Origin of the sequence: Faecalibacterium duncaniae (assembly GCF_010509575.1) — a bacterium.
GTDB classification, from domain to species: domain Bacteria; phylum Bacillota; class Clostridia; order Oscillospirales; family Ruminococcaceae; genus Faecalibacterium; species Faecalibacterium duncaniae.
Genome location: NZ_CP048437.1, coordinates 230,218 through 1,152,963, shown reverse-complemented (window position 1 = coordinate 1,152,963; position 922,746 = coordinate 230,218). Strand labels below are relative to the sequence as shown.

General features: G+C 56.5%; 842 protein-coding genes, 24 tRNA genes, 9 rRNA genes, 1 other RNA gene, 16 pseudogenes, 6 riboswitches and 3 other annotated features (2 of these 901 cut by a window edge). Of the genes and pseudogenes, 257 read left to right on the top strand and 635 right to left on the bottom strand.

Features of this window, described 5'->3' with window-relative positions; genetic code table 11:
• Positions 1–1,477, top strand: the 3' portion of a protein-coding gene (locus GXM22_RS05505) for a recombinase family protein (protein ID WP_005932397.1). It extends 467 nt beyond the left edge of the window; 1,477 of the gene's 1,944 nt are visible here — the last part of the coding sequence; the start codon falls outside the window, past its left edge; it ends in the stop codon at positions 1,475–1,477.
• On the opposite strand, the pseudogene GXM22_RS15225 reads toward GXM22_RS05505, so the two are convergent.
• A pseudogene (locus GXM22_RS15225) lies at positions 1,427–1,711 on the bottom strand (sigma factor); the annotation flags it as partial. The gene GXM22_RS05505 and the pseudogene GXM22_RS15225 sit on opposite strands and share 51 nt — an antisense overlap.
• A gap of 156 nt (positions 1,712–1,867) precedes the next feature.
• Between GXM22_RS15225 and GXM22_RS05495 the strand changes: the two are divergent.
• On the top strand, positions 1,868–2,215 hold the full coding sequence (locus GXM22_RS05495) for a DUF6054 family protein (protein ID WP_005932394.1): 348 nt from the start codon (positions 1,868–1,870) through the stop codon (positions 2,213–2,215).
• A 1-nt stretch (position 2,216) separates the two neighbouring features.
• Complete coding sequence (locus GXM22_RS05490) at positions 2,217–2,576, top strand: DUF2500 domain-containing protein (protein WP_005932392.1); 360 nt, start codon at positions 2,217–2,219, stop codon at positions 2,574–2,576.
• 148 nt (positions 2,577–2,724) lie between these two features.
• On the opposite strand, the gene GXM22_RS05485 is transcribed toward GXM22_RS05490, so the two are convergent.
• The 4 genes from GXM22_RS05485 to GXM22_RS05470 form a co-directional block, all read right to left on the bottom strand.
• Entirely contained in the window at positions 2,725–3,201 is a 477-nt protein-coding gene (locus GXM22_RS05485; protein WP_005932387.1) for a hypothetical protein, read from the bottom strand.
• A gap of 351 nt (positions 3,202–3,552) precedes the next feature.
• Positions 3,553–5,478: a bilirubin reductase, long form gene (gene bilR / locus GXM22_RS05480; RefSeq protein ID WP_005932382.1), complete on the bottom strand. Its 1,926-nt coding sequence runs from the start codon at positions 5,476–5,478 to the stop codon at positions 3,553–3,555.
• Positions 5,479–5,490: 12 nt separating this feature from the next.
• Positions 5,491–6,246 carry an alpha/beta hydrolase family protein gene (locus tag GXM22_RS05475; RefSeq protein ID WP_005932380.1) on the bottom strand — a complete coding sequence of 252 codons (756 nt, stop codon included), beginning with the start codon at positions 6,244–6,246 and terminating at the stop codon, positions 5,491–5,493.
• A 3-nt stretch (positions 6,247–6,249) separates the two neighbouring features.
• Positions 6,250–7,638: an MFS transporter gene (locus tag GXM22_RS05470; protein WP_005932378.1), complete on the bottom strand. Its 1,389-nt coding sequence runs from the start codon at positions 7,636–7,638 to the stop codon at positions 6,250–6,252.
• Positions 7,639–7,854: 216 nt separating this feature from the next.
• Between GXM22_RS05470 and GXM22_RS05465 the strand changes: the two genes are divergently transcribed.
• The 4 genes from GXM22_RS05465 to GXM22_RS05450 all read left to right on the top strand — a co-directional run bounded on the left by GXM22_RS05465 (position 7,855) and on the right by GXM22_RS05450 (position 11,102).
• A complete protein-coding gene (locus GXM22_RS05465; protein WP_242651620.1) occupies positions 7,855–8,685 on the top strand; it encodes an AraC family transcriptional regulator in 831 nt (276 codons plus the stop codon).
• A gap of 117 nt (positions 8,686–8,802) precedes the next feature.
• On the top strand, positions 8,803–9,594 hold the full coding sequence (locus tag GXM22_RS05460; RefSeq protein WP_005932373.1) for a DUF975 family protein: 792 nt from the start codon (positions 8,803–8,805) through the stop codon (positions 9,592–9,594).
• A gap of 2 nt (positions 9,595–9,596) precedes the next feature.
• The gene (locus GXM22_RS05455; RefSeq protein WP_005932372.1) at positions 9,597–10,493 is read left to right on the top strand and encodes a hypothetical protein; all 897 of its coding nucleotides are present in this window, start codon (positions 9,597–9,599) and stop codon (positions 10,491–10,493) included.
• Between the two features lie 96 nt (positions 10,494–10,589).
• Positions 10,590–11,102, top strand: a complete 513-nt coding sequence (locus GXM22_RS05450) for a nitroreductase family protein (protein ID WP_005932370.1) — start codon at positions 10,590–10,592, stop codon at positions 11,100–11,102.
• Positions 11,103–11,179: 77 nt separating this feature from the next.
• On the opposite strand, the gene mgsA is transcribed toward GXM22_RS05450, so the two are convergent.
• From mgsA to GXM22_RS05405, 9 genes are all read right to left on the bottom strand, one after another.
• The gene (mgsA, locus tag GXM22_RS05445) at positions 11,180–11,584 is read right to left on the bottom strand and encodes a methylglyoxal synthase (RefSeq protein WP_005932368.1); all 405 of its coding nucleotides are present in this window, start codon (positions 11,582–11,584) and stop codon (positions 11,180–11,182) included.
• Between the two features lie 162 nt (positions 11,585–11,746).
• Positions 11,747–13,972 carry a peptidoglycan D,D-transpeptidase FtsI family protein gene (locus GXM22_RS05440; protein WP_005932362.1) on the bottom strand — a complete coding sequence of 742 codons (2,226 nt, stop codon included), beginning with the start codon at positions 13,970–13,972 and terminating at the stop codon, positions 11,747–11,749.
• A gap of 26 nt (positions 13,973–13,998) precedes the next feature.
• Positions 13,999–14,532, bottom strand: coding sequence for a rod shape-determining protein MreD (mreD, locus tag GXM22_RS05435; RefSeq protein WP_005932359.1), 534 nt, complete (start codon positions 14,530–14,532; stop codon positions 13,999–14,001).
• A 12-nt stretch (positions 14,533–14,544) separates the two neighbouring features.
• Positions 14,545–15,375, bottom strand: coding sequence for a rod shape-determining protein MreC (gene mreC, locus GXM22_RS05430; protein WP_099357213.1), 831 nt, complete (start codon positions 15,373–15,375; stop codon positions 14,545–14,547).
• A 66-nt stretch (positions 15,376–15,441) separates the two neighbouring features.
• Positions 15,442–16,464, bottom strand: coding sequence for a rod shape-determining protein (gene mreB / locus GXM22_RS05425; protein ID WP_005932353.1), 1,023 nt, complete (start codon positions 16,462–16,464; stop codon positions 15,442–15,444).
• A gap of 184 nt (positions 16,465–16,648) precedes the next feature.
• On the bottom strand, positions 16,649–17,203 hold the full coding sequence (locus tag GXM22_RS05420) for a Maf family protein (protein WP_005932346.1): 555 nt from the start codon (positions 17,201–17,203) through the stop codon (positions 16,649–16,651).
• Between the two features lie 5 nt (positions 17,204–17,208).
• Entirely contained in the window at positions 17,209–17,655 is a 447-nt protein-coding gene (gene dut, locus GXM22_RS05415) for a dUTP diphosphatase (RefSeq protein ID WP_035394001.1), read from the bottom strand.
• A gap of 256 nt (positions 17,656–17,911) precedes the next feature.
• Entirely contained in the window at positions 17,912–19,981 is a 2,070-nt protein-coding gene (locus GXM22_RS05410; RefSeq protein WP_005932337.1) for a U32 family peptidase, read from the bottom strand.
• 40 nt (positions 19,982–20,021) lie between these two features.
• Positions 20,022–20,411 carry a cell division protein ZapA gene (locus tag GXM22_RS05405; protein ID WP_005932333.1) on the bottom strand — a complete coding sequence of 130 codons (390 nt, stop codon included), beginning with the start codon at positions 20,409–20,411 and terminating at the stop codon, positions 20,022–20,024.
• A 330-nt stretch (positions 20,412–20,741) separates the two neighbouring features.
• Here GXM22_RS05405 and GXM22_RS05400 point away from each other — a divergent pair, with 330 nt between their 5' ends.
• The 6 genes from GXM22_RS05400 to GXM22_RS15400 all read left to right on the top strand — a co-directional run bounded on the left by GXM22_RS05400 (position 20,742) and on the right by GXM22_RS15400 (position 28,595).
• The gene (locus GXM22_RS05400; RefSeq protein WP_005932328.1) at positions 20,742–23,138 is read left to right on the top strand and encodes a glycogen/starch/alpha-glucan phosphorylase; all 2,397 of its coding nucleotides are present in this window, start codon (positions 20,742–20,744) and stop codon (positions 23,136–23,138) included.
• 238 nt (positions 23,139–23,376) lie between these two features.
• Positions 23,377–25,233 carry a glycoside hydrolase family 13 protein gene (locus tag GXM22_RS05395; protein WP_005932326.1) on the top strand — a complete coding sequence of 619 codons (1,857 nt, stop codon included), beginning with the start codon at positions 23,377–23,379 and terminating at the stop codon, positions 25,231–25,233.
• 94 nt (positions 25,234–25,327) lie between these two features.
• Complete coding sequence (locus tag GXM22_RS05390) at positions 25,328–25,777, top strand: NfeD family protein (RefSeq protein ID WP_005932324.1); 450 nt, start codon at positions 25,328–25,330, stop codon at positions 25,775–25,777.
• A gap of 15 nt (positions 25,778–25,792) precedes the next feature.
• Entirely contained in the window at positions 25,793–26,698 is a 906-nt protein-coding gene (locus GXM22_RS05385) for an SPFH domain-containing protein (RefSeq protein WP_005932322.1), read from the top strand.
• A 3-nt stretch (positions 26,699–26,701) separates the two neighbouring features.
• On the top strand, positions 26,702–27,184 hold the full coding sequence (locus GXM22_RS05380; RefSeq protein WP_005932320.1) for a NanQ anomerase/TabA/YiaL family protein: 483 nt from the start codon (positions 26,702–26,704) through the stop codon (positions 27,182–27,184).
• A gap of 265 nt (positions 27,185–27,449) precedes the next feature.
• Positions 27,450–28,595 (top strand): GNAT family N-acetyltransferase, encoded by a 1,146-nt coding sequence (locus tag GXM22_RS15400; protein ID WP_005932317.1) that lies wholly within the window; start codon positions 27,450–27,452, stop codon positions 28,593–28,595.
• Between the two features lie 164 nt (positions 28,596–28,759).
• On the opposite strand, the gene mgtE is transcribed toward GXM22_RS15400, so the two are convergent.
• From mgtE to acpP, 6 genes are all read right to left on the bottom strand, one after another.
• Positions 28,760–30,139 carry a magnesium transporter gene (gene mgtE, locus GXM22_RS05370; RefSeq protein WP_242651569.1) on the bottom strand — a complete coding sequence of 460 codons (1,380 nt, stop codon included), beginning with the start codon at positions 30,137–30,139 and terminating at the stop codon, positions 28,760–28,762.
• A gap of 299 nt (positions 30,140–30,438) precedes the next feature.
• Positions 30,439–31,065 carry an ABC-2 transporter permease gene (locus GXM22_RS05365; RefSeq protein WP_005932310.1) on the bottom strand — a complete coding sequence of 209 codons (627 nt, stop codon included), beginning with the start codon at positions 31,063–31,065 and terminating at the stop codon, positions 30,439–30,441.
• Positions 31,062–31,904, bottom strand: a complete 843-nt coding sequence (locus GXM22_RS05360) for an ABC transporter ATP-binding protein (protein WP_005932308.1) — start codon at positions 31,902–31,904, stop codon at positions 31,062–31,064. The genes GXM22_RS05365 and GXM22_RS05360 overlap by 4 nt, the downstream gene beginning before the upstream one ends.
• A 3-nt stretch (positions 31,905–31,907) precedes the next feature.
• The gene (locus GXM22_RS05355; protein WP_005932304.1) at positions 31,908–32,279 is read right to left on the bottom strand and encodes a GntR family transcriptional regulator; all 372 of its coding nucleotides are present in this window, start codon (positions 32,277–32,279) and stop codon (positions 31,908–31,910) included.
• A gap of 143 nt (positions 32,280–32,422) precedes the next feature.
• Complete coding sequence (proS, locus tag GXM22_RS05350; RefSeq protein ID WP_005932298.1) at positions 32,423–33,862, bottom strand: proline--tRNA ligase; 1,440 nt, start codon at positions 33,860–33,862, stop codon at positions 32,423–32,425.
• A gap of 133 nt (positions 33,863–33,995) precedes the next feature.
• The gene (gene acpP / locus GXM22_RS05345) at positions 33,996–34,229 is read right to left on the bottom strand and encodes an acyl carrier protein (RefSeq protein WP_005932296.1); all 234 of its coding nucleotides are present in this window, start codon (positions 34,227–34,229) and stop codon (positions 33,996–33,998) included.
• Positions 34,230–34,516: 287 nt separating this feature from the next.
• On the opposite strand from acpP, the gene dapF reads away from it, so the two are divergent.
• Both dapF and GXM22_RS05335 read left to right on the top strand, forming a co-directional pair.
• On the top strand, positions 34,517–35,356 hold the full coding sequence (dapF, locus tag GXM22_RS05340; RefSeq protein ID WP_005932291.1) for a diaminopimelate epimerase: 840 nt from the start codon (positions 34,517–34,519) through the stop codon (positions 35,354–35,356).
• 176 nt (positions 35,357–35,532) lie between these two features.
• Complete coding sequence (locus GXM22_RS05335; protein ID WP_035393999.1) at positions 35,533–36,720, top strand: LL-diaminopimelate aminotransferase; 1,188 nt, start codon at positions 35,533–35,535, stop codon at positions 36,718–36,720.
• Between the two features lie 55 nt (positions 36,721–36,775).
• Here the strand turns inward: GXM22_RS05335 and GXM22_RS05330 are convergent, their stop codons facing one another.
• The 8 genes from GXM22_RS05330 to GXM22_RS05295 all read right to left on the bottom strand — a co-directional run bounded on the left by GXM22_RS05330 (position 36,776) and on the right by GXM22_RS05295 (position 45,087).
• The gene (locus GXM22_RS05330; RefSeq protein ID WP_005932286.1) at positions 36,776–36,904 is read right to left on the bottom strand and encodes a hypothetical protein; all 129 of its coding nucleotides are present in this window, start codon (positions 36,902–36,904) and stop codon (positions 36,776–36,778) included.
• 13 nt (positions 36,905–36,917) lie between these two features.
• On the bottom strand, positions 36,918–38,048 hold the full coding sequence (locus GXM22_RS05325) for a sodium ion-translocating decarboxylase subunit beta (protein ID WP_005932282.1): 1,131 nt from the start codon (positions 38,046–38,048) through the stop codon (positions 36,918–36,920).
• A 245-nt stretch (positions 38,049–38,293) separates the two neighbouring features.
• Positions 38,294–39,181 carry an aldose 1-epimerase family protein gene (locus GXM22_RS05320; protein WP_005932279.1) on the bottom strand — a complete coding sequence of 296 codons (888 nt, stop codon included), beginning with the start codon at positions 39,179–39,181 and terminating at the stop codon, positions 38,294–38,296.
• 16 nt (positions 39,182–39,197) lie between these two features.
• Positions 39,198–40,160 (bottom strand): D-2-hydroxyacid dehydrogenase, encoded by a 963-nt coding sequence (locus tag GXM22_RS05315; protein ID WP_005932271.1) that lies wholly within the window; start codon positions 40,158–40,160, stop codon positions 39,198–39,200.
• A 1-nt stretch (position 40,161) separates the two neighbouring features.
• Positions 40,162–40,887: an NAD-dependent protein deacylase gene (locus tag GXM22_RS05310; RefSeq protein WP_005932267.1), complete on the bottom strand. Its 726-nt coding sequence runs from the start codon at positions 40,885–40,887 to the stop codon at positions 40,162–40,164.
• Between the two features lie 109 nt (positions 40,888–40,996).
• Complete coding sequence (locus GXM22_RS05305) at positions 40,997–41,890, bottom strand: NAD(P)H-hydrate dehydratase (RefSeq protein ID WP_005932263.1); 894 nt, start codon at positions 41,888–41,890, stop codon at positions 40,997–40,999.
• 164 nt (positions 41,891–42,054) lie between these two features.
• A complete protein-coding gene (locus GXM22_RS05300; protein WP_005932260.1) occupies positions 42,055–44,652 on the bottom strand; it encodes a translation factor GTPase family protein in 2,598 nt (865 codons plus the stop codon).
• Between the two features lie 12 nt (positions 44,653–44,664).
• Positions 44,665–45,087: a hypothetical protein gene (locus tag GXM22_RS05295; RefSeq protein WP_099357215.1), complete on the bottom strand. Its 423-nt coding sequence runs from the start codon at positions 45,085–45,087 to the stop codon at positions 44,665–44,667.
• Between the two features lie 359 nt (positions 45,088–45,446).
• On the opposite strand from GXM22_RS05295, the gene GXM22_RS05290 reads away from it, so the two are divergent.
• Complete coding sequence (locus GXM22_RS05290) at positions 45,447–47,462, top strand: peptide ABC transporter substrate-binding protein (RefSeq protein WP_005932253.1); 2,016 nt, start codon at positions 45,447–45,449, stop codon at positions 47,460–47,462.
• 147 nt (positions 47,463–47,609) lie between these two features.
• Here the strand turns inward: GXM22_RS05290 and GXM22_RS05285 are convergent, their stop codons facing one another.
• The 22 genes from GXM22_RS05285 to ybaK all read right to left on the bottom strand — a co-directional run bounded on the left by GXM22_RS05285 (position 47,610) and on the right by ybaK (position 75,354).
• Positions 47,610–48,551 carry an ATP-binding cassette domain-containing protein gene (locus tag GXM22_RS05285; protein WP_005932252.1) on the bottom strand — a complete coding sequence of 314 codons (942 nt, stop codon included), beginning with the start codon at positions 48,549–48,551 and terminating at the stop codon, positions 47,610–47,612.
• Positions 48,544–49,599 carry an ABC transporter ATP-binding protein gene (locus GXM22_RS05280; protein ID WP_005932249.1) on the bottom strand — a complete coding sequence of 352 codons (1,056 nt, stop codon included), beginning with the start codon at positions 49,597–49,599 and terminating at the stop codon, positions 48,544–48,546. The genes GXM22_RS05285 and GXM22_RS05280 overlap by 8 nt, the downstream gene beginning before the upstream one ends.
• Positions 49,600–49,621: 22 nt before the next feature.
• Positions 49,622–50,563 carry an ABC transporter permease gene (locus GXM22_RS05275; protein WP_005932247.1) on the bottom strand — a complete coding sequence of 314 codons (942 nt, stop codon included), beginning with the start codon at positions 50,561–50,563 and terminating at the stop codon, positions 49,622–49,624.
• Positions 50,563–51,513 carry an ABC transporter permease gene (locus tag GXM22_RS05270; RefSeq protein WP_099357217.1) on the bottom strand — a complete coding sequence of 317 codons (951 nt, stop codon included), beginning with the start codon at positions 51,511–51,513 and terminating at the stop codon, positions 50,563–50,565. Before GXM22_RS05270 ends, GXM22_RS05275 begins: the two co-directional genes overlap by 1 nt.
• A gap of 54 nt (positions 51,514–51,567) precedes the next feature.
• Complete coding sequence (locus GXM22_RS05265; protein WP_005932243.1) at positions 51,568–53,598, bottom strand: peptide ABC transporter substrate-binding protein; 2,031 nt, start codon at positions 53,596–53,598, stop codon at positions 51,568–51,570.
• A gap of 452 nt (positions 53,599–54,050) precedes the next feature.
• Complete coding sequence (gene rsmA, locus GXM22_RS05260; protein ID WP_035393996.1) at positions 54,051–54,905, bottom strand: 16S rRNA (adenine(1518)-N(6)/adenine(1519)-N(6))-dimethyltransferase RsmA; 855 nt, start codon at positions 54,903–54,905, stop codon at positions 54,051–54,053.
• A gap of 166 nt (positions 54,906–55,071) precedes the next feature.
• Positions 55,072–56,457, bottom strand: a complete 1,386-nt coding sequence (locus GXM22_RS05255; RefSeq protein ID WP_097770603.1) for a S41 family peptidase — start codon at positions 56,455–56,457, stop codon at positions 55,072–55,074.
• 157 nt (positions 56,458–56,614) lie between these two features.
• On the bottom strand, positions 56,615–57,922 hold the full coding sequence (locus GXM22_RS05250; protein ID WP_099357218.1) for a murein hydrolase activator EnvC family protein: 1,308 nt from the start codon (positions 57,920–57,922) through the stop codon (positions 56,615–56,617).
• Positions 57,923–57,940: 18 nt separating this feature from the next.
• Complete coding sequence (locus tag GXM22_RS05245) at positions 57,941–58,849, bottom strand: cell division protein FtsX (protein WP_005932223.1); 909 nt, start codon at positions 58,847–58,849, stop codon at positions 57,941–57,943.
• Complete coding sequence (gene ftsE, locus GXM22_RS05240; protein WP_082210781.1) at positions 58,846–59,577, bottom strand: cell division ATP-binding protein FtsE; 732 nt, start codon at positions 59,575–59,577, stop codon at positions 58,846–58,848. The genes GXM22_RS05245 and ftsE overlap by 4 nt, the downstream gene beginning before the upstream one ends.
• Before the next feature lie 103 nt (positions 59,578–59,680).
• Positions 59,681–60,766, bottom strand: a complete 1,086-nt coding sequence (locus GXM22_RS05235; protein ID WP_005932217.1) for a PucR family transcriptional regulator — start codon at positions 60,764–60,766, stop codon at positions 59,681–59,683.
• A 258-nt stretch (positions 60,767–61,024) separates the two neighbouring features.
• Positions 61,025–61,732, bottom strand: a complete 708-nt coding sequence (locus GXM22_RS05230; protein ID WP_005932211.1) for a pseudouridine synthase — start codon at positions 61,730–61,732, stop codon at positions 61,025–61,027.
• A gap of 195 nt (positions 61,733–61,927) precedes the next feature.
• Positions 61,928–63,373, bottom strand: a complete 1,446-nt coding sequence (purB, locus tag GXM22_RS05225) for an adenylosuccinate lyase (RefSeq protein ID WP_035393994.1) — start codon at positions 63,371–63,373, stop codon at positions 61,928–61,930.
• A 140-nt stretch (positions 63,374–63,513) separates the two neighbouring features.
• The gene (locus GXM22_RS05220) at positions 63,514–67,206 is read right to left on the bottom strand and encodes a phosphoribosylformylglycinamidine synthase (RefSeq protein WP_147585100.1); all 3,693 of its coding nucleotides are present in this window, start codon (positions 67,204–67,206) and stop codon (positions 63,514–63,516) included.
• A gap of 19 nt (positions 67,207–67,225) precedes the next feature.
• Complete coding sequence (purD, locus tag GXM22_RS05215) at positions 67,226–68,527, bottom strand: phosphoribosylamine--glycine ligase (RefSeq protein ID WP_005932200.1); 1,302 nt, start codon at positions 68,525–68,527, stop codon at positions 67,226–67,228.
• A gap of 115 nt (positions 68,528–68,642) precedes the next feature.
• Complete coding sequence (locus GXM22_RS05210) at positions 68,643–69,824, bottom strand: phosphoribosylaminoimidazolecarboxamide formyltransferase (protein ID WP_005932199.1); 1,182 nt, start codon at positions 69,822–69,824, stop codon at positions 68,643–68,645.
• Between the two features lie 24 nt (positions 69,825–69,848).
• Positions 69,849–70,649, bottom strand: a complete 801-nt coding sequence (locus GXM22_RS05205) for an IMP cyclohydrolase (RefSeq protein ID WP_035393990.1) — start codon at positions 70,647–70,649, stop codon at positions 69,849–69,851.
• 122 nt (positions 70,650–70,771) lie between these two features.
• Entirely contained in the window at positions 70,772–71,368 is a 597-nt protein-coding gene (gene purN, locus GXM22_RS05200; protein ID WP_005932195.1) for a phosphoribosylglycinamide formyltransferase, read from the bottom strand.
• Positions 71,362–72,408 carry a phosphoribosylformylglycinamidine cyclo-ligase gene (gene purM, locus GXM22_RS05195; RefSeq protein ID WP_005932193.1) on the bottom strand — a complete coding sequence of 349 codons (1,047 nt, stop codon included), beginning with the start codon at positions 72,406–72,408 and terminating at the stop codon, positions 71,362–71,364. Before purM ends, purN begins: the two co-directional genes overlap by 7 nt.
• A gap of 4 nt (positions 72,409–72,412) precedes the next feature.
• Positions 72,413–73,891, bottom strand: a complete 1,479-nt coding sequence (gene purF, locus GXM22_RS05190) for an amidophosphoribosyltransferase (RefSeq protein WP_097770595.1) — start codon at positions 73,889–73,891, stop codon at positions 72,413–72,415.
• 9 nt (positions 73,892–73,900) lie between these two features.
• Positions 73,901–74,401 (bottom strand): 5-(carboxyamino)imidazole ribonucleotide mutase, encoded by a 501-nt coding sequence (gene purE / locus GXM22_RS05185; protein ID WP_005932189.1) that lies wholly within the window; start codon positions 74,399–74,401, stop codon positions 73,901–73,903.
• Between the two features lie 470 nt (positions 74,402–74,871).
• Entirely contained in the window at positions 74,872–75,354 is a 483-nt protein-coding gene (gene ybaK / locus GXM22_RS05180; RefSeq protein WP_005932182.1) for a Cys-tRNA(Pro) deacylase, read from the bottom strand.
• A gap of 211 nt (positions 75,355–75,565) precedes the next feature.
• Between ybaK and aroF the strand changes: the two genes are divergently transcribed.
• The 3 genes from aroF (at position 75,566) to GXM22_RS05165 (ending at position 78,212) form a co-directional block, all read left to right on the top strand.
• Entirely contained in the window at positions 75,566–76,579 is a 1,014-nt protein-coding gene (gene aroF, locus GXM22_RS05175) for a 3-deoxy-7-phosphoheptulonate synthase (RefSeq protein WP_035393988.1), read from the top strand.
• A 116-nt stretch (positions 76,580–76,695) separates the two neighbouring features.
• A complete protein-coding gene (locus GXM22_RS05170; RefSeq protein WP_005932176.1) occupies positions 76,696–77,118 on the top strand; it encodes a DUF3783 domain-containing protein in 423 nt (140 codons plus the stop codon).
• Positions 77,115–78,212, top strand: a complete 1,098-nt coding sequence (locus GXM22_RS05165) for an FAD:protein FMN transferase (protein ID WP_099357219.1) — start codon at positions 77,115–77,117, stop codon at positions 78,210–78,212. The genes GXM22_RS05170 and GXM22_RS05165 overlap by 4 nt, the downstream gene beginning before the upstream one ends.
• A gap of 134 nt (positions 78,213–78,346) precedes the next feature.
• Here GXM22_RS05165 and GXM22_RS05160 read toward each other — a convergent pair whose 3' ends face one another.
• The 9 genes from GXM22_RS05160 to GXM22_RS05120 all read right to left on the bottom strand — a co-directional run bounded on the left by GXM22_RS05160 (position 78,347) and on the right by GXM22_RS05120 (position 87,180).
• The gene (locus GXM22_RS05160) at positions 78,347–78,547 is read right to left on the bottom strand and encodes a type II toxin-antitoxin system antitoxin (RefSeq protein ID WP_005932170.1); all 201 of its coding nucleotides are present in this window, start codon (positions 78,545–78,547) and stop codon (positions 78,347–78,349) included.
• Positions 78,547–79,542 carry an SPFH domain-containing protein gene (locus GXM22_RS05155; RefSeq protein ID WP_005932167.1) on the bottom strand — a complete coding sequence of 332 codons (996 nt, stop codon included), beginning with the start codon at positions 79,540–79,542 and terminating at the stop codon, positions 78,547–78,549. Before GXM22_RS05155 ends, GXM22_RS05160 begins: the two co-directional genes overlap by 1 nt.
• 143 nt (positions 79,543–79,685) lie before the next feature.
• Positions 79,686–81,188: an Ig-like domain-containing protein gene (locus tag GXM22_RS05150; RefSeq protein ID WP_005932164.1), complete on the bottom strand. Its 1,503-nt coding sequence runs from the start codon at positions 81,186–81,188 to the stop codon at positions 79,686–79,688.
• Positions 81,189–81,224: 36 nt separating this feature from the next.
• Entirely contained in the window at positions 81,225–82,337 is a 1,113-nt protein-coding gene (locus tag GXM22_RS05145) for an HlyD family secretion protein (RefSeq protein ID WP_005932162.1), read from the bottom strand.
• Position 82,338: 1 nt separating this feature from the next.
• Positions 82,339–82,794, bottom strand: a complete 456-nt coding sequence (locus GXM22_RS05140) for a GyrI-like domain-containing protein (RefSeq protein WP_035393983.1) — start codon at positions 82,792–82,794, stop codon at positions 82,339–82,341.
• Between the two features lie 247 nt (positions 82,795–83,041).
• Positions 83,042–83,434 (bottom strand): endonuclease domain-containing protein, encoded by a 393-nt coding sequence (locus tag GXM22_RS05135; protein ID WP_005932154.1) that lies wholly within the window; start codon positions 83,432–83,434, stop codon positions 83,042–83,044.
• 321 nt (positions 83,435–83,755) lie between these two features.
• Positions 83,756–84,163 (bottom strand): microbial anti-inflammatory protein, encoded by a 408-nt coding sequence (locus tag GXM22_RS05130; RefSeq protein WP_005932151.1) that lies wholly within the window; start codon positions 84,161–84,163, stop codon positions 83,756–83,758.
• 110 nt (positions 84,164–84,273) lie between these two features.
• On the bottom strand, positions 84,274–86,631 hold the full coding sequence (locus tag GXM22_RS05125) for a peptidase domain-containing ABC transporter (RefSeq protein ID WP_005932148.1): 2,358 nt from the start codon (positions 86,629–86,631) through the stop codon (positions 84,274–84,276).
• Between the two features lie 472 nt (positions 86,632–87,103).
• A tRNA-Asn gene (locus GXM22_RS05120) sits at positions 87,104–87,180 on the bottom strand.
• Positions 87,181–87,671: 491 nt separating this feature from the next.
• Here GXM22_RS05120 and GXM22_RS05115 point away from each other — a divergent pair.
• From GXM22_RS05115 to sigG, 3 genes are all read left to right on the top strand, one after another.
• Positions 87,672–88,538, top strand: a complete 867-nt coding sequence (locus GXM22_RS05115) for a sigma-E processing peptidase SpoIIGA (RefSeq protein ID WP_005932139.1) — start codon at positions 87,672–87,674, stop codon at positions 88,536–88,538.
• A gap of 330 nt (positions 88,539–88,868) precedes the next feature.
• Positions 88,869–89,561, top strand: a complete 693-nt coding sequence (locus GXM22_RS05110; RefSeq protein ID WP_187115630.1) for a sigma-70 family RNA polymerase sigma factor — start codon at positions 88,869–88,871, stop codon at positions 89,559–89,561.
• A gap of 210 nt (positions 89,562–89,771) precedes the next feature.
• Positions 89,772–90,536 carry an RNA polymerase sporulation sigma factor SigG gene (gene sigG, locus GXM22_RS05105; protein ID WP_005932133.1) on the top strand — a complete coding sequence of 255 codons (765 nt, stop codon included), beginning with the start codon at positions 89,772–89,774 and terminating at the stop codon, positions 90,534–90,536.
• 36 nt (positions 90,537–90,572) lie between these two features.
• On the opposite strand, the gene GXM22_RS05100 is transcribed toward sigG, so the two are convergent.
• Entirely contained in the window at positions 90,573–90,818 is a 246-nt protein-coding gene (locus GXM22_RS05100) for a sporulation transcriptional regulator SpoIIID (protein WP_005932131.1), read from the bottom strand.
• A 110-nt stretch (positions 90,819–90,928) separates the two neighbouring features.
• Positions 90,929–91,031: riboswitch (TPP riboswitch) on the top strand.
• 88 nt (positions 91,032–91,119) lie between these two features.
• On the opposite strand from GXM22_RS05100, the gene thiT reads away from it, so the two are divergent.
• Positions 91,120–91,692 carry an energy-coupled thiamine transporter ThiT gene (gene thiT, locus GXM22_RS05095; RefSeq protein WP_005932129.1) on the top strand — a complete coding sequence of 191 codons (573 nt, stop codon included), beginning with the start codon at positions 91,120–91,122 and terminating at the stop codon, positions 91,690–91,692.
• Positions 91,693–91,837: 145 nt separating this feature from the next.
• A tRNA-Ala gene (locus GXM22_RS05090) sits at positions 91,838–91,913 on the top strand.
• Positions 91,914–92,021: 108 nt separating this feature from the next.
• Here the strand turns inward: GXM22_RS05090 and GXM22_RS05085 are convergent.
• From GXM22_RS05085 to GXM22_RS04955, 27 genes are all read right to left on the bottom strand, one after another.
• Positions 92,022–92,360, bottom strand: coding sequence for a hypothetical protein (locus GXM22_RS05085; RefSeq protein ID WP_147585098.1), 339 nt, complete (start codon positions 92,358–92,360; stop codon positions 92,022–92,024).
• A 721-nt stretch (positions 92,361–93,081) separates the two neighbouring features.
• Positions 93,082–93,167 (bottom strand) — tRNA-Tyr (locus GXM22_RS05080).
• 185 nt (positions 93,168–93,352) lie between these two features.
• Positions 93,353–93,427 (bottom strand) — tRNA-Thr (locus tag GXM22_RS05075).
• Positions 93,428–93,493: 66 nt separating this feature from the next.
• A complete protein-coding gene (glmS, locus tag GXM22_RS05070) occupies positions 93,494–95,314 on the bottom strand; it encodes a glutamine--fructose-6-phosphate transaminase (isomerizing) (protein WP_187115627.1) in 1,821 nt (606 codons plus the stop codon).
• Between the two features lie 467 nt (positions 95,315–95,781).
• On the bottom strand, positions 95,782–96,333 hold the full coding sequence (locus GXM22_RS05065) for a hypothetical protein (protein WP_005932121.1): 552 nt from the start codon (positions 96,331–96,333) through the stop codon (positions 95,782–95,784).
• A complete protein-coding gene (locus tag GXM22_RS05060; RefSeq protein WP_005932119.1) occupies positions 96,330–97,199 on the bottom strand; it encodes a DUF5685 family protein in 870 nt (289 codons plus the stop codon). Before GXM22_RS05060 ends, GXM22_RS05065 begins: the two co-directional genes overlap by 4 nt.
• 18 nt (positions 97,200–97,217) lie before the next feature.
• A complete protein-coding gene (locus GXM22_RS05055) occupies positions 97,218–98,417 on the bottom strand; it encodes a THUMP domain-containing class I SAM-dependent RNA methyltransferase (RefSeq protein ID WP_005932117.1) in 1,200 nt (399 codons plus the stop codon).
• 86 nt (positions 98,418–98,503) lie between these two features.
• A complete protein-coding gene (locus tag GXM22_RS05050; RefSeq protein ID WP_099357220.1) occupies positions 98,504–99,055 on the bottom strand; it encodes a S1 RNA-binding domain-containing protein in 552 nt (183 codons plus the stop codon).
• Positions 99,056–99,128: 73 nt separating this feature from the next.
• Positions 99,129–99,434, bottom strand: coding sequence for a septum formation initiator family protein (locus GXM22_RS05045; RefSeq protein ID WP_035393978.1), 306 nt, complete (start codon positions 99,432–99,434; stop codon positions 99,129–99,131).
• A gap of 45 nt (positions 99,435–99,479) precedes the next feature.
• Complete coding sequence (locus GXM22_RS05040; protein WP_099357221.1) at positions 99,480–99,950, bottom strand: hypothetical protein; 471 nt, start codon at positions 99,948–99,950, stop codon at positions 99,480–99,482.
• Positions 99,950–100,216, bottom strand: a complete 267-nt coding sequence (locus GXM22_RS05035) for a YabP/YqfC family sporulation protein (protein ID WP_005933464.1) — start codon at positions 100,214–100,216, stop codon at positions 99,950–99,952. Before GXM22_RS05035 ends, GXM22_RS05040 begins: the two co-directional genes overlap by 1 nt.
• Before the next feature lie 161 nt (positions 100,217–100,377).
• Positions 100,378–100,623 (bottom strand): RNA-binding S4 domain-containing protein, encoded by a 246-nt coding sequence (locus GXM22_RS05030; RefSeq protein WP_005933461.1) that lies wholly within the window; start codon positions 100,621–100,623, stop codon positions 100,378–100,380.
• Positions 100,624–100,777: 154 nt separating this feature from the next.
• On the bottom strand, positions 100,778–101,047 hold the full coding sequence (locus GXM22_RS05025) for an HU family DNA-binding protein (protein ID WP_005933459.1): 270 nt from the start codon (positions 101,045–101,047) through the stop codon (positions 100,778–100,780).
• A 39-nt stretch (positions 101,048–101,086) separates the two neighbouring features.
• Positions 101,087–101,818 carry a MazG family protein gene (locus GXM22_RS05020; RefSeq protein ID WP_099357222.1) on the bottom strand — a complete coding sequence of 244 codons (732 nt, stop codon included), beginning with the start codon at positions 101,816–101,818 and terminating at the stop codon, positions 101,087–101,089.
• 193 nt (positions 101,819–102,011) lie between these two features.
• Positions 102,012–102,458: a zinc ribbon domain-containing protein gene (locus tag GXM22_RS05015; protein WP_005933450.1), complete on the bottom strand. Its 447-nt coding sequence runs from the start codon at positions 102,456–102,458 to the stop codon at positions 102,012–102,014.
• Between the two features lie 181 nt (positions 102,459–102,639).
• Positions 102,640–103,578, bottom strand: coding sequence for a uridine kinase family protein (locus GXM22_RS05010; protein WP_005933447.1), 939 nt, complete (start codon positions 103,576–103,578; stop codon positions 102,640–102,642).
• Positions 103,544–105,013 carry a coproporphyrinogen dehydrogenase HemZ gene (gene hemZ / locus GXM22_RS05005; protein WP_005933443.1) on the bottom strand — a complete coding sequence of 490 codons (1,470 nt, stop codon included), beginning with the start codon at positions 105,011–105,013 and terminating at the stop codon, positions 103,544–103,546. The genes GXM22_RS05010 and hemZ overlap by 35 nt, the downstream gene beginning before the upstream one ends.
• Positions 105,014–105,031: 18 nt before the next feature.
• Positions 105,032–105,649, bottom strand: a complete 618-nt coding sequence (locus GXM22_RS05000; protein ID WP_005933440.1) for an MBL fold metallo-hydrolase — start codon at positions 105,647–105,649, stop codon at positions 105,032–105,034.
• Positions 105,650–105,702: 53 nt separating this feature from the next.
• Positions 105,703–106,164 carry a D-aminoacyl-tRNA deacylase gene (gene dtd, locus GXM22_RS04995; RefSeq protein WP_005933436.1) on the bottom strand — a complete coding sequence of 154 codons (462 nt, stop codon included), beginning with the start codon at positions 106,162–106,164 and terminating at the stop codon, positions 105,703–105,705.
• Between the two features lie 3 nt (positions 106,165–106,167).
• Positions 106,168–108,471: a RelA/SpoT family protein gene (locus GXM22_RS04990; protein WP_005933432.1), complete on the bottom strand. Its 2,304-nt coding sequence runs from the start codon at positions 108,469–108,471 to the stop codon at positions 106,168–106,170.
• A gap of 4 nt (positions 108,472–108,475) precedes the next feature.
• Entirely contained in the window at positions 108,476–110,617 is a 2,142-nt protein-coding gene (gene recJ / locus GXM22_RS04985) for a single-stranded-DNA-specific exonuclease RecJ (RefSeq protein WP_005933430.1), read from the bottom strand.
• The gene (locus GXM22_RS04980) at positions 110,614–111,969 is read right to left on the bottom strand and encodes a 5-bromo-4-chloroindolyl phosphate hydrolysis family protein (protein ID WP_099357223.1); all 1,356 of its coding nucleotides are present in this window, start codon (positions 111,967–111,969) and stop codon (positions 110,614–110,616) included. The genes recJ and GXM22_RS04980 overlap by 4 nt, the downstream gene beginning before the upstream one ends.
• A gap of 9 nt (positions 111,970–111,978) precedes the next feature.
• Positions 111,979–113,574, bottom strand: a complete 1,596-nt coding sequence (locus tag GXM22_RS04975) for an NAD(P)/FAD-dependent oxidoreductase (RefSeq protein ID WP_005933423.1) — start codon at positions 113,572–113,574, stop codon at positions 111,979–111,981.
• Positions 113,575–113,749: 175 nt separating this feature from the next.
• Positions 113,750–115,048, bottom strand: coding sequence for a CdaR family protein (locus GXM22_RS04970; protein WP_005933420.1), 1,299 nt, complete (start codon positions 115,046–115,048; stop codon positions 113,750–113,752).
• Positions 115,045–115,947 carry a diadenylate cyclase CdaA gene (cdaA, locus tag GXM22_RS04965; RefSeq protein WP_005933418.1) on the bottom strand — a complete coding sequence of 301 codons (903 nt, stop codon included), beginning with the start codon at positions 115,945–115,947 and terminating at the stop codon, positions 115,045–115,047. The genes GXM22_RS04970 and cdaA overlap by 4 nt, the downstream gene beginning before the upstream one ends.
• A 16-nt stretch (positions 115,948–115,963) precedes the next feature.
• The gene (ispF, locus tag GXM22_RS04960) at positions 115,964–117,130 is read right to left on the bottom strand and encodes a 2-C-methyl-D-erythritol 2,4-cyclodiphosphate synthase (RefSeq protein WP_097786443.1); all 1,167 of its coding nucleotides are present in this window, start codon (positions 117,128–117,130) and stop codon (positions 115,964–115,966) included.
• Between the two features lie 172 nt (positions 117,131–117,302).
• The gene (locus tag GXM22_RS04955; protein ID WP_005933408.1) at positions 117,303–118,985 is read right to left on the bottom strand and encodes a phospho-sugar mutase; all 1,683 of its coding nucleotides are present in this window, start codon (positions 118,983–118,985) and stop codon (positions 117,303–117,305) included.
• A gap of 322 nt (positions 118,986–119,307) precedes the next feature.
• On the opposite strand from GXM22_RS04955, the gene GXM22_RS04950 reads away from it, so the two are divergent.
• The 4 genes from GXM22_RS04950 to GXM22_RS04935 all read left to right on the top strand — a co-directional run bounded on the left by GXM22_RS04950 (position 119,308) and on the right by GXM22_RS04935 (position 123,190).
• Positions 119,308–120,849 carry a YifB family Mg chelatase-like AAA ATPase gene (locus GXM22_RS04950; protein WP_005933402.1) on the top strand — a complete coding sequence of 514 codons (1,542 nt, stop codon included), beginning with the start codon at positions 119,308–119,310 and terminating at the stop codon, positions 120,847–120,849.
• A gap of 110 nt (positions 120,850–120,959) precedes the next feature.
• Positions 120,960–121,232, top strand: coding sequence for a helix-turn-helix domain-containing protein (locus tag GXM22_RS04945; protein WP_005933400.1), 273 nt, complete (start codon positions 120,960–120,962; stop codon positions 121,230–121,232).
• Between the two features lie 172 nt (positions 121,233–121,404).
• The gene (locus GXM22_RS04940; protein WP_005933396.1) at positions 121,405–121,857 is read left to right on the top strand and encodes a MarR family winged helix-turn-helix transcriptional regulator; all 453 of its coding nucleotides are present in this window, start codon (positions 121,405–121,407) and stop codon (positions 121,855–121,857) included.
• Positions 121,847–123,190 (top strand): MATE family efflux transporter, encoded by a 1,344-nt coding sequence (locus GXM22_RS04935; RefSeq protein WP_005933394.1) that lies wholly within the window; start codon positions 121,847–121,849, stop codon positions 123,188–123,190. The genes GXM22_RS04940 and GXM22_RS04935 overlap by 11 nt, the downstream gene beginning before the upstream one ends.
• 56 nt (positions 123,191–123,246) lie before the next feature.
• On the opposite strand, the gene GXM22_RS04930 is transcribed toward GXM22_RS04935, so the two are convergent.
• The 6 genes from GXM22_RS04930 to GXM22_RS04905 form a co-directional block, all read right to left on the bottom strand.
• Positions 123,247–124,179, bottom strand: coding sequence for a carbohydrate kinase family protein (locus tag GXM22_RS04930; protein ID WP_005933392.1), 933 nt, complete (start codon positions 124,177–124,179; stop codon positions 123,247–123,249).
• An 88-nt stretch (positions 124,180–124,267) separates the two neighbouring features.
• Positions 124,268–126,313 carry a ComEC/Rec2 family competence protein gene (locus GXM22_RS04925; protein WP_242651613.1) on the bottom strand — a complete coding sequence of 682 codons (2,046 nt, stop codon included), beginning with the start codon at positions 126,311–126,313 and terminating at the stop codon, positions 124,268–124,270.
• Positions 126,314–126,381: 68 nt separating this feature from the next.
• A complete protein-coding gene (locus GXM22_RS04920; RefSeq protein ID WP_005933386.1) occupies positions 126,382–126,921 on the bottom strand; it encodes a phosphoribosyltransferase family protein in 540 nt (179 codons plus the stop codon).
• Between the two features lie 45 nt (positions 126,922–126,966).
• Entirely contained in the window at positions 126,967–127,299 is a 333-nt protein-coding gene (locus tag GXM22_RS04915; RefSeq protein ID WP_005933383.1) for a histidine triad nucleotide-binding protein, read from the bottom strand.
• A gap of 98 nt (positions 127,300–127,397) precedes the next feature.
• Positions 127,398–130,058, bottom strand: a complete 2,661-nt coding sequence (gene alaS / locus GXM22_RS04910; protein WP_005933380.1) for an alanine--tRNA ligase — start codon at positions 130,056–130,058, stop codon at positions 127,398–127,400.
• 468 nt (positions 130,059–130,526) lie between these two features.
• Positions 130,527–131,240 carry a hypothetical protein gene (locus tag GXM22_RS04905; RefSeq protein ID WP_005933375.1) on the bottom strand — a complete coding sequence of 238 codons (714 nt, stop codon included), beginning with the start codon at positions 131,238–131,240 and terminating at the stop codon, positions 130,527–130,529.
• 95 nt (positions 131,241–131,335) lie between these two features.
• Between GXM22_RS04905 and GXM22_RS04900 the strand changes: the two genes are divergently transcribed.
• Positions 131,336–132,286 carry an RluA family pseudouridine synthase gene (locus GXM22_RS04900; protein WP_005933373.1) on the top strand — a complete coding sequence of 317 codons (951 nt, stop codon included), beginning with the start codon at positions 131,336–131,338 and terminating at the stop codon, positions 132,284–132,286.
• A gap of 62 nt (positions 132,287–132,348) precedes the next feature.
• On the opposite strand, the gene GXM22_RS04895 is transcribed toward GXM22_RS04900, so the two are convergent.
• The 6 genes from GXM22_RS04895 to GXM22_RS04875 form a co-directional block, all read right to left on the bottom strand.
• Positions 132,349–132,975 (bottom strand): hypothetical protein, encoded by a 627-nt coding sequence (locus tag GXM22_RS04895; protein WP_050762791.1) that lies wholly within the window; start codon positions 132,973–132,975, stop codon positions 132,349–132,351.
• Between the two features lie 147 nt (positions 132,976–133,122).
• Positions 133,123–134,142, bottom strand: coding sequence for an alpha-hydroxy-acid oxidizing protein (locus tag GXM22_RS04890; RefSeq protein ID WP_005933369.1), 1,020 nt, complete (start codon positions 134,140–134,142; stop codon positions 133,123–133,125).
• 221 nt (positions 134,143–134,363) lie between these two features.
• The gene (locus GXM22_RS04885) at positions 134,364–135,407 is read right to left on the bottom strand and encodes an IS30 family transposase (RefSeq protein WP_005933364.1); all 1,044 of its coding nucleotides are present in this window, start codon (positions 135,405–135,407) and stop codon (positions 134,364–134,366) included.
• A gap of 62 nt (positions 135,408–135,469) precedes the next feature.
• Positions 135,470–135,730 carry a helix-turn-helix domain-containing protein gene (locus GXM22_RS04880; RefSeq protein WP_005933361.1) on the bottom strand — a complete coding sequence of 87 codons (261 nt, stop codon included), beginning with the start codon at positions 135,728–135,730 and terminating at the stop codon, positions 135,470–135,472.
• A gap of 81 nt (positions 135,731–135,811) precedes the next feature.
• Positions 135,812–135,937 carry a hypothetical protein gene (locus GXM22_RS15340; protein WP_004220727.1) on the bottom strand — a complete coding sequence of 42 codons (126 nt, stop codon included), beginning with the start codon at positions 135,935–135,937 and terminating at the stop codon, positions 135,812–135,814.
• 159 nt (positions 135,938–136,096) lie between these two features.
• Positions 136,097–136,345, bottom strand: coding sequence for a helix-turn-helix domain-containing protein (locus GXM22_RS04875; protein WP_226814961.1), 249 nt, complete (start codon positions 136,343–136,345; stop codon positions 136,097–136,099).
• Between the two features lie 126 nt (positions 136,346–136,471).
• On the opposite strand from GXM22_RS04875, the gene GXM22_RS04870 reads away from it, so the two are divergent.
• Positions 136,472–137,110, top strand: a complete 639-nt coding sequence (locus GXM22_RS04870; protein ID WP_005933354.1) for a hypothetical protein — start codon at positions 136,472–136,474, stop codon at positions 137,108–137,110.
• A 65-nt stretch (positions 137,111–137,175) separates the two neighbouring features.
• On the opposite strand, the gene GXM22_RS04865 is transcribed toward GXM22_RS04870, so the two are convergent.
• The 58 genes from GXM22_RS04865 to GXM22_RS04575 all read right to left on the bottom strand — a co-directional run bounded on the left by GXM22_RS04865 (position 137,176) and on the right by GXM22_RS04575 (position 182,512).
• Positions 137,176–137,703, bottom strand: a complete 528-nt coding sequence (locus GXM22_RS04865) for a hypothetical protein (protein WP_005933351.1) — start codon at positions 137,701–137,703, stop codon at positions 137,176–137,178.
• A gap of 156 nt (positions 137,704–137,859) precedes the next feature.
• A complete protein-coding gene (locus GXM22_RS04860; protein WP_005933346.1) occupies positions 137,860–139,443 on the bottom strand; it encodes a phage tail tip lysozyme in 1,584 nt (527 codons plus the stop codon).
• Between the two features lie 11 nt (positions 139,444–139,454).
• Positions 139,455–139,835 carry a hypothetical protein gene (locus GXM22_RS04855; RefSeq protein WP_005933344.1) on the bottom strand — a complete coding sequence of 127 codons (381 nt, stop codon included), beginning with the start codon at positions 139,833–139,835 and terminating at the stop codon, positions 139,455–139,457.
• 12 nt (positions 139,836–139,847) lie between these two features.
• Positions 139,848–140,204 (bottom strand): hypothetical protein, encoded by a 357-nt coding sequence (locus GXM22_RS04850; protein ID WP_005933341.1) that lies wholly within the window; start codon positions 140,202–140,204, stop codon positions 139,848–139,850.
• Positions 140,183–141,328 (bottom strand): reverse transcriptase domain-containing protein, encoded by a 1,146-nt coding sequence (locus GXM22_RS04845; protein WP_242651611.1) that lies wholly within the window; start codon positions 141,326–141,328, stop codon positions 140,183–140,185. The genes GXM22_RS04850 and GXM22_RS04845 overlap by 22 nt, the downstream gene beginning before the upstream one ends.
• 427 nt (positions 141,329–141,755) lie before the next feature.
• On the bottom strand, positions 141,756–142,100 hold the full coding sequence (avd, locus tag GXM22_RS04840; protein WP_005933335.1) for a diversity-generating retroelement protein Avd: 345 nt from the start codon (positions 142,098–142,100) through the stop codon (positions 141,756–141,758).
• 71 nt (positions 142,101–142,171) lie between these two features.
• Positions 142,172–143,269 (bottom strand): SUMF1/EgtB/PvdO family nonheme iron enzyme, encoded by a 1,098-nt coding sequence (locus GXM22_RS04835; protein WP_005933332.1) that lies wholly within the window; start codon positions 143,267–143,269, stop codon positions 142,172–142,174.
• A 20-nt stretch (positions 143,270–143,289) separates the two neighbouring features.
• A complete protein-coding gene (locus tag GXM22_RS04830; RefSeq protein ID WP_004220703.1) occupies positions 143,290–143,658 on the bottom strand; it encodes a hypothetical protein in 369 nt (122 codons plus the stop codon).
• A 3-nt stretch (positions 143,659–143,661) separates the two neighbouring features.
• Positions 143,662–144,087, bottom strand: a complete 426-nt coding sequence (locus GXM22_RS04825) for a hypothetical protein (protein ID WP_004220701.1) — start codon at positions 144,085–144,087, stop codon at positions 143,662–143,664.
• 20 nt (positions 144,088–144,107) lie between these two features.
• Positions 144,108–144,419 (bottom strand): hypothetical protein, encoded by a 312-nt coding sequence (locus GXM22_RS04820; protein ID WP_004220698.1) that lies wholly within the window; start codon positions 144,417–144,419, stop codon positions 144,108–144,110.
• A gap of 19 nt (positions 144,420–144,438) precedes the next feature.
• Positions 144,439–145,344, bottom strand: a complete 906-nt coding sequence (locus GXM22_RS04815) for a phage tail protein (protein WP_004220696.1) — start codon at positions 145,342–145,344, stop codon at positions 144,439–144,441.
• Positions 145,345–145,358: 14 nt separating this feature from the next.
• Positions 145,359–146,705 carry a baseplate J/gp47 family protein gene (locus GXM22_RS04810; protein ID WP_005933326.1) on the bottom strand — a complete coding sequence of 449 codons (1,347 nt, stop codon included), beginning with the start codon at positions 146,703–146,705 and terminating at the stop codon, positions 145,359–145,361.
• Positions 146,702–146,983 carry a hypothetical protein gene (locus GXM22_RS04805; protein WP_004220685.1) on the bottom strand — a complete coding sequence of 94 codons (282 nt, stop codon included), beginning with the start codon at positions 146,981–146,983 and terminating at the stop codon, positions 146,702–146,704. The genes GXM22_RS04810 and GXM22_RS04805 overlap by 4 nt, the downstream gene beginning before the upstream one ends.
• A 12-nt stretch (positions 146,984–146,995) precedes the next feature.
• Positions 146,996–147,682, bottom strand: coding sequence for a hypothetical protein (locus tag GXM22_RS04800; protein ID WP_242651609.1), 687 nt, complete (start codon positions 147,680–147,682; stop codon positions 146,996–146,998).
• Between the two features lie 12 nt (positions 147,683–147,694).
• Entirely contained in the window at positions 147,695–148,045 is a 351-nt protein-coding gene (locus tag GXM22_RS04795; protein ID WP_005933317.1) for a hypothetical protein, read from the bottom strand.
• Positions 148,045–148,962, bottom strand: a complete 918-nt coding sequence (locus GXM22_RS04790) for a phage late control D family protein (RefSeq protein ID WP_005933314.1) — start codon at positions 148,960–148,962, stop codon at positions 148,045–148,047. The genes GXM22_RS04795 and GXM22_RS04790 overlap by 1 nt, the downstream gene beginning before the upstream one ends.
• A complete protein-coding gene (locus tag GXM22_RS04785; RefSeq protein ID WP_005933311.1) occupies positions 148,959–149,207 on the bottom strand; it encodes a tail protein X in 249 nt (82 codons plus the stop codon). Before GXM22_RS04785 ends, GXM22_RS04790 begins: the two co-directional genes overlap by 4 nt.
• Positions 149,200–152,991 carry a phage tail tape measure protein gene (locus tag GXM22_RS04780; protein ID WP_005933306.1) on the bottom strand — a complete coding sequence of 1,264 codons (3,792 nt, stop codon included), beginning with the start codon at positions 152,989–152,991 and terminating at the stop codon, positions 149,200–149,202. Before GXM22_RS04780 ends, GXM22_RS04785 begins: the two co-directional genes overlap by 8 nt.
• Before the next feature lie 117 nt (positions 152,992–153,108).
• The gene (locus tag GXM22_RS04775) at positions 153,109–153,516 is read right to left on the bottom strand and encodes a hypothetical protein (RefSeq protein ID WP_005933302.1); all 408 of its coding nucleotides are present in this window, start codon (positions 153,514–153,516) and stop codon (positions 153,109–153,111) included.
• A gap of 75 nt (positions 153,517–153,591) precedes the next feature.
• The gene (locus GXM22_RS04770; RefSeq protein WP_099357224.1) at positions 153,592–154,101 is read right to left on the bottom strand and encodes a phage major tail tube protein; all 510 of its coding nucleotides are present in this window, start codon (positions 154,099–154,101) and stop codon (positions 153,592–153,594) included.
• A gap of 14 nt (positions 154,102–154,115) precedes the next feature.
• Positions 154,116–155,585 (bottom strand): phage tail sheath family protein, encoded by a 1,470-nt coding sequence (locus tag GXM22_RS04765; RefSeq protein WP_005933293.1) that lies wholly within the window; start codon positions 155,583–155,585, stop codon positions 154,116–154,118.
• A gap of 13 nt (positions 155,586–155,598) precedes the next feature.
• Positions 155,599–156,228 (bottom strand): hypothetical protein, encoded by a 630-nt coding sequence (locus GXM22_RS04760; RefSeq protein ID WP_005933290.1) that lies wholly within the window; start codon positions 156,226–156,228, stop codon positions 155,599–155,601.
• Positions 156,229–156,243: 15 nt separating this feature from the next.
• Positions 156,244–156,570 carry a hypothetical protein gene (locus tag GXM22_RS04755; protein WP_005933288.1) on the bottom strand — a complete coding sequence of 109 codons (327 nt, stop codon included), beginning with the start codon at positions 156,568–156,570 and terminating at the stop codon, positions 156,244–156,246.
• A 4-nt stretch (positions 156,571–156,574) separates the two neighbouring features.
• The gene (locus GXM22_RS04750; protein WP_005933285.1) at positions 156,575–156,901 is read right to left on the bottom strand and encodes a hypothetical protein; all 327 of its coding nucleotides are present in this window, start codon (positions 156,899–156,901) and stop codon (positions 156,575–156,577) included.
• Positions 156,902–156,914: 13 nt separating this feature from the next.
• Positions 156,915–157,319 carry a hypothetical protein gene (locus tag GXM22_RS04745; RefSeq protein ID WP_004220650.1) on the bottom strand — a complete coding sequence of 135 codons (405 nt, stop codon included), beginning with the start codon at positions 157,317–157,319 and terminating at the stop codon, positions 156,915–156,917.
• Between the two features lie 27 nt (positions 157,320–157,346).
• Positions 157,347–158,423, bottom strand: coding sequence for a major capsid protein (locus GXM22_RS04740; protein ID WP_005933282.1), 1,077 nt, complete (start codon positions 158,421–158,423; stop codon positions 157,347–157,349).
• 20 nt (positions 158,424–158,443) lie between these two features.
• Entirely contained in the window at positions 158,444–158,851 is a 408-nt protein-coding gene (locus GXM22_RS04735; protein WP_005933280.1) for a head decoration protein, read from the bottom strand.
• Positions 158,851–160,101 (bottom strand): head maturation protease, ClpP-related, encoded by a 1,251-nt coding sequence (locus tag GXM22_RS04730; RefSeq protein WP_005933278.1) that lies wholly within the window; start codon positions 160,099–160,101, stop codon positions 158,851–158,853. Before GXM22_RS04730 ends, GXM22_RS04735 begins: the two co-directional genes overlap by 1 nt.
• 4 nt (positions 160,102–160,105) lie before the next feature.
• A complete protein-coding gene (locus tag GXM22_RS04725; protein ID WP_242651606.1) occupies positions 160,106–161,692 on the bottom strand; it encodes a phage portal protein in 1,587 nt (528 codons plus the stop codon).
• 216 nt (positions 161,693–161,908) lie between these two features.
• A complete protein-coding gene (locus tag GXM22_RS04720) occupies positions 161,909–162,175 on the bottom strand; it encodes a hypothetical protein (protein WP_004220635.1) in 267 nt (88 codons plus the stop codon).
• Positions 162,176–162,187: 12 nt separating this feature from the next.
• Positions 162,188–164,110, bottom strand: coding sequence for a phage terminase large subunit family protein (locus GXM22_RS04715; protein WP_005933268.1), 1,923 nt, complete (start codon positions 164,108–164,110; stop codon positions 162,188–162,190).
• The gene (locus GXM22_RS04710; RefSeq protein WP_005933262.1) at positions 164,094–164,672 is read right to left on the bottom strand and encodes a protoporphyrinogen oxidase; all 579 of its coding nucleotides are present in this window, start codon (positions 164,670–164,672) and stop codon (positions 164,094–164,096) included. Before GXM22_RS04710 ends, GXM22_RS04715 begins: the two co-directional genes overlap by 17 nt.
• A 324-nt stretch (positions 164,673–164,996) precedes the next feature.
• Positions 164,997–165,689 (bottom strand): hypothetical protein, encoded by a 693-nt coding sequence (locus GXM22_RS04705; RefSeq protein WP_005933258.1) that lies wholly within the window; start codon positions 165,687–165,689, stop codon positions 164,997–164,999.
• Positions 165,690–165,970: 281 nt separating this feature from the next.
• Positions 165,971–166,474, bottom strand: coding sequence for a DUF1492 domain-containing protein (locus tag GXM22_RS04700; protein WP_005933255.1), 504 nt, complete (start codon positions 166,472–166,474; stop codon positions 165,971–165,973).
• Between the two features lie 23 nt (positions 166,475–166,497).
• Positions 166,498–167,835 carry a site-specific DNA-methyltransferase gene (locus GXM22_RS04695; protein ID WP_005933251.1) on the bottom strand — a complete coding sequence of 446 codons (1,338 nt, stop codon included), beginning with the start codon at positions 167,833–167,835 and terminating at the stop codon, positions 166,498–166,500.
• Between the two features lie 147 nt (positions 167,836–167,982).
• Positions 167,983–168,546: a hypothetical protein gene (locus tag GXM22_RS04690; protein WP_005933245.1), complete on the bottom strand. Its 564-nt coding sequence runs from the start codon at positions 168,544–168,546 to the stop codon at positions 167,983–167,985.
• Positions 168,536–168,898, bottom strand: a complete 363-nt coding sequence (locus GXM22_RS04685; RefSeq protein ID WP_005933242.1) for a hypothetical protein — start codon at positions 168,896–168,898, stop codon at positions 168,536–168,538. Before GXM22_RS04685 ends, GXM22_RS04690 begins: the two co-directional genes overlap by 11 nt.
• Positions 168,882–169,523 (bottom strand): hypothetical protein, encoded by a 642-nt coding sequence (locus GXM22_RS04680; protein ID WP_005933240.1) that lies wholly within the window; start codon positions 169,521–169,523, stop codon positions 168,882–168,884. Before GXM22_RS04680 ends, GXM22_RS04685 begins: the two co-directional genes overlap by 17 nt.
• A gap of 13 nt (positions 169,524–169,536) precedes the next feature.
• Positions 169,537–169,686 carry a hypothetical protein gene (locus GXM22_RS15205; RefSeq protein WP_242651598.1) on the bottom strand — a complete coding sequence of 50 codons (150 nt, stop codon included), beginning with the start codon at positions 169,684–169,686 and terminating at the stop codon, positions 169,537–169,539.
• Between the two features lie 73 nt (positions 169,687–169,759).
• On the bottom strand, positions 169,760–170,503 hold the full coding sequence (locus GXM22_RS04670; protein ID WP_005933234.1) for a hypothetical protein: 744 nt from the start codon (positions 170,501–170,503) through the stop codon (positions 169,760–169,762).
• A 13-nt stretch (positions 170,504–170,516) separates the two neighbouring features.
• Positions 170,517–171,119 (bottom strand): hypothetical protein, encoded by a 603-nt coding sequence (locus tag GXM22_RS04665; RefSeq protein WP_005933231.1) that lies wholly within the window; start codon positions 171,117–171,119, stop codon positions 170,517–170,519.
• A gap of 4 nt (positions 171,120–171,123) precedes the next feature.
• Complete coding sequence (locus GXM22_RS04660; RefSeq protein WP_004220597.1) at positions 171,124–171,411, bottom strand: hypothetical protein; 288 nt, start codon at positions 171,409–171,411, stop codon at positions 171,124–171,126.
• Between the two features lie 54 nt (positions 171,412–171,465).
• Positions 171,466–171,942 carry a DNA N-6-adenine-methyltransferase gene (locus GXM22_RS04655; RefSeq protein ID WP_005933228.1) on the bottom strand — a complete coding sequence of 159 codons (477 nt, stop codon included), beginning with the start codon at positions 171,940–171,942 and terminating at the stop codon, positions 171,466–171,468.
• A gap of 198 nt (positions 171,943–172,140) precedes the next feature.
• On the bottom strand, positions 172,141–172,749 hold the full coding sequence (locus GXM22_RS04645; protein WP_005933224.1) for a Holliday junction resolvase RecU: 609 nt from the start codon (positions 172,747–172,749) through the stop codon (positions 172,141–172,143).
• Entirely contained in the window at positions 172,746–173,285 is a 540-nt protein-coding gene (locus GXM22_RS04640; RefSeq protein ID WP_004220587.1) for a DUF7768 domain-containing protein, read from the bottom strand. Before GXM22_RS04640 ends, GXM22_RS04645 begins: the two co-directional genes overlap by 4 nt.
• Positions 173,282–173,791, bottom strand: a complete 510-nt coding sequence (locus GXM22_RS04635; RefSeq protein ID WP_005933220.1) for a type II toxin-antitoxin system PemK/MazF family toxin — start codon at positions 173,789–173,791, stop codon at positions 173,282–173,284. The genes GXM22_RS04640 and GXM22_RS04635 overlap by 4 nt, the downstream gene beginning before the upstream one ends.
• A complete protein-coding gene (locus GXM22_RS04630) occupies positions 173,788–174,678 on the bottom strand; it encodes a DNA-methyltransferase (protein WP_005933219.1) in 891 nt (296 codons plus the stop codon). The genes GXM22_RS04635 and GXM22_RS04630 overlap by 4 nt, the downstream gene beginning before the upstream one ends.
• Positions 174,675–175,358 carry a replicative helicase loader/inhibitor gene (locus tag GXM22_RS04625; RefSeq protein ID WP_005933218.1) on the bottom strand — a complete coding sequence of 228 codons (684 nt, stop codon included), beginning with the start codon at positions 175,356–175,358 and terminating at the stop codon, positions 174,675–174,677. Before GXM22_RS04625 ends, GXM22_RS04630 begins: the two co-directional genes overlap by 4 nt.
• A complete protein-coding gene (locus GXM22_RS04620; protein ID WP_005933215.1) occupies positions 175,355–176,221 on the bottom strand; it encodes a hypothetical protein in 867 nt (288 codons plus the stop codon). Before GXM22_RS04620 ends, GXM22_RS04625 begins: the two co-directional genes overlap by 4 nt.
• Before the next feature lie 86 nt (positions 176,222–176,307).
• Complete coding sequence (locus tag GXM22_RS04615; RefSeq protein ID WP_005933212.1) at positions 176,308–176,709, bottom strand: single-stranded DNA-binding protein; 402 nt, start codon at positions 176,707–176,709, stop codon at positions 176,308–176,310.
• Positions 176,702–177,532 (bottom strand): ERF family protein, encoded by an 831-nt coding sequence (locus GXM22_RS04610; RefSeq protein WP_005933208.1) that lies wholly within the window; start codon positions 177,530–177,532, stop codon positions 176,702–176,704. Before GXM22_RS04610 ends, GXM22_RS04615 begins: the two co-directional genes overlap by 8 nt.
• An 11-nt stretch (positions 177,533–177,543) precedes the next feature.
• A complete protein-coding gene (locus tag GXM22_RS04605) occupies positions 177,544–178,200 on the bottom strand; it encodes a host-nuclease inhibitor Gam family protein (protein ID WP_035394178.1) in 657 nt (218 codons plus the stop codon).
• A complete protein-coding gene (locus GXM22_RS04600; protein ID WP_005933201.1) occupies positions 178,172–178,423 on the bottom strand; it encodes a hypothetical protein in 252 nt (83 codons plus the stop codon). The genes GXM22_RS04605 and GXM22_RS04600 overlap by 29 nt, the downstream gene beginning before the upstream one ends.
• A complete protein-coding gene (locus GXM22_RS04595) occupies positions 178,420–179,175 on the bottom strand; it encodes a hypothetical protein (protein WP_005933198.1) in 756 nt (251 codons plus the stop codon). Before GXM22_RS04595 ends, GXM22_RS04600 begins: the two co-directional genes overlap by 4 nt.
• A 5-nt stretch (positions 179,176–179,180) precedes the next feature.
• Positions 179,181–179,915: a 3'-5' exonuclease gene (locus GXM22_RS04590; protein WP_005933195.1), complete on the bottom strand. Its 735-nt coding sequence runs from the start codon at positions 179,913–179,915 to the stop codon at positions 179,181–179,183.
• Positions 179,908–181,170: an SUMF1/EgtB/PvdO family nonheme iron enzyme gene (locus GXM22_RS04585; protein ID WP_242651596.1), complete on the bottom strand. Its 1,263-nt coding sequence runs from the start codon at positions 181,168–181,170 to the stop codon at positions 179,908–179,910. The genes GXM22_RS04590 and GXM22_RS04585 overlap by 8 nt, the downstream gene beginning before the upstream one ends.
• A 186-nt stretch (positions 181,171–181,356) precedes the next feature.
• The gene (locus GXM22_RS04580; protein WP_005933192.1) at positions 181,357–182,172 is read right to left on the bottom strand and encodes a hypothetical protein; all 816 of its coding nucleotides are present in this window, start codon (positions 182,170–182,172) and stop codon (positions 181,357–181,359) included.
• 19 nt (positions 182,173–182,191) lie between these two features.
• Positions 182,192–182,512: a helix-turn-helix domain-containing protein gene (locus tag GXM22_RS04575; protein WP_005933190.1), complete on the bottom strand. Its 321-nt coding sequence runs from the start codon at positions 182,510–182,512 to the stop codon at positions 182,192–182,194.
• Between the two features lie 121 nt (positions 182,513–182,633).
• Here GXM22_RS04575 and GXM22_RS04570 point away from each other — a divergent pair.
• The 3 genes from GXM22_RS04570 to GXM22_RS04560 all read left to right on the top strand — a co-directional run bounded on the left by GXM22_RS04570 (position 182,634) and on the right by GXM22_RS04560 (position 184,424).
• Positions 182,634–182,725, top strand: a tRNA-Ser gene (locus GXM22_RS04570).
• A 58-nt stretch (positions 182,726–182,783) separates the two neighbouring features.
• A complete protein-coding gene (locus GXM22_RS04565) occupies positions 182,784–183,470 on the top strand; it encodes a gamma-glutamyl-gamma-aminobutyrate hydrolase family protein (RefSeq protein ID WP_005933185.1) in 687 nt (228 codons plus the stop codon).
• Positions 183,471–183,551: 81 nt separating this feature from the next.
• Complete coding sequence (locus GXM22_RS04560) at positions 183,552–184,424, top strand: hypothetical protein (RefSeq protein WP_099357225.1); 873 nt, start codon at positions 183,552–183,554, stop codon at positions 184,422–184,424.
• A gap of 49 nt (positions 184,425–184,473) precedes the next feature.
• On the opposite strand, the gene GXM22_RS04555 is transcribed toward GXM22_RS04560, so the two are convergent.
• The 11 genes from GXM22_RS04555 to GXM22_RS04505 form a co-directional block, all read right to left on the bottom strand.
• Positions 184,474–185,349: a hypothetical protein gene (locus GXM22_RS04555; protein ID WP_005933177.1), complete on the bottom strand. Its 876-nt coding sequence runs from the start codon at positions 185,347–185,349 to the stop codon at positions 184,474–184,476.
• 173 nt (positions 185,350–185,522) lie between these two features.
• Positions 185,523–187,622 carry an S-layer homology domain-containing protein gene (locus GXM22_RS04550; RefSeq protein WP_099357226.1) on the bottom strand — a complete coding sequence of 700 codons (2,100 nt, stop codon included), beginning with the start codon at positions 187,620–187,622 and terminating at the stop codon, positions 185,523–185,525.
• A gap of 99 nt (positions 187,623–187,721) precedes the next feature.
• On the bottom strand, positions 187,722–188,918 hold the full coding sequence (locus GXM22_RS04545; RefSeq protein ID WP_005933168.1) for an ABC transporter permease: 1,197 nt from the start codon (positions 188,916–188,918) through the stop codon (positions 187,722–187,724).
• A complete protein-coding gene (locus GXM22_RS04540; RefSeq protein WP_099357227.1) occupies positions 188,915–189,664 on the bottom strand; it encodes an ABC transporter ATP-binding protein in 750 nt (249 codons plus the stop codon). Before GXM22_RS04540 ends, GXM22_RS04545 begins: the two co-directional genes overlap by 4 nt.
• Positions 189,661–191,394: an RND family efflux transporter gene (locus GXM22_RS04535; protein WP_005933163.1), complete on the bottom strand. Its 1,734-nt coding sequence runs from the start codon at positions 191,392–191,394 to the stop codon at positions 189,661–189,663. The genes GXM22_RS04540 and GXM22_RS04535 overlap by 4 nt, the downstream gene beginning before the upstream one ends.
• 273 nt (positions 191,395–191,667) lie before the next feature.
• Positions 191,668–192,978: a sensor histidine kinase gene (locus GXM22_RS04530; protein WP_005933161.1), complete on the bottom strand. Its 1,311-nt coding sequence runs from the start codon at positions 192,976–192,978 to the stop codon at positions 191,668–191,670.
• Positions 192,971–193,699, bottom strand: coding sequence for a response regulator transcription factor (locus GXM22_RS04525; protein WP_005933159.1), 729 nt, complete (start codon positions 193,697–193,699; stop codon positions 192,971–192,973). The genes GXM22_RS04530 and GXM22_RS04525 overlap by 8 nt, the downstream gene beginning before the upstream one ends.
• A 228-nt stretch (positions 193,700–193,927) precedes the next feature.
• Positions 193,928–194,893 (bottom strand): calcium/sodium antiporter, encoded by a 966-nt coding sequence (locus GXM22_RS04520; protein WP_005933156.1) that lies wholly within the window; start codon positions 194,891–194,893, stop codon positions 193,928–193,930.
• Between the two features lie 75 nt (positions 194,894–194,968).
• Positions 194,969–196,267 carry a putative ABC transporter permease gene (locus tag GXM22_RS04515; protein ID WP_035394176.1) on the bottom strand — a complete coding sequence of 433 codons (1,299 nt, stop codon included), beginning with the start codon at positions 196,265–196,267 and terminating at the stop codon, positions 194,969–194,971.
• Between the two features lie 70 nt (positions 196,268–196,337).
• Entirely contained in the window at positions 196,338–197,486 is a 1,149-nt protein-coding gene (gene fucO / locus GXM22_RS04510; RefSeq protein ID WP_035394173.1) for a lactaldehyde reductase, read from the bottom strand.
• Positions 197,487–197,778: 292 nt separating this feature from the next.
• Positions 197,779–198,438 carry a GntR family transcriptional regulator gene (locus GXM22_RS04505; RefSeq protein ID WP_005933151.1) on the bottom strand — a complete coding sequence of 220 codons (660 nt, stop codon included), beginning with the start codon at positions 198,436–198,438 and terminating at the stop codon, positions 197,779–197,781.
• 293 nt (positions 198,439–198,731) lie between these two features.
• Here GXM22_RS04505 and GXM22_RS04500 point away from each other — a divergent pair, with 293 nt between their 5' ends.
• On the top strand, positions 198,732–199,208 hold the full coding sequence (locus GXM22_RS04500; RefSeq protein ID WP_005933149.1) for a Fur family transcriptional regulator: 477 nt from the start codon (positions 198,732–198,734) through the stop codon (positions 199,206–199,208).
• Positions 199,209–199,221: 13 nt separating this feature from the next.
• Positions 199,222–199,484, top strand: a binding site (T-box leader).
• Between the two features lie 147 nt (positions 199,485–199,631).
• Positions 199,632–201,206 carry an asparagine synthase B gene (gene asnB, locus GXM22_RS04495; protein WP_005933147.1) on the top strand — a complete coding sequence of 525 codons (1,575 nt, stop codon included), beginning with the start codon at positions 199,632–199,634 and terminating at the stop codon, positions 201,204–201,206.
• A 57-nt stretch (positions 201,207–201,263) separates the two neighbouring features.
• On the opposite strand, the gene GXM22_RS04490 is transcribed toward asnB, so the two are convergent.
• The 19 genes from GXM22_RS04490 to GXM22_RS04400 all read right to left on the bottom strand — a co-directional run bounded on the left by GXM22_RS04490 (position 201,264) and on the right by GXM22_RS04400 (position 222,980).
• Positions 201,264–202,133 carry a hypothetical protein gene (locus GXM22_RS04490; protein ID WP_005933145.1) on the bottom strand — a complete coding sequence of 290 codons (870 nt, stop codon included), beginning with the start codon at positions 202,131–202,133 and terminating at the stop codon, positions 201,264–201,266.
• The gene (locus tag GXM22_RS04485) at positions 202,127–202,855 is read right to left on the bottom strand and encodes an ABC transporter ATP-binding protein (RefSeq protein WP_005933144.1); all 729 of its coding nucleotides are present in this window, start codon (positions 202,853–202,855) and stop codon (positions 202,127–202,129) included. The genes GXM22_RS04490 and GXM22_RS04485 overlap by 7 nt, the downstream gene beginning before the upstream one ends.
• A complete protein-coding gene (locus tag GXM22_RS04480; RefSeq protein ID WP_005933142.1) occupies positions 202,848–203,228 on the bottom strand; it encodes a GntR family transcriptional regulator in 381 nt (126 codons plus the stop codon). Before GXM22_RS04480 ends, GXM22_RS04485 begins: the two co-directional genes overlap by 8 nt.
• 153 nt (positions 203,229–203,381) lie before the next feature.
• Positions 203,382–205,526 carry a polyribonucleotide nucleotidyltransferase gene (locus GXM22_RS04475; protein WP_005933140.1) on the bottom strand — a complete coding sequence of 715 codons (2,145 nt, stop codon included), beginning with the start codon at positions 205,524–205,526 and terminating at the stop codon, positions 203,382–203,384.
• 208 nt (positions 205,527–205,734) lie between these two features.
• A complete protein-coding gene (rpsO, locus tag GXM22_RS04470; protein ID WP_005933138.1) occupies positions 205,735–205,989 on the bottom strand; it encodes a 30S ribosomal protein S15 in 255 nt (84 codons plus the stop codon).
• Positions 205,990–206,136: 147 nt separating this feature from the next.
• Entirely contained in the window at positions 206,137–207,057 is a 921-nt protein-coding gene (gene ribF / locus GXM22_RS04465; RefSeq protein ID WP_005933136.1) for a riboflavin biosynthesis protein RibF, read from the bottom strand.
• Between the two features lie 6 nt (positions 207,058–207,063).
• A complete protein-coding gene (gene truB, locus GXM22_RS04460; RefSeq protein WP_035394168.1) occupies positions 207,064–207,948 on the bottom strand; it encodes a tRNA pseudouridine(55) synthase TruB in 885 nt (294 codons plus the stop codon).
• The gene (locus tag GXM22_RS04455; protein WP_005933132.1) at positions 207,948–208,937 is read right to left on the bottom strand and encodes a DHH family phosphoesterase; all 990 of its coding nucleotides are present in this window, start codon (positions 208,935–208,937) and stop codon (positions 207,948–207,950) included. Before GXM22_RS04455 ends, truB begins: the two co-directional genes overlap by 1 nt.
• Positions 208,938–208,954: 17 nt before the next feature.
• On the bottom strand, positions 208,955–209,344 hold the full coding sequence (gene rbfA, locus GXM22_RS04450; RefSeq protein WP_097772525.1) for a 30S ribosome-binding factor RbfA: 390 nt from the start codon (positions 209,342–209,344) through the stop codon (positions 208,955–208,957).
• 163 nt (positions 209,345–209,507) lie between these two features.
• The gene (infB, locus tag GXM22_RS04445; protein ID WP_005933130.1) at positions 209,508–211,985 is read right to left on the bottom strand and encodes a translation initiation factor IF-2; all 2,478 of its coding nucleotides are present in this window, start codon (positions 211,983–211,985) and stop codon (positions 209,508–209,510) included.
• Positions 211,982–212,359 carry a L7Ae/L30e/S12e/Gadd45 family ribosomal protein gene (locus GXM22_RS04440; RefSeq protein ID WP_005933129.1) on the bottom strand — a complete coding sequence of 126 codons (378 nt, stop codon included), beginning with the start codon at positions 212,357–212,359 and terminating at the stop codon, positions 211,982–211,984. The genes infB and GXM22_RS04440 overlap by 4 nt, the downstream gene beginning before the upstream one ends.
• Positions 212,346–212,642 (bottom strand): RNase P modulator RnpM, encoded by a 297-nt coding sequence (gene rnpM, locus GXM22_RS04435; protein ID WP_005933128.1) that lies wholly within the window; start codon positions 212,640–212,642, stop codon positions 212,346–212,348. The genes GXM22_RS04440 and rnpM overlap by 14 nt, the downstream gene beginning before the upstream one ends.
• A gap of 36 nt (positions 212,643–212,678) precedes the next feature.
• Positions 212,679–213,794 carry a transcription termination factor NusA gene (gene nusA / locus GXM22_RS04430; protein ID WP_097770979.1) on the bottom strand — a complete coding sequence of 372 codons (1,116 nt, stop codon included), beginning with the start codon at positions 213,792–213,794 and terminating at the stop codon, positions 212,679–212,681.
• A gap of 35 nt (positions 213,795–213,829) precedes the next feature.
• Positions 213,830–214,321 carry a ribosome maturation factor RimP gene (locus tag GXM22_RS04425; protein ID WP_005933125.1) on the bottom strand — a complete coding sequence of 164 codons (492 nt, stop codon included), beginning with the start codon at positions 214,319–214,321 and terminating at the stop codon, positions 213,830–213,832.
• A gap of 124 nt (positions 214,322–214,445) precedes the next feature.
• A complete protein-coding gene (locus GXM22_RS04420) occupies positions 214,446–215,687 on the bottom strand; it encodes an aminopeptidase (protein ID WP_005933122.1) in 1,242 nt (413 codons plus the stop codon).
• A gap of 498 nt (positions 215,688–216,185) precedes the next feature.
• Entirely contained in the window at positions 216,186–217,607 is a 1,422-nt protein-coding gene (locus tag GXM22_RS04415; RefSeq protein WP_097772530.1) for a glycine--tRNA ligase, read from the bottom strand.
• A gap of 238 nt (positions 217,608–217,845) precedes the next feature.
• Positions 217,846–218,331: a 23S rRNA (pseudouridine(1915)-N(3))-methyltransferase RlmH gene (gene rlmH, locus GXM22_RS04410; RefSeq protein WP_005933115.1), complete on the bottom strand. Its 486-nt coding sequence runs from the start codon at positions 218,329–218,331 to the stop codon at positions 217,846–217,848.
• A 211-nt stretch (positions 218,332–218,542) separates the two neighbouring features.
• The gene (locus tag GXM22_RS04405; protein ID WP_005933113.1) at positions 218,543–220,792 is read right to left on the bottom strand and encodes a DNA gyrase subunit A; all 2,250 of its coding nucleotides are present in this window, start codon (positions 220,790–220,792) and stop codon (positions 218,543–218,545) included.
• A gap of 196 nt (positions 220,793–220,988) precedes the next feature.
• Positions 220,989–222,980, bottom strand: a complete 1,992-nt coding sequence (locus tag GXM22_RS04400) for a DNA gyrase/topoisomerase IV subunit B (protein ID WP_005933111.1) — start codon at positions 222,978–222,980, stop codon at positions 220,989–220,991.
• Positions 222,981–223,306: 326 nt separating this feature from the next.
• Here GXM22_RS04400 and GXM22_RS04395 point away from each other — a divergent pair.
• The 7 genes from GXM22_RS04395 to recG all read left to right on the top strand — a co-directional run bounded on the left by GXM22_RS04395 (position 223,307) and on the right by recG (position 227,053).
• Positions 223,307–223,382 (top strand) — tRNA-Phe (locus GXM22_RS04395).
• Between the two features lie 40 nt (positions 223,383–223,422).
• A tRNA-Gly gene (locus GXM22_RS04390) sits at positions 223,423–223,498 on the top strand.
• 30 nt (positions 223,499–223,528) lie between these two features.
• Positions 223,529–223,602, top strand: a tRNA-Asp gene (locus tag GXM22_RS04385).
• 36 nt (positions 223,603–223,638) lie between these two features.
• Positions 223,639–223,714, top strand: a tRNA-Gly gene (locus GXM22_RS04380).
• Between the two features lie 29 nt (positions 223,715–223,743).
• A tRNA-Cys gene (locus tag GXM22_RS04375) sits at positions 223,744–223,818 on the top strand.
• A 104-nt stretch (positions 223,819–223,922) separates the two neighbouring features.
• Positions 223,923–224,927 (top strand): PDDEXK nuclease domain-containing protein, encoded by a 1,005-nt coding sequence (locus GXM22_RS04370; RefSeq protein ID WP_335341489.1) that lies wholly within the window; start codon positions 223,923–223,925, stop codon positions 224,925–224,927.
• Between the two features lie 65 nt (positions 224,928–224,992).
• Positions 224,993–227,053 carry an ATP-dependent DNA helicase RecG gene (gene recG / locus GXM22_RS04365; protein ID WP_035394160.1) on the top strand — a complete coding sequence of 687 codons (2,061 nt, stop codon included), beginning with the start codon at positions 224,993–224,995 and terminating at the stop codon, positions 227,051–227,053.
• 85 nt (positions 227,054–227,138) lie between these two features.
• Here the strand turns inward: recG and GXM22_RS04360 are convergent, their stop codons facing one another.
• The 3 genes from GXM22_RS04360 to GXM22_RS04350 form a co-directional block, all read right to left on the bottom strand.
• A complete protein-coding gene (locus tag GXM22_RS04360; RefSeq protein WP_005933107.1) occupies positions 227,139–227,675 on the bottom strand; it encodes a TetR/AcrR family transcriptional regulator in 537 nt (178 codons plus the stop codon).
• A gap of 88 nt (positions 227,676–227,763) precedes the next feature.
• Positions 227,764–228,273, bottom strand: a complete 510-nt coding sequence (locus tag GXM22_RS04355) for a transcription repressor NadR (RefSeq protein ID WP_005933106.1) — start codon at positions 228,271–228,273, stop codon at positions 227,764–227,766.
• Between the two features lie 57 nt (positions 228,274–228,330).
• Positions 228,331–229,689, bottom strand: coding sequence for an alpha-amylase family glycosyl hydrolase (locus GXM22_RS04350; RefSeq protein WP_035394158.1), 1,359 nt, complete (start codon positions 229,687–229,689; stop codon positions 228,331–228,333).
• Between the two features lie 196 nt (positions 229,690–229,885).
• On the opposite strand from GXM22_RS04350, the gene glgB (GXM22_RS04345) reads away from it, so the two are divergent.
• The 5 genes from glgB (GXM22_RS04345) to GXM22_RS04325 all read left to right on the top strand — a co-directional run bounded on the left by glgB (GXM22_RS04345) (position 229,886) and on the right by GXM22_RS04325 (position 238,462).
• Positions 229,886–231,829: a 1,4-alpha-glucan branching protein GlgB gene (glgB, locus tag GXM22_RS04345; RefSeq protein ID WP_005933102.1), complete on the top strand. Its 1,944-nt coding sequence runs from the start codon at positions 229,886–229,888 to the stop codon at positions 231,827–231,829.
• Between the two features lie 140 nt (positions 231,830–231,969).
• The gene (locus GXM22_RS04340) at positions 231,970–233,892 is read left to right on the top strand and encodes a hypothetical protein (protein ID WP_005933100.1); all 1,923 of its coding nucleotides are present in this window, start codon (positions 231,970–231,972) and stop codon (positions 233,890–233,892) included.
• Between the two features lie 17 nt (positions 233,893–233,909).
• On the top strand, positions 233,910–234,890 hold the full coding sequence (gene tig / locus GXM22_RS04335; protein ID WP_005933098.1) for a trigger factor: 981 nt from the start codon (positions 233,910–233,912) through the stop codon (positions 234,888–234,890).
• Positions 234,891–234,894: 4 nt separating this feature from the next.
• Positions 234,895–236,154, top strand: a complete 1,260-nt coding sequence (locus tag GXM22_RS04330; RefSeq protein WP_005933096.1) for a 4Fe-4S dicluster domain-containing protein — start codon at positions 234,895–234,897, stop codon at positions 236,152–236,154.
• 274 nt (positions 236,155–236,428) lie between these two features.
• Positions 236,429–238,462 carry an ABC transporter substrate-binding protein gene (locus tag GXM22_RS04325; RefSeq protein WP_035394155.1) on the top strand — a complete coding sequence of 678 codons (2,034 nt, stop codon included), beginning with the start codon at positions 236,429–236,431 and terminating at the stop codon, positions 238,460–238,462.
• 93 nt (positions 238,463–238,555) lie between these two features.
• On the opposite strand, the gene GXM22_RS04320 is transcribed toward GXM22_RS04325, so the two are convergent.
• Positions 238,556–238,858 (bottom strand): Dabb family protein, encoded by a 303-nt coding sequence (locus tag GXM22_RS04320; RefSeq protein ID WP_035394152.1) that lies wholly within the window; start codon positions 238,856–238,858, stop codon positions 238,556–238,558.
• A gap of 85 nt (positions 238,859–238,943) precedes the next feature.
• On the bottom strand, positions 238,944–239,258 hold the full coding sequence (locus tag GXM22_RS04315) for a hypothetical protein (protein WP_005933091.1): 315 nt from the start codon (positions 239,256–239,258) through the stop codon (positions 238,944–238,946).
• Between the two features lie 1,252 nt (positions 239,259–240,510).
• Between GXM22_RS04315 and GXM22_RS04310 the strand changes: the two genes are divergently transcribed.
• The 8 genes from GXM22_RS04310 to pepT all read left to right on the top strand — a co-directional run bounded on the left by GXM22_RS04310 (position 240,511) and on the right by pepT (position 247,840).
• Complete coding sequence (locus GXM22_RS04310; RefSeq protein ID WP_005933086.1) at positions 240,511–241,194, top strand: F0F1 ATP synthase subunit A; 684 nt, start codon at positions 240,511–240,513, stop codon at positions 241,192–241,194.
• Between the two features lie 37 nt (positions 241,195–241,231).
• Positions 241,232–241,456, top strand: coding sequence for an ATP synthase F0 subunit C (gene atpE / locus GXM22_RS04305; protein ID WP_005933085.1), 225 nt, complete (start codon positions 241,232–241,234; stop codon positions 241,454–241,456).
• Between the two features lie 17 nt (positions 241,457–241,473).
• Positions 241,474–241,965 carry a F0F1 ATP synthase subunit B gene (atpF, locus tag GXM22_RS04300; protein ID WP_005933084.1) on the top strand — a complete coding sequence of 164 codons (492 nt, stop codon included), beginning with the start codon at positions 241,474–241,476 and terminating at the stop codon, positions 241,963–241,965.
• Positions 241,955–243,709, top strand: a complete 1,755-nt coding sequence (gene atpA, locus GXM22_RS04295) for a F0F1 ATP synthase subunit alpha (RefSeq protein WP_005933083.1) — start codon at positions 241,955–241,957, stop codon at positions 243,707–243,709. The genes atpF (GXM22_RS04300) and atpA (GXM22_RS04295) overlap by 11 nt, the downstream gene beginning before the upstream one ends.
• Positions 243,696–244,574, top strand: a complete 879-nt coding sequence (gene atpG / locus GXM22_RS04290) for an ATP synthase F1 subunit gamma (RefSeq protein ID WP_005933082.1) — start codon at positions 243,696–243,698, stop codon at positions 244,572–244,574. The genes atpA (GXM22_RS04295) and atpG (GXM22_RS04290) overlap by 14 nt, the downstream gene beginning before the upstream one ends.
• A 69-nt stretch (positions 244,575–244,643) precedes the next feature.
• Positions 244,644–246,056, top strand: a complete 1,413-nt coding sequence (gene atpD / locus GXM22_RS04285) for a F0F1 ATP synthase subunit beta (protein WP_005933079.1) — start codon at positions 244,644–244,646, stop codon at positions 246,054–246,056.
• Positions 246,056–246,463 carry an ATP synthase F1 subunit epsilon gene (gene atpC, locus GXM22_RS04280; RefSeq protein WP_097770960.1) on the top strand — a complete coding sequence of 136 codons (408 nt, stop codon included), beginning with the start codon at positions 246,056–246,058 and terminating at the stop codon, positions 246,461–246,463. Before atpD (GXM22_RS04285) ends, atpC (GXM22_RS04280) begins: the two co-directional genes overlap by 1 nt.
• Before the next feature lie 159 nt (positions 246,464–246,622).
• The gene (gene pepT, locus GXM22_RS04275) at positions 246,623–247,840 is read left to right on the top strand and encodes a peptidase T (RefSeq protein WP_005933076.1); all 1,218 of its coding nucleotides are present in this window, start codon (positions 246,623–246,625) and stop codon (positions 247,838–247,840) included.
• A 77-nt stretch (positions 247,841–247,917) separates the two neighbouring features.
• Here the strand turns inward: pepT and GXM22_RS04270 are convergent, their stop codons facing one another.
• A complete protein-coding gene (locus GXM22_RS04270; protein WP_035394270.1) occupies positions 247,918–249,297 on the bottom strand; it encodes a TrkH family potassium uptake protein in 1,380 nt (459 codons plus the stop codon).
• Positions 249,298–250,200: 903 nt separating this feature from the next.
• Here GXM22_RS04270 and GXM22_RS04265 point away from each other — a divergent pair.
• Both GXM22_RS04265 and GXM22_RS04260 read left to right on the top strand, forming a co-directional pair.
• Positions 250,201–250,274: transfer RNA gene (locus GXM22_RS04265), tRNA-Arg, on the top strand.
• A gap of 397 nt (positions 250,275–250,671) precedes the next feature.
• Positions 250,672–250,827: a hypothetical protein gene (locus GXM22_RS04260; protein ID WP_005933062.1), complete on the top strand. Its 156-nt coding sequence runs from the start codon at positions 250,672–250,674 to the stop codon at positions 250,825–250,827.
• Between the two features lie 225 nt (positions 250,828–251,052).
• Here GXM22_RS04260 and GXM22_RS04255 read toward each other — a convergent pair whose 3' ends face one another.
• The gene (locus GXM22_RS04255; RefSeq protein WP_035394147.1) at positions 251,053–251,988 is read right to left on the bottom strand and encodes a helix-turn-helix domain-containing protein; all 936 of its coding nucleotides are present in this window, start codon (positions 251,986–251,988) and stop codon (positions 251,053–251,055) included.
• 406 nt (positions 251,989–252,394) lie between these two features.
• Here GXM22_RS04255 and GXM22_RS04250 point away from each other — a divergent pair, with 406 nt between their 5' ends.
• From GXM22_RS04250 to GXM22_RS04235, 4 genes are read left to right on the top strand one after another with little or no spacing between them, the layout of a single operon-like run.
• Positions 252,395–253,690 (top strand): SLC13 family permease, encoded by a 1,296-nt coding sequence (locus GXM22_RS04250; RefSeq protein ID WP_005933058.1) that lies wholly within the window; start codon positions 252,395–252,397, stop codon positions 253,688–253,690.
• Positions 253,691–253,711: 21 nt separating this feature from the next.
• Positions 253,712–254,608 carry an alpha/beta hydrolase gene (locus tag GXM22_RS04245; RefSeq protein ID WP_097772544.1) on the top strand — a complete coding sequence of 299 codons (897 nt, stop codon included), beginning with the start codon at positions 253,712–253,714 and terminating at the stop codon, positions 254,606–254,608.
• A 26-nt stretch (positions 254,609–254,634) separates the two neighbouring features.
• Positions 254,635–255,780: a mandelate racemase/muconate lactonizing enzyme family protein gene (locus tag GXM22_RS04240; protein ID WP_005933056.1), complete on the top strand. Its 1,146-nt coding sequence runs from the start codon at positions 254,635–254,637 to the stop codon at positions 255,778–255,780.
• A gap of 25 nt (positions 255,781–255,805) precedes the next feature.
• Positions 255,806–256,501 carry a DUF554 domain-containing protein gene (locus tag GXM22_RS04235; protein ID WP_005933055.1) on the top strand — a complete coding sequence of 232 codons (696 nt, stop codon included), beginning with the start codon at positions 255,806–255,808 and terminating at the stop codon, positions 256,499–256,501.
• Between the two features lie 477 nt (positions 256,502–256,978).
• On the opposite strand, the gene msrB is transcribed toward GXM22_RS04235, so the two are convergent.
• From msrB to GXM22_RS15020, 4 genes are read right to left on the bottom strand one after another with little or no spacing between them, the layout of a single operon-like run.
• Positions 256,979–257,719, bottom strand: coding sequence for a peptide-methionine (R)-S-oxide reductase MsrB (gene msrB, locus GXM22_RS04230; RefSeq protein ID WP_279231053.1), 741 nt, complete (start codon positions 257,717–257,719; stop codon positions 256,979–256,981).
• A gap of 36 nt (positions 257,720–257,755) precedes the next feature.
• A complete protein-coding gene (locus tag GXM22_RS04225; RefSeq protein WP_005933052.1) occupies positions 257,756–258,715 on the bottom strand; it encodes a TlpA disulfide reductase family protein in 960 nt (319 codons plus the stop codon).
• 12 nt (positions 258,716–258,727) lie between these two features.
• Complete coding sequence (locus tag GXM22_RS04220) at positions 258,728–259,612, bottom strand: 4Fe-4S binding protein (protein ID WP_005933050.1); 885 nt, start codon at positions 259,610–259,612, stop codon at positions 258,728–258,730.
• A gap of 25 nt (positions 259,613–259,637) precedes the next feature.
• Entirely contained in the window at positions 259,638–259,784 is a 147-nt protein-coding gene (locus tag GXM22_RS15020; protein ID WP_005933048.1) for a CD1871A family CXXC motif-containing protein, read from the bottom strand.
• A 147-nt stretch (positions 259,785–259,931) separates the two neighbouring features.
• Between GXM22_RS15020 and GXM22_RS04215 the strand changes: the two genes are divergently transcribed.
• Both GXM22_RS04215 and GXM22_RS04210 read left to right on the top strand, forming a co-directional pair.
• Entirely contained in the window at positions 259,932–260,609 is a 678-nt protein-coding gene (locus GXM22_RS04215; RefSeq protein ID WP_005933046.1) for a response regulator transcription factor, read from the top strand.
• On the top strand, positions 260,606–261,823 hold the full coding sequence (locus GXM22_RS04210) for a sensor histidine kinase (RefSeq protein WP_005933044.1): 1,218 nt from the start codon (positions 260,606–260,608) through the stop codon (positions 261,821–261,823). The genes GXM22_RS04215 and GXM22_RS04210 overlap by 4 nt, the downstream gene beginning before the upstream one ends.
• Here GXM22_RS04210 and GXM22_RS04205 read toward each other — a convergent pair.
• Positions 261,796–262,047 (bottom strand): annotated as a pseudogene (locus GXM22_RS04205) (hypothetical protein); the annotation flags it as partial. The gene GXM22_RS04210 and the pseudogene GXM22_RS04205 sit on opposite strands and share 28 nt — an antisense overlap.
• Before the next feature lie 659 nt (positions 262,048–262,706).
• On the opposite strand from GXM22_RS04205, the gene GXM22_RS04195 reads away from it, so the two are divergent.
• The 10 genes from GXM22_RS04195 to GXM22_RS04150 all read left to right on the top strand — a co-directional run bounded on the left by GXM22_RS04195 (position 262,707) and on the right by GXM22_RS04150 (position 271,759).
• A complete protein-coding gene (locus tag GXM22_RS04195; protein ID WP_035394143.1) occupies positions 262,707–264,704 on the top strand; it encodes a BglG family transcription antiterminator in 1,998 nt (665 codons plus the stop codon).
• Between the two features lie 192 nt (positions 264,705–264,896).
• Positions 264,897–265,316 (top strand): PTS sugar transporter subunit IIA, encoded by a 420-nt coding sequence (locus GXM22_RS04190; RefSeq protein WP_099357231.1) that lies wholly within the window; start codon positions 264,897–264,899, stop codon positions 265,314–265,316.
• 23 nt (positions 265,317–265,339) lie between these two features.
• A complete protein-coding gene (locus GXM22_RS04185; protein ID WP_005933031.1) occupies positions 265,340–265,831 on the top strand; it encodes a PTS sugar transporter subunit IIB in 492 nt (163 codons plus the stop codon).
• Positions 265,832–265,882: 51 nt separating this feature from the next.
• Positions 265,883–266,701 (top strand): PTS mannose/fructose/sorbose/N-acetylgalactosamine transporter subunit IIC, encoded by an 819-nt coding sequence (locus tag GXM22_RS04180; protein WP_005933029.1) that lies wholly within the window; start codon positions 265,883–265,885, stop codon positions 266,699–266,701.
• On the top strand, positions 266,701–267,516 hold the full coding sequence (locus GXM22_RS04175; RefSeq protein ID WP_005933027.1) for a PTS system mannose/fructose/sorbose family transporter subunit IID: 816 nt from the start codon (positions 266,701–266,703) through the stop codon (positions 267,514–267,516). Before GXM22_RS04180 ends, GXM22_RS04175 begins: the two co-directional genes overlap by 1 nt.
• Positions 267,517–267,607: 91 nt before the next feature.
• The gene (locus GXM22_RS04170) at positions 267,608–268,549 is read left to right on the top strand and encodes a hypothetical protein (protein ID WP_005933025.1); all 942 of its coding nucleotides are present in this window, start codon (positions 267,608–267,610) and stop codon (positions 268,547–268,549) included.
• A gap of 3 nt (positions 268,550–268,552) precedes the next feature.
• Positions 268,553–269,740: an N-acetylglucosamine-6-phosphate deacetylase gene (locus GXM22_RS04165; RefSeq protein WP_005933024.1), complete on the top strand. Its 1,188-nt coding sequence runs from the start codon at positions 268,553–268,555 to the stop codon at positions 269,738–269,740.
• 17 nt (positions 269,741–269,757) lie between these two features.
• On the top strand, positions 269,758–270,564 hold the full coding sequence (locus GXM22_RS04160; protein ID WP_005933023.1) for a ChbG/HpnK family deacetylase: 807 nt from the start codon (positions 269,758–269,760) through the stop codon (positions 270,562–270,564).
• Between the two features lie 260 nt (positions 270,565–270,824).
• Positions 270,825–270,899, top strand: a riboswitch (cyclic di-GMP riboswitch).
• A 118-nt stretch (positions 270,900–271,017) separates the two neighbouring features.
• Positions 271,018–271,374 carry a hypothetical protein gene (locus GXM22_RS04155; RefSeq protein WP_035394141.1) on the top strand — a complete coding sequence of 119 codons (357 nt, stop codon included), beginning with the start codon at positions 271,018–271,020 and terminating at the stop codon, positions 271,372–271,374.
• A 97-nt stretch (positions 271,375–271,471) separates the two neighbouring features.
• Positions 271,472–271,759 (top strand): helix-turn-helix domain-containing protein, encoded by a 288-nt coding sequence (locus tag GXM22_RS04150; RefSeq protein WP_005933020.1) that lies wholly within the window; start codon positions 271,472–271,474, stop codon positions 271,757–271,759.
• A gap of 56 nt (positions 271,760–271,815) precedes the next feature.
• Here the strand turns inward: GXM22_RS04150 and GXM22_RS04145 are convergent, their stop codons facing one another.
• On the bottom strand, positions 271,816–273,213 hold the full coding sequence (locus GXM22_RS04145) for an ATP-binding protein (protein ID WP_035394138.1): 1,398 nt from the start codon (positions 273,211–273,213) through the stop codon (positions 271,816–271,818).
• 651 nt (positions 273,214–273,864) lie between these two features.
• Here GXM22_RS04145 and GXM22_RS04140 point away from each other — a divergent pair.
• The 4 genes from GXM22_RS04140 (at position 273,865) to GXM22_RS04125 (ending at position 277,595) form a co-directional block, all read left to right on the top strand.
• Positions 273,865–274,947 (top strand): type II toxin-antitoxin system PemK/MazF family toxin, encoded by a 1,083-nt coding sequence (locus GXM22_RS04140; RefSeq protein WP_242651584.1) that lies wholly within the window; start codon positions 273,865–273,867, stop codon positions 274,945–274,947.
• A gap of 30 nt (positions 274,948–274,977) precedes the next feature.
• Positions 274,978–275,223, top strand: a complete 246-nt coding sequence (locus tag GXM22_RS15335) for a helix-turn-helix domain-containing protein (RefSeq protein WP_005933015.1) — start codon at positions 274,978–274,980, stop codon at positions 275,221–275,223.
• Between the two features lie 90 nt (positions 275,224–275,313).
• Positions 275,314–276,204 carry a helix-turn-helix domain-containing protein gene (locus tag GXM22_RS04130; protein ID WP_005928318.1) on the top strand — a complete coding sequence of 297 codons (891 nt, stop codon included), beginning with the start codon at positions 275,314–275,316 and terminating at the stop codon, positions 276,202–276,204.
• Positions 276,204–277,595: a tyrosine-type recombinase/integrase gene (locus GXM22_RS04125; RefSeq protein WP_005933013.1), complete on the top strand. Its 1,392-nt coding sequence runs from the start codon at positions 276,204–276,206 to the stop codon at positions 277,593–277,595. The genes GXM22_RS04130 and GXM22_RS04125 overlap by 1 nt, the downstream gene beginning before the upstream one ends.
• 87 nt (positions 277,596–277,682) lie before the next feature.
• Here GXM22_RS04125 and GXM22_RS04120 read toward each other — a convergent pair whose 3' ends face one another.
• A complete protein-coding gene (locus tag GXM22_RS04120) occupies positions 277,683–278,498 on the bottom strand; it encodes an Rpn family recombination-promoting nuclease/putative transposase (protein ID WP_005933011.1) in 816 nt (271 codons plus the stop codon).
• Between the two features lie 539 nt (positions 278,499–279,037).
• On the opposite strand from GXM22_RS04120, the gene GXM22_RS15330 reads away from it, so the two are divergent.
• The 5 genes from GXM22_RS15330 to GXM22_RS04100 all read left to right on the top strand — a co-directional run bounded on the left by GXM22_RS15330 (position 279,038) and on the right by GXM22_RS04100 (position 283,509).
• Positions 279,038–279,169, top strand: a complete 132-nt coding sequence (locus GXM22_RS15330; protein WP_275539379.1) for a hypothetical protein — start codon at positions 279,038–279,040, stop codon at positions 279,167–279,169.
• A gap of 205 nt (positions 279,170–279,374) precedes the next feature.
• Complete coding sequence (gene metG / locus GXM22_RS04115; RefSeq protein ID WP_005933006.1) at positions 279,375–281,375, top strand: methionine--tRNA ligase; 2,001 nt, start codon at positions 279,375–279,377, stop codon at positions 281,373–281,375.
• A 3-nt stretch (positions 281,376–281,378) separates the two neighbouring features.
• The gene (locus GXM22_RS04110) at positions 281,379–282,338 is read left to right on the top strand and encodes a DMT family transporter (protein ID WP_005933005.1); all 960 of its coding nucleotides are present in this window, start codon (positions 281,379–281,381) and stop codon (positions 282,336–282,338) included.
• Between the two features lies 1 nt (position 282,339).
• A complete protein-coding gene (locus GXM22_RS04105; protein WP_005933003.1) occupies positions 282,340–283,161 on the top strand; it encodes a TatD family hydrolase in 822 nt (273 codons plus the stop codon).
• A gap of 114 nt (positions 283,162–283,275) precedes the next feature.
• Entirely contained in the window at positions 283,276–283,509 is a 234-nt protein-coding gene (locus tag GXM22_RS04100) for a hypothetical protein (protein WP_005933001.1), read from the top strand.
• An 80-nt stretch (positions 283,510–283,589) separates the two neighbouring features.
• On the opposite strand, the gene GXM22_RS04095 is transcribed toward GXM22_RS04100, so the two are convergent.
• The 4 genes from GXM22_RS04095 to GXM22_RS04080 form a co-directional block, all read right to left on the bottom strand.
• Entirely contained in the window at positions 283,590–284,051 is a 462-nt protein-coding gene (locus tag GXM22_RS04095) for a GNAT family N-acetyltransferase (protein WP_005932999.1), read from the bottom strand.
• 78 nt (positions 284,052–284,129) lie between these two features.
• Complete coding sequence (locus tag GXM22_RS04090) at positions 284,130–284,948, bottom strand: ABC transporter ATP-binding protein (RefSeq protein ID WP_035394259.1); 819 nt, start codon at positions 284,946–284,948, stop codon at positions 284,130–284,132.
• A gap of 7 nt (positions 284,949–284,955) precedes the next feature.
• Positions 284,956–285,879, bottom strand: a complete 924-nt coding sequence (locus tag GXM22_RS04085; protein ID WP_005932996.1) for an ABC transporter permease — start codon at positions 285,877–285,879, stop codon at positions 284,956–284,958.
• 17 nt (positions 285,880–285,896) lie between these two features.
• Positions 285,897–286,994 (bottom strand): ABC transporter substrate-binding protein, encoded by a 1,098-nt coding sequence (locus GXM22_RS04080; RefSeq protein ID WP_035394134.1) that lies wholly within the window; start codon positions 286,992–286,994, stop codon positions 285,897–285,899.
• Between the two features lie 752 nt (positions 286,995–287,746).
• Between GXM22_RS04080 and GXM22_RS04075 the strand changes: the two genes are divergently transcribed.
• A complete protein-coding gene (locus tag GXM22_RS04075) occupies positions 287,747–290,518 on the top strand; it encodes a Helicase associated domain protein (protein WP_163397092.1) in 2,772 nt (923 codons plus the stop codon).
• Positions 290,519–290,563: 45 nt separating this feature from the next.
• On the opposite strand, the gene GXM22_RS04070 is transcribed toward GXM22_RS04075, so the two are convergent.
• A complete protein-coding gene (locus GXM22_RS04070; protein ID WP_099357233.1) occupies positions 290,564–291,715 on the bottom strand; it encodes an aldo/keto reductase in 1,152 nt (383 codons plus the stop codon).
• A gap of 182 nt (positions 291,716–291,897) precedes the next feature.
• On the opposite strand from GXM22_RS04070, the gene dusB reads away from it, so the two are divergent.
• The 3 genes from dusB to GXM22_RS04055 all read left to right on the top strand — a co-directional run bounded on the left by dusB (position 291,898) and on the right by GXM22_RS04055 (position 295,579).
• Positions 291,898–292,929 carry a tRNA dihydrouridine synthase DusB gene (dusB, locus tag GXM22_RS04065; protein WP_097770875.1) on the top strand — a complete coding sequence of 344 codons (1,032 nt, stop codon included), beginning with the start codon at positions 291,898–291,900 and terminating at the stop codon, positions 292,927–292,929.
• Positions 292,930–292,965: 36 nt separating this feature from the next.
• Positions 292,966–295,344: a YfhO family protein gene (locus tag GXM22_RS04060; protein WP_050762787.1), complete on the top strand. Its 2,379-nt coding sequence runs from the start codon at positions 292,966–292,968 to the stop codon at positions 295,342–295,344.
• Positions 295,345–295,405: 61 nt separating this feature from the next.
• On the top strand, positions 295,406–295,579 hold the full coding sequence (locus GXM22_RS04055) for a C2 domain-containing protein (RefSeq protein ID WP_005932980.1): 174 nt from the start codon (positions 295,406–295,408) through the stop codon (positions 295,577–295,579).
• Between the two features lie 60 nt (positions 295,580–295,639).
• Here GXM22_RS04055 and GXM22_RS04050 read toward each other — a convergent pair whose 3' ends face one another.
• Entirely contained in the window at positions 295,640–296,959 is a 1,320-nt protein-coding gene (locus GXM22_RS04050; RefSeq protein ID WP_005932978.1) for an MATE family efflux transporter, read from the bottom strand.
• Positions 296,960–297,035: 76 nt separating this feature from the next.
• Positions 297,036–297,106, bottom strand: a tRNA-Gln gene (locus GXM22_RS04045).
• 598 nt (positions 297,107–297,704) lie between these two features.
• Between GXM22_RS04045 and GXM22_RS04040 the strand changes: the two genes are divergently transcribed.
• The 5 genes from GXM22_RS04040 to GXM22_RS04020 are packed head-to-tail and all read left to right on the top strand — an operon-like array spanning position 297,705 to position 303,440.
• A complete protein-coding gene (locus GXM22_RS04040; protein ID WP_005932972.1) occupies positions 297,705–299,171 on the top strand; it encodes an aminotransferase class I/II-fold pyridoxal phosphate-dependent enzyme in 1,467 nt (488 codons plus the stop codon).
• Between the two features lie 13 nt (positions 299,172–299,184).
• Positions 299,185–300,042 carry a polyamine aminopropyltransferase gene (gene speE, locus GXM22_RS04035; protein ID WP_005932970.1) on the top strand — a complete coding sequence of 286 codons (858 nt, stop codon included), beginning with the start codon at positions 299,185–299,187 and terminating at the stop codon, positions 300,040–300,042.
• The gene (gene speB / locus GXM22_RS04030; protein WP_005932969.1) at positions 300,042–300,920 is read left to right on the top strand and encodes an agmatinase; all 879 of its coding nucleotides are present in this window, start codon (positions 300,042–300,044) and stop codon (positions 300,918–300,920) included. The genes speE and speB overlap by 1 nt, the downstream gene beginning before the upstream one ends.
• Positions 300,921–300,966: 46 nt before the next feature.
• Positions 300,967–302,226 carry a saccharopine dehydrogenase family protein gene (locus GXM22_RS04025; protein ID WP_005932968.1) on the top strand — a complete coding sequence of 420 codons (1,260 nt, stop codon included), beginning with the start codon at positions 300,967–300,969 and terminating at the stop codon, positions 302,224–302,226.
• A complete protein-coding gene (locus tag GXM22_RS04020) occupies positions 302,226–303,440 on the top strand; it encodes a carboxynorspermidine decarboxylase (RefSeq protein WP_005932967.1) in 1,215 nt (404 codons plus the stop codon). The genes GXM22_RS04025 and GXM22_RS04020 overlap by 1 nt, the downstream gene beginning before the upstream one ends.
• Positions 303,441–303,515: 75 nt before the next feature.
• Here GXM22_RS04020 and gnpA read toward each other — a convergent pair whose 3' ends face one another.
• The 6 genes from gnpA to GXM22_RS03990 form a co-directional block, all read right to left on the bottom strand.
• A complete protein-coding gene (gnpA, locus tag GXM22_RS04015; protein ID WP_005932966.1) occupies positions 303,516–305,675 on the bottom strand; it encodes a 1,3-beta-galactosyl-N-acetylhexosamine phosphorylase in 2,160 nt (719 codons plus the stop codon).
• A gap of 27 nt (positions 305,676–305,702) precedes the next feature.
• Entirely contained in the window at positions 305,703–305,894 is a 192-nt protein-coding gene (locus GXM22_RS04010; RefSeq protein ID WP_005932965.1) for a DUF6903 family protein, read from the bottom strand.
• Between the two features lie 11 nt (positions 305,895–305,905).
• Positions 305,906–306,802 (bottom strand): carbohydrate ABC transporter permease, encoded by an 897-nt coding sequence (locus tag GXM22_RS04005; RefSeq protein ID WP_005932964.1) that lies wholly within the window; start codon positions 306,800–306,802, stop codon positions 305,906–305,908.
• A gap of 12 nt (positions 306,803–306,814) precedes the next feature.
• On the bottom strand, positions 306,815–307,699 hold the full coding sequence (locus GXM22_RS04000; protein ID WP_005932963.1) for a carbohydrate ABC transporter permease: 885 nt from the start codon (positions 307,697–307,699) through the stop codon (positions 306,815–306,817).
• An 83-nt stretch (positions 307,700–307,782) separates the two neighbouring features.
• Complete coding sequence (locus GXM22_RS03995) at positions 307,783–309,153, bottom strand: carbohydrate ABC transporter substrate-binding protein (protein ID WP_005932961.1); 1,371 nt, start codon at positions 309,151–309,153, stop codon at positions 307,783–307,785.
• Complete coding sequence (locus GXM22_RS03990) at positions 309,150–309,356, bottom strand: hypothetical protein (protein ID WP_147585097.1); 207 nt, start codon at positions 309,354–309,356, stop codon at positions 309,150–309,152. The genes GXM22_RS03995 and GXM22_RS03990 overlap by 4 nt, the downstream gene beginning before the upstream one ends.
• A gap of 209 nt (positions 309,357–309,565) precedes the next feature.
• On the opposite strand from GXM22_RS03990, the gene GXM22_RS03985 reads away from it, so the two are divergent.
• Both GXM22_RS03985 and GXM22_RS03980 read left to right on the top strand, forming a co-directional pair.
• Positions 309,566–310,432, top strand: coding sequence for a helix-turn-helix domain-containing protein (locus tag GXM22_RS03985; RefSeq protein ID WP_035394130.1), 867 nt, complete (start codon positions 309,566–309,568; stop codon positions 310,430–310,432).
• A 17-nt stretch (positions 310,433–310,449) separates the two neighbouring features.
• Entirely contained in the window at positions 310,450–311,547 is a 1,098-nt protein-coding gene (locus GXM22_RS03980) for a phosphotransferase enzyme family protein (protein ID WP_005932955.1), read from the top strand.
• 160 nt (positions 311,548–311,707) lie between these two features.
• On the opposite strand, the gene GXM22_RS03975 is transcribed toward GXM22_RS03980, so the two are convergent.
• The 9 genes from GXM22_RS03975 to GXM22_RS03935 form a co-directional block, all read right to left on the bottom strand.
• Positions 311,708–311,783: transfer RNA gene (locus GXM22_RS03975), tRNA-Ala, on the bottom strand.
• A 192-nt stretch (positions 311,784–311,975) separates the two neighbouring features.
• Positions 311,976–312,635, bottom strand: coding sequence for a glycerol-3-phosphate 1-O-acyltransferase PlsY (plsY, locus tag GXM22_RS03970; RefSeq protein WP_005932953.1), 660 nt, complete (start codon positions 312,633–312,635; stop codon positions 311,976–311,978).
• Positions 312,636–312,653: 18 nt separating this feature from the next.
• On the bottom strand, positions 312,654–313,997 hold the full coding sequence (gene der, locus GXM22_RS03965) for a ribosome biogenesis GTPase Der (protein WP_005932951.1): 1,344 nt from the start codon (positions 313,995–313,997) through the stop codon (positions 312,654–312,656).
• Between the two features lie 18 nt (positions 313,998–314,015).
• Positions 314,016–315,344, bottom strand: a complete 1,329-nt coding sequence (locus GXM22_RS03960) for a DUF512 domain-containing protein (protein WP_005932948.1) — start codon at positions 315,342–315,344, stop codon at positions 314,016–314,018.
• A 91-nt stretch (positions 315,345–315,435) separates the two neighbouring features.
• Positions 315,436–315,615, bottom strand: coding sequence for a 50S ribosomal protein L32 (rpmF, locus tag GXM22_RS03955; RefSeq protein ID WP_005920250.1), 180 nt, complete (start codon positions 315,613–315,615; stop codon positions 315,436–315,438).
• A gap of 26 nt (positions 315,616–315,641) precedes the next feature.
• Positions 315,642–316,142 carry a YceD family protein gene (locus GXM22_RS03950; protein ID WP_005932946.1) on the bottom strand — a complete coding sequence of 167 codons (501 nt, stop codon included), beginning with the start codon at positions 316,140–316,142 and terminating at the stop codon, positions 315,642–315,644.
• Positions 316,143–316,276: 134 nt separating this feature from the next.
• Positions 316,277–316,681: a hypothetical protein gene (locus GXM22_RS03945; protein ID WP_035394124.1), complete on the bottom strand. Its 405-nt coding sequence runs from the start codon at positions 316,679–316,681 to the stop codon at positions 316,277–316,279.
• 58 nt (positions 316,682–316,739) lie between these two features.
• The gene (locus GXM22_RS03940) at positions 316,740–318,071 is read right to left on the bottom strand and encodes a glucose-6-phosphate isomerase (RefSeq protein WP_005932941.1); all 1,332 of its coding nucleotides are present in this window, start codon (positions 318,069–318,071) and stop codon (positions 316,740–316,742) included.
• A gap of 220 nt (positions 318,072–318,291) precedes the next feature.
• Complete coding sequence (locus GXM22_RS03935) at positions 318,292–319,530, bottom strand: D-alanyl-D-alanine carboxypeptidase family protein (protein WP_005932940.1); 1,239 nt, start codon at positions 319,528–319,530, stop codon at positions 318,292–318,294.
• Positions 319,531–319,811: 281 nt separating this feature from the next.
• On the opposite strand from GXM22_RS03935, the gene mtaB reads away from it, so the two are divergent.
• From mtaB to GXM22_RS03920, 3 genes are all read left to right on the top strand, one after another.
• Positions 319,812–321,107: a tRNA (N(6)-L-threonylcarbamoyladenosine(37)-C(2))-methylthiotransferase MtaB gene (gene mtaB / locus GXM22_RS03930; RefSeq protein WP_099357234.1), complete on the top strand. Its 1,296-nt coding sequence runs from the start codon at positions 319,812–319,814 to the stop codon at positions 321,105–321,107.
• Between the two features lie 230 nt (positions 321,108–321,337).
• Positions 321,338–322,891 (top strand): 4Fe-4S dicluster domain-containing protein, encoded by a 1,554-nt coding sequence (locus GXM22_RS03925; RefSeq protein ID WP_035394122.1) that lies wholly within the window; start codon positions 321,338–321,340, stop codon positions 322,889–322,891.
• A gap of 267 nt (positions 322,892–323,158) precedes the next feature.
• Positions 323,159–323,635 (top strand): hypothetical protein, encoded by a 477-nt coding sequence (locus tag GXM22_RS03920; RefSeq protein ID WP_005932934.1) that lies wholly within the window; start codon positions 323,159–323,161, stop codon positions 323,633–323,635.
• 49 nt (positions 323,636–323,684) lie between these two features.
• Here GXM22_RS03920 and GXM22_RS03915 read toward each other — a convergent pair whose 3' ends face one another.
• The gene (locus GXM22_RS03915) at positions 323,685–323,897 is read right to left on the bottom strand and encodes a hypothetical protein (protein WP_005932932.1); all 213 of its coding nucleotides are present in this window, start codon (positions 323,895–323,897) and stop codon (positions 323,685–323,687) included.
• A 165-nt stretch (positions 323,898–324,062) separates the two neighbouring features.
• On the opposite strand from GXM22_RS03915, the gene GXM22_RS03910 reads away from it, so the two are divergent.
• The 4 genes from GXM22_RS03910 (at position 324,063) to GXM22_RS03895 (ending at position 327,044) form a co-directional block, all read left to right on the top strand.
• The gene (locus GXM22_RS03910) at positions 324,063–324,899 is read left to right on the top strand and encodes a bifunctional hydroxymethylpyrimidine kinase/phosphomethylpyrimidine kinase (RefSeq protein WP_099357235.1); all 837 of its coding nucleotides are present in this window, start codon (positions 324,063–324,065) and stop codon (positions 324,897–324,899) included.
• Between the two features lie 10 nt (positions 324,900–324,909).
• Positions 324,910–325,416: a tRNA (cytidine(34)-2'-O)-methyltransferase gene (locus GXM22_RS03905; protein WP_035394116.1), complete on the top strand. Its 507-nt coding sequence runs from the start codon at positions 324,910–324,912 to the stop codon at positions 325,414–325,416.
• The gene (locus tag GXM22_RS03900; protein WP_005932926.1) at positions 325,407–326,294 is read left to right on the top strand and encodes a DegV family protein; all 888 of its coding nucleotides are present in this window, start codon (positions 325,407–325,409) and stop codon (positions 326,292–326,294) included. The genes GXM22_RS03905 and GXM22_RS03900 overlap by 10 nt, the downstream gene beginning before the upstream one ends.
• Before the next feature lie 114 nt (positions 326,295–326,408).
• Positions 326,409–326,509, top strand: a riboswitch (PreQ1-III riboswitch).
• Between the two features lie 7 nt (positions 326,510–326,516).
• Positions 326,517–327,044: a QueT transporter family protein gene (locus tag GXM22_RS03895; protein ID WP_035394114.1), complete on the top strand. Its 528-nt coding sequence runs from the start codon at positions 326,517–326,519 to the stop codon at positions 327,042–327,044.
• A gap of 122 nt (positions 327,045–327,166) precedes the next feature.
• On the opposite strand, the gene GXM22_RS03890 is transcribed toward GXM22_RS03895, so the two are convergent.
• The 7 genes from GXM22_RS03890 to GXM22_RS03860 all read right to left on the bottom strand — a co-directional run bounded on the left by GXM22_RS03890 (position 327,167) and on the right by GXM22_RS03860 (position 336,700).
• Positions 327,167–328,387, bottom strand: coding sequence for a M20 metallopeptidase family protein (locus tag GXM22_RS03890; protein ID WP_035394253.1), 1,221 nt, complete (start codon positions 328,385–328,387; stop codon positions 327,167–327,169).
• A 28-nt stretch (positions 328,388–328,415) separates the two neighbouring features.
• Positions 328,416–328,754 carry a type II toxin-antitoxin system HicB family antitoxin gene (locus tag GXM22_RS03885; RefSeq protein WP_035394111.1) on the bottom strand — a complete coding sequence of 113 codons (339 nt, stop codon included), beginning with the start codon at positions 328,752–328,754 and terminating at the stop codon, positions 328,416–328,418.
• Between the two features lie 133 nt (positions 328,755–328,887).
• Positions 328,888–331,728 carry a preprotein translocase subunit SecA gene (gene secA / locus GXM22_RS03880; protein ID WP_005932916.1) on the bottom strand — a complete coding sequence of 947 codons (2,841 nt, stop codon included), beginning with the start codon at positions 331,726–331,728 and terminating at the stop codon, positions 328,888–328,890.
• A 201-nt stretch (positions 331,729–331,929) separates the two neighbouring features.
• A complete protein-coding gene (locus GXM22_RS03875; protein WP_005932915.1) occupies positions 331,930–332,829 on the bottom strand; it encodes a CinA family protein in 900 nt (299 codons plus the stop codon).
• A 19-nt stretch (positions 332,830–332,848) separates the two neighbouring features.
• Positions 332,849–334,168, bottom strand: a complete 1,320-nt coding sequence (locus GXM22_RS03870) for a competence/damage-inducible protein A (RefSeq protein ID WP_005932914.1) — start codon at positions 334,166–334,168, stop codon at positions 332,849–332,851.
• Positions 334,169–334,173: 5 nt separating this feature from the next.
• Complete coding sequence (thiI, locus tag GXM22_RS03865; protein ID WP_005932913.1) at positions 334,174–335,373, bottom strand: tRNA uracil 4-sulfurtransferase ThiI; 1,200 nt, start codon at positions 335,371–335,373, stop codon at positions 334,174–334,176.
• Between the two features lie 175 nt (positions 335,374–335,548).
• Positions 335,549–336,700 (bottom strand): cysteine desulfurase family protein, encoded by a 1,152-nt coding sequence (locus GXM22_RS03860; RefSeq protein WP_035394251.1) that lies wholly within the window; start codon positions 336,698–336,700, stop codon positions 335,549–335,551.
• Between the two features lie 182 nt (positions 336,701–336,882).
• Between GXM22_RS03860 and GXM22_RS03855 the strand changes: the two genes are divergently transcribed.
• Positions 336,883–337,785, top strand: coding sequence for a GDSL-type esterase/lipase family protein (locus tag GXM22_RS03855; RefSeq protein WP_005932911.1), 903 nt, complete (start codon positions 336,883–336,885; stop codon positions 337,783–337,785).
• A gap of 479 nt (positions 337,786–338,264) precedes the next feature.
• On the opposite strand, the gene GXM22_RS03850 is transcribed toward GXM22_RS03855, so the two are convergent.
• On the bottom strand, positions 338,265–338,849 hold the full coding sequence (locus GXM22_RS03850) for a hypothetical protein (protein ID WP_035394109.1): 585 nt from the start codon (positions 338,847–338,849) through the stop codon (positions 338,265–338,267).
• A gap of 90 nt (positions 338,850–338,939) precedes the next feature.
• Entirely contained in the window at positions 338,940–340,601 is a 1,662-nt protein-coding gene (locus GXM22_RS03845) for a formate--tetrahydrofolate ligase (protein ID WP_173016444.1), read from the bottom strand.
• A 51-nt stretch (positions 340,602–340,652) separates the two neighbouring features.
• Positions 340,653–340,740: riboswitch (ZMP/ZTP riboswitch) on the bottom strand.
• Between the two features lie 150 nt (positions 340,741–340,890).
• Here GXM22_RS03845 and GXM22_RS03840 point away from each other — a divergent pair.
• Complete coding sequence (locus GXM22_RS03840; protein ID WP_005932907.1) at positions 340,891–341,178, top strand: hypothetical protein; 288 nt, start codon at positions 340,891–340,893, stop codon at positions 341,176–341,178.
• Positions 341,179–341,232: 54 nt separating this feature from the next.
• On the opposite strand, the gene GXM22_RS03835 is transcribed toward GXM22_RS03840, so the two are convergent.
• From GXM22_RS03835 to GXM22_RS03715, 25 genes are all read right to left on the bottom strand, one after another.
• Positions 341,233–341,805: a CD1247 N-terminal domain-containing protein gene (locus tag GXM22_RS03835; RefSeq protein WP_005932905.1), complete on the bottom strand. Its 573-nt coding sequence runs from the start codon at positions 341,803–341,805 to the stop codon at positions 341,233–341,235.
• 68 nt (positions 341,806–341,873) lie between these two features.
• Positions 341,874–342,431: an elongation factor P gene (gene efp / locus GXM22_RS03830; protein ID WP_005932902.1), complete on the bottom strand. Its 558-nt coding sequence runs from the start codon at positions 342,429–342,431 to the stop codon at positions 341,874–341,876.
• Positions 342,432–342,552: 121 nt separating this feature from the next.
• The gene (locus GXM22_RS03825; protein ID WP_099357236.1) at positions 342,553–343,407 is read right to left on the bottom strand and encodes a TIM barrel protein; all 855 of its coding nucleotides are present in this window, start codon (positions 343,405–343,407) and stop codon (positions 342,553–342,555) included.
• A complete protein-coding gene (locus tag GXM22_RS03820; protein WP_035394104.1) occupies positions 343,404–343,907 on the bottom strand; it encodes a YqeG family HAD IIIA-type phosphatase in 504 nt (167 codons plus the stop codon). Before GXM22_RS03820 ends, GXM22_RS03825 begins: the two co-directional genes overlap by 4 nt.
• Positions 343,908–344,131: 224 nt before the next feature.
• Positions 344,132–344,308 carry a 30S ribosomal protein S21 gene (rpsU, locus tag GXM22_RS03815; protein WP_005928271.1) on the bottom strand — a complete coding sequence of 59 codons (177 nt, stop codon included), beginning with the start codon at positions 344,306–344,308 and terminating at the stop codon, positions 344,132–344,134.
• 247 nt (positions 344,309–344,555) lie between these two features.
• A complete protein-coding gene (gene leuS / locus GXM22_RS03810) occupies positions 344,556–347,102 on the bottom strand; it encodes a leucine--tRNA ligase (protein WP_005932892.1) in 2,547 nt (848 codons plus the stop codon).
• 51 nt (positions 347,103–347,153) lie between these two features.
• Positions 347,154–347,534, bottom strand: a complete 381-nt coding sequence (gene rsfS / locus GXM22_RS03805) for a ribosome silencing factor (protein ID WP_005932891.1) — start codon at positions 347,532–347,534, stop codon at positions 347,154–347,156.
• Positions 347,535–347,555: 21 nt separating this feature from the next.
• Positions 347,556–348,986 carry an LCP family protein gene (locus tag GXM22_RS03800; protein WP_242962832.1) on the bottom strand — a complete coding sequence of 477 codons (1,431 nt, stop codon included), beginning with the start codon at positions 348,984–348,986 and terminating at the stop codon, positions 347,556–347,558.
• Positions 348,987–349,112: 126 nt separating this feature from the next.
• Positions 349,113–349,700, bottom strand: a complete 588-nt coding sequence (gene yqeK, locus GXM22_RS03795) for a bis(5'-nucleosyl)-tetraphosphatase (symmetrical) YqeK (RefSeq protein WP_005932887.1) — start codon at positions 349,698–349,700, stop codon at positions 349,113–349,115.
• Positions 349,654–350,340 (bottom strand): nicotinate (nicotinamide) nucleotide adenylyltransferase, encoded by a 687-nt coding sequence (gene nadD / locus GXM22_RS03790; protein WP_005932886.1) that lies wholly within the window; start codon positions 350,338–350,340, stop codon positions 349,654–349,656. Before nadD ends, yqeK begins: the two co-directional genes overlap by 47 nt.
• The gene (locus GXM22_RS03785) at positions 350,337–350,633 is read right to left on the bottom strand and encodes a YhbY family RNA-binding protein (protein ID WP_005932885.1); all 297 of its coding nucleotides are present in this window, start codon (positions 350,631–350,633) and stop codon (positions 350,337–350,339) included. Before GXM22_RS03785 ends, nadD begins: the two co-directional genes overlap by 4 nt.
• A 14-nt stretch (positions 350,634–350,647) precedes the next feature.
• Positions 350,648–351,280: an RdgB/HAM1 family non-canonical purine NTP pyrophosphatase gene (gene rdgB / locus GXM22_RS03780; RefSeq protein ID WP_005932884.1), complete on the bottom strand. Its 633-nt coding sequence runs from the start codon at positions 351,278–351,280 to the stop codon at positions 350,648–350,650.
• A 143-nt stretch (positions 351,281–351,423) separates the two neighbouring features.
• The gene (gene ftsY, locus GXM22_RS03775; protein ID WP_005932883.1) at positions 351,424–352,362 is read right to left on the bottom strand and encodes a signal recognition particle-docking protein FtsY; all 939 of its coding nucleotides are present in this window, start codon (positions 352,360–352,362) and stop codon (positions 351,424–351,426) included.
• Positions 352,363–352,511: 149 nt separating this feature from the next.
• A complete protein-coding gene (gene smc / locus GXM22_RS03770) occupies positions 352,512–356,069 on the bottom strand; it encodes a chromosome segregation protein SMC (protein ID WP_099357237.1) in 3,558 nt (1,185 codons plus the stop codon).
• On the bottom strand, positions 356,070–356,744 hold the full coding sequence (rnc, locus tag GXM22_RS03765; RefSeq protein WP_005935533.1) for a ribonuclease III: 675 nt from the start codon (positions 356,742–356,744) through the stop codon (positions 356,070–356,072).
• A gap of 187 nt (positions 356,745–356,931) precedes the next feature.
• Complete coding sequence (gene plsX, locus GXM22_RS03760; protein ID WP_005935536.1) at positions 356,932–357,933, bottom strand: phosphate acyltransferase PlsX; 1,002 nt, start codon at positions 357,931–357,933, stop codon at positions 356,932–356,934.
• 15 nt (positions 357,934–357,948) lie between these two features.
• A complete protein-coding gene (gene trmFO, locus GXM22_RS03755; protein ID WP_005935539.1) occupies positions 357,949–359,325 on the bottom strand; it encodes a methylenetetrahydrofolate--tRNA-(uracil(54)-C(5))-methyltransferase (FADH(2)-oxidizing) TrmFO in 1,377 nt (458 codons plus the stop codon).
• A gap of 115 nt (positions 359,326–359,440) precedes the next feature.
• On the bottom strand, positions 359,441–361,525 hold the full coding sequence (gene topA, locus GXM22_RS03750) for a type I DNA topoisomerase (RefSeq protein ID WP_005935543.1): 2,085 nt from the start codon (positions 361,523–361,525) through the stop codon (positions 359,441–359,443).
• A gap of 138 nt (positions 361,526–361,663) precedes the next feature.
• Positions 361,664–362,809, bottom strand: a complete 1,146-nt coding sequence (gene dprA, locus GXM22_RS03745) for a DNA-processing protein DprA (RefSeq protein ID WP_005935546.1) — start codon at positions 362,807–362,809, stop codon at positions 361,664–361,666.
• Positions 362,806–363,585: a TrmH family RNA methyltransferase gene (locus tag GXM22_RS03740; protein ID WP_005935549.1), complete on the bottom strand. Its 780-nt coding sequence runs from the start codon at positions 363,583–363,585 to the stop codon at positions 362,806–362,808. The genes dprA and GXM22_RS03740 overlap by 4 nt, the downstream gene beginning before the upstream one ends.
• Before the next feature lie 80 nt (positions 363,586–363,665).
• A complete protein-coding gene (gene rplT, locus GXM22_RS03735; protein ID WP_005935552.1) occupies positions 363,666–364,016 on the bottom strand; it encodes a 50S ribosomal protein L20 in 351 nt (116 codons plus the stop codon).
• A 53-nt stretch (positions 364,017–364,069) separates the two neighbouring features.
• A complete protein-coding gene (rpmI, locus tag GXM22_RS03730) occupies positions 364,070–364,273 on the bottom strand; it encodes a 50S ribosomal protein L35 (RefSeq protein ID WP_005935556.1) in 204 nt (67 codons plus the stop codon).
• A gap of 18 nt (positions 364,274–364,291) precedes the next feature.
• Positions 364,292–364,843: a translation initiation factor IF-3 gene (infC, locus tag GXM22_RS03725; protein WP_005935558.1), complete on the bottom strand. Its 552-nt coding sequence runs from the start codon at positions 364,841–364,843 to the stop codon at positions 364,292–364,294.
• Positions 364,844–365,155: 312 nt separating this feature from the next.
• Positions 365,156–368,857: a UvrD-helicase domain-containing protein gene (locus GXM22_RS03720; RefSeq protein WP_005935561.1), complete on the bottom strand. Its 3,702-nt coding sequence runs from the start codon at positions 368,855–368,857 to the stop codon at positions 365,156–365,158.
• On the bottom strand, positions 368,854–372,207 hold the full coding sequence (locus GXM22_RS03715; protein WP_005935564.1) for a PD-(D/E)XK nuclease family protein: 3,354 nt from the start codon (positions 372,205–372,207) through the stop codon (positions 368,854–368,856). The genes GXM22_RS03720 and GXM22_RS03715 overlap by 4 nt, the downstream gene beginning before the upstream one ends.
• Before the next feature lie 202 nt (positions 372,208–372,409).
• Between GXM22_RS03715 and ruvX the strand changes: the two genes are divergently transcribed.
• Positions 372,410–372,841, top strand: a complete 432-nt coding sequence (gene ruvX / locus GXM22_RS03710; RefSeq protein ID WP_005935569.1) for a Holliday junction resolvase RuvX — start codon at positions 372,410–372,412, stop codon at positions 372,839–372,841.
• A gap of 42 nt (positions 372,842–372,883) precedes the next feature.
• Here the strand turns inward: ruvX and GXM22_RS03705 are convergent, their stop codons facing one another.
• Together GXM22_RS03705 and GXM22_RS03700 are read right to left on the bottom strand one after the other, a co-directional pair.
• A complete protein-coding gene (locus GXM22_RS03705) occupies positions 372,884–373,954 on the bottom strand; it encodes a HAMP domain-containing sensor histidine kinase (protein ID WP_005935573.1) in 1,071 nt (356 codons plus the stop codon).
• Between the two features lie 4 nt (positions 373,955–373,958).
• Complete coding sequence (locus GXM22_RS03700) at positions 373,959–374,633, bottom strand: response regulator transcription factor (RefSeq protein WP_005935576.1); 675 nt, start codon at positions 374,631–374,633, stop codon at positions 373,959–373,961.
• Between the two features lie 182 nt (positions 374,634–374,815).
• Here GXM22_RS03700 and GXM22_RS03695 point away from each other — a divergent pair, with 182 nt between their 5' ends.
• Genes GXM22_RS03695 through GXM22_RS03685 form a run of 3 tightly spaced genes read left to right on the top strand, consistent with a single transcriptional unit; the run spans position 374,816 to position 376,959 of the window.
• A complete protein-coding gene (locus tag GXM22_RS03695) occupies positions 374,816–375,058 on the top strand; it encodes a hypothetical protein (RefSeq protein WP_005935579.1) in 243 nt (80 codons plus the stop codon).
• 42 nt (positions 375,059–375,100) lie between these two features.
• Positions 375,101–376,123: an NAD-dependent epimerase/dehydratase family protein gene (locus GXM22_RS03690; protein ID WP_099357238.1), complete on the top strand. Its 1,023-nt coding sequence runs from the start codon at positions 375,101–375,103 to the stop codon at positions 376,121–376,123.
• An 11-nt stretch (positions 376,124–376,134) separates the two neighbouring features.
• Positions 376,135–376,959, top strand: coding sequence for an SDR family oxidoreductase (locus GXM22_RS03685; RefSeq protein ID WP_005935585.1), 825 nt, complete (start codon positions 376,135–376,137; stop codon positions 376,957–376,959).
• Positions 376,960–377,043: 84 nt separating this feature from the next.
• Here the strand turns inward: GXM22_RS03685 and GXM22_RS03680 are convergent, their stop codons facing one another.
• Positions 377,044–377,787, bottom strand: a complete 744-nt coding sequence (locus tag GXM22_RS03680; RefSeq protein WP_035394906.1) for a peptidylprolyl isomerase — start codon at positions 377,785–377,787, stop codon at positions 377,044–377,046.
• Between the two features lie 281 nt (positions 377,788–378,068).
• On the opposite strand from GXM22_RS03680, the gene GXM22_RS03675 reads away from it, so the two are divergent.
• The 3 genes from GXM22_RS03675 to GXM22_RS03665 all read left to right on the top strand — a co-directional run bounded on the left by GXM22_RS03675 (position 378,069) and on the right by GXM22_RS03665 (position 379,375).
• Positions 378,069–378,383, top strand: a complete 315-nt coding sequence (locus tag GXM22_RS03675) for a DUF1292 domain-containing protein (RefSeq protein ID WP_005935590.1) — start codon at positions 378,069–378,071, stop codon at positions 378,381–378,383.
• A 29-nt stretch (positions 378,384–378,412) separates the two neighbouring features.
• Positions 378,413–378,616, top strand: a non-coding RNA gene (ssrS, locus tag GXM22_RS03670) — 6S RNA.
• Between the two features lie 129 nt (positions 378,617–378,745).
• The gene (locus GXM22_RS03665; protein ID WP_005935595.1) at positions 378,746–379,375 is read left to right on the top strand and encodes a thioredoxin domain-containing protein; all 630 of its coding nucleotides are present in this window, start codon (positions 378,746–378,748) and stop codon (positions 379,373–379,375) included.
• Between the two features lie 49 nt (positions 379,376–379,424).
• On the opposite strand, the gene GXM22_RS03660 is transcribed toward GXM22_RS03665, so the two are convergent.
• From GXM22_RS03660 to GXM22_RS03645, 4 genes are read right to left on the bottom strand one after another with little or no spacing between them, the layout of a single operon-like run.
• The gene (locus GXM22_RS03660; RefSeq protein WP_227611521.1) at positions 379,425–379,628 is read right to left on the bottom strand and encodes a DUF378 domain-containing protein; all 204 of its coding nucleotides are present in this window, start codon (positions 379,626–379,628) and stop codon (positions 379,425–379,427) included.
• A gap of 56 nt (positions 379,629–379,684) precedes the next feature.
• A complete protein-coding gene (ispE, locus tag GXM22_RS03655) occupies positions 379,685–380,575 on the bottom strand; it encodes a 4-(cytidine 5'-diphospho)-2-C-methyl-D-erythritol kinase (RefSeq protein WP_005935600.1) in 891 nt (296 codons plus the stop codon).
• Between the two features lie 12 nt (positions 380,576–380,587).
• A complete protein-coding gene (locus GXM22_RS03650) occupies positions 380,588–381,775 on the bottom strand; it encodes a pyridoxal phosphate-dependent aminotransferase (RefSeq protein ID WP_005935603.1) in 1,188 nt (395 codons plus the stop codon).
• A complete protein-coding gene (locus tag GXM22_RS03645) occupies positions 381,775–382,254 on the bottom strand; it encodes an Lrp/AsnC family transcriptional regulator (protein ID WP_005935606.1) in 480 nt (159 codons plus the stop codon). The genes GXM22_RS03650 and GXM22_RS03645 overlap by 1 nt, the downstream gene beginning before the upstream one ends.
• A gap of 376 nt (positions 382,255–382,630) precedes the next feature.
• Here GXM22_RS03645 and GXM22_RS03640 point away from each other — a divergent pair, with 376 nt between their 5' ends.
• The 9 genes from GXM22_RS03640 to GXM22_RS03600 all read left to right on the top strand — a co-directional run bounded on the left by GXM22_RS03640 (position 382,631) and on the right by GXM22_RS03600 (position 391,485).
• A complete protein-coding gene (locus GXM22_RS03640; protein WP_035394907.1) occupies positions 382,631–382,900 on the top strand; it encodes an ACT domain-containing protein in 270 nt (89 codons plus the stop codon).
• Positions 382,901–382,991: 91 nt separating this feature from the next.
• Positions 382,992–384,359: a PFL family protein gene (locus tag GXM22_RS03635; RefSeq protein WP_082210803.1), complete on the top strand. Its 1,368-nt coding sequence runs from the start codon at positions 382,992–382,994 to the stop codon at positions 384,357–384,359.
• 277 nt (positions 384,360–384,636) lie between these two features.
• Positions 384,637–385,335, top strand: a complete 699-nt coding sequence (locus GXM22_RS03630) for a stage II sporulation protein R (protein WP_242651697.1) — start codon at positions 384,637–384,639, stop codon at positions 385,333–385,335.
• 152 nt (positions 385,336–385,487) lie between these two features.
• Positions 385,488–385,967, top strand: coding sequence for a peptidoglycan-binding domain-containing protein (locus GXM22_RS03625; protein WP_005935620.1), 480 nt, complete (start codon positions 385,488–385,490; stop codon positions 385,965–385,967).
• 236 nt (positions 385,968–386,203) lie between these two features.
• The gene (locus GXM22_RS03620) at positions 386,204–387,343 is read left to right on the top strand and encodes an exonuclease SbcCD subunit D (RefSeq protein WP_035394908.1); all 1,140 of its coding nucleotides are present in this window, start codon (positions 386,204–386,206) and stop codon (positions 387,341–387,343) included.
• Entirely contained in the window at positions 387,340–389,796 is a 2,457-nt protein-coding gene (locus GXM22_RS03615) for an AAA family ATPase (protein WP_005935624.1), read from the top strand. Before GXM22_RS03620 ends, GXM22_RS03615 begins: the two co-directional genes overlap by 4 nt.
• Before the next feature lie 349 nt (positions 389,797–390,145).
• A complete protein-coding gene (locus GXM22_RS03610; protein WP_005935628.1) occupies positions 390,146–390,487 on the top strand; it encodes a hypothetical protein in 342 nt (113 codons plus the stop codon).
• A 193-nt stretch (positions 390,488–390,680) separates the two neighbouring features.
• Positions 390,681–390,902 carry a YdbC family protein gene (locus GXM22_RS03605; RefSeq protein WP_005935630.1) on the top strand — a complete coding sequence of 74 codons (222 nt, stop codon included), beginning with the start codon at positions 390,681–390,683 and terminating at the stop codon, positions 390,900–390,902.
• 1 nt (position 390,903) lies between these two features.
• Positions 390,904–391,485 (top strand): hypothetical protein, encoded by a 582-nt coding sequence (locus GXM22_RS03600; RefSeq protein WP_005935632.1) that lies wholly within the window; start codon positions 390,904–390,906, stop codon positions 391,483–391,485.
• A 53-nt stretch (positions 391,486–391,538) separates the two neighbouring features.
• On the opposite strand, the gene GXM22_RS03595 is transcribed toward GXM22_RS03600, so the two are convergent.
• The 4 genes from GXM22_RS03595 to GXM22_RS03580 form a co-directional block, all read right to left on the bottom strand.
• Positions 391,539–392,153 (bottom strand): hypothetical protein, encoded by a 615-nt coding sequence (locus GXM22_RS03595; protein ID WP_005935634.1) that lies wholly within the window; start codon positions 392,151–392,153, stop codon positions 391,539–391,541.
• A 72-nt stretch (positions 392,154–392,225) separates the two neighbouring features.
• Positions 392,226–393,398, bottom strand: coding sequence for a cell division protein FtsZ (gene ftsZ, locus GXM22_RS03590; protein ID WP_005935636.1), 1,173 nt, complete (start codon positions 393,396–393,398; stop codon positions 392,226–392,228).
• Positions 393,367–394,818 (bottom strand): UDP-N-acetylglucosamine 1-carboxyvinyltransferase, encoded by a 1,452-nt coding sequence (locus tag GXM22_RS03585; protein ID WP_099357241.1) that lies wholly within the window; start codon positions 394,816–394,818, stop codon positions 393,367–393,369. Before GXM22_RS03585 ends, ftsZ begins: the two co-directional genes overlap by 32 nt.
• Positions 394,819–395,103: 285 nt before the next feature.
• On the bottom strand, positions 395,104–396,252 hold the full coding sequence (locus tag GXM22_RS03580) for an FtsW/RodA/SpoVE family cell cycle protein (RefSeq protein ID WP_005935646.1): 1,149 nt from the start codon (positions 396,250–396,252) through the stop codon (positions 395,104–395,106).
• A gap of 223 nt (positions 396,253–396,475) precedes the next feature.
• On the opposite strand from GXM22_RS03580, the gene GXM22_RS03575 reads away from it, so the two are divergent.
• Positions 396,476–398,347, top strand: coding sequence for a peptidoglycan D,D-transpeptidase FtsI family protein (locus GXM22_RS03575; protein ID WP_005935648.1), 1,872 nt, complete (start codon positions 396,476–396,478; stop codon positions 398,345–398,347).
• Between the two features lie 48 nt (positions 398,348–398,395).
• Here the strand turns inward: GXM22_RS03575 and GXM22_RS03570 are convergent, their stop codons facing one another.
• Complete coding sequence (locus GXM22_RS03570; protein WP_035394911.1) at positions 398,396–398,989, bottom strand: xanthine phosphoribosyltransferase; 594 nt, start codon at positions 398,987–398,989, stop codon at positions 398,396–398,398.
• 245 nt (positions 398,990–399,234) lie between these two features.
• Between GXM22_RS03570 and GXM22_RS03565 the strand changes: the two genes are divergently transcribed.
• The 3 genes from GXM22_RS03565 (at position 399,235) to GXM22_RS03555 (ending at position 402,476) form a co-directional block, all read left to right on the top strand.
• On the top strand, positions 399,235–400,104 hold the full coding sequence (locus tag GXM22_RS03565; RefSeq protein ID WP_005935655.1) for a patatin-like phospholipase family protein: 870 nt from the start codon (positions 399,235–399,237) through the stop codon (positions 400,102–400,104).
• A gap of 45 nt (positions 400,105–400,149) precedes the next feature.
• Positions 400,150–400,674 carry a nitroreductase family protein gene (locus tag GXM22_RS03560; protein ID WP_005935658.1) on the top strand — a complete coding sequence of 175 codons (525 nt, stop codon included), beginning with the start codon at positions 400,150–400,152 and terminating at the stop codon, positions 400,672–400,674.
• A gap of 347 nt (positions 400,675–401,021) precedes the next feature.
• Complete coding sequence (locus tag GXM22_RS03555) at positions 401,022–402,476, top strand: MATE family efflux transporter (protein ID WP_242699886.1); 1,455 nt, start codon at positions 401,022–401,024, stop codon at positions 402,474–402,476.
• Between the two features lie 352 nt (positions 402,477–402,828).
• Here GXM22_RS03555 and GXM22_RS03550 read toward each other — a convergent pair whose 3' ends face one another.
• Positions 402,829–403,689 carry an AraC family transcriptional regulator gene (locus GXM22_RS03550; RefSeq protein ID WP_005935676.1) on the bottom strand — a complete coding sequence of 287 codons (861 nt, stop codon included), beginning with the start codon at positions 403,687–403,689 and terminating at the stop codon, positions 402,829–402,831.
• Between the two features lie 141 nt (positions 403,690–403,830).
• Between GXM22_RS03550 and GXM22_RS03545 the strand changes: the two genes are divergently transcribed.
• The gene (locus GXM22_RS03545; protein WP_005935679.1) at positions 403,831–406,092 is read left to right on the top strand and encodes a glycogen/starch/alpha-glucan phosphorylase; all 2,262 of its coding nucleotides are present in this window, start codon (positions 403,831–403,833) and stop codon (positions 406,090–406,092) included.
• Positions 406,093–406,214: 122 nt separating this feature from the next.
• Here the strand turns inward: GXM22_RS03545 and GXM22_RS03540 are convergent, their stop codons facing one another.
• Complete coding sequence (locus GXM22_RS03540) at positions 406,215–408,305, bottom strand: heavy metal translocating P-type ATPase (protein WP_187115625.1); 2,091 nt, start codon at positions 408,303–408,305, stop codon at positions 406,215–406,217.
• A gap of 60 nt (positions 408,306–408,365) precedes the next feature.
• Positions 408,366–408,650 carry a DUF6110 family protein gene (locus GXM22_RS03535; protein ID WP_005935684.1) on the bottom strand — a complete coding sequence of 95 codons (285 nt, stop codon included), beginning with the start codon at positions 408,648–408,650 and terminating at the stop codon, positions 408,366–408,368.
• A 165-nt stretch (positions 408,651–408,815) separates the two neighbouring features.
• On the opposite strand from GXM22_RS03535, the gene GXM22_RS03530 reads away from it, so the two are divergent.
• The 4 genes and pseudogenes from GXM22_RS03530 (at position 408,816) to GXM22_RS03515 (ending at position 410,160) form a co-directional block, all read left to right on the top strand.
• A complete protein-coding gene (locus tag GXM22_RS03530; protein ID WP_157747407.1) occupies positions 408,816–408,992 on the top strand; it encodes a hypothetical protein in 177 nt (58 codons plus the stop codon).
• Positions 408,993–409,065: 73 nt separating this feature from the next.
• Positions 409,066–409,140: pseudogene (locus tag GXM22_RS15395) on the top strand (plasmid mobilization protein); the annotation flags it as partial.
• A gap of 113 nt (positions 409,141–409,253) precedes the next feature.
• On the top strand, positions 409,254–409,583 hold the full coding sequence (locus GXM22_RS03520) for a PadR family transcriptional regulator (protein WP_005935693.1): 330 nt from the start codon (positions 409,254–409,256) through the stop codon (positions 409,581–409,583).
• Positions 409,576–410,160, top strand: coding sequence for a DUF2812 domain-containing protein (locus GXM22_RS03515; RefSeq protein WP_005935696.1), 585 nt, complete (start codon positions 409,576–409,578; stop codon positions 410,158–410,160). The genes GXM22_RS03520 and GXM22_RS03515 overlap by 8 nt, the downstream gene beginning before the upstream one ends.
• A 73-nt stretch (positions 410,161–410,233) precedes the next feature.
• On the opposite strand, the gene GXM22_RS15195 is transcribed toward GXM22_RS03515, so the two are convergent.
• Positions 410,234–410,668, bottom strand: coding sequence for a hypothetical protein (locus GXM22_RS15195; protein ID WP_005935699.1), 435 nt, complete (start codon positions 410,666–410,668; stop codon positions 410,234–410,236).
• Positions 410,669–410,674: 6 nt separating this feature from the next.
• A complete protein-coding gene (locus GXM22_RS03505; RefSeq protein ID WP_005935702.1) occupies positions 410,675–412,921 on the bottom strand; it encodes an alpha-galactosidase in 2,247 nt (748 codons plus the stop codon).
• A 211-nt stretch (positions 412,922–413,132) separates the two neighbouring features.
• Here GXM22_RS03505 and GXM22_RS03500 point away from each other — a divergent pair, with 211 nt between their 5' ends.
• Complete coding sequence (locus GXM22_RS03500) at positions 413,133–413,450, top strand: helix-turn-helix transcriptional regulator (RefSeq protein WP_035394914.1); 318 nt, start codon at positions 413,133–413,135, stop codon at positions 413,448–413,450.
• Positions 413,451–413,576: 126 nt separating this feature from the next.
• Here GXM22_RS03500 and GXM22_RS03495 read toward each other — a convergent pair whose 3' ends face one another.
• The 29 genes and pseudogenes from GXM22_RS03495 to GXM22_RS03350 form a co-directional block, all read right to left on the bottom strand.
• Positions 413,577–414,287: a response regulator gene (locus GXM22_RS03495; RefSeq protein WP_005935712.1), complete on the bottom strand. Its 711-nt coding sequence runs from the start codon at positions 414,285–414,287 to the stop codon at positions 413,577–413,579.
• Positions 414,280–416,163: an ATP-binding protein gene (locus tag GXM22_RS03490; RefSeq protein WP_005935716.1), complete on the bottom strand. Its 1,884-nt coding sequence runs from the start codon at positions 416,161–416,163 to the stop codon at positions 414,280–414,282. Before GXM22_RS03490 ends, GXM22_RS03495 begins: the two co-directional genes overlap by 8 nt.
• 279 nt (positions 416,164–416,442) lie before the next feature.
• Complete coding sequence (locus GXM22_RS03485; protein WP_005935722.1) at positions 416,443–417,090, bottom strand: potassium channel family protein; 648 nt, start codon at positions 417,088–417,090, stop codon at positions 416,443–416,445.
• Between the two features lie 11 nt (positions 417,091–417,101).
• Complete coding sequence (locus GXM22_RS03480; RefSeq protein WP_005935725.1) at positions 417,102–418,439, bottom strand: TrkH family potassium uptake protein; 1,338 nt, start codon at positions 418,437–418,439, stop codon at positions 417,102–417,104.
• A 169-nt stretch (positions 418,440–418,608) separates the two neighbouring features.
• Positions 418,609–418,692, bottom strand: a pseudogene (locus tag GXM22_RS15190) (DUF6061 family protein); the annotation flags it as partial.
• 1 nt (position 418,693) lies between these two features.
• Positions 418,694–419,947: an ABC transporter permease subunit gene (locus GXM22_RS03475; RefSeq protein ID WP_005935729.1), complete on the bottom strand. Its 1,254-nt coding sequence runs from the start codon at positions 419,945–419,947 to the stop codon at positions 418,694–418,696.
• The gene (locus GXM22_RS03470; protein WP_005935731.1) at positions 419,944–420,825 is read right to left on the bottom strand and encodes an ABC transporter ATP-binding protein; all 882 of its coding nucleotides are present in this window, start codon (positions 420,823–420,825) and stop codon (positions 419,944–419,946) included. Before GXM22_RS03470 ends, GXM22_RS03475 begins: the two co-directional genes overlap by 4 nt.
• A 12-nt stretch (positions 420,826–420,837) precedes the next feature.
• Positions 420,838–421,569 (bottom strand): hypothetical protein, encoded by a 732-nt coding sequence (locus GXM22_RS03465; protein WP_005935733.1) that lies wholly within the window; start codon positions 421,567–421,569, stop codon positions 420,838–420,840.
• A complete protein-coding gene (locus GXM22_RS03460; protein ID WP_005935735.1) occupies positions 421,566–422,108 on the bottom strand; it encodes an RNA polymerase sigma factor in 543 nt (180 codons plus the stop codon). The genes GXM22_RS03465 and GXM22_RS03460 overlap by 4 nt, the downstream gene beginning before the upstream one ends.
• A gap of 372 nt (positions 422,109–422,480) precedes the next feature.
• Positions 422,481–423,413: a M14 family metallopeptidase gene (locus tag GXM22_RS03455; protein ID WP_005935739.1), complete on the bottom strand. Its 933-nt coding sequence runs from the start codon at positions 423,411–423,413 to the stop codon at positions 422,481–422,483.
• Positions 423,410–424,204: an ABC transporter ATP-binding protein gene (locus GXM22_RS03450; protein ID WP_005935741.1), complete on the bottom strand. Its 795-nt coding sequence runs from the start codon at positions 424,202–424,204 to the stop codon at positions 423,410–423,412. Before GXM22_RS03450 ends, GXM22_RS03455 begins: the two co-directional genes overlap by 4 nt.
• Positions 424,197–425,030 carry an ABC transporter ATP-binding protein gene (locus GXM22_RS03445; RefSeq protein WP_005935743.1) on the bottom strand — a complete coding sequence of 278 codons (834 nt, stop codon included), beginning with the start codon at positions 425,028–425,030 and terminating at the stop codon, positions 424,197–424,199. Before GXM22_RS03445 ends, GXM22_RS03450 begins: the two co-directional genes overlap by 8 nt.
• Positions 425,027–425,851 carry a nickel/cobalt ABC transporter permease gene (opp1C, locus tag GXM22_RS03440; RefSeq protein WP_005935744.1) on the bottom strand — a complete coding sequence of 275 codons (825 nt, stop codon included), beginning with the start codon at positions 425,849–425,851 and terminating at the stop codon, positions 425,027–425,029. Before opp1C ends, GXM22_RS03445 begins: the two co-directional genes overlap by 4 nt.
• A gap of 2 nt (positions 425,852–425,853) precedes the next feature.
• On the bottom strand, positions 425,854–426,810 hold the full coding sequence (opp1B, locus tag GXM22_RS03435; protein WP_335341490.1) for a nickel/cobalt ABC transporter permease: 957 nt from the start codon (positions 426,808–426,810) through the stop codon (positions 425,854–425,856).
• A 42-nt stretch (positions 426,811–426,852) separates the two neighbouring features.
• Positions 426,853–428,478 (bottom strand): nickel ABC transporter substrate-binding protein, encoded by a 1,626-nt coding sequence (gene nikA, locus GXM22_RS03430; protein WP_082210804.1) that lies wholly within the window; start codon positions 428,476–428,478, stop codon positions 426,853–426,855.
• A 166-nt stretch (positions 428,479–428,644) separates the two neighbouring features.
• Positions 428,645–429,547, bottom strand: coding sequence for a LysR family transcriptional regulator (locus GXM22_RS03425; RefSeq protein WP_005935754.1), 903 nt, complete (start codon positions 429,545–429,547; stop codon positions 428,645–428,647).
• A 161-nt stretch (positions 429,548–429,708) separates the two neighbouring features.
• Positions 429,709–431,410 (bottom strand): annotated as a pseudogene (locus tag GXM22_RS15445) (recombinase family protein).
• A 130-nt stretch (positions 431,411–431,540) separates the two neighbouring features.
• Entirely contained in the window at positions 431,541–433,268 is a 1,728-nt protein-coding gene (locus GXM22_RS03410; RefSeq protein ID WP_005935763.1) for an ABC transporter ATP-binding protein, read from the bottom strand.
• 3 nt (positions 433,269–433,271) lie between these two features.
• Positions 433,272–435,041, bottom strand: coding sequence for an ABC transporter ATP-binding protein (locus GXM22_RS03405; RefSeq protein WP_035394920.1), 1,770 nt, complete (start codon positions 435,039–435,041; stop codon positions 433,272–433,274).
• A gap of 68 nt (positions 435,042–435,109) precedes the next feature.
• Positions 435,110–435,865 (bottom strand): hypothetical protein, encoded by a 756-nt coding sequence (locus GXM22_RS03400; RefSeq protein WP_005935769.1) that lies wholly within the window; start codon positions 435,863–435,865, stop codon positions 435,110–435,112.
• A gap of 73 nt (positions 435,866–435,938) precedes the next feature.
• On the bottom strand, positions 435,939–436,916 hold the full coding sequence (locus GXM22_RS03395; protein ID WP_005935772.1) for a helix-turn-helix transcriptional regulator: 978 nt from the start codon (positions 436,914–436,916) through the stop codon (positions 435,939–435,941).
• Positions 436,917–437,051: 135 nt separating this feature from the next.
• A pseudogene (locus GXM22_RS03390) lies at positions 437,052–437,270 on the bottom strand (zinc transporter); the annotation flags it as partial.
• Between the two features lie 99 nt (positions 437,271–437,369).
• Positions 437,370–437,849, bottom strand: a complete 480-nt coding sequence (locus tag GXM22_RS03385) for a hypothetical protein (RefSeq protein ID WP_005935777.1) — start codon at positions 437,847–437,849, stop codon at positions 437,370–437,372.
• Positions 437,846–437,998 carry a hypothetical protein gene (locus GXM22_RS03380; protein ID WP_005935779.1) on the bottom strand — a complete coding sequence of 51 codons (153 nt, stop codon included), beginning with the start codon at positions 437,996–437,998 and terminating at the stop codon, positions 437,846–437,848. Before GXM22_RS03380 ends, GXM22_RS03385 begins: the two co-directional genes overlap by 4 nt.
• 44 nt (positions 437,999–438,042) lie before the next feature.
• Positions 438,043–438,534, bottom strand: coding sequence for a hypothetical protein (locus tag GXM22_RS03375; protein WP_005935781.1), 492 nt, complete (start codon positions 438,532–438,534; stop codon positions 438,043–438,045).
• A 110-nt stretch (positions 438,535–438,644) separates the two neighbouring features.
• Positions 438,645–439,139 carry a hypothetical protein gene (locus tag GXM22_RS03370; protein ID WP_005935784.1) on the bottom strand — a complete coding sequence of 165 codons (495 nt, stop codon included), beginning with the start codon at positions 439,137–439,139 and terminating at the stop codon, positions 438,645–438,647.
• Between the two features lie 62 nt (positions 439,140–439,201).
• Positions 439,202–439,999 carry an alpha/beta fold hydrolase gene (locus tag GXM22_RS03365; protein WP_005935787.1) on the bottom strand — a complete coding sequence of 266 codons (798 nt, stop codon included), beginning with the start codon at positions 439,997–439,999 and terminating at the stop codon, positions 439,202–439,204.
• A gap of 90 nt (positions 440,000–440,089) precedes the next feature.
• Complete coding sequence (locus GXM22_RS03360; RefSeq protein WP_005935791.1) at positions 440,090–440,953, bottom strand: MBL fold metallo-hydrolase; 864 nt, start codon at positions 440,951–440,953, stop codon at positions 440,090–440,092.
• A 101-nt stretch (positions 440,954–441,054) separates the two neighbouring features.
• Complete coding sequence (locus tag GXM22_RS03350) at positions 441,055–441,822, bottom strand: alpha/beta fold hydrolase (protein ID WP_005935795.1); 768 nt, start codon at positions 441,820–441,822, stop codon at positions 441,055–441,057.
• A 1,341-nt stretch (positions 441,823–443,163) separates the two neighbouring features.
• Here GXM22_RS03350 and GXM22_RS03345 point away from each other — a divergent pair.
• From GXM22_RS03345 to GXM22_RS03335, 3 genes are read left to right on the top strand one after another with little or no spacing between them, the layout of a single operon-like run.
• Complete coding sequence (locus GXM22_RS03345) at positions 443,164–443,598, top strand: plasmid mobilization protein (protein WP_005935806.1); 435 nt, start codon at positions 443,164–443,166, stop codon at positions 443,596–443,598.
• Entirely contained in the window at positions 443,570–445,105 is a 1,536-nt protein-coding gene (locus GXM22_RS03340; protein ID WP_099357243.1) for a relaxase/mobilization nuclease domain-containing protein, read from the top strand. Before GXM22_RS03345 ends, GXM22_RS03340 begins: the two co-directional genes overlap by 29 nt.
• Before the next feature lie 12 nt (positions 445,106–445,117).
• Positions 445,118–446,053, top strand: a complete 936-nt coding sequence (locus tag GXM22_RS03335; protein ID WP_005935816.1) for a ParB N-terminal domain-containing protein — start codon at positions 445,118–445,120, stop codon at positions 446,051–446,053.
• A gap of 409 nt (positions 446,054–446,462) precedes the next feature.
• On the opposite strand, the gene GXM22_RS03330 is transcribed toward GXM22_RS03335, so the two are convergent.
• Both GXM22_RS03330 and GXM22_RS03325 read right to left on the bottom strand, forming a co-directional pair.
• Positions 446,463–448,586, bottom strand: coding sequence for a heavy metal translocating P-type ATPase (locus GXM22_RS03330; RefSeq protein WP_005935822.1), 2,124 nt, complete (start codon positions 448,584–448,586; stop codon positions 446,463–446,465).
• A gap of 73 nt (positions 448,587–448,659) precedes the next feature.
• Positions 448,660–449,016 (bottom strand): ArsR/SmtB family transcription factor, encoded by a 357-nt coding sequence (locus tag GXM22_RS03325; protein ID WP_015536701.1) that lies wholly within the window; start codon positions 449,014–449,016, stop codon positions 448,660–448,662.
• Positions 449,017–449,248: 232 nt separating this feature from the next.
• On the opposite strand from GXM22_RS03325, the gene GXM22_RS03320 reads away from it, so the two are divergent.
• Genes GXM22_RS03320 through GXM22_RS03305 form a run of 4 tightly spaced genes read left to right on the top strand, consistent with a single transcriptional unit; the run spans position 449,249 to position 452,551 of the window.
• On the top strand, positions 449,249–449,776 hold the full coding sequence (locus GXM22_RS03320; RefSeq protein ID WP_005935827.1) for a DUF6921 family protein: 528 nt from the start codon (positions 449,249–449,251) through the stop codon (positions 449,774–449,776).
• Positions 449,764–450,303, top strand: coding sequence for a hypothetical protein (locus tag GXM22_RS03315; protein WP_005935830.1), 540 nt, complete (start codon positions 449,764–449,766; stop codon positions 450,301–450,303). Before GXM22_RS03320 ends, GXM22_RS03315 begins: the two co-directional genes overlap by 13 nt.
• Positions 450,300–451,853, top strand: coding sequence for an FAD-binding protein (locus GXM22_RS03310; protein WP_005935834.1), 1,554 nt, complete (start codon positions 450,300–450,302; stop codon positions 451,851–451,853). Before GXM22_RS03315 ends, GXM22_RS03310 begins: the two co-directional genes overlap by 4 nt.
• On the top strand, positions 451,850–452,551 hold the full coding sequence (locus tag GXM22_RS03305) for a succinate dehydrogenase/fumarate reductase iron-sulfur subunit (protein WP_005935837.1): 702 nt from the start codon (positions 451,850–451,852) through the stop codon (positions 452,549–452,551). Before GXM22_RS03310 ends, GXM22_RS03305 begins: the two co-directional genes overlap by 4 nt.
• A 44-nt stretch (positions 452,552–452,595) precedes the next feature.
• Here GXM22_RS03305 and GXM22_RS03300 read toward each other — a convergent pair whose 3' ends face one another.
• From GXM22_RS03300 to GXM22_RS03285, 4 genes are all read right to left on the bottom strand, one after another.
• Complete coding sequence (locus GXM22_RS03300) at positions 452,596–452,847, bottom strand: DUF6061 family protein (protein ID WP_005935841.1); 252 nt, start codon at positions 452,845–452,847, stop codon at positions 452,596–452,598.
• 479 nt (positions 452,848–453,326) lie between these two features.
• Positions 453,327–454,928 (bottom strand): ABC transporter ATP-binding protein, encoded by a 1,602-nt coding sequence (locus tag GXM22_RS03295; RefSeq protein ID WP_005935845.1) that lies wholly within the window; start codon positions 454,926–454,928, stop codon positions 453,327–453,329.
• A 55-nt stretch (positions 454,929–454,983) separates the two neighbouring features.
• Positions 454,984–456,243: a radical SAM protein gene (locus GXM22_RS03290; RefSeq protein ID WP_005935848.1), complete on the bottom strand. Its 1,260-nt coding sequence runs from the start codon at positions 456,241–456,243 to the stop codon at positions 454,984–454,986.
• A gap of 298 nt (positions 456,244–456,541) precedes the next feature.
• Positions 456,542–457,075 carry a DUF5626 family protein gene (locus GXM22_RS03285; RefSeq protein ID WP_005935851.1) on the bottom strand — a complete coding sequence of 178 codons (534 nt, stop codon included), beginning with the start codon at positions 457,073–457,075 and terminating at the stop codon, positions 456,542–456,544.
• 393 nt (positions 457,076–457,468) lie between these two features.
• On the opposite strand from GXM22_RS03285, the gene GXM22_RS03280 reads away from it, so the two are divergent.
• Positions 457,469–457,909, top strand: coding sequence for an ATP-binding protein (locus tag GXM22_RS03280; RefSeq protein WP_242651699.1), 441 nt, complete (start codon positions 457,469–457,471; stop codon positions 457,907–457,909).
• A gap of 94 nt (positions 457,910–458,003) precedes the next feature.
• Complete coding sequence (locus GXM22_RS03275) at positions 458,004–458,624, top strand: accessory gene regulator B family protein (RefSeq protein ID WP_005935860.1); 621 nt, start codon at positions 458,004–458,006, stop codon at positions 458,622–458,624.
• A gap of 339 nt (positions 458,625–458,963) precedes the next feature.
• Here GXM22_RS03275 and GXM22_RS03270 read toward each other — a convergent pair whose 3' ends face one another.
• The 3 genes from GXM22_RS03270 to GXM22_RS03260 form a co-directional block, all read right to left on the bottom strand.
• Positions 458,964–459,623, bottom strand: a complete 660-nt coding sequence (locus GXM22_RS03270) for a DUF2290 domain-containing protein (protein ID WP_005935864.1) — start codon at positions 459,621–459,623, stop codon at positions 458,964–458,966.
• A gap of 3 nt (positions 459,624–459,626) precedes the next feature.
• A complete protein-coding gene (locus tag GXM22_RS03265; protein WP_005935866.1) occupies positions 459,627–461,792 on the bottom strand; it encodes a DEAD/DEAH box helicase in 2,166 nt (721 codons plus the stop codon).
• A 215-nt stretch (positions 461,793–462,007) separates the two neighbouring features.
• Entirely contained in the window at positions 462,008–462,820 is an 813-nt protein-coding gene (locus tag GXM22_RS03260; RefSeq protein WP_005935873.1) for a PD-(D/E)XK nuclease family transposase, read from the bottom strand.
• Positions 462,821–464,179: 1,359 nt separating this feature from the next.
• On the opposite strand from GXM22_RS03260, the gene GXM22_RS03255 reads away from it, so the two are divergent.
• The 5 genes and pseudogenes from GXM22_RS03255 (at position 464,180) to GXM22_RS03235 (ending at position 467,950) form a co-directional block, all read left to right on the top strand.
• Positions 464,180–465,202 carry a ParB N-terminal domain-containing protein gene (locus GXM22_RS03255; protein WP_147585149.1) on the top strand — a complete coding sequence of 341 codons (1,023 nt, stop codon included), beginning with the start codon at positions 464,180–464,182 and terminating at the stop codon, positions 465,200–465,202.
• Between the two features lie 72 nt (positions 465,203–465,274).
• On the top strand, positions 465,275–465,712 hold the full coding sequence (locus GXM22_RS15440) for a replication initiator protein A (RefSeq protein WP_082210806.1): 438 nt from the start codon (positions 465,275–465,277) through the stop codon (positions 465,710–465,712).
• Positions 465,664–466,167: pseudogene (locus GXM22_RS03245) on the top strand (ATP-binding protein); the annotation flags it as partial. The gene GXM22_RS15440 and the pseudogene GXM22_RS03245, both read left to right, overlap by 49 nt.
• A gap of 72 nt (positions 466,168–466,239) precedes the next feature.
• A complete protein-coding gene (locus tag GXM22_RS03240; protein WP_005935888.1) occupies positions 466,240–466,554 on the top strand; it encodes a helix-turn-helix domain-containing protein in 315 nt (104 codons plus the stop codon).
• Positions 466,555–466,570: 16 nt separating this feature from the next.
• On the top strand, positions 466,571–467,950 hold the full coding sequence (locus GXM22_RS03235) for a site-specific integrase (RefSeq protein ID WP_035394929.1): 1,380 nt from the start codon (positions 466,571–466,573) through the stop codon (positions 467,948–467,950).
• Positions 467,951–467,981: 31 nt separating this feature from the next.
• On the opposite strand, the gene GXM22_RS03230 is transcribed toward GXM22_RS03235, so the two are convergent.
• From GXM22_RS03230 to GXM22_RS03170, 13 genes are all read right to left on the bottom strand, one after another.
• Positions 467,982–469,568, bottom strand: coding sequence for a recombinase family protein (locus GXM22_RS03230; protein WP_005935895.1), 1,587 nt, complete (start codon positions 469,566–469,568; stop codon positions 467,982–467,984).
• A gap of 413 nt (positions 469,569–469,981) precedes the next feature.
• Positions 469,982–470,230: a hypothetical protein gene (locus GXM22_RS03225; RefSeq protein ID WP_242651700.1), complete on the bottom strand. Its 249-nt coding sequence runs from the start codon at positions 470,228–470,230 to the stop codon at positions 469,982–469,984.
• A gap of 27 nt (positions 470,231–470,257) precedes the next feature.
• Positions 470,258–471,307, bottom strand: a complete 1,050-nt coding sequence (locus tag GXM22_RS03220; RefSeq protein ID WP_005922661.1) for a hypothetical protein — start codon at positions 471,305–471,307, stop codon at positions 470,258–470,260.
• A gap of 13 nt (positions 471,308–471,320) precedes the next feature.
• Positions 471,321–475,949, bottom strand: coding sequence for an FtsK/SpoIIIE domain-containing protein (locus tag GXM22_RS03215; protein WP_005935899.1), 4,629 nt, complete (start codon positions 475,947–475,949; stop codon positions 471,321–471,323).
• A gap of 26 nt (positions 475,950–475,975) precedes the next feature.
• Positions 475,976–477,124 carry a ThiF family adenylyltransferase gene (locus GXM22_RS03210; protein WP_005922666.1) on the bottom strand — a complete coding sequence of 383 codons (1,149 nt, stop codon included), beginning with the start codon at positions 477,122–477,124 and terminating at the stop codon, positions 475,976–475,978.
• Position 477,125: 1 nt separating this feature from the next.
• Positions 477,126–478,100 (bottom strand): Mov34/MPN/PAD-1 family protein, encoded by a 975-nt coding sequence (locus GXM22_RS03205; RefSeq protein WP_242651701.1) that lies wholly within the window; start codon positions 478,098–478,100, stop codon positions 477,126–477,128.
• Between the two features lie 70 nt (positions 478,101–478,170).
• The gene (locus tag GXM22_RS03200) at positions 478,171–478,719 is read right to left on the bottom strand and encodes a hypothetical protein (protein ID WP_005922670.1); all 549 of its coding nucleotides are present in this window, start codon (positions 478,717–478,719) and stop codon (positions 478,171–478,173) included.
• A gap of 17 nt (positions 478,720–478,736) precedes the next feature.
• Positions 478,737–478,901 (bottom strand): hypothetical protein, encoded by a 165-nt coding sequence (locus GXM22_RS03195; RefSeq protein ID WP_005935912.1) that lies wholly within the window; start codon positions 478,899–478,901, stop codon positions 478,737–478,739.
• A gap of 66 nt (positions 478,902–478,967) precedes the next feature.
• Complete coding sequence (locus tag GXM22_RS03190) at positions 478,968–479,888, bottom strand: hypothetical protein (protein ID WP_240143126.1); 921 nt, start codon at positions 479,886–479,888, stop codon at positions 478,968–478,970.
• A gap of 27 nt (positions 479,889–479,915) precedes the next feature.
• The gene (locus tag GXM22_RS03185; protein WP_005922676.1) at positions 479,916–480,191 is read right to left on the bottom strand and encodes a hypothetical protein; all 276 of its coding nucleotides are present in this window, start codon (positions 480,189–480,191) and stop codon (positions 479,916–479,918) included.
• A 30-nt stretch (positions 480,192–480,221) separates the two neighbouring features.
• Positions 480,222–480,497 (bottom strand): hypothetical protein, encoded by a 276-nt coding sequence (locus tag GXM22_RS03180; RefSeq protein ID WP_005922678.1) that lies wholly within the window; start codon positions 480,495–480,497, stop codon positions 480,222–480,224.
• A 27-nt stretch (positions 480,498–480,524) separates the two neighbouring features.
• Entirely contained in the window at positions 480,525–481,262 is a 738-nt protein-coding gene (locus GXM22_RS03175) for a hypothetical protein (protein WP_005922680.1), read from the bottom strand.
• A 22-nt stretch (positions 481,263–481,284) separates the two neighbouring features.
• Entirely contained in the window at positions 481,285–481,521 is a 237-nt protein-coding gene (locus tag GXM22_RS03170) for a hypothetical protein (RefSeq protein ID WP_005922682.1), read from the bottom strand.
• 221 nt (positions 481,522–481,742) lie between these two features.
• Between GXM22_RS03170 and GXM22_RS03165 the strand changes: the two genes are divergently transcribed.
• The 5 genes from GXM22_RS03165 to GXM22_RS03145 all read left to right on the top strand — a co-directional run bounded on the left by GXM22_RS03165 (position 481,743) and on the right by GXM22_RS03145 (position 486,027).
• Positions 481,743–482,057, top strand: a complete 315-nt coding sequence (locus GXM22_RS03165) for a helix-turn-helix domain-containing protein (protein WP_035394935.1) — start codon at positions 481,743–481,745, stop codon at positions 482,055–482,057.
• 699 nt (positions 482,058–482,756) lie between these two features.
• The gene (locus tag GXM22_RS03160) at positions 482,757–483,191 is read left to right on the top strand and encodes a plasmid mobilization protein (protein WP_005935924.1); all 435 of its coding nucleotides are present in this window, start codon (positions 482,757–482,759) and stop codon (positions 483,189–483,191) included.
• On the top strand, positions 483,163–484,698 hold the full coding sequence (locus GXM22_RS03155; protein WP_099357245.1) for a relaxase/mobilization nuclease domain-containing protein: 1,536 nt from the start codon (positions 483,163–483,165) through the stop codon (positions 484,696–484,698). Before GXM22_RS03160 ends, GXM22_RS03155 begins: the two co-directional genes overlap by 29 nt.
• 12 nt (positions 484,699–484,710) lie before the next feature.
• Positions 484,711–485,595: a ParB N-terminal domain-containing protein gene (locus GXM22_RS03150; RefSeq protein WP_005935932.1), complete on the top strand. Its 885-nt coding sequence runs from the start codon at positions 484,711–484,713 to the stop codon at positions 485,593–485,595.
• A 138-nt stretch (positions 485,596–485,733) separates the two neighbouring features.
• Positions 485,734–486,027 (top strand): hypothetical protein, encoded by a 294-nt coding sequence (locus GXM22_RS03145; RefSeq protein WP_035394936.1) that lies wholly within the window; start codon positions 485,734–485,736, stop codon positions 486,025–486,027.
• Here GXM22_RS03145 and GXM22_RS03140 read toward each other — a convergent pair.
• The 15 genes from GXM22_RS03140 to GXM22_RS03070 form a co-directional block, all read right to left on the bottom strand.
• Positions 486,016–486,267, bottom strand: coding sequence for a DUF6061 family protein (locus GXM22_RS03140; RefSeq protein WP_005935938.1), 252 nt, complete (start codon positions 486,265–486,267; stop codon positions 486,016–486,018). The genes GXM22_RS03145 and GXM22_RS03140 overlap by 12 nt on opposite strands.
• Before the next feature lie 168 nt (positions 486,268–486,435).
• Positions 486,436–486,511, bottom strand: a tRNA-Lys gene (locus tag GXM22_RS03135).
• Between the two features lie 3 nt (positions 486,512–486,514).
• Positions 486,515–486,589 (bottom strand) — tRNA-Glu (locus tag GXM22_RS03130).
• A gap of 7 nt (positions 486,590–486,596) precedes the next feature.
• Positions 486,597–486,713: ribosomal RNA gene (gene rrf, locus GXM22_RS03125) — 5S ribosomal RNA — on the bottom strand.
• A 124-nt stretch (positions 486,714–486,837) separates the two neighbouring features.
• Positions 486,838–489,672, bottom strand: a 23S ribosomal RNA gene (locus tag GXM22_RS03120).
• A gap of 206 nt (positions 489,673–489,878) precedes the next feature.
• Positions 489,879–489,955, bottom strand: a tRNA-Ile gene (locus GXM22_RS03115).
• Between the two features lie 3 nt (positions 489,956–489,958).
• Positions 489,959–490,034 (bottom strand) — tRNA-Ala (locus GXM22_RS03110).
• 127 nt (positions 490,035–490,161) lie between these two features.
• Positions 490,162–491,672 (bottom strand): 16S ribosomal RNA (locus GXM22_RS03105).
• Together the 16S, 23S and 5S rRNA genes with 4 tRNA genes alongside form the textbook arrangement of a ribosomal RNA operon.
• A gap of 412 nt (positions 491,673–492,084) precedes the next feature.
• Positions 492,085–492,753: a sigma-70 family RNA polymerase sigma factor gene (locus tag GXM22_RS03100; protein ID WP_005936552.1), complete on the bottom strand. Its 669-nt coding sequence runs from the start codon at positions 492,751–492,753 to the stop codon at positions 492,085–492,087.
• Between the two features lie 19 nt (positions 492,754–492,772).
• Positions 492,773–493,213, bottom strand: coding sequence for an anti-sigma F factor (spoIIAB, locus tag GXM22_RS03095; RefSeq protein ID WP_035395071.1), 441 nt, complete (start codon positions 493,211–493,213; stop codon positions 492,773–492,775).
• A gap of 2 nt (positions 493,214–493,215) precedes the next feature.
• Positions 493,216–493,530, bottom strand: a complete 315-nt coding sequence (locus GXM22_RS03090) for an anti-sigma factor antagonist (RefSeq protein WP_005936547.1) — start codon at positions 493,528–493,530, stop codon at positions 493,216–493,218.
• Between the two features lie 180 nt (positions 493,531–493,710).
• Positions 493,711–494,976, bottom strand: coding sequence for a folylpolyglutamate synthase/dihydrofolate synthase family protein (locus GXM22_RS03085; RefSeq protein ID WP_005936545.1), 1,266 nt, complete (start codon positions 494,974–494,976; stop codon positions 493,711–493,713).
• A gap of 4 nt (positions 494,977–494,980) precedes the next feature.
• A complete protein-coding gene (locus GXM22_RS03080) occupies positions 494,981–495,490 on the bottom strand; it encodes a VanZ family protein (protein WP_005936544.1) in 510 nt (169 codons plus the stop codon).
• Positions 495,491–495,494: 4 nt separating this feature from the next.
• Complete coding sequence (locus tag GXM22_RS03075) at positions 495,495–498,200, bottom strand: valine--tRNA ligase (protein ID WP_005936542.1); 2,706 nt, start codon at positions 498,198–498,200, stop codon at positions 495,495–495,497.
• 56 nt (positions 498,201–498,256) lie between these two features.
• Positions 498,257–498,488 (bottom strand) — a binding site (T-box leader).
• Positions 498,489–498,519: 31 nt separating this feature from the next.
• The gene (locus GXM22_RS03070) at positions 498,520–500,310 is read right to left on the bottom strand and encodes a bifunctional homocysteine S-methyltransferase/methylenetetrahydrofolate reductase (protein ID WP_005936540.1); all 1,791 of its coding nucleotides are present in this window, start codon (positions 500,308–500,310) and stop codon (positions 498,520–498,522) included.
• An 85-nt stretch (positions 500,311–500,395) separates the two neighbouring features.
• Between GXM22_RS03070 and GXM22_RS03065 the strand changes: the two genes are divergently transcribed.
• The 6 genes from GXM22_RS03065 (at position 500,396) to GXM22_RS03040 (ending at position 504,772) form a co-directional block, all read left to right on the top strand.
• Entirely contained in the window at positions 500,396–500,662 is a 267-nt protein-coding gene (locus tag GXM22_RS03065) for a type II toxin-antitoxin system prevent-host-death family antitoxin (protein ID WP_035395070.1), read from the top strand.
• The gene (locus GXM22_RS03060; protein WP_005936536.1) at positions 500,659–500,991 is read left to right on the top strand and encodes a type II toxin-antitoxin system RelE/ParE family toxin; all 333 of its coding nucleotides are present in this window, start codon (positions 500,659–500,661) and stop codon (positions 500,989–500,991) included. The genes GXM22_RS03065 and GXM22_RS03060 overlap by 4 nt, the downstream gene beginning before the upstream one ends.
• A 159-nt stretch (positions 500,992–501,150) precedes the next feature.
• The gene (locus GXM22_RS03055; RefSeq protein WP_005936533.1) at positions 501,151–501,756 is read left to right on the top strand and encodes a GNAT family N-acetyltransferase; all 606 of its coding nucleotides are present in this window, start codon (positions 501,151–501,153) and stop codon (positions 501,754–501,756) included.
• Positions 501,753–503,018 carry a GTPase HflX gene (gene hflX / locus GXM22_RS03050; protein ID WP_005936530.1) on the top strand — a complete coding sequence of 422 codons (1,266 nt, stop codon included), beginning with the start codon at positions 501,753–501,755 and terminating at the stop codon, positions 503,016–503,018. The genes GXM22_RS03055 and hflX overlap by 4 nt, the downstream gene beginning before the upstream one ends.
• Positions 503,019–503,618: 600 nt before the next feature.
• Positions 503,619–504,059 (top strand): Lrp/AsnC family transcriptional regulator, encoded by a 441-nt coding sequence (locus tag GXM22_RS03045; protein ID WP_005936523.1) that lies wholly within the window; start codon positions 503,619–503,621, stop codon positions 504,057–504,059.
• A gap of 158 nt (positions 504,060–504,217) precedes the next feature.
• Positions 504,218–504,772, top strand: coding sequence for a DUF4358 domain-containing protein (locus tag GXM22_RS03040; RefSeq protein ID WP_005936519.1), 555 nt, complete (start codon positions 504,218–504,220; stop codon positions 504,770–504,772).
• 88 nt (positions 504,773–504,860) lie between these two features.
• On the opposite strand, the gene GXM22_RS03035 is transcribed toward GXM22_RS03040, so the two are convergent.
• Positions 504,861–506,345 carry a C69 family dipeptidase gene (locus tag GXM22_RS03035; RefSeq protein ID WP_035395069.1) on the bottom strand — a complete coding sequence of 495 codons (1,485 nt, stop codon included), beginning with the start codon at positions 506,343–506,345 and terminating at the stop codon, positions 504,861–504,863.
• Positions 506,346–506,431: 86 nt separating this feature from the next.
• A complete protein-coding gene (locus GXM22_RS03030) occupies positions 506,432–507,313 on the bottom strand; it encodes a CPBP family intramembrane glutamic endopeptidase (protein ID WP_005936512.1) in 882 nt (293 codons plus the stop codon).
• 177 nt (positions 507,314–507,490) lie between these two features.
• Here GXM22_RS03030 and GXM22_RS03025 point away from each other — a divergent pair.
• The 4 genes from GXM22_RS03025 (at position 507,491) to GXM22_RS03010 (ending at position 509,439) form a co-directional block, all read left to right on the top strand.
• Positions 507,491–507,564 (top strand) — tRNA-Gln (locus GXM22_RS03025).
• A gap of 34 nt (positions 507,565–507,598) precedes the next feature.
• Positions 507,599–507,671, top strand: a tRNA-Pro gene (locus tag GXM22_RS03020).
• 148 nt (positions 507,672–507,819) lie between these two features.
• Positions 507,820–508,896 carry a 6-phosphofructokinase gene (locus tag GXM22_RS03015; RefSeq protein WP_005936506.1) on the top strand — a complete coding sequence of 359 codons (1,077 nt, stop codon included), beginning with the start codon at positions 507,820–507,822 and terminating at the stop codon, positions 508,894–508,896.
• Positions 508,897–508,983: 87 nt separating this feature from the next.
• The gene (locus GXM22_RS03010; protein WP_005936503.1) at positions 508,984–509,439 is read left to right on the top strand and encodes a DUF3592 domain-containing protein; all 456 of its coding nucleotides are present in this window, start codon (positions 508,984–508,986) and stop codon (positions 509,437–509,439) included.
• A 197-nt stretch (positions 509,440–509,636) separates the two neighbouring features.
• On the opposite strand, the gene rfbB is transcribed toward GXM22_RS03010, so the two are convergent.
• From rfbB to GXM22_RS02965, 9 genes are all read right to left on the bottom strand, one after another.
• Complete coding sequence (gene rfbB, locus GXM22_RS03005) at positions 509,637–510,701, bottom strand: dTDP-glucose 4,6-dehydratase (RefSeq protein ID WP_005936500.1); 1,065 nt, start codon at positions 510,699–510,701, stop codon at positions 509,637–509,639.
• A 293-nt stretch (positions 510,702–510,994) separates the two neighbouring features.
• Positions 510,995–511,915, bottom strand: a complete 921-nt coding sequence (gene rfbD, locus GXM22_RS03000) for a dTDP-4-dehydrorhamnose reductase (RefSeq protein ID WP_005936494.1) — start codon at positions 511,913–511,915, stop codon at positions 510,995–510,997.
• A 19-nt stretch (positions 511,916–511,934) separates the two neighbouring features.
• On the bottom strand, positions 511,935–512,822 hold the full coding sequence (gene rfbA, locus GXM22_RS02995) for a glucose-1-phosphate thymidylyltransferase RfbA (protein WP_005936491.1): 888 nt from the start codon (positions 512,820–512,822) through the stop codon (positions 511,935–511,937).
• 287 nt (positions 512,823–513,109) lie between these two features.
• The gene (locus tag GXM22_RS02990) at positions 513,110–513,901 is read right to left on the bottom strand and encodes a glycosyltransferase (RefSeq protein WP_005936487.1); all 792 of its coding nucleotides are present in this window, start codon (positions 513,899–513,901) and stop codon (positions 513,110–513,112) included.
• Between the two features lie 4 nt (positions 513,902–513,905).
• Positions 513,906–516,335 carry a glycosyltransferase family 2 protein gene (locus GXM22_RS02985; RefSeq protein WP_005936485.1) on the bottom strand — a complete coding sequence of 810 codons (2,430 nt, stop codon included), beginning with the start codon at positions 516,333–516,335 and terminating at the stop codon, positions 513,906–513,908.
• 131 nt (positions 516,336–516,466) lie between these two features.
• The gene (locus GXM22_RS02980) at positions 516,467–517,537 is read right to left on the bottom strand and encodes a sporulation protein SpoIID (RefSeq protein WP_005936481.1); all 1,071 of its coding nucleotides are present in this window, start codon (positions 517,535–517,537) and stop codon (positions 516,467–516,469) included.
• 154 nt (positions 517,538–517,691) lie between these two features.
• On the bottom strand, positions 517,692–519,011 hold the full coding sequence (locus GXM22_RS02975; protein WP_005936477.1) for an HlyC/CorC family transporter: 1,320 nt from the start codon (positions 519,009–519,011) through the stop codon (positions 517,692–517,694).
• Between the two features lie 306 nt (positions 519,012–519,317).
• A complete protein-coding gene (gene clpB, locus GXM22_RS02970; RefSeq protein WP_035395067.1) occupies positions 519,318–521,930 on the bottom strand; it encodes an ATP-dependent chaperone ClpB in 2,613 nt (870 codons plus the stop codon).
• Positions 521,931–522,167: 237 nt separating this feature from the next.
• Positions 522,168–523,310: a trigger factor gene (locus GXM22_RS02965; protein WP_242651707.1), complete on the bottom strand. Its 1,143-nt coding sequence runs from the start codon at positions 523,308–523,310 to the stop codon at positions 522,168–522,170.
• A gap of 280 nt (positions 523,311–523,590) precedes the next feature.
• Between GXM22_RS02965 and GXM22_RS02960 the strand changes: the two genes are divergently transcribed.
• From GXM22_RS02960 to GXM22_RS02950, 3 genes are read left to right on the top strand one after another with little or no spacing between them, the layout of a single operon-like run.
• Positions 523,591–524,763 (top strand): NAD(P)-dependent malic enzyme, encoded by a 1,173-nt coding sequence (locus GXM22_RS02960; RefSeq protein ID WP_035395064.1) that lies wholly within the window; start codon positions 523,591–523,593, stop codon positions 524,761–524,763.
• Positions 524,764–524,778: 15 nt separating this feature from the next.
• A complete protein-coding gene (locus GXM22_RS02955) occupies positions 524,779–525,618 on the top strand; it encodes a fumarate hydratase (protein ID WP_005936465.1) in 840 nt (279 codons plus the stop codon).
• Positions 525,619–525,632: 14 nt separating this feature from the next.
• On the top strand, positions 525,633–526,184 hold the full coding sequence (locus GXM22_RS02950; RefSeq protein WP_005936462.1) for a Fe-S-containing hydro-lyase: 552 nt from the start codon (positions 525,633–525,635) through the stop codon (positions 526,182–526,184).
• A gap of 96 nt (positions 526,185–526,280) precedes the next feature.
• Here the strand turns inward: GXM22_RS02950 and GXM22_RS02945 are convergent, their stop codons facing one another.
• Positions 526,281–527,423: a ribose-phosphate pyrophosphokinase gene (locus tag GXM22_RS02945; protein ID WP_005936461.1), complete on the bottom strand. Its 1,143-nt coding sequence runs from the start codon at positions 527,421–527,423 to the stop codon at positions 526,281–526,283.
• 403 nt (positions 527,424–527,826) lie between these two features.
• On the opposite strand from GXM22_RS02945, the gene GXM22_RS02940 reads away from it, so the two are divergent.
• A complete protein-coding gene (locus GXM22_RS02940; RefSeq protein ID WP_035395062.1) occupies positions 527,827–528,213 on the top strand; it encodes a metal-dependent transcriptional regulator in 387 nt (128 codons plus the stop codon).
• A 53-nt stretch (positions 528,214–528,266) separates the two neighbouring features.
• Here the strand turns inward: GXM22_RS02940 and GXM22_RS02935 are convergent, their stop codons facing one another.
• On the bottom strand, positions 528,267–528,617 hold the full coding sequence (locus GXM22_RS02935) for a type II toxin-antitoxin system PemK/MazF family toxin (RefSeq protein WP_005936458.1): 351 nt from the start codon (positions 528,615–528,617) through the stop codon (positions 528,267–528,269).
• Positions 528,618–528,760: 143 nt separating this feature from the next.
• Entirely contained in the window at positions 528,761–529,177 is a 417-nt protein-coding gene (locus GXM22_RS02930; protein ID WP_005936455.1) for a holo-ACP synthase, read from the bottom strand.
• 187 nt (positions 529,178–529,364) lie between these two features.
• On the opposite strand from GXM22_RS02930, the gene GXM22_RS02925 reads away from it, so the two are divergent.
• Positions 529,365–529,610 (top strand): IreB family regulatory phosphoprotein, encoded by a 246-nt coding sequence (locus tag GXM22_RS02925; protein ID WP_005936452.1) that lies wholly within the window; start codon positions 529,365–529,367, stop codon positions 529,608–529,610.
• Positions 529,611–529,655: 45 nt separating this feature from the next.
• Here GXM22_RS02925 and GXM22_RS02920 read toward each other — a convergent pair whose 3' ends face one another.
• Together GXM22_RS02920 and cysK are read right to left on the bottom strand one after the other, a co-directional pair.
• Positions 529,656–530,597, bottom strand: a complete 942-nt coding sequence (locus GXM22_RS02920) for a tRNA dihydrouridine synthase (protein WP_005936449.1) — start codon at positions 530,595–530,597, stop codon at positions 529,656–529,658.
• A 92-nt stretch (positions 530,598–530,689) separates the two neighbouring features.
• On the bottom strand, positions 530,690–531,622 hold the full coding sequence (gene cysK / locus GXM22_RS02915) for a cysteine synthase A (RefSeq protein WP_005936447.1): 933 nt from the start codon (positions 531,620–531,622) through the stop codon (positions 530,690–530,692).
• A gap of 281 nt (positions 531,623–531,903) precedes the next feature.
• On the opposite strand from cysK, the gene GXM22_RS02910 reads away from it, so the two are divergent.
• Positions 531,904–532,335, top strand: a complete 432-nt coding sequence (locus GXM22_RS02910) for an RrF2 family transcriptional regulator (protein WP_005936443.1) — start codon at positions 531,904–531,906, stop codon at positions 532,333–532,335.
• A gap of 113 nt (positions 532,336–532,448) precedes the next feature.
• Here GXM22_RS02910 and GXM22_RS02905 read toward each other — a convergent pair.
• A tRNA-Pro gene (locus GXM22_RS02905) sits at positions 532,449–532,521 on the bottom strand.
• A 203-nt stretch (positions 532,522–532,724) separates the two neighbouring features.
• Between GXM22_RS02905 and GXM22_RS02900 the strand changes: the two genes are divergently transcribed.
• From GXM22_RS02900 to GXM22_RS02880, 5 genes are all read left to right on the top strand, one after another.
• A complete protein-coding gene (locus GXM22_RS02900) occupies positions 532,725–534,383 on the top strand; it encodes a glutamine--tRNA ligase/YqeY domain fusion protein (RefSeq protein WP_005936441.1) in 1,659 nt (552 codons plus the stop codon).
• Between the two features lie 24 nt (positions 534,384–534,407).
• Positions 534,408–534,560 carry a hypothetical protein gene (locus GXM22_RS02895; RefSeq protein ID WP_005936439.1) on the top strand — a complete coding sequence of 51 codons (153 nt, stop codon included), beginning with the start codon at positions 534,408–534,410 and terminating at the stop codon, positions 534,558–534,560.
• Between the two features lie 63 nt (positions 534,561–534,623).
• On the top strand, positions 534,624–535,700 hold the full coding sequence (locus GXM22_RS02890; RefSeq protein ID WP_005936437.1) for a leucine-rich repeat domain-containing protein: 1,077 nt from the start codon (positions 534,624–534,626) through the stop codon (positions 535,698–535,700).
• Positions 535,684–537,126, top strand: coding sequence for a vWA domain-containing protein (locus tag GXM22_RS02885; RefSeq protein WP_005936434.1), 1,443 nt, complete (start codon positions 535,684–535,686; stop codon positions 537,124–537,126). Before GXM22_RS02890 ends, GXM22_RS02885 begins: the two co-directional genes overlap by 17 nt.
• Positions 537,127–537,138: 12 nt before the next feature.
• Positions 537,139–538,677: an AAA family ATPase gene (locus GXM22_RS02880; protein WP_005936432.1), complete on the top strand. Its 1,539-nt coding sequence runs from the start codon at positions 537,139–537,141 to the stop codon at positions 538,675–538,677.
• A gap of 124 nt (positions 538,678–538,801) precedes the next feature.
• Here the strand turns inward: GXM22_RS02880 and GXM22_RS02875 are convergent, their stop codons facing one another.
• The 17 genes from GXM22_RS02875 to GXM22_RS02795 all read right to left on the bottom strand — a co-directional run bounded on the left by GXM22_RS02875 (position 538,802) and on the right by GXM22_RS02795 (position 558,363).
• Positions 538,802–539,470, bottom strand: coding sequence for a hypothetical protein (locus GXM22_RS02875; RefSeq protein WP_005936430.1), 669 nt, complete (start codon positions 539,468–539,470; stop codon positions 538,802–538,804).
• Complete coding sequence (locus GXM22_RS02870) at positions 539,467–539,796, bottom strand: PadR family transcriptional regulator (RefSeq protein ID WP_005936428.1); 330 nt, start codon at positions 539,794–539,796, stop codon at positions 539,467–539,469. The genes GXM22_RS02875 and GXM22_RS02870 overlap by 4 nt, the downstream gene beginning before the upstream one ends.
• A gap of 175 nt (positions 539,797–539,971) precedes the next feature.
• A 5S ribosomal RNA gene (gene rrf / locus GXM22_RS02865) occupies positions 539,972–540,088 on the bottom strand.
• Positions 540,089–540,306: 218 nt separating this feature from the next.
• Positions 540,307–543,141 (bottom strand): 23S ribosomal RNA (locus tag GXM22_RS02860).
• A gap of 272 nt (positions 543,142–543,413) precedes the next feature.
• Positions 543,414–544,924: ribosomal RNA gene (locus GXM22_RS02855) — 16S ribosomal RNA — on the bottom strand.
• Positions 544,925–545,466: 542 nt separating this feature from the next.
• On the bottom strand, positions 545,467–546,369 hold the full coding sequence (locus GXM22_RS02850) for a CPBP family intramembrane glutamic endopeptidase (RefSeq protein ID WP_005929257.1): 903 nt from the start codon (positions 546,367–546,369) through the stop codon (positions 545,467–545,469).
• On the bottom strand, positions 546,366–546,677 hold the full coding sequence (locus GXM22_RS02845) for a heavy metal-binding domain-containing protein (protein ID WP_005929259.1): 312 nt from the start codon (positions 546,675–546,677) through the stop codon (positions 546,366–546,368). The genes GXM22_RS02850 and GXM22_RS02845 overlap by 4 nt, the downstream gene beginning before the upstream one ends.
• Positions 546,658–547,311 (bottom strand): MerR family transcriptional regulator, encoded by a 654-nt coding sequence (locus GXM22_RS02840; protein ID WP_005929260.1) that lies wholly within the window; start codon positions 547,309–547,311, stop codon positions 546,658–546,660. Before GXM22_RS02840 ends, GXM22_RS02845 begins: the two co-directional genes overlap by 20 nt.
• A 191-nt stretch (positions 547,312–547,502) precedes the next feature.
• A complete protein-coding gene (locus GXM22_RS02835) occupies positions 547,503–548,690 on the bottom strand; it encodes a DEAD/DEAH box helicase (RefSeq protein ID WP_005929262.1) in 1,188 nt (395 codons plus the stop codon).
• Between the two features lie 129 nt (positions 548,691–548,819).
• Positions 548,820–549,131 (bottom strand): HU family DNA-binding protein, encoded by a 312-nt coding sequence (locus GXM22_RS02830; protein ID WP_005929264.1) that lies wholly within the window; start codon positions 549,129–549,131, stop codon positions 548,820–548,822.
• A 140-nt stretch (positions 549,132–549,271) separates the two neighbouring features.
• On the bottom strand, positions 549,272–552,523 hold the full coding sequence (carB, locus tag GXM22_RS02825; RefSeq protein ID WP_005929265.1) for a carbamoyl-phosphate synthase large subunit: 3,252 nt from the start codon (positions 552,521–552,523) through the stop codon (positions 549,272–549,274).
• A 1-nt stretch (position 552,524) separates the two neighbouring features.
• Positions 552,525–553,634, bottom strand: a complete 1,110-nt coding sequence (locus GXM22_RS02820; RefSeq protein ID WP_005929268.1) for a carbamoyl phosphate synthase small subunit — start codon at positions 553,632–553,634, stop codon at positions 552,525–552,527.
• A gap of 34 nt (positions 553,635–553,668) precedes the next feature.
• Positions 553,669–554,262 carry an orotate phosphoribosyltransferase gene (gene pyrE / locus GXM22_RS02815; RefSeq protein ID WP_035393285.1) on the bottom strand — a complete coding sequence of 198 codons (594 nt, stop codon included), beginning with the start codon at positions 554,260–554,262 and terminating at the stop codon, positions 553,669–553,671.
• 136 nt (positions 554,263–554,398) lie between these two features.
• On the bottom strand, positions 554,399–555,325 hold the full coding sequence (locus GXM22_RS02810; RefSeq protein WP_005929272.1) for a dihydroorotate dehydrogenase: 927 nt from the start codon (positions 555,323–555,325) through the stop codon (positions 554,399–554,401).
• A complete protein-coding gene (locus GXM22_RS02805; protein WP_005929274.1) occupies positions 555,325–556,098 on the bottom strand; it encodes a dihydroorotate dehydrogenase electron transfer subunit in 774 nt (257 codons plus the stop codon). The genes GXM22_RS02810 and GXM22_RS02805 overlap by 1 nt, the downstream gene beginning before the upstream one ends.
• Positions 556,079–556,945, bottom strand: coding sequence for an orotidine-5'-phosphate decarboxylase (gene pyrF, locus GXM22_RS02800; RefSeq protein WP_005929276.1), 867 nt, complete (start codon positions 556,943–556,945; stop codon positions 556,079–556,081). The genes GXM22_RS02805 and pyrF overlap by 20 nt, the downstream gene beginning before the upstream one ends.
• 227 nt (positions 556,946–557,172) lie before the next feature.
• On the bottom strand, positions 557,173–558,363 hold the full coding sequence (locus GXM22_RS02795; protein ID WP_005929278.1) for a dihydroorotase: 1,191 nt from the start codon (positions 558,361–558,363) through the stop codon (positions 557,173–557,175).
• Positions 558,364–558,846: 483 nt separating this feature from the next.
• Between GXM22_RS02795 and epsC the strand changes: the two genes are divergently transcribed.
• Complete coding sequence (epsC, locus tag GXM22_RS02790) at positions 558,847–559,518, top strand: serine O-acetyltransferase EpsC (RefSeq protein WP_005929282.1); 672 nt, start codon at positions 558,847–558,849, stop codon at positions 559,516–559,518.
• Positions 559,519–559,659: 141 nt separating this feature from the next.
• On the opposite strand, the gene GXM22_RS02785 is transcribed toward epsC, so the two are convergent.
• The 15 genes from GXM22_RS02785 to GXM22_RS02720 form a co-directional block, all read right to left on the bottom strand.
• Positions 559,660–560,079: a DUF3842 family protein gene (locus tag GXM22_RS02785; protein ID WP_005929283.1), complete on the bottom strand. Its 420-nt coding sequence runs from the start codon at positions 560,077–560,079 to the stop codon at positions 559,660–559,662.
• Positions 560,079–561,467 (bottom strand): Sapep family Mn(2+)-dependent dipeptidase, encoded by a 1,389-nt coding sequence (locus GXM22_RS02780; RefSeq protein ID WP_005929284.1) that lies wholly within the window; start codon positions 561,465–561,467, stop codon positions 560,079–560,081. Before GXM22_RS02780 ends, GXM22_RS02785 begins: the two co-directional genes overlap by 1 nt.
• 225 nt (positions 561,468–561,692) lie before the next feature.
• Positions 561,693–562,175 carry a COG2426 family protein gene (locus tag GXM22_RS02775; protein WP_005929285.1) on the bottom strand — a complete coding sequence of 161 codons (483 nt, stop codon included), beginning with the start codon at positions 562,173–562,175 and terminating at the stop codon, positions 561,693–561,695.
• 39 nt (positions 562,176–562,214) lie between these two features.
• Positions 562,215–562,967, bottom strand: a complete 753-nt coding sequence (locus GXM22_RS02770) for an exodeoxyribonuclease III (protein WP_035393287.1) — start codon at positions 562,965–562,967, stop codon at positions 562,215–562,217.
• A 14-nt stretch (positions 562,968–562,981) separates the two neighbouring features.
• Complete coding sequence (locus tag GXM22_RS02765; RefSeq protein WP_005929288.1) at positions 562,982–564,355, bottom strand: MATE family efflux transporter; 1,374 nt, start codon at positions 564,353–564,355, stop codon at positions 562,982–562,984.
• 522 nt (positions 564,356–564,877) lie between these two features.
• Positions 564,878–566,032: a methionine adenosyltransferase gene (gene metK / locus GXM22_RS02760; protein WP_035393289.1), complete on the bottom strand. Its 1,155-nt coding sequence runs from the start codon at positions 566,030–566,032 to the stop codon at positions 564,878–564,880.
• A 104-nt stretch (positions 566,033–566,136) separates the two neighbouring features.
• A riboswitch (SAM riboswitch) is annotated at positions 566,137–566,235 on the bottom strand.
• Between the two features lie 136 nt (positions 566,236–566,371).
• Entirely contained in the window at positions 566,372–567,037 is a 666-nt protein-coding gene (gene deoC, locus GXM22_RS02755; protein WP_005929296.1) for a deoxyribose-phosphate aldolase, read from the bottom strand.
• Positions 567,038–567,053: 16 nt separating this feature from the next.
• Positions 567,054–567,191 carry a hypothetical protein gene (locus tag GXM22_RS15015; RefSeq protein WP_005929299.1) on the bottom strand — a complete coding sequence of 46 codons (138 nt, stop codon included), beginning with the start codon at positions 567,189–567,191 and terminating at the stop codon, positions 567,054–567,056.
• 149 nt (positions 567,192–567,340) lie between these two features.
• Entirely contained in the window at positions 567,341–567,958 is a 618-nt protein-coding gene (locus GXM22_RS02750) for a GtrA family protein (protein ID WP_005929301.1), read from the bottom strand.
• Between the two features lie 90 nt (positions 567,959–568,048).
• Positions 568,049–569,959 carry a bifunctional 4-hydroxy-3-methylbut-2-enyl diphosphate reductase/30S ribosomal protein S1 gene (locus tag GXM22_RS02745; RefSeq protein WP_005929303.1) on the bottom strand — a complete coding sequence of 637 codons (1,911 nt, stop codon included), beginning with the start codon at positions 569,957–569,959 and terminating at the stop codon, positions 568,049–568,051.
• Positions 569,960–570,093: 134 nt separating this feature from the next.
• On the bottom strand, positions 570,094–570,705 hold the full coding sequence (locus GXM22_RS02740; RefSeq protein ID WP_005929305.1) for a lysophospholipid acyltransferase family protein: 612 nt from the start codon (positions 570,703–570,705) through the stop codon (positions 570,094–570,096).
• Positions 570,706–571,371 carry a (d)CMP kinase gene (gene cmk / locus GXM22_RS02735; protein ID WP_005929308.1) on the bottom strand — a complete coding sequence of 222 codons (666 nt, stop codon included), beginning with the start codon at positions 571,369–571,371 and terminating at the stop codon, positions 570,706–570,708.
• Between the two features lie 67 nt (positions 571,372–571,438).
• Entirely contained in the window at positions 571,439–572,731 is a 1,293-nt protein-coding gene (locus GXM22_RS02730) for a BaiN/RdsA family NAD(P)/FAD-dependent oxidoreductase (RefSeq protein ID WP_005929310.1), read from the bottom strand.
• 135 nt (positions 572,732–572,866) lie between these two features.
• Complete coding sequence (locus GXM22_RS02725; RefSeq protein WP_005929312.1) at positions 572,867–573,658, bottom strand: M23 family metallopeptidase; 792 nt, start codon at positions 573,656–573,658, stop codon at positions 572,867–572,869.
• A 145-nt stretch (positions 573,659–573,803) separates the two neighbouring features.
• Positions 573,804–574,505, bottom strand: a complete 702-nt coding sequence (locus tag GXM22_RS02720; RefSeq protein ID WP_005929314.1) for a Bax inhibitor-1/YccA family protein — start codon at positions 574,503–574,505, stop codon at positions 573,804–573,806.
• Between the two features lie 113 nt (positions 574,506–574,618).
• Here GXM22_RS02720 and hemW point away from each other — a divergent pair, with 113 nt between their 5' ends.
• Positions 574,619–575,701: a radical SAM family heme chaperone HemW gene (hemW, locus tag GXM22_RS02715; RefSeq protein ID WP_035393292.1), complete on the top strand. Its 1,083-nt coding sequence runs from the start codon at positions 574,619–574,621 to the stop codon at positions 575,699–575,701.
• Positions 575,702–576,148: 447 nt separating this feature from the next.
• Here the strand turns inward: hemW and GXM22_RS02710 are convergent, their stop codons facing one another.
• From GXM22_RS02710 to GXM22_RS02700, 3 genes are all read right to left on the bottom strand, one after another.
• Positions 576,149–576,727 carry an ATP-binding cassette domain-containing protein gene (locus GXM22_RS02710; RefSeq protein ID WP_005929319.1) on the bottom strand — a complete coding sequence of 193 codons (579 nt, stop codon included), beginning with the start codon at positions 576,725–576,727 and terminating at the stop codon, positions 576,149–576,151.
• On the bottom strand, positions 576,720–577,496 hold the full coding sequence (locus GXM22_RS02705) for an ABC transporter permease (RefSeq protein ID WP_005929321.1): 777 nt from the start codon (positions 577,494–577,496) through the stop codon (positions 576,720–576,722). The genes GXM22_RS02710 and GXM22_RS02705 overlap by 8 nt, the downstream gene beginning before the upstream one ends.
• A gap of 63 nt (positions 577,497–577,559) precedes the next feature.
• Positions 577,560–578,582 (bottom strand): ABC transporter substrate-binding protein, encoded by a 1,023-nt coding sequence (locus GXM22_RS02700; RefSeq protein WP_035393473.1) that lies wholly within the window; start codon positions 578,580–578,582, stop codon positions 577,560–577,562.
• Positions 578,583–578,760: 178 nt separating this feature from the next.
• Here GXM22_RS02700 and GXM22_RS02695 point away from each other — a divergent pair, with 178 nt between their 5' ends.
• The 3 genes from GXM22_RS02695 to GXM22_RS02685 are packed head-to-tail and all read left to right on the top strand — an operon-like array spanning position 578,761 to position 581,020.
• A complete protein-coding gene (locus GXM22_RS02695) occupies positions 578,761–579,441 on the top strand; it encodes a Crp/Fnr family transcriptional regulator (RefSeq protein WP_097769964.1) in 681 nt (226 codons plus the stop codon).
• 20 nt (positions 579,442–579,461) lie between these two features.
• Complete coding sequence (locus tag GXM22_RS02690; protein ID WP_005929329.1) at positions 579,462–580,439, top strand: glycosyltransferase family 2 protein; 978 nt, start codon at positions 579,462–579,464, stop codon at positions 580,437–580,439.
• Positions 580,436–581,020, top strand: coding sequence for a flavin reductase family protein (locus tag GXM22_RS02685; RefSeq protein ID WP_005929331.1), 585 nt, complete (start codon positions 580,436–580,438; stop codon positions 581,018–581,020). The genes GXM22_RS02690 and GXM22_RS02685 overlap by 4 nt, the downstream gene beginning before the upstream one ends.
• Positions 581,021–581,212: 192 nt before the next feature.
• On the opposite strand, the gene GXM22_RS02680 is transcribed toward GXM22_RS02685, so the two are convergent.
• A complete protein-coding gene (locus tag GXM22_RS02680; RefSeq protein WP_005929333.1) occupies positions 581,213–583,297 on the bottom strand; it encodes an elongation factor G in 2,085 nt (694 codons plus the stop codon).
• A gap of 243 nt (positions 583,298–583,540) precedes the next feature.
• Between GXM22_RS02680 and GXM22_RS02675 the strand changes: the two genes are divergently transcribed.
• The 6 genes from GXM22_RS02675 to GXM22_RS02650 all read left to right on the top strand — a co-directional run bounded on the left by GXM22_RS02675 (position 583,541) and on the right by GXM22_RS02650 (position 588,054).
• Positions 583,541–584,020, top strand: coding sequence for a deoxycytidylate deaminase (locus GXM22_RS02675; protein ID WP_035393303.1), 480 nt, complete (start codon positions 583,541–583,543; stop codon positions 584,018–584,020).
• A 329-nt stretch (positions 584,021–584,349) separates the two neighbouring features.
• Positions 584,350–585,348 carry an ornithine carbamoyltransferase gene (gene argF, locus GXM22_RS02670; RefSeq protein WP_005929339.1) on the top strand — a complete coding sequence of 333 codons (999 nt, stop codon included), beginning with the start codon at positions 584,350–584,352 and terminating at the stop codon, positions 585,346–585,348.
• Between the two features lie 219 nt (positions 585,349–585,567).
• Positions 585,568–586,140, top strand: coding sequence for a hypothetical protein (locus GXM22_RS02665; protein ID WP_035393305.1), 573 nt, complete (start codon positions 585,568–585,570; stop codon positions 586,138–586,140).
• 103 nt (positions 586,141–586,243) lie between these two features.
• Entirely contained in the window at positions 586,244–586,735 is a 492-nt protein-coding gene (locus GXM22_RS02660) for an RNA polymerase sigma factor (protein ID WP_005929342.1), read from the top strand.
• Positions 586,722–587,888 (top strand): DUF4349 domain-containing protein, encoded by a 1,167-nt coding sequence (locus GXM22_RS02655; protein ID WP_005929344.1) that lies wholly within the window; start codon positions 586,722–586,724, stop codon positions 587,886–587,888. Before GXM22_RS02660 ends, GXM22_RS02655 begins: the two co-directional genes overlap by 14 nt.
• Positions 587,889–587,977: 89 nt before the next feature.
• Positions 587,978–588,054, top strand: a tRNA-Met gene (locus tag GXM22_RS02650).
• Between the two features lie 128 nt (positions 588,055–588,182).
• On the opposite strand, the gene ilvD is transcribed toward GXM22_RS02650, so the two are convergent.
• The 4 genes from ilvD to ilvB form a co-directional block, all read right to left on the bottom strand.
• Positions 588,183–589,841 (bottom strand): dihydroxy-acid dehydratase, encoded by a 1,659-nt coding sequence (gene ilvD, locus GXM22_RS02645; RefSeq protein WP_005929346.1) that lies wholly within the window; start codon positions 589,839–589,841, stop codon positions 588,183–588,185.
• A gap of 203 nt (positions 589,842–590,044) precedes the next feature.
• Positions 590,045–591,064, bottom strand: coding sequence for a ketol-acid reductoisomerase (gene ilvC, locus GXM22_RS02640; protein ID WP_005929348.1), 1,020 nt, complete (start codon positions 591,062–591,064; stop codon positions 590,045–590,047).
• 75 nt (positions 591,065–591,139) lie between these two features.
• Positions 591,140–591,703: an acetolactate synthase small subunit gene (gene ilvN, locus GXM22_RS02635; RefSeq protein WP_005929350.1), complete on the bottom strand. Its 564-nt coding sequence runs from the start codon at positions 591,701–591,703 to the stop codon at positions 591,140–591,142.
• A 13-nt stretch (positions 591,704–591,716) separates the two neighbouring features.
• Positions 591,717–593,381, bottom strand: a complete 1,665-nt coding sequence (ilvB, locus tag GXM22_RS02630; protein ID WP_005929352.1) for a biosynthetic-type acetolactate synthase large subunit — start codon at positions 593,379–593,381, stop codon at positions 591,717–591,719.
• A 331-nt stretch (positions 593,382–593,712) separates the two neighbouring features.
• Between ilvB and GXM22_RS02625 the strand changes: the two genes are divergently transcribed.
• On the top strand, positions 593,713–594,921 hold the full coding sequence (locus tag GXM22_RS02625) for an ATP-binding protein (RefSeq protein ID WP_005929354.1): 1,209 nt from the start codon (positions 593,713–593,715) through the stop codon (positions 594,919–594,921).
• A gap of 121 nt (positions 594,922–595,042) precedes the next feature.
• On the opposite strand, the gene ilvA is transcribed toward GXM22_RS02625, so the two are convergent.
• The 5 genes from ilvA to GXM22_RS02600 form a co-directional block, all read right to left on the bottom strand.
• The gene (gene ilvA / locus GXM22_RS02620; RefSeq protein ID WP_005929355.1) at positions 595,043–596,248 is read right to left on the bottom strand and encodes a threonine ammonia-lyase; all 1,206 of its coding nucleotides are present in this window, start codon (positions 596,246–596,248) and stop codon (positions 595,043–595,045) included.
• A gap of 247 nt (positions 596,249–596,495) precedes the next feature.
• Positions 596,496–597,266, bottom strand: coding sequence for a tRNA threonylcarbamoyladenosine dehydratase (locus GXM22_RS02615; protein ID WP_035393308.1), 771 nt, complete (start codon positions 597,264–597,266; stop codon positions 596,496–596,498).
• 137 nt (positions 597,267–597,403) lie between these two features.
• Positions 597,404–598,507 carry a tRNA 2-thiouridine(34) synthase MnmA gene (gene mnmA / locus GXM22_RS02610; RefSeq protein ID WP_035393312.1) on the bottom strand — a complete coding sequence of 368 codons (1,104 nt, stop codon included), beginning with the start codon at positions 598,505–598,507 and terminating at the stop codon, positions 597,404–597,406.
• A gap of 64 nt (positions 598,508–598,571) precedes the next feature.
• Positions 598,572–599,966: a CCA tRNA nucleotidyltransferase gene (locus GXM22_RS02605; protein WP_005929359.1), complete on the bottom strand. Its 1,395-nt coding sequence runs from the start codon at positions 599,964–599,966 to the stop codon at positions 598,572–598,574.
• Entirely contained in the window at positions 599,963–600,901 is a 939-nt protein-coding gene (locus GXM22_RS02600; protein ID WP_005929361.1) for a ribonuclease Z, read from the bottom strand. The genes GXM22_RS02605 and GXM22_RS02600 overlap by 4 nt, the downstream gene beginning before the upstream one ends.
• Positions 600,902–601,014: 113 nt before the next feature.
• Here GXM22_RS02600 and GXM22_RS02595 point away from each other — a divergent pair, with 113 nt between their 5' ends.
• Together GXM22_RS02595 and GXM22_RS02590 are read left to right on the top strand one after the other, a co-directional pair.
• Positions 601,015–601,185, top strand: coding sequence for a hypothetical protein (locus GXM22_RS02595; RefSeq protein ID WP_154277582.1), 171 nt, complete (start codon positions 601,015–601,017; stop codon positions 601,183–601,185).
• Positions 601,186–601,258: 73 nt separating this feature from the next.
• A pseudogene (locus GXM22_RS02590) lies at positions 601,259–601,501 on the top strand (TrpB-like pyridoxal phosphate-dependent enzyme); the annotation flags it as partial.
• A 283-nt stretch (positions 601,502–601,784) separates the two neighbouring features.
• Here GXM22_RS02590 and GXM22_RS02585 read toward each other — a convergent pair.
• From GXM22_RS02585 to GXM22_RS02575, 3 genes are read right to left on the bottom strand one after another with little or no spacing between them, the layout of a single operon-like run.
• Positions 601,785–603,278, bottom strand: a complete 1,494-nt coding sequence (locus GXM22_RS02585; protein ID WP_005929368.1) for a recombinase family protein — start codon at positions 603,276–603,278, stop codon at positions 601,785–601,787.
• Between the two features lie 13 nt (positions 603,279–603,291).
• Positions 603,292–603,612, bottom strand: a complete 321-nt coding sequence (locus tag GXM22_RS02580; protein WP_005929370.1) for a type II toxin-antitoxin system RelE/ParE family toxin — start codon at positions 603,610–603,612, stop codon at positions 603,292–603,294.
• The gene (locus GXM22_RS02575; protein ID WP_120120645.1) at positions 603,609–603,902 is read right to left on the bottom strand and encodes a type II toxin-antitoxin system RelB/DinJ family antitoxin; all 294 of its coding nucleotides are present in this window, start codon (positions 603,900–603,902) and stop codon (positions 603,609–603,611) included. The genes GXM22_RS02580 and GXM22_RS02575 overlap by 4 nt, the downstream gene beginning before the upstream one ends.
• Before the next feature lie 157 nt (positions 603,903–604,059).
• Between GXM22_RS02575 and GXM22_RS15185 the strand changes: the two are divergent.
• Positions 604,060–604,152 (top strand): annotated as a pseudogene (locus GXM22_RS15185) (DUF6061 family protein); the annotation flags it as partial.
• A gap of 18 nt (positions 604,153–604,170) precedes the next feature.
• On the opposite strand, the gene GXM22_RS02570 reads toward GXM22_RS15185, so the two are convergent.
• The 7 genes from GXM22_RS02570 to GXM22_RS02535 all read right to left on the bottom strand — a co-directional run bounded on the left by GXM22_RS02570 (position 604,171) and on the right by GXM22_RS02535 (position 609,833).
• A complete protein-coding gene (locus tag GXM22_RS02570; RefSeq protein WP_035393316.1) occupies positions 604,171–604,509 on the bottom strand; it encodes a hypothetical protein in 339 nt (112 codons plus the stop codon).
• A 409-nt stretch (positions 604,510–604,918) separates the two neighbouring features.
• On the bottom strand, positions 604,919–605,359 hold the full coding sequence (locus tag GXM22_RS02565; protein WP_005929376.1) for a hypothetical protein: 441 nt from the start codon (positions 605,357–605,359) through the stop codon (positions 604,919–604,921).
• A gap of 633 nt (positions 605,360–605,992) precedes the next feature.
• On the bottom strand, positions 605,993–607,504 hold the full coding sequence (locus GXM22_RS02560) for a recombinase family protein (RefSeq protein WP_002575864.1): 1,512 nt from the start codon (positions 607,502–607,504) through the stop codon (positions 605,993–605,995).
• A gap of 94 nt (positions 607,505–607,598) precedes the next feature.
• Complete coding sequence (locus GXM22_RS02555) at positions 607,599–607,790, bottom strand: hypothetical protein (protein ID WP_321118048.1); 192 nt, start codon at positions 607,788–607,790, stop codon at positions 607,599–607,601.
• 4 nt (positions 607,791–607,794) lie between these two features.
• Entirely contained in the window at positions 607,795–608,739 is a 945-nt protein-coding gene (mobV, locus tag GXM22_RS02550; RefSeq protein WP_002575862.1) for a MobV family relaxase, read from the bottom strand.
• Positions 608,740–608,912: 173 nt separating this feature from the next.
• The gene (locus GXM22_RS02540) at positions 608,913–609,308 is read right to left on the bottom strand and encodes a replication initiator protein A (RefSeq protein ID WP_002575861.1); all 396 of its coding nucleotides are present in this window, start codon (positions 609,306–609,308) and stop codon (positions 608,913–608,915) included.
• 111 nt (positions 609,309–609,419) lie between these two features.
• Positions 609,420–609,833 (bottom strand): cysteine-rich VLP domain-containing protein, encoded by a 414-nt coding sequence (locus tag GXM22_RS02535; RefSeq protein ID WP_002575860.1) that lies wholly within the window; start codon positions 609,831–609,833, stop codon positions 609,420–609,422.
• Between the two features lie 228 nt (positions 609,834–610,061).
• Between GXM22_RS02535 and GXM22_RS02530 the strand changes: the two genes are divergently transcribed.
• Both GXM22_RS02530 and GXM22_RS02525 read left to right on the top strand, forming a co-directional pair.
• Positions 610,062–610,325 (top strand): hypothetical protein, encoded by a 264-nt coding sequence (locus tag GXM22_RS02530; protein WP_002575859.1) that lies wholly within the window; start codon positions 610,062–610,064, stop codon positions 610,323–610,325.
• A gap of 78 nt (positions 610,326–610,403) precedes the next feature.
• Positions 610,404–611,204, top strand: a complete 801-nt coding sequence (locus GXM22_RS02525) for a helix-turn-helix domain-containing protein (RefSeq protein ID WP_002575858.1) — start codon at positions 610,404–610,406, stop codon at positions 611,202–611,204.
• 80 nt (positions 611,205–611,284) lie between these two features.
• On the opposite strand, the gene GXM22_RS02520 is transcribed toward GXM22_RS02525, so the two are convergent.
• From GXM22_RS02520 to GXM22_RS02490, 7 genes are all read right to left on the bottom strand, one after another.
• A complete protein-coding gene (locus GXM22_RS02520; protein ID WP_002584949.1) occupies positions 611,285–612,505 on the bottom strand; it encodes an MFS transporter in 1,221 nt (406 codons plus the stop codon).
• A gap of 375 nt (positions 612,506–612,880) precedes the next feature.
• On the bottom strand, positions 612,881–613,117 hold the full coding sequence (locus GXM22_RS02515) for a hypothetical protein (protein WP_014080336.1): 237 nt from the start codon (positions 613,115–613,117) through the stop codon (positions 612,881–612,883).
• A 214-nt stretch (positions 613,118–613,331) separates the two neighbouring features.
• On the bottom strand, positions 613,332–613,832 hold the full coding sequence (locus GXM22_RS15180; RefSeq protein ID WP_005929418.1) for a hypothetical protein: 501 nt from the start codon (positions 613,830–613,832) through the stop codon (positions 613,332–613,334).
• Positions 613,833–614,020: 188 nt separating this feature from the next.
• Positions 614,021–614,410 carry a hypothetical protein gene (locus GXM22_RS02505; RefSeq protein ID WP_005923150.1) on the bottom strand — a complete coding sequence of 130 codons (390 nt, stop codon included), beginning with the start codon at positions 614,408–614,410 and terminating at the stop codon, positions 614,021–614,023.
• A gap of 281 nt (positions 614,411–614,691) precedes the next feature.
• On the bottom strand, positions 614,692–615,156 hold the full coding sequence (locus GXM22_RS02500; RefSeq protein ID WP_005929423.1) for a DUF3592 domain-containing protein: 465 nt from the start codon (positions 615,154–615,156) through the stop codon (positions 614,692–614,694).
• A gap of 179 nt (positions 615,157–615,335) precedes the next feature.
• Positions 615,336–616,001 carry a sigma-70 family RNA polymerase sigma factor gene (locus GXM22_RS02495; RefSeq protein ID WP_005929425.1) on the bottom strand — a complete coding sequence of 222 codons (666 nt, stop codon included), beginning with the start codon at positions 615,999–616,001 and terminating at the stop codon, positions 615,336–615,338.
• Positions 615,985–616,815: a helix-turn-helix transcriptional regulator gene (locus GXM22_RS02490; RefSeq protein WP_005929427.1), complete on the bottom strand. Its 831-nt coding sequence runs from the start codon at positions 616,813–616,815 to the stop codon at positions 615,985–615,987. The genes GXM22_RS02495 and GXM22_RS02490 overlap by 17 nt, the downstream gene beginning before the upstream one ends.
• Before the next feature lie 686 nt (positions 616,816–617,501).
• On the opposite strand from GXM22_RS02490, the gene GXM22_RS02485 reads away from it, so the two are divergent.
• Together GXM22_RS02485 and GXM22_RS02480 are read left to right on the top strand one after the other, a co-directional pair.
• Entirely contained in the window at positions 617,502–618,767 is a 1,266-nt protein-coding gene (locus tag GXM22_RS02485; protein WP_005929433.1) for a plasmid recombination protein, read from the top strand.
• A 17-nt stretch (positions 618,768–618,784) separates the two neighbouring features.
• Positions 618,785–618,961, top strand: coding sequence for a hypothetical protein (locus GXM22_RS02480; protein WP_227611579.1), 177 nt, complete (start codon positions 618,785–618,787; stop codon positions 618,959–618,961).
• 98 nt (positions 618,962–619,059) lie between these two features.
• On the opposite strand, the gene GXM22_RS02475 is transcribed toward GXM22_RS02480, so the two are convergent.
• From GXM22_RS02475 to GXM22_RS02460, 4 genes are all read right to left on the bottom strand, one after another.
• Positions 619,060–619,311, bottom strand: a complete 252-nt coding sequence (locus GXM22_RS02475) for a DUF6061 family protein (protein WP_035393319.1) — start codon at positions 619,309–619,311, stop codon at positions 619,060–619,062.
• Positions 619,312–619,463: 152 nt separating this feature from the next.
• A tRNA-Tyr gene (locus GXM22_RS02470) sits at positions 619,464–619,549 on the bottom strand.
• A gap of 114 nt (positions 619,550–619,663) precedes the next feature.
• Complete coding sequence (locus GXM22_RS02465; RefSeq protein ID WP_005929442.1) at positions 619,664–621,049, bottom strand: alanine/glycine:cation symporter family protein; 1,386 nt, start codon at positions 621,047–621,049, stop codon at positions 619,664–619,666.
• Positions 621,050–621,185: 136 nt separating this feature from the next.
• Positions 621,186–621,272: transfer RNA gene (locus tag GXM22_RS02460), tRNA-Leu, on the bottom strand.
• Between the two features lie 220 nt (positions 621,273–621,492).
• On the opposite strand from GXM22_RS02460, the gene GXM22_RS02455 reads away from it, so the two are divergent.
• Together GXM22_RS02455 and GXM22_RS02450 are read left to right on the top strand one after the other, a co-directional pair.
• Positions 621,493–621,867 (top strand): DUF3592 domain-containing protein, encoded by a 375-nt coding sequence (locus GXM22_RS02455; RefSeq protein WP_005929445.1) that lies wholly within the window; start codon positions 621,493–621,495, stop codon positions 621,865–621,867.
• A 15-nt stretch (positions 621,868–621,882) separates the two neighbouring features.
• Positions 621,883–622,818: a SurA N-terminal domain-containing protein gene (locus GXM22_RS02450; RefSeq protein ID WP_005929448.1), complete on the top strand. Its 936-nt coding sequence runs from the start codon at positions 621,883–621,885 to the stop codon at positions 622,816–622,818.
• Positions 622,819–622,861: 43 nt separating this feature from the next.
• Here GXM22_RS02450 and GXM22_RS02445 read toward each other — a convergent pair whose 3' ends face one another.
• The 5 genes from GXM22_RS02445 to GXM22_RS02425 form a co-directional block, all read right to left on the bottom strand.
• Positions 622,862–624,637: an ABC transporter ATP-binding protein gene (locus tag GXM22_RS02445; RefSeq protein WP_005929450.1), complete on the bottom strand. Its 1,776-nt coding sequence runs from the start codon at positions 624,635–624,637 to the stop codon at positions 622,862–622,864.
• The gene (locus GXM22_RS02440) at positions 624,634–626,373 is read right to left on the bottom strand and encodes an ABC transporter ATP-binding protein (RefSeq protein ID WP_166444377.1); all 1,740 of its coding nucleotides are present in this window, start codon (positions 626,371–626,373) and stop codon (positions 624,634–624,636) included. The genes GXM22_RS02445 and GXM22_RS02440 overlap by 4 nt, the downstream gene beginning before the upstream one ends.
• A 169-nt stretch (positions 626,374–626,542) precedes the next feature.
• Positions 626,543–627,652: a GGDEF domain-containing protein gene (locus GXM22_RS02435; protein WP_035393321.1), complete on the bottom strand. Its 1,110-nt coding sequence runs from the start codon at positions 627,650–627,652 to the stop codon at positions 626,543–626,545.
• An 11-nt stretch (positions 627,653–627,663) separates the two neighbouring features.
• Positions 627,664–628,830 (bottom strand): 23S rRNA (uracil(1939)-C(5))-methyltransferase RlmD, encoded by a 1,167-nt coding sequence (gene rlmD, locus GXM22_RS02430; RefSeq protein ID WP_035393323.1) that lies wholly within the window; start codon positions 628,828–628,830, stop codon positions 627,664–627,666.
• A 332-nt stretch (positions 628,831–629,162) separates the two neighbouring features.
• The gene (locus tag GXM22_RS02425) at positions 629,163–629,585 is read right to left on the bottom strand and encodes a BlaI/MecI/CopY family transcriptional regulator (protein ID WP_035393325.1); all 423 of its coding nucleotides are present in this window, start codon (positions 629,583–629,585) and stop codon (positions 629,163–629,165) included.
• A 316-nt stretch (positions 629,586–629,901) separates the two neighbouring features.
• Here GXM22_RS02425 and serC point away from each other — a divergent pair, with 316 nt between their 5' ends.
• The gene (gene serC / locus GXM22_RS02420; protein ID WP_035393327.1) at positions 629,902–630,984 is read left to right on the top strand and encodes a 3-phosphoserine/phosphohydroxythreonine transaminase; all 1,083 of its coding nucleotides are present in this window, start codon (positions 629,902–629,904) and stop codon (positions 630,982–630,984) included.
• Between the two features lie 24 nt (positions 630,985–631,008).
• Entirely contained in the window at positions 631,009–632,169 is a 1,161-nt protein-coding gene (locus tag GXM22_RS02415) for a phosphoglycerate dehydrogenase (RefSeq protein ID WP_005929471.1), read from the top strand.
• A gap of 152 nt (positions 632,170–632,321) precedes the next feature.
• Here the strand turns inward: GXM22_RS02415 and GXM22_RS02410 are convergent, their stop codons facing one another.
• Positions 632,322–633,191, bottom strand: a complete 870-nt coding sequence (locus GXM22_RS02410; protein ID WP_035393334.1) for a phosphoribosylaminoimidazolesuccinocarboxamide synthase — start codon at positions 633,189–633,191, stop codon at positions 632,322–632,324.
• Between the two features lie 311 nt (positions 633,192–633,502).
• Between GXM22_RS02410 and GXM22_RS02405 the strand changes: the two genes are divergently transcribed.
• Both GXM22_RS02405 and GXM22_RS02400 read left to right on the top strand, forming a co-directional pair.
• Positions 633,503–634,936, top strand: a complete 1,434-nt coding sequence (locus tag GXM22_RS02405) for a 6-phospho-beta-glucosidase (protein WP_005929477.1) — start codon at positions 633,503–633,505, stop codon at positions 634,934–634,936.
• A gap of 32 nt (positions 634,937–634,968) precedes the next feature.
• Positions 634,969–635,925 carry a glycerophosphodiester phosphodiesterase gene (locus GXM22_RS02400; RefSeq protein WP_005929481.1) on the top strand — a complete coding sequence of 319 codons (957 nt, stop codon included), beginning with the start codon at positions 634,969–634,971 and terminating at the stop codon, positions 635,923–635,925.
• Positions 635,926–636,287: 362 nt separating this feature from the next.
• Here the strand turns inward: GXM22_RS02400 and GXM22_RS02395 are convergent, their stop codons facing one another.
• A complete protein-coding gene (locus GXM22_RS02395; RefSeq protein ID WP_156066819.1) occupies positions 636,288–636,434 on the bottom strand; it encodes a hypothetical protein in 147 nt (48 codons plus the stop codon).
• 355 nt (positions 636,435–636,789) lie between these two features.
• Between GXM22_RS02395 and GXM22_RS02390 the strand changes: the two are divergent.
• Positions 636,790–636,942: pseudogene (locus GXM22_RS02390) on the top strand (IS66 family transposase); the annotation flags it as partial.
• Between the two features lie 581 nt (positions 636,943–637,523).
• On the opposite strand, the gene GXM22_RS02385 reads toward GXM22_RS02390, so the two are convergent.
• The gene (locus GXM22_RS02385) at positions 637,524–638,885 is read right to left on the bottom strand and encodes a sensor histidine kinase (protein WP_005929498.1); all 1,362 of its coding nucleotides are present in this window, start codon (positions 638,883–638,885) and stop codon (positions 637,524–637,526) included.
• A complete protein-coding gene (locus GXM22_RS02380) occupies positions 638,882–639,604 on the bottom strand; it encodes a LytR/AlgR family response regulator transcription factor (protein WP_005929501.1) in 723 nt (240 codons plus the stop codon). The genes GXM22_RS02385 and GXM22_RS02380 overlap by 4 nt, the downstream gene beginning before the upstream one ends.
• Positions 639,605–639,813: 209 nt before the next feature.
• Between GXM22_RS02380 and GXM22_RS02375 the strand changes: the two genes are divergently transcribed.
• On the top strand, positions 639,814–640,236 hold the full coding sequence (locus GXM22_RS02375) for a response regulator (RefSeq protein WP_005929507.1): 423 nt from the start codon (positions 639,814–639,816) through the stop codon (positions 640,234–640,236).
• The gene (locus GXM22_RS02370) at positions 640,233–642,335 is read left to right on the top strand and encodes a hypothetical protein (RefSeq protein WP_005929511.1); all 2,103 of its coding nucleotides are present in this window, start codon (positions 640,233–640,235) and stop codon (positions 642,333–642,335) included. Before GXM22_RS02375 ends, GXM22_RS02370 begins: the two co-directional genes overlap by 4 nt.
• A 399-nt stretch (positions 642,336–642,734) precedes the next feature.
• Here the strand turns inward: GXM22_RS02370 and GXM22_RS02360 are convergent, their stop codons facing one another.
• The 11 genes from GXM22_RS02360 to GXM22_RS02315 all read right to left on the bottom strand — a co-directional run bounded on the left by GXM22_RS02360 (position 642,735) and on the right by GXM22_RS02315 (position 655,140).
• On the bottom strand, positions 642,735–646,121 hold the full coding sequence (locus tag GXM22_RS02360; protein WP_005929521.1) for a DEAD/DEAH box helicase family protein: 3,387 nt from the start codon (positions 646,119–646,121) through the stop codon (positions 642,735–642,737).
• Positions 646,122–646,144: 23 nt separating this feature from the next.
• On the bottom strand, positions 646,145–647,155 hold the full coding sequence (locus tag GXM22_RS02355) for a DUF4062 domain-containing protein (protein ID WP_005929524.1): 1,011 nt from the start codon (positions 647,153–647,155) through the stop codon (positions 646,145–646,147).
• Between the two features lie 24 nt (positions 647,156–647,179).
• The gene (locus GXM22_RS02350) at positions 647,180–647,416 is read right to left on the bottom strand and encodes a hypothetical protein (RefSeq protein WP_005929527.1); all 237 of its coding nucleotides are present in this window, start codon (positions 647,414–647,416) and stop codon (positions 647,180–647,182) included.
• 250 nt (positions 647,417–647,666) lie between these two features.
• On the bottom strand, positions 647,667–648,056 hold the full coding sequence (locus GXM22_RS02345; protein ID WP_005929530.1) for an endonuclease domain-containing protein: 390 nt from the start codon (positions 648,054–648,056) through the stop codon (positions 647,667–647,669).
• A 531-nt stretch (positions 648,057–648,587) separates the two neighbouring features.
• A complete protein-coding gene (locus GXM22_RS02340) occupies positions 648,588–649,733 on the bottom strand; it encodes a restriction endonuclease subunit S (RefSeq protein WP_005929536.1) in 1,146 nt (381 codons plus the stop codon).
• Positions 649,733–651,265 (bottom strand): type I restriction-modification system subunit M, encoded by a 1,533-nt coding sequence (locus GXM22_RS02335; protein WP_005929539.1) that lies wholly within the window; start codon positions 651,263–651,265, stop codon positions 649,733–649,735. The genes GXM22_RS02340 and GXM22_RS02335 overlap by 1 nt, the downstream gene beginning before the upstream one ends.
• 221 nt (positions 651,266–651,486) lie before the next feature.
• A complete protein-coding gene (locus tag GXM22_RS02330; protein WP_005929542.1) occupies positions 651,487–651,852 on the bottom strand; it encodes a hypothetical protein in 366 nt (121 codons plus the stop codon).
• Positions 651,849–651,980: a hypothetical protein gene (locus GXM22_RS15325; protein WP_255569314.1), complete on the bottom strand. Its 132-nt coding sequence runs from the start codon at positions 651,978–651,980 to the stop codon at positions 651,849–651,851. Before GXM22_RS15325 ends, GXM22_RS02330 begins: the two co-directional genes overlap by 4 nt.
• A 397-nt stretch (positions 651,981–652,377) precedes the next feature.
• Positions 652,378–653,805 (bottom strand): site-specific integrase, encoded by a 1,428-nt coding sequence (locus GXM22_RS02325; protein ID WP_005929548.1) that lies wholly within the window; start codon positions 653,803–653,805, stop codon positions 652,378–652,380.
• Positions 653,806–653,839: 34 nt separating this feature from the next.
• Positions 653,840–654,499 carry an HI0074 family nucleotidyltransferase substrate-binding subunit gene (locus GXM22_RS02320; RefSeq protein ID WP_005929550.1) on the bottom strand — a complete coding sequence of 220 codons (660 nt, stop codon included), beginning with the start codon at positions 654,497–654,499 and terminating at the stop codon, positions 653,840–653,842.
• Positions 654,500–654,582: 83 nt separating this feature from the next.
• Complete coding sequence (locus GXM22_RS02315; protein WP_050762765.1) at positions 654,583–655,140, bottom strand: helix-turn-helix domain-containing protein; 558 nt, start codon at positions 655,138–655,140, stop codon at positions 654,583–654,585.
• Between the two features lie 135 nt (positions 655,141–655,275).
• Here GXM22_RS02315 and GXM22_RS02310 point away from each other — a divergent pair, with 135 nt between their 5' ends.
• The 9 genes from GXM22_RS02310 to GXM22_RS02270 all read left to right on the top strand — a co-directional run bounded on the left by GXM22_RS02310 (position 655,276) and on the right by GXM22_RS02270 (position 659,630).
• Positions 655,276–655,482, top strand: a complete 207-nt coding sequence (locus tag GXM22_RS02310) for a helix-turn-helix domain-containing protein (RefSeq protein ID WP_005929558.1) — start codon at positions 655,276–655,278, stop codon at positions 655,480–655,482.
• A gap of 2 nt (positions 655,483–655,484) precedes the next feature.
• On the top strand, positions 655,485–655,730 hold the full coding sequence (locus GXM22_RS02305; RefSeq protein WP_005929560.1) for a helix-turn-helix domain-containing protein: 246 nt from the start codon (positions 655,485–655,487) through the stop codon (positions 655,728–655,730).
• 18 nt (positions 655,731–655,748) lie between these two features.
• The gene (locus tag GXM22_RS02300) at positions 655,749–656,357 is read left to right on the top strand and encodes a DUF6291 domain-containing protein (protein ID WP_005929562.1); all 609 of its coding nucleotides are present in this window, start codon (positions 655,749–655,751) and stop codon (positions 656,355–656,357) included.
• Between the two features lie 58 nt (positions 656,358–656,415).
• Entirely contained in the window at positions 656,416–656,622 is a 207-nt protein-coding gene (locus GXM22_RS02295) for a hypothetical protein (protein ID WP_005929565.1), read from the top strand.
• 100 nt (positions 656,623–656,722) lie between these two features.
• On the top strand, positions 656,723–656,944 hold the full coding sequence (locus GXM22_RS02290; RefSeq protein WP_005929567.1) for a hypothetical protein: 222 nt from the start codon (positions 656,723–656,725) through the stop codon (positions 656,942–656,944).
• Positions 656,945–656,997: 53 nt separating this feature from the next.
• Positions 656,998–657,450: a hypothetical protein gene (locus tag GXM22_RS02285; RefSeq protein WP_005929570.1), complete on the top strand. Its 453-nt coding sequence runs from the start codon at positions 656,998–657,000 to the stop codon at positions 657,448–657,450.
• The gene (locus GXM22_RS02280) at positions 657,447–657,635 is read left to right on the top strand and encodes a hypothetical protein (RefSeq protein ID WP_005929571.1); all 189 of its coding nucleotides are present in this window, start codon (positions 657,447–657,449) and stop codon (positions 657,633–657,635) included. Before GXM22_RS02285 ends, GXM22_RS02280 begins: the two co-directional genes overlap by 4 nt.
• A 175-nt stretch (positions 657,636–657,810) precedes the next feature.
• Positions 657,811–658,155, top strand: coding sequence for a helix-turn-helix domain-containing protein (locus GXM22_RS02275; RefSeq protein WP_005929574.1), 345 nt, complete (start codon positions 657,811–657,813; stop codon positions 658,153–658,155).
• Positions 658,156–659,396: 1,241 nt separating this feature from the next.
• A complete protein-coding gene (locus GXM22_RS02270; RefSeq protein WP_035393342.1) occupies positions 659,397–659,630 on the top strand; it encodes a helix-turn-helix domain-containing protein in 234 nt (77 codons plus the stop codon).
• A gap of 432 nt (positions 659,631–660,062) precedes the next feature.
• Here the strand turns inward: GXM22_RS02270 and GXM22_RS02265 are convergent, their stop codons facing one another.
• Together GXM22_RS02265 and GXM22_RS02260 are read right to left on the bottom strand one after the other, a co-directional pair.
• Positions 660,063–660,299: a hypothetical protein gene (locus GXM22_RS02265; protein WP_005929587.1), complete on the bottom strand. Its 237-nt coding sequence runs from the start codon at positions 660,297–660,299 to the stop codon at positions 660,063–660,065.
• Between the two features lie 409 nt (positions 660,300–660,708).
• Positions 660,709–660,784 (bottom strand) — tRNA-Lys (locus GXM22_RS02260).
• A 245-nt stretch (positions 660,785–661,029) separates the two neighbouring features.
• Between GXM22_RS02260 and GXM22_RS02255 the strand changes: the two genes are divergently transcribed.
• On the top strand, positions 661,030–662,289 hold the full coding sequence (locus GXM22_RS02255) for a DUF3048 domain-containing protein (RefSeq protein ID WP_005929599.1): 1,260 nt from the start codon (positions 661,030–661,032) through the stop codon (positions 662,287–662,289).
• A 34-nt stretch (positions 662,290–662,323) separates the two neighbouring features.
• Positions 662,324–663,409 (top strand): DUF3048 domain-containing protein, encoded by a 1,086-nt coding sequence (locus tag GXM22_RS02250; protein ID WP_005929602.1) that lies wholly within the window; start codon positions 662,324–662,326, stop codon positions 663,407–663,409.
• A 57-nt stretch (positions 663,410–663,466) separates the two neighbouring features.
• Here GXM22_RS02250 and GXM22_RS02245 read toward each other — a convergent pair whose 3' ends face one another.
• Positions 663,467–664,072: a twin-arginine translocation signal domain-containing protein gene (locus GXM22_RS02245; protein WP_005929606.1), complete on the bottom strand. Its 606-nt coding sequence runs from the start codon at positions 664,070–664,072 to the stop codon at positions 663,467–663,469.
• A gap of 146 nt (positions 664,073–664,218) precedes the next feature.
• A complete protein-coding gene (locus GXM22_RS02240; RefSeq protein ID WP_005929611.1) occupies positions 664,219–664,893 on the bottom strand; it encodes a histidine phosphatase family protein in 675 nt (224 codons plus the stop codon).
• 282 nt (positions 664,894–665,175) lie between these two features.
• Here GXM22_RS02240 and GXM22_RS02235 point away from each other — a divergent pair, with 282 nt between their 5' ends.
• From GXM22_RS02235 to GXM22_RS02220, 4 genes are all read left to right on the top strand, one after another.
• On the top strand, positions 665,176–665,871 hold the full coding sequence (locus GXM22_RS02235) for a helix-turn-helix domain-containing protein (RefSeq protein WP_005929618.1): 696 nt from the start codon (positions 665,176–665,178) through the stop codon (positions 665,869–665,871).
• A gap of 119 nt (positions 665,872–665,990) precedes the next feature.
• Entirely contained in the window at positions 665,991–666,614 is a 624-nt protein-coding gene (locus GXM22_RS02230; RefSeq protein ID WP_035393344.1) for a twin-arginine translocation signal domain-containing protein, read from the top strand.
• A gap of 158 nt (positions 666,615–666,772) precedes the next feature.
• Entirely contained in the window at positions 666,773–667,330 is a 558-nt protein-coding gene (locus GXM22_RS02225; protein ID WP_005929625.1) for a twin-arginine translocation signal domain-containing protein, read from the top strand.
• 250 nt (positions 667,331–667,580) lie between these two features.
• Positions 667,581–668,216 (top strand): type I phosphoribosyltransferase, encoded by a 636-nt coding sequence (locus tag GXM22_RS02220; RefSeq protein ID WP_005929631.1) that lies wholly within the window; start codon positions 667,581–667,583, stop codon positions 668,214–668,216.
• A gap of 77 nt (positions 668,217–668,293) precedes the next feature.
• Here GXM22_RS02220 and GXM22_RS02215 read toward each other — a convergent pair whose 3' ends face one another.
• The 19 genes from GXM22_RS02215 to GXM22_RS02125 all read right to left on the bottom strand — a co-directional run bounded on the left by GXM22_RS02215 (position 668,294) and on the right by GXM22_RS02125 (position 684,999).
• A complete protein-coding gene (locus GXM22_RS02215; RefSeq protein ID WP_005929634.1) occupies positions 668,294–669,664 on the bottom strand; it encodes an MATE family efflux transporter in 1,371 nt (456 codons plus the stop codon).
• A gap of 81 nt (positions 669,665–669,745) precedes the next feature.
• A complete protein-coding gene (locus tag GXM22_RS02210; RefSeq protein ID WP_082210751.1) occupies positions 669,746–670,570 on the bottom strand; it encodes a histidinol-phosphatase HisJ family protein in 825 nt (274 codons plus the stop codon).
• Between the two features lie 7 nt (positions 670,571–670,577).
• On the bottom strand, positions 670,578–671,213 hold the full coding sequence (hisIE, locus tag GXM22_RS02205; RefSeq protein ID WP_005929638.1) for a bifunctional phosphoribosyl-AMP cyclohydrolase/phosphoribosyl-ATP diphosphatase HisIE: 636 nt from the start codon (positions 671,211–671,213) through the stop codon (positions 670,578–670,580).
• Positions 671,214–671,279: 66 nt separating this feature from the next.
• Positions 671,280–672,035, bottom strand: coding sequence for an imidazole glycerol phosphate synthase subunit HisF (gene hisF, locus GXM22_RS02200; RefSeq protein ID WP_005929641.1), 756 nt, complete (start codon positions 672,033–672,035; stop codon positions 671,280–671,282).
• A gap of 16 nt (positions 672,036–672,051) precedes the next feature.
• Complete coding sequence (hisA, locus tag GXM22_RS02195) at positions 672,052–672,771, bottom strand: 1-(5-phosphoribosyl)-5-[(5-phosphoribosylamino)methylideneamino]imidazole-4-carboxamide isomerase (protein WP_005929644.1); 720 nt, start codon at positions 672,769–672,771, stop codon at positions 672,052–672,054.
• 190 nt (positions 672,772–672,961) lie between these two features.
• Complete coding sequence (gene hisH / locus GXM22_RS02190; RefSeq protein WP_005929647.1) at positions 672,962–673,570, bottom strand: imidazole glycerol phosphate synthase subunit HisH; 609 nt, start codon at positions 673,568–673,570, stop codon at positions 672,962–672,964.
• On the bottom strand, positions 673,567–674,157 hold the full coding sequence (hisB, locus tag GXM22_RS02185) for an imidazoleglycerol-phosphate dehydratase HisB (RefSeq protein WP_005929650.1): 591 nt from the start codon (positions 674,155–674,157) through the stop codon (positions 673,567–673,569). The genes hisH and hisB overlap by 4 nt, the downstream gene beginning before the upstream one ends.
• Positions 674,158–674,160: 3 nt before the next feature.
• Positions 674,161–675,222, bottom strand: a complete 1,062-nt coding sequence (gene hisC / locus GXM22_RS02180) for a histidinol-phosphate transaminase (RefSeq protein ID WP_005929653.1) — start codon at positions 675,220–675,222, stop codon at positions 674,161–674,163.
• Positions 675,215–676,504, bottom strand: a complete 1,290-nt coding sequence (gene hisD / locus GXM22_RS02175; RefSeq protein ID WP_099357247.1) for a histidinol dehydrogenase — start codon at positions 676,502–676,504, stop codon at positions 675,215–675,217. The genes hisC and hisD overlap by 8 nt, the downstream gene beginning before the upstream one ends.
• Complete coding sequence (gene hisG, locus GXM22_RS02170) at positions 676,501–678,093, bottom strand: ATP phosphoribosyltransferase (RefSeq protein WP_035393346.1); 1,593 nt, start codon at positions 678,091–678,093, stop codon at positions 676,501–676,503. Before hisG ends, hisD begins: the two co-directional genes overlap by 4 nt.
• 244 nt (positions 678,094–678,337) lie before the next feature.
• The gene (locus GXM22_RS02165) at positions 678,338–678,643 is read right to left on the bottom strand and encodes a helix-turn-helix domain-containing protein (RefSeq protein WP_035393348.1); all 306 of its coding nucleotides are present in this window, start codon (positions 678,641–678,643) and stop codon (positions 678,338–678,340) included.
• Positions 678,615–678,998: a type II toxin-antitoxin system RelE/ParE family toxin gene (locus GXM22_RS02160; protein WP_005929667.1), complete on the bottom strand. Its 384-nt coding sequence runs from the start codon at positions 678,996–678,998 to the stop codon at positions 678,615–678,617. The genes GXM22_RS02165 and GXM22_RS02160 overlap by 29 nt, the downstream gene beginning before the upstream one ends.
• Positions 678,999–679,121: 123 nt before the next feature.
• Positions 679,122–679,430, bottom strand: a complete 309-nt coding sequence (trxA, locus tag GXM22_RS02155; protein ID WP_035393488.1) for a thioredoxin — start codon at positions 679,428–679,430, stop codon at positions 679,122–679,124.
• Between the two features lie 215 nt (positions 679,431–679,645).
• Positions 679,646–679,990, bottom strand: a complete 345-nt coding sequence (locus GXM22_RS02150) for a hypothetical protein (protein WP_005929673.1) — start codon at positions 679,988–679,990, stop codon at positions 679,646–679,648.
• Between the two features lie 89 nt (positions 679,991–680,079).
• Complete coding sequence (locus GXM22_RS02145; RefSeq protein ID WP_005929676.1) at positions 680,080–680,424, bottom strand: hypothetical protein; 345 nt, start codon at positions 680,422–680,424, stop codon at positions 680,080–680,082.
• A gap of 192 nt (positions 680,425–680,616) precedes the next feature.
• Positions 680,617–681,786, bottom strand: coding sequence for a DHHW family protein (locus GXM22_RS02140; RefSeq protein WP_005929682.1), 1,170 nt, complete (start codon positions 681,784–681,786; stop codon positions 680,617–680,619).
• 13 nt (positions 681,787–681,799) lie between these two features.
• A complete protein-coding gene (locus tag GXM22_RS02135) occupies positions 681,800–683,218 on the bottom strand; it encodes an MBOAT family O-acyltransferase (protein ID WP_005929685.1) in 1,419 nt (472 codons plus the stop codon).
• A gap of 139 nt (positions 683,219–683,357) precedes the next feature.
• Entirely contained in the window at positions 683,358–683,930 is a 573-nt protein-coding gene (locus GXM22_RS02130) for a DUF4358 domain-containing protein (protein WP_005929688.1), read from the bottom strand.
• Positions 683,931–684,078: 148 nt separating this feature from the next.
• The gene (locus tag GXM22_RS02125; protein WP_035393349.1) at positions 684,079–684,999 is read right to left on the bottom strand and encodes a M15 family metallopeptidase; all 921 of its coding nucleotides are present in this window, start codon (positions 684,997–684,999) and stop codon (positions 684,079–684,081) included.
• 75 nt (positions 685,000–685,074) lie between these two features.
• On the opposite strand from GXM22_RS02125, the gene GXM22_RS02120 reads away from it, so the two are divergent.
• The 4 genes from GXM22_RS02120 to GXM22_RS02105 all read left to right on the top strand — a co-directional run bounded on the left by GXM22_RS02120 (position 685,075) and on the right by GXM22_RS02105 (position 687,420).
• Entirely contained in the window at positions 685,075–685,515 is a 441-nt protein-coding gene (locus tag GXM22_RS02120; RefSeq protein ID WP_050762766.1) for a SpoVA/SpoVAEb family sporulation membrane protein, read from the top strand.
• Positions 685,516–685,650: 135 nt separating this feature from the next.
• The gene (locus GXM22_RS02115) at positions 685,651–686,679 is read left to right on the top strand and encodes a stage V sporulation protein AD (RefSeq protein WP_005929700.1); all 1,029 of its coding nucleotides are present in this window, start codon (positions 685,651–685,653) and stop codon (positions 686,677–686,679) included.
• Complete coding sequence (locus GXM22_RS02110; protein ID WP_005929703.1) at positions 686,676–687,032, top strand: SpoVA/SpoVAEb family sporulation membrane protein; 357 nt, start codon at positions 686,676–686,678, stop codon at positions 687,030–687,032. Before GXM22_RS02115 ends, GXM22_RS02110 begins: the two co-directional genes overlap by 4 nt.
• Positions 687,033–687,138: 106 nt before the next feature.
• Positions 687,139–687,420 carry a peptidoglycan synthetase gene (locus tag GXM22_RS02105; protein WP_187115640.1) on the top strand — a complete coding sequence of 94 codons (282 nt, stop codon included), beginning with the start codon at positions 687,139–687,141 and terminating at the stop codon, positions 687,418–687,420.
• Between the two features lies 1 nt (position 687,421).
• Here GXM22_RS02105 and rpsT read toward each other — a convergent pair whose 3' ends face one another.
• Positions 687,422–687,682: a 30S ribosomal protein S20 gene (gene rpsT / locus GXM22_RS02100; RefSeq protein ID WP_005929709.1), complete on the bottom strand. Its 261-nt coding sequence runs from the start codon at positions 687,680–687,682 to the stop codon at positions 687,422–687,424.
• A gap of 176 nt (positions 687,683–687,858) precedes the next feature.
• Here rpsT and gpr point away from each other — a divergent pair, with 176 nt between their 5' ends.
• Positions 687,859–688,644: a GPR endopeptidase gene (gene gpr / locus GXM22_RS02095; protein WP_035393352.1), complete on the top strand. Its 786-nt coding sequence runs from the start codon at positions 687,859–687,861 to the stop codon at positions 688,642–688,644.
• A gap of 155 nt (positions 688,645–688,799) precedes the next feature.
• Complete coding sequence (spoIIP, locus tag GXM22_RS02090) at positions 688,800–689,909, top strand: stage II sporulation protein P (RefSeq protein ID WP_035393355.1); 1,110 nt, start codon at positions 688,800–688,802, stop codon at positions 689,907–689,909.
• Between the two features lie 118 nt (positions 689,910–690,027).
• On the opposite strand, the gene GXM22_RS02085 is transcribed toward spoIIP, so the two are convergent.
• Positions 690,028–691,512, bottom strand: a complete 1,485-nt coding sequence (locus GXM22_RS02085; RefSeq protein WP_005929718.1) for a YveK family protein — start codon at positions 691,510–691,512, stop codon at positions 690,028–690,030.
• 163 nt (positions 691,513–691,675) lie between these two features.
• Positions 691,676–691,932, top strand: a binding site (T-box leader).
• 47 nt (positions 691,933–691,979) lie between these two features.
• On the opposite strand from GXM22_RS02085, the gene asnS reads away from it, so the two are divergent.
• From asnS to GXM22_RS02055, 6 genes are all read left to right on the top strand, one after another.
• Positions 691,980–693,368, top strand: coding sequence for an asparagine--tRNA ligase (gene asnS, locus GXM22_RS02080; RefSeq protein ID WP_005929728.1), 1,389 nt, complete (start codon positions 691,980–691,982; stop codon positions 693,366–693,368).
• Between the two features lie 168 nt (positions 693,369–693,536).
• The gene (locus GXM22_RS02075) at positions 693,537–694,592 is read left to right on the top strand and encodes an A/G-specific adenine glycosylase (protein ID WP_005929731.1); all 1,056 of its coding nucleotides are present in this window, start codon (positions 693,537–693,539) and stop codon (positions 694,590–694,592) included.
• A 127-nt stretch (positions 694,593–694,719) separates the two neighbouring features.
• Entirely contained in the window at positions 694,720–694,926 is a 207-nt protein-coding gene (locus GXM22_RS02070; protein ID WP_005929737.1) for a hypothetical protein, read from the top strand.
• Between the two features lie 168 nt (positions 694,927–695,094).
• The gene (locus tag GXM22_RS02065) at positions 695,095–696,399 is read left to right on the top strand and encodes a murein hydrolase activator EnvC family protein (RefSeq protein ID WP_005929740.1); all 1,305 of its coding nucleotides are present in this window, start codon (positions 695,095–695,097) and stop codon (positions 696,397–696,399) included.
• A gap of 89 nt (positions 696,400–696,488) precedes the next feature.
• Entirely contained in the window at positions 696,489–697,175 is a 687-nt protein-coding gene (locus GXM22_RS02060; protein ID WP_005929742.1) for an anti-sigma factor family protein, read from the top strand.
• Positions 697,176–697,179: 4 nt separating this feature from the next.
• Positions 697,180–697,665, top strand: a complete 486-nt coding sequence (locus GXM22_RS02055) for an RNA polymerase sigma factor (protein WP_005929744.1) — start codon at positions 697,180–697,182, stop codon at positions 697,663–697,665.
• A 282-nt stretch (positions 697,666–697,947) separates the two neighbouring features.
• Here GXM22_RS02055 and GXM22_RS02050 read toward each other — a convergent pair whose 3' ends face one another.
• From GXM22_RS02050 to GXM22_RS02010, 7 genes are all read right to left on the bottom strand, one after another.
• Positions 697,948–699,159 carry a tyrosine-type recombinase/integrase gene (locus tag GXM22_RS02050; RefSeq protein ID WP_035393358.1) on the bottom strand — a complete coding sequence of 404 codons (1,212 nt, stop codon included), beginning with the start codon at positions 699,157–699,159 and terminating at the stop codon, positions 697,948–697,950.
• A gap of 147 nt (positions 699,160–699,306) precedes the next feature.
• Positions 699,307–700,515 (bottom strand): tyrosine-type recombinase/integrase, encoded by a 1,209-nt coding sequence (locus GXM22_RS02040; protein WP_007890382.1) that lies wholly within the window; start codon positions 700,513–700,515, stop codon positions 699,307–699,309.
• A gap of 71 nt (positions 700,516–700,586) precedes the next feature.
• Entirely contained in the window at positions 700,587–700,817 is a 231-nt protein-coding gene (locus tag GXM22_RS02035; RefSeq protein WP_002576363.1) for a MerR family transcriptional regulator, read from the bottom strand.
• The gene (locus tag GXM22_RS02030) at positions 700,810–701,232 is read right to left on the bottom strand and encodes a type II toxin-antitoxin system PemK/MazF family toxin (RefSeq protein ID WP_002576364.1); all 423 of its coding nucleotides are present in this window, start codon (positions 701,230–701,232) and stop codon (positions 700,810–700,812) included. Before GXM22_RS02030 ends, GXM22_RS02035 begins: the two co-directional genes overlap by 8 nt.
• 561 nt (positions 701,233–701,793) lie before the next feature.
• Positions 701,794–702,303: a hypothetical protein gene (locus tag GXM22_RS02020; protein ID WP_005929767.1), complete on the bottom strand. Its 510-nt coding sequence runs from the start codon at positions 702,301–702,303 to the stop codon at positions 701,794–701,796.
• On the bottom strand, positions 702,293–703,396 hold the full coding sequence (locus GXM22_RS02015) for an AAA family ATPase (RefSeq protein WP_005929771.1): 1,104 nt from the start codon (positions 703,394–703,396) through the stop codon (positions 702,293–702,295). The genes GXM22_RS02020 and GXM22_RS02015 overlap by 11 nt, the downstream gene beginning before the upstream one ends.
• Before the next feature lie 159 nt (positions 703,397–703,555).
• The gene (locus GXM22_RS02010) at positions 703,556–704,707 is read right to left on the bottom strand and encodes an AAA family ATPase (protein WP_005929775.1); all 1,152 of its coding nucleotides are present in this window, start codon (positions 704,705–704,707) and stop codon (positions 703,556–703,558) included.
• 139 nt (positions 704,708–704,846) lie between these two features.
• Here GXM22_RS02010 and GXM22_RS15435 point away from each other — a divergent pair, with 139 nt between their 5' ends.
• A complete protein-coding gene (locus GXM22_RS15435) occupies positions 704,847–705,335 on the top strand; it encodes a hypothetical protein (protein WP_007890379.1) in 489 nt (162 codons plus the stop codon).
• On the opposite strand, the gene GXM22_RS02000 is transcribed toward GXM22_RS15435, so the two are convergent.
• From GXM22_RS02000 to GXM22_RS01980, 4 genes are all read right to left on the bottom strand, one after another.
• On the bottom strand, positions 705,313–705,603 hold the full coding sequence (locus GXM22_RS02000; RefSeq protein ID WP_005929781.1) for a helix-turn-helix domain-containing protein: 291 nt from the start codon (positions 705,601–705,603) through the stop codon (positions 705,313–705,315). The genes GXM22_RS15435 and GXM22_RS02000 overlap by 23 nt on opposite strands.
• Positions 705,604–706,078: 475 nt before the next feature.
• Entirely contained in the window at positions 706,079–706,810 is a 732-nt protein-coding gene (locus tag GXM22_RS01990; protein WP_005929788.1) for an ImmA/IrrE family metallo-endopeptidase, read from the bottom strand.
• Positions 706,807–707,067 (bottom strand): hypothetical protein, encoded by a 261-nt coding sequence (locus tag GXM22_RS01985; RefSeq protein ID WP_002576370.1) that lies wholly within the window; start codon positions 707,065–707,067, stop codon positions 706,807–706,809. The genes GXM22_RS01990 and GXM22_RS01985 overlap by 4 nt, the downstream gene beginning before the upstream one ends.
• An 81-nt stretch (positions 707,068–707,148) precedes the next feature.
• Positions 707,149–708,384, bottom strand: a complete 1,236-nt coding sequence (locus GXM22_RS01980) for a DNA polymerase Y family protein (RefSeq protein WP_005929791.1) — start codon at positions 708,382–708,384, stop codon at positions 707,149–707,151.
• A gap of 201 nt (positions 708,385–708,585) precedes the next feature.
• Here GXM22_RS01980 and GXM22_RS01975 point away from each other — a divergent pair, with 201 nt between their 5' ends.
• Complete coding sequence (locus GXM22_RS01975) at positions 708,586–709,002, top strand: helix-turn-helix domain-containing protein (protein ID WP_002576372.1); 417 nt, start codon at positions 708,586–708,588, stop codon at positions 709,000–709,002.
• Positions 709,003–709,047: 45 nt separating this feature from the next.
• A complete protein-coding gene (locus GXM22_RS01970; RefSeq protein WP_005929797.1) occupies positions 709,048–709,560 on the top strand; it encodes an ImmA/IrrE family metallo-endopeptidase in 513 nt (170 codons plus the stop codon).
• A 155-nt stretch (positions 709,561–709,715) separates the two neighbouring features.
• On the opposite strand, the gene bsh is transcribed toward GXM22_RS01970, so the two are convergent.
• From bsh to GXM22_RS01815, 32 genes and pseudogenes are all read right to left on the bottom strand, one after another.
• A complete protein-coding gene (gene bsh, locus GXM22_RS01965) occupies positions 709,716–710,705 on the bottom strand; it encodes a choloylglycine hydrolase (protein ID WP_007890377.1) in 990 nt (329 codons plus the stop codon).
• A gap of 21 nt (positions 710,706–710,726) precedes the next feature.
• Positions 710,727–710,909 (bottom strand): annotated as a pseudogene (locus GXM22_RS15385) (hypothetical protein); the annotation flags it as partial.
• A 154-nt stretch (positions 710,910–711,063) separates the two neighbouring features.
• Positions 711,064–711,381, bottom strand: a complete 318-nt coding sequence (locus GXM22_RS01955; protein WP_005929809.1) for a transposase — start codon at positions 711,379–711,381, stop codon at positions 711,064–711,066.
• 243 nt (positions 711,382–711,624) lie between these two features.
• Positions 711,625–712,497: a DegV family protein gene (locus GXM22_RS01950; protein WP_005929812.1), complete on the bottom strand. Its 873-nt coding sequence runs from the start codon at positions 712,495–712,497 to the stop codon at positions 711,625–711,627.
• An 80-nt stretch (positions 712,498–712,577) separates the two neighbouring features.
• Positions 712,578–713,774: an AI-2E family transporter gene (locus tag GXM22_RS01945; protein ID WP_005929815.1), complete on the bottom strand. Its 1,197-nt coding sequence runs from the start codon at positions 713,772–713,774 to the stop codon at positions 712,578–712,580.
• 20 nt (positions 713,775–713,794) lie between these two features.
• A complete protein-coding gene (locus tag GXM22_RS01940) occupies positions 713,795–714,400 on the bottom strand; it encodes a cation transporting ATPase C-terminal domain-containing protein (RefSeq protein WP_255466232.1) in 606 nt (201 codons plus the stop codon).
• 27 nt (positions 714,401–714,427) lie between these two features.
• Positions 714,428–714,999, bottom strand: a pseudogene (locus tag GXM22_RS01935) (CDP-alcohol phosphatidyltransferase family protein).
• Complete coding sequence (locus tag GXM22_RS01930) at positions 714,989–716,053, bottom strand: FUSC family protein (protein WP_005946426.1); 1,065 nt, start codon at positions 716,051–716,053, stop codon at positions 714,989–714,991. The pseudogene GXM22_RS01935 and the gene GXM22_RS01930 overlap by 11 nt, the downstream one beginning before the upstream one ends.
• 33 nt (positions 716,054–716,086) lie before the next feature.
• A complete protein-coding gene (locus GXM22_RS01925; RefSeq protein WP_005929825.1) occupies positions 716,087–717,130 on the bottom strand; it encodes a HAMP domain-containing sensor histidine kinase in 1,044 nt (347 codons plus the stop codon).
• The gene (locus GXM22_RS01920) at positions 717,130–717,840 is read right to left on the bottom strand and encodes a response regulator transcription factor (RefSeq protein ID WP_005929827.1); all 711 of its coding nucleotides are present in this window, start codon (positions 717,838–717,840) and stop codon (positions 717,130–717,132) included. The genes GXM22_RS01925 and GXM22_RS01920 overlap by 1 nt, the downstream gene beginning before the upstream one ends.
• The gene (locus GXM22_RS01915; protein ID WP_005929829.1) at positions 717,819–719,252 is read right to left on the bottom strand and encodes a phospholipase D family protein; all 1,434 of its coding nucleotides are present in this window, start codon (positions 719,250–719,252) and stop codon (positions 717,819–717,821) included. The genes GXM22_RS01920 and GXM22_RS01915 overlap by 22 nt, the downstream gene beginning before the upstream one ends.
• Positions 719,253–719,450: 198 nt before the next feature.
• Positions 719,451–721,010 (bottom strand): cardiolipin synthase, encoded by a 1,560-nt coding sequence (cls, locus tag GXM22_RS01910; protein ID WP_008396523.1) that lies wholly within the window; start codon positions 721,008–721,010, stop codon positions 719,451–719,453.
• A gap of 36 nt (positions 721,011–721,046) precedes the next feature.
• Positions 721,047–721,727 carry a GTP pyrophosphokinase gene (locus tag GXM22_RS01905; protein WP_005929834.1) on the bottom strand — a complete coding sequence of 227 codons (681 nt, stop codon included), beginning with the start codon at positions 721,725–721,727 and terminating at the stop codon, positions 721,047–721,049.
• A 58-nt stretch (positions 721,728–721,785) separates the two neighbouring features.
• The gene (gene brxL / locus GXM22_RS01900) at positions 721,786–723,900 is read right to left on the bottom strand and encodes a protease Lon-related BREX system protein BrxL (protein ID WP_425350682.1); all 2,115 of its coding nucleotides are present in this window, start codon (positions 723,898–723,900) and stop codon (positions 721,786–721,788) included.
• A 29-nt stretch (positions 723,901–723,929) separates the two neighbouring features.
• A complete protein-coding gene (pglZ, locus tag GXM22_RS01895; RefSeq protein WP_005929841.1) occupies positions 723,930–726,452 on the bottom strand; it encodes a BREX-1 system phosphatase PglZ type A in 2,523 nt (840 codons plus the stop codon).
• On the bottom strand, positions 726,440–726,811 hold the full coding sequence (locus GXM22_RS01890) for a chalcone synthase (RefSeq protein ID WP_227192419.1): 372 nt from the start codon (positions 726,809–726,811) through the stop codon (positions 726,440–726,442). Before GXM22_RS01890 ends, pglZ begins: the two co-directional genes overlap by 13 nt.
• A gap of 26 nt (positions 726,812–726,837) precedes the next feature.
• Positions 726,838–730,464, bottom strand: coding sequence for a BREX-1 system adenine-specific DNA-methyltransferase PglX (gene pglX / locus GXM22_RS01885; protein WP_005929847.1), 3,627 nt, complete (start codon positions 730,462–730,464; stop codon positions 726,838–726,840).
• A gap of 20 nt (positions 730,465–730,484) precedes the next feature.
• Positions 730,485–734,138 (bottom strand): BREX system P-loop protein BrxC, encoded by a 3,654-nt coding sequence (gene brxC / locus GXM22_RS01880; RefSeq protein ID WP_099045440.1) that lies wholly within the window; start codon positions 734,136–734,138, stop codon positions 730,485–730,487.
• A gap of 18 nt (positions 734,139–734,156) precedes the next feature.
• Complete coding sequence (locus GXM22_RS01875; RefSeq protein ID WP_005929853.1) at positions 734,157–734,732, bottom strand: DUF1788 domain-containing protein; 576 nt, start codon at positions 734,730–734,732, stop codon at positions 734,157–734,159.
• Position 734,733: 1 nt separating this feature from the next.
• Positions 734,734–735,342 carry a DUF1819 family protein gene (locus GXM22_RS01870; protein WP_007882141.1) on the bottom strand — a complete coding sequence of 203 codons (609 nt, stop codon included), beginning with the start codon at positions 735,340–735,342 and terminating at the stop codon, positions 734,734–734,736.
• The gene (locus tag GXM22_RS01865) at positions 735,323–735,550 is read right to left on the bottom strand and encodes a helix-turn-helix domain-containing protein (RefSeq protein ID WP_005929859.1); all 228 of its coding nucleotides are present in this window, start codon (positions 735,548–735,550) and stop codon (positions 735,323–735,325) included. Before GXM22_RS01865 ends, GXM22_RS01870 begins: the two co-directional genes overlap by 20 nt.
• A 323-nt stretch (positions 735,551–735,873) precedes the next feature.
• Positions 735,874–737,346, bottom strand: a complete 1,473-nt coding sequence (locus GXM22_RS01860; RefSeq protein ID WP_005929866.1) for a relaxase/mobilization nuclease domain-containing protein — start codon at positions 737,344–737,346, stop codon at positions 735,874–735,876.
• Between the two features lie 54 nt (positions 737,347–737,400).
• Complete coding sequence (locus GXM22_RS01855; protein WP_005929869.1) at positions 737,401–737,670, bottom strand: hypothetical protein; 270 nt, start codon at positions 737,668–737,670, stop codon at positions 737,401–737,403.
• A 16-nt stretch (positions 737,671–737,686) separates the two neighbouring features.
• Complete coding sequence (locus GXM22_RS01850; RefSeq protein ID WP_005929872.1) at positions 737,687–737,992, bottom strand: hypothetical protein; 306 nt, start codon at positions 737,990–737,992, stop codon at positions 737,687–737,689.
• Between the two features lie 154 nt (positions 737,993–738,146).
• The gene (locus GXM22_RS01845; protein WP_002576391.1) at positions 738,147–738,479 is read right to left on the bottom strand and encodes a plasmid mobilization protein; all 333 of its coding nucleotides are present in this window, start codon (positions 738,477–738,479) and stop codon (positions 738,147–738,149) included.
• Positions 738,476–743,311, bottom strand: a pseudogene (locus GXM22_RS01840) (SNF2-related protein); the annotation flags it as partial. The pseudogene GXM22_RS01840 and the gene GXM22_RS01845, both read right to left, overlap by 4 nt.
• Positions 743,312–744,714: 1,403 nt before the next feature.
• Positions 744,715–745,059 carry a TnpV protein gene (locus tag GXM22_RS15175; protein WP_227970575.1) on the bottom strand — a complete coding sequence of 115 codons (345 nt, stop codon included), beginning with the start codon at positions 745,057–745,059 and terminating at the stop codon, positions 744,715–744,717.
• An 802-nt stretch (positions 745,060–745,861) separates the two neighbouring features.
• Positions 745,862–746,068, bottom strand: a complete 207-nt coding sequence (locus GXM22_RS01835; RefSeq protein WP_005929883.1) for a transposon-transfer assisting family protein — start codon at positions 746,066–746,068, stop codon at positions 745,862–745,864.
• Positions 746,069–746,662: a YodL domain-containing protein gene (locus GXM22_RS01830; RefSeq protein WP_005929886.1), complete on the bottom strand. Its 594-nt coding sequence runs from the start codon at positions 746,660–746,662 to the stop codon at positions 746,069–746,071.
• Positions 746,649–746,957 (bottom strand): hypothetical protein, encoded by a 309-nt coding sequence (locus GXM22_RS01825; protein WP_005929890.1) that lies wholly within the window; start codon positions 746,955–746,957, stop codon positions 746,649–746,651. The genes GXM22_RS01830 and GXM22_RS01825 overlap by 14 nt, the downstream gene beginning before the upstream one ends.
• Entirely contained in the window at positions 746,954–747,841 is an 888-nt protein-coding gene (locus tag GXM22_RS01820) for an LPD16 domain-containing protein (protein WP_005929893.1), read from the bottom strand. Before GXM22_RS01820 ends, GXM22_RS01825 begins: the two co-directional genes overlap by 4 nt.
• Positions 747,838–749,916 carry a DNA topoisomerase 3 gene (locus tag GXM22_RS01815; RefSeq protein ID WP_035393366.1) on the bottom strand — a complete coding sequence of 693 codons (2,079 nt, stop codon included), beginning with the start codon at positions 749,914–749,916 and terminating at the stop codon, positions 747,838–747,840. The genes GXM22_RS01820 and GXM22_RS01815 overlap by 4 nt, the downstream gene beginning before the upstream one ends.
• A 241-nt stretch (positions 749,917–750,157) precedes the next feature.
• On the opposite strand from GXM22_RS01815, the gene GXM22_RS01810 reads away from it, so the two are divergent.
• Entirely contained in the window at positions 750,158–751,561 is a 1,404-nt protein-coding gene (locus GXM22_RS01810; RefSeq protein WP_007882151.1) for an IS1182 family transposase, read from the top strand.
• A gap of 309 nt (positions 751,562–751,870) precedes the next feature.
• Here GXM22_RS01810 and GXM22_RS01805 read toward each other — a convergent pair whose 3' ends face one another.
• The 17 genes and pseudogenes from GXM22_RS01805 to GXM22_RS01720 form a co-directional block, all read right to left on the bottom strand.
• A complete protein-coding gene (locus GXM22_RS01805) occupies positions 751,871–753,367 on the bottom strand; it encodes a glycosyltransferase (protein ID WP_242410986.1) in 1,497 nt (498 codons plus the stop codon).
• 527 nt (positions 753,368–753,894) lie between these two features.
• The gene (locus GXM22_RS01800; protein WP_005929902.1) at positions 753,895–755,058 is read right to left on the bottom strand and encodes a CD1107 family mobile element protein; all 1,164 of its coding nucleotides are present in this window, start codon (positions 755,056–755,058) and stop codon (positions 753,895–753,897) included.
• Positions 755,055–755,306 carry a DUF4315 family protein gene (locus GXM22_RS01795; RefSeq protein WP_005929904.1) on the bottom strand — a complete coding sequence of 84 codons (252 nt, stop codon included), beginning with the start codon at positions 755,304–755,306 and terminating at the stop codon, positions 755,055–755,057. The genes GXM22_RS01800 and GXM22_RS01795 overlap by 4 nt, the downstream gene beginning before the upstream one ends.
• Positions 755,307–755,341: 35 nt before the next feature.
• The gene (locus GXM22_RS01790; RefSeq protein WP_005929907.1) at positions 755,342–757,111 is read right to left on the bottom strand and encodes a CD1108 family mobile element protein; all 1,770 of its coding nucleotides are present in this window, start codon (positions 757,109–757,111) and stop codon (positions 755,342–755,344) included.
• A 3-nt stretch (positions 757,112–757,114) separates the two neighbouring features.
• Positions 757,115–759,502, bottom strand: a complete 2,388-nt coding sequence (locus GXM22_RS01785) for a VirB4-like conjugal transfer ATPase, CD1110 family (RefSeq protein WP_005929911.1) — start codon at positions 759,500–759,502, stop codon at positions 757,115–757,117.
• A gap of 19 nt (positions 759,503–759,521) precedes the next feature.
• On the bottom strand, positions 759,522–759,914 hold the full coding sequence (locus GXM22_RS01780; protein ID WP_002576402.1) for a PrgI family protein: 393 nt from the start codon (positions 759,912–759,914) through the stop codon (positions 759,522–759,524).
• Between the two features lie 17 nt (positions 759,915–759,931).
• Positions 759,932–760,798 carry a VirB6/TrbL-like conjugal transfer protein, CD1112 family gene (locus tag GXM22_RS01775; RefSeq protein WP_005929916.1) on the bottom strand — a complete coding sequence of 289 codons (867 nt, stop codon included), beginning with the start codon at positions 760,796–760,798 and terminating at the stop codon, positions 759,932–759,934.
• Between the two features lie 306 nt (positions 760,799–761,104).
• Positions 761,105–761,188 (bottom strand): annotated as a pseudogene (locus GXM22_RS01770) (Maff2 family mobile element protein); the annotation flags it as partial.
• A gap of 90 nt (positions 761,189–761,278) precedes the next feature.
• Positions 761,279–762,949 (bottom strand): recombinase family protein, encoded by a 1,671-nt coding sequence (locus GXM22_RS01765; protein ID WP_005929919.1) that lies wholly within the window; start codon positions 762,947–762,949, stop codon positions 761,279–761,281.
• Positions 762,950–763,147: a hypothetical protein gene (locus tag GXM22_RS01760; RefSeq protein WP_003020324.1), complete on the bottom strand. Its 198-nt coding sequence runs from the start codon at positions 763,145–763,147 to the stop codon at positions 762,950–762,952. It lies immediately after the preceding gene.
• 241 nt (positions 763,148–763,388) lie between these two features.
• Positions 763,389–764,726 (bottom strand): virulence-associated E family protein, encoded by a 1,338-nt coding sequence (locus GXM22_RS01750; RefSeq protein WP_005929926.1) that lies wholly within the window; start codon positions 764,724–764,726, stop codon positions 763,389–763,391.
• Entirely contained in the window at positions 764,695–765,339 is a 645-nt protein-coding gene (locus GXM22_RS01745; protein WP_035393369.1) for a CHC2 zinc finger domain-containing protein, read from the bottom strand. The genes GXM22_RS01750 and GXM22_RS01745 overlap by 32 nt, the downstream gene beginning before the upstream one ends.
• A gap of 65 nt (positions 765,340–765,404) precedes the next feature.
• A complete protein-coding gene (mobQ, locus tag GXM22_RS01740) occupies positions 765,405–766,985 on the bottom strand; it encodes a MobQ family relaxase (RefSeq protein WP_005929933.1) in 1,581 nt (526 codons plus the stop codon).
• Positions 766,986–767,155: 170 nt separating this feature from the next.
• Positions 767,156–767,680 carry a hypothetical protein gene (locus tag GXM22_RS01735; protein ID WP_002569224.1) on the bottom strand — a complete coding sequence of 175 codons (525 nt, stop codon included), beginning with the start codon at positions 767,678–767,680 and terminating at the stop codon, positions 767,156–767,158.
• A 301-nt stretch (positions 767,681–767,981) separates the two neighbouring features.
• Positions 767,982–768,278: a DUF3847 domain-containing protein gene (locus GXM22_RS01730; RefSeq protein ID WP_099357249.1), complete on the bottom strand. Its 297-nt coding sequence runs from the start codon at positions 768,276–768,278 to the stop codon at positions 767,982–767,984.
• Positions 768,271–768,612 (bottom strand): DeoR family transcriptional regulator, encoded by a 342-nt coding sequence (locus tag GXM22_RS01725; protein ID WP_005929943.1) that lies wholly within the window; start codon positions 768,610–768,612, stop codon positions 768,271–768,273. Before GXM22_RS01725 ends, GXM22_RS01730 begins: the two co-directional genes overlap by 8 nt.
• On the bottom strand, positions 768,609–768,797 hold the full coding sequence (locus GXM22_RS01720) for a hypothetical protein (RefSeq protein WP_005929946.1): 189 nt from the start codon (positions 768,795–768,797) through the stop codon (positions 768,609–768,611). The genes GXM22_RS01725 and GXM22_RS01720 overlap by 4 nt, the downstream gene beginning before the upstream one ends.
• A 483-nt stretch (positions 768,798–769,280) precedes the next feature.
• Between GXM22_RS01720 and GXM22_RS01715 the strand changes: the two genes are divergently transcribed.
• Positions 769,281–770,087, top strand: a complete 807-nt coding sequence (locus GXM22_RS01715; RefSeq protein WP_005929949.1) for a helix-turn-helix domain-containing protein — start codon at positions 769,281–769,283, stop codon at positions 770,085–770,087.
• 111 nt (positions 770,088–770,198) lie between these two features.
• On the opposite strand, the gene GXM22_RS01710 is transcribed toward GXM22_RS01715, so the two are convergent.
• The 16 genes and pseudogenes from GXM22_RS01710 to rplM all read right to left on the bottom strand — a co-directional run bounded on the left by GXM22_RS01710 (position 770,199) and on the right by rplM (position 780,998).
• The gene (locus GXM22_RS01710) at positions 770,199–770,816 is read right to left on the bottom strand and encodes a helix-turn-helix domain-containing protein (RefSeq protein WP_035393372.1); all 618 of its coding nucleotides are present in this window, start codon (positions 770,814–770,816) and stop codon (positions 770,199–770,201) included.
• 22 nt (positions 770,817–770,838) lie between these two features.
• The gene (locus tag GXM22_RS01705) at positions 770,839–771,498 is read right to left on the bottom strand and encodes a phosphatase PAP2 family protein (RefSeq protein ID WP_005929954.1); all 660 of its coding nucleotides are present in this window, start codon (positions 771,496–771,498) and stop codon (positions 770,839–770,841) included.
• A gap of 193 nt (positions 771,499–771,691) precedes the next feature.
• On the bottom strand, positions 771,692–772,069 hold the full coding sequence (locus GXM22_RS01700; protein ID WP_002595212.1) for a TnpV protein: 378 nt from the start codon (positions 772,067–772,069) through the stop codon (positions 771,692–771,694).
• On the bottom strand, positions 772,029–772,391 hold the full coding sequence (locus tag GXM22_RS01695) for a helix-turn-helix domain-containing protein (protein ID WP_307862865.1): 363 nt from the start codon (positions 772,389–772,391) through the stop codon (positions 772,029–772,031). The genes GXM22_RS01700 and GXM22_RS01695 overlap by 41 nt, the downstream gene beginning before the upstream one ends.
• 71 nt (positions 772,392–772,462) lie before the next feature.
• A pseudogene (locus tag GXM22_RS01690) lies at positions 772,463–772,615 on the bottom strand (Maff2 family mobile element protein); the annotation flags it as partial.
• A gap of 208 nt (positions 772,616–772,823) precedes the next feature.
• Positions 772,824–774,581, bottom strand: coding sequence for a VirD4-like conjugal transfer protein, CD1115 family (locus tag GXM22_RS01685; protein ID WP_005929977.1), 1,758 nt, complete (start codon positions 774,579–774,581; stop codon positions 772,824–772,826).
• Positions 774,578–775,060: a PcfB family protein gene (locus GXM22_RS01680; protein ID WP_005929980.1), complete on the bottom strand. Its 483-nt coding sequence runs from the start codon at positions 775,058–775,060 to the stop codon at positions 774,578–774,580. The genes GXM22_RS01685 and GXM22_RS01680 overlap by 4 nt, the downstream gene beginning before the upstream one ends.
• 18 nt (positions 775,061–775,078) lie before the next feature.
• Positions 775,079–775,714 carry a DUF3846 domain-containing protein gene (locus GXM22_RS01675; RefSeq protein WP_002576407.1) on the bottom strand — a complete coding sequence of 212 codons (636 nt, stop codon included), beginning with the start codon at positions 775,712–775,714 and terminating at the stop codon, positions 775,079–775,081.
• A gap of 10 nt (positions 775,715–775,724) precedes the next feature.
• Positions 775,725–776,231: a hypothetical protein gene (locus tag GXM22_RS01670; protein WP_005929984.1), complete on the bottom strand. Its 507-nt coding sequence runs from the start codon at positions 776,229–776,231 to the stop codon at positions 775,725–775,727.
• A gap of 13 nt (positions 776,232–776,244) precedes the next feature.
• Entirely contained in the window at positions 776,245–777,153 is a 909-nt protein-coding gene (locus GXM22_RS01665) for a ParB/RepB/Spo0J family partition protein (protein ID WP_005929988.1), read from the bottom strand.
• A 75-nt stretch (positions 777,154–777,228) separates the two neighbouring features.
• A complete protein-coding gene (locus GXM22_RS01660; protein WP_005929990.1) occupies positions 777,229–778,074 on the bottom strand; it encodes an ATP-binding protein in 846 nt (281 codons plus the stop codon).
• Positions 778,071–778,745 carry a helix-turn-helix domain-containing protein gene (locus tag GXM22_RS01655; protein WP_005929992.1) on the bottom strand — a complete coding sequence of 225 codons (675 nt, stop codon included), beginning with the start codon at positions 778,743–778,745 and terminating at the stop codon, positions 778,071–778,073. Before GXM22_RS01655 ends, GXM22_RS01660 begins: the two co-directional genes overlap by 4 nt.
• The gene (locus GXM22_RS15005) at positions 778,726–778,893 is read right to left on the bottom strand and encodes a hypothetical protein (RefSeq protein WP_002576412.1); all 168 of its coding nucleotides are present in this window, start codon (positions 778,891–778,893) and stop codon (positions 778,726–778,728) included. Before GXM22_RS15005 ends, GXM22_RS01655 begins: the two co-directional genes overlap by 20 nt.
• Entirely contained in the window at positions 778,890–779,720 is an 831-nt protein-coding gene (locus tag GXM22_RS01650; RefSeq protein WP_002576413.1) for a phage antirepressor Ant, read from the bottom strand. Before GXM22_RS01650 ends, GXM22_RS15005 begins: the two co-directional genes overlap by 4 nt.
• 433 nt (positions 779,721–780,153) lie before the next feature.
• Positions 780,154–780,552 carry a 30S ribosomal protein S9 gene (rpsI, locus tag GXM22_RS01645; RefSeq protein WP_005929995.1) on the bottom strand — a complete coding sequence of 133 codons (399 nt, stop codon included), beginning with the start codon at positions 780,550–780,552 and terminating at the stop codon, positions 780,154–780,156.
• Between the two features lie 17 nt (positions 780,553–780,569).
• Positions 780,570–780,998 carry a 50S ribosomal protein L13 gene (rplM, locus tag GXM22_RS01640; protein ID WP_005929998.1) on the bottom strand — a complete coding sequence of 143 codons (429 nt, stop codon included), beginning with the start codon at positions 780,996–780,998 and terminating at the stop codon, positions 780,570–780,572.
• 287 nt (positions 780,999–781,285) lie between these two features.
• Here rplM and GXM22_RS01635 point away from each other — a divergent pair, with 287 nt between their 5' ends.
• The 5 genes from GXM22_RS01635 (at position 781,286) to GXM22_RS01615 (ending at position 786,562) form a co-directional block, all read left to right on the top strand.
• The gene (locus tag GXM22_RS01635; RefSeq protein ID WP_005930001.1) at positions 781,286–781,855 is read left to right on the top strand and encodes a hypothetical protein; all 570 of its coding nucleotides are present in this window, start codon (positions 781,286–781,288) and stop codon (positions 781,853–781,855) included.
• Complete coding sequence (locus tag GXM22_RS01630; protein ID WP_005930004.1) at positions 781,852–782,652, top strand: tRNA 2-thiocytidine biosynthesis TtcA family protein; 801 nt, start codon at positions 781,852–781,854, stop codon at positions 782,650–782,652. The genes GXM22_RS01635 and GXM22_RS01630 overlap by 4 nt, the downstream gene beginning before the upstream one ends.
• Positions 782,633–783,838: an alanine racemase gene (gene alr, locus GXM22_RS01625; protein WP_005930007.1), complete on the top strand. Its 1,206-nt coding sequence runs from the start codon at positions 782,633–782,635 to the stop codon at positions 783,836–783,838. Before GXM22_RS01630 ends, alr begins: the two co-directional genes overlap by 20 nt.
• 22 nt (positions 783,839–783,860) lie before the next feature.
• The gene (gene lepA, locus GXM22_RS01620; protein WP_005930010.1) at positions 783,861–785,672 is read left to right on the top strand and encodes a translation elongation factor 4; all 1,812 of its coding nucleotides are present in this window, start codon (positions 783,861–783,863) and stop codon (positions 785,670–785,672) included.
• An 86-nt stretch (positions 785,673–785,758) separates the two neighbouring features.
• A complete protein-coding gene (locus GXM22_RS01615) occupies positions 785,759–786,562 on the top strand; it encodes a PD-(D/E)XK nuclease family transposase (protein ID WP_005930014.1) in 804 nt (267 codons plus the stop codon).
• 77 nt (positions 786,563–786,639) lie between these two features.
• On the opposite strand, the gene GXM22_RS01610 is transcribed toward GXM22_RS01615, so the two are convergent.
• Genes GXM22_RS01610 through glmM form a run of 3 tightly spaced genes read right to left on the bottom strand, consistent with a single transcriptional unit; the run spans position 786,640 to position 788,778 of the window.
• On the bottom strand, positions 786,640–786,921 hold the full coding sequence (locus tag GXM22_RS01610; protein ID WP_005930017.1) for a hypothetical protein: 282 nt from the start codon (positions 786,919–786,921) through the stop codon (positions 786,640–786,642).
• A gap of 11 nt (positions 786,922–786,932) precedes the next feature.
• Positions 786,933–787,367, bottom strand: coding sequence for an InlB B-repeat-containing protein (locus GXM22_RS01605; RefSeq protein ID WP_005930020.1), 435 nt, complete (start codon positions 787,365–787,367; stop codon positions 786,933–786,935).
• Positions 787,368–787,392: 25 nt separating this feature from the next.
• Positions 787,393–788,778: a phosphoglucosamine mutase gene (glmM, locus tag GXM22_RS01600; protein ID WP_005930023.1), complete on the bottom strand. Its 1,386-nt coding sequence runs from the start codon at positions 788,776–788,778 to the stop codon at positions 787,393–787,395.
• Positions 788,779–789,199: 421 nt separating this feature from the next.
• Between glmM and GXM22_RS01595 the strand changes: the two genes are divergently transcribed.
• The 4 genes from GXM22_RS01595 to GXM22_RS01580 all read left to right on the top strand — a co-directional run bounded on the left by GXM22_RS01595 (position 789,200) and on the right by GXM22_RS01580 (position 795,078).
• The gene (locus GXM22_RS01595; RefSeq protein WP_005930030.1) at positions 789,200–791,722 is read left to right on the top strand and encodes a hypothetical protein; all 2,523 of its coding nucleotides are present in this window, start codon (positions 789,200–789,202) and stop codon (positions 791,720–791,722) included.
• Positions 791,723–791,957: 235 nt separating this feature from the next.
• Entirely contained in the window at positions 791,958–793,034 is a 1,077-nt protein-coding gene (locus tag GXM22_RS01590) for a sensor histidine kinase (protein WP_005930036.1), read from the top strand.
• Entirely contained in the window at positions 793,024–793,749 is a 726-nt protein-coding gene (locus GXM22_RS01585; RefSeq protein WP_035393378.1) for a response regulator transcription factor, read from the top strand. The genes GXM22_RS01590 and GXM22_RS01585 overlap by 11 nt, the downstream gene beginning before the upstream one ends.
• 9 nt (positions 793,750–793,758) lie before the next feature.
• Entirely contained in the window at positions 793,759–795,078 is a 1,320-nt protein-coding gene (locus tag GXM22_RS01580; protein WP_005930045.1) for an ArsB/NhaD family transporter, read from the top strand.
• Between the two features lie 123 nt (positions 795,079–795,201).
• Here GXM22_RS01580 and GXM22_RS01575 read toward each other — a convergent pair whose 3' ends face one another.
• The 11 genes from GXM22_RS01575 to rsmD form a co-directional block, all read right to left on the bottom strand.
• On the bottom strand, positions 795,202–796,680 hold the full coding sequence (locus GXM22_RS01575; RefSeq protein ID WP_005930048.1) for a UDP-N-acetylmuramoyl-L-alanyl-D-glutamate--2,6-diaminopimelate ligase: 1,479 nt from the start codon (positions 796,678–796,680) through the stop codon (positions 795,202–795,204).
• Positions 796,681–796,695: 15 nt separating this feature from the next.
• Positions 796,696–798,345 (bottom strand): cell division protein FtsQ/DivIB, encoded by a 1,650-nt coding sequence (locus tag GXM22_RS01570; RefSeq protein ID WP_099357251.1) that lies wholly within the window; start codon positions 798,343–798,345, stop codon positions 796,696–796,698.
• 36 nt (positions 798,346–798,381) lie between these two features.
• A complete protein-coding gene (gene murG / locus GXM22_RS01565) occupies positions 798,382–799,509 on the bottom strand; it encodes an undecaprenyldiphospho-muramoylpentapeptide beta-N-acetylglucosaminyltransferase (RefSeq protein WP_005930056.1) in 1,128 nt (375 codons plus the stop codon).
• Between the two features lie 12 nt (positions 799,510–799,521).
• Positions 799,522–800,796: an FtsW/RodA/SpoVE family cell cycle protein gene (locus tag GXM22_RS01560; RefSeq protein WP_035393380.1), complete on the bottom strand. Its 1,275-nt coding sequence runs from the start codon at positions 800,794–800,796 to the stop codon at positions 799,522–799,524.
• 13 nt (positions 800,797–800,809) lie between these two features.
• A complete protein-coding gene (locus tag GXM22_RS01555; protein ID WP_005930060.1) occupies positions 800,810–801,853 on the bottom strand; it encodes a glycosyltransferase family 4 protein in 1,044 nt (347 codons plus the stop codon).
• Positions 801,854–801,862: 9 nt separating this feature from the next.
• Positions 801,863–803,227, bottom strand: coding sequence for a UDP-N-acetylmuramoyl-tripeptide--D-alanyl-D-alanine ligase (locus GXM22_RS01550; protein WP_005930062.1), 1,365 nt, complete (start codon positions 803,225–803,227; stop codon positions 801,863–801,865).
• A gap of 14 nt (positions 803,228–803,241) precedes the next feature.
• Entirely contained in the window at positions 803,242–805,797 is a 2,556-nt protein-coding gene (locus GXM22_RS01545; RefSeq protein ID WP_005930064.1) for a peptidoglycan D,D-transpeptidase FtsI family protein, read from the bottom strand.
• A 60-nt stretch (positions 805,798–805,857) separates the two neighbouring features.
• On the bottom strand, positions 805,858–806,346 hold the full coding sequence (locus tag GXM22_RS01540; protein ID WP_005930066.1) for a hypothetical protein: 489 nt from the start codon (positions 806,344–806,346) through the stop codon (positions 805,858–805,860).
• A gap of 38 nt (positions 806,347–806,384) precedes the next feature.
• Positions 806,385–807,353 carry a 16S rRNA (cytosine(1402)-N(4))-methyltransferase RsmH gene (gene rsmH / locus GXM22_RS01535; protein WP_005930069.1) on the bottom strand — a complete coding sequence of 323 codons (969 nt, stop codon included), beginning with the start codon at positions 807,351–807,353 and terminating at the stop codon, positions 806,385–806,387.
• Between the two features lie 274 nt (positions 807,354–807,627).
• Positions 807,628–808,089, bottom strand: coding sequence for an ATP synthase subunit B family protein (locus tag GXM22_RS01530; protein WP_005930075.1), 462 nt, complete (start codon positions 808,087–808,089; stop codon positions 807,628–807,630).
• Complete coding sequence (gene rsmD / locus GXM22_RS01525) at positions 808,086–808,655, bottom strand: 16S rRNA (guanine(966)-N(2))-methyltransferase RsmD (protein ID WP_005930078.1); 570 nt, start codon at positions 808,653–808,655, stop codon at positions 808,086–808,088. The genes GXM22_RS01530 and rsmD overlap by 4 nt, the downstream gene beginning before the upstream one ends.
• A 196-nt stretch (positions 808,656–808,851) precedes the next feature.
• Between rsmD and GXM22_RS01520 the strand changes: the two genes are divergently transcribed.
• The 5 genes from GXM22_RS01520 (at position 808,852) to GXM22_RS01500 (ending at position 814,285) form a co-directional block, all read left to right on the top strand.
• The gene (locus tag GXM22_RS01520; protein ID WP_035393384.1) at positions 808,852–809,472 is read left to right on the top strand and encodes a flavodoxin family protein; all 621 of its coding nucleotides are present in this window, start codon (positions 808,852–808,854) and stop codon (positions 809,470–809,472) included.
• 158 nt (positions 809,473–809,630) lie between these two features.
• Positions 809,631–812,036, top strand: a complete 2,406-nt coding sequence (locus tag GXM22_RS01515) for a glycoside hydrolase family 2 protein (RefSeq protein WP_005930084.1) — start codon at positions 809,631–809,633, stop codon at positions 812,034–812,036.
• A 150-nt stretch (positions 812,037–812,186) separates the two neighbouring features.
• Entirely contained in the window at positions 812,187–812,582 is a 396-nt protein-coding gene (locus tag GXM22_RS01510) for an RING finger protein (protein ID WP_005930086.1), read from the top strand.
• 3 nt (positions 812,583–812,585) lie between these two features.
• On the top strand, positions 812,586–813,425 hold the full coding sequence (locus GXM22_RS01505; RefSeq protein WP_005930089.1) for a DUF5685 family protein: 840 nt from the start codon (positions 812,586–812,588) through the stop codon (positions 813,423–813,425).
• 107 nt (positions 813,426–813,532) lie between these two features.
• On the top strand, positions 813,533–814,285 hold the full coding sequence (locus GXM22_RS01500) for a J domain-containing protein (protein ID WP_005930092.1): 753 nt from the start codon (positions 813,533–813,535) through the stop codon (positions 814,283–814,285).
• 75 nt (positions 814,286–814,360) lie between these two features.
• Here GXM22_RS01500 and GXM22_RS01495 read toward each other — a convergent pair whose 3' ends face one another.
• The 9 genes from GXM22_RS01495 to thiW form a co-directional block, all read right to left on the bottom strand.
• The gene (locus GXM22_RS01495) at positions 814,361–815,314 is read right to left on the bottom strand and encodes a hypothetical protein (RefSeq protein ID WP_005930096.1); all 954 of its coding nucleotides are present in this window, start codon (positions 815,312–815,314) and stop codon (positions 814,361–814,363) included.
• 130 nt (positions 815,315–815,444) lie between these two features.
• Complete coding sequence (cysS, locus tag GXM22_RS01490) at positions 815,445–816,842, bottom strand: cysteine--tRNA ligase (protein ID WP_005930099.1); 1,398 nt, start codon at positions 816,840–816,842, stop codon at positions 815,445–815,447.
• Between the two features lie 423 nt (positions 816,843–817,265).
• On the bottom strand, positions 817,266–817,868 hold the full coding sequence (locus GXM22_RS01485; RefSeq protein ID WP_005930106.1) for a TVP38/TMEM64 family protein: 603 nt from the start codon (positions 817,866–817,868) through the stop codon (positions 817,266–817,268).
• Positions 817,869–818,007: 139 nt separating this feature from the next.
• On the bottom strand, positions 818,008–819,012 hold the full coding sequence (locus GXM22_RS01480) for a 3'-5' exonuclease (RefSeq protein WP_099357252.1): 1,005 nt from the start codon (positions 819,010–819,012) through the stop codon (positions 818,008–818,010).
• A 17-nt stretch (positions 819,013–819,029) separates the two neighbouring features.
• On the bottom strand, positions 819,030–819,851 hold the full coding sequence (locus GXM22_RS01475; RefSeq protein ID WP_005930117.1) for a Cof-type HAD-IIB family hydrolase: 822 nt from the start codon (positions 819,849–819,851) through the stop codon (positions 819,030–819,032).
• Between the two features lie 178 nt (positions 819,852–820,029).
• Positions 820,030–821,340 carry a phosphomethylpyrimidine synthase ThiC gene (gene thiC, locus GXM22_RS01470; protein WP_005930119.1) on the bottom strand — a complete coding sequence of 437 codons (1,311 nt, stop codon included), beginning with the start codon at positions 821,338–821,340 and terminating at the stop codon, positions 820,030–820,032.
• A gap of 157 nt (positions 821,341–821,497) precedes the next feature.
• Positions 821,498–822,130 (bottom strand): thiamine phosphate synthase, encoded by a 633-nt coding sequence (gene thiE / locus GXM22_RS01465; protein WP_005930122.1) that lies wholly within the window; start codon positions 822,128–822,130, stop codon positions 821,498–821,500.
• Complete coding sequence (thiM, locus tag GXM22_RS01460; protein ID WP_005930125.1) at positions 822,117–822,938, bottom strand: hydroxyethylthiazole kinase; 822 nt, start codon at positions 822,936–822,938, stop codon at positions 822,117–822,119. The genes thiE and thiM overlap by 14 nt, the downstream gene beginning before the upstream one ends.
• Positions 822,939–822,950: 12 nt before the next feature.
• Positions 822,951–823,466, bottom strand: coding sequence for an energy coupling factor transporter S component ThiW (gene thiW / locus GXM22_RS01455; protein WP_005930128.1), 516 nt, complete (start codon positions 823,464–823,466; stop codon positions 822,951–822,953).
• Between the two features lie 180 nt (positions 823,467–823,646).
• Positions 823,647–823,753, bottom strand: a riboswitch (TPP riboswitch).
• Between the two features lie 181 nt (positions 823,754–823,934).
• Here thiW and GXM22_RS01450 point away from each other — a divergent pair.
• The 4 genes from GXM22_RS01450 to GXM22_RS01435 all read left to right on the top strand — a co-directional run bounded on the left by GXM22_RS01450 (position 823,935) and on the right by GXM22_RS01435 (position 828,283).
• Entirely contained in the window at positions 823,935–825,224 is a 1,290-nt protein-coding gene (locus GXM22_RS01450) for an SPFH domain-containing protein (RefSeq protein WP_005930131.1), read from the top strand.
• 14 nt (positions 825,225–825,238) lie between these two features.
• Positions 825,239–826,339, top strand: a complete 1,101-nt coding sequence (locus GXM22_RS01445) for a Trm112 family protein (protein WP_005930134.1) — start codon at positions 825,239–825,241, stop codon at positions 826,337–826,339.
• 13 nt (positions 826,340–826,352) lie between these two features.
• The gene (locus GXM22_RS01440) at positions 826,353–827,147 is read left to right on the top strand and encodes a TPM domain-containing protein (protein WP_005930139.1); all 795 of its coding nucleotides are present in this window, start codon (positions 826,353–826,355) and stop codon (positions 827,145–827,147) included.
• Between the two features lie 95 nt (positions 827,148–827,242).
• Entirely contained in the window at positions 827,243–828,283 is a 1,041-nt protein-coding gene (locus tag GXM22_RS01435) for a YeiH family protein (protein ID WP_005930142.1), read from the top strand.
• 212 nt (positions 828,284–828,495) lie between these two features.
• On the opposite strand, the gene GXM22_RS01430 is transcribed toward GXM22_RS01435, so the two are convergent.
• From GXM22_RS01430 to GXM22_RS01330, 21 genes and pseudogenes are all read right to left on the bottom strand, one after another.
• The gene (locus tag GXM22_RS01430) at positions 828,496–829,839 is read right to left on the bottom strand and encodes an MATE family efflux transporter (RefSeq protein WP_035393388.1); all 1,344 of its coding nucleotides are present in this window, start codon (positions 829,837–829,839) and stop codon (positions 828,496–828,498) included.
• A 186-nt stretch (positions 829,840–830,025) separates the two neighbouring features.
• Positions 830,026–831,372, bottom strand: a complete 1,347-nt coding sequence (locus tag GXM22_RS01425) for a dicarboxylate/amino acid:cation symporter (protein ID WP_005930148.1) — start codon at positions 831,370–831,372, stop codon at positions 830,026–830,028.
• 172 nt (positions 831,373–831,544) lie between these two features.
• Positions 831,545–832,060 carry a PTS sugar transporter subunit IIA gene (locus tag GXM22_RS01420; RefSeq protein ID WP_035393390.1) on the bottom strand — a complete coding sequence of 172 codons (516 nt, stop codon included), beginning with the start codon at positions 832,058–832,060 and terminating at the stop codon, positions 831,545–831,547.
• A gap of 126 nt (positions 832,061–832,186) precedes the next feature.
• A complete protein-coding gene (locus GXM22_RS01415) occupies positions 832,187–833,209 on the bottom strand; it encodes a threonine aldolase family protein (protein WP_005930152.1) in 1,023 nt (340 codons plus the stop codon).
• 518 nt (positions 833,210–833,727) lie between these two features.
• On the bottom strand, positions 833,728–835,311 hold the full coding sequence (locus GXM22_RS01410) for a C69 family dipeptidase (RefSeq protein ID WP_242962849.1): 1,584 nt from the start codon (positions 835,309–835,311) through the stop codon (positions 833,728–833,730).
• A gap of 437 nt (positions 835,312–835,748) precedes the next feature.
• Positions 835,749–837,209, bottom strand: a complete 1,461-nt coding sequence (locus GXM22_RS01405; protein ID WP_005936586.1) for an SIR2 family protein — start codon at positions 837,207–837,209, stop codon at positions 835,749–835,751.
• Positions 837,210–837,365: 156 nt separating this feature from the next.
• A complete protein-coding gene (locus tag GXM22_RS01400; RefSeq protein ID WP_005936589.1) occupies positions 837,366–838,328 on the bottom strand; it encodes a hypothetical protein in 963 nt (320 codons plus the stop codon).
• A gap of 14 nt (positions 838,329–838,342) precedes the next feature.
• Positions 838,343–838,780: a DUF4869 domain-containing protein gene (locus tag GXM22_RS01395; RefSeq protein WP_005920841.1), complete on the bottom strand. Its 438-nt coding sequence runs from the start codon at positions 838,778–838,780 to the stop codon at positions 838,343–838,345.
• A gap of 245 nt (positions 838,781–839,025) precedes the next feature.
• Positions 839,026–840,264, bottom strand: coding sequence for a Wadjet anti-phage system protein JetD domain-containing protein (locus GXM22_RS01390; protein WP_005936595.1), 1,239 nt, complete (start codon positions 840,262–840,264; stop codon positions 839,026–839,028).
• Complete coding sequence (locus GXM22_RS01385) at positions 840,224–843,607, bottom strand: ATP-binding protein (protein WP_005936598.1); 3,384 nt, start codon at positions 843,605–843,607, stop codon at positions 840,224–840,226. Before GXM22_RS01385 ends, GXM22_RS01390 begins: the two co-directional genes overlap by 41 nt.
• On the bottom strand, positions 843,558–844,205 hold the full coding sequence (locus GXM22_RS01380; protein WP_005936600.1) for a DUF4194 domain-containing protein: 648 nt from the start codon (positions 844,203–844,205) through the stop codon (positions 843,558–843,560). Before GXM22_RS01380 ends, GXM22_RS01385 begins: the two co-directional genes overlap by 50 nt.
• Positions 844,202–845,602 carry a Wadjet anti-phage system protein JetA family protein gene (locus GXM22_RS01375; RefSeq protein ID WP_005936604.1) on the bottom strand — a complete coding sequence of 467 codons (1,401 nt, stop codon included), beginning with the start codon at positions 845,600–845,602 and terminating at the stop codon, positions 844,202–844,204. Before GXM22_RS01375 ends, GXM22_RS01380 begins: the two co-directional genes overlap by 4 nt.
• Before the next feature lie 393 nt (positions 845,603–845,995).
• Positions 845,996–846,403, bottom strand: a complete 408-nt coding sequence (locus GXM22_RS01370) for a PTS sugar transporter subunit IIA (RefSeq protein WP_005936609.1) — start codon at positions 846,401–846,403, stop codon at positions 845,996–845,998.
• Positions 846,397–847,788: an MATE family efflux transporter gene (locus GXM22_RS01365; RefSeq protein ID WP_005936612.1), complete on the bottom strand. Its 1,392-nt coding sequence runs from the start codon at positions 847,786–847,788 to the stop codon at positions 846,397–846,399. The genes GXM22_RS01370 and GXM22_RS01365 overlap by 7 nt, the downstream gene beginning before the upstream one ends.
• A 74-nt stretch (positions 847,789–847,862) precedes the next feature.
• Positions 847,863–848,666, bottom strand: coding sequence for a ChbG/HpnK family deacetylase (locus tag GXM22_RS01360; protein ID WP_005936615.1), 804 nt, complete (start codon positions 848,664–848,666; stop codon positions 847,863–847,865).
• 14 nt (positions 848,667–848,680) lie between these two features.
• Positions 848,681–849,457 (bottom strand): ChbG/HpnK family deacetylase, encoded by a 777-nt coding sequence (locus tag GXM22_RS01355; RefSeq protein WP_005936618.1) that lies wholly within the window; start codon positions 849,455–849,457, stop codon positions 848,681–848,683.
• A gap of 74 nt (positions 849,458–849,531) precedes the next feature.
• The gene (locus tag GXM22_RS01350; RefSeq protein WP_255569329.1) at positions 849,532–850,311 is read right to left on the bottom strand and encodes a PTS system mannose/fructose/sorbose family transporter subunit IID; all 780 of its coding nucleotides are present in this window, start codon (positions 850,309–850,311) and stop codon (positions 849,532–849,534) included.
• 39 nt (positions 850,312–850,350) lie between these two features.
• Entirely contained in the window at positions 850,351–851,124 is a 774-nt protein-coding gene (locus GXM22_RS01345; protein WP_005936623.1) for a PTS mannose/fructose/sorbose/N-acetylgalactosamine transporter subunit IIC, read from the bottom strand.
• An 18-nt stretch (positions 851,125–851,142) separates the two neighbouring features.
• Positions 851,143–851,643, bottom strand: coding sequence for a PTS sugar transporter subunit IIB (locus tag GXM22_RS01340; RefSeq protein ID WP_005936626.1), 501 nt, complete (start codon positions 851,641–851,643; stop codon positions 851,143–851,145).
• Positions 851,644–851,896: 253 nt separating this feature from the next.
• Positions 851,897–853,834, bottom strand: coding sequence for a helix-turn-helix domain-containing protein (locus GXM22_RS01335; protein ID WP_005936630.1), 1,938 nt, complete (start codon positions 853,832–853,834; stop codon positions 851,897–851,899).
• Positions 853,835–854,188: 354 nt separating this feature from the next.
• Positions 854,189–854,404, bottom strand: a pseudogene (locus tag GXM22_RS01330) (SDR family oxidoreductase); the annotation flags it as partial.
• Positions 854,405–854,435: 31 nt separating this feature from the next.
• Between GXM22_RS01330 and GXM22_RS01325 the strand changes: the two are divergent.
• Together GXM22_RS01325 and GXM22_RS01320 are read left to right on the top strand one after the other, a co-directional pair.
• Positions 854,436–855,233, top strand: a complete 798-nt coding sequence (locus GXM22_RS01325; RefSeq protein ID WP_005936649.1) for a recombinase family protein — start codon at positions 854,436–854,438, stop codon at positions 855,231–855,233.
• 11 nt (positions 855,234–855,244) lie between these two features.
• Positions 855,245–855,688: a hypothetical protein gene (locus tag GXM22_RS01320; protein WP_005936652.1), complete on the top strand. Its 444-nt coding sequence runs from the start codon at positions 855,245–855,247 to the stop codon at positions 855,686–855,688.
• Between the two features lie 230 nt (positions 855,689–855,918).
• On the opposite strand, the gene GXM22_RS01315 is transcribed toward GXM22_RS01320, so the two are convergent.
• The 6 genes from GXM22_RS01315 to ppdK all read right to left on the bottom strand — a co-directional run bounded on the left by GXM22_RS01315 (position 855,919) and on the right by ppdK (position 863,547).
• Positions 855,919–856,875 (bottom strand): hypothetical protein, encoded by a 957-nt coding sequence (locus tag GXM22_RS01315; protein ID WP_005936655.1) that lies wholly within the window; start codon positions 856,873–856,875, stop codon positions 855,919–855,921.
• A gap of 9 nt (positions 856,876–856,884) precedes the next feature.
• Entirely contained in the window at positions 856,885–857,328 is a 444-nt protein-coding gene (locus tag GXM22_RS01310; protein WP_005936657.1) for a DUF4869 domain-containing protein, read from the bottom strand.
• A gap of 244 nt (positions 857,329–857,572) precedes the next feature.
• Positions 857,573–858,256, bottom strand: a complete 684-nt coding sequence (locus GXM22_RS01305) for an HAD family hydrolase (RefSeq protein WP_197036559.1) — start codon at positions 858,254–858,256, stop codon at positions 857,573–857,575.
• A 51-nt stretch (positions 858,257–858,307) separates the two neighbouring features.
• Complete coding sequence (locus GXM22_RS15105; protein WP_005936663.1) at positions 858,308–858,571, bottom strand: hypothetical protein; 264 nt, start codon at positions 858,569–858,571, stop codon at positions 858,308–858,310.
• 479 nt (positions 858,572–859,050) lie between these two features.
• Complete coding sequence (locus GXM22_RS01300; protein WP_242700132.1) at positions 859,051–860,634, bottom strand: C69 family dipeptidase; 1,584 nt, start codon at positions 860,632–860,634, stop codon at positions 859,051–859,053.
• A gap of 246 nt (positions 860,635–860,880) precedes the next feature.
• Positions 860,881–863,547, bottom strand: coding sequence for a pyruvate, phosphate dikinase (gene ppdK / locus GXM22_RS01295; RefSeq protein WP_005930157.1), 2,667 nt, complete (start codon positions 863,545–863,547; stop codon positions 860,881–860,883).
• 377 nt (positions 863,548–863,924) lie between these two features.
• On the opposite strand from ppdK, the gene GXM22_RS01290 reads away from it, so the two are divergent.
• The 5 genes from GXM22_RS01290 to GXM22_RS01275 all read left to right on the top strand — a co-directional run bounded on the left by GXM22_RS01290 (position 863,925) and on the right by GXM22_RS01275 (position 870,780).
• On the top strand, positions 863,925–864,680 hold the full coding sequence (locus GXM22_RS01290) for a UDP-N-acetylglucosamine diphosphorylase (protein ID WP_005930161.1): 756 nt from the start codon (positions 863,925–863,927) through the stop codon (positions 864,678–864,680).
• Between the two features lie 284 nt (positions 864,681–864,964).
• Positions 864,965–865,102: a hypothetical protein gene (locus GXM22_RS15000; RefSeq protein ID WP_005930165.1), complete on the top strand. Its 138-nt coding sequence runs from the start codon at positions 864,965–864,967 to the stop codon at positions 865,100–865,102.
• Positions 865,103–865,360: 258 nt separating this feature from the next.
• On the top strand, positions 865,361–865,939 hold the full coding sequence (pth, locus tag GXM22_RS01285; protein ID WP_035393394.1) for an aminoacyl-tRNA hydrolase: 579 nt from the start codon (positions 865,361–865,363) through the stop codon (positions 865,937–865,939).
• A gap of 174 nt (positions 865,940–866,113) precedes the next feature.
• Entirely contained in the window at positions 866,114–869,581 is a 3,468-nt protein-coding gene (gene mfd / locus GXM22_RS01280; protein WP_005930169.1) for a transcription-repair coupling factor, read from the top strand.
• 62 nt (positions 869,582–869,643) lie between these two features.
• Entirely contained in the window at positions 869,644–870,780 is a 1,137-nt protein-coding gene (locus GXM22_RS01275; RefSeq protein WP_005930172.1) for a hypothetical protein, read from the top strand.
• Positions 870,781–870,960: 180 nt separating this feature from the next.
• Here GXM22_RS01275 and GXM22_RS01270 read toward each other — a convergent pair whose 3' ends face one another.
• From GXM22_RS01270 to GXM22_RS01220, 11 genes are all read right to left on the bottom strand, one after another.
• Positions 870,961–872,736 (bottom strand): glycoside hydrolase family 2 protein, encoded by a 1,776-nt coding sequence (locus GXM22_RS01270; protein ID WP_099357258.1) that lies wholly within the window; start codon positions 872,734–872,736, stop codon positions 870,961–870,963.
• Positions 872,737–872,843: 107 nt separating this feature from the next.
• Positions 872,844–874,055: an NADP-dependent isocitrate dehydrogenase gene (locus tag GXM22_RS01265; protein WP_005930182.1), complete on the bottom strand. Its 1,212-nt coding sequence runs from the start codon at positions 874,053–874,055 to the stop codon at positions 872,844–872,846.
• Between the two features lie 80 nt (positions 874,056–874,135).
• Positions 874,136–875,320 (bottom strand): pyridoxal phosphate-dependent aminotransferase, encoded by a 1,185-nt coding sequence (locus GXM22_RS01260; protein ID WP_005930185.1) that lies wholly within the window; start codon positions 875,318–875,320, stop codon positions 874,136–874,138.
• 27 nt (positions 875,321–875,347) lie between these two features.
• Positions 875,348–876,535, bottom strand: coding sequence for a cation diffusion facilitator family transporter (locus GXM22_RS01255; protein WP_005930187.1), 1,188 nt, complete (start codon positions 876,533–876,535; stop codon positions 875,348–875,350).
• A gap of 231 nt (positions 876,536–876,766) precedes the next feature.
• The gene (ptsP, locus tag GXM22_RS01250) at positions 876,767–878,413 is read right to left on the bottom strand and encodes a phosphoenolpyruvate--protein phosphotransferase (protein ID WP_005930190.1); all 1,647 of its coding nucleotides are present in this window, start codon (positions 878,411–878,413) and stop codon (positions 876,767–876,769) included.
• An 84-nt stretch (positions 878,414–878,497) separates the two neighbouring features.
• The gene (locus GXM22_RS01245) at positions 878,498–878,761 is read right to left on the bottom strand and encodes an HPr family phosphocarrier protein (protein WP_005930193.1); all 264 of its coding nucleotides are present in this window, start codon (positions 878,759–878,761) and stop codon (positions 878,498–878,500) included.
• Between the two features lie 189 nt (positions 878,762–878,950).
• On the bottom strand, positions 878,951–879,619 hold the full coding sequence (locus GXM22_RS01240) for a DUF4830 domain-containing protein (protein WP_005930199.1): 669 nt from the start codon (positions 879,617–879,619) through the stop codon (positions 878,951–878,953).
• 133 nt (positions 879,620–879,752) lie between these two features.
• Positions 879,753–881,138, bottom strand: coding sequence for an RNA polymerase sigma factor (locus GXM22_RS01235; RefSeq protein ID WP_005930202.1), 1,386 nt, complete (start codon positions 881,136–881,138; stop codon positions 879,753–879,755).
• A 79-nt stretch (positions 881,139–881,217) separates the two neighbouring features.
• Positions 881,218–882,105 (bottom strand): elongation factor P 5-aminopentanone reductase, encoded by an 888-nt coding sequence (gene ymfI / locus GXM22_RS01230; RefSeq protein ID WP_005930205.1) that lies wholly within the window; start codon positions 882,103–882,105, stop codon positions 881,218–881,220.
• Between the two features lie 246 nt (positions 882,106–882,351).
• On the bottom strand, positions 882,352–882,840 hold the full coding sequence (locus GXM22_RS01225) for a nucleoside deaminase (RefSeq protein WP_005930211.1): 489 nt from the start codon (positions 882,838–882,840) through the stop codon (positions 882,352–882,354).
• Positions 882,837–883,250 (bottom strand): CPBP family intramembrane glutamic endopeptidase, encoded by a 414-nt coding sequence (locus GXM22_RS01220; protein WP_099357259.1) that lies wholly within the window; start codon positions 883,248–883,250, stop codon positions 882,837–882,839. The genes GXM22_RS01225 and GXM22_RS01220 overlap by 4 nt, the downstream gene beginning before the upstream one ends.
• Positions 883,251–883,505: 255 nt before the next feature.
• On the opposite strand from GXM22_RS01220, the gene GXM22_RS01215 reads away from it, so the two are divergent.
• Positions 883,506–884,360, top strand: coding sequence for a DegV family protein (locus GXM22_RS01215; protein ID WP_035393397.1), 855 nt, complete (start codon positions 883,506–883,508; stop codon positions 884,358–884,360).
• Between the two features lie 56 nt (positions 884,361–884,416).
• Here GXM22_RS01215 and GXM22_RS01210 read toward each other — a convergent pair whose 3' ends face one another.
• The 11 genes from GXM22_RS01210 to GXM22_RS01160 all read right to left on the bottom strand — a co-directional run bounded on the left by GXM22_RS01210 (position 884,417) and on the right by GXM22_RS01160 (position 900,732).
• Positions 884,417–884,632, bottom strand: coding sequence for a hypothetical protein (locus tag GXM22_RS01210; protein WP_005930220.1), 216 nt, complete (start codon positions 884,630–884,632; stop codon positions 884,417–884,419).
• 12 nt (positions 884,633–884,644) lie between these two features.
• Positions 884,645–884,962: a type II toxin-antitoxin system RelE family toxin gene (locus GXM22_RS01205; RefSeq protein ID WP_005930223.1), complete on the bottom strand. Its 318-nt coding sequence runs from the start codon at positions 884,960–884,962 to the stop codon at positions 884,645–884,647.
• 42 nt (positions 884,963–885,004) lie between these two features.
• The gene (locus tag GXM22_RS01200; RefSeq protein WP_035393400.1) at positions 885,005–885,778 is read right to left on the bottom strand and encodes a TSUP family transporter; all 774 of its coding nucleotides are present in this window, start codon (positions 885,776–885,778) and stop codon (positions 885,005–885,007) included.
• Positions 885,779–885,803: 25 nt separating this feature from the next.
• On the bottom strand, positions 885,804–886,655 hold the full coding sequence (locus tag GXM22_RS01195; protein WP_005930230.1) for a serine hydrolase: 852 nt from the start codon (positions 886,653–886,655) through the stop codon (positions 885,804–885,806).
• A 151-nt stretch (positions 886,656–886,806) separates the two neighbouring features.
• Positions 886,807–887,805: a dipeptidase gene (locus tag GXM22_RS01190; protein WP_005930233.1), complete on the bottom strand. Its 999-nt coding sequence runs from the start codon at positions 887,803–887,805 to the stop codon at positions 886,807–886,809.
• 213 nt (positions 887,806–888,018) lie between these two features.
• Positions 888,019–889,017 carry a C40 family peptidase gene (locus tag GXM22_RS01185; protein ID WP_005930236.1) on the bottom strand — a complete coding sequence of 333 codons (999 nt, stop codon included), beginning with the start codon at positions 889,015–889,017 and terminating at the stop codon, positions 888,019–888,021.
• Positions 889,014–892,373 (bottom strand): DEAD/DEAH box helicase, encoded by a 3,360-nt coding sequence (locus tag GXM22_RS01180; protein WP_005930240.1) that lies wholly within the window; start codon positions 892,371–892,373, stop codon positions 889,014–889,016. Before GXM22_RS01180 ends, GXM22_RS01185 begins: the two co-directional genes overlap by 4 nt.
• A 207-nt stretch (positions 892,374–892,580) precedes the next feature.
• On the bottom strand, positions 892,581–894,380 hold the full coding sequence (locus GXM22_RS01175) for a COG1361 family protein (RefSeq protein ID WP_035393404.1): 1,800 nt from the start codon (positions 894,378–894,380) through the stop codon (positions 892,581–892,583).
• A gap of 1,401 nt (positions 894,381–895,781) precedes the next feature.
• Positions 895,782–895,898: ribosomal RNA gene (rrf, locus tag GXM22_RS01170) — 5S ribosomal RNA — on the bottom strand.
• A gap of 218 nt (positions 895,899–896,116) precedes the next feature.
• Positions 896,117–898,951, bottom strand: a 23S ribosomal RNA gene (locus GXM22_RS01165).
• A 270-nt stretch (positions 898,952–899,221) separates the two neighbouring features.
• A 16S ribosomal RNA gene (locus tag GXM22_RS01160) occupies positions 899,222–900,732 on the bottom strand.
• A 551-nt stretch (positions 900,733–901,283) separates the two neighbouring features.
• Here GXM22_RS01160 and aroD point away from each other — a divergent pair.
• Positions 901,284–902,042, top strand: coding sequence for a type I 3-dehydroquinate dehydratase (gene aroD, locus GXM22_RS01155; RefSeq protein ID WP_005930251.1), 759 nt, complete (start codon positions 901,284–901,286; stop codon positions 902,040–902,042).
• Positions 902,043–902,099: 57 nt separating this feature from the next.
• Here the strand turns inward: aroD and GXM22_RS01150 are convergent, their stop codons facing one another.
• The 18 genes from GXM22_RS01150 to GXM22_RS01065 all read right to left on the bottom strand — a co-directional run bounded on the left by GXM22_RS01150 (position 902,100) and on the right by GXM22_RS01065 (position 921,161).
• Positions 902,100–903,440, bottom strand: coding sequence for an MATE family efflux transporter (locus tag GXM22_RS01150; protein ID WP_157774497.1), 1,341 nt, complete (start codon positions 903,438–903,440; stop codon positions 902,100–902,102).
• 164 nt (positions 903,441–903,604) lie between these two features.
• The gene (gene atpC, locus GXM22_RS01145) at positions 903,605–904,003 is read right to left on the bottom strand and encodes an ATP synthase F1 subunit epsilon (protein ID WP_005930258.1); all 399 of its coding nucleotides are present in this window, start codon (positions 904,001–904,003) and stop codon (positions 903,605–903,607) included.
• A gap of 3 nt (positions 904,004–904,006) precedes the next feature.
• Positions 904,007–905,401: a F0F1 ATP synthase subunit beta gene (gene atpD / locus GXM22_RS01140; RefSeq protein ID WP_005930261.1), complete on the bottom strand. Its 1,395-nt coding sequence runs from the start codon at positions 905,399–905,401 to the stop codon at positions 904,007–904,009.
• Between the two features lie 17 nt (positions 905,402–905,418).
• Positions 905,419–906,267, bottom strand: a complete 849-nt coding sequence (atpG, locus tag GXM22_RS01135; RefSeq protein WP_098923798.1) for an ATP synthase F1 subunit gamma — start codon at positions 906,265–906,267, stop codon at positions 905,419–905,421.
• Between the two features lie 18 nt (positions 906,268–906,285).
• A complete protein-coding gene (gene atpA, locus GXM22_RS01130; RefSeq protein WP_005930269.1) occupies positions 906,286–907,806 on the bottom strand; it encodes a F0F1 ATP synthase subunit alpha in 1,521 nt (506 codons plus the stop codon).
• Positions 907,807–907,860: 54 nt separating this feature from the next.
• Positions 907,861–908,400: an ATP synthase F1 subunit delta gene (gene atpH, locus GXM22_RS01125; RefSeq protein ID WP_005930273.1), complete on the bottom strand. Its 540-nt coding sequence runs from the start codon at positions 908,398–908,400 to the stop codon at positions 907,861–907,863.
• Positions 908,397–908,903 carry a F0F1 ATP synthase subunit B gene (gene atpF, locus GXM22_RS01120; protein ID WP_005930275.1) on the bottom strand — a complete coding sequence of 169 codons (507 nt, stop codon included), beginning with the start codon at positions 908,901–908,903 and terminating at the stop codon, positions 908,397–908,399. The genes atpH and atpF (GXM22_RS01120) overlap by 4 nt, the downstream gene beginning before the upstream one ends.
• A 36-nt stretch (positions 908,904–908,939) precedes the next feature.
• Positions 908,940–909,221 carry an ATP synthase F0 subunit C gene (gene atpE, locus GXM22_RS01115; RefSeq protein WP_005930278.1) on the bottom strand — a complete coding sequence of 94 codons (282 nt, stop codon included), beginning with the start codon at positions 909,219–909,221 and terminating at the stop codon, positions 908,940–908,942.
• A gap of 52 nt (positions 909,222–909,273) precedes the next feature.
• The gene (locus GXM22_RS01110) at positions 909,274–910,017 is read right to left on the bottom strand and encodes a F0F1 ATP synthase subunit A (protein WP_005930281.1); all 744 of its coding nucleotides are present in this window, start codon (positions 910,015–910,017) and stop codon (positions 909,274–909,276) included.
• Between the two features lie 3 nt (positions 910,018–910,020).
• A complete protein-coding gene (locus GXM22_RS01105) occupies positions 910,021–910,521 on the bottom strand; it encodes an ATP synthase subunit I (RefSeq protein WP_005930284.1) in 501 nt (166 codons plus the stop codon).
• Positions 910,522–910,543: 22 nt separating this feature from the next.
• A complete protein-coding gene (locus tag GXM22_RS01100) occupies positions 910,544–910,804 on the bottom strand; it encodes an AtpZ/AtpI family protein (RefSeq protein ID WP_005930287.1) in 261 nt (86 codons plus the stop codon).
• 314 nt (positions 910,805–911,118) lie between these two features.
• Positions 911,119–913,092, bottom strand: coding sequence for a hypothetical protein (locus GXM22_RS01095; protein ID WP_005930289.1), 1,974 nt, complete (start codon positions 913,090–913,092; stop codon positions 911,119–911,121).
• A 204-nt stretch (positions 913,093–913,296) separates the two neighbouring features.
• A complete protein-coding gene (locus tag GXM22_RS01090) occupies positions 913,297–914,715 on the bottom strand; it encodes a glycogen synthase (protein WP_005930296.1) in 1,419 nt (472 codons plus the stop codon).
• Between the two features lie 130 nt (positions 914,716–914,845).
• Positions 914,846–915,973, bottom strand: a complete 1,128-nt coding sequence (gene glgD, locus GXM22_RS01085; protein WP_005930299.1) for a glucose-1-phosphate adenylyltransferase subunit GlgD — start codon at positions 915,971–915,973, stop codon at positions 914,846–914,848.
• Positions 915,967–917,160, bottom strand: coding sequence for a glucose-1-phosphate adenylyltransferase (locus GXM22_RS01080; protein WP_005930302.1), 1,194 nt, complete (start codon positions 917,158–917,160; stop codon positions 915,967–915,969). Before GXM22_RS01080 ends, glgD begins: the two co-directional genes overlap by 7 nt.
• An 81-nt stretch (positions 917,161–917,241) precedes the next feature.
• Complete coding sequence (glgB, locus tag GXM22_RS01075) at positions 917,242–919,503, bottom strand: 1,4-alpha-glucan branching protein GlgB (protein ID WP_005930305.1); 2,262 nt, start codon at positions 919,501–919,503, stop codon at positions 917,242–917,244.
• A 276-nt stretch (positions 919,504–919,779) separates the two neighbouring features.
• The gene (locus GXM22_RS01070) at positions 919,780–920,838 is read right to left on the bottom strand and encodes a resuscitation-promoting factor (RefSeq protein WP_242651536.1); all 1,059 of its coding nucleotides are present in this window, start codon (positions 920,836–920,838) and stop codon (positions 919,780–919,782) included.
• 14 nt (positions 920,839–920,852) lie between these two features.
• Positions 920,853–921,161 (bottom strand): hypothetical protein, encoded by a 309-nt coding sequence (locus GXM22_RS01065; protein ID WP_147585114.1) that lies wholly within the window; start codon positions 921,159–921,161, stop codon positions 920,853–920,855.
• Positions 921,162–921,435: 274 nt separating this feature from the next.
• On the opposite strand from GXM22_RS01065, the gene GXM22_RS01060 reads away from it, so the two are divergent.
• On the top strand, positions 921,436–922,209 hold the full coding sequence (locus GXM22_RS01060) for a hypothetical protein (RefSeq protein WP_099357261.1): 774 nt from the start codon (positions 921,436–921,438) through the stop codon (positions 922,207–922,209).
• Positions 922,209–922,746, top strand: the 5' portion of a protein-coding gene (locus GXM22_RS01055; RefSeq protein WP_005928393.1) for a GH25 family lysozyme. It continues 86 nt past the right edge of the window; only the first 538 of its 624 coding nucleotides appear in the window; it begins with the start codon at positions 922,209–922,211; the stop codon falls past the right edge of the window. The genes GXM22_RS01060 and GXM22_RS01055 overlap by 1 nt, the downstream gene beginning before the upstream one ends.

The window sequence follows — 922,746 nt, the reverse complement described above, 5'->3', positions numbered from 1 at the left end:
GATGTACATCGCATCCGTGTTCAGTCAGCTGGAACGTGAGACCATCGCGGAGCGCATCCGGGACAACATGCACGAGCTGGCAAAGACCGGGCGCTGGCTGGGCGGCACGACCCCCACGGGCTATGCTTCCGAGAGCGTCAAGAGCATCACGGTGGACGGCAAGACCAAAAAGGCCTGCAAGCTCAAGCTGCTGCCGGACGAAGCAGAGATCATCTACAAAATTTTCGACCTCTACGAGCAGTACGATTCTCTGACCATGACCGAGACCGAGCTGCTGCGGCAGGGCATCAAAACAAAAACCGGGCGTTCGTTCACCCGGTTTTCCATCAAGTCGATTTTGCAGAATCCTGTCTACCTGATTGCAGACAAGGACGCCTATCAGTATTTTGTGGACAATGAGGCAGAACTGTTCGCCCCGGAGTCCGATTTCGACGGTGTGCGCGGCGTGCTGGCCTACAACCGCAGCGATCAGGAAAAAGGCCGTGCTACGGTCTACAATCCCATCAGCGAATGGATCGTTTCGGTGGGCGAGCACCCCGGCATCATCTCCTCGAACCGGTGGATTCGGGTGCAGGAGTCGCTGGAGCGGAACAAATCCAAATCCTACCACAAGTCCCGCGGCAACGAAGCCCTGCTCACCGGCCTGCTGTGGTGCTCCTGCGGCAGCCGGATGTACCCGAAGGTCACCGGGCGCAAAACTGCCGATGGGCAGGTGGTCTTTCCCTATATGTGCAAACTGAAGGAGCGCAGCCGGAGAGAGTTATGTAATGTCCGGAATGCCAACGGCAATTTGCTGGATGCTGCCATCTGCGAACAGGTCAAGCACCTTGCCGACCATTCCAGCGACTTTATGAAGCAGTTGGAAAAGGCAAAGTCCGCCCACGCAGGCAACCGCTCCGAGTTTGAGACCAAGCTTTCCACCCTGCGCAAAGAGCAGGCCGAGACGCAGCGGAAGATCAATGCACTGATCGATTCGCTGGCTGACTTCAGCGACAGCACCGCTGCTGTCCACCTGAAAAAGCGCATCGAGGAACTGAATGCACAGGATGCCACCCTGAGTTCCCGCATCCGGGAATTGGAAAGCCTCACCGACAGCGGTGTTCTGGGCGGCATCGAGTTTGACGTGATGCGGCAGCTGCTGACCGTGTTCCACGACAACATCGACGACATGACCGTGACGCAGAAGCGCGCTGCCATCCGCACGGTGGTGCGCAAGGTGGTGTGGGACGGCAAGGTGGCGCATGTGGTGCTCTTCGGTTCACCGGAGGATGAAATCGACTGGACCACCTTCCCGGTAGACCCGGAAGAGGACGACAACGACCCCGAGGGCGGTGGAGATGGTTCCGATTCTCAGTCCGGCGTTCGCTCGGGTGAGGATAGCATTCTCAATGCATCTGCTGGCATAGGTCGCAAACCGCGCCTTGCGGGTGATGTCAAAGGTATCCACGGCCTTCATCAGCCCAATGGTTCCAATTGAGATCAGGTCCTCCTGGTCGCCGGGCTGGGCGTAGTATTTCTTTGCCACATGGGCCACCAGCCGCAGGTTGTGCCGGATGATCTTCTCCCGCGCACTCCTGTCCCCCGCCCGCAGAGCCGCAAAGGTTTCGATTTCCTCCCGCGCACTGAGCGGCTTTGGGAAACTCCCCGCTTCCAGATGCAGCGCCAGCACCAGAAATTTTGTAGCGAAAAATTGCAGCAGCGTTAATAGCATACACAGCACCCCCCTGGTGCTACTGTATGCTGTTGGAAGATCACAAAGTATTCCTCCGAATCCGGAGCGCAGGGATGGCATTCTGCAATTTTCCTGCGGGTTCGTTCGTATTAAGGATAAGGGACCGAATTTTGTTGGTAAAACGGAGGAACCATTATGGCGATCTTTGAAAAGACCATTCAAAACAAGAAATTTGATCAGCTGCTCTGGAAGTTGGAAAACGAAATTCCGGCCAGCAGCTGGTCGGCAGAGCTGGAAGCCGGAAGTGATTTCAAAGAGGGCGATGCCCGGTGCAGCGTCCGCGTCTTTGAACGGTACAGCGTGATGGGCGGCAATCGCCTGAGTCTGACGCTGACCATGTTTCAGAACGGGGACAGCCCGATTCGGTTATCCGCCATCACCGCAGGCGGCAGTCAGGCGGTGTTCTTCAAGGTGAACACCCTTGGAGAGGAATCCTTTTTGGAGGACGTAAAGGGACTGCTGGAAGAAATTTTGGAGGAGTAAGATGTTTTTCGCTGGATTTGATCTGTTGTTCAGCATCCTGTTTCCCATCCTGTTCCTTGTGGTTCTGGGCATGATCCTGTATGCCATCATCGGAAATATCCGCACCTGGAATAAAAACAACCATTCGCCGCGGCTCACCGTTCCGGCAGCGGTGGTGGCAAAGCGCACGGAGGTCTCTCATCACCACACGGACAACACGATGATGCATACGTTTACCACCTATTATGTGACCTTTCAGGTGGAAAGCGGCGACCGCATGGAGCTTACCGTAAGTGGTTCGGACTACGGAATGCTTGTGGAGGGCGACATTGGAAAGCTGAGTTTTCAAGGCACCCGCTATCTTGGGTTCCAGCGGAACTGAGTGTTTCTGCACTGCTGCCCAACTGGATGAATCGTAAGTTGAACAAGGCAGGATTACACACAAAAAAACATCTGCTGCCCCTTTGCCGGACGTAACAGCCTCCGGCGCGGGACAGCAGATGTTTTCTTTTTTTACGATGCAGTCAGATTTACTCCGCAATGGGCATGGTCTGGTAGAACCAGTCCTCAATGGCCTTGCGGGTCCGGGCGAAGAACTGCTTCACCGGGCAGGCAGCGTCGCGGGCTTCCTGCTCCAGATCCGTACCTTCGGGGAAATTGCGGATGACGGTATAAGCCACCGACTGCGGCGGCAGCGACATCATCACGGCAGGGTCGTGCACCACACAGATCTGCTCCCCTACTGCAAGGGTAGCGGGATCGGAGGTGGTCTTTTCGTCATGGTCCTGCCACTGGGTGCGCTCAGTGATCACCATTTCATAGGTCTCCTGCCCCTCTGCGGTCACCAGTACAGACTCCACTGTACCGTCCGCAGCGCGGCTGATCTCTTCTACCGTACCATAGTAGTAGAGCCGCTCCGAAAACAGTGCCGAGGCAGCGGGCAGTGCACTGACACTGAGCAGCAGCACTGCAAGCAGGCAAAAGAACGAGCGATAGGTCTTTTTCATAAAAAGCCTCCATTTTTCATGTTGAAGCGGAGCACCCGCCGCATGGCGCTCCCGGATGCCTTATTCTAACACAACTCTTGTCGGATTTCTATATCCAGGCTTAACCGGCGGAAAAATATCGCAAAAGGCATCGCGTCATAACCCTCTCAGTCATCGCTGCGCGATGCCAGCTCCCCCTTTCGGGAGAGCTTTATTTGTGCTGACCGGAAAATGCAAAAAAGCTCCCCCTTTCGGGGGAGCTGGCAAAGCCGTCAAGGCTTTGCCTGAGAGGGTGAAAAAGCAAGCCCGGAAGGCACACAGACCTTCCGGGCTTGCACTTTTGGCGATGCGCTGTGCGCATCTCAGACTACTTTACAGCTGGCAGGCGGTATCGTAGCCGGTACGGATGGCGTTGGAGATATCTGCAGCCTTGCCTGCGGCATCGCCGACGGAGTACACCGGGATATTGGCAGCTTCCAGCGCAGCAGCGTCAAACTCGTTGGAGCGTGCGCCCATAGCCAGCACGATGTAATCGCAGGGGATGGTCACCTCTGCGCCGTCTTTGTTCTCGCAGACAACGGCATCCATGCGGAACTCCTTGACCTTGTGGCCGGGGTACTGCTCCACGCCGTAGGTCTTGTAGTTTTCCAGCAGGGTAGGCAGAATGGTGGTGCTCTCGCCTGCTGCGATCTTGTCCATCATCTCGATGACAGACACCTTGCAGCCCCGGGCAGCCAGATACTCTGCGGTCTCGCAGCCCACCATGCCGCCGCCGATGACAGCCACGGTGCCATAGACCTGCTGCTCACCGGCCAGCACCTTCCAGGCATCGGCCACGTTCACGCCGTCAATGCCGGGGATGCGGGGTGCGGCGCTGTGGCCACCCACAGCGTTGATGACAGCCTCAAAACCGGCCTCCTTCAGCTGCTCTGCCGTGCGGGTCTGTCCCATGCACAGGTGCACCCCGGCATTGCAGACCGCGCGGATCAGATCCTGTGCGGCGCGGCGCATCTCCTCCTTGCGGGGAGGCACGCAGGCGATGTTCAGCTGACCGCCCAGAGAGGTGGTCTTCTCAAACAGGGTCACGTCGTGACCGCGCAGGGCTGCCACACGGGCAGCTTCCAGACCGGCAGGGCCGCCGCCCAGAACAGCCACCTTCTTTTTCTGTGCGGCAGGCTGGATGCTGCGGCTGTTCTCATAGCCATTTTCGGCATTGAGCACGCAGGACAGGAACTGGCGGTTCTGGATGGCATCGGTGCAGCCCTTGTTGCAGCTGATGCAGCGGCGAATATCGCAGGCCTTACCGGCAGCGATCTTTGCGCCCCAATCAGGGTCTGCCAGCAACGGACGGCCAACAGCCACCATATCAGCCATGCCGCTCTCGATGACACGCTCTGCCATCTCGGCATCCACGATACGGCCCACGGCGCTGACCGGCACGTTGACAGCCTTTTTGATGTCCCCGGCGATCCTGACAAAGAAGCCGTAGGGCTGCACACCCATGGGAGGAATGGTATCGGCCATGTTGCCGGTGTGGTTGGCCTGGGCAACGTGGAACATATCCACGCCGTCCTCCACCAGCCACTGGGCGAACTGCACCGCATCGGCCTCGTCGATGCCGCCCTTGCCGCGCTGCGGGGTGACGATGGACAGCTTGTAGTCAATGATCATCCCCGGCACAGCCTTGCGGATGGCCCGGGTCAGCATCCGGGCAAAGCGGACCCGGTTCTCCAGACTGCCGCCGAACTTGTCGGTGCGGTGGTTCATGCGGGTGGAGCACAGGCAGCCGTTCAGGCGGTCGCCGTGGATCTGGATCACGTCCACACCGGCCTTCTGGGCACGCACCGCGCAGGCGCACATCTTATCGATGATGGCCATCAGCATTTCCTCGCTGACCTCATCGGTAAAGAACATCATGTCGTGATGCAGGCGCTGACGCATCTCGTCAAACTTCTTCTGCATGAACAGGCTGTTGATGGCATCCACATCGTACTCCGGGTGGAAGAGCTGGACGCCCAGCTTGGTGCCGTAGGCGTGTACGCTGTCGGCCAGTGCCTTGAAGGCAGGGATCTGGCTGTCGTCAAACAGCTTGGGGGTGGGAGAAAAGCTGTTGATGGGTGCCACATCGCCCAGAACGATGTAGCCCACGCCGCCCTTTGCCAGACGGGTGTAGAAGCCCATGTCCTGCTCACTGATCATGCCGTTTTTCTCGTAGCCGGTGGTCAGCGGGGGGAACATGATGCGGTTTTTAAAGGTCTGTCCGCCCACCTCGATGGGCTGCAGGATCATGTTTTCCATACAAATGCCTCCTTACAGATGTGCTTTGATGAATGCGGCGGTCTTTTCCTCCACGGCGGCACGGGCGGTCAGCGTGGCAAAGTTGTGTCCGCCGCCTGCAATGGTATCCACCTCGGGTGCGGTGTATCCCTCGGCATAGCGGCTGCAGGTGCCCTCGTCCACCAGACGGTCATCGTCGGCGCGCAGCAGAAGCACCGGGCCGTTGTAGCCCTTGGCCTCGGTAAAGGGATCGGGGTGCTTGGCCATCTCATAGTTGAAGGCCATCTTGTAGCACAGACCCTCCATGTCGGCGTAGTCCTTGCCGGTCTGGGTCACACCGTCGGCGCGCTGGGCGCAGCCGAACCACATTCCTGCGCCCGGGCACAGCAGGATCAGGCCGTGGGGCTGGATCACCGGAGCGCAGGAGGCAGCAATGTAGCCGCCCATGCTCTGGCCGGAGAGGAACATCTTTTCGCTGTCCACATAGGGCTGCTGGGCTGCCCATGCAAAGATATCCTGTGCATCGGTGTGCAGGCCGTCAAAGCTCATATCCTCGAACTCGCCGTCACTCTCGCCGTTGCCGTAGAAATCAAACCGGGCGCTGCCGATGCCCTGCGCTGCCAGAGCGCGGGACAGGTGGGTGTACATGGACTTGTAGCCGCTGCAGCTGCCGGCAAAGCCGTGCAGATGCACCACAAAGGGTACCTTGCCCTCCGTATCAGGCAGGGTCACGATGCCGCGCAGGGTGTGGCCATTGCGGTTTTTAAACTGAACCTGTAAAATCTTCATGGTTTACTTGCTCTCCTTTGCGGCGCGGCGGCTCTTCAGCTCTGCCAGCATCTCGGCCGTCTTCTGCTTGGTCAGGGGATAGACGAAGAACAGGATGGCCACTGCAATGCCGTAGCCCAGGAAGTAGACGCCGGTGTAGCTCTTCCAGATGGCGTTCACAACGCCTGCGGTCTGCACAGCGCCTGCGGTGACGTTGTAACCGATGGCACCCAGCACAAAGCTGGACAGGCTGCCGGAGATGGCGCTTGCGAGCTTGCGGAAGAAGGAGTAGGTGGAGTAGACGATGCCCTCGTTGCGCTCGCCGGTCTGCAGCTCGTGGTAGTCGATGGCGTCGTTGACCATGGCCCAGATCAGCACCTGCATACCGGAAGCGCCTAGGTAGCAGATGCCGTTGATGACGATGAAAGCCACGGGGTTATGGATGGGGAAGAAGAACAGGATGCCGAACACGACGGCGGCAAAGCCTGCGCCCATGCAGCACCACTCCTTCTTGCCGAGCTTGTTGGCCAGAGGCTGGGTGATGGCAAAGGACAGCACCGCATACAGCACGCTGAGCATACCGGAAACGGCCTGGATCTTGACGTTGCCGAAGAAGTCCTTGTACAGGTAGGTGTTCAGGCCGTTGACCACGGATGCACCGATCATGCCGGTCAGGCTGAAGAACATCACGCCCAGAAGGGCTTTGTTGTGGGAGATCTCCTTGAGAACGTGCAGGTAGTTCAGCTTTTCGCCCTGCGGACGCTCAGGCACTTCCACACGCTCCTTGCACCACACGCAGGTGATCTGCAGGCACAGCAGGCCCAGCATGGCGCAGATGCAGGCCAGCATCAGGAAGCGGCCAGCCACAGGCTGGTTGTCCACATACAGGAACAGGGGGCCGACCATGACCATGACGGTCATAAAGATGGTGCCGCCCAGGCTGCGGTAACGGGACAGGGCGGTGCGCTGGCTCACATCATCGGTCATCACGCTGGACAGGGTGCCGAAGGGCACGTTGACGCAGGTGTACAGTGCCTCATACAGCACATAGGTGATGAACATGTAGGCCAGACGCAGGCCGTAGCTGATGTTGCCCACATTGACAAAGGCCAGCACACACAGCACTGCCATGGGGAACGAGAAAGCGCGGATCCACGGGATGAACTTGCCGCCCTTGGTGGCCTTGCGGGAGTCCACGATAGCGCCGATGATGGGGTCGTTGACGGCATCCCAGATCTTGGTGATCAGCAGCAGGATACCCACATGGAAGGGGTTGACCTGCAGGATCAGGGTGTAGAAGATCGACAGATACATGGCGCGGTACTGCTCCGTGAAGCAGCAGCCCAGATCGCCCAGTGTATAGCCGATCTTGTCCTTCATGGAGAAGGGCCGAACGGTCTTTTTCTGGTCCATTGCGTTTTATCCTCCTTAAAAAACAGATGAAACCACGAGGCTTTTCACACAAGCCTCTTCTCTTCGATTGCATTATACGTTAATTTTGCGTCAAAGCATATCCAAAAAATGATTGAAAACTATCGCAAATTGATGTATTATGCAATTATGACAGTTGTACTTTTCAGTTGTGTACAACAAACTGTCGCATCTGACAGTTCCACGGAGGGAATTTTGGTGAATTATACAGCCAAACGTTATCTTTTCAAACAAAGCACTGTTCGGGAATTTTTTTCGGGCGCGTATTATGACCTGTTTCTGGTCATGCGGGGCAGCGGTGTGTTCCGGTGCAGCGAGGTGGTGCTGCCCGCCCAGCAGCAGAACCTGATCATCCTCAAGCCCGGGCAGGGCGGCAGGCTGGAATATGCCGGAGCCTACGGCCCGCTGGAGATCATCCGGGTGCAGTTGTCTCCCCAGATGCTGGCGCAGCTGTCGGATGAGGACACCGACTTTGAAAAAAGCTTCAATGTGGTGCCCTTCCAGCAGGTGGCTGTCCGGCCGGACAGCCAGATCTATATGCTGCTGAAAAATCTTGCCCGGAAGCTGCTGGTGCTCCCCCAGGAGAGCAGTCAGTTCGGCGCGGCGGCGTTCGAGCACGGCATCCTGCAGATGTTCGTGGTGCTGGCACTGCGTGCCTGCATCCATGCCGAATTCCACACCGCTTCGGTCAGCCGCCACCACCTGATGCTGGATGAGGTTTTCCTGTTTATTCAGGCGCACCTCACCGAGGAACTGACGTTGGATCGTCTGGAAAAGGAGTTTTTCGTCTCCCGGGAGCATATTGCCCGGGAATTCAAACGCCAGACCGGCCAGACCGTGCACCGCTACATCGTAAAGGCCCGGCTGGACCGCTGCTGCACCCTCATTGAGCAGGGCCTCCCCATCACCGAGGTGTACAAGACCAGCGGTTTCGGGGGCTACAACCACTTTTTCCGCGCCTTTAAAAAGGAGTACGGTATGACCCCCAAGGAATATTTCAGCACCACCCGGCAGGATGCCCGGGGATGAGCCTTTGCAAAAGAAGTCCCGGCTGCAATTTTTGTGCAGGCTGAAACGTATCCTGTATAAAACGGCAGCTGCCGTTTTTCAACAAACGATCTCCATTACAGACAGGAGGAAAGCTCTATGAAATTTTCTGCTGATTATCGTGCCCTTGCGCTGGATGCCCTACGCGGCAGATGGAAGACAGCTGTTCTGGCCGGACTGATTGCCAGTTTGCTGGGTGCCAACATTGTGAGCAGCTCAGACAGGGTCATCTCCAACATGAGCCAGAACGCCAACGGCGACACCCCGGGGGTTGCCGGGCTGTTTTCCACCGGCAGCAGCGGCGTGCTGGCGGTTCTCGTGATCTGCATCCTTGCCTGGGCAGTGTTCACCGTCATCGTGGGCGGTGCGGTGCGGCTGGGCTACGCCCGGTTCAACCTGAACCTTGCAGACGGCAGGGACGCTGCCCTCTCCGACCTCGCTTCCCAGAAGCACCGCCTGTGGGACGGCTTCTGCATGAATTTCCTGCAGGGGCTTTATGTGGCGCTCTGGTCGCTGCTGCTGTTCATCCCCGGCGTGGTAAAAGCCTACAGCTATGCCATGACCCCCTATATCATGGCCGAGCACCCCGGCCTGACGGCCAACGAAGCCATCACTGAATCCCGGCGCATCATGGACGGCAACAAGTGGCGGCTGTTCTGCCTCGATCTCAGCTTTCTGGGCTGGGAGCTGCTCTGCACCCTGCCCATGCTGATTGGTTTCTCTCTCGTCTTTGCCTTCACCCGCTCGGCGGATACGGTCCTCGTTCCGCTGATCCTGCTGTCCATCCCGCTGAGCGCCGGCTTTTTCTTTCTGCACCCCTACGAAGAAGCGGCCTGGGCGATCTTTTACCGGGATATCACCGCCGCACCTTCTGACACCGAGGAAATCTGAGAATGAAACACACCGCCTGCTATCACCTGCCCGGACTGTTCGAGTTCTACGAGCTCTACCGCCTGTTCCTGCCCCTGTTCCGGGAGCACCGGGAATATTTTTATGACTGGTGCGAGATCGGCTCCATCTACGGCGCGCCGCCAGACTGCATCTGGGGCGGGGGCCGCTTGGAGGCCGGGGAGCACTCCCCCGCCGAAGTTCTGGCTCTGACCCAGGAATACGGCATCTCTGCCCGGCTCACATTCAGCAATTCCCTGCTCCGCCCGGAGCACCTCTCAGACCGGAAATGCAACGCAGTGTGTCAGCAGTTTGCCCAGCGGGGCACTGTGCAGAATGGGGTCATCGTCCACTCCGAGCTGCTTTTGAACCACCTGCAGCAGCATTACCCGGAGCTTTATCTCGTATCCTCCACCACCAAGGTCCTGACGGATCTTCAGGCGTTTCAGGCAGAGGTCCGGCGGCCGGAGTTCCGGTATGTCGTGCCGGACTTCCGGCTGAACAAGTCCTTCGATGCCCTGGATACGCTCTCCCAGCCCGAAAAGGACAAGGTAGAATTTCTCTGCAACGAGTGCTGCTGGTTCGGCTGCACCGAGCGAAGGCGCTGCTACGAAGCCGTCAGCTGCAAAAATCTGGGGGAGGTCTGCGAACATCGGTGCACCGCCCCCGGCGCACAGGAGGGCTACCGCTTTTCCAAGGCGATGGAAAACCCCGGGTTCATCGGCACTGCGGACATCCGGGAGCGCTATCTGCCGTTGGGCTTTTCCAATTTCAAGCTGGAAGGGCGCGGGCTGGGCAGCGCGCTGGTGCTGGAGTTTCTGCTCTATTATCTGACCCGGCCGGAGTATCAGATCCACGTCCGGGAGGCGATCTATCTGGACAACATGCTGGACCTCTTTTAAGGGTTGCGCCACCGGCGCAGTGTGGTATAATCAGCATAATAGAGCACTTGCAAGCGGCGCTCTGTTCCGTCCAATCCAAGTCAGGAGGAGATCGTTATGGAATTCACTCAGCTTATTGCACAGCGGTATTCCTGCAAAAATTTTGGTGCAGGCAAGGTAGACGCTGCAGCACTCCACACCATTCTGGAAGCCGGTCGGCTGGCACCCACCGCCAAGAATACCCAGGAACAGCGCATCTACGTCGTTCAGTCCGAAGAGGGGCTGGCAAAGATCGATGCTGCCACTCCCTGCCGCTACGGTGCCCCCGTCTGTCTGGTGGTCGCCTATGACAAGAACCACACCTTTACTTACCCCGGCGAACGGATGAACTCCGGCATGGAGGATGCCGCCATCGTGGCCACCCACCTGCTGCTGGGCGCTGCCAATGCGGGCGTAGACAGCTGCTGGGTCAACTTTTTTGACCCGGACAAGCTGGCAAAAGCGCTGGGTCTGCCCGAAAATGAGGAGATCGTGATGCTCCTTGATCTGGGCCACGCTGCCGAGGGTGCAGGCCCCCTGCCCAACCACAGCTCCCGCAAGCCTCTGTCCGAAACCGTCACGTTCCTATAACATCACAGGGATGCAAAAAAGCCCCCGCACGTTGGTTTTCCGGCCAACGTGCGGGGGCTTGTGTTTTATTCCAGTTTTCAGTTCTGCGGGTGGACGATATCCCGCCAATCCAGATCTCCACGCTCCAGACCGTGGATGAGCACCTCCGCGGTGGCGATGTTGGTGGCCAGCGGGATGTTATGCACATCACACAGGCGCAGCAGGGTCATCTCGTTGGGCTCGCTGGGCTTTGCGTTGATCGGATCGCGGAAGAACAGGAGCAGATCGACCTCATTGCAGGCAATGCGGGATGCGATCTGCTGATCACCGCCCTGAACACCTGCCAGAAAGCGCTGGATCTGCAGACCCGTTGCCTCAGAGATCAGCTTGCCGGTGGTGCCCGTAGCCACCAATTTATGCTGGCTCAAAATCCGGCAATACGTCGTACAGAACTGAACCATCAGCTCTTTTTTGGAGTCATGCGCAATCAGTGCAATCGTCATCGGTCAACCTCTCCTTTGTTTTGCCAGTGGGCATTTTCTTGCATATATCATAGTATCACAGTTTCCGTTCTTTTACAACCGTTTTTTAGACAAACTTCATACTTTTTTCGGAAAAAAGCGCCAGAATTCACCAAAAGCAGTGTTTCAGCGTTTTATCCTTCTTCAATTGTCTAAAACATCCTGCCCGGCAGGTGCGGTCTCCTGAGCAGCATCCGTGGTGCCTGCGGCGGGATCTGTGGCCGTATCCGTGCCGGTTTCGGTCTGGGCAGGGGCAGTCTGGTCAGCGGGAGTGCTGTCTGCAGCGGTCTCCTGCTTGCCGATGGTGCCATCCTCATTCAGGGTGCCGTCCTGCATGGCGAAGTAGGCATTGGCAATGTCCGCCACCAGGTTGCCCGCGCGGGCGCCGCCGCCGCCGTACTCCACCACGATGCCGATGGCGATCTGGGGGTCCTCCGCCGGGCCGTAGGCGATCATCGTGGTATTGGTGTAGTGCTTATAGGTGCTGCCGACGTAGTACCCCTCGCTGCGCTGGGGGGTGCCGGTCTTGCAGGCGATGGTATAGGGGTAGCTGGCCAGCACCGGGATGGTCTGGGACACGCCGATCATGCCCTGCTGCACCAGATCAAAGGTCTCGCCCCTGTCCTCAATGACGTCCATGACCTCGGGCTGGGTCTCCTGCAGCACCTCGCCGGTGTTGGAGTCCAGGATGGCCTTGACGAAGTGGGTGCGGTAGCGGGTGCCCCGGTTGGCGATGGTGGCCGCGTAGGTGGCCAGCTGCACCGGGCTGACCACGGTGTTGCCCTGACCGATGGCTGCCTGAACGTCCAGCGACTCCATATAGTTGGAGTCGGTCTTGCTGGTCAGGTGACCCAGCGCCTCGCTGACCTCCACGCCGGTGCGCACACCCATGCCCAGCTTGTAGGCGTAGGCGTCGTAGACCTCACTGGTCAGGCGGCGGCCCACGTCGTAGAAGAAGATGTTGCAGCTCCACTTGATGGCGGTGATCACGTCGATGTTGCCGCTGTGGCCGTGGCGGGTACACTTGGGGTGGTAGTCGCTGTAATAATTGTACACACCGTTGCAGAACACGGTGGAATACCGGTTGATGAGGCCCGAATCCAGCGCCGCCACCGCCACGGCAGGCTTGAAGGTGGAGCCGGGGGTGTACAAGCCCTGCAGCGAGCGATTGAACAGGGGCAGACTCTCGTCCGCGCTGTACTCGCTGTACTGGGTGGCATACAGGTTCTGGTCAAAGCTGGGGTAATTGGATGCGGCCAGCACGCTGCCGTCCTTCACATCCAGCACCACGGCGGCACAGGCGGCAGCCTTCATGCTGCCGGTGTTGTAGACCCGGTTGATCATGTCGATGTTCTCGGCCAGTGCCTTGTCCACCGCCTTCTGGAACCGGCTGTCGATGGTCAGCTGCACGGTGTGGCCCGGCTCGGGCACAGTGGTCAGGGCCGTATCCACAATGACCCCATCGGAGTTGCGGGTGATGGTCTCCACGCCATCCTTGCCTCGCAGTTCGTCCTCATAGGCCGATTCCAGGCCCGAGATGCCGATGATGTCGTTCATGTTGTAGCCTTTTTCGCGCAGGGGGTAGGTGGTCTGGCCGTTTTCATCGGTCACCTTCCACTTTTCAGCGGTGATCTTGCCCACCCGGCCCAGCACATGGGGCAGCACCGTGGATTGCTCATAGCTGCGGGTACTCGTTTCCACGATCTCCACACCCGGCAGCGAGAGGCTGTGCTCCTTGATGGTCGCCACGGTGGCCTCGCTGACGTTTTCCGCCATGATAAAGTTGTTCACATTGGAAAACGCCTGCAGCTGCATCTCGTAATGGATGCCGCCCAGCGTGCGCTGCCAGCTCAGCGGATAGCTGGCAAGGTCGTAGTCCTCCACCAGCTTCTCCATCACATCATTGGCCGTTGCATACTGCTGTAAACCAAGATTGTCCTTCATAGCGGCAAGGGCTTTCTGATCCTTGGTGCTGCCCTCTTCGGCGGTGAAGGTATAGTGCCCCGCCGCGTCGGGCTGGCTGATGAGGAGGCTGTCGTTCCAGCTCTCGCCGTTCTCCCGCAGGAGTTCCACGATCCGCTGGAGCATCCCGTCCAGGTCCTCGTCCCCCATCAGCAGCTTGTTCAGCACCACGTTGTAGCCGGTGACGCTGGTGGCGATGCGCTTGCCGCTGCTGTCCACGATGTCGCCCCGGGCCGCCGTGACCGTAAACTTGTAGTCGGTGGTGTTGGTGGCCTGGGATTTGAAGTCGTCCCCGTTGACCAGCTGCAAAAAGATGAGCCGCAGCCCGTACAGCAGCATGAGGATGCAGGCGGCGGCAACGAGAACACGCATCCGCCGGATGGCGGTTTTCCGTTCTTCTTGGTTCATGGATTCTCCTTCCGGCGCGGGGTGCGTTACACCACGCCGTTGTCGATCTTAAATTCTTCGTGGATGCGGCGCACGACCCCGAACAGAGGGAAGCAGACGGGCACTGAGAGCGCCGCCGTGGGCAGCACAAACCACAGCCAGCGGCTGGCCGCACCGCTGTAACCGGGCATGTAGTAAAAAAACAGCCAGTCCAGCGTGAGCACCAGCAGGGCGGCAGCAGACGCAATGAGCACAAAGTTTGCGGCCGAATTCTTGAAGTAGAGCTGCATCACCGCCGAAACGGCAAAGCAGAGCAGCAGCAGCTCCAGCGCCAGCATGCCCACGGTGCGCCCGGCCAGCCAGTCCCACATCAGGCCGCAGACCGCCCCAAAGACAGCCCCGGCGAACTCGCCCTCAAACACGGCGACCGCCAGCGCCAGCGGCAGCAGCCAGAGCGGCTTTGCCGCCCCGAACTGGAACAGCCCGGGCGTGGTCTGCAAAACAGCACAAAGAAGGCCCAGCAGCGCATAGCAGATCCATTTGACGATCTGGCCCCGGCTGCGTTTCCGGCGTGATTCCATCAGGGTCCCTCCTCAGAAACTGGTAATGATGAACGCATGGCGCACCGTGCGGGGGTCGGTGCCGGGTTTGATGACGGCAATGGTCGATTTGCCGCTGACCTCGGGCACCAGTTCCTGTACCACGCCCACCAACAGGTCAGCCGGGAACACCCCGCCCAGCCCGGTGGTGACCACCTGGTCGCTTTTCTCCGTCAGGGTGTTGCGCGCAAGGTTGGTCAGCACGCACAGGCCATCGGCGGCGTATTCGGAACTGCCGGTGACGATGCCGTTGTCACGGGTGCGGGATACCACGCCCGCCGCGTTGAAGTTGGGGTGAAGAATGGTCATCACCTTGCAGCTGGTGGGCTCAGCCTCCACCACCATGCCCAGCAGGTAGCCTTGGTCACTGACCACGGCATCGTTGACGGCCACGCCATCCAGTGTGCCGCGGTCCAGCGTGAAGCCATAGAAGGAATCCAGCGGGTCACGGCCAATGACAAAGCTGGAAAGATAGCTCATCTCGGGCCGCTGGCTCTGGATGCTTTCCAGTGCCTTGTAGGCCTGGTTCTCGGCCTTGACGCGGTCGTAATCCACCATCTGCTGGCGCAGCTCGGCGTTTTCGGCCTTGAGCGTCTCGTTCTCAGCCATCACGTCATCAATGCTGGTGTACTTTTCCCACAGGGAGGCCACGCCGCCGCTGACCACAGCAGCCACTTTCTGGAATGGAGCAGCCGCCACGCTCAGCAGCTCCTGCGGAGCGGCAGTCAGGCGGCCGTTGGCACCGGCGTAGGCCATGATGCCCACCAGAAACACCGCGATGCCCACCAGGATCTTGAATTTCCAGGTATCGAAAAAGTCTTTCAAGGGGTTTTCCTCCGATTGCAAAAGGGCGCGGACAGCCCAGAGCCGTCCGCACCCTCTGTTACATCGTTACATGTGAGCTCCATCGGTGTCCAGCACGTCGTGCAGAACATCCACATGATCCAGCACCGCACCGGCACCCTTGGCCACGCAATCCAGCGGGTCCTCCGCAACATGGACATCAATGCCGGTCTCGCTCTGGATCAGCTGATCCAGGCCCCGCAGCAGGGCACCGCCGCCGGTCAGGGTGATGCCGTGGTCGATGATATCGGCGCTCAGCTCAGGCGGGGTGCGCTCCAGGGTCTCCTTGATGGCGCTGGTGATCTTGACCAGGCACTCCAGCAGGGCCTCGCGCACATCCTCAGAGTGGACGACGATGTTCTTGGGCAGGCCGTCCACCAGGTTGCGGCCCTTGATCTCCATGGTCATCTCGGGGTCCATGGGGTAGGCCGAGCCGATCTCGATCTTGATCTGCTCGGCGGTACGCTCACCGATGAGCAGGTTATACTTGCGCTTGATGAAAGCGATGATGGCCTGATCGAACATATCACCGGCCATCCGGACGCTGCGGGAGGCCACGATGCCGCCCAGAGAGATGACAGCGATCTCAGCGGTGCCGCCGCCGATGTCCACGATCATGCTGCCGGTGGGCTCGCTGATGGGCAGGCCTGCGCCGATGGCAGCAGCCATAGGTTCCTCAATGACAGAGACCTGACGGGCACCGGCCTTGAGGGTCGCCTCACGCACAGCGCGGCGCTCCACCTCGGTCACGCCCGAGGGGATGCAGATGACCACGCGGGGGCGGGAGAACATGCTGTTGCCGCAGGCCTTTTTCAGGAAGTTCTCCAGCATATTTGCCGTGATATCGAAATCGGCAATGACACCATCCTTCAGGGGGCGGACTGCCACGATGCTGCCGGGGGTACGGCCGATGACAGCCTTTGCCTCAGCACCCACGCAGCGCACCTCATCGGTCTTGGTATCCACAGCCACGACCGAGGGTTCCCGCATGATGATGCCCTTGCCCTTCATGTAAACCAGGGTATTGGCAGTACCCAGATCAACGCCAACGTCCTTTGACAAAAAACTCATAATGAAGCTCTCCTTCGTATTTCCGGTCTATTCCAAAACGCACAGCAGCCCAAACTTCACAGGGTTTGACCGCCTATCGCAGAATAACACGTTTCTATTATAGCCGCAAGTCAACGTTTTCTCAAGCGTTTTGTCAAGTTTTTCCGTATTTTTCATTTTTCTGTGCGTTCCGCCGCACAAACTGTCAGAACTGTTCAAGCAGGCGGACCGTCCGGCTGACGGGCAGGCCCATAATGGTGTAGTAATCACCCTCAATGGCATCCAGCCAGACCGCCGCGCGGCCCTGGATGGCGTAGGCACCGGCCTTATCGTAGGGCTCCTCTGTGGCGGCGTACCGCTCGATCTCCTCCTCGCTCAGCGGGAAAAAGGTGACCTTGCAGGTATCCACAAAGCTCTCGGTGCGGGTGCCATCGGAAACGCAGACACCGGTGTGCACATAGTGGGTCGCGCCGGACAGCGCACGGAGCATCCGTCTGGCATCGTCCGGGCTGTGGGGCTTGCCGAACACCTCGCCGTTCACATCCACCACGGTATCGCAGCCCAGCACCACGGCACCGGGGTGTTCCTTGGCCACAGCAAGGCACTTGCCCCGGGCAAGCTGTTCCACCAGCCGGGCGGGGGTATCCGCCGTCACGGCATCCTCGTCAAAATCGCTGACACAGACGGTAAAATCCGTCGTGTACAGGCTCAACAGCTCTTTCCGTCGGGGGCTCTGGGAAGCCAGGATCAGATCTTTCATACGCTTCACTTCCCCGTTGAACCAAAGCCGCCCGCGCCGCGCTGGGTATCCCCCAGTTCGGCCGCCTGAGCAAAGGCAGCGGTATACACCGGTGCAATGCAGAGCTGTGCCACACGCTCACCGGGCTGGATGGTATAGGCCTCGGTGCCCAGATTGATCATGGGCACCTTCAGTTCCCCGCGGTAGTCACTGTCCACCACGCCCACGCCGTTTGCCATGCACAGGCCGTGCTTGATGGAAAGGCCGCTACGGGCATAGACCAGCGCCACAGCGTGGGGGCCGGGCAGCTCGATGGCAAGGCCGGTGGGCACCAGTGCCCGCTGCATGGGGGCCAGTGTCAGCGGCTCATCCAGCACGGCGCACAGGTCGGCCGCCGCTGCCCCCGGCGTTGCATAGGCGGGCACCTTGGCCCGGGGGTCCAATACTTTATAGTTTACGGTGATCGGTTCCATAGTATACCTCATAAGTTGTTGCTAAACCTCTCCGTCAAAGCCTGACGGCTTTGCCACCTCCCCTAGTAGGGGAGGCCTTGGCAAAAGATTCATTTTTCGCTATCATCGCCTACGGCTCCAAAATCATCTTCTGCCGCAGGACAAAATCCAATATCAGCAGGGCCAAACGTAGCGAAGCGTACACCCTCGAAAGCGCGACGGCCTGCCAAGGGCTCCCCTACTAGGGGAGCTGGCGAGCGAAGCGAGACTGAGAGGTTTAATTCGTTCCCTTGAAATACAGTCCTCTTGTAAACTCTCCCTCAAAGGGTGCGTGGACACGGATGCTGTCCAGAATGGCGGCAGCTTCTTCCCGGGATTCCAGTGTGAAATAGGCCACGCCGTAGTCCACAGTCAGAGCACCGGGCTTATCACCCATATAAATAGGTACGGGGTTATAGATCGTCCGCACGCCCATGCCGCAGCGCACCGGGAACTTTTTGGCCTTGCGGTCGGTCAGTTCCCCTGCTTTATTGCAGTGGGCGCAGTCATGGATGTTCTGTAACGGGCAGGCACGGGTGACCATCAGCGGCATGTGGCCATAGACCAGCACACCGGTGGGCACAGGCTTGCCGTTATGGGTGGGGGCAATGGTGCTGATATCGCTGTCCTTGACTTCGGGCAGGATGAGCACACTGTTCAGGCCATGGTCGGCGTAGAACTGCGCCGCCATCTGGTTGGTGACGTTCAGGCCAAAGCCGCCGGTCATCGGCAGGCCACGGCAGAGCCGCAGGTGAGCGATGTTGCTTACCTCATAGCCCGCAAAACCCGCATCCTGGGTGGCGGCAATGCGGCGGGCAGTGTCCTCCTCCAGCGCACCGAACATCACGCGCGGCAGCTCCAGAAGGGTCTTTTCCCGCCACTCCCGGGGCACCCGGTCGGCCTGGGCAATGGGCAGGATGAGATACTCCACCCCGCTCAGGGCCTGCTCCGGCACCTGCTCCCAAGCTTCAAAACGGGCGCGCAGGGTGCGGTGAGGCGGCAGAGTGCGCAGGGGCAGAGCATCCGGCTCCGCCTCGTGTACCGGCCAGGGGCGCAGGACCTCCCGCTTTTTCAGCAGGGCCTCCAGCGCATCCCGGCGCAGCTCGTTCACGGCACTGCCCGGCACGAACCAGGGGCCGCCGTCCATCTCCACATCGATTTTTTCCACCGCAAAGGGGGTGCCGCCCGTCTTGGAAAGGCTGCGCTGCAGGCTCTCGGTGGGATCGGTGCGGGCAGGCTGCGGTTCCGCATCGCCGTAGGCAAAGGCCTTGTTGCCGTCCGCGTCGGTCACGGTCAGCTTCTCGCCGCCCTCTTCGATCTCCAGCCTGAACCGCACCGGCACCCGGCTGCGCTCGCGGCGGTAGAGCTCGCGCAGGGCAGGCAAGGTCTTTTTGGTCAGCTCCGCATCGGCTTCGCTGCGCACACCGAACATGGTGCCGTCGATCTTTCCATCCAGATAACCGGAGGTGAAGCCGGAGCGGCTGAACGCATTTTTCAACAGGTCACGGTCGTAGGCGCGGCCCTCGCGGCCTGCCAGACAGGCACTGACCGCCGCCGCCACATACTCCGGCGTGCGCAGACGGCCCTCGATTTTGGCCGATGCCACACCGACGGCCTGCATCCGATCCAGCTTGTCGATGACGGAGTTATCCTTCAGGGAAAGGTGGTGCAGACGGCCCGGCTTGCCCTCGGGCAGCGGGTTTGCCTCAAAGGGCAGGCGGCAGGGCCCGGCGCAGGAGCCCCGGTTGCCGCTGCGGCCGCCCAGGAAGGCAGACATATAGCATTGGCCGCTGACGCACATGCAGAGCGCGCCATGGACAAAGCACTCCGTCTCGATGCCACAGTGTTTTGTGATGTGCTCCACCTCGGGCAGGCTCAGCTCACGGGCCAGCACCACCCGGGTAAAGCCCAGCTCCTTCAGCTCCAGCGCGCCCTGCAGGGTGTGGACGCTCATCTGGGTGGAGCCGTGGCGGGGCAGGTCAGGGGCGATCCGCCCGATGAGCTGCGCCACCGCCAGATCCTGGCAGATGACCGCATCCGCGCCGCTCTCGGCCACAGCCTTCACGGCAGCGGCCAGCGCGGCCAGCTCTCCGCCGTAAACGGTGGTGTTCAGTGCCACGTGCACCTTGACACCCCGCGCGTGGCAGAACCGGACTGCCTCCTTCAGGCTGTCCGCATCAAAATTTCCGGCTCCTGTGCGGGCATTGAAGCCCGAAAAGCCCAGATATACCGCGTCCGCACCGCTGAACACCGCAGCGCGGAGCATCTCTTCACTGCCCACCGGGGCAAGGATCTCGATCTTTGGCATAATACTCCCTTTGTTCCGGCGCGCTCACCGCGCCCCCCATTCACGCTTCCGTCTTTGCTTCCCGGTCGGCCTTCTGCTTGGCCTGCAGGCGTGCCAGCTGCTCCCGCAGGGCATCATTTTCACGCCGCAGCGTTTCATTTTCCGTTCTCACCTTATCCTCAGCCAGCTTTGCCCTGGCGGCATCGGCAATATAATCCTGGATCTGGCTGCGCATATTTTCGGCGCTGCCGGTGCTCTTTTTGTACTCGTCCAGATAATCCATGGCGCAGAACACCGCTGCCTTGGTCACCGAAAGGTTTTCGTTGGTGTCCAGCAGCTTGGTGATATCCTCATCCAGCCGTTTGGCCAGAGAGGCGATATACTTTTCGGAATCCGTCGTTGCGATCGCATAGGGCGCGCCCGCAATGGTCACTCTCACTTTATTAACCATCGTATCCTCACTAATAATTACTCTGAGCGGAGTTTGTGGCCGAGTTTCCTGCCCCGGTGCACGCTTTTGCCCCCGCCGGGACAACCGTTCACTTCTTATTATAATATAAATGCGCTCCAAGAGAAAGTGTTATTTTTGAATTTTTTGCATATTTACCAGAAAGATTGTGACAAAAATGTCAGTTACGGCAAAAATCGGCGTTTTTCCTTGCATTTACGAATAGAACTGATTATAATGTTCTTGTTGTGGTAACAGGGAGAGGGAAAGAGGAGAAATTCCCTGTTGCGTATTTCAAAACAGCACAAGTGTGTGTGCGGATAGGAGTTCCTTATGACTACAAAAGAATTTGCAAAAATTCTTCAGGACAAGCTGACCAGCGAGTACGGCGTGGATCTGAGCGTTGCTTCCAAGCAGCAGATTTACCGCTCTCTTGCCCTGATCTGCCGTCAGATGATGAGCGAGAACCACCAGAAGTTCCAGTCCAAGGCCATTGGCACCGGTACCAAGCAGGTATACTACCTCTGCATGGAGTTCCTGATGGGCCGCAGCCTGAAGGTGAGCCTGTTCAACCTGGGTCTGGAAGATGTTGCTCAGAAGGTGCTGGCTGATGCCGACATCAACATCGAGGGCATCTTTGAGGAAGAGCCCGATGCAGGCCTGGGCAACGGCGGTCTGGGCCGTCTGGCTGCCTGCTATCTGGACGGCATGGCCACCACCGGCATCTGCGGCACCGGCTACTCCATCCTGTACGAGTACGGCATTTTTAAGCAGAAGATCGTGGACGGCTGGCAGCAGGAGCGCGCTGACAACTGGCTGCCCGGTGGTCAGGTCTGGCTGAAGAGCCACCCCGATCAGGCCATCGAGGTCCGCTTTGACGGCGAGATCCGCGAGAACTGGGATCACGGCTTCCACTATATCCAGCACACCAACTACAACAGCGTTATGGCTGTGCCCTCCGACATGTATGTGCAGGGCTACGACGGCAAGGGCGTTGCCAAGCTGCGCCTGTGGCAGGCCAAGGCTCCTGACTTTGATATGTCCAGCTTCTCTCTGGGCAACTACAACACTGCCATGAGCAAGAACGCCAGCGCCGAGCTGATCTCCAAGGTGCTGTACCCCAACGACAACCACATTGAGGGCAAGATCCTGCGCCTGCGCCAGCAGTACTTCCTCTCTGCCGCATCCATCGGCGATATCGTGCAGAACCACCTGTCCACCTACGGTACGCTGGAGAATCTGGCCGACAAGGTCGCCATCCAGCTGAACGACACCCATCCCACGCTGGCCATCCCCGAGATGATGCGCATCCTGCTGGATGAGTGCGGCTTTGACTGGGATAAGGCCTTTGAGATCTGCCAGAAGGTCTTTGCCTACACCAACCACACCGTTATGGCCGAGGCTCTGGAGAAGTGGAATGTGGACATCTTCAAGATGACCCTGCCCCGCATCTACCAGATCGTGGTCGAGATGAACCGCCGTGCCCGCGAGGAGCTGGAGAAGGCATTCCCCGGCGACGAGGGCAAGATCAACTACATGGCCCTGATCGGCGACAACCAGGTCCGCATGGCAAACATCTGCGCCTACACCGCCAACAGCATCAACGGCGTGTCCAAGCTGCACAGTGAGATCATCAAGGAGAGCGTGTTCCACGATTACTACCTGTTCAAGCCTCAGGCTTTCAAGAACGTGACCAACGGCATCGCTTACCGCCGCTGGCTGCTGGCCTCCAACCCTGAGCTGTGCAAACTGCTGGACGAGACCATCGGCGAAGAGTACAAGCACGACGCTTCCAACCTCTCCAAGCTGAACAAGTATGCGGACGACAAGACCGTGCTGAAGCGCATCAACGAGATCAAGCTGAACAATAAGAAGAACTTTGCCGCCTATCTGGAGAAGAGCACCGGCCAGGTCATCGACCCCAATTCCATCTTCGACTGCCAGGTCAAGCGGATGCACGAGTACAAGCGTCAGCACCTGAACGCCCTGAACATCGCCGCTCAGTATCTGTATCTGAAGGAGAACCCCAACGCCGACTTCATCCCCAAGACCTATATCTTCGGCGCAAAGGCTGCCCCCGGCTACTACATGGCCAAGCAGATGATCCGGATGATCTGCAAGCTGGGCGACCTGATCAACAATGATCCCGCCGTGCGCGACAAGCTGCGCGTGGTCTATCTGGAAGAGTACTGCGTCTCCCTGAGCGAGCACCTGATGCCCGCTGCCGAGGTCTCTGAGCAGATCTCTCTGGCTGGCACCGAGGCTTCCGGTACCGGCAACATGAAGTTCATGCTGAACGGTGCCATCACGCTGGGTACGCTGGACGGCGCAAATGTTGAGATCGCCGATGCCGCCGGCAAGGAGAACGAGCTGATCTTCGGCATGCTGACTCCCGAGGTCAACAACCTCAAGCAGGTGGGCTACCACCCCAGCGCCTTCATCATGGGCGATGACGTGGCAAATGCCACTCTGAACTTCCTGGAGCGCGGCTGGAACGGCGAGGACTTCCACGAGGTCACCGAGAACCTGCGCACCAGCGATCCTTATATGGTCATGGCCGACTTCAAGGATTACCGCCGTGCTCAGGCCGACCTGCAGCGCCTGTATGCTGACCGCGAGAAGTGGGCACAGATGAGCCTGAAGAACACCGCCAACAGCGGCATCTTCAGCGCAGACCGTTCTGTGCTGGATTACGCCCGCGATATCTGGCACGCTTCTGCTGTGAAGTAATTGGAAAGGTTAACCCCCCAGTCACCTACGGTGACAGCCCCCCTAGTAGTGGGGCCTCTGGCGTTACGGGAAGTTTTACAGCTTTTCCTTTACGCACAGACTTCACCGTTCTGCCAAGGCCTCCCCTACTAGGGGAGGTGGCAATGCGAAACATTGACGGAAGGGTTTAGCACAAATATATCTCTGCCCCGGAGCCATTACGGAACCGGGGCTTTTTTTGAGAAAGGAACGACCCCACTTGTCTTGTCTGTTCAACAGTTTTGACCCCTATTTCAAGCAGCCCTTTGGTGCGGTGCGCGCCGGGCAGACTGTCCGGCTGTCGCTCTGCATCCCCGAGGAGCTGGGCTATGTAGACCCGCACCTTGTCCTGAAAAAAGAGGGTAAGTTCGATGTTCCCGTCTACTACCGGATGAACTTCGATGGCCAGACCCCCAGGCAGAACCACTTTTCTGTAGAAGTGCCTCTGAATGACCCGGGCCTCTACTTCTACTACTTCGACCTCTACACCGACTTCCGCCGCATCGTGCGCGGCCCCGACAACTGCGGCGTGATCAGCTGGCAGGATGGCGAAAGCTGGCAGATCACGGTCTATGAGCAGGACTTTGAGACCCCCGAAAGCATCAAGGGCAAGGTGTTCTATCAGATCTTCCCGGACCGCTTCTGCGAAGGCGTGGAGAACAAGCCCATGCCCTTTGCCGACCGCATCTATCAGGCCGACAAGCACGCCGAGCCCTTCTGGCAGCCCAACGAGGTGGGTGGCCACCTGAATGAGGATTATTTCGGCGGCGACCTCAAGGGCATCCAGCAAAAGCTCCCTTACCTGCACGAGATGGGGGTGGATTTCATCTATCTCAACCCCATCTTTGAGGCCCACTCCAACCACCGCTACAACACCGCCGACTACCTGAATGTGGACCCCCTGCTGGGCACCAACGAAGATTTTGAGGCACTGTGCACCGCCGCCCAGAAGTACGGCATCGGCATCGTGCTGGACGGTGTGTTCAGCCATACCGGCTCCGACAGCCGCTATTTCAACCGCGAGGGCCGCTATGGCGAGGGCGGCGCGTACCGGGACCCCAACTCCCCTTACCGCTGCTGGTACGATTTCGGCCCCCAGTACAAGGGCGGCTACCGCAGCTGGTGGGGCTTTGAGACCCTGCCCGAGGTCAACGAGGAGACCCCCTCCTATGTGGAGTTCATCACCGGCCCGGGCGGTGTCATCGACACCTGGCTGCGGCGCGGCGCGGCAGGCTTCCGGCTGGATGTAGCCGATGAGCTGCCCGACGAATTCATTGAGAAGGTGCGCGCCGCCGTCAAGCGGGTCAGCCCCGAAAAGTTCCTGCTGGGCGAGGTGTGGGAGGATGCCACCACCAAGTTCGGCTTCAACAAGCGCCGCACCTATCTGCTGGGCAAGGGCCTGGACAGCGTGATGAACTACCCCTTCAAGAACGCCGTGCTGGATTTCGTCAAGGGCAAGCCCGCCGAGCAGGCCATGACGGAGATCCTGACCATCTGCGAACACTACCCTGCCCCGGCCATGGACACCGCCCTGAACTTCCTCTCCACCCACGACACCGAGCGTGCCCTGACCGTGATTGCTGACGAGCCCGCCAATGGCCGGGGCCGCGCGTGGCAGAGCGGCCGCTGTGTGACCGGCGACGCCTATGAGGAGGGCCTGCTCCGCCTGCGGATGGCCTACGCCATCATCTACACCCTGCCGGGTGTGCCCTGTCTGTACTACGGCGACGAGATCGCCATGCAGGGCTACCGGGATCCCTTCAACCGGGCTTTCTTCCGGTGGGATGCCCACGAACAGCGCCTGCGCCCCGTGCTGGCACAGCTGGCACAGCTCCGCCACACCTGCGAGGCCTTCCGCACCGGCCAGCTGCGGGTCCTGCGTGCCGAGGACGGCATCCTGCACTACCAGCGGGTGGGCAAGGTGGAGACCGCGGAGATCATCGTCAACCGCACCGAACATATCATCGTGGAGACCCTTGCCAGCGGCAAGAGCACCGAGGTGAATCCCATGGGCTTCACCATCGTGGTGGAAGAAGTGGGGCATAACCCGAACCACAGCTATTATGATTATGTATGACCGCATTTTGTTTTCTGCGCAACAATTCAGCAAAAATCTCTTGACCTTCCCCCAACCGGATGCTCTATAATAGGATCATAAGGAGGGATGTTCGATGTCCATTGACCCCATTTTCTGGCTCCTTGCCGCCGTCGGGTTCCTGGCGCTGGAGGGTATGACCTTCAGCATGGTATCCGTCTGGTTTGCGGCAGGCAGCGCGGCAGCCCTGCTCTGCTGCCTGTTCACCCACTCGTTCCGGGTGCAGGCGGTGGTGTTCATTGCAGTCAGCGCGGTCTGCCTGCTGGCATTCAAGCCGCTGGCCAAACGGCTGCACAAGCAGCCCACCCCCACCAACGGTGACCGCGCCCTTGGCCGGGAGGCCCGGGTGCTGACCCCTGTTTCCGCCCAGCAGACGGGCCGGGTGCGGCTGGACGGCGTGGACTGGAGCGCCCGCTGTGCCACCCCCGGCGATACCCTGACCCCCGGGCAGGCCTGCCGGGTCACCGAGATCCACAGCACTCTGCTCATCGTGGAACCCATCCTGACCGAATCCATCAACCACTAAAAAAGGAGCGTCTCTATGCCTATCATGCTGTTTGTAATCCTCGCGCTCATCTTTGTCATCCTGCTCATCGTCGTCACCAACATCGTCATCGTGCCTCAGTCCATGGTGTACGTTGTGGAGCGTCTGGGCAGCTACTCCGACACCTGGTCGGCCGGCCTGCATGTCAAGATCCCGTTCATTGAGCGGATCGCCAAAAAGGTCAGCCTGAAGGAGCAGGTCGCGGACTTTCCTCCCCAGCCTGTGATCACCCGCGATAACGTAACCATGCAGATCGACACCGTGGTGTTCTTCCAGGTCATGGATGCCAAGCTCTACACCTACGGTGTCAACCAGCCCATCGCAGCCATCGAGAGCCTTTCCGCCACCACCCTGCGCAACATCATCGGTGAGATGGAGCTGGATCACACCCTGACCAGCCGCGATGTCATCAACGGCAAGATCACGGCCATCCTCGATGAAGCCACCGACAAGTGGGGCATCAAGGTCAACCGCGTGGAGGTCAAGAACATCATCCCGCCGCGCGAGATCCAGGAAGCCATGGAGAAGCAGATGAAAGCAGAGCGCGAAAAGCGCGCCGTCATCCTGAAAGCCGACGGTGAGAAGCAGGCCGCCATCACCGCCGCCGAGGGCGAAAAGGAAGCCGCCATCCTCCGTGCCGATGCCGTCAAACAGCAGCGCATTCTCGAAGCTGAGGGCGAGGCCCAGGCCATTCTCGCGGTGCAGAAGGCCAACGCCGATGCCATCCGCCTGTTGAACGAAGCCATGCCCAACGACAAGGTGCTGGCTCTGCGCAGCCTGGAGGCACTGGCCAAGGTCGCCAACGGCAAGGCCACCAAGATCATCATTCCGTCGGAGCTGCAAAATCTGGGCGGCGTTGTGCCCAGCATCAAGGAGCTTCTGACCGACCCGAAAGAGGACTGATCCATGATCTACGATACCCTGAACAATCTCCCCAACTATCTGGGCCTGTGCAGCAGTCTGGACAGCGTCATCGAGTTCATCATGGCGCGGGATATCAACAATCTGCCCGCCGGGCGCACCCGCATCGATGGTGACAAGGCTGTGGTCATGGTGAGCACCGTGACCCCGCAGGCCAGCGACAAGGCCCCCTTTGTCCTGCACGACAACCACCTGACCCTTGAGACCGACCTCGAGGGCAGTGAGCTGTTTGAAGTGTCCCTGGGCGAGTTCAGCCCCACCCGGCCCGCTGACGAAGCCGCTGATACCACCGTGGGCACCGCCGGCACCAGCATTGCCGGAATGCTCTGCGAGGGCCGCTTTGCCCTCTATCTGGCCGGGGAGCCGTACAAATCCGGCTTGAAGGCCCAGGGCTGCGGCAAGCTGAAAAAGGCCGTGTTCACCATGGAGCTGGATCCGGACGAGGAAGACGAGACCGAGGCCGAATAATTCCTGAAAGCACGAACTCCACGCAGCGTAGGTTGCGTGGAGTTTTTTTGTATAGTATACTCTGGTTCAACAATTACGCTTGCCCGACTTGCCAAGGGCTCCCCTATTAGGCAACGACGACGACCGCCGCCAGTGGCGGATGAAGGGAGGAGTTGTTGGGGCCGCGGCCAGCAAGACACGAGCACAATACTTTGTGCGAAGTGGATGCTGGGAGCCGCAACCCGTACGCTGTCGAGCAACGCGAGACTGAGAGGTTTCATTCATTATGAACACATACGTCACAGGCAGCACCATCCGGCAGCTGCGGGAAGCCAAGGGCCTGACCCAGGCAGAGCTTGCCGGAACGCTTTCTGTCAGCGCCAAGACCATTTCCAAGTGGGAGACCGCCAAGGGTCTGCCCGATATCTCCCTGCTGGAACCGCTGGCTGCGGCTCTGGGGGTCAGCGTGCTGGAGCTGATGCAGGGAGAACCCATCATCAACCGGAACCGGGCAGCCAACCTGCTGCGGAGCAAGCTCTACGTCTGCCCTCTCTGCGGCAATGTGCTCCACGCCACCGGGCAGGCCGTGGTGAGCTGCTGCGGCATCACCCTGCCTGCGCTGGACATCGCCGAAGCCGAGGATGCCGACGAGCATCATCAGCTGACCGTGGAGCGGGTGGAGGACGAGCTCTTCGTCACCCTGCACCACCCCATGGAGAAAAACCATTACATCTCGTTTCTGGCCTACCTCACCGGCGATAAGCTGCAGCTGGTCAAGCTCTACCCCGAGGGAGATGCCTCTGCCCGCTTCTCCCTGCGGGGCGCAGGTGTGCTTTACTTCTACTGCAACTGCCACGGCCTGATGAAGGCTCCGGATTTCCGCACCGCCACCCGGCGCACCTCACCCCAGAAGATCCACCTGCGGGAGCCGGATGAGGGCGACCGGGAACAGGTAATGGCCTATCGGGAAGAATTTCTGGCCATTAACTCCCGGATGGACGGCACCTCGGCTCTGGACAAATATGCCGACTTCGATGCCTGGCTGGCCCAACTCCGCAAGCTGAAAGACCCGGCCACAACCCCCGCCGGTCTCGTGCCCGCCACGGAGTATCTTGCTCTGGATGAGCACGAGCATCTGGTGGGCATGACCAACCTGCGCCACCGGCTCAACGATTACCTGCTGACCTACGGCGGGCACATCGGGTACAGCGTCCGCCCCTCGGAGCGGCAGAATGGCTACGCCACCCAGATGCTTCGCCTGACGCTGGAAAAGGCAAAAGAACGAGACATCGAAAAGGTGCGCATCTGCTGCGACCATTACAACGTTGCCTCAGCAAAGACCATCCGCGCCAACGGCGGCGTGCTGGAGGATGAGCAGTTTGATTCCTCCGATGGAACGCTGACACAGCGGTATTGGATACAGAATAAGTAAAAAGAGGCTGTTGCCAAACTTCTTCCGTCATCGCTCACGCGATGCCACCTCCCTCAATGAGGGAGGCTTTCACAGATTGCCATTACGTCAAGGCTCCCTCCAAGAGGGAGCTGGCGCGGCGAAGCCGTGACTGAGGGAGTTGTCGGCAGCAGCCTTTCTCTATTTCAGCCCAAATGGAACATATCGATCAGCACCACGGCGGCCAGGCCATAGTAGACCACCACAGCCACCAGATCATTGATGGTGGTGATGAGCGGGCCGGAAGCCACGGCGGGGTCGATGTGGATCTTATGGAACAGCATGGGGATGACCGTGCCCACCAGGCTGGAGATCACCATGGCCACGACCAGAGATACGCCCACACAGCCCGAGAGCAGGAAGGCTTCACCCCAGGCGTAAGCCTTGAAGAAGTGGATGTAGCAGCCCAAGAAGCCCAGCGCCAGCACGGCCAGCAATGCACCGTTGGTCAGGCCCACCCGCATTTCCTTCCAGAGCAGCTGGAGTTTTTTGGCAGTGGTCAGGTTCTCGTCCACCAGCACACGGATGGTCACAGCCAGCGACTGGGTACCCACATTGCCGGCCATATCCAGCACCATGGACTGGAAGCAGATGACGATGGGCAGCACCGCCACCACCGATTCAAACGCACCCACCACCGAGGACACCAGCATCCCGAGGAACAGCAGGGCGATCAGCCAGGGCAGGCGCTTTTTCACACTCTGGAACACACCCTCGTTCAGATCCTCCTCGCTGGTCAAGCCGCCGAGTTTTGCGTAATCATCGCCCATCTCGTCGTCCACCAACTCGACCACATCCGCCGAGGTGATGATGCCCAGCAGCTTCCCGCTGTCGTTCAGGACAGGGAGCGAGCGCTCGGCGTAGTCCACGATGCGGTCGATGCAGTCGCTGATCTTCTCGTGGTCGGTGACGTAGGGGTAGGAGCGGGCGATCAGCTTTTCCAAGCGCTCCTCCGCACGGGCCACGATGAGGTCTTTCAGGTCGATGGCACCATAAAAGTGCTCGTTCTCATCCACTACATACAGGGTGGAGATGTTATCGTTCTCGCCTGCCTGCTTCACCAGCTCACTCATGGCCTGTCGGATGGTCATATCCCTGCGGATGCAGATGTAGTTGGTGGTCATGCAGCTGCCGATCTCGTCCTCGTTATAGGAGAGCAGCAGCTTCACATCATCGGCGGCATCCTTGTCCAGCTGGTGGACGATCTTTGCCTTATCGTCCTCTTCCAGGTCATCCAGAGCATCTACGGCATCGTCCGAATCCATGTGGGAGATGACCCGGGCGGCCCGCTCGGGGTCCAGCTCCTTCAGGTAGGGCTCTGCATCGTCCAGATAGGAGAAGATCTCTGCCACCGTATCCACGCCCAGTGCGGTGTACACCTTCTGGCGCTCCTCCGGTGTCAGGACCGTCAGGGCATCGGCCAGGTCATTTTCATGGTAATCGGACAGCTTTTCAGCCAGCTCTGCCTGGGGCAGGCCGCTGTGGATGATCTCCAGAATCTCCTGCACATAATTTTTCTTCTGCATGGTTTGGTCCCTCCGTTTCCCGTTTCCGGGCATAAAAAATACACCGCATCGGTCTGGTTACAACTCCTGCGGTGTACAAAGGGCATGCAGTTCAGGATGCGGCTAACACGTTTGCACGGCCCGCATCGCAGGAGAAGCGTTGTTTGGGGTGATCCGTATGGTCACTGGACATGGAAACAAACTCCTCCTTGGTGTAAGATTTTTCTTTCAGCCCCGTTATCATACTACGCCGGGCCGGATTTTTCAACCCCTTTTACAGTTTTTTTACCGGATTATTGCTATATTGCACAAAGAAGAGCTTACTTCTTATACTTTCCATACCATGCCACCGACACCCGCCAGGACACGGCATACAGGGCCAGCACCGCTGCCAGCACACCGACGATGGCAATGGCCGCGCCTGGTTCCGGCACGGCATCCATCAGGACCATCCCGCCGCCCAGGGCAGCGCCCATTCCGGCAAACATCAGCATGTAGAGCATCCGCGCCTTTTCTGCGCCAAAACGGTAGTACAGCGGCAGCATGATCCCGTTTATCAGCAGGATGGAAGCTGCGCCCGCCCCCAGCAAAAGGCCGATCGGCATCGCAGGAAGCGGTTTTCCCATACAGAACCGGATGCCGCAGAAAATTCCGTTCAGCGCCGCAGAGACCGCCGTGCAAAGCAGACCCACGAGATATTTTTCTGCCACCTGAAGTTCCTTGCTCAGCGGCAGGGCAAAGCTGTACTCCGTCCACCCGCTGGCGTGGTCGTAGGAAAGCAGGTAGGCGGGCATGATCCCCAGAAAAATAGCTGAATAATTCACCGCAAAGCTCGAATCCCCGGAAGTGCTCAGGATCCAGATCGCCAGCACGGCCAGCATCGTGAGGTACATCATCCGCATATTTGTTTTGACTTGATACCAGTCTTTCAGCAGCAGTCCTTTCATCGCACATTCTCCCCTTTCACCATCAAAACGAACAGTTCTTCGATGCTCACCGGTGTCAGGGTGCTGCCCGCCGGGACAAGTTCCCTCTTCACCAGTGCCTCGGCCCCGTAGGCTGTCACCCGACGGCTGACGATGGCGTTTTTATCCAGCTCCTCCAATTGCCCGGCAGTGCCGTGCCAGAGGGCGTACTCCTCCCGCAGCGTGTCCTTGTCCTCACAGAGCAGGAGCTTCCCCTTGTGCAGAAAGGCAATGGTATCGCAGAGCTTTTCCAAATCGCTGACGATGTGGGACGAGATCAAAATTGCATGGTTCTCATCCCGCACAAAGTCCAGCAGCAGATCGATGAGCTCATCCCGCACCACCGGGTCCAGACCGCTGGTGGCTTCGTCCAGCAGCAGCAGCTTGGGGTGATGAGAAAGTGCCACGGCAAGGCACTGTTTCATCTTCATGCCGGTGGAATAGTCGCCGTACTTCTTGTTCTCCGGCAGGTCAAAGCGCTTACAATAATCCGCGTAAGCGGCGGCATCCCAATTGGGATAGATGCCCGCCATCACTTTACCCACCTGCAGCGCGGTCAGGCAGGTGGGGATGCCCTCGCCGCCCAGCACCACGCCGATATCGGCTTTGGCAAGCGGGGTGATTCCCTCCTGCCCGAACAGCTTCACAGTGCCAGCGTCTCCGTCGATCATGTCCAGGATCAGCTTAATGGTCGTGCTCTTGCCCGCACCGTTCTCACCGATCAGCCCGCAGACTGTGCCGCCGGGCAGTTCCAGATCAATGGGCCCCAGCGTAAAATCCGGGTAGTGCTTTTCAAGGCCGTGCAGTTCTAATGCGTTCATGGTTCATTCCTCCCACAGCAATTCCAACATTTCGGTCAGTTCCTGTTTGGTCAGCCCGCAGGGAGCCGCCAGCCGGACGGCTTCCGTCAGGTGTGCTTCGATTTTTTTCAGGTTCTCTTCCCGAAGCAGCTCGGTGTTTTTCGCTGCCACGAAAAAGCCCTTGGCGGGCACCGCATACAAAAAACCCTCCTGTTCCAGCTCATCGTAGGCCCGCTTTGTAGTAATAACACTGATGCGCAGATCCCGCGCCAGCCCCCGGATGGACGGCATAGCTTCCTCCGGCTGCAGTTCTCCGCTCAAAATCTGGTTCTTGATCTGGGTGTAGAGCTGCTCGTAGATGGGTGCACCGCTCTTGTTATCGATGAAGAGATTCATATCTGCCGCCTCCGTTGCGTCTGTATATTTACAGTATATACAGTAGATACATAGTTGTCAATAGGCAGACACAAAAAAGCAGCTCTCCCGCTGGACGGGAAAGCTGCTTTTTTCATCGGATCAGGCTTTGACTGTGGAGCGGCTTAGTAGGCCACGCCCCAGTAGACCATCTTGCTGGCGGGCTTGCCGCAGCAGGGGCAGACATCGCTGATGTGCTCCTGCTCAAAGGGCATGCAGCGGCTGGACAGGCCAGCCTCTTCCTTCATCTTCATCTCGCAGGCCAGGTCGCCGCACCACATGGTCTTGATGTAACCGGTGTTGGCCTTGGCCAGCTCCTTGACTTCCTCCATGGTGGTGGCTGCCCAGGTGCGCTTCTCGCGGTTGGCGAGGGCACGCTCGTACAGGTCCTTGCGCAGGGCCTCCAGCTGGGCCGGGATTGCGGTCTCCAGCTCGTCCAGGCTCACGAAGATCTTTTCACGGGTGTCGCGGCGAACCAGCACGCACTGGTTCTTTTCCAGATCCTTGGGGCCGATCTCCAGGCGCAGGGGCACACCCTTCATCTCCCACTGGGAGAACTTCCAGCCGGGGGCGTTGTCGCTGTCGTCCAGCTTGACGCGGGCATACTTGCTGATCTTCTCAGCCAGTTCAGCGGCCTTCTCGGAAACGCCGGGCTTGTGGGCGGCGATGGGCACGACCACGACCTGGATGGGGGCCACTGCCGGGGGCAGGATCAGGCCGTCGTCATCGCCGTGGGTCATAATGATGGCACCCACCAGACGGGTGGAAACGCCCCAGCTGGTCTGGAACGGGTGATGCAGCTGGTTGTCGCGGCCGGTAAAGGTCACGTCGTAAGCCTTGCTGAACTTATCGCCGAAGTAATGGCTGGTGCCGCTCTGCAGGGCCTTGCCGTCCTTCATCATGGCCTCGATGGTATAGGTAGCCTCAGCACCGGCAAACTTCTCCTTATCAGTCTTGCGGCCCTTGACAACAGGGATGGCCAGATCCTGCTCGCAGACATCCGCGTAGCAGTTCAGCTGCTGCTGGGTCTCGGCCTCGGCCTCGGCGGCAGTCTCGTGGATGGTGTGGCCTTCCTGCCACCAGAACTCACGGCTGCGCAGGAAGGGACGGGTGGTCTTTTCCCAGCGCACCACGCTGCACCACTGGTTGTACTTCATGGGCAGCTCACGGTAGCTGTGCAGCACGCGGGACCAGTGGTCACAGAACATGGTCTCGCTGGTGGGACGCACTGCCAGGCGCTCTTCCAGCTTGTCAGAGCCGCCCATCGTGACCCACGCCACCTCCGGCGCGAAGCCATTGACCAGCTCGCCTTCCTTCTGCAGCAGGCTCTCGGGGATCAGCACGGGCATGGCCACGTTCTCGTGACCGGTTGCCTTGAACCGGGCATCCATGTCCTTCTGGATCAGCTCCCAGATGGCCTGACCATAGGGGCGCAGGATGATGAAGCCCTTGACACTGGAGTACTCCACCAGCTCTGCCTTGACGCAGATGTCGGTGTACCACTGTGCAAAGTTTTCTTCCTGGCTGGTGATCGCCTGCACAAGCTTCTTGTTGTCTTTTGCCATTTTGTTATATCCTCCTAAGCCGTGCGCCAAACGCCTGTGTTCCAGCCGTTCCGCACGAGCTCATATTAAAAGCCCCGCTGCAGTGCCGCCGTGTGCAGCGCTGCGGGTGCGGGGCCTTTTTGCAAAACTGTTATCAGCCCTTGTGGCTGTCCACAAATTCCACCACGTCGCCCACGGTGCGCAGATTCTCGATGGCATCGTCCGGCACCTCAATGCCAAACTCATCCTCCAGCGTCATCACCATGTCCACGATATCCAGGCTGTCGGCCTCGAAATCACTCATAATGTCGCTCTCCATCGTGATCTTAGCAGGGTCAATATCCAGCTGCTCTGCCAGCAGTGCACGGATCTTTTCAAAAGTATCCATCGTCGCGGTCTCCTTTTGTCAATGATTCTTTCTTCTCTGCCTGCACGCCCTCTCCGGCGCGCAAAAGCACTCTCTCTTTTTATATCCCATGGGCCGTATCTTGTCAAGCCCTGTTTTGCATTCCGGCCCTTTACGGGCAGAAAAAACCGATGAAAATTGCACAAAGCCCTCTTTTTTGCTTGACAGAAGCCCGTTTGATTCTTATGATTATATGTGACGAACCAAACCTCTCAGCCATGCTGCCTCAGCATGGCCGCAGAGGTCCCGCCTGTAAAGGAGAATGCTCCATGAAATTGTCATTTACCAAGATGCAGGGCTGTGCCAATGATTACATCTATCTGGACTGCCGTGCATCCGGTGTGCCCGCAGACATTGCCGCGCTTGCACAGCGGCTCTCAGCCCGGCATTTTTCCGTGGGTGCAGACGGCATCATCTGTATCTGCGCCCCTGTGACCCCCGGGGCCGATGGCCGGATGCGCATTTTCAACGCAGACGGCAGCGAGGCCCAGATGTGCGGCAACGGCGTGCGCTGTGTGGCCGAGTGGCTCTACACCCACGGGGTGGAAAAGCCTGTCCTGGCCATCGACACCAACAGCGGTGTCAAGCGCATCACCCGGCAGGGCGCACAGCTGTGGCAGGTGGAGATGGGCACTTACAGCACCCTGCCGGCTGACCTGCCTGCCATCCACATGGGCGAGGACCCGCTGGTGGATCAGCCGCTCACCGTAGAGGGAAAAGTGTGGAAGGTGACCTGCATCAGCGTGGGCAACCCCCACTGCGTGACCGTGGTGGAGGATGTGGACAGCCTGAAGCTGGAAGCCATCGGCCCGGCGTTCGAGCATCATGCCAACTTCCCGGAGCGCATCAACACCGAGTTCGTGCAGGTGGTGGATGCCGCCCACCTGAAGATGCGGGTGTGGGAACGCGGCAGCGGCGAGACCTGGGCCTGCGGCACCGGCACCTGTGCCACCGTGGCGGCTCTGACCGAGCTGGGCATCTGCCCCGCCGGGCAGGATATCCATGTGCAGCTGCGCGGCGGTGAGCTGGTCATCCGGGTACTGCCCGGCAGGCAGCTGCTGATGACCGGCAGCGCTGTCACGGTGTACGAGGGAGTTGCGGAAGTTTAACATCCTCGCCCTCTCCGTCATTGCTTTGCAATGCCACCTCTCCCAAAGGGAGAGGCAATTGCGGCTCAACGGTCAGCTTCTGCTGGCGTAGACGCTGCATCGGCTCTCCCTTTGGGAGAGCTGGACGCGAAGCGGCCTGAGAGGGCGGGCAATCATATAAAGCGAGGGAACAACTTATGAAAATGAATCACCATTACGGCGAGCTGAAGGCAAGCTACCTGTTCGTGGACATTGCCCACAAGGTGGCCGCCTATCAGGAAGCACACCCCGAAAAGGAGATCATCCGCCTGGGCATCGGCGATGTGACCCAGCCTCTGGCAAAGTGCGTGGTCACCGCCATGCAGGATGCCGCCGCTGAGATGGGCACCAAGGAGGGCTTCCACGGCTACGGCCCCGAGCAGGGCTATCCGTTCCTGAAGCAGGCCATTCAGGGCTACTACGCAGGCCGCGGCACCCAGCTGGCTGAGGATGAGATCTTTATCTCCGACGGTGCCAAGAGCGACCTGGCCAATGTGCTGGGCCTGTTTGATGTGGACAACACCGTTCTGGTTCCGGACCCCGTTTACCCCACCTATGTGGACGACAACGTGACCGACGGCCGCAAGATCATTTACAGCCGCACCAGCCAGGAGAACGGCTTCCTGGGGATGCCCGATGACAGCGTGAAGGCTGACATCATCTACATCTGCAGCCCCAACAACCCCACCGGTGCCGCCTACACCCGCGAGCAGCTCAAGGCCTGGGTGGACTACGCCAAAAAGAACAACGCCGTTATCCTGTACGATGCCGCCTACGAGTGCTTCATCACCGATCCCGCTCTGGCACGCAGCATCTTTGAGGTAGAGGGTGCCCGCGAGTGCGCCATTGAGATCTGCTCCTTCTCCAAGATCGCAGGCTTCACCGGCACCCGCTGCGGCTACACCATCGTGCCCCACGAGCTGGAGCGCGAGGGCATGAACCTGAACAAGCTGTGGCTGCGCCGCCAGACCACCAAGTTCAACGGCGTGCCCTACGTCGTTCAGCGCGCTGCTGCCGCCGTGTTCACCGAGAGCGGCATGGCTGAGATCCAGGCCAACCTCGATTACTACCGCCAGAACGCCAAGGTCATTGCTGACGCGCTGGACGAGTGCGGCGTGTGGTACTGCGGCGGCAAGAACAGCCCCTACATCTGGCTGCGCTGCCCCGGCGGCATGAAGAGTTGGGAGTTCTTCGACTGGCTGCTGGAGAACTGCGGCGTTGTCGGCACCCCGGGTGTCGGTTTCGGCGAGTGCGGCGAGGGCTACTTCCGCCTGACCGCCTTCGGCGATGCCGAAAAGACCAAGGTCGCCGCCCAGCGCATCAAGGCCGCCATCCAGGCTCTGTAATCTTACACAAGCAAAAAGGCGATGCAGTTTTGAACAGCTGCATCGCCTTTTTCTTTTATTTCCGGCTCGTCAGCCGGTTGAGCAGCATCACTGCCAGAACAATGATGCCGATGACAAGGATGATGCCGACCATCCCGATCAGCATCATCGGCAGCGTGGTCATCCACGAAGTAAGATGAAGCATGCGATCACCTCCGTTAAGCCATCAGGGTCAGGATCAGGCCGCCTGCAATGACGGACGCGATCTGTCCCGAAACATTGACGCTGATGGAATACATCAGCAGGAAATTCTGGTTGTCCTCTTCCAGGCCCATCTTGTTGACCACACGGCCGCTCATGGGGAAGGCCGAGATGCCGGCCGCGCCGATCATGGGGTTCAGCTTTTTGCCCTCCGGCCGGAAAAGGTTCAGCAGCTTTGCAAACAGCACGCCGCCGGCCGTGTCAAAGACGAAGGCCACCAGACCCAGTGCAAGGATGAGCAGGGTGTCGGGCCGCACGAACTTGTCGGCGGTCATCTGCCCGGCAACGGTCAGGCCCAGCACGATGGTGATAAGATTTGCCAGCACATTCTGGGCGGTCTCGCTCAGCACATTCAGCACCCCGCACTCCCGCAGCAGGTTGCCGAACATCAAAAAGCCCACCAGCGCCACACTGGCCGGAGCCACCATGCCTGCAATGATCGTGACCACGATGGGGAACAGGATCTTGGTCAGCTGGGAAACACTGCCCTTTTCATAGGACATCCGGATGCGGCGCTCCTTCTGCGTGGTCAGCAGCCGGATCACGGGCGGCTGCACGATGGGCACCAGCGCCATGTAGCTGTAGGCTGCCACCATGATGGCACCGAGGTACTGGGAGTTGAGCGTGTTGGCCACGAAAATGGCGGTAGGGCCGTCTGCCGCACCGATGACAGCGATGGAGGCAGCATCCTTCAGGTCAAAGAAGAAGCCCGCCAGAAACAGGGTAAAGAAGATGCCGAACTGGGCCGCCGCACCAAAGAGCATCAGCCACGGCTTTTCCAGCAGCGGGCCAAAATCGATCATGGCACCGATGCCGATGAAGAGCAGCAGTGGGAACAGCTCGTTGGACATGCCTGCTTCAAACAATGCAGAGATGGGGCCGACCGTATCCCCCTGCGTGATGGCACCCGAGAGGGGCAGGTTGACCAGAATGGCACCAAAGCCCATGGGCAGCAGCAGGCTCGGCTCCATCTTTTTGGCGATGGCAAGGTAGATGAGCAGCGCACCGATGCCCCACATCACCACCATCTGCCAGGTCAGATTCCCAAAATTGGAAAAGAGACTGGCGAATGTGTTCAGAAGATCCATATTTATTTTTCCTCCTTGTGTTCCGGTGCCGGGCAAGAAAAAAGAGACCCCTGCCACAGCACTCTGTCTGTGACAAAAGTCTCAAGCCAACACATGACATCGGGCATTTCTGCCGTGATGACGCTGCCATGCAGCACCCCGCAGGCCCTGCGGAATGCCCTTTACTCCCTTTTATCGATTCTAATTAAATCAGAATGCAGTCCCCTCTGTCAAGGGGTTCCTGCATTTCTTTGCCAAACTTTGCTTCAGCGCTCAAACGTTGTGCTGAGGGTGGTCTCCCAGGTCTGGCCGGGGGCAAGGCAGGCGGCAGCGGCACGCTGGCTCCACTCCTGGGTGTCGGTCTGGGCACCGGGCAGGGAGTGCCACGGCTCAATGCAGACAAAGCGCACTGGCTTTGCCGGAGCCGACCAGATGAGGGTATAGGGGTAACCCTCCACATTGCAGACGATCCCCTTGCCGGTGTCCTTCTCGTAGATGCCCAGCGTACGGCTGCGCAGACCGGCCATGCAGAAGCTGTCGTTCTCAAACAGATCGTCTGTCAGGGGGATGCTCTGCTCGTTCTTCCACCGGTAACCGCACTTGCCGGTCAGCAGACCGTTGGGGTAAGCGTCCAGGATCATCGGGCTCTCCGGCTGGTCGAAGCGGAACTCGTAATCGGTGGTGGTGTGCTGGTCATCAAAGGGGATGCGGAACGCCGGGTGGTAGCCGATGCCGAACTGCAGCTCCTCGGCGGCATCGGCAGGGTTGGTGACGGTCAAGGTGTGGTGCACCGTCCTGCCCTCCAGCCGGAAGGTGCTGGTCAGAACAAAATCAAACGGGAAGCGCTCTGCCTTGCTCTTTTCATCCGAGCGCAGCTCCAGCCGGATGGTGTCGCCCTCGGCGCAGAGCAGGGTGTGCTCCACGTCCCGGGCAAAGCCGTGCTGCCCTCCGGGGTAGGTCTTGCCTTTATGGGTAAAGGCCCCGCCGGTCAGCTTGCCCGTCCAGGGGAAAAGGATGGGGGCGTGGCGCTTCCAGACAGCCGGGTCGGCCTGCCAGAGCATCTCCTGCCCGGCGGCATTTTTCAGGCTGACTGCTTCGGCACCATGGGTATCCACGGTCAGGGTCAGGAATTCGTTGTGAATGGTTGCCTGCATGATTCATCTCTCCTTTTTATCTGTTGACGATGTGCTCGCCGTTTCCTTCCAGCCAGGTGCGCAGGTTCCGGGTGGTAATGTCCATCAGGTTCTGCAAAGCCTCCCGGGTCGTCCACGCAATGTGCGGTGTGAGGATAGCGTGGGGTTCTGCCCGCAGGGGGCTTTCCTGAGGCAGAGGCTCGGTGACAAAGGCATCGGCCCCGTAAAAGCCCAGCTGACCGCTGTGGAGGGCCGCTGCCACGGCCTCCTCATCCACCAGCGCGCCCCGGGCCGTGTTGAGCAGAATGGCCCCGGGCTTCATCTTCGCCAGCGCCTCCGCGTTGACAAGGCCCCGGGTCTGGGGCGTGGCCGGGCAGTGCAGGCTGAGGATATCGCACCGCCTCAGCAGGGTATCATAATCCACAAACTCCACACCGTCGGCGGCGTATTCGGGCCGGACGGTGCGGGTGCAGACCAGCACCTCCATGCCAAAGGCTCTGGCAATGCGGGCTGACTGCCGCCCGATGCTGCCATAGCCGTAAACGCCATAGGTCTTACCACAGAGCTCCATCTGGGGCAGCAGGCCGATGCTCTCCGGGATATCCAGCTGCCAGCACCCCTGCTTGACGGCACGGTTGTAGCGCTCCGCGCACTGGCAGATGGCCAGCAGCAGACTGAAGGTCATCTGGGCCACGCTGTAGGTAGAATAGCCCGGCACATTGGCCACTGCAACGCCGTGGCGGCGGCAGGCTTCCAGATCCAGGTTGTCGGTGCCCGTGGCGATGATGCCCACCCATTTCAGGTTCGGGCACTGCTGTAAGATCTCCTCATTCATGCGGCACTTGTTCAGCAGAACGATGTCCGCATCTCCAATGCGGGGGGCGATCTCCTCGTAGGCCGTGCGGACATAACTGACGGTATCGGGCACCAGCGCCTTTACCCCCGACCAGTCGAGGTCGCCTTCCTCCATGACATAGCTTTCCAGAATGACAGCTTTCATCTCAGTCCTCCAACAATACGTCCTCGCTCAGCACCTGACCGATGGGCTTTGCAATGCACAGGTCGGCCTGCGCATCGGCCCCGGTGGGCTGCATGTTGATGACCACCAGATGGCGGCCCCGGAAGTACCGGATGAGCCCCGCCGCCGGGTAGACCACCAGACTGGTGCCGCCGATGATGAGGGTATCCGCCTTGCGGATGGCAGACACGGCCCCGGAGAGCACCTCCTCGTCCAGCCCTTCCTCGTACAGAACGACATCCGGCTTGACGATACCGCCGCACTTGGGGCAGCGGGGCACGCCGGTACTGTTGGCAATGAAGTCCACATCGTAGAACGCGCCGCACTTCACGCAGTAGTTGCGCAGGGTGCTGCCGTGGAGCTCGTAAACGGTCTTGGAGCCAGCCGCCTGATGCAGGCCGTCGATGTTCTGGGTGACGATGGCTTTCAGCCTGCCCTCCCGCTCCAGCTTTGCCAGCCGCAGGTGGGCAGCGTTGGGCTTTGCCCCCTTCACAATGAGCTTATCCCGGTAGAACCGGTAGAACTCCTCGGGGTTCTCCTCCCAGAAGGTGTGGCTCAGGATGGTCTCGGGCGGGTAATCGTACTTCTGGTGGTACAGGCCGTCCACGCTGCGGAAATCAGGGATGCCGCTTTCGGTGGAGACCCCCGCGCCACCAAAAAAGGCGATGCGGTCGCTCTCGGCAATAATTTTTTCCAGTGCAGGAACCATAAAAGAAACGCTTCCTTTCCGGCAGATCGTTGTGTTTTGGATAGCTCCAGTATAACACAAATCCAGAGGAAAGGAAGCGTTTCTTTTTTTGATGGGATCGTCCCCCTGCTCAGCGCCCGTTTTCAGCAAACAGGGTACCCAGCGCATCCAGCAGATCATGCGGGAGCATCCCGGTTTCCCCGTGCAGGACAGCGGCACGGTCGGCAGCAGCACCATGGAGATAAACGGCACAGGCAGCGGCCTCAAAGGCAGGCAGACCGCAGGCCAGCAGGGCGCTGGTCATGCCCGCCAGCACATCCCCGCTGCCGCCCCGGGAAAGCCCCGGGTTGCCGGTGGGATTGACCGCACAGCGGCCATCCGGCCCTGCAATGACGGTGTGCGCCCCCTTCAGCACCACCACAGCATTCCATGCTTTCGCATAGCGCAGCGCCGTGCCTTCCCGGTCCGCGTTGATCTCTGCCGCAGAGCGCCCGGTCAGCCGGGCCATCTCGCCGGGGTGGGGCGTTAAAATCAGTTCTCCTTGAGGGTGAAGCATTTTTTCCGTTTGGAGCAGGTCAGCGGCCGCGTTCAGGCCGTCCGCATCCAGCACTGCACTGCCGGAGAAGCCGGGCAGGAGTGTTTTTACCAGCGCCCGGGTCTCGGCGGCACGGGCCGCGCTCTGGGCCGTATAACCCAGCCCGGGGCCCGCCAGCAGAACAGAGGCCTTCTGCCGCCGGATGCGATCGATATTCTGGGGCGAGATGCCGCCCTCGGCCCCCGATTCGCAGGGGCAGAGACAGCACTCGGGCAGGCGGGCGGCCACAGCCGCCAGCACTGGCTCCACACTTGCCAGCGTAACGATGCCGGCCCCGGTGCGCAGGGCACCTTCCACGGCCAGCGCCGCCGCGCCCCGGTAGGACGCACTGCCCGCCACCGCCAGCACGGAGCCAAAGGTCCCCTTATGTGCATCCCGGGGGCGGGGCTGGATCTTCTGCCAAACAAAATCAGAAGTTGTTTCGAACATAGGCGGCTCCTTTCGGGTGAGATTTCGCCCTCTCAGTCAAAGCCTTACGGCTTTGCCAGCTCCCCCAAAGGGGGAGCCTATTGCGGGTCTTGGATAAAGGCAGCATTGCCTCTCCCTTTGGGAGAGGTGGCAGCGCGTAAGCGCTGACGGAGAGGGCGAGGATGTTACCCTTCCCCTTGCAAATACCTCCGGATCTCCTTCTCCGCCTCCTGCACCTCTTCATGGAACATGCGGGCAGAGACACGGAGGGCACCATGGCCCAGGATGATGACCTGTTCCATGCCATCGGAGGTGGCCACGCGGACGCGGCGGCCCTTGCCGATCTCATGGGTAACACGCTCGATGAACATATCGGCGGTCTCGGCTTCCCGGGTGTAGACCACATGGATATTGTGGTACTGCTCTATGCTGCCGGGGCTGCCCGGCACACGGTAGGCATCAAACACAAGGATGAGCACGCACTTCTTAAAGCCCTGATAGTTGCAGAGGATGTCCATCAGCCTGTGGCGGGCCGCTTCCAGGCTCTCTTTGGAGAGTGCGTTCAGCTCGTCCCATGCAAAGATGATGTTGTAGCCGTCCACCAGCAGGTATTCGGGCTGGATCTCCCACTGCTCGGCGTTGAAATCAGGACGTTCCCGCTTCTGGGTGGGGCGGAACGCCGCCAGCGGGTCCCGCTTGATGGGCCCATAGGTCTGTTCAAAGATCTTCAGCAGCTCAGCATCCTCTTCCAAAGTAGCACGATAGGCGGCCATCCGGCGGGGACGGGCCTGCACCGTTTCCTCGGTCTTTGCAGTCTTGCCCCAGCCGCTGTCCACATGCATGTGGCTGCGCACCTGCTCCCAGGGCACCACAAATCCGGCCCCGTGGGCGCAGAACACCGAATCCGCCGGGTTGTCGAGGTCGCGTTCCGGCTCATAGCCCGCAGCCTCGATGACCTCTGCTGCATTGTGACAGGGACGGTAGCCGTCCAGCGTCAGGGTCAGGTGTCCCCTGCCCCGGGTGTAGCCCACCACCTCCATGGGGTAGCTGCGCATGGTGGAGGCCGGTGCCGTGCCGGTGAGCAGGGTTGTATCCCCGTCGGCTCCGGTCTCGGGCGGGTCAAAGCTGCCGCCCATGTTCTGGATATCGTTCATGGCGCGTCCCACGTTGTCAGAGGGCAGCTCCAGCCGGAAGGCATACCACGGCTCCAGCAGCTGGGTCTTGTGGATCTGGTCTGCCATCATCAGGCCCTGCCGGACGGCGCGGTAGGTCGCCTGCCGGAAGTCGCCGCCCTCGGTGTGCTTGAGGTGAGCGCGGCCCGCAATGAGGGTGATCTTCACATCGGTCAGGGGTGCCCCGATGAGCACGCCCAGATGCTGCTTTTCCTCAAGGTGCGTCAGCACCAGCCGCTGCCAGTTCTTGTCCAGCACCTCTTCCCGGCAGTCGGCGGCAAACTGCATTCCGCTGCCCCGGGGCAGCGGCTCCAGCTTAAGGTGGACTTCTGCATAGTGGCGCAGGGGCTCGTAGTGGCCCACGCCCTCTATGGCTTCGGTGATGGTTTCCTTATATAGGATGCCGCCGGGGCCAAAGCTGACCTCCAGCCCGTACCGCTCGGCCAGCAGGCTTTTCAGCACCTCCAGCTGGATCTCGCCCATCAGCTGGACATGGATCTCGCCCAGGGTCTCGTTCCAAACCACATGGAGCTGGGGCTCCTCCTCTTCCAGCCGATGGAGTTTTCCCAGCGCGGCGTGCACGTCCGCGCCCTCGGGCAGCAGCACCTGATAGCTCAGCACCGGCTCCAGCACCGGCAGGTCGCTGTCCCGTTCCGCCCCCAGACCCTCGCCCGGGCGGGCTCTGGTCAGGCCGGTAACGGCGCACACCTGGCCGGGGCCGATGCACTCTGCCAGCGTAAACTTTGCGCCGGAGTAGAGCCGCAGCTGGTTGGCTTTTTCGGCCCATGGCTCCCCGTCGACCTCTCCGGTGAGCTGGGCTTTCACCTTAAGCGCGCCGCCGGTCACCCGCAGCCAGGTCAGGCGGTTCCCCTGCTCATCCTGGCTCACCTTGAACACCTTGGCCCCGAAGGCTTCCAGCGCGGGGGCCGGGCGGGTATAGCGGTCCAGGCCCTCCACCAGCGCGTCCACACCCTGCAGCTTCAGGGCTGAGCCAAACCAGCAGGGAAACACATGCCGCCGGGCAATGGCGGGGATGAGGTCGGTATCGGTCAGGCTTCCCCGGTCCAGCATCGTCTCCATCAGCCGCTCATCGCAGACAGCCAGCGCCTCGTCCCGGTCGGCCTGCTCTGCCCCAAAATCCACAAAGCCATCCCCCAGCCGACGGTTCAGCTGGATCAGAAGCGCTTCCCTGCCCGGGCCGGGCAGGTCCATCTTGTTCACGAACACAAAGGTGGGGATGCGGTACCGCCGCAGCAGTCGCCAGAGCGTCTCGGTATGGCTCTGCACGCCGTCAGTGCCGCTGATGACCAGCACCGCATAATCCAGCACCTGCAGTGTCCGCTCGGTCTCCGTGGAAAAATCCACATGGCCCGGGGTGTCCAGCAGGGTAAAATCGGTATTGCCCGCCGTGAAGAGGGCCTGCTTGGAGAAAATGGTAATGCCGCGCGCCTTTTCCAGCGCGTCGGTGTCCAGAAAGGCATCCTTATGGTCCACCCGGCCCAGCTTGCGGATGGTGCCGGTGCCGTAGAGCAGGGCCTCGGAAAGGGTGGTCTTGCCGCTGTCCACATGGGCCAGAATGCCGATGACCAGCTGCTTGTGCTCTTGTTCCATGCCGCGGCCCCCTTACAGCACGCTGGCGATCAGCGCAGCAGCGACCAGCGGCAGACCCAGCACCAGATTGGAGAGCAGGCTGCAATAGGTGCGCTCCTCGGGTTCCAGCTCCTCAAAGGAGACGATCTTCTCATCCGCATAGTCGATGATGGAGCGGGTGGAGTGGATCTTTTTCTGCCGCTTGCCCATCCCCTTGAATTCCTCCAGCAGATGGTGGATGGTCACGCCATCCAGCCGCAGGTAGTCCACCCAGGCCCAGATGAGCAGCACCACGCCGCACAGAAAGCCCGGGGCCTCCCAGATGGTAAACGTGCCATCGCTGACATAGCGCTGCCACAGCAGCATCAGCACGGCCACAATGGAGGTGCGGGTCACGGTCTTATATAAAATGGGGTGGAACATGTAGCGTTTGTACATCGAGGTCAGTTTCTTCATGGTGCGCTCCTTATTGATACAGATACACTTTATTGTATCATGTTTTTGTGAAAAAAGATAGCTGTTTTGTGCGCACTGCGTGAACAGTTTCTCTCTTTCGCCTGTTCTTCGCAGATATACAGTTCTTTCCATTTTATAGTAATTTTTTCATATTCTTTTCCTATGAAAGTGTTTGTCACCGTTTTGTTTCCAATTCTATGCTGTGGCGGATTGACTTCTTTTCAGTAAAGTGCTAAAATATACAGTGGTGTGACTTTTGTCTTTCCTGTGCACTTTTTGGAAAGGCAGACAGCCTCACTGCGTTTAGGAAAAGGAAAAACGCGCGGCTCTGTCCGCGCAAGATCTGGGAGGATCATCCAATGAGCTTCAATTTTGATCGCCGCACCTTCCTGAAGGGTGCAGGTGCTGTGGGTGCCGCCAGCCTGCTGGCAGCCTGCGGCGAAAAGTCCAACAACACCGGCAATGGTGCTGCCGCCAGCGGCGCTGCTGCCCCCAACTCCACCGGCGCTACCCCCCTGAAGGAGTTCATCTCCTTTGAGAGCGGCAACCGTGAGCTGGAAAGCTGGAATATGCTGTACACCCAGAAGGCTGAAGATGCCAACGTGGTCACCAACCTGTGGGACGGTCTGCTGAGCTTTGACCGCTACGGCAAGGTGGTGCCCGCCATCGCTTCCAGCTGGGAGCACAATGAGGATGCCACTGTCTGGACCTTCCACCTGCGGGACGACGTGGACTGGGTGGATTGCAACGGTGAGGTGAAGGCTCACCTGACCAGCAAGGACTTCCTGGTTGGTTTCGAATGGGTGATGAACGCCATCAAGAACGAAGCCAACAACACCTCCATGCCCAACGATACCATTGTGGGTGCTTACGAGTACTACGCGCTGACTAAAGAAGCCGGTGACGCTGCTGCTGACATGACCTACGAGGACATGCTGGCTGCCGGTGTGGGCATCGAAGCTCCGGATGATTACACTCTGGTGTTCACCTGCCCCAGCGCCTGCCCCTACTTTGATACCGTTGCCGCCTACAACAGCTTCTACCCCGTAGCCCCTGCTCTGATCGAGGAGCTGGGTGTCGATGGCTTCCGGAGCTGCGACAACACCACCATGTGGTACAACGGACCCTATGTGGTGGAGGAGTACATCCAGGGCAACACCAAGAGCTACATCCCCAACCCCAACTACTACGATGCTGCCAACGTCAGCCGCTTTGAGCGCTTCACTGTCACCATGATCAGCGACGGTTCCATCAGCCTGCAGCTGTATCAGAACCGCGAGCTGGACGAGGTGGACCTGGGCGAGAGCAACATCACCACCATTCAGTCCGATCCTTCCAACGAGTACAATCAGCAGCTGTGCGAGAAGCGTGCCAAGAAGTTCAGCTACTGCTTCATCTTCAACTACGACAAGAAGAACACCGACGGCACCCCCGATGAGAACTGGAACAAGGCCATTGCCAACAAGGCCTTCCGTCAGTGCTTCTCCAAGGGCATGGTGCTGAACAAGTTCTTCGCCCGTTACAACCCCATCAATCCCCTGAAGTGCGAGAACGACTTCTTCACCATGAAGGGCCTGTGCTACACCTCTGACGGCACCGACTACACCAACCTGGTGGCCAGGGAGATGGGTCTGGACGGCGAGGCTTACGATGGCAAGACCATGAAGCGCCTGCGCGCCAACAACGGCGACATCACCGAGCTGAAGAAGCAGGCCATGGAAGAGCTGAGCGCCATTGGTGTCACCTTCCCTGTTCACTGCTCCTACTATATTCTGGCTGGCTCCACCTCCGCTCTGGACAGCGCAACCGTGCTGAAGCAGTGCTTCACCGACAGCTTCGGCGATGACTTCATCGTGCTGGATGTCAACACCTTCGTGTCCTCCACCATGAAGGAAGTCGTGGCTCCCAAGCTGCAGAGCTTCGTCCACATGGGCTGGGGTGCTGACTTCGGCGATCCCATCAACTTCCTGACCCAGATCATCGTTCACGACGACAATGCTTACTACAGCTGCAACATGACCAACATCGCAGGCATTGTGAACAATGGCCCCGCCAGCTACCAGAAGGATCTGGTTGCCGCCTACGAGAAATTCACCGATCTGGTGAACGAGGGCCGTGCCATCGTTGACGACACTGATGCGCGCTACGCCGCATTTGCCAAGGCCGAGGCCTACTTCCTGGACGAGAACCTGATCTTCCCCACCGTCTACGATATCACCTGGTGCCTGACCCACGTCAACGAGTACAGCAAGATCAACGCAATGTATGGTCCCTGCAACTACAAGGCTGTGAACTGGGAGACCAGCGAGGAGGCTTACACCACCGAACAGTACGATGCGTTTGCTGCCGCATTCGACGCAGCCACTCAGGCCTGATCGCGTGAACCCATAGCAAAAAGCAGAACCGGACGTTTTTGAAGCGTCCGGTTCTTTTTTTCTCCCTGACAGCACAAAACCCCGCCGCGCGGGAAAGCTCCCAGTGCGGCGGGGTCATTGTGTTAAAATACAGGAAAGCGGTTCAGCTTACAGCTGGCTTTCATACTCCTTGCGGTAGCCTTCCAGCTCACGCTGGTTGCCATACACAAAGTGGCCGTTTGCGATCTCTTCCCAGACCGGCTTATCCACGCTGTAATCGTGGATCGAGGGGTCATAGACCAGCAGCTTCTTGTGCTTTTCGAGGCTGGGGTCAGGGATGGGGACCGCGCTCAGCAGGGCTTTGGTGTAGGGATGCAGCGGATGGAGGAACAGCTCCTCCGCCTCAGCCAGCTCCACGATACGGCCCTTGCTGATAACAGCGATACGATCCGAGATGAACCGGACCACCGACAGGTCATGTGCAATGAACAGGTAGGTCAGGCCGCGGCTCTTCTTCATCTCGTTCAGCAGGTTCAGCACCTGTGCACGGATGGAGACATCCAGTGCAGAGATGGGCTCGTCGGCCACGATGAACTCCGGCTCCATGACCAGTGCACGGGCAATGCCGATGCGCTGGCGCTGGCCGCCCGAGAACTCATGGGGGAAGCGGGAGGCAAACTCCGGCAGCAGGCCGACCTCATGCAGGGCGTTCATCACCTTTTCATGCAGGTCTTCCTGATCCTTGTAGAGATGATGGTTCAGCAGGCCCTCAGCAATGATATACTCCACCTTGGCGCGCTCGTTCAGCGAAGCCATGGGGTCCTGGAAAATCATCTGGATCTTGCGGATGACCTCTTTGTCCAGTTCCTTGGAGATCTTGCCGTTGATCTTCTGGCCCTTGAAGAAGATGTCGCCGCCGGAGGTCGGGTTGATGCGGCAGATGGCACGGCCAATGGTGGTCTTGCCGGAGCCGGACTCGCCGACCAGCGAGAAGGTCTCGCCCTTATAGATGTCAAAGTTGACATGATCGACAGCAACAAATTTCTTCTTACCGGAGCCAAAGGTGATCTGAAGGTCTTTCAGCTCAATCAGCTTTTCGCGTTCAGCCATTTAAGTTGGCGCCTCCCATCTTTCCCATTTTCTCACGCAGGTTCTGGATGGAGTGCGGCCGCTCGATCTTGGGAGCGCGCGGGTCCAGATACCAGGTCTTTGCGGCGTGGGTCTCGGACACCTGGAAGAACGGAGGCTCTTGCACAAAGTCGATTGCCAGCGCATGCTTGTTGCGGGGCGCAAATGCGTCACCCTTGATCTCGTTGAACAGGTTCGGGGGAGTACCGTCCACGCTGGGCAGGGCCTCACCCTTGGTGCCCAGCTGCGGCAGAGCCTGCAGCAGAGCCCAGGTGTAGGGGTGCCATGCGTCGTAGAAGATCTCCTCCACGGTGCCGTATTCCACGATCTGGCCGGCGTACATCACGGCCACACGGTCTGCCACGTTTGCCACAACGCCCAGGTCATGGGTGATGTAGATAACGGACATGCCCAGCTCCTTCTGCAGGTCGCGGATCAGCTGCAGGATCTGTGCCTGAATGGTCACGTCCAGCGCAGTGGTGGGCTCGTCGCAGATCAGGATCTGCGGGCGGCAGGCCGCTGCAATGGCAATGACGACACGCTGACGCATACCGCCGGAGAACTCGTGGGGGTACTGCTCGTACCGACGCTCGGGGTCGGGGATACCCACCTTGCCCAGCATCTCGATGGCAGCCTTTTTGGCTTCCTCGCCCTTCAGACCCTGGTGATGCTCAATGCTCTCCTGGATCTGCTTGCCGATCTTCTTCAGCGGGTTCAGGCTGGTCATAGGGTCCTGCATGACCATGGCGATCTTCTTGCCGCGGACACCCAGCCAATCCTTCTCGGTGAACTTGGTCATATCGCGGCCTTCGTACATGATGGAGCCGCCGGTGATCATACCGTTGGCATCCAGCATACCCACAAAGGTCTTGGTGAATACGGACTTACCCGAGCCGGACTCGCCCACGATGGCAAGGGTCTCGCCTTCGTACAGGTCCAGCGAGCACTTGCGGATGGCGTTCAGCTTGCGGCCGCGCAGGCTGAAAGTGATCTCCACGTCTTTGGCAGAGATAATCGGTTGTCTATCCATTTACGTCTCTCTCTCCAATCTATCAAACGTGGTTGCGCGGATCAGCCGCATCCGACAAAGCGTTGCCCATAATATAGAAAGAAATGGAAATGATGGACACGATGGATGCAGGGAAAACCAGCAGGTACGGATAATCCAGGAAGAAGCCGCGCACCTTGCTCAGGATCAGGCCCAGAGAAGGCGTGTCGATGCCCAGGCCCAGGCCCAGGTAGGACAGCGTGGATTCCAGATTGATGGTGCCCGGGATGGACAGTGCCATACGCAGGATGATAACGGAGACCAGATACGGCAGGATGTTCTTGGTCAGCACACGCCACAGCGGGGTGCCCAGGCAGCGGGACGCGAGGTTGTACTCGCGGTCACGGAACATGAACACCATGTTGCGGACACGGCGTGCCATAGAAAGCCAGTTGATGGCGATCATGGAGATGGCCATGATCCAGAAGCTCTGGCCCACCATCAGGGCGATCAGGGTCATATAAATGATATAGGGCACGTTGTCGATCAGGTTGTACAGCTCCGTGAAGAAGCGGTCCAGACTGCGCACATAGCCCCAGATCAGGCCGAAGATCACGCCCACGATGCTCTCGCCCACGGCGACCACCAGAGCCAGACGGATGGAAACCTGGGTGGCATACCACACCTGGCACCAGTAGTCACGGCCCAGGTTGTCGGTACCGAACCAGTACTCAGCGTTGGGCTTGATGAAAGCCTTGCTGGAATCAGAGATCAGGGTGGTATAGTGATACTTGCCGATGCCCAGCGCAATGAAGGAGAACACTGTCAGCGCCAGGAACAGGATCAGGCAGAAGACAGCGACCTTCTGCTTGAGGAAGTTCTGGATGACAGAACCCCAATAGGAATAGTTGGAGTAGCCGATGCGTTCAGCTTCTTCCGGGGAATAATCCACAAAGTAGAACAGTTCTTCGGGCTTCTTGCCCTCAAAATCCGATGCCTTAGCCATCAGCGAGCCTCCTCCTTTCCGGTCAGAGTAATACGGGGGTCAACCACCATCATCAGCACATCGCCCAGGAACACGCCCACGATGCCCAGCACAGCGTAGAGGATGACCAGCGTCTGCACAACGTTCAGGTCATAGCGCTGGATGGCATCCGTCAGCAGGGGGCCCATGCCGGGAACGGAGAAGAACCGTTCCATCAGCAGGGAGCCGCCCACCGTCAGCAGGATGGACTGGGGGATATACTGCACCATGGGAACCATGGCGTTGCGCAGAACATGCTTAAACATGATCTCGCGGGAGCTCAGGCCCTTGACACGGGCCAGCTTGATATAGTCGCGGGTCAGCTCATCCACCATGTAGCGGCGGGTCCACAGGGCATAGCCTGCAATGGATGCCAGCGAAAGGCAGGTGATGGGCAGCACACTGGAAGCACTCACATTGCGGGTGGAATACAGCGTGGGGAATCCCAGGTACTTGGAACCAAAGACCAGCACCAGAGAATACGACACCAGCGACGGGACCGCGTTGACGAACACGGTGTAGGCCGTGCCGATCCAGTCGAATACCTTGTCCTTGAATGCCGCCTGCAGGATGCCCATCAGCACACCGACCACCAGAGAGATGGCGGATGCCGTGAGGCCCAGACGCATGGAGACACCAAACTTTTTGCCAATGACCTTGACCACCGGGGCACCGTTCTGAATGCGGCGGGAAGTGCCGAAATCCAGATGCAGCAGGTTGTTATAGAACTTGACCAGCTGGGTGGGGATGGGATCGGTCAGGCCAGCAGCCTCCAGAGCGGCGGTCTTCTGCTGATCGGTAAACTTCATGAGCTGTTCCTCAGTGAAGTAGTAGTCCGTCGGCAGGCAGCGCATCATCAGGAAAACTGCTGTTGCGATCAGAAAGATTGTGACAAGCGACTGGAGCAGTCGCTTAACCGTGTATTTTAACATGTTATCGAACCCTTAACTTTTATTTCTACCCTTTCGGGCGGGGAAACGGGGAACTTAAGCCTTGGTAGCTGCGTCAAATGCAGCGGCGAACTCCTCGTACTGCTCGGTGGTGTAAGCCTCTTCGCTGGTCTCCCAGTTGACAGCCTTGTAGTTGCAGGGACCATACATAGCGTTGATCTTGCTGTACTCGTTGGCGTGGGTCAGAGTCCAGGAAACATCGAAGTTGCAGGGGCAGGCCAGAACGCTGTTCAGCATGCTGGCCTCAGCCTTTGCAAAGGCAGCGTAGCGGGCATCGGTATCATCAACGATGGCCTTTGCGGTGTTGACCAGATCGGTGAACTCCTCGTAGCAGGCCACCAGATCCTTCTGCCAGTCAGCGGGGCCAGCCTCAACGACCTTGGCGATGTTGGAGTAGTACCAGCTGTAGTAAGCGTTGTCGTCGTGCAGGATCTCCTGACCAACGAAGTTGACAGGATCGCCGTAGTCAGCGCCCCAGCCGTTGATGACGAAGCTCTGCAGCTGCGGGTTGCGGACTTCCTGGGTGATGGAGGAGACGTAGGTCTTGATGTCCAGCACGATGAAGTCATCGCCGAAGCTGTCGGTGAAGCACTGCTTCAGCACAGTAGCGGTATCCAGAGCGGTGGTGGAACCTGCGATGATGTGGTAAGCAGCGTGGACAGGGAAGGTGACACCGATGGCGCTCAGCTCGTCCATGGCCTGCTTCTTCAGGTCAGCAATGTCGCCGTTGTTGGAACGCAAGCGAATCATGGTCTTGCCATCGTAAGCCTCGCCGTCAAAACCCATCTCCTTGGCCACCAGAGTGGTGTACTCCTGGCCCTGGGTGTTGTAGCAGACACCGGGCATGGTGTAGTAGTCGTTCTCGCACTTCAGGGGGTTGATCTTGTTGGTACGGGCATAGTAGTTGGTCAGATCCAGGCCCTTGTAGAAGCACTGACGGAAGGCGGTGTTGGCGATGGCCTTGTTCCAGTTGTCGTCGGGGGTGCCGTCCTCGTTGTTCTTCTGGTAGTTGAAGTGCATCTGGTAGCTGAACTTCTTGGGACGCTTCTCACACAGCTGAGCATTGTACTCGCTGTTGGGATCAGCCTGGATGGTGGTCAGGGTGCTCTCGCCCACATCCATCTCGTCCAGCTCACGGTTCTGATACAGCTGGAAGGTAACGGTGCCGTCACTGATCATGGTGACGGTGAAGCGGTCGAAGCGGGACACCTCGTCAGCTGCATAGTAGTTGGGGTTGGGGATGTAGCTCTTGGTGTTCTGGCTGATGAACTCCTCCACCACATAGGGACCATTGTACCACATGTTGGTGTAATCGCAGGCACGGAAGCCCTCAACGCCCAGCTCGTTGATCAGATCCTCAGAGGCGGGGTAGAAGCTGGTGTAGGCAGCAACGGTATCGAAGTAGGGGCAGGGATCCTTGCAGGTGAAGACCAGGGTGTAGTCGTCCGGAGCCTCAACGCCCACGCCTGCATCCAGCATATCCTGGTAGGTCAGGTCGGCAGCAGCATCGCCCATATCGCTGGTCTTCTGATAGTAATCAGCAGCACCGGTCAGGGTCTCGTTGGGCATGGAGGTGTTGTTGGCCTGGTTCTTGGCTGCGTTCAGCACCCACTCCAGACCCACGAGGAAGTCCTTGCTGGTCAGGTGAGCCTTGACCTCGCCGTTCACATCCACCCAGTCCACATCGTCGCGGAGGTTGAAGGTCCAAACGGAAGAGTCCTCATTGTGGCTCCACTCCTTGGCCACGGAAGGCACAGCCTTGCCGTAGCAGTCAAAGCTCAGCAGACCTTCCCACAGGTTGGTGGTGACATTCATGTCGGAAGCCATCTGGCTGTACAGCATGTTCCAGCTCTCCAGCTCACGGTTGGTGCTCTCCCAGGAGATGAACTCCTTCAGCGGGGTAGCGCCGGTGGTGTTGGGAGCGCTGGTAGCACCAGAGGAAGCAGCGGTGGAGCTGCTGCCAGAGTTGCCGCCGCAGGCGGCCAGAATGCCGGCGGCACCAACGACACCGGAAGCCTTCAGAAAGCTGCGGCGGCTGATTGCATGAGACTCGTAGTTGTTGTTCATTGTGTTTTCCTCCCTATAATAATTCCGTGCTTCAGTGCATGGTGCAGGGCGGGATGTCCTGCTATTTTCCCACTATTCTGCGGAGGTTTTTTGAATCCTGTATTGCCAGGGAATACAAAAGAGCGCAGAAACAGACCCCTCTGTCTGCACCTGTGCTCCTCCCGCAAAACCTTAACACGTCATATATTGTACCATTGAAATAAAAAGATGTCAATGGAGCACACACAGCTTTTTCTTCAAAAAGCAAAGTCTGCCGCGCAAAAACGATGAAATATATTTGCTTTTACATGGTAAAGCGTGCAGGAAATTTAACAGACAATGCTGCGGACAAAACAACCGGAATTGTTCTCGTCAAAAAGACACCGTATTTTCCGCTTTATATTCTAAAAGAGCAGGCGCTCCACGCTTTGCGAAGAGCTCCTGCTTTTGGAAAACCGAATTATTAAAACAAGTCACCGTGCCAGTGCGCTCTGGATCTTTGCAAAATCCTCCAGCGTCAGGGCCTCAGGACGGATGCGGGCATCGAAACCGGCGGCTTCAATGGCAGCGGTCACGGCATCCTTGGGCATCCCCAGGCCGCTGGCAATGGCATTGGCGGCAGTCTTGCGCCGCTGGCCAAAGGCCGCGCGCACAAGGGCAAAATAGCCCTCCTCGTCCTCCACCTGCACGGCGGGGGTGGGGCGGATCTCCATCCGCACCACAGCGCTGGTCACCTTGGGGGCCGGGTAAAAGCTGCCCGGGGCGGCGGTGAACATCATCTTAGAGGTCGCGTAATAGCTCACCGCACAGCTGATGGCACTGGAGGCCCGGGTACCCGGGGCGGCAGCCAGACGATCGGCTGCTTCCTTCTGCACCATCACAGTCAGGCTCTCGATGGGCAGGCGGTCACCCAGCAGCTTCATCACAATGGGGCTTGTAATATAATAGGGCAGGTTGGCGCAGACTGCCACCGGCATCCCGGGGAACTCCTGCGCGATCAGGGCTTTCAGGTCCACCTTGAGCACATCCTGCAGCACCAGCTTGAAGTTGTCCACACCGGCCATGGTCTCGGCCAGCAGGGGCGGCAGGCGCTCATCCACCTCGATGGAGACCACCTTTGCCGCCCGCTTTGCCAGCTCCCGGGTCAGCACGCCGATGCCGGGGCCGATCTCGAGCACGCCGTAGCGCTTGTCCACGCCGCTGGCATCCACGATCTTGGGGGGCAGGCCGGGGTTGACGATGAAGTTCTGGCCAAAGCCCTTGGAGAGGGCAAAATCATATTTTTCGCACAGGGCGCGCACATAAGACAGGTCGGTCAGTTCGGGCATGGCTCTATCCTTTCTTTTCCAAAATAACCCTCTCAGTCTCGCTTCGCTCGCCAGCTTCCCCAAAGGGGGCGCTTTTGACAAAACCGCAAACTTTGCATGAATTGCCAAGACCTCGCTCTTCGGGAGAGGTGGCAGCGCGTCAGCGCTGACGGAGAGGGTTGTTCTCTTATTCTTGACTACTGGATGCCGTGCTCTCCCCTGCTGCTTCACTTTCGGCGGGCGCGGTCTCTGCCGGAGTGCTCTCGGCAGATGCAGCCTCAGCGTCCCCTTCCGCTACGCTCTCGGCGGCGGCACTGTCGGCAGCTTCACTGGAAGCCGCTTCGTTGACACCGCTCACGGTGGTGGTGCCGCTCATCTGCTGGGCAGTGCTCACGGCACGCTGGATCTGGGGATCGTTCTCCACAGTGTAATCATAGTATGCGGTCTGTTCGTCCGCAGTCAGGGGGCGCTCCACATCCACGGTCAGGCCGGTGCCGTCAAAGCAGCTGCCGTCGCCGCAGACCAGCTTTGCCACGGTGACCACCACGGCACTGCCATCGGACAGGCGCTGGGGGCTGCTCTGGATGGTGCCCTTGCCCTGCGTGGTGGTGCCCACCAGACGGGCACCATTCAGGGTGCGCAGGCTGCTGGCAAAGAGCTCCGCAGCGCTGGCGGTGCTGCCGTTGACCAGGCAGACCACGGGCAGGCCGATCTGGGATTCGCTGGTGCTGGTGCCCAGCAGGGTCTGGGTGCCGTTCTTGTCCTCAGCAAAGGCCAGCGTGCCCTCCGGGGCGATCAGGTCGATGCACTGGATGGCATCGTCCAGCAGGCCGCCGCCGTTGTCGCGCAGATCAAACACCAGGCTGCCCGCACCGTTGGCGCTCAGGCTGCGAATGGCGTAATCCAGCTCGCTGGGGGTGGTGGAATCAAACTGGCGGATCCGGATGTAGCCCACATTGCCCTGCACCATCTGGTAATCCACGGTGGTGGAACTGTAGCCGGAGTGGGTCAGGTCAGCGGTATGCTCGGCGGCCTCGCTGTCCAGCCAGGTCACATTGACGGTGGTGCCGCTCTCGCCGCGCAGGCGGGTCTGGATGGCATCCACGCTGCTCATGCTCTTGACATCGGTGCCGTCCACAGCGGTGATGTAGTTGCCGACCTGAATGCCTGCCTCCTTGGCGGGGGATTCATCGTAGACCTTGATGACCTTGGCATAGCCGGACTGATCCACAGCCAGCTCCACGCCAATGCCGATCAGGGTGCCGTTCTGGGTATTCATCAGCTCCGTATAGGCGGTGGCGCTGAAATAGCGGGCGTACTTGTCTCCGGTGCCCAGCAGGTAGCCAGCCGTCAGGCGGTCGTAGAGGGTGGTCTCATCGATGGGATAGTAATCGTTGCTACGGACATAGCGGTCCACCTCAGCGATCTTGTTGTACATGCTTTCCTTTTCCTTCACGCTGGAAACGGTGCTGTCAAACAGGCGCATCGCCACCAGCATGGTAATGGAAAAGGTAACGGTCATGGCCAGGATGACGATGCTGACCGCCATGCCGACCGATATCTTACGGTTCATCTTCTTCCCTCCTCTGTCAGACCAGCAGCATCATAACCACGCTGCCCAGCATGGAAAGTGCAAAGATCCCTGCCAGGATCAGACAGCCCACGCGCAGGATGCGCTTGCGTTTTTCTTCCTTCATAAGCCCTGACGGCCTCCTTTGATACAATGCAGATTATTTCATGGGGATATAACCACGGGGGTTGACGGCATTGGCCTTGGAGCCGCCCTTCCAGACCTCCAGATGGAGATGGTTGCCGGTAGAGTTGCCCGTGCTGCCCACATAACCGATGATCTCACCCTGCTGGACATACTTGCCCGCCGAGGTGGCGACCGACCGCATGTGGCCGTACAGGGTGCTGTACTGGTTGCCATCGGACATTTTGCCGTGGTAAATGATGACATAGTTGCCGTAGCCGCCGCTGGACCAGCCCGCCACCTGCACATAACCGCTGGCGGCTGCATAGATGGGCGTGCCGCCCGGGGCGGCAAAGTCGGTACCGGCGTGGAGCTTGTTGACCCCCGTAACGGGGTTCTTGCGCCAGCCGTACTCACTGGAAATGCGGCTATAGCTCTTGAGCGGGCAGATGAAGCCGGTAAAGCTCAGGGTGGGCTTGGAGGCAGCGGCCGCGGCGATCATCTTCTGGATCTGCTTCTTGACGGCCTCATAGTTCATCTCGTCCGATTCAATGGCGGCCTGCGCGTCCTTCTGGGCCTGCTGCGCCTCGGCAGCGCTCATCTGGGCGGCGGCTACGCTGGAGTTGAGCTCGTTCTGCTTGGCACGCATCTGGCTGTTTTGGGCATCCAGATCTGCCTTTTTGCTTTGCAGCTCGCTGCGCTGGGATTCCAGCGTCAGCTTATCGCTTTCCAGCGCTTCCTTGGCGTTCTTCATGTTGTCCAGAATCTCGGTGTCCTTGATGGAGATGTCCTGCATGACCTCGTTGAAGGTCAGCAGCTCATACAGGTCGTTCACCGCAGACAGCATGGCAACGCTGCCGCCGTCCCGCAGCTCCTGCATGGCGGCCATGTGCTGCTTGAAATCCCCCCACTGGTCGGCGATCTCCGCTTCTTTTTCGGTGATCTGCTGCTCCTTGACGGCGATCTCCTGTTCCTTCAGGCCGATGCTGTTCTGCACCTCGGCGATCTGGCCCTTCAGCACGCTGATCTGGCTCTGGACCACCGTGACCTTTTCCTTCAGCTCCGATTCCAGCGCCTTGGCGGCCTGCTCCTTCTTTTTTGCATTGGACAGTTCCTTTTTGTGCTGTACAATGGACTGGGAGAGCTTATCCAGCTTGTTCTGCAGGCTGGACATGCTGGTAGCCGCCGTGGCCGGGTAGACCGAAACGCTCAGCAGCAGGCAGGCCGCTGCCAGAAACAGGCTGGCGGCGCGCATGGCCCGGCTGTGCCCGGGGGCGGGCTTTGCGTGGGCGGGGGTATACATGAGGTGCAGGCGGAAGCCCGCAGAGTGTTTTGCTTGTTTCACAGAGAAGGCTCCTTTCGCTTACACATTCAGATGCTTGCGGATGGAGAACATGCTGCCCAGCGCACCCACCAGCGCACCACCGGCCAGACTGTACGTCAGGATGGTGGGCCAGACGGCATCCACAGGCACCATGGCGGTGCCCATGAGCAGCTGCCACAACCCGCCCAGCGTGCTGGAGGCCTGCACGATGTAGGCATAGCCGAAGATACCGGCTACCGAGGTGATGGCACCGGAGATCAGGCCCATGGTCAGGCCCTCCACAAAAAAGGGCAGGGTGACAAGGTGGTTGGTCGCGCCCACATACTTCATGATCTCGATCTCACGGCGGCGGGCAAAAACGCTCAGGCGGATGGTGCTGCCCACCGTGATGATGCTGACCGCCATCAGCACCAGGATCACGATCTGGCCCACCTTGGTCACGGCCCGCTGGACCTCCACAAAGGTCTGGGTCATCTCAATGGGGGCGGTAACACTGTACACGCCCGGAATGCTCTGGAAGTTCTGGCTCATGGCCTGCATCTGGCTCAGATCCGCCAGAGAGACACGGTAGTTGGCCTTGAAGGGGTTATCATTTTCAAATTCGTCCAGCAGGACGGCGTAATCCGCCATGTACCCACGGTACTGGTTGAGCACGTCCTCCTTGGACATGTACTGCACCCGGCTCACGCCCGGGGTGGCAGTGATGCGCTCCCCTACCGACTGGATGGTGGCATCGTCGGCTTCGGGGTCCACATAGACCACCATTTCGTTCTGCTGGCCCAGATAGTTCACCATGCTGTCCACATTGACTTCCGCCAGCGTGGCAAAGGTGTTCAGGGTCATACAGACGCTCAGGGAGGCGATGCAAGCAATGGTCATGGCCCAGTGCTTGCCCAGGTTGCGCACGCCGCGCACCACAAGGAAACCGAACGTAGAAGGCTTCATCATACCAGCGACACCTCCATTTCCAGTTCCTTCGGGTCTACGGGCGGGTGGGGGATCATGGAGCCCGTGGGCACATCCGAGATGATGTGTCCGCCGGACAGGGTGACCACGCGGCGGTCAAAGTGACGGACCAGCTCGTGCTCATGGGTGACCACCAGCACAGTGATGCCCATCTCACTGACACGCTCCAGCAGCTCCATCATCTCAAGGCTCAGCTCGGGGTCGATGTTGCCGGTGGGCTCGTCCGCAATCACCAGCTTGGGGGCGTGGGCCAGGGCGCGGGCCACAGCCACACGCTGCTGCTCACCGCCGGAGAGCAGGTCGGGGTAGACCTTTGCCTTGTCCTCCAGGTGGACAAGCTCCAGCATGTAATTCACGCGCTCTTTGATCTGCTTATGCCCGATGTTGGTAACATGCATGGCAAAGGCAATGTTCTCGTAAACGGTCATGGTGGGGATAAGCCGGAAATCCTGAAAGATGATGCCCATCTGACGGCGCAGGTAGGGGATCTTGCGGCGGCGCAGGCGGGCAACATCCTGCCCGTTCACCAGCACGCGGCCCTCGGTGGGGGTCTCCTCGCGCAGGATCAGCTTGAGCAGGGTGGATTTGCCCGCGCCCGAGTGACCCAGCAGAAAAACAAACTCGCCATCATCCACATGGAAGTTGACATCCTCCAGGGCAGGCTTTGCGTTGTGCTTGTACTGCTTTGAAACGTGTTCAAAATCTATCATGCGTTTTCGCTCCCAATAATTTTCTCCAAACCAAAAAGAACCGGCCAGCATCGGTTTCGAGCGGCCGGTTCTGCGCCGACGGCTTTGCGCCGCAAGCGTTTGCTTAATATTTGGCCGGGTTGTTGGACAGGTACTTCTTGACCATCAACGCCACCTTAAAGACGATGGCATCGTCGAACTCACGCAGATCCAGACCGGTCAGTTTTTTGATCTTTTCCAGACGATACACCAGCGTGTTGCGGTGGACAAACAGGCCGCGGCTGGTCTCAGACACATTCAGGTTGTTCTCGAAGAAGCGCTGGATGGTGAACAGGGTCTCCTGATCCAGGCTCTCGATGCTGCCCTGCTTGAACACCTCGCGCAGGAACATCTCGCAGACAGTGGTGGGCAGCTGGTAGATCAGGCGGGCGATGCCAAGGTTGTCGTAGCGGATGATCTGCTTCTCGGTGTCGAACACCTTGCTGACCTCCATGGCGATCTGGGCTTCCTTGAAGGAGGTAGCCAGATCCTTCACGTTGGAGATGGGGGTGCCGATGCCGACCACAGCCTTGATGTAATGCTCGCCGGACAGGGTGTCCACGATGCTGGCAGCCAGCTTCTCCATATCGGTGCGGTCGATGCCCTTGCGGATCTCCTTGACCAGCACGGTGTCGGTCTCGCTGATGTTGAACACAAAGTCCTTCTGCTTGTCCGGGAACAGGCTGCTGACCACATCGTAAGCGGAGATGTCGCCGCCGGAGGTCACGCGCACAATGAACACCACACGGGAAACATCGGTGGCAAAGTGCAGCTCACGGGCCTTGGCGTAGATATCGCCGGGCAGGATGTTGTCCAGCACCACGTTCTTGATGAAGTTGGCTTTGTCGAACTTTTCATCGTGGTACTGCTTGATGCTCTGCAGGCTGATGGAGAGCAGGGCCGCAAACTGGCCCGCAGTCTCGTCCGCGCCTTCCACAAACACGGCATAGTCGTTATGCTTTGCGCTGGAGAACTGCTGATAGGTGTAGCCATCCCGCACAAAGCGGTCACCGGCCGTCAGGCGCTCTGCCATAAAGCCCTCGCGCACCTCTCCGATCAGGTTCAGCTCCGAGCAGGAGATCACAGCGCCGGTCTCATCCACCACACCGACCACACGATCGATGGCATCTTTCATCTGGTAGATCACGCTCTGGAATACTCTATTGGCCATAAATGGATACCCCTTTTCCTCTTTTGTGCAAGCCGCAGGGGCGAGATTGTCGTTTTTAACAATTTCGCCGCTTTACATTATCTATTTTACACAAAAGAATTTACTTTTGCAACATATTTCACCAAAATATTTTTGACTTTCTTGGTGAAATTATCTTTCGGGGGTATTTTCAGGCCCAAAAAGCACTGTTTTGCGTGGTTCTTGTGAATATTTTACCGGCAAAATGTGATGTTTTTTTGAAAATCAGGTGAAAAGCAGTCAGGCTCCGGTGGTAATTGCTGTCACTTCCTCCGCAGAAAGCTCCCGCCACTGCCCCGGTGCAAGGGCCGGGTCCAGCGCAAGCCCGCCGATGGCATCCCGGTGCAGGGCGTTCACGCCCGCGCCGTACACACCGAACATCCGCTTGATCTGGTGGTACACCCCCTGCCTGAGCCTGACTTTCACGGTCAGGCCGTCCGGGGTCAGGGCTTCCACCTCTGCCGGGGAGAGGGCGGTGCCATCCGCCAGCGTCACGCCCTCGGCAAAGCCCCTGCGCATCTCCTCGGTCAGCGGTGTGTCAATGACCACCGTGTAGGTCTTGGAGACATGGCGCTTCGGGGCAAGGATCTCGTGGGCGAAGCCGCCGTCATCCGTCAGCAGAACAAAGCCGGTGCTGGTCTTGTCCAGCCGGCCGACCGGGAACAGCTCCCGCCGGGGGTAGGCATCCCCGATCAGATCCACCACGGTGGTATCCCGCTTGTCGGTGGAAGCGCTCACCACGCCCTCAGGCTTGTTGAGCATCAGGTAGACGAACTGCCGGTAAGCAAGCGGCGCACCGTCCACCGCCACGCTGTCCCCTTCCCTGAGCTGGGTGTCCCCCTTTTTGCACACCGCGCCGTTCACCGTCACCCGTCCCCTGTTCAGCAGGGTCTTTGCCTCGCTCCGGGTGCACTGGGCCGTCTCGGCCAGATATTTGTCTAGTCGCATAGGTTCTCCTTTTCCGGTTATAGCAAAGCTGCGCCCTGCCCAAAGGCGGAGCGCAGCGATAGATTTTGCAGTTCAGTGGACCGGGAGTTTCTCCGAGGACCGTCCGCTGGGGTGGGACCCTGCTGCCGCAGGCAGTAGGGCGGGCGATGGAATGGCCCGAGCCGTGTCCGAGGAGAAAGCTGCCGGGCCACACCCTTAAACGCTCAGAGAAGCGTGCTGTTCCACAGCATCGGGGTTGGCATCAAAGATGGGCTGGAGCACATTTGCAATGAACTCCTCCACCTGCTGGGGTGCACGGCCCACAAAGTTTTCGGGCACCAGACCGGCCACGATCTCCTCCTTGGTCAGGCCAAAGGCGGGGTCAGCGGCAACGCGGTCCACCATATCGTTGGGCAGGCCCTCTTCCTTGACCTGCTTGCCAGCGGCAATGGCGTGCTGGCGCAGGCGCTCGTGGAGCTCCTGACGGTTGCCGCCCTTTTCCACAGCCTGCATCATAATGTTCTCGCTGGCCATGAAGGGCAGCTCTGCCATCAGGCGGCTGTGCACCACTTTGGGGTAGACCACGATGCCGTCGGTGACATTGAGCATGATGTTCAGGATGGCATCGGCAGCCAGGAAGCCCTCGGCCATGGCAACACGCTTGTTGGCGCTGTCGTCCAGAGTGCGCTCAAACCACTGGGTGCCGGTGGTGAAGCTGGGGTTCAGCACATCCACCATCAGGTAGCGGCTCAGGGCGCAGATGCGCTCACACCGCATGGGGTTGCGCTTATAAGGCATGGCGGAGGAACCGATCTGGTTCTTCTCAAAGGGTTCTTCCATCTCCTTGAAGTTGGCCAGCAGGCGCAGGTCGGTGGCAAACTTCATGCAGCTCTGGGCAATGCCTGCCAGAGCGTTCAGGATAAAGGCATCCACCTTGCGGCTGTAGGTCTGGCCGGACACGGGGATCACCGCATCCGGGGCAAAGCCCATCTCCTTGGCAATGGAAGCATCCACAGCGCGGATCTTGTTTGCATCGCCCTTGAACAGCTCCATAAAGGAAGCCTGGGTGCCGGTGGTGCCCTTGACACCGCGCAGCTGCAGGGTGGCAAGACGGTGGTCGATCTCGGCAAGATCCATCACCAGCTCGTTTGCCCACAGGGTGGCACGCTTGCCCACGGTGGTGGGCTGTGCAGGCTGGCAGTGGGTATAGGCCATGCAGGGCATGTCCTTGTACTCCTCAGCAAAGCGGGAGAGCTTTGCCAGCACACCGATCAGCTTTTTGCGGATGAGTTCCAGGCCCTGCCGCATCACGATGATATCGGTGTTATCGCCCACATAGCAGCTAGTGGCACCCAGATGGATGATACCTGCTGCCTTGGGGCACTGCTGGCCGTAAGCGTAAACGTGGCTCATCACATCATGGCGCACCAGCTTCTCGCGCGCAATGGCGACCTCGTAGTTGATGTCGTCCACATGGGCTTCCAGCTCGGCCACCATTTCGGGGGTGATATTGGTCAGGCCCTGCTCCATCTCGGCCCGGGCCAGCGCCACCCACAGGCGGCGCCAGGTGCGGAACTTGTTGTCATCCGAGAAGATGTACTGCATCTCATCGGAAGAATAACGGGTAGAGAAGGGGCTGATATAACGATCATGCTGTGACATTGGTTGTTTCCTCCTGAAAGTAACTCCCCCAGCCGCCTTCCGGCGACAGCCCCCTCGAAGAGGGGGCCTTTCAGCCTCCCTCGGAGAGGGAGGTGGCATCGCGTCAGCGATGACGGAAGGAGTTTTTCTCTATTCTACCATCAAACCTTGAAATAGTCTACGCCGCCCTCAAAGATCGGCTGATATTTATCGCCGGTGACGTTCTTGTACAGGTACTCGCCGCTGCGCTCCGAGTGGCCCATCTTGCCGAACACGCGGCCGTCCGGGCTGGTGATGCCCTCAATGGCCAGCAGAGAGCCGTTGGGGTTGTAGCGCTGATCCATGGTGGGCTCTCCCTCCAGATCAACATACTGGGTAGCCACCTGGCCGTTGGCAACCAGCTGATCCAGCACGTTCTGGGGTGCCACAAAGCGGCCCTCGCCGTGGCTGATGGCGATCTCGTACTCGCTGCCTGCATCGCAGTGGGACAGCCAGGGGCTGCCGGTGGATGCAACGCGGGTGCGCACCAGCATGCTCTGGTGGCGGCCGATGGTGTTGAAGGTCAGGGTCGGGTCATAGGCCGTGATGGGGCGGATATCGCCGTAGGGCACCAGACCCAGCTTGATCAGGGCCTGGAAGCCGTTGCAGATGCCCAGCATCAGGCCGTCGCGGTGCTGCAGCAGGTCGCGGACCGCCTCGGTGACCGCAGGGCTGCGGAAGAAGGAGGCGATGAACTTGGCGCTGCCGTCCGGCTCGTCGCCGCCGGAGAAGCCGCCGGGCAGCATCACGATCTGGCTCTCGCCAATAGCCTTGACCAGTGCCTCGCAGCTGGCGGTAACGTCCGCCGGTGTCAGGTTGCGGATGACCAGGATCTCAGGGTCAGCACCGGCGCGGGCAAAGGCCTTGGCGGTATCGTACTCACAGTTGGTGCCGGGGAACACGGGGATGATCACCTTGGGCTTTGCCACACCGATCTTGGGGGCAGCGGGGGCGTTCAGCTTGCCGTTGATCTTTTCCACGGTGGGGCCTGCCTTGCGGTAGGGGTACACAGGCTCCAGCTTGCTCTCCCAGATTTCCTGCAGCTCTGCCATATCCAGCGTCTCGCCGCAGCTTTCAAAGGTATACTCCCTGGTGGTCTCGCCCAGCAGCTCGCCTGCGGGGGAATCAGAGACCATTTCCAGCACGATGGAGCCGTACATGGGCTCGAACATCCGGTGGGTGGGCATATCAGCGCGCATCTTGAAGCCGATGCGGTTGCCCAGGCCCATCTTGAACAGGGCCTCGGCAATGCCGCCGTAGCCCACGGCGCAGGCAGATGCCACCATGCCCTCTTCGATCATCTGCTCCACGATCTTGTAGTTTGCCTTCAGGGAGAAGAAGTTGGGGCAGCCGGTCTCGGGGTCCAGAATGGGCCGGATGAGGACAACAGTGCTCTCGGGCTTCTTGAACTCGGTGGAAACCACCTTGCTGGCCTTGCCGATGGCAGTGGCAAAGGAGACCAGCGTGGGGGGCACATCCAGCTGTTCAAAGGAGCCGGACATGCTGTCCTTGCCGCCGATGGAGGCAATGCCCAGACCCATCTGGGCATCCAGAGCACCCAGCAGGGCGGCCAGCGGCTTGCCCCAGCGCTCGGGCTTGGTGCCCAGGCGCTCAAAGTACTCCTGGAAAGTCAGGTAGGCATCCTCATAGCGGAAGCCGGAGGCCACCAGTTTGGTGACACTGTCCACCACGGCCATCCGTGCGCCGATATACTGGTTGGCGCTCATCAGGTAGGGGTTGTAGCCCCAGGCCATGCCGGAGCAGGTGTTGGTCTCACCATCCACGGGCAGCTTTGCCACCATGGCGTTCTGGGGGGTCAGCTGGTAAGCACCGCCAAAGGGCATCAGGACGGTGGCGGCACCAATGGTGCTGTCGAACCGCTCAGAAAGGCCCTTCTTGCTGCAGATGTTCAGGTCGCCCACCATGTTCTTCATCTTCTGGCTGAAGGTGATGCCGGCCCACTGGGGCTGCCAGACGGTACCCTGCTCCACATGGACGTTCTGGTGCTTCTCCGCACCGTTGGAGTTCAGGAACTCACGGCTGATGTTGACGATGGACACGCCGTTCCACACCATGTTCAGGCGCTTTTCCTCGGTGACCTTTGCCACGGGGGTCGCCTCAAGGTTTTCCTCGGTGGCAATGGCGATGAACTTGTCCACATCCTCGGGGGCAAGGGTCACAGCCATGCGCTCCTGGCTCTCGCTGATGGCCAGCTCGGTGCCGTCCAGGCCGTCATACTTCTTGGTGACCTTGTTCAGGTCGATATACAGGCCATCGGCCAGCTCGCCGATGGCAACGGAAACGCCGCCCGCACCAAAGTCGTTGCAGCGCTTGATCATCTTGCAGGCATCCTCACGGCGGAACAGGCGCTGGAGCTTGCGCTCGATGGGCGCATTGCCCTTCTGCACCTCGGCACCGCAGTGGTCCAGGCTGCCCAGATTGTGGGCCTTGGAGGAGCCGGTGGCACCGCCGATGCCGTCGCGGCCGGTGCGGCCGCCCAGCAGGACGATGACATCCCCGGGGGCGGGGCACTCGCGGCGGACGTGGGAGGCAGGGGTCGCACCCACCACAGCGCCGATCTCCATTCTCTTTGCCACATAGCCGGGGTGGTAGATCTCATCCACCTGGCCGGTGGCAAGGCCGATCTGGTTGCCGTAGGAGGAGTAACCGGCGGCGGCAGTGGTCACCAGCTTGCGCTGGGGCAGCTTACCGGGCAGGGTCTCGCTGACAGGCTTGAGCGGGTCGCCTGCGCCGGTCACACGCATGGCCTGATAGACATAGCTGCGGCCGGACAGCGGGTCGCGGATGGCACCGCCGATGCAGGTGGCCGCACCGCCGAAGGGCTCGATCTCGGTGGGGTGGTTGTGGGTCTCGTTCTTAAAGAGGAAGAGCCAGTCCTCATCCTTGCCGTTCACATCGCACTTGATCTTGACGGTGCAGGCGTTGATCTCCTCGGATTCGTCCAGATTCTTGAGGATGCCCTGCTTCTTCAGCTCCTTGGCACCGATGGTGGCAAGATCCATCATGCAGCGGGGCTTCTCCTCACGGCCCAGGTCGGCACGCATGGCCATGTAGCGGTCAAACGCTGCCTGCACCACGGCATCGTCGATCTGGACATCATCCAGAATGGTGCCGAAGGTGGTGTGGCGGCAATGATCGGACCAGTAGGTGTCGATCATCTTGATCTCGGTGATGGTGGGGTCGCGGTGCTCAGAGCGGAAGTACTCCTGGCAGAACTTGATATCGCCCAGATCCATGGCCAGGCCCTTTTCGTCGATGAACTTCTTCAGGCCCTCTTCGTCCAGCTCGTTGAAGCCCTCCAGCGTGGCCACAGCGGTGGGCACGGGATACTCCATCTTCAGGGTAGCTTTGGTCTCCAGTGAAGCCTCGCGGGCCTCCACCGGGTTGATAACGTACTTCTTGATCTCTGCCACCTGCTCCTCGGTCAGGGAACCCTCCAGCAGGTAGACACGGGCAGAGCGGACCAGCGGGCGCTCGCCCTGGCTGATGAGCTGGATGCACTCGGCGGCAGAATCGGCGCGCTGGTCGAACTGGCCGGGCAGGTACTCCACAGCAAAGGAAATGCCCTCGAATTCAGGCAGCTCCGCATAGGTGTTGTCCACCGGCGGCTCACTGAACACGGTGGTAGCGCACTGGTTGAACAGTGCCTCGTCGATGCCCTCCACGTCATAGCGGTTCAGCAGGCGCAGGCCGCTCAGGGACTGGATGCCCAGCAGGCTCACCAGCTCATTTTTCAGGCCCTGGGCTTCCACATCAAAGCCAGGCTTCTTTTCTACATAAATACGATAGACCATGGGTGAATCCCCCTCTTTTTTATTGTTCAGCGATTGCTTTCAGCGCTCTCATACCAATATCCGTGCGCTTGTGCAGCTTTTCAAAGCTGATCTTCTCAGCGGCGGCGTATGCCTGCGTGATGGCGGCGGTCAGGCGGGGCGCGGTTGCAGTCACGCCCAGCACGCGGCCGCCGTTGGTGACCAGCGTGCCGTCCTCACGCAGTGCCGTGCCGGAGTGGTAGACTGTGATGTTGCTCTCCCCTTCCAGCTGGCCGTTGGTCAGGCCGGAAATAGGCTTGCCCTTTTCATAGGACACCGGATAGCCGCCGGAGGCCAGAATAACACAGCAGGCCGCGCCCTCGGAGAATTTGACCTCGGTATCGGCCAGTGTGCCCTCGGTGCAGGCAGCCATGATCTTCAGCAGGTCACTCTCCAGCAGGGGCAGCACCACCTGGGTCTCGGGATCGCCGAAGCGGCAATTGTACTCGATGACCTTGGGGCCGTCCGGGGTGAGCATCAGGCCGAAGTACAGGCAGCCCTTGAAGGGGCAGCCCTCGGCGTTCATGGCCTGAATGGTGGGCAGGAAGATCTTTTCCATGCACTCGGCAGCAATGGCCGGGGTGTAGTAGGGGTTGGGGGCCACGGTGCCCATGCCTCCGGTGTTCAGGCCGGTGTCGTGGTCGTTGGCACGCTTGTGGTCCATGCTGGACACCATGGGCTTGACCACCTTGCCGTCGGTAAAGCTCAGCACACTGACCTCAGGGCCGGTGAGGAACTCTTCCACCACCACATGGTTGCCGGAAGCGCCGAACTTTTTGTCCAGCATGATCTCCTTCACGCCGTCGGCGGCCTGTTCCTCGTTCTCGCAGATCAGCACGCCCTTGCCCAGTGCCAGCCCGTCGGCCTTGATGACCACGGGGTACTTGCCCTTTGCCTTGATGTAATCCATGACCTTGGCGGGGTCATCAAAGGTGGCATAATCTGCGGTGGGGATACCGTATTTCTTCATCAGGTCCTTAGAGAACACCTTGGAGGCCTCGATGCGGGCAGCGGCCTTGTCCGGGCCAAAGGCAGGGATGCCCACTGCAGCCAGCGCGTCCACCATACCCAGCGCCAGCGGGTCATCCTGCGCCACAACCACATAATCAAACTTTTCCTCGGCAGCAAAGGCCACCATGGTCTCTACGTCCGTAGCCTTGATGTTCTTGCATTTGGCATCATAGCTGATGCCGCCGTTGCCCGGAGCGCACCAGATCTCGCCACAGTCCGGGCTCTTCTTCAGTGCCTTGATGATGGCGTGCTCGCGGCCGCCGCCGCCGACCACTAAGATTTTTTTCTGCATATTCTATAACCTCCTGATGGGTTATTGCTTTTAGGATATCCTCTGCTCTGTTCAACCTCTCCGTCATCATCGCTAACGCTCGAAGCCCGCGACTGAGAGGTTTAACCCGTCTCTTTTAGTGATGGAACAGCCGGATGCCGCAGAACGCCATGGCAATGCCGTACTTATTGCAGGTGTCAATGACCTGCTGGTCGCGGATAGAGCCGCCGGGCTGGACAATGGCGGTCACGCCGGAGCGGCGGGCACGCTCGATGTTGTCGCCAAAGGGGAAGAAGGCATCGGAACCCAGGCAGACACCGGTAACATGGCTCAGGTACTCTTTCTTTTCCTCCGCGGTCAGGGGTGCGGGCTGCTCGGTGAAGGTCTCGGCCCAGACATCGTCGCCGATGACATCCTCGGGGGTGTCACCGATATACACATCAATGGCATTGTCGCGGTTGGGCTTGGCGACATCGTCACGGAAAGGCAGATTCAGCACCTTGTCCATGTGGCGCAGCTGCCAGTTGTCGGCCTTCTGGCCTGCCAGACGGGTGCAGTGGATGCGGCTCTGCTGGCCGGCACCCACGCCGATGGTCTGGCCGCCTGCGGTGTAGCAGACACTGTTGGACTGGGTGTATTTCAGGGTGATAAGGGCAATGATCAGGTCCCGCTTCTGCTCCTCGGTCACGCTCTTGTTCTCGGTGACCCAGTTGGTCAGCATGGTGTCAGCGTTGATGGTCAGCTCGTTGCGGCCCTGCTCAAAGGTGATGCCGTACACCTGCTTGTGCTCCACAGGGGCGGGCTTGTAGTCGGGGTCAATGGCCACCACATTGTAGTTGCCCTTTTTCTTACCGGCCAAAATGGTCAGAGCCTCCGGCTCATAACCGGGGGCAATGATGCCGTCAGAGACCTCATGCTGGATGAGCTTTGCGGTGGGCACATCGCAGACATCGGAGAGGGCGATCCAGTCGCCAAAGGAGGACATACGGTCAGCACCGCGGGCACGGGCGTAAGCGCAGGCCAGCGGAGAGAGCTCAAAGTCCGGGGCAATGTGGTACATCCTGCGCTCCACATCGGTCAGGGGCAGGCCCAGGGCGGCACCCGCCGGGGACACATGCTTGAAGGAAGCGGCGGCGGGCAGGCCGCAGGCCGCCTTCAGCTCCTTGACCAGCTGGATGGAGTTGAGGGCATCCAGAAAATTGATGTAGCCGGGCTTGCCGTTCAGCACAGTCACGGGCAGGTCGGAGCCATCTTCCATATAGATGCGGCTGGGCTTCTGGTTGGGGTTGCAGCCGTACTTCAGTGCGAGTTCGTTCATTGATGCATCCTCCTTAAGTCTTCGTTATTCCGCTTCGGCATCGAGTTTTGCCAGCAGCTCCAGCTCCTCGGGCAGCAGTTCAGGCTCCTCGGGGTCGTCCAGATCGCTGTTGACAGCATCGTATTTGTTGAAGATCATATCGCCGGTCTCACCGCTGTCCAGGTCGATGACGCGGGCAAACAGGCTGACCTTGTTGTCGGGGTTCAGGTTCTGCCACAGGCCATGGGCAAAATCGCCGATGGTGCGGGGGCAGGCAAAGCGCAGGGGCTCGCCCTCAAAGCTGGGGATGGGGTTTCCGTTGTGCTTGTAGGTGCTGATGAAATGGCCCTCACCGGCCACAGGCTGGGGGTAATCAAAGAAATAGCGCTGGACGCTGTCGCCGTTGCCGTCGGCAGATTTCAGGATGCTCATCTGGTAGCTGCCATCAGCGTACACCACAGCGGAGATGCGGGGGGTGTAGTTGGGGCCGTCCGGCTCAAAGGTGCGGGTGCGCAGGGCATCGGCAAAGCTCTTGCCCTGACTCATCAGGTCAAAAATGGTATCGGTCTGGTCGCCGTTGGTCACGATGTGGGTCTTGCCCAGGGTCAGCACGGGGTTATAGATGATGAGGCTGGGGTCCTCCAGCTTGTCGGGGTCTGCAGCCATGGTGCAGATGCCGCCGCGCTCGGGCACGGGGTCGAACACGCGGTTGCGGCTGTTCTCACTGCGGCCCATGATAAAGTAGCCGATGAACATCTGGCGGCCATCGGGGGCCATCGCCACAGCAATGCCGCGGCCGGGATACTCGTTGGAGGCCAGATAATCGTTCAGGTTGATCTTTTCCATGTCAAATTCTCCTATTACGGAACTCCCCCAGTCGCCTACGGCGACAGCCCCCTCGGAGAGGGAGCCTCAAGCCTCCCTCCTTGAGGGAGGTGGCACACCGTCAGGCGTGACGGAAGGAGTTTTTACTCGATCTCGCCGCTGCACACCATGGCAACTGCCTTGGGCAGCAGCTTCCACTCGGCCTGTTCCATCACCCGCTTCTGCAGCACCTCGGGGGTGTCGCCGGGCAGGATCTCCACTGCCTTCTGCAGCAGAATGGGGCCGCCGTCGCACTCCTCGTTGACAAAGTGGACGGTGGCACCGGTCACCTTGCAGCCCCGGGCCAGAGCAGCCTGATGGGGGCGCAGGCCGTACATGCCGGGCCCGCAGAAGGACGGGATGAGCGCCGGGTGAACATTCAGGATGCGGCGGGGATAGGCTTCAATGACACTGGGGCCCAGCACGGAAAGGAACCCGGCCAGCACCACCAGATCGATGTTGTGGCTTTTCAGCGTTTCCAGCAGGGCTGCGTCAAAGGCCTCACTGTTCTCGTAATCCTTGCGGCGGACCACAACACCCTCCACACCGGCCTTTGCGGCCCGCTCCAGCGCGTAGACACCGGGCTTGGAGGCCACGACCAGCGTGATTTTCCCGTTGGGGTTCTCGCCCCGGGCTTCGCTGTCCAGCAGGGCCTGCAGATTGGTGCCGCCGCCGGAAACCAACACAGCTACGTTCAGCACAGTTCCACACCGTCCCCTTCAGCGATGACACCCAGCTTGTAAGCCTCGGGCTCGCCGTTGGCGTGGAGGATCTCCAGCGCCTTGTCGGCCTGTGCGGCAGGAACGGTGAGCACCATGCCCACGCCCATGTTGAAGGTGTTGAACATATCGTGCTCGGAGATGTGGCCGGTCTCCTGCATCAGGTGGAAGAGGGCAGGAATGCGGACATCCTCCTTCTTGATGCGGGCGCAGCAGCCCTTTTTCAGGCTGCGGGGGATGTTCTCATAGAAGCCGCCGCCGGTGATGTGGGAGATGCCCTTGACATCCACCTCTTCCAGCACCTTCAGCACCGGCTTGACGTAGATCTTGGTGGGAGCCAGCAGGGCATCGCCCAGGGTCTTGCCGCCCAGCTCGGCGGGGGTGGTGTGCAGAACATCGGGATCGTTATCAATATCAAAGATCTTGCGCACCAGCGAGAAACCGTTGGAATGAACACCGGTGGAGGGCAGAGCGAGGATGACATCGCCAGCCTGCATGGTCTCGTTGCTCAGGATCTTTTCCTTGTCCACAACGCCCACGGTGAAACCGGCCAGATCGTACTCATCCTCCGGCATCATGCCCGGGTGCTCGGCAGTCTCACCGCCCACCAGAGAGCAATCAGCCTGCACGCAGCCCTCGGCCACGCCCTTGACGATCTCGGCGATCTTCTCAGGGATGTTGCGGCCGCAGGCGATGTAATCCAGGAACACCAGCGGCTTTGCACCGGCGCAGATCACATCGTTGACGCACATGGCAACGCAGTCGATGCCAATGGTGTCGTGCTTGTTCATGATCATGGCGATCTTCAGCTTGGTGCCCACGCCGTCCGTGCCGGAGATCAGAACAGGGTGCTTGTAGCCGGTGCAGTCCAGCTCAAACAGGCCGCCAAAGCCGCCCAGACCGCCAATGCAGTGCTCGTTCATGGTGCGGGCAACATACTGCTTCATCAGTTCAACGGAGCGGTAACCGGCGGTGATATCCACACCGGCAGCTGCGTAACTCTCAGAATAGCTCTTTTCCATCTTCTTACTCTCCTAACTTTTTCTCGTTTTTGGGACGGTCGTTCAGGTGGCGTTCATGGATATCGGTGGAAAGCACCTCTTCCGGCCTCACGGCATACTCGCCGGTAAAGCAGGCGGTGCAGAAACCGCATTTTGCGTTCTTGGCCAGCTGCACCACATGCTCGGTGGACAGGTAGCCCAGGGTATCGGCCCCGATGATCTCATTGATCTGCTCCACATTGCGGCCCGTGGCCACCAGCAGCTTCTGGTCGGGGATGTCGGTGCCGAAGTAGCAGGGGTATTTGAACGGGGGGGCCGAGACCCGGAAGTGAACTTCCTTTGCACCGGCATCCCGCAGCAGCTTGATGATGCGGGCGGAGGTGGTGCCGCGCACGATGGAGTCATCCACCAGCACGACCCGCTTGCCCTTGACGGTGCTGGACACCACATTCAGCTTGATGCGCACGCTGTTTTCGCGCTGCTTCTGGCTGCCCTGGATAAAGGTGCGGCCGATGTATTTATTCTTGATGAAGCCGATGCCGTAGGGGATGCCGCTCTCCTGTGAGTAGCCGAGCGCCGCATCCAGACCGGAATCCGGCACGCCGATGACCACATCGGCCTCCACAGGGTGCTCCTGTGCCAGGAACCGGCCTGCCTGCTTGCGGGCCTCATGCACCGAGCTGCCCTCGATGATACTGTCCGGGCGGGAGAAATAGATGAACTCGAACACGCACATCTGGGTGTCCGGGCGGCCGCAGTGATCCTTGATGCTCCGCAGCTCACCGGTCTTGGTGTCGGCAATGACGATCTCGCCGGGCTCCACGTCCCGCAGCAGGGTCGCGCCCGCAGCATCCAGCGCACAGCTCTCGCTGGCAAAGACGTAGCCGCCGCCGGGCAGGGTGCCGATGCACAGAGGGCGGTAGCCCCGGGGATCCCGGACCGCAATGAGCTTGGTGGCAGACATGATCACCAGACTGTATGCACCCTCCAGCACATCCATCGTCTTGCTGATGGCAGTCTCAATGCTGCCCATCCGCAGGCGGTTGCGGGTGATGAGGTAGCAGATGACCTCGGTATCGGAGGAGCCGTGGAAGATGGCACCCTCGTTCTCCAGCTGACGGCGCAGCTCCAGGGCATTGGTCAGGTTGCCGTTGTGGCACAGGGCCATGGTGCCCCGGCCATGCCGGACGATCATGGGCTGGGCGTTGGCCCGCACCCGGCTGCCGGCCGTGGCATAGCGGACATGGCCCGTTGCCATGTGGGCCGTGGGGGTGGAAAGACTGCCCAGCACGGCAGGGGTGAACACCTCGTTCACCAGGCCGAGGTCGCGGTGGCCCTGGATGACACCGTCATCGTTGACCGCAATGCCGCAGCTCTCCTGCCCGCGGTGCTGCAGTGCATACAGGGCAGAATAGGCGGCAGCGGCCACGTCCTCGGTGCCCGCCCGGTCGTAAATGCCAAAAACGCCGCATTCCTCGTGCAGCGGATATGCAAAATCAGACATTGGTTCTCCTTACAACTCTTTCAGTTCGTTCTGCAGCTTTTCTTCCTTGGCTGCGATCTGCTGTGCCATGCTCACCCGCTCGGCCTCCAGCTTCCCGGCCAGTGTGTCATCGCTCAGGGCCAGGATCTCGGCAGCCAGCCAGGCGGCGTTCTTGGCCCCGTTCAGGGCCACGGTAGCCACCGGGATGCCGCTGGGCATCTGGACCGTGGCCAGCAGCGCGTCCAGACCGTCCATCGCGCCGCCCTTCATCGGGATACCGATGACAGGCAGGGTGGTGTTGGCGGCAAAGGCACCGGCCAGATGGGCCGCCATGCCCGCCGCGCACAGGATCACACCAAAGCCGTTGGCCCGGGCATTTTTGGCAAAATCCGCGGCCTCGGCAGGGGTGCGGTGGGCCGAAAGAATGTGTGCCTCAAAGGGGATGTCCAGCGCCTTCAGCTGGGCACAGGCCCCCTTTACCACCGGCCAATCACTGTCCGAGCCCATGATCACTGCAACTTTCCGAATCATATCCGAACCTCTCTTTCTCCGTCTGCAAAACAAAAAAAAGCTGTGGTACACCTGCACCACGGCCTTTATTTCTGCGTATGCTCTCCCAGCGCTTTGCACAAAGCTGCACGATGCCCCTGAACAGCACGAATGGTGTTCTGTTCTGTGAAGCCCGACAGCATCTTCATCTTTGAAGTTCCCCTTTTGCTCTGCGCTTTTTCAGGCGGCACCCGGCATCCGCCGGGGTACCGTCCCTGTACTACATACAGTTTACGGCAAAAATTCCACTTTGCAAAGGCCCTTGGGGCAATTTCTCCCTTGTGTTCTCCCGCGTCAAAAAACTTTCAAAAGTTTTGTGCAGTTTCGACACCGTATTTCTTTTTAAGTATGACTTTTTTAGAAAATATAATAAAGTAAGTTTTATCTCACTGGGACAGGCCCCGCTCTGTACAGCCTCTCCGTCATTGCATTGGCAGTAAGGGCGTTTTACCTTAGAAGATGATCTTCGCTGTTGCTGCCCTTGCTGCCCGGATGAGGTCGGCGGGTGCGCAGCACACCTGCGTACCAATGCGGCCGCCGGAGACATAGACCTTTTCCTGAGCCAGCACGCTTTCATCAAACACGGTGGTGTACTGCTTTTTCATACCCACCGGGCTGCAGCCGCCGCGCACATAGCCGGTGACCTTATTGATATCGGCCACATGGATCATGGCTACGCTTTTTTCGCCCACGCTGCGGGCAGCGGCCTTCAGGTCAAGCTCTGCCGCCACCGGAATGACGAACACAAAGTAGTTTTTGCTGCTGCCCTGGGTCACCAGCGTCTTATATACGCAAGCCGGGTCCTCCCCCATGCTGGCGGCCACGGTCACGCCGTCCACCGCCACGCCCTCCTCGTGGGCATATTCGTGGGCTGTATAGGGCACCTTGGCCCGTTCCAGGATGCGCATGGCATTCGTTTTTGCTTCTTTTCCCATTGATGATCGCTCCTTGTAAACTCCTTACCCTCTCAGGCTGCCCCTATTCTACCACTTTCTTTCCTAAATTTCAAAATTTCTCTTGACTTCAGTTCCCTGAAGTGTTATCATAGGCCCATGCTTCAGGAAACTGAACTTCACGAAAATAAATCACGGCAATGGAGCCGGTCTCCTGTGCCGTTTGTGTGAGAAGGATAAGGAGACGACCACCATGATCATTGTACTGAAACAGGATGCCCCTGACGCACAGGTCCGCGAGTTCTGCCACGAGCTGCAGGATATGGGGCTGCAGATCAACGACTCCAAGGGCAGCGACACCCACATTCTGGGCCTGATCGGCGACACCAAGGCCATTGCCGAGAGCTGGGTGCTGGCCAACCCCGTGGTCGAGACCTGCCGCCGCGTGTCTGAGCCTTACAAGAAAGCCAACCGCAAGTTCCACCCCGACGACAGCGTGATCGATGTCAACGGCGTGAAGATCGGCGGCGGCAACTTCGCCGTCATTGCAGGCCCCTGCAGCATCGAGAGCGAGGAGCAGATCACCTACTGCGCCCAGCGCGTCAAGGATGCAGGCGCTTCCCTGCTGCGCGGCGGCGCGTTCAAGCCCCGCACTTCCCCCTACTCCTTCCAGGGAATGCGGAGCGAGGGCCTGGACCTGCTCAAGCTGGCCCGCCGCGCCACCGGCTCCCCCATCGTCACCGAGATCATGAACACCGAGCACCTGCCCCTGTTCGAGAATGTAGACCTCATCCAGGTGGGTGCCCGCAATATGCAGAACTTTGAGCTGCTCAAGGCCGTGGGCCGCCAGAAAAAACCCGTGCTGCTCAAACGCGGCCTGGCCAACACGCTGGAAGAATTTGTGATGAGCGCCGAGTACATCATGGCCGAGGGCAACGAAAACGTTATCCTCTGCGAGCGCGGCATCCGCACCTTTGAGACCAGTATGCGCAACACCCTGGACCTGGCCGGTGTGGTCATGCTCCACAAAATGACCCACCTGCCCGTTGTGGTGGACCCCAGCCACGCCTGCGGCCACGCCTGGATGGTGCCCCAGCTGGCCAAGGCCGCTGTGGCCGCCGGTGCCGACGGTCTGATGATCGAAGTGCACAACAACCCCGCCAAGGCCAAGTGCGATGGTGCCCAGAGCCTGACCCCCGACCAGTTCGATGAACTGATGGGCTTTATCACCAAAGAAGTCGAGTTCTTTGGCAAGAAGATGAACTGAGAATGGAACGACCCTCTCGGCACGCGGCAGCGTGACTGAGGGGGTTGTTTTCTTTTGTCATCAAATATGGTATACTATGGTGTATTTTGAATTCACCCTTGAAACGAGGTATTTCTATGAAAGCTCACATTGCACGCAACCAGAATGCCGGCATCCCGCTGGCACTGGGCTGGAACCTTTCTGCCGCCGACCGGGGCATCCTGGAGGGGATGGCCCCCGCTTTCGGGATGAAGCTGCAGCTGGTCTCCCCTGCCGATGCAGGCAGGACCGTGGCCCAGCTGCTGGGCGAGGTGGAGGTCAAGACCACCCGCACCCTGGTGCTGGAGCCGGGTGCTTATCCCCCGGCGCTGGTGCTGGCCAACTTCAAGGATAAGGATGTGGACACCCTGCTCGACCTGATGAAGCAGGCACAGGTGAACATCCCCCTCAAGGCCGTTGTGACCCCCACCAGCAAGAGCTGGGTGTTCGGTGACCTGCTGGCACATCTGCAGGAAGAGCACACCGCCTTTACCGCCGCAAAGGAGACCGCCAAAGCATGATGACCAAGCGTATTTTTTCTGCCCTGCTGGCGGCTGCGCTCAGCCTGAGCCTGCTGGCTGGCTGCGGCAGCACCTCCGGCTCCACCGCCTCCAGCGCCGCCGATGGCCCGCAGCGCTACTCCACCGTGTTCTATGATGTGTTCGACACCGTGACGCAGGTCATCGCCTACTGCGACAACGAGGAAGAGTTCACAGCCCAGATGGACGCACTCCACGCCGACCTTGTGGAGTACAACCAGCTCTATGATATTTATAATGATTACGATGGCCTGACCAACATCAAGACCATCAACGACAATGCGGGCACTGCCCCGGTGACAGTGGATGACAAGATCCTCGGGATGCTGGAGCTGGCCCAGACCATGTACGACACCACTGGCGGCAAGCTGAACATTGCGCTGGGCAGTGTGCTGAACATCTGGCACAACTACCGCGAGGCTGCACTGGCCGATGACAACGACAGCAACAATCAGCTGCCCACGCAGGAAGAGCTGGATGCCGCCGCACAGCACTGCGATATCGCCAACCTCATCATTGATGAAGATGCCAAAACGGTCTATCTGGCCGACCCAGCCATGTCGCTGGACGTGGGCAGCGTGGGCAAGGGCTACGCCGTGGAGCAGGCCGCACAGGCCGCCGAAGCCCGGGGCCTGACCAGTGCCCTCATCAGCGTGGGCGGCAACCTGCGGGCCATCGGCACCAAGCCGGACGGCTCCCAGTGGGTAGGCGGCGTGGAAAACCCGTGGAACTCCTCCGAGGTCTACACCAACGGCAGCTCCACTGTAGCCGCCGTCAAGATGAGTGACCTTTCCCTCGTGACCAGCGGCGACTACCAGCGCTACTACGTTGTGGACGGTGTGCGCTACCACCACCTCATCGACCCCGCCACCCTCTGGCCCGCCGCCTACTTTGACGGCGTGAGCGTGCTGGCTCCGGACTCCGGTGTGGCCGACTGCCTGACCACCGGCCTGTTCTGCCTGCCTCTGGAAGAGGGTAAGCAGCTCGTGGAATCGCTGGACGGCGTGGAAGCCCTCTGGTGCACCACCGATGGCGAAGTGGTCACCTCCAGCGGGTGGAGCGAGCATACGAATTAAACCTCTCAGTCTCGCATACGCTCGCCAGCTCCCCTAGTAGGGGAGCCCTTGGCAGTACGGGCAAGTTTTCCCTTCAAATTTGATCCTATGCAAAAATGGCTCGACGCTATACAGAACGTCGAGCCATTTATTTTTTACTTGATATCCAGTTCGGGCGGCACGTCGATCTGGTCAGAGACGTACTTGCCGTTCTTTTTGCGCTGACGCACACACTCAGTGAGCAGATACTCGATCTGCCCGTTCACCGAGCGGAAGTCATCCTCAGCCCATGCGGCAAGGGCATCGTAGAGCTTCGCATTCAGGCGCAGGGGGATCTGCTTTTTCGGCTCTGCCATCAGTACAGGCTGCCGCTGTTCACAATGGGCTGCGCGTCACGGTTGCCGCAGAGCACCACCAGCAGGTTGGAGACCATTGCCGCTTTGCGCTCATCGTCCAGTTCCACCACTTTGTTCTCACTCAGGCGATCCAGCGCCATCTCCACCATGCCCACGGCACCGTCCACGATCATCTTACGGGCATCAATGATGGCGCTTGCCTGCTGACGCTGCAGCATGACCGCCGCGATCTCGGGGGCGTAGGCCAGATAAGTGATGCGGGCTTCGATGATCTCGATCCCGGCGGCGGTGACGTTCTTCTGGATCTCGCCCTGGATGCGCTTTGCCACCACTTCCGAGGAGCCGCGCAGGCTGCCCTCATCGGCCACACCATCGCCGGTGGTGTCCACGTTGGGGGCTACATCGTAGGGGTAGATGCGCACCACGTTGCGCAGGGCGCTGTCACACTGCAGGGACAGGTACTCTTTGTAGTTGTCTACATTGAACACGGCCTTGGCGGTGTCGGTCACCCGCCAGATGACCGCAATGCCGATCTCCACCGGGTTGCCCAGGCAATCGTTGATTTTCTGGCGGGAGTTGTTCAGGGTCATCACCTTCAGGGAGATCTTCTTGCCGTCCTTCTCACGGTCAGCCTGCACCACAGGGCGCTGCTGAACATCACCGCTCTGGCTCAGGACCGTGCCCGCAGCCGGGTTGACGGCAGTGCAGAAGGGATTGACCCAGTAGAAGCCCTCCCCCTTCAGGGTGCCGATGTAATCACCGAACAGGGTCAGCACCAGCGCTTCCTCGGGCTTGAGGACTTTCAGGCCCGCGAACAGGAAAATACCGATGATGGCATAGATGACAGCGATCGCCAGCGGGATAAACCCCAGGAAGGTAGTATACAGCATTACAAAACCGATGCCGCCCACCACAACCGCAGCCACATAACCCAGCAGGGTCAGCAGAAGCATGGTCATGCCGTTCTTCTTGGTCTGTAAGATCTTCTCTTCCATAAAATGGCCCTCCTTTACAGGGTTCTGAAGTTTCTTTCTGATATCAAAATCATATCACATTGTATTTTGATTGTCAAGAACTTCCGATAAACACAAAACCTCCCACTCGAATGAGCGGGAGGTTTTATTACGCACAGTTATAATTACCAGAACCAATACCGTTTCTTGACGGCGATATACACGATCAGGCAGACCACGGTCAGCGCGCCGGCGGCGATGAAGAAGGTCCAGTTGATATTGGTGAAGCGCAGATTCTGGTTGGTCAGCAGGTAGCTGCCAGCCATATCGGCGGTGATGGTGCCATCCTTGTAGCTGTTCAGGAACTGCCACTTTTCGCTGGCAGTGTTGTGCAGATACAGGCGGCTGTAAGCGGCGTTCTCACCGGTCAGGGTGATCTGCACCACGCAGGGCAGCGCGCCGCTTTCGCCCAGCTGGAAACTCAGGCCGTTTTCATCGGGGGCAAAGGTCAGGGCGGTGCTGAACCCGCCCTGGGTGCTCTTGATGCTGGTGCCATCGATCCGCAGGGTATAATCCTCGCCCAGCACGATCAGGCTGCGGCCCGTGGTGCGCAGGGCGCTCAGGATCTCGCCGGTGATGGCAGGCACGTCGCTCTGATAGAGGGACACTTCCTCCCCTGCGGCGTTCTGGATGGCGGCAACAGTGGCATCGGTGGTGACGTTGTCCTCGGTGCCCTCACCGCTGGTATCGCTGCTGCTGCCGGAGGTGGAGGCGGTGCGGTTGACGATGACCGTGACTGAGGTGGAGGCGGTGCCGTTGGAGACCACCACGGAGGTGGCACCCGTGGCAACGCCGGTGATGACACCGGAACTGCTGACGGTGGCAATGCTCTTGTCCTGGCTCTTGAAGGTCAGGCTCTGGCTGGCGGAGGCGGGCGACACCTTGCCGGTGATGGTCTTGGAGGAGCCCGGCTTGAGCACCACATAGTTGGTGTTCAGGGAGATGGACTGGCTGGAGACGGTGCTGGTGTTGGCCGCAACCACCGTAACGGTGGCCGTGCAGCTCACGTTGCCGTCCGTGGCGGTGATGGTGGCCTTGCCGGGGGCAACGCCGGTCACCTTGCCAAAGTTGTTGACGGTGGCCACCTTCTCATTGGAAGAGCTCAGGCTGACGTTGATATAGTTGGCCGCCGAGGTGGGCAGCACCGCCAGCGAAAGGCTGGTGGTCTCGCCCACGGCAATGGTGCTGGATGCAAGGGTGATATCCATTTCGGTGGCGATCATGCTGGCATCCGGCTGGGGGGTGATGGTATAGGTGCAGCTCACCCCGCCGCAGGTGGCGGTGATGTTGGCCGTACCCAGGCCCACAGCCTGCGCCACGCCCTCACTGTCCACTGAGACAACATTGGGGTTATCAGAGACATAGGTCACGCCGTTCTTGCTGGCGGCATTGGCGGGGGTGGTCACCGGGGAGAGCTGCTGGGCCGTGCCCGCCAGCGGGGCGGCATCGTAGCTGCCGGTCTCGATGCTCTCGGCGGTAACTTTATCCCAGGGAAAGCTCACCTTGGGCAGCGTGAGGGCCAGCGGCGTGGTAACAGGGCCGGCAGCCGACGCAGGCAGGGCGGCGGCACAGGCCAGCACACCCAGCAGAGCCGCGCTGGCGGCCAGCTGTTTCGGGTTCAGTTTCATTCTTTCGTACCTCTTGGGCGTGGAATCGGCGGGCGCTTAGCGGAACAGCACGCCCAGGGCCTCCATCACATAGTCAAAGTAAGTCAGTTCATCGTACTCCACACGGGCGGTGACGCTCATGCCGTTGGAAAGATCCACCTTGTCGCCGCTGGTGCTCACGACATAGGTGTTATCCGGCTTGATGGTCATCTTGTAGTAGGACCCGTTGGTGCTGGAGGTCACGTCACTGTCGATGGAGGTAACAGTGCCGGTCAGGGTGCCGTAGGAATACTCCGACAGGCCGGTGATGGCGATCTTGCAGGGGTCGCCCACATTGATCAGCGGCCGGTCGTTGACGGTGACAGCCGCCACGATCTCAAGGTCGCTGTTCTCGCTGGCCACGGTGGCCAGAGCGGAACCTGCGCTGAGCACCATGCCCACCTTGTAGGGGGTGTCCATGTGGATGACACCGGAGGTGGGAGCGTAGATGTAGTAATCGTTCGCGCCGGTGTTCAGGGCATCCAGCTGGGCCTCGATGTTGTCAATGTTGGCCTGCACGCTGGTCAGGTTGGCAGAAATGGACTGCAGGGTGGAGTAGTACAGGCTCTCCACCTCGCTCTGGTTCTGCTCCATCATGGTCCTGATCTGCTCATCGGTGTAACCGGCGGCCTGATAGGGCGAAGCATCAAACGCCTTCTGGCTGACCTGGCTCTTGTAGCTCTCGTACTGGTAGTAATAGGGCTGATCGTCGATGTCGGTCTCGCTGAAGTAGTTCTTGTCGTCCTGAATGGACTTGAGCAGCTTTTCGTACTGGCTCTTCTGCTTTTTGTAGATGTCCAGCTGCTTCTGGTAGCTGTCCTGCTGAATGTCCAGATCAGTGCTCTTGATGTGGGCAATGAGGTCGCCCTCGGTGACATAGCTGCCCTCCGAGATGTTCAGCTCGGTGATGGAGCCGGAGTAACTGGACATGATATAGGTCTTGTTGGCCGCCTGCACTGAGCCAGTGGACTGGCTGACGTAGGTGCGCTTGTTCTGGGTGCTCCAGATCACCAGAAACACCATGAGGAAAGCCACCAGAAGAATGAGCGCGTAGCCAAAGGCCGGCAGCTTCTTCTCCATCATAATGCGGCGGTCCTGCAGGTCGGAAAGATTCTGAATGCGAGTGGTCATATTACTTCGTCTCCATAAAAACGTCCATGACACCGTTTTCGCTGTCCTGATTGACGTAGATGCTGTAGGTGGTGCCGGTCAGCTCGATCTCGTGCTCGTAGGCATAGATGTTCAGCTTCTGGCTGGCAAGGCTGCTGTGGTCCATGGGGCCGGTGAAGTGGGCGTACAGGCAGCCCTTCACCCGCAGCACAGCGTCCTGCTCGTAGCCCGGCTCCAGGCGGGGGATGAGCTGGTTGACCTGCATCATAAAATAGATCTGCGGCTCCGGGTTGGGGCCGGAGGTAAACTTGACACACTGGATCACAGGGCCAACCGGCATGGCGCTGTGGCTCTTGATAAAGTTCTGCATCTGGGTCAGGATCACGCCCAGGTTGCCCAGCTCGCTGGCATCGATCTTGCGTGCCAGAACGTTGGTCAGCTTCAGGGTCTTGTTTTCTGCAACTTGGATCTCTCTCATAATAATGTCCACCTGTTTCTTTTTTGTTTGCAATAAGCAATTGTCTGGGGGAAAATGGCAATTCAGGAATACGGCATCTGAAGATCAAACCTCTTCGTCATCATCGCTTCGCTTGATGCCACCTCCCCTAATAGGGGAGGCCTTGGCAGAAGATTCATTTTTCGCAAAAATCGCCTGCGGCTCCAAAGGCATCTTCTGCCGCAAGGCAAAACATCAGCAAAGCCGACCACAGTACAAACCGGAAGGTTCAACCCTCCTTGCCCCGCTCCAATTCCTCTAAACGTTTCACAACAGCTTCGTGAATTTGCTCACACACCATTTCAAAATGTGCACTCACATCCTGATTTCGGAAACGCAACACCTGCACGCCGTACTGTTCAAACACAGCACTGCGTTCCATATCATATTGCATTCCCTGTTCAGTATAATGCTGTGAGCCGTCAAGTTCAATAACCAATCTTGCCAAAGGGCAATAAAAATCCGCCACAAATGTACGAATTGGCCTTTGTTTGTACATTTTCACTGGATATGTGCGCAAAAACGAATACCACAGCTTTTTCTCCATGGGTGTCATTTTATGACGCAGTTCCTGCACACGTTCACGCATCCGCGGGTCATAGGGCAGGTTGGTGATGGACATAAGCGACACCTCATTTTGCCTTGCGCCAGCAGGGCAGGCAGTAGCGAAGCGCTCACTCCCGAAAACGCAGCGTTATGCCAAGGGCTCCCCTACTAGGGGAGCTGCCGAGCGATAGCGACGGCTGAGAGGTTTGACCCCCGCAGGCCGGATTTTTTCCCACACACAATTGCCTACCGCAACGCGATAAGCAACATAAAAATAAGGTGTGCCAGGAGGCACACGCCTCCTGGCACACCATAACGAGGCATTGTTGTCTGCCCCGCGCTAACAAGTAGGGCGGTGCAGTTTCCTCAACGCTTCATAATTTCAGATCACGTCTAATTAGACAGTGAACTTAACCTCAGTCTCCTTGACGGTGTTCTTGGTGGGAGCCACGCCCAGGTTGTAGACAGCAGCAGCAATGCCCAGAGCGTTCATAGCATAGTCACCAAAGTTGTTCTTCTCGATCGGGTTGCCCTTAACATTGGTGCCGAACAGGTTCTTGCCGATGTTGCCGACTTCCTTCCAGGTGGTGTTGCCGCTGAACAGGACACCGATGGTGCGGTTAATGGTGGACTGCAGGAAGGTGTTGCCAACCAGAGTCACGATGTTGGTGTTGAAGGTCTTAACGTTGTCCAGAGTCCAGATAGGAGCGGTAACAGCGCCGATAGCGTCGATGAAGTTAGCGCCACCGTTGACGTAGGTCATTTCGTTCTCTGCGATAACAGAGTAGTTTGCAGGCATCATCATAATGAATTACTCCCTTCAAATGAATGAAAAAACTTATTTTGGCGATCTTTTTCCGGCTGCGCATCCATCCAAAGATCATTTATGTAACCGAGTGCGCACTCGGCTGCAACTTAATAGGTCATTGCCTCGCCATCGTCGTCTTCTTCAACAACTGCCGCGGGGGCAACGGGTGCAGGCTCTTCCTTCTTGCGGCGGAAGATGCCCTGCTGCAGGTTCCAGAGCTCGTAATACTTGCCCTGCCTTGCCAGCAGCTCGTCATGGGTGCCGCGCTCCACGATCTGGCCGTGATCCATGACCAGGATCAGGTCACAGTCACGGATGGTGGAAAGGCGGTGTGCCACGATCAGCATCGAACGGTCAGCCAGCTGGTTATAGATCATATCAAAGATGGTATTCTCTGTGCCAAAGTCCAGGCTGGAGGTCGATTCATCAAAGATGTAAAGGCTCGAATCCTTCAGGAACGCACGGGCCAGTGCAATGCGCTGCTTCTCACCACCGGACAGGCCGTTGCCGGCTTCCTCCAGATAGGTGTTGTACTGCAGCGGCAGCTTGCGGATGAACTCGTGTGCGTCGGCCTTCTTGGCCGCCTCCCGTACCTGATCGAGGGTAGCCTCGGGGCGGGAGATGCGGATATTCTCGAAGATCGTCTTGCTGAACAGCTCAACGTTCTGCGGGACATAGGAAATGCAGCGGCGGACGGATGCATTGCTGTACTCGTCCAGATCAACGCCATTCACGCTGATGGTGCCACTCTCCGGCTCGTAATACTTGAGCAGGAGCTTGGTGATGGTGGACTTGCCGGAACCCGAGGAACCAACCAGCGCCACCTTCTTGCCTTGCGGGATGGTGAAGGAGATGTGGTCCAGTGCCGGGGTGCGGTTGCCATACCGGAAGGTGACATCCTTGAACTCAATGTCGCCCTCCATGCTCTCCATCTCGGTGTACTCGCGGTCATCGTCCTGCTCGGATTCATAATCCATGATTTCCGTCAGGCGCTTCATGGAGATGGAAGCCTCCTGAATGGACATCTGCATACTGATGAGCTCGCTCACCGGAGAAGTAAAGTAACCCGAAAGGGTGCTGAACGCCATGTAGCCGCCCAGCGTCAGCTGGCCATTCAGCACCTGCGTGATGCCCACATAGGTGGTGACCATGTTCAACACGGTCATGATCACGCTGGAGATCAGGCTCTGGCCGGTGCTGATCTTGCTGGAACGCAGGCTGATTTTCAAGCTCTTGATGTATTCACGCTCAAGGGCTTCCAGCTCGCGATCCTCGCAGGCGTTGCACTTGATGGTCTCGATGCCGCGCAGGCTCTCGATCATCTGGCTGTTCAGAACGGCCGACTGCACCATCGTCTCTTCATTAATCCGCTTGTAGGGCTGCTTGAAGATGATGACGAGCAGCAGGCTCAGAACGGTGGTAAACAGGGTAATGGAGAACAGCGAGGAGTTCATCCGGAACAGGACAAAGCCTGTACCCACGGCCATCACAATGTCCATGACCACGCTCATTGCAATGCTGGTCAGCACCGATTTGATGGTGCCTGCATCGGAATAGCGGGTGGTGATCTCGCCGGTCTTACGGGATGCAAAGAACTTCATCGGCAGTTTGTACACATGCTCGAAGTAGCCCAGCATCAACGGGATATCGATTTTAATGGAAAGAAAGATCAGGATCCACTGTCTCACAGTCGAGAGCAGCGTGCTGGTCAGGTTGACCACACTGAACACGACAATGAGCGATATGAGCAGACTTTTCAGCCCATAAGGCAGCACCTCGTCCATGATCGCCTTATTAAAGACGGTGGACACGATGCCGATCAGTGTCAGGATCACTGAACTGAGAATAGCGTAAGCAAACAGCTTTTTCTGGGGAAGCAGCAGATCCATGTACCGCTTCAACATGTTGTTGCGGGCTGCCTTGGCTTCCTCTTTGCCCTCCACCTTGTGCTTGCCGGTGCCGCCCTTGAACTCCGCTGTGGGGTTCAGCAGCAGCAGCACGCCGGTGAAGTTTTTATAGAACTCATCCAGACTGATCTTTTTCAGTTCATTTGCAGGGTCGCCGATGACGACGTAATCCTTGCATTTGTACTTTTTGCTTGCATCAGCCTTGCGTTCTTCTTCCTGCACCACATGCTTGCGGCGGGCATCGTCCTCCTTGATGGTCGTCTTTTTGAAGATGACCACAAAGTGGGTCAGGCCCTGGTCGGTAATGACCTGCGCAATTGCGGGCAGTGTGAAATCGCTTAAAAAGTTTTCGCGGTCAACACGGACAGCCGCCGTGCTGAAGCCCAACTCATTGGCTGCTTTCTGCAGGCCAACGAGGTTCGTGCCTTTCATGTCGGTTCCCATCATATCCCGCAGGCGGGTGATGGTGATTTCCTTTTTGTAATGGAGGCACACCATTGCGAGCGAAGCGGCCGCGCAGTCCGTAGAATCGTGCTGCCGCACATAGGTATAACGCATACGATGTTTCCTTTACAAGAGACCGACAACCAAAAGCAAACGATCTCTTTTTCAATGTACTGTGTCTATTTCAAAACTACGGCTTTTATTCTAGCACACCCGGTCTGTTTGCACAAGCCCCAGTTTGCTGTTGTTTTGACCGTAGGTCTGACAAATGAAAAAGGTTTTCTTTTTGCACTCCGGTTTAACAGCGCATAGCCTTCTGCTTTGCCCTGCCCTGCGGAGAACCAGGGCAAAGCAGAAGTCCGCTGCTATCAAAAGAAGGGAGCGCCTACCCTTTGATCTGAGTCAATCACCACAGAACGTTTAAAAACTGTTCCAAGGTTTGGGTGTAGTATACCACAATCTGACAGCATCTTCAAGAGGACATTTTTTAAGAAACCATTAATTTTGAAGATTTTGTGAAAAAAGTCTCAGATTGGTTACAACACCCGGTTAAAAAACAAGCGGCGAAGTTGCCCTCGCCGCCTAATGGCGCCTCTTGCCTGACTCGAACAGGCGACACCCTGATTAACAGTCAGGTGCTCTAACCGACTGAGCTAAAGAGGCACATCTTTCAAAACGCAATTCCGCAGCGCACAATTGACTGCGAGATGTATTATAACTCTTCCCGCTCCCTTTTGCAAGCCTTTTTTGGAAATTTGTGAAAAATGTTTTTCAAAAGGGCTCAACCCTCTCAGTCAAAGCCTTGCAGCAGCGAAAGGTCAGGCTGTCCCTCCCATACAACCTCTCCGTCATCATCGCTAACGCTCGATGCCACCTCCCCTAGTAGGGGAGGCCTTGGCAGGAGATTCGTTTTTCGATTGATTCGCCTTCGGCTCCAAAATCATCATCTGCCGCAAGGGAAAGACTTTGCGCCAGCAGGGCAAACAGGAGCGAAGCGCCAGCCCCCGAAAACGCGACGGTATGCCAAGGGCTCCCCTACTAGGGGAGCTGTCGCGGCAAAGCCCGCGACTGAGAGGTTTTATGCAAAAGCAAAGCCTCTCCTTCGCCCTCTTTCTCCCCCACCTTCTGCTACACTGATCTCTACCAGAAAGAAGGTGCCGCCCATCAAGACTGTGATCTACCTCGATGTCCTGCTGCTGACGAATTTTGCGCTCACGCTGCTGTTCCTGCTGGCGGCGGGGCTGCTGGCCGGGGTGGAGTGCCGGGCCGGGCGGCTGCTGTTGGGCGGGGCGGCGGGGGCAGCTTCCTCGTTGGCCCTGCTGGCCCCGGAAGCGCCGGACGCTGCCGCGCTCTTATATAAAGTGTCAACCGCTGCCCTCACGGTGGCCGCTGCCTACGGCTGGCCGGGGAGCAGATGCTTTGCCCGACTTGTGGGGTGGTTCTGCGCGGGAAATCTGCTGCTGGCGGGGGCGCTGCTCCTGCCCGGAGCCCAGACCAACAACGGCTGCATCTACCTGCCCCTCTCGCCGGGGGCACTGCTGGCGGGCGCGGGCGGGGTGGTGCTGGCTGTGCAGGGGGTGCTCCGCTTTCTGGGCCGGGGCGGCGGGCAGGTATTCCCCGCCCGGCTCACCGTGGCAGACACAGCGCTGGATGTCCGGGCCTTCTGCGACACCGGCTTTTCGGTGCAGGAGCCGCTTTCGGGCCGAACGGTGGTGCTGGTGCGGTTCGGTGCCGTGCAGAGCCGCCTGCCGCCCGCCCTGGGTACTTATCTGGAGCAGCACTTTGCCGGGGCCGCTCCCCTGCCCGACCCGGCGCTGGGGGTGCGCCTTGTTCCCTGCACCACCGTGGCCGGGCACTGTATCCTGCCGGCCGTCCCGGCCAGCCTGTGCTGCACCGGCTCCCCCGCCGGGCAGGGCAGGGCCGAGCACCTCTATGCCGCCTTCACCGACCTCCCCCCGCCGCCTGATGGGTGGGAAGTGCTGGTGGGGAGCGAAACCGTCAGCAGCCTGGCGCATGGGTAGGCTGCACTTCCATACAACCTCTCCCTGTTTCCGCCACTGGCGGCGGTCGTCGTTGCCTAACAGGTGAAAGGCAGAGCTTACGGCTCAACCCCCCAGTCGCCTGCGGCGACAGCCCCCGCTATTAGGGGGGCCCTTGGCATGGCGCAAAGCCTATCCTCTTTGCCAAGGCCGCCCCTACTAGGGGCGGTGGCATCCCGTAGGGATGACGGTGGGGTTTGACCCCAGCTGCTGCTTACGGCTCAGCCCCCGCTAGTAAGGAGCCCTTGTCAAAACCAGAACCTCTCCTCTTCGCGAGAGGGCTTCACAAAGGAGGAACCGCCCTTGCATCATCTGCTTTCACTTCTTTGCCGTCTTTATTGCTTTCTGCTGGCCCCTTCCGCCGCCCACTACATCAACGGCGGGCCCAGCCTGCCGCCGCCGCTGACACCGGAGCAGGAAAAGGCCCTGCTGACCCGGATGATGGCGGGGGATGCCGCCGCGCGCGATGACCTCATCACCCACAACCTGCGTCTGGTGGTCTACCTTGCCAAAAAGTACGAGAACAGCGGCGTGCCGCAGGAGGACATGATCTCCATTGGCACCATCGGGCTGATCAAGGCGGTGAACACCTTTACACCCGCGCGGAACATCAAGCTGGCCACCTACGCCAGCCGGTGCATCGGCAACGAGATCCTGATGTACCTGCGCAAAAGCTCCAACCGACGGCAGGAGGCCAGCATCGATGAGCCCCTGAACACCGACGGCGACGGCAACGAGCTACTGCTCTCGGACGTGCTGGGCAGCGACGAAAACCTTGTGGGCCTGCAATTGGAGCAGGCCGCCGAGCGCGCCACCCTCCGGCGCTCCGTGGAGCAGCTGGCCCCCCGGGAGCGGCAGATCATGGAGCTGCGCTTCGGCCTTGTAGACGGCGTGGAGCACACCCAGAAGGAAGCCGCCGATGCCCTTGGCATCAGCCAAAGCTACATCTCCCGGCTGGAAAAGCGGATCATCCGTCAGCTAAAAGAGGTGCTGGAGCGGGAGTAACCCCACCGACATCCCTGCGGGATGCCACCGCCCCTAATAGGGGCGGCTTTGGCATAATGGGTAACTTTATGGGTACTGCCAAGGGCCCCACTATTAGGGGGGCTGTCACGCAAAGCGTGACTGAGGGGTTTAGTCTCCAAAAAGTTCCTCGTATTCCCCGCACGTTCCGTGACCATACTTCCGGTATCAACGTAACCGGAGGTTCGGGGGATGTACAACAAAGTGGAATTATGCGGGGTGGACACGGCCCAGCTGCCGGTGCTTTCCGAAGCGGAAAAGCGGCAGCTGCTCACCCGGGCGCGGGCAGGCGATGCCGCCGCCCGGCAGGCTATGATCGAGGGCAACCTGCGGCTTGTCCTGAGCGTGGTGCAGCGGTTCGCGCAGCGGGGGGAGAATCTGGACGACCTGTTTCAGGTGGGGTGCATCGGGCTCATCAAGGCCATCGACAACTTTGACCCGGCCCAGCCGGTGCGGTTTTCCACCTACGGCGTGCCCATGATCATCGGGGAGATCCGGCGCTTCCTGCGGGACAACAACGCCCTGCGGGTCAGCCGCAGCCTGCGCGATGCCGCCTACAAGGCCATGCAGGCCCGGGAGGCGCTGGAAAAGCAGCTGGGCCGGGAGCCCACCGTGGACGAGGTAGCCCGGCAGGCAGGACTTTCCCGCCGGGAGGTGAACGCGGCGCTGGAATCAGTGGTGGAGCCCATCAGCCTGGAAGAGCCCCTTTACACCGATGGCGGCGATGCCATGTATGTCATCGATCAGGTGCGCGACCCGGACAGCGAGGACAGCTGGATCAGTGGGTTGGAGTTCCGGCAGACCGTGGCCGGGCTGACCCCGCGCGAAAAGCGGATCATGGAGCTGCGCTACCTCAAGGGCGAGACCCAGATGGAGGTGGCGCGGGAGATCGGCATCAGCCAGGCGCAGGTCTCCCGGCTGGAAAAGGCCGCGCTGGAGCAGTTCCGGCACAAATAAACAGGAGAGCGGCACAGGCCTCCCTGCACCGCTCTCCTACTTTTTGTATTTGCGTCTGGTCGCCGCCCCGCCCCGCAGATGGCGCTCGGCCTTGTTGCGGGCCAGCACGGCCTGCACCCGGGCAAACAGGGCCGCATCCACGGCCCGCAGGCGGGTGGATACGTCCTTGTGCACCGTTGATTTGCTGCACCCGAACGCCCGGGCGGCTGCCCGCACCGTGGCACTGTGCTCTGCAATGTACTCTCCCAGCAGCGCCGCACGCTGCTCCGGCTCCACGTTCATCCGGTCACGCCTCCCCTGTTTGCGGTCTCCCTAAAAAATATGAGCCATCAGCCGCCAATATGCCCGCCGGGGCTTGACATTTGGGCGCTGGCCGCTATACTGGGAGCTGGACATAAAAACAGGGGCGCTGAAAAGCTGAGATCCGCACCTGAGCGGAGTACCCTCGAACCTGATCCGGGTAATGCCGGCGTAGGTAGTTTGCGGAAAGGTCCACCCTCTTCACAAACGAAGCCCATGCGCCTGCCTTTTTGTGCGGGTGCATTTGTTTTTGTGTACTATTATCTGAGAAGAGGAATCTCCCATGTCAAAAACCTATTCCAAGACCCGCATTCTTGTGGAGTGCGCCCTGATGATCGCCATTGGCACCGTGCTGAGCAACATCAAGTTCTTCACCCTGCCCAACGGCGGCAGCGTTACCCTGCTGAGCATGCTGCCCTTTGTGCTGGTCTCCTTCCGCCACGGCGTGAAGTGGGGCCTGTTCACCGGCTTTGTCAACGGCTGCCTGCAGATGCTGCTGGGCTTCTGGGCACCCCCGACCCCGACCTTCCTGTATTTCCTGGGTGAAGTCCTGCTGGACTATCTGGTGGCCTTTATGGCGCTGGGCACTGCCGAGTTCTTTGCCCGCCCCTTCAAGAACCGGATGGTCGGCGTGGCCGTGGGCACCTTTATGGCAGGCTTCCTGCGCTTTATGTGCAGCTTCCTGTCCGGTGTGCTGGTCTGGGGCAACCTGAACGAAGGCCTGTCTGCCTGGACTTACAGCCTGGTGTACAACGGCAGCTACATGCTGCCTGAGACCCTGCTGACCATGGTGGCCGCCGTTCTGCTCTGCCGTGTGGCTCCGCAGATCTTTGACCGCCAGCACGCAAAGGCCTAACCCATCCTCACTTTGTTCCGCGCCCTGCCCGGCTCTGTGCCCGGCAGGGCTTTTTTGTTTTTGCAAACTTTTTCAAATTGGGTGTTGACAACCGCCCGCCCGGCTGGTATAATAACTCACGTCGCAAGACACCAACCGAATATGTGGGGGATTAGCTCAGCTGGGAGAGCGCTTGCATGGCATGCAAGAGGTCAGCGGTTCGATCCCGCTATTCTCCACCAAAAAAGCACTGTACTTCGTAGGAAGTACGGTGCTTTTCTTTTTTGTTCCGGCAAAAAGATCAGGGGTGCACCGCTCGCCATGCAGGCGGGCCAGTGACACCCCCGATCTCAAACGAAACCGTTATCTGATTTAACACCTGCAGTGTTTTCCGCGCCGTGCCGCCAGCTCCATGCCAAGGCCGACGGCAGAGCCGACAGCGCCCGCACCAACGTGGCAGGGTTTGGTAGCAGTGCCAGCAGTAAGGTTGGCTTCATTGCCCGTAAACAAAAACGTTTCGATGCAGCCAATACAGAGTTGCAGCAGATGCGGGAAACTGGTACAATAAAGACCAGAGGTAAGCTTATCGAATCCCCGCCAGCGCCCAACGTTTTGAACTTTGCAAGCACGTACGTTTTGTAGTACTGGGCAGAGCGTGGCATGGGACCGATGGATACAGAATGCATCATTCGTTCTTCCAAGGTTGCAATGTCTCAGCGCAATGGCACTCAAACCTGTTATTATTCCGAGCTTGGCTTTGTTGCCGTTGGGCAGGACGGAAACGTATCCAGCATTGGCCCGTTGGACGAGGGCGGAAAGAAATTGATGGAGGTGGTCAAAAAGCATGGAATTCCGCATTAGTGACGATGTAAAACTCGAAGAATGGTTTTGTCCCATTTACAATCGAAAAATCGACTGTGGACTATGCTTCGAGGTCTCCAATATTGGCGATGACATTCTCTGCCTGAAGGGCGACGACAAGCCGCCTTGCAGTTGGGAGATAGCCCACCAAATTTGTCTCAAGTGTCCTGTCTATGAAGAAATGGGATCGTAACAACCAAATAATGTAAGCATCTTTGCCCAGCCGCGCAGGGGCGCTTTTTTCATGCCGTATTCGCTCAGTTGGCAGAGCAGTTGTCTCCAAAAACCACAGGCCGCAGCTGTTCGAACCCACCCGCATGAAAACTCAATCCTTCTGCAAACAGAAAATCGCCAGCGTATCTCTACGCTGGCGGTCTTTTTATGGGCGCGGGTGGATTACGCAAGCCGCGCTGCTAAAAACAGCCCACCGGGCTGTTTTTGCCCCTTCTTCTGCGACGGGGCCGCAGCTGTTCGAATCCACCCGCCTAGCCTCCGGGAAGGTTATTACAAAACAGAAACTCCAGTACCCGGTTCGGATACTGGAGTTCTTGGTGGGCGCGGGTGGATTCGAACCACCGAAGCTGAAAAGCAGCAGATTTACAGTCTGTCCCCATTGGCCACTCGGGAACACGCCCATATTCTATTTGCAGTCATCGCTGACTGCCTGTATATTTTATCATCTGAAGTGGCATTTGTCAACTACTTTTTCCACGGATTTTCTCTTTTTCTGTCGTTCTCTATTTTCCTGCGTTTTACCGCAATAAAAGCACTTTCTATAACAGCAAAAGACCCCAAAACGTTTTCCGTTTTGAGGTCTTTTTGGAGCTGGTGACAGGAGTTGAACCTGCAACCCACTGATTACAAATCAGTTGCGCTGCCATTGCGCCACACCAGCATCGGTTACCTAGATAGTATACCACCAGCGGGCGGGTTTGGCAAGGCTTGATTTCTGATTCTACGATTATTCCACGGTCACGCTCTTGGCGAGATTGCGGGGCTTATCCACATCACAGCCGCGCAGAACAGCCATATAGTAGGCAAACAGCTGCAGCGGAACGATGAGCTGCAGGGGCATCAGCAGGTCATCGTAGTCATCCAGACGCACCACATAGTCGGCCACGCCATCGGGCACCACGGCATCCCGGGTGGTGAAGAGCAGGACCTTCGCGCCGCGGCTCTTGGTCTCCTTGACGTTGGAGATGGTCTTTTCGTAGACCTGCTTCTGGGTGGCAAGAGCGATCACCGGCACGCCGTCTGTTACCAGACTGATGGTGCCATGCTTGAGTTCACCCGCCGCATAAGCATCCGAGTGGACATAGCTGATTTCCTTCAGCTTCAGGCTGCCCTCCAGCGAGAGCGAATAGTCGAACCCGCGGCCGATGAAGAAGCAGCTCTGGGTATTGACGAAACGGCTGGCCAGATACTTGATCTGCTCACAATCGGCCAGGCGGGGCTTGATGACCTCCCCAGCCCGGAGCAGCTCTGCCGTCAGGCGGCGGATCTCGGCATCGGTCTGCATTCCCCGGGCGTAAGCCAGCCGCAGGGCGAACAGGTAGAGCACGCACATCTGCACCATGTAGGCCTTGGTAGAGGCCACGGCGATCTCAGGACCGGCATAGGTGTACATGACATAGTCCGCCGCGCGGGCAATGCTGCTGCCCACCACGTTCACAATGGCCAGCACCGGCACGCCCCGGCTCTTGGCCAGCTTGAGGGCGGCCAGCGTATCGCTGGTCTCGCCCGACTGGCTGATGATGATGACCAGGTCCTCCGGCCGCAGGATGGGGTTCCGGTAGCGGAACTCGCTGGCGATCTCCACCTGTGCAGGCACCCGGGCCAGCGCCTCAATGGCAGCCTTGCCCACCATGCCCGCGTGCATGGCCGTGCCGCAGCCCACCAGATGCACCGTGCCGATGCGGCGCAGCCGCTCATCCGTCAGCTCAGGAACGCGCAGGTCGGGCAGACCGTTCTCCACACGGGGGCTCACCGTGGCCGTGATGGCCGCAGGCTGTTCGTTGATCTCCTTCAGCATGAAGTGCGGGTAGCCGCCCTTTTCAGCGGCTTCCTGATCCCAGTTGGCGGTCAGAACTTCCCGCTCCACCGGCTCCGCGAACTCATTGTAGAAGCGGATGCCGTCGGCGTTCACCACCGCCATGTCCCCCTCTTCCAGCACGCTGTACCGGCGGGTATATTTCAGCAGCGCCGGGATATCCGACGCAATAAAGTTTTCCTCTTCGCCCCAGCCCACGATGAGCGGGCTCTCCCGCTTGACCGCGAACAGGGTATCCGGGAAATCCCGGAACAGGACAGCCAGCGCATAGCTGCCCCGCACCATGGCCAGAGCGGCGCGCAGAGCCTTGAGGGGCTCCCCCTCATAGCAGCTGTCGATGAGCTTGACCAGGACCTCGGTGTCGGTCTCGCTCTCAAAGGTATAGCCCTTGGCCACGAGCCGCTCCTTCAGCACACCATAGTTCTCGATGATGCCGTTGTGGACGATGCTCACCCGGGGCGTGGAATGCGGGTGGCTGTTCACATCGCTGGGCTCCCCGTGGGTCGCCCACCGGGTGTGGCCGATGCCGCAGCCGCTCCGGGCCAGGGCCTCCACCGCCAGCCGCTTGCGCAGCTCCGCCAGACGGCCCTTGCTCTTGACCACCCGGATGCCGCCCTCCAAAGCCAGCGCCACACCGGCGGAATCATAGCCGCGGTACTCCAGCTTTTCCAGACCATCCAGCAAAACATCCTGTGCGTTCCGTTTTCCAACATAACCAACAATGCCACACATACAAAACACCTCCATGCCGACAGCCCGGCGCAAAAAACGCGCGCAGCACAGCTGTCAGCCTCCTGTAACAGTTTATGTTCTTGTATGGCTTTCTTTGAGGGGATCTGTTACGGTATCACTGCCGATTTTTGCCCCTCTCTGCGGCTGGTATAGCCCATGGTCAGCCGGAGAAACATCCGCCGAATTTTTCGATGATTCCTCTCCTCGTCACCCTCACGGCTGTCACCCGTGTGGCCCGGCGCTTTGTGTCAACTGGTGGTAGACATCACTCCTCTCAATTAGAATCCTCTTAGACAAAGCCCTGCTATTAAACCCCACCGTCATCCCTTCGGGATGACACCGCCCCTACTAGGGGCGGCCTTGGCAGAGCAATACAGTTTGTGTATATAGGGAAACTTTACGAAATGCCAAAGACCCCACTATTAGGGGGGCTGGCGGGCGTAAGCCCGCCTGAGGGGTTTGACCCATTATCTTTTTCCCAGCATCTTATGCAGTTTCGGCCGCCACACCAGCTGATACACCTGCAGCAGGTTGTGGAGCGCCCGGTCATACAGCAGAAAAGCCACGTTGCCCATGGCAAGGGTGGCCAGCGAGACCACCAGCGCGGTGGTCTTCAGCTCCTGCGAAATGCTGCCCGCAGGCACCAGCAGCAGCACCAGCCCGTACATGGCCAGCACGGCACCGTTGCAGAGCAGCAGCTTGCACAGCACCCGCACCAGCGGCAGACGGATGCGCTCAAACCGGGGCTTGACCAGTGGGTAATACCCCAGCAGGAACACAAAGACCAGCGCCACCTCCTTATCCGGCACAAAGAGCAGGCTGAGCAGGCTCACCGCTCCGTAGGCTGTCAGGGCCATGGTCCTGCCGCACTCCACGCAGACCGTAGCGATGAGCAGGCTGGCCACCGCCGGGGCAATGAACATCAGCACCGGCACCACGGCCCCCAGCAGCATCAGGGCCACGCTCAGGGCAGCCGCCATGCCGCAGTAGGCCATCGCCCAGCTCTTGCGGGCCTTCACGGCAGCTCCCAGCGCACGGGCTGGTTCTCCGGGTCCAGCGGCTCCACCGCATGGCGCAGGCCCAGGATCATAATATTGTCGATCAGGCTCTTGTTCAGCTTGACATCCAGCATCCCGTAGGCGCGCACCAGATCGTTTGCCGCAGCCAGCGACTGCCGCCGGGCATTTTCCAGTGCAGCACCGGGGTCCTCGACACCATTGACCAGATACACATTGTACCGCTCGGCCCGCTTGTCATCGGCCACACGGCCCGCCTTATCCAGCAGGTAGAACACCCGCCCGATGCAGCTGCCGATATAGCGCATACTCTTGCGCTGGCTGTTCTCATCGGTGGCAAGCGTGGAGTAGAGCGCGCCGTAGATGTTGCTCATAGGCTCGGCAACCTCGGTGTAGTTCTTGGCGTTCAGGTTCATCTGAACGATCGCCTGCTCCTGCTCCTGTTCAAACAGCCGCTCCAGCGCGGGGTTCTCCCGCACGGCCTTTTCATAGGCGCGGCGGAGCAGGATGCGGTCGATGGTGCGCTTCACCCGCTGTTTGAAGGGCAGCTCGTCACTGCGGCGGTCCTGCAGCTTATGCCAGCCCAGCAGCACCTCCACCTGCGCGGCCAGCCGGATGCCCTGGGTCTGGCACATCATCGGCCTCCAGCAGAGCGTCCAGGGCAGGCGCACCTTTTTGCAGGTCGCCTCCCGCCCGGCCAGGCTGTCTGACAGCAGTGCAAACAGAACCCCGTTGTGCTGCAGCAGACTGCACGAGTAGAGCCCGTAGGTCGTGTTCAGCTGATACTGCACGCCCCGCAGGTACCATTGGTAGATATTATAATCCCGGATGGTAAGCTCCGGAAGATAAGGCCGCATCCGACCGTCCATGTCTTTTTGTTCTCCTGTTTACTTTTTCTTGAACTCAACGGTACGCTTCCCGTCAAAGCCCTGCTTGGGCATCGGCTTTGCCTTGTGCTCAAACTTGGGGGCCTCATAGTACATATACAGCTGGCAGGGGATCATACCGTTGTACATCTTGCGGCGCTTGTTGGCGCGCTTGCCGTAGTGGCTCTCAAACTCCATATCGGCAGTGATGGCGTACAGGCCCGCGCAGGGATGCTCGGCCATCTGCCGGCCCAGGGTGCGGGCCAGCTTGGCGGCACCCTCGATGGTGTTCATCCGCTCGCCGTACGGGGGATTGGTCAGAACGATGGCTTCGGGCTTTGCCGCAAAGTCAGCGACATCGGCCACCTCAAAATGGCAGCGCTTTTCCACACCGGCCAGCTTTGCGTTGGCATTGGCCAGTGCCACGGCGGCGGGGTCGATATCGTAGCCAAAGGCTTCAAAGCCCACATCCAGCTTGGACTCTGCCAGCGCTTTCTGGCGCTGCTCGGCCCAGAGGGAAGCGGGTACAAAGCTGTAACGCTCGGCGGCAAAGCGGCGCTTGAGGCCGGGGGCAATATTCATGGCCTTCTGGGCGGCTTCGATCAGCAGAGTACCGCTGCCGCAGAAGGGATCTTCCACCAGACTGTCGCGGCGGACACGGCCCAGGTCGGCAATGGTCGCGGCCAGCGTCTCACGGATGGGGGCCTCCATGGCGTTGCGGCGGTAGCCGCGCTTGTGCAGGCCCTCGCCGGTGGTATCCAGCATGATCTCGCAGACATTCTTGCGCAGCATGAAACGGATCTTGTACTCCGCGCCGGTCTCGGGCAAAACAGAGGTATGATGCTTGTTCATCAGGCGCTTGACCACAGCCTTTTTGATGATGCTCTGGCAGGCAGGCACACTGGTGAGCTGGCTGTTCAGGGAAGAGCCGGTCACAGGGAAGGCGGCATCGGCGGGCAGCAGCTCTTCCCAGGGGATGCTGTACACGCCGTCAAACAGCTCATCGAAGGTGGAAGCGGGGTAGGTGTTGAGGAGCAGCATCACGCGCTCCACCGTGCGCAGGTTCAGGTTGGCGGCAGCGATCATCTCCGGCCCGCCCGCAAAGGTCAGGCGGCCATCCCCTACCCGGATGTTCTCGGCCCCGATGCGGGTCAGCTCAAATTTCGCAGTTGCCTCGCAGCCAAAGAAGCAGGGTGCGATCAGTTCAAATTTTGCAGGCATTCTGGTTCCTTTCTTGTCCGTGGGCGTTGCCGCACCACCAAAAAACAGGCCCGCCCCGCTGGGGCAGGCCAGGTTCGTTCTATGGCTCAGCGGCCGCGGCGGGAGCGCGGTGCATAACCGCCGCCGCGGCGGTTGTTGGTCTCGTGGTCGAGGTCGGCCATCTTTTCCTCGCTCTGGCTCTTGAAGCGGCTCATCATATCCTCAAAGCTCAGGTTATCGCTCTTGGCCGGGGCCTTGGGCTGCCACACACGGGGTGCAGCGTCCCGGGCAGGGCCGCGCCCGCCCTCACGAGGGGGCCGTCCGCCGCCGCGGGAATTGCCGAAATGGCCGCCCTCGCGGGGGCTGTTCTGGCGCGGGCCGCCGGGCCGGGGCCCACGGTCACTGCGCGGCTGACGGGGTGCCGGCGACAGCAGCCGCTTGATGGACAGCGCGATCTTGCCGTCCGGTGCAATGTTGATGACCTGCACCTTCACAGCATCGCCGTCGTGCAGCACCGTGTTGATATCCTGCACATATTCATTGGACACCTCGGAAATGTGGACCATGCCCGATTTGCCCTCAGGCAGCGCAACAAACGCGCCAAAGGGCTTTACGCCGGTCACACGGCCTTCCAGTACGTTCCCTACCTCAATTGCCAAAACTCAATACTCCTTGCTCTCTTTTTGTGGGGGCACCGGGTCTGTCCGCAGAGCTGCCCGGCGGGGTGTGCCCTCAGTTGCCGGTCACATCCACAAAGATGCGCTCGTTGGGGGCTGCGTAGTTGTAAGAATCCCGGGCGACCCACTCGGTCACATCGTCAGCATCGCCGCTGAGGATGCGCTTCATCTCCTCGTTCTGGGTCTTTTGCTGTTCGATCTGCTCGCTCAGCGTCTGCAATTCCGCACGCCGGGAACTGATGGACACCTGATTGGAGATGTAGGCCACCAGCATACTCAACAGCAGCAGAATGAAGAAAAGACGAAGGATCGTCCGCACAAACGGGCTGCGTCTGCGCTTTTTCCGGGTGGTATTTGCCATTTTTCAGCGCCTCCTGTGCTCAGCAGGCCCGAAACGCCTGTACTCTTACTTTGATACGTTAGAATTATACAACAACCGCCGTGTGCTTGGCAAGTTCTTTTTCGGTTTTTTTGCGCTTCTTTTTTGCGCGCGGCGCGCTCTGGCCTGCTCCGCCCGGTTTTTGCGGGCTGCTGCCAGCGGCTGCAATGCCCGCCGGGCCAGCCGGAGCGGCCCCGCCGCCAGCCAGAACAGCCCCTGTTCCATTGCCTGCAGGGCAGGCCGCAGAAGCCGTTCGGCCCCAAAAGCACAGAGAAAGGCGCTGCCCGGCATATACCACCGCAGCACGCCCCCGGCGCTCAGGGCGGCGGCATAGCTCTGCAGCCCCAGCAGGACAGCCCCCACAAGGGCCATATCCGGCAGGAACGCCGCCCGCCCCCTGACCGGAAACACCGCGCGCACGCTGCCCAGCACAAGGCCCAGCAGGGCGCAGGCAGCCGCCTCCTGCCCGATGAGTGCGGGCGCAAGGGCCGGTGCCATCAGCGGAGCAGCCGGGACAGAAAGCCGCCCGGGGTGCGCGCGGCGGTGTACTCCACCGTGTCGATGCGGCCCGTCAGCTTCACTTCCCCGCTGTCGAGGTCGAGGCTGGTCACGTTGAGCTGTGCCCCGGCCAGCTGCAGCACGCCCCGGGCTGTTTCAATGGCGGCGCTCTCCGCATTGCACTGCAGTACCCGCCTGACCCCTGTTACCGTCAGCTTTTCCCGGTTCTCCAGGATGAGGTCGCTGTTCCCCGCCTGCTCTGCCATGCACCTCTCCCCCTTCTGGTGAAGGTTATGCAAACAGCTTGCGGGATAGAACCTCTCCGTCAGCCCTTCGGGCTGCCACCTCTCCTAATAGGCGAGGCAAAGATGCAGCAGCATAAACCTGGCTCCCCTATTAGGGGAGCTGGTGCAAAGCACCTGAGAGGTTATTCCGAAATGATTTCGTACATCTCCCGGGCCACATCCTTGGTGCGGGGCTCCACATCAGAGAGCACCTTTACCTTGATGGGCCGGTTGCCGAAGGTGACCTCGATGATGTCCCCTTCCTTGACCGCCTGGCTGGCCTTGGCGATCTTGCCATTGATGAGGATGCGGCCCGCATCGGCCACCTCATTTGCCACGGTGCGGCGCTTGATGAGCCGCGAAACTTTCAGGTATTTATCCAGTCTCATGTTATGATCCTCCAGAAAAGCAGGCCCTCTCCATCATTGCGCTTTGTCCACCGCCGCACCTCCGGACAGGGGAACTGGCAACGCGAAGCGTTGACTGAGAGGTTTTACAAAAAAACCGCCGGAACCACTGCGGCCCCGGCGGCAAAGATCAAACTTACAGGGTATCCTTCAGAGCCTTGCCCGGCTTAAAGACAATGCTCTTGGAAGCAGCGATGGTAATGGGCTCACGGGTGCGGGGGTTGATGCCCTGGCGCTCTGCGCGCTCACGGATCTCAAAAGTGCCAAAGCCAGAGATGGTGATCTTCTCACCCTCAGCCATTGCCTTGCTCAGTGCGTCGAAAGCGGCGTTGACAGCCAGCTCGGCGCTCTTCTTGCTCATCTCGGTGTTTGCTGCAACCTGTGCGATCAGATCGGTCTTGGTCATAATGGGGTACCTCCACAAAATTTTACTCAGCTTTTTCTATCAGACAGTGGCAGGGCGTTCCTGCTCGTCTGAATCTTCGGTCTTTTGCAGCAGCTCCTGACGGAACCGCCCGGATGCAAAGGTCAGGGCCTCTTCCGCGTCCACACCGGCCAGCCGCATGGCATTGGCCGCTGCAAACAGCAGCGCCCCGGCCCGCTCGGCGGCATTTTCCGGCACCGCTTCCTCCCAGCCTCGCTCGGCAGCCTTCAGGGCAGCGGCGGCATCCTCTGCCGTCTGCGCAAACGCGCCCTTGCGGGCGGCACGCTTCTGCATCTTCTGGGCATACATCAGGGCGGGCAGGGTAGCCGGAACCGTGTTCAGCTCATCCGCCAGCGTGGTGCGGCCCTTTTCCTTATTTTTGAGCGCATCCCAGCTGTTTATACCGGCATTTTCAGCCGCCGAAGAGGCAAAGATGTTCGGGTGCCGGAACACCAGCTTCTCGCACACCTCCCGGCAGACCTGCTCGAAATCGAACCGGCCCCGCTCTTCCTCAATGACGGTATGGAACGCCACCTGCATCAGCACGTCGCCCAGCTCCTCGCGCATCATGGCTGCGTCGTCGGCATCAATGGCTTCCAGCGCCTCGCAGGTCTCCTCCAGAAAATTCTTCCGGATGGAAGCGTGGGTCTGCACCTTATCCCAGGGGCAGCCGTTTTCTCTGTCACGCAGAATGCGGATGATCTGCAGCAGATCCTCCGCCGTGTAGCGTTCCCGTTCGGGCCAGTCCTGCATGGGTGCACTCCCCTTTCCTCTGCTCAAAAACCTGAGCTCGATTGTACCGCAGAATCTGCGATTTTTCAAGGGGACAAGCGCATTTTCCGGCTTTTCATTTCAATTGTTTCCAGAATTTTCACACTTTGCCCTGTTTCTGTGCAGAAAGGGCGGCATCCCCCTACGGGGACACCGCCCTTTCAAGGCTTTTGCGTTACAGCTGTGCGCCGCACCTGTTGCAGAACAGCGCATCCTCAGAGACCGGCGCGCCGCACTGGGGGCAGGTCTTTTTGTCCGTGTCAGGCTTTTTGTCCTTTTCCACGGTCGGCTCAATGGTGATGCCGCTGTCCTCGGCGGGCTCCTCGTCCAGATCGTGGGTGATGACCTCGGCAGCGGGGCCAAGGCTCTCTTTGAGGGCGTTCAGATCTGCCTCGATGCTGCCGATCATCTCGATATACTTATCCACAAGGGGCTGGTTCTCCTCGTTGCCCTTGGCCAGGCTGTAGACCAGTGCACCCAGCTGACGCTGTGCCCGGGCAAGCTTGGTCTGCTCCGAGACGATCTTTGCCTGCGTTCTGCCGCGCTCTGCCAGATCCATGGCGGCATTGCGGCCCTTTTCCGCATATTCCAGACCCATTTCCTTGATCTTATTGAAATCCATAATGACACCTCTCTTACGGGCATTGGCCCTGTGTGTGCTGTCAGATGATGGTTTCATTATAGCGCACTCAGGCACTGATTGCAACGAATCCCTCACAACTTTTACAGTTTCGTGCGGATTTGGAAACAATTTTTTCGCATTTGAACAAGAGAATGGAACATTTTCCCCGCAGAGCGCGATTTTATTTTACGGCACTGCCGTAGAACTCCCGCAGCATACTGTCGGCGGGCAGAAGCTCCAGATCCAGCGGGACCACGTGCTCAAAGCGGCGGGCAGTCTCGTCCCAGAGCTCGGCGTTGTGGCCCTCCAGCGTGAACTGGCGGCGCACGATGCCCAGCAGCCTGGAGATCAGGCCCAGCTCATAGGTAAAGGAGGTGTCCAGCAGAAAGTCCGCCGTGGTCTTGAAGCCCTTGATATACCGGGTCTCGCCGTCCAGCACCCGGTCCCACATGGCAAGGGTCTTTTCGGGGCTGCGGCCCCGGGCGGCAGCGTCCCGCAGGGTGCGGCGGCACAGGCGGATGTCCTGGGTGTTGATGACCCGGCGGCCGTCGATGGCGTATTCCTCCCGCAGGCCGGCGTAGATGCGGTAGACATCCTCCGCAGGCACAAGGCCGGTGAGCTCCGGATTCAGGGCATGGATGCCCTCCACGATGCAGACACCGCCCTGCAGGTCCACGGCCTCGGTCTCGTCGGAGCGCCGCTCGTTGGCAAAATCATAGATGGGCAGGGTGGTCCGGCCCGTCTCGCTCAGCTCATGCAGGCACTGCCGGACAAGGGGCAGATCCATGGTATCGGGGTTTTCGTAATCCAGGGTACCGTCGGGCAGTCGGGGGTAGAACTCCGCCCCACGGAAAAAATTATCCAGGCTGACCACATGGGCGTATGTTCCCTGCCGGATCAGCTCCTCGGCCAGCTTGTGGGCGCTGGTGGTCTTGCCGCTGGCCGACGGGCCGGTGAGCATGACGATCTTGGTGCCGGAAAGGCGCACCTTTTCGGCGGCGTACTTCACGCGGTCGCGGTAGCTCTGCTCACTCAGGGCGGCAAGTTCCTGCGGACTGCGGGCGGCAACGTTGTACAGCCCGACTTCAACCAGACGTTTCGGGACCCAAATCGTGATCATAAAAATCAGCCACTCCTTTTTTGCGCTCCAGTACCTCCGCAAAGCGCTGGATATACTCTGTCGGATACTTGAAATTGAAGATGCGCTGCATCCGTCGGCCGCCGTCGGCCACCAGCTTGGTGCTGCCGCCTGCTCCGGCCGAAAGGATGGTCTGGACTTCCTCCATGATATAGATATTATAGTACCCCTCGTGGCCCGGCTTGCACCAGCCCACATTTTCCAGATTCTGCAGGGTGTTCTTCTGGCGATAGAGGTAATAGGGGCGATATCCTGCATCGGCCAGCAGCTGGCATTTTTCCAGCATGGCCGCTACGTCTGCGTAGTCGTTCTCCTTCTGGTCCTCGATGACGATGCGGGAGGCCCGCTTGAGGGTCAGGGTGTGAACGGTGATGTTCTCAGGGTTCAGCGCGATGGCCTGCCGCAGGCTGTGCTCAAAGCCCGCGACCGTATCGCCGGGCAGGCCCGCGATGAGGTCCATGTTGATGTCCTCATGGCCCGCCCTCCGGGCATCGGCATAGCAGTCCAGGATATCCTGCGCCGAGTGCCTGCGGCCAATGCCCGCCAGCACCTCGTCCGAGAAGGTCTGGGGGTTGATGGAAATGCGGGTGGCACCATACTCTTTGATGACAGCCAGCTTTTCGGCATCGGTGCAGTCAGGGCGGCCCGCCTCCACCGTGTACTCCACCACCTTGGAAAGGTCAAAGTTCTCCCGCACCGTACCCATGAGCTGGCGGAGCTGGTCAGCGGACAGGCTGGTGGGGGTGCCACCGCCGATATAGATGCTGCACAGCTTCAGTCCCGCCTTGTCGGCCTGCTCCCGGATGGCCTCCACCTCTCTGCACAGGCAGTCCACATAGGGCTGCACCAGCTTGCGGTCCCGGTCAAGGTTGCAGCTGACAAAGCTGCAGTAGCTGCACCGGGAGGGGCAGAACGGGATGCCGAGATACAGGCTGTACGTTTTGGGGGCGCTGCCCAGCTTCAGGATGGGCTCCTGCAGGTCGGCGATGGCCTTGGCCATGTCGTACTTCTGCCGGGAGCAGTCAAAACGCTCCAGAAAGAACCGGTCGATGTCGGCTTCGGTCCAGCCCGCGGCCCGCTTGTCGTGGATGAGCCTCACTGGGCGCACGCCGGTCATCTTGCCCCAGGGCGGGCGGATGCCGGTCCAGCTCCGCAGCAGGTCGTAGGTCAGGCTGGCAAGGGTGAACTCCACCGTCTCGCCGCCTGCTTCCACGGGGCGGGGCAATGGAGCCGCCGCATCCCTGCTCTGGCCCTGCTCCCGCACCATGGCGTACAGACTATCCTCTTTTTTCTCGGCCCAGACACAGTCCTCGCCCTCTTCCGGCGGGGTGAGGGTGAGCGGAGCCATAGGGTAAAACAGGCGCACCAGATGCTCCACCTCGTAGCCGGAGGGCAGGCCGGTAATATAAATCTTCATGTTTTTCTCTCTTTATCCTTAAAAGTCCGCATTCCCGCCGCGCAGGGCGCTGCGGATATAGTAATTGTTCGCCAGTTCCTCGCCAAGGGTGGAAAAATCCCCGTGGCCGGGCAGCAGCTGGGTCTCTTTGGGGATGGGCAGGCCCGCCAGCTTGCGCAGGCTGGCATCCATTTTCTGCATACTGCCGCCCTCCAGATCGGTGCGGCCAATGCTGCCCTGGAACACGGTATCGCCCACAAAGAGATAGTCCCCGCACAGCAGCACCACACCGCCCTCGGTATGGCCGGGGGTGTGCCAGACGGTAAAGGTCAGCTCATCCACGGTGAGCTTTTCCCCCTCCTGATAGCCGCTGTCCGCGCTTTTCAGGGGAAAGAGCTGGCTGCCCCTGCAGTCGGCAGGCTCACAGTAGATCCGGGCCTTCCACTCCCGGCTCAGCACCCCTGCACTGCCCACATGGTCATAGTGGCCGTGGGTGCAGAGGATGGTGGTGAGCGTCGCGTTGTTCTCTTTGAAAATTTTATCGTACTCCTGCACTTCGGCGGCGGGGTCAATGACCACTGCATGGCCCGCATCGGAGATCAGGACAAAGCTGTTGGTATAAAGCGGCGCAGCGCCGAGAAGATGAAATGCTTTCATATCCTATATCCTTCTAACTGTTCAGATGTTCCGGCTTTGCCGGGGGCGGGCCGTTACGAGTGGTGCACCCACTCGTCCGTGTCGATGACAATGGTGCAGGGCCCCTCGTTCACCAGAGACACCTGCATATCCGCGCCGAACTCGCCGTGCTGCACGTCTCTGAGGCCCTGCCGGTTCATCTCGGCAAGGAACAGCTCGTAGGCATCCACCGCAAGCGGGGCCCGGGCCGCTTTGATAAAGCTGGGGCGGTAGCCCTTTTTCGTGTCGCCGTAGAGCGTGAACTGGCTGACCACCAGTGCCGAATAGCCCAGGTCCTTTGCACTGAGGTTCAGCTTGTCGTTTTCGTCCTTGAAGATGCGCAGGCCCGCGCATTTATCCGCCAGCTTGGGCACGATGTCCAGCGTATCGGTATCCCGGACACCCAGCAGGATGACCAGGCCGGGGCCGATGGAGCGGGGCTCCCCGCCGTTGACCCGGACAGAAGCGGAGGACACTGCCTGAATGACTGCACGCATGGTTTAACTCCTTGTCACTTTGAGCACATCCTTGACCTTGGACAGACGCGCCACCACACGGTTCAGGTGCTCGGTATTGTTGATGCCGATGGTCAGGCTGACCACGGCGCAGTTATTTTCCACCTGACGGGCGTTCATGGTGTAGATGGGCACCCGGATATCGGCCAGAGCGCTCAGCACATCCCGCAGCAGCTCGTTGCGGTCCAGCGCCACGATCTCAAGGCCGGCCTTGTAGCTGTCCTTGACGCTGTCGGCCCAGTACGCCTTGACCCAGCGGGGGGCGTTGGTGGGGTCCTTCATGCTGGAGATGGCATTGACACAGCTCTGCTTGTGGATGGACACGCCAAAACCGCGGGTGATAAAGCCCACGATGGGGTCGCCGGGCAGCGGACTGCAGCACTTGGCGAACTTGATGGGGGTGTTGTCGAAGCCCTCCACCACCACACCGTCGGTGGCGTGGACCTTGCTCAGATCCACCTTGGCCAGCTGCTCGTTCTTGCCCTCCTCGCTCTTCCGCTTCTGCCACTCTTCCTTCAGCTTGGGCAGGCAGTTGGCAATGGTGATGCCGCCGTAGCCGATGGCGGCATACAGCTCCTCGGCGTTGTTCTGGCGCAGGCGGCGGCAGCAGCTGCCGATAAATTCATCCAGCTCGTCGTCGGGGATGAAGATCATCTCCCGGCGCAGCTCCCGGGCCAGCGTGTCGCGGCCCTCCTGGATGTTCTCCTCCCGGCGCATCTTCTTGAACCAGTTGCGGATCTTGCTCTTGGCCTCGCTGGTACGCACGATCTTCAGCCAGTCGCGGCTGGGGCCCTTGTCCGCCGGGCCGAGGATGACTTCAATGATCTCGCCGGTGGAAACAATGTGGTCAATGGGCACCATCCGGTTGTTGACCTTGCAGCCCACCATCCGGTTGCCGACGGCGGAGTGGATGGCATAGGCAAAGTCGATGCAGGTGGCACCCGTGGGCAGATTGATGACATCGCCCTTGGGGGTAAAGGCAAAGACCTCCTCGGGCAGCAGGTCGCTTTTCAGGTCATGGAGCAGGTTGCCGGAGTCCTCGCTGACGCGCTGGTTTTCCAGCAGCTGGCTGACCCAGGCCAGGCGCTCGTCCAACTTATCGTGGCCATCCAGCCCTTCCTTGTACTTCCAGTGGGCGGCAACGCCGTACTCTGCCTGTTCATCCATCTTGCGGGTGCGGATCTGCACCTCAAAGGGGATGCCCTCGTGGCCGATGACGGTGGTGTGCAGGCTCTGGTAGCCGTTGGGCTTGGGGGTGGAGATATAATCCTTGAAGCGGTTGGGCAGCGGGTGGTACATATCGTGGATGAGGCCCAGGGTGCTGTAGCACTCGGCCAGCGTATCCAGAATGACACGGACGGCATAGATATCGTAGATCTCATCGAAGGACTTGTTCTGCATGATGGTCTTGCGGTAGATGCCGTAGATGCTCTTGACCCGGCGCTTGATGGTGGCACCCTCGATGCCGCTCTCCTTCAGCCGCAGCTCGATGACACCGGACACTCTGGCAAGGAACTCCTCCCCTGCACGCTCGCTCAGCATCTTGCTGATCTCCTCGTAGCCCACAGGGTCAAGGTAGTGCAGGCTGCGGTCCTCCAGCTCCTCCTTGACGTTCAGGATGCCCAGACGGTTGGCGATGGGGGCATAGACCTCCATCGTCTCACGGGCCTTGTCGCGGCGCTTCTGCTCAGGCCAGGCATCGCCGGTGCGCATATTGTGGAGCCGGTCGCAGAGCTTGATGATCATCACGCGGACATCCCGGCTCATGGCCAGCAGCATCTTGCGCAGGTTCTCGGCCTGCAGCTCCTCGATGTTGGAGAACTGGATCTTGGTCAGCTTGGTCACGCCGTCCACCAGCAGGGCCACTTCCTCGCCAAAGGCGGCGGTCAGGTCCTCCAGCGTGGTGGGGGTGTCCTCCACCACGTCATGGAGCAGGGCGGCGGCAATGCTCTCCGAATCCATGCCCAGATCCAGCACCAGGCGGGCCACGGCCAGCGGGTGGCAGATGTAGGGCTCGCCGCTGCGGCGGCAGACCCCGTTGTGCGCCTTATTGGCAAGGTCATAGGCCTTGGTGATCATCTCCATGTTGTAGGCCTTGCCGCTGGCCTTGATGGCCTCGCAGAGCTTCTCCCAGGTAACGATCTCACGCCGCACCTCGCTGGGCAAAGTACCCTCGGGCGCGTCGGCCGGCAGGGCCGTGGCGTTCACGGTAGACACCTCCGGCACCGGCTGATGCAGATGCGTTTTTGCGGAGTAAAGATCCTCCGCCGGTTTCTTTCCCTCTGGCATATTTTTACTCCTCCAGACATTTCAGGATGGGGGCATCGGCCAGGTTTTTCTTGCCTGCCGTGGGAACCAGCTCCCAGAACTTTGCCCCGCCGCGCTCCACGGCGGCGATCAGGCCCACCTGTTCCAGGGCCGTCAGGGCCACCAGCGTTTTGCCGGTGTGCTCCTCCCCCAGCTTTGCAAACAGGGGCTGCATATCCTCGGCGTGCCAGCGCCGGGCCTGCAGTTCCCGGTAAACGGTAATGATATCACTGCGCTCCGGTGCGATCAGGGCGCGCTGCTGGGCAGTCAGCGGGCTGCCGCGGCGCAAGGCCTGCACCAGTGCGGTCTGCTGGGCGGCGGCGTTGCCAAAGCCCGCCGGGTGCAGCTCCAGAATGCGTCCCGAAAGCTGCGCGCCCCGGGCGGCCTCGTAAACCGAGAGGCTCAGGGCCGCGTCCACCACATCGCCGGTGGCATAGGGCAGCTGCTCCGGGTGCATCCCGAACCAGACCGCATAGATGCAGGCATTGCCCTGCCGCAGGCGCAGGCGGCAGTGCCGCCCCTCCGAGACAGGGTAGACTCCCTCCACCACAGCCTTTTCCAGCAGGAACACCGGGGCGGGGTTCTCGGCACCGTAGGGAGCCAGCTGGTCCAGCCGCCGGACAGATTCCACGGTAATGCGGTCGAGATGGATGGACAGGTCGCATTCCAGCGGCGGAGTCACCAGCACCGGGCACTCCCGGGCAGCCCACTCGTTCAGGCGGCGGCGCAGCTCCGGCAGATTCTCCTCCCGTACCGAAAGGCCCGCCGCCATGGCGTGGCCGCCGAAGCGGAGGAGAAGATCTTCGCAGGAGGCAATGCAGGCGTGCAGGTTGAAGCCCTGCACACTGCGTCCGCTGCCCTTGCCCTCGCCGTGCTCATCAATGGACACCACGATGACGGGGCGGCCGGTCTTTTCCACCAGCCGGGATGCCACGATGCCAATGACACCGGGGTGCCAGTCCCGGCCCCAGATCAGGATGACCCGGTCCTCCAGAATGGCGGGCTCGGCCTCCAGCTGGGCCTGCGCGGCCTTGGCGATCTCGCCCTCGGTCTCCTGCCGGGCGGCGTTGATCTCGTTCAGTTTATGTGCCAGCTCGGCAGCGCGTTCCTCATCCTCACACAGCACCAGCTGCAGGGCGGTCACAGCGCTGTCCATCCGGCCCGCCGCGTTGATGCGGGGGGCAATGGCGTAGCTGACATTCTCGGCGGTCACGGGCTTGCCGCCCAGCCCCACCTCATCCAGCAGGGCCAGAAGGCCGGGCCGGTCAGAGTGCTGCAGCAGGTGCAGGCCCGCTTTGACCAGGGTGCGGTTCTCGCCGGTCAGGGGCATCACGTCTGCCACGGTGCCCACGGCGGCAAGGTCGCCGCAGTAGTCCAGCATCTCCTCGGGCGGGCAGCCGTCCAGCGCGGCACAGAGCTTGAAGGCCACACCTGCGCCGCACAGGCCCTTGAAGGGGCTGGTATCATCGGCGCGGCGGGGGTCCACCACGGCAACGGCTTTGGGCAGGGTATCATGGGGCAGATGGTGATCGGTGACGATCAGGTCCACCCCCAGTGAAGCCGCAAACTCAGCCTCCTCCAGTGCGGAGATGCCGTTGTCCACCGTCACGATGAGCTGGCAGCCCTTATCGTGGATGGACTGGATGGCATTTTTGGAAAGGCCGTAGCCATCGCCTTCACGGCTGGGCAGCATACACTTGACGTTGGCTCCCATCCCCTTGAGGTGCTGGTAGAGCAGGGCGGTGGCGGTCACGCCGTCCACATCGTAGTCGCCAAAGACAACAATGGTCTCCTCCCGGTCAATGGCATCGAGGATACGGGCACAGGCCTTGTCCATGTCGGTCAGGAGCATGGGGTCGGTCAGTTCTTCCTCGCCCGACAGCAGGGTCAGGGCCTCGGCAGGGTCGGTGATGCCGCGCGCGGCCAGAATGCCTGCCAGCAGGCCCGCCTCTTTCTGCTGGGCGGCCAGCGTCATCTGATATTTTTCCTCGCTCCACGGCTCCCCATCCATCGTTTCCATGGCGCGGCTTTCCAGCTCCTCAGTGCTCTGCTGGGCAATGGCCGCGGTCAGCTCCTTCAGGGCAGAGCGGTCCAGCGGCTTCAGGTTCCAGGCCCGGTAGGTCGTCATAACAGTCCCTCCCCGGTCAGGCCGTCATTGGCCAGCATTCCCTGCAGCGCGGCGATCTCGCTGGAAACATCCATGGCAACGTCAGAAAGCAGGTTATCATACAGGTTGCTGTAAGCCTGGTTCAGGGTGTGCAGGATGCCCGCGATGTCCCGGCGGATGGTCTCTGCATTTTCGCCCTGCTGGCCCTGCACATCGTTGTAGGTGTGCAGCAGCTTCAGGGTGGTGGGGATATAGTATTCCGCAAAGCGGCGGGCCTTGGGCAGGCTTTCCGGGTGCGCTTCCAGCCACTCGCAGATGGCGGTGGTGGTCTTTTGCATCGTTTCCAGCTCTTCCCGGCCCTGCACGTCCTGCATGAGCTGCTGCTCCTGCTCCAGCACCTTGGCAAAGCGGCGGGCCGTTTCGAGGTTCAGGGGCGTTTCCGGCGCGGCCTCCTGCTCCGGCTGCGGAGCCGGGCGGGCATGCTCTGCGGCGAGGGCCTCCTGTGCCGCGCGGTAATCCTCCGCCGTCAGGTACACAGTCTCCGTTTTCTCATCCAGCCATGCATTCAGCCAGCCCTTGCGGATGCTTTTTTTCAGCCGCTTGAGCGTTTTTTTCTTTTTCTGGTGGGTCAGGTCGGCCAGCGTCTCCACCGGCAGGCCCTTGCCGCCGTCCATGCTGTCGGCAAGGTCGGCCAGCTGGCCCATCTGCCTGCCCGCTTCCCTCTGGGAAACGCCGCAGGCCGCCATCCAGCCAAAGCCCGCCGTTGCAAGGCCCAGCACGCTGCTGACGATGCCAAGCACGTTGTAGGCGGTGTTCATAACGTAGTCCGTGCCCGTCATCAGGATGCCGCCGCCCTCAGCAGTCGACACCACAACGTCGCCCAAAGCAGCCGGCGAAATAATGCCCAGCCCGATGAGGCAGCCCAGCGTCCCCAGCCCGAAAAGCACCGCAAAGGTGATGCCCACGGCCAGCAGAGCCACGCCCGAGCTGTAACGCTCCTTGGCGCATTTCCGCAGCTTTTCCACCGGGGTCAGCTCCGGGCGCGATGCAAAGAAATTTCTGGCCCACTGGGGCATTCCGGCGTACTGCTCTGCCGTGCCGCCGTTGGCATGGGCCTGCCGCTGGCTCTGGTAGTAGCTGTCCCGGGCCTGCCGCATGGCCTTGCCCGCCTCCGAGATGCCGTAATTGGCCGCATGAACAGCGGCCTTGCCTACATCAAAGGCCCGGTCGCCGATGTCCATGCCCCGGCCCTCAAAGCCGTGGGCAAAGGCATCGGACATGGTGTCGCCAAAGGCGCGCAGCTGCTCTTCCAGCTCCTGCTGCACCTGTTTTCCCTCGTTTTCTTGTGTTGTATCGTTTTCACGATGGTTCATCAGTATTTCTCACCCTTCTGCCGGTGCATACCGGCCGATGATCGCACGGGCGACCCGCAGGCCGTCCACGGCGGCGCTCATAATGCCGCCCGCATATCCGGCCCCCTCGCCGCAGGGGTACAACCCCGCCAGCTGGGCCGATTCCAAGGTCTCCTCCCGCTTCAGCCGCACGGGGCTGCTGGTGCGGGTCTCAAGGCCCGTGAGGATGGCTTCCGGTGCGGTGTAGCCCGCAATTTTACGCTCGTAGGCGCGCAGGCCCGCCCGCAGAGTATCGGCCAGCTCCCCGGGCAGCAAAGCTCCCAGATCCGCAGCCACAACGCCCCGGTCATAGGTAGGCTCCACCCGGCCGATGTTCAGCTGGCCTTTGCCCTCCAGAAAGCTCTGCACGTTCTCAGCCGGGGCCGCATACGCCCCGCCCCGGCGGCCTGCAGCGTAGGCTTTTGCCTCCAGCTCCCGCTGGAAAGCAATGGCCCTGCGCGGGTCGCCCGCAAAATCCTCAGCTCCCACGCTGACCACCACCGCCGCGTTGGCGTTTTTGCCGTCCCGGGCGTGGTAGCTCATGCCGTTGGTGACCACGTGGCCTGTCTCGCTGGCCGAAGCCACCACCTGACCGCCGGGGCACATGCAGAAGGTGTACACGCACCGGTCTCCCACATGCTGGGACAGCTGATACTCTCCGCGCGGCAGGGCCGGATGCCCGGCAGCCTCGTGGTACAGGCTCTTCTCGATCTCGCTCTGCAGGTGCTCTGCCCGGAAACCCACGCTGAAGGGCTTGCACTCCAGCACAAGACCGCTGTCCATCAGCATCCCGAAGGTGTCCCGGGCCGAGTGGCCCACGGCAAACACCAGCGCTTCACAGGGGAAGGTCCCGCCGGTGGTAAAGATGCCGGTCAGCCGTCCGTTCTTCTGCTCAAAACCGGTGAGGGCCGTGTTGAAGTGCACCTCGCCGCCCAGAGCTTCGATTTCCCTGCGGATGGAGGTGATAACGCCCCGAAGCAGGTCGGTGCCCACATGGGGCTTCTGCTTCCAGGCGATCTCCGCCGGGGCACCGTGCTGCAGAAACACCTCGGTGACAAAGCCGCAGAGCTCATCCCCGATGCGGGTGGTCAGCTTGCCGTCCGAAAAGGTACCCGCGCCGCCCTCGCCAAACTGGATGTTGGCATTGGGGTCCAGCTCGCCGGTGGCAGAGAAGTGCTCCACCGCCTTCACACGCTCGTCCAGCGCCGGGCCGCGCTCCAGCACGATGGGCTTGTAGCCCTGCCGGGCCAGCAGCAGCGCCGCAAACAGGCCCGCCGGGCCCAGCCCGCAGACCACAGGCCGGTGGGGCAGGCGCTGGGTGCCGTTCTGAACGCCGAGATCCGTTTTGCCGCGGATAGCAACGCAGGGCGAGGCCCCTGCATACGCAGATTCCTCACCCTCGTCCTTGAGCGTTACCGCTATGGTATACACCAGCTTTGGCTGCCCGTGGCGGGCATCCACCGACAACCTGGCCACGCCCAGATGGGCCGCCTTGCTGCGGGGGATGCGCGCCAGATGCAGCGCTTTCTCGAATGCCTGCGGCTCCCCGGCAGAGAGCGGCAGGCGGATATCTCTTACTAGTATCATCTATCAGGTTTCGCTTTCTATTTTCAGCCTCCTCACCCTCTCCGTCATTGCTAACGCAATGCCACCTCCCCCAAAGTGGGAGGCCTTGGCAGTATTTGCAAACTTCATCTTTATGCCAAGGGCTCTCCCTTCGGGAGAGCTGGCGAGCGAAGCGAGACTGAGAGGGTGAGCCAGCTCAGTTACTTTCTATCTTGCACTGGATAACATAGTTCCCCAGCGCAAAGATCTTACCATTGGAGGGCACATACAGGCGGCAGGCAATGTTCTGCTGCCCTGCGGCCACATAGAAATCATCCGCATCGATCTCAATGACCACCTGCTCGGGCACCAGCGTATCCAGCAGACCCGCCGGGCCGCAGAGGGTCACGTTCATCAGCCGCTCGGTCTGCACGGTCAGGGTATAGGTGGAGGGCAGATTGACCACCTGCACGCAGCTGGCGGGCAGGTTCATGGTCTTGGTCTCGAGCTTGGAGCTGTCGAAACTGACCGTGATGCTGGAAATGTTGTCCAGCAGGCGGATATTGCCCGGCAGCTCGATGGGCAGCTCATACACCTTGTTCAGCGCAAAGGTGGAAAGATCGATGGTGCCCACAGACAGGGTGGAGAGCTTTTCGATCTGGCTCTCGGGCCCGGCGACATTCAGGGTCTGCTTGCTCAGGGAATAGACCAGCACCGAGGGATCAAAATTCCGGGGCGCGTTGATAAAGCTGACCGACACGGGCAGGGTGGCCATCTTGTAGACCTCCAGCGTGACCTCCACGCTGGACTCCTCCAGATTCGTGTATTCAAACTTAACCTCACTGCCGCTCTTGGTATAAAAGCGCAGGGCGGTATCCAGCGTGACAGAATCGGTGAGCTCCCCCTTGTGGGTCACCTCGGCGGTGCAGGTCTCCACCTTATCGATCTCGGTGCTGGGGCCGGAGAGGGTCACTGTCTCCTTGGAGAGCTCGGTGCCATAGAGGATATAGCCGTCCGCAATGGTCAGGTAGTTGGTGGTCACGGTGATGGGCACCGTTTTCTCCTCCACCACGTCAAACACCACGTCCACGCTGTTGTCGCCGCCCTCAATGGAAACGGACACACCATTGAGCAGGGTGTTCACGCCCCGCACCTGCAGGTGCAGGGTCTTTTCGCCGCTGTCCCGCACGCCGGACCAGTCCGGGTAAACCACGAAATCAGAGGAAGTCAGGCTGCCGATGGTGTAGCCATCGCCCGAGAGCTTCAGGCTGACGTACTTTTCCGGCGCACTGACGATGCTCAGACCCCGGGAGGTGTACGCGGCGGAATCATAGGTAAAATCCACCGGCACGTTGTTGATGGTGCGGGTGGTGCCGGGCTGGACGACGATGGTGACCACCATCCATGCCACAATGGCACCCACGATGGCCAGCAGCAGCCGGATGCGGCGGTCGTCCAGAATGCTCTTGGTGTGCTGGATGGCAGGCTTTGTGCCGTTGGTACGATTGCTGCTCACTGCTGCTCATCCTCCTCTTTCTGGTTCATCCAGTTCAGCAGGCTCTTGACCTTGCCGCGCCAGCCGTCGGCAGCTGCCTTTTCGCTGGCGGTCTCCTTGGGGATCATCTCATCCACCAGCCGGGTGTACAGGGTCTGGCGGTCAAAGTGGCGGATCAGCACACCGTTCTTTGCCATGGAGATGATGCCGGTCTCCTCACTGACCACAACGGCAATGGCATCCGAATTCTCCGCAATGCCCAGGCAGGCGCGGTGGCGGGTGCCCATATCCTTGCCCAGATCCAGGTTATTGGACAGGGGCAGCACACAGCCCGCCGCCTTGATGCGGCCATTCTCAATGATGGCGGCACCGTCGTGCAGGGGAGTGCCCTCGTAGAAGATGGTGCCCAGCACCTCCAGATTGACGGCACTGTTCACGGGTGTGCCGGTGCGCACGATCTCAGAGAGGTTGGTGTTGCGCTCCAGCACGATCAGGGCACCGGTCTTGGTCTCGGAAAAGCGCTCGGCGGCATCGCAGATGGCAATGATGGCGCTGCGCCAGGCCCCCTTGAAGCTGGGGTCATTGTAGCGGCCCTTGATGTTGAAGAGCTTACCTGCCCACTGGTCGGTCTGGCCCATCCGCTCCAATGCGCGGCGGATCTCCGGCTGGAACAGGACCACCAGCGTCAGCAGGCCGACCTGCAGCAGCGAGTTCAGCAGCCAGGTGACGGTGCGCATGTTCAGCACGTTGGCCACCAGATAGACTGCCAGCACCAGCAGCGCGCCCTTGGCCAGCTGCCCGGCGCGGGTGCGGTTGATGATGCCCAGCAGCTGGTAGATCAGGAAAGCAATGATGACGATATCCAGCAGATCGGCCAGCTTGAAGGTCTGGAAATTGGCGATGATCGAATTCAGAGTCATCAGAGTGTCTCTCCCGTTACAGCTTCTCGATCAGGGCGACAGCATGGGCGGCAATGCCCAGGCCCTCGCCGGTAAAGCCCAGATGCTCCTCGGTGGTGGCCTTGACGCTCACAGCATCCACCGGCATCCCGAAGGCGGCGGCCAGATTTTCCCGCATGGCGGGGATGTAGGGAGCCAGCTTGGGCTTCTGGCAGAGCAGGGTGGAATCGATGTTCACGATCTTCCAGCCCTTCTCCCGCATGATGCGTGCCACATGCTGCGCCAGCTGCAGGCTGTCGGCACCGGCGTAGGCGGGGTCGGTATCCGGGAAGTGCTTGCCGATGTCGCCCAGTGCGGCAGCACCCAGCACAGCGTCCATCACAGCGTGGGCCAGCACATCGGCATCCGAGTGGCCCAGCAGGCCCTTTTCAAAAGGCACCTCCACGCCGCCCAGGATCAGCTTGCGATCCTCGACCAGACGGTGAACATCATAACCATGACCAATGCGCATATCATTTCCTTCTTTCTGTTCGGCGCGGGGCAGATCCTCCCGCGTTGTGATCTTCAGATTGGCGTAATCCCCCTGGGTCAGCTGCACCGGGCGGCCGGTCAGTTCAAACAGGCTGCAGTCATCGGTGACCAGGCGGGCTTTTTCCGCATCCAGCTCGTCCAGCGCGGCCAGATACGCCGCACGGTCGAAGCACTGGGGGGTCTGCACCGCATACAGGGTGCTGCGGTCAGGGGTATCAGCGACCATGCACTGCTCCGGCACAGTCTTGCCGTCGCCCCGCACAGCCCGCTTGACGGTATCCTTTACCGGCACGGCGGGGGCGGCAGCACCACAGGCAGCGGCTGCTTCCAGCGCCGCCGTGATGACAGCCTGACTGACAAAGGGACGGGCGGCATCATGGACAGCCACCAGCTCTCCGTGGGCGGCCAGCACGCCGTTCTTCGCGCTCTCGGCACGGGTCGCGCCACCCTGTACCACCTGCACCGGCTTTGTGCAGGCCCCGGCCTGCTGTTCCAGAAATGCCCGGTTCTTCCCGGCCACCAGAACGATCTCGCTGACCAGCGGACACTCCGCAAAGGCCCGGATGCTCCGCTGCACCACGGTCTCCCCGCCCAGATCAAAGCTGAGCTTGTCAAACCCCATGCGAGTGGAGGACCCTGCCGCCACCAGAACGGCTGATACTTTCTTTTCCAATTTCTGCACCTGCCCTGCTCTTATTCTCCCGGGAAATACCACCCGGGGCACAGATAGAATAAACCATATTTTATTATACCGTATCGCCCGGCAAACTGCAACCGATTTTATACAGCAAAAATGCCCCTCTGCGGCAGAGCAGAGGGGCAAAAACGCTTCTTTTTTCAGGAGATCACTTCAGAATGGGCTCGATGGCGGCAGCCAGAGCATCCTTCTGTGCCTGGGCTTCCTCCAGGGTCTTGCCCAGAGTGGTGAAGTAGGTCTTGATCTTAGGCTCGGTGCCGGAGGGACGCACCACAACGGTCGCGCCATTTTCCAGCGTGTAGATCAGGACATTGGCGGCGGGCAGGCCGGTCTCCTCGGGCTTCTTGTAGTCCATGACCTTGACAACCTTGTGGCCGCCGATCTCGGTCAGGGGCTCGTCACGCAGCTTCTGCATGATGGAAGCCATCTTCTCCATGCCGGTCAGGCCGGGGAACTCAAAGCTGTCCACCTTGTTCAGGTAGCGGCCGTACTGTGCGTAGATCTCTTCCAGACGCTGCTTGATGGAGGAGCCGATGCTGCGGTAGTAAGCGGCCATCTCGCAGATCAGCATGGAGCCGATGACGGCATCCTTATCGCGGACATAGGGGCCGGCCAGGTAGCCGTAGCTCTCCTCAAAGCCGAAAATGAAGCGGTCCACTTCACCGGCGGCTTCCAGATTGGCGATCTGATCGCCGATCCACTTGAAGCCGGTCAGAACGTTGCGCATCTCCACGCCGTAGTGCTTTGCCACAGCGTCGGCCAGCGGGGTGGAAACGATGGACTTGACCGCCACGGGGTTTGCGGGCATGGTGCCCTTTTCAATGCGTCCGGCGCAGATGTAATCCAGCAGCAGAACGCCCATTTCGTTGCCGGAGACCAGCTCATAGCTGCCGTCCGGGCACTTCATGGCAATGCCCACGCGGTCTGCATCGGGGTCGGTGGCCAGCATCAGGTCAGCACCGGTCTTGGTGGCCAGCTCCAGACCCAGCTTCAGGGCCTCAAAGATCTCAGGGTTGGGGTAGGAGCAGGTGGTAAAGTAGCCGTTAGGGTACTCCTGCTCGGGCACGATGGTGATATCGGTGATGCCCATATCGTTCAGCACATGGGTCACAGGCACCAGGCCGGAACCGTTCAGGGGGCTGTACACCAGCTTCAGGCCGGCAGTCCGGCACAGACCGGGGCGCACCTGACGGGCCTCGATGGCATCGTACAGGGCCTTCTTGCAGTCATCGCCCACAAAGCGGATCAGGCCCTGCTCCACGCCAGCGGCAAAGGAGATGTACTTTGCGCCGGTCAGAACATCGGTCTTCTGGATCTCATCATAGACGATGGCGGCGGCATCATCGGTCATCTGGCAGCCATCCGGGCCGTAGGCCTTGTAGCCGTTGTACTTGGCGGGGTTGTGGGAAGCGGTGACCATGATACCGGCGTTGCACTCATAGTAACGGGTGGCAAAGCTCAGGGCAGGCACAGGCATCAGGGCATCATAGATGCGCACCTTGATGCCGTTGGCGGCCAGAACACCGGCGGCGGTCTTGGCAAAGACATCGCTCTTCAGGCGGCTGTCGTAGCTGATGGCGACAGTCTGGCTGCCGCCCTGGGTCTTGACCCAGTTTGCCAGGCCCTGGGTGGCCTGACGGACAACATAGATGTTCATGCGGTTGGTACCGGCACCCAGCACACCGCGCAGACCGGCGGTGCCAAACTTCAGGGCCACGGCAAAGCGGTCCTTGATCTCCTCGTCATTGCCCTCGATCTTGTTCAGCTCCGGTTTCAGATCCGCGTCCTCCAGATCCGCTGCCAGCCAGCGCTTATACTCATCCAGATACATATTGCACACCTTACCTTTAATTCGTATTTCGCACAGGGATAGTTTTTCCAAACCTATTTATACTATAAACCCTTTCTTGGTACTGTGTCAATTCCATATTATGTAAGAATTTTTGCTCCGCAAATCATACAAATATTACAAAGATTTCAGCCTTTTCCATCATTTGGGGCTTTCGTGCTGTCCGCAGAGCCTGCGGCAGTGCCCGCACATTGACAAGCCCCCTGCCCGACACTATAATGGGGACAATAGAATATTTTGCCGAGACCGGGCATTTTCCCGGTCATTTCCCCATCGGGCCGCAGACGCGGCGTGAGGAGGCCCCATGTATTCCGTTCTGAAAAGCTATGGTCTGAACGGCCTGAACGGCTTTGCCGTGGCCGTGGAAGCCGATGTCTCCGGCGGCCTGCCCGCCTTTTCGCTGGTGGGCCTGCCGGATTCCGCCGTGCGGGAAAGCGGTGACCGTGTCCGCTCTGCCGTGAAGAATCTGGGCTACAAATGGCCCGACCGCCACATCACGGTCAACCTTGCCCCGGCGGACATCCGCAAGAGCGGCCCGGTATATGACCTGCCCCTGCTGCTGGCGGTGCTGGCATCCTCCGGCCAGATGGAGGAGCCGCCCGCCGACGCGGCTTTTCTGGGGGAGCTGGCACTGGACGGCAGCCTGCGCCCGGTTTCGGGCGTGCTGCCCATGGCGCTGGCGGCGGCAGCAGACGGCATCCGCAGCCTGTATGTGCCCGCCGAAAATGCCGCCGAAGCCGCCGAGGCGGGCGGCGACGCGATGCAGGTCTACCCCGCACGCACAGCCCGGGAGGTCGTGGATGCGCTGCGGGGCCTTGTGCCCCTCTCCCCTGCCGCGCCCATCCCCTTTGACCCCGCTTCCGGCTGGAATGCCGCCCCGGATTTTGCGGATGTGATGGGCCAGCCGCTGGCCCGCCGGGCCATGGTGCTGGCGGCAGCCGGTGGGCACAACGTGCTGCTCATCGGCGCGCCCGGCACCGGCAAATCTATGCTGGCCAAGCGCCTGCCCGGTATCCTTCCTCCCTTGACCCGGGAGGAGGCTGTGGAGACCACCAAGATCTATTCCATTGCGGGCCAGCTGCCCAAGGGGCGGGGCCTGATCTCCGCCCGACCCTTCCGCAGCCCGCACCACTCGGCCAGCGCGGCGGCACTGGCGGGCGGCGGCACCACCTTCCGGCCCGGCGAGTGCAGCCTTGCCGACTGCGGCGTACTGTTTCTGGACGAGCTGCCGGAGTTTTCCCGGGACAGTCTGGAAGTTCTGCGCCAGCCGCTGGAGGACGGCCAGATCACCGTGAGCCGCGCGGCAGGCAGCGCCACCTACCCCAGCCGGTTCCAGCTGGTGGCCGCCATGAACCCCTGCAAGTGCGGCTATTACGGCCACCCCACCCGTCCCTGTACCTGTTCACCCAGTGCGGTGCGGCAGTACCGCAGCCGGGTGTCCGGCCCCCTGCTGGACCGCATCGACCTCTGTGTGGAGATGGACCCCGTTGCCTTTGACGAGCTCCACACCAGCACCCCCGCCGAGAGCAGCGCAGACCTGCGCAAGCAGGTGCTTGCCGCCCGGGCCGTGCAGGCCAAGCGCTATGCCGCCCCCGGATACGAGGGCGTGCGCTGCAATGCCCAGCTCACAGCCGGGCAGGTGCGGCGTGTCTGCCGGATGACCCCCGCCGCCGAGCGGCTCCTCCGCGCCTCCTACGACACACTGGGTCTTTCTGCCCGCGCCCATGACCGCATCCTCCGGGTGGCCCGCACCGTGGCTGATCTGGCAGGCAAACAGCTGCTGGATGAAGAGGCCCTGCTGGAAGCATTGCAGTACCGCGCGCAGGAAAAGGTGGAGACGTTCTGAGGTTCCTCTTGAAAAAAAGATATCATATATGATATAATAATGGTAACGATTGCTCGATTATAAGAGCCGCCATGCCCTGACCACACAAAACCAATAAAGGGAGTGAGCCGATGGATTACCGCACCTATAAAATGAAGACCTTTGCCGAAAAACCAGAAGTCCGCGCTGAATATGAGCAGCTCGGCCCGCAGTATGAAGCCATCTGCGCCGCGATCGAGAGCCGCAAAGCCGCTGGGCTTACTCAAAAACAACTGGCCGAAAAAATGGGCACAGCACAGGCCAATATTTCCCGCTTTGAAAACGGAAATTCCAATCCCTCGTTGGAGTTTTTGCAAAAAATGGCTGCCTGTATGGGCAAAACGCTTCACGTTTCATTTGAGTGACCACAAAAACCTTTTTTCACATTTCACGATCCGATCTCTGTTTCAAAGAGTGCACTGTCCGCTTTCTGCGGGCGGTGCATTTTTGTTTGCAAAAAACGCTTGACAAATCCCGGCAGTTCTGTATAATTATCTGCGGTAATTATCTTTGGTCACTATTTGAGGAGAAACCACTATGAACATCGCGCTGATCAAACGGATGATGGATGCCTGCTATCAGGCCAAGCGGGTGCGGGATCTGCTGCCTGCCCTGCCGGACGGGGTCCTGCCCTCCTTCATCCAATATCTGGATGCGATCCAGACACTGGAACAGCAGGGCGTACAGGTCAAGGTCTCTGACCTGAGCGATGCGCTCAGCCTGCCCCGCCCCGGCGTGACCCGGACCGTAAAGGACATGGAAGCTCGTGGTCTTTTGACCAAGCAGACCTCCCCTGAGGACGGCCGGGTGACCTACCTGACCATCACAGAGGCCGGGCGGGCGCTTTCCCGCAAATACGATGCGGAATATTTCAGCTCTCTTGTTCCGGCGCTGGAGGTCATCCCGGAAGAGGATGCGGAGACCATGATCCGCACCATCGAGATTTTTTATCAGATCATGGTCGAAAGGAGAGATTCCCATGAAAAATGATAAGACCGATTTCACGCAGGGCAGCATCCCGAAAAAGCTGGCCCTGTTCATGCTGCCCATTCTGGGCTCACTGGTGCTGCAGGCCGCTTACGGCGCGGTAGACCTGCTGGTGGTGGGCCGCTTCGGCTCCACCTCGGGCCTGTCTGCCGTTTCCACCGGCAGCCAGGTGCTCAACCTTGTCACCTTTGTGGTCACCCAGCTGGCCATGGGTGTCACGGTGCTGATCGCGCGGTATCTCGGCGAAAAGAAGCACGAATTCATCAGCCCGGTCATCGGCGGCGCGGCGGTTGTATTCGCCCTTCTGGCCGCTGTGCTGTTCGGGGTTCTGGTGTTTCTGGCACGGCCCATTTCCAGCCTGATGCAGGCCCCGGCCGAGGCCCTTGACCTGACCACCAGCTATGTGCGCATCTGCGGTGCAGGCATCTTCTTCATCGTAGCCTACAATATGCTCTCGGCCCTCTTCCGCGGCCTGGGTGACAGCCGATCTCCCCTGATCTTTGTGCTGGTGGCCTGCGTGGTCAACATCGTCGGCGACCTGGTCCTGGTGGCCGGGTTCCATCTGGATGCTGTCGGTGCCGCCATTGCCACCGTGGCCGCACAGGCTGTCAGCGTGGTCTGCGCTGTTGTCATGCTGCTGAAAAAATCTCTGCCCTTTTCCATCAAAAAGGCGGACTTCCGGCTGAACTTCCAGTGCAAAAAGTTTCTGGCCATCGGCCTGCCGCTGGCGCTGCAGGAGTTTTTGACCCAGCTCTCTTTTCTGGCCCTCTGTGCCTTTGTCAACCGCCTGGGTCTGGAGGCTTCCTCCGGCTACGGCGTGGCCTGCAAGATCGTCAATTTCGCCATGCTGATCCCCAGCGCCCTGATGCAGTCCATGGCTTCCTTCATCTCCCAGAACATCGGCGCAGGCAAGCATCAGCGCGCCCGGCAGACCCTGCGCACCGGCATCGGCATCGGTCTGTTCTTTGGCCTGTTCGTCTTTGCGCTGGTCTTGTGCAAGGGCGACCTGCTCTGCAGCTTCTTCACCACGGATGCACCTGTGATCGCCAACGGCTATGCCTACCTCAAGGGCTTTGCGCTGGAGACCATCCTCACCGCGATCCTGTTCAGCATGATCGGCTATTTCAACGGCAGCGGCAAGACCGTTTTCGTCATGGCGCAGGGCCTGTTCCAGACCCTGCTCGTCCGCCTGCCCATGGCCTACATTATGAGCATCCAGCCCAACGCCAGCCTGACCATGATCGGTCTGGCCGCACCCACCTCCACAGCGGTGGGTGTGCTGCTGAATGTCTGCTTCTTCCTGTACCTGGACCGGAAGGCGAAAAAGCAGGGCTGAGAGGATATACAAAAGGGACGGCGTGGAGCACACGCCGTCCCTTTTTACTTGTTCTCTCAATCCACCACCGGGATATCCAGCCCGAACTCAAGGGGGCGGAAGCGGGGGCAGACATTTTCCGTGATGCAGATGACCGAGGCGGCCAGGCGGCTGCCGATCTCACAGGATTCAGCCAGAGTCTTGCCGTAGGTCAAGCCGATGACGGTTCCGGCAAAGAAGGCATCCCCCGCGCCGGTGGTGTCGATGACATCCACCTTTTTTGCGGGCACGATGCCGCACTCGCCGTTGGCACGGGCGAACACAGCGCCCTTGCCGCCCATGGTCACCACCATGCAGGGGATGTTGGCGCTGTGCACATTGCCCGCCAGCACCCTGCACATCTCCTCAGGCTCGAGATGGTCGTAATTGTCCGAGAAGAGCAGCCCAGCCTCCTGCTGGTTGCAGACAAAGCAATCGATCTGCTGCAAAAAGTCCCGGCGCTCCATGGCGATGCTCATGTTGGAAACGGCCGCATACACCTTTTTGCCGTACTTTTTGGCGTATTTCAGGGTCTGCTTGACCGTCTCCTTTTCAAGGTCCAACTCCAGCGCGATACTGTCGCAGTCGGCAAAGATCTCATCCCCCTGCTCAGCCAGCAGGCCGATGAGCGGCGTGGTATCCGGCCGCTTTGAGATGGCGGCAGTCACATCACCCCGGTTGTCAAAGATGGCCAGCCAGGTGCCCATGCCGTCCGGTACCTTTTTGATGAACCGGGTGTTGACCTTGTGGTTCTCCAGCTTGTCAATGACATCCTGACCCATGCCGCTGTCATCGACAAGGCTCACGAAGGTGGGCCGGAGCTCCACGTTGGCGATATCCTCTGCCACGTTGCGGCTCACGCCGCCGTGGACTTGCTCCATTCTGCCCGCGTTGCGCCCGCCGGGGATATAGGTAGAAAGCGGATATCCCTTGATGTCCACAAACACTGCGCCGATGACTACGATGCCCATAAATTTCTTGATTCCTTTCCGGATTTTACTTTGATATCTTCTATTATATAACAGCTCCTGACAAAAAGCCAATTTTTTCTCTCAAAGCCTACTCTGCCCTTGAAAAACTGTGGCAGAGCTGCCCCGAAGAAAGAGCCTCCGGCATCCACCGATAATCGCTGCTCAGGCTCAGGATCGCATCATACTTCACGCAGTCCGGCCGGGCAGGCGAGGCCAGCAGGGTATCCGCCTGCACAGGGGCCGCAAGCGCAGCACTGCCGCTCAGGGTAACAAAGGTCTGCCCGGCGGCATGGATGCGGGCCACACAGCCGTTCCGGGTGCGGAGCACCTCCACCTCTGCCGGACCGCAGCGGACACGGCGGGTGGCATAGAGCGCCATCCGGTCAACGGCAATGCGCTGTTCTGCCCCCATCCGCTGGGCGCTCCGGGGCCTGAGCCGCAGGTCGATCAGGCACTCCACCGTGCGGATATTCCGGCGTTCCAGCGTGGTCTCCACGGCGCACCGGGTCACATCACCGCCGCGGAAGAGGATGACGGCACTCTCGTTCCGGCTGATGACCACCGCCGGGGCATTTCGGCTGCCCACCAGCTCCACCCGGACAACATCTCGATTCAGGGCATTGCCGGTGAAAACGGCAAGCCCCGCCGTCAGCAGAAGGGCAGGCAAGGCCACCCGCAGGCGCACCCTGTTATGGAACGCCAGCCAGCAGAGCCCGGCCAGCAACAGGCAGACCGTGGCGGCATAGGCGGTGTCGAACCAGATCTGTGCCCCGGGCCAGCCGGACACCCAGAGCGCCCAGCGGTCCAGCACCTCTGCCAGAGCTTCCGCGCAGCACGAACACACCCGCTGGGCTGGAGCCAATGCAGGCACAAGTCCCAGCAGGGCCGCCCCCAGACCGGTGAGCAGGATGGGTTCCACCAGCCAGAGCACCGCCGCACCGGACACCAGCGCGTACAGGCTGGTGCTCATCCCCCGCAGCACCAGCACCGGGAAGGTGGCCATGGAGGCGCAGGCCGAAATACAGACCGTTTCCCACAGACTTCCCGCAAGCCCAAGCGCTTTCCGCTTCCAGAACCGGAGGCGGGGGTGCTTTTTCTTTGCCCGTTGTTTTTCCCAGGCTTCCTGACTGCGGCGCACTATGGCTCCTCCGGCCAGGGTGCCAACCACCGCCGCAAAGGAGAGCTGAAAACCCACGTCACAGACGGCATAGCTGTTGCCCGCCGTCATCAGAACACCGGCCACGCCCAGCGAGGTCAGGGCATCCGGCGGGCCGTAGATCCAGACCCCCAGCGCACTGAGCCAGACGGCCCCCGCCGCGCGCAGAACAGAGGGCGTAAAGCCCGTCACGCCCACCAGCAGCAATGCCATCACAGCGCTGAACAGCGCCCTGACCCGGCGGCCGGTATAGCCGCGCAGTCGCTTTTTGCGGCGGGGCAGCAGCCTGCCCAGCACATCGCCGCACAGGATCGAAACGTGCATTCCGCTGACCACCAGCACATGGGAAAGCCCCGCGCCCCGGTAGGCCGTGCGCAGCTCCTTGGAGAGATGGGTGCGGTCGCCTGTAACCATGGCGGCCAGCACGCCCGCCGGGCCGGAGGCCATCCCCTGCCGCAGGGCGGTGCTCAGCCGCTTCTGGAGCCGGGCCGTCCGGGCACGGAAGGAGGTGCTCTGCCCCAGCAGTGCAAAACCTTTCTCATAAGCAGCGTTCAGGGCAATGCCATCGGCCAGGGCATTCAGGCGGGCGGTGTCATCGGGCATTTCCAGCGCAAAGCGGCCCTTGACCCGGTCGCCGGGGCTGCAGGTGGGCAGGCTGGCGCACTCCACTCGGAGGGAGGCCGCCTCCCGATCCACCGTTTCCACCCGCAGGACCGCCCGCACCCTGCCGGGGGAATAGGAAGAGGAGGTACTCTCCACCTCTGCCTCCAGCAGGACACTGCGGCCATCGTAGGCGGTCTGGATCGCATCCCATTTTGCCTGCGTGGAGCCGGTCAGCACAAGGCCCAGCACTGCCCCCAGGATCAGGCAGATGCCATAGCCCCAGGCCGGATTTTGGCGCAAACGGCCCGCCAGCGCCCACAGCAGACCGGCAATAAAAAATGCCGCAAACGGCACAAAACGTCCCGTTTGCGGCAAAAAGGCGCACACCAACTCCAGCCCCAGCGTTCCTGCGCAGAAAACACAGAGCGGGCGGCGCATCTTACTTAGTGGAAGAACAGGGGCAGCGGCTCAAGGAAGATGATATCCTTGCGCTCGGCTGCATCGCCCTCGGCCAGAACAGCGGCCTGGCCCACGATGGTGCACTGGGTCTTTTCTGCCAGTGCGTCCAGCGCCTTCAGGGAGCCGCCGGTGGAGATGACATCATCCACCACAAGCACACGCTTGCCGTTCATCTTGTCCAGCTCCTTGCGGTCGATGACCAGCTTCTGCTTGCCTGCGGTGGTGATGGACTGATCCTCCACCACGACAGGGTCGGCCATATAGAGCTTTTCGCCCTTGCGTGCGCAGATGTAGGGCTTGCCGCTCTGGCGGCTCATCTCGTGTGCCAGAGGGATGCCCTTGGCCTCAGCGGTCAGCAGGATATCAAACTCGGGGCACTTTTTCAGCAGCTCGGTGGCAGCAGCCACGGTCAGCTCTGCATCGCCCAGCATGATGAAGGCCGCAATGTCCATGTGGTCGTTCACCTTGCAGATGGTCAGTTCACGGGTCAGGCCCGCAACATTCAGGGTATAAGTCTTTGCCATAACAATTCCCTTCCTTTTGTTCGATCCGTTATTTTTATGCGCGGCTCAGACAGGCAGCTTCTCGCCGCCCAGCACATGGAAATGCAGGTGCTTCACGGTCTGGCCGGCATCCTCGCCGACATTGGAGATCACGCGGTAGCCGTTGTCCAGGCCGACTTCCTTGGCCAGCTTGGCGATCACGGCAAAGATATGGCCCAGCAGGGCACCGTCCTCCTCCGTCAGGGCAGCGGCACTCTGGATGTGCTTTTTGGGCACAACAAGAAAGTGCACCTTGGCCTGAGGGTTGATATCGTAAAACGCCACGACCTGATCGTCCTCATACAGCTTGTTAGAGGGGATCTTGCCCTCGGCGATCATGCAAAACAGACAATCTTCCATGGGAATTGCTCCTTTCGGGTTTTTATTTCTTCCCCATTCTTGGCTCCCCTATTAGGGGAGCTGTCAGCGCCTGCAAGCGCTGACTGAGAGGTTTAGTTTCAGCCCAGCTGCTTCTCAACGATGCCCTTGACAGCGGCCAGAGCCTCGTCGATCTTGGTCTCGTCCTTCAGGCCGGCCATTGCAAAGTCGGGCTTGCCGCCGCCCTTGCCGCCTGCAATGGCACTGATCTCCTTGACCAGCACGCCAGCCTTGAGGCCCTTTTCCTGTGCCAGCTTGTTCACGGTGACAGCCATGGTGACCTTATCCTCAGCCTTGCCCACCAGAACAGCGACCACAGGGTTGACAGCCTTGTCGCGGATGCTGTCGCACATACCGCGCAGGGTGTCGCCGGTGGTGCCGGTGAAGTAGGCAGAAGCGATCTTCACGCCGCTCACTTCCTCAGCATTGTCGAACAGGCTGTTGACCTTGGAAGCGGCGACCTTGGCCTTGATCTCCTCCAGCTCCTTGCTCATGGCCTTGTTCTCGGCCATGACGGCCTCGGCACGGATGGGCAGAGAGGTGATGTTGTTGGCCTTCAGGGTGTTGGCCACGGTGTGCAGCATTGCCTCCTGCAGATTTGCACGGACGAGCAGGTTGCGGCCGGTGACAGCCTCGATGCGGCGGATACCGGCGGCAACAGAGGATTCGCTGACGATCTTGAAGCCGCCAATCTGGGCGGTGTTCTTGACGTGGGTGCCGCCGCAGAACTCGGTGGACCAGCCCTCGATGTTCACAACGCGGACGACCTTGCCGTACTTCTCGCCGAACAGGGCCATTGCGCCCAGCTTCTTGGCCTCCTCGATGGGCATCTCCTTGACGGTGACGTTCATCGACTCGTAGATCTTATCGTTGACGATCTTCTGCACCCGGGCCAGCTCCTCAGGCGTGACGGCGCTGAAGTGGGTGAAGTCGAAGTGGGTGATCTCCGCATCCTGATAGGAGCCTGCCTGATGGACATGGTCGCCCAGCACCTCACGCAGGGCAGCCTGCAGCAGATGGGTCGCGGTGTGGTTGCGGCAGACGGACATCCGGTATTCCTTGTCCACCTGAGCGTTCAGGTGGTCGCCCACCTTGACGATGCCGCTCTCCAGCACGCAGGTGTGGACGTAGTAGCCCTTGGGAGTCTTTTTCACGTCCAGCACACGCAGGCTGCACTCGGGGCCGGTCAGCAGGCCGTTGTCCGCCACCTGACCGCCCATCTCAGCGTAGAACGGGGTCTTGTCCAGAACCACCAGCACGCCGTCCTTTGCCTCCTCATCGGTGGCAATGGCATCGGTCAGGGTCTCCTCGTCGCTCAGGGCAACCACAACGCCGGTGTCGTTCAGGGTCTCATAGCCGGTAAAGACAGTGGGCTCAACGGTCAGGCCGCCGAACAGGTCCTCGCTCCAGCCGGAGATGTTCTTCTTCAGACGCTCGGCACGGGCGCGCTCCTTCTGCTTCTTCATCTCAGCATGGAAGCCGTCCTCGTCGATCTCAATGCCCTGCTCGGCAGCGATCTCCTTGGTCAGGTCGAGGGGGAAGCCGAAGGTATCGTTCAGCTTGAACACGTCCAGACCCTTGAGCAGGTGCTGGTGTGCCTTTTCCAGGCCGTCGATCATGTTGTTCAGGATGTTCATACCGGCATCGATGGTGCGGGCAAAGTTTGCCTCCTCGGTGCCGATGACCTTCTTGATATAGGCATCGTGCTCACGCAGCTCGGGGTAAGCGCTCTCGCTGGACTGGATGACCGTCTCCACCAGTTCCACCAGGAAGGGGCGGGAGATGCCCAGCATCCGGCCATGGCGGGCAGCGCGGCGGAGCAGACGGCGCAGAACGTAGCCGCGGCCCTCGTTGGAGGGCAGGATGCCGTCAGACACCATGAAGGTGCAGCTGCGGATGTGGTCGGTGATGACACGGATGGAGATGTCATCCTTGGCGTTCTCACCGTAGGTCTTACCGGCAATGTGCTCCACATGGTGCAGCACGCTCTGAACGGTATCCACCTCAAACAGGTTGCCCACGCCCTGCATCACGCAGGCCAGACGCTCCAGGCCCATGCCGGTATCGATGTTGGGGCGTGCCAGACGCTCGTAGTGGCCCTTGCCGTCGGCATCGAACTGGCTGAACACCAGGTTCCAGATCTCCATATAGCGGTCGCAGTCACAGCCCACGCCGCAGGTCGGCTTGCCGCAGCCGTACTCGGGGCCGCGGTCAAAGTAAATCTCAGAGCAGGGGCCGCAGGGGCCGGAGCCGTGCTCCCAGAAGTTGTCCTCCTTGCCCAGACGCACCATGTGGTCCGGAGCAATGCCCACCTTCTTGGTCCAGATATCGTAAGCCTCGTCGTCCTCTTCGTAGACGGAGATGTGCAGCTTATCCTTGGGGATGGCCATCCACTCGTCGCTGGTCAGAAACTCCCATGCCCAGGGAATGACCTCCTCCTTGAAGTAATCCTGGAAGGAGAAGTTGCCCAGCATCTCAAAGAAGGTGCCGTGGCGGGCGGTGATGCCCACGCGCTCGATATCCGGCGTACGGATGCACTTCTGGCAGGTGGTCACACGGTGGCGGGGCGGCTCTTCCTGCGCCAGGAACCACTTTTTCATGGGGGCCATGCCGCTGTTGATCAGCAGCAGGCTGGGGTCGTTCTTCGGCACCAGCGGGAAGCTGTCCAGACGCAGGTGGCCCTTGCTCTCAAAGAAGCTCAGGTACTTTTCACGCAGTTCATTCAAACCGGTCCATTGCATAGGTTTTCTCTCCTCAATTGTCCTTGGCGTTTGCACGTCAGTTTTTATGATGTTATGGCAGAGGGGCGGGCAGGCGCAAAAACAAAAACAGCCCCATCCCAAAAGGGACGAGGCTGTGTAAAACTGCTCCGTGGTACCACCCAAATTGCAAAGGATAAAACTGCTTATCCCCTGCCGCTTTCGGCGCGGTAACGCTGCGCTGCGTCCGACTTGTTTCGCCGGAAGCTCCGGGGCGGCACGAAACGAGACCTGCCGGAGCGCCTTGCAGCTGGGAGCGCTCTCTCTGGGCGGCGGTATGCATTTCTGACCCCATCATTGCCATCTGTCATAATTCACGTTTTGCCGCAAAGGCGCATATCCGCCCTTTGCGTACACTTAAATTATAGCATGGGCTCTGCGTTTGTCAACTCTTTTCCGGCAAAAACCTTTCCTCATAGACAAAGCAGGCCAGCGGCAGCGCTTGAGAGGTTACGGCACCCAGATGCGGCGCACCTCCTGCACCTTGCCGCCCTGCACCACCAGCGTGGTATTATACACCGTCCAATTGTCCTGGTCTGCATTGATGGCAGCCGCCACGGCAGAAGCGCCGGTGGTCTCCACCGCTTCGGCCTGCGGGTCAGCAGAGCTGTCCTTCAGCACCACGTCCTCTGCCAGCGGCAGCGTCTTTTCGCCCATCTCATAGTAGACAGGATAGTCGTCAAAGGTCATCGTGCGGTAGGTGTCATCGTCCAGCAGCAGGTCAAGACCGTCCTGCTCCTCCATGCCGCCGTTGATGCTTACAAGATGGTACTGGTCATTCTTCTCGATGCTCTCCACTGCAACGGTCACAAACTGGTTCCATGCAGCACCCTCCTCGTGGGAGGTGATTTTGTCGCCAACGGCAAGGTTTTCAATATCCTCTTTTTTATAGAGGTCATAGCTGAAGATCTTTGCGGTCAGGCTGCCATCCTGCACACCAGAGGTGATCTCCGCCGGAATAAAGGTGACCGTATCCTCCCTGTCGAGGTCATCCAGCGTCCACGTCAGCATGTTGATGGGTTCTGTCACACCTTCCTCAGCCACATGGGAGGAGGCCGGCACTGCACTGGATGCGGGGGTGCTGGCGGGGGCACCGGAGCTGCCGCAGGCCGTCAGTGCGATACCCGCAGCCAGAACAGCCAGAATCTTATATTTCAGGTTCATAAAAACACCTTCTTTCTTGACGCGGTAGATTTATTCCGCTACAATAAAAACGATTCAAAGACACATTCTATTTCAAGATAGAGAGGAAAATTTCCGTGAAAATCTTAAAAGTAAAATGTCTGGCCCCCACCCGGCTCGACAACTATCTGATGCAGCAGTTCCCGGCACTGAACCCGGGCCGCCTGAACAAGGCTCTGCGGGAGAACAAGATCAAGCTGAACGGCAAAAAGCAGCCCCTTTCCACCCGCGTAATGGCGGGCGACGAGATCAAGCTGTTCATCCTGGACGAGGTGCTGGATGCCGACAAGCGGGTGGAAGGCCCGGCGTGGAAGAACGCCCGCGGCCCGGCACAGGTCATCTACGACTGCCCGCAGATCCTTGTGGTGAACAAGCCCGCAGGCCTTGCCGTGGACGGCCCCGAGGACGACACCCTGCTCAACCGTGCTCTGCTCTACCTCAACCAGCAGGGTGAGTACAAGGAGAACGATCTGTACACTCCGGCCCTCTGCCACCGGCTGGACACCGGCACCAGCGGCTTGGTCATCATTGCCAAGACCCCCGAGGCCGAGCAGCTGTTCCTCGAGGTCATCAAAAACCGCGAGGTCAAAAAGACCTACCTCTGCGTCACCTTTGGCCGCCCCACCCCGCCGGACGGCACTCTGGGCGGCTACCTGCTCAAGGATGCAGACCGGGGCATCGTGAAGATCGTGCCCGACAAGCAGCCCGGTGCCAAAGACGTGGAGACCCAGTACGAGACCGTTGCCGTCTCCGGCCGTCTGGCCCTGCTCAAGGTCCGGCTCATCACCGGCCGCACCCACCAGATCCGCGCCCACATGGCAAGCATCGGCTGCCCCATCCTGGGCGACAGCAAATACGGCAACAACACCGCCAACCGGGAGCTTAAGCTCAAGTATCAGGCCCTCTGCGCCTGGGAGCTGGTCCTCCCCCGCTTCGCCTCCCCCGACTTCGCCGACCTTTCCGGCAAGACCTTCCGCGCACCGAAGCCCTGGTATTACCAGCAGGTGCTGGATGGAACGTTGAAGTAAGTTTCCTCCGCAGCCCAAAACGGCATCTCTCCATTTGATTGGAAAGATGCCGTTTTTCTTACTTATTTGCTTGAAAAATACTCATCACAGAATGCAAACCAAAGTTTTTCATAATCCTCATGCTTTACCTCAATCAATTGATACGGAGATACAATATTCCGTTTGATAGCTTCTGCTGCAAAATCTCTGACATAATCGCCAGCCTCTGTATAAAATCCATACACATTTTGGATTCCTTTTTCAGCTGCCACAAACAATCGTGTATGACCATCCACGGAAACATTATGGCCTTCCCAATTCACAAGCGGAATTATCAAGTCTTCTTCTGTATGAACAAAGTCACTTACAGCTTGCTTTTTGATTTCATCCACATAAAACTGTGAAGGCTGAATCTCTGCCATAGGAATCTTCACTAGTTCTACCGCAGGGTATGTTTTCACCAGATTATTTGTTTCGTCCCAAAAATTCGTAATATGTTCGGCATAAAATCGAAATTCATCTATCACAGCTTCATAGAAATTCGAGTTCTTTCCTCTTATAATCGCATCTGTTTTCGACACAATTTCCACTTCATACGGGTCATCTCCAACAAGAAATGCTCCATGTTGATTCAGAACTTTTTTCAAAAATCGATCATCCAGATATGTGTTTACTCGATTTACTCCAGGCATATATTCTTTTTGCTTCATCGTTTTATATTTCATCCTTTTATCTTATCAGCCCCACCGATTTCCCGAACCACCAGCTTCATCTTACCATAGTTTCTGTTCTGTGGCAACAAAAAGCGGCACCTCTCCGTGCAAACGGAAGGATGCCGCTTTTCTTATGCTAGTTCATCAGATCCTCACCATATCCCGGGTGATCTCGGCCAGAGAGTGTGCGCCGCACATCTGCATGGTATCGGCCAGCTCGGCGGCGATCTTGTCGATGTAGCACTTCACGCCTTCCTCGCCGCCGCCGTAGACTGCGGTGACAAAGGGGCGGCAGATGAGCACAGCGTCAGCACCCAGAGCCAACGCCTTGAACACATCCACGCCGGTGCGGATGCCGCCATCCACCAGAATCTTCACGCCGCTGCCCTTGAGGGCTTCAGCGATCTCCGGCAGGACCTCGGCAGTGGCGGGGCACTGATCCAGCACACGACCGCCGTGGTTGGAGACCACGATAGCAGCAGCACCGGCTTCCTTGGCCTTGAGGGCACCCTTGACGGTCATCACACCCTTGACGATGAAGGGGCGCTCGGCCAGCTTGACGATCTCGGCCAGCTCGGCAACGCTCTTGCTGCCGGCGGGCGGGGTCATATTCTTCAGGAAGGGCAGACCGGCGGCATCCACGTCCATGGCAACGGCAAAGCAGCCGCTGGCCTTGGCCTGCTCCATCTTGGCCTTGACAGTGTCAATGTTCCAGGGCTTGATGGTGGGCACGCCGCAGCCGCCTGCAGCGCCAATGGCCTTGGTGGCCATAGTCATCACGTCGGGGTTGGTGCCGTCACCCGTAAAGGCGGCAATGCCGTTTTCGGCACAGGCGCGCACCAGCACGTCATTGTAGGTCATATCGGTGTAGGTGTCGGAATAGTGGAGGTTCACCGCACCCACAGGGCCTGCAAAGAAGGGATACCTGAAGGTTTTGCCAAACAGCTCCACACCGGTGTCGGGGGTGCTGTTCTCGCACAGGGTGTCCATGTTCACCCGGATCTCCGCCCACTTATTATAATTGCGGATGGCCGTATCGCCCACGCCCTTGGCACCGGGGCCGGGGATCTGGTTTTTGCAGGCCACACCGTTGCACACGGGGCAGGCCTTGCAGTACTGCCCGATGCACTGGCGGGCATTGTTCAAAACATCAGCGTAATTCATATTGCATCCTCCTGTTCAGGTTCCCTTTTTCGAGCGGAACCTGCAAATTCCAACCGTTCTCTGCCCACATCATAGTCCGTTTTTATGGGTTCGTCAAGGGGATCAGCGGGTCCCGCTTTTTCTAACGAAAAAATGTATGGCGCAGAAACGTTGATTTTTAGATTTTTCAAATTTTTTGGGAAAAGTCAAGAGTAAATGCGAAAAAAATTAAATAAATTTTATTAGGCCCCCAAAAGGGCGTCCATTTGCTCTTGAAATACTGCACTGGCTGGCAAAAATCCGAGGATCTTCCGCGGGTAGTTGTTCAGCCAGTTTGTTATTGTCTGAATCACTTCGGCGCCGATCTCGTCGAAGTTCGTCCCCTTTGGCAGCCAGCGGCGGATCATCTTGTTGAGGTTCTCGTTACTTCCGCGCTCGTATGAGCTGTACGGGTGGCAGTAGTAGCACTTCGTCCGGGATCCCTCCGCCAGTATGCTGCGCTCTATGCCGGGACAGTCCGCAAACTCGCTGCCGTTGTCTACGGTGATTGTTTGGAACACGCGAGGGAAAAGCTCGCCCCATTCCTTTTCCAGATCGTCGAGGGCCTGCACCACGCTGGCCGCGCTCTTGTCCGGGAGCTTGGCCGTGATCTCGTTCCGGGTGAGTCTCTCAGTCAGGACGAGGATCGCAGCCTTACCCGGTCTGGCACTCACTACGGTGTCCATTTCCCAGTGCCCGAAGGTGGAACGCTCGCCGATTATCTCCGGGCGCTTTTCTATGCTTTCGCCCTTCGGTGCGCGTTTCTGAGTCTGTACCTTGTGGTAGCTGCGCTTCTTGTCACCCTTGACCGGGAGGTCTTTGTTTGTGAGTCTGAGGAAGATCCCTTTCTCGATATAACTGTAAATGGTGTTTTTGCTCTTGATCTCTGTGTTGAACTGGAGCCCTTGCGCTTTGATTTCTCCCAGCACGGCCTCCGGGCTGTACTTTTCGTCTGCGATCTTGGTTTCTATATATTCAGCGAGGCGGTGATCGTTTCCGATTTTCAAGTCGGCGCCTTTGGCCGCAAGGTTGGCCCGGTATTTCATTTCGCTGAGGTCTGAACTGTATCGAGTTTCCTCTGTCCAGTCGCTATTCCGGTGCGTGTACTGTCCGCGCTGCAGCTCGCGGTATATTGTGCTAATATGTACGCCGACGACTTCCGCGATCTCTTTCGGAGTCTTGCCGTCATTGTTCAGGGTTTCGATTCGGATCCGGTCGGACTTGCTCAGGTGTTTGAATCTTCTCATGGTTTTACCTCCAGTATACAAAAATAAGGGGCAGCCGAAGCCGCCCCTTGAATGTGTGGTGCTTATTTCTCATACTCTGCTAAAAGCTCGGACGTTTCCGCGTCGGTCACAATGTCCGAAAGTTTACAACTCAGTGCTTTGCAGATCCGCAGCAGCGTGGTGAGCTGCGCCTTACTTATATCCCGGTCGCCCTGTTCGTATTTCTGATACATTCGGACGTTTACCCCGGCGGCTTCCGCGAGCTGCGACTGGGAGAGGCCAGCGGCCTGTCTGAGCTTTTGCAGTTTTTCGTTTTTATAATTTACCTTTACCGTGATTTCCATGTGTCGGCCTCCTTCTTGACTTTGTTGTAGCCGGTGGATATAATAAAGGCGGTGGGTGGGAATTTCCCACCGCCGGAACCTTTAGGACTGCTTAGGTTTTTGATTTGGCTTTATTGTTATCGTGATCCGTTCCACCGCTTCACTTCTTAAAGCCTTTTCGAGAACTTCGAGCAGTTCTTTTGTTTGCTTTTCTTTCTGTTCGTCCACCGTTGTGTCCTCCTTTCGCTTGTTCTGTTTTCCTCCTTTTTTCTTACTCAGGTTTTCCCTTACCTTGTAATATTATTATACACCTACGGGTGTATATAGTCAAGCTCATTTCCCACATTTTCGCGCTTTTTCGCATAAAAAAAGAGACGGTTTCCCGCCTCATTTTTCATATTCCAGCAGTGTGCAAACTGGCACGCCGAGCACCGTCGCAAAATAGCCCAGCTCGAAGTCTGGCACTACACGGTCGCCGGTTTCGATCCGGCTCACTGCCTTCTGATTCAGATTCAGCCCAGCCAGTTGTAGCTTGGCGGCGAGCTGTTCCTGAGATATTCCCGCCCTTTCGCGGAGGGCCCGGATCGCAGGGCCGGAGGCGTTGCACGTTCCATTCGTGTACTTGTAGAGTTTCAACCTTTCACCCTCCTTTATCCCAAACATGACTGATAGCTTCTTGACTTTACCATGGCCGGGCGCCTATAATTATCCCAAACATGACTAAAAGCGAATAAACGCAAAAAAGAATTAGGAGGGCATGGCATGGTTGGAAAGAAAGGCCCGTTCGGCGGGTTTTGTAATTATGGAATTTTTGGGATCTGGGGAAAAGATCCGGGGACAGGAAAGAAAAAGTACAAAAAGGTGGACGCCGGTTCAGAAGCGGCAGCAGTAGAGAAGGCGGCAGCCCTTGGCTGCGTGGATCCGCAGAGTGTTGAGGCGATCCCATTCCTGCCGCCATCTGAAAAGCAGCAGCGGTACGCCGCAGATCTTGGCGTTCGTCTCCCAGAAGGTTGCACGGTTGTGGACGCCACCGCGTTGATCAGCAGGGCGGAGATCGGAGACGATCGGGATCCCGCTCCCGGTCTTGTGGAGTATGCTCAGAGCTGTGGCGTTTGTTTCTCTACGTTGGCCGGAGAGGGTGGTCTGCTCGACTGTATGGTCTGCCAGCTTCCGATCAGGGAGAAGGCGATCCTTTTCGCCCATGCGGTTGCTGCCAGTGTTTCCGGATCCGCTCTGGAGGATCCTCGAAAAGCTCCGCAGTATTTGAAGTTTTGCCAGTTTGCCGATCAGGTGGTGGCGGATCCTGCTCTTGCAAAGTCAGTAGAGGGCCGCGATCGCTACGACTTTCAGAAGCCAAACACGAGATCGAAGGCATATAAGGCGGCGCTGGCCTGCTTATAAAAAATAGCCCGGTAGGAGATAACACTCCCGCCGGGCTTTCTTTATGTCCTGAACGTGTCAGGGGCCTATTCTGTTTTAGATTCAGCGGCCGGGGCTTCGGCTGCGAGCTGCTGCACCGCAGTGGTGGCGATCGTTGCCGCTACACTTGCCGCGGTTGTTGCTGCGTCGGCCGTTGCTGCCTTGATCTGTGACTCGCTGGCGGCCTTGGTTTCTCTGCATACCTGCTCGATCTTGGTTTCGAGCCATGCGTCGAAGTCGCCGTAAATCTCACGGAGGGCGGCCACGGTTGTGTCGCCGAGGATCTCCAGTGTCTTGTTTTTGGACTTCTCGAAGGCTTCGAGCTGCTTCTCTTTGGTGAATTTGCCCTCGGCTTTCAGTGAGTCCGCGAACGTCTGGGCTGTGTAGGCCACGGCCTGAGCTACGGCGTCCACTGCCATGTTCATGTATTTGGTGGCCGTCTCATTGTCCAGATCTTTCTCGATCTGGGCTGTCTGGCGTTTGAGCAGCGCCACGAGGTAGGCACCACCGGCAGTAATAAGCAGGCAGAGGATCGGCGTCGCTGCGTTGAGGATCTGAGTCATAGCTTCGTTCATGGTGTTGATTCTCCTTTCTATTCTTTCCCGGATAGTACGGGCAGCTTTTGCAGTCTGCTGCGTCGCATGGTGAGCCGTCCCACTCCACGAGGGAGCGGATCCAGATCGCATGGACGGCCACGGCCACGATCAGCAGCAGAACATTGGCGGCCGTGCTCATTTCGAGACGTTGGCCGCGTCCACCCAGCCGTAGACATTGGACTGGCTGTCAGTGTGTACGATATGGTACGGGTGCTTTGCGCCCTTCACAATTCTGGTGACTTTGGCCGGGCCAGCTTTCGGAGTTCCGGCAGCAGTCGAAGCTGCAGCGCTTCCGTAGTGAGAGCCGCCAGAGAACTGAACCACGTCGCCGACTTTGATCTCAGAGTTCGTGGATCCGGCAGTGCTTCCGCCGTCGGTCGTCACGATTGCGTCGAAGCCCTTCGCTTTCAGCTTTTTGACTTCGGCGTCGGCGTTTTCTTTCTTGGAGTAGGCGCCGGTCTGCACCTTGTAGAAGCCGCCGGACTGTTTGAGAATGGCGTCAAAACCGGCAGCTTTCACCTTTTTGAGCTGAGTGTCGGCGTTTGCCTTCTGCTTATAGGCTCCCGTCTGGACGTAGTATTTCACGCCAGAGCCGCCGGAAGGCGTAGAACTTCCACCGGAGCTGCCGGAGTCAGTAGAGCCGAGCAGCGCATTGATTCTGTCGGCGAGCTCTCCGTATCTGGAATAAAGCCAGTCGCCGGGGCACGATTTATTCGCAAACCAGCGGTGTGCGGTGAGGACGATCTCGTTCGCCTTCGGCTCGTATGTGAGAGCTTTCTCCTTGCTGCCGAGCCAGAGCACCTTCGTTTTTCCGTTTCTCTTGCAGATGTCAGCGCAGAGCTTGATCAGTTTCTCATAAACTGCGGACTTCATGGCGTATGGTTCGGACTTATCACTGGCGCACTCGATCGTGATCGCTCTCTGGTCGTTTGCGTTGCTGGAGCTGCACCAGCTACGGTTGCACTCGTCCACGATCAGGCAGACGCGGCCGTCGTACCCGATCCCGTAGTTGCAGCTTGCGTCCCTGCCTTTAGGGAAGCAGGCGCCGATCGTTTCGGCGGATAACTGGCCGACTACGCAGTGCGGAGTCAGGCGGTCGATCGAATGGGTTCTTTTTCCGCTGTGGTTAGGGCTGTAAACTGTGCAGTCCACTAATGGGCTATTGCTCATGGTTTTACCTCCTTGTGTGTCGTTGGTTGTCTTGGTTGCGTATTTGTCGAAGTAGGTCTGCCCGTAGCTGGCCCGTTTCGTCTGGACGCTTGCGCTCTGATCCTTTGGCTGTTCATATTTGAGCAGTACGGCGTCGGAAGCCTGTCTCACACTGGTTGCCTTTTTCAGCGTGGCCAGCACTGCGGCGTAGTTTTCGCCGAGCTCTTTCCAGAGGAAGCCGAGCTGAGTCTCCAGATCTCCAATCGAGGCACCGGCAGCCTTGACATAATTCAGGAGCGCCTCCTTGCGGCTCCAGTATGTCCACTGGGCGAGGCCGTAGCCTGCGGAGTCATGCGTGAAGCCGGTATACTTTCCGGAGTCCACCGCTTCGGTGTAGCTGTTGTCTGTATAGCCGAGCTTTTTCTCGTAGGTGTTCTGGAGGTTGTGAGGGTTGAGCCCGCTCTCTGCGAACAGGTTCCCCATAAGCCCGGCGGCTCCGTATGAGTTCAGGCCCTTGCCGGTGAGAAAATTCCAGATCTTTTCCTCGTTGTTTTTTCCTGTGAGTGACATGTTCCACCTCCTTAGAAGTCGTTGAAGTTGTCCGCCTCTGGCTGCACGCCGTTGGCGTTCATCAATTTGATTTTGTTTTCAGCCTTGGCCTTCGTGTAGTAAAAACCGGTCGCGCTCGCCATTTCAGCGAACACGGCCGGGATCAGGTAGGCGAGGGCCGAGGTGTCCATGGTGGAGTAGATGATCCAGCAGGAAAAGACGGTGATCGAGATCGTCACGATTGAAACGCCGCAGAAGATAATTTTTGAAAATTCCACCTTTTTGCTGGCGGCTGCAGCCTCTCTCATTCGTTTGATCTGTTTCCGGAGCCGACGGTTTTCGGCTGTCAGCTCTTGGATCCGTTCCTCCGGATCTGTTCCGGTTTCTACCGGTTCCAGTGTTTCCTCGGTCATGGTGTCACCTCCTTAGCTTTCATAAATGGACTCGATCCCCTGCTTTGTCAGGAAGTCCTTCTGCTCGTGTTTGACCTTGGCGGCGTAGTCGAGGGCCGCGTGCATGTCACCGTTGCAGTGGGCGTCCGGGATCCGCTGCACGGCTCTGGCCGTGGCTTCTCCGAGGGCGATCGCGGCGTTCACTCCCTGCACTAAAAAAAGCTCCTGCTGTTCGTGGAGCTTTTCGCGCTTGTCCTGAGCTTCTCGTCGTGTTTTTTCTTCTTCCTCCAGTTTCTTGCTCTGTTTCTGGATTTTCTGCTCGATACACCAGAAACAGAACCCAGTGATCGCCGAAGGAAGGCAGGCGATCAAAACTGATTCAATTCCCATTGTGTCACCTCCTGCGGCAGCTCTATGTCTGCCATTTCTTTGCGTTTGAAAATAATATTTTTCTCGATCCATTTCTGGAGCCCGTGAGTGGAGCAGTGCCCCATAAGTCCGAAGTAGCTCTGCATGGTCGCGTCTACCGCGTCGAAGTCGATCAGCCCGGCCTCGTATTCTTTCGCTATGTAGCGCATACGGGCCTTCATTTTCTTGACCGACTGAGCCGTCGGCTTGCGGTACCCCGGATAGATCCGGCAGCCCACGAAGGTGATCCCGCGCTCGACGAGCCCGATCGTGGTTTTGCTGTTCAATTCGAGGTGCAGGACTTCGTTCAGATACTTCTCGATCGCAGTCCTCCACCGGTTCAGGGTGGCCGCGTCAGGATAGAGCAGCGCCATGTCGTCCATGTATCTGTCGTAAAAATGGGCTTTCAGCTCGTGCTTGATATACTGATCCAGCTCATTGAGGCAGACGTTCGCGAGTAGCTGGCTCGTGAGGTTTCCGATCGGCATACCTACCTCGAACAGTCTTTCAGACGGTGGGATCTCGTCGGCGGACTTTCCCGGAGGCAGTCCGAAGGGCGTATGGTCGCAATTTATAATCGTTTCCATAAGCCAGAGGTATCCGTCCTCGTTCGGGAACTTCCGGCGGAGTATGTCGAGCAGTACCCTGTGATCCACCCGGTAAAAATACTTTGATACGTCCAGTTTCAGGTAGTACCATTTGCCCGGCTTTCGATCCACGAGCGTGCACCAGTATTGAAGCCGGTCGGCTGCTCTGGTGGTTCCTTTTCCCACCCTGCACCCGTAGCTGTGGTATATCATGCCATTGTCGAGGTACTGGTTTGTCTGGAGGTAGATCGCCCACTGCACGACACGATCCCGGAAGCCCAGAGCCATGACGAGCCGTTTCTTCGGTTCATGGACGTAGAACTGCCGGTACCGGCCCACTTTGTAGGTGTGCCAGATCAAGTCGTTTTGTATGCTGATCAGGTTTTCCTCCAGATTCGCCGCGAAGGCGGTCACGTCGTTGCGGTACCACTTCTCGCTTGCTGCCTCGTGGTATGCGTCCAGAAGATTCTCCCACGAGTATATTCTCTCCAGAAGGGAGGGCTGGTTTCTTGGATCCATGTCCTCGTTCCTCCTTGTGTTGTCATAATTATGGCCCGCGTTGTGACATTCCTCGGTGAGATCTTTCCTCTGCGGCCGCCACGCCGCAGGATCCGGATCCCCCTTCTGCCCGCATAGCAGACAACGGCCAGCCTGCGCGGTTTGCTCGGTGTCCCCGGTGGCCTCCACCGGCAGAGCAGCACGAGCGTGTATCTTTGGCCTTGTCGGCCGGGAAATGCATCCCTTTTGCCTTGGTGTTTCTGCTGGGCCTTGGCCCTCAGAAAATAAACAAATAAGGCAAGAGCGGCACGGAAGCCGATGTTCGTGTTCGCATTGCTGCGGGAGTTGTTGCCGTTGAGGTAGAACACACCAGCGTTCGCACCGTTGTTCCAGTTGCCCCCGCGATACACGCAGCGCCTCCTTTATCTCGACACATTCCCCACGGGCTTTACTCGTTCGACTTTTTCCAGCCGCCGAGCATACGCCCGATTTCGTTCAGCTCCTTGCTCCATATTTCGTGGAGCCCCGGAGAGATCAGGCGATCCTCCGGAGAAACTGCCGTGTCTACGAGAGAGCGCAGCACGTCCAGCTTGGTGTCCATTTTGTTCTGGAGTTCTGCCCGGCGCGAGCCTCTGGCCCGGTTAGCCTCAATGCAGAGCTCCAGCATATCCATGAACGCCGCCGTCATGTGTTTGCGATACTCGAATTTTTCGGGTTTCCGCATATTTGCGGTGCGTTCGCTCACCCGGATCATGCTCCGGACGATACGCTGTCGCAGTTGTAAGTTGTCCATGTTGTTACTCCTTAAAAGGGTAGAGGGTGGCTTGGTGGGCCACCCTCATGCCAGATTTTCAGATTGCCAGATTACCGGATTTCCGGGATATAAGCGGCACGGAAGCCGATGTACGTGTACGCATAGCTGCGGGAGTTGAGGCCGTAGAGGGAGAACACACCAGCGGACGCACCGTCGCCCCAGCTGCCCCCGCGATACACGCAGCGCTCGGCTACGCCGTTATTCCACCACATGTAGTCGCCCTCGTATACGTCCGTAGTGACGTCAGAGTCAGGGAGAAGGGCGAGAGCACGCAGCATAACCTTGGCAGCGTCTCCGATCGAGCTGTCAGCAGTAACCTGATAAAAGGCGCAGCTTCGGCTTTCATCTTTGGCGTTGGTGATCGAAGTAGAGTACGTCCACTTGTTGTTCACATAGTCCAGTTTTACGGTTTTACCGGAAACATGAGCGGAGCTGTCGGTCGTCTTGCTCTCAGGATCCACGAGGGCGCCGTCTGCGGCGTTGATAGCCTTCCAGCATGTGCTCGTTGCGTTCTGAGGGTTGTCCGGATCGGCTGCGTCGTTGTTTGCAAGGATCTGAAGCTCACCCCAAACAAGGCGGATTCCTCCCTGCCATTCCCACACGTTGCCGTTCAGATCCCAGATACCAGCCATGGTCTTGTCGTGGCTCCATGAGATCGGGCCGGTGCCGGTTGCAACTCTCGCGATCTTGTTGCTTTCGTAGTAGCTCGGCACGGCTTTGTAGTTGCTTTCGCGGCTGTCTTTGCCGTAGTTGTTGTTACCATACGGGAGGAAGCCGTTTTTCTTGCACCAGAGAGCGATCGCGGCCCATTCTGCGTTAGTGCTCAGGTGCCAGCCTGCGCCCTTGGCCTCGCAGCGTGCGCGTGCGGTGTCGAAGTTGATACTTGCGGTTGGATCTTCTCCCGGCAGGCTGTACGCTACGGAGTTGTAAACCTTGGCCTGATACTTGCCGTAGTAAAAGCCGGGGATTTCCACGCCGTTGACGATAAAGGCCGGGTGGGTGCTGTCATTTCCGCCGGTGAGTACGTCCGAGTTCTTAAACTTCGGGATATACACCAGAACGGAAGGGAGATCGGTGTCGTCTGTCTTGACGACGTTGTTCGGGCAGATCATTTTTACTGCCAGATTGGTGAGGTCAAAATTTGCCATTTTCTTGTGCTCCTTTCTGCTTATTCAATGCTCCAGAGGATCAGCTTCACCTCTGCCATGTCGAGCGGGTTCTTTGTGCGCTCTACGGTCTGGCGGTTGGTATCGCCGGACTCGTCGGCGCCTTCCTGCGGTTCGATCGGTGTCTCGGTATAGGTTGCGGCCGGGATCTCGATCTGGGCCACATAGCGGCCGCCGGGCTGGGTGCCGAGCATGAGATCACCGCCGCGATCCATGCACACGTCGAGGGTGCGGGCCTCGTCGCCCTGATACTTGGTAACCTTGACGCTGAGCGCGTCGTCGTCGAAGCTGAGACGGTAGCCGTCCTGCTCCCACTGGATCTTTTCGCCGGTGTTCTTCTCGATCACCTGCACGTCGTTGATTTTTGCCATGGTTTATTTACCTCCTTTGATTCTTAAAATAAGGGTGGCGCTCTCGGCGCTTCCGTCGTACTTGACCTTGAAGCCGTTGAGCTGCTTGTCGTAGATCTGGATCTCGCCGACATTTCCGGTGTGGGCCTGAATATCCACGTCCACGGTGTAGTCTGTGTTGTCGCGAGTGATCGCAAGGCTCACGGTCTTGGTGGAGTTGTTGAACGGATAGCTCGCCGTGTTTTTCAGTTCTACGACGTGGCGCTCGATCTCTGTCTGAGACTGGAGCTCTCCGGCTGCGATCAGGAGCATGGCAGCGGCCACGCTGGCGTCTGTGATCCCGCTCTCCATGTTGTTGAAGTGGGCGGCGCTCTGATCGGTTCCGGCCTGAATGACCTCGCCGCTATCGACGTCTACCACTTTGTCGAGCCATTTTGTTGCGTTATACATGTGTCTGTTTCCTCCTTCCTTTATGCTGTGACTTCATAGATCGGGATCGTGATCTTGATCATGGTTCCCTGTCCGGCCACTTTGTTGATAGTTCTCTGCTGGTATGCTGCCTGCTCCCCGTAGGTGTCGATCAGACGGGAGGCGTTGATCGTGCAGGCGATAGAGTCCAGCGTCGGGAACGTCGCCATAACTACCACGTTTTCGCCTTCGATCTTTTTCTGGTTGATCGTTCCGCGGTGCCATGTGCCGTTTGTCTGAGCCTCGACATAGGCGAGAGAGCGGAGCCACTGCTGCCGCCTTCGTCCCATGTAGGCTTCGCCGAAGTATGCCATTTTGTGCCCTCCTTTCGGTTTATTCCCCGCAGCGCTTAGTTCCGCATTTTACGAACGGATAGCAGAACAGGGCCGCCTTTTCGTTCGTGGCTGCTGCGCGTTTTATAACTGAGCCCAACGTCCCCGGCCGTGGAGTTATTCCACATTCAGGGTAGTTGTAGCGGAACGCCTCGGTGTCAGGCTCGGCTGCAGCCGCTTGCTTTACGACGGCGCCGAGTGTTCCGGGCTGCGGATATGTTCCGCAGGTTGTGGTTCCGGCGTGAGTGTAGTCGTATAGGTACGGCTTCACTTCCGGATCTGTTTCAATGCTCGGCTTTATCACGAAGCCGATCGTGGCCGTTCGCGGGTTGGTACCGCATTTCACAAAATCATAACGGTGCAGCTCCGTGTTTAGCGCACACTCAATGCCGGGATCTGGCCCCTGCTGCCAGTAATAGAAAACGCCCGCGATATGCGAGCGCACATTTTTGGCAGCCTGAACGGCGTCAACAAATTTATTAAAATTTTCGCCGTCGGTGTTCGCGTTTGTGGTTAGAGCCGCGAAGGTGTACGGGGAGTCGTCCATCTCGAACCACTCCATGACGTAGCCCTCGCCGAAGTATGCGCCGATCAGACGCTCAACGGCCCACTTGGTACCGCGTTTTCTTTTGATCTGCTGCGCGAGCTTGATTGTGTTCCGCTTCTCTGTCAGGCTCATGCCTTCGGAGTCGTACCAGTCAATGTCCAGCTCCCACGCCATTTCGTTGCACTCCGCCTCTGTGAGCTCGTCTACCTTGTCCCATGTGCGGATTGTGGCCAGACGTTTGCCCGGCTCACCTATGAGCTTGTTCACGGCCTTGCTGAGTGCGATCGCTGCCTCGTCGTCCTGCATGAAGGCGGGCAGCAGTTTTATAAAATCCATGTTTGACACTTTCATGCCGCCCATGCTGTCCACCTCCTTTATCCTCTGACGATATGCTTCACGGTCTTTTTACCGGAGAACTTGGCCACGGTCGTGCTGTTGAGCTCGGTGTATTCCGGTTTGATGATCTGCACGCGGGTGGCTCCGATTAGATCGTCGGCCCAGTCAGGGCAGAGGATCCGCTTCCGGAGCTCGTCTGGGTTTATGTCCTGATTCAGTGTGGAGCCCTGCCAGTTGATATATTGATCAATAGCCCCGCCGGATCCTTCCACGTTCTGCACCACTTCGGACTCGTTGGCTTTAGTGGTGTAGTAGGTGAGTTCTATGTCATACTCGTGAGTTTCTGGAGCTTCCACCGTTACCATGTCAGTGAGAGGTCGAACGTCGTCCGCAGAGCAGGCGGCCAGCACGTCGGCCAGCACGTCCTCGCTCGGAATCTGTCCTCCGGCGCAGATCGGCACGATCTTGACACGGCCGTACATATTGCGGCCGATCTGGATCTTTACCGTCTCGGCTCCAGCGAGAGATCCGGAGAGTGAGAGAGTCAGAAGCTCGTCGGCATACTCGGCCGTATAGTCTGCCCCTGCTGTGGCTTCGGATCCGTCGCTCAGGAAAACTACCAGAGTGTCCGGCAGGAGATTGGCACCACCTTGGAAGGCGTGCCCGGCGTAGGTTTTCAGGGTTCTGGTGATCGTTTCCTTTTCGGATTCCACCACCGCGTCCGTGACGAGAGAGTTCGCGGACAGTGCCCAGTATTTGTAGGCTTTGGCCGGGCCTGCGGTGCTGAGTTTGTTCTCAGCCTCTCGGATTCTCTCACGGTACGGTTCGTCCTCCTCACGGTCGCCTCCGCCTTCTGTTATGGTCAGGTTTGTTACTCCGTCGAGTAGTGGAACGTCGGAGACGTCCACGATCTCGGAGATCTCGCCCTCGTCTATGTTGTTGTAGTCCGTGCCGCCTTCCTCGGCGGTTGCTGCCACGTCCACATAGAGGCTGCCTGCATAAAGCACGGCTGTGGTGTCTGTCAGGAAATAGTGAACGAAGTCACCAGTTACTCGAAGTCCGGCCGGGATAATGATATTAGAGCCCACCGCTTCGGTAACTGTGAACCGTAGGGTGGTAGTGGCATAGGTAGGATCGAGACGGATCACGTCTCTGTTTTCTCCCAGAGCGTCCAGAACAGTGCCCCTTGCATATCGGAGCATTTTCTGGCGGCAGGCGTCGTTTACTGTGTTGTAAACAGTGACGATCACCTTCGCCATGGTGTCGCCGAAGATTCGGCGCTCGTCACCGGGGTAGAGAGGCTCGCCGACGCCGTTCTCTAATTCTTCCAGTATGTCGGTGTAGATTGTTTCGTCGGTTGTCTCTATGAATTTGAGCTCGCTCATGCGTCCTCGTCCTCCTTTCTTTGGATAATGTTCACGATCATGCCGAAGTCGCCAGAGAAGGCAGCCGCCGGATCTGAGGCGATACTGTCAGACTCCACGCGGGGCTCGAAGGTTTCCAGAACCCACTCCGCGTCAGCCACGGCCTCGTCGGTCGCGTTCGGTTTGTCGATCAGAGTCCCGTCAACGCCGCGCACGCGATCGTATGCGACTTCACCGCGGACGATCCTCAGTAGATTGGCGGCGCACACTTCCGGGCTCCCGTTTCCGCTTGCTCTCATGGCGTCACCTCCTTATGCGAGAGTTACTTCGGACAGATACACCCAGCTATTGATCCCGTTAGGGTGGCCCAGTAGCACCTTGTTTTGGCTGCTCTTGATCTGGCTCACCCTATGTTTTCGTTGTTTTACCCAGTTTGGTATCTTTTGGCCGGTTGCATACCTGCTGCCGGTCGGCTTCACATAGTCGCCGACTTTGATCGTTTTCTTTGTGGCCTTTTTGGCCGCTGTGTTGGTTGTTTTCTTGACGGACTTCGAGGCGGTGCTCGCTTTCACATTCAGCGCGGTGGTGCTTACCTTCACGCTGGCGGTGGCCGGATCGTATTCCTTGAATGTGAAGGAAAGAGTGGCCAGAAGCAGCCTCCCCTTGCCGTCCACCTTTGTGTTGCTTACCGCGACTTTTCGGAGCTGGAGCTTCGGCCCCAGCTTCTTGCCGCCGAGATAGAAATAATTCACTTTTGTGACGAGAGCCTTCCAGCTCTGGATCTCCGCCCATACGTCAACGCCTGCGCCTGAGTGCAGCACGGTGGTGAATGAGAGAGGGAAAAGCTCGGTACCTCGTTCGTTAGTCGTCTTTTTGTCCTCGGTGCTGGTGTTTTCGTCGGCCACCTGCTCGTAGGAAAAGGCCAGCCCCTCCAGCGCGACGACTTGCTTTGATGATACGGCCCATTTTTTTGAGCCCCACTGTGCCATTGTTGGCATGGCTGTACCTCCTTAGTCTGGTTTTTTAGTGGATCCGCTGCCTGTTTCGACGCCTCCGTGGGTGTGTCCGCTCAGGCTTATGCCGCGAGCTGTGACGTCGCCCTTCGGTACGTTGATATTACCGGCCGAGAGTCTCGGCAGGTAGCACCCCCATTCACCGTCCGCCCGGCCCAGCAGCAGCCCGGTGGAGTCGTCAAACTCCACATAAACCACCGCCGTGCCTTTTGAGAGGTTTCCGGTGGATCCGCGGAGGTGCCACGGGATCGTGATCTTTGCGGTTGGCTTAGCCCCGGCGTCAGACGGTACAACGCGGGCCGTGTTTCCTGATATGCTGGCGATCGTGCCTTTATTGATGTTTCCCATTAGTAGCCCTCCAGAATGTGTCGGAAGTAGATCGTGGATTTATTTCCGACAAAATCATGCCGGACTTTATACACAAAAACGGTACCGTCCCACATGGTTGCCCTTGGTGTTGATAGTGTCAAAATGCTGGCGGCTGCATATCCGGTCATAAGTGACTTGGAAAAGTATCCGGATCGGGCGAACTTGTTCGCGTTCCGCAGCAGCCCCTTGGCGAAGCGTGCCGCCTCTGCATTGCTGGTTACCTGAATAGGCACCGCAGGGCGGAGCACTGAGCTGTTGGAGCTGTCGGCTATAAATTTTCCGGAGTAGCTTCCGCTTGCAATTTCGCAGGATCCGTACATTCCGCCCCGGTTGTCCTCATAGGAGAAAACGCCGTTTTCATCTACGGAGAGACTACCGGCTGGAGTCTGCCCCTCTATGTACTGCTCGTTATACGCCAGCAGCTTGCCGTCAAATATAAGCATTTGGCAGCCTTCCAGAGTGCAGAGCCGGTGGAATAGGGCGAAGTCTGTCTCGTTGTCCTGCTTAATATACGGGTAAACCTGATCCGCGCAGCCGTAGTTCTGGAATGTTAGTCCGTGATTTCCTGCGAACTCATTCGCCAGTTGCAGGAACCGGACGCCCTCCCAGCTTTTGCTCTTTTTTGTCTTGCCGCTTTTTGGCATGGACATGGCTCGGATCGTAAAAAGCCCGTTTTCTGGTTTCATGGAGTGCACGAACATTTTCCCAGTATCACTCGCGCCTTCTTTGAATTGCACGGTGTCACCTTCGGCCGGTTGCCACTTGCTCCATGTTCCCTTGGTGTCATTGAAGCGGATCACGAGGGTGTCGGCTTGCTTTTCTGCGAACATTTCGTGCACGCAGTAGTTCACCGACACGTCCCCGTATATATCCACCCCGTTGTAGTAGAGGTTCACGCGCTGTCGTCCTCGTCCTCAGAGTCCCGACGCCACGGCGGCAGAGTTTCCGGCGTCTCTGCACCTTCGACGATCGGCAGCCGGAGGGCCACGTTCGCGTCGAAGATCAGCACGTCCGCATAGTCGGGGTTAAATTCTGCGATATAGTGCGCCAGCATTTCCTCCCCGTACATTTCGAGGGCCAGCGCGTCGAAGGTGTCCCCTTCGCGTGTCGTGTAGTCTTTGTAGCCTGTTACTCTACGCATATTGAGCCACCTCCCGCATTTTTATAAATTCTTCCAGCCAGTCGAAGAACTCGGCCTCGTGGGCTTTGAGCTTCGCCATGAAGTCGTCCGCGTCGTCGCCGGTTCCTTCTGTCTGGATCTGTGGGCTCCATGTGAAGCCGGAGAAGTCGTAGTAAACTACCACGCCGCCACTGTCTGCCAGACTTCCGAGAGAGAAGTCGTCCAGAGTCAGAAGCCTTCCGGCCGTGCTTGTGAGTCCTTCGCCAGAAGATCCGCCGGTTGTGCTTGCAGTGTTGAACACTGAGGTGATCATGGTTTCCAACTTATCCCAGAGGGTTGCAAGAGGAACCACCGCCTCGGCGCCAGCTTCACCACCAGCCAGAAGATTGTTACCTGCTGCGCCGAAAATAGTCGGGCGCGTCAGAATACCGCCGTCCTTGTACCATGAAATACCGAAGTGTGGTACGCTTGGCGGGTTGATCGAGAAGCTGCCGCTGATACTCACATGAGGGAGTTTCAGGTGTGGCAGGCTCCACGAGAAATTAAACTTTGATTTTAGGGCGCTGATCGCGTTTCCTACGGCGTCCCTTGCTGCCGACATTTTGCTGCTGATCGTCGAGTAAATACTGGAGAACTTACCCGACACTGTGCTGAGTGCGGAGCTGAGTCCTGAACTCATGGTGGAAGTGATTCCACTCATTAAGCTGGAAACGGTAGACTTTGCGCTGCTCAGTTTGCTGCTGATCGTGCTCCGGATGCTTTCCCATTGAGAGGAAGCGGTAGAGCTCACACTTGACCACGCAGAGCTTGCCACGCTGGTGATCGTACTCGTTGCCGAGCTTACGGCGGAACTGGCCGCCGAGATCTTGCTGCTCACTGTGGAGCTGATTGTGTTCCAGAGAGAGGAAGCCGTGGAGCTTACGCTTGACCATGCGGAACTTGCCACGCTGGTGATCGCACTCGTCGCGGTGCTTACTTTCTCCTTAGCTGCGTCGATTTTGGAACCGATCGTGCCTTTAATCCCTTCCCAGAGGGAGGAAGCCGTGGAGCTGATCGCGTTCCATGCTGCGCTTGCTACGTTGGAGATCGCAGTCGTCACCGTGGTGATCTTTTCTTTTACGGCGTCGATTTTTTCGCCGATCACGCTCTTGATAGTCTCCCAGATAGAGAGCACCGTGTCCTTGCAGTTTTCCCAGATAAACCGAAACGGCAGCGTGATGATCTGGAAGGCTGCGCTGATAATTTCCTTCACGGCCATGATCCCGACGGTCACAATGTTTTTAATTGTTTCCCATGCTCCGGACAAAAATCCGGTGATTGAGTCCCAGATATTCGTGAAGGTGTCGTGGATTTCGGTCATGGTTCCGGTGACGCTCGAATAAATTCCGGATAAAATTCCAGAGAAAAACGAGACGATCGCGTTCCATGTGTCCGTGAAAAATGTTTTGATTCCCGTCAGGATTCCAGAGAAAAACGACGAGATCGCGTTCCATGTGTCTGAGAAAAATGTTTTAACATTCGTCCAGACGGTTTCCCAGTCGGTGCCGAACCAGCCCAGAACGGTGTCCGCCAGAGAGGTGAACGTGCTGATCCAGTTCTCGAAGGTTGCCACAACGAAGTCCCAGACTGCGCCGAAAACTTCTTGGACGCCCTGCCATACCATATCCCAGTCGCCGGTAAAAATTCCGGCGAAGATGTCAAACAGGCCGGTCAGAATATCGAGGGCCTCGCTCAGAATATTGCTGATCTGCTGGAATACGCCCTCAAAAATCGGAGCGAGCACCTCGCAGAAGCCGTCCCAGACTGCCTTCATTACTTCGGTTATGTCCTCGAACTCGAACCCCAGCGCGTTGAGCCTGTCCACAATTCCTTGCCCGAACTCGTCGAACTTGGCCTTGATTCCGTCCCAGATCGCTGTGATCTTATTCCTAAATTCTTCGTTGTTTTTCCATAAATTCGTAAAAGCAAGAGCCACGGCCGTGATCACCGCGATAATAGCAATAGCCGGAAGCGATACGCCTCCCAGTGCTGCAGCGAGTTTTACCAGTGCGCCCTTCACCATTGCGATCTTGCTCGATATGGTTCCCCAGTTCATAGCTGCGATAACGGCACCGAGGCCGCTCACTGCTATGGTCACTTCTGGGATATGCCCGCCGAGCCATTCGATCGCCGGGATCACGCCGTTGGTGATAAATTGCACGCCTGCTCGTAGCTTACTTTCCAGCGCGTCGTAAATTTTGAGCCCCAGTTCCTCGAAGGCGCTGTTCATTGCTGCCACGTCGCCGCTGAGGTTGTCGTTCATAATATTGGCCATTTCCTCAGCGGATCCAGAAGCTCCGCGGAGTTCTTCCTCGTACCCGGCGATCTTGTCCATGCCTTCGTTGAGGATCAGATTCAGGCCCTTGGTGGAGTCTGCGGTAAAAGTGGAAGATAGCGCGACGGCTCGTTCTGCGTCGCCCATTCCATTTGTGGCGGCTTCCACTTCTGTGAGAATGTCGGTGAGATCTCGGAAGTTGCCCTGTGCGTCCATTACGGCCACGGAGGTTTCTCCGATCTTGATCGCGCCGTCCTTCATTCCGTTGGTTATGTCTCGCATAATCGCGGCCATGGCGGTTCCGGCTTCGGATCCTTTGTAACCTTGGTTTGCCATTCCTTCGAGCAGCGAGGTGACGGTTTCGACGTCCTGTCCGGCTGCGTTTAGGTTAGCCGCGCAGTTCTTGTAGGCTTCGCCCAGTGCTTCGGCCGTGGTGTTGCTGTGGCTTTGCGCGTAGGAGAGCAGATCTGCGAAGTATGCGGCGTCTCCGGCCTCCATGGCGAAGGCGCTCAGGTAGTCCGTTACCATGTCGGAAGCTGCTCCCAGTTCCATGCCAGAAGCGGCGGCCAGATTCAGAACGCCGCCCAGCGCACTTGTGGACTGATCGGCGTCCCACCCGGCGAGACTCATGTATTTGAGGGCCTCGGCTGCATTACTGGCCGAAAAAACCGTAGTAGCGCCGTATTCTCTGGCGCAGGCTTCCAGTTTCTCGAAGTCCTCACCGGTTGCGCCGCTGATTGCCGATACCTCGGACATGGTGCTGGTGAAGTTCTGGCCCAGTTCTATGACGTTCCCGGCCAGATTCTTGATACCGTCCACCGCTCGCATGATAGCGTCGGCGGCGAGGTTTGCCAGTGTTGCCTTAAACATGGTGAAGCCGTCGTCTGCCTTTTTGGCTGAGCTTTCGACTTCCTCCAGAGAGTTGTCCAGCTTGTCCGCTGCGTATTCTGCGTCCGAGAGCTTGGTCTTGTTTTCGTGCAGTTCGCTGGACAGGTCTTGGATCTGTCTGGCGAGTTCCCGCGCTTCGTCGCTGGTTTCCCCTTGTTCGGTTGCAACGTCAACGTATCGCTGTTTTAACTGTTGGAGGGTGTCCTCCTGTTTGGAGATTGTAGAGCGCAGCGTTTCAGCTTCTCCGCCTGCGTCGTCCATGGTTTCGGACAGGGCACGGGCGGCTTTTTCTGCCGCGTCCAACGTGCCGCGATTTTCCGTCAGTTCACCGGACAGTTCTTGGATTGTACTCGCGAGCTGTTCGGCTTCCTCGGTTCCTTCTTGGCCGGTCACAATGTAGTCGGCGTAGCCTTGTTCCAGATTTTTGAGGACTGTCTCCTGCGTGCTGATCTTTGCTGCCAACTGTGCGGAAGCACCGGCGGCTTCGAGCGTTTCTTTGCTCATTTCCTCCAGACGAGAGACGGCCGCGTTTATAGCCGATTGAAGGGAGGGGCTGAGGGATCCGGCGATCTCTATCGTAGATTGTAGAGTATGGTCTGCCACGTCCTCACCTCCTTGTGTGCTTTGGCCTCCTTATGTTTAGCGGCCGATTTTTCTCAGCGCGTTTTTTTTCGGCTGCGAGATCCTCGGCCGCTTCTGCATACTCTATGATGAAGTCAGTTACTCGCTTTTTTTCGAGCTCTGTCGTGCTGGTGTGGTAGACTCTGGCGTAGTCGCGGTAGGCTCTGCGGAGTCGTTTTCCTGTGGTTCCGGCTCCGATTTCAGCATAAAATTTCGGCCGAGGGCCATTACCTCCACAACGTCCGCGCCCTTCATGCGCTCCAGATCGGAAAAGTCATAAGTCGGATTCACGGCCACGATCGCAGCATAGCCGAGGTAGAGGTGGAGGCCGAAGTCGAACTCTGCCGCTGCGGACACGGACAGGTTCTTCATACCTGCAGCCGCTTTTCTCTTTGCCTCAGCAGTTGCGAAAAGCACGCCGTCGATCTCGTTCGTGTCGTACTTCATTTCTGTGATTTTGTCCCCGTTGATCATCACGGGATTTTTCAGAGTGAGGGTTCCGTTCATTTTGTTCTCCTTTCAAACAAAAAAGAGCCCGCCAGTGACTTGACCGGCGGGCCGTGGTTATTTTTGATTACTGCATTAAAGCAGGTTGTTGATCTGGCTCATGTAGTCCTTGCCGTTGATACGGAGGATCTGAGCCAAACGGTCAACGCAGCAGATCTCGACGCCATTTGCGTAGATCTGGAGCCTTGTCACGTTGTAAGCGTTCTCGGCTTCGGTTGCGCTGCCAACTTCGACGCCCAATTCAGGGAAGGATGCCGGCATAGTACGCACAAAAGCCTTGCAGCCTTCGGGTGCGGTGGATCCGTCGGATTTTACGACATTCTGAACCCAGCGGAACTCGAAGCTCTGCTTTTCAAGGCGGTTCATGCGGCGCAGGCCGTTGTCTACGCCGATCTTTGTAATGGAGAGCTCCATGTTCTCCAGAAGTCCGATCAGTGGCACGGTCATGTTACCCATGGCCTGCACGTCAGCGGTTAAAAATTCAATACCGGGCAGAGTGAAGGAGACGTCCTTCGCCACCAGAGTGCTGTCCGCGTATACAGTGTCGGCCACTACCGGGCCTTTAATATCGAGCCATTTTGCCATTGTTCTGCACCTCCTTATTCAGTAGCAAAAAAGGACTGGAAGCCTTCGTCTGTGTAGCATACGCGAGCGGTGCCAGACTTGAACGGAGGCGTGTTAGTTACGGAGAAGTCCCAAACGAAGTCACCGTTCAGCATGTTGCTGGTAGGGTTCGCGCTCTCCACAAATTCCACGGACGGGGTACCGATCAGGGCACCGATTCCCAGAAGGGTGTCGAGCTTTTCCTTTTCAAAATTCAGCACGCTGTCCTTGTCCTGTGGAGTCATAGGGCTGTCGATCTCAGTTCCGTGATCCTTCTGGAAGCTGTTCGTGATATGCTCCAGCATACGGATATTTACATCGAAGATTGCGCGGGCGTCCATGCTGCCGTTGTACTTGTACGCAGCAGTATGAGGGCCCCACAATACCCAGCGGCCACCCCAGAAGCAGGCCGTTGTGATTCCTTTTTCGTTGAGCTTGTTCGCAGTTTCCTGATCGAAGCCGCGGCTCTTGGAGTCCTCACCGAAATACTGGCTCGTGGCCATGATTTCCTTGTTGGACGGAGATTCAAACGGAACGCCGTCGTGGCTCAGGTCTACGCGCTGCATAGTGGCGGCGCCTACTGTGGACAGCCAGAAGATCCGGCCGCTGCCGTCCTTAATTTTAGGCCAGTATACCTTCGAGAACTCGCTGGTGTAGCCGTTGTCAATAGCCCATTTCTGAGCCTTTGCGAGTGTGTCGATCTTGGTTCCTTTGTCCTCCAGAGGAACGTCAGCGTGAACGAAGCCGTCCCAGTGGCCGTTGAGTTTCTGGATAGTGCTCACCATGGCCTTATATACGGCCGGGATATGGCTCCAGCCCGGAGCTGCCAGAATATTGAGTACGACGTTGTGGTACTGGTAGAGCAGAGCCATGGAAGCCAGTCCGGTATATTCTCCGGTTTCGGTTTTCTCGCCGATAATGTCGGCCGCCTGCACCTTGGAAGTGTCCACGGTGTTGAAGGTTGCGGAGAGTTCGGCCCCGTCAGTCTCTTTGAGCAGCGTCACGGTTACGGTGTGCTTTGCCATGCTATAAGAGAGAGCATAGTCCACGCCCTCGGCCTTGTCTGCGATCGCGAAGGTGTCGAGAATGATCTTGTCACTCTCAAACTCTGCCTTGCCGTCGGTGAAGGTCAGGGCCTTGGTGGTTTTCTGTGCGGATTTATGAACCGCAGGATCGAGCACGTTCACGATATAGATCGGGCCCACATTTCCGACGGTGTTGTCGAAGTGCTCAGCGAACGCAGAACCGAGGGTGAATGTTTCCCAGTCGTCGGAGTAGCCGACGAGGCTCTGGACTTCGCTCATATTGGTTACTTTTACCGGCATATTAACGAGATCCTTGTCAGCGTAACCCCTGATCAGGTTCACCGGTGCGGTGCCGATATACGCGGCCACCACGTCGGCCTGAGTGACGGAAGCCACTTTACTTTCGCCGATTTCGCCATATGCGCCATGCAAATATGCCATGTTTTAGTCCTCCTTATAAAAATTTTTCGTATTCTTGCGGGATTGCCGGAGTCGTTCCGATTTCCAGCGCGAAGCTGATCCAGCTATGCCAGTACGGGTAGTAGTCCCAGACATTGCCGTCCTCTGTGAACGGGCCGAACTTGATCCCTTGCTCTTTTACGAGCCTATGGCCTGCGATATATTCCGCAGTTTCAATCTCGCGGAGCACGAGGTCGGCCAGATTGTAGCAGTCGCGCCAGCCGTCCATATTTCGCGAGTATGTTTTGGCAGCTTCTCCGGTATTGACGTAGTAGGAGTAGCCGCCGGTTGCCTTCGCATTTTCGCGAGGGTTGAAAATCTCCCCGCCGTGTTGGCCGGGATTCCAGCAGGCGAGGCAGAGCCGGATCTGGAGCTGCCTCTTTTTCTGAATGAGCTCGTCGCTTCCTTCCATGAGCTGCACGCAGACAGAAGGGATCGGAGCGGCCACGTTTGGTGGTAGTCGATCCTTTCCCGGAACGTATAAAGGGAACGCCGCAGGGTTCACCATTACGACGTCGTAGCCGGTGTCGTTCCGGTAGTCGTCCGGCAGTTTGAGGGTGATCTTGCTGCATACGTTTTCAGTGAGCCAGCTCACTATTTTGTCGATACTGTTTACCAGTGTCATGCTGCCGTCACCTCCTTAGCTCATGCGATTCTGGCGAACCGCGATCTGTACGAGCCCCATTTCCGACGTGGTAGTGACGACGATCACCTCGCGGCCGTCCAGATTGAGAAGGCGGCCGGGATCCAGATTTTTCGGAAGATCGGAGGCTTTTCCCATGATTACCATGTCGGCCTCGTCCATTCCGTGAATACGGTTGTCGCCGATTTTGCTCAGCTTGGCCATTATGTCGCTGTCAATTACCACCGGGACTTCGTTCCCTTCGATCCGGTGAAGGTCTGCGAACTCGTCCAGATTCAGGAAAACGTCCGAGAGATCCTGCTTTATTTGGTCTTTGAAGCTCACGAGCTTACGCCTCGGAAGGTTCCGCCTCGATTTCTGCGGAGCTGTCGGCTTTTGCCTTGGCTGCTTCGATCAGGGCGATCACTTCCTTTTTGCTGCGGACTGTGCTCGCGTCTACGCCATACGCTGCTGCAGCTTCTCTGAGCTCCGTCATGTTCAGGCCGTTGTATTCCGAGGGGGTGTTTTCCGGCTCTGCCTCGTACACGGCCACGCCTGCCTCCACCAGCTCAGCCTCGCGGGTTGCGTTGATAGAGAAGGCGGGAGAGTGTTTCGTCATAGGTTCCACGGTTCCGTTTTTAACGAGCCCGTAGGTGCCTTTGATCATTCGGATCATGTGCTCACCTCCATTATTCCGGATCTGCTGCGTTCAGATCCGGGAGATCGTCGCCGTCTGTGTCCTCGTCATCAACCATGCCGCCAGCGTTTACTTCTGCGGCTGCGATCGCGTCCACATAATCGGCTTTCTTTTTGCAGCCGGTAACGTCAACGCCGAGATCCCCGGCGAGGTTCTGGAGCTGCTGGATCGTCATTTCTTCGAGCTGGCTCTTTGCAAGGTGGCCGGTCACTTCCTGCTCGTCCGCCTCGTCTACTTCGATTGCGCCGCCGACGTATTCAGCGACACCAGCAGAGACGAAGTGTTCCGCCTGAGTGTCCTCGCACTCAAACGGGCCATCCGCTGCTGTCATTCTCTTGTGGGCGTGCTTGGCGTCATAATAGCCGACGGTTCCCACTGTTACCCTGATTTTTCTCATGGTTTTGCTCCTTTCTACTCGGTACGCTTAGTTGATAACTTTCGCCACGCTGAACGGGCACTCGTTGTTAGGCATAGGCAGCGGCGCAGAGCTGAGAGTGAGCTCGCGGATGTTGTGAGCAGCGTCGCTGATATACTTCGGCACGTTCACGCCGGTGTAAGTATGGAACTCACCGTCGGCCTGCTCCACCTGAGTGATCGCGCCGTAAACAGTACGGCCAGCAGCCGGAGCGCCTACCGCGATCATGCCCTGCGGGATATACTGCTTTACAGTTCCGTCCAGCTCGGTGTATGTGTCCTCATAAGTGAGGAAGTCGATCATTCGGCCCTTGATATTCAGGCGGGCGATCTTGGAAGCACCGGCAGGCAGAGTCTCAGGATCTACGCCTCCGATATTGTAGTTGCGGTTGTCGAGCAGTTTCAGGATCCACGGATTGCGGAGGAAAAGATCCGCAACGTCTGGAGCCATGAGGCACTCAGTCGCAGGGAGCCCTCTTTTGCTCAACATGGAGATCATGGCGGCCACGTCGTCGATCATCTGCTTGCCGCCTGCCTCAGTGTCGGCCCAGTCTGCGGAAGGGGTATATTTTGCCGGGTTGCTGGTGCCGTCATAGTAACGGACTTCCTTTTCCTCGTAAGTGCCGAGGTCGTTCGTGTACTCGTGCATAATGCAGCCGTTGGTGAAGATTACCTCGGCAGCCATGGCCTCTTTTCTGCGGGTGTTCATGTCGCGGAGTTCGTCGAGATCTCCGAGCATGATCACGCCCTGTCTCTGGGCCGGAGTCAGGTTAGTATAAAGAGCCTCCCCGAAGCCTCTCTTTTTCAGGTCGTCAATGGAGAGTGGGCGCTTCGGTGCAATATACGCCGGAGTGAAGCGCTTCATGGTGTAGCCTTCGCGCAGGATCGTGATTCCGCCCTTGCGAGGTGCTACAAAAGGTGCTGCTTTCTTGGATCCCTTGCGGTATTCCACCAGCACGTCGTCAGTGGCGAACACGTCAGAGGCGGCGTTAGTAGGGAAATAGCGATCCAAAAGGAAAGAGTGAAGCGGCGGGAGCTGCTGCACGGAGGCGAGCAGTGTGTGGGTATCATAAAAATTAAAAGCCATTTGTCTGTCCTCCTTGTTTTTTAGTATGCTACGGCGTCAGAGAGCAGGATTCCGGCAGAGCGGAGCGCTTCCTTGTCCGTTTCGCTGATCGCATGGCTGTTGTCAGTGATCAGGCTGTTCTCGTTAAAATGGCCGGTACGGTATGCAGTCGCCACCGCGTCGGAAGCCGTTCCGACTTCCACGTCGTCAGCCAGCACGCAGTTGGCCGTCAGCGTCTCGTTGCTTTTCGCAGTGGTACCGAGAATTACACGCAAGCCGTCGCCTGCTGTACCGGCGGAGAGTGCCAGAACAGTGCCGCGCTTGTAGATTTTGGCTTCTGTGGCTTCCTTGCGGATCTTCACAGTTAAAACCTCTGCGGGCGGGTACTGGCCATTGATCAGGTTGTCGAAGCCTACGGCCCCGATCGTCTCGTCGAGTCTTTTACTCATTACTTCATACCTCCTTTGGTCTGGTTATAGGCGGAAACTACCGCCTGAATGTCTGCTGCGTCCTGTTCCTGAGCGCTTGCAGGCGTGCCGCCGTTAGGTGCTGCGCCTACGTCTGCGGCTCCGGATTTTGCTCCCTCTGCCTGATATGCTGCGAGGAAATTCTGGCCTGACGCTGCGCTGGCCTGCATAACACGGAAGCAAAGCTCCTGAGCTGTGCAAGGGTTGTCGCCGTACTTGGCGTCGTGTACGAGCTGCTGATCCGGGATAGAGGCGGCGATCGAGTCGATCTGCTCGATTCTCTGGCGCTCTGCCGCCACAGCCTCGCTGGAAGTGTTCTGCGCTTCGGTTCTTGCGTTGGCCTCAATCTGGGCCACGATCTCCGGGTATGCTGCTCTCAGTTCCTTCTCGTCCATAGGTTTGTTACCTCCTTCTTTTTTTGCCGCCTTTGTGGTCGGCTTCTTTTTATTTGCTCCGGGCTTTGCAGCCGGTGGAGTCGCGATTGCTTTCACCGGGATAGTGCCCGGCACATGCTGGAGCCCGTCAACATTGTGGCGTACTCCATTAACAAAAAGCACCTTTCTGTCGGCGCTCATGCTCATTTCTGGATCGTCCTCGTCCTCTTTGATCGCGTCAGCGAAGCCCTTCTCCAGAGCTTCGCGGCCGGTGAACCACGTCTCCTTGGTCATCATGCTGCGGAGAGTATCGACTTCGATCCCTGTCTTGCTGTTGTAAATCTCGGCCACGGCCCGCTCGCTGGCGTCCATGCCTTTCATAAGTTGCTTCATGTCCTGCATGTTCATGTAGTCCCAGAGCATAACGCTTACGCCGTGGATCATAATTAGGGAACCGGGGTACACGGTCACGGTATCACCCGCGCACATGATAACGCTCGCAGCGCTGGCCGCGATTCCCTCGACAATGACGTTCACCTCACCGCTGAGAGCTTTCAGCGCGTTGTGGATTGCGATCCCGGTGTAGAGATCGCCGCCGCAGCTATTGAGCTTGACGGTGATGTGCCCCTTGTCTTTGACTGCTGCCAGATCCTCCATGAAGCCCTCCGGTGTGATGAAAAGGCCGGGCTCCGGTTCGCCTGTCCACCAGTCAACGGGCTGCTGGCTCATAACGTCGCCGTAGAGAGTGATTTCTCCCTCGTCGTCGCCGGTGCTGGCCATATTCCAGAACTTTGTCGCCGTGGGAGCTTGTGGAGCAGCAGCCGGGCCCATGATTAGGCCGCTATGTTTGGTTTTCATTGGCTTATCCTCCTTGTATGGTTTGCTTTATCTGCTCGCCGATCACGAGACTGCGGAGAGCCACCGTGCCCCTCTTGCGAGCTGTTTCGGGGTTGTGTGGATTGTCGTCGCCTTCTGGCGGATCCTGTTCGCCGTCCGGTTCCGCTGTTCCGGTGCCGCTCTGGTGCGGATCTGGTTGATTGCCTCCGAGCTTTTCGTTTTCACGTCTGAGCTGTTCCACATTGCTGTCCCATTGGCCACCGTTTAAGCGGATCGTGCTCTGCTCGTGAGTGGAGAAGCCTTCACTGCACGCGAGGATCTCGGCCGTGATTTCCTTCACCGGATCGAGCTGTCCCTGAGACGGGCCGAGCCATTCGCTGCCGAGATACGCGGCGCGGATCGCTGGATTCTGGAAAAAGCCCGGCGCATATATGCGGCCACGGGCCACGGCTTCGCTCATCCACACTTCATAGCATGGGCGGCAAAAGTCGTCCGCCAGCCATTCGCGGCGCATTTTGAACGCCTTCCACGCTTCCAGCAGAGCAGCACGGCTCGCACTGTATGAGGCGTTGAAGGATTTCAGGAGCAGATCGCTGGGAATTTCCAGCGCGGCGCCTACTTGTGCACTGATCGCTACGGCGAACTTGTCGAAGCTGCCGTTCGGGTGCGTCGGGTTTGCAAATTCTACGCTTTCACCCGGCCCCATGACATTGATCTGGCCCGGCCCCATGCTGTACTCGTTCGGGTTCCGCATTTCTCCGGGTGGTACCGGATCCACCTCATTGAATGGCATTTCATCAGTCGGGGCTTCTGTCTTAATGAAGGCAGTGTAAAAGCTCTCGACGACTGCGGCCATGAGTTCGGACTCGGTATACCTGCGAAGCTGCAGCAGCGGCTCGATCACCTGCGCGAGATAACTCACGCCGCGGTACTGATCCGGGCGCTCTGTGTCAATGACGTGGAGCACATTCGGAAGGCCGGTGCTTTGCTGGTATGCCAGAACGCGGGCCCATTCAGTAACCGGAGCGCCGAGCTCATACGGGTAGTTGCTGCGTATGTGATATGCTACCACCATGCCGTTCTTGTCTACTTCCACGCCGTCGTATATGGTGTTGCCCGTTTCTGGGTTCTTACCGGTTGTGTAGTAGAGCGTAGTCCCGGCCCCGTAGTTGTTCGGTGTTGCGATTCTGTCGGACTCGATCAGGTGGACGCGGAGAGAGTAGGGGAGCAGCCGAGTGGTTTCGTACTGCTTGATTAACCCTATGCAGTCGCCGGAGAGCAGCCACGAGATCAGCGCAAGCTGCTGGAGCCCGTAGAAGTTATTCATGCCGGTGGCGTCGCAGGCTCTCTTGTTGCTGGCCCAGAGGGAAAACTCTCGCTCTGTTTCTTTCTGCCACCGTTCTGCCTGATCCGGTGAGAGTCCGAGCACTTCGCGGTCGATCCGGCTTTTAAGCCTGAGCCCGACGCCTACCACGTTTGTGCGGTTGGTTTTGATCGCCGAGGTAGCGATCGGCGCGGCCATGTATAACATGCGGGCACGCTGTCGCATGGTGTAGTTGTTGAAGTCTATGTCCTCGTGAGCGGATCCGCTGGGAGCATTAAAACCTTTCACGGCTTTTTTTCTCCAGCTTGCGCCCGCCTCTCCGTAGCCCTTATTCTGAGGGCGTACGTTATCCGGGAGATATAGCCCCCTCGTTTGGTCGTACTTCGTTTTTCTCACCTCCTTGCAAGTAATTAAAAACGGCAGCGGCCGCGGTATCTAAAGGAGCGAAAATGTCCCGCAGTCGTCGCCGTAGTAAAGCCAGCCGATCGGCCAGCGTTTACCCATTTACCAGTCGCGGGGGACTACCCCCACGGCGCGGCGAGCAGATCCGCCCGCCAGTTCGGCCTCCAGCTCGCGGACTCGCTTTTGCAGCTTCGCGATCATGTCCTGAACGGAAGCGAGCGAAGTCTGGTACCGTTGCAGGTTTCTGGAGCCGATTGTGTAGAGCTGCACCCCGTCCTTGCTGAGCATGTCAGCCTCACGGGCCAGATACGCACTGAGTCGCGTCCTCGTTTCTGTGAGCTCTTGCTGTATGGTTTCTTTTGATCTCATGGGTTCACCTCCTTACCACTCGTCGAAGTAGTTCCGGGCTGCCGGTTTTGGTTTGCGGCGTTGCGCCGGTTTGGTTTGCGGCGTTTCTTGGACATTTTTCAGACGTCGCTCCACCGCGAACATGTCCGGATCTATGATTTTTAGCCCGGCGTTCGCATAGTTTCGGCAGTCGAGGGCCTCGTTCCGGTTGTGTCCGGGGATTTTTACCCAGTGCCACTGGTTGCCGCGCTTTGTTTGCGTGAGCTCCAGACGCTCGGAGAGCAGTCCATTGAAATAGTAGGTGTCGTAGCCGCAGGACTCGTGGATCGGGAAATGGCAATATTTTGGGCCAGCCTCCTGAACTTTCAGGCTCGACATGATCGTTTCCTTTCCAGCGTCAACGCCGAGCGTGTAGAGCCAGCAGGTGATCCGCTTGTTGTCCTTGATCGGAACCTTTGACGGAGGCGTCACGAACGGGATCCCGTCGCCGCCCTTGCCCTTGATAGCAAAAACGCGCTTGTTCTTACGCTCACGGCAGCGTGTGTATACCTCTTGGGTGTAATGGCCGCCGGAGTCCACGCAGGTGATTGAGATCCGCAGCCCTTTTCCGTCCTTGAAGCGGTAAACGTGGTCGATCACGTCGTCGAGCTGCTGCCATACCTCGTCGGTGTCGGGTTTTCCCATGATGTAGCCCTTTTTTATGCCCCACGTTTCACCGTAGAAGCCATGGCCCACGACTTCGTACTCCAAACGGTTGTCCTGAGTATCTACGCCGCAGGTGAGAACGAGAACGCCCTCCGGAACTTCGACGGGAGAGCCGTCGGCATTGGTACCGTAGTCCTCGCGCCGGGCCAGCATGGTGTCCTCGTCTGCTATGTCGCCGCGATCCTCCCAGAGCTCACCCAGCAGCGTGTTATAAACTACTTTGAGCTTCTGAGGATCGTCCTTGGCTTGCAGGAATTTGAGCGCGATCTTTTCCCATGGAGTCCATGGAGAAGAAAAAGCGTTCAGCCAGAAGGAGCGGACGCCCTCGTCGTAGGCCGCCGGGTTCTCGGCGATCCACTTTGCAGGCTGCTTCCGCATTTTCTCCTCCGGTACTATGCAGCCGCAGGATGGGCAGCACCATGTAATCGGGCCCACGATCTTGTACGCCTTTTTCCCGCGGACTTTGGCCACTGTATGATCGAAGTGTACGCGGTCGAAGGTGATCTCGCCGTACTCTCCACACTCAGGGCACTGGTGGCACCAGCGTTCCTGTGTTCCGAGGTAGTAGCTGCTTTCGATATTTGAAGCGCCTTTTATGGTCGGAGTTGATACCTCGACGGCCTTCGCATTGTAGAACGTGGCCTGTCTGGCTTCGGCCAGAGCCCACGGATCACCCTCAGCACCGGCAGACACGGCCCAGCGGTCGCGCTCGTCGCCGAGAATGTAGCGGGCGGGAGTGGAAGCCAGAGCGGAGGCGCTGTTGGATCCTGTGATCGTGAGCATACCGCCGGGGAATGACTTCTGGAGGATTGTGTTCCCGGAGTCTTTGCTTTTGACGTCGGAAACTTTCGCCCTCAGCACCTTGCTGTCTCGTATCATTGGAGCGATACGGAGGCGTGAGAACTTTCGGGCGTCGTCGAGGGAAGGCTGGACGAACAGGATCGAGCCGGGATCTTGGTCGATAATGTAGCCGATTATGTTCAGCTCCAGCTCAGATTTTCCCACCTGAGACGCTGCCACCATTACGATCTTACGGATCTTCGGATCCGTGAACGCTTCCATAGGTTCCCGCAGGTACGGCGTGCGCGAAGTGCGCCACGGGCCAGACTCCGCGGAGTTCTCCGGGGATAGGCGGCGGTGTCTATCGGCCCATTCGGCCACCGTCAGATCTTCGGGTGGCTTAAAGTTGCGAATGGCCGGTGCTATGGCTGCGTTGAGTTTCGCGGTGGATTTTTTAGTCGTCGGCTTCATCAGCGGCCACTATAACGTCGCTCCAGCCTTCACGATCCCGCACCCGCCGCTGATATACCGCCGGATCGTAGTTGTAGTTTGCGAGCTCGTTCAGAATTTTGTAGCACTCCGCCCGGATCAGTGCCGAGGCTTCGTTGGCGCTTGCCACCTGCACAACGTCCATGGCCAAACGTCCGGGGAGTGCCATTATCATGCTGCGGACAGTGTAAACGAGGTCATTCGTCACGGCCTCCACGTCCTCGCTGCGGTGCATTTTGCCTTCGAGCTCTTTCAGTTGCATGGCTGCCATGTCTGCCTTACTGCGTTTCATGTCAGCCTCAGCCCGCAGCTTCTCCATTTCAACCTGAGCGGTGTCGGCGCTTTTGGCCTCTCGGCCGTTGGCTTTGTCACTCAGGTAACGGATGTAAGATTGCACCGTCGGAAGCAGGTCGAACATATACGGCCGCTTCTGGGCGGCTGGAATAATTCCATCTTTTGCGAGCTGCTGGATCCGGCGGTCGGTGACGCCGAACAGCTTCGCAATAATGGCAGCGTTTTGGAGATTCTGCTTGCCCTCCGCCATGGCGCCACCTCCTTTCTTTGAGGCAAACGAAACGAAACGGCCTGAAAAAATTTTTCTGAGTCTGCGCGTGTTTTGGGCTCGCCAGCACCGCAGGCGTTTGGCGGCCCGGACAGTACCTTCGGGCTGCGGAAAAATTTCGGCGCGGTTGCTCGGTCGAGTTGCTTTGCCTTTTGCTTCTTTGCTTTGGTCGCTTTGTTTCGCTGTTCTTTGTTGCTGTTGCTTTTGGTTTCGCTTTGGCTTTGCTGTTCGATTGCTTCGCGCTTTGCTTGCTGCTTGGCGCGTGTTCGTTGGCTTGGCTTTGGCTCGTGAGCTCGGAGCGCTGGGCTACTTCATTACCTGATCTATGTAATGGTTGAAGCGTTCGCCGAGCTTCTCGGAGATTGTTGTCTCAATGGTCTGGCGTGCTTTGCCGTCGATCATCTGAGGCACGGACAGAGTACGCACGGCCTCGATCGGGGAGCGCCCCCTCCCAGTCTTTTGAAACGGAAGCATGGAGCCACCGTTTCCACCGGTGAGGAATACGTTCGAGCCGAGGCTCACGCGGGAGCCTTTGATGATCGTCGCCTTGACTTGGTACGGCCGCGGTGGTCGAACCATTGCAACGTCGCCAGCTCCGGCGATCAGTTGGCCGGGGATTCTGATCGGCTTCTTTTGCTGAGCGCTTGGTCTGGACTTCGGGCTCATTTTGAAATGCGTCGGCGTCAGTGTCCGCCCCTTATAAACAAGGGAGGCACTATCAACTTGAACCCCCGCCACTTGGATTGAGCTCTGCCCCCTCCGAGGTTGTTGTTTGGCCTCGTTGATTGCGGCAGTGTCTACCCCGTAGTGTTCGCGGATTCCCTTCGATACCCACGCAGGCGCACGGCTCATAAAGTCGTTGACTGTTTTCTTGATTGCCGTCTGCCCGCCGTTCTCCAGTTTGTTGAGTCGCTTCACAATGTCCTCAGCTCCGGAGCATGTCACGGTGAAGCTGCCAGAGGTTCGGCGGCTTTGGCCGGTATAGAATAGACCGCCCATGCGTTTGCTCCTTCCTGTGGAAAATTTGCACCCCTCCCAGTTCTTTTCTGAGGGTAGGCACATAGGAAAAACCGTCCGGATCTTTCTCATGTCCCCGGACGGCTTTCGCTGTTATACAGAGTAGCACGGTGGTTTATCCCCTTTTATCCCTTTTTGTCCCTTTTTATCCCCTGTGTGCTCGTGAGTCCTCCGCCTGTGGCTTTCTCCTGAGTGGGCGCGTATTTCTTCGGGCGCACAAAAAAGCCCGCCGTCGGCCTTCCTGTGGCTTCTGGCGGGCGTTGTTATCCCTGTTCCTGTTTTGCTCTGTATATTCTGGCCAGCGATTGGAGCGCCGAGCCGTGCAGCTTGAACGTTCTTTTGAGGTAGCGCTGCTCGTGTTCGTCGTAGTCCTCCCGGCTACCATGAAGGGCGGCGCATACCGTCCACCAGTTCGCAGCGTCGAAGTAGTGCATTTCTAAGACGGTCTGCTCGTCTGGCTTTTCCATTTCGGAGATCAGGGCCTCCAGTTCGCTGCGTTCCTGATCCTCGTCTGCGATCATTCGGCGGATCGTTTCCTCCAGTGTTACCTTCTGGATCACCTGCCGTTCCTGTTTGCTGGTTCCGTCGCCACCGCCTCCGGATATTCCGTCGAAGCTCGGCGAGGATATGGAGCCCATGACGGCCTCCAGATTCTCCAGCCGTTCGATCTGGTTGTCGATCCTGCGGTGGAGTGCTGCGTAGCTTTCCAGCTTTTTCTTGATCTCGTCGGTTTCCTTCGGCTGTTTTGCCTCACTGTTCTGGTGCATGGGTTCCACCTCCTTTCGCTGGCTTATTCCGTGAACATTCTCTCGAAGTGCTCGCGGCCCAGCTCTTTGCCCTTCCTGAACAGTCGGATCCCGGTCGTCTTGCCGGTTGTTCTTATGTATCGTTTTACGATTGTGTCAACAAACTGAGGACTCAACTCCATGAGGTACGACTTCTGGCCGATACTTTCCGCAGCGATCAGAGTCGTGCCGGATCCTCCGAAGGCGTCCATGACTCCCTCGGCCCACTGTGTATTGTCCAGCAGTTTCTCCAGTATCTCCACCGGCTTTTGCGTCGGGTGGAGCTCATTCCCGGAGCGGGTGGCTTCGATTACGTTCCCGTAGCCCTTGTGGTTGTCCCATGCTGGCTTTGTGCGGTGTGCGAACATTATCAGCTCGTGCTGAGTTCTCCAGCCCATACCCATGCCCGGCGTTTTCTTGTTCCAGACGATCATATTCTTGACGCCGAACCCGCTTTCCTCCATTACGTCGTAGAGATAGAGCCACATTCTCCAGTCGGTGAAGCAATAAACCACGGTACCGGTGAACTGTTTCAGGATCGAGCGCATGAGCTGCTGGTACCCGCGGGTGCTGAGGGTATCGTTCGCGATCGTCACTTTGATTTCTTTCCCGTTTGCGTCGTAGCGTTTGGTTCCGATACTTCCGGTGCTGCGTCCGGATTCCTGAAAACCTCCGGAGCAGTACGGTGGATCCATGAGAAGGATCTGAGGCTCGGCCCCGTCGAGTAGGAGAGCGCGATCAGCTTCGTTTGTGCTATCTCCGCACACAAGACGGTGATTTCCGAGGATCCAGAGGTCGCCGCGCTGCGTGATTGTCTGATCTTCCTCCGGGATCTCCGGGATTTCGTCCGGCTCTGTGAGGTCATTGTGCAGGGCTTCGGCCAGTCCGGTGACGAGGCTTTCCACTTCCTTGTCGGTGTAGCCGGTCAGCTCCATGGGGATCTCGCCGGTGTCAATGTCGGCGAAAATGTCAGCCAGCAGCTTGTTGTCGATCTCTGCCAGCTCTGCGATCCGGTTGTCAGCCACCAGATCGGCGTATTCCTCGGCCTCGTTCGTGTAGTTCTGGTAGTCCACCGGCACTTCGGTGAGTCCTTCGAGCTTGGCAGCAGCAAGGCGGCCGTGGCCCTTTACTATGAAGCCGGAGCGCTTCGACACTGTGATCGGTGCCCTCCACCCGGTCTGGCGGATAATGCGGCCGAGCGCTTGGATCTGTGCGTCCGGGTGTGTGTTCGGGTTCTTCGGGTTGGGGATCAGCTTCTCAATGGCCACGATCGCGTCATGGGCGCAGAATACTGGTACCCCTCCGGCGGTTGCCTTTGGCTGTGCTTCTGTTTTGTAGTCCATTTATTCGTCCTCCCTTACATACTCCCCGGCGTCTGCTGGAATGAGTCCGCACTCGAAGGCGCGGCAGATCTCCAGCTTTGACGCTCTGAGGATTTCGTTTTCTTTGCAGCCGGTGTTCCAGCATTTTTCGCATATTTCTGGCATTGGCTACTCCTTCCGCGGCTTCGGCGCGTTCTGTACGTTTACGGTGTCCAGAGTGCGGGCTGCTTTCAGGATTCTGCGGCGGTAGTGCTTCCAGCTCTCGTCCTGTTTCTTTACGACGCCATAGATCGGGCCCACATTGGAGAGGGTGAGCTGTTCCATGGTTTCGTATTTCGGTAGACTGCGAGGGGAGAGCCCCAGCTTTTCGCGGATCCTTTTCTCATAGTCGGTGTTGTTTTCGCCTTTATTTCTTCTAATACCATAAATGGGGCCGACGCCGTTTAGCGTGAGCCCTTTCATGGATTCGTCCAGAGTGCGGGAGATCTTTCTCCTGCGATTGTATTCCCTGATCTTTTTCCCGGTTCGCCCGATCCAGATCAGGAGCGTGGCCACCCAGAGAGTGATCAGCAGCAGTGCGGTGGGTACCCACACGAGCCCGGCGATCACCACCGGCCAGCTCATTGAAATAATTCCGCAGGCTTTCAGGATTGCCAGCACGGCCACGCCTGCGAGTGTTGCCAGTGTGTAGAGTATCGGCCAGCCCATAGGCTTGTTCTTGTTATCGTCCATTTCGTCCTCCTTTTCTTTTGGCTGCTCGTCTTGCTGCGCGGTTCGGTCGCACCGGTTCTCGCCTGATCGGCCAGTGGTAGAGCGGGGCCGGTTTTTCCGGATTGCCCCGCAGCATATCACCGCCGATCTTGTAGAGTGCTTCCGAGTAGCTCAGTGTGGTGCTTTCCGCCAGCCTGTGAGCTTGTTTTTCTATGTCGTTGAGGTCACGCTCCAGATAGAAGGCCAGCGCTTCGGCGTATCGCCTACACTGGAGTGCCTCCAGCACGTCCCCCGGTATATTTCCGCCGGGGAAGTAGCGCCTCGCGTCTATTTTGAGAAAGTAGAGCCCCTCTGTGTTATTTTCTTCTTTCACGCTTTGCCCTCCTTCGCTGCGCGCGGTTTGGGCCTTCCTTTCGGAACGGTGACAAAAGCCCGGCCTTGATCGCGCACTCAGTACAGAGCATTTTCGCGCCCTGTTCCTTGGCGAGTCGGTCGGCTTCCGGGTGTTTCCAGCATTTCCGGCCGCATGTCGGGCACTCGACGGGATCCCAGTCCGGGTGCTTGGCCTGCACGTCGCCGTTCAGGTTCTTGTCCAGCGGGAGGCAGAGGATCCCGCCCCGGTCGGTCTGCTTTCTCGGCGTCAGATCGAAGCCGTGAGCCCGGAGTCGTTCGCGGGTGTTGTTGGTGCTTTCTTCCTGCTTTACCTCCAGCACCTCCACCTTGTCCAGCGGCAGGCAGAACGAGCCCTGCGGCTCCCATTTCTTCGCCTTCCAGTTCTCTGTGAACTTCTCCAGAGTGTCGAACAGACAGAGGCCCGCCTCGGTTTCGGTCTGGAATACGGTCTGCATGACTGCCTCGTCCTCTGAGTCCTCCCAGCCGTAGAGGTGCCAGCTCTCGCGGTTGTCGTAGTCCCACTGTGAGAACCAAAGCACATGGCCGTCGATCGGCCAGCCGGTGCCGGTTACTTTTCCGGTGATAACTTTCGGTTTATATTCCATGGTTTTGTCCTCCTTAGAAAAATCTATTTAATGCGATAATGAGCACGATTACGGCTACGAAGGCGATCGTGATGTTCTGCTGTTTGAGTCCGTCTTTTTCTCCGATAACTCCAAAAAGCAGGAGAGCAGCCACAAGGGCCAGCACTATGTTTATGATCAGCATGTTCTTGTCCTCCTTTGGTTTGCCGGGAGAGCTTGGCCCTCCCGGTTTGTTCCCGACATTTATGTCGGCCACATTATGCAATGATCGTGATTTTCTCGCGATCCGGAACGTCTGCCAGTGCTTTGACGAGGTAGTTCTTCACATTGTCCACCGCCTGAGACTTCCAGAGGCCACCGTCAGCAGCCACCAGCTTGAAGGCAGGGGCTCCGCCGCGTCCCTCGCTGATTCTGAACACGAAGTCGCTCGCAGGCTGCGGAACTTCCAAAAATGTGCGGTACGGGATCAGGTTCACCGGGTTAGGAACGAAGGCGGCGTCCTTTGTGGTTACTCCGGTTTTGATGATTGCCTGCTGGCTTACGCCGTCGTCTGAGAAGGTTCCCTGCTGTGTATTCACGATATTGCTCGCCATAATGGTGACGGCTTCGCGGTCGTCTGTTTTCTGGAAGCATGACTGCATAGCCACGAGGAAGCTCTCCTGATCATACTCGCGGCCATACTCAAACTGCGGCAGCAGGGCGTTGACCTCGAACAGAGTCTCACGGTCACGTTCGGCCAGCAGTCCGGAGTAGAGCAGCACCTTTGTGGCGCTTACCACCTGAATGATCATTCTGTCGCGGAGTTCCTCGCGGCTTTCCTTGATATAGTCCACCAGAGAGGTGAGGGTGGTCGCTTTGATCGGCTCGGCCTTGTCGGCTGCGTCATAGCGTCTGAGATCCTTCGTACAGTATGTCCGGCCGTTGATCTCGATTGTTTCCGGCTTCTCGGCCTTTACGGCCAGCCCTGCGATATATGCGATTGCTTCTTTGATTCCTTCCATTTCCTTGTCCTCCTTATGCTTCTTTTACTGGTGCGATTTTTACCACCTTTATGTTATTGCGTCCGCCGGTTGTCTGGTGGTCGTCCACGGACTGTCCGGCGGTTTCGTACACTTCGCCGGTGTCTGGATCGTAGTCACGGCCCGGAACTAATTCAGCAGCGGCAGCAGGCGCCTGTTTTCCTCTGTTTTTCAGATCCAGAGGCTTTCCGGTCGGATTCTGTACCGGAGCGGGAGCTGCAGCCGGTGTTTCTTCCGGTTCCGGATCCTGATCGGCGGCCGCGAAGTCGGAGAGATCCATCTGTCCGCGGATCTGGCCGTCGTATTCGGTGATCTCGATCTGGCCGGTTCTCATATTGACGCCCATCACCATTTGCGTGTCGATCGCTTCGGTAGCTGCGAGCTTTGTCGTGACAGCGATCTGGGTTCCTACCATTTGGCGGGTTTTGTTCGGCGTAAATTTAATATTTACCGTGATCTGGCGCTTGGTGGTGGCGTCTGTGTTCGGATTCTGAATGTTTTCGGCCACCTGCATGAGTGCCTCGTTGAGTTTCTCGGCGAAGGCTCCACCTGCGAGGGTTTCGAGGTTGGTCTTTGCCTGTACTTTCTGCTTTTTCATGTGCTTACCTCCTTACCGCAGCCCATACGGCTGTATTTTTTCCAGTTCTTTTGCTCGGTTTCTTTCCGACGACTTCCAGAACTCCGGCGCCTTTCAACTCCGTGAGCCTTGGCGCCACGAAGTTGCGGTCGTAGTATTTCAGGTGGCCCGCAGCCACCAGCTCGTCGGTGATTTCTTCCACGGTCATTGACCGATTTCCGAGGGTTTCCAGTATTAGCTTGCAACGCTCGCCGCTGCGTGTTCGTATGCCGTCGTAACTTTGGCGGCGTGTCTGTTTAGTAATCCCGTTCATGGTTTCCTCCTTATCTGAACCGGCGGAGCAGTGGCCCCGCTGGCTCTGGTTCTTTTATATGTGCCATGTGGCAAACTCGCGTCCGGTGCTTTCCGGACTCCGCCACACTATGACGGCAGAAGGAAACGGAGCTGCGTCCTCGCCGTTTCCGTCCTCGTCGGTGAATTTCAGGCGGCCGCGGAGGAATCTCACCTCGCTGGCCTTGCCGAAGATCCAGTCGTGAAAATATGCCGTGTCAGTCCGCGAAGGAATGAGCATAACCACGGTGGTGCCGGGCTTCCGGCTTTCTTCGTAGCCCTTGCGCACCCAGTCGGCGATTGCTCGGCCGTATGGCGGATTGCAGAACACGCAATACCCCCCCCAGTCTTGCTTTAGGCCGTCGTCGTCCGGCGTGAAGTGTTTCGCGCACTTGGCGCTTTTGTCGGTGCTGGCCGGATCCAGCTCAAAATGAAACTCGCGATCCAGTTCCGCGAAAAAGTCCGGCGGAGTGCACCAGCACATGTTTTTACTGCTCAGCAGTGCGTCGTTCATTGGTTCGTTCTCCTTTCTGCGTTTTGTAGAGCCCGCAGCCGTCCCCTCCGTTCATGCACGGATCCGGGGAGGTCATGTGGTGCATACAAATTTTTAACGGTTCGCCCGTCTGTTTATTTTTGAGCTTTCCGCTCAGCATGGTGCAGGCTTTTGAGATTACAAAAGGCCCGACTCTGCGGAGCTCGCAGTATTCGCATTTCATGGCGTGCTCCCTTCCTCGGTGTAGTCGATCTCCACACCTTCCAGCAGTTTGAGGATCCCGGCGATATATTGCACGCGGTACGGCTCCAGATCTTCGAGTTTCATGTGCTTGCGTCCATAGATCTGTTTCATGTCTCGCCATACTTCCCACGGTACCCGGTAGAAGTTTTCCAGCCCCACGCTCACCATGATGAAGGCAGCAGCTCCGAGCTTGTGGTGGAGCGTCAGGCTTTCCACCTGCTCAGGGGTGAGGCGGCTCTGGTCGATCTTGTCGCTGTCGGTGTGTTTTGCCTCAAATACCACGGCCCGGCCGCCGGTGAGCGTTCCCTTGAAGTCCGGCTGCCCGGCTTTGGTGTAGCAAGCAAGGAACCGGCCCTGTCGGTCTGGCTTCCTGAGTGGCTTCATGGGCTCCGGAGTCTTTTCAACGAAGGCCACGCCCTTGTCGCAGTACCAGTTCAGGCTTGCGGTGATCATATTCTCGAAGTGTTCACCGGCTCGCTTGCTCTGGAGTCCTTTCTGGCTATGCTGCACCCGTGCAAGGGCGGTGCTTGCTGTTGGATCCGGGTAGCCTTCGCCATTTCTTCCCGGAACCGTGTCCCAGCTCATTGATCTACCTCCGAGTCTGCGCCTTTGTCGGCCTCCAGTGTGATGTCGTGGCCGGGGTGTCGTCTGAGCTCGATCGCAAGGTCTAAGATCATTTCGCCATTGATCCGCACGGTGGTGGATTCAATCGCGGCGACGCCGTTCAGGTGCCCGACGTGAGAAGGGAGAACGATCAGTGCGTCACCGATCGGAAGTGTTTCGGCTTCGCGGTTTCTGTAAAGCTCGGCAGCGTCCCGGATCGGGATCTGGTGCTGCTTTGCGTATTCGATCTCGCTCCTCATGCCCTCGCTCGGATTCTCGATACCGTAAACCCAGAGCTCGTCACACATGGCCAGAAGTGAGAGGCCCATGTCCATGCCCGCGGCGCGTTCCTCCTGCTTGGTGTCGTCAAGAAACTGGGTAAAATATACATGAGGCGCGATCGGGATCACGTCGTCCCAGAGCTCGACGGCTTCGCGACAGTAGCGCTGGGCTTTTTCTATGTTCTTTTCAACGTCCCCGCGGCACGGGGAGCAGATGTAAACCAGTTTTTTTCTCATGCACTTGCTCCTTTCATGGTTTTGCTCAGCAGCTCATTGTATAAATTCCGGTAGAGATCGCGCTCAGTTTCGAGCTTGATCTTTTCAACGTCTGGATCCTGCTGGACGATCCGGAGTGGCTGCTTGCTTATTTCTTCCAGTAAATGCTCCGCTTCTTTGGCTGCGGGCTTCGGATCCATGAAGTCGATCCCCAGAGAGATTGCCAGAGCAGAGTCCACGGCTGCGAGCTCGCTCTTTGTCAATTTTCCGATCAGCGTCCCGATCCTTTTCACGCTTACGCTGTTTACCTGTTCGCATAAGACGGTAGAAGGGGAGAGTGCGCTCCGGATAAATACATGAGTGGGGAGGTCGTTCTTTGGTTTGGTGGTCATGTATACCACTTCCACAACCTCGCTGTTTTCGTTGTTCTTGTCATTGGAGACGATCACCGCAGGGCGGCCGCCTCTCTGCTCGCTTCCGGTTTCCCGGTATGTGCTTTCGATATAATAAATTTCACCGCGTTTCATGGTTTGGCTCCTTCCTGAGCAGCCTCAGTGAGTCGCTGCTCTTGTATTTTGCAGGTGTCGGGGTTAATCTCTATCCCGATATAGTTCCGCCCTTCTTTGAGGGCTGCGGCTCCTGTGGTTCCACTTCCTGAGAATGGATCCAGAACCGTGTCGCCCGGTTTGCTCCCGGCCAGTATGCAGATCTTGGCCAGTTCCTCCGGGAACGTGGAGAGGTGGGCGCCTTTATATGGCCGTGTGGCGATCGTCCAGACGTCCCGGCGGTTTCGTTTGCCGGTTTCATTTCTCTGGAGCCCGTGGCTGCCTCGATCCACCTCGGCGTTGTTGGCTTTGGCCTGATCGTGAGTGTAGGCAGTGCCGCCGCGGAAGGTTTTTGCGTTGCCGCGCTTCCGGCCGGGCTTTTTCGGATCGTACCCGACAGCCAGCTCCTTGACGGCCTCGGCGTCGTAGTAATAGGCGGCCGCTTTGCTGAGTAAAAAAACATACTCGTGAGATCTTGCCGGTCTGTCTTTGGCGCTTTCTGGCATGACGTTGGGCTTGTTCCAGATAATGTCCGCCCGGAGGTACCAGCCGTCACTTCTGAGAGCCAGAGCCAGCAGCCACGGGATCCCGATCAGATCCTTGCGCTTGATCCCTCCGTCCTCGATATGCCTCGCGTAGCTGTCGCCGATATTCAGCCAGAGGGTGCCGTCGTCTTTCAGGACTCTGGCGACTTCCCGGAAGGCTTCCACCAGTTTGCGGGTGTATTCCTCCGGAGAGCTTTCGGTTCCGAGCTGATCGGCTGCTCCGTAGTCTCTGGCGTTGTAGTAGGGTGGTGAAGTTACGCAGACGCTGCAGCATTTGTCCGGCAGCTTTCTGAGTTCCTCCAGTGCGTCACCTTGTAGGATCATCCCAGCACCTCCCCTCTGAGTTCGAGCTTCGTTTGTTCGACGCTCTGGCTCTCCAGTCGGAGGGCGCCGCGGGTGATAGCCTCCATTTCCTGCTCTTTCCTGCGGCGTTCGCTTTCCCTGTACTCTATCAGGCGTTGGCCTTTGTCCGGAAGGGATCCGGCCGCGTTGTCGATCTTCTCGGTTAATTGTGCCGGTGTCATGCTGCGAGACTTTTCCCGTTCGTACATTGGCGTGTACTGTTGCATGAAGGCTACCCGATCCATGCCGGGCTTGCCGCCTATGTATGCGCTGCGGTGCATTTCCCAGAGGGAAGTCCAGCCGATTGACTCAACGGCCCGCGCCACCAGAGGTGGGAGCTGGCGGGAGAGATCTCCGTGGTTGAATTGTCCGGCGCTGTACATGAGGTCGCTCACGGCCAGCCATGCCTTGTCCGGCTCTATGAGTTCCGGGTGCTGGATCTCCAGCATGATCTCCCGGACTTCGGCCACACTCGGCGGCCATTTGTTTGTTGCAATGTGTTTTTTTACTGCCAGCGCTACGATCCCGGATTCGTCTTGCTCAAACATCATGGCCCAGAGATTCACCGTGGCCTCGATTGCTTTCGCGTCCTTGAACTTGTCAAAATTCGGGTAGGCGGTGACGACGATCGCCACCAGTCGAGCCGCGTCTGCTTTTGTCATATCTCGAAGCCTCCTTCCTCGTCTGCGATTATCCCCGCGAGCACGTCCATGGTGTCAGGTTTTCCACAATTTCCACCCGGTCGCTGTTGATAGCTTCCGGATCCGGCAGGTGGGAGAGGTTCGTCGTCCCAGCGTCCCTGATTGATCCATGTTGACGGGTTGGGAATGAAGCGGCCACCTTCTCGCAGCCATTGTTCCGAGGTTTTAGCTGTTGCCACTGCCTGCATGATCTTCTCGAACAGTTCAGCGTCGGGTTTTGCCTTTTCCCATGCCTTCTGTGCTGCTTTCTTGCCGACTTTCTTCGGGTATGCAGTCCAGAACTCTGCGAAACGTCGTTCCTGAGCGCTTGGCTGCTTCTCGGCTGCGGGGGTTATGGGGGTATCCCCCTTATTTTCTGGTCTACTCTGGTCTACTCTGGTCTGGTCTACTCTACCTGCGGTCTTTTTCTGGTCGCTCTTGCTTGCGTCCGCAGACTGTCCGGCGGTCGTCCTCCGGTCGTTTGACTTAGCAGCAGCGCGGCGGGCTCTCGAACGGTTTTTCTCATTTTCTCGTTGTTCGATCAGCTTTCCGGTGTACTCGCTCCAGTCGTGGATCTCCAGAACGCCGTCCTCCGTTACGTCCAGCAGAGACGCAGAGGTCAGGGCGGCCACAAATTCCTCCGGATCTTTGTCCCACTGGGCTGCTCTTGCGATCATTCTGTCGGATATTCCAGCGAGGGATCCGTCCGGTGCGTTATCAATGGCCCAGAGCCAGAACGAGATCAGCAGGCCGAGCATGTGAGCCGGTTCAATGTCGAGCTCGTCAGCAGCAGCCAGCACCTTGCGGTGGTCTTTCAGTTGTTGGTGAATTTGGATCCATGCCACTGTCGGCACCTCCTTTCGTGGTTTGTTTCTGGTTTGGCCGTAGAGTTCCGCCGGTCTGTCCGGCGGTCGTCCTTCGGTCGGTGTTATTAGTTAAAAGGAAGCTGTCCGTCGTCCGGTATGTCCATGAATCCGTCGTTGTTGGCGGGCTGAGGATTGCCATTTGCGTTGCCTCCGTTGCTGTCTGCGAAGTAAATGTTTGAGGCCACAACTTCCACGGCCTTGCGGTTCTGCCCGGTTTTCTCGTCCTTCCATTTACGGGTGGAGATCCGGCCCTCAACTACGATCTGGCGGCCTTTGGAGAGGTAACGGCCGCAAAACTCGGCACGTTCTCTCCAGCACACGATCGGGATATAGTCCGGAGCGGCGTCCTTGTTCTTACTCGGTACCTGCACGGCGAGGTCGAAGCTCGCCACTGCCGTGCCGCTCTGTGTGTATCTGATTTCAGGTTCCTGAGCCAGACGGCCCAGAAGCTCCACATGATTAAGCATTGTCTTGTCCTCCTTGTTGCTTTGCGTTGTCCATAGCGGCGCAGGCTTCGTCATACTGGGCCCGCGTCAGGTTGTGTGGATCCTGCTGTCCGTATTTTTTCAGGATCCATTCGTTGATCGACTGCTGAGAGTACCCGGCGTCCTCTCCTTTACGGTAGAGGCGGGAGAGCTGAGCGTCTGAGAGTGGTCGTGCGGCGCCTGAGCGCCCCGTCTGGCCATTTTGTGCCTGCGGCTGGGTGTTTCCCTGCCGGTTCCCGTTCTGAGCTCCTGTGTGCTGTTTCTGGCTCTGCTGAGGGGGTTCGCTGCTGTGGTCGCTCATGTCTGGATCGTCGTCGCCCTGATCAATGCCGAACTTCTCGAACAGGTAGTATTTGAGGCAGTACGTCCACGCGGAGCCTTTGGCCTTGTCCGGGCCTCCGTCGTTCGTTCCGATTGCGTGTAGAGTAACTTCCAGAGTCTCATCCGGGTTGTCTGCGTTCGTCCAGCGGATCGTGAGGTCGGCCTCGTACACCCAGACAATGCGGTCGCCGTTTCTGGTGTGCTGCGTGAAGTTGGAGTAGTAGATCGGATCCCCGTTTTCGCTGTGCCGGGTTGCCTGCTCGCCTACAATGTCAAAATTGACGCCGAACTCATTCATGGCCGGAGTGAGAAGCTGGTACACGTCGAAGATCTTCGCGAACTTGTACTTTACGCCGTCGCTGTGGGCCTTCTGGGTGATAGAGGGAACGGCTTCGCGCAACTTGATGAACTTCTGCTGCAGCGTCAGCGGTACCGGTGGGGTGGTGGCCGTCTTTGTGGCCGCCGTTTCCTTGGTTGTTGCCATGCGCTACCTCCTTACACGTCCACCGTGAAGGTGTCCGGTTTCTCAATGATCTGCACGCCCTCCACCAGCTCGCCGGTGGTTTTGTCTACGATCTGGCCGCCTACAATTTCGAGGCGCTTCCTGAACTCGCCCCACTTCGGCTTTTCAGTGTTCTGGATCATATCCTCATTGCCGGAGGCTTTCAGATAGGCCAGCAGTGTGTCGTCGTCCTGTTTCATGGTGCTGCCGCCGATTTTCTTCACCAGAGTGCCGGAGAGAAGGCGGTAGCTGTGTTTTGTCTTGGTTGTCTTGTGCGGGACTGTCTCGAAGTATTCCGCGAGCTTTCCAGTGAGAAAACGGGTGCCGTTTTCATATCTGCGCTGAGCAGCGTCAATTCTCTGCTGGATCTTCTCGATCTGGCTTTCGCCCAGTGCGGTGATCCGGTCGAGCTCGGTCTTTTCTTCTGCGATTTTTCGGCAGGCCCAGTCGGCGCAGCCGTCGTCAGTGATACGCCATGCCGGGCGTGGAGCGCTTTCGGTTTCCTCTGCGTCGAACATGTTCATGTCCATGCTTTCCAGTTCGTCCAGTGTTACAGCCGGAGTTCCCGGCTCTGTGGTGGGTGCTGCGATTGTTTCTTTGATTTCTGCGGCCTGCTCAGCCTCAGCTATTGCTTTCTTTGTCGTTGCCATGGTTCTGTTCTCCTTCCTTTGCTTCCAGAGCCTTGCGGGCTTTCTGGAGTTCTGCCTGCGTGTCTCTCAGTTCCTTGTCCTTGCTGGTAAAAAACTGGTACCACTCGCCTGAGCTTTTCTTGTACTGCTCGGCTTCGGCCTCAGCAGCGACGGCGCGTTCCGCCATGCTGGCAAGTGCAGCCGTGAGCTCTGCGATCACGCTTGGCTTGTTTTCGTTATTCATTCGGTTGCCTCCTTAAAAAATCGGTGTCCGTTAATGGTCATTACATAGATCTGGGACTCGTGCCACTCGCTGTCCGTGAGAGCGGGAGCGTAAAAGTATTTGATCGGCTCGGTCGTTGCCACGATCCCGAAGTCGAACACGTCCTGCACGGCTTCGAGGGCTTCCTGAGTCGGTTCCGGGCGGCGCTTGCTATATGCGTACACGCGCAGCACTTCGTCCGGCCGGATCCCTTCGTCCTCACAGGTCTGGAGAATACACTGAGCTACTGCGATCTTTCCGGCGAAGGGTTCGCCTCCAGCTTCGGCCGTGAGCACCTGAGCGATCTCCAGTCGCTCGGCGTCAGTGAGAGCGTAGCGCTTCTGGATCCCTGCCTCTGCGGCCCATGCGTCTGTGACGTCCTCCCAGCTTACGGCTTGCCCGTCCTTGTAGTAGAAAACGTAGGGCTGAGATTCCTCGGCCGCCGGGCTGCTGGTTGTGACCGGGGCTGTTTTTGTCTGGGTGTGTTCTGAGAACATACCCACGACGCCGCGCGCCGCGAACACAATCACCACTGTGGTGACTGCCAGCCCGCCGATCCTTTTCCAGTTCAGGCGCTTGCAAAAACGGCGCAGCCGGTATAAAATAGGCTTAGGCTTTCGCGTGGTTTTTCGATTGCCTGTGCGGCTTCCCGGTTCCGACGGGTGGCCGCTTCTTTTTTCTTTGTACCCGGTGTATTCCACCGGGCTGTATACTTTCAGCGAGCTGCTTCGCATTTCTGTTACCTCCTTCTTTGTCTGAGTTTGGCCGGGAGCGTATAGCTCGGAGCCTGCATGTATTTGTTGAAATTCTGCGGCCAGTAGGCCACCTTTTCGATCCGTTTCCCACTTACTCCATACTTCGGGTTATATCCGAACACGTTCACATAGTTGAGAAGATCGGAGCGTTCCGCGTCCATGGCCTTGCACACCTCAAACAGTGCCGCCACGTCGTCGATCGCTCTGTGGGAGTTCTGAACCTTGCCCTCCAGCTTATAGGTGAGGATCGCGTTCGCCAGCTTGTGAGGATATGCCCGGCGGTCTTTGTAAACGGTCAGGCTGTCCAGATAGTCGGCAGCTTTCAGAGCCTCCGGGCCGCCGTTTCCGTGTCTCCTGAGCATTTCAGCAGTAAACAGGAGGTCAAACTGTGCATTGTGGGCTACCAGAAGGACACGGCCGCCGCTGATCAACTCAGTGAAGCGAGCTGCAGCCTCAGCCTCGGTGATTCCTTCGTTTTCGAGCTGCTCGTCTGTGATCCCCGTCAGCTCGACGATCTTCTGAGGGATCCGCTCACCTTCCGGCAGCTTCACGAACACGTCGGCGCTGTCGGCCATGCGGAGGGTGCCCCGTTCGGTTTTCTCGACTCTGATCGCTGCCAGTTCAATGATCTGGCAGCTCTCAGCTTCGAGCCCGGTTGTCTCAGTGTCAAAAAATACGACTGCTTTGTATTTCGTGAATATGTCCCGGAGCTCATTCATGGTCGTTCACCTCCGTTTTGATTGTGATCGAGGTTGTGGCTGCGAGCTTTAACTGCTTAGCGGTCAGCTCGTACATGTCCACGGCTGCGTTCACCTGAGCCAGTGTGGCGCTGAGTTTTGCAGCCTTGGCGAGTTCTTCGTCTGTTGCCTTCTCGGCCAGTTCAGCGAAGCCTTCCGGATCCTCGCCGTGCGCGGCTTCGTATAGCTTCTGAAACTGCCGGGCGAGTGCCTGCTTGATCCGTCCGATAAAGTCCGGAGCTAAAATGCTACGCTTTTTCGGTTCTGGCTGCTTCTTGTCAGAGTCCAGATCGTCCAGAGTGTCAGAGTCGCAGATAAACCGAACGCAAGCGGCACGGAAGCCGATGTACGTGCCCGCATTGCCGCGGGAGTTGTAGCCGCTGAGGCAGAACACACCAGCGTCCGCACCGCTGCCCCAGTTGCCCCCGCGATAAATAACCCGCTCGCCGTTAGAGTCGAGCCAGAAGTATTCGTCGCTTTCGTAGTCGTCGGCAGGATAGAGGCCGAGTTTTTTCAGCTTGTCCGGTGCGTCCATGTCACTGCGAACTTCCAGATCCGTGAACTTTACGCCGTCGTAGTCGGTGCCGTCCGGGTGTACCGGCTGGAGGGTGATCTCTCCGTCGTGTACGTTGTAGTAAACCGGATCGCCGTCCTCGGTGTAGATCGCCTCCCACTCCGGCGAGTCTTTGGACTGATCCGAGCCATAGGCTGCGCCGTTGTTCGGGATCACCTGCGGCATACCGTTCATAAATCGAACGCCGCCGACATGCTCCCAGATATTGCCGCACATGTCAGCTACGCCGTAGGCCGTGCCGTCATGGTTCCACTGAACCGGGCCGGATCCGGTCAAGGTCTTGCCGCAGCCTCCTTCGTATGTAGTGCCGGTCTGCTCCGGGTGGCTGTGACTCTTGCCGCTTGCGGTGTTTCCGGTCGGCATGGTGTCGTTGTCCCAGCTCCAGAAGCCGAGAGCCACCCACTCGTCGTTAGTGATCAGGTGCCAGCCTTCACCCTTGCTCTCGCAGAGGCGGATTGCTTCGTCGTGGCTGATATTCACAGCCGGTTTCATAAATGGGAGAGAGTACGGAACGCCGTCGATCAATGTGTTCTGGTACTTGCTGATCGCGTATTCCTTAACCTTGCGGCCTCTCAGGGTGTCAGGGAGTCCCAGCTCGGACGGGGTAAAAACCACCATAATGTCCGGGCGCCCGTTTTTGTCGTAAATTACTTCGTTTCTCATGGTTTTGCTCCTTTTCTGTATTTGCTGCGGCAGATCGGGCACTTGTAGCCGTACCACGGGATCACCGCCTGCTTGCTTACATTCCAGTCCAGCCCGCACTCTTGGCATACTTCATAGCGGCAGCCGTCGCGCCGGGCATGAGTACGGGCCCGCTTAGGTTTCGCGAGTCGTTCATGGGATCACCTCCTATCCAGCGGCCAGCCTGCTGCATAGCTGCCTCATAAGCAGCCGCTTGTATTTCTTCCGGGTTCTCCATTTCCGTGCGTGTTTGTATAGGTGCCACCATTTCGGGTGGGTGTTGGTTCTATATAGTAGGGAGTCCACAAAAGTGTTCACGGCCTTTCGTGCGTATTGCCGGAACTTCCGGAACCGCTCCGCGAGCTCGTCCATGAGTTGCCGGACTGCGTGAGCTGCTGCCTTTATTGCGTCGGCGAGAGCGCCGAGCAGGGCAGTGGCGGCAGGTGGGCCGATCTGGATCGTGAGCTCTGTGTGCTGAGGTTCTGGTGGCGACTCGTCCGGGAGTGGATCGCTTCGCGCCTGATCCGCAGCTATGAGCTGCTGGCGTTTCTCGTAGTCCTCGACGCTCATGTAGCCGTCGAATATATAGGGATCCGGTTCCTCGGTGGTTTCCTTTCCGTACCATGGAATATCTGCCGGGAGGTTTTCCGGGCGTGGTATCGGCTCAGGAGGGAAGGCCGTCGAGTCTTTCAGGAGATTGCAGCCGCCTTCGTAGTGCCAGAGAATACCGGCCTCCAGTTCTGCGATCGTCATGTTCTCGCCGAAGTGCCCGCAGTAGTAGCCGTTCACCATGACAGCGTTCGGATCCTGCTCCAGAATTTCGGTGGCAGTGCTCAGATCCTCCAGCTCGAAGGTGTCAGAGTCTTGGTTGAGCCAGACGCTTTCCGCGTGCCAGCTTCGGCCAGTTTTCCATATAATCACCCACGCTATGCCGTCGCGGATTTCGTCGGCGTACTGCCGAGCTATTTCGTGTAATGCTGCCATGTTGTCGCTCCTTTCTTTTTTATATAGTGGGGGATTTTCGCCCGCGGCACTTAAAGCTCTCAATGAGTCGGCGCTGGGCGAGTTCGGCGCTATACTCTCGGCGCATGTTCTTGTCGAGCTGGCCGGTGTCGCCTCTTTTCAGTTCTTTATAGATAGTCGCCACATGGACGCCGAGGTCGATCGCAATGTCGGCCGGACGTCCTCCGGCTGCGTATTCCGTCTCGATTTTCTCGCGGTCGCCGAATGTCAAATATCGGTAGTTTCGCACGTTCTCACCTCTCTTTCTGTGCTTTTCAGGTAAAAAAATAATGCGTCCGGAGGCTTTCGCTTCCTTTCGCATTTAATATTATCTTTTCCGTTTTTCAAATTTTTTCAAAAAAATCCTTGACAAAAGTCATCCTTTCAGGTATTATAGTGGAGCGCTGAGGGCCACGGCCCGAAACGCTGAAAATTGAAGATGTGGAAAGATGGCTGAGTTGGTCTAAGGCGCACGACTGGAAATCGTGTAACGTGTCAAAAGCGTTCTGGGGTTCGAATCCCCATCTTTCCGCCAGAAACCCCGGAACGAATGTTCCGGGGTTTTTCTGTTGACGTAAAAAGGAGTTTCTACAATGTCTGCTGCTATTACGATTGCAATGCCGCGCATGGTGCCGAACCAGCTGCTGGCGGAGGCTCACGCAAAATATCCCGAAAGCCTTGCCCGGGCCGGGGCAGAAATGCGCTGGATCGAGCTGAACGACCCCGACAAAGCCGTACAGGATGCGCTGGCCTGTGACGGCCTGCTGCTGCCGGGCGGCGGCGACATCGACCCGAAATTCTACGGGCAGGAGCGCATCCCTGCCTGCGGTGAGCCCAACGTTCTGCGGGATATCGCCGAGCCGCTGCTGCTGCGCGCCTTCCTTGCCGCCGACAAGCCGGTGCTGGCCATCTGCCGGGGCATCCAGCTGATGAATGTTGCGCTGGGCGGCGATCTGTATCAGGACATCAAACCCTTTGAGCACGTCCCCCACAACGACCATTGGGGCAAGATCCACACTGTCACCGTGCGGCGGGATACCTTGCTCTCCCGCATTCTTGGGCAGGATACCGTTCTGGTCAACAGCCAGCACCATCAGGCGGTAGACAAGGTCGCTCAGGGCCTTGTGCTGTCGGCCCTGAGCGAGGACGGCATCGTGGAGGGCATTGAGAAGCCGGACGCGAAGTTCTGCCTGGGCGTGCAGTGGCACCCTGAATGGCTCAGCGCTGCCGACCCCGCCATGCAGGGGATTTTTGATGCCTTTGTGGCGGCCTGCAAATAAATTATAAAAAAATCAAAGCCAACTTGAACGATTTTTAAGCTCTGGATCGTATTCCTTATAAAGAGAACAGGAGGTTCTGCCATGAAATCTTCCAAAAAGCGTTCCCGCGCCGTGGTCACGGTGGTGGCCTGCATTCTGGCGGTGTGTCTGGTGGCTGCGCTGGTCCTTTTCAGTCTGGTCAACAGCAAAGTCCGTGCCTTACAAAAGGGTGCGACTTTTGAGTTCAGCTATAACATCACCGCACAGGACAGTGCCAGTACCCCGGCCCTGTACAATATTCTGAAACAGGTGGGTGCAACTTCCGGCGATGTGGCCGGGCTGTATTCGCCGGGGCAGCTGCAATTGTACCTGTACCCCTCCGGCGGGCTTGCCCGCGCCGAGACCGGCGGCACCGACTTTTTCACCGACCTCTATATTGATGCCAACGACACCTACTTCGATGCCGGGCGGCTCTACCGCACCCTGCGGGATTCCATCGCGGACAGCGTGCCGCTGGTGGGTGCGTTCCTGCCGGAGTGGTCTCTGCCCAACTACATCACGCAGGCCCAGCTGGCAAAGATCCTCGGCGTGCCCAACACGCAGGTGGCCATGCAGGAGATGTCCGGCTATACCATGACCCTTAGCCGCCAGTGCGTCGTCCACCCCGATTATGCCAAAAAGGGCTACACCTACTACCAGTTCCCGTCTGAGGGGGAGGACGCGGCTGTCCTTGTGGTGGGCCTGCCGCTGAAGTCCCTGCTCTTCGATGACACCATCCCCGTGGATGTGCATGTGGAGATCCCCGCCCACGGTGTCAACGCAGCCCTGAGCGGCACACTGAAAGCCGGTGTCAACAGCCTTTCGGCTCCCGTCAGTGTCATTTCCGACAGCGACATCGATTCCATTGTCCAGCTCCGGGAACGTCTGGAGCAGTTTGCCGATCTCATCAACACAGCGTTAAAGCGTGTGCAGTAACAAAAAAGCAGAGCCGTGCAGCGTTTGAACTGCACGGCTCTTATCTATTTCAGCGCTTATGCTCAATGTGTTCCTGGATCCATTTGCCGCCATCGCCGCTGCCCACCGCACTGTTATAGACAATGCCGGTCAGCTCGCTGGTCAGGTCGGACTTCATCTTTTTGTACTCCTGCTCTGCCTGATCCGCAACGCTCTGATCACGGCCATTGTCCCGCAGGTACTGGCGCAGCTCTTTCAGGATGGCATTGAACTCCTTGTCACACTCGCCCTGAACACTGGTCAGCTTGGCGGTCTTGGACACCACGATGGAGACCTTCATCCCCAGATTGCGCTCCTCCACCGGGTGGGAGATATACTCATCGTAGGCTTCGTAGATCACGCCGTAGAGCTTGGATTCCGTCTGCTTCTTCAGGTTCTGCAGCTGGCGGATGTAGCTGTCGATCCTGGCATCCACCTCATTCTCCGAAGCAGCGGAGCTGCTGGAGGCATGGCTGCTGCCGGGGGCCTGACTGCTGGCCGCATGGCTGCCGGAAGCCGCAGAGGAGGCAGGCACCGAGTGTGCGGCGCTGGAACCGGACACTGCGGAGCTCACGCTGTCCGCCTTGCCTGCGCTGGCGGAAGAGGAGACCTCACTGGACGAAGCTGTCTCCGAAGAGGAAATGCCAAGTTCCTCTTCCAGCTGTTCCAAAAAGGACGAAACCGGGGATTCTTCCGTCACCTCACTGCTGACGGCGCTCTTGCTGGAGGCGGCGGCGCTGGAGGGCCCCTCAGCTTCCCCGCCGGGCAGAGCGGAGGACGGCACCGAGCTGGCCTGCGCCTCGGACACAGAGGTGCTTTTCCGCATCCCTGTCAGGATCAAAGCAGCTGCCACGGCCACCACAAGAACGATGACCGCAGCCAGCTGATAAAGCTTCTTTTTCTGCATCTGGCACAAAATTCTCCCACTTCAGATTTCGTTCCCGGCCTTTTGCCGCGCAGGAACAGGTCTATCATATCATCCCCGGGGGAGAATTTCAATGGATAAATCGTGAAAAATGTCGCCTAACTGCCTTTTTATGACCGGATTTCGTCCCATTTCACAGCCTGTCGGAGACGCGGTCAGTCTTTTTTCACGGCCACAAGAACGCGGATCTTTCCGCCCGCCGCGCTGCCATGGGCATCGTACCAGCCGATGAGGCTGTAATCCTCGGCGTTGATCTGGGAAAGGGTGGTGGCGTAATACTTGCCCTTGTACCACAGATACACCTGCATGTCATCGGCAGTCTCATAGCGGGTGGAGCCGCTCCGCACGGAGGCCGCCCCCAGCTGATCCACCGTGACCGGGAGCAGCTGGGCCATGGTGCCCACACTGCCGGAAGCAGTCTTGCGCACCGAGATACCGCCTGCCAGCACGGGATACTTCACGCTGGTCTTATAGGTGGTCTGCTCACCGTTGACGTAGCAGACATAGTTCGCGCCGCTGCTCAGGTAATCCAGCACCGAGCTGACCACGCCCGTGGTGCTGTTGGCACCAATCTTGAGCAGATAGCTTGCCAGGCTGGCGGTGCTGCTGGTCACACTCTCCCACAGGGTGCTGCCGATGCTGCCATCGACCAGCCCATACAGCAGGGTGCTGGTGGAGGGCATCACGCTTTCCACCGCACCGGCCACAAGGTCAGAGGCGCTGGAACCGGTGGTGTTGGAGGTGGACGAGCCGGAGCCGGTGTTCGTGGTGGAGCTGGCTGCGGTGCTGATGAGGTTGGTCACATCATCCAGCACACCGTAGGTCCACAGGTCGCCGGTGGCATCGTTCAGAATGAGCCGGTCAATGGCACCGTTCCCATCCACGGTGTAGTAACGGACATCCGAGGCAGAAAGTGTCACCCCCGATAGGCGGCCGGGACTTACTGTCCCAGCCAACCCCTCCGCTGTCGTATCCAGGATCTCCACATCCGAAGCAAGGGCCGCATCGCCCAGCGCGGTGCCGTCCGCACGGATGGTGCCGCTGACCGATTGGCCGCTCAGGGTCTCCACGTTCTCCCCGTCGGCGTTGACGGTGATCTTCACCAGCCAGCCGGTGGGGAAGTTCAGGCTCTTGTCCACATTCACGGTGCGGGTCACGCCATCGGTGCAGGCCACCTGCACGCTTTGGAGCACATCCGCGCCGTTTTCTTCGGTCAGGCTGCGGGAAGAAGTCTGCACCACGCCATAGAACACGCTGTCAGCTTCCTCGCCGGTCAGAACGGCCACCGCCTCGTTGTTCATGCCCAACAGCAGGGTGACCACCTGCCCCACTCCGCCGCCGTTGAAGGCCGAGAGGACCGATGCCGCTGCCGAGGAAGCCAGCGTGTAGCTGGTGCCTGCCACCGTCACACTGGTGGGGGCGCTGGCGCTGGGCGAGACCGCCGTGATGCGGCCCGCCGCCTTGCGGGAGTAGATCCAGACCGTTCTGGCGCTGGCGCTGTAATAGTAGACATCGTAGGCGTTCAGAGCGGCATCTGTGGCCACGGTATCATTGCGGTAGACCGCCGCCGGGGCAAAGGGCAGCTGGGTGGTGCCATCGGCCACAAAGGGGCCCTCCACACTGCTGAGCAGCACCGAGGACAGGTCGATCCGGCCATCCGTCACGGTAAAGCCCAGCGTGGCGGCATAGGTCTGGTTTTCAGCGGTGCTGGCCGTCAGGGCATTATAGAAGAGCACAGCGGCATCTTCCAGGGTCAGGCCCTGCCCCTGCACGGCGCTCAAACCGGCCCGCAGGCCCAGGCTGCCGGCTTTGTTGAGCTGTGCCGCCGGGAAGCTGCCGCTCAGAGTGGTAACATCATAGCCCAGCAGCTTGAGGGCGGCGGTACAGGCCTCTTCCAGCGTCACACCGTTGTCGGGCCGGAAAGAGCCGTCGGTGTAGCCGCTGAGCCATCCCTGCTGGACGGCAATGCGGATATAGGGGGCATATTCGTTCCCGCTGTCCACATCGGTGAACAGGGTGCCGGTGTTCCCCTGCGTGGCGGCGCTCTCCCGGTAGGCCGAGAATGTCACCAGCAGCTTTGCCAGCTGGCCCCGAGTCAGGGCGGTGCTCAGGGCGGAGGCCTGTTCGCTGGTCAAGCCGCCCAGCGTCACGGCAGTCTGCACCGCCGCATTGCTGGCAGCGGCATTTGCCGGCACCACCAGCATCGAGCAGGCGATGCTCACCGCCAGCAAAAGGGAAAGGATTCTTTTTTTCATGGAAGATTCTCCTTAAGATCGTGTTTCCTCTATTCCAGGCTCCCCTGCCAGGGGAGCTCCGCAAGGCGCTGGCGAAGCCAGACCGAAGCGGTGAGAGGTTTAATCATATCTCAATGCTTCAATGGGGTTCAGCCTTGCGGCGCGCTTGGCAGGCAGGTAGCCGAACAGTACACCGATGCCCACCGAGATGCCAAAGGCCACCAGCACTGAGGTCATGGAGGGGGCCACCGTCAGTTCCATATCCGACACCAGCAGCGGAAGCACCCGGTTGGCCAGAGCGCTGAACAGATAGCCCAGTGCAATGCCAAGCAGGCCGCCCAGTGCGGAGGTGGTGGCCGCTTCAGTGACGAACAGGGCAAGAATGCAGCGTTCCTTGGCACCCAGCGCCTTGCGAATGCCGATCTCCCGGGTGCGCTCGGTGACGGACACCATCATAATGTTCATAATGCCGATGCCGCCCACCAGCAGGGAGATGGCTGCAATGGCGGTCAGGATCGCCACCACCATGTTGATCATGCCGGTCATGGTCTCCAGCATCTCGCTCAGGCTGGTGATGAAATAGCCGTCCTCCGCGTGGAGGATGGATTCGATCCCTACTACCAGAAGATTCTTGCCCTCATCGGCAAGTTCATCGCTCACCAGAACCACGCCGTAGGAGCTGGCGCTGGTCCTGCTGATGCGCTGGGCGGTGGTATAGGGCACAAAGATCATGTCATCGTCGGTGCCCTCCTGATCGGTCGTACTGCTGACATTGGCTTCCAGCACACCCACGATGGTAAATCTCTCGCTGCCGATTTTGATGGTCTGGCCGATGGCGTTGCCGCCGTAGGCCGCACGGGCAATGTAATCGCCCACCACGCAGACCTTTTTATTGTCCGTGATGTCCACATAGGTCAGGCCCCGGCCCTGGGCCAGCGTGCGCCCCATCATATCCAGGTAGGTCTCACTCACGCCCTTGACGCTCGTATAGCCATAGGTGGTGGTATCCACCTTCACGGTGCTGTCCAGCGTGGTGGTGGGCGACATGCCGGTGAACACCTCCGGGTGGCTGTCCACGATATCGTACAGCTGCTGTACGGTCACGGTGCGGGAGCCGCGGCCCGTGATCTGGACGCTGAGGATATTGGTCCCCATCTCAGAAAAGCTGTCCTTGATGCTTTGGGTCATGCCATTGCCCAAGCCCACGATGACGATGACCGCCGTGACACCGATGATGATGCCCAGCATGGTCAGAACCGTGCGGAACTTGTTGCTCCAGATATTCTTGACTGCTTCGCGGAAGGTCTCGTAGATCATGCGTCCCCCTCCTGTTCTGCCGGTTCAAAGTTCAATGTCGGCTGAACGATGGCCTCCGGTGCCCGGGCATCGCCGTCGTAGACCACGCGGCCATCCTCCAGCCGGATGATGCGCTGGGCCTGCACGGCAATAGAGTTGTCGTGGGTGATGAGCACCACGGTGTTGCCCTGCCGGTGGAGCTGCTGCAGCATTCCCAGCACCTCGCGGCCGGTGTGGCTGTCCAGCGCGCCGGTGGGCTCGTCGGCCAGAATGACCGCCGGATTCCCGGCCAGCGCCCGGGCAATGGAGACGCGCTGCTGCTGACCGCCGGAAAGCTGGCTGGGCTTGTTTTTCAGCTTATCGCCCAGCCCCACCTGCTCCAGTGCCTCGCGGGCCCGGCGGCGGCGCTCGGCGCGGGGCACGCCCGCATAGATCAGCGGCACCTCCACGTTTTCCAGCAGATTCAATTTGGGCAGCAGGTTATACTGCTGGAAGATGAAGCCCAGCATCTCGTTGCGCACCTCAGCCTGCTCATTGCCGGACATGTTGCCCACCTCCCGGCCATTGAGCCGGTAGCTGCCCGCTGTGGGCACATCCAGGCAGCCGATGATGTTCATACAGGTGGATTTACCGGAGCCGGACTGGCCCACGATGGCCACGAACTCGCCCTTTTCAATTTTCATGCTGATGTGGTCGGCGGCTTTTACCGTGGTGTCACCCATCCGGTAATATTTGCACACATCCTCAAATTCGATCAGAGCGCTCATTGCGGGCCACCTCCCGGTGCGCCGCCGCTCGGGCCGCCGCTTCCACCGCCGCCCTGACCGGGCCCGCCGACCACCATCATCTCCTCCATCTGTCCGTCAGCGCTGACAGAGGCGGTGCTGCTGGCGGTGTAGGCTACGGTGTCGCCTTCCTGCAGGCCGCTTGTTACGGCGATGTAATCATCATCGCTGGTGCCGGTGGTCACCTTGACATAGACATAGCCCTCCGGGGCGGTCATGCTGGGGTCGGCGTTGGCAGCGCTGGGGGAATCCTTGGTCACCAGCACATAATTGCCCCGCACCACAGCGGCATTGGGGATGGAAAGCGCGTTCTCGGTGCTGGCCGTCGTGATCTCGGCGGTGGCGTTCATGCCGGGCAGCAGGTCGCCGGTATCGTCGATGCGGATGGTGACGGGATAGGTGGTGGTGCCGCCTACCGTGGTGCCCGCCTTGGACACGCTGGTGACCACGCCGGTAAAGGTGCGGTCAGAGATGGCATCCGCGGTGATGGTCACACTCTGCCCCTCCTTGATGGAGAGGATCTCCAGTTCGTCCACATTCACCGTCATCTGCAGATAGCTCAGGTCGTAGATGGTGCACAGGCTGGTGCTGCCCGCGGTATTGCTCACGGTGTCGCCCGCCTTGACCTCCTTGGAGATGACCGTACCGCTGATGGGTGAGGTGATGGTATAGTTGTTCAGCTGATCCTCGGTGTCCTCCATGGACATCTGGGCACTGCGCAGGTTATCGGAGGCGTTCTGCACCTGCTTGGTCAGCTCCTTGCCGGAGATCCTGACCAGCGCGGTATCGGCGCTGACAGAGGAGCCCTCTTTCACGCAGAGGGCGGTCACGGTGCCGCCGGTGGAGGCGGTGATGGTCTGCTCGTTCTGGTAGCTGAATTTTGCCGATGCCAGTGCGCTGACCCCGTTGACGCTGGCCGTTGCGGCCTGCGCGGTGGTCAGGCTGCCGGTGTTGTTCACCGCAATGGTCACGGTGCGCACCAGCAGGTTCCCGCTGCTCAGGGCATCCGCACCGGAGACAGAGCGCACGGTGCCGGAGACGGCCTCAAAGGTGCCGTCCAACGTGACCTGTGCGGCCTGCCCCACGGTAAAGTTCGCCGCATCCGCCGCCGGGAATTCCAACGTCAGCAGTAGGGTGGAGGCATCCCGCACAGTGGCCACCTCCTGCCCGGCGGTGACCACATCGCCCACCGCCACCTTATAGGAGGCCAGCGTGCCGCCGATGGTGCTGCGGATGTATTGGGCATCCACGGCATCCTCGTAATTGCGCTGGGCCTGATCCAGCGAGAGCTGGGCCTTTTCCGCGCTGTTGGCGGCGTTGGAGCTGTCGATGGTGTAGAGCACCGTTCCCTCTTCAATGGTGTCCCCCACCGCAAAATCGGCGGTGAGCACGGTGCCGGACACCAGCGCATTGACGGTGTAGGTGTTGGCGGCGGCAATGGTGCCGGAGCCGCTGAACACATTGGTGATATTCCGGCGCTCCACCGCGCTTTCCAGATATTCGGTATCTACGCCTGCCGGTTTTGCGCCATTCCCGGGCAGCAGGAACGCACCGGCCACTGCGGCTGCGCAGGCGGCAGCGGCAATGCGCTTCCAGTTGCGCCTTACAAAAGGTCTCCAGCCCTTCGGTCTTTGTTCTGCAGGCACTTCCAGCGCCAGATTGAATTCCTGGTCGCTCTGTTCCTGCGGCGTTTGTTTCTTTTTTCGCAGCATTGGTTGCCCCTCCCTGATGTTATGGCCGGGTGCAAAGCTGCACCCGCCCTTCTTCCAACAGTATAGCGGGGCTTTCTTAACATTCGCCGGAGATATTTCTTAAGACTTGCTTAAGTTCGGTGGAAAAAGTGTAAAAAGAGACCCTCCCCGTCATCGCTTCGCAATGCCGCCTCTCCCGAAGGGAGAGGCTATGCAGGCTCTATCCGAGGTGCTGCATTGGCTCCCCCTTCGGGGGAGCTGGCAAAGCCGTAGGCTTTGACTGAGAGGGTTGTCTTATTCTACCGGGAACAGCAGCGTCATGGTGAACTGCTCATTCTCCTGTTCGATCTTGCAGTCTGCGTGCATCTTATCCATCATGGTCTCGATGCTGGTCAGCCCCACCTTGGTGCTTTCCACCGCCGGGGGCGCAGGCAGGACATGGTTGCGGAGCACAAGGCCCGCCCTTCCCTCCTGCCGCAGGAACCGCACCTCGATGGGCCGGGCCGGGTCGGCGTACTTGATCAGGTTGGAGCCGATGTTATCCAGAATGCGTCGGATATACTGCGCCCGCACGGTCAGGAGCACATCCTCGCTGCCCAGCTCCAGCGCACAGGCAAAGCCGCGCTGCTGCAGCATCTCCACCATCTCGGCCAGCGGCTCCTCAAAGATCTGGGAGAAGCGGGCCGGGGCATCCAGCTGCACCACGGTGTCCCGGGTGACCAGCGCGTACTCGAACAGATTGTCGGACAGCTGCTTGATCTGCCGGGCCTTACCGTCGATCTTTGCCAGATATTCATCCTGCTGGGCCTCGGTCTCGTATTTGTGGTGACGCAGGATCTCGGTATAGAGCAGCAGGGTGGTCAGCGGGGTGCGCAGGTCGTGGGACATCTCAGTGATCAGACTCTTGACCTTGGCGGCAGCCTGAGCCTCCTCGGCCTGCTGCTGGCGCAGGGTCAGACGCAGACCATCCAGACTGGTGGCCAGCAGGGCCAGCTCATCGTCTCCCTGGATCGTGATGGCGTGGTCAAGGTCGCCGCCCTCCATGGCCTGGATCTCCCCGCTGAGCAGGAGGATATAACGGATGATTTTCCGGCTGCTCAGGAAGAAAAACAGCGGAAAAAGGGCAAAGCTGACAAGCAGCAGGATCTCGCACCCCTTGCCGTAATAGGCATCCACGCCGTTGTAATAGAACATGGCTGTGGCCTCTTTGTCCGAAAAGGTGAGCGAGTACATCGGGAGCCAGCGCTCGGCCGGAACCGTTTCCGTCACATTTTCCCGCCCCTCGTAGACCGGAGCGACCAGCGGATAGGAGGAATAGAGCATCCGGGAGCGGTCGTAGATGATGAACATCGTGCTGCCGTTCCGCACAGACCAGTCGTCCAACTTGTCGATATCCCGGCTGGAAAGACCGCGCCGGTCGATATAGCTCTGCAGCTCCTGCACCTGCTTTTCCACAGCCTTCTGCTGGGTTTCCGGCTGGTCAAAATAAAGCCACAGGGCTTTGTTCAGCACGACCTGCATTCCCACCAGAAATACAGCACTTGCCAGTGCTGAGAACAGGATCATCAACACCAGCTTGCCGGAAAGCCCCAGCTTTTTACGCATGATCCTTCTCCTCCCCGGGCACAAAGCGGTACCCTTTCCCCCACATGGTCTGCAGACGGGCGGGGTTCTGCGGGTCTTTTTCGATCTTCATCCGCAGATTGCGGATATGTACCATCACGGTGCCGTTGGAGGTGTAGAAATAAGGTTCCTGCCACACATCCTCGTAAATCACCTGCACCGGGAAGATGCGCTGGGGGCTCTGCATGAGCAGCCGCAGGATCTTGTACTCCGTCTCGGTCAGGTCGATCTCCTCCCCGTCCACCCAGACGCGGTTGCAGTCCAGCGCCAGCTTCACGCCGTGGCTGCACAGGGTCAGGTTTTCGGCCCGGGCCGGGGCCTGCCCCTTGCCCTGATAGACGCAGTACCGCCGCAGCAATGCCTTGACCCGGGCGCTGAGCTCCGCAAAGGAAAAGGGCTTGGGCAGGTAATCGTCCCCGCCCGCGGTCAGGCCCAGCAGCTTATCGGACTCCTGTGATTTTGCCGTGAGGAACAGGATCGGCACTGTGGAGAGCTTGCGCAGCTCCTCGCAGACGCGCAGGCCGCTCATGCCCGGCATCATAATATCCAGGATCACCAGATCGACCTCCGGGCGGAACACCTCCAGTGCCCGGGTGCCGTTTTCGGCTTCGATGATATGGTATCCCTCGCCGGAAAGCAAGATGCGCACGCCGTCCCGGATATCCGGATCGTCCTCCGCGATCAGAATGGTCTGCTCTGCCATGGTCTTCTCCCCTTTTTGTCATTCTCGGTTCTAGTATAACAGCAGTTTCCTGCATTTTCCATGAAATTTTTCTAAGGATTTCTTAAGAAAACGCTTCTTCCGATCAGCCCCTGCTGCAGGGACAGAAAAAAGGCATCCCCGTAAACGAGGATGCCTTTCTCAAAACGGTTTTCTGCCCCAAAGCGCCCGCTCCGGCGTGGAGCCGGGCCGGGTCTCCGGCGCAGAGACTTACATTGCAAACTGGACGGCGCAGAAGGCTGCATAGATGCAGAGCAGCAGCACGCCCTGCCAGCGGGAGAGCCTGCCCTTGAGCAGAGCGGGCACGGTCAGGAGGAGCATGACCGCGAACATCACGGGCAGATCCATGACCAGAGAGGAATTGATGCCCATGATGGTGGAGTTCTGCGGGATGCTGAAAGGCGACACCGTGATGGACATGCCGCTGACCAGCACCAGATTGAACACGTTGGCACCAATGACATTGCCCAGCGAGAGGGAGCCGTGACCCTTTGCCAGCGAGGTGATCGCCGTGACCAGCTCAGGCAGAGAGGTGCCCAGCGCCACAAAGGTCAGGGCGATGACGGATTCCGGCACGCCCAGCGCCTGCGCGATCAGGGTGCCGTTGTCCACCAGCAGGTTTGCGCCCACAGCGATCAGGGCTGCGCCGAGGATGAGCAGGCCGATCTCCTTGGCAAAGGACATTTCCTTTTCCGGCTCGTCCTCATCTTCTTCCGGGGCGGGGGCGTTTTTCATAGCCAGCACATTGCAGACCATGTAGGCCACGAACATTGCCAGCAGCACAATGCCGATGGGGCGGCTGAAGTAGCCGGTGGTGTAGGCCACGCCCGCATACAGGGCCGCTGCCACAAAGAAGAACAGCACCGGCACCCGCAGGCTCTTGGGGTCCACCTTGCCCGGGCGGACCGCAATGGTGATGGCCGCGATCAGGGCCGCGTTGCAGATGACCGAGCCAATGGCGTTGCCATAGGCGATCTCGCCGTGGCCGGTCATGGCCGAGGTGGTGGAGACCATGACCTCAGGCAGGGTGGTGCCGATGGACACCACCGTGGCACCGATGAGCAGCTCCGGCACCTTGAAGCGGCGGGCGATGCCGGTTGCACCGTCCACGAACCAGTCGCCGCCCTTGATGAGGCAGAGCAGGCCCACGATAAACAATAATACAGGGATCAGCATATAAAATCTCTCCTTTTTAATCCATAGAGTATTATACCTGTTTCCCCTGCAAAACGCAAGCAAAATCGTGTATTTTTACCCAGCCTTCTCCACCTTTTTGGCGTTGGGGTAGATGCGCTCCATCCGGGCATTGTCAAAATGCTCATCCAGCAGCACATCCACCGCATTGGCCGGAGCCGCGCCGCTGGTGCGGGCATCGTAGCGGGCCAGCGCCAACGCACTGGTCACAAGGTTCACAGCCATGAACACAGCCAGCAGAGCGGTCATCCAGGGGCGGATCCTGCGCTTGACCGCCTTCATCCCCTTTGCCACCAGTGGGTAGCCATAGCGGATCCAGGTCACGGCCGCAATGCCCCAGAAGAAGCAGTACAGCAGGTTGATGCGCCCGCCCAGATTGAACTTGAAGCCGCTGTAATCCCAGAACACGGTGCCAAACAGCAGCTCTGTCACGGCGCTGCACACATACTCATACGCACCGCCCAGGATCACACCGAACCAGAAGATGCGGCTCTCGCTCTTCTGTTCGCCGCCCCGCAGCAGGATGGCGGCCAGCACCAGCGCCAGCCCCCATACCACGCTGAACGGGCCCCAGACCAGGCTGGAACGGCTCATCCAGACTCCGGCGGTGATGCGGCAGAAGATGGTCTCCACCACATCTCCGAGGAAAGCCCCGATGACAAAGAGCCAGAGCAGGTCGGCAAGGGAGAGCTGCTTTTCGGCACTGGTGGTAGGCTCCGGACGAGCCGCAGCAGGGTACGCCCGCTGGATCCGCTTTTCCACGCTGGCGGTAATTTTCTGCCGCAGCCTCTCCGAGCCCCTGCCCAGCTCCCGATTCAGCTGCTCGAGCCGTGGGTGGCGGTTCGCATACCGGCTGACCACCACCATGGCAGAGATCTGGTCAAGGACGGCCAGCGCCATGCCGACCCACACCACAGCGTGGAACAGCAGCGGCGGCAGGTGGGCGCAGAGCCGGAACAGCAGGTCGTTGCCCCAGCGGACTGCCGCCATGCCCAGCAGACCCCACAGCAGGGAGTATTGCAGGCAGACATAGCCGTCCAGATTGAACTTTTTATCGGAGTAGTCCCACCAGCGGCGGTGGTGGATCCGTTCCAGCAGTTTGGCGGTCAGCCACTCCACCACCGTGGCATAGATCATGCTGCCGAAGAACAGTGCCGCCAGGCTGGTGCGCTGGTCGTTCAGGCCGATGGTGATGAGCACCCCTGCCGTGCCGTACACAAAGCAGAAGGGGCCGGAGGCCACGCCGCGGTTGGTGAACCGGCGGCCCTTTGCGGTTGCAACAACGGTCTCGCCTACCCAGCCCAAAAAGGAATATACCAGATAAATTACACAAAGAGTATAGAAATTCAGGTTCATAGCGCTCCTTTCCCGGAACAAAAAGGGGCCGGGAAGCGGCATTCCCGACCCTCTTTGTTCAGTTTACGAATTACAGCTGGCTCTTATACAGTGCCTCGATCTCCTCCACGCTGGTGTCGCGGGGGTTGCCGGGGCGGCAGGCATCTGCAAAAGCAGACTCGGCCAGGAAGTGGATGTCCTCTTCCTTCAGGATGCCCTGCAGGTTTGCGGGGATGCCCACATCCGCGCTCAGCTGCTTCACAGCGGCGATGGTGGCATCGGCGGCCTCGGCATCGTTCATCTCGTCAATGCCCTTCACGCCCATGGCCTTGCCGACCGCGCGGTAGCGCTCCCCGGCAACGGTCTTGTTGTACTCCAGACCCACCGGCAGCAGGATGGCGCAGGCCACGCCGTGGGGGGTATCATACAGAGCGGACAGGCCGTGTGCCATGGAGTGGACAATGCCCAGACCCACATTGGAGAAGCCCATACCGGCGATGTACTGGCCCAGAGCCATGCCCTCGCGGCCCTCCGGGGTGTTCTGCACGGCACCGCGCAGGTTCTCGCTGATGAGCTTGATGGCCTCCAGATGGAACATATCGGAGATGGTGCAGTGGCCCTTGGTGATATAGCCCTCGATGGCGTGGGTCAGAGCATCCATACCGGTAGCGGCGGTCAGGCCCTTGGGCATGGAGGACATCATATCGGGATCGACCACAGCGATCTCGGGGATATCGTTGGTGTCCACGCAGACGAACTTGCGCTTCTTCTCCACATCGGTGATGACGTAGTTGATGGTGACCTCAGCCGCAGTACCGGCGGTGGTGGGCACGGCAATGGTGAACACAGCGTGCTTCTTGGTGGGAGCCACACCTTCCAGAGAGCGCACATCCGCGAACTCGGGGTTGTTGATGATGATGCCGATGGCCTTTGCGGTATCCATGGAGGAGCCGCCGCCGATGGTCACGATGCAGTCTGCCTCAGCAGCCTTGAAGGCTGCCACGCCGTCCTGCACGTTGGCGATGGTGGGGTTGGGCTTGATCTCACTGTAAACAGCGTAGGCGAAGTTTGCAGCATCCAGCAGGTCGGTGACTTTCTTGGTCACGCCAAACTTGATCAGGTCGGGGTCAGAGCAGACAAAAGCCTTCTTGTAGCCGCGGGCAGTCAGCTCGGGAACGATGTTCTCAATGGCACCGTGGCCATGGTAGGAAATGGTGTTCAGAACAATGCGGTCAGCCATAATTATTTTCCTCCAAATCATTCTGCCCGCCTGCCAGCGGGCTCTCTCTGTTGTTAAGGATACCACATTGTTAAACAATATTCAATGTACTTTTCTTTTGATTTCTATGAATTTTTTACACTTTCCAGCAAAAGAAAACGCTGTACCACTCCCTCAGTCTCGCATTCGCTCGACAGCTCCCTCCAGGAGGGAGCCTTCACGCGGCGGCCAACGCAAAAGCCTCCCTCTGAGAGGGAGGTGGCATCGCATCAACGATGCCGGAAGGAGTGATACAGCGTTTTTATCGTTTCATTTACCACAGCCGGATGACCTTGATGACTCCCTCGGCCTTATCGCGGGCCAGCTCAAGGTGATGCTGCAGCGCATCGGCGGCGGTGTTCCAGTTGTCGCTCAGGGCGGCATTCAGAATTTCCAGATGCTCCTCACAGGTCTGATCCTGATTGATCATGCTCACCTTGCCGGTCATAATGCGGAAACGGGTGTTCAGGCCGGTGATGCGGTCATAGCCAGAGCGCAGATATTTGTTGGGCAGGCTGCTCATCAGCAGCTCATGGAAATCATCGTCGGATTTGCAGAAGTCGTCGATCCGCTCGGGGTGGTGCATCAGCTCAGTGTAGGCCTCCAGCTGCTCCCGGGGGATCAGGTTGCCGTAGGTGCGCAGGGCGTAAGGCTCCACCAGCAGGCGCATCTCGAACATGCTGTGCACGTCCTCTTCGGTAATGCCGGAGACCATCAGCCCCTTTTTGGGCAGGATGGTGATCAGCCCCTCCTGCTCCAGGCGGCCCAGCGCGTCACGCATGGGGGTGCGGCTGATGTTGCCCATCTCGGCGCAGAGCTTCTGCTCGTTCAGAAATTCGTTGGGGCGGTACTCACAGTTCAGAATCTTCGTTTTCAGGTACTGGTAAGCCTGCAGCTTCAGGCTGAGCTTTGACTGGGAATCCATCTCTTTCATTGTTCTATCTCCTAGTTCGCAAGCAGGACCGTTCAGGCAGCAATAAGTCGCCCGCCGGACAGCTTGTATCCCTTAAATAATCCAAGTAATCATTAATATTATTATCACATATCTGGACAATGTTTACAAGACTTTTTTGAAAACTTTGGGAGCTTTTCCGTTTTGAACAGATATCATGCATTATTTTGCTATAAATTGAACAGTTTTTTTGTGCTTGTCGCCAGTGTTTCGTTCTTGTTTTGCATCAAAGGATAAATTGTGGTACACTTGACTCAGAAAGGAAGGCTGATACCATGGCAGGTCGCGGGGGGTACAACACCAAAACCCGGCAATTGATCCTGGATTATCTCATCAACAACCGCCAGCACGCGGTCAGTGCATCCAACATTCTGGAACATCTGGAGGCAGAGGGGGCCAGCCCCAATCCCACCACGGTGTACCGGTATCTGGACAAACTGGCAGGCGAGCAGCGCATTATGAAATATGTGGCCGATAAGGGCGAAAAGGCCGTGTTCCAGTATGTGGACGAGGGCCGCCACTGCCGCGAGCACCTGCACCTGAAGTGCGTGCAGTGCGGGCGCATCTATCACCTGGACTGCCACTTTATGGATGAGGTGCGTGCCCATCTGATGGCGGAGCACGGCTTCACCCTGCAGTGCGAGGGCAGCGTTTTGTACGGATTGTGCCGCAGCTGCGCACAAAACAGCCCCCATCCGGGGCAGACCGCACAAAAATGCGAACACTGTGTTGACACGGACAAAGAGCCGTGATACAATGCAGGCAGGAAAAGCGTTGATCGGGAAAAGTAAGTGCTCAAGGTTCTTTTGCAGCGAGTGCGGGCCGGTGGAAGCCGCACAGAGAATGAGCCCCGAACGAACCCCCGTGAGCTTCCCCCTGAACCTGCTTCGGGCAGTTAGTAGGGGCCGACGGCAGCCGCTCGTTATCGCGGCAGTGCTTTCAACGGGGAGAGTACACAAAAGTGACTGGTGTGTTCGCGCACCGGTAATTTAGGTGGCACCACGGATACGGCAGCATTCGTCCTAGCAAATGGGATGAAGGCTGCCGTATTTTTTTTATTTGCAAAAACTTCTCAGTCACCGGGAAACTTGCCTCTCCTATCAGGAGAGGCGGAAATGCGAAGCATTGACGGAGAGGTTTAGAGAGAGAGAGGGGTAAGAAATATGTGTTGTGTTATGGGTTACACGGGGCACGACCTGAGTGCCGCCAAATTCAAGGAGTATCTGCTGCGCACCGTGATGCGCGGGCCGGACGACCAGCGTGTGGTGGAAGGGCCTTTTGGTCTGATGGGCTTTGGCCGCCTTGCCATCATGGGCCTGACCCCGGAGGGGATGCAGCCCTTCTACCGCGGTGCCGACTGTGTGGTCTGCAACGGTGAGCTCTACGGCTTCCGCTTTGAGAAGGAGATCCTGAAGCGCCGGGGCTACAAGTTTGCCTCCGACTGCGACTGCGAGATCCTGCTGCCGCTGTATTACGAGTACGGTCTGGATATGTTCCGCCACATGGACTCCGAGTTCGCGCTTATTCTGTATGATTCCCGCAAGGACCGGCTGATCGCAGCCCGTGACCCCATCGGCATCCGCCCGCTGTTCTACGGCTATTCCAAGTCCAGCCACCAGATCGCCTTTGCCTCCGAGATGCAGAACCTGATCGGCTGGTGCGACGACATCCGCCCCTTCCCCATCGGCAGCTACTACTGCGATGGCCGCTTTGTCCGCTATGAGGACATTGCCGACGTGCCCGCCCCCATGGAGGATGACATGGAGACCACCCTGCGGAACATCCGCGAAAAGCTGATCGCAGGCGTGGAAAAGCGTCTGGATGCCGATGCCCCTGTGGGCTTCCTGCTCTCGGGCGGTCTGGATTCCTCGCTGGTCTGCTCCATTGCAGCCAAGAAGCTGGGCAAGCCCATCCGCACCTTTGCCATCGGCATGGACACCGATGCCATCGACCTGAAATATGCCCGCCAAACCGCCGATTATCTGGGCAGCGAACACCATGAGATCATCATCAACCGGGACATGGTCATCCAGAGCCTGGAGGAGGTCATCCGACTGCTGGGCACCTGGGATATCACCACCATCCGCGCCAGCATGGGCATGTACCTGCTCTGCAAGGCCATCCACGAGCAGACCGATGTGCGCGTGCTGCTGACCGGCGAGATCTCCGATGAGCTGTTCGGTTACAAGTACACCGACTACGCCCCCACCGCCGATGCCTTCCAGCAGGAGAGCCAGAAGCGCATCCGGGAGCTGTACATGTACGATGTCCTCCGGGCCGACCGCTGCATCTCCGCCAACAGCATCGAGGCCCGCGTGCCCTTTGGCGATCTGGATTTTGTGCGCTACGTCATGGCCATTGACCCCGAAAAGAAGCTGAACAGCTACGGCAAGGGCAAGTACCTGCTGCGCAAGGCCTTTGAGGGCGACTGGCTGCCCCCGGAGATCCTCTGGCGCGAAAAGGCCGCCTTCTCCGATGCCGTGGGCCACAGCATGGTGGACGACATCAAGGAGTACGCCGAGAGCCTGTACACCGATGAGGAGTTCCAGCTCCGCCGGGCAAACTACTCGGCCCACTGTATGCCCTTTACCAAGGAGAGCCTGTTCTACCGTGAAATCTTCGAGAAATACTACCACGACCAGAGCCGCACCATCGTGGGCTTCTGGATGCCGAACAAGGCATGGCCCGGCTGCAACGTCAACGATCCTTCTGCCCGTGTGCTGGCAAACTACGGCGCTTCCGGCGTGTAATCCTTTTTCCAGACAGCAAAAGACGGTGTGTCCGCTCCGGGCACACCGCCTTTTTGTTTACTCCAGATTCAGTTTATTTTTCATCAGCCACCGGGTCAGGAAGAAGTATGCCGCCGCAATGGCTGCAGTCACGGCAAAGCAGAACAGATAGCCAACGTCTGTTCCAAGTGCCGCCGTCAGCCAGCGCATCGGGGTCGCTCCATAGCTCACACCGGTCACGTTCACACCCACGACCCGGTACGTGACATCCACGATCATACTCACATCATTCGTGCCCAGCAGCTTATCGAGCTGGGTCTCCACGATGTTCAGGCCGATAAACGCGAGGATCCCGGCCACCATCACATGCTTGGGGAATTGATGGGCGATCATACAGGCAGCGTAAACGCAGAGGATGAGGCTTGCCAGCCGGGCCAGATTGATGAGGATGGTCCAGAACGTCACCAGCCAGAACTTCGCGCCCAGTTCTCCATACAGCATCCCCCACAGCTGCTTCCAGCTGTTCCAGTCCACCATGCCGAAGGTCTCCGAGTCAATCACACCGATGCTGACCATCACCGTGATGCAGACGATGCCCACAAGGCCGCTGCACAGCACCCAGACCATGCTGGTGAGGAGCTTGGAGAGGATGAGCTGGTTCTCATTGACCGGCAGCGTGTGCATCAGGTAGCCTTCCCGGCCCAGCAGGTTCTGATAAAAGCGCTGGATGGTGTTCACGAAGCAGAGCACCGCGATGGCAAGGATGACCGAGACATACACGATCATCAGAATCACTTCGAGATTCTGGAAGCTTGTGCTGTGAGCCAGCGCGTGTTCCTGCCGGAAGGTCACGCCCAGCACCACGCTCAACAGCGCCAGCGCCAGATACAGCCCGAAGTACAGGCTTTTGGTGGCCTTGAACTCATATTTCAACAATTGCCTCAGCATTTGAATACCTCCCGGAAATATGCATCGACGCTCTTGCCCTCGGTCTCGCGGATATCATCCACAGCGCGGTGAGCAAAGATTTTGCCGTCCTTCAGGAACACGGCCTCGTCCAGCACCGGCTCAATGTCCTCGATGAGGTGGGTAGAAATGACAACGGTCGCGTCCTTGCTGTAGTTGGAAATGATGGTGTTCAGGATGTAGTCCCGGGCCGCAGGGTCCACGCCGCCGATGGGCTCATCCAGCAGGTAGAGACGGGCGTGGCGGCTCATGGCCAGCACCAGCTGAACCTTCTCCTTGTTGCCCTTGGAAAGGGTCTTGAGCCGGGCATTGGGGGCGATGTTCAGCCGGGCCAGCATCTCATTGGCCTTGTCGGCGTCAAAGCCGATGTAAGCCTTGGCCTGACTGGGCGTGCCGTAAAAATCCCGGAACATCTCCACCAGCTCCTCCACCCGCATCCAGTCGGGCAGCCAGTCGGCGTCCGGCAGGTAGGAGACCAGCTCCTTGGTCTCCGGGCCGGGGGCCATGCCCGCGATCCGGATGCGGCCTTCCGTGGGCTGCAGCAGACCATTGGCCAGCTTGAGCAGGGTGGTCTTGCCGCTGCCGTTGGGGCCCAGCAGCCCTACGATGCGGCCAAAATCCAGCTCCAGATCGATGCCGTCCAGCGCGGTCTTTTCCTTTCCGTATACTTTTGTCAATTTTTCACAGGTCAGCACCTTACTCATGGGGTTCTACCTCCTCTGTATCCCAGTGCTCCAACAGGGCTGCCGCCTTTTCCGGCGTGTAGCCGATGCTGCGCATCTTCTCCAGAAAATCTGCCGCGATGTCATGGGCGGCGGCAGCCCGCAGTTGTTCGATCAAATTCGTATCCTCCGTGACGTAGCGTCCGCTTGTGCGCTCGGTGCGCACAAGGCCCTCACTTTCCAGCTGGGCCAGAGCCCTCTGCATCGTGTTGGGGTTGACCCCGGCAGCTGCGGCCAGATCCCGCACCGAATCCAGATGGCCCCCCGGCGGGTAGGTGCCCGCCAGAATTCTGGCTTTGAGCCGTTCCACCAGCTGGGCATAGATCGGGCGGCTGGCATCAAACTGTTCACTCATTCTGCTTTGCCCTCCTTATGTGTTGCTGTATTAAGTAGCTAATACAATAATACATATTTTTGCATTTCTGTCAAGAGGAAACCCAAAAATTTTTTCGGACAGCAAAAAGGGACCCCGCAGCCAACCGGCTGTGGGGTCCCTCTGATTTATGGATTACTGCTGCTCCTGCGCGGCGCGCTTGGCTTCCAGCGCCAGAATGGCATCGCGGCGGCTCAGGTTGATGCGGCCCTGCTGGTCGATGTCCGTGACCTTGACCACGATGGCATCGCCCACGGCGACCACATCCTCCACGCGCTCCACACGCTTGGTGTCCAGCTTGGAGATGTGCACCAGACCTTCCTTGCCCGGTGCGATCTCCACAAAGGCACCAAAGTTCATCAGGCGGGTGACCTTGCCCTTGTAGATGGCACCGATCTCGGGATCCTCCACAATGGTCTTGATGGTGAAGATGGCGCGCTTTGCGTCCTCCTGATCCACGGCGGAGACGAACACATGGCCGTCCTCCTGCACATCGATCTTGCAGTTGCAGGTGGCACAGATGTCCTGGATGACCTTGCCGCCCTTACCGATCACGTCCTTGATCTTGTCGGTGGGGATCATCATGCTGAACATCTTGGGAGCCCAGCGGCTCAGCTCCTCACGGGGCTGTGCGATCACGGGCTTGATGATCTCGTCCAGGATGTACAGGCGGCCCTTGCGGCACTTCTCAAAGGCCTCGGCAATGATATCGTAAGTCAGGCCGTCGATCTTGATGTCCATCTGGATGGCAGTGATGCCCTTGCGGGTGCCGCCCACCTTGAAGTCCATATCGCCGTGGAAGTCCTCCACGCCCTGAATGTCCAGCATGGTCATCCAGCGGTCGCCCTCGGTAATCAGGCCGCAGGAGATGCCGGCAACAGGTGCCTTGATGGGCACACCGGCATCCATCAGAGCCAGCGTGGAACCGCAGATGGAAGCCTGAGAGGTGGAGCCGTTGGAGCTCAGAACCTCAGAGACACAGCGGATGGTGTAGGGGAATTCCTCCAGAGAGGGCAGCACGGGAACCAGAGCGCGCTCTGCCAGTGCGCCGTGGCCGATCTCGCGGCGGCCGGGGCTGCGGGGTGCGCGGGCTTCGCCGACAGAATACGGCGGGAAGTTATAGTGATGGATGTAACGCTTGGTCTGCTCGTCGGTCAGATCGTCCATCAGCTGGTTGTCCTTGGTGCCGCCCAGGGTGCAGGTGGTCAGCACCTGGGTCTGGCCGCGGGTGAACATACCGGAGCCGTGGACCCGGGGCAGGATGCCCACTTCGGCAGCCAGCGGGCGGATCTCGTTGATGCCGCGGCCATCCACGCGCTTGCCCTCATCCAGCAGCCAGCGGCGGACAACGTACTTCTGCATCTTGTAGCTGACAAGGTCGAGATCTGCATCAGACAGGTCGGGGTACTCCTCAGCAATCTTGTCCATGATGGGCAGCAGAGCTGCATCCCGCACATTCTTGTCATCGGTATCCATGGCGGCCTTGAAGTCGTCCAGATACTTGTTCTGGATGGCGTGGAACACGTCCATATCCAGACCCACCACCTGGAAGTCGATCTTCGGCTTGCCGCGCTCAGCAACGATGCCGTTGATAAAGGTGATGATCTTCTTGATCTCAACGTGGGCGGCCTTGATGGCATTGAGCATGGTGTCCTCGTCCACCTCGTTGGCACCGGCCTCGATCATCACGATCTTGTCCATGGTGGCGGCAACGGTCAGGGCCAGGTCGCTCACCTTGCGCTGCTCCTGGGTGGGGTTCAGGACGATCTCGCCGTCCACCAGGCCCACCTGAACACCGCCGATGGGGCCGTTCCAGGGGATTTCAGACACAGCGGTGACCAGAGACGCACCGATCATGCCAGCGATTTCAGGGCTGCAATCGGGGTCCAGGCTCATCACGGTCATGGTGATGCAGACATCATTGCGCATCTCCTTGGGGAACAGCGGGCGCATGGGGCGGTCCACCACGCGGCTGGTCAGGATGGCGCGCTCACCGGGGCGGCCTTCACGGCGCATAAAGCTGCCGGGGATGCGGCCTGCGGCGTAGAGCTTTTCCTCATACTCCACGTTCAGGGGGAAGAAATCCACACCTTCGCGGGGCTTGGGGCTCATCACAACGTTGCACAGCACGCAGGTCTCGCCGTAGCGGATCAGGGCGCTTGCGTTGGACAGGCCGCACATCTTGCCCATCTCGACCTTGAACGGACGGCCAGCCAGCGTGGTCTCGTAGACCTTGAAGTTTTCAAAGGTCTCTTTGCGGGAACCAAATTCAATTGCCATTTGGTTTTGCCTCCTTTGTCCTTTTGCGGTTTATCTTCTTATCTTCCAAAAGGCAGCGGCCAGCGCATCATAGCAATAAAGCCAACGCCCGTGCCTTTTACAGCACAGGCGCTCGATTTACTGCTGCAACGCGCAGCAGCGGCCTGTTGTTCCTCAAAAAAGAGCAAAGGGCAGGCACCACAATGCGGTACCTGCCCTCTGTTTTCTATTACTTACGCAGACCCAGGGTTGCGATCAGAGCACGGTAACGCTCGATGTCCTTCTTCTGGAGGTAGGCCAGCAGATTGCGGCGGCGGCCAACCATCTTCATCAGACCACGGCGGCTGTGGTGATCGTTAGGGTTCTTCTTCAGGTGCTCGTTCAGCTCGTTGATGTGAGCGGTCAGCAGAGCGACCTGAACCTCGGGGGAGCCAGTGTCCTTCTCGGTCAGAGCGACTTTGGCCATAACTTCCTGCTTGTTCATAGTAACAGTACCTCTTTATAAAATTTTATTTGCCGTCGGCACAGAATGCGGGAAAACGGTACTCCCGAATGGGCATACTCCCAGCCCCGTGCCGCGGTAACATGGCTAGTATAACAGAAATCCGTACAAAAAGCAAGAAAAATTTTACTATGCTTTTGCAAAATAGGCCTTGGCGCGCCGGGCTGCATGGTCGATGCAGGCCTTCAGCTCGTCCAGGGTATCAAACTTTTTGCTGGGACTCAGGTAGGCGTAGAACTCCACCACCGGGTCGGTACCATAGAGGTCACCGGAAAAATCCGGGATAAAGGTCTCGCAGGTCACCTTGGTCTCGTCCGAATTGACAGTGGGCCGGGTCCCCAGGCCGGTGGCCGAGGGATACCAGGTATCACCGATCCGGGTGCGGGTGATATAGATGCCGTAGCGGGGCATCTGGAAACCCGCCGGGTAGATCTGGTTGATGGTGGGCACACCCAGCGTGCGGCCCAGACCTGCCCCGTGCTGCACCGCGAAGCGGATGGCATAGGGCATCCCCAGCATGGCGTTGGCGGCAGGCACATCGCCGCCCTCCAGTGCCGTGCGGATGCGGGTGGAGGACACCGGCTTTTCCTCAAACTGTGCCATGGGCACCACCACGACCTCCACCCCCAGCGGGGCGCAGAGCTCCTTCAGCAGCTCGGGGGTCCCGGCGGCCTTGGCACCAAAGGTAAAGTTTTCGCCGCAGAACAACGCCCTGGCGTGGCAGTCCTGCACGATGCCGTACACGAACTGCTCCGGGGTCATGGCGCGGATCTCCTCAAACTCGGGGCAGAGGTAACACTCCACTCCCAGGCTTGCGATCAGGGCATGCTTATCCTCGGTGGAGAGCAGACGGCGGCCCTTCATTTTGCTGTCAGCGGGCAGCTTGAAGGTGAACACCGCCGGGGCAGCGCCGTGGGCCTTTGCCCACTCCACTGCTCCCTCAATGACGGCACGGTGGCCGATGTGGATACCGTCGAAGTAGCCCATGGCAACAGCAGTGCCGCCCTCATGTTCCAGCGCCAGCGGCGACAGAGATGAAACGATTTGCATTGGTCGTCAGTTCCTTTCCACGAACAGCTTTTCCACCTTGAGCACACCGTTCACCACATTGGCAAGACCCAGAAACTGCCCTCCGGCGTTCCGCACGCGGTAGCGGCCGTCGGCAGCGGGATAGCGGCTGGTGGGGCACCCGTTGTAGAGGTGCTGCTCCACCCGCTCGTCCGCCACCAGCAGCGGCAGGCTGGCGAACACGCTTTCCACCGGCAGCATCAGAGCCTGCAGGGCCTCCGGCCCCGCGTCCTTTGCCGCCTGGATCTCTTCCAGCGTGTGGGCATCGGCTTCGGAATATACCCCGGCGGCCACGCGGCGCAGGGCGCTCATGGTGCCCTTCTGGCCCATGGCTTCGGCGATCTCCTCCAGCAGCACCCGGATATAGGTGCCTTTGGAGCACTTTACGGTCAGGGCATACTCGTTTTCCGCAGGGCTGCCCTCGTACCGGATGTCCAAAATCTCGATCGGCCGGGCCTTGCGCTCCACAGTTTTGCCCTCGCGGGCCAGCTTATAGAGCGGCTGACCGTTGATCTTGACTGCCGAGTACATGGGCGGGGTCTGCATCCGGGGGCCGAGGAACTGCGGCAGAACGGCCAGCAGCTCCTGCTCCCCTGCCGTTACCGGGGTGGTCTCCAGCACAGTGCCGGTCACATCCCCGGTATCGGTGCGCTGGCCCAGTCTGAGGACAGCGCGGTAGGCCTTGGTGTGGTCCAGCTGCAGATCAACTGCCTTGCTGGCCCCGCCGCAGAACACCGGCAGAACACCGGTCGCCATGGGGTCCAGCGTACCGCTGTGGCCCAGTTTCCGGGTACCCAGAATGCCCCGCAGCTTGGCAATGACATCAAAGCTGGTCCAATCGGTGGGCTTATCAACAATGAGGATCCCCTGCATCATGCTTCCTCCTGCGGTGCATCAAGAACAGCTTCCACCTCAGAGAGGATCGCGCTCTTGGCGTTGTCAAGGTTGCCCAGCAGCTCACAGCCCGCCGCACGGGTGTGGCCGCCGCCGCCCAGACGGCGGGCAATGGCACAGGCATCCACGCCCTTGGCGGTGCGCACGCTGATGCGGTAGCTGCCGCCGGGCTGCTGGCGCAGGGTCAGGCCGACCTTCACGCCCTCAATGCTGATGGGCAGGCTGGTCAGCTCTTCCAGATCCGCAGGGTCTACCCTGCTCTGCTCGATCTCATCCCGGGTCAGGTAAATGAGGGCGCAGCGGCCATCCAGATGATATTCCAGATGGTTGCGGGCGATCCGCTCGGCTTCCATCCGCTCCCGGGACTTGGTGTCAAACAGCAGGGTGTTCAGCTCCTCCACATGGGCACCGACCTCCATCAGCTTGGCAGCAGTGATGTGGGTGCTGGCCTTGGTGGAAGAGAACTTGAAGCAGCCGGTATCCGTGGACAGGCCGGTATACAGGCAATCGGCAATGTGGGGGGTGATCTCCACATGCATGGCACAGATCACCTCATACAGCAGCTCTGCCGCAGCGGCGGCGCTTCCGTCCAGCAGCGTGAACTCGGCGTAGCCGCTGTTGCCTGCATGGTGGTCGATGCACAGGTCCACATGGCGCGTGTACTGGGGAACGCCGTTGCCCTCGCCAAACAGCTGGACGCTGGCAACATCCACAGCCACCACGATCTGCGGCTCAAATTCGCCCTTGAACAGGCGGGGGTTGGTAAATGCGTACCGGCCGGGGATGGGGTCGGCGCAGAGCACGGCTGCGTGTTTTTCCAGTGCAAGCAGCGCATAGTAGAGCGCGCTGCCGCAGCCGACCGTATCACCATCCGGGTTTTTGTGGCACAGAATCAAGATGTTATCCGCAGCAAGCAGCTTTTCTGCCATCTGCTGTACATTCAGCTGTTCTGTCATCCCATGTTCCATCCTTTCCGCAAGGCTGATTATTCCTCGGTCTCTTCCGGCTGGCTGGTTTCCTCAGCGTCACCGTTCACGTTCAGCGTGCGGAGCAGCTCATTGATGTGGGCTGCGTAGGCGGCACCGTCGTCCTCCACAAAGATGAAGCGCGGAGCCTTCCGGATGTGCATCTTCTTGCTGACCTCGGTGCGCACATGGCCTGCGGCACGGTTCAGTGCCTCGATGGCGGGCTTGGGGCCGTCCTCGCGGCCCATCACGCTCACATAGACCTTTGCAACATCCAGGTCAGGTGTCACATCCAGACGGGTGACGGTCAGCAGACCGCCCTCCAGGCGGGGGTCCTTCAGCCGTCCGATGATGGCAATGACCTCACGCTTCATATCCTGGGCAAGACGACCCATATTTTTCTGAGACATAGCTTCTCCTCTAAAACAAAACCCCTCAGTCTCGCTTGCGCTCGACAGCTCCCCTAATGGGGGTGCCTTTGGCATAAAGATGAGGCTTCACCCGGCTGCCAAGGCCTCCCCTACTAGGGGAGGTGGCATTGCGAAGCAATGACGGAGAGGTTTAATCCGTTCCTTAGTCCCGATATTCTTCCATCTTGAAGGCCTCGTATACGTCGCCTTCCTTGACATCGGCAAACTTTGCCAGCGTAACGCCGCACTCGTAGCCCTCGGCCACTTCCTTGGCATCATCCTTGAAGCGCTTCAGAGATGCGATCTCGTCCTCCGTGATGACGATGCCGTCACGGACAACGCGCACCTTGCTGTCGCGGGTGATCTTGCCGCTGGTCACGCGGCAGCCTGCAACGGTGCCCACGTTGCTGATCTTGTAGACCTGACGGACCTGCAGCTCACCCAGAGCGACCTCGCGGAACTTGGGAGCCAGCATGCCCTTCATAGCATCGGTGACATCGTTGATGGCATCGTAGATGACGCGGTACATCCGCATCTCGACCTTGGTGGCGGCGGCTTCTTCCTTGGCCACGTTGTCGGGGCGGACATTGAAGCCGATGATGATGGCGTTGGAGGCATCGGCCAGGTCAACGTCGGACTTGCTGATGGCACCGACACCGGCGTGGATGACGCGGACGCGCACCTCATCATTGGAGATCTTCTCCAGGCTCTGCTTGACGGCCTCGGCGGAGCCCTGCACATCAGCCTTGACGACAATGGCCAGCTCCTTCATATCGTTCTGTGCCATCTGGCTGAACAGGTTATCCAGAGTGACCTTCTGGAAGGAGGAGAACTGCTTCTCCTTGGCAGCGGCAATGCGCTGCTCTGCCAGCTCACGGGCCAGACGCTCGTCGGCAACGGCCTCGAACAGGTCGCCTGCCTCGGGCACAGCGGTCAGGCCGGTGATCTCCACGGGGGTGGAGGGGCCTGCATCGTTCAACAGCACGCCCTTGTCGCTGCGCATGGTACGCACACGGCCCACAGCGGTACCGGCAATGATGACATCACCGGCATGCAGGGTGCCGTTCTGCACCAGAATGGTGGCGATGGGGCCCTGGCCCTTGTCCAGACGAGCCTCAACAACAGCACCCTTGGCGCGGCGGTTGGGGTTGGCCTTGAGCTCCATGACCTCGGCCTCCAGCGCGATCCGCTCCAGCAGGTCGTTGATGCCCATGCCGGTCAGTGCGGAAACGGGGATGCAGGCAACGTCGCCGCCCCAGTCCTCGGTGATGATGCCGTACTTGGTCAGGCCTTCCATCACGCGCTCGGGGTTTGCAGTGGGCTTATCCATCTTGTTCATGGCCACAATGATCTTGACATTGGCAGCCTTGGCGTGGTTGATGGACTCCACGGTCTGGGGCATGATGCCGTCATCGGCGGCAACGACCAGAACAGCGATATCGGTCATGTTGGCACCGCGGGCACGCATGGAGGTGAATGCCTCGTGGCCCGGCGTATCCAGGAAGGTGATCAGGCTGTCGTTGATCTTGACCTGATATGCACCAATGGCCTGGGTGATGCCGCCAGCCTCGCCTGCGGTGACATTGGTCTTGCGGATGGCATCCAGGATACTGGTCTTGCCGTGGTCAACGTGGCCCATGACACAAACAACGGGGGGACGCTCCACCAGATCCTCGGCGGAATCCTCCTCCTGGGTGAACAGGCGCTCCTCGATGGTCACATGCACCTCGTGCTCGACCTTTGCGTGGAACTCCTCAGCCAGCAGGGATGCGGTATCGAAATCGATCACGTCATTGATGGCGTGCATCTCGCCCATCTGCATAAACTTGGCAATGACCTTGCCGGCCTGCTGCTTCAGGCGGGCAGCCAGCTCACCGACGGTGATCTCATCGGGGATCATCACCTTCAGCTGTGCGTTGCGGGCCTTTTCCAGCTGGATGCGCTGCAGGCGCTCGAACTCGGTCTCGCGCTTGCCCTTCTGGAACTGCTGGCGCTGGCGCTGGCCGCGCTGGGTGAACTTCTGCTTGTTGCCCTGCGGGGTGGGCTTACGGCGGTTCTCGGTGTTCTTGGTGGAAGCCAGATCGTCATAGCGGGCATCAAAGCGGTCCACGTTCACATCCACAGTGCGGGTATCGACCGTCACCTGGCTGTCCTCGCGGCGGACAGAGACGGACTGAGCCGGGGCAGCAGAGGCTTTGGCACCGGTCTCGCGAGCCAGCTCGCTCAGGGAGACCGTCTTCTCCTCGCGCTTCTTGTGCTGCTCGTTCTTCTTCTCGCCGTGCTTATTGTTGTTATTGTTTGCCTTGGGCTGCTCTGCCTTTGCGGCAGGGGCAGCGGGCTTTGCTTCAGGCTTCTTCTCAGCGGCCTTGGGCTCTGCCTTTTTCTCCGCAGGCTTCTCGGCCTTTTTCTCCGCCTTCTTTTCAGGCTGGGCAGGCTGCTTTGCGCTGTTCAGGTACTCGTCCAGGCTGGCAACGCTGTTGTCCTTGCTGAATTTCTCCAGCAGGTAGTTCAGCTCGTTCTCTTCCAGGGTAGAGCTGTTCTTCTTGCCGGTGCTGCCCATGGCAGCCAGCTCATCCAGGACCTTCTTTGCAGAAACATTCAGGTCCTTTGCAAAATCGCTCACTTTATATTTTACGGTCATTCGCTCATATCCTCCTCATTTTTGATTGCCCCGCAGTCCGAAAGACGGTCAAAGCAGAGCTTTGCGAGGTTGCGGTCAGTCACCGCGTAAACAGCCACAGGCTTGCGGCTGATATCGGCCAGGCGGTCCTGGGTCAGTGGCATGGAGATCACGTCCACCAAGTCGCCCACAGCGTAGTTCAGGCGCTGCACGGTCTTGGCGCTGGCATCGGACGCGACCATTACCAGCCATGCCTTGCTCTTGACGCAGGCATCTTCCACGGCATCAAAGCCCATGGTCAGCGCGCCTGCCTTACGGCAGAGGCTCAGCGCCTGAAACAGCGCTTCTTCCGGGGCCATTTTGGGCTTTTCGGGGGTATTGTTATGCTTCGCCATTCGGCTGGGCCTCCTTTTCCACGTCGGCCAGCTGTGCGGCCAGCGCATCGTAAACCTCGGCGGGAACCGGCTGCTCAAAGCAGCGCTCCAGCGCCTTTTTCTTTTTGGCCTTTGCCAGACAGGCCGGGTCCGGGCAGAGGTAAGCGCCGCGGCCCGGCTTCTTGCCCACGGGGTCGATGCTGATCTCGCCGCTGGGGGCGCGCACCACCCGCACCAGTTCCTTTTTGGGGCGGCTGGTCATGCAGCCGATGCACTGGCGGGCAGGGATCTTTTTTTGTGCCATCCGGTTTCCCTCCTTCAGGTGCGGTCACAGCCGCTCTTACTCAGCGTCCTCGGTCTTGGGCTCGGCAGCCTTGGGCTCCTCGTCCTCGCCGTAGTAGCCGCTCTCGGGGCGAATGTCGATGTTGTAGCCGGTCAGGCGGGCGCACAGGCGGGCGTTCTGGCCCTTGTTGCCAATGGCCAGACTCAGCTGCTGGTCGGGCACGGTGACGCGGCAGGAACGGGTCTCGCCGGGCAGCAGCTCGACCTTGAGCACCTTGGCGGGGCTCAGGGCTGCGGAGATGAACTCGGAGACATCCTCGCTCCACTTGACGATATCGATCTTCTCACCGCCCAGCTTCTCGACCACAGCGGCCACACGGTCGCCGTGGGGGCCGATGCAGGCAGAAACGGGGTTGACGTTGGCATCCTTGCTCCAGACAGCCATCTTGGTGCGGGCACCGGCCTCGCGGCTGATGGCCTTGACCTCAACGGTGCCGTCATAGATCTCGGGCACTTCCAGCTCGAACAGGCGCTTGACCAGGCCCGGGTGGGTGCGGCTGATCATCACGCGGGCACCGCGCTCGCCGCTGACCACGTCCACAACGTAGACCTGCAGGGTCTGGCCCTCGGTGTAGGTCTCGCCGGGCACCTGCTCGTTGCGGGGCAGGATGGCCTCGCCGCCCTTGCCCAGGTCCAGGGCCACAATGCCCTTCTCGTTGTCCACGCGGGTAACGGTGGCCTGGATGATATCATGGGCGCGGGACTGGATCTCGCTCAGCTGCTGGCTGCGCTCGGCTTCCCGGATGCCCTGACGGATGACATGCTTTGCGGTCTGGGCGGCAATGCGGCCGAAGTCCTTGGTCTTGAGGGGGGTGACAACGCGGTCGCCGACCTCATAGCTCTTGCGGATCTTCTGGGCCTCGGTGATGCCGATCTCGGCGTGCTCATCGTACCAGTCCTCATCGGCGACAACGTTCTGCACCAGAGCGACGTTGAACTTGCCGCTGTCGGGGTCGATCTCCACCAGAACGTTGTCGTCCTCGACCTCATAGTTCTTCTTGACAGCGATCACGATGGCAGCCTTGATCTTCTCGATCAGGTACTCTGCGGTGATGCCGCGCTCATGCTCCAACATGGAGAGAGCTTCAAAAAATTCATTGTTCGCTGCAGCCATTTTTCGGGTTCCTCCTAAATATCATTCTTTCTCTTTTAATCAAACAGGTCCTCGTCGTCACACAGGCGCACCGTGCTGACGGCGGAAAGCTCAAACTGCATGGGGCCGGCCGGGCCTTCGAGCGTGATGGTATTGCCTTCGCGGGAAGTCAGGAGGCCGGAAAACTCCTTAACACCGTTCTCGTTGGCCCGGTACAGCCTGACGCTGACCTTCTGGCCCTGAACGGCTTCGTAGTGCTCCGGGCGGGTCAGCTTGCGGCCCAGGCCGGGGCTGCCGACTTCCAGATAATAGCTCTGTTCAATGGGGTCCGCCTCATCCAGGATGGGGTCCAGCGCATGGGAGACATCGGCACAGGTGTCGGTGTCCATGGTGGTGCCGTCCGTTTTGTCGATGAGGACACGGAGATACCAGTCCGGCCCTTCCTTTTCAAAGACCACGTCCCACAGGCGCAGGCCCATGCCCTCCACAGTGGGGCGGACAAGCGCTTCGACTCTCTGGGCGGTATTTCCGCCAGACTGCTTCGCCATAAAAACCTCCAAACAAACAAGAAACGCGGACCTTGCGGCCCACGTTTCAGTAAAAGTTATATCGTACTATTAGAATATAGCATACTTCCGGTAATTATGCAAGGGGTTTCGTGAAATTTTGCCCTTACAGCACCCAGACACCGTTCCGGAACAGTTCCACCACACGGCCGTCACGGCACTTGCCGGTGATATGGCTGTCCTCTGCACCGATCATCACATCCTCATGGATGGTGGACTGGTTCATGCCGCGTTCTTCCAGCTGCTCCTTGGTCAGGCCGGTGCCGCCCTCGGTGGTGCCGGGGTAGCTGGCACCAAAGGCGATGTGGCAGGCAGCGTTCTCATCGAACAGGGTGCTGTAGAACAGCGCGCCGCTGCGGTTGATGGGGCTGGATGCGGGCACCAGTGCCACCTCACCGATATGGCGGGCACCCTCATCGGTATCCAGCAGCCGGCCCAGCAGGTCAGCGCCCTCCTCGGCTCCATGCTCAACGACTTTGCCATCCTTGAAGGTAACATGGAATCCCTTGATGAGCTGGCCATTGAACACATAGGGCTTGGTGCCGTAGACGATGCCGTTCACCTTATCCTTGTGGGGAGCAGTGAACACTTCCTCGGTGGGGATGTTGGGCAGGAAGAACACGCCCTTCTCGCTCTTGCTGCCAGCGCTCTCCCAGCTGGCCTTCTCGGCCAGACCCACGGTCAGGTCAGTGCCGTTGGCGCTCTCAAAGTGGACGCTCTCCAGATCAAGGGCATTCATCTTCTCGCCCAGACTGGTCAGACGGTCCAGATGTGCCTTCCACTCGTTGACAGGGTCACCGCCGGTCACGCGGCAGACATCAAAGATGAGCTGCCACAGCTTCTCGATGGCAGCATCCGTGTCCAGCTCGGGGAACATCTTCTTTGCCCAGGGGGCGCTGGGCATGGCGGCAATGGACCACTGCACCCTGTCGTTCATGGTGTACTCCCGCCAGGGAGCCATAAATTTCCGGTTGGCGGCGTTCACACGGCTGATCTTGGCACCATCCAGACCGGCGTAGACCTCGGGGTCATCCGCAATGAGGTGCAGCACGCAGACACTGCCCTCGCTCTCTGCGTAGTCGAGGTAGCGGCGCAGCTGGTAGGGCTTGCTGTCGGTCAGGGCTTCCTCGCTGCCCAGCTCCATCCGGGTGCGGGATACGGCATTGTCGCTCCAGTCCACCTGAACATCACGGGCTCCGGCCTCGAAGCCGCTGCGCACGCACAGGCGGGCCAGCGGGGCAGCCTCCAGCGGGCAGCGGATGATCATGGTCTGGCCCGGCTGAGGGTTCACGCCCACCCGGACGATAAAGTCAGCGTATTTTTTGAGCAGTTCATCAAAGTTTTTCACAAAAGGTTCCTTTCTGCCGCAAGAAACGGCATGGTTGTTTTGCCCTAAGTATACCCTCTTTTTTCAATTCTGTCCATCGGATAAAAGAAAACAGACGCTTCCGTCGTTGAAAAACGGGGAAACGTCTGCTATACTAACCTTGGGAGTGCTGTCCACATACGGTAAGCGGTCTAACCTTTCCGGCCCAAGCGTCGGGGAGGCGAATATTTTTTGTCGTGCCCCTGACGCTCTGCTGCGAAAGGGGTGATGCTCTATGACGCTATTGGAAACTTTAGCCCTGCTGACATTGCTTGCAACCGTCGGCTTTGGCGTGTTCGATATCGCATGGAAAATCTTTACACACAAAAAATGACCGCCCTCAGCGTCCAAACCTGAGCGGTCATTCTTTGTGAATAACTTGCCGGGAAGGTACTGACCGTTTGCCGGACAGCACTCTCTTTATCTATAATATACCACAGCCCCGCCGAAATTGCAACGGCGGGGCTGTTTTTATTTGGATCAGAACTCGATCTTGCTCTCGATATAGCTCTTGAGCTCGGAGATGGGCATACGCACCTGCTCCATGGTATCACGGTCGCGGACGGTGACGCAGTTGTCAGCTGCGATCCCCTTGGCCTCGTCACCCACAGTGTCGAAGTCCACGGTGATGCAGTAGGGAGTGCCGATCTCATCCTCGCGGCGGTAACGCTTGCCGATGGAACCGGTATCATCGTAGTCCACCATGAAGTACTTGCTCAGCTCGTTGCGGATCTCCATGGCCTTGTCACCCAGCTTCTTGCTCAGGGGCAGCACAGCACACTTGTAGGGAGCCAGAGCCGGATGCAGGTGCAGGACGGTGCGGACATCTTCCTTGCCCTTGGCATCGACCAGATGCTCCTCATCGTAAGCCTCGCACAGGAAGGCCAGCGCCACACGGTCGCAGCCCAGAGAGGGCTCAATCACGTAGGGGATGTAGTGCTCGTTGGTCTCGCTGTCGAAGTACTCCAGGCTCTTGCCGGAGGCCTCCTGATGGCGGGTCAGGTCGTAGTTGGTGCGGTCTGCAATGCCCCACAGCTCGCCCCAGTCGGTGAACGGGAAGGCATACTCGATATCAGTGGTAGCGCGGCTGTAGAAGGCCAGCTCTGCGGGCTCGTGGTCACGCAGGCGCAGATGCTCCTTCTTGATGCCCAGGCTCAGCAGCCAGTTCTCGCAGTAATCCTTCCAGTAAGCGAACCAGTCCAGATCGGTGCCGGGCTTGCAGAAGAACTCGCACTCCATCTGCTCGAACTCACGGGTGCGGAAGGTGAAGTTGCCCGGGGTGATCTCGTTGCGGAAGGCCTTGCCCACCTGGCAGACACCAAAGGGCAGCTTGCGGCGGGTGGTGCGCTGGATGTTGGCAAAGTTGACAAAAATGCCCTGTGCGGTCTCGGGGCGCAGGTAGCAGGTAGAAGAGCTGTCCTCGGTGACACCGATGGCAGTCTTGAACATCAGGTTGAACTTGCGGATGGGGGTAAAGTCATGCTTGCCGCAGACAGGGCAGACGATGTCCTCGTGGTCGGCGATGAACTGATCCATCTCATCAAAGCTCATGGCATCCACATTGACCTCGGGATGCTCCTCACCGATCAGCTTATCAGCACGGTGGCGTGCCTTGCAGGCGCGGCAGTCCAGCAGGGGGTCAGAGAAGCTGGAAACGTGGCCGGTGGTCACCCAGGTCTGGGGGTTCATAATGATGGCAGCATCCAGGCCCACATTGTAGGGGCTCTCCTGGACAAACTTCTTCAGCCATGCTTTCTTGACGTTGTTCTTGAACTCAACGCCCAGGGGGCCGTAGTCCCAGCTGTTGGCAAGACCGCCATAGATCTCAGAACCGGGGAACACGTAACCACGGTTCTTGCAGAGATTGACGATCATATCAAGGGTCTTTTCGCTCTGTTCCATTGTAATAACATCCTTTCCGTCCGCGGCTGGCTTGCCGTGTCGTGTGTGTTGTTTCGGGCAGCTTCCCCACTGCCGCATATCTCTACTTTATCATGTTTTCTTATATTTGTAAAGCAAAAGGCCGCTGCATTTCTGCAACGGCCCTTTCTTTCTGAGAAACAGGCGGGTTGACGTTTCCCGCATCTCCTAACACCGGGCGACGGCTGCCTGTTCCGTCCTCTGTTTCTCTTTGCAAGTTTTACTTATGATACTTCATACCGGCATTGATGGTACAGGCCCGGTAGATCTGTTCGGTCAGCACCAGGCGGGCCAGCTGATGTGGCATGGTGATGCGGCCCATACTGAATCTGAGGGCTGCGGCTTTTTTCACTTCATCGGACAGGCCGTGGGAGGAGCCGATGACGAACGCCACATCCCCTGCCCCGCTGTTTGCGCGGTCGGCCAGGAACTGCGCCAGCTCATCGGAGGAGATCTGCCTGCCCTCAATGCACATGGCAACGATGGCAGCACCCTTGCGCACATTGGAGAGGATGGCTTTTCCTTCCTTATCCAGTGCTTTTTTCACCACAGCATCGGAGGCATTTTTCTCCTCGATCTTTTCCTCCGGCAGCTCGATGATCCGGAATGCCGCAAAGGCAGCCAGACGCTTCTGGTACTCTGCCACGCCCTCGGCAAAATATTTTGCGTTCATTTTACCAATACAGATCAGGTCAATATTCTGCATTACAGCTTCCTCTTTTCAGGATAAACGATTTAAAATTGTCTCCGCTACTGCTTGAACTCCCTCAGTCACGGCTTACGCCGTGCCAGCTCCCTCGGAGAGGGAGCCTCTGGCGAAACCGGATACTTTGCAATTCAAGCAAAAGCTTTCCCGCCATGCCAAAGGCCCCATCCTAGAGGGGGCTGTCGAGCGAATGCGAGGCTGGGGGAGTTTTTTACAGCATTGTCAGCTGCTCCCCCTCGTCCTCGGCGCGGATGAGCGCGCCGGTGGCGGGCAGACTGCGGACACGGTAGCGGTGGGGGTTGGCAAGCTCCAGCGTTTCCGCCGGGACGACAGATGCAATGGTCTGGTTCTTTTTCAGGGTCACAACAGCAACACCCTGGCTGTCGCGGGTGGTCTTGGCAGCGATCTGCGCCGTGTTGACCAGCAGCATCCGGCCTGCGCTGGTGCGGATGGCCAGCTCCGTGTCCTCGGGCAGGAAGAGCAGCTTTGCCAGCGGCTCCTTGTCGGAGTAGGCCTTGAGCAGCTTGCGGCGGTTCTGCTTGGTGGCGTAAGAGGCCAGCGGGATCTTTGCGCACTTGCCGCCCGCAAAGAAGAAGAGGACATAACCGCTGTAATCGCCCGTGATGACCATAGCGAGGATATTCTCACCCTCATCCATTCCCAGACGGCCCGGCAGATAGATGCCCATCTGGGCCACCTTGCCGTCCTCCAGCTCGTTCAGGCGCACCTTGTACACCTGCTGTTTGTCGGTAAAGAAGAGGGCCTCCACGTTGTTCCGCGTCTCCACTTGATGGATGATCTCATCGCCCTCTTTCAGCTTGTGGGCACCGGCGGTGCGCAGGCTCTGGGGCGGGATCTTTTTCAGGTAGCCCTCACGGGTGAAGAACACGGTAACAGGATAATCCGGGATGACTTCCTCTTCGGCACCGCTCTCCTCCTCGGGCAGATCATACAGGATCTCGCTGCGGCGGGGCTGGGCGTACTTTTTGGCCACATCGTTCAGCTCATTGATGATGATGCGGCGGATGCGGGCAGGCTTTGCCAGAATATCGTTCAGGTCGGCAATGTCCTTTTCCAGCTGTTCGATCTCACCCGTCCGCTTGAGGATATACTCCCGGTTCAGGTGACGCAGCTTGATCTCAGCCACATAGTCGGCCTGCACCTCGTCGATGCCAAAGCCGATCATCAGGTTGGGCACCACCTCGGTCTCCTCCTCAGTGGTGCGGATGATATGGATGGCCTTATCGATATCCAGCAGAATGGCGGCAAGGCCCTTGAGCAGGTGGAGCCGCTTTTCCTTGCCGTGGAGATCGTAGTAGGTGCGGCGGCGGACACACTCCATGCGGAAGGCTGTCCACTCCTGCAGGATTTCCCGCACACCCATGACCCGGGGCTGACCGGACACCAGCACGTTGAAGTTGCAGCTGAAGCTGTCCTCCAGCGGGGTGGTCTTGTAGAGCTTGGCCATCAGCTTTTCCGGATCCACGCCGCGCTTGAGGTCAAGGGTCAGCTTGAGGCCGTTCAGGTCGGTCTCATCCCGCATATCGCTGATCTCTTTGATCTTGCCCGCCTTGACCAGCTCGGCGATCTTGTCCATGATGGCTTCCACAGTGGTGGTGGGCGGGATCTGCGTGATCTCCAGCATATTCTCGCCGGGCACCACATTGTACCGGGCACGCACCTTGATGCTGCCCCGGCCATTCTCATAGACCTCCCGCATCTGGGCCTCATCGTACAGGATCTGGCCGCCGCCCACGAAATCCGGGGCGGGCATGGTGGTGGAGATATCGTGTTTGGGATCTTTCATCAGGGCCACGGTGGTGGCGCACAGCTCTGCCAGATTGAAGGAGCAGATGTTGCAGGCCATGCCGACTGCAATGCCCAGGGTATTGTTGGCCAGAATGGTGGGGAAGGTCACGGGCAGCAGGGTCGGCTCGGTGGTGGTGCCGTCGTAGTTGGGCACAAAGTCCACGGTCTCCTTATCAATATCCCGGAACAGTTCCTCGCAGACACCCTCGAGCTTGGCCTCGGTATAACGGGCAGCGGCGCAGGACATATCCCGGCTGTACGCCTTACCGAAGTTGCCCTTGCTGTCCACAAAGGGCACCAGCAGGCTCTCGTTGCCCCGGCCCATGCGCACCATGGTATCGTAGATGGCGGCATCACCGTGGGGGTTCAGGTGCATGGTGCTGCCCACGATGTTGGCCGACTTGGTGCGGGCACCCTTCAGCAGCCCCATGCCGTACATGGTGTACAGCAGCTTGCGGTGGGCGGGCTTGAAGCCATCGATCTCGGGCAGGGCGCGGGAGACGATGACGCTCATCGCGTAGGGCATATAGTTGGTCTCCAGCGTGCTGGTGATGGGATCTTCCAGCACACTGCCCGCGTTCAGGATCTCAACGCCGTCGCCCAGCTGCGGGCGGACAGGCTTGGTCGTTTTTTTGGTTGTTCGTTTTGCCATTTTTGCTCCTCTTGTTTATTGCGCCTGTTCTTTTTCGGCAAACAAGCTCGCCCTCTCAGCCTCGCTTTGCTCGGCAGCTCCCCCAAAGGGGGAGCCCTTGGCAGTCCACATAAGCTTCATCTCTTTGCCAAGGCCTCTCCCTTTGGGAGAGGTGGATTTGCGTAGCAAAGACGGAGAGGGCGAGGCCGTCAATCTCTCAGCTCACATCCAGATCATCCAGATATTCCGCGCCGTGCTGTGCAATATGTTCTTTGCGTCCGGCAAGGTTATCTCCCAGCAGCAGGTCAAACACCCGGGCCGTTTCCTCCACGTCCGTGGGCAGCACCTTGATCAGGCGGCGGCTCTCGGGGTTCATGGTGGTCAGCCACATCATCTCGGGGTCGTTTTCGCCCAGACCTTTGGAGCGCTGGATGGTATACTTTTTGTCGCCGATCTCCTTCAGGAAAGCTGCCTTTTCCGGCTCGGTGTAGGCAAAATAGGTGCGATCCTTTGTGGTGATCTCATACAGCGGCGATTCCGCGATATAGACATAGCCCTCGTTGATCAGAGTGGGGGTCAGCCGGTAGAGCATGGTCAGCACCAGCGTGCGGATCTGGTAGCCGTCCACGTCAGCATCGGTACAGATGACGATCTTGTTGTAGCGCAGGTTATCGATGTTGAAGGTGGCAAGCTCCTTGTTGTGCTTGCCGCCCAGCTCCACGCCGCAGCCCATGACCTTGATAAGGTCCACGATGACATCGGACTTGAAGATGCGGGCGTAATCGGCCTTCAGGCAGTTCAGGATCTTGCCGCGGATGGGCATGATGGCCTGATATTCACTGTCGCGGCTCTGCTTGACCGCGCCCATAGCGGAATCGCCCTCCACGATGTAGAGCTCCCGGCGGGAAGCATCCTTGGTGCGGCAGTCCACGAACTTCTGCACCCGGTTGGCCAGATCGATCTGGGTGGAGAGCGTCTTTTTGATGCTCTGTCGGGTCTTTTCGGCGTGCTCGCGGCTCTGCTTGTTCACCAGCACCTGCTGGCAGATCTTCTGGGCCTCCTCCGGCTTTTCAAGGAAGTAGACCTCCAGGTAATGCTTGAGGAAATCAGTCATGGCCTGCGAGACGAACTTGTTCGTGATGGCCTTTTTGGTCTGGTTTTCGTAGCTGGTACGGGTGGAGAAGCTGGACGAGACGTAGACCAGGCAGTCCTGCACATCCTGGAAGCTGATGGCACTCTCGCCCTTCTTATAGAGGTTCTTGTCCTTCAGGTATTTGTTGATCTGGTAGACAAACGCCGTGCGGACGGCGTGCTCGGGGCTGCCGCCGTGCTCCAGCCAGGAGGAGTTGTGATAGTATTCCAGCAGCTGCACCTTATTGGAGAAGCAGAAGGCAGCGCTCATCCGCACCTTATAATCCGGCTGATCCTCACGGTCACGGCCGGAGGCCTCGCTTTCGCAGCTGAACACCGGGGTCAGGGTGTCCTCTCCTGCCACCTCCTGCACATAGTCGGCGATGCCGTTCTGGTAGCACCAGCTCTCCTTCCAGGGCTTGCCGGTGGCGGGGTCCTTTTCCTTTTCGTCCGTAAAGTTCAGGGTCAGGCCCGCGTTGACCACGGCCTGACGGCGCAGCACATCCTTATAGTAGCTGCCGGGCACGTCAATGTCCGTAAACACCTCATCGTCGGGCTTCCAGTGGATGATGCTGCCGGTACGGCGGCCCTTGTATGGTTCCTTCTGCAGGCCGCCCACATTCTCACCCCTTTTGAAGTCGAGGTGGTAATGAAAGCCGTCGCGATAGATATCGGCGGTCATCCAGGCAGAAGCGTACTGGGTGGCGCACAGGCCCAGACCATTCAGGCCCAGGCTGAACTCGTAGTTGTCCTCGCCCTCACCGTATTTGCCGCCCGCGTACATCTCACAGAACAGCAGCTCCCAGTTGTAGCGGCCCTCGCCGTTGTTCCAGTCCACGGGCATACCGCGGCCAAAGTCCTCCACGATCACGCTGCCGTCCTTGCAGCGGGTCACATTGATGGTATCGCCGTGGCCATCGCGGGCTTCATCAATGGAGTTGGAGACGATCTCAAAAATAGAGTGGGCGCAGCCTTCCACGCCGTCTGAGCCAAAGATAACGGCCGGGCGCTTGCGCACACGGTCGGCACCCTTCAGCGAAGTAATGCTTTCGTTGCCATATTCCTGTTTTCTTGCCATGCTGTCCTCCAGGCCTGTTCTCTTGTAATGAGCAGGTCGTCAAATCAAAACGCCTTTGCTCTTTCCCTTATAATAAGTATAAGCGATGTGTAAAGAGCAAAAGCGTCGGTGTTCTTTTCTTTTATTAAACCATAGGTTGTATTACTTGTCAATTTCTTCGGGCAGATTTCTTGTCCTCCCGATCCGGTAGAAAAAAGCCCAGAAAGTCATTCTTATTTTGCGCGTTGAAACGCATAAAACGAAAAAAGTTTCAGTTTTTTTCAAAAATTTTGAATTTACCCCTTTACAAAATCAAAATTTCAGGTATAATAATCATCGTCCGGTGCGCCTCTGTAGCTCAGTCGGTAGAGCAGGGGACTGAAAATCCCCGTGTCATTGGTTCGATTCCGATCGGAGGCACCACCTTTCAGAAGAACAAGAATTACTCCTGTTCCTCTGATATGCGGCCGTAGCTCATCTGGTAGAGCGCCACCTTGCCAAGGTGGAGGTAGCGAGTTCGAGCCTCGTCGGCCGCTCCATAACGGAGTGGTAATAATCGCTCCGGATATGGCCCGGTAGCTCAGTTGGTTAGAGCACCAGCCTGTCACGCTGGGGGTCGTCGGTTCGAGCCCGATCCGGGTCGTCTTTCCCTGTGGTGCAAGGGTAAATGCACCAATATGCGGCCGTAGCTCATCTGGTAGAGCGCCACCTTGCCAAGGTGGAGGTAGCGAGTTCGAGCCTCGTCGGCCGCTCCAAATGGAGTGGAAATATTCACTCCAAATATGGTGACGTGGCCAAGTGGTAAGGCAAGGGTCTGCAAAACCCTCATCCACCAGTTCAAATCTGGTCGTCACCTCCAAAAGTTCCCGGAAGCTGCGGCTTCCGGGATTTTTTGTTTTGCTTTTCTTTTCCCCGTTCCCGTGTTACAATGGGGATACTATTTTTGCGAAGGGGGCCGGCAAAGTGCTCTTGAATTCCAGCGAATATCTGAATACCGTTGAATCCATCAAGGAGGAAATTCGCGCGGCGCAGTATCGCGCATCTGTCAGTGTCAACCGGGAGCTTCTGCTTCTCTATCATACGATCGGCAATACGATCAATGCACATAAGACCTGGGGCAGCAAATTCATTGAAAGCCTTTCTGCCGATATCAAACTTGCTTTTCCGGACGCTTCCGGTTATTCCGTTCGGAACTTGAAGTATATGGCAAAATTTGCACTTGCTTACCCTGACGAGGAATTTGTGCAACAGCCTGTTGCACAAATTCCGTGGGGACACAATACCGTTCTCCTGGATAAGCTTTCCTCACCAGAAGAACGCCTATGGTACGCTGAAAAAGTTATTGAAAACGGTTGGTCTCGGAATGTTTTGATTCATCAGATCGAGGGTGGATTATATCAACGTCAGGCCATTGCATCAAAAATCACAAATTTTGAAGCTCGTCTGCCCGCCTCGCAAAGTGAGCTTGCCTTGCAAACGATGAAAGACCCCTATCTCTTTGATTTTATCCCTTTGAAGGAAAATATGCTTGAGCGGGATATCGAGCAGGCTCTTGTCAAAGATGTCACCAAGCTTTTGCTGGAGCTGGGCACTGGCTTTGCTTTTCTGGGCAACCAGTATCATCTGAATGTCGGCGGTGATGATTTTTATATCGACCTGCTGTTTTATAATCTGAGCCTGCGCTGTTATGTTGTGATCGAATTGAAAACAGGCGAATTCAAACCAGAGTATGCCGGACAGCTTAATTTTTACCTTTCTGCGGTAGATGGATTACTGAAAAAAGAACAGGATTCCCCTTCCATCGGCCTTCTGCTCTGCAAAAGCAAGAACGATCTGGTTGCAGAGTACTCCCTTAAAGATATGAGTAAACCCATCGGAGTCAGCGCATACCGTATCACAAGCTGCCTGCCGGAAGAGTTTGAAAAGCAACTGCCTTCTGTTGAGGATCTTCAAAAGCGAATTTTGTAAGGCAGATTTTTCCCCGTTCCCGTGTTACAATGAGGATACTATTTTTGCGGAAAGGAGGGCCTGCCATGCCCGCTGAACATCACACCACCCTGACCCCGGACACGCCGGTGCGCTACCTCAAGGGCGTGGGGCCCAAGACCGCCGAGCGGTTTGAGAAACTGGGCATCGTGACACTGGCCGACCTGCTCTGCCACTATCCCCGGCGTTACATCGATTTTTCCCGTCCCTACTCCATTGCCGAGGCCCCGCCAGACACCGAGTGCGTGGTGAAGGCCGAGGTGTTCGCCAAACCTGCCGGGCGCATCCTGCCGGGCGGGCGGCGGATGGAGCGCATCACCGCCGGGGATGATGTTTCCAGCCTGGAGATCACCTGGTTCAACAATCCCTATGCCACCCAGAAGCTGGAGCTGGGGCAGGAATACTATTTTGAGGGCATCGTGACCGGCGGGATGCTTCGCCGTCAGATGGTCAACCCGCAGGTGCGCACGGCGGCACAGATCACCGCCGCTCCCTTCGAGGCCGTTTACCCCCAGACCGAGGGGCTTTCCAGCACCGTGATTGCAAAATGCATCCGGCAGCTGCTCCCCCATGCGGAACTCCTGCCCGACCCGCTGCCAGAGGAGATGCTGAAAAAATACCGCCTGCTCTCCAAGGCCGATGCTGTGCGGGCCATCCACTGCCCTGCCACAGAGGAGGAGGCTTTTGCAGCCCGGCGGCGGCTCATCTACGAGGAGCTGCTGGTGCTCCAGTTGGGCATTGGACGAATGAAGAACCGGGGCAGCGCCTCCACCGGTGCACCCATGCAGCGGCTCGACCCGGCCCCCTTCTGGGCATCACTCCCCTTCTCCCCCACCGGTGCCCAGCGCCGGGCCGTAGACGAAATTCTGACCGATCTGTCCGGCAGCACCTCCATGAACCGCCTTTTGCAGGGCGATGTGGGCAGCGGCAAGACACTGGTTGCCGCCGCCGCCATCTGGGCCTGCATCCGCAGCGGATACCAGGCGGCCCTGCTGGCCCCCACCGAGATCCTTGCCGCCCAGCACGCAGAGAATCTGAACCGGATGCTGGCCCCCTTCGGGATGCGTGTGGCCCTGCTGACCGGCGGCATGAAGGCCGCCGCCCGCCGCACCACGCTGGCTGCCATCCGCAGTGACGAAGCCGACCTTGTGGTGGGCACCCACGCCATCCTGAGCGAGGGCGTGGAGTTTGCCCGGCTGGGTCTGGCTGTGGTGGACGAACAGCATCGCTTCGGCGTGCGCCAGCGCGGAATGCTGGCCGAAAAGGCCGCGAACCCCCATCTGCTGGTGATGAGCGCCACGCCCATTCCACGCACACTGGGTCTGCTGATCTACGGCGATCTGGACATCTCTATCCTTGATGAGCTGCCCCCAGGCCGCAAGCCCGTCAAGACCCGGTGCATCACCGGAAAAAAGCGGCGGGATCTCTACGGTTTTCTTGACCGGGAGATCGGAGCCGGACGGCAGGTATATATCGTCTGTCCCGCCATCGAGGACACACCGGACGGCGGGCTGAACGCCGTGAAGAGTTACTACGAGGACATTGCCAAAGCCCTTCTCCCCGACCGCCGGGTCGGCCTGATGCACGGTAAGCTCAAGCCAAAGGAGAAAGCCGCTGTAATGGACGATTTCAAAGCCGGCCGGCTGGATGCACTGGTATCCACCACCGTCATCGAGGTGGGCGTGGATGTCCCCAACGCCACCGTCATGGTCATCGAGAACGCCGAGCGCTACGGCCTGAGCGCCCTGCACCAGCTGCGGGGCCGCGTGGGCCGAGGTGCCGCCGAGAGCTGGTGCTTCCTTGTCAGCGACAACACCGCCGAGAGCGTCCAGAAGCGGCTCAAGTTCCTCTGCTCCACCTCGGACGGCTTTGCCGTGGCGCAGTTCGACCTTGAGACCCGCGGCCCCGGCGACTTTTTCGGCAGCCGCCAGCACGGCCTGCCCACCCTGCAGATTGCCGACCTGATGAACGACACCCGCACCCTTCACGCCGCTCAGGCCGAGGCCGCCGCTCTGCTGGCAGCAGACCCCCTGCTGGAAGCGCCGGAGCACAGCCTGCTCGCCGCGCAGGTCGAACAGATGTTCACAAAGGCCGGAGCCATGAATTGAAACAATAAAAAGAACCGGTTTCCATGTATTTTAAATGAGAAAGGCTCCTGCGAAAGCAGGAGCCTTTCTCATGATTACCATTCTATCATCGGTTCAGGCTTTGCGCCGCTTTGGCGATCACAGCCAGCAGATTGACCAGATGTTCCACGTCCATCTGGCCGCTGTTGTTGGCAAAGGCATAGAAGCAGCCCTGCACGCAGAACGAAAGCAGGATGCCCCGGTCGGGGTCCGCTGCAAAGGTGGGGTCTTTGGCAGCCAGACGGTCTCGCAGACCCTTTTCAATGCAGTTGGCAAAGATCCCCTGCCTTGCCCCGGAGAAAAGGATGTTCACCGCCTCCTGGTTCTGAACAAAGGCATGGAACAGTTCACGGGTCAGCTGCTCTGTGTGTGCAGCGGTAAGCCCCACATTGGGCACACTGTCCAGAATGACATGGATGAGCTTGTTCTCCAACCGGCTGGACAGCTCATAGATATCCTCATAGTGGGCATAAAAGGTGGATTTGTTCACCTTGGCCAGTGTGCACAGGTCTTTGATCCTGATTTTTTCCAGCGGCTGGCGGGCACGCAGCTCCATGAATGCCTTTTCGATGGCGCGGTCAGTCTTTTCAATGCGGATGTCCAAAATAATCCACCACTTTCATCGTTTCGTTGGATATCCAACGCTTTTCGTTTTTCGGGGATAGACAGTTTGTTCGAGTTTTCTTACAATATCAATAGAGAATCCCTTTCTCTCTCAATGCGGCTTCGATCCTCTGGAATGTTTCTTCATCCGGGCAGCGGAGGGTGTGCAGGTGCACGCCGCCGGTCATCCGGCTGAGCAGGCACTCCGGGGTATTGGCTGCCTGGGTGATAAAGGTGTCCACATCGTATCGGCTGGCGAGGTTCAGGTTGCCCCGCAGCTCGCCGTAAAGCGGGTTTTCCACCGCCACATCGACCACCACGCCTCCCTGATCCACCACCGTGTAAAGCTCGGTGCGCATCTCATCGGCAGTCCTGTGCACACAGGCCAGGATGCCGGTGTAGCCGCCGGGGGTCGGGTGGAACTGATACCCGCGCGGGGTGGCCTCGATTTCGGCCCCGCCTGCCCGCAGAAGGGCCACGTCCCCCACCACGATCTGGCGGCTGACCCCCAGCTTTGCGGCCAGTGCACTGGCACTGATGGGTGCGCTGGCCCCATGGAGCTGTTGCAAGATCTTTTCCCGGCGCTGTGCTGCGTTCATTGTTGTTCCCCCTGTCAGCATTTTTCCCTATTATAATAGTGCATGACAGGTGTCCTGTCAATCCAGACGCAGGACAGTGGCGTAATTGGAGGGCAGCTGGACCTTCATCCGGCCAGATGCAAGGCTGACCATCACATTCTCAGCGCCCACGGTATCGGCCAGCAGGTCCGTTGCAGTGTTGGCCTCCACCGGCAGCTGGAACTCCATCTCCGCCGGGCCGTCGCCGTTGTTGAATACGGCCACGAGGGCTTTTCCATCCAGCACCCGGGCAAAGGCATAGCACTGGGTGGTCAGCTGGAGCTCCTTCACCTCGCCCCAGCTCAGGGCTGGGTATTCGGCCTTCAGCCTGCCCAATGCGGCGTACACACTGGTGACGGGGTTGGTGGTCAGGTCATCCCGGAATTTGTCCAGCTCCAGGCAGGGGCGCAGGGGCCAGTCACTGCCCCACTCCTTTTTGCCCTCGATGCCAAATTCGGAGCCGTAGTAGATGGACGGAATGCCCCAAAGCGTGTATACTAGAATTGCAATGTGCCGGATGTGCGCCTTGTTCCGCAGCTTATTGGGCAGGCGCTCCACATCGTGGTTGTCGGAGAAGGTATAGAGCCGGGTGTCGTGGCAGAGCCCCTGCAGGCGGCGCATGGTGTGTGCGATCTCAAAATAGTTGTGGTCGTTGTGGCCGCTCCACAGGCCCTTGTGCAGCTCATAGTTGGTAACGGAATGGAGCATTTCAGGGTTGGCCCAGCGGCTGTAATCGCCGTGGATGACCTCGCCCATCAGCCAGAACTCAGGCTTGACCTCGTTGGCAAGGCGGCGCAGACCCTTCATAAAGTCGAAGTCCAGCACATCCGCTGCATCCAGCCGGATGCCGTCAATGTCGAATGCATCGACCCAGAAGCGGATGGTATCATAATGGTAGTTCTGCACCTCGGGGTTGCGCTGGTTCAGCTTGACCAGCAGGTTGAAGCCGCCCCAGTTGCCATAAGAAAAGCCGTCGTTGTACTCGTTGTTGCCCCAGAAGTTCACATCGCAGAACCAGTCCTTATAGCGGGAATTCTCGCGGTTGGCCTGCAGGTCTTTGAAGGCAAAGAAATCCCGGCCCACATGGTTGAACACACCGTCCACAATGACCTTCTGGCCCCGGGCGTGGCAGTTGGCCACGAACTCCCTGAACTCCTCGTTGGTGCCCAGGCGGCGGTCCACCCGGCGATAATCGATGGTATCATAGCCGTGGGAGCCGCTCTCGAACAGCGGGCCGATATAAATGGCCGTGCAGCCCAGGTCTTTGGAGGCGTGCTCGGCCCAGGCGTTCAGCTTTGCGAACGCGCCCGGTGTGGGCTGGCCATCGTTTTCGTGCGCACAGCCGCACAGGCCCAGCGGATAAATTTGATAAAAAACTGCGGTATCATACCATGCCATAGTTACTCTCTCCCATATCATTTCTTCTGCCGCCCAGCAGCGGCAGGCTCAGTATACCACAAACTCCGCCAATTGTGTGGATGTTTGATAAATTTTCCGCATAGTCTCTGTTAAAATCAGCAAGTGTGATGATTTTGATCAAAAATTATTGGTAAATATGACCGGGTGTATCCCGTTGAGAAAAGGAGAAATCTGCATGAATTTTCCCACCATCGACCGCTCGTTCTTTGCGGGCGAATGCTTTGATGCCTACCGTGTGCTGGGCGCGCACCCCTGCCGGGATGACTTTGGGCAGGAGGGCTGGCGGTTTGCCGTGTGGGCCCCGGGGGCCGTGGCTGTGGAGATCTGCGGCGGCTTTGACGGCTGGGGGCCGGGCGTTCCCATGCAGAAGGCCGACACCGGCGTGTGGAGCGGCTTTGTGCCCGGCCTTGCCGAGGGAGAGCTGTACAAATACCGCATCCACGGCAAGGATGGCAGCACCGTGATGCGGGCTGACCCCTACGCCTTTTCCACTGAGCTGCGGCCCGGCACGGCCAGCAGGCTGGCCCGGATGGACTTTGCCTTTGACGATTCCAGCTGGATGGAGCGGCGGGACAAGTGCCGCAACCTGCCCCTGAACATCTACGAGCTCCATGCAGGCAGCTGGAAGCACAAGCCCAACGCCACCCGCGAGGACGGCTCGGACGGCTGGTACAATTACCGGGAGCTGGCCCGGGAGCTGATCCCCTGGCTGCTGGATCACCGCTTCACCCATGTGGAGCTGCTGCCGCTGGCAGAGCATCCCTTTGACGGCAGCTGGGGCTACCAGACCACCGGTTACTTCTCTGTCACCAGCCGCTACGGCGACCCCGCCGACTTTGCGGCCTTTGTCAACGCCTGCCACCGGATGGGCATTGGTGTCATCATGGACTTTGTGCCCGTCCACTTTGCCGCCAACGGCGACGCGCTCGCCAACTTTGACGGCACCCACCTCTACGAGTACGACAGCGATGTGGGCCACAGCGAGTGGGGCACCTGCAACTTCAACTATTACCGCCGGGAGGTGTGCAGCTTCCTGAACAGCGCCGCTGCCCTCTGGATGGATGTCTACCACTGCGACGGCATCCGGATGGATGCCATCTCCCGTGCCCTTTATTGGCAGGGCGACCCCAACCGCGGCGTGAACGAGGGCGCTGTTACCTTCCTGCGGAACCTGAACCACGGCCTGAACGAGCGCTGGCCCACCGGCATCTACACCGCCGAGGACTCCACCAACTTCCTCAAGGTCACCGCCCCCACCCGCTACGACGGCATCGGTTTCGATTATAAGTGGGACATGGGCTGGATGCACGACACGCTGGATTATTTTGCCACGCCCTTTGGTGAGCGGCCCGATGCCTACCACAAACTGACCTTCAGTATGCAGTATTTCTACAATGAGCTGTATCTGCTGGCACTCAGTCACGACGAGGTGGTGCATGGCAAAAAGACCATCATTGATAAGCTGTGGGGCACCTACGAGGAAAAATGTGCCCAGCTGCGCACCCTTTACTTCTACATGTACACCCACCCGGGCAAAAAGCTGAACTTTATGGGCAATGAACTGGGGCATTTCCGGGAGTGGGATGAGAAAAAGGAGCTGGACTGGGGCCTGATGAAGTATCCCTTCCACGACAGCTTCCAGAAATATTTTGCCGAGCTGGGTCGCCTGTATGCCACCGAACCCGCCCTCTACGACGGCGAATACAACCCGAACTGCTTTGAGTGGATCGCCTGCGAGAGCCGGGACGAAGGCGTGTACGCCTGGCTGCGGAAGGGCGCGGGCCAGACCATCCTCTGTGTGATGAACACCCAGAATACCGCCCACAAAAAGTTCCCGCTCTACTTCCAGTACCCCTGCGCCGCCGATGAGCTGCTGAACAGCGAGGCTGCCTGCTGGAACGGCGCGGACCGCAGCCGCACCAGACACCTGCACACCACCGATGGCGGCGTGTACGGCCGGGACTACACCCTGAGCGTGGATCTGCCCGCCATGGGCAGCCGGATGTACCGCATCACGCCGGAGGCTCCCCACCCGGAAGCCGCACAGGCCTCTGCCCGCAAGGCCGCCGCCCAGAAGCGCAAGGCCACCATCGCGGCAAAGCAGAATTCCAAAAAGTAATATCGCATTCAAAATATCCCGTCTGCTGAAATGCAGGCGGGATATTTTATCTTCCGGGGGCCTGCCCTCTTGCCTGTGCCGCCCGGAATCATTATACTGTAAGCTGTAATATTGTGGTTCAAAACCGAGGAGCATGTACAATGTCAACGATACTTTCTGAAAAGAAGACCCTTTCACCCTGGGCAAAGGGCGGCATCGGGCTGGGTGCTGGAGCACTCCTGCTGGTGCTGGTGGGTCTGCTGTTCCCCACCGCGGCGGCGTTCTTCCCGCTGGTGAGCCTGTGGTGCAGCTGTGTGCTGTTCTACGGCGCGCTGTGGGTGCTGCACACTGCCGGTGTGGAGCTGGACTTCTTCCACCGCGCAGCCATCATCGCCTTCTGGGCCGGAGCTGTGCTCTACTTCTATTGGGCGCTGGGGCGGCGGCAGTTCATCTACGCCTGGGATTATGTGAACTACATTCAGAAGCAGTTCAATACCGAAGCGGCTTTTGCGCTGGGTCCGGTGGCCGGTTTTAAGTATATCATAAGCACATTTTCTGAAGACTACACCAATTTCATCACCTTGTTCACTGAGTTCCCGTTCTGCCTCACCGCAAAAACGGGTGACAGCTACGCTTTTGCGCAGGTTTTCTGTGTGCTCCCCAGCCTTATGCTGATGCTGGCTGGTCTCACGATCAAAATCGGGCAGATTCTGGAGGTCAAGAATAAGTTCTGGTATTTTATCATCGGCTTTTCCTGGGTGCTGACCTATCCGTTCCTGCGAATGAGCGCTATGCTGGCACAGCCGGACTGGTTCGGTCTGATCTTCGCTTTTGCCATTCTGCTCCTCACATTGGACTACCGTTTTGAAAAGCTGGAGCCGGGGCGGTTCGTGCTCATCTTCCTGGCAACGGCCGCGATTATCCTGAGCCGCCGCTGGTACTTATATTTTGTGGTGGGCTATTACTTTTCCTATGCGCTTCTGCTCTTTGTAAGCAGTGCAAAGCTCGCAAAACAGGGCCAAAAGGGCCTTGCCCTGCGCCGAGTACGCAACCTCATCCTGTTTGGTGTCTGCGCCATGGCAGCAATGGTGGTCCTGCTCTGGCCCATGGTCAGCAAGATCCTGGCTTTTAACTACTCCGACCGCTATTCGTACTATAATGTCGGCGGCATTGCGGTAGAGCTCTATTATCATGCCATGCGCACCGGCCTGCTGAACCTTATTTTGATCCTGTTTGGTTTGTGGCTCTGCGTCAAGCGGAAAAAGCCCAGCCTGCCTGTGTTGGCGCTGTGTGAGCTGATGCTCAGTATGCTCTTATTTACCCGAGTGCAGAATTCCGGCTCCCATCAGATGCTGCTGTACGTGCCCGCCTATGTCATTCTGTTTCTCTGCGGTGCGGCGGGTCTGGCAGAGAGTATCGAGCATTTCAAAATACCAAAGCTTTGTTTCTGGGTCTTTACACTGTTGTTCGCCGTGTCGGTGCGGTGCTCCCCGCTCACTGTCATGGCCTTGCCAGAGTTCGTTATCCATGCGTTCCACCCGGCAGACCTTGCTGAGTATCAGCGGCTGGACGAGCTGACCTATGACCGCAAGGACAAACCGCAGATCCAGGCCATGGCACAATGGCTGGTTGAACATCTGGGGGAGGGCGAGGTCGCCTATATGATCCCGGATGACATGCTCTACAATCCCGGCCACCTGCGGAACTGTGACCTGCCCAACCATGCACTGGACGGCAAGTTGCCGGACAGCTTCTCGGTGCCGGGCACCCACTATTTCCCCACCGGTTTCTTTGATGCCAGATATGTGGTAACTGCAGACCCGTTCCCCCTCTCACTGGCTCCGGACACGGAACTGGGCCACCGGTTCAACGCCGTTTTTCTTCAGCTGAGAGAGACTACCCACCAGCAAGTTGCGACCTTCGATATGGGCAACGGCACGGTGTTCACGATCTGGGAACGCACCACTCCCGTGACACGTGAGGAAGTGGAGACCTATCTCCATGAATTTGATGCTGAAAACGCCAAATACCCAGAAATGTTTTCCTCTGTTGTGGAAAACTGGCTGGCTGTTCATGGTTTATAAAAGGAGAGTAAAACGATATGTCCAACAACGCAAAAAATCTACCAGAAGTAAAATTAGGCCAGTACAAGGGGCTGGCTGTCACCCGCCATGTGCGGCCGCTTTCCGAAAAGACCATTGACCAGGAGATGGTCCACCAGACCCGGATGCGCTCCGTCTACCACAACTCCACCGCCCCCGCCAAGCGCGGCAGCCGGGTTCTGCTGGATTTTGTCGGCTTCATGGACGGGGAGGAGATCCCCGACAGCCGGATGGAAAAGGTGATGGTGGTTCTGGGGGACGGCAAGCTGATGCCTGCCGCCGAAGATGCCATCTACGGCCACACCGCTGGCGAGACCTTCCGCTTTGATTTCACTTACCCGGAGCAGTTCCGGGTGGAGGAGCTCTCCGGCAAGACCGCGCAGTTTGAGATCAAGCTGCACTCCGTGGCCGAAAAGACCACCCCGGAGCTGAACGAGGAATTTGCCCGGGCACAGGGCTATGCAGACCTTGCCGCCATGCGCGAGGCCGTGCGGGCCAAAAAGCGGAAGATCCACGAAGATGCCGCCGACCGCGCCGCCGGGCAGGAACTGCTGGCAAAGGCCGGTGCCAACCTGACCGTGGACCTGCCCGAAGCCATGCTGGACCGCACCGCCGACAATGAGATGCGGATGCTGGAGCAGCGGCTCTCCCGCAGCAACATCACCCTGGAAAAGCACTGCAAGAACAGCCACACCACCGCTGCCGCCCTGCGGGCAGGCTACCGTGACGCTGCCGAGCGGAACCTGCGCTCCATGCTGGCCTCCCGCTCCATTGCCGAGGCCGAGAACATCACCGTGAGCACGCTGGAGGTCAACAACGAGTACCGCCGCCTGTCCCAGCTGCAGGACACCCCGGAGGCCGACATCCGCCGGGTGCTGAGCCCGGACACCCTTGCCGCCGCACTGGTTGCACAGAAAGTCCAGCGCTTCCTGCTGGACAACGCCGACATCACCACGGTGATGGACCCTGAAAAGGAGTGATCCTATGAGTATCTTTACGCGCTACGCCATGGATGCGCTGATGAAGACCACCCACCCCGAAGTGAACCGCAAGCAGTGCTGGAACCTGCACCCCCACCGCACCCCCTGCACAGCCTGCAAGGATATCTGCCCCTATGGTGATGAGATCTTCACCCGCCCCAACCTCGTCAAGGACTGGGATCCCTGCACCGACTGCGGCCTGTGTGTTTCAGCCTGCCGGTCGGGCTGCATTGCCCCCTCGCCGGAGCAGGTGCAGCGGGATATCTCCCCTGCCGACAGCGATGGTGACACCATCTGGATCGGCTGCGAAAAATCCACCCGGAAAAACACCGTGGTGCGCACCTGCGTCTCGGCCTATTCGTGGGAAGCGCTGGCCTACCTTGCCCTGAACAAGAAGATCGTCCTCGACCTGACCCCCTGCGGCGAGTGCGAGAACGATGTCTGCGCCGAGCATCTGCGTGCCGTTCTGACCCGGCTGGTGGAGTTCTTCGGCCAGCCCCTGTTCGAGGCCCGGTTCACGCTGGCATACGAGCTGGACGATGCCCCCTTCCATGTCAAGGAATATTCCCGCCGTGAGATGATGGAGCAGGTGACCTCCGGCTCCAAAAAGGGCACCAAGCAGCTGCTGCGGATGCTGCCCGGCCTGCGCAGCGAGGACGAGAGCAGCCAGGATTTCCGGCTGCTGCTCCACCAGTACACCAAGCAGCTCAAGGCGGTGTCCGAAACGCCCCTGCGCTATGGCTACCACCTGCCCAACTTCACCCAGAAGTGCTTTGCCTGCGGCCGGTGTGAGAAGAGCTGCCGCAGCGGTGCCATCAAGTTTGAGGACCTGCCCGACGGCCAGACCCGCGCGGTGATCACGCCGTGGAAGTGCAGCGAGTGCGGGGTCTGCGTTGCCGCCTGCTCCAACGGCGGTCTGGACGGCCTGAAGCTGCGCCAGCTCACCAGCCTTGGCCCCGTCAGTGTCTACAAGTGCACCAAGACCCTCTGCAAGGAATGCGGCAAGCCCATTGCGCCCAACTGTGCGGACGGCATCTGTTCGGTCTGCCGCATCAAGCTGCGCACCAAAAAGCGTCAGGAGGAGGCTGTGGCCCGCGCCAAGGAGCGTCAGGCCGAGCGCGAGGCCAAAAAGGCTGCAGAAGCAGCTGCAAAGGAGCTGGCAGAAGAAATTAAAAATGCCTCACCCTCTCAGCCGCCTATCGGCGGCAGCTCCCCCGAAGGGGGAGCCCCTGGCGTTCCGGTCACTTCCACTGTAAATGAATAAAACTTGCTTTCCCGGTTTGCCAAAGGCTCTCCCTTTGGGAGAGCTGGCATTGCGGAGCAATGACTGAGAGGGCGAGCATGTTTCCCATTGACGCAACCCCAAAATAATGCTATAATTCTTCTTAACCACCCAGCTGTGGTCGGGAGGACAAGTTACAAAGGCGTAACGGATGTGTTTCCGTTACGCCTTTTTCTTCCCGCTGCCGGGAAACAGCGGGCCTGTCGGCTTTGGGCGGCAACCAGACTTCAACACGAAGAAAAGAGGGAATTTCATTATGAAACAGTCTATTTCTCGTCGTCAGTTCCTCAAGGCAAGCGGCCTGGCAGCCGCAGGTGCCTGCGCCGCCGGTCTGCTGTCCAGCTGCGGCGGCAAGAGCGGCGGCAGCTCCTCCGGTTCTGCTTCCGGTGCGGATACCAGCAAGTACACCGTGCTTTATTCCAGCCAGCCTGCAACCCTGAACTATCTGACCACCGCCACCGACCTGGAAATGGTCGTGGGTGCAAACTGCGTGGACACCCTGGTCGAGTACGACAACAAGGGCGTGATGCGCGAGGGCCTGGCCACCAAGTGGGAGTGGGATGCCGACACCCTGACCTGGACCTTCACCCTGCGTGAGGAGAACTGGGTGGACAACAACGGCGAAGTCGTTGCCCCCGTGACCGCACAGGATTTTGTGGATGCCCTGCAGTATGTGCTGACCCCGGATTACGCTTCCTCCAACGTGGGCCTGGTCACCGCCTACATTGCCGGTGCGAATGATTATTACAACTATCACGTCTACCTGACCAATGCTGAAAACGGCACTGTGGACGATGACGGCACCACCTATGTCACCGATGGCAGCGGCAACGTGACCGTGACCGCAGCAGACGGCACTGCTTCCACCTACGCCCCCGTGGACTTTGATTCCGTGGGCGTGACCGCTGTGGATGACCACACCCTGGCCTACACCCTGACTTACGATTTCCCCGGCTTCCTGAGCCTGCTGTGCTACCTGCCCTATGAGCCCGCCTACGGCCCCCTGCTGAGCGAGATGGGCGACCAGTATGCCACCAGCGCCGAGACCCTGTACAGCTGCGGTGCTTTCTACCTGTCCGATTACGAGTCTCTGGAAACCTGGATCATGAAGAAGAACCCCGAGAACTATGATGCGGACAATGTCTTTATCGACACCATCAGCCGCATTTACAATGCCGAGGCTGCCGTGAACGGCCCCGAGATGATCAAGCGCGGCGAGATCGACGAAGCCACCATCGGTTCCGACATTCTGGACAGCTGGCTGGCTGACGATACCACCAAGGACATGGTCTCCATGGATCGTCCCAACACCAACTACACCTACTTCTACATGTTCAACTTCATGCCCTTTGCACACGAGTTCTCCAACTGGAACGTTGAGGGCGTGGATGCAGAATACGAACCCGAGAACTGGGCCAAGGCCATCAACAACACCAACTTCCGCAAGGCCTTCCTGTACGGCATCAACAACGCCGTTACGCTGGCTGTCAGCGCACCTCTGGGCTATGACAGCTACAAGCTGAACACCATCACTCCCCCGAACTTCTGCGCCACCGCCGATGGCGTGGACTACACCCAGTGCGGCGGCCTGGCCGACCTGACCGAGTTCTTTGACGAGGCCAAGGCCAAGGAGTACCGTGATGCCGCCATTGAGGAGCTGACCGCACAGGGGGTCACCTTCCCCATCAAGGTGCAGCTGCCCTACAACCCCTCCTCCACCGACTGGGACAAGCAGTGCCAGGTGCTCAAGCAGCAGCTGGAGGGTGTGCTGAACGACGGCACCGACTTCATCGACATCATCATCACCGCCGGCCCCTCCGACAGCTTCCTGTCTGCTGTGCGCCGCAACGGCAAGTTCGAGTTCCTGCTCTGCAACTGGGGCGCTGACTACTCCGACCCCGAGACCGAGACCGACCCGTTCTATCAGGCTAAGGATTCCCGTGGAATGCGCTATGCTTACCTGCGCACCGGCGTGGAAGACGGCTTCATCACCGGCGAGACCGCAGATGCTGTCATGGCCTACATGAACGCCATCGAGGCTGCAAAGCAGATCACCGATGACATCGATGCCCGCTACAAGGCCTTTGCCGATGCCGAGACTCTGCTCATCACCAACGCACTGGTCATTCCGCGCGGCATGAGCGTGCCCGCCTATCTGGCGACCCGCCTGAACTACTGGGAGGGCCAGTACGCTTCCACCGGCTTCTCCAATAAGCGCCTGAAGGGCATCCACGTCCTCGACCACTATGTCTCCATGGACGAGTACGAAGCAAACCGTGACGCTCGCTAAGCGTTCCATCTGCTCATAACACAAAATACACCCCCTCTGCATGGCAGTTTCTGAAGCTGCACCGCAGAGGGGGTGTTCTTTTTGCATGTTCCGTTACACTTCAAAATCCAGGCAGACGCGGGTCTTGGTGTAAGGGCGCACCTTGCCATCGGCCACAGCCACGTGGGCGGGGTGGGTGGAGTAGCCCTTGAGGGCGGCTGCATCGGTAAAGGTGGTGTCCAGCATCAGGTCTGCGTTGGAAGAGGGCAGGCCGTTGATGTTCACATGCACCTCCACAAGCCCCGGGATCTGCCCTGCCAGGCCCTCCAGTCCGGTTTTGATGTTCGCCTTGATTTCTGCCTTTTCGGCGGTAGAAAGCTCGTCCTTGAGCTGCCAGAGAATGATATGCTTGACCATAAAAAATACCTCCTGCGTTTTCTCCATTGTAGCAGAGAAATGCAGGAGGTGCAATTGGTTTTTGAGAAACGGCAGAGCTCTATTTTTAGTCGTTGCTGTGCTCCCACGATTCATACGCAACGACGTAGATGACATCCACGATCACCATAATCACCAAGACCACGGTGCGGGCTGTGCGGGCCTCTGGGAACACGATCAGAACATTGGAAAGGCCAAACGTAATACCGTTTGCCAACTCCCAGATGCCATTTTTCTTCTGCCAGAACGCCCGATATTCAGGGTCACGGTTATACTGGTTGAATGGGAGGTTAATGAGCGGATCCTTGCCCATCAGGTCGCGCACGCCAGTAATAAACCACAGTACCGTGAGTACGATTGTAAAAAGAACAGAACCTGTCATAGGAAATGCACCTCCTTTTCTATCAGAATAACACACGGCCATGGAAAAAACAAGGACGGAATTCAACTCTACAAAAGGGAAGGCCCCGCCCGCAAACAACGGCCGCACAACAAAAAACCAGCCGGATCGAGGCGTTTGCAAGCCCTCGTCCGGCTGGATACTTACTTCTTCGGAGTCATAAGCCTCTTCTCCTTGGGTTCTCTCATTTTCGGAGTATGCGTTTCATAGGGTGACTCTCCTTAGAAACTACCTGAAACTGAAGAGTTTTATGCAAGGGGATGAACTACTCTAGTACATTGGACTGACCCTTCTCTTAACTGTTGGACTGCGGTACCGAGATTCTGAAGATGAATTTCATATTACCACATTCTTTCGAGTTAGATTTGCCAGGGATTCCATTGCTTAGTACATTGGAGTTACTCCTTTTTGGTCATTCAAACAGGTGCATCCGTGTAACTGTCCTCATCATGGGAGATCACCTCGGGCGGATCTATTTGAATTGCCAGGGGATTTATTCTGACAGACTGTACTGTTTTCGCATTTTTGATGCTCAAGACCGGCTCTTTGATTTGTTTTGTTATACGGGGGAAACATCCCGTTTGTGGAGAGCCTCTGTTTTGCTTCTCAGCGAATCCCGACAGTCTGTCCGAACTGTGCGGGTTCCATATCAACCATCGGTCTCGCTCCTTTCTACTTAAAGTCAGCGGGGTTAGCTCTCATTTGAGCTTCTGCTGTACTTCTCTGGTTTCTGGCTTTATTATACAGGAAGATGCACAGTTTGTCTATTCGCAGAGTGCACAACAAATTAGACATATTTTTGCATCAAAAGTCCAAATTTCTGGGATACATGAATTTTGTCTTTCCGGTGCACTGCTCCACCTCCCCGGGCAAAGGCTCTGCCCCGCAGATCGTGCAGGGCCATCGCAGACACTGCTCCGGCATATTAAATAGGTATCATCGCAGAGCATGCAGCTATATAAATCTGATATGCCCGCTATAAGATCTGTGAATAATAATGTCGATTTCACCTCATCCAAAGGCCAGAAAATGGTACAGATGGCTAAGAATCAGCAAAGAGATTGTGCAAATCGCATAGTTTTTCCCCTGCACTTTTTGCAATCTGCACAACTGTTTTCATCCAAAGCAGAAATGGAATATAACAAAAAGTAGAATGTTAGGTGGAGGGCTGTAAAACCGGCAGAAATCGTGCTATGATACCATCACAAATTAAGAAAGGAGAGAGTGCTAATCAATGAATGCGTTGACTGCTGCTTTGAAAGAAGAGCTGAATGTTGACATGGTCACGGTGTTCGGGCTTTCCATTCCGGAGTCCGTGGTCGTGAGCTGGGGCATCATGGCGTTTCTTGTCATCGGCTCCATCCTGCTGACGCGGAATCTGCGGGTGGATCACATCACCAAGCGGCAGGCCATCCTGGAAACGGTCGTTACTACGATCAATGATTTCTTTGTGGGCCTGCTGGGCGAAAGTGGAAAGCGCTATGTCCCCTATCTGATGAGCGTGGCGCTGTACATCGGCTGCTCCAACCTGATCGGTGTGTTCGGCATCAAGCCCCCCACAAAGGACCTGAACGTCACGGCGGCCCTTGCTCTGATGAGCATCTGCCTGATCGAGTATGCCGGCATCCATGCACGCGGCGGCGTTGGCTTCCTCAAGAGCCTGGCTGCCCCCACCCCCATCATGGCCCCCATGAACGTGCTGGAGGTGGCCATCCGGCCCACCAGCCTGTGCATGCGACTGTTCGGCAACGTGCTGGGCGCTTTTGTCATTATGGAGCTGATCAAGCTGGTGGTGCCTGTGTTCGTGCCTGCCATCTTCAGCTTGTATTTTGACCTGTTCGATGGTCTGATCCAGACCTACGTCTTTGTGTTCCTTACCTCTTTGTTTATGAAGGAGACCATGGGAGACGAAGAGTAAACCCTTTCCATCATCAAATCAAAAGGAGATTAAAATTATGAACGGACTTATCGCTCTGGGCGCTGGCATTGCAGCGCTGACTGGTATTGGCGGCGGCATTGGCATCGGCATTGCAACCGGCAAGGCAACCGAGGCTATTTCCCGCCAGCCCGAGGCTTCCGGCAAGATCCAGACCAACCTGCTGCTGGGTGCTGCTCTGGCCGAAGGTACTGCAATTTTCGGTTTCGTCGTTGCACTGCTGATCATCCTGTTCCTGGGTTGATAACGGAGGCATGACGAATGCTGACACTGAATCTGAATCTTCTGTATACAGTCGTCAACGTTCTGATTCTGTTTTTGCTGCTGCGGAAATTCCTGTACAAGCCTGTTATGGGGATCATCGCACAGCGTCAGAAACAGGTGGATGACGCACTGAACGCCGCCGAGACCTCCAAAAAGGAGGCCGCTGCGGCCATGAACGCTGCGCAGGACAAGCTGCGCAATGTGGACACCGAGGCTGCTGCCCGCCGCGAGACTTACGAGCAGCAGGCCGAAACTGCAAAGCAGCAGCTGCTGGCCGAGGCCCAGAAACAGGCCGATGCCATTGTAGCCGAGGGCAAGGCCGCTGCTGAGGCAGAGCGCCAGCACAAGCTGCGCGAAGCCGACGCACAGACCACCGCACTGGCCCGCGCCATGTGCGAGAAGCTGCTGAGCCGGAACCTGACCGAGCAGGACGATTCCCGTTTGCTGGACGATCTGCTGGAGAAAGCAGGTGCTGAGCATGGCAACTGAGTTCAGCCGCGAATTCTTCTCTGAGAACCGCATCGTCAAGGCCGACCTGCGCGCCGCACACCAGCTCCGTGAAGAGGACATCGCCCGCATCAAGGCTGAGGTCAAGAAGCTCTATGATGCCACTGAGGTCATCCTGAATGTCTCGGTGGACGAGAGCCTGCTCTCCGGCTATGTGCTGCAGGTTGGCGACCGGGTATTCGACAACTCCGGCCGCCACCAGCTGGACCAGATGATGGCTGGCAAGCCCTCTCTGGCCACCCTCAAGACCCGCATCGAGGATTACAAGCCTGCCCAGACCTCTGCCGAGGGCGGCGTGGTCATCTCCTCTGCCGATGGCATCGTGCAGGTGGAGGGCATGGACAAGGCCGTTTATGGCGAGATCGTCACCTTTGAGAACGGTGCCAAGGGCATGGTCGAAAGTGTGGACCCGGGCAAGCTGGGCATTATGCTGTTCGACGGTGCCGAGACCGTGGGCGTGGGCACTCTGGTGACCCGCAGCGGCAAGCGCGCCGGCATCCCTGTGGGTGATGGTTTCCTGGGCCGCGTCATCGACCCGCTGGGCGAGCCCATTGACGGCAAGGGCCCGGTGAACGCCGAAGGCTACAACCCCATCGAGAAGCAGGCCCCCGGCATTCTGGAGCGCCAGAGCGTGGATACCCCGCTTCACACCGGCATCCTGGCCATCGACTCTATGTTCCCCATCGGCCGCGGCCAGCGTGAGCTGATCATCGGCGACCGCCAGACCGGCAAGACCTCCATTGCCACCGATGCCATCCTGAACCAGAAGGACACCGGCGTGCTCTGCATCTATGTTGCCATCGGCCAGAAGGCTTCCTCCATCGCCCGCGTGGCCGAGGACCTCAAGAAGCACGGTGCCATGAGCTACACCACCATCGTGGCCGCCACGGCTTCCGATTCCGCTCCCCTGCAGTACATCGCACCCTATGCGGGCACTGCACTGGCCGAGTATTTCATGTCCAAGGGCAAGAGCGTCCTGATCGTCTACGACGACCTTTCCAAGCATGCGGTGGCCTACCGTGCCATCTCCCTGCTGCTTCGCCGCTCTCCCGGCCGTGAGGCTTACCCCGGCGACGTGTTCTATCTGCATTCCCGTCTGCTGGAGCGCTCCTGCCGGATGCGCGACGATCTGGGCGGCGGTTCCATCACTGCCCTGCCCATCGTTGAGACCCAGGCGGGCGATGTCTCTGCTTACATCCCCACCAACGTCATCTCCATCACCGATGGTCAGATTTTCCTGGAAAGCGCCCTGTTCAACGCAGGCAACCGCCCCGCCGTCAATGTCGGCCTGTCGGTCTCCCGTGTGGGCGGCGCTGCCCAGACCAAGGCCATGAAAAAGGCCAATTCCAACCTGCGTATCGAGCTGGCCCAGTACAAGGATATGGAGTCCTTTGCCCAGTTCAGCTCTGATCTGGACGCTGAGACCCGCCGCCAGCTGGAACACGGCAAAGCCCTGACCGAGATGCTCAAGCAGCCGCTGTACCAGCCCAAGTCCGATGCCGAGCAGGTGGTCGTGCTGACCCTGGCTTCCCACGGGATGCTGGACGACCTGCCGCTGGCTGACCAGCGCGCAAAGACCAATGCCTTTGTGCGCCAGTTCCACGCCGATGTTTCCGGCACCATGGACGCGATCACGTCCACGGGCAAGATCACCCCGGAACAGGTGGACACCATCCTGACCGCGTGGAAGGCATTCGCGGGAGGGGAGAGCAATGGCATCCAGTAAGCTGCTCAAGGAGCGGATCGAGAGCATTCAGGATACCATGAAGATCACGAATGCCATGTACCTGATCTCCTCCTCCAAGCTCCGCAAGGCCCGGCAGAACTACCAGAATGTTCTGCCCTACTTCACCCGGATGCGGGATACCATCTCCCGCGTGGTGCCCCACCTGCCCGACGAGCCGGAGCACCCCTTCTTCCACGAGCGGGATCTGGAGAACCCCAAGCGGGCCTACATCGTGCTGACCGCCGACAAGGGCATGGCCGGTGCTTACAACCAGAACCTGCTCAAGTTCCTGCGGGAGCACGCCGACCAGAACGACCGGTTCTATGTCATCGGTCAGGTAGGCTACCGTGCCCTGTTCCACAAGGATCCCCGTCTGGTGGAGGATTTCCATTACGGTGCCACGGCTCCCACCCTGCAGCGCGCCCGTGATATCACGGTGGATGCCATCGATGATTTCAAGTCCGGCAAGCTGGACGAGATCTACATCGTCTACACCAAGATCCAGAACGCGCTGACCAGCGAGCCGGTCATGGAACGCCTGCTGCCGCTGGACCGTGCCCACCTCACGCCCGCTCCCAAGGGTCTGGGCGACCCCCGCGGCGAGGTGGAGATGTTCCCGGATGCCTGGACGGTGTTCGAGCAGACGGCCCCCATCTATATGCACGGCATGATCTTTGGTGCCATGACCGAGAGCTTCTGCGCCGAGCAGAGCGCCCGCATGACCGCCATGGATTCCGCCACCAAGAGCGCCAAGGATATGATCCACGATCTGGAGCTGGAATACAACCGCTCCCGTCAGGGTTCCATCACCCAGGAGATCACCGAGATCATCGGCGGCGCGGCGGCAGTACAGAATAACGAGTAATGCTGGATGTGTTTCTCCCCCGACGGGGGAGAAACACATCCCACACAACATAATGCAAGAGGCAATTGTATGATACAGGGAACTATTATTCGAGTAGCGGGCCCCGTGGTGGATGTCAAATTCACCGGGGGCAAGCTGCCTGCCCTGCAGGAAGCGCTGACCGTGACCGCAGAGGGCACTGAGCGCACCATGGAGGTGGCGCAGCACGTCGATGAAACGACGGTGCGCTGCATCATGCTTTCTGCCAGCGAGGGTCTGGGCAAGGGGATGGAAGTTACCGCCACCGGCCACGGCCTGAATGCCCCTGTGGGCGAGGGCACTCTGGGCCGCATGTTCGACCCGCTGGGCCGCCCCATCGACGGCAAAGGCCCGGTGGACGATCTGCCCCACTGGCCCATCCACCGCAAGGCCCCCAGCTTTGCGGAGCAGAAACCTGCAACTGAAATTCTGGAGACCGGCATCAAGGTCATCGACCTGCTGGCTCCCTACGCCAAGGGCGGCAAGATCGGCCTGTTCGGCGGTGCCGGTGTCGGCAAGACCGTGCTGATCCAGGAGCTGATCCACAACGTGGCCACCGAGCACGGCGGCTACTCCATCTTCACCGGTGTCGGCGAGCGCTCCCGTGAAGGCTGTGACCTCTGGGGCGAGATGAACGCTTCCGGCGTTCTGAATAAGACCGCGCTGGTCTTTGGTCAGATGAACGAGCCTCCCGGAGCCCGTATGCGGGTCGCCGAGACCGGCCTGACCATGGCAGAGTACTTCCGTGAGGAGACCCACAAGGACGTGCTGCTGTTCATCGATAACATCTTCCGTTTCGTGCAGGCAGGCAGCGAGGTCTCGGCCCTGATGGGCCGGATGCCCTCCGCCGTGGGCTATCAGCCTACCCTGGCCAATGAGCTGGGTGCCCTGCAGGAGCGCATCACCTCCACCCGCGACGGCTCCATCACCTCGGTGCAGGCCGTTTACGTCCCCGCCGACGACCTGACCGACCCGGCTCCTGCAACCACCTTCGCCCATCTGGACGCAACCACCGTTCTGAGCCGTAAGATCGTGGAGCAGGGCATCTACCCCGCTGTCGATCCGCTGGCTTCCACCTCTCGTATTCTGGAAGCCGATATCGTGGGCGAGGAACACTACCGTGTGGCCCGCAAGGTGCAGGCCACCCTGCAGCGCTATCAGGAGCTGCAGGACATCATCGCCATCCTGGGCATGGACGAGCTGAGCGAAGAGGACAAGCTCACCGTCACCCGTGCCCGCAAGCTGCAGAAGTTCCTCAGCCAGCCCTTTGCAGTGGCCGAGAACTTCACCGGCCTGAAGGGTGTGTACGTCCCGCTGGCAGAGACCGTCAAGGGCTTTGCCGCCATTGTGGACGGCCAGTGCGATGACCTGCCCGAGTGGGCATTCTTCAACGTGGGCACCCTTGCGGATGCCCGCAAGAAGTACGCAGACAAACAGGCGGAGGAAAAGGGCGGTGCCAACTGATGGAAAAGTTCATCCTGAACATCACGGCTTCCAGCGGTGAATTCTATCAGGGCTACTGCGAGAGCCTGACCCTGCCCACCGGCGACGGCGTGTACGGCGTGCAGGCCGGGCACAACCCCGTGCTGGTGGCCCTGCACATGGGCATTGCAAAGTTCACCGTGGACGGTGAGACCCGCGAGGTGCTGGTGGGCGACGGCATTGCAGAAGTGACCCCCACCTTTGTCCTGCTGCTGGTGGACAGCGCCGAGCGGCCCGAAGATATCGACCGCAACCGCGCCGAGGCTGCCCGCATCCGGGCCGAGGAGCGCCTGCAGCACAAGCAGAGCATGCACGAGTACTACCAGAGCAAGATCGCACTGGACCGCGCCATGCAGCGCCTGCAGACGGCCGCCAAATACAAGCGTTAAACGCTCTCCTCAAACAGAACACCGTCAGCCTGACACAACGGGCTGACGGTGTTTTTGTTGTTTTACTGCGCTTCGATCTGCGCTCCCCTGCTGCACCCTCTTGTAAATTGCCGCGGAAAAGCGTATCATAGAATCAAATACAAGCAAAGGAGCATTCTTATGCGTGCATACGAGCGACTGTTGAATTATGTCCGCGTTTACACTACCTCCGACCCTGAGAGCGGCACCCACCCCTCGGCAGAGCGGGAGTTTGACCTGGCCCGCCAGCTGGTGGAAGAGATGAAGGCTCTGGGCATCGAGGATGCCCGGGTAGACGAGCACTGCTATGTCTACGGCAGCATCCCCGCCACCCCCGGCTGTGAGGACAAGCCTGCCCTGGGCCTGATTGCCCACATGGATACCGCCCCCGACGCTTCCGGCGAGGGTGTTTCCCCCATCCTGCACGAGAATTATGACGGCCGCGATGTTACCCTGCCCGCCACCGGCATGGTGATGAAGGTCTCCACCTTCCCCTTCCTGGCCGATCTCAAGGGTGAGACTCTGATCACCACCGACGGCACCACCCTGCTGGGCGCAGACGACAAGGCCGGTGTGGCAGAGATCCTGACCGCCGCCGAGATTCTCCTTGCCGAGGGCCGCCCCCACGGCAAGCTCTGCATCGCCTTCACCCCCGACGAGGAGATCGGCGAGGGCGCTTCCCTCTTCGATATCCCGGGCTTTGGCGCGGATTTCGCCTACACCGTTGATGGCGGTGACGTAGGCGGCATCGAGTATGAGAACTTCAACGCAGCTGCCGCCACCGTGACCATCCACGGCTTCTCGGTGCATCCCGGCTCCGCCAAGGATGCCATGATCAACGCCTCCAATGTGGCCATGGAGTTCCACACGGCCCTGCCCATCATGGCCCGTCCCGAGACCACCGAGGGCCGTCAGGGCTTCTACCACCTCTGCCAGATGTACGGCGACGTGACCAACGCTAAGCTGGGCTACATCCTGCGCGACCACGATGCCGACAAGCTGCAGTACAAGAAGGATAACCTCCTCCACATTGCCGATTACCTCAACGGCAAGTACGGCCCCGGCACCGTGGAGGTGGAGATCAAGGACAGCTACCGCAACATGCTGGAAAAGATCAAGCCCCACTTCCATCTGGTGGAGAACGCCCGCAAAGCCATCGAAAAGGCCGGTCTAACCCCCGAGGAAGTACCTGTGCGCGGCGGCACCGATGGTGCCACCCTGAGCTGGAAGGGCCTGCCCTGCCCCAACCTGGGCACCGGCGGCTTCAACTTCCATGGCGTGTGCGAGTGCACCACCGTAGAGCGCATGGACAAGGCAACCGAAATCCTGCTGAATATCGTGGAGATCTACAGCAAATGATTCCGCTCCCGAAACGTTTCCACGCTGACTGCACATAAAAAATGGACGGCTCTCGAAAACGAGAGCCGTCCATTTTTTTATCCTACGTTGATCTGTCCAACGGGCAGGATCTTGCGCTTGTTGTCATCGGGTTTGCTGGTCAGGCTGATGGCAAAGGACACCGGGCCCACACGGCCCATGAACATCACCAGCATGTACAGCAGCTTGGCCCCGGTGTTCAGCTGGCTGGTCACGCCCACCGAAAGGCCCACGGTACCAAAGGCGGAGCAGGATTCAAAGATCGCGTCAATGACCGTTACGGCATCCGAGGTGTTGTAATAGACCACCACGGCAGAGCCCAGCGCTGCCACCATGCCCAGCATGATAATGGTCAGCGCACGGTAAACGGTCTTGGATTCAATGTGGTGGCCGCCGATGACACAGTCATCCCGGCCCTGCGCCACGCTGCGCATGGTCAGGATCAGAACGGCAAAGGTGGTCACCTTCACACCGCCGCCGGTGGAACCGGGAGCCGCGCCGATGAACTGCAGAACGCTCATCAGCAGCTTGGTGATGGGCCCGCAGGCGGCCAGGTCGATGGTGTTCATACCGGCAGTACGGGTTGACACCGACTGGAACAGGGCCGCCATCACCTTGCCCGGCACGGACAGCCCGCCCATGCTCTTGGGGTTATTCCACTCCATCAGACCGATGAGGACGGCACCGCCCACCCACAGGATGCAGGAAAAGAGCAACACCATCCGGGCATGGAGAGACAGGTGCCGCTTCTTGCGCCACTCTCCGATCTCCACCCAGACCATAAAGCCCAGACCGCCTGCCATGATCAGGAACATGATCACAGCCTGTACATAATAATTACTGACATAGGGAGCCAGCGAGGAATACTGCCCGAACCGGCCAAACAGATCGAAGCCCGCATTGCAGAACGCCGAGATGGCCGTGAATGCGCTGATCCAGATGCCCTCCGCACCAAACTGCGGCACAAAGGCGATCATCAGAAGCATCATGCCAATGATCTCAAAGGTCATCGCCAGCTTGACCACGATCTTCAGCACATCGGTAGCCTGCGAGTATCCGCTGGCCGAAACGCTTTCTCCCAGCAGCCGCAGGTCCTTAAAGCCCATCCGGCGTTTGGCCGCCAGCGCAAAAAAGCTGGTCAGTGTCACCAGGCCCAGACCGCCCACCTGGATCAGCAGCAAAACCACCGCCTGCCCAAAGGGCGTGAACTGCGTCCAGGTATCCCGCACGACCAGACCTGTCACACAGGTGGCACTGGTGGCAGTGAACATGGCATCCACCACGCCCAGCCGACCGCTGCGGCTGGAAATGGGCAGTGTCAGCAGCAGCGTTCCCAGCGCGATCAGCAGCACAAAGCTGATGCAGATGACCTGCGTTGCACTGCTGCCCAGCAGCCAGCCGCGCCGACGCGATGCTCTCTTTTTCCGTTTCATCCCCATAAGTTGGCTCCTTTTTGTGCCGGGCCGCCTGTGCTGCACCTGCACTTCATTCTGCACCCATGCCGCGCATGAGCGCCTCTCCTATAGGATACACCTTTTTTCTTTCCGATTCAACTTGATTTTGTGGGGAAGTTGCGGTATTATAATATGGTATCCGTCTTCATAGCTCAGCTGGATAGAGCGTTCGCCTCCTAAGAATTCGGTCAACCGGATACCTTGGGTGCAGAAGTGATTGCTCTATTCAAAAGCAAAACCGAGAATCACGGTTTTCTCAACAAATTTTGATGCAACAAGTTCAACACCGTTCCGGTTGCAACGCAGTCGGTCACTTCGGTGTGAAAATCATTCTGCATATTCGTTTCCAAGCGCGTTGAATTTCAAAAAATCAACGATAATACATAATATGCCTCAGTAGCTTAGCTGGATAAAGCGCCTCCCTCCTAAGAATTCGGTCAACCGGATACCTTGGGTGCAGAAGTGATTGCTCTATTCAAAAGCAAAACCGAGAATCACGGTTTTCTCAACAAATTTTGATGCAACAAGTTCAACACCGTTCCGGTTGCAACGCAGTCGGTCACTTCGGTGTGAAAATCATTCTGCATATTCGTTTCCAAGCGCGTTGAATTTCAAAAAATCAACGATAATACATAATATGCCTCAGTAGCTTAGCTGGATAAAGCGCCTCCCTCCTAAGAATTCGGTCAACCTGATACCTTGGGTGCAGAAGTGATTGCTCTAATCAAAAGCAAGACCGGGAATCAAAGTTTTCTCAACAATTTTTGATGCAACAAGTTTAACACCGTTCCGGTTGCAACGCAGTCGGTCACTTCGGTGTGAAAAGCATTCTGCATATTCGTTTCCAAGTGCGTTGAATTTCAAAAAATCAACGATAATACATAATATGCCTCAGTAGCTTAGCTGGATAAAGCGCCTCCCTCCTAAGGAGGAGACCGCAGGTTCGAATCCTGTCTGGGGTATCCCTTTATGAAAATGCGAAGGTCATTTTTCCATGTGAAAGACGATCTTCGCATTTTTCATTTTGAACCTATCACCAAAATTAGCCAGCTAATGCCATTAGCAGAATTTTCGGTTCCAGCTAATAAAATCAGGTTCCCAGCTAATGAAGCCCCATAAAGCACCTTTTGAACTCTGTTTTCCGGCTCTCTGCTAAAATTGGTAGCCGCTTTCCTGTAAATCCATGTAAATACAAGATAATTTGTGTAAATCTATTTTCCACATTCCTGCCCGAAACCGTGCAAAACACTTTTCTCCATACATAGCGCGTTCACTCGCTGTTCTTCCCGAACAGAAAGAGGAACGCGCTTTTTTATTTTCGGGCTGAACTTCCCGAATCCGTCAAAGGAGGGTTTACCGATGAAAAAAGTTCTGACCGTCACGATGGACGGTATCCGCTACCCGGACTACCGCAAGGCACGGAACGAGATGCAAGAACTGGTCCGGGCACAGAAAAACGTAGAACGATTTTTTGCGGAGGAAAAAGAAAACACCGAGAAAACCCAGACCCGATAAACGAACACCGCCGAGGAATCTTCCCATTTGGGAGGCTTCCTCGACGGTGTTTTTTAGTTTATATAGCAGCGGTCCTGTTTTACGAGCCAATCTTCACACAGCCGCTGGGCTTCGTCCCTTGTACAGCAGGTGCAGTTGAAAAGTTTGCCACGGATGGAGCAGTAAGTGTACGGTCCACCGGAAGCGAGGTCGTACTGCCGCAGAAGCGTAGATCAATATTCTGCCCTATAGCATCCCGATGTGGGTGTATTCGGCCAGCTTTTTCTGCAGGATGGGGTCGTCCGGTGCGAGGAAACGCCGTGTCATTCCGTCTACGACCCGATCAGGGGAAAGGCTGGCGCGGTATTCAGCCGGTGTGCGCTGCAGCGTGGCGCGGAACCGGGCGTTGAAGGTTTTGAGGTCGGCAAAGCCGTTCCGCAGGGCAATATCGGTCAGGTTGTCGTTGGTGATGGCAAGATCATTCAGGGCGTGCTGGAACCGTACCCGGGTCAGGTATTCGTGAAAGTTGATGCCGACGATCTGCTTGAACAGAGTGGAAACGTAGGTGCGGTTGTACTGGGCATAGTCAGCCAGATCTTCCAGCGTCAGCTTGGAGGTATAGTGTTCCTCCACATACTCCAGCAGCCGCCGGGCGATGGCGCGCCGCTCAAGATCCTCCGGCAGGGTGTTGAAGTTTTTTGGCTCGAACTGGGTGCAGAGATGGATGGTGAGCAGCTCGAGGGTGGCTTTGGCCGCAAGCTGGGCGTATGGCCCGCCCTGCTGTAAAATGCGGAACAGCTGGCTGGCGTAGAACCGGATGACCCGGTAGCGCGGCTCAGACCGGTCGGCATCGGTGGAACGGCAGGACGGGAACTGATACACAATCCCCTTTTTGACCAGCGGCTTGAATGCAGCGGCCGAAAAATGCAGAACAAGGGCGCAGGTATCTGCTGCCTGCGTCATGGAGGCATGGCCATTGCCGGGGGCAGTCAGGATCACGTCATCCTCATGCAGCAGGCTGTTTTCGGAGCCGCGGCAGTAGGACTGCACGCCGTGGAGCAGGATGCTCAGTTCGTAGTCGTCTGCGTGCCAGTGGTAGCGGTAATTCATGATGTTGTGCGCAAAACAGCGGATGTGGATGTTCTCGCGCGGAAGGTCGAGTTCGTAGTTCGCGGAATCCATTTTTACACCTCAAATCCAAATATTTTCCCTATGGCAAAAATTCAGAAAAGCTTTTGCCTGAAACCCATTGACCTTAGCATAATCCAAAAAACTTGTCGTGTCAAATCGAATTTATGGATGAATGAGGGGGATTTGAAAGAACTGTTTAGTAAAGTGCACAAGTGAGGGAACCGATATTTGACAAAATTTACAGGGAAAATGTTTGGATGCTTTTGAAGGCTTGATTGCGATTCTTCTGTCAAAGATGGTGACGGCCCAATCGGAACTCGAAGAAAATCCACAAATATTTGCAGCGACAAAATAAGAACTTTCTGTTAAGATAGAGCCACAACGAGCCCCTGCCCGGGCAGCAACGGACTTCAGTGTTGAGAAAAACGTGAAACAATAACGGAAAGGGAAAACATTTATGAACACTCAAATGATCATCTGTATGGTGATCTTTGCGGCAACGCTGGTCAGCTATATGCTGAACAAGATCCCCATGTGGCTTACCGCAATGATCTCTCTTGCTGCGCTGTACTTTACCGGCTGCATCGACGCAAACGGTGCGCTGGCTGGCTTCTCGAACGTGAACACTCTGCTGATGGCGACCATGTTCGTTGTGGCAGCCGGTTTCCGCCGCACTTCTGTGGTCGACAGTCTGTGCAACGGCATCATGAAACTGACCCGCGGCAGCTTCAAGACTGCTTACTTCGGCTACATCCTCATCGCCGTTCTGCTGGCAAACTTCATCGCCAGCCCGATGATCGTTTACGCCATCGTCAGCCCGCTGCTGGCTGCGCTCTGCGATAAGACCGGACACAGCCGTTCGCAGTATATGTTCCCGGTCATGGTCGTCTGCGTGGCCTGCTGCGGCATCCTCCCTCTGGCAACGGCCATCCAGATGGCAGGCCAGTACACGGGCTTCCTCGAGACCTACGGCTTCGCTGGTATGAGCATCCGCCCCATCGACTGTGCCATCGGCACCTGGCCGGTCCTCATTGTCGTTCCTCTCTGGGCACTGTTCCTTGGCCCGAAATTCACCCCGAAGCAGCCGATCATTCCCATCGAAGCTCTGAAAGAGAAAAAGTCCGGCAAGCAGGCCGAAAAGCTCAGCCCGTTGGTCGATAAAATTGGTATCGTCATCTTCTTTGTGACCATCCTCTGCCTCATCTTCTCCTCTCAGCTCCACCTCACCACTTGGTCGGTCGCGTTGGTCGGCAGCCTGCTGATGGTTCTGTTCGGTGTAGTCGATTCCAAGTCTGCCCTGCGCGACATCCCTTGGGATATGCTGATGCTCTTCGTCGGTTCGCTGGCTCTGGGTACGGCTCTGACCAACACCGGCGCAGGCGATCTCATCGGCAGCGCACTGGCCAATGTTGTCGGAGGCACCCACAATAACTACGTCCTCGGCGCACTCTTCTTCATTGTGCCCTTCCTGCTGACCCAGTTCATGCTGAACCGCTCCGTCTCGGCTGTCTTTATTCCCATCTGCCTGCTGACCTGCTCCGCTCTGGGTGCAAACCCCACCGGCCTTGTTCTGCTGGTGAATGCGGCTTCTCTGACCGCCTTCCTCACCCCGATGGCAACGCCTGCCGTTCCCATGTGCATGGCTGACGGCGGCTACGACCTCAAGAGCCTGTTCAAGAGCGGCGCGCTCATCACTCTGATCCTGCCGTTCATCTACATCTTCTACACCATGACCGTTTTCCCGGCATTCTGATCGGGAGAGGGAGCTGTTACCATGACTCTGGAAGAAAAAATCGCAATGGCAAACCAAGTCCGCAGCCGGGATCGCTTCGGCTCGGTCAGCCCCGAAGAGCAGGCTGCCCTGCCCGGCACAGAGACCGAACTCTGGATCAAGACGGCAAACGGCTGTAAGATCCATGTCTTTGAGGAACGCCCGGACACCCTGCCCCCAAAAGCGGCACTACTGCTGAATTTCCATGGCGGCGGTTTCATCAAAGGCCGCACCGACCGTGACCGCCGCTACTGCTGTACCCTGATGGAGCGGCTGAACTGCCTCGTCTGGGATGTGGATTACTGCCTTGCACCGGAAAAGGCATTCCCGGCGGCTGTCCACGAGAGCTACGGCATTGCGGAGTATGCTTTCGACCATGCCGAGGAGCTGGGCGTTGACCCGGAAAAGATCATACTGGCAGGTCACAGCGCAGGCGGAAACCTTGTGGCGGCGGCCTGCATCCAGAATGCAGAGACGCACAAGCTGCATCCCTGCTGTGTGCTGATGGAATATTTCCCGGTGGATAACACGGTCAATCCCATTGACCGCCTGTCCCCGGAACTGAAACAGGATCCCTTCTGGGTCAAGCGTTCGGCCACGGAAAAGCTGTACACCGATTTTTATGTGGGCGATGCAGACCCGGCCCAGCCACTCTGTTCGCCCATCAAGGCGGACGAAGCCGCGCTCAGCACCTTCCCAGACTGTCTGATCCTCTCGGCGGGAGAGGACAGCCTGCGGGACGATACCGAGGCGTTTGCACTCCGGCTCATCAAGGCAGGTGTCTGTGTGACTGCCCAGCGTATCCCCGAAGCCATGCACGGCTTTACCACCAACCGGACGCCCGGCTGGGAGCGTGCGCTGGATGCCCATTGCAAATTCTTTCGGGAGCATCTACAATAAAGTAACGTGACAGGAGAAAAAGCACTATGAAAATTACAGACGTAAAGCTGCGCTTTGCGAAGCACTATCTCTTCGTACAGGTCTACACCGATGCCGGTATCGTGGGTCTGGGCGAGGCCGGAAACTGGGGCTATCTGCAGGCGACGGCAGCTGCCATCGAAAAATTTGCGGATTACCTCATCGGCAAAGACCCCTTCCGCATCGAGGATTTCAACCAGAATTTCCTGCGGTCGGTTTATTTCCGCGGCTCGGTCATCATGAGCGCGATCTCGGCCATCGACATCGCACTGTGGGACATCAAGGGCAAGGCTCTTGGCGTTCCGGTCTACGAGCTGCTGGGCGGCAAGACCCGCGATAAGGTGCGGGTCTACGCTTCGGTCATGCACCTGACCGAGGACAACCAGAAGCTGGCGGAACAGTACCAGCAGCTGCAGGAGATGGGCTTTACGGCCGCGAAGATCTTCTGCAACGGACCCACCAGTTCCACGGACGGCAAGGGTGAATTCTACTCCAGCCGGATTGAGCGGGAAGTGGAGAAGGTGCGCGTCTGCCGTGAGGCTGTCGGTCCGGATTTTGATTTCGTGCTGGAAGTCCACCGCGGCATGACCCTGCCCGAGGCTGTTGCCTTTGGCCGTGCCGTCGAGCCATACCGCCCGATGATCCTTGAGGATCCCGTGCCGCCTGACAACGTGGATACCATGGCCGAAGTCGCCAGCAAGGTGGGCGTGCCCATCGCCACCGGCGAGCGCGCCATCGACCTGCGGGAGTTCGAGGTGCTGATGGCACGCCATGCCTGCCAGTATGTCCGCCCGGACGTCTGCGCTGTAGGCGGCATTACCACCAGCAAGAAGATCTGCGCATTGGCCGAAGCACACGATGTGCTGGTCATCCCGCACAACCCGCTGGGCCCCGTGTCCACGGCGGCCTGCCTGCAGATCTGCGCCTCCATCCCCAATCTTGGCATTCAGGAGCTGCCCGGCTTCTGCCTGAACGGGGCTGAGGACAAGATGGTGAAAGAGCCGCTCCGGTTCGAGAACGGCTGTATGCTTATCCCGGAGGCTCCCGGCATCGGCATCGAGCTGGCCGACGACGCAGAAGAGCTGTATCCTGCCAACGAGCGTGGCAGCAACGCCGCACGCCGTGCCTTTGACGGTGCAGTGAAGGACTGGTAAAAACAAAGAACTGTGAGGAAGAAGTATGCCAATTGGAGTTTTGACGAACTGTGCCGCTGTGCTGTTCGGCGGTCTGCTGGGAACGGGTCTGGGAAAGATCTTACCGCAGAACCTGAAAGATAATCTGCCGACCCTGTTCGGTTACTGCTCCATTGCGATTGGCATCAATTCTATCATCAAGGCGTCCGGCATGACGGCAGTCGTGCTGGCGATTCTGGTGGGCTTTACCATCGGACACAGTTTGCATCTGGAACACTGGACGAGCAAATTTTTCCATAAGCTCGTCAAAGCCCTGCACCTTGGCGACGAGCATATCGACATGGAGTTTTACATCACGGCAGTGGCACTGTTCTGTTGCAGCGGTTTCGGCTGGTACAGCACACTGACCGAGGGCATCACCGGCGACCCGTCACTACTGATGTCGAAAGCGGTGCTGGACTTCTTCACCGCAATGATCTTCGCTTCGACGCTGGGTGCGGCCATCTGTGCGATCCCCATTCCGCAGGTCATCATCCTGTTCATCGTCTTTGGTGCCGGTAAGCTGCTGGCCGGTGTGCTGACCCCGGCCATGTTCGCAGATCTCTCGGCCTGCGGCGGTATCCTGACGATGGCGGCTGGCTTCCGGGTGTCCAAGATCAAATCGGTCCCATTGGTGGATCTGATGCCTGCCCTCATCCTTGTGATGCCGTTCAGCCTTCTCTGGACGACCCTGATGGGATAAATCACGAAATCTACCGAAAAGCACGGTCTTTGGGAACGGAGATCGTGCTTTTCGACTTTTTTGTTGCATAATTCCCAAAATGCCGCTTGCTTTTGGGGCGGAATTTGCTCTACTTGGGATAGAATGTCATACGATTTCGATTGGAGTGAGTCCTTATGCGTATTTAGGAGGAATCGAAGAAGTCTTTTAAATGCTGATACGGGCGCTTCTCTGTTTTACACATCTTTTGCCGAAGCCGAAGCTGAATACTTCCAGCCCTGCAATGCTTTGGCACACCTGAATCCATCGGCTAACAGCAATAAGTTTGAATTAGTTCCTTAAGAGAGATGTTCTTCGTTCTCCTCCGCGCAGATCGTTATGCCGGCATTGAGAGTGTCGGAAAATTCCATTCACAGCATATCGGACTGCCCGGTGGCAGTCCGATATGCTGTGATGTGCTGATAGTTCCTTGCATGAGAACTGCCGACCGTTTGCGTCCTATTTTTCAAACAGGTACAGCAGGTATCCGTAGCCCTCGGTCTCCATTTTTTCATAGGGGACGAAGCGCAGGGCCGCGCTGTTGATGCAGTAGCGCACGCCGTTGGGCGACTCCGGATCGCCGGTGAACACATGACCGAGATGGGAGTCTCCGGCGCGGCTTCTGACCTCCGTGCGGCGCATTCCGTGGCTCAAATCCTCTTTTTCCACCACAGCGGGGCCCTCGATAGGCTTTGTAAAGGCGGGCCAGCCGCAGCCGCTCTCGTACTTATCCGTGGAGGAAAAGAGCGGCTCGGCGGTGACGACATCCACATAGATGCCCTTTTCAAACTTGTCCCAGAACTCGCCTGTGAAGGCGCGCTCCGTGCCGCTCTCCTGCGTGACGCGGTACTGCTCCGCCGTCAGCTTGTCCCGGATGGACTCCGCCGCTGGCTTCTGATAGTCACCCGGGTCGATGCGCAGCCGGGAAAAGAGCTCCATCTCCGTGCGCGGGATGTGGCAGTAGCCGTTCGGATTCTTTTCGAGGTAGTTCTGGTGGTATTCCTCGGCGGGATAGAAGTTTTTGAGCGGGCCGATCTCCACGAAGAATTTTTCGCTGCGGCCGCGCTCGATCTCCGCGATGCGCTTCACCGTCTCTCTCGCGCTTTCGTTGGTGAAGTAAACGCCGGTCTGGTACTGGCTGCCGCGGTCGTTGCCCTGCCGGTTTTGCACCGTGGGGTCGATGACATAGAAGTAGGCCAGCAGCGGCGCACAGCAGGCGCTTTTTTAAATCTCGGGTCAGCCCACATCGGCGGCGAGCGCCTGCTCGATGAGCTTTTGCAGCGTCTCCGCCTGCTTCTTTTCTGTGATGGCTCCTACGATGGGTTCACCCACGATATTGCCGCTGCGGTCGACCACATAGGTGGTGGGATAAGCAAAGATGTTGGTAGTAAACTTTCCCGCCTCACCATCTGAGTCAAAATACACATTCTGATAGGTGGCGCCCTTCTTGGCCAGCACATCCTTCGCCTCGGAAATCGCTGCCTCGTCGCCGTCCAGCGTGAAGGTGTTGACACCGATGAGGGAGCCGCCCTTCTCCGCAAGTTCCTTATTCAGTGCGTCCAGCTCGGCAAGCTCTCCCACGCAGGGATTGCAGGTGGTGAACCAGAAATTCACTACGGTGACGGCGTTGGCGGAGAACAGCTCGTCGCTCTTCACCGTGTTGCCATCCAGGTCTTTCCCCTCAAAGGCAGGAAACTTCTGCATACTGCCGTCGTCGGGAGGGTTGCTCGTGTCGCTGCCCGCTGGCATACTCATATCGCCGTCCATGGATTTCTGCATGATCTCGGGATACTTCTCTTCCAACTCGGTCAGCTTGTTTTCAATATTGCTGATCTCCGTGGCTGACTCCTTCAGCCACGCATACTCCTTGTCGGTGAACTGCTCTTTAGCGGCCTCGACGGTATCCAGCAGGAAGTCGCCGTAGTTTTTGCCGTCCTCCTGCATGGTCATGCCCTTATCGGCCGCCATGAACACCTTCTCCCAGAGTTCGGCATTTTCCGACAGGAGCGCGTTTTCCCGCTCCAGCAGCTCCTTGTGCAGAGCGAGCGCCTCCTCGGCGGTTTTCGGCTCGCCGGTCATGGCGGAGCTGTCTCCGCTCATATCCGCCTGCTTGTCGTTGCCCTTTGCGCCGCAGGCTGCAAGGGAGAGCAGCATCATCGCGCACAGCATCAGAGCCAGTATCTTCTTTACATTCATATTCGTTTCTCCTTAAGCTTTGTTGTTGTTTTCTCGCAGTGTCGCTGCGTTTTCTTTCTCTTTTCCATCGCCGAAGCCGTAGCGGAAGCACACGGCGTTCGTCGGACAGGCACGGATACACATCCCGCAGCGGATGCACTCGGTATGGTTGGGCGTTTTCGTCACATCCACGTCCATCTTGCAGGCTCTGGCGCATTTCCCACAGGAGACGCACTTACTCTTGTCCACCTTCATCTGGAAAAGGGACACCCGGTTGAACAGGGCGTAGAACGCGCCCAGCGGGCATAGCCACTTGCAGAAGGGACGGTAGAACAGTACGCTCAGCACGATCACCGACAGCAGGATGCTGAACTTCCATGTAAACAGCTTGCCCAGCGCCGCCCGGATGCCGGAATTGGCGAGGGACAGCGGGATGGCTCCCTCCAGCACGCCCTGGGGGCAGAGGTATTTGCAGAAGAAGGGGTCGCCCATGCCAACGTCGTTCACAAGGAACGCCGGCAGCAGGAGGACCATCACCAGCAGGACAGCGTACTTGAGGTATGTCAGGGGCTTGAGCTTCTTTGTGGAGAGCTTCTTCGTCGGGATCTTATGCAGCAGCTCCTGAAACCAGCCGAAGGGACAGAGGAAGCCGCAGATAAAGCGCCCCAGCAGCACGCCCAGCAGAATGAGAAAGCCTGTGATATAATAGGAGAAGCTGAACTTGGACGAGCCCACCACTGCCTGAAACGCCCCGATGGGGCAGGCTCCGGAGGCCGCCGGACAGGAGTAGCAGTTCAGCCCCGGCACGCAAACGGTTTTCCCTGTGCCTTGGTACAGTCCTCCTTTGAAGAAGTTCGGCAGGTGCAGGTTGGTCAGTAGCGTCGCACCCGCCTGTATCCAGCCCCGAAATCGGGACATGGTCTGCGAAACGCCTGAAAACTTTTTACCCAATACCCACACACTCCAGACATAATTTGATTGCTTTGCTCAGCACTGTCGCCGCCTCGCCCCGCCAGACGCCGAAGCACAGCATGGCGACTCCGGCCATCAGCAGCGCGATCTGCGCCGCAGCCTTTTTCCCGCAGCTCATTTTTCATCATCCTTTCCGATTTTCTGCCCCCATCATAGCGCGGGAGAGTTAAAGTCTCTGTTAAGAACAAAAACTTAACGCAAACCTTATCTATTTTTGCTATAATAAAAACAACACAAAAACGGAGAAATAAAAAGGAGGGCTCTCATGCACCTTTTAGTAATTGAAGACGAACACGCTCTGTGTGAAACAATCGTCCGCAGCCTGCGGCGGCTGGCCTACAGCGTGGACTACTGCTACGACGGGGAGAAGGCTCTGGAGTTGCTGGGCGTGGAGTGCTACGATCTGGTACTTCTTGATCTGAATCTGCCGAAAAAGGACGGCATGACAGTGCTGCGCGCCCTGCGGCAGACCGACCGAGAGACGCGGGTGCTGATCCTCTCCGCCCGCAGCGAGGTGGAGGACAAGGTGCAGGGGCTGGACGCCGGGGCAAACGACTATCTTGCAAAGCCCTTTCATCTTGCCGAGCTGGAGGCCCGCATCCGCAGCCTGACATTGAGGCAGTTCACCCAGCAGAATGTGCTGCTAAGCTGCGGAGGCCTGAGCTTCGACACCCGCTCCCGCACCGCCGCCGTCAATGGGCAGACGCTGACGTTGACCCGAAAGGAAACGGGGATACTCGAATACCTGATGGTGCATCAGGGGCGGCCCGTGAGTCAGGAGGAGCTGATTGATCACGTTTGGGACAACAGCGTGGACAGCTTCAGCAATTCCATTCGCGTCCACATCTCCGCCCTGCGCAAAAAGCTCCGCGCCGTGCTGGGCTATGACCCCATCCGCAACCGCATCGGCGAGGGTTATCTGATGGGAGGCGAGGAGGAATGAAGCGGCTTTCCTTGCAGTGGCGCATCACGCTGATGTCCGCCCTGCTCATCGGCATCACCTGCGTGGCCATGAATCTGCTGCTGTGCTCCTCCGGTGTGTACTATATGGACACCATTGCGGACAGCTTACAGGGCGGCGGCACGGTGATCCTGAATGATAGCGGAGCGGCGAGCTTTGACCCGCAGCTCATAACGCCCAACGAGGAGTTGACCATCGTCGTCGATGGGGTGCAGGGGCGCTTCCGCACCACCAACTGGTACATCACGGCGGCGGTAACGCTGCTCAGCGGCATCCTCGCCTATTTCGTCAGCGGACGCGCTCTCAAGCCCCTGCGCAGCTTTACCTCGCAGGTGGAGCAGGTGCAGCTGAACAATCTTGCCGATATGAGGATCGATGAAGACTCCATTTCGGAGTTCCGGCAGCTGAGCCGCTCGTTCAACCAGATGCTGGAGCGGCTGAACAACGCCTTTGCCGCCCAGCGGCAGTTCACCGGCAACGCCGCCCACGAGCTGCGCACGCCGCTGGCGCTGATGCAGGCGCAGCTGGAGCTGTTTTCCGCGGAGCATCCCGATGTGCGGCCGGAGACGGCGGAATTCCTCACGCTTTTGCGCGAGCAGACGGAGCGGCTGACGCAGATGACCAAGACGCTGCTGGAGATGAGCAATTTGCAGCAGGTGGCGCGGAACGAGCAGCTCCAGCTCGCCCCCATGGTCGAGGAGATCTTTACGGATCTTGCGTCGCTGGCGGAGAAGCGAAGCATCACGCTGGAAGCGGAGGGCGACGCCGCCCTGACCGGCAGCGACGCGCTGATCTACCGCATGCTCTTCAACCTGACGGAGAACGCTGTCAAATACAACCGCCTCGGCGGCTCGGTGCGGGTCGAGCTTGCACAGGGGCAGGAAAAGTGCATCATTCGCGTTTCCGACACTGGCTGCGGCATTCCGGAGGAGTATCAGCGGAGCATTTTCCATCCCTTCTTCCGGGTAGACAAATCCCGCAGCCGCGAGTACGGCGGCGCGGGACTGGGACTTTCTCTGGTGTGGGAGATCGCCGATCTCCACGGCGGCTCCGTTTGGGTGGAGGAAAGCTCGGACAAGGGCACGACCATCGCGGTGGAGCTGCCGGCAGGGGCGGAAAAGACGGCGCAGGCGATGGCAAGCCGTTGCTTTTGTCCGCCGGACAGGGTGGACGGGTGCGCATCCCTGTACTCGTAAAGGCCAAATTCTTTCAGCAGATGTATTGCACGGTCTTTGCTTTCTTCCGTCAATTCGGTATTCAGCAGCAGTTCCTCCGCCACACTCGCCGTAAAAAACTGCGTTGACGTGTCATTGCCGCAGTAATAGATATTCCTGCGCCGGACTGCCGCTCTTGCTTTTTTCCATTTTGAACAATGCGATGGGGCTAATTTCCCCTCCAAAATGGCCTTCTGTAAACCCATTTTCCCACCCATTAGGCTCAAAAATAGGCCGTAAACCCATGGTAAAACCATCAAAATGGGCTAATTTGAAGTCAAATTTCCTCAAATTTCACCATCGGAATCAGGTGATTCTAGGCATAGAAAAAGCCCGGAAATGGCGTATTTCTGGGCTTTTTTAGCATTTTTAAGCTGTAGATTATCGCTTGCTGAACTGAGGTGCGCGACGAGCGGCTTTGAGGCTGTACTCACCTGACCTTGATCCGAAAAGTCCAGTATTCATGCAGGTTTTCGGGCTTCCCTCTCTCAGTAAACCCATAGGTAAACCCACGAAATCGCGAAATTTTTGGTGTAGTTCAACGCAGCCCGAATGCTGCATTCACAACGCTGCTCAATTCCTCAGGTTTATTATGTGTTCTCCTCCTATCTATCTTCATACACAAAATCCAAGAACAGCGTGTCATGCAAAAGAGCCGCAGTCAGCACAAATAATTTTTGTGTAGCAAGCAATGACGGAGAGGGTGAGGATGCTAACAATCAAGCTATTTTCTAATTATATCCCAAAACCGGAAATGCCGCTCTGGGCTGAAAAGCTCGGAGCGGCATTTCTGGTTTCCGGCTTGCATTTCGGGCAGTGTTTTACTACAATAAAGGCACGAATGATTGGGAAAAGGAGCGGTTTTATGTCCAGCAGAGCCTTGCAGATCGTGACCCAGTTGAGCAATGCCCCCGAACAGACGATGACTTCGCAGGAACTGGCGGAGCGGATCGGTGTCAGTGCGCACACCATCAAGAATGAGATGCCGCAGGTGGCGCAGATCCTGAATGAGAATGGTGCCCGGCTGGTTTCCCGGCGGCATAAGGGTTACTATGTGGAAGTTCTGGACCCGGAAGCGTACGATACTTTTTCGGCTGTGACCAGCATCCGGCAGATGCCGGGCAGTATGCTGAACGCCGACCGGGAAAGCCGGGTGCGGTATCTGTCCCGGCGCATCATCTCCACGGAAACCGGCATTAAGAAGGAACAGCTGGCCGATCAGCTTTTTCTCTCGGCTTCGGCATTGCGGGAGCCGCTGAGCATGGCGACCCGCCTGTGTGAGAGCTTTGGCCTGCGGATCGTCTCACGCCCCGGCACCGGAATGCGGGTGGAAGGAGAAGAGTACAAGCGCAGGCTGGCACTGACCGAAGTCTCCGGCGTGCATTTCCACAAGGAAACGCTGGATTGCAGTGACCCGGACAGTGCATCCTGGCTCAGCTGCGGATACGAAGAGCGGCAGGATATCCGGCATACATTTCTGAAGATCCTGCGGGAAAGCCCGGTCTCCCTGCGAGACAGTGCGACCCAGCGTGTGGCGGTCTACCTGATCATTGCACGGAACCGGGTGCAGAACGGCCATGAGATCCGGCTGCCGGACCCATGGCTGGAAAGCATCTCCGGAACGATGTTCTATCCGCTGGCACAGTCCATTTACCACACACTGGAGGAACAATACGGGGGCTATGCCATGCCCCAGGATGAGGTGGCGTTTCTGGGCATTCTGCTGTTCAGTATGCTGGATGTGAACCTGAAGCGGGACCCGTTCAGCCTGCATCCCGGCTTTGCAGGGCAGGCGGGATGCTTGCGGGACCGGGTGCTGGTCTACCTGAAGCAGGAGACCGGACTGGATTTTGCGCCCTTGCCAATGGCAAGGGATCTGCTGCAGCAGATCCTATTCAATCTGATCGCACAACATTTCTATGGAACGGACGGCACAATGCAGTATGACTATGTTTATGAACTGCAATTTCTGGATTGCCCGCTCTGTGCGGAACTGAGCCGCCGGGTGATTGAATTTATCCAGACGGTTTATCCGTTCCGGGCAAACCGGTTTCTGCTGGCAATGCTGAGCTGCTATTTCTTCAGCCTGCTGCACGAGATCCGGTATCCCATCCGGCCGCTCCGTCTGTGCTCCACCCATTTTCTGGGAACCGAGTATGCCCGGATCCAGACAGAGGGCCTGAAAGAGCGTTACCCCGAACTGATCGAAGAGATCACGCCGATGAACCTGTACGAGCTGCGCCGCATCGACCCGGCAGAATGCGACGGAGTGCTGCTGGGAAATGGCGCAGAACAGGAAGAGGGAATAAAGCCCGGCTACCGGTATGATTACCCGGTGGAACTGTTGCTGTTGATCCGGAACGAACGGGACTTTGACCGTGTTTACAACACCCTGCTGGTGGAAGCATACCAGTATCGGCAGCAGCTTCCGCCGCCGGAGAATTATCGTGTAATCCGAAACTTCCAGTATTACACGCCGGAGCAGTTCTTCCAGTATCTGGCGGGGGTACATGGCAGGGACGAAGCTGAACGGCAGGCGCTTCTGAATCGGTGGATCATCCGGGAAAAATGCTGGACGTACCAGTGCGGCGAAGTCGTGGTGGTCTTTCAGGAGGAACAGGGCGCAGAAGGAGAAAAGATCCGACTGGAATTTTACCCGCTGGAAAAACGGGCACTCTGGGGAGAACGGAAGATCCGGGCACTGCTGTATGTCGGCGGCGGACTTCACGACTGGCAGAAGATGAAAGCGCTGAATACACTGCTGTACTCTTTTGTGCGGTATCCGGAAGAACTGGAAGCCTTTGCGGAAGACCCGCCCCGGATGGCGGCGGAATGGCTTCGGCGCTCGTTGCAGACTATGTAAAATCACCAAATCATGGCGCACAGTTTTGAACAGGGTGTTCAACTGTGCTCCATTTTGAACTTATAAAATGAAATCAAAACGACTTGAACTTATTCTATAAATCAAAAAGCGTTGAACTCTGTGCAAAATAGAGATAAAATGTGAACATCGAAGGAAAATAATTAGCTTGTAGTCGAAAAGAGGATGCCTGTTATGCTGAAAATCTTTCTCTCGTCCCATGGCTCAATGGCCAGCGGAATGCAAAGCTCGCTGAAGATCCTGATGGGAGAGTGCGAGAATTTGACCGTATTTGATGCCTATCTGGATGAGAGCTGCGTGCAGGATCATCTGGATGCGTTCTATGAGACTGTCGGTCCGGAGGACGAAGTGCTGCTGTGCAGCGACCTTTACGGCGGCAGCGTGAATCAGGCCATGTTCACCTACCTGGACCGCCCAAACACCCGGCTGGTGAGCGGTGTGAACATGAGCTTCATGATGAATGTTCTGAGCGAGGATACCCTCAGCGACGAACGGCTGGATGAGATCATTGAAGAAAGCCGCGAGTATCTGCGCCGTGTGGAACCGGAAGTTCCTGCGGACACGGCACCGGCAGGCAGCGACGACTTCTTCTGATAAAAAGAAAGGATGGAAAACTTATGATCAAATGGGTACGTTTGGATGAGCGCATGATTCATGGCCAGGTCGCCACCAAGTGGAGCCGCACGCTAGGCGTTGACCGCATCGTGGTGGCAGATGATACGGCGGCTGCCAGCGATATCATGCAGAAATCCCTGATGATGGCTGCACCGGCCACCTGCAAGACGGCGATCGTGACGGTGGATAAGGCGGTCTCGCTCTGCAACGATCCCCGTGCAGCCGGTCTGAAGATCCTGCTGATCGTCAGCACGCCGGAAAATCTGCTGCGTGTGGCCAAGGAAGTCAAGGATATCCCGCAGATCAATGTGGGCAATTATGGCCGCATTGCTCCCAAGCACGGAACGGAAGCCCGCAAGACCTATACCAAGAATCTGTATGCCTACGAGGACGAAGTCGAGGTTCTGCGGCAGGTCATGGCAACCGGGATCCCTTGCAATGTGCAGACCATCCCCGATGATGTTCCGCAGGAACTTTCCAAGGTACTGGGCTGAGCGTGGTGCTCTGCCTGAAAATAGAAAAAAGTACAAGGAGGAAAAATCGCTATGTCAATTACCGCTGCAATCATCTGTGCAGTCGTGTATGCGGTCATCAACTGGCTTGACCCGTACACCCTGTCCTGGCAGTGCCTGAACCGCCCCATCGTGGTGGCACCGCTGGTCGGCCTGCTTCTGGGCGACTTCCAGACCGGCATCATCATGGGTGCTTCGCTGGAAGCAATCTTCATGGGCATCTCTGCTGTGGGCGGCTCGATTCCGTCCGACTGCCTGTCCGGCTCCATCATCGCTGTGGCGTATACCATCGTGGTGGGCGGCGACGGTGCCATGGAAACCGGTCTGGCTCTGTCCCTGACCATCGGTACCGTGATGTCTACCATCAACACCATGCTGATGCCTCTGTGGGCCGGCCTGGCTCCCTACTGGGAGAGACTGGCTTCTGAGTGCAAGCCCAACAAGTTCCGTGCCATCTCCATGGTCGTCAACTTCATCGCCTGCCTGCCCGGTGCGGCAATCATCTTCTTGGGCGTTGCCTTTGGCATCGAGGGTCTGCAGGCTGGTCTGGCTGCCTGCCCCGCATGGGTCATGACAGGTCTGGCCGCTGCCGGTACCATGATGACCGCCGTCGGTTTCGGCATCCTGCTGTCCATGATCTGGTCCACCGATATCGCTGTGTTCTACTTTGTCGGCTTTATCTGCGCCAAGAGCCTGGGCCTGAGCAGCCTTGGTATCGCCGTCATCGGTGCAGCCATCGCCCTGACCCTGTTCTTCATTGACAAGCGCATCATTGATGCAAAGAACGCTGTGGCTGCTGCCCCCGCTGCGGGTGCTGCTGCCCCTGCCAACAGTGAGGAGGATTTCTTCTGATGGAAAAGAAAGTTGTCAGCGCAGAGGAAAATAAGATCCTCAAAAAGATGTTCTGGAACAGCCATCTGGTCTTTGCAAACTTCAACATGACCAAGATGGAAGCCAATGGTTTCACCATGACCATGGCCCCCGCCGTGGAGAGTATCTATGGCGACGATATCGAAGGCAAGAAGGCCGCTTATGCCCGCCATCAGTCCTTCTTCAATACCCATGCAGTCGCATTCAACTTTATCGCAGGTCTGTGCTACGCACTGGAAAAGGACTGCCACGACGGTAAAGTTCCCGGCGAGACCATTGATGCCATCAAGGCTTCCCTGATGGGCCCCACCGCCGGTATGTTCGACTCCATCTTCTTCAACTGCCTGCGTGTCATCGGTGCCGGTATTGCAATCGGTCTGTGCTCGCAGGGCAACATCCTCGGCACCTTCATCTTCATCCTGCTGTATGGCATTTCGCAGTCCCTGCTCAAATGGGTCCTGCTGAAACTGGGCTACACACTGGGCACAAGCTTCATCAACACCGTCTTTAACAGCGGCCTGATGAGCGTTGCGACCCGCTGTGCATCCATCCTCGGCCTGATGATGGTCGGTGCCATGACGGCAACCACCGTGGGCTTCCCCCTGAACTGGACGCTGAACATCGGCGAGACCTCCATCGTGGTCTCCGAGCTGTTTAATGCCATCTATCCGGGCATTCTGAGCTTGGCTCTGGTGCTGTTCATGATGTGGCGAATCAAGAAGGGCAACCGCCCCACACAGCTGATCATCGGTCTGCTGATCTTTGGTCTGCTGGGCGCATTCCTTGGAATCTTCTAAAAAAATCAGATCGCCTGATCCTGCAAGGGGTCCGCAGTCCGGCAGGAGTAAAACGCTTCCTGCCGGACTTTTTTGTAGAAGGAGAACGGATATGACATTGCAAGACCTGATGATGCTGTATGGTGTCACCCTGGGCAAACGGCGCACTGCAAAGCAGAAATATCTTTTTGCCCAGCAGCTCAACGAGAGCCTACCGCCGCTGGGCTGGCCGGTGCGGGTTCAACAGAGGGAAGGACGGTTTTCCAAGATCGAAAACCTGATTGCCGGGGATCTGGCAAATGCAAAGGTCGTCATTGCGGTCCCCTTTGATACGCCGGCAAAGGCGCTGCGGCCCCAGAAATACTATCCGTTCCATCCGGACAAAAATGTTCAGCAGCGGGGGAGAGACCTTGCACTGCAATGCGTGCTGGAACTGCTCTGTTTCGGAGCGGCCTGCCTGATGTTCTGGTCCGGACGGGGAACCGGTGCCATGCTGCCCCGGACGCTGGCGGCACTGCTGCTGGCAGGGGTAGGTGTCTGGCTGCTGCTGCCCCATGCAAGCCCCTGCAACTTCAGCCGCTGTTCCGGTGCGGTCGCCACTGCCGTAAAGCTGGCGGAGGACCTGAGCGGTGAGGAGAACATCGCTTTTGCCTTCTGTGACCATGCAGTGGATAACTATGACGGCTTCCGGCTTCTGGCGCAGGAGATGCCAACTGCGGCAACTGTTCTGCTGCTGGACAATCTGACCAGCGGCCCGGCAGTGGCGCTGGCGCACGGCGAGTACCGGAAAGAGGCGGCGGAACAGCTGTGCAGTTTGTTGCCGGAGGATAAGGTCTATGACCGGAACTACCCGGAGGAACAGCGGCAGCGGAATCTGCTGGCGCTCTTTCCCAGAGGGATGATGCTCAGCTGTGGACGAGTGGAAAAAGGCGAATTTGTTGTGGAGAATACCTGCTGTGCACAGGACCATGTACTGGATCTGCCCCGGATGGAGCGGATGGAACGGGCGTTGGCCGATTTTGCAAAACAGGAAGCAAATAAGAAGGAGAACTGAATTATGAAACTGCATTCCAACCGCATTTATACGCCGGAAGGCCCCAAGGCAGGTGTGCTGACTGTGGAAGGCGGCAAGATCACTGCCTTTGCAGAAAACACGACCGACCCCGAAGCCATTGAATACGGCGACCAGCGGATTATCCCCGGCATTTTTGATACTCATAACCACGGCACCTGCGGTTATGATATCATGAATAAGAATGCCCCCCATGAAAAGCAGATCGCATCCGTGAAAGGTTATCTGAAGGGGCTGGCAAGTCAGGGCACCGTGAACATCTTCCCGACGGTGTGCGACCCGGATTCCATCCGTGCGGTGGCAGAGGTGGCAAAAGAGGGTGATCAGGACGGTGCAACCATTCTGGGTATCCACAGCGAAGGCCCCTGGCTGAACCGCACCGGTGAAAAAGGCATCCGTACCGGCTGGCCGGAGGTAAGTATGGAGACGGCACATGCCATGGTGGAAGCCGGCGGCGGGTGGCTGCGTCTTGTGGCACTGGCACCGGAGATCCCCGGGATGGACCCCATCATCGAGTATTTCCTCTCGCAGGGCATCACAGTGGCAGCCGCCCACAGTGACAACAACTATAAGCAGGCCATGGCCGCCTATGCCAAGGGCATCAGTGTGGCGACCCATACCGGCAACGTCATGACCGATATGCATCACCGGGACATCGGCGGTCTGGGAGCAGCCCTGACCAATGAAAACGTTACCTGTGAGGTGATCTGCGACGGCCTGCACATCTGCGATGAGATGCTGGGCATCTACTTCAAGGTCAAGAGCACCGACAAATTCATGATGGTCAGTGACTGTACGGCTCTGTCCGGTGCACCGGTGGGCAAGTATGAGGGCATCTTTGAGGGGATGGCCCTGAATGTGACCCCGGAGGGCTTTGTTCTGACCGATACCGGCCGCCTGTGCGGTTCCAGCCAGCCGGTGCTGTTCGACATCAGAAATCTGGTGAACAATGTTGGCATCCCGCTGGAGACCTGCCTGAAGATGGCCTGCCTCAATCCCTGCATCAAGTATGGTTTTGCCGACCGCAAGGGTACCATTGAAGTGGGCAAGGACGCAGATCTGGTGGTCATCAGCGACGATTATCAGGCACAGGTCACCTACGCCGAGGGCCGGAAGGTCTATGACCGCAGCACCGAGGGCAAGATCTTCAATGCGGATTATCTGAACCGATAAGGACAAAGGAAACAGCTATGAGCAAGAAGTTGATCGTAGTAGCCGATGATTTCGGCTTCAGTGAGGCATACAACTATGGTGTCATCAAAGCCTATAAGGAGGGCGTGGTCTGCACCCTCTCGCTGATGAGCAACATGGCCGCCGTCCCCCATGCGGTGAAACTCTGGCAGAGCGAGTGCCCGGAGGTGCCGCTGGTCCAGCACACCAATTTTGTGCAGTACCGCCCCGTCAGCGCCCCGGAAAAGGTGCCCACGCTGGTAAACGAAGAGGGAATGTTCTACCGCAGCTATCTGTGGAAGAGCGAGAATCCCAATGATGCCAAATGCAAGGGCGAAGTTTACCCCAGCTATGAGGACCTGTATACCGAGACCATGGCCCAGCTGGACCGGCACAAAGAACTTGTGGGACATTATCCCCGGCATTTTGAGGGCCACAGCGCCATGACAAGGCCCATGGAGCAGGCGTTCCGGGATATCGGAAAGAAGCTGGGCATCCATAACATGGGCGATACGCTGGCCGAAGAACTGCCGATGAAACCGGCCTGCGAGCTGTTCAGTTTGGGCAACAGCAACGCAATGGAGATTCTGAACCGGGGCAGCCGCCCGGAGGACTGGCTGGAAGACCGCTTCGGCATCCTGAGCTCTCCCTACGAGTACAATATCCTGCATTTCCATCCGGGTTATCTGGATCAGTACCTTCTGGACAATACTTCCCTGACCCTGCCCCGCTGCCGTGATCTGGCGACCCTGTGTGACCCGCAGGTTCGTCGCTGGCTGGATGAGCATGAGGTGGAACTGACCAACTTTGATGCCCTGTACGAATAACTGCGCCATTTCCAAGTGATACTTTATCATCCTCCATAGGAACGCCGCTGCACAGAATTGCGACCTGTGCGGCGGCGTTTTCTTAGTAATGGCCTAACCCTCTCAGCCAAAGTCTTTAACTGAGAGGGTCACCCCCCACCCCCCCGTCAAATCGCACTAAAAAATAGACTGCATTTGTTACAAATGACAAACTCATGGAAAACCCCTTGATTTTTATATAAGGGGGGTATAATAAAATGCAAAAGAGCACCCCCACAAAACAGAAGAATCGGCAAACCAGCTGGAAGGCTGCGACGCAAAGCTAAAGGGCCCAGACCGGGCAGCCAGCTGCACTTCCCCATAAGTACACCACAGCGTCACACCAGCCTTTCGGGGCAGGTGCGGCGCCTTTTTACATTTACGGCGGGTGCAGGGAAAAGCGTTTGGGATACTTCATAAGGGAGGAAAAAGTTTATGAAACCAAAACGTGTAGTAAGTTTGCTGGTGGCGGGCTGTATGGCCGTCTCCATGGTGCCTGCTTCGGCGGTCACGGCGTTTGCGGAAACGGTGGGGAATACGTCTGCCTTGGCTGTGCTGGCACAAAATGCAGCAACAAGCGGCCCTTGCGGTGCAGAAGATCAGACGGAAAGTGTTTCTTGGGAAGTGGAACAAAACAATACGGCTGCGGAGAATCCTACATATACACTGAGCATCGAAGGTTCAGGTGCAATGGCGGATTACAATGCAATCACAGATGATGGAACAGTTGAAGATGACGGAACGGCTAAGAATTATACAATCATAACCCCGCGTGAAAACGCGGGGTTATGATTTGTCCATTTTTCGTGGATGCCCCAAGCGGCTAGATATCCGTAGCAACTCCGAGTTTTCGACTTCTCACGCTTTATCGAAAATTTGGAGGTCACACATGAGTTTTGATCCGAATGCTATTGGTAACCGTATTTTTACTTTGCGTACAAATGCGAAGTTATCGCAGGAAAAACTTGCTGAAAAACTTGGTGTTTCCCATCACCACCTGGGCGATCTTGAAAGGGGAAGCTCCAATGGCTCTGTAAAAATCCTGATCGATATTGCAGAATACTTCCATGTCAGTATGGATTATCTTCTTTTGGGTCGAGATCCTTCTAGGAATCAGTTTCAAAATGAACTGCAAGCCGCTATAGATCATCTTGAAAAAATCAAAGGTCTTTTATAATCACTTCAACAAGAAACGCTCCTGCCAGTTTTACACCGGCAAGAGCGTTTCTTGTGTTATTCAAAAATATCGGCAAGGGTAAGCAGCTGTACTTCTCCGCGTTCCTGTGCCTGAAGCAGACCGTCCGTAAATCCGCCTTTCGAGAAAATGTAGTAGTGGTAGTTTGTTCCTTTCCCAAAGACTGCTGCATATTCCCGAATCAGTTCCAGTTCGTCCAAACCGATTTTTTCATTGCGGTATTTGCAGGAGCCAATGATATAGTCATTACCCTCAACCGGCGTTCCGACAATGTCGATCTGGATCTGCTTCTTTTTTTGAGGGTCGGTTCCCCACCACTGCCCGATCTCACTCAACTCGATAGGAAGATCATTCGCATAATAGAGCAAATAGTCTTGACACATCTTCTCAAAAATCAGGCCCATATAGTCTGGAAAATACTGCTTCACCGCATGGGGGTAGGTCTTTGCGATCCGCCCCGAATCAATGGCACTTGCATTGACCGGCACAAAACGGTACCAAAAACGAAAAAAATTGTCCGCCAGAAGATAGATCGTTTTTTTGCCCGGTTTCTCTGTGATCGGCGTTTCTTTTTTGACGATTCCAAGGTCTATCAACGTTTTGAGGTACTTCGCCACCACAGAGTTTTCTTCACCAACTTTTGTGGTGATGTCGTTCAGGCGAGAAGCCCCCTCTGCAATTGCCTTGATGATTGCATTATAAATTGCAGGCTCACGCAGCTCCTGCTTTAACAGGTTGGCCGGTTCCTCATAGAGGTAGCTGGAACGGTCAAACAAGTTTTCCATCAGTGCTTCATCTACGCTGTCCCGAACATCCAATTTGTTGATATAATGCGGAACGCCGCCTGTGATGCCATAAATCAGGGCGTTATCTTCCTCAGACAGATTCGGATGGAATACCGCAGTTTCCCTATAATCCAGCGGCATGATCTTGAATTGCGCTGTTCTGCGCCCATACAGAGGGCTTTCTTTGCCCAAAACCTGACTTTCCATAAAACTCATGGACGAGCCACACAGGATCAGGTACATTTGGGACTCTGTCCATTTATGGTCGATGATGTGCTGAAGCATTGCGGAAATAGCGGGTTTAGCCTTTGCAAGATAAGGATACTCATCAATTACAAATACGATCCGCTGCTCCTTGGAGAGAGCTGTCAGTTCGTCCAATGCTGCATCGTAGGTTGTAAATTCCGGAGATGATTCTGCATTGGGTCGTTCAAAACTCATGATTGCCTTGGACAAGGCTTCCAGATTTTCTTTTCCGGTCGTATTCAAGGCAGAGAAGAAAATGGTCGGTTTATCCTTGCAGAATTCATTGATCAGCGCAGTTTTTCCAACACGGCGTCTGCCGTAAATGACAACGCATTCAAACTTTCCATTCTCATATCGTTTGTTTAACTTCCGAAGTTCCTCATCGCGGCAGTAAAATCGGCTCATTTTGTTCCCTCCCCAAAGTGTATTTATCGAATTTATATACTCGTAAGTTAGTTTCTTACGAGTATAATACTTCATTTCTTACATAAAGTCAAGAAATATATTTTTGACGGCTCATCGAGAAACAGGAACGATACTTCCTATTTTCCTCAAAAATTGTGAACTCTGAGTTCCTGTTCATTTCGTTCCGCATCGGTTACAATACAGCCATAGCTTCGGAAAGCGTTCAAAGCAGCCCTCAAGCTATCCCGCCCCTTGAAAATTGAACACGCATTCTTCAGTCACGTTCCTGTGATGATGAGCCACGTCCGTAACAAATGCGATGATCTCCCACTGAGGGAATGAGCGGTAGGTTGACGGTAAATGGATGACAGCTTCTCCATAGCTAAGAGCCATCACAGAATAATGATACTTCTGCCTTCGGGCAGCTCGGTGAGAACCACGGAGAGGTGAGAACCCTATGGATTCGGTACGCTGCCGGACGGCTGAAAGATTTCCCACACGAAAACTGAGTTTTCGTTTTCCGGGGATGTCGGGGACAAATACGGAAAGGTATAGAACTATAAATCACAGCATTTTTGCTGTTTGAGATAGTAGGGTGGGCTGTGCGAGCAGCCCACTGTTACATATACGGATAGAAAGGAGAAATCCAAATTGGCAACACGAGGCAAAAAAGAGAAAAAGTATCCGCCTATGCCCGCAAACTGGATGTACAAGCGCGGGGATGTCTACATGATGGATCTGAATCCTTACAGCGGTTCCGAACAAGGCGGCATCCGACCTGCCATTGTTGTCCAGAACGATGACGGTAATTTTTATTCCAATGTTCTTCTGGTCGTTCCGCTGACAACACAGATCAAAAAGCGAAATATGCCGACGCATTTTATTCTGCACAATCGCTTTTTGAGTGCGCCATCTATGGCGATTTGCGAAAGTCCGCGCCCCGCAGATAAATCCAGAGTGTTAAGCTACCTTGGGCACCTGTCCAAATATGAAATGCGGCAACTGATCGTGCCGCGCGACACTTATCAGCGTGCTCTTCACCCCGCTCGTGTTGCCCGCATCGCAAAAGAATTTGACGAGCGGGTTGCCAATGAGCCGAAGATCAGCTTCCGGGATGGTCACTACTATGTGATGGACGGACAGAACACCATCGCTGCACGGAAATTTCTGAACGGCGGCGAAGATTTGCAGATTCGCTGCAAGGTTTATTTTGGTATGACAGAACGAGAAGAAGCCCTCCTGTTTGCACAGCAGACAGGCATTTCGGAACGGCTGAGTGCAGGACAGAAGCTCCGTGCCCTGATTTTTGCAGGGGAGCCTGCTGCCGTTGCATTCCAGCAGGCCACCGAATTGGCTGGCGTTCATCTTTCTTTTGAAGAAGGCCGGGGCAAGCAGTGGATCAGCTGCATCGCAACCGCCTATCACGAATTCATCCGGCTTGGTCCTGAACTGTATATCGAATCCCTTGATGTTTTGCTGAATGCGTGGGACGGAGAACCTGATTCCATGAGTTCTGCAAATCTGCTCGGCATCTGCCGCTTTGTAGAACTGTACCACTCCGAATACAGTAAAAGCCGTCTGATTGCCAAACTGCGGCAGGTCGATGCATTCACGATTTTTCGCCTTGCACGAACCGCAGGCGTAAGCCTTCCCGGCAAGACGAAGTACCTTCAGCAGGTCTATACTATTTATAATGGTGGCAGCCGCCGGGCTGCATTGCCGCTCAAGTTTTAACTTTAAGTATATTTAACGAGGTATTATCCAATGATTATCCATGAAGAACCTTCGCCCAACTCGGTTTCCTCCCCTGTTTCCACAGCAAAGGACAGCCGCTGCTATACCGTAGAAGACCTGATGGAAATGCTGCTCCTGAGCCGTCCCACTGTCTACCGTCTACTGAAGCAGAACGAATTCCGCTGGTTCAAGGTAAGCGGCGCTTACCGTATTTCCAAAGCCAGCTTTGAAGCATGGCTCAATGATGGCACTGTTGAACGCAATCCTGCTGTTTGACATCCTCAACATTTCACGCGAAATCTGCTATTCTTTAGCCGGGATGAGAAATCCCGGCTAAACTTTTACATAGATAGAGAGGTGTCTTTCATGGATGATATGCGGAATACTTCGGCTCCCTTATACGGAAAAGCTGAACCTGCCACTACCAAAACCACCATGTCGGTTCGTGAGATGCGGCAGCTTCTCGGCCTTGGCAAAACAGACAGCTATTGGCTGCTTCATAAGAATCTCTTTGAAGTCATTCTGATAAACGACAAAAGGCGTATCGTTATTTCCAGCTTTGAGAAATGGTATGCCAATCAGGTCAAATATCATAAGGTCAATGGTTCGCCACCGGGCGAGGAACTTTGCAAACGGTCCTATTCCGTTCCTGACGCCGCCGAGATATTGAAGGTGAAACCCGAAACGATCTATACACTCATCCGACAGGGCAAGTTGAAAACAGAAACGGCAGACTTCTGTATGAGAATTCCCAAAGAGGACTTTGAGCGGTGGTACCGATCACAAAGTCGCTACCGCACAGCAGCCGACCGTGAGCGTGACCGGGAGATTGAAGCGCAAACCATCTCCATCCCGGAAATGGCAAAACTACTCGGTATCCCACGCAAGAATGTTTATGGGATTCTTGATTGCAAAAAATACCGAGATTGTTTCGTCATTGAGCGCGTGGCCGACAGGCCGCGCATTACCAAAAAAAGTTTTAAGGCATGGCTTAAAAGCCAATCTACATACCAACTTCAAAAACCGAAAAAAGAAACGCATGAGGAGCCGCCGCTAAAACTGCAATGTCCCAAGAATGGGAAATACTACAGTTTTCAGGAAATTCAGGCTTTTTACGGAATCAGCCGCCCAACACTTGACTCGTGGGTTCTCAAAGAAGGAATTCCAACGATGAAGTTGGGAAGGGTAAAACGCATCCAAAAAGATGCTTTCGATGAAGTTCTGAAGTCCAAACGTAAAGTAGAGGAGGATGTATAATGGCTAGCATTGTCAAACGCAATAACCGATACTGCGTTGTCTATACCTACAAACACACTAATGGAACGCTAAAGCAGAAATGGGAAACCTTTACCGACCTTGCAGATGCCAAAAACCGTAAGAAAGAGGTCGAATACAAAGAATCCGTCGGTACCTTTGTGGCACCCCAGTGCCGAACTCTAAAAGACCTGCTTAAAGAATACGTCACCCTGTACGGAAGAACCAAATGGGCACTTTCAACCTATCAATCAAACACTGCACTGATTTCAAACTACATAGAACCGCTTATCGGCTCAATGAAGCTGCAAGATCTCACCACCCGCGTAATTGAGGGATATTATCAGCGGCTGCTTAAATACGAAGCCGTTGACCCTATGTGTGGAAAGCGTCAGCATCAATACGTTTCTCCCGGCACGGTTCGTTCGGTTCACAAAATTTTGAGAAGTGCCTTTGAGCAGGCTGTAAAGTGGGAACTTATGGAAAAGAATCCCTGTATTTATGCCACCTTGCCCAAATACACTGCAAAGAAGCGTGATATCTGGACTGCCGAGACCCTGTTCCATGCCTTAGAAGTCTGTGATGATCCACGGCTCCGGCTTTGCATCAACCTCTCCTTCTCTTGTTCCCTGCGCTTAGGGGAATTGCTCGGTCTGACATGGGATTGTGTGGATATCTCCCCCGAAAGCATTGAAGCCGGGCGAGCCTCCATTTACATAAATAAGGAATTGCAGCGTGTAGATATTGCTTCGCTGAACGCCTTGGAAAATAAAAATGTCATCACTCGTTTTCCCTCGCTGAGTTCCCGCTGCACCACGGTCCAGGTTCTGAAAAGCCCTAAAACAGACAGCAGTATCCGAACCATTTTTCTCCCCAAAACAGTTGCTGAAATGCTTGTCCACTATAAAGCCGAGCAGGACATGACAAAGGACGCACTGGGTGCAGAGTATGCAGACTATAATCTCGTGGTTGCCGGCCCGCTGGGAATGCCGACCGAACAATCCACCATTAACGGTGCATTGAAGCAGCTGATTGAGGAAAACGATCTCCCCAAAGTGGTTTTCCACAGCTTCCGACACTCCAGCATTACATACAAGCTCAAGCTGAACGGCGGCGATATCAAAGCCGTGCAGGGCGATTCCGGTCATGCACAGGCTTCGATGGTCACCGAGCAGTACGCACACATTCTGGATGATGATCGGCGTTTGAACGCACAACGATTCGACGATTTCTTCTATCAGCATCATGGTGCAGAGCCTGAAGCCCTCCCTCGCGCAGAGCAATCCACTCCCAAAGCCAGTCCAGTCGATACAGATGCGGCAGCAGCTCTTGCTAAACTGCTGGCTGACCCCTCTATGGCCGAACTCATCAAAAATCTTGCAAAGAACTTATAAGCCCCTATACATACATAAACAGCGACAGCTTTCCGATTTGGAAAACTGCCGCTGTTTGTTTTTAAGAATATCTTGGCTGAATTAAAATCAGGCGGGTTTCTTTGTATCCAGTGCCTTTACTTCTTCAACAGGAAGCTGAACCGACCGAGCAATTTCTTCATAGGTCATTTTCCCAAATTCTAGCAAAGATTTTGCAATTTCAATCGACTGCTCATGCTTTGTTTCTTCTCTCACTTCTTCAAATGCTCTGCACATCGTTGCCACTCCCTTCGTATCTTCTTTGAAATAACGCACCCGCTGTGCCAGAACAGGATAGTTCATGTCATCCGGGTTCGTACAGGTAAAGTCGTGCATCAACTTTCCCAATGCGGTGTCGTCCTTGATCTGAGAGTTTACATAGATAATATGTGCTTCATCTCCGAAAGATTTCCCCATTTCCTCAATGATGCGATTGATATGATAAATAGGAAGTCCACCCCGAAGCACATCGTTCTCTGTGATAAAGATTACATAGGTCTCGTTCAGTGCGTCATACGCATCGCCCTTTCGGGTGAGATTGGCATCCAGCAGGCTGCTGTTATATCTCGCCCTCTTTGCGACTGCTCCACTGTCACTGCGCTGAACCTCGACATTGTAGGCACGATTTTCATGATCCACTGCCAGAATGTCAAGCCGCACGGAACGCCCCTGTATATTGTTCAGGTCATGCTGCCCATGGACTTCTTTAACCTTTAAATCATCCCGATTCAGGATGATCCGGAGCAGGAATTCCGCACATGGCTTATCCTCAAAGACCTTGCTCATAAAGTTATCATCCATGAGCCGAAAATCACGGATACGCCGCAAATCTTCCTCATGCTTGCGCTCAAAATCAAGGTTGTTTTGCGTTTCGACTTCTGCCATCGGTTCACCTGCTTTCTGTTCCTTATCTAAGGTAAGAATACCATAAAACCGTTTTTTTTACAAGATGAAGTACTTCCCACCACATAGGTCAGAATCCTTTCATATCGTGTTCTGGCCATGTTCCTATTCCAACTGCGATTCCGACATGGTATCATAAATCCAGAAACAGGCTTCAGCTGCTTTTTGCAACTGGTGTTCTTCTGGTGCCTATGAACAGCCACGCGCCTTCCAGCTAATGAAAGGTGAGCGTTGTACAATAGAGCGGCCACTTTTCATTTAGCTCAGCTAATTTCCAGCTAATAAAGCCCCTAGAGCACCTTTTGGACTCTGTTTCCGGCTCTCTGCTAAAATTGGCAGCCGCTTTCGTGTAAATCCATGTAAACACAGAATAGGATAGCAATTCCTGACCGTATCTTTTTGTTAATAACTATCTCGTTTATATACACAAACCGAGTCAAATGCCATTTTGCAGAACACTTTACCAGGAGAGTTGACAAACCCGCCGTTTTTGCGTATTATAATAGGAACAAGGGGGTCGTGTGCCCCTTTGGCAGAAAGCGAACAGCCTTGACGAGGAGAGTACGCCCCGCCTGCGCCTGACAGAAAGCCCGAAGGATGGAACCGGGCAGGTGAGCACGGGGTGGAAGATGGCCTCTGAGCTGTGGGGGTGAAGCGGCGCGCCGCCAAGCCCCCGCCGGGTGCGCCCGTTACCGCGCGGAGGCCGGTTTTACCCCGGCACGCAAGGCCATGCCTGCAAGGGCGCGGCAAAGCAAGGTGGTACCACGGAAGTTCAGCTCCCGTCCTTGTCCGGTGCATTCCGGCAGGACGGGAGCTTTTTTGTGACACAGCCACAACAGAAAGGAAGAATCATCCCCCATGAGCGAACACAACACATTCTACATCACGACCCCCATCTACTACCCCAGCGACAAGCTGCACATCGGCCACAGTTACACCACCGTGGCCTGCGACGCGCTGGCCCGCTTCAAGCGGATGCAGGGCAAGGAAGTCATGTTCCTGACCGGCACCGATGAGCATGGCCAGAAGATCCAGGACAAGGCCGCCGATGCAGGCGTGACCCCCAAGGAGTACGTTGACCGGATCGTTGCCACCGTCAAGGATCTGTGGAAGCTGCTGGATGTCAGCTATGACCGCTTCATCCGCACCACCGATGACTACCATGTGGAGACCTGCCAGAAGATCTTCACCCAGCTGTATGAGCAGGGCGATATCTACAAGGGCGAGTACATCGGCCACTACTGCAAGCCCTGCGAGAGCTTCTGGACCGACAGCCAGCTGGTGGACGGCAAGTGCCCCGACTGCGGCCGCGAGGTCTATGATGCCCACGAGGAGGCCTACTTCTTCAAGACCGGCAAGTATGCCGACCGCCTGCTGAAGTACTACGAGGAGAATCCCCAGTTCATCCAGCCCGAGAGCCGGAAGAACGAGATGATCGCCTTTATCAAGCAGGGCCTGCAGGACACCTGTGTTTCCCGCACCTCTGTCAAGTGGGGCATCCCCGTTCCCTTTGACCCCAAGCACACCATGTATGTCTGGGTCGATGCGCTGAGCAACTATATCTCCGCGCTGGGTTACGGCAACGAGACCTACCACGATTACAACAAGTTCTGGCCTGCTGACCTGCACATGGTGGGCAAGGAGATCCTGCGCTTCCACACCATCCTGTGGCCCGCCATGCTCATGGCTCTGGATCTGCCGCTGCCCAAGCGCGTGTTTGGCCACGGCTGGCTGCTGATGAACGGCGGCAAGATGTCCAAGTCCGTGGGCAACGTTGTGGACCCTGTGGTCTTGTGCGACCGCTACGGCGTGGACTCCATCCGCTACTTTCTGCTGCGTGAGATTCCCTTTGGCAATGACGGCATGTTCACCAACGAGGCCCTGATCAACCGCATCAACAGCGACCTGGCCAACGACCTGGGCAACCTGCTCAGCCGCACCGTTGCCATGTGCGAGAAGTACTTCGGCGGCACGGTCCACAAGGCCGCTGGCACCGAGGCCATCGACACGGAGCTGGAGACCATGGTCAATGAGCTGCTGGGCAAGGTCACTGCCGACATGGACAACCTGACCATCCCCCAGGCCCTGATGGAGATCTTTGCCGTGATCCAGCGTGCCAACAAGTATATCGATGAGACCGCTCCCTGGGCTCTGGCCAAGGATGAGGCCAACAAGGCCCGTCTGGAGAGCGTGCTCTACCACCTGTGCGAGGCACTGCGTGTAGCAGGCATCCTGCTAAACGCTTACCTGCCCTCCACCGCTCCCAAGATGATGGATCAGCTGGGCCTGTCCACTGCCGACATCGACCTGAGCAAGGCTGCTTACGGCGTGCAGGAGACCTACACCGTCCACAAGGGCGATGCCCTGTTCCCCCGCATTGACGTGGCCAAGGAGATTGCCCACCTGAAGGAAGAGGACGAGAAGCGCAAGGCCGCTGCCGAAGCTGCCAACAAGGCCAAGGCCGAAGCCGAAAAGGCTGCTGCCGCTCCCGCCGCTGAGGAGAGCACCGTTGATTTTACCCACGAGGAAGAGATCGACTTTGACACCTTCTGCAAGGTGGAGCTGCGCGTGGCCGAGGTGCGTGCCTGCGAGAACCTGAAGGAGAGCAAGAAGCTGCTCCACCTGACCGTGTTTGACGGTGAGCGTGAGCGCTGCATCCTGTCCGGCATTGCCAAGTGGTTCAAGCCGGAGGATCTGATCGGCAAGAAGATCGGCATCGTCTGCAATCTGGCCCCCCGCCCCATGCTGAAGGGCAAGTATGTCAGCGAGGGCATGATCTTTGCTGCCGACACCGCTGACGGCGGCTGCTCCATCGCCTTCTACGGCGACAACACCCCCGTTGGCAGCCGCATCCACTGAGCCATGGAGACACAGCTGAGCCGCGCCGAAAAGCTGGACCGGCTTTTCGGCACACCGGTCTTTGCCGTTATCATTGCCATCCTTTGCAACGCCATGTGGGGTTCGGCCTTTCCTTTCATCAAGCTGGGCTACCGGCTCTTTGCCATCGACACCGCTGACACGGCCTCCATTCTCTGCTTTGCAGGGGTGCGGTTCATGCTGGGCAGTGTGCTGGTACTGGGCGGCAGCCTGCTGCTGGAGGGCAGGCTCCCCGCCATGCCCAAAGGGAAGATCCTGGCCGAATGCTGTGCATTGGGCCTGTGGCAGACCACAGCGCAGTATGCCTTTTTCTACAGTGCTGTTGCCCTGCTCACCGGTGCCTTTGGCGGCATCCTGAACAGCACCCAGAGCTTTCTGGGGGTCATCTTCGCCCACTTCCTTTACGGCAGGGCTGACCGCATGACCCCAGCCAAGGCGCTGGGCTGCGGCATCGGCTTTGCGGGCGTTCTCATCGCCACATTGGGCAACCACGGCGGCGGCAGCGCCCGGGGTGTAGCCTACATGCTCATTGCTACCGTCCTTTTCACGCTGGCAGGCCCCTGGAACAAATCCGTCACCCGCCGGGCAGACAGCTTTGCCGTCTGCTTTGTGAACCTGTTCGTGGGCGGTGCGGCCCTGTTCCTGCTGGGCGCTGTTCTGGGCGGACGGCTGGAACACTGGTCTGTGCTCAGCGTGCTGGACCTGCTGGCGCTGGCCTTCATCTGCGGCGCGGGCTACATCGTCTGGGCCCTGCTGATGAAGAACAACCCCGTCAGCCGGATCGCCATCTTCGGGTTCGTGAACCCGGTGGTGAATGTCCTGCTCAGTGCCCTCATCAATGGGGAGCCGCTGTTCCGGTGGCAGTATCTGGGGGCGCTGGTGCTGGTCTGCATCGGCATCTGGCTGGTAAACAAGGCCCCCGCCAAAAAGGAGCGTGCCCGGTAATATGGAATACCCCATCTTTGACACCCACGCCCATTACAGCGCCCGCGCCTTTGACGCGGACCGCTTTGCCCTGCTGGACAGCCTGCCCGGCAAAGGGGTGGTGGGCGTGTGCGAGCAGGCCACCCATTCGGGCGATGCGCCCAAGGTGCTGGAGCTGGCCCACAAATATCCCTGGGTGTACGCCGCCGTCGGCATCCATCCGGAGAGCCTGCTGGCCCCGGAGGATTGCGGTGAGGAAGGCCCCGCCCCTACTGTTTCGGTATACGGCGGCGATTGGGCCGCAGAGATGCGTGCCCTTGCCCCCTATTACGAGGACCCCAAGGTGGTGGCTGTTGGGGAGTGCGGACTGGATTACCACTGGCCCGTGCCCAAGGATGCCCAGCTGGCGCTGTTTGAGGCCGAGATCCGGCTGGCGCTGGAACTGGACAAGCCCATCATCGTGCACGACCGCAGCGCCCACGCCGATGTCTACGCCCTGCTGAAAAAGTACCGGCCCAAGGGCATCGTCCACTGCTATTCCGGCAGCGCCGATGACGCGCTCTGGCTGGCAGAGCAGGGGCTCTACATTGGCTTTGGCGGGGCCTGCACCTTCAAGGGGGCCAAGCGGGCCGCCAAGGCCATTGCCGCCCTGCCGCTGGAACGCATCGTCCTGGAAACCGACTGCCCCTATATGGCCCCGGAACCTGTCCGCGGCACCCGCTGCGACAGCTCCCTCATCCGCTATGTGGGCGAGTATATCGCCAGCATCAAGGGTGAGGAACCGGAGCAGGTGTTCCGGCAGACGGTGGAGAATGCCTGCCAGGTGTATAATCTCTCCGTCTGAAACCGTTAGCAGCCATGCACAGAGGGCAGGGCCTATCCGTTATCTACAAAAGCATTATGCTTCTGTATAAATCAAGTAACAAACTACAAATTGTCAATTAAGGAGATATCACTTATGAAAGCTCGTATTCCGCAGCACCGTGAATTCATCATCAACTTCCCCGACACTGTTGACAACGCCAAGGCCAACGAGGGCTGGGCAAAGCTGCAGCAGATCGTGGAGGACTACAAGAAGGACCACAATGGTGCTTCCGTCTACGCACCCAGCTTCATCGAGGACTGCGAGCCTGCCGTCAAGAAACTGCAGGAAGAGTATGGTTTCGAATACACCGTTGAGTACGTCAAGTAATTTCTGCGTTTTCAGAATATTGCATTAAAAAGAGCAGAGCGTCTGGCCAGCTGGCTGGAGCGCTCTGCTCTTTTTGTTGCTTATTTCAGCTCCATATTGATGGACTTTTCCGTAAAGCCATAGTTCCGGTACATCTCATACGCCATTTTATTTTTAGCGTTCACCTGCAGTTCAATGGTGTCGCATCCCTTTTCTGCTTTGAGTTGCTTCACCTTATCAAAGAACTGGTGCCCGATGCCCTTCCCGCGATACGCCTCCTCCACCGCCATGGTGCTGACGAACAAAACATCCTTTGTCACCTGCGCCGGGCCTTCCACATGCCGCTTAAACACTTCCAGAACACCAACAACGATGCCGTCCGTCTCGGCAATATACCAGCTATCCCCTTTCAGGAGTTCGCCAAACAGTTCCTTTGTGATCAATGGGCTGGCCGGCTTGTAGACATCCGGCCGCCAATCCACATGCATCTGCTGCACCTGATCCATAATAGCAGAAAATCGGTCATAATCCTGCATCTGCGGGGTACGGATCGTTATTTTCATCTCGTTTTCTCCTTGTTGTATCAAAAATGCCCTGTCAGACACGGTTTCGGGTCCAGACAGGGCATTTTGAGTTTCTTTTCAGTTGCCCGCTTCCACCTTGCTCAGCAGGATGCGGTCATTGTCCAGGGCCTTACCGGCATTCTCGCGGAACTTTTCCAGCAGGTCGTCCACGGTCATCTTACTGCGCTCCTCGCCCTTGACATCGAACACGATGCGGCCGCCGTCCATCATCAGGGTGCGGTTGCCCAGCTCGAGGGCCTGATGCATGTTGTGGGTGACCATCAGGCAGGTGATCTTTTTCTCGGCCACAATGCTCTTGGTCAGCTCCAGCACCTTCTCCGCCGTGGCAGGGTCGAGGGCGGCAGTGTGCTCGTCCAGCAGCAGGAGCTTGGGGGTAACGAGGGTGGCCATGAGCAGGGTCAGCGCCTGCCGCTGGCCGCCCGAGAGCAGACCCACCGGCTGCTTCATCCGGTCCTCAAGGCCCATATTCAGCAGGGCAAGTTTTTCCCGGAACAGCTCCTTATCCTTGCGGGAGATGCGGGAGAAGATAGCGTGGGGGGCGGTTCCTGCCCGGAGATAGGCCAGCGCAAGGTTTTCTTCAATGGTCATATTGGGAGCCGTACCCTTGAGGGGGTCCTGGAACAGGTGGCCGATGACCTTGCTGCGCTCGTACTCGGGCGCAAAGGTAATGTCCTGCCCGCCCAGTACGATGCTGCCCTCGTCGGCAATGAAACCGCCGGTGATGGCGTTGAACATGGTGGATTTGCCCGCGCCGTTGGAGCCCACGATGGTGGCAAAGTCGCCTGCCTCCATGTGCAGGCTCACACCGTTCAGGGCCACCTTTTCGTTGACGGTGCCGGGGTTAAAGGTCTTGTGCAGGTTGTTCAGCTCCAGCATTTCCATTTCAGTGCACCTCCTTCCGGGCATTGTGCTTGCGCTGCTCAAAGGCAAACTTTGCCCGGATGGCAGGCATCGAGATGGCCACAGCCACGATGAGGGCGCTCACCAGCTTCATGGCGGCGGCGGGCACATTGAAGCGCAGGGCCACGGCCACGATAAAGCGATACAGGCAGCTGCCGAACACCACGCCCAGCACCCGGCGCACCATGGTGCGCTTGCCCACCAGCGTTTCGCCGATGATAAGGGAAGCCAGTGCAATGGTCACCATGCCAGTGCCCACGTTGATGTCGCTGCTCTTCTGATACTGGGCCAGCAGGCCGCCGGAAAGGGCGGTCAGCGCGCCCGAGATGCACAGGCCCACTGTGATGGTGAAGGCCGGGTTGATGCTGGAGGCCCGCACCATGGCGGCATTGTCGCCGGTGGCGCGGATGGAAAGGCCCAGCCGGGTGCCCAGGAAACCCACCATAGCGGCACAGGCGATCACAATGACCGCCGCCGCGATGACCAGCTTATACCAGCCGCCCGTAAAGGCCAGTGCGGATTTTGCCAGCGAGAACACCGTATCGGTCTTGACCAGGGACATCGTGGACGAAAAGCCCATGACCGCCAGATTGATGGTATACAGGCCGGTGTTCACGATGATGCCTGCCATGATGCTCTCAACGCCCAGACGTGTCTGCAAAAAGGCGGTGACAAAGCCCGAACACACACCCGCCGCCATGGCCGCGAACAGGGCCAGGATGGGGTGGCCTGTCAGCGCCACCTGGCAGGCCACGGCACAGCCAAGGGTGAAGCAGCCATCGGTGGACAGGTCGGCAATGTTCAGGATCGAATAGCTCAGAAACAGCGCCAGCGCCACCAGACCGTAAATGCAGCCCAGCTCCAGCGCCGTCTGGATCACGTTGAGCGAAAAGATACTCGCCAGCATGGTTGATGTACTCCTTTTTAGAAATTCTCCTGCGTGGTCACTACCACAATTTCGGTGCAATAGGGCTTGAAGGCTTCCTTGACGGTGTCGAGGTCAAGGCCCAGTGCCTCACAGCTCTCGGTGTTGATGGTGACGATGCCGTTATCGAAGGTCTGGTAGGGCAGGTCTGCGGGGGTCTTGCCGCCGCAGAGCAGCTCCACTACCATATCGGCGGTGGCCTCGCCCAGCTGGACGTAATCCACGCCGTAGCCCACAAAGGCACCGTTCAGTGCAAAGCTGTCGGCACCAGTGAAGTGCATCACGCCTGCATCGGTAAAGGTCTCGTAGATGGACAGCTCTGCGGTCATCACGGTGTTGTCGGTGGGAGTGAACACTGCCTTGACACCGGCGGCCACAAGGGCCTCGGCAGCCATCTGCACCTCAGCGGTGGTGGTGCCGTTCTTTTCAATGTACTTGATGCCCTTGCTGTCGCAGAACGCCTTGGCATCGGCGATGGCCTGGGTGGAGGCATCCTGGCTCAGGTCGTACAGCAGGCCGATGGTGTCGATGTCGGGGTTGATGGCAGTGATGAGGTTCATAATGGCCTCGGTGTTCAGAGCATCGGAGGTGCCGGTGATGCCCTCCTCCCCGTCAAACCCGGCAGAAACAGGATCGGTGACGGCAGAGTAGACCACAGGGATGTCGGTGTCCTCCACAGCGGCCAGCATGGTGGCGGCGGTGGGGGTGGCCACGGCCACAATGACATCTACCTGGTCGGCCACCAGGTCTGCACCGATCTGGTTCAGGTTGGACTGGTCAGCCTGGGCGTTGGCGTAGTAATCGGCATAGTCGAAGGTCACGCCCTTCTCCGCGCCCACCTCATCCAGGCGGCTCTCAACAGAGGCCACGATCTGGTTCAGGGAAGCATGATCCACATAGTTGACGATGCCCACCTTAAAGGTCTGGCCTGCCTCAGAAGCGGCGGCAGCGGAACCGGCAGCGCTGGAAGCGGTGCTGGATGCTGCGGCAGAAGAGCCGGAGGAGCCGCAGCCGGTCAGGCCCAGTGCGGATACGACAGCGGCTGCGGCGGTAGCCTTCAGGAAGCTGCGGCGGGAGATCATGTTCATGGTTTTCATAGCGGTTGCTCCTTTCCCGGAGCGGGCGGCCCAAAAAATAAAACCCGCTCCACCTGCGGAACGGGTAAAATAAAAACGGCCCCGTCCCTGTGTGTTCATCCACAAGGACAGAGTCGAGAAATTCGAATCTGCGGTGCCACCTTGCTTGCTCCGCTCGTCTTCCCGCCATGGAAAACTGCAGGAGCCCCTCAACGGAGAGCCAACACTCCCCTGCCCTGTAACGGAGGCTTCCGTCCCAAGCTACTAAAGGCACTGCCCTGTTTGCCCGGCCCTCGGCGGCCCACGAACTCTGCCCCGCTCTCTGCCCGTTTTCACCATTCGGGCTCACTGTAAGTGCGCTTGCAGGTTCTCTTCCGCCTCATCGGTTTGTTGATTGCATTATACGCTTTATTTTCATAAAGTCAAGAGGGAATTTTTCATTTTTTCAGCCGCAAAGATGAAATGCTTCTTGGATGCCCCGCAGCAGCCCTCCCGCCCAAATCTCCCCGGTGCGGCCCGGGCAGCTCTGCCGGGGCAAAAGAAGCCTTCTTCCTGCCATAGGTCATACTTTCTCTCCGCTCCGGGACGCATTTCCACTTTCAGTATCCCCGTTGCTGCGCACAAAGTTCGCAGTTTCTGCCACAGATTCCACACTATTTTTATTCTTTTCCCAAGTTTTGCTCTAAATTCTCTTCAAAGGGCTTGACAGAAAAATGTTTTTTGCGATAAACTAATTCTATGAAATATTTTCGTTGTATCCAACGATGTCAAACATGCAACTCGGAGAGGACACTACCACCATGTCGATGACCCTGAATCCCGTCAACAAAGCCGCTTTTCAGAAAGCTGTACAGTCTCTGGAGACCCTGAACCGGGCCGCCGTGTTCCACCCCACCGGCACCGGCAAAAGCTGTATTGCCTGGAAGGTGGTGGAGGCTCACCCCCAGACCACCTTTTTCTGGCTGGTGGCCGGTGCACAGCGTCTGGCCCTGCGGCAGGCAGAACTGACACGCTACAACGGCGGTACCCTGCCCGGCAATGTCCGCTTCTGTGATTGCGAAAAACTGGCCGCCGCCACCCCGGAGCAGTGGGTGCGGCTGGGGGAGCAGAAACCCGGCTGCATCGTGCTGGACTGTTACCATGAGCTGAGCGCCGTGTGTTGGGCACAGTCGGTGCAGAAGCTGCTGCGGATGTGCCCCCAGGCAAAGGTGCTGGGGCTGGGTGTGCCCAACGGTGCCCCCGTCTGCGCCGCCGCGCAGGAGCTGTTTGCCGACTGCATCGTCTCCCACATGACTGTGGCCGAGGCCATGGCCGCCGGGACCATGCCGGTGCCCTCAGCCTATGCAGCCCTGCTCTGGCCTCAGGAGGAGGAGCTGGCCACCCTGCGCGCCCGGATCAAAAATCTGTGTATGCCCAAGGGCGACACCTCCCTGCGCGTTCAATATGAAGAGCTGAGCTGGTCTCTGCGTCAGGTGGAAAACCTGACCGTTCTGCTGCCCCGCCTGCTCAGCGATACCAGCGGCCATTATCTGGTCCTGTTTGAATCCGCCGCCTATCAGGAAAAGCTGGGCGCGGAGCTGGAACAGCTGCTGCGCGCTGTGGACCCTGCCGTCCGCTTTTACGCTGCAGATCACGCCTGCTTTGCGGATTCTGCTGCTGTGGAGACTTTCCTCTCCGATACAGCCCCCGGCCCCAAGGTCCTGCTCTGCGTCAACGCGCCGGGAGTCCAGCAGCCGCTGGAGGGGCTGGCCGGGGTCATTCTGGTGCGCCAGTCCAGCCTGATGTCCACCTTCAAGCAGATGCTCTGCCGCGCTTTGGTGGCTGCAGGCAGCCGCAGCGTGCCGGTGTTCGACCTTGTGGCGCAGTTCGAGGGGCTGGGCAACGGCCGTACCCTGCAGCGTGACTGCACCGAGGCCATGACCAGGGCCGGCAGCAAAACGCCGGGCTTCCGGCAGGAGCGCCCCATGCAGCAGACCTACCGCCTGTACGGCAAGCTGCGCCGGGAGATGGAAGCCCGCTGGGAGGTGCTGTGCCAGGCCGCCGCCGATGCCGCCGCCAAAGAGGGCACCTTGGAGCTGCCCCGGAGCTATACCATCCACAGCGGCGTGCCCGTGGGCAAGTGGCTCGAGCTCCAGCGGCAGGTACAGGCCGGGCAGCGCCCGGGCCGCCTGACGGCTGAACAGGCCGCCAAGCTGGAAAAACTGGGCATCCGCTGGAACCACCGGCTGGAAGCTGCCTGGGAAAAGGGCTTTGCCTCCGCGCAGAAATACCGCACCGAGCACGGCGACCTGCTGGTGCCGGTGCGCTACCGCGATAAAAATGATTTTGCACTGGGCGAATGGATCGTCTACAACCGCCAGCGCTATCTGGGCGGCAACCTGACCCAGAACCGCATCGAGCGGCTGGAAGCCATCGGCATGGTGTGGAGCACCTCCAACGACCTGTGGGAGCAGAACTATGCCGCCGCCACCCAGTATTATCTGGAGCACGGTGATCTGGAAGTGCCCATCAAGTACGAAACGCCCTCCGGCTTCGGTCTGGGGGTCTGGCTGGGGGCCCAGCGCGCCGCTCACAAGGCAGGCGAGCTGCCTCAGGAACAGGTGGAGCGGCTGGACGCTCTGGGCATGGACTGGACCAACCGCAACGACCGCAAGTGGATGTCCCTGTATGATGTTGCCGCCGCCTACTACCATGAGCACGGCAACCTGAACGTTCCCTCGGAGTATGTCACGCCGGACGGAGTGCTGCTGGGCAAGTGGGTGGCACGCCAGCGCTATGCCTACCTGAACCCGGACCGCTCCAGCGCCCGGGTCACCCCTGAGCGCAAGGCCCTGCTGGACAAGCTGGGCATGGTGTGGGAAAAGTATGATCCCTGGCAGGAGCGCTATGATCTGGCTCTGGCCTACAAGACAGAGCACGGTGATCTGGAGATCCCCTCTGTCTACAAGACCGCCGACGGCGTTTGGCTGGGCAGCTGGGTCAGCCGCCAGCGGCAGGCCCTGAACTCCGGCAGCAGCGCCCTGAGCAGTGAGCGCCGCAAGCTGCTGCGCATCCTGTTCAAGGGCGAGCGCCGCCCCAGTGATCCCGCCGCTGACCACGGCACCGTGCGCGAGGCCAACTGGGAGCGGAACTTCCGCAGTGCCGCCCGCTACGCCCGCAAATACAAACACCTGCTGGTCCCCGCCAGCTATGTGGACAGCGATGGTGTCCGGCTGGGCGTGTGGATCTCCAACCTGCGTGCAGCCCGCAAGAACCGCCCGGATTCCTATCAGGTCACGCCCGCCCACATCAAAAAGCTGAACAGCATCGGCATGGTGTGGGATGCCCGGGATGCCAAGTGGGGAACCGCCTATCAGCAGGCCAAAGCCTACTACAAGGCCCACGGCAACCTCCACGCCGCCGCCAACTACAAATCCGACGAAACCGGCTTCTGCCTGGGCGACTGGCTCCGCCGGATGCGGGAGTGGGATACCGCCCACGACCCCAAGCTCACCCCTGAGCGCCGCGCAATGCTGGATAAAATCGGGATGGAGTGGAGCGAATAAGAGAAAAGAGCCACCGGTTTTTGCCGGTGGCTTTTCTGATGCATATTACAGCTGATCCAGCTCCTGCTGCAGCCGGGCCAACGCATTGCGGATGGGCAGATGCTGGGGGCAGGCCGCCTCGCACTTGCCGCAGCGGACGCAATGGCTGGCCTTTTCGGCATCGGGGAAGTGGGCTTCCCACTGGTGCTTGATGGCCTCGGGCTGGCCGAACATCCCCAGCTTGTTCCAGATGCTGAAGTTGTCCGGGATGTCCACCCCCATGGGGCAGGGCATACAGTACCGGCAGCCGGTGCAGCCGATCTTGATGCGGCTGTGCAGGAAGGCGGCGGTCTGCTCCACCGCGGCGGTCTCTGCAGCGGTCAGCGGCTCAAAGCGGGCAAAGGTGGCCAAGTTATCCGTGAGCTGATCCTCGGCACTCATGCCCGAGAGGATGACATGGACGTTCCGGTGGCTGCCCACCCAGCGCAGGGCCCAGGAGGCATCCGTGGCTTCGGGCCGCAGGGCCTTGAGGGGCGCTTCGGCCTCCGGGGGCAGGTTGGCCAGTGTGCCGCCCTTGATGGGCTCCATAATGATGAGGGGGATGTTCAGCTCCTCGGTCAACTGATAGCCGCGGTCACCCGAGATCTCCTCGGCACGGTCATCGGTGTCCAGATAGTTATACTGCAGCTGGCAGAAATCCCAGGGCTGATCCCGCAGGATGTGCTCAAGGCCCGCCGCGTTGTCGTGGCAGGAGAAACCGAAGCTGCGGATGCGGCCCAGCTTTTTCTGCTCCCACAGCCAGTCCACGATGCCCATTTCCTTGGCCCGGTCGTACCGGGCGGCGTGCAGGGAGTGCAGCAGGTAGAAGTCGATATACTCCACGCCCAGCCGCCGGAGCTGCTCTTCAAAGATATGCTGGGCCTCCTCCAGGCTCCCGCACTGCCACAGCGGCATCTTGGTGGCCAGATAAAAGCTCTCCCGGGGCCACTTTGCAATGACCCTGCCCACAAAGGGCTCGCTCTGGCCGCCGTGGTAGGGGTAGGCGGTGTCAAAATAGTTCACGCCTGCGTCCCGCGCAGCGTTCAGCAGCGCTTCGGCCCGGGGCTCGTCAATGGCTCCCTCCGGTGTGGTGGGAAACCGCATACAGCCATAGCCCAGCAGGGAGGTGCGGATGCTCTCCCCTGCGCCGTTCTGCTTTTTCCATGCTCTGTATTCCATCTCTTTTGTGCAGCTGGCTGCCGTGTTCCAGCCGCTCCTCCTTTTGTCCCCCAGTATACCGGAAAAATCCCGTGCTGACAAGAAAGATGTTCCGCTTCTTGTTCTGCCGCCGGAAATATGGTATACTTATAATCCAAATTTTATCATGTTATCAACTAAATCAGATAGCGCTAAGGAGTATCATGGAACCTTTCAACACCCCTTTGAAGATCAGGGAGATCTCACTGCCCCACCGGGCAGTGTTCGGCCCCATGGCGGGCTTTACCGATGCCCCGGCCCGGCGGCTGATGGCCCAGCACGGAGCCGGTTTTACCGTCAGTGAGATGGTGTCCAGCCGGGCGCTGGTATACGGCGACCACAAAACCGTCAGCCTGCTCAAGGCCGAGCCCAACGGTGCCCCCTACGGCGTGCAGATCTTTGGCGAAGTGCCCGAGATCATGGGGCAGGCCGCTGCCGCCGTGGAGCAGTACGCGTTCGATTTTCTGGACATCAACATGGGCTGCCCGGCCCCCAAGATCGTCTCGGGCGGGGCGGGCAGCAAGCTGATGCTTGACCCCGACCGCTGCGGCCGTATTGTGGAGGAAGTGGTCAAAAACACCTCCCGCCCCGTCACCGTGAAGATGCGCAAGGGCTGGGACGCGGAGCACGTCACGGCCGTGGAATGCGCCAAAGCCTGCGAGCAGGCGGGCGCGGTGCTCATCGCCGTCCACGCCCGCACCCGGGAGCAGATGTACACCCCGGGCATCGACCCGTCCATCATTGCGGCGGTGAAGGATGCCGTCCACGTTCCCGTTCTGGGCAACGGCGATATCCGCACCGCCGAGGATGCTGTGCGGATGGTGGAGGAAACCGGCTGCGACGGCGTGATGATCGCCCGGGCCGCCCTGGGCGACCCCTGGCTCTTTGAGCGGGTGAACGCCGCGCTGGAGGGCCTGCCCGCCCCCAAGGAGCCGAACCTGCAGGCCCGGATGAATGCCCTGCGCCGGCAGGTGGAGGAGATGGTGGAGCAGAAGGGCGAGTTCGTTGCCATGCCCCAGGCCCGGGCCCAGACCATGCACTACATGAAGGGCCTGAAGGGGGCCGCCAGCCTGCGGCGCTACTGCTGTGAGCTGAGCCGCCTCTCTGACCTCGACACCCTCATCGACGCGGTGTTCGAGCAGCAGCGCAGGGCCGCGCAGGACCCCGATGACACCCGCGAGGTGCCGTTCCCGTAAGCGGGAAATTTCCGATACTGAAAAGAGGACTGACGCATGACTGCATTTCATTCTTCGCCCCGGATGCTGGGACAGAAGCAGGACAAGTTCTGGCTCACCGTGGGGCTCTGTGCCCTGACAGCCGCCCTCATCTTCCTGCCGTTCTATCTGCTGGATGGCGGCTTTTTCCACTATGCAGGCGATTTCAACAGCCAGCAGATCAGCTTTTACCGCTACATGAACGGCTTTCTCAAGGGGGCAGGCTACCCTGCCGGATACGGAGGCGTGAAGAATACCTTTTCCTGGGCAACTGACCTGGGCAGCGGAACCATGAACGCCTATTCGTTCTACCTGTACGGCTCCCCCTTCTTCTGGTTTTCCCTGCTCTTCCCGCAGAACTGGCTCCCCTACCTCATGGTGCCGCTGCTGGTGCTCAAGTTCGCGGTGGCGGGCGGCGGCGCGTATCTGTACCTGCGCCGCTACGTCAAAGACCCGAACTTTGCGGTGCTGGGTGCGGCCCTCTACGCCTTTTCGGGCTGGGGGCTGTACAACATCTTCTTCAACCACTTCATCGATGTGCTGGCCCTCTTCCCCTGGATGCTCTGGGCACTGGATGAGACCATCTACGAGCGCCGCCACGGATGGTTCGCCTTCTGGGTGGCGGTGAACCTGCTCAACAACTACTTTTTCTTTGTGGGGCAGGTGCTCTTCCTTGTCATCTACTTCGTCTGCAAGCTCTCCGCCGGGGAGTTTCGGCTCACGCCCCGCCTCTTCGGTCAGCTGGCCTTTGAGAGCCTGCTGGGCGTGGCACTGGGCTTTGTGGTGCTCTGGCCCACTGTCCTCAGCGTGCTGCAGAACCCGCGCACCATCGACCTTTCCTCCGGCTGGGGCTTTCTGACCTATTCCAAGCCCCAGCAGTATCTGGCCATCCTGCTGAGCTGGGTGCTGCCCCCGGATTCCCCCTATATGACCTCCATCTGGTCTGAGGGTATCATCAAATGGACCAGCATGACAGCCTATCTGCCCCTGTGCAGTCTGGCCGGTGTGGTGGCCTACTGGCGTGCCCGGCAGGGCGACAGCAAAAAGCGGATCATTGCCGTCTGCATGGTATTTGCGCTGGTGCCCATCCTGAACAGCGCGTTCTATGCCCTCAATTCCAGCTACTATGCCCGGTGGTTCTATATGCCGGTGCTCATCCTTGCGGCCATGACGGTGAGCGCGTGGGAGGACCCCAGCCTCGACCTCGCCCGCCCCGCCCGGAGCATTGCTTTTGTGATGATCGCCACGCTGGCCTTTGCACTGGTGCCCGTGCAGGATGCCACCACCAAGGAGTGGAGCCTGGGCGTGCTTCAGAATCCGGGCCAGTACTGCGCCGTGCTTGCCTTTGGTCTGGGCGGGCTGGCCGTCTACCATTGCATCTGCAGGCGCTGGCAGCAGCGCAGGGTCTTTGCCCGCCGCCTGCTGGCCGGTGTGCTGGCGTTCAGCTGCCTGTTCGGCATCGTCCACATCGGCATTGGCAAGTTCGGCCAGTGGAACACCGACAGTGACCTTGTGGAGCAGTACATCAATGCGCTGGCCCTGAAGGAGGATCTGCCCGAGGGTGACTGGCGCATTGACACCTACAAGACCCACGACAATCTGGGCCTGTGGCTGGACAAGAGCTGCCTGCAGTATTTCGGCAGCACCGCCGCTCCCAGCATCCTCAGCTTCTACCCTGCACTGGGGGTCAAGCGGGATGTGCGCAGTCAGCCCGAGCTCTCCAACTACGCCCTGCGCGGCCTGCTCAGCGTCAGATACCTGCTGACCACACTTGCGCATCAGAAGCAGTTCCACGCTGAGGCCGATGAGGGCTGGGCGTATTACGATACCCTGGACGGCTATGTTCTCTACGAGAACCAGAACTACGTTCCCATGGGCTTTACCTACGATTACTACCTCACCGAGACCCAGTATGAGGACACCGTGACCCCCACCCGCTCCAACCTGCTCATGCGGGCACTGGTGCTCACTGAGGAGGATGCGGTGGCCTACGGGCAGTACCTCACGCCCCTGCCCACGGCAGAGCTCAACGACCTGACCTATACCCGCTACACTCAGGACTGCGCCGACCGCCGGGCCTCTGCCTGCACCGCCTTTGAGATGACCAGCGCAGGCTTCCACGCTGAAGCCACGCTGGACAGGGCCAACCTGATGTTCTTCTCCGTGCCTTACGATGACGGCTTCACGGCCTATGTGAATGGGCAGGAGACCGAGATCCTGCGGGTGGACGAGGGCCTGATGGCCGTTCTCTGCCCCGCCGGAACGGTCACCATCGACTTTGTCTATCAGCCGGACGGCATCCGCCTGAGCCGGACTGTCACCCTTGCCGCCCTGCCCGTGTTCCTGCTCTACGCCGGGCACTTTGCCTGGGACGAAAAGAAAAGACGGAAACATTAAAAAAGCCGCCGCTCCAAGAAGCGACAGCTCAAAGAAAAGCTCAAACGAAAGAAGGTATCCTATGGGCCCCTGGTATTACGAGGTCGTCAGCTTTGACGGCGATTATGTCAACCTGCGCCGCACCGACATTGAAAGCGACGAGCTGAATCCCGTTGCGCTGGCCCTGCTGCCGCCCGAGATCGAGGTGGGCAGCAAGGTCAAGTGCGAGTATTTTCAGTATGAGGTGATCAGCTGAGCCTCTCCGTCATCCCGGCGGGATGCCACCTCTCCTAATAGGAGAGGCAAGCCCCCCCTATTAGGGGAGCTGGTGCGAAGTACCTGAGAGGTTCGCCAGCGCCGCCGCCAGCAGCATTCCGATGGGTGCGCTGATCCAGCTGGACATCCAGAAGCCTGCAAAACCGATGCGGGGCACCAGGATCACACAGGCCAGCAGGTTCAGGGCGATCTGCCCCAGGCTGGAGGCCAGATACAGCCCCATCTTCTGGGCACCGCGCAGGCGGGCCTCGAACAGATGCTTCTGTGCCACAAACAGGTAGGTCACCGACTCAAAGGCCAGCATGGTGCAGCCGTAGCTGGCCGCTGCCGGGTCGGTGGTAAAGAGCCGGAGCAGCGGTCCCCGCAGGCCGATGCAGACCGCCACCACCCCAAGCGAATACACCAACAAGATCCGCCGCCCTTCCCGCAGGCCCTCTTTCACACGGCCCGGCTGAAGGGCGGCTGTGTTTTGCGCAATAAAGAACACTGTGGACTGCACAAAGCCGAACACCGGCATCATCAGCAGGCTGGACAGCTTGCCTGCGCAGGAGAATCCTGCAATGGCTTCCACACCCAGGCCGCCCAGCAGCCCCTGTTTGACCGTGGTGATGATGGTGCCGCTGGCCTGCTGGACACTGTTGGGGGCCGACAGCCGGAAGATATCCCTGGCATAGCGCGCCTTGAGCATCCGGGGCGAGAAGGCCGCGTCCATCTGGGTGCGGCGCAGAAACGCCACCATGTAGACCGCGCCCGCCACCTGCGCCGCCGCTGTGGCAGCCGCCGCACCGGCCACCCCGAAGGGCCCCACCAGAACAAGGTCAAGCACAATGTTCATCACGCTGGTTGCCACAATGACCTTGAGCGGCGTTTTGGAATCGCCGCAGCCCATGACACATTCCTTGCTCAGATCATAGGGCATCAGAAATGGCAGCCCCAGCAGATAGATGCGCCCATAGAGCACAGCGGTATCCAGGATCTCCGCAGGCGTGTTGATCAGCCGCAGCAGGGCCGGCAGGGTCACAAAGCCCACTGCCGTGGTCAACAGGGCGATGACCTCATCCACGAACAGCAGGTTGTACAGCAGCTCGGTCATCTCATGCTTTGTGGCAGTGGGCTTGCCCGCCGCCACCAGCAGGCCGCCGCCCAGCTCCATGCCGCCGGAGATGAACAGAAAGATCATCAGCACCGTGGAAGCGTTGGACACTGCCGCCAGCGCATCGGCATCCAGCCGCAAGCCGATGATCATGGTATCGGCCACGGCGTAAAACTGTGTTGCCACCATGCTCAGGATAATGGGCAGCGCGTACCGCAGCAGCGCGGGCCGCACTGCTCCGGTCAGCAGAGAATTCTCTTCGTTCACACAAACAACCTCTTTTCACAAAAAATAAAACCCGCAGGGAACCTGTCGCCCAGGCCCCCTGCGGGTTCTTTTTCAGTTGCGCCAGCAGGAGTCGAACCTACGATGGGGGAGTCAAAGTCCCCTGCCTTACCGCTTGGCGATGGCGCACCGGTAAGAATCAGTATAGTAGAATTTCTTTCATTTGTCAAGCAAAAGCGTTTTGCCGTGTCTGTGCAAAGTGTTTTGCCACACTTTTACCATGTCTTTACAGTGTCCTTGTCATAATGCGAACCGCTTGCCCATTTTCCGCTTTATTTTCCCAAAAAGTATTGACACCACCCTCATAGCATGATAAGATATCATCGATTTTGAGAGACAAAGCGTGTCAGAGTCTTTTCAAAGCAAATTACCTGGGACCGCCCATCGGGGCTAAGGCCATACGGACAGCCGGGTCCACTGCCGACCGGCGGCGCAAGCTGCCATTATTGATTGAGTTGAAAGCTCAAATTTTATAAGTTGGTTCCTTTACAGCCATGAAATTGCGCAGAACGTGCGCAGACTTGTGAAACGGTCAATAAGAGTAGTAAAAGTGTAATTGCTATATAGACTCTCGTCATCCCGTCTTTTTGAATCATGCGGAGATTTTCCCCAGTGTCACCGGGGGCTTTGTCTGCATGTTCAGAACGCTTTTTCAAGCGCAGGTCTGCACCAGTGTGGTGGGCCTGCGCTTTTTTGCTGCGCCGGAACCAGGGACGGAGGAGAAAAGATGAGTGAGAACCGTACACGGTTCCGGCTGGATCAGCGCCGCGCGCCCATTTATGAGGCGCTGGAGCAGTTCCGGCAGATGCGTGTGGTACCTTTTGATGTACCCGGCCACAAGCGGGGCCGCGGCAACCCGGAACTGACGGCCTTTCTGGGCCAGCAGTGCGTGGGTGTGGACGTGAACAGCATGAAGCCGCTGGATAATCTCTGCCACCCGGTATCGGTCATCCGGGAGGCCGAGGAGCTGGCCGCCGATGCCTTTGGCGCAGCCCACGCCTTTTTAATGGTGGGCGGCACCACCAGCTCTGTGCAGAGCATGGTGCTGACAGCCTGCAAGCGGGGCGATGAGATCATCCTGCCCCGCAACGTGCACCGCAGTGTGCTGAACGCGCTGGTGCTCTGCGGCGCGGTCCCGGTCTATGTGAATCCCGAGGTGGACAAGCGGCTGGGCATCTCGCTGGGCATGAAGCGGGAGCAGGTGGCCAAGGCCATCAAGGAGCACCCCAACGCCGTGGCCGTTCTGGTGAACAACCCCACCTACTACGGCATCTGTTCCGACCTGCGCGCCATCGTGAAGATGGCCCACGAGGCCGGGATGCTCTGCCTGGCCGACGAGGCCCACGGCACCCACTTCTACTTTGGCAACGGCCTGCCCGTTTCCGCTATGGCAGCGGGGGCCGATATGGCCTCGGTCTCCATGCACAAGAGCGGCGGCAGCCTGACCCAGAGCAGCCTGCTGCTCATCGGGCCCAATGTGCATCAGGGCTATGTGCGGCAGATCATCAACCTGACCCAGACCACCTCCGGCAGCTACCTGCTCATGTCCAGTCTGGACATCTCCCGCCGCAACCTTGCCCTGCGGGGGCGGCAGGTGTTCCATCAGGTGGCGGATATGGCCGAGTACGCCCGGGAAGAGATCAACGCCGTAGGCGGCTACTACGCCTTTGGCAAGGAACTGTGCAACGGCAACTCTGTCTTTGACTTTGACACCACCAAGCTCAGCGTCCACACGCTGGACATCGGCCTTGCCGGCATCGAGGTCTACGACATCCTGCGGGACGAGTACGACATCCAGATCGAGTTCGGCGACATCGGCAACATCCTGGCCTACCTCTCCATCGGCGACCGCCCCCAGGAGATTGAGCGGCTGGTCAGCGCTCTGGCCGAGATCAAGCGCCGCTACCACACCGACGGCACCGGCCTGCTGAGCCAGGAATACATCGACCCCGTGGTGGCTGCCAGCCCGCAGGAGGCCTTCTATGCCCCCAAAAAGAGCCTGCCCCTGCGGGAGACCGAGGGTATGGTCTGCAGCGAGTTCGTCATGTGCTACCCGCCGGGCATCCCCATTCTGGCCCCCGGCGAGCGCATCACCAAGGAGATCCTGAACTATATCGAGTACGCCAAGGCCAAGGGCTGCAGCATGACCGGCCCTGAGGACCCTGATATTTTGCACCTGAACGTTCTGGCATAAGGAGGGAAAGCAGATGGAGTTTTGGTTTTCGGAATTTCACACCCCCGATGTGAAGCACAGCATCCGGGTGAACAAGCAGCTCTACTCCAAGCAGAGCGATTATCAGCGCATTGATATTTTTGAAACGCCCGAGTTTGGCCGGGTGCTCACACTGGACGGCAATGTGATGCTGACCGAGCGGGACGAATTCATCTACGACGAGATGATCGTCCATGTGCCCATGGCCGTGCACCGGGAGGCAAAGGATATCCTTGTCATCGGCGCGGGCGACGGCGGCGTGGTGCGGGAGCTGACCCGCTACGACCGGGTGGAGCGCATCGACCTGGTGGAGATGGACCCCCAGGTGGTGGAGGCCTGCCGTGCCTACCTGCCCGGCAACGCCTGCCGGATGGATGACCGCCGGGTGCACATCTATTTTGAGAACGCCCTCAAGTTCATCCGCCAGTGCGAGGAGGAATACGACCTCATCATCGTGGACTCCTCCGACCCCTTCGGCCCAAGCGAGGGTCTGTTCACCCGTGAGTTCTACGGCAGCTGCTTCAACGCCCTGAAAGAGGACGGCATCATGGTCAATCAGCAGGGCAGCCCCTTCTACGCCGAGGATGCCAACGCCATGCAGCGCAGCCACAAACGCATTGCTTCCACCTTCCCCATCAGCCGGGTGTATCAGGCCCACATCCCCACCTTTGCAGCGGGCTACTGGCTGTTCGGCTTTGCCAGCAAGAAGTACCACCCCATTGATGATCTGGACGCAACCGCCTGGAAGGCCCTGAACATGCGCACCCGGTACTACACCACCAAACTGCATATCGGAGCATTCTACCTGCCGGCTTTTCTGGAGGAGATGCTGCGGGAAGTGGAGGAACACTGATGCTTTACCCCAACGTTGAAACCTTTATCGGCTGCGACAGCAGCTACCGTGCCGCCAGCATCGTGCTGTACGGTGCCCCCTACGATTCCACCACCAGCTATCGCCCGGGGGCCCGGTTCGGCCCGGCTGCCATCCGGCACGAAAGCTACGGTCTGGAGACTTACAGCCCCTACCAGAACGCCGACCTGACCGACTTTGACATCTTCGACAGCGGCGATCTGGAGCTCTGCTTCGGCTCCAGCGAGAGCGCACTGGCCGACATCCAGAGCCGCGCGGCAGAGATCCTGCACGACGGAAAGTTCCCGCTCCTGCTGGGCGGCGAGCATCTGGTCACGCTGGGTGCCGTGCGGGCCATGGTGGAAAAGTACCCCGACCTCCACATCGTCCACTTTGATGCCCACGCCGACCTGCGGGACGACTATCTGGGCGCAAAGCTCAGCCACGCCTGTGTCCTGCGCCGCTGCCATGACCTCATCGGCGACGGACGCATCCACCAGTTCTGCATCCGCAGCGGCGACCGCACCGAGTTTGAGTTCGCGGCTGCCCACACCGAGATGCACAAGTTCGATTTCACGGGCCTTGCCCAGCTCACCGAGCAGCTCTGTGCCAGCAAGGTGCCCGTTTACCTGACCATTGACCTCGACTGCCTGGACCCCTCCTGCTTCCCCGGCACCGGCACCCCGGAGGCCGGCGGCGTGAGCTTTTTGCAGCTGCTGGAAGCCATCCGCACCGTGACCAAGGCCAACATCGTGGGTGCGGACCTCAACGAGCTGGCCCCCACGCTGGACACCACCGGCGTTTCCACGGCCACAGCCTGCAAGGTCCTGCGGGAGCTGCTGATTGCGCTGGACAAGGGCTGGCCGGGCTTTCAGGTATAAGGACAGACCGTAAAAAGACAACTTTACAGATAAAGGAGTAACCGATATGAGCAAAGTTCTGATCATCGGCTGCGGCGGCGTGGCCTCCGTTGCCATCCACAAGTGCTGCCAGGTCCCTGAGGTGTTCACCGAGATCTGCATCGCCAGCCGCACCAAGGCAAAGTGCGACAAGCTGGCCGCCGAGCTGGCCCCCAAGACCACCACCAAGATCGCCACCGCACAGGTGGATGCCGACCACGTGGATGAGGTCATCACCCTCATCAAGAGCTACCAGCCCGATCTGGTGATGAACATCGCCCTGCCCTATCAGGATCTGACCATCATGGATGCCTGCCTGGCCTGCGGCGTGAACTACATGGACACCGCCAACTACGAGCCCGAGAACACCGACGACCCGGAGTGGCGCGCCATTTACGAGAAGCGCTGCAAGGAGGCCGGTTTCTCCGCCTACTTTGATTACAGCTGGCAGTGGGCCTACGCCAAGAAGTTTGAGGAGGCCGGCCTGACCGCCCTGCTGGGCAGCGGCTTTGACCCGGGCGTGACCCAGGCTTACTGCGCTTACGCCAAGAAGCACGAGTTCGACACCATCGACACCATCGACATTCTGGACTGCAACGGCGGCGACCACGGCTATGCCTTTGCCACCAACTTCAACCCTGAGATCAACCTGCGCGAGGTCTCTGCCCCCGGCAGCTACTGGGAGAACGGCCACTGGGTGGAGATTCCGGCCATGAGCATCAAGCGGGAGTACAACTTTGATCAGGTGGGCCAGAAGGATATGTACCTGCTCCACCACGAGGAGATCGAGTCTCTGGCCAAGAACATCCCCGAAGCAAAGCGCATCCGCTTCTTTATGACCTTCGGCCAGAGCTACCTCGACCACATGCGCTGTCTGGAGGACGTGGGCATGCTGTCCACCACCCCGGTCAACTTCAACGGTCAGGAGATCGTGCCCATCCAGTTCCTCAAGGCCCTGCTGCCCGACCCCGCCAGCCTTGGCCCCCGCACCAAGGGCAAGACCAACATCGGCTGCATCTTCACCGGCAAGAAGGACGGCAAGGAAAAGACCTACTACATCTACAACGTCTGCGACCATCAGGAGTGCTACAAGGAGGTCGGCTCTCAGGCCATCAGCTACACCACCGGTGTGCCTGCCATGTGCGGCGCGCTGATGCTGCTGACCGGCAAGTGGACCACCAAGGGCGTGCACACTGTGGAAGAGTTTGATCCGGACCCGTATCTGGATGCTCTGGACAAGTACGGCCTGCCCCGCTCCGAGAGCCACGCCCCGGCTCTGGTGGACTGATGCGGCTGGCCGACACCCGCCCGCCCTTTGCGGGGCTGGCGAACCTCTCTGAGGCTGCACTGGCTGCACTGCCCACCCCCTGCTATCTGTTGGATGAAGCCCGGCTGCGCCGCAACGGCGAGATCCTGCTGGGCGTACAGCAGCGGACAGGCTGCAAGATCCTGCTGGCCCAGAAGGCCTTTTCCAACTACGACCTCTACCCGGTGCTGGCCCCCTATCTGGCGGGCACCGAGGCCAGCGGCCTGTACGAGAGCCGCCTGGGCAGGGAGGAGCTGCCGGAGAAGGAGAACCATGTGTTCTGCGCCGCCTACCGGGCCGACCAGTTCGAGGAGCTGCTGCAATACGCTGACCACATCGTGTTCAACTCGCCCCACCAGCTGGCAAAGTTCGGCCCGGCTGCAAAGGCGGCGGGCAAGAGCGTGGGCCTGCGGGTGAACCCCGAGCATTCCACCCAGGAGGGGCACGAGATCTATGACCCCTGCGCCCCGGGCAGCCGTCTGGGCACCACCCGTGCCCAGTGGGATGCCGCTGCGGCGCAGCACCCTGACCTGCCCGACCTGTTGGACGGCCTGCACTTCCACACCCTGTGTGAGCAGGATTCCGATGCGCTGGCGGCCACCCTGCCCGCGCTGGAAGCGAAATTCGGTGACCTGCTGCCCCGGATGAAGTGGCTCAATTTTGGCGGCGGGCACCACATCACCCGCCCGGATTACGACCTTGCCACGCTGGAAAAGTGCATCACCGGGACGCAGGAAAAGTACGGCGTACAGGTGTATCTGGAACCGGGCGAGGCCTGGGCGCTGAACGCGGGCTACCTCGTCACCACAGTGCTGGACACCCTGCAGAACGGCGAGACACATCTTGCCATTCTGGACATGTCCGCAGCCTGCCATACGCCGGATGTCATCGAGATGCCCTACCGCCCGCCCCTGCTGGACGCGGGCGAGCCGGGGGAAAAGCCCTGCACCTTCCGGCTGGGCGGCCCCACCTGCCTTGCCGGGGACGTGGTGGGCAATTACAGCTTTGCCGCCCCCCTCACCGAGGGTGACCGGCTCATCTTCGGCGACATGGCCATCTATTCCACCTGCAAGAACAACACCTTCAACGGGATGCCCCTGCCGGATATCTGGGTGCTGCATGAAAACGGCACCACCCAGCCGCTGGCCCGCTTCGGCTACCACGATTTCAAATACCGTCTGGGCTCTCCCCGCTGAGCCGCCCGGATACACAAACACCCCTCTGCGCTCCTTTCGGAATGCAGAGGGGTGTTTGCTTATGAAACGGAGAACTCAGATCTCATACCACTTGATCTCGTTGGCTTCCAGATGCAGGTCGAAATGGTTTCCACCGGTGGTGTAGACCGTGGTGTCCTGCGGTTCGTAGGTGTTGTTCACCACGCAGTACTTGCCATTTTTCACGTAGGCGTGCACTTCCACATTGTAGTTGGAGCTGAACCAGGTGTGCAGCTCCTCCTCGCTGTGGGCGCTCCACAGGATGGCACGGTAAAGGGTGCGGCTGTTGGCAAAGCTGTAAGGCACACCGCTGATGTACACGGCGCGGCCCTTACCGAAATCGTGTGCCGCCATCTGCACTTCCCTGTTCCGCTGCACCAGCACCTCGGTCCCCTCGAGGGCGTAGATATTCTTCTTGCCCTCGCCAAAGTCGATGGGCTGGTCGGCATCCTGCAGAATGAAGTGGTCCGGGTGCTCGTCCCAATTGTACTTGTCGTAGTTGAGGGTGAAGCCGTTTTCTTCCTCCACGCCCAGCACGCTGGCCAGCTGGAGGATGTGGCCCTGATAGGCATGACCGGAGGGCTCACCCACGCCGATGAGGCCGCCGCCGTTCCAGACGAACTTCCGGATTGCGGAGGAGATCTCCGGGTCCTCCCACCAGATGCCGCCGGTGTGGGCGGTGTCGGCATCGCCCACATTGATGATGACATCCAGCTCATCCAGCAGGGCGGGGTCCTTCTTGATGTCCTCAAAGCTGATGAACTTCACGTCAAAGGGCGCGCCGGACAGCATTTCGATGACACCGGAGTAGCTGTAGTTCTGCTTGTAGTAGAGGGCGTGGTGCACCATGTGGCAGCCCCAGGCCCGCATCTTGCCCCAGCAGTTCAGCACGGCCACCCGCTTGACGCAGTAGGGCGTGGTGCCCTTGATGTTCTCATACAGCTCACGGAACTCGCTGCAGACGCTCTCCACATAGTCCACGAACTCCGGGAACTGCAGCGCCAGCTTCAGGTAGCCGCCGTAGCCGATGCGGTCAATGGGCTTGCGCAGGATGGCGCGGCGGGCCGTGACCCAGTTTTCCTTGGCCTCCCGCACCGGGTCGCCGCCCTCGTGGAAGGTGTCCGGGAAGAAGTAGGGTAAAAAGCGGCCCTCGGTGTACTTTACGCCCTCGATGTCTGAGATCAGGCGCAGAGTGGAACCGTTGCCCACACTGCCCACCACGGCATCCAGACCGATGGTCTTGAACTCCGGCATAAAGGGCTCGGTGCCGATCCAGTGGTCCCCCAGGAACATCATGGCCTCGCAGCCGCACTCGTGGGTGATATCCACCATCTCCTTGGCAAGCTTTGCCACCTCCCGGCGCTGGAATGCCTGAAAATCCCGGAATTCCCTGCTGGGCACCCGGTACTGGTTGTTGTAGTAGCCCTGATCGATGATGTACTCCGGGCGGAACTTATAGCCCACCTCCTTCTCGAACTGCTTCAGGATATAGGGGCTGACCGAGGCGGAATAGCCGTACCAGTCCACGAACTTCTCCCGCTTCAGCTCATCGAAGATCAGGGTAAACTGGTGGAAGAAGGTGGTGTAGCGGATCACGTTGACATAGGGGTGGTCTGCAATGAACTTCCGCAGCCGCTCCATGGAGTATTTGTGGGTCTTGGGCTGGCGCACGTCAAAGGTGATCTGGTGCTCAAAGTTGGTCCAGCCGTTGGTGGTAGCATTGTACATGTGCACCGGGTCCCAGATCAGGTAGGCCAGAAAGCTGACGGTGTACTCGTGGAACGGCACGGCCTGCACCGTCACGCTGCCGTCGGCGTAGCTCCACTGTGCCGGGGGCACGGGCTGACCGGTGGTTCGGTCCATGACCTCCCACCAGCGGGTGATGTCGTCGTTGGTGTTCACCTGCATCAACTCCGGGCTGATGCCCTTCATCAGTGGAATGGTCACGGTGTCACCGGGGGCGGTGTAGAAGCCGGTCATAATGTAGCACTGCTGCACCTCATCCGGGTTCGCCTTGGCCCACGCGTTGTCCTTGCGGGTGGTATAGTAGGTGGAGTAGATCTTTGCGTCGGCATCCTTCAGCTCCTGCGGAAAGTCGGTGCCGTCGCAGTCGCGGATGGCATCCGCGCCCCACTTTTTCAGGATCTCCAGCGTTTCGGGCACCACGTCCAGATCGGTCGGGATCGTTACGCGCCCGGTCATTCTATTTTCTTCCATGGGAATTCTCCTTTACCTCTCTTCTCCTCAATCCTGATAGGGGGCGTTATAGAGCGCCAGCACGGCCAGCAGCAGCGCCACCCCCAAAAGCATGATGCCAAGACCGGCCAGCTGCCCGGTCATTTTCCAGCCTGCTGTCACCAGCGCGATGGACAGCACAAACAGCACCAGCATCAGCACCATGCGCAGGGCGGGATGATTTTTCCAGAATGCTTTCATCGTTTGTCACCTTACCCTTTCAGACCGCCCACGGTCATGCCCTGTGTCAGCTGCTTCTGCACGCAGATGTACAGGATCAGGGTGGGCAGCATCACCAGCACCAGACCGGCATACATGGTGCCGTACTGGGCCGCGCTCTGCTGGGCCTGCATCAGATTCAAAAGGCCCACCGGCAGGGTGCGGGGCGCGCTGGTGGAGCTCATCAGCGTCATGGAAATGATGTACTCATTCCAGAAGGACAGGAAGTTGAACAGGATGATGGTGATGATGGAGGGCTTTGCCATGGGGAAGATGATACGGGTCATGGTGGAGAAGTAGCTTGCACCGTCGATGTAGGCAGCCTCCTCAAAATCATGGGGCAGGGTGGCAAAATAGCCCGAAAGCAGATAGATTGTAAAAGGCAGGGCTGTGGCTGCATACACCACCGCCAGCACCACCAGATTGTTCAGCAGGAAGCTGCTGCCAAAGTGGCTCTTCAGCCAGACATCTCCGTCCCGCAGCATCAGGAAGATGGGCACCACGATGTAGTTGACATTGATGAACAGGCCCGCCATAAACAGGGTGTTCAGCAGTTTGCGGCCCTTGAACCGGAAGCGGGACAGGCAGTAGGCGGCAGGCAGCGCAATGACCAGCAGCAGCACCAGCGCCAATGCGGTCACGATGACAGAGTTGAGCATATACTCGCCCATCTTGGCTCCGTTCCACGCATTGACAAAGTTCTGCCAGTAGAACCCGGCAGGCAGCGCCCACGGGTTGCCGTAGAACTCCGCGTTCTGCTTGATGGAGGCCATGAATACCCATGCCACCGGCACGATGATGATCACCGCCAGCAGGACCAGCACAAAATAGATAAAGAACTTGTAGAGACCTTCCGCCGAGCGGGAAGATCTTTCGGTGGTATTCTGCATCTTCTTCCCTCCTTAGAATTCCAGCGGATCGCGGTCGGTGGCCTTGTTGACACAGGCGGACAGTGCAAACGAGAACAGGAAGATGACCACGCCAATGGCCATGCTGTAGCCATACAGGCCCGCGTCCTTCTGGCTGTACATATAGCTCAGCGCCACATCCGAAGCACCGTTGGGCCCGCCGCTGGTCATGGCCTTGACAAAGAGGAAGGCCATGTTGATGGTGGAGATGATGAAGAAGGTCAGGGTGGTGCGGATGTTGGTCCAGATGAGGGGGATGGTGATCTGGAAGAACTGGGTCAGGCGGCCCGCACCGTCCAGATTGGCGCTCTCGTACAGGCTGGCGGGCACCGAGGACATGGAAGCCATATACATGACCATGTAATAGCCCACGGCCTGCCAGACCATGGCGAGGATGATGGAGGGGATGACCAGCTTTTCCCCCTTCCAGAGGATGGGGTCTGTCATATCCCGGAACAGGCCGATGATGCTGTTCAGCATACCGTTTTCCGGCTTATAGATGGCCGAGAAGATGCCGGAGATGACGACCACCGACAGGATGTTGGGGATGTAGAAGATGACCCGGAAGAAATTCTGCCCCTTGATTTTTTCCCGGGTCAGGATGGCCGCAAACACCAGCGCAAAGGCAAAGGTGACGATGGTCACCACTACCACCAGCAGGATCATATTCTGCATGGAGCGGATGAACTGGGTGTCCTTGAGCAGGTGCTGGAAATTCTTCAGGCCCACAAAGGTCTCGTTGGGCGAGTAGGCACCGCGCTCGTACAGGCTCATGCGGAACACGTTGAGGGTGGGCAGGATCATAAAGAGAAAGAACAGGATCGTGGCCGGTGCCACGCAGAGAAAGACGAACCGTCTGCGGCTTTTGTCAGATCTCATAGACAAACCGCTCCTTTCTATCGGAACCCGAAAACCACAAAAAGCGGAGGCGGTCAAAACCGCCCCCGCTGGGCAGGGTTCAATTATTCGATGATATTGGCACGCATCTGGTCGCTGGCGGACTTGATTCCGTCGATCCACTGCTGCTCGGTCATGCTGCCGGACACCAGAGAGTTGACGGGGTCAAAGAACACGGTGCGGACCTCCACGCCGGGGATGGCGCTGAAGGAGGCAAAGTTGCCCATAGCGGCCTTTGCGCCGTTGTCGTAGATGGAGTAGAACATCTTGTTGTCGCCTTCCAGATCATCGGCGATGCCCAGCACAGGCTGGATGGCACCGCTCTCGGCAAACAGCTTGCAGGCCTCGTCGCTGTACAGGTAAGCCACGAACTGCTTGGCGGCATCCAGATGCTCGGCACCAGCCGGGATCCATGCCTGCTCGAACCAGGTGTAGCTGTACTGGTCGCCGCCGGCCTTGACAGCGGGCAGGGCGGTCATGCCCCACTCAAAGCCATCCGCACGGGGAGCCTCGGCCATCTCGCCCACGATCCAGGTGCCGTTGGGCATGAACAGGGCCTTGTTGTCCAGCACCAGCTGCTGGTTCTGGGTAAAGTCCTGATCGTTGGCCTGTGCGGGGGTAATGGGGTTGGTGTAGGAAGCCAGCTTGTTGACGATGTCAAAGCAGGTCTTTGCCTCCGGGGTATCCCAGATGCCTTCCTCATAGTGGGTGGCCTTGTTGAAGAACTCCGGGCCGCCGGCGGCATACATCAGTGCGTAGAAGAACGCATCAAAGTAGCCGGTGGTGGGGTAGGTGAACAGGTAGGTGCCCTCAGCGGCAGCCTTGTCGCCCAGTTCCCACATCTCGTCCCAAGTGGTGGGCACGTCCCAGCCCTTTTCCTTCAGGAAACCGGCGTTGTAGAACAGGCCGCAGGGGCTGTAGAACATGGGAGCCAGATAGGTCTTGCCGTCGCCGTAGGGGTTGGTCAGGGAGGTGTCGGTAAAGCCGCCTGCGATCTTCTCGCTCACCTTCTTGCTCTCGCCGGGCACGGTCATGCTCAGCACATCGGTGATATCCGCGATCAGGTTGCCCTTGATGAACTGCTCGGTCAGGGCAGCCTCACGGCCGGTAGCCAGGTGGATCACGTCGGGGTAATCGCCGCCCTGCATGGAAGGTCCGATGACATCCTCCAGCTTCTTGTCGGTGGTCAGCTCCACCTTGATGCCGGTCTGGGCGGTAAAGGCCTCAGTGACCTTCTTCCACATATCAGCGCCATAGCCGGTCTCGATGGCGGCGACCTTGATGGTCACGTCCTCAGCGGGAGCGGCAGATGCAGCAGCGGAAGAAGCCGTGCTGGAAGCTGTGGAGCTGGAAGAACCGCCGCAGGCAGCCAGACCCAGTGCAGCGGCACCCACACCGGCCACTTTCAGGAAATTGCGACGAGAAATGCGTTTCATAATGTGTCCTCCATCATAAAGTTCCGTTCATGCACAGCCGGAGCAAACAGGTTTTGCCCGAGGGGCTGTGTTTTTTGTGATTCCAATATAGAGGTTTTTGCAGTTTTCAACAAGGTCTTTGTTGTTTCAATTTTTAGAAATATTGCTTTTTTATCATTTTCTTCGGCAAAAGCACTAAATTTTGCAGTATTGTTTTGGTACATTCTCCCCACCTGTAACCAATTTGACATATTTTCGTCTTTCTATGTAAAGGAAAGTATTTACCACGCCAAAAAACAGGGCTTGCTTTTTTTCTTATTTGCCCCTATAATGAGAAAAAATGCACGAAGCAGTGCGGCGTTTTTCGCATTTTATTTTTAGTATCTTGCTTTTATTTTTATATTTTTTGTGCCTGCTTCAAAAGGAGCCTTTTATGAGTACCGAGCGCTTTGATATCCGCCACGCTCCCGCTCCACGGGAATCCTTCCGGCTGCTGTACATCAGCAAGAGCAGATTCGGCGGCGACTGGAACAGCACGGTCCACACCCATTCCTGCACGGAGCTGTTCTACTGCCTCAGCGGCGAGGGGCAGTTTCTGCTCAGCGGGCAGCTGTTCCCGGTCAAGCCGGACGATATGGTCATCGTCAACCCGCAGGTGGAGCACACCGAGCTGAGCCTGAACGCCTCGCCTTTGGAATACATCGTACTGGGCGTTTCGGGCATCGAGATCCTGTTTGGCAAAGCCGATTCCACCTACGCCATCTTCAACTGCCGGGAAAACCGGGAGCGGATGGTAACGCTGCTGCACATGCTGCTGGCTGAGGCGGACCGCAGTCTGGACGGCTGCGAGACCGTCTGCCAGGACCTGCTGGAAGTCCTGCTCATCTGGCTGGTGCGGTGCACCACCCTCTCTTTGCAGGTGGAGGAATCCCCCCGCTCTGACAACCGGGAATGCGTGGAGATCAAGCGGTATCTGGACAACAACTACCGGGAGGAAATCTCCCTTGATACCCTTGCCGAGGTTGCCCACATCAACAAATACTACCTGGCCCATACCTTCCAGAAGGCGTACGGCATTTCTCCCATCACCTATCTGAACCGCCGCCGCATTGAGGAGAGCAAATACATGCTGGGCAACACCGGTTACAGCCTGGCGCAGATCAGCGAGCTGATGGGATTTTCCTCCCCCAGCTACTTTTCGCAGTGCTTCCGCAAGGCGGAAGGCCTGACCCCCAACGAATACCGCCGTCAGGTGCGGCAGGGACAACGCCCTGCACCTGCCAAACGGCATGAAGGATAAGAAATGAGGAACTCAAAATGAAACCTGTTACTGAACCCATTCTCCGCGCCGCCGCAAATGCCTTTGATTTTGGCGGGCCTGTGGTCTGCGATGCCCGTCACTACGGCGAAGGTCACATCAACGATACCTTCGTGGTCTGGCGGGAGGACCACTCCAAGCGCTTTATCTTACAGCGCATCAACACCGACACCTTTACCGACCCGGTGGGCCTGATGGAGAATGTCTGCGGCGTGACCCGGCATCTGCGGGAGAAGATCCTTGCCGCAGGCGGCGACCCGGCACGGGAGACCCTGAACGTGATCCCCACCCTGTCCGGCGCGGCCTGCCATCTGGATGCCGAGGGCGGCGCGTGGCGTGCCTACGACTTTGTAGAGGATACCATCTGCCTGCAGCAGGTGGGCAGCGAGGCCGACTTCCGCACTGTTGCCGAGACCCTGGGCAAATTCCAGAACCAGCTGGCAGATTATCCGGCCTCCACCCTCCACGAAACCATTGCACGCTTCCACGACACGCCCAACCGCTATGCAAACTTTGAAAAAGCCCTTGCCGCCGATGCGCTGGGCCGTGCCAAGGACATTGCACCGGAGGTCGCCTTCATCCATGCGCGGGAAAAAGACTGCCACACCCTGCTGGATCTGCTGGCGGCTGGTGAGATCCCGCTGCGTGTCACCCACAACGACACCAAGATCAACAACGTCCTGATCGATGCCGCCACCGGAAAAGGCATCTGTGTCATTGACCTTGACACCGTGATGCCGGGTCTGTCGGCCTACGATTTCGGCGACTCCATCCGCACCGGTGCCAACGACTGCGCCGAGGACGAGCCCGACCAGAGCAAGGTCCACTTTGACCTGCACCTGTACGAGGTGTTCGCCAAGGGGTATCTCTCCACTGCCGGGGCTTCCATGAGCCCTGCGGAGAAAAAGAGCCTTGCCTGGGGTGCCAAGCTGATGACGCTGGAGTGCGGCATCCGCTTTCTGACCGACTATCTGGAGGGCGACCACTATTTCCACACCGCCCGACCCGACCACAACCTTGACCGCGCTCGCACCCAGTTCACGCTGGTGCGGCAGATGGAAGAGGTGTTCGATCAGATGCTGGAGATCGTCAGCTGAACCGGCACCTTCTGACCTGCCGAAGCACCAATGACTCGGGGGCTGCACTGAACCGCCTGCAAAACGTCTGAAAACGATGCAGGCAAGGCAGTGCAGCCCCCATTTTTTGCGACTGAGAAAAAGAAAAGCACCATACTTCCTACGAAGTACAGTGCTTTTTTGGTGGAGAATAGCGGGATCGAACCGCTGACCTCTTGCATGCCATGCAAGCGCTCTCCCAGCTGAGCTAATCCCCCACATATTCAGTTTGTGTCCTGCGACGTGTGTTATTATACCAGCTGCACCGCCCTTTGTCAACCTTTTTTGCAAAGTTTTTTCAGTAAACTGGACCGTGCAGGCACATCGACCGGGCACAGCCCCCTCCACGCAAAACAGCGCATCCCGCAGGCAGGCTCTGCCCGAAGGATGCGCTGTTATTTTTGTTCCGGTTACTGCTTGTGCTTGGAACCAAAGCGGTACTCTTTGCCCTCACGGATGCGCTGGATATTGGCCCGGTGCATCCAGATGACCATGCCGCCCATGATGGCAGCTCCCACCACGCAGACGATGAGGTCGTCAGCGGCGAAGCCCTTGAGCAGGCCGTAGATGAGGGTCAGCACCGGATAGGATGCCGCCATTGCAATGCTGCCCAGCGACACCATGCCGGTGGGCACAAGGCAGAGCAGAAAAACGACGGTCAGCAATGGCAGGAGGATGGGCTGAATCGCCAGGATGGCACCTCCCGCCACCAGCACGCCCTTGCCGCCCTTGAAGCCGAAATAGATGGGCTTGGTGTGGCCCACCACGGCCAGAATGGCGGTCAGATACACGCCCAGATAGGGCGAAACGGCGGCATCTGCGGGCAGGAACCCGAAGAGCCAGCGGCCGATGCAGACAGCTGCAACGCCTTTCAGCACGTCGCCTGCGGCGGTGAGCGCCGCTGCCTTTTTGCCAAAAGTGCGCAGCATGTTGGTCATACCGGCCGCACCGCTGCCGTGATTGCGGACATCATCGTGGTACAGGTACTTGCTGACCAGGATGCCGGTGTCCACGCTGCCCAGCAGGTAAGCCTGCGCAGCGGCAGCCAGAACGATGAAGAAGGTCATCATCAACAGCCGCCTCCCCTGTTACACATCTTTTGCGCCGACGCTGCCGGTGCCGCGCTCACGGATCACCAGGCGGATGGGCGTGTGTTCCAGACCAAAGTTCTCCCGGATCTGGTTGATCAGATACCGCTGATAGCTGAAATGGAACAGCTGCTTGGAGTTGACGAAGGCCACAAACGTCGGGGGACGGGTGGAAGCCTGGGTCAGGTAGAAGATCTTCAAGCGGCGGCCCTTGTCACTGGGCGGCTGCATCCGGGCGGTAGCGCGGGCCAGCATCTCGTTCAGGACACCGGTGGGCACGCGGGCACCGTTCTGGGCATCCACGTCACGGATCAGCTGCATCAGCTTGTTCACGTTATAGCCGGTCTGGGCCGAAATGAAGATGATGGGCGCATATCCCATGAAGCTGAAGCAATCGGCGTAATCCCGGCGCTGATGCTCCATGGTGTTGGTCTCCTTGCCCTCCACAGCATCCCACTTGTTGACAACGATGATGCAGGCCTTGCCCTGCTCGTGGGCATAACCGGCCACCTTGCTGTCCTGCTCGGTAAAGCCAACGGTGGCATCCACCAGGATCAGGGCCACGCGGCTGCGCTCCACAGCGGCCAGCGCGCGCACGACCATATAGCGCTCAAGGCCGTCAGAGATGTTGCTGCGCTTGCGCAGACCGGCGGTATCGGTAAAGATGAACTTGCCATAGGCGTTGTCCACGGGGGTGTCAATGGCATCACGGGTGGTACCGGCCTCGTTGGCAACGATCATCCGGTTCTCGCCCAGAATGCGGTTGGTCAGGCTGGATTTGCCCACGTTGGGGCGGCCGATGATGGCAACGGGGATGCGGTCCTCCTCCACCACGGTCTCGCTGAAATCGAGATGGGCGCAGACCGCGTCCAGCAGGTCGCCGGTGCCGTGACCGTGCACGGACGAGATGGGCAGCACCTCGTCAAAGCCCAGGTTATAGAACTCGTAGAGCTCCATGGGGGCCTCGCCGGTCTTATCGCACTTGTTGACAGCCAGAATGATGGGCTTGTGGCTGCGGCGCAGCATGTGGGCCACTTCCTCGTCGGCGGCGGTCAGGCCGTCGCGGACATCCACCACCATGATGATGCAGTCAGCGGTGTCAATGGCGATTTCTGCCTGCTCACGCATGTGGGCCAGAATACCCTCGGTCGCCTTGGGCTCGATGCCGCCGGTGTCCACCAGCATGAACTCGTGGCCGCTCCACTCGCAGTTTGCAAAAATGCGGTCGCGGGTGATGCCCGGGGTATCCTCCACGATGGCCAGCCGCTGGCCGCAGAGCTTATTGAACAGGGTGGACTTGCCCACATTGGGGCGGCCAACCACTGCTACGATGGGTTTGCTCATAGGGGGTTCCTCCTTTCGTTATGCTCTTCTTCTCGAAATATGCAGGCCGGTGCGGAGCAGGGCTTTTGCCTCATCGCCGCCGCCCACCGGCAGCACCTCGACCTTGACCCCCAGCCGTTCGCCCAGCTGGGCAATGGTCATATCATCGAGGAACGTATCTTTTTCTTCCCGCAGCATGACAGCGGGGATGCCCAGGGTGCCGCTTTTCAGCTTTCCCTCACACTGGGCAATGATATCGGTGGCGGTGACAAGCCCCGCCACGCCCACGTTGCCGCCAAAGAAATTATTCTTGACAACGTGAACTTTTACATCGATCATGGGGTACTGGCGGTGGAGCTCGTCCATCAGCTCAGTGATGAGGGGGCCTGCCATGGTACCGGTGACCACATCGATCTGCTTGGTGCCGTAGATGCGGTGGGGCCTGTCCAGCTCTGCCCGGAATTCATCCTCGAACAGGCGCATCATGCCCACGCCGTTTTCCAGCTGGTCAAAGTCCTCATAGAACTCCGCCGAGGGGATGGGCCGCCTCGCCTTGAGATACCACTCATCGCTGGGGTAGATAATGCGCTTGCCGTGGCGGCGCTTGCACTCATCGCCAAACTCCTCCATGATGTCGATGACAGCGGCGCTGGTCTCGGCATCATAGGGGGTCTGCTTGAACAGATTCTGGCGGTAATCCGTCACACCGCAGGGCACAGCGGCAATGCTCTGCACCATGGGGGTCAGCTCCAGCAGGTCGCCCAGGGTGCGGCGAAGCTCTTCGCCATCGTTGATGCCCCGGCAGAGCACCAGCTGACAGTTGACGGCGATGCCGCCCTCCACCAGACGGGGCAGGTACTTGAGCACCTCGCCGCCCCGCTTGTTGGCCAGCATCCGGACACGGAGCTGGGGGTTGGTGGTGTGCACCGAAATGTTGATGGGCGAGATGTGCATCTTGATGATGCGGTCGATCTCGTGATCCTGCATATTGGTCATGGTGATGTAGTTGCCGAACAGAAAGCTCAGCCGCTCGTCATCATCCTTGAAATACAGGCTCTCGCGCATACCGGGGGGCAGCTGGTCGATGAAGCAGAACATGCAGTGGTTGGAGCAGGAATGCTTCTGGTCGCCCAGATAGGTGGAGAAATCGCAGCCAAAGGGGCCGCGCTCCGCGCGCCGGACATCCCACTCCCGGATGCCATCGGCAACCTTTGCCTTCAGGTGAAAGCTGCTGCTGTCGGTATAAAAATCATAGTCCAGCGTATCGTTCAGCTCATTTTCATCCACGCTCAGCAGCTCATCGCCGGGCTGCAGGCCCAGTGCCTCGGCTTCACTGCCCGCATCGATGCGGTCGATCTTGATCGCCATTGCATTTCACCTCCAGACAAAGAAAGAAGGGGAAGGCATTGCGCCATCCCCTTCTCAACATAACACCAATGTGCCACCAATTTTGCGCAAATTAGGCCTTCTTGATGACTTCCTCGCCCTTGTAGTAACCGCAGTTGCCACATGCCTGGTGGGGGAGCTTCAGAGAGCCGCAGTTGCTGCACTTGACCAGTGCGGGGGCCTCCAGCTTCCAAACATTGCTGCGACGCTTGTCGCGGCGGGCCTTGGAAAGATGTCTCTTAGGTACTGCCATATTTTTGCACCTCCTTGATGGGTTTCTCAGTTCAGCAGTGATTTGAGGATTGCGAGCCTTGCGTCAACAGGAGCGGCTTTGTCTTCCTCCGGCGGGCAGGTACACTCTGCCCTCTTCTTGCCGCACCGGGGGCATAGCCCCGGGCAGTCGGCGCTGCAAAGCAGCACCGTGGGGATCTGGAACATAAACTCCTGGGCAAGCCATTCATCCACATCCAGATGTCCTTTTTCGTCCAGCGGAAGCTCGAAATCCGGGTCATCCAGATCCCGCTCCTTTGCTGTCCACTCCGCTTCAACTGTCTCTTCCCGCTCAACCGGGTCCAGACAGCGGGCGCACTCTCCGTGCACCAATGCTTTTGCCCGCAGTGTCATCCGGACCTCGTCGCCGTCCGACTCAGCGGTAAAGCTGGCCGTCACGGGCTGTTCGATCCTTGCACCGGCAAAGTCCCGTGCAGACAAATCACAGGGAAACTCTGCATGGTAAGGCTGTGTGCCGGTTGCGATAAACTTTCTCAGGTCAAATTGCATAGTACACCTCATAAAAGGCTGCTTTGTTAGTATAGCGCCAAAGCCAACCTTTGTCAACACCAAAACAGGCAGAAAACCGAAAAAATTTTGATTTTCCGGTTTCCTGCCCGTTGGAATGCGCTCAGTTCAGAAAATTACAGGTACTTTTTCACGTCGTGAGGCAGAGCAGCCTCGTCAGCACTGACAGTAACAGTGACCTTGACGGAATCGCCTGCAATGGCGGCCATCTCGTCCAGCACAGCGCCCAGACGGTTGATATCGTGATCCAGCACCTTCAGGATGCCGTCGATGTACAGGTCGGTGATATCGTAGTTGCTTGCCATCAGGCCGGCAACAAAGCCGTACAGCATCTCGCCGCCGGCGATCTTATACTCATCCAGATCGATCAGACGTGCAGCGGGGGCGATGTCGTAAGTCAGCTTCATGCCTTTTTCCACGACGACGACGTTGCCCTTGGAGGTCTTGACCGCGTCATTGATCTGGTCGATCATTGCCTTGGTCTTGCCGGAGCCCTTGGTACCAACAATCAGTTTAATCATAGTTCTGTCCTCCTGTATTTTCCACGCCTTGCGGCGGGAGATCATTTTTGTTTCCTGCTTACTTCAACTTTGCTTCCAGCTCGGCGGTCAGGTTCTCGTAACCCGGCTTGCCCAGCAGAGCGAACATGTTCTTCTTGTAGCTCTCGACACCCGGCTGGTTGAAGGGGTTCACGCTCAGCAGGTAGCCGCTGCATGCACAGGCACGCCAGAAGAAGTAGATGAGGTAGCCTACATTATAAGCAGTCAGGTCGTCCACCTCGATCAGCACCTCAGGCACGCCGCCGTCGGTGTGGGCAAGGATGGTACCCTCCATGGCCTTGCGGTTGACCACGCTCATATTCTGGTCCGCCAGGAAGTTCAGGCCGTCGAAGTTGCCCTTCAGCTCTTCGATGAACAGATCCTGCGCAGGCTTTTTGACATCCACGATGGTCTCGAACATGATGCGGGAGCCTTCCTGGATGAACTGGCCCATGGAGTGCAGGTCAGTGGAGAAGATGCAGCTTGCGGGGAACAGGCCCTTGTTGTCCTTGCCCTCGCTCTCGCCGAACAGCTGCTTATACCACTCGTTCATCAGGGTGAAGTTGGGCTCGTAGCACTCCAGGATCTCAACAGCATTGCCCTTGCGGTACAGGATGTTGCGGATGGCGGCATACTTGTAAGCGTCGTTGTCCGGGCTCAGCACGGAGAAGCGCTCCATGGCATCGGCTGCGCCCTTCATCAGCTCGTCGATGCTGATCCCGGCGGCAGCGATGGGCAGCAGGCCCACAGCGGAGAGAACGGAGTAGCGGCCGCCCACATCGTCAGGAACCACGAAGGTGGGCCAGCCCTGCGCGTCAGCCAGCTGCTTCAGGGTGCCTTTGGCACGGTCCGTAGTGGCATAGATGCGCTTGTTGGCTTCCTCAACACCCATCTCATCCTCCAGCAGCTTGCGCAGAACGCGGAACGCCAGGCTGGTCTCGGTGGTGGTACCGGACTTGGAGATGACATTGATGGAGAACTTCTTGCCCTTGCACAGAGCAATGATATCATTCAGATAGCTGGGGCTGATGCTGTTGCCGCAGAAGTAGATCTTGGGACCATCCTCCAGCTCGTTGTGGTACAGGCCCTTGACGGCCTCGATCACAGCGCGGGCGCCCAGATAGCTGCCGCCGATGCCGGCAACCACCAGCACCTCGGAGTCCTCACGGATCTTCTTGGCAGCTTCCTTGATGCGGGCAAACTCTTCCTTGTCGTAATCGCGGGGCAGGTACATCCAGCCCAGGAAATCATTGCCGGGGCCATTCTTGGCTTCCAGCTGGTTGTGAGCCGCTTCCACCTGAGGATAAATGGCCTTATATTCCTCTTCGTTGATAAAACTGGAGAGGTGCTTTGTATTCAGAACGACGCTCATTCTATCAGAACCTCCAAACGTTTTTACGGGACGTGCTCCCTGAGGGTTTTGTTAGTATAAGTGTACCGTTCCAATCGTGCAAAGTCAAGGCCAAAATCCCCGGATTTCATACAATTTTAATAGTGTTCTTTTGGCTGTCCTGACATCTTTTGTTCAGGCCCGCCAACGCTGCTTTGTTCCTGCTAACCGCTTTTATTCGGTGATGTGTTTCTTTTGCCCGCTATGCTCCCAGCAGGCACTGCCACAGCAGCTCCAGCGCGCCGCCAAAGGTCAGCAGCGGGGCATCCGCAGCCGCTTTTACTTCGTATTCATTCAATAAGGTATCATCCTGAAAAATGCTCACCTTTCCCACTGTCTGCCCCTTTTCCACGGGGGCTTCCAGCGCCTCGGGCAGGGTCAGCTCAGCCCGCAGGGCAGAGGCCGTTCCCTTCTCTATCAGGATCGTCTCGGGCAGGGCGGCGTAATCCAGCGGCACGCTGTCCTCGGCGCTGCCCTTTACGGCCAATTCCAGCGGGCGCTCCGGCAGGGTGGGCAGCGGGGCGGCGGCATAGTTGGCAAAACCGTAGTCCAGCAGGGTGGTGGCGGAGTGGAACCGGTCGGCGCTGGAGGGTGACCCCAGCACCACGGCGATCAGGGTCAGGCCGTCCCGGGTGGCGCTGGCGCTGATGCAGACCCCCGCCCCGCTGGTGGTGCCGGTTTTGAGCCCGGTGATGCCGCTGTACCGGCGCAGGAGCTTGTTGGTGTTCACCAGCTGGGTCTGGCCGTTCCGCAGGCTGTCCGTCCAGATGCCGGTATAGTGCAGCAGCTCCGGGCAGGTATTGAGAAGGTACCGGCTCAGGATGGCAACATCCCGCGCCGTGGAGAGATGGCCCTCGGTGTCCAGCCCGCAGGCGTTCCGGAAGGTGGTGTTGGTCATCCCCAGCTCCGCCGCCCGGGCGTTCATCTGTTCCACGAACACCGGCTCGCTGCCGCCCACCAGCTCGGCCACTGCCACAGCGGCATCGTTGGCCGAGGAAACGCAGATGGCCCGCAACATCTCGTCCAGCGTGAACTGCTCCCCAGGCTCCAGCCAGATCTGGCTGCCGCCCATGTGGTAGGCGTGTTCGCTCACCGGCACGGGGGTATCGAGGGTCAGTTTTCCACCGCGGATGGCCTCAAAGGTCAGCAGCAGGGTCATCAGCTTGGTGATGGAAGCAATGGGCATCCGCTCATCCGGTGCTTTCTCGTAGAGCACCCGGCCCGTCTCCGGCTCCATGAGGATTGCCGCCCGGCATTCCAGCTGCAGCCCGCTGTTGGCCGGAGCCGCCGCCAGCACCGCCGGAGCATCCGCCTGCACTGCCGGTCCCGTTCCCCCAATGGCCACCCGCAGCCCGGCCCCCTGTGCCGTACCCACAGCCAGCGCAAACAGCCAGAAGCAGAGCACCCCCGCGCAGAGCAGGGCCAAATTTCTCCGTTCCATTCCTCGTACCTCCCCGCGTAAAGTCTCTGGTTGCATTCTATGCAAAAAAAGAGGGGTCAATGCCCTTTTCTACGGGATGAAAATCTGCTATAATAGGAGAGTTTATAAACACTTTAGCTGGCTCACCCTCTCAGGCCGCTTCGCGTCCAGCTCTCCCAAAGGGAGAGCTTTTGACAAAACCAGTAACTTTGCATGGATTGCCAAAGCCTCGCCCTTCGGGAGAGGTGGCAGCGCGTCAGCGCTGACGGAGAGGGTGAGGCCGTTCATCTGAGAGGATCTTTATGCGAGTTTGTTTTTATACCCTTGGCTGCAAGGTCAACCTGAACGAGACCGGCGCGCTGGAGCAGATGTTCCGGGGCGCTGGCTTCACCATCGTGCCGGAGGGCGAAGAAGCGGATGTTTTTGTGGTGAACAGCTGCACCGTGACCAACTTTGGCGACCAGAAGAGCCGCAAGTGGCTGCGCCGCGCCAAGCGCGAAAATCCCGGTGCCGTGACCGTGCTCACCGGCTGCTATCCTCAGGCTTTCCCCGAGGAGGCTGCCCAGTTCATGGAGGCTGACCTCGTCTGCGGCAACGGAGACCGCAAAGCCATCCTGGACAATGTGCTCAAGCTGCTGGACGGCCACGAGCGCATCGTTGCCGTTACGCCCCACCAGCGGGGCGAGCTGTTTGAGGAGCTGCCCGTGGAGCGGTTCGAGACCCACACCCGTGCGTTTATCAAGGTGGAGGATGGCTGCAACCGCCAGTGTGCCTACTGCGTCATCCCCCGCGCCCGCGGCCCGGTGCGCAGCCGCGCCGAGGACAGCATCCTGAAGGAGCTGCGCCAGCTGGCCGCCTCCGGCTACCGCGAGGTCGTGCTCAGCGCCATTTCCCTGCCCAGCTACGGTCTGGACACCGGGACCAATCTGGTGGAGCTGGTGGAAAAATGCGCTCAGGTGGAGGGCATCGAGCGGATCCGTCTGGGCAGCCTGGACCCCGACATGCTGACCCCGGAGTTCATCACCCGGCTGGCAGCGGTGGAAAAGCTCTGCCCCCAGTTCCACCTCAGCCTGCAGAGCGGCTGCACCTCCACCCTGCGCCGGATGCGCCGGGTCTACACCGCGGAGCAGTACGCCCAGGTGGTGGACCAGATCCGCGCCGCCTATGGGGAGCGCCCTGTCAGCTTTACCACCGACTGCATCTGCGGCTTCCCCGGTGAGACCCAGGCCGACTTTGAGGAAAGCTGTGCCTTCCTCAAGAAGATCGGCTTCCTGAAAGTCCATGTGTTCCCCTACTCCCGCCGCAGCGGCACCCCGGCTTATGATTTTCCGGCTCAGGTGCACGAGCGGGAGAAGCAGGCCCGCAGCCGCGAGATGAACGCGCTGGCCGAGGAGGTCCGCCGGGAGGTGCTGGCCGCTCATGTCGGCACCGAGGACGAGGTCCTGCTGGAAACACCCCTCTCCGAGACGCTGTTCACAGGCTACACCCGGCTGTACATCCCGGTGGTGGTCTCTGCCCCCGGCCACAAGAGCGGCGAGATCGTTCACGTCAGGCTGGGCGAGTACGATGGCGAGCGCGTCCGTGCAGCACTCTGCTAAAAAACTTCGTTAAATCTTGTGCGTCCTGTACTATTTGCTAATTCTTTAACATATTTGAAATTTTCTCTTTTCACGCAGGCCCGTTTATGTTAAAATGAAACTGGATATCTGGGACGGAGCGCCGGTTGCAGCGGTGCGGTACCAGCCGGCCCGGAGCAAAGCAAATTCCGCCTGCAGCAGTCCAGTGCGGCAGCGGGATGTTTTCTGTTTCTGAACAAGGAGAGATTGGAATGAGTTTTAGAGGAATCAATACCACAGTCATTCAGATCCGCCGTCAGGTGTTTACCGAGGTTGCCCGCATGGCTTACGCCAACGTCAAGGGCGAGCAGGCCAACCACCTGATGCGCAAGATCCCCTACACCATCATCCCCGGTGAGGAAGGCAAGCTGCGCAAGGACATCTTCCTGGAGCGCGCCATCGTCGAGGAGCGTGTCCGTCTGGCCATGGGCCTGCCCACCCGCCGCATGGATGAGCACAACAGTGTGGTCTCCGGCCTGGAGGATGCTTCCATTGCCGATAAGTACTATGATCCCCCGCTGGTGAACGTGATCAAGTTCGCCTGCAACCGCTGCCCCGAGAAGCTGGTCAAGGTCTCTGACCTGTGCCAGGGCTGTCTGGCCCACCCCTGTATGGAAGTCTGCCCCAAGAAGGCCATCACCTGGGAGAGCGGCCGTTCCACCATCGATCAGGAAAAGTGCATCAAGTGCGGCCGCTGTGCCACTGTCTGCCCCTACAATGCCATCGTCAAGACCGAGCGTCCCTGCGCCGCTGCCTGCGGCATGGGTGCGATCCACTCTGACGAGCTGGGCCGTGCCGAGATCGATTACAGCAAGTGTGTATCCTGCGGTCAGTGTCTGGTGAACTGCCCCTTCGGCGCTATTGCCGACAAGGGCCAGATCTACCAGCTGATCCAGGGCTTCAACCGCGGCGACCGCATCTACGCTCTGGTTGCTCCCGCCTTCGTCAACCAGTTCCCCTCTCTGGCTTCTGCCGGCAAGCTGAAGGCTGCCCTGAAGGCCATTGGCTTCTACGATGTCGTGGAGGTCGCCATCGGTGCCGACCTGTGCACCGTGGACGAGGCCCACGACTTCCTGGAGGAAGTGCCCGAGAAGCTGGACTTCATGGCCACCTCCTGCTGCCCCGCATGGAGCATGATGGCAAAGACCGCCTTCCCCGCTCTGGCCAAGAACATCTCCATGACCATGACCCCCATGGTGTTCACCGCCCGCATGATGAAGCAGAAAGACCCCACCGCCCGCATGTGCTTCATCGGCCCCTGCGCCGCCAAGAAGCTGGAGGCTTCCCGCCGCACGGTCCGCTCTGACGTGGACTTTGTGCTGACCTTTGAGGAGCTGGCCGGTATCATCGAGGGCAAGGATCTGGACATCGATCTGCTGGAAGTGGATGAGAACGAGGCAGCACTCTGCTCCGCCTCTGCTGCAGGCCGCGGCTTTGCACAGTCCGGCGGCGTTGCCAATGCCGTTGCCAACAAGATCAAGGAATGGCACCCCGATATGGAGGTCAAGATCGCATCCGCACAGGGTCTGGCCGACTGCAAGAAGCTGCTGATGCTGGCCAAGGCCGGCAAGTATAACGGCTACCTGCTGGAGGGCATGGGCTGCCCCGGCGGCTGCATCGGCGGCGCAGGCACCATTGCCGACCCCGCACGCACCGCCATCCAGCTGAACAAGTATATGAAGGAAGCTCCCTTCACTGACCCTGAGCAGAGCCCCTATATGAGCGAGATCCACGTTCTGAAGGACGACCCCAATTTTGAACTGTAATCTCTCCGTCACCTGCGGCTTGCCTCCCCTATTACGGGAGCTGGCGCAAAGAGCCTGAGAGGTTTTACAATATCCGCTTCCCGCACAGGGGAGCGGATATTTTTTCTACTTTTTAATTTCATAAGTGAAACTTTTTTGTGAAAAGCTCACGAAGCAGATTGACATGTTATCGCTGGCGTGATATTTTAGCGTTGACAAACCCTGTGTCCTGCCCCAACAGGACACCAGAGCAGGCCGCACACGCGCGGCCAGGAAAGGTTGATCTTTATGAAAAATACATTCAAACGCTCCGGCGCAGCGCTGATCTCGCTGGTGCTGCTGTTGGTGCTGGCTGTCAGTGCCGGTGCCGCCAGCAGCCAGAATGTCGGTGTGAAATTCTGGAAGGAACGCTCTGATAAGGAATCCATGGCCAACAGCGGCATCGATCCCGATCGCACCGCCACCCTCACCCGGCAGGCCAACGGCACTTACACCCTGACCCTGCCGGTCATGCAGGTATCCAAGCTGGGTGTCACCGGCTATCTGTCCGGCCTGACCATCGGCGATGTGACCTACGACGGCACCCTGACCGGTGATTTCAACAAGGCCACGGCGGTGCTCACCATCAAGAACCTGCCCGCCTCGGTACTCACCGGCAGCGATGTGAACAAATCGGTCCTTGTGACCTGCAACATTCAGATGGACCTGCAGGTCCTGGGCGAGATCAACACCAGCGCCCGGATGTGTATCTGGAACCAGAAGTAAATGGCAAGCAAAAAGGCAGAGCCCGCGGGCCCTGCCTTTTTGTTTGCCCTCACAGATCCATCCTGCGCTCCACGAGATCCGTGACCATGGTGTCCAGCTGGCTCATGGCGCGTTCCGCGCCCTTGGCCAGCTTGCGTGCGGTGCGCTTGACCTGCCGCTGGTTCTGTGCCATTGCCATGGTGCCCACGGCCCCCAGGGCCGCGCCTGCCGCCATGCCCAGCAGAACACTGCCGGAGGAAGGCTGACGATTTGTGTTTTTCATGTGGCTCTCTCCTTTCCGCTGTGTGATTTTTTGCCGCTGTGGCTAGTATTTCCTGTAAAGAATCCGGTATGCGCTTTTTTTGTCCCGCAAAATGTGGTATACTGTATCATACGCTGAGAAACTGGGCCCTGTGCGGCCCGTGGATGGCGCAAAGGAGGATCCTTTTTGTTGAAACCGACTGAACCGAAAAAAATTCTCTGCATTCACGACCTCTCCGGCATGGGCCGGTGCAGCCTGGCGGTCATCCTGCCGGTGCTGTCCGTTATGGGCTGCCAGCCTGTGGCCCTGCCCACTGTGGTGCTCTCCACCCACACGGGCGGTCTGGGCACACCGGCACGGCTGGACGGTGCCGCCTACGGGCTGGCCGCTCTGAAGCACTACCGGGAGCTGGGTGTGGAGTTTGACTGTATCTACACCGGCTACTTAGGCGGCGAGGAGCAGGTGGCGCTGGCCGAAAAGGCGTTCGATCTCTGGCCTGCTGCCCGCAAGGTGGTGGACCCTGTGATGGGGGACAACGGCAAGGCCTACTCCACAGTGACCCCGGCTCTCATCGACCGGATGCGCGGGCTCTGCCGCCGGGCAGACCTGATCCTGCCCAACGCCACCGAGGCCGCCCTGCTGCTGGAGCGGGAGCTCCAGACCGACGCATTCGATGACGCTTCCGCTCAGGCGCTGGCCGACGAGCTGCTGACGCTGGCCCCCAGCGCGGTGGTCACCGGCCTCGCACTGGGCAAGTACATCGGCTGCGCAGGCTCCGGCCGCGAGCGCTTCGTCATCAAAAAACTGCACATCAGCCGCAGCTTCCCGGGCACAGGTGACCTGTACGGTGCCGTGCTCATTGGCTCGCTGATCCAGGGCAACGCCCTGAGCGCCGCTGCCGACAACGCCGCCGAGTTCGTCTCGCTGGCCATTCAGCAGACCCCCGCCGATCAGGACACCCGGTACGGTGTCTGGTTCGAGCCCCTGCTGCCCCGGCTCTGCCCGGTGAGCTGGAATGACTGAGGAGGCCGCCATGAGCGAAAAACCGACCCTGAACATCGTTCTGGTAGAGCCCCGCATCCCCCAGAACACCGGCAACGTGGCCCGCACCTGTGCCTGCACGGCCTGCCGCCTGCATCTGGTGGGGCCCATGGGCTTTGCCATCGATGACAAAAAGCTCAAGCATGCCGGACTGGACTACTGGCACTACCTCGACATCAATTACTATGATGGGCTGGAGGATTTCTTTGCCCGGAACAAAGGCCCGTTCTACTACTTTACCACCAAAGCGCCCCAGCGCTACACCGACATCCAGTACCCGGACGGGGCCTATCTCGTGTTCGGGCGGGAGGATGCCGGCCTGCCTGAGGCATTGCTGGCGGCCAACCAGGAGCATTGCATCCGGATGCCCATGCGGGATACCTGCCGCAGCCTGAACCTTTCCAATAGTGTGGCTGTGGGTGTGTACGAGGTCCTGCGCCAGTGGGATTTTCCGGAGCTGCTGGACCATGGCCGCCTGCGAGAATACGAATGGAAATGAGGGACATTATGAGCAAGATCGCGATCCTGACCGATTCCTCCTGCGATATCCCGCAGGAGCTGGCCGAGAAGTACGGCATTGATATTATGAGCTTTCACATCCTGCTGGATGATGTAGACTATATCGAGCGTGAGAGCTGCACCAATGAGGAGTTCTACGAAAAGATGCGCGCCGCCAAGGGCATTCCCTCCACGGCTGCCATCACCCCCATCCAGTTCTGCGAAAAGTACTGCCAGTATGTGGACGAGGGCTACACCGATGTGATCCATGTGCCCATCAACCGCAGCGGCTCCTCCACCTACAACAACGCCGTGATGGCCCAGGGGATGCTGCGGGAGGAGCGCCCGGAGCACCACCTGCGGATCCACCTGCTGGACCCGCACACCTACTCCATGCCCTTTGGCTGGTATGTCTGTGAGATGGCGCGCAAGCTGCAGAATGGTGCGGAGATCAGCCACGTCATTCAGGAGTTCGAGGCCCAGATGGACAAGATGGAGATCGTCCTCGGACCTTACAGCCTGAAGCAGATGAAGAAGAGCGGCCGCATCTCTGCCGCCGCCGCTGTCATGGGCGAGCTGATGGGCATCCGCCCCATCATCACCCTGATCGACGGAAAGACCAAGGTGGAGGCCAAGGTGCGCGGCGATGACAAGGTCGTGCCCGCCATGGTGGAACTGGCCAAAAAGCGCAGCGAGGGTGTGGAGGACTTTGATTATATGATCGGCCACACCAACATCCCCCAGAAGGATGATCTGATCAAGGCCTGCCGCAAGGCGTTCGGCAAAGACCCGCTCATCACCTTCCCGCTGGGCGGCGTTGTTTCCGCCAACACCGGCCCCGACACCATTGCTCTGGTCTACGTTGGTCACGCACGCTGAGTTTTTTCTGAGAACTGCCCGCCGCGGCAGTTCTTTTTTGTTTGCAGGCCGTTGCATTTTGCGGCAATTTATGCTATACTCCCTTTTGCTGTGCTTTTGCGCGGCAACCTGAAAGAGCAACTTAGGATTTTAGGCTCCCCGGCGTGTCTCGAACCATGCCGGGCCAAACCCATAGGGCTGGCGGTCCCTGTGCGGTCAAAATTCATCCGCCGGAGTATTGTTATGAATCAGAATTTTACTGTCCGCAAACTGGCCCGCTGCGCTGTGGTCGCAGCTCTCTATGTGGTGCTCTGCATGGCGCTGCAGCCGTTCTCCTACGGTGCGGTGCAGGTGCGTGTTGCCGAGGCCCTCTGCCTGCTGCCCGTGTTCGGTGCCGAGTACATCGTTGGCGTGGTGCTGGGCTGCTTCCTGGCAAACCTGCTGGGCTCCACCATTGTAGATGTTATCTTTGGCACCCTGGCCACCCTGCTGGCCTGTGTTGTGACTTACAAACTGCGGAACGTCCGCTTCAAGGGTCTGGCCATCGTGCCTTCCCTGCCGCCCGTGCTCTTCAATGCGGTCATCATCGGCATTGAGATCGCCGTCATGTTCCCCGATCCCTCTTCCTCCGCTCCGCTGTGGCTGGCCTGCATCACCAACGGCATCTCCGTCGGCATCGGTGAGCTCATCAGCTGCACCGTGCTGGGCGTGCTGCTGGTGAAGATCGTGGAGACCAACACCTCCCTGCGCAAAGTGTTCCTGGAAGCCTGATCGAGCAGGCAGACAAGACAGATTCATAAGGCAAAGGCTTTTCCGTTGCTCGGCCTTTTTGCCCATAATATAGAAAGACCTCCTCTGGCCGTTTTCCAGAGGAGGTCTTTGTTTTTATCCGATCACTTGTGCTCCTGCAGCCAGCGCAGGGCCATATAGGCGTAGGCCGCGCTGCCCTCAAAGAGGACGCTGTCATCAAACTTCACCTTGGGGTGATGCTGGCCGTAGGTGTAGCCCTCGTTGGCGTTGCCCGCCGTCAGGAACATGCTCACGGTGGGCACCTCATGGCTGACGAACGCGAAATCCTCGCTGCCGCCGCCGGGCTTGCCGCCGGTCATCGGGGTCATATCCATTGCACCCTTGCCCAGCAGCTCACCCATATAGGTCAGGGCGTTGCCGGCAAGCTCCTTGTCCACCACCATGCAGGGACAGTAATCACTGAAGGTGATCTCGGCGGTGCAGCGGTAAGCCGTAGCCACCCCCTGCACGATCTCGGTCATCCGCTTGTGCAGCAGCTCCGTCACTGCGCCCTCGGGGTCGGTGGTGCGGATGGTGCCCCACATCTCCGCGCTGTCCGGGATGACATTGGAGGCCGCGCCTGCCTGGAAGCGGCCGGTGGTGAACACGCCAAAGCTGTGGGCATCCAGCTCCCGGCTGTTGATCTCCTGCAGGGCAATGTGGATGTGTGCCGCCGCCGTGATGGGGTCGATGCACTTTTCCGGCATGGAACCGTGGCCGCCCTTGCCGTGGACGATGATGTGATACTGCTCACAGCTTGCCATGGTGATGCCGCCGCAGGCAGGCACCAGCACCACACCGGCGGGAATGGGCATTCCGCCCAGCACATGGAACATGACTGCCGCATCCACGCTGGGGTTTTCCAGCAGGCCGTTGGCGATCATATCGGGCGAGCCCTGGAAGATCTCCTCGGCGGGCTGGAACTCCAGCTTGACGGTGCCCTCGATCTCGTCCTCGTGCTCCTTGAGCAGCTGGGCAGCACCCAGCATCATTGCCGTGTGCATATCGTGGCCGCAGCCGTGCATCTTGCCCGGCACCTCGGAAGCGTAATCCACGCCGGATTCCTCCTGAATGGGCAGGGCATCCATATCGCCCCGCAGCAGGATGGTCTTGCCGGGCTTTTTGCCGCCTGCCAGCGCAATGACACCGGCCTTGCCGCAGTCCTTGGGCTCGTAGCCCATCTCGGTCAGGGCCTTTTTCACCAGTGCCTTGGTCTGGGTCAGATCAAAGCCCACCTCCGGGTGACGGTGCAGGGTGCGCCGCCACTCCACCAGCTGGGGTTCCAGCGCCTGGGCACAGCCCAGCAGTTCTTTTGCAGTCAACATATCAGTCAGCTCCCGTTCTGTTTGATTTTCAGCCTGCATGGACAGCCTGTTCAATGGAATTTTCCACCAGACTGTTCAGACTCATATTGTGGGCCATTGCAAAAATGACCGCCTGCTTGTGCAATTCCGGGGAAATGCGGACATTGAAGCTCCCCTTATAGGCACATTCCGGTTCTGTGTGGTTTTCCTCGCACAATGCCAGATAATCATCCACTGCACCGTGGAAATCATTTACCAGCTCTGTAGCGGTGCTGCCCTCGTAAGAGATCAGAGCCCGGATCCCCATGACCTTGCCATAAAACAGGCCATCTTCCTCCGAGAACTCCACACTGCCAACATAGCCCTTGTACTCCATCGTGTTATTCACAGAAGTCCCTCCTGTTCCAGAATTTGAATCAATTGCTTGACCTGATATTCCAGCAGTTCTTTTCGGGGATGGGGTTTATGCATCAAGATCGGTGGACACTGTTCCGATACGAACACAATTTTTAGTTACCAACTCAGTTTTCCCCGCCGTTGCTTCCTTCAGGGTGATACTGGGCGCAGGTGCACTTTTTCCACTTGAGACCGCTGCCGCAGGGACAGGGGTCATTGCGGCCGATCTTGATGACCCGGACAGGTTGGCCCTTGGGGGCACCCTTGACACCGGGCGCGCCGTTGCCGGGCACAAAGCCCTCGCCGGTGGGCTTGGCCACCTGCTCCCGTTTGGGGGCTGCACCGGCCTGCCGCACCTCGATGGTCAGCAGCATCTTGATGCTGGACTCCCGGATGGAATCCACCATCTGGTCGAACATATCAAAGCCCTCGATGCGGTACTCCACCACGGGATCCTTCTGGCCGTAACCACGGAGGGCAATGCCCTGCCGCAGCTGGTCCATGTTGTCGATGTGATCCATCCACATCCGGTCCACGCACTTGAGCAGGCAGATGCGCTCCAGCTCACGCATGACCGGTGCGCCGTACCGCACCTCCTTGGCCTGCAGGATCTGCATTCCGCGGTCGTAGAGCAGATCGGCGATGCCCTTCTGGGAGAGGCTGTCGTAATCGGCCACAGTGTAGTGGAAGTCGGCATCGGTGGTCAGCCAGCCCTGATAGTGGCGGCGCAGGGCACCAAAGTCCCACTCGTCCTTCACATCTCCGGCCAGGAACTGCTTGCAGCTGGAATCAATGTTCTCCCGCAGCATGTTGTGCATCTCGGTGCTGATATCCTCACCGTCCAGCACCTTGCGGCGCTGGCCATAGATGATCTCGCGCTGCTGGTTCATCACGTCGTCGTACTTCAGCACGTTCTTACGGATCTCAAAGTTGCGGCCCTCCAGCTTTTTCTGGGCGCTCTCCAGCGTACTGGTAATCATCCGGTTCTCAATGGGGGTATCCTCGTCCAGCTTGAGGGTATCCATCAGGCTGGAAACGCGGTCACCGCCGAACAGGCGCATCAGGTCATCCTCCAGGCTCAGGTAGAAGCGGGACGCGCCGGGGTCGCCCTGACGGCCTGCACGGCCGCGCAGCTGGTTATCAATGCGGCGGCTCTCGTGCCGCTCCGTACCGATGATGAACAGACCACCGGCCTTGCGCACTTCCTCTGCCTCGGCGCTGATGGCCGGCTTGTACTGGGCATACAGCTCCTCAAACCGTTTCCGCACCGCCAGGATCTTTTCATCGTTGGTGTCGCCGTGACCGTCGGCCTCAGTCAGCAGGAGCTCCACCGCATTCGGGTCGGCATCCTGCGGCTTTTCGGGGTCGAGCAGGTTCTCACAGAAGTGTTCCCTGCGCATCTGGGCCTTGGCCATGAACTCGGCGTTGCCGCCCAGCATGATATCAGTGCCACGGCCTGCCATGTTGGTGGCAATGGTAATGGCACCCTTTTTGCCGGCCTGCGCCACGATCTCAGCCTCGCGCTCGTGGTTCTTGGCGTTCAGGACATTGAAATCGCGGGTGTACTTCTGCAGCATTTTGGCCAGCGTCTCGCTCTTTTCCACGCTGACGGTACCCACCAGAACCGGCTGGCCGTTCTTGTGGCATTCCAGCACCTGCTCAATGACAGCCTTGTACTTGCCGTTGACAGTCTTGTAGACCGCGTCCGGGTAATCCTTGCGGATGTTGGGGCGGTTGGTGGGCACAGTGACGATGTTCAGGCCGTAGATCTCGGTGAACTCGGTGGCTTCCGTCTTGGCGGTACCGGTCATACCGGACAGCTTCTTGTACATGCGGAAGTAGTTCTGGAAGGTGATGGTCGCCAGCGTCTTGCTCTCGGCGGCGATCTTCACACCCTCCTTGGCCTCAATGGCCTGATGCAGGCCCTCGTTGTAGCGGCGGCCGATCATCAGGCGGCCGGTGAACTCGTCCACAATGATGACCTCGCCGTTCTTCACGACATAGTCGATATCCTTCTGCATCACGCCGTAAGCCTTGATGGCCTGATCGATGTGGTGGGCCAGGGTCATATTCTCAGCAGCAGCCAGGTTCTCGACCTTGAAGTATTCCTCGGCCTTCTGGATGCCCTTGGCGGTCAGGGTGCAGGTCTTGTGCTTTTCGTCCACGACATAATCGCCGTCGGTCTGCTCATCGGCCTCCACCTTATCTTCCAGCTCGACCACCACGCTTTTGTGCAGGGTGCGGACAAAGCGGTCCACCTGAGTGTACAGGCTGGAGGAATCCTCGCCCTTGCCGGAGATGATCAGAGGGGTGCGGGCCTCATCGATCAGGATGGAGTCCACCTCATCGACGATGGCAAAGGCGTGGCCGCGCTGCACCATGTTGTCCTTATAGGTCACCATGTTGTCGCGCAGGTAGTCAAAACCGTACTCATTGTTGGTGCCGTAAGTGATATCGGCGTTGTAGGCACGGCGGCGGGCATCGCCATCGATGCCCTGCACGATCAGGCCGACATTCAGGCCCAGCCAGCGGTAGAGCTTGCCCATCCACTCGCTGTCGCGCTTGGCCAGGTAATCGTTGACGGTGACGATGTGCACGCCCTCGCCGGTCAGGGCGTTCAGGTAGGCGGGCAGGGTGGCCACCAGGGTCTTGCCTTCACCGGTCTGCATCTCGGCAATGGAGCCGCGGTGCAGGGCAATGCCGCCCATGATCTGCACAGGGAAGTGCTTCATGCCCAGCACACGCCAGGCAGCTTCGCGGCAGACAGCAAAGGCATCGGGCAGGATATCATCCAGCGTCTCGCCGTTTGCCAGCCGCTCTTTCAGGGCCGGGGTCTGCGCCTGCAGCTCGGCATCGGACATCGGCTGATACTTTGTTTCCAGTGCCAGCACCTTTTTGGTAATGGGATTGATCTTTTTCAGCTCCCGGTCAGAGAAGCTGCCAAAGAGTTTTTCAGCAAGGGACATTGTTACACCTCATCTATCAAAAATCGGGGCGGCAGGCCGCCCAACAGCGGAAAAACCACATACTGTTTATATGATACACCAAAGCTGAAAACCCGTCAAACCCGATGGATAGATTTTATCCGTTTTTTGGGTGAACTTTCTGTTAATTTAGAAAAAAAGACCCTCTCCGGCATTGCGCAGCAATGACGGAGAGGGTCGGTCCTATACCAATGTCGCCCCCGGGCGGGGAACGTGCTCCGTCAGCAGAGCGCGCAGCTGTTCCGGCAGGGCGTAGAAATTGCCGTTGGTATATTTCCACGCCCCCACCGCGGCGAGAGCCGCCAGCAGAGCCAGCACCAGCAGCGTCATGCACACCCGGCGCAGGGGATGCCGCCTGGGCTGGGGGCTGGGCAGAACATCCTTCTTTGCAGCCCTGCGGGCAGGCAGGAAGCCTGTCCCCTCAGCCTGAGGCTTGTTTGCCGCCGTGCGCCGGATGATATCCAGCAGCCAGAGAGCGGGGTTCTCCCCCGCCGGGACGGTGCGCAGAAAGCAGCCCTTCCTGCAGCTGAGCACCAGCACACAGTCACTTTCCCGCTCGGCACAGGCGGCGGAGAGATCTGCCCCCACCACGCGGCGGGCAGCCTGAGCCCGGGCCAGCGCCTGCCGGAGCGGGTCGGTGCAGTCTTTGGGCAGGCGGGCACGGGCACGCTTTTCGATCAGCGGGCCGGTCTTGGGGTTGGCATAGCTCACCGCGCCAAAATCAAAGACCTTCTCGGCCCCGGGCAGGTTCTCGAGCCGGGCTTCCAGCAGGGCACCGGCGGCAGCATCCGCACAGATGAGCAGCTTATCGTGCCGTTCCAGCGCCTCCACCACGGCGGCAGGCAGAGTGGTCTCTCCTGCCCCGTACAGGTCTGCCGAAAACGCCTGCCGCAGGGCCTGCGCGGCCTTTTTCAGCCCGGAAGGGCTCTGCGCCTGCAGGGCCACCAGCGTTTCCGCGCCCCGGCTCTTCCACCGGGCTGCGGCCCGCCACTGGGGCGGAAAGTTTTCCACCGTTTTGCCCACCGCTGTGGACTGCGCACCGAACAACCGCAGCACACACCCGGTCTCCTGTTGCTGTGTCAACCTGCATTCCCCCTGCCTTTTAGTGGCCCAGGAACACCTCGTTCAGCTTGTCCAGCGCTTCGGCGCTGTGCTGTGCGTCCCGGGCAAGGGGCTCTGTGCCTGCAGGAACTTTTCCCTGTGCCAGCCGCAGGGCCAGCTCCAGGGCGGCCTGCGCGGCACGGGCACGCACCAATGCACGGTCGGGCCGGGAGACGGACAGCTTTTTTACATACACCGTCTCGCCCCGGGCCGCGCCCAGATACACCGTGCCCACCGGGCGGAGGGCATCTCCACCGGTCGGCCCGGCCACGCCGGTCACGCTGATGCCAATCTCAGCACCGGCGGCCTGCGCGGCCCCCAGCGCCATCTGGGCGGCCACGGGGGCCGACACCACATTGTACTTTGCAATGACATCCGGTTCCACGCCCACCAGCCTGGCCTTGGCAGCCTCCCAATAGGTCACAAAGCCGTAGCCGAACACTTCACTGGAGCCCGGCACCGAGGTGATACGCTGTGCGATCAGCCCGCCGGTGCAGCTCTCGGCGGTGGAGAGGGTGAGCCCCTTTTCCTTTAAGGTGCGCACCAGTGTCTCCTCCAGCCCGGCCACATCCTCATCATACACCGCATCGCCCAGCAGATCATAGAACTTTTTGGCATATTCCCGGCACATTTTTTCGCCTTCCGCATCGGAAGCAGCCCGGGCGGTGATGCGGATCTCGCACTCACCGGTCTTACAGTAGATTGCAGCAGTCGGGTTGGCGTTTTCCAGCAGATCACGCACCTGATATTCCAGGCTGCTCTCGCCGCCCAGCACCCGCAGGGTGACAGAGTGCAGGGTGCAGTTCTGACGCTTCATCAGCAGGGGGCGGACGCTCTCGTTCCACATGGCCTTCATCTCACTGGGCACGCCCGGCATCAGGACAGCACAGCGGCCCTCCTGCTCAAACCATGCACCGGGGGCGGTGCCGTGGTGGTTGATGATCTTACGCCCCTTTACGGGCACCATGGCCTGCTTGCGGTTGTTGGGCGTGGTCACCCGGCCAGAGCGGGCAAAATAACCGGTGATCTTCTCCCACTCGCTCTCGTCAAAGACCAGCGTATCGCCATAGCAGGCGGCAACGGTCTCCTTGGTCAGGTCATCTGCCGTGGGGCCCAGACCGCCGGTGAATACCAGCAGGTCACAGCGGTTCTTTGCCTCGTTGACAAAGTCCGCCAGCCGCCCCTGATTGTCGCCGATGGTGCTCTCCCGCTGGACCGTAATGCCCAGCTCAGCAAGCTCCCGGCTCAGGTACTGGGCATTGGTGTTGAGGATGTTGCCGAGCAGCAGCTCGGTGCCCACACTGATGATCTCCGCTGTCATGCCGCTCACCCCTCAAACTCGATCTCGTCCGTAATGCGGATGCGGATCCGCTCGGTGTTCTCAGCAGCTTCGGCCTCCAGCTCTGCCAGACCGGGCATGGCGGCTTCGGCCTCCAGGATCTCTGCCAGCTCGGGGCGGATCTTCGGGTGCGGCGGGGTGAAGATGGTGCAGCAGTCCTCATAGGGCAGGATGCTGGTCTCGTAGGTGCCAATGTGGCGGGAAGTCTCGATGATCTCGGTCTTGTCCATGCCGATCAGCGGGCGCAGGATGGGCAGATCCTGGGCAGCATCGGTGCACTGCAGGGCCTTGACGGTCTGGCTTGCCACCTGAGCCAGACTCTCGCCAGTGATGAGGGCCTCGCAGCCCTGTCTGGTGGCAATACGATTGGCAATGCGCATCATGCTGCGGCGCATCAGCACCGTGAACAGCACATCGGGGGCATTGTCCCGGATATACTCCTGGGGCTTTGTGTAGGGCACCACAAACAGGTTGGAGCTGCCTGTATAGGGGGTGATCTTCTGGGCCAGAGCTTTAACTTTCAGTTTTGCACGTTCAGAAGTATACGGAGGGGACGCAAAATGGATGTGATCCAGGGCCAGACCGCGCTTTGCCATCCGGTAAGCGGCCACCGGGCTGTCGATGCCGCCGGAGAGCATATTCAGGGCACGGCCGGAGGTCCCCACGGGCAGGCCACCCTCTCCGGGTATTTTCGGGCCATGAATATACGCACCGTAATCGCGAATCTCCACAATGACCTTGAACTGGGGGTTCTTCACATCCACCCGCAGGTAGTTGTGCAGCCCCAGCAGGTAAGCGCCCAGCTCCCGCATCAGCTCAGGGCTGGTCATGGGGTAGGTCTTATCCGAACGGCGGGCCTCCACCTTGAAGGTCTTGATGCCGTGCAGGCTGTCTCCCAGATACTCCTCCGCAGTCCGGCAGATGGTATCAAAATCCTTTTCGCAGACCACGGCACGGCTCAGTGCCGCCAGACCAAACACGGTGCGCACCCGGTCAAAGGCCAGATCCATGTCCACGTCCTCTTCTTCGGGCTCCATATAAAAGGTAGACTGGGTGCAGTACACCTTGAACTTGCCCACGGTCTTGAGCCGGTAGCGCAGGATCTTCATCATGGCCGACTCAAACTGGTTGCGGTTCAGGCCCTTCAGGGACATCTCGCCCTGATAGCCCATAATAATTTCACGCATAGAGTTCTCCTTAATTATAGCTGGCTCACCCTCTCCGTCAGCGCTGACGCGCTGCCACCTCCCCCAAAGTGGGAGGCCTTGGCATTCCACGCAAAGTTTCCGGTTTTGTCAAGAGCTCCCCCTTTGGGGGAGCTGGACGCGGAGCGGCCTGAGAGGGTGAGGATGCTTTCCTTTTTTACTTTTTGATTCTCTGCAAATGCTTCATTCCGTCCTCGAAGGCGTTGAGGAATGCGTCCACATCCTCGGGGGTGTTGTCCGCACAGAAGGACACACGGATGGCCGTGTCGATGGCCAGCGGGTCCCTGCCCATGGCGGCAAGGGTGTGGCTGGGCTGCCCCCGGCCGCAGGCACTGGCCGAGGAGACATAGACCTGCTGCTGTGCCAGATGGGCCAGCATGGTCTCGCTCTTGATGCAGTTCTCGCTGAAGTTCAGCACCTCGGGCACCGCATTGTCCGGGCTGTTGATGACCACCTCCGGGAAGGCTTTCAGCCCTTCCCGCAGGCGCAGGTTCAGGGCGCGCACAGCAGCATCCCGGCTCTTCATGGTCTTGTTCAGGCGGGTGGCCGCGGCAGCAAGGCCCAGCGCATAGGGCAGGTTCTCGGTGCCGGGGCGCTTCTCCCGCTCCTGCTCGCCGCCCAGATAGGGAGCCTGGAACGCCTGATACAGGCTGTCGCTCAGGTAGAGCGCACCAATGCCCTTGGGCGCGTGGATCTTGTGTCCGCTGACAGCCAGCGTGTCGATGTTCGCCAGCTTGATGGGCACCCGCATCCAGGCCTGCACGGCATCCACATGGACGATGGTGCGGCTGTTGCGGCGCTTGACCTCGGCGGCCAGGCGCTCCACATCGTTCCGGGTGCCGACTTCGTTGTTGACCATCATGCAGGCCACAAGGATGGTGTTTTTGTCCACATGCTCCAGCATCCGGTCGATGTCCAGCGTACCGTCCGGGCCGGGGTCCACCACGGTCACATCATACCCCATGGCGGCCAGACGCTCCAGCGGCTTCTGCACGCTGGGGTGCTCAAAGCCGGACACCACGATGCCCTTGCCAAACCTGCGGGTCAGGGCCGCGCCCAGCAGGGCCATGTTGTTGCTCTCGCTGCCGCAGGAGGTAAAATAGAGCTCCCGGCTCTTGCAGCCCAGAGTACGGGCCACGGCGGCGCGGGCGGCGTTCAGTGCTTCCTCGCTCCGGGCACCGGGGGCATACAGACTGGACGGGTTGGCCCAGTGCTCCCGCATGGCCTTGTTGATGACATCCGCCACTTCCGGGGCCACGATGGTGGTTGCGGCGTTGTCCAGATAATGCAATTCAGGGTTTTGCAGCATAAATTTTGATTCCTGCTTTCTCAGTTACGCCAGCGGCACCCGCCGCCGACAGGATTTCATACTAAACCATGATGATTATACCACAAAGCATCTGCCGCCGTAAAGTAGCACGGCCCACTTGCACGGCCCCGCCGGGTGCTGTATAATGAGGGTAACGAACACAAAGAAAGCCGGGTGTTTTTATGGCCGATTATCAGGAATACCGCCGCCGCATCCTGCGCAAGCGCTGGCGCAGGACTTTTGCCGTTGCCGGGCTGCTGGTGCTGCTCATCCTGCTCAGCGCCGTAGGCCTGCTGTGGAAGCACCTCCATCGGGAGCAGAGCCCTGCCGCCGTGCAGGGCCCGACCATCTTCCAGCAGGAGCTGCAGAGCAGCGAGTGGAACACCATCAGCTACACGCCCGCGCGGCGGCTGACCGTGCAGACCACCTCTGCCGGGTCCACCGCCATGGATTTCCGGCTGGCCGCGCTGGACCGCACCACCGCCGTGGACCGCAGTTATTTTGCCAACGTCTGTTTTCTGGGCGACAGCCTGACGCAGGGGATGCAGATCTATTCCAGCGGCCTGCCGGAGGCCTCTTTCTGCGCCTACCGGGGCGCAAACCCCAGCGTTGTGGTCAATGGCACCACCTGCAAGCGCTCCGATGGCGGCACCGAGGTCCCCATGGAGGTGCTGACAGCCCGGCAGCCCCCGGTGCTGTATATCCTGCTGGGCACCAACGTGCTCAACCGGGACGGGGATTATTCCAGCTTTCTCACCTACTACCGGCTCATGCTGGATATGATCTCCCAGGCCCTGCCCAACACGCAGATCTACGTGCAGTCCATTACGCCTGTCCGGCCCGAGGTGCGCAGCAGCCATCCCGGCCTGTACAAAGAGCGGCTGTGCGAGATCAACAATGAGCTGGCTGCCATTGCGCTGGAAAAGAACTGCGCTTTTCTGAACCTGTGGGAAGCCCTTGCCGACGACAATGGTGACCTGAAAGCCGAATACGCCCAACCCGACGGCATCCACATCAAGCCCGAGGGCTACCCCGCCTGGGTGGAATATCTCGCCACCCACACCGTGGGCCAACAGACGGCTTAAGCTGAATATTCGTATAGAAAAACCGCCCTTCCGGTATCAAACCGGAAGGGCGGTTTTGTCATACAAACAGGAACGGGGAACGGCATCTAAACCGTTCCCCATCGATTGGTATTTGGCAGGCGTGGCGTTCTCCTGCATCTCTCAGAGCCTAAGCCCTTGTCGTTACCATCGGCGTGTGGCTGCCACGAAATTGACCACCTCAAATACCTTTCTTATCCTATGTTTAGGATACCACATTTATCCCTTTTTGTAAAGTATCTCACTCTGACGCAAAAGACGACGGAAGCGTTTCTGGCTGATGCTCCACATCGTGATAATAGAGTTTTTGTATTCTTCCGGATCACTGGAAACTTTCAGCCTCAGAATAATTTCTGCATAACATCTTATAGTTGATTTGTATATAGAAAAGGGAGAGTGGCCTAACACAGGGATTTCATAGAATGGTATTTTGATTTGCCAAACAATAAAACTAAATGTTTTCATTGTTTGACCCGGCCAAGGCAATCAAGTAAGATTTCCGTTATATCTTTTGTTGCTATCGCCGGTTTGTCACTCATAATTTCCCAAACAGGGTTATTGCTACATTCTCCAGAAAAATATTTTCGGGCGCATTCTACTACACCCTTTATATTTTTTGTGTTCAACATAACATCAAAAGCTTCATCGAAAAGAAGCATATCATATTTTGTAGGTTTCTCTTCTTCAAGGTCAACCTCAAAAAGTCGAATTTGCGTTCTCTCTTCTTCCGATTTCTGAGCCCAGCCAGCTTCATATAACACTTTATAATATTCAATATTGTCGAAATAGTAGCTGCAATTTAAACGGCTTGGAAGAAAAGAAAATTCGGTTTCTCTTACAAATTCAAAGATTCCTTCAACACACCATTTTACATATTCACGCCATTCATCACCTTGCAATTTCATCGACGCAATCGTTGTTTCGAGACACTGTTCAGATTGTTCTAATGTGCTGATAACCTCTCTACAACGAATTTCATTTCTCTTGTATCCAGCTTTTAATTTATCCCCAACTTGCAGTGTCTGACTCATGTGGTAAGCTTTCATCTTTTTCTCCACCGCTTCCGATTTGTTGAGCTAAAAAGTCCCATACCCAGCACCTTAACGGTGCGGACATGGGACTTCATATTTTTTCAATCAGAACAGCCCCGTGATCTTTCCCTCAGCATCCACGTCGATATTGACGGCGGCGGGCTTCTTGGGCAGGCCGGGCATGGTCATAATGTTGCCGCAGATGACCACCACGAAACCGGCACCGGCGGCAAGACGGACTTCCCGCACCTCCATGGTAAAGCCGGTGGGCGCACCCGTCAGCTTGGCGTTATCGCTGAAACTGTACTGGGTCTTGGCGATGCAGACCGGCAGGTCGCCGTAGCCCAGTTCGGTCAGCTCGGCCAGCGTCTTGGAAGCGGCGGCGCTGAAATTCACACCATCGGCACGGTAGATCTTTTTGGCGATGGCTTCCACCTTCTGCTTCAAGGGCATCTCCAGCGGGTAGACGTACTGGATGGGACGATCCTCCATGACCTCCAGCACCTTCTCGGCCAGAGCCTTGCCGCCCTCGCCGCCCTTGGCGAACACCTCGCTCAGGACGCAGGGCACGCCCTGCTCGGCACAGACCTGCTCAACGTATGCCTGCTCCTCCGGGGTGTCGGTGGGGAAGGCATTGATGGCCACCACCACAGGCAGGCCAAAGCCGTTCTTCAGGTTGTCGATGTGGCGCACAAGGTTGGAGGCACCAGCCTTGACAGCCTCGAGATTCGGCTGGTTCAGGTCAGCCTTGGCAACGCCGCCGTGGCTCTTGAGGGCACGGACAGTGGCCACCAGCACGCAGGCGCTGGGGGCGATGCCGGCATAGCGGCACTTGATATCCAGGAACTTCTCGGCACCCAGATCTGCACCGAAGCCTGCCTCCGTGATGACGTAATCGGCCAGTGAGAGGCTGAGCTTGGTGGCCATGACGCTGTTGCAGCCGTGGGCAATGTTGGCAAAGGGGCCGCCGTGGATGATGGCGGGGTTGTTTTCCAGCGTCTGAACGAGGTTCGGGTCAAGGGCATCCTTGAGCAGCGCGGTCATGGCACCGGCGGCACCGATGTCGCCAGCCGTGACGGGCTTGCCCTCGTAGGTGTAGGCGCAGACGATCTTCGACAGCCGCTCCTTCAGGTCGGAGATGCTGGTGGCCAGGCAGAAGATCGCCATGACCTCGCTGGCAACGGTGATATCAAAGCCGTCCTCACGGGGGGTACCGTTCACCTTGCCGCCCAGACCATCCACGATGAAGCGGAGCTGGCGGTCGTTCATATCCATGCAGCGCTTCCAGGTGATGCGGCGGGGATCGATGTTCAGGGGGTTGCCCTGCTGGATGCTGTTGTCGATCATGGCAGCCAGCAGGTTGTTTGCGGTGCCGATGGCATGCAGATCACCGGTAAAGTGGAGGTTGATATCCTCCATGGGCACCACCTGGGCATAGCCGCCGCCGGCCGCGCCGCCCTTGACACCGAACACAGGGCCAAGGCTGGGCTCACGCAGGCAGAGCATAGTCTTTTTGCCCAGAGCGTTCATGGCATCGGCCAGGCCCACGCTGGTGGTGGTTTTGCCCTCGCCTGCCGGGGTGGGGCTGATGGCCGTGACCAGGACCATCTTGCCCTGCTTGGATGCCTTGTGGATGAGGCGGTGGTTGATCTTGGCCTTGTAGCGGCCATAGGGGATCACATCCTCATCGGCAAGGCCCAGCGAGGCAGCGATCTCGGTGATGGGCTTCATTTTGGCTTCCTGTGCGATCTCGATATCAGACTTCATGCTCAAATCCTCCCTGAAATGCAAAAAGGACAGCTTTGCGCACCAATAGCGCAAGGCTGCCCAGACGGTCGGCGTAACAAAACCCGGTTCTGTCTGCACTGTGGTGCTCCACAACGTTCCGTCAGCAGGCAAACCCGTTCTTCTGGGTCAAAGATATCACATCTGCCCGTGGTTTGTCAAGCAGAAACTGTCCGCAAAGAAAAATCTGCCTGTACGGCCCCTGCGGCTTGCATCCATCCTGCCAGATGTGTTATACTAAAGTGTATCAAACGATAGGGAGGCTTTCACGATGCCATTTACACCGAAACTGACTTATAAAGGCAAGCCCCTCGTCCGTAAGGACAACGAGCTGTATTACGGCCGTATGACCGACCCCTATGTGCTGCGGATGCAGATCCTGAGCACCAAATCCGTGGGCGGCATGGATGTGGCCGATAAGGTACACATTCAGGTCTTTTCCACCAACGACAGCCTGGCCCCTGAGGCCCGCGTGTTCCGCCAGACCACCAAGAATGGCCTGTACAACGCACTGGACATTGGCAGCATCTGGCTGCAGAAGGCAAACGAGACCCGCTGAACGGCATAAAAAAGGACCGTCTCCCGCTGAGGAGACGGTCCTTTTTGTTGTGCTTTACTCTTCGGTCACTTCAAAGTCCAGGGGCTTGCCGCAGCCGGGGCACTTGGGTGCGCCATCCAGCAGGTCGTCCTCCTCAAACACAGTGGTCTGACCACAGGCGGGGCAGGTCACCTCGTACTGCACGGGGCCTTCCTCCTGCTCCTCGTCCTCATCCTCCAGCGCGACCTCAAAGGTCACGCCGCAGTGGGCGCAGTTTGCTTCGCCCGCGTCCAGGTCGTCCTCGCTGACGTAAACGGTCTCGCCGCAGTTGGGGCAGGCCACCTCATAGAACGGCTCACTGGCGATATCATCGTCATTGTCGTCCTCTTCGGTATCCTCTTCCTCTTCTTCGGGCTCCTCGTCATCCTCATCGTCCTCATAGAGGTCGGCTTCCAGATCCTCCAGCTCCTCGCTCAGGTCGTTGATCTGGTCGTAGGCGCGGGTCACATCTTCATCGATGCCGTCCACAGCCTCTGCCAGTTCGCCCAGCAGTTCGCTCATGGCCTTGATGACCTTGCCCTCTTTGGTGGTCTCGTCGATGCCCAGGCCCTCGATCAGGCCCCGCAGGTATGCAGCCTTTTCCTTCATAAGAATGACCTCCTATCTTAATCAAAAAACCGGGCACACGGTTGCCCGCTGCCCGGTCTGTCGGTAAATTAGACGCGCTCCATATACTCGCCGGTGCGGGTATCGATGCGGATGTGGTCGCCCTCGTTGATGAACAGAGGAACGCGGATCTCAGCACCGGTCTCGACAGTAGCGGGCTTCAGGGTGTTGGTGGCGGTGTTGCCCTTGACACCCGGCTCGGTCTGGGTGACTTCCAGCTCGATGAAGTTGGGGATCTCGACGCTGAAGACCTTGCCCTTATAGCTCAGCAGCTTGCACGGCTCGTTCTCCTTGCAGAACTTGAAGTTATCGGGCACATCGGAAGCGTTGACGGGGATATCGTCGTAGGTCTCGTTGTCCATGAAGTGGTACAGATCGCCATCCTCATAGCTGTAAGTCACGTCCTTGCGCTCGATGAAAGCCTGAGGGAACTTTGCGGTCGGGTTGTAGCTGGTCTCAACCACAGAGCCGGTGATCACGTTCTTGGTCTTGGTGCGGACAAAGGCAGCGCCCTTGCCGGGCTTCACGTGCTGGAACTCAACGACCTGAAGAACCTGGCCGTCCTGCTCAAAGGTCACGCCGTTGCGAAACTCGCCTGCAGAAATCATAGGAATTCCTCCATTAGTAAAATCTCATTGATGCTTAATGCATATCTCTATTTATTTTACTCAATCCTGCATGGTTTGGCAAGGGGTTTGAGCAAAAAAGACGATAAAATCAGAAAAAAGTTCATCCACAATACATTCTCTGCATCGTCTGTGCATCCTCTGCCTGCGTACCGGCGCTCTCACAGATGATGACTGGCGCAAGCCCGCGCTCGGCCAGCAGCTCCATCAGGGGCTGGGGTTCGGGGCCGAACTGGGTCTCGGCAAAGGTCCAGTGCCGCTTTTCACCGCCCTTGGAATACTCGATGCGGGAAAAATGGACATGGAACTGCCGGGCACGCGCATCCCCCAGCGCCTCCCCGATGCGGTCAAGGATAGCGGCATAATCCGCCTTGGACCGAATGCCGCCCAGCGTCCGGGCGTTGAGGTGGCCGAAGTCGATGCAGGGGGTGATGCGTCTGTCCACCCCGCAGAGAGCCAACACCTCTTCCAGCGTACCCAGCTGGCCGATCTTTCCCATCGTCTCAGGGCAGAGGGTGATCTCGGCAAAGCCCGCTTCATCCAGCGCGTCCTGCGCCCGTTTCAGGGTGTCCAGCGCTTTTTCCAGGGCAGCTTCCCGGCTCTGCCTGCCGCAGCTGCCGGAGTGGAAGATGACCCGCCTGCCGCCCAGCGCCCTGCAGAGCGCCGCGCTCTGGAGCAGATAGTTCACGCTGTTCAGCCGCTTTTCCTCGTCCAGGCTGGAGGCGCTGATATAGTAAGGCGCGTGGACGCTGAACAAAATCCCCCGGGCGGCGGCATCGTCAGCCATCTGCCGGGCCTTGTCCAGCCCCAGCCGGACTCCATGGCCGCACTGGTATTCAAAGGCATCCAGCCCCATTTTTTCGGTATAGGCCGGAATGTCCAGACTGTTCTTATACCCCATGGCCGTGAAGCTGTCGCTGGTGCCTGCGGTGCCGAACCGGATCTTCCACTCACTCACAGGGTCTTACCTCCCCGGTCGTAGTATTCCTGCCAGTGTTTTTTCTCCCACTTGCGCTTGAGCACCACCTGTGCCCCAAGATCCGGTCCGCGGGGGATGACCATCAGGCCCGGAATACCATAGAGCGCCGCCGCCATCCGGTCGGCATAGAGCTGGTCGCCCACCATGGCCATTTCCCTGCGCTTCACCTGCATCCGGCGGCGGGCCACCCCCAGCGCAAAGGGCAGGGGCTTGGCGCTGCGGTAGAGGTAGGCAAGGCCCAGCTTTTCCGCAAAGGGGCGCACCCGCTTTTCGGCACCGTTGGAAACGATGGTCAGCTTTACGCCCGCCCTGCGCATGGCTTCCAGCCACCCGGCCACTTCTTCCGGCAGCTCCTGACTGCGGTCGGCGGTCAGGGTGTTGTCGATATCCAGCACCAGCGCCCGGATGCCCTTTTGGGCCAGCCACTCCGGCGTGATGTGGGTCACATCCTTAAAAACATATTCGGGGGTAATGAGCATAGTTTTGACCTCATTGAGATTTTGGTAAGAGCGCAAGACCAGCATTTTTTCTCAGAAGGTAAACTCCACCGGTATGCCAAAGGCTCCCCTACTAGGGGAGCTGGCGAGCAGAGCGAGACTGAGAGGTTAAAATGAAAATAGGAGAGCCTGAGTTTCAGGCTCTCCTACATCGGCGTTAGCAACGCGTTTGAAATCTAAAGCAACGTGCGATTTCAAGCAGTTAATTACTTGAACTTGCGCTTGCGGGCTGCTTCGGACTTCTTCTTGCGCTTAACAGACGGCTTCTCGTAAGCCTCGCGCTTACGAACCTCTGCGAGCACACCGCTGCGAGCGGTGCTGCGCTTGAAGCGACGCAGTGCGCTTTCCAGCGACTCGCCCTCTTTAACACGAATTTCCGACATCTTATTCCCTCCCTTGGACCGTGAGGCAGGAATTTCGTTGTTACATGGTAACTAACAGTAGACAGTATAGCGCATTTTCATGCGTTCGTCAACCTTTTTTGAAAACTTTTTTGAGATTTTGTTTGCCTCTGTCGCAGGGCCCAGCTGGTTTACGCAACACAACACTTTGTGCGTCCAGCACAGCCCCACCGGCATGCCAAGGGCTCCCCTATTAGGGGAGCTGGCACGCGAAGCGTGACTGAGAGGTTTACTTCACGGCCAGGTTGACCAGACGGCCCTTGACGTAGATCTCCTTGACGACCTGCTTGCCCTCCAGAGCGGCGGCAACAGCGGGGTCAGCCTTGGCGGCGGCAATGGCGGCAGCAGCATCGATGTCGGCAGCCACCTTCAGGCGGGCCTTCACCTTGCCGTTCACCTGCACGGCGATCTCCACGGTGCTCTCCACGCACTTGGCCTCTTCGTACTGGGGCCAGGGGTAGTAGGCCAGCTGCTCATTGTGGCTGTGGCCCAGCTTCTCCCACAGCTCCTCGGTCATGTGGGGAGCAAACGGGTTCAGCAGCTGAACAACGGTCTCCAGCTCGGCCTTGGTCGCACCGCCGTTGTCGTACAGGGCGTTGACCAGCGTCATCAGCTGGGCGATGGCGGTGTTCATCTTCAGGCCCTCGATGTCAGCGCCCACCTTCTTGATGGTCTGGTGCATCAGGGTCTCAATGGCGGGGCGATAGCCCTCGCCCTCCACCAGCTTGTCGGACAGCGCCCACACGCGGTCGAGGAAGCGGTTGCAGCCGGCAATAGCAGAGGTCTGCCAGGGTGCGGCCTGCTCAAAGTCGCCCATGAACATCTCATACAGACGCATGGTGTCGGCACCGTACTGGTCCACCACCTCATCGGGGTTGATGACGTTGCCCAGGCTCTTGGACATCTTGACGATGGGATGGCGTGCCATCTCGCCGTACTTCTCTTCCAGTGCCTTTTCGGCGGCCTTCTGGCTGCCATACTCCTTCAGCAGCTTCTCCTGCTCGTCAGCGGGCAGGTTGACAAAGCTGTGGGGGTTCAGGCCCAGGATCATGCCGTGGGCGGTGCGCTTCTGGTAAGGCTCGGCAGTGGGCACCACGCCGATATCGTACAGGAACTTGTGCCAGAAACGGCTGTACAGCAGATGCAGGGTGGTGTGCTCCATGCCGCCGTTGTACCAGTCCACGGGAGACCAGTACTCCAGCGCCTCCTTGGAGGCCAGAGCGTCCTTGCAGTGGGGGTCCATGTAGCGCAGGAAGTACCAGGAGGAACCGGCCCACTGGGGCATGGTGTCGGTCTCGCGGGTGGCGGGGCCGCCGCAGCAGGGGCAGGTGGTCTTGACCCAGTCGGTGTGGCGGGCCAGCGGGGACTCACCATCGGGGCCCGGCTCAAAGTCGGTGATGTCGGGCAGGGTCAGGGGCAGGCTGCTCTCGGGCAGGGGCTGCCAGCCGCACTTTTCACACTTGACCATGGGGATCGGCTCGCCCCAGTAGCGCTGACGGCTGAACACCCAGTCGCGCAGCTTATAGTTCACCTTGTCGCAGCCCTTGCCGTTGGCTTCCAGCCACTCGATCATCTTTTTCTTGGCATCGGTCACAGACAGGCCGTCCAGGAAGCCGGAGTTGACCAGCGTACCGGTGGCAACATCGGTAAAGGCAGCCTCGTCCAGATTGGACTCGGTATTGCCCTTGACCACCTCGATGATGGGCAGGCCGAACTTCTTGGCGAACTCCCAGTCGCGGGTATCGTGGGCGGGCACAGCCATGATGGCACCGGTGCCGTAGGTGGACAGGACATAATCAGAGATAAAGATAGGGATCTGCTTGTCGTTGACGGGGTTGATGCCCATCACGCCCTCCAGCTTCACGCCGGTCTTTTCCTTGTTCAGCTCACTGCGCTCGAAATCGCTCTTGCGGGCAGCCTCTGCCTGATAGGCCGTAACGGCATCCGCATTCTTGAGCAGGCCCTTTTCCAGCCACTCCTTGACCATGGCGTGCTCCGGGGAGACGACCATGTAGGTAGCGCCGAACAGGGTATCGCAGCGGGTGGTGTAAACCGTCAGGGTATCGCCTGCGGTGGTACCGAAGTTCACCTCTGCACCATGGCTGCGGCCGATCCAGTTCTTCTGCTGGGTGGCAACGCGCTCGATGTAATCCAGACCATCCAGGCCGTCGATCAGCTTGTCGGCGTAAGCGGTGATTTTGAGCATCCACTGGCTCTTGACCTTATGCACGACCTCGCTGCCGCAGCGCTCGCACACGCCGTTGACAACTTCCTCGTTTGCCAGCACGCACTTGCAGCCGGTGCACCAGTTGACGTTCATTTCCTTCTTGTAGGCCAGGCCGTGCTTGTACAGCTGCAGGAAGATCCACTGGGTCCACTTGTAGTACTCGGGGTCGGTGGTGTTGATCTCGCGATCCCAGTCAAAGGAGAAGCCCAGCGCCTTGAGCTGCTCACGGAAGTGATCCACATTCTTTTTGGTGACGATGGCCGGGTGGATGTGGTTCTTCATGGCAAAGTTCTCGGTGGGCAGACCGAAGGCATCCCAGCCCATGGGGTACAGCACGTTGTAGCCGTTCTGGCGGCGCTTGCGGCTGACCACATCCAGGGCAGTATAGCTGCGGGGGTGGCCCACATGCAGGCCCGCACCCGAGGGATACGGGAACTCCACCAGCGCATAGAACTTGGGCTTTTTGTGGTCGATCTCGACATGGAAGGTCTTTTCGTCCTCCCACACCTTCTGCCACTTGGCCTCAACGGCCTTGTAATCATACTTCATAGCTTTCAATCACTCCTCATATTCGGCAGCCGCCCTTGCAGGCAGGGAAGCTTACAGACTGTTTTCCGGGGTCAGATATTCCGAGATATCCATGGGCTCACCATCGGCCCACAGATGTTCCAGATCATAGTAGGTGCGGGTGTTGGGCACAAAGACGTGCACGATGACGCTGGAATAATCCAGCAGCACCCAGTTCTTGGAGTCGAAGCCCTCGGTGGTGTAGGGCTCGATGCCCTTCTGAGAAAGCTCGTACTCCACCTCGTCGGCCAGAGCACCCACCTGGGTGGTGGAGGTGCCGGAAGCAATGACGAAGTAATCGGTCAGAACGGTCAGGCTCTCCACTTTGAGCACGCGGACATCCACGGCCTTTTTCTTATCCAGGATCTTTGCGATCTCAATGGCAAGGGTCTTGCTGTCGATCTTGTTTTCCATAAAAGTCTCCTCTCTGGTTTGTTACTGTCCCGCGGCCTGGCCGTCGGTGGTGGTCGCACCTGCCACGTCGGTATCGCCGCTCAGGATGGCATCATCGGACTCCTTGTCCAGCTGTCCCACGAACTGGACATTGGCGCTGGTGGAAGCGGTGCCGTGGGGCCAGTTGTTGGTCACAAGGTTCATTTCCTCGGCGCTCACGGGGCCGGTGTAATTGCGGAAATAGGTGTTCAGCAGCTCTGCAATGGAACCGGCATCCGGCACCACGCAGGAGTAGCCGTCAAAGCTGCTGGTCTTGCCCACATTGGGCACGCCCATGAACACAGGGGTCTGGGCCAGCATGATGTTCCCACTGTCGATGCGGGTAAAGGACACCAGCATCTTGGCAATGGTGGTCAGATCCATATCCGTGTGGATATAGTTGTTGAAGATCAGGGGCAGCTGCGCAATGACATCGGTCACGCCCATGCTGCGTACCCGCTTGAACAGGCCGGCATAGAAGTAGCGCTGCATGTTCAGGCGGTCGATATCCGAGTTGGCGTAGCCCTCGCCGTGGCGGCAGCGGACAAAGAACTCTGCCGATGCGCCGTCCAGGTTGCGGTAGCCCTGCTTCAGGACACTGCCCGCAAAGGACATATCGTGGGGGATATACACCTCGATGCCGCCGAAGTTGTCCACCATTTCCACCAGTGCCTGCATATCAATGGTCACATAGTAGTCGATGGGCAGCTTGTACTGATCATAGATGACCTCCGCCAGCGCGGCAATGTCGCCGCCGTTGGAGAGGGCCACCGAGTTGATCTGATAGTTGGTAGCCGCGTAGGTCTTGCCGTTGGAAAGGGTGATCTTGCGGTTCTGGGTCGCAACAAGACTGTTGCGGGGGATCTGCAGCATCCGCAGGGCACCGCCCTTGATATCGAACTGGCAGTACAGGATCATATCCGTCATGCCGTCGTTGCTACCGTCCGAGGAATAGGCGCGGCCCTCCTCATAGTCGATGCCGCAGACAAGGATGTTCACCACATCGCCCTTATACTCCTCCAGCGTCTGGATCTCCTCCACCAGCGAGGTCGCGTTCTCCTCGGGCTTCAGATTATCCTCCACCTTGTTCACCATGTTCACGGCGTAGACCACCACGCCCGAGATCACGGCCAGCACCGCCAGCGTCACAGCCATCGGCAGCCACACGGGGGTCTTTTTCTTCTTTTTGCGGCGGCGGTGGGCATCAGCGGGGGCCGCGTGCCGGGGCGGCTGACTGCCGCCGTTGCCGCCGCGTCCGCCGCCCGCGCTCTGGCGGGGCGGTTCCGGCCGCTGGGGTGCGGGCTGTTCGTTCTGGAAGAAATCCGGCTGCCCGGACAGCGACACCTGATGCAGGGCTGAGGCCTCCGTGGGGCGCTGCTCCGTGGGACGGTTCAGCGAGCGGTCTGTATTGATATGACGCGGACCTTGACTCATTCGTTCGGTTCCTCCAGCTTTTTTATTCCGACAGAGACTGTCGTCATGTTCCATAGTATAACATTCTTACCCACAATCTGCAATCGGTATTCTTTTCCGGAGCAGGGTGTGTGCAGAAAAACAGGCTCACCCGGCCTTTGCAGCCCGGGCATCCACCTCTGCTTTGATCTCATCGTAGGCCGCCTTGGACATGGGGTCCAGGGGCTTCCCCTGCGAGAGCACAAAGTCATTCGTCTGCCTGAGGGCTGCCAGCATGGCCAGATCCAGATCCTTCAGCTCCAGCTTGCGCAGCTTGTTCACCCCGGGCCAGTCCCGCTCCTTGCTGGACATATCCGCCAGATAGACGATCTTATCCAGCCTGCTCATGCCGGGCTTGCCCGCGGTGTGGCAGGCAATGGCCGAAAGCACAGCCTCATCCTCCACGCCCCACTCGGTGCGGGCCAGGATGGCGGCGCAGATGCCGTGCCACACCGGGGTGGGGCGCTCTTCCCCGCCCTCGGCCAGTTCCGGGTGGGCCCGCATGATGGCGCGCATCTCGTCCTTGCTGATCTCCTTGGCCGAGTCGTGCAGCAGGGCGGCCAGCGCGGCCTTGTCCTCATCCACGCCATACCGCTTTGCCAGCTTGACGGCCATTTTTCTCACGTTCAGGGTATGCTCGTAACGCTTGTCACTCAACCGGCCGCGCACAAGCTCCTTTGCCTGTTTCAGATTCATGGTTTCCGCTTTCCCCTCTGTCTGCCCGGTAAAGCCCCTCCCGCCGGATGACCCGGCGCACGAGGGCGGGCAGTTCATTTTCACACGCTTCCCCTGCTGCAAGGCGGGCACGCAGGTTGCTGCTGGCCATGGGCAGAGCCTCGACCTGTGCAAACAGGATGCGGGCCCCGGTGGGGTCCATCTGCTTTGCCTTGGCGTGAAGCTCCGGCGCGTCGCCGACATTCCGGCTCGTGACCACCAGCCGGGCCAGCCGCAGGATCTCCTGCCAGCGGTGCCAGCTGTCAAAGCTCAGCAGCATATCGCTGCCCATGGCCATGTACAGCTCGGCCTCCGGGTAAGTCCGGGCCAGCATTTCCAGCGTGAGCACCGTATAGTTGCGCCTGCCCAGCGCGGCCTGCTCCACCTCCCAGCCGCTGACACACAGCGCCGGGACAGCCCCCTCCGCTTCCAGTGCACGGAAGCACGCGCACATCTCCACCCGGGCGCTGCCGGGGGCGGCGGTGGACTGCTTGAAGGGGGAAAGCCCCGCAGGCATCACCACCACCCTGTCCGGGCGCACCCGGGCAGCGGCGGCGCGCAGATTGTTCAGGTGGCCGTTGTGGGGCGGGTCAAAGGTGCCGCCGTACAGCAGGAGCCTCATTTCAGCAGGTCAGCGTAGGCGCTGTCCTTCTTCTTCTGCAGATAGAGCACGAATTTGGAGCCGATGACCTGCACGCAGTCGGCACCGGTGGCCTCTGCCAGCTTGACAGAAGCCTCACGGGCGTTGTACATGCTGCTCTCCAGCACCTTGAGCTTGATCAGCTCCCGGGCATCCAGGCAGTCCTTCACGCCCTGGATCATGGTCTCGTCGATCTCACCCTTGCCCACGATGAAAACGGGGTCCATGGTGTTTGCCTTGCCGCGCAGAATGGCGCGCTGTTTGCTCGTCAACATAGTTTTTTCTCCTTTTATTTCAGAAATTCAGGTAATTCTTTTTCCAGCTTTGCCAGCGCCACACCGCGGTGGCTGATGGCATCCTTTTCGTCCGGGGTAAGCTGGGCATAGCTGCGTCCCTCGGTATTGGGGCGCTTTTCCGCCTTGCCCACGCCGCATTCATCGGGGATGAACAGCGGATCGTAGCCAAAACCGTAATCGCCTGCCAGGCGCGCAAAGGCCACCTTGCCCGGGCACTCGCCCCGGCAGGTCAGGTGCCGGCCGGTGGGCAGGATAAAGCAGACAGCGGCCACAAATTTTGCACCGCGCTGTTCCGCCGGGACATCCTGCATATTCTCCAGCAGCTTGTCGTTGTTGGCCTCATCGTCGCCGTGGCGGCCGCAGTAGCGGGCGCTGTACACGCCGGGGGCACCCTCCAGCGCATCCACACAGAGGCCCGAGTCATCGGCGATGGTAGGCAGGCCGCTGGCTTTGCAGATGGTCTCGGCCTTGATGAGGGCGTTTTCCTCAAAGGTGGTGCCGGTCTCATCGGGTTCAATGGTGATGCCCAGCTCCTTCTGGCTGACCACCTCGTGGCCCTGCGCTTCCAGAATGCGCCGCAGCTCACGGAGCTTCCCGGCGTTGCCGGTCGCTGCACAAATTTTCATGTGGCATTTCTCCTTTTATGTTAGCTCTTACTTCCCTTGGCCGCAGGGCGAAGCTGTTTCCCCAAAACACAGAACCCCCACCGGCCTGCCAAAGGCTCCCCCTTCGGGGGAGCTGGCGAGCGGCAGCGAGACTGAGAGGGTTGTTAATGCTTCCACTGCCGGGGCAGCAGCTCTTCCACATAGCCCTCCGGGGTGAAGGGGATCAGGTCATCGATGCCCTCACCCACGCCGATGAACCGCACGGGCAGGCCCAGCCGCTGCTTGACCGCCACGACACAGCCGCCCTTGGCGGTGCCGTCCAGCTTGGTCAGGATGATGCCGGTGGCGTTTGCCGCCTTGCAGAACTCCCGGGCCTGGCTGATGGCGTTCTGGCCCGTGATGGCATCCAGCACCAGCAGGGTCTCCAGACTGGCCTCGGGGCTGGCCTTTTTGACACTGCGGCTGATCTTGGAAAGCTCTGCCATCAGGTTTGCCTTGTTGTGCAGGCGGCCTGCGGTATCCGCAATGACCAGATCATAGCCGCGTGCGGTGGCCGACTTGACCGTATCAAAAATGACAGCGGCGGGGTCTGCGCCCTCGCCCGCCTTGACAAGGGGCACACCCGCCCGGTCGGCCCAGATCTCCAGCTGCTCGCTGGCGGCGGCACGGAAGGTATCGCCTGCGGCCAGCATGACCTTTTTGCCCTGACGGGTATAGAAATCGGCCAGCTTGGCAATGCTGGTGGTCTTGCCCACGCCGTTCACGCCGATGATCAGAATGACGGCGGGCATGCCGCTCAGGTCCATCTCAGCTTCGGGGCGCATCTCATCGGCAATGAGGTCGCGCAGTTCATCGCTGGCCTGCTCACCGGTTTTCAGACCCTTCTCGTTCACCCGGTCCCGCAGCTTGTCCACCAGTTTGATGGCCACTTCACCGCCCACATCGGCCAGAATGAGCTGCTCTTCCAGCTCATCGTAAAGATCATCATCGATCTTGCTGCCGGTGAGGGTATTCATAATGTTGCCCCAGAAGCCCGTGCGGGTCTTTTCGAGGCCGTCTTTCATCTTATCTTTTTCTTTTTTGCCAAATCCAAAGAGGCCCATTGGTTCTCTCCTTTGTTTTGCTGTTTCTATCCGTGATGGCAAAACCCGCCATTTCACGATTTGCGCTCAGTGCTGCCCGGTATGCCAAGGGCTCCCCTACTAGGGGAGCTGGCGAGCGAAGCGAGACTGAGAGGTTTAATCTATTATACCTACGAAACCAGCGTCGCGTCAACCTGTTCCAGATCCAGCTTGAGCAATTTCGACACGCCGTCCTCCTGCATGGTCACACCGTACAGGACATTGGCGGCCTCCATGGTGCCGCGGCGGTGGGTGATGACGATGAACTGGGTCTTGTCGCTCACCCGGCGCAGATACTGTGCAAAGCGGCTGACATTGGCATCATCCAGGGCGGCTTCGATCTCGTCCAGGATACAGAACGGTGCCGGGTTGACGGCCAGGATCGCAAAATAGATGCTGATGGCCACCAGCGCCTGCTCGCCGCCGGAAAGGGCTTCCAGGTTCTTGATGACTTTGCCCGGCGGTGCCACCTGAATGCCAATGCCGCAGGAAAGCACATCGCTTTCATCCTCCAGCACAAGGCTGGCTTCGCCGCCGCCAAACAGCTCGGCAAAGATGCGGCCAAAATTTTCGTTGATGGCCCGGAAGCTGTCGGTGAAGATCTCCTTCATCTGGCCGGACAGGCTGGCGATCATCCGCGTCAGCTCGTTCCTGCTGCCCTCCACATCGGCCACCTGAGCGCTCAGAGCATCGTACCGCTCCCTGACCTCCTGATATTCCTCAATGGCGCTGACGTTCACATTGCCCAGCGCCCGGATCTGATTGCGCAGGTCGGCCACCTGCGCCCGCAGGGCAGGCAGGCTGTCGAACTCCACGCAGAGTTCCTCGGCCTGGCTCACCGTCAGCTGGTATTCATCCCAGAGCTTGGCGGCGGTGGCATCGTATTCGCTCTCAGCGGCTGCTTTCCGCTCGGCCAGACGGGCCATCTCCCGGCCCATCTCCTCGCGGCTGTCGGCAGCAGTGCGGGCCCGGGCCAGTGCCTCGGTCTCGGCCTGCTGGCAGGAAAGCCGCTGTTCGGTGGCCTTCCGGATCTCGGCTTCTTTCGCTTCGATTTCCGCCCGACTGTCGGTCTTGGCCTTGCGGATGGCCTCGATCTCGGCCCGGCAGGCATCACTGCGGGCGGCAAGGGCGGCAAGGCTCTCTTCCAGAGCGGCCCGGCGGCTCTCGGCATCCCGGGTGCGCTGTTCCAGCGCTTCGATCTGTGCCTGCGCCAGCTCGGCATCCTTCTGGCGGCTCACCTGTTCCAGCCGCTTGGCGCTCACCTGCTCGGCCAGCGCCCGCTGCCGGGTCAGAAACGCATCGTCTCCCTCGGCAATGCGGTTCAGCTCGCCCGATTTTGCTTCGATCTCCCCGGCCAGCGCAGCTTCCTGTGCTTCGGCCTGCGCGGCCTTTTCCCGGCTGTCAGCCAGCTGGGCGTTCAGGGTGTCGATCTCCTTCTGCCGCGCGGCAAGGGCCGTCTCGGCCTGCTCCATGGCAGCTTCCAGCCGCTTGCGCTCTGCTTCGGCCCGCACACGGTCGTTGGCGGCAGTGATCTGCTCACTGCTGGCGGCGGTCAGCTCTGCGTTCAGGGCATCTGCCTGCTGTTTGCACTGGTCGGTCTTTTCCTGAGCGGCAAGGCACTCCTTCTGCAATTTCGCAGCCTTGACCCGCAGCTCCTCCAGCTCCTGCTTGCGGGTGAACAAACCCGCGCTGCGCTGGACACTGCCGCCGGTAAAGCTGCCGCCCGCATTGACCACCTGACCATCCAGCGTGACGACCTTGCTGCGGAAACCGTTGTCCCGGGCCACGCGGGAGGCCTCGTTGATATCATCCACCACGATGATGCGGCCCAGCAGATTGGACACGATGTCGCTGTACCGTGCATCGGCCTGGACCAGACTGCTTGCCAGCCTTGCCGAGCCGGACAGTTTTCCCCGGAACACGCCGGGCTGGACTGTATCCAGCGGCAGGAAGGTGGCGCGGCCCGCGTTCTCGCTCCGCAGCAGGGCGATGCCTGCCTTGGCAGCGGCTTCGTTCTCCACCACGATGTTCTGAAGGGCACCGCCAAGCGCGGTCTCAATGGCGACCTCCCGGCCCGGCTCCACCCGCAGGATGGAGGACACCGGCCCGATGATGCCCCGCAGCCGCCGGGCGGATGCCGCCCGCATCACGGTCTTGACGGAGTTCTGGTAGCCTTCCATGTTCTTTTCCAGCTCCCGCAGCACGGAAAGCCGCTGGCGGGCGGCATCCAGCTCCCGGTTCAGCTGCTGTTCGGCACGGTCGGCTTCCTCCAGCGCGGCGCGGCGGCTCTTCAGCTTGAGTTCCAGACCGGCCCGGATATTTTTGAGCTGCTGCTCATTCTCGGCCAACGTAGTGAGGTACCGCACGGTATCCTCCAGATCCTGCTTTGCGTCGTCCCGCTGGACCGCCAGCACCTCGGCAGCTTCTTCCAACGCAGGCAGACGGCTCAGGGCCGTCTCGGCAGCAGCCTCGGCGGCGGCCTGAGCCACCTGCGCTTCGGTGTGCCGGGCCGTCAGGGCCGCCACCTCGCCCCGCAGGGTATCCCGGCGGGCACCGCTCTGGTCGTTTTCCCGGGTCAGGCGCACCAGCTCATCGTTCAGGGCATCCAGCTCTGCGGCCAGTTTCCGGCCCGCCAGCTCCATGCTCTTTGCCACGGCGCGGTGGCGTTCCAGCGCGGCGGCAGCCTCGGTGCTGTCCTGCTGCCCGGCGGCGATCTCTGCCCGCAGGTCTGCGGCGCTTTCCTCGTTGCGGGCAATGTCGTTTTCCAGCACGGCGATCCGGCTCTCGCTGCCGCTGATCTGCTCGGTGATGCTGCGGATATCCCCATTCAGGCGCTCGACCGCAATGGTCAGCTGTTGTGCCTGCATCCGGATCTCCTCAGCCTCGCTCTCGGCGGCTTTGGTCTGGCGGTCGAACCGCTCATAATCGGCCTGAGCTGTCTCGTAATCCCGCACCTGACGGCGCACGGCTTCCTTGGCCCGGTGCACGCCGTCCGTCCACAGGGTCACCTCCAGCGTTTTGCGCCGGGCGCTCAGTTCCAGAAACTTCCGGGCCTTTTCGCTCTCTTTTTCCAGCGGGCCCACCCGGGCCTCCAGCTCGCCCAGGATATCCCGCAGGCGTTCCAGATTTTCAGCGGCGGCGGCAAGGCGGCGCTCGGCCTCGTTTTTGCGGTAGCGGTATTTGGCAATGCCGCAGGCTTCCTCAAAGATTTCCCGGCGCTCGCTGCTCTTGGCCGCCACGATCTCGGCAATGCGGCCCTGCCCGATGACCGAGTAGCCATCGCGGCCAATGCCGGTATCCAGCAGCAGTTCATACACATCTTTCAGGCGGCAGATCTGCCCGTTGATGCTGTACTCGCTCTCGCCGGAGCGGTAATACCTGCGGCCGATGGTCACCTCGTCCGCTTCCACATCCAGCGCGTGGCTGCTGTTGTCCAGCGTCAGGCGCACCTGAGCAAAGCCCATGGCCCCCCGCCGCCGGGTGCCGCCAAAGATGACATCCTCCATCTTTCCGGCGGCGCGCAGCTGGCGGGCGCTGGTCTCGCCCAGCACCCAGCGCACGGCATCGGACAGGTTCGACTTGCCCGAACCGTTGGGGCCCACAACACCGGTCACGCCTTCGTCAAAGGTGATCTTGACCTTATCGGGAAAGCTCTTGAAGCCCTGGATCTCCAGTTCCTTGAATACCATTTACTTTTCCTTTATCACGCCCAGGAGCTTGAGGGCTTCGCGGGCGGCGTGCTGTTCGGCCATCTTCTTGCTGCGGCCCTCACCCCGGGCAACCTTATCGGAGTTGAAGCGGACAGCCACCACGAAATGCTTGTCGTGGTCGGGGCCGGATTCCTGCTCCACCACATAGCTCAGCCGCTCCTCGGGGTTCTGCTGGACGATCTCCTGCAGGCGGGTCTTGTAATCGGCCTCAGCGTGCTTGCCCTCGGTGATGAAGGGCAGGATGAAGCTCTTTGCCACCTCCATACCGCCGTCCAGATACAGGGCGGCGATGACGGCCTCAAAGGCATCGGACACCACGCTGGGGCGGGTGCGGCCGCCGCAGCGCTCCTCGCCCCGGCCCAGGCGCAGATACTCGCCCAGATTGATCTCCTGCGCAAACTGGAACAATGCGCCCTCGCTGACCAGGCTGGAACGGATGCGGGTCAGGTCGCCCTCGGGCCGGTCGGCGTAGGCGTGGAACAGATAATCTGCCGAGACGATCTGCAGCACGCTGTCGCCCAGAAATTCCAGCCGCTCGTTGTGCTGCACCGGCGTGCGGCTCTCGTTGGCGTAGCTGGTGTGGGTCAGCGCCGTCTCCAGCAGCTTCGGATTCTTGAACTTGTAACCAATAATTGTTTCCAACTGATGGCTCATATTTCTTTGCTCCCTTGAATCTTTTTGGTATCCTCACCCTCTCAGGCCGCTTCGCGTCCAGCTCCCCCAAAGGGGGAGCCTGCACAGCACCCTGGAAAGCACCAGCTGACCGTCACCCGCCATTGCCTCTCCCTTTGGGAGAGGTGGCATCGCGTCAGCGATGACGGAGAGGGCAAGGCCGCTTTCCTTACTCTTTGTTCAGCTCATCCAGCGCGCTCTGCATGGTGCCGCACAGGTCGTTCTCCACGCAGATCTTGGCCTGCCGGATGGCGTTCTTGATGCCCTTGGCCTTGGAGGAGCCGTGGGCCTTGATGACCGGCTGCTTTGCGCCCAGGAAGGGTGCGCCGCCGTACTCCTCGCTGTCCATCTGGTGCTTGAGGCTTCCCACGCCGCTCTTGAGCAGCAGGTAGGCGATCTTGCCGCCGAGGTTTGCCAGGAACATCTCCTTGAGCATCCCCAGCAGCATCTTGGCCACGCCCTCGGTCAGCTTGAGGATGACATTGCCGGTAAAGCCGTCGCAGACCACCACATCCACATCACCGTTGGGCACGTCACGGGGCTCGATGTTGCCCACGAACCGGATGCCCGGTGTTGCCTTGAGCAGCTGGTGGGCTTCCCGGAGCATCGGGGTGCCCTTGCTCTCCTCGGCGCCGTTGTTTGCCAGCGCCACGGTGGGTGCGGTGCGGCCCTCCACCTTGTTGACATAGCAGCTGCCCATCACGGCAAAGGCTGCCAGCATCTCGGGGCGGCACTCCACGTTCGCGCCGCAGTCCAGCAGCAGATAGGCCTTGTTTTTGGCCGGCACCATGGTGGCCAGGGCCGGGCGCTTTACGCCCTTGAGGGTGCGCACGATGAGGCTTGCGCCCACATGGAGCGCGCCGGTGCTTCCGGCAGAGACAAAGGCATCGCCCTTTCCCTCCTTCAGCAGGTTCAGGCCCACCACGATGGAGGAATCCTTCTTGCTGCGGATGGCCCTTGCAGGCTCATCGCACATCTCAATGGTCTCGGTGCAGTTGACCAGCTCGATGCCGTCCAGCGGGATATTGTGCTCGGCAGCCGTCTTGCGCACCAGCTCCTCGCGGCCCACGCCGATGACCTGCACACCGTACTCTTTCACAGCCTGCGCGGTGCCTTCCAGCACAGCCAGCGGGGCGTTGTCGCCGCCCATCATATCAACGATAATTTTCATAGGGTTTCTCCCTTCTTAAAGAGCAGTTTCGTTCAGCCACTGTTGGAAGCTGGCCACGGCACGCTCGGCCACGGCCATGTAACGCAGGCGCTTGTCACGGGGGCGGCTCTCGGCCGGCAGCGGGGGCAGGATGCCCATATTCGCGCCCATGGGCTGGAAATGTTTGTTCTCGGTGGTCAGATACTGGATCAGCGCGCCGCACATGGTATCCACCGGCGGCGGGGGCAGCTGCCTGCCCTCCAGCCGGGCGTAGATGCTCCGGGCTGCCAGCAGGCCGCAGGCGGCGCTCTCCATATAGCCCTCAAAGCCGGTAATCTGGCCCGCAAAGAACACGTTGGGGTGCTCCTTCAGGAACAGGCCCGCGTCCAGCACACGGGGCGCATCCAGGAAGGTGTTGCGGTGCATGACACCGTACCGCACGAACTCGGCATTTTCCAGGCCCGGGATCATGCTGAACACCCGCTTCTGCTCGCCCCACTTGAGGTTGGTCTGGAAGCCCACGATATTATAGAGGGTGCGTTCCTTATTCTCGGCACGGAGCTGGACATTGGCCCAGGGGCGGTGGCCGGTGTTGGGGTCCACCAGACCCACCGGGCGCAGGGGGCCGAAGCGCATGGTATCAGCACCCCGGGCGGCCATGATCTCAATGGGCATACAGCCCTCGTAGACCGTGACGGTATCCGCCTTTTTGCCGTGGGCATCGGGGTCGGGCTGCGCGCCCTGTTCCGCACCGGCATCGAAGGCATGGAGCGGGGCACGCTCTGCCGAAGCCAGCGCGGCGTGGAAAGCCTCATACTCTGCCTTATTGAAGGGGCAGTTCAGGTAATCGGCCTCGCCCCGGTCGTACCGGGAAGCGGCAAACACCTTGTTGTAATCCAGGCTCTCGGCCGTGACGATGGGAGCTACGGCATCATAGAAATGGAGCCGCTCATCGCCGGTCAGGCGGCCGATCTCGTCGGCCAGCGCACCATCGGTCAGGGGGCCGGTGGCCACCAGAATGGGTGCACTCTCATCGATGTGCTCCACCTGCTCCCGCACCACAGTGATGTTGGGGCACTCCTCCACCCGCCGGGTCACGGCGGCGCTGAATGCATCCCGGTCCACGGCCAATGCGCCGCCCGCGGCCACACGGGCCTCCTCGGCGGCTTCCAGCAGCTGGCTGCCCATCCGGCGCATCTCCTCTTTCAGCAGGCCGGAAGCAGAATCCAGACGCTCGGCCTTCAGGCTGTTGGAGCAGATCAGCTCCGCAAAGCCCGCACTCTTGTGAGCCGGGGAAAAGTGGGTGGGCTTCTGCTCGCAGAGCGTTACCTGAACGCCCTTGCCCGCCAGCCACAGTGCTGCCTCGCAGCCTGCCAGACCGGCACCCAGTACAGTAACTTTATAGTTGCTCATGTTGTATCCCTTTATCTTATCTCGCACTTCCAGCAGTCAGGAAAAACTTTCCGCCCTGCCAAGGGCTCCCCTACTAGGGGAGCTGGCAATGCGAAGCATTGACTGAGAGGTTTGATCAATCCTTCTTCGGCACCGGCATCTCAAAGCCGCAGCCCTCTTTTGCGCAGTAGAGCTTGGAGCCCTTGCGGAACAGGGTGGAGCCGCACTTTTCGCACTTGGTGGGCACCGGGGTATCCCAGGTCATAAAGTCGCAGTCGGGGTAGCGCTCGCAGCCGTAGTAGATGCGGCCCTTGGCGCTCTTGCGCTCCAGCATCCGGCCCTTGCCGCACTTGGGGCAGACACCGCCGGTGTCCTTGACCAGACGCTTGGTGCCCCGGCACTCGGGAAAGCCGGAGCAGGCCAGGAACTTGCCGTACTTGCCCACCTTGATGACCATGGGGCGGCCGCAGAGGTCGCAGACCTCGCTGGAAGGCTCGTCCGGCACCTTGACCTTCTTGCCCTCCATGTTCTTTTCGGCCTGTTCCAGGCTGGCGGCAAAGCCCTGATAGAAATCATCCACGGTCTTGTGCCAATCGGCCTTGCCGCTCTCGATCTTATCCAGGTTCTTCTCCATCTCAGCCGAGAAGTCCACGTCCACGATATGGGGGAACTGCTCCAGCATCAGGCCGTCCACGGCGCGGCCCAGCAGGGTGGGCTTGAGCTTTTTCTGCTCCCGCTCCACATAGCCGCGGTCGATGATGGTGGTGATGATGGGCGCATAGGTCGAGGGACGGCCAATGCCATTTTCCTCCAGCGCCTTGATCAGGGTCGCTTCGGTGTAGCGGGCGGGGGGCTGGGTGAATTTCTGCTCACTCTTCAGCTCCTTGAGCTTGAGCAGCTGGCCCTGTTCCAGCGGGGGCAGGCTGGTCTCCTTCTTTTCCTTTTCATCGGTGGCTTCCTCGTACAGCACGGTAAAGCCATCAAAGGTCACGGTGTAGCCGCTGGCCTTGAAGCGGTAGTCCCCCGCATACACGGTCACGCTCACGGTATCCTGCTGGCAGTCCGCCATCTGGCTGGCCATAAAGCGGCTCCAGATCATCCGGTAGAGCTTGGCGGTATCGCCGCTGATGCTCTTGTCCACCTCGTCAGGGGTCAGCCCCGGCACCGAGGGACGGATGGCTTCGTGGGCATCCTGCGCAGCGGTCGCGCTCTTGGTCTTCCAGGTGCGCTTGTAGGGGCAGATATACTGTTCGCCGTAAGCGTCCGCAATATACTCCTTTGCAGCGGTGACCGCTTCATCGGAGATGCGCAGGCTGTCGGTACGCATATAGGTGATCAGACCCATGGTGCCGTGGCCCGCAATGTCTACGCCTTCGTACAGGGTCTGGGCGGCACGCATGGTGCGGGTAGCCGTAAAGCCCAGACGGCGGGAGGCCTCCTGCTGCAGGGTACTGGTGATAAAGGCCGGGGTGGGCTGCTTGGCCCGCTTGCCTTTTTTCAGTTCGCCCACGGTATACTCGGCACCCTCCAGACCCTTTTCGATGGCACGGGCCTCTGCCTCGTTTTTGGGCAGCAGCTTTTTGCCGGTGCTGTCGGAGGCCAGGCGGGCGGTAAAGCTCTTGTGGCCGGTGCCCAGCGTGGCATCCACGTTCCAGTATTCCTCGGGCTTGAAGTTCTCGATCTCCTTCTCGCGGTCATCGATCAGCCGCACCGCCACGCTCTGGACACGGCCCGCCGACAGGCCCCGGCGCACCTTCCGCCACAGAAAAGGGCTGAGCTTATAACCCACCAGACGGTCGAGGATGCGGCGGGCCTGCTGGGCGTTGAACAGATCCTCGTCGATGGCACGGGGATTGGCCATGCCCTTCTGCACGCCCTTTTTGGTGATCTCGTCAAAGGTCACGCGGTTGGGCTCGTGGGGGTCCAGCCCCAGGATATTGGCCAGATGCCAGCTGATGGCTTCGCCCTCACGGTCCGGGTCGGTTGCCAGCAGAACGCCGTCGGCCTGCTTGGCTTTTGCCTTGAGCTCCTTGATGAGCTTGGATTTATCTTTGATATTGATGTACTGGGGGGCGTAGTCATGTTCTACGTCGATGCCCAGCTGGGACTTAGGCAGGTCCCGGATGTGGCCCATGCTGGCCGTGACCTCGTAATCCTTGCCCAGATATTTGCCAATGGTCTTCGCCTTTGCCGGCGACTCCACGATTACCAGTTTTGCCATGGTTCTCTTCTCCTATATTATAAACTCCCAGCCTGACGGCGGTAGTAAAACCCAACGAAATGCCAAGGGCTCCCTTATTAGGGGAGCTGGCGAGCGTCAGCGAAACTGAGAGGTTTCATTCAACTTAAATTGCGCAGTTCAGCGCAGAATATACCGCTTGCCGGGCAGGCAGGTCACACGGCCCGCCAGCTCCAGCTTCATCAGGGTGCCCAGCAGCAGGCCGGTGGGCAGGCCGCTTGCCGCGCCCAGCTCCTCCACGCCCTTTGCCTTGGGGCCGATACAGGCCAGCACCCTGCGCTCGGTCTCGCTCATGGGGTCAGGCGCAGAGCGCACCACTGCCGGAGCCGCCGCACCCCGCAGGCCCAGCACCCCGAACAGGTCGCTGGGTTTGCAGACGGCTTTGGCCCGGCCCTCCTGCAGCAGGGCGTTGGTGCCTGCTGAGTTGGGCGAGTAGATGCTGCCCGGCACCACGAACACCGGCTTGCCATACCGCTCGGCATGGTTGACTGTGGACATGGTGCCGCTCTTTTCCTGCGCTTCCACCACCACCAGCGCCGAGGACAGCGCCGCAATGAGCCGGTTGCGCTGCAAAAAGCCATTGGGGCCAACGGGGCCGCTCTCGGGCGGGTACTCGCTGATCACGCAGCCCTTTTGCTCGATCTTTTTCCGCAGCTCCCGGTTGGAGGCCGGGTAGGTGCGGTCAATGGGCACGCCCAGCACCCCGATGGTGGGGCAGTTTTCCTTCACTGCGGCCCGGTGTCCGGCGCTGTCCAGCCCATCGGCCAGACCGCTGACGATGATGGCCCCGTTTTTGGCCAGACCGCTGCCCAGGTCTGCCGCCGCCTGCAGGCCGTACTCGGTGGGCCTGCGGCTGCCCACCATCCCCACAGCCCCCGGCTCATTGAGCCAGAGGGGGTCGCCGGTGCAGTAGAGCACCAGCGGCATATCGGGAATGCGGGAAAACGCCAGCGGGTAATCCGGGTCGTCATAGGGCAGGATGCGGATATTCCGCGCCGCACACCGCCGTGCAAAGGCCCAGTAATGCGCTGGGGTGTTGTCGGGCAGGTTGGCCCGGGCAAAGGCCGGGCTGCCCACCGCTTTGCGGAACGCATCGGAATCCCGGTTCTCCCAGGCCTCCTGCGCCCCGCCAAACACATCCAGCACCCGGCCTGCATGGCTGCTGCCCGCGCCCAGCGTGTTTGCCAGCCAGAGCCAGCAGAGCAGCGGGTCGGGGGCCGGTTCGGGCGGGAAAAGACTGGTCTGGCCGAAGCCGGGCCCGGTCACAGGCTCTCCTCCCGGAAATGCCACAGCAGGATGCTGCCCGCAATGCCGGCGTTCAGGCTTTCCACCCGGTCGGTCATGGGGATGCGCACGGTGCCGCTGCAGGCGGCAATGGTCTCTTCCGTCAGGCCCTGGCCCTCGCTGCCAATGACCACGCAGACACCGCCCGGGTAGCCGGGCCGGGCCGCGCTCAGGGGCTGGCTCTGGTAGAGTGCCGCCGCAAGGCAGGTGATGTTCTTTGCCCGCAGGGCGGCAATGGCGGCAGGCATTGCCCCCACCTCCATCACCGGCACCCGCACGGCGGCCCCCATGGAGGCCCGCAGGGTCTTGGGGGCAAACACGCTGGCACAGCCATCGCTCAGCAGCACGCCGTCAAAGCCAAACGCGGCGGCAGAGCGCAGCAGCGTGCCCACGTTGCCGGGGTCCTGCACCCGCTCAAGCGCCAGATACCGCCCGCCGGTCTTTGCCTCGTCCAGCGTGTGCACCGGGGTGCGGAAGATGCCGAACACGCCCTGATGGGTGCCCACATCGGCCAGCTTATCGGCCACATGGTCCTCCACCAGATAGTGCTCCCCGGGCAGCCCGGCCAGCTCCGGGCACTTTTCCAGCGCTGCCTCGGTGCAGAACAGGGTCTCCAGCGCCGCGCCGCGGCAGAGCTCCGGGCAGAGCTTGCGGCCCTCGGCCAGAAATTTCCCCTCACTGCGCCGGAACGCCCCGCTGGAAGCAAGGCGGCAGGCATATTTGATCTTTGCGTTTTCCCGGCTGGTGATCTTTTCCATGCGGTCCTCCAGAAGATACTAAAATATACAAAAAGGACGCCCGCGTATTTTACTACGCGCGGGCGTCTTTCAGGTCTTTATCAGGCGTTCTTCACGGTCTCGACCAGAGCAGCAAAGCTCTGAGGATCGTTGATGGCCATCTCGCTCAGCATCTTGCGGTTCAGCTCGATGCCTGCCTTCTTCAGGCCAGCCATGAAGGTGGAGTAGTTCATGCCCAGGGGACGAACTGCATTGTTGATGCGGCAAATCCACAGGTTGCGGAACTGACGCTTCTTCATGCGGCGGCCAGCCAGAGCGTAGTTGCCGCTCTTCATGACCTGCTGCTTGGCCATCTTAAAGTGCTTGCTCTTGCAGCCATAGAAGCCCTTAGCCAGCTTCAGCATCTTCTTACGACGTTTGTGAGTCATGGTTGCGCCCTTGATACGTGCCATTTTTTATATCTCCTTTAGTTATCTCTTAGAATGTCTTTGCCTGCGGCTCGCACTTAGGCGTAGGGCAGCATGCTCTTGATGGTAGCGGCGTTGGTCTTGTCAACGTAGTTGGGCTGACGGTAGCCACGGGTCAGCTTGGTGGTCTTCTTGGTCAGGATGTGGCTGCGGAATGCGTGACCGCGCTTGATCTTGCCGTTCTTGGTCAGCTTAAAGCGCTTCTTAGCGCCGGAATGCGTCTTCAGTTTCATCTTAGCCATTTTAGTTTCCTCCTAAAATTAGTCCTTATTGGGTTTCGGGATCAGCAGAATGGACATCGTGCGGCCCTCGAGCACCGGCGGCTTATCCATGCTTGCCTGGGGCAGAGCCTCGGCAAAGCGTTTCAGCACGTCAGCACCCAGAGCACTGTGTGCCATCTCACGGCCGCGGAAGCGGATCGAAGCCTTCACCTTGTGACCAGCGGCCAGGAACTTGGCGGTCTGGTTCAGCTTGGTGTTGAAGTCGTTGGTGTCAATATTGAGCGAAAGGCGGGTCTCCTTGACCTCGACCACTTTCTGGTTCTTCTTGGCTTCCTTCTCCTTCTTCTGCTGTTCAAAACGGTATTTGCCGTAATCCAGCACCTTGCACACAGGCGGGGTAGCCTGCGGTGCGATCTTGACCAGATCGAGCCCGGCTTCTTCTGCAGCGCGCATGGCCACCTGAATGGACACAACGCCCTTCTGCTCGCCATCGGCACCGATCAGGCGAACTTCACGATCACGGATCTGACCGTTGATCTCCAGTTCCTTCGACTTTCCAGCGGTAGCGATAATGAATGCACCTCCAAACAATAATCCATAGTGTTGCAATATTTGGCATAGAAAACGCGGCCGCCCATTTGCAGGACAGCCGCGCGAAATTTCACACAAAAGCGCAGTTCGTTCAAAGAATCGAACCGTGTTTGGGTATAGCCCGGGGATTCCGACCCCACAAGGCGAGCGCGGCACAGGCCGTAGCTGCTTTCTTTACCGGAATAGTTTACCACACCCACAAAGCCCTGTCAAGCACTTTTACGCGATTTCAGGGAAAAATATTCTGAGATGGATCAAATCTCTCAGTCGCGCTAACGCGCGCCAGCAATGACGGAGAGATCGGACAGAGCATCACTTGACCTCGATCAGCTTCCCCAGTTCCAGCGAGTAGATGCCCTTATAGGTCACCGGCTTCGGGGCAAAACGCTTGCTGATGGCAAGAGCATAGAGGTCAAGCTGGGCGCGATAGGCGGCAAGGAAGTCATCCTCGGATTTTCGGCGGTCCGTCTTGTAATCCAGCAGCTCCAGGTGATTCGGGAACACCAGCACCAGGTCAGCGATGCCCTGCACCAGCACCTTTGCCTGTGCCACGGCAGCGCTGTCGGCGGAGTCAGTGCCCTGGGCGGTCAGCACCTCGGCGGCAGGCAGGGCCGTGATGAAGTCCAGCTCCCGCAGCACCTCATCTGCGGCACAGATGCGCGCAAAGGCTTCGCTCTCCACAAAGCGGCGGATGCGCCCTGCATCCAGCTTCTCCGCAATTTCGGGCGCGGTGAGCTTTGCTTCCACCTGCCGGTCACGCTCGGCAGGGATCGCCGTTTCCAGCGTGCCTGCCTGTTTTGCCGCCGCAAGGGCCGCAAAATCGGCGTGCTCCAGGAAGGCGTGAAGGGCCGTGCCCATCTCGGCGGCGGTCAGGCCGTCCTTTGCCAGAAAGCCCGGGCGCTCCAGCGTGGTCTGCTCTGCCTTGTGAACGATGCCGGTCACGCTGACCTTGGCGGGCACTCTGGCCAGCTCCGCCGCAGGGTACTGCCAGGCAAAGCCCTGCCGCAGTGCCTCGGTCAGAGCCGGGTCTGCCTGTGCCAGCGGCCTTTCCTCAGGTTCCGGGTCGGGCGGCTCCACGCCCTCGGGCAGTGCCTGCTGCACCGTCAGGGTGATGGTGCTCCCGGTATCCGCAAAGGGCAGTTCCAGATCCTCGGCCAGTCGGCGCAGAGGGCCGCCGTTGGGGTGGACGAGCAGGGCCGCGCGGAGCCAGTCGGCAAAGCTGTTTGCCTGTCGGCAGAGCGTCTGCCCCGCCCCGGCTTCAAGGAAGGCCGCCGCTCTGGTAAAGGGATTGGAGGTCTTTCCGATGCCCAGCGGCACGGTCAGGATGAGCTTATCCTGCGCGCGGGTCAGCGCCACATAGAGCAGGCGCATCTGCTCACTGCGCATCTCGGCGGCGTGGACATTGGAGAGCGCCGTGTAAGCCGCCGTCTTGTACGCGCCCTCGCCCTCCTCGGGGCGCAGGCGCAGGCCCGCCCCATACATCCGATGCAGGAGCACCGGCTGGCGGGTATCGGCTGCATTGAAGCGACGGGCCGTATCGGCCACGAACACCACCGGGAACTGCAGCCCCTTGGAGCGGTGGATGGTCATCACAGTCACACAGCCGGGGCGGGAGCCGCCGGGCACGGTATCCTGCCCCGTGGAGCCTGCCAGCGCCGCAGCGTCAATGGCCCGCACCAGCGCAGAGATGCCGCCGGAGCCGGCCCCGGCACAGAAGGAAGCAAACCGCCGGGCATCCTCCCGGCGGCGGGCACCGTTTTCCATCACGCCCAGTGCGGCAAGGTAGCCGGTGGAAGCAAAGATTTCCTCCAGCAGCTGTTCTGCCGGGACACTGCGGGCCATCCGGCGCAGCTCGGTCAGCCGGGCATAGAACGCCCGGACTTTTCCGGTAAAAGGGGTGTCCTCCCCGCTGTTCACGGTGAGCAGCAGCGCGCCGTAGAGGCTGATGCGCTGGGGGGCGTTTTCCCCCTGCTGCTTCTGGATCTCTTCGGCTCTGGCCCGCAGGCGGACAAGGTCGTCATCGGTGAAACCGAACAGCGGGCCCAGCATGGCGGCGGCAAGATAGATATCCTGCGCCGGGTTGTCAATGACCTTCAGCAGGGCGATGAGGGGCCGGATGTGGGGGGCATCCAGCAGGTTTTCGCGGGCATCCGCATACACCGGGATCCCCCGGGCGGTCAACGCTTCCACATAGGCCGGAAAATCAATGCGCGCCGCCAGCAGGATGCAGCAGTCCTCGTACTGCACCGGGCGGGTGGCACTGCCGTCCCGCACCGGCTCGCCGCTCTGCACCAGTTCCTCGATGCGCCGGGCGATCCAGCCCGCGTCCGTTTCGGCGGTGTCATCGGGCAGGAAATGCGCCTCCACGCTGCCCGTGTATTCCCCGGGTGCCCCGCAGATCAGCCGCTGGCCGTCGCCGTAGGCCGTGTCACCGAGTTCCGGGGACATGAGCCGCTCGAAAAGGAAGTTGATCCCTTCCACCACCTGCGGAGCCGAGCGGAAGTTGGCATCCAGCGCCAGCATGGCATCGGTGCCGGGGGTCCCCTCTGCCGGGCGGGGCCGCGCTGCGCCGCCAGGCAGGGCGGGCCAGCTGTCCAGTTTTTCCCGGAAGATGCTGGGGTCTGCCTGCCGGAAGCGGTAGATGCTCTGCTTCAGATCTCCCACCAGGAAGAGGTCGTCCCCCGCCGGGGATGCAAGGCACCGGTACAAGGCATCCTGCAGGGCGTTGGTGTCCTGATATTCATCCACCATCACGGCGGCATAGTTCTGCCGGATGACCCCGCACAGCGCAGTGGGGGGGCCGTCCTGGTCACGAAGCAGGTGGAGGGCCTGATGCTCAAAGTCGCTGAACTCCAGCAGCTTCCGGTCCCGCTTTTTGGCCGAGAACCGGGCATCGAAATCCCGCACCGCCGCGAACAGCGCCCGCAGGCGGGGCTCTGCGGCCCTGCGGTCTGCCTCAGCCTCCTCCTCACTGCAGGGGATCAGCTCAAGGATCTGCGCAAACAGGGCCGCGCCCTCATCGGCGCGGGTGCGGATGACTTTTTTGTGTTCGCCGTTCAGCCGCTTTTTCATCCCTTTCAGGCCGGGCAGCTCCTCCATGCCCAGCACATAGGGGGTCAGCAGATCGTAAAGCGGGGTCCATTCCCCCGCCACAGCCAGCTGTTCCACCCTGCCCAGCAGGGCGGCAGCCTTGTCCAGCCGTTCCTGGGCATCGGTATATTTTTCCAGCACGGCATTCTTTGCCTTTTCCCGGGCAGAGGGCGTTTTCTTTTCCTCGGCATCGGCCAGCTCCTGCTCCCGGTCGCCCGGGCAGTCAGCCAGCGCGGCGCGGAACAGCTCCCCTGCCGCCCGGGCACTGCGGGCGGCTTCGGCCAGCAGCAGATCATGCCAGCAGGTGGCGGCAAAGCCGTTTTCCTCCTGCCACGGAGCCAGAAATTCGTCCAGCTTTTTGTCGTAATCGGGCAGGGCGCGCAGGAAATCGTAGACATGCAGGATCGTCTCGCCCGCCGCACGGTCGGTGCGGCCCTTGCCGTAGAGGTCGGCAAAGGCGCAGAAATCCGGGTCGCGGTAGGCATTTTCCAGCGTCTCGCTCAGGGCAGAGGCCCGCAGGAGCTCCACACTGCCGGGGTCTGCGGGGGAAAAGTCCGGCGGGATATCCAGCGCCTGAAAGTGCTTGCGCAGCAGGTCCAGACAGAAGGCATCGATGGTGCAGATGGGTGCGCGCTGCAGCAGCATCCGCTGGCGGCGCAGCGCGCCATTGCCGGGTTCCGCCTGGCTGCGCTTCAGAAGTGCCTGCCCGATGCGGGCCCGCAGCTCTGCCGCCGCCGCATTGGTAAAGGTGACGATGAGCAGACGGTCCGCATCCACGGGATGCTCCGGGTCGGTGATGAGCCGGACAGCCCGCTCCGTCAGAACAGCCGTTTTGCCGCTGCCCGCCGCCGCGCTCACCAGCAGCGCGCCGCCCCGGTCCTCGATAGCGGCCCGCTGGGCGGGGGTCCACTTGGGTTCACTCATGCCTGTTCCTCCTCTCCCTCTTCGGGCTGCCCGGGAGCCTCAAAGGGCTTTGCGGGGGCCTCCAGCGCCCGCTCCCCGATGCCGGTCTCGTGGCAGCAGACAAATCCGTAATCACACCACTGGCAGGGACTCCGGCCCGCGACCAGCGGCTCGGCGGCGATCTGCCCCTCATAGAGCTGCTGGCCCATCCGGGTCACAAGATCATCCAGATGCAGCTGGATGCGGTTCAGCTTGGCGATGTCTGCCCGCTTGTCCTTCTGGTAGGGGCTGGGCGCGCCTTTGTAATAGGAGAAGGGCAGGTATCTTCCGGTCTCGTCGGCATCCATGGCATCGAACAGCTTCTGCTCGTCCCGCACCAGACCGTCCAGTTTGTATTCCACACTGTGGGCCGCCTTTTCGCGGGTGGTGGTCTCAGGGGCCGGGTCGGCCAGCAGGTAGAGCACACCCGCCGGTTCCGCCCCCGTAAAGCGGCCGCTTTTATCCCGGGTCAGGCTGAACAGGTAGAGCAGCATCTGGCAGTCCAGACCGCAGTAGACCTCCTTCAGGTCCAGCTTTTTGGTGCCGGTCTTGTAGTCCACCACCCGCACCCAGCGGGTGCCGTCCTCCTCCACCCACTCGTCGGCACGGTCCACGGTGCCCACCAGCTGGACGGTGCGCCCGTCCGACAGGTGATACACCTGGGCAGGCACGGCATCCTCGCCCCGGCCGATCTTCAGCTCACAGGCCACGGGCTTGAAGCTGGACTGCCGCTGCTCATCCCGCAGGTAGAGCAGCAGGCTCGTCATGCTCTTTTTCAGGCGGGAGAGCAGATAGGCAAAGCGGGCGGTATCCTCGGGCAGATAGCGTTTGGCGTACTCGTCCACCAGCAGCGCGGCAAGGCTCGCCATAGCCTCATCGTCCAGCTCCATAAAGGGCTCCAGCGCCGCCATGGGGTTGTCCGGGCCGGGGTGAGGGTCCAGCGCCATCTGCAGCACCCAGTGCATCAGGGTACCGCTCTGGTCGGCGGAAAGCTCGGCCCGGCGGCGGGGCCTGAGCCCCAGCACATACTGCAAAAAGTAGCCGTAACGGCAGGTATAATATTTTTCCAGCTGGCTGGGCGAAATGCGCAGCTTCCGCCCCAGCAGCGCTTCCAGCGCAGGCAGGTCATGCACCTGCCGGGGGGCAGTGTCGGCCATCCGGCGCAGCAGGGCAAGGCCCTGCGGCTCGGTCTCGCCGGGGTTGTGCAGGGCCTCTGTCAGGCTGGCACGCTCGGTCTCCGTCAGGGGCCAGCCGCCGCCCAGACAGTCCAGTCCATCTGCAGGGGTGGCCGCAAGGTCCGTCAGTTCCAGCTCCGGGGCAGCGGGGGCCAGTGCTTCCACGAGGGGTTCCAGCGCAGCGCAGAGGGTCTGCCCCTGCCCCTTGGGCCAGCTGAGCCACAGCCCCTTTGCAGGAGCGGTCAGGGCCTTGTAGAAGCAGACCTGCTCACGCACCACACGGTTTTCAAAGCAGTCGGGCAGGTCGATCTCCTGCGCCATCAGGGCATCGCGGTCAGCGTGGGTCAGCAGACCCACCTCGCCGGGCGCGGCCGGGAATTCCCCCTCGGCCAGCCCCAGCACAAACACATAGTCCGGCGCGTCCAGACGCATCTTGCCTGCGCTGGCCAGCACCACCGCGTCCAGGGTCTGGGGAATGTGCCCCAGGTCGGACGAGCGGAGCAGCAGCCCGAACAGGTCCTCGTATTCGGCCACGGTCACGGTCTGCTCCCCCAGCAGATGGGCCATCTCGTTCAGCAGCCCCATGACCACGTTCCACTCCCGGGCGGCTTCCTCCGCCGCCGGGATGCCCCGGTCCGCGCGGATGGCTTTTACCTGAGCGGCCTGCTGTTCCTCAGCCCCCAGCGTTTTCAGGCAGAAATACGCCGCCCGGCTGATGGCCTCGGCGTTGACCCCGCGCACCTTGGCCCGGAATGCATCCACCGCCCCCACGAGCAGGGCACGGGCATGTTCTGCCCGCTCCCGGTTGCGGAGGTCCTCTTCGGTCAGCTCCTGTTCCCCAAAGCCCTTGGGGCTGCGCTCGAACTTCTCCCGCCAGGCCGCCGCCGTGGGGGCCCAGGTGTAGGCATAGTTTTCCAGCGCGCAGACCTGCTCCTCGCTCAGGGCACACAGGCCGGTCTTGGCAAGGGTGGTCAGGTTCTCGGTCAGGTCGGCTCCCCGGGCGATCTCCAGCAGGGCCCGCACCGCCGTGGCCGGGGCGCTGAATTCCGGGGTGGTGGGTTCATCGCAGTACAGGGGGATCTCCGCCATCCGGAATTCATACCGGACAGCGGCACGATACTTGGCGATATCGCGGCAGACCACAGCGATCTTTCCGCACCGCACGCCCTGCCGCATCAGCCGCCGGACGGCACCGGCAGCGGCACGGGCCTCCTCCTCCCGGCTGGGCGCGGCAAAGAGCCGCACCTCGCCCGCCGGGGCATCCGCGGTGCAGCTGCCGGTTTCCAGCAGCTCTGCCACTGCGGCAAGGCCCGGGGCGTTCCGGTGGCGCAGATCCTTGCGCAAAAGCTGCGGAACGGCCACCTCCGCCCCATTTTTCCGGGCCAGCTGGCGCAGCTGCGCCGCCACCTGCTTGGCCCCGGAGAACAGGCTCAGGTCACCGGGCAGCAGGGGGGCACCGTCATCGCAGAGGGCCACCGTTACGCTGGGCAGTGCCGCCAGCATGGCCCCCAGCAGCCGCTTTTTGGGCGCGTTGAAGGTATCGAACTCATCAATGAACACCGCCCGGTCCCGCAGAAACTCCGGCAGGCTGTGCCGGGCCAGTGCTTCCTCCAGCCGGGCTCCGGCCAGCTCCAGCCGGTCAGAGGGGTCCATGCCGCTGCGGGCCAGCAGGGTCTCGTAGCCCTGAAAGATGAGGGCCAGCTCACTGAGCTTACCGCTCTCGGCTCCGCAGGCACCGGCCAGCTGTGCCAGCTGCCGGCCGGAAAGGCCCGCACTCTTCAGCTCGTCGATGGTCTGAGCCGCCATCTGGCAAAAGGCCGCACTGCGCCGGTGGCGGTGATAATAGTGGACATTGTCCTGCAGCTCCTCCAGCGCCCGGCGCACCAGCACGGCACGGCCTGCGTCAGAGAGGGTCTGCACCGCCGCGCCGCCCTCGGTGGAAAGGATCTTTTCTGCCAGACTGGTAAAAGAAAAACTCTCCACCATGCCGGACAGGGCATCCCCCAGCTCACGGTAGATGCGGCCCTCGGTGCTGGAAGTGAATTGTTCCGGCACCAGCAGGATGCTTTTTTCCCCTTTTTCGGCCCGGGCGCGGATGCGCTGGTACAACAGCGTTGTTTTTCCGCTGCCGGAGCCGCCCAGAAGTAGCTGTAACATTGTTTTCTCACTTTCTATAACGAGCTCACCCTCTCAGTCAAAGCCTGCGGCTTTGCCAGCTCTCCCGAAGGGAGAGCCTTTGGCATATCGGGTCAGCCCTGCGCAATGGATAATAATTGAGTTTATTGTACCGCAAAATTGAAGAAAAATCTATTCTGTGGTAAACTGAGGAAAAACAGCAAAACAGGAGGGGCACTTCCCCATGAAGATTCTAGCAGTTGATTACGGTGCCAGCCGCACGGGGCTTGCGGTCTGCGACCCCACCGAGTTCCTGACCACGCCCATCACCCCGCAGATCACCCTGAAGGCCCGGCCCAAGGTGGCCGCCGAGGTCTGCCGCATTGCCCAGGAGCAGAAGGCAGAGCTCATTGTGGTGGGTCTGCCGCTCAACATGGACGGCACCGAGGGCGAGCGCGCCGAGAAGAGCCGCAAGCTGGGCAAGACCCTGCAGATCTGGAGCGGCCTGCCCGTGCGGATGTGGGACGAGCGGCAGTCCACCTGTGAAGCCGCCGATATCCTGGACGAGGTGGGGACTTTTGGTGCCCACCGCAAGGCCATTCTGGATTCCGTCAGCGCCACGGTCATTTTGGAAGATTACCTCGCCTGGCGCAAAGAGCACCCCGGCGAAATTTGAACCGGAAGCAAAAAGAGACGCTTTTCAGCGCCTCTTTTTCGTTTATATGGGTAATGTCACGGTAAAGCAGCTGCCCTGCCCGGGGGCACTGTTCACCTGGATACTGCCGCCGTGGAGCTCCAGCACCTTTTTCACCATGGCAAGGCCCAGACCGTTGCCCTGAGTGGTGTGGCTGGTGTCGCCCTGATAGAATTGTTCAAAGATGTGCGCCTGCGTGTCGGCGCTCATCCCCTCGCCCTGATCGGTCACCGAGACCATCAGGGCGCTTTTTGCTTTGCGCAGGTTCACGGCCACGGTGCCGCCCTCAGGGCTGAACTTGGCGGCGTTGTCCAGCAGGTTGAGCCAGACTTCTTTCAGCAGCCCCTCGCTGCCGGTGTACTCTGCCGGGACAAGGTCGGCATCAAAATCCAGCTCCTTCTGCCGCCACTTCTGCTGGGTCACAAGCACGCTCTGGCGCAGCTGCTCATCCAGGGAGAAGCACGCTTTGTCGGTCAGGATCGTCTGGCTCTCCACCCGGTTCAGGGTCAGGATATTCGTTGCCAAGTCGGCCAGCCGCCTGCTCTCGTCCCGGATGATGGTCAGGTATTCCTTCTGATCCTCGGGCGGCAGCTGCTCCTCCAGCAGCAGGTCGGCAAAGCCGCTGATGCTGACGATGGGCGTTTTGAATTCATGGGAGAAGTTGTTGATAAAATCCTTCCGCAGAATTTCAGTGCCGCCCAGCTCCTCCGCTGCCTTGTTGAAGCTCTGCTCAAACTCGACCATCTCCCGGGGCACATAGCCGTGTTCCGCGTGATTTACACGCACGGCAAAGTCCCCGTTTGCCAATTTTTTCATAGCCTCAATGTTCCGCTGCAATGGGTGGATAAAGACCATCCGTATCATCACCACCATGCTCACAGCGATCAGGATGCAGACGGTATAGACAAAGGCCAGTGCACCACCGAGCTCGACCTGTCCATCGTGATAGAAAAATCCCTCGTCCACACCGGCCAGGACCAGCACGGTGCAGACGGCCAGCAGCAGAAAGACCATGAAAAAGAGGTTCAGGATCAGAAGCATGGTCAGGTTCAGGGTCTCCATGCCGCTGCGCAGCCGGTTGAATGCGTTTTTCATTGGGTCACACTTTCTTCACGGCCCGGTAGCCAAGGCCCCGCACGGTCTGGATCTCAAACTCCGGCCAATCATAAAAACGGTTGCGCAGGCGGTTGATGTGGACATTCACGGTCTTGTCATCGCTCTCGCTGTCGATGCCCCAGATCTCGTCCAGCAATTCCATCCGGGTAAAGGTCCGTTCCGGGTAGGCCAGCAGCTTGTACAGCAGCTCAAACTCCTTGGGCGGCAGGGTCTGCACCTCCATCCCCCGCCGCACGGTGCGGCTGTCCATATCCACCACCACATCCCCCACCGTGATCTTATGCTCATCCACGATGCGGGCCCGGCGGAGCAGAGCCTTGATGCGGAGCAGCAGCTCGGTCTTATCCGGCGGCTTGGTCATATAGTCGTCCGTACCCACCAGAAAACCGGTGTGCTTGTCCTCGGGCAGGGCCTTGGCCGTCAGCATCAGGATGGGCATCATGCTGCCGCCGTCCCGGATGGCCTGGGTCAGGGCAAAGCCATCCATTTTAGGCATCATCACATCGCACAGCAGCAGGTCAATGTGCTGGTGGTCGATGATGTCCAGCGCCGCTTCGCCGTTGAAGGCCGGGATCGCTTCATAGCCGTTGATCTTTAAGATGGCGCAGAGCAGCTTGTTGGTGCTCACGTCATCTTCCGCAACCAGAATTTTCAGCATGGCGTTCTCCTCACTTTCTATGGTATGGCTCTATTATACACCCAAAGATAAACAAAAGATAAACAGAAATATTCACCTTGCGTTTACCTTGGTCGGGTATCCTTTAGCCATCGCAAGGGAGCACGGAGCTCCACAACAGAACAAACAACAAACATTCAAACATAAAACGGAGGACACTTACCATGATGAACCGCAAGAACATGACCGCTTCCACCCTGGACGAGACCGCGCTGGACGCTTACTACACCCTGACTGAGGGCGGTGCAAACTACGGCATCGGTCTGGCACTCGCTGCCACTCTGAACAGCTTCAAAAACCGGAACACCTCTTCTCCCGTCCGTATCGACGAGGACACGATGGATGCCTATCTGGCTGTCTCTGAGGGGTTCGACAGCATGGGTCTGGGTCTGGCCGCAATGCTGTAAACCGTATCGTACACTTTGAGAGAAAAGCGGGAGGAAATGAATATGAACATCAACACCACTTATCTGTTGACCGGCGCGGCCGGTTTCCTGGGCATCAACATCTGCACTCAGCTGATCGAACGGGGGGAGCACATCCGGGCCTTCGTCCTCAAGGGGGATCCTGCCCGCAAGTATCTGCCTGCTGAGGTCGAGGTTTTTGAGGGCGATCTGTGCAGCGCAGAGGACTGTGAAGCTTTCTTCAACATCCCCGAGGGCAGCCAGAGCGTCTGCATCCACTGTGCCAGCACGGTCACCATCGACCCGGGTTACAGCGAGAAGCTAATTGCCGTCAATGTGGGCGGCACCGAGAATATGCTTGCCGCCGCCAAGCACCACCCGGAATGCAGGAAGTTCGTGTACGTTTCCTCCACCGGTGCTATTCCTGAGCTGCCCGCCGGGCAGCCCATCCGGGAAGTGAATCAGTTCGTCCCCTATGAAGAGGAAAAGGTGGTAGGCTGGTACAGCCGCAGCAAGGCCATGGCCACCCAGAAGGTACTGGATGCCGCCCACGCTGGCCTGAACGTCTGCGTTGTCCACCCCAGCGGCATCATCGGCCCCAACGACCCGGCCATCGGCCAGACCACCCGCACCCTGACCCAGATCCTGAACGGTGAAATGCCCATCGGCATGGCGGGCAGCTTCAACATGGTGGATGTGCGTGACCTGGCCGCAGGCACCATTGCCGCCGCCGACAAGGGCCGCAAAGGTGAATGCTACATCCTGAGCAATGATGAAGTCACCCTGAAGGAAATGTGCCGGATGCTTAAAGAGGATACCGGCTGCAAGGGCTGCAAGTTCTACCTTCCCCTTTCCTTCGCCCACCTTGCCGCAAAGCAGATGGAAAAATCGGCCGCAAAAAAGGGCACAAAGCCGGTTCTGACGGAGTTCGCCGTCTACAATCTGGAACGGAACAACTGCTTTGACTGCTCCAAAGCACGGAACGAGCTGGGCTTTGCACCCCGTCCCTACGCCGAAACACTCCACGACACCGCTGCCTGGCTCAAAGCCACCGGCAAGATCCACTGAGGAGGTACACCATGAAACCTGTCTGTGTGATTACCGGCGGCGGCAGCGGCATGGGCCGCGCCACGGCCAAGCTGGTCTGTGAAGCCGGATATCATGTGATTTTGGTAGGCCGCACTGCCGCAAAACTGGAAAGCGCCGTGGCCGAGCTGACCGAAGCCGGACACGAAGCCGAAGCCTTTGCCTGCGACCTCTCTGACCGTTCCAGCTGCGAAAAGCTGGCACGGCACGCCGTGGAACGTGGGCAGGTGAAAGCTCTGCTCCACATTGCTGGCATGAGCCCCCACATGGGCAGCCCGGAAGCCATCCTGCGCGCCAACGCGCTGGGCACAGTCAACATCAATGATGCCTTTTACCCGGTCATGGCCCCGGGCGGCTGTGTCATCGATACTTCCAGCATGAGTGCTTATCTCTCGCCTTCCTTCATCATGCCAAAGCGGGTCTATCCCCTCGCCCGTACCGACCGGGAAAAATTTTTGAAAAAGATGATGGCTCGCATCAACCTGATGCCCAAAAACGCCCGCACCGGTGTGGCCTATTCCATCAGCAAGCATTTCGTCATCTGGTTTGCCAAAACCGATGCCGCCCGCTTTGGTGCCAAAGGGGTGCGCTGCCTCAGTGTGACCCCCGGCAACTTTGATACCCCCATGGGCCAACTGGAAAGCGCCGAAGCCCAGACCTTTACCGCCCATTCCGCTCTCAAGCGGAACGGCAAACCAGAAGAGATTGCCGCGCTGTATGCCCTGTTGCTGGACGAACGGCTCGGTTATCTCACCGGCACGGACATCGTCATGGACGGCGGTGTCATTGCCAGTGGGGTCAGCGGCCTTTCCCGCTGACCGATATATCCCCCATTCTCTCCATTCAGCACAAAACCGGCTTTCCTACTGCCACAGGAAAGCCGGTTTTGTCATTTTCAGTTGTTACTGCGCCTGATATGTCTCAATGCTGACGCTGTTGATGGTGATCGTTTCCGTGGGCTTCTGGTTCTCATCCACGGCGGCCTGAGCGATGGTGTCCACCACGTCCATCCCCTCGTACACCTGGCCCAGCACGGTATCGGTGTAGTCGAGGTAAGGCGCGCCGCCGGCGGTCTGGTAGGCCGAGACGACCTCAGCGCGATAGCCTGCACTGTTCATCTGGTCGGTGAGTTCCTGGGTGACGGAATCCCCGCCGGGCAGAGTGGACATGATATAAAAGACGCTGGCGCACTTGCCGGAGGAGTCCGCCGCCATGCAGAGGGCACCGGAATAATGGTGGAGCTTGTCGGTGGCCTCAGCCGGGTAGCGGCTGCCGTTCCAGATGGTGGTGCCCTTGCCGTCAGTTCCCTGACCGGCTTCCACCACAAAGTCCTGCTCCACACGGGTCACGGTCAGGCCGTTATAGTAGCCCGCCTGCACCAGACCCACAAAGTTATCATAGGCCTGCGGGGCCTGCTCCGGGAAGAGTACCGCCCGGAACACACCCGCCGTGGTATCGAACACCGCCACGGGTTCCCCCGCCGCCGGGTGGGTGAACTGCAGCTCGGCCGATTCCACCGCCGGGCGGGTGATGGTCTTTGTTCCGGCTCCGCTGCTGCCGCCGATGTTTTTCACAAGGCTGCAGCCGGACAGTGCAAAACTCACGGCCAGCAGCAGCGCCGCCAACCGGACACGGGTCTTATTCATAAACAGATCCCTCCGTTCATATTCTGATAGCAGTTCCCCCGCACGCGGGAGATACGCAGAATTCAGTATAGCATATTTCTGCCCGGGAAGCGAGAGGGAAATGCGTGAAAATTTGTCGCGCATTTTCTGTGCGAAAAACATCTTGACGAGCAGGCAAAAAAACGCTACACTATAAGCACAGCAAGGGACGGCGGGAACGCAGCAGATCCCGGGCTGTGTGCGTAATTTTATTTGAGTACCATCCCTTTGATTGGGTTTGGATAGACAGGAGAACGTATCTTATGGCAGAAGAGATCAAGAACCCGAACACCGAAGAGGAATATCAGCCCGATCTGATGACTCTTGAGGATGAGGACGGCAATGAGGTCACGTTTGAAGTGATCGATGCACTGGACCATAAGGGCGTGCATTACCTTGCAGTTGTCGAATACGCAGAGGATGAAGAGGATGTCAACGAGGACGCACAGCTGGTCATCCTGAGCGTGGGCGAGGACAGCGAGGGCGAATATCTGGACGTTGTGGAGGATGACGAGACTCTGATGGAAGTCAGCAAGCTGTTTGAGCAGCGCCTGAGCGACCAGTTCGAGATCGAGTAATTCCCCTGCACAGACAGATTCCCAGGCAAGACTTCCTGCCCGGCGCGATTTGTTGCGGTTTATATGATCCTACTAATCATTCAACGGGAGCCCGGAGTTCTCCGGCGGATTGCAGACCTCCCCGCCATGGGTCGACCATGGAGGTTCGATGAGGAAGCGTGAATCCGGCGACAGGGCACCCACCTGTCCGTAAGGGTAGGTTTGATTGCCGCAGACGACCGGGCGGGATCTTTTTATAGCATTGCATCCACCGCTGGCCTGCCACAAGGCCAGTGTGTGGATTTTTTTATAGGAAAACCTCTCAGGCGCGTCAGCAATGACGGAGAGGTTTTGGTGATGATGGAAAGGATGTGCATTGCGGTATGAAAAGCGAACATCTTGTGGGGACGAGCATCCCCCGTTTCACCTACGACACCCCCACGGTGCCGGGCAATGATTTTTACGCCCTGTGCGAGGGGGAGCATCCGCTGTGCATGATCTTCCTGCCCGGATTCGACCACCCTGTCAGCCGCGAATATATCACCCGCTACCTGAAAACGCTGCCCCAGCTCAAGGGGGCACGGCTTGTCTGTGTGGTGCGTTCCTCGGCGCAGGCGGTGGCAAAGGCCACCCACGGCTCAGATTTCCCCTTTCCTGTCATCTGCGACGGCCCCGGCGTGCTGTACGGCTACCTGGGCGTAGAGCAGACCCGCGGCCTGTTGAGCTGGAGCTTTGCGGCCCAGAAGATCTACAAGGCCGCCAGAGATGCCGGTTACCACTACGACACCAAAGCCCCTCAGCTGCTGCCGCTGACGCTGGTGGTGGGCCATCTGGGCAAGATCCTGTTCACCCACTCGGGCCGCAGCCAGACCGACCTGCCCGAGGACTGCGCCGCCATCAGCGAGATCGTGCGGGCTGTGGAAAAGGCCACTTCCCCCACCGACGGCCCCGCAGACCCCCACTGCTCGGACGAGACCCTTACCCTGCCCGATCTGGTGGGGTGGGATAACTGAATGATCCACAAAAACGGCTGCTGCACATTTTCCGTGCAGCAGCCGTTTTTCATTCTTCCGTTTCCTCTGCAAACAGCCCCGGGATGCCGCAGACAGCGGCCACGCCCACCACCGTAAACACGATGCGCGACCAGATGGAGCTGCTGCCGCCCAGCAGCCAGCCCACAAAGTCAAACTGGAACAGGCCCACAAGCCCCCAGTTGATGCCGCCAATAATCATCAGGATCAGGCACACTTTATAAAAGGTCTGCACAAAAAGACCTCCTTTCCTTTGGGCAGTTTTCCCCATTGGAAAGGAGGTTATGCATATTACAGCATCCACTTCGGGCTGATGACCCGCGCGCCGCCCCGATCGGGCCGGGCCACATACACCTGCGGCCACTGCGCCCTGACAGCCTCGGCGGCGCTTCGGGCAGCTTCTTCGCTCTCAAAGATGCCAAACACAGCCGCGCCGCTGCCGGTCATCAGGGCAGTGACAGCGCCGTTCTCTTTCAGCGCGGTCTTGATGGCCTCGTTGTCTCTGGCTCCGCTGCATTCCTCCAGCGCGTTGCCTGCGGCGGCACACACACCCGCCAGATCCTCGGCGCGGATCGCCTTTTCCTGGGCTTCGCAGTCGGGGTGGGTGCTGCTGCCCACTTTGTCATAAGCTGCAAAGGCTTCCGGGGTGGAAACGCCGTAATCGGGCATGACCACCGTGAACCAGCAGTCCGGGCAGGGCGGCAGGGCTTTCATCACATCGCCCACGCCCTGCACCCGGCAGGTGCCGCCCATCAGGGCAAAGGGCACGTCCGCGCCGATCTTTGCCCCCAGCGCGCAGAGCTCACTCATGGAGAGCTTTGCGCCGTAAAGGACGTTCAGGCCCACCAGCACACCAGCGGCATCGGCGCTGCCGCCTGCCATGCCGGCACGCACCGGCACATTCTTGTAAATGGTGATCTCTACACCCGCCAGCAGGCCGGTGTAGTGGAAGAAGGCCAGCGCCGCCTTGATGGCCGTGTTGGAATCGTTGGCGGCCACCGGGCTGCCCGGCAGGGTCAGGCTCAGGTTCTGGCTGCGGCGCAGCACCACCCGCTCATACAGGGTAATGGCCTGCATCGTCATATCCAGGTTATGGTAGCCGTTGGGCAGCAGGCCCACTACATCCAGCGCCAGATTCAGCTTGGCCGGGGCCAGAACGGTCACGCAGTTCAGTTTTGCCATCGGTCTTCCTCCTCACTGCTCTCCGCTGTTGATGCCGTTTTCTTTCAGGAACTCCCGGATGCGCTTCATGGCCTCGGTCAGGTGCTCCACGCTGTAAGCATAGGAAACACGGCAGTAGCCCTCGCCGGATGCGCCAAAGGCATCGCCGGGCACCAACGCAACATGCTTCTGCTCCAGCAGCTTTGTGCAGAACTCCTGGCTGGTCATACCGGTGCTCTTGATGCAGGGGAAGGCGTAGAACGCACCCCGCGGCTCAAAGCAGGTCAGGCCCATAGAGTTAAAGCCGTGCACCACCAGGCGGCGGCGCATGTTGTACTCGTCCCGCATCTTGTCGATCTCACCGTCGCACTCCCGCAGGGCGGTGATGGCCGCATACTGGCTGGTGGTGGGGGCGCTCATAATGGCGCTCTGGTGGATCTTGGTCATAATTTTGATGATGGGAGCCGGGCCGCAGGCATAGCCCAAGCGCCAGCCGGTCATGGCATAGGTCTTGGAAAAACCATTCACCACAATGGTCCGCTCGGCCATGCCGGGCAGGGTGGCAATGGAGACATGGGGCCGCAGGCCGTAGTTCAGCTCGGCGTAGATCTCATCCGAAAGCACCATGACGTTGGTATCCCGCAGGACCTCCGCAATGGCTTCCAGATCCTCCCGCTCCATCACCGCACCGGTGGGGTTGTTGGGGAACGGCATGATAAGGAGCTTGGTCTTGGGGGTGATGGCGGCTTTCAGGGCCTCGGGCCTGAGGCGGAACTCATCCTCCTGGCGGCAGGGCACATGCACCGGCACACCGCCGGACAGGGTGGTGATGGGCTCATAGCAGACAAAGCAGGGCTCCGGGATAATCACCTCATCCCCGGGCTGCACGATGGCGCGGATGCACATATCAATAGCTTCGCTGCCGCCCACGGTCACCAGCACCTCCCGCAGGGGGTCGTAGTGCAGGTGCATCCGGCGCTCCAGATATCTGCAAATCTCCGCCCGCAGCTCTTTCAGGCCTGCGTTGGCGGTGTAGCGGGTGCGGCCATGCTCCAGGCTCTCGATGCCTGCTTCCCGCACAGCCCACGGTGTTTTGAAATCCGGCTCGCCCACGCCCAGACTGATGCACTCGGGCATATCAGCGGCCAGATCGAAGAATTTGCGGATGCCGGAGGGGCGCATCTCCCGTGCGGCAGGCGCGATCAGTTTATCGTAATCCATCACAGAACCGTGCACTCTCTTTCATCGATCTCTTCGTCCTGATACAGGCGGCCCTCTTTTTTATAGGTGCGCAGGACAAAATGGGTGGCAGTGGACAGCACATCGTCCAGCGGGCTCAGGCGCTTTGCCACGAACAGGGCGATCTCCTGGAAGGTCTGGCCCTTGATGACCAGCTGCAGGTCATAGCCGCCGCTCATCAGCAGCACGCTCTCCACCTCGTCAAAGGCGGCAATGGTGGCTGCGATCTCATCAAAGCCGCGGCTCTTCTTGGGGCTGACATTCAGCTCGATGACGGCTTCCACCCGGTTCACCCCGGCCTTTTCCCAGTCCACAAGGGTCTTGTAGCCCTTGATGATGCCCTGCGCCCGGGCCAGGTCGATCATAGCCGCCACCTCGGCGGGGGATTTATTCAGCATGGTGGCAATGTCCTCAATGGGCAGCCGCGCATTGTCTTCCAGAATCTTCAAAAGCTGTTCCATGGTCGTTTCTCCTTTGTTTTGCGCGGGTGGGCGTACCCGCCCCGCTGTTATTTTTCAGTATAGCACAAGAATCGCCGCTTTGCATCTTGTTTTTTACATCAAAGCAGTATAGAATGTCTTTTCCGCCTGAAAACTGCTCTTTTTTCCAAAAAGAGTGTTCAAAAATCGGCAAATCTGCTATACTGAAATTAAACCCTTCCGTCAAAGCCTGACGGCTTTGCCACCTTCCCTAATAGGGGCGGCCTTGGCAGAATGATACAGTTTGTGCGGAACGGGGAACTTGCAAAACTCCACGCAACGCCAGAGGCCCCACTACTAGGGGGGCTGGCGCGAAGCGCCTGAGGGGTTTTTACCAGAAACAATGGGGGTAAGGAATATGAAAGCGTTTATCACTGTCATCGGACACGATACCGTGGGCGTTGTTGCCAAAGTGGCCGCCCTTTGCTGTGAGCTGAACATCAACATTGAGGATGTGACCCAGAGCGTTCTGCAGGGCATGTTTGCCATGATCATGCTGGTGGACATCTCCAAGTGCAGCGTCAGCCATGAGGAGCTGCACACCCGCACCGATGCTCTGGCCAAGGAGATGGGGATGCAGATCAATCTGACCCGTCAGGAAGTTTTTGACGCAATGCATACCATCTAACAGACAAGACCTCTCAGACGCTTTGCGCCAGCTCCCTTAATAGAGGTGGCATTGCGAAGCAATGACGGAGAGGTTTAGAAAGGATACTCTTATGAGCATGATGAATACCGGCGACATCCTCGAGACCATCGAGATGTTCACGCAGGACAATCTGGACGTGCGCACGGTCACCATGGGCATCAGCCTGCTGGACTGCATTGATCCGGACCCGAAGAAGGCCTGCGAAAAGATTTACAACAAGATCACCACCAAGGCAGCCGATCTGGTGCCCGCCGTGGAGCATATCAGCGCCGAGTACGGCATTCCCATCATCAACAAGCGGATCAGCGTCACCCCCATTGCCATGCTGCTGGGTGCCTGCCCCGATGCAGACCCCGTGGACTTTGCCAAGGCACTGGATGCCGCAGGCAAAAAGGTGGGCGTGAACTTTGTGGGCGGCTACACTGCCCTTGTGCACAAGGGCTTCTCGGCCGGTGACCGCCGCCTGATCGAGTCCATCCCCCGCGCACTGGCCGAGACCGACATCGTGTGCAGCTCGGTGAATATCGGTGCCACCAAGGCAGGCCTGAACATGGATGCCATCAAGCTGATGGGCGAAGCCGTGAAGAAGGCCAGCGAGCTGACCGCCGACCGCCAGTGCATCGGCGCGGCAAAGCTGGTGGTGTTCTGCAACGCACCTGAGGACAATCCCTTCATGGCCGGTGCATTCCACGGCCCCGGCGAGCCCGACTGTGAGATCCACGTCGGCGTTTCCGGCCCCGGCGCTGTGCGCGCCGCGCTGGCAAAGCTGCCCAAGGATGCTCCCATCGACGAGGTGGCGGAGCTGGTCAAGCGTACCGCCTTCAAGATCACCCGCGTGGGCCAGCTGGTGGCCAATCTGGCCTCCAAGGCTCTGGGCGTGCCCGCGGGCATCATCGACCTTTCGCTGGCCCCCACCCCTGCTGTGGGCGACAGCGTGGCCAACATTCTGGAAGAGATGGGCCTTGAGACCTGCGGCTGCTGCGGCACCACGGCCTGCCTGGCCCTGCTGAACGATGCCGTGAAGAAGGGCGGCGTGATGGCCTCCAACCATGTGGGCGGCCTCTCCGGTGCCTTTATCCCCGTCAGCGAGGACGACGGCATGATCCACGCCGCCGAGTGCGGCTGCCTGACCATCGAAAAGCTGGAAGCCATGACAGCTGTCTGCTCGGTGGGCATCGATATGGTCATCATCCCCGGCGATACCACCCCCGCTGTCATCAGCGCCCTGATCGCCGACGAAGCCGCCATTGGCATGGTGAACAGCAAGACCACCGCTGTCCGCGTCATTCCCGCCATCGGCCGCAAGGCAGGCGAGATCCTGGATTTCGGCGGTCTGCTGGGCTATGGTCCCATCATGCCGGTCAATCAGCGTGACCCCTCGGTGTTCATCAACCGCGGCGGCCGCCTGCCGGCTCCCATGCAGTCCCTGAAGAACTAAAAGGAACAACCCTCTCAGTCAATGCTTCGCATTGCCAGCTCCCCCTAGCAGGCAACAACGCCGACCGCCGCCAGTGGCGGATGAAGGAAGGAGTTGTTGGGGCCGCGGCCAGCAAGACACGAGCGCCAAACTTGATGCGAAGTGGACGCTGGGAGCCGCAACCCGATAGCCCTTGGCATTACAGTCAGGCTTCACTGCAAAAATCAAGTATCAGAATAAAATGTGTCAAACAGGCCCATTCTCTGGTTATCATTTCCAGAAAAGGGGCCTGTTTTTTATGCTGCCATTCTTTGCCCGCACGCTCACCCGCCGTGAGATGGCGCTGGGGTGCGCCGTGCTTTCCCTTGCGCTGCTCCTGAGCGCCCTGCCTGCTGCCCTGCGCTGGGGGCAGGCACAGCTGGACACCGGGGCCCTCCTCTGTGCCGACACCCTGCGCTTCCACATCCGGGCCGACAGCGATTCCCCTGCCGACCAGACCGCCAAGCTCGCCGTGCGGGATGCCGTTCTGGCCTACGCCGATGTCCACTGCACCGCACAGGACAAGCCTGCCGCCCTGCGCTGGGCGGCAGAGAACCTGCCCGCACTGGAGCTGACGGCCCGGGCCGTGCTGGCAAGGCGGGGGATCTTTTCCACCGTTACGGTACAGCTGGTGGAAATGTACTTCGATACCACCCGCTATTCCACCGGCATCCTGCCCGCCGGGCGGTATCTGGCTCTGCGCATCGACCTGGGCGGCAACGCCCGCCACGGCAAAAACTGGTGGTGCGTGCTCTACCCGGGCCTGTGCCGCTCTGCCTGCGGCACCTACGCCCTGCCGGAGGAAAACGATCTGGTGTGTGGGTCGTATGTGGTGCGGTTCAAATGCGTGGAGTGGTGGCAGCGGATGACAGCAAGCCGGGAGGACAAGGTGCTGGTCGAAACAGCCTCGCCCTCTCAGGCGCTTCGCGCCAGCTCTCCCAAAGGGAGAGCCAATTGAAGCTCACGGTCAGCAGCTTCTAAACCGGAGATATGCGTTGCCTCTCCCTTTGGGAGAGGTGGATTTGCGAAGCAAAGACGGAGAGGGCAAAAACGCTATGGCACACCTCCCCACAGCGCTGCATACGCTGTCGTGGAAGGAGTGTGACCACAATGGCGATCCCCGCTTATTATTCGTTGATCCAAAAGGGCTCCTACGGCCCGGACGAGGCCCTGGTGCAGACCTGGCTGAACGGCGTGCGTGACCAGTGCAGCTATTACCCCGCATTGACCACAGACGGCCGCTTTGGCACCAAGAGCGAAAACGCCGTGAAAGAATTCCAGCTCCGGAACAATATGAACATGGACGGCAAAGTCGGGGCCAATACCTGGAATGTCCTCTACGCAAAGTACACCGCAAAGCACGGGCTGGCGGTGCCCTATCCCGGCATCGTGATGCGCACCGGCATGTCCGGCGGCACCATCCGGCTCATCCAGCAGAAGCTCAACACGCTGGGGGAGAAGATCGGCACGGACGGAAAGTTCGGCTCCCGGACTGCCGCCGCTGTTCAGCGGTTCCAGCGCCGCAACGGCCTGAACGCTGACGGTGCCGTGGGTAAGGCCACCTGGGAGAAGCTGTTCCCCGCTAGTTAAAAATTTCAATCGGCTCCGGGCAAAAATGCGGTTAAGAGATCTTCACGCCGACAGGCGGGAATCTCCAGCATTTTTGTTCGGAGCCCTCTGCTTTGGGGTTACTAGGGGCGAGCAGCCCCTAGTTCGTGCCTCCCGCGCTTCGAAAGTAGCGGGTGCTTTTCTGGTTCTCTTTTGGCACGCAAAAGAGAACATTCCGTGGTATAATAGAGCCATCCTTTTAGAAAGGGGGCTTCCCCATGCGTTTTCTCCACCTCTCCGACCTGCACCTGGGCAAACGGGTCTGCGAGTTCTCCATGCTGGACGACCAGCGCTATATTTTAGAGCAGATCTTATCCCTGCTCGATTCCCACCCCGTGGATGCCGTGCTGCTGGCCGGTGACCTGTACGACAAACCCGTGCCGCCTGCCGAGGCGGTCCGTCTGCTGGACTGGTTCCTCACCGAGCTTTCCCACCGGGAACTGCCGGTGTTCGCCATCTCGGGCAACCACGATTCCGCCGACCGGGTGGCCTTTGGCTCTGCCCTGCTGGCTGAAAGCAGGGTCTACGTCTCGCCGGTGTTTTCCGGCCCGCCGGAGCCCATCACCCTCACCGACGCACACGGCCCGGTCGATCTGTACTTACTGCCCTTTTTGAAGCCCGCCATGGTGCGGCACATCTGGCCGGACGCGCCCATTGAAAGCTACAACGATGCCCTTGCCTGTGTGCTGGATCACTGTTCGCCTGACCCGGCCCGCCGCAGTGTGCTGGTGGCACACCAGTTCGTGGCAGGAGCTGCCTCCTGCGAGAGCGAGGAGCCCAGCGTGGGCGGCATCGACTGGGTGGATGCCGCCCTGTTCGACAAGTTCGACTATGTGGCGCTGGGGCATCTGCACAGCCCCCAGAAGGTGGGCCGGGATACCCTGCGCTACTGCGGAACGCCGCTGAAGTATTCCTTCTCGGAGGCCAACCAGCACAAGAGCGTAACCTTTGTGGAGCTGGGCGAAAAGGGCAGCGTGACCATTGCCGCCGAACCGCTGGTGCCCCGGCACGATCTTCGGGAGCTGCGCGGCAGCTACATGGAGCTGACCGACCGCCGCAATTACGAGGGCACTACCGTGGACGACTACCTGCACATCACCCTGACCGATGAGCAGGACATCCCCGAGGCACTGGCCCGCCTGCGGGTCATCTACCCCAACCTGATGCGGCTGGATTACGACAACCGCCGCACCCAGACCCGGCAGGAGCTGGATGCCCCCGCAAAGGCAGAACAGAAAACACCGCTGGAACACTTTGCGGATTTTTATCAGCTGCAGAACAACCAGCCCCTGACCCATGAGCAGGCGGCATTCTGCCAGCAGCTCATTGAAAGCATCTGGAAGGAGGAGGACGCATGAGACCGCTCAAGCTGACCCTCTCGGCCTTTGGCCCCTATGCAGGCACCACCACCCTGCCGCTGGAGCAATTGGGCAGAGGCGGACTCTACCTTGTCACCGGTGACACCGGCGCGGGCAAGACCACCCTGTTCGATGCCATCACCTACGCCCTGTACGATCATTCCAGCGGCGGCGTGCGGGATGGGGCCATGCTCCGCAGCAAATATGCAGACCCCGGCACCCCCACCTTTGTGGAGCTGGAATTTGAGGTGCGGGGGCAGCGGTACACCGTCCGGCGCAACCCGGAGTATCTGCGTCCCAAGGCCCGGGGCGAGGGATTCACCACCGAAAAGGCAGATGCCGCCCTGACCTATGCCGACGGCCGCCCGCCTGTGACCAAAGCCAAGGAGGTGACTGCCGCTGTCATTGATATCATCGGGCTGGACTACAACCAGTTCTCCCAGATCGCCATGATCGCGCAGGGGCAGTTCACCCGGCTGCTCAACGCCACCACTGAGGAGCGGAGCAAGATCTTCCGGAAGCTGTTCCGCACCCAGCGCTACCAGAAACTGCAGGAAGCGCTGGCCGAGGAAAACTCTGCCCTCACAGCCCGACGCGCCGCCCTGAATGCAAAGCTGGACGCAGTGCTTGCGGGCATCTCGTATGATGCCGCAGACCCGGAGGCAGAAGCACTGGGGGCACTTTCAGCGCAGATGCCGCCGGACGCAGTGACCACCCTGCTGGAGGGGCTGACCGCCCGGCAGGAAGCCGCCGCCGCACAGGCCGCAGATGCGCTGGCTGCGCTGGACAGGCAATTGAGCACGTTACAGACCACGCTGGGCGCGGCAGAGCAGGCAGAGCGCCAGCGGCAGGAGGTTGCCGGAGAGCTGACCAAGGCCCGAAGCACCGCCCAGCTGGAATCCGCCAAGGCCAGCACCCGGCGCAAAACGCTGGAAGCACTGGATGCGACACTCACGGCCTCTGAAGCAGAGCTTGCCGCTCTGGCCGATGCCGACACCCGCCGGGTGGAGCTGGAGGCAGAAGCAGCCCGTCTTGCCCAGCGGGAAACCGCACTGAACGATCTGGCCCGGAGCCTGACAGAGTGCCAGCACCGGAACACCGCCGCACGCGCCGCGCAGGAGGCCTACCGGCAGGCGGCGGGCAGACAGACCGAGGCCCATTCTGCCCGTGACACGCTGGAGCGTGCTTTTCTGGATGCGCAGGCGGGCCTGCTGGCTCAGACGCTGGAAGAGGGAGCCGCCTGCCCTGTCTGCGGCAGCACCCACCACCCGGCCAAAGCCCACCTGCCCCGCACCGCCCCCACCGAAGTGCAGGTGAACAAAGCCAAGCAGGCCGTTGCCCAGGCCGACAGCGCCGCACAGGAGGCCAGTGCCGCCGCGCGGGAAGCGCTGACGCGGGAGCAGGAGGGCCGTGCCCAGCTGCGGAAGGATGCCGAAGCGCTTCTGCCTGAGCGGTTCACTTCGCCCGAAGGGCCGGTGCCCCTGACCGTGAGCCTGCTCAAGACTGCGCTGGCCGAGGAGAACGATGCTCTGCACACTGTACAGGCTGACCTGAAGCAGCGCCAGACCAAAAACCATACAGACTGCCACCGCAAAAAAGAGCTGGAAGCCCAACGCAAAGCACAGGCAGAACAGCGCACCGCGCTGGAAGCGCAGGTGACGGCAGCCCAGCAGGCTTCTGCCGCCGCCCAGGCTGCGGTGCAGACACTGGAAGCCCGGCAGGCTGCGGAGCAGATCGCGCAGCCCCAGAAGATCGCGGCGCTCAAGGCAGAGCAGAACGAGCTGCTGGCCCGGCGCAAAGCCCTTGCCGCACAGGAGAAAGACCTGAACGCCCGGCTGCTGCCCAACCGGAGGGCGCTGGCCGATCACCGGAAGCTTGCCGACCAGCGGGACGCACTGGATGCCCGCTGGCAGTGGGTAAACGCACTGGCCTCCACGGCAGGCGGCACCCTGAGCAGCAAGCAGAAGATCCGGCTGGAGGCCTACATCCAGATGAATTACCTCGACCGCATCCTTGTCCACGCCAACACCCGCCTGATGCAGATGACGGCGGGCCAGTACGAGCTGGAACGCATCGGTGCTGAGAACCAGCGCAGCCAGTCAGGCCTTGACCTGGGAGTCATCGACCACTACAACGGCACCCGCCGCAGTGTCAAGACCCTGTCCGGCGGCGAGAGCTTCAAGGCCTCGCTGGCGCTGGCCCTGGGTCTTTCCGATGAAGTCCAGAGCACCGCAGGCGGCATCCGGCTGGACACCCTCTTCCTCGATGAGGGCTTCGGCTCGCTGGATGAGGAATCGCTGGAGCAGGCCATCCGGGTGCTCTCCGGCCTGACCGAAGGCGACCGACTGGTGGGCATCATCTCTCATGTCGCCGCCCTGAAGGACCGCATCGACCGGCAGGTGGTCGTGCATAAGGAGCGGAGCGGGGGCAGCTGGGTGGAGATTGTGACGTAACCAGAAGACTCCGGATTCAATGGGCAGTCCATCCTTCCATACAACCTCTCCGTCATCTGCGCTTCGCTTGATGCCACCTCCCCTAGTAGGGGAGGCCTTGGCATTCCGTCGCGTTTTCGAGTGTAAGCGCTTCGCTACTATTTGCCCTGCTGACGTTAACATTTTCACCTTGCGGCAGATACTGTTTTTGGAGCGCCAGCGAAAATAGCGAAAAATAAGCCTTTTGCCAAAGGCTCCCCTACTAGGGGAGCTGTCGCAGCGAAGCCTGCGACTGAGAGGTTGTACAGAGCAGGACCTTCCCGCATAAACGACCACACCTCCGCACACATTAAGTGCGGAGGTGTTTCTTATGTCCCACAAGCAAAAGCATGTCGGCCCCACATCCAGCCGGGTGAGCCCGCCGCTGGGGGCACTGCCCAGCCAGCCGGACAGCCCGGAGGTGCAGCTGCCGCCGCCGGAACCGGATCTGCCGCCGATCCAGGCGGTCCCTATGACAGACGGCACACCGGCAGCCTGTATGCAGAAAAACGCCAAGGAATTTCTGGCAGGAAATACACCCGGGGTAATGGCGCAGTATGCCCCCGGGCTGTTCAGCACGGAGCAGAAGCGAAACAGCCGCCAGCCCGCGCCGGATGACCCGGAGGCGGTAAAAGAACTGGTTCGCCTGCGGGAAGAGGAGCCTTATGGTTGACCCTCTCCGTCACGCTCCGCGCGTCAGCTCCCCTCGCAGGGGAGCCCTTGACTGAACGTGCCGTTCTGTGAATATCGCTTACTGCTCCTGCAAGTAAATTTAAAATTTTCAAATTATTTTCCAATTACCTGTTGAAATCTTCGCCGCGTTCTTATATTATGATAACAAACAAAGCAAAGGCAGGTAAGGAAACATGGCAGAAATCAAATACGAAGTGGTCCAGCGCATTGCAGTGCTGTCTCAGCGTCCCCGCGGCTGGGAACGCCAGCTCAATCTCATCAGCTGGAACGACGGCGAACCCAAGTATGACATCCGCGATTGGTCCCCGGACGGTACTCGCATGGGCAAGGGCATTTCCCTGAGCGGCGAAGAGCTGGCCATCCTCAAGGGCATTCTGGAAGATCTGGAGCTGTAAGATGGACTACCGCGAGGAGTTTTTGCAGATCTGGCACCAGCATGTCTCCCGCCCGGGCAGCGAAAAGCTGCTGGACTGGCTGGACAACAAGACAGATTTCTTCTCGGCTCCGGCCTCCACCCGGTTCCATGGGGCCTGTGACGGCGGCCTGTGCATGCACAGCCTGAACGTCTACCATGCCCTCCACGACGGCTTTTTCACCGAGGGCGAGAGTGAGGAGAGCTATGCCATCTGTGCTCTGCTGCACGATCTGTGCAAGGCCAACTACTACAAAAAGGGCACCCGCAATGTAAAGAACGATGCCACCGGCCAGTGGGAAAAGGTGCCCAGCTACAGCGTGGAGGATCTGTTCCCCTATGGCCACGGTGAAAAGAGCGTGTTCCTGATCGAGCGATTTATGAAGCTGAAGGTTGAGGAAGCGGTAGCCATCCGCTGGCACATGGGCGGCTTTGACGATGCGGCCAAGGGCGGCTGCTTCGCCATCTCGGAGGCCTACGACAAATACCCGCTTGCCGTCAAGCTCCACATTGCCGACCTGAAGGCCACCTACCTCATGGAGCACCGCACCAGCGCCGTGCGGTAACATCCCCAAGACGCAAAAAAGACGATGCACAGCGTTTGTGCATCGTCTTTTTGTTATACAGTCATTAAGCTTTCCAGCTGATGTACCAGATTCACCGCCTGATGGTCGAGTGCCGTGGTGGGCTTCCAGTCCGGCTGCGCAAAGGGGCAGCGTTCCTCCTCCGGTTCCGGCGGTGCGGCCTGCGGGGCAGGCTCCTGCTCCGGTACAGCATCCGGCTGGGGCTGCTCTGCCTTGGGGGCATCCGCCGCCGGGTGGAACACGATCACCGGCAGGCCGGGCTGTTCCAGCACCTTGGGCTGCGGGGGCACGGGCGGCAGCAGGCTGTTTGCCCGCGCCTGCTCACACAGAGCTTCCAGCTCAGCGTTCTCCTGCCGCAGTGCCACCATCTCCCGTTCACAGGCGTAAAGCCGGGTCTGGTAACGGCGGATCTCCGCATTGGCAGCGGCAAGACGGCGGTTCAACAGCTCCGCCTGAGCGGGCTGGCTCGGGAGCCGTCTCCCGGTTTCCGGTTCGACCTGCGCCATCGTTTCCTCCACTTCCTGCACCCTGCGCAGAGCGCGGCGGTATTCACGGGCAGCGGCGGCACAATAACGCTCCACACAGCGCAGCACACTGGTCCTGCGGCAGCTCAGCCATTCGGTGCGCAGCCAGATGTCGTTTGGTACCATCTCTGCTCCTCCCGCTCACGCGCGCAAGAGACCACGCCCCCTCCCGGGCGGTTCACACTGTAACTTACAAACTTACTTGCGCTTATTCAGGATCGCCAGCAGCTCATCGTAGTAACGGTTGTCGCTGCTCTCTTCCTCCACCGGCTTTGCAGCGCTGTTTGCGGCGGCAGCAGGCTGCTGCTTTGCGGCACCCGCGCCGGACACATCAGAGCTGAACACTGCGCTGGGGGTGGAAGCACCGGCACCGGCGGCGTTGTTCAGGCTGCTGCGCAGACCATCGGCGGCCTTGTTGTCAAAGCCGGTGGCCACAACGGTAACGCGCATTTCATCGGACAGGTTCTCATCGAACGCAGTACCCCAGATGATGTTTGCATCGGGATGAGCGCTCTGGGTGATGAGGCCGGCAGCAGTCTCGACATCCTCCAGGCCGATATCGGGGCTGGAGGTGATGTTGATGATCACGCCGTGTGCACCGGCAATGCTGGTCTCCAGCAGCGGAGAGGAGATCGCAGCCTTGGCGGCGTTCTCTGCCTTACCTGCGCCCTTGGCGCTGCCCACGCCCATGTGGGCGTAACCGGCATCCTTCATAATGGAGCGCACGTCTGCGAAGTCCAGGTTGATGAAGGCGGGCACATTGATCAGAGCGGAGATGGACTCCACGCCCTGACGCAGCACATTATCGGCGGCCTGGAAGGCGTTCATCAGGGTGATCTTTTCCTGGCTGATCATCTTCAGGCGCTCGTTCGGGATAACGATCAGGCTGTCAACGTGCATGAGCAGGTTTGCAATGCCCTGCTCTGCCAGGCCCATCTTGCGCTTGCCCTCAAAGGAGAAGGGCTTGGTGACGATGCCCACGGTCAGGATGCCCAGATCATGTGCCACCTCAGCCACAACAGGAGCCGCACCCGTGCCGGTGCCGCCGCCCATACCGGCGGTGATAAAGACCATCTGGGAGCCCTTCAGGGCATTTGCGATCTCGTCCTTGCTTTCCTCGGCAGCACGCTGGCCGATCTCGGGATCAGCGCCCGCGCCGCGGCCCTTGGTGAGCTTGGAGCCCAGCTGCACCTTGGTGGCAGCATGGTTCTTGGCCAGCGCCTGCTGGTCGGTGTTCATTGCAATAAATTCTACGCCCTGCAGACCGTCACTGACCATGCGGTTGACTGCGTTGCCGCCGCCGCCGCCCACACCAATGACCTTGATCGTCGTAACGTTTTCATCCATTTCTTCGTCGAGCATGAGTGCCATAACTTTTGTCCTCCATCGGATATGTTATCGTAAACCTGCGCTTTTCGCACAAGAAGAGTTCGATACTATACTTATATAACTGTATCGTATCATCTTTTTGCCCCGATTGCAAGACAAATTTGTTTTTTGCAGAGGTTTTTTTCACCGACCCATTTCCCGGGGCCGATTCCCGCCGAATTTGCGCCCCCAAACCAGCCAAAATCTCTGTAAATCCGGCATAGCCCCGGTCGATATGCGCCGGGTGGGTGATGACCGTGGTTCCCCGGGCCGCAAGCCCCGCCAGCACCAGTGCCGCCCCGCCCCGCAGGTCGGGGGCCTCCACCACGGTGCCGCACAAATGGCCGCCCGGTGCAATGGTCAGCACCCTGCCCGCCGTTTCGGCCTGTGCACCCAGGCGGCAAAAACCCTCGGCACAGCCGAACCGGCGCTCAAAGATCACGTCCTCGATGCTGCTCTCGCTGTCGGCACAGAGCATTGCCGCCGCCAGCAGCGGGGCAGCATCGGTGGCAAGGGCCGGATAGGCTCCGGTGAACACCCGGCCTGCCCCGTGCAGCCGCCCAAAGCGGGAAATTCGCACCGTATCCCCTGCCGGTTCCACCCGGCACCCCATTTGTCCCAGAATTTCCAGCACCGGCGCATAGAGCGCAGGGGCGCAGCCGGTCAGTTCCACCCGGCCGCCCGCCGCCGCACAGCCGCAGGCCAGCGTGGAAGCAAAAATGCGGTCGGGCAGGGGCGAAAAACAGCACCCGGAAAGGCCCCGCCGCCCTTCGATGCGGATCGTGGAGCTGCCTGCCCCCTCGATGCAGCCGCCGCACCGGTTCAGAAAAGCGGCAAGGTCGGCGATCTCCGGTTCCCGGGCCGCCCCCCGCAGGATGGTCCTGCCCTTGGCACAGGCAGCGGCCAGCAGAAGCGTCTCGGTGGCCCCTACGCTGGGGAAACGCAGGGTGATCTCGGCCCCGTGCAGGCCGGAGGGAGCCGTCAGCACCAGCCGCCCCTCCCCAGCTTCCAGCTCCACCGCCCCCATTTTTACCAGCCCCGCCAGATGCAGGTCGATGGGCCGGGCCCCGATGCGGCAGCCGCCGGGCAGGCTGGTCTCGGCGCGGCCCAGCCTTGCCAGCAGGGGTGCGCAGAACAGAATGGAGGCCCGCATTTGTCCCGCTGTTTGCCCCGGCAGGGTGCTGTTGGCAGGCGGACCGGAGAGCACTGCATCACTGCCTTCCCACCGGGCGGAACAGCCCACGCCCCGCAAAAGCGCCATGCAGTGTTCCACGTCCGCAAGGCGGGGCACAGCCTGGAGCCGCACCTCTCCCGTGCAGAGCAGCGATGCCGCAAAAAGCGGCAGAACGCTGTTTTTCGCAGCCGGAATTTTTACGCTTCCGTTCAGCGGGCGGCCCCCTGTCACCACGATCCGTTCCTCCATGTCCGTGCCCCCATTCCGCAAAAGATACCTCACCGTATGCAAAACAGGGCCGGAGTGTGAGGCGGACAAGTTTGTTTTGTAATTTATAGCATCCTCGCCCTCTCAGGCGCTTCGCGCCAGCACCGGGTTGCGGCTCCCAGCATCCGCTTCGCGCAAACCCTTGCGCTTGCGTCCTGCTGGCCGCGGCCCCAACAACTCCTCCCTCATTCCGCCGCAGGCGGTGGTCGTCGTCGTTGCTCCCAAAGGGAGAGCCTTTGGCAATTCAACTTTATGTTTTCTATTCCGTCAGGTCTCCCCTCTCGAGACCGAGAGCACGATCCCCATCTCTCCCAACAACATCATCAAGCTCGTTCCTCCGGAGGAGAAAAAGGGCAGGCTGATGCCGGTGTTGGGGATGGTATTGGTGACCACGGCCACATTGAGGACAGCCTGCAGGGCCACCTGCACGGTAAAGCCCACCACCAGCAGCGCCCCAAAACGGTCGGGAGCATGGGCGGCAATGGTAATGCCCCGCCAGAGCAGCAGCACGAACAGCAGCACCACGGCGCAGGCCCCCACAAAGCCCAGTTCCTCGCAGACGATGGAGAAGATGAAGTCGTTCTGAGGTTCGGGCACAAACAGATGCTTCTGGCGGCTGTTCCCCAGCCCCAGCCCAGTGGCCCCGCCTGAGCCGATGGCGTACAGGCTCTGGATGGTCTGGTGGCCATCCCCCAGCGGGTCGGCAAAGGGGTCCTGCCAGGAGCGCAGGCGGTCGGCAGCGTAGGGCACAAGGTCCGGCATAACGACCACCGCCGCCCCGATGGCGGCCGCCCCGCCCAGGCCTGCCAGCACGAACCACCGCAGACCTGTGCCGCCCACGAACATCAGCACTGCCCCGATGCCCAGGATCAGCAAAGTGCCCGAAAGATGGGGTTCCAGCAGCATCAGCGCCGCCACCACCCCCAGCACCAGCACAAAGGGCAGCACCCCCACCGCAAAGCTGCGCATCCTGTCATGGTTCAGCGAGATGATGTGCGAAAACACCAGCACCACGGCAAATTTTGCGATCTCGCTTGGCTGCAGGGTGCCCACCCCCGGCAGCACCAGCCACCGTTTGCAGCCGTTGTATTCCGGCATAAAAAGCACCACCGCAAGCAGCACCAGCGAGACCCCCAGCAGCGGCCAGGCCAATTTGTGGAAGATGTGATAGTCCACCCGGCTGGCCAGCCACAGCCCCGCAATGCCCATGGCGGCGTAGAGCAGCTGGGGGCGCAGGTAGGCAAAGGCATCGCCCCGACGGTAAAGGGCCACCGCCCCCGACGCACTGCCCAGCATCACCAGCCCGAACCCCACCAGCGTGAGTACCAGCACCAGAAACGGCAGGTCCATGGCCGGCAGCGGCCGCAGCGGTGCCTTGTGCCGCCCGCCCCGCGGCAGTGCCGCAGCTTCTTTCATCTCGTCACCCCCAGTTTCACTATTGTATGTCAAAACCGGGGCTGCTAGTCTATTTTCTTGAGGTTCTGCGTAAGGATAAGCAGATACTGGTTTTGGAGCGTCAGCGACCAGATTGAAAAGTAAATCTTATGCCAAGGGCTCCCCTACTAGGGGAGCTGTCGCGGCGAAGCCTGCGACTGAGAGGTTGGACAGAGCAGGGCTTATTCAAGAAGGGAGAGTTTCTATGCCCAAAGTTCTCCGCACCCTGCCCGAGCGGGGATTCCGCCGCCGGGCACGGGCCGTGGCGGTGCTGTTCTGTGCCGTCTGCCTGGGGCTGGCCGTGCGGCTCTTTTTCCTGCAGGTGCGCACCGACGGCTTCTATGCCGACCGCGCACAGGGCCAGCAGCTGCGGGACACCGTGGTCCCCGCAGACCGGGGGCGCATTTACAGCGCCGACGGCCTTTTGCTGGCCGCCAACAGCAGCTGCTGGACCCTGCGGGCCTCGCCCCGGGAGATGCCGGAAGAGAAAATCACCCTTGCCGCCCACGGCCTTGCGGAGATCTTAGCGCTGGACGAAGCGGCCCTGCTGGAAAAATTCAGCGACCGCCGCTCCAACGACTGCCTGCTCCGCTACCGGGTGGACCGCGCCGCAGCCGATGCCGTGCGGGACTTTTGCGAAGAAAACAGCATCACCGGCATCCGCATCAATCAGGACAGCAAGCGCTGGTATCCGCAGGGCGCGTTTCTGGCTTCGGTGCTGGGGTTCACCAATGTGGACAACGCAGGGGTGGCCGGGCTGGAACTGAAATATGACGATCTGCTCACCGGAGAAAACGGCGTGGTGCTCACAGCTGTCAACGCCTGGGGCTACACACTGGAGCAGAGCTACGAGACCGAGCGTTTTCCCACCGAGGGGGACGGCCTGCGGCTCACCATCGACAGCTGTATCCAGCACTACCTTGAAAACGCGCTGTCCTACGCTGTGCAGGAGCACCATGTGGCGGCGCGGGCCGTGGGGATCGTCATGGATGTGAACACCGGGGCCGTGCTGGCCATGTCCACCACGCCCTCCTACGACCCCAACGAACCCCGCGTCATTGCCGACACCGCCGCCCGGAACGCCGTGGAGGCCCTGACCGGTGATGCACGCAAGGCCGCTTTGCAGCTGGCCCAGCAGACCCAGTGGCGGAACAAGGCCGTCAGCGACCTGTACGAGCCGGGCAGCGTGTTCAAGCTCATCACCTGCGCGGCGGCGCTGGATGCCGGAGCCATCACAAAGCATTCCAGCTTTTACTGCGGGGAATCCATCTCGGTGGCAGGCACCCGCTTCCACTGTGCCAACCACAAGCGCCATGGGGCCCAGAGCGTGACCCAGGCGCTGGAAAATTCCTGCAACCAGAGCTTCATCCAGATCGGGGGCCGACTGGGCAGGGAGGCCTTCTGCGATTATTTTGCCGCCTTCGGCCTGCGGGAGCCCACCGGCATCGACCTGCCCGCCGAGCCGAAAAAGAGCCTGTACTATACCGCCGACCGGATGGGCCCGGTGGAGCTGGCCTCCTGTGCCTTTGGGCAGAGCAGCAAAATCTCCTATCTGGAAATGGCGGCGGCAGTCTGCGCCGTGGTCAACGGGGGAAAGCTGATGCATCCCTACGTCGTCTCGGAGATCCTGGCCCCGGACGGCAGTACCATTGAGCAGTTCTCCCCTGTCTGCAAACGGCAGGTGCTCAAGGCAGAGACCAGTCAGACCATGCGGGAGATGATGGAGGCCGTGGTGCTCCACGGCGGCGGACGGAACGCTCAGATCCCGGGCTACCGGGTAGGCGGAAAAAGCGGCACCAGCCAGAAGCTGGACAGCGCCGACGAAAAAGCCCGCATTGCCAGCTTTGTGGCGGTGGCTCCCATCGACGACCCGCAGTTTCTCTGTCTGGTCTGCCTGGACGAACCCCACAGCTGGACGACCGCGGGCGGCAGCCTGTCGGCCCCGGTCTGTGCCGAAGTGCTGGAGCAGACGCTGGTGTACAGGGGCGTGCTCCGCACCACGGAAGCCCCGGCTGCCTCCACAGCAGAGACCGCCGCCGACCTCCCCGCTGACGGCGACAGTTTTGACGGGGCCTGAAAATGGGCAGCAAAAAAGACCGCCGAAGCGGTCTTGAATTGCTTGTTTTCAATTCTGGTGCGGCTGCTCGCGGAACTTGATCTCGCCGGTCTCGCTGTTCATGGATTCCACAATGGCAAGGCTCTCCAGCTGGATGCCCTTGCTGCGGATGAGCTCGCCGCCCTGCTGGAAGCCCTTCTCCACGGCAATGCCAATGCCCTCAACCGTAGCTCCGGCCTCCTTGGCCAGATCCAGCAGGCCCATCAGGGCACAGCCGTTTGCCAGGAAGTCATCGATGATCAGGACATGGTCCTCTGCGGTGAGGAACTTTTTGGAGACAATGACGTTGTAGATCTTCTTGTGGGTGAAGGACTGGATCTTGGTCTCATAGTTGTCGTAATCCAGGTTGATGCTCATGGACTTTTTGGCAAACACCACAGGAACATTGAACTCGCTGGCAACCACAGCGGCAATGCCGATGCCGCTGGCCTCAATGGTCAGCACCTTGTTGACGGGCTTGCCTGCAAACAGGCGCTTCCACTCCTTTGCCATCTCGCGGAACAGGGGGATGTCCATCTGGTGGTTGATGAAGCTATCCACCTTCAGCACATTGCCCTCGCGCACGATCCCGTCTCTCTGAATGCGTTCTTCCAGCAGTTTCATATCCGTCTCTTCCTCCAAGCTTTGGTACTGCATTTTGATTTTACCTAGTATACCGGATTTGCCCCCCTGTTTTCAAGGTCTTTTGGCATTTTCTCTCTTGTTTTTCAGCAAAATTTGAGTATACTGGAAGCAACGGCTCCGGGTGGATTTCCGGGGCGCTCCGGGCACAGGGAAAGGTGCCCGTTTTCTGCATCCTGCCGCCTGTTCGGGCGGGATGCATTGTGAGGAGAAGGAGTATCACGCGTATGAAGACCGGATTGATCCTGGAAGGCGGTGCCATGCGGGGCATGTTCACTGCCGGTGTTCTGGATGTTCTGATGGAGCAGGGCATCACGGTAGACGGCATGGTAGGTGTTTCGGCGGGAGCAGTGTTCGGCTGCAACTACAAATCCCACCAGATCGGGCGGACCATCCGCTACAACACCACCTATTGCAACGACAAACGCTATGCCAGCTTCCGCAACCTGCTGCGCACCGGCAACCTGTACAGCGAGGATTTCTGCTACCACGAGGTGCCCGAAAAGCTCGACCCGTTCGATGACAAGGCTTTCCGGGAATCCCCCATGGATTACTTTGTGGTCTGCACCGATGTCCGCACCGGCGACCCTATCTATCATAAGTGCCGCACCGGTGATGCGGAGGATGTGCGCTGGATGGAAGCCTCGGCTTCCATGCCACTGGCCGCAAAGATCGTCAAGATCGGCCATTACGGCCTGCTGGACGGCGGCGTTGCCGATTCCATCCCCATCCGCTTCTTTGAGTCCATCGGCTACAAGCGGAACCTCATCATCCTGACCCAGCCCAAGGGGTTTGTGAAAAAGAAGAATCCCATGCTGCCCGCCATCCGGGCACGGTATCTGCGCTATCCTGCCTTTGTGGAGGCTGTGGCCGACCGCCACGAGCGCTACAACGAAACCCTGAGCTACATCTCCATGCTGGAGCAGTCCGGCAAGGATTACGTTATCCGCCCGCCCATCCCGCTGGAGATCGGTGCCATGGAGCGTGACCCCGACCAGCTGCGCCGCGTCTACGAAACCGGCCGGGCCGTGGCACAGATCCAGGTGGATAAGATCCGGGCCTTCCTTGAAACTGCAAAGGCCGAAGCCGAGGAATGATCACTGTGCTATACTGGGGCAAATCAAAACAGGAGGCACTGATCTATGAACACTCTGGATGCCATTCTCACCCGGCGCAGCTGCCGGGAATTCACCGACAAGCCCATCAAAAGCGAAACACTGCACCAGCTGCTGGAAGCGGCCATGAGCGGACCCAGCTGCGTCAATGCGCGGGATTGGTCCTTCGTGGTGGTGACCGACCCGGAAAAGCTGGCACAGATGGCCGATGCCAACGGCCGCCCTGCCGAGCCGCTGCGGAAAGCTGCCGCCGGTATCCTCGTCTGCGGCGACCTTGACCGTGCGTTCCGCTTTGCAAAGGACTACTGGGTGATCGACGGAGCCATTGCCGCCCAGAACATCTGCCTCGCCGCACAGGAGCTGGGGCTTGGCGCAGTCTGGCTGGGCACCTGGCCCCAGATGGACCGGGTAGAGGCCCAGCAAAAGCTCTTCGCTCTGCCGGAGACCATTGTGCCCCACTCCATCATCGCCCTTGGCTACCCGGAAGCAGACCTTACTGCCCCGCGTGAGAGCCGCTATGAGGATGACCGGATACATTTTAACCAGTGGTAAATTTTCCAGACGAAACCACGAGCGTTCCTGCTTGATACTTTACCATATTGCTCCTCTTTCATCCAAGTGGAACAGACTGTGCAAAACAGACTTTCCAGCGCGTTTTCGTTCTTTTCTATTATAACACAAACCACTCCATGGCTTCAAAGGTGATTTTCCACAAAGTTTGCATCGTGCAATATGCGCAGAATGACCCGCAGATTTCTTGTGCAAAAGTACCTTTGCAAATTGGGCAGAGAATCGGTATAATGATTTCGTACAACGAGTGGCACTCATGCGTAAGACCGGTTGCATGAGTGCCACTCGTTTTTTTGTTTGTCCTAAAATGGAAAGGTAAGGTGAATCCCATGGAAAGTTCCAATCAATTTCTCGGCACGGAACGCATCGGAAAGCTGATGCAAAAGTATGCGATTCCGTGCATTATTTCTCTGCTGGTCGGCGCACTGTACAACATCGTGGACCAGATCTTTATTGCAAATGCCAGCTACCTCGGCTCCTACGGCAACGCCGCCAATACGGTCGTGTTCCCGCTTACGGTGGTGGCGCTGGCCATTGCCGTGATGATCGGTGACGGCTGCTGCGCCTTTGTCAGCATCAGCCTTGGCCAGAACGAAGTCCCCAAGGCAAGGCGGAGCGTTGGCAACGCGGTGGTGATGTGTCTGGTCAGCAGCATCGTTCTGACCGCTGTGTATCTGATCTTTGCAAATACCATTCTCGCCATGTTCGGCGGAACGGTCAACGCCGAGACCTATCATCATTCCCAAGAATATTTCTTCTACATCACGCTGGGTATCCCCTTTTATATGTTCGGGCAGGCCATGAACCCCATCATCCGTGCCGACGGCAGCCCCCGGTTTGCCATGGTGTCCACCCTTGCGGGTGCGGTGCTGAACATCATTCTGGATCCCATCTTTATCTTCGGCTTCCGCTGGGGCATGATGGGCGCGGCGGTGGCTACTGTGATCGGTCAGGTGGTCACCGCAGCGCTGGCAGTGTGGTATCTGCTGCACATGAAGATCATTCGCCCGGCGTGGGCTGACCTTCGGCTGAAGGGTTCCATCTGCGGCCGCACCCTGACCCTTGGCATGACCAGCTTTCTTTCTCAGATCAGCCTTGTTGCAGCCATGGCAGCCATCAACAACATGATCCGCAAATACGGCGCACTGGATGCGGTATTCGGGCAGGAACAGTACGCCCAGATCCCCATGGCGGTGGTGGGCATCGTGATGAAGTTCTTCCAGATCGTCATCTCCATCGTGGTGGGCATGGCAGCCGGCTGCATCCCCGTGGTGGGCTTCAACATGGGTGCAAAAAAGCCCGCCCGTGTGAAGGAGTTGTTCACGAAACTGCTGCTGGCAGAAGCCGCTGTCGGTGTGGTCGCACTGGTGCTGGTGGAGCTGCTTCCCCGGCAGCTCATCGCCCTGTTCGGTGCCGCCAATGAGAGCGTGTACTACACCGATTTTGCCGTGAAGTCCTTCCGCATCTACCTGTGCATGATCATTCTGGCCTGTGTCAACAAAGCCTGCTTCATCTTCCTGCAGGCCATGGGCAAGGCAGCAGAATCCACTGCCCTTTCCATGGTGCGTGAGGTGGTGTTCGGCGTGGGCTTTGCCCTGCTGCTGCCCCGGTTTTTCGGGCTGGATGGTGTGCTGTACTCCATGCCGCTGTCGGATATCCTGACCTTCCTGATCGCAGGCTATCTGATTCACAAGACCTACCATGAATTCAATTATCATATTGCATTGGATAGCGGTGTCATCGGCATTGAAAAGTGCGCGGAGATCATGGAAAGCCTGGTTTGAATGAATCGGAGTCTGCCGCCATCCGGCTGCCACTGATCCAGAAGTCAAAACCACCGGCTGAGCCGGTGGCTTGAGTAAGCCCTAGAAGGGCTCCTTACTAGCAAAGCCCCTGCAAGGGGCCACGAGCAAGCATCTTTCATCTGCATTACTTGCCCTACTGCTCTAACGAGCAGTATCATAAAGTGCATCTTCTAAGATGACAATTTCTTTGTCATCTCGCTTCGCTTGAATCTTATAGCTAAAGCATTTTCTTTTCCACCAGCGGAGCTGGTGGTTGTCGCTCGCTCAAGCTACTCAAAACAATGAGGCCGTTCCCTCTCTTTCTCAGAGAAGCGGAACGGCCTCATTTTGTTTATTTTTTCCGGTACTCCCGCGGAGTCATGCCAAAATGCGCCTTGAATGCCCGGTTAAAATAGGAGAGGTTTTCAAACCCGCACCGGGAAGCGATCGTCAGCACCGTCTCGTCCGTAGCATGCAGCGCTTCGGCGGCGGCATTCAGCCGGTATTCGTTCAGAAAGGCAACAAAGCTCTGCCCTGTCATCTGCCGGAACCAGCGCATGAAGTGGCTGGAACTGAAGGAGCAGACCCCGGCGGCATCGGCGACCCGAAGCCCCTCGGCATAATGGACAGAGATCCATTGCAGAACGGCTTTCAGCCGCCGGGTATCGGCAGTTTCCGCGGGGAGCTGCTGTTTCCCCTGCGCAATGAGCAGGGAGAGAAAGCGCAGCAGCGCTCCTTTGACCAGCAGCTCATAGCCGGGAAGCTTGGCACGGTTGGCTTCCTCCACCTCCCGCAGGCAGGCGGCGGCCTGGAGATAACACAGGTCGTTGGGAGTCAGCCGCGCAGGCAGCAGCAGCCGCCCGCTCTGGAGCGGAAGCAGGTATTTTTCGGCGCAAAGGTCCTCCGCACCGCCCAGAAGCTCCAGCTCAAAGATGATGTTCTCGTATTCCATGCGCTGCCCCTCTGCCTGCCGCAGGGCGTGGAGGGTGCCGGGCGTAAAAATAAAGATATCCCCCTGATAGGCCGGGCAGGACGCAGCGCCCACCTGCACCAGCCCCGCGCCCCGCTTGACAAAGACCAGCTCCATGCTCTCCTGCCAGTGCAGTGCCACCTGCGGAAAATCTCCCGGAATGGTGCAGGGATACAGATTGAAGGGGAACCGCACGGCACCGTGCTGCTTGGTTTCCTGCAAAGAAGCCTGATTATGCATCATCTCACCTCCAGATGATAGGATTGTACCATAATTTGCTCCTTTAAGGCAAGATTTCGATTGTTTTATCTGGTATATCTTGCATTATAAATGTCAAACCTGTTTTCCGTAAGGTGTGTATCTGAAAACAAAGGAGGATCCATTATGAGCTTTACCGAAACATTACAGAGCCTCACCGGAAAGCTGCTGGCGGACTGCACCGATCAGGAGCTGTATCTGGCACTGCTGGAGCTGGTGCGGCAGAAGAGTGCCGACCGCGTGCAGCCCGTTACCGGCCGCAAGCTGTACTATATCAGCGCCGAATTTCTTATCGGCAAGCTGCTGTCTAACAACCTCATCAATCTGGGACTGTACGAAGAAGCCCGGGATGCACTGGCCGCTGCCGGAAAGCGCCTTTCCGATATTGAAGAGGTGGAACCGGAGCCCTCTCTCGGCAACGGTGGTCTGGGCCGTCTGGCAGCCTGCTTCCTGGATTCGCTGGCAACGCTGAACCTGCCCGGCGACGGCGTGGGCCTGCGGTATCACTTTGGCCTGTTCCACCAGTCCTTTGAGGATGGTGTGCAGAACGAAAAGCCCGACCCCTGGCTCACCGCCCACAGCTGGGCCGAAAAGACCGATGTGACCTACCCGGTGGAGCTGGCAGGCAAGGAATATACTGCCCGGCTGTACAAGCTGGCTGTCACCGGTTACGAGGGCCGCACCAACACCCTGAATCTGTTCGATCTGGATACCATCGACGAGAGCATCGTCCATGACGGCATTGCCTTTGACAAGACCGCCATCGACAAGAACCTGACCCTGTTCCTCTACCCGGACGACTCCGATGAGGCAGGCCGCCGTCTGCGGGTGTATCAGCAGTACCTCATGGTTTCTGCCGGTGCCCAGCTCATTCTGGCAGAGTGCGCCGCCCGGGGCTGCAATTACCACGATCTGGCCGACTACGCCGCCATCCAGATCAACGACACCCACCCCAGCATGGTCATCCCGGAGCTGATCCGGCTGCTGGGGCAGCGGGGCATTGAGTTTGAGGAAGCTGTGGAGATCGTCACCAAGACCTGTGCCTACACCAACCACACCATTCTGGCCGAGGCACTGGAAAAGTGGCCCCGCGCCTATCTGGATGCAGTGGTGCCCCAGCTGATGCCCATCATTGAAAAGCTGGACGCATTGGCCCGCACCCGCACCGAGGACGAGAGCCTTGCCATCATCGACAAGGACGACCGGGTGCACATGGCCCACATGGACATCCACTTCACCCATTCCACCAACGGCGTGGCAGCGCTGCACACCGAGATCCTGAAAAATTCCGAGCTGCACGGCTTCTATGAGCTGTACCCGGAAAAGTTCAACAACAAGACCAACGGCATCACCTTCCGCCGCTGGCTGCTGGAATGTGACCCGCGCCTGACCGCCACGCTGGAAAAGCACATCGGTTCCGGCTTCCGTAAGGACGCTGCCGAGCTGGAGAAGCTGCTGGCCTTCGCCAACGACGAAGCCGTGCTGGACGAGTTGACCGCCGTGAAAAAGGCCAACAAGGCAGCGCTGGCAGACTGGCTGCTGCGCACCCAGAAGGTGGCAGTGAATCCCGATGCCATGTTCGATATCCAGTCCAAGCGGCTGCACGAGTATAAGCGTCAGCAGCTGAACCTGCTGTACCTCATCCATCAGTATTACGAGATCAAGGCCGGGCATCTGCCTGCCATGCCGCTGGTGAGCATCTTTGGTGCCAAGGCTGCTCCTGCCTACACCATTGCCAAGGACATCATCCATGCCTTGCTGACCCTCTCCAAGGTCATCGCCGCAGACCCGGAGGTGTCCAAGTGGCTGCAGGTGGTATTTGTGGAAAATTACAACGTCACCGCTGCCGAAAAGCTCATCCCTGCCTGTGACCTGTCCGAACAGATCAGCCTTGCCTCCAAGGAGGCCTCCGGCACCGGCAACATGAAGTTCATGCTAAACGGTGCGCTGACGCTGGGCACCATGGACGGTGCCAATGTGGAGATCAGCCAGCAGGTGGGCGAAGAGAACATTTATATCTTCGGCCAGACCTCCGATCAGGTCATCCACCGCTACGCCGTGGGCGATTACGACCCGGCCCAGTGGGTGGAGGGCGATGCCAACATCCGCCGCGCCATCAGCTTCCTCACCGGCCCGGAGATGCTGGCTGCCGGCCATGCCGAAAACCTGACCCGCCTGCACCATGAGCTGATCCACAAGGACTGGTTCCAGACCCTGCCGGACTTCAACGCCTATGTCGTCCGCAAAGGGCAGGCCCTCAGTGATTACGCCTGCGACCCCATGGGCTGGCGGCGCAAGTGCCTTGTGAACATTGCCAAAGCCGGGATGTTCTCCTCCGACCGCACCATTGCCGAGTACGACCGCGACATCTGGCATCTGGGGAAGTAATCGTTTTTACTTTGCGTCATCCCAGCATCCAGCAGTTTCTTGTAGAAGATACACTGCTTTCTGTGGGAAGAGCTATCATTTCGGTACGCCGGAGCATCTGCGGACGCTCCGGCGTGCCATTTTTACAGGGAAGGCTTCTGCTCCAACAGGTCTGTCATGCTGCGCAGGCTGATGCCAAGGGTGGAAAGGTTATGCAGCATGGCACTGGTGGCAGGGGGCAGGATGCCCAGAGCCCCCAGAAGGATGAGGGCCGAGTTGAAGCTGAGCACAAAGCGGTAATTGCTGCCCACCCGCTTTTGCAGGGCGTTGGCAATGGCTTTTAAGGTCACCAGCTCTTCCAGACTATCCGCGCGGATGGTCACATCGGCAATCTCCCGGGCGATGGCGGCACCGGAATGGATGGCGATGCCGATATCTGCCGCCGACAAAGCGGGCGAATCGTTGATGCCGTCGCCGATCATCACAACTGTATGTCCCTCGGCTTTGGCATCGCGGACAAAGGCGGCCTTATCCTCCGGCAGCACCTCCGCAAAGCAGCGGTCTACCCCCACCTGCGCCGCAATGGCGCGGGCGGTGCGGTCACTGTCGCCGGTCATCATAACGGTCTGAGTGATGCCCAGCTTTTGAAGCTGGCGCAGCACCTGTGCCGCCTCCGGGCGCAGGGGATCTGCGATGCAGATAACCCCCGCCAGCACCCCGGATGCTGCCAGATACAGGTGGGAATACTGCGGATCCAGCGCATCAAACTTTGCCTGTTCCCCTGCCGGGATGGTGCAGCCCTCGTCCTCGAAAATAAAGTGGGCGCTGCCGATGACCACCCGCTTGCCCCCTACCCGGCTGGCAATGCCATGGGCCACGATGTACTCCACCTCGGAGTGCATCTCTTCGTGAGAGATTCCCCGCTCCTTGGCAGCACGGACGACGGCGTTTGCCATGGAATGGGGGAAATGCTCTTCCAGACAGGCGGCAAGCTGCAATACCTCCTGCTCCCCGCAGCCGGAGAAAGGCACCACCTGCACCACCTGTGGGGTGGCACGGGTGAGGGTGCCGGTCTTATCGAACACGATGGTGTCCGCCTTTGCCAACGCTTCCAGATACTTGCCGCCTTTTACGGTGATGTGATATTCCCCGCACTCCCGCATGGCAGAGAGCACTGCCAGCGGCATGGAAAGCTTCAGCGCACAGGAGAAGTCCACCATCAAGATGGAGATGGCCCGGGTGACGTTGCGGGTAAAGGCATAGGTAGCCACCGTACCGGCAAGGCACCACGGCACCAGACGGTCGGCCAGCTGCAAAGCCCGGTTTTCGGTGCCGGACTTGAGCTTTTCCGATTCCTCGATCATCGCCACGATCTTATCATAGCGGTTGGCACCGCCCTCTGCCTTGGCCACAAGGACGCATTCGCCCTCTTCCACCACTGTTCCGGCGTAAACGGTGGCACCGGTGGTCTTGCGTACCGGCATAGACTCGCCGGTCAGGGCAGCCTGATTGACCATGGCTTCGCCTTCCAGCACCATGCCGTCCAGCGGGATCATGTTGCCGGAGCGCACCACCACTTCGTCCCCGGCGTGAACGCGGGTCAACGGCACCAGTACCTCGCCCTGCGGGGTGCGCACCCAGACCTTATCCACGTTCAGCGCCATGCTGCGAGCAAGGTCGTCCAAGCTCTTTTTCCGCGTCCACTCCTCCAGCAGGCTGCCTACCGTCAGCAGGAACATCACCGACCCTGCGGTGCTGTAATCCCCCCGCAGGAGGGAGGCGGTGATGCTGAGCGCATCCAGCACCTCTACCTCCAGCTTGCGGTGCAGCAGGCAGCGGATGCCCTTCCAGACAAAGGCGATGGAGCGCCATACCGTATATGCCGCCGCGATGGGCGCGGGCAGGAACACCTTGCGGAACACCCGGCCCGCCACAAGGTTGACCATCTTCTCCTGATATTCCTGATTGATTTTCCTGCTATCGTGGGAAGTGACCAGCACCTCTAACTCTTCGTTGTCAAAGCGGTAGGCCGCCAGCAGGGCGACGGCATCCTTCCGGCTGCCCCGGTAGGTCAACACCACATCTCCGGTGCGCTCGTAGACGGTAGCTTTTTGAATGTTGTCCTGCCCGTTCAGGTAGGCTTCCAGCACATCTGCCCGGTGCAGGGTCATCTGCACGGCGCAGACGTGCACCCGCATCCGTCCCCTGCCTTCATGTAAGATCGTACATTTCATTGCTTTTCTTACCCCTCTGCGTAAAAAAGAGCCGCCCAAGGGCGGCTCCGCTGCGTTGTATCACTGTGCAGTCTGCTCTGCGGGCTGTTCAGCCGTATCCTCGATGACCTCCTGTGCAGCCTCGGCGGCGCGGCTCTCGTTGATGGCCTTTGCATCGGCAAGGATGTCACCGGCCTCTTCCTGCACCTTGTTCACAGTCTGCATGGTGCAGTCCTTCATCCGCAGCACCGCAGCAGTGGTCTGGGTGTAGACCTTTTTTGCGTCCTTGCTGGACAGTACCTTGAAGCCGGCAGAGCCGAACACCACACCGCCCAAAAACAGTGCAAGCTTTTTTGTATCAAACATATTTATCCCTCATTTCTGTGTTTCCTATCTGAGCGCCCACACCCTTGAGCGGGGGGCAGGCTCTTTATCTCTGTATTGTAGCACGCTTTCGGACTTTTTCAATGGTTTTTACCGATGTTAGGACGCATTAACATTGTTAGCAGCAGTTTGATATGGAGGATCATTTTGGTCATGCTCACTTGCAGAGATCAGCAGGCCGCAGCCTATAAAGGCAGCAGAAAGATTAACCGCCCCTCAACACACCCGATTCATTTTGTCGCCGATTCACCCGACAAAATCATCGCTGCGCTGCGCTTCGCAAACGCGGTCCACCCCCAAACCCTGCTCATGGTTCGCACCTGACGGTGCAAACAGCAACGGCGTGTCGTGTTTTACATAACTTCACCGAGGAGTTATCGAACAGACAGGAGGTACAATGACCAAAACGAATGTTCAATCGACCCCTAGCAATTCCCAGCACCACGACACGCCGAACAACAAAACAAGAATAGAGCAGACCGTTCTTCTTTCACACATCCCTCAAATAATTTTTCTGAATCCGCTTGACGAATATTACGGTTAGTGATATATTTATTACAGTAACCGTAATAAGGAGGTCAAACCATGCGAGATAATACAAAAGGTGGTGCGCTTACAGAAGTCACCTTTTATATTTTGCTCTCTCTTTATACGCCAAAACACGGATACGCTGTCATGCAATTTATTGAAGAAAAAACAGGCGGACGGCTTTCATTAGGTGCAGGTACTTTATATGGAGCATTAAACTCTTTGCAGGACAAGAAGTGGATTGAACCTTATGGAGATCGTGAGGGAAGAAAAAAAGAATACCACATTACAGCACAGGGAAAAAAAATTGCAGAAAAAGAGCTTGCAAGACTAAACGAACTTGTACGCGTCGCAAGTGAAATTATTGGAGAGGTACAGTATGAGTAAAAAATGCTATCGCTTCTTTGGTGGATTGCTAAATGCACAGGCAAAATGGTTAAACAAAATGTCCGAAAAAGGCTATCGACTTGTCCGGACAGGAAGAATGCTCTATGAATTCGAAAAATGTAATCCCAACGAAGTGACCTATTGTGTAGAGTTTATCGGAGAAAAATCAAAAGAGAACGCAACAGACTATGCTAACTTTTTGGAAGATATGGGCTACAAGGTATTTTTCAAGAATATCAATCTAAACTATTCTGTCGGAAAAGTTCGATTGCGTCCATGGGCGGAAATGGGCGGTTATATTGCAACAAACGCAACAACTTTTAACCGAGAACTATTGATTGTAGAAAAAGCAAACGACGGAAAGCCTTTTGAACTCCACACCTCCTATGCCGATAAAGAAAAATACTACCGCAACTTGCGTAACCCATGGCTATTCCTACTACTCCTGTTTGCACTGTTTGCCCTTATCAAACATTCTCTCGCCTTGGGTATTTTTTCATTGGTTTCTGCAATTCCCAGCATTCTGTACCAGATCCAAATTATAGTTGTCCGACAAAAAACCAAAACGTGGGAATAAATAACAATCAAGAGGGTGACAACAAAAGCTGTCACCCTCTTGATTGTTATTTATAGAAATACAAAAAGATTACTCAACAGCCTTTGAGGAGCAGCATCGTGCAGAGCTGACAGCGTACCGGGCGGCAGCAGCCTATTTCAAGGCAAACGACATCACCAAGCTGCCCAGCCCGAAAAAGCTGGAAGCCGAGTATGCGCAGCTGGCATCCGAACAAAGTCGAAAAAGCTGCGCATGGCGGTGACCGCAAGAGCACCGATGCAAAATCAAGTTCGCTAAAAGCGAACTTGATGGTCATGCCGAACATATTGCCCCGCTTGTACCACTCCGGGTCAGCAGAACGCGCCTTGTCCAGTGCTTTCAGCTCGGCACTGCGGGCGTTATAGGCTTCTGCCATCTCCCGCTCCAGAACCTCCAACCCTTCCCGGTTGTGGTACAGTTCCATGAACAGCCATTCCAGTTCGTCCTTGTGCTTGGCAAATCGGACTGCAAAATTATCTTGACTTGTCATCTTTCTTTATCCTTTTCGTGTAAGATGGAGCTGCACGCTGGGGTAATCGCCAAACAGCTGCGGCAGGACAAGCCCCGCATACAGCAGGGTGCTGCCGCTGAACCGCATCCCCTTGTGAATGCCGTCCTCTACGTCGTGGGCATACTGAGAGCCGAAATAGTCGATGCCATCCAGTTCATACACAGCATCTTCTTCCAGCCCACGGAAGCACAGGTGGATGGGTAAGGGATTCGCCTGCGGATGGGTCACCACCAGATTCAGCAGTGCTTCGCTGCCGTCCTCTGCGGCAAACTGCCATGCCGTGAAATATGCGTTTTCTGCCGGGTCGGTCAGCCGATAATAATCGCCGGTACGGATCAGGTCGTTCAGCCGTTTGAACCGCTTGATCTGGTTTTTCACTGCAGTGCACTCGGCGCGCTTCAATTTGCCCAGATCCAGCTCGTAGCCAAAGGTGCCGCTCATCGCCACCACAGCACGGGTGTCGATGGGCGTAGTACGGCCGGTCTGGTGGTTGGGGCAGGCAGAAACATGAGCACCCCTGGTGCAGACCGGATAGCCGAAGGAGGTGCCGTGCTGGATCGTCAACCGTTCAATGGCATCGGTATCATCGCTGCACCAGATTTGAGAATAGTAGCACAGCATTCCGGCATCAAAGCGTCCGCCGCCGCCTGCGCAGCCTTCGAACAGCACCTCCGGGAAGCCCTGCGTCAGCCGCTCTGCCAGCGCATAAACGCCCAGCATATAGCGGTGCATGATCTCGCCCTGCTGCTCGGCAGGGAAAGCACGGCTGTACACATCGCTCATGCTGCGGTTCATATCCCACTTGATATACTCAATGTGATGCTCCCGCAGCAGCTTGCCGATAACCCCTGCCAGATAGTCCACCACCTCCGGGCGGGAAAGATCCAGCACCAGCTGGTTGCGCCCCATGGCAGGCTTGCGTCCGGGCAGGGTCAGCGCCCAGTCCGGGTGGGTGCGGTACAGATCGGAGTTCTCGTTGACCATTTCCGGCTCGATCCACAAGCCGAATTTCATGCCCAGCGCATTGATCTGCTCAATCAGTGGGTCCAGTCCGCCGGGCAGCTTTTCGCAGTTCACGGTCCAGTCGCCCAGACCCTGATTGTCGTCATTCCGGGTGCCGAACCAGCCATCGTCCAGCACCATCATCTCCACGCCGAGAGAGGCTGCTTTTTCAGCGATCTTTACGATCTTTTCGGTGTTGAAATCAAAATAGGTGGCCTCCCAGTTGTTGATCAGCACCGGGCGGCGTTTGTCCTTCCACGGGCCGCGGCAGATGTTGCGCCGCAAAAAGCGGTGGTACTGCTGGGAAAGCGGGGTCAGACCCTCTGCCGCAAAGGAGAGGATCACCTCCGGGGTGTCAAAGGTCTCGCCCGGCTTCAGGTTCCACGCAAAGCGCTCCTCCTGAATGCCGCTCACTACCCGGACAAGCCCGGTTTGAGAGCGCTCCACGTCCATCTGGTAGCTTCCGGAATAGACCATCATCACCCCGTAACAGGAGCCGCTGGTCTCCGTTGCATCCTGCTGGCAGAGGATCAGGAAGGGATTATTGTGGTGGCTGGAGCTGCCCCGCACCGAAGAAATGGTCTGGATATTGGTGCCCACAGCTTCCCGCTCCAGCTGCCGTTCCATAGCGTGTCTGCCGTGGAAATGCAGCAGATCCCATCTGCCAAAGGGCAGATCCAGACAGGCAGATGCCGCCTTGTCCAGCCGCAGCGGGTTATCTCCGTGGTTTGTCAGCCGCGCCGCACGGGTGATGACATCCTGCTGTGCAAACACGCCGTACAGCAGCTCCAGCGTCAGACCGGTGGCCTCGTCCTGCATTCGGACAATCAGGGTCTCGGCATCGTTTTCCTCTGCGTGGGCACAGGGCAGACCGGTCAGCTGATATTTGCCCGCCTCCACCGTGTGGCTCACATAGGTAAAGTCTGCGCCAAAGGTGCCACGGCTGTCGGCCACCGTCAGGCAGGAGAGACGGAAATCGCCCACGTTGCAGCCGGTATACTCCTGCGGGAGCAGATCCGGGGAAACGCCCCGGTGGGTGCGGTAAGCGTAGTAATCCGGCGAAAATCCCCGGTCTGTGCGGGGATACAGCTGCATCAGGTCCCCGGTGCCGATGGTTTTGCCGTAGTACAGATGCAGCAGGTGCCCCAGCGCATCCACCTTCATGTGGTAGCTGGTATGGGCAGTCTCCAATACAAAAATGCGTGCCTCGGAATCAAATCGAATACTCATGGATCCTATACCTCAACGAGATTATTTTTAATAGAAATGCCGACAGACAGGCGGTCGTGTCGGAACGGCCGGGTCGATTTTTCTTACTTTTGTCAGCTCTTACAAAAGCAGCGAGAAAATTTTGTGCATCATCACATTGCACAGTTTCTTTTTTCTTGTTGTGCCATTATTATACTATCTGCCAGTAGTTTCGTAAATGCAAAAATGCGACTTGTTATATCTCAATCTGTCTTTCATAGAGCAGCATTACAGCGAAGATATTTCCATCGAGGATATCTCCTCCTTCTGCGGACTGAACCGCAGCTATTTCAGTAAGGTGTTCCGAGATACCATGGGCGAAAGCCCACAGGGGTTCCTGCTGCACTACCGCATGGCACGGGCGGCACAGCTGCTGACTGAAAGCCGCCTGCCCATCAGCACCATCAGCACCATGGTCAGCTATCCCAATCAGCTTCACTTTTCCCGCGCTTTCAAAAATGTATATGGCATCAGCCCACGGGACTATCGTGCAAAGCATCTTGCACTATAAAAATTGGTCTCCTTCTCCACTGTACATCTTTCGTTTTTCTGACATATAACAACACCCCATTTGTCTGACCGAATACTGTCGGACAAATGGGGTGTTGTTCATTCAGGGGCGCACCCTGTTTTTTTACTATGATTCATCATTTTCCACGCGCAGCATCCGGTATCCTACACCAACATGAGTCTGGATCAGATGCGGCGCATCCGGGCATCGTTCCAATTTTTTGCGCAGGGATGCCATGTAAACTCGCAAGGATGCAATGTCATTTTCCTGCGTACTGCCCCATACTTTCTGCGTGATGGAGGTATGCGTCAGCACTTTGCCCACATTATGCGCCAGCACACACAGCAGTTTGTACTCGATGGGAGTCAAATGCAATTCATTCTCGCTCAGCCAGACGCAGCCTGCCGAGAAGTCGATCTTCAAAGGACCATTGACAAAAACCGGACTATTTATGCCGTCAGAAGCCAGCAGATTCAATCGGCGCTGCGTTACACGCAGTCTTGCCAGCAGCTCATCCACGGAAAACGGCTTTGTCAGATAATCGTCTGCGCCATTGTCCAGTGCCTCGATCTTATCAGAATCCTCGCTCCGGGCACTCAGGACGATGATGGGCAGGTTCGACCATGTGCGGACGCTGCGGATGACCTCGATGCCGTCTATATCGGGCAGTCCAAGATCCAGCAGCATGATGTCCGGATTGTGGCTGGTAGTCATCATGATTGCCGTTTCCCCATTGGAAGCAGTCAGATATTTATAGCCGTGGGTCTTCAGGGTCGTTGTGATCAGACACCGTACAGGAACATCATCCTCTACGACCAGAATGGTCGGCTTATTCATGAATGTTCACCTCGCTTTGCGGCAATGCAAAGGAAAAGACACTGCCATTGGGAATGTTGTCACGCAGGGTCAATGTTCCGCCGTGAGCCGTCAAGATTGCACGGCAGAGGGGCAAGCCCAGTCCAAGGCTGCGGTGGCTGTCTGCGATGCGGCTCTGCCCGGTATAAAACATCTCGAACACCTGTGCTTTTGCGCGATCCGGAATGCCGGGACCGTTATCTGCAACTTCCACTACGACCTGATGGTCTTTCCGGTAAGCCGAGATCTGAATGACCGAGCCCACGGGGGTGTATTTGATGGCGTTATCCACCAGATTGACAACGACCTGCATGATCAGCCGTGCATCCACATTGACCAGGAGGATCTCGTCCCCATACTGTGTTGTGATGGTGTGTTCACAGCTTTTCCGGTTGACATGATGCAGTGCTTCTTCGATCATCTCATCCATCAGCTGCGGTGAGATCTGCAGATTCATCCGCCCATCCTCAATGCGGGTGATGGAAAGCAGATTTTCCACCAGACCGATCAGCCATTGTGCATCGTCAAAAATATCGGTGCAGATCTTGTTCCGGGTCTCTGTATCCAGCGTTTCTCCGTTGGAAAGCAGATTGCTGGCATTGCCGGAAATGGAGGTCAGCGGGGTGCGCAGATCATGGGAGATCGTGCGCAGCAGGTTTGCCCGCAGCTCTTCATTCCTTGCCTGCAATGCAGCTTGCTCTTTTTCCAGCGCATTTCTGCGGTTTTCGATGGCCAGCGCACCTTCACCCAGAATGGAAAGCATCACGCTGTTTTCAAAGGCATCCAGCGGTTTTTCGGACAGATCGATCCCAACCACTCCAAACACGCCGCCTCCGGTCCGAAGTGCAAGATAAAGCCCCTTTGCGTCCGGGTAGCTATCCGTGCCTGCACCGGAACGCTTTTTGTTTGCAAATGTCCAATTTGCTGCATCACGTTCTTCCGGTGCAGAAAAGATGTTGCGCGGCACTTCCCCACCAATCCCAAAAACCTGTTCTGACCCAAGATCTCCGTTTTGTTCCGGGTAAACGATCAGGCTCCGGTTCAGCAGCTTCATCAACTGGGACGCTGTCTGAGAGAGGATTTCTTCCTCGCTTTTTGCTCTCTGTAAAAGCTGATTTGTGTCAAACAGTATTTTTGTACGGAACGCTGCCTGCGCAGACATTTTTGCATGGTCTTTCAGCCGTGTCGTCAACGTACAGGTAATGATTGCAGAGGTCAGCATCAGGGCAAATGTAACCTGATAACCGGGATCATACGCATGGAATGTCAGGCGCGGTTCCGTCAAGAAAAAATTGTATAGCGCAACACTGGCAATGGAGCCCAGCACACCGCAGGTGTAACCGCTGGTACACAATGCGGTGAACAACACCCCCAGCATATAGAACGTAATAATATTATAGCGCGCAAAGTCCAGTTGTAAAAAAAGGAAGCCGATGAGCGTGATGCAGCTCAAAATGCCTGCGGTGACCAGTAAATCGCGGACAGAAGGCAGAAACGGACGGATGAACAGCTTTCTTCCTGAACCGTAGCCGTTCTCTGCAGAAGCATCCGGGATGATGTAAATATCCAGATTAGGCGCAGTCATCGTCAATTTTTCAGTCAGTGACGGTCCACTCCAGAAATGGCGGCGATGTACGCTGGAGCGCCCCAGCACGATTTTTGTAATGCCGGAGATGCGGGCAAACTCTGCGATCTGCTGCGGAATGTCATCCCCGTAGATCGTAGAAATGTCGGCACCTGCCTGCTCTGCCATACGAATGTGCTGCTGCAAACGCCGACAATCTTCTTTTCCCATCTGATCCGAATCCGGAGTCCGGACATACAGAGCTGTAAAGGTTCCACCAAACGCCTTTGCCATCGTTGCTGCCGTCCGCACGATCTTTGCATTGGAGGGAGAGGACGACAGACACGCCAGAATATGTTCAGTGGGTGGGTCGTTCTGATTCATAAAGATCACCTGCCTTGCCCACAGTATAGCACAATTTGATGGTCACGACCACCAGCCACGTCTTTTTCCTTCTTGTCGAAGGATCTCCTTCCGCATGTGATCCAGCGCACCTGCTGCCCGGAAACCACTCAACATGACTCCAAGAACCATCAATAACAAAGCGACATCCATACGATCCGTCCTATCTTTTTAGAGCCGGAAACACTTCTGGATCGATGCGTATTTTCCCAAAACCAGCATACTTTCATCCCGGCACAGCTGCGTATCCGGCGTGATGTTCATATCGAGCTTTCCGTCTTTTTTCAGCGCAAGAATATTGATGTTATACTTTTTTCGGATATTGATCTCACCGATCGTACGATCCATCCATTCCGGCGGAATGGTCACTTCCATGATGGCGTGGTCGTCCTGCAGCTCGATATAATCCAGAATGTGTTCGGAGCTATATCGGATCGCTGCCCACTTTGCCAGCTGCTTTTCCGGATAGACCACTTCATCCGCACCGTTGCGCAGCAGAAACTTGGCTTGTACATCCCGCTCTGCACGCGAGACCACTAGCTTTGCGCCCAGCTCCTTGAGCAGTGATGTTGTTTCCAGTGAGCTTTGAAAATTGCCGCCGATGGTTACGATACACACATCAAAATTGCCGATGCCAAGGGAGCGCAGAAAGTATTCGCTGGTGCTGTCACCGATCTGTGCATTCGTCACATAGGAAAGCACGGCATTCACACGGTCTTCGTTGCTGTCGATCGCCATGACCTGATGACCCAGCTCATTCAGTTCCTGCGCAATATGGCGGCCAAAACGGCCAAGCCCGATCAAAAGAATCGATTTCATACCTGTCTCCTTTATCCGATTGCGATCTTCTCCTGCGGCAGACGAGAGTGAGCAGGGCTGCTGCCAAATGCCGCATAGATCAGCGTCAATCCGCCAACACGTCCCAAAAACATCAGTGCGATCAGCACCCCCTGCGAAAGGACCCCCAACTGCGGCGTGATGCCCAATGTCAGACCTACCGTTGCCACAGCCGAAGCAGTCTCATACAGACAGACCGACATCGGCAGCTGCTCTGCCGTAGCAATGACAAAGGCTCCGAGGAAGAACAGCGTCAAATACATTCCTGCGATCGTAGCAGCATTCTTGACCGCGGAACCATCTATGCGCCGCCCGAAAAATTCGGCATCTTCTCTGCGGCGGAAGGTCGCCCACATATTGGCCAGCAGAACGGCAAATGTTGTGGTTTTCATGCCGCCTGCCGTAGAGCCGGGCGAACCGCCCAACAGCATCAGAACCACCATCAATGCCTGTGAAGTGCTGCCCATCGCAGCAAGATCAGCGGTGTTAAAACCAGCAGTACGGGGTGTGACGGATTGGAACATCGACAATAAAATGCGCTGCCGGGCAGAGCCTGCCGTGAACTCGAAACAATAAAAGTACAGTGCCGGCAGTACCAGAAGAAATGCCGTTGTGACAAGGATCACCTTGCTCTGCATCCGATAACGGTGAAAATCAAGGCGATATGTACAAATGTCCTCCCATGTCAGAAAGCCAAGGCCGCCAAAGACGATCAGGGCCGCGATCACTGTGGTAAGCAATGGATTACCTGCATACCGTGTCAGCGAAACAAATTTTGCCCCCTCTGTTCCCAGCAGGTCAAAGCCGGCATTGCAGAACGCCGAAATGGAATGAAACAGTGCATACCAGATCCCGCGCAGTCCATAATCAGCGCAGAACGTCGGCAGCAGCAGTGCAGCACCGACCAATTCAAACAGGGCGGTGATCCGCAGAATAAAGCCTGTCAGCCGCACGATGCCGCCCATCTGCGGGGCAGCCGTAGCTTCCTGCATCGTGCTGCGCTGCTTGAGGGAGATCTTTCGCCCGGAAAGCAGCGCAAAGGAAGCACCCACCGTAATGACGCCCAATCCTCCGATCTGGATCAGAAGAAGGATCACGCTCTGCCCGAATGCCGACCAGTAGCTGCCGGTATCCTGTACCACAAGTCCGGTCACACAAAGGGCAGAGGTGGAAGTAAACAGCGCCTCATGGAACGGTGTAACGCACCGCTGCTGTGCAGCGATCGGGAGCATCAGAAGCAATGCGCCCACCAGATCAACTGCCGCAAAACCTGCAATAATGACCTGAAAAGAAGAAAAACGGTGCTGCCTGTAACGAGGATATTGAATCATAAAAGCTCCTTTACCTATCCGTGTGCATAAAGATTAGCATGGAATAAATAAAAGAGCCGTAAAGAAAATTGTAGAAGTATAAAGATTCCATTAAAATTGGTCGATCAACACCAAATAACAAATGCTGGACATCACCAGCGCAAAAAAAGCGGTAATGTCCAGCATTCATTCAGATTTCTAACCCATGGCTCCCAGCTACATTTTTCAAATATTCCTCCGGGTCACCATTCAGAATCAAGTCCGCATAGCCCAGCTTAAGCCACCTTGGTCTTTCGCAGATACCCCCATGCTGCCAATCCAACGAGCAGAACGATCTTGATCGGTGCCGATGCCAGCAGTACATCTGCCTGAAAGAAGGCATGCCCGCCTGCATAGAGAAAATCAAAGCTGATCATTTTATACAGCAATGCATTGGAAAGCCCAATGCCCCCTGCCGGAATCAGGGTGGACAGCCATTCTCCAAAGGAGCCCGGCACGACCATATAAACAATCAGCGGTGCCACCACACTGATCAGCGCCACAGACAAAGCGGTCAGGTTGTTCTTGGCCCATACGGATGCCATCAGCACAAAGGCCACCTCCGCAAAGAAGATCAGGAAGTTTGCCACCAGCATGACCCACTCCATCTGGCCAACGGTATACGGCAGCAGGCTGGTCACAGAAAACAGCCATTGCACGGAAGTTTGGGTACTTTCCCAGCCAAATAGAGCATTCGTGACCAAGATCCACACCACGCCGCAGAGCAGATACGCCGCCCCTGTGATACTAAACGCCGCCGCTAGCTTTGCCGCTGCTAACCGCAGACCGCCGTTTTTTGTGCACAGTTGGATGTCCTGCGCCCCGGTCTGTGCATCCGATGCAAACACCGGGGCCGCAATCACCGCGCACAGCAGGGTGAGCAGCAAACTCAACAGGGTCTGGTAATCCATTGCATCTGAACTGACCCCAAATGAATAGGTGAACGGTTTTTGTACAGCATCGAACTTTTTCTGTGCAATGGCCTGCGCCTGCTCATAGCCGGGCTTTCCGCTTTGTTCCAGCCAGATCACCGATTCCAGCCGTTTGGGGAGCTGGCTGTAAAAGTTCTGCATATCCTCTGCGGTCAGCCCCATCACGCCCGGTGCCATGCCGGTTTTCGGGTCGGCAAAGGCTTCCTTTGCGTTGTTCACAAGAGGCTGATACCGGGCAAGTTCTTTATAAAATACCTCGACCGGAATATCGTTGATGGAGCTTGCATCATACTGCCGGTACACCCGCTGATAGGCTTCCAGTGCTTCCTGCATGACATCCGGCGTGATGGTACCGGATACCTGCTGCTCCTGCCGTTTCCGGATTGCTTTCAGACCCGTGTAACGCACTTTGTTTCCGTTGGCATCCAGTTCCGTCCAGCCGATAAAGGTCACCGGCAGATATGCCATGACCACAGCCAGCACCAACGCAATGGCCAGCAGAATAGCTGTCATACGGGTTTTGCACACACGTTTCAATTCCAAACGATACAGGTTCATTTTGCTTCCTCCATTTCCTCCGGGAACAGCCACAGATACAGATCTTCCAGCCGGGGCTGTGCCGGGACGCTGTCCGGCAGCTGCGGTGCATCCGCCAGATACCGCAATGTTACCGTTCCGTCCGGCTCGTTGCGCAGGTTCACTACCCGCAGCCGGTATTCCCACCGGGCAAGCTGTTCCATCGGGATGTTCCCCTGCCAGACCTTGGCTTCAATCTGCTTTACCAGCCCTTCGGTGGTGTCCTGTGCAATGATTTTGCCAGCTTTCATCACGGCATTTTCAGCTGCAATGTATTCCACATCCGAAACGATATGCGTTGAAATGAGAACGATCCGTTCCTGCGCAAACTCCGACAGCAGATTGCGGAAGCGCACCCGTTCTCCGGGGTCCAGCCCTGCCGTGGGCTCATCTAGAATTAAAATTTCCGGGTCGTTGAGCAGTGCCTGTGCGATACCAACTCGGCGCTTCATACCGCCGGAAAGCTTTATGATCTTTTTGCGGCGCACCTCAGTGAGGCTTACCCGCTCCAGCAGTGCGTCGATCTGCCGGGCAGCCTCTGTGCGCGGCAGACCCTTGAGCGCCGCCATATATTCCAGATAGTCCTGCACCGTGAATTCCGGGTAAAACCCGAATTCCTGCGGCAGATACCCCAGCTTTTCCCGGTAGGCCGCACCAAGCGTTCCAACCTCCACCCCATCGCACAAAATCCGGCCACTGCTGGGCCGCAGAATGCCCGCCAGCATCCGCATTAAGGTTGTTTTGCCTGCACCATTCGCCCCCAGCAGTCCCCACACACCCGGCGTGAGAGTGATGGACACATCATCCACCGCCGTTTTATCCCGGTATCGCTTTGTAATATTCTGAATTTTCAGTTCCATGACTTATTCCTTTCAAGCTTCTGCAATATATTCTGACCGGGCGGCAAGCTGGATGCACTGCAACACCATGCAGAGCACCAGCACACCCGCCGCCAGCGGCAGACCTTTCGGCAGTTCCGATAATTGCACGAACCGCAGCAAACACAGCTGCCCTGCAAACAGTGGTACAGCCCCGGTCATCATCCATTCCGGGTGCACCCAGCGCAGCAGCAGAAGCAGCTCATTGTTTGCGGTCAGAAATGGCACGGTCAGCACCGCCAGCAGTTGCCCGATGCTCCATGGCGCGGCTGCCCGCACATTGAGTACCAGCACTCCCAGCAGGATTGTTTCCCCCGCCAGCAGCAGCAAAAACCGCATCACCAGCGGATGACCGACTCCTGCATATGTGGCATGTTCCAGTTCAAGCATCTTATATTGACTTGCCCGGTATAAAAACGGCAGACCGAGCAGGGCTGTCAGCATGGCAAGTGTGCTCAGACCAAACAGTGCATTGCGTAATGTCCATGCCTTCTCCCACAGGGCAAGTTCCCGACCCACACTGTACAACGCCAGTGCCGCCATTGCTTCCAGCGCCCAGACCTTCCAGCCCAGCAATTTGAACTGGCAGTGCAGCAAATCACACCAATCACTCCGTTGTTTTACGACATGTTCCGCCCGGCAGCGGCGCAGCAGCGTTTCCGGGACAGCTGTGTCCGGCTCTGCCGCAAGTGCTCTGGACAGTTCTTTTTCAAAGGCTCGGTTCATCTCCAGTCCTCCTTTTCCAATTGCATTTTCAAGGTTTTCAATGCGGCACGCAGGCGGGACTGTACCGTGCGCAGGGGCAGACCTGTGATCTCCGCGATCTCCCGCAATTTAAGCTGTTGTGCGAACCGCAGCAATACCAGTTCCCGCTGTTCCGGCTCCAGCTGGGCCGTCAGCGCTCGCAGGTTTGCTTTCTCCTCTGCCGCAGCAAAGCCGCTTTCCTGATAGGCGGGTTCGCCCGGCAAGCTCTCCAGCGATACCTCCGTCCGCTCCATCGTACGGTTCAGATCGATGCAAATGTTTTTTGCGATTTTGTACAGAAAGGGACGGAATGCCCCCTGAAATCCACCACAGGAATCCAGCCAGCGCACCGCTTTCAAAAAGGTTTCCTGTGCTGCATCCTGCGCCTGCTGCTCGTCCGCTGTATGCCAACGGCAATAGTTCAGAATTTGTGGATAGTACGCTGTAATCAGAGTGTCCAGCGCACCCGTATCTCCGCTCTGCGCTTTCCGCAGCAATAATTCTGTCTGGATACGGTTCACCCCCCTTCCTGTCTATTAAAACGTCCCATATCATCAAAATGATTTCTGTTTTTTCAAAAATTTCAAATAATTGCCTTTATTATGTTCTTATAGCTTTATTATAATAAAGAGCCTTGTGCTTTTCCTTGTCAAGAGGGCTGGCACCGTCCAGCCCTCTCTCTCTTTTTGCCAAAGTTTTCATTGTTTTTTCTTGCACACTGCCGAAAGTGGCGTGTTCCCAAAAGTTCGCGTTTGCGCAGCGCAGCAGTGCAATTCTCAACAACTTGTTTGCGATATGCAATTCACGGTTGTTGCCAACAAATCAAATTGTGAATTGCGATGGCAGGGTGCGTCCTATTCAGGGGCGCACCCTGTTTTTGTTTTTATGGAAACTCATGCTGTTCCGTATGCAACGAGCGGGTCATTTCTGCGAACGCCCAATGCAGTGGTCTCATACAAAACCCGCCCTGCAAATCTTGCACGGACCTCGCAGTTCTGCGTCCCATCGGAGCTTTTCCACCTGCCCAGCAGTGCATCCTTTAATACTTCCTGCCCAGCACAGACTTGCGGAAACCAGTATCCATCTGCCGGTGCTTCTTCGTAGACGGCTTTTGCAATCTCTGTTTGCGGAACGGCATCGAACTCTCCTTTTCTTATTCCAAGATGGTTCATCAGACGGAGTACATCCTCGCAATCTGCTTCCACCTCTTCGGGAGTCCAGCGGCCATTTCCGCCCCGCTCCAACAGCAAAGCAGGGATTCCTTTTTGTGCTGCCCAGCTGTACAATCCATTTCGGGCCGTTGAACAGACCCGCATGGAAACAGAAAGAGCCTGTGCCGCCCTGCGGGTCTCCTGCTCCACTTTTTGCCCGGCTCCACAGGGAAAGAATACCAACGGGGCCAGTTCTTCATTCCAGTCTCCGCCGTGAAGGTCCAGAAGAAAATCCGCTTCCGGGTAAAGGAGTTTTTCGATCGTCCATGCCATCCGCTGTGTTTCCGTTCCATCCTCCTTGCCGGGAAATTCCCGGTTCAGATTCCTGCCATCTGCCGGATTCAGTTGTTTTACCCCTGCAAAAAATCCTTTGGAATTGACCAGCGGCAGCAAAATGACCTGTCCAAAAAGAGTAGCACAGTCCAGCATTTCCACTAATTTTTGCAGAGCCAGAATGCCGACGTACTCACAGCCATGCACCCCAGCTGTGACCACCAGCGTCTTTCCGGGGTGCGCCCCGCACAGCAGCCATGCTTCCAGCGGTACACCGCCAGGAACAGGCAGTTTCACCTGTCGTTTTTCACCGGGGGCGATCTCAAAGCCGCACAGTGTCATGCCGATTCCTCCGTATCAAAGACGACAATAGATTCCAGCAGTTTACGGGCATACTCGTCCTTCGTTTCACTGATGCGCTCTACCGGCAGGTTCTCTGTTACCCGGCCCTGATACAGGAACAACACATCATCACAAAGATAGGTAATGGAAGTCAGGTCATGGGTGATAAAGATGTACGTCAAGCCAAGGCGATCTTTCAGTTCCCGCAGCAAGTCCATGACCTGTACCTGCGTGTGTGCATCCAGCGAGGAAATCGCTTCGTCAAACAGAATGATTTCCGGCTTGCAGGCCACTGCGCGGGCGATGCAGACACGCTGCAGCTGTCCGCCGGAAAGCTCATGGGGAAACCGGTCTGCAAAATCGGCAGGCAGGCCGACCAACTCCAGCAATCGGCTCGTTTCGGCTTTCCGATCCAGTTTTTTGCCCTCTCTGCGTTCCTGTACGGTCAGCCCTTCCCCAATAATATCCCGGATGCGGAACCGGGGATTTGCGGAGGTTGTGTAATCCTGAAACACGATACTGAGTTTGTTTTGCAGATTTCGTCGTCCGGCACGGGAAGCGTAGACCGAAACGCCATCCAGAACGGCTTCACCGCTGTCTGGTTTGAGCAGTCCGCAGAGCACACGGCCCATCGTGGATTTGCCGGAGCCGCTTTCCCCCAGAATACCGAGACAGGTGCCCTCTTTTACGGTAAGTGACACATCAAACAACACCTGCTGCCGGGTATGACCAAAAATTTTATCCTGCCGCTCACTGCGGAAGCTTACATTAATATTTTTGAGTTCAAGCATGGGCAGTCTCCTTTTTGCCATTCAAAACAGCGGTGTACCTGCGCATAACATCCGCGCGCTTCTCCACCAGCAGTTTCGTATAGGGGTCTTGTGCATGATGCAGGATATGCTGGAAATCGCCGCGGTCCACCACTGCTCCGTGATTCAGCACCACGATACGGTCTGCCACGCGAGAAATGGCATTCAGGTCATGTGAAATAAAGATTATGGCCGTGTTATGATTTTCTTTGATATGCAGAAGTTCGTTCAGAATCTCATACTGGGTGATGGCATCGATCGCCGTGGTAGGTTCGTCTGCAATCAGAAGAGCTGGTTTCATGGCCGTTGCAATGCCGATCATGATGCGCTGGAGCATACCGCCGGAAAGCTGATGCGGATATTTTTCCAGCACTTCCTCCGGGTTTCGGATGCGCATTTTTTCCAGCAGTTCCAGTGAGCGGATATGGATTTCCTCTGCTGTCCAGTTATTATGCGCCGAAAACGTCTCAGCGATCTGCTGTCCAATGCGGTACAGCGGATCAAAGCAGGTCATCGGGTTCTGAAGAATGATGCCCACCTTTCCGCCGCGCAGACGGCGCAGTTCCTCAGCACTCTTACCCAAAAGTTCTTCCCCCTGAAACTGTGCGCTGCCCTTGACATGGAAGCTGTGGTCTAGCAGGCCCATCGCCGCTTTCATCGACATTGACTTGCCGGAACCACTTTCCCCCAGAATGCCGAGGCACTCGCCGGGAGCAACTGCGAAGGACACCCCGCGCACCAATTCGATTTCCTTATGGTGGCTCTGCAAAGAAACGTGCAGATCGTTCAATTCAAAAACAGGGTTCATTTCTGCACCTCCTTGGGGTCCAGCACATCGCGCAGGGCGTCGCCCATCAGGTTGAACACACAGACCAGCACCACAATGGCGATACCGGGAGCGATCATCTGCACTGGGTTCGACGTCATCACATTTTTTGCCTCATTGAGCATTGCGCCCCATTCCGGCGTGGGGGCCTGTACGCCCAGTCCCAAGAACGACAGCGTGGAAATATTGATGATTGCCCAGCCCACATCCAGCGAAGCCAGAACCACCAGGTCGGAAGTGATGGAGGGCAGCAGATGACGGAACAGGATGAACCGCTCCGGCATTCCTACGCAGCGGGAAAACTGGACAAAGTTGCGGTCGCGGTACTGCATTACGCCCGTGCGGATCATGCGGGCATACCACGCCCACTTGATGAAAACATTTGCAATGATGACGTTCTGGACGCTGACACCCAGCAGTGCCACCACAGCGAACACCATGATCTGGCTGGGAAAAGAGAGCATCACATCCACCACACGCATGATAACTTCTTCTACAATGCCCCGGAAATAACCCGCCATGATGCCAAGGATTGCACCCAGACTGATGGTGCCGAACATGGTCAGCAGGGCAAGGCCGAGGGTAGGACGGATGCCATAGATCATGCGGGAAAGGACACAGCGGCCAAGCTGGTCGGTGCCCAGCGGATATTGCAGGCTGTAGGATGCAAATTTGTTCAGGATATTGGTCTCATAGGGGTCGTTGGGCGCAATGACAGGAGCCAGAATGCCTACAAGACCCACCAGCAATACAAATACAACGGTAAACACTGCCGTGCGGTTGCGGAAGAATCGTTCTTTCATGGTCAGTCCTCCTTGCGCAGACGGGGATCGGAGACGGTCTGCAAAATATCAAACAGCAGATTGAACAGGACAAACAGTACCCCGATCAGCAAAACATAGGTCTGGATGACCGGGTAATCCCGATTGAAGATGGAACTGATGCAGAGCGTACCAAGTCCCGGCCACGAAAAAACATTTTCGACCACGATGGTGCCGGAGATCAGCTGCGGGATGCTCATGCCCATCGCCACGATGCAGGTGTGCATGGAGTTTTTCAGAATGTGCTTGACCAGAATCGACTTCTGTGGCAGCCCGCGCACATTGGCGTAAAGCACATAGTCCTGTTTCATGTTTTCCAGCATATTGTTGCGGATCAGACGGATATACGTCGAAATATAGCTCAATGCCACCGTGAAGGACGGCAAGATCAGATGCCGCCATGTTCCGTTACCGTTGGTGGGAAGCCAGTTCAATTGAACGCCAATGCCCCACATCAGCAGCAGACCCACCCAGTAGGCAGGCATGGCAGTCGTTACAAAGACCAGTCCGCGCATAATTTTGTCAAACCAGCCGCCCTTATAAACTGCACAGAGGAAGCCGATGGGGATACTGAGCACCGCCACGATGACAAAAGAAGTTCCTGCCAGCTGGAGGGTCGCAGGCAGGCAGCGCAGCAGCTCGCCCGCCACGGTGCGTTTCGGGTTGACATAGCTGATACCAAAGTCACCGTGGAGACAGCCCAGCACCCAGTCAAAATAACGGACAAAGAAGGGTTTATTCAGACCAAGCTGCTCTTCCATCGCAGCAATGATCTCCTCCGTGATCACGGGGGTCTGCTGGATGCGCAGTGCGACCTCCGCCGGGTTGGAGGGAATCAGATTGATAAAGCAGAAGCAGACGAACGAAATGGCCAGCAGCAGCGGAATCGCCATCAACAGCCTGCGTACAACATAGCGTTTCATGGGCAGTCCTTTCTTCAAGAAAAGCCGCTCCATACCCGAAGCGGCTTTTCCTGTCAATTCTTATTCAAAATACATATCCGCAAAGGGCACATCATACTGGTCGGTGCCAAAGTGGACACCGTGCAGAGCAGAGGTGTACAGAGCCTTGTTGCACTCATAGGTCAGCGGCAGATACATTGCGTCCTCGTGCAGGTTGGTCAGAACCGACTTATACAGCTCCTGACGCTCGGCATCGTCCGTAGAGGTCAGGATCTTGGTAATGGCTTCGTCAATTTCCGCCTTGTCCTCAAGACCCTGCTGAGCGGCATAGTCGCCATAGACCGGGGCACGCATTGCAGCCAGCGAAGACTGCGGGTCATACGGCATACCCCAGCAGATATTGAACACCATATCGAAGTTGCCAGCCTTCATGTTATCGCGGTAGGACTGCTCTTCCTCACCGTGAATGGTCATGGAAATGCCAAGCTTGAGGTACTCGCTCTGGAGATACTCGGCGATGGTCTTTTCCGTCACGCTGTCACTGTTGTAGAGCAGGTCGAGTGCAAGCTGCTTGCCATTCTTGGCGCGCATCTTGTCGCTGCCAAGGACCCATCCAGCTTCGTCAAGGAGCTGCGCCGCAGTCTCCGTGCTGTACTCATACGGCTTCAGGCCGACATTGCAGTAGGGAACCGTGGTGGCGTAAAGCGTATCCGCAGGCTGCTCCAGACCGTAGAAGATGCCATCAGAGATGGTCTGACGGTCGGTAGCGTGCTGCAATGCCTTACGAACCGCCGGGTCGCCCAGAATCTCATGGGTGGTGTTCATAACGATATGGCGGGTAGAGGTGGGGTCAGACAGACCGACCGTGAATCTGTCGCTGTCCAGATACTGGCTGATCGCATCGGCATCGATCATGTTCTTGCCGAAAATCAGGTCGATCTCGCCGGATTCCAGAGCCATAATACGGGTCTGGTTGTCGGGAATGACCTTGACCGTGATCTTGCGGATGGCCGGCGCTTCGCCCCAGTAATTCTCGTTCCGCTCAAACACGGCGTATTCATCGGTCACGAAATCCGTCAGCACATAGGGGCCGGTGCCAATGTGGCCATTGACGCCATCCTTCGTGCTGCCGTTGATCATGCAGTTGGGGGAGATCATGGCAAAGGGACGGATGCAGCCCAGCTCCGTCAGCATGGGGTAGTAAGGCTCACTCATCTCAATGACGAAAGTGTTTTCATCGGGAGCCGACACGCCCACCAGCAGGTTCATCATCTCCAGCCAAGTGTGGCGTTCGCGGTTTTCCAGAATGGCGTTGAAGTTGGCAAGAATGGCATTGGCATCGCACTTTTCGCCATCCGAGAACAGAACATTGGGACGAATGTGGAAGGTGTAGGTACAGCCATCCTCGCTGATGTCCCAGCTTTCCGCCAGACAGCCTTCATAGCCATCTGCCGTAATGCTGACCAATGTATCGTAGAGGATGCTCTGGGCATACATTTCGCCTGCATACAGATGCGGGTTCAGATCACGAATATCACGATAGTTGACAAAGATCAGCTCATCGCGGACCTCCCCGGATGCCGCAGCGGAAGCAGATGCAGCGCTGGACGAAGCAGTAGACGAAGAGCTGGAGCCGCAGGCAGCCAGCACGCCGGTGCAGCAGACACCTGCCATCAGCAGGCAGAAGTTTCTGCGAGAGATTTTCATAGTGTGTTTCCTCCTGTGGTATCAAAAAACATCAGTTATAACGAAAAAGGAGCCCCACGCTTGCTGCGCGGCGCTCCCATAGGATACCACAGTTTGTCCTGCCTGACCAGTGATGAAATCGGCATGGTTTTCCATAACAAATCGTTATGGAAAATCAAGCCTTTTCTCAGAGCAACTTTTTGAAATTTTCGATAAACCATTGTGCTGCTTCACTTAGTTCATCACCTTCTGGTCGAACGATTCCAATCAGCAAAAATGGCTCACATCCGTTGATTTTCAGATTCTTAATGTCATAGTGTTTATACGGCTGGTGCATAAAATTGATGCCAAGGCTGCACAGGTCGGTCTGCATCAGCGCATTGATGGTCATGTGGTCGCTATTCGAGTAAATGGAATAATTCAAATCTTTGGTGCTGATAGCACCCAATGAGACCCGGTCCAGATGATGCTCCATAGAAAAGTAGTCCCGTACCGCCCCGATGAAGCGCAAGCTGGACAGCTCCGAGAAATCCACGCAGTCTCTCTCGTAATATGGGTGATTGGGTCCCACATAGACACAAGCCTCTTTTACATCGAGCGGTTCAAATTCCAAATTCTTATGTCCAAGGATATGCCGAAACGCCGCCAGTTGACGCTGTGCAATATAGACGATGCCGATTTCCGTCTGCCCGCTGGCCACCCAGTTGCTGACCTCTTCGACACTGCCCTCCTGATGCTCGACAATGTACTCTCTGCCCCAGTGCCGATAAAAATCCACCAGAAGATTCGTGATCATATTGCTGGGGTAAGTTGCCAACGTAAATTTTTTGCCATTGTGGTGCGTCGCCATCGAGCTGATCAGAGAAGCGTGTTTCAGAATGACTTTTGCATAATCGCGCACCGTTTCCCCATAGGGCGTGATTCGCAGCCCTCGGCTGCTCCGCTCCACCAGTTTTCGCCCCAGCTCTTTTTCCAGCGAGGAGATCACCTTGCTGACATTGGGCTGCGATGTATAAAGGCATTCTGCCGCTTGGCTGAAGCTGCCTTTTTCACATACAACGGTAAAATACTCTAGCTGTTTAAGTTCCATCTTCTTTCGCGATCTCCTGAATCCGGTCAAATATACCGCAGTTAGTTTTAGCTTACCTAGTATAGCATTCTTTCCAGTGCAGTGCAAGATTAAAATCACCGTTACGCAACCTAAAAAACGGAGCACCTTATAAAAGGTCTCCGTTTTGGGTGTTTATTGATTTATCTTATGATTTTAGTCCATGACCTCCAGCTACATTTTTCGATGGAAGCAAGGGATTCATTTTGTTTTCCAAAGAAAACAAAAAATCCGAACCCTTCTCCTATCGGAAAAAAGTTCGGATTTTGTTGTTGTGGTGCACCTCGCGCACTCATATCCGAACTTTTCTCCGCTTTCACGGCTTCCCCAAAAGCGACCGTTTCCGTACCTTCCTTATAATTAAAGGTAATGAGAACCTTATCATCGTAGAGATAGATGGCATTGATGAAGGTATCCACCAGTGCCTGCCGCTGCTCCGGCTGGGTCATATCCAGCTTGCGGAAGCGAAGCAGCCAAAACCGGACGAACTCTTCTTTCATCTTCGGCTTGGCCAGCCGTTCCTCTGCAATGCGGGCTTGCAGTTCCTTCCTCTGCTCTTCCAGCGCTTCCAGCCGCTCCTTGGTGGAGCTGGTCAGAATGCCCATCTGGATAGCGTTCAGCATATTGGTGATGCCGACTCCCGTTTCCTTCAACTGCTTTTCATAGATGGGCAAATCCGTGCTTTCCTGATTTTGCAATTCCATGACTTTGGCAATGATGGCATTCATGGAAGCGTCATCTTCCACCAGCTTCATGGTCTCGTTGACCACCAGATCTTCCAGCCACTGTTTCCGCACGGCCTTTTTATCGCAGGTCTTTTTCTTCTTGGCGGCGGCACACTTGTAATAGGTATACATTTTCCCGGTGTGGCTGACACCGCTTTCTCCGAACATCAGCGCTCCGCACTTGCCGCAGTACAGCTTAGTGGTGAGCAGATAGCTTTCCTCTGCCTTATGACGGGCAGGGGCCTTTTTATTTTTCGCCAGCTTTTCCTGCACCTTATTGAACAGGTTCGCGTTTGCGCAGCGAAACGGAGCAATGAAAGCCCCAGTGGGGCTTTTAAGCGACAGAACGGTCTTGCGTAGCAAGATGGAGGGGCCTTGCCCCGACAAGTTCACCTGATACCAATGCCGGGATTGCATTGGGCTGTACCACATCCCGCAAACGCAATTCGCCGATGTACCGGCGATTACTCAGCATCCGCTGAATCGTATTGTAGGACATCTCTCCGCCCATTGAATTTTTGATGTTGTGTGCCTTTAACCAATCCCGCAGGTCAGTCATGGTCGCACCGTCCGCATACTTCTGGAACGTCTGCTCCACATACGGAGCCAGCAGCGGGTCGGGCTGGTAATGCCGGGTCTCATCGATCATGTATCCGAACGGAATCGTGCCACCATTATAAATGCCCTTGAGAGCGTTCTCGGTCATGCCGCGCACGACCTTTTCAGACAGGTCAGCGGAGTAGTATTCGGCGTAGCCCTCCAGCACCGACTCCAGAATAATACCCTCCGGGCCAGCCGAAATGACTTCCGTTGCCGATACCAGTTTCACGCCGTTTCGCTTCAGCTGAGTCTTGTACCGGGCACTGTCGTAGCGGTTTCGGGCAAAGCGGTCAAGCTTCCAGACCAGCACAATGTCAAACAGCTTCTTGTCGCTGTCCTTAATCATCTGCTGGAACTCCGGGCGGTTATCCGTCTTGGCAGAGATGGCACGGTCAATGTAGTGCTTGACGATGGTGATGCCGTTCTTTTCGGCATAAGCCGTACATTCCCGGATTTGACCTTCGATGGATTCTTCGCGCTGGTTATCCGATGAATAGCGGGCATAGATCACGGCGGTCATGGCAGGCACCTCCCATTTATACATCATTGAACGATGGAGCGTTCTTTCAAAATAGTGTTTCGTATAATGTATATACCACAGTTTTTAACTGAATGCAAGACTTTTTCCCAAATAAAAGCCGCCCTCATTCTCAGATCGTCCAGTTCTGGCTTGCCGACTGCAGATCCACCATGTGGGTGTACAGTCCCTTCCGGGCGTACAGCTCTGCCGGGCTGCCCTGCTCGGCCACGATGCCACCCGACAGCACCACCACCTGATCCGCACCGGCTACGGTGCGCATCCGGTGGGCGATGATGAGGACGGTCTTGTTTTTTATGAGCCGGGATAGTGCCTCCTGAATGGCAGTTTCGTTTTCCACATCCAAGCTGGCGGTGGCCTCGTCCAGCAGGATGATAGGCGCATCCTTCAGAAAAGCACGGGCGATGGAAATGCGCTGACGCTCGCCGCCGGAAAGAGCGCAGCCATTCTCGCCGATGTTGGTGTTCCACTTGTCCGGCAGCTTTTCGGCAAATTCCTCGCAGTTTGCCAGCTTTGCCGCCGCCAGAACCTCCTCGTCGGTGGCCCCCTTGCGCCCCAGACGGATGTTTTCGAGGATCGTGTTGTCAAACAGGGTCACATCCTGAAAGACGATGGAATACAGGCTCATGAGCTTTTCCGGGTCGATTTGGGAAACCTCCATGCCGCCCACGGTGATGCTGCCCTTCTGGTAATCCCAGAACCGTGCTGCCAGCCGGGAAACAGTGGTCTTGCCGCCGCCGGAGGGGCCCACCAGTGCCGTGACCTCGCCCTGCTTTGCGGTAAAGGAAACATCCCGCAGAACCGTCTCGCCAGAGTTATAGGCAAAGCCCACATGGTCGAACACGATATCGCAGCCCTGATTGGTCAGCTGCTCGCTGCCGGTCTGCAGGGAAGCGTCCAGAATCTCATTCATCCGCCCCACATTGGTACGCATGGCGATGACCGCCGCCAGATTCTGCAAAGCCCCCTGCATGGGGTCGTACATCCGGGATGCCGCCATCAGGAACAGAAACAGGGTCAGTACGTCGATACTGCCCTGCACCAGCAGCACCGAACCGGTGAGCGCCACCGACGCAATACCCAGCTTGAGCACCATGCCGGCGGAGGACACAAACAGCGCTGTTTCCAGCTCTGCCACAATAGACTGCTTTTCCACTGCCCGAATTTTGTCGGAAAGGCCGGACAGATACCGCTGCTCCGCATTGCTGGCTTTCAGGTCCCGGAGGGTCTCGATGTACTCCTGAATGCCGTCCGCACAGGCCATTTTCGCCGCCATGGTCCTGGCCTGCACCTTATCCTGTACCCGATAGCTGCCCACCACGATGGCAACCGATACTGGAATGACCCACAGAGCCGCCAGTGCCATCCGCCACTCAAAGGCAAATAGGCTCAGGGCAATGAGTACCGTGGAGATGAGGGAGCCGAACAGACCTGGGATGAAGTGGGAGCAGTCCTTTTCCAGTACCTCGCAGTCTGCCATGATGGTGCTGGTCAGGTCGGCAAGGTCTCGCTTGCCGAAAAAGGACAGAGGCAGCTTCCGCAGCCGCTCCGCAAGGGTCAGGCGGCGGGTGCCGCTCTCTTTATAAGTGGTAAAATAGGTGCCGTTGTACTGGAACCATGTGGTCAGCAAAATCAGCACAAAGCAGGCAACGCATCCCAGCAGATAAAAGGTGTTTCTCCCGCTCGTAGAGCCTGCCAGCAGGTCCTTTACCAGAAGATACAACAGCCCGGTGGGCAGCATGAACGCCATGTTCTGGAACGCACAGGCCAGAACGCCCTTTACAAGCCCCTTTGCGCCCTCCGGGGAGCTGGCTGTGGCGTGTTGAATTTTTTCGATCATTCCTTACCCCTCCTTTGCGACCTTCCACTGCACCGACGCCTGATACTCCTGCCACATCCGGGCAAACAGGCCGTTCTGCGCACACAGTTCGTCCTTTGTGCCGGATTCCACAATCTGCCCATCCTGCACCACATAGATGCAGTCGGCGTTGGCGACGGTGGACAGGCGGTGTGCGATCATCAGCACCGTTTTGCCCTTGGCAAGCTGGGCAAAAGCCGCCTGTACTTTTGCTTCATTGTCCGGGTCGGCAAAGGCGGTGGCCTCGTCCAGAATCAGGATGGACGCATTTTTCAGCATGGCACGGGCAATGGCAATGCGCTGCTGCTCGCCGCCGGAAAGATACACGCCCTTGGTGCCAATGACGGTATGGATGCCCGCCGGAAATTTCTCCACAATATCCATGCACTGCGCCGCATTCAGTGCTGCCAGCACCTCGGCTTCGGTGGCCTGCGGCCTACCCAGACGGACGTTGTCCAGAATGCTGCCCTTGAGCAGGCGGCTGTTCTGGAACACAAAGGAGATGGTATCCATCAGTTCTTCCTTGGGGATATCCCGCACATCCGCTCCGCCCACCCGGACGCTGCCACTCTGCACATCAAAGAACCGGCAGACAAGGTTTGCCAGCGTGGATTTGCCACCGCCGGAGGGGCCAACGAAAGCCACCGTCTGCCCCGGCTGAATGTCCAGCGAAACACCCTTGATGACCTCGGTTTTTCCGTCGTAGCTGAAATGCACATCCCGCAGCGTGACAGAGGCATCCTGCGGGTGTTGCGGAACAGCCTGCACCTGCATGGGCGCCGTCTCCAGCACCGAGTCGATGCGTGCCAGCGCATCCGCTACCACCATCTTGTTCTCACTCATGTACATTATACGGGTCAGGGTCAGGGAGATCACCGGCGTGATGATGATATAGAACAGCAGGTTCAGCAGAAACTCCGGGGTGACGCCGTGGGTCGTGAACAGCAGCCCGCCCGCGATCAAAAAGGCGAACACACCGTTGACGGCAGCGGTGTAGAACATCATGGGCAGGCGCAGGTCTTTGGTGTAGGAGATGACCCACTTTTCATACTCATCAATGGTGGCCTTGAACTTTTTGAAGGAAAATACCGATTGCCCGAAGGTCTTGACCACCGGGATACCCCGGACGTACTCCACGGCCTCATTGGACATCGCCTCCAAGGCGTTGCCGTACTGCCGCATTTTTTCAGCCATCCGCTTGCCAGTCATGGTCGCCATGATGAGGAAAGCCAACACCACCGGCGCAAGGCTCAGCAGACCCAGCCGCCAGTCGAACGCCAGCAGCAGCACAAGCAGCCCCACCGGGGTGGCGATGGCGTTGTACTGGTCGGGCAGCTGGTGGGCAAGATAGGTCTCGGCGGCTCCGGTGCTCTCGTGGATGATCTTACGCAGCTTGCCGCTGCCGAAGTTCTCGGCAAAGCCCAGCGGCAGCACCGCCAGATGCTCCGACACCGCCAGCCGCAGATTGGTCGCCACCCGGAACGCCGACAGATGGGAGCACATCAGCGCCGCAATGTAAATGAGGTAAGACAGCACCGCGAATAACACTGCCATCCAGCCGTAACGAGGGATGTTCACCGCCTGCGCATAGTTTGGCGCTGCGTTCAGCACATCCCGCAGGATCATCCAGATATAGAGGAACGGGATCAGCGCCATCAGTGCGCTGACAGCGGAGAGCACCAGTGAAGCATAGGTGAATACCCGATGTCCGCCTGCATAGCCCATCAGCCGGGAAAAGTCCGATCGTTTTTTCAATCAAATCACATCCTTACCGTAATATTGCCATGCGTACCGCCTGACATGATCGGGTGCGCATGTGCCGTTTATTCTGCCTCAGACAAATTTTCCGTGACGAAAAGTTCAATGACATTTTCCATAGTTGCCTGATCATAGTCCTCTGCGATGGCGGCAGCATTCCAATAAGCATAATTTCCTTCATACCAGCTCTGCAGGTCGTCGAGATCCTCTGCATAGCGGAATTCCAGATGATACGTCGTTTCCATCGTATCGGGCGCAAAGGCAAAGTAGGTAAACTCCCCGGAATCCGCATCCTCGCTCTGGTAGAAGAGGAAGCTGTTTTCATTGTCCACATCCAGTTTCTGGTAGGTGTGTGCAAACACTTCCTGTCCTTGCGCATCCAGACCGGTGATGGTGTCGCCATTCATCACGAATTTTTCCACGCCACCCAGAAAATAGCAGTTGAACGCCGTGCTGTCCGGATCTGCTGCATATTTTTCAACAGCCTCCTCGCCATACGGCTCTGCCATGCACATTCCCAGCAGCATATCCGTAGCCGATTCCGCATTGTCCTCGCCTACCAGCGGAGTCGCAGCGTCGATCCACAAATTCCGGTATTCACTCTTTGCCATCTCCGGGAACAGTTCCACATAAGTCCCGCTGATACCAGACAGATAATCCTCCGCATCCATTACCTGACTTGCGGAAGCCGAAGAAGCCACCGAGGAGGAAACGCTGGATGCCGAAGACGCTGTGCTTGCGCTCTGCTGGCCGCAGCCGACAGCAGACAGCAGGCAGACCGCAGACAAGGCCACTGCAACAAATTTCTTTTTCATCATCATATGAAAGTACCTCCGGTTTTAAAGTAAGTTTGTTCTAACCGCTCTGTACTTTAGCATATTTTTCGGCCGTGGACTACTCCATTCTGATTTCCCTGCTCCGTTTTGCGAGTCCATTTGCGTGGGTGCGGTACTGCGACGGGGTCGTTCCATATCGTTTCCGGAAAGCCTCCGAAAACTTGCTGGCGTTGTCATATCCTGCATTCTGTGCGATCTGCGTAATGGGCTTTGCGCTCCGGACAAGCTCTACGGCAGCCTGTTCCAGACGGTATTCCTTGATATAGTGGTATACTGGCACACCGTAGACCTGTTTGAACATTTTTTGCAGGTGCGAAACCGAGATCCCGTGTTCTTCTGCCAGCTGCGCAAGGGAGACATACCCCTCCCGGTTTGTCAGAAGGTGATCCCGGAGATGGTGTGCCAGTTCGGTCTGTTCGGTAGAACAGTACAAGTCCGTTCCTTCCTCCTGCGGAATGCGGCTCAGCAGCATCAACAGCTCCACCACCTTGAGCCGTAGGAACCGGAGATCCATGTAGGGCGCATTTTCGTACAATTCCCGGAAAACGTGCTCACAGCGGGGTCCTGCCGTACCGAACATGAACCATCGGTTTCCCAGAAGATTCTGCTTCAGTACCGCAAAATCCACCGAAAAGCCCGGTGCGTTCTTCTCAAGCCAGTTCTGAGCGGCTGCTGGATCAACTTCCAGACACAGCCCTTCGTAACAGCCCAGCGGGAACCGTGACTCTGAACGTGTTCCATGCCGTCCGTCGTAGCAGCTGACGGCCATATCCCCCGGCTTTAGCAGAACGCTATCACGCATGGAAAAGCTGGTTTCAAAACGGCCATTGATGCAGAAATTGATCTCTATCATACCGATCTGCGTGCGGATTTCCGTATAGGTCTCCATCTCCAGCCGCAGCAGCATGATCCCCACGCCATCAAACAGCCGGTAATAGTGAATTTCTCCACTTCCGGCCGCATTTTCAAAGCCGCCTGTTTGTCCGGGATTATAGGGAGTGACCCCCGTTTTGTCATGAAAAATGATATCAATCATACTGTTTATTCAATCCGATCTCCACAATCCGTCTTTTGCAGGGCTTGGAATGGCAGCTGTGGTCAACTGGCAGATCTCTGTCTTTCATGTTTTTCCTTTCTTCGCCCCTTGCATCGCAATTTTCTCAACCATGCGCTATCCCAGTGCCACATCCAGTACCATCATCACGCTGAAGCCTACCGCAAAAAACACCGTGCCGACGTTAGAGTGCTGCCCCTGCGACATTTCCGGGATCAGCTCCTCCACCACCACATACAGCATGGCTCCGGCGGCAAAGCTGAGCAGATAGGACAAAGCGGGCACCACAATGCCTGCCGCCAGGATCGTCAGTACTGCTCCGATCGCACCGAGAATGTACCATCGAATCAGCTTTTTCGGTTTCTCCGTCTTCATCTTTTTTGACTCCGATTGCAGTTCATGATTCTGCTTTTCATTTGGGCAATTTCCAACTTCTTAGAAAATCAAATGGACAATGCCGCCGACAATTGCCGCTCCTGCAACCCAGATTAGCGCCAGTATGCTTCGCTTTTTCAGCACCTGCCTCCATGTCTGCACGAACGGCGCATCTTCAAGCCCTGGCAGCACCCAAAACTGGCTGTGCCCGACCCATAGCTTGTCGATTACAACGCCGTCATAGATATTCATAACCTCAAGAAACAGCAGCGCCTGCCAATAGGCCTCACCAAAGGAGGAAGCCCCGTTCCACAAACCGATGATCAGCACAAGAGCAGCAAGCATCACGATAAAGAACGGTATCATAAAGCATTTTCGTTTCCGGTTCATCGTATTGCGGTCGATCAGTCCCAGTTCGATGGCGCGATCCTGCACCTCCTTGGGATAAAAGTACAGTCCATTGACAGCACCGCCGATCACAGCGATTTTTACCATTGCGGTAAACAGCAGACAATAAAGCAGCAGTTGCAGTACGATCATTGTTTTTCTCCTCTCAGTCTGCGTGCGAATCGGGCATCTGGCATCATCGCGGTGTAGCGGATTCCTTGTTTTCCCTTATGCTGAAGCTGCTGGATATGGGCTTCTGTTGTTTTTCTTTTTTCATGCAGGACTTTTTTTATCACACGCATAGAAAATCTCTGCCTCCCAAAACGATTGCTTCTGTCACACGTCCTCAAAGCAGTGCGCAAAGCCACGCTGCCACAGCGGAGGCGGGAATGTAGATTACAAAGTGCCGGATATGTGTTCGCTTGTTATAGCCGAACATATGCGGACCGACCACGCCCTTCAGCTCCGGATAGAAATGCGGAAAGAAATTGGAGTGACACAGCAGCACCCAGTCAAAGAAAATGATGTCGTAGATCTCCATGGCGTAGAGCACGGTAAGAAACCGCACAAAGAAGTCCAGGAAGCCGAAGCCGTTTCTGACGCCGTCCCATACGCTTAGTGCCGCCGCAGCGAGAAAAAGCAGGATGGCAATGATCTCAATCACCCAGCCGATACTATGTGCGCCGGGAAATCGTTCCTTTGTATCGGGGATTGCGTCCAGATTTTCCTTTGGTGCGGATGAGAAAAAACGCTTGTCCTGAATGAAACCCACCCCGCCGTATAAAACAAGAAAGTATGCCAGAAATACCATGAGCGTTACAAGAACCGTGATTTTCATTTCGACTTTACCTTCTCTCCTTCACGTCCGCAAATATGGCAGATCATTGCATTCCCGCGTCGGGGTATTTGATGAGGCCATACAGCGAGGAGCATCTCCCATGTATTGTTTCAAAGCACGGTAACGATCAAGGCTGCCAGTGCGGCAGCTGCGGCAAACAACGGGATACCGCGCCAAAACGATTCGATATGCTTTTTCGGATTTTGATAGTATTTCTTCTCCGGCAAAAACGAGAAACGGATGCGTTTTGTACTGCGCCACCAGAGCAGATCGATCACAAGGAGATCGAACAGGCCCAATCCCTCGCCGAATGCAAGGAAGTACCAAAATGCTGACAGGTAATTGTTTAGGCCCAGCACACTTTTCAACGCAAGCCCCAAAACGGAAAACACCACTGTAAACAAAAGAAGATTACTGAGCAAAATGGCAGCGGTGGATTTTCCCTTCGGAACAGCCTTTCCAAGCTGATGGTCGCTTCGCACACGGTTTTGAACTTCTTCGGGATAAGAACGCAGCCCCATGAGATTTTTCTTGTCCGTGCCTGTTCCAAGAAAACATACGCCCCAATACAGAAAATAAAAAGCAATTGCAACGATGATTTTCATAAGCCTATATCTCCGTTGAATCCAAAAAGCTGCGGATAGAGCATTCTGATTCTTCCTTTTCTTCAGCCTCTTTCGTTTTGAGCTGCCTGTGCCTGTGTCAGGAACGCCATGATTCTCCGGTAAAATTCCTGCGGATACATCATCACAAGCTCCGCGTGATCCATCTTCGGAATTTCATGCAGTTGCGCCCGTGGAAAATATTGCTTTATAAAGCAGATATTGCTGTGTCGCGCCTGCTTTTCCTCTTCGCCGTACCAATATGTGATTTGGCAGCCCATTTCAGCCGGCTTCGTCGGCAGAGTATAATTGTTCGCCGACCAGAAAATGTTGCGGACGGTGCGTTTTGAATAGGTTTTCAGATACGCCGCCAGCGCATCATACTCCTTCACTGGATCGCGCCCCGGCATCGTCCAGCGCTCTGGCGGATAGACCGTCTCAAGGACCTTGCGGCTCTTCGCTATGAGCCTGAAACCAAGATTGTCACGCAGGCAGGCGAGACGGCGCAAAATCAGCGGCATCCGATACGGCGTAATGCCTGCATCAATAACGGCGCGCTCGACCGGGATTTTTCCCAAGGCGAGAAAGCGTGTCAGACACGCACCGCCCAGAGAACAGCCATATGCCGCGTTCAAGTGGGTAATGCCGCGCGCTTGCAGCCAATCTGTTACCTCGTCTACTGTCGTCTCCACAGAGATAAAGTCTTCTCCCGTTTCGCCGTGACCGTCATAGACGATCTGAATCACATGGTAATCCTGCGAAAGCAGGCCAACCGAGTCGGCGAACGCCCACTCCGGCTCCGCCGTGCACGGCAGAAACAGCAGCGTCTTTTCATGTTCTTTTCCATATTCCAAAGTTCTCATACCATCCGCCCCTTGGTTTTTGCAGCATTATTTTTTCGGATTACGCTCCGTCATCGCGCCAAAGAATGCCGGTGCGCCGCCTGCACTTCCTTATCTTCCCACGCCCTTCAAGTACCCGCTTTTTGAGTTTTCCTCAGTATCATCGGATTCATCATAGGCATCGTAAAGCGCATTGGGGTCGTGGGCTCTTTTCTTGAAAGGCGAGCACAGCTCATTTTTGTGCGCAAAGGCAAACTCCATGTTGTCCGTCCAACCTGTGTGACCGGTAATGAACAGCGGATGCAGCCCACGTTTTCTCAGCTTTTTCTCCAGCAAAGCCAAAGACTTCACCGCCAGCTTGTTATCCTCTGCCAGCGAAGAAATAAAACTGTATCCGCCGTCCGCACCGAACCAGAGGGTATCGCCGGTAAAGAGATATTTCCCGTCCACAAGGTATACCATGTGCCCCCATGTATGACCGGGAACGAGAAAACACTCGATCCTGATGCCGTCAATATCAAAGACCTCACCATCGTGCAGCAGCACTTTTTCATTGTTGATCGTCACCTGCGGCAGCTTATAGAGATGATAAATGACCTTGCGGCGTGCTTCTCCGGTCAAATACCGGTTCTCGATCTCGCCAATGTACAGCTTCGCATTCTGGAACAGCCCCGGACTGTCTGCTTCCACCGCACCTACATGGTCGGTGTCCTGATGGGTGATGAGGATGTGCCGGATGGAATACGGGTCGATTCCCAGCCAGTTCATCTTCTCTGCCAGCCGGTCATAGTTGTATCCGGCATCGATCATAATGGTCGTATCGCCCTTGCGGTAGAAAAAGATATTTGCCACCCACTCCCGCACACAGGCGACATTTTCATCGATCCAGCCGGTGTTCAAAGGCTTGAAGATTTCCTTGCCCCGGTACATCCGGCTCATTGCTTTTCTTTGGAATTCCGTTGCCTTTTTTGACATAATCGCACCTCATTTCTGTGCTGTGATACACAGCCAGCCCTTTTTATTTTTGTGGTTCTGGATCTTACAAAATCCTGCTTGCTCCAGATACGTTTTACCGTTCACAATGCAATACTTTTTACCAGATGCGCCCACTGCTCCGGGTGACAAGCCAGCAATTCCTCGTGCTGCAAGTTCTGCTCATGGAGAACAGGATGTGCAAAATGCTGCTGATACCGGACACGGTATTTTTTGCCCATCTTCAGGGCGTAAAAGATATGGATCTCGGTACCGGGCACATGGATCTTATCCGGCAGCGGAGTGATAAGATCGGAGTAGAACTGATTTTTACAGCTCTGCATGGTCACATAAGGGCGGGCCTCACCGAACATTTTCAGAAAGGCTTTGACATAATCCCCCGACTCTCTGGCACGCTTATCCAGACGCTTTTGGAGAAATTTTGCCTTAAACTTTCCGTCCCGCACCACAGGGTAGATCAATGGCAGCAGAAAATCAGTCTGCAATCTTGCCGCCAGCGGCGATGCCTGATCCAGATCGGAGCTGCCCAGAATGCCGTAGTCCATGTGGATGTTCTGCCGCGCCGCCAGCAGCCCCACAAACGAGCCGCCCAGAGAGCAGCCATAGGCCGCCCGGATGTGACCGCCGCAGTGGGTCTTGAGGTAGGCCTCGATCTTTTCGGTCTCCTCCAGCATGGTGGGAAATTCGGTCTGTTCAGTCTCATCAAAGCCATCGTAGCTGACGCACAGCACCCGGAAGCTGTCAGCCAGAAGCGGGATCACCGCACCGAAATTGCTCTTCCAATGGCAACAGGTGCCCGGCAGCAGCAACAGCACCGGGGCATCCTCTGCACCAAATGTGTAGATTTTCATCGTGATACGTTCCTTCTCTATTTATTTTCCACCTGTAAATAGAAGAGATATATTTCTTCGTATAGGGCAGAGTTTTGAGTTAGGTAAAACTAACTTTTCGTTCTATAAAAAGCCGCTTCTCAGCGGTCCTTCTGCCAAAATAATACGCCCTGCCGTCTCCTCTGTCAAGGAGTTTAGGCATTTTCGGAGATTTTGAAAAAGATTTCGTTATTGGAGCTTCCCCTGCGGCATAGAGGAGGCAAAACGTTTCCCGCATCGAAAAAATTTCGTCCCTGTAAACTTGTCTGTTTCTGCTTGGCAACGCCCGGTGGGAGTGCTATTTTTACTTTGTGAATTTGTTTTGCCTAACCATCTGAGGGGTTTTTCCCCTGCATTTTTTTGCATCGATTGTTAGACAATGGTCAAAAAAGCAACATCCTGTTGCTGCCGGCAATAGAAAGATCTACCGCAGACAGAAAATGGGGTTTGTTCTGATTCACATAGCGTATTTTTTCCTAAAGCTACAAGATGTGTCATACTTTTCTTGCTTCACTTCAATAAATTTTTCAAAACCCTCTTGACGCATTCTACATGCCGTGGTATTTTTCTTGTAAATCCCATTGATTTTGTGGATTGGTTCAAATTCATCCACAAGATGTGGTCGTGTTCATTTTGAACACAGCCACAGAAAGTGGTTGGTTATCACCGTGAGACCCACCACTTCAGTGAGGAAAAGTCCACGAAAGAATTTACCGCCCCGCAACACACCCGATTCATTTTGCCGCTGTTTCACCCGACAAAATCCATCGCTATGCTGCATGGGCGGTATTTTTCTTTTACGGGAGCTGCACCTTGAAAATTTCATGAGCCGACCGGACGTGATACCGACTTTCCGTCAACGCCGCTGCACAAACAGGGGCAGGAACTTCGTTCGGAGCAAACGGCGATTCCCATTACATGAGCAGCACAGCCTCTACTTATTTTTTGCGTCTTAACAATTCGGAAACCATTACCCAGAAACGGTTTTGAGCGCAGCGGTAGAGGGCAAGAACCGTCCCGTGGCCACAAATTTTCAATTCTTGAAAATGTTGTGCTCCACTGGGACTTCACTTCTCAAACTCTTGCGAGTTTTCTAAGTGATCTTGTTGGGGCAGCGCTTGTCGGGGCAACGCCCCTCCATCTGCTGTCGCAGACCGCGCTGCCGCTTAAAAGCCCCACTGGGGCTTTCATTGCTCCGCTACGCTTCGCAAACGCGGTCCCACCCCAAACCCTGCTCATCATTCGTGCCTTGCGGCACGAATGGAACGGCGTGTCGTGCTTACATAACTTCACCGAGGAGTTATCGAACAGACAGGAGGTACAATGACCAAAACGAATGTTCAATCGACCCCTAGCAATTCCCAGCACCACGACACGCCGAACAACAAAACGCACGTCATCAAGTTCCGTGTGACAGCGGAGGAAAAAGCGTCACTGGAACTCACTTGCAAACTCCTGAATCTCTCCCTCTCCACTTTTATCCGCCGCGCCATCCACAACGTCAAGATCGAGAAAACAATCATCGTTGCCGGCGGCGGAGAAGAAACCCTGACCGCTGTTTCCACTTTGCTTGCCCAGTGCAGCAAGGTGGGCAGCAATCTCAACCAGCTTGCAAGGCACTTCAATTCCGGCGGTGCGGACACCGAGCAGATCCGGGCGAAACTCCTTGACGAACTTGCAGACCTGACCGCATTCCGGCTCAGCGCCGAGAAAGTTCTGGGTGAACTGTATGGCAACGCTCAAGCATATCGCCTCTAAGAATTCGGACTACACCGCCATCGAAGCGTACCTCGTTTACCAGCACAACGCGTTCACCGGAAAGCAACTTCTGGATGAGCACGGCAAGCCGAAGCTGCGGGATTCGTACCTGCTCGACACCCTTGAGTGCGGCGATTTCTCGTTCGCAACGGCCTGTCTGCTGGCAAACCGCAAGTATGGCAAGAACACCCAACGCGATGATATTAAGAGCCATCAGTATATCATCAGCTTCGACCCCAGAGATGCAGCCGACAACGGCTTGACCATGGAAAAAGCACAGGCACTTGGCCTGAAATTCTGCGAAGAAAACTTCTCCGGTCACCCCGCCATCGTCTGCACTCACCCGGATGGGCATAACCATTCGGGAAACATCCATGTCCACATTGTGATCGGCAGTATCCGCACACGAGAGGTGGAACGTAAGCCCTATATGCAAAAGCCCCGCGACTGGCGCGAGGGTATGAAGCACTCCAGCACAGCCCAGACCATGCGGCACTTGCGTGTTGAGGTCATGGAGATGTGTGAGGGTGCTGGTCTGTACCAGATCGACCTGCTCAACGGCTCGAAGGAGCGTGTGAGCGAAGCCGAGTATTGGGCGCGTAGGCGCGGCCAGTTGAAACTTGACAGTGAAAACGCAGGCCTCGCCGCAACCGGACAGCCGCCCAAGCAGAAGAAGTTTGAAACCGTGAAGGACACTTTGCGGAAACAGATTTCTTCGGTGTTGTACCGCACAACGAGTTTTGAAGATTTTTCTGACAGGCTCATGCAGCAGTATGGTATTGCCGTCAAGGAAAGCCGTGGGTGTCTGAGCTATCTGCCCGCTGGCAGAACGAAGTTCATCCGCGCGAAACATCTCGGGGACAAGTTCGATAAGACGGCAGTGCTTGCCACATTGCAGGCAAACGCCGAACGCAAACCCAAGGTGCAGTTCAAACAGGATACCATCGGGAAACTGATTGACATCCAGTCGAAGATGACTGAGGGCAAGGGCATCGGCTATAAGCGTTGGCTCACGAAACACAATCTCAAAGTTATGGCACAGACCGTGAAGCTTCTGCAGGAAAAGGGCTTGACCGACGAGGACGTCCTGAACCAGCGCATCACCGAACTGGAAACCAAGTACCACGACTCGCTGGCGGTGGTAAAAGACCTCGAAGGTCGCATGAAATTCAACAAAGAGCTGTGCTATCAGGTCGCAGCCTATGCCAGCACCAAGATAATCACACAGCAGTTAAAAACTGCCAAACGACCCGCAGCCTTTGAGGAGCAGCACCGTGCAGAGCTGACAGCATACCGGGCAGCAGCAGCCTATTTTAAGGCAAACAACATCACCAAGCTGCCCAGCCCGAAAAAACTGGAAGCCGAGTATGCGCAGCTGGCATCCGAAAAGGCAAAGTTCTACGAGCAGTACAAGGAAACCAAGGAAGAACTGCTCAAACTGAAAACCGCAAAGCAGAATGTTGCGTCCTTTTTCCGAGAGGAAGAACCGGCGCAGCAGGAGAGATAAAGGAGTGTGCGCATGACCAACCTGAAAATCGACCCTGAGTTCCAGTCCCAGATTCCCCCTCTGACCGATGATGAATTTAAGCAGCTTGAAGAAAATATCCTCAAAGAGGGCAAGCTGCTCTCTCCTTTGATTGTCTGGGGTAATACCCTTGTTGATGGACACAACCGTTATGAAATCGTTCAGGAGCATCCCGAAATCTCTTTCTCCACGATGCCGCTCCCATTTGAAAGCAGAGAAGAAGTCCTCGCATGGATCTGCAAGAATCAGTTGGGGCGGCGCAATTTAACCCCGGAGCAGAAGAAGTTTCTGATGGGCAAGCAGTATTCCTCTGAAAAGCGCACCGAGGCGTTTCGCGGTAATCAGCATACTGCAAAGAAATCTGGCAGTGTTCAATCTGAACACAACCAGAAGCCAATGAAAACCTGTGAGCGCATTGCGCAGGAAAATCACAGTAGCGCAAGTTCAGTCCGCCGTGCAGAATACTATGCCCACGGCGTTGACGTTGCGGATGAACTGTCTCCCGGTTTCCGTGATCGGTTCTTCCGCGAGGAACTGCACATTCCCGATTATCTTCTCGAAAATCTCGGCAAGGCCAAGCCCGAAGAACAGGCTGAAATTTTTGAGGAAATCAAGAATTATGTGCCGAAGCCGAAGAAAGTCAAGCCTAACAAAGTAACGGTGAAGCAGGCAGAGAAAGCCGCCAGCAACACCATTGATGAAAGCTATGATGTTCCCCAAAAGTTTCTCGAACTGTACTACCGGCTCCACAATGCTGAATCTCTCATGCGAAAGAGTTGGGAAGTTACGTTCGACTTGAACCCGAAACTTCTTACGCATCCGGAACAGGTCAAGGTTCTTCGCTTTGCCCTGAAGCCTCATCTTGAATTTTTGAAAACGCTGGATGAAGTTCTTGCAGAATCCAGCGATGAATCCTCTAAAACGGCATAACGACAGGCACTTGTAAGCCATCAACGGGCCACCAGCCGCAAGTGCAGGGCGGAAACTATCCGCGCCCCTGCGCCTGATAAAAATTGAAACTTTGATTTTCTCGCCCGACTTTGCCACGGTGGGACGATCAAAGGAGCGTGCGTTTGAACAAAAAGAAAAAGTCCACAAACACTTCCCCCTATCCCGATGAAGTCATCGACCGTCTGGTACGGGCATTCTACCCGGCGATCCTTGCCTGCTGGAACAGCGAGGAAGGCCAGCGGGAGTTTGCTGCATGGCAGGCGGAGCAGGCTCATATTGCAATCAAAGAAAAACAGGAAGTTCCCTCTGGGGAACTCCCTGCCTTACTTATCGTGTGTGGATTTTTGCAGGGTGCGTCCGGGTGGGCGCACCCTGTTTTTGTTTGTGCTTATTTCTTCAGAATCCGCATTGCGTTCAGAACAGCGATGATCGTGACACCCACATCACCGAACACGGCTTCCCACATACCGGCCATGCCGAGTGCGCCCAGAACAAGGAACACGCTCTTGATGCCAAGAGCAATCACGATGTTCTGCATCACAATCCGTTTCGTAGCCTTTGCAACATCAATGGCTTCTACAAGTTTCGATGGTTCATCTGTCATCAGAACAACATCCGCAGCTTCAATCGCGGCATCCGAGCCAAGACCTCCCATGGCAATGCCGACATCTGCACGGGCAAGAACAGGGGCATCGTTGATGCCATCGCCCACGAAGGCGAGTTTGCTGCCCTGCCGTTTCTGCTTATCCAGCATTTCCAGCTTTTCGACCTTCTGGTCGGGCAAGAGCTGTGCATAATACGCATCCAGACCAAGTTCGTCTGCCACCGACTTGCCGATTCGCTCATCATCGCCGGTAAGCATAACAGTTTTTTCCACGCCGATCTTTTTCAGCTCTGCGATTGCGCACTTGCTGTCCGGCTTCACTTCATCTGCGATCAGGATACAGCCTACATAGCTACCATCCGCTGCTACATAGAACTTTGTTCCGGCTGCATCGCAAGCGGCATAGGCAATCTTTTCAGATTCCATCAGCTTACTGTTGCCAGCCAGTACCTTCTTTCCCTGCACCATAACGCTGATGCCGCGTCCTGAGATTTCCTCAAAGCCAGAGAACTGCTTCTGGTCGATTGGCTTTCCATACGTCGCAAGAATCGACTTTGCGATCGGGTGGTTGGAATAACTCTCTGCCTGTGCAGCATACTCCAATACCTGCTCTTTCTGGTATCCGGCTGCCGGAATGATATTTGCGACCTCAAAAACACCCTTTGTTAAGGTGCCGGTCTTATCAAAGACCACCACGCTCACTTTGTTCAGTGCTTCCAGATAGTTGCTGCCCTTTACCAGCACACCGCGCTTGGATGCGGCACCAATACCGCCGAAGAAGGTCAGGGGAATAGAAATGACCAATGCACACGGGCAGGAAACGATCAGGAACACAAAACCTCTGCGCAACCACTCAGACCAGCCGCCGCCAAGGACGAGCGGCGGAATGATCGCCAACACAGCCGCCATTCCAACAACGACCGGCGTATAGTATCGTGCAAAGGTCGTGATGAAGTTCTCGGTGGGAGCTTTTCTTGCAGAAGCATTCTCCACAAGGTCAGTGATCTTCGATACCGTGGATTCCCCGAAGCTCTTTGTGACTTTCAGCGTCAGCAAACCGCTCTGGTTGATGCAGCCGGACAGGGCTTCATCGCCTTTGCGGATGCTTCTCGGCACAGATTCGCCGGTCAGTGCCTTGGTGTCCAGCATGGATTCGCCATCCACAACGATGCCATCCAGCGGGATTTTTTCACCGGGTTTTACCACGATGATCTCGCCCACCGCAACGCTTTCCGGAGAAACGACCTGCAATACGCCATTCCGCTTAACGGTCGCCGAATCCGGACGGATGTCCATAAGGTCAGAGATGGACTTTCTGGAACGCTTTACCGCCAGCGACTGGAAGAACTCTCCGACCTGATAGAACAGCATAACTGCAACAGCTTCCGGGTATTCCCCGATGGCAAATGCGCCGATCGTGGAAACACTCATCAGGAAATGCTCGTCAAACACCTGTCCTCTGGTGATATTTTTCACTGCCTGCCATACGACATCCCAGCCAAGAATCACATACGCCACAATCAGAAACGCCAGTTCCGCCAGAGTCGGCAGCTTTGCGAATACGGTCAATGCCATACCGATTGCATAGACCACAGCACCCACGGCAAGCCGTATCGTGCGCTTCTTATCCTCATCGTTATAGACCGCCGCTTTTTCATCCTTTTTGACAGGTGCAGTCGCTTCCAGCTGCTTTTCCGACACTTCAACATCCGGCTCATGGCTGTGTACGATCGTGGTAACGGTATCCAGCAAGGAAGCAGCTACCGATGTTCCAGCCTGAACAGTCAGCGTCTGGTTCATCAGATTCACGGTCGAAGAAGTCACGCCATCCAGCTCACCGACTTCTTTCTCGATCTTTGCTGAGCAGTTCGGGCAGTCCAGACCTTTCAGGATGAATACTCTTTTCATTTTGACCTCTACTACGTTTTCTTAATTGTTCAATCGCTCAACTTAAAAGACAAAAAGATAATCGCTTGTGCGATCATCCTCTTAAATGCTCAAATCCCTTGTCGATGATCTCCTTTACATGATCATCCGCCAGCGAATAATACACGATCTGGGCCTCTCTGCGGAATTTGACCAGTCCGGCAAGCCGGAGTGCTTTCAGCTGGTGAGAGATCGCCGATTTGGTGACGCCTAGCAGAACCGCAAGGTCGCATACACACATCTCGCTCTGTTCCAGAGCATGAAGGATCTGCACTCTTGTGCCATCTCCGAACAGCTTGAAAAGCGATGCAAGCTGGATGTAGTCGTCTTTCGGCTGCATTTTGCCTTTTACATCGTTCACGATGTCCTCATGGATCACATCGCAATTACAGGTGTATAAAGAATTTGACATCAGACGTTCTCCTTATTTTGTAGTTGAACAACCGTTCAATCATATTATATCTGCTCTTCCTCCGTTGTCAAGAGGAAAAGTTAGCATCTGCTTCCTGCGATTTGTCGTCTAACAGACCTTGACAGCCTCCTTATTTCGCATACAATATAGTTGAGCGTTTACTCAACTGCCGTATTTTGCGCAGAAGATTTTTCATTTGAACAACCATGCAATAAATAAAAGAGGTCTGCCTGTGAAAGGAAAATTCATCACTCTGGTTCTGACATTGGGATTTCTTGCCGCGTTTGGCGTATTTATGCACTCGCCGCCCTCTATTCTGGATGGGCTGACCGGTGCGACCCCGAAAGCGAAACGTGCCGCACAGATGGCCGCACCGCTGGAGGGCAACTATCTGTTCTGCATCAACCCTGCGCTGGAACCGTTTTCCGATGCGGATTTCCGGAATGATCTGAAAGCATTTGTTTCCGGTGAGACAGAAGTCCTTTCCGATGCCGGACTGCCGCACATGACGCTTTCGGTCTGCGAAACAGACTATCCCTTGCTTTGCTATGCAACGGCTCTTTGTGAACGCCTGACTGCTGCCGGAGCAGATGTCACGTTGAAGCAGTACAGCGAAACCATGCTGCGTTCCCGTGCAATCAATGGGCGGTATCAACTGCTGCTGGTTTCGGAAAATACGCTTGATGCAACAGCATTGCCGGATGCAGACATCCTTCTGCTCTCCGCAGAAGAAATGGAGGACCCCTCATGCGAAAACTGAACACCATTCTCTCCGTTCTGCTACTTTTCATCTGTCTGCTTCATGGGCTGATGGGCAGTTTTATGTTGCTGGGCATCAGTTCCGGGGCAGGAAAGTTTCTGGCATGGATCGGCGTTGGCATTCTGGCGGCGCACACCGTCCTTGGGCTTTTGCTGACCGCACAGACATTCCGGGCTTCCCGGTCCGGCGGAAAACTCTACGGAAAGCAGAATGCTCTGTTCTGGGCAAGGCGCACCAGTGGGCTTGCTATTTTGCTCATGCTCTTTTTCCATATTGGCGTGTTCGGCAGAGTGCAGGACGGCGTATACATTCTGTTTCCGTTCACAACGGTCCGGCTGCTGACGCAGCTTTTACTGGTTGCTTCGGTATTTGTGCATCTTCTGCTCAATCTCCGACCCCTTCTGGTATCGCTGGGCATCGTCCGGGATAAGGAGCAGCGCGGCGACCTCTATCTGATTCTTTCTATACTGGTGCTGTTTGCTGCCGGTTCGATCATTCTATATTATATCGGGTGGAACAATGTATGAAACACACTTTGGTGATCGTGGGTGCAGGGCTGGCAGGGCTTTCCGCTGCTTTGACTGCTGTGAAAAACGGCTGGACGGTAAAGCTGGTGTCCTCCCTTGCCTCCGAGCGGGCGCAGTCTGTTATGGCAGAGGGCGGAATCAATGCAGCCTTGAATACCAAGGGAGAGGAGGATAGCCCGGAGCAGCATTATACAGATACCCTGACCGCTGCCTGCGGACTTGCTGACCCGAATGCAGTCTGGGGGATGACGCAGGCTGCGTCCGAACTGGTGCGCAGCCTGCACCATCTGGGAGTACAATTCAACGTGACAGATGACGATGAACTCGACCTGCGGAATTTTGGCGGACAGAAGAAAAAGCGGACGGCCTTTGCACAAAGCGATACGGGAAAGCAGCTAATGACCGCTCTGATTGATGCTGTGCGCCGGGAAGAAAGCGCAGGAACGGTCGAACGCTTTCCACACCATAAGTTCCGCACCCTGCTGCTTTCCGGGAACATCTGCGGTGGCTGCACAGTGCAGGACACCTATACTGGCGAACTGCTGCGGTTTGTATGCGATGCCGTCCTGATTGCCACAGGCGGGCTGCATGGCTTATTCGGTGATACGACCGGCTCTCTTGCCAATACCGGAGAAGTCACCGCAGAACTGTTCCGTCTGGGCGTTCCGATGGCAAATCTTGAAATGATCCAGTACCACCCTACCACGGTCGAACTGGGTGAAAAACGGATGCTTCTGAGTGAGGCCGCCCGTGGTGAGGGCGGGCGGCTGTTTGCATTACGGAACGGGAAGCCGTGGTATTTCATGGAAGAAAAATATCCGGAACTCGGCAACCTGATGCCGCGTGACATCACCGCGCGGGAAGTCTGGACGGTCAGCCGTGACTATGAGGTGTTCCTTGATATGACAGAGCTTCCTAAAGAAGTCATGGAGCATAAACTTGCCGGACTGGTGGATGATTGTCAGACCTATCTGCACAAAGATATTCGCAAAGAACCCATTCCGATTTTGCCGGGTATCCACTACTTTATGGGAGGCATTCAGGTGGACGAGCGGCACCGCACTTCGATGCGGAATCTGTACGCTGCCGGTGAATGCTGCGCTCAGTACCATGGCGCAAACCGTCTGGGTGGAAATTCTCTTCTGGGTGCGATCTATGGAGGACAGATTGCTGCGGAAACTGCCTGCCGGGAAACAGTCAGTTCCCCCAATATGCCCTGTGCCGAAGAATCCCTTCTGCCCGAACTTTCCCCGGACGCTCAAATGCAGATGAATCGTATTCTGCTGAACGCACTCGGTGTCGTGCGGGATGCACAGACATTGGAAGCGGGCATTCAGGAAATCCGCAAACTGTCTGGCACCCTTCCGCTTCTGGGCTGTGCCATGCTGGAAAGTGCCCTCGCCCGAAAAGAAAGCCGGGGTGCGCACTGGCGGGCAGATTATCCCCAACGCAACGATGCCGTTTACTGCAAAACCACCGTGGCACACTGGAACGGGCAGCATATCGCCATCAGCTTTGAATCCATCCCCGAAAGGCGGCATGATTTATGAACTACACCATCCGAATCAAACGGCAGGAAAACCAGCAGGCTTCACCCTGCTGGCAGGAGTTTTCCTTTGAGGGAAGTGCGGACACCTCGATTGCTTCGGTGTTGAACGAGCTGAATCACCGCAGCCCTCTGTGCGAAAAGAGCGGAACGGTCGTTTCCCCCATTGCGTGGGAATGCGGCTGCATGATACGCAAGTGCGGTGCCTGTGCCATGCGGATCAATGGTCTGCCTCGTCTTGCCTGTTCCGTTTTTCTGCGGGACTGTAAGGGAAGCGTTGTTACTCTGGAGCCTTTGAGCAAATTCCCACTGGTGAAAGATCTGGTCGTAGACCGTTCCGTGATCTTTGAAGCACTGAAGCGGACAAAGCTGTGGCTGGAAGGAGATGCGTTCCAGACCAGCTATACGCACAGCCAGCGGTATCAATCTGCTAAGTGTCTGCTCTGTGGCTGCTGCTTGGAGGTCTGCCCGAATTTTGACCCGAACAGTGAATTTGCTGGAGCTGTTCTGCCCGTCAACGCTTACCGTATTCTGAACGAAGAACAGGATATTGCCCATCAGACAGAACTCGCAAATGCGTATCGTCAGCTTTATTTTGAAGGCTGCGGAAAATCTCTTGCGTGCCAGGACATCTGCCCAGCCGGAATCCCGGTCGAAGAACTGATGTCACGTTCCAATGCCGCAGCGGTCTGGAAGCGATAAAGTGTAAAAGGGTATGCGGTTTATAGCCGCATACCCTTTTATGCTTAATCTTCTAATCCGTGACTTCCCGCCACATTCTTCAAATATTCCTCCGGGTCACTATTCAAAATCAAGTCCGCATAGCCCAGCGGGTCATTATAGACGAGATAGTCTAACTCCGACCTCTGCGCCATGGTCACATCCAAAGCGTCCTCGACCCCGGTACAGTCAATGGAGATTTTTCTCCCATCCCGGAGCAGCAGCTCCACGCAGCCGGTGTCCATGTTGAAATGGCAAGCTCTTGCATCGTACTTCATGTTCGTGTCCTTTCTGCCTTACGGCACTCTTACAGTTGTGACTTTTGTTATACGGTTCTTCTGATAAGGTTTTGGACACACAGCCGTCGGGAAGGAGCCTTCATCTTGCTTTCCGAAGAAAACAAAAAAATCCGAACCCCTCTCCTATCGGAAAAAAGTTCGGATTTTGTTGTTGTGGTGCACCTCCAGGGACTCGAACCCTGGGCCCACTGATTAAGAGAGAAAGTCGCGGGTTCGTCTCAAAAGATGGAAGTTTCGAGTCATCGCCATTTTTACGCAAAACAACGTGATTTTTTGCGTAGTAATTTCTGCACTCTTTGTCGTATTTTGCACCGAAAAGTACCCTCTGCACGGTTTGAAACCGTGCAAAAACCGTGCACTTACTCCAAAACAAACAAATTTCGACCTATCCCCTACCGACTTGACGGCATTGGTTTGAGTGACCGAACATCAAAATTCAAAGAGTATAGTCAGAACCATTACGGTGTGTCCAATTTATATACCTCATCAAATTGCCGCTTTCGTGCTTCTGTTAGATGATGGCTCACAAGAATAAGCGTCAGTCTTGGGTTTTCCAATAAGCATTTCTCTATACGCTCCGCATTTTTTTCATCCAACGCACTTGTTCCTTCATCTATCAAAAGAATAGAACGATTATAAATCAATGCACGAGCAATCGCAATTCTTTGCTTTTGGCCTCCAGATATCTTATTCCCGTTTTCTCCAACAATCGTGTCCATCCCATTTGGCATAGAAGATATATCGTACTCAAGTGCACTATCTTTAACCGCTTTTTTGATTTGTTCTTCTGTAAATCTTCCTCCCAGCGTAATATTTTCTCTAATTGTTGTGTTAAATAAAAATACATTTTGGTCAACATAGCCTATCTGTTGTTGAATCTGTTCCGGTGCAACTATACGAATGTCCGTATCATCAAAGTAAATATTTCCTGTATAATCGGGAAGCCATCCTAGAAGAATCTTTAGAAAGGTAGACTTTCCACAACCTGAAGGACCTATAAGTGCATATTTTTTCCCTTTTTCAAATACAAATGAAATATTTTTGAGAACCGTCTTTTCTCTATAATTAAAAGAAACATTTGTTACACTGATTTTCTTTTTGAAAGTAGAGAGTATTTTATTGGATTTATGTTCTCCATCCGTGTTCAAATTTGAAAGTTTTTCAAAATACGGTCTTGCCGCAATCAAAGAAAGACGAGTATTTGAAATTCCAGACAGTCCATTTGAAACGCCCCCTATCAAATTTGTTCCACTTGCTAAAACACCTAGCATTACTTTTCCTTGCATAACAAGAAGCACAATCAAAAGCATTGATACAACTTGCAGTGTAACATTAACAAATCCAACAATTCCCTCCGTATTTGCTTTAGTAGCATTTAGGATATAGTTCGGTCGTTCAATATTATCACTTATGCTTTCGCTCTTTCCTAAAAATTTCTCACCTCTTCCAAAAGTCTTCAGGGTATCCATTCCGAGAAAAAGATCTTTTAATTGGCTAATGGCAACAGACTGTTCTTGAGAGCAGTTTTTCCCAAGTTTTTCTATTTTTTTATGGAACAGATTTGGAATACTCCACATTAAAAAAGCTGATAGCAATGCAAAAAGTACAAGTGACCAATGTAGAAAAGCCAAGCTTATAATACTTACAATCACCTGCGTTACACGGCCAACACCAGAAAAAAATGGGATCCATGCCAGTTGTTCTATTTGTTTAATATCATTCGTCACCCATGATAGATATTCTCCGATATCATTCTTATGATATTGCTTATAATTTTGTCGCAAAATAGAATCATAAATATTCTTGCGCACATCGTTGTTCAAAGCCCAAATTGCTTTTGCCTGTATACGATCCGCTAAAACAGAAAACAAAAGATATAATCCCCATCCAAAAATATCAATGCAGCACCAAAATAAAACCAAATTAAAATTCATTTGCGCTGCAGAGTCGAATATCTTCATCAACAGGAATTGAATACACGCATTCATCGTAAATGATAGGGCTTGAAACACACAGACTATTATGCAAAGAAATTTTTGTTTTTTCAAATAGTAATCCATACATTCAATCCATTATTTCATCTTTCAACAATGATTCACTTATACCTAATTTTCGTTAAGACTTGTTCGGATAAAATGTTTTACACACATACTTCTCACACATATTGTCAACCACAGCACCTTTTTTACAACTAATATTCAAACAGTTAAGCACTCTATTGCAACCATAACATTTTTGATGAATCTGTCCCTCTGTCCATGCTTTTGATTTTTTAGGGTCAATTATAATACCCTCCATAGCATCAATCCTTCCAATATGATTTTCTGGCGCATTCAACGAAATTGTACATTTATCAATCATACCATTTGCGCGAAAAACGAATCCGTACGGGAAAGATGCATAGCAAATATCCGAAAACAAGTCATTCGGCTGCTCATATAATGTTAGCCCAATTTTCTTAATATACGCTTGATGTGCATACTTCAATTGCTTTCTATTTTTGCCTTCTGATATTGGCATTGAGCCCACTAGTGTTCCACCCCAGTCAGATACAAGTGCAACGAGAATTGAAAATCTTTTGTCTTTCGCAAACAGCGATGAAAGATAATCATACCATGAAAAATCTTGGTCCCCATCTAAAATATTATGTCGTATAATAATATTATACTCGTACTCAGAAGAAAGAGTCGATATTTTTCTAAGATTATCAATTATTCTCTCAAGTGTTCGTATTCCAGAAATATGCGGTCGAGTCTCGTTATGATTCCATCCATCTAATGTTATTTGAAAAGATCGTATCCCCACTTCATAAAATTTAATAAACATTTCTATGTTTAGCAAATATCCATTAGTTGTCATTGTCGCTGCATAATTAAATTTTCGAACAGTCTGCAATTCTTTTACGCATGATGAAATATCCAGTATAATGTTTTCACATAGAGTGGGTTCTCCTCCAAACCAACTTATTTGAAGATTATCAAATTTATCAATCATATTTTGAATATATTTTTTGATTTGTTCCACAATATCTGATGTCATAGTTATATTCTCGTGTGGTTCATAGCAATATGGACATCTAAAGTTGCAAGCTTCTGTTGGCATAATCGTTAGAAGGAGGCTCTTATTCATTCTTTCTTTAAGACTACACACGATTTTATCTATTTCTTGTCTTGTCTGCAACATCTCTTGTTCATATAGTAACCTTGTGAGATCCGTCGAAATTTCATCGCGTCCTCCTGCTTTTACAATATCATCAAATTCCTGTCGAATCGAAAAATCAGTCAATTTAATCTTATTTTTCAACAGATTTGATGTTACCAATGTCCTTTCGCCATTTCTTTCAATTTCAACATATCCAGGAATTATATATTTCATATTATCTTCCTTTTCGATTATAAAATATAGGAGACTTTAGATTGTTCCAAAGTCTCCTATATCTCATGATTACTGATTAGCAACCACAGCCAGCACCGCCGTTAGTATTGTATGCACTCGGATGTGCATTTTCCAACACGGTTTCCAGCTCTCTCTTTTCAGAAATAACCTCCATACTATTCACCTCCTTTCACACAAAGACTTTGTTGCTACTGCGATTTTTATTTAGGTTAGTTTCATCATTTTGAAGCATCCGACTTGCTTTTCTGATTTAACTTAGAACATATTCTTAAGTTAATTAGTACAGCTCTGTAGTAATTTGATTGCCAGAAATTGAAGCTCTCACGCCACCACTTTTCGTCCAAAGTGTAACAACCGGATTGTCAAAATATGTGAATTTCGCATATCCCTCAACAATTGCAGGAAGAACAGGCGACTCCATCTGTCTGACAACATTAATTTTGGCATCTTCATACGATGTCATAATTCCCGTTATCGCAAGCCCCCATGTCCGTTTAATTTTTGTGTAAAGACCAGCTTTTTCCAATTCAATCCAATATTCCATTGTTGCCAGTCCATTTGTCCCGGTAATCTTCCATACTCCAGATAGTGCTCGGCCAGTATTGATAGGTTCAGCAGTAATCTTTGCAATCGAACCATCTGGCAACTTCACTGATTCTTCATGCTTGACACGATCGTTAAGATCAAAGGACATCGAAACAGTCGGTTGTTTTGTTGCCACCTCTTGTGCAGCCGAAGCACAAACGGCCGAAAGTGAAAAGATCAAAACAACTGCCATGCAAAGCGAAATCAATCTTTTCTTCAACGTCATTTCGAGTCATCTCCTTTTATTTTAATATAGAATTCGACAGCATATCGGATAAGGTATTTTGCAAGTGCAAAAAAAGCTATCGCCACGATTGCTACTATCAACACAATCGTCAAGATTTCCGGTACGCTAAATTTCATAAATACACCTCAACTAACGCTCAACTTGTTGCCTCGGAAATATCTGCATTGGAATTGCCTCCGCTCTTTTGATAGCATCAAATCACAAAAAATAGACGTCGTCCACAATTTTGTAACAAGATGGAAAAAACTTGTAACAAAACAGGATTTGTATAAAATAATAGTCCCCTGATGCTAGACCCACAACATCAGGGGACATACTAAAGTAAAATTTATCCGAAAGCTTTTATGATATCATGAAGAATCTCCATTTGTTGTGGAGAAAGATCATTTCCTTGTTGGCTTGGTGCCAAGAGTTCATCCCGCAGCCTTACCAATGTTTTCTTTTGTTCTTCCGTCAATCCTGAAAGAGACAGTAGCTCTAGTGCAATTTGATGCTTCTGATATGGTAGTACTCCTGTCGAATCTCTTAGACAATGCCATAGAAGCGTGTCAACAGTATGAAAAAGAAGACAAGACGATTCATGTTACGGCAATTGCACAGCAAGCCTTTTTCATTTCCATCCGAAACACATCAAAGCCCGTAGTGATTCTGAACGATTCTATTCCAACAACAAAGCCAGAACCGCAATTGCATGGTTTTGGGCTTGTCAATATACATCTAATCCTTGAAAAATATCATGGAGAACATACCATGTTCTATGAGAATGGATGGTTTCAATTCACTGCTGACATACCTTTCACTCCGATTTCGTGACAAAAAAGTCCATTTCGTTATATTATTGTAGAAATTTCAAGCCAAAACGTGTATTCTTTTATTCAAGAAAATCTTCCGGATGAGGATTACAGTAATGCACAATTTTTCAATGCTGTTAACGCAAAAATGTCTGTCGATGGGGTTGATTGACAAATCTTATTCTGAATGGCTATCATATAGTATCGAAAAACGTGCGACGACTTTATTAACTTGGTTCGTGCTATGTTTGGTTGGCTTTTTCGGCTTCGGTTGGAAGCTAACCCTATCCTTTTCGATATTTTTTCTCTTAATTCGGAAATACACAAATGGTTATCATGCTGCCACCTATAGCCACTGCTTGTTTCTTTCTATTTTAATGGAAATCATTATTTTTACTTTTGTTTCCAGTATTTTCTATTTCAAATGGGCACTTCCTCTCATACTCACAGTTTCTAGTATTTTAATCTGGTGCATCGCACCAGTAAACACCGCCAGTATTCATTGGTCTGAATGTGAACTCAAAATTGTAAAAACAGCTGTACGTTGGTTGCTATTTATTCTAAATGCTTTGGCAATTTTATTGATAAAGTTACAAATAGCGCCTTCAATACTGCAAGGTTTGTCCGCAGCATTAGCTGCTGATGCCATAACACTATTCATATCAAGCTGTCAAAAATTGAAAGGAGGGCGCACAAATGAAAATTCAAGTCAAGGAATTCGTCAAAAAGAAAATTGAAGTTCTGGTAAAGAGGGATATACAAGAGTGGCCACCAGCTTGTACAGGATGGTTGTACCAACCGCAACGTCCCCGTGTATCTGAGAAACATCCGCAAGAAAAGCTCCAATAATTTCCATTCTCCAAAATGGCATAGTCGCGTTTCTGTTCCTATACGAAAGCCATTACAGCGATTCACAGCATTGTGGCAACGACCAACGCAAACAAAATGAGGCATCCGATTTAAGCGTCGGGTGCCTCTTGTCTTTGTGACAATGCGTTTTCTCTCTAGGCGGTTACAAAAGAGTCCCATCGTCTGCCAAAGAGTGACGGGGTTCTGAGAGCGGATTCGGAATGAGATCATGGGGATGTACAGACATGAATCAGAGCTTCTTCCTCCGGAAGAATGCTTTTTTCAAATCGATCTGAATAGCGTGTAAGCCGTTCGCAAAATTTAGTGTGTGCCGTGTGATAAAAATTTCTGAGAATAAAGTCCATGAATTGAAAAGGAGAAACGGCAGAGGAAACGGGAATGCGGCAATTCTCATATTGCCCCAATGTCAAATGCGACTTTGGATGTTCCACGGGAATGAATGCATCGCCTGAATCAAAATCGAACCTTAGCGGAACGGTAACAACTCTCTGATCTAAGATGTCAAGATACATTTCGTCCATCGAATACAGCTCCGGCTCATTCTGAAAAACCTCTAAATCCGGAGCAGGGAAAAAAGACAGTCGATGCGACACCAACTCATTGCCTTGAAAGCGATACAAGAGACTAATTAGAGCACCATCGATCATTTTGATGTTGTAATTCCTTTTTTTCACTAGCTCAGAATACATTTCACGATAGGGAACATCCTTCAGAAAAATAGAATTGTCCGAAGAACTGACTCCAATCTCGCTGATATTCCCGGTGTACGATTTTATCGAAGGAAAATTCTGCTCATCGCAGATACCGACCGCAATCACATCAGTGGTCAGACGCTTAATCTGATTCAAGACATCTACAGGATTCAATCGTTATCCCTCCTTACTTTTAAGAAGGGATATGAGACGATCCACGGTATCTTTTCCCAAATCTTCAAGATAGATGTTACCACTTTCAAGTTCCTGAATCAGGTTTTCAGCATTTCCTTTGCTCTTTTGAATCTTTCGTTTTTCAGCTTCGCTCATATCGCGATTCACGATATTCATATGATCCCGCTGAGCCTTTGTCGGATAAATAAAATCCAACGTGAAGTTATGATCTTTCACCTTTTTATACTCGGCGATTAGCCCGTCCATTCCGGAACCGACCCCCAACACTCTCACCCATGCCTTGCTTCGAGTAATCGCGGTAAACAGCTGATTTCGAAGTTTTGCCAAATCAAAAAATGAGTCAAAGCACGCTTCGGCATTGACGATATAGACCATGGCCGCTTCGTTTCCCTTTGCCCGGTAAATTCCCGTAAAGGCCACAGAAGCATTATCCTCATCAAAGAAGACATCGGGTGCAGTATCTACGCCGGCTGTGTGAGACTGGATGCCCTTTTCATATAAAAGTGCCCGAATAGGCGCAACGTTTGATTTAGTCGTGACAGGGTTCGGGTTGATCACAATGATATCGTCCGGACGCAGTTCGTCCTCCGTAAGGTTCGTTTGAATCTCATTTGCAACCCATTGATCCTGCTCTTCTTTAGAATCGAACTGCTTGAACATTATCAAATCATCGATGCCAGAGTGGCTCTCGAGAAACTCCGGGCTGCTTTTGCTTGTGCGCTCCAAAACAACGTGTTTTCCGTCCTCAAGGGAACCGGCTTTCACATGATAGCCAATCTCTTCCCACAACGCACTCTGGTCAAACATCTGAACAAGACCGGGGCCATCCTCGCCAACAGGCTTTCGGTAAATTCCAAACCCCAATGCATGGGCTGTGACTAGAGCAGGTCTGGAATTTCTGTAGCATTTTTCCAGAATAATATCCTGCTCCGGCTGGCCATCTTCCGATGACCGGAACGTTACGTTTGGTACGCCGTGCTCATCGACACCAAAGATCTCTTCCGGTGAAGGGAGAGACTGTAACCGCAAATTTTGCAGTTCATCGTATGCGTAAACCAACCGTTTAGGTTCCCGCAGCATTTCATAACATAGCTTTAAAAATGCCGGAGAAAAATCTTGAGCTTCGTCTACCAGAACAGCGTCGTACATCGGCCTCGGATCGGTTGCTTCTTCAAGTGCTTTTCTGCAAGCCACACCAAATGGATCTGTAGAACCAAAACGATTTTTGGCAGACAAAAAATCCAAGTATTCAAGATTGTTCGTTCCACAAAAGATATAATACATACCGGTGCGTTCTCCGCCGCCAGGTGCACCCCATGCATGAAGGATGTGCAAGTTGTCCCAGTCCGGTTCCTCGCTGGTTTGTTCAATATAAAATGTGTTGATTAGCTGCCGCAATTGCCCTTTCAGAGAGCGAGTGTTAAAGGTGACAGCAATTTTCCATTCGGGATGCTGTGCGTGCAGGTATGCTGCTTTCAGTGCCAGCACCACAGTTTTACCGGATCCGGCAAGACCGCGGATTCGCTGTACGCCCTCTACGGTCTCGATTACTGCTCGACTTTGCTGGTTGTCTAGATTGGCGATGGAATCCTCTAATGCTTTTAGCTTCGCTCCTCTGGATTCGGGCTTTGTGGTTTCCCTACGTTTTTTTCCTTTGCGGATTGTAGAAATTGCCTGAAGCACAGACACCAGTGCTTCATAATACCCGCTATTGTTCCAGTTCAACTTTTCAATCTGTGCCAGAAGATTATTGTCGTTAGCACACAACGGATAATCTTCATCGCAGTCAACCTTGCGCATGAGAGCGGGGGCATACGTAATGACATTGATTTCAACGCATAGTTTTCTTTTGTTGACAAGCTGCCGGTATCCCCTAAGCTTTGCTTCTATTTTATTGGCGCAATCATCCTGTGCTTCTTCATATCCATCGATGTTTTTCCCTTCGATAAGATTGAAGATGACCAAACCTTTGTCAGGAGAGACCCAAAGACTGTCGATCGGATAAGCACCATCTACGGTTCCGATGATCGGGTATCCGATATACAGATAGCCGTCCAGTTCGTTGTGACGTTGAAAAAAACTTTTCAGAAGGTCACTGGATGTCGGCTTTTGGGTTGTGCCGGTAATGATTGTAACCAAAAGTCTCACTCCTTTTCCATGTTATCAAGTTTATCGTACATCTTATAGAGCCATTCGTCAAGGTCGGATTTGCGCATGATGGAGTACTGCTTTCCAACTTTTACAACTGGCAGTGAAAAAAGAGAACCGTCTTGCCTAAGGCCCTTAATACCAACTTTCACAATAAAATCCGACACAAAAAGCCGATTGGAAGCAACTATGTTTCCGATCGACTTTTTTCTTTTTTAGGCAGGTTTCTTTGCATCCAGTTCTTTCACTTCCTCAATTGAAAGCCCTGCATACTTTGCCACTTTCTCATAGGGCAACCCGTCTTCCAACATCGTCATAGCATTCTTGATCGAAGTTTCATGTGCGGTTTCATCTCTCATTTTTTCCATTGCTCTGCACATAGTTGCCACTCCCTTCGCATCCTGTTTGAAATACTGCACCCGATTTGCCAGAATGGGATAATACATTTTGCTGGAATCTGTACAGAAAAAGTCGTGCATCAGTTTTCCCAACGCTGTTTCGTCCTTGATTTGTGAGTTCACATAGATAATATGTGCCCGATCATTGAAAACCATTCCCGTTTCCTGAACGGTGCGTTCAATGTGATAAATTGGAAGGCCTGCCCTCAGTACATCATTTTCTGTAATGAATATGACGTATGTCTCATTCAGTGCATCGTAACTGCTGCCGGATTCTGTAAGGTTCGCATCCAGCAGACTGCTGTTATAGCGAGCACGTTTTTCGCTTGCGCCTCGGTCGCTGCGCTGCACTTCAATATTATATGCACGGTTGTCCTGATCTACTGCCAGAATATCCAATCGAACAGACCGACCCTGCAAGTTTTTAATATTGTACTGTCCGTGAACTTCACGCACAACCAAATCATTGCGTTTCAGGATGATTTGCAGCAAGAACTCTGCGCAAGCGTGATCTTCAAACACAGCCGCCATGAAGTCGTCGTCGATCAAACGAAACTCACGAATCCGCTGTAAATCTTCCTCGTGCTTTTGTGCAAAGCCCAATTCCTGTTCTGATTTTCTCTCTGACATCGGCTCACCAGCTTTCAAACTACCTTTTCAAAATAATAGTATCATAAATCCGTATTTTTTACAAGAGAACCTCTCTCCCCTTGCGCCAGATCATGATGAACCTTTCTATCTACCTTAAGCGATGCAATCGCGCAGCCTGCATCCAACGGATGCAGAACACAAGGGGTTTGGGCACAGCCCAACAAGCATTTTGCAACGCAAAAAGTGTTTTTGTATAGACGAAAACATTGCTTGCAGATGCAGACGTTGTATATACGTCTGCCCTGCTTGCGGGCGCTATGAAACCTCTCAACATACTTTCCAAAATTCGAAAATCATTTTGCGATCAAGACCGTCCATTTTCAAGTTTCACTTGATGCGGGCGACTATTTTTTTGCTCAGGAAGTTTTCGAGTTTGCAATCGCAGCAAGCAGGGCGAGCCGGTACCACCTCGCAAGTTTTGAACCTGATTTTTTACAAATCCAGCTTCAAAACACTTGTTGGGCTTCGCCCAAACCCGATGTTTAGCACAAGAATGCGCTAGTTTCGCCCCTTAACGACCGCTGAATAAGCAAATTTCTTGGAGAAAAATTTGTTTTATTAAAATCGTCGTTGATACATTTAATATCGCACAAAACCGGAACTATTACTTCCGGTTTTGAAGGCAAAAAGCGGAAGTATCACCTCCTAAAAATTTGAGTGTTATTATGATATGCTCTATCCAGAGCTGTTCACAAGAACCGGACCTCCCAAGTCCGGTTTTCTCCCTCAAAACCGGACCTGATACGTCCTAAAAACGCTTGTATGATTGTGATATGCTTTCTACAACTCCTCATCGAACCTTGAAAACCGCATGACCGTCTGCATGGGATACCCGGCGATGACCAGAAGGAGAGCCGGAAAACGCCGCCGAGAGGGGGCAGGAAGTCCATGCAGAGAGAACGGCACCCAAAATCCGAAATCACGTTGATACGAAAAACCAGAACCAGTAGTTCCGATTTTGCCTTGAAATTCACTTCGTATTTTTTAAAAACCGGAACTACCAGTTCCTAAAAAATCGAGTGACTTTATGGTATGCTCTATCCAGAACATTTTCTAAGAAGCGGAAGCATCCCTTCCGGTTTTTCCTTGAGATTCTCCTAAAATCCACTGAAAACCGGAAGGAATGCTTCCTAAAAATTTCTGCTTCATTGTGATATGCTTTCTACAAGCCTTCATCGAACCTTGAAAATCACATGACCGTCTGCATGGAATACCCGGCGAAGAGACCCTATGAGGACGAGCCGGAAAACGCCGTTGGAAGGGGGCAGGAAATCCATGCAGAGAGAACGGCATAAGAACAATGATATTCTATTTCATTTCAGAAAGGATGGTTTGCCTATGACAAAACTGAGCCAGCTTAAAATCGATCCGGAGTTCCAGAATCAAATCAACCCTCCGTCGTTTGAGGAAACCCACCAACTGGAAATGAACATCCTAAAAGAAGAACGTGTACTGAATCCGATCATCACGTGGAACGGCTATATTGTGGATGGACATACACGCTATCAAATTCTTCGGAAATATCCATTTATTCCATTTGAAGTCATCGAAAAAGAATTTTCCAGCCGTTATGAAGCACTCGTATGGATCTGTAAAAATCAGCTTGGGCGGCGAAACCTGACCCCAGAACAGAAAAAGTTCCTGATCGGAAAGCAGGCAGAAGCGGAAAAGCAAATCAAATCGTTTCACGGCAATCAGTATACTTTGGCATCTGAAAGTGGTCTGGTTCAAAATGAACCAGACCGCACAAAGCACGGTTCACGGTCGAAGGTCGCTGCGGAACATGGAACATCCGAAAGTTATGTTTACCGTGCAGAGCAATTTGCAAAAGGTGTGGAAGCTGCGGAGGAGGCAGTACCCGGAGCGCAGAAAGAAATCCTGAGTGGAAAGATCCGGGCAAGCGACCGTGAAATTTCCTCGATTGCAAAGGTTCCAAAGGAAAAGCGTCCCGAAGTTGTGGCAGAGCTTCGTAAGCCTAAAGGCGAACGGGATTCCAGTATCACGGATTCGTATTCTTCGCCTTCAAAGGACAATGAGTTTATAACGACCTTCAAGCAAGACATTCAGGGGCATAAGAAAGGACTCAACAAGGAAGAAAAGCAGAATCTCAAGGATGCCGTCAAGAGCATCTATTCACCTCGCCGCTTGGCAGATGGCGAAGCCATGATGTGCGAGATTCAGGGAGCGCAGGAGGATTTTGTCCGGCGGTGGGAAATGTGCTTTCGTGAATACCCGGATATTCTTACTGAACCGAAGAACAATGAGAAGCTGCTGATTTTTATCGACCGTGCCAGTCGGTATCTTCAGACGGTAAAAGATCGTCTGAACAATGATGGAAACCAAAACTCTCAAACGGTTTAGCACTAATTCGGATGTAAAAATGGAGGTGAATTCCATTTCGGATTACTTGAAACCCAATATGCCACTGCCGCAATATCTGCCCTATGCCCGCTTTCTCAAAAGAATAACTGGATCGATACACAGGGGCACATTTATGTGATCTATCCGCTTTCCAAGCTGTCAAAAGATTTGAGATACAGCCTTTCCAGCATAACACGCGCATTTGCCGAATTGGAAAACGCACAGCTCGTGGAACGCGTCCGCAACGGCTTTTCCAAGCCCAGCCGCATTCTGCTCAAGGTTCCGTACACTACGCAAAATTGCGCTGTCACAGTATGCAAAAACGCCGAGCATGACTGTGCAGAAACGAGCAGTGTGATTGCGCAAAAATGCACACCTAACCAACGTAATAAGAGCAACCTGAATGATAACCACCTGATAAGATCAAACAATGCTCGTCTATCGTTGGGAGAATGCACCATGCACATCGCTATGTGGAGCAGTGGCAGACCATGCGTGCAGAGAACCTAGGACTGTTCCTCTGGGGCGGTGTGGGCACCGGCAAGAGTTTCCTTGCCGGGTGCATTGCAAACGCTCTGATAGAGCAGGAGGTGCCTGTGCACATGACAAACTTCGCCCGAATCCTGAACGAGCTGAACAGCAGCTTTTCCGGGCGGAATGAAGTTGTAGACAAGCTCTGCTGCTATCCCCTGCTCGTCATTGACGATTTCGGCATGGAGCGTGGTACAGAGTATGCGCTGGAACAGGTCTACAACATCGCGGACAGCAGATACCGCAGCCGGAAACCACTGATCGTCACCACCAACTTGACGCTGGACGAGATGCGCCGCCCACAGGATACCCCTCATGCCCGCATCTATGACCGCCTGCTGGAAATGTGCGTCCCAATCTCCTGTATCGGTGTAAGTTTCCGCAAGGAAACTGCGCAGGAAAAGCTGGAACGCATGAAACGCTTGATCGGATAAACTGAAAACATTGGAAAACAAAAATTGCCGGGTGCAAAAGTCACCCGGCTACAAGGAATTGGAGGTCTGCCTATGAATATGAATCGGCCCGACATGACCGAAACTGTGAAATCTGAAAATTATACGAATAAGTTCTTGCAAAAGGACTCGAATCCCACTACAATGGAGGCGGTCACTCAAACCAATGCCGTCAAGTCTCCGACTGACAGCCCGGCAACCACAAAGCTGGTGTACACGGTGGAAGAGATCGCACGAATGCTGGCTATCAGCCTGCGCTCTGCCTACAACCTGTGCAACAGCACCACCGAATTCCGTGTTCTGCGGGTAGGCGGAAGCATCCGTGTACCGAAGGACAGTTTCGATGCGTGGCTCAACCGGGCAGCTTGATAAGGAGGCAAACAGTATGGCATATATTACGAAGCGCGGCAACTCTTACAGCGTCCGCTACACCTACGAAGATGAGCACGGCAAGAGCTGCGACAAATGGGAGAGTTTTCCCACAAAAGAGGAGGCAACAAACCGAAAAAAGCAGATTGAGTACGAACTGGCGGCTGGCACTTTCCTAATTCCGTCCTCGGTGACGGTGGCAGAGTTCCTGATGGACTGGCTGCCGAAACAGTGCAGCAAGCACAAGTGGGCGCCCAAAACCTATGAATCCAACCTTTCCACCATCCAGAACCTGATCAACCCCTATATCGGCAGCATGGAAATGCAGAAGCTCAAGCCCTACCACATGGAGAACCTCTACACGACCCTGAGCAAAACGCCCTGCGGTTCGTATATCGAAGGAAAGAAGCAGGAACTGACCGAAAAGCAGAAGCAGCGGTTTCTATCCGGCACGACAATCCACGAAGTGCATCGGCTGCTAGGAACAGCGTTCCAGTATGCCGTAGAGTGGGGCATTCTCGTCAAAAGTCCGGTTCCCGTGGACAGCCCCAAGAAGTCCACGCAGGAGCGTACCATCTGGACAGTAGAGGAAATGCGAGCGGCTCTGGATAGCATGGACGACCCCATCCTGCATCTGGCGGTGCATCTCACTCTGGTAGGCGCACTGCGAGAGGGCGAGATCGTAGGTCTGACCCCGGAAGACCTCGATTTTGACGCTGCGGATGGCATCGGAACATTCCGTATCAACAAGTCCATGCAGCGGGTGCGAAAAGAAACCTTGAATCAGGTGGACGATGGTTGCATCATCAAGGTATTCCCGGACAAGCTGGAGCGCAGCACCACTTCCCTCATCCTGAAAAGTACCAAAACGGCATCCTCCTGCCGCACCATCTTCATGACCTCTGCTCTGAAAGAGGAATTGAAGAAGTGGCTGAATCAGTTAGCGGCAGACGAGAGGAAAGACCCGGCACGTTACCATGACAGTGGGATGCTATTCCGTTTGCCCAACGGTCTGGCGGTGGAGCCTGTGCTGATTCGCAAGAAGTTCCTCAAATGGCAGGATACCCACCCAGAGTTCCTACGCATCGTCTTTCACGGTCTGCGCCATTCCAATCAGCTGATGATCTCTGGCGGCGATGTGAAGGCCGTTCAGGGTACCACAGGACACGCCACGGCAGATATGTTGGTGAACACCTACGCCCATATCCAGCAGTCCTCTCGTGTAGAACTGGGCAGGAAGTTCGAGGAAGGGTTCTATGCTAAACAGGAAAGCCCCAGCCCGCAGGCTGTACCCGCCGCAGGCGAACCGACCATCTCTATGACCGCTCTACTGGAACTTCTGAAGAACGCAGACCCCGAAGTAAAGGCGCAGCTCCGTCTGGCTCTGTTGACTTGATGCAAAATTCACCACGCATTTCAAAGTAATTTCAGCCCATGCAGAGGATTCCTATGAAAACGCCAACCGTGCATCGACCGTGCAGACCCCGATTTTTCGGGGTTACATAACAAAAAAGAACGTCAAATCTTACGGTTTGACGTTCAAAATCTGGTACACCTCGCGCACTCATATCCGAACTTTTCTCCGCTTTCACGGCTTCCCCGAAAGCGACCGTTTCTGTGCCTTCCTTATAGTTAAAGGTAATGAGGACCTTATCATCGTAGAGATAGATGGCATTGATGAAGGTATCCACCAGTGCCTGTCGCTGCTCCGGCTGGGTCATATCAAGTTTACGGAAACGGAGCAGCCAAAACCGGACGAACTCTTCTTTCATCTTCGGCTTGGCAAGCCGTTCCTCTGCAATGCGGGCTTGCAGTTCTTTTCGCTGATCCTCCAGAGCTTCCAGCCGCTCCTTGGTGGAGCTGGTCAGAATGCCCATCTGGATAGCGTTCAGCATATTGGTGATGCCGACTTCCGTTTCCTTCAACTGCTTTTCGTAGATGGGCAGGTCTGTGCTTTCCTGATTTTGCAATTCCATGACTTTGACAATGATGGCATTCATGGAAGCGTCATCTTCCACCAGCTTCATGGTTTCGTTGACCACCAGATCTTCCAGCCACTGTTTCCGCACGGCCTTTTTATCGCAGGTCTTTTTCTTCTTGGCAGCAGCACACTTATAATAGGTGTACATCTTCCCGGTGTGGCTGACACCGCTTTCGCCGAACATCAGCGCACCGCACTTGCCGCAGTACAGCTTGGTGGTGAGCAGATAGATTTCCTCTGCCTTATGACGGGCAGGGGCCTTTTTATTTTTCGCCAGCTTTTTCTGCACCTTGTTGAACAGCTCTTCCGATACCAATGCCGGGATCGCATTGGGCTGTACCACATCCCGCAAACGCAATTCGCCGATGTACCGTCGATTACTCAGCATCCGCTGAATCGTATTGTAGGACATCTCCCCGCCCATTGAATTTTTGATGTTGTGCGCCTTCAACCAATCCCGCAGGTCAGTCATGGTCGCACCGTCCGCATACTTCTGGAACGTCTGCTCCACATACGGAGCCAACAACGGGTCGGGCTGGTAATGCCGGGTCTCATCGATCATGTAGCCGAACGGAATCGTGCCACCATTATAAATGCCCTTGAGAGCGTTCTCAGTCATGCCGCGCACGACCTTTTCAGACAGGTCAGCCGAGTAGTATTCGGCGTAGCCTTCCAGCACCGATTCCAGAATGATGCCCTCCGGGCCAGCCGAAATGACTTCTGTTGCCGACACCAGTTTCACACCATTGCGTTTCAGCTGGGTCTTGTACCGTGCGCTGTCGTAACGGTTCCGGGCAAAGCGGTCCAGCTTCCAGACAATGATGACATCAAAGATCCCGCGCTCGCTGTCTTTGATCATTTGCTGAAACTGCGGGCGGTTGTCCGTTTTTGCAGAGACGGCACGGTCGATATAGTGCTTCACCACCGTGAAGCCGTTCTTTTCCGCATAGGCTGTGCATTCACGGATCTGGCCTTCAATGGATTCTTCTCGCTGGCTGTCAGTGGAATAACGGGCATAGATCACGGCAGTCATGGCAGGCACCTCGCTTTTTTTACATCAGTGAACGGTGGAGCGTTCATCCGAACCAATGTTTCGTATAATTTATATACCATATTTTGCAATGAAGTGCAATAGAATAATGAAATCAACGAACAGCATTTACTTCTTTTTGTAATAAGATACCCACCGACCTGTGGTTTTCGCCATAAGCTGGTGAGCATCTGTTCTTCTTGGTCTATAATCACTGATGGCGCAGTAATGGACATACCGTCCTTGTTGTATCTGGTTAATTGCAGTTTCGGAGTACAACAAAAAATGAGACAGGCAACCTTTTTCGGGGAAGTCCATCTCATTTTTTCGTTTTGGCTGTTTTGCAACAGCCCTGTTTAAATCGCTCAAGCTAACCAAAAACAACGGCTGCTTTTCGGAGCAGAGAATTGATTCTGTTAATAGATGCTGTCTTCTGAAATTTCAATTCCAAGTACTCCGAGGATGTCTGCGTTTTTCTGCTGCAAACAGTTCCTGATGGCCTCCTTCAGTTTCTCATCCGTTACCCACAAAGGCATCATTTCACGTGGGATGCATTGATGAAATGCATTTTCAAATTCGGTACACAGTTCAAACAATTCCTCATCCACAGCAGTTTGGGGCATAGAATCGTCTGAAAAAAGATCGTCTAAAGTTTCAACAGTCACTCTGTCCGGCCTCCTTTCTGCCTTTTGTCAACGTTCTTCCCAGATGGCACGTTCACGCTGCTCACGGTCATAGGGTTCTGCATTCTTAATGATCGCATCGAGCATCTGGTTAAATACTCTTACCGAATTGGGAAAAAGTTTGGTCAGCCGTTGCAGCTTGATGCTATCGCCCATACTCGCTTCAAAAAAGTGTGCAAACGCCTCATGCTCCATGGCCCATGCTCTTGCGCAGTATTCTTCGCTATGACCCCATCCACCACAAACATGGCCATTGGTAGCAAAATTCGCGAGATCCGAACAGCTGTGCCATGCTCCCTCGCAAAGATTGCGCACAGCTCTTTCCCTCTGTTCCGGGGTAGAGTTATTATAGCATTGAATTAACCTTTGTCCATCGCTGACCAGCGCATGGTGAAACACAGCATTTTCCGACATCAAATTTTGATATCTCATGCATACATGATCAATCATGTGCCCCAGTTCGTGGTAGTATGTAGCACCCGCCCCTCGCACGTTCTTCTCATCCTCTGCTGCATTGTAATAAACGCCGTGCTCAGCAGGCGAGTAATGGCTTGGCCCCGGTCCGCTATAATTGCCGTTGAGGATACATAGCTTTTCTGCAAACAAATCAAAGACCTTCCTTGCGGCCGGAACAGCATTCCCATAGCGCTGATCAAGGATCGCATTGTATTTGGGGGAGGAGAAAGGCTTGTCCTGTTTGATGCTCGGTCGTATGCTGGCAGCTGTTTTTGTTCCTGCAGATGCTACTGAAGCAGCCGCTGCTACGCCCGCTGCTGCCGTTGTTCGTGTAGCACGTCCGATTTGCTCATACTTCTCGACTGTGTCAAGTGTTTTCTTGAGGGATTCTTCCAGTGAACGCAGCTCACCATAGCTGGCTCGGAGACTTGTGACGCTGTCGAGTACGATTGCATAAAGTCTTCTGGACTGCTGGTCATTCCAGCTATGATTGACGTTATTAAACTGCTGCAGGATTCTTTGAATAAAATACCCGATTGCTTCCCGCGCAGCAGTTGTCTGATTCAACGCATGACGAACCGCAGATGAGTTTACATTTGTCATCACGAATCACCCTTTACATTGGCAACAACTCGCTACAGAAAGTTTCGACCTGCTCTGGTGCAGGGCTGACATACGGTTTGAACTGGAACGTATCAGTAGCACCATTTGTATAGTAAACCGTATTGTCATGCAGCGTGGAAACGTTCACGTTATCGATCAGATTGAATGCATCCGAATCACTCAGTGCAAACACGATTCTCTCCCGGAACTTGTTCAAAATGTTCATGCCAAAGTGCATGGACTCCTTTACCGTCTGATAATCGCTGGAGCAGATGATAAAGTGGATGCCATAGGCTGCACCGTCTGCAATCAGTTTCTGCAATTTTTCGCTAGCATTTCCCATTGCTCCGGAGACAGGCTGAGCAGAAACATGGGAAGAGTCTGCGCCAATGCTGGAGAACGATGCCATCAGATCCGCAAACGGATCTCTTTCCTCTACATTTTGCGATTCTGCCGGAGCCACATCCGCAGTAAGAGACGGCACTTGAGCCAGCAGTGCGGCAAAGGGATCGTCATCCGCAGGCTTCGTGGAGAATCCCGTCGGCTCGACAGGGGAATCCGTCGGTTCTGCAGAGAACCCAGCCAGAAGATCAAGCGTCGGATCTTCCACCACAGTCGGCGGGACATCCACTGCTTTGGGTTCTGCTAGAAACTCTATATACTCCGCCTCATCGACCCGGTCACCCAGCAGCATCGTCTGCATCAGATCCAGGAACTGCAGATTTTTGATGACAAACAGCACCGTATCTCCACCTGTTTTCTTTTTGCGCTGCTGATACTTTTCGTAAAGGTCATGGACAAACTGTACGATATCTGAACGGGTATGTGCAGTGTGCAGTTCTGCTACACCATGCTCGAGGCTTTGATAAAAACTTCCGCAGCGGTCATCTCCCACGATGCTGTCGCCATCCACACAGTACACACACGCCCTGCGGTTCAGCGCAGCCGAGAGCAGGAACAGATTGACCGTCCGATCCATCAGTTCATCATTGGAACCACAGATCAGGACATTATGCTGTTTCTTGCGGTCAAACGTCAGTTCAAACGGGTCATCCACCTTAATTTTTTCGCCCATATGCACAGTGACCGTGCTGGTATCGGCAATACCGATCGACCGTGCAGCAAGATAGTCCAGCATCGGCACAGTGCGGGAGCCCTCGAACACCTGCATCGTGCAGGGAGAATCCGCAAACTTCTCACTGATCTGTTTCAGGTAATACTTTTTGGTTTCATCATTGCAGAAAGCGACCCGCAGGCCAACGTTCGGATTGTTCTCTGTGTAGTCTTCGTTCAGCACAGCGGTTCCGCGGGGTCCTTCCATTTTTTTCATTGCATCCGAGCAATGGGTATCACCAAACAGATAACGAGTATCATCTTCGCCACATTTAAGGCCGACACGGATACGCATCTGCTCGATCGTACCACGATCCAGCGTCAGGGTCGAAATGATTTTGGTGGATTGAGTCGCCATCAGAAGATGCACGCCGTAGGAACGTCCTTCCGTAACGATCTTCTTCGCCAGATTTGCGCACCGCTCTGCCACCTTGCGGTTTGTTCCGCTGTCAAACAAAATCTGGAACTCATCCATGATGACAAGGATACGGGGCATGCTATTTCCGGTATTGGTAACATAGTCTTCCAGCTTTGTATATCCACCGGATCTCTTGAATATATCCGAGCGATTCGCCATCTCCTGGACCAGATTTTCCAAGATGCTCTCGCCGAACTCCTGCAGTGCATCCAGCGCCAGCAGCTTGATGTGCGGCAACCGCTCCGATTCATAGATTTTGAACTCGGTACCGCCCTTGAAATCCATCAGATACAAATTGAGCTGTTCCGGCGAATAGTTCATCATACTGCTCATAATCAGCGTATGCAGCAGGGTCGATTTGCCGCCACCCGTACCACCGCCGATCAGGCCATGATGCGAAGTGCCCTCGCCAAACACCATGCTCACGACCGAATCGCCATCGCCGATGCCCATCGGCAGCTTCAGTACCTTGGCTGTGCTGCCCTGGAACGGTTCCGGCGGGAGGATTTCTTCAAAATGGATGCTCTGAACGCTCAGTTTTTCGACTGCCTTGTGATATTCTACCGCAAATTTTTTCAACTGTCCGGCATCGGGTTTTTCGATCAAACGGACCGAGAGATGATACGGCAGCAGAGCAAAGCCGTTTTCTTTACATTCGATCTGGACACAATTCTTTTCCAGTTCGGCCAGTTTTTCGTCTATGTGGTCATAGCTGCTTGCCACCTCGACCGCAGTATTCCGACACAGAACGACATAGATGCCGCACCTGTTTCCTTTCTGCATAACAGAGGACAGCAGTTCCAGACAGCGAGCGTCCGCATTCAACGGGAAATCATACAGCATGAGCAATGTAATCGCTTCTGTACGTCTTGGATTGTGCGCATTATAATCCAGCAAATCATCATAATCAGGGCGGTCACGGATAAAATCAAGCGTCTGTCCTTCCAGCTCTTTCAGACAGCTCAGCAATTCTTCTGTCCGGGACATCTGCGTGACAGCCCTTTTGTAGGAATCCGGCATTTTATTGACGAAGTTGGACAACATACGGACACTTCCGCCGCCCTCTTTCGGATCAAAGATACAGAAGCGCACTTTGGATGCCGGGCACTTCCGAAGGAAGCCCCAGATTACGCGATATGCTGCACTCTGCATATTATCGTGCTGCGCCTCAGCTCCGATTACCTCCAGATTGAGTGGATGATGGAGATTAAACATCATCGGCAATTCCACACGGCTCATATCAATAGAGTGACCCGGTGTTTCCGCGCGGAAAGCACGCACGATTTTTTTATAGCCGATGCTTTCATCAAAGATCTCGGCCGGATAAGCGATCTGGCCCATGCAGAACAACTCCGGGAAAGTTGTACTTGCCGACTGTTGATCAAATGGCTCCTGAGATATCTGTTTCCATTCAGTAAGGTTCTGAATGGAAACATCCAGCTCTGCATCATCTTTCGCTTCGACCAGCTTGCGGATAAACGGCGAGAACGCAATGCCCCGGTTCTGCATTCCCTCAAAGATAAGCATATACTTACTGAAGAAGCGGTCGAAACCGGCTTTATCCGGCATCGGATGATAAAGCAACGGCAAGCCGCGCTCCGAAAAGCTCTGCTGATCCTGCTTGATGACCGCTGTTAGGGGCTGTATCGTCTGCAGCATCTGCCGGTAGCTTTCCTGACGTGTGCCTGGCTGCGGCGGCGGGCAAATGATCATTGTATAAATGCCGCACCGGCTGCCATTACGCAGAATATTGCGCACATCCGTAAGAATCGAATCGCTGATATTGCGAGGGAAATCATACATCACGAGGCAGCGGACTCGCAGGGTCTCTTCCGGGTGTTCCCTTGAATAGTCAAAAATACTGTCGTACTCTGTTCCGAGTTTGTCCATCAGGGTCGTCTCAATTTCTTCGTTCAACAGCGCCAGTTGTGTAGCGATATCCTCTGCCGTAAAGCAGATCTTTTCACCGAACAGTTCTGGCAGACGCTTGCGAGCATCAAAGAAAGGTCCGACACTGGTTCCACGGTTTTCAGGATCGATCACCGTGATTTCCAACTTTGCCACAGGGCTGCTAGCCAGAACACCAAACATCCATGCATGCGACAGTTGCTTTGCCTTTTCCGGGAAACGAGCGTCCGACATCACAAGGAGTGGTTCAGCTCCTTTACATGCCATCGGAAGCGGAAAGCGGATCACATCGTTAACCATCATATGGGCACAGCGCTTTTTCAGAAGGGACAAAAGCTTTTTATTCTCGACCAGAAGCAAAAGAGGATAATCCGTAAAGCTCATCCAGAGGATTCCATCTGCAAAGTTTTTCCCGCTGTTCACTTTCACTCTGCGCGATTCATAGTCCATTCCCGTCTGCGCCAGAAAATCAACAAATTCCTGCGGGAACAGTTCATCCAGTTCTCTCTGCAGCTGCGTTTCATCGCTCTTGTTCTTGATGCTCTCCTGATTATCAAACTCCTGAATCGTAGACAGGAAATTAAGTGCCAGAGTCTTTTGGTCCTGCTCGAACGCTTCTTTTTTCATCGCCAGCTCATCCTGCGTAATTTCCGGCAGCAGTTCACTGACCTCATTCACAAATTTATGCACCGTATTTCTCAGCACAATAAGGCTTTCGTAGTCTTTCTTGCGTTGTGCCGAAAACAAAAAGTGCAGATCATTGATCAGAAAAGGAAGCATGGACTCACGATATTTTTTCGAGATCTGGCCATAGTCCCTGCGGATTGCCTCAATTCCCTCCATCAATGCAGTATAGTTTCTGTATGCCTGGCTTTCCACGCCCGCCAGTTCGGCTTCCTTACGTGTTTTGGTCTTGCTGTAGTACTTGTCAGAACTCATCAGCTGTTGATCCATTTGATCCACATCTTCAAGGATCTTCTGGGCATCCTCAATCATTTTGGCCGACTGACGTGACAGTGTCTCACATTCCTGTTTGTAAGCCTTTTCCCGGCGCGTCTTTTCCGCATTGTTTTCTGCGATGATTCTCGTTCTTTTTGCCTGATATTCTCTTTCCTGCGTGACGAGCCGGGGGTCCCATTTTTCAATGAAACCATTCAGTTCCCCGATCAGAGCAAATACTTCTGCCTGCGTCAAAGCATCCATCGTGTTCTCCTCTCTCTCAAGACATCTTAATGATCTTTGATTTCATATCGACACTGTCCTGTGCACTTTTCTGAATGGAAACCCACCTTGAGCGAGGTGGTGACCTGCAAAGGATAGCTGAATATCTCTACCATTTCCCCGCCGATCTCTGGGTCGCTTGTGTTGCACACCAGTGTGTACTGCTTCAGATCGTTCAGCAAACGAGGCCGGTAGCCCGGCTCCGTCATGTTCAGGATATCAAGGCACAATTTCACTCCGATGCAGGTGATAAAATTGATATCCACTGAGATGCCCGGCTCAAAGCGGACTCCCTCAATATTCTCCTGATTGGAATAAACATGATGGTTTGCCTGCACCCGTGCCGAAAGTTCCGTGCCCTCGCCCAAAGCACATGCGTAGCAGGGCATTCCCCTGTCCGGGATATGATAGAAAATTTCTCCGGCATAGGCACGCTCCCAGAATCCGACCGAGAGAAATGCCGCTCCGTAATAAATGCTTATGCGGTTTGCGTAGACATCTGCTCCACGGTTATCTGCACAGCCCACAAAAACGGTTTCCCCTTTTACACAAAAATCATCCAGCATGGCCTTTGGAATGTTCTGAACGATTCCCTCAAATATCTGCACATCAATTTGAGGATTGATATTCAGCAACTTACGCTTCAGTGCATTTATCTTAAGGTCTCCGACATCCTCAATACCACACTGGTGCCGACAGATATTGTGGTATTCCATTACATCCGGGTCAGCAAGCAGAAAATGGCCCACACCGGACCGGGCAAGTTCCATTGCTACGAGGCTTCCAACTGATCCACACCCCAGAATCACTGCCCGTTTGTGATCCATTTTATCCGTTTCTAAAATACCTTTGTTGCGGGAAAATATATTTTGGTGCAATTCATAGGGTTCCGCATTGATTGGTTTTCCGTCAAAATAGAACTGAATTTTTTCCTGTCTTGCGACCCCGCAAAAACCTTTGGCGTTCGGCTCAAAGCCTTCCGGAAGGATCTGCCCCAAAAACTCCCCACGCTCTGAGAGCTCCGGCGGAAAAATATTGAAGATAGCAGTGTCCTTGAAATATTTTCCTCTCACTGGCCCCGGGTGTGCTTCCCTCATCTGCGCCGCCGAAAGGAATACCGTCTTTTCTATTTCTTCCCCAAAAAAATTCTCTAGCATATCAATTACCCTTTCTCACGCCAAACATAACAATACGTCTGGCAATTTCCTCCATTCGCCCATTTTCTTTCGGTGACTTGTCATCTGATGTGTCATGTGCATCATTCCATGCTTTCTCCAAATCTCCGGAATGATAATAAAACACCTTTTCACGCCATGCTCCCAGCATTTTATTTTCCGTCAGGTCTGTAAAACGCACAGCTTCGTTCTCGTTATTGCTTTTCGGCAAAAGCCATAATGTATTCTCATTCCATCTGACCCGAACAGAGATATTTTTCTCCTGCAAAAATTCCAAATCAGCATACAAGAGATCAAGCATCCGAGTCATCTGTTCCTCCGAGACCACTTGCTTCATGCCCATAGCCGGTGCGGTAATCTGCATATCAAGGTAAGACGATACTTCTTCCATGAAATTCTCGATGGATTTTTTGTTGGATGTTCCTCCTGCTTCAGAACGACCACATTTCCGCCGCATAAGAGCAAGTGAATCTTCTACCGAACGATACTTTAGAAGCTCTTGCGGAAACCGTTCATTTCCTATCTCATAGGAAATGCGCTGATAGTTCCGATATGTCTGTCCCACATGATAGACCGTCATACGGAAATCCGGATCAAGATTGACCAGAACCGAGATTGCTCCCTGCGGCCGCATGGACGCATAGACGTGATTAGTTTGATCGTCCGTCCCCGAGAACTGGTCAAAAGACCCCGGATGACGATGCCACAGCCCAATCAGTTCCAACCGTTCCTGATAAATTGCAGCGACCTTGTTAATCAGGTGCTGGACATACGGCTGATCGTATTCAAAATATGCGACTTCAAAAATCGAATTCGGACCGGGGTCGATGGACTCCACAACATACCATGTATCCCCGATCACTTTGCCAAGGAATAGACCGCCCGTTTCTGTCTGTATCTTTTCTGCCGTCTCTGCCATGACTGCCGCTATCGCCCGCTGCGAAAAGACCACTTCCATCTGTTCACACCTCATTCGAAACAAAAACACTCATCACCCACCGACGTGAGTGATGAGTGTTTTTCAATACTCAATAATTGCCTTCAAGCGCAACATCATCGCTGATTTCGCCATTCATCCACATTTCGCACAGAAGGATCCATTTACAGGCCCAGCTGAGAGAGGATGCAGCTGAAGTCGAACGTGTCATACCCGTCTTGAAGTATTTCGGATCTGCAGTACAAATAAAATATTCTTCATTACGTCCGAAATTATCCCGATAGATATGCGGCAGACCAAGACCGAAGCCATGTCTTACACAATTTTCGTAGCTGCCATATGTTTCCTCAAGGATCGGCATCATGCGGGTCGCTATATCCTTCAGCCGCGGCTGTACCGGAAGAATCTGGATCGAACCGCCATATTCCGATGCGCCTGCATGAGGATGATCATTTTTATAAATCAGCATCAAATCCCAGACCATACCGTCCGGACCAGCGGGCTGCACTTTGCCACGCCAGTACAGTCTGCCGGAACCATCAGGAAGCTGATGAATCGTAAACGACGGAAAGAACTTGTTCATGGCCTGGACTTCTGCCCGATAGAGGTCGGGATCACTCTGATACCAGTAAAATGCCATTGTTACTCCCTCCTGCCTTAAGCAAGCTTACCCTGCGGGACCGAAATTCCCGGACGGGTAGGATCATCCGATTCGCCCGGCAACTGAACCTGACCCGTGGGCGAGACCATAACGGTTTCACCGCTATGAATTGCTTCCTGCAATGCACGACGACGTGCAGCGACCACATCATTGTTATCCATACTGTATTAACCTCCTGCTGAAACAAGTCGTTTGGCGCGACAGTATTTTTTGTCCTTGCCAGGCGATCAGGCTGCAAAGCTGCGGATGATCTCGCCGTTCTCGGCGATCTGAGTAGTGCATCTGCTGACAAATGCCTCTGCTTTTTCCTCGCCCTGTTCCTGAACCATGCGAGCATAAGAGTTGTTGTACAGCTCGCTGCCTTCATTCATCAGATCTGCCAGACTCATACCGCGATTTTCATTCATCACACGGCTATATTCCATACGATCCCGGATGCACTGCAGGGCAGAACTGTCCTTTTCCAGACAATCTGCCGTCTGAGCCATATAATTGCGGTAGTAAAGAATCTTTTTGACCGTTTCAAACAATGCCATAATCGCATAGAGGAAGAAACAGAAGATAAATTTAAACAGACCGACGCAAATCGAAATCACCATGTTTCCCGTGGAAACAAAGAACCCCGGAATTGCTGCAATGAAGCGGTGGAAAAAGTTACTCGCGCTGCCGCCGATCGCTGCACACAGTACCATATAAAGAAGTGCACCCATGATGCCACCGCTCAGCCCCCAGATGAATCCAATCACACCACCGATTGCACATCCAACCAGACACTGCGTATACTGTCCATGGATATAATTATGGTTTTTCTGCAGTTCTTCCACATTATCCTTCACGAGCTTTGTAGTGCAGTCATAGCACAACATCTTTCCTGCATATTCACCACCAGTCACACCAAAGGAATCGCAACAATAGCGGCACAAATTCTTGCCGCACCGTGCGCAGTGGCCTACCACCCTCTCTTCCGGGTGGTAGTAGCATCCCGGATCCATGTTGGATGTCGTAGGGGGTGTAAAAGTCTGCGCCTTCTTGCTCTTACCATCAACTCCCACCTTTGGTGCATCACCTATAGGAGGGTTGAACGTCGGAATATCATTTTCCGTCGTCATTTTCTTGTTTTCCGCACTTGTGAAATCGTTCAGATCCATTTTTGATTCCTCCATAATGATTTTGTTTTATCCATTAAACTGGTGGCTCTGATAACTCCGTACCAGTTCCTCCAGTTGTTTCAGCTTTTCCTGTTGCTTTTTCAGGTCCGCTGTCGGTGATTTGACCAACCGGGCAATCTTTTGCATCACCTGATTGTAAGCCACCGCCTGGTTATCGTTCCAATCTGCCGAAGGACGGAAATTCGTGCTAATCTTTTCACTGAGCGTATCCAGATTACGCACTGTATCCGCAAGCGTCTTTTCCATGTCCTGAATAGCAGAAACGGATGCGTTCATTGCCATTATATCCAACCTCCTTTTTATAAACCGACATCAGGTCTCATATTTTTCAACCAAAGCTGCAAGCTCCTGCAGCCACTTCTGACAGTTTTCAAGCTGCGGAATCGGCTGCAGAATTGCGGTGCAACTATCCTCGACAATCTGTCCAAGATTTTTGTACTGCTCATCCTTCCATCCAGAGCCAGCACTCATATAATCACGCTGGAGCTGCTGAGCTGTAAGCTGCAATTCATGTGTACATACGCCGCAGGCATTGATTCCGTTTTTCAAATCCTGAATCTTGACTTGTGCGCTTGCCAAAAGAAACACATCCTTTCATTTATCTATCGAATTTACTTAGCAATATTGCATATAAAGTTCCACGCATTGGATGCAACTGTCTACAGACTGCATCGTGACCTGCCCCTGCTGTGCTGCCTGCGCCTGAAATACTTGCATCGACTGCTGATACTCTCCCAGTGCGCTGGACAAAATGCTCATCTGCTGTTGCAGACGTTCCAGTTTACCCTGATACTGCTGTAGCCGTCTCTTCTGGGATGCAAGTTCCTGCTCTGCACGCGCTTTCTGGCTGCGCTGCCATTCCTCTTGCTGCTGAAGCCGAGCCTTCTCCTGTTCCATTTCTCTTACAGCATTTTGAATCTGTGAAATATGTTCACGGCATCGCTGTAATTCCGCTTTCAATTGCCGAATACGCTGTGCAATCTGGCTCTGTCCATTTTCATCACTTGTTGAGACGTTTCCAATCTTCCGCAGTTCCTCTTGAATTTTGGCTACACGCTGTTCCAGCGTTCCAATCGTCTCACGTGCTTCCTTCCCCTGTAGCTCCAGTTCCTGAATCATTCTCTCGCTCTGCTGAATCGACTGTTCCAGTTCCTGAATCTTATTTTCCAGAGTTTTAACCCTCTGCGTCAGTTCTTCGACTGTCTGCCTGGTCTTATTCACAGACTTCGATGCATCGCTTTGACAGGACTGATTATGATTTGTAACGGTATAGGACATCGGCGCAGCTTGATTTTTGAAATCCAGTAGTGCCTGCTTTACTTTTTTGAGACCTTCTACTGAAACTTGTGTCATACAGTTTCCTCTGAACTATTTCTCAGTATTGTTCTTGGGATATTTCAAAGAACCGTTCTGCCGCCTGTGCTGCACGGTTGCCACTATCCAGCACACGTTTTGACTTTATGGAAAGTCCCTGAATCGACCGAAACAACATCTGGTAGTTCTGATCTCCCCATGAAATAGATGCCGCTCTGACCCCCTGCACCATATTCTGCACTGCGCCGGAAAAGTTTCTCAGATCCTGACGGATCACTTGTGCCTGATTTGATTCCATCGACGTTTCCCCTCTTTATAATCGCCTTCAGCAGTTTCCATTAGAATTTCTGCCTGGAATTTTCCTATGCCATTGACAGAATGTTTCTGTACAATTCGACCTTTTATTTTATTCTGCCACATTAGTTCTGTACTGTCAAGCCGTTTTTAACCAAATCGAGGCTTTCTATCTGGAACATTTAAATTCAATTCCCTGTATGCTTTCTGATGAGGTGAAAAAATGTGGACTATGCAAGCTTCCTTCGGCAACGAATCACAGAACTTCGCATGAAACGCAATGTTTCAGAGTATCAGATGAGCCTAGAGCTAGGACAAAACAAAAATTATATTCAAGGAATAAGCTCCGGAAAAGCACTTCCATCCATGACGCAATTCTTTAATATATGTGATTACTTTTGCATCACTCCAGAGCAATTCTTTAGCGACCACGATCGACCAGAGCTAATCGATGCCATCTCAGAGGGAATACAAGAGCTTTCCGACGCAGATTTAGAGCTTCTCCTTCTCTTCATCCGTAGATTGCAAAGAAACATATAGTTACAATATGGCTTTTGGAGCATACTACACAAATAAGTCCTACTACCACCGCTTTACCACAATAAATTTTGCAAAACCATCTTGACGCGCCTACACTTCCATGATACCCTTTATTCCAAATCTTGCTGAAAGTGGTGGTTCTCACCGTGATAACCACCACTTTCAGCGGATGATTGCCCGGAAAGAACGTACCGCCCCGCAACACACCCGATTCATTTTGCCGCCGATTCACCCCGACAAAATCATCGCTGCGCTGCGTGGGCGGTATTTTTCTTTTGTGGGGAACGTACCTTGAAAACTTCATGAGCCGACCGGACGTGATACCGGCTTTATAGCCAACGCCGCTGCACAAACAGGGGCAGGAACTTCGTTCGGAGCAAACGGTGACCCCATTACATAAGCAGCGGAACTCTCTACTTATTTTTGCGTCTTAACAATTCGGAAACATTTGTTGATGAAGCGTTTTGAGCGCAGCGGTAGAGGGCAAGAACCGTCCCGTGGCCACAAATTTTCAATTCTTGAAAATTTCCTGTCCATCCGGGACTTCACTTCTGCAATGCGTCTGCATTTCCGAAGTGATCTTGTTGGGGCGTGCCTGCCCCAAACCCTGCTCATCATTCGTGCCTTGCGGCACGAATGGAACGGCGTGTCGTGCTTACATAACTTCACCGAGGAGTTATCGAACAGACAGGAGGTACAATGACCAAAACGAATGTTCAATCGACCCCTAGCAATTCCCAGCGCTACGACACGCCGAACAACAAAACGCACGTCATCAAGTTCCGTGTGACAGCGGAGGAAAAAATGTCACTGGAACTCACTTGCAAACTCCTGAATCTCTCCCTCTCCACTTTTATCCGCCGCGCCATCCACAACGTCAAGATCGAGAAAACGGTCATCGTTGCCGGCGGCGGAGAAGAAACCCTGACCGCTGTTTCCACTTTGCTTGCTCAGTGCAGCAAAGTGGGCACCAACCTCAACCAACTTGCAAGGCACTTCAACTTCGGCGGTGCAGACACCGAGCAGATCCGAGCGAAAATTCTTGACGAACTTGCAGACCTAACCGCATTTCGGCTCAACGCCGAGAAACTTCTGGGTGAACTGTATGGCAACGCTCAAGCATATAAGCTCTAAAAACTCGGACTACACCGCCATCGAAGCGTACCTCGTTTACCAGCACGACGCGTTCACCGGGAAGCAACTTCTGGATGAACAGGGCAAGCCGAAGCTGCGGGATTCGTACCTGCTCGACACCCTTGAGTGCGGCGATTTCTCGTTTGCAACAGCCTGTCTGCTGGCAAACCGCAAGTATGGCAAGAACACCCAGCATGGTGATATCAAAAGTCACCAGTATATCATCAGCTTTGACCCACGAGATGCAGCCGACAACGGCTTGACCATGGAAAAGGCACAGGCACTTGGCCTAAAGTTTTGTTCTGAAAATTTTCCCGGTCATCCTGCCATCGTCTGCACTCACCCGGATGGGCATAACCGTTCGGGAAACATCCACGTCCACATCGTGATTGGCAGCATCCGAACACGAGAGGTGGAACGCAAGCCCTATATGCAGAAGCCCCGCGACTGGCGCGAGGGTATGAAGCACTCCAGCACAGCCCAGACCATGCGGCACTTGCGTGTTGAGGTCATGGAGCTGTGTGAGGGTGCTGGTCTGTACCAGATCGACCTGCTCAACGGCTCCAAGGAGCGCGTGAGCGAAGCTGAGTATTGGGCGCGTAGACGCGGCCAGTTGAAACTCGATCGTGAAAACGCAGCCCTCACCACAGCTGGACAGCAGCCTCGGCAGAAGAAGTTTGAAACTGTGAAGGATACTTTACGGAGACAGATTTCGTCTGTATTGCACCGTGCCACGAGCTTTGAAGATTTTTCCGACAGGCTCTTGCAGCAGTACGGCATTGCCGTCAAGGAAAGCCGTGAACAACTCAGCTACTTGCCTGCTGGCAGAACGAAGTTTATCCGAGCGAAACATCTCGGTGACAACTACGACAAGAAAGCTGTGTTTGCTACCCTGAACGCAAACGCAGAGCACAAACCCAAGGTGCAGTTCAAGCAGGATACCATCGGGAAACTGATTGACATTCAGGCAAAGCTGGCCAAGGGTAAGGGCACAGGCTATGAGCGTTGGGCAAAGAAGTACAACCTCAAAGCCATGGCACAAACTCTGATCCTCTTGCAGGAGAAAGATTTGCTCAACGAGGACGCCCTGAACCAGCGCATCGCCAAACTGGAAACCAAGTATCACGACGCACTGGCGGTGGTGAAAGACCTCGAAGGTCGCATGAAATTCAACAAAGAGCTGCGCTATCAGGTCGCAGCCTATGCCAGCACCAAGATAATCACACAGCAGTTAAAAGCTGCCAAACGACCCGCAGCCTTTGAGGAGCAGCACCGTGCAGAGCTGACAGCATACCGGGCAGCAGCAGCCTATTTTAAGGCAAACAACATCACCAAGCTGCCCAGCCCGAAAAAACTGGAAGCCGAGTATGCGCAGCTGGCATCCGAAAAGGCAAAGTTCTACGAGCAGTACAAGGAAGCTAAGGAAGAACTGCTCAAACTGAAAACCGCAAAGCAGAATGTTGCGTCCTTTTTCCGGGAGGAAGAACCGGCGCAGCAGGAGAGATAAAGGAGTGTGCGTATGATCAATCTGAAAATCGATCCGGAGTTTCAGTCCCAGATTCCCCCTCTGACCGATGATGAATTCAAGCAGCTTGAAGAAAATATCCTGAAAGCGGGCAAGCTGCTCTCTCCTTTGATCGTGTGGAACAATACACTTGTTGACGGTCACAATCGTTATGCGATTCTTCAGAAGCATCCCGAAATCTACTTTTCTACCATGCCGCTCCGCTTTGCAAATCGTGAGGAAGCTCTCGCTTGGATCTGCAAGAATCAGCTGGGGCGGCGCAATTTAACCCCGGAGCAGAAGAAGTTCCTCATTGGAAAGCAGTACAGTGTGGAACATCGGAAGCCCGGTGGAAACGGCAACAACCAGCACACGGCTGCTGCCAAGAAAACCGCCCCGGAGGAATTGTGTCAAATTGACACAATTCCTCCCACTGCCGCAGAAGCAAGCGTTCGTAAGCAGATTGCGGAGCGGAACAATGTCAGCGAATCCTACGTTGCCCGTTCTGAAAAATTCATGCGTGGCGTAGAGATCATGGAACAGATGGTGCCCGGTATGCAGGAGAAAATCCTGTCCGGGCAGTTCAAAGTCCGTGATGCTGATATGCACCGCCTTGCCAGAGCCGATTTTCCGAACCGCAAGCAGATCGTGCACGAGATTCTGCACCCGGAGGACCGCCCCGCTCCGCAGTCGAGCTACTCACACTACTCTGGAATCAACTACTCCGCGCTGGAAGTCGCTGTCCGGCGGATTCAGCAGGACTTTGATTTTTTGATGAGATACTTGCCTAAGCTACCGGACGATTCCTACGCCAAAACTGAAACGCTAAAAATCCTCAAGCAGCACAAGGCGTATATGGCACAGTTTGAAGAAATGCTGAACGAGAAAGAAATCGCATAACGACAGGCACTTGTAAGTCATCAACGAGCCACCAGCCGCAAGAGCAGGGCGGAAAGCATCCGCGCCCTTGCGCCTGATAAAAATTTGGAACTTTGATTTTCTCGCCCGACTTTGCTGCGGTGGGACGATCAAAGGAGCGTGCGTTTGAACACAAAGAAAAAGTCCACAAACACTTCCCCCTATCCCGATGAAGTCATCGACCGTCTGGCACGGGCATTCTACCCGGCCATCCTTGCCTGCTGGAACAGCGAAGAAGGGCAAAGAGAATTTGCCGCGTGGCAGGCGGAACAGGCTCATCTCTCCGGCAAAGAAAAACAGAGCGTTCCCGACGGGGAACGCCCTGTTGTACATATCGCTATCATATGTGGATTTTGGCAGGGTGCGTCCTATTCAGGGGCGCACCCTGTTTTTGTTTTGCCTTTAATTTTCTAACCCATGACTTCCAGCCACATTCCTCAGATATTCCTTCGGATTACCGTTCAGAATCAAATCCGCATAGCCCAGTGGGTCATTGTAGATAAGGTAGTCCAGTTCCGTCTGCTGCGCCATAGTCACATCCAGTGCATCCTCAACCCCGGTGCAGTCGATGGAAATCTTTCTCCCATCCCGGAGCAGCAGCTCCACGCAGCCGGTGTCCATGTTGAATTTGCAAGCTCTTGCATCGCACTTCATGTTTGTGTCCTTTCTGCCTTACGGCACTCTTAGCGTGGTCTGTCGTGCTTTCTTATGATAAGGTCTAGGACGTTTTTCGATGGAAGCAAGGGATTCGTTCTGTTTTCCAAAGAATACAAAAAATCCGAACCCTTCTCCTATCGGAAAAAAGTTCGGATTTTGTTGTTGTGGTGCACCTCCAGGGACTCGAACCCTGGGCCCACTGATTAAGAGTCAGTTGCTCTACCAACTGAGCTAGAGGTGCATATGGTGACCCGTACCGGAATCGAACCGATGTTAAAGGCGTGAGAGGCCTCTGTCTTAACCGCTTGACCAACGGGCCATATAAAAGTCGGCGACTACCTATTTTCACGCGCCGTTTCCAGCGAACTATCTTGGGCACGAGCGAGCTTAACTTCTGTGTTCGGAATGGGAACAGGTGGAACCTCACCGTCATCGTCACCGACCAATATGACTGACCAAGTATAACACATTGCTGTGTTCTTGTCCAGTATTTCTTGAAGGACGTGCCTTCAAAACTGAATAATCACTGCTTACATTTTATCATTGACTTGAGAATTCAAGCGAATTGTGGTCAAGCCCTCGATCTATTAGTACACACTTGCTGAATGGATCGCTCCACTTACACATCGTGCCTATCAACCTCGTAGTCTACAAGGAATCTTACCTGATTCAATCAGTGGGATATCTTATCTTTGGGTCGGCTTCACGCTTAGATGCTTTCAGCGTTTATCCGATCCGTACGTAGTTGCCCAGCTATGCTCCTGGCGGAACAACTGGTGCGCCAGAGGTACGTCCGTCCCGGTCCTCTCGTACTAGGGACAGCTCCCATCAAATATCCTGCGCCCACGACAGATAGGGACCGAACTGTCTCACGACGTTCTGAACCCAGCTCGCGTACCGCTTTAATTGGCGAACAGCCAAACCCTTGGGACCGAATACAGCCCCAGGATGCGATGAGCCGACATCGAGGTGCCAAACCTCCCCGTCGATGTGGACTCTTGGGGGAGATCAGCCTGTTATCCCCAGGGTAACTTTTATCCGTTGAGCGATGGCATTTCCACTCACATACCACCGGATCACTAACTCCAACTTTCGTTACTGCTCGACCCGTCAGTCTCGCAGTTAGGCTCGCTTCTGCGTTTGCACTCTTTTGCTTGATTTCCGTTCAAGCTGAGCGAACCTTTGAACGCCTCCGTTACTCTTTAGGAGGCGACCGCCCCAGTCAAACTGCCCACCTAACAATGTCCCCCGACTCGATTCAGAGCCGCAGGTTAGAATTCCAATATCGCAAGGATGGTATCCCAACGGCCTCTCCGCCAAAGCCAAAGCCTTGGTTTCCCAGAGTCCCATCTATCCTGTGCATGCAACATCGAAACCCAATATTAGGCTACAGTAAAGCTCCATGGGGTCTTTCCGTCTTGTCGCGGGTAACCGGCATCTTCACCGGTACTACAATTTCGCCGGGCGGGCTGTTGAGACAGTGCCCAAATCATTACGCCTTTCATGCGGGTCAGAACTTACCTGACAAGGAATTTCGCTACCTTAGGACCGTTATAGTTACGGCCGCCGTTCACTGGGGCTTCGATTCAATGCTTGCACATCTCCTCTTAACCTTCCAGCACCGGGCAGGCGTCAGCTCGTATACGTCATCTTTCGATTTAGCACAAACCTGTGTTTTTGGTAAACAGTTGCTTGGGCCGATTCTCTGCGGCTCCATCTCTGGAGCACCCCTTCTCCCGAAGTTACGGGGTCAATTTGCCGAGTTCCTTAACAACCCTTCTCCCGTTGGCCTTAGAATCTTCTTCCTACCTACCTGTGTCGGTTTGCGGTACGGGCACCTCAGAAATACACACAGCTTTTCTCGCCATCTTCCATCTCAGACTTCGGTACTAATTTCCCTCGATCTCTACCGGAACCAACACCCGGCTCTGAGACTTCATATGTGTCCCTGTGCTTAACTCTTTTGGTGGTGACGGAATCTCTACCGTCTGTGCATCGGCTACGCCTTCCGGCCTCACCTTAGCTCCCGACTAACCTGGAGCGGACGAACCTTCCTCCAGAAACCTGAGGCTTTCGGCCATGCAGATTCTCACTGCATTCGCGCTACTCATTCCGGCATTCTCACTTCTATACACTCCACAGCCGCTTGCGCTACTGTTTCTCCGCGTATACAACGCTCCCCTACCCAATACATTTCTGTATTGCCTAAGCTTCGGTGTCAGGTTTAGCCCCGTTAAATTCTCCGCGCAAAGACGCTCGACCAGTGAGCTATTACGCACTCTTTGAATGAGTGGCTGCTTCTGAGCCAACATCCTGGTTGTCTGCGTATCTTCACATCGTTTTCCACTTAACCTGACTTTGGGACCTTAGCTGTAGATCTGGGCTGTTTCCCTTTTGACAATGACATTTATCTGACACTGTCTGACTCCCAAGCATCAATACTCTGGCATTCTGAGTTTGATAAGCTTCGCTAACCTCTCGGCCGCTAGGCTATTCAGTGCTTTACCTCCAGGTATCTAACTTGAGGCTAGTCCTAAAACTATTTCGGGGAGAACCAGCTATCTCCGGGTTCGATTGGAATTTCTCCGCTACCCACAGTTCATCCGCCGCCTTTTCAACGGAGGTCGGTTCGGTCCTCCATGGAATTTTACTTCCACTTCAACCTGACCATGGGTAGGTCACCCGGTTTCGGGCCCATTATATGCAACTTAACGCCCTTTTCAAACTCGCTTTCGCTTCGGCTCCAGACCTTAAGTCCTTAACCTTGCTGCATACAATCGCTCGCCGGACCGTTCTACAAAAAGTACCCTATCACGCTTTGACGCGCTCTAGGTGCTTGTAGGCACAGGGTTTCAGGTTCTTTTTCACTCCCCTCCCGGGGTGCTTTTCACCTTTCCTTCACAGTACTATACGCTATCGGTCACTGGGTAGTATTTAGGGTTGGAGGGTGGTCCCCCCGTATTCCGACCAGGTTTCACGTGTCTGGCCGTACTCTGGATCCTGCGCAGCTCTCTCCGTTTTCACCTACGTGGTTCTCACACTCTCTGACCGGCCTTCCCATGCCGTTCGGTTAACAGATTAAGTCTTAAAAGCAGTCCGTACCCCGAAAGTATTTCTACTCTCGGTTTGCCCTCTTCCGCGTTCGCTCGCCACTACTTACGGAATCTCGTTTGATGTCTCTTCCTCGCCCTACTTAGATGTTTCAGTTCAGGCGGTTCCCTCAATACACCTATTTTGAATTTCAGTGTATTGTACCTGAGTATGAACCCAGGTGAGTTTCCTCATTCAGAAATCTCCGGATCAATGCTTATTTGCAGCTCCCCGAAGCTTATCGCAGCTTATCACGTCTTTCATCGGCTCCCAGTGCCAAGGCATTCGCCCTGCGCCCTTGTTCGCTTGACCTTTCAAACGTTCTTTCAGAACATTTGGTATCCTCTTGATTCTCTCTTTTGCCAACGAAGATTATTGTTACCCTTCCTTTTGAAATTGCAATATTTCTTAAAAGAACTTACTATAATCTTTGTTTCGCAGTTATTATTCAGTTTTCAAGGTACGTCTTGGTGATGTTCCTCAAAGCCCGGTCTCCCGAAACTTTGATTTTCATCACATGGTGGGCCAAAATGGACTCGAACCATCGACCTCACGATTATCAGTCGTGTGCTCTAGCCAGCTGAGCTATTGGCCCATGTGGTGGAGATTAAGGGAATCGAACCCTTGACCCCCTGCTTGCAAAGCAGGTGCTCTCCCAGCTGAGCTAAACCCCCACATAAGGTTTTGAGTAACCCCTTTTCAGGGCCCTCAAAATCGAACAATATCTACTCTGCTTGTATCTGTCACCTGTTCCAGATGGCCGACCATCTTCGATGTTCTTCCATCTGCCTGACTCCTTAGAAAGGAGGTGATCCAGCCGCAGGTTCTCCTACGGCTACCTTGTTACGACTTCACCCCAATCACCAGTTTTACCTTCGGCGGCGTCCTCCTTGCGGTTAGACTACCGACTTCGGGTCCCCCCGGCTCTCATGGTGTGACGGGCGGTGTGTACAAGGCCCGGGAACGTATTCACCGTGGCATGCTGATCCACGATTACTAGCAATTCCGACTTCGTGCAGGCGAGTTGCAGCCTGCAGTCCGAACTGGGACGTTGTTTCTGAGTTTTGCTCCACCTCGCGGTCTTGCTTCTCTTTGTTTAACGCCATTGTAGTACGTGTGTAGCCCAAGTCATAAAGGGCATGATGATTTGACGTCATCCCCACCTTCCTCCGTTTTGTCAACGGCAGTCCTGCCAGAGTCCTCTTGCGTAGTAACTGACAGTAAGGGTTGCGCTCGTTGCGGGACTTAACCCAACATCTCACGACACGAGCTGACGACAACCATGCACCACCTGTCTCTGCGTCCCGAAGGAAAATACTGTTTCCAGCATCGTCGCAGGATGTCAAGACTTGGTAAGGTTCTTCGCGTTGCGTCGAATTAAACCACATACTCCACTGCTTGTGCGGGCCCCCGTCAATTCCTTTGAGTTTCAACCTTGCGGTCGTACTCCCCAGGTGGATTACTTATTGTGTTAACTGCGGCACTGAAGGGGTCAATCCTCCAACACCTAGTAATCATCGTTTACGGTGTGGACTACCAGGGTATCTAATCCTGTTTGCTACCCACACTTTCGAGCCTCAGCGTCAGTTGGTGCCCAGTAGGCCGCCTTCGCCACTGGTGTTCCTCCCGATATCTACGCATTCCACCGCTACACCGGGAATTCCGCCTACCTCTGCACTACTCAAGAAAAACAGTTTTGAAAGCAGTTTATGGGTTGAGCCCATAGATTTCACTTCCAACTTGTCTTCCCGCCTGCGCTCCCTTTACACCCAGTAATTCCGGACAACGCTTGTGACCTACGTTTTACCGCGGCTGCTGGCACGTAGTTAGCCGTCACTTCCTTGTTGAGTACCGTCATTATCTTCCTCAACAACAGGAGTTTACAATCCGAAGACCTTCTTCCTCCACGCGGCGTCGCTGCATCAGGGTTTCCCCCATTGTGCAATATTCCCCACTGCTGCCTCCCGTAGGAGTCTGGGCCGTGTCTCAGTCCCAATGTGGCCGTTCAACCTCTCAGTCCGGCTACCGATCGTTGCCTTGGTGGGCCGTTACCTCACCAACTAGCTAATCGGACGCGAGGCCATCTCAAAGCGGATTGCTCCTTTTCCCTCTGGTCGATGCCGACCTGTGGGCTTATGCGGTATTAGCAGTCGTTTCCAACTGTTGTCCCCCTCTTTGAGGCAGGTTCCTCACGCGTTACTCACCCGTTCGCCACTCGCTCGAGAAAGCAAGCTCTCTCTCGCTCGTTCGACTTGCATGTGTTAGGCGCGCCGCCAGCGTTCGTCCTGAGCCAGGATCAAACTCTTTATAAATGATATTTATCACTTAAAAAGTGTTAAATCTTCTTCGCTCAGCACGCAATCGCTTGCGTCCTGTGTGAATTACTTTTGTTTGGAATTGTTTAACGTGTTTTTCCAACACGAAAATAGGTTCCGTTACAAGTTTTTCGATATTGTTCAATTTTCAAGGTCCTGTGCGCCTCAGCCTTAGCGGCTGATAGCTTGTACATTTTAGCACGTTTGTATTAGAATGTCAAGCACTTTTTTGAAGATTTTTTGAAGTTCTTAGAAGAACCAATCGACCTTCGTCACTTTTCATCCGTTTTTTCTGAAGCGTTCGTGTCAGACATCCGCCTGACAGTAATGTATTTTAGCACAGACTCAGACAAAAAGCAAGCCCTTTTTTTACATTTTTCAAGAAAAGCCCTATTTTCGTTTGCACGGCTCATTCCAATAACCGCTCCCGCATTTTGCGCAGGATCTTGCGTTCCCGCCGGGAGATCTGGACCTGCGTGGTATGCAGCACTTTTGCCGTCTCACTCTGGGTGCGGTTGGCATAGAACCGCAGACGGATCAGGAGCCGGTCCTCTTCCGGCAGACTTTCCAGCACCTCGGCCAGGCCGATCTTATCCGCAAGTTCTTCCTCCGGGGATTCCACCGGGATATCTATCTGCCGGTCATTGTTCTCCCCTTCCGGGGTCAGGCTCAGGGCGGGCTGTGCAGCCTGGATCGCAAGCGTGATGTTCTCCACGCTCTCCCCCAGCTCTTCTGCCAGTTGAGAAAGGGTCGGCTCGGTGCCGCAGAGCTTCCTGTGATGTTCCCGCGCCGCATTGACCCGCAGCCCCAGTTCTTTTAAGGAGCGGCTGACCTTGACTGTGCCGCCCTCCCGGAAGAGCTTTTTGATCTCGCCCAGGATCACTGGCACTGCATAGGTAGAAAAGCAGACCCCGCGTCCTTCATCAAAGCCGTCGGTCGCCTTGACCAGTCCCATACAGCCCGCCCCATAGAGATCATCGTATTCAATGCCCCTGCCCCGGAAGCGTCCGGCACAGGCGTGTACCAGCCCGAGGTTCTGTTCAATGAATGCACTGCGCCGGATCTTGTCCGTTACCATGGTATTCCCTCATTTCCTTTTATGTAGAGGGCTTTTCCTCCAGATGCTTTGTCAGAATGACCCGGGTGCCCCGGCCGGGAGCGGAGCGCACACTGACTTTATCCATAAAGCTCTGCATGACCGCAAAACCGAGACCGGAGCGCTCCTCCGGGTTGCCGGTGGTGAAGAGCGGCTCCATCGCTCTGGGGATATCCGGGATGCCGACCCCTTTGTCTGCGATCACGATTCTGACCACCCGCCCCGGATAAACGGAGACTGTCATGGTGATGGGTCCCACCCGGTCGGGGTAGGCGTGGACGATGCAGTTGGTGACGGCTTCGGATACCGCCGTTTTCAGGTCAGCCAGCTGGGGCACGGTGGGGTCATACCGGGCCAGAAAAGCCGCTGCCGCACCGCGGGCATACGCTTCGTTGACGCTGAGGGAATCAAATTGGATCCTGGTCGTGTTTTCCGCTTTCATCTTCATTCCTCCTGTCCTGCATCCGTGCAGGGGATATTGGCCAGCCGCAGAACGCGGCGCAGCTGCTCCGGGGCGTGCTGGATACGCAGGGTTCCGCCCAGACTGCGGGCGCAGCGCTGGCGGCCCAGAATCAGCCCCACCCCGGACGAATCCATAAACCCAACCCCGCCCAGATCGAGCACCAGTGTTTTGGGGGTGCGGGCCAAAAGGGCATCGTCCAGCTGGATGCGCAGGTTCTGTGCTGCATCGTGGTCGATTTCACCTGCCAGATAGGCATAGAGCAGATCGTCCGCCGCACTGAATGTAACTGTTGCCATTTTCTGTCCTTTCCTTGCGTGAATCGCTCAGGCTTGTCCGGCCTGCCGGAGGCTTCCCCTTTCCGGGAGGTCGGCAGTGCGAGACATTGATTGAGCGGTTTCTTCTAAAATAAAAAGAGCCTGTACACGTTTCCATCAGTGTACAGGCTCTTCCGGGCATATTTTAGAAAAGGGTGTCGCTTACTTTTCAGCCAGCAGATCGGCAGCTTCCAGTGCGATGGCTTCGCCGCCGCAGATCAGCAGGCCGCGGCGGCTGTTGGCCCGGGCAAGCTCCACGGCTTCGGCCAGGCTCCCGCAGAGCTCGGCATCAAAGTGGTAGCGTGCCTTTTCCAGCAGGCGCTCGGTCATGGCGGCATCTGTACCCGCCGGGGGAACGAGGAACACCTTATCAAAGGGATTCTCGCTCATGCCGGGCATGGTGGTACGGTCTTTTTTCTGGGTCTCAGCCGTCAAGCCGCTTTCCAGCGCGGAGAAGAAGGCCTCGGCTCCTTCTTCCTCTGCCAGACCGATGACAGCGCTCAGGTGGCGCACCTTGGCCATGTTCAGGACGTGGAGCAGGGCAATGGCCTGCTGCGGGGTGCGGCAGGCATCCAGCACCACCAGCGGGCGCTGGGAGAGGACCCGGATGCTGCTGCGGTTCTCCACAGCGGCCAGACCTTCCAGAATGGCTTCATCGGGGATGTCATAGCCCTTTTTGCAGAGGGCCAGGGCCAGCTCCACCGCAATGGCGGCACTGCCCGCCGCGTGACGGCCCAGGAAGGCCAGCGGCACGGTATAGCCGCCGTAGTCCACACGGCTGGCGAACTTTTCGGCTTCGAGGAAGGTGATATCATCGGGGTCCGGCACGACCAGCTCACAGTCTGCCTTACCGGCGGCCACGATGAGCTCACTGACCACAGCCTTGGGCTGCTCAGGCGCGGTGACGCAGATGCTGCCCTTGCGCATGACACCGGCCGCCAGCGCGGCGGAGCGCTCCAGTGAGGCGCTGATGCCGTCCGGGCCGATGGAGGTGACCGCACAGACCGGCATCTTGGGCAGGGCCTCGGCAAGTCCCGCATCGGGCAGTTCCACCACGGCCAGCGCACAGCCTGCCTCGCCAAAGCAGCGGGCAGCGGCAGCCAGCTCGGCAGCCGCACGGGGCAGGGTCTCCCGGGCGCTCAGGATCTCGGCGGCCTGTGCAAGCAGCTCCGGTGCCACAGGCTCCCCATTCACCCGGATGCGGGCAGAGAGCGGCTCACAGCCTGCGTGGTAGCTGCCGGTAACGAGACCGGCAGCTCTGAGCACCGCCGCCGTGAGGGCGGCGGCAGTCGTTTTGCCAGCCGTACCGGCTACGCCCAGATAATCCACCCGGCCTGCCTTGGCAGAAAGGGCTTCCTGCAGCTGCCGGGTCGGGGCAAAGCCCTCGGGCAGAGATACAAAATAGGCATTTGCCTGTTCAATGGTCATTGCGTCAAACCTCGTTTCGATGTTGATAGAGAATGATGCACATCCGGACAAGCCCCAGCAGGATGAGCCCCACCAGCAGGCCGGTCATCACACCGGAAAAATCGATCCAGATATCGGTGACCTGGCCGCTGCGGCCCGGCACAAAGAGCTGGATGGTCTCATCGGTCAGGGCTGTGAGCAGGCCGCCCAGCATGGGCCAGGACACATGCTTGAAGAAATGCCGGGTGTACACCCGCAGGCAGAGCATGAGCAGGAAGCCTTCCAGCAGATACTCGCAGAAATGCGCCAGCTTGCGCACGATGTGCATGGTGAGCCGGTCGGCGGCACCGGGAAGGCCCAGATGCCGCAGGATGCCCTGCAGTATCCCCAGTACCCGGCCGCTGGCCCCCTCGGACACATCCGCGATCTGCAGAGAGTTCGAGAAGATGAACACGATGCAGCCGATGAGGGCAAAAGTAAAGATCACCCGCCACGCGATGAGCCACGGGGAGGTGCGTTGATTCTGTTCCTGCATCCGCTTAGCCCAGAGCCTTGATGCTCTGCTCGATGTTGGCCAGCTTGCTCTGGCTGTTGGTGCGCTTTGCGCGGATCTCTTCCACCAGAGCTGCGGGGGCACGCTCCACGAACTTGGGGTTGGCCAGCTGGTTCTCGAACATGGCCAGTTCCTTCTCGGCCTTGGCCTTTTCCTTGTTCAGGCGGGCCAGCTCCTTCTCGCGGTCGATCAGCTCCATCATGGGGATAAAGCCGCGGGCGGTGTGGGTGGACACCTGCACCATGCCATCGGTGCTGCCCTCGTACTTTTCCGTAAAGGTCACGTCGGTGGCAAAGGCAAACTTTGCCAGATAGACCTCTGCATTCCGGAAGGGAGCGGGATCAGCCGTCTCGATGATCATACTGGTCTTTTTGGCAGGATGGACATTCATCTCGGTGCGCATGGTGCGGACTGCCTTGATGTAGTCCATGACCTTTTCAAAGGCTTCCTCTTCCTCGGCCCAGTTGTGTGCCTCGTCAAAGGTGGGCCAGCTCTGGGTCATAATGGTCTCGGCGGAGCCGGGCAGGGCCTGATACAGCTCCTCCGTGATGAAGGGCATGAAGGGATGCAGCAGCTTGAGAGCCTTGTCCAGCACATACACCAGCACACGGCGGGCGGTATCTGCCTGCTCTGCATCGCCGGAGTTCAGGCGGGGCTTTGCGATCTCGATGAACCAGTCGCAGTAGACATCCCAGATGAAGCTGTTGATCTTGGCAGCGGCCAGACCCATCTCGAAGTGGTCGAGGTTGTCGGTCATGGCACCGGCCACCTGATTCAGCTTGGTCAGCACCCACTTGTCGCTCATGTCCAGCTTGCTCTCCTCGGGCAGGCCGGGCTGGAAGTCCTCGGGCAGGTTCATCAGGACAAAACGGGTGGCGTTCCAAAGCTTATTAGCAAAGTTGCGGGCAGCCTCCACCTTCTTTTCGCTGTAACGCATATCGTTGCCAGGGGTGGAGCCGTCCAGCAGCATGAAGCGCAGTGCATCCGCGCCGTACTGGGCAATGACCTCCAGCGGGTCGATGCCGTTGCCCAGGCTCTTGGACATCTTGCGGCCCTGGCTGTCGCGGACGATGCCGTGGATGCAGACAGTGTCGAAGGGGGCCTTGCCGGTGTAGGCCAGGCCGGAGAAGATCATGCGGCTGACCCAGAAGCCGATGATATCATAGCCGGTGACCAGCGTGTTGGTGGGGTAGAAATACTTCAGGTCCGCGCTGTCCTCATTGGGCCAGCCCAGAGTGCTGAAGGGCCACAGAGCGGAGGAGAACCAGGTATCCAGCGTATCGGGGTCCTGGGTGAAGTGGCTGCCGCCGCACTTGGGGCAGGTGCAGGGCATCTCTTTGGCGACCACGGTCTCGCCGCAGTCATTGCAGTAGAAGGCCGGGATCTGGTGGCCCCACCACAGCTGACGGCTGATGCACCAGTCGCGGGTGCCTTTCATCCAGTTGAGGTAGTTCTTGGTAAAGCGCTCGGGCACGAACTTGATCTCGCCCTTCTCCACGCTCTCGATGGCGGGCTTTGCCAGCGGCTCCATCTTGACGAACCACTGCTTGGAGACCATGGGCTCGATGGTGGAGTGGCAGCGGTAGCAGGTACCGACCTCGTGCTTCAGGGGCTCGATCTCCTTCAGGAAGCCGCCCTCCTTCAGGTCTGCCAGAATGGCCTTGCGGGCCTCGAGGGTGGTCATGCCGGCGTACTTGCCGCAGTCCAGCACCTCGGGCTCGTTCACGGTGTTCTTGCCTGCGGCAAACAGTGCATCGGCAGCGGCCTTATCGGCAGCACCGGTCATGTGGCCGTCGTAGGTAAACACCCGAACGATGGGCAGATCATGGCGCAGACCCACTTCAAAGTCGTTGGGGTCGTGGGCGGGGGTGATCTTGACGACACCGGTGCCCTTGGTCATATCAGCATGCTCGTCGCAGACGATGGGGATCTCCTTGTTCAGCAGGGGCAGGACAACATGGCAGCCGTGGAGGTGGGCATAGCGGGGGTCCTCGCCGTTGATGGCAACAGCGGTATCACCCAGCATGGTCTCGGGGCGGGTGGTTGCCAGCTCCAGCATCTCACCGGTCTCCTTGACCGGGTAGAGCAGGTGCCAGAAATTGCCGTCCTTTTCCTCGTACTCCACCTCAGCATCCGAGATGGAGGTGTTGCAGTGGGGGCACCAGTTGACCATCCGGTTGCCGCGGTAGATCAGGCCCTTGTCGTACAGGCGCACGAACACTTCCTTGACGGCATCCGAGCAGCCCTCGTCCATGGTAAAGCGCTCCCGCTGCCAGTCACAGCTGGTGCCCAGCTTTTTCAGCTGGCTGACGATGCGGTTGCCGTACTTGGTCTTCCAGTCCCAGGCGCGCTCCAGGAAACCGTCGCGGCCCACCATCTCCTTGGTCAGGCCCTCGGCACGCATGGCCTCCACGACCTTGGCCTCGGTGGCGATGGATGCGTGGTCGGTGCCGGGCACCCACAGGGCGGCATAGCCCTGCATCCGCTTGGTGCGGATGAGCACATCCTGCATGGTGTTATCCAGCGCATGGCCCATGTGGAGCTGGCCGGTCACGTTCGGAGGGGGCATGACGATGGTGTAAGGCTTCTTGTCGGGGTCCGCTTCCGTGTGGAAGTAGCCGCCGTCCTGCCAGAACTGGTAGATACGGTCTTCCACCTGGCTGGGATCGTACTGTTTTGCGAGTTCTTTCATTGTATCCTCCCAAAAATGTGATGAGTGGGACGAAAAAAGCCGCCCCACGGAACGTTCCATGGGACGGCTGTAAACTACATACCGCGGTACCACCCAAATTGCACCGGCTGCAAACACAGCCCGTGCCCCTTGATGCCCCGGTAACGTGGGGCAGCTCCGAGGGCGGCTACTGGCTTCACCGCCCCTGCTCAAAAGCGACAGTGCGCGGCGCTTACCTGCCGGGCTCTCACCTGCCCCCGGCTCTCTGCAAGGCGGTTTGCCGCGCACACTCTTTCTCGTTGCATTTATACAAAGAATATAACGTTTTTTTTGCGTTTTGTCAATATGCTCCGAGAACTTCCTGCTTCAATCTGCCGATCAGCCGCTCCATTAGGGCCACCCGGTTGAAGGGGGTCATCAGGTAGAGGCCGTCCGCATACGGCAGGGCGGCCTTTGCCATTTCCAGCGAGATGGCAAGACCCAGCTCCTCGCCCTGGGCACGGTCGAGCCCGGCAAACTTTTCAATGATCCAGTCCTCCACATGGATGCCGTTGATCTCGTTCTCCATGAAGATGGCGTTGCGCTGGCTGACCACCGGCATGATACCGGCCAGGATCCTTGCATCGGCCCCCAGCGTCTCCCGGGACTTTTTCAGGTTTTCCACCGCCTGTGCCGAGAGCACCGGCTGGGTCAGAAAGCCGCTCATGCCGTTTTCCAGCTTCTCCTTTGCCCGGCGCAGCTCCACATCAAAGTTGCGGGCGTTCAGATTCAGGGCACCGAACACGGTCATGGGGCCGGGCATCTCCCGGCCTTCCCCTGCCAGCGAGACGATGTATTGGGCCAGCTTGCGGGAGTTGAACTGGTAAACGTTCTTCACCTCGTCCCGCTCCGCCGTGGGGATGGGATCACCGGTGATGGCCAGCACCTCCCGCACGCCCTCGGCATACAGGCCCAGCAGCAGAGCCTTGGTGGCGTTCAGGTTGCGGTCGCGGCAGGTCATGTGGGGCAGGGTGCACAGCCCCAGCTCCCGGTGGACCCGGCAGGCCACCAGAGAGGAATCCATCCGGGCCTGTGCAATGGGGCAGTCGGCAATGGTCAGCAGGTCAGCGCCCGCCGCCTGCAGCTTTTTTGCCCCTTCCAGATAACCGGTCAGGTCCGCATTGCGGGGAGAATCCAGCTCAATGGCAATGACCTTTTCCCCTGCGTTCAGCTTGCGCAGGAAAGCGTCCTCATTTTCCACCGTCTGTTCCTTCACGGTGGAAAACTCTTCTGCCGGAGCCGTTTTTTTCACCACGGTCAGGCTGTCCAGCTCCGCCCGCAGGGCGGCAATGTGGGCAGGGGTAGTGCCGCAGCAGCCGCCCAGGATCTGAACCGTGCCCTCGGCGGCCAGACGGCCCAGCTCCCTTGCAAAGTACTCCGGCCTGCCCTGATACTTCACCTGCGTCCGGGTGACAACGGGATAACCCGCGTTGGGCATGACCGACAGGGGCAGCGTGCCCCCCAGCTGCTTTGCCAGTGTGCGCATGGCACCGGGTGCCGACACGCAGTTCAGGCCCACGGCATCCACGATGCCGCTTTCCTGCATCCGCCGGGCAAGGTCTTTGCAGTACATGCCTTCCCGGGTGTAGCCATCGGGCAGGACTGCAAAGGACACCAGCACAAAGGCATCCGGCACTTCCGCCCTGATGGCCCCCACGGCATCCAGAAGGCCCGCATCGGAGCTCAGGGTCTCGAACAGGAAATTTCTGGCTCCCAGCGCCGCGAACTGCTTTGCCACAGCCGTATATACCTGCCCCGCCGGAACTGCCTCGGTATCCGGAGCCGGGCCGAGGTCGGCAAAAACGGCGGCACCCGTCTCCCCTGCGGCCTGCACAGCCAGCTGCCAGCCTGCCTGCGCCAGCTGTTCCCAGCCGGGTGTGTGTGCCGCCGCCAGCCGGGGCAGGCTGAAGGTATTCGTCTTGACGGCATCAGCCCCTGCCGCCAGATACTCCCGGTGGACAGCCAGCACCCCCGCCGGGTCGGTCAGGTTGGCCTGCTCGCACTCCACCCCGGGAGCCGCCTTATAATAAGTACCCATGGCACCATCAAAAAGCAGGGGGCGGGTCTGTAACAGTTCGCGGATGTCTTTCATAAAATGTCTCCTTTTCCCTCAGTTCCCTCTTGCGAATATAAAAAAATTCAGGTATAATTTTGTTATGAAAGCGAGGTGTATTTTCATGCCGAAGATTCGTTCCAGCGCAGACCTGCGCAACAACTACAATGATATCTCTACCTTCTGCCACACCTACGCAGAGCCGGTGTTCATCACCAAAAACGGCAAGGGCGATCTGGCCGTGATGAGCATTGAGACCTACGAAGAGCTGGCAGGCCGCTTTGAGCTGTATTCCAAGCTCCAGGAAGGTCTGGACGATGTTGCCGCCGGACGTACCATCCCTCTGGATGAGGCAATGGCTGAGCTGAAAAATCGCAGGAGTCGTCGATGAATTATTCTATTGATATCACCGTTGCAACCAAACGTGATCTTGCCGATGCCTTTGACTACATCGACGGGATGCTTATGAACCCTTCTGCGGCGGATCGTCTGATCGACAATGCGTGGAAGCAGTTTCGTTCGCTCGATATCTTTCCACAGCGCTTTCCCATTGTTACCGACCCCATGCTGGCAGGTTGGAAAATTCGCTTCTTTCCTGTTCAGAATTATCTAGTGTTTTACCAGATCGAGGAACCTGCTCAGGTCGTCCACATTCTCCGGTTCCTCTATGGTAAAAGCAACTGGGTCTCCATCCTCAAAACCGACTTCAGCGCAGAATAACCTTCCACTCCCCGGGCTCCGGGGAGTTTTTTGTTGCTCTCTTCCTTCAGTTTAATAAAGTTTCGCCTCTTGTCAAGCGTTTTTTCGTGCCACAGCTTGCAGGCAGGGCAGTTTTGTGCTATCCTATGCGTAACTTTTACATGTGAGGAGAGATGTATCATGCGCCATGCAGGCACACAAACGATCGAAACGGAGCGGCTGCTTCTGCGCCCGCTGACCCCGGAGGATGCCCCCATGATGTACGCCAACTGGGCCAACGACCCGGACGTGACCCGCTGGCTGCGGTGGGAGCCCCACAAAAACGTGGACGAGACCCGGGAACTGCTGGCCGCATGGGCGCTTCTCTACCCCAATGGAGATTACTACGAGTGGGGCATTGTGGAAAAGGCCACCGGACAGTTGTTTGGCACTATCGGCGTGTTCACATCCAGTTCCGCCGAGCCGGAGCGTGACCCCTGGCCCGGCTTCGACCACACGAACGGCGTGTGGGAGGTTGGCTACTGCATCGGCAAGGCCTGGTGGAACAAAGGCTTTACCACCGAAGCGCTAAAAGCAGTTGTAGAATACTGGTTCAAAAATACAGATAGCAGCTGGCTGGCCTGCTGCCATGCGTTTGAAAATCCTGCCAGCGGCCGGGTCCAGCAAAAAGCCGGCTTTGTCTACGACCACGATTCTGTCTACCACAAATTTGACGGCACACCGGTTGCCTGCAGGTGCTACGCATTGACAAGAGAACATTACGAAGAACTGAGAGGTTTATTTTGAGCGAACTTTATGACATTTTAGTAGAAACGCCCCCCACAAAGGTCATCTTACTGGCCCTGGATCAGGGGCTATGGGACTGTGAGCGCAGCCTGAACGAGCTGGCTGCACTCTGCGAGGCCAACCACATGGAGGCTGTGGCATCCGTGACCCAGAAGCGGCAGACCCCCGAGACCGGCATCGTGCTGGGCAGCGGCAAACTGGAGGAGGCCGCCGCTGCCGCCGGGGAGCTGGGTGCCGAGTGTGCCGTGTTTGACGGCGAGCTGACCGGCAGCCAGATCCGCAACATCTCCACGGCGCTTGGCGGCATGGAGGTCATTGACCGCACCATGCTGATTCTGGAGATCTTCCGCAGCCGCGCCGTGACCAACGAGGGCAAGCTGCAGACCGAGCTGGCGCTTCTGCGCTACCGTCTGCCCCGCCTGCAGGGAATGGGCGAGAGCCTGAGCCGCCAGGGCGGCGGCGGTGGCGGCGGCGGTGGTGCCCGCCGTGGTGCCGGTGAGACCAAGCTGGAGCTGGACCGCCGCCACGTCCACGCCCGCATCGACGCACTGGCCGAAAAGCTGGCCGAGATGGAAAAGCGCCGGGGCGAGAGCCGCAAGGCCCGGGCCAAGACCGGGATGCCGGTGGTCAGCCTTGTGGGTTACACCAACGTGGGCAAATCCAGCCTGATGAATGCCCTGTGCGGCCCCAGCGTGGCCGAGGCCGACATGCTGTTTGCCACCCTGGACCCCACCAGCCGGAAGCTGGTTCTGCCCAGCGGCATGGCCGTTCTGCTGGTGGACACGGTCGGCTTTGTCTCCCGTCTGCCCCACAATCTGGTGGAGGCCTTCAAATCCACGCTGGAGGAAGCCGCATGGTCTGATGTCATCGTGCGGGTGGCGGACGCGGGCGACGACCAGCGGGAAGAGCAGCTGGCCGTTACCGATGAGGTCCTGGACGGGCTGGACTGTGCCGACATCCCCCGCCTGACCGTTTACAACAAGTGTGACAAGCCCAATGCCCTGAACTTTGACCCGGACATCCTGTTGACCAGTGCCAAGACCGGCTACGGTCTGGATGCCCTGCTGAAAAAACTGGACGAGCTGCTCAGTGACCGGGTGCACACCATCCGGGTGCTGCTGCCCTATGATAAGCTGGGCCTGGCCGCCCCCATGCGGGAGCGGGGCAGCGTGCAGGTGGAGGAGTACCGGGAGGACGGGCTCTATCTGGAAGGCATCGTCAAAACGGAGGACCTGCACTGTTTTGAAGGATATTTAGTTTAAGCATCTGCTCTCCGGACGCGAATTCGGGTTGCGGCTCCCAGCATCCGCTGCGCGTTGCTTGCGTCTTGCTGGCCGCGGCCCCAACAGCAACTCCCTGTATCCGCCACTGGCGGCGGTCGTTGCCGTTGCAGGGCATTCCATCCCCCGCCCAACTGCCTGACGGCAGTCGGGTCCCACCCTCCGGACACTTGCTTTGGGAAACTCCCCGCCGTCCTATCGTCTCGAACAAATAAAAAAATCCCCAACAAACACAAAAACCCGCCTGGCAGCGGGTTTTTGTGTATAGAGGGGTGGGAAAGTATATAAAGTTGGGAATCGCAATTCAAATGCAGGCACTTGAGAAACAACGTGTTTTGCGCAGTCTTTGGCGCTTACCGTGCCCTGCGATATGTATTATACGCTTTTTTCTTTTCTTGTCAAACAAAATTTTTGACATTTGCTTTAATTTAGCACTTTACATTTCGATCAAAACTTTATATAATTAACACAGAAAACACAAAAGCGAGTTTTTTCGCAGTTTATGCGATTGCGACAACAGTAAAACTTTACTTTTAAAAATTTTTGTACAATTCAACAAAAACATAAAAGGAGACCTTTCTCATGGACGATTTAGACCGCAAGATCCTCTCCCTTCTCGCAAAAAATGCCCGGATGCCCGTCAAGGAGATCGCCGAGCAGGTGGCACTGACCAGCCCGGCTGTTTCCAGCCGCATCCACAAGCTGGAGACCGACGGCATCATCAGCGGCTACACCGTGGTGCTGAACCGCCCGGCAGACCGTGTCTATGTGGACGCGCTCATCAGCCTGTCCGTCACACCCAGCCACCGGGACAAGCTGGTGGAGCTGATGCAGAACAGCAAGGAGGTGCTGCAGTGCTACCATGTCACCGGTGCCTACACCTTCCTCATCAAGGTCAGCTGCGGCAGCATGCCCCAGCTGGAGCACCTGATCCTGCAGTTCCAGAAGCTGGGCACCACCAGCACCCAGATCATCCTTTCTACTCCGGTCAACCATGGTGATCTGGAAGCGCTGCAGCTGTAAGCCGTTCACAGAACTGTTACAACTGCCGTGCAATCTTCCGGCCGACCGGGCCGTATTCCTGATACAAGGCCGCCGTTCAGCGGCTGCATAAACGCCCCCAAAGGCGGGCAGACTGATCACGATCACCCTGCCTTTGTCAGACGAAAGGAACTACGACCATGAAAAAACGCATTCTTGCCGCTTTGCTGGCTCTTGGCTGTGCCCTGCTGGTGTTCACCGGCTGCGGCAGCAAAAAAGATACCACCCCCAAAAACTACACCCAGATCATCCACGATGCCCGGGAAGCCGAGGACAATGATTATTATATGATCTTCTTCCCGGCAGAGGACGGCAAGTTCACCGCCCAATACGGCTACAGCGCCAGCTATCCGGCGGATGATCTGAACGATGAGATCCAGAACATGCTGCTCCCCCTGCTGGACCTGCCCGAGGGCAGCTACACCGATCTTGCCGCTTCCCTCTCTGCCATGATGGTGCAGAGCTATGGCGTTGCCATCGTCAAGCCTGCTGAGGGCAAGACGCAGGAGGTCGTGGACGCAATGGATGCCTATATTCAGAACCAGCAGCAGACGATGGAGCACTACCTCGAGGATCAGTACCAGATTGCCGCCTCCGCCAAGGTGGCCACTGTCCCCACCGGCGAAGTGGTCATGGTGTGCTGTGAGAACAGCGATGCCGTGATGAACGCCATCAAGACCGCTCTGGCCGCTTAAATTATCTTTCAAAACAACAATGCCCTGTACCGTTTTGCATGGTACAGGGCATTCTTATTTCTACCAGATGGATTATATCGTTCAAATATCACATATCCGAACGAGAATATGCGTTTTTCATATTGCTGCTCAGCTCAAACAGCACCTTATCCAGCGTGTCGGCGGCGCGGGCCTTGACCTCAGCGGCCAGGGCCTCGTTGGCCTCCTGGCGCAGGGCGGCGCGGCGGGCGGGGTCGGTCTCGGCCAGCTGCTTTGCGTCATACTGATTCAGCAGGGCACGGCAGGCGGAGAGCACCCCCAGCTCATAGCGCTCGACATGGAACACCGACTTGCCATAGGAAGCATCCGCCATCGCAGCGATCATCCGGCTGACCCAGTAGAAGCTGTCGGTGGACACCTCACCGGTGGTGCCGGCCAGATAGGCTGGGGTCGTCTCCACATTGGCGTAGAAGGGCACCATGGCGTTCAGGGCATTGGAGGCGTAGGCCACCCACTCCACTGCCTGCAGGTCGGCGGGCAGATCAGGCCGCAGCTGGATCAGCGCCACAAAGTCGTTGCGGTTGATGCCGATGGAGCGGTAAACGCCCCGGTTCTCTCTGGCACCATAGCTTGCGTACGGATCGTACGGCGTGCCCTGATAATGGCTGGACAGCACATACTTCACGTCCTCGGGGGTGATCTTCTTCTCAGGCACCATGCACCAGGGCAGGTCGTCGGAAGCCGGGGTATAGTCGGCATCGGGGCCATCCCAGACCCAGGTGGTGGGGTTCAGGGTACGCAGCATGTACCAGGCGCGAGGCGTGTTGTAAACGTGGTCGGAATCGGTGTGGCTGCCAAAGGCGGCACGAGGGTCGAACACGCCGTCCTGTGCCAGGTCGAGGTGATACTTTGCAATGAACTCCCTCAGGTCAGCCGAGCAGAGGTGGTTTTCCTGCGCGCCAAAGGCATCGTCCAGATCAAAGGCATCAATGCCCAGCTGGTTCGGCATCACCACATAACTGTCATCGGGCACACGGCGTGCCATCCAGTGATGGCCGCCGATGGTCTCCAGCCACCAGATCTCGTTCACATCCTGGAACGCAATGCCGTTCATCTCGTAAGTACCGTAGGTCTCCAGCAGCTTGCCCAGCCGCTCCACGCCCTCGCGGGCGGTGTGGATGTAGGGCAGCACCAGATAGACGATGTCCTCCTCGCCGATGCCGCCGGGCACCTCGGGCTGCTCCCCCCTGGCAGGCTGGTACACCACCAGCGGGTCAGCGCCCAGCACGCGGGGGTTGGAGGTGATGGTCTCGGTGGCGGTCATGCCGACATTGGCGGCATTGACACCGGCTGCGGCCCAGATTCCCTTGCCCTCCACGGCGTTGGGCATGGCGGTCATCCGCATGGGGTCACCGGGCAGCGGGATCTCCACATGGGACAGCACCGAGCGGTAGACCGCCGGATGCTCCTCGGGCTGGACCACCACGAATTTCTTTGCCGTGAAATGGCCGGAACCGGAATCGTCGTTGCGGGCGATCATGGTGGAGCCGTCATAGGATGCGTTTTTACCAACCAGAAGCGTTGTACATGCCATAATATCTTCTCCTCCGAATCGAAGTATTTGTCTCTCGGTTTGCCTTGACTGATTGTAATCCTTTTTGTTTCAAAAGGCAAGAGGGCTTACCGGAGCCGTTCCCCGTTTTCCTCCGGGGCCGGAGCAGCTGCCGGGGCGCAGTCCCGGCCAAAGTAGAGCGCCACCTCGCCGATCTTCTTTTTGCGCAGCAGGAAGAGAGTCGGGATAAGATAGATCAAGATCGAGAGCATCATGCTGGCATCATAGCCCGAAATACTCTCGGCCACGTCCTCCGTGCCGTACAGACCGCCCACCAACATAGAGGCAATGTCCATGGCCCCGTGCAGGAACACCGTGACCCACAGGTTGCCGGTGCGGAAATAGATGGCTGCGAACAGCGTGCCCAGCGATGCCGCAAAGACACACTGCATCAGCACACCGAAGGGAGCGCTGGACAGCAGATTGGTCAGGTGGGCCGCGCCAAACAGCAGGCCCGACAGCAGACAGGCTTTCCAGACCCCCGCCCTGCCGGTGCCGAAGCGCTCCAGCAGGCTCTGGGCAATGACCCCGCGGAAGATGAACTCCTCCGCCACACCCACCAGTGCCATGCTCAAAAAGAAGCTGAAGATGCTGAACGCAGGCTGCAGCTGGCCATCCTCGGGCATCCCGAACATCAGCTTGGTATACAGGCTGTAACCGATGAGCACCAGCGGATACATTCCCACCAGCAGCCCATTGAAAAAGCCGCTGCCCCGGCGGCGGAGCAGGTACATCTTACCGGTGCGGCCCAGAATGACCAACGCCACCACCATGCCCACCGCCTCCTGCACGGCGCTGAGGAAGTAGGAGTCCACCCGTTCCAGGTCCACCCCAAAGAGCACCAGTGCAAACACAATGAGATAGGATGCCAGCAGCAGGCTGCCCAGAAACAGCACCTCGGATAAAACGCAGAAGCCGATGGGATGCTTTGCGCGCAGACGTTTCAGCATAAAAATATCCTCCTGAATCTTAGTGGTTCTATTCTAACATACTTTGCCGAAAAGAGAAAGTTTTTGGCATTTTCTGCTCAGGCGAAAAATCTCAAAAAAAGTGTTGACAAGACCCGGGCCGTATAGTATAATATCCCTTGTCAGCGGCGAGGTTCAAAGCTGACGACAACAGAATGATGGGGATTTGCATAGTGGTAGTGCGGTAGACTCTGACTCTACTTGTGGGAGTTCGATTCTCTCATCCCCAACCAGAAAACCGCAGTCGCCTTCCGGCTGCGGTATTTTCGGGGCATAGCGCAGTTGGTAGCGCGCCTCGTTCGGGACGAGGAGGCCGTGGGTTCAAATCCCGCTGCTCCGATCGAAAAAGAGACATACTTCGGTGTGTCTCTTTTTTCTTTTTACAAAATTTTTTCTTGACACATTTCCCCTTTGGGAATACTCTTATAGTACCAGATATCCCCTGCTCTGCGGCGGGAAAGATCAAGAGGAAACGAGGGATTTGTGAGATGAAAAAACGTGTTGGCATCCTGACCTCCGGCGGCGACTGCCCGGGCCTGAACGCAACCATTCGCGGCGTGGCAAAGGCACTGTATGCCCGGATGGGTGATAATGTGGAGATCGTGGGCATCCTGAACGGCTACCACGGCCTGATCAACGGCGAGTACAGGGAGATGTGCGAGGATGACTTCCGCGGCATCCTGACACTGGGCGGCACCATTCTGGGCACCAAGCGCACCCCCTTCAAACTGATGCGCGTGGTCGAGGATGACAAGATCGATAAAGTCGCGGCCATGAAAAAGACCTACAAGGACGCAAAGCTGGACTGCCTGCTCTGCCTGGGCGGCAATGGCACCCACAAAACCGCCAACCTGCTCTCGCAGGAGGGCCTGAACATCATCGGCCTGCCCAAGACCATCGACAATGATATCTACGGCACCGATGTAACTTTTGGCTTCCACACCGCTGTGGACATTGCCACCGAGGTCATCGACCGCATCCACACCACCGCCGGCAGCCACAGCCGCGTGATGTGCATCGAGATCATGGGCAACAAGGCCGGTTGGCTGACCCTCTACTCCGGCATTGCAGGCGGCGCGGATATCATCCTGCTGCCCGAGCAGCCCTACGACATCGACCGCGTCTGCGAGGCCGTGGAGCGCCGGGCAAAGCGCGGCTCCAACTTCTCCATCATCGCCGTGGCCGAGGGTGCCATGAACGTGGACGAGGCCAAGCTGAAGCGCAAGGAGTGGACCGCCAAGCGCGCCGAGGCCGGTTACACCACCGCCACCAACCGCATTGCCGCCGCCGTCCAGAAAAAGACCGGCATGGAGACCCGGGTCTGCATCCCGGGCCACATGCAGCGCGGCGGCAGCCCCAGCGCCTACGACCGCGTGCTGGCCACCCAGTTCGGCAGCTACGCCGCCAAGCTGGTGGAGATCGAGCAGTATGGCGTTACGGTGGCTCTCGTGAACAACCACGTCATCTCCAACCGTCTGGAGGATATCGCCGGTAAGACCCGCAATATCCCCGAGGGCTGCGAGCTCCTCACCGTGGCAAAGCGCATGGGAATCAGCTTGGGCTGAGAAATCTTTCCGGCATGACCGCAATCTTCTTCCCGGTTTATCCGTATTCCAAGTGTAACAAAACCTCGTGAAAGGAAGTGTCTCTCCATGAAAAAAATCCATAAGTTCTTTTCTAAAGATTTGCTCCATATTCTTGGTGCTGTTGGGATTTTTGTTGCTTTTCTGATTTCTATCGCCTATAAGCAAGTTGGAATCGGGGCACTCATAGCTGCGTGGCTTATTGCTATCGCAATTATCGGGGTAGCATGGATTACAGACATCCGCAAAGCAGACCTGCTGAAAAACGGAAAGATTGTTTCCGGAAAAGTTAATGCAGTAAAAAGGGTTCACATAAAATTCCACATGAGTACCTATCACCTTGCTGATGAAGATGTAATTTATCCTTGGGTGATCCGGTACCAATATAAGATTGGAAAAGACACTTATTATGGACAGTCCCATTGGTTTTGGTTCAATCCTCTCGTGAGCAATGGAACACCTATAAAGGTGACTATTGATCCTCAAAACCCAGAAAGAAGCATTGTTGCTGCATGGGAAAGTTAATAGATTGTTTCTTTCCTCTATGATGACGGAAATTCCAAAGGAGCACAATCTCCTTTGGCACACGACTTTGGTACAAAGTCTAGTATGTTACACCTCGATAGAGGTGTACCGTTCCCAGACGCAAAAAGTCCCATGCCCAGCACTTTGGCGGTGCGGGCATGGGACTTTTTACTTTTTAGGCCTAACCGAACAAGAACTTACTTATTCTTGTACATTTCCTCGTAGTATTTCTGGTAGTTGCCGCTGGTGATGTGCTCCATCCACTCCTCGTGGTCGAGATACCAGTCGATGGTCAGGACGATGCCCTTCTCGAACGGGGTCTCGGGGTACCAGCCCAGATCGTTCTTGATCTTGGTGGGGTCGATGCCGTAGCGGCGGTCGTGGCCCAGACGGTCAGCAACGTGCTTGATCAGATCCTCGCTGATGCCGTCGTCCTTCAGGCGGTCGTGCAGCTGCGCGATGATGGTCTTGACGATGAAGATGTTGGGGCGCTCGTTGTGGCCGCCCACATTGTAGACCTCGCCGATCTTGCCGCCGTTGCAGACCATATCGATGGCCTTGCAGTGATCCTCAACGTACAGCCAGTCACGGATCTGCATACCGTCACCGTAGACAGGCAGCTGCTTGTGGTGTTTGACATTGTTGATCATCAGGGGGATCAGCTTCTCGGGGAACTGATAGGGACCGTAGTTGTTGGAGCAGCGGGTAATGTTGATGGGCATACCATAGGTATCGTGGAATGCCATAACGAACATATCAGCGCTGGCCTTGGAGGAGGAGTAGGGGCTGTGGGGGCACAGCGGGGTGGTCTCCATGAAGTAGCCCTCGGCACCCAGAGCGCCGTAGACCTCATCGGTGGAGACCTGCAGGTACTTCTTGCCTTCCTTCCAGGTCTTGGCATCGGCATCGTACCAGGCTTCCTTTGCACGCTGCAGCAGGTTCACGGTGCCCATGACGTTGCTCTGGACAAAGATCTCGGGGTTCTTGATGGAGCGGTCCACATGGCTCTCAGCGGCAAAGTTGATGACATAATCGAAATCGTACTTTGCAAACAGGCTCTCCACCAGCTCCTTGTCGCAGATGTCGCCCTGCACGAACACATGGCGGGGGTCGCCCTCCACATCCTTCAGGTTCTCCAGATTGCCCGCGTAGGTCAGCTTATCCAGGTTGACCAGCAGGATCTCGGGGTACTTCTTGAGCATATAGTGGACAAAGTTGGAGCCGATAAAACCGGCGCAGCCGGTGATCAGATATTTTTTCATAGGTTTATTCTACCTCAATTTTCAGGTTTTATCTTCTTGGGGAAACTTTTTCTCTGTACAACCTCTCAGTCTCGCATCCGCTCGACAGCTCCCCTAGTAGGGGAGCCCTTGGCAGGCCGTCGCGTTTTCGTGGTCTAACGTTTCGCTCCTATTTGCTCTGCTGGCGCAAAGCCTTCACCCTTACGGCAGATGCCGGTTTTGGAGCCGATAGGCGATCATTGCGAAAAAGAACCCCTATGCCAAGGCCTCTCCTACTAGGAGAGGTGGCATTGCGTTAGCAATGACGGAGAGGTTTAATTCGTTTTCATCCCATTCTCGCCGTCCCAGTGGGCGAAGAAGCAGGCCAGGGCCTCTTTCCAGTCCCGCACATCGTTGCCCACGGTGCAGCGGAGCATCCGGTTGTCCAGTGCGCTCCACTTGGGGCGGTCAGCACTTTCGGGATGCTTGGCCTTGTACTCCTCGCTGGTGCAGGGGGCCACAGAGGCATCTACGCCAGACAGGCGGATGATCTCGGAAGCAAAATCGTACCAGGAGCAGATGCCCTCACCGGTGCAGTGATACAGGCCGTACTCATGGGTCACGCAGAGCTGCAGCAGCTCATGGGCCAGGTCAACCGCGTTGGTGGGGTTGCCGCACTGGTCGTTGACCACCTCCAGCTTGCCGAATTTCCGGCCAGCGTTGACGATGGTCTTGACGAAGTTCTTGCCGTAGTAGCTGTACAGCCATGCCGTGCGGACGATAAAGTGGCGGTGGCAGAACTGCTCCACATACTTTTCGCCCATGAGCTTGGTGGAGCCGTAGGCGCTGATGGGGCCGGGGATGGTGGCCTCGTCCTGTGCAATGCCGCCGTTCTCACGGCCGGAGAACACATAGTCCGTGGAGACATGCACCAGGCGGGCACCGGTCTTTTCGGCGGCCTGTGCCAGATTGCGGGGGCCCAGAGCGTTTGCCTTGAAGGCTGCGTCGTGGTTCACCTCGCAGCCGTCCACATTGGTGTAGGCGGCGCAGTTGATGATGACATCCGGGCGCTGGCGGCGGATGAAGTCATCCACCATCTTATAGTTGGAGATGTCCAGCTCCGGCAGGTCCACCGGGATCACGGTGGCATTCATCAGCTTTTCGGGGATGGGGCCGATCTCGCTGCGGCCCTCCCGCAGCTGCTTGATGATCTCGGTGCCAAGCTGGCCCTTGCAGCCGGTGACGATGATTTTCATGGGTGATTCCCCTCCTGCATCAATATCTCAGTTTTCCATCGGCCACGTTCTTGAGGTGCTGGCCGTAGGGGCTCTTACCATAGCGGGAAGCGCTCTCCAGCAGGGTCTCGCGGTCGATCCAGCCGTACTTGAAGGCGATCTCTTCGGGGGCGCTGATCTTGATGCCCTGACGCTTCTCGACCATGCGGACGAAGTCGGCGGCATCCACCAGGCTCTCCATCGTGCCGGTATCCAGCCATGCAAAGCCGCGGCCCAGCAGCTGGACATCCAGCTCGTCCTTCTTCAGGTACATATCGTTCAGGGTCGTGATCTCCAGCTCACCGCGGGCAGAGGGCTTGACCTGCTTTGCCATCTGGACCACTTCCTTGTTGTAGAAGTACAGGCCGGTGATGGCGTAATTGCTCTTCGGGTGCTCGGGCTTTTCTTCCACGCTCAGCACCTTGCCGTTCTGGTCAAATTCCACGATGCCGAAACGCTCGGGGTCCTGCACATAATAGCCGAACACGGTGCAGCGGCCCTTGGTCTCTGCATTGGCGGCGGCAGTCTTGAGGATCTTGGAGAAGCCGTTGCCGTAGAAGATGTTGTCGCCCAGGATCATGGCGCAGCAGTCGTCGCCGATGAACTCTTCGCCCAGAATAAAGGCCTGTGCCAGACCATCGGGAGAGGGCTGGACCTTATATTGCAGATGGATGCCGTACTGGCTGCCATCGCCCAGCAGCGCCTCAAAGCGCGGCGTATCAGTGGGGGTGGAGATGATCAGGATATCCTGAATGCCCGCCAGCATGAGGGTGGACAGAGGATAGTAGATCATGGGCTTATCGTAGACAGGCAGCAGCTGCTTGCTGGTGACCATCGTCAACGGATAAAGCCGGGTGCCGGCACCGCCGGCCAGAATAATGCCTTTCATAATTTGTGCACTCCTTTATTTGTATTGAAAAAGTTGTGCAGCTATACGGGGTGAAACGCTCACCTCGTAATATTCAAAGCGGAGCTGCGTCCGCTGTCAACAAAGTTACAGGGTAAAAGTTCCGGCCGCGCGGGGCGGCATCAGATAGTTTTACACCTTATTCTACTCTCAAATCGAAAAAAAAGCAAGAAAAAACGGCCTGTTCCAGAATTTTTTCCGGAACAGGCCGTCAAACAGAACCGTTCAGCCGCCTGCGGCGGCAGCACATCGCGATGGTGGAGCGTTTCTTACCACTTGAAGCCCCACTTATGGAAATACTTCAGCAGGTTTCCTGTCTGCCAGAGGGCGGGCTTGAGATCCCGGTGGGCAGCGCGGTGCCAAGCGTGGATGGCGGTATACTGGGGCACCAGATACACCTTGCCCCGGGTGCGCATCTTCTGGGTGAGGTCCGCATCCTCCACATACATGAAGTAGCTCTCGTCAAAGCCGCCCACCGCCTTGAAGGTGCTGGTGCGCACACCGGAAAAGCTGCCGGTGCAGAACTCGATCTCGATGGGCCTGGTCAGGTCCTCATCCAGCATCAGGTAGTGGTCGTTCTGGCCTTTCCAGAAGCTGAGCCGGGGCAGCTGGCGGTAGAGCATGGGCCGCAGGGCGCACCGGCGCAGGGGCAGCTGCTGGGGCTTGCCGTCCGGGAACACCAGCGAGGGCCGGGCCATCACGGCATCCGGGTGGGCAGCCATCCAGTCGGCCAGATCACTCAGGGTATCAGCGGTCAGCTGGATATCCGGGTTGAGGATAAAGTGGAAATCACTGTCCAGCTCGGGCAGGATCATATTATGGCCGGTGCCAAAGCCGCCGTTCTCGGTGCGGCAGTGCACCACCACCTGCTGGCCCGGGCCTGCTGCCAGCAGGCCGTCCGCCACGGCCTGCTCCAGCTTTTTGCCGCTGCCGTCCGGGCTGGCATTGTCCACCAGATACAGGGTCACCGGGTAGCGGCGCGTGCAGTGCAGCACCGTCTGCGCCGCCTTCAGCGCCTCGTCATAGCCGTTATATACAACAATACAGGCTGATAGTTTCATCAATTCACTCCAAAGGCAGGATCTTCAGCGTGAAGTCCTCACGCTGGATATCAAAGTTGGGGTTGGTGCAGGGATCGCCCGCGGCCAGCAGGTCTCCCCAGCGGGCCTGGAAGCGGAGCACCTCGCCCTGGAAGCGCTTCTGCTTTTCGGGGTTGTCCTCGGTGCCGCGGCTCTTGCTCTCGTAGTGGTAGAGCTGGGCAAAGGGGGTAAACACGTTGGTGTAGCCCGCCTCCCGCACACGGACACAGAAATCCACATCGTTGAAGGCCACGGCATAGCTCTCGTCCAGGCCGTTCATCTCATCATAGATTTCTCTGCGGATGAGCAGACAGGCGGCGGTATCGCCGTAAACATCCTGCACATAGTTCAGCCGCCCCATGTAGCCATCGGATGCTGCCGGGAAATACTTGTGTAGGTGGCCCGCCACGCCGCCGATGCCAAAGCCGATGCCGGCATGCTGAATGGTGTCATCGGGGTAGAGCAGCTTTGCACCCACACAGCCCACCCGCTTCTGCTGGGCGTACATGACCATTTCCTCCAGCCAGTTGGGGGTGATGACCTCGGTATCGTTGTTGAGCAGCAGCAGATATTCGCCGGTGGCATACTGCTCACCAAAGTTGTTCAGGGCGCTGTAATTGAAGCCCTTGCCCTCCCAGGTCACGACCTTGAGGTTGTCCGGGTGTTCCTTCTGCATCCGCTCGTAGGCGCGGAAAGTCTCGGGCTGCTTACTGTTGTTCTCGATGAGGATGAGTTCAAAATCCGGGTAGGTGGTGCGGGCATAGATGGAATCCACGCAGAGCTCCAGATCCCGGATGTGGTCGCAGGTGGGGATGAGGATGCTCACCCGGCCCGGGTGCTCAATGGTGTAATCGGTCTTGTAATAGCCCGGGGTGCCGGGGATGAGGGCAACATCGTCCACAGCGATCCCGCAGCGGGCATAGTGGGCCTTGAGGGCCGCAATGCCTGCGTCGATGCAGTAGGTTTTGGCGGAGATATCTGCCGCCGTGCTGCCGGGGCTGGAGCGCCAGTAATACAGGGCATGGGGAATGTGAACGATCTTCTCAGCCTGCTCCGTCAGGCGAAGGAACAGCTCGTAATCCTGGCTGCCGTTGTACTCCATCCGCTCGCCGCCGCCGGCCCGCTCCATCAGGGCGCGGCTGAACACGGTCAGGTGGCAGATGTAGTTGTTGGAGCGGAGGTTGTCCAGCATGAAGTCGGGCTTGAAGTGGTAGAGCACCACATGCTCCGGCTTCCCCTCAAAAGTCGCCTCGTCGGTGTAGACAAAGTCGGCCTTCTGCTCGGCAATGGCCCTGGCCGCGTACCACAGGGCGCAGGGATGCAGCAGGTCATCGTGGTCCAGCAGGGCGATATACTCACCGGTGGCCATCTCAAAGCCCTTGTTGGTGTTGCCGGGGATCAGCTCATTCTTTTCCAGCTTCTGATACCGGATGCGTGCATCGGCCTTCGCACGGGCCTGCACATGCTGGCCTACGGCCTCGTCCTTACCGGCATCCACGCAGCAGAGCTCCCAGTTCTTGTAGGTCTGGTTCACCACGGAATCCAGCATCTCGTCCAGGAAATCCAGCGGGGTGTTGTACAGAGGCACCACGATGCTGATCTTGGGACCGGCAGGCTGATCGTTCGCCTGCCTGACCAGCAGCTCTACCGGGGCAAAGCGGTCGGCCCGCAGGAGGTTCCCCGGGAAGAGGGCGGCATACTCCCGCCTGGCGCGGGCGTGCTCCCGCACACCCGAGATGCCGTCCCGGCGCAGCTCACCCAGCAGGACGAAAAGCGGGAAGGTGTGCCAGATCTGGCGGCTCTTGCTGACAACATACCGCATGGGCCAGGTCAGCTTCCAGAAGGTAGAGCTGGTCACCTCGTTCAGGGTCTTTTCCAGGTTCTTGGCATGGCTGCGGCTCAGGGAAAGATCGCTGCGGAGCCGCTCAATGAGGGCGGCTTCCTCGTTGCAGGTGCGCTCGGCACGCACCATCCGGTCACGCAGGAGATCCAACTCCTTCTCATAGCCCGCGATCATCTCGGCGGTGGCAGGCTGGACCGTGCAGTACAGAGCCGACTGCTGGGCACGGCCCCGGCTGCGCCAGCGGAAATCCCGGTAGTAGCCCCGGCGGGCCAGTTCCTCGGCCCAGCCCTCAGCCACGTTGCTGCCGGTAAACACCAGCAGCACCTGTCCGGGCAGCTGCGCGGGCATCTCCACCCAGGCGGGGTCCTCCACCACCAGCAGGTCTGCCTGCCGGGCAGCCACTGTAAAGGGGTTGGCATCCACGCCCGCCCGGTGCAGGGCCTTTTCCAGTGCCGGGGTCTCGGCGTTCAGCACCGCAGCTGTTGCCGGGGCCAGCTCCTCCGCAATGCGCTGTGCCAGCAGGCGGCAGCGCTCCATGTCCTGCTTTGTTTCCTTTGCTTTCTCCAACTGCATTCCGACTTCTCCACTTCACTGGGCCATTCCGCCGCCCAGACGCATTTTTACAAACTATAATAGTATACCAGATTTCGTCCCGTTTGAGAAGCGCTTTTCCGCATTTCCTGCGCTTTCCGGTGCAAAATTTATTACAGCCCCAGCAGGCTCCACAGCCAGCCGAACAGGCCGCCGTTCGAGCTGCCGCTGCCCACCGTGCCAAAGGACACGCCGGTATAGTAGTGGCGCAGGATGTCCCGGTAGCCCATGCCCTGCTCCTGCGCATAGCCCACCATGCCGCACTGGCTCATGCCCACACCGTGGCCGAAGCCATAGTAGTTCATGCAGGGGGTTCCGTTCTCGTCCGCGCTGAAATCAAAGCAATAACGGGAGGAAACGAACTGGCCGATGTAGCGGTAGCTCTTTCCGTTCGAGACAAAGGTATTGTACTGGACAAAGCCGCCCAGATCCTTATGGGTGGTGTCGGCGCTCTCGTAGGGCTGGCCGGTCTTGCTGTCGTTATACTCGATGTAGCGGTAATCCTTGCCGATGATCCGGCGCATCAGGTTGTGATACTGCTCCTCGTAGGGGCTTTCCACGCTCTGCAGATAGGGCACATCGGTGCCCCAGGCATCCAGACCGGAGCAGGTGCCGTACACGCCGGTCTGGGTGTTGTACCCCGCGCTGGCCGACCACACTGCATCGATGACGCTGCCGTTGCAGGTCAGCACCTCGTCCTTGACCTCAGAGACTGCCCTGCGGATGGCGCTGCGGGCAGAGGAAGGGATCTGATCCACGGGGGTGTACACCAGCGCGTTGGCCGAAGAGCCGTATTTCTTGTGGTATTCCAGATAGGAGTGGATAGCCACCGCCTGCGCTTTCCACGCCTGCTGTGCCGCCGCGTCACTGACATAGCTGCCGATGGAGCCCAGCTCGGTGTAGGTGATGCCCACCAGACAGTCCTCAAGATCCAGGGTCACGTTCCGGCGCAGGCCCTGCCCCTTGACGTTCAGGTAGGGCATGGTGATGGTATCGCCAGAGCCGAAGAGCCAGCTCAGGCAGTTTTCCTCCTCGTCCGGGATCAGAGTAGTGTTGGCACCGCCCATGGTGGTGGCACCGGCGGGCAGGGTGTCCCCTTCCGCTGCAAAGGCGGCAGGCACTGCCATGCAGAGCAGCACCACCGCCAGCATCAGCGCCGCACACCGGCGCGCAAACTTCGACATCCGTTTCAAGTTCCTTGTCCTCCTGCGTTCTGTATTTTATTCAGTTTAGCACAGTGCAGGGCCGCGGGCAAGGACTTGAATCAAGAAAACGCCGCCGGGCAGAGCCAAAAGCTCCACCCGGCGGCGTTTCACTGTTTCTATCTTACGCTTCCTGTCAGCGGCTCTCCCCGCGCTGTGCAAGGCGGGAGAAGCGCTTATCCTTTTCGTCGTCCTTCTCGGCATCCTCAGCCGGGGCGGCGGGGGTCAGGCGCACTTCCGTCACGCGGCGCTTGGCGGTGCGGGTAACAACACCATCGTACTCGCCCAGGGTAAAGCGGTCGCCTACCTTGGGCAGATGGCAGGTCTTTTCCTGCACCAGACCGTTGACGGTATTGGAATCGATGTCCTCTTCCTCCGGCAGGTCGAGTTCCTCATACAGATCATCGACGCTGGCAGAACCGGACACCAGCCAGCTGCCGTCCGACTGCTTGCGGAAGTCCTCAGTGACCTCGTCGTGCTCATCCCAGATCTCACCCACCAGCTCTTCCAGGATATCCTCCAGCGTGATGATACCCTCGGTGCCGCCGTATTCGTCCACAACAACGGCCAGGTGGTGGTGCTGCTCCCGGAGGGTGCGCAGCAGCTGGGAGATCTGCGTGGAGCCCGTGGTATACAGGGTGGGCACCACCAGATCATCGATCTTGGTCGCCTTTTTCAGGCGGGCGATATAGAAATCCTTTTCATGTACCACACCAATGATGTTATCAATGGTGCCGTGGTAGACAGGCAGACGGGAGTAACCGGACTCCGCAAAGGTCTGGGCCAGCTCCTCCAGCGGGATATCATCCTCCACAGCCACCACATCCACACGGGGGGTCAGGATCTCCTCCACCTCCACGTCATCGAACTCGATGGCGCTGCGGATGAGCTCGCTTTCCCGGTCGGTCAGTTCGCCGTCATTTTCAGCCTCGCTGACCATGGTCATCAGCTCACCCTCTGTGATGGTATCGGCCTCGCCGCTGTGGACAAAGTGGCCCAGCAGCTTTTTCCACTGGGTGAACAGCCAGGTCAGCGGGGTCATCAGGGCCATCAGGAGCACAAGGAAGGGCGAGACTGCCGTAGCCACCTTTTCCGGCATCTCCTTGGCCAGGCTCTTTGGAGTCACCTCGCCAAAGATCAGCACGATGATCGTCAGCACAATGGTGGACACCGTAGCGCCCCGCTCGGCACCCAGCATCCGGGTAAACAGGATGGTGCCGATGGAAGCGGCGGCGATGTTCACGATATTGTTGCCAATGAGGATGGTGGAAAGCAGCTTGTCATACTGCTCCGCCATGGCCAGCACCCGGGCGGCAGAGGAATCGCCGTCCTCGGCGCGGCTTTTCAGGCGGATCTGATTCAGGGAGGAAAATGCGGTCTCGGATGCGGAGAAAAAGGCGGAGAAACCCACCAGGATCACCAGCGCTACCCAGAGCGTCATACTGCCATCGTCCATAATAAAGGAAAATCACACTCAACTTTCTGTTTTTTATTAAAGAACGGACTCCCTCAGTCTGCTTCACAGCCAGCGCCCTCAAAGAGGGAGCCTTGCCGCACGGTCAGCCTCCCTCACCGAGGGAGGTGGCATCGCGCAGCGATGACGGAAGGAGTTCTTTCCTAGGGATACAAAAATGTGCTTTCCACCGTGGCTGTTCCGCGATGAAAAGCACATCAATGTTACTTGTTATAATATCATATTCCGCACCCCCATGCAAGCATTACAGCCGGCACAGAGGTACAAAACTGGTAAAACTGTGGAAAATCATTTCAGCACAAGGGCATTTCCGTCGTAATCCACGGTCAGGGTGCTGCCCTCGGCATAGCGGCCCTGAATGATCGCCTTGGCGATCAGGGTCTCCACCCGGCTCTGGATGAACCGTTTGATGGGGCGGGCACCATAGACGCTGTCGTAGGCAGAATCGATGATGTAGTCCTTGGCGGCGGTGGTCACGTCCAGATTCAGATGCTTGCCCTCGTCCATGCGGCTGCGCAGGTCTGCCAGCTGCAGATCCACGATCTTGCGCATCTCGTCCTTGGTCAGGCTCTTGTAGTAGACGATCTCGTCCAAACGGTTCAGGAACTCGGGGCGGAACTTGCTTCTCAGCAGCAGGTCGATCTGATGCTTTGCCTCGTCGCTGAGTTCGTTGGAACCCTGTGCCCGGCGCTGCTCCAGATCGTTCAGGATGATGTCACTGCCCAGATTCGAGGTCAGGATGATGACCGTGTTCTTGAAGTCCACGGTACGGCCCTGGCTGTCGGTGATGCGGCCATCGTCCAGCACCTGCAGCAGGATGTTGAACACATCGGGGTGGGCCTTTTCCACCTCATCGAACAGCACCACGCTGTAGGGTTTGCGGCGGACAGCCTCGGTCAGCTGACCGCCCTCCTCATAACCCACGTATCCCGGAGGCGCGCCGATCAGGCGGCTGACGCTGAACTTCTCCATATACTCCGTCATATCGATACGCACCATGTTGCGCTCATCGTCAAACAGAGCCTGTGCCAGCGCCTTGGCCAGCTCGGTCTTGCCCACACCGGTGGGGCCGAGGAAGAGGAAGCTGCCGATGGGGCGGTTGGGGTTTGCGATTCCGGCGCGGCTGCGCAGGATGGCCTCGCTCACCTTGGTCACGGCCTCGTCCTGACCGATGACTCTCTTGTGGAGCACATCGTCCAGGTGCAGCAGCTTCTCGCGCTCGCCCTCCACCAGCTTCTCCACCGGGATGCCGGTCCAGCGGGCCACGATCCGGGCAATTTCCTCATCGGTCACACGGTCACGCAGGAGGCTGTCCTCCTTCTTCTCGTTGGCCAGCTTTTCCTCCGCTTCCAGCTGTTTCTGCAGCTCGGGCAGCTTGCCGTATTTCAGCTCAGCAGCCTTGTTCAGGTCATACTCACGCTGGGCTTTCTCAATGGCGGCATTGGTCTGCTCGATCTGCTCACGCAGGGTCTGTACCTTGCCAATGGCGTTCTTCTCGTTTTCCCACTTTGCCTTCATGCTGCGGAACTTATCCTGCAGCTCGGCCAGTTCCTTTTCCAGCTCATGCAGGCGGCTCTGGCTCAGGGCATCGGTCTCCTTTTTCAGGCTGACCTGCTCGATCTGCAGCTGGGTGATGCGGTGGGCCAGATCATCCATCTCGCTGGGCATACTGTCCATCTCAGTCTTGATCATGGCGCAGGCTTCATCCACCAGGTCGATGGCCTTATCCGGCAGGAAACGGTCGGTGATATAGCGGTCAGAGAGGGTTGCGGCGGCGATCAGCGCATTATCGCTGATCTTCACGCCGTGGAACACCTCATAGCGCTCCTTCAGGCCACGCAGGATGGAGATGGTGTCCTCCACTGTGGGCTCATCCACCTGCACCGGCTGGAACCGGCGCTCCAGAGCGGGGTCCTTTTCGATATACTGGCGGTATTCGTCCAGCGTGGTTGCGCCGATGCAGTGCAGCTCGCCCCGGGCCAGCATGGGCTTGAGCAGGTTGCCCGCGTCCATGGCACCGTCGGTCTTGCCCGCACCCACGATGGTGTGCAGCTCATCAATGAAGAGGATGATCTTGCCCTCGCTCTTCTTGACCTCATTCAGGACGCTCTTCAGGCGCTCCTCAAACTCGCCGCGGTACTTTGCACCGGCCACCAGTGCACCCATGTCCAGGCTGAACACGGTGCGGTTCTTCAGGTTCTCGGGCACATCGCCGCGCACGATCCGCTGGGCCAAGCCCTCGGCGATGGCGGTCTTGCCAACGCCGGGCTCACCGATCAGGCAGGGGTTGTTCTTGGTCTTACGGGACAGGATACGGATCACGTTGCGGATCTCCTGATCACGGCCGATCACGGGGTCCAGCTTCTGCTTCCGGGCCAGATCGACCAGATCCTGGCCGTACTTCTGCAGAGCGTTGTAGGTATCCTCGGGGTTGTCGTTGGTCACGCGCTGGTTGCCGCGCACGGCAGTCAGCTGCTGCAGGAACGCATCCTTCTTGATGTTGAAGGCGCGGAACAGCTCCGTGGTGTTCTGGGTCGGCTCATCCAGCAGGCCCAGGAACACATGCTCCACACTGACGTATTCGTCCTTCATGGCCTTGGCTTCCCGGGCGGCGGCGCTCAGGACTTTATCCGTTGCCTGCGAGATATAGACCTTATCGGGGTCACGGCCGGAGCCGGACACCCGGGGCAGGGCCGACAGCTTTTCGGCCACGGCAGCGGCAAAGCTGCCCGGGTCCACGTTCAGCTTCTGCAGAAGCTGCGGGATCAGGCCCTGCTCCTGCGAAGCCAGGGCGTGCAGCAGATGTTCCGGCTCCAAAGCGTTGTGCTGGTACTCCACAGCCAGCTGCTGGGCAGCCTGCAGAGCTTCCAGCGTTTTCTGCGTATATTGATTGGTATTCATAGAATCGACCTCCATTCGTACCGAAAATGTTATTTCAGCAGTCTTTCAGATTGATTGCCATTTCATTTTTAGCACTCTATCTGTTCGACTGCTAAAACTATACTCCAAACACCCCACTTTGTCAATAGGGTTTTCGATGGTACGGCAACAATTCACAAATTGTTTGCAAACAAGACAAAAATGCCGCCCCGGCGGACCCGAAGCGGCACAAGTTCTCTTGATAGGGGGGCAGGGCACTCAGCTCACCACTGCGCTCTCCGTCAGCGCATCGGTGACGGCATCCATCAGGGCGACCATAGTGCAGTAGTTCTCACCGTAGGTGCCGGTGTAGGAGGAATAGGTATCGATCTGCTCCTGGGTGGGCACGATGTCCAGTGTCTCGGCCACTGCCTGATAGAGCAGAGCCTCCTTGGAGTAGGTGGTGATGCTGTCGCTCATCCCCTCCAGCAGGTCATCGGCGTTCTCATAGCCAGCGGCGGTCTGCACAAAGCTGTCCAGATCGTAGCCGTAGTAGTTGGCCATGGTGTAGTAGTAGTTCAGGCACTGGTTCACCTGATAATCGGTGACCTCCTTGGGCAGCTCCTTGAAGGTGGAGTTCGCCAGCAGGTCGTCCATGATGGCGTTCTGCAGGTTGGTGTTGTAGAGCATCTTCTGGTAGAGCGCTTTCAGCTCCTCCACGGTGTGAACATCATCGCTCTCGCCGTAGTTCTCGGCCACCCACGCGTCGGTCAGCTCGGGCAGGACCTTCTCACTGATGTAGTTCAGGGTAACGGAGAACACAGCTTTTTTGCCGCTCAGGACAACGGTGTTGCCCTCGGAATCGGTAGAATCGCTGTATCCCTCCGGGAAGGTCACGGTGACATCAAAGGTCTCGCCGGGGGTGTGGCCTACGATCTGATCCTCAAAGCCATCGACGAAAGTACCGCTGCCCAGGGTCAGGCTGTAGCCGCTGTAAGTGCCGCCGCTGAACGCAACGCCATCCACGGAACCGGCATAGTCGATGTTGACGGTATCACCGTCCGCTGCGGCACGGTCCGTTACCTGCTTCTCAGTGGCGTGGTCGCTGAGCAGGCTGTCGATCTCGCTCTGGATCTCCTCCTCGGTGGGCTCGATCTCAGAACGCTTGAAGGTAAGGCTTGCAAAGTTCTCGGGCAGGGTGACATAGTCAAGCGCTTTCACGCCCTCCCAGTAGCCGTTCTCGTCCAGACCGCTGCTGTAGGAGAAGTTCTCGTAATCGTAATCTTCCGCGCTGCCGTAAACAGCGGCGGCTGTGCTGGAAGCGGCAGAAGAAGAATCAGCGGACTTGGAGCAGCCTGCTGCGCCCAGCACCAGCGCACCGGCGCAGAGCAGGCAGACCGCCTTTGTGATGATCTTTTTCAAAATAAAGTTCCTCCTGTTGGAACACCGGCATCCCGCCGGGTTCAGATTCGGGTCGCATAGTACAGACCTTATTATAAAGGGCAAAAGTGAAAAAGAAAAGAATTTTGCAGAAATTCCACAAATAGAGCGCCGGGTTTGTCCGACTTTTGCGGGGCACCGGCCGAAAAAGCGGCTTTTCCGGTGGAAATGCCCGCCCGGTTCTGTTAAAATAAAGGAGATACGAGAAACCCCGGCCGCTCCCTTCCGCGGGAAGCGCCCGATACAAACGGAGGAACACCCCATGGATTACAACAAAGCCGCCCTTGAAATGCACGAGACCCACCACGGCAAGGTGGGCATTACCAGCAAGGTGGAGGTCAAGACCCGTGATGACCTGTCTACCGCCTACACCCCCGGCGTTGCCGAGCCCTGCCGCAAGATCAAGGAAAACCCCGACGATGTTTATAAGTACACCTTCAAGGGCAACATGGTGGCCGTTGTCTCCAACGGCACCGCCGTGCTGGGCCTGGGTGACATCGGCCCCGAGGCCGGTCTGCCTGTGATGGAGGGCAAAGCCGTGCTGTTCAAGGAGTTCGGCGGCGTGGATGCCTTCCCCATCTGCATCGATGCCCACGATGCCGCCAGCGTGATCGCAGCCTGCAAGGCCATTGCCCCCACCTTTGGCGGTATCAATCTGGAGGATATCAAGAGCCCCGAGTGCTTTGAGATCGAAGAGACGCTGGAGCGGGAGCTGGATATCCCCGTGTTCCACGATGACCAGCACGGCACCGCCATCGTGGTGACCGCTGCCCTCATCAACGCCCTGCGCGTGGTGGGCAAAAAGATGGAGGACGTGCACATCGTCCTGAACGGTCCCGGCGCTGCCGGTACTGCCATCATCAAGATGCTGATGACCGCCGGTGCCAAGGATATCGTGGCCGTGGACCAGTTCGGCACACTGTACAAGGGCTGCAACAGCGCCGAGGCCCACAAGAACTGGCTGGGCGAGGTGACCAACCCCCGCCAGATCAAGGGCGGCCTGAAGGAAGCCATCGAGGGAGCCGACGTATTCATCGGCGTGTCCCGCCCCGGCATCCTGACCACCGAGCTGTGCAAGACCATGAACAAGGATGCCATCGTCTTTGCCATGGCCAACCCCACCCCCGAGATCATGCCGGACGATGCCAAGGCAGGCGGCGTGCGCGTGATGGCCACCGGCCGCAGCGACTTCCCCAACCAGGTCAACAATGTGCTCTGCTTCCCCGGCCTGTTCAAGGGCGCTTTGAGCGTTCGCGCCCGCGACATCAACGACCAGATGAAGCTGGCCGCAGCCTATGCCATCGCTGACCTGATCACCGATGCCGACCGCAGCGAGGAGAACATCATCCCCGGCGCATTTGACCCCCGTGTAGCCGAGGCCGTGGCTGCTGCCGTGGCAAAGGCTGCCCGCGAGACCGGCACTGCCCGCCTGTAAAGGGAGGAACACGAGATGAGGAACATCTCCGCACAAGCCATCACCGACGCCGTAGCCCGGCTCTGCATCGAGGCCAACACCCGCCTGCCGCAGGATGTGCAGGCGGCGCTGGACAAGGCCCGGCAGGAAGAGCCCTGGCCGCTGGCAAAGAATACCCTGGACCTGCTGTGGTCCAACCTGAGCGCCGCCAGAGAAAAAGACCTGCCCATCTGCCAGGACACCGGCATGGCCTGCGTGTTCGTGGAGCTGGGCACCGATGTCCACATCGACGGCAGCTTTGAAGCCGCCATCCACGAGGGCGTGCGCCGCGGCTACACCGACGGCTACCTGCGCAAGAGCATCGTGGCCGACCCGCTGCGCCGGGGCAACACCGGCGACAACACCCCCGCAGCCATCACCGTTCATCTGGTAGACGGCGACGGCTGCACCATCACCGTGGCCCCCAAGGGCTTTGGCAGCGAGAACATGAGCCGCATCCAGATGCTCAAGCCCGCCGACGGCGTGGAGGGCTTCCGGAAGTTCGTGCTGGAGACCGTCCAGCTGGCCGGTTCCAACCCCTGCCCGCCCATCGTGCTGGGCATCGGCGTAGGCGGCAGCTTTGACAAGGTGGCTTATCTGGCCAAAAAGGCACTGCTCCGCCCGCTGGATGTTCCCAACCCCGATCCCTATTATGCCGGTCTGGAGCGGGAGCTGCTGACCGCCATCAATGAGCTGGGCATCGGCCCGCAGGGCTTTGGCGGCCAGACCACCTGTCTGGGCCTTGCCATTGAGCAGATGCCCACCCATGTGGCGGGCCTGCCCGTGGCCGTGAACGTTTCCTGCCATGTCACCCGCCGCGCGTCGGCCCAGCTGTAAGGAGGGGCTTTGCAATGGAATACAGACTGACCACCCCCTGCACCGCCCAGGATCTGGCCCCCCTCAGGGCAGGCGATACCGTATTGCTCTCCGGCGTGGTGTATACCGCCCGGGATCAGGCCCACAAGCGGATGATCGAAGCACTGGACCGGGGCGAACCGCTCCCCTTCGACCTTGAGGGCAGCGCTATCTACTACGTCGGCCCCACCCCGGAGCGCCCGGGTGAGGTCATCGGCTCTGCCGGCCCCACCACCAGCGGCCGGATGGATGCCATGAGCCCCCGCCTGCTGGACCTGGGCAACAAAATTATGATCGGCAAGGGCAAGCGGGATGCCGCTGTCAAGGAGGCCGTTGTCCGCAACGGTGCAGTCTATCTGGCCGCTTTGGGCGGTGCCGGTGCCCTGATGGCCAAGAGTGTCCAGACGCTGGAAGTCATCGCCTGGCCCGACCTCGGCTGTGAGGCTGTCCGCCGCCTGACCGTGCAGGACATGCCCCTGACTGTCATCCTGGATGCCCACGGCGGGGATCTGTATCTGGAAGGCCCAGAGGCCTACCGGAACCGCTGAGGAACAGCAGCCCCGGCTTCTGCCAAATGCTGTACATACAAAAAGGAGCTGTACCCCCGCGGGAGTACAGCTCCTTTTGCATTGCATTTTTTCTGATCAGCCGCGCTTTGCCAGCAGAGCCTCGATCTTCTTGATGGGATCGATGATGCTGGAAACAGACATATCGTGGTTCAGTGCCACCACGAAGTAGGCAGCATACTTGGAGACATCCACGTCAACATACCAGTCGCGGGTCAGCAGCTCGGGCTGGCGGTAGGTCAGGTTGGTGCCCACAACGTAGTCCAGCTTGCCATCGGCAACTGCCTGATCGAACTTCTTCAGGCCGCTGGTGAACAGCGGGAAAGTCGCGTTGGCAATGATGCGGGCAGCGCCGCGCTCCTTCAGGTTGCCTGCAACCTCCAGCATGCTCTCGCCGGAAGCGATGATATCGTCGGCGATAAAGACAGTCTTGCCCTCAACGGAATCACCCAGGTACTCGTGTGCCACAATGGGGTTGCGGCCGTTCACCACGCGGGTGTAATCGCGGCGCTTATAGAACATACCCAGGTTGCAGCCCAGCACGCTGGAGAAGTACATGTTGCGGTTCATGGCACCCTCGTCGGGGCTGACCACGATGAACTTCTCCTTATCAAAGCTGATCTCGGGGTTCTTCTTCAGCAGGCTCTTGAGCACCTGATAGGTGGGCATTGCATTGTCGAAGCTGAGCAGCGGCACAGCGTTCTGAACGCGGGGATCGTGGGCATCAAAGGTGATGATGTTGCGCACGCCCATGGTCTGCAGCTCCTGCAGGGCCACAGCGCAGTCCAGGCTCTCGCGAACCACGCGGCGATGCTGACGGCCGCCGTACAGGCTGGGCATGATAACGGACACACGGTGTGCCTTGCCGGCCACTGCCTGGATCAGGCGCTTGAGGTTGGCAAAGTGGTCATCCGGGGAGAGGTGGTTCTCGTAACCGAACAGGTTGTAGGTAACGCTGTAATTGCCCGGATCGATAACGATAAAGATATCGTCGCCGCGCACAGACTCCCTGACCAGGCCCTTTGCGTCACCGCTCTGGAAGCGGGGGCACTCGCAGGGGATGATAAAGCTATCCTTCTCCACGCCTGCGGACTTTGCCCATTCCACCAGATGCTGGTCGATCAGCTTGGTCAGCTCCTCTGCACCGGGGCAGGCCAGCAGACGCAGGTCTGCCACGCTGGGTTCCTGGAAAAATGCCATCGGATTGATCTCGTTGGACATACTTACAACTCCTTCAATGTTCCTGTTGTCTTGACGATGAAATCAGATGCTGAAAGCGCATATCTGTTTTTATTTTATCACAAAAAACAGATTTCGACACACCTAATTTCTGTCTTGGAGCCATTTTCTGCGGCTTGCACAGCTGTTGTTCAAAAACACGTTGGAGACTGTGAGTTTCACACAAAAAACCTTCCTTTTACCTTCCTCTTCCCCTTCCCCCCGCCTGCTGACCGGTGGTTCCTGCGCACAAACCCACAGATTTTTCATGTTTCAGTTGGTTTGTTTTAACAAACTTTCAGGGATTGCTTGCATCCCCCGGGAGAATGTGGTATTCTATAACAAACCGAACCGACGTGCGTTTTCAGCCCCGGGCCGGGAATCAAGAAGGCAGGAGGCCGATACCATGCAGATCCACCAATCCGCAGAAGATTATCTTGAAACGATCCTGATGCTCAACCAGAGAATGGGCCGTGTCCGTTCCATCGACGTGGTCAATGAGCTGGGCTATACCAAGGCAAGCGTGAGCATTGCCATGAAGAAGCTGCGGGAGAACGGCTATATCGCGGTGGACGGTGAGGGCAACCTGACCCTGCTGGAACCGGGCCGCGAGATCGCAGAGCGCATTTACAGCCGCCACCGCCTGCTGACCCACTTCTTTGTGCAGCTGGGCGTGGACGAGGAGGTCGCCGCCGAGGATGCCTGCAAGGCAGAGCATATCCTGAGCGAGCAGACGCTGGAAAAGATCCGCGAATATGCCCTGCTCCACGACGCGCAGGACAGCGTAAAATAACCGGAATCATCAAAAAAATGAGACTGCCAGGCCTTGGCAGTCTCATTTTTTTGTCAGTAGCTGTCCAGCCCAAGGCTGACATCCAGTGCCTGATTCACCCGGCGCTGATCCTCAGGCGTGATCTGCCCGGCCCGCTCGCGCAGGCGGTGCTTATCCAGTGTGCGGATCTGTTCCAGCAGCACCACACTGTCCTTGGCAAGGCCGGTATCTGCCGCCCGGATGTTGATATGGGTGGGCAGGCGGGCTTTGTCCAGCCGGGATGTAATGGCCGCTGCAATCACGGTGGGGCTGTGCCGGTTGCCGATCTCGTTCTGGACGATGAGCACCGGCCGAATGCCGCCCTGTTCCGAGCCCACCACCGGCGAAAGATCGGCGTAAAAAACTTCTCCTCTGTGTACCTCCATGGAATCTTCCCTCCCTGATCTTGGAGGATGCGCCCGCTATGTGGTGCGTTTTGCGCATCCTCAGTCGCTCTGCCTTTAGTATGAGCCGACTGCAGGGCCGCTATGCACGCGCGGGCTTATTCCATTGTATGCAGACGGGAAGTTCAGGTTTCCGTTTCCAGGATGCAGTACGCCATGGCCATGCCGTCTTCATGGCTCAGGGAGAGATGTGCCCGCAGGCGGCGTGCTTCCACCCACTGGGCGCTCCGGCCGGAAAAGCGATAGGCCGGTGCCCCGCCGGGCAGGCGGACGGCTTCGATCTCGCAGAGGGAGAAGGGCTCCCGCAGACCGGTGCCCGCCGCCTTGAGGAAAGCCTCCTTGGCCGCAAAGTCCGCCGCCGCGCTGGCCACGGTATGGGCGGTGCGGCGGGCCGTGCCCTCTTCTTCTGCCAGAGGCAGGCCCAGTGCCGCCTGCTCCGCCGGGCCGAACACCCGGCGTGCAAAGACCGCGCCATGGGGACCCAGCAGGCTCTTTTCCATCCGCGCAATGCTGCACAGGTCGCAGCCGATTCCGTAGACCATGAAAAACCTCCTGAACGGGAAAATTCGCTCCGTTCTTTTTACTCAAATTTTCAAAAATTTTTAGGCAAAGTGTGCAAATTCCAGCTTGGAATCTTGAAGTCAGCGTTCATTTCGTGTACAATGGGCTATAAGTTCCAATGACCTCTCGGAACGGAATGCGAGAGGGATACCGAAGGGGGTGCATTGCGTGGGCGACGCGACTGCTATTTTTTCGATCCACGACAAAAAGGACTACGAGATTCACGAGATCGTACAGCAGGTGTACGATGCATTAAAGGAAAAGGGCTACAATCCGGTCAATCAGCTGGTGGGCTATATCCTGTCCGAAGATCCCACCTATATCACCACATACAAGGGAGCCCGCTCCCTCATCCGCAAAGTTGACCGTGACGATCTGCTGCAGGCCATGCTCCGCAGCTACCTGAACGTCTGAGCCGCGCTTACACAAGTCCGCTGCCTCGCAGGAGGCGGCGGGCTTTTATTTTGGCCAGCAGGCAAAGATCTGGTTCACCACCGTCTCATACTCCCAGCCTTCCCGGGCCTTGCGCAGGGGCTTTTCCAGTGCGTCGGCCCCATCGAAAAGGTGGATGAGATAGAACCAGTGGGCTTTCATCCGGCTCACGGCACAGCTGGCCATCCCAAAGGCTTCGGTGTAGCCGTGATAGAGTTCATCATGGTAGCCGCGCAGTTCTTCCCGGGAAGCGGCAGGGCCGCCCACAGCCTTGCGCAGAAGGGCAGGGTCTGCGATGAGGCCCCTGCCCACCATGATGCCAGACAGTTCCGGGAATGCCGCTTCCAGTGCCCGCAGGTCATCCACGGTGGTCACATCGCCGTTGTAGCAGACCGGAGCAGTGCAGGCGGGCAGGTAGGCAGCAAAGGCTTCCCGGTCGGCCTGGCCGCGGTAGAGCTGTTTCATCACCCGGGGATGGATGGTCAGCTCGCAGAGGGGGTATTTGTTGTAAACGTCCAGGATCTCCCCGAACTCCTCCGCCCGGGCCACGCCCAACCGGGTCTTGACCGACACCGACCCACCTGCCTGCGAAAAAACAGCGTCCAGAAAGGCATCCAGCTTCTGCGGGTCCCGGAGCATTCCGGAACCCTTGCCCTTGGCTGTCACGGTGCCGGAGGGACACCCGAAGTTCAGGTTGACCTCGGTATAGCCCATCCGGCGCAGTTCCCCGATCATCCAGGCCGCAAGTTCGCCGTCCTTTGCCAGCAGCTGCGGGATGACCTGCACCCCCGGGTTGGCCGCCGGTTCCAGCTCAGCCATCTTCTTTTTGATGAGCACCCGGTTCTCCGGCGGCGAGAGAAACGGCGCATAGTACCGCACCGGGGCCTCCGGTGCACCGAACCAGCGCTGGTGGGCCTGCCGCCAGATGCGGTCTGTCAGCCCCTCCATCGGGGCGGCGTAGTAGTTCATAACAGAGTTCTCCTTGGAATTGATGGGTTTATTGTAGCACAAAAAAAGCCGCTGCGCAAAAATTTCTGCGCAGCGGCTTGTGGGGTTACAGCTTATTCGGCAAACAGCGGGGTGGACAGGTAACGGTCGCCGGTATCGGGCAGCAGAGCAACGATCTTCTTGCCTGCGTTCTCGGGGCGCTTTGCCAGCTCCAGCGCAGCCCAGACCGCTGCACCGGAAGAGATCCCCACCAGAACGCCTTCCTTGTGGCCGATCAAGCGGCCGGTCGCAAAGGCATCCTCATTGGTCACGGTGATGATCTCATCGTAGACCTTGGTATCCAGCACATCCGGCACAAAGCCCGCGCCGATGCCCTGGATCTTGTGCGCACCTGCAACGCCCTTGCTCAGCACAGGAGAGGAGGCAGGCTCCACAGCCACGACCTTGACATTGGGGTTCTTGCTCTTGAGGTACTTGCCCACGCCGGTAACGGTGCCGCCGGTGCCAACGCCAGCCACAAAGAGATCGACCTGACCATCGGTGTCCTCCCAGATCTCAGGACCGGTGGTCTCGATGTGTGCCTGCGGATTGGCAGGGTTCACGAACTGGCCGGGGATAAAGGCGTTGGGGATCTCCTTTGCCAGCTCATCCGCCTTGGCAATGGCACCCTTCATGCCCTTTGCGCCCTCGCTCAGGACCAGCTCTGCGCCGTAAGCCTTCATCAGCTGGCGGCGCTCCACGCTCATGGTCTCGGGCATCACGATGATGATGCGGTAGCCCTTGGCAGCGGCCACAGCGGCCAGACCAATGCCTGTGTTGCCGGAGGTAGGCTCAATGATCACGGAACCGGGCTTCAGCTTGCCGGTGGCCTCGGCATCGTCGATCATCTTCTTGGCAATGCGATCCTTGACAGAGCCGGCGGGGTTGAAGTATTCCAGCTTGGCCAGAACGGTGGCCTTCAGGTCGGCTTCCTTCTCGATATGGGTCAGCTCCAGCAGCGGAGTGTGGCCAATCAGCTGATCTGCGGAAGTGTAAATCTTGCTCATAGTAAAAGTCCTCCCTCTGCGGGCGCAGGGCCCGGGATGTTATTCTGACGCATTCCATATTTCCTGTAAACCAACATGGTTTGTAGGTTTGATGGTATTATAGTCCTCTTTTCCCCCTTTGTCAATGGAAAAACGAAAAAGCGATTGAAAAGTTACAAACCCTGTTGTATAATAGGTTTGTTAATGAGAAGAGGACAACCCCGCTATCCATGCCTGCGCATTGCCTCCCCTGACTGGGCCGCTGGCGCAAAGCGTCTGAGGGGTTGATAAGGAGAAAAGCTATGATCGTTTCAACCAAGGGCCGTTACGCACTGCGCGTAATGATCGACCTGGCCGAACACCAGGCGGAGCGGTATGTGCCGCTGAAGGAGGTCGCCGAACGGCAGGAGATCTCGGAAAAATATCTGGAAAACATCCTGAAGGTGCTGGTGCAGAACGGCTTTCTGGAAGGTCTGCGCGGCAAGGGCGGCGGCTACCGGCTGACCCGCACCCCCGACCAGTACACCGTGGCAGAGATCCTGCTGCTGACCGAGGGCAGCCTTGCCCCCGTGAGCTGCCTTGTGCCCGGTGCTCCCGCCTGCGAGCGGCTGCCCAACTGCCGAACCTATACGATGTGGAAGGGCCTGAACGACATGATCGCCGACTACTTTGGCAAGATCACTCTGGCCGACCTCGCCGCACCCGACCAGGCAGGGAATGATTATATCATCTAAATGACAGAAACAAGGCAAAAAGGCACAAATCAGAGTTTTCAGAGCATTTATACAACAAAGAAAGCCACGACAAAACCGCATTTATAAACGGTTCATCGTGACTTTTTGTTATATCGGAGTGGCGAGACTCGAACTCGCGGCCTCCTGCTCCCAAAGCAGGCGCGCTACCAACTGCGCAACACCCCGTAAAAATGAATACTACCATACTATACCCTTTTTTTGTGCATTCGTCAAGTGCGCAGAATGCAGAAATCTGCCCGGGGCACCAAAAACCACCCTTACTTTGTATTTTTGCCTTGAAGCAGAGCCAAAAATGGTGTATTATAAAGTGTATTGAAAGAAAGTGTAATTCCGGGCTGCGATGCCCTGAAACCAAGGGGGAAACCACTATGGCAGATAAAAACTTTTTGACGGAGATCATCGACGCTGACCTGGCCGAGGGTAAGATCAGCGAGATCCATACCCGCTTCCCGCCGGAGCCCAACGGCTACCTGCACATCGGCAGCGCCAAGGCCATCTACATCAACTGGTCCATCGCAAACCAGTATGGCGGCAAGTTCAACCTGCGCCTGGACGACACCAACCCCGCCCGCGAAGGTGAGGAGTATGTCAACAGCATCATTGAGGATCTGCACTGGCTGGGCGCTGACCCCAACGGCGGCATCTTCTATGGCAGCGATTATTTTGACAAGTGCTACGAGTACGCCGAGAAGCTCATCTTGGAAGGCAAGGCCTACGTGGACGACCTGACCCGTGACGAGATGCGCGAGTACCGTGGTGCCGATGCCGGCAAGCCCAGCCGTCCCTCTCCGTGGCGTGGCCGCACCCCGGAGGAGAATCTGGACCTGTTCCGCCGGATGCGTGCCGGTGAGTTCCAGGAGGGTGAAAAGACTCTGCGTGCCAAGATCGACCTGGCCAGCCCCAACATGAACATGCGTGACCCGGCCATCTACCGCATCAAGTATGCTGAACACCACCGCCAGGGCAATAAGTGGTGCATCTACCCCATGTACGACTTTGCGCATCCCATCCAGGATGCCATTGAGGGCATCACCCACAGCATGTGCAGCCTGGAGTTCGAGAATCATCGTCCCCTGTACAACTGGGTCATCGAGAATATCTTTGGCACCGAGTTCCCCAAGCAGCGCGAGTTCGCCCGCCTGAACATGACCAACACCGTGATGAGCAAGCGCTACCTGCGCGAGCTGGTGGAAATGGGCATCGTGGATGGCTGGGATGATCCCCGGATGCCGACCCTGTGCGGCCTGCGCCGCCGCGGCTACACCCCCACCTCCATCTTCACCTTTGTCCGGGAGGCCGGCATCTCCAAGTCCGACAACCTGATCGACATGCGTCAGCTGGAAGCCTGCATCCGCAGTGAGCTGGACCTGACCGCCCAGCGCCGGATCGCCGTACTGGACCCTGTGAAGCTGGTCGTGGACAACTACCCCGCCGACAAGACTGAATTCTTTGAGGTGGCCAACAACCCCAACCGCGAAGCCAACGATGCCTCCACCCGCAAGGTCGCCTTTACCCGCGAGCTGTGGATCGAGAGCGAGGACTTTGCCGAGGTGCCGCCCCCGAAGTTCAAGCGTCTGACCATTGGCGGTGAAGTCCGTCTGATGGGCGCTTACATCGTCAAGTGTGAGAGCGTGGAGAAGAACCCCGACGGCAGCATCGCCGCCATCCACTGCACCGCCGACCTTGAGACCGGCAACGGCAACCCCGCCGATGGCCGCAAGGTCAAGGGCACCATCCACTGGGTCAGCGCTGACCACGCTGTGGATGCTGAAGTCCGCCTGTACGACAAGCTGTTTACCGAGGCCAACATGAACGCCATCCCCGAGGGCAGCGACTACAAGGACTACCTGAACCCCGAGAGCGTTGTGGTGCGCAAGGGCTGCAAGCTGGAAGAGAGCCTGAAGGATGCCAAGCCCGGCGAGAAGTTCCAGTTTGTCCGCACCGGCTTCTTCACCCCGGACAGCAAGAACCCCGGCGTGTACAACCGCGTGGTCACCCTGCGCGACAGCTTCAAGCCTGCAAAGTAAATCCTTTCAAAGGAGTACAAACAGATGAAAAAGCATCTGATCCGGAATGCGATCCTGATGGCTGTTGCCACCCTCATCATGGGTGTGTTCCTCAGCCTGTATATTGCCAATACCGGCACGGTTCCAGCTGCCGACAATGCGGCCGCCTCTACCGCTTCTTCACAGGCCGCACAGTAACCGCATCCCTCCCAACTGCTGCACGGCTCTGCCCGTGCAGCAGTTTTTTTGTTAGGAGACCCTATGTTTATCGATATCATCCCGTTACAGAAGAACACCGCCCGCCTGACCCGTGTTTACGGCGACGCGCCCTGTGCGGCCCTTCCCGCAAGCGTACCGGGCCCGGAGGGCGGGGTGCTGGCCATCACCGAGCTGGGGGACTACTGCTTCTCCGAGAAGCCCAGAAGCCTGCCCAGGGCCGATACGCTCTGCCGCTATGAAGTCAGCCCGGACGGCACCTGCGCCCTTGTGCAGGCCTTTGGCCGCAACCTGACCGGACGGCATGGCCGCTATGACCTCGACTTCGGGGAAGGGGCTGCTGCCCCGGAGGAGCTGCACCCGGTGTGCGGCAATTTCGTGGAGGAGGTCATCCTGCCGGACAGCCTGCAGGTCATCGGCAGCTGCGCCTTTTACAACTGCCGCAGGCTGCGGCGGCTCAGTGTGGGAGCCGGCGACCTGACCGTGGGCAGCGACGTGTTCCTGAACTGTTTTGCGCTGGCAGACCTCCTTGTCCGGGCCGCTCCTGAGGAAAAGACCGGCCTGTTCGCCCTTGTGAACAACATCACCGAGGCCGTGCGGGCACTGTTCTGGCTCCCGGGTGAGGCACGTCCCCGGGCAGGGCTATGGTACCCCGCCTACTGGGAGGACGTGGAGGAAAGCCCCGCCCACATCCTGCTTCACACCTTTTCGGGGCAGGGATATCATTACAGACAGTGTTTTCTGGATGGAAAAATCCTTTCCGCAGAATATGATGCCATCTTCCCGGACGGCCACGCTGCCGAGGATCAGGGCGTGGCGGCCATGCTCTGCTTCGACCGCCTGCGCTGGCCATGGAACCTGACCGAAAAGGCAAAGGACCCCTACCGTGAATTTCTGGCCTCTCACACCGGCCTCGTGCTCCAGCGCCTGCTGAAGGCACAGGATACCGACAGCATAAAGGATCTGCTGGCGCTGGATGTGCTGGATGCTGCTGCCTTTGCTGAGGGCGCGGCGCTTGCCGCCAAGGCAGACAACGCAGCTGCTGCTGCGCTGCTGGCCGACGCAGAGCACAAAAAGAGGGGTTCCGCCCCGAAGAAGCGGAGGTATGATTTTGATTTCTGAAAAAGAAAAATTCTTCGACCCCCGCAAGCCCTTTGCATCCAAACGCCCTGAGACCCACGAGGAGTGGCAGGCCCGGATGGGCGGCGAGGTGCTGGCTGTGGTGCGCAGCGGGCTGTACCTCGACTTCCGCTTTCTGGATATGGCGCTCAGTGCCCTGACCCCAGTACCGGACGAGCGGTGCGGCGTGCTGGCCACAGACGGCGTGAACCTCTATTATCAGCCCAGCGCCCTGCTGCGGCTCTACCAGGAGAATCCAAAATATCTCAATCGGTTGTATCTGCACACGGTATTCCACTGCGTATTCCGGCATCTCTGGCTCAAGGGCAAGCGTGATGCCCGGCTGTGGAATCTGGCCTGCGATATCGCCGTAGAGAATGTGCTGGACAGCCTGAATCGTTTCAGTGTCAAGCGCCCGCTGACCTGGGTGCGCCAGAACGCCTACGCCGCCATTGCCGCGGAGGGCAGGGTGGTGGCCGCTGCCCCGGCTTACCGATGGCTGGCTGGCCAGACCCCCGGCATTCTGCGCCAGCTGGAGCGGGAATTCTACACCGATGACCACCGCCTGTGGCCCAAGGATGCCCCCGAGCAGCCCCAGCAGATGCCCACGCCCCTGCCCCAGAAGACGTGGCAGAAGATCGGTGAGCGGATGCAGACCGAGCTGGACCTGCGGGACAAGGAAGCCGGTGACGGTGCCGATGCCCTGAAGCAGCAGGTCAAGGCCGCCAACCGCAGCCGCCGGAGCTATCAGGATTTCCTGCGGCGGTTCTGCGTGACCCGGGAGGAGGTCCACCTCGATCCGGATGAGTTCGACCTGAACTTCTACACCTACGGCCTGTCGGTCTACGGTAACATGCCCCTGATCGAGCCCCTGGAGACCCGGGAAAGCAAGAAGATCGAGGAGCTGGCGCTGGTCATTGATACCAGCTACTCCACCTCCGGCGAGCTGGTACGGGCCTTTCTGGCCGAGACCTATACCCTGCTGAAAGGGCGGGAGAACTTCTTTCACCGGATGAACCTGCATCTCATTCAGGCAGACAACGCCATCCGGCAGGATCTGCTCATCCGTAACGAAGACGAGCTCATCCATGCCATGAACCACTTTGAGCTGCGGGGCGGCGGCGGCACTGATTTCCGGCCTGCCTTTGAATATGTGAACCAGCTCTGCGCCGAGAAGAAGTTCTCCAACCTGCGGGGCCTGCTCTATTTTACCGATGGCATGGGTACCTACCCGGCCCGCCGCCCGGCCTACGACACCGCGTTCCTGTTCCTGGGTGAAAAATTCGATGATGCCAACGTTCCCCCCTGGGCCATGAAGGTGGTTCTGGATGAGGATGAATTTTCAGGGCCAACGGCCCGGGCCGCATCGGCACTGGCCGACGCGCTGGCCGAAGAGGACGACCCTTACCGTGAATTGAACAACTCGTGAGGATGTGAACTTATGAATATCAAACGCGCCAAAGAAGAGATCGAACACACTGTCAAAGCCTACCTGGCCAAGGACGCATTGGGCGAGTATGCCATTCCCTCCATCCGGCAGCGCCCCATCCTGCTGATGGGCCCTCCGGGCATCGGCAAGACCCAGATCATGGAGCAGGCCGCCCGGGAGTGCGGCGTGGCACTGGTGGCCTACACCATCACCCACCACACCCGCCAGAGCGCCGTGGGCCTGCCCTTCATCCGGCAGCGCCATTATGGCGACAAGGATGTCTCTGTGACCGAATACACCATGAGCGAGATCATTTCCAGCGTCTACGCCAAGATGGAAGCCACCGGCCTGAAAGAGGGCATTCTCTTCATCGACGAGATCAACTGCGTTTCCGAGACGCTGGCCCCCACCATGCTGCAATTCCTGCAGTGCAAGACCTTCGGCAACCAGGCAGTGCCTGCCGGCTGGGTCATCGTGGCGGCAGGCAACCCGCCGGAGTATAACAAATCCGTCCGTGATTTCGATATCGTCACGCTGGATCGTGTCCGTCGGATGGACATTGAGCCCGACCTGCAGGTATGGAAAGATTACGCCCGCACAGCCCACATCCACAGTGCCATCCTGAGCTACCTCGATCTGCATCCCCAGAACTTCTACCAGATCAACGCCGACGTGGACGGCACACAGTTCGTCACTGCCCGCGGCTGGGAGGATCTCTCCAACCTGCTGGACACCTATGAATCGCTGGGCCTGCAGGCAGATGAAGCGCTCATCCGGCAGTATCTCCAGCACCAGAAGATCGCAGAGGACTTCTCTGCCTATCTTGATCTCTATTATAAGTATCGTGATGACTACGGCGTAGAGGAGATTCTGGCCGGTCAGGTCAAGCCTGCCGTTTATGCCCGCCTGCTCAATGCACCGTTTGATGAACGGCTCTCGCTGGTCAGTCTGATTCTGTCCGGTCTGAACACCCGGTTCACTGCTTCCCGGCAGGCCGATGCCGTCGCCGATGCCTGCTACGCCTTCCTGCGGGAGGCCAAACAGGGCTTTTCCACCCTGCCTGCGGACATCCCGGATGGGGAGCTTACCCTGTTCGGTCAGATGGTCACGGACTATGATGCCGAGACCCAGCGCCAGCGTGCCGCCGGTCTGCTGAGCCATGACGCGCTGAATACCCGCCTGCAGGTATATGCCGCCCTCCGCAGCTGGGATGCGGAGCTGCGCCGCGCCAATGCGGTGAGCACACAGCCCGCCTTTGACCTCCTGCGCACACAGTTCCAGTCCCTTGCCGAGGCCCGGGATCAGGCACAGGAAGCCGCCAGCGCCGCGCTGGAAGCTGCATTTGACTTTATGGAGAACGCCTTTGCCGAAAGTCAGGAGATGGTGGTGTTCGTCACAGAGCTGACCTTGAACCCCGCTTCCCATGCCTTCATCACCGAAAATGGCTGCAACCGCTATTTCCGGTACAACAAAGACCTGCTGCTCGACCATCGCAAGGCCGCGCTGCAGCAGGAACTCGCTGCCGAGGACCGCCGCCACGGAGGGCAGTAAGCACCTATCATCTATGAGAAAAGAAGCGCCTCATCCGGGAGAGGATGAAGCGCTTCTTTACTTTGTTCAGGTCAGGGATGAACTCGTTTTCCACGGCCCGGCAGACGTACATCATAAGGAGGATTCAGATACGTTCTCTCAAACGTTCATCTTTGCCATACTTCCAAAATTTTATGCCATACAACCCCGCACCCAGCAGGAGGCTGAAAAGGGCATAAGGCAAAATCGGCAGGCGCAGCAAAACAAAAGCTCCAGCGATCCGTGTAAAAAATGCACCTGTTGCATACAGCACTGCAATATAAAGCACCAGCCAGCCGCAGTATTTCAGACGATGCTTGCTTGGCGGAAACCCCGCCTGCTCCATCATCTTCCGGAACAGCCAGCAAAAAGCAGTTATGCAGACCACAAGCTGCACCAAATACCCAAGTGAGAGTTCAAACACCCAGTCCGGAACCACCGGATACAGCAGCAGCCCCCCTATCCCCCAGCCAAAGAAGAAATACAGTGGTGCCACAAACCAGAAATAATCTCCAGTCCTCAAAGTTTTAAGGCTTGACTTAACCTCCTCAGCAAAGGTTTTTGCATCCTCAATCACGTTGAATAGTTCCTGCCCATTCTCATTGGCCTGCACCGCCATATCGATCAGGTCACTGTATATCAGCTCTACTCCGCACTCATCCCAACTGGTACGCCGCAGATATCGAATAACCTCTCTGATTTGCTCCTGGCTTTTGCTGTTGAGCAGTTTTACGCGCAGACGGTTCGCTCTTCGCAAGGTGAAATAGTTATTCATCTTCTATCCTCCCGAAAAATCTTTTCTACCAAACCGCACAGTCGGTTCCATTCCTGTTGAAAATCCAAAAGAGAATCCGTCCCCCTTTCGGTGATCACATAGTACTTCCGGCTTGGTCCCTTGGGAGAAGGTCGCCGCTCCACTGTCACCTTCTCCTGCTGCTCCAGGCGTAAAAGCAGCGGATACAGCGTGCTTTCGCTAATCTCTGCAAAACCGACCTGTTTTAACTGCATCACTATTTCATAGCCATAGGTTGGTTCTTTTTCAATCAGCCGTAGCACGCAATATTCCAATACACCCTTTAGCAGCTGTGCATTATTTTCCAATCCGCTTCCTCCTTTCTATCTACTATGCAATGCGTTGTAGCTTATCTACATTGTATTACATAGTAGGCAGTTTGTCAAGCAGTACGCTTTGCGCGGTTTGAACAAACTGTATCTTCGCATTTCGGTAATACACAACAAAAAAGCCCTGAGACTTTCATCTCAGAGCTTTCACTTAAGTCGGCGACTACCTATTTTCACGCGCCGTTTCCAGCGAACTATCTTGGGCACGAGTGAGCTTAACTTCTGTGTTCGGAATGGGAACAGGTGGAACCTCACCGTCATCGTCACCGACCAATATGACTGGTTCAGTATAACATTTTTGTTTTACTTTGTCCAGTGTTTTTACTGCAATCCAGCTTTTAAAATCGTTGGCAACAACAGCTGGATTGCGTTTCGCAACAGATGCTGTTTTCCAAGACTCTCTATGCTGTCTTACGATGAAGGACGTGCCTTCAAAACTGAATAATCACTGCTCACATTTTGTCATTGACTTGAGAATTCAAGCGAATTGTGGTCAAGCCCTCGATCTATTAGTACACACTTGCTGAATGGATCGCTCCACTTACACATCGTGCCTATCAACCTCGTAGTCTACAAGGGATCTTACCTGATTGAATCAGTGGGATATCTTATCTTTGGGTCGGCTTCACGCTTAGATGCTTTCAGCGTTTATCCGATCCGTACGTAGTTGCCCAGCTATGCTCCTGGCGGAACAACTGGTGCGCCAGAGGTACGTCCGTCCCGGTCCTCTCGTACTAGGGACAGCTCCCATCAAATATCCTGCGCCCACGACAGATAGGGACCGAACTGTCTCACGACGTTCTGAACCCAGCTCGCGTACCGCTTTAATTGGCGAACAGCCAAACCCTTGGGACCGAATACAGCCCCAGGATGCGATGAGCCGACATCGAGGTGCCAAACCTCCCCGTCGATGTGGACTCTTGGGGGAGATCAGCCTGTTATCCCCAGGGTAACTTTTATCCGTTGAGCGATGGCATTTCCACTCACATACCACCGGATCACTAACTCCAACTTTCGTTACTGCTCGACCCGTCAGTCTCGCAGTTAGGCTCGCTTCTGCGTTTGCACTCTTTTGCTTGATTTCCGTTCAAGCTGAGCGAACCTTTGAACGCCTCCGTTACTCTTTAGGAGGCGACCGCCCCAGTCAAACTGCCCACCTAACAATGTCCCCCGACTCGATTCAGAGCCGCAGGTTAGAATTCCAATATCGCAAGGATGGTATCCCAACGGCCTCTCCGCCAAAGCCAAAGCCTTGGTTTCCCAGAGTCCCATCTATCCTGTGCATGCAACATCGAAACCCAATATTAGGCTACAGTAAAGCTCCATGGGGTCTTTCCGTCTTGTCGCGGGTAACCGGCATCTTCACCGGTACTACAATTTCGCCGGGCGGGCTGTTGAGACAGTGCCCAAATCATTACGCCTTTCATGCGGGTCAGAACTTACCTGACAAGGAATTTCGCTACCTTAGGACCGTTATAGTTACGGCCGCCGTTCACTGGGGCTTCGATTCAATGCTTGCACATCTCCTCTTAACCTTCCAGCACCGGGCAGGCGTCAGCTCGTATACGTCATCTTTCGATTTAGCACAAACCTGTGTTTTTGGTAAACAGTTGCTTGGGCCGATTCTCTGCGGCTCCATCTCTGGAGCACCCCTTCTCCCGAAGTTACGGGGTCAATTTGCCGAGTTCCTTAACAACCCTTCTCCCGTTGGCCTTAGAATCTTCTTCCTACCTACCTGTGTCGGTTTGCGGTACGGGCACCTCAGAAATACACACAGCTTTTCTCGCCATCTTCCATCTCAGACTTCGGTACTAATTTCCCTCGATCTCTACCGGAACCAACACCCGGCTCTGAGACTTCATATGTGTCCCTGTGCTTAACTCTTTTGGTGGTGACGGAATCTCTACCGTCTGTGCATCGGCTACGCCTTCCGGCCTCACCTTAGCTCCCGACTAACCTGGAGCGGACGAACCTTCCTCCAGAAACCTGAGGCTTTCGGCCATGCAGATTCTCACTGCATTCGCGCTACTCATTCCGGCATTCTCACTTCTATACACTCCACAGCCGCTTGCGCTACTGTTTCTCCGCGTATACAACGCTCCCCTACCCAATACATTTCTGTATTGCCTAAGCTTCGGTGTCAGGTTTAGCCCCGTTAAATTCTCCGCGCAAAGACGCTCGACCAGTGAGCTATTACGCACTCTTTGAATGAGTGGCTGCTTCTGAGCCAACATCCTGGTTGTCTGCGTATCTTCACATCGTTTTCCACTTAACCTGACTTTGGGACCTTAGCTGTAGATCTGGGCTGTTTCCCTTTTGACAATGACATTTATCTGACACTGTCTGACTCCCAAGCATCAATACTCTGGCATTCTGAGTTTGATAAGCTTCGCTAACCTCTCGGCCGCTAGGCTATTCAGTGCTTTACCTCCAGGTATCTAACTTGAGGCTAGTCCTAAAACTATTTCGGGGAGAACCAGCTATCTCCGGGTTCGATTGGAATTTCTCCGCTACCCACAGTTCATCCGCCGCCTTTTCAACGGAGGTCGGTTCGGTCCTCCATGGAATTTTACTTCCACTTCAACCTGACCATGGGTAGGTCACCCGGTTTCGGGCCCATTATATGCAACTTAACGCCCTTTTCAAACTCGCTTTCGCTTCGGCTCCAGACCTTAAGTCCTTAACCTTGCTGCATACAATCGCTCGCCGGACCGTTCTACAAAAAGTACCCTATCACGCTTTGACGCGCTCTAGGTGCTTGTAGGCACAGGGTTTCAGGTTCTTTTTCACTCCCCTCCCGGGGTGCTTTTCACCTTTCCTTCACAGTACTATACGCTATCGGTCACTGGGTAGTATTTAGGGTTGGAGGGTGGTCCCCCCGTATTCCGACCAGGTTTCACGTGTCTGGCCGTACTCTGGATCCTGCGCAGCTCTCTCCGTTTTCACCTACGTGGTTCTCACACTCTCTGACCGGCCTTCCCATGCCGTTCGGTTAACAGATTAAGTCTTAAAAGCAGTCCGTACCCCGAAAGTATTTCTACTCTCGGTTTGCCCTCTTCCGCGTTCGCTCGCCACTACTTACGGAATCTCGTTTGATGTCTCTTCCTCGCCCTACTTAGATGTTTCAGTTCAGGCGGTTCCCTCAATACACCTATTTTGAATTTCAGTGTATTGTACCTGAGTATGAACCCAGGTGAGTTTCCTCATTCAGAAATCTCCGGATCAATGCTTATTTGCAGCTCCCCGAAGCTTATCGCAGCTTATCACGTCTTTCATCGGCTCCCAGTGCCAAGGCATTCGCCCTGCGCCCTTGTTCGCTTGACCTTTCAAACGTTCTTTCAGAACATTTGGTATCCTCTTGATTCTCTCTTATTGCCAACGAAGATTATTGTTACCCTTCCTTTTGAAATTGCAATATTTCTTAAAAGAACTTACTATAATCTTTGTTTCGCAGTTATTATTCAGTTTTCAAGGTACGTCTTTGAGTGTCCTTTTCAGGGCCCTCAAAATCGAACAATATCTACTCTGCTTGTATCTGTCACCTGTTCCAGATGGCCGACCATCTTCGATGTTCTTCCATCTGCCTGACTCCTTAGAAAGGAGGTGATCCAGCCGCAGGTTCTCCTACGGCTACCTTGTTACGACTTCACCCCAATCACCAGTTTTACCTTCGGCGGCGTCCTCCTTGCGGTTAGACTACCGACTTCGGGTCCCCCCGGCTCTCATGGTGTGACGGGCGGTGTGTACAAGGCCCGGGAACGTATTCACCGTGGCATGCTGATCCACGATTACTAGCAATTCCGACTTCGTGCAGGCGAGTTGCAGCCTGCAGTCCGAACTGGGACGTTGTTTCTGAGTTTTGCTCCACCTCGCGGTCTTGCTTCTCTTTGTTTAACGCCATTGTAGTACGTGTGTAGCCCAAGTCATAAAGGGCATGATGATTTGACGTCATCCCCACCTTCCTCCGTTTTGTCAACGGCAGTCCTGCCAGAGTCCTCTTGCGTAGTAACTGACAGTAAGGGTTGCGCTCGTTGCGGGACTTAACCCAACATCTCACGACACGAGCTGACGACAACCATGCACCACCTGTCTCTGCGTCCCGAAGGAAAATACTGTTTCCAGCATCGTCGCAGGATGTCAAGACTTGGTAAGGTTCTTCGCGTTGCGTCGAATTAAACCACATACTCCACTGCTTGTGCGGGCCCCCGTCAATTCCTTTGAGTTTCAACCTTGCGGTCGTACTCCCCAGGTGGATTACTTATTGTGTTAACTGCGGCACTGAAGGGGTCAATCCTCCAACACCTAGTAATCATCGTTTACGGTGTGGACTACCAGGGTATCTAATCCTGTTTGCTACCCACACTTTCGAGCCTCAGCGTCAGTTGGTGCCCAGTAGGCCGCCTTCGCCACTGGTGTTCCTCCCGATATCTACGCATTCCACCGCTACACCGGGAATTCCGCCTACCTCTGCACTACTCAAGAAAAACAGTTTTGAAAGCAGTTTATGGGTTGAGCCCATAGATTTCACTTCCAACTTGTCTTCCCGCCTGCGCTCCCTTTACACCCAGTAATTCCGGACAACGCTTGTGACCTACGTTTTACCGCGGCTGCTGGCACGTAGTTAGCCGTCACTTCCTTGTTGAGTACCGTCATTATCTTCCTCAACAACAGGAGTTTACAATCCGAAGACCTTCTTCCTCCACGCGGCGTCGCTGCATCAGGGTTTCCCCCATTGTGCAATATTCCCCACTGCTGCCTCCCGTAGGAGTCTGGGCCGTGTCTCAGTCCCAATGTGGCCGTTCAACCTCTCAGTCCGGCTACCGATCGTTGCCTTGGTGGGCCGTTACCTCACCAACTAGCTAATCGGACGCGAGGCCATCTCAAAGCGGATTGCTCCTTTTCCCTCTGCTCGATGCCGAGCTGTGGGCTTATGCGGTATTAGCAGTCGTTTCCAACTGTTGTCCCCCTCTTTGAGGCAGGTTCCTCACGCGTTACTCACCCGTTCGCCACTCGCTCGAGAAAGCAAGCTCTCTCTCGCTCGTTCGACTTGCATGTGTTAGGCGCGCCGCCAGCGTTCGTCCTGAGCCAGGATCAAACTCTTTATAAATGATATTTATCACTTAAAAGTGTTAAATCTTTTTCGCTCAGCACGCAATCGCTTGCGTCCTGTGTGAATTACTTTGTTTGGAATTGTTTAACGTGTTTTTCCAACACGAAAATAGGTTCCGTTACAAGTTTTTCGATATTGTTCAATTTTCAAGGTCCTGTGCACCTCAGCCTTAGCGGCTGACAGCTTGATTATTTTACCACAGAAGTGATTTTTTGTCAAGTACTTTTTTAGAAGCTTTTCGATCTTTTCGAACTTGTGGTTCGTTTTTCAACGTATCCATATTGGTTCTTTCGCTTTGCTTCTGCCGCTTTCAGAAGTCATTCTTTCCGGCGGCCCTTGGCGCTCAAGTATAATACCACATCCCCAGCCTTCTGTCAACACTTTTTTGCATCTTTTTTGAGTTTTTTCTATATTTCGCAAAAGGAGTGTGCTTCCGGGCAGGGTCTGCGCCATCGCTTGAACGCTGCTTTCCTTATTTATATTATAAGCGCAGAAAATCCCCGGCAGTCGATCTGACCGCCGGGGATTGCGTTTTCCTCTTACTGTTCCTGTTTCATCTGATGCAGGGTCAATCCTACCGCCACAGCAAGCATGGGCAGCACAGAGATCAAACCGATGGGCATGGGACCCAGTACATTATAATATGCATCTGCCGGGGTAATCAGTACCTGCGGCAGCGCCACAATGGCATTGAAAGCACCATGCGCAATGGCAGGCACCCAGATACAGCCTGTTTTCTCGTAGAGGAGATCCAGCAGGGTGTTCAGGGCAAAGCAGACCACACACCACACTACAAGCCCCAGCACCGGTGCGCCCAGATAGTTTGTGCCGTACTCGTAACCCACCAGCAGCATCAGGGGCCAATGCCAAACACCCCACACAACGCCGCCTAACAGACGGGCATTCAGCAGGCCGAACCGCTCCTTCAGGCGGGGCATCATGTAGCCGCGCCAGCCGACTTCCTCGCCCAGTGCGGGAAACATGTTGATGGCAGGGGCAAGGATCACCGCAAACAGCCCGTTTTGCAGCAGAAAGCTGAGGGTAGAGACCCCCAGCTCGCTGCGCAGGGTCTGGGCATCCATCTCACCGCCGTAGGCGGCTACCAGCCAACTGCCGGAAAAGTCCAGCCGGGAGGGGAACACCGCAAAATACAGCACCGCACCCAGCAGGGTGAACACTGCCGGGCCAAACCATGCAGCCAGCCAGAACCGCCGTTTGCCCTGCACCTTCCAGCCGATGCCGACAGGCTGGCGCAGAAACACTTTTTGCACCAGCAGCACAGCCAGCAGCGGGCAAAACATAGTGGCGATCAGTGCCAGCTGATACAGCACGGCATTCTTCTGCTGGAGCAGGGCCATACAGCCGCCCACCTGGCACAGCCACGCCAGACCAAAGGCAATCAGGAAATAAAGGGAAAAGCCCTGCTTTTCTTTTGCACTCATACAAATTTCACCGCCGTTCCGTAAGCAATGACCTCTGCCGCACCCTGCATGACACTGGCGGAGGCGTAACGCATCCCAACCACAGCATCGGCTCCCAGTTCCTCCGCATTCTTTGCCATGCGGCCTGTGGCGATCTGCCGGGCCTCGGTGAGCATCTCAGCGTAGTCTGTGACTTCGCCGCCCACAAGGGTGCGGAACCCGGCCATGATGTCGTGGCCAAGGTTGCGGCTCTGCACGGTGCTGCCCCGCACCACCCCCAGAGCCTCGATCTTTTTACCGGGGACTTCGTTAATAGTTACGATAAGCATCTTCTTCTCCCTTTCCAATCTCTTTGAGACGATCCACCAGCACCTTCAGCGTGCCGATAATGCAGCCCGCCGGGATGCCGAACAGCACCACCAGCAGCGGCAGCGGCGGCACATCCTGCGGATCGACGCAGAACGCCCACGCCATGATGCCGATGGACAGCAGCATGATCGCAGTAAACAATCCGGCTCCCACCAGCGCACCCCGGACACGCTCCGCTTTCCGGTCTGTCTGCTCAATGTTCACAAAACTCACTCCCTGTTCTTCCTTTGCGGTCAGGCGCGCCAGCGTCTGTTCCACATCCAGTTCATTGAGGCTGACAGGTTCCTTTTGAAGCAGAGTGCAGAAGTTCACTGCTTCGTCCAGATCGGTGCGGCGGGTGTTCAAGCGTTCCAGCTGGCGGGTCATTCCCTCAGCCAGCGTGCACTCTCCCTCCAGCATCTGCCGGATCTCGGCCAGCGGCACATCCAGTTTGCGCAGCAGTTTGATGCGCCGCAGACGCTCGACATCCGCTTCCGAGTAACTGCGGTAGCCGTTGCCGGGCTCCCGCCGGGGGCTGATGAGCCCCTCTTCCTCATAAAAGCGGATATTCTTTTTGGTCACGCCCACGGCGGCTTCCACCTCGTTGATCTTCATTGGCTCCGCAGCCTCCTTACAGGCACCATCTTACACCTTCCAGAAAGGGGAAGGTCAATGGTTTTTTGAAAAAAGAACTCCCTTCGTCTCGCATTCGCTCGACACCTCCCTCAGAGAGGGAGGCTTACCGTACGGGCAGGCTCCCTCCTTGAGGGGGCTGTCTGCGGAGCAGACTGGGGGAGTTTCTTCCTTTAGAAATAGCACTTGATCTGGAACCGGTCGGCATTGTCCTGCTTTTTCTCCACCACGATGCGCTCATGGTTGAAATCAAAGTGGACCGGGGTACACAGGTCGGTGTTGCGGGTCAGGCGGAGAAGCTCCTGCACCCGCTTTTTCTCCTCGGGCACATAGAACAGATAGCTCACGCCCTCCTTTTTGGCGCGGCCGGTGCGGCCGATCCGGTGGGTGTAATGTTCGTTGTCGCCGGGGACATCGTAGTTGATGACCGCATCCACATCCGAGACATCGATGCCGCGGGCAGCCACATCGGTGGCCACAAGGATGGCCAGCCTGCCGTCCCGGAAGTTCTGCATGATCTGGTTGCGTTCCTTCTGGGAGAGGTCGCCGTGGAGGCAGTCCACAGAGAAGCCCAGACGGGCCAGCTGGTTGGCCAGGGTGGCGGTATTGAACTTGGTATCGCAGAACACCATGACCCGCTTGTAGCCCTCGCCAATGATGATCTGGGCCAGGTCGGACAGCTTGTTGCGGCCGGAGGTCTCCAGCATGTACTGGGTGATCTTGGGCTGGCTCTCCTCCCTGGGCTGAACGGTGATCTCCTCGGCGTTGTTCTGATACAGCCAGCCGATGTCCATGACCTCGCGGCTGATGGTGGCGGAGAACATGGACAGGCTTTTGCGGGCCTTCATCAGCTCAATGATATGCCGCACGTCCTTATAAAAGCCCATGTTCAGCATCTCATCGGCCTCGTCCAGCACCACCTGGGTCACATGGGCCAGATCGATGCTGTGGTGCTTATAGTGGTCCATCAGGCGGCCCGGGGTGGCCACCACGATCTGGCAGCCCTCTGCCAAACGCCTGGCCTGCTTTTCCATGTTGGCACCGCCGTACACGCAGGCCACCTGCACCTCAGGCATAAAGTAGGTCAGCTCGGTCAGCTCCTCGGCGATCTGCTGGGCAAGCTCCCGGGTGGGGGCCATGATCACAGCCTGCGGGTACTTTTTTTCCGGGTCGATATGTTCCGCCACCGGGATGCCGAAGGCACAGGTCTTGCCGGTGCCGGTGGGGGCCTTGGCGATCACATCCCGGCCTGCCAGCATCACAGGGATGGTCTTTTCCTGAATTTCCGTCATCTCTGCAAACCCCATCCGCTCCACGGCCTTGTGGATGGCTTCACTGCACTGCAACTCACTGTAAAGCATGTTTGATACTCCTTATCCTTCTACCCTTGTTTTGTTCAGTATACCATGAAACGCGGCGCTTGTCAGCACGCAAAAAGAGCCGCGCCCTTTTGGGGCACGGCTCTGCGGTTGGATCTGGGATGTACGCGCTCAGGCGGTCTCTTCCACGCTCTGAGCGGCGGCACGGCCTGCTTCCAGCTTCTGCTTGAAACGGCCGCTGGCCTTGAAGCCGGGGATGGAGGTGGACTCCAGACGGCTGGAGACCTTGGTCTTGGGGTTGGTGTAAGCCTTGGGCTTGCGGGGACGCATCTCAAAACGGCCAAAGCCGGCAATGGTCACCTTCTCGTCTGCACGCAGGCAGTCAGCGATCTGGTCAAACAAAGCGTCCATCGTGGTCTCGACCTGTGCTTCGGTAAAGCCGGTCTTGCGTGCCACGGTTTCGATCATCTGGGAACGAGTCATTGTATCGATATCCTCCTGGAACGTCCAAAAGTAACGTCTTTTGGCAAATTTTGCGTTGTTGAGTATAACAAATGCAGCCCCTCATTACGAGAGATTGCGCACGAAACGCATAATATTGCGCACGAGTTACATTTTGTGCGTTATTTTTTATGATACAGCGTTGCAATATCCACCAGCGGGATATTCTTCAGGTCATGGTCGCTGCGCAGGCAATCGACCAGTGCGTTGGCGGTATCCACAGCAGTGATGCAGGGGATGCTCAGCTCCACGGCCTTGCGGCGCAGCCGGACAGAATCGCGCTTGGGGTCACGGCCCTTGGCACTGGTGGAGAACACATAGTCCACCAGACCGCTCTGGAGCAGGTCCACGATGTTGGGGGACTCGCCGGACATGTTGCGCACCTCGTTGCAGGGGACCATGTGCTTGTTGAGCCATGCACAGGTGCCGGAGGTGCCGTACAGCTTGTAGCCCATGCTCTTGAGCTTCCAGGCGATATCCACAAACTCGGGCTTGTCGCTGTCCTTCACCGTAAAGATACAGCAGGAGGCGGGACCGGGAGTCTTAAAGGTATAGCCCGCGCCGATCAGGCCCTTGAGCAGGGCATCGTGATAGTTGGGGGCAATGCCCAGCACCTCGCCGGTAGACTTCATCTCGGGGCCAAACTGGGTATCCACACCATGCAGCTTCTCAAAGCTGAACACAGGCACCTTAACGGCCACATAGGGGGCATTGGGGTGCAGGCCGGTGCCGTAGCCCATATCTGCCAGCTTCTCGCCCAGGCAGCAGCGCACAGCCAGATCCACCATGGGCACGCCGGTGACCTTGGAGATGTAAGGCACGGTACGGGAGGAACGGGGGTTGACCTCGATGACATAGACCTTGCCGTTGGAAACAGCGTACTGGACATTGACCAGACCGGTGACGTGGAGCTCGCGGGCAAAGCGGCCGGTGTAATCCACCATGGTGTCGATCTCGGCCTGGGTCAGATGCTGTGCCGGGTAGACACAGATCGAGTCGCCGGAGTGGACACCGGTACGCTCCACCTGCTCCATGATGCCGGGGATGAGGAAGTTTTCGCCATCGCAGATGGCATCGACCTCGCACTCGGTACCCATGATATACTTATCCAGCAGGACAGGATGATCCATGTCCACATGCTCGGTGATAACGCCCATGTACTCGATGACATCGGCCTTGGTGTAGGCAACGATCATGTTCTGACCGCCCAGAACGTAGGAGGGACGCATCAGGACAGGCAGGCCGATCTCATCGGCGGCAGCCAGAGCCTCCTCCAGATTGAACACGGTGCGGCCGGGCGCACGGGGGATCTTGCAGCGCTCCAGCAGTTCGTCAAAGCGCTCGCGGTCCTCTGCCTCGTCAATGGCATCCGCCGGGGTGCCCAGAATGGGCAGGCCGATCTCATCCATGTGCTTTGCCAGCTTGATGGCGGTCTGGCCGCCGAACTGGACCACGCAGGCATCGGGCTTTTCGGTGGCGATGATGTTGTCCACACTCTCCGGGTTCAGGGGGTCGAAGTACAGACGGTCGCCGGTGTCAAAGTCGGTGGATACGGTCTCGGGGTTGTTGTTGACGAGGATGGCCTCGCAGCCGTGGTTCTTCAGGGTCCAGACACAGTGGACAGAGCAGTAGTCGAACTCGATGCCCTGACCGATGCGGATGGGGCCGGAACCAAAGACCAGCACCTTTTTCTTCTTGGGCTGGCCGTTTGCGGCAGCCTCTGCCTCTCTGGCAGCAATAAACTCGGCGGCCTCGTTGTCGCCGTCGTAGGTGGAGTAGAAGTACGGAGTGTTGGCCGAGAACTCAGCAGCACAGGTATCGACCATCTTGAAACCGGCGCGGTAGTTCTCCACAGGCAGAGCATCCACCTGTGCCAGACGCTTGATGGTCTTATCCTGGAAGCCATACTTCTTGGCGGTCTGATACTGCTCCAGGCTCAGCACGCCGTTGCACTTTGCCAGACCCTTTTCCAGGTCAGCCAAGTGCTGCATCTTATCCAGGAACCACCAGTCGATCTTGGTGATCTTCCAGATGGTCTCGTGGTCGATGCCGCGCTTGAGGGCCTCGTAGACACAGAACACGCGCTCCGCATCCTGCACATGCAGGTGGGCCACGATCTCGTCATCGGTCAGCTCCTCAAAGGGCTTGTGGGTCAGGGTGTCCATACCCAGCTCGATGGAGGAGACCGCCTTCATCATAGCTGCCTCGAAGCTGTTGCCAATGCTCATCACCTCGCCGGTGGCCATCATCTGGGTGCCCAGAGACTTGTCGGCGTAGACGAACTTATCAAAGGGCCACTTCGGATACTTGACCACGATGTAGTCCAGCGCAGGCTCAAAGCAGGCGCAGGTCTTGCCGGTGACATCATTGGTGATCTCGTCCAGCGTATAGCCGATGGCGATCTTGGTGGCCACCTTGGCAATGGGGTAGCCGGTGGCCTTGGAGGCCAGAGCGGAAGAACGGGACACACGGGGGTTGACCTCGATGACCGCGTAATCATAGCTGTCGGGCTTCAGGGCAAACTGGCAGTTGCAGCCGCCCTCGATGCCCAGCTCGGTGATGATATCCAGCGCGGCGGTGCGCAGCATCTGGTACTCGTGATCGGTCAGGGTCTGGGAGGGAGCCACGACCACGGAATCGCCGGTGTGGATACCGACGGGGTCCAGGTTCTCCATGTTGCAGACGGTGATCACGTTGCCCTTGTGGTCGCGCATGACCTCGTACTCGATCTCTTTCCAACCGGCGATGCACTTTTCCACCAGGATCTGATGAATGGGGGAAAGACGCAGGCCGTTGGTACCGATCTCGATGAGCTTTTCCTTGTTTTCGCAGATGCCGCCGCCGGTACCGCCCATGGTAAATGCAGGGCGGACGATGACGGGGTAGCCGATGCGGTCCGCACAGGCCAGCGCATCCTGCAGGGTCTCCACGACCTCAGAAGGGATGATGGGCTGATGCAGCTTTTCCATCGTCTCCTTGAACAGCTCACGATCCTCGGCGCGGTCGATGGTCTCAGGCTTGCAGGCCAGCAGGCGGATGCCGGTGCGGTCCAGATAGCCGGAACGGGCCAGCTCCATGGAGAGGTTCAGGCCCATCTGGCCGCCCAGGTTGGGCAGAACGGAGTCAGGCTTCTCGATCTCCAGGATGCGCTCCACCACCTCAAGGGTCATGGGCTCGATATAGACATGATCGGCCACATCCGGGTCGGTCATAATGGTAGCGGGGTTGGAGTTGAGCAGAACGGTCTCAATGCCCTCTGCTTTCAGGGCGCGGCACGCCTGGGTGCCGGAGTAGTCGAACTCAGCGGCCTGGCCGATGATGATGGGGCCGGAGCCGATGACCAGCACCTTTTTGATTCTGGGGTCCTTGGGCATTTCAGCGCACCTCCTTTTTTGCTGCTTTGACGTTGTTCAGGAAGCGGTCGAACAGGAACTCCGTATCCTTGGGGCCGCCGTTGGCTTCCGGGTGGAACTGGACCGTGAAGCAGTTCCACTTCTTGTACTTGATGCCCTCGCAGGTGCCGTCGTTGGCGTTCACCTGTGCCACCTCGCCCATCTCGGCGGGCAGCTCCTCGCCCACGACCGCATAGCCGTGGTTCTGGCTGGTGATGAAGGTGCGGCCCGACTCAAAATCAGTGACAGGCTGGTTGGCACCGCGGTGGCCATACTTCAGCTTCATGGTCTTGGCACCGGCGGCCAGAGCGCTGAGCTGGTGGCCCAGGCAGATGCCGAAGGTGGGGATGCCCAGCGCAAAGATCTGCTTCAGGTTCTCAATGACCTCCACCGGCTCGGCAGGGTCGCCGGGGCCGTTGGACAGCATGATGCCGTCCGGATTCAGGGCAGCCACTTCCTCAGCGGTGGCAAAGGCAGGCATCACCGTTACCTTGCAGCCGCGCTTGACCAGGCAGCGCACGATATTGCGCTTGCAGCCGTAGTGCATCAGCACGATGTGGGTCTCGCCCTTCTCGTGAAAGACCTCGGGCTTCTCGCAGGTCACGCTCTTGACAGCATCCGTCACGGCATAGGCGCGGATGGTCTCCAGCAGCTTCTCCGTCTCGGCCTTGTTGGCAGGGTCAGCGGGGTCAAAGGTGGTCAGGATGGCACCGTTCATCACACCGCTCTCCCGGATGATGCGGGTCAGGTGGCGGGTGTCGATGCCCTCGATGCCGATGGTATTGTTTTTCTTCAAAAAGCTGTCCAACGTCTCCTCACAGCGCCAGTTGGAGGGGGTGGTGCAGGCCTCGCGCACAATGTAGCCCTTGGCCCAGATGCGGTCCGACTCCATATCGTCCTTGTTCATGCCGTAGTTGCCGATGAGGGGATAGGTCTGGGTGATGATCTGGCCGTAGTAGCTGGGGTCGGTCAGGGTCTCTTCAAAGCCCACCATACCGGTGGCAAAGACGACTTCGCCCACGGTAACGCCCTCAGCACCCACTGACTGGCCTGCAAAGACCATGCCGTTTGCCAAAAGAAGATAAGCGTTCATAGGTACTCCTTGTTTCAACACGGTTGTTGTCAAGTTACAGGGTCTGCTTGGCTTCCTGCTTCATCTTGCGGCTACCCAGGTGCACCAGAGGCAGCTTGCCCTCCTTGCAGATGGGGCACTCCTCGGGTGCGTAGTTAGGCAGGTCCAGCTTCAGGGCGCTGGCCAGGATGGGAATGGGAGACGGAGCCTCGGGCTTGGTGCGGTCCACCACGCAGGTGATGCCCAGGCAGATGCCGCCGGCCTCTTCGATCACGCGCTTGGTCTCCAGGGAGGAGATGCCGGTGGTGACAACGTCCTCAGCAATGATGCACTTTTCACCCGGATGGATGGCAAAGCGCTTCAGGGTCATCACATTGTCCACGCGCTCGGTGAAGATGGCGCGCTTGCCGGTCTGGCGGGCCAGCTCGTAAGCATAGACGATGCCGCCCATGGCAGGTCCCACGATGACATCCACATCCAGCTTCTTGATCTGATCGGCCACAGCCTTCATTACCTCGGCGCAGCGGTCAGGGTACTGCTGCAGGTAGGCCATCTGGCAGTATGCGCTGGAATGGCGGCCGGAGGAGAGCAGGAAATGGCCCTCCAGGAATGCGTCACAGCTCTTCAGAATTTCAAGTGCTTCACTCATTGTAGTTCTCCCTCTCTTTTTTATGAAAAATATCTTTTGAACGGTATTGTACCACGCTTTTGCAGTAATTGCAAATTTATGCGCAAATTTTCGCTTTATACGCATAAGCCGTGGTTATTCTGGTATATCAGCTTGATTATTCAGCATTTCGGGCGCAGCCGCGGATCTCCTCCAGCGTTTTCACGCCGTGGGCATCCATCCACTGTGCCATCTCGTCGGCAATGGTCTCCATGGCGCGGGGGTTGGCAAAGTTTGCCGCGCCCACCTGTACCGCCGTGGCACCTGCCATGATGAATTCCAGTGCGTCGCGGCCGGTGGCAATGCCGCCCAGACCCACCACCGGAATGTTCACGGCACCCACAGCCTGCCAGACCATGCGCAGGGCAATGGGCCGCACCGCCGGGCCGGACAGACCGGCAAAGATGTTGTTGAACACCGGCTTGCGCTTTTCCAGATCGATGGCGCAGGCCTGGAAGGTGTTGGTCAGGCTGATGGCATCCGCACCGGCGGCCTCCACAGCCTTGCACATCTCAGGGATGTTCTCTGCCTGGGGGCTCAGCTTGACCATCAGGGGCTTTTTGCAGGCCGCGCGGACCATCCGCACCACCTCACCGGCAGCCTCGGCCTTCACGCCGTAGGCCATGCCGCCCACCTTGACGTTGGGGCAGGAGATGTTCAGCTCCACGATGTCCACAGCGCTCTCGCTCAGCAGAGCCGCGCCCTCAACATACTCTTCCTCACTGTGTCCGCCCAAGTTGGCAATGGCCACTGTGCCGTATTTCTGCTTGAGCTCCAGCATCTCGTTCAGTTCCACGTCAATGAAATGCTGAACGCCGGGGTTCTGCAGGCCGATGCTGTTGATGAGGCCGGAGGGGGTCTCCCACAGGCGCTCGCCCTTGTTGCCGTACTGGCCGTGCAGGGTCAGGCCCTTGCCGGAGATGCCGCCGATCTTGGAAAAATCGGCCAGTTCCTCGTACTCCACGCCGTAGCCCACAGTGCCGGAAGCACCGATGACCGGGCTGTTCATCACAAAGCCCAGCAGGTTTGTTTTCAGGTCAGCCATCAGAAGAACACCTCCGTTGCATCAAAGACCGGGCCATTCTTGCACACGCTCTTGCCCTCGCCGCCCTTGGTCTCGCAGGTGCAGCCAAGGCAGGCACCAATGCCGCAGGCCATCTTCTTTTCCAGGCTCACGAAGCAGGGGGTGCCCTTTTCGGCACAGATCCGGGCGGCGTTTTTCATCATCACGGTGGGGCCGCAGATCAGCACTGCATCGTAATCTGCCGGGTCATACAGCTGGGTCACAAAGCCGTGGAAGCCCACCGCGCCGGTATCGGTGGAGACCTTTACCACATTTGCGATGGAGCGGTACTCTTCCATGCAGTAGGGGGTATCCCGGAAGCCGAAGAACACGTCCGGCTTAACACCGGCAGCTGCCAGTTCCCGGGTGACCTGATACATGGGGGCGGTGCCAATGCCGCCGCCCACCACGGCGATCTTATGGTATTGTTCGGCCAGGGCCGGGATATCAAAGCCGTTGCCCATGGGGCCGGTCAGCTGGAAGGTATCGCCGGTCTTCAGCTGGGCAATTTTGTGAGTGCCCTCGCCGATGACCTGATACAGGAACTCAATGGTCTGGGTCTCCGGCTCCCACTTGTGCACGCTGATGGGGCGGGACAGGAAGGGAGCCTCATCGGCACCCCAGGCACGCAGGGTAAAGAACTGCCCGGCGTGGGGGGCATGTTCCCGGTCAGGCCAGAGGGCACGCAGGAGCCGGATGTCCGGCAGGATGCTCTCATGGCTCAGAACGGTAGCTTCACAGCAGGCTGCACGCATGAGCAATGGCCTCCTTCATGTTCACACACTCGTTGTAAGCGGCCTCATCAAAGGCCACGCCGGGCTGCTTCTTGTAGGCCAGCAGGATGCCGCGGCTGGAGTTGACCACGCCGCCGTTGCCCTTGGTCAGGTACTGGGCAATATCCTCCGCCTTTCCGCCCTGTGCGCCGTAGCCAGGGATGAGGAAGAAGCTGTCCTGATACTTGGCGCGGATCTCGGTGGCCTCCTCGATGTGGGTGCCGCCGATGACCAGACCGATGGAGGAGTAGCCGTGCTCGCCCATGTAGTCCTTGCCCAGAGCGTTCAGCTTGTCGCCCACCAGATCGTAGACGTGGCGGCCGTCTGCCAGCTTCTCATACTCAAAGTCCTTGGCACCGCCGTTGGAGGTGCGGCAGAGGACGAACATGCCCTTGCCCTGCTTTTCGGCATAGGGCAGGTAGGGGCTGATGGAATCCAGACCCATGTAGGGGGCCAGGGTGACGAAATCAGCCTCGAAGTCGCCGGTGAAGTGGCCCATGGCGTACATCTCGGCGGTCTTGGCGATATCGCCGCGCTTGATATCGGCGATGACAGGGATACCGGCCTCGCGGACAGCGGCCAGGGTCTCGGCGTAGGCCTTCATGCCCTCCAGACCCAGGGACTCGTAGTATGCGATCTGCACCTTGTAGCAGCCAGCCACAGCCTTGGTGGCATCGATGAGCTTCTTGTTGAAGCGAACGATGTTTTCCCCCTTGGTCAGGGTGGTGTCCACAAAGTCAGCGGGCAGGTAGCTGAAATCAGTGTCCAGGCCCACACACACCGGGCCGCGGGCTGCAACTGCTTCGTAAAGCTTGTCCATGTTTGTCATTGTCGGGTTCCTCCTGTATCTGTCTCTCTTTTATTATCTATATTTCTTTGTTGTGTTGGCTTTTTGTCAGCGTCCTCGCCCTCTCAGGCCGCTTCGCGTCCAGCTCTCCCAAAAGGGAGAGCTTATGCATATCCCAGGCTCAGCAGCAGCTGGCCGTGAGCCGCAATTGCCTCTCCCTTTGGGAGAGGTGGCATCGCGCAAGCGATGACGGAGAGGGCCTCAGTGCATTACTCCTCAGCCTGATAGGTCAGCTTGCCGCCCTTGATGGTGGCATAGACCCTGCCGTAGAGCTGTGCACCGTCAAAGGGGCAGTTATGGCTCTTGGAGTGCAGCTTTTCTTTGTCCACGGTGTAGGGGGTGTCGAGATCCACCAGCACGAAGTCTGCATCGTAGCCGGGCTCCAGCTGGCCCTTGGCAAGGCCCAGGATCTCTGCCGGGCGGGTGCTCATCAGGTGCACCAGCAGTTCCAGCGGCAGGCCCTCTTCCCTGCAGAGCTTGGTGTAGCAGACCCCAAAGGCGGTCTCGCTGCCCACCATACCGGCCATGCCCTTCAGCTTGTCTTCCTCGGAGTGGGGAGCGTGGTCGGTGGCAATGGCATCCACCACACCGGAACGGATACCGTCGATGAGTGCCTGCACATCATCCGCGGTGCGGATGGGCGGGTTGACCCGGTAATCGCAGGTCTCATTGTTGAACCACAGGTGATGCGGGGTCACCTCGCAGGTCACGGGTGCGCCGCGCAGCTTTGCCATCTGGATGGCCTCCAGCGCGCCACGGGTGGAAACGTGGCACATGTGCAGCCTGGTCTGGTAGTACTCGCTCAGCCAGCAGTTGCGCACGGTCTCCAGGTCTTCGGCCAGCCGGTAGTCCCAGGGGCTGATCTCCATATCCTCGGCGTGGCTCATCACGGTGATGTCCCGCTGGGTGCAGATGGCAAAGGCCCGGGCCATGGTGGCGTTGTCCTGCACACCGTGGCCATCCTCGGTGATGAACTTCACGCTGGCGGGTAAGGTCTTGAGGTGGTCGATGGTCTTGCCGTCAAAGTTCTCGGTGATGGAAACAGTCTGGTTCACATCGCACAGGCCCACCTCGGCGGCCTTCTGTTCCACCATAGCTGCCTGTGCGGCAGAGGAGCAGACCGGCTTTGTGTTGGGCATCAGGTTGACAAAGGTGTAGCCGCCTGCGGCCGCAGCCATGCTTCCGGTGGCAATGTCCTCCTTATATTCAAAGCCCGGGGTGCGCCAGTGGCAGTGCAGGTCCACAAAGGCGGGCAGCACGGTCAGACCGCCTGCATCGAGGACAGTCTCCCCCTCCCCGGCCAGTGCGGAAAGATCCTGACCCACGGCGGCGATCTTTCCGTCTTTCACGAAAAGCTCCACCGGGCGGCCCGCAGCGTTTACAGCGTTGATGAGCAGCATATTCTTTTACCTCCCTGTTCGTATTTCGGATGGGCGGATGCAGGCATTGCAGCCCGCGGACAGGCAAAAAAAAGAACTTTTCCACAAACGGAAAAGTTCAAAAAGCGAAAAAAGGAAACACGGAGCCCACCGCAAAAACGGCTGCAAACTGCTTTTTCAGTTCAGCATTCATTTTTGACAGCATTCGTCCGCTTCTCCTTTTCCTTCGCATTTGTTTTCGTTATATTTTATCATAGAAACGCAAAATGTGTCAATGCTTTCTGTAAGATTCCTGTGTGAAAAGGTTTTGGCTGTATCTCCCGGAATTTTGGCTACTCTACCGAAAACCCGTTTCCCGCCCCATAATCCCTGCGCGGAGGGGGATTTTTCTCCGTCAATTCCTACCAAAGTACTGTACATTGAAGTTTGCATGTGTTATTATAGTATCTGTCAAAAAGAGAGAGCCGCACCGAGGCGGCTGAACAAAAAGGGAGGGTTTCCCACATGAGCTTATTGGAGGACGCACGGAACATCCAGCGCAAAGACCCCGCCGCACGCAGTGTGCTGGAGGTCATCCTGCTGTACCCCGGCTTCCATATCCTGGTCTACCACCGCATTGCCCACTGGCTGTATGAGCACGGGCACTTTTTCCTTGCCCGCTGGGTCAGCCAGCATGGCCGCCACAAGACCGGCATCGAGATTCACCCCGGTGCCCAGATCGGCAGGTGCCTGTTCATCGACCACGGCATGGGCATCGTGTTCGGCGAGACCACCGTGATCGGCGACAACTGCACCATCTACCACGGCGTGACGCTGGGCGGAACCGGCAAGGACACCGGCAAGCGCCACCCCACCCTGGGCAACAATGTGCTGATCGGCGCGGGCACCAAGGTGCTGGGCCCGGTGTATATCGGCGATAACGCCCGCATCGGCGCAGGCAGCGTTGTGCTGCGCAACCTGCCCGCCAACTGCACCGCCGTGGGCGTGCCCGCCGAGGTGGTGCGCATCAACAACAAGGCCGTCAACCCCGCCGATGACCTGGACCAGCAAGATCTGCCGGATGTCATGGCCCAGCGCCTCACCGAGCTGGACCGCCGCATCAGCAGGCTGGAAAAGGACGCACAGGGGGATGTGCCCCCCAGCATCCACGAGGTCATCCAGAAACAGCAGCGCTGAACCTTTCTGTCCCACTTTGCGTGCCAGCTTTCCTCATAGGGGAGCCGCTGGCATGGCGGTACTATCCGCAAAAACTGCACAAAGCTTCTGCAAAACGAAAGCAGCTGCGCTCCGCACACACGGAACGCAGCTGCTTTTCTGTTATTTACAAGGAGTTTCAGCCAATTCTTTGACCTTTTGTGCCGCTGCCGCCACCAGCTGGCCGATGGGCTGGTCGGGCACGGCCACCACGATGTTCTCACAGTGGTTGATGGGCACCAGCACCCGCCGGGCGGGGCTCTGGCAGACTGCCGCTGCCATGGCGGGGGTGATCTCGCCCAGCAGCGCGTCAGCGATCACAATACCGATGGGCCCCACGATAACATCCGCGATGCGGCAGTTCACGACCACGGCGTTCTCGCCGGTGGCGGCGCGGACCGTCCCCGCCTTGAGCATGGCCGAAGTCGCAAGGCTGTTGGTGCCCACGGCGGTCAGCCGGGCTTCCGGGCAGGCGGCAGAGATGGCCGCCACCAGCTGGCGGCCCAGACCGCCGCCCTGGCCGTCAATGACCAGAACGTTCATCAGAAGTCGATCTCCTCCAGCCGCAGCAGGGCGATGATGTAGATCTTCAGGGCCTCCAGCAGCTTATCGATGGGAGCTGCCTCGTTGGCACCGTGCATCGGGCCGCCGAACTCAGGCAGCACCATGTCCTCGTGCTCGGGGCCAAAGCTCACCGCATAGGGGAAGTGGCGGGCATAGGTGCCGCCGCCCATGGTAAAGGGCGTGGCATTCTCGCCGGTGACCTCGTTGTAGGTCTCGATGCAGGCCTTGATGGCGGGGGTATCGGCTGCGATATAGAAGGGCTCGGCACCCTCGGCCTTCTCCAGAGAAGCACCCGTGCCAATGGCAGCTTTGATCTGCTCCTTCATCTTCTCGGCGTTGGTGCAGGTGGGGTAACGGCTGTCCATGGTCTGGACGATCCGGCCCTCTCGCATGAAGATGCGGCCGCCGATGATGGTCAGGGGGCCGAAGGGGCCGTCGGCGCAGTCGATGCCCAGGCCGGTGCCTGCGGTGGAAGCGTGCAGCTTTTTCAGGGCTTCCAGATAGGCGCGCTCTGCATCGTTGCACAGGCCGTTGTCCAGCAGGTAGTTCACCACCAGACCGATGGCGTTGACCGTGCCCTCGGGCATGGCGGCATGGCCGCTCTTGCCCCAGCCCCGGATACGAACCCCATTGCCTTCCGGCTCCAGCGTGATGTTGGGGGCATTCTTCAGCTTGGTGATGTCAGTCTCCACCAGTGCGCTGGCGCGGTCGGGGACTGCATTGTTGGCAACGCCACCCTCAAACTCCTTGATCTCGCCGTTGCACACCGGGCTGACCAGCTCCGCACCGAAATGGCCCTTCTCACCGTTGCACACCGGGAACTCTGCATCCGGGGTGAAGCAGAACACCGGGGCCGGGTAGTTCTTGAGGTAATATTCCACATCGTTCATGTGGGTCTCTTCGTTGTCGCCAACCATTGCGCGGATGGGATACCGCAGGGAAACGCCCTCCTCCTTGAGGAACTTCAGGGCGTACAGGGTAACCACCATGGGGCCCTTGTCATCGGCCACACCACGGCCGATCATCCAGCCGTCCCGGATCTGCATCTTGAAGGGTTCCTGGCTCCAGCCGTTGCCCACGGGCACCACATCCACATGGCAGATGGTTGCCAGATACTTCTCGGGGTCTGCACCGGCCAGCTCGGCATAGCCGATGTAGTTCTCGCAGTTGCGGGTCGCCAGACCCATGCCTGCAGCCAGCTCCAGCGTCTTGTCCAGCGCCGCGCGGGGGCCCTCACCAAAGGGAGCTTCCTCGGTCGGGGTGCCCTCCACACTGTTGATGGCCACCAGCGCCGCGATGTCCTCCAGAATCTGCTCCTTGTTCGCCGCAATAAAGGCGTCGATCTTCTGATTCAATGCCTGATCCATGATTGCTTCGTCCTTTCTTTGTCGTAACGACACGTTACTGTTTATTGTAACACACTTAAAGCGCTTTTGCCAGCCTTCGGCAGCCTGCTTCTGTACGAAACCTCTCCGTCATCATCGCTATCGCTCAATGCCACCTCTCTTAATAGGAGAGGGCAGGACTCGGCTCCCCTACCAGGGGAGCTGTCGCGGCAAAGCCCGCGACGGAGAGATTTATTCTCCTATCTGTCACACTGCAAACAGGCTGCTGGCCGCGCCCAGCACACCGGCGCTGGCCAGACCCATGATGATGCCCGCCAGCAGCACACCGCCCATACAGGCAATGAGAACATCCTTGAACTTCATGTCCAGAATGGAGGCTGCCAGCGTACCGGTCCAGGCACCGGTGCCGGGCAGCGGGATTCCCACAAAGAGCAGCAGGGCAACGGTCAGGCCCTTGCCGGCCTTTTCCTCCAGCTTGCGGCCGCCCATTTCTCCCTTGGTGATGAAGAACTTGCACACCGGCCCGATGACCGGCTTGTGGTAGCCCCAGATGAGGAACCTGCGGGCAAACAGATAGATAAAGGGCACCGGCAGCATATTGCCGAGCACGCAGACCAGATAGGTGGGCAGGGCGGGCAGGCCCATGCCCAGCCCGATCGGAATGGCACCGCGCAGTTCAATGACCGGCACCATCGAGACAAAAAACACCATCAGATAATTCTTGAGCATCCAGTTTTCTCCTTATCATAAGACCATGATCGTAACGGCTTACAGGTCGATGACCAGCTCCACCGGGCAGTGGTCGGAACCGAACACCTCGTTGTGGATCTCGGCAGCGGTCACCTTGTCGGCGATGCGGTTTGAAACGATGAAATAATCAATGCGCCAGCCCGCGTTCTTTTCCCGGGCGTGGAAGCGGTAGCTCCACCAGCTGTACTTCACCTCGTCCGGGTGGACAGCGCGGAAGGTGTCGGTAAAGCCCGCCGCCAGCAGCTCAGTCATCTTGGCCCGCTCCTGGTCAGTGAAGCCCGCGCTCATCCGGTTGGTCTTCGCATTCTTGATGTCGATCTCGGTGTGGGCCACGTTCAGGTCACCGCAGAGGATGACCGGCTTTTTTGCGTCCAACTCCAGCAGGTAGGCCCGGAACGCATCCTCCCAGGTCATGCGGTAGTCCAGCCGCTTCAGGCCGTCCTGGCTGTTGGGCGTGTAGCAGTTGACCAGATAGAAGCCGGGATATTCCAGCGTCAGCACCCGGCCCTCGTGGTCGTGCTCCTCCCTGCCGATGCCGGTGGTCACGGCCAGCGGGGCCGTTTTGCACCAGCAGGCCGTGCCGGAGTAGCCCTTTTTCTCGGCAGAGTAGGTGTACTCGGTGTAGCCCTCGGGGGCAAAATCAGCCTGCCCCGGCTGCATCTTGGTCTCCTGCACCGAGAAGATGTCGGCATCCAGCGCCGCGAAGCTTGCTGCAAAATCGTGGGTCAGGCAGGCCCGCAGGCCGTTGACGTTCCAGCTGATCAGTTTCATATCCTGTTCCTTTCTTATGCCTGATATTTTGTTTTCCATGCGCCGCTCTTCATGCGCGCCACAAAGCAGATGACACGGCAGACCCAGTCAATGACCATGGCGATCCAGACACCCACAGCGCCCCAGCCCATCCTGACACAGAGCAGGTAGCTGAACCCCAGCCGCCAGATGGCCATGCTGAGCACAGAGACCACCATGGTAAATTTCACATCGTTGGCCGCGCGCAGGGCGTTGGGCAGAACAAAGGAGGCCGGCCACAGGAACAGGCCGCTGCCCGCGTGGATCTGCACCAGCAGGATGGCCAGCGCCATGGTCTCACCGGAGAGAGCGTAGATGCCCACCAGCGGCTTGAGGAAGAGCAGGATGCCGCCGTTGAAGATCCCCATAGAGATGTAGGCCCAGAGCAGCAGCTTGCGGGTGTAGAAAACGGTCTGTTCATTGTCCCCTGCGCCAACGCAGCGGCCCACCACCGTGATCATGGCCAGACCAATGGCCTGCCCCGGGATGCAGCCCATGCCGTCCAGATTGTTTGCCACGGCATTGGCGGCGATCTGCACGGTGCCGAAGGTGGAGATCATGCTCACCACCAGAATGCGGCCCGCCTGGAACAGGCTGTTCTCAAAGGCAGACGGGATGCCGATGCCCAGGATGCGCTTTGCCATCCGGCCATCCAGCCGGATCGTTTTGGGCACGGTGAGCATGTGGCCCTTCTGGTAGCAGCGGTTCAGGATGAGCACCGCCGCCACAGCACGGGAGAGGACGCTGGGCCAGGCAACGCCGTCCACGCCCATGCCCAGCACAAAGATGCAGACCGCATTGCCCACGATGTTGATGATGTTCATCAGGATGCTGATCTGCATGGAGATTTTGGAGTTGCCCATGCTGCGGAAGAGCGCAGCACCGGCATTGTACATGGCCAGGAACGGGTAGCTGACCGCCGTGATGCGCAGGTAGAGCACACCGGCCTCCAGTACGTCGGCATCGATACTGCCATAGCACAGCCGGATCATGGGGCGGGCCAGCACAAAGCAGAACACCCCCACACCCACGCCCAGCAGAGCGCTGAGCAGGATCAGCTGACCCGAGCTTGCGTTGGCGTGCTTCTGCTCCTTTGCACCCAGATACTGGCTGACCACCACCGCGCCGCCGGTGGCCAGCGCCGCAAACAGCACGATGATGAGGTTGTTGATCATATCCACCAGGCTGACACCCGAGATGGCGGCTTCGCCGCAGCGGGAGACCATCATGGTATCGGCCATGCCCACCGTCACGGCCAGCAGCTGCTCCACCAGCAGCGGCCCCACCAGCCTGAGCAGGTCACGCTGGCTGAACAGCGGGGCCCGCCCGCCAAAGCACGGGGCCTTGTTTTGTGTGATCGTATGTTCCATTCTATTCCTCACTTCTTCCCACACCTTTTCTGCCCTTCCGGGCCACAGAGCGTCCTTTTCTCATAGATGTATCCATCATAACACAGCCGCATCCCGTTGTAAAGAATCAGCTTCTGCAATTCTGTACCCACGCCCCAGCCCGTGCTTGTTTCATCACTTTGCCAAACGCATCTCTCCCATTTTTGTGCGTTGTGACAAAATTACATTTTTTGCTCGAACAAGAGAACTTTTTTCAAAAAAGCTCTTGTATTTTTCTGTGAAAAGTGTTATCTTGTATCCAACAGGAGCGTCAGTTGGATACAAAGCGAAACGACGCGCTTTCCTCTCCGGTACTCCTGTTGTTCATCCTTCTATTATTATGCTATTTTCTTCATTTACCTTCTTATCATTTACCCTGTCCTGAAAAGGACAAACAAAAAACGCTTTCCCACCTGCACGGGGGAGCGTTTTTTGTTTGTCTGCCGCCCACCATAGAAAAGCGCCCTGCACCTTTCACGGTACAGGGCGCTTTGCGTTTCAGTTTTACAGCGCTGCAACAGCGGCCTTGAGCTCATCCACGCGGTCGGTGTTCTCCCACTTCACGCCCAGATCCTCGCGGCCCATGTGGCCGTAGGCGGCCAGCTTGCGGTAGATGGGCTTCCGCAGGCCGAGGTCACGGATGATGGCAGCGGGGGTCAGGTCAAAGACCTTCTCCACTGCCTGCTCGATCTTCTCATCGGCCACGGTGCCGGTGCCAAAGGTATCCACCATGATGGACACAGGCTTTGCCACGCCGATGGCGTAGGCCACCTGCACCTCACACTGCTTGGCCAGACCGGCAGCCACGATGTTCTTGGCAACCCAGCGGGTTGCGTAAGCGGCACTGCGGTCCACCTTGCTGGGGTCCTTGCCGGAGAATGCGCCGCCGCCGTGGCGGGCGTAGCCGCCGTAAGTGTCAACGATGATCTTGCGGCCGGTCAGGCCGCTGTCACCCTGCGGGCCGCCCACAACAAAGCGGCCGGTGGGGTTGATGTAGTACTTGGTGTTCTCATCCAGCAGCTCGGCAGGGATGGTGGCCTTGATGACCTTCTCCATGATATCGGCCCGGAGCTGCTCCATGGTCACGCTCTCGCTGTGCTGGCTGGAGATGACGACTGCATCCACGCGGATGGGCTTGTTGTTCTCGTCGTACTCCACGGTGACCTGGCTCTTGCCATCCGGGCGCAGGTAATCCAGCTCGCCGCTCTTGCGCACCTCGGTCAGCTTCTTGGCCAGCTTGTGAGCCAGGCTGATGGGCATGGGCATCAGCTCAGGGGTCTCATCGCAGGCATAGCCGAACATCATGCCCTGGTCACCGGCACCGCCGACCTGGTCGTTGGTGCCCAGTGCGATATCGGGGCTCTGGCCGTCGATGTTGGAGATAACAGCGCAGGTGTCAGCGTCAAAGCCGTACTTTGCACGGGTGTAACCGATGTCAGAGATGACCTCGCGGACGATCTTCTGGAAATCGACATAGCAGTTGGTGGTGATCTCGCCCATGATGTGGACCAGACCGGTGGAAGCGCAGGTCTCGCAGGCCACGCGGGCATCGGGATCGTGGGTCAGGATCTCGTCCAGGATAGCATCGGAGATCTGGTCGCAGATCTTGTCCGGATGTCCCTCGGTGACGGACTCAGAAGTAAACAGGTGTCTTGCCATAAATTTTGTCCTCCATGTGTGTGGTGAATCTTGCACAGCTTCATACACGTCCATCAAGTTTGCGCAAACAAAAACGCTCAGAACCGAAGCTCTGAGCGTTTGCACTCTTATCTTTCGGTTTCCCGCAGGATTTGGCACCTTATGCTTTCGCACAGGTTGTCGGGCTTCACAGGGCCTGTCCCCTCAGCCGCTCTTGATAAGTCGGTATTCAGTTGTTTTCCGAGAGATATCTTATCATCTCTTCGTCAGATTGTCAAGAAGAGTATCACTCTTTTTAGACATCTCAACGAAATTGATTAGGATTTCCCCTAGAAGTACCGGGAGTTTCCCGAAGCTCTCTTAGTAACCCTTAGCCTGTTCGCCGTTCAGCAGCTTGACCGCCCTGGAGGTGCCCAGACGGTCTGCGCCCAGAGCGAGGAACTTTTCCATATCCTCCACGGTGGAGATGCCGCCGGCAGCCTTGACCTTGCAGCGGCCATGCACGCCCTTGACCATCAGCTCCACATCGTGGAAGGTAGCGCCTGCGGTGGAGAAGCCGGTGCTGGTCTTGATGTAGTCAGCGCCTGCCTCGCAGACGATGTCGCACATCTTTTCCTTTTCCTCGTCGGTCAGCAGACAGGTCTCAATGATGACCTTGAGCACCTTGTCGCCCACAGCCTGCTTGACGGCACGGATGTCCTCACGGACAGCATCGTATTCCTTGTTCTTCAGGCGGCCGATGTTGATGACCATGTCCACCTCGGCAGCGCCGTTCTCAATGGCAGTCTTGGCCTCAAAGGCCTTGCTGGCGGTATCCATAGCACCCAGAGGGAAGCCCACCACGCAGCACACCGGGATGCGGCCCGCCATATACTCAACCGCCTGCTTTACATAGCAGGTGTTGATGCAGACGGATGCGGTGTGGTTGGCAATGGCCTCGTCACAGATGGTCTGGATCTGGGGCCAGGTGGCCTCAGGCTTCAGCAGGGTATGATCGACATGGGAGAGGATTTCTTCACGGGTCATATATTATTTTCCTCCATCAATTCTTGCTGGCACGGCGGACCTTTGCCATGCCCACAGCGCTCAGGGCAATTGCCGTTACGGATGCGGTGGCACCAATGATGCCCAGAACAAGACCGGAAACCAGGAATGCAAAACCTTTCAGACCACGTTTCATAATACCGTACCTCCATTGTTTTGTTACTTAAAACTCCCTCAGTCACCTTCGGTGACAGCTCCCTCTGAGAGGGAGCCTTGTCGGCAAATGCAAGGCAATGCCTCCCTCCCAGAGGGAGGTGGCTGCACCGTAGGTGCAGACAGAGGGAGTTACTTTTTCTTAAAGATGATCAGCTTGCTGAACACATAGTTCAGCACCACAACGATCACATTCGAGAACACCTTGACGCACAGCCCCCACAGCGCCTGCGCATTGTAGCGGCTGGTAACGAAGATTGCCGTGGGGCCGTCTGCACCGCCGATGACGGCAATAGCGGCAGAGCCATCCGTGACCCCCGCCGGTGTGCCTGCATAGGAGGCTGCCATCTGTATGGCCGTATCCGGGCCAAGCCAGTGGGCCACCACGCTCAGCACCCCCTGCATCAGCTCGTCCATCAGCGCTGCGCCCTGGGCCGCCAGCAGATTGCCCAGCACCAGCATAATTGCAGTGTCCAGCAGCATTGTACCCAGACGGCAGGTGACAAATGCACCAAACTCCTTTGCCATCGCCCTGCCTCTGGTCTTGCTGTTGAACACAAAGGCCCGGTTGGTGGCGTAGGCAAACAGGATGCAGAGGATGTTGTCCAGCACATTGCCCCAGCTGTTGGCGGCGGTGTAGCCGAACAGCCTGTTGAACAGGGCGTACAGCACAATATTCAGCAGGGTGGTCAGCACGCCGAAGATCAGGTAGGAGATGACCTCCCAGTGCTTTTTAAAAAATTTTATCATGGCTTTGTTAATAAAAACAGCCCCGCCGCCGTTACCCGGCAACGGGGCTGTAGTCGCATTGTGTCTGAAACTCAGCGAACCACGGACTGATTACTCAGCGTCGTCGTTCAGCAGAGCCTTCATGGACAGGCTGATGCGCTTCTTGTCGAAGTCAACATCCAGCAGCTTCACATCGACCATATCGCCGACCTTCAGTGCGTCGGAGACCTTCTCAACGCGATCATTGCTGATCTCGCTGATGTGGACCAGACCGTCAACACCCGGCAGGATGCGGACGAATGCACCGAACTTGGTCAGGGACACGACCGGAGCATGGAAGGTGCTGCCGATGGGGTAGTTGTTCTTCAGCTGCTCCCAGGGGTTGTCCTCAGCCTTCTTGTAGCCCAGAGAGACCTTGTGGTTCTCGGTGTCGATGTCCTTCACATACACTTCGATGGTGTCACCAACGGAGACAACCTCGGAGGGATGCTTGATGCGGTTCCAGCTCAGCTCGCTGATGTGGCACAGGCCGTCCACACCGCCGATATCGACGAATGCACCGTAAGAGGTCAGGCTCTTGACAACGCCGGTGTAGGTCTTGCCCACCTCGACATTTGCCCAGAACTCCTCACGCTTTGCCTTGTTCTGCTCAGCGGTGACCTTGTTGATGCTGCCGACGATCTTGCGGCCGGAGCACTCGGTAACAACCAGCTGGACATGCTGGCCAACCAGAGCAGTGTAGTCCTCGTCACGGCGCATCGTGGCCTGAGAACGGGGAACGAACACCTTAACACCCTTGACGTTGACGACAACGCCGCCCTTGTTGAACTCGGTGACATCGCCCTCGACGACCTCGCCGGATTCAGCAGCCTTGGCGATCTCTTCCATGCCCTTGCGAGATGCGAGCTTCTTGCGGGAGAGCTGGATAACGCCGTCCTGGTCCATAACCTTCTCGACGATGAGGTCCAGCTCATCGCCAACCTTCACCAGGTCTTCGACCTTGGCGGAGGAATCATCGGTCAGCTCGCTCAGCTTGACAAAGCCGGTCTGCTTGGCTCCGATATCCACCTGGATCTCGTTGGCAGAGATGCTGGTCACGATTCCTTTCACAATACTGCCTGCATGAACACGCTTCTCCTCGGATGCGTTCAGCATCTCCTCGAAGCTCATGCTGTCATTGATTTCTGCGCTCATACTGTTAAGTACCTCCTCAATAATAGACGATGGCGTTGAAGCCCCTGCTGTTACGCCCGCCGTTTTTACATCTGCAAACCATTCCGGCCGAAGTTCGCTCGCTGTCTCGACCGTCACGGCTTTCGTATGCTTTGCGGCGACCTGTACCAGCTTTTGGGTATTGGAAGAATGATGACCGCCAATGACAACAATGATGTCGCATTGTTGGCTGAGGTCTTCCGCTTCCTGTTGCCTCGCCCACGTCGCATTACATATTGTATCAAAAATTCGGGCGTTTGTATAGGCTTTTTTGAGAAACTCCGAACTTTCTTGCCATTTTGTTACCTGAAATGTGGTCTGTGCAACCGCAAAAATGGGCTTTTGGGGGTCAGAAGGGCCTTTCCAGGCCTTCAGCTCGTCCAGATCGCTGAACACAAATACCTCTCCCCGGGTATGGCCCACGATACCCTGCACCTCGGGGTGGGCAGCATCACCGGCCACCAGAAGCACCGCGCCCTCGGCCTCGGCCCGGGCGGCAATGCTCTGGATCTTCTTCACAAAGGGGCAGGTGGCATCGTGGTAAACAAGGCCGCGCTGCTCCAAAGTATCATAGATGGTGCGGGGCACGCCGTGGCTGCGGATGATGACCTCGTACCCGGTGGGGATATCGTCCACGGTATCAGCCACCAGCGCACCGCGCCTTTCCATATCGGCCACCGCCTGCGGGTTATGGATCAGCGGGCCCAGCGTTGCCACCTTATGACCCTCGTTCAGCAGATTGTAGGTCAGCTCCACCGCGCGGTTCACGCCAAAGCAGAAGCCAGCGGTTTTGGCAAGACGAATTTCCATAGCGTTTCTCCTTCTCTAAACCTCTCAGCCTCGCATTCGCTCGGCAGCTCCCCTAATAGGGGAGTCAAGTTTACGCTGTTGTTTTCTTGCCCTCCCTACCAGGGGAGGTGTCACCGAAGGTGACGGAGAGGTTCTCACTTCAGCTGTTCCCAGGCATCCAGCAGTGCCTGCTTATTGGCCCGGAGCACCTTCATATCCCGGCGGCTCTCCATGGCGAACTGGGCGGCGGGCATCGGCTCGCCGTAGATGACGTTCACCCGGCAGAACAGCCGCATCTTCCCGTCCGGCGTATCGTAGCGGATGCGCACCGGCACCACATCCACCCCGGCCTGCGCCGCAATGACGAACAGGCCGCTCTTGGGCGGCAGGAGCCTGCCCTCTTTTTCGCGGGTGCCCTCCGGGAAGATGAGCAGGGTCTCCCCCGCCCGGCAGGCCTCCACGGTCCGGTCAATGATCTCCAGCTCCTCCTTGGTGCCGCGCACGCAGAGCGCGCCGCAGCAGCGGAAGAACCAGGTGAGCAGGGCGTTGATCTCAAACAGCTCCTTTTTGGCAAAAACGAGCATCCGCCTGCCCCAGAACCGGCTGATGACGATGAACACCGGGTCAATGGCTGAAACGTGGTTGGGGGCAATGATGCAGCCTTTGGTCTGCACCTTGCGCAGATTCTCGCGGCCAACGGTATGGACCCGGAAGCCGATGTGGAACACCAGCCAGGCCAGCGGCAGCAGTATGTAATATAGTACCATTTAATTAACCTTTTCTGCAATAATCTTTTTCATCGCCGCAAGGCTCTGCTCAAAGTTGAGGTCAGAGGTATCCAGCAGCACTGCATCCTCGGCCTGTTTCAGGGGGGCGGCGGCACGGTGGGTGTCCTGATAGTCCCGCTGCTTCACATCAGCCAGCACATCCTCAAAGGCGACCTCCATGCCCTTCTGCTGGTATTCCAGCCAGCGCCGTCTGGCCCGGGCTTCGGGGGCGGCGGTCAGAAAGATCTTGACAGTGGCATCCGGCAGCACCACAGTGCCGATATCCCGGCCATCCATCAGGACGTTCTGGGTCTTGGTCATGCCGCGCTGCAGCTCCAGCAGGAAGGCGCGGACTTCCGGGTTGGCACCCACGGCAGAGGCGGCCATGCCGGCCTCCTCCGTGCGGATGGCGGTGCTCACGTCCTCACCGTTCAGATAGATATGCTGCTCCCCGTCAATGCAGTCCACCCGCAGGCCGATCTCCGGCAGCAGGGTGTTGACCGCCGCATTGTCCTTCGGGTCCACGCCCTTGCGCAGGGCATACAGGCCGATGGTGCGGAACATGGCACCGGTATCCACATAGATGTAGCCCATCTCTGCGGCCAGCCGCCGCGCCAGGGTGGATTTGCCTGCCCCCGCAGGGCCGTCGATTGCAACTGAAACCATTTTGGATTCTCCTTTATTTATATAATAAGTATTTTATCATCGGTCAAGCTCTGCTCTGTCCAACCTCTCAGAGGTGATTTGCAAAACTCTGCGCCGTACAGAAAGCGATCTGCAGGTTGTAGCCGCCGGTATAGGCATCCACATCCAGCACCTCACCTGCAAAGTAAAGGCCCAGCGCCTTCTTGCTCTGCATGGTCCTGGGGTCCACCTCCCGCACGGACACGCCGCCGGAAGTGATGACCGCATGGGCCAGGTCGCCCCGGGCATCGATGGGCACGTTCCAGTGCTTCATCAGGCGCACCAGCTCCCGCTTCTGCTCCCGGGTGATCTGGTTGGCCTTTGTGGCAGGGTCAATGCCCCAGCGTGCCACCATGACCGGCTGCATACTGGCAGGCAGCAGCTTGACCAGCGCCCCCTGGGCGGCATGGTTGGCCAGCAGGGCAAAATCCCGGGTGATGCGGTCATAGAGCTGCTCCTCGCTCAGGGCGGGCTTCAGGTCGATCTCGGCGTGGTACTTGTGTTTTTTCATATCACCCAGATGGCTGGACGCGCTCAGGGTCAGCGGGCCGCTGATGCCAAAGTGGGTGAACAGCATCTCGCCCTGCTCCTCAAAGATGTCCTTGCCGTCCTCAAAAAGGGTCAGGGTCACATTTTTCAGGGCAAGCCCCATCATCTTTTTGCAGTCCGGGTCATGGCTGACCAGACTGACCAGACTGGGCACCGGCTCCACAAGGGTGTGCCCGGCCTGCCGGGCCAGCCGGTAGCCGTCACCGGTGGAGCCGGTAGTGGGGTAGCTCACACCGCCGGTGGCCACCAGCACGGCATCGGCCCGGTATTCTTTCCCGGAAGTCCCCCGCACACCGACACAGCGCAGGGCAGGCCCGGCTTTTTTCTTTTTGGGATGGCGCGGATTTTCCGGCACGGCAGGGGCGGCTTCCGGCTCCGGGGGCAGCTCTTCCAGAAGCAGCTTTTTTGCCCCGTCATAGACGATCTCCGCGTCCTGTGCGTAGCGGAGCAGTGCCTGCCGGATCTCTTCGGCTTTGTCGGACACCGGGAACACCCGGCGGCCGCGCTCCACCTTCAGCTCCACGCCCAGGCTCTCGAACAGCTCCATGGTCCTGGCGGGCGGGAACGCCCCCAGCGAGGAGAACAGAAAGCGCGGATTGGTGCGGACATGGTGCAGAAACTCCTCCGCGGTGCAGTCGTTGGTCACATTGCAGCGCCCCTTGCCCGTGACCAGGATCTTCTGACCGGGCTTGTCGGTATGCTCCAGCACCGTTACCTGATGCCCCTGCCGCACAGCGGCCCCCGCCGCCATCAGCCCGGCCGCACCGGCCCCCACGATCAACACCTTTGCCATTCTGGTTCCTCCCGCAATTCACTGCCTGTCGAAATTTGTTCTAGTTTATCATACCAGAATCGGCCCGCAATTGCAATCTGCATTCCTTTGGAAAAGCACAGAAAAGCGGCAGACAGTCGCGTCTGCCGCTTGGGGTCACTGCATCAGTTTTGCGGGGTCAAGATAACTGTCGTCCTGCTTCACTTCCAGGTGGATATGGCTTTCCTCGGCGCATTCACAGCTGACGCTGCCCACTTTACCCAATGTCTGCCCAGCACTGACCGTCTCGCCCTCCTTCACCGCCGGGCTGGCCACGCCGCAGAGCCGCCAGACACGGCCCGCACTGTCCTTGATCGCCACAGTGGGGCCCCAGCTGCCATCGGAACCGGCCAGCACCACCGTGCCCGCCGTGGGGCTTTGGACGGCAGCATCCTTTGCGCAGGCATAGTCGATGCCGTTGTGGGTGCGCCAGTCGCCCAGGGTCTTGTTGTAGACCAGCTCATCGCCGCTGTATCCATTGAGCACCCTGCCAGAGACCGGCTGCGTGGAAGCAGGCGCTGCCGAACTGCTGGCAGGCGAGGATGCACCTTGCAGCGCGGATGGTTCGCGCACCGAGCCAGAGCCAGCCTGCGGCGCAGAGGAGGCCGAAGATGCACTCCGCGATGCCGAGGAGGCCGCCTTGGGCACATTGCTTACACTGTTTGCGGCGGGTTCGGTCGGCCATTCCCATGTTGTTTCGTCCTCCTGTGGCGTGGTGGTGGAAAGCCCCTCATCGATGCCGGGGGCCGTGGATGTGCTGTCCGGTGTCTTCAGGCCCGAAAGGTTCTTGTCCAGCTCGTCGCGCACGGTGCGCACCGCCCAGACCCCCGCCGCCGCTGCCGCCACCAGACAGGCCAGCAGTGCCAGTGCAAACCCTTTGTCCCGCAGAAATTTCCTGATCTGTTCCATGTTCGTTACTCCAATCCGTCATGGTTTCGCTTGATTTTCTGATTGCAGTATGCGATTTCGGAACCGGGTTTATACACATTTTATAAAAAGAAAACCCTCTCCGTCAAAGCCTGAGGCCTTGACGGAGAGGGCTGAAATACACAGATCAGCTGCGGCGGCGGTTGTTGCCCATCAGGCGGACAACATACAGGAAGATGTTGATGAAGTCCAGATACAGGGTCAGCGCGCCATAGATGGAAGCCTTTTCGGCCATCTCAGCATCAGCGGAGTAGTAGCTGTACATCTGCTGCAGCTTCTGGGTATCGTAAGCGGTCAGCAGCATGAACACCACCAGACCGATGCCGCAGTAGAGCACCGAGCCGCCAAAGCCGAAGCCGAACAGCATCCCCACAAAGCCGGTGATGATCATGGCAACCAGAGCCATCATCAGGCGGGGGCCCCAGCCGGTCAGGTCCTTATGGGTGGTGGTGCCGTAAACAGCCATCAGCCCGAAGTAAAGGGACGTTGCCAGCAGCGCCATGATCAGGGTGCTTGCCGAGAAAACAAGGAAATAGTAGCTCAGCACCATGCCGTTGAGCAGTGCATAACCGAAAAAGGTCGCGCGGGCAGCTCCCACCGACATGGTCTGCACCCGGGAGCTCAGCACGAATACCAGCGCCAGCTCCGCAATGGTCAGCACAAGATAGAGCGAATCGACCAGATAGATGAGCGAGGTCGTCGCAGTGAGATAGGCCATGGCGAAGGTGATGAGCAGGCCGCAGGCCATCCAGCGGTAGGTGCGGGTCATATAGTCCGATGCGCTCATCGTGGGCTCCGCATAGCCGCGGTCATAATTTCTGTAATCCATTGTGGAACTCCTCCAGTCTTTTTGCCGGGGCGGGCATTCCGCCTTGCTCCGGTCTACGTTTTATAGTATACTGCATAGAAATGAACGTTTCGTGAAAAAGGCTGTGATATTGTATGTCTCTTGGACTTTATCTGCATATTCCCTACTGCTTTTCCAAATGCCGGTATTGTGATTTCTATTCTGCCCCCGGCCAGCGCGGCGTGCCCACCCAGTATGTGGATGCCCTTCTGCGGGAGCTTGCCCGCTTTGCGCCGGAAGCGCCTCTTCACCCGGACACGATCTATTTTGGCGGCGGCACCCCCAGCCTGCTCTCCCCTGCCGATGCCGCCCGGCTCATTGCGGCGGCAGCTCCGGCACCCGGGGCGGAGATCACGCTGGAGGCCAACCCTGAGACCGTAACCGAGCAGACCCTGTGCGGTTTCCGGGAAGCCGGGGTGAACCGCATCTCTTTCGGGGTACAGTCGGCCCGGGACAGCCAGCTGAAAACGCTGGGCCGCCCCCACACCGCCCGGCAGGCCCGGGCTGCCTTTGCGGCGGCACGGCGGGCAGGCTTTACCAACATCAGCGGCGACATTATGCTGGCCCTGCCCCATTATACGCAGGCCGAGTTCGACGAGACACTGGAGCTCATTGCGGAGGGCGGGGCAACGCACATCTCCGCTTACCTCTTAAAGATCGAACCGGATTCCGCCTTTGGCAGGCACCCGCCCGAGGGTCTGCCCTCCCCCGACGAAGCAGCAGACTTTTACCTCTACGCCGTGGAGCACCTGGAGCACCACGGATACCGGCAGTATGAGATCTCGAACTTTGCAAAGCCCGGCTATGAGGGCAGGCACAACCTCATCTACTGGGACTGTGGGGATTACCTCGGCCTTGGCCCGGCGGCGCACTCCTGCATGGGCGGCAGACGATTCTATTACCCCTCTGACACCGAGGCCTTCCTGAACGACAAAGCAGCCCCCGTTATGGACGGAGGCTGCGGCGCAGAGGACTATCTCATTTTACAGCTGCGGCTGCGCAAGGGGCTGGATCTTGCCGCCTATAAGGCCCGCTACGGGAAGGAGTTTTCCACCGCCCAGCTCGCCTTTGTGAAAAACTGTGTGAAGTCCGGCTATGCCACCTTCGATGGCAGCACCCTTGCCCTCACCCCCGCCGGTCTCATTGTGCAGAACAGCATTCTGGCAGAGCTGCTGTGACTTTTGCTTGACAATTTACGTTGAAACGTATATACTGAAATTACAAAAGGTGCTGCCCTCCAAACGGCTAGCTCCTTACGTTACTCGTATCAAAAAAGATTGACCGATTTGCTTGGGGAAGCATAGATGGCGGTCAGTCTTTTTTGTTTTTATATTTTTTGTCGTCATGGCTGATTTTCCATGTGATGTCAAAAACGCCATATGCTACGCTGGAAACAAATGTCAACAGCAGCAGCACTTCTGACAAAGTCATGCGCATTCCTCCTTTCGCCGAAGCGTCGGGATTGTGCGCCCAAAAAAGCCGCCCTCCCGATGCCTGTTTACCAGTAAGTAAAACCTTTGCGGTTCGGTAAGGAGCGTTCAGCCGCCTACGTTTAAGGCAACACCTGATGACAGCTTAAAAGCTGTATTTTTAGGATATCATATTTTCTGACAAAATACAATCGCTTACGTCAGGTCAATGACCCTCCACCCCAGCTCCCGGATGGCTTCCCGGTCATGGGTGGCCAACAGAACAGCCCGTTCGCCGCGGCGCTCTTTCAGGAGCGCTGCGGCTTTTTTCATGGTCTCCGGGTCCATGCCGGTGAAGGGTTCGTCCAGCAGCAGGGTATCGCACCCGGCCCAGAGGGCACGGAGCAGGGCCGCACGGCGCTTCTGCCCGCCGGAAAGCTTCCGGGCAGGCAGGGCAAGCGCCCGCTCATCATATCCAAATCGTTGAAAATCCGACACGATTTGCGTTTTGTATTGTGTTTTTCCCTCCGGAAGCACCAGTTCCACGTTCTGCACGGCGGTCAGCTGCGGGCAGAGCCGGTCCTCCTGAAAGACAGCACCGACCCGGCCCACGCCCTGCACCGTGCCCGAATCCGGCACCTCCAGCCCCATCAGGATGCGGAGCAGGGTGGTCTTACCCCAGCCGCTGGGTGCCCAGAGAACGGCAGGCTCCACAAGGGTCAGATCCAGATCCTCAAAGAGCGTTTTTTCTCCAAAGCGTTTTGTTAATCCGCAAATTTCCAGTTTGTTAATCATTTTTTGCCACATCCTCTCCCAACACGCGGACCACCGCCTTGTCCAGCAGGGCCAGGAACAGCTTCTCAAAGCCTGCGCTCAGCAGGATGATGACGAACGTCCAGGCGAACAGCTCCCCGGTGGAGAGTGTGATCTTTGCCCGGTAGAGGGCATCCCCGATGCTGCCATCGGGCAGGCCGATGACCTCGGCGGCCACACCACTCTTCCAGCAGATGCCCAGCGCCACGCTGCACCCCTGCCGGAAGGCCGGCAGAATGGCGGGCAGCCAGATGGCTTTGACCCGCCGGGCCAGCGGCAGGTGGAACACCTGTGCCATTTCCAGCAGCTGCACGTCCGCGCTCTCGATGCCGGTGCGCACGGCACTGTACAGCACGGGCAGGACCATCAGAAAGCTGATGAGGATGGAGAGCGACCGCCCGCTGACCCACACCAGCGCCAGAATGATGAAGCTGGCCACCGGCGTGGCCTTGACCAGCTGGATGACCGGGGCCAGCAGCGTGTCCACCCAGGCCCAGCGCTCGGCGGCAGCCGCCAGCAGAACGCTGACCACCACGCCCAGCGCAAAACCCAGCAGGATATGCCCGGCGCTGAACCCCACCCGCTGCCAGAAATCGGCCTGCGGCAGCAGCTCCATCAGGGTGCCCGCCGCCTGAATGGGTGACACCAGAAAGACCTCCTGCCCGATGGCCATAGCCGCCGCCTGCCAGACGGCCAGCCAGAACACCGCCGCTGCCAGCAGCCCTGCGCGGCGTTTTTTTGTCTGTTTCATTTTACCTGCTCCGTTCTCACTCAAAAAGAGCCGTGCGGCTGCACGGCTCTCCTTTTTATCGGTTTACTGAAAACTGCGCTGGACGCTTTTCCAGAACACCTGGCCGGGCGTGGCCTTGGTGTAGTAGAAGTTTGCATCCGGCAGCTTGCCGCCCACTGCAGCGGGGGAAGCATCATACAGCACCTTGAGGTAGGCATTGACATCAGCCTTCATCTCGTCCCCCACACGGTAAACGATGTTGCACTGGGGCAGCGCCTTCTGGGCAATGGCCTTTTTGGCCACCACGCCGGTCTCCTCACAGAGAGCCGCCGTACCGGCAATATCTGTCTGGGCGGCCTTGATGCTCTTCTCGTAATCCCGCAGGAAATTTGCCACGATGTCCGGGTTCTCTTTGGCGTACTCGGTGCGGACAACGGTGACCCCCGTGATGAGCTGGGTGTCACAGACCTTGTTCCACTCCTTGGTCAGGTCCAGCACCACCCGCAGGCTGCTGTCCTTCAGCTGGGCGGCGGTCACATAGGGCTGGGGCAGAACGGCAATGGCATCCTTTTTGGAGGCGGCCATCTGGGCGGTCACCTCAGATGCTTCGCTGTAATACTCGATCTTCACATCCTTGTCAGGGTCCAGGCCATTCTTGGTGAGCAGGTAGCGCAGAACATACTCCGGCGTGGTGCCCTTGCCGGTAGACAGGATGGTGCGGCCCTTCAGGTCGGCAAAGCTGTGGACACTGTCGCCCTTTTCTACCACATACAGCACGCCCAGCGTGTTCACGGCCATCACCTGGATGCCGCCATTGGTCTTCTGGTAGAGGGTCGCGGCCAGGTTGGCGGGGATGGCGGCCATATCCAGTTCACCCTTGATGAGCTTGGGCACGATCTCGTCCGCCGCACCATAGAGCTGCAAGTCGTAGTGCTGGCTTGCCTTGCCGCTGCGCTCCATATCCAGCAGATTGACCAGGCCCATGGTGGTGGGGCCCTTCAGGCCCGCAATGCGCACGCCGCTTTCTGTTTTGGCGGCAAAAGCCCCGCAGGCCAGCAGGCTGATCATCAGCGCCGCAGACAGCAGCAGGGAAGTCAGTTTTTTCATCATGGTTCAGATTCCTTCCTCTCTTTGTTGTTCCAACCAGAAACAAAATTTGCAAATTTTGCAAAATCATTTGCTTTACGCGCTCAAGTTTACTATAATGGAGCTAAAAATACCGTTGCCCATGCAACGGAATTGCAGAAGGGCGGTGAGGGCCCGGGGAAAACCTCACGGAACTGACATGGAAAACTATCTGCCGCTGTTACAATCCACCTCTCTTTTTGCCGGGATCTCCGCCGGGGAACTGCGCCCCCTGCTCAGTGAGCTGGGGGCCTGCATCCGCAGTTATGGCCGGGGCGAGGCGCTGGTGCAGGCCGGGGCCCCCAGCCGCCGGGTCGGCGTTGTGCTGACCGGAAGCATCGAAGCCTACCGCCCGGCACCGGGCGGGGCACGGATCCCCATCACCCACATGGGGCCGGGGGGCGTGTTTGGTGATGTGCTGGGCGGTTCCAGCCTGGACAGCCCGGTCACGGTGGTGGCATCCGCCCCCTGCGAGGTCCTGCTCTTTCCCTACGAGAAGCTGCTCCAGCCGGACGGCTCCGCTGCCCGCCAGCGCCTGCTGCAGAATCTGGTGCGGACCATCAGCGATAAATATTTCCTGCTCTCCCGCCGGGTGGACCTGCTGGTGATGAAGACCCTGCGGGCCAAGGTCTGCGCCTACCTGCTCAGCGAGGCCGAGCAGCAGGGCAGCATGACCTTTACCATCCCCTTCTCCCGCATCCAGCTGGCCGATTACCTCAACTGCGACCGCAGCGCCCTTTCCCGGGAGCTGAGCCTGATGCAGCGGGACGGCCTGCTGGACACCTACCGTTCCAGCTTTAAGCTGCTGGAGCCGGAAGCTCTGCGGCAGATGATTCTATAAAAGGAAAGTGATCTGTAACTATGTCTAAACCAATTCTCTGGATCGTGATTCCCTGCTACAACGAGGAGCAGGTGCTGCCCATTACAGCGCCGATGTTCCTGCAAAAGATCACCAGCCTCACCGAAAAAGGCATGATCAGCGACAAGAGCCGGGTGCTGTTCGTCAACGATGGTTCCCGCGATAAGACCTGGGAGCTCATCTGCAGCTTTGCAAAGCAGGACGCGCATTTCATCGGCATTTCCCAGAGCCGGAACCGGGGCCATCAGAACGCCGTGCTGGCGGGCCTGATGGAGGCCCGCGCCAACAACTGCGACATCACCATCTCCATTGACTGCGATGGTCAGGATGACATCAACGCCATGGATGAGATGGTGCAGAAATATCTGGACGGTGCCGAGGTGGTCTACGGCGTGCGCAGCCGCCGGGACACCGACACCTTCTTCAAACGGTTCACCGCCGAGGGCTTCTACCACCTGATGAATGCCCTTGGCGCGGATATCGTGTTCAACCACGCCGACTACCGGCTCATCAGCGCCCGGGTGCTGGACAGCTTTGCCGACTACAAGGAGGTCAACATCTTCCTGCGCGGCATGGTGCCGCTGGTGGGCTTCCAGAGCGAGCAGGTGTTCTACGAACGGCACGAGCGGCTGGCCGGTGAGAGCCACTATCCCCTGCGCAAAATGCTGGCGCTGGCCTTTGATGGCATCACCAGCCTTTCCAACAAGCCCATCCGGCTCATCACCGGGGCAGGCATCGTGGTCAGCCTCATCAGCTTCATCGGCGTGATCTGGGCCATCGTGCAGGCGGCCATGGGCAGCGTGGTGGCCGGCTGGGCCTCCACCATCTGCATCGTCTGCTTTGTAGGCGGCGTGCAGCTGGTCTGCCTGGGTGTCATCGGCGAATACATCGGCAAGATCTATATGGAAACAAAGGCCCGCCCGCGCTACATCATCTCGGAACGCACCTGGGCCCCCTATGAAAGGAAGTATCACGGATGAGCAAACAGAGCTGGCGGGGCAGCACCCTGCTGAACCCGGAACCGCCGGTGCTGGTCTCCTGCGGCGGGCTGGAGCAGCCCAACCTCATCACCATCGGCTGGACAGGCACCATCTGCACCCAGCCCAGCATGGTATCCATCAGCGTCCGCCCCGAGCGGTACAGCCACCACCTCATCAAGGAGAGCGGACAGTTTGCCATCAACCTGCCCACTGAACAGCTGGTGCGTGCGGTGGACTGGTGCGGCGTGAAGAGCGGCCGCGACAACGACAAGTTTGCCGCCTGTAAGCTCCACGCCGCCCCGGGCAGCGTTCTGACCGACTGCCCCATCCTGGAGGAAAGCCCGGTCAATCTGGAATGCAGGGTCACGCAGGTCATCCCGCTGGGCAGCCATGACCTGTTCCTGGCCGAAGTCGTGGCCTGCGATGTGGATGAGAGCCTGCTGGACGAAAACGGCAAGCTCTGCCTGGACAAAGCAAAGCTGATCGTGTACAGCCACGGCGAGTACCTGAGCCTGGGCAAAAAGCTGGGCACCTTCGGGTACAGCGTGCGGAAAAAGAAACCCGGAAAACGGAAAAAATGATCTGACCTGCAAAAGGCGGGGCATCAGTGCAGTAAGCTGATGCCCCGCCTTTTTCTGTTTTGTTCCCTTCCCCCAACAACAAAAAGCCCCGCCGGCAGAGGGAATTGCCAGCAGGGCTCCGGAAATGTCAATATGAACTTCACTTGGCTCTCCTATCAGGAGAGCTGTCGAGCGGATACGAGACGGAGTGGTTTAATCCTCCGCGCCCTCATCCAGGTTGCCCAGCTTCTTGGCCTGCTCCACCACAGCAGGCACCAGCATCTCGGGCAGGATCTCGTAGCGGGCAAACTCGGTGGTGAACCAGCCGCGGCCCTGGGTGATCTGCCGGATAAAGGTGGTAAAGTTGCTCAGCTCAGCCAGCGGGACCTCTGCAATAACGGTCTGCATGCCATCCTCATCGGGTTCCATGCCCAGCACGCGGCCGCGGCGCTTGGTCACATCGCCCATGATATCGCCGGTGTTGTCGTTGGGGACATGGGCCTTCAGGGTATGGATGGGCTCCAGAATGACGGGGCCTGCCTCGGGCATTGCAGCCTTATAGGCCAGCTTTGCAGCCATGATAAAGGCCATCTCGGAGCTGTCCACGGGGTGGTAGCTGCCATCCAGCAGGGTAGCCTTCAGGCCGACCACAGGATAACCGGCCAGCACGCCCTTTTCGGCGGCAAGGCGGACACCCTTTTCCACAGCCGGGAAGAAGTTCTTGGGCACGCTGCCGCCGAACACCTTTTCCTCAAACACGACCTGCTCGCTGTCACAGGGCTCGAAATTGATGACGACATCGCCGAACTGGCCGTGGCCGCCGGTCTGCTTCTTATGGCGGCCCTGCTTCTGGCAGGCCTTGCGGATGGACTCACGGTAGGCAATGCGAGGAGCTTCCAGACCGATCTCCACGCCGAACTTATTCTTCAGCTTGGCCTTGACCACATCCAGATGCTGCTCACCCAGGCCACCAATGATCTGCTGGTGGGTCTCGGCATTATTGATGTAGCTCAGGGTCGGATCTTCTTCCATCAGGCGGGCCAGCGCGCTGGAGATCTTGCCCTCATCGCCCTTTTTGGCCACGGTGACTGCCATGAACAGGCTGGGCAGCGGGAAGGCAGCGGCAGGCAGCTTGACCACGCGGGAAGCATCGCACAGGGTATCGCCGGTCTTTGCGCTGACCAGCTTTGCCACAGCGCCGATATCACCGGCACCGATGCCGTCGGTCTCGGTCTGCTTCTTGCCGATGACGGTCAGGGGCTTGCCGATCTTCTCGGTCTCGCCGGTGCGGGCGTTGACCAGAGCAGCGCCGCTGGTCACCTTGCCGCTGATCACGCGCAGGTAGCTCAGCTTGCCCACAAACGGGTCAGCCACAGTCTTAAAGACATAGGCTGCGGTGGGCTCGGTCTCATCACAATGCAGCTCCACAGGCTCGCCGCTGGCATTCTCGGCCAGGATGGCGGCATCGTGCTGCGGGCTGGGCAGGAGCTTGTGCATATTGAACAGCAGCATATCCAATGCCTGCTGGTTGACGGCGCTGCCGCAGAACACGGGGGTGATCAGGCCGTCCTTAACGCCCTTGCGCATTCCCTCAACGATCTCCTCGGTCGTAAAGGGTTCACCGCCGAAGAACTTTTCCATCAGCTCATCGTCGGTCTCGGCAATGGCCTCGCTCATAGCCTCGATCAGGCCCTGGAAGCGGTGGCCGATATCGGGCAGCTCCACCTGGATCTGCTTGCCGCTCTCATACTTGAAGGCCTTCTGGCTGAACAGGTTGATGTAGACAGGGGTGCCGTCGTCCAGCTTGGCGGGCACAACACAGGGGCAGACGGTGGAGCCGAACTTGATCTTCATCTCCTCCAGGATCTTGAAGTAGTTGGCATTTTCCAGGTCGCACTTGGAGATGAACACCATGGTGGCCTTGCCGTTCTTGCGGGCCAGCTGGAAGGCTTTCTCCGCGCCCACGGTCACGCCGCTGCGGCCGGAAACACACACCAGCACGCTCTCGGCAGCGCGGATGCCCTCATACTCACCTGCCTCAAAGTCGAACAGGCCCGGCGCATCGATCAGGTTGTACTTGATGCCTTCGTACTCCACCGGCACCACGGATGCCGACAGACTTGCCTTCCGCTTTGCTTCCTCAGGGTCAAAGTCCGAAATCGTGGTGCCGTCCTCAACACGGCCCATACGCTCTGCTGCGCCCGAAAAATAGACCAGTGCCTCAGTCAGCGTCGTTTTGCCGCTGCCGGCATGGCCTGCAATCAAGATATTACGGATGTTGTTGCTTGCGTATTTCATATCGGTTTTTCCCTCATTTCCGCCGCACGGAGCAGCCTCTCCGTTTTTGTGGCATATTTTACAAAGATAATACCACACTCCAAATGATTTTCAAATAGATTGTCCGAAATTTTCTTTCATCTGCCCGCCAAACTTCCCGGGGTACTTTTGTGCATTTTGACCGGATGCGCGCAAAATCGATTGCAGGACGTGGGTTGGCATGGTACAATAGACCCAATGAAAGATAGAGGGAGGCACTTTGCCATGAAACGCACCGATTACATCAACTGGGATGAATACTTTATGGGCATCGCCCTGCTCACCGCCATGCGCTCCAAGGACCCCAGCAGCCAGGTGGGAGCCTGCATCGTCAGCCCGGAGAACAAGATCCTCTCCCTGGGCTACAACGGAATGCCCATTGGATGCGATGACGATGCCATGCCGTGGGAGCGCGAGGGCGACCCGCTGGACACGAAGTATATGTATGTCTGCCATGCGGAGCTCAACGCCATCCTGAACAGCGCCCACAACAACCTGAAGGGTGCCCGGGTCTACGTGACCCTCTTCCCCTGCAACGAGTGCGCCAAGGCCATCATCCAGTCCGGCATCTCCGAGGTGGTGTACTACGGCGACAAGTACCACGATTCCGATTCCAGCGTGGCAGCGCGGTTCATGTTCAAAAAAGCAGGCGTGCGGCTGACCGCCTACACCCCCAGCGGGCGGAAGGAACTGCTGGAGCTGTAAGGGGAGCGAAACCTCTCCGTCATCATCGCTTCGCTCGATGCCACCTCTCCTAGTAGGAGAGGCCTTGGCATACCGTTGCGTTTTCGTGGGTCAGCGCTTCGCTCCTGTTTGCCCTGCGGCAGGCATCGGTTTTGGAGCGCCAGCGATCATTGCGAAAAATGAATCCTCTGCCAAGGGCTCCCCTACTAGGGGAGCTGTCGCGGCAGCGCCCGCGACTGAGAGGTTCTCTCCCAAAACTTTCCCTTGAAAATACAGTTTATTCGTTATATAATAGAACCATCTTATCGAATAAATATACATTTTGCATTGCATAGAGAGGAAAGTATACAATGAGTCTGAAAAATCGCAGTTTTCTGAAGCTTCTGGACTACACCCCTGCCGAGATCGAGGAGCTGCTCGATCTGGCCGCTGACCTGAAGGCCAGGAAAAAGGCCGGCATCCGCCACAATGAGCAGCTGGCAGGCAAGAACATCGCGCTGATCTTTGAAAAGACCTCCACCCGCACCCGCTGCAGCTTTGAGGTCGCCGCTCACGATCTGGGCATGGAGGTCACCTACCTTGACCCGTCGGGCAGCCAGATCGGCAAAAAGGAATCCATTGCCGACACCGCCCGGGTGCTGGGCCGGATGTTTGACGGCATTGAGTACCGCGGCTATGGGCAGGAGATCGTGGAAGACCTTGCCCATTACGCCGGTGTTCCGGTCTGGAACGGCCTGACCAACGAGTTCCACCCCACCCAGATCCTTGCCGACTTCCTGACCATCCGGGAGCACTTCGGCAGCCTGAAGGGCATCCATTTCGTCTACTTCGGCGATGCCCGCTACAACATGGGCAACAGCCTGATGGTGGGCTGTGCCAAGATGGGCCTGCACTTCACCGCCTGCGCCCCCAAAAAGTATCAGCCGGATGCCGCTCTGATCGCACAGTGCCAGGCCATTGCCGCCGAGACCGGTGCCACCCTGACCTTTGAGGAGGACCCCGCCAAGGCCGCTCAGGGTGCCGATGTCCTCTACACCGATGTGTGGGTCTCCATGGGCGAGCCCATCGAGGTCTGGGCCGAGCGCATCCACGACCTGGCCCCCTATCAGATCAATCAGGAGTTGATGAATATTGCAGGCTCCAAGGCCGTGTTTATGCACTGCCTGCCCGCCTACCACGACCACAAGACCGCTGTGGGTAAAGAGATGGGCGAGCGCTTTGGCCGCGATGCCATGGAGGTGACCGATGAGGTATTCGAGGGCCCCCAGAGCATCGTCTTTGACGAGGCCGAAAACCGGATGCACACCATCAAAGCCGTGATGGCGGCTACGCTGGGCTATCAGAAGTAACTGCGTCTCTCTCAGCACAATATGCACAGACCCGGTCGTTCCCGAACGATCGGGCTTTTTGCTTCTGTCTCCCGTTTTGGTCTGCCGGAGGCTCCCCCGCAAAGAGTCCTGGCCGCGCGGGAAAATTTCCCATTCTCCGAAAGCGTTGCAATTACAGTTGAAAATCCGTTGCAAAACCCATATACTAAAAGGGCAATGCACTGGAAAAGGAGGGAGACTATGGGCGGAGGACATCTTTCCCGGCCGGACTTCGGGATGCCACAGCCGGACCCGGACCACCCGCTGACCGAATTCTATCTGCTGCTGCAGCACGGGCTGGACAAGGCGGGGGTTTTCCACCTGCCTGCGCTCTATGCCAGCTTCCGGGCACCGGCCCGGCGCATCTATGCCGACGAGGCCGCCGGGTGCCTCACCCTCAGCGAAACGGCGGATGAGGGTGCTGTTCTGCTCTCTGCTCCCCGGAACCTCCAGCTGCTTTACAGCAGCCTGCATGTGGAACCGGATGGCTCCCCCGCCGCCCTGCTGCTCACCGAGGAGTGTTCCCGCGCTGTCTGCGCGGTGCAGCTGCTGCCTCCCTTTGTCTGGGAGGACCCGCTGCCGCCCCTGCCGGATGTCCCGGCCGCTCTGACCCTGCAATTGACCCTGCAGGATGTGGAGGCCATCGACACCGACCCTGCCGCCCTTGCCCGCCGCCTATGCCAGACCACCCGGCAGAAGCACTGGCTGGCCCACCCCAAAGCAGATCTGTATCTTGCGGAGAAAATTGCCCTTTTCCAAAGGCTATATCGTTAATGCAATAATCCGTGCGCTTCACCCGTATATGGGGTGAAACGTCCCTTTGAAACAGTTGTTTCCACCAGCCCCGCCCGGGGCCGCAAAGGAGAGAAAGAGACTTATGGGACAGTTGACCAAAGACGAAGTTTTTGCGCTGGCTGTACAGCGATACAGCGACACCGTGTTCCGCGCCGCGATGCACAATTGCAGCTGCGCCGCCGATGCGGAGGACGTGGTGCAGGATGTGTTTGAAAAGCTCCTGCGCTACGAAGGCCGCTTTGAGAGTGAGGAGCACCTCAAAGCCTGGCTGCTGCGGGTCGCCATCAATCGCTGCCGGGATATCACCCGGGCCGCGCGCCAGAAGGACACCGAACTGGACGAAAACATTCCTGCCCCGGAATCCGGAAATGACGGCAGTGTGCTCGATGCGGTGCGCACTCTGCCGGAAAACTACCGCAACGCCGTGTACCTCCATTATTACGAGGGCTACACCGCCGCCGAGGTAGGCCGGATGCTGGGTGCACCCACCAACACGGTGCTCAGCTGGCTGCGGCGGGCACGCGCCCAGTTACATACGCTGCTGAAGGAGGAGATCGAAGATGAGGTGGTATGAATACAAGATGGAAGTGGACGATCTGCACGCTTCCGATGACCTGAAGGCAAAGCTGCTTGCCCTGCAGGCCAATGCCGCCGAGACACCCGGTGCCAAGAGCATCGCCATACCCGCGCCTTCCCCAACCCCCAAAAAACAGAAGAAGCCCCTCCGCTTCCCCGCCCGGCGCTGGGCCCAGTTGGCCGCCTGCGCGGCAGTCTGCGGGGTCTGCCTGTACGGTGCCGTGCATGCCTACGAATGGGAGGGGGTCACCCTGCTGGGCGGCGGCTCTTCCTCCAACTACTCTGCCGCCGCCACCAAGGCAGCCGCCCCGCAGGCCGCTGTTTACTCCATGGAGGACACCGAAAACGCCACCTACGGTTCTGCGGACAACGGTATCTCCTCCTTCAGCGCAGAGGACGGCTACCGGTCAGCAGACACTGCCACCGGCGGTTCCCTGCTGACCTCCGGCGAAGCGGAGAGCGATGCTTCCACCCGCACCGCCGACAGCGCCAAGATCATCTATACTGCCAACCTCACGCTGGAGACCCGGGATTACGATACCGCCCGTGCGGCACTGGATGCGGCCCTTTCTGACGCAGACGGCTATATGGAATCCAGCAGCGAGTACACCAACACCGACAGCACCCGAAGCGTCAGCCTGACTTTGCGGGTGCCCCAGGACAGCTACAAGAGCTTTCTGGCCGCCGCTGCCCAGTCCGGCAGCGTGACCTACCAGAACCAGCAGGCGGAGGATATCACCACCCGGTATATGGACACCGAGGCCCGGCTGGCCAGCCTGACCGCCCAGCGCACCCGCCTGCAGGAGCTGCAGGCACAGGCCGACACCCTGGCCGACCTGCTGGAGATCGAGTCCAGCCTGAGCGATGTGCAGTACCAGATCGAGAGCTGGCAGAGCCAGCTGGACTGGTACAGCAATCAGGTCTCCTGCTGCACCGTCTATATCACCCTGAACGAAGTGGAGACCCTGACCCCCACCAGCACCAGCTTCGGCGCAAAGCTGCTGGCCGCCCTGCGCAATGGCTGGACCGGCTTCGTGTCCGGCGCACAGGCTGTGGCGGTGTTCCTTGTGGGCGCATGGCCCGCCATCCTCATCGGCGCGGTCTGCGGCGTGATCTACTACCGTGTCCGCCATCCCAGAAAGAAAAAGTAAAAAACTTTTTCAAAACCCTTGACATCCACCCGCCTCTGTGGTATTATATTTGAGCAGTCAGCGAACAGCTGATGCAGACAAGTAAATATCGCGGGGTGGAGCAGTCTGGTAGCTCGTCGGGCTCATAACCCGAAGGTCGTTGGTTCAAATCCGGCCCCCGCAACCACCAAGCATCTTGAAGTGATTCAGGATGCTTTTTCTTTTGTCCAATTTTCTGTATCCCGCTGTTTCGGATAAAAAAAGCTCCCGACGTTCTGCGCGTCGGGAGCTTTTGCTGTTATGCGGTCTTCCGGGTCACTTCAGCACCGCACCCAGGTTTGCACTGGTGACCATGCGGGCATAGCGGCTGAGCCAGCCGGTCTTGATGTTGGGCTCGGGCGCAACGTACTTTGCCTTGCGCTCGGCCAGCACCTCGTCGCTGACCTCCAGCGTGATCTTTGCGTTGGGGATATCAATACTGATGGTATCGCCCTCCTCGATCAGGCCGATGGGGCCGCCGGAAGCAGCCTCGGGGCTGACATGGCCGATGGCCGCGCCGCGGCTTGCGCCGGAGAAGCGGCCGTCGGTGATGAGGGCCACGGTCTTATCCAGCTTCATACCGGCCAGAGCAGAGGTGGGGTTGAGCATCTCGCGCATACCGGGGCCGCCCTTGGGGCCCTCGTAGCGGATGACCACCACGTCGCCCGGGACGATCTGGCCTGCGTAGATGGCCGCAATGGCGGTCTCCTCGCTGTTGAACACGCGGGCCGGGCCGGAGTGCTGCTGCATCTCGGGGGCCACGGCACTGCGCTTGACCACGCAGCCGTCCGGAGCGATGTTGCCCCACAGGATCTGCAGGCCGCCGGTCTGGGAGTAGGGGTTTTCGATGGGGCGGATGGCCTTTTCGTTCAGGATGTGGGCACCCTTGATGTTCTCCCCCAGGGTCTTGCCAGTCACGGTGGGCACATCCAGATCCAGCAGGCCCTTCTTGGCCAGCTCTGCCTGCACGGCGGGGATACCGCCTGCGGCATAGAGGTCGGGCATGTGGGTGGGGCCTGCGGGGGCCAGATGGCAGAGGTTGGGGGTCCTGGCGCTGATCTCGTTGAAGAGCTTCAGGTCAATGGGCACACCAGCCTCGTAGGCAATGGCCAGCAGATGCAGGACGGTATTGGTGGAGCAGCCCAGCGCCATATCGCAGGTCAGTGCGTTGCGGATGGAGCGCTCGTTGATGATCTGGCGGGCGGTGATGCCCTTGTTGACCATGTCCATGATGGCCATACCGGCGTGCTTGGCCAGCTGCAGGCGCTTGGAGTAGACCGCCGGGATGGTGCCGTTGCCGGGCAGGGCAATGCCAATGGCCTCGCACAGGCAGTTCATGCTGTTGGCGGTGTACATGCCGGAGCAGCTGCCGCAGCTGGGGCAGCAGTTGCAGGTGCAGTCTTCCAGCTGCTCGTCGGTGATCATACCGGCCTTGTAAGCGCCCACAGCCTCGAACATCTTGGAAAGGCTGACTTCCTCGCCGCCGTAGCTGCCGGCCAGCATGGGGCCGCCGGAGCAGACCACCGCGGGCACATCCATGCGGACCGCGGCCATAACCATGCCGGGCACGATCTTATCGCAGTTGGGCACCAGCACCAGACCGTCCAGCTGATGAGCCATCAGCATGGTCTCCACGCTGTCGCAGATCAGCTCGCGGGAGGCCAGGGAGTATTTCATGCCCACATGGCCCATGGCGATGCCATCGCAGACACCGATGGCAGGGATCAGGATGGGGGTGCCGCCCGCCATCTCCACACCGGCCTTGACGGCATCGGCGATCTTATCCAGATTCATGTGGCCGGGCACGATCTCGCTGTAAGCGCTGACCACGCCGATCAGCGGGCGCTCCAGCTCTTCAGGGGTGTAACCCAGTGCGTAGAATAAGCTTCGGTTGGGGGCCCGCTCCGAGCCCTTGGTCACGTTATCGCTTCTCATAACATATCCTCTTTTCCTTATAACAAAAGACCCCCTCCCAAAGGAGGGAGCCTTTCTTAGTTTTAAAAGCAGCTTTTGGCTGAACTCCTTCCGTCATCGCTTGCGCGATGCCACCTCCCTCACGGAGGGAGGCTTCACGCTGCGATCAGACAAAAGGCTCCCTCTTTGAGGGGGCTGTCGCCGCAGGCGACTGGGGGAGTTAATTACTTCTTCAGCCAGCTCATCATGCTGCGCAGCTCTGCGCCCACCTTCTCGATGGGGTGTTCGGCCTGCATCCGGCGCTCAGCCAGGAAGTGGACCTTGCGGCCGCCCTTGGGGCTCATCTCGGTCAGGAACTCAGAAGCAAAGGTGCCGTCCTGGATCTCGGTCAGGACCTTCTTCATCTCCTTGCGGGTCTCCTCGGTGATCAGGCGCTTGCCGGTGCGGTAATCGCCGTACTCAGCGGTGTTGGAGATGGAGTAGCGCATCTTGGAGAAGCCGCCCTCGTTGATCAGGTCAACGATCAGCTTCATCTCGTGGCAGGTCTCAAAGTATGCCATCTCGGGCTCGTAGCCAGCCTCAACCAGCGTATCGAAGCCTGCATGGATCAGCTCGCAGACACCGCCGCACAGAACTGCCTGCTCGCCGAACAGGTCGGTCTCGGTCTCCTCCTTGAAGGTGGTCTGCAGGATGCCTGCACGGCCAGCGCCGATGCCGGAAGCGTAAGCCAGAGCGATGTCCTTTGCCTTGCCGGTGTAATCCTGCTCCACGCAGATCAGAGAGGGGCAGCCCTCGCCCTCGGTGTACAGGCGGCGGACGATGTGGCCGGGGCCCTTGGGAGCGATCATGATCACGTCAACGTTCTTGGGAGCGGTAATGGTCTTGAAGTGGATGTTGAAGCCGTGTGCAAAGGCCAGAGCCTTGCCCTCGGTCATGTAAGGTGCGACCTGCGTGTTGTAGATGTCGGCGCACAGCTCATCGGGAACCAGCATCATCACAACATCGCCAGCCTTGGCAGCCTCTTCGACTTCCATGACCTTGAAGTTGTCGTGGGTGGCGGCGAACTCGGAGGCCTTTGCCCAGTGGGCAGAGCCCTTGCGCAGACCGACAACAACATTTACGCCGCTCTCGGCCAGGTTCTCGGAATGGGCGTGGCCCTGGCTGCCGAAGCCGATGACAGCAACGGTCTTGCCGTCCAGCACGCCGAGGTTGCAGTCGGAATCGTAGTATTTCTTGATCGCCATGGTAGTAGTCTCCTTTTACTCTTTCCTGTTTTATTTTTATATTTTGATTTTTATGGAAAACTGAGAGATTATGCCTTACTGCGGGCAATGGGTCCCGGGCAGGGGCAGCTGGGCTGCCCGCACCTCCTGCGGGGGCTTCTGCATGTGCTGGTGCATCCCGCCGCGCTCCAGGGCGGTCACGCCGGTGCGGCACTGCTCAAGGATCTTGTAATCTGCCAGGATCTTGAGGAACGCGTCCACCTTTTCGGGGCGGCCGGTCAGCTCCAGCACCATGCTGTCGGGCGAAAAATCAATGATCTTTGCCTTGTAGATGCTGGCGATCTCCCGCAGCTCACTGCGGTTGTGGACATCGGCAGCCACCTTGAGCAGCAGCAGCTCCCGCTCCAGCGAATTCTCGTGATCCAGAACGAACACCTGCCGGGTCACTTCCAGCCGCTCGGTCTGGAGGATGAGCTGGCTCAGCGCCTTTTCATCGCTGGTGATGGTCACGGTGATGCGGCTGACCGCCGGGTCGTTGGTGGCGGACACCGTCAGGCTGTCGATATTGAAGCCGCGGCGGCAGAACAGGTTGGACACCCGGGCCAGAACACCGCTCTGGTTGTCCACCAGCAGACTGATGACTCTGCGTTTGGATTCCATGGGTCAGTCCTCCTTATTCCATGATGATATCATTGATGTCGCCGCCGCCGGGGATCATGGGCAGGACCTTTTCGTCCTTGTCGATGATGCACTCGATCCAGGTGGGGCCCTTCTGCTTGAGGGCATCGGCAAATGCGGCCTGGAACTCGGGGAGGTTGGTGCAGCGGTAGCCCTTCAGGCCAAAGCCGTCCGCCAGCTTGACAAAGTCGGTGCGGCGGTGAGGGTCGGTCTGGGAGTAGCGCTTTTCGTAGAAAGTGGTCTGCCACTGGCGCACCATGCCCAGCACAGAGTTGTTGAAGATGACCGTGATGATGGGCAGCTCATAGCTGACAGCGGTGCAGGCCTCGTTGAGGTTCATGTGGAAGGAACCGTCGCCCGTGAACATGACCACCCGCTGCTCCCGGCCCAGCGCCATCTGCGCGCCGATGGCCGCGCCATAGCCAAAGCCCATGGTGCCCAGGCCGCCGCTGGTGATAAAGCCGCGGCTCTTGGTGTGGCGGATGTACTGGGCCGCCCACATCTGGTGCTGGCCCACGTCGGTGACATACACGGCCTCGGGGCCGCACTGGCTGCACACCTCGCCGATGACCTGATGGGGCATCAGGCGGGTGGGGTCGGACACAGGGTGGTAATCCTGCGCCTGCCACTCGTGGATCATCTTCATCCAGTCGGGGTGCTTCTTCTCCTCAATGAGGGGGAGCATCCCGCTCAGGACATAGCAGACATCACCGGCAATGGCAAGATCCACATCCACATTCTTGCCCAGCTCACTGGGGTCGATATCGATCTGGATGATGGTGGCATTCCTGGCAAAGGTCTTGGGGTTCAGGGCCACGCGGTCAGAAAAGCGGGTGCCCAGTGCGATCAGCACGTCGCAATCCGCAACCGCCCGGTTGGAGGTGTAGCAGCCGTGCATTCCGACCATGCCGATGTTCATCGGGTCACCGTAGGGCACAACGCCTGCGGCCATCAGGGTATAGGTGGCGGGGATCTCCGCCTTGTGGATCAGGTCACGCAGGGGCTGGCAGGAAGCCGCGCTCCGCACGCCGCCGCCAAAATAGACCAGCGGGCGCTGGGCCGCGTTGATGATATCGGCGGCCCACTTGACCTGCTGTTCGTCGTAGGTGGTCACGGTGCGGATCTGCTCCGGCTGCTTGGGAGTGAACTCACAGACAGCAGCGGTGACATCCTTGGGGATATCCACCAGCACCGGGCCCTTGCGGCCGCTCTGCGCAATGCGGAACGCCGCACGCATGGTGTCGGCCAGCTCTTCTACCTTGCGCACCGTGAAGTTGTGCTTGGTGATGGGCATCGTGATGCCCTCGATGTAGGCCTCCTGAAAGCTGTCCTTGCCCAGACCGGGGGTCGGCACATTGCCGGTAAAGGCGACCATGGGCACGGAGTCCATGTAGGCAGTGGCAATGCCGGTGACCAGGTTGGTGGCACCCGGGCCGCTGGTGGCCAGCACCACGCCGGTGCGGCCCGTTGCGCGGGCATAGCCATCGGCCGCATGAGAAGCGCCCTGCTCGTGGGCGGTCAGCACATGGTGGATGCGGTCAGAATTCTTATACAGCTCGTCGTACAGGTTCAGCACAGCACCTCCGGGGTAGCCGAAGATGGTGTCCACGCCCTGTTCGCAGAGAACTTCAACAAAAATTTGCGAACCATTTAACTGCATGGTAAGTTGCTCCTGTTCCTTTTCCTCTTACACTCTCAACAAAATTTCCCTCAGACACGTTACTTTTCGCATCTTGCATTCCGATTTGAACGTTGGGTCAATTATACTATAAATCGGGCCTTTGTCAATCGACGATTTGTAAAGTGAATCAGCCGAAAGATGAAGATAATTGAACACACCCTTGCTAAGCGCCTTTTCCAAGAGTATAATCAATTCTACACTGTTATAAAAATAAACAGCCTTCTGACCGGCCTGCCAATGGCTCCCCCTTTGGGGGAGCTGGCGCGGCGCGCCTGAGAGGGCAAGGCCGTTAAAAAGAGAGGATTTTCCTATGCAACTTCGTGAATGGAATGCCCGGCTCCACGGGCTTGTTGTCTTCCGTGCCCTGCTGGGCGACCCCGTTGTGGCAAAGCTGGCGGCGCTGACCGACCGGCTGGAAGCGGCTGACGATACCATCGCCCCCCTGTGCGATGCTGTGGCCGCCTTTGAAGCCGCCCTGTTCGCCCACACCACCAATCTGGGCGATTATCTTTCCAACGCCGTGCTGGAGACAGAGACCTTCTGTGTGCGGCAGGCTGCTGCAGGCCAGCTCTCCCCTGTGATGGAGGCCGCCCTGAACAGTGAGCTGAACTTTTTGCAGAAGCTCTGCGGCCTGACGCTGGACGCGCTGCTGGAAGCCGCCGACCGGCAGAACCGGGAGCTGGCGTTCCTGCCCCGTTGGGAGGCAAGGCAGCTCGACCTGACCGCCGCCTATAACCAGCGGATGCGGGAAGCCGGGAAGAAGGGCTACGGCATGTTTGCCAAGCACCATGTGTTCACAGTGGAGAACGGCCAGCTGGTGCCCGTGAAGTACCCCGACCCCCAGAAGCTCAGCGAGCTGCCGGGCTACGAGAAGGAGCGGGAAAAGGTCATTGCCAACACCCGCGCCCTGCTGGCCGGTTCCCCCGCCAACAATGTCCTGCTCTACGGCGATGCCGGCACCGGCAAATCCAGCACGGTCAAGGCCATTGCCAACGAGTATGCCGCCGACGGCCTGCGGCTGGTGGAGGTCAAGAAGAACCAGCTCTACCAGATCCCCGACCTGATGGATCAGCTGGCAGCCAACCCCCTCAAATTCATCCTCTTCATCGATGACCTGAGCTTCTCCTCCAACGACGACAACTTTGCCGCCCTGAAAGCCATCCTTGAGGGCAGCGTGGGCGGCCGGGCCCGGAACATTGCGGTGTATGCCACCTCCAACCGCCGCCACCTCATCAAGGAGACCCTGACCGACCGCACCGGCGACGACATCCACGAAGCCGACACCCGGCAGGAACTGATGAGCCTTTCCGCCCGGTTCGGCCTGACCGTCACCTTCCAGCGGCCCGAGAAAGCCCGCTTTGCCGCCATTCTGGAAGAGCTGGCAAAACAGCACCACATCCAGATGCCCATGGAAGAGCTGCTGGTCAAGGCCGAGGCCTTCGCCATCCGCGCTGGCGGCCGCAGCCCCCGCGTGGCCAAACAGTTCATCGAACAGTGCGAGAGCGGCGTGCAGAAATAATGTTTGTTTTTTCGTTTTTATGGATAAGAAAAAGCGCTGTGCAGTGAAATGACTGCACGGCGCTTTTTGCTATTTTGAAAGAAACCTGCCGCCGCAGGCGGCGGATGAGGTAGTCAGAAAATCAAACGCGCTCTGCCACCAGCTGGAAGCCCTCTTTGGTGAGCTCCTGCCGGATCTGCTCGATCTGGGCATGGTCGCGGGTCTCCAGCGCCAGCTTGAGGAAACAGCTGGAGATGGGCATGTTGGGGTCAGAGCCGTCGTGCAGGACGGAGACCACATTGCTGCCGCAGCGGGAAACGATGGCGGCCACCCGCTCCAGCTGGCCGGGCTTATCCTCCAGCGCGATGGTCAGGTTGGCCTTGCGGCCACTCATCACCAGACCACGGGTGATGACGCGGTTGAGGATGTTCACATCGATGTTGCCGCCGGAGATCAGGCAGACCACCTTTTTGCCCTCGATGGGCAGCTTGTGGAACAGCGCCGCTGCCACAGGCACCGCACCGGCCCCCTCGGCCACCAGCTTCTGGTTCTCCATCAGGGAGAGGATGGCGGCGGCGGTCTCGTCCTCGCTGACGGTCACGATGTCGTCCACATATTCCTCGCAGAGCTGATAGGTCAGTTCGCCGGGGGTCTTGACCTGAATGCCGTCCGCAAAGGTGGCCACATTTTTCAGGGTCTGATACTTGTGCTCATGCAGGCTGCGGTACATGCTGGGGGCACCCTCGGCCTGCACACCGTAGACCTTGACCTCGGGGCGCAGGCTCTTGATGGCAAAGGCCACGCCGGAGATCAGGCCGCCGCCGCCCACGGGCACGATGACAGCATCCAGATCGGGCAGCTGGTCAAGGATCTCCAGACCGATGGTGCCCTGACCTGCGATGACCTGTTCGTCATCGTAGGGGTGGATGAAGGTCATGCCGGTCTCGGCCTGCAGCTCCACGGCCTTGTCGTGGGCATCATCATAGGTGCCGGGCACCAGACAGACCTCTGCACCCAGGCTCTTGGTGTTTTCCACCTTCATAATGGGGGCACCGTCCGGCATACAGACGATGCTCCTGATGCCCCGGCGGGTGGCGGCCAGAGCCACGCCCTGTGCGTGGTTTCCGGCAGAGCAGGCGATCACGCCCTTTTCGCTCTCCTCCCTGGAGAGCTGGCTGATCTTATAATAGGCTCCCCGCACCTTGAAGCTGCCGGTCACCTGCAGGTTCTCGGTCTTGAGGTAGAGGCGGCAGTCCTTGGAGAGCTTGGGCGCTTCAATCAGGTCGGTCTTGCGGGCAACGTCCTTGAGCACAAAGGCGGCGTGGTAGATCTTATCCAGAGTCAGCATGACGATACTTCCTATCTTCTATCCTTGATTTTTGCATGTGAATATGCATCCCAGTATAAATTAGCAAAAGTATTTTGTCAAATGAACGTATTTCAACATTATGTTTGCTGGGGTGACCGCCAATGGCTACGCCCGGGCAGGCGGCAGCCCTGCGGCCCGATGCACGCTCCATCTGTTCCCACGGTTTTCCCTGACTCAAAACGCCCCTCTCCGGCATCTGTGAGACCGGAGAGGGGCGTTCTCGTTTTTAACCTTTCATCGGCACAAATCCGACCAGATCCTTCACGACCTCGCCGCCGATGATGAGCCCGGCCACCGAGGGCACAAAGGCGTTGGAACCGGGGACCGAGCGCCGGATGGTGCACTTGCGCTGGGTGCCCGGGGGGCAGATGCAGTGGTTCTTGCAGCTGATGGAATCATCCTCGATGGGGGTCATGGCAGGCTCCTTGGAGTAGACGACCTTCAGGTGCTTGATCCGCCGCTTGCGGCACTCGGTGCGCATCACCTTGGCCAGCGGGCAGACGGAGGTCTTGTAGATATCCGTCACCTCAAAGCGGGTGGGGTCCATCTTGTTGCCCGCGCCCATGGCGCAGATGATGGGGGTGCCGGCCTCCTTGGCCTTGACCACCAGCGCGATCTTGCCGGTGACGGTGTCGATGGCATCCACCACATAGTCGTACTGGGTGAAGTCGAACTGATCCTGCGTTTCCGGGGTGAAGAAGATCTTGTAGGTGGTGACCTTGATGTTGGGGTCGATCTCGTGGATACGCTGTTCGGCCACATCCACCTTGTACTGGCCCACGGTCTTGCGGGTGGCCACGATCTGGCGGTTCAGGTTGGTCAGGCAGACCTTGTCATCATCAATGAGGTCCAGCGCACCCACACCGCTGCGTGCCAGCGCTTCCACCGTGTAGCCGCCCACGCCGCCAATGCCAAACACCGCCACACGGGAATTGTGCAGCTTTTCCATTGCTTCCTTGCCCAGCAGCAGCTGGGTGCGGGAATATTGATCCTGCATAGATACTTGCTCCTCCATCTTACACTACGCCTATTGTTTTATCAGTTCGACGCAGTTGCTTTTGTTTTACTTTATACTTTCCAACGACTGCCAAGGGCTCCCCTACTAGGGGAGCTGGCGCGAAGCGCCTGAGAGGTTTATTCGACCGCAACGATGGTGCCGCCCCCCAGCACAACATCCCCCTGATACAGCACCACGGCCTGGCCGGGCGTGGGGGCACGCTGGGGCTGGTCAAATTCCAGCCGGAACTGCCCCTCTCCTGCCGGGTAGACGGTGGCAGCCTGCTCGGTCTGGTGGTAGCGGGTGCGGGCCGTGACCCGCAAGGGCGCGGTCAGCTCCGGGATGGCGATCCAATTCACCTCGTCGGCATAGACGATGCGGTCAAACAGGTTCTCCTCCGGGCCCACCGTGACGGTATTGGCCTGCATATCCTTGGCGCAGACATACACCGGCGCACCCATGGCAAGGCCAAGGCCCTTGCGCTGGCCGATGGTATACCGCACCGCACCGTTGTGGGTGCCCACCTTTTTGCCATTCTCGTCCAGAAAATCGCCTGCCGGGTAGTGCTTGCCGGTGAAGTCCTCCATAAAGCGGGCGTAGTCGCCGTCCGGCACAAAGCAGATATCCTGGCTGTCGTGCTTGCGGGCGTTGATGAAATGCTGCTTTTCCGCGATTTCACGCACTTCGGCCTTGTGCAGCCCCCCCAGCGGCAGGCGCACATGGGCCAGCTGCTCCTGGGTCAGGTTATAGAGCACATAGCTCTGATCCTTGCCCTCGTCCAGCCCCTTTTTCAGCAGCCAGCGGCCGGTGGCCTCGTCCTGCTCCACCCGGGCGTAATGGCCCGTGACCACATACTCCATGCCATGGCTCTCAGCCCAGCGGAGCAGGTGGTCGAACTTCATATATCGGTTGCAGTCGATGCAGGGGTTGGGCGTGCCGCCCATCTCATATACCCGGATGAACTTTTCGATGATCTTCTCCCGGAAGTCGGCGGTGAAATCCAGCACCTCATAGGGGATATCCATCGCAAAGGCCACCTCGGCGGCATCCTCGATATCCTTTTCGGAGCAGCAGGTGTGGAAACCGGACTGCCCCAGCGTCTCGTTTCGGGTGAGCCGCATGGTGATGCCGGTGCAGTCGTACCCCGCCTGCTGCATCAGCCATGCCGCCACCGAGCTGTCCACACCGCCGCTCATGGCGATGAGTGCCCCGGGGCGCTTCGTGTTCTGTGCTTCTGTCATATCGTCCCTCATTCAATAACACACTAAAACAGTAGCATAATACTACCGCAGCTTCTTTCTCTTGTCAAGACGCAGAAAATTGGGCCGCCGCAGCCAGCAGCGCGTCTTTTTCGTTGGGTGTCTGCCCGGTGATGACAGCCTCCAGCAGGGCGTTCAGCACCTGCCGCAGACCCGGGCCGGGTCTGACCCCCGCCGCCATCAGGTCACGGCCATTCACGGCCAGCTGACTCACCCGGCAGCAGGCATTTTCTGCTGTCAGCCGCTCCGCCTCGGCCCGCAGGGCAGCAAAGGCCCCGGTCTGTTCCGGATGCCGGGCACTGCAAAGGGCGGTCAGGCGCTGGATCGTCGGCAATTCATAGCGGCCCAAAAGGCGTTTGGCCATAAGTGTCTGGTCGGAGCCGGGCGTACCGGGAGCTTCCTCTTCGGACACGGGTGTCACGCAGGGCGTTTGGACGGGAGTGTCGGGAGTTTCTCCGAGGACCGTCCGCTGGGGTGGGACCCTGTTGCCGCAGGCAATAGGGCGGGCGATGGAATGGCCCGATTCGTGTCCGAGGAGAAAGCTCCCGGCACCCCCTCCAGCTTCCCTTTCCAACGCTGTCACCTCATCTGTGAGCGCGTTGGAGCATTTCAGTTTGCGCAGAGCTTTGCGGGCACCAGCTTCACCCAGCGGACAGAGAAGAGCCGCCAGCCGGGCGGGCACGTTCTCCACTGTTGGTTCGATCCGGTCGATGGTACGGCAGAGTTCCGCAAACCGTTCCGGCTGTTTTTCCGGTTCCAGCTCCGGCAGGATAACGGCCAGAACGGCGGGTTCCAGATAGCTTCCGGGCCGGGGGGCCGCCAGCAGCTTGAGTAGTTCTTCCTGGATGCGCTCCGCCGAAACGCAGTCCAGATGCGGCCCCAGTGCCCGGGCAGCAACACCGGTGGCTGGGTCGATGGCAAAACCGAACCGGGCCGCGAACCGGTAGAGCCGCAGGATGCGCAGCGCGTCCTCCTCAAAGCGGCGTTCCGGCTCCCCCACCGCCCGCACGCGATGGGCGGCAAGGTCGTCCCGCCCGCCAAAGGGGTCGATGAGCCCTTCCTCGGCGCTGTATGCCATAGCGTTGATGGTGAAATCCCGCCGGGCAAGATCCTCCCGCACCTCCGGCACAAAGCAGACGGCATCCGGGTGGCGGCCATCGGAATAGGCCCCCTCGGTGCGGAAGGTCGTTGTCTCATAGAGCCTGCCGCCCTGCTTCACCGTCACGGTGCCGTGCTGCAGGCCGGTGGGGATACACTTTTCCTCCCCGAACAGCGCCATCACCTGCTCCGGGCGGGCGCTGGTGCAGAGGTCCCAATCGTGGGGGTCCAGCCCCAGCAGGCTGTCCCGGACACAGCCGCCCACAGCGTAGGCCGCATGGCCCGCACCATGGAGCGCATCCAGCAGCAGGGCTGCACCTGGGTCAAGTTTGATCGTTGTCATGTTGTTTCCTCGTCATATTGCAGGATGATCTGTTTGCCGTCAAAGCCGCACTCCGCCGCCGGGAATACCGCCTGTGCATTGGGCAGGGCGGCTTCCGGTTCAAGGATCATGGGCGAATAATGCATCAGCCAGAACCGGCGCACATCAGCCTTTTTTGCAATGGCCGCACCCTGCGCAAAAGTGCTGTGCCCCCACTGCTTTGCCTGCGCCTCCTGCTCGTTGTCGGGGTAGGTGGCATCGCAGAGGAAGAGGTCGGCGTTCTGCGCGGCCTGTTCCAGCGCCGGGCAGGGAGCGGTATCACCCGAGAACACAAACCGCAGACCCCGGCGTGCCGGGCCCAGCACATCCGCAGGGGAGACCACCGCCCCGTTTTCCAGCGGGATGCTCTGGCCCCGCTGGAGCAGCTTCCATGCAGGCACCGGAACGTTCAGTGCCCGGGCCTTTGCAGGGTCAAAGCGGCCCGCCCGGGGCAAGTCGAGCCGGTAGCCCCGGCTGGGCACCCGGTGCCGGGTGCGGAAGGGCGTAAGCTGCGCCCCCGCAGGCCAGCCGGAGGAAAGGGTGGTCAGGTCGATGGGATCTGTGTCCAGCTGCACAGCCCTGACCGGATACGGCAGCGGCCCGGCCAGGGTGCGCAGGGCGGGCCAGACCTCTCCCAGTCCCTCGGGGCCGTAAAGGGTCAGCGGGCGCTCCCGGCCCTGACAGCCCAGCGTCTGCAGCAGGCCCGGCAGGCCGAAGATATGGTCGCCGTGATAGTGGGTCAGGCAGATGGCATCCAGCTTCATCAGGTTGACCCCGGCGCGGCGGGCCGCCGCCTGCGTGCCCTCGCCGCAGTCAAACAGCAGGGCATGGCCCCCGCATTCGGCAAGCGCGGCGGTCAGGGCACGGTCCGGCAGGGGCATGGTGGCTGCCGTGCCCAGCAGTGTAATGGTCAGCATAACAGTTCCTCCGTGATTTGTCGGTAACAGTGTACCACATTTTGCGCCCGCACACAATCGGCACAGCCCGGCATAGGATGGCGCAGAGCTCTGATACAAAGGGAGGTTTGACCATGCAGCGCAAAAAAGTCCCCGCCGGGCACCACCGCTTCGGGCTGGCCCGGCTCGTTCTGGTCCTGGCACTGCTGTTTCTCGTCGTGGCGCTCACCGCCGGGCTGGCGGGCTGCCTGTTCCAGCCTGTACTGGCCGCCCGGGGCACGCTGCTGTTTCTGCCAGGGGCGTAAATTATTTTGTGAAAATTGAAATTTTCCCTTAACTTCAGGACAATGACGTGATAAAGTCCAGCCAAACCAGTGAGAGGGCATCCTGCCCGCCCCCGAGAGCAGCCACGCCATCCGTGCCGCCATCGACGAGGCCCTCAAGTGCAAGGAGACCGGCGAGGAAAAGACCATCGTCTTTGGCCTGACCGGCACCGGCTACTTTGACATGGTGGCCTACGAGAAGTTCCACGATGGCCAGATGAGCGACTACATCCCCACCGATGCCGACCTGCAAAAGGGCTTTGACGGCATTCCCCGGTTCCCCGGCAACGAGCTCTGAGCCGATACTATAATTACTATATAATAAGGGAGAAGCGCGCTCCCGATCCCGGGAACACGCTTCTCCTTTTCTGCGCACCATCCTCTGCAAACAGAAAACCGCCAGCGTATCTCTACGCTGACGGTCTTTTTATGGGCGCGGGTGGATTACGCAAGCCGCGCTGCTAAAAACAGCCCACCGGGCTGTTTTTGCCCCTTCTTCTGCGACGGGGCCGCAGCTGTTCGAATCCACCCTTGAGGGTGAAACTTAAGATGCCGGATAAGACAAAAAACCAGCGTAATTTCTACGCTGGTCTTTTTGGTGGAGCGAAGCAACCTAAATCCGAACCATTGCCCTCTGGGGCATCTTTGGCGGCGATTTCATCGAAAGTGATGGTTTTTGTGCCGTCTTTGTAGTTGAATGTAATCAAAACTTTTTCATCATAGAGATAAACAGCATTCACGAATGTATTGATAAGCGTTTCCCGGTGGCTTTTCATGTTCGGGTCGAGCTTGCGGAACCGGGTCAGCCAGAACCGAACCTGATTTTCACTCAACCGAGGCCGAGCGATTTTTTCTTCGGCAATCCGAACTTCAAGTTCTTTCTGCTGGGCTTCCAGCTTTTCCAAACGCGATTTGGTGGAGTTGGTCAGCACACCTGCTTGAATGGCGTTCAGCATATTTTCAATGCCATTCTCTACCTCGCGCATCTGCTTTTCCAGCAAAGGGAGAGTGGTGTTTTCCTGATCCTGCAACTCCATCACTTCCGCAACGATGGCATCAATCACGGCATCGTCCTGAATCAGCTTCATGGTTTCAGCCACGACCAAATCTTCCAGCCATTCCTTACGGACGGTCTTTTTCTTGCAGGTCTTGAAACGTTTCGCAGTGGCACACTTATAATAATGATGGACAACTTTGTTTCGGCCTGTGCCGCACTCGCCGAACATCATCGCGCCGCACATTCCGCAGAACAGCTTGGTGGTGAGCAAGTAATCGTCCTCGGCCTTGTGACGGGCAGGAGCGCGGCTGTTCTTCTTGATTTTTTGCTGCACTTCTTCAAACAAGTCCTTGTCCACGATGGCCGGGATGCTGTCCGGCATTACGATATCCTTGAAGTGGTTTTCACCAATGTACCGTTTGTTCGTCAGCAGCGTCTGAACACTGTTGTAGGTAAACTTCTGATTACGGTTGGTGGTCACGCCACTGTCGTTCAGCCAGTTCATCAGTTCTTTCATAGTTGCGCCATCGTTGTACCGCTGAAAGGCTTCTACCACAAAGGGAGCTTTCAGCGGATCGACTTGAAAGAACTTCTCCTCATCCACCTTAAAACCAATGGGAATCGTGCCGCCGTTGTACTTTCCCTTCAGAACATTCTCGGTCATGCCGCGCACAACTTTTTCAGAAAGTTCTGCCGAGTAGTATTCAGCCATGCCGGTGAGCATACTCTTGACCATGATACCCGCAGGGCTGTCCGAAATGGGCTCCGTGGCAGATACCAGCTTGACATGATTGCGCTCCAACTGGTACTCATAATGTGCAGAATCGTAGCGGTTTCGGGCAAAGCGGTCAAGTTTCCAGACCAGCACAATGTCAAATAACCGTTTCTCGCTGTCCTTGATCATCTGCTGGAAGTCCGGGCGGTTGTCGGTTTTGGCGGAAAGGGCGCGGTCAATGTAGTGCTTGACCACGGTGATACCGTTCTTCTCCGCATAGGCGGTGCATTCCCGGATTTGACCTTCGATGGATTCTTCACGCTGATTGTCGCTGGAATAGCGGGCGTAAATCACGGCGGTCATGCAAACACCCCTTTCACTTCATTCTCCGCAGACGGCGCACAAGGTCGGATGCACTGTACAGCACACGGGCCACCGACACGGCATCCTCGCCCACGATGTAGAACACCGAGTAGTTGTCCACCAGCATCTGCCGCAGCCCTTGGGTGCGCTCCGGCTCGCTCTCTACCAGCGCACAGCGTTCCGGCAGAATGTTCAGCGACTGAATGGCTTCTGCAATGCGGTTATACTGCGCCATGGCCGTGTCAGGCTCCAGCAGACGGTCGGCAATATAGCTGTAGATCTGCTCCATATCGCTGAGGGCTGCATGGGAAATTTTCACGTCATACTGCTTCATCTGTGCTGTTCCCTGAACTGTGCGAATGCGCTTGCAGCATCCACGGTATCACCGTTCTGAATCTCCTTAATGCCCACCTGCAAGGCTGCATGGAGCTGGTCATCGGTCATGGTGTCAGCGTTCAGAGCCGCAGGAGCCTTCGGCAGGGACAGCGAGAACGGAATGCCGCCAGTCAGGGTGATCTGGCGCAGGTACATATCAATAGCTGTTGCCATCGGGATTCCGAGCTGCTTCAGTACATCTTCGGCTTGCTGCTTGACAGTAGGGTTGACACGAAGGTTAAGTGTCATTGTTTTTTCCATGGTTATCACCTCAGCTTTATTGTAACGTATTTTGCGTTGCAAGTCAATCGAGTGCAAAGTCGCAATTGAAATTCTCTATAATTCTCTATATTGCACAATATATTCGTCATTAAATTGTTTAAAGCGCAGAATATTCATTCGTTAGAATAAATCTTTGGAGTACGCCCAGCTTGTACTGGGTGGGGAGCTTGAACATTACCTCTCACTTGGCTGCGACCATGGCAGACTAGAAGATTGACCTTTAATGAAAATAGGATTACTGCAATCGAATACTGTATATCGTATCAAACTGATAGGGGTCAGATAACAAAACCTTTCCATTGGAAACTACCACAATATTTTCGCCTTCTTCAATTTGCGATAGCTGAATATTTCCTTTTAAGTATTCCGAAGCTCCCTGAATGAGATAGTAATCATTTGTACCGTACAGTTGATTGGGAGCGGTTGCATAGATAGAATTATCGCTTAAATCCACCGTTGTTACAGTAAGTTCCGATTTTGTCCTCTCCCACGGATGCAACAGGAAACCGCCTATAAGAATTGCTAGGGCCAAAGCTATACCAAAAGCAGTCAATTTCTTACTTGATTTCGTCATTTTAAGCACCTCTTCATCATAGCCCCATTTGAATTTTCTGAACGTCACATTTTTTCCGAACGATTGCAGCTATAAGAATCACATCAATGGTATCATGATTATTGGCTTCTCTGTTTGAATAACGAATTTTAAGCCTGCTTTATTTCATCTGTCCACAATTCTTTTCAAAATCGTATAGCTGCACATAAATTTCCAGAAAACTTGTAGCACAATCACAATTTTTCTTTTCACTCAGATAAACCACCACGGCAGTTCCAGCCACAGGTTATCCATATCCCCCACCGGCTTGACGGCATTGGTTTGAGTGACCGAACATCAAAATCAAGTCATGGAGGCTCGCATATTGAGCAATCCATTTTCTTTCCACTGCATCATAGGGATAACCGGGATTCCCCAGCATCTCTTTTATTCAGGATTTTTCTACTGAAATCCGGATTCCAAATCCTCCCTCTGAGTATGCAATGCTTATCCATGTTTCATCTTTTCTTAGCAAAACGCCTGTCGAAACGCTTTCTGAAGCCGATGCCTCTTCAGCGTATCCTAAGGTTTTCAATTGGTCAATATATTTTTGTATTTCTTCTTCAGAGATATTATTATAAAAGATTGCATAATACCCAGCATTAGAACCATCCAATATATATTCTATCGTTCCACTTTCCGGCTCACAAATAAGCCTAGTGTATTCATTATCCGGCCAAACTGAAGTATAAATACATTTTACATCAGACGGATTGGTTCCTCCATGTGTAGCAAATTTTCCCTGACCTGAAAAACGAATGCAAAGAAAGACCAATATCAAAACTATAAAGGCAACCGCCATACTGCTAAAAAATTCCAATTTCTTATTCATTTGGCTTGCTCCATAATTCAAACGTACAAAGCCACGATTCTTTTCTTTCGACTCTAAAGAATCGTGGCTTTTATACCCATTATCTAATGCTTTTATTACGGAATCGTGATGTCGTAGGAAATGGAGAACTGGCCACCGTTTGCCAAAGCATTCAATTTGTTTTCAAGGAAATTATCTGCATTGGAATCACCTCCATCACGGTTTCCATTTTAGATGTTGATAATAGCAAAGCACAAATAGAAAAAATCCACAATATTGTAGCAAGACGGAGAAAAAATGTCACCAAAACGGTGTAAGCGCAAAGCAGGGATTGGTTCTTGATCTCTGTTGTGAGAGTTCACAAACGTCCGGGGTGCTGTTGCCGGAAGGATGCTTTCTTCAATTTTCTTCCAGAATTCTCTGCAAATAGCGGGCTGTTTATGCTTCTTGAGAATCCATCTAGTGAATACCGACACCCTCCATGATCTTTTCTATCCAATTTGTGGAAGAATCATTTTTCTCACTAAATGACCCCAAATAATGTGACGAACTCTCAACCTCTATTATTACACCATCCGGCATTCTGTATTTTTCTAAAGTACAGTTTACAAGGGACTACACAGGGTAGGTATCTGACGGGAGGGGTGCCGCCAGTCAGATTTTCCATGTGATGTTCAAGCTGTCGCTTGTGGCGGCTATGGTGGTGATCATCAAATCCACCACACGCCGCTTGTCATCAAAAGATACATTCTCCCAGGTATCGAGGTAGCCGGAAATCTGGCTGACCTGTTCCGGGCTGATGGCCTCCACAGTCAACTCCGCTATCCTTGCCAGAAGTTCCTGCTTGCGCCCGTCCAGTTCCGCTATCTTCACATTCACATAGGAGAACAGGACATTGTTTGCCCCCGTCAGACTGTCCACCAGCTTTTCAATCTCGCTGTCTACATGGGCAAGTTCCACTTGCAGGGCGGTGATTTTCGGGTTTGCCTTTGCCGCTTTCTTTTTTCCTGTCAGCGTCTTGTAGCTTGCCAGCTTCTTTACCATCTGCTGATAAACAACCGCTTCCAGTTCCGAAGTGATGATTTTCCCACAGCCAGGACAGCTTTTATTGTCCAGCCGTTTCGTGCAGCGGAGATACTGTTTGCCGGAGGGATTGTAGATACTCATAAGAGCATACCCGCAATTCCCGCACTTGATTTTTCCTGCCAGCCATGTGTGGGTGGCTTTCCGGGCAGACTGGATTTTCATGTTGTTCATCAGCTTCTTGCGGCAGGTCAGCCAGGTGTCGGAGGGGACGATACCCTCATGGGGAGCCAGTACCAGCATTTGGTCTTTTAAGTCGTTTTTCTTGCTGGCCTTTACATCTCGCCCTTGATACAGATAGCAGCCGTTCATGCCCGTAAAATCGGCAACGTCATTGACAATGACTGTACCTTGACTTTTGAAAAATTCGTACACATCAAGGTCTGCCTGCACATAGACAGGATTGCGTAACATCTGCGCCAGCGTGGGGCGTATCAGCTCTTTGCCATGGAACAAAATCCCCTGTTCGGCAAAGTACCGGGTAATGTCCCCGTAGGAAGTTGTGGGCTGGGCGTACATCTCAAACATCAGCCGGATATTGGCCGCTTCCTCCGGGTTTACCACCAGCTTCTTTGTGTTGATACCGTCCATCTTGATAGGCTCCGTATGGAAGCCGTAAGGGGCTTTCCCGCCCATCTTAAAGCCCCGCTGACTGCGGGAGTAGTAAGCGTCCGTTACCCGCTTCTGTATCGTTTCCCGTTCAAGCTGGGCGAACACGATACAGATATTCAGCATGGCCCGTCCCATCGGCGTGGAGGTATCAAACTTTTCCGTAGAGGACACAAACTCCACATTGTACTGCTGGAACAGCTCCATCATGTTGGCAAAGTCCAGAATGGAACGGCTGATACGGTCGAGCTTGTAAACCACGACCTTTGCAATCAAGCCCCGCTTGATGTCCCGCACCAGTTCTTGAAACTTCGGACGGTCTGTGTTCTTGCCGCTGTACCCTTTGTCTGTGTATTCCTTGCAGTTACCGCCTTTCAACTCGTATTTGCAAAATTCAATCTGGCTTTCAATGGAAATGCTGTCCTTTTTGTCTACCGATTGTCTTGCATAGATTGCGTCTATCCGATTGTTCATATTGTCGCTCCTTTTCTTAAAAAAGAAACGGAGCTGCTGACAGTTCTATTATACCGCCAGCAGCCCCGCAAATCAATGATGGGTTTGGAAAACCTTATGTCCCGGCTTCCTCACTCTCCCGCTTGTCGGCGTACTTGCGGAACACCTCATAAAGCTGCTGTTCCAGTTCCCGGCGTTTGGCTGCTTCCTGTTCCGGCGTGAACACCGGGGAGAGATTTTCCAGTGTGATTTCCTTTCCCTGAAAAGTCACGATTTCGATTTCCTTTTTGTATCTGATATTACTTATAAGATCACCTTTCCTTTCCATGCTGCCGCTGTTGCCGTTTCAGTTCCGCTAAAATCTCCGGCGGGATACGGTCAACCAGCCGCCGCATATCGTCCAGTTCGCTTTTTAACTTCGCCCGTTCCATCGTGTCATTCATCTTGCCTTTTTCGCTGGCCTTTGCCCTGACTTCCAGCTTTTCATTTTCCGCTAACAAGTCATTGATTGTGACCTTGTATTTTTTCAGTTGCCCGGAGAAGTTCTCCATCTGCGGAAACCACTTTTTCAGCATGGAGAGGGCTTCCTCTTTCTTCTTTCCGGCGTTCAGCGGGGTAATGCCGGAGAGAACCGCTTCAATGGCCCTCGCCTGTTTGGAGAGGTTGACCGCCTGTTTGAACAGCCGGGTGGGGATATGCTTCCGGCCCGTCTTGCTGGCGCTTTCCCCACGCTCCAGGTCGGGGTACTGCTCCACCATACAGGCGTGAAAATCGTCCTGCCACTTCGTCAGATTGGCCCGGTTGCCGATAATTTCTTTGGCGCACAGGCGGTTGTCCTTTGTCAGCGGCACAAAGACCAAGTGCAGATGGGGCGTTTTTTCATCCATGTGTACCATAGCCGAAACGATGTTCTCCCGGCCCACCCGGTCAATGAGGAAGTCCGCCGCCCTCTGGAAGTAGGCCGCTATCTCCTTTGGGGACTTGCCCTTGAAAAACTCCGGGCTGGCGGTAATCAGCGTGTCCACAAACCGAGTGCTGTCCTTGCGGGTGCGGCATCTGGCCTGCTCGATGCGGCTCTGAATGAAATGGTAGTAGCGGCCATCCGGCTTGACGATGTGGAAATTGTACTTGCTCCGGCTGGTGTCAATGTCCGGGTTGCTGGCGTACTGCTCCTTTTTCCGTTCATGGTGGGCTTCCAGCGGCCCCGCCGGGTGGCCCTTGTGCTTCTCAAATCGCAAAATTGCGTGTTGTGCCATTGAACTCCTTTCCCCATTCCATTCCTTTCCGGCGGGTTTTCCCGCCGAAAATATCTCTGATAGGATTGGAATGGAATGAATGTAAATAGATGGTTTTAATCTCTGTATTTCTATATACCGTCAGATTTCCGTACTTCAAGAGGATTGATTTTCGTACTCGCCAAGTACGGTTTTCAGCCCTCCGGCGTACCATAACCGGATTTCTTGAAGTCGGTGTTTGGAACCGCTTCATAGGATTTCGGGTAAATGCGGTTGGGTTTTCCACAGCCCTGTTTCTGGATTTCCACCAGCCCCGCATACTGCAACTCCCGCAGGGTGTTGACCGCTTTCTGCCGCCCGCAGCGGAGCAAAGCGACCACCTCGCAGATGGGGTAGTACAGGTAGACCCGCCCGTACTCGTCCGCCCAGCCGTTCTTCCGGGACAACTCCGCCCGGCGCAGGACAAAGGCATACAGCACCTTCGCTTCGTTGCTCAAGGGCTGGAATGTGGGTGCTTCAAAAAGGAAATTGGGGAGCCGGGTGAAACTGAACGCCTTTTCCGGCTGGTGAATATAAATCGTGTTTGTCATAGCGTGTTTTGTGGACGGTTAGAGGCCCGTTTTCCGGGGCGAATGATAAATGATACCAGCCGCCCCGGTTGAGGGCTTGCGGAGCCTTGCAAATCAAGGCTTTTCCCGCTCTTAACTGTCCACAGCAGACCTCCTTTTCCGTTCACTTTCTGTTTTCTGCCGCCTGTGAACTCTGGCGGCGCAGTCCGGGCAGTATTTGCCCCGGTTGGACTTCGGGACGAACACACCGCCGCACTCCGCACAGCGTTTCAAGTCCCTGTCCCGGTAAATCTCCGCTTCCAGCGTCCTGTCCAGCGGCAAGACCGCCCAGCGGAACCACTTGCAGCAGACGGAGAACGAAATCATCTGCGGACAGGCGCAGGTGTCGCCATCGTCCAGCGCAAGGCAGTTTCCGTCCTCGCAGTTGCAGCACTCCCGGCGTATCAGGCCGCTGGCTCGTCTCTTCTGGGGCGGGGTTATGCGGTAGGGGGAGCCGTCCGGCCTGTGTTCCAGCGGCGGCAGGTGTTGATAGGGTCTTTTGCTCATGCGTCCCTCCGTTTTCTTTGGCGTGTTCTGTTTCCAAGGTGCTTGTCCATCGATGAACTATCCCAAGTCTACACCTTTTTGACCGCCTGTGCCGTATATCCAAGAGGTAGGAAATCAGCCTGAAAAACTCCCTATTTCCACGCTCTCGGATTTGTGATATAATCAAAAAAAGATAAAAGACAAATTCAGGTTTCTGGTCTTCTTGCACAAAATAAAGGAGGAGCTATTATGCAAATTGTTTATATTCCAAGCGAATCAATGTCTGTTCAAGGTAAAAAAGATGAAATCTATAAAAGATATGGGAAAGACTGGAATATTAGAGAACAGGGAGGAGGTAACGGAAATTGGTTGTTGACCAGAAAAAGTGATGTGCTTGTAGATGGAAAAAGTTATCGTACTTTTGTACTTGAACACTACGGTAAATCCAAGCTGACAGCGAAGCTTGTTGATAAATTTCGTGAAGATGTAGCAAATGGTAAAATAAAACTGTAAATGCCTATGCCGTTATGCTATGAGCATAGTACATAGCATAACGGCTTCTCTTTCGTTGAGCTAGCAAGGAGGGTGAATATGTCTTTATCCATACAAGAGCGATTAAAAGACCTACGTGTGGAGCGTGGCTTGACGCTGGGGCAGCTTGCGGAGCAGACCGGGCTTTCCAAGTCTGCGCTGGGCAGTTACGAAACGGAAGACTTCAAGGACATCAGCCACTATGCCCTTATCCGGCTGGCGAAGTTTTACGGTGTGACCGCTGATTATCTGCTGGGGCTGTCTGAAATGAAAAATCACCCAAACGCCGATCTTGCAGACCTGCGTTTGAGTGATGAAATGATTGACCTGCTGAAAAGCGGGAGGATAGACAATACCCTGCTGTGTGAGCTGGCGGCGCACCCGGATTTCCCCCGGCTGATGGCTGACCTTGAAATCTATGTGAACGGAACGGCACTGAAACAGGCGCAGGGTGCAAACGCCATAGTGGACACGATGAGCGCAACTGTTATAAAAAAGCATAATCCTGGCATGAGTGATACGCAGTTAAGACAGCTTATCACCGCCCATATTGATGAGGACGAGTTTTGCCGCTATGTGATACAACGGGACATAAACGGGATTGCCCTTGCTCTGCGGGAAACACACAAGGACGATTTTTTCAGCGTCCCAGAGGATAACCCGCTAAAAGAAATGCTGGAAACTGCTGGTGAAATCGTCAGCCAGGACAGCGACACGGAACAAGCGTACTTGGCGTTTATCTGCAAACGGCTCAAGCTGAATTTTAGGAAGCTGTCAGTAGAAGAACGGAAGTGGCTGAAAAAGATTGCGGAAAAATCCGACTTGCTGAAGAATCCAAAACCGCAGAGAGGACGAAGATAAAAAATGCCTGAACGGCGGTTCTGGTTTTTCAGAACCACCATCCAGGCATTTTGTTTAGTAATAGAAAAAGGTGCAGTTGATTATTGCGTATTGTCAATCTCTCTCAAACCGGGTAGTAAAAATACGGCAAGCGCAACGATGATAATGCCAATTCCGCAAATGACAAACCATTTCTCAACTCCCAGCCGCTCCGCCAGAGGCCCGGAAATGACAAGGCCAAACGGCATGGCGAGGGAAGCGGCGCTTGTCAGTAGAGAAAAAACTCTCCCCAGATATTCTGGTTTGACCGTTTCTTGAAAAATCGCATTTTGCACACCGTAAAATGGAGCGGAAATTCCCATAACAGTACAGCACACAACAAAGACAAGAAATGCGTCTGGCGGCAAAAGCCCGGAGAGCATATTGCTAACGCCCATCAGGAGAACGGAAAGACCGATGGTGTACCGCCGTTTCTTAAAACCGCCCCAAATGCTCAGAATGACTCCGCCAAGCAGCATACCAACCGCAAAAGCAATTTCAGCGGCAGAGGCATGGGCCGGTGTTCCTTTGAAGTATGACATACAGATGAGAGGAAAAAGCGTACTGATTGGCATATAAAAGAACATATAAATTACACCAATCCAGAGCAGAGCAAAGAGGCCCCTGTTTTGCTTTAATACCACATACCCCTCTTTCATATCCTGTAAAAACTGTTGTCTTTTCGTTTCTGGACATAGTTCAGGCGTTGGTATGGACGAAATCGCAACAGTCACACAGGCAAGGATTGCACCCACAATATCTAACAATATAATTGCATTAAGAGGCCAAACAGCATATAAAAACGCTGCGGCAGCTGGACTGATAATCGCACTTACTGCTTGCATGGTCTGCGTGTAACCAGCGCATTTTGTAAGTTCCTCTTTTGGCACAATCATAGGTGTTGCTGCGCTGAATGCTGGAGAATGAAAAGCAGTTCCCGCACTTCGGATTAACAGGACAACCATAATAGACCATACGGGCAATTCCATGTAAAACGCCACCAGCGCCAGAATACCGCCAGCGGCGGCAATTATCAAATCCGCACCAATCATTACGCTTTTACGGCTGTGCCGGTCAACAAAAGCACCTGCAAACGGGCCTAAACAGGCTTGCGGCAAAAATCCAATCAGTGTTGCCGCCGTCAATATGATTGCAGAATTAGTTTTCGCAACCAAATAAAAGATAATGGCCATTTGCAAAATACCGCTGCTAATAAAGGATATTGCTTGTCCGGCAAGAAGTGTAAAATAAGTTTTTCTCCATGAATTGTTGTTTTGGGTCATAATGCGAACCTCCTTTTTTATTGCATTGTTCCTTTGTTTCTGCAATAAAAAGCAGGCGTTGTCCCACAGAGAGGGCAGACGCCTGCATAACAACAAAGCACGAAAAAACACCACGATACAGTTCAAAGACTGCTCGTGTCAAACCTACGTGTTCCTTTGCATACGCACGCAAAAAAAGCCCACCATCATGTGGAAAGGTACTTCTACTTTTTATTGCTTATTAGCGTACACAAATTAACACACGTAAGCCTCCTTCCAATCTCAAACTGTCGCACAGTATAACACACATCCGATAGACTTGTCAACCATTTTTAACCTTGTTTTCCATCTTGTTTTTCCATCTCTTACGGGCAGTAGCAAAGCCAGGCGAGCCAGTCAACGGTCAAGATGAACGGCGCTTTCAGCGCCGCCGTTGACAGTCTCGCCCGTCTTTGCTAATGGGTAATCAAGGCGGGAAAGCCATTTTAGGGCTTTCCCGCCCATTTCAATTTTGGGAGAAGAAAGGCCCCAAAATGAACGAGTGCGGCCAAACACTTTTAGGGATTGGCCACCTTGTCCACCCATCCAGCGGGGCGGCGGGGAACGGTCAAGGCCGGGCGTCAGCCCATTCATTTCAGCCTTGACGGTTTCCTGCCGTCCTGCTACTTTTCCCGGAGTGTGGCCACACATCTGGTCACGGTGTCCAGAGCTTTGGGACTTTTTGTCCCATAGGCCGGGGGCGGAGGACGAGGGACGGGGGCTTTCATAATACGCCCTGTCTGCTGCTGAAATCAGCCCTTTGTTTCCGGCTTACCAGCCCCAAACAAAGCCCTGCTTTCCTGCCGCGTCAAATGCCCTTGCCCTCCCCGGCGGCAACGGTATTTTCAGGGCAACGCCGACAGAGCGTATAACACACTACACTTTGCTCCGCAAAGTCGTGTGCCAAATGGGGCGCTGCCCCCTTTGGAAACCCCCGCAACAAACAGGTGCTATGCACCCAGCCGGGAGCATAGCGCCGTTTGTTGTCAGCAGCCCGTTTCACGGTCTGCGTGTAGTTCCTTGTAAACTGACCTAAACTGAGATTCAAACCTTTAAGTGGGATTGTTCTAGCCAGTTGAGGGATAGAAACTGTATGGAGAATATCAATTTTTGATAAACCTCTATACGTTTCTGTCTTTTCGGCTTCACTTAGCAACCGTTCTGCATACTGATTTGAAATAACCTGTATGCGAAATTGTTCTTTTTCATCCTCGGTCATCTCAAGTGGAACGCCGTGCAATGTGTCCACAATATAGGACGAAATTTTAGCGAAGTGCTCGTCAAAATCAGTGGTATCTTCGTTGGTCATATTTCTGTTCTACCCTCATTATAAGCTTTCCGGTCTGCTTAAAGTTACAGCTTTCAGCGTAAAGCTTCCGTAGTTTTTAATGCTAAACGATAGTTATCGAACTTTTCCACAGCTTTTGCAAAATCGTCGAGAAAAAGTTCTGTATCTTTTTCATTCGTACCACTTTACCCCATTATTAGAATTGAAAATTAGTAGCCCTTTGATATAAATAAGTAAACGATGAATCCACCCCACAAAACAACTTCAGCAATTATCAAACACTTCAAGTGTTGCTGCAATTTTTCGGGGTCAATTTCGCCTTTTTTCAGAAAATCATAAATTGAATTTCGCAATTTATCTATGTCTTCCTGCTTGATTTCCAGTTTCAAATAAAAATTTTTCCCGAAAAGGAGCTGGTGCATCCCATAATATATTGAAAGCAATATTAAAAATGAAGTAATACTTACAAGCGCTGGCTGGGTCCAGCTTATTGTCATACCTTCTACCGATGTAAGATTTCTATAAAAAACAATATCACTTAAACCAGCTACAAACAACAGAAAATTCCAAACCAAAAATGTATATAAAGTTTTCTTCATTTTCTATACCTTCTTTCACTACTGCCCACATTGCTGGAAATATCAAACGCCTACTTTATTTTTATGCCCTCATTTTTTACAAATCATCAAACCTTCCCGCCTTGCTTTTTTGTTTAGATAACGAAATTTAAGCCTGATTTATTTCGTTTGTCCACAAAATTTTTCAAAATCGTATAGATGCACATAAACTTCCTGAAAATTTGTAGCACAATCGCAATCTTCTTTTAAATAAACACGCTATAAGGATAAACTTTTTGTTTTACCTCGATTGAAAGCCATCTTTAGCTTTCTGGTTTGAGAACTGTACTTCGGGCCGGATTCTTTGGGTCTACTAGAATTTTTATTGGTGCCCCTTTCGGAATACATGGATTGAACCAAAACCACTGCGACTTTCCATTATAGGTTTCACCTTTAACTTTATACTGATAATGTACCACATATGGATAGATTACATCTTCATCGGCAAGGTGGTAGGTACTCATATGAAATTTTATATGTACTCGTTTTGTTGCTGTAACCTTTCCGATGATTCTTGTTCCATTTTTCAAAAGTTCTGCCTTTTTATAGTCGGAAATAATCGCCAATCCGATAATTATACCTGCTACAATCCATGCTAATATCGCAGCCACCCAAATACCAGACTTACACGCTCCAACCGATATAATTGCCGCCACGAACATTCCGACATATGCCAGTGTATGAATAAGATCTTTTGAAAAAAACATTTTATCTCGTGTAATTTTCATAAAACGGCATCCTCCTCAAATCCTACAGTCGGTAATCAGCAGCTTCGTGAAATCAACGTTCCTTAGATACTTAGATTTAATCCTATTTTGTTTCATCCGTCTACAAAATTCCTCAAAATCGTATAGCTGCACATAAATTTCCAGAAAACTTGTAGCACAATCACGATTTTTCTTTTCACTCAGATAAACCACCACGGCAATTCCAGCCACAGGTTATCCATAGCCTGTTCCTCGGTCTTTTGGGCGCGGCCTTTTGTCAGGTGGAAATATATCGCCGTGCCGATCAGCGGATGTTCCTCGCCATCGGTGAAGCCATAGCGGTACAGCAGATAGGTCTGCTCCCGTTGGGTCAGCCGTTTCAGACCATCGTACAGTTCCCGGCGCAATTCCTGTTCCTCCATAATGGTCTGCGGCTGCATGGCGTAGGGGTCGGCTATGGCTTCGATGCGCCGCAGTTGTTCCTCTCCCGGCAGAACATCGTCCAGCGAAACGCGCTGGCAGCAGATACCGTCCTTATCCTCCGTCACCATCCGCTGCTCAAAAGCAGTAAAGGCATCCCGAACCATATCCATCATGGCGTTACGGATAGCAGGAGCCGCATAGGTCAGGAACTTCATGCCGCGCGCCGCATCGAACTTCGGCACGGCTTTCCACAAGCCCATATTCCCTGCCTGTTTCAAATCGTCCGTGTCAAGGTTCAGGCCAGCCTGTGCCAGATTCATGCTGCGAAAAAGGTCATTCGCCACCTTGCCGATAAAGGACTTGTTGTTGTCGATCAGGCTGTCCAGCGCGGCAGCATCGCCTTTCTGTGCCAGCGCACAAAGCCGTTCATTCGTCTGCTTCATGGGCGTTTTCCTGCTCTGCGGCAGACTGCAAGATTCCCAGCAGACCGCTTCGCAGCTGTTCCAGTGCTTCCGGCGTAGCTCCTTCCATGCCCGAAACGCTGTCCAACATTGCATCCGTCAACTGCTCTGCCGTGATCGTTGGGTGCTGCACATCCTGCCCTTTGGTCAATTCGGTGAACATCTTCTCGGCCACTTTCTTGCTCATGGCTTCCTGTTCGGCGTAATGGCTCCCGATGCCCTTTTTGATTTCCTTGACCGCCGCCATGAAGTACATCTCGATATCATCAAGATCACCTTGATACACCGGCTTTCTCCGAAGGCTGATGTCCTTTGCGGCTTTGGCTGCCTCCGGGGTCTTGACCCTTGTGCGCAGCAGGGTGCTCAATGTCGTGAGCATGGCGTTCTGTGCCGCGATACCGGATGCAAAGGTATCATCAAAATACTGCGCTATGCGGTAAGTAAGCTCTGCGAAACGGGTATTTTCCAGCAGCAGATTGACCACCTCTGTATTGACACGCCCTGTGTAGAGGTTCTTTGCAGCTTCTACGGACAAGCCCAGTTCGGCAATGTCGTAATTTTTGCGGTCGGGGATGTTGGTTTCTCCCAGCAGGAAATCCGTAGATACGTTGAACAGCCTTGCGATCTTCAGCACCTGCTCATGGGTCAGGGTTCCTTTCGCACCACTGATAAAGCGGTTGATGGTGCTTTTGGAGCAGCCGATTTCCTTGGCAAGCTCCGGTTGGCTGATATTGTGTTCTTTCATCAAGTCCGCAAGACGGACGTTGGACGGTGCGGGCAGATATTCCTGTGCCATGTGGTCGGCCCTCCTTTTTGAGCTTTTTCCTCATTATAATACGCTCTGCCGTTTTGTTCAATATACGGTTACCTCTCCGCCCTTGCTGTTGCAAATCTGCAACCAGTAAGGGCTTTTTTCTTTTTCCGTTGCAGTTCTGCCGCTTTTTCACCTTTCCTGCAAAATTTTCCGTATATTCAGGCAGGAAGCAAAAAACACCAGAGTTCCCACGCTGGGTACTCTGGTGCAACACATAACACCGCCCTGCCCGGTGGTCGCAGGGTGCGGGGTTTTGTAGGCATCGAACCGCTTGTCCACCCCTGTCCGTAAAAAGTGCATTTTTTTCACGGAAGAAGTTCGTACAACCTGTACGGTCTGTACTTGTACGCACCTGTACGGAAAATCGAAGCAAATTAAAACGTGCTATCGTTTATATTTCGGATTTCCGTACGCCGTACAGACCGTACGGGTTATTTGAAGTCCGTACGCAATTTTTTCAGATGCGTACGGAGCAATCAAGTTCGCATTGTGCGAATTTGATCGTAGCTCTCCCGCAGGAGACGTTCCCCCTCGGAGAGTCCTCGAAGAGCCCACTACACTTTGCAGCCCATAGGGATGAAAGTGTCATAGTGGGTTATTACACTTCCGCAGAAGTGCATCTCCGTTCCCCGTCACCTCCCGATGAACCCCGAAAGGAGGGATGCCCTTTGGCAAGAAATGATGGTATTGACCGCACCAGTGTCCGAAATCTCGCCGTTTCGGACAAGTCTGTTGGCAACACCCAGCAGCACAACGAGCGCGAAAAGGATAGCTATCGGAACCCCGACATCATCCCCCAGCGCACTGCATGGAACGTCCACTTCAAAAAGCCTACTGCCAGCTACACTGACCTATTTGCCCAACTGGAAGCCGCTGGAACCATTTCCACGCGCGGCCTGAAGCCGGATGCCACCCATTACTGTGAACTTGTCTTTGATGTCAACTCAGCCTATTTTGACAATCACGGTGGCTACGAGTTCGCCAAGCAGTTCTATGAGGATGCCTACAAAGCAGCCGTTCAAATCGTGGGTGGTGAGCAGTATATCCTCTCGGCAGTCATGCACGCCGATGAGATCAACCGTGCCATGACCGAAGCACTAGGCCGCGAAGTTTACCACTACCACCTCCATGTGGTCTATGTACCTGTGGTGGAAAAGCAGATCCTGTGGTCGAAACGCTGCAAGGACAAGGCACTGGTCGGCACAGTCAAGGAGACCGTCATGCAGGTCAGCCGGAGCAAGAAGTGGGCATCCAAGCCCCTGCTGGACGATGCTGGAGAGCCCGTCCTGCAAAAGAACGGCAAACCAGTCCTGAAGAAGTCGTACAGTGTCCTGCAAGACGATTTCTTCCACTATATGCGCAACGCCGGGTATACGGATGTAGAGCGCGGTGAGCGTGGCAGCACTGAAGAACACCTGACCGTCACCCAGTTCAAAGTCCAGCGGGAGCAGGAGCGACTGGACACTCTGACCGCCCAGATTGACCAGAAAGAGCAGCACCTCACCCAAACCAACAAAACCCTCTCCAAGACCGAAAAGGAACTTGCCGCTGTGCAGAAAAAGGTCACGCTCACAAAAGAAGCCCTCATTCATGCGCGCGATCTGGATTATATTGGTAAGCGCACCTTTCTCGGCAACTATTCGCTGACCGAAGAAGAGTTTTCCAAGCTGAAAAAGCAAGCCGACCACGGCTATATGATGGATGTGGAGAACCGCCGCCTGAAAGAAGAACTTTCCACCGCCAAGAAAGAGGCCGTTCGTTGGAGCAACAAGTACCACGACCTGTGGTACGACGTGAAACCCTATCTGGATGCTCTCCACCGTGCGCCCGAACTGGTGCGTGGCTTTCTGGAAAAGATTCTTGCCCCCAAGCAGGAGCGCACCATGAATGTGCCGCAGCGAAACCACAAGCGTGGACAGAATATGGAACTTTGATTTTCGGAGGATACCATTTGAACAAAAAGAAGAAGTCGAACAAATCCGGCTACCCGGATGAAGCGATCAAGACCCTTGCGCGTTGCTTTTATCCCTCCATGGTTGAGTTTTTCAACAGTGAGGAAGGCCAGCGTGAATATGAGGAATGGCTGAAAGAGCAGAAAGCACTACAAGCCTTGCCTGTTGCAGCATAAAAACAGCAGGACGCTCCCGATGAAAGGAACGCCCTGCCTTACATAGATGTATCTCACCGAGGTGTGTCCAGTTGGGCACACCTCTTATTTTTTTGTCCTTAATCTTCTAACCCATGGCTCCCGGCTGCATTTTTCAAATATTCCTCTGGGTCACCGTTCAGAATCAAATCGGCGTAGCCCAGCGGGTCATTGTAGATGAGATAATCTAACTCTGCCCTCTGCGCCATAGTCACATCCAGCGCATCCTCGACCCCGGTGCAGTCAATATAGATCATTCTCCCATCCCGGAGCAGCAGCTCCACGCACCCGGTGTCCATGTTGAAATGGCAGGCTCTTGCATCGTACTTCATAATCATACCCTCCAAATCTTGTTATCAGCTTACGGTCTATGACAAGGTATCGGAGTTTTGCGCCGTCCACGGGAGCCTTCATTGCTGTACCCAAAGAAAACGAAAAATCCGAACCCTTCTCCAATCGGAAACAGGTTCGGATTTTTCTTGTTTGGTGGGCGCGGGTGGATTCGAACCACCGAAGCTGAAAAGCAGCAGATTTACAGTCTGTCCCCATTGGCCACTCGGGAACACGCCCAAATTCTGTTCACGTCCGTTGCCGGACGACTTATTTATTTTATCAGACTGCGGGCGATTTGTCAACTACTTTTTTCGGATTTTTGCAGCTTTTCTGCGGAAGCTGTCGGCAGGGTCAGTTTTTGGTCAGATGTTTCCGGCGCTCGTAATCCCGCAAGGCGGCAATGGCTTCGCCGGACATGGGGTAGAGGGCAATGAGATTGAATATGGTCATCAAGCCGATGCCCACGTCGCCCAGATCCCACACCACGGTATAGGCTTCCAGGCCGCCCACCATCAGCATGACAAGGGCCAGCACTTTATAGGCCGTCTGCCAGCCCCAGCGGTCACCAAAGAGGTACGCCACATTGGAGCGGGCATAGAACAGGATGCCGATGAAGGTGGAGAAGCTGAACAGCGCCAGCGTGACGGCAATGAACACCACGCCAAAGCTGCCCAGATGGTACTGCGCCGCTGCCTGCAGCAGGTCCATGCCGGTCAGCCCAGTGGTGACATTTGCGGGAGCCAGCAGCATCATAAAGGCAGTGCAGCTGCAGATGACCACCGTGTCGATCAGGACACCCAGTGCCTGCACAAAACCCATCTTCACGGGATCATCGCAGGAGGCAGCCGCTGCCGCACAGGGGGCCGAACCGCTGCCTGCTTCATTGGAGAACAGGCCGCGCTTGACACCGTTCATCAGCACCGCGCCAAAGCCGCCCGCGGCCACCTGCCGCAGGCCGAAGGCTTCCGAGAAGATGCGGCCCAGCACAGCGGGCAGCTGGCGGAAATTTACCGCAATGATGATGACCGTCATCACGAAATAGCAGACCGCCATGATCGGCACGATGACATCCAGGCTTTTCACGGTGGCATCTTTGCGCAGGACAATGACCGCCGAGAGTACCACCAGCACCACCGTGGTCACAATGGGCGGGATGGAGAACGCATTGGCAAAGGCAGAGCTGACCGAGTTGCTGATGACCTGGCTGATGCCGCACCAGCAGATGAGGCCCGAAATGGCAAACAACACCGCGATGATGGAATGACGCAGCTTTTTGCCCCGCTTGCGCTCGGCCAGCACATGGATGTAGTAGGCCGGGCCGCCGCGCTGCCCGCCATAGAGCGGGTCGGGCTGCCGGTACTTCTGGGCCAGTGTGGATTCCACAAAGGAGGTGGAGGCCCCCAACAGGGCCGTGACCCACATCCAGAACACCGCACCGGCACCACCGGCAGACACCGCCGCCACCACGCCCACCAGATTGCCCATGCCTACCCGGGTGGCCGTGGAGACGATGAGCGTCTGAAAAGAGGAAAGGCTGTCCATGCTCTGGTTCTTTTCGCAGACAGCGGCGATCATATCCCGGAACAGCCGCACGGGCAGCAGCCGGGTGCGCAGGGTGAAGAACACGCCCGCCGTGAGCAGCAGCACCGCCATCAGCGAAATGCCGATGCCGCCTACCGGCAGGGTGAACAAATCACCCCAGAGCAGGTTGTATACCGTTTCGATCAAATGGGACATTCTGAGGAGCCTCCTGTTGTGTGATTACTTTATTATAATACAGCACTTCAGGTTTGTAAATCAGAAAATCCCAGCGCAGAGAAAACAAAAAACCCGAACCCTTCTCTTTCGAGAAAAGGTTCGGATTTTCATTGTTTGGTGCGGATAAGAGGACTTGAACCTCCACCGAGTTGCCCCGATTAGAACCTGAATCTAACGCGTCTGCCAATTCCGCCATATCCGCATATTCTGTTTTGTTCGTGGGCCGTTCGGCTCGGAACGTTAGTTATTATACCACAGCCACAAGAAAAGTCAAGCACTATTTTCAAAATTGTTCGACAAAAAAATGCTCTAAATTTCGGGCACTCCGTACAGGGGCATTTGGGCCGGAATATGGTACAATAAAAGCTGACCGTCCGGCCTGTATGCCGCCGGGCGAGTAATGACGGAATGAGGGAAACCGAATGTTCAATGTTCTGATCTTCATCATCGGCGCGGGCATCATGTTCTACATGGGCCTGCGCAGTGTGCTGCAGCGCCGCCGCTTACAGCAGAAGGGCCAGCGTGTGGAGGCCCGGGTGGCAGGCACCGTTCAGAGCCGGGACGGCACGGCTTATCTGCTTGAGTTCGAGACCGAGGGCGGCAGCCACCGCCTGCACTACCCCAAAGCCGCCAAAGGCAAGGGCTTGGCCAGCGGAGAAACGGTCACACTGTACTATGACCCCGAAGATCCCGAAAAGATGTATGTGGAGGGCGACCGCTCCGTTCTGGGGGCCGAGATCCTCTATTTCTGTCTGGCCGTTGTGCTGCTGGCACTGATGGTCAGCTTTAGCCGCTGAGAGGAGGTCACCGCAATGGTATTGGAACATATCGGAATGCCCCAGCCCGGGGACTGCCGGGTGGTATTCTCCGCCAGCGCCGAAGAGCTGGAAGCGGCCATTCAGGCCGAACAGGCCGCAGAGAACCCGCCGCAGACGGAAGAGGATCTGCTGACCGCCGCCGTGAACCGGGCTATCCTGACCGGTTTTTCCACATTATATCAGGAGCTTGTGGAAAAAGAGCATCTGGTGCCCGTGACCGATCCAGATTTTGAGCTGCTGGCCGTCAACCGGGCCGAAGGCTTCCGGGCGGGGGCAGAGTTCTACTGCCTGCCGCCGCTGGAGCTGGAACGTTACACCGGCTTCACCCAGCCCATCCAGCCCCGGCCCATCCGGCAGGTGAGCATTGAGTTGGAAGTAAACACCCGGCACGGCGATGAAGACCGCGCCGCCGATGCCGCAGGCAAGGCGGCCCTGCGCCAGCAGGTTGCACGGGAGCTCTATGCCCAGCGCTGTGCGCAGGCCAAGGCACTGGCCCGCCGGGAGCTTATCTTCCAGCTGGGCGGCTGTGTCAAGGGCCCCCTGCCCAAGGACCTGGTCTCCGGCAACTATTTTGCTGAACAGCGGAACTTCAACCTGCGGCTGCAGGCCAACAACGTCAACTTTGACCAGTACCTCAAGGTGCGGGGCCAGACCGTGGAGCAGTTCCGCACTGAGCTCCACGCACAGGCAGAGCAGAAGCTGCGGGGCAGTCTGGGCCTTCTGATGGTGGCCGAGCGGGAACACCTCTGGCCCACCGATGCCGAGGTGGAGGCCGCACTGGCACACTGGAAGGGTGAGCGCACCTTCCCTGCCAACGATTTCCGCAAGGTGCGGCAGGGCATCGCCAGCCAGCGGGCGGCAGAGTTCGTGGAAGCCCACTCCACTCTGCTTCCCCCGCCGGAGGAACCGGTGCTGGAAACCATCGCATAAAAAATGGGAGATGCCGCTGCCGACATCTCCCATTTTGGTTTTTTCAGGTCTCCACGCCCTCGAACTGGCTGTTATAGAGCTTGGCATAGAAGCCGCCCTGCGCCAGCAGGGTGTCGTGGTCGCCCTGCTCCACGATGTGGCCATCCTTCATCACAAGGATGACATCGGCCTCACGGATGGTGGACAGGCGGTGGGCCACGATAAAGCTGGTGCGGCCCTGCATCATCCGGGCAAAGGCAGCCTGGATGCGCACCTCGGTGCGGGTGTCGATGGAGGAGGTCGCCTCGTCCAAAATCAGCATGGGGGGCAGGCAGAGCATCACGCGGGCGATGCAGAGCAGCTGCTTCTGGCCCTGACTGATGTTGCCGCCGTCCTCAGCAATGACGGTATCGTAACCCTTGGGCAGGCGGCGGATGAAGCTGTCGGCGTGGGCCGCTTTGGCGGCGGCAACGATCTCTTCCTCAGTGGCATCGGGCTTGCCGTAGGCAATGTTCTCCCGCACGGTACCGGCACGCAGCCAGGTCTCCTGCAGCACCATGCCGTAGCTGCCGCGCAGGGAGGCGCGGGTCAGGCTGCGGATATCATTCCCGGCCACCTCAATGGAGCCGCCGTTGACATCGTAGAACCGCATGAGCAGGTTGATGAGGGTGGTCTTGCCGCAGCCGGTAGGGCCGACGATGGCGATGCGCTGGCCGGGCTTCACATCCAGATTCAGGCCCTCGATGAGGGGGCGGTCCGGCAGGTAGCGGAAGGAAACGTCCTTCAGCTCCACATGGCCGTCGGTCTCCAGCACCTTGGCGTTCTCCGCCTCAGGCACCTGGTCCTCGGCATCCAGCAGCTCGAACACACGGGCCGCGCAGGCCAGTGCGTTCTGCAGCTCGGTGACCACGCCGGAGATCTCATTGAAGGGCTTGGTGTACTGGTTGGCATAGTTCAGGAAGATGCTCAGCTGGCCGATGGTGATGCCGCCCGCCACAGCGTAAACGGCACCCACCAGACCGACACCTGCATAAACGATGTTGTTCACAAAGCGGGTGGCGGGGTTGGTCATGCTGGAGAAGAAGATGGCCTTCAGGCTCACGCTCTGCAGGCGGCCATTCACCTCGTCAAAGGCGGCAAGGCTCTCGGCCTCATGGCCAAAGGCCTGCACGACCTTCTGGCCCTCGATCATCTCGTTGACCAGGGCGGTCTGCTCGCCGCGCACGGTGCTCTGGCCCTGGAAATACTTGTAGCTGCGCTTGGCAAGGAAGTTTGCCACCACCAGGCTCAGCGGGGTGATGCAGACCACCACCAGCGTGATGGGCACATTTTCGCCGAGCATGAACAGCAGGGTGCCAAGGATGGTCAGCACGCCGCTGAACAGCTGGGTAAAGCCCATGAGCAGGCCGTCCGCAAAGGTGTCCACATCGGCGACCATGCGGCTGACGATATCGCCGGAGGGATGACTGTCCAGATAAGAGAGCGGCAGGGTCTGGATCTTACGGAGCGCGGCGTTGCGCAGGTCCCGGCTGACCGAGAAGGTGATGCGGTTGTTGCAGACACTCAGCAGCCACTGGGCAAATGCAGCCACTACGGCCACGATCACGATCTCCACCACGATGCGCAGAACACCGTTGAAGTCCACATTCCCCTTGCCCAGCATCATATCAATGGCGCTGCCGCAGAGGATGGGGATATACAGCTGGGCAGCCACGCTCACAGCGGCCACGATCAGACTGCACACCACAAAAAAGCCGTAAGGGCGGATCTTTTCCAGCACACGCCGAAGCGTTGCGTTGCGCTGTTCCGGGGTCAGCTTACTCTTTGCTTTTGCACTCATTTCTGCGCATCCCCTTTCTTGAACTGGCTGGCGTAGATCTCCTCGTAAACGGGGCAGTTCTTCAGCAGATCGGCGTGCCTGCCCAGACCCACCATCCTGCCGTCATCCAGCACGATGATCTGGTCGGCGTGCTGCAGACTGGCGGCACGCTGGCTCACGATGAACACGGTCAGGTCACCGGGCAGAGCGGCCAGCGCCTTGCGCAGGGCCGCATCGGTGGCGTAGTCCAGCGCGCTGGCGCTGTCGTCCAGGATCAGGATCTCGGGCTTGCCCACCAGCGCACGGGCAATGGTCAGGCGCTGCTTCTGGCCGCCGGACAGGTTCCGGCCGCCCTGCTCCACAGGCTCGTCCAGCCCAAGGGGCTTTGCCCTGACAAAATCCGCAGCCTGCGCAGTCTCCAGTGCGGCCCACAGGTCAGCGTCCGCCGCGTTTTTGTTGCCCCACAGCAGGTTGGAACGGATGGTGCCGCCAAACAGCTGGGCTTTCTGCATCACGACCGCCACACTGCCGCGCAGAGCCGCGCGGGGGTACTCCTGCGCCGGACGGCCCAGGATCTCCACGGTGCCCTCCGTGGCATCATAGAAGCGGGGGATCAGGCTGATGAGGCTGGATTTGCCGCTGCCCGTGCCGCCGATGACACCAATGGTCTGGCCGCGCTTTGCGGTAAAACTGATATCGGTCAGGCTGGGGGCACCGGCACCGGCGTAGGTCAGGCTGACATGGTCGAACCGGACAGCGTCCCCGGCCTTGTCTGCAGGTGCCTCGCCCTTGAGGGCCGCGGGGAATTCCATGCCGGGCTCGGTGTCCAGCACAGCCTGCACACGGCCGGCACAGGCCAGCGCCTTGCTCACCTGCACGATGAGGTTTGCCAGTTTGACCAGCTCCACCAGGATCTGGTTCATGTAGTTCACCAGCGCGATCACATCGCCGGAGGCCATGCCGCCCACATTGATCTCGATGCTGCCCACATAGAGCAGAGCCACGATGGCCAGATTGATGATGACGTAGGTCAGCGGGCTCATCAGGGAGGAGATGTGGCCCACATGGAGCTGCATCCGGGTCAGCAGATCGTTGGCCGACTCAAAGCGGTCGATCTCGCTCTGCTCCTTATCAAAGGCGCGGACCACGCGCACACCGGTCAGGTTCTCGCGGGTCAGGCCCAGCACACGGTCCAGCCGGGCCTGGGCCGTTTTGTACAGCGGGTTGGTGATGACCATGACCCCGAACACCACCACGCTCAGCAGCGGGATGGCGACCACAAAGATCCAGGCGGCCCGCACATTCACGGTGAACGCCATGACCATGGCACCAACCACCACGAACGGGCTGCGCAGGAACAGGCGCAGGAAGAGGTTCAGACCGCTCTGCACCTGATTGATGTCACTGGTCATGCGGGTGATGAGGGTGCTGGTGCCCATGGTATCCATCTCGGTAAAGCCAAGCCTCTGGATGTGCTCAAACAGGGCATGGCGCAGGGAGGTGGAATAGCCCACCGCCGCCTTGGCCGAGAAATACTGGGCCGTCAGGCTGCAGGCAAGGCCCACAACGGCCAGCAGCAGCAGGATGCCGCACCGCACAAGGATATAGTGGAAATCATGTGCTGCAATGCCCACGTTGACGATGTCTGCCATGACCAGCGGCACAAACAGGTCGAACGTGGCTTCCAGCATCTTGAACAGCGGTGCAAGCACAGCCTCGCGCTTGTAGCCGTTCAGGTGGGTAAGCATTTTATTCAAGGGGTGATTCTCCTTTCCCAGTGATAGCGGGTGTAAACTTCACAGTTCTTTATTATAGTACAGGAAATGCAAAAAAGCCAGTTCAAATCACGCCATTGCGCACCGTGCCCTGCCAGAACAAGGAAAGGGACTGCCGCACAGGGGGAGATCCCAGTGCAGCAGTCCCTTTTCATAGGAGGGTATGATTCGGAGAACAATGAGCGGCATCGGGCTTCCGGGCCTTTTTGTAGCGGTACATCTCCCGGTCGGCCCGATTCTTCACAGCCAGCACATCCTCCCCCAAAAAAGGAGCTGAACCAAAGGACACCGTGGGCAGAAAGTCCACGGCTTTTCGCCGCTGTTCCAGCTGGCGTACAAACTCCTGCGCGCACTGGGCCTCCCGGTCTGCGTTTTCCATCAGCACACAAAACTCGTCGCCGCCGGTACGGTAGCAGTAGCCGCTGCGGGCATAGGCTTTTTTGATGCAGCGGCCGATCTCGGCCAGACAGATATCTCCCTGCAGGTGGCCGTAGCGGTCGTTGATCTGCTTGAAGTCGTCCACATCGAACACCACCAGCACCCCGCCGCGGCGGCGCATCTCAGCAGTGCGGTTCAGATAGCTGTTCTGATTCAGCAGCCCGGTAAGGGCATCCAATTGGTTCCACATCTCGCTGCAATAGATAAAGTACAGCACCGACAACAGGGTAACGCACAGCCATGTAACGTGAAGCTCCGGCAGTGTCACCTGAATGGTGGTCTCAATGAGCAGAAAGAACATCAGAGGGTAGATCAGCGCCCGGCTGCGGTTCTGGAATTCCCGCGCCGTGACGAAGGTGGACACCGAAAGATACACGATGGCCGCAAAGTACATGATGATATAAATACAGAAGTATTGCCCGCGGGAATAAACGTTGTCGGCGCTGACGGAGAACACCAGCCCGGCGGGGATGGACAGAGCAAGGAACAGCAGGTAGCACGCCTCGCAGCACACCGCCGCCCTGAACCAGCGGTTCATCCTCTTTTTCCGGTCCATGACATACACAAGGCAGAGACACACTCCCGGGGACAGGCCGAACCCCAGATAGTTGGACAGGATGTTCAGCCAGCGGTAGCCCGCCGGGGTGCCATCCACCGCCAGTGTCACCACCTCCAGCACCGAGATCACCGCGATCAGCGCAAAGGCAAAGAAAAATCCCTGCTTCTGCTTTTTGTTCAGGGACTCGCTGAGCTTTGTGAGGATGCACATGAAGCTCAGCACAAAAAGGTCAATGGCCGTTAATACATAAAAATATCCATTCATCGTGGCTTGTTTCACCCTTTGGACTTCTGTGATCTGGTCAGCGCGCAGACCACCTCACAATGGGCGGTCTGGGGGAAGAGATCAACAGGGGTAAAGCCCTCGGCGCGGTAGCCTTTGGCGGTCAGGAGGGCAAGATCACGGGCCATAGTCTCGGGGTTGCAGCTGACATAGACCACCCGTTTGGGGGCCATGCGGGCCACGCTCTCGATGAACTGGGGGGTGGAGCCTTCGCGGGGCGGGTCCATGAAAATGACATCTGCTCTCTGCCCGGCGGCCGCCGCTTCTGTGATCCACTGGGTGGCATCGGCGGCAAAGAAGCGGGCGTTTTTCACGTCGTTGTGCCTTGCGTTGCCGATGGCATCCCGGACAGCGTCCCGGTTCAGCTCCACGCCCACCACCTGCTTTGCCCTGCCGCTGGCGGTCAGACCGATGGTGCCAATGCCGCAGTAGGCATCCAGCACCACCTCTTTGCCGGTCAGGCGGGCGGCTTCCACAGCCAGACCATACAGCACCTCGGTCTGGTCATGGTTGATCTGGTAGAAACTCCGGGGGCTCAGGGCATAGGTCTTGCCGCAGAGGGTATCCAGAATGAAGCCCTTGCCGTAGAGCACCTTTTCCTCTTCGCCCAGCACCACGCTGGTGCGGCGGGGGTTGTAGTTCTGCACCACGGTGGTCACGGGGACATGGCGCTTTTCGGCTTCGGCCAGCAGAGCACGGACAAAGTTTTTTGCCCCGGGCAGAACCGGCTGGGCGGTCACCAATACCACCATCACCTGCCCGGACACCACGCCGCGCCGCAGCAGGCAGTGGCGGAGCAGGCCGGTGCCCTTGTCCTCATTGTAAGGCTGGTAACGGCAGGTGCTGGCCGCCGCCCGCACCGCCTGCATCACGGTGTCCAGCACTTCGTCCTGCAGCAGGCAGCTTTCCACAGGCAGCACTTTATGCGTGCCTGCCGCATAGATGCCGGACACCAGTTTCCCGCCGGGGCCCGCTGCAAAGGTAGAGATCACCTTATTGCGGTAATGGCAGGGGTTTTCCGCGCCCCGGATGGGAGCCACCGGGCCGTATTTCCCCACCAGCTTACGGACAGCGGCTTCTTTTTGTTTGAGCTGCTCGGCATAATCCAGCCCCAGCATCGGACAGCCGCCGCATTTTTTTGCTTTCAATCTGCACTCCATCGTATATCCTTCCGCCTCTTGACAAAACAAGAAAAAATCACTATACTACAAATAGAAAAGGCACTGCGACAAGCGGTTAGCCCTAGTGGTTTAAGTTTTGGTTAGAAAACCGTCACCGTGCAGGGTGGCGGTTTTCGCTTTTCACCTTGATGGTAAATACCAGTCCAAAAATATGGAACGTCAAAGTAATAGGCATCGCTCTCACCTCCTTCCGGAAGTGTGGGCTAACCGCCTGCCGTTATGTGCAGTACCTTTTCGCATTTAATTTTAACACATCTCTCGACCGAATGCAACGAAAAAGCTCCCGTGATGGGAGCTTTTTCGTTTTTCCGTTACCCATAGGGATCGTACAGGTCATATTCTTCTGCCTCTTGATGCTGCTCCTCCAGCACCCGGATGGCCCGTTCCAGCTGGCTTGGGGAAGCGCCGCTCTCGCTGGCAAGGGCGCGGACCGCTTCGGGCAGGCTGCCGCCGAACAGGGTGTCCATCCGCTGGCGCATGGCCGCAACGCAATAGGCCCGGCGGGTGACCGTGGGCAGATAGGTGTTCTGGCTCCCCGCCTTGCCGCCCTTGACCCAGCCCTTTTCCTCCAGACGGTACAAAAAGTTGAGCACCGTGGCCGGAGCCCAGCCGGTGGCGGTCAGCTTTTCGCTGATGTCCCGCCGGGTGGCCGGGGCGGGGCAGTCCCAGACCGCCAGCAGCACCTGCTCCTCGGCGGCAGAGAGTGGTTTCAGTCTGTCTGAAAGTCCATACACCGGTTTCACCTCCGATTTTTTGCTTTTACATTTGTCTTATTTCAACACGATTATACCATACCCGGCACAAACAGGCAAGCAGTAAAAGTGAGGAGCCATGCGGTAAAACCAGCATATTTTTACATTTGTCTTAAAAAGTGTTCTTTGTCCAAGGACAGTTGTGTGTTTTGTGCGCTCAAGGCAGGCAGAGCAGTCCCATCTTTGTGCAAAGATGCTCTTGTTTTTGCACCCCCGGAACCGGTATACTACGGACAAATCAAGCACACACCTGCCGCAGATGAGAGCGGCGGTACGGATAGGAAAGGGAGAGTTCCATATGGCACGAGTATACAACTTCAGCGCAGGCCCCAGCATGTTACCGGAAAAGGTGCTCCGTCAGGCACAGGCAGAGCTGCTGGAATACGGCGATTCCGGCCAGAGCGTGATGGAGATGAGCCACCGCAGCAAGTGGTTCGATGCCATCATCACTGAAACCGAAGCCACCCTGCGCCGGGTGATGAACATCCCTGACAACTACAAGGTCGGTTTCTTCCAGGGCGGTGCCACCCAGCAGTTTGCCATGGTGCCCCTGAACTTTATGACCACTGGCAAGGCTGATTATCTGGTCACCGGCAATTTTTCGAATCTGGCTGCCAAGGAGGCCGCCAAGTTCGGCGAGGTGAAGATCGTTGCTTCCAGCAAGGACAAGAACTTCACCTACATCCCCGATGTCAACGCCATCGACTACGACAAGGACGCAAGCTACATCCACATCTGCCAGAACAACACCATCTTCGGCACCCAGTACGTTGAGGTACCTCAGGTGGAGGGTGTGCCGCTGGTGGCGGACATGAGCTCGATGATCCTCTCCAAACCTGTGGACGTGAGCAAGTATGGCTGCATCTACTTTGGCGTGCAGAAGAACGTAGCCCCCGCCGGCATGGCCATTGCCATTGTCCGGGACGACCTGCTGGGCCACGCCGCCGACACCGTGCCCACCATGATGAACTACACCACCCTGCTGGCCAAGGACAGCATGTACAACACGCCCCCCTGCTGGTGCATCTACATGACCGGCTTGGTGCTCAAGTATCTGGAAAACGACATCGGCGGTCTGGAAAACATGCAGAAGATCAACGAAGCCAAGGCCAAGATCCTGTACGATTATCTGGACGGTCAGGAGTTCTTCCACAACCCTGTGGAGCACCGCTACCGCAGCACGATGAATGTCACCTTTACCAGCCCCGACCCCGACATGGACAAGAAGTTCTGCGCCGAAGCCGCCGAAGCCGGTTTTGTCAACCTGAAGGGCCACCGTCTGGTGGGCGGTATGCGCGCTTCCATTTATAATGCAATGCCCACCGAAGGCGTAGAGAAGCTGGTGGACTTCATGGAGAAATTCCGCAAGGCAAATGCCTGATTTGTGTATAGGAGATAGGAAAGTATGTTTACGATCAAGACCCTGAACGCCATCAGCCCGGTGGGCCTGGCAAAGCTGAACAAGAACCTGTTTGATGTTTCGGTGGACACCGATGTCCCCGATGGCATTCTGGTGCGCAGCGCTGACCTGCTGAACACCACCTTCAACGACAACCTGCTGGCCATTGCCCGTGCTGGTGCCGGTGTGAACAATATCCCGCTGGATCGCTGCTCGGAGCAGGGCATCGTGGTGTTCAATACCCCCGGTGCCAACGCCAACGCCGTGGCTGAGCTGGTCATTGGGATGCTGATCGCAGGCAGCCGCAATGTGGCCGCCGCCGCCCAGTGGTGCCAGGGCCTGACCGGCGACCCCGCCATGGCCAAGACCGTGGAAAAGGGCAAGAAAAAGTTTGTGGGCAACGAGATCAAGGGCAAGACGCTGGGTGTCATCGGTCTGGGTGCCATCGGTTCCCGGGTGGCCAACTGCGCCATTGAGCTGGGCATGGAGGTCTACGGCTACGACCCCTACATCTCTATTGATGCCGCCTGGAACCTTTCCAGCCAGGTACACCACTGCGTGAACCTGAACGACATGCTCCCTCTGTGCGACTACATCACCCTCCATGTTCCTTACCTGCCCACCACCAAGGATACCATCAACACCCAGACCCTGGCCCTGTGCAAGGACGGCGTGAAGATCCTGAACTACGCCCGCGGTGAGCTGGTGAACACCGCAGCCCTGCTGGAGGCCATGGAGACGGGCAAGGTCTCCGGCTACATGACCGACTTCCCCACTGAGGCCATTCTGGGCAAGCCCGGCATCGTCTGCACCCCGCATCTGGGTGCTTCCACGCCGGAAGCCGAGGACAACTGTGCCGCAATGGCCGCGCAGGAGATCAGCGATTACCTCAAGAACGGCAACATCACCCACTCGGTGAACATGCCCGAGGTGCATCAGCCCCGTGCAGGCGGCAAGCGCATCTGCATCATCCACAAGAACGAGCCCGGCATGATCAGCCAGATCACCGCCCTGACCACCGAAGCGGGCCTGAACATTGAAAACATGGTGAACAAAAGCAAAAAGAACATGGCTTACACCATGCTGGACGCGACCGGTGCCGTGGACGGCAGGCTGGCTGAGAAGCTGGCCGCCATCCCTGCTGTCATCCGGGTGCGCATCCTGTAACACTGCCAACCCTTAGCTTTCCCCTCGCCCCATCTGTTCATGGGCGGGGGGATTTTTTTGTAGAACACCCCGCCGTCCCTCCAGGCAGGTCTGCTGATATAAAAATCCCCCCTGCCGTTATACAGCAGAGGGGAGAAAGAAGATCAGAGTGTTTACAGCTTCTTGCCAGTCAGGAGCTCATAAGCTTCCTCGTACTTGGCAATGGTCTTGTCGATGACATCCTGAGGCAGATCGTAGTTGCTGTCGGGATTGGCCTTGAGCCAGTTGCGGACGAACTGCTTATCGAAAGAGGGCTGACCGTGGCCGGCCTCATAGCCCTCCAGCGGCCAGAAGCGGCTGGAATCGGGGGTGAGCATCTCATCGCCCAGCACCACGTTGCCGTTCTCATCCAGACCAAACTCGAACTTGGTGTCGGCAATGATGATGCCGCGGCTCAGGGCATACGCGGCGCACTTCTTGTACAGGGCAATGGTGTAGTCCCGCAGCTTGGTGGCGTAGTCCTCGCCGTGGCCGGGGAACTGCTTTTCCAGCACCTCGATGCTCTTTTCGTAGCTGATGTTCTCATCGTGGTCGCCGATCTCAGCCTTGGTGGAAGGAGTGTAGATGGGCTCGGGCAGCTGCTGGGATTCCTGCAGGCCCTCGGGCAGGCGGATGCCGCAGACGGTGCCGTTCTGCTGGTAGCTGGCCCAGCCGCTGCCGGTGATGTAGCCGCGCACGATGCACTCGATGGGCAGCATGGTCAGCTTGCGGCACTTCATGCTCCGGCCCTCAAAGGCAGGCGTGCGGAAGAACTCGGGCATATCGGCGGTATCCACGCTCAGCATGTGGTTGGGCAGAACATCCCTGGTGTAGTCGAACCAGAACCTGCTCATCTGGGTCAGCACCTTGCCCTTGTTGGTCACTTTATTTTTCAGGATCACATCAAATGCAGAGATACGATCGGTGGCAACCATAATGAGGCTGTCGCCATTGTCATAGATCTCGCGGACTTTGCCTTCCTTGATGGGCTTGAATTCAGTCATAGCAAACACTCCATTTTTCCTGATAGCTCTTTCATCAACGTCCTCGCCCGCTCCGGCATTGCAAAGCAATGAAGGACAGGGTGAGCCGTTTTCCGTTTACCTATTCAGTCTATCACACTTACTGTCCGTTTGGAAGAAACAGATTCCAAGGAAAATCGCTCGCAATTTTCGATTTCTTCGTGAAAAGTGTCAAAAATCAGCAACATTTTTCGTCGAATTGACGGCTAAAGTCGTACTTTCCCGGTTGACAGCGGCTCAGAACATGGTATCATTGAAGTATCAGAATTCAACTGCATCAGGAGGTAAGACCTATGGGTAAATTCCCGAAAGACTTTTTGTGGGGCGGTGCCACTGCCGCCAACCAGTGCGAGGGCGCTTACAACGAGGGCGGGCGCGGCCTGTCCAGTGTGGACGTGGTACCCTTTGGCCCCGACCGCTTCCCCGTGGCGCTGGGCCAGCTGAAGATGCTGGACTGCGATGCCGAGCACTTCTACCCCTCCCACGAAGCCATTGACATGTACCACCACTTCAAGGAGGACATCAAGCTCTTTGCCGAGATGGGCTTCCGCTGCTACCGCCTGTCCATTGCCTGGACCCGCATCCTGCCCAACGGCGATGACGCGCAGCCCAACGAAGAGGGCCTGCGCTTCTATGAGGAACTCTTTGATGAGTGCCACAAGTACGGCATTGAGCCGCTGGTGACCCTGTGCCACTTTGATACCCCCATTGCCCTGATCAAAAAGTACGGCGGCTGGAAAGACCGCCGGATGGTGGATGCCTACGCCCACTACTGTGAGGTGCTGTTCCAGCGCTTCCGGGGCAAGGTCAAGTACTGGCTGACCTTCAACGAGATCAACATGCTGCTCCACATGCCCTTTATGGGAGCCGGTCTGCTCTTTGCGCCCGGCGAGAATGTGCAGCAGGTCAAATATCAGGCCGCTCACCACGAGCTGGTGGCCAGCGCAAAGGCCGTCAAGCTGGCCCATGCCATCATGCCCGACGCCATGGTGGGCTGTATGCTGGCCGCCGGTCAGTTCTACCCTCGCACCTGCGCCCCTGCCGATGTGCAGGCCGCTGCCGAGGCTGACCGCGACAACTACTTCTTCATTGATGTCCAGTCCCGCGGCGAATACCCTGTCTGGGCCAAAAAACGGATGGAGCGTGCAGGCATTGCCCTGCAGGTGGAGCCGGGCGACGAGCAGCTGCTGAAAGAGGGCACTGTGGACTTCATCTCCTTCAGCTACTATTCCAGCCGCTGCGCCACTGTGGACCCCGAACTGATGAACAAGGCCAGTGGCAATGCCATCATGGATGCCGTCAAGAACCCCTACCTCAAGGCCAGCGATTGGGGCTGGGCCATCGACCCGGTGGGTCTGCGCATCACCATGAACAGCCTGTATGACCGCTACCAGAAACCGCTCTTCATCGTGGAGAACGGTCTGGGTGCGGTGGACAAGGTGGAAGCAGATGGTTCCATCCACGACACCTACCGCATCGACTACCTGCGGGCCCACATTGAGCAGATGGAAAAGTCCATCAACGAGGATGGCCTGCCCCTGCTGGGCTACACCACCTGGGGCCCCATCGACCTGGTCAGTGCTTCCACCGGCGAGATGAAGAAGCGGTACGGCTTCATCTATGTGGACAAGGACAACGAGGGCAAGGGCACGCTGGCCCGCAGCCGGAAGGACAGCTTCTACTGGTATAAAAAGGTCATCGCCTCCGACGGCGAAGATCTGGCCTGAGCCAACTGTGAGGAAAGGAATCATAGCACAAGATGACGACACCCCAAATCATTGCGCACCGCGGTGCATCCTATCTGGCCCCTGAGAACACGCTGGTCGCCTTCCGCAAGGCGATGGAGATTGGCGCGGACGGCGTGGAAATGGATGTACAGAAGACCTACGACAACGAGCTGGTCATCCACCACGACTATATGGTGGACATGCACACCGACATCTCCGGCCAGATCTACGACCTGACCATGGGCGAGCTGAAGGCTCTGGATTTCGGCAGCTGGAAAGATGCCATCTACGCCAACGAGAGGATCGCCACGCTGCAGGAAGCGCTGGAGCTCTGCGCCGGCATGGAGGGCACCCAGGTACAGCTGGAACTGAAAAGCCCACTGGAGGACGACCCCGACTTTGTGCCCCGGGTGCTGGATGCAGTCCGCGCCGCCGGGCTCACCGATCGGCTCACCCTCATCTCCTTCCACCACTCTCAGCTGCGGCAGGCAAAGCAGCTGATGCCCGAGCTGAAGGTAGGCGCGCTGACCTACGGCGCCTTCCTCAGCATGGTGCTGCCTCCGCCGGTGGTGTGGAAGGATCTGGGTCTTGTGAACAGCATGGACGAGCCCTTCAGCGAGGAAAACTGCATCGACCTGCGGAACAATCTCATCTACCGCACGGTGGCCGACAAGGTCGATATGCTCCGTGCCAACTTCCCCGGCGAGACCGTGGAGCAGGTCATCGGCCATCTGGAGGAGCAGGCGGATGTGGCTGCCTACATCAAAACGCTGGATTTCCCCGTGGATATCGTCAGCTGCGAGTATCACACCGCCTATTCCAACCCCGAGCTTGTGAACCAGCTCCACGCCATGGGCATCCAGGCCGCGTTCTGGACCGTGGACACCCAGGACGCAGTCCGTTCCCTGCTGCCCCTTGGCCCTGACTGCATCGTCACCAACCGGCCTGACCGCGTGCGGGAATGGGTGAATGCGGAAATGAGGAAATAAAAAGATCACAAAACGTCCCCGTGCAGGATATCAAAACTGCACGGGGACGTTTTCTATGTCAGAATGCAAAAATCATTATGAAAACATACCGGCCGTTTCTGCTTCTGCCGGTCTTACTGTCGGTATCTGGAATATAATGATCCCATAGGTCATTTCATCGATCTGTACGCTCGCAAATCCGACCTGAACTTTTGCACTTTCAAACTCACGCTCAAGCGGTTCTATCTGAACCACATGATCGTTAATTTCTTCCAGAATCAACCGTCTTTTTATCGATTCATAATACTCACTTTCATACGCAACGTTTTTGAAATATGAAACTTAATAGGCATTCGTATCGCCGTTTTTCACCAGTTCTTGGCTCAACTCGTTTGACACGGTATCCAAATGCGCACCGTCTCAACTTCCCGAACCACTTCCACAACCTTTTCAGGCGTACAACTCGTCAGACAAAGCGCAACCAGGATGCTGGCAAAAATCGTTGCCGTACATTTCAGCATCTGTTTCATGATAGTCTTCTCCTGTCACCGGCATTTTCAATCTAACGAAACGACTTCTCCAAGGGGATGCTATATGCTCATAATACCGGTTATTTTGTCGATTTGTCAACAACCAGATCATTTCAGACATCATTTTCTCTTTTTCGACAGGAAAAAGCTCACGATAATATCGTGATTGCACAAAAAAGTGCCTCAAAAAATTTTAACAAGATGCTTCTCTGCAATCCGTTCTGAACCGCCTAATGAAACCATGTCTTTCCCCGCTCTCTCCAAAGTGAGAAAATAGTACCATAAAAAATGTATTTTTGAAGCAGTCTGAAAAATGCAGAGACACAGCAAGGAGGACTCCATGGAGAAGCAGCCCTCCAATCGTGCAGAAAACCAGATACGTCCCTTTACTGTCGGCAGAAAGAACTGGCTGTTCAGCGACACGCCTGCCGGTGCAAAGGCCAGCGCGGTGATCTACAGCATTGTGGAAACTGCAAAGGCAAACAGCCTTGTGCCCAGAGATTATATCCAGCTTTCCGCATTCTGCCATAACAAAGCTCCCCCGTGCAGCTTTGTTATGGTCTTTTAACGGTTAATTACAAATTTTCTTTGGTGCGCTCGAGGGAACTCGATTCCCTGGCCCTCTGATTAAAAGAGCCCACCGGGCAGAACACTCTGATTTTGAAACTTTCGAGCTTTCGTTATTTTTGTGCAAAGCATCGTGATTTTTCACTATGTAATTTCTGCATCCTTTGTCGTATTTTGCAAGTCAGAGTGCCCCTTGCATCCCTTGAAACAGTGCAAAAACAGTGCAGAAACCATGCACTTACTCTGGGACAAATGAAAAATAATGATTTTTGATCCATGACTTGATGGCGGTTTGAGTGACCGCAAAGTCAAATTTGATACACGGGAAGAAAAATGCCCACTCGTCTGAGAAGTTCTCAGGGGAGTGGGCATTTCTGTATAATGGCATTTTGTATATGTCACTTGCCACTTTTAGCATGGAGGTTGCCATTTGAGGAAAGAAGTTTCTGCTTTTTTATATGGCAAGTTTCCGCACTTCCCGCATTACTTTCCGCACTTCCCGCATTACTTTCCGCACTTTCCCTACAACTCCGTGGTGCTGTCTGCGGTCTCTGGCGGCTGCTTTTCTCCACAAAGCATGACCTTGGCAGAGAAAACGCCATTCTGATGGGTAAATGTGCTTGCACCGCCGGTCTTTTCTGCAATATGCTGGACAGACTGGATGCCGATCCCGTTTTCCTTTCGCTTGGACGAGCGGAAGAGCCCGCTTTTTTCGTTGACTTCACCGTCAAATGCGTTTTCCACTTCGACCAAAAGAAGCCGCTCGGCATGGACATACGCGGTGACCTCGATCTTGCGCCGGGCGGGTGCGGTGCGCAGGCTGGCTTCGAATGCGTTTTCCAGAAGATTAGACAGCACCAGACACAGATCAATCTCGTCCACAGGAAGCACCTGTGGTAAGTCGAGTTTGGCACAAAAGGGAACACCCTCACGCTTTGCAAGGGCGCAATAATAGCCTGCGACACTATCTGCCGCACGGTTTTCGCAGAAATTCATGTCCAGATCCGGGATCCGGGCGGCAGTTTTTGCAAGGTAGGCTTTCAGGCCGTCCAGATCTCCTGTTTCTGCCAGTGCGGAGATCTGATTCAGCTGGTGGCGCATATCGTGCCGCGCCTGCCGGGCTTCTTCAATGGCGGCTTTCAGGCTTTCATAGCGCTGCTGCTGCATGGAAAGAAACTGATTTTCCTGCTGCAACCTCGCATTCCGGTTAAGGCTGTTTGCCATCAGCAGGAAAATTGTATTGAACAAGAACAGCAGGAACAAAAGTGCGATGCTCATAACGATGTAGACCTGCAAGACCCGCCCTATACGGAGCGTTATCTGGTAGCGCGGGGTTATAAAAAGATTCAGCAGGATGAACACCAGCGGCAGTACCCAGAACACATACCACGTCTGCGCAAAATTGTCATCCTCCACCATCGCGCGTACTGCGTGGGTGGCGGGATAATAGGCTGCGGCAGTGATCAGCCAGCAGATCACGTTATAAAAAATGCAGGCGCTAAAACAGAACCACGGCTTGTCCGGCGGCAGCTGCAGCCGGATCGTTATCGCCGTACCAACGGCGCGGGACAAGCTATTCAGGCACGCAAATACCGCGCAGACCGCCAGCGCGATGGTCCCGGATTTCCAGAGAGAGAGCCGCAGCGTTTTGAGATACAGGAAAATTGTCACAAACGTTATGAGCAGCAAGGGGAACGCGGTCGAGAGACCGAAATGATAGCAAAGCAGCCCGCCGCCAAGGCAAAGCCCGAACAGCAGCGGCACCTCCCATACCGCAAGCTTTGCGGAAGACTGCTTCAGATAGGAGCGCACCGGAAAATACGCGAGCAGCAGGCCGGGAAACACAACGGTAAGCTCCAGGATCGGGCGCAGAACATCCTTCAACCCACACGCCCCCTTTGCAGCAGAAATTCCATAAACGCCTGTCGGGCGGCTTTCAAAAGCTCCTGACTGACATAGACGCGGCTGCCGTCCGTCATACAGAAGGCGGCAGCCTGAAAATCGGCAGCATTCTCCATATTGATGATCGTACCGCGGCCACAAACAAAAAAGCGCGGGTCCTTTTTGAGCGGCTCTGTGAACGCCTTGAAACTCTGGCGCATGGCAAGCGTTTTGCCGGCAGTGGTGCGGATATTGATGATGTGGGCGAAATGCTCGGCGGATATGATATCACGATAGCGCAAATGGATGTCGCTGCCATCCACCTTCACCGTCAAAACCGGCTCCGGGCGGGGGAGTTTTGCGAGCATTTCATCCAACAGACCGGACAACTCGGCCTCTGAAAAGGGCTTGACCAAATAATGAAATGCCCGTACCTGAAACCCCTCGAGTGCATGGTCTGTCGAGGTGGTGGTAAAAACCAGAAGACAGTCTGCGTCTGTTTTCCGAAGTTCCTTTGCCGCGTCCATGCCGCTTAAACCATTCATGTAAATATCCAGAAATGCGGCGGTAAAGCGCTGCTCTTTTTCTGCCGCCAGAAAGGCTTCCCCGCTGTCAAACTCTAAAATTTCTGCATCTGCGCCGCGCTGACTCAGCTGCCGCACCAAGCGCTCCTTCAGCAGTGTGCGCTCGGTATCAAGGTCATCGACGATTGCGATCCTCATGCTGTATCAGGAAGCCGTTTTACAGCTTCCAACCTCCTTTATAAACTCTTTCATCCTGATTATAGCACAGTTGCCCGGTTCTGTCGCAGCAGAAAACGGGATTTCGTGACGGAAAAGGGGCTTTCGTGCCAAACAGCTTGAAACAGCCGTATCCGCCCGTATACTAGAGACAGAGAACCTCAACAACGGCAGAAGGAAGGAGGGTCGCTGTGTATCGAATCGCCGTGCTGACAAACAGCAGGGCGCAGGAAGCTTTTTGGGCAGAGCAGATCTTGCAGTTCTGCGCCGAGCATTGTTTATTTCCCCAAATGGACTGTTACCACGATCAGGAAAGCTTTTTTGAAGCCGCACGCTGCGATCCGCTGACAAATGCCGTGATCGCCCTGCCGGGGGTGGATGGATTGAATGCAGTAGAGCATCTGCGCGCGCTTTGTCCCCAAACACGCGTTATCTGGTGCAGCGATCTGAATTTTTCGCTCCATGCCTTCCGGCTGCGTGCAGACTACTTTCTGCTGGAGCCAGTGACCGAAGCCGCTTTGCGGCAGGGTTTTTGCATCTGGCTGGATCAAAAAAATCCGGCAGAGCAGCGCCGACCTGACCGCAACGAACACAACAAGGAGAACGACTTATGAAAAAGAGAAAGATCATCCACTCTGCGTTGAGCTTGTCGCTGACCGCAGCATTGTGCCTTTCCATGGCCGCCTGCGGCGGAACACAGACGCCGGCAGACAGTGCTGCCGCTTCTCAGCCCTCTGCACCGTCCGCCGTGGTGCAGCCCTCTGCTGCGGAGACGACCTCTGCGGCACTGCCTGTGAAGGCCTTGAACCCCAAGCAGGTGGAGGAAAACCCCTACATGGCCAAGAGCGATGCAAACATTCATCACGACGGCTACAACACAGATTCAACGGATGAGATCCTGCCGCTTGCGATCTATCCTGAGATCAACGTTTCCTATGAGACAACGAATGCAAATGCTTCTCCCGCTATCTATTTTGACAGCTACGGCCATGCCGTTGTGCCGCTGCTGGGCGGCATCGCCATCCGCAACCTGAACGCCGAAGAAACAAAAACGCTCGGCTATTTCTCGCCAAAGAAGCATGACGGCGGCGGTTACGTTATCCAGAGCTCCTACACGTTCCTTGACTCGGAAAACCGCATCGTCTGCCCCACGAGCAACAACCATGTGCTGATGCTCCGTGCAACAGATGAAAACGGCAATGTGCTGCCCGAATTTGAGAAGGTACTGGACATTGATATCAAGGCTGCCGCCGAAGCCGCGCTTGGAAAAGAGCTGACGCAGAATCTTTTGTCCGTGGTCTTTGACTACGACGGAAACCTCTGGTTTGCAACGGGCGGCTTCCGCATTTATCCGCAGCGCCAGCAGCAGGGCGTCATCGGCTATATTGCCCGTTCTGCCATTGATGCGATCCTGAATGGCGAGCAGACAGACCTTTCAAAGGCTGTCTTTGTCTACGAGCTGACCCCCGGCGAGGGTGCCGAGAACGGCATCGCCGCCTCCAAGGACGGTGCGGTGATCCTCACCAACCAGAACTGCTATCTTCTGCGTGCAGAAGAAGGCGTAGACGTTGTGTGGTGCACGCCCTATGAGAGCGCGGGTGCAAAGGTGAGCGGCGAAGGCGATAAGACCACTGGCGGCGGTCTTGCATGGGGCGGCGGCTGCTCTCCCACACTGACACCGAACCTTGTGCTGTTCACCGACAATCAGGATATCGTAAACCTTCTTGCGCTCGATATGAAGACCGGCGAGGTCGTGGCAAGCGCCCCGGTGCTGGATGACCTGCCCGAGGGCTATCAGGTAGCCGTTGAGAACTCTGCCATCGTCTATGACGACGGCAATGGCACCGTCAGCACCATCGTCTGCAACTGGTTTGGCGCGGGCAATGCAGGTCTGGCGGATCCCAACAACGACTCCTCCATCCAGAGCTACGCTAATATTTACGACCAGAACTGGCTCATGAAGGGCAATGTTATGATCGCCCCCGGCATCGAGCGCATGGACACCGTAAAGACCGCAAACGGCTACGAGATGAAGAGCATCTGGAGCCGGAACGACCTGAGCGACACTTCCATCCTGAAGCTTTCCACCGCAACGGGCTATATCTACGGCTATGTGCAGGATGTGACCACCGGGATGTGGCAGTACATCATTCTGGATTTTGAAACTGGCGAGACCGTTTTCACGATGGATGTTTCCAACAAGTACGGCTATAACAACATGGCCATTGGAATGTATGCCGGCAACAGCGGCAATGCGCTCTACTGCCCGACAGGCTATCTGGAACTGCTTCGTTTGCAGGACCGTTTCGTTTATCTGCCCGAAATGCCCTACCGCAAGGTCGATCTTGATCAGGCAGCAAGAAATGTCCTCTCGCAGGAACAGTTTGCGCAGGACGGCGGCGAAGGCACCGTTGCAAGCTGGCGCAACACTGTGACCGTCCGCAACGTACATCCCAACACCACGGTAGCTTTCCGCATGAATAACCTGTCCGGCAGCACCTCCGGTCTGACCCTCTACGCCTATGGCGTGGACGGCAAGCTAGCAAAGGTCGATCCTGCACTGTGGTCGATCACAGACGAGGACGGCGAGGCTGTAACGGAACTTACCGCCGGTACGCTCTATGAGCTGCACGTGACCGTCGCCGATGGCGGCGCTCTTGACCTGAGCGAGACGGAAAAGGAGATCAGGCTCTCCGTTGTACTCGGAAAATAAACATAAAACGCCCGCCCACCGTGTCCAAATCTCCACGGTGAGCGGGCGTTCCGCTTCCTTTTGAAGGCAGACCGGAATGGCGATTTTGCAAAGGGTCCTCATAAAGTCTGACATGGCAGCCTCCTTGTGCTTTCCCGTTCCACCAGCTCCTCCGGGACGCGGATGCCCTGTCCCTGCAAAAATCGCATAAATTCCAGCGCATAGTGGTCGGACACCGCAAATACCGCCGTGATTTTTTCAGAAAAAAGGCGGGGAAGGTTCTCACTGTAAAACGCCATTCTCTCCCTTGCCGCAGCAGGGACCTGCCAGAATAAAGTTTCTCCCGGCGCAAAGGCGCTGCGGAAACCGTCTATCCGCTCCTTGTCCATTATACCGTTTTTATCAGTACATTCTACCACTTTATGCGGTCACATGGGTGGCATTCTCTTTCACCGAATTGATCGTATCCATCAGTTCACTGCCTGTTTTGCCATCAAACAGGCGGGTAAACAGAATGGGCTGGTCAAAGGGTGGTTTCATCAGAACCGCTTTGCTTTCCACATAACCGTTCTGCTCAATGTAATGAATGACCTTCCGAACAAACGCGATCTGCTTTGCATTCAGCGATTCGTCATTGATAAATTTGGAAAATGCCTGCATGGCAGCATCGTGGTCCAGCTTTGCCACTTTACGCACCAGCAGACCAAAGGGTGTATCCCGAAACTCCCGTGCATAGTCCTCTTTGCTGCCCAGCTCACAGGTGAAGATATGTTCCAGCTCGGTATAGTCACCCCGGGAAAGCGGAATGTTCTGGGTCAGCTTGTGGATGGCCAGCGTATCGCTGCGGTGCTCCATGATGTAGCGGTTCACACGTTCCCGGTACTCGCCAAAATCGTAGCCGGGATCCAGCGTTTTGCCCTCAGTCTGTTCCAGTACCGGGTCGGCAAGGGCCGTGTAGACAGGCTTTTGCCCTTCTACACCGTCCACCAGAAACTTGATAAGCTCCCGCAGTTCCTGCCGCATTTCCTCAAAGCGGAGCAGATCGTGCGAGGTCAAAAATTCGTCTGTCTGCACCTCCCGAATGAGGGACAGCTTTGCCTGCACCTGCGGGATGGTAGCCTTCCCTTCCAGCATTGCCGCTGTATTGCGCAGCTGTTTCTGGGCGCGGCCCAGCCCCGGCAGACCTTCCAGTTCACAGAGCAGCAAGCCATACACAAAGTTATCGAACCGCTTGGCGGCTTCATCTTTGTCGTCCAGCGAGATGAGCGGTGCCACCTCTTTCATCAGAGTACCCTTGTCCGTTTCGGTCAGGCTGACAAAGGCTCCCGGCTTTTGATAGTGTTCCACGGCCTGTCGGTGCAGCCGCACGGATACCAGTTCCGGGTTCAGCGCTCCCACTTCGGCACGGCAGGTTTCTGTTAAAATTTTACGCCAGTTCTGGTATTTTTCGTCCGCATAGGCTCCATCCTGCAGCGCGGCGGCAATCCGTACCTGCTTGCAGAAAATGCTCTCGGACAGGCTTTTGGTGTCCGCGCTCTCGTAACCGTTGGGTTTCTGACGGAAAAATTCAAAGTTGCCGCAGTAGTCGAAAATCAGAAAACGCCGTTTGCCCGTATATTCGCCGTCGATGGCATCCACGCAGGCAAGGGACGGGCAGAGCCGTGTACCATGGCCGATCATCTGCCAGAACTTCGTTTTGCTGCGTACTTTTTTGAAGAGCACCAGATTCACGCACTCCGGCACATCGATGCCCGTGTCCATCATATCCACCGAGACCGCAATAAACGGCGGCTTGTCTGGCTGTTTGAAGTCGTCAATGATGGACTGCGCATAGGCATCATCGCAGACCACCCGCTGGATGAATCCCGGGTACTGGGTCTCCAGCTGCGGGTAGAGCTTGCCAAAGCGTTCCCGGATAAACTCCGCGTGGCGCTTGTTCTGGGCAAAGATGATGGTCTTGCCGATGCGGTCGCCGCCTGCCGTCTGGATGCCCCGTTCCATCAGATCTTGCAGCACCGTGTCCACGGTGTTGGCGTTGAAGATGAACTTGTTCAGCTTTTCGGATGGGATAAAGGTGGGCAGGGTGTCGTCCTCGGCAAAATCGTCCTCGTAGCGGGCCTTATCCTCCGGTGAAAGCTGGTCGTAGTGGATGCCCTCTTCTGTGAATTTCGTCTTGACCTCGTAGTTGTAGTAAGGCACCAGCACATGGTCGGTGTAGACCGCCGTATCGTAATCGTAGGCGTAGGTGGGGATGCCGTGTTCCATCTCGAAAAAGTCGTAGGTGTTGCGGTCTACATCGGTTTTCGGGGTGGCGGTCAGACCCACCAGAATCGCATCGAAATAATCAAAAATGGCGCGGTATTTCTTGAAAATGCTGCGGTGGCTCTCGTCCACGATGATAAGGTCAAAGTGGGCGGGCGAAAACAGCGGCACGCCGTCCTTGGTCTTGGCGTTGTCAATGGCGTTGAGCATGGTGGGATAGGTGGAAAGCACGATGCGCGCGGCCTTATCGTCCTTAGAGGAGCATAGGTTGCACAGCGACTGGTCGGGCAGATACTTTTTGAAGTCGTCCTTTGCCTGCTTGACCAGCGCGGTGCGGTCGGCTAGAAAAAGCACATTGGTCACATGACCGCCCCGGCTCAGCACATCGGTCAGGCTGGATGCGGTGCGGGTCTTGCCCGTGCCAGTAGCCATGACCAGCAGATTGCGCCGGAAGCCCTGCGCGATGTGGGCGCAGACAGCCCGGATGGCATTTTTCTGGTAGTAACGGTCGGTGATTTTGTCGTCAATTTCAATGGTGTCCAGCGGCTTTTTCTCGGTGCGGCGGTTCATCAGTTTCTGTAAATCGTCCTTGCAGAACACCCCGCTTACAGCACGCTGCGGGCCGCTCTGCTCATCCCAGAAATAGGTGGTGTAGCCGTTGGTGGTAAACAGCATCGGACGGCGGCCGAATTTCTGCTCCAGACAGTCTGCATAAAGCTGAGCCTGCTTGCGCCCGATGTTGGGGTCTTTGGTGCTGCGCTTGGCTTCAATGACCGCCAGCGGCAAGCCGTCTTTGCCCATCAGCACATAGTCCGCATAGCCCTTCTGCCCCAGCGCGCCGTTCATGTTGTCCACTTCGTACTCGGTGCGCACATCGGCATCCGGCCCGGTGAATTTCCAGCCCATGGCCTTGAGGTCGATGTCGATGATCTTCTGCCGCGTCTCGGCCTCGGTCAGGTCGGCGGCGGTAAAACTGCGGCTCTGCTGGTTCTGCTGTTTGCTGGCTGTGTACGCCGCCGAAAGGCTCTCCACCTGCTTGCGCAGGGCTTCCAGCTCGGCATCCTTCTGGGTCAGCAGGCTTTCCTGTTCCCGGATCTTCTTTTCGTCCAGCGTTACCTTTTCGCCGGGGATGGCTGTTTCGTCAAAGGAGCGCTCCACATAGTCCGTGCCGTAGCAGTAATCCACCCACTGGATGAAGTCGAACAGCCCCCGCAGGCTGAACACTGCATCCGCCGCCGACACACTATGCCCCGTATGTACCGCCAGATTGCCCGCCTTCACGATGCTGGGCAGCACGCTCCACACATCCCGGTCCACCGCGAACCGGAAGCTCGGCTCGTGCAGCAGGGATTGCAGGTTGTCCTTGTAGGGCATCGTGATGGTTTTATCTGCCGCATACACCCACTTCACCGCCAGCTCCAACGCCTTCCGGCACCCCACCGCGCACATCGCCGGGGAGGTGGAGAACACTTTCTCGGCCTCGATGGCAGAATTGGCGAAGAGGGAGTATTCGGGATGGGTGGAGAGATAGGAGAAGTTGGACATAAGGAGGGCTCCTTTCGATTAATTTATCTTCTTTGTGCAACCAGCTGTGTCATGACAAATTCACCATATTTTGTAAGAGACCAATACGTCTGATCAGAGTGCTTTTTCTCACTTAGCTGGATATATCCTAGAGCTTTAAATTGAACGCAAATCATCCCAAAAGAAGAATCAGTTATATTATCCACCGAAACATCTGAATATTCTGAAGTAACATTATTAGGCTTTTTTCTTGCCAAATTCTCAAAAACGCCTCGCATATCAGATTCGCTTGCTTCATTTATTAAAATCGGAGAAACCTCTGCAAATAACTCATTCCATGTTACATCTATTTCTCCCACAATATCTATGTAGCTACCTCTGTACGTTCTAGCGCTATAATCAAATCCTAGCGTTACCAAATCATCGCCCTGTTTAAGCATTGCTGTCCCTTCCGGGGCTTCCACACTGATTTTTTCTATTTTCTTTCTCAAGGCCTCGTTTTCTTTTTGAAGCCGTGCAATCTCTTTTACGGATTTTTCGTCAACTGCACTGCCTGCTTTTACCCATCCTTCTGCTGGGAAATTTTTCATTAGTTTTACCATGCTTCGAGACACAACAGAACCAAGTTCTGCCGGCGTTTCCCAGAACTTGACCAATTTCTTTTCTGCAAGTTTTTTAAATTCTTCTAGTTTCTTTTTTCCCTCGTCAGTCTGCTCACTTTTTCCAGTTGGTATGGATGCTGGATTTTTATGTACAAATGAAATGATGGGCTTCCCTGTTTTAAGAGCATATTCAAATTCCATTTGAGTATAGCTAATCCCATCAGGGCCAACACTTCCATACCGACCACCGATAATTAAAATATAGTAATCACAATCATCAATGACGCGCTTAATAAGAGACCATTGGTCTTCGCTGGATGCCGGGAAGAGTTCCATACCTGCTGGAATACAATCAAGTTCCAAAAGAGCTTGCATCACTTCTTTGCGCTCATCTTGTAGGTCATCATAAGTCGAACTAACAAAAACCTGATATCTTTTATCAGTGGTAATCATCTTTTTACTCCATTCCTGATAATTTTATGCCCATCCCAATTCTGCCGCAATTATTCCCAAGCACACGCAAAATGCCTGTTGCTGATGTTCCGCATCCAATTTATTCACAGCTTCACACAGATCATATATTGCTTTTACAGCCTTTTGAACCTCTGCATTTTGGTCTTGCTGATACTGCCACATCGTCTGCGATGGAATCGATTGATAAAAGCTCTGATTCACATAGGTCGGATTAAACATCTGATCGTAGAACTGGTTCATCGTATGTGCTCCTTTCGCATCGTCGAAATACCATATTTTTCCTCATTGTAGCATACACCTTATGGTATTTCAATGTTTTATACAAAAGGATGCAAATTTCGACATGTATTTCAGAATTTTCACCAGAATCATGGTGCTCACAGGGAAACTCCCGCCGTCACGGCTTCGCCGTGCCACCTCCCTCTAGGAGGGAGGCTTTTGCCCCACCGCTACGCCAAAGGCTCCCTCCCAGAGGGAGCTGGCAAAGCCGCTAGGCTTTGACTGAGGGAGTATCTTCCAGTTCCTGAACCCGCTTTCTGACTTCCAAAGCAATTGCACTGCAAACTTCTTGAAAGCTCTGCTCTATTTCCAGATTAGAAAACCGAATCACCTTCACACCATATTCGGCAAAAATGGCGGAGCGTTCTTTGTCGTATGCCAGTCCCTGCTCATCATAATGCTGTGAACCGTCCACTTCCACGACCAGCCTTGCAACGTGACAATAGAAATCCGCAATAAAGCCATCAATCGTTTTCTGACGCTGAAACCGCACGGGATAGCCACGCAGAAAATCATACCAGAGATGATTTTCCTGTTTGGTTGCGTCCTTGCGCAATTCTTTTGCACGAGGGATCAATTTTCCTTGATATGGCAATGACATCTGGACGCGCTCCTTTCTGGAACTCCCTCCGTCACGGCTAACGCCGCGCCACCTCCCTCTAGGAGGGAGGCTTTTGCCTTACCACCACATAAAGGCTCCCTCTCAGAGGGAGCTGTCACCGAAGGTGACTGAGGGAGTTACCCAAAATATTCCTGCATCAGCGCTTTTTCATCAATTCCAGCTTTTCAAGGCTCTGCGGCTCACTCCCTCCGTCACGGCTAACGCCGCGCCACCTCCCTCAAGGAGGGAGGCTTTTCCTCGGGCCGGAAACTTTCCCTCTTTGTCAAAAGGCTCCCTCCCAGAGGGAGCTGTCACCGAAGGTGACTGAGGGAGTTACCCAAAATATTCCTGCATCAGTGCCTTTTTCATCAATTCCAGCTTTTCAAGGCTCTGCTGTACAACTCCCTCCGTCACGGCTAACGCCGCGCCACCTCCCTCAAGGAGGGAGGCTTTTTCTCGGGCCGGAAACTTTCCCTCTTTGTCAAAAGGCTCCCTCCCAGAGGGAGCTGTCACCGAAGGTGACTGAGGGAGTCACCCAAAATATTCCTGCATCAGCGCCTTTTTCATCAGTTCCAACTTTTCAAGGCTCTGCTGTACGATTTGCTTTTGCCTATCTGCACATTTCACAAATGATATAAAAGCTTTTTGCATTTCCATGGGTGGAACAATTTGACGATGCATCTTCATAATATTTGTATTTAAGTTTGGTTGCGTTCCTGCCGGCGCCGTTTTCCTAAAATATTCAGTCATTTGATTCAAAGAATATAACAAGAATATTTTATCGAGCTTTTCGTCAATATCTTCCATCGCAAGCCATCCATCGTGAATACAGCCATCAAATGTAATAATTCTTGCAAATCCTAGCGAAACCCCACAATTTGCAAAAATCAAGCTTCCCGCTTTTATCATACGGCTTTTTTTTACGCCCTCTTGAATAATATATTCCTTCGTAGAATTCAAGTAAATGTTTTCTCCAGTTGTCGCATCACCGATTTTAATCCAAGGAATAGTTCCTCCCAGATACCTTTCAATTGGACGTGGTGAACCGCCTCTAACAATCGTACACAATTCTCCAAGAGGATAAGTCATCCATTTCTTATTGTTAACATTTATATCTCCAAACATCTCCACAAACCGCGCCTTTACCAGCTCGTCCAGTTTGGCAAGCTGTTGTTTGCGAAGAAAAATCAAATCGTCCACTTTTCTCAAAATTTTGTTTTCGCTTTTTTGGGTATCAATATCTGGCAAGTTCACGACATAATTTTCCAAGAAAGTTTTTGGCACACGTTTTTGACCTGCGCTTCCAGTCATGTTTCTCTCAGCCTCTTTGCGAAAAGCCTTCCATGTGGTCAAATAATACAGCCATTCGCTCGTTATTTTGTCTGTATCAGGACGCAAAACATGAAATTCAGTGCTTCCAAAGCCAATTCCGTTTTTCATATTATGGGCGATTGCACCTTTTCCATTTTCCATACAAGGTGTAATTTTCGCAAATAAAATATCGCCATTTTGAAAATTTGTGAAGCCTTTCTTTACTTCTGAATAATTTTTAATTTCAGATGCATCGAACTCCCCGTGCTCACCAACTTTTGTCATTGGAATAAAGGAAACTTCAGTGTCATCTCTTAATGTGCAACTCTTGGGGTTAATTAAGCAAACCTCTCCCAACTTCGCCATCACATCATCTTCTCCAACTCTGCCAAACCCTTGGTGATCTCCATTTCCAGCTCATGCAGGTCAGCAAGGATCTCCGTGGTCGAGGGGTACTCCACCGGCACATACTCGGTCTCTTTGTACTTATTGATGGATAAATCATACCCATTGGCGGCAATCTCCTCTTTGGGCACAAAGAAACTCTGCTCGGTGCACTTGCGGTCAGTTTCGGCATCGAGGTTCTGAAACCGGGCGATGATGTCCGGGATGTCGTTTTCCTTCACCTCGGTGCGCTTGTCGTCCAGCGAAAAGCCGTCGGCTTTCATATCGTAGAACCACACCTTGTCGGTGCCGCCCGCGCCGGTCTTGGTAAACACCAGCACCGCCGTGGACACGCCTGCGTAGGGCTTGAACACGCCGGAGGGCATGGAGATGACAGCCCGCAGCTGATGGTTTTCAATCAGTTCTTTCCGGATGCTCTGGTGTGCCTTGCTGGAACCGAACAGCACGCCGTCCGGCACAATGCAGGCGCAGCGTCCGCCGGTTTTGAGCATCCGCAGGAAGAGTGCAAGGAACAGAAGCTCCGTCTTTTTGGTGTTGGTGACGGCTTTCAGGTCGTCGTTGATGCTCTCGGCATCCACAGTGCCCTTGAACGGCGGGTTTGCAAGGCAAATGGTGTACTTGCTGCAAATGGAGTTTTGCTTCGACACGCTGTCCTTGTAGTCGATCTCCGGGTTCGTGATGGAGTGGAGCATCAGGTTCATGGCCGAAATGCGCAGCATGGTGCGGTCCATGTCAAAGCCGGTGAACATCGGGCCGGCAAAATGCTGCCACTGCTCCGAGGTCATGCTGTCCTCGTAGTGGGCGCGGAGGTACTGCGCACTGGACACCAGAAAGCCCGCCGTGCCGCAGGCGGGGTCGCAGATGAAGTCGTCCGGCGTGGGCTGCACCAGTTCCACCATCATGTCGCGGATGTGCTTGGGCGTGCGGAACTGGCCGTTCCGCCCTGCCGAGGACAGTTTTAGCAGCATATACTCGTACAGGTCGCCCTGCATATCAAGGTCGGCAATGTCGTGGGTGTAAAGATCCTCCAGCCCGGTGATGATCTTTTGCAGCACCTGTGGCGTGGGAATCAGGAACATGGCATCGTCCATATACCGCGCAAAGGCGGTGTTGCCCTCATCCGGGCGGGTGGGGTCGTCCTCGATTTCCACCAGCTCACCGTTTGCGTCAAAGTCCGGCAGACGGCCATACTTCATCTTTTTGATGGCCGGGAACACCCGCTGCTGCATGGTCAGGAAAATTTCGCGGGAATCTTTATCCTTGAAGCGGCTCCACCGCATAGACTGCCCTGCCGCGCTGGCCGGGAAGATGTGCTCCATCTTTTCGCCCGCCATGTTCTCAAAATCTTCGGTGGCAAGCTCTTTCTCGTCCAGTGACCGGATGAACATGAGATAGGTCAGCTGTTCAATGACGGTCAGCGGATTGGTGATGCCGCCTGCCCAGATGTCCGTCCAGATTTTGTCTACCTTATTTTTAATGGCTCCTGTTACCATGCGTTCCTCCTGAATGTTTGCCAATCGCAAACGCTTTGTATCTTGGATTTTTGGTGATAATATCACAATTTTATTATAGCAGTGTACGATTGCATTTTCAATGTAGAGTGTTTAGCAGAAGTGCTTTCTTGATCGCAAGGCAAGAAATCAGTGGAACGTTAAAACAGCAATTTGCGATATGCACTTCAACGCTGTTGCTGTTACATGAAGATGTTGAATTGCTATAAAACGGTAAAGTGGATCTGCATTTCACAGACTGTTGCTTCTCGTGCTGCTGTTCCCAAAATAAAGTTGATGATAGCCCAACTGCGCCAGACAACAAAGCTGTCCTCACGTTTCGGCGGCTGAATCAGTGCACAAAATTCTTCCTGCATGTAAACGTCCTTGATGTTTTCTTTTGCCTTTACCATCTTGATTTTGAACAGTGCTATTTCGTCCTGCTCCATGCACCAGTAAAGGAACACTTTCACCGAACGGATATAGTGGTTGACGCTGTTTGCGGTCATTCCGCTATCCGTCAAGTGGATAACATACCGCTTGAATCCTGCCTCATTCACGGCTAACTGTTCATCTGACAGGAACTTCAAAAACCGTGTAATATCTCATACCGATAGCCGTTCAACGTGGCTTCTGCCGTGCCAGAATACTTCTTATCATCCAAAAAATCTTGTTTTAGATTATCAAACCGGACTGCACTTTTCTGAATCTTCTTCATTTTTTCTGTACCTCTGACCTCTAAAATTTTTGAAAAAATCATAGGTACAAGCTCAAAATGTCCGCATAAAACAAAAAAGACGACAAACCGTTTCTTTCAACGATTTGTCGTCCTTTTGGTGCGCTCGAGGGAACTCGAATCCCTGGCCCTCTGATTAAAAGAATGAGCCAATTGGGAAACGACCGTTTGCGTTTGTTCCGTTTTATATAGAATCATCGTCATTTTTATTCGCGTTCGTGCGTATTCATTTCCAATTGTTTGCGACAGATAAGGCACAAATAAGGCACATTCCGGTGCGCCTTGCATCCGATAAACAGGACAACACACAGCCCATCATAGAGAAAGCAGCCCACAGGCCCGGCGGAATCATCCCCGCCCCCTGTGGGCTGCTCTGTTTTTATGCGTGGTTTTCGTCCCGAATCCGGGTAAACACATCTGTCAGGGCATCCGATGCAGCAGCGTCCGCCGACCGGATGAACCCGGCATAGATATCTGTTGTGGTGCTGGTCTTGGCGTGACCCAGACGGCCCGACACCGCCGTAACAGGAACATGGGCGGCTATCAGCAAGCTTGCGTTGGTGTGCCGCAGGCTGTGGAAGTGTACCGGCGGGAGATCATGGGCAGCGAGGAAGCCCGGGAACCACGTTGTTACCGTCTTGGGGTCAATGGGTGCACCGTTCCATTTGGTGAATAGCAAATCATTCTCCACCATTTTCCCGGCGATCTCCACACGCCGAACCCATGCCGTGCCCATCCTGAGCCGTTCCGCCCGTTGGTGCTGGCGGTATTCCCGCAGCAGCTGCACACACTCCGGGCCTATCTTGATGCACCGCCGGGAGCGTTTTGTTTTGGGCGTGGTGAATACAGTGCCCTTGCCCGGGATGTACTGCACGTTCCGCTCAATGGACAGTGTACCCGCGTCCAAATCCACATCACACCAGCGCAGCCCGCAAATCTCACTCCGCCGGGCACCGGTGAACAAGGCAAGCTGTGTGATAACACTGAACTGCGCCGGTGCATCCTGTAAGGCTTCCAGCAGCCGGGCAACGTCCTTTTCTTCCAGCGCCTGCACGTCTATCTCTTCGGCCTTGGGTGCTTCTGCCCGCTTGCAAGGGTTTTCCGGTACAAGACCCCACTGCACAGCCTTTGTGAATACGCTGGACAGCATCCGGTGATAGTGCTGCACCGTATTCCCGTTGAGCCTTCCGCCGTCCTTGACGTGCTCTGTGAACGCCTTGGAGAGGGGAAGCCCCACCACCCGGACAACCTTTTCGGCTGTGCTCTGGCTTACGTTTGCGCCCCGATACACGTTCCGCATGGTATCGTCCCCAATGCCTGCTGCCTTGGCGATCTGGCCCCGCTTGCCATGGGGCAGACGTTCCAGCAGGGCAGGCGTTGCGGTATAGGTACTATCTTCCCGCACACCCTGTTCCTCTAGGTTCGAGTAAAAAGCCATCAGGTGCGCCGGTTTCACTTGGCACACTTTCAGTTGCCCCAGCCCGGCGGAAATACGCGGCACCAAACGCCGGTAGTTGTAAACCGTCTTGGGCTTGAGCTTCTTTTCTGCGTACTCGGTGAACCATCGTTCTATCAGGTCGTCCACCTTCATGGACGCATCCAGCAGCACACCGGCATGCACTTCCTGTTCAAAGGCATCCGCCTGCCGCTGCAATTCCTTTTCCAGCTTCTTCCCGGTCATGCCCGGCGGCGGGGTAAACGTCCGGTTCACCATCACTTGACGGCCCCGCCGGTCGTAGCCATTGGAGACCCGGATGCAGTAGGAGCAAGTGCCGTCTTTCTTCATCCGCTTTGTTATCTTTGCCATCCGTCCACCCCGCTTTCTGCTATCCCGCCGGGCTTCATTCGTCCTTCATGTAGGCGGTCACGCTGTCGAACAGGGGCAGATACTGGCCCTCTATCCGTGCAAAGATAGCCGCCGCTGTGGCTTCATCGTAAACGTGGGAAGTCAAATTGCGGTCGTTCAGCAGCTCCACCCATGCCTTTTGATCGTCTATCATGCCAAAGGCAAACGCCTGTTTGATAACCTCTTTCGGGCTGTTGATGTTGGTATAGCCTTGGTCAAGCAGGTATTCCCGCATGGTTTTCCATGCCAGTTCCGTGCAGAACTCAAACCGCTGAATGGTTCCATCCCGTACAGAATCCAATGGGAACTTCTTGTAATCGTCCAGCGCTTCCCGCAGCCGGGCCACCGCAGCGGTAAAGCGGTCGTATTTTTCATGCAGCTTGTCCATCAGTTCAACACCATCCCTTTCGATGTTCGCAAGAAATACCGGCTCCATGCCGTCCTGAATGTGCACAATATCAAATTTCAGCAGCGTGGGCAGTTCCTCGCAGTGCATCCAGAACTCCGCCCGGTTATCCTCTGGCATCCCGTACACAGCCAAATCAATGTCACTGTTGGGCCGGTTGTCGCCCCGGGCACGGGAGCCAAACAGCACAAGCCGCTTTGCGCCATACCGCCGGGCCAGTGTCGCAAGCTGATTATAAAGTTCTTCCATGTTCTCACCTGTCACAATCGTTGTGTGCGCTCTATGGGGCTATATCCGCACTCACAGCGGCACATAAGCCCCGATGGACGGCTTTAGTCGTTCTTGGGAGGTGTATCTTTGGGAGTGTCCCCGGCGGCATCCTGCGAGTTTTCCGAATCATATGGCGGTATTTTATAGTATCGTGGATTGGTTTCTAAATCTGCAATGCGTTTTACTGCTTCAATTTTTCCAACCCGATTTAGTGCATTAAAGCTCCCGGCTATTACATTCAGCAAATCAAAATCCGTCCAGCCTTTTAGACTACTAAGATATAATTCATCTGTCATATTCGCCAGCTTTCCGAGATCACCGTATTTTGCATCTGCAAATCTATTCGGGTCGATATTACCTTGATTATCAACAGATTCATCCAAAAACTTTTCCAATGCTTCTTGTTGATCTGCTGTTTCCTTTGCAGGAAGTCCGTATAATACTGTCACACTTACCCCTAGAGCACTTGCAATTCGCTTTATGGTTTCGTGTTTTGGGTTTCTTAAGCCGTTTTCCCATTGTGCAACACCAACCGGGGAAATTCCTAATCGCCTTGCAAGTTCTTTTTGTGTCAGCCCTTGAAGTTTTCTCACAGTCCGGATGTTATCGCCTATTGACACCAGCCGCACCACCTTTCTTTTTTAGTATAACACAGTTCTCACAAGAAAAAAAGCAAAAGAATAATCTTTCGGCTTGATTTATTCAAACGCTTATGTTAAAATGAAGCAAATGAATATGAAAGGAAGCTTGATTGTATGAGAATCGACCGTGTAAAACTGATCGCTGAAATGGCCCGGCAGGATGTGGGCGTTGCAGACCTGTCCCAAAGGGCCACTGTTTCCCGCGCCACTATAACGGCATTGCGTGGCGGAAAAAGTTGTAACGCAAACTCCGTTCGCCGTGTTGCTTCCGCTTTGGGCGTGACTGTGGAAAGCCTGTTGGAAGATGGAAAGGAGCATTGACCATGGGCGAGTGCATTAGCTATCCCCGTTTGCCCAACATGGCCCCGGTCAAACAAGCCGCCCAGCTTTACGGCCTATCGCCCTATTACATCCGCCGCCTGTGCAAAGCCGGTAAGATTCGGTTCGTAAATGCCGGGCGCGGCTGGCTTGTAAATCTGGACAGCCTTGCCCGGTACTTCGAGCAGGGCGACCCTGCCCCGGTGGAGCTGACCCCCGCAGCTCCCAGCGTCCGCCGGGTGTGCCCCTGATGAATTGAGGGGGAACACATGGAAGAACGTAAAAGTTTTTTGTTCTATCGGTCGTTTTGGAGTGGAGGAAGTAAGCTAAAACCTCGTGAAAGGCTTGCATTTTATGACGCACTTGCGCAGTATGCGTTCACCGGTCAAGAAACTTCCTTGCCCCATAATGCCGCAATATGTTGGGAGTTTGCAAAGCCTTTGATTGATTCCAATAACAAAAAGTACGCAGATGGGTCAAAAGGCGGCAGACCACAAAAAACCACTGGTTTTGATGATGATATAACCACTGGTTCCGATTCCCTCAAGAATATATCTGAGGATAAAGAAAAGGAGAAAGATAAAAGAGAAGGTAAAGGAGAAAGGAGAACGCGCCAAGCGCGGAATGAGAAAAAGCCGCAAACGGCAGTCTTTTCAAGCCTGCCTAGCGGCACAAATAGAATCGGCTACGCTGGAACGGAAGAGTTGAAAAAGCGGCAGATACCAAAGATTGAAAAGGCAGCAGAGCAAATAGCCGCCCAGCCGCAGACACAACAAGAGGACACAGAGACCGCCGAATTGAAAAAGGCGTTTCGACAGGACAGAGCAACGGAAGAACAGCCCACCCCGGCGGAATATGCCCAGCCCCCGCCGGGCTGATTCTCCGCCGATAGAGCAAGCGGCCAGACCTCACAGCCAAAAGAAAGGAGTATGCCCCATGTTTATTTACACCCTCTATACACTCACCGGCGAGACTTTAGGCCAAACGCCCTTGCTTGAGCAGGCCATGCGCACCGCCCGAGCCTATGCCGCTGTCCGCCGGGTGTCCTGTGTGGTAGAGTGCCGCCGCCTTGATACCGATGAAGCCCGCCGGGTGTTGCTGAACGCAGACGGCAGCATGGTCAAACTCTGGCAGGCCGCATAAAAGTGCATTTTGCCCCGGCCTGCTGGATGCACATAAATCACCTGATGAAAATATCATTCTGTGTGTCTATGCACAAACAAAACCAAAGGAAAGAACCATTATGACAAAAGAAACACTTTTACACGCAACTGACCTTTACACCACAATCCAGAAGATCGAGCAGCTTTTGACCATCTTCGAGAAGAACAGCATTGAGGAAGTAAAGGTGCGTGGGTTTGACTGGAAGCCCAGCACAGAGCAGGAAACCCGAATCCGCACCGCCATTCTTGCAGATCAGCGGGAAGAATTGGAACGCCTGAAAGCCGAACTTGCCGCGCTGTAACCACAAAGAGCAACTTACCATCAATCATTTTTGAAAAGGAGTGGTGAAGAATCATGCCACGCTGTACAGTTGACGCGGACTTTTTGAAGTCTGTTCTCGAGGAAGCGAAAGCCGCCGAGCGTTGGGCGGAAGCAACTTACCAGCTTTTCATGAAAAAGGGCGAAATAACGGAATACGCTATGCGCCGGATTCAGTATACCGAATCTATCTTGAATATCCCTTTCCACAGAAAGACCCTTGCCGAACTTGAGTCCGGCGAATGGCTGAATGAAAATTGCGTTACACTGGAAATGCAGTTGAAGTCCTGTCAGCATCTTTGCGAAAGCATCACCAACCGTTTGTCTGTCGTTCTGGAAGAATGCGACTATTACGATCAGGAACGCCGGAACACCATTCATCTTGCCCCGGCACGGACACAGAAAGGCCGACAGGTCACAATCCCGCCGGAAGTTGACGCAATACTTGCAAAGATGATGGAGAACGCCGAAAAGGAGAAGAAAGCATGACAACGGGAGCCGGAACCGGCACAGCATCAAGCCGCAGAGAAAAAGAGGACACGCGGCACTCTGTAGCAGAATACTACGATATGATTGAAAAGGAATATGCAAGCGCTGGACACATCATTTTCTTCCGGCGTTTGGTCATTACCCGCGCCGCCAACAACTGGCGAATGAATCACCCGCAAAAATAAAAAGGGCTTTCGTTTCGCATGGTACAAGCTGCCCCGCTTCTCTCATGCTACTTTGAAAGTCCCATCCGTAGGAACAAAGGAAAATAACTTGCGTGTCTATCTTCCCCCAATAGTATACCACAATCGGGGAGAGAGGGCAAAGCATAGGTTTTCACAACATCCAGAAAGGAATCCTATGAAAAAGAAAAAAGGCCACCAGCGTTCCCGCTTGCGTGTTGACCCGTTCAACCTGTTGCAGCAGCTTTGTGAGCAGGATTGTACACTATCCGAACTGCAACAGCGTACAGGCTTTGACCCAGCGGAAATTAAGCCATTACGCGCCGCCGGGAAAATCCATCTTGATACCCTGAATCGCATTGCCGCCGGGCTGGATGTTTCGCCCAACTCCCTGTTAATTACAGCAACTAGCCCTTGGAAGGCATACCATGGGGACTATGCAAATCAGACTTGTGGATTTTCTGATGCTTTCAACGTTCTTGCTGATTATAGCCCTTATGACCTTGGGCCGCTGTTCAAGTAATTGACATCTAAAGCCGCCGCCCCTCTGAGCTATAGAGGGCAGGCGGCTTTTTTGACCCCCGGCAGATTTTTCACGGCCATTTTTTGCGGAAGTGAAAAAAATCCCTGCCGTCTAAAATTATTTCGCGCTTCTGGACCCGCATAGTTTTCAAAAGAGCGCCCCAGTACCTTAACGCCTTGGGGAAGATCATCCCATAGTGCAACCGCCATGCTGAGCAGAAAATCAACAAAATGATATCAAATAGCACAATACGCTCACATCGTTACACTATAGCTACGCTCAAACGTCCGGTTCTGCATGGTTTTGTTATCATTCTTGCGCGATAGGCCCCGCCTGTTTTCTCGCTTCCCGCCTTGCTTTTTTGCTTGTACTGCGTCCTTGCTCTGCTGTATTCGCAAGTTTGTTTTTCTGGCGGGGTTTCAACACTTGCGGAAATGGTTTTCATGCGCACATTGTAGCCGTTGACCCCTAGCCGCTGGATATGATCGGGCAGGCTGTGGCAATCATCCGCCGCCGCTGTGCATATCGCCCCAATTGGAATGTGCTGCCCCTGTTTATCTGTTCCGCCGGGTGGTGTGTATAGTCCGCTGAATAGAGCCGCCTATACTCTGCATTGTCACTATGTAATGACGCTTTGTCCCTTGCTTGCCGCCGGGTGTTTTGTAATCATGTCGGGTACAGTATGCGCCGTCCTGTTTTCTGGCTGTGTGCCTTGTCCTTTTGCCTGTGACATTCTTTTGCCCTGATCTATTCGCAAGTTGTTTTTCCATGGAACTTTTCGGGCTTGCGGAAGCTGTTTCATTTGCGCGCGCATAGCCCGCCCCCTGCCTGCTGAATGCACCTATGCAAAGAAAAATATTTCCGCGTACTTTTATTTGACATATTGAACAATTGCAAGCTGAAACTTTCCACATTTTACACACAAGAATCTTTCATTACAAAAACGATTTAATTTCATCAAACATTCGGCCCGACTGAACGCCGCCCCATCTGTCCATAGCCCGCCGGGAAAACCTGATGCAAGCCACGGCACCCCACGACACAGGACGGCACCCCATGGCATCAGATGCAAAGAGATTCCACGTTGTTCCCAATAGGCGTAAGGATTCCCGTTCATCAATGCTACATTCCGCTGCACCGCCGCCCGCGTTCGGCCCTCTTGCAAAATGGCCCGCCCCATGGTTTAATGCAGGCACACAGAGAACGACACAAACCGACCAGCAGAAAAAGAGGTGCATTGCTTGAACAATACGATCCGCTACCCGAACATGGGAACCGTAAAGCAGGCCGCTGAAATTTACGGACTGTCACCCCACTATATCCGGCGGCTTTGCAGGACCGGCAAAGTCCGGTATGTGAATGCCGGGCGCGGCTGGCTTGTGAATCTGGACAGCCTAGCCCGGTACTTTGAGCAGGGCGACCCGGCCCCGGCAGAGCAAAGCCAGACCGCCCACGGCATCCGACAAATTGGATGATGGACACACCCGGGAGCACACCGAGAACGTACACCCCGCCCGGCGGCGAGGTGTAACACACTAGACTTTCACGGAAAGTCGTGTGCTCTTGCAGAGGGCCTAGTGCTTGCAAGCAGGGCAGACGTATATACAATACGCTGCTCTTGCAAGCAATGGCCCTGTACATACACGGCCCCTTGCGTTGCAAGAACTTGTTGGGAAGAATCCCAAACCCACATAGCCGCCCCGCTCTGGCAGCGCCGCAGCACGCACCCGGCCCGCACTCTGATGCACGCAGCCAACGTACCCCGCCGGGGGAAATCATGCACAGATCAGCAGCACCACACCCCGCCGCAGCACCGGCAACAGAACGCCCAGCACCACCCGCACACCTACGATCAGACCGCCCGGCGGCATCCCGGACACACGCAGCACACACCCACACAGCCCAGATCAGACACCCAGCCGCCCACGCTGGAAGCTGTGCAGCACCCGCAGCCCCACACGATTAGGCCCCCAGACAGCACGAAAGCCCGCCCGACTATCAAGCAGGACAGGCTTTTTCTTTTGCATGATGGAGCCGGACGCCGCCCGGCGGAAACAATTGGGAAGAACCACACAGCCAGACCGCCGCCCGCATTGCCCGCTGCATCCATATTCCGCCGGGGAGATCAGCCACAGATCAGGCAAGGAGAGAACCACCAGCACGACCACAGCCCCGCACCCAACAAGAGCGGGCCCGCACTGGAAGCCGACCGCAGACCCCGCCGGGAGTAGCAGCAACCACGCACACGATCAGACCGCCCCACACCAGCAGGCAGACCGGCCCACGTTGCCCCCGTCCCTGCTATGGCCCCCGGTGGACACCGCCCGGCACGTGTAGCGGCCACCCCCAGACCGCCCGCAAATCTCGTAGCCTGAACCGCCCCGCCCACACCGCCGGGCATCAGAAGCAAGGCACAGCGTAAGGCACACGGCAAGGCATTTTTTCAAGAGTAAGGCACAAATAAGGCACATTCTGGCTGTTTCGCACCCCTTGTAAAACAGAAAAACCCACGATTTGCACCGCGTTTTCAACGGTTAATCGTGGGTTTTTCTTTGGTGCGCTCGAGGGAACTCGAATCCCTGGCCCTCTGATTAAAAGTCAGATGCTCTACCGGCTGAGCTACGAGCGCATACATTATAAAGCGCAGTATAACACGATACTGCCGAATAATATTACCATACTCCCGGGCAAAAAGCAAGCTTTCTGCACAAAAAACTTTCCCAAAGCTGTCATCGGGCAGATTTTGCCACGAACTGCCCCTTTACAAACCGGGCAAGAACCAGTACAATCAAAGCAGTTCATTACAAAACTGCAACCGACCTGCCGGGCGCACTTCCGCGCCGGGCAAGCCGATCCGATAGGAGGGCTTTTTCCATGAAAATTTCTCGACGGTCCGTACTTCGCTATTCCGGGCTGACGGCGGCGCTGCTGGCGCTCACCGGCTGCTCTGCAAGCCCCGGCAGTGCCATTCTGGGCGGTGACCTGCCCGACTGGATGAAGAGCCTGTTCTGCGGCTCGGCGGCATCCTCTTCTGCTTCTTCTGAGGCCGCTGCATCCTCTGTGGTCGCAGCCGGTGAGGCCGCAGCTGGTGAGGCAGCCGCCTCCTCGGCAGCGTCCAGCGAAGCTGCAAGCTCTGCGCTCAGCCTTCTGCCAGCCTACGACGCTGACCCTCTGACCGGCGAAGCCCGCAAGAGCACCGGCCGGATGGTGGGTGTGATGATCAACAACATCGCCAACTCCGAAAAGCAGAACGCACGCCCCCAGCGCGGCATCGGCTCGGCAGACCTGCTCATTGAGAGCAAAGTAGAGGGCGGCATCACCCGCCTGTGTGCCGTGTTCCGGGATGCGGACACCATCCCGGAGGTCGGGCCGCTGCGCTCCGGCCGCGACCAGTTCCTGCAGCTGCTCATGCCCCATCAGGCCCTCTATTACCACGATGGCGAGAGCATTTTCTGCACCCAGTTCATCAATGTATACGATTACTCCGGCCTGAACATCGGCGGCAAGAGCTACTTCAACACGCCGGTCCACCCCCACGTTGCCCACCGTGACAGCCGCGGCCGCAATGTAGCCTACGAACACACCGAGTTCACCTCCGGCAAGGAGATCAAACAGGCGGCCGGCAACGCCGGCATCGGCCTGACCTACGCCAACGAAACGCCTTTCTTCCACTTTGCCGACTACCGCACCGCGGCCTCCAATGACCTTCCCGGTGCCCCTGCGGCCAAAACCATCAGCATCACCCACTCCGAGAGCTACAGGACCCGCCTGACCTACAACAGCTGGGGCCGCAGCTACAAGCTGGAAATGTACAACCGCTCCAAAAAAGCCTATGAGAACACCGTGGACGAGCTGACCGGCAAGCAGCTGACCTTTGACAACGTGGTGGTCTGCTTTGCCGATATCGCCGCCTATGCGGGCGATTCTCACGATGTCCAGTCGGTCAACTATGTGGCCGGTGGGCAGGCGTACCTCTTCACACGGGGCGGCGTGCAGGTGGGCCGCTGGGAGAAGCCGCATCCCACCCATCCGCTCAAGCTCTACACCGAAACCGGCGAGGAGATGACCCTGAACCGGGGCAAGACCTATCTGGCACTGGTGGACAATGATGAGTGGAGCAATTTCAGCTACTAAATCACCCGCCCTCCGGGGCAGAAGAGGGAAACCGATGAAACGCTTTTGGATGCGCGCTTTGCTCTGTTTTGCGCTCAGCGCCGCACTGCTGACAGGCTGTGCGCTCAGCCCCAGCTCCCAGCCCGCTGAAAGTCCCACTGACCCGCTCACTGGGCAGGAACTTGTCTGGCCGGGCCAGCGGCCGGTCGCCATCACCATTGACAACGCGGCCGCCAGCACCACTCAGTGGGGGCTTTCCACAGCCTCGCTGGTGCTGGAAGCCCTGACCGCACAGCAGCAGTCCACCAGGCTCTGTCTGGTCTACCCTGCCGTGGGGGCCGTGCCGCAGGTCGGGCCTGTCTCTGCCGGGCAGGACCTCTACTGGCGGCTGCTGGTGGGCCAGCAGGTACTGCCGGTGCAGCGGGGCGGCGGGCAGTTTGACCAGAACTACCTTGATTACTACTCTCTGCGCGCGGTAGACGCACTGGAGGTGGGCACCAATGCCTTTTCCTGTGAGACCAATTGGCAGAATGTCCCGCTGTGGCATACCAGCGGTGCAGCACTTTCGGGTGTGCTGGGCAGCCTGAACATCTCCCCGGCCCTGACAGAATCCCGCGTCACGGACACCTCTTCCAGCAGCTCCGACAGCGAGAGCGGAACCCTCCTCTCCGTTCCGGGTCTGCTGCCCATGCAGGAAAGCGGCAAGCTGCCCGATGCAGATGCTTCGGACGCAATGAGTGTCCGGGTCCAGTTTGATGCGCAGAACGCCACCGGCTTCACCTACGATGCCGACACCAAGACCTACCGGATGCTCCACGCAGACGGCACACCGCAGCTGGATGCCAACAACGGCCAGCAGGCAGATTTCGACAACCTGCTCATTCTGTTCAGTGCATCCACCCTGCGTGACGATGGTGTGACGCTGGATTACGACCTGACCATGGGCGGCGGTGTCTGGCTCAACGAGGGCCACCTGTGGAACATCACCTGGACGCAGGGCAGCGAGACCACCTTCTTCCTGTATGATTCCAACGGCCGCCCCCTGACCCTGACGGCAGGCCGCAGCTATCTGGCGCTGGTGTCCAGCCTGACCGGGCAGGAGCTCACTGTGCAGAACTCCACCGGGGAAAGCCTGTTATAAGCAAAAGAGACGGTCCTGCAATCCGATGCAGAACCGTCTCTTTTTACGCTATGTTTTTTACAGATCGACCACGCTGCCCACCTCGGCAAGGGTGGCAGGCACCACGCCCAGATGGACCTCATCGGCATCCCGGCGCACCACAAAATGGACGGTCTGGCCTGCGGCAAAGTCGGGCTGATAGATCAGCTCCAGCGTCTGCCAGTCCGCCGGGGTCTCGCAGAAGCAGTGGAGCATCGCCCCGCGCCCTGCGGAAAGATTCAAGGTAAAGGCAGAGGCATCTGCCGCATTCTCACCGTAGAGGGGAGCTGCAAAGCTGCCCACCCGCACCTGTCTGCCATCACACAGGGCAGTCAGGCCGGTGCCCAGGCTGTACAGGGCATTCCTGCTGTCCAGGCCGCGGCTCTGCAGGTAGCTGGCCCCCACAGCCAGCGGCCGGGCCGAGAGGTTCTCCACCGACAGATAGACCAGCGTGCTGTCCAGCTCCGGGGCAGGCGCATAGCCCAGCAGCTCCACTGCCGCCTTGCCGTCCAACAGAGCAGGTTCGCCCTCATAGCAGGGGGTCAGAGCCGCGCCCGAAACACCGGTGAGCAGGGCAGCAGCCAGACTGACTGCGCCGGAACCGGCATATTTCAGGAACGAGCGGCGGGACAGGGATTGTGACATCGGGGATTCCTCCTAACGGGAAAATAAGTTCTCTTTATACAATAGTAAATTCCTGGCTTTCTGTCAAGAGATTTGCCCGGAATTTTACCTGTTCTTCCGCGTTTTTACGTGTTTTGGATATTTTCAGGGCGGCGCGGCAAAGATTCTTACTCAAATGCCTCGTTTTCCTCGGCTTCTGCCTGCCCGCGCAGGGTATCGGCGTAACCAAAGGGGACGATGTCGATGGCCTCCACCAGACGGTCGCGCATCCAGAGCTGCACGTCGGTCTGGACGGTATAGCCGCAGCCGGGGTCGGCCATCCACTGTTCCGGGTGGCGGGAGGGCAGCGCGCGCTGGCTCAGCATACTCATGATCACGCCGCCATGGGTCACGCAGGCAGCCTCGGTCACATCCATCCGGATCATATACTCAAACAGCTTGAGCAGGGTCTCGGCGCAGCGGGCATGGAACTGCTCGGTGGGCTCTGCTCCCTCGGGCACAAAGCCGGAGCCGGGGGTGATCCACTTCTTGAAATCCTCTTCCTTGACCAGATCCTTCACGGGGCGGTTCTCAAACACGCCAAAGCCCGCTTCCCGCAGGTCGTGCACTGTGAACTGGTGGCCTGCATTGGGGAACAGAATGTTCGCTGTCTCCACAGCGCGCACCAACGGGGAGGAGAACACCGTGTCCACCTGCGGATACTCGAACCGCTCCTTCAGCTCCTTCAGCTGGGCGCGGCCCTCATCACACAGGGGGATGTCCGTACCGCTGCCGATGTACAGGCCCTGCAGATTACCGGCCGTCATGCCGTGGCGGATGAGATGAAGTTTGAACGTTTTCATGGAAAAACACCTCTATCTGGCAAAGAGTTCCTCTTTGCTGTAAAATTTCGCACCGGCAGTGGGCATCCTGCCCGGGCCGTGCGCCACAAAATATGCGTTGATTGTCTTTAGTTTAGCATAGATATGGTATCCGGGGCAAGCCTTTTGACAAAAATGACGAAAAATGACGAGAATTTCCGTCACTTTTCTTGCTTTACTTTTGGTTTTCCACTGTGTATAATCAACATGTTGTAAACCAAAACTCAAAGAAGTTCAATTTCCACTACTGAGGAGTCCAAAATCATGGAATTCAACCGTATCATCAAGCTGCTGCGCAAGGAGCGCGGCATCACCCAGAAGCAGGCCGCCGAAGACCTTGGGGTGTCCCAGGCACTGCTCTCCCACTACGAAAAGGGCATCCGCGAGTGCGGTCTGGACTTTGTTGTCCGGGTAGCGGATTACTATAATGTGTCCTGCGATTATCTGCTGGGCCGCTCGGCTGAGCGCAACGGCATGATGCTGAACGCCGATGACCTGCCCAACCCCGATAAGATGAAGGACAACGTCTACCACGGCAGCGTTCTGCCCACCATGAACAAAAAGCTGATCTCCAACAGCCTGAACGTGCTGTATGCCAAGATCGCCGAGTGCCACAGCAAGGCCCTGACCACCGAGGTCAGCACCTACCTGATGATGGCCGTGGCCAAGATGTTCCGCCTGCTCTACTCCGCCGAGCCCCACAACGCCCAGAGCCTGTTCAGCGTGGAGGCCCGCCGCTGGCCCGGCTACTCCGATGCCGTGATGCGGATGAGCGAGAGCAACGTGGAGGACCTGCTGGCCGGTGAGGACCTGAACGGTGCCGAGGGCGTGAAAGACCCCTCCTGCCTTGCCATGACCACCGAGAGCCTGACCCGGGAATACCCGCTGTACACCCCCAGCCTGCTGAATCTGGTCAAGACCAGCGAGACCCATGTGCGCGGCCTGGACCCCAACCAGTGAGCTTCTGTGTGAAACTCCTGTTAATTCTGTGCCCAGGGCCTTGCAATTTCCGGTAAAAAATGCTATAAACGAATCAGCGAAGAAAAAGATTTCTGCCATTGATTAAGGAGGCAAGCTTTATGTCGAACAAGATTTCCCGCCGCACCTTCCTCAAGGTCACCGGTGCTTCTGCCGCTGCTCTGGGCGCTGCTGCTGTGCTGGGCGGCTGCCAGGCCGGCGATAACTCTTCCATCGAGGTCAAGGTCGGCGATAAGATCAGCAACTGGAACAATCTGGCGGTCCAGCTGACCAGCGTCTTTACTCTGGCAAGTGCCCCCGATGCCGAGGGCTATGAGTACATTGCCATGCTGATCACCTCTGCAAACCGTTCCAGCCGCGACACCTTTGCCATCGGCGCACAGAACATTCAGGAGATCGGTGAGGCCTATCCTCTGGATACCCCGGAGCAGATCGCTGCCAACACTGCCGGTTACTTCCACGCTCTGTCCGCTTCCACCACCGACTTCTCCTTCACCTGCGACGGTCAGGCAGCCGAGGGCGGCGCTTATGTCCAGCTGTACGACAGCACCACCGAGAGCTTTACCACGGCCTCTGCCATTCCCCCGCAGGGTGCAGGCTACATTGAGCTGGTCTGCATGGTGCCCACCACCTGGCAGCAGATCGGCGTGACCTACACCCCGACCTTTGTTTCCGGCAAGACCCTGAACTTTACCATCAACGCCTCTGACCTGACCAAAGCCTGATCGATCAGGACGAAATTTCGTATGATTTGCACGGCGGCGGTGGGAAATTTTCACAAAAGATTTGTGAAAACCATTGACATTCGCCCCCGTTTCGCCTATTGTATAGGCAGAGCCTTTTGGCATTTCGTGCGTTTTGCACATTATAAGGAGGAACGATTATGTCGTTAGCATTTTCTCGCCGCTCTTTCCTGAAATACTCCGCTGTTGCAGCTGTGGCCGTTGCGGGTGCCAGCCTCTTCTCCGGCTGTGATCAGACCGATACCAAGAACCTGTACTGCGATGGTGCCGGTTCCATTACTGTTCTGCAGATCAATGCCGTTCTTGGTACCTACGATGACAATGCCAAGAAGTACAAGGATATTGACCTGACCGGCAATTCCATTACCTTCCCCTTCCAGATCACCGTTGGCCGCACCAACAACCTGCCCATCCAGCCCAGCAACTTCAAGGCGATCGTCTACGGTAAGGACGGCAAGCAGAAGGCAAAGTATGTCGGTGGAACCAGCAACGAGCTTAAGATCGACGCTTCCCTGCTGGACACCAACCTGGCAAACAGCGCTATCAATAAGGGCACCATCACGCTCAACGCCTCTCTGGCTGAGGGCGAAAAGCTGGTCTTTACCTACTGCCCCGACCTGCAGTATGCCGAGTATTCCATGAACTGGGTTCTGGCTCGTGCTGCGAGCGCCAGCTCCGGCTCTACCACCACCAAGTAATCTCCCCAACGTACATCCCAAGCCGTCCGGAAAAGCCGGGCGGCTTTTTTGTGCCGTTTGTGCTGGCAAAGTGTCTCAATTTTTCTTCAAATTTTCAGCAATTCTGTATCTTGTGCACACCCGCATTTTCTGATACCATAGGTTCATGGAAAAGAAGGGGAGCGCAGCGGCAGGGGCCGCCGCGCTGTTTGTGTTTCCGCCTGAAAAAGGCCAATGGGCCGTAGTTTGACAGAACAGGAGTGTTGCAGTTATGATCAACATGGTAAAGCTTCCCACCAACAAGAGCAATCTGTTCCTGCGTGTGGCAAAGGGCCATTTCGCAACCAGCCACAGCCACATCAATTACTATATCGATGTCACCACCCAGAAGTCCCGCCTTTCCGAGGCAAAGGCTGTGGCAAAAGAGCTGGTGGCCGCCTACCAGCACAACACCATCGTGGATACCGTTCTCTGCCTGGACGGCACACAGGTCATCGGCACCTGCCTTGCCAACGAGCTGACCAAGGACGGCTTTGCCAACATGAACGCCCACCAGACCATCTATGTCATCACCCCGGAGTACACCACCGGCAGCCAGATCATCCTGCGCGACAATCTGGCCCCCATGGTCAAGGGCAAGCATGTGCTGATCCTGGCTGCTTCTATCACCACCGGCTACACCGTGCAGGCTGCGATTGAGGCGATCAACTACTACGGCGGCACTGTGGCAGGCCTGAGCGCCATCTTCGCCACCGCCACCGAGTGCCTGGGCATCCCGGTCACCTCTATTTTTGACCCCTCCAACCTGCCCGATTATGCCAGCTTCGATTCCCGCGAGTGCCCCATGTGCAAGGCGGGCCAGCATATCGATGCACTGGTCAACAGCTTCGGCTATTCGGCACTGTAAGCCCCCTTGCCCGATCCGTTTCATCCACTTCCCGCAGACACAAAGACCCGGCTGTCATTGGCAGCCGGGTCTTTTTCTTATTCTGCTTTTTTCGGGAACACAAACGGGTCGTGCAGGTAGACCAGCACGAGGTACGCCGCCATGAAGCACCAGATGATGGGCTCACAGAGGATGACGGCGTTATAGGCAAACTTCGGGATGAAGAAGAGCACGAATACCACCTTGCCCACCAGCTCGATGACACTGGAGAAGAGGGGCAGGACCTTCTGCCCCAGGCTCTGCAGGGCGTAGCGGGTGGCCAGCAGGACACCCAGCACCGAGTAGAAGGGCGCGTTCCAGAGCAGATACCGTGCGCCGTTTTCCAGCACCACAGGCTCGTTGGAGCCAGAGATGAGCTGCACCATCCACTCTGCGCCCAGCTGCATCAGAAGGACCGCCAGCACGGCCACCGCCACGCTGTACAGGGCGATCTCCTTCATGCCCTTGCGGACACGCTCCGGCTGGTTTGCGCCGCAGTTCTGGGAAACAAACGTGGAGCATGCCGATGCCATGGCCATGACCGGCATGCTGGTAAAGGAGAACAGCTTCCGGGCGGCGGTGTGACCGGCAATGACCAGCGTGCCCAGCCCGTTGATGCCATACTGCAGCACCACCGAGCCAGCCGAGACGATGCTGCTCATCAGACCCATGGAGATGCTCTGGCTGAACAGCTCCCAGTAAAGGTGGCTGCCCACCCTGAAATGCTGTTTTTCCGGCAGCAGGATCTTCACTCTGAGGAAGATGTACAGGATGCAGAGCACCACCGAAACGCCCTGCGAGATGACCGTTGCCACAGCCGCTCCCTGCACCCCCATGCCCATTCTTGCAATGAACAGGAGATCCAGCACCACATTCAGGCCCGAGGAGATGAGCAGGAACACCAGCGGCATCACGCTGTTGCCAATGGCGCGCAGCAGGCCCGCGCAGAGGTTATAGGCGAACATGACCAGCACGCCCAGATCGATGGTCAAAATGTAGCGGTACGCATCGTCCAGGATCTCCGCCGGGGTGTCCAGCATGAGGAGCAGCGGGTGCAGGCCCAGCACACCCGCCAGCGTAATGCAGAGGGAAGCCACCAGACCGATGACCAGTGAGCCTGCCACGGTCTTTTTGAGCAGATCGTGATCCTGCGCCCCGTAGGAGCGCGCTGCAACGATTGCAAGGCCGTTGCCGATACCGAGGCCAAAACCGACCAGAAGCTCGTAGATCGAGCCGCAGGAGCCAATGGCGGCAAGGGCGGTATCGCCCAGCACATTGCCCACGATCATGGTGTCCACGGTGTTATAGAGCTGCTGGAACAGGCTGGAGATGAAGATGGGCAGCATGAACAGCAGCAGGTTTTTGAAAATGGGCCCGTGCATCAGGTCCACATTCATGCTGAAGGGGGATTTTTTCGCAGTTTGGGTCATAAGGTTCCTCACAGTTTACGGAAAACAACCCTCCCCGGCATTGCACAGCAAAAACGGAGAGGGTTGTGCTTTATTTTTCTTTTACAGCTCCTGGGTCTCAAAGCCGTGGCCGGTCAGCACCTCCACGCTGGTGAAGCCGGCTGCCTTGATGGCGGCGGCGGCTTCCTCAAAGCCGAAGGTCAGGCTGGAAACATCGTGGGAGTCGGAGGTGATGATGACCTTGCCGCCCATCTTGTTCCACTCCTCCAGCATCCATGCACTGGGGTAGAAGTCCTTGCGGTAGCCGCGGTAAACGCCGCCGGTGTTCACTTCCAGCAGGCAGATGTGCTCTTTGGCTGCGTTCAGAGCCTTGAGGGCAGCGGCCCGGTAGCGGGGAGCCTCTTCATCAAAGAACTCACCCTCGCCGTTCAGCTTCTTAATGAGGTCGATGTGGGCCAGAATGTCCGGTCCCTTGGCGGCAACCTTCTCCACCTCTGCAAAGTAGGCCTCCACAGCCGCCAGCGGGTCACCGTCGAAATCATCAAAGATGCAGTCGTGCAGATCCTGCGGGCGGAAGTCGATCTCGTAGTACTTGCCGGTGTTCTTGCCGTACAGGTGATGGGCCGCACCGATCCAGTAATCGTAGTTCTCGGGCTTGTCCTCGCTCAGGCTGTCCCACTCGATGCCGCAGAGGATGTCCACCTTGCCCTTATACTCTGCCTTGAGCTTTGCAATGGTGGCCTTGTACTGGGCGGTGCGGCTGGGGCTCATGCAGTACTCGCGGTCTCGCTGCGTATAGCTATGGCCGGAGAAGCCCAGGGTCGTCAGGCCCTGTGCACAGGCGGCACTGGCCATTTCCTGCAAGGTATTTTTGCCATCGCACATCGTCGAGTGGCAATGAACACTGGACTTCTTATAATCTGCCATAACTAAATCACTGCATCCTTTCCTGTTTGACCTTGTGGTCAATAACGTGTCGTTTTTCCAGCTCACGGGTGATCTCTTCCACCGTGATGCCCGCCTGCACCATCAGCACCAGCACATGGTAAGCCAAGTCGCTGATCTCATAGATGGTCTCGGCCTTGTCCTCTTTTTCTCCCGCAATGATGACCTCGGTGCACTCCTCGCCCACCTTTTTCAGGATCTTCTCCTTGCCCTTCTCGAACAGGTAGGTGGTGTAGCTGCCTTCCTGAGGATGATCCCTGCGTCCCTGGATGAGTTCGTAAAGCCCCTGCCAGCTGAACTGTTTAAGCTCCGGCGAGACATACACTTCGTTGAAGAAGCAGCTCTCGGCACCGGTATGGCAGGCAGGGCCATCCTTGACCACCTCCACCACCAGTGCGTCCTTGTCGCAGTCTGCGGTGATGGACACCACATGCTGGACATTGCCGCTGGTATCGCCCTTGCGCCAGATCTCCTGACGGCTCCGGCTCCAGAACACCGTACGCCCCTCGGCAATGGTCAGTGCCAGCGTCTCGGCGTTCATGTAGGCAAGGGTGAGCACCTCTTTGGTGTAGTGATCCTGCACGATGGCAGGAATGAGGCCCTTTTCATCAAATTTCAGTTCCATGGTCCATACTCCCTCCCCAAAGGGGATACTTACAGTTTATCCTAAAGTTGCCCGAAACGCAAGAGCTTACAGCCGCATTTCGACACCATTTTCATTCAGATAGGTTTTCAGATTGTGGATGGTCAGCAGTTTCTGGTGGAAAATGCCCGCCGCAAGGCCCGCGTCGATGCCCTTGTGGTGGAACAGCTCAAGGAAATCTTCCTTTTTGCCCGCGCCGCCGCTGGCGATGATGGGCACATTCACCCGGGCAGCGACCGCGTCCAGCATCTCGAGATCGAAGCCGGTGCGGACACCATCGGTGTCAATGCTGTTCAGGCAGATCTCCCCCGCGCCATGCGCCACGCACCAGCTGATCCAGTCCAGCGCGTCCCGACCGGTATCCTCGCGCCCACCCTTGGCGAACACCCGGAACTGGCCGTTCACCCGCTTCACGTCCGCCGAGAGCACCACGCACTGATCGCCGTATTTCTGGGCCGCCGCCGGGATGAGGCCGGGGTCCCGCAGAGCGCCCGAGTTGACGCTGACCTTATCGGCACCGCATTTCAGCACCCGGTCAAAATCCTCCAGCGTGTTGATGCCGCCGCCTACGGTCAGCGGGATGAAGATCTCGCTTGCCACCCGGGTCAGGATATCGGTGAACAGAGCACGGCCCTCAAAGCTGGCGGTGATATCGTAGAACACCAGCTCGTCGGCACCGGCGGCGTTGTACATCCGGGCCATCTCCACCGGGTCGGCCACATCCCGGATGCCCTCAAAATTCGTGCCCTTGACCACCCGGCCATTCCGGACATCCAGACAGGGAATGATGCGTTTTGTGATCATTTTCGTTCCCCTCCGTTTAATTCTGCACCAGTTCTACACAACGTTTCAGATCCAGCGCCCCGGTATACAGGCTCTTGCCCAGGATCGCGGCAGCGGTGCCCATCTTTTTCAGTTCCAGCAGCTCGGCTTCCGACGAGATGCCGCCGCTGGCCGTGAAGGCCACGCCCGGCACCTCTGCCGCCAGCTGGCGGTACAGCGCCAGATTCGTGCCCTGCATGGCACCATCATAGGCAATGTCGGTGTAGATGATGGCCGTGCATCCGGCATCTGCCAGCCGCCTGCAGAAGTCCACGCCTTTTTCGGCGCTGACCTCCTTCCACCCATGGATGGCAACAAATCCATCTTTGGCATCCACCCCCACGGCGATCCGTTCGCCGTAGCGCTTCAGCATCCGGGCCGTGAAATCAAAATCCGTCACGGCCACGCTGCCTAGGATGCAGCGATCCACGCCCAAAGAAAGGTATTTTTCAATGCGCTCCTCCGTGCGGATGCCGCCGCCCACCTCGATGTACAAGCCCCCCTGCTCTGCCAGCGCGGCAATGGATCCGTAGTTGGAAAGGGTGCCGTCCTTTGCGCCGTCCAGATCCACAACGTGGAGATACCTGGCCCCGGCCTCCACAAACTGCCAGGCCTGTGCACAGGGGTCCTCCCCGTAAACGGTCATACGGTCGTAATCTCCCTGCGTCAGGCGGACAACTTTGCCGTCCCTTAAATCAATTGCGGGAAACAATTGCATATTAGATTCCCTCCTAATTTTAGCTTTTCCTTCGTACAACCTCTCAGTCTCACTTCGTTCGACAGCTCCCCTAGTATGGGAGCCCTTGGCAAAACGGGAAACTTTCCCTGACTGCCAAGGCCTCTCCTACTAGGAGAGGTGGCAATGCGTTAGCATTGACGGAGAGGTTGTACGGAGCAGGGCCTTTCCACTACAGCTCACTGAACGCCTTCAAGATCCGCAGCCCCGTCTCCCCGCTCTTTTCGGGGTGGAACTGGGTGCCGTACACCCTGCCCGCCCTGACCACGCCGGTCACGGGGATGGAGTAATCGCTGACAGCAAGTGTACTCTCGGTACAATTTTTGCCGTAGTAGCTGTGGACGTAATAGACATACTCACCCTCACGGATGTATCGGAAAAGCGGGTCATCCCGTACGATGTGCAGGGCGTTCCAGCCGATCTGCGGCACCTTGAGGGTTTTGTCTTTCAGGTCAGGCTCCAGCGGGCAGACCTCGCCTTTGACAAAGCCCAGGCCCCCATGCTCACCGTACTCATAGCTTTTTTCAAAGAGCAGCTGCATTCCCAGGCAGATGCCCAGCAGGGGCTTTTGCGCCGCCTGCTCCCGGATGACCGGCACCAGACCGGTAGCCGAGAGCTTGTCCATGGCATCGCCAAAGGCCCCCACCCCCGGCAGGATGAGCCGGTCAGCCTTGCGGATGGTCTGTGCATCGGCGGTCACAACGGCCTCCAGCCCCAGATGCGTCAGGCTGGAGCGCAGGCTGAACAGGTTGCCCACGCCGTAATCGATGATCGCGATCATACCAGCAGTCCTTTCGTGGAGGGGATCTCGTCCCGGTGGGCGGCATCAATGGCGACTGCCGCAGCCAGCGCGTGGCCTGCCCCCTTGAAGCAGGCTTCGAGAATGTGGTGGGTATTTTCCCCTGCAAATTGTACAAAGTGGAGCGTAGCGGGCACATTGCGGGCAAAGCCCAGCCAGAACTCCGAGGCGCATTCCACATCGAAATCGCCCACCTTTTCGGTCTTGCAGTGGACATCCCAGTTCAGGGTGCACCGGCCCGAAAGGTCTACCGCGCAGAGCACCAGCGCCTCATCCATGGGCAGGTAGAAGCTGCCATACCGCTGGATGCCCCGCATCTCGCCCAGCGCCCGGGCAAAGGCCTGCCCCAGTGCAATGCCGATATCCTCAGCCGTGTGGTGGTAATCCACCTCCACATCCCCGTGGCAGGTGAGCACCAGGTCAAACCGGCCATGGCGGGCAAACAGTTCCAGCATGTGGTTCAGGAACCCACAGCCGGTGTCCACCTCATAGCGGCCTGCACCGTCCAGATTCAGGGTCAGCTCGATCTGGGTCTCGTTGGTGTTGCGTTCCAGTGTCACTTCCCGCATGGGTCATTCCTCCATTATTTTGTCAAGGGTGTTCAGGAAGATCTGCATCTGCTCCGGCGTGCCGATCGTGATGCGCAGCCAGTTTTCAATGCGTGGGGCATCAAAGTGGCGCACCAGAACGCCCTTTTCCTTCAACTTCCGGTACAATTCGCCGCCGTTTTTCTTTTGTGTAGAGGCAAACAGGAAGTTGGAGCGGCTGTCCAGCACCGCAAAGCCCCGGGCTTCCAGCTGCTGTTTTGTCCATGTGCGGGTGTCCACGATGGCGGCACGGGTCTTTTCAAAATAAACGGTATCTTCCAGCGCGGCCTGCCCTGCTTTCAAGGTCAGGCGGTTGATGTTATAGGGGTTCAGGCTGAACTTGACCCGGTTCAGGTCCGCGATGAGGCTGGCGCTGCCCATGGCAAGGCCCAGCCGCGCACCGGCCAGCTGGCGGGATTTCGAGAAGGTCTGCACCACCAGCAGGTTGTCGTACCGGTCAATGAGCGGCACGCAGCTCTCGCCGCCAAAGTCCACATAGGCCTCATCCACAATGACCACATTGTCAGGGTTCGCTTTCAGGATGCCCTCGATGGCACTGCGGGGCAGGGCCAAGCCGGTGGGGGCGTTGGGGTTTGCGATGACGATGGTCTCATTCAGGCCGTAGTAATCGGCAGGGTCAAGGGTGAAATCCTCCTTCAGCGGGATGATATGGCTGGGGATGTGCATCAGCCCGCACCAGACGCTGTAACAGCCATAGGTGATGTCGGCATAGGCCAGGGGGTGGTTCTCGTCGCAGAAGGCCCGCAGGGCGAAGAAAAGGTTCTCGTCACTGCCGTTGCCGGGCATGATCTGATCCGGCTGCAGGCCAAAGTGCGCCGCCGCCGTTTTCAGCAGGTCGGTGCAGGCGGGGTCGGAGTAGAGACGGAGCTTTTCCGCCTCGTGCTCGCTCACCGCCGCCACCACCGCCGGGCTGGGCAGATAGGGGCTTTCGTTGGTGTTCAGCTTGATGTATTGCTGGTCCTGCGGCTGCTCCCCCGGGGTGTAGGGGGTGAGAGCTGCCAAGCGCTCTGATAAATATTTACTCATTGCTGTTGTCCTCATACCGGATCGTCACACTCTTCGCATGGGCGTGCAGGCCCTCGCGCTCGGCAAAATCGGCAATGCGGGGTGCCACCTCGCCCAGCGCCTCGCGGGTGTAATAGAGGAAACTGGACTTCTTCACAAAGTCGTCCACACCCAGCGGGCTGGAGAAGCGGGCCGTGCCGCTGGTGGGCAGGGTGTGGTTGGGGCCTGCAAAGTAATCGCCCAGAGCCTCGGGCACATTGCGGCCCAGGAAGATGCTGCCCGCGTTTTTGATCTCGTTCAGCACCCCGAAGGGGTTCTCCACGCAGACCTCCAGATGCTCCGGCGCAATGATGTTGCAGGCCTCAATGGCCTTGTGCAGGTCGGTGCAGACGATGATCTTCCCGTTGTCGTCCACGCTGGCGCGGGCAATGGCGGCACGGGGCAGCTGGGGGATCTGCACCTCCAGCTCTGCCTGCACGGCCCTGGCCAGCGCCGGACTGTCGGTGACAAGAACAGGGCTGGCCAGTTTGTCGTGCTCGGCCTGGCTCAGCAGGTCTGCCGCCACCCAGGCGGGGTTGCAGCCGCCGTCGGCCAGCACCAGGATCTCGCTGGGGCCGGCGATCATATCAATGCCCACCTTGCCGAACACCTTCCGCTTGGCGGTGGCAACGTAGATGTTGCCGGGGCCGACGATCTTGTCCACCGCCGGGATGGTCTGGGTGCCGTAGGCCAGCGCGGCCACGGCCTGTGCCCCGCCGGTCTTGAAGATCTTGGTCACACCGGCGGTGGCGGCGGCGGCAAGGATGACCGGATTCACCCTGCCGTCCTTTCCGGCGGGGGTGGTCATCACGATCTCCGACACGCCCGCGACCTTGGCCGGGATGACATCCATCAGCACGGTGGAGGGATAGGCCGCCGTACCGCCGGGCACATACACGCCCGCCTTCTCAATGGGGGTATATTTCTGGCCCAGCACGATGCCGGGCTTCTCGTTGATCACGAAATTCTTGTGCACCTGCTGGCGGTGGAAGCTCTCAATGTTGGCGGCAGCCTCCCGCAGGGTCTCAAGGAAATAGGGGTCCATATTGGCAAAGGCCTCATCGATCTCCGCCTGCGTCACCTGCAGGTCGTCGATCTTTGCCCCGTCAAATTTCAGCGCGTACTCCTTCAGCGCCTCGTCGCCCCGGGCGCGGACCTCGGCAATGATGCCGTCCACCACATCCTCCACGTTTTTCTCCGCGCGGATGTCCCGGTTCAGGATCTCCTCGGGCCTGAGCTCATCAAAATTATACAGCTTGATCATTTTGTTTCCTCCTGCAAGGTCTTGCGCAGCGCTTCCAGCATGGCATCCATCTCGTTGTGCTTGAACTGGTAGCTGGCCTTATTGGCAATGAACCGGGCCGAGATGGGCATGAACTCGGTGACCACCCGCAGGCCGTTCTCCCGCAGGGTGGTACCGGTCTCCACGATATCCACAATGACATCGGAAAGGCCCAGAATGGGGGCCAGCTCAATGGAGCCGTTCAGCTTGATGATATCGATATCCCGCCCGATGGATGCATAGTAGCTCTTTGCAATGTTGACGAATTTGGTCGCCACCCGCACCGGGCGGCTGGGATCATCCTTGTAATCCGCCGGGGCAGCCACGCACATCCGGCACCTGCCAAGGCCGGTATCCAGCAGCTCGTAGACATCGGCAGAGGCTTCGGTGAGGATATCCTTGCCCACGATGCCCACATCTGCCGCGCCGTGCTCAACGTAGATGGCCACATCGCTGGGCTTGACAAGGAAATAGCGGATGCCCGCCGCAGAGTTCTCCACCACCAGCTTTCGGGTGGCGTTGTAGTCCTCGGTGCAGCCGTAGCCGATGCGGGCCAGCAGGTCATACATCCTGTCACCCAGACGGCCCTTGGGCAGGGCCACATTCAGCATGACCCGGCCCGTGCTGTTCCTCTGTACCGGCGGGGTGGGGGCGCTCAGGCGGTCCAGCTCGTCCAGATAGACCGCAAAGCCGATGGCCCCGGCCCCGGGGGTGAACTTCTGCATCAGCAGGTCGTAGCGGCCGCCCTTGAGCAGGGGCCGCGGCAGACCCTGCAGGTAGCCCTGAAAGACCAGCCCGTTGTAGTATTCCATCTCACCGGCAAGGCTCAGGTCAAGGCGGACCGCCCCGCCGGAGGCCTCCAGCGTTTTGGCCAGTGCCCGCAGCTCGGCGGCGGCGGCGCGCATCCGGTCGTTGCGGCAGGCGCTCTCTGCCTTTGCCAGCGTCTCCTCGCAGCTGCCGGAAAGCTCCAGCAGGCCGGTCAGGGCATCGGCCCCGGCGGCATCCAGCCCGGCGACCTGCGCGGCGCGGCGCAGCTCGTGCGCATTCTTTTCCCGCAGCTTTTCCAGCAGGCCGGGGCGGGCATTCTCCGGCACGCCCAGTGCGTCGAACAGGCCGAACAGATAGCCCATGTGGCTGACTTCCAGCACCCACGCGGCCCCCAGCTGGGCCAGGCTCTGCGCTGCCAGCCGGACCGCCTGCTGCACCTGTGCCTCCCCCACCGCGCCCAGCATCTCAAGGCCCATCTGGGAGATTTCCTGGAAGGTGTGGCTCTCTGCCGAGGGGCGGTAGACGTTCTCATGGTAGTAATACCGCAGGGTCTCGCCGGGGGCGGGCTGGGCCGTCTTGGCGATAGACAGGGTCACATCAGGCTTGAGCGCCAGTAGACGGCCATCCAGGTCGGTGAAGGTGATGACCTGCTCCGAAGACAAAAAGCTCCGGTTCTCCTGATAAAGCCCGTACTCCTCAAAACGGCCCATGTGATATTTGCGGCAGCCCGCCGCCTCATACAGCGCCCGCAGCGCAAAGGAGGCCCGCTCCTTGGGCTGCAAACTGTCCAGACTGAATTCCATCTCGATCTCCTCGTTCCCTCTCTGCGTATTTCCCACTTCTTTTGTTTATTTTACTTTATCAAGATAAAGTTGTAAAGTATGAAAGTGACAGCTTTTCAGCCCTATCTTACCGTTTTTCTGTGCGTTTGTACAGAAAGGCGAAATCATTTCACCCCAGCGCCAAAACAGATGATGGAGAGCGAAAACCGGGGATGCAAAAAGGCCGGGCCAGTCTCCTGCATTGGAAACCGACCCGGCATCTTTCTTATTTTGCAAGCTTCAGATTCTGCGGCTCTTTGGGTGTGAACACAAGCTTCAGGTCCATTCCCATTCCGTCTGCCAGACGCTTCAGCAGCTTCAAAGATGGGTTGCGTGTTCCATTTTCCAGCTTGCTGATATCCGCCTGATTGATGCCGGTGCGTTCGGCCAGCTCCTTCTGGGTCAGGTTCTGAGAAATGCGTGCATCTGCCATCGCCCGGATGATATCCATTTCCGGCTGGTTCTCTTCCCACTCCTTGCGGAACTCCTCATTTTTCAGCTGTTCATTCAAATACAGATCCAGTGTTTTCATCTGTTTCTCCCTCTCTTTCCAAAAAATCTTTCCGATACTGTTTTGCCCGTTCAATTTCACTCTTGGGTGTTTTCTGGGTCTTTTTGATAAAGCCGTTCGTCAGAATGATCCTTCCTCCATAATAGAAGAAATACATGACCCGCGAAATATCCGTTCCAACTTTTCCGCGGATCTCAAAAATCCCATCATCCAGATGCTTGCTGTATGGCTCCCTCAGACGGTTTCCCTGTTCCTGTAAAACCTTTAGGGTCATTACCAGCTTGCTCCGCATTTTGATATCCAGTTCATCCAAAAAATCTTCCGCAGGGCGCTGGCCATCTCTTGTTTCATAAAATTCCACCACGAACGGTCCCATTTCAAAATCCTCCCTACACTTTTCCCCTTTTAGTATATGGCAGATATGCCATATTGTCAAGTGCAAAAAGGCCGCCGCCCATTCGAAAACAGGCAGCGGCCATGCAGCTCGATTCTTTTTCTTTTAGCCCAGCAGCGCCAGCACACCGGCCTTGGGGCGGGCACCCACAGCCTGATTCACAAGCTTACCGTCGCGGAACACCAGCAGGGTGGGGATGCTCATCACGCCGAACTGGGAGGCCAGCTCGGGCTGTTCATCCACATTGACCTTGCCCACCTTGACATCGGTGCGCTCCTCGGCCACCTCGTCCACGATGGGGCTCAGCATCCGGCAGGGGCCGCACCAGGTGGCCCAAAAGTCCAGCAAAACAGGCTTTGTGCTGTGCAGCACCTCGGCTTCAAAATTTTCTTTGGTAATGGTAACAACAGCCATATCGGTTCCCTCCATTTTTTATCCGCACCCTCTGCGGGGGCGGTCAGTTCCCTCAAAAGAAGGAGTGATTCTTACTTATGGCTCTAGTATACCCCAAACGACAGGATTTTTCCAGAAACAATCTGTGAACAAAAAAGGCGGCGGCCCGCCCGCTTGGGGAGAGCCGCCGCCCTGTGTTGTTCTTTGGAGTTCTCCGGGCTGTCTGGTCAGAGCGATCAGGCCGTGACCCAGGCGATCGCGGTAACGGGCCACCAGCCGGTCAGGTTCAGAGCGGTGTAAACGCCAACGATTGCGTTGCCGATGGACTTGCCCATGTAATCGGCAGCGGCATTGATGCCCTTTGCTGCCAGATCGGTGATATTCTCGCCGTTCTTCTTGTTGTTCTTGATCCAGGTACGGGTCTGATCCAGACCCCAGATCAGGTTTGCAACAGAAATGACTGCGCCAATCGTCCAACCCACAGCAAACGGAGCGGTAAAACCGTCGCCGCCGCTGGTATAGGTCATTTCTTCTTCGTTCATCACGTTGTAGTTCGCGGGCAGCATGAGCTTCTTTTCCATAATAATACTCCTTTACAAAAGCATTTATTGCACGGTGCATCGTACACCGCAAGTTACAGAAAACAGACCCGGTATCCCACTTTCCCGGCTTACAGGATCAGCAGAACAGCGCTCAGGGGAGCCAGCGCCACCACCATGGTGCTGGAAACGGCATCCCGGACAAAGTTGGCTGCGGACTTGGACATATCCTCGCCGACAGCATCTGCGGCACGGCCCAGAACGGTGAAGAGGTTGCCCTCACGGTTGCTCTTCTTGTTCAGCCAGTCCTTGGAAGCGGAAATGCCCCAGATATAGCTGGCACCCAGCACCACAGCACCCACGACCGTAGCGGCAGTGGTTGCAAAGCCGCCAATATCGGAACCGCCCTGGGTATAGGTCATCTCTTCTTCGGAAAGCACTGCGTATTCAGCAGGCAGATTCATGTTCTTGTTCATAGGTCTCATACTCCTTTTTTGAGCAGCTTGAACCGATGGTGTTCTTTCCCAATTTACCATCCGGTTTCCAGCCTTATATTACTACATCACACAGTTTCATGCAATGGATTTTGTGAAAAACCATCAAAAATCGGAAAGTCGCATGAAAAAACAAACGAAAGTTTGGTGAAAAGCACTGCAATAATTTCCCACTCAGCCTGCCACGCCCGCACGGTAGAGATACGGGTCGGTGGTAAAGCTGGCATAGCTGTACAGCACAAGGATCTGGTCGTAGTCGTTGGCCGCAATGAGCTGGTCCAGCCCATAGTTATAGTTGCGGAAATCCACCACGTCGATGGCCGCATAGTTGGCTGTCAGGTAGGGTACAAAGCTGTTGGCATAGCTGTCCTTAATGACCAGGATCTTTCCCTCGCCATCACCCTCCACCCGGCTCAGGCCGTTGTTGCCGTGCAGGAACATGGCGTACTTATCATACACCTTCAGCTTGTCCAGATCATACAGGCCGGTGGTGGTACCCTCGGTGGGCTGGCCCGGGCCGGTGACGTTCCAGATCGTCAGGCTGTTCTGCAGGTCGTACCAGGTAATGGTGTCGGGTTCGGCATTCCAGGTGCGGGTCTTGGAGTAGTGGGTGCCGTAGAAATCCTCACAGGTCTCGGCCGTGTGGACATCCCGGTCAAAGGGGGTCAGGCCCAGCGTCTCACAGAACTGCTGGTAGGCGTAGTAGGCCCCCAGCGTCGTCCAGTGGTGGTCGGTACGGTAGTAGAGGTATTCCTCTTTGTGCTCCGTCAGGGCGGGCAGAACATCAATGAACCGCCCGTAGGCCTCCCCCTGTGCGGCAACGCCTTCCAGAATGCCCTTCTCATCGATCTGGGGTGCCCCCGCCGGGACATTCTCAGGGTAGACCACCGAGGCCGACGGCACCAGCATGAGGTTCACCCTGCCCGGGTAGCGCTGGGCAAGGCTCTGGACGGCGGCAAGGTTCTTGGCCATCCCCTTTTCCTCATTTTTCAGGATGCTGTAATGCCGGGCGAACATCATGTGCTCCCGGCCCAGCAGGATGCCGCCGCTCTGGGTCTTTTGGAAGAGGGTGGTCTCCGCCGCGCTCTGCAGGCTGATCCACTGGTCGCGGCCAAACACCTGATCCTTGACGTATCGGGTGTAGCTGGTGAAGTAGTTGTTCAGCCCGTCGGCGGAAACGGCGGTCAGCCTGGGCCGCTGGGTCAGGGTGGTGTTTTCCAGTTCACTGTACGCGCGGTCGGGCGTGGCCATATCCAGCACGAACAGCCCGATAAAGAACAGCCCGAAGGCCACCAGCACCGGATACCGGAACAGAGAGGGAGTTTTCTTTGTATGCTTGTCCATTCAGTTCCCCTCCTCAGAAGTTGAAATACAGGAACGGGCTGTTGGTGCTGCCCACCACATACGCCGTGGAGAGCACCAGCAGCACCAGCACCGCAGCCACACGGGTCACGGTGTGTTTGCGCAGGGCGTTCCAGATCTTCTCAATGAACGGGGTGCAGCACAGGATGCTGACCGCCAGCAGCACGCCGTAGTTGCGCAGGAAGTAGACCGGAGACGCACCGCCCGAGGGGAGGAAGAGCTTGCGGAACAGCAGCCCGAAGCCCACCCCGGCCTCATTGCCCACAAACATGGCCCAGCCCACCACCACAAGGAACATGGTGTAGATGTGGGGCCAGATCCTGCCTTTTTCCAGATACTTGAGCAAAAACAGCTTTTCGATAGCCAGCAAAACAAAGTAGTACAGGCCCCAGCAGATAAAGTTCCAGTCTGCACCGTGCCAGATGCCGGTGAGCAGCTCCACCACGAACAAGTTGAAGATCTGCCGCTTCAGGCCCTTGCGGTTGCCGCCCAGCGGGATATAGACATACTCGCGGAACCAGCCGGAAAGGGTCATGTGCCAGCGCCGCCAGAACTCGGTGATGGAGCGGGAGATATAGGGGAAGTTGAAGTTCTGGGGGAAATCAAAGCCCAGCATCTTGCCCATACCGATGGCCATCATGGAGTAACCGGAAAAATCAAAGTAGAGCTGGAGCGAGTAGGCGATGACACCCAGCCAGACCAGCGGCGTGGACGCATTGGCAAGGCCCACAAAGGTGGCGGAAGGGCTGTCGGCAATGCCGATGATATCCGTCCAGAGCGCGCCGACGGCATCCGCCAGCAAGACCTTTTTTGCCAGACCGAAGGTGAACAGGGTCATGCCTTCCTCGATCTGCTGCAAGCTGTAACGATGCTTGTAAACGTGCAGCTGGGCCGAGACATCCCGATACTTGACGATGGGGCCCGCGATGAGCTGGGGGAACATGACAACATAAGCGCCGAAGTCGATGATGTTGTGCTCAGTCTTTACCTCCCGGCGGTAGACATCAATGGTGTAGGAAAGAGTCTGGAAGGTATAAAAGCTGATGCCCAGCGGCAGGACGCTGATGCCCTGAATGGCCGCAAATCCGGTGCCCAGCAGGCTGTTGATGCTGCGCAGGACAAAGTTTGCGTACTTGAAGTAGAACAGCATCCCCAGGCTGGCTGCAAGGGCGACCAGCAGCAGCACCTTGCGCACGCCGGGCTTTGCGTCAAACGCTTCCAACCCCAGGCCGCAGAGATAGTTGATGAGGATCAGGGCCAGCATGACCGGGAAGAACCGGACCTCACCCCAGCAGTAGAACACCAGGCTGCACACAAAGAGCACCGTATTCTTGAGCTTTGCGGGCGCAAGGTAATACAGCGCCAGCGTGATGGGAAGAAACCGGAACAGAAAGATGATGGTGCTGAAAACCAAGGCTTCGACCTCCTTTTAAAAAAAGAGCTGCTGCAAATGCCCTCTCACACTCGCTGCGCTCGTCAGCTCTCCCTTTGGGAGAGGCGGCAGTGCGGAGCATTGACGGAGAGGGCCTGCAGCAGCCCCATTCAGTTTTATTTTACTCTCCCAGTGCGCTGTCCACCGCGCTGTCCAGATCGGCAGTGCACTCGTTGGAAGCGATGACCATGACCACGGTGTTGTCCTTGAAGGCGATCACGGCGTTCTCCACATTTTCCTGGGCCTGTGCGAACTCAGCGTAGTTGCCGTAGAACGCCACCTGATCCTGCTGGTAAGCAGTCAGCTGGTTTGCAACCTCCTCAGCCTTGCCGTCAGCAGCTTCCACGACCAGCACCATGCCGGCATCGCCGTTGTCGTTGCTCTTCACGCCCTTGTAGCTCACCACATCCTCAGCAGGCAGGTTGAAATCGTACTCAATGTTCATGGCAGCGATTTCAAACTGGTTGGAGATGGGGTTGGCATCCAGCAGGGTCTCGAACGGTGCGTTCAGGGCATCGGTGCTGTTGTCCTCGCCCAGCGGGATGCTGGAGGCCTGGCTCAGCACAGTGGAGGCAGGCTCAGAGGATGCGGCAGAAGAAGCGGTAGAACCGGAAGAAGAACCGCAGCCGGCCAGCAGAGCACAGCTCAGGGCCAGAGAAGCAGCGGTCAGAATGATTTTAGCACGAAGTTTCATGGATTATTCCCTCTTTTATCTATTTTACACCGGTTCGCCCACGCGGAAGAGTTTCCGACAACGAACCATTGTTATCTTACCATATCAAAGCCCGAATTGCAAACGGCAGGCAGAAGATTTTACGGTTTCTTCACCAGCGCTTTGCCGCTCAGCCCGCGATCTGCTGCAGGGCGGCGATATAGTCCTCAAAGCACAGGCCGCTGGCGTTGATCTTTGCGGCATTTTCCACGCCCACATAGCGCCAGTGCCAGGGCTCGTAGGTGATCTCGGTCTTCTCCTCGGCCCCCTTGGGGTAGCGCAGGATGAACCCGTACTCCCCGGCGTGCTGGCAGAGCCAGCGGAAGGCAGCCGTGTTCTCAAAGCCCTCGTCCAGGCCGGTGTGCTCGGGACTGTTCAGGTCTGCAGCCAGGCCGCAGTTGTGCTCAGAATAGCCCGGCGGATTGACGATGGCAGCAGCCATTTCCTTCGCCTTTGCATCGTCATAGCCCTGCTGCTTATAATAGTTGGTCTTTTTCTCGTAGAGATTGGTCTGGTAGGACACGCTGCGGTAGCCGCTCTGCATCCAGACGGTCACGTTCTCCGCGGCAGCAGCCTTCTGCAGCTCCAGAAAGGCATTGCAGGCCACGGTCTGCAGGGTCCTGTTCACTGCGGTCTTGGAGCCGCACTCGGCGGTCTCAAAGGTGTAGTTTTCCGGCATCTTATTGGTGTGGTTCACAAGGATCATCAGCGGGTCGGCCAGCATGGCCTTCGCCTCGGCGGCAGTCAGGCCCAGCAGGTTGTCCCGGCTCTCCACGCTCTCGGCGGCGGCTCCGCTCACGGCACTGCTCTCCGCCTTGCTGCTCGGTGCAGCCAACGGCAGGCTGCTGGCCGCACTACTGGCGGCGCTCCCGGCGGCATCTGCCGTGGGCACCGGGGCCTTGCGGTGGGAAAGCAGGAAGGACACACCGCCCACGGCCACGCAGACCACAAGGGTCAGCCCGGCGATGCGGCGGATGGTGCGGTTGCGTCGCCGCCTCCGGATCTCTGCCCGGGTCAGGCGGCGGCGGTGGATGGGTTGCTGCTGATTCATAAGAGACCTTCTTTCTCGGTTCGTTTTCTGTATATTATGTTTCTCCGGGGGCATCCTAAACCCGAGGTGACAGCGATGAAGATGACAGCGGAAGAATACGCGCGGCGGGTGAAACAGGTCGGCCCCCGCTCCCCTCTGGGCTCCGACTGCCTGTGGGCCTTCTGCGTGGGCGGCGGCATCTGCCTGCTGGGCGAGGTGCTGCGCGGGTGGTATCTTGGCATGGGGCTGGAAGCCCAGCTTGCCGGTACCCTGACCAGCTGCACCCTCATCGTGCTGTCGGCCCTGCTGACCACGCTGGGGCTCTACCAGAAGCTTGCCGCCAAAGCCGGGGCAGGCTCGCTGGTGCCCATCACGGGCTTTGCCAACGCCGTGGTCAGCGCCGCCATCGAGTTCAAGCCCGAGGGCAGGGTCTGTGGCACCGGAGCCAAGATGTTCACCATTGCAGGGCCAGTCATCGTGTACGGCACGCTGGCCGCTGTGGTCTACGGTGGGGTGCTCTGGCTGCTGGGCGGCTGACCGCTCTGTCTACAATACGCCTGCCGGGATGCAAAAATTGCAGTTTTCCGGCAGAGCGGATGGAGCAGAATATCGCACGAGCGCTATTATAGCACAAATCCCAAAGAAAAACAGCCCTGAAAGGGGGATTTTTTCATGGCGACCCGCCGGGGTGATACCCTGATCTTCCCAAAACCGCCTGTCATCGCTGCACACGCCTGCATCGGCGGCAAAAAGGAGGGCGAAAGCCCGCTGGCGGCAGAATTCGATGAGCTGCACAGTGACAACCGCCTCGGGCAGGCCAGCTGGGAGGCCGCTGAAACGCAGCTGCAATTGCAGGTGGCGCGGCTCTGCCTGAAAAAAGCCCACGCCACCGAAAAGGATGTGAGCCTCCTGCTGGCCGGAGATCTGCAGGCCCAGTGCACGGCTTCGGGCTATGCGGCCCGGGCGCTGGGCCTGCCCTTTGCGGGGCTGTTCGGGGCCTGCAGCACCATGGCCGAGGCGCTGGGTGTTGGGGCCTGCCTGTGCAGCGCCGGAATGGCAGACGGCCTGCTGGCCATGACCTCCAGCCACTTCTGCACCGCCGAGCGGCAGTTCCGCACCCCGCTTTCCTACGGAGCCGTGCGCACCCCCACCGCCCAATGGACTGCCACGGCAGCAGGAGCCTGCCTGCTCCGCCCCGCCGGGCAGGGGGTTGGCATCCGGGCCGTGACCTTTGGCCGGGTGCAGGATCTGGGCATCCGGGACATCAACAACATGGGGGCCGCCATGGCTCCTGCTGCGGCGGCAACGCTCCTGCGCTACCTCACTGATACCAACACCCAGCCGCAGAAGTTCGATGCCATCTGCACCGGCGACCTGGGCCATGTGGGCAGTCAGCTGTTCCGGGAGCTGCTGGCCGCCGAGGGCCTGCTTCTCAAGAACCATGTGGACTGCGGTTCCCTCCTCTATGATGCCGAGGGCCAGTCGGTGCACAGCGGCGCTTCTGGGCCGGGGTGCTGCGCAGCGGTGCTCTGCGGGCATCTCCTGCCCCGGCTGGAGCGGCGGGGGCAGCGCCGGGTGCTCTTTCTGGCCACAGGCGCGCTGATGAGCCAGACCACCTTTTTGCAGAAGGAGAGCATCCCCGCCATCTCGCACCTAGTGGAGCTTGCTGCCCCGGAGGAACAGAACGGAGGGAACACATGAACTATTTCTGGGCATTCGTTACAGGCGGGGCCATCTGCGTGGTGGGCCAGCTCTTTCTCGACCTGACCGCCCTGACCCCCGCCCGCATCCTGACAGGCTATGTGGTGGCGGGTGTGGTGCTTTCGGCCCTTGGGTGGTACGCGCCGCTGGCTGAGTTTGCAGGCTGCGGTGCCACCGTTCCCCTGCTGGGCTTCGGGCATCTGCTTGCCAAAGGCGTGCGCACTGCCCTTGCCGAAGAGGGAGCCATCGGCATCCTGACCGGCGGGCTGACCGCCGCGGCTGCAGGCATCACCACCAGCCTTGTCTGCGGCGTGGTCTGTTCGCTGGTGGGCCGCAGCCACGACCAGAACTGAAGCAGAACTCTTCCTGGGACGATACACTTTTTTCGTGTATCGTCCTTTTCTGCGCCGATTCGCGCCCTCTGCATGGTATACTTTTCCAGAAAAGGAGATGATAGTCATGCGCGAGACTCTTGCAACGATCTTATGGGAGGGCTGGACAGCCCTTGTGCTCTGCGCGGCGGCGGTGTTCCTGCCCGGCAGCGAGGCCCTTACATATCCCGCCGTGCTCTGGCCCGGGCTGGTACTGGCGGCTGCTGTGCCTACAGGCTGGGCGTTCTGGGCGCTGGCAGAGCAGCCCGCGCCCCTGCCCCCGGAACAGCTGCTGGAAAAACAAAAACCCCCGTATCGGGTTCCCGATACAGAGGTTTTGTTCGTCAGTCGATCACTTGATCTGTCGTAAATCAGGCGTTCTTGTTTGCACGCTTGGCCATACGGCTGATCTTGCGAGAAGCGGTGTTCTTCTTGATGACACCCTTAGCGCGAGCCTTGTCGATCGCGGAAACAGCAGCCAGGACAGTTGCGTCCTTGTCAGCGGCTTTAGCATCGATGGCAGCGTCTGCCTTCTTGACGACTGTTTTCAGGTTGGTCTTAATGGCCTTGTTGTGAGCCTGCTCTGCAGCAGCCTGCACGACGCGGTCCTTCTGAGATTTGATGTTAGGCATTCGTTCCACCTCCTTGGCTACCTATAACAGCGCACCTTATGATACCATATTTGCCGTACCAGCGCAAGCCTTTTTTGAATTTTTGTTTAGAATTTTTTCATTTTCCCATACTTCTGGTACCGTTTGGGCAGGAAAAGCGCCCAAATACGGAAATTCAGCCGGATGGGGGATGCAAAATGCGGGAAACTGACCTTGCCGATGAACTGTTCGGCCAGCCGGGCAAAACCGCCCTGCCCGCCGGGGTGCGCGTGGCAACGGCCCGTCAGGGCGGCGTGACGATCACCCGGGTAGAGATCGCGCGGGAGGGGCTGGCGCGGCCGCGGGGCCGGTATGTGACGCTGGAGGTCCCCAGCGTGAGCCTGCTGGACGAGCGGGACAGCGCCGTGATCGAAGCCGCCGCCGCAGAGCTGCGGCCCCTGCTGCCGCCCGAAGGCCCGGTGCTGGTGCTGGGGGTGGGCAACCGCCGGGTCACGGCGGATGCTCTGGGCCCCCGCACGGTGCAGAAGGTGTTCGTGACCATGGGGCCGCGCACCGTACCGGTGCAGGGCATCCGGCCGGTGGCGGCTGTGGCTCCGGGGGTATCAGCGGCAACGGGCCTGAGCTTACAGCAGCTGGCCGGGGCACTGGTACGGGAGCTGCGCCCCGCCGCCCTGCTTTGTGTGGACAGCCTTTGCTCTGCTGAGCCGGAGCGGCTGGGCCGAACGCTCCAGTTTTCAGACACCGGGCTCCACCCGGCTCAGCCCGACCACTCCCGGCATCTGGATGCCGCCCGGCTGGGTGTGCCTGTCCTTGCGGCGGGCATCCCCACCCTGATGCAGGCCGAGGAGGGCCGGGATCTGGTCGTCACGCCCCGGGATCTGGACGGAGTCATCGCCCACGGTGCGGCCCTGCTGGGGGCTGCCATCAACCGGGCCCTGCAGCCAAAGCTGAGTGTGGCGCAGTTGTGCTGGCTGGTGGGGTAACCCTCTCGGTCCCGCCTTCGCTCGCCTGCTCCCCTGATAAGGGGGCCAGTTTTATGCTGCTGCCGGCCTGCTGCTCCTACTGGGAGAGGCAGCAATCCGTTCGCATTGATGGAGCGGTTCTCTCATATCTATTTTGCAGAAGGGGGTGAGGTTCCATGCGCAGGCGGGAAATGGCGGGGTGCGGGCATCCCCTGCCTTTTGCAGCGGCGGCAGGCCTTGCGCTGGGGCTGGCACTGTTTGCGCACCAGCTGCTCCTCACGCTGGCAGCAGTGGTCATCGGGCCGCTGCCCGCCGTGCAGACCGCCCTTTACCTGAGCCGGAAAGACCTCTCCGAGGCTGCCGCACAGGCCGTGAGCGAACCCGCGCAGGAAACACAGGCAGAGCCTGCACAGGAGGCTCCCGCCCTGCCTGCCGGTGACATTGAAGCCTACCTTGTTCCACTGGAAGGCGATGAGGCCCGCCCGGAGGGAGCCGGTGCCATCCTGGAAAAGAACTATCCGCAGGGCAGCGGGGAGAAATACATTCCCTGCGGCAGCGGCAGCATCAAGAACAACACCAACGTCTCCAGCGCCGACATTGCCGCCGAGATCACCAACCCGCTCCCCTTTGCGGTGGAGTGGAACAGCCCCGACCCGCAGATCCTCATCATGCACACCCATGCCACCGAGGATTACCGGCTCTCGGCAGGGCTGTGGTACCGCCCGGGGGACGGTTCCCGCACCACCGACCGGGACCTCAACATGTGCGCTGTGGGCCGGGTGATGGCGGACACCCTCAACGCCGCCGGGCTCAATACCCTGCACGACGAGACCCTGAACGACTACCCCAGCTACACCGGCAGCTACGCCAACAGCCGCGCGGTGGTGCAGCAATACTTATCACAGTATCCCAGCATCAAGATCGTGCTGGATGTCCACCGGGATGCCATCGAGACTGAGAACGGCTCCCGCATGGCCCCGGTGTGCACCGTCAACGGGCGGCAGGCGGCGCAGGTGATGATCATCTGCGGGTGCGACAACGGCACCACGGTCAGCCTGCCCAACTACCGGCTCAACCTCCGTTTTGCCGCTGCTTGGGAAACCGCCATGGAGGGCCTGTACCCCGGCTTCACCCGCCCGGTTCTGTTCAGCTATCGGTTCTACAATCAGGATCTGACCCCCGGCAGCCTGCTCATAGAGATCGGCGGGCACGGCAACAACCTGAACGAGGCCCTCTATGCCGGGCAGCTGGCGGCCCAAGGGTTGATTTCTGCATTAAAACAGTAAAACCTCCCAGTCCGCATCTGCTTCTTTGGCAAGTAGGACCTGCCCTCTTTGCCAAGGGCTCCCCTATCAGGGGAGCTGGCGAGCGAATGCGAGACTGAGAGGTTTATTTTATTTCTGCTTATTCGTATACGATGCAGCCCAGGATCTGCTTGCCCAGCCGAACGATCTTCTCGTTCTGCTCCCGCACGGCATCGGTGCGGGTGACCGTGCAGTCGGCAGCCAGCACAATGGCATCGGCAGCCACCACATGGGGCACGGTGGCAGCGACCTTGAGGATGCTCTCGGCGGCGGTCACGCTTTGGCCGCGCAGGGGCTCCGTGGCCTGCAGGGCAGCGGCCAGTGCTTCCAGCTGGTCCGCAGGCAGATCGCCGGTGACCAGAATATTCTTCGCCTCCGGGGCGCGGCTGCGGATGGTCTGAGCCATCAGGCAGAGCATCTCAGCGTCCGCGCTGCCATCGGGGCGGCCCTCCATCTGATAGAGCTTTGCATCCAGCTTTCCGGCTTTCTTGGTGCGGTCGCTGGCCAGCGCGCCCAGCACGGGCAGGCCGGTGGAGCGGTTCAGCTCGCTGGCCGAGTAGACCATGCCGTCCAGCAGGAACTTGACCACGACCACGCCGCAGGCAAGCACACCGCCCAGCAGGAAGCCAATGAGCAGGTACTTTGCCACCGAGGAGGCAGCGCCGCCGCCCAGTGCGGGCTCCTCCGCACTCTCCCAAGTACTCTTAGCAGAAGCCAGATTGTCATCCAGCGCCTGACGGGCACTCTGCAGTTCCACCAGCTGGCTCTGCAGATTCTGAACATCTTCATCGCTCGTCTGCTGCAACGCACGCAGTTCCGTGGAGACCCCCTGTGTCACGCTCTGATCAATCACGCGTACACTGTGGCTGCACACAGCAGCTGCCGCTTTATCATGGATCAGATCCAGACGACCCAGCAGCACGTTCAGAATTTTCTCTGCGGTCTGCTGATCTGCAGCATACGCCTGCAAGGTCATCACGCCGTTATACTCGCCACTGTCGTTCTGGGAAAGTTCTACCGTGACCACGCCCTTCAGGTAGCGCACATCTACCCCTACGGCATCAGCGGCAGCATTCATGGAGTCACCGCTGACCAGCTGTTTCTGATATGCAGCCAGCAACGCACCGGTCGGGTCAACATTCTGATACGCAGAACCCGGCTGGATTTTGTAGCCGCTGTCAATATAAAGGTCAGCCTGCGCCGTCCAGACATTATAAACGTCCAGATTTTTTAGCAGCGACTTTTCTGCATAGTCCTGTGCCTGTTTCAGTGCTTCCTGCACACTAGACTGCGCATCCTCGTTGCTCTTCGCCGTCAGCTCGTACTGCTGCACAGCAAACTCATAATCCTTCTTTTTCTGCTGATACTCAGCCAGAGCCTCTTCATAAGCAACCTGATCTTCTGCCGAAACAGCGCCGCCGCGCAGGATCTTTACCCCGGCAAGGCCGCCAGCGATCACAGCACAGACAACCGCGGTCAGCAGGATGGGCTTGAGCTTGTGCAGAAGGGTCACCATGAGCGCGACGAGGTCGATCTCTTCCTCATCCTGTGCGCCGGTGGGGTAAGTGGTTTGATTTTCGTTCATGCTCTACTCCTCAGGACAAAGCCAATCTTCATGTTTGTTCCGTTTTGTGCAATGCACATACTATAGCAGAATAAATAATATCATTCTTTCCGGCAGAATTCAACCGTTTTTCCACAAAAAGCCGATTGACAAACCGGTGCTGCTGTGCTATTTTTAGAATTACTGAAAAGCAAGGATCGGGAAAAGTAACGCATTCCGGACGCTCCAGAGAGCGCGGCAGCAGCTGAGAGCCGCGTGCGGGCCAGTGCGCGAATGAACACCCGGGAGCTGCAAACTGAACACGGCATTCCGCCGCCAGTAGGTGCGCCGCAAAGCCCAGCGTTACCAGGGCAGCGCTTATTGGAGCGCGCGAGCGACCGGACACTTCCGGTAATTCAGGTGGCACCGCGGACATTACAAGACAGCTTGTTCGCCCTGAAAATTCAGGGCAAAGCTGTCTTTTTATTTTTATATCGGAGGAAAAAAAGATGGAACGTACTGAGATCGTCTCGCTGTACAAGAACACTCCCGCCGACGGCACGGTGGTCACCGTGTGCGGCTGGGCCAAGAACATCCGTGATTCCAAGAACATCGGCTTCATCGCCCTGTCGGACGGCGGCTGCTTCAAGACCCTGCAGGTCGTGCTGGAGGCAGGCAAGCTGGCAAACTACGAGGAGGTCATCCACACCGGCCTGTACAGCAGCCTGCGCATCGTGGGCCGCATCGTCCTGACCCCGCAGGCAAAGCAGCCCTTTGAGCTGAACGCCGACAGCGTGGAGATCCTGGGCGACTGCCCCGCAGACGAGTACCCCCTGCAGAAAAAGAAGATGAGCATGGAGTATCTGCGCACCATGCCCACCCTGCGCCCCCGCACCAACACTTTCAACGCCGCATTCCGCGTGCGCAGCGTGGCTGCCTACGCCATCCACAAGTTCTTCCAGGAGAATGGCTTCATCTACTCCCACTCTCCCCTGCTGACCGCTTCCGACTGCGAAGGTGCCGGTGAGATGTTCCAGGTCACCACGCTGGACCTGCAGAACGTGCCCAAGAACGAGGACGGCACCGTGGATTACAGCCAGGACTTCTTTGAGAAGCCCGTCAACCTGACCGTTTCCGGCCAGCTGGAGGCTGAGGCCATGGCCATGGCCTTTGGCAAGGTGTACACCTTCGGCCCCACCTTCCGTGCGGAGAAGAGCTTTACCACCCGCCACGCCGCCGAGTTCTGGATGATCGAGCCCGAGATGGCCTTCTGCGACCTGAAGGGCTACATGGACACCGCCGAGGCCATGACCAAGTTCGTCATCTGCTACGTGCTGGACAACTGCCCCGATGAGATGGCCTTCTTCAACCAGTTCATCGACAAGGGCCTGATCGAGCGCCTGGAGCTGGTGGCAAACAGCGAGTTCGGCCGCATCACCTACACTGAGGCCATTGAGATCCTGAAGAAGAACAACAAGAAGTTCCAGTTCCCTGTGGAGTGGGGCGTGGATATCCAGACCGAGCACGAGCGCTACCTGACCGAGGTCGTGTTCAAGAAGCCCGTCTTTGTCACCGATTACCCCAAGGAGATCAAGAGCTTCTACATGAAGATGAACGCGGACGGCAAGACCGTGGCCGCAGCTGATATGCTGGTGCCCGGCATCGGCGAGCTGATCGGCGGCAGCCAGCGCGAGGAGAACTACGACAAGCTGGTAGCCCGCATGGACGAGCTGGGCATGGACAAGACCAACTACGAGTGGTACCTGAACCTGCGCAAGTTCGGCGGCGTGGAGCACGCCGGTTACGGCCTGGGCTTCGAGCGGATGATCATGTACCTCACGGGCATCCAGAACATCCGTGACGTGCTGCCCTTCCCCCGCACCGCTTACGGTTTCTAAGGATTAAATTCAACCCTCTCAGTCAAAGCCTGTCGGCTTTGCCAGCTCCCCCGAAGGGGGAGCCTATTGCGGCTCTTGGATAAAGGCAGCATAGCCTCTCCCCTCGGGAAAGGTGGCATTGCGGAGCAATGACGGAGAGGGTTGTTTTCAACAAGGAGATAAATACAAGTGGAAAATATCGCTCCTGCCCTGTTGGACTGGTTCTACGCCAACCGCCGCATCCTCCCCTTCCGGGAGGACCCCACGCCCTACCATGTCTGGCTGAGCGAGATCATGCTGCAGCAGACCCGGGTCTCGGCGGCGCTGCCCTACTACGAGCGCTTCCTTGCCGCCCTGCCGGATATCCCCGCGCTGGCCGGATGTGAGGAGGAAAAGCTGCACAAGCTGTGGGAGGGGCTGGGTTATTACAGCCGGGTGCGCAATCTGCAGAAGGCAGCGAAGATCGTCTGCGCCCAGTACGGCGGGCAGCTGCCTGCTGATTACAACGCCCTGCTGGCCCTGCCCGGCATCGGGGAGTACACGGCGGGGGCCATTGCCTCCATCAGCTTCGGTCTCCCGGTTCCCGCCGTGGACGGCAACGTTCTGCGGGTGTTTGCCCGGCTCTACAACGACCCCCGGCTGGTCACCGACCCGCAGGTGAAGCGGGAGTTCACGGCACGGGTCATGGAGCACCAGCCGCCCGCAAAAGCCGGAGACTACAATCAGGCCCTGATGGAGCTGGGTGCGCTGGTCTGCCTGCCCAACGGCGCACCTCTGTGTGAGCAGTGCCCGCTGGGCACGCTCTGCCGGGCCCGGGCCGCAGGCACCGCCCTCTCCCTGCCCCAGAAAACGCCCCCCAAGGCCCGGCGCATCACACCGGTCACGGTGGCGCTGGTGCTGAACGAGGGCCGGGTGCTGCTCCAGCAGCGGCCCGCCAAGGGCCTGCTGGCCGGGCTGTGGCAGCCGGTGCTGTGGGAGGATACCACCCTCACCGCCGCAGAGACCGCCGCCCGCCTTGCTGCCCTGGGGCTGGACTGCACAGGGGCACATTTCACGCCCCTGCCTGCGGCCAAGCACATTTTCACCCACATCGAGTGGCACCAGAGCGGCTATTTCCTCACTGTGCCGGAGCAGCCCGCCCCCGCAGGCTGCGTCTGGGCCGGAAAGGAGCAGCTGGAGGCCGCGTACACCCTGCCCGGTGCCTTCAAGGCCTACAAAAAGCTGCTGCTGACCAAATTGCTGTGATTGCCCGGATTGATGAAATTTCTGCATTTCGGATTGTAATTTTTTGCTTTTCCGGGTATAATAGCCTTATCAAAATGAACTCCGGTTCCATGAACCACCGTTCCCCACCAGAAAAGGAGTGTGTCCTATGAAGAAATCCTGTCTGATCGCTGTTATCGCCACGCTGGCCGCTGTGGCCGGTGCGCTGGCCGCCGTGGCTGTCTATCTGCACCGCCGTGAGAAGGAGCTGGACGAGTACGAGCGTCTGCTGTTTGGCGAGGATAAGGCTGAGACCGTTGAGCCTGCCGCAGAGCAGCCCGCAGAAGATCCTTCTGCCGAGGATGCCGCAGAATAAACCAAACACCAAAAAACGCACCCGGCTTGTCCCTGCAAGCTGTGGTGCGCTTTTTTATACGCCGCATTGATTTGAAATCAACCTCTCATTCCCCGCTCCGGCGCGGCCAGCTCCCCTGGCAGGGGAGCCAGGTGCAGAGATGCGGCTTTGTAACAGGAGTACATATCCATGAAACGATTTTTGTTGTGGGTCGTTGGTGTCATTCTGGGCATTGCCGTGCTGCTGGGCGCGGTGATGACCGTGAGCTATTCCTTTACCGGCGAGGGTTCCCGCCCGGCGGCAGACACGCAGTTCGGCGGGCAGGCGCTGGAAGTAAACGGCTCCTGCTGGCAGGTGCCGCTGCTGGGCGGCGTGTTCGATAAGGTGTTCACCAGCCCCGAAACGCTCACCGTGCAGAAACTGGGCGTGCTGTATGACGCACACCCAGCCCTCGCCCTGCCCGATTGGGCCAGCTACACCACCCTGACCATTGAAACCGACATCGGCAGCATCGTATTTGCGGGGTCAGCCTCTCAGTACGAGGACTTTCTCTTCCCTGCCAACGGGAATTACAAGGCAAAGCTGACGGTCTGGCGGCTGCCGCAGGACTATCTTGCCACCCAGTTTGAGGGCGGCTCCACCGGTGCCATCCGCAAGAACCTGGGCGTGGAGCACCCGGCCAAACCCACGGGCTGGTACAGCTACTCCTTCCGGTTCACCCTGCAGGCCAGCGCGGAGGTCGCCCTTTCCACCGAGCGGCTGGAGCAGGGCGGCGTGGCGGCGCTTTCCATCACCGGCCTGACCGGCGAGACCGCTCCCGCTGTGGAGACCGACCTGGGCAGCGTTCAGTGCGTCCGGCTGGGCAGCGGCTGGCGTGCCTACATCCCCGCCGCCTACAACGCTTCGGCGGGCGGGCACACGGTCAACGTTACCGTCAACGGCGAGACCTTTGCCCGGACGCTGACCGTTCTGCCCAAGGATTTCGGTACCGTGGAGGTGGAGCCGGAACCTGCATCCACCGAGGCTGCCAACACCGAGTTCCGGAACAACATCTGGCCCCTGTACGAGCAGCCCGTGCGGGAAAAACTCTGGGCCGGTGCCTTCCTCTGCCCGGCAGAAAACTACATGACGCTGGTGGATTTCGGTCAGGTCAAGGTGACCGGCGGCCAGCAGGGCAGCCGCTCCAACTCCACCCGGCTCTACACCATCCCCGGTGAGCCCTGCCGCGCCCCGGCAGGCGGCGTGGTGGTCTTTGCGGGCGATCTGGCTCTCACCGGCAGCACCGTGGTCCTCGACCACGGCTGCGGCGTGCGCAGTTATCTGTATGGCCTGCAGGAGCTCTCCGTGACCCGCGGGCAGACTGTGGAGCGGGGGCAGGCTGTCGGCGTGTTGGGCGAGGAGCTGACCATGGACTTCAAACTCGGCAGCAAGAGCGTGAACCCCTGGCCCCTGTTCCAGACCAGCGGCGGGTTATTCTGGCAGGAGAAGGGCTGATCCTGCAAAAAATTTGCAGAAACCTGTAACGCTTTCTCCTTTTCTGCGTTATTGGGGTGAAAGGCCATGAAAAAGGAGGGCAAAAGACGATGAAAACGAATTGTGATATCATCCGTGACCTGCTGCCGCTGTATGCGGAGCACATCACCAGTGAGGCCAGCAACGCGCTGGTGGAAGAGCATCTGGCCGAATGTGAAGCCTGCCGCGCCGAGCTGGAACAGATGGAGCAGCCGGTGGCGGTGCGGCCGGAAGCGCAGCCGGATGCGCCCCTGCGCAGGATCAGGGCCGCCCTGCAAAGAAGGAGCATCCGTGCAGCGATTGGCTCTGTGCTGGCAGCCCTGTGCGCTCTGGCAATGATATTCTGGATGGGCACTGCCCGCGTCCCGGCCACCACAGAGCAGGCTCATTTCTGGACATACAACCGCAAAGAGAATGGCGCTGACATCTGCATTCTGGAAGTGCAGGGCGAGGGTGTCTGGCTGGATATGGAGGGCACCTTCAGCTGGGGCAAGCCGCAGATCACTGTGCGGGCCATGCGCTACCGCTTTCCGGGCGTGCATCGGGTACTGACAGCCCTGGTGGATTCTGATCGATCCACTGTATGGGTCATGGTGTCTCGCACCCAGCTGCTGACCGTGGACTGCGCAGACCAGACCCTGTACTACCGCGATGGACAGCTGGTAGACCGCTACATCGTGCAGGAAAACCCGGACGGTACCTTTGACTACGCCTACGGCACCGACCAGGAATACGGCATCGACTATAAGAAGGGCTGAGCCTATGGACATCGACAGCGTTTACCGGCTCTATTTCCGGGATGTGTTTCTGTTCCTGCAGGGCCTGACCCACAACGAAGCGCTGGCCGAGGAGCTGACGCAGGAAACTTTCTTCAAGGCACTGGACGGTCTGAAGGACTACGATGACCGGCAGGATGTACGGGCATGGCTGTTCACGGTGGCCCGCAACGCCTATTATTCCCACTGCCGCCGGACAAAGCGCACTGCCCCGCTGGAAGATGCCGAAACCGCCCCCGCCGACACTCCGGACATTGCCCAGCTGCTGGTGGACCGGGATGCGGCATTCACTGTACATCAGTGCCTGCACACGCTGGACGAGCCTTACAAAGAGGTGTTCAGCCTCCGGGTATTCGGCGAGCTGCCCTTTGAGCGCATCGGGCTGATCTTCGGCCACAACGCCGCATGGGCCCGGGTGACCTACTACCGGGCCAAGACCCAGCTGCAAAAGATGCTTTCCGCTTCCACCTGACATTCCCTATCACAGCAGAACACCCCCGGCCCAAAGGCGCGGGGGTGTTCTTTTTGTGCGCACGAACGTAACAAACAAAAAACGGCTCTGCCGAAGCAGAGCCGTAAAGATACATCTGAAACAAATCAGCGCTTGGAGAACTGGGGTGCACGACGTGCAGCCTTCAGACCGTATTCACCTGACCATGATCCAAAAAGTCCAGTATTCATGCGGGTTTTCGGGCTTCCATCTCTCAGTAAACCCATAGGTAAACCCACGAAATCGCGAAATTTTTGGTGCCGTTTAACGCAGCCCGAATGCAGCATTCACAACGCTGCTTAATTCTTCTGGTTTATTATACTTGACTTTCGCATAGATGTCCATAGTCGTTTTGCTGTTCTCATGGCCTGCCAGATACTGCACCGTCTTAGGATCAACACCTTTGTAAATCAGATTGGTGATATAGGTGTGCCGCAGCATGTGCGGAGTCACCTTGAAGTCCATCGTATACACCAGCTTGGGATTATTCGGCTGATGCTCACCAAGCCTTGGCTTTATTCTATGCTTGATGGACTGTCCATTTACATAAGTGTAATAACAGCGTTCTGCGGTAGAACGGACTGTTATGTACTTCCAGGCCCTCACAAACTGTGTTTCCGTCAAAACAGTTCCCTTCGAATTCGAGATCACATATTCCGATTCTGATTTTTCCCTTGCTTCCTTGAGACAGGCTACCAGGCATTTGGGAATCGGAACATCTCGCTTCGCTGCCGGAGTCTTCAAAAGTGTGTTGACTACCGGTGCACCGCCTTCTACGTGCCATGCACGCCTTACGGAAATGTACGGTGTTTTTTCATCCAGGAATACACAGTCCCATTTCAATCCGAGAATCTCTTCTCTACGCAGTCCCGCGTACAAGCCGATCATCACGAAAACATACGGTGGAAGCTCACGAATGCTATCCAGCAAAATGGCAGTCTGTTCATCCGTCAAAGCTTCGCGCCGTTTCGCAGGCTTTCCGCCTCTTGCACAAATCGTTTTGGATGGATTTTCTTTGATCACCTTGCTCTCTTCTGCCGAATTAAAAATGTTCTTAATCAGCATATTGAGCTGGCCATACATTCCGGAAGAACCTTTTGATAGCGGAACCATCAGCAGCCGCAGGTCATCTGTGGTCACCTCATCCATATACATCTGTCCAATCGGCCCCACGATGTACCGATTCACCATCCGCTCGTATCCCTCCAACGTATTGGTTCTTACCGTTCCAGACCGCATCAGCAGCCATTTTTCGCAGTACTCTTCCACGGTCGGATTCTCTCTGTGGAAAACCACTTCTGCAATTTTCTTCTGGGCATCTTCCACCCGGTCATATAATTCTTCGCGTGTCAGCCCATAAATCGCCACTCTCTTTCCGTCTGCATCTGTAATCCGGGTGCGGTAATACTGTACCCCTTTCATCATCACTGTTCCGTATTCCGGAAGTTCAGCAGGGCGCTTTTTTCCTTTAGCCATGTGTTCTCCTCCTCGTCTATCTTCATACATTGGGTGTTGCTACTCTTATTATCATGGCGTACACCACTTCCTTCAAGGATGTCGAATGTATGTAAAAAGGGCAGGGATTTTTGACCATCCCTGCCCCAAGTTTTTTCTGATTTACTCTTAATCCCACGATGCAAAAGCATCTTCAAGCACTCCTGCGAGCTGCTCTGGGCGATTATATTTCACCTTGGCGTAAATATCCATGGTGATCTTGCTGCTTTCATGACCGGCAAGATACTGAACTGTCTTCGGATCAACCGAAGCATGAATCAGATTCGTAATATAGGTGTGCCGCAGCTGATGTGGAGTCACCTCAAAGTCCAGACTGTAAACCACATTTCCATTGTGTGCTGCCTTTTGTCCCAGAACCGGCTTCACTGTATGCTTTACCCTCTTGCCATCTTCATAGCGATAATAGCAGCGTTCCTTGGTGGTACGGGTTACGATATATTGCCATAATCTCTTGAACTGCGTATAGGACAAAGGGTCTCCATCCCGGTTTGCAACCACATAATCCGATGTTGATGTCTTCTTCGCCTCTCTCAGACATTCCAGAAGATTGTCCGGAAGTGGGACGTTCCGATGCGCTGCCTTTGTTTTCAGCTCTGTCAGAATCACCGGACGATTATGCTCCGTATGCCAGGCTCTCCGAACGGTAAGGTACGGAGCCTCGCAATCAAGATACACCGAATCCCATTGAAGTCCGAGGATTTCTTCTCTCCGCAATCCTGCGTACAGCCCCAGCATCACAAACACATACGGCGGCAAGCCGTAAATGGCATCCAGCAGCTTATCCACCTGCTCATCCGTAAGCGGGAGGCGGTCCTTCTGGGGAATCCCTCCCACATTCTTCTTCAGATAGATGGTCGGATTCTCATCAATGATCTTGCTCTCCATTGCTGCCGTAAAAATACACTTATATATAACGTTCACCGATTTGTACACGGATGCCGACTTTTTTGATGCCGCCAGCAGTGCCAGGCGAATGTCATCTGCTGTTACATCTCCCATATGCATATCGCCCAATGGCTTAATGATGTAGTTCTTCACTTTCGATGTATAGTCAATCAGCGTTGTCATCCTGATCTGTGCCGACTGCATCAGCAGCCATTTCTCGCAATACTCCTCCACTGTAGGTGTACTGCGGCGATACGTCTTGTTCTCAATCTGCTGGATCGCTTCCTGTTCCTTCTGGTACAGTTCCTCTCTCGTTCTTGCATATAAGGAAACCCGCCGTCCCTGCTGATCTGTCACACGGGTTCGATAATACTGCGTTCCCTTCATACTCACCGTACCATAATCGGGAAGCATCATTCTTCTTGCCGCCATATCATTACCTCCAATCCTGTTGTTGCTTTCATTATTGCGGATTCATCGTTCATACTCAACGATGTCGATTTTCACCGCCGAAAGCTTCGAGGTTTGCGATATGTCGCAGCACGTTCCATCGGTTTTGCACGGTGCGTACATTTTGCAATGTACTCCTGAATCCCCACTTCCGTGAAATAAACGCAGCCGTTTTCCACATACTGAACATAGGAGATCAACCCGTCTGTTCTTGCAGCATCCAGTGTTTTTACGCTGATTCCCAATATACTGGCTGCTTCCTTCCTTGTAATCAGTTTATCCATCGCCTTCTTCGCCATCCTTTCGGCATTTGCCCTGTCTTTTTTTCTCTGCCTGTTCCGGAATATAATAACCAAGCTGAATCCTTACAGCTTCGTCAATCCCACGCATCTGCCCCTTACTTACCCGCCCAAGATAGCGAATCACGCATATCTTGTCGCAGGTGTCGAGCTGTTCTGCCAATACCATAGACGGTTTTGCCAGTCCCTTTGCTTTACGGAGAAAGAAATGTGTTGGCTGCTTTCGCTTCTTCTCAATTTTCGATGTCAGCGGAGCAATCGTGATCGTCGGCGCATAATAATTGCCGACATCATTCTGAAGAACCACAACAGGACGAACACCGCCCTGCTTTGATCCGACCGGAACACCGAGATTGGCGAGATATAAATCACCTCGCCGATAAACCCAGTTTTCTTTCATTTGCTGTTGTCTCCAATCTCCATACACTGATATGGATAAAGCCTGCCAGGTATCATGCTGATACAGCACCCAGCAGTGCTTTCTGAAAATATGGTTTCTCTGTACTTTTTCTTATCACCCCAGAGATGTAGGATTTCTCACAGGCGGCAGTGTGCTTCACTGCTCCATTGGAATTTAACCATCCCGCCTTCCTTATGGCCGGACCGCGAATTACGGAAGTATCATTGTCCCTGTCTGGTTTTAACACCGCCGCCGGTTGCAATCCGGCATTTGCTTCTGCGAAACCGCTATCGCCCCGATGGGCTTCATGGCGTGCAGTCGAAGGCTCGACCAAACAGGAATGTACCTGAAGAATGAGTATTCAGTTTTCAAGGAACATCCGGACTTTCGTCCTTACAAAGTAAGTTTAACAAGAATCCTCCGATTTCGCGTTGGCCTCGTAGGCGCACTTTGGTTGTCCTTGCAGGACTACCTACGGTTCGTTTTGACTTTTTCAGTGTTCTATACAGCCAGATTGAGGCAAAAAAATACCCCGTTGGTTTCCCAACGAGGCATCAAAGATTATAATGTTTTAATTTGAGAACTATTATTCTCCACAAAACTAAATGCTTCAGGCGTTTTTGTCATCCACAATCGTGCATAATCCAGCTTATGACGCTCAAGCATAGAACGACAATCTTTTGTTTTCATCTTACAAAAGTCCGTCTTGAAATTTTTAACGCTTCCACTTTTGGTCAGTTCCATCGCAGTTCGCACGTCTGTACACCGAACCAATTCATCCTCCAAATTCAGAACTTGTGGAAGAAAAATGATTTTCAGCTTTCCGCAATACCGGGTGAGAAGTTCCAAGTTCTTTTTAAGGTTTGATGTCTGTGGCACATCAGTATCAAATACCAAAACGACAGTCGTTCCCGCCTGAATAGACAACATCTGTGACTTAGGAATCAAATTCTGCACCACATTGAAGACCTTTATCTTCCCCGGGATCAATCTTTCCGGTGCTTCTTTTAAGGCTGCAATCAGTTGTTGTTCACAGGGGCCTTCTACATAATAGATGCACTTATTGTTCATCTTCCCACCCCATTTCCAACTCGTCCAAAAGGGAATCCTGCGGAAGCGAGGCAAACACATCATTCTCGACCGCACAGCGTAAAGAGTCTGTATTTCGTTTCAGTACATCCGATGCAGAAACAGCAGAAACCTGATATACATCTTCCTCCAGATGCTTACGCAAAAACACATAACTATGTTTCGGCAGGTTCAAATCCAGCATATCTGTATTATGCGTTGTAAAAATCAATTGTTCATCGTCTCCGATACGATCCAGCATAATACCGAAAATCCGTTTTTCAATATCGCTCTGAATATAAGAAAAATGTTCATCACAATAATAGAAACTGCTTTCTTTTGTCGCCATTGCAGCAAGGAACATTGCGACATCTATTCCTTCTGCTGTACCACTGGACAGTATCTCCCGATTCAGCAGTTTACCTTCCTGAATGATGATTTCCGTTCCACCGCGCCGAATAATAAAGGTATCCTTCAAATCTTTTGATAAACTAACGTCCTGCAATGTAGGATCAAGCGTTCCAATAACAGCACGCAGTGTCTTTAACAAAATGCTTTTATTTGCACCTGTAAGTTTCAAAGATTTTTCTATTTCAGGATATGCAAAACGATATCGAACAGCACCTACCAGCTTCTTAAGTGCTGTAGCGGTTCTGGTTGCCTCTATCGTTTGATCTTTCAGCTTCTTTACACATTTTTCATACGAATCCATCGTATCAATGTCTGCGGTCTGATACTGAATGTCAATCTCCTGACTGGATGCATCAATCTGAGCTGACAACCGCTGCAGGCGATAATCACCATTCACAAAATCAATACTGAAGTATCCTTTATCGCCTGCAACCATCTCATACAGCGGTGTTGGATTTCCATCAGTCATATATCCAAAAATACGAAGCAAAGCCTTTCCAAGGCTGGTCTTTCCGGTAGCATTTGCACCCATAAGAATTACAGCCTTCTTATAGCGAAATCGCTCTCTTCCTTTCAGATGTTCCTGATCGATAATCGAATTGACAATCTTTTTGGGATAACTGAAATTGATATGAAAATCATTAAATCCATAGATTTCCTTTAACTCAAGGTCTAAAACGATCATGTCAGAGCCTCCATTTCATTATTTCGCCTTGTACGAACTAATGATATCATATTTAAAGGAGCATTTCAAGGACAATAGTCCACATATCCAAGCAATATTTACATTCATGCAGTATATTGTTCCTCATACTGTTAGTTCTAACTCCATTCTGCTACCTCCTTAATTGATTGAAGCAGCCAGGCTTTTCTTCAAGCGCATATACGCTTCATATGCTGGCGTTGTTCCCTCAAGGAAGCCGCTCTGGTAAGCATCACTCTTTTTAATATCATTACGTTTCAATATATAGCTCAAATTTTCTGCTGTGATGCCATTACGGTTTCTAACGATGCAAATTCCGTCATTTCGGTCATATTCGTCCAGCAGTTCCGGATAATGCGTAGTGAAAATAAGCGTTCCGCCATTTTTGTTCAGTCGGCTGTCCATAAAGAAGCGCACTAAGGTCGTTACAATTTCCTTGTTGAAATGATTCTCTATTTCATCTACCAGAAGATAACCACCTGAATGAAGAACTTCCTTTACCATCGAGAATGTAATAATACCCTTAATCGTACCAGAGGACAGATACTGCTCAAGGTCTGCCGCATTATTCAGGATAATCTCTTTTTCATCCTTAAACTTCAAGTGGATAAATGTTTTTCCCTCTGTCTGTTCAAAACACAATTTCTCAATGGTCGGATCGAGAAATGCAATTACCTCCAATGGAATATCTTCGGTAAATGGAAGCACATTCACATTCGTATAGGAAAGCAGGCTAAATATTTCCACTGTATCATTCGCTTTTTTATTATGCGCAATGATAAAGCTAACATCATCAGAAAGGTATGCTTCATCGTTATTACGCTGCTCTACAGGCTTCATTCCTGTAAAATCTGTCAGATACTTTTTCGACTTAACGGTTGCAATCGGTTTTTCCCAAAGGCTTTCAGACAGAATCGAATACACATATTCCCCTGTTTTCGACTTCTTTGCCGCAATTACAGTTTCCAAGCAGCAGACGTAGCTACGCTTATCATAAAAATATGTGCGGATTGTAGCCTTCTTCGTTCCGCCAAGAATGCTTTTTGCCTCCACATGATTGATGGGCTCATTTTTCACAATATTTAAGGCCAAGCTAATGACCTTTAATACCGAGGTCTTGCCAGATGCGTTAATTCCAATGAAAGCACAGGCAGAGTGGAGATAGTAGTTATCCATCAAACGGTAAAGATTATCTTTGTCCTCTTCGCAAACACGTTGCTGCGTATAAAAGCAAATATCCAAGTCTTTTTTGAATAATTGGAGTCCTTGTGCGGTGATGCGGAGTATTTTCATAGGTAGTCTTCCTCTAAAAACAGTTTTTTCGTTTTTATTTTCTTATAATCTTATTATACGCCGCAATTCATAAAATAACAACGTACTTTCCGTTTTTATTTTCCAAATTGTTTTTGACACTAAAAAGTATCCGTTCAATATGGCAAGCCCTGTGATTGCTGACCCGTTCCACCGCATGAAATACATGGAGTGTCATGGAAGCGGCCTACGCAAAATCGTCAGGGAAACCGAAAAGCCGCCTGGATATACAGCGGCATATAATCCGAAAATTTTCTCAACGGCAACAGATTTCAGAGTCATCTTGAAAAATGTAAATTGCCAACTTAGTCAGAAAAACTTAGTCAATGACCAAGTTAGTGAGCAAGATAAATCGCCGGACATCCCACACACAGTTTTGAATCTTTGTATCCACCTTATTGCCCACGGCAGTGAGGGTGCTCAAATCACTCATGCTTACTCTATCATGGGTACAGCCAATGATAAGTCCTATGACGCAACCCATGATACAACCCATGATAACTTAGAGGATGACACCCATCAAGGTATCCACCAAGTTAGCCACCATGATTCTACGCCGTCAGCAGTTATATTGCGCCTAATGCTTTTTAGATTTTCTTCGCAATCGTAGACAGCTCCGAAATAATGCTCAAAAGATCATTTTTAACTTTCTCTTTGCTTGGCTCGCTGCCCATCAGAAGATAATCCGTGCTGACATGGAGGATGCAGGACAGTTCAATCAGCAAATCAATTGAGCAACTGCGCTCACCGTTCTCCATACGGCTGACATGCTGCTTGCTTGCCAGTCCCAGGCGAACCGCCAGCTCCTCCTGCGTAATGCCACGGGAAGTGCGAACATCGTGAAGTCTCTTACCAAACTCTTTTGCGTCAAAATACATACGTTTCTCCTTCCGCACAGCCGGTACAGAACCGGACCGACGGAAGGTCAAAAAAGGAGCCGCATGACGGTGAAGAAAAAATCCTGTGCCGATAAAACAGAACATGGGCTATCCCATAATTCTGTTTCATGCGGCATTCGGAAGACTTCGCCTGTCAGCGGCTCCACAGCACAGCTATGACTTATAAAATTGTGTTAATAGGGTTATTTATTGTCATCTCAGCCATTCAAAGACGAATAGTAGAGCTGCAATCTCCGTAATCTTCTCATCTCCAAAACATTGAAAACGGTCTCGCGTCCGCAGGCCTTGCATTTGGTCTGCACATGTCCTCTGGTGTCCTCAAAGACGATGATTGAATTGTGTCGGCAATAAGGGCACCTGACAGTCCTGGGCTTTTGCGAAGCGATTGCATCCTTTGCCCGGATGATTTTAATCTGCATTTCCGCAGATGGTTCCGATACTCTGATATTCCTGCTCATGGCCACACCTCCAATGGATCACGATATTCATAATCCTTTTTCCGGTTCAAATAGCCCAGTTGTTCCAAGCGGATAGCAGCTGCCGATCTCGAAACGCCAAAGACACTACAGAAAGTATCTATTTTCACCTGGTCTTTGTCATAAAAATGCCATCCATAACAAGTCAGAGGCTTTCTGCTGTTAATGAACCACATCGCCCGATCCACCTCTGACTGAGGCATCAGAATAGCAGCTCCCAGCGCATTGGCCTGCCATTCGTTCCAATCCTCCTGCGTTCTCAGAACGCGGGAGCCATTTTCTCGCACTTCCGTTCTCTTATGGCAGGCTATCTTTCGGTCATCGGCATCCAGCTGAAACAGTATCTGGTGGGCGCACTCATGTGCCAGCGTAAACCTGCGTTTTCCGCAGAGTTTCCGAATATTCTCCGGTTCAATGAAGCTCTTATCCAGAACCACATCATTGGTTTTCAGGAAGATGCTCCTCTGACTTCCATCAACCTCTATCTGATATTCTGTATCCACATACGCGGTCAGACCATAGATGCTTCCGTCCGAGGACAACTTTTGAAATGACACCTTCAGGTTCAGATAATCGGATGCAAACTGGTCAATGGGTGTCGGAAGCGCGAATCTCGTCGGATCATCTGCTTCGCTGCCGAAAAAGGACTTTTGAAAATCTCTTATCACTGCAACAGCGATTTCCTCTATGTTTTTCTGCGAAAGGATCATAGGCACTGCTCCTTTGCTTCAACGAACCATTTTTCATCTTCGTTGTACAGGAAGCTCTCATGCCCACCGATCATGACCGTATAGCGGATTCCGCAGCCTCCTACCTTCGTGGAAGCAGCCCGACACTTATGCTTCAATCGGTCGATCTCATACACCCGTCCGTCAATCCACCGAATCAGACGCGGACGGATATTTCCCTCTGCATCCACATCTAAATTCACAGGTACATATACTTTTCTACATTTCTGTTCCGACATATTCTACGCTCCTTCTCTGTAAACCGGCGAATGTGTTGACTTCTTTTAGCAAAGAACTCACCAGATTCTGCCGGTGCTGTATTAACCAATCATTCCTGTCGGCATAACCAAATCCACTTTTCGCTCTGTCGGCATCTTGCTTTTCTGAAAAAGTACCCCATTTTTAATCGCATCTTTCCCGAATCGGAATCGAATCTGCTCAATCGCTGCGTCCAAGCGTTCCTGGCGATCCAGTGATTTCACATCAGTGAATAGGTCGTATTGTATCGGACAATCCTCTTCAAACAGGTTGATTGCCCGAACCGTCACTGAACGAATCGGATGCTCCCACTGATAGTTCTTTGCAAACAGAGCAAATGCAGTTTTCGCCAGATAGGTAGGGCTTTGTGTCGGAATACCAATCCGGCACTGCCACTCTTTCGTGTAAAGCTCGTTGTTGCGGATGGAAATCGCTATTCCGCCAGCTTTCTTTTTATGTGCTCGCAGCTTGGTTCCGATCTCCTGCACCAGTTCCAGCATGACACACCAGACTTCGGCGTTATTCTCCAAATCCTGCATGGTCGTTATCCCGTGCCCAATGCTCTTTACTGGGGAGACATAATCGGAACGCATAACCGGTGAATCATCCAGTCCATTGGCATATTTCTTAATCACCAGTCCATTCTTCCCAAGGCGGCATTTCAGGAAATCATCCGATGTTGCAGCGAGTTCTCCAATGGTATGAATCCCATAACTGGATAGAACCTTCTCGGTCGCTCTGCCGACTCCAAGCAAGTCAGAGGCAGGATGACACCAAATCTTCTCCCGGAATGAATCTGCTTCGATGCAGGTAATCGCATCCGGCTTTTTCATATCCGACCCAAGCTTGGCAAAAATCTTATTGAAGCTCACTCCTGCGGAAATCGTAAGTCCCAGTTCAAACTTAACCGTTCTACGAATCTCATCTGCGATTTCAAATCCGGTTCCCATACAGCCGCTTCCGGTCACATCCAGCCAGCATTCGTCCATCCCATACGGCTCGATCTGATCGGTATAGCGACCGTATATTTCACGAGCCAGCTTTGAAAACTTCATATATTGCTCATAGTGCGGCTCCACGATCACAAGATCCTGGCACTTCTGCTTTGCTTGCCAGATTGCCTCTCCCGTGGAAACGCCAAACGCCTTTGCTGCATAGTTCTTCGCAAGTACAATACCATGCCGTTCCTCCACAGAACCACACACTGCCACCGGCTTGTTCTTCAGTTCCGGATTCAGCATACACTCGACAGAGGCATAGAAATTATTCATATCACAGTGAAGGATCACTCTTTGCATCTCGTATTCCTCCTCTCCGTTCGCGAAAGCACGAACAACTTTTCACGAACGCATTGACACACAGCATTTCTTGTGATACTATAATTACACGAATTATATTTCGTGTTTTCATCGTCATTATAGCAAGCACAGTTTTTCGTGTCAATAGATTTTTATGAAAAAGTGTTCGTGTTCGTAATCAAAAAAGAAAGAGGTATTCCTATGGTCTTCAAAGAAAGGTTGAAAGAAAAAAGAACAGAAGCCAATTTAACTCAGGTAGAACTTGCAGAGAAGGCCGGTGTAACCGCCCGCACAATTCAGAATTATGAGCTTGGCAGCCGTAAACCATCCAATATGGTTACGATCCAGAAGATCGCGGATGCGCTGAATACTACTACTGAGTATCTGCTGGGAAGCAGCGGCACCTATGTTGTAGAAGCCCATGAAAAAGGCGGCGCAAAAGCAGCGAAAGATATTGAAGAACTGGTCAGTGAAGTGACCGGTATGTTCGCTGGCGGCGAATTAAGCGAAGATGCCATCGAAGGAGCTTATAAAGCTCTGACCGATGCCTACTGGATTGCCAAAGAGAACAATAAAAAATACGCCCCGAAAACGAGGCGTAAAAAATCCGATCAGTGATATTTATCGTACACACTTTTCGCTATACTGTAAACTGGAGGTGGTATGATGAATGCGGAACAGCTTTCACTGGTCGGTGAGAAACTGGTAAAACGCTGCGGTTCCAGAGACCCTTTTGAAATTGCAAGGCAGCTTGGTATCAATGTCATGCTTTGCGAAAATTTTGGTTCCCTGAAGGGAATGTACCGGGTGATTAAGCGGAATCGCTTTATTTTCCTGAATAACAGTCTGGATGAAAATATGCTGCGCATCGTGTGCGCACATGAATTAGGGCATGACCAGCTTCACCGGAATATGGCGAAAACCACCCCGATTCATGAGTTCATGCTCTACGACATGAAATCCAAACCGGAATATGAAGCCAACATCGTAGCGGCAGAGATCCTGATGGACAGCGATGAAGTTCTTCGCTACATCTATGAGTATGGATACACAGCCGAGCAGATCGCCAGTGCGATGTCCACCGACATCAATCTGGTTGCGCTGAAGGTAGCGCACCTGGCTACACTTGGCTATAATCTGCACGCGCTGGAACACAAGAGCAACTTTTTGAAATAACGTACCTTTGAGGAGTCTGGACTGGCTCCTCTTTTTTGTTGCACAAATTGTGCAGGCGGTGCTTGCACAATTATCAACCTAACATCTGCATTCCATACAATCTCGATATTGTCCTCCTGTTGTTCTGCGTTATGCTTTCTCCGTGCATTTTCGTATTATTTATTCTGCCATCTGACTTCGCCCTTGGACAGAAGCGGATAACAGATCAGCTGATCTGAATCCAGATTTTCCGCATGCATGTCAACCGCTGTGATCTGATGATTATCATAAGTCGTATAATAGTAAATACCTTTTGCTGTATTACAACAGGACGTGTATATCGTGATCTCATATTTGCCTTCTGTCACCTCACAGCATCCACGCTGCTGATCTACGGATCCTAAGATATGGAAGAACTGACTTACACTCTCATCCTCTTCTTCACCGGAGATCGAATTTAATTTTGTAAAGGCAACTTTCACAAATCTTGACTGGCTGGAAAGATCTCCAGGTATTCCCATTCCACCCATTCCTCTGCTATATGCATCAAGCTGTAATACTCCTGCAAAAGTACTCTCCGGCTGTTTTCTGGATACTCCGGCATAATTATTCAGTGCAAACATCTGACTCGGGAATGGTGGATTATTGGTAAGCACTCCTACCGGATTATCATATACATGCAGCCCATCTTTCATAGACTCAACAACGATACAGGAGTCTTTGTCTGCAATGATCCAGTGAAGCTGTGCTGTCGGCAGCTGTTCACTGAATGCTGTACCTGTCAGTCTCATTGCTGCCAGCTTCTCTCTCGCGTCTGCTACAGTAGCACACTGTGTAAGGGTCCATGGGATGAACTCGAACTGTGCCACCTGGCTGACTTCTGTTTCATCTTCCGGCAAAGCCTCTTCATATGCCGCATTGCCGACAAAATTAAGACCTGCCATTCCAAGGCCTTTTTCATTAACAGCATCATAATAAAGCGGATAACCTTCTGCAACAAATGCCATTCCGATCAAAGCATAATGGCTTTTTATCTTCCCGGCAAACCGGAAATCAAATTCGTAATTTCTTGGCGTTATCGTGATCTGTTCCCCATAGGAAAATTCATAATCAAGCGTTCTGCCCATATAAAAATCTTTTGTTTTGTAAGTTGCTGCTGTACACATATCGAACACCTCTTCTTTCTGCTATAATAATCCTGCAAACAATCGCATAAACAACTGTTCGAGCCGTAAATATGCACTCCGTCCTGTGCGGTACTTTTCGGTCACTTCCCTGCATTCATTCATGGTTGCTCCCAGATCATCTCTTATATCCAAAACTGTCTGATTATCCGCCATAAAACAACCATTTTCAAAGTGGTGATAAAGCAATGCCATTCAGTTAAGCATCATTTTAGTGGTTTTCTGTCATAGAAAGCCACTGTTTTTATACCTAAAAACTTTAAAAATATTACAAAAAACAGTTGACAAGTAAGCCAATCCGGAGTGATATCCATAAAATCAGATATTTCTTTTGCCATTTTTACAACACATTCATGAAAAGATCAACATCATGCTCTGTTTCGTAAGAAAGAACTCTTGCTCTAAACCTGCTGAGGGTTCTGTCACTAATTGGCTGCTCTTCAAAACTGGTTGTGTGCAGTGCATACTGATAGCGGATATCAAATGCCATAGCTTCAACGATCTCATCGTCAGTAACATTAAGAGCTTCTTTAAGAATCAGTGCCCCAACAATCACATTGACCGGAGTATTAGGTCTGGATGCTTTTTTACTGTAAAGAACAGAAAAAATATTTTCATCAATAGCAGGAAAAACTTTGTCTGCAAAATTTTTGCCCATGATTTTTCTAACATTCGTTTTTCGCGTTCTGTAAGATTAAAAGTACTGTCTAAAACAGTAAGCTGTTGATTATCATTTTTAACAAAAGACATATAGATCACCTCATAAAATGCTACCTACATTTTACCAAAGAATCCAATGTTTTTACATATCGTGTTAAGTTTTCAAGGTACAAATTTATATCAAAGGCTATAAACCTTTTGACACCCTAATCTTTTATTTTATCTTCTCCGGAGCAGTTTTTTACACTGGCTTACAGGTGCATCCGATTCCCAGTCCATCCGGACCGATATGACAGGACAAACCGAAGGAAAGTTTATCACACATGACTTCCATTCCCGGGAAACTTTCTTTAATCTGGTTTACCCATTCTTCTGTCACTTCATCGGTACTGCTGGACGCCGCCATCAGGTACACTTTACCAGCAGCATATTCTTCTCGGAAATTCGTTTCCAGCTCATGCTTCATTGCATCGATCATAACTTTACGTGATTTCTTCATACCACGGCATTTCTGGTAGATATCAAGCTTTCCTGTGCTGAAATGCATAACAGGTTTGATACTCAGGACATCTGCTGCCAAAGCTGTCACAGAGCTGACTCTTCCTCCTTTTTTGAGATATTTCAGTGTGCTGAGCCCGATATAAATTGTCATTTTTTCTCTGGTTTCTTCAAGAATTTTCTTGATTTCGACTACACTGTATCCTTCTTTTGCCATTTCTACTGCATCAAGAACAGAACGATGCATCGGGGTTGCCACACGACCGTTATCTACGACAAACACCTTACCGGCAAATTCATCTTCATTTGCCATGGCTTCTGCTGTCATACAGGACCCGCTTAAAGCACTGCTAAGAGGAATATAAACAATCTCCTCATATTCTTTCAGCATCTCTTTCCACATATCCATAACTTCTGTTGGTGACGGCTGAGATGTAGATACATCTACGCCCTTTCGAAGCATATCATAAAATTCATCTCTGGAAAGATCTACTCCTTCACGATACACTTTCTCTCCGATATAAAAAGGCATCGGTAGTACCTTAATTCCGAGTCTCTGCGCTTCTTCACTCAAAATTCCACTGTGGCTGTCTGTCATGATTCCTATTTTCTTCATAATATCTTCTTCCTTCGTAATCTATTTTTATAACGTCTTAATAATCGGCATTACACTTCATTTATATTTGTATCACATCATTATTTTTCATTCGGCACAATAAAGGATGACGCAATTTCCTCCTCCGCATACTCTTCCACATCCGTTCTCGTTACTCGTTTTATATGTTGTTTTTTTAGGCGCAGATATACGAACTCCCGGAATATAGTATAAAATACCGATACAAGTGGAATGAAAATCAGCATACCTATAATTCCCATAAGATTTCCGCCGATTGTAACTGCCGCCAGTACCCAAATTGATGGAAGTCCTACTGATCCGCCAACCACATGAGGATAGATCAGATTACCTTCTATCTGCTGCAAAAGCAGAAAAACTATAATAAATAAAACTGCCTGTTTTGGATTTACCATAAAGATCAGAAAACTTCCCACGGCACAGCCAATAAAGGCTCCAAAGATAGGAACCAATGCGGTAAACGCGATCAAAATTCCAATTAAAAGTGCATATGGCATTTTTAAAATACTTAGCGTGATAACAAACATCATTCCGAGAATTACTGCTTCCAGACACTGCCCTGCAAGAAAATTTGCAAATGTCCGATATGTCAGCGAACATATGTTAAGAATTGCATCTGCTTTTTGTTTTGGAATAAAAGCGAAAATCACTTTTCTTACCTGTAAATGTAATTTTTCCTTCTGAAAAAGAATATAGCATGCAAAGGAAAACGAAATAAAAAAGGTCGCTAATCCACTGGCAATGGAACCTACTGCTGACATCGTCGTATTCATCATATTTCCGACTCCGTTTCCAAGAAGACTTATTCCCCATTTAATTGCCTGATCAGGCTGAAACTGCAGCTGATCTACCAATTTCATAATATCCTGATTATCATGTGAAAATTCTCGAATCCAGTTTTGCATCTGTGGAATAAAATCTGAAATACTCGTCATCAGATTTCCCATGGTCTGTGTAAGCTGTGGAATCACACCAAACATTACCAATATAATGACACCTGCTACCAATATAATTGTAAGAAGCAGGCTTATCGGTCTCGCAGCTTTTTTTCCTATTTTATTATTTTCTTTTATCTTTCCGAGCATTTTCTTTTCTAGGAAACTCATTGGTACATTAATCACAAAGGCAATTGCACCACCAAGCGCAAAAGGAAACACAATTTTCCATATTGACTTCAGCACTTCAATCACCACATCGAATTTCCACAAAGCAACTACAAGAAATGCCGTAAACACAATCAGTTCTCGAATTTTTTTCATAGAACATCTACTTAAATCCACTATCTTTCCCCTCTTTTTCTTAGTTTCATACGTATACACTTAAGTAATTGAATAATCAGAAGGCTTGCAAAAGCATATAAATATACACATCCAAGCTGCATCAGATTCAACGTTTCCACTTTGAATAAGTTATGGAAACCAGGAACCGTCAGTACTGTTGTAATGAGTACTGCACCTAACACAAATGCTCCCTGAAGCCACTTGTTATGAAAGAGACCTTTTGTAAAAATGACCGGATGATCTGATTTGCAATTATATCCATGAAACAAACGTGCCAGACAAAGAGTTCCAAAAGCATACGTGCTTCCAAGCAATGTACCATTCTGGTTGTATCCTGTCAAAAAACTGATCATTGTCATTGCTCCAATTACCAAACCTTCCAGACCGATTTTGCTAAGAAAATCTTTTGTCAATATCGACTCATCTGCCAATCTCGGTTTTTCACTCATCACTTCACTTCTATCCGGCTCTAATCCTAACGCAATTGCCGGAAGACTATCCGTCAAAAGATTAATGAAGAGTAAATGTACTGGTGCAAATGGCACCGGAAGTCCTGCAACCGATGAACAAAGAACGGTTAAAATTGCTCCGAAATTTCCTGACAAAAGAAACTGTATCGCATATAAAATTGCTTATACAGTCTCTTCCTTAAGAGTCCTGGTATTCTGGATAATATACAGAGCGACCGATATGACCATCATTATAGCGCACAAACCAATCAACAGATCTGATACCATCGGTGTAATGTGGAACCATATAATATGCACCGCTGCAGTTCCATATAATAAAAAGGTTACTATCTTTCCATGCCAGTCTGCACCATGTACTTTTCCTGTCTTTTGTATCACAAGACATCCACTGACTACCATATACAGCTCCTTACCTGCCATTATTACGATTAAAAGAAGCACATGCGGAAAACGAGTAAACAGACAGATTAACATCGCTGCCTGTGTCAGCTTATCAGCCACCGGATCAAGTATTTTTCCTAAATTACTAATCCTATGGAATCTTCTTGCGATATATCCATCAGCAAGATCCGTAAGACCAGACAGCAATAAGATTTCACCAGCTAACAGAGGATTTTTCTTTACACAATAACTCCATATAATTACCGGAATCAGACAAAGCCGAAAAAAGAAAGAAGATTAGGAACCGTAATAATTCTATTCAAATTTTCTTCCTTATTCACTTCACTCTGCATGTACGGTCACCTCACTTTCCTTTTTTTTAGGCATAAACCAATAAAAAATAACACAAAATGCTAAAGCAAACACAACACCAAAAACATTTTGACTCACTCTAAGACTAACCGCTCCTTGTAGTCCATATGTCTCTGCAGCAATGGCTAAAGCACCAAATGTGTTAAATACTGCCTGCCAGCCATATTGTGCTGAAAATCCTACACCGATTCCACCAAGAATTCCTATATATGCATAGATTGACGAAGGAAGCAGAAAATATAATACTGTAAAACATATAACACCTGCAATATTTCCGACAATCCTTTTACGGACTCTGTAGTGCATATCTTCCATAGACGGCAAAATCACGGACATGGCCGCAATACCAGCCCACATTGCACGTGGCATATTACAAAGTTCTGCAATGCAAAGGACAATCGGTACGCATAAAATCTGACATATCTGCCATTTTGTTCTGGAAGAAGTGATATCAAATTCTTGTATCAGATCTTTCAGATTTCTTTTATAAGTTCTGTTTTTATGATTTCGATAGAATACGAAGCAGGTAAGTGCTGCACCTAAAGCCATTCCGACTAATCGCATCTGATAGCTTTTTCCCGTAACATCATAACCATATAGCAGCAGATACCCAAGAACCAATGTAGATTGATTAAACATGGATGGATTATGGCATCCGAACAGAATCAACACAGCCAGTGCCGCAATATTTAACAGCATTCCCAATACCGGTGAAAACTGATTTGCTAAATGCGGACATACAGTCATAATTACAAAGAACAAAGCCAAAAGCATCGTAGATTGTCCGGTGTGGATCCCCAGATCCGCATTCCTAAACACCATGAGACATAATAAGACTACTACACCTACAATGCTGTTCTCATTTCCAAATAAGATGCTGAAAATACTAACAAAGAAAAAACAAAATGCCATTGTAGCAGCTATCTTCACCAGATATACCCACATATGATATAGTTTTTCTTTTAGTGTTTCACTCTTTTTCAACAGGTTTTTAGAACCTGCCTGATTTAACTGCAACTCCTGATAAAATGTCATATAAATCCTCTCATCTTCTAATTTATCTTAAAACTAGATAATCTCATCTTTCTGCTTTGGCAGCTCTATAACAAATCTGCATCCACCATATTCACGGTTTTCTGCTTTGATTGTTCCTCCGGCACTATCTACAATCCGTTTTACAAGTGCAAGACCTAGGCCATTTCCTTCTGCTTTATGAGATCCATCTACCTGATAGAACTTGTCAAATATTCTGGATTTTACATCATCCTCTATTCCTGGTCCTTCATCTTCCAGAATGAACTTAACAGAATCCTGTTCTTGTTTCAGAAACATCGTAATTGTCCCCTTTGAAGGGCTGAACTTAATCGCATTATCTAAAAGATTTATCCAGATATGCATAAAAAGTCCTTCATTCGCAGTATATTTAACTTCCTCCAATTCTACCTGAAAACCAATTTCTTTTTCTGTCCATTTTGTTTCCAATGAAAGAACTGCCTGGCGGATCTGTTCATCCAGACGATATTCCGTTTTTTTCATTGGTATATTCTGATTCTCTAACTTGGATAACAGCAAAATATTACCAACCAATCCGGAAAGTCTTTGGGTGTTAAATAAGATTTTTTCTACATATTCCTCTTGATCCGGAGACAGTTCTTCTCCCTGAAGCAGCATTGTATATCCTTCAATGGCATTAATCGGGGTCTTAAACTCATGAGAAACATCAGATACAAAATCCATCTGCAGCACCTCTGTTGCACGAAGTTCTTTTGTCATAACGTTAAAACTTTGATAAGATTCTCCAACTTCTGCTATACGGCTATTCGTTTCCAAATGCTGTTCAAAATCTCCCCGAGAAACTTCCTTCATTGCTTTACTAAGTCTTGTAATTGGTTCCAGTAACTTTGCATTAATAAAGGAAGTGATCAGCCCTGCAATCAATGTATTGAAAATCAAAAGCCAGCCAAGCACAGGTATGCTACCAGGCAGATTAAAAAAATGATTCAAAAAAGCAAATAATAAAGCAGATATGACTGTTGAAAATACAAGTGCCAGCCAGATTGCACCAGTCAGACAGGATCGGATCCGCAATCCTTTTTCTTTCTTTTGTTCCATTATTTTTTCACCACCTTGTATCCAATTCCACGCATTGTTACGATTTCAAAATCAGGGTTATCTTTAAAACGCTCTCTGATTCTTCCTATATGTACCTCTATCGTATGTGGGTCTGCCTCCGTCTCGTATCCCCATACTTCATCCATCAACTGTTGTTTTGTAAATATTCTGCCTGGCGAAGCTGCAAGCTTATATAAAAGCAGGAATTCTTTTTTAGGCAAAACAAGACTTTCCTTATCAGTTGTAACCGTCATTGCATCATAATCAAACTCTGTTGAACCGATCACAATTTTGTGTTCATTCAGTATCTGTGCACGGCGAAGCAGTGCTCCGACTCTTAAAACCATTTCATTCACATTTACCGGTTTTACCATATAATCGTCACTTCCCGAAAGAAATCCCTGGCGCATATCATCAAAGGAACCTTTCGCAGTGATCATAAGCACTGGTATCTGATATCCTGCTGAGCGAAGTTCTGACACCAGTTCATAGCCATCCATAACCGGCATCATAATATCAGAAATGATCAGATCAATATATTCCTTAACCAATACTTCTAATGCCTCTGCTCCATCCGATGCACTTTTGACTTGATATCCATTCTTCTCAAGCACTTTTTGGAATAGCTGGCTTAATTCTTTATCATCTTCTACAATCAATATTTGAAACACGTTTTCCTTCCTCCTTATTAAAACAGATACCTTGCCCATCCAAGCAGATGCTGTACCAAAAATATTTTTCTCTGACGTTTCTTTGTTAATTCGATTGGCTCTACATGATATGGATCACGATAGGTTCCATCTTCCAATACCTGGCGGGACACTCTTTCATATTCCATCATGCCCTCTTCCAACTGTTTATTAATATCTTTACTGCGAATTACAAGCATCAGTTCCGTATCCAGATATGCACTTCTCATGTCCATATTAAAGGAACCGATTACAGACAGATCATCGTCAATCAGAATACTTTTTCCGTGGTATGAATAACCGCCTTCATATTCCCAGATATTAATTCCTGTACTTAAGATTCTATTTCTGTTTTTCGCATAATCGGCAGCTCCAAATGGATTTCCATTGTTGGCAACCGAATTGGTCATGATAGAAAAATCCGGAACTCTCTCCGCAATCTCTTTCCATGTATTAGACATCATATCATTGCAGATAATATATGGTGTATGAATTTTCACGCGCTCTTTTGCATTTTTCATTAGTTCTCCCAGTTGATACCAGACTACTGGTTCCTTGGGACCTGTGTGGATAGGATTTGACACTAATGCAATCTTTTCTGTCTCAAAAGTTTCGTCCGTGTAATCGGTATCGCAGATTCTTTCCTTATTCTCTTCAAAATATTTCTGATAGCCGTTCTGCAGCTCTAAAACTGCGTTCTTTACAGATTTTCTATTTGCCAGTTTTTTATTGTCATGAAAATAACCACTGTCTTCTTGTTCCCATATCGTTTCAAAATACTCTAACAACTGATTAACTGAATTTTCTTTCTCAGGTTCATCGCAAACCACTAACACATCTCTGTCATAGTTCTTATGTCCCGGAAAATCACCCAGGAAATAATTGTATGTATTTCTTCCACCAAGAATATATGTCTTACCATCTGCAATCAAATATTTATCATGCATTCTCCCCATCATCTTCCATGGTTTCAACGGATTGGCCTTATTATACAGTTTAATTTCAACATTCTCATGGGAAGATAATCCATAGAAATACGGATTTCCTTCCATATCAATCCAGCTCTCCATTCCATCTACTAACAGACGAATATGTACACCTCTGTCTGCCGCATCATGCAGTGCTCCTAAGATCAATTTTCCACTTTCATCGGATTGAAATGCAAAAGTAGAAAGAATAATTTCCTTTTTTGCATTCTTGATCAAACGCACTCTTTGTAAAAGCGCTTCTGGATTCCTTTCTATGATTACTGCCCGTTCTGTATTTTCACTGCATTCGTTCCATGACCCATTTTTTGTTTCTTTTTTGGTTGTATTGGACACTTCCGGCTGCTTTTTATATGCAACGCAGATTCCGAGCAATTCATAAAAAACCACACATAAAAAAATTGACAGTATAACAAAAACAATTTTAAATATCTTACGTTTTCCCATCGCACATCACCTGACTTTTTTTCATCTTATGTCTATACAATACAAAGTCAGCCTCAATTTAACCTCAACAAGGTTTGTTTTTTTCATCCATGCAAAATCTTCTTTGTACAACAGACTGTTAGATATAGCAAAAACGGCCTTTCAAAAACAGTTAACTTCTAAATCAACTGTTTTTTGAAAGGTCGTTTCATCAGATTCTTATAGCAATCCAGCAAATAATCTCATAAATAATTGTCCCAGTCGCAAATATGCACTTCGTCCGGTTTGATATTGGTCTGTCACATCACGACATTCTCCCATCGTTCTTATCAGATCATTTTTTATTTCCACAACTGCCTGACAATCTGCCATAAAACAGCCGTTTTCAAAATGGTGATATAAACTTCGATAATCCAAATTAATTGTTCCACAAGTTGCCATACAGTCATCTGCCACACTCATTTTTGCATGACAGAAACCAGGAGTCCACTCATAAACACGAACACCATGTTTAACTAATCCATGATAAAAAGAACGAGTTACATTATAAATGAATTTTTTATCAGGGATACCAGGTGTGATAATTCTTACGTCTACCCCTCGCTTAGCAGCCAGACATAACGCATGCGTCATTTCATCTGTTATGATTAGATATGGAGTCATAAACCAACAATATTTTTCAGCTTTATTTATCATACTGATATAAACTTCTTCTCCGACCTGCTCATTATCCATAGGACTGTCTGCATAAGGCTGAACAAAACCTGTTTGCTGTGCTTTATAATCGTAATGAATAATGTATTTACTAAAATCAGTATCATTCGTAGCTTTTTCACTAACAGCATTCCACATTTCTAAAAATGTCACTGTAAGCGACTGAACAGCATCTCCTTCTAAACGAATACCTGTATCTTTCCACTGTCCATACGGGTGTGTGTAATTAAAATATTCGTTTGCTAGATTATATCCACCTGTAAATCCGACTTTTCCATCAATAACTGTTATTTTTCTATGATCACGATTGTTCAAAAACAGATTTAAACCTGGCATAAACGGATTGAATACACGGCAATGAATTCCTATTGCCTCCATTTTTTTCACAAAATCTGTGTTAATAAAGCCTATAGAACCCATATCATCGTAGAATACTCTAACTTCCACACCTGCTTTTACTCGCTCTTCCAGAACATCTTGAATCTTATGCCATGCTTCAGCGTCTTCTATCGCATGATATTCCATAAAGATAAACTTTTGTGCTTTCTCCAAATCCTTAAGCTGTGCCTCTAATCCTTTCACTGCTTCATCAAAATACACAATATCCGTATTCTGATAGATTGGATACTGCGAATTTCTTTGTATATAACTTGCAATATTTCCTGCCTTCGGAATCGTTTCGTTTATTCTGTTTAAGCACTCCTGATTATCGGAAAGCATTGGTAACAATTTGCTATCAATTTCTGCATATCGCTCACGCATTTTATGTGTGCCGCCATTCAAACCAATCAACAAATACAGGCCTACACCCATAATTGGGAAAATTAGAATTAAGATGACCCAAGGCATTTTCATAGAGGATGTCTTATCTGATGCATACAATCCCAAAACTAAAATTCCACTTAAAATCCTTGTAAATAGATTTATGATTTCTGCATATTCATTTAAGCGTGTTACAATAGTAATAATAAAAACTACTTCTAGAAGAATGCAGACTATGGAAAAACACAATCGTTTTACTCCGTTTTTTGTTTTCGCTTTTCCTTCTAAAGTATCTTGTTTCATATATATTCCAACCTTTCTACTCGATCAAATTTCTGCTTAAATTTCGTGGAACATACCAATTTTGTCTTTTATTCTCTGCATTTCATTATCTGCATCAATGATAGCTCTTGCAGAATGAAGTAATTCTTCACTTATCTCTTCATATCCAGGCATTTCTTCAATGCCTTTTTTATAACGAAGCTGATGTTCCAACGTTGCCCAAAAATCCATCCCATTAGTTCGTATTTGAAGTTCTACACGCATAGGTGTTTTACCCTTAGCAAAAAATACAGGAATCTCAACAATCATGTGATAGCTTCGATAGCCATTTGGTTTGGGATTTTTTATATAATCCTTTACTTCAATAACTTTGATATCATCTTGTTGTGTGATCAAATCAGATATCATATAAATATCATCAATAAACGCACAAACTATTCGAACACCCGCTACATCATTTAGATATGTTTGTATATTCTCTGTTGTAAAATCATGTCCCATTTTCTGCAGTTTATTATAAATACTATTGGGCTTCTTAATTCTTGTTTTTATAAAAGAAATAGGATTTCGATTGTTCTCAGCTGAAAATTCATCATCCAAAACCTCAAGTTTAGTTTGTATCTCCCGAATAGCACAACGATACATCATCATTAAATTATAAAATTTTGTAGCATTATTTAAAAACTGTAGTGATTCCGGACTGTCCATCCTGAGTTTTTTTACTTCATCTTTTGTCATGGAACTTTCCTTTCTACCTCATTCCTGATTTCAAAACATTCTTTCATTCAGAGACCTGTTACTCTACCCCCAACGCCTTAAACACCGCATCTTCCGCACTGCTGTAGAAAATCAGATTAAAACTCCCCACCAGCTCCGGCGGCACAGTGCCAAGGTCTGCTGCACTGGTAATCGGAAGCAGCACTTTCTTTGCTCCGCTATCGAGGCACACCTGCAAACTATTGGCAAGCTCGTCCACTTTCAGAATCGTGCCGCTGATGCTGATTTCTCCCAGCACGGCAAGTGTACTGACTGTAGGCCGTCCAAGAGCGATGCTGCATAGTGCAATCAATGTAGGCAATGCCAGCTTTCCAGTCATGCCAATGCCTTGTAAATCCTGATAGTTGATGATGTAATCCCGCATCGTAGTACTGATGCTGCCACTGATGCGATTTCCGTTAGCTTTCAGGAAATTGAACGCCGTATTCGTGGATTCCTTGCAGTCACGATCGCTGCCAAGGCCAGTACGTTCAAATTTTCCGTTGCCGGGCAGCATCTGGCTTTCGAGGCGGAATACACCGATCATACCGGACTTACCCTGACTTACGGTATATACCTGTCCAGGATTGCAGATACCATCAGGAATGAGTTTGCCGCCGCCCTGCTCTGGCACGGAAACAAATTTTTCTTCAAAGGTATCAAGATCAATATAGCTGAAGTTCACATCATAGAATTCCATTCCACCCAGTTTTTTCAGCTGCTCCTTGACGCGACGGCGCATTTCCAGCGCAAATACAAGAATTTCTTCAATCTGTTCCTTCGTGAACTCCCCATCCGGATATAGCAATTTCACATAGCCGCCTACGATCTTGCGGACAGCAATCGTATCGCGCTGGTTCAGGTTCTTTCCAAGGCGGAAATACTTATCCAACGCATCACCATACTGTTCTTTCCGCAGTTCTCGGATAAACTCTGCCAAGTAATCCGTGATAAAGCCGTAATCATTGGTAAAATGCTCCGGACGGAACTTCGGAATCTCCCAGCCTGGAATGTAGCAATGCAGACGGTCAAGAAAGGCGGTGTCCGTTCCCATCTCCGGCGGGAACGGGTCAAACAGAGAGGAAGTCTTAAGCAACACATCCACGCTCTGATTGATGTTTCCTACAAAGACCATAGAAGCCGATGCTGCCTTTTCCTCTTTGCCGCGGGCAAAGGAGCCGGAAGCCATATAGTCTTTCATAATTTGAATGCCGTCTTTGTCCTTAAACTTGATTCCGGCAACCTCATCAAAGGCAACGCAGTCCCATAAGCCTACCAAACCTACGGTTTTGCGCCCCATATTGTAAAACAAATTTGCAACGGTCGTCTGACCACCGGATACCAGGATACTGTTCGGGCTGATTTCTTTATAGATATGGGACTTGCCTGTGCTGCGCGGCCCCAATTCACAGAGATTGAAGTTGTTCTCCACCAACGGCAGCATACGCGCAAGCAGCAGCCACTTTTCCCGATTGTTCAACTGTTCTGGCTCATATCCGCAGGAACGCAGCATAACATCCATCCACTCTTCCTGTGTGAATGCCTTGCGTCCCTCTCGAACTTCTTCAATGTCGACATGGGGCATCTGAATCGGAGTCAGCTTATGGATGCTGATGGGAGAGATGTCCTTCTGCTTTTTCTGTTTAGAGGAAATCGGCTGTCCATCTATATCCGTGATTCCAAAGTTGCTGTCTCCCTCAGACTCATATTCCAGCTGCACGATGCACCAGATACCGCCGCAAAGCAGCCGGTCATATTTTTCCGGATAATCATCCGTAATCGGCACATTGGTGAGACCAAGGTTAGAGAACTCTGCAAAAAAGCAATCCTTTTTGATGTCCAGATGCACGGTCACCATATCAATAATGGTATGGTGACCGTTCTTGCGCAGTTGTGAGAGAATTTTCTGAGCCTCATCCGGGCGGACAAAATTATCTGCCAGAATTCGTTTTACATTCTGAACGCCCTGCTCAATGATTGTCTCATCGTCTGAACTACAATACTGACCCAGCAGGAACTCCAGCACATAGACCGGAACATTCGCTCCTTCTTTTATTTTCTTTGTCAGGTCTTTGCGGACGATCCGACCGTCAAAGTTGCTGCGCAGCTTCCGGCGCAGTTCTTCACGGGTATCATCTGCCGCCATATCCATCATTTCCATACGGAATTCCTGCCTCCTCTATATCAGAATCCGAATCCAAAGTCATCTGCAAAGGCAATGTCCATGATGACAGGCTGCCTCCACTGCTCCAGACCGCTTTCTTCGTCGTAAACCACAAGGTAATACTGCTTGTCCTTGTCATATTTCTTATTCTTGAATGTGAACCGCATCCGGAAGATACGCTTCTGCGCATTTTCCTCACGACTGTCCGCCACATAACTGTTTTCGTTCGAGATTTTCTCATTGTCTTCCGAGAGGAAGAAAATGCGGTATTTTGCAGCTTTTACAGTATCGCTAACGGCATCCGACTGAATAAAGTCCATGGACGTGATCAGGTTCGTAATCTTATGGACAATGCTGACCAGAGCAATCTCTGCATTCTTTGTTTCCATGTGACCGCGCTCCATCTTAAACTCCAGCACCGGCACCAGCATTTCCTGCGGTGAGGAACCGCCATGCACATAGTTAGCACCGCCTCCGGCCACCTTAAAGACATTGCTGCTGACAGGATAGGACACCACCTTGCTGTCCTCGTTCCCCAGAATGCGTCCCATGCTCATATGGTCGATGCCATCATCTTCCAGTGTCGCCTTGGACACAATAAATCTGCGATTGACAAATGCTTTGTCCGCACTTTTCCCGGAAATCTTGTCACTTTCTGTCAGCTTATCACGCTTGTAAATAAAGCCATGATCGGCAGTGACGATAAAATGATAGGTGTTGCCGCTGACGGAGATTCGATGAATCAAATCCACAATTTCCTGAACGGCTTCCTCACACGCATGAAACACCTCATCCTCGGTATTTGCCTTGTCTCCACGCGCGTCGATCTGATTATGGTATACATAGATGATCTGACGTTTTGTCAGCACATCTCGCAGCTCTGCCACTTTCAGATTTTTGATATCATCGAACTGTACACAGACACTATCCGGGTTATAGCTTTGCAGCACCTGCTGCCGACCTGCCAGATTATCGCAAAGGATACCATCTACCAGCACCTGGAAGTCATCCGTCATCTCCAGTGTTTTATGCGGTAAAAGTGCTGCCATACCGAGCCTTGTATAAGACGGCAGGACACTTAGTTGTACGGAAAGTTTTGCCGTGCATTTCGGGTCATCCTGCATTCGGGCAAACAATTCCTGTCCGACCTCGTAACGCATGGCATCCGAAATGATGACCACGGTGCGTTCCTTGGTATAGCGCAGGTTGGCATTGTAAAACTCCCGCTGCAACGGAATTGCCGAAAATGCGGCATCCTGCTGGATTCCAGCATTCCATGCTGGGAGCAGACAAGCCAGATATTCGTTCGTGTAGATATTTTCCACCAGCTCCCGAAGCGACTCAAAGCTTTCCGTGCTCTCCAGCTGGTCGTAATAATAGTAGAATTTCCGATACTGCTGATCCATATTGTAATCCGCAGCAAGATATCGGTCGATGATTGGCTTTAAGCCATCTGCGGCATGGTAATCCGCTTCCTTCACCATGCTGTATGCACTGGAAAGCATCTGATAGGTTTTCCCGGTCTTTCTGCCAAAGTGCATTTTAGCCCGTTTTTCACAGAGTTCCGGAATGGTAAATCCGTTTACGATTGCACCGATATCTTCCGAAACAAGTCTGCCAATGAGCCACTTTACCAGCACCTGATCCACGGCAAGGAAAGTGTCGCACTCCACCAAATCGTCCACTCGCATTCCTGCAAATGCCGAAAGAACATTCAGCCCTTTGGCAACGTGCGTCGACAGAGCGTCGTATTTGTCCCGGTACAGGACGCTGTTCATCAGGCTATCGAGAAATGCGATGATATTGCCGGACTTGTAGGAGACAAAGCTCTTCCATGCTGCCGGAAGCTCTGCCTGCACATATCGCCCAGTATAAGTAACGAACAATGTTACCAGCAGCCGTTCCAAACTCGGTTTTGTATCGGTGTATCCGAAATGCTGCTCACAGAGCTGCCAGAATGCAGACAGCAGGTCGTATTTTTCAAACTCCTGCAAGAAAGCATTGTCCACCAGCTCGCCATCTGTCAACACGATGCGCACGACTTCCTCAAAAGAGCAGGTACGCGCCTTGCAGACTGCACTTAGCAGACCGACAAGGATATTTTCTTCATTGAAGTTTTCGATTTCCAAATCATAGAACCGCTGAGTGCGCTCTTTGTTGGCGAAAAACTTGATGTGCTTCTCAATAACCGGCTTGTACTTTTCCTCAATACCCAGGTCAACCGACAGCAAGGAGGCTCGGTCAGCAAAGAACCGTCTGGAATACAGCATTGTGTCTTCCAGATGGTTGTCCCTTACATCCGGTTTAGGAAACGGTGCATAGATCAGATAATTCGTGGTCTTATCCACACGCTCAAGAAAATACTTTGTATAGAACTGGTTATCCGGCTGGAGATGGTAGATCTTCGCATTCTGAAGCTCCACCGTCTCCATATCCTCGGCAAATTCCGCCTTGTCATCGTACCAGAAAACCAGTTTCCGGGTCTCCCCGGTAAATTCCGCATTCAGGCGGTCTATAATTTGTTTCAGGTTCAATTCTGCCATATCATTGTCCTTTTTTCCTGTGATTGGTCTTTATCTCTTACAAGAGAACTCAGCAATAGCTTCATCTTTTTCCGGTAGAACTTTGTTCTTTTGATGTACCGTGGAATCGTCATGTGATACGCCTGCATAAATTCCAGTATCCATGCCAGATCATAGGATTTCTCGGTTGACCAGTCACGATATTTTCTATGACAGACAAGCCAGACACCAATGATATTGTAATCCAACGCATCTTCATCGGTTTCATCTTGAATACAATGACCGCAGAGGAAGCGGTATGCCACCGGATCATGGGCATATGTACGTTCAAAACGCTGCCATGCCGCCGCGACATCATCCTTTGTCCAGTGATTTTGCATTTTCCCACTCCCTCCGGTCATTTTTCTTATTTCTTTTCTTTCACCATGATATTCTTACTGTCTGCCAGCACCTCATAGAACTTGCCGTCCTGGGCGGTCTGGAGCTTACGGTAGTTGACCTTTACGCCGTCATCAAGGTCAAGCTCGATACGGGAAAGTGCCAGATGGCTGATCTTCTCATCGTATTCCCGGCATTCCTTCAGCTGCTTGGCAAGTTTATCCTTGCGCTTGGAGGCTGCTGCCACCTCGCGGGCATTCCCGCTGTGATCCATCATATCCTGCATCCGGTTAATCTCAGATTCGTACACGCGCTGCATTTTGTGCAGGTAGTCGATACGCAGGTTGCCGATGGTATCCGGCGTATAGCGGTGCAGGTAAACCAGTGCCTTAAAGCCGTTCTGCTTGCCACTGTCAAACAGCCAGTAGATCGGACGCTTGCCGGAACCGGTAACAGAATAGGTCTGGCAGTGATCCTTGAAGAAATCGTTCAGGAAGTAGTTACGGATAATCTCCCGGCTGGTGCTGCCCTTATTGCCAAGGGCTTTTGCGATATAATCGAGGTTTTCTTCCAGCGTATCTGCACCATACACCGCTTTCAGCCATGCACACAGGCGCGATACGATATCATCGTCCAGATATTCTTCATCGGTGATAGGGATAACATTATCTTCGTCCGGAATATAGCTCTGGTATTTGCTGCTATCCCACTCGCCGCCTGCATAGGCCAATCCTTCTACATCCAGCGAGTAGCGGCCAAACATGCAGCCCACGGCGTAGCTGAGCAGACTCTTGATATCCCGCTGCAAGTCGGCCTTACGCACCGTCACATCTTTATCTTCCACTTCCGGGGTCAGCTCGTCCTGTAAGCCGTAAATGTCAATAAAAATGCGGTTCAGCTCTTCCTCGTTGGTTTTTAGCTGGTTAAAGCGGTCTTCACATTCTGACTGCCACAGGGTAAAGGCTTCGTAAATCGTGGAAACGTTGCGGAGTAATGGGTGCTTCTTAAAGTCCCAAGAGACTTCAAAAGAATCCCAATCGGCTTTGCTTTGCTCTTCTGCATCAATTCCCAAGTCAATAATAACATCATCGTTTTTAGTGGAAATATATGGAAGTTTTTCAATGTTCCCGTTATTGTAGTCTAAGGTTGGGGATAAAATTCCCAAAAAATGTTGTGCTACGCAAGAATTCAAATATGATAGAATCAAAAAAACATTCGTTTCATCACGCATAAATGCTTTAGAGCCCTTACTATCAAAAATGTATCCCGGTTCCGAATAACGCATTGATATGTTACCAGAGCTTAATGCAGACCAAGAAATTCCCTCTGCAAAATATTTATCTTCACTTCTCAGTTCCTTGCTGTAGCTTCCATAATTTTCCGTTACGCATTTCTTCATTTCCTCGCCGTCGTTAAACCAATTAACAACATACGAATTGTTACCATACCATCTTCTAAACTCTCCACCTTTATTATAAGGAAACCATTTCTTTTGACTTACTTTTGCCTGCTCAGCCGATTTAGACGAGAATCCATTCTTTTCAAAGCTGCATTCCGGCCAAAATCGTAGAAACCTATTATTATCTGTAGTAGACATACCATTTCGCGCATCAATATGGCTTCTCAAGCAATCCTCTGAAAACAATTTGAACACGTGAGAACTTGTCCAGTATGCAATAGGGCTTCCAGCGATATTTTTGAAATCTGCTTGGTTAGCAGTATACAGCGTATCTTTTTTTATAAATAATTCTTCTTTTCCTTTTGGTGTAGTTGCACTGATTAACCGACAATAACTACCATTATACTCTGGCACATAACTTTCTCTCTGTACAAATGCCACAGTCTGAACAACTTCACCACCAATTTCTTCAAACGCACGAGCTCCCAAATGCGCCATATTAACTATATCCATCTGAAGCATCTTCTTGCGCAATTTCTCAAATGTTGCTAGGAACATCCAAGAATGTTGTGTTATCATTGCTTGAAATCCATTGGCTACGATCATTTCCTTGCAATGTTCAATAAAAACAGCGTATAGGTCAGCTTTGCTGTCCACATAATTGTCTTTCAGAAAAGCATTTACTCTTTTATCCAATTTGCTGGTTCCAGCATAGGGCGGATTCGTGCAGGTAACCCAATACTTCCGTGCCATCGTCTCACCGATATCAATGAGTCGGTTCAGCTGCTCGGCGGTATCTTCCACGCCCACGCTGTCCATGCTGATCTGACCGTCGGTATCTTCCGCTGCCACAAACCGACGCAGCAAATCCCAGTTATAGCTCTCCACATTCAGGATAGAGCCGTATTCCTTGGCATCGGTCAGGGTGTCCAGCAAACCTTCCAGCTGCATTTTGGCCGCGTTCTTCTCGATATCGTCCATTCCTGCGCCGAAATATTTCAGGTGTGCACGGTTGATGCTGTTGCTCTCCTGAATGGCATAGACATGGCAGGTGTTCTCACCGTTTAAGATACGGCGGTTGTACTGCCGTGCTTTCATCATCACGGCAAAGTACGCCAACTGATAGGCACGATCATCAATATCCAGACCGTAGATGTTATGTTCCAGAATGCTCTTTGCAGCATCACGCTGGCTGTAGCCGGCACTCTCGTAAATCTGCATCAGCACATCAAAAGCATATACCAGGATATGACCGGAACCCATGCAGGGGTCAATGAGCTTGATATCTTCTGGGTTCAGGGCAGCGTACTCTTTGCGAATTTCTGCCAGTTTTACCTGCACCTCCGGCTCCTGCTGTGCTTCTTCCAGATAGTATTTCCAGTTTTCTTTCAGGTCGCATTCCGGGTGTCCTTCCACCCACAGACGGCCAAGGCTGTTTTCCACCATGTAACGAACGATCCAGTCCGGGGTAAACAGCTGGGTCACGGCAGGGATTTCCTCTTTGGTGATCTTGCCGCTTTTGGCAAAGGCAGCGGCCTTCGGCTCAGTGTTGTAATACTGGTACAGCCAGCCGATGATCTCCACCTGACCGCCGCGCTCGATGTTGAAGTCATCCTCCGGGATATCGTGAATCAGGTGATAGACTACACCATCCTGGTCAATAACGGACAAGCTGAGCAGCAGCTCGGTGTAGTTCTTTGTCTTTTCAAACAGCGCTGGCAAAATCTCGTTCAGGGCGTTGCACTGTTTCAGGAACAGGATGCGGAACACTTCGTCCAGCTTATTGTCCTGCTTCAGCTGGAAAATCTGAGCTTCTTCCTCCGCAGTGAAGGGAAGCTCTGCGTCAAACGGTGTCGTGACCAGATCTGGCTCCAACTTTCCGCTCTCGGAAGAAAGCACTCGAATATGGGAAGGCAGATAGTCATTGACCTCCATGAAACGGATGGCGATCAGGCGGTTAAACCATGTATAGGCAACCTCCTCGATCACATACTGATATGCGGTTTTGTAGTCGGTATCCTTTTCCTTCTGCTGGATGACCTCTATCAGCTTGTCACGCTGGCGCACGGCCTCGCCGGAAATCGAATACGGTTCTGCAGTGCCGATATCGAAGAACTGAGTGCCGCCGAAGCTCTGCGGCAACGGCTTTGCAATGCCGTCCTCCGTAATACCGATCAGGCGGGCATCATAGCTGACATCTGCAATCAGCTTATTCCGCGCCCAGATCGCAAAATTCTTTATGGCTGCTTTGTTCATGGAGCCAATCCTCCTGTCATTTATAGTTCAATGTTGACGATTGTATCTTCGTCCATCTCTTTCAGCAGGTTTTCACGCAATGCAGCAAGGTATTTATCAACATCATCCTTACTTTCCAGCCGCCACGATGCAGTCTTGGCAACCGTCTTGATGGAAACATTCTTCGTGGTGCGCACCTTATATACCGGCTGCGGTTCTGCCAACTTTTCTGCCGGTTTCACGGTCTCGCCGCGCTTTTCCGCCTCTTCTTCCTGACGCTTACGCTCTGCCTCGGCCTTTGCCGCTGCCTCCTTCGCAAGGCGAATGTCCTCTGCGTTCATCTCGTTGAGCAGGCGCAGCTTCAGTGCCTCCGCCTTATCTGCATAACTGCGCAGAGTGGAAACATTGTTGCAGTGCTCCGCACCGTCCATGATCTCCTTAAAGAGTTCCAGATAACGGTTGAACTTCGCATCCTTATAGGGCTTGGTGTTCAGCACTTCAAAGACACGGTTCCGATCCTGATTGATGGAATCTTTGACCGGCTCTGCCTGCTCTTCCAGAATGCGCATATAGCAGTTCATAAACTTCTCGCGCAGCTCTGGCAGCTTCGGAATCTCCTTGTAGGGCTTCGGCATCCGGACGATGGTGCGCATCTTGGCCACCACGTCTTCCAGTTCTGCATCCACGATGTAGGTCTTACTGTCCTCGTAGATATTCAGCATATCCAGCGCACGGGTGAAGATGGTCAGCTGCTCACCGCCAAAGAAATCACGGATAGGCTCATAGTCCTCGCCAAAATCCATCAGATCATCCTGCTCGTCAAATACGGTCTTAAAGAATTCAAGCGGTGCCTGAATCTGCACCAGTGCGGAAAGCCGCTTCTTGCCCTTTTCCAGAAGTTCTTTTCCGGGATAGGCGTAATTCTCATATTTTGGTTCCAGCCGCTCGATCTCGGTGATTCGATTCTCGCAGTAATGCTGGAAGTTCTTCATGATGGTATCTTCGTCATCGGCAGGCGGTGCCACCTTGAACAGCTCTTTCATCACGGTGCGGACGGCCTTTTTCTGGTTTTCCGGCACACGGACGCGCACTTCCGTCAGCAGTTTATCCACGAACTGCTTCTTCGTGATGTAGCCGATGATTTCTTCTTCGGAGCGGTTGTTCAGATTGACGCTCTCACCGTTGACCGTAAAGGACAGATCTCCACGCTTAAAGAGACGTGCCACCAGCCAATGGATGTCATCTTCCACAAAGCCATAGGGTGCTTTCATAAAGCGATCCTTGATGGTTTTCATAGAAGTTTTCATGTGCATCCGGGAATTGCCTGCCACAAATTGCAGCACATCATCCAGTGCGTGAACATTGGATTCTCCGGTATCTCCCAGTGCCAGCGACAGCTGGTTGCTGGTCTTGAACATCTTCCGGATGTCTGCTTCACCCATCGCTGCATCAATATAGGACAGCTTGTGGTAAACCGTCTGCACCAGTCGTCCGATAGCCTCGTTGATGCGGCTGGTCACTTCCTTGCCGGAGGTGTGCAGCACATCGCCATTGACATAGATGGTAGCCTCTTTCAGAGCTTCCGTCAGATAAAGCTTGGCGTTACCGTTGCGTTCCCGCATCTCCACGCGCTTTGCTTCCTTAATGGTCTCATACTTGGCAAGCTGCACAGAGGTATTCTTGCGCAGGAACCGCTCAATTTTCAAGTATGCCCGCATTTCCGTCAGGAACGCATCATCATTCGGCAGAACCACAAGGACTTCCTTGCCCTGGCCGGAGAGCAGGCGCAGCGTACCATCATCGGTGCCGCCCTCATACCACGGGGTCAGCACACGGAGGCCGATATCGTAATTCTGGTTTGCCTTATAGGGGCGGTCATCCACTGTCTGATTGAAGGAGAATGCATACCGCCCACCAAAGCTGGGGTACTGATACTTCTTACTGGAGAAAATGTCCTCATAGATCATCTCCGCAATCTTCGTGATGACCTCCGGCATCTCCACATTTTCTTTTTCGATTTCGTTGTTGATTTCCTGTTCCTCATCGGTCAGGAATACATAGATGGAGCCATTCTTCTGGATCAGCATCTGGCGCATCAACACTTTCAGTGCATCCTCCACCTGTGCTTTCAAAGAGATGCGATCATCGTCAATGCTGGTAATCATCAGGCTGACGATGTTGTCTACATTGGCTTCGATCTCCAGAACATATTTAATCAGGAAAAGGGTCTTCAACACATTGATCGCAAAGACATCTTTTTCCTTCTTTTCCGGGTTGATATAGCTGTTGTCATAGGCGCGGATGATCACGCTGCTGTGGCTGTGGTCGAGAAAATTCTCCAATGCATCATAGAATCGATAGAACGGCACGATTGCTCCCATCTCATCGTCCATCAGCTGCATGGCAGACTCTTTGAACAGAGCCAGCATGGAACGTTCACCTTCGGACAGGTGCTTACCGGATGCACCGTGGGTACGGATGCTGGTCAGCACACTGGCAAGCAAATTAAACTGGTATGGAACAAAAGGATAAACCTCTGCAAAATCTTCTGCGTTGGCGTACAGTTTTTTCTCCACGCCGTCGTTGAAGACAATCAGATTTTTGATGATGGTTGCTTTCTGGTCATAAAGCAGACGCAGGCTCTGTGCTGCGGTCTCTGTCTTATCCAGAATACGCTTTTTGATAACAGCGTCCACATTGGCAGAGGACAAAGAAAGACGTGTATCGAAACGTCCCTGAATCTTGGAGAAGTCGTTACCCTTCACCTTGGTAATGGAGTCGATATCCTGCTGGCTCGTTACGATTACCCAAGCCTTGCCCATGCATTCCTTGCCCAGTTCTTCCGTCACTGTCTGAAGGTTCAGCATCAGCTTAGAATCATCACCAATGTACTGGCCGATCTCATCCACAAGGAAGACAACATGATGGTTGTTCCCTTTTTTATCAATATAGGACTTTACACGCTTGGCGAAATCCTCAATGCTGATCTGGTAGCTCTCGGTTGCTTTCTCGCACCAGTTACGGGCAGCTGATTCGCTCATGAAATCCATGTCAGAAAGAACATCGACAACGGAATCCTGAATGAAATCGAAGTCCTGACGAGAGCTTTCCCACGGATCGCCATACTCTTCTTCAAACTTTTCCTTAAACTCTTCAAAACGTCCTTCCTCGGAAAGCCTGCGCTCCAGGTCAGCAAGGTGCGGCATGGAACCGCAGAAGCCCTGCATCTCATTGAAAACCTTCAGGAATACGTTCACAATGGCATCTTTATTTTCTTTGCCATTAGAATCGCTTTTGGAATCAATATTGAAAAGAATTACGTCCGATGGGGTGTTTGCTGCCAGCTGCATATCTGCCAGCACCATCTGATTGGTAATCTTCTGATCCTCGATAAAGTAGTCGATGGCATGTTTGTCTCCGACCTGTTTATTCTGAAGCAGATAGGACAGGATTTTCAGGAAATGAGATTTACCACTTCCAAAGAAGCCGGAAATCCAGACACCCATTTTCGGTGTGGTTCCCTGAATACCTTTTTTATATGCTGCAAAGAAATCCGCAAAATGACGCTGAAGCTCACGGGTCACAACGTACTCTTCCAGCTCCTGCGCTACATTTGTTTCTTCACCCTGACCGACAATGATAACGCCCTGTATCTCACGGTCAATTTTCTTTCGGAACATGTCCTTGATCTGCATAACAGTTTCCTCCATCCATTACTTTACCAGTCGGAATGCACGGTAATAGTTATCGTCTTTAATCTCATTGAACAGAATCAGCTCCTGTTCATTATAGGTTCCCGGAAAGAACATCACGACCGGGCAGCGCACAAATGCCTGATGCAAGTTGTTAAGCACCTTGTGGGAGCGCAAAATCGGATAGCACTTGCCGATACCGGTTAAGAACACGACTGCATTCTCCGGCGTATGTTCTTTGATATATTGCACGATCAGGCTGTCATCGTCATTCACCTTCATGGAGTTGGTCACTGCCTTGACGATACGCTCGATTCCTCGCTTTTTTTCAAAGTCATAGCACTTTTCCATAAAGTTTTTCTTTTCCAAAAAGTCAATGATGATATCATACAGGTCAAAGACCACAAGCTCAAAATCATCATCGCCCCGGTCATTCTTATTTTTCAGATACTCTACACGCTCCCGAACTTCCAGTTCCTTTTCCGGTGGATAATCAAACACCCAATAGTTGACCTCATTTGCGCGGCCTGTTCCTTTTCGGAAAGATGGCTTATGGATTGCAAGCTCCATCTCGTCCAGTCTTTGGCTTAAATCCATTTCATCTTACCCCCGTCAGTGTTTTTACCATGATGCCAAGATCATGGTCATAAAGCCAATGCTCAAATGCAATATCAAGAATTGGCTTCAGTATTTTTCTTGTGCTGTTTGCCCGGTTGCTTTCTAAAAGCCCCGCTTCATAAAGCTGCGTTTTATAGCAGGAACCGAGGCGGCGCAGCGTATAGTCTTGAAGAGAAGCCACTTTCTCACTCTGTTCCTGCTTATTTTTGAAAAATATCCGGATATCTGCATCCGTCAGCTCATCGGAACCAAGAATCATTTTTTCCCGCACTACTTCATACACAAAATCAAAGAACAGCGTGTCATGCAAAAGAGCCGCAGTCAGCACAAATAGTTTTTGTGTAGCAAGATCACTGCTCAAAAAGATTGGATAAAAGCTTTCATCTAATGTCTTGATACGGGCTGTTACGGTAGAATAAATCTGCTGCGCTCGTAGTTTTGTCGGTGCACCATAGATGTTTGTCTCTTCATTCAACTTTTTAATATCCGCAAAGCTCTTACCCTCGCTCAAAAGCTGCACGGTTTTCCGAAATTCCATGAACCAGAACGAAAATTTCACTGCTCCGGCACTATACGGTTTTCTTTCCATCTTCGTTCTCTCCATTTCCGGATTTTGTTTTAATGTATTTGCCGCTTTTGATTCTGGCATCCTTCGGCTTTTCGGCGTTAATAGGAATGACCCACTGATGGCCTAAACGCTCGGCACCATCAATTCGCCCTTCCGTGCATAATGTCTGTACTCTCCTTGTGCAGATGCCCCATTTTTCAGAAGCCTGCTTAATCGTCATGAAATCCATACGGAACCTCTTTTTCGATGTCTAAAGTCACTCGCAGCAAGTTAAAATTTCTCATTTATATTCTACTCCAAGAAACGAACAAAATCAATCGAAAGTTCTTCCAAATTTTGAACGATTTTTTTAGAACCCACTCTTCTGCAAGCAGGGCTTTCGTGACACGAAAGCGATTTTCTGCTTGTTGGGGAAACTCCCCAATCCCCATAGAACGCTGCCTGCGGCATCGGGCTGCGCATCCGTTCCGGATGCTTTAACGGCAGTTCCTGCCAAAGAAAAAAGGCCCGGTGCAGCATGAGCATTACGCCCACACTGCACCGGACTTTCCATCATCGACTGCTTTGTCTATTTTCTTCTTCCTGCCGTACTTCCTGCTCATGCAGCTGCTCTTTCTTCTGTTCGTCCTCTTTCAGAATTTCCTGCACAATCTTCTGTGCCACAAGCCAATCCTGCATTTCCGATTTGGTCCTGCGGTACTCTGCATAGGAGCTTTTCTTTCGTTCCAGAAGCATCGCATACTCTGCGTTCAGCTCGCTGATGCGTGGAAGCTTTTTGTCAGAACCGTTCTCTTTCTTATAGGCATCGAACGCCTTTTTCGCTGCGCTGCGCAAGGCCAGCGTATCCCGATGGGCTTCATAGAACTCCCGATTGTAGCCGGATGCTTTATACGCGGCAAAAACATCTTTTGTCTTGGCATAATTGATTAGATGCTTTCGCAGCACCGACACTTCCGACATCCGTGCCTCATCTGCCTTTACAGATTCCAGCAGCGCATCACATTTTTCAGAAATTCCATCTGCCTGTTCTTTCAGCTCTGCATAGCTCTTGATTCCATGCTCTTCCATGAACATCATGGCTTTTGCCATTTGCTTCAGATTAAAGACTTTCGCCCAGCGCGCATACCCTGCGCCTTTGCCCGCCTGCATTTTGGCACGGACATCAATAAGGAACGACAACTCCGCCTTCTGATGCACCTGCGCCGACCGTGCGCTTGTGCGGTTTTTCTCTGCAAATTTACTTTTATGAACCGCATTCCCGGCAATCACTTCGCAGAGTTCTTCAACCGAATATCCTTTACCAAGAGAACGGAAACGAGCAAATCTGGCGTGGCCTTTCCCCCGCAGGGCAGGCTGTTTTCCCTCTTTATACTCGTACCCTGCTTCCTGCAAAATTCCAATCAGTTCCTGGAAGTCTTTTGGCTTTCTTTCCAATGCTGCATCAATGGCCTCACAGATTTCATCCCGCTGCGACTTTTTCTCCGGGTATTCCGTTCTCTTCTTCCGCTCCCCGTAGGGCTTTCGGACAATGACCGACAACCGATGTTCCAGGCAGACGATATCACTGAGCCTTGCCAGCGCAAGACCGGATAAGCGAAAATCTCGGAATTTTCTGGTGCAGTCTAATGTAGTCGAATTAAAAATAATGTGGTTATGAATGTGCGCGCGATCAACATGGGTAGCCACGATAAATGCGTGTTTTCCCTTGGTGAATCGCATGGCTGTCTCATACCCAACCTTGTTCGCCTCCTCCGGCGTGATTTCTCCGGGCTTAAAGGATTGTCGAATCTGATATGCAATCACATCATGCGCCTGTGTTCTACCGGTAATATGCTCATACTGCCGTTTGGAAAGCAGAAATTCTTCATCACAGGTCTTTGCATCACAGGCATACGCGCTGATATATTTTCCATCTTCCGTCTTTGCTGCATTCTCAGAATAATCAGTACGGTCAGCCAGACACTGCGCTACCGTCTTTCCTTTATTGATATGCAGCGCAATTAGTCTTGTAGCCGCCATTTTCATATTCCTCCATCTAAAAAGAGCTACCCGAAGGCAGCTCTTACCAATCTACTATTCTCATTTTAACATCCGTTCCCGGTCATAAGCTCCCTGCAAATAAACGGCCTGCTTGATGATCTCTTCCATATCGAAATAGACACACATGATGCTTTCGTACAGCTTCCACACATTAGATTCGCTGCCTCCCACCATCTCCATCAGCTGGTCTTCCATCTTCGATTGCTCAGACTGTTTTTCCTGATAAGCAGTCTCATCCACAAAATGATTTTCTCCATCCGTTTCCTCGTACCGCAAATCATAATAATCTTTCATAAACTGAATATCCATCCAATCCCTCCTGAACTCAAATTGTCAAAACATCCTCTATACACTCGCACAGCCGTTCCATCAGTTCCATGATGCCGCCCGCTCCAACCGCAGCTGCGAACAGTCCCATCTCAATCAGGGTCAGCAGGAACACATCCGTCCAGCTCGCCCGAACCACCGAATAGATACCGCAGCCAAGAACGAAAAGCATAACCGGCGAAAGTACCCACAGGGATAGCTGCATCAGCAGATTCCAGATAAAGCACAGAAATCGCAGCAGAAACGCAACCGGCAGCAACAGGATTTTCAGCACCAGCTTCAACAAAAAACATACGACCTTCATGGATTTCACCCCTTCGTTTTTCTTTTCATCTTCATTTTATCGTACCCGCTTGTCAAACACCACGATGTCAACAGGAAGACCTGCAAAAAATATGTAATGACACAGACTGTTTCATCTGTGCCATGTGCAATAGAAATTCCGCACGTTTGCGCCGTCATCGAATACCAGAAAGCCTCTTTAAGATCAGCTTTTGCATCTCCCAGAGTTCATCCAGTCGCTTCTGCAAATCCCGGATATCCTCCGCATAGATGCTTCCAGATTCATTGGCGCGTTTTGCGTACTGGTTCAGGTTGTTGCTGCATCGGCGAAGAAGTGTGGATACCTGCGCCACATCCGACAAATCAAGATTTACGCAGTACCCGTCCATCGCCATTTTTCTCATATAGGCACCGGTATTCCGAATCCCCAATTCTTTCTGCTTTTCACGAATCCTCGCCAGCTCTTCCGGGTTTACCCGGACATTGATCCAGTGTTCCCGAACACTCATAGTGCCACCTCCTCATCATTTCGATGTGTCATCGGCGGAATGCGCCCTGCACGGTCACGCAGCTCTGCCAGGACAGACGGCTTTTCCGTTGTTCTCTCACGGTCTGGATCATCATTTTCACGGTCATCCATATTCAGCAGTGCGTCCAGTTCTGCCAGTCTTGCACTCTTTTCCGCCAGTTCTGCCTCCTGGGGGAACGGCTTTCCAAGCTCGGCCTGCGCAGCTTCCTGCTGGCTCCTAAGATTGTCCAGCTGCTGTTCCGCCTTCTCCAGCCTTGCAGGAATCCCGGCAAGAGCATTATCCAAACGCTGGATATTGCCCGCAGCACTGGTGCCGATGGGCACCCGGTGGGTCATCTCGCCTTTCAGCAGCACCTGATACTCTTTCTGGAAGCTGTCATATGACAACTCCATCTTGAAACCACGATAGCTGCCAAGCGGCACCGGCTCCAAACTCTGATTGGCTTTACAGACCGCAAGAATTGCTTCACCGGCCTCGGCTTTTTCAGTAAATTGTGTGCCATTCACCTCCATACCGCAGAACCCCTCTTCCGGCAGCGGATGTGCCGCCACCGTCCGAATATCCGACTGAAAGCCCTTGATGAACCCTTGCGTTTTCTCAATCTCCGCAGGGAAATATTTCATCAATTTATCTTCCAATCGGTACTGCTGGCTCTGATGATCCGCCTTCAATACTTTCAGCCTTGCAACATCTACATCCAAGTCCATTTTCTCCTTGATTTGCGGGTCTCCGGCACAAAGTGCCTTGATCTCTGCATAGGAAAGAGCCTGCTCATCTACATCATCACAGGAACGTACCGGAGATTTGCTGGTCATGATCTGGCTGATAAATTTCTGCTTATTCTCCAGTGTCTGATAGAGGTAGGCATCAAAAGTTCCTTCCGTCACATACTGATAAACCTGCACTTCTTTGTTTCGGTTTCCCTGACGGATGATACGACCATTTCGCTGGGTCATGTCCGCAGGCCGCCAGCCCACATCCAGATGATGCACGGCCACCAGCCTGTCCTGCACGTTCGTGCCTGCACCCATCTTCTGTGTCGAACCTAACAATACCCGTACCTGTCCGGTACGCACTTTGGCAAACAAATCTTTCTTTTTTGCCTCAGTATCGGCATCATGAATAAATGCGATTTCTTCTTCCGGCACACCGGACTGAATTAGTTTGGCGCGGATATCCTCATAGACATTGAAGGTTCCATCGTTCTTCGGCGTGCTGAGGTCGCAGAACAGCAACTGGGTCAGCTTATCCGACTGTCCTTCCTCATAAATCCGAAGCACATTCCGCACACAGGCGTTGAGCTTGCTATTTGGGTCATCCGGCAGGAGCGGATTCATCAGCCGCTGATCCAATCCCAGTTTTCTGCCGTCCGATGTGATTTTCAGCATGTTATCGACCGACGGGTCTACCACACCGGAATGCACAGCCGCCGCCCGTTCCGAAAGCTCCGCCACCATCGCCTGCTGATGCTCCGATGGCTGCACCACCACGGTTTCAAACTTTGCCTCCGGCACCGGCAGATGCAGCTGATCGGAGGTCTTGATATCCGCCACTTCCTTGAACATGTTCATCAGCTCCGGCAGGTTGAAGAACTTTGCAAATCTTGTTCTTGCCCGGTATCCGGTTCCTTCCGGTGCCAGTTCAATGGCCGTGGTGGTCTCACCAAAGGTTGAAGCCCAGCTGTCGAAATGGGTCAGCCCTTTCTGCTGCAACGTGCCGTACTGGAGATACCGCATCATGGTGTAAAGCTCCGTCATGCTGTTGCTAACCGGGGTGCCGGTCGCAAAAATGATGCCGCGCCCGCCTGTCAACTCGTCCATATATTGGCACTTCATAAACATATCCGAAGATTTCTGCGCTTCCGATGTGGACAAGCCTGCAACATTGCGCATTTTTGTGTAGAGGAACAGATTCTTAAAGGCATGTGCTTCGTCTACAAACAGTCGGTCTACGCCCAGCTGCTCAAAGGTAATCACATCGTCTTTTCGGTCGGTTGCCCGAAGTTTCTCCAATCTCGCCTCCAATCCTTTCCGGGTCTTTTCCATCTGTTTGATGGAGAAACGTTCGCCATTCTGGGATTTCATCTCAGCAATGGCGTTTTCGATTTCATCAATCTGGACAGTCAAAATCCGCTCCTGCCGTTCTGCGGACACCGGAATTTTCTCAAACTGGGAATGCCCGATGATGACTGCATCGTAATCACCAGTAGCAATTCGTGCGCAGAACTTCTTTCTGCGGGCAGTTTCAAAGTCCTTTTTGCTTGCCACCAGCAATTTTGCACTCGGATACAGACGCAGAAACTCGTTTGCCCACTGAAGGGTCAAATGATTCGGAACGACAAACATGGATTTCTGGCACAGTCCCAGCCGTTTTGCCTCCATAGCAGAAGCGGCCATCTCGAAAGTCTTACCGGCACCCACTTCGTGGGCCAGCAGCGTATTGCCGCCGTACAGCACATGAGCAATGGCATTCTGCTGGTGTTCCCGCAGCCGGATTTCCGGATTCATGCCGCCAAAGCGGATATGAGAACCATCATACTCACGGGGACGAGTGCTGTTGAACAGCTCGTTATACTTTTCCACAAGTTCCGCGCGGCGATAAGGGTCTTTCCACACCCAGTTCTGGAACGCATCCTTAATGGCCTGCTGTTTCTGCTGGGCGAGGGTGGTCTCCTTTTTATTCAGAACCCGCTTCTGCTTGCCGTCTGCATCCTCCACGGTATCGTAAATACGAATATCCCGCAGATTCAGCGTATCCTCCAGAATTCGGTAGGCATTGGCACGGCTGGTGCCGTAGGTCATATAGGCATGAACATCATTCCGGCTCGGTGTACTCTTGCCGGTAATTTGCCATTCTGCCGTCATGGGAGAGAATTTCACTTCAATATTTCTGCGCAGATAGAACGGCGGTTCAAAGGTTTCTTCCATAAACTGCTGGATATAATCCCGATTGACCCATGTGGCACCAAGGCGCACATCAATCTCCGACGCATCCAGGTCTTTCGGCTGTGCTTTCTTCAAATATTCCGTGTTTACCGCAAAGGCAGGGTCAGAAGCCGCAGCCAGTTCTGCCACGCGGAGTTTTTCCCGGACATTGCCGGACAGATATTCATCAGCCGCCACCCAGCCGGTTTCCTCGCCGCCTTGCGTCATCGGGTCTTTGAAAATGACACCATGCAGTTCCTGCTGGATTTTTTCAAATTCTCCCGGTGTACCTAAAAGCTCCGACATATAGGGCAAATCCACTTTGCCGCGCTCTCCGATGGAGATTGCCAGAGCCTCTGCCGGAGTATCTACGCTGGTAACAGCCCGTTCCGGTCGAATCGTCCGTTTGGTGAACATATCCGCCTTGGATTCCAGCCTGCCGTTTTCATCTACATTTTCCAGAGAGCAGAGCAGATAATAAGACGAATCTTCTGAAAAAGCCTGCGCATTTGCACGGGAGTTGATAAGCCCATACTGATCGGCGAATCGGTCATAGGCTACATTCAGTTCCCGCTGTTTCTGGGCAATCGCGTCCTCCGGATAATCGTTCAGCTGATAGTCGATCAGTTCCTGCACAATGGTACGAAGCTCCACCATGCCCTTGATCCTGCCGGTGGCTGTCGCAGAAAGGTCAGCCTTTCGCATGATGCTGTTCTCACGGAAGTAGACATCCCCATCCACCACCGCATAGGAGAAGTTCTTTACATTGGGGTCTGCCGGAATGGTTTCGCCCTGCAAGGACAGTTCTTCCTCCGGTGCCAGCTCCTGCGCTTCATAGTGACCGCCGATATGCTGCACAGCCTCATGCAGCTGGTCTCCCAGATCCTCATCCGGAATCGGAATGACCGTACATTCTTCCTTGCCGTACTGGGTACTTTCCGTTGTAATCTCACCCAGCACCATTTCCGGGTGGTCAACAAAATAGCTGTTGAGGGTAATACCCTCCGATGTCAGCCCCAGATGCACCCAATCCGGTTCGATATCAATTGGATGGTCTCTCTTTTGCAGAAAAATGATATCCGACACTACATCTGTACCGGCATTGGCACGGAATGCGTTGTTAGGAAGTCGAATGGCTCCCAGGAGTTCTGCCCGTTGCGCCAGATACTTTCGCGCGTCCGGATTCTTGGAATCCATCGTGTAGCGGCTGGTAACAAAGGCCACGATGCCACCGGGACGAACCTGATCCAATGCCTTGGCAAAGAAATAGTTGTGGATAGAAAATCCGAGTTTATCATAGGGCTTATCGCTGACACGGTAGTTGCCAAAGGGCACATTGCCCACGGCCAGATCATAGAAGTCGCGCCGGTCGGTGGTTTCAAAGCCTGCCACCTTGATTTCTGCCTGCGGATACAATTTCTGCGCAATGCGCCCGGTGATGGAATCCAGTTCCACACCATACAGTCTGCTTCCCAGCATGGAATCCGGCAGCATACCGAAGAAGTTGCCGACACCCATCGACGGTTCCAGAATATTGCCTTTCTCAAATCCCATACCGTCCAATGCCTCATAGATTGCACGGATCACGGTAGGGCTGGTGTAATGCGCATTCAGAGTCGAAGCCCTGGCTGCGGCATATTCTTCTTCCGTAAGAGCTGCTTTCAGCTCCTTATATTCGCCTGTCCAGGCAGTTTTCTCTGCGTCAAAGGCATCTGCCAGCCCACCCCAGCCGACATAATTGGCCAGCGTTTCCTGTTCCTCCGGTGTCGCATCCCTATGCTGATTTTCTAAGGCTTTCAGCGTGTAGATGGCATCCATGTTGGCACGGAATTTCTGCTTAGGACTGCCTTCGCCGAGGTGAAAGCTGTTGATGCGGTAGTTCTCCGCATGTTTTGCTTCATGCCCTGCCCGGAACGCTTCTTTTTTTCCAGAATTCAGATCAACCACCAGATTGTGCAGGTGAACATTTTCCTCATGCCCCAAAATTCTTGCCAGATTTTCCTTGCTTTCCGAGCGGAAGATCGGATACACGGAATCCGGGTCCCGAAGTTCCACATCGAAAAGCCCGACTTTTTCAATCGTAAATGCCTTTCCGTCCAGATACAGCGTATCGCCAACGCGATAATCCGGCTGCACCGGAGCTGCGGGTTCTGGCTGCACAGTTGCAGGCTCTTTTTCAGCCTCCATGTTCCTGCCGCGAATCTCCTGCAACGCCTCTGATGCACTCACATAATCGGCAAATGTCTGCACTTTTCCGTCCGAATATCCGTAATACTCTTCTTTGACATAATCCCAGATGGCAAACGCATCTTTAGAATCCGGAAAGTTCTCGCCGGTCATTGTGACCACAAACCGTTCATCCGGTGCATAGCCAGACTCTCTGGAAAGTTCGCTGGCGTGTTCCTGCATTTCCAGTACCAGAGGATCTGTCTCTGCGTGAGCCGATTCCTGTACTTCTTCGGATTCCACATCTGGGAATGGAATGTCCTGCTGCAAATTCTGCTTGCTCTGTTCAACATAGAGCCAGTCTTTTGCTTCCCGTTCCTGAACTTTTTCAATCAACTGCTGGCGGTAGGTCTCTGCCTCCCATTCGCTGGTAAACTCTTCGCTGACGCCATCCGGCTCCACATGAATGCCGTCCTGAATATCATCCCAGACCGCATAACCATCGTCTGTCTCCATCACGGTAAACCGCTGTGGTGCCGCCAGTTCACTCCGGGCATATACATCCGCAGCCGTATTCAGCATGTTGTCCACATGCTCATTTCCGGTATCGTAGCGTTCCGGTGGCGTTGGCGGAAACACATGGGCGGCAGTCGGCATAGGAAGCGGCGCGCCGTATTCCTGCTCCAGCTTCCGATACTCTTCCATTTCCAGCGCGGTCAGGTACTGATCATTTTCCACAAGCCGGTCTAACCGCTTATCCACCGCCGACCATGTGAGTCGCACTTCCCGGTCATGGTCATAATTGCGAAGCAGAATACCTCTTCCGTTATAATCGGCAAAACCGCGACTGCCATCCATAAAGGTATAGCTGTGGCCACCGAGACCGTATTCCGCTTTCAAGAATGCAGCTCGTTCTTTCGCGTCCCCTTGCTGCTGATACAGCGCATAAATACGGATTTTTCCGCCCTCAAAATTAGAACCTGCTCGCAACATCCGGTCGATTTCATCCTCAGAAATGACAAAAGCGGAGGGCTTTTCGCTCTCCGCTTCTCTGGCTGCATTTTCTGCCGCCGCATCAATTTTCTGAATCTGCTCTGCCTCGGACTGAAACAGGCTCATAAAGTTTAGCTGTTGATAAGTTCCGTCAGAATGACTTCCTCTGCCTGCGCTTTCAGCATGTTCATGTGCTGCACCCAGGCCATTTGGTTCGATTTCTTGTCCGGTGCCGGATTCGCTTTCAGAAGCTCCGCCATCATCTGCTCCATCCGTGCGGTCGCGGTCTCCTGAATCTCCCACAGGTGCGGATACAGCTTCTCGGTCAGGATAAGGTGATTGTACAGCAGCGTGTTGTTCTCCTGCAGGAACGCTCTGCGCATCCTCCCGTACTTGCCCAGAGGCTTCTGTTCCTGCACCGACAACTGGATATCCGGAATCAGGTAATCGCCGTTCTTCGTGTAATTCAGCTCCATCATAGTTTTGGCTCCTTTCTGCCTGCTTGTCTTTTTCATAGGTTCGGATCGTGCGTTCAATTTCCCGGAAGATCTGGCTGGACATTTCGCTGACCGCAGTTCCCAGCACATTGGCGGCAGCCTGCGTATTAAAATCAAAAATGTCCAGAAAATCCTCGTGCTCAAAATAGTCATCTGCATTGCCCACCGTCCGGGTAAAGACGGAATATGCGATGCTGACAGCGGCAGCTCTCTTAAAGGAAGCTCCGATGTTGAGTTCATCATATCCTTCCAGATAGGAATCTGCAACGATGTCACTGATCTGCCTGCGATTTTCCTCCCAGTAATCCCTTGCAAGGCGTTCTGCCGCTTCCATGATATGATTTTCCAGAGACCCAGCACCGGCAGGAACATCAAATGCTACATCCAGTGCGCGAATGATTGGCTGCTCATGCTCCGCATTCATTTTCCAGAGCTGTACCGGTCGGGAATTCTTCCGTTCTCCGGTATCTGCCACATCAAATACATACCGCAGTTTCGGCTGCTCGCCGCGCATGTCCAAAAGAGCAATGCCCTTGGAGCCACGCTTCACATAGCGGTTCATCCGATCATTCCAGAGATCGTACTCTGCACAGGCCGTCGCTTCTGGCCTCTGCTTATAGATCATCAGCTGCTCCGCAAAGGGATACTTATAAAGCCGCGCGGATGTGGTCAGAAACGCTGTCCACTGTTCTTTGCTGCCAGTGATCTGTGCCGCAGCTTCCTGCGCCATCTGCATATAATAAGCCGTTTTCGTCATCATCTGTCTTTTTCCTCCTCTCCTTTATTCGTCCGGATACAAATCCAGTGCCTCATATTCTGCATCCGTCATCTCTGCCAGTTTTGCAAGCAGCGAGGCCGTCCACCTGCGCAGGTTTCTGTCTCTGCCCGTCAGACTTTTTTGCATCTTTTGAAGCTCTTCGATCAGCCCTGTCCGTGTGCCAGGGCTGTAAAGCATCATGAGCATCCATTCGTCATCCGTAAAACGCATTTATAACTCCTTTTCTTCGCAGCACCTGCGAGGCGGCGCAGGCGGCACAGCCTCCTGCTTTTCCTTCAGCTGATCCAGAACCGATGCTTTCTCCACCGGTTCTTCCTTCTTTCCGTTATTGATTACGCCGTCAATCATGCCGTAATCGTCCTCCATCGCCATTTCTGCGGCTTTCAGGTATTTCTCCGGTTTCAAAAATCCGGGCAGTTCCTGGAAGCCGATGGAATCCACATAGTGACAGCTTACAACACCATTCTGCCGTAAAGCCACGATGTCAGACACAGAAAGACTATGACCAGTAAAATCATCAGGGCGGGAAACATTGAATTTCGCATACAGTTCCTCCAACATCGTATTCTGATCCTTGTAGGGAAGAAGCGGAGCCGTATAAACCACCTCATAATGGTCAATATCCGGTTCCAGCCCCATCCGTTCCAGTTCGCGCATAGACGAAAAGCGTTCATATACCGTATCCTCGCTGCGGCGAAGCTGCAAAATCGCATACTGGTCGGTAGTACTGTCGAGAAATGCCATCATTCTTTCGTCCGGTGCCTGCGTTCCATGCACTTCATCCCATTTTTCAATTCTTGCCATCGTTCATTTCTCCCTTCTCCATAAACGGCAGGCCGTTTTCCTTTGCTTCCTTCCGCTGCTGTTCCCGCCGCTTTTCACTATAAGGCGGTCGGATACCAACGCAGCGTTTCGGAATCGTATAAGTGACCGACCCATGCTCCCGGTGCTCCAAAATAAACTGCTCCGGATACTGTTTTCGCAGTTCCCGAAGCTTCTTAATCAGGCGGCTGTCATGGGTATAAATGCTGGCGTTATCCAGTTCATTATCAAAATTGATGACGGTTTCCTGCTCTGCCTTCGTAAGCTTGTATTTCATCGCTCTGCCTCCTTCGCCTTGGCAGCTTTCACCGGCGTATCCGTTCTGGAAGACAAATCCGAGAGTTTACCCAGCACAGATTCCCGTCTGCTGATTTCCGCTTCCTCTGCACGATCACAAAGTTCATCATAGTCAATCCGCGTCATGGTGCGGCCACCGAACCCATAATCCGAAAGAATCTGGTCTCTGGCTGCATTCATGCTGATTTCCGGGTTGTCGATCTGTCCACCGTCAATTTCCGTAAAGTCCTTATGATATAAGGTATAGTCGTAACCGTCCTCACAGGTCTGAATGGCAAGAAAGCCCTTGCTTCCCAAATCCCATGCACTGCGTTCTTCCGTAATCAGCGGCTCCGGGCGGCATGTACCACCGCCGCGTTCCAGCATTTCTGCCAGCTGACAGATGTGCAAAACATCATACCCCAGGCGCAAATGATATTCGTCCATATATTCGCAGCGAGCTGAGAACTTCCGGTTCGGATACTCGATCTCCACTGCACTGCCATCCGGAATTTTGAAACGATCCTCGTAGCTGCTGGTGATAAACCGGATATTTTTAGCATTCTCCAGTTCAGGATCAGCCTTTTTCATCTGCCAAAGAACCTTTCTGCCGCCGCGCATCTGCTCCAGCATCTCCGGGGCTACCGGCGCAACGGTAAGACCGTCCAGCTGGGGAATCTCCTTGAGTGCTGCCACCCTCGCGCTTTCTTCCAGCGTAGAAAACGGCTGTTTATCCAACACATCCCAGCCAATGTGTCCCTCGGCAATCTGCACCTTGCTGTCCATATCAAAACAATGGAATTCCACGCCGTCCTGCTTTTCCTGCAAGGAAAGCAGAGCGACATTATCCACCAGATAAGCTGCATTCATCATTTTCATGCTCATTTTTTACCTCCAAACTCCAGCTTAAATGCTGCTGCACCGTCCTCGCCGGTCTCTACATGAACGGTTGTGTCATAGTAACGATTGGACTTCCTGGAATAGCAATGGGTAAGCCGTGCTTTTCCACGATTTACCAGTTGCTTTGCCAGTTCCTCTGTCATCTGCTTTCCCAGTGTCTGAAAAAACCTGTTTTCCTTCCAGAGCGCAAATTTACAGCTCTTATCCCTGCAAAACCATCCTTTTGCCGTTTCGCAGACATCACTGCCGCAGGCGGGACAGGAACCAATGACTTTGCATTCCGGCTGCATCAGCACATCGGCTCCTTTTACAGCCTCGTAGGTTTTAACAAGTCCGCTGACCATGCTGCTGATTTCGCCCATAAAGGCATCGCTGTCATACTCGCCGTGTTCTATTTTCAGCAGTTTTTCCTCCCAGTCTGCCGTCATGGATGGAGACTGAATCTGTTCCGGCACCACCGTCACCAGCGCATTTCCCTTGTCCGTAGAGCAAAGGTATTTCGTTTTCTTATCACCCCTACGCTCGATAAAGCCTTTCTGCACCAGTTTTTCGATGATGGCAGCGCGTGTAGCTGGTGTGCCGATGCCTTTTCGCTCTACACCAGCCGGAAATTCATCCGAGCTGGCACTCTCCATCGCTGAAAGCAGAAGATCTTCGGTAAATCTCTTAGGCGGGCTGGTCTTGCCCTCTTTCAGATCGACACCGGCAAGTTCCAGTGTCATGCCTTCCGAAAGTATCGGAAGTTCACCTGCCTCTGCATTCTTCTCAGCATCTTCAACTGCCTTTCCTGCATATTGCCTCCAGCCCATATCCGTGACTGTTTTGCCTTTCGTGCGGAACTTCTGACCGGCGCACTCGGCTTCTACTATGGTCTCTGCATAGCGGCAGGGAGTGCCTACCGCGCAAATCAGCCGCACCGTCAGCATGGTAAGAATCGCCTGTTCTCCACTGGGAAGAGAGGAAATGTCATAACCCGCCGCTGTTTTTGTAGGGATAATAGCATGGTGATCGGTAACTTTCTTGGTATTGATGACCTGTGCTGTATTCACCGGTGCCGGTGCATCCGGCTGAATCTGAAAGCTCTGCTGAATCACGGAAACAAGTTCCGGCACAAGCGGTGCCATATCATCCGTCAGATACCGGCTGTCGGTACGGGGATAGGTCACGAGTTTCTTCTCGTACAGAGCCTGCGTGTAATCCAAGGTCTGCTGGGCAGTGAATCCCAGCTGCCGGTTTGCTTCTCTCTGAAGCGATGTCAGATCAAACAAGGCCGGGGGCTTCTCTGATTTTTCTTTCTGCTCTACCTTGGTAATGATGGCACTTCCTGCCTGGCAACACTCTGCCACCAGTTTTTCTGCTTCTGCTTTTTCTTTCATTCGCTCACCGCCCGCTTGAAAATCCCGAAATTTTAATTCTGCCGAGTAGAACGGCTCCGGCTTGAACGCCCGGATTGCTGCATCTCGCATAACCACCATCGCAAGCGTTGGTGTCATCACGCGCCCCACATTCAGGGTCTGCCCATACAGACATGAAAAAAGCCGGGTGGCGTTGATTCCGACAATCCAGTCGGCTCGCTCCCGGCATAAAGCCGCCTCATATAAGGCATCATATTCTGTTCCCGGTCTGAGCTTCTGAAAGCCTTCCCGGATAGCACTGTCCTCCATTGATGAAATCCAAAGCCGTTCCACCGGCTTTTTGCAGCCGCACTGATGGTAAACCAGTCGGAAAATCAGTTCGCCCTCACGCCCTGCATCGGTTGCACAGATCAGACTCTCCACATCTTTCCGCTGCATGAGCTTTTTCAGGATTCCGAACTGCTTTTTCGTGCTGGCGGACACCTGATACTGCCAATGTTCCGGCAAAATCGGAAGATCATCATACTTCCACTTTGCATACTTTTCATCATAGGCTTCCGGCTGGGAAAGTTCCACCAGATGCCCCACACACCAACTGACAAGGTAGCCATTGCCCTCCATATAACCGTCCCCGCGCTGATCTGCCCCGATCACTTTCGAGAGACTCATGGCAACCGAGGGCTTTTCCGCTAATACAAGCTTCATTCGATACTGCTCCTTTCGCAAAAAAATTAGCAGCCAGGCACCGAAGCGCATGACTGCTATGTAAGGAACGGTATTCTGTTTTAGGTCTACAAACTGGGGCTTTTATGATCTTGCCACAGCTTATCAGTCTATGCACGTCAACTGTTGAAACCGCCGTGTACCGAACGGTACGCCAGACTGTCTAACGATTGGTATTCATGATATAATTAAGTTACAAGATATAGAGATTGGGGGCTTAATTATGGCATATATTGTTGGAACAGACAGAAATCAATCCAGAATGATTACTGCATCGTTAGATGATCTAATTGATAAAGATAATTCGGTTCGCGCAATTGATGCCTATGTTAATTCATTAAATTTACTCGAACTGGGTTTTACAGAATACAATGGGACTAATAGAGGACAATCTCCATATCGTCGTTCCGATTTGTTGAAACTGCACATTTACGGATATTTAAATAAAATCAGATCGAGCAGAGCTCTGGAAATAGAGTGTAAACGAAACCTTGAACTCATGTGGTTGATCAACGCAATAACACCAGATCATGGAACTATCGCTGGCTTTGTAAAAGAGAATAGAAAAGCGTTTCATAACACATTGCAGCAATTGACACTTATCCTTAAAGGATGGGGATTGATCGATGGAAAGCTAATGGCAATTGACGGCACTAAAATTCGTGCGCAAAACAGCAAGCACAATTGTATCACCCAAAGCGGTTTGGATAAAAAAATTGCTTATGCTGATGAGAGAATAAATTCGTATCTTATGGCTATCGAAAAAGAAACTCCTGTTGATTCTGAATATAAAGATAAGTTGGAAACCTATCAGAAGCTAAAAGAAGAATACTTGTGCCAAAAGAAGGAACTTTCAGAAAAAGGGTTAGAACAAAAAAGTCTTACCGATCCTGATTCCAGGCGAATGAAAAATAACGGGTCTTTGGATATTTGTTACAATGTACAGTCTGTAGTTGATTCACAAAATCATTTTGTCGTAGATATATCTACAACAAATGATATCAATGACCAAAATCAGCTTCATGTCATGGCTAAGAACGCAAAAAAGCTTTTAGATATCGAGGAATGTACTGTCATCGCTGATACCGGCTATTATAATGCGACTGAAATTAAAAACTGTATTGATGATGGTATGACTGTATATATCAAAAAATCAAAAGCCAATAATAGTACAAAGAACAATGAATTTCGTAAAGAAAAATTCACCTATAACTCGGAAAATGATACATACACTTGCCCAGCAGGTGAACGATTATTATTTTTTGAAAACACGTCAAAGAATGGATTGAGATATAAAAAATATAAGTGTACATCCTGTTCTACGTGTAAATACCATAATAGTTGTACATCATCTAAAACTGGAAGGACGCTTCAACGTTGGGAATATGAAAATATCCTTGCTGATGTTCATAAATCAACATTGGAAAACAACAACGTTTATAGACAGAGACGATGCATCGTAGAACATCCATTTGGAACGGTCAAACGCTCTTTGGGGTATAGTTTCTTTCTTAGGCGTAAAAAGGAAAATGTTGATGCTGAAGCAGCATCCATGTTTATCGCTTATAATTTTAAGCGATTATTAAGTTTGTTCTCGACACAGGAATTGATTAAAAAATTTGAATAGTTACAAAGAAAAACAAAACAGGATATCAGAAATAGCTTTTGGAGTAGCCCTCTATTCAATAGAATGAAGAAAAATATGAGAATCCGTTTATCAGACTGTCGATTTTACCACCTCAAAAGGGTTTTGTTAGACAGTCTGACGCACGGTGGTGTGAGAGGACGGCGGCTAGTCACCGCCTCCTACTCGCTTGTGCCCATGTTTCGGCCCTCCACATCATCACTCCGCGCATGCGTTGTGCCTCGCCGCAACGCATTCTGCCCCTCGCTGACTCATCGCCAGGCATCGCTGATGGTGTTCGTCTGCCCATCCTCACTTCTGCAGTATCTGCTTTTCGTTCTCCTGCACACGCCGCTCGAGCGCTGTATACTGCCGGAGCTCGTCCTCGGTAAATCCCCGGAACTTCGCCTGCTCGTAGTCACGCTCCGCGGCCGCGATATCCTGCAGCACCGCATCCGACGCCGGCAGCAGCTCGAGACGAATCTTCCGCGGCTCGCGTTTTTTCTTCGTCATTCCGTTCGCGTCTGCATCCTGTGCCTCGCCACGCTTTCCGAAAAGACCGGTCGCCTCGGCTATTTCCGCCGCTTCACGTCGTTTCCTCGGCACGTCGACCACTTCGAGCATCCCGCGTGAGACCAGCTTCTGCAGCGCGGCGCGCAGATCCCCGCGGCTCATATGCATCAGCTCCGCGAGATCCTTCCGGCTCAGCGCCTTTCCGGCATCCTTTCGATCAGTCGCCTCCACGGCATCTTCCCGCGCAGGCATCTGCGCTTCAGCCCCTCGAGTGAGCGCCTTTCCCGCGTCCTTCCGATACAGCAGCAGCGACAGCTCCGCCAGCGTCATATCATACTTCAGCGCCACCGACTCGAGATAGCGCTCGAGCAGCTTCCGGTCGCGGTACTTCTCCACGATGATCCCATCCTCCGAAATCACCTCCTGCAGCGCCTGGCTCCGCTCCTCACCGAGCTTCTGCGTCCCCGGAATCGTCGCCGGGAACACGAAACCATCCTTCGCCGCATCCACTAGAAAATGATAGACCTGCAGCCGCTTCCGCTCATACGCATCCTCATCCAGCACATGCTTGAAGAAGTCGTTGTAGCACTCGAACATCGCGAGTTTCATCTCCACCGTCCGCGCGAAGCTGATCTTCTGATTCACCAGCGAACCCTTCGTCTTCACATAATAGTAGACCGGCGTCCGCAGCGCATAGAACGTCGTCGCATAGCGCACATACTCGAGATTAAACAGAAAATCCTCGCACCAGCTGAGCTTCGCATCCATCCGGATCCCGTGCGCCTCCACAAGCGAGCGCCGGTACAGCTTATTCCACAGCACCCCATAGTAGTAGTCCGCCGGGTTCTCCATCATGAAGCCAACGAACGCTTCACGCCCGATCACCTGGTCCGCGTCGATATCCCCCTTCTGCGACACCATCTCTCCGACGACACGATAGAAATCCGCGATCACCATGTCGCAGCCCGTCTCCTCGGCCGCCCGCACCATCAGCTTCGTCGCATCCGCCGTCAGCCAGTCATCACTGTCCACGAACTGCAGAAACGTACCCCGCGCCCGCGCGATCGCCTGGTTTCGCGTATCCGACACCCCCGTATTCTCCTTATGCACGACCACCACGCGCGCATCCGCCCGCGCATATCCGTCGCAGATCTCCCCGGACCGATCCTTACTTCCATCATCCATGAGGATCAGCTCGAAATCCCGAAACTCCTGATTCAGAATACTGTCCACACAGCGCGCGAGACTCTTCTCCGCGTTATACACCGGCACGATGATACTGACCTTCGGCTCCATAGGCACCTCCATCAAAAAACTACTTCTAGTTGTACCATAAAACCCTCCCGTTGACACTCGTATATTTCTGCTCACTTTTCCCGGGCCAATGTCTCGGCCCTCCGCCTGCTCACTCCGCGCCCACGCGTCCGCACCCTCCACCTTCTCACGTCGCGTCCACCCATTCGCACTCGTTGCCTTTATCGCGCCCATGCCTCCGCCCACTACCTCCTCACGTCGCATCGAAGCACCAATTCCCTCATGAAAATGTCATATTACAGCATAAATTCGCTCATGAAAGTGTAATGAAGCACGGATTATTCCCTCATGAAAGTGGCAAAATACTGAAAAGAACGCTCATAAAAGTGGCAGAGCACGGAAATCTGAATGGTAAAATTCCGAGTTGTTGAGCTGTTCTTACTTTCTATTTTATCAGATATCGCCTACAGAGTCCATAGCTTCATAGCTCAAAACAGTTCACCCACCAACCATTTGGCTATGTAAAGGGGACGGCTTTTCAGCCGCCCCACCGGTCAACGCTGCGTTAATCAGACAGGTTCATCGTCCGATTCCGCTTCATAATCCTCGTTGACATCCACTTCTTCGTCCTCGTCACCATCATCCTCCGGCAGCTGGAGCGTATCTTCATCCTCATCGTGATAATCCGCATCCGGGTCCGGCTGATTTTTCTTGGACGCAGGCTTTACGCCCTTCATCTTGATATAGAGATAACCGCCGACACCGGCTGCACCGATCACAAACAGAAGCAGCATAATCATCGGAAGCGGAGACGATTTCTTCTGCTCGCTCTCTGTTTTCTGCTCTTCCGGTGCCGGTTCCGTCTCCTGCGGCTTTTCGGTTTCCGCAGGTTCCGTGACTTCCGGCTCCTTCTCCCGATACTTGGCAGCTTCCTCTTCATCCATCAGCGCAAGCAGATCGGCCTCGTCCACCATGTTCAGGAAATGCACATTCTGGTTGCCGTCTTTATCGCGGTCGATGATCAGATAAAAGGTGTTGCCCGCCTTTGTCACCAGCGTAATGAACTGCTGGCTGGATTTATCTTCTTCCTCACCGATATCGTCCACCAGCGTCATATTTCCTTCCGGAGTCAAAGCTGCACTGGATTTCGTCTCATCCTCGTATGACATTCCACTCTGCATCAGATCCAGAAACAGCTTCAGCGCATCTTCACTGAACATGCTGCTGTCTTTTGCAGAATCCGTGACATTCAGGTACTTTCCATGTGCATACCCGGTTTTGCCGTTGAAGTTTACCTTATACCAGTCACCGCATTTTTCGACAATCTCCACCGTATCGCCGGAATGCAGATATCCGATAATCTCCTGATCCATGCCGGGACCGGAACGAAAATGCAGACTGGTGATCCCCGGCACCACCGTACCAGTCTGCTTTTGGGACTTTTCGCTGCCGATATTGTATTCTTTGCCGCCCACCGTAACGATCAGGTTCCCATCCGCATCCGTAGAGACCTCATAGCCATCCGGCAGAACCTGCATGTCCGGGTCGATTTCGATGCTGTCGGTATTGTCCGTTTTCCCCGCATTTGTGCTTTCTGCTGCATCCGTCTCCTGTGCAGCGGTACTGACAGGCGTGTTCTTCTGCACATCATCGCCCGTATAGGCAAATGCAGTGGTCGTAAAGGTTCCTGCCGCCATCACGCTGGCAAGCAGCATTGCCATCATCTTTTTCATTCCATATCCTCCGTTTCTTTCTCATCCAGTTTCAGGTTCTCCGGGTTGGGAACCGCAGCCTGCGCCAGCTGAATGATGACTGCCAGCTGTTCCGGGGTCAGGCTCTGGGCATGTACCATTTCACAGATTTCGCTGTTTTCCTGCTCGTGGTACTTTCTGTCCCATTCCTTTCTGCGCTCCTCCCATTCATCGCGTTTCCTGCGGGCTTTCTCGCGCTCCGCAGCAATCTTTTCCAGTTTCAAGCTCATATCGTATCCTTTCCGGGCGAATAAACGCCCTATTTTTATCGAATTCTTCCCATGCAGTAGTAGTGCTGCCGCCAGTAGCTCGTCTCAATGGAAGCATAGGAAATTGGTGAGCCACAGTGGATCATCATCCCGTTGCCGACATAAATGCCCACATGGGATGCGCCACTGGTGTTGTAGGTTTTCTGGAAGAAGATCAGGTCTCCGGGCTTTGCCTCACTCTTCGGGATAATGTCGCATTTTCCCATCAGACCGTTGGCCGTCTGCCTGCCTACATTCCAGCCATTGCCGCAGTGGTTGATGACCCAGCTTACAAAACCGGAGCAGTCAAAACTGGTACTCGGCGAGCTGCCGCCCCAAACATAGGGATAACCGAGATATTTCTCTGCTTCGGTAATCATCTTCCGGAATTTTTCATCCGTCAGAGCTTCGCCCGGAATGTCGTAATCCTGGTATTCTCCGCTGGAACCCGCGCCATCCGGCGTTGCAAAGGCTATGCCTGCAAACAGGTCATCTCGATTGCCCCGGCACTCCAGTGTGACTTCGTATCGTTGCAGCTGGTCATCTGTAAAGCCGGAATTTCTTGCAACATAGTCAACGCCCCGATTGAGCCGTGTTACATTGAGGATTTTATACTCATACTGTACCGTCACCTGATAGGTGTAGGTGTGTCCGGTTCCGGTGATTGGATTGTAGCGATAGCCCACACGGGTTTCCTTCCTTGTCCGGATTTCCACCTTTTCCTCCAACTTCAGCTCATACTGCGCTTCAAAAATACTCTGGAGCCGCGCCTGCACCTGGCTTCTCGTATAGTTTTCAAATTCTACGGTCAGCAGAGATGCAAGCTCATAGGGATTGTGACCAATCTCTGCCAGATTGTAGCGATACTCGTCATAGCCCGGATGGTCGGTTTCAATGCGGTCGATTTGTTTGCGAAGTTTATCTTCCAGCCTGGTATAATCCGTCTCCACGCCTTTCAAATCTTCATCTTCTGCCGTGTAGGAAGTCCCCAGCACCACATTGCCGCCGCCATTGATCAAGACGGAGCATGACGAAACCGACCCGGCAATCACCAAAACAAGCAGTCCCACGGCTGCGATACCGATGATGATATGCGAGTGGCTCTGCACAAACTGAAATGCCTTTTCCGTTATACTGACAGTACCCTGTGCAGCTTTGGCTGTGCCAGATGCTGTGTTCTCCGCAGCGGCCGCACCTGCCTTCGCAGCGGCATACTCTTTTTTGATGGCCTGCTTCTGCCGCCATCGGGAAAAGAGATTGGAACCAGCCTGCGGATCAGACTTCATGCGTTCCGCAAAGATGGAATCTACGGCATCTTTATTTCCCTTTTTCTCCAACCGCTCCAGCTTTTTGTACTGCCGCAGCTTTCGACCATATTGGAACCGGGAACCAGCACGGGCTGCACCTTCCGCTGAGCCTTCGGTAAAATGCGCTGCCTCCACACCAGAATTATTATCCTGGTCGGCATTGCGCACACTCTGATGTGCCTTGGCTGAAAGTGCATCTGCCGCAAGATTTCCCGGCTTCTTTGGCTTTCCGCCTTTTTTCCCGGAAGCTGCTGCATTCTTTTTCGCTTTTACTTCCTGATCTGATTTCAGCTTCTTACTGCGCATCTTAGCAAGATCGGCCTCGTGACGAATCTGCCTTCGGTGTTCCGCTTTTTTCTTGCCGCCGTCTCCCGTACTGCTATCTGCGGTTTTGCTTCTGGAATCGCGAAGGGTGTTCTCCGCACCCTCGCGCTCCTGCCGCAGCTTGTCTCCGAGATTCGGATTTTTCTTGCCAGCCATCGCTTACGCCTCCTTCGCTTCCTGCACTTCGGTTAATTTTGTCGTCATAATCCGGTACAGTTCCAGATCGGTCGGGAAACGATCAACGAACGGCAAAATCACATTTCCGTAGAACAGCAGTCCTTCGCCTTCACCGGAGTGGGTCACATAGGACAGCTGATGTGGGCTGATATTCAGCTGATCCGCCAGAATCTGACGATCACCGGCTGCTTGATTCAGCATATAAATGAAGTCGCTGTTTTCAAAAATGTTCGTCACTTCGCGGGAAGAAAGCAGGTCTTTCACATTCTGGGTGATGCCGGTGGGAATACCGCCCCATTTACGGAATCGCTTCCAGATTTCCACGCTGTAGGCCGCTGTCTGCTCTTCTTTCAAAAGCAGATGGAACTCGTCCATATAGTAGCGGGTGGCTTTACCGGCATTACGGTTGGCGGTCACACGCCCCCAGACCTGATCCTGCACCACCAGCATCCCGATCTTTTTCAGCTGCTTGCCCAGCTCCTTGATGTCATAGCAGACCAGCCGGTTATTGATATCTACGTTGGTGCGGTGGTTGAACAGGTTCAGAGAACCGGTTACATAGATTTCCAGTGCCGTTGCCACATGGTGTGCCTCCTTTTCATCCTGCCGGAGCAGAGCTTCGTACAAATCCTGCAAAACGGGCATGTTCTCCGGCACCGGGTGTTCAAAATAGGTCTGGTAAATCTGATGAACACAGCGGTCGATGACCGTCTTTTCTACCGGCTGCAAGCCTTCTTTTCCGCCCACGATCAGCTCACACAGGGACAGGATGAAATCTGCTTTCAGGGCAATCGGATTATCCTCTTCCGAATAGTTCGCATTGATGTCCATTGGGTTGATATACTGCGTGCTGGAAGGGCTGATTTTAATGACCTGCCCCTCAAATTTCTGCACCAGTGCTGTGTACTCAGCTTCGGGATCGCACACGATTACATCGTCATCCGTCACCAGGAACGCATTGGCGATTTCTCTCTTGGCAGAGAAGGATTTACCGGAACCGGGGGTACCCAGAATCAGCCCGTTGGGGTTTTTGAGCTTTTTCCGGTCAACCATAATCAGGTTGTTGGACAAAGCATTCAGCCCATAGTACAGAGCCTCTTTCCCGGTCTGAAACAGTTCCTGGGTGGTAAACGGCACGAAAATTGCCGTGCTGCTGGTAGTCATGCTGCGCTGAATCTCAATCAGGTTCTGTGCCAGCGGCAGGCAGCTCATCAGCCCCTGCTCCTGCTGGAAGTCCAGACGGCGCAGGTTGCAGTTGTACTTTTGTGCAATGCTGGAAGCCTGAAACACATTGGTTTCCAGCTCCTGCTCCGTTTCGCCGGTGTTCATCACCAGAAAGGTCAGCAGGAACATACGCTCATTCTGGCTCTGCAATTCCTTCAGCAGTGCCTTTGCGTCCTTACCGTAAGTTGCCAAATCGGACGGAATGATGTCCATATCGTATCCGGAACGTACAGCTTTCTTCTGTTCCTCAATCTTGGAACGATCCAGCTCCGTGATGGTGTGCTTAATAGACTTGATTGCTTTGTTCTGGTCTACCGACTGAATGTGCATGGTTACAATCTGGCTGGATTCCATATCCAGAAAGTCCTTCAGCAGCTGATCCGACAGGTCGGAAGCCGTAATCTGGAGATAGGACATGGAACCATACATCCCACCCATCTGAAAAACACGGTTCTTCGGAAAGGCAAAACCGGTCGGTGCAATAAAGTCCTTTACCGACAGCCCGCTCTCCGGCAGCCACTTCCAATCGAAATTGAATCGGTCATGGTCACCCATGTGGAACATATCGTGCATCAAATGAAGCCGTTCCTTGCCGTTAAGCAATTTTGCCCGGACACCCAAGCGTTTGAAGTTGTTCATCAGGTCGATCTCGATGTGAATGAGCCTCGGCTTTGCCTGCTTCATGGATTCCGCCTCAATGCCAAACGTCAGGTACTTCGTCTTGGTCAGGCCGTTGTTGCCCTGGGCAAGTTGACGGCGGAGCATGGTGCTGTACTCTGTGCGTACCGGATTAAAATGATCCTTCTGGTACGGGATGCGCACCATCTTCTCAAAATTCGAGGCATCCGTAGCCATATTCATAAAAGAAAGCTCAAAGCGGATGCTGGAATCAAAGAAGTTCAGGAAGCTGCACCATTCCTCAAAGATAGCCGTCTGATCTTCCTGCTGCGCCAGCTGGTAATTGATGTCCTGAAACTGAATGGTTTTGGTGTAGTAATTGTCCGTCACACGGCAAATACCGTCCGGGAACATCCGCTGAAAAGGAATGCTCTCCTGTGCCGAATGCGGAACCGTGCGGTCACCCCTTGCACGATCAATCACCGTCTGCACCTGTTTTTGCTCTGCGGCTGACAGATGAGACGGCATTCGGATGTCATCCTGCTTTTTATTCTTCGCTGTCAGCTTTTCGAGAATTTTGAACAATGCGATTTACCTCCATTTCCACGTCTGCCTGCTGAACCAGCAGTGCATAGTAATTTTTCGTTTTGTAAGGCCGCGTTTTCGGCCTCTTGAACTTCGCCTCATAGAAATGCTTTGCCACCACTTCCAGCGGCTGACCGTCTTTCTCGTACATGGCAAGAAAGAAGAGCGGCAGCATCACTGCCATCATGCCAAGTGCAGCAAGGCTCAGATTTCCGCTGGATTTGAGCAAAAAGAAAACCGGAACGCCAATCAGCGCACCGGCTCCGAAGCAGAGAATCTGCCGTTTGGTCAGGTTCATAAAGACCTTGGTCTTGACCTTTGAAAGGTCTCGCGGCACAGAAATATAAGATGCCATGAATCATTCCTCCTCTCTTAGTGCGCTGCAAACACGGATTTCGCGAGGCTTCCCGTCTTAAACAGCGTAAATGCCAGCAAAACCGTATAGCCCAAAACGCCCCAAATGCTGCTGATGATGTTATCCGAAAAGGACAGGTTCTGAATCAGAACTGCATAGATGCCTACACAGATCATGATAAGAAAGCCCTGGAATCCCAGTGCAAACAGGGAGCGCAGATAGTTTTGACCGGTATGGCTCTGCTCATGGTTTCCAAAGGTTGCGAACGGAATCGGCGCAAGGCTCACCATGAGATATATTTCCACCATTCGGCCATACACGATGACAAAGATGATAGCCGACAACGCCAGCATCGTGACCTGAACCACAAAGGTCTGCAAATACAGTCCCAGCAGCGGTCCTAAGTCCATGCCTTCCAGCGTGGCCTGCATTGCTGTCAGGGTCGCATCGCTGACGGACGTACTGCCGGAAATCAGCCCGCCGCTTCGGGAGATCACTTGCTGCGCCACATCAAAGACAGCCATCGTGATATTGAATGTGTTCGAGATCAGGGTCACTGCCAGAAAGGTCTTAAAGACCCATTTGAAAAATGTCCATGTCTCGAAATTTGCCAGATTGTTATGCTCAATGAGCATCTGGATCAGCTCATAACAGGCGATGAAAGTCAGCACCATTCCGGCAATGGGCAGGATCACGGATTCCGAGATGTTGCGGATCATAGAAAAAACAGCAGGTGAAAAGTTCGCCGGTGTGGTTCCCACATCGCCTGCGATCTGTCCAACCTGCTGGTTGACCGAATCGAACATCCCTGAAAGATTTCCCATGATACCGCTGATGATCATGCTCTTGAGCCAATCTGTGATCTGTTCAAGGATACTCTGCATGAGCCGCCTCCTTCCTTACGCAAACACGCCGAACAGCTTCGCCATCCGGGACAGAAGCATGAACAGCTGAGAGAAAAGAGACAGTGCCGATGCAGTTGTAGTAAGAAACGCCATAGATTTGTCCTCCTGTAACTTGTCCGGCCTATCCGCCGGTGCGATTCTAAACTGCGGTTCTGCGCCATACTTCCAACATGTGCACCTGCCAGAGAGCGCAGAAAATAGCCAGCTGCGGAGATTGCCTGCACCTGACTATGTAACAGGCAGCTTTCGCCGCCCGGCCGGAATCTTCGCTCCGACAGCTTTTGCTTAACCGAACAGACCGGAAAGCAGCGGCACCAGAGTCGTACCGATCAGTGCCACGCCGCCGCCAGCCATCAGCTGTTTTATACCCAATTAGGTGTAAAACTCTGCTCGATGGCGGGCGGCGGCGTACAAAAAATCTATATGGTGTTTTTAAGAGAACCGTCCCGGCGGGACAGGTCAGGCAGTGACCTGTTCCACCTCTGGGATGGGTTTGAGATTAAAATGAATTTCGATAGAAATGTGTCTTGTTTTATCTTCGTCAATGCGCTCATGCACGACGATTTCTTTGATTAAGCGGTTGAGGGTGGCTGCGTCCAGCTCTGTGATATTGGCGTATTCCTGAATGGCTTCCACCCATTGTTTTGCGTCATTGGCAAGCTGGACTTCATCGGACAGCCGCTTTCTGCCATCTGACACTTTTGTTTTAAGCTCCGTCTGCTCGGTCTGTGTCTTTTCCAGCATGGTGTTGAAATTCTGCTCACTGATACGCCCTGCAATCATATCCTCATAAAGCCGCATGACCATTTTGTTCAGAACCTCAATCCGTTCCTCGTCCCTTGTAAGGGAGCGTTCCATTGCTTCCCGCTGTTCCCGCTTCTCGGCTTCACAAGTGTTGGTCAGGCGGTCGGCAACCGCTTCCCCGTCCATCAGGGCAGCTCTGGCACATTCCCGGATTTTCCGCAGCACATGGCTGTAAAGGGTGTCATAGTCAATCCGGTGCTGGGTGCAGTGATTCTTTCCAAAGGCATTGTAGGTCTTGCAGGAATAAATCTGCTGGGGATGTTTTGCGTTTGTGTAGCGTATCGTCAGCGACTTCCCACACTCGCCGCATTTTATCAGTCCGGCAAACAGGCTGATTTCATTGGTCTGCCCCGGACGCTGGCGGGATTTCAGCTTGTTCTGCACAATGTCAAAGCTCATGCGGTCAATCAGCGGTTCATGCTGTCCCTCCACCACAATCCAGTCCTCCGGCTTCTTTTCCCCAATCGTGCCGATTTTGAAACGGTAGTCTTTTTTCTGGGAAGCAATCGCCCCGGTGTAGACGGGATTCATCAAAAGGTCTTTGATAACGGAGAAGTCCCACATATACCGTCCGTTTTCCGGGTCTTTCTTTTCCCATTTGGTTCGGGTATTGCGAAGCCCCCGTTCCCGGTTCCACCATGTGGGGCAGGGGATTTTTTCTTCCTCCAGACGTCTGCGGATATAGTTCGGACCATGACCGTTTAGGGCATAACCGAAAATCAGCCGCACAATCGGGGCGGTTTCCTCGTCAATGAGCAGATGGTTTTTGTCCTCCGGGTCTTTCCGATACCCAAACGGGGCAAGACACCCGGTAAACTGTCCTTTCTGCGCTTTCAGAAGATAAGAGGAATGGACTTTCTTGGAAATATCCTTGCTGTACATCTCGTTCAGGATATTCTTGAACGGGGCAATATCGTTGTTATCACGCAGGGTGTCGATACCGTCATTCATGGCGATATAGCGGACACCGTTTCTTGGGAAAAAGTCCTCAATCAAATGCCCGGTTTGCAGATAGTTACGCCCCAGTCGGCTGAGGTCTTTCGTGATGACAAGGTTGATTTGCCTGCGCTCAATGGCTCTCAACATTCTCTGTAAATCAGGACGCTCCATATTAAGACCTGTGAAGCCATCGTCCTGATAGACTGCCACAACCTCCCATCCCTGCTTTTCGCAGTATTTTTCCAGCATATCACGCTGGTTTGCGATACTGGCACTTTCGCCTTGCAGGTCATCGTCCTTTGACAGCCTGCAATAGACCGCTGCACGATACCCTCCGGCAAGTGCCGAACCGATTGTTCTGTATTCCATTTCGTTCATCATAGCCATTTACCCACACAATCCAGACGGTATCTGGCTCTTTTGAACCTCATCTTCATTATAGCTCATATCTTTCCTTTTAGCAAGATATTCTTTCGTATTTGTCTTACCGTATTTCTGGGAAATCAGGCTGACGAACACATCGGTTGCGTCCAGCTCCCCGTCAAACACCGTTGTAACATGAATCTCTGTTTTGTTTTTTGCCATAGGCAGTTATCCTCCATACATGAAAATAGCCAGACAGAGGGTGTCGGCAACGAAGTCCGGCAACGGGCTTCAAAAGACCTTGCAAACAATCTCAATCTGGCGATGGTTACTATTTATACTTTTCTTTTATTTTTCTGTTGTTTTGGTTGTCATAGGGGAGAAAAGCCGATAGTTTCGGGATTTTCCCCGGCAACCGGCTCGGCAACGGGATAGCAACAGGGGGTGCAACGGGCTGTCATTTTCAGAATGGAAGCTCCATCTGTTCTGTGACCTCCACAAAACCATCCATCGTTTTTTCAGACGGGTTGCCGGAGTCCGTTGCCGGGTTTTCACGCTCCCAGCCCTTTTGTCTGCCATATTCTGAAAACATTCTTGGGTTCGGGAAGTACCGCCAGCGGTCAATGCACTGGTTCATAATCTCGTTGATTTCCCGGATTTCCCATTGTTTCGGCTCGTCAAAGGCATGGTTCAAGGCTTCCTTGTAGAGCTGCTTGGAGCAGACCATGCTCCCGGTGTACTTATCAAGATACGCCTGTATCATCCCGGCTTTGGTGTCCTCCGGCATAAAATCCCGCTGGTGTTCTTTGAGATACCGCTGCATGGCGGGGCTGAAAGCCAGCTTGAACCTGCCGCTTCGGTAAATCTCCATAGCTTCTGCCCACATCTGCTCGATATAGGCTCTGGAAGCAGCTTCATCCTCCAAAATGTGAACCTCGGCTTGCTCCGGGTACACCATGACGGGGATAAAGCGGCGGTTGCCGGAACGGTCAAGGGGCAGGAAGTCAAGGGCATTGGAAGTGCCGCCAAACACGCACTGACGGGGGCGGTCTGCCGGGTGGGTTTCATAGGGTATCTTGTAAACCTCTTTCTGCCGGCTTAAAAATGACTTGATTTCCTCAATGCTCTTGGCGTTTGCGGTTGCCATCATTTCCGACATTTCGATAATCCAGTGACCTTGCAGCTTGCGATACACATTGTCATCGTCCAGCTTCCGCAAATCATCGGAGAACCACTCGTCCCGGACTGCCAGCAGACGGAAGAAGGTGGACTTGCCAGCCCCCTGACCACCTACCAGACAGAGCATGATTTCAAACTTGCACCCCGGCTGAAAGGCTCGTGAGATTGCACCCAGCAGGAACAGCTTCAACGCTTCATAGGTGTAATCGTCTGCGTCAGCCCCCAGAAAGTGCCGCAGGCAGAAACGGATTCGTTCTGTCCCGTCCCACACAAGGGTATTGAGATAGTCCCGGATGGGATGGTACTTGTTTTCATTCGCCACAATCCCGATGGCGTTATCAATCTTTTTCTCATTGGTAAGCCCATAGGTTTCTTCCAGATAAAGAAGCAGATACTTCATGTCCGTATCGTTCAGGGCGGTGCTTTCCCTGTGAAAACCGATGGGCTTTATGATGTCCTTGCGGTCGGTCAGAATGTTGTATGCGATAGCCCCGGAAAGCAGCGGGTCACGCTGGAATACGGTCAGGCAGTTCCGTATGCTCTGACGGACACCGCCTTTCTCGGTAGTTTCCAGCCCCGCCTTGATTTCCTCAACGCTCTGGGGTGGCTGCATGGCGTTCATGGTGTTTTTTAGTTCTTGCTGCGTCTGCGGCTGCAAGCTCTGCCATTCGCTGTTCAAGCTGTATCACATCCTTTCCGTAGTCCGTAATCAAAGCCGCTTTTTCCTCCGTTTCCCCAAAGAGCAGCACATCCAGCAGATATTCCACTTGGGCTTGCTTCTGTAAGGCTTCCACAAACCGGGGATGAACGGTTTCCTCCGGGGAGTGCGGGACATAATCCTTTCTCCATGCCCTAAGCAGGTGGAGATAATCGGCAAGGATACGGAAGCAGCGGTTCTTTGCTTCCTGAAACTGTTCCTCCGGGGATTTCTGCCGGGGCTTGGGCTTTTTTACCTTTCCCGGCGGTTTCCAGTCCTCATAGGAAAGCCCGAAGTCCTGTGCCAGTTGTACGGCGGCTTCTTTCTTTCCCAGCCCATACAGGGCGGCGGTAAAATCAATCACATCCCCATCAGCACCGCAGCCGAAGCAATGGTAACGCCGATCCAGCTTCATGCTTGGGGTCTTATCGTGATGGAACGGGCAGCAAGCCATCCCGTTCCGACCTACATGGATTCCATAATGCTCCGCAGCCTGTCTTGTTGTAACAGACTGCTTCACAGCTTCAAATACATTCAAATCTATCCCTCCTTGAAAATAAGAAAAGCACCTGACATTCTCTGATTGAAAATGGCAAGTGCCTGTTAAAGTTCCATATCCTGTTGTCTGTGTTTTGTCTGCGCCGGGGCAGTCCTTTGTGCTTTTTTCTCGTCCGCCTTATCCTGCAAGACTTCTTTGATAGGCTGTTTCTTGGGCGGCTCTTTGCTTTCCTCTGTGCCGGGTGTGGCTTTCCGTACCCAGTAGCGGATGTCCCGCAGTTTCTTCAAATCAGCCTGTACCTCGGTCAAAGGTTCTTTCAGCTCTGCGATTTCGCCGACAAGTTTTTCCTGCTCCTCTTTCAGCTCCTTTTGGGTGCTGTCCTTATCGTCCGGGTGCTTGGCAAGGTAGGCGGCGGCTTTCTCATACCGGGCGACCTCCGGGTGTTCCTGTTTGAATTTCTCCTTTGTTTTCTTAAAAAATATCTTCTGGTACTTCTCATAGACAGGCTCACATTCCTTGCAGTCTGTCCGGCTGGCAAGAATCCCGTCAATCACTTTGCTTCGGGCTTCCTTTGGCTTCATCTGATTGCGGTAATCTGCGGCTGATTTCCCGGAAGATTCCAGAAATGCTTCCAAGTCCTCCACAGTGGAAAGCCCCTTTTGCCGGAGATAGGACAGGGCTTCGCTGACTGCCTTTAAGTCCTGTGAAGTTCCCCGGTTTTGTCCAGCCCTTGTCCAGTCCTTCCGTTCTTCCTTTCGTATCTCCATATACTTCATCAGCAGATTGGGAAGAAGCGTTGCTTCCTCCGCCGCTTTTTGTGCAAGCAGCTCTTTCCGTTTTTCACCCAGCTCGGTAATCCAGCCTTTGAGGTTTTGGATAAGCTGCCGGATGGACTTCATCAGGCGGTTGGCGGCTCTGATTTCCCGGTTCAGGTTGCCGATATTCGTCTGGATACCACGCTTTTCCATCTGCCGGACAGCAGCCCCCTCATGGACAGTGGGAACTATATCAAGCCCCTGTCTGGCATAGGAACGCAAGTCCACACGCTCCGGGCGGTCATTGGCTTCCAGATAGCGGTTCTGGATGACCTCCCATTCATGCCGCCAGATTTCACAATACTTCTGGTCGTTCCAGTCCACCGTATCCTCCTTGTGGCTTTTCCACCTGCCGGACGGAAGTTTTATCCGTTCTCCGCTTTCATCAAGGTCATAAACCTTGCGGCTCTTGGGAAGCCATTTCCCATGTTCGTCTATTGCCCTCATAGTGAGCAAGACATGGGCGTGGGGATTGTGTCCCGGCGGATGGGGGTCATGGATAGCAAAATCAGCAATCATGCCTTTGGAAACAAACTGCTTCTGGCAAAACTCCCGGACAAGGACAGCGTACTGGTCGGGCGGTATCTCTCTGGGGATAGTAAGCACCCACCTCCTTGCAAGCTGGGAGTTCCATTGCTTCTCCACCGCTTCGGCGGCGTTCCATAAGGTATTGCGGTCTGCATACTCCGGCGGGGCGTTTGCCGGAAGCAGGATTTCATTGTGGACGATACCACGCTTTTCCGGGTAGTGCTTCACTTGCTGGTCATATTCACAGAACAGTTTTTCGCCACTCTGGTAAGCAGCGGCGGCAACAGCAGACTGCCGTTGACTGCGCTGAACAATCGTGATTTCGTTGTGTGGACAGGGCATTTCGTATCCCTCCTTTCGCTAATTGGTGGATGGGGTGGCGTTTTACCACCTCATTTTGGGCAGAAAAAAAGCAGGAGACCTTTTTCAGATTTCCTGCTCGGTGCGCCGCTGTGTTGGCGGCGGGTATTTAGTTGTAAAAGTTCGGGGCAAGCTGACCCGATGTGAAGTTGTCAAAGAGAATTGTTCCAGTATTCCACAGTATTGCCATTCACATCATAGAATGTAATGGTTCCCGCACTTATAGGCAAAACAATCGCAAAAGGTTTATTGCTGTCAATGTCAAGCACTTGAATTGTGTTGCCGTCATCTATTTCAAGCTGTGTTACCTGTTGCTGATTCATAGAAATAAATGCTCGCTCATTATATCCTTCTACGGTGTACTCGGCAATTCCTCTTTGAACCCCCGAAAGGTTTCCACCCCCACGGAAAAAGTATCCAAAGGAAAGACCAGGACGGTTGACATAGACGGAAAAAGAATGGTCACTCAAATCCTGAGGGTAAGAAATATATGCAGCCATCGTGCTGGAAACGCTTCCATCGACCGTCCAATCATCCTTAATCTTCTGCGACGAACGAATATCTGCCTCCAGCTTAGATGAAGTCACGCCGATCTCATTGTTCGTATAAAGAAAACAAACAAATAAAATACAAGCAAGAACAACCCCTATCACAATTTTAAGAAATATTTTTTTCACGCTATCAAAACTCCTTGTCAACTTCCGATTTGTTGTCATCTTCATTATACTTCATTGGCTATCGAAAAGATAGCATATTTTATGAAACTTGTCGGCTGGGAACAGCTTGCAACGCAAGGTGTCCCCAGATGGCAAGTCCACAAAAGGGTAGCTGGCGGCAGCCAGCGCAGGGGAAGCGTAGCGTCCCCTGTTTGATTTGGAGCAGACCATGACTGCGGAAAATCACAGCCCTCCGGCAAGGAGCCTTCGGAGAACGCAATGCACCAACCTCTGGGTGGTGTATAATTGCGCCCTTAGTAAACTAAGGGGTTTCCGCCTTCTCCCGTTCCAGCAGTTTTTTCAATAGTTCCTGCGTGTCCTGCCTGTGAAAAATGAGTTTCAACAACAGCATGACATCATCATCTGTCAGGCGTTCCGGCTCTTGCAGAAAACTTTCCAGCATACCGCCACGGGTACAGAGCCGGTGCGTCCGTTCCTTTCGGGTAAGCTGTTTCAACTGGTGCTGCAATGCCTTTTCATCATTGATGGCTTTCCGCAGTTTCTTTTCGCTTTTTTCCAACTCCCGATTGAGTTTTTCCAGCTTTGAGGTATCAGGCAAGGGCAGCGTCCTCCTTTCCCGGTATCAGCACATAAATCCGGTTTGGTTCTCCAATGCCCTGACGCACCCGCATGATAAGTCCGGCAGTTTCCAGTTCATTCAGAGAACGCTTGACCGTCATGGAGCTGCGGGACAGGACTGCGGCAATGGCTGTGACAGGGAAGCAGACAAAGAGGATTCCGTTCTCGTCCTCCTGCCCTTTGGATAACATAGCGTCCAGCATCCGGCAGTACATGACCTTTGCGGTGCTGCTGACTGGAAATCCTGTCAACGCTTTGGGAAATGGCATACAGGGTGGCAATGGTGTGTCTATCGTCATAAATTCAAAATTCATTCGGTGTGTTTCTCCTTTTTCTTTGCTCGTTTGGATAAATAACGGGGGCAGTCAATCACAACCGCCCGGAAGCTCTGCTTGCACCCATGCTGGCATTTCCGGCATAATTCGTTGTAAGTGACACGCCCCCGGTCATTGAGGTAAAAGGAAAGCTCATGCTTCCTCTTTTTGCTCATTCTCGGCATATTGCGCTTCCTCCCGTTTTAGTGTATGGTTTCGGGGCGATTTTCGGTAAAATTACAGCCATAGAGCCGCTTAAAATCTCCCGAAGTATCAGCGATAGGGTAGACTGTCCCCCTATCAGATTGTTGTGTTTCGGTATCATTTCGGTGTCAGTTCGCCAGTTCTCCCCGGTGTCGTTCCTCCCCTGAATCTCACAGCGGCGTATCGCTCCCTTTGGTACGCTCGTTTTGGTCAGGGTTCCTCCATATCCCTGCCAAAATTCATGGCGCTACATCGCCGGGGAAGCATATCCCACACAGGCTGGTCATTCGATTGGAATAATCCATCGATGAACTACCTGTATCATAGAACATTTTTGTGCCCTGTGCCGTATGTCCACAAAGTAGGAATTAAGGGTAAAAATCAGAAATTTCCACGATTACGGAAAGTGTGATATAATCCAGATAAGCGGCAGCAATGAAACCGTTGGAAAGGAGCGTGTGCCCATGAAAGGAGCAACAAGCATACAGGAACGCCTTTGGGAACTCCGCAAGGACAAAGGCTTAAATCTGGAAGAACTATCAAAACTAACGGGTATTTCTAAATCAGCCCTTGGCAGTTATGAAAAAGAAGATTTTAAGGAAATCAATCATGGCAACCTTATCACGCTGGCAGACTTCTATGGGGTTTCCGTCGATTATCTGCTGTGCCGGACAGAGAACCGAGCGGAGATCAATACGCCATTAAGGGAGCTGCATTTGAGTGATGAGATGGTAGCACTTCTGAAAAGCGGTCGGATTAACAACCGTCTGCTCTGCGAACTTGCCACCCATAAGGACTTTATCAAGTTTCTTGCGGACATTGAGATTTATGTGGATGGGATTGCCACCATGCAGATTCAAAACCTCAACACCCTTGTCGATACTGTCCGACATGAAATCATAGAACGGTATCGCCCTGGCGAAGATGACCCACATTTGAAAGTGCTGCAAGCCGCCCATATCAGTGATGATGAATATTTCAGCCACATGGTTCTGGATGACCTAAACCTGATTATCCGGGATATTCGGGAAACCCATAAAAAGGATAGTGAGAGTGCGCCCCAGACCACTGTTGCCAATGAACTGAAAGAAAATCTGGAAGCGGTCGAAAATTTCAAGGGCAGCCGTTTGGAAAAACTGGCAGTGCTTTACTGCAAGCAGCTCGGTATCAACTATAAAAATCTGTCAGATGAAGAATTTCGCTGGCTTATTCGGATTCTCAAAAAGTCAAAGAAAATGAGCACGCCTATCAGCCAAAGGAAAAAACGGTAAAGAAAAACCGCTGTTGCATGGTTTGTTAGCTTCCATGTAGCAGCGGTTTTTACTGTGGTTATTCAGTTAAATTTTCAGAACGACAAACTTGAATTTGTATGGCTCAACTCCTTATCGACCGGCCATAGCTCGTTTATAAAGTAGACCTCCTTTTATAAGTAACAACAGAAAAGCCACTGTTACTGCATATGGTTCTCTCGCAATCGCCAGATACAAAACAGTAATAATACTAAGCCCTACAGACAAAAAAGTAATCACCTTTTTTCCCTTTTCAAATTTGAAATTGACCATTAAAATATTCACAATTCCAATAATCGTTAATGCGATAAAAAGACCCCAGTATGTCATACGAATCCAAATTTCATTATCTACATACTCAATAAGACTTACTGAATAGATATATCCATCAACCGGTTTGGAATACAATGGAAGAAAAATAAGCATCAAAGAGAGCAAATCGGTAAATCCAAATAACAAGTCACATAGACCATTGAGATTTGACTTGTTTTCTTTTTCAGCAATCAAAACCAACTGATCTCCGGATAACAGCTCATCAATGGACACAGAGAAATATCTGGATATTTCCTTTAATGAATCTATGCTCGGATATCCTCTTCCGGATTCCCATTTTGAAATTGCAGTTCTTGAAACAAATAATGCCTCGGCTAGTTCTTCTTGTGTCAAACCTCGGCTCTTTCTTAATTCCTGAAGCTTTTCATGGAATTCCACCTCCTTCACCTCCTTTTTTATTTCACTTTTTTATTGTTAGCATAACTACTGCCTTATAAACAGTAAATAATCCGGCACTTAACAATACACCACCCACAATATCCGTAAACCAATGTACTCCGGAAATCAATCTGCCGATAACCATGAATGCAGAAAAAGCGATTGCTAGAATCGTTATGATTCTTTTCAATGTAGAACATGACATTCTTCGCTGGATCTGTTCAACCAAAGTCGGCATCACGCACAATACCAGTAGAGTCGTTGAAGAAGGATAAGAAGCCTCCATAATTCCATTGATTAAAATTGGTCTGTAATTGATTGGGATGATCTCAAAAATGAAGTATGCCAGTATCACTATAACATAATAAACTCCCAGGATAATGATATCGGGATCCACTTTGAAGAGACTTCTTCTCTTTATTAACTGAACCAGTCCAATACCTGCAAAAATCAGGCATACAACTAAAGGAATCAGACCCATCCAATCGGTAATCGTATAAATTGTCATATTAACATTTGTTAAACGATGAAACCAGCAATTGAATGTTGCAAATCCAATATTCGTTGCATTCTGCCCCAGTGGCTGCACGTCTACCATCTGGATCAAAGCTGTCCATATTGCAAACGCTATAATAAATATACCTCCTAAAAATAAAACTTGTTTTCCATTCTTTTTCATCATTATACGTCCTTTCTATATTGGTTTGTCTTTTCGACGATTTCACCTTATCAAAAAGCGTAAAATGACGCAAGAATCGCTCTTTCACATGTATGACACGATTCGTATCATCCCCACAAATGCGTGATTTTCTGTATATTTTCCTGAATACCTATTCCTACAAATTTCGATTTGTCATAATCATTCTATCATACCGTTATGAATAAATCATCTCATGCAAAACAATTTCTTCTGCCCGGTTGTGGATATTATTGCACCGCTGCACCCATTCCATTTGACGGGTACGCTTCAAGTCCTCGGTCACGCCCTCGGCAGCTTTCATCTGCTCCATGATAGTGTCTAACCGTTCCTGTGCCTGTTCGTTCAGGTCTGCAAGATATGTCCACAATTCTCCGGTCAGTATCAATGTGTTCAATCTGGCTGGGTGGACTTCTCTTAAATATTCCCGGTGCATCCGTCCATACTTTCCGATGGGGCGGCGTTCTTCCGACAGTTTCAAGTCCGGGATGTAGTAATCTCCGACAAGGATATAATCAATTCCGTTTTCCGTTATTCTTGGTTTCAATTCGCTCATGTTCCTTACCTCCTGTGGAAGCAGGCTCGTCTGGTACTAACTCAATCACATCGGTAATCTCACAATTCAGCGTTTCACAGATACGGGCTAATGTGTCCATGCTGATGTGCTTTCCCTCTTTGCTCATGTTGGCAATCATATTCGTTGTCATACCAGCGGCAAGCCTTAAATCTTCTTTTCTCATATCACGCTCTAACAGTGTGTGCCAGAGTGGTTTATAGCTGATGTGCATATTGTTTTCCTGCCTTTCTACCCATACCACCGGGGCGGCTGCCCCGGCAGGAACTTTTCTCTTATTATAACACCAATCTTGTGTAATCACAATTTATTCTTGTATCCTGCCGCTGATACCGTCTGGATTGTGCTTTTCCTTTCTTTTTGTTCCCTTTAATTAGCCATAAACTGTTTCATACCCTGGGATTTGGCACCGGGGTTGTCGTTGCCGTAGCCCTCCAGCAGGTTGATGGCTCCCCAGATGCCGAGACCGGCACCCAGTGCGATGACAAGAGTCTGAAGAACGGTTACTGCGCTGTTGAAAAATGCCATAAATGTGTACCTCCTTGTACGATGCGCCCTTGCGGGCTAATGAATAGTGATTTTCCATCTGCATGTGCACCTGCAAATGGGCAAACATATAGCCAGGTCTCCAATCCCAATCAGAAACCTGGCTATGTAAAGAGGCGGCAGCTCGCCGCCCCTTATCTTATTCTGTTACCAGCAGCGTACCCATGACATCTTCGTCACCGGAACAAACTTATTTGGCATGATCTGCATCAACTACTTCGTACTTATCACCGGGCTTGAGCTTCAGCCGATGATCGAGAAACGTCTCGATGCTGAACGTGTTTTTCTTATCAGCACCGGCAGTGAGCTTGTAGTTCGGATGCTGGGTCAGATCGTATTTATCTGACTTGAACGGTCTGACACCGCGCAGCTGCAAAATGCACTTTCCGCCATCCAGCACAGCCAGTTCATCCACCGAAGCCAGGTCATGCCCAACCTTTTGGTAATTGGTGCCGTAAGATGGGCTGTTGCCTCTGGTATCGGAAGTGTTGTACAGATCAATCGTTTCTTTTCCCAATGCCTGATTCAGCTCTTTCAGCGTAGTCGGCTCCGAACCGCCAAGGAAAATACGAGAATCCATATTGCCGATGATGGTATCGGCATTGTCCTTGTAGATTGCCTTCAACTGGCTCTGTGCCTGAAGTACCAGACATGCCGAGATTTCTCTTGATCGGATGGTGGCTACCAGCTTTTCCAGATTTGGAATCTGACCAATGTTCGCACACTCATCAATCAGGCAGCGCACATGCACCGGCAATCTGCCCCCGTAAATATCATCCGCTTTCTCGCACAGCAGGTTAAACAGCTGTGTATAGATCATCGAAATCAGGAAATTAAAAGTCGGGTCTGTATCGCTCATAATGAGGAACAGAGCCGTTTTCTTATCTCCCACCGTATCCAGCGACAGCTCATCGTACATGGTGATATCGCGGACTTCCTCAATATCGAAGGGAGCCAGACGTGCACCGCAGCTCACCAGAATCGACTTTAAGGTCTTGCCCGCCGCCAGCTTGAACTTGGCATATTGGCGGACAGCAAAGTGGTTCGGTTTTTTCTTTTTCAGAGCTTCAAACATCTGATCCACTGGATTCTGAAAGGTTTCATCATCCTCGCGCACTTCCATCGCGTTCAGAAATTCAATCAGCGTTGCAAAGTTCTGCTCTTCCAGCGGTGCCTCATAATGGATATAACCAATCAAAGCACAATACAGCAAGGTCTCTGCCTTCGTCCAGAATTCGTCACCGGCCTTGCCGTCCCCTTTAGTGTTGGCAATGAGGGTTGTGGTCAGCTTCAAAATATCCTTTTCGCTGTGAATATACGCGAAGGGATTATAATGCATCGACTTTCTGAAATTGATAGTATTGAAAATCCGGATACTGTATCCGTTCTTCAAAAGGGCTTGGCCGCAGTCGATTACGATATCACCTTTCGGGTCAGTGACCACGTAGGAACTGTGACATTGTAAAAGGTTGGGTTTAAGCCAAAATCTCGTCTTACCGCTGCCGGAACCGCCGACCACAAGCACATTTTTGTTTCTGGCATTTGCCGGATTCTTCGGGCGATTGCCCATCATCAGCCGCTCCGTCCGGGTCAGAATCACATTGTTTGCAAACACTGGATCTTCAAACGGTTCGATGTCTTTCTGCGTACCCCACCGGGCAGAGCCATACTCCATACCATGACGATATTTCTTGGCATTTTTGCCTTTCAGATACACAGCAAGCCGCAGACCCGCTCCGCAGCACACACCAATCAGCAAATCCAGCGGATGCAGACTTGGCATCGGGTTGGAAAATGCTGCACCCAGGGCAGAAAGAAAGCCGAGGAGCTTTTCAGACATGTCTGCGCCCTCGGCAATTCTCCACGCTTCTCCCAGATTGGTACATACAAGACCGGCAATGAAGTACGGCAGGTTCAGGATCAGCAGCTTCTTGGTCTTATTACTCATAGATCACGCTCCTGACTTTTGTGACGAACCTTATCCGGCAGAATTGCAGCCACCAGTTCTTTGAGCTTGTTAAGCTGCTCCAGAACACTCGGTTTTTCCTTTGCTTTCAGCTTGCGGTTGGTGAATTCCTCAAAAGCGGAAGTCAGTGCATCCGCATCCTTCGCCTTAAAGAACACCGTGTACTTGGGTGGAATCACATTTTGGTCTTTCGTAATGGCATAATCCACACCGTATTTCCGCGCCACCTGTTCAAAGCCTTTCAAATCCGTTTTCTCAATGGGGATACTGCTGACTCCCTGATTCTGACCGATCAGTTCTTTGATGCTCTGCTTTCCAAGCGGCATCTGCGCTGATTTCTGAGCCGCCTTTGCCTGATGGTGCCGTTTCCACGCATTATAGCCATTCACGATAGTGCGAAATGTCAGTTTCGTGGTACTGATTGCCAGATTGACGGTACGATTTTCAACTTCTTCCTGCATGAATCTCCGCCTCCTTCCTTACAAACTGTCCCGGTCCGGTGCCGGTTTACTCTTTTCTTGGGGCTTTGCAGCCTTTTCCTCCATCTTCTTCACCATGTCATCCGGAACCGGAATCGCCATGATGCTGCGCCCCATACGAACGAACATCTGGGGCTGATGGAACTGCTCCTCAAATTTCTGCATCTGCTCCGAAGTCAGAGAACCAAAGTCATCCTCTGTCAGCCCTACCACCAGAAAATCACCGGCATAAATGTCCTGCATATCCCCGTCTTCGGTGTAAATCGCACGGTTCAGCGGCAGACCATTGATTTTGCCGGATTCATTCAGAATAATGGCCACTTCATCCTCAAATGGATAGGTGACTTCAATATCGCCGCCGACCATGGCCTGCAAATCTTCCAGCTCCGTGCCAACACTGATTTTCTTCGGATAGGCATTGGGCTGTACCAGCAGCACATCCATTGTCCTGGTCTCTGCCAATTCATGTTCTCCCACGGTCTTGAAATCCACACCGGTGAAATCGCCGGAATCCAGAACATAGTCCTGATTGTTCCACGCCTGCGTCACCATGCGTTCCGCATCTTCCTGTGAGGCAGCTTCCACGGAAACCTTTCTCTGGAGAGTCTCTGTAATCTCCACATCAAATTTCTTCATAGGCACCTCCTTAGATCAGGCGCAGTGCCGGAACCAACTCGCCGCCAATGGAAACCACCGTCAGGTTCTCGTTCACATAGTCGATGGTGCGTTCCAGCGTAAACAGATTGATGCTGCATTCGTTGCCGTTCTGGTCGATTTCCGAAACCTCCGCAGCTCCCAACAGATAGCGGGTTCTGTCAGTCTCGATCACATCGCTCTTATCATAATGGAGAAGCAGTTCCCCATCTGCCACCAGATCAGCCTCCATCTCATCGTAAACATCCTCAAAGATGTCTCGACTGCCATCCTCGGTCAGGAGTTCGCCGCCAGCCCCCGGCAGGATCACCATCACAATGCGCTCCTTCGGGTGATCTTCACGGATTGCCTCCAGCATCAGCCAGTTATGAAGCATCGCAATGGACTTCTCAAACATGGGATCATCCATCGGATTGGGCTGCGATGCACCGTGCGGGCAGTTCTTGCAATCCATGCTGCACACTGCGTTGTTCTGATTCTTCTTAAAGTTCATCATCATAAAAATCTCCTTCTCATCGTTCCATATCTCGTTGTTTACTTCGCTGCCATTTTTCCAGCAGCCGGATAATCGTGTCCTGCATCTGCTTCGGCGTATAGGATTTCGGGAAATACTTCCGAAGAACCTCGTTTTTAATCGTCACATGGTCAAGCTCATCCTTTTTGATTTCATTCATCACTTCACACATGGCATCCAACGTGCAGCCGCCCTCCTGTGAGAGCTTCTTCAGCCGCTGTGCCTGCGACAGGGATGGAGATGCCTGTGCATAGTCCATTGCCTCCAGAAATTCCTTCTGTTCAGACGGTTTCAGGTAAGACAACTCCACCGCCGGATTAAAGGCGATTTTCTTCTCATCCACCATATCCAAAATTTCAGGAATCAGGTTGGTAAGGCGGATATAGCGTTTAACCGTATCCTTACTCATTCCAACAGCTTCACCAATAATCTCCGTAGACAACTTCGGTGCAAATTGCTCCGAAGTCAAATCTTTTCTCTGACCCTGATGTTTCATCGCCTCCAACTTCATCTTGTAGGAAAACGCTCTCTCGCTGGGAAGAATATTCTCCCGCTGCAAGTTGCTGTCCACCATAAAGATGATTGCTGCATCATCGTCCATTTCCTTGACGATGACCGGCACAGTCTCCAAACCTGCCAGCTGCGCCGCATGAAGTCTGCGGTGTCCTGAAAGAATTTCAAATCCGCCTTCCGGGTCAGGTCGGACAATCAGTGGTGATACCACACCGATCTGCTTGATGCTCTCTACGGTCTGTTCCATCAGCTCGTCATCCAGCACCTTAAAGGGATGCCCTTCAAAAGGATGCAGGTCAGAAAGCGGCATCTCCGTCCGCTTCTCCTTAGCCGCAGCGTCGGCAGCTGAGCCACTGCGGTTTTCTGTTGTAATACTGGTTTTTGCTTTTGCCATTCAGCTTCTTAACCTCCTTCCAGCGGTGATAGATGTCATTCTTACCTGCGAAAAACGCCTTTTTTGCCTTGCACTTCATAGATCAAGTACCTCCTTAACGACCTGCTGTTTTTCTTTTCCAATGCTCTTTCTGCGGTCCTCTCCGCTGATTCGCACCGGCGTACACATTTCCAGAATCCTGCTGTAAATCCGGGCGTATGCCACATCCTGCGGATTGCGGATTTCTGCAATTTTCAGATTGGTTGTGATAATGACCGGAAGCCCGGACTTATACCGCTCATCAATGACAGCGTAGACCTGCTCCAGCGCATATTCGGTGCTGCGCTCAATTCCCAGATCATCCAGAATCAGCAAAGAATAGTTGGAAAACGAAGCGATATACCGGTATCGTTCTTCCGAATACATGGCACCCATCTGGTTCAGGATTTTGGAGAAGTTCGTCATCAAAACCGGAATGCCCTGATCCAGCAGCGCATTTGCTATACATGCCGCCACAAAGGACTTTCCGGTTCCGACATCTCCCCATAACAAAAGGCCAAGGTTTTCAGCCTTGACCTTTTTCCACTGCTCCACATAACGTTTTGCCATCTGGATGTCCTTGTTGTCTTCTGCAACGCCAAAATTCCATTCCAGAAGATGCTTTTCCTGAATCCCAGTTGCTTTCAGCTGCCTGATTTTACGCTGCCGCTCCACCAGTTCATCCTGGCGTTTCTTTTCCGCCATCGCTTCCTGCTGGCATCTGCAAAGGCAGGGAACAATCTTGTCTCTGCCCCAGAGCTTTACCCTGCACTGCACCGGAGTATGACAGTTCCGGCAATACAGCAGTCCGTCCACGCCCTGGTATTCCTGCTCTCCGGGTTCTTTCGGCGTAAAGAGCGAATCCAACGCCGCATTCAATACTTCAGGCACCATGTCGCTCATAGGCTGTCTCCTTCCTCAAATGTGTAGTCTGCCGGGTTATACTTCGGCTTTTCTCTCTTTGCCCAGCTCCGGATTGTGGCAAGGTGATTTTTGTAGCTCCTGCCGGTGGAAGCCATATACTCAGAGAGCCGTTCCACTCGCATCTGATAATCTCCTGGGAACTCCTGCCGGAGCTTGCCGTATTCCGTGTCAGAAAGAAGGACATTTTCGTATGAGCCATACCGGTGTTGGATTTCCTTCTTCTCTCTTTTATTGATTGTTTTAGTACTTGTTCTATTAGTACTTAATTGCGCGGGATTTTCCGTAACCGGTGTGTCCGTATCCGGATTTACCGCATACGGCTTTTCCGTACACGGTGATTCCGAACACGGCTTTTTCCTTGGCATCTCATAAATCACATACTCCGCTCTGCCCATCCGACCGTTACTCTCACGCTGCTGGTTCCTTTCCAGATACCCAAGACGCTCCAGCTCCTTCAGAGCCGTAAGCACTCCATCTACGCCATCCGGCGTAATCGAAGATAACCCCCGTACCGAATAGTTCCATGTGTCCGGTAAACTAAGCAGCATGGAGAGAAGTCCTTTTCCTTTCAGGCTGAGACCCTGATCCCGCAGGTGGTAATTGCACATCGTTGTGTAATTGCTGTTTTTCTCAACCCTGAATACCGGCATGGTGCTCACCATCCTTTTTCGCAGGCTCCGTTTTTTTCTTCGGACATTTGCGCGGACGATCTTCGCTGTCCTCCCGTCGATGGTATTTGCCGGTATCCTGCATCATGCGTTCAAACGCCTGAAGGCGTCCCTCTGTAAAAAGCGTCATTCGATCACACCCCATTTCTTAAACAACTTAAAGAGATGATTCTTTCCCTTGCAGGTCACTCTCGTCTGCTGCACCAGTTTTCCACTTCTGCCGTAGCAATCCCGGACAATAAAATAGCCCCTTGCAGATTTGTCTGCAAAAGGCATCAGCCAGCCGCTTGGACTGCGGTACAGATAGCGGTGATCCAGTAAGAGAGCTACTGCCGTCTTCTCTGGGATTCCGATTTCCTTACAGAAATTCCGGATGCAGGTGCAATCTTCCGAATTTACAAAGGTGTCGAAGTAGTCTGCCTTGGGCTGTGCCGCATCCAGCTGTTTGCGGATACCCTCAAGCTGCTCTCTCTCGGCTACAAGCTCCTGTGCCAGTGTGTAGATGACCTCCGGATGCTGAATCACCTGATCCAAAATGGAATCGCTCATATACACACCATGCTTGCGAATGGACGGGAGAACTTCATCAAACACCCAGTGTTCAAATCGTTCTGCCGATGGCAGCTTGCTGTGAACGATCAGCCGGTAAACATCGCCTTCTGTGATAAAGGAGATTTCAACGACCTGCTCTCCAGCATCTCCATACTGATTCACCTTCTGAACGACCCCCTCGCGTTTCGTTAGGGGGCCTCTGCAATGGCGTTTCACTGCGGCGTAGGGATTCACATACCCCAACGCTTTCGCCACATCGCTTGCACAGAAGAAGGTCTTGCCCGCCTCTTGCAACACGCGGATCGAACCAAACTCCTGGTTCTCAAACACCTCCATCATCTGCCTTGACTGTCCGCCATGACTGCCCACATCGGTGTCATGGGTCTTCTGATTGAAATCCGTCATACCTGTTACCTCCTGCTCAAATTTGTCTCGCCGGATTTCGGGCGAAAAAAATAGAGCCTCGACCCATTCTCGTTTTCAAAGAATGAGCCAAGGCTCTATGTAACAGGATACCTGATATTAAATTTTTGCAGAATTCGTCAGAACTCGCCAAACGAACCTGACACTGTTTTTCATTCCGTTTCAGCCGGATTTTTGCCGAAAATCTGTCAAGGATATGGGGCTAATTTCCCCTCCAAAATGGCCTTCTGTAAACCCATTTTCCCACCCATTAGGCTCAAAAATAGGCCGTAAACCCATGGTAAACCCATCAAAATGGGTTAATTTGAAGTCAAATTTCCTCAAATTTCACCATCGGAATCAGGCGATTTCAGGCATAGAAAAAGCCCGGAAAATGGCGTATTTCCGGGCTTTTTTAGCATTATTAAGCTGTAGATTATCGCTTGCTGAACTGCGGTGCGCGACGAGCGGCTTTGAGGCCGTACTTCTTACGCTCCTTCATACGAGGATCGCGGGTCAGGAAGCCAGCCTTCTTCAGAACAGAACGATTCTCATCGCTCTGCTGCAGCAGAGCGCGGGACAGGCCGTGGCGGATAGCGCCAGCCTGACCGGAAACACCGCCGCCGGAAACGCGGACGACGACATCGTACTTGCCCTCCAGGCCCAGCAGGACCAGCGGAGAACGGACGATCAGCTTCAGGGTCTCCAGACCGAAGTAGTTGTCGATATCACGATCGTTGATGGTGATCTTGCCGGTGCCGGTGTAAACGCGAACGCGGGCAACGGAATCCTTACGACGACCAGTGCCGTAGAAATAAGGTTTGGTTTCGTACATGTTCGATTGCCTCCTTCTTAGAACTCGATCTTCTCGGGCTTCTGAGCTGCGTGAGCGTGCTCGGCACCCTGGTAGCAGTGCAGACGGGTCAGAGCCTTAGCACCGATGGTGTTGGAAGGGATCATGCCCTTGATAGCGTAGGTCATAGCCAGGTCGCTGTTCTCAGCCATCAGCTTGCTGTACTGGACCTTCTTCAGGCCGCCAATGTACTTGCTGTGGGTGATGTGGAACTTCTGCTCAGCCTTCTTGCCGGTCAGAACTGCCTTGTCGCAGTTGACGACAACGACGTAATCGCCGCAATCGACATTGGGGGTGTAGTTGACCTTCTGCTTGCCGCGCAGCAGAACAGCGGCCTCAGCAGCGACGTGACCCAGGCTCTTGCCGGTTGCGTCGAGCAGATACCACTTGCGCTCGACTTCAGCGGGCTTTACGAGAGTAGTGCTCATATCTATTTCCTCCTGATAAGTGTTTGGTACGATTCAGGCGCCTTTGGGGCGCGAGTGTCAGTATACAACACAAAAAAGCGCCTGTCAACATCTTTTTGCGATTTTTTCAGTGGAAATTTTTATACCTCTCAAAATCTCTTGAATCCTCTCGAAATCTCTCATTTTCTAAAATCGCATTTTCAAAAAGTTTTTCAGCCTCTGGGGGGCAAATTTGTCCCGGCGGCGCTACAATTTTGCCGCCGAGTGTGTTATACTATATAAGATATTGTAAAAAGGAGATTTTTCCCATGCCGAAAGACATTCACACGCAGGATTCCTCCCAGCAGCGGGCCTCCAGGCTGCTGCTCGCCATGGGCGTGATCGTGCTTTTGGGTGCGCTGGCCTACTTTGGGCTGACGCTGGCCGTCAACCGCCGCACTCCTGCCAACCCCGACACCCACTTTGATGCGGAGAATGGCATCTCGGTGGATTACGAAAGTGCCGTCTGGCCCGTCTGTCAGATGACCGAGGATGCTGCGCTGGGCCATGCGCTGCAGCTGGCTTCCGGTGAGGACAGTGCCAACGCCAACTACCAGGTGGTGCTGTTCCAGCGGGGGGACAAAGCCACTTACGAAGATTTCATCGGCCAGTCGGAAGCTGACCTGAAAGCAGCCTACGGTATCATCAGCCCCCGCAAGGTCAAGCTGCAGGTGGAGGGTGCCACGGTCACTGCCGTGCGCTGTGATATCCAGGCCTACTACGCCGTGCTGGCCACCATTGAATACGACAGCGGCGATGTGGTCTATGTCTCCGGCCTGACCAAGCTGGCCTCCATCAGCGATATCGTCAATCTGGTGGAAAGCGTGAGCCTGACATGAGCGATCCACACGCCATGCAGCGGCTCTGCGGCCTGATGCGCAAGGCCGTGCAGGATTACGAGATGATCTCCCCCGGTGATAAGATCATGGTGGGCGTTTCGGGCGGCAAGGACAGCGTGGCCCTGACCATCGGGTTGGCCCAGCTGCGCCGGTACCTCGGCTTTGATTATGAGGTCGTGGCCGTCACCCTTGACCCGCAGTTTGACCACCAGGCTGTGGATTACAGCCCGCTGGCGGCGCTGTTCGCCCGGTATGGGGTCCCCTACGAGGTGCGCCGCACCGAGATCGGCCCCATCGTGTTTGAATACCGGCAGGAAAAGAACCCCTGTTCCCTCTGCGCCAGGCTGCGCCGGGGCGCGCTGCACACGGCGGCGCAGGAGCTGGGCTGCAATAAAGTGGCGCTGGGCCACCACCTCGACGACGCTGTTGAGACCTTTTACATGAACCTCTGGCGGGAGGGCCGCATTGGCTGCTTCTCCCCGGTCACCCAGCTGGACCGCCGGGGTCTGACCCTGATTCGCCCCATGCTGCTGGCCACCGAGCACGAGGTGCGCTGTGCGGTAAAGGAGGAGGACTTCCCCATCGTCAAGAGCCGCTGTCCCGCCGACGGTGTGACCGTGCGGGAGCAGACCAAGGATTTTGTCCGGGAGCGCTGCCGCACCGATCACGCCTTCCGGCAGAAAACGCTCCATGCCCTGCAGGAGAGCGGCATCGACGGCTGGCGGCCGGTCCATACAGGCCGCACATCCAATCCATCCCCAAAGGAGGGAATGCATCATGCAGATGCAGAACTTTGAAAAACACGTCTGGGCTGAGATCGACCTCGATGCCCTGCGGGCCAACTTCCGCACCGTAAAGCAGCGGGCAGGCAGCCTGCCCCTGTGTGCCGTGGTCAAGGCCGACAGCTACGGCCACGGTGCCGTCCAGTGCGCCCGGGTCTTTGCGCAGGAGGGCGCTTCCTGGCTGGCTGTCAGCTGCCTGGCCGAGGCCCTGCAGCTGCGCAGGAGCGGCCAGACCCTGCCCATCCTCATTCTGGGCCATGTGCAACCCGCATACGCTGCCGCCCTCATCCGTAACGATATCACCGCGGCCTGCTATTCCCTGCCCCAGGCCCAAGCCCTGAGCGAGGCCGCACAGGCCGCCGGGGGCCGGGTCAAAGTGCATCTGGCTGTGGATACCGGCATGGGCCGCATCGGCTTTGCTCTGCGCACCGATTTTGATGCCGCCATTGCCGAGGCCATCGCCGCCTGCACCCTGCCCGGCCTGGAAATGACCGGCCTGTTCCAGCACTTCTCGGTGGCCGATGACACTGCTGAGGAAAACATTGCCTACACCGCCGAGCAGCACCGGCTCTTTGTGCAGGCCTGCAGCGCCCTGACGGCAGCCGGGCACGAGCCCGGCATCGTCCACTGCGACAACTCGGCCGGTGTGATGCTCCACCCGGACTGGCCCGAGGGCCTGCCCCGGGCACACTGCATGGCCCGCCCCGGCATCATCCTGTACGGCTTTGACCCCAGCGATGAAGTCCGCTTCGGGCTGTTCCGCCCGGTGATGAAGCTCAAGACCGTGGTCAGCATGGTCAAGGTGCTGCAGCCGGGCCAGTCCACCAGCTATGGCCGCCGGTTCACAGCCGAGCGTCCCACGCCGGTGGCCACCCTCTGCACCGGCTACGCCGATGGCTACCCCCGCCAGCTCAGCTGCGGCAAAGGCATCGTGGAGATCCACGGCACGCCCTGCCCGGTGCTGGGCCGGGTCTGCATGGATCAAATGATGGTGGATCTCTCCGCTGTGCCGGGCACGGTGCAGGAGGGGGACGAAGCCATCCTGTGGGGCGGCACTGTCAGCGACAGTGCGGAGGACATTGCCCACAAGACCGATACCATCACCTACGAGGTGCTCTGCGGCGTTTCCCGCCGGGTGCCCCGTGTTTATCTGGAACACGGCACGACCGCTGCCGTGGAGGACTGGATCCTGAACGACTAACACACTCTCCCGGAGGAATTACATGGCAAGAGACAACATCCGAAATTTCTGCATCATTGCACACATCGACCACGGCAAGTCCACCCTGTCGGACCGCATCCTGGAGCTGACCAAGAGCGTGGACGAGCGCACCATGGAGGATCAGATCCTCGATAACATGGACATCGAGCGGGAGCGCGGCATCACCATCAAAGCCCGCGCCGTTACCCTGAACTACACTGCCAAGGACGGCAAGACCTACGAGTTCAACCTCATCGACACCCCGGGCCATGTGGACTTTGCCTACGAGGTCAGCCGCAGTCTGGCCGCCTGTGAGGGTGCCATTCTGGTGGTGGATGCCACCCAGGGTGTGGAGGCCCAGACGCTGGCCAACACCTATATGGCGCTGGAGCATGATCTGGAGTTGGTGCCCATCCTGAACAAGATCGACCTGCCCAGCGCCCACCCGGACGAAGTAGCCCAGGAGGTGGAGGATGTGATCGGCCTGCCCTGCATGGACGCGCCCCGCGTCTCTGCCAAGACCGGCCTGAATGTCGATCAGGTGCTGGAGCGGGTGGTCAGCGATATTCCCGCCCCCACCGGCGACCCGGACGCTCCCCTCAAGGCCCTGATCTTTGACAGCATCTACGACAGCTACAAGGGCGTTATCGTCTACATCCGCGTGTTCGAGGGCACCGTCAAGCCCGGCGACACCATCAAGATGATGGCCACCGGGGCAGAGTTCACGCTGGTAGAGGTGGGCCACATGGGTGCCACCAGCCTGACCCCCTGCAGCCAGCTGCAGGCCGGCGAGGTCGGCTACCTGACCGCCAGCATCAAGACCGTGCAGGACACCCGCGTGGGCGATACCGTCACACTGGCAGACCGCCCCACCTCCGAGGCCCTGCCCGGCTACCGTCAGGTCAAGCCCATGGTGTTCTGCGGCATCTACCCCGCCGACGGTGCCAAGTACCCCGACCTGAAGGACGCGCTGGAAAAACTGCAGTTGAACGACGCTTCCCTGACCTTTGAACTTGAGACCAGTGCCGCTCTGGGCTTTGGCTTCCGCTGCGGCTTCCTGGGCCTGCTCCACATGGAGATCATCACCGAGCGTCTCGAGCGGGAGTTTGACCTGGATATCATCACCACGACCCCCAGCGTCCGCTACCGCCTGACCATGACGGACGGCACTGTGGAGATGATCGACAACCCGTCCAGCTACCCGGACCCCTCCAACATCGTCAAGCAGGAGGAGCCCTTTGTGGATGTCCACCTCTACACCCCCAACGATTACGTGGGTGCCCTGATGGATCTGTGCCAGCAGAAGCGCGGCGTGCTCATCGACATGAAGTATCTGGACGATGTCCGCGTGGATCTGCACTACGCCCTGCCTCTGGGCGAGATCGTCTACGACTTCTTCGATGCCATCAAGAGCCGCAGCCGCGGTTACGCCAGCTACGACTACGAGTTCAAGGAGTACCGCGAGAGCGATCTGGTCAAGCTGGACTTCCTGCTGAACGGCGACCCCGTGGACGCGCTCTCCATGATCGTGTTCCGGGACAACGCCTACGCCAAGGGCCGCCGCATCTGCGAAAAGCTGCGTGATAACATTCCCCGCACCCTGTTTGAGATCCCGGTGCAGGCCGCCATCGGCGGCAAGATCATCGCCCGCGAGACCGTCAAGGCCATGCGCAAGGACGTGCTGGCCAAGTGCTACGGCGGCGATATCTCCCGCAAGAAGAAGCTGCTGGAAAAGCAGAAGGAGGGCAAAAAGAAGATGCGCCAGCTCGGCAGCGTCTCCTTGCCCAGTGAAGCCTTTACCGCCGTGCTGAAGCTCGACAGCACGGATGACTAAGGGGTTTGCTACTTGCATTTTCAACAGGATTATGATAATTTAGAATCAGAAACAGCCGCACACCTTATAAAGAGAGGTATCCTGCCATGAAGGACCAGTATCAGCATTATCTCGAGCTCCTGAAGGGACTGCGGCTGATGGACGATGATTTCTTTTCAGAAGCATTGGATGAAAAAATCGAGCCTGTGGAATATATCCTGCGCACGATTCTTGAGCGCAACGACATCAAGGTTCAGTGCACCGAGGCTCAGGTGGAATACAAAAGCGCAACCAAGCGCTCCATCAAATTGGACATCCGGGCTGTAGATACCGAGGGCCGCGTACTGGACATCGAGGTCCAGCGGGCAGACAAGGGTGCCAGCGTCCGCCGGGCGCGCTTCCACAGCAGTGTCATCGACCGGACGTTACTGGAAAAAGGTGAAGATTTTGACGCATTGGTGGACACCTATGTCATCTTCATCACTGAGCATGACAAATATGGTGCAGGCCTGCCGTTATATCATGTAGAGAGAACCGTCACAGAGCTGCAACACACCGCGTTCGGTGATGGAGCTCATATCATTTATGTGAATGGCGCATTCCGTGATTTGGAGCATCCCGTTGGACGTTTGATGCATGACATGAACTGTACCGACCCGAACAAAATGTTGAACCCGCTTCTTGCCAAAGAGGTACGCTATCTGAAAGAAACCGAAGGAGGGAGATCACAGATGTGCAGAGCATTTGAAGAGGTTGCGCGAGAATCCGCAAGAGATGCCGAGTATCAAAAGGCTGTACGGACAGCAAAGAAGATGCTGGCTTTGGGGCAGCTGAATCTGGAAACGATTGCTGAGTGTACAGAGCTTTCTCTCGACGAAGTAAAAGCACTTGCAGATAAGAAACCTGCCTGACAGCGATACAAACAAACGTCCCCCTGCACCGTTCAAACCACGAACGGCGCAGGGGGACGTTTCATATCCCGATATTTTCAGTTCAGGCCCTTGAACCAGTTCAGGCTGTCCTTGATGCCGTGCATGGAGTCCTGAATGATCCGGCCATAGATGTAGATGCTGTATGCCGCCGCAATGACCTGCACAAAGGCCTTGCCGCACTCGATGCCAAAGGCCAGATAGGGCTTTGCCTTCTGCCAGTAGGGGCGGATCTGATCCTTCAGCGCTCCCACCCAGGCAGGAGCGCCGCCGGAGACCTGCTCCAGCTCCTCAGCGGGAATGACGGTGCACTGCGCCGGAAATTTTAAGTTCTGCTGCATGTCCGCTCCTCTCAAAGTGCCAGGCTTGCCAGCAGCACCAGAACGACGCTTCCGGCCGCCAGCCCCATCGTTGTAAGAAGGGTGTCCGGGTCTACCTCTTTCTCCTCCACCACTTCCGCACTGCCGCCATTGGCCGACCAGTGGGCATAGACGGTGGTATCCGCACCAAACGCCGTATCGTTGGTTTTGACCTGCACATCAATGGGAAAACCGGTAACATCATCCGTACCGGTGGTGTACCAGCCATCGAAGGTATAGCCCTCCATGGTGGCGGTGGGCAGGCTCGTCAGCTGGCCGTCGGCATTGGTGCGCTCCGCAGCAGAGGTACAGATACCGCCGTTGGCATCAAAATAGACGATGACCTTTGCCGCAAAAGCGGTGGGGGTACACAGGCAGACCGCCAGCACACAGGCCAGCCCCGCCAGCATCCGTTTGAACTTCTTCATCCTGCGCTCTCTTTCCGGCTCAGCGTCAGACGCTGTAGCCCTGTGCCTTGATGACATCCACCACCTGAGAAACGTACTTCTGGCAGGTGTCGTGGTCAGGGGCCTCTACCATCACGCGCACCAGAGGCTCCGTACCAGACTCGCGCACCAGAATGCGGCCGGTATCGCCCAGTGCCTCGGCCACCGCCTTGACAGCGACCTGCACAGCGGCATCATCCTGCGCGGCCTTCTTATCGGTCACACGGACATTTTCCAGCACCTGCGGGTAGATCTTCAGCGGGGCGGCCAGCGCGCTCAGAGGCTTCTTCTTGGCCAGCATGACCTCCATCATCTTCAGGCTGGTCAGGATGCCGTCACCGGTGCTGGCATACTTGGAGAAGATGATGTGGCCGCTCTGCTCACCGCCGATGCGGCAGCCGTTCTTGGCCATATACTCGTAGACATACTTGTCGCCCACGGCAGTCTTGGCGTAGCCGATGCCCTGCTCGTCAAAGGCCTTGTACAGGCCAAAGTTGGACATAACCGTGGTAACGACGGTATTGGTCAGCAGTTTGCCGCGCTCCTTCATGTAGCAGCCATAGATGTACAGGATGTGGTCACCGGTGATCACATTGCCCTTTTCGTCCACGCAGAGGCAGCGGTCTGCATCGCCGTCATAGGCAAAGCCCACGTCCAGACCCTTTTCCACCACAAACTTCTGCAGGCCCTCGATATGGGTGGAACCTGCGTTCAGGTTGATGTTCAGGCCGTTGGGCTGGTTGTTGATGACATAGGTGTCTGCGCCCAGCGCATCGAACACGCTCTTGGCAATGTTCCAGCTGGCACCGTTGGCGCAGTCCAGACCCACCTTGATGCCCTTGAAGGAGTAGATGCCCAGGCTGATCAGGTAACCCATGTAGCGGTTGCGGCCCGCCACATAGTCCACGGTGCAGCCGATATGCTCCCGGTGGGCAAAGGGCAGCTCCGGCCAGTCCTGATCGAAAACATGGAGCTTGCCGTCGATGTAGTCCTCCACCAGCAGCAGGGTCTCCTCGGGCATCTTTTCGCCGTAGCAGTCGATGAGCTTGATGCCGTTGTCGTAGAACGGGTTATGGCTGGCGGAGATCATAATTCCGCAGTCAAAATCATCCACGCGGGCAATATAGGCCACGCTGGGGGTGGTGGTGACGTGGAGCAGGTAGGCATCTGCGCCGGAAGCGGTCAGGCCTGCCACCAGGCTGTACTCGAACATATAGCTGGAGCGGCGGGTATCCTTGCCAATGACGATGCGGGCAGGCTCGTTGTTGCCGCTGCGCTCCCGCAGTGCATTATAATACCAGCCCAGAAAACGGCCTACCTTGTAGGCGTGATCGGCGGTCAGATTCACACCGGCCTCGCCACGGAAGCCGTCGGTGCCAAAATATTTTCCCATAATCCTCTTCTCCTTCTATTGCAACGTTACGTTTTCTCTTATCCCTGAGAGCGCTCTCTCCTTGCTCTTACTTTTTATAATAGCATAAAACCGGAAAAGAATCCATGGGTTTGGGCATTCCGGGATGCTCTGCGCACACTTTTCTGTGCCGGTGCAGTGCCTTTTCCTCTCCCGTGCCGCCGCCCTGTTCTGTTCCGTATATCTGGTACCGGTTCCGGTAACGCTCCCGGTTTTTGCGAGAACGGTCTCGTTTTCTGAAAATTTTTCTTGTTATTTTTGACAAAATTGTTCGCCACTCTGCACAAAATCACAATTTTTCTCTTGACCTCCCCCCCACCCCCCGAACTATATTGAAGCTGCGATTTTTTTATGACATTTTCTGTCATGGATCGACACCGTGTAATTTTTGGGAGGACTGTTTATGAGAGCGAAGAATCTTGCATTGCGGGTGCTTTCTACAGCAGCGATGTTGTCCATTGTGACATCCATTGCGGCCCCCGCATTCGCGGCCACCTACTACATCAATGAGGGCAGTGTGGATGTTAAGGTCAGCGATGCCGGTGTAGTCACCGTCGAACAAGGCGGCGTGACCTACAAAGACGGCCTTGACAGCGTCGTCATCCGGGGCGGAACCCGCGGCGGAAAGGATGACGACCGCACCAAAGCCGATGCTTCCCCCGCCACGCAGGAAGCAGACGGGAGCAACGCCCCCGCAGTGAACGAGACGGAAGCGCCCAAGAGTGAGAATACCGCCGGGGACACTGCACCGAAGCCGGTAACCACACCCACCGAGGAGCGCAAAGAGGACACCCCGCAGCAGGAGCTCACCGAAGAGAAAACCGAAGAGAACGTGACCCCGGAGCCTGTCAAGGCAAAGGCAGAAGCTCCCAAGCCCACACAGGAGCCTTCCGCAGAGCAGGAGGAGGAAAAGCAGGAGAAGGAAGAGCAGCAGGAGGAGGAAGATGAGCCGACCGTTCCCTCTGCCCCCGCAGCACAGGCTGACAACAGCAGCACCAGCACCTCCGCAGAGCCGACCGATAATGTCATCACCATTGTCAACAACTTTGCCAAGAAGGCCGAGCAGGTTTTTTCGTTTGTGCTGGACAATGTGAATATTGACCGCAGTAATGATGGCTATGAAAACCACAAAGCGGCTCTCACGGTAAAGGGCAAAGGCGACACGGAAATTGAACTGGACGGAGACAACATCCTGAAGGGTGGTGAAAAGCACGCCGGTCTTGAGAAAAACGACAGTGACGGAACGGGTACACTTACCATTAAAGACGACAACAAAGCTGCGGACGGCAGCAAGGGCAGTCTCCTTGCAAAGGGTGGAGAATACGGTGCCGGTATTGGTGGTGGAGAATGCCAGGACACCTCTCATATCACAGTCACTGGCGGCAAAATCACAGCGGTCAGCGGGAGGCGTGCTGCCGGCATTGGCGGCGGTGGCAGTTCTGATGGTACAGACATTACCATCAAAGGAGATGCCACTGTAATTGCAAGCGGCGACGCCGGTGCTGGCATCGGCGTCGGTGGTGACGGAGGCAACTACACAAAGGGTTATGGTAAAGTTACCATTACCGACCACGCAAATGTTATAGCCTGGTCCGAATATGGTGCAGGCATTGGCGGCGGACGAAACGCCGGTGGTGATATCACAATTTCAGGGGATGCCACCGTTGCAGCAGAGGCCCACAATGATAGCGTCGCAATTGGCAGCGGCGGACGGCTTTACCCCAGCGACAATCCTGATAACTATAAAAACCTCAACACGAACATTACCATCTGTGACAAGGCAAATGTTACCGCAGTTGGTTCCGGTTCCCATCCTGCAATCGGTTCTCTGGGTTACGTTATTCTCCCTGATGGTGTCAGCTATCCTTTTACCACCACCATCAATATCCTGGGCGGCACCCTGAATGTCATCAATCGAGGGGACGACCATTACACTTCTGATGTTCCTGCTATTGGCAATCAAAGTGCCGGTGGTCGAAACACAAACGCGGATCTTGTTCTTAACATCAACGCAAGCACTGGCAATACTGTCATCAACGCTTATACCACCGGCAGCAATGCGGCAACCATCGGAAAAGGATATACTCTTAAAAAAGATGACGAACAGATCCAGTACAATGCAGACGGAAGCTCCAAATTTGGCGAAGACGGTTCTGTCGTTCTGAACCTGTTCCGAAATTCTACCACGAAAAAGAAAGGCGAAAAAATCGAAACAATCTATAATAACTGGTATGATCTGCATAAAATCATCGGCGGCGAACGGTACGACACCCTGCACAATGCCAAGTGGCTGAAAGACAACGGCTACACCAGTGAGCTTGCCACCGACACCAACCATGCATGGAAGGTGGACGACACGAAGGAGCGGGTAGAGCCCACGCTGGAGCATGAGGGCCACGTTTACTATAAGTGCAGTGTGCCCGGCTGCAAGGCCGTGCACGATGAGGTGCTGCCCAAACTGGAATCGAAACCTACTCCGGAACCTACTCCGGACCCCACCCCTGTGCAGCCGGAACCCACCCCGGAACCTACTCCGGACCCCACCCCTGTGCAGCCCGACACGCCCGCTGACACCCAGAGCACCCCCAAGGACGATGTGAGCACCCCCAAGCTCTACGTCATCGACCTTGCCAGCACGCAGGTGCTGTTTGATGAGACCCGTCAGAACGACACCGTGACCTACACCACAAAGCAGGACGGTGCCAGCCTGACCGGCTCCTTTGAGGCACTGGAGGCCATGGCTGAGGATGGCGTAAAGACCATCGTGTTCCAGACCATCGGCACCAACACCCCCGGCGCGGTGAGCCGTGTCTCGGTCGATGCCCTGCTGCAGCACGGCGGCGAGACCCTGCTGCTGACCCACAACGGCACTGAAGTCCACCTGACCATCGACGGCCAGAACGCTGACAGCCTGCTGCTGCAGTAAGCGCCAACCCCCTTCTGCCGAGTTCCGCATCTTGGCAGAAGTTCTGAATATCCCAAAACCACAAAAGGCCTCGGAAGCGCATTCCGGGGCCTTTTGTGGTTTCTCCTTCATTTTTTACGCACCATCCGGCGTTTTTCGCCCCGGAACAACCGCTCTTTTTTCAGCCTTTACTGCATCTTTAGGAAAAGTATGGTATACTTTTCATCTGGAGTAGAATAGATATGGAGGGATCCCCATGAAGCAGAAGACCCGCTGGCACGACGCGCTGGTCCTGGCCGCTGTGCTGTGCGCCGCCTTTCTCATCGTGACCGGCACACAGCAGATCACCGGCCGGATCGACGGCGTTGCATCGATGGTGTTTGTTCTGGCAGTTTTTTTGATCTCGGTCTATACGGATGGTTATGTGTGGGGCGTAGTGGCTTCCCTGATCGGCGTGCTGGCCGTGAATTTTGCGTTCCGCTCCCCTTACTTTGCCTTCAACTTCACTCTGCCGGAAAACCTGTTCTCGGGCATGGCGATGCTGGTGGTGTCCATTATGACCAGCACCCTGACCACCCGCATCAAAAAGCAGGAACAGCTGCGGATGGAGAGCGAGACCGAAAAGATGCGGGCCACCCTGCTGCGGGCCGTCTCCCACGATCTGCGCACGCCCCTTACTTCCATTTACGGGGCCTGTTCCACGGTCATTGAAAATTATGACAGCCTGGAAAAAGAGCAAAAATTAAAACTTCTTGGCGAAGCCTGTTCCGATGCCCAGTGGCTGAACCGGATGGTGGAGAACCTGCTGTCTGTCACCCGCTTTGACGGCGGGCAGGTAGCCGTGCAAAAGACCCCCACCGTGCTGGACGAGCTGATCGATACCGTGCTGGTACGGTTCCAGAAGCGCTACCCCAAGGTGCCCGTTACCACCTACCTGCCCGACAGCTTCATCGTGATCCCCATGGACTCGATGCTGATCTCGCAGGTGCTGACGAACCTTTTGGAGAATGCCGCCGTCCACGCCGAGGGGATGACCCAGCTGACCCTGCGGGTGTTCACGCTGGGCAGCCGGGCGGTGTTTGAGGTATCGGACAACGGCTGCGGCATTCCGAAGGAACGCCTGCGCACCCTGTTCACCGGTGTGCTGCCCGCCGATGCCGCGGCCGACAGCGGCAAGCACGGCATGGGCATCGGCCTTTCGGTCTGTGCCGCCATCGTCAAGGCGCACGGCGGCGAGATCCAGGCCGAGAGCAAGGTGGGCGAGGGCACCAGCATCCGCTTCTGGCTGGAGACCGAATCGATTGAGACGGAGGAAAATGAAGATGAGCAATAACAAATTCAAGGTTCTGGTCGTGGAAGATGAGGCCAACATCTGCAGCTTTATTGAGACGCTGCTGGAGACCAACGGCTATCAGGCCCTTGTTGCCAACACCTGCGCCATGGGTCAGACCCTGTTCACCTCCCACAATCCGGACCTTATCATCCTGGATCTGGGCCTGCCTGACCGGGACGGTCTGGAGCTCATCCGTTTTGTGCGGCAGAAGTTCCTGACCCCCATCGTCGTGCTCTCGGCCCGCACCACCGAGCAGGACAAGATCGAAGCGCTGGATCTGGGAGCCAACGATTACATCACCAAACCCTTTGGCACCGGCGAGCTGCTGGCCCGGGTGCGCGCCGCCCTGCGCACCAACCGCTTCGGCGTGCTGGGCGGGATGCCCGGCGGCTTGTTCCGGGCACAGGGGCTTGAGATCAACTATGAGCGCCGCAAGGTCTTTGTGGACGGTGCCGAGATCAAGCTGACCCAGACCGAATATAACATCGTGGCCTTCCTCTCGGAACATGCAGGCCGGGTGATGACCTATGCCGCCATCGTGCGGGCCATCTGGGGCGATACCGACTGCGGCAGCACCAAAAAGCTGCAGGTCAACATGGCAAACATCCGCAAAAAGCTGGGCAGCGTGCCTGGCCGCAACACCTATATTCTGAACGAACTGGGCGTGGGATACCGGATGATCGACGAGGACACCGATGCCAGGCCCGAAAGCTGAGGACTGCGTATGCTTCCTGCACTGATCATTTTTCTGCTGACCTATCTTCTGATGCTGGCCCTGCCGCAGTACCGGCCTTTTGCCGCGCTGGGCGGGGCCGCTCTGTTTCTGGCTCTGGGCGCGGCGGGCCTGTGGGACTTTACCCTGATGGATGCCGCCCGGGCTGTGGACTTCAATGTCCTGCTGATGATGGCGGGCACCATGGGCACGGTCTCCCTCTTTATTGAGAGCAGGATGCCTGCCCGGCTGGCCGAGCTGCTCATCGTGCGGGTGCCCAATGTGAAATGGGCCGTGTGTATGCTGGCCCTCTTTGCCGGGGTCATCAGCGCCTTTGTGGACAATGTTGCCACAGTGCTCATGGTGGCCCCGGTGGGCCTTGCCATTGCCCGCAAGCTCAAGATCTCCCCCGTGCCCGTCCTCATCTCCATTGCGGTCTCCTCCAACCTGCAGGGAGCCGCCACCCTTGTGGGCGACACCACCAGCATCCTGCTGGGCGGCTTTGCGGGGATGAACTTCTTCAATTTCTTCTGGATGGAGGGCAGGCCCGGCATCTTCTTCGGGGTGGAGCTGGGGGCGCTGGCCTCTCTGGGCGTGCTGCTGTTCACCTTCCGGCACGAGACCCAGCCCATCTCGGCCACGGTGGAGACCGAGGTCACCGACACGGTTCCCTCCGCCCTGATGCTGCTGACGGTGGGCCTGCTCATCGCGGCCTCCTTCCTGCCCCAGCCTGCGGGCGGTCTGCCGCTGGCGCTCTATGGCCTGCGCAGCGGTCTGATCTGTGCAGGGGTCTGCCTGTTCGGCATCCTGCGCGCCTGCCTGCGCCGCCGCTCGTTCGCGCCGTTCCGGCTGGCGGCCCGGGAGCTGGACTGTGACACCCTGCTCCTGTTGTTCGGGCTGTTCATCCTGATCGAGGGCATCCGCAAGGCCGGGGTCATCGATGCCGCCGCCCAGCTGTTCTACACCCTCTCCGGTGATGATCCCTTCCGGCTCTATACCCTGCTGGTATTCGTCTCGGTGGGCCTTTCTGCCTTCATCGACAACATCCCCTATGTGGCCACCATGCTGCCGGTGGTGCAGGGCATTGCCGGGCTGATGAACGGCGGTGCAGGCTTCCCGCCCGAGCTGTTTTATTTCGGCCTGCTCACGGGCGCAACTCTGGGCGGCAACCTGACCCCCATTGGCGCTTCGGCCAACATTGCAGCCATCGGCATCCTGCGCAAGCAGGGTGAGCAGGTGCGCACCCGTGATTTCCTGCGCATCGGCATCCCGTTCACGCTGGCAGCCGTCCTGACGGGCTATGTGTATCTCTGGCTGGTGTGGGGCGCGTAAGCGCTGCCATGGCCGTGCGAGTGCCGGCCGCCTGCAAATTCGATCCTGCTGAGCCGAAGGCCTGCGTGCCAAAGCAGCAGCAAAAAACGCGCCGTGTCCAACGACACAGCGCGTTTTTGTTGTTTATTCCAACCCGATCTGCTGGGCGTATTCTTCCAGCAGCTCCCGTTCCAGGAAGGGGGTTTTCACGCCCTCACGGTCGCGGTAGGTCTCGTGGCCCTTGCCGATGACGGCGATCAGGTCGCCCTCCTGGGCGTGATCCACAGCGTAGTGGAGCGCGTCCAGACGGTCTGGGATCTCCACAAACTTGGCATCGGGGTTGCCCTTGTTCATGCCCACCCGGATATCGGCGAGGATGTCCTCGATCTTCTCAAAGCGGTTGTTGTCCTCGGTCAGGATGGAGAAATCCGCCATTTTTGCACAGGTCTCGCCCATGCCGTAGCGGCGCAGCTTGGAGCGGTTGCCGCCGCAGCCGAACACCACCACCAGCCGGTGGGGGTGATAGGCCCGCAGGGTGGTGAGCAGGCTCTCGGTGGAGACCTCGTTGTGGGCGTAATCCAGCAGGATGGTGAACTTTTTGCTGATGGGCACCAGCTCCACGCGGCCCTTGACCACGCACTTGCCCAGACCCTCATGGATGGCGGCATCGGGCAGGCCCAGCACCTTGCCCACGGCCAGGGCAGCCAGCGCGTTGTAGACGCTGAACTCGCCGGGCATGTTCACCCTGACATCCATATTGTCTCTGCCGGAAACGTGGAACGCCACGCCCAGAAAATCGTGGGTGCGCAGCAGCTCACAGCCCTCGGCGCGGTAGTCGGCCTTTTCACTGCGGCCATAGGTCACCAGCTTGCAGGTGTGGCCTTCCAGCAGGGCTTCGGTGTTCTCGTCATCGATGTTCACCACGCCCACATCACACCGCCGGAAGAGCTGCCCCTTCCAGCTGCGGTACTCCTCAAAGGTCTTGTGCTCACCGGGGCCGATGTGGTCGGGGGAAAGGTTGGTGAACACGCCGATATCATAGTGCACCCCCGCCACACGGTCCATCATCAGGCCCTGGCTGGACACCTCCATCAGGGCCACGTCGCAGCCTGCATCCAGAAACTGGCGGAAGGTCTTTTGCAGCTCGTAGCTCTCAGGGGTGGTGTTGGCGGTCTCCTGATGACAGCCCATGAAATAGATGCCGTTGGTGCCGATCATGCCGACCTTTTTCCCGGCAGCTTCCAGCACGCTCTTGATCATGTGGGTGGTGGTGGTCTTGCCCTTGGTACCGGTCACGCCGATCATGGTCATCTGGCGGGAGGGGTTGCCAAAGAGGTTGCCGCTCATCAGCGCCATGGCATAGCGGCTGCTCTCCACCTTGACCACGGTCACACCGGGCATGGCAGAAAGGTCAATGTCATGCTGGATGACCAGCACGCTCACGCCCTTGGCGGCGCAGTCCGCGGCAAACTCGTGGCTGTCACGCTGAGTGCCCACGATGCAGACAAAGGCAAGGCCCGGGGCTGCCTTCCGGCTGTCGTAGATGATGTCCTGCACTTCGGTATCCAGGCTGCCCTGCACCAGCGTAAAGGGCACGCCTTCCAGTAATTGTTCCAGCTTCATAACATTACACGCTCCTCATTGGGTCGTTTGGGGTTGGTTTGCATCGCCCGCCGCCGGGGTCGTTCCTTCGGCGGGGGTCGGCTGTGCCGTCGGTCCGGCTTCGGGTCCTGCCGGGGCTGCGGCGGTATCCGTTGGTGTTTCGGCAGCGGCATCTGCGGCGGCTTCACCCTCTGCCGGGGCGGTGCCGTCTGTGGCCGTGCCTTCTGCCGTCTCACCGGTCACACCTTCTTCGGTGGGTGTTTCCTCCACCGGTTCAGGCAAGATGTAGCCGGAGGGCAGCTCCGGCTCGCCCTGTGCAAAGGTGAACTTGCGGGTGCTGGACATGCTGATATGGGTGAAGTCCAGCTTTCCGGTGTCGGTCGCGGCACAGCCCTTGCCGTCCTCATTCAGCAGGACGTGCTTTGCCAGCTTGAGCTTATATTCCAGCTCGTTCAGGGTGCCCAGCCAGACACTGATGCGGTCCTGATAGAGGAAGGCCATCTCGTCCACATCCGCAAACTCGATGCGGGTCACGTCGGCGCTCATGCCTGCGGCATCCAGCGCGGCCAGCAGGGTGTTCAGGCTTTCCAGCCGCTGGTCCGCCTCCTCCTCAACAGTGCCGGAGGCGCTGCTGTCGGCGGCGCTGTCCGGGATGCTGTCCGGGGTGCTGTCGGCCTTGGGCTCTGCCGCAAAGGTCAGCTGTTCGCCGGGCTCGGCAGAGACCGGTTCGCCGCCGTACAGAGTGGGCAGACCGGCAGGCTGGGCAGAATCCTTTTCCAGGATCTTCAGGCCGCCCGAGAGGGTCAGCCAGCCGGATGAGGTCTGCATGGCCCAGGCAGGCTGGGCTTCTGTTACCCGCACCACCACGGTGCCGGGGTAATCCCGCTCCACCCGGATATCCTCCAGCATGGGGAATACTTTTTCCAGCGCGGCGGCCTTGCTGCCGGGGTCAAAACTGAAGATATTCTCTTCCAGATGGACATCCAGCGCCTGCAGGATCTGGTCGCTGGTATAGCCGCCGGCCTCCTGCACCACACCGTCCGCTGTCTGCACCTGAATGGAGCTGATCTTGAACAGCATCGTCACGGTGAGGTAGACTCCCGCGCCGATGACGCAGAGCAGCATGACAAGGGCCGTGAGCCGCCGCATGAGCCTGCGCCGCCGGATGGCGGCCCGGGTCAGCTTCCGCTTTTTCCTGCCCTCCCGCCGGACGGGGTCACGCCGGGCGTTCTGCCCCTGCACCGGCCGCATCCGCTGGCCGCTGCGATTCTGAGCGTTCTGCGGGCGGCGCTGGGCGTTCCGGTTCTGGCCGCTGGCCGGGCGGCGGTTCCGCTGATTGCCCCCGGAGGTGCGCCGCTGGCCGCTCTGCCCGCTGCGGGGGCGCTGTGCGCCGCTCTGGCTGCTCCGCCCGCCGGTGGGAAAGGTGATGCTGTTATCCGGGTAGGAGCCGTAGTTCACCGTGCGCTCCGTGTACCGGCTGGGGCGGGGCGCATCGGGGTCATAATTGGGGTTCGTGATGGGGTGGCCGCCGGAGGAATATCCTGCGTACCCGCTGTACCCCAGGTCACTGCCTGCACCCGCGCTGCTGCGGCGCTGGGTGCTCTGCCCGCCGCGCCGATCATCCCGGGCCTGATCGTAGGCCCGGCGGCGCTTGCGGTTCCGGCTGTTCCGGTCATTCTGCGGCATCCGGCTGCACCTCCTTTCCTCTGTTTTTTCCTTCCGTTACGGGGTCTTGACCAGCTTGAGCAGGGCATCCGCAATGCGGTCCAGGCTGTCGTCCACCGACAGGCTCCGGGCATTGCGGCCCATCTCAGCCAGCTTGCCGGGCTGGGCCAGCATCCCGGAAACGGTCTGCACCAGCTTTTCGCCGGTCAGGTCTTTTTCCTCAATGACCACAGCAGCACCGGCCTTCTGCAGCTCCATGGCGTTGTAATACTGGTGGTTCTCTGCCACGTTGGGGCTGGGGATAAGCACGGCGGCACGGCCCACAGCCTCCAGCTCGGCCAGTGTCAGGGCACCGGCGCGGCTGATGACAAGGTCCGCTGCGGCCAGCAGCTCGGGCATATTGTTGATGTATTCCTTCACCACAAGGCTCTCGCCGGGGGCAAAGCCCTTTTCCTTTTCCAGATCCTGAAACAGCTGCACGCCGTACTGGCCGGTGGCATGGAGATGGAGGACGGGCTTTTTGTTCTTCTGCTCCCAGGCGCAGAGGTCGGCCACCACCTCGTTCACGCGGCGGGCACCCAGACTGCCGCCAAAGGAGAGGATCACGGTGCGGTCGCCTGCGCCCAGTTCGGCACGGATGGCTTCCCGGTTCTTCGCCTGGGTGAACACCTCAGGCCGGACGGGATTGCCCACCACGATGGTCTTTTCGGGTGCGCCCAGCTTTTCCACGGCGGCGGGCACAGCGGCAAATACGATGTCCACATCCGGGGCCAGCAGCTTGTTGGTCACGCCGGGAAAGGCGTTTTGCTCATGCAGGGCGGTCTTGATGCCCTGTCTGGCGGCGCAGCGCACCACCGGGCCGGACACATAGCCGCCGCAGCCAATGACCAGGTCGGGCTGGATGTCCTTCATCATCTTTTTGGCCTTGGGGCCGGAGAGTGCCAGATTCCACAGGGTAATGAAATTCCGCTTGATATTGTTCAGGCTCAGCTTCCGCTGAAAGCCGGTGATCTCGATGTGATGGAAGGGATAGCCCGCCTGTGTGACCAGACGGTACTCCATACCCTCCTTCCGGCCTGCAAAATGGATCTCGGCGGTGGGGTCGGCCTTTTTGATGGCTCCCGCAATGGCCAGAGCCGGGTTGATATGGCCGGCAGTGCCGCCGGCTGCAATGAGTACACGCATCTTGGTTCCTCCTTACTGTTCTGTCTGCGCTCTGCGCGCGGTATCCAGCACAATGGTCTTTGCCTTGCGCTGGCGCTCCCGCTCGGCGTGGGCTTCCTCCCGTTCCAGACGAGCCCGTTCACCGTTGCGTCCGATATTGACCATAACGCCCATCTCGGCCAGCAGCAGGATCAGACTGGTGCCGCCGGAGGAGAAGAAGGGCAGCGAAATACCGGTGTTGGGCAGGGTGTTGGTGACAACGGCGATGTTGCAGAACACCTGCCAGGCGATCTGCGCCATGATGCCGATGCCCACCAGCGTGCAGAACCGGTTTTCGGCATGGAAGGCGATCCAGAAGCCCTGCACCAGAAAGAGGACGAACAGCACGATGACGATCACCGCGCCGACGAAGCCCAGTTCCTCGCACACGACACTGAAGATAAAGTCGTTGGTGCTCTCCGGCAGCCAGAGCTGCTTTTCGATGCTGTTGCCCAGCCCCAGCCCCGTGGCACCGCCTGAGCCGATGGCGTACAGGCTCTGCTTGGTCTGGCTGGTCATCCGGTCAAGATCCTGCGTCCAGCCGTCCAGACGGCTCTGCAGGTAGTCGATGGAGTCCACATGCTTCAGCAAAGTCTCCAGCAGGAACAGCGCGGCACCGGCGCAGCCCCAGGTAATGATGCCGCCGCTGCCGCCCAGCAGCAGGATGGTGCCCACGATGGCCGTGGTCAGCAGGATGCCCGACATGTGGGGCTCCAGCACCAGCAGGATCAGGACAGGCACCAGCCACAGGATGGGCCGGATGAGCTCCACCACGATGCTGTGGTAGACCCACTTGCGCAGGGGCACCTCGCCGAATTTGACCTGCGGGGTCCTGGCGGCGATGTCTGCCGTGAGCAGGATCATCTCAAACTTTGCCACCTCGGAGGCCTGTAAGGTCAGGCCGCCGAAGCTGATCCACCGGCGGCAGCCGTTGATGGGGCTGCTGAACAGCACCAGCACCAGCAGGATCAGGCAGACAACATAGCCCAGCTTGACCATTCTGCGCAGGAAACGGTGGTCAAAATAGGAGAACAGGAACATCATGCCCAGGCCCAGCACCGTGCAGAGCAGCTGGGATTTGATGTAATGGAAGCTGTCCCCAAAGCGGAGATAGCCCGTGGTATAGCTTGCACTGAACAGCATGACCAGCCCGAACACCATGATGATGGCCAGGGTCGCCATCCAGTTGAGCAGGATGGGCGGCCAGGGGCCGGGGTCCCGCTGAAAGACGGAAAAAGGCTCTGCTTTTTTTCTGCGGAGTGTTGCCAAACTGCACCCCTCCTTAACTGATTTTTGCCAGCTGAACGGTCAGCGCCACGCCCAGCATGGCAATGACACAAAAGGTATAAAAGATCTGTTCCGCGCTCTGGCCCCGCAGCTCCAGCCAGCGGTGGAGCGGTGCCGAGCGGAACAGCTGCCTGCGGCCCCGGCTGGCCTTGCAGACCAGAATCTGCAGGGCCACCATGCCGCCCTCCAGCCAGAAGGGCAGGGCCAGCGGCAGGGTGAGGTCAGGCCAGCCGATGCACAGGGGCACGCACCCCAGCATCCCGGCCAGAAACAGGCTGCCCACGCTGCCCAGCCGCAGCTTTGCGGGCGGGAAGTTCCAGAGCAGGAAGGCCATCAGGGAACCGGCCAGTGCGGCGGGCAGAACGCCCAGCGGGAACCAGCCCAGCAGGGTCATCACCCCCATCAGGCCCAGCATGGCCGCAAAGGACGTGCCGCAGACGATGCCGTCCATGCCATCGGCAACGCGGGCGCACTCGGCCAGTGCGACCAGCAGCCCTTCCCACAGCAGCGGGGCGGCAATGCCCAGATCGACATAGCCCACACCCGGCAGGGTGATCCCGGCTGCAAGGCAGCCTTTGGCTCCCAGCAGCACCAGCACCACGGCACCGGCAGCGGCTTCCAGCCCAAGGCGGGTGTGCCGCCGCAGGCCCAGCACAGAACGGCTGCGGATGCGGGCCAGATCCTCCAGCAGACCCACGCCGCCAAAGAGCAAAGCTCCCAGCAGCGCTGTGAGCAGCCGGACCGAGAACAGGCTCTCGGCCCCCAGCAGCTCAGGCTGGGCCACACAGGCGGCTGTCCAGCCCACGCCCACAGCGGCCAACACCCCCACCATCAGGCAGAGCCCGCCCATGGTGGGTGCCTGCGGCGGGCGCTCCGGTTCGGCATCCGGCGCTTCCTGCTTGGGTGATGGTGCCTGCCGGGCCTTGGGCTCATCCCAGCGTCCCTGGAACGCCCGCAGCAGCGGCACCATCAGATTCCCGAGCGCCGCCGTGAGGAAGAACCCCAGCGTTGAGGCGGCGATCAAGGCGAAACGAATCATAGCTCGATGTTACTCCTTGTAAAAGATCTCCAGCACTTTTTCCAGTGCCATGCCGCGGCTGGCCTTGACCAGCAGGGCATCGCCGGGCTGCATTTTGTCCAGCAGGGTCTCGGCGGCCTGAGCGTAGGTGTCGGCATGGAGGGTGGGCAGCCCCTTGGCGGCAGCCACCACAGCAATGCGCTTGGCCTGCTCGCCATAGGTGACGAGGTAGTCCACCTTGTTCTCCACAGCCTGACGGCCCACCTCCTCGTGGGCGGCGCGGCTGATATCGCCCAGCTCCAGCATATCGCCCAGCAGGGCAAAGCGGCGCTTGCAGGGATACTCCCTGAACATGGCCAGCGCGGCCTTCATGCTGTCGGGGTTGGCGTTGTAACAATCCTCAATGACATCCACGCCTCTGGCGTGCACCACCTTCTGGCGCATTCCGGTCTGCTCAAAGTCCGCCAGACCGGCAATGACCCGGCGGGCATTCAGCCCCAGACGGGTGGCGGCGCAGTAGGCAGCCAGCGCGTTGGCCACATTGTGACGGCCCATGGCGGGGATCTTTACGAGAAAAGTCCCCTCCTCGTGATCCTCCAGCACAAAGCTCATGCCCTTTTCATCCTGCTGGATGGACAGGGCACAGACATCGGCGTTCTCATCGCCCAGGCTGAACCAGACCGGACGGACATGGTCGGGCAGGACGGCCTTGCGCAGGAAGGGGTCGTCCCCGTTCAGCACCAGCGGAGCACCCTCCGGCAGACCGGCGCAGATCTCCAGCTTTGCCTTGCAGATGTTCTCCTGACTGCCCAGGTTGCCGATGTGGGACATCCCGATGCAGGTGATGATGCCCACATCCGGGCGGGCGCACTTGCTCAGGCGCTCGATCTCCCCGGCGTGGCTCATTCCCATCTCCACCACAGCGTACTGGGTCTCTTTGCCGATGCGGAACATGGTGCGGGGCAGGCCCAGCTCATTGTTCTGGTTGCCCTCGGTCTTGATGGTACTGCCAAAGCCTGCAATGGCGGCGTAGGTCATCTGCTTGGTGGTGGTCTTGCCCACGCTGCCGGTCACGCCCACCACTTTTGGGTGGAACTGGCTGCGATAATTGGCACCCAGCACCATCATGGCGTGGTAGCTGTCCGGGCAGATCACGCTCTTCTCCTCCGGCACGCCTTCCACGGGGTGGTTCAGCACCACGCAGAGCGCGCCGTTTTCCAGCGCCTTGGCGGCAAAATCATGGCCGTCGAATTTTTCGCCCGGGAACGCCACAAAGATGCACCCGGGGCAGACCTCACGGCTGTCGGTGGTCACCAGCGTGACCGGGGTCTCGCACTGGGCCAGCGCGTTGACCGCCAGGCCCTCCAACAGGATATTTGCTGCAATTGCTTCCATACTCTCATTCCCCTTTATCCACAGATCAGATGTACGATGGTTCCCCGCTGGACGCTGGAGCCGGGTGCCTCACTCTGGCTCTGGACCATGCCGGAGCCTTCGACTGTGCAGTTGAGCCCTGCGGCGTTCAACATCTGCCGGGCAAAGTCCGCGCTCTTGCCGGTCACGTCCGGCACCTCGGCGTGCTTGCCCTCATAGGTATCGGTATACAGATAAACAGTGGTGCCGTAGGGCACCTCTGCCCCCGCGCGGGGGTACTGGTAGGTAACAAGGGCGGCGGTCTGGTCGGATTCGCTCTCGGCCAGGTGATGCTTCAAGCCCTTGATGTTCAGCTGCACCTGCGCATTGCTCCACTCCTTGCCCGTCAGGTTGGGCACCTTGACGGTGGTGCCGCTGCGGTCCACGCCGTCGGTGGCGATGCCCAGATAGGGCGCGATCTCACTGATGATGTTGCCTACCACCGGAGCCGCCAGAATGGAGGAATAGTCGGTGCGGGCATTGTTGGGGTCGTCCAGCATGACATAGACCAGGATCTCCGGGTCGTTGGCGGGCAGGACAGCCGCAAAGGATGCCACCTTCTTGTAGTCGCCGTCGGCGCGGCGGTCCATGTTCAGCTGCTCGGAGGTGCCGGATTTGCCGCCGATGCGGTAGCCTGCAACATAGGCGTTGCCGCCGCCGCCCTGGGTGCCGTCGCCCACCTCAAACTCCATGATCTGGCGGATGGTCTCGCTGGCGCTCTCGCTGATGACCTGACGGCGGGTGTTGGTGCCGATTTCCTGCACCACATTGCCGTTCTGGTCCGTGATCTTATCCACCACATGAGGGGTGACCAGATAGCCGCCGTTGACTGCCGCCGAGATGGCAGTGCACACCTGCAGCGGGGTCACGGCCATGGCCTGACCAAAGGCGGAGGAGGCCAGCTCCACCTCGCCCAGACGGCTCTTGCTGTAATACTGCATGAAGCTGGTCTCATTGGGCAGGTCCACACCGGTGCGCTCGGTAAAGCCAAAGGCATCAAAGTAATCATAGAACAGGCTGGAGCCCACACGCTGGCCCAGCTGGATGAAGTAGATGTTGCAGCTGTTGCGCAGGGCCTCGGCCAGATTCTGGGCCCCGTGCGACTTTCTGCCGGCGCAGTGGTAGGTCTGCTTTGCCACGCTGTAAGCACCGGAGCAGTTCAGGGTGGTGTAATAGGTCGCTTTGCCGCTGTCCACACCCATGGCGGCGGTGATGACCTTGAACACGCTTCCGGGGTAGTACAGCTCGGTGATGGTCTTGTTCTTCCACTGGATATCCCGGTAGGTGCCGGTGTAGTCGGCCTCCTCATCCGCGATCTTCTGGCCGTTCTCGTCCCGCAGGTAGTTGCCGTTCTCGTCTTTTTTGTAGATGGTGTACAGCTCCGGCTCGGCCTGCACCTGCTCCGTCAGGTAGGCCAGATTGGCGCTGAAATCCTGTGGGTCATTGGGGTCAAAGTCCGGCTTGGAGGCCATGGCAAGGATGGCACCGGTCTTGACATTCATCACAATGGCGCAGCCGCGGTTCTCAACGGTGTTGGCCGCCACGGCCTCGTTCAGGTAGCGCTCCACTACCTCCTGAATGTTCACATCCAGTGAGAGCACCAGATTGGAACCGTCCTTGGCGGCGTAGGTGGTGGCGTTTTCATCGGCAATGGCGTTGCCGTAGGCGTTGCGCAGGGTGATGGTGCGGCCGTTCACACCGGCCAGCGTGGACTCATAGGAGTTTTCCAGACCGTACACGCCCTGACCATCCGCATTGCAGAAGCCCAGCACGGCGGCGGCAAAGCGGCCGTAGGGGTAATCCCGCTGGAAGCCCTTGGAGGCCGACACCGACACCCGCCCCTTGCGGACAGTGGGGGTGCCGTCGTCGCTCTCCTCCTGGCCCAGGCCCAGCTTGCCCAGGATCTTTTCCAGCGCACCGGCGGATTTTCCGCTCTTGCTGTGGGCCTTGTTGTAGGTCTTGACGTACTCCTCAATGGAGAGCTTGATGGCATTGTTGACCTTGGTGGCCAGCACCTGATAGGAGCTTTCGTTTTGGGAGAGGGCATCGCAGACCGCCTGATACTGGGTCTGGTACTCTGCCGAAGTGGTGTCCACGCTGTCCAGACTCTCGCCGTCGCCCGAAAGCAGGCGCAGGGTGATCTGGGTGCAGACCTCCTTCATGGCGGCCTCATCGATGGTGCGGGTCTCCGCCTTGGTGTCCTGATCGGTAGTGGTGGTATACAGGGCCGTGCTGTAAGAGGGGTCGGCCCAGATGGTCCAGACCACGCTGGTGGAAGCCAGCGTGATGCCGCTGGTGTCGTAGATCTCACCGCGGGTGGCCTGAATGGTGCTGTCCAGCAGCTGCTGCTCGGCGGCGTACTGGCGGTAGGTGGCACCGTCGCGGATCTGGATCTTGTACAGGCTGTAGATCACGGTCAGCGCGGCGACCACCACAAGAAGCACGGCGGCACCAAAGCTGATATGACGCAGCCGGGCACTGAGCCGTGCGTGCGGGTCCGCACTGCGGCGGCGGACGCTGTTCTTTTTGGGATTGGAGGATGGTGTTTGCATTGCGTACTCCCGAAGAAAACCGAAAAAGCGTGCGCTGCCGCACGCTTTTCGTTGTTTGGTTTATTTTGCCGTTCTGACAGAGGCAAGAATGGTCATTGCCCCATCGTGGAGCAGATCCGACCACTGCCGCACAGCGGATGCCTTGCGCACCAGAACGCTGCCCTCATCCAGCCGGATGTAGGTGATCTGGCTCTGGTCGATCTTCATCAGCCCCAGGCGTGTGGCAGTCTCCTCAACACTTGTGATGTTGGTGCGGCTGTTCAGGGCACTGTTGTAGTATGTATACTGGCTCTGCTCGCTCACAAGCTCTGCCTTGGCGCTCTGGATCTGAGAGTTCAGCTCCACCAGCTGTGCCTCGCTCCACAGCAGGCTTACCGCAAAGCCCACCAGCAAAGCCGCGCCCACCAGCTGCAGCGCGTGCTGCATGGCAGCCCGCACGGGGTTCAGCCGCTTTTTGCCGCCCTTTTCTACCCGCAGCGGGACTTTTGGCTGTGCCTGCGGCGCTCTTCTGCGCCGGACCTCTGTCATATCGTATGCTGCCTGACCCATGGTGATCTCCTCCTCACATCTCCGGGGCTTTGCCGCCCTCAGATCTTTTCCAAAACCCGCAGGTGGGCCGAGCGGCTGCGCCGGTTCTCTTCCAGCTCCTGCGTGTTGGCTTCAATGGGTTTGCGTGTGATCAGCTTTGCCTTGGCCTTGCCGCCGCAGACGCACACCGGGAACTCCGGCGGACAGGTGCAGGCGGTGGACCAGCGGCGGAACTTGTTTTTGACCAGCCGGTCCTCCAGCGAGTGGAAGGTGATCACGCAAAGTCTTCCACCCGGTGCGAGATGCGCAAAAATGGTGTCCAGCCCCTCTTCCAGTGCGTCCAGCTCATGGTTTACCGCAATGCGCAGTGCCTGGAAGGTGCGGCGGGAGGGGTTTTTGTTCTTCCGGCGCTCCGCCGGGGGCATGGCGCTGGCCACGATATCCGCCAGCTGCAATGTCGTTTCAATGGGGGCAGTTTCCCGGGCTTCCACGATCCTGCCCGCGATCTGCCAGGCGAAGGGCTCCTCGCCGTAATCCCGCAGGATGCGGGCCAGCTCCTCCCGGCTCTCGCTGTTCACGAGATCGGCGGCCGTCTCACCCTCCTGGCTCATCCGCATGTCCAGCGGGGCATCTGCCCGGTAGGAAAAGCCCCGGGCCGCGTCATCCAGCTGATGGCTGGACACGCCCAGATCCAGCAGCGCGCCGTTGATCGTTTCAATGCCCAGCTGCTCCAGAGCTTGTCCGGCATAGCGGAAGTTGATCTGCACCACGGTGGCAGGCAGGCCCGCCAGCCGGGCCCGGGCCGTCTGCACGGCATCGGGGTCCTGATCCAGCGAGATGAGCCTGCCGCCCTGCTCGCCGTTCAGCCGCAGGGCGATCTGGCGGGAGTGCCCCGCGCCGCCCGCCGTGCCGTCCAGATAGGTGCCCGCCGGGTCGATCTTCAGGCCGTCCAGGCACTCGTTCAGCAGCACCGGGACATGCTCAAACGAGGCCGGGTCAAAGGGCTGTGCTGTTTTTTCTGTGTCCATGTTCCCAGCCTCCTTTCAAAACTCAGATAAGATCCTGCATCTGCCGCCCTTTTCTGCCCGGAGCTGCTGCCCGGGAAAGCGGCCTGCGGCCTGCCGGGAGTTTGTGGCCCGGTCAGCCTTGAGGATACAATTTTATTGTAACAAAACAGGCCCCTGATTGCAAGAGTTTCCCTTTTGTTTTTTCTCTCAAAATGTACCAAAAAAAGCCCCTGCAAGCCGTCGTTTTTGCTTGCAGGGGCCGGAAGCTCTCACCGGGAAATTTCACATTCCCGCATCAGAGCTGTTTCCGGGGGCTCTGGCGCAGGTTTGCACGGACATTTTTGACCTGTGCGGCGTTTTCCGCCATCGTCTCTTCCGTGGTCTTGAGCATATTATCACAGTAGTCGGTCACGGTCTGGCGGACAGTGCGGGCTTCGGTCTGGGCGGCGGAGACGATCTCTCCGGCGCGCTGCTGGGCCGCCTTGACGATTTCAGCCTCGCTCACCAGCACACGGGCGCGCTCCTCGGCCTTTTTTACAATGGCCTGCGCCTGTGCGTTGGCCGATTCGATGAGCTGGGCACGGTCGCTGACAATGGACTGGGCCTGCCGCAGCTCCACAGGCAGGTTCTGGCGGATCTCGTCCAGATAGTCCCGGATCTGCTCCACATCCACGATGCGCTTGCCGCCCGAAAGGGGCATTCCGGCACTCTCCTCCAGCGTATCCTCAATGGTATCCAAAAGCTCGTTTACGTTCATTCCGCATCTCCCTCTCCGGTGCTCTGCCGGGGCTTACCATACTTCCACAGCAGGACTTTGCCGTATTTATACTGTTTTTTCAGGGTCATGCCGCCCACCTCGGCAGGCAGCACCAGGCCGGTCTCACTCTCGCAGATCACGATGCCGCCCGGAGCCAGGCATTTGTCCACGCCGGGCAGGATCTTTTCCAGCGTGCCGGTGTGGAAGGGCGGGTCCAGCAGCACGATGTCGAACTGCTCATGGCAGGCGGAGAGATACCGTGCCGCCTCGCCGATGTTGACCCGGCTGCGGTCAAACACGCCGCAGTTCTTGCAGTTCTTCATCACGATGTTCACGGCCTCCCGGTTCTCGTCCAGGAACACGCACCGGGCCGCACCCCGGCTCAGGGCTTCAATGCCCAGCTGGCCGCTGCCTGCGTAGAGGTCGAGCACCCGGGCACCGGGCAGGTCGAACTGGACGATGCTGAACATGGCCTCCTTGACCTGATCCATCGTCGGGCGGGTGATCTCGGTGCCGGGCAGGGCTTCCAGCCTGCGGCCCCGTGCTTCTCCTGCAATAACGCGCATGTATCTGCCTCCTTCTCCCGCTGTCCGGGCCCCCTGCCCGGCCAGCAGCTGTTTCGTGTTTTCGTATCTCCATATTATCGTCAAAACGCAACTCTTTGTCAAGGGCGCGCGTTGCACTCAGGGTGCAATTGTGCTAAAATCAGGGCAAAGCGCCCCATGTGCGGCGCGTTTTGCCAAAAAAGGAGAGTATCTGCTTATGAAAGTCCTGCTCATCAACGGCAGCCCCCACGAGAAGGGCTGCACCTATACCGCCCTGTCCCTGATCGCCGGGGAGCTGAACGCCAGCGGCATCGAGACCGAGATCCTGAACGTCGGCACAAAGCCGGTGGGCGGCTGCATCGGCTGCGGCGGCTGTGCCGCCGGTAAGGGCTGCGTGTTCGGTGGCGTGGTCAACGAGGCCATCGAAAAGGCCAAGACCGCCGATGCCTTTGTGTTCGGCACACCTGTCCACTATGCGTCCGCCTCCGGCAACATGACCAGCTTCATGGACCGTCTGGCCTACGCGGGCGGCAAGTATCTGGCCTACAAGCCCGCTGCCATCTGCGCTTCGGCCCGCCGCGCCGGCACCACCACCACGCTGGACCAGCTGGTGAAGTATCCCGAGTTCTTCCACATGCCGCTGGTCAGCGGTTCCTACTGGCCCATGGTCCACGGCTCCAAGCCCGAGCAGGTGCTGGAGGATGAAGAGGGCTGCGCCGTGATGCGGGAGCTGGGCCGCAACATGGCCTGGCTGCTCAAGTGCATCGAACTGGGCAAAGCAAACGGCATCACCCACCCCGAGAATCCCCGCCGCCCCATGACCAATTTTATCCGCTGAGTTTCCCCTCGCTCCCGCCTGCCCGGCGGGGGCTTTTTTGATTTTAACAGCTTTTTCTGCAAAAACGGAAAAAATAAGGGAGCGAGTGCTTTTTTCGTTCACAACTTTGTGGTAGCATAAGGGTAAGAATTTTTTGTGCAGAGCGATGGAGACAGGCTATGGAACACTACGATTGGAACGACGGCTGGCTGTTTGCCCCCACCTTTGATCCCGCCATCGTCCGCCCCGAATGCACCGGGGTGGAGCTGGAGCCGGTGCGCTTGCCCCACACGGTCAAAATGCTGCCCTACAACTATTGCAACGAGAACGAATACCAGCGGGTGTCCGGCTACCGGCGGGAGTTTTTTGCGCCCAAAGAGTGGCAGGGCCGCACGGTACTGCTGACCTTTGGAGCCGTGGCCCACGATGCCACCGTGTTCTGCAACGGGCGGCGGGTGTTCCACCACGGGTGCGGCTACACCGCCTTTACTGTGGACCTGACCGAATCGCTGCTGCTGGGCCAAAAAAATGTGGTGGCTGTCCGGTGCGACAGCCGGGAGGACCTGAACATTCCTCCCTTCGGCGGGCAGATCGATTTTCTGACCTACGGCGGCATCTACCGGGCCGTCAGTCTGGACGTGAAGGAGCCCGCCTACCTGCGCGACATCTTCATCGAGGCGCAGGCCGAGGGCGATTTCCGCATCTATTCCTCCACGGTGGGCGAGACCATCGGCTGCACCCTGCAGGCCGAGATCCGCAGCCCCGCCGGGAGCAGAGCCCTGTACAGCGGTGAGCTCAGCCTGCCCATTGTGGGCACCCTGAACGGCGTGCACCCCTGGAGCGTGGAGCACCCCTTCCTCTATACCCTGACCGTCCGGCTTATCCGGCCCGGCACCAGCGGCCTGCCCGACCGGGTGCTGGACGAAAAGAGCACCCGGTTCGGCTTCCGCACCATCCAGTTCGTGGCCGGGGGCTTTTATCTGAACGGCCAGCGGGTGGAGCTGCGGGGCCTGAACCGGCATCAGAGCTACGCCTATCAGGGCTATGCCATGCCGGACAGCATTCAACAGCTGGATGCCCAATTGTTGAAAAAGCAGTTGGGCTGCAATGCAGTGCGCACCAGCCACTACCCCCAGAGCCCGGCTTTTCTGGATGCCTGCGATGAGCTGGGCCTGCTGGTGTTCGTGGAGATGCCCGGCTGGCAGCACATCGGGGATGAAGCCTGGCAGGCCCAGGCATTGCAGAACTGCCGCGAGATGGTCTGCCAGTGCCGCAACCACCCCAGCGTGTTCCTGTGGGGCGTGCGGGTGAACGGCAGTTCCGATAACGAGGCCTTTTACAAGCGCACCAACGAGGCTGTCCATCGGCTGGACCCCACCCGCCCCACCGGCGGCGTGCGGATCGCCCGCAAGAGCCAGCTGCTCGAGGACGTTTACGCCTACAACGATTACTCCTACTCCGGCCGGGGCCCGGGCTGCGAGCCCCGGTCTGCCGTTACGCCTGACCTGCGCAAGGGCTACCTCATCAGCGAGTTCGGGGGCCAGCAGTTCCCGGCCAAAGCCTTTGACGACGAGCCGCACCGGCTGGCACAGGCTCTGCGCCATGCTGCCGTCCTCAACGATGCCATTGCCCAGCAGGGCGTGGCCGGTGCCCTTGGCTGGTGCATGGCCGATTACAACACCCACCGCGAGTTCGGCAGCGGCGACCGCATCTGCTACCACGGCGTGACGGACCTGTTCCGCAACCCGAAGCTCTCTGCCGCCGTCTACGCAAGCCAGAAAACGCCCCGCTCCCCTTCGGACGTGGTGTTCGAGGTCTCTTCCAGCATGGCGCTGGGCGACCACCCCGGCGGCTTTGCCGGGGCCTGCTGGGTGTTCACCAACGCCGAGAGCGTCCGCCTCTACCGGGGCAACGATTTCATTGCCGAGTTCACCCCCGACCGCCGGGGCCGCTTTGCCGCCCTGCCCCACCCGCCCATCGAGATCCAGGATTTCGTCGGCTCCCTGCTGGAAAAGTATGAGGGCCTTGACCAGAGCACAGCCCCGCAGGTGGCGGCCATCCTCAACGAGATGCGCCGGGACGCGCTGAACCTTTCGCCTCTCTCCCGGGCGCGGATGCTCTCCCTGCGGCTGAGCGCAAACGACCTGCTCCGGATGTACTACAAATACATCGGCGTGCTGGGCGGGCCGTCCAGCGTTTACCGGTTTGAGGCGGTCTGGCACGGGCGCACCGTCCGCACCGTGGTCAAGGAGCCGGTGCAGTCGGTCCGGCTGGAATGCGTGGTGCACAATCCCATCCTGACCGACGGCCCCACCTGGGACTGCGCGGCGGTCAGCCTGCGGGCCATCGACCAGAACGGCAACCTGCTGCCCTACTGCGGTGAGGCCGTTCAGCTCAGCGTGGAAGGCCCGGTAAAGATCCTGGGCCCGGCCATCGTCCCCCTGCGGGGCGGCATGGCGGGCACCTACCTTGCCACCACCGGTGAAGCAGGCCGTGCCGTGCTGCACTGCCGGATGGAGGGCGCGCTGGATGTGGAGGCCGCCCTGACCGTGCGCAAGCGCTCCGGTGCAGAGAATGCCAATTAAATTTCGTCCTTTCATGGTAGATTTGCAATCTGTTCAAAGTTTTATCATGGTTGGCTGATATTCTATTGTTGTGAACAATCAAACGCCCTCTCCGTCCATGCGTCCGCGTGGCTGAGAGGGTTATTCTTGAGGACAAAGGACCGGAAATCTATGAGAGAGAAACTTCGTCAGTTTATGATCGGCCGCTATGGCACCGATGGCCTGAACCAATTCCTGAGCATTGCCTCGCTGGTGCTGCTCCTCATCGCCATCATCAGCCGGGTCAACCTGTTCACCTATCTGGGCGCGGCCCTGCTGATCTTCTGCTACTACCGCACCTTCAGCCGGAACATCTCCAAGCGCACCGAGGAGAACTACAAGTTCTACACCCTGAAGGACCGGGTGGACAACAAGTTCAAGGGCTGGAAGGAGCAGTGGGCCAACCGCAAGGTCTATCACTACTACCGCTGCCCCCAGTGCCGCCAGAAGCTGCGCGTGCCCCGCGGCCGCGGCCGCATCCAGATCTCCTGCCCCCGCTGCGGCACCCAGTTCATCAAGAAGAGCTGAGCCATGTTCGGATATGTTATCCCGAATCAGGCCGCGCTCAGCCCGGAGGCGCAGGCGCGGTACCGCGCGGCCTACTGCGGGCTCTGCCGCCGCATTGGCGCGCTGCACGGCACCCGGGGACGGCTGACCCTGAGCTATGACCTGACCTTTCTGGATCTGCTGCTGTGCAGCCTGTATGAGGGCGAAAGCGCCTGTGTGACAGGCTGTGACCACTGCCCCATCCACCCCATCCGGAAGGTGGAGTGGCGTTCCAGCGGCCCCACCGATTACTGCGCGGACCTGAGCGTGGCTTTGCACTACTACAACGCGCAGGACAAGTGGAACGATGACCACAGCCTGCTGGGCCTGGGCTTTGAAAAGATGCTTGCCGCCCCCACGCAGCAGGCCGCTGCCCGCTGGCCCCGCCAGTGCAGCGCCATCCGCACCTGTCTGGATCGGCTGGCCCGGTACGAGGCCGAGGGCAGCGAGGATCTGGATGCCGTTTCCGGCTGCTTTGGGGAACTGATGGCCGAGCTGTTCGATTACAGGCAGGATCACTGGTCGCCGGAGCTGCGCAACATCGGCTTCAACCTGGGCAAGTATATCTACCTGCTGGATGCCTACGACGACCTGGCCCGGGACGAGCGCAAGGGCGCATACAATCCCCTGCGCACCCTGAGCAGAGAGCCCGGGTACGAGGAAGAGATGCGGGAGATCTTTGAGCTGCTGCTGGCCAACTGCGCCCGCAGCTTTGAGCGCCTGCCCTGTGTGGAGAACGTTGACCTTCTGCGCAACATCCTGTATTCGGGCGTGTGGCTCAAATATCACTGCAAAAACGCAAAAAAGAAGGACAAAACCGCCTGATTCCGGCGGTTTTCCTTGATTTTTCCGTTCCAGTCCTGTACACTAAAGATTGCTTGTGCGGCACAATGGCCGCACAGATGGTAATAGAGACGTGAGGAAGTAGACCGATGAGAGACCCCTATGAGGTTCTGGGCATCCAGCGCGGTGCCAGCGAAGACGAGATCAAAAAGGCTTACCGTGCCAAGTGCAAGCGCTGGCACCCTGACCTGAACCCCAACGACCCCACCGCCGAAGAGCACTTCAAGGAGGTGCAGGCGGCATACGATGCCATCACCAAAGGCGAGACCGGCCCCCAGATGGGCGGCGGCTACGGCGGTGCCTACGGCCAGCAGAGCGGCCCCTCTTACGGCGGCTATCAGCAGGGGTACCAGCAGAACGGTTACTCCAACGGGGATTTCGGAGACTTTGGCTTCGGTTATGACCCCTTCGGGTTCGGATTCGGCTTTGGCGGCAATTATCAGCAGCAGCGCGGCCCCGGCTACAACGGTGCAGACACGCCTGAGATGCAGGCCGCCCGCAACTTCATCGTCAACCAGCGCTACCCTGAGGCCCGCCGCGTGCTGGACGGCATCACCGTGCGCACCGCCCGGTGGTATTATCTCTCCTCGCTGGCCAATCAGGGCCTGGGCAACAGCATCGATGCCCTGCAGGATGCCCGCCGCGCCGCCCAGATGGAGCCCGGCAACACCGAGTACCAGATGAACCTGCGCAATCTGCAGGACCCGGGCCGCACCTACCGCACCCAGACCACCTACGCCCAGCCCGGCGGCCTGATGCGCTGGTGCTGGAGCATGATCCTGCTCAACCTGCTGTGCAACTGCTGCTGTGGCGGCGGCTGGGGCTGGCGGTTCCGGATGTAAGCGCAAAAAATGATATAAGGACAATTAAAAAATCCCTCCCTGCCGGCGTGGCAGGGAGGGATTTTTGCTGTTTGATTACTGGATCACGATGGTCCGGCTGATCTCGCTGCTGGAGTAGTTTCCGGCGGCCTTGGCCGTCTGGACATACTCGCCGGGCTCGGTGGGGAACCCGCTCTGGGTCGTACCCAGGAAATCGAAGAGACCGCTCTTCTTTTTATAGGTGTAGGTCACCTTGCCGCCCTCGATCACCTGGCCGTCGCTTTCGACCACTGCGGTGACGTTGTAGTTCTGGGCTTCCGCCGCAGTCATGCTGGCGGGGAGCTCCTGCGCCCAGTAGACACGCACCCCCGCACTCTTGGGCTTGATGCGGAAGAACGCCATACCGGCGGTGTTCACATCACCGGATTCCAGCGCCACAGCGCCGCCCACATAGCTGCCGGCTTCCGTAGGCTGCTCGTCCAGATAGATGCGGCTGAACATGCCCTCGGGCAGATATTTGCGGATGAGCTCCAGCGACAGCTTCATGCCGGTGGAGACATCCTTCAGCGTGGGGATGTAGAATTTCAGGACATCCATCACAGAGACCACTTCATCAGCCACCCGCAGCAGCACGCTCACGTCGTTGCCGTCGATCAGCTGCTTGATGTAGGCGTAGATGTTGAATTCCTCTTCCTGCTCAGGGTTCGCCGACATCTTTTTCGGCAGGGGGATCATCTTGAGCAGGGTGCGGATCTTGCCCGAAAGGATCAGGGTCACATAGCCCTGCGCTTCGCCGCTGGTGCCCATCACCACGCCGATATACTGGGTATCTGCCGGGGTGGTCTGGACGCTCAGGGTAAAGGGGGAGCCATAGGTCAGATCCCCGTCTGCGGTCAGGCGGATCGAGACAACGCTGTTGTTCTCATCCACGCCTGCGGTGGTCAGGTCAGGCAGTTCGCTGCCCGCCGAAGCCGCCAGCGCCGGGGTGGCCGCCGCACTCAGGGCGAACACTGCCGCCAGCAGCAATGAGATCAGCCGTTTGATTTTCATCAGCCAAAGACCTCCTTTTATATAGGTTCTTGTATCATGCAAAAATAAGGGTGCGTGGAACACACAGCACAGTGTTCCCGCACCCTCATTTTACCGCATTGTACCGTACAGGTCAATAACGGGATTCAAGTTAAATTTTGCTCAGCTGCGGGCCCTGGGCGGTATCTTTGACAGCCCAGCCCATCTCGGTGAGCTGTGCGCGGATGGCATCCGCAGCGGCCCAGTCCTTGGCCTTCTTGGCGGCGGCGCGCTTTTCCACCAGCTCCGTCACCTCGGCGGGCACCTCGTCCTTCTTGCGGTTGTACATCAGGCCCAGCACGCCGGTGATCTCATCGAATGCCTTGGCGGCAGCCTCCAGCGCAGCCTTGGAGGAGGCAGCGGACAGGGTGTTGATCTCCTTGACCAGATCGAACACGGCAGCCAGCGCATCGGGGGTGTTCAGGTCATCGTCCATGGCCTTGCAGAACTTGGCGCGGGCCTCGTCTGCCTTGGCGGTCAGGGTCTCATCGGTACCGAACGCGGTCTTGCTCAGGGCAAAATCGAGGTTCTCGCGGCAGGTGTAAAGGCGCTCCAGGCTGTTCTTGCAGCTCTCAATGAGGTCCACGGTGTAGTTCAGGGGCATCCGGTAGCCTGCGGTCAGCATGAAATAGCGGATGGGCTCGTAGCCGTAGAGGTCTGCCACATCGCGGACGGTGAAGAAGTTGTGCAGGCTCTTGGACATCTTCTGATTATCCACGTTGATGAAGCCGTTGTGCATCCAGTAGTGGGCAAACTCGCAGCCGTTGGCGCACTCGCTCTGGGCGATCTCGTTCTCGTGGTGGGGGAAGATCAGATCCTGACCGCCGCAGTGCAAGTCGATGGTCTTGCCCAGATGGGTGCGGCTCATGGCGCTGCACTCGATATGCCAGCCGGGGCGGCCCATGCCATAGGGGCTTTCCCAGGCGGGCTCGCCGGGCTTGGCAGCCTTCCAGACGGCGAAATCGGCGGGGTCTTCCTTCAGGTCATCCTCCATCTGGCTGCGCAGCTCGCGATTGCCGCTCTCCAGATCGTCCAGCTTGAGGTGGCTCAGTTTGCCGTACTCCGGGTCGCTCTTGACGCGGAAGTAGACATCCCCGTTCTTGGCAACGTAGGCGTGGCCGGAATCGATCAGGTCCTTGACGATGTCCAGGATCTGCTGGATGTGCTCCGTTGCACGGGGCTGGACGGTGGGCTTTTTGCAGTTCAGACCAGCGGCATCCTTGAGATACTCGGCCTCAAAGCGCTGGGCCACTTCCTTCATGGAGGTGCCCTCCTCCTGGCCCTTCTTGATGAGCTTGTCATCAATATCGGTGATGTTGGAGACATAGATGACCTTGTTGCCGCGGTATTCCAGATAGCGGCGCAGGGTATCGAACACGATCAGCGGGCGGGCGTTGCCGATGTGGATATAGTTGTAAACGGTGGGGCCGCAGACATAGATGCGGTATTCGCCGGGCACCTGCGGCACAAACTCTTCCTTCTGGCGGGTCAGGGTGTTGAAAATCTGCATAAGAACTCTCCTTCTTGTAGGGCAAACAAAAGCCGCAGCAGAACCTCTCAGTCTCGCTTCGTTGACTTACGAAAACAGAGAAGTAAAAAAGCCCCCGATGTGATACAATCTCCCATATCACATCGAAGGCGGTTTTCAAAATCGCGGTTCCACTTCTGTTTGTCGCTCAAAGCCGATAACGGCGGCTGCCGCGCCGCGATACTCCCCAGCAGGTTTCCCGCGGCGTGCTGTCCGGGCGCACTTCACACACGCTGCTGCAAACAGGCTCCCAGCCAACGGCCCGTTCTCTCTGTCCAGCTCACCTTTGCGCTACTCTGCCCGGGTAAACGCATTTTTCCTGATACATCTGTATTATAGCCGGGCCAGGGGGAGAAGTCAAGCAGAACGCAGGCGCTGGCATTTCAGCGGCAGCTCTGCGCCGATTCAATCGATCTCGTGCTTTTTACAAAAGTGCCTGCTGGCAAAGTACATTCCAGCCCAGATGGCGATGGCAAGCACGAGGTAGAACGGGTTCTTCATGGCAGACACCAGCGACTGCCCGAAAAGGGCCATCATGGCCACCATCACGCCCTTGCCCAGCAGCATGGTGACAAGGTAGCGCTTCTCGTCAAAATCAGAGATGCCAAAGGCAAAGTGCATAAAGGACGAGGGCGTAAAGGGCAGGAGCGACAGCATGAACAGGGACGCGGTGTCGAACCGGCTGACCCATTGCTCCGCCTTTTGCAGCTTGGCCGAGCGGCGGGCAAATTTCCAGAAAAAACGCTTGACGACACGCCGCCAGAGCAGGAACATCACAGTGCCGCCCAGCATCACCCCGGCCCAGCTGTACACAAAGCCCAGAAGGCCCCCGTGGGCCGCAACATTCAGCGCCACAATGGCGATGAGCGGCAGCGGCGGAAAAAAGGATTCCACCATCGCAAGGATCACGGGCGCAATGGGGCCAAGGCCGCCAAAGCCTTCCAGCAGGGCCTTCCAGAATTCCAGCGTTCCCAGCTGGTGGAGCCAGCCTATCATCGTCATTTCCATCCCGCGTGTTCCTTCCCTCTCATTTTTCTTTAGTATATCCGGTTTCTATGACACGCCCGTGAACAAAATACGAGCTTTTTTTGTCATATCATCTATACTACGAGACTGCGGGGGCCTTTCCTGCACAGGGCGGGAATCTTTATGCTTTTCCGGCGGCTTCAGCGGCGGCCTTTTCGGCCCGTGCCTGCATCCGCTCGATCTGCTGGGCGCGCATCCGCTCCCAGCGGGCAAGCCCGGCTTCGTCCGGGATCTGGACGCAGCGGGCAAAGCTCCAGTGCAGGCCGTCCCGCCGGGCCAGCTTATAGCGCTGGAATACGCCCTTTCCAACCTCATTGCCGGTACCGGCGCAGGCAGGGCAGACCGACAGGGTATACCAGCCGCTGTTGCCCTTTTTCAGCCAGATATCATCCGGCTGCAGATCCCCGCCGCACACCGGGCAGCTGGCAGTGATGATCTTTGGGTCGCTGCGCCAGGTGGACTGCTCCACATAGCCGCGGAACACCCGGAAGTCCCGGTAATCGCCGGGGGCGGGGCAGAGGCTCGCCCGCAGGGATTCCTCCTCGGTGGGGTAGGCCGCCAGACCCGCCCGCAGGTCAAGCTTGCGGCAGACATCGGCGGTGTAAAGGGTATCGGACAGGGCATCGTGGAACGGGCGCTCCATCGGGATGCCCATCCGGGTCACAACGCTTTCCAGCGTCATGCCCTCGCCCTCCTTGCGGGGGTGCTCCCGCAGGAAGATCTGCTGCAGATCATACCACTGGGTGGGGCGGCTCTCGTCCAGATTGCAGAGGAAAAGGTTCTGCTTGAGCACCGGCACGTCATCCATGCCCCACTCGGCAAACTCGGCATCCGGGCCGCACCACTGCATAAAGCGGCGCAGCCCCTGCACGATGGGCTCGCCCCGGTCCAGGTCGGCCTGGGTCAGGCCCGTCACCTTGGCGATGTGGTGCTGCAGGGTGCGGAAAATGCGGGGCCGCAGGTGGATGGAGAAGGTATCCAGCACGTTGGCATCCTCGTCGATCTTCACCGCGCCGATCTCGATGATCTCGCCCCGGAAGGTCTGCTGCACGCCATGATAATTAAAGTTATACGGCTTATAGCCGATGTTCCATTCCAGATCAAATAAAACCAGATTGCGTGGCATTGTTGTTTGTGTTCCTCTCAGTTCAGGATAAATTTTTCGATGGCCTCGGCCACGCCGTCGTGGTTGTTGTCGGCGGCGGTGACGTAATCGGCCACAGCCTTGACGGCATCCTCGGCATTCTGCATGGCAACGCCCACCCCGGCATAGGAGATCATGGAGCGGTCGTTCAGGCCGTCGCCGCAGGCCATCAGGTTCTCCCGGGTCAGGCCCATCCGTTCCAGCAGGGCGGCAAGGCTCCTGTCCTTTGCCACGCCCAGCGGCACGGCCTCGATGAAGAAGGGGCTGGAGGGGTACAGGTCGATACGGCCCGCAAACTGCTCCTTTCCGGCGGCACAGACAGCATCCCGCCGGGCAGGGTCAAGGGTGATGAGCATTTTGCAGATCGGATAGTCCACATAGGAGGCCAGATCATCCACATGGAGCATCGGCAGCTTTGTGGTAAAGCACTCCTTGTTTGCCCACACGTCCTGATCCCGCTCACACACGATGCCCTCGCTGTTATAGGTCAGGATGGCCACATCCTGCCGGGCTGCAAATTCGCAGAGCTCCGGGACGAACTCCGCTCCCAGCTGCACCTGATACAGGGCCTCGCCGGTCACGCAGTCCACGATCTTGCCGCCGTTGTAGGCCAGCACACAGCCGCCCTTTTTGTCCAGCCCCAGCTCCTTTGCCAGCGGCAGAATGCCCGCTGTGGGGCGGCCGGAGGCCAGCACGATGGTCACGCCCTGTGCGGCGGCGGCATCCAGCGCCGCGCGGGTGCGGGGGGTAACGATCTTTTCGTCATTGGTCAGGGTGCCGTCCAAGTCCAGAGCCAGCACCCGGATATTCGATCTTGCCATGATTTTTATTCCTCGTTCTCAGGCAGGGGCTTCCCGCCGGATATTTTATTACTTACCCATCTATTTTACAATGCTTTCCCTTTTCTGTAAAGCAGGAAACCTGTTCCCCGCCCAGAGACAAGCAAAAAAGCCGCCCGGCGAGCAAAACCGGACGGCTGAGAAGGAAGAAAACGCTGTGTTACAGGATGTCGATGTATTCCCCGGCCAGTGCCTTGTTCATGCTGCGGACGGCGCAGAACTTGCCGCACATGGAGCAGGTGTCGCTGTGGTCATCCTCGGGCAGGCGGGCATCCCGGATGGCCTTGGCGGTCTCGGGGTCGAGAGCGCAGGCGAACTGGGCATCCCAGTCCAGCACGCGGCGGGCATCGCCCATCTTGTCGTCGATATCCCGGGCATGGGGGATGCCCTTGGCGATATCGGCCGCATGGGCGGCGATCTTGGAGGCCACGATGCCCTGCTTCACATCGTCCACGTTGGGCAGAGCCAGATGCTCGGCGGGGGTGACATAGCACAGGAAAGCCGCACCGCTCATGGCGGCAACGGCACCGCCGATGGCAGCCGTGATGTGGTCATAACCGGGGGCAATGTCGGTAACGAGGGGTCCCAGCACATAGAAGGGAGCGCCCATGCAGATGCTCTTCTGCACCTCCATGTTGGCAGCCACCTGATTCAGGGGCACATGGCCCGGGCCCTCCACCATGACCTGCACGTTGTGTGCCCAGGCGCGCTTGGTCAGCTCGCCCAGACGCACCAGCTCTTCGATCTGGCAGACATCGGTGGCATCGGCCAGGCAGCCGGGGCGGCAGGCATCGCCCAGCGAGATGGTCACGTCGTGCTCGGCGCAGATCTCACAGATCTCGTCAAAGTGCTCGTAGAAGGGGTTCTCGTTGCCGGTCATGCTCATCCAGGCGAACACCAGAGAGCCGCCGCGGCTGACGATGTTCATCTTCCGCTTGTGGGTGCGGATCTGGTCGATGGTCTTGCGGGTGATGCCGCAGTGCAGGGTGACAAAGTCCACGCCGTCCTCAGCATGCAGGCGCACCACGTCGATGAAGTCCTGCGCGGTCAGGGTAGCAAGGTCGCGCTGATAGTGGATGACGGAATCGTACACGGGCACAGTGCCGATCATCACGGGGCACTCGTGGGTCAGCTTCTGGCGGAAGGGCTGGGTGTTGCCGTGGCTGGACAGGTCCATGATAGCTTCCGCGCCCATATTGACGGCGCTCATCACCTTTTCCATCTCCACGTTGTAATCCTTGCAGTCGCGGGAAACGCCCAGGTTCACGTTGATCTTGGTGCGCAGCATGGAGCCGATGCCCTCGGGGTTCAGGCAGGTGTGGTGCTTATTGGCGGGAATGGCCACCTTGCCCTCAGCCACCAGCTGACGGATCTCCTCCGTGGTGCGGTATTCCTTTTTGGCCACGATCTCCATTTCCGGCGTGACGATGCCCTTGCGGGCAGCGTCCATCTGTGTGGTGTAGTTCTGCATGGTACTTTCCTCCAAATGTTTCTTTTATCTTGAACAGCGCTTTGCGCGCTGAACGTACCGGAAATAGGTTTTTGCGCAGCCTTTCCTCTGTGCGCAATTGGCTTCCCCTTTGGGGGAGCTGGCATCGCGCCAGCGATGACTGAGAGGGCGAGCCGCCTTACAGCTGCTCCGCCAGTGCCTTCAGCTCCCTGCACTCGGCCTCAATATCCTCCGCGCCGAAGATCGCACTGACAAGGGCCACACCGTTCACGCCGGTGCCCTTGAGCCGGAGCAGGTTCTCCTTGTGGATGCCGCCGATGGCCACAACGGGGATGTCCACGGCATCGCAGATGGCTTTCATCATGCCCTCGGGCAGAACGTCCACGTCTGCCTTGGTGTGGGTAGAGAAAGCTGCACCCACGCCCAGACAGTCGGCACCATGCCGGACGGCCTCCAGGGCCTCCTCCACGCTGTGGACAGATACGCCGATCATCATCTCATCGCCCACGCGCTGGCGCACCTGAGCAGCGGCCATATCCTCCTGCCCCACATGGATGCCCTCGGCGTGGCAGCGGATGGCAATGTCCACGTTATCGTTGATGAAAAAGGGCACATTGTATTTTTTGCACAGGTCGTGGAGCTCAAACGCCTCCTTCAGGAAGGCTTCCTCGTCCAGCTCCTTTTCCCGCAGCTGAACACAGGTCACGCCGCCCTTCAGGGCGCTCTCCACCTGCTGATAGAGGGTCTGACCGCCCACCCAGGCACGGTCGGTGACGGCGTAGAGCCGCATATATTCTTCAGCGCACTTCATACTTGGCACCCTCTTCCAGCTGAGCCGGAGTCATATGATAAATGGCATCAATGATGTAATTGCGGTAGGTGGCGTTGCCGTCCAGCGGGGTCAGCCGTGCATGGGCGATCTCGCCCGCAAGGCCCATGGCGCAGACGGCGGCAGCAGCAGCCTCCAGCGGCTGGCCGGGGTTGGCGGTGATAAAGGCCGCCGTCAGGGCAGAGAGCTGGCAGCCCGTGCCGGTGATGGCGCTCATCATCGGGTGGCCGTTGCGGATGCAGTAGGCTTTTGCCCCATCGGCCACGATGTCAATGGCACCGGTAATGGCCACAACGGCACCGGTCTTTGCGGCAAATGCCTTGGCAAAGGCCACCGCGCCGTCCAGATTTTCCTCGGTGACCCTGTCGGCCACATCGGCATCCACGCCCTTGGTGGTGCCCGCGCCGGAAGCCAGTGTCTTTACCTCGGAGATGTTGCCCCGGATGACCGTGAACCGCACCTCGTCCAGCAGGCGGTAGGCCGTCCCGGTGCGCAGGGCGGAAGCGCCTGCGCCCACGGGGTCCAGCACCACGGGGTGGCCCAGTGCATTGGCCTTTCTGCCTGCCTTGAGCATGGATTCAATGGTGCGGCTGTTCAGGGTGCCGATGTTGATGTTCAGCCCGCCGCAGATGGTGGTGATATCCTCCACCTCGGCAGCATCGTCGGCCATAATGGGCGAAGCACCGCAGGCCAGCACCATATTGGCGCAGTCGTTCACGGTGACGTAGTTGGTGATATTATGAATCAGGGGGCTTTTGGTGCGGACATTGGCAAACTGCTCTGCAAACATGACGCACCCCCGTCAGGAAAGGCTGCTCTGCATGGAGCGCAGGGCACCGGAGTGCTGCAGGCTGTACACCAGCACACCCGCAATAACCGCACCCACAGCGGTGGAGATGAGGAAGGGCACGATGTAGGCATAGAACGCGATGTCACCGGCGCTCTTGCCCATCAGGCAGATGGCCACCGGGTAAGCACACAGGCCGCCCAGAATGCTGGTGCCGAACACCTCGCCCACCAGGGTGGCGATCAGGTTTTTGGTCTTTGCGTAGACCAGGCCGCAGAGCAGGGCACCAAACATGCTGCCCGGGAAGGCCATCAGGCTGCCCAGACCCAGGATATTGCGGAGCAGCGAAGCCACAAAGGCCACGCCCACGCCCCACCAGGGACCCAGCAGCACGGCGCAGAGCACATTGACCATGTGCTGCACGGGGGCGCACTTGCTGCCGAACATCGGGAAGCTGAACACACTGCCAACCACGCACAGGGCGCAGAACATTCCAGCGAGAGCCAGCTTTTTCACAGAGAATTTTTTCATTGGAAACTCCTCTTTCTCAAAAAGCGGTCGAGGCTTGCTGGCCTCCTCTCACGCCGGAACACGGCTTCCCATCGCAGTTATTTCAAGGCTCAGGGCGCTCCCCCTCAGCCCGGAGCCGCCCGTTGCGGCGGCTTGCGGCAACAAAAAACAGGAGACACCACAGCGGTGCCTCCTGCAAAAAATCATTTTCCTATGACTTCCTACGGCGGCATTATCCGCATCAGGTCAAGGGTCGAAGTTTGGTTACTTCCTCTCAGCCCGCCTCACGAGCTCCCCTGTGTTTTGTTTTTCGTAGGGTATTGTACACCCGCCGGGGCAAAAAAGCAAGAACAAGTTTTTCTTTCGCCTTTTTGCCAAATCGCTTTTACAATTTTCCGGATTATGTTATACTTGTCCCAAATTTCGCAGCGCCCGGGGGAGCCATTCCCCGTTTTGGGACACTGCCCGGCACAAAAGGAGATTGAAGTTATGGGTCTCATCAAAGCAGCCATGGGCGCAGCATCCGGCGTGATGGGCGACCAGTGGAAGGAATATTTTTATTGTGACGCTCTGCCTGCGGAGGTGCTGGCCGTCAAGGGCCAGAAGCGGACCAATGGCCGCTCCGCCAACCGGCACGGCAGCGAAAACGTCATCTCGGACGGCTCTGTGATCGCCGTGGCCGACGGCCAGTGCGTGCTGATCGTGGAGCAGGGCAAGGTGGTGGACCTCTGTGCTGAGCCCGGCGAGTACACCTACAGCACCGGCACCCAGCCCTCCCTGCTCAGCGGCGGGCTGAAGAACATCGACAGCGTGTTTGCCGAGCTGGGCAAGCGGTTCAGCTTTGGCGGGCAGGCCGGTTCCGACCAGCGCATCTATTATATCAATACCCGGGAACTCACCGGCAACAAGTACGGCACCCCCAACCCGGTGCCTTTCCGGGTGGTGGACCAGCGCGCCGGCATCGATATCGACATCGGCATCCGGTGCTTCGGCGAATACAGCTACCGGGTGGTCAACCCCATCCTGTTTTACACCAATGTCTGCGGCAATGTGGAAAACGCCTACACCCGCGACGCGCTGGACGGCCAGCTCAAGACCGAGCTGATGACCGCCCTGCAACCCGCCTTTGCCCGGATCAGCGAGCAGGGCATCCGCTACTCCGCCCTGCCCGGCCACACCGCCGAGCTGGCCGAGGCCCTGAATCAGGAGCTGAGCGCCAAGTGGAGCAGGCTGCGCGGCATCGAGATCGTCTCTCTGGGCGTTTCCGGTGTCAAGGCCAGCGAAGAGGACGAGCAGATGATCAAGGAGCTGCAGCGCAGTGCGGCCTTTATGGACCCCACCCGCGCCGCCGCGCATCTGGTGGGTGCACAGGCCTCCGCCATGCAGACTGCCGCCTCCAACACCGCCGCCGGTCCCGCCATGGCCTTTATGGGGATGAACCAGGCCGCTGCAGCGGGCGGTGTCAACGCCCGGGATCTCTACCAGATGGGCGGCCAGCAGACCGCCGCGCAGCCTCAGGCCGCACCAGCCGCTGGCTGGACCTGCAGCTGCGGCCACACCGGCAACACGGGCAAGTTCTGTGCCGAATGCGGCAAGCCCCGGCCCGAAGCCCCGGCTGTCTGGGTGTGCAGCTGCGGTGCAAAGAACAGCGGCAAATTCTGCTCGGAGTGCGGCAGACCCCGGCCCGCCGCCAAGTGCGCCAACTGCGGCTTTGTGCCCGCCGACCCAGCCAACCCGCCCAAGTTCTGCCCCGAGTGCGGCAAGCCCTTTGGGGCCTGAGAGGGGTCTGACGCATGGCTGAAAAGACAACGAATTATCAGTGCCCGGCCTGTACCGGCCCCCTGCACTACGATGGTGCCAGCGGCAAGCTGGTCTGCGATTACTGCGGCTCGGCCTACGACGTAAAGGACATCGAGGCCCGCTACGCCAAAAAGCAGGCCGCTGCCGACACTGCCGCCGAGGGCGATGCCAAAAAAGCCGCCCGCCTGCCCCGGCAGGACAGTCCGGTGTGGAGCGAGGCCGAGGCGGAGGGCCTGAACAGCTACTCCTGCCCCACCTGCGGGGCCGAGCTGGTCTGTGACGAGACCACCGCCGCCACCACCTGCCCCTACTGCGGCAATCCCACAGTGCTGGGCGGCAAGCTCTCCGGCAAGCTGAAGCCGGAATACATCCTGCCCTTCAAGCTGGACAAAAAGGCCGCCATTGCCCAGCTGACCAGATATTACAAGGGCAAGGCCTTCCTGCCCAAGGCGTTCAAGAGCCAGAACCACATCGCAGAGATCCAGGGCGTATATGTCCCCTTCTGGCTCTACGATGCCAAGGCCGACGCGCGCGGCCGGTACGAGGGCCAGAACTCCGAGAGCCACCGCGAGGGCGATTACATGGTGACCACCACCCAGCACTACGATGTACGCCGCGAGGGCTCGGCCGACTTTACCAAGGTGCCGGTGGATGGCTCCAGCAAGATGCCCAACACCCACATGGATGCCATTGAGCCCTTTGATTACGGCGACCTGAAGCCCTTCTCCACGGCCTACCTGCCCGGCTATCTGGCCGACCGGTATGACGAGGATGCCGATGCCTGCGCCGAGCGCGCCTACCGTCGGATGTACAACTCCACGGCCGATGCGCTCCACGCCACCACCGGCGGCTACAGCGAGATCCACCCCATTTCCGAGAACATCAACGTGGATATGACCCACGCCCACTACGCCCTGCTGCCGGTCTGGATGCTCCACACCCGGTGGAAGGACAAGGATTTCCTGTTCGCCATGAACGGGCAGACCGGGCGGCTCATCGGCGACCTGCCGGTGGACAAGAGCCGGGTGGCCGCGTGGTTTGCGGGCATCAGCCTGCCCCTGATGGCAGTGCTGGCGTTCCTGCTGTTGTTATAAGGGGGGTGGCAGAATGAAACACACTGCAAAACGCTTTGCCGCCCTGCTGGCCGCACTGGTGCTGGCGCTCTGCCTGAGCATCCCCGCCTTTGCCGCCGCACCGCTGGTGCGGGACGAGATGGGCCTGTTCGATGCGGATACTTACAGCCAGCTGGAAGCCTCTGCCGAAGCCGCCAGCGACGGCCACGACTGCGACGTATATTTTCTGGTGGTGGACAGCATCGGCGATGCCGACCAGCGCCAGTACGCCAAAGATTACTACCTTGCCAACGGTCTGGGCAGCGGCTCTGAACAGAGCGGCATCCTCTTCCTGCTGGCAGTCGGCTCCCGCAAGTATGTCACCATCACCTACGGCGGCGGCGTGACAGCCTTTACCGATTACCGCATCGAGCAGATCGAAGATACCGTTGTCCCCTATCTCTCGGACGACGACTGGGCCGAGGCCGCCTCCGAGTACCTCTCCATGTGCGCCGACACGCTGGATTTCTACGCTGAGCACGGCGAACCTCTGGATGTTGACAACGACACCAGCGGCTGGCCCATCCTGCTCCTCATCGTCATCGGCGTACCCATGATCATTGCCGGTATCGTCTGCGGCGTGCTGTACAGCCAGATGAAAACAGCCCGGCTCAAGACCGAAGCCAACGATTACATCGGTGCAGGCTTAAAGCTGCGGGTGCAGGTGGACAACTACACCCACACCGACCGTGTGCAGGTCTACGACCCGCCCCACGAGGAGAGCAGCAGCTCCGGCGGCTCCTCCGTGGACAGCGATGGCTTTGGCGGCTCCTCCGGCGGCTCGTTCTGAGCGCCCTTTTCTCCAGCAATAAACCACCGGTTCTGCCGGTGGTTTTCGCTTGTTTTTATTTCCGCGTAACATGCAAAAGAAAGGAAACCCAACGAATGTCAAAGAAGATCACCGCCCTGATCCCCGGAGCCGCGCTGGCACTGGGCATCGCCTGCATCGCCAAGTGGCTGGAAACGCTGGAAAGCAGCGCCGGGCTCCACCTCATTGGCGCATCGGTCATCGCCCTGTTTATCGGCATGGCCATCAATGCGTTTTTCCAGCCCAACAAAACAACCGCGCCGGGCATCAAATTCACCTCTAAGAAGGTCCTGAAATTCGCCATTGTCCTTCTGGGTGCCAGCCTGAACATCCGCACCGTGCTGACCGTGGGCCGTTTTTCGCTGACGGTCATGCTCTTCACCCTGGCCACCTGCTTTGGGCTGGGCGCGCTGATCGGCAAAGCGCTCGGGCTCAACTGGAAAACCAGCAGCCTGATCAACGCTGGAACCGGCATCTGCGGCGGCTCTGCCATTGCCGCCATTGCACCGGTGATCGAGGCCGATGACATGGACATCGCCTACGGTATGTCCGCCACCTTCCTGTTCGATACGGTGATGATCGTTGTGTTCCCGCTTCTTGGCCGGTGGCTTGGGCTTTCCGATGCCGCATTCGGTCTCTGGGCCGGTACGGCGGTCAATGATACTTCGAGCGTTGTAGCCACCGGTTACGCTTTCAGTGAAGCAGCCGGTGACTTTGCAACGATGGTCAAGCTGACCCGCACGCTGGCGATCATTCCGGCTGTTCTGGTCTTTGCCGCCATCAACCTGCACCTGAAAAAGAAAGAGAGCGCCCAGGCCAACGGTGTCAAGGTGAGCATCCGTTCCATTTTCCCCTGGTTCATCCTTGCGTTCCTTGCCATGTCCCTGCTGACCAGTCTGGGCCTTCTGCCCGCCGGGCTGGTTTCCGGCCTGAAGACCATCAGCAAGTTTCTGATGGTCGCGGCCCTGGCGGCCATTGGTCTGAACACGAACTTTAAATCGCTCTGCCGTTCCGGCGCAAAGCCCATGCTGCACGGCTTCATCATCTCCACATTGGTCGTTTTGGTCGCCATTGGTGTTGAGTACATGATCGGCATCGCGCCCTACGGCACACTGTAACGCTCCTGCCAGCTGAATTTTCCCACAAAGAAAGAGCAGTGCTCTCCAATGGGTCCACCCACCGGAAGCACTGCTCTTTTATTGTTCCGCTTCGCTCCACAAACGCGAACTTGTCGGGGCGAGGCCCCTCCATCTTGCTACGCAAGACCGTTCTGTCGCTTAAAAGCCCCACTGGGGCTTTCATTGTTCTGCTTCGCTCCACAAACGCGAAGTTATCTGGTTGATGCCATTTTATCAGTCGGCCATGATCTCCTGAGAGCCCCATAGGAGATTAAGAAGTTCGCAAGCCAACCAGCTGGTACAGCAAGCCAGACAAAGGCAATGCCGAAACGCGGTGCACAGATCAGGGCAACGGACAGACGAATCGCAAGGTTCACCATGTTTGCAACGAGGAACGGACGCATAATTCCGAGACCGCGAAGAACTCCATCGGTTGCCATCTTGATACCCATGAAGATGAAAAAGTAACCAAGCCATCTCATATAATCACCAGACACCTGATAGGCCAACACCGTTCCGTCTTTTCCCAAGAACAGCGAGGAAATCTGCGTGTGCAGCGCTTCAATGACCACAAACGCAATGGCTGCAAAGCACAGATCCAGCACCAGTGCAGCGTGGTACCCTTTTTTGATGCGTTGGGGCTTGCCTGCGCCAAGGTTTTGGGAAACAAACGGCGAAACCGCATTGCCGATGGAGACAAAAATCAAAGAGAACACATTCTCTACTCGCATCGTCGCCGAATAGCCTGCCAGCGCCTGTGTGCCGAATGGATTTACAACTGCCTGCACAATCAGCATACCGATGGACACCGTAGACTGCTGAAGAATCGACGGCACGGCAATTTGCAGCATGGATTGCAGCCCCCGCCAGTCAAATCGTTGAAATGGGCTCTCGTATCGCCGCATCCGATGAAGAAAAATCAGAAAGGAAAATATGGCGGAAATGCCTTGGGCAATCAAGGTTGCAAGAGCGGCACCGAACACGCCCAGACCAAGCCCAGCAACCATCCAAAGGTCCATAAAAATATTCAGGACAGAAGAAAAAATCAGGAGTGCCAAGGGAATTCTTGATTCACCGATGGAGGTGAACATGTTGGAGAGAATGTTATACATAAACAAGAACGGAAAGCCCGCAAAATAGACCCGCAGATACAGCACCGCCTCATCCAGAATGTCGGGAGGGGTTTGCAAGCCCCGCATCATCGGGAGGGAAAAGCATAAGCCAAAAACGCCAAGGACAATGCTCAGAATCAAAAAGCTGAGCAAGGACGTTGACACAATGGTTTTCATTTTGCCATATTCTTTGGCACCGAAATAGCGGCTCACCAGCACACCGGCACCTACGCCGGCTCCCAGTGCCACACAAATGAACACATTGGTCAATGCTGCACAGGCACCGACAGCTGCAAGTGCAGAAGAACCAACAAACTGGCCGACAATAATGGAGTCGGCCATATTGTATATTTGCTGAAAAAAACTCCCAAGAATCATCGGCATTGCAAAAACCGTCAACGCTTTGAGGGGCGCATCGGTGATCAAATACTCATCTTTCGACATTCTCATATTCCTCCTTGGTACTTGTATTGTGGTATCCCATTCACTTACCTTCTCAAATTCCGAGTTGTTGAACTGAGCCGAGTATACCACACTCTTCCCACAAATACTACCACACAAAAAACTCCCATGCTCACATCGGAAGATGCTGTGCATGGGAGTTTTTGCTGCGCCTGTTACGGCGTATTGTTACTTATTGAAGGTCTTCTCGTTCAGCAGACCCTCGCTCTTGGCAACGCAGATGCTGGCAACTGCATCACCCACCACGTTCAGAGAGGTGACCAGCATCTCGATGGGGCGGTTGATAGCCAGGATCAGGGAGTAGGCCAGCAGAGCGCCGTCGTTGACGAAGCCCATGCCGGACAGGATAGTGAACAGGATGACAGCCCCAGCGCCGGGAGCGGCGGGGGTGCCCACAGATGCCAGCAGGGCCAGCAGGGCAACCACGACCAGCTGGCCGGGGGTGACGGTGTAGCCGGCACAGCCTGCAATGAACACGGTGGCAATGACCTGCATGATGGCGGTGCCGTCCATGTTGATGGTCATGCCCAGCGGCAGGACGAAGGAAGCAATGCTCTCATCCACGCCGAACTCTTCCTCGCACACCTTGATGTTCAGGGGCAGGGTGGCGGCGCTGGAGGAGGTGGAGAAGCTGAACACTGCCACGTTGGCGATCTTGCGGATGAAGGTGAAAGGGTCCAGCTTGGCCCCCAGTGCAATGACCAGCGGGTAGGCAATGATCAGAAAGGCCAGCAGCAGGACCACCGTGACCACCACATAGACCAGCGCGGGCTTGAGGTAATCGATGCCGTAGATGGCGAAGGTACGGGTCAGCAGCACAAAGACCGCAAAGGGGGCAAAGTTGCTGACGATGAAGTTCAGGAACACGACCACCACATCGTTGACCTCGCCCAGCAGGCGGCGCAGGGTCGCGGTGCGGCTCTCGCCCAGGGTGTTCATGCTCAGGCCGATGGCCACTGCCAGGAACACGCTGGAAAGCACAGCGCCATTGCTGCCAAAGGCAGTGATGATGTTGGAGGGGATGATGTTCAGCACCACGTTCAGGGGGTTGGAACCGGTGGAACCGCTGGCTTCTGCCAGACCCTCGATGCGGGTGTTGAACAGGCCCATGGAGTAGGTGCCGTAGCCCACACAGCCTGCCAGCAGCAGCGCCAGGAAGGAGCACAGCAGGAACCAGAACAGGGTCTTTGCGGAAATGCGGCCCATGGTGCGGGTGTCTGCAATGCTGCCGATGGCCAGCGAAATGGAGGTAAAGACCATGGGGATGATCACCAGCTGCAGCGCCTTGATGAAGAGCTGGCCGATGATGTAGAAGATGCCAAAGGCACGCTCAGCGCCCTCGGCGGTGATATCCTGGAACAGCAGGTTGTTGATGGTGGTCCAGGTCTGTGCCTGACCGCTGGCGTTCAGATGCTCCCGCAGGAACATAAAGGCCAGACCGGCCACCAGGCCGCAGACCAGAGAGATCGCCATGCGTTTTGCAAGGGATAATTCGTGCTTCTTTTTTGTTTCCATATACTTTTCCTCTCACAGTACCGGTTTTTGGCTCACACTTTGCCTACTCTAGCACAACTCCCCCTGCAATGCAAGAGAAAATCGCGCAAAATCCAGCATTTTTTGCAAATAAGTACGACTTTTCTCCGCAAAAATCCCCCGAAAGCACTCTGCCTCCGGGGGATCTGCTTACTTATTTCTTGAACTTGAACACCGGCGTGCCAGCGGCAGCATCGCCGTTTGCAACAACACTGATCTCCGGCAGGTCATCACTGTTGGTCACGATGAGAGCCGTTGCAGTGGGGTGGCCTGCGGCGCGGATGGCCTCCAGATCCACCTTCAGCAGCGGGGTGCCGGCCTTGACCTTGGCCCCTTCTTTGGTCAGGGAGGTAAAGCCCTGTCCCTTCATCTCCACCGTGTCCATGCCGACATGGATCAGCAGCTCAATGCCGTCATCGCTCATCATACCAACGGCGTGCAGGCTTTCGGGCACCTGCGTAACGGTGCCGTCAAAGGGAGCATAAACGGTGTCGCCGGTGGGCTCCACGCCGCAGCCGGGGCCCAGGATCGCAGAGGCAAAGGTCTCGTCGGGCAGCTGCTCCAGCGGGATCACCTTGCCGTCAATGGGAAGCATGACCGTCATCTTCTGGCCGGAAAATTTCGTCTCGGATGCGGCCTTGCCGCCAAAAAGCTTGTCAAAAAAGCCCATAATACAAACCATCCTTCCACGGTACACAAAGTGCAGTCTTTATCCAGTTAAGAATAGCATATCCGCGCAGGAAATACAATCTGCATCCTGCACAAAGAGACGCTCCGCCATTTGGCAGGTGTGCCCTTACATCAGCTCCAGCAGCTGCTCCACCTCTTCCATCCGGGTGGCCCAGCTGGTGGCAATGCGGACAACGGTGTGGGTATCATCGTACTTCTCCCAGAAGCCGAACTTGGCCTTGCCTTCCAGCGCGGCCAGCTGCTCGTTGGACAACACAATGAACACCTGATTCGTGGGCGAATCCATGAAGAACGAATAGCCCTTTTCGGCCAGTCCCTTCTTGAGCACGGCGGCGGTCTCAATGGCATTTTTGCTGATGGTCTGGTACAGGTCATCGGTGAACAGCACATCGAACTGGATGCCCAGCAGACGGCCCTTTGCCAGCAGAGCGCCCTGCTGCTTGACCATGGTCATAAAGTGAGCCGGTGCGCCGTGGGGGAACACAACTGCCTCGCCGCAGAGCGCACCCACCTTGGTGCCGCCGATGTAGAACACATCGGTCAGGCGGGCCACATCGGCCAGCGTCACATCGGTGCCCTCGGCGGCCAGACCATAGCCCAGACGGGCACCGTCCATGAACAGCGGCATGTGGTACTTATGGCAGACAGCGGACAGCGCTTCCAGCTCTGCCTTGGTGTACAGGGTGCCGTACTCCGACGGGTGGGAGATGTACACCATGCCCGGGAACACGAGGTGGTCCATATTGCCATCGGCATAGAAGGTCCTGCACCAGTCCTCAACCGTCCCGGCATCCAGCTTGCCGTTGGTGTGCGGCAGGCCGATGACCTTGTGGCCCGTGAACTCGATGGCACCGGCCTCGTGAGCGGCCACATGGCCGGTGGATGCGGCCAGCACACCCTCCCAGCGGCGCAGCATTGATGCAATGACGATGGCGTTGCTCTGGGTGCCGCCCGAAATGAACCAGACATCGGCATCCGGTGCGCCGCACGCCGCGCGAATCTTCTCCCGCGCACTGGCGCAATAGGGATCGGTGCCGTAGCCGGAGACCTTTTCAAAGTTGGTCTCCACCAGCTTCTGTAAGATCGCCGGATGCGCACCCTCGCAGTAATCGTTTTCAAAATACAGCATATACTTTCCCTCGCTCTGTATTCAAGATAAACCTATTATCTGCTTTTTGCGCAGGGTTGTCAATGTAGAACCCCCGCGTAGGCGGGGAAAAGTATTACACCTTTTTTCCCAACTTTACAAGCGGATCCTTCAGATTCAGCAAATGATACAAAGCGCCCCCGGCTTCCTGTTACGGAAACCGGGGCGGTTCACTTGCATTATTTGTGCTTTTTCAAGCGCTCACGCAATCACTTGCGGGGGTTCTTGATTGCAGCCTGGGCGGGTGCCAAAATTACAGAGCGTTCAGAGTAACGATGATACGTTATTTGTGAATTTCCAGTGTGTTTTACCCCATCTCCGCAATGATCTTCTCCAAATTTTCTTCCTGCAAATAGAATTCCGGCAGTTTTGCCTTGTCATATAGAACGAATGGGCGGCGTTTGCAAGGAGCAGTCATACACAAAACGCCCCCGGCTTCCTGTCATGGAAACCGGGGGGCGCTGCGGTTTTATGGGAAACGCCTCAGGCGCTGCAAAGCCTCAGTGCAGCAGAGAGCTGACCCATGCCCGGGCGGCCGTCTTGGCCTGGAGCTTATTGTACATCTTCAGGGTGGTGTTGTACACCTTCTGGCTCATGGCATTGCTGGCGTTGGTGGCGGCAGCCTGCTTGGCCTCAAGCGTGTCGGCGGCGGCAACGGCGGCCTTCATATCGGCGTAATCGGCCATGATCTCCTGCTGGAGCGCGGCATAGCTGGCCTTGGCTGCAGTCTGATCCTTTGCGGTGACCTGATTGCCATTGCTGCCGTAGGTCAGCAGGTTGGAGAGGGCATCACGCACGCCGTAGAAGGAGTCGGTCCAGTCGTCCGGGTAGGTATAGTAGCGGCCCTTGGCATCCTGATACCAGACGCCCTCGGTGGGCTGCTCGTCGGAACGGGTGACCTTATGGACCGAGACCTTGTAGACATCTGCGGTGTCGGTGGTCAGCATCGGATAGTAAGGGACGAAGGCGTTGTACACGTCGTCGTCAAAAGCGGTCCACTCGGTAATGGCGGTGTTCAGATCGCCGGTGGCGCTCACCTGGAACAGATGAGTCTCCACATTGCCCGTCTTGCCGATGGGCTCGGTCTGAAAGAAGTGGATGGAATCCTCCACCGAGAACTTCTTGGTCAGCTGGATATTGGAGTAGACCGGGACGATGGCACCGTTCTCGCCGACGTTGCTGATGGCAAAGTCGGTCTCACTGTAGTTGTCCTTTGTAAAGGTGTCGGTGCCGTACAGGTAGTTCAGGCCGGCTGCCATGCGGTCCGATGCGATGTCGCCGTTGTAGGAGGCATCCAGATCGATGACATTGGCAGCGGCGTCGCCCACAAAGGTACCGGCCTTCTGGGCCACGGAGATCAGGTTGGCAGAGGCCACCACATGGTCGGTGTCATCCAGATCGATCTTGCCCATAGCGGCGATGTTGGGCTGCATGAAGACCACGCTGGAGGAGAGCTTCAGGGCAAGGCAGGTGTGGCCCGTCAGGTTCTCCACGAACCAGGTCTCGTTCTGGTCGGCAATAAACACGCCGGAGCCGCCGGCTGCACCGGCGTTGTCGTAGATGGAGGTCAGCAGGGCAACACCCTCGCGGGCCGTGGAAGCTTCGCTCAGCAGCACCGTGGTGATCTCGGCTTCCTCAATGCCGTTGTCCACATAGGGGTCTACGCTCAGCACGGCGTCGGTGCCGTAGAGAGACTCGGTGGCAGAGACCATGACGCCCTTCTCGTTGGTGCCAGCCTCCTCATAGGGGGTGTGCTCGTGGGTGCTGTCGCAGTCCGGGCAGACACCCAGACCGTTGTCGTCCCGGCGGGCGGTGTAGCGGTAGCTGTCGTGGGTGAAGGTGTAGGTAAAACCGTAGCAGCCCTCGTACACCTCGCCCGCGGTGTGCTTCCCGGCGGGGCTGATGTTGAACAGCTTGTTGTAATCGTTGGTGCCCAGATCCTCGATCCGGCCAAACATGGTGGTGCCATCCTCGGTGAGGTCGCTGCCGACATAGAGTGCCGTGCAGGCGAAGGCGGAAGGAACCACGGCAAGCGTCATCGCACAGGCGATGAAAGCCGCAGCAATTTTCTTCTTCAAAGACATAATAGTATCGATCCCTCTCTTGTTGATTGTCGGCATTTCGTCGGCAGGTGTTATAATACACCCGTTTTAATGAAAATGCAAGTATTTTCCCGAAATTTTAGCATATATTCATTTTTATATGGTATATATTCATGCTGCGTTTTTCATCTGCCCCTCCGTGAGCGCAAAAAACCGCCCCGGCTTCCTCTTTCGGAAACCGGGGCGGTTCACTTGCATTATTTGTGCTTTTTCAAGCGCTCACGCAATTACTTGCGGGGGTTCTTGATCGCAGCCTGAGCGGGTGCCAAAATTACAGAGCGTTCGGATTTACGATATTTCGTTATTTGAAGAGTTTTCAGCTTACTTTTACCACCTTTTGCCTATTCTCGCCTTCTTGGGGCATAAAAGATACCTCCAATATTTTCATTGGTTCAATACAGTACCAATCATACCTACGTTTAAACGATCACTTGATTCAGATCATGCAGCCATGCTGGTATCTCGCTATAATCTTTTACCCACAGAATGTTGATTCCAATACGGTAAAAATGGTTTTCAATTTGAAGTCGATCTTTTGATGTCAGTTGTTTTGTTGTTGTGTAACCCAACGCATCTGTGCTTTTATATGTCATAGCAAAAATTGCATAATGTTTTGGTGGATTATATGCGGTGATTTCCAAAAGTCTTCGGATGTTTGGATCACTTAAACTGCACCCAATAAATAAACATGTATTTTCTCTAAAGAAGGAAAGTTGACTTGCAATCGGCCAACTATAGGGCTGATTATAAAGCATATTATAGTCGGCCTCCGTCAAACAAATCGATCTCATGTGAAGCATATCCAGTTGATCTCTCGTTGTGACTTTCGGCAAAAAGCCATGTACATGATACAATCGCAGACTTTGATTTGGTTGTCCATTCATGCCATAAAAGTCTGCACTATCCCGTCCGTTTGAATATCTTACCTTTGTTGTAAATATAGAGCAACATTTTACATCAAGAAAAGCCAAATACTGTTCAAGAAAGTCATCATAATTGTAACTTAAAATTCTAAAATTTTGATCTTTTTGGCATCTTTGGGCTAATCGCGCAATTTCTCCCAGCTCGGTATTCATGTCCAAATCCCTTGCTGCATCATATAAGCTTTTGTGAATCTGCCAAGCAAAGGTTTTCTCGCTTGCCCAGATATCCTTGCATAACTGAGCCGTTGTAAAGCTACTTCCCCCAACTTCTTCAAAAACAGCCTTGGAATCATCCAAAAGATGCTTTTCTTCTATTTCTTTTTGAAAATCTTTCAGCAGCTCATCCCAAGTTTTTGCACCCTGTTCCTTTGAAACACCTGCACCCAGTACGATTGCAAAGCCATTTTGCTCTTTGATGCAGGTGCGTATTGCATTCGTATAGCTGTCATTGTTTTTTAAATATAAACCTTCGCTGTACAGCTTTTCAAAAAGCTGTATGTTCTCCTTGTCACTCGCAACTGTTTTACGCTCCATTCCCAATGAACACGCATGGCTATATTCAGTTGGATACTCTTCAATCCAATTATTTATGACACTTAAGTCCCACACTGCAGAATTGGAGTCTTCAAATTGAAACTCAGTATTTAAAATGAAAACAATTGTTGCATCATAGCTTTTTCTATAGGTATCAGTCACACCCTTTATTCGTTTTTTTATCTGTTCTGCTTTCAGTGTGCGGCTGTATATAAACTCAAAAATCACCGAATTTCGGTACTCGGAAAATCCCTCTGGAGCAAACGCATCAAAACGGTTTAAAAATTTTTCTTTCTCACCATTTTCAGATAATCTGTACTCAAAATAGAGCGGTTTGTTTTCTTCCAACGATTTTTTCTTCAAGACTGCCTTAACAAACGATAAAAATTCATCCCTTGATAATTTACCATTCTGCTCTTTCATGAAATCCACCCATTTTCAACCGAAGTCATTTCCACACCGAGTTCCACTATAGACGTGAAGTAATCCAACCTATCTTCAAAACTTTTGAGCAATCCTACTCCGGCATTTTTATATTTTCCTCTCCCAATCTGTCTGATTTTCTCATTCAATAACACTTCAACTCAACCTTACTTTTGCCATCTGATCCAAAATCGCATTCTTCACGCCATCTTTCAGATAGGCCTCATTCAGCGTTTTCTTGGTATAATTCAGATATGTTCCAGCCGTTTTCTCCGTCAGAAGCGCCGTAAAGTAACGTTCCCAGCTGAAATAGTCCTTGCCATCGATGTAGTCAGACGGCGTCTGCAAAATCTGTACGACCTCCGCATCTTTCAGAATCCCAGAAGATAATATCAGCCACTCAAAAGATTCTGGCAAATAGAGTGTCAGATTTTCTCTTGTCTGCACCAACTGCAACACCCTGTCCATTTCAGGACCAAATGCTGCACCATCTGCAATCACCATAATTTTTTCATCCCTATGAGCCTTCAAATAGGAAAACACATTGGACTTTCCGTTTGCAGTATCACACTGTATTTGCTGTTCTTTACAGACCGCATCAAAGAATTGATACCCCGAATTGCTGTCCTCTGTCAAGATCTTCTCCGGTTTAATATTTTCAGTCGTACTATCCGGGTAAATTCGATAGAACGAATGATAACTCTGTTTCAGTGTCCCATACTTTCCAGAGGTTCGGATTCCATACACTTCTTCCACACTGTATGGCAAGGCTGGCAAACCCTCTCTGGTCACGATAACATAATAGTTATCCGTCTGCTGAATCGCACGCGCAAAATCTTTGGTCCTGACAAACTCGTTTCCTTCGTCGATAAAAACAATGCTGTCCTGAATATTGTCAAGTTGTCCCTTCCAAAGATTTCCTTCTACCACGTAGCAACTTTTATCACAATTTAGAGTGACCGGTCCACTCTCTCCATCGTTCATATGTGTACGAATCATATCTACGAGAGTCGTTTTACCCGTTGCGCTATTTCCGCGAATGATGGTCAAGTTGCGTCGCAGTTCAAATTCATATTTCAGGTACTTTGTGCCAACGACCACTTTATGAATGCCTTTCATTTCTGTCAGCCCCTTTACACAAACTCACCTGCGGCCAAAATCAGCTCTTCCATACTGTGAACGATTTGATTCGTATTCAGCACTTTTATTGTAAACGGCTTTTTGCCAAAATCCATCAGGTGACGCAAATTCACCGTGCGATCCTCCTGCTCTGCAATTTTGAGCAGCCACTTTGCACAGTTGTCACCGCAAGTCGATACATTGAACACTTTCTCCGGCTCAAACTTTACCAAAATCAGTGTCTTTACGCCACCAGACAAACCAATCGGTGGAATTTTACCCAAGACCGGGCTGTCAATTACACCACTGTCGATAACGGTAGACTTATCCACATCCTGAATCATTTCCTTGACCATCGGGTCAACGATCCAGTCTTCCTCGTAATCGTATTTGAAATAAGAAGCCGTATTGTACACCGCTTCCTTCATATCACCGTAAAAAATGTTCAGCATCTTATCACCTCATCGATGTGCGTACTTCTGCTATCATTGTACCCTCTTTCAGCTTACAAAACAAGATGCAAAAAGCTCTTGGCCTCCATTACAGAAGCCAAGAGCTTTTATCTTCTTTGTCCTACCAGATTTTATTTCCGGGGAGACTTAATTGCAGCCTGAGCGGATGTCAAAATTGCAGAGCGTTGGAAAGAATAATAGTACGTTTTTATGGGGCAACAAGCGTTTTTATCTTCGCACGAATTCTACTCCAGAAATGTTTCTTGTTCGATTGTGACCCCATATTGCAAAATCTTATCAATTGCATCAACAAACAGCGTATGTCTTCCCGCATTCCGCTCTTCCTTCAGCTTCTTCAGATACTGCTCCGGCCGCTTCAGGCCATTTTTGTGGTACTGTTCCACAAAGCGCCCTTCCATACGCATGGGTTCAAGCTGTGGGAACACCGTTTGCAGGTTTTCAAACATACAAAAACCGCCCAGATCAATATCTGCCCAGAATCGAATTTGCATGGTTTCCCCTGCCGCAGCAGCCAGTTTTTCAAAAAGTTTTTTCTTCCGCGGGCTCAGAAAGCCGCCGTGATAAACAACAAGTTCTTGCGGCTGTTTTTCTGCCAGCAAATATTCATCATCGTTCGTTTTATTTTCGATAAAGGTAATGCAGCAGATGTTTTTCAGTTCAATGTCCACAATCTCTGACACAAGTGTACTGGGCAAAGCCAATCCATAAGGTTCTGCTACGCTGAGCCGTAGTTCTCCTTTCTTCAAGCAGATCGCGCAATCGCCCGAGAGTTCGTAAAGCTCCGGGCGGGCATAGATTCCCAGAAATGCAAGTTGATCCCGCTCACCAAGTTTCGCTTCTGTACAGGCCGCCGCCAGTTGGGTATTGTATTTTCGTGCAATGGTAAGAAACAGCTCCCGTACATTTCGCTCAAAATACTTGGTATCGTGAAAACACTGGCTGCTGAATGCACGCATCGTCACACTGCCGGACAGCTCCGCATACCGTTGAAACGTGAGCAAAAGCTCCTGCAGCAGACCGTCGTTTTCTCTGCAATACGTCGGCACTTTCATGCTGTTCCGCACCTGAGCACATACAGCATCACTCCATGCCGCGATCCATGGAACGGGATTGTCTGCCAGCTTCTGCATGATGATGTTTGCAACCTCTTCTGCCTTTTTTTGCGGATGCACTCTGTCGGCGCATTCATAGCACTGTGCGACCCGTTCCAGATCCAGCACAATGCAGGAGAGAACGCTCTGCTTTCTCGCCCATTCCAGACGCACCAAAGCCTGCTGCTCCAGCTCCCGCGCTGCAATATTGTAAGCGTCCCGAACCACCGCATCTTCGTATTGATACTCCGGCAACTCCCTTTTATCAATGCGCAGCATTACCCGACGTCTGGATGTGTTGGGTTCAGAAAGATGCTTACTATTTTCAAACTTATCCAGCAGACGATTCAGGATCACCTGTGCTTCCTTCATTCTGCATCTCCTTTCCAAATGGAATGATATGCATCCGGTATCCGGATTTGTCCACTAATAACGTACGGTCTGCAATGGGCATAATGTCCGAGACCTTATCCGGCGGCGTACAGATGATCGCCTGCAGCCCCATCTTTCGGAGAAGGAGTACACTCTCCGTGATCCGGTCACTATCCATTTTATTGAAAGCTTCATCGAACACCACCAGACGCACCGTATTACCAAAACGGGTAGCGTCGTTGACGCGGTACAGCTGGGCAAACGAGGCCAGCACCGCAATATAGAATGGCGTTTGTGTTTCGCCACCGGACTTCATATTCAGTGTTTGAGAAAGCAGCTGCTTGGAACCGTTCTGATCGGTCGTTTCCAAATCAAACTTCAGATACGTCCGGAAGTCTGTATAGCGGACGATATTCTCCTGCAGTTCGCTCTGTTTGCGGGCATTGAGCTGCGTATCGTCTGCCATTGTGATCTGGCTGAACAGTTTTTCGATCAATGGGCCGTATTTTTGCTGAAAGGGCAGTGCGAATAGACCGGATTCGCCTTCCATCAGTTCATCTGCCGTGATCATGTTATAGTAATCCAGATAATCCGGGTTTGGCCCTACGCGGAATTGGTACTTGTCTGTGCCAAATTGTGCCTGGCGCAGGGCCTTGTTCAGATTGTGCACCTGGTCTTGCACCTGGTCGATGCTGGATTTCAGTTTGGCAAGGAAATCGTTCTGGAATTGCTCCATTGCGCTTTCCCGTGCCGCCCGGATCTTTTCTTTGTATCGGGGCAGCTCGCTTTCCTGCAGAGTACGCCGTTCTTCCTCGTATTCTGTGTTATCCATCACCTCGATCTGGAATGCACAGGGTTTGAACCGTTCTGCATATTCTCTGCGTGCTGCAAACAGTTTCTTCTGAGCCCCGTCCATCGCCTTTGTGCTCTGCGCCAAACTGTCGCCGAAGTTCTTGCGGATGACATCTGCCTTTTTCAAGCGGACAAGCTCCTGCCGATAGCGGGGAACGCCGATGGTTTCTCGGTATTCCTTCGTGAACCCCTCGTTCAAAACATCTTCGATGGCCTCATACTGTTGGTATTTTTCCGGCAAGATCTCATATTCCAGCTGATGGATGCGGCCTTCCAACTTCCCTTTTTGCACATTTTTCGCATCTTTTTCCTTATTGAATGCAAGGATCTCTTCTTTCAACTGTTCAATGATGCGCCGCTGCTCATCCAACCAGAACAGATTCAGCTGGGAAAGCTGATTTTTGACTTCTGCGATTTCCTTGATGATCATCTGGACGCGCTGGTAGTCCTCCTGCTTTTGCGCCACATCGATTCGGACGAATCTTTGGGTAAAAAGCGGCTCCTGCAGGCCGGTCAGCTGCTTCTGGAGCGGCTGCCAATGCCGCAGCTCTTCCTGCAGACAGGCCAGTTCCTTTTCCAGATGGTCGATGCGGAGCTGCACCGCACGCCGCCCGATGAAGGCGTCTTCCATCCAGCCCTTCCGAAGTGCGCGGGCCACATAGCCCTGATACAGCATTCCTTCTTCCGTAATTGCCGTCTTATAGCAGCGCAACTGTTCTGCCGTGTCGCAGCATATCACCCGACCCAGAAGATAGTCCACATAGCTGCGTGCCAGCTTGTTTTCTGTCTCCACCTTTTCTGCCAGACTACCGGGCAACGGTCGAAGTGTTTCTTTTTCCCGCAGTTTTCCGATATCTACCAGACCAAACGCACGGTACTCTGCTTCCTGCTTCAGCCGGTCGTAAATGTTGAGTGCATCCTGATAACGTCCCGGCTCCACCAGCAGATAATATTTCTGGTTATTTAGGTAGCCTTCTACCGCTCCACGCCAGCGCTCATCTGCCATTTCCAGCACATCAGCCAGAATATAAACGGGAACCGCATGCCCCGTTTTATCTGCCAGATCCTTTTCCAGCCGGTCTTTGAACAGCAGAAGCCCATGGGGATAATCTTTGATGTTCCTGCGCAGATTTGCAAGCACCGCACTTTTCTGGTCGGCTTGCTTCTTCAGCTCTGCAATACGATCCTCTGTTTTATGAGCCGCACTGCGGACAGCATCCGACAATTCGGCCGCTGCCTGTTGCCCCATTTCAAACAACTCCACAGGCCGGGCAAACAATCCCTTCTCGTCACCAGTAAATACAGCATATGCTTTCTGCGCAGTGTTCGCCGCTTCCTGCACCGGTATGAGAAGTTCTTCCGGTTCCAGTTCTTGTATCTCCCCACAGAATCTCTGCAAACGCCGTGCTTCCCGCTTAATCTCCACTTCAAGATTTTGCAGACCCTGTTCCAGCTTTTTCTGCTCATCTCTCAGAGCCTTTTCCATGTTGAGCAGACGCTCTTCCTCCTGGAAAACGTTGCTCTGCCTGCAGGCCAGCTCAAGCTCACTGCGGCGCGTTTCTTTCTGTTCGATCTGCCGCTCAAGCTCCTCCCGTTGCTCATTCACATTTGCAAGGTTCTCCTTGCATTCAGTTCGTTCCAATTCCCTCTGGTCGATCTCTGTCTGCGCAGCTTCTTTTTCTGCCCACCGTACCAGAAACTTCTGGATCTGGCAGCGGTCTATGGCTTGGTTCATCTCCTGATACAGCCTGCTGATTTGCTGCAGCGCATCCAGCTTTTCCTGCTGACGCTGCGCCAGCAATTCGTGCCGTTTATAATCCCGGATGTTTTGCTGCATCAGCTCAATATTGGGCTTATCCGGAATATCGCAGATGTTCTCCGTAATAAATTTTTGGATATCCACAATTGGCCGGAACGAAACAGCCTTCTTCATCATCCGTAAGACCTGCTCGTTGTGGACGTTCCACTTTGCAAGCATGTTGCGGCGATACTCTTTTTGGGTATCGTAAAATTCTGTCCGTGCATAGTTCTGCTTCAAAAAACGGCGAAGTGCAGAAATCTCCATTGCCTCGCCCTGTTCAATAAAGCAATTTTCCGGCAGTGTCCCCGTGTAAATAAAGAATGTATCACGGTAACTTCCATCGCTGCGGCAGTCAAAGGTAACGCCTGTCACAAAACTGCTGCCCTCCATCTCATCCTGAAATTCGCAGACAATGTAGGTAGAAAAGTCCTTACCACGGCGGGAATACGGGCTGTTATCATCCATGTCGGCGCGCAGATAGCCTTCCAATGTGCGCTGCGATTTTTCGTTGGCTGCCTGATTAAAATTGCGGGAATTTGTCTCGCCCAGCAGCACGATCTGCAGTGCATCGATGACCGTTGACTTTCCGGCGCCGTTCTTGCCGGTCAGGAAATTGATGTCGCCCACTTCAATCAGTTCTTTACTGAAATAGAGCCAGTTGATCAGCAGGATTTTCTTCAGCTTCTTCATCTGTTTCCTCCTTTTTCAAAACAGACACCACCAAGTTCAGCTTTTCGCTGGAGACCGCAGAGAGAATGGTGGGCAGTATTGCGATCCTGCAGCTGCCCTGGTTGAATTTTCCTTCCAGTCTTTGAATCACAGAATGGTTTTCCAGTACCGTAAACGCGCGTTTGACCTCTTCCATATTCGGCTTAGCCGGAAAAACTGGATAGTCGGTCACCACTTTTTCCAGCACATCCCGCACAGTACACACGGCATCCTGCTCCAAACCCAAACGTTCCATATTTTCTTCGTAGATCAGCCGTAATGCCAGCAAAATCGCCGTTTCTTTTTTATTGAGGTTGCAACGGTTAGCCTCGTCTGTGTTCAACACATAAAAGTATCCGTTCAGTTCATCCCTGCGCAAATCCCAGTCCAGCAGACTCAGGTACTCCTGTACAGCCTCATAGTGCCGTGATAGAAAAAGATAGTCTGGGTTATCCACCCTGCCTTTTCCCGGCTGGTAGATGGTTCGCACAATGTATGTGCGGCTGAGCAGCTGATTGCAGACTGATTTGAATTGTTCCAGTTCTTTTGCCGTTGCATTGGTAACAAAATCAAAATTCACGGCTTCTTCTCCTTCCTCCGGATCTGCATTTGCGGGATCGAATAGCCATTTTTACAAAAAATGCCATCGAGTTCCTGGACCACATAACCGGCAGATGCATCCTTGCTTCCAAGGATTGCCAGCAAACTCATGATATAATCCTTGTCCTCTTCAAGCGAGAGCTCCTCCGAGCAACGAATGTCAGCGTCTCCCAGCCATCCCTGCACGTAAGCATTTACTGCTGCCCGGCCATATTTCGATTGCAGTAACTGTGCCGCTCTGACCTGTTCTTCCGTATTCGGTGCCTGATCATCTTGTATCAGCACCGACGCGGTTTTTGTCCGTTTTTCGGGGCGCTTACGGTACCACAGACTTTTTTCTGACAAAAAAGACTGCTCATACAATTGAAATGCCGGTTGTATCTGGTCCACCAGCTCAGCCGCCCTGCGGTTTCTGGACAGTGTCGTCAGCAAAACATTCAAATTGCCGCGCACGCTTTGATCTCGGTTCGTCAGGTTCTCGATTTTCTGTGTTGCTGCCCTGGTATAGCGCCGGACCTGCGTATCAATTTCCTCAAGATAGTCCTTCTCTAAATTGTCATAGCGTTCTTCGATCCAGAAAATTTTCCTCAGCAGATCGGCACGGCAGTCTTCCAATGTCTTGCCCCGCTTATCACGCAATGCTTCATTTGCCATCGCCATCAGCAAGGTATCATCCTCTTCCCAGCGCCTAAGCACAGACTGAATGGGCACACGATACTTCGGCACTGAATCTTTGATTTTCAGCGGACGGATATATGCCTCCACAACCTTTTGTCCGAAGTCGTTAAAGTGTGCAGCCAGCACCTGGTTGACATCCTGCATATCGATCTGCGTCTGAAAATAATGCTTCACATTATGATAGACCATTTGCAACAAGCTAATCAGCGCCGTTGTGTTATCGTAGGCACTATAGAGAGCCGTCATTTTATCGTAAGCATTGTTGCTGTCGTCGGCGGTCTTTAAGACTGAGAAAGTTCCGAACACATAGGAATATCCACGAGCCGGGCTATCATCGCAGAGTTGGTGGAATAATTCCAGCAAACGGCTGCTGTAATTAGGAATCGTGATATACTCTTCAAAGTCGTCCCCGCGTTCTTTCTCAAACCACCCCTTACTACACAGCTTGCGGATCAAAAAACGAGCGCGGCCAGAGATATCCCTCAGTTCCTCTTCGTCAATGTCTTCATCTTCAAACGTAGCATCCGCCAGTTCCTGCTCCAGCCTGCCGCGCAGCATGGAATACAAGACATCTTCCCGTATTTTCAGGTTTTCTTGGTATGCTGCGTACAGTACGTCCAGTGCATCCGCATATAAAATACGGTTGGGCGAAGCCAGCGGCGAGAAAAGTTCGCTTGGAACCGCTTCAAAAAACTTCATAGGCCTACCACCTTATTCGACTGATATACGCTTTCTTTTCTATTATTGTAACCTCTTTCCTCTTACAAAACAAGATGCAAAAAGCTCTTGGCCTCCATTACAGAAGCCAAGAGCTTTTTTCTTCTTTGTCCTATCAGATTTTATTTCCGGGGAGACTTAATCGCAGCCTGGGCGGGTGCCAAAATTACAGAGCGTTGGGAATCATTCTTCTCCCTCCGGGTGCTGCTCAACGCTTCCTTTTGAACTGAGCAGCATCGGCTTGCGATGTCTTTTTACTTCTTCTATGGGAGCAGGAGGCCGCGAGCTTGAGTCTCGCCACTCTGACCGCAAGAAAAGCCACGATGAAACGTCACAATATGAACATTCGTCGTGGCTTTTCCTACTGCTTTTTCCTTAGAAGAAGGATTCATCCTCTGTCTCATTGGTTTCCAGATTTACCCTGCGCAGATAGCTGCGGCTTTCCTCCAGAATCTCCTCCAGTCGCTCATCGGACAATTCTTCCTCACACAAGACGTTCATCATGAATGTCATGTTGACGCCGCTGACCAGACGCGTGTTCGGCTTCTGGAGATATGGATACATTGACTGATTGACGCTGCCTCCATACAGATCGCTGCAAAGCAGGACTTGATCCTCAGCAGAAACGGTTTTGTAGAAATCATCCAGATGCTCCTGCACGGTATCGTTGTCTACATAGGCATCAAAAACCGTCAGATTTTGTTGCGCTCCCAGAAGGATCTCGCAGGAACTCCTGATGCCGCTGGCAAAGCGGCCATGAGAGGACAGAAAAATCTTTAACATGAATCGGCATTCCTTTCTTCCGTACTGTCGGAGACGATCCGAAAGCATTTTTTACTTTTGAAACGGAACAGACACACAAAAACCTTGATGATCCAGTCCAGTTTCATGCAGACATATACGACAAATGCCGGCAACTTCAAGACAACACCGGTGAGCCATCCAAGTGGAATGGAAATCAGCCAAAGAAATGTGGCATCAATCATCATGCAGAACCGTGTGTCTCCACCACCCCGCAGGATACCCTTTGTCAGCACGGACTGCAGTGCCTGAAATACAATGATAAAGCTGATCGCGTCCAGGAGCTGCATGGCAATGTCATGTGTTTCAGCGGAAAGGTTGTAGGCATTGACCACAAACGGCCCGATGATCATTAAAATGAGGCTGGTTCCCAGGCTAAACAACACGGTCAAGATGATCATGGTTGTGCTTTCCCGGTAAGCCTTGTCCAATTTGCCGCTTCCCACATTGTTTCCGGTGATCACGGCCGCGGCCTGTCCGATGCCTTGTGTCATGACTGTGCAAAGGCGCTGGATCATGGCAACGATGGAATTGGCTGCTACAAACGATGTTCCGATGTGGCCGATGATGACCGAGACCATGCTGTTGCCGATACCCAGAAGCATGTCAGAGCACAGAACCGGAATGCAGTATTTGCAGTATGTACCCAGCAGATCTCCGACCGGCATCCAAAGATCCCGGATGCGGAAGCGCAACTGCTTTTCCTGGAAGAAGAAGTGTCCGCCGATCACGATCAGCTCAAACAGACGGGCAAGAACGGTTCCGATTGCGGCACCGGCAATCTGCATCTGTGGCACACCAAAGTGACCAAAAATAAAGACCCAGTTAAAAAAGATGTTGACGAAGAAACTGCCAATCGATGCGTAGAGCGGGATCTTTACATCATGAATAGACCGCAGAATCAAGGTCAGGGTCATTGTGATGGCCATCATTACAAAAGAAGCTGTGCTGTACCGGAGATAAATTGCACCCTTTTCGATCACAGCAGTGTCGGCTGTATAGATCCGGAGAAGCTCCTCCGGGAAAAACAACGAGATCACCATGCAGACGACGGCCACAGAGAGAATTACACGCAGCATGATCGCAACCGTCTTTTTCACATTGTTGTAGTCGCCTTTGCCATAAAACTGCGCACTGAGAACGGATGCACCGCCACCGACACCCATACAGGCGATCTGGAACAGGTTGATAAAATCATTTGCCAGCGAAGAACCGGAAAGCTGTATCTCACCAAAGCTGCCCAGCATCACAGTGTCCATAATGTTCACGCCCACCGTGATCATATTCTGGATGATCACAGGAAGTGCAAGCATCAGCATCAGCCTGTAAAAGCCTGGTTCCTTTACCAATAGTGTCTTTTTTTCCATTTTGTCATCATATGCTCCATTTTTTCCAGTGGCGCATATCCCTTTATGCGTTTTAAGCGCAGATGCGCGGTGGTTTATTTCGCGTGCTCTGCCAGATACTGATCAAAGCTGATCAGCTCAATGCCGTTTGCCTTGACCCATTCCTTGATCTTCGGCGAGCAGAGCGCTTCGAGTTCTCTGCCGCGGATGACGGAAAAAGTCGACATGTTTTGCAATTCACCATCGCAGTAACCGCAGTGGGTTGCAAGCATCGCATACGGTGCATTGAAGTCGAACTCACAGCCGCCAGAAAGAATATGCCCGATGACATCCGTTGCACCCTGTTCAGCCAGACCGTAAGATGGCTTGCGGTCATTCGGGTCGACCTTCATGTTTTTATAGTACCAGCGTGTGCCGACCGGCAGATCCTTCAGACCAAAGCAGTTCAGCAGTACGCCATATTCCTCTGCAATATCCACCATGGCCTGCTCGACTTCCGGTGTGGAAAGCGAATGCCCTGCAAAGTAGCACGGCTTGCGGCCCACAATTTCGATGAAATTTTCGACCTGCTGTTTCATTTCACGGTAGATCTGGTCGTAAGGAATCTCATACAGATTTTCCAGTTTGCGGCGGGTCGAAGAAATAAAAATGCCGTTTTCATCCACCAGTGCAGGGATGTCCTTCGGGTCGCTGGCGGGCAGCCCGGACACAAGATTCAGGTCCTGACCAACCGAAACATGCGGATACTTTTTCAACTCGTTCACCGCATAGCGGGCCTGTGCAGCATTGTTTGTCATCAGGCCCACATCGGTCAGAATCCCGCAGCGGGCTGCGCGCAGGCAGCCGTCGGTGATGCTGTCGGTCATGGCATAATCGGCGCCTCGTACAATCAGTTTCATCTGTTTCTCCTTTCTTATTTCAGGTCACGGTATGTGATCAGCTCAACGTTGTTGCGGAGGATCCAGTTCTTCACAAAGTCCGAGGTGAATACTTCGTGATCTTTGCAGCGGATGACCGAATAGGTCGTGTAACGGAACAGATCTGCATCCACAAAGCCGACATGACCGCCCAAAAGGACGTATTCGTGCCCCAGTGCCTCATCCAGATGTTCCCGGACATACGCCAGTGCATCGGTTTCCAGCTGCTTTTCCACCGTGAAAGGCTTGGTATTGTAACCGTTGGCAGCCCAGTACATATTCACCTTTTTGTGGCAGTCTGCGCTGTACGGAACGCCGCTTTCTTCCGACAGGGTCCGGATCGCCCGGATATAGGCCGGGCTGCTGCGGCTGATGGAGTGTCCGTGCAGATATTCCGGCGGCTGCCCTGCAAGACGGACAAAGTGCTTCAGCTGTGCCCGCAGTTCGGTCAGCACCTGTTCGTAGGGCCACAGCTCTTCCTTACCAAAGCGCGGATCTGCCATTTTGACGGTGGAACGGATAAAATGTCCGTCCTGATCCACCAGGTCCGGGAGCAGTTCCGGGTCAGAGACCGGATCTCCGGAGACAATATTGAAGTCGATGCCAAAGCACACCTGCGGATAATCTTGGATAAAGGATGCGGCGTGCTCGCTTTCCGGCATATTTACAAACAACCCGGTATTCCGGACGACACCGTTTTCAATTGCATCCAGAATGCCACAGGTCACACCACGGGTAAATCCGTAGTCGTCCGATTGCGTCAGCAGTTTCATTTCGACCTCTCCCTTCTCAACATAAAAACTAGGGAAGGAAGGTGCTTTGCGAGCCTTCCTTCCCCGTCACAATTTTACAGAATACCAACCAGCGAGAGCAGAATGCATCCACCCATAATGATGAAGATCAGTTTGACTGGGGTCAGGCCCTTCTGCAGAGCCTTATAGCTACCCCACCAGAGAACAAGGCTGAGCAGACCAGGCATCACATTGTCCAGAATGCCCTGAATGTTGATTTCTGCGCCGTTGACCACCGGTGCCAGAGCAATGTTGATCTTGATATTGGAAGCAATCAGAACACCGACCATCATGGCACCCAGAATGCCGGCAACTTCCATCAGCATAGAAATAATGCCGGATTCCGAAGCCTGATCGATCAAAGAGGTGCCGGTGCGGTAACCGGTCATGAACAGCACATACTTGAGTGCAAGAAGACCGAAGCCGAACAGTGCTACAAACAGCAGTGGTCCAAGAAGATTGCCGTCGGCTGCAATTCCGATGGCGATGCCGGCTACGATAACACGGACACAGTTGAAGAAGAACGAGTCACCAATACCGGCCAGGGGGCCCATCAGGGATGCAATGACACTGGTGATCGTGCCGGGTTCCACGTTGCCCTTTTCTGCGCGTTCCTTTTCCATTGCACAGGCAATGCCTGCCAACAGACCATACATGGTCTGGTTTGTGTTGATGTACTCTGAAGCGTGGCGGGTAAGCGCTTCTTTTTTGGCTTCGTCATCCTGATAATATTTTTCAATAACCGGTGCCGTGGACAGCACCATGGCACGTCCCTGACCAACCACATTGCTGGTGGTGCGCATGCAGGACAGAGAGCCCCAATAGCATTTGTTCAGGATTTTTTTTTTTCTTCCGGCGAAATCGTATTCTGCTTATTAGGCATAGAAATCGTCACCTCCAACCGTATTTTCAACCTGCTTCAGAGCACGAGAACGATCAAAGACCATGTAGGCACAGACAAAGCCGAGGATTGCCACGGAGAGCACCGGCATTGCCAGATATTTGGTCAGAACAAAGCCAACCAGAACGAACGGTACGGTGTACTTCGAGAAAATGGCCTGGGTCGTCAGCGCCAGGCCGACGACCACCAGCATACCGCCGGATGCCGACAGACCATTCATCAGCCAGGCGGGGATCGCATCGAATGTGGTCGTGATCACGGTGGATCCGAAGTAGCAGCACAGGAAGATGACGGCAGTATCCAGCAGGTGCTGGAGCACGATGGCCTGGAACCAGACCAGACGGTTGTACTTTTTGACATCGCCCTGCTTGGCGGCGTTCATCAGGGGCACTTCCATCAGGTTGCCAACCATTGTGGTGACCGGCATCAGGCCAAGGCACAGAGCACCGATCGGAACTGCGATTGCAATGCCCTCCTCCATGGAGATCCCGGACAGGATCGCGAGGCCCACGCCAACTGCCGTACCCGAACGATAATCGGCTGCGAGAGAACCGCCGATGCCGGAAATGCCCATATAAACAGCTTCCAGCGAGGCACCCATTATAACGCCGGCCTTCAGGTCACCGCAGAGCAAACCGATCACTGTGCCCAGCACGATCGGGCGGGTCATGGTCTGCCATCCCAGAATGCCGTCAATCAGCCATGTGATCCAGTAAGCAAACGCTACAAGCAATGCAGGAACTAACATACTGTGTTTCCTCCTTTTTTATTTCCATTCAGCCTTTTCCGCTGCTGCAACAAAGGCCTTCAGGGACGTTTTTTCGGTCGAGGGCAGACTTTGGACATAAGCGTCCGCAACACGTTCGCTGATCTCCTTCAATGCACCAAGATCGTCCCGATCCAACTGCACATACATAGAAACGCTTGCGGTATGTTCTGCCTTGCGGTTGTGGTAATTACCCAAGTTGACATTTTTCAGTCCCAGCGCCGAAACCAGTTTCAGCGCATCCTTGGGGTTGTCCGTCAGCAAAAAAATCTTCATGCGTTCTGCGCGCGGATCCTGCAGAAGTCCGATCACCTCGTCCACGCTGCGAACATGGGTCTTTTTGCCCGGCGGCGCTGCAATCAGCAGCATTTTCTTTTTGAGCGGGTTCTGGGCCGCTTCGTCGCTTGCACATACGATGGTGTCGATGTCCAATGCCTTTGACCAGCTGGTTGCAACCTGACCATGGATTAGACGTTCATCAATTCTGAGCAAAGCAATCATTGTGTGTCCTCCTTTTTTGATGTGGATCACTTTCCGGAAAAGTTTCTGAGTGTATTATAACAAGTCTGCCACAGACTTTCCTTGTCTGATTTTTTCGAGCACTTTACATAAAAAATTGCATCATTGTACAAATTTGACAAGCTCATATGCTTGTTTTTGACAAAGTGCACAAAAAACACCACACAGGATCCCACGCTCCCTCAGAGAGAGCAGGAATTCTATGCGGTGTTATCGTTTTTTCAAAAGGGCAGCATCATTTGAGCAGCCGGTTAATCTGATTGTTCAGCGTTTCCGGGCAGGGGCAGCTGGTAAGCGTAGCCCAGAACAGCGGGTCCTGTATCAGCTCGTAGAGCAGCAAATTGATGATCCGGATGTTTTGGGCATTTACACGTCCGGAAAGCAGCAGATAACGGGAGACTCGCTTGTCACCGACCCGGAGCCGACTTTTCAATTTCCCGAACTGCAGCAGACTGTGTGGCGCCGTCTGTTGCGTGAGAAGCAGAACCAGACAGTCATTCACACAGATCGTTTTCTTCTGGATTTCTTCCACCGTGAAAGCAGCAACGGGAAAGGCACGGCTCTCTGCCAGAAGCTCTTCGGCCCACCCATCACTCAGCTTCAGCTCCTGGGTGCGGATATCTTCTTTTTTCAGGTCATTTCCAAACAGGTCCCGCAGCATCTGAAGATAGGCATTGATGTTGTTGAGATCGTTCCGGATCTCTGCATATGAAAGAAACAGCGGATCGTTGGACAGGCGTTCATCGCACAGGATCAGATCATACTTTTTCCGAGCCTCCGGGATGTTTTCCAGCATGTCAACATAGGTACAGCATTCCACCGAGCTGTAATACCGCGGGTTCAGCTTTGCAAGGAGAAGGTTCCGGATCATTTCGGAAGCATAAATGTCGGAACGGGCGGTGATCCCGATGCGGAGCCGCGGCGCAGCATAATCCATCCCCTGAATATAAAAGGCAATCAGTTCACACAGCGGAGCACAGCAGATTCCGGCCGCCTCGTTTCCATAGCGTTCCGCAAGGAGCTGCTGGATGTTCTGGTAGAGAAGCATCACCAGCGGATAGTCTGAGATCATCTGTGCCCGGCTTTCAGAGTGCCCTGCATGTTCGGACAGCAAACCCATCTGATGGTGAATGATCAGGCGGTAGAGCGTTGTCCGGAGAATGGAACTGTACAGGCCGGTGATGGAGAAGCCGTAACTTCGCAGCAGATAGCCATCCACCATGCGGTACAGGTCGTTGGCTTCCTCGGGAAAGGTTGCTTCCACAAAGGCGCAGAACTCCTCCGGTTCGTCATACATTTCAAACAACATCATGGCAACCGATAAAATCTCCTGTTCGGAAAATGCTTCCCCGCCAAAACAGGACCGGGTAATGTCCGCACTGATCTTCATCAGCCGTTCGGAGTTGCGGACATAGCCGATGATGGCCGGATGGATGTTTTCAAAACCGGAAAATATCCTTCCCTGCCGGATGCGCAGGTGCTGGAAGAAGATATAATACGTCAGCCGCCGGACCTGTGCCTGGGAATAATTGCAGCTATTATGCAGCAGCGCTTCATACACTTTCTCCCGAAGCACGGGGTAGTGCGGATTGCTGAGCCCTTCCGCGATCTCAGGATAATCTTCTTCCGGAATAACGTTCACGTCCAGCAGACTATAGATCGCCATCAGACAGCGCCGGATGTTCCATTCGTTGCCCATAGGGTACACTCCGTAATGGGGCGCGTTTTCCAGCCGGATGTTATAACTTTGCAAAAAGGTGCGGCAAAGTTTGATTGCATTGCGCAGATTGCTGCGGGAAAAAACCATTGTTTCTGACACAGCATCCAAATCCGTATGGTCATTGGCAAGAAGAATCTTTCTGGCAATATAAAGCCCTCTGACCAGTTCGCTCCGGTTTGTAAGGTTTCTGCGGTGGCGATTGTAGAAGGACCACATCCCCTTATAGTGCTGCTGAAACTGTTTCTCATCGGTGACGGTCCAATGGATCCGGTTTTCTTCAAAATGATACTCGATCCCATAGAACTTTTGCAGTTCTTTCAGACGCTGCTGACAGATGCTGTACTCATAGCGGCTCATTCCAAAATGCCGGATAAAGTATTCCGGAGTTAGATCTGGCCGCAGGATGATATAACATGCCTTTTTGTAATCGTCAATCGAATAATCCTGAAACATATTGCGAATCCCCTTTTGCCCGAACACCGTAAAGATTCCCTGTGCCTGACACCCACTGAATTTCCGGTTCTGCTGTGTAGCTTGTCGGCAGTTGTCATAAGTGTACTACATCGTTTTGCACTTTACAAGAACTGCCCGGTGTGATTTTCTCAGATGCATGGATTCTGGAGCACTTACGCCGCCATGCTTTCAATAAAAAGTCAAGAAATATGAAATAACATTGGCTCGACAAATTATGAACAATCATCCGCGAAAGAAGCACTTGGGAAAAAGAAGGTCGACATACGACAAAAGCCGCCCGGAAGCGTCTGAGAACATTTCCGGGCGGCTTTCTGTTTGTTTTAAAGGACGGAGTTACTTGGGCTGACGGCCGATGTAAGCCAGGATGCCGCCATCGGCGTACAGGATCTGGCCGTTGACGAAGTCAGAAGCATGGCTGGCTAGGAACACGCAGGGGCCCACCATGTCCTCGGGGTCGCCCCAGCGGCCGGACGGGGTCTTAGCGCAGATGAAGGTGTCGAAGGGGTGACGGCTGCCGTCCGGCTGGGTCTCGCGCAGGGGAGCGGTCTGGAGCGCATGGCAAAGGTCGTTACTACCATTCATGACCTGGTGGGTGATTAAGGTCAACCGTACATACGTTATCAACGAGGAACAGGCTGCAACCATACGAATGGTTTTCACGCTCTATTCGCAGGGCTACGGGGAAAAGGCGATCGTCAATGAACTTTCCCGGCTGGGCCGCAAGGATGGGCACGGAAACGTCAGTTGGTCCTGTACAAAAATCAGCCGTATCCTTCGTAACGCAACGTATATGGGCTATGTCTGCTACAACAAGTCCAAGGTCAACAACTATCTTGAAAAGAAACGCATCAACAATCTGGATGAAACCTCCTTCGTCTATGTAAAAGGCAACTTCGAACCCATCGTATCAGAAGCCCTCTGGCATGAATGTGAGCGCATCCGTAAAAGCCGTATTGTCAATCTGCGTCTTCCTGATGGAGAAACACGACGCAAGGGCATTGACAGCACCAAATATTTATGGGTCGCAAAACTTCGTTGCCGCTGCGGTTCTTCCTACCGCATTTTCAACTGGCGTAAACTGAAGGACGGAACGCCGGTCTTTGGCTACCAATGCAATATGCGAACTGTCAACCCGACCCGTTCCTTCGTTCTGGAGCACAACATGACCGAACAGCTCAGTTGTGATGCCATTTCTATCCCGGAGTGGAAGCTGGAGCTGATGGCGAAGAAGATCTTTGAAAAGGTCTGGGGCAATCAAAATAAAGCCATTCTCCGTGCCTGCAAGATGATCGAAAGCTGCCAGAACGGAAAAGCCGCCACACGAATGTCCGCTGCACCGATTCAGAGCCAGATCGAAAAAATCAAAAACGCAAGCTGAACTACGCTGCCATGCGTGCAGACGGCGAACTGCCACGAGAAGAATATCAAGCCCTTTGCAAACAGGCAGATGACGAGATTGCCCGCTTAGAGCAGGAGTTGAAAGCCCTCTCCCCTGCGCCCGAACCGCAGACGGTTTCTTCGGACCTGAAAGCAATCTACGATTTTCTCTCTCAGAAGGTCGATGTGCACGGTGCCCGTCTTGCTCCCGAATTGATCGACCAGTTCGTTGAAGTGGTCACCCCCTTTGCCGATTACTCCTACCGCTGGAAGCTGAACACCGGCTGCAAGAAGTCCAAAGAGGAACGCACCAATCTGATGGCTGTATCGGAAAAGCCCCTCCTCACCTTCACCATCGACTTTGAAACCGCCAAGCGTTACCGAGAAGCCAACAAGATGCCCCACCAGTTCCGCCGTGCAGCGTGGATCGACCTGACTGTGGAGGTGTATCTGTGATGCTTCTGGGAAGCGCCCCCGTGTTAAACGCAATTCACCTCATACATGAGCAAACAAATAAGGCCCACCGCTAAAATTGGCGGTGAGCCTTATTTTATGCTTGATTTTTAACGATAATTCGCCATAAAATCCTTATGCTCTTGGGTTTTTAATAGCAGCCTGAGCGGGTGCCAAAATTACAGAGCGTTCGGAGTAGCGATGATACGCTATTTGTGAATTTCCAGTGTATTTTACCCCATCTCCGCAATGATCTTCTCCAAATTTTCTTCCTGCAAATAGAATTCCGGCAGTTTTGCCTTGTCATACCGCATATAGGAAATGTCTTTCGTCCGCTGTTCCAGCAAGTTCGTGAAGAATCGCTCCCAGCTGAAGAATTCGCTGCTCTCGATGAAATCTGCCGGATGTTGCAGGATTTCAAGAATGTCCGGCTGTCCGAGCAAATCCGCTTTCAAAAGCAGCCATTCCAGGGATTCCGGCAGGTACAAGCTGAACTTTGCGTTGTCCTCCTGCATCAGGCGATAAATGTCGTTCATCTGCGGGCCAAATGCCGCACCATCCGCAATTACCAGAACCTTCTCGGATTTCAGCAGAAGAATCTTTTGTTTGATGTTATCTTTTCCTGCCGCAGAGATACAGACAATGCCGTATTTCTCACCGATGTTTGTAAACAGCTGATACCCGGAATTTGCATCCTCTGTCAGCAGCTTTTCAACACCTTCCAGCTGCACATTGCTGGCTGTCAGCGAATCATAAATCGGGTACGCTTTGTTATAGGTCCGTTTGAAGCGGCTGGTGGTCTTTTTCAGTTCCAGAATGGCGTTTACGCTGTACGGCAGGGTACTCAGATCTTCTCTTGTGACCAGCACATAGTAGTTGTCCGAATGTTGGATTGCACGGGCGAAATCCAGACTCGAAACAAAGGTACTGCCTTCATCTACAAACACGATGCTGTCATGGGTCGCATTCAGCTGCAATTCCCAGTTAACACCCGACAGTACCCGGCACGGCTTATCACAGCTCACTGTTACGCCGCTCTGTCGGCCATAGGTCTCGTATGCTTGCAGCATCTCTACCAGCGTTGTTTTTCCGGTGGCGCTGTCCCCTCGCAGAATCGTAATGTTCCGTTCCAGTTCGATTGTGAAAACGACCCGTCCACTTCGGACTTCGATTTTATGTTTTCCCTTCATCCTATCGCCTCACACAAACTGAAATGCAATCGGCATCAGTTCTTCCATGCTGTGCACCACATCACCGGTATTCAGGACTTTCACATCCACCGGGAATTTTTTCTTGCCGAAATCCATGAGATGCCGCAGGTTGATGGTCAAGTCCTTCTTTTTCGCCAGCTTCAGAATAAAGGGTGCACAGTTATCGCCACAAGTTGAGGCATTGAATACCTTTTCCGGGTCATTTGCCATCAGCAAAAGCGTTTTCGTACCGCCAGACAGTTTTTCCGGCGAGATGACCCCCAGAACCGGGCTTTCCACCGCATGAGGGCCTTTGACATCGGACTTGTCAATTTTCTTGATGACCTCTTTGGCAAAGTCAGAAGTCAGCCATTCATCTTCGTAGGTATAGTTAAAATAGACCGAAGTATTGTAGACAGCCTCCGGCATATCTCCAAAGTAGATGTTCAACATGGTATCACCTCGCAGATGTGAGTCATTTTCTATTATTGTACCTTCTTTCCACTCACAAAACAAGACGTAAAAGGCTCTTGACCTCCTATTACAGAAGCCAAGAGCCTTTTATTACACTATGCAAATTTCAGTCGATTCCTATTTTTTCAATGTGCAATCACAATATTTCGTATCAGCAGAAAATAATTTTCACCACCAAAAGAAAGGGTTTCTCTCTCAAAACGCATGAAAGGCTCACAGTGTTTTAGATTCCTTCGATTTGATGTTGGAGCTTGTTAAGCTCCCGTTGAAGCTTCTGGTACTCTCTGGGGGAAACAGCAGACTTCATATGGTCTGCTAACGATTGCATAGTAATGTATAAATTGTATGTCTCTGCCGGATTTTTCAGAGTTCGTTGTTCTGTTTTGACTCCTTCATTAATAGAAATCTGTCCGATAACTAGTTTGATATACTTAAACAGTTCGGAATCTTCGGAGTAGTCAGCCGGAGCATAAAAATTGATTCGACCATCATTGAACAGTTGATATACTTTCTCACGCTTGTTCTTTTCAGGGTCGAAAACACCAATTGAATAACCGCCCTTGCTCTTTACAAGGCGCATACAAGGGATATCTGTAGCACTGTCTCCAATATAGACGATATTCTCATATGGAGTAACAAGGGCAGACTCAGGCACACTATCGTTTACTCTCTCATCGTACTCTTCAAAGATTCCTTTGGCAATCCGGAATATGAATTGAGTCTTATTGGTATAGTTTACGGCCTGTGCTGGCCATTCGGCAACACCATCCGCAGAATACAGGTACGACGATGCATAGACGCGGCTGAAATACTGGGCGATATTACTTCCTTCAATAATCTCCTTCAGCCCGGACGATATGATGTAATGATGAACTTCAATACCATTTTCCTCACCGTACTGATTCACCCGTTCAAACCACGTATCCACTCCATTGTATAAGGGAACGTCCTTTCCTACCTAGTTGAAGTAGCTACGACTGAGGGGTTTTCTAAGAGCTTTAGACTTGACAACAAGCTGATACATCCAAGCGAGATTGTTGTCCATAAGGTTGTCTTTTGCAAGTTGATTGGACTCTGGCCAAAAATCCTCAGGTCTCATTCCAAGTGAGGGAATCAATGTGAACGACTGCATATCATCGGGAGAAAGAGTTTTATCGAAGTCATAGCATATTGCCATGCGCGGCTTTTGAGTCACAACTTCTTGTCTTGCATTTTCGGACATTTAGAGTCCCTCCTTTATTTACGTTGGTTTATTACTTTTTATTTTAGCGTAAAAATCGACAAAAACAAGGGGCGCGTATGTAAAAGAGTCTCGCACAAAATAGCAGCACATCAAAAAATCCCTTGACTTCCATTACAGAAGTCAAGGGACTCATTTCACTTTTAAACTATTTATGCCATAGAAAAAACCTTATTTCCTTGGACTTTTAATCGCAGCCTGGGCGGGTGCCAAAATTACAGAGCGTTCGGAGTAACGATGATACGTTATTTGTGAACTTCCAGTGTGTTTCACCCCATCTCCGCAATGATCTTCTCCAAATTTTCTTCCTGCAAATAGAATTCCGGCAGTTTTGCCTTGTCATATAGAACGAATGGGCGGCGTTTGCAAGGAGCAGTCACGCACAAAGCGCCCCCGGCTTCCTGTCATGGAAACCGGGGGCGCTGCGGTTTTATGGGAAACGCCTCAGGCGCTGCAAAGCCTCAGTGCAGCAGAGAGCTGACCCATGCCCGGGCGGCCGTCTTGGCCTGGAGCTTGTTATACATCTTCAGGGTGGTGTTGTACACCTTCTGGCTCATGGCATTGCTGGCGTTGGTGGCGGCAGCCTGCTTGGCCTCAAGCGTGTCGGCAGCGGCAACAGCGGCCTTCATATCGGCGTAGTCGGCCATGATCTCCTGCTGGAGCGCGGCGTAGCTGGCCTTGGCTGCAGCCTGATCCTTTGCGGTGACCTGATTGCCATTGCTGCCGTAGGTCAGCAGGTTGGAGAGGGCGTCACGCACGCCGTAGAAGGAGTCGGTCCAGTCGTCCGGGTAGGTGTAGTAGCGGCCCTTGGCATCCTGATACCAGACGCCCTCGGTGGGCTGCTCGTCGGAACGGGTGACCTTATGGACCGAGACCTTGTAGACATCTGCGGTGTCGGTGGTCAGCATCGGATAGTAAGGGACGAAGGCGTTGTACACGTCGTCGTCAAAAGCGGTCCACTCGGTAATGGCGGTGTTCAGATCGCCGGTGGCGCTCACCTGGAACAGATGAGTCTCCACATTGCCCGTCTTGCCGATGGGCTCGGTCTGAAAGAAGTGGATGGAATCCTCCACCGAGAACTTCTTGGTCAGCTGGATGTTGGAGTAGACCGGGACGATGGCACCGTTCTCGCCGACGTTGCTGATGGCAAAGTCGGTCTCACTGTAGTTGTCCTTTGTAAAGGTGTCGGTGCCGTACAGGTAGTTCAGGCCGGCTGCCATGCGGTCCGATGCGATGTCGCCGTTGTAGGAGGCATCCAGATCGATGACATTGGCAGCGGCATCGCCCACAAAGGTACCGGCTTTCTGGGCCACGGAGATCAGGTTGGCAGAGGCCACCACATGGTCGGTGTCATCCAGATCGATCTTGCCCATAGCGGCGATGTTGGGCTGCATGAAGACCACGCTGGAGGAGAGCTTCAGGGCAAGGTAGGTGTGGCCCGTCAGGTTCTCCACGAACCAGGTCTCATTCTGGTCGGCAATGAACACGCCGGAGCCGCCGGCTGCACCGGCGTTGTCGTAGATGGAGGTCAGCAGAGCAACACCCTCGCGGGCCGTGGAAGCTTCGCTCAGCAGCACCGTGGTGATCTCGGCTTCCTCAATGCCGTTGTCCACATAGGGGTCTACGCTCAGCACGGCGTCGGTGCCGTAGAGAGACTCGGTGGCAGAGACCATGACACCCTTCTCGTTGGTGCCAGCCTCCTCATAGGGGGTGTGCTCGTGGGTGCTGTCGCAGTCCGGGCAAACACCCAGACCGTTGTCGTCCCGGCGGGCGGTGTAGCGGTAGCTGTCGTGGGTGAAGGTGTAGGTAAAGCCGTAGCAGCCCTCGTACACCTCGCCCGCGGTGTGCTTCCCGGCGGGGCTGATGTTGAACAGCTTGTTGTAATCGTTGGTGCCCAGATCCTCGATCCGGCCAAACATGGTGGTGCCATCCTCGGTGAGGTCGCTGCCGACATAGAGTGCCGTGCAGGCGAAGGCGGAAGGAACCACGGCAAGCGTCATCGCACAGGCGATGAAAGCCGCAGCAATTTTCTTCTTCAAAGACATAATAGTATCGATCCCTCTCTTGTTGATTGTCGGCATTTCGTCGGCGGGTGTTATAATACACCCATTTTAATGAAAATGCAAGTATTTTCCCGAAATTTTAGCATATATTCATTTTTTATATGGTATATATTCATACTGTGTTTTTCATTTGCCCCTCCGTGAGCGCAAAAAACCGCCCCGGCTTCCTCTTTCGGAAACCGAGGCGGTTCGTTTGCGTTATTTGTGTCGGTTCAAGCCCTCACGCAATTACTTGCGGGGGTTCTTGATCGCAGCCTGAGCAGCAGCCAGACGTGCAATGGGCACACGGAAGGGAGAGCAGCTGACGTAGTCCAGACCGACGTTGTGGCAGAACTCCACGCTCGTGGGATCGCCGCCGTGCTCACCGCAGATACCCAGGCCCAGATCGGGACGGGTCTCACGGCCATCGTGTGCGGCCATCTTGACCAGCTTACCCACGCCGATCTGATCCAGGTGCTGGAACGGATCGCTCTCGTAGATCTTGTTCTCGTAGTAAGCGCCCAGGAACTTGGCAGCGTCATCACGGCTGAAGCCGAAGGTCATCTGGGTCAGGTCGTTGGTGCCGAAGCTGAAGAACTCAGCCTCCTTGGCGATCTCGCCGGCAGTCAGGGCTGCACGGGGGATCTCAATCATGGTACCGACCTGATACTTCATGTCAACGCCAGCAGCAGCGATCAGCTCATCAGCGACCTTGACAACGACATCCTTGACGAACTTCAGCTCCTTGACCTCGCCGACCAGCGGGATCATGATATGCGGGGTGATCATGCAGCCGGTCTCAGCGGAGACGTTCAGGGCAGCCTTGATGACAGCGCGGGTCTGCATAGCAGCGATCTCGGGATAGGTGACAGCCAGACGGCAACCACGGTGACCCATCATGGGGTTGAACTCGTGCAGAGAAGCAACCACGTTCTTCAGGTCATCGAAGGTCATACCCATATCGGCAGCCAGCTCCTTGATGTCCTCGTCCTTGGTGGGCAGGAACTCGTGCAGAGGGGGATCCAGGTAGCGGATGGTCATCGGGCGCTCACCCATGATGCGGTACATGGCCTCGAAGTCACCCTGCTGGAACGGCTCGACCTTAGCCAGAGCAGCTTCGCGCTCTTCCACGGTACGTGCGCAGATCATCTCACGGACAGCCTTGATGCGGTCCTCAGCGAAGAACATGTGCTCGGTACGGCACAGGCCGATGCCCTCAGCACCCAGGTCAACAGCCTGCTGTGCGTCGCGGGGGTTATCGGCGTTGGTCATAACCAGCAGCTGACGAGCTGCGTCTGCCCAACCCATGAAGCGGTTGAAGTTCTTGTTGCCGGTAGCGGCCACGGTAGCGACCTGCTCGCCGTAGATGTTGCCGGTGGAACCATCGATGGAGATCCAGTCGCCCTCAACGAACTTGTGGCCGTTGATCTCGAAGGTCTTTGCTTCCTCGTCGATCTTGACCTCGTTGTCGTTGCCGCAGCCGGAGACACAGCAAGTGCCCATACCACGGGCAACAACGGCTGCGTGGCTGGTCATGCCGCCGCGGACGGTCAGGATGCCCTGAGACACCTGCATGCCCACGATATCCTCGGGGCTGGTCTCCAGACGGACCAGAACGACCTTCTTCATCTTGCCGGACTTGACCATCTCCTCTGCTTCCTCAGCGGTAAAGACGATCTGGCCGCAGGCGGAACCAGGAGAAGCTGCCAGGCCCTTGCCGACGACTTCGGCGGCCTTCAGGGCAGCGGCATCAAACTGGGGATGCAGCAGGGTATCCAGCTGCTTGGGCTCCACGCGCAGGACAGCCTCCTGCTCGGTGATCATGCCCTCGTCCACCAGGTCACATGCGATCTGCAGAGCAGCCTGAGCGGTACGCTTGCCGTTACGGGTCTGCAGCATGTACAGGTGGCCATCCTCAATGGTGAACTCCATATCCTGCATATCGCGGAAGTAGTTCTCCAGACGGGTTGCGATCTCAACGAACTGATCGTACACCTCAGGCATCTGATCCTTCAGGTGGCTGATGGGAGAAGGAGTGCGCACGCCTGCGACGACGTCCTCGCCCTGTGCATTGATCAGGTACTCGCCCATCAGCTTCTTTGCACCGGTGGCGGGGTCACGGGTGAATGCAACGCCGGTGCCGGAACGGTCGCCGGAGTTGCCGAATGCCATCTGCTGCACGTTGACAGCGGTGCCCCACTCGTAGGGGATCTCGTTCATCTTGCGGTAAACGTTTGCACGGGGGTTGTCCCAGCTGCGGAACACAGCCTTGACTGCCTCGATCAGCTGATCACGGGGATCCTGGGGGAACGGCTTGCCCTCGTTCTCCTCGTAGATCTTCTTGAAGACGCCGACCAGTTCCTTCAGGTCGTCAGCAGTCAGGTCAACGTCGTTCTTGACGCCCTTGGCTTCCTTCATCTTGTCGATCTCGACCTCGAACAGGCTCTTCGGGACCATCATAACAACGTCTGCAAACATCTGCACGAAGCGGCGGTAGCAGTCGTATGCGAAGCGAGCGTTGCCAGTCTTCTTTGCCAGACCTTCCACAGCCTCATCGTTCAGGCCCAGGTTCAGGATGGTATCCATCATGCCGGGCATGGACTGACGGGCACCGGAACGGACAGAGACCAGCAGGGGGTTGGTGTTGTCGCCAAACTTCTTGCCGGTGATCTCTTCCAGACCCTTGAGATGCTCGAAGATGTCAGCAGTGATATCGTCATTGATCTGACGGCCGTCTGCATAGTACTGGGTGCAGGCATCCGTGGTGATGGTGAAGCCCTGGGGAACCGGCATACCGGCAGCAGTCATCTCTGCCAGACCGGCACCCTTGCCGCCCAGAGTATTTTTCATGGTGACCTTGTCGCCGCCGAAGGCATCGTTGCCCTCGCTGAAGTAGTACAGATACTTTTTGCTCATGCGTGTTTACCTCCCATTTGGTGACCCCCGGTGCCACGCCCGGCGGTCTCATCGCACTTTTTTCTCAAAGCTGATGAACATTGTCTTGTGAATGCTAAACTATTATACCAGAAAATTCCCACATTGCCACCGGGCAAAACACCGAATTTGTTTGATAAATTTTGTGCAATTCCCTTGAAATTTACCCAGTTTTCCGCTATTATAAAATGGGAGAAAGTTCGAGAGGTTTTTTGTTTTACAGAGCCATTTTTCCGCATCTGGGATACATGCTGTTATCCATTAAAAATTCCGGCGGAATTCCACCTGCGGAACGGGCCGGAATTTCTCCCTCATGGATACAACAAAATACCACACCTTCCCAAGGAGGGACACTATTTATGGAAACCATTTCCAACGAAGCTCTGGCCGCAGCACGCGCCAAACTGGACGCTGCCGAAAGCCGGCGCGAGAACATCCTGCTTTTTCACATCGCCAACGGCGTGAACATTGAGAACCGTACCGTCCAGATCGACGAAGGCGTTGTCATCGCCCCGGGAGCCACCATTCTGGCGGGCACCATCCTGCGCGGCAAGACGGTCATCGGCGCAGGATGCGTCATCGGCCCCAACAGCCTGATCGAGGACAGCATCGTGGACGAGGGCACCACTGTCAACGCCAGCCAGGTCTACGGCAGCCATCTGGGCCCCCACAACAACATCGGCCCCTTCACCCATGTGCGGGTGAACACTGTCACCGACTACGGCGTGCATCTGGGTGCCTATGTGGAGACCAAGAACTCCAACTTTGCCCGGGGCAACACCGTGAGCCACCTGACCTACATCGGTGATAGTGACGTGGGCAAGTACTGCAACTTCGGCTGCGGCACCGTTACCTGCAACTACGACGGCAAGGATAAGTTCCGCACCCAGATCGGCGATTACTGCTTCATTGGCTGCAACACCAATCTTGTTGCCCCGGTCAAGGTAGGCGACGGTGCCTACACCGCCGCAGGCAGCACCATCACCAAGGACGTGCCCGCACAGGCACTGGGCATCGCCCGGGAGCGCCAGACCAACCTTGAGGGCTGGGCCGCCCCCAAGATGGAGGCCTATATCGCCAAAAAGCAGAAGCTGGAGGAGGAGCAGAACAAGTAACTCTCCCGCTACCTTATAAGGTATTATACAAAAAGCACCGCCCTACGCTTTTCAGAGTGCAGGGCGGTGCTTTTGATTGTTTTTTTGTCAGAGATTATGGTATACTGTGGCCAATGCTGGAAACAGCAGGAAAAAAGGCGCTGTCTGCAATGCAGGTGGTCATGCTCCCACTCCCAGCCATTTGAAGTTCTGCGCACGCGGAACTCAACTCCGGGAAACGGACTTTTTTGATTTTTGAATCGTATCTTTTCCCGGAGCCTTACGGCGAAGGGAGGGGATGTCAAATGTCGCTGACAGAAGTTTGCGCTCTGTTGACCGTGGTGATTGGCTTGCTGACACTACTCGTTACAGTCGCAAAAGCATCATTCGATGCCGGATGGAAAATTTCGCACGACCATGACGATAAAAACAAAAAAGATTGACTGCCTCCAACTTCCAATTCGAGCAGTCAATCTTTTTGACTAACAGGAGCGGGAGCTGACCGTTTGCAGGCCAGCGCCTTTTCTATTTGTAGTATAGTCAATTTTCAGCAGTTTGTCAAGGTATGGAGCGCCGGGGGCCGGCCGCCATTTTTGTTGTTTTTCCCGCAAAACAGATTTCTTTTTCTTCGCGCGTATGTTATACTAAAGAACTGTACCACACATTATTTTATGCAAAAAAGAAAAGGCAAAACAACAACTATGAATGCAAACGACATCTGGCTGATCGCGGGCCTTGGCAACCCGGAAGCAAAATACGATGGCACCCGCCACAACGCGGGCTTTGCCGCGCTGGACTCTCTGGCGGGCAAATGGGGCATCAGCGTCAGCAAAACCAAGTTTCAGGGCCTGTGGGGCCAGGGCGAGGTGGACGGCCACAAGGTGGTGCTGCTGAAACCCCTGACCTACATGAACCTCTCCGGCGATTCCATCGCCCCGCTGGCGGGCTTTTTCAAGATCCCTGCTGACCACGTCATCGTCCTGTGCGATGATATCACCCAGGCCCCCGGCAAGCTGCGCATCCGGCCCTCCGGCTCGGCAGGCGGGCACAACGGCCTGAAGAGTATCATTGCCCGGCTGGGCGGGGAGAACTTCCCCCGCATCCGCATCGGCGTGGGTGCCAAGCCCCGCCCGGACTATGACCTTGCCGACTGGGTGCTGGGCAAGTTCCCGCCTGAGGATGCCAAAGCCATGGCCGACCGCTACCCCGACCTTGAAGCCGCCGCAAAGCTTATCATGGACGGCAAGCTGGGTCTGGCGCAGAGCAAGTATAACGGGTGAGGGAGAACCCCCCAGTCGCCTGCGGCGACAGCCCCCGCTAATAGGGGGGCCCTTGGCATTGCGTAAAGTTTTACGGTTTTGCCAAGGCCGCCCCTAGTAGGGGCGGTGGCATTGCGAAGCAATGACGGTGGGGTTTAGCTTTCCAAAAGTGTTTGCTTCGAGAGGAGGTCTACGATGTACGAAGCGCTGCTGAAAAGCACAGCGGAATATCAGAAGATCGCGGAGAGCCTGCACACCCCGGGCCCGGCGGCGCTGTTCGGCCTGCCGCCTGCGGGCCGTGCCCTGCTGTACGCCGCCCTGCAAAAGGACCTTGACCGGGTGCTGTGCATCGTGACCCCCGGCGAGGCCGAGGCTACCCACTTTGCAGACGACCTCAAGGCGCTGGGCCTGACCGCGGCGGTGTTCCCGCCCCGGGACTTCATGCTGCGGCCAGTGGAGGGCGCGGGCCGTGAGTACGAGTACCGCCGCCTGTCGGTGCTGGGCGCGCTGGCGGGCGGGCGGCTGAACGCCGTCTGCGTGCCCGCCGAGGCGCTGCTGCAATACACGGTGCCCCGGGATGAGTTCCTGCGGAACACTCTCACCCTCAAGCCCGGCATGGTCTACAACCGGGAAGCGCTGGTGGCGCGGCTGTTCGCCGCCGGGTACGTCCGGCGCAGTCAGGTGGACGGCCCGGGCCAGTTCAGCGTGCGCGGCGATATCGTGGACATCTACGCGCCGGACATGCACCAGCCCGCCCGTGTGGAATACTGGGACGATGAGATTGATTCGCTGGCCTCCTTCGACCTGCTGACCCAGCGCCGGGACGGCAGTCTGGAAAAGATCTACCTTTCCCCCGCCCGCGAGGTGCTGTTCGGCAGCACCGCCGAGACGGCCGAGGCTCTGCGCGGAGCCATCAAAAAGGCGCGGGGCAAAAAGCGTACCGCCATGGAAAAGGCCACAGAGGCCGACCTTGCCCAGCTGGATTCCGGCCTGATGCCCGAAGCCATGGACAAGTATTACGGCATCCGCTACCCGCAGCCCGCCACCCTGCTGGACCATCTGGACAGCCCCATCTTTGTACTGGACGAGGTGGGCGGCATCCGGGATGCCCAGAAGGCCACCGAGTACCGCCGGGGCGAGGAGCTGACCGGCCTGCTGGAGGAGGGCGTGCTCTGCCCCGGGCTGGACGTGCTCTACCAGACCATGGACGACCTTGCCATTGCGGCCCAGAAACAGAGCACCCTGCTGTGTGAGAACTTCCTGCGGGGGATGAACGAATTCAAGCTGAAGGACCTCATCAACGTGGAGGCCTTTGCGGCCCCCAACTGGGGCGGCGACCTGGCCTCCCTGCGGGAGGATCTTGACCCGCTGATCGCCCAGGGCTATGCCGTCACCCTTTTCTCCGGCACCCCCAAGGGTGCCGCCGCCCTGACCCGGGACCTGACGGACAAGGGCTACTCCGTGAGCATGAGCCGGGACGTGCGCCCGGCCAAGGGCATCGTGCAGGTGCTGCCCGGCCACCTGACCGCAGGCTGCACCTTCCCCTTTGCCCACGCGGCGGTCATCTCCTCCCGGCGGCACGGGCTGGACGAGGAAGCCGCCGCCGAGAACAAAAGGCGCAAAAAGAACAAAAACGCCCTGTCCAGCCTTTCGGACATCAAGCCCGGGGACTATGTGGTGCACCAGAGCCACGGCATCGGCATGTACGCGGGCATCCAGCGGCTGGAAGTGCAGGGTGCCATCAAGGATTACCTGAAGATCCAGTATTCCGGCTCCGATGTACTCTATGTGCCCGTCACCCAGCTGGATCTGCTCAGCCGCTACACCGCCCCCGGCGACGAGGAAAAGGTGAAGCTGGCCAAGCTGGGCGGTGCCGAATGGCAGCGCACCCGCGCCAAGGTGAAAAAGGCCGCCGAAGAGATGGCACAGGAACTCATTGAGCTGTACGCCCGGCGCAGGCAGGCCCAGGGATACGCCTTCCCGCCCGACGGCGACTGGCAGAACGATTTCGAGACCCGCTTTGAGTACGATGAGACCGACGACCAGCTCCACGCCACCGCCGAGATCAAGCAGGACATGGAAAAGCCCTACCCGATGGACCGCCTGCTCTGCGGCGATGTGGGCGTGGGCAAGACCGAAGTCGCCCTGCGCGCGGCCTTCAAGTGCGTGATGGGCGGCAAGCAGTGCGCCCTTCTGGCCCCCACCACCCTGCTGGCCTGGCAGCACTACAACACCCTGCTCTCCCGGATGGAGGCCTTCCCGGTGAAGATCGGGATGCTCTCCCGCTTCCGTACCGCGAAACAGCAAAAGGAGACCCTGCGGGGCCTGCAGTCCGGCAGCGTGGACATCGTGGTGGGCACCCACCGCCTGCTCTCCAAGGATGTGCGCTTCCACGACCTGGGCCTTGTCATCATCGATGAGGAGCAGCGGTTCGGCGTGAAGCACAAGGAGAAGCTGAAGGAGAACTTCATCGGCGTGGATATGCTGACCCTCTCGGCCACGCCCATCCCCCGCACCCTGAACATGGCCATGAGCGGCATCCGCGACCTGTCCACCATCGAGCAGCCGCCCATTGAGCGCCAGCCCGTGGAGACCTTTGTGCTGGAGTACAACGATGTCATCCTTGCCGAAGCCATGAAAAAGGAGCTGGCCCGGGGCGGTCAGGTGTACTACCTGCACAACCGGGTGGACAACATCGAGTCCACCGCCGCCCATGTCAGCCAGCTGGTTCCCGGCGCCCGGGTGGGCATTGCCCACGGCAAGATGACCGAGGAGGAGCTGAACCCGGTCTGGCAGCATCTGCTCAACGGCGAGATCGACATTCTGGTCTGCACCACCCTGATCGAAACGGGCATCGATGTGCGCAACTGCAACACCCTTATCATTGAGGATGCCGACCGGATGGGCCTTGCCCAGCTGTACCAGATCCGGGGCCGGGTGGGCCGCTCCGGCCGCAAGGCCTACGCCTACTTCACCTTCCGGCGGGACAAGACCCTGACCGACATCGCCCAGAAGCGGCTTTCCGCCATCCGGGAGTTCACGGCCTTCGGCTCCGGCTTCCGCATCGCCATGCGCGATCTCCAGATCCGCGGCGCGGGCAGTCTGCTGGGCCACAGCCAGCACGGCCACATGGAGGCTGTGGGCTACGACCTCTATGTAAAGATGCTGGGGCAGGCCATCGCCCGGGCCAAGGGCGAGCCGGTGCAGCGCGACAAGAGCGAGTGCCTGATCGACCTGCGGGTGGATGCCTACATCCCCGAAAAGTACATTGCCGACGGGCCGGGCCGCATTGAAGCCTACAAGCGGATCGCCGCCATCCAGACCCCCGAGGATGCCGCCGATGTGCTGGACGAGCTCATCGACCGCTACGGCGACCCGCCGCCCTCGGTCAGCGATCTGGTCAATGTCTCGCTGGCGCGGGTGCAGGCCACCGCTGTGGGCGTGTACGAGGTGACCCAGAAGAAGGACACTCTGGTGCTGCAGGTGGAGCAGCTGGACCTCCGGATGATCCAGGGCCTGCTGGTGGCCTTCAACGGCCGCGTTGTCACCGGGGCCGGTGCAAAACCCTACCTCTCCGTCACCCTGCAAAAAGAGGAAAAGCCGCTGGAGCTGCTGCAGAGCATCCTGAAAGCCATGGCGGAGATCTTGGCACAAAAGTCGTAAGCTTTCCCGTACTGCCAAGGGCAGCCATATCTTCTTTGGAAATTATCTTAGGAGTAACATCTATGAAAAAGAAACTGATCGCACTTCTTGCCGCCGTGGCAATGGTATTTTCCCTTGCCGCCTGCGGCTCCACCCCGGATTCGGTGGGCACCATCGGCACGGTGGACATCACCTCGGGCCTGTATCTGCTGGCCCAGTACGACGCTTACCAGAAGGCCGCTGATCTGGCCACCTCGGAGCAGGATGCCACCGATGTGAAGGCCTTCCTGAAGCAGACCATCACCGTGGATGCCGACAGCGGCGAGACCGCCACTGTCAGCGACTATGTGAGCCAGAAAACCATGGAGAACCTTGAGACCTACGCCGCCATCGAGACCCGCTTTGAGGAGCTGGGCGGCCAGCTGACCGCAGAAGAGGAAGCACAGGCCGACAGCTACGCCTCCCAGCTGATGGAGCAGTACGGCGACACCTACAAGGCCAACGGCATCGGCCTGAACACCGTCCAGCGGTTTGAGCGCATCCTCATCAAGAGCAGCGACCTGCTGGAGCTGGTCTACGGCGTGGACGGCGAGACCCCGGTGTCGGATGCCGACCTGACCAGCCATCTGGAGAACAACATGTATGAGCTGGCCTATTACACCATCCCGCTCTACAACACCAGCACCTATGCCTCTGCCGATGAGGACCAGACCAGCGAGATGTTGGATTTGGTACAGGATGCCGTGGATCAGACCAATGCCTACGCTGCTTCCTTGACCGGCCTGAGCGATTCCGATTTCAGCAGCGCCCTGCTGGGCTACTTCTCCAGCGTGGTCACCTCCGCCCTGCCGGAGGTCTACGCCGTGCTGGGCTCCACCTATTCCTCCGATTCCACTGCACCTTCTCTGGAGCTCATCGGGGACAGCACCGTGACTTCTGCCTTTACCGCAGAGGGTGCCGCCGACACCATCCGGGGCCTGTCCATCGGGCAGGCAGCGGCTGTGAAGTACAACAGCTACGCCCTGATGGCCGCCCTGCGGCTCGACCCGCTGAGCCTGAAGGCGCTGGATGACCTGCGCGGACAGGTGCTCAACGATATGAAGGGGGAGGAGCTCTCCGAGGCGCTGACCGCCTACGGTGCTTCTCTGGAGCACAACCTGAGCAGCTCCGCCATGAACAGGATGCCCGCTTCCAAGATCGTGAACAGCAGCACCAACTAAGTTTTTATTGATATGCAAAAAGGCTGTTGCCCAAACTCCTTCCGTCATCGCTGACGCGATGCCGCCTCCCTCTGAGAGGGAGGCTTTCACCGTTCACCGTTACGCCAAGGCTCCCTCCGAGAGGGAGCTGGCACGGCGAAGCCGTGACTGAGGGAGTTACAGGGTAACAGCCTTCTTTTTTTATTCTACGGTCTTCTCAAACGCCGCTTCCAGCGCCTGGTTCACAGCACGCACAGCGGCGGGGTCGGGCTTGATGGCGGCGCGGTCGTAGGTAAACAGGCCGTTCACCTCGTCCTCCACATCGCTCACCTGGGTGTACACCAGGGCCGAAAGCCCCTTTTTCAGCTGGGGGAGCACCGTTTCCAATTGCAGCTTTTTCCAGCGGGCGGTCAGCTCGGCCCGGCTCTTTGCCGTGCCGTAGCCGTACGCCCTGCGGGGCGGCTCATGGCCGGGCATGGGCCAGGCAATGCCGCCGTATTCGCTCAGGGCCACCACCCGGCTCCGGGGCCTGACCCGGAGCGGGTAGAAATAGTTGTGCAGGGAATCCACATCTCCCCCGCCCTGATCGTACCAGCCGCTGGCCTCGTCCACAAGACGGGTATCGTCCAGCCTGCGGACGGCCTCCACGGCCCCGGCGGCATCGAACTGCCCCCACCCCTCATTGAAGGGCACCCAGCAGCCCACGCAAGGGTGGCACTGCAGGGCCTTTACCGTGGCTTCCAGCTCCCGGGCATATTCTTCCCTGCCCGCTTCCGTTTCGCGGCCCAGCAGGCCCCAAAGGGGCCTTGCGTCGGGCAGGCGGCGCAGCAGCGGCTGGAACACGTTGGTCAGGTAGGTCACGAACCAGAGCTTGTAGGGCCCGCCGCCGTTCACCATGTCCTGCCAGACGATGAGGCCCAGCTTATCGCAGTGGTAATACCAGCGCTGCGGCTCGATCTTGGCGTGCTTGCGCAGAAGGTTGAAGCCCAGCTCTTTTATGGTCTGCAGTTCCCGCACCACTGCCCCATCGCTGGGCGGGGTGTACAGACCCTCGGGCCAGCAGCCCTGATCCAGCAGGCCGTTGAGCAGGATGGGCCTGCCGTTCAGGCAGAAGCGCATGATCCCGTGGGCATCCGGCGCACAGCTCCACTTGCGCAGGGCAAAGTAGCTGTGCACGGTGTCGCGCTGCTCCTCCTCTCCCTGCGTGGTGCCCACGGTCAGGTCGTACAAAAACGGGCTGTCCGGGCTCCACGGGAAGAAATGCTCCTCCGAGATGTGCAGGGTCACCACGCCGTCCCGGTCGGCCTCGTCGCTGCCCCAGTCCTCGGCAATGGTCACGCCCCCGGCCCGCACCACGGCCCACAGGTTCGCCGCCCCGCCGGGCAGGGAAGTATGGGCTTTCACGGTCACGGTGCGGGCATCATAGTCCGGGGTGACGGTCAGCTCCGTGATGTAGTTTTCCGGCACCCGCTCCAGCCAAACGGTCTGCCAGATGCCGCTCTGGGCCGGGTAGAACATCCCGCCGGGCCGGAGGGTCTGCTTGCCCCGGGCCTGCACGCCGGTGCCGGTGGGGTCCTGCACGGCTACCCAAAGCCGGTCATGGCCGGCAGGATTCAGCGCATCGGTGATATCCAGCGCAAAGGGCCAGTAGCCGCCCCGGTGGCCCCCCACCAGATGGCCGTTGACCTGCACGGCGCAGGCATAGTCCACGGCCCCGAAGTGGAGCAGCACCCGCCCGCCGGTGCCCGCCGGGGGCACAAAGCTCCGGTGGTAGTGGAGCCACGCCCCGGGCTGCAGGGTGCGCCCCACGCCGGAAGCTTTCGTCTCCGGGGAGTAGGGCACCAGAATGTCGCCGTCCCACTTTGCGGGCAGCCCGGCAGAGCCGGTGATGGCGTACTGCCACAGGCCGTTCAGGTTCTCGTAGCTGTCCCGCCGCAGGGCCGGGCGGGGGTATTCGGGCAGAGGATGATGCTGCATACTGTCACCGCCTTTTCTGCTCCCATTGTAGCACAGGCCAACCGCCTTGTATAGGCGCAAAAAGCCCCCGCCGCCGGGGTTCCGGGGCAGGGGCCGTGATGCAGCGCTTATGCCAGTTTTGCTTCCAGCCGGGTGCGGATGGCCTGGATGAATTCCTCGCTGTTCACCTGGGTGGGGGTGATGCCCTCCGCCAGGCCGCAGAGGTCTTTGGTCATAATGCCGTCATTGAGGGTCTGCAGGCTGGCGGCCTCCAGCGCCTCGCCAAACCGGACCAGCGCGGGCAGGCTGTCCAGCTCGCCGCGCTTTTTCAGGGCACCGCTCCAGGCAAAGATGGTGGCCATGGGGTTGGTGGAGGTGGCCTCGCCCTTGAGGTACTTGTAGTAGTGGCGGGTCACGGTGCCGTGGGCGGCCTCGTACTCATAGTTGCCGTCCGGGCTGACCAGAACGCTGGTCATCATGGCCAGCGAGCCAAAGGCAGTGGAGACCATATCGCTCATCACGTCACCGTCGTAGTTCTTGCAGGCCCAGACAAAGCCGCCCTCGCTGCGGATGACACGGGCCACGATGTCATCGATCAGGCTGTAGAAATAGGTAATGCCTGCGGCCTCGAACTTTTCCCGGTACTCAGCATCGTACACCTCCTGGAAGATGTCCTTGAAGGTGTGGTCATACTTCTTGGAAATGGTGTCCTTGGCACCGAACCAGAGATCCTGTTTGCTTTCCAGTGCGTAGTTGAAGCAGCTGCGGGCAAAGCTGTAGATGGAGGTATCCTTGTTGTACTGGCCCTGCAGGACACCGGCACACTCGAAGTTGTAGACCGTGGCGGCCTGCCGGGAGCCGTCGTCGCCGGTGTAGATCAGCTCCGCCCTGCCGGGGCCGGGGATGCGGAACTCGGTGCACTTGTACACGTCGCCGTAGGCGTGGCGGGCAATGGTGATGGGCTTTGTCCAGTTCTTGACCACCGGTTTGATGCTGTCGATCATGATCGGCGCGCGGAACACGGTGCCGTCCAGCACGGCGCGGATGGTGCCGTTGGGGCTCTTCCACATCTGGTGCAGGTGGTATTCCTCCACGCGCTGGGCGTTGGGGGTGATGGTGGCGCACTTGACTGCCACGCCATACTTCTTGTTGGCAAGGGCGGCATCCATGGTCACCTGATCCTGGGTGGCATCCCGGTTGGGCAGGCCCAGATCGTAGTACTCGGTCTTCAGATCCACAAAGGGCAGGATGAGCTCCTCCTTGATGATCTTCCAGAGCACACGGGTCATCTCGTCGCCATCCATCTCCACCAGCGGCGTGGTCATCTTGATCTTTTCCATAACAGTTTCCCTTTCCTCTGTTTCAAAAAATACTGTGACCCCCGGCTGCACTGCCAGATGCTCTGCCGGGAGGTTCGGCTTTATTGATACGCGGCCGCCAGCTTTTCCAGCGCGGGCAGGCTGCGCTTTACCTGTTCGGTGTCGATGCAGTAGGCAAGGCGGACATAGCCCGTTACGCCAAAGGTATCGCTGGGCACCAGCAGCAGGTCAAATTCCCGGGCCCTGCGGCAGAAGGCGTTGGCATCCTCCTCCAGTGCCTTGGGGAAGAGATAGAAGGTGCCGCCGGGCCGCTCGACCTCAAAGCCCAGCGCTTTCAGCTTGTTGTAAAGCAGATCCATATTGGTCTCGTAGACGCTCAGGTCGCTGGTCACATCCAGGCAGCGGCTCACGGCGCGCTGGATGATGCTGGGCGGGCAGTTGTGGCCGGTAAAGCGGGAGATCTGGGCCATCATATCCACCAGCACCTCCTCGCCCTCACAGCCGGGGCGCACGGCCACGTAGCCCAGGCGCTCGCCGGGCAGGCTCAGGCTCTTGGAGAAGGAGAAGCAGGTCAGGGTGTGGGGGTAGAACGCCGCCGGGTAGGGCACAGCCCTGCCATCAAAGGCGATATCCCGGTAGGGCTCGTCGCTGACAAGGAAGATGTTGTGGCCGTAGGCCCTGCTCTTCTCGGTCAGGATCTCCGCCAGCCGGGTCAGGGTGTCGGCAGAGTAGACCACACCGGTGGGGTTGTTGGGGGTGTTGATGAGGACGCAGGTGACCTTCTCGGTCAGCATCTGCTCAAAGGCCTCCAGATTGGGCTGGAAGGCCGGAGCCTGGGGCGGCACCACCCTGAGATGGGCACCGGTGCCCTCCACATAGGGGCCGTACTCCGGGAAGTAGGGGGCAAAGGTCAGCACCTCGTCCCCGGGCCGGGTCACGGCGCGCACAGCGTGGGCAATGGCACCCGCCGCGCCCGTGGTGGGAAAGATATCCTTCTGCGCATAGGGCAGGCCGAAGGTCCTGTTCAGGTGGGCCGCCACGGCGGTGCGGAATTCCGGGTCGCCCTGGCTGGGGCAGTAGCCGTGCAGGACCACCGGGTCCTCCTGTGCCAGCAGCTCCTGCATGGCGGCGGTGAATCGCTCCGGGCAGGGCACGCTGGGGTTGCCCAGCGAGTAATCAAACACGTTCTCGTAACCAATCTGGGCCGCGCGCTGCTTGCCGTACATAAAGGTCTCGCGGATGACGCTCTTGTGGGCCAGCATCCCGCGGTAAGTCTCGTTCAGCATAAGTTTCTTCCCCTCTAAAACACAAATTTATTTTTCGTGGGCAGCAGACGCATAGCTCTGCTCTACTTTCACCACACAGCTGTATTTCGGGTCCTGCTCATGGACGAACTGGCACATGGCGGCCAGCATCTCGTCCTTGTTCCCGGTATAGCCCGCCGGGAACTCCAGATCGAACAGGACATTCGTATGGGTATCACCCGGCACGATGCGCAGGTCGTGGATCGAAAGGCAGGGGTCGAGCTGGCGGGCCTTTTCCATCAGGCGGGTGCGCAGCACGCCCACCGCCGCATCGGTGGTGACGATGGGGTCATAGTGAATGGTCACCTGCAGGCCGTCCCGCTTTATAAAATCGTTCTCGATGTTGTCGATGACATCGTGGGCCTTGAGCGGGTCGGTCTCTGCCGGGAACTCGATGTGGAGGGAGGCGAACTGATGCCCCGGGCCGTAATCGTGCACCATGAGGTCGTGCATCCCCAGCACGCCGGGGTAGCCCATGACCGTCTGCTCAATGTGCTCCACCAGTTCCGGGCTGGGGCTCTCGCCCAGCAGGGGGCTCAGGGTGTCCATGACCAGCCCCCAGCCCGACCAGAGGATGAAAGCTGCCACGGCCACGCCCATGATGCCGTCCAGCCGCGCCCAGCCCGTCAGGCTGCAGACCACGGTGGAGATCAGCACCGCGCCGGTGGTCAGCACATCATTGCGGCTGTCGGCGGCGGTGGCCATCAGGGTCTCGGAGCCGATGGTGCGGCCGATGGTGCGGTTGAAGCCGCTCATCCAGAGCTTGACGAGGATGGATGCGGCCAGCACGCCCACGCTCAGCCAGCTGAACGCCACGGGGGTGGGGTGGAACACCTTGACCACCGACTCCTTGAGCAGGGAAAAGCCGATGCCCAGGATGGTCACGCTGACCACCAGACCGGCCAGATATTCATAGCGGGCGTGGCCGTAGGGATGCTCGGCATCCGGGGCCTTGGCGGCCAGCCGGAAGCCGATGAGACTGACCACGTTGGACGAAGCGTCCGAGAGGTTGTTCAAAGCATCCGCCATGATGGCGATGGAGCCGAACAGGGTGCCTGCCAGCAGCTTGCCCAGGCAGAGCAGCAGGTTGCAGGCCATGCCCACACCGCTGGCAAGGTTGCCGTAGGCCGTGCGGGTAGCAGGGTCCTGGGGGTTATTGGGATGCCGGATGAACCGGCGGATCAGGAATTGCGTCATATCTATCTTTCATCTCCAGAGGTACGTTCAAAAAATACGACTTAGGTATAGTATAGCACCCAGCTTTACCGTTGTGAAGCGTTCACCCATGAAACTGCGGCTTGTCAGGCGGCAGTTTTGTGAATTTGCTTCTTGTTGCAATCAAAAAAGAGCTGCCGCGCGCCCCTTTGCCAACACTTTGGTTGGCAGAGAGCGCCGCAGCAGCCCCTTTTACAGTTCCGTCAGGGGAACTCAGACATTCTTGGCAGAGGGCTTGCTCAGATCCACACCGCGGATGATCTTGCGCACGGGCAGGATGCTCTTGGCGTTCATGGACAGCTCGTCCACACCCATCCGCAGGAAGGTCTCGGTGAGAGCGGTATCCGCGCCCAGCTCACCGCAGATGCCCACCCAGATGCCGTGGCGGTGGCCCGCCTCAATGGTCATCCGGATGGCCTTCAGCACAGCGGGGTGGTGGGGATCAAAGAAGGGCTCCAGCTTGGCGTTCTGGCGGTCCAGCGCGCAGGTGTACTGGGTCAGGTCGTTGGTGCCGATGGAGAAGAAATCGCACTCCTGGGCCAGATCGTCCGCCACCAGAACTGCGGCGGGGGTCTCGATCATGGTGCCCACCTCGATCTTGTCGCTGAACTTCTTGCCCTCGGCGGTCAGCTCTGCCTTGCACTCCTCCAGCACGGCCTTGGCATCCTGCAGCTCCCGCAGACTGGTGATCATGGGGAACATAATGCTCATGTTGCCGTAGGCAGAAGCGCGCAGCAGGGCCCGCAGCTGGGTCTTGAAGAAATCCTTGCGGGTCAGGCAGATGCGGATGGCGCGGTAGCCCAGCGCGGGGTTGTCCTCGTGGTCCAGCTTCATGTAGTCCACAGTCTTGTCCGCACCGATATCACAGGTGCGCACAACCACCTTTTTGGGGGCCAGGCTTTCCAACACCTGCTTGTAGGCCTCGAACTGGTATTCCTCGGTGGGGTAATCCGTGCAGTTCAGGTAGACGAATTCGGTGCGGAACAGGCCCACGCCGCCCGCGTCGTTCTGCTGGACCGCGCCCACATCGCTCATGCCGCCGATGTTGGCAAAGACCTGCACGGTCTTGCCGTCCAGCGTGGTGTTGGGTTTGCCCTTGAGCTCGGCCAGCAGGGCCAGCTTCTTCTGGTCCTCCTGCTGGCGCTTTTTCAGGCTCTCCAGCAGATCGGGAGTGGGGTCCACATACACGCAGGCGTTGTAGCCGTCCACCACAGCCATCTTGCCGTCCCAATCTTCCTGGATCTCCTTGCACTGGATCAGGGCGGGGATGTTCATGCTGCGGGCCAGAATGGCGGTGTGGCTGTTGGAGCTGCCCTCCCGGGTGATGAAGCCCAGCAGCAGGCTCTTGTCCATCCGCACCGTCTCCGAGGGTGCCAGGTCCTCCGCCACCAGAATGCTGGGCTCCGTGCCCTGCAGGGTGGCATTGTCCACGCCCTGCAGGATGTCCAGCATGGCCTGGGCAATGTCGATGACATCGGCGCTGCGGGCCTGTAAATAGGGGTCGTCCATGGCGGCAAACACGGCGGCCTGGTTGTCGCCCGCTTTCTTGACGGCATACTCCGCACACATGTGCTGGCCGTTGATGATCTCCTTGATGGCATCCACAAAGTCATCGTCATCCAGCATCATGGCATGGATGTTGAACACCTCGGCAATGTCCTCGCCTGCCTCGGCCAGTGCCTTTTCATACAGGGCAGTCTGCTGGTCAATGGCCTTGGCCCGGGCTTCTTCAAAGCGGGCTTCCTCTGCCGCCGTGTCCGCGACCTGGGCGGTGGAGATCACGGTATCTTTTTTCTTGTAAATTTTCAGCTTGCCGATGGCAATGCCATTCAGGATGCTTTTACCGGTTCCTACCTGCATCGTTCTCTCTCCTTTGTTGAGAATTTAGTGCGAAAAAGCCCCCGCAGGGTCTCCCGCAAGGGCTTTTGTCCGCAGATTCAAAGATCAGACGTTCTCGGTCAGGAACTTCTGAATGGCCTCGGCAGCGGCGGCCTCATCGTCGCCCTCCACCTTCACGGTCACGGTGTCGCCCTGCTTGACACCCATGCCCATCAGAGCCATCAGTTTGCGCAGGTCGCAGCTCTTGCCGTCCTTTTCCAGGGTAGCGGTGCTGGCAAAGCCCTTGGCCACCTTCACGAGCAGACCGGCCGGACGAGCGTGGATGCCGCATGCATCCTTAACAGTATACTGGAATTCCTTCATAATCATTTTCTCCTTACTTCATCCCGTTTCAGATCCGGACGGTCCTGCCACTCCGGACGCAGCCGATTTTGCTGCGGGATGCTACTATTATTATAAACCCGCTTCGTTATTTTTTCATCATTCCATATTGCTGATTTTTAGCCAGAAATTTTGGTGCTATTGAACAGAAGTTTTGCCCCCATTTTTCCACCGGATTTATTCGACAGGATACCCCTCGGCATCCAGGGGCAGGTCGGTGTACTGTGCCTCCTCGGGCACCACGGAGTCCGGCTCCCCGCTGGTCTGCTGGCTCTGCCCGGCCGCGCCCAGCTCCTCATCATGGCGCTCTCCCCAGTCGCCGCTGTAATCCTCACCGGACACCTGCTGGGCATCCTGCTGCTCAGCCTGCGCCATTGCGGTCTGGGCATCCTTCAGGCCCATCACCGTGCCCGACGGCTTTTCCAGCAGGTAGGCCCCCACAGCCTTTTTGCGGTAGACCAGCAGCACGCCGTAGCGGCTGGTCTCTCCGCTGCTGGCCGCCGGGATCAGGGCGGTCCACTTTTCCACGGTTTTCCCTTTGTAGCGGGTAAGATCCATCCCGCTTTGCTGCACCACCCCGTTGAAGGCCGAAAAGCTGTCGTCCCACTTGCGGGGGATCTTGACCTTATCCGCCGTAATGGACGTGCCGTCCACATCCAGCCCGTAGCCCGTGAACCAGGTCTGGATGTCCTGCGCGCTCTCGATCCGGTTCACCCCGGCCGCTGCCGCCACCGTGCGGGTGCTGATGTACCGCCCCAGAAAGGCGCTGAAAATCACCAGCGCACAGCAGAGCGCACCGGCCCCCACCTTTTTCAAGCTCGTCTTGTTCAGCGTTACCACAAACATGCCGTTCCCTCCCACCCGTTTTGTTCTGAAAAGAATATATGGGGCGGGCAGGCAGAATATGTTTGGCACCACCAAAAGAGCCCCCGCCGGAATAGACCGGCGAGGGCTCTTTCTCATAGCGGTAAGTTCAGGATCACTCGATCAGGCCGTTCAGCAGGGCCAGGCACTTGCGGCTGTGCAGCTTGCGGATGGCCTTGGCCTCGATCTGGCGGACACGCTCACGGGTGACACCGAAGTCGCGGCCCACCTCCTCCAGCGTGCGGGGGCGGCCATCGTCCAGACCAAAGCGCAGGCGGATGACCTTTTCCTCACGGGGGGTCAGGCTCTTGAGGGCCTGATTGATCTGCTGGGCCACCATGGCGCGGTCTGCTGCCTTGCCGGGGGCCTCGGCGTTCTCGTCGGCCACGAAATCGCCCAGGGAGGAATCTTCTTCCTCGCCCACGGGGCTTTCCAGGCTGGCGGGTTCCTGCGCCATGCGCTGGATCTCCCGCACGCGCTCCACGCTCATATCCATGGCCTTTGCCAGCTCCTCGGGGGTGGGCTCGTGGCCGTTCTGGTAGACCAGCTGGTTGGTGGCCTGACGCATCCGGTTGATGGTCTCGACCATGTGCACCGGGATGCGGATGGTGCGGGCCTGATCCGCAATGGCACGGGTGATGGCCTGACGGATCCACCAGGTGGCGTAGGTGGAGAAGCGGAAGCCACGGTCACAGTCAAACTTCTCGGCGGCCTTGATCAGGCCGATGTTGCCCTCCTGGATCAGGTCCAGGAACGCCAGGTTGTGGCCGACATGCTTCTTGGCGATGGAGACCACCAGACGCAGGTTGGCCTCGCTCAGGCTGCGGCGGGCGTTCAGGCCGTCACGGCGGATCTTGAGCAGCTCCTGGCGGCGCTCCTCCGTCAGGGGGCCGTTCTCCACGGCCTCCATGGCTTCTTCTTCGGCAGCCTTTTCCTCGTCGTCCTCGCTGGACTTGGTGTTGCCGTCCTCGTCCAGATCCTCGGTATAGCTCCGGCTGTTCTCATCCTCCTCGAACGAGAAGCGGGCGCTGTTCTTTTTGATGTACTCAGGCGCGCCGTACTTCTGGCGGTCGGCCTGAAGGATGTGGGCAGCCTCGGCACCGGCGTGGATGCGCTTGCTCAGGTCCACTTCCTGCTCCGCGCTCAGCAGCGGGATCTGGCCGATCTGCTTGAGGTAGTTCTTCACAGGGTCATCCAGCAGCTCATCCATGGCAGCCTTCAGGTCTGCGGGGTTCTCCTCTGCCGGGTCGTCCTCATTTTCATCGCCCAGGCCCAGCTCATCGCTGTTTGCCTCGGCACTTTCCACCTCTGCCATGATGCCTTCCACATCCAGGCTGGTGTCACCGTCGGCCTCGTCATCCAGAATTTTGATGCCGCGCTCCTCCAGAAGCGTGTAAAGCGTTTCCACATCCATCCGGCACTGGGAAGCCAGTGTCTTGGCCTCGCCCGCCGTCAGGGTGCCTTCGCCCTTCGTCAACAGTTCCTTCAAAGTCATGCCCATTTCGCTCTCTCCTTTTCACCGCGGCGCTGGCTGCGCCGTAAGTGATATCGTATCATAAGTTTTGCCGCTGCGGGATGGTTCAAATCACCAGGCCGCCGTTCACACCAAACACCTGCCCGGTGATGTAACCGGCGCTTTCGCCTGCCAGGAACACCAGCAGCTGCGCCACCTCGTCCGCGCTGCCCAGGCGGCCCACGGGGGTCTCCTCGGCCAGTGCAGCCTTATCCTCTGCCGTAAAGGCAGCCATCATATCGGTGTCGATGACACCCGGGGCTACGCAGTTCACGGTGATGCCGCTGGGCCCCTCCTCTTTGGCAAGGGCCTTGGTCAGGCCGATCAGGCCCGCCTTAGCAGCGGAGTAATGCACCTCGCAGCTGCCGCCGGTCTGGCCCCACATGCTGCTCACGGTCAGGATGCGGCCCGCCTTGCGGCGGATCATGCCCGGCAGAGCCAGCTGGCACAGGTGGAACGCGCCGCTCAGGTTCACGTCCAGCATGTGCTTCCACTCCTCCGGGGTGATATCGGTGAACAGCTTCTGCTGGGCAATGCCCGCGTTGCTCACCAGCACATCCACATGGCCCACGGCCTGCTCCACGGTGTGGAACGCCACCTCACAGCTGGCGCGGGAGGCCACGTCGCACTGGACCGCCAGCAGGCCCGGCAGCGCCTTTTCCAGCGCCGCCGCCTCCTCGGCGTGGGTGTGGTAGAGCACCGCCACCCGGTAGCCCGCCTGCCAGAAAGCGCGGGCCGCCGCGGCTCCGATGCCCCGGTCGCCGCCCGAGATCAGCACGCAGCGCCCGTTGGCCGCAGGGACTGCCGGTTCCGGCACAGGCTCCACCAGCGGTTCTGTTTCCGCGGCCGGTTCCGGCGCAGCTTCCTGCACCGGCTCCTGTTCCGGCGCAGGGGCCCGGGATGCCTTGTCCTCATCGCTCAGGTCAAAGGTCAATTCAAATTCATCATCGTACAAGAGTCAGCCCTCCTGCCGTTTGTTCTCTGCCTGCAAAAAATCCCGCAGGCAGGAAGGTCCCGCCCTCCACCGCACCCATGGGCTGCGCTCTGCTCCTCTTTCCGGTCAAGGCCGGTCCTGCGGCGAGCCCGCTGGTCTGTGCGAGTGGTTTCGACAAGTTACCATTAAATAATATAACACAATTCGGCGAAAAAAGAAAGTGGGAACCGCCGTCTTTTCACGCAGTTCCCACTTTTTTTCACGTTCTCAGGGGGTCACGGGCGGTTTCCAGCGGGGCTTTGCGGCCCGCTGCTCCCGCAGCCGGAGGAAAAACGCCTGCAGCAGCGCCTGCGCCTCCTCCGCCCGCAGGCCGCGTTCCACCACCGGATGGTGGTTGAAGGGCAGGGCGAACAGGTCGGTCACGCTGCCGCAGCACCCGGCCTTGGTATCCGCCGCGCCGTACACCACCCGCCTGATCCGGCTGTTGATGATGCCGCCGCTGCACATGGGGCAGGGCTCCAGCGTAACGAACAGCTCACACTGCCACAGCCGCCAGCCGCCCAGCTTTTTGCAGGCCGCATCAATGGCCAGCAGCTCGGCGTGGTGGAGGGCGTTTTTCTCGGTCTCGCGGGTGTTGTGGGCAGCAGCGATGATCTCGCCGTTCCGGGCCACCACCGCGCCCACGGGCACCTCGCCCAGCGCGGCGGCCCGTGCGGCCTCCTCCAGCGCCGCGCCCATCAGCTCATAGTCGGTCATCCCATTCCCCTTTCTGCCAGCGCCCGGGCCAGCACCAGCCCATTGTTCAGGATATGCAGCACCACCCCGGGTGCAGGACTTTCGGTCTGCTCTGCGGCCCACCCGAAAATGAGCCCCATGCCCAGCGCATAGCACTTTTCGGTCAGCGTTCCGTGCAGGGCCGCAAAGAGCACAGCCTGGCAGAGGTTTGCCGGGTGCTCCCCCAGCGGCCGCAGCAGGCGCAGCAGCGCCCCCCGGAACACCAGCTCCTCGGCCAGCGGCAGCACCAGCAGGCTGCGCAGTGTACCGGGCACGCCCTGCGGCAGCTCTGCCGCCCCGCCGGGAACCAGCACACACCAGACTGCCGCCAGCCCGGCCCAGGCCAGTGCCGCGATGCCTGCCGCCCGCAGGCGGCGGTTCTGTTCTGACATCTTCTCCGTCCCCTCTCCGTTTGGGGCCGCGCTGTCCCGCCGCTTCGGGCGCACAGCGCACCGCCCCGCAATGCCTGATGTTCATTGTATCATGTTCCGGCCCGTTTGTGCAAGAAAACGGAGCGGAATTGCGAAAATACGAAGAAATATTGATTCAAACAATTGACATTTCCCGTCGTCTCTGGTATATTCCTATACGACTTTTTGATTGATTTGGTCGGGTTATCCGTTCTTGGCCCCGTTGGAGGTATTACTATGATCCGCATTCTTACCGATTCCGCATCCGACATCCTGCCCGCTGAAGCCGAGCAGCTGGGCGTGACTGTCATCCCCCTGAACGTCACCCTGGAGGACGGCACCGTGCTCCGGGACGGCGTGGACATGACCCCCACCGTGTATTACGGCGTGATGGCCCGCTGCCACAAGCTGCCCACCACCAGCCAGCCCAGCCCCGAGCTGTTCCAGCGCTTCTTCCTTGAGGCGGCTGCCGCCGGGGACGAAGTGGTGGGCATCTTCCTCTCCCATGAGCTGTCCGGCACCTGCCAGTGCGCCCGGCTGGCCGCAGACATGGCCAATGTGGACAATGTCCTCTTTGTGGATTCCGAGAACGTCTGCCTGGGCGAGAGCCTGCTGGTGCGGCTGGCTGTTCAGCTGCGGGATGCCGGAAAGACTGCCGGGCAGATCGCCGCCACCCTTGAGCACGCCAAGGAGCATCTGCATCTGGTGGCTGTCATCGACGACCTGAAGTATCTGCGCAAGGGCGGCCGCCTGCCCGCCGCCGTGGCCGTGGCCGGTGGGATGCTGGGCATCAAACCCCTCATCACCATCAAGGAGGGCAAGGTCGTTATGGCGGGCAAGGCCCGGGGCCTGCCCGGCGCTTACGTTGCCCTGTTCAAGAAGATCGAGGAGCTGGGCGGCATCAGCACCTGCGCCGACGCGCTGGCCGGTTACACCCTCGCCCCCCGCGAGGTGCAGCCCATCCAGACCTACCTGCAGGAGAATCTGGGCCGGAACGAGGCTCTTGTGCGCCAGATTGGCTGTGTCATCGGCACCCACGCCGGCCCCGGCGCGTTCGGCCTGGCCTTCCTCGATGAGGGCTTCACCTTCTGATCTTACCCAATCAAAAAGAGGAACTGCTTTCCCGGCAGTTCCTCTTTTTTGTTGGTTCATTCGTGTCCGATCTTCGACCAGTCGATCTCTTCGGCATCTACAAAGCCGCTGTCCTTCGCTTCCTCCAGCTGCTTTGCTTCCTCTGTGGTCAGCTTGGTGAAATCCGGGTCCCATGCCAGTACCAGCTTTTTGATCAGCTCGTAGGCAAGGTTCTTGTCCGGGTCCGGCAGCATATCGATCATGTGTGCTGCATTCATTGCAATTTCAGACATCCTGCCACCTCCTTATTTATAGATATCGCCACGATTCCCGATATCCAGCACCAATAGAATCTCCAGCGCGTTTTCCTCTCCGTACCGGTAAAGCACGCGCCAGCTTCCGACCCGAAGCCGCATTGTTCCATCCTTCAGTCCCTGCATCACCTTGATATCACCTGCTGGCGGTTTCAGGGTCAGCCCCTCAATGCCTGCAACGATGCGAAGCACGGACCTTTTGTCCAGCTTATTCAGGAACTTCATGGCGTTCTTCGAGTAGCGGATCTTCATAACATCATCCTCAGCGCTCGTTTTTTTCTGCGGTCCTCTGGCCCTATTATAGTCCATTCTCCTGCAAACGTCAATTGTTTTTTGCCGAAGATCCGTTCATTACAGCACCGCGTCCGAAACGATCTTGCCCAGCAGGAGCACCAGCACCACAAGCATCATGGGGCGGATGAACTTTGCGCCCTTCTTGAGGGCGAAGTGGGAGCCCAGCAGGTTGCCCACAATGCCGCTGATGGCACAGGGGATGCCGATGGAGAACACCACCAGCCCGCTGGAAAGATACGTTACCAGGCTGGCGTAGTTGCTGGCAAGGTTGAGCACCTTGGCGTTGCCGCCCGCCGTGCGCAGGTCAAAGCCCATCAGGGTGGTAAAGGCAATGATGGCAAAGGTGCCGGTGCCCGGGCCAAAGATGCCGTCGTATAGGCCGATGCCCAGCCCGATGGCAAGGGCCAGCACCGCCTTTTTGGCGTTCAGGGTGCCGTCGTCCCGGTTCTCGTCGGGCAGGTCCCGCCGCCAGAGGATGAGCACCGCCGCCACCGGCAGGATGATGAGCATCATGGTGCGCAGCACCTGATCGCTGAGCAGGAGCACGATGTGGGAGCCCAGTGCGCTGCCCACAAAGCTGCCCACAGCCGCCAGCAGGCCGACCCGGATGTTCATGGCTCCCTTCTGGAAGAACTGCGCCGTGGCAAAGGTGGTGCCGCAGGCCGCGCTGAATTTATTGGTGCCGTAGGTGTAATGCACCGGCAGGCCCGCAAACAGGTAGGCGGGCAGGCTGATCAGGCCGCCGCCGCCCGCCGCCGAGTCCACAAAACCCGCAAACCCGGTCATCAGCATCAGAAACAGCAGCATTGGCAATGATAATGTAATTTCCATTCGTTCTACTTTCCTACTCTTTCGTTTACTTCAGATACAGCTTTCCCTCGCAGGCCAGGATCTGATCCAGGATCATCCGGGACACCCGGGCACCATAGACCATGGCAGGGTGGTCGTTGTACTCGATGATGTCATGGAACTCCTTGTTCATCAGAACGATCACATACTCGCCGTAGGGGGTGTGGATGATGCCGCCGTCGTTGCGGCAGGCGTTCATGCTGCCGCTCTTGCTGGCCACCCAGATAAGCTCCGGCTCGCCGGTCTCCTCGCAGTCCAGATAGAACTGGGGGAAATCGTGGGTCAGCATGGTGTTGTAGTGCTGCTGGCGGAAAATGCCCAGCATGGCGGCGCTGGCTTCTTTGCTGACCAGCGTGCCCTTTGCCACCTGCGCAAACAGGGCGGCGTAGTCCCGGGGCGTGGTGGTGCCCAGCTTGTCGTAGCGGTCAAAGTGGAGGGGGTTGTGCAGAACGGTGTGCCCAAAGCCCAATTCCCGGATGCAGGCATTGATGGTGTCCAGCCCCAGGTAATCGATGATCATATTGGTGGCGATGTTGTCCGAGCAGATGATCATCATGGTGGCGGTGTCCTTCACCTTGAGCTTTGCCCCCACGCCCAAGGCCCGGAGCATCCCGGAGCCGTCCACGAACTGGCTGGCCTCGTAGGTGATCTCCTCCTCCAGGTCAGCCCTGCCCCGGCTGGCCTGCAGATACAGCACCGCCAGAATGAACGCCTTGATGGTGGAGGCCGTCTCGAACTCCTCGTCGGCACCGATCTCCACCGTGCTGCCGCGCAGGTCATCCACAAAAACGCTCATCCTGCCCTGATAGGAATAGAGCTCGGCGGCAATGCGCTTTTCCAATGTCATATTCTGATCCATCTGGAATCCCTCAACTTTTCTATACTTTCCGTTATACTTTATCCTTACCGTTAAGACATTATTTTTGTTGATTCTGTTGTTTTTGTTGCATGTGTTCTCTCAACTACAACAAAATCAACAAAATCAACAAATTCTGAGATACCAACGGTGATTACAGGTTGTTTTCAAAGAAACGCTGTGCGTTGCGGAAGAAGATGGCTTCCACCTCATCCTCGGTGAAGCCCTCTTTCCGCAGGGCATCGGCCAGCAGGGGCATTTTGGAGCAGTCGCTCAGTTCCAGCTTGCCGCCGATGCCGTCAAAGTCACTGCCCAGACCGATGATTTCAATGCCGCCCACCTGCTTGAAATGGGCGGCGTGTTTGGCCATCAGGGCCGTGGTGCTGCGGCACAGGTCGGGGCTGGGCTGGTCATCCAGAAAGCCCGCGCAGTAGTTCAGGCCCACCAGACCGCCTTTTTCCGCCATGACCCGGATCATCTCATCGGTCAGGTTGCGGCAGTGAGGGGCCAGGGCGCGGCAGTTGGAGTGGCTGGCCGCAAAGGGGCGGGTGCTGTGCTCCGCAATGTCCCAGAAGCCCTTATCGGACAGATGGCTCACATCGGCAATGATGTGCAGGCGCTCCATCTCGGCCAGGAACTCGAAGCCCTTCTCCTTCAGGCCGGTCTCGGTGTTGGGCATACAGGGCCAGATGGGGCCGTTGCCGGGCACCACGTTGGGGCTGGCCAGCTCGTTTTCGTGGTTCCAGGTCAGGGTCATCATCCGCACGCCCAGCTCGTACATCCGGCGCAGCACGCCCAGACTGCCCTTGCAGCAGCCGGCCTCCTCAATGGTCAGCATTCCGCTGATCTTGCCCGCCTCGGCGTTTTTGCGGATATCCTCGGGGCGGTAGACAGGGGCGATCCTGTCGAAATACTGCTCCATCATCCGCTTGAACACGTCGATCTCTTCCAGCGCCGTCACCAGCGGGTCCGCGCCCGGGGTGGGGTCGGCCAGATTCACAAAGGCGGCAAAGCACTGGAGCATGTAGTCGCCCTTCTCCAGCTTTTCCAGATCGATGTGGCCGTTGTTGTGGGCAAAGGTCTGCCCGTCGCCCCGCATCTCCGCGCGCCGCAGCTCGCTCAGGGTGTCACAATGTAGATCAAAAACTTTCATCGTTCATGTCCTTTCTTAACAGCTTCTATGTCAAGCCTCTCCGGGATGCTGCCCCTTCGCAGCAGCTGGCAGGGTTAACCCCCCAGTCACGCTTCGCGTGCCAGCCCCCCTAATAGTGGGGCCCTTGGCATGGCGGAAAGCCTTTCCTTTTTGCCAAGGCCGCCCCTACTAGGGGCGGTGGCATTGCGAAGCAATGACGGTGGGGTTTCACCTTCAGAAAACACTCCCCACCGCATACAGGCTCTTGACCAGATCTTCCCGGTACAGCGGGTCGTTGGGGTCAAGGCTGTTGATGACCACGCCGCCGCTGGCGGACGCGCCGGTGGAGTGGATGTAGCGGCCCTCGCCAAGGTAAAGGGCGATATGGCCGGGGAAATAGAGGGCATCGCCCCGCTTTTTGTCTGCAAAGGGGATCTGGTGCATGGGCCAGCCCTCCACGATCCTGGCATCCCGGTAGATGAGCACGCCGCACTGCATATAGGCGCTGCTGACAAGGCCGGAACAATCAATGCCCCGGCCCGATTTGCCGCCCCAGCGGTACTCGGTGCCCAGATACTTTTTCGCCTGCGCGCAGACAGCATCCCGGAACGCTTCCTCGCTGCCGTCGTACCACGCCTGCAGTGCCTGCGGCACCAGCTCTCCGGCGGTGACGTTCCGGGCCTCGGCCAGCGCGTCATCAAAGGCCAGCCCCTCCCGCTGGGAGAACACGGCGGTCATCTCAAACCGCACCGGTTCCAGCGCCACGTCCCGGACATAGCCGGTGCGGCCATCCAGCAGGGCCACCTTGGCCCAGCCGGTGTGGGCCTCGGCTTCCTCGGGCGGTTCGAGCAGGCGGCGGAGCAGGCAGCCCCGCTCCAGCTCCAGCATCCGCACCCCCTGCACCTTGGGCAGGCTGAGCACATCGGTGGCACGGCCCACCAGCACCAGCGGCTGGGGCAGGTAGGCCCGCAGCGCATCCTCGCTGACAAATTTCAGCGCATCCCGCCGGACAAAGCCGTGGTAGCCGTAAAAGGTGACCACCTCGGCCACCTCCGGGGAGAGGGGCACTCCCTCGGCAGTCACGCCGCCGGGGACGGTGCGCACCTGACAGGCCTGACCGTACAGTCCCTCGTCCCCGATGGTGGAAACAAGGCCCGCCTCGCTCTGTTTGGTGGTCTGGGGCAGGTCGTAAATGGTTACGACAGGACGGGCAAATATGGCGTATTGCATCATTCGGTTCCCTCCAACAAATTCAGCAGCTCCTCCGGCTTCATGCGCAGGATGGCACCATCCGCGCTGCCGGTGACGGTCTCGGCCAGATCCTGCTTGGCCTGCTGCAGCTCCACGATCTTTTCCTCAATGGTGTCCTGGGTGATGAGCTTGTACACCTGCACCGGGTTCTGCTGGCCGATGCGGTAGGCACGGTCGGTGGCCTGATTCTGAGCCGCCACGTTCCACCACGGGTCGTAGTGGATGACGATATCGGCGGCGGTCAGGTTCAGGCCGGTGCCGCCTGCCCGCAGGGAGATCAGGAACACGCTGGCCTCACCGCCGTTAAAGCGGCGCACCAGCTCGGCACGCACCGGTTTGGGGGTGGAGCCCTGCAGGGTGAAGTGGCTCACGCCCTCCGCGTCCAGCCGCTTGGCCAGCAGCTCCAGCATGGAGGTGAACTGGCTGAACAGCAGGATGCGGTGCCCGCTCTCCACAGCACTGGTGACCAGCTCGATGCAGGCATCCAGCTTGGCGCTGCCGCCTGTCCAGTTGTCGGCAATGAGCCGGGGGTCGCAGCAGATTTCCCGCAGCCGCATGAGGACGGCGAACACCGCCATCTTGTCCTCGGGCTTGGCGGCCCGCAGCTTCTCCCGGGCATCCACCACGGCGGCAAGGTAGAGCTTGCGCTGCTCCTCCTCCAGCTCGATGCGGTAGACGTTCTCTGTTTTGGGGGGCAGCTCCTTCAGCACCTCGGACTTCATCCGGCGCAGGATGAACGGCCCGGTGAGCTGGTTCAGCCGCCGCACCGCCGCCGGGTCGTTTTCCTGCGTGATGGGCTTTTCAAACCGGCTGCAGAAGCTCTTGTAGGGCGGCAGGTAGCCCGGCATCAGGAAGGAGAAGATGCTCCACAGCTCACCCAGGCGGTTCTCCACGGGGGTGCCGGTCAGCGCAAAGCGGACACGGCTGTTCACCCCGCACACCGCCTTGTATTTCTGGGTGGTGTGGTTCTTGATGGCCTGGGCCTCGTCCAGGATGCAGGCGTAGAATTTCTGGCTCTCGTACAGGGTCTCGTCGCGGCGGAGCAGGTCGTAGCTGGTCACCACCACATCGGCCCCGTCCCACTGCTCGGCCAGCTGGGCCCGGTGGGCGGCATCCCCGTCCACCACAACGCAGTTCAGCTCCGGCGTGAACTTTTGGCATTCCTCGGCCCAGTTCAGCACCAGCGAGGCCGGGCAGACGATGAGGCTGGGCAGGGGATTCCCGCCCTGCTCCCGGAGGGCCAGCAGGTAGCTGAGCACCTGCACCGTCTTGCCCAGACCCATATCATCCGCAAGGATGCCGCCCATGCCGTAGCCATCCAGCGTGCGGAGCCAGCGGTAGCCGTCCCGCTGGTATTTGCGCAAAACTTTTTGTAGAGACGCAGGCGGTGTATACTCGCTGTCCTTTATTGCATGGAAGCTCCGGCTGAGCTGGCGGAAGGCATCGTCCCGGTTGAAGCGGATGCCGTTCTGCCCCGAAAGCGCCCAGTCCAGACTGGGGGCCCGGTACAGGGGCAGCCGGGCGTGGGCCTGGCCCAGTTTGGCCCCGGAAAGCTCCAGCGTCTCGTTCAGCTCGTCCAGCACCTCCATGGAATCGTCCAGCCGGAGCAGACGGCCATCGCGCAGGCGATGGTAGCGCTTTTTCTGGTGGAGCGATTTCAGCAGGGCTTTCAGCTCCCCCACCGGGAACTCCCCCGTGTCCACCTCCAGGTCGAGCACGCTGCCGTGCACCGACACCCCCACCGAGATCTTCGGCGGTGCGGCCTGCATACTGCGGAAAGCATCGGTCAGGTAGACCTCGCCCTCAGCCAGCAGGGCCGGGATGCCCTCATCGAGGAAGCGGTAGACTGCATCCTCCTCATAGGCATCGTAGTGGGCGGCAAGGCCGTTGCCCATGGTGTCTGGCCCCGGCTCCAGGTACCGCCCCAGCAGCCGCCCGGCCCGCTGTTCGGCGCGGGCATCCCGCAGCAGACCGGCAGGCCCCGGTTCCTCCGGCGTGACGCGGTCCTCGCCGTACAAAAATTCAAGGTGCGCCCGCACCGTTTCCCGCGTGGGCGCGTCAAGGTAAAACTGCACCACCGGCTCCAGCGGGATCTGATTCAGCAGCAGGCGTTCGGGGTCCTCAATGGTCACCCTGCTGCCCAGCTCCGGCAGGACGTAGCTGCAAAAGGCGGTGGCATCCCCGGTGGTAAAGAACAGGCTCTTGCCGCACAGTGCCTCAAGGGCGGGCCGCATCCGGGCGCTTTCGGCCCGGTCCAGCTGCCAGATCGTATCCTCACTGTATAAATAGTCGTTGTCTAAACCCGTTTTCCACCCCAACGCGGGGGTCACGGACACCTCCACGCCGCCCCGGCGCTTTTCCACCCGCATGGTCAGGGCCGGGATGCCGGTCTTGAGGGTGTAGCCGCCCAGATTGCCGGTGGGGGCATAGAGGGCCACCAGACCGTCAAAGATCTCGCCGTTCAGCGGGATGCCCCCGGCAGGCCCGCTGCGGGGCGCATTGCCGTAGCTGCGCAGGGCCGCCTCGGCTCCTTCCTTTGCGCTGAGCTGCCGCCGCAGCAGGCGGAGCAGCTGCTGTGCCTCCGGGGCAAAGGCCTCCCAGCTGTGCTGGAATTCCAGCGCCTTGCCGTAACTGATGAAACCGTGCTTCTCCACGGCCCGCAGCAGGTCCGGGATGCTCTTTACCACATACTGCCGCCCGCCGTCTGCCGAGATGCGCAGCCGCAGCCAGGGCAGCTCCCCGGGCAGCAGGGTCAGCTCCGGCTCCAGCTCTGCGGAATGGGGGCGCAGCTCTGCGTGGCCGGTCACGCCGTCCACCTCGGCCAGTGCTCCCTCCTGATAGGCCCGGAGCAGCCGCCGTGCCTCGTAGTCAGATTCCGGTTCCTCGCCCCGCCACTTCTTGCCGAACAGCATTTCCAGGCTGGAGGCATAGCTGTCCCTGCGGGGCGGCTCCTCAGGCTGGGGCGTTTGCAGGTTGGCCGTGCCCCGCACCACGCCCGGGATGCTCTCCGGGCTCTCCGAGGGCTTCTGCGGCGCTCTGCCGGAAAGGCCCTGACTCTCGCTGTCCCACATCAGCAGCGCGCCGATGTGCTTGCAGCAGGGCCCCTCGCCGTTTTCGTTGTAAGGGCAGGAGCAGCTGGCGCTGACAAAGCTGCCGTTTTCCCGCAGCCAGACCTGGGTCTGGTACAGGCTCCGCCCGCCGCCGCGCACGTCGGCGCTCAGGTGGCGCACGCCGTTCCCGGCCACTTCGCAGTTCAGATCCTGTATCCGGTCCGTGTAGGCCTTGGCCCGCGCGAATACCGTGCCGCCCAACAGGTAGCGGATCTCTTCCATGTCCATCCGGGGTCTCCCTCCCTCTGCAATGCTCTATTGGTTAAGCATACCGCACCGGCGGGCGGGATGCAAGGGGTGCCGGGAAAAAAAGTTCCGGAAAGCACAGAAGCGCCTCATCCGGGAGAGGATGAAGCGCTTCTGTACTTTGGGAATTTTGGAACACTCAGCCCGCATTGCGGTTTACAGGCCAAGTGGGGGTTGGTTTAGGGCTGCTCAGGCATTCTGCTTGAGCTCCTGTGCTTTCTGCCATGCATTCAGCACATCGATCTTGCTTACGGCGTTGTCGGGATAGAATTTCATCTCTTCCGGAGCCGTGCCCTCATCGTTCAGGTCAGGGATAAGCTCGTTTTCCATGGCCCAGCGGGCGGCGTGCTGCAGGTCCATATCCCGCTCTTCCTGCCCTACATCGGGGTAGAGCAGTTCGGATTCGGGCATGGGTTTGCCTGCATCCTCCCACAGCATCATGGCAAGGGCGCTGCGGTTGCTGGGGAAGTAGGGCAGAGCCATCAGCTTGCCTGCAAATTCAGCGCCCAGAGAATAGGCCTGATAGCCCAGCACTGCACCGCCGACAACAACAGTAGTGCCGATCACGATGGGGCCAACGATATCGGGCTCGTCATCTTCAATGGATGCATCCTGTGTCATGGCTTTCAGGGTCACGGCCTTTGCAGGCATCTCAAAGGCAAAGCTTTCCTTATCCTGATAAGCGTTCGGATCATCCAGGCCGGTGATATCCCAGTGGCCAAATTTCAGACCGCTGTCTGCAAAAGCATCCTTATCAAATGCAACACTCACCGTTGCACCCTCGGGGACATGAAAGGAACCGTCCTCGTTGGCATTCTTTTTAACGATCTCGGTGATATCCTCGGGGTCAGCACCATTCTTGCCGGGCACTGTTACGCTGGTGATAACGCCGTCCTTCAAAGTCAGGATGGGCATTTCAGACCCAACAAAGTCCTTTTCGTCCTTTGCCAGCTCATTCTCACCCTTCTTGACAGCAGCGGTCAGGGTCTGCTTGCCGGTCTCCTTGGGAGCAATGCGGAACGCATATTGTTCTTTTACATCGCTCAGATCAATGGGCAGGCCGCCTTCCGGCATGGGCTGATACGCGCCGTTGTCATCCAGATACTCGATTTCGCTGTTCTTATCGCCAAAGTCGATGAATGCCTCACCCAGCTTGGCATCATCATTGGGGGTAACCTTTACGGTAAAGTCCTTGCTTTCGCCTTCCTTGATGACGGCGTTCTCCAGGCCCTCAATGGTCACAGCGGTGTGGACACGACCTGTAACAGTAAAGCCCTCTTCCGCCGTGCCCAGCTTTACAGCATCCCGCACCACAGCTGCGGTCAGCGTCTGCTCGCCGGCATTTTTGGGGGTAATGTGGAACGCATATGGTTCCTTTACATCGCCCAGATCAATGGGCAGGCCGCCTTCCGGCATGGGCTTGTACTCGCCGTTTTTGTCCTTATACTCGATCTCGCTGTTCTTGTCGCCAAAGGTCAGGATACCGGTACCGGTGCTGTTCTCATGGGTAAGGGTCACGGTAAACTCTGCCGGGTCTTCTGCTTTGATCTCACCCTTCAGACCGTTGATGGTCACGCCGACTTTCTTGGAAAGGCAGCGATATTCCTTGCCATCCGCGGTCTTTTTGTAGCCTACCAGATAATCCTCATTCGCACTCGTCAGGTTCAGATTCTTCGGATACTCTCCCGTGGTGGCTGTCGTCAGCTGACGGCCATCGCCGGGGTCAGCGCAGGCAACGGTGGCATTGTGATTGAAAGTCTCTTCAATCGTGATCTGCTTGCCAGTGTTCAGATAGATATCCGCTCTATTGCCGCTGAATTCTGCATTCTTCAGGACAACACTGCCGCTCTGCAGATCGATACCCTTAGCGCTATCTTTAAATGTTCCACTAATAATTTCCGTACTTGCCGAATACTTTCCACCGCTCAAATATTGATTTTTCAGCGCACTTCCATTCTTAGCATCAACCGTTGCATTCGCAATGTGCATTTCTCCATTATTCACAATTGCATCTGCAGGATCTGTTCCTGTAAAAGTGCCACCTGTAATCGTCATCTTACTGTTTTTCCAGTTGCAAACTGCAGACTCTGCACTCGTCCAGTACGTGTCGGAGTAGCTTCCATTGCCACCACTGAAGCTACCACCTTCAACTGTTACAACACCACTTGCGCTACAGAGAGCCACACCATTCTGCGCTACCACTTCAGGCTTCCCCTTAATGGTCATCTCTCCGCCTCTGTTATTATAGATTGCCGTACTATTGATACTTTTGTAGCTTCCTCCGTCAATAATCATCGTTCCCGCACGGTTTGTTACTGCAAGGTCATTCTGGCATTCCGCAGTAACATTAGTCAGCGTCATCTCACCCTGACTGTTCCAAAACGGTTCTTGGTTAAGTGTAGTATAGCGTCCACCATTGATAATGGCACTTCCAGCAGCTGTTCCGTTTCCCCATGTTGCCACAAAACCATAGTCGCTCTTGCTCGTAGTGACGTTATAGTTAGCATAATTATTGATTGTTACGCCACCTGTAGATTTCACACCAATCAAATAGGAAAAGCCCCAGCTCTCATCATGGTAACTGTCAAATCCATAAGTAATATTTCCGACGATATTGATTGTTACGCCTTTAGCAGTGATTTCGATAGGGAAGTTATAATCTCCTCTCATCTGATAGGTTGTATTATCTTCCGCAATGGTGTACACACTACCGGTGAAGTTATTTGGAATCAATGTTCCCTTGCTCGAATCAATGTTCTCCTCCGCAAATGCCGACACTGCCCCCGCAGGCAGGAATGTCAGCATCATACTGAACGCCAGTAAGAGGCTGATGAGCCGTTTTTTCATAAAAATCCTCCTTTGTCAGTCATACATACTCCCAGTTTCTCTATGGAAAGCGCCTGGACAAAAAGGAAAAGCGCCGCACCAGCCAAATGGCTGGTACAACGCTTTGCGTTTTGTACTTTAGGGAGTGCTTGCCCTCTCTATCTATGCTTTAGTCTGCCGCTTCTCAAGGGCAAGGCGATCGTGGTTCCCGGAAAAGCTACTCCCATACACTTCTCCATAACCCCGCACCGGCTGCCCTTTGGGGGCGCTGGCACATTTCCGCATAGTCGAAGAGGGTTGCACAGAGCAAAGTGCAGCTGACGGCCCATACTGGGCCTTCCGCCTTGCGTCACAGCCTTCCGACTGGTTTGCTGATCTTTCTGTTTTGCTGACAAGGTGCTTTTCGTACCTTATCATACCCCCCCCTATAAAAAATCAAGAGGTCTGGGCGAGGTTTGTAGATACTCACAAATTCATGGGATTTTTTCAGGCTATTTTAACGGAAAGGCACACGCACAACAAAAACAAACCCCCAAGGAATTTCTTCCTCAGGGGTTTCATTTAAGTCGGCGACTACCTATTTTCACGCGCCGTTTCCAGCGAACTATCTTGGGCACGAGTGAGCTTAACTTCTGTGTTCGGAATGGGAACAGGTGGAACCTCACCGTCATCGTCACCGACCAATATGACTGGTTCAGTATAACATTTCTGCTCTACTTTGTCCAGTGTTTTTACTGCAATCCAGCTTTTAAAATCGTTGGCAACAACAGCTGGATTGCGTTTCGCAACAGATGCTGTTTTCCAAGACTCTCTATGCTGTCTTGCGATGAAGGACGTGCCTTCAAAACTGAATAATCACTGCTAACATTTTGTCATTGACTTGAGAATTCAAGCGAATTGTGGTCAAGCCCTCGATCTATTAGTACACACTTGCTGAATGGATCGCTCCACTTACACATCGTGCCTATCAACCTCGTAGTCTACAAGGGATCTTACCTGATTGAATCAGTGGGATATCTTATCTTTGGGTCGGCTTCACGCTTAGATGCTTTCAGCGTTTATCCGATCCGTACGTAGTTGCCCAGCTATGCTCCTGGCGGAACAACTGGTGCGCCAGAGGTACGTCCGTCCCGGTCCTCTCGTACTAGGGACAGCTCCCATCAAATATCCTGCGCCCACGACAGATAGGGACCGAACTGTCTCACGACGTTCTGAACCCAGCTCGCGTACCGCTTTAATTGGCGAACAGCCAAACCCTTGGGACCGAATACAGCCCCAGGATGCGATGAGCCGACATCGAGGTGCCAAACCTCCCCGTCGATGTGGACTCTTGGGGGAGATCAGCCTGTTATCCCCAGGGTAACTTTTATCCGTTGAGCGATGGCATTTCCACTCACATACCACCGGATCACTAACTCCAACTTTCGTTACTGCTCGACCCGTCAGTCTCGCAGTTAGGCTCGCTTCTGCGTTTGCACTCTTTTGCTTGATTTCCGTTCAAGCTGAGCGAACCTTTGAACGCCTCCGTTACTCTTTAGGAGGCGACCGCCCCAGTCAAACTGCCCACCTAACAATGTCCCCCGACTCGATTCAGAGCCGCAGGTTAGAATTCCAATATCGCAAGGATGGTATCCCAACGGCCTCTCCGCCAAAGCCAAAGCCTTGGTTTCCCAGAGTCCCATCTATCCTGTGCATGCAACATCGAAACCCAATATTAGGCTACAGTAAAGCTCCATGGGGTCTTTCCGTCTTGTCGCGGGTAACCGGCATCTTCACCGGTACTACAATTTCGCCGGGCGGGCTGTTGAGACAGTGCCCAAATCATTACGCCTTTCATGCGGGTCAGAACTTACCTGACAAGGAATTTCGCTACCTTAGGACCGTTATAGTTACGGCCGCCGTTCACTGGGGCTTCGATTCAATGCTTGCACATCTCCTCTTAACCTTCCAGCACCGGGCAGGCGTCAGCTCGTATACGTCATCTTTCGATTTAGCACAAACCTGTGTTTTTGGTAAACAGTTGCTTGGGCCGATTCTCTGCGGCTCCATCTCTGGAGCACCCCTTCTCCCGAAGTTACGGGGTCAATTTGCCGAGTTCCTTAACAACCCTTCTCCCGTTGGCCTTAGAATCTTCTTCCTACCTACCTGTGTCGGTTTGCGGTACGGGCACCTCAGAAATACACACAGCTTTTCTCGCCATCTTCCATCTCAGACTTCGGTACTAATTTCCCTCGATCTCTACCGGAACCAACACCCGGCTCTGAGACTTCATATGTGTCCCTGTGCTTAACTCTTTTGGTGGTGACGGAATCTCTACCGTCTGTGCATCGGCTACGCCTTCCGGCCTCACCTTAGCTCCCGACTAACCTGGAGCGGACGAACCTTCCTCCAGAAACCTGAGGCTTTCGGCCATGCAGATTCTCACTGCATTCGCGCTACTCATTCCGGCATTCTCACTTCTATACACTCCACAGCCGCTTGCGCTACTGTTTCTCCGCGTATACAACGCTCCCCTACCCAATACATTTCTGTATTGCCTAAGCTTCGGTGTCAGGTTTAGCCCCGTTAAATTCTCCGCGCAAAGACGCTCGACCAGTGAGCTATTACGCACTCTTTGAATGAGTGGCTGCTTCTGAGCCAACATCCTGGTTGTCTGCGTATCTTCACATCGTTTTCCACTTAACCTGACTTTGGGACCTTAGCTGTAGATCTGGGCTGTTTCCCTTTTGACAATGACATTTATCTGACACTGTCTGACTCCCAAGCATCAATACTCTGGCATTCTGAGTTTGATAAGCTTCGCTAACCTCTCGGCCGCTAGGCTATTCAGTGCTTTACCTCCAGGTATCTAACTTGAGGCTAGTCCTAAAACTATTTCGGGGAGAACCAGCTATCTCCGGGTTCGATTGGAATTTCTCCGCTACCCACAGTTCATCCGCCGCCTTTTCAACGGAGGTCGGTTCGGTCCTCCATGGAATTTTACTTCCACTTCAACCTGACCATGGGTAGGTCACCCGGTTTCGGGCCCATTATATGCAACTTAACGCCCTTTTCAAACTCGCTTTCGCTTCGGCTCCAGACCTTAAGTCCTTAACCTTGCTGCATACAATCGCTCGCCGGACCGTTCTACAAAAAGTACCCTATCACGCTTTGACGCGCTCTAGGTGCTTGTAGGCACAGGGTTTCAGGTTCTTTTTCACTCCCCTCCCGGGGTGCTTTTCACCTTTCCTTCACAGTACTATACGCTATCGGTCACTGGGTAGTATTTAGGGTTGGAGGGTGGTCCCCCCGTATTCCGACCAGGTTTCACGTGTCTGGCCGTACTCTGGATCCTGCGCAGCTCTCTCCGTTTTCACCTACGTGGTTCTCACACTCTCTGACCGGCCTTCCCATGCCGTTCGGTTAACAGATTGAGTCTTAAAAGCAGTCCGTACCCCGAAAGTATTTCTACTCTCGGTTTGCCCTCTTCCGCGTTCGCTCGCCACTACTTACGGAATCTCGTTTGATGTCTCTTCCTCGCCCTACTTAGATGTTTCAGTTCAGGCGGTTCCCTCAATACACCTATTTTAAATTTCAGTGTATTGTACCTGAGTATGAACCCAGGTGAGTTTCCTCATTCAGAAATCTCCGGATCAATGCTTATTTGCAGCTCCCCGAAGCTTATCGCAGCTTATCACGTCTTTCATCGGCTCCCAGTGCCAAGGCATTCGCCCTGCGCCCTTGTTCGCTTGACCTTTCAAACGTTCTTTCAGAACATTTGGTATCCTCTTGATTCTCTCTTTTGCCAACGAAGATTATGTTACCCTTCCTTTTGAAATTGCAATATTTCTTAAAAGAACTTACTATAATCTTTGTTTCGCAGTTATTATTCAGTTTTCAAGGTACGTCTTTGAGTGTCCTTTTCAGGGCCCTCAAAATCGAACAATATCTACTCTGCTTGTATCTGTCACCTGTTCCAGATGGCCGACCATCTTCGATGTTCTTCCATCTGCCTGACTCCTTAGAAAGGAGGTGATCCAGCCGCAGGTTCTCCTACGGCTACCTTGTTACGACTTCACCCCAATCACCAGTTTTACCTTCGGCGGCGTCCTCCTTGCGGTTAGACTACCGACTTCGGGTCCCCCCGGCTCTCATGGTGTGACGGGCGGTGTGTACAAGGCCCGGGAACGTATTCACCGTGGCATGCTGATCCACGATTACTAGCAATTCCGACTTCGTGCAGGCGAGTTGCAGCCTGCAGTCCGAACTGGGACGTTGTTTCTGAGTTTTGCTCCACCTCGCGGTCTTGCTTCTCTTTGTTTAACGCCATTGTAGTACGTGTGTAGCCCAAGTCATAAAGGGCATGATGATTTGACGTCATCCCCACCTTCCTCCGTTTTGTCAACGGCAGTCCTGCCAGAGTCCTCTTGCGTAGTAACTGACAGTAAGGGTTGCGCTCGTTGCGGGACTTAACCCAACATCTCACGACACGAGCTGACGACAACCATGCACCACCTGTCTCTGCGTCCCGAAGGAAAATACTGTTTCCAGCATCGTCGCAGGATGTCAAGACTTGGTAAGGTTCTTCGCGTTGCGTCGAATTAAACCACATACTCCACTGCTTGTGCGGGCCCCCGTCAATTCCTTTGAGTTTCAACCTTGCGGTCGTACTCCCCAGGTGGATTACTTATTGTGTTAACTGCGGCACTGAAGGGGTCAATCCTCCAACACCTAGTAATCATCGTTTACGGTGTGGACTACCAGGGTATCTAATCCTGTTTGCTACCCACACTTTCGAGCCTCAGCGTCAGTTGGTGCCCAGTAGGCCGCCTTCGCCACTGGTGTTCCTCCCGATATCTACGCATTCCACCGCTACACCGGGAATTCCGCCTACCTCTGCACTACTCAAGAAAAACAGTTTTGAAAGCAGTTTATGGGTTGAGCCCATAGATTTCACTTCCAACTTGTCTTCCCGCCTGCGCTCCCTTTACACCCAGTAATTCCGGACAACGCTTGTGACCTACGTTTTACCGCGGCTGCTGGCACGTAGTTAGCCGTCACTTCCTTGTTGAGTACCGTCATTATCTTCCTCAACAACAGGAGTTTACAATCCGAAGACCTTCTTCCTCCACGCGGCGTCGCTGCATCAGGGTTTCCCCCATTGTGCAATATTCCCCACTGCTGCCTCCCGTAGGAGTCTGGGCCGTGTCTCAGTCCCAATGTGGCCGTTCAACCTCTCAGTCCGGCTACCGATCGTTGCCTTGGTGGGCCATTACCTCACCAACTAGCTAATCGGACGCGAGGCCATCTCAAAGCGGATTGCTCCTTTTCCCTCTGGTCGATGCCGACCTGTGGGCTTATGCGGTATTAGCAGTCGTTTCCAACTGTTGTCCCCCTCTTTGAGGCAGGTTCCTCACGCGTTACTCACCCGTTCGCCACTCGCTCGAGAAAGCAAGCTCTCTCTCGCTCGTTCGACTTGCATGTGTTAGGCGCGCCGCCAGCGTTCGTCCTGAGCCAGGATCAAACTCTTTATAAATGATATTTATCACTTAAAAAGTGTTAAATCTTCTTCGCTCAGCACGCAATCGCTTGCGTCCTGTGTGAATTACTTTGTTTGGAATTGTTTAACGTGTTTTTCCAACACGAAAATAGGTTCCGTTACAAGTTTTTCGATATTGTTCAATTTTCAAGGTCCTGTGCGCCTCAGCCTTAGCGGCTGACGACTTGATTATTTTACCACAGAAGTGATTTTTTGTCAAGCACTTTTTTCAGAAGCTTTTCGATTTTACTGAACTTGTGGTTCGTTTTTCAACGTATCCATATTGGTTCTTTCGCTTTGCTTCTGCCGCTTTCAGAAGTCATTCTTTCCGGCGGCCCTTGGCGCTCAAGTATAATACCACATCCCCGCCCTTCTGTCAACACTTTTTGACATCTTTTTTCCAAATTCTTTGCAGGGGATAAAATTCCTCTGTTCTCCCTATAAACAATGCTTGCTCCTTTCTTGACAATGCGGCGGGCAGAACGTATCATGGAGTCATCCCGTATCCTGTATGATATAGCTATACTTTAATATAAAGGAGAAGCGCCATGTCCTGTGTTCCTGTCCGTGGCTGCCGTATCGGCGAAGGCCGCCCCAAAGTCATTCTGCCCATTGTAGAACGCACCGAAGCTGCGATCCTGGAAAAGGCCGCTGCGTTTTCCACACTGTGCGCCGATTGTGTGGAATGGCGTGTCGATCTGTTTGATGCAGCCGCTGACCCCGGGGCAGTGGTGCGTTGCCTGGCAAAGCTGCGGGTCCTCTTAAAGGAGAAGCTGCTGCTTGTGACCCTGCGCACGAAGGAAGAGGGCGGCAGCATACCGGTCAGCCATGAGGGATACCTCCGTTTTCTCCGCACGGTTCTGGATACCGATTGCGCTGACCTCATCGATATCGAGTTCTTCACCGCAGGCACAGACCTTCCTGCACTGGTTCAGGACGCACACACCGCCGGGGTCAAGGTCGTGTGCTCCAGCCACGACTTCCACAAGACCCCGCCCAAAGCCGAGCTTGTCTCCCGGATGGTGGCCATGCATCAGGCGGGGGCCGATCTGCCCAAGCTGGCCGTGATGCCCCAGAGCCGTGCCGATGTGCTGGAGCTGCTGGCCGCCACCGCCGAGATGACCGACCACCACCCCGAAACGCCCGTCATCACCATGAGCATGGGCCCACTGGGAGCCGTGAGCCGCCTTTGCGGCGAAGCCTTTGGCTCTGCCATGACCTTTGCCAATCCCGGCACAGCCAGCGCCCCCGGTCAGGTGGGGCTGGATGTGGTCAACGCTGTGCTGGACAGCCTGCAGCTCAACTGATCTATCAATACACAGCGCCCCCGGAGAGCGATTTGCTTTCCGGGGGCGCTTTCTGTTTTATTCTGTTTCTATTTCCCGCACGATCTTCTGAAAGCAGAAGTACGGGATCACAGTTCCGGCCACAAAGGAGGCGGGCCAGCCAAGCCAGACCACATCCAGATTCCACATTCCCCATGCGCCCACAGCCACCACCGCAATTTTTGTAATGAGCTGCATCACGCCGCCCATCAGTGCCTGATTTGCCCTGTCAACGCCGCGGAGCACCTGCTGATACACCTGCATCACACCGGCCAGGATCCCCGGCACCGCCGTGATCAGCAGAAACCGCTGCACCACAGTCAGGATCTCCGCAGACGGTTCTGCGAGGAACAGCCCCGTCATCTGGCGGCCGCAGAGCAGCAGAAACACTCCCAGCACGGTGCTGACCACCAGAGACAGCTGCAGGGAGGCCCGTACCCCTTGCCGGATGCGCTGCGGCTTGCCGGCTCCGTGGTTCTGGGAGGCATAGACGCTGAGGGAGGAACCGATGGTCTCCACCGGCATCAGGGCCAGCGTTCCGATGCGGCTGGCGGCAGTGTAGGCCGCCATGGTGGCCTCGCCGAACAGATTGACAGCACTCTGTGCCACCAGATTGCCCAGATTGTTGAAGACAGACTGCACCGCAATGGGAATGGCCAGCACCGTGATCTGCCGCAGCAGCTTTCCATGGAGCCGGAGGTCCTGCCGCCGCATCCGCATCATGGGATATTTGTGGAACAGCAGCACCGCCGCCACCACCGCCGACAGGGCCTGTGCCAGTGCCGTGGCCCAGGCAGACCCGGCCACGCCCCAGCGGAACACAGCCACAAACAGCACGTCCAGGCCAATATTGCTCAGGACAGAGACGATCAGGCAGTACAGCGCTGTCTGGCTGTCTCCCAACCCCCGGAATGCACTGGAAAACAAATAATACATCAAGGGGCAGATCATGGTGATGAAACTGATCTCCAGATAAGCGGTGGCTTCCTGCAGGGGGCCCTCCGGGGTCCCCATCCACCGCAGGATGGTACCGGAGAAGGTCAGGCCCATCACCATCATCCCTGCCGACAGGAACAGCCCCAGATACAGGCTGTTCACAAAGGCCCTCCGCATCAGTTCCTCGTTCTTCTGTCCAAAGTACCGGCTGATGATGATCCCCACGCCCACATTGATGCCGATCATCAGGGCTGCCAGCAGCAGGATCACCGGCATGGTGCTGCCCACCGCCGCAAGGGCAGTCTGTCCGAGATACCGCCCCACCACGATGCTGTCGGTGATGGAGTAGACCTGATTCAGCAGGTTGCCCATCAATGTAGGAAAGGTAAACGCCCACAGCAGGGAGATCGGCTTTCCCTCTGTCATATCCAGATTTTTCTTCACGCACATCCTCCTTTGCATCAAAAAGCTCCTTCAGAATGCCCGCAAGCACGCAACCCCGGTTTCAGGGGGGTCCCTGTTTGCAGCACTCCAAAGGAGCCTTTGTTGATTTGATTTTTCTGATGCCAGTGTACCACAGCGGCGCTGATTTGTCCAGCGCTCCGGGGTCAGTGGACAGAGGTGCGGACGAGGGCGCGCTTGAGGCGGGCCTGGGCCAGCTCATATTCGCGCTCATCCAGGTCCTTCCGGGCCAGGATCTCTTCGGCGCGCTTCTTGGAGGCCTCGGCGCGGGCCTGGTCGATCTCCTCGGCCCACTCCCAGGTGGTAGCGACCAGATGGACATCCCCATTCAGCACGGTGAGCATCCCGCCCATGCAGGCGGCGCGGCGGCGCTGGCCGTCCGCGTCCACAATATGGGCTTCGCCCATACCCAGCGCGGTGCAGTAATCACCATGCTTTGCCAGAATGGCAAGGTCGCCGTCGATGGCACGGCAGACCACCCGTTCCGCCTGACCGTCAAAGGCACAGCCGTCCGGCGTGACCACCGTCAGATGAAAGGTCGTCATGGTTTACCCTTTCTTCGCCTTGGCGAACACATCGTCGATGGTGCCCGCGAACAGGAAGGCGCTCTCGGGCAGGTCATCGCACTCGCCGTTCAGGATCATCCTGAAGCCGCGCAGGGTCTCCTTCAGCGGCACATACTGACCGGGCATACCGGTGAACTGTTCCGCAACATGGAAGCTCTGGCTCAGGAAGCGCTGCACCTTGCGGGCGCGGCTGACGGTCAGCTTGTCCTCTTCGCTCAGTTCGTCCATGCCCATGATGGCAATGATATCCTGCAGCTCCTTGTAGCGCTGCAGCACCTTCTGAACATCGCGGGCGATCTCGTAGTGCTCCTGACCCACGACCTCGGGGCTGAGGATGCGGCTGGTGGAATCCAGCGGGTCCACAGCGGGGTAGATGCCCTGAGATGCAATGTCACGGCTCAGGACCGTGGTGGCATCCAGATGGGTGAAGGTGGTGGCAGGGGCCGGGTCGGTCAGGTCGTCGGCGGGAACGTAGACAGCCTGCACCGAGGTGATGGAACCCTTGCGGGTGGAGGTGATGCGCTCCTGCAGAGCGCCCATCTCAGTGGCCAGGGTGGGCTGGTAACCAACGGCAGAGGGCATACGGCCCAGCAGAGCCGAGACCTCAGAGCCTGCCTGCGTGAAACGGAAGATGTTGTCGATGAAGAGCAGCACGTCCTGATTCTTGACATCGCGGAAGTACTCCGCCATGGTCAGGCCGGACAGGGCCACGCGCATACGGGCTCCGGGAGGCTCGTTCATCTGGCCGTAGACCAGAGCGGTCTTGTTGATAACGCCGCTCTCGGTCATTTCACCGTACAGGTCGTTGCCCTCGCGGGTGCGCTCGCCAACGCCGGTGAACACCGAGTAGCCGTTGTGCTCGGTGGCAATGTTATAGATCAGCTCCTGGATCAGGACGGTCTTGCCGACACCGGCACCGCCGAACAGACCGATCTTGCCGCCCTTTGCGTAGGGGCAGATCAGGTCAACGACCTTGATGCCGGTCTCCAGGATCTCTGTGGTGGACTGCTGCTCCTCATAGCTGGGGGCAGGGCGGTGGATGGGCCAGTAGGCCTCCGGGGTGGGGGCAGGCTTATTGTCCACCGGCTCACCCAGCAGGTTGAACACGCGGCCCAGGCACTGGTCACCCACAGGCACCCGGATAGACTCGCCGGTGTCCACGGCATCCGTGCCGCGCACCAGGCCATCGGTGCTGCTCATGGCAATGCAGCGGGCCACATTGTCGCCGGTGAGCTGAGCGACCTCCACCACCAGCTTCTGGCCATGGTTGTCGATCTCAATGGCGTTGAGCAGGTCCGGCAGCTCGCCATCCTTGAACTGGATGTCCAGCACCGGGCCGATGACCTGGATCACCTTGCCGATGTGTTTTTCGGACATAGGCTACAACTCCTTTTTTAGATTTCTGCGCCTGCCACGATCTCGGTGATCTCCTGCGTGATGGCAGCCTGACGGGCGCGGTTGTAATACAGATTCAGATGGTCGATCATTTCGCCCGCGTTCTTGGTGGCGGCATCCATGGCGGTGCGGCGGGCGGCCAGCTCACTGGCCACGCTCTCGCACACGGCACCATAAACGATACCGGCCACATACTCGGGGATGATGGCGCGGAACACTTCCTCGCTGCTGGGCTTGTACAGGATCTGACTGCGGCGGGCAGCGGCCTTCTGCTCCTCGGTGGGCTCAATGGTCAGGGGCAGCACCTCCATGGTGACAGCGGTCTGGGTCATCATCGAGTCGAACCGGGTGTAGCAGAGTTTCACTGCGTCGTAATCGCCCTTCAGGTAGCCCTCGGTGATCTTCCGGGAGAGGGCAAAGCACTCACCCACCGAGACATCCGCCGCCAGCAGCACCTCTTCGGTGAACAGGTCGGCCCCGTGGTGGGCAAAGTACTCCTGACTTCTTTTGCCAATGGGCAGCACCGTGACCGGGCCCTGCTGGGCCTCCGCCTGCTTGAGCACGTTGGAGTTATATCCACCGGCCAGGCCGCGGTCGCCTGCAATGACAACCAGCAGGGTGCGTTTGATCTCTGCCCGGCGCAGGTAGGGGCTGCGGGCCCGGGGGTCTGCAGCCGCAATGCCGGTCAGCGTGTCGTGCAGCGTTTCAAAGTAGGGGCGGCTGTGTTCCACCCGCTCCTTGGCACGGCGCATTTTGGAGGAAGCCACCAGCTCCATGGCCTTGGTGATCTGCATGGTACTCTCTACGCTTTTGATGCGCAGCTTGATGTCCTTCATGGAACCTGCCATGCGTTACGCCTCCTTCCCTCAGTGCGCCTTGACGAAGCTCTCGGTGTAAGCGGACAGAACGCCCTTGAGTGCTTCCTCGGTGTCCTTGTCCAGATTGCCGGTGGTGCGGATGGTCTCCATCACAGCGGCACCGGCGGCATCATTCTCGAGATATTCGTACAGACCCTTTTCGTATTCGGCCACATCGGCCACCTTGACCTTGACCAGAAGATCATGGATGGTGGCATACAGGATCGCCACCTGCTTTTCCACGGGCACGGGAGCCGAGCGATTCTGCTTGAGCACTTCCACGATGCGCTCGCCCTGTGCCAGGCGGGCCTTGGTGTCCGCGTCCAGATCGGAACCGAACTGGGCAAAGGACTGCAGCTCGCGGTACTGGGAGTAGATCAGCTTCAGGGTGCCGGCCACCTTTTTCATGGCCTTGATCTGGGCGTTGCCGCCAACACGGGACACCGAGATGCCGGGGTTGACAGCGGGCATAACGCCCGAGTGGAACAGCTCCGTTTCCAGGAAGATCTGACCATCGGTGATGGAGATGACGTTGGTGGGGATGTAGGCCGAAACGTCACCCGCCTGGGTCTCGATGATGGGCAGAGCCGTCAGGCTGCCGCCGCCCAGCTCATTGGAAAGCTTGGCCGCGCGCTCCAGCAGACGGGAGTGCAGGTAGAAAACATCGCCGGGGTAAGCCTCACGTCCCGGGGGACGGCGGATCAGCAGCGAGAGAGCACGGTAGGCCACCGCGTGCTTGGAAAGGTCATCATAGATGATGAGAACATGCTTGCCCTGGTGCATGAAATATTCGCCCATGGCACAGCCGGAGTAGGGGGCGATATACTGCAGGGGGGACAGCTCGGAGGCCGTGGCGGACACCACGATGGTGTAGCTCATGGCACCGGCCTCGGTCAGGCTCTGCACCAGGTTTGCCACGGTGGAGCGTTTCTGACCGATGGCGACATAGATGCAGATGACATCCTTGCCCTTCTGGTTGATGATGGTATCCGATGCAATGGTGGTCTTGCCGGTCTGGCGGTCGCCGATAATCAGCTCACGCTGGCCGCGGCCGATGGGGATCATGGAGTCGATGGCCTTGATGCCGGTCTGCAGGGGTTCCTTGACCGGCTGGCGGTCGATGATGCCGGGGGCCGGGCTCTCGATGGCCCGGAACTCGGTGGTCTCAATGGGGCCTGCGCCGTCGATGGGCTGGCCCAGTGCATTGACCACGCGGCCGATCATCGCCTCGCCCACGGGCACGGAAACGACCTTGCCGGTGCGCTTGACGGTGCTGCCTTCTTTGATGCCGACATCGGAGCCCAGCAGAACGATGGAGACCGTGTTTTCCTCCAGGTTCTGGGCCATACCGTATTCGCCGTTGTCAAACTGAAGCAGCTCACCTGCCATGCACTTTTCCAGGCCGCTGGCCCGGGCGATGCCGTCGCCTACCATGATGACCGTGCCGACTTCGCTCTGCTCGATAACATTCTCGTAGTGCTTGATCTGGGCACGGATGATCTTGGAGATCTCTTCAGGTTTCAGTTGCATTGTCTTGTATTCACCACTCAATTCTTAAAATCTTTCGGGTGGAAATTCGATGGATCACAGTGTCACGGACGCGATATCCCTGCGCAGCGCCGCCAGACGGTTCTGAACCGTTCCGTCCAGCTCGGTGCCCTCGATATCCAGCCGGATGCCGCCCAGCACAGCCGGATCGACCTTTGTTTTCAGGTCGATGGTCTTGCCGGTGAGCTTTTCCAGCTTTTCGTGCAGGCTCTTCACCTGCTGCTCCGTCATTGCCACTGCAGTGGTTGCCGCTGCTTCCAGAATACCGTGTGCCTGATTGTAGCGCACCCGGTAGGCCCGGGCGCAGCCGGGCAGCTCCCGCAGGGTGCCCTTCTCGCACAGGATCTTCAAAAAGTTCAGCACATAGAGGTGGACCCGATCCCGCAGTGCCTCGTCCAGCAGGCCGCAGCGCTCCTTTTTGGGGATGCTGGGGGTGCTGAGCAGATGCAGGTACTCCGGGCTTGCCTTAAAAAGCGCCACGGCCTCGTCCAGCTCGCCCAGAATGCGGGTCTCCAGCCCTTCCTCCGCTGCCAGGTCATACAGGCTTCCGCCGTACATCCTTGCTGTCTCGGTCATGATGCTTCACCCACGTTTTTGATAAATTCGTCGATCAGGTCCTTGTGGTCGGCTTCCTTGATCTCACGCTCGACCACCTTGGAGGCGATCTCCATGGCCATGCCGCCGATCTCGTCCTTTGCCTCGTTCACGGCCTTCTTGCGCTCCTGCGCAATGTCAGCCTCCGCCTTCTGCTTCAGGGCAGCGGCCTGTGCACGGGCCTCGCCCACGATCTCTTCACCGCGGGCGGTGGCCGTTTTCTGGGCACGGGCAACGATCTGGTTGGCCTCGGCGCGGGCATTTTGCAGGTTCTGCTCGTACTCCGCTTTCATAGCCTCAGCCTCGGTGCGCAGCTTTGCAGCATCGGCGATCTGGCTGTCCGCCTTGGCCTTGCGCTCGGCGATCACCTTTTTGACCGGATTCAGCAGGAACTTTTTGAAGATGAGCAGCTGGATCATCAGGTTGCAGATCTGGGCCAGAAAGGTCCAGCCGTCCAGCGTGATCAACGCCTGGTACAGTTCCATAAGCGTCTCCTTTCGTTCTTTTGTAAAAGGTTCCGCTTATGCCAGGAACTTCATAAACATGCCGGGTGCCAGGAAGATCAGCAGCAGGCCGGTAACAAAGCCGTAAATACCGGTGGTCTCGGAAAGTGCAACGCCCAGGATCAGGGTGCTGGTCACATCGCTCTTGCACTCAGGCTGGCGGCCCACGGCCTCACAGGCAGCGGCGGCAGCGTTGCCTTCGCCGATACCGGGGCCGATACCTGCGATCAGTGCGCAGCCTGCGCCGATGCCGCAGCCTGCCAGGGCGATACCACGAGCAAGGTACTGAAAGTCAGTCATAAGTTTTGTCCTCCAAAAAAGTTTTTGTTTTGGGAGATGCCGTTGTGAGGGCTTAGTCCTCACCGGCAGCACGTTTGATGAAAATTGCGGTCAGGGTACAGAAGATGAACGCCTGAATGCAGCCGCCGAACCAGTCGAAATACAGGCCCGTAAAGGCCGGGATGCCGATCTGGAACAGCTGGATCTGGCTCAGGAAGCCGGGCAGCCAGCCGAAGATGACATGGCTCAGGCTTGCCAGCGCCCAGTACAGCAGTGTGGAAATGACAGTACCGGACAGGATGTTGCCAAAGTGACGGAACGCCATGCTGACGGGGGTCGAGATCTCCGACAGCACATTGATGGGTGCCATGATGAAGATCGGGTCCAGCAGACCCTTCAGATAGGAAAAGATGCCGTTGGTCTTGATCTTGTAGTACATGATCAGCACAAACACCACAATGGCCCACGCAGCCTCGGTGTTCAGGTCGGCCGTGGGGCTCCACAGGCCAATGACACTGATGAGGTTGCAGCCGATGCTCAGAGCGAAGATCGAGCCGATCAGGGGGATATACTTGTCAAAGTGATACCCCATGTTGTCGTGCATGAACTGATCCAGCCGCTCCACGATGAACTCGGCTGCGGCCTGCCGCTTTGAGACATTTTCCAGCTTGAGGTTGCTGCCCAGCCAGATGGCCAGGCCCGAAAGCAGCGCCATGACGATCCAGGTAGTGACTAGGGTCTGGGTGATCTTGAGATCGCCCAGCAGGGGGATATCGGTATGGATGGTATACAGGATCTTTGCGCCGTTCAGTTCCATTTGTTACGTTTCACCCCCTTTGTCACGGGGCTCAGCCTCCGGCTCCGGGGCGGGTTCGGGGTCGTCCTCCACAGAGACATCCACCGAGGGCCCGGCCGGTGCAAGGGGCTTGTACTTGCCGGTTATTTGCAGGTAGTAGATCGTAACACGCGGGAACAACAAGGGCAGAACGCTGGCAAAGGGCTGGAAGCAGGGTGCCCCGATGGACACGATGATCCACACCGCCTGCAAAAGCATTCTGACGTTGTAGGAAGCTTGTAATGTGGCTTTGCGCCGCTTCTCATCCTGCTCGTCGATGACCTTCTGACACACGATGCAGATGCCCGCAAAGTTGCCGATGGCCACGGCCGCGCCGATGAGACTGCCCAGAACGACAGTGTAATCAAATTTCACCCAGCCAACCAGGTGCAGCGCCGCAAAGGCCACCCACAGGGCAGCGGTGCAGATGGCCGTGCCGCAGGCGATGCGCGTCAGCTCCTTTTTGGATTCCGGCTGTAGTTTCATAAAGGGGAACCTCCTGTGATGTTTACTGATGTGAGTTGAACCCCACCCGCTTCGGTTTTTCCTTTTTGGCGCGGTCCAGGTGCTCCTTGGCAAAATACCAGAAGTTCTGCGCCCCGGAGGCAAGGCCCAGCAGGATGGCCGGCAGGAACACCCATTCCGGCCAGCTCCAGCTGTTCACCGCCCACCAGGCACCGCCCAGGCACATGACCAGCGGCAGCAGCATATTCAGGCCCAGCTGGGTCAGCCAGACAAGATCTTCCAGCGCCTTGTACCAGCCCTTCATGCGGTGTCGCCCTCCCTCTGTGCGCAAGCCCGAACCAGCAGCCCGCCGCACCCTTTCGCAATGGTTTCGCTCCGGTTAAGAAGCTCATATGGATAGTATAATTCAATTCACTGAACTTTTCAATCAATTTTCCACCGATTTTTGGTAAAACTTCATAGTTCGTTCACACTAACGCCATAATTGTACGTCCACGGTGGAGTATGTCCGTCTCCGGCAGCATCAATACCAAAAATATGATAGGTTTCTTGTGCAAAACACAAAAAACCGCCCAGCTCATTTGAGAGCCGGGCGGCGTTATCATGGAAGTGCGGAGGTCAGCTGTCCTTGCGCTTGATCCACACCTGCGTGCCGTAGAAGGGATTGGCAGTGCCAAGGCACAGGCCCTGGTCGGTGGTGGCGAATGCCCGCAGACCATGGTTGTAGGGGTCTCCAAAACCGTCCACGGTGATGGTCTGGAAGTTCACGCCGTCCTCCGAAACATACAGGTCAAAGCCTTGCTTTGCCTTGCGCATGTAGTTGAGCAGCCGGATGGCACTGGCAATGTTGCTGACCGTGATGTTCTCGAACACGAATTTGTAGGAAAACTTGATGGTCTGGGCCAGCGTGTCGGGGTTCCCGTTGCCGTCGGGGTCCGTCGCCTGCAGTGCCTTCATCAGGGTCTTGAGGTATTCCCACTGGGTCTTCCACTGCGCAGGGGTGCGCGTCAGCAGGTTGCCGTTGACGAACTGACCAACGCACTCCAGCATACTGCTGGTGTCAAAGGTGCCCACATACAACTTGCCATCGTACACCTGCATCCGCCAGATGTACTGGTTCTCGTTGCGCCCAAAGCCGGACTTTAAGCCAGAAAGGCTGCCGTTGGGGAACATCTTGGTGGCATTGCCCACCACAAGCTCCATGTTCTCGTCCCTGTCCATGCGGTACAGGTTCACCGACTGTTCCAGATTGGCGTTGATGAACCGGCAGTCCAGCCCGCCGCCAAACTGACCGTCGGCATTCTTGCCGGTCTTGGCAAAGAGGATGCGCTCCAGTGCGATCTCTTCGTCGTTGTACTCACCAATATAGAGGTGGTCGTTGTACACGATCAGGTTCGCCGCACCGGAGCGGGTGCGTTCCGGGTCGATGCCGAAGGTGTAGCGGGCACCATCTTTTTCCTGATCGCCTGCCACGGGTGTCCATGTGAAGGTGCCGTCGGGGTTCTGGTCGCCCCGCACCAGTGCAAAGGACTGCATGGTGTTATCGTCCGGCATATTGTCCTCGGTGCCGGTGCAGATGGAAACATACAGGCGACCATTGAACTCAGCCATATCCCAGATGCTGCCGCCGTAGATGCTGTCGGCGTAGTGATAGGCGGGGTAGTTGAACAGGCTGTCGGAATCCGCAATCTGAGTAAAGCCCTTTTCCGGGTCGGAGGAGATCAGCAGGGCGGCGCTGCTCTTGCCGGTGGCCGCATCCATGGTCACGTTGCTGACGACCAGCTGATCCTTGTAGACGCACATACCGCGGATGCCCACGGAGATGCCCTGCTGGTAGGCTGCGGCATAATCCTGCACACTGTTCAGACCGATATACACCGGCTTGCACTCGTCGGTGGCCGGGTCTACCTGCCAGATGCTGGGCAGAAAGCCGATGCCGCCGCCGCCCACACTGCCGCAGAAGTACAGCTTGCCGTGATACTCCAATGCGTTGCGGAACAGGGGTGTGTAACCGTTGTAGGAGCCGGACATCAACAGCTTGGTCTCGCCGGTCTTGGTGTTGATCTTCACCAGCACGCCCTTGGGCCGGCCGCCATCCTCCTCGGTCAGAAAGAAAGTGCCGTTGTAAAGGGCATCAAAGGTGGCGGCAAGCACCTTGTCGTCGTATTCGTCGCCCAGACTGCTCTTCATCAGGGAGAGGGTGTTGCCGATGGCGGCGTAGCAGGTGCCCACATACAGCCAGTCGCCGTAGCCGACCGCTGACCATGCGTAGTTCTGACCCCGGTCACCGGCGTTGTAGGCGGCATCCTCCGGGTCAGTCACAACCGCCACCGCACCGTCTCCCAGATAATCCACGATGCCGTCTGCGGTTTTGACATCCTTTTCCGGGTGGGTGACCTTCTCAAATGTCTGGTCGTCCTTGCTGTAAAAGAAAGTATTGCTTTCGTCAAGAGGTTCCAGAGTGGTCAGTTCCTGCCAGCCATCGGCCTGCCCGACCGCCTCCGTGCCTTCTGCCGACACCAGAAGCTGCACCGGCAGAGCGGACAGCATCGCTGCTGCCAGCACGCCGCTGATGACACGTTTCCAGTTCATATCGTTCTCCTTATCTACTCTGCCATTTTTTCAAAAACAGGAAAGAGCCGTCAATGTTTTTCATTGTAGCACAGTCCTGTCGGAAGCGCAAAGGTGCCTTGCTGCTTTTTGCGGATGATTCTTGTAAAATTTGTGTGGAAGTCCGCAAAAAAGCCGCCCGGCTCCTGCGAACCGGGCGGCAAAAGGCAGACTTATGAAAATGATTTACCAGAGGTTTGCGGTCTCGTTGTACAGGCCCTCGTAGCTCTTGGCAGAGAGGTCCCAGCTGAAATCGCATTCCATGTCGTGCTTGACGAGGTTGTTCCAGTCCTCTTTGTTGTAGTAGCGATCCTGTGCACGGCAGCAGGCATCGTACAGCTCATGGGCGCTGTAACCGGCAAAGGTAAAGCCGTTGCCCTCGCCCAGCGTGCAGTCATGGATGGAATCCCGCAGGCCGCCGGTCTCACGGACGATGGGAGGCGTGCCGTAGCGGCAAGCCACCATCTGTGCCAGGCCGCAGGGCTCACTCTTGGAAGGCATGATGAACACGTCTGCACCGGCGTAGATCTCCTGAGACAGGGCGGGCTCAAAGCCGATGTAGGTGCCCACGCGGCCCGGATGGCGGGCGCACAGGTCAGAGAAGAAGGTCTCGTACTGGTTCTCGCCGCTGCCCAGAATGACCAGCTCGATGCCGCGGTCCACCAGACCATCAGCAATGCTCTGCACCAGGTCAAAGCCCTTCATGCCGACCATGCGGCTGACCATGGCAAAAACGGGGCTGCCATCCTTGTGCAGGCCAAACTTGTCCTGCAGGGCTTCCTTGCACTTTGCCTTGCCCTCTTCAACGTTGGTCACATCGTAGTTGAAGGGGATCTTGGGGTCGGTGGCAGGGTTATTGGCCTCCATATCGATGCCGTTCAGGATGCCGCAGAGCTTATACTGCTTTTCCCGCAGCAGGGCATCCAGACCGTAGCTGAACCAGGGGTCCAGGATCTCCTGTGCGTAGGTGGGGCTGACAGTGGTGATCTTATCTGCCGTCTCAAAGGCACCCTTCATAAAGTTGGCGCAGCCATCGTACTCCACGATGTGCTGGTCACGGTGGCCGATGCCGCAGGTGTCCTCCAGGATATCGGTGCCGTACTTGCCCTGATATGCGATGTTGTGGATGGTGAAGATGGTCTTGATCCGGTTGAACTTATCCAGATGGCGGTAGTACAGGTTCAGGTAAACGGGAACCAGTGCGGTCTGCCAGTCGTTGCAGTTGATGATATCGGGGGTGAAGTCGATGTAGAACAGAGTCTCCAGCACAGCGCGGGAGAAGAAAGCGAAGCGCTCGCCGTCATCGTAGAAGCCGTACAGGCCGCGGCGCTTGAAGTAATACTCGTTGTCCAGGAAGTAGTAGGTCACACCGTTGACCTCAGCCTTGAACAGGCCGCAGTACTGGCTGCGCCAGCCCACGGGCACTGAGTAGTTGGTGACATACTCCAGCTTATCGCGCATTTTCAGGTCGCCGTACAGCGGCATGATGACGCGGGCATCCACGCCGTCCTTGACCAGAGCCTTGGGCAGGGAGCCTGCCACGTCGGCCAGACCGCCGGACTTGGCAAAGGGGGTCGCTTCCGAAGCGGCATACAGGATCTTCATAGTATTTCTCCTTTCCAGAAAAAAGGGCGGATACACAAAGAGCGGGCGGGGGCGCAAAGGCCCCCGCCCCTCTTTGAGAGGGGCTACCGGGGAGGGGAGCCGCCCCTGTGAAAGTTTCAGTGTGTCAGGCTCAGACGGTGTGGTTCTTCTGAACATAGACCGGGAAGCTCTCGGTACCGGAGAGCTTCTTGTCGGCGGTCACACGCACGTTCTTATCGGTGACAACGCAGTCCAGCTGAGCGCCTGGTTCCACAACGGTATCCTGCATCAGGACACAGTTTCTGACCACAGCACCCTTCTTGACGCGAACGCCGCGGAACAGCACGCAGTTCTCCACGGTGCCCTCGATGACACAGCCATCGGCCAGCAGGGAATTGCTGACGGAAGAGCCGTTGACGTAGCGCACGGGGTTGTCATCACGGATCTTGGTGTAGACAGGGCTCTCCTTGGGGAACAGAGCGTTCAGGTTCTTCTCATCGATGAGCTTGAGGTTCTCATCAAAGTAGCTCTTCATGTCGCAGACATGGGCCACATAACCGGTGTACTCCAGAGCACGGATGTTCAGGATGTTGACGTTGTGGGCCAGGATGTCACGCTCAAAGTAGATCAGGCCGCGGGAGGTCGCATCCTTGACCAGCTTGATCAGGGTCTCGCGCTCCAGAACATAGATGTTCAGGTCCAGGTTCTGGACACCGGGGCGGTAATCATTGAACAGCAGCTCGGTCACACGGCCATCGGCATCCACAGTCAGGGTGTAGTTGTCGTTCTTGCGGCCCTCGGGGATCTCGGTCTTCTGGTAAGCGATGGTCACATCCGCGCCGCTTGCCTGATGGGCAGCCAGCAGGGCGTTGAAATCGTAGTTGATGGCGATGTTGGCATCGCTCATCACAACGTACTTCTCCTTCTGGTTCTCCAGGTAGCTCAGGATGGAGCCCAGAGCCTCCACACGGCCGGAATAAATGCGCACACCCTTTTCTGCAAAGGGAGGCACGATGTTCAGGCCGCCGTGACGGCGGGCCATATCCCACTCACGGCCGGTGCCCAGATGATCCATCAGGGAGTGGTAGTTCTTGCGCACCACGATGGAGACATTGGAGATGCCGCAGTTTGCCATGCTGGACAGCATAAAGTCCACCATGCGGTAACGGCCTGCAAAGGGAATCGAAGCCATGGTGCGCTCAGTCACAAGCTCCGGTACGGTGTTATCATAGCTGTTGGGGAAAATGATGCCCAACGCATTGTTGTTCTGGCTCAGCATACTTCCTCGCCCTCCTTGACGGAATCAAATACTTTGGCACCCTCTTTTACGGTAGCGCCTGCGCCAACGGTAAGGCCGGTACCCACATGTGCAATGGGGCCCTCGCCGCCGATCTTGGCACCGGCACCCACCACAACGTTCTCAGCCAGGATGCAGCGCTTGACCACGGCACCTGCCTTGACCACAACGCCATCCATCAGGACAGCATCCTCAACGGTAGCGCCCTCTTCCACGGTAACGCCTGCGCTCAGGACAGAGTGCTGGACGCGGCCATAGATCTGGCAGCCCTCGGTGATGAGGGAATCCTGCACCACGGCGCGGGGGCCGATCTTCTGGGCGGGCAGCACGGGGTTGCGGCTGTAGATCTTCCACTTCTTGTCGAAGATATCAATGCCGGAGTTCTCGGGGTCCAGCACTTCCATGTTGGCTTCCCACAGGCTGTCGATGGTGCCCACGTCACGCCAGTAGCCGTTGAAGTGGTAAGCATACATCTTGCGGCCATCCTGCAGCAGAGCGGGGATGATGTTCATGCCAAAGTCGTTCTTGGAGTTGGGATCAGCCTCGTCCTCTTCCAGGTACTTCTTCAGCACATCCCAGTTGAAGATGTAGATGCCCATGGAAGCCAGGTTGGACTTGGGAACCGGGGGCTTCTCCTGGAACTCGGTGATCTTATCGTTCTCGTCTGCCACCATCAGGCCAAAGCGGGAAGCTTCCTTCCAATCGACCTCCATGACAGCCACGGAGAACTCCGCGCCCTTTTCCTTGTGGAAGCGCAGGAAGTCGGCGTAGTCCTGCTTGCAGATCTGGTCACCGGACAGGATGATGACGTACTCAGGATCATAGCTGTCGATGAAGCTGATGTTCTGGTAGATGGCGTTTGCAGTGCCCTTGTACCAGTCGGTGCCCTTTGCCTGCTCGTAGGGGGGCAGGGTGTGCACGCCGCCGTACAGGCGGTCCAGATCCCAAGGCTGGCCGTTGCCGATGTACTCGTTCAGCTTCTGGGGCTGATACTGGGTTGCGATGCCCACAGTATCAATGTTGGAGTTGACGCAGTTGGACAGCGGGAAGTCCACGATGCGGTATTTGCCGCCGAACCCCACTGCAGGTTTTGCCGTTTTCTGTGTCAGCGCGTACAAGCGCGAGCCACGTCCGCCGGCAAGGATCATTGCCACAATTTCTTTTGCCATAGCTTTATTCTCCCCTTTTACACATTTCCGGATTTATTGGATTTGGAAATGGTTTGACTGTGTTGTGCGGATGCGCCCCGGTCACTCCTCGGTCTTGGCGGCCTTTTTGGCGCGGGGCTTGCGGGCAGGCTTTTCGGCTGCCGCGGGGGCAGCTTCAGCGGGCTCGGCTTTGGGTTTGCGGCCCCGCTTGGCGGGTGCTGCTTCGGGTGCGGCAGCGGCTTCTGCCTTGGGCTTCCGGCCGCGCTTGGCCGGGGTCTTTTCCGGTGCAGGTTCCGCTTCTGCCTTTGCCTTGCGGGTGGAGGTCTTTTTGGGCTTTTCCTCCTTCACGGCAGGCTCAGCCTTGGCGGTCTTCGTGGTCTTGGCGGCTGTCTTTTTGGCAGCGGTCTTTTTCACGGTCTGGGCCGTCTTGGCCGGATCTGCTGCCTTGCGGGTGCGCTTGGTGGGCACCTCAAAATACAGGGTGCTCATGGGCGGCAGGGTGATGGTAATGCTCTGCTCAAAGCCATGCAGGGGCTTCTTGTGGGTGCGCACGGACTTGTTATGGACCGCGCCGGAACCGCCGAAGGCCTCGTCATCGCTGTTCAGCACTTCCTTGTATGTACCTGCCACAGGTGCGCCCAGGGCATAGCCCTCGCGCAGGACGGGGTTGAAGTTGCAGACCACCAGGATCTGCTTGCCGTTTGCGTCCTTGCGCAGGAAGGCGACCACGCTCTGCTTGGAGTCATCGGGCACGATCCACTGGAAGCCCTCCCAGCTGTAATCGATCTGCCAGAAGGCGGGGTGTTCTTTATAGAAGGCGTTCAGGGTCTTGACGTAGTTCTGCAGCTCGGTGTGCTTATCGTAGTCCAGCAGCATCCAATCCAGCTGCTTTTCCTCGTTCCACTCCGTGAACTGGCCAAACTCCTGGCCCATGAACAGCAGCTTCTTGCCGGGGTGGGCCATCATGTAGCCGAAGAAGGTGCGCAGGTTGGCAAACTTGGCATCGTACTCGCCCGGCATCTTGTTGATCAGGCTGCCCTTGCCGTGCACTACTTCATCGTGGCTGATGGGCAGCACAAAGTTTTCGCTGAAGGCATAGAAGAAGCTGAAGGTGACCTTGTTGTGGTTGCCCGCGCGGAAGAGCGGGTCGGTCTTCATGTAGCTGAGCATGTCGTTCATCCAGCCCATGTTCCACTTGAAGTTGAAGCCCAGGCCGCCGTCGCTGGCCGGTTTGGTGACCATGGGCCATGCGGTGGACTCCTCCGCGATCATGCACTTGTGGGGGTGGCGGCCCAGAACCGTATCGTTCAGCTTGCGCAGGAAAGCCACTGCTTCCAGGTTCTCCTTGCCGCCATTCTTATTGGGCTCCCATTCGCCCTGCTTGCGGTTGTAATCCAGATACAGCATGGAGGCCACGGCATCCACGCGCAGACCATCGATGTGGTACTGCTCCAACCAGTACAGGGCGCTGGAGATCAGGAAGCTCTGCACCTCGCTGCGGCCGAAGTCGAACACCATGGTGCCCCATTCTTTATGCTCGCCGCGCTTGGGGTTGGGGTCCTCGTAGCAGGCCTCTCCGTCAAAGTTGTACAGGCCGAAGCCATCCTTCGGGAAGTGGGCGGGCACCCAGTCCATGATGACACCGATGCCGGCCTCATGCATCTTGTCCACAAAGGCCATGAAGTCCTTGGGGGTGCCGTAGCGGCTGGTGGGGGCAAAATAGCCCGTGACCTGGTAGCCCCAGCTGCCGTCGAAGGGATACTCCATCACGGGCAGAAGCTCCACATGGGTGTAACCCATCTCCCGGATGTAGGGGATCAGCTCGTCGGCCAGCTCGGAATAGTTATAGGGAACCTTCTCGTCCTTCAGCTTCCAGCTGCCCGCGTGCATCTCGTAGATGTTCATCGGGCCGTTGATCACGTCCGCCTTTTTCTGAGCAGTCTGCCAGGCATCATCGTGCCAGGCAAAGCCGGTGATATCGTAGACCTTGCTGCCGTTGGAGGGCCGGGTCTCCGCGTGGAACGCATAGGGATCGGCCTTATAGAGCAGGTCGCCGCCCCGGGTGGTCACACAGTACTTGTAGACATCATATTCCTTTACGCCGGGGATGAACAGCTCCCAGACAGAATCCCCATCCACTTTGCGCATCGGGTGGCTGCCCGGCTTCCAGCTGTTGAAATCGCCCACCACACTGATGGCGGCTGCATGGGGTGCCCAAACACGGAACACCACACCGGACTCTCCGGCGCGGGTCTCAAGGTGTGCACCAAAGTAACGGTATGCTTCGCAGTTGTTGCCCTGCTTGAACAGATAAATCGGCAGATCCGAGGGATCTTTCTGGATCTTTTCTTCCGTCGGTCTCATAAACAGCTCCTCCCCGTACAGGCCCCAGTGAGCCTATACCTTTGTACTCTCTTATATTAAAGAATTTTGTCCGATTTTTCAAGGGCTTTCCGTCAAAATCTACTATAATCTTTTCGTCAATATTTTTTCATTGTGGTCAACTTATCCAATTTTACACAAGAATTCTCGGCAAACTTTACAGAATATAGGGCAAAAAGAAAGACCCGCCTCATTTTTCCTGTAAATCCAGGAAACTGAAGCGGGTGCTTTTTCAAATTTTTCCGTGTGCTATGCGGTTCAGCCTACAACGTAAACGTTGACCTGAATGGCTCCGTTGATGACCGACTCTGCGTAGGTCTCATAGAACAGGTCCACCAGGATCTGGCCCTTCTGCACCGCGATACCGGTGTCGGTGGCAACGGCATAACCGTAAACAAAGCTGCCGTCCGTGGAAGTGATGTACAGCAGCGTGCCATAGGGAATGACGCTGGGGTCAACGGCAACGGTGCCGTAGCCCAGGCCCAGGCCCGACGAGCCCTTGCCCGTGCGGGAATAATAGCCCGTGGCCTTGCCGGTGAGGACCTGGCTGTACGAGGCGGGGGCGTTGGTGGTACCGTCCGGCCCGGTCAGGGGAGAAACGGGCGCACCGGCACCATAGGTCTTGACGACATGGTCGGTGGGCTCCACCGTGGTGGTCACATCCACCACCATGCTGTTTTCCAGCTCGCCGTCCACATACTTTTCGCGGGTGGTCACGGTCTGCTGACCTTCCGCCCCATGCTGCAGGGTGGTGGCCCGGCCGGTGTTGCGGAAGTACAGGCTGGTGTAGACATACTGGGTGTCGTAGGGGATGCTCTGGGTCTCCACCTTGTCCTGGTAGTCCACCCGGTGCACCGTGATCTCACTGCCCACAGTGACCAACTGATCCAGCGCAGGCTCGGTGTAGTCATCTGCCTCCAGGGTGATGCCGGCGCGCTCCAGCGCATCGGCAACGGTGCCAAAGGCCATCTTCACCGGGTACTCCTGGCCGTCGGCCTGGATGTTCACGGTGAAGGCCCGCTCAATGTTCAGGGTGGCAAGATTGCCGCTGAACGCGGTGTAGTAAACGTGGTCGCCCTCTTCGGCCTCAATGCCGGAAAGGCTCATGACGCGGGCAGGGTCAGCCTCACTGCTGACCACCAGCTGACGCGCACCATCGGAGTCGGTGACGTAGGTCAGCCGCAGATTCGCGGCGGTCACGGCCAAAGTGAACACAAGGCTCACTGCCATGACGCAGAACGCCAGCACACGGGGTGTGACCGCACGAGCGCGGTCAGACAATGCTTTTTGAAATTTGACGGAAGCGATACGAGACAACTCCTCTCTTTTCATCATTTTGGAATGCGGCGGGCTCTTCCTTTGCCCGCAAAGCGCAGGGCATTTTTTCCTGCAAAGGGCCGTCTTTTTATACGGCGTTTTACTTCCTGAGAAATAAAATTTAGACGCTCCAACGTGTGTATGATCCGTTGAGCGGGCACTATTTTAGCAGACGACGGCCCATTTGTCAAATCCGTGCGATTCAGTTTGATAATTGTTTCACATAGTTTTTTGTGCAATCTGTACATTGTTTTCCTTGATTCAGAATGATTTCGGGCGTTTCCTTCTGAAATTTTTCCAAAAAATTGGTCGTATTCGTTCATAATTTTTTAACATTTCAAGTTTGTTTCCCGGGGAGAAATCGCCGGGCTCTTTTGCACATTCCGGCGCATCAATCATGCGTAATCCGACATTTTGCGGCACAAATTCCCCGCTGTTTTCCTGCCGGAAATAACGGGGAGTTTCTCCGCAGTTTCTGCCAAAAACCAGCTTCCAGCAAAATGCCGAAAGGTAAAAAACACCATAAAAAAAGACCGCACTTCCGTGCCCTGCTGCAAACCGGTACAATGGGGTCAAAAAGAAGAAAGGAAGGTTTTTATGCAGATCAAGATCACTCCCCGCACGCTGGGCGGCACCGAATTCACAGCCCAGCCCGCCCGGCTGCACCTGGGCGCACAGAACGCCGAGGGCGTGGACCGGCTGGTGTTCCAGCTGCCTGCGGAATGGGCCGGGTGCAGCGTCACCCTGCACATCCGCCACAGCGACGGCACCCTTGCCGCACCCCTTGTGCTGGATGCAGCGCACAGCGCGCCCGTGGGCCGCAGCTTCACCGGCTGGCCCGCCGGGCAATGGATGCTGGCCGCCACCGACGGCAGCGGCTATACCGCTTACACCCGCCCGGGCCGGTACGATGTCTACGACATCCTGCCCACCGACGGCACCGAGGAGGAGCCCAGTCCCTCGGTGTACGAACAGTTCATCGCCCAGGTATCGGGGCAGGCCGATGCGGCGGTGCAGGCGGCCCAGAACAGCGCCGCCAGTGAGGCCAATGCCGCCCGGCAGGCGCAGGCCGCTGCCGACGCTGCCGAGCGGGCAGCACTGAATGGCAGCCGTGCCGCGACCTCGGCTTCCCGCGCCGAGAGCGCCGCCCTGCGCGCCGAATCCTTTGCCCCCGAGGACGGCACCCTGCTCAGTGTCAACGGCAAAGGCGGCGCGGTGGTGCTGGACGCGCAGGACGTAGGCGCGCTGCCTGCCCCGGTGGCCCCGCAGGCTGGTGCCCTCCTGCGGGTGCTGTCCATCCGCAGCGATGGCAGTCTGGTGGTGGACACCGTCACTCCCGCCGCCCTCAAGACCCTGCTGGAGGCCACCTGATGTTCACGGTGCTGGATGTCTCCCGCTGGCAGGGCCGCATAGACTGGGATACCGTAAAAGCCAGCGGCAGGGTCCACGGCGTGATGCTGCGCGCACTGGGCAGCAGGAGCGGCACGTCCTACATCGACCCCATGTTTGAAACAAACTACTCTGCCTGCATCCGGCTGGGCATCCCGGTGGGGATCTACTATTACAGCTGTGCCGTTACCGCCCCACAGCGGGATGCTGAGCTGGCCCTCCTGCACGATGCCCTCAGGGGAAAGCGGCTTCAGCTGCCCGCTGCCATCGACGTGGAGGATGCCCGCCTGCGTGCTCTGACACCGGACGCGCTCTCCGCCCTTGTTGCCGGGGCGGCACGTCAGCTGGAGCACTGGGGCCTGTACGCCATGGTATACACCTACACCCATTTTGCAGATACCGCCCTGCACATGGACACACTGGCCCCCTTCGATCTCTGGCTGGCGGACTACCGGGGCAAACGCCCGGCCCGCAGGCACGGAATGTGGCAGTACACCAGCAGGGGCAGGGTACCCGGCA

Coding starts and splice junctions, on each gene's coding strand:
- GXM22_RS05495 (WP_005932394.1), top strand. CDS start 1,868: ATGGCGATCTTTGAAAAGACCATTCAAAACAAGAAATTTGATCAGCTG.
- GXM22_RS05490 (WP_005932392.1), top strand. CDS start 2,217: ATGTTTTTCGCTGGATTTGATCTGTTGTTCAGCATCCTGTTTCCCATC.
- GXM22_RS05485 (WP_005932387.1), bottom strand. CDS start 3,201: ATGAAAAAGACCTATCGCTCGTTCTTTTGCCTGCTTGCAGTGCTGCTG.
- bilR (WP_005932382.1), bottom strand. CDS start 5,478: ATGGAAAACATGATCCTGCAGCCCATCGAGGTGGGCGGACAGACCTTT.
- GXM22_RS05475 (WP_005932380.1), bottom strand. CDS start 6,246: ATGAAGATTTTACAGGTTCAGTTTAAAAACCGCAATGGCCACACCCTG.
- GXM22_RS05470 (WP_005932378.1), bottom strand. CDS start 7,638: ATGGACCAGAAAAAGACCGTTCGGCCCTTCTCCATGAAGGACAAGATC.
- GXM22_RS05460 (WP_005932373.1), top strand. CDS start 8,803: ATGAAATTTTCTGCTGATTATCGTGCCCTTGCGCTGGATGCCCTACGC.
- GXM22_RS05455 (WP_005932372.1), top strand. CDS start 9,597: ATGAAACACACCGCCTGCTATCACCTGCCCGGACTGTTCGAGTTCTAC.
- GXM22_RS05450 (WP_005932370.1), top strand. CDS start 10,590: ATGGAATTCACTCAGCTTATTGCACAGCGGTATTCCTGCAAAAATTTT.
- mgsA (WP_005932368.1), bottom strand. CDS start 11,584: ATGACGATTGCACTGATTGCGCATGACTCCAAAAAAGAGCTGATGGTT.
- GXM22_RS05440 (WP_005932362.1), bottom strand. CDS start 13,972: ATGAACCAAGAAGAACGGAAAACCGCCATCCGGCGGATGCGTGTTCTC.
- mreD (WP_005932359.1), bottom strand. CDS start 14,532: ATGGAATCACGCCGGAAACGCAGCCGGGGCCAGATCGTCAAATGGATC.
- mreB (WP_005932353.1), bottom strand. CDS start 16,464: ATGAGTTTTTTGTCAAAGGACGTTGGCGTTGATCTGGGTACTGCCAAT.
- GXM22_RS05420 (WP_005932346.1), bottom strand. CDS start 17,203: ATGAAAGATCTGATCCTGGCTTCCCAGAGCCCCCGACGGAAAGAGCTG.
- dut (WP_035394001.1), bottom strand. CDS start 17,655: ATGGAACCGATCACCGTAAACTATAAAGTATTGGACCCCCGGGCCAAG.
- GXM22_RS05410 (WP_005932337.1), bottom strand. CDS start 19,981: ATGCCAAAGATCGAGATCCTTGCCCCGGTGGGCAGTGAAGAGATGCTC.
- GXM22_RS05405 (WP_005932333.1), bottom strand. CDS start 20,411: ATGGTTAATAAAGTGAGAGTGACCATTGCGGGCGCGCCCTATGCGATC.
- GXM22_RS05400 (WP_005932328.1), top strand. CDS start 20,742: ATGACTACAAAAGAATTTGCAAAAATTCTTCAGGACAAGCTGACCAGC.
- GXM22_RS05390 (WP_005932324.1), top strand. CDS start 25,328: ATGTCCATTGACCCCATTTTCTGGCTCCTTGCCGCCGTCGGGTTCCTG.
- GXM22_RS05385 (WP_005932322.1), top strand. CDS start 25,793: ATGCCTATCATGCTGTTTGTAATCCTCGCGCTCATCTTTGTCATCCTG.
- GXM22_RS05380 (WP_005932320.1), top strand. CDS start 26,702: ATGATCTACGATACCCTGAACAATCTCCCCAACTATCTGGGCCTGTGC.
- GXM22_RS15400 (WP_005932317.1), top strand. CDS start 27,450: ATGAACACATACGTCACAGGCAGCACCATCCGGCAGCTGCGGGAAGCC.
- mgtE (WP_242651569.1), bottom strand. CDS start 30,139: ATGCAGAAGAAAAATTATGTGCAGGAGATTCTGGAGATCATCCACAGC.
- GXM22_RS05365 (WP_005932310.1), bottom strand. CDS start 31,065: ATGAAAGGACTGCTGCTGAAAGACTGGTATCAAGTCAAAACAAATATG.
- GXM22_RS05360 (WP_005932308.1), bottom strand. CDS start 31,904: ATGAACGCATTAGAACTGCACGGCCTTGAAAAGCACTACCCGGATTTT.
- GXM22_RS05355 (WP_005932304.1), bottom strand. CDS start 32,279: ATGAATCTCTTCATCGATAACAAGAGCGGTGCACCCATCTACGAGCAG.
- proS (WP_005932298.1), bottom strand. CDS start 33,862: ATGGCAAAAGACAACAAGAAGCTTGTGCAGGCGATCACCAGCCAGGAA.
- acpP (WP_005932296.1), bottom strand. CDS start 34,229: ATGGATACTTTTGAAAAGATCCGTGCACTGCTGGCAGAGCAGCTGGAT.
- dapF (WP_005932291.1), top strand. CDS start 34,517: ATGAAATTGTCATTTACCAAGATGCAGGGCTGTGCCAATGATTACATC.
- GXM22_RS05335 (WP_035393999.1), top strand. CDS start 35,533: ATGAAAATGAATCACCATTACGGCGAGCTGAAGGCAAGCTACCTGTTC.
- GXM22_RS05330 (WP_005932286.1), bottom strand. CDS start 36,904: ATGCTTCATCTTACTTCGTGGATGACCACGCTGCCGATGATGCTGATC.
- GXM22_RS05325 (WP_005932282.1), bottom strand. CDS start 38,048: ATGGATCTTCTGAACACATTCGCCAGTCTCTTTTCCAATTTTGGGAAT.
- GXM22_RS05320 (WP_005932279.1), bottom strand. CDS start 39,181: ATGCAGGCAACCATTCACAACGAATTCCTGACCCTGACCGTGGATACC.
- GXM22_RS05315 (WP_005932271.1), bottom strand. CDS start 40,160: ATGAAAGCTGTCATTCTGGAAAGCTATGTCATGGAGGAAGGCGACCTC.
- GXM22_RS05310 (WP_005932267.1), bottom strand. CDS start 40,887: ATGGTTCCTGCACTGGAAAAAATTATTGCCGAGAGCGACCGCATCGCC.
- GXM22_RS05305 (WP_005932263.1), bottom strand. CDS start 41,890: ATGTTCGAAACAACTTCTGATTTTGTTTGGCAGAAGATCCAGCCCCGC.
- GXM22_RS05300 (WP_005932260.1), bottom strand. CDS start 44,652: ATGGAACAAGAGCACAAGCAGCTGGTCATCGGCATTCTGGCCCATGTG.
- GXM22_RS05295 (WP_099357215.1), bottom strand. CDS start 45,087: ATGAAGAAACTGACCTCGATGTACAAACGCTACATGTTCCACCCCATT.
- GXM22_RS05290 (WP_005932253.1), top strand. CDS start 45,447: ATGAGCTTCAATTTTGATCGCCGCACCTTCCTGAAGGGTGCAGGTGCT.
- GXM22_RS05285 (WP_005932252.1), bottom strand. CDS start 48,551: ATGGCTGAACGCGAAAAGCTGATTGAGCTGAAAGACCTTCAGATCACC.
- GXM22_RS05280 (WP_005932249.1), bottom strand. CDS start 49,599: ATGGATAGACAACCGATTATCTCTGCCAAAGACGTGGAGATCACTTTC.
- GXM22_RS05275 (WP_005932247.1), bottom strand. CDS start 50,563: ATGGCTAAGGCATCGGATTTTGAGGGCAAGAAGCCCGAAGAACTGTTC.
- GXM22_RS05270 (WP_099357217.1), bottom strand. CDS start 51,513: ATGTTAAAATACACGGTTAAGCGACTGCTCCAGTCGCTTGTCACAATC.
- GXM22_RS05265 (WP_005932243.1), bottom strand. CDS start 53,598: ATGAACAACAACTACGAGTCTCATGCAATCAGCCGCCGCAGCTTTCTG.
- rsmA (WP_035393996.1), bottom strand. CDS start 54,905: ATGCCCGAACTGACCGACCTGTCTTATGTGCGCGCCCTGTGCGAAAAA.
- GXM22_RS05255 (WP_097770603.1), bottom strand. CDS start 56,457: ATGAACCGTAAGATATCGGTCGGCATGGCGGTCAGCATCGTCATCCTG.
- GXM22_RS05245 (WP_005932223.1), bottom strand. CDS start 58,849: ATGATGAAGCCTTCTACGTTCGGTTTCCTTGTGGTGCGCGGCGTGCGC.
- ftsE (WP_082210781.1), bottom strand. CDS start 59,577: ATGATAGATTTTGAACACGTTTCAAAGCAGTACAAGCACAACGCAAAG.
- GXM22_RS05235 (WP_005932217.1), bottom strand. CDS start 60,766: ATGGCCAATAGAGTATTCCAGAGCGTGATCTACCAGATGAAAGATGCC.
- GXM22_RS05230 (WP_005932211.1), bottom strand. CDS start 61,732: ATGCGACTAGACAAATATCTGGCCGAGACGGCCCAGTGCACCCGGAGC.
- purB (WP_035393994.1), bottom strand. CDS start 63,373: ATGTCACAGCATGATCGTTATATCAGCCCCTTCTCTACCCGTTATTCT.
- GXM22_RS05220 (WP_147585100.1), bottom strand. CDS start 67,206: ATGGTCTATCGTATTTATGTAGAAAAGAAGCCTGGCTTTGATGTGGAA.
- purD (WP_005932200.1), bottom strand. CDS start 68,527: ATGCAGAAAAAAATCTTAGTGGTCGGCGGCGGCGGCCGCGAGCACGCC.
- GXM22_RS05210 (WP_005932199.1), bottom strand. CDS start 69,824: ATGAACGAACTCGCACTGAAGTACGGCTGCAACCCCAACCAGAAGCCC.
- GXM22_RS05205 (WP_035393990.1), bottom strand. CDS start 70,649: ATGGAAAAGATCAACCTGAACGATTATCTGGCCTCCAACGAGTATCCC.
- purM (WP_005932193.1), bottom strand. CDS start 72,408: ATGGAAAAGAGCTATTCTGAGAGTTACGCAGCTGCCGGTGTGGATATC.
- purF (WP_097770595.1), bottom strand. CDS start 73,891: ATGTCTGATTTTGCATATCCGCTGCACGAGGAATGCGGCGTTTTTGGC.
- purE (WP_005932189.1), bottom strand. CDS start 74,401: ATGATTCGGAAAGTTGCAGTGATCATGGGCTCGGACAGTGATTGGCCG.
- ybaK (WP_005932182.1), bottom strand. CDS start 75,354: ATGGGAAAAGAAGCAAAAACGAATGCCATGCGCATCCTGGAACGGGCC.
- aroF (WP_035393988.1), top strand. CDS start 75,566: ATGATCATTGTACTGAAACAGGATGCCCCTGACGCACAGGTCCGCGAG.
- GXM22_RS05170 (WP_005932176.1), top strand. CDS start 76,696: ATGAAAGCTCACATTGCACGCAACCAGAATGCCGGCATCCCGCTGGCA.
- GXM22_RS05165 (WP_099357219.1), top strand. CDS start 77,115: ATGATGACCAAGCGTATTTTTTCTGCCCTGCTGGCGGCTGCGCTCAGC.
- GXM22_RS05160 (WP_005932170.1), bottom strand. CDS start 78,547: ATGGCAGAGCCGAAAAAGCAGATCCCCCTGCGCCTGAATGCGAAGCTC.
- GXM22_RS05155 (WP_005932167.1), bottom strand. CDS start 79,542: ATGGAAGAGAAGATCTTACAGACCAAGAAGAACGGCATGACCATGCTT.
- GXM22_RS05150 (WP_005932164.1), bottom strand. CDS start 81,188: ATGAAACTGAACCCGAAACAGCTGGCCGCCAGCGCGGCTCTGCTGGGT.
- GXM22_RS05145 (WP_005932162.1), bottom strand. CDS start 82,337: ATGACCACTCGCATTCAGAATCTTTCCGACCTGCAGGACCGCCGCATT.
- GXM22_RS05140 (WP_035393983.1), bottom strand. CDS start 82,794: ATGAGAGAGATCCAAGTTGCAGAAAACAAGACCCTGAAGCTGACCAAC.
- GXM22_RS05135 (WP_005932154.1), bottom strand. CDS start 83,434: ATGTCCATCACCAACCTGCCCTATGACCCGCGGATGCGTGAACGTGTG.
- GXM22_RS05130 (WP_005932151.1), bottom strand. CDS start 84,163: ATGATGATGCCTGCAAACTACTCTGTTATCGCAGAGAACGAAATGACC.
- GXM22_RS05125 (WP_005932148.1), bottom strand. CDS start 86,631: ATGCGTTATACCTATGTGCGGCAGCACGATTCTACGGACTGCGCGGCC.
- sigG (WP_005932133.1), top strand. CDS start 89,772: ATGTACAACAAAGTGGAATTATGCGGGGTGGACACGGCCCAGCTGCCG.
- GXM22_RS05100 (WP_005932131.1), bottom strand. CDS start 90,818: ATGAACGTGGAGCCGGAGCAGCGTGCGGCGCTGCTGGGAGAGTACATT.
- thiT (WP_005932129.1), top strand. CDS start 91,120: ATGTCAAAAACCTATTCCAAGACCCGCATTCTTGTGGAGTGCGCCCTG.
- GXM22_RS05085 (WP_147585098.1), bottom strand. CDS start 92,360: ATGATGCATTCTGTATCCATCGGTCCCATGCCACGCTCTGCCCAGTAC.
- glmS (WP_187115627.1), bottom strand. CDS start 95,314: ATGTGTGGCATTGTTGGTTATGTTGGAAAACGGAACGCACAGGATGTT.
- GXM22_RS05060 (WP_005932119.1), bottom strand. CDS start 97,199: ATGGACGGTCGGATGCGGCCTTATCTTCCGGAGCTTACCATCCGGGAT.
- GXM22_RS05055 (WP_005932117.1), bottom strand. CDS start 98,417: ATGCCTGCAAAATTTGAACTGATCGCACCCTGCTTCTTTGGCTGCGAG.
- GXM22_RS05045 (WP_035393978.1), bottom strand. CDS start 99,434: ATGGCAAATACCACCCGGAAAAAGCGCAGACGCAGCCCGTTTGTGCGG.
- GXM22_RS05040 (WP_099357221.1), bottom strand. CDS start 99,950: ATGGCACCGGCCCTTGCGCCCGCACTCATCGGGCAGGAGGCGGCTGCC.
- GXM22_RS05035 (WP_005933464.1), bottom strand. CDS start 100,216: ATGGCAGAGCAGGCGGGGAACAGCGACCTCATCCTGGAGAACCGGGAA.
- GXM22_RS05030 (WP_005933461.1), bottom strand. CDS start 100,623: ATGAGACTGGATAAATACCTGAAAGTTTCGCGGCTCATCAAGCGCCGC.
- GXM22_RS05025 (WP_005933459.1), bottom strand. CDS start 101,047: ATGACCAAGACCGATCTGATCGCACAGGTTGCAGCAAACACCGAGATG.
- GXM22_RS05020 (WP_099357222.1), bottom strand. CDS start 101,818: ATGCAGGACTGGCCCGAACGGGAACGCTACACGGCGGAGGATCTGCTG.
- GXM22_RS05015 (WP_005933450.1), bottom strand. CDS start 102,458: ATGGATTTCAATAAGATCAAGGAAATGGGTCTGGAATATGCGGAAAAG.
- GXM22_RS05010 (WP_005933447.1), bottom strand. CDS start 103,578: ATGATCACGATTTGGGTCCCGAAACGTCTGGTTGAAGTCGGGCTGTAC.
- hemZ (WP_005933443.1), bottom strand. CDS start 105,013: ATGAAGATTTATATTACCGGCCTGCCCTCCGGCTACGAGGTGGAGCAT.
- GXM22_RS05000 (WP_005933440.1), bottom strand. CDS start 105,649: ATGAAAGCATTTCATCTTCTCGGCGCTGCGCCGCTTTATACCAACAGC.
- dtd (WP_005933436.1), bottom strand. CDS start 106,164: ATGCGTGCAGTCATTCAGGCAGTGTCCTCCGCTTCTGTCCGGGTCAAC.
- GXM22_RS04990 (WP_005933432.1), bottom strand. CDS start 108,471: ATGCCAGAGGGAAAGAAACCGGCGGAGGATCTTTACTCCGCAAAAACG.
- recJ (WP_005933430.1), bottom strand. CDS start 110,617: ATGACGACCTACCGGGCCTGGAACCTGAAGCCGCTGGACCGCTCTGCC.
- GXM22_RS04980 (WP_099357223.1), bottom strand. CDS start 111,969: ATGAACCATCGTGAAAACGATACAACACAAGAAAACGAGGGAAAACAG.
- GXM22_RS04975 (WP_005933423.1), bottom strand. CDS start 113,574: ATGATACTAGTAAGAGATATCCGCCTGCCGCTCTCTGCCGGGGAGCCG.
- cdaA (WP_005933418.1), bottom strand. CDS start 115,947: ATGACTCTGAATTCGATCATCGCCAATTTCCAGACCTTCAAGCTGGCC.
- GXM22_RS04955 (WP_005933408.1), bottom strand. CDS start 118,985: ATGTATCTGGATGAGTATAAGCGCTGGCTGGCAGCGGATCTGGAGGAC.
- GXM22_RS04950 (WP_005933402.1), top strand. CDS start 119,308: ATGTATTCCGTTCTGAAAAGCTATGGTCTGAACGGCCTGAACGGCTTT.
- GXM22_RS04945 (WP_005933400.1), top strand. CDS start 120,960: ATGGATTACCGCACCTATAAAATGAAGACCTTTGCCGAAAAACCAGAA.
- GXM22_RS04940 (WP_005933396.1), top strand. CDS start 121,405: ATGAACATCGCGCTGATCAAACGGATGATGGATGCCTGCTATCAGGCC.
- GXM22_RS04935 (WP_005933394.1), top strand. CDS start 121,847: ATGAAAAATGATAAGACCGATTTCACGCAGGGCAGCATCCCGAAAAAG.
- GXM22_RS04930 (WP_005933392.1), bottom strand. CDS start 124,179: ATGGGCATCGTAGTCATCGGCGCAGTGTTTGTGGACATCAAGGGATAT.
- GXM22_RS04920 (WP_005933386.1), bottom strand. CDS start 126,921: ATGGCAAAGACTTATACCCTGAATGTTGCGGGCCTGACCCGTGAACTG.
- GXM22_RS04915 (WP_005933383.1), bottom strand. CDS start 127,299: ATGGAAGATTGTCTGTTTTGCATGATCGCCGAGGGCAAGATCCCCTCT.
- alaS (WP_005933380.1), bottom strand. CDS start 130,058: ATGCAATGGACCGGTTTGAATGAACTGCGTGAAAAGTACCTGAGCTTC.
- GXM22_RS04905 (WP_005933375.1), bottom strand. CDS start 131,240: ATGAACCTGAAATATAAGATTCTGGCTGTTCTGGCTGCGGGTATCGCA.
- GXM22_RS04895 (WP_050762791.1), bottom strand. CDS start 132,975: ATGAAGCAAAAAGAATATATGCCTGGAGTAAATCGAGTAAACACATAT.
- GXM22_RS04890 (WP_005933369.1), bottom strand. CDS start 134,142: ATGAATTACGCTGATGTTTTGAACAATGCCCGCCAGTGCATCGGGCAG.
- GXM22_RS04885 (WP_005933364.1), bottom strand. CDS start 135,407: ATGAGAAGATTCAAACACCTGAGCAAGTCCGACCGGATCCGAATCGAA.
- GXM22_RS04880 (WP_005933361.1), bottom strand. CDS start 135,730: ATGGAAATCACGGTAAAGGTAAATTATAAAAACGAAAAACTGCAAAAG.
- GXM22_RS04870 (WP_005933354.1), top strand. CDS start 136,472: ATGGTTGGAAAGAAAGGCCCGTTCGGCGGGTTTTGTAATTATGGAATT.
- GXM22_RS04865 (WP_005933351.1), bottom strand. CDS start 137,703: ATGAACGAAGCTATGACTCAGATCCTCAACGCAGCGACGCCGATCCTC.
- GXM22_RS04860 (WP_005933346.1), bottom strand. CDS start 139,443: ATGTCACTCACAGGAAAAAACAACGAGGAAAAGATCTGGAATTTTCTC.
- GXM22_RS04855 (WP_005933344.1), bottom strand. CDS start 139,835: ATGACCGAGGAAACACTGGAACCGGTAGAAACCGGAACAGATCCGGAG.
- GXM22_RS04850 (WP_005933341.1), bottom strand. CDS start 140,204: ATGGGAATTGAATCAGTTTTGATCGCCTGCCTTCCTTCGGCGATCACT.
- GXM22_RS04845 (WP_242651611.1), bottom strand. CDS start 141,328: ATGGATCCAAGAAACCAGCCCTCCCTTCTGGAGAGAATATACTCGTGG.
- avd (WP_005933335.1), bottom strand. CDS start 142,100: ATGGACAACTTACAACTGCGACAGCGTATCGTCCGGAGCATGATCCGG.
- GXM22_RS04835 (WP_005933332.1), bottom strand. CDS start 143,269: ATGGCAAATTTTGACCTCACCAATCTGGCAGTAAAAATGATCTGCCCG.
- GXM22_RS04830 (WP_004220703.1), bottom strand. CDS start 143,658: ATGGCAAAAATCAACGACGTGCAGGTGATCGAGAAGAACACCGGCGAA.
- GXM22_RS04825 (WP_004220701.1), bottom strand. CDS start 144,087: ATGTATAACGCAACAAAATGGCTCGACAAAGTGGTAGACGTCGATAGC.
- GXM22_RS04820 (WP_004220698.1), bottom strand. CDS start 144,419: ATGGCATACTTCGGCGAAGCCTACATGGGACGAAGGCGGCAGCAGTGG.
- GXM22_RS04815 (WP_004220696.1), bottom strand. CDS start 145,344: ATGGGCGGCATGAAAGTGTCAAACATGGATTTTATAAAACTGCTGCCC.
- GXM22_RS04810 (WP_005933326.1), bottom strand. CDS start 146,705: ATGAGCGAGCTCAAATTCATAGAGACAACCGACGAAACAATCTACACC.
- GXM22_RS04805 (WP_004220685.1), bottom strand. CDS start 146,983: ATGAGAGCAAGCGGAAACGGGAGCCCGGAAGTGTGCGCCGCCAATCTA.
- GXM22_RS04800 (WP_242651609.1), bottom strand. CDS start 147,682: ATGCCAACAATGGCACAGTGGGGCTCAAAAAAATGGGCCGTATCATCA.
- GXM22_RS04795 (WP_005933317.1), bottom strand. CDS start 148,045: ATGGGAAACATCAATAAAGGCACGATCGCCAGCATATCAGGAAACACG.
- GXM22_RS04785 (WP_005933311.1), bottom strand. CDS start 149,207: ATGCGTAGAGTAACAGGCTACAAAGACTACACGACACGCGAAGGGGAC.
- GXM22_RS04775 (WP_005933302.1), bottom strand. CDS start 153,516: ATGAACGGAACCCTCACTCTGAAAAATCCCGTGATGATCAACGGGGAC.
- GXM22_RS04770 (WP_099357224.1), bottom strand. CDS start 154,101: ATGGCAAAATGGCTCGATATTAAAGGCCCGGTAGTGGCCGACACTGTA.
- GXM22_RS04765 (WP_005933293.1), bottom strand. CDS start 155,585: ATGGCATATTTGCATGGCGCATATGGCGAAATCGGCGAAAGTAAAGTG.
- GXM22_RS04760 (WP_005933290.1), bottom strand. CDS start 156,228: ATGACACTGGTAAACAGTATCGACAAAATAGTGAGCTGGCTCACTGAA.
- GXM22_RS04750 (WP_005933285.1), bottom strand. CDS start 156,901: ATGATCCGAATGATCAAAGGCACCTACGGGCTCGTTAAAAACGGAACC.
- GXM22_RS04745 (WP_004220650.1), bottom strand. CDS start 157,319: ATGAGAAAAATCAGGGTAACAGTGGGAACCGTCGGCTATTATGACGCC.
- GXM22_RS04740 (WP_005933282.1), bottom strand. CDS start 158,423: ATGGCTTTTAATTTTTATGATACCCACACACTGCTCGCCTCCGTGCAG.
- GXM22_RS04735 (WP_005933280.1), bottom strand. CDS start 158,851: ATGAGTAAAAGACTCGACGAGACGATCGGGGCCGTAGGCTTCGACAAC.
- GXM22_RS04730 (WP_005933278.1), bottom strand. CDS start 160,101: ATGAAAACCAAACATAGCGGCCTAATCATGGGCCCGGCTGCTGCTCCA.
- GXM22_RS04720 (WP_004220635.1), bottom strand. CDS start 162,175: ATGAGATCAAAAGAAACCATACAGCAAGAGCTCACAGAAACGAGGACG.
- GXM22_RS04715 (WP_005933268.1), bottom strand. CDS start 164,110: ATGAAGCCGACGACTAAAAAATCCACCGCGAAACTCAACGCAGCCATA.
- GXM22_RS04710 (WP_005933262.1), bottom strand. CDS start 164,672: ATGGCGGAGGGCAAGCAGAATCTCCAAAACGCTGCCATTATTGCGAAG.
- GXM22_RS04705 (WP_005933258.1), bottom strand. CDS start 165,689: ATGGGCGGTCTATTCTATACCGGCCAAAGCCGCCGAACCTCTGGCAGC.
- GXM22_RS04700 (WP_005933255.1), bottom strand. CDS start 166,474: ATGCACCAGAACAGTGAGGCAAAACAGCCGAAGGAAACCGACGAGATC.
- GXM22_RS04695 (WP_005933251.1), bottom strand. CDS start 167,835: ATGGACTACAAAACAGAAGCACAGCCAAAGGCAACCGCCGGAGGGGTA.
- GXM22_RS04690 (WP_005933245.1), bottom strand. CDS start 168,546: ATGGACGATAACAAGAACAAGCCTATGGGCTGGCCGATACTCTACACA.
- GXM22_RS04680 (WP_005933240.1), bottom strand. CDS start 169,523: ATGGAATATAAACCGAAAGTTATCACCGGAAAAGTAACCGGCACCGGC.
- GXM22_RS15205 (WP_242651598.1), bottom strand. CDS start 169,686: ATGCTGATCATAAACATAGTGCTGGCCCTTGTGGCTGCTCTCCTGCTT.
- GXM22_RS04670 (WP_005933234.1), bottom strand. CDS start 170,503: ATGGAAGGAATCAAAGAAGCAATCGCATATATCGCAGGGCTGGCCGTA.
- GXM22_RS04665 (WP_005933231.1), bottom strand. CDS start 171,119: ATGAAAAAGCAGAAAGTACAGGCAAAGACCAACCTCGAAACCCTCGCA.
- GXM22_RS04660 (WP_004220597.1), bottom strand. CDS start 171,411: ATGAACGGGATTACTAAACAGACACGCCGCCAAAGTTACGACGGCATA.
- GXM22_RS04655 (WP_005933228.1), bottom strand. CDS start 171,942: ATGAACGACGCACTGCTGAGCAGTAAAAACATGTGCTGGTGCACTCCG.
- GXM22_RS04645 (WP_005933224.1), bottom strand. CDS start 172,749: ATGAGCTGGGACACGGTTCCGGGAAGAAATGGCGAAGGCTACCCGGAT.
- GXM22_RS04640 (WP_004220587.1), bottom strand. CDS start 173,285: ATGAGAAAAAAACTGGTTTACATCTGCTCCCCGTGCCGCGGGGACGTT.
- GXM22_RS04635 (WP_005933220.1), bottom strand. CDS start 173,791: ATGAAACGCGGTGAAATTTATTATATCGAAAGCACATACCGGGAAACC.
- GXM22_RS04630 (WP_005933219.1), bottom strand. CDS start 174,678: ATGATCCTACAAGGTGACGCACTGGAGGAACTCAGAAAGCTGCCGGAC.
- GXM22_RS04625 (WP_005933218.1), bottom strand. CDS start 175,358: ATGACAAAAGCAGACGCGGCTCGACTGGTGGCGATCGTCGTCACCGCC.
- GXM22_RS04615 (WP_005933212.1), bottom strand. CDS start 176,709: ATGCTTAATCATGTGGAGCTTCTGGGCCGTCTGGCTCAGGAACCTGAA.
- GXM22_RS04610 (WP_005933208.1), bottom strand. CDS start 177,532: ATGGCAACAACCAAGGAAACGGCGGCCACAAAGACGGCCACCACCCCA.
- GXM22_RS04605 (WP_035394178.1), bottom strand. CDS start 178,200: ATGGCAACGACAAAGAAAGCAATAGCTGAGGCTGAGCAGGCCGCAGAA.
- GXM22_RS04600 (WP_005933201.1), bottom strand. CDS start 178,423: ATGAATAACGAAAACAAGCCAAGCGTGATCGCAGAGCTCACGGCTGCA.
- GXM22_RS04595 (WP_005933198.1), bottom strand. CDS start 179,175: ATGCGAAGCAGCTCGCTGAAAGTATACAGCCCGGTGGAATACACCGGG.
- GXM22_RS04590 (WP_005933195.1), bottom strand. CDS start 179,915: ATGAATGAGCTCCGGGACATATTCACGAAATACAAAGCAGTCGTATTT.
- GXM22_RS04585 (WP_242651596.1), bottom strand. CDS start 181,170: ATGAGAAACGAAGTAATTTACGACAAAAACGGGCGCCCGGACATTATG.
- GXM22_RS04580 (WP_005933192.1), bottom strand. CDS start 182,172: ATGGCAGCATTACACGAAATAGCTCGGCAGTACGCCGACGAAATCCGC.
- GXM22_RS04575 (WP_005933190.1), bottom strand. CDS start 182,512: ATGCGAAAGGAAGCGAAAGCCTCCGGACGCATTATTTTTTTACCTGAA.
- GXM22_RS04565 (WP_005933185.1), top strand. CDS start 182,784: ATGTCTGCTGCTATTACGATTGCAATGCCGCGCATGGTGCCGAACCAG.
- GXM22_RS04560 (WP_099357225.1), top strand. CDS start 183,552: ATGAAATCTTCCAAAAAGCGTTCCCGCGCCGTGGTCACGGTGGTGGCC.
- GXM22_RS04555 (WP_005933177.1), bottom strand. CDS start 185,349: ATGCAGAAAAAGAAGCTTTATCAGCTGGCTGCGGTCATCGTTCTTGTG.
- GXM22_RS04550 (WP_099357226.1), bottom strand. CDS start 187,622: ATGAAAAAAAGAATCCTTTCCCTTTTGCTGGCGGTGAGCATCGCCTGC.
- GXM22_RS04545 (WP_005933168.1), bottom strand. CDS start 188,918: ATGATCTACGAGACCTTCCGCGAAGCAGTCAAGAATATCTGGAGCAAC.
- GXM22_RS04540 (WP_099357227.1), bottom strand. CDS start 189,664: ATGAGCGCTCTGATCGAATTTGAGGATGTGTGCAAATATTACCGGATG.
- GXM22_RS04535 (WP_005933163.1), bottom strand. CDS start 191,394: ATGCTGCGAAAAAAGAAACAAACGCCGCAGGAACAGAGCGACCAGGAA.
- GXM22_RS04530 (WP_005933161.1), bottom strand. CDS start 192,978: ATGCGTAAAAAGCTGGGGCTTTCCGGCAAGCTGGTGTTGATGATCCTG.
- GXM22_RS04525 (WP_005933159.1), bottom strand. CDS start 193,699: ATGGCAGAGCAGACCATTCTGATCGCGGAGGACGATCCGGATATCCGG.
- GXM22_RS04520 (WP_005933156.1), bottom strand. CDS start 194,893: ATGCTGATCCCTGTATTATTGTTTATCGTGGGCCTGCTCTGCCTCATC.
- GXM22_RS04515 (WP_035394176.1), bottom strand. CDS start 196,267: ATGAACCTGAATTTCTATACTCTTTGTGTAATTTATCTGGTATATTCC.
- fucO (WP_035394173.1), bottom strand. CDS start 197,486: ATGGCTGACCGCATTGTTCTGAACACCATTTCCTACCATGGCCACGGT.
- GXM22_RS04505 (WP_005933151.1), bottom strand. CDS start 198,438: ATGAAAGAGATGGATTCCCAGTCAAAGCTCAGCCTGAAGCTGCAGGCT.
- GXM22_RS04500 (WP_005933149.1), top strand. CDS start 198,732: ATGGCAGGTCGCGGGGGGTACAACACCAAAACCCGGCAATTGATCCTG.
- asnB (WP_005933147.1), top strand. CDS start 199,632: ATGGGTTACACGGGGCACGACCTGAGTGCCGCCAAATTCAAGGAGTAT.
- GXM22_RS04490 (WP_005933145.1), bottom strand. CDS start 202,133: ATGCTGAGGCAATTGTTGAAATATGAGTTCAAGGCCACCAAAAGCCTG.
- GXM22_RS04485 (WP_005933144.1), bottom strand. CDS start 202,855: ATGAGTAAGGTGCTGACCTGTGAAAAATTGACAAAAGTATACGGAAAG.
- GXM22_RS04480 (WP_005933142.1), bottom strand. CDS start 203,228: ATGAGTGAACAGTTTGATGCCAGCCGCCCGATCTATGCCCAGCTGGTG.
- GXM22_RS04475 (WP_005933140.1), bottom strand. CDS start 205,526: ATGGCAATTGAATTTGGTTCCCGCAAAGAGACCTTTGAAAACTTCAAG.
- rpsO (WP_005933138.1), bottom strand. CDS start 205,989: ATGAACAAGCAGGAAGTTATGGCCAAAGTCGCTCTGACCGAGAAGGAC.
- ribF (WP_005933136.1), bottom strand. CDS start 207,057: ATGCAAATCGTTTCATCTCTGTCGCCGCTGGCGCTGGAACATGAGGGC.
- truB (WP_035394168.1), bottom strand. CDS start 207,948: ATGCAGGGGATCCTCATTGTTGATAAGCCCACCGATTGGACCAGCTTT.
- GXM22_RS04455 (WP_005933132.1), bottom strand. CDS start 208,937: ATGGAACATGGGATGACAGAACAGCTGAATGTACAGCAGATGGCAGAA.
- rbfA (WP_097772525.1), bottom strand. CDS start 209,344: ATGTCTCAGAAAAATATGGGTCGTCTTGCCCAGGATATGAAGCGTGAG.
- infB (WP_005933130.1), bottom strand. CDS start 211,985: ATGACCGTAAAATATAAAGTGAGCGATTTTGCAAAGGACCTGAATGTT.
- GXM22_RS04440 (WP_005933129.1), bottom strand. CDS start 212,359: ATGGCGAAGCATAACAATACCCCCGAAAAGCCCAAAATGGCCCCGGAA.
- rnpM (WP_005933128.1), bottom strand. CDS start 212,642: ATGGCACAAAAAAAGATCCCTGCCCGCCAGTGCATCGGCTGCATGACC.
- nusA (WP_097770979.1), bottom strand. CDS start 213,794: ATGGCTGCAGCGAACAATGAATTTTTTGAAGCTCTCTCCATGTTGGAG.
- GXM22_RS04425 (WP_005933125.1), bottom strand. CDS start 214,321: ATGGCGAAGCAGTCTGGCGGAAATACCGCCCAGAGAGTCGAAGCGCTT.
- GXM22_RS04415 (WP_097772530.1), bottom strand. CDS start 217,607: ATGGAACAGAGCGAAAAGACCCTTGATATGATCGTCAATCTCTGCAAG.
- rlmH (WP_005933115.1), bottom strand. CDS start 218,331: ATGCAGAATATTGACCTGATCTGTATTGGTAAAATGAACGCAAAATAT.
- GXM22_RS04405 (WP_005933113.1), bottom strand. CDS start 220,792: ATGGCAAAACGAACAACCAAAAAAACGACCAAGCCTGTCCGCCCGCAG.
- GXM22_RS04400 (WP_005933111.1), bottom strand. CDS start 222,980: ATGGCAAGAAAACAGGAATATGGCAACGAAAGCATTACTTCGCTGAAG.
- recG (WP_035394160.1), top strand. CDS start 224,993: ATGCCCGCTGAACATCACACCACCCTGACCCCGGACACGCCGGTGCGC.
- GXM22_RS04355 (WP_005933106.1), bottom strand. CDS start 228,273: ATGAACGCAGCACAGCGCCGGGAAAAGATCTTGCAACAGCTCCATGGG.
- GXM22_RS04350 (WP_035394158.1), bottom strand. CDS start 229,689: ATGGCATGGTATGATACCGCAGTTTTTTATCAAATTTATCCGCTGGGC.
- glgB (WP_005933102.1), top strand. CDS start 229,886: ATGAATTTTCCCACCATCGACCGCTCGTTCTTTGCGGGCGAATGCTTT.
- GXM22_RS04340 (WP_005933100.1), top strand. CDS start 231,970: ATGTCAACGATACTTTCTGAAAAGAAGACCCTTTCACCCTGGGCAAAG.
- tig (WP_005933098.1), top strand. CDS start 233,910: ATGTCCAACAACGCAAAAAATCTACCAGAAGTAAAATTAGGCCAGTAC.
- GXM22_RS04330 (WP_005933096.1), top strand. CDS start 234,895: ATGAGTATCTTTACGCGCTACGCCATGGATGCGCTGATGAAGACCACC.
- GXM22_RS04325 (WP_035394155.1), top strand. CDS start 236,429: ATGAAACAGTCTATTTCTCGTCGTCAGTTCCTCAAGGCAAGCGGCCTG.
- GXM22_RS04320 (WP_035394152.1), bottom strand. CDS start 238,858: ATGGTCAAGCATATCATTCTCTGGCAGCTCAAGGACGAGCTTTCTACC.
- GXM22_RS04315 (WP_005933091.1), bottom strand. CDS start 239,258: ATGACAGGTTCTGTTCTTTTTACAATCGTACTCACGGTACTGTGGTTT.
- GXM22_RS04310 (WP_005933086.1), top strand. CDS start 240,511: ATGAATGCGTTGACTGCTGCTTTGAAAGAAGAGCTGAATGTTGACATG.
- atpE (WP_005933085.1), top strand. CDS start 241,232: ATGAACGGACTTATCGCTCTGGGCGCTGGCATTGCAGCGCTGACTGGT.
- atpF (WP_005933084.1), top strand. CDS start 241,474: ATGCTGACACTGAATCTGAATCTTCTGTATACAGTCGTCAACGTTCTG.
- atpA (WP_005933083.1), top strand. CDS start 241,955: ATGGCAACTGAGTTCAGCCGCGAATTCTTCTCTGAGAACCGCATCGTC.
- atpG (WP_005933082.1), top strand. CDS start 243,696: ATGGCATCCAGTAAGCTGCTCAAGGAGCGGATCGAGAGCATTCAGGAT.
- atpD (WP_005933079.1), top strand. CDS start 244,644: ATGATACAGGGAACTATTATTCGAGTAGCGGGCCCCGTGGTGGATGTC.
- atpC (WP_097770960.1), top strand. CDS start 246,056: ATGGAAAAGTTCATCCTGAACATCACGGCTTCCAGCGGTGAATTCTAT.
- pepT (WP_005933076.1), top strand. CDS start 246,623: ATGCGTGCATACGAGCGACTGTTGAATTATGTCCGCGTTTACACTACC.
- GXM22_RS04270 (WP_035394270.1), bottom strand. CDS start 249,297: ATGGGGATGAAACGGAAAAAGAGAGCATCGCGTCGGCGCGGCTGGCTG.
- GXM22_RS04260 (WP_005933062.1), top strand. CDS start 250,672: ATGAAAAAAGTTCTGACCGTCACGATGGACGGTATCCGCTACCCGGAC.
- GXM22_RS04255 (WP_035394147.1), bottom strand. CDS start 251,988: ATGGATTCCGCGAACTACGAACTCGACCTTCCGCGCGAGAACATCCAC.
- GXM22_RS04250 (WP_005933058.1), top strand. CDS start 252,395: ATGAACACTCAAATGATCATCTGTATGGTGATCTTTGCGGCAACGCTG.
- GXM22_RS04245 (WP_097772544.1), top strand. CDS start 253,712: ATGACTCTGGAAGAAAAAATCGCAATGGCAAACCAAGTCCGCAGCCGG.
- GXM22_RS04240 (WP_005933056.1), top strand. CDS start 254,635: ATGAAAATTACAGACGTAAAGCTGCGCTTTGCGAAGCACTATCTCTTC.
- GXM22_RS04235 (WP_005933055.1), top strand. CDS start 255,806: ATGCCAATTGGAGTTTTGACGAACTGTGCCGCTGTGCTGTTCGGCGGT.
- GXM22_RS04225 (WP_005933052.1), bottom strand. CDS start 258,715: ATGAATGTAAAGAAGATACTGGCTCTGATGCTGTGCGCGATGATGCTG.
- GXM22_RS04220 (WP_005933050.1), bottom strand. CDS start 259,612: ATGTCCCGATTTCGGGGCTGGATACAGGCGGGTGCGACGCTACTGACC.
- GXM22_RS15020 (WP_005933048.1), bottom strand. CDS start 259,784: ATGAGCTGCGGGAAAAAGGCTGCGGCGCAGATCGCGCTGCTGATGGCC.
- GXM22_RS04215 (WP_005933046.1), top strand. CDS start 259,932: ATGCACCTTTTAGTAATTGAAGACGAACACGCTCTGTGTGAAACAATC.
- GXM22_RS04210 (WP_005933044.1), top strand. CDS start 260,606: ATGAAGCGGCTTTCCTTGCAGTGGCGCATCACGCTGATGTCCGCCCTG.
- GXM22_RS04195 (WP_035394143.1), top strand. CDS start 262,707: ATGTCCAGCAGAGCCTTGCAGATCGTGACCCAGTTGAGCAATGCCCCC.
- GXM22_RS04190 (WP_099357231.1), top strand. CDS start 264,897: ATGCTGAAAATCTTTCTCTCGTCCCATGGCTCAATGGCCAGCGGAATG.
- GXM22_RS04185 (WP_005933031.1), top strand. CDS start 265,340: ATGATCAAATGGGTACGTTTGGATGAGCGCATGATTCATGGCCAGGTC.
- GXM22_RS04180 (WP_005933029.1), top strand. CDS start 265,883: ATGTCAATTACCGCTGCAATCATCTGTGCAGTCGTGTATGCGGTCATC.
- GXM22_RS04175 (WP_005933027.1), top strand. CDS start 266,701: ATGGAAAAGAAAGTTGTCAGCGCAGAGGAAAATAAGATCCTCAAAAAG.
- GXM22_RS04170 (WP_005933025.1), top strand. CDS start 267,608: ATGACATTGCAAGACCTGATGATGCTGTATGGTGTCACCCTGGGCAAA.
- GXM22_RS04165 (WP_005933024.1), top strand. CDS start 268,553: ATGAAACTGCATTCCAACCGCATTTATACGCCGGAAGGCCCCAAGGCA.
- GXM22_RS04160 (WP_005933023.1), top strand. CDS start 269,758: ATGAGCAAGAAGTTGATCGTAGTAGCCGATGATTTCGGCTTCAGTGAG.
- GXM22_RS04155 (WP_035394141.1), top strand. CDS start 271,018: ATGAAACCAAAACGTGTAGTAAGTTTGCTGGTGGCGGGCTGTATGGCC.
- GXM22_RS04150 (WP_005933020.1), top strand. CDS start 271,472: ATGAGTTTTGATCCGAATGCTATTGGTAACCGTATTTTTACTTTGCGT.
- GXM22_RS04145 (WP_035394138.1), bottom strand. CDS start 273,213: ATGAGCCGATTTTACTGCCGCGATGAGGAACTTCGGAAGTTAAACAAA.
- GXM22_RS15335 (WP_005933015.1), top strand. CDS start 274,978: ATGATTATCCATGAAGAACCTTCGCCCAACTCGGTTTCCTCCCCTGTT.
- GXM22_RS04130 (WP_005928318.1), top strand. CDS start 275,314: ATGGATGATATGCGGAATACTTCGGCTCCCTTATACGGAAAAGCTGAA.
- GXM22_RS04125 (WP_005933013.1), top strand. CDS start 276,204: ATGGCTAGCATTGTCAAACGCAATAACCGATACTGCGTTGTCTATACC.
- GXM22_RS04120 (WP_005933011.1), bottom strand. CDS start 278,498: ATGGCAGAAGTCGAAACGCAAAACAACCTTGATTTTGAGCGCAAGCAT.
- metG (WP_005933006.1), top strand. CDS start 279,375: ATGAGCGAACACAACACATTCTACATCACGACCCCCATCTACTACCCC.
- GXM22_RS04110 (WP_005933005.1), top strand. CDS start 281,379: ATGGAGACACAGCTGAGCCGCGCCGAAAAGCTGGACCGGCTTTTCGGC.
- GXM22_RS04105 (WP_005933003.1), top strand. CDS start 282,340: ATGGAATACCCCATCTTTGACACCCACGCCCATTACAGCGCCCGCGCC.
- GXM22_RS04100 (WP_005933001.1), top strand. CDS start 283,276: ATGAAAGCTCGTATTCCGCAGCACCGTGAATTCATCATCAACTTCCCC.
- GXM22_RS04095 (WP_005932999.1), bottom strand. CDS start 284,051: ATGAAAATAACGATCCGTACCCCGCAGATGCAGGATTATGACCGATTT.
- GXM22_RS04090 (WP_035394259.1), bottom strand. CDS start 284,948: ATGCTGGAGCTGAACAACCTGCACAAGACCTTTAACCCCGGCACCGTC.
- GXM22_RS04085 (WP_005932996.1), bottom strand. CDS start 285,879: ATGCTGGCGAGTATCTTTTCGCTCAACGTGATCCAGACGGCGCTGGAG.
- GXM22_RS04080 (WP_035394134.1), bottom strand. CDS start 286,994: ATGAAAACCATGAACATGATCTCCCGCCGCAGCTTCCTGAAGGCTACC.
- GXM22_RS04075 (WP_163397092.1), top strand. CDS start 287,747: ATGCAACTCGGAGAGGACACTACCACCATGTCGATGACCCTGAATCCC.
- GXM22_RS04070 (WP_099357233.1), bottom strand. CDS start 291,715: ATGGAATACAGAGCATGGAAAAAGCAGAACGGCGCAGGGGAGAGCATC.
- dusB (WP_097770875.1), top strand. CDS start 291,898: ATGGAACCTTTCAACACCCCTTTGAAGATCAGGGAGATCTCACTGCCC.
- GXM22_RS04060 (WP_050762787.1), top strand. CDS start 292,966: ATGACTGCATTTCATTCTTCGCCCCGGATGCTGGGACAGAAGCAGGAC.
- GXM22_RS04055 (WP_005932980.1), top strand. CDS start 295,406: ATGGGCCCCTGGTATTACGAGGTCGTCAGCTTTGACGGCGATTATGTC.
- GXM22_RS04040 (WP_005932972.1), top strand. CDS start 297,705: ATGAGTGAGAACCGTACACGGTTCCGGCTGGATCAGCGCCGCGCGCCC.
- speE (WP_005932970.1), top strand. CDS start 299,185: ATGGAGTTTTGGTTTTCGGAATTTCACACCCCCGATGTGAAGCACAGC.
- speB (WP_005932969.1), top strand. CDS start 300,042: ATGCTTTACCCCAACGTTGAAACCTTTATCGGCTGCGACAGCAGCTAC.
- GXM22_RS04025 (WP_005932968.1), top strand. CDS start 300,967: ATGAGCAAAGTTCTGATCATCGGCTGCGGCGGCGTGGCCTCCGTTGCC.
- GXM22_RS04020 (WP_005932967.1), top strand. CDS start 302,226: ATGCGGCTGGCCGACACCCGCCCGCCCTTTGCGGGGCTGGCGAACCTC.
- gnpA (WP_005932966.1), bottom strand. CDS start 305,675: ATGGAAGAAAATAGAATGACCGGGCGCGTAACGATCCCGACCGATCTG.
- GXM22_RS04010 (WP_005932965.1), bottom strand. CDS start 305,894: ATGAAAGCATTCTGGAAAAATCATCCCGCCCTGCGCATGGTGCTGATG.
- GXM22_RS04005 (WP_005932964.1), bottom strand. CDS start 306,802: ATGCAGAATACCACCGAAAGATCTTCCCGCTCGGCGGAAGGTCTCTAC.
- GXM22_RS04000 (WP_005932963.1), bottom strand. CDS start 307,699: ATGAGATCTGACAAAAGCCGCAGACGGTTCGTCTTTCTCTGCGTGGCA.
- GXM22_RS03995 (WP_005932961.1), bottom strand. CDS start 309,153: ATGAAACGCATTTCTCGTCGCAATTTCCTGAAAGTGGCCGGTGTGGGT.
- GXM22_RS03990 (WP_147585097.1), bottom strand. CDS start 309,356: ATGTACCAAAACAATACTGCAAAATTTAGTGCTTTTGCCGAAGAAAAT.
- GXM22_RS03985 (WP_035394130.1), top strand. CDS start 309,566: ATGAGTACCGAGCGCTTTGATATCCGCCACGCTCCCGCTCCACGGGAA.
- GXM22_RS03980 (WP_005932955.1), top strand. CDS start 310,450: ATGAAACCTGTTACTGAACCCATTCTCCGCGCCGCCGCAAATGCCTTT.
- plsY (WP_005932953.1), bottom strand. CDS start 312,635: ATGATGACCTTCTTCATCGTTCTGGCTGCCGCTGCGCAGGCTTACCTG.
- der (WP_005932951.1), bottom strand. CDS start 313,997: ATGAGCAAACCCATCGTAGCAGTGGTTGGCCGCCCCAATGTGGGCAAG.
- GXM22_RS03960 (WP_005932948.1), bottom strand. CDS start 315,344: ATGGCGATCAAGATCGACCGCATCGATGCGGGCAGTGAAGCCGAGGCA.
- rpmF (WP_005920250.1), bottom strand. CDS start 315,615: ATGGCAGTACCTAAGAGACATCTTTCCAAGGCCCGCCGCGACAAGCGT.
- GXM22_RS03950 (WP_005932946.1), bottom strand. CDS start 316,142: ATGCAATTTGACCTGAGAAAGTTTATCGCAACCGGCACACAGCCTTAC.
- GXM22_RS03945 (WP_035394124.1), bottom strand. CDS start 316,681: ATGATTAAACTGATTGTTGGTACCAAGGGCTCCGGCAAGACCAAGGCA.
- GXM22_RS03940 (WP_005932941.1), bottom strand. CDS start 318,071: ATGAGCGTCGTTCTGAATACAAAGCACCTCTCCAGTTTTATCAACGAA.
- GXM22_RS03935 (WP_005932940.1), bottom strand. CDS start 319,530: ATGGAACGGAGAAATTTGGCCCTGCTCTGCGCGGGGGTGCTCTGCTTC.
- mtaB (WP_099357234.1), top strand. CDS start 319,812: ATGCGAGTTTGTTTTTATACCCTTGGCTGCAAGGTCAACCTGAACGAG.
- GXM22_RS03925 (WP_035394122.1), top strand. CDS start 321,338: ATGAGTTTTAGAGGAATCAATACCACAGTCATTCAGATCCGCCGTCAG.
- GXM22_RS03920 (WP_005932934.1), top strand. CDS start 323,159: ATGAAAAATACATTCAAACGCTCCGGCGCAGCGCTGATCTCGCTGGTG.
- GXM22_RS03915 (WP_005932932.1), bottom strand. CDS start 323,897: ATGAAAAACACAAATCGTCAGCCTTCCTCCGGCAGTGTTCTGCTGGGC.
- GXM22_RS03905 (WP_035394116.1), top strand. CDS start 324,910: ATGAGCGAAAAACCGACCCTGAACATCGTTCTGGTAGAGCCCCGCATC.
- GXM22_RS03900 (WP_005932926.1), top strand. CDS start 325,407: ATGGAAATGAGGGACATTATGAGCAAGATCGCGATCCTGACCGATTCC.
- GXM22_RS03895 (WP_035394114.1), top strand. CDS start 326,517: ATGAATCAGAATTTTACTGTCCGCAAACTGGCCCGCTGCGCTGTGGTC.
- GXM22_RS03890 (WP_035394253.1), bottom strand. CDS start 328,387: ATGTTGACTGCAAAAGAACTGCTGGGCTGTGCCCAGGCGCTGGAACCC.
- secA (WP_005932916.1), bottom strand. CDS start 331,728: ATGTCCCTTGCTGAAAAACTCTTTGGCAGCTTCTCTGACCGGGAGCTG.
- GXM22_RS03870 (WP_005932914.1), bottom strand. CDS start 334,168: ATGACAGCGGAGATCATCAGTGTGGGCACCGAGCTGCTGCTCGGCAAC.
- thiI (WP_005932913.1), bottom strand. CDS start 335,373: ATGCGTGAAATTATTATGGGCTATCAGGGCGAGATGTCCCTGAAGGGC.
- GXM22_RS03860 (WP_035394251.1), bottom strand. CDS start 336,700: ATGCTGCAAAACCCTGAATTGCATTATCTGGACAACGCCGCAACCACC.
- GXM22_RS03855 (WP_005932911.1), top strand. CDS start 336,883: ATGGCCGATTATCAGGAATACCGCCGCCGCATCCTGCGCAAGCGCTGG.
- GXM22_RS03850 (WP_035394109.1), bottom strand. CDS start 338,849: ATGAAAGCTTACCACATGAGTCAGACACTGCAAGTTGGGGATAAATTA.
- GXM22_RS03845 (WP_173016444.1), bottom strand. CDS start 340,601: ATGAAGTCTGATATCGAGATCGCACAGGAAGCCAAAATGAAGCCCATC.
- GXM22_RS03840 (WP_005932907.1), top strand. CDS start 340,891: ATGCCATTTACACCGAAACTGACTTATAAAGGCAAGCCCCTCGTCCGT.
- GXM22_RS03835 (WP_005932905.1), bottom strand. CDS start 341,805: ATGAAGGAAAAGGCTGCATACCTGCGGGGCCTGATCGAGGGCCTGGGC.
- efp (WP_005932902.1), bottom strand. CDS start 342,431: ATGATTTCTGCAGGCGAGTTTCGCAACGGCGTGACCTTTGAGCAGGAC.
- GXM22_RS03820 (WP_035394104.1), bottom strand. CDS start 343,907: ATGCTCATTACCCCCGAATATGTTTTTAAGGATGTGACCCACATCACG.
- rpsU (WP_005928271.1), bottom strand. CDS start 344,308: ATGTCGGAAATTCGTGTTAAAGAGGGCGAGTCGCTGGAAAGCGCACTG.
- leuS (WP_005932892.1), bottom strand. CDS start 347,102: ATGAAGTATGATTACAAGGCCGTTGAGGCCAAGTGGCAGAAGGTGTGG.
- rsfS (WP_005932891.1), bottom strand. CDS start 347,534: ATGGAAAACAAGATCGACAGCAAGACCCTTGCCATTGAGATCGCAAAG.
- GXM22_RS03800 (WP_242962832.1), bottom strand. CDS start 348,986: ATGAGTCAAGGTCCGCGTCATATCAATACAGACCGCTCGCTGAACCGT.
- yqeK (WP_005932887.1), bottom strand. CDS start 349,700: ATGAATCTGAAACAGGCAAAGGAGCTTGTGCGCGGCCGGTTGAGTGAC.
- nadD (WP_005932886.1), bottom strand. CDS start 350,340: ATGAGGCTCCTGCTGTACGGCGGCACCTTTGACCCGCCCCACAACGGC.
- GXM22_RS03785 (WP_005932885.1), bottom strand. CDS start 350,633: ATGTTGACGAGCAAACAGCGCGCCATTCTGCGCGGCAAGGCAAACACC.
- rdgB (WP_005932884.1), bottom strand. CDS start 351,280: ATGAAAATTTGTGCAGCGACCGGCAACGCCGGGAAGCTCCGTGAGCTG.
- ftsY (WP_005932883.1), bottom strand. CDS start 352,362: ATGGGCCTCTTTGGATTTGGCAAAAAAGAAAAAGATAAGATGAAAGAC.
- smc (WP_099357237.1), bottom strand. CDS start 356,069: ATGGTATTCAAGGAACTGGAGATCCAGGGCTTCAAGAGCTTTCCCGAT.
- rnc (WP_005935533.1), bottom strand. CDS start 356,744: ATGAGCCATCAGTTGGAAACAATTATTGGTTACAAGTTCAAGAATCCG.
- plsX (WP_005935536.1), bottom strand. CDS start 357,933: ATGAAAATTATCGTTGATATGATGGGCGGCGACAACGCCCCGCTGGCT.
- trmFO (WP_005935539.1), bottom strand. CDS start 359,325: ATGAGCAACTATAAAGTTACTGTACTGGGTGCCGGTCTGGCAGGCTGC.
- topA (WP_005935543.1), bottom strand. CDS start 361,525: ATGGCAAAACTGGTAATCGTGGAGTCGCCGGCAAAGGCGAAGACCATT.
- GXM22_RS03740 (WP_005935549.1), bottom strand. CDS start 363,585: ATGGAAAAGATCACCAGCCGGGAAAACGCAAAGATCAAATATGCCTGC.
- rplT (WP_005935552.1), bottom strand. CDS start 364,016: ATGGCACGTATCAAGGGCGCAACCATGACTCACAAACGTCGTAAGAAG.
- rpmI (WP_005935556.1), bottom strand. CDS start 364,273: ATGGCTAAGATGAAACTGAAGACGCATTCCGGCGCTAAGAAGCGCTTT.
- GXM22_RS03720 (WP_005935561.1), bottom strand. CDS start 368,857: ATGAGTGAACCCAAGTGGACCCCCGCCCAGCGGGCCGCTATCGAGGAC.
- GXM22_RS03715 (WP_005935564.1), bottom strand. CDS start 372,207: ATGTTACAGCTACTTCTGGGCGGCTCCGGCAGCGGAAAAACAACGCTG.
- ruvX (WP_005935569.1), top strand. CDS start 372,410: ATGAAGATTCTAGCAGTTGATTACGGTGCCAGCCGCACGGGGCTTGCG.
- GXM22_RS03705 (WP_005935573.1), bottom strand. CDS start 373,954: ATGAAAAACGCATTCAACCGGCTGCGCAGCGGCATGGAGACCCTGAAC.
- GXM22_RS03700 (WP_005935576.1), bottom strand. CDS start 374,633: ATGCTGAAAATTCTGGTTGCGGAAGATGACGTGAGCACCAACAAGCTG.
- GXM22_RS03695 (WP_005935579.1), top strand. CDS start 374,816: ATGATGAACCGCAAGAACATGACCGCTTCCACCCTGGACGAGACCGCG.
- GXM22_RS03690 (WP_099357238.1), top strand. CDS start 375,101: ATGAACATCAACACCACTTATCTGTTGACCGGCGCGGCCGGTTTCCTG.
- GXM22_RS03685 (WP_005935585.1), top strand. CDS start 376,135: ATGAAACCTGTCTGTGTGATTACCGGCGGCGGCAGCGGCATGGGCCGC.
- GXM22_RS03680 (WP_035394906.1), bottom strand. CDS start 377,787: ATGAATAAGACCCGTGTCCGGTTGGCGGCGCTGCTGCTGGCCGTGAGT.
- GXM22_RS03675 (WP_005935590.1), top strand. CDS start 378,069: ATGGCAGAAGAGATCAAGAACCCGAACACCGAAGAGGAATATCAGCCC.
- GXM22_RS03665 (WP_005935595.1), top strand. CDS start 378,746: ATGAAAAGCGAACATCTTGTGGGGACGAGCATCCCCCGTTTCACCTAC.
- ispE (WP_005935600.1), bottom strand. CDS start 380,575: ATGGCAAAACTGAACTGCGTGACCGTTCTGGCCCCGGCCAAGCTGAAT.
- GXM22_RS03650 (WP_005935603.1), bottom strand. CDS start 381,775: ATGGATTACGATAAACTGATCGCGCCTGCCGCACGGGAGATGCGCCCC.
- GXM22_RS03645 (WP_005935606.1), bottom strand. CDS start 382,254: ATGGAACAGCTTTTGAAGATTCTGGAAGACAATGCGCGGCTGCCCATT.
- GXM22_RS03640 (WP_035394907.1), top strand. CDS start 382,631: ATGAAAGCGTTTATCACTGTCATCGGACACGATACCGTGGGCGTTGTT.
- GXM22_RS03635 (WP_082210803.1), top strand. CDS start 382,992: ATGAGCATGATGAATACCGGCGACATCCTCGAGACCATCGAGATGTTC.
- GXM22_RS03630 (WP_242651697.1), top strand. CDS start 384,637: ATGCTGCCATTCTTTGCCCGCACGCTCACCCGCCGTGAGATGGCGCTG.
- GXM22_RS03625 (WP_005935620.1), top strand. CDS start 385,488: ATGGCGATCCCCGCTTATTATTCGTTGATCCAAAAGGGCTCCTACGGC.
- GXM22_RS03620 (WP_035394908.1), top strand. CDS start 386,204: ATGCGTTTTCTCCACCTCTCCGACCTGCACCTGGGCAAACGGGTCTGC.
- GXM22_RS03615 (WP_005935624.1), top strand. CDS start 387,340: ATGAGACCGCTCAAGCTGACCCTCTCGGCCTTTGGCCCCTATGCAGGC.
- GXM22_RS03610 (WP_005935628.1), top strand. CDS start 390,146: ATGTCCCACAAGCAAAAGCATGTCGGCCCCACATCCAGCCGGGTGAGC.
- GXM22_RS03605 (WP_005935630.1), top strand. CDS start 390,681: ATGGCAGAAATCAAATACGAAGTGGTCCAGCGCATTGCAGTGCTGTCT.
- GXM22_RS03600 (WP_005935632.1), top strand. CDS start 390,904: ATGGACTACCGCGAGGAGTTTTTGCAGATCTGGCACCAGCATGTCTCC.
- GXM22_RS03595 (WP_005935634.1), bottom strand. CDS start 392,153: ATGGTACCAAACGACATCTGGCTGCGCACCGAATGGCTGAGCTGCCGC.
- ftsZ (WP_005935636.1), bottom strand. CDS start 393,398: ATGGCACTCATGCTCGACGAAGAAATGGATGAAAACGTTACGACGATC.
- GXM22_RS03585 (WP_099357241.1), bottom strand. CDS start 394,818: ATGGAGGAACGGATCGTGGTGACAGGGGGCCGCCCGCTGAACGGAAGC.
- GXM22_RS03580 (WP_005935646.1), bottom strand. CDS start 396,252: ATGAAAGAAGCTGCGGCACTGCCGCGGGGCGGGCGGCACAAGGCACCG.
- GXM22_RS03575 (WP_005935648.1), top strand. CDS start 396,476: ATGCCCAAAGTTCTCCGCACCCTGCCCGAGCGGGGATTCCGCCGCCGG.
- GXM22_RS03570 (WP_035394911.1), bottom strand. CDS start 398,989: ATGAAACTGCTGGAAGAACGCATTCAGAGAGACGGGATCGTGCGCGAG.
- GXM22_RS03565 (WP_005935655.1), top strand. CDS start 399,235: ATGAAGACCGGATTGATCCTGGAAGGCGGTGCCATGCGGGGCATGTTC.
- GXM22_RS03560 (WP_005935658.1), top strand. CDS start 400,150: ATGAACACTCTGGATGCCATTCTCACCCGGCGCAGCTGCCGGGAATTC.
- GXM22_RS03555 (WP_242699886.1), top strand. CDS start 401,022: ATGGAAAGTTCCAATCAATTTCTCGGCACGGAACGCATCGGAAAGCTG.
- GXM22_RS03550 (WP_005935676.1), bottom strand. CDS start 403,689: ATGATGCATAATCAGGCTTCTTTGCAGGAAACCAAGCAGCACGGTGCC.
- GXM22_RS03545 (WP_005935679.1), top strand. CDS start 403,831: ATGAGCTTTACCGAAACATTACAGAGCCTCACCGGAAAGCTGCTGGCG.
- GXM22_RS03540 (WP_187115625.1), bottom strand. CDS start 408,305: ATGAAATGTACGATCTTACATGAAGGCAGGGGACGGATGCGGGTGCAC.
- GXM22_RS03535 (WP_005935684.1), bottom strand. CDS start 408,650: ATGTTTGATACAAAAAAGCTTGCACTGTTTTTGGGCGGTGTGGTGTTC.
- GXM22_RS03520 (WP_005935693.1), top strand. CDS start 409,254: ATGCGAGATAATACAAAAGGTGGTGCGCTTACAGAAGTCACCTTTTAT.
- GXM22_RS03515 (WP_005935696.1), top strand. CDS start 409,576: ATGAGTAAAAAATGCTATCGCTTCTTTGGTGGATTGCTAAATGCACAG.
- GXM22_RS15195 (WP_005935699.1), bottom strand. CDS start 410,668: ATGACAAGTCAAGATAATTTTGCAGTCCGATTTGCCAAGCACAAGGAC.
- GXM22_RS03505 (WP_005935702.1), bottom strand. CDS start 412,921: ATGAGTATTCGATTTGATTCCGAGGCACGCATTTTTGTATTGGAGACT.
- GXM22_RS03495 (WP_005935712.1), bottom strand. CDS start 414,287: ATGAATAAGCCGACCATTCTGGTCGTAGAGGATGATGTTCCTGTACGG.
- GXM22_RS03490 (WP_005935716.1), bottom strand. CDS start 416,163: ATGGCAAAGGCGTTTGGTGGAACCTTTACAGCTCTGTATGTCCGGACT.
- GXM22_RS03485 (WP_005935722.1), bottom strand. CDS start 417,090: ATGAAATCGATTCTTTTGATCGGGCTTGGCCGTTTTGGCCGCCATATT.
- GXM22_RS03480 (WP_005935725.1), bottom strand. CDS start 418,439: ATGATTCAATATCCTCGTTACAGGCAGCACCGTTTTTCTTCTTTTCAG.
- GXM22_RS03475 (WP_005935729.1), bottom strand. CDS start 419,947: ATGAACCTGTATCGTTTGGAATTGAAACGTGTGTGCAAAACCCGTATG.
- GXM22_RS03470 (WP_005935731.1), bottom strand. CDS start 420,825: ATGGAACTGAAAATTCAGAATATTACAAAGCGATACCGGGATAAAACG.
- GXM22_RS03465 (WP_005935733.1), bottom strand. CDS start 421,569: ATGAACCGAGCCTTTGAAAAAGAACTGTCCAGAGCACTTGCGGCAGAG.
- GXM22_RS03455 (WP_005935739.1), bottom strand. CDS start 423,413: ATGACACTGTGCGGCTTTGAGATCGCCCCCGGTGAAAAACGACAGGTG.
- GXM22_RS03450 (WP_005935741.1), bottom strand. CDS start 424,204: ATGCTTGAACTCAAAAATATTAATGTAAGCTTCCGCAGTGAGCGGCAG.
- GXM22_RS03445 (WP_005935743.1), bottom strand. CDS start 425,030: ATGAACCCTGTTTTTGAATTGAACGATCTGCACGTTTCTTTGCAGAGC.
- opp1C (WP_005935744.1), bottom strand. CDS start 425,851: ATGAAAGAACGATTCTTCCGCAACCGCACGGCAGTGTTTACCGTTGTA.
- nikA (WP_082210804.1), bottom strand. CDS start 428,478: ATGAAAATCTCTCGCAGAAACTTCTGCCTGCTGATGGCAGGTGTCTGC.
- GXM22_RS03425 (WP_005935754.1), bottom strand. CDS start 429,547: ATGGAACTTAAACAGCTAGAGTATTTTACCGTTGTATGTGAAAAAGGC.
- GXM22_RS03410 (WP_005935763.1), bottom strand. CDS start 433,268: ATGATCGAAAAAATTCAACACGCCACAGCCAGCTCCCCGGAGGGCGCA.
- GXM22_RS03400 (WP_005935769.1), bottom strand. CDS start 435,865: ATGATGATGAAAAAGAAATTTGTTGCAGTGGCCTTGTCTGCGGTCTGC.
- GXM22_RS03395 (WP_005935772.1), bottom strand. CDS start 436,916: ATGATTGATATCATTTTTCATGACAAAACGGGGGTCACTCCCTATAAT.
- GXM22_RS03385 (WP_005935777.1), bottom strand. CDS start 437,849: ATGATCGTACTGCAACTGCTGCTTTATTGTCTGCTGTTTACCGCAATG.
- GXM22_RS03380 (WP_005935779.1), bottom strand. CDS start 437,998: ATGCGTGTGATAAAAAAAGTCCTGCATGAAAAAAGAAAAACAACAGAA.
- GXM22_RS03375 (WP_005935781.1), bottom strand. CDS start 438,534: ATGAAAATCACGGTTCTTGTAACGCTCATGGTATTTCTGGCATACTTT.
- GXM22_RS03370 (WP_005935784.1), bottom strand. CDS start 439,139: ATGAAAATCATCGTTGCAATTGCTTTTTATTTTCTGTATTGGGGCGTA.
- GXM22_RS03365 (WP_005935787.1), bottom strand. CDS start 439,999: ATGAGAACTTTGGAATATGGAAAAGAACATGAAAAGACGCTGCTGTTT.
- GXM22_RS03360 (WP_005935791.1), bottom strand. CDS start 440,953: ATGTCAAAAAAGGCAACGGAATTCCAAAGAAAAGCAATGAGCCGGATG.
- GXM22_RS03350 (WP_005935795.1), bottom strand. CDS start 441,822: ATGAAAATCTACACATTTGGTGCAGAGGATGCCCCGGTGCTGTTGCTG.
- GXM22_RS03345 (WP_005935806.1), top strand. CDS start 443,164: ATGACCAAAACGAATGTTCAATCGACCCCTAGCAATTCCCAGCACCAC.
- GXM22_RS03340 (WP_099357243.1), top strand. CDS start 443,570: ATGGCAACGCTCAAGCATATCGCCTCTAAGAATTCGGACTACACCGCC.
- GXM22_RS03335 (WP_005935816.1), top strand. CDS start 445,118: ATGACCAACCTGAAAATCGACCCTGAGTTCCAGTCCCAGATTCCCCCT.
- GXM22_RS03330 (WP_005935822.1), bottom strand. CDS start 448,586: ATGAAAAGAGTATTCATCCTGAAAGGTCTGGACTGCCCGAACTGCTCA.
- GXM22_RS03325 (WP_015536701.1), bottom strand. CDS start 449,016: ATGTCAAATTCTTTATACACCTGTAATTGCGATGTGATCCATGAGGAC.
- GXM22_RS03315 (WP_005935830.1), top strand. CDS start 449,764: ATGCGAAAACTGAACACCATTCTCTCCGTTCTGCTACTTTTCATCTGT.
- GXM22_RS03310 (WP_005935834.1), top strand. CDS start 450,300: ATGAAACACACTTTGGTGATCGTGGGTGCAGGGCTGGCAGGGCTTTCC.
- GXM22_RS03305 (WP_005935837.1), top strand. CDS start 451,850: ATGAACTACACCATCCGAATCAAACGGCAGGAAAACCAGCAGGCTTCA.
- GXM22_RS03300 (WP_005935841.1), bottom strand. CDS start 452,847: ATGAAGTACGATGCAAGAGCTTGCCATTTCAACATGGACACCGGCTGC.
- GXM22_RS03295 (WP_005935845.1), bottom strand. CDS start 454,928: ATGGATTACTATTTGAAAAAACAAAAATTTCTTTGCATAATAGTCTGT.
- GXM22_RS03290 (WP_005935848.1), bottom strand. CDS start 456,243: ATGAAATATATAATTCCTGGATATGTTGAAATTGAAAGAAATGGCGAA.
- GXM22_RS03285 (WP_005935851.1), bottom strand. CDS start 457,075: ATGACGTTGAAGAAAAGATTGATTTCGCTTTGCATGGCAGTTGTTTTG.
- GXM22_RS03275 (WP_005935860.1), top strand. CDS start 458,004: ATGCACAATTTTTCAATGCTGTTAACGCAAAAATGTCTGTCGATGGGG.
- GXM22_RS03260 (WP_005935873.1), bottom strand. CDS start 462,820: ATGTCAGAGAGAAAATCAGAACAGGAATTGGGCTTTGCACAAAAGCAC.
- GXM22_RS03255 (WP_147585149.1), top strand. CDS start 464,180: ATGACAAAACTGAGCCAGCTTAAAATCGATCCGGAGTTCCAGAATCAA.
- GXM22_RS03240 (WP_005935888.1), top strand. CDS start 466,240: ATGAATATGAATCGGCCCGACATGACCGAAACTGTGAAATCTGAAAAT.
- GXM22_RS03235 (WP_035394929.1), top strand. CDS start 466,571: ATGGCATATATTACGAAGCGCGGCAACTCTTACAGCGTCCGCTACACC.
- GXM22_RS03230 (WP_005935895.1), bottom strand. CDS start 469,568: ATGACTGCCGTGATCTATGCCCGTTATTCCACTGACAGCCAGCGAGAA.
- GXM22_RS03220 (WP_005922661.1), bottom strand. CDS start 471,307: ATGACAAATGTAAACTCATCTGCGGTTCGTCATGCGTTGAATCAGACA.
- GXM22_RS03215 (WP_005935899.1), bottom strand. CDS start 475,949: ATGGATGCTTTGACGCAGGCAGAAGTATTTGCTCTGATCGGGGAACTG.
- GXM22_RS03210 (WP_005922666.1), bottom strand. CDS start 477,124: ATGCTAGAGAATTTTTTTGGGGAAGAAATAGAAAAGACGGTATTCCTT.
- GXM22_RS03205 (WP_242651701.1), bottom strand. CDS start 478,100: ATGGAAGTGGTCTTTTCGCAGCGGGCGATAGCGGCAGTCATGGCAGAG.
- GXM22_RS03200 (WP_005922670.1), bottom strand. CDS start 478,719: ATGGCATTTTACTGGTATCAGAGTGATCCCGACCTCTATCGGGCAGAA.
- GXM22_RS03195 (WP_005935912.1), bottom strand. CDS start 478,901: ATGGATAACAATGATGTGGTCGCTGCACGTCGTCGTGCATTGCAGGAA.
- GXM22_RS03190 (WP_240143126.1), bottom strand. CDS start 479,888: ATGGATCTGAACGATTTCACAAGTGCGGAAAACAAGAAAATGACGACG.
- GXM22_RS03185 (WP_005922676.1), bottom strand. CDS start 480,191: ATGGCAATGAACGCATCCGTTTCTGCTATTCAGGACATGGAAAAGACG.
- GXM22_RS03175 (WP_005922680.1), bottom strand. CDS start 481,262: ATGACACAAGTTTCAGTAGAAGGTCTCAAAAAAGTAAAGCAGGCACTA.
- GXM22_RS03170 (WP_005922682.1), bottom strand. CDS start 481,521: ATGGAATCAAATCAGGCACAAGTGATCCGTCAGGATCTGAGAAACTTT.
- GXM22_RS03160 (WP_005935924.1), top strand. CDS start 482,757: ATGACCAAAACGAATGTTCAATCGACCCCTAGCAATTCCCAGCGCTAC.
- GXM22_RS03155 (WP_099357245.1), top strand. CDS start 483,163: ATGGCAACGCTCAAGCATATAAGCTCTAAAAACTCGGACTACACCGCC.
- GXM22_RS03150 (WP_005935932.1), top strand. CDS start 484,711: ATGATCAATCTGAAAATCGATCCGGAGTTTCAGTCCCAGATTCCCCCT.
- GXM22_RS03140 (WP_005935938.1), bottom strand. CDS start 486,267: ATGAAGTGCGATGCAAGAGCTTGCAAATTCAACATGGACACCGGCTGC.
- GXM22_RS03100 (WP_005936552.1), bottom strand. CDS start 492,753: ATGGTAACGGACAAGATCCGGCGCAGTGCATTCATTGAACAGAACCTC.
- spoIIAB (WP_035395071.1), bottom strand. CDS start 493,213: ATGAAAGCGGAAAACACGACCAGGATCCAATTTGATTCCCTCAGCGTC.
- GXM22_RS03090 (WP_005936547.1), bottom strand. CDS start 493,530: ATGGCAACAGTTACATTCAGTGCGGCGGACGATCTGCTCTATGCCTAT.
- GXM22_RS03085 (WP_005936545.1), bottom strand. CDS start 494,976: ATGACCATTGAACAGGCAAATGCCTATTTTGTATCTCTGCCCGAGGGC.
- GXM22_RS03080 (WP_005936544.1), bottom strand. CDS start 495,490: ATGCAGGAACAGAATCAACGCACCTCCCCGTGGCTCATCGCGTGGCGG.
- GXM22_RS03075 (WP_005936542.1), bottom strand. CDS start 498,200: ATGAAAGAACTCGCAAAACAGTACGATCCCAGCCAGGTGGAAGACCGT.
- GXM22_RS03070 (WP_005936540.1), bottom strand. CDS start 500,310: ATGAAAGACATCCGCGAACTGTTACAGACCCGCCCCCTGCTTTTTGAT.
- GXM22_RS03065 (WP_035395070.1), top strand. CDS start 500,396: ATGCCGAAGATTCGTTCCAGCGCAGACCTGCGCAACAACTACAATGAT.
- GXM22_RS03060 (WP_005936536.1), top strand. CDS start 500,659: ATGAATTATTCTATTGATATCACCGTTGCAACCAAACGTGATCTTGCC.
- GXM22_RS03055 (WP_005936533.1), top strand. CDS start 501,151: ATGCGCCATGCAGGCACACAAACGATCGAAACGGAGCGGCTGCTTCTG.
- GXM22_RS03045 (WP_005936523.1), top strand. CDS start 503,619: ATGGACGATTTAGACCGCAAGATCCTCTCCCTTCTCGCAAAAAATGCC.
- GXM22_RS03040 (WP_005936519.1), top strand. CDS start 504,218: ATGAAAAAACGCATTCTTGCCGCTTTGCTGGCTCTTGGCTGTGCCCTG.
- GXM22_RS03035 (WP_035395069.1), bottom strand. CDS start 506,345: ATGGCATGTACAACGCTTCTGGTTGGTAAAAACGCATCCTATGACGGC.
- GXM22_RS03030 (WP_005936512.1), bottom strand. CDS start 507,313: ATGCTGAAACGTCTGCGCGCAAAGCATCCCATCGGCTTCTGCGTTTTA.
- GXM22_RS03015 (WP_005936506.1), top strand. CDS start 507,820: ATGAAAAAACGTGTTGGCATCCTGACCTCCGGCGGCGACTGCCCGGGC.
- GXM22_RS03010 (WP_005936503.1), top strand. CDS start 508,984: ATGAAAAAAATCCATAAGTTCTTTTCTAAAGATTTGCTCCATATTCTT.
- rfbB (WP_005936500.1), bottom strand. CDS start 510,701: ATGAAAAAATATCTGATCACCGGCTGCGCCGGTTTTATCGGCTCCAAC.
- rfbD (WP_005936494.1), bottom strand. CDS start 511,915: ATGAAAATCATCGTCACCGGCTGCAAGGGCCAGCTTGGCACCGAGATC.
- rfbA (WP_005936491.1), bottom strand. CDS start 512,822: ATGAAAGGCATTATTCTGGCCGGCGGTGCCGGCACCCGGCTTTATCCG.
- GXM22_RS02990 (WP_005936487.1), bottom strand. CDS start 513,901: ATGAAACTATCAGCCTGTATTGTTGTATATAACGGCTATGACGAGGCG.
- GXM22_RS02985 (WP_005936485.1), bottom strand. CDS start 516,335: ATGCAGTTGGAGAAAGCAAAGGAAACAAAGCAGGACATGGAGCGCTGC.
- GXM22_RS02980 (WP_005936481.1), bottom strand. CDS start 517,537: ATGTCGAAGTTTGCGCGCCGGTGTGCGGCGCTGATGCTGGCGGTGGTG.
- GXM22_RS02975 (WP_005936477.1), bottom strand. CDS start 519,011: ATGGACGATGGCAGTATGACGCTCTGGGTAGCGCTGGTGATCCTGGTG.
- clpB (WP_035395067.1), bottom strand. CDS start 521,930: ATGAATACCAATCAATATACGCAGAAAACGCTGGAAGCTCTGCAGGCT.
- GXM22_RS02960 (WP_035395064.1), top strand. CDS start 523,591: ATGGATTACAACAAAGCCGCCCTTGAAATGCACGAGACCCACCACGGC.
- GXM22_RS02955 (WP_005936465.1), top strand. CDS start 524,779: ATGAGGAACATCTCCGCACAAGCCATCACCGACGCCGTAGCCCGGCTC.
- GXM22_RS02950 (WP_005936462.1), top strand. CDS start 525,633: ATGGAATACAGACTGACCACCCCCTGCACCGCCCAGGATCTGGCCCCC.
- GXM22_RS02945 (WP_005936461.1), bottom strand. CDS start 527,423: ATGTCCAACGAGATCAATCCGATGGCATTTTTCCAGGAACCCAGCGTG.
- GXM22_RS02940 (WP_035395062.1), top strand. CDS start 527,827: ATGCAGATCCACCAATCCGCAGAAGATTATCTTGAAACGATCCTGATG.
- GXM22_RS02935 (WP_005936458.1), bottom strand. CDS start 528,617: ATGGAGGTACACAGAGGAGAAGTTTTTTACGCCGATCTTTCGCCGGTG.
- GXM22_RS02930 (WP_005936455.1), bottom strand. CDS start 529,177: ATGGTCTACGGAATCGGCTGCGACCTGTGCAGCATTGCGCGGATGGAA.
- GXM22_RS02920 (WP_005936449.1), bottom strand. CDS start 530,597: ATGAACTACTACGCCGCCCCGATGGAGGGGCTGACAGACCGCATCTGG.
- cysK (WP_005936447.1), bottom strand. CDS start 531,622: ATGAGCAAGATTTACACTTCCGCAGATCAGCTGATTGGCCACACTCCG.
- GXM22_RS02910 (WP_005936443.1), top strand. CDS start 531,904: ATGATCGTTTCAACCAAGGGCCGTTACGCACTGCGCGTAATGATCGAC.
- GXM22_RS02900 (WP_005936441.1), top strand. CDS start 532,725: ATGGCAGATAAAAACTTTTTGACGGAGATCATCGACGCTGACCTGGCC.
- GXM22_RS02895 (WP_005936439.1), top strand. CDS start 534,408: ATGAAAAAGCATCTGATCCGGAATGCGATCCTGATGGCTGTTGCCACC.
- GXM22_RS02890 (WP_005936437.1), top strand. CDS start 534,624: ATGTTTATCGATATCATCCCGTTACAGAAGAACACCGCCCGCCTGACC.
- GXM22_RS02885 (WP_005936434.1), top strand. CDS start 535,684: ATGATTTTGATTTCTGAAAAAGAAAAATTCTTCGACCCCCGCAAGCCC.
- GXM22_RS02880 (WP_005936432.1), top strand. CDS start 537,139: ATGAATATCAAACGCGCCAAAGAAGAGATCGAACACACTGTCAAAGCC.
- GXM22_RS02875 (WP_005936430.1), bottom strand. CDS start 539,470: ATGAATAACTATTTCACCTTGCGAAGAGCGAACCGTCTGCGCGTAAAA.
- GXM22_RS02850 (WP_005929257.1), bottom strand. CDS start 546,369: ATGAGTGCAAAAGAAAAGCAGGGCTTTTCCCTTTATTTCCTGATTGCC.
- GXM22_RS02845 (WP_005929259.1), bottom strand. CDS start 546,677: ATGCTTATCGTAACTATTAACGAAGTCCCCGGTAAAAAGATCGAGGCT.
- GXM22_RS02840 (WP_005929260.1), bottom strand. CDS start 547,311: ATGAAGATCAACGAGGTGGAAGCCGCCGTGGGCGTGACCAAAAAGAAT.
- GXM22_RS02835 (WP_005929262.1), bottom strand. CDS start 548,690: ATGCTTTACAGTGAGTTGCAGTGCAGTGAAGCCATCCACAAGGCCGTG.
- GXM22_RS02830 (WP_005929264.1), bottom strand. CDS start 549,131: ATGACTCGTTCCCAGATGATCGAAACCGTGGCACGCAAGACCGGCTTT.
- carB (WP_005929265.1), bottom strand. CDS start 552,523: ATGCCCAAGGACCCCAGAATCAAAAAGGTGCTGGTCATCGGCTCCGGC.
- GXM22_RS02820 (WP_005929268.1), bottom strand. CDS start 553,634: ATGAACGCTTATCTTCTTTTGGCAAACGGCATGGTCTTTGCAGGCCAG.
- pyrE (WP_035393285.1), bottom strand. CDS start 554,262: ATGAGTGAAGCACTTGAAATTCTGAAGAGCTGTGACGCATTCCTGGAG.
- GXM22_RS02810 (WP_005929272.1), bottom strand. CDS start 555,325: ATGGCTGACCTGAAAACAAACCTGCTGGGCTTTGTGATGAACAGCCCG.
- GXM22_RS02805 (WP_005929274.1), bottom strand. CDS start 556,098: ATGCGTGCAGCCTGCTGTGAAGCTACCGTTCTGAGCCATGAGAGCATC.
- pyrF (WP_005929276.1), bottom strand. CDS start 556,945: ATGACAAACATGGACAAGCTTTACGAAGCAGTTGCAGCCCGCGGCCCG.
- GXM22_RS02795 (WP_005929278.1), bottom strand. CDS start 558,363: ATGCTGCTCATCAACGCTGTAAACGCTGCGGGCCGCCCGGTGGAGCTT.
- epsC (WP_005929282.1), top strand. CDS start 558,847: ATGAGCTTATTGGAGGACGCACGGAACATCCAGCGCAAAGACCCCGCC.
- GXM22_RS02785 (WP_005929283.1), bottom strand. CDS start 560,079: ATGAACGTTCTGGTCATTGACGGCCAGGGCGGCGGTCTGGGCCGCCAG.
- GXM22_RS02780 (WP_005929284.1), bottom strand. CDS start 561,467: ATGGATCAGGCATTGAATCAGAAGATCGACGCCTTTATTGCGGCGAAC.
- GXM22_RS02775 (WP_005929285.1), bottom strand. CDS start 562,175: ATGCTCAAGAATTATCTGATGGTGTTTTTTGTCTCGATGGTGCCGGTC.
- GXM22_RS02770 (WP_035393287.1), bottom strand. CDS start 562,967: ATGAAACTGATCAGCTGGAACGTCAACGGCCTGCGGGCCTGCCTGACC.
- GXM22_RS02765 (WP_005929288.1), bottom strand. CDS start 564,355: ATGGAACATACGATCACACAAAACAAGGCCCCGTGCTTTGGCGGGCGG.
- metK (WP_035393289.1), bottom strand. CDS start 566,032: ATGGCAAGACACCTGTTTACTTCTGAGTCCGTCACCGAGGGACATCCG.
- deoC (WP_005929296.1), bottom strand. CDS start 567,037: ATGACCCGTGAAGAAATCCTCTCCCATGTCGATCATACCCTGCTGAAG.
- GXM22_RS15015 (WP_005929299.1), bottom strand. CDS start 567,191: ATGAAACGTGGTCTGAAAGGTTTTGCATTCCTGGTTTCCGGTCTTGTT.
- GXM22_RS02750 (WP_005929301.1), bottom strand. CDS start 567,958: ATGATAAAATTTTTTAAAAAGCACTGGGAGGTCATCTCCTACCTGATC.
- GXM22_RS02745 (WP_005929303.1), bottom strand. CDS start 569,959: ATGGAAATTCGTCTTGCCAAAACCGCTGGCTTCTGCTTTGGCGTGAAC.
- GXM22_RS02740 (WP_005929305.1), bottom strand. CDS start 570,705: ATGGTACTATATTACATACTGCTGCCGCTGGCCTGGCTGGTGTTCCAC.
- cmk (WP_005929308.1), bottom strand. CDS start 571,371: ATGGTTTCAGTTGCAATCGACGGCCCTGCGGGGGCAGGCAAATCCACC.
- GXM22_RS02730 (WP_005929310.1), bottom strand. CDS start 572,731: ATGGCAAAGGTGTTGATCGTGGGGGCCGGTGCGGCCGGGCTGATGGCG.
- GXM22_RS02725 (WP_005929312.1), bottom strand. CDS start 573,658: ATGGAACAGATCAGGAAATTTCTGCGGGACAAAGGGTTTGCACTGGCA.
- GXM22_RS02720 (WP_005929314.1), bottom strand. CDS start 574,505: ATGGATTACAGAAATTATGACCGCGGCTATGCGGAGCCCACGATGAGC.
- hemW (WP_035393292.1), top strand. CDS start 574,619: ATGTCTCTTGGACTTTATCTGCATATTCCCTACTGCTTTTCCAAATGC.
- GXM22_RS02710 (WP_005929319.1), bottom strand. CDS start 576,727: ATGATTAACAAACTGGAAATTTGCGGATTAACAAAACGCTTTGGAGAA.
- GXM22_RS02705 (WP_005929321.1), bottom strand. CDS start 577,496: ATGAAACAGACAAAAAAACGCCGCGCAGGGCTGCTGGCAGCGGCGGTG.
- GXM22_RS02700 (WP_035393473.1), bottom strand. CDS start 578,582: ATGAAAAAACTGACTTCCCTGCTGCTGTCTGCGGCGCTGATGATCAGC.
- GXM22_RS02695 (WP_097769964.1), top strand. CDS start 578,761: ATGGAAAACTATCTGCCGCTGTTACAATCCACCTCTCTTTTTGCCGGG.
- GXM22_RS02690 (WP_005929329.1), top strand. CDS start 579,462: ATGTCTAAACCAATTCTCTGGATCGTGATTCCCTGCTACAACGAGGAG.
- GXM22_RS02685 (WP_005929331.1), top strand. CDS start 580,436: ATGAGCAAACAGAGCTGGCGGGGCAGCACCCTGCTGAACCCGGAACCG.
- GXM22_RS02680 (WP_005929333.1), bottom strand. CDS start 583,297: ATGAAATACGCAAGCAACAACATCCGTAATATCTTGATTGCAGGCCAT.
- GXM22_RS02675 (WP_035393303.1), top strand. CDS start 583,541: ATGAAACGCACCGATTACATCAACTGGGATGAATACTTTATGGGCATC.
- argF (WP_005929339.1), top strand. CDS start 584,350: ATGAGTCTGAAAAATCGCAGTTTTCTGAAGCTTCTGGACTACACCCCT.
- GXM22_RS02665 (WP_035393305.1), top strand. CDS start 585,568: ATGGGCGGAGGACATCTTTCCCGGCCGGACTTCGGGATGCCACAGCCG.
- GXM22_RS02660 (WP_005929342.1), top strand. CDS start 586,244: ATGGGACAGTTGACCAAAGACGAAGTTTTTGCGCTGGCTGTACAGCGA.
- GXM22_RS02655 (WP_005929344.1), top strand. CDS start 586,722: ATGAGGTGGTATGAATACAAGATGGAAGTGGACGATCTGCACGCTTCC.
- ilvD (WP_005929346.1), bottom strand. CDS start 589,841: ATGAGAAGCGATAACGTGACCAAGGGCTCGGAGCGGGCCCCCAACCGA.
- ilvC (WP_005929348.1), bottom strand. CDS start 591,064: ATGGCGATCAAGAAATACTACGATTCCGACTGCAACCTCGGCGTGCTG.
- ilvN (WP_005929350.1), bottom strand. CDS start 591,703: ATGGAATCCAAACGCAGAGTCATCAGTCTGCTGGTGGACAACCAGAGC.
- ilvB (WP_005929352.1), bottom strand. CDS start 593,381: ATGCAGTTAAATGGTTCGCAAATTTTTGTTGAAGTTCTCTGCGAACAG.
- GXM22_RS02625 (WP_005929354.1), top strand. CDS start 593,713: ATGCAACTTCGTGAATGGAATGCCCGGCTCCACGGGCTTGTTGTCTTC.
- ilvA (WP_005929355.1), bottom strand. CDS start 596,248: ATGCTGACTCTGGATAAGATCTACCACGCCGCCTTTGTGCTCAAGGAC.
- GXM22_RS02615 (WP_035393308.1), bottom strand. CDS start 597,266: ATGCAGGATCAATATTCCCGCACCCAGCTGCTGCTGGGCAAGGAAGCA.
- mnmA (WP_035393312.1), bottom strand. CDS start 598,507: ATGACAGAAGCACAGAACACGAAGCGCCCCGGGGCACTCATCGCCATG.
- GXM22_RS02605 (WP_005929359.1), bottom strand. CDS start 599,966: ATGACAACGATCAAACTTGACCCAGGTGCAGCCCTGCTGCTGGATGCG.
- GXM22_RS02600 (WP_005929361.1), bottom strand. CDS start 600,901: ATGCTGACCATTACACTGCTGGGCACGGCAGCCACCATGCCCCTGCCG.
- GXM22_RS02595 (WP_154277582.1), top strand. CDS start 601,015: ATGCAGCGCAAAAAAGTCCCCGCCGGGCACCACCGCTTCGGGCTGGCC.
- GXM22_RS02585 (WP_005929368.1), bottom strand. CDS start 603,278: ATGACCGCCGTGATTTACGCCCGCTATTCCAGCGACAATCAGCGTGAA.
- GXM22_RS02580 (WP_005929370.1), bottom strand. CDS start 603,612: ATGAAGCAGTATGACGTGAAAATTTCCCATGCAGCCCTCAGCGATATG.
- GXM22_RS02575 (WP_120120645.1), bottom strand. CDS start 603,902: ATGACACTTAACCTTCGTGTCAACCCTACTGTCAAGCAGCAAGCCGAA.
- GXM22_RS02570 (WP_035393316.1), bottom strand. CDS start 604,509: ATGACGAAATCAAGTAAGAAATTGACTGCTTTTGGTATAGCTTTGGCC.
- GXM22_RS02565 (WP_005929376.1), bottom strand. CDS start 605,359: ATGAATAAGAAATTGGAATTTTTTAGCAGTATGGCGGTTGCCTTTATA.
- GXM22_RS02560 (WP_002575864.1), bottom strand. CDS start 607,504: ATGAACAATCGGATAGACGCAATCTATGCAAGACAATCGGTAGACAAA.
- mobV (WP_002575862.1), bottom strand. CDS start 608,739: ATGGCACAACACGCAATTTTGCGATTTGAGAAGCACAAGGGCCACCCG.
- GXM22_RS02540 (WP_002575861.1), bottom strand. CDS start 609,308: ATGACAAACACGATTTATATTCACCAGCCGGAAAAGGCGTTCAGTTTC.
- GXM22_RS02535 (WP_002575860.1), bottom strand. CDS start 609,833: ATGAGCAAAAGACCCTATCAACACCTGCCGCCGCTGGAACACAGGCCG.
- GXM22_RS02530 (WP_002575859.1), top strand. CDS start 610,062: ATGCAAATTGTTTATATTCCAAGCGAATCAATGTCTGTTCAAGGTAAA.
- GXM22_RS02525 (WP_002575858.1), top strand. CDS start 610,404: ATGTCTTTATCCATACAAGAGCGATTAAAAGACCTACGTGTGGAGCGT.
- GXM22_RS02520 (WP_002584949.1), bottom strand. CDS start 612,505: ATGACCCAAAACAACAATTCATGGAGAAAAACTTATTTTACACTTCTT.
- GXM22_RS02515 (WP_014080336.1), bottom strand. CDS start 613,117: ATGAATGGGCTGACGCCCGGCCTTGACCGTTCCCCGCCGCCCCGCTGG.
- GXM22_RS15180 (WP_005929418.1), bottom strand. CDS start 613,832: ATGACCAACGAAGATACCACTGATTTTGACGAGCACTTCGCTAAAATT.
- GXM22_RS02505 (WP_005923150.1), bottom strand. CDS start 614,410: ATGAAGAAAACTTTATATACATTTTTGGTTTGGAATTTTCTGTTGTTT.
- GXM22_RS02500 (WP_005929423.1), bottom strand. CDS start 615,156: ATGAAAATTACACGAGATAAAATGTTTTTTTCAAAAGATCTTATTCAT.
- GXM22_RS02495 (WP_005929425.1), bottom strand. CDS start 616,001: ATGAAGCAGACGAATGAACGGCTTTGTGCGCTGGCACAGAAAGGCGAT.
- GXM22_RS02490 (WP_005929427.1), bottom strand. CDS start 616,815: ATGGCACAGGAATATCTGCCCGCACCGTCCAACGTCCGTCTTGCGGAC.
- GXM22_RS02475 (WP_035393319.1), bottom strand. CDS start 619,311: ATGAAGTACGATGCAAGAGCCTGCCATTTCAACATGGACACCGGGTGC.
- GXM22_RS02465 (WP_005929442.1), bottom strand. CDS start 621,049: ATGTCCCATTTGATCGAAACGGTATACAACCTGCTCTGGGGTGATTTG.
- GXM22_RS02455 (WP_005929445.1), top strand. CDS start 621,493: ATGTTCAATGTTCTGATCTTCATCATCGGCGCGGGCATCATGTTCTAC.
- GXM22_RS02450 (WP_005929448.1), top strand. CDS start 621,883: ATGGTATTGGAACATATCGGAATGCCCCAGCCCGGGGACTGCCGGGTG.
- GXM22_RS02445 (WP_005929450.1), bottom strand. CDS start 624,637: ATGAGTGCAAAAGCAAAGAGTAAGCTGACCCCGGAACAGCGCAACGCA.
- GXM22_RS02435 (WP_035393321.1), bottom strand. CDS start 627,652: ATGAATGGATATTTTTATGTATTAACGGCCATTGACCTTTTTGTGCTG.
- rlmD (WP_035393323.1), bottom strand. CDS start 628,830: ATGGAGTGCAGATTGAAAGCAAAAAAATGCGGCGGCTGTCCGATGCTG.
- serC (WP_035393327.1), top strand. CDS start 629,902: ATGGCACGAGTATACAACTTCAGCGCAGGCCCCAGCATGTTACCGGAA.
- GXM22_RS02415 (WP_005929471.1), top strand. CDS start 631,009: ATGTTTACGATCAAGACCCTGAACGCCATCAGCCCGGTGGGCCTGGCA.
- GXM22_RS02410 (WP_035393334.1), bottom strand. CDS start 633,191: ATGACTGAATTCAAGCCCATCAAGGAAGGCAAAGTCCGCGAGATCTAT.
- GXM22_RS02405 (WP_005929477.1), top strand. CDS start 633,503: ATGGGTAAATTCCCGAAAGACTTTTTGTGGGGCGGTGCCACTGCCGCC.
- GXM22_RS02400 (WP_005929481.1), top strand. CDS start 634,969: ATGACGACACCCCAAATCATTGCGCACCGCGGTGCATCCTATCTGGCC.
- GXM22_RS02395 (WP_156066819.1), bottom strand. CDS start 636,434: ATGAAACAGATGCTGAAATGTACGGCAACGATTTTTGCCAGCATCCTG.
- GXM22_RS02380 (WP_005929501.1), bottom strand. CDS start 639,604: ATGAGGATCGCAATCGTCGATGACCTTGATACCGAGCGCACACTGCTG.
- GXM22_RS02370 (WP_005929511.1), top strand. CDS start 640,233: ATGAAAAAGAGAAAGATCATCCACTCTGCGTTGAGCTTGTCGCTGACC.
- GXM22_RS02360 (WP_005929521.1), bottom strand. CDS start 646,121: ATGTCCAACTTCTCCTATCTCTCCACCCATCCCGAATACTCCCTCTTC.
- GXM22_RS02355 (WP_005929524.1), bottom strand. CDS start 647,155: ATGATTACCACTGATAAAAGATATCAGGTTTTTGTTAGTTCGACTTAT.
- GXM22_RS02350 (WP_005929527.1), bottom strand. CDS start 647,416: ATGAACCAGTTCTACGATCAGATGTTTAATCCGACCTATGTGAATCAG.
- GXM22_RS02345 (WP_005929530.1), bottom strand. CDS start 648,056: ATGTCATTGCCATATCAAGGAAAATTGATCCCTCGTGCAAAAGAATTG.
- GXM22_RS02340 (WP_005929536.1), bottom strand. CDS start 649,733: ATGGCGAAGTTGGGAGAGGTTTGCTTAATTAACCCCAAGAGTTGCACA.
- GXM22_RS02335 (WP_005929539.1), bottom strand. CDS start 651,265: ATGGTAACAGGAGCCATTAAAAATAAGGTAGACAAAATCTGGACGGAC.
- GXM22_RS15325 (WP_255569314.1), bottom strand. CDS start 651,980: ATGAAGAAGATTCAGAAAAGTGCAGTCCGGTTTGATAATCTAAAACAA.
- GXM22_RS02325 (WP_005929548.1), bottom strand. CDS start 653,805: ATGGCAAAGATAACAAAGCGGATGAAGAAAGACGGCACTTGCTCCTAC.
- GXM22_RS02320 (WP_005929550.1), bottom strand. CDS start 654,499: ATGGAAGAACTTTATAATCAGCTTGCGACACTGGCCCGGCGGTATGGC.
- GXM22_RS02310 (WP_005929558.1), top strand. CDS start 655,276: ATGAGAATCGACCGTGTAAAACTGATCGCTGAAATGGCCCGGCAGGAT.
- GXM22_RS02305 (WP_005929560.1), top strand. CDS start 655,485: ATGGGCGAGTGCATTAGCTATCCCCGTTTGCCCAACATGGCCCCGGTC.
- GXM22_RS02300 (WP_005929562.1), top strand. CDS start 655,749: ATGGAAGAACGTAAAAGTTTTTTGTTCTATCGGTCGTTTTGGAGTGGA.
- GXM22_RS02295 (WP_005929565.1), top strand. CDS start 656,416: ATGTTTATTTACACCCTCTATACACTCACCGGCGAGACTTTAGGCCAA.
- GXM22_RS02290 (WP_005929567.1), top strand. CDS start 656,723: ATGACAAAAGAAACACTTTTACACGCAACTGACCTTTACACCACAATC.
- GXM22_RS02285 (WP_005929570.1), top strand. CDS start 656,998: ATGCCACGCTGTACAGTTGACGCGGACTTTTTGAAGTCTGTTCTCGAG.
- GXM22_RS02280 (WP_005929571.1), top strand. CDS start 657,447: ATGACAACGGGAGCCGGAACCGGCACAGCATCAAGCCGCAGAGAAAAA.
- GXM22_RS02275 (WP_005929574.1), top strand. CDS start 657,811: ATGAAAAAGAAAAAAGGCCACCAGCGTTCCCGCTTGCGTGTTGACCCG.
- GXM22_RS02255 (WP_005929599.1), top strand. CDS start 661,030: ATGAAAATTTCTCGACGGTCCGTACTTCGCTATTCCGGGCTGACGGCG.
- GXM22_RS02250 (WP_005929602.1), top strand. CDS start 662,324: ATGAAACGCTTTTGGATGCGCGCTTTGCTCTGTTTTGCGCTCAGCGCC.
- GXM22_RS02245 (WP_005929606.1), bottom strand. CDS start 664,072: ATGTCACAATCCCTGTCCCGCCGCTCGTTCCTGAAATATGCCGGTTCC.
- GXM22_RS02240 (WP_005929611.1), bottom strand. CDS start 664,893: ATGAAAACGTTCAAACTTCATCTCATCCGCCACGGCATGACGGCCGGT.
- GXM22_RS02235 (WP_005929618.1), top strand. CDS start 665,176: ATGGAATTCAACCGTATCATCAAGCTGCTGCGCAAGGAGCGCGGCATC.
- GXM22_RS02230 (WP_035393344.1), top strand. CDS start 665,991: ATGTCGAACAAGATTTCCCGCCGCACCTTCCTCAAGGTCACCGGTGCT.
- GXM22_RS02225 (WP_005929625.1), top strand. CDS start 666,773: ATGTCGTTAGCATTTTCTCGCCGCTCTTTCCTGAAATACTCCGCTGTT.
- GXM22_RS02220 (WP_005929631.1), top strand. CDS start 667,581: ATGATCAACATGGTAAAGCTTCCCACCAACAAGAGCAATCTGTTCCTG.
- GXM22_RS02215 (WP_005929634.1), bottom strand. CDS start 669,664: ATGACCCAAACTGCGAAAAAATCCCCCTTCAGCATGAATGTGGACCTG.
- GXM22_RS02210 (WP_082210751.1), bottom strand. CDS start 670,570: ATGGCAGATTATAAGAAGTCCAGTGTTCATTGCCACTCGACGATGTGC.
- hisIE (WP_005929638.1), bottom strand. CDS start 671,213: ATGGAACTGAAATTTGATGAAAAGGGCCTCATTCCTGCCATCGTGCAG.
- hisF (WP_005929641.1), bottom strand. CDS start 672,035: ATGATCACAAAACGCATCATTCCCTGTCTGGATGTCCGGAATGGCCGG.
- hisA (WP_005929644.1), bottom strand. CDS start 672,771: ATGCAATTGTTTCCCGCAATTGATTTAAGGGACGGCAAAGTTGTCCGC.
- hisH (WP_005929647.1), bottom strand. CDS start 673,570: ATGATCGCGATCATCGATTACGGCGTGGGCAACCTGTTCAGCCTGCGC.
- hisB (WP_005929650.1), bottom strand. CDS start 674,157: ATGCGGGAAGTGACACTGGAACGCAACACCAACGAGACCCAGATCGAG.
- hisC (WP_005929653.1), bottom strand. CDS start 675,222: ATGAGTAAATATTTATCAGAGCGCTTGGCAGCTCTCACCCCCTACACC.
- hisD (WP_099357247.1), bottom strand. CDS start 676,504: ATGATCAAGCTGTATAATTTTGATGAGCTCAGGCCCGAGGAGATCCTG.
- hisG (WP_035393346.1), bottom strand. CDS start 678,093: ATGGAATTCAGTCTGGACAGTTTGCAGCCCAAGGAGCGGGCCTCCTTT.
- GXM22_RS02165 (WP_035393348.1), bottom strand. CDS start 678,643: ATGAAAACACTGGATCTGTATTTGAATGAACAGCTGAAAAATGAGGAG.
- GXM22_RS02160 (WP_005929667.1), bottom strand. CDS start 678,998: ATGGGACCGTTCGTGGTGGAATTTTATGAAACAAGAGATGGCCAGCGC.
- trxA (WP_035393488.1), bottom strand. CDS start 679,430: ATGGCTGTTGTTACCATTACCAAAGAAAATTTTGAAGCCGAGGTGCTG.
- GXM22_RS02150 (WP_005929673.1), bottom strand. CDS start 679,990: ATGGAAAAGAAGCTCATGCTGCCCGCGAACTACAACGTGATGAACGAA.
- GXM22_RS02145 (WP_005929676.1), bottom strand. CDS start 680,424: ATGAACAAGAACATGAATCTGCCTGCTGAATACGCAGTGCTTTCCGAA.
- GXM22_RS02140 (WP_005929682.1), bottom strand. CDS start 681,786: ATGGACAAGCATACAAAGAAAACTCCCTCTCTGTTCCGGTATCCGGTG.
- GXM22_RS02130 (WP_005929688.1), bottom strand. CDS start 683,930: ATGAAACTTCGTGCTAAAATCATTCTGACCGCTGCTTCTCTGGCCCTG.
- GXM22_RS02125 (WP_035393349.1), bottom strand. CDS start 684,999: ATGAATCAGCAGCAACCCATCCACCGCCGCCGCCTGACCCGGGCAGAG.
- GXM22_RS02120 (WP_050762766.1), top strand. CDS start 685,075: ATGAAGATGACAGCGGAAGAATACGCGCGGCGGGTGAAACAGGTCGGC.
- GXM22_RS02115 (WP_005929700.1), top strand. CDS start 685,651: ATGGCGACCCGCCGGGGTGATACCCTGATCTTCCCAAAACCGCCTGTC.
- GXM22_RS02110 (WP_005929703.1), top strand. CDS start 686,676: ATGAACTATTTCTGGGCATTCGTTACAGGCGGGGCCATCTGCGTGGTG.
- GXM22_RS02105 (WP_187115640.1), top strand. CDS start 687,139: ATGCGCGAGACTCTTGCAACGATCTTATGGGAGGGCTGGACAGCCCTT.
- rpsT (WP_005929709.1), bottom strand. CDS start 687,682: ATGCCTAACATCAAATCTCAGAAGGACCGCGTCGTGCAGGCTGCTGCA.
- gpr (WP_035393352.1), top strand. CDS start 687,859: ATGCGGGAAACTGACCTTGCCGATGAACTGTTCGGCCAGCCGGGCAAA.
- spoIIP (WP_035393355.1), top strand. CDS start 688,800: ATGCGCAGGCGGGAAATGGCGGGGTGCGGGCATCCCCTGCCTTTTGCA.
- GXM22_RS02085 (WP_005929718.1), bottom strand. CDS start 691,512: ATGAACGAAAATCAAACCACTTACCCCACCGGCGCACAGGATGAGGAA.
- asnS (WP_005929728.1), top strand. CDS start 691,980: ATGGAACGTACTGAGATCGTCTCGCTGTACAAGAACACTCCCGCCGAC.
- GXM22_RS02070 (WP_005929737.1), top strand. CDS start 694,720: ATGAAGAAATCCTGTCTGATCGCTGTTATCGCCACGCTGGCCGCTGTG.
- GXM22_RS02065 (WP_005929740.1), top strand. CDS start 695,095: ATGAAACGATTTTTGTTGTGGGTCGTTGGTGTCATTCTGGGCATTGCC.
- GXM22_RS02060 (WP_005929742.1), top strand. CDS start 696,489: ATGAAAACGAATTGTGATATCATCCGTGACCTGCTGCCGCTGTATGCG.
- GXM22_RS02055 (WP_005929744.1), top strand. CDS start 697,180: ATGGACATCGACAGCGTTTACCGGCTCTATTTCCGGGATGTGTTTCTG.
- GXM22_RS02050 (WP_035393358.1), bottom strand. CDS start 699,159: ATGGCTAAAGGAAAAAAGCGCCCTGCTGAACTTCCGGAATACGGAACA.
- GXM22_RS02040 (WP_007890382.1), bottom strand. CDS start 700,515: ATGGCGGCAAGAAGAATGATGCTTCCCGATTATGGTACGGTGAGTATG.
- GXM22_RS02035 (WP_002576363.1), bottom strand. CDS start 700,817: ATGGATAAACTGATTACAAGGAAGGAAGCAGCCAGTATATTGGGAATC.
- GXM22_RS02030 (WP_002576364.1), bottom strand. CDS start 701,232: ATGAAAGAAAACTGGGTTTATCGGCGAGGTGATTTATATCTCGCCAAT.
- GXM22_RS02020 (WP_005929767.1), bottom strand. CDS start 702,303: ATGAACAATAAGTGCATCTATTATGTAGAAGGCCCCTGTGAACAACAA.
- GXM22_RS02015 (WP_005929771.1), bottom strand. CDS start 703,396: ATGATCGTTTTAGACCTTGAGTTAAAGGAAATCTATGGATTTAATGAT.
- GXM22_RS02010 (WP_005929775.1), bottom strand. CDS start 704,707: ATGAAAATACTCCGCATCACCGCACAAGGACTCCAATTATTCAAAAAA.
- GXM22_RS15435 (WP_007890379.1), top strand. CDS start 704,847: ATGGCAAGCCCTGTGATTGCTGACCCGTTCCACCGCATGAAATACATG.
- GXM22_RS02000 (WP_005929781.1), bottom strand. CDS start 705,603: ATGTATTTTGACGCAAAAGAGTTTGGTAAGAGACTTCACGATGTTCGC.
- GXM22_RS01990 (WP_005929788.1), bottom strand. CDS start 706,810: ATGATCCTTTCGCAGAAAAACATAGAGGAAATCGCTGTTGCAGTGATA.
- GXM22_RS01985 (WP_002576370.1), bottom strand. CDS start 707,067: ATGTCGGAACAGAAATGTAGAAAAGTATATGTACCTGTGAATTTAGAT.
- GXM22_RS01980 (WP_005929791.1), bottom strand. CDS start 708,384: ATGCAAAGAGTGATCCTTCACTGTGATATGAATAATTTCTATGCCTCT.
- GXM22_RS01975 (WP_002576372.1), top strand. CDS start 708,586: ATGGTCTTCAAAGAAAGGTTGAAAGAAAAAAGAACAGAAGCCAATTTA.
- GXM22_RS01970 (WP_005929797.1), top strand. CDS start 709,048: ATGATGAATGCGGAACAGCTTTCACTGGTCGGTGAGAAACTGGTAAAA.
- bsh (WP_007890377.1), bottom strand. CDS start 710,705: ATGTGTACAGCAGCAACTTACAAAACAAAAGATTTTTATATGGGCAGA.
- GXM22_RS01955 (WP_005929809.1), bottom strand. CDS start 711,381: ATGGGCAAAAATTTTGCAGACAAAGTTTTTCCTGCTATTGATGAAAAT.
- GXM22_RS01950 (WP_005929812.1), bottom strand. CDS start 712,497: ATGAAGAAAATAGGAATCATGACAGACAGCCACAGTGGAATTTTGAGT.
- GXM22_RS01945 (WP_005929815.1), bottom strand. CDS start 713,774: ATGAAAAAAATTCGAGAACTGATTGTGTTTACGGCATTTCTTGTAGTT.
- GXM22_RS01930 (WP_005946426.1), bottom strand. CDS start 716,053: ATGACATTTTATCAGGAGTTGCAGTTAAATCAGGCAGGTTCTAAAAAC.
- GXM22_RS01925 (WP_005929825.1), bottom strand. CDS start 717,130: ATGGAACAAAAGAAAGAAAAAGGATTGCGGATCCGATCCTGTCTGACT.
- GXM22_RS01920 (WP_005929827.1), bottom strand. CDS start 717,840: ATGGGCAAGGTATCTGTTTTAATAAGGAGGAAGGAAAACGTGTTTCAA.
- GXM22_RS01915 (WP_005929829.1), bottom strand. CDS start 719,252: ATGGGAAAACGTAAGATATTTAAAATTGTTTTTGTTATACTGTCAATT.
- cls (WP_008396523.1), bottom strand. CDS start 721,010: ATGAAACAAGATACTTTAGAAGGAAAAGCGAAAACAAAAAACGGAGTA.
- GXM22_RS01905 (WP_005929834.1), bottom strand. CDS start 721,727: ATGACAAAAGATGAAGTAAAAAAACTCAGGATGGACAGTCCGGAATCA.
- brxL (WP_425350682.1), bottom strand. CDS start 723,900: ATGATGGATATGGCGGCAGATGATACCCGTGAAGAACTGCGCCGGAAG.
- pglZ (WP_005929841.1), bottom strand. CDS start 726,452: ATGGCAGAATTGAACCTGAAACAAATTATAGACCGCCTGAATGCGGAA.
- GXM22_RS01890 (WP_227192419.1), bottom strand. CDS start 726,811: ATGCAAAATCACTGGACAAAGGATGATGTCGCGGCGGCATGGCAGCGT.
- pglX (WP_005929847.1), bottom strand. CDS start 730,464: ATGAACAAAGCAGCCATAAAGAATTTTGCGATCTGGGCGCGGAATAAG.
- brxC (WP_099045440.1), bottom strand. CDS start 734,138: ATGCAGATCAAGGACATGTTCCGAAAGAAAATTGACCGTGAGATACAG.
- GXM22_RS01875 (WP_005929853.1), bottom strand. CDS start 734,732: ATGGATTTAAGCCAAAGACTGGACGAGATGGAGCTTGCAATCCATAAG.
- GXM22_RS01870 (WP_007882141.1), bottom strand. CDS start 735,342: ATGGAAAGAAAACCGTATAGTGCCGGAGCAGTGAAATTTTCGTTCTGG.
- GXM22_RS01865 (WP_005929859.1), bottom strand. CDS start 735,550: ATGGATTTCATGACGATTAAGCAGGCTTCTGAAAAATGGGGCATCTGC.
- GXM22_RS01860 (WP_005929866.1), bottom strand. CDS start 737,346: ATGAAAATGGCGGCTACAAGACTAATTGCGCTGCATATCAATAAAGGA.
- GXM22_RS01855 (WP_005929869.1), bottom strand. CDS start 737,670: ATGGATATTCAGTTTATGAAAGATTATTATGATTTGCGGTACGAGGAA.
- GXM22_RS01850 (WP_005929872.1), bottom strand. CDS start 737,992: ATGAAGGTCGTATGTTTTTTGTTGAAGCTGGTGCTGAAAATCCTGTTG.
- GXM22_RS01845 (WP_002576391.1), bottom strand. CDS start 738,479: ATGAGTGTTCGGGAACACTGGATCAATGTCCGGGTAAACCCGGAAGAG.
- GXM22_RS15175 (WP_227970575.1), bottom strand. CDS start 745,059: ATGGAGCTGAATTACACGAAGAACGGCGATTACCTGATTCCGGATATC.
- GXM22_RS01835 (WP_005929883.1), bottom strand. CDS start 746,068: ATGCGTTTTACGGATGACGAATGGATGCTCATGATGCTTTACAGCCCT.
- GXM22_RS01830 (WP_005929886.1), bottom strand. CDS start 746,662: ATGGCAAGAATTGAAAAATGGGATGAAGTGCATGGAACGCAGGCACCG.
- GXM22_RS01825 (WP_005929890.1), bottom strand. CDS start 746,957: ATGAAATACAAGCTTACGAAGGCAGAGCAGGAAACCGTCATCAATTTT.
- GXM22_RS01820 (WP_005929893.1), bottom strand. CDS start 747,841: ATGAGCATGAAAATGATGAATGCAGCTTATCTGGTGGATAATGTCGCT.
- GXM22_RS01815 (WP_035393366.1), bottom strand. CDS start 749,916: ATGAAGCTTGTATTAGCGGAAAAGCCCTCGGTTGCCATGAGTCTCTCG.
- GXM22_RS01810 (WP_007882151.1), top strand. CDS start 750,158: ATGGCATATATTGTTGGAACAGACAGAAATCAATCCAGAATGATTACT.
- GXM22_RS01805 (WP_242410986.1), bottom strand. CDS start 753,367: ATGGAGCCGAAGGTCAGTATCATCGTGCCGGTGTATAACGCGGAGAAG.
- GXM22_RS01800 (WP_005929902.1), bottom strand. CDS start 755,058: ATGAAAAAGATGATGGCAATGCTGCTTGCCAGCGTGATGGCGGCAGGA.
- GXM22_RS01795 (WP_005929904.1), bottom strand. CDS start 755,306: ATGAGCTTGAAACTGGAAAAGATTGCTGCGGAGCGCGAGAAAGCCCGC.
- GXM22_RS01790 (WP_005929907.1), bottom strand. CDS start 757,111: ATGGCTGGCAAGAAAAATCCGAATCTCGGAGACAAGCTGCGGCAGGAG.
- GXM22_RS01785 (WP_005929911.1), bottom strand. CDS start 759,502: ATGCCGTCTCATCTGTCAGCCGCAGAGCAAAAACAGGTGCAGACGGTG.
- GXM22_RS01780 (WP_002576402.1), bottom strand. CDS start 759,914: ATGGCATCTTATATTTCTGTGCCGCGAGACCTTTCAAAGGTCAAGACC.
- GXM22_RS01775 (WP_005929916.1), bottom strand. CDS start 760,798: ATGCAGAGTATCCTTGAACAGATCACAGATTGGCTCAAGAGCATGATC.
- GXM22_RS01765 (WP_005929919.1), bottom strand. CDS start 762,949: ATGGCTATGATGAACGAAATGGAATACAGAACAATCGGTTCGGCACTT.
- GXM22_RS01760 (WP_003020324.1), bottom strand. CDS start 763,147: ATGGCAAAAAACAAAACAGAGATTCATGTTACAACGGTGTTTGACGGG.
- GXM22_RS01750 (WP_005929926.1), bottom strand. CDS start 764,726: ATGAACGCCATGCAGCCACCCCAGAGCGTTGAGGAAATCAAGGCGGGG.
- mobQ (WP_005929933.1), bottom strand. CDS start 766,985: ATGCCCTGTCCACACAACGAAATCACGATTGTTCAGCGCAGTCAACGG.
- GXM22_RS01725 (WP_005929943.1), bottom strand. CDS start 768,612: ATGAATTTTGAATTTATGACGATAGACACACCATTGCCACCCTGTATG.
- GXM22_RS01720 (WP_005929946.1), bottom strand. CDS start 768,797: ATGCCGAGAATGAGCAAAAAGAGGAAGCATGAGCTTTCCTTTTACCTC.
- GXM22_RS01715 (WP_005929949.1), top strand. CDS start 769,281: ATGAAAGGAGCAACAAGCATACAGGAACGCCTTTGGGAACTCCGCAAG.
- GXM22_RS01705 (WP_005929954.1), bottom strand. CDS start 771,498: ATGATGAAAAAGAATGGAAAACAAGTTTTATTTTTAGGAGGTATATTT.
- GXM22_RS01700 (WP_002595212.1), bottom strand. CDS start 772,069: ATGAGCGAATTGAAACCAAGAATAACGGAAAACGGAATTGATTATATC.
- GXM22_RS01685 (WP_005929977.1), bottom strand. CDS start 774,581: ATGAGTAATAAGACCAAGAAGCTGCTGATCCTGAACCTGCCGTACTTC.
- GXM22_RS01680 (WP_005929980.1), bottom strand. CDS start 775,060: ATGCAGGAAGAAGTTGAAAATCGTACCGTCAATCTGGCAATCAGTACC.
- GXM22_RS01675 (WP_002576407.1), bottom strand. CDS start 775,714: ATGAAGAAATTTGATGTGGAGATTACAGAGACTCTCCAGAGAAAGGTT.
- GXM22_RS01670 (WP_005929984.1), bottom strand. CDS start 776,231: ATGATGATGAACTTTAAGAAGAATCAGAACAACGCAGTGTGCAGCATG.
- GXM22_RS01665 (WP_005929988.1), bottom strand. CDS start 777,153: ATGGCAAAAGCAAAAACCAGTATTACAACAGAAAACCGCAGTGGCTCA.
- GXM22_RS01660 (WP_005929990.1), bottom strand. CDS start 778,074: ATGAGCGACATGGTGCCTGAAGTATTGAATGCGGCGTTGGATTCGCTC.
- GXM22_RS01655 (WP_005929992.1), bottom strand. CDS start 778,745: ATGCCGGTATTCAGGGTTGAGAAAAACAGCAATTACACAACGATGTGC.
- GXM22_RS15005 (WP_002576412.1), bottom strand. CDS start 778,893: ATGACGCTTTTTACAGAGGGACGCCTTCAGGCGTTTGAACGCATGATG.
- GXM22_RS01650 (WP_002576413.1), bottom strand. CDS start 779,720: ATGACGGATTTCAATCAGAAGACCCATGACACCGATGTGGGCAGTCAT.
- rpsI (WP_005929995.1), bottom strand. CDS start 780,552: ATGTACGAAACCAAACCTTATTTCTACGGCACTGGTCGTCGTAAGGAT.
- rplM (WP_005929998.1), bottom strand. CDS start 780,998: ATGAGCACTACTCTCGTAAAGCCCGCTGAAGTCGAGCGCAAGTGGTAT.
- GXM22_RS01635 (WP_005930001.1), top strand. CDS start 781,286: ATGCCGAAAGACATTCACACGCAGGATTCCTCCCAGCAGCGGGCCTCC.
- GXM22_RS01630 (WP_005930004.1), top strand. CDS start 781,852: ATGAGCGATCCACACGCCATGCAGCGGCTCTGCGGCCTGATGCGCAAG.
- alr (WP_005930007.1), top strand. CDS start 782,633: ATGCAGATGCAGAACTTTGAAAAACACGTCTGGGCTGAGATCGACCTC.
- lepA (WP_005930010.1), top strand. CDS start 783,861: ATGGCAAGAGACAACATCCGAAATTTCTGCATCATTGCACACATCGAC.
- GXM22_RS01615 (WP_005930014.1), top strand. CDS start 785,759: ATGAAGGACCAGTATCAGCATTATCTCGAGCTCCTGAAGGGACTGCGG.
- GXM22_RS01610 (WP_005930017.1), bottom strand. CDS start 786,921: ATGCAGCAGAACTTAAAATTTCCGGCGCAGTGCACCGTCATTCCCGCT.
- GXM22_RS01605 (WP_005930020.1), bottom strand. CDS start 787,367: ATGAAGAAGTTCAAACGGATGCTGGCGGGGCTGGCCTGTGTGCTGGCG.
- glmM (WP_005930023.1), bottom strand. CDS start 788,778: ATGGGAAAATATTTTGGCACCGACGGCTTCCGTGGCGAGGCCGGTGTG.
- GXM22_RS01595 (WP_005930030.1), top strand. CDS start 789,200: ATGAGAGCGAAGAATCTTGCATTGCGGGTGCTTTCTACAGCAGCGATG.
- GXM22_RS01590 (WP_005930036.1), top strand. CDS start 791,958: ATGAAGCAGAAGACCCGCTGGCACGACGCGCTGGTCCTGGCCGCTGTG.
- GXM22_RS01585 (WP_035393378.1), top strand. CDS start 793,024: ATGAGCAATAACAAATTCAAGGTTCTGGTCGTGGAAGATGAGGCCAAC.
- GXM22_RS01580 (WP_005930045.1), top strand. CDS start 793,759: ATGCTTCCTGCACTGATCATTTTTCTGCTGACCTATCTTCTGATGCTG.
- GXM22_RS01575 (WP_005930048.1), bottom strand. CDS start 796,680: ATGAAGCTGGAACAATTACTGGAAGGCGTGCCCTTTACGCTGGTGCAG.
- GXM22_RS01570 (WP_099357251.1), bottom strand. CDS start 798,345: ATGCCGCAGAATGACCGGAACAGCCGGAACCGCAAGCGCCGCCGGGCC.
- murG (WP_005930056.1), bottom strand. CDS start 799,509: ATGCGTGTACTCATTGCAGCCGGCGGCACTGCCGGCCATATCAACCCG.
- GXM22_RS01555 (WP_005930060.1), bottom strand. CDS start 801,853: ATGATTCGTTTCGCCTTGATCGCCGCCTCAACGCTGGGGTTCTTCCTC.
- GXM22_RS01550 (WP_005930062.1), bottom strand. CDS start 803,227: ATGGAAGCAATTGCAGCAAATATCCTGTTGGAGGGCCTGGCGGTCAAC.
- GXM22_RS01545 (WP_005930064.1), bottom strand. CDS start 805,797: ATGCAAACACCATCCTCCAATCCCAAAAAGAACAGCGTCCGCCGCCGC.
- GXM22_RS01540 (WP_005930066.1), bottom strand. CDS start 806,346: ATGGGTCAGGCAGCATACGATATGACAGAGGTCCGGCGCAGAAGAGCG.
- rsmH (WP_005930069.1), bottom strand. CDS start 807,353: ATGGACACAGAAAAAACAGCACAGCCCTTTGACCCGGCCTCGTTTGAG.
- GXM22_RS01530 (WP_005930075.1), bottom strand. CDS start 808,089: ATGAACGTAAACGAGCTTTTGGATACCATTGAGGATACGCTGGAGGAG.
- rsmD (WP_005930078.1), bottom strand. CDS start 808,655: ATGCGCGTTATTGCAGGAGAAGCACGGGGCCGCAGGCTGGAAGCCCTG.
- GXM22_RS01520 (WP_035393384.1), top strand. CDS start 808,852: ATGAAAGTCCTGCTCATCAACGGCAGCCCCCACGAGAAGGGCTGCACC.
- GXM22_RS01515 (WP_005930084.1), top strand. CDS start 809,631: ATGGAACACTACGATTGGAACGACGGCTGGCTGTTTGCCCCCACCTTT.
- GXM22_RS01510 (WP_005930086.1), top strand. CDS start 812,187: ATGAGAGAGAAACTTCGTCAGTTTATGATCGGCCGCTATGGCACCGAT.
- GXM22_RS01505 (WP_005930089.1), top strand. CDS start 812,586: ATGTTCGGATATGTTATCCCGAATCAGGCCGCGCTCAGCCCGGAGGCG.
- GXM22_RS01500 (WP_005930092.1), top strand. CDS start 813,533: ATGAGAGACCCCTATGAGGTTCTGGGCATCCAGCGCGGTGCCAGCGAA.
- GXM22_RS01495 (WP_005930096.1), bottom strand. CDS start 815,314: ATGAAAATCAAACGGCTGATCTCATTGCTGCTGGCGGCAGTGTTCGCC.
- cysS (WP_005930099.1), bottom strand. CDS start 816,842: ATGCAGATTTTCAACACCCTGACCCGCCAGAAGGAAGAGTTTGTGCCG.
- GXM22_RS01485 (WP_005930106.1), bottom strand. CDS start 817,868: ATGGAAATGACGATGATAGGCTGGCTCCACCAGCTGGGAACGCTGGAA.
- GXM22_RS01480 (WP_099357252.1), bottom strand. CDS start 819,012: ATGCCACGCAATCTGGTTTTATTTGATCTGGAATGGAACATCGGCTAT.
- GXM22_RS01475 (WP_005930117.1), bottom strand. CDS start 819,851: ATGGCAAGATCGAATATCCGGGTGCTGGCTCTGGACTTGGACGGCACC.
- thiC (WP_005930119.1), bottom strand. CDS start 821,340: ATGCAGAACTACACCACACAGATGGACGCTGCCCGCAAGGGCATCGTC.
- thiE (WP_005930122.1), bottom strand. CDS start 822,130: ATGAAGTGCGCTGAAGAATATATGCGGCTCTACGCCGTCACCGACCGT.
- thiM (WP_005930125.1), bottom strand. CDS start 822,938: ATGTTTGCAGAGCAGTTTGCCAATGTCCGCACCAAAAGCCCCCTGATT.
- thiW (WP_005930128.1), bottom strand. CDS start 823,466: ATGAAAAAATTCTCTGTGAAAAAGCTGGCTCTCGCTGGAATGTTCTGC.
- GXM22_RS01450 (WP_005930131.1), top strand. CDS start 823,935: ATGGGTCTCATCAAAGCAGCCATGGGCGCAGCATCCGGCGTGATGGGC.
- GXM22_RS01445 (WP_005930134.1), top strand. CDS start 825,239: ATGGCTGAAAAGACAACGAATTATCAGTGCCCGGCCTGTACCGGCCCC.
- GXM22_RS01440 (WP_005930139.1), top strand. CDS start 826,353: ATGAAACACACTGCAAAACGCTTTGCCGCCCTGCTGGCCGCACTGGTG.
- GXM22_RS01435 (WP_005930142.1), top strand. CDS start 827,243: ATGTCAAAGAAGATCACCGCCCTGATCCCCGGAGCCGCGCTGGCACTG.
- GXM22_RS01430 (WP_035393388.1), bottom strand. CDS start 829,839: ATGTCGAAAGATGAGTATTTGATCACCGATGCGCCCCTCAAAGCGTTG.
- GXM22_RS01425 (WP_005930148.1), bottom strand. CDS start 831,372: ATGGAAACAAAAAAGAAGCACGAATTATCCCTTGCAAAACGCATGGCG.
- GXM22_RS01420 (WP_035393390.1), bottom strand. CDS start 832,060: ATGGGCTTTTTTGACAAGCTTTTTGGCGGCAAGGCCGCATCCGAGACG.
- GXM22_RS01415 (WP_005930152.1), bottom strand. CDS start 833,209: ATGCTGTATTTTGAAAACGATTACTGCGAGGGTGCGCATCCGGCGATC.
- GXM22_RS01410 (WP_242962849.1), bottom strand. CDS start 835,311: ATGTCTTTGAAGAAGAAAATTGCTGCGGCTTTCATCGCCTGTGCGATG.
- GXM22_RS01405 (WP_005936586.1), bottom strand. CDS start 837,209: ATGAAAGAGCAGAATGGTAAATTATCAAGGGATGAATTTTTATCGTTT.
- GXM22_RS01400 (WP_005936589.1), bottom strand. CDS start 838,328: ATGAAAGGCATTCATAAAGTGGTCGTTGGCACAAAGTACCTGAAATAT.
- GXM22_RS01395 (WP_005920841.1), bottom strand. CDS start 838,780: ATGCTGAACATTTTTTACGGTGATATGAAGGAAGCGGTGTACAATACG.
- GXM22_RS01390 (WP_005936595.1), bottom strand. CDS start 840,264: ATGAAGGAAGCACAGGTGATCCTGAATCGTCTGCTGGATAAGTTTGAA.
- GXM22_RS01385 (WP_005936598.1), bottom strand. CDS start 843,607: ATGAAGAAGCTGAAGAAAATCCTGCTGATCAACTGGCTCTATTTCAGT.
- GXM22_RS01375 (WP_005936604.1), bottom strand. CDS start 845,602: ATGAAGTTTTTTGAAGCGGTTCCAAGCGAACTTTTCTCGCCGCTGGCT.
- GXM22_RS01370 (WP_005936609.1), bottom strand. CDS start 846,403: ATGTTAAAGATTTTTCTGTCCTCTCATGGCCGCTTTGCCAGCGGCATC.
- GXM22_RS01365 (WP_005936612.1), bottom strand. CDS start 847,788: ATGGAAAAAAAGACACTATTGGTAAAGGAACCAGGCTTTTACAGGCTG.
- GXM22_RS01360 (WP_005936615.1), bottom strand. CDS start 848,666: ATGAAACTGATTGTACGAGGCGCCGATTATGCCATGACCGACAGCATC.
- GXM22_RS01355 (WP_005936618.1), bottom strand. CDS start 849,457: ATGAAACTGCTGACGCAATCGGACGACTACGGATTTACCCGTGGTGTG.
- GXM22_RS01345 (WP_005936623.1), bottom strand. CDS start 851,124: ATGTTAGTTCCTGCATTGCTTGTAGCGTTTGCTTACTGGATCACATGG.
- GXM22_RS01340 (WP_005936626.1), bottom strand. CDS start 851,643: ATGATTGCTTTGCTCAGAATTGATGAACGTCTAATCCATGGTCAGGTT.
- GXM22_RS01335 (WP_005936630.1), bottom strand. CDS start 853,834: ATGTTTCAGGATTATTCGATTGACGATTACAAAAAGGCATGTTATATC.
- GXM22_RS01325 (WP_005936649.1), top strand. CDS start 854,436: ATGACCTGGTGGGTGATTAAGGTCAACCGTACATACGTTATCAACGAG.
- GXM22_RS01320 (WP_005936652.1), top strand. CDS start 855,245: ATGCGTGCAGACGGCGAACTGCCACGAGAAGAATATCAAGCCCTTTGC.
- GXM22_RS01315 (WP_005936655.1), bottom strand. CDS start 856,875: ATGAAGGGAAAACATAAAATCGAAGTCCGAAGTGGACGGGTCGTTTTC.
- GXM22_RS01310 (WP_005936657.1), bottom strand. CDS start 857,328: ATGTTGAACATCTACTTTGGAGATATGCCGGAGGCTGTCTACAATACT.
- GXM22_RS15105 (WP_005936663.1), bottom strand. CDS start 858,571: ATGTCCGAAAATGCAAGACAAGAAGTTGTGACTCAAAAGCCGCGCATG.
- GXM22_RS01300 (WP_242700132.1), bottom strand. CDS start 860,634: ATGTCTTTGAAGAAGAAAATTGCTGCGGCTTTCATCGCCTGTGCGATG.
- ppdK (WP_005930157.1), bottom strand. CDS start 863,547: ATGAGCAAAAAGTATCTGTACTACTTCAGCGAGGGCAACGATGCCTTC.
- GXM22_RS01290 (WP_005930161.1), top strand. CDS start 863,925: ATGGAAACCATTTCCAACGAAGCTCTGGCCGCAGCACGCGCCAAACTG.
- GXM22_RS15000 (WP_005930165.1), top strand. CDS start 864,965: ATGTCGCTGACAGAAGTTTGCGCTCTGTTGACCGTGGTGATTGGCTTG.
- pth (WP_035393394.1), top strand. CDS start 865,361: ATGAATGCAAACGACATCTGGCTGATCGCGGGCCTTGGCAACCCGGAA.
- mfd (WP_005930169.1), top strand. CDS start 866,114: ATGTACGAAGCGCTGCTGAAAAGCACAGCGGAATATCAGAAGATCGCG.
- GXM22_RS01275 (WP_005930172.1), top strand. CDS start 869,644: ATGAAAAAGAAACTGATCGCACTTCTTGCCGCCGTGGCAATGGTATTT.
- GXM22_RS01270 (WP_099357258.1), bottom strand. CDS start 872,736: ATGCAGCATCATCCTCTGCCCGAATACCCCCGCCCGGCCCTGCGGCGG.
- GXM22_RS01265 (WP_005930182.1), bottom strand. CDS start 874,055: ATGGAAAAGATCAAGATGACCACGCCGCTGGTGGAGATGGATGGCGAC.
- GXM22_RS01260 (WP_005930185.1), bottom strand. CDS start 875,320: ATGCTGAACGAGACTTACCGCGGGATGCTGGCCCACAAGAGCGTCATC.
- GXM22_RS01255 (WP_005930187.1), bottom strand. CDS start 876,535: ATGACGCAATTCCTGATCCGCCGGTTCATCCGGCATCCCAATAACCCC.
- ptsP (WP_005930190.1), bottom strand. CDS start 878,413: ATGCAGGTAGGAACCGGTAAAAGCATCCTGAATGGCATTGCCATCGGC.
- GXM22_RS01245 (WP_005930193.1), bottom strand. CDS start 878,761: ATGATTATGAAGGAATTCCAGTATACTGTTAAGGATGCATGCGGCATC.
- GXM22_RS01240 (WP_005930199.1), bottom strand. CDS start 879,619: ATGTTTGTGGTAACGCTGAACAAGACGAGCTTGAAAAAGGTGGGGGCC.
- GXM22_RS01235 (WP_005930202.1), bottom strand. CDS start 881,138: ATGGGCATGACTTTGAAGGAACTGTTGACGAAGGGCGAAGGCACCCTG.
- GXM22_RS01225 (WP_005930211.1), bottom strand. CDS start 882,840: ATGACCGACTATGAGCTGATGGGCGCGGCGCTGGAGGAGGCCGCACGG.
- GXM22_RS01220 (WP_099357259.1), bottom strand. CDS start 883,250: ATGTCAGAACAGAACCGCCGCCTGCGGGCGGCAGGCATCGCGGCACTG.
- GXM22_RS01215 (WP_035393397.1), top strand. CDS start 883,506: ATGATCCGCATTCTTACCGATTCCGCATCCGACATCCTGCCCGCTGAA.
- GXM22_RS01210 (WP_005930220.1), bottom strand. CDS start 884,632: ATGTCTGAAATTGCAATGAATGCAGCACACATGATCGATATGCTGCCG.
- GXM22_RS01205 (WP_005930223.1), bottom strand. CDS start 884,962: ATGGACTATAATAGGGCCAGAGGACCGCAGAAAAAAACGAGCGCTGAG.
- GXM22_RS01200 (WP_035393400.1), bottom strand. CDS start 885,778: ATGGAAATTACATTATCATTGCCAATGCTGCTGTTTCTGATGCTGATG.
- GXM22_RS01195 (WP_005930230.1), bottom strand. CDS start 886,655: ATGGATCAGAATATGACATTGGAAAAGCGCATTGCCGCCGAGCTCTAT.
- GXM22_RS01190 (WP_005930233.1), bottom strand. CDS start 887,805: ATGAAAGTTTTTGATCTACATTGTGACACCCTGAGCGAGCTGCGGCGC.
- GXM22_RS01185 (WP_005930236.1), bottom strand. CDS start 889,017: ATGATGCAATACGCCATATTTGCCCGTCCTGTCGTAACCATTTACGAC.
- GXM22_RS01180 (WP_005930240.1), bottom strand. CDS start 892,373: ATGGACATGGAAGAGATCCGCTACCTGTTGGGCGGCACGGTATTCGCG.
- GXM22_RS01175 (WP_035393404.1), bottom strand. CDS start 894,380: ATGCACATTGCGAATGCAACGGTTGATGCTAAGAATGGAAGTGCGCTG.
- aroD (WP_005930251.1), top strand. CDS start 901,284: ATGTCCTGTGTTCCTGTCCGTGGCTGCCGTATCGGCGAAGGCCGCCCC.
- atpC (WP_005930258.1), bottom strand. CDS start 904,003: ATGACGACCTTTCATCTGACGGTGGTCACGCCGGACGGCTGTGCCTTT.
- atpD (WP_005930261.1), bottom strand. CDS start 905,401: ATGTCCGAAAAACACATCGGCAAGGTGATCCAGGTCATCGGCCCGGTG.
- atpG (WP_098923798.1), bottom strand. CDS start 906,267: ATGGCAGGTTCCATGAAGGACATCAAGCTGCGCATCAAAAGCGTAGAG.
- atpA (WP_005930269.1), bottom strand. CDS start 907,806: ATGCAACTGAAACCTGAAGAGATCTCCAAGATCATCCGTGCCCAGATC.
- atpH (WP_005930273.1), bottom strand. CDS start 908,400: ATGACCGAGACAGCAAGGATGTACGGCGGAAGCCTGTATGACCTGGCA.
- atpF (WP_005930275.1), bottom strand. CDS start 908,903: ATGGAACTGTACCAGGCGTTGATCACGCTGGACGGCTGGACCTTTCTG.
- atpE (WP_005930278.1), bottom strand. CDS start 909,221: ATGACTGACTTTCAGTACCTTGCTCGTGGTATCGCCCTGGCAGGCTGC.
- GXM22_RS01110 (WP_005930281.1), bottom strand. CDS start 910,017: ATGGAACTGAACGGCGCAAAGATCCTGTATACCATCCATACCGATATC.
- GXM22_RS01105 (WP_005930284.1), bottom strand. CDS start 910,521: ATGAAACTACAGCCGGAATCCAAAAAGGAGCTGACGCGCATCGCCTGC.
- GXM22_RS01100 (WP_005930287.1), bottom strand. CDS start 910,804: ATGAAGGGCTGGTACAAGGCGCTGGAAGATCTTGTCTGGCTGACCCAG.
- GXM22_RS01095 (WP_005930289.1), bottom strand. CDS start 913,092: ATGAACTGGAAACGTGTCATCAGCGGCGTGCTGGCAGCAGCGATGCTG.
- GXM22_RS01090 (WP_005930296.1), bottom strand. CDS start 914,715: ATGAAGATCCTGTATGCCGCTTCGGAAGCGACCCCCTTTGCCAAGTCC.
- glgD (WP_005930299.1), bottom strand. CDS start 915,973: ATGCTGAGCCAGAACAACAATGCGTTGGGCATCATTTTCCCCAACAGC.
- GXM22_RS01080 (WP_005930302.1), bottom strand. CDS start 917,160: ATGGCAAAAGAAATTGTGGCAATGATCCTTGCCGGCGGACGTGGCTCG.
- glgB (WP_005930305.1), bottom strand. CDS start 919,503: ATGAGACCGACGGAAGAAAAGATCCAGAAAGATCCCTCGGATCTGCCG.
- GXM22_RS01065 (WP_147585114.1), bottom strand. CDS start 921,161: ATGAACGAATACGACCAATTTTTTGGAAAAATTTCAGAAGGAAACGCC.
- GXM22_RS01060 (WP_099357261.1), top strand. CDS start 921,436: ATGCAGATCAAGATCACTCCCCGCACGCTGGGCGGCACCGAATTCACA.